The sequence below is a fragment of the Dyadobacter luticola genome (assembly GCF_005860805.1).
Taxonomy (GTDB): domain Bacteria; phylum Bacteroidota; class Bacteroidia; order Cytophagales; family Spirosomataceae; genus Dyadobacter; species Dyadobacter luticola.
This window is the reverse complement of record NZ_VCEJ01000004.1, coordinates 519,045-1,441,790: the sequence shown is the minus strand read 5'-3', so window position 1 is coordinate 1,441,790 and position 922,746 is coordinate 519,045. Positions and strand designations below refer to the sequence as shown.

Here is a 922,746-nt window from a genome sequence, read left to right as displayed (position 1 = left end):
GGACAAAAAGCGGATGGCGGTCTCCGTGATGCGCTCTCCATGTTCGATTTGAACGTAACATTTTCAACAGATAACCAGCTGACTTACGGGGCCGTCCTGGAAAACCTGCACATTCTGGACTACGATTATTACTTCAAAATCACCGACGCCCTTACTTCCGGCAGCATTGCCAAATCGCTGGTTTTATTTGACGAAATTCTGCGAAAAGGTTTTGACGGACATTTGTTTGTAGTCGGCTTGCTGGAACATTTCAGAAATTTGCTGGTGGGGAAAGATCCTGCCACGATTTCACTTTTGCAGGTTTCGGAATCCGCGGAAAGAAAGTACCAGGAGCAGTCCGCGATGGCGGACATGAGCTTTTTGCTCTCGGCGCTTAGCATTACCGGGCAATGTGATATCAATTATAAATCGGCCAAGAATCAGCGGCTGCATGTTGAGCTTTGCCTCATGAAATTGGCCAGTCTCCCGCAGATTTTACAGCTCGATTCACTTGCCGCCGTTGATGAAACGGCAAAAAAAAAAGTTGAGCCTGAACCCCAGCCTAACACAGTAACTCCTACTATCCCTGAAAACGGCGCTGCTCCGAACATTCAAAACGGAAACGAGAGCGCGGCGCCAACTGCTGCTATACAGCCACCTGCCTCTTCAAGGCTGAGGACAACCATTTCCTTAAATGCAGCACCTGCTATTTCAACTCCGGAAAGGAAGGAAACAGCCGTTTCCGAAACTCAGGAAAACGCACAAAATTTCACGAATGGTGTAAGAAAAGAGGAACTGTCTTTTGAAGTATTGCAAAAACATTGGTACGATTTCGCAGAAAAACGGAAGCAGGCAGGCAACTCCACGACTGAGGAGATTTCACTGAGAAGGGAAATCAAACTCGACGGTTTGACAATTGAAATCGCGCTGGACAATACACATCAGCAGGAAGCGATTCAAAATGTGAGGTATGATTTATTGGGTTACCTGAAAAGCCGTATTAATGCGCCAAAGCTTGACATTAACCCAAGGGTGGCGCCTCAGGAAGTAAATCGGTTACCCTACACACCGGCTGAAAAATTCAATTATATGGCTGAGAAAAACCCTTACCTGCTGGAATTAAAGCAGGCTTTAGGGCTGGATGTTGATTTCTAAACAACCTTTCTTTTACCAAGAAAAATCTGATGCAGGTCAAGTACCTGCGGGATCAGCCGGGAAGACTCGTCGTTAGTTATCACAAAATCAGCAATTCCCCGCCTCGATTCATCTGACACCTGCCTGGTGATGATTGCCCTGATTTCCTGCTCGGTGCGCCGGTCTCTTTGTAAAATTCGCTGCACCCGCAGCTCTACCGGTGCATCGACCACCACTACATAATCCAGAGAATTGCCCTGTCCCGCTGCATTCATAATCGCCGCTTCTTTTACCACATAAGGCGACGTAGCATTTCGCTCAACCCATTCATTGGTATCGCGCATCACGGCTGGGTGTATAATTGCGTTGAGCTGTTTTAGTAATGTTTCATTCTGAAAAACCTGCGACGCCACATAAGTCGTATCGTACAAACCTTGGTCATTATATGCCTGAGGCCCAAGCAATTCAACAATTTGCCTTCTAACCTCAACATGATAGTTACTCAGCCACTTGGCCCGGCTGTCGGCTTGGTAAACAGGAATATCCAGACACGCAAATAACTGGCAAACCATAGATTTCCCAGAACCAATTCCACCGGTAACACCAATTTGAAGAGGCTTTGACCTAACCATAAAATGAAGGATTTACATTACAAGGGCGGTGCCTGAAGATATTGTGCCACCTCGAAACTGATGAAAACATCCCGGTGACTTACTTCCACAAGCGGGGATACCGGCAGCGGGATCGGCAGGCTTTCGTCGTAGTTATTCTGAATTTTTGGAGTTGGAACCGACACATGGATGGTATCGGGATAAAGCTTCACCAATGAAACCGGCCCGTCGACGGAAATCAGACTGGGAGAAACATTGATGAAACTGGATATCACATATCCTTCGCGAATGTTAATATTCGCACTATCCACCCGAATCGGAATAATTTTCCGGATTTTGGGCTCAAAATTCAGCTCAAATGTATCCGCGACGACATAGTTGACGCGCAGGTTCGGGAACATTTCATTCACCTGGTCTGCCAGCGCCGTCGAATTAATGACACTTGCTTTATTGGGATTCTGAACTCTGTATACAACCGGGTTAGCATTGAAATTCAGCCACGATTTTTGAAGCAGGCTCCAACCATCGCCCGAAACATTCACCGAAATTTGCCGCGGAAGCGGCTTCATGGAAACAAATGCCGAGTTATCGTATTCGATGGACAGCGGATAATTCAGTTTTAGTGAATAATTATCCTTGTTCAGCACATTCATTAACCAAAAGAAAGATGCGGCCAGCAGGCAGCCCAGGAAAGTTTTGATTCTGTTTTGGTTTGGTGGAACGTAACTCACGACAAAAATTGAAATTTTATTAGGCTGCTGCTATCGTGCGCGAAACGGCAGATTTATCAACAGTTAGTTTAACACCTTTATCCAGTTCCAGTGTAATTGTTGTTTCTTCAACGGTGTAAATCCTGGCGTGAATACCGCCAATCGTCACAACCTGATCACCTTTTTTCAAGTTAGTAAGAAGCTCTTTTTGCTCCTTCTGCTTCTTCTGCTGCGGACGGATCATGAAAAAATAAAATACGCCAATGATACCTACCCACATAATTACCTGGTAGATCATGGCTTGCGAACCGCCTGCTGCTGCTTGTGCTAATAGAGAGAATGTCATTGTAATAGATGGATTAGTAAGTTAGTTTTTTGTTTCGTGCTTGGGAACCGCATTCACAATGCCGCGAAGTCTTAATTCTGAGTAGGCAGGCTCGGTATTGGCATAAACCGTGATGGTTTTCACCTGCGGGCCCGATTTATTTTTGCTGTCAAAACGCACTTTAATGCTTGAAGTCTGTTTCGGACCGATCGGCTCCTTAGGCCACTCGGGCGTGGTACAGCCGCAGGAAGATGTAATATTATTGAGGATCAACGGATATTCGCCGTCGTTGCGGAATTTGAAATCGTGCTCCACAACAGCCCCTTCCTGGATTGTTCCGAAATCGTAGGAAGCACTATCAATTAAAGCAAAAACAGGCATTTTTGCATCCGCCTGTTTTTGTTCGTCCTTTCTCTCTTTCGAACAATTGGAAAATGCCAGTGCAATCCCCAATAGCATCAAAATGGATCTGAGTTTCATCATGTTGGTTGCTTAACTGGCTTGCCCTTTGATCTGAGCCATGAGCCTGTCCACGTCTTCCAACAGCTTTTCAGCTTTTTCGCGTGCATCATTCACAACCCTCTCACCTTCGCTTCTCGAAAAATTATCGGGCTGGTCTTTTTTGTCTACAAGGTCCTGAACCACCTCCTGCAATTTTTCCCGGTATTTAGACAACCTGTAGGTCAGCTGCGTGCGTAACACTTCGCCTTTGTCGGGAGCATATAAAACACCCAATGCTGCACCCGTTACACACCCCGTCAGGAAAGCGATTAAACTATTACTGGTTTTACTCATGATTTCTTTAAGTTTTTGCCGCGGCAAAGGCCTTAGGCATGTCCGTTATCTGGCATTATCCCAAAAACTATTCCATTGTAAAACGGTTGCTTCGGGCTTTATTATTTATTGTCAATTAACCCCCGGCCACTTTTTCTAATGATGCCTTCCTTGGCCAGTTTGACAGAAAGAACGTCCAGGACGCCATTTACAAACTTACCACTTTTTGGGGTACTGTACCTTTTTGCTATTTCAATAAACTCGTTGATCGTCACTTTTACAGGTATGCCCGGAAAATGTATCAGTTCGGCCAATGCTGTTTTTAAAATGATCAAATCCACCAAAGCTACCCTTTCCAGCTCCCAGTTTTTCAGTTGCTCGTCCAGGTATACATCGTATTGATCACCCTCTGCCACCACGATCCGGCAAAGCTCTTCCACAAAGGCACGATCCTCTTCCCAGTCTTTTGTCAAAGGCGCCAGTTGGAATGTATGGCTATGATCTGCGGATTTTAATGTTTTGATAGCCAGGCTCCTGATCAGCTCGCTGTGGTCGGCCCAGTAAAGGTCGCGCTGCTCGAAATAGTCCAGCGGAACCTCATGTTTCAGGATAATCTGTCTTAAAATGTGCTGGACAATCGCCTGGTCTTCTTCCGGAGAGTGGGACGCCTGTTTGCAATAAGCTTCATATTCACTGTCCTTACGAAGCGCCTCGCGGTATACTTTGCGGATCAGGTTCATATCATTCCCCCAGGTTACGCCGCTTCTGATAATTTCTTCTTCCAGGGTTTTATCAGCAATTAAAACACTGATAACCCTGTTTGTATCGAGTCCCGAGTCTTTGGGAAAAGGCGATTCCGGGTCATCATACCTTCTTTCCCTGTCGATTTTCGCCTGGTGCGACATTTCTATCAGCATGGAAATCACTCTTATAAATTCCGAGTAAATGGATTCCGTTTCATTCAAAACGCGCCTTACCATCTTCTCACCGTCCGCCGCGGTCTGTCTTTTAAAAGCTTCAAAAGCACTAGTCGCCACCCGGATTACTTTGTCGGGAAGCTCCTCATCTTCATTTGGTTTGCCGTTTTTTATCAGCTCATCCAGCGTCATGCCCGCCAACCTTTTCATCCCCGCCAGCGCTGGCCTGTTTTGGGGTTCCATGGAATTCAAATCCGGCGCAAAAGCTTCATCAATGTTGTCAAGCGCCAGTAACCGGTTCGCATCGGTTGTCAGTTGTCTTGCATAAAGCGCCTGAACCGCTTTTGTCCTCAATAATCTTCTATTCAGCATAAGCCGGAAACACTAGTTTGATAAAAGGTACAGTAAATCAAAGAACGAGTCTGTATATAGGCAAGGCTGTTCTGTGTACCTCGCAATATTGTTTAAAATTGACCGCAAAATTAGACTATTTTGTTCATAATCGAAAAAATGAAATAGCGGCTTTCGATTTTGCAACGTTTTGAAGAAATAGGATGTTCGCTTTAGATAGTCAATCACTCCCGGCTTAAAACATTCACTGGTGAAGGCATTAAAGTACCTCAACAAGTACTTCTGGAAATACAAGTGGTATCTCATTCTGGGGATCGTTTTTACCGTTATTTCCAATCTTTTCGGCATTATCCCGGCCCAGCTGGTACGTTACGCGCTGGATTTGGTGATCGAAACACTGGACATTTATTACCTCTTTAAAGGCGTTTCCCTGCAAACCGAAATGTATGACATTTTTGCGTTCAGCATTTTGCTTTACGGACTGCTGATACTCGTGATGGCGCTGCTGAAAGGGATCTTTTTGTTCCTGGTCCGGCAGACGATCATTGTGATGTCCCGGCACATTGAGTTTGCCTTGAAAAACGACATTTACCAACATTATCAGACACTTCCCGCTTCCTTTTTCCGCAGACATAGTACAGGGGACTTGGTGGCGCGGATTTCCGAAGATGTCAGTAACGTACGGATTTACGTGGGTCCCGCTTTAATGTACGGAATCAACCTGATCGTGCTTTTTTTCCTGGTGATTTCCTACATGATTTCCGTCAGCGCCAAGCTGACATTCTATGTTTTGTTGCCGTTGCCTGTATTATCAATCAGTGTATATGTGGTCAACAGTATGATCATGAAACGCTCGCAGGAGATCCAGAAGCAACTTTCCGCCCTGTCAACTTATGTGCAGGAAGCATTTTCGGGGATCAGGGTGATCAAGTCATTTGTGCAAGAAAAACATTCATTTACCAATTTCCAGAAAGAGGCGGAAATATTTAAGGTAAGGTCTTTGAAACTCACCAAAGTCGATGCTTTCTTTTATCCGATCATTATGTTGCTGATCGGTCTCAGTAATATTCTCGTGATTTATGTCGGCGGGCAGGAAATTATCAGCGGTAACCTTACGCCCGGAAACATTACCGAGTTCATTTTATATGTCAATATCCTGACCTGGCCCGTGATGGCGCTCGGCTGGACCACAAGCCAGATTCAGCGGGCTGCTACGTCACAAGCCCGTATCAATGAGTTTTTGAATGAAAAAACAACATTGGTTTCTGAGAAAAATGTTACAAAAACGCTTGAAGGCAAGATCACATTCAAAAATGTAGAATTCGTCTACCCCGACTCAGGCATCCATGCACTGGAAAATTTTGATCTGGAAATAAAATCAGGAGAAACGGTCGCGATTCTAGGAACAACCGGCTCAGGCAAAAGTACTTTGGCACATTTGCTCTGTCGGCTCTACGATCCAACCGCCGGTCAAATCCTGATCGATGACATTCCGATGAAAGATTACGACGTCCATGCATACCGCCGCCAGATCGGATATGTGCCGCAGGATGTGTTCCTTTTCTCAGATTCAATTCAAAACAATGTACGTTTCGGCACGCTGGACATGCCATTCGACCGCATTGAGCAGGCTGTAAAGGACGCCGACCTTTACAACAACATTATCGACTTCCCTCAGCAATATGACACTGTGCTGGGAGAAAGAGGCATCACGTTGTCGGGAGGCCAGAAACAAAGACTATCCATCGCCCGCGCCATTGCCAGGGACCCCAAAATTCTTGTATTGGACGATTGCCTCTCCGCCGTCGATACCAACACCGAAAACATCATCCTCAACAATATGAAGCGCATCATGGACCAACGCACCTCCGTGATCATCTCCCACCGCGTCTCCTCCGCCAAACTCGCCGACCGCATCGTCGTCCTCGACGAAGGCAAAATCGTCGAACTAGGTACCCACGCCGAATTGATGGCTGCGAATGGTGCTTATAAGGAGTTATATGAGAAGCAGTTGATTGCGGAAGAGGTTTAGGAATATTACCCCTTCACCAGCTTCTTCATCTCCGCCCGCATCTCCTTCATTTCCTGATACAATCCCTGCAGACTTACTTCCTTACCGCCTGATTCCAGATCAAAGGTCAACTTACTGTTGACGAGCCAGATTTCCCGGATATCATTGCGGTCGACGCGGATGGGCATGTATTCCGGATTGAGTGAAATGAGATTGATGAACTGGGAATCGGCCTCTTTCTGGATCTTTTTGACGAGAATACTATCGACCGTCACCACCACATACATTTGCTTGCTGCTGAGGTTATCCCAGTCATCCAGCGCCTTTCCAACAATCCATTCACCAGAATGTAGCGCTGGCTGCATACTATCGCCATCTACCTGAAAACCGCGGAATGTAGCATTACGGAACTCCGGAAGCGGGATACTGAATGCAGGCAGGCTTTCGAACCACTGCGCATCACCGATATTATTAGGATAACCGGCGGCAGCCTTTGCATTAACCAGCACAATGTTCTCTTTACCAGCATTATCCACTGTGACTACCTTTGGCGTAACCGAAACTTTATCAGAGTATAAATGTTTCTGCGCACTGTCGCCGAAAAGCCAGAGCGGATTGATATGGTATTTTTTTAAAAGCTCCTTCACTGCCTGACCAGGAATGCGGGTCCGGCCGCGCTCAATGTCGGCTGTGGTGGCGCCGATGCCCAGCTCATCAGCAAAACCTGATTGCGTTAAACCTAATTCTTCCCTAACCTGCTTGAAACGTTTGAATTCTTCCTCGATTTGCATCCTGACTCTCCGAATTGTAAAAAAGATCGATACATAAACACTTTTCAAAGATAGAAAATATTTTGGAATAATTCCTTTAAACTCATGGATATGTTCCATATATTTGGAATTAATCCATCAATTAGTAAATATTCCAATGGATCGTACTATTTTACACATGGACCTGGATACTTTCTTTGTATCCGTTGAGCGAAAACACGATGACCGCTTGCGCGGAAAGCCAGTGCTGGTGGGCGGCACCGGCGACCGGGGCGTGGTTGCGGCGTGCAGTTATGAGACGCGGACATTCGGTGTGCATTCCGGCATGCCCATGAAAATGGCACGTAACCTGTGTCCCGAGGCGATCGTGATCAAAGGCGAGGCGGGCATTTATTCCAAAGAATCCAAAATAGTATCCGAGATTATCAGTCAAACAGTCCCTGTTTTTGAAAAAGCGAGCATTGACGAGTTTTACGCAGATTTATCTGGCATGGATAAGTTTTTCAATAGTTTCCAGATCGCATCAGACCTCAGGACCCGCATTAAAAAAGAGAGTGGTCTCCCTATATCGTTCGGGCTTTCCACCAGTAAGGTCGTGTCCAAGGTAGCCACCGGAGAAGCCAAGCCCGACAATCAGCGAAAAGTAGATGCAGGAACAGAAAAGAGTTTCCTGGCACCCATGCGCGTACAAAAGATCCCGATGGTGGGTGAAAAAACGAATAAGATCCTGTACGATATGGGCGTGAAATACATTAAAACGATCCAGGAAATGCCGGTGGAAATGATGACGCAGATACTGGGCAAAAACGGTACGCTGCTATGGAACCGCGCAAACGGGTTGGACAACTCGCCGATCGTACCTTTTCACGAGCGAAAATCCATTTCAAATGAAAGGACGTTCGGCAAAGACACCGGGGATATCAAGCGAATTCGGGAAATGTTGCGCGCGATGGGCGAAAATCTGGCCTATCAGCTCCGTACCGGTGACAAATTAACCTCCTGCGTTTCTGTCAAAATCCGCTATTCTGATTTTAATACCGTTTCAAAACAGGTGAAGATCCCCTACACATCCGCGGATCATTTATTAATTCCGCAAATCGAAAGGTTGTTTGACCAGCTCCACAACCGCCGGATGATGGTCAGGCTGGTAGGTGTACATTTCAGCGACCTGGTCAATGGAAATTACCAGATCAACCTATTTGACGATACAGAAGAACGCCTGAACCTTTATATGGCCATGGATTATATCAGAAACCGGTACGGCACCGATAACCGCGGAAACTCCATTTTAAGTTGGGGCACCACCATCGGCATCCCCAACATTGCCAGCATGGGCAACCCATTTAACGGTGAGCCGCCCATGATCCCGGCCCACCGGAATGCTTAGTAACTAGTCCGTTTTTTAAGAATATGCTACTCAACTGTCACTCTTTTTTTAGCCTTCGTTATGGGATGATTAGCGAGGAGGAACTGCTTCGGATGGGGCACGAAAATGGGTATGGCTATATGGCATTGACTGACATTAATAATACATCCGGCTGCCTGAATTTTATTCGCATGGCGCCGCGGCATAACATCAGACCGATTGTGGGTGTCGATTTCCGGAATGGGATCGAGCAGCAGTTCGTGGGTATTGCACGGAATAATACGGGTTTTCAGGAAATGAATGCGTATCTGTCGGGATACCTGCATTCCGGACAGGATCTTCCAAGTGAGGCGCCGGCAGCTGAACTGGAAAATGTCAGCTTTATATATCCTTTTGAAAAACTGGCGAGAAGTGGCAGGCAACTACTTTTGCCCAATGAATATATCGGCGTATCCACCAAAGACCTGACGCGGATCCCCTTTTCACCGCTTTTCAAATTCCGAGACAAGCTGGTGATTATGCAGCCGCTCAGTTTTCGGTCCAAGAAAGATTTTAATGCGCACCGCTTGCTGCGGGCAATTTCGGAAAATACGCTTCTAGCGAAACTTCCAGTGTCGGCGACAGCGGAGGAAGGTGAACAAATTATGCCGCAAAAAGTCTTGCGATATCATTTCAAAGATGTCGACCATATTATTTACAACACTGAAAAACTCATGGCCGAATGTCATGTGCACTTCACATTTGGCGATGAAAGGGAACATCAGAACTTGCGGCTTTATACCAAAAGCCGGCAGGAAGATTACCAGCTCATTTACCAGCTCGCTTGCGACGGCCTGCGCTACCGGTACGGGGCCAATGTGAATGATGACATTCTCGACAGGTTTAATATGGAATTGGAACTCATTGAAAAACAAAACTATATCCCGTTTTTTCTTGTAAACCACGACATTACCAGCTATGCTCGCCGGAAAGGTTATTACTATGTAGGGCGCGGAAGCGGCGCGAACAGCATTATCGCTTATTTGCTCAATATCACCAATGTCGACCCGATTGAGCTCGATTTGTATTTCGAGCGGTTCATGAATTTGTACCGCAAAAACCCGCCTGATTTTGACATTGATTTTTCATGGCGCGACCGCGAAGATGTGACGCGGCATATATTCGAAAGATTCGGTAAAAATGGTCAGGCATCGCTGCTGGCGACTTATAACACTTTCCAGCACAGCGCGGCAGTGAGAGAATTGGGGAAGGTTTTTGGTTTGCCGGCTTACGAAATTGATGCGCTGAGTGATGGCAAATATGACCCGAACAAGCTGGACCAGTACGCCACCCTGATCCTCAAATACGCGCGCTATTTTCAGGAAAATAACCAGCCCAACCATCTGAGCATTCACGCAGGCGGCATCCTGATATCCGAGCGGCCGATACATTATTTTACAGCCACGGACCTGCCGCCCAAAGGCTTCCCGACGACCCAGTTTGACATGGTGATCGCGGAGGATGTGGGACTGAATAAATATGATATTCTTGGACAAAGAGGCTTGGCGAAAATCAAGGAAACGCTGGAAATTATCCGCTATAACCGCCCGAAAGAAGCTGAAATAGACATTGATGACGTAAAAAAATTCAAGAAAGACCCGAGGATCAATAACCTGATCAAACAGGCGCAATGTATCGGCTGCTTTTATGTCGAGTCGCCAGCGATGCGGATGCTTTTGCGGAAACTGGAAGTGGATAATTACCTGGGACTGGTGGCGGCGAGCTCCATCATTCGCCCCGGCGTGGCTAAAAGCGGAATGATGCGCGAGTATATTTTACGGCACCGGTATGAAGATCGACGCGCAGAAGCGCATCCCGAACTGATGAAGTTAATGCCTGAAACATACGGCATTATGGTGTATCAGGAGGACGTGATCAAGGTGGCGCATCTTTTCGCAAAACTCACATTGGCTGAGGCCGATGTGATCCGGCGCGGGATGAGCGGGAAATTCCGCGGTCGGGAAGAATTCGACCGGGTAAAACGAAAATACTTCCGCAACTGCCATGAATTGGGCTATGATTCCAAGATGGCACAGGACATTTGGGACCAGATCGCCAGCTTCGCGGGATATGCTTTTGCGAAAGGACACTCTGCGTCTTACGCCGTCGAAAGTTATCAAACCTTGTTTTTGAAGGCTTATTATCCGCTGGAATTCATGGTAGCCGTGCTCAATAATGGCGGCGGGTTCTATGCGCAGGAACTATACATTCATGAGGCGAGAATGCTCGGCGCCAATGTGTTACCGCCTTGTGTCAACCACAGTTTTGCACAAGCCATTATTGAAGGCAATAACATTTACCTGGGCATGCAATTTCTGAGCGAAATGGAAGAAAAAACCATCGCGCGGATCATTGAGGCCCGGGAAGCTGACGGGGAATTTACTTCCATGAACAATTTCCTTGATCGCGTTGCCATTTCAATCGAGCAGCTGACGATTTTGATCCGCATTGACGCATTTCGTTTTACGGGGATTGATAAGAAAACATTGCTTTGGAAAGCGCATTTCAGGCTGAGTACTACGCCTGTGAAGGCGCCGCAAAAGCATCTTTTCCAGACCGAAGTGAAGGATTTCGAATTGCCAACCTTTCATTCTTCGCCGGTCGACGACGCCTATGACCAGATTGAATTACTCGGATATCCGCTTTGCAGCCCTTTTGAATTGCTGAAATATCCGCTTCCGCCGAGCGTCATGAGCCAGGATTTGCACAAATATGTCGGGTGCGAGATCATTCAGTATGGGTATCTCGTGGCGGTAAAGAATACACGGACGGCACGAGGTGAAACCATGCATTTCGGCACTTTTCTGGATCAGCGGGGCGACTTTATCGACACGGTACATTTCCCGCCGGTCGCTGCGAAATTTAAGTTTTCGGTGAAAGGTGTTTACAAAATTTACGGCAAAGTGGTCGACGAATTCGGGTTTCTGACGATCGAGGTGATTGAAATTACCAGACTGGATTCTGTGGAAAGACAATAATTCTTCACTTGCTTTTCCGTTCTTTCAGTTTTAAATGTTTTTGAAGATCTTGGCAAGCTTTAATTCTCAAAAAACCCGAATTTCAAGATGATAAAATACCTTCTTTTGACCTGCATTTGTAGTGCTTTTCTTATTTCATGCAATACCAAATCTGACTCCACCTCGGAGAAACAGGAAACCGAAAAACCGGTTCAGGGCTATGAATGCTTTATTTATAAGGCAAAAAAAGATTCCGCATTTCTGCATATCAATCTTTCGGACAGCATTGTGACCGGCGAATTGTCTTATGCGTTTTTCGAGAAAGATAAAAATCAGGGCAAGATCAAAGGCAAAATGCGCGGTGACACATTGCTTGCCAACTATACATTTTCTTCGGAGGGCATGGAATCGAGGCGGGAAGTGGTGTTTTTGAAAAATGGCTCAGGCTGGACCGAAGGCTTTGGTGATGTGACAGAAACGGATAGCATTACCACATTTAAAGACCTGTCGAAGATAAAATTTGATAATGGGCTGGACTTTAAAGGCCTCGCATGCCCTGAAAGCATTCAATAATTTATGTTAACTTTCTCGCCATTCAATCAAATTAAAATTCGAAAAATGAAAAAGGCGTTTGTCGCTCTGTACGTCACAGTACTGGGAGTTTTCCTCATAAATCCCTCATTTTCTCAAACACTGGCCACCCAGAAGGTCCCGCTCGATCCGGACGTTAAAATGGGACGCCTGAAAAATGGTCTGACCTACTACATTAAGAAAAATACCGAACCGAAAAACCGGGCAGAATTACGGCTGGCCGTCAAGGCAGGTTCGGTGCTTGAAACCGATGCACAGCAAGGTCTGGCGCATTTTATGGAGCACATGAATTTCAATGGTACCACGAATTTTCCTAAAAATGAGCTTGTCAATTTCCTGCAAAAAACCGGTGTCAGGTTCGGCGCGGATTTGAATGCCTACACGGGTTTTGACGAAACAGTATATATGCTTCCGATTCCCACGGATTCGGCCGGGCTGCTGGACAAAGGCTTACAGGTTTTGGAAGACTGGGCGCACGGTGCATTGCTTGATCCCGCAGAAATTGAAAAAGAACGTGGCGTCGTGCTGGAAGAATCACGTTTGGGACGAGGTGCGCAGCAGCGGATGCGGGATAAGTACCTGAAAATGATCCTCAATAACTCCCGGTATGCCGAGCGACTGCCGATCGGAAAGGATAGCATTCTGAAAACATTCAAGCCGGAGACGATCAAATCTTTTTACCAGGATTGGTACCGACCTGACCTGATGGCCGTGATTGCAGTAGGTGATTTTGATGTGGCAAAGGTGGAAGCAATGATCACGGAGAAATTTGGCTCGATGAAACCACCCGTGGCTCCTAAAAAGCGGACTAAGTACGACATTCCGCTGGACGGACAAACCCGGGTGGCGATCGTAACCGATCCTGAATATCCGCAGAATGTGATCCAACTCATTTATAAACAGCCTAATAGCAAAGAAAAAACCTTGCAGGATGTCCGCAACAACTTCGCGCAGGAACTATATAACGCGATGATGGGCCAGCGGATGCAGGAGTTGACCCAAAAAGCCAATCCGCCATTTTTGTATGGTGGCAGTCAGTATGGCGATTTCCTGGGCAACCTCGATTCCTATACTTCGATCGCTTTGGCAAAGGATGCCTCAACAATGAAAACAGCATTAACGGCGCTACTGGAAGAGAATGCGCGTGTGCAGAAATTTGGATTTACGCAGCCAGAACTCGACCGCGCCAAGAAGGATTTCTTCAACAACATTGAGCAATACTATAAGGAAAGGGACAAGACAAAATCGTCGAATCACGTGCAGGAATACCTCGAACATTTCTTGCATGACAAGCCTTACATGGGTGCCGCTGCTTATTTTGAGTTTGTAAAAAAACACCTGGACGACGTGAAACTGGTGGAAATAAATGCACTCGCAAAAAAGTACATTACCGACAAAAACAGGGCTGTGGTAGTTATGAGCGCCGAAAAAACCAAAGATCAGCTGCCGACGGAAGCCGAGATCAGGAGGCTCTTGGCAGAAGGCGGTAAAGATGTGACGGCTTATGTGGATGATGTGACGGACTCTCCGCTGCTGAAAACCGAGCCGAAAGCCGGAAAAGTAACTTCTGAAAAAACATTGGAAAAGCTTGGCGTGACCGAGTTGACATTATCCAATGGCGTGAAGGTCCTGCTCAAACCCACCGATTTCAAAAATGACGAAATACTGATCAAAGCCACAGCGAAAGGTGGATATTCCTTATTTCCTGACGAGCGTGAAACCGGGATTTTCACCAGCTATCTCGTACAATCGGGGGGAGTTGGGCCTTATAACCAGACGCAGTTGCAGAAATTTTTGGCCGGAAAAACAGCAAATGCCGGGCCGTATGTGAGCGAACTGACTGAGGGTATTGGCGGCAATACCAATCCGAAGGATCTCGAAACCACATTACAGCTGATTTACGCTTATTTTACCGAGCCGCGGAAAGATGCAGATGTTGTTGCAGGTGTACTTGCCAACCAGAAGTCGTACCTGGAAAACATGCAGAAAACACTGACGCCGGAGAAAGTTTATTCCGATTCGCTGAATGCAGTATTGACCAGCCACAACCCGAAACGGGCACCTTTGAAGCCTGAAAGTGTGGATAAGGTGAGTCTGGACCGTGCAGTTGCGATTTACAAAGACCGTTTTGCGGATGCTTCCGACTTTGTTTTCACGATTGTGGGCGCATTTAAAACAGAGGAAATTAAGCCGCTGATCGAGAAATACCTGGGCGGACTGCCTTCTACGGACCGGGACGACACTTTCAAGCATCCAAACATTTTCCCGCCAAAAGGAAAAATCGAGAAGACGGTTTACAAAGGACTGGAACCGAAAAGCCGCGTAACATTAGTTTCCAGCGGCGAATACGAATACAATCCTGAGAATAACATTCAGATCGAAGCTCTGCAGGAAGTTCTTCAGATCAAGCTGATCGAGTCGCTGCGTGAAGAAGAAAGTGGCGTGTATGGTGTGGGTGTGTCGGAGTCTACGGATAAATTTCCTACCGGACATTATCGTCTGAGCGTGGCATTTGGCTGCGGGCCAGAGAATGTGGACAAGCTGGTAAAACGGACGCTGCAAGAAATCAACAAACTCAAACAAAATGGCGCCGATCCGAAAGACATCGACAAATTCGTCGCAGAAACCCGGCGTAAAACGGAAACAGCTTTGAAAACCAACAGTTTCTGGCTGGACTATCTAGATGATAACACCTATTTAGGCGACGACCTCGACGAAATTTTCATGCAGGACAAGCTTCTGAAATCCATCACAGTCGCCAGCACGAAAGCAGCTGCGCAGAAGTATTTTAATGATGACAATTTCATCAAGGTGGTGCTGATGCCGGAAAAGAAATAGCAGGATTGCCGGGGGCTCAGGCCTCCGGCAAATGCCCATCCCCACGCAGCCTCAAAACCAGCTCCGTTTTCAAATCAAACAACCCTTTCTCCAACCCGACCGGGTAGGTATGCGGGTTCACGAAGCGTTTGATACCCTTGTAAAAATGTGAAAGCTGACTATTCACCCTTTTACGCGTTTCGTGAATGTCGGGCAATGTATAGGTTAACATTCCTTTTTCAAAAATCGGCACAAGCAGGTCCTCGTATTCGGACGACGCTGGAAAGGATTTATTTTTGGTAAAATCATAGGGATCGATCATGGTGGACTTGCCAGCCAGCGGGGTTTCAATGTTGAAGATCATATCTGCCACAAAACCTTTTGCATCCTTGAAACGCCGTACTTGCTGAATACCCGGCGTAGAGATTTTGATCGCCTGCTCTGAAAGTTTTAATGTGTAATCCCACTCGCCGGATTCGTTTTTAATAGCGGCCAGTTTGTAAACCCCACCCAGCGCCGGTTGGTCATAAGCAGTTACCAGCTTGGTACCGATTCCCCAAATATTGATCTTCGCGCCCTGAATTTTGAGGCTGTCCATGATGTATTCGTCCAGGTCGTTGCTGGCGACAATGCCTGTTTTTTCAAAACCTGCTTCGTCCAGCATTTTTCTCGCTTCAATGCTGAGATAAGCCAGATCACCGGAGTCTAGACGAATCGCGCCTAGCTGATACCCTCTCTCTTTCAGTTGGTTACCTACTGTGATAGCGTGACGTACACCCACCAGCGAATCATACGTATCTACCAGCAGCGTCACATTGTTTGGCATGAACCTGGCGTAGGTTTCAAATGCTTCCAGCTCCGATTCGAAAGACATCACCCAGCTGTGGGCGTGCGTTCCCCGCACAGGAATACCATACAATTTTCCCGCAAGCACATTCGAAGTCGCATCGAAACCTCCGATGTACGCCGCTCGACTAGCCGTGACGCCGCCATCGGGACCCTGTGCTCTTCTTAAACCAAACTCTAAAAGTGAATCCTCGCCAGCTACCAGGCGCATCCGGGCAGCTTTTGTGGCGATCAGTGATTGAAAATTGACCAGGTTCAGCAGCGGAGTTTCCAGTAGCTGACATTGTAAAATCGGCCCTTGAATGCGCAAAAGCGGTTCATTTGGGAAGACGACAGTACCTTCAGGAATTGCATCGATGCTACATTGAAATTCCAGATTTCGCAGGTAGTCTGTGAAACCAGGCTCGAATAAATGTTCTCCGTCACTGCCTGTCAAGGAGCCAACATAGGCCAGGTCCTCTTCGCTGAAACGAAATTCCCGCAGGTAATCGATAACGCTGTTTAGTCCGCAGGCTATTGTAAAACCGCCCTGAAACGGATGTTTTCTGAAATAAAGATTAAAAACCGACTCCTGCTCAGCCTTGCCCGCTTTCCAGTAACCATAGGCCATCGTAAGCTGGTATAAATCGGTAAGCAGGCTGAGCGACGTGCCGTATAATTGATTGATCATCCTGGGATAATTGGTGTACTGATCCGACTAATTAATAAAAATTCCCGACTATTGCCAGCCAGCATTCAAGAGCTCCGATTTCTCTGTGGTCATCAGGGCTAGGACACCCCACTATACGACCAAAAAAGCGCATTTACTTCGAAGTGTTTCTCTCTGAATTTGATCTTTTTATAGTCTTCGGTTCGTATGTTTCTCAATTCACGGTTTTTTCTTGGATTAAAAATACATTTCATGAACCAAACGATAGAGGCGAAGATCAGATCGGTGGCGCAGAACATCAGGAAAATCAGGGAATTCAGGGACTACACGCAGGAATATCTTGCCATGAAGCTGGGGATTTCGCAAAATGCGTACAGTAAAATAGAACTGGCTTACACGAGGATTACGCTCGAAAGACTGATCCAGATTGCGCAAATCCTGGAAGTCGATTCTGTGGATCTCATTAAAGGCAACTCAGAAGACCTGATCAGATTGCACAAAACAGAATAACACACATTACACATAAAAAAGGGGCTGCTTTTTACAAAACAGCCCCTTTTTGCTTTTTTATCAAAACCTTAAATCGCTTCCAGGATCCGCTCGATTGCTACCTGGTAACCAATTTTTTCTTTCAATTCACTGATCGGAACACGCTCCTGCTCCATCGTATCGCGGTGACGGATCGTCACAGTATCGTCTTCCATCGTCTGATAATCCACCGCAATGCAGAATGGAGTTCCGATCAGATCTTGGCGGGTATATCTTTTTCCAATCGCCGCACCATCATCATAAGTTGTTCTGAATGCTGATTTTAGAGAGTTAGCGATTGCCTGCGCTTTTTCCGCCAGACCGTCTTTTTTCACCAGCGGAAGTACCGCCGCTTTGAAAGGCGCCAAAGCCGGGTGCAGTTTCAGATAAGTACGCTCCTTCGCATTCTCGCCCTCACCTACCGTTTCCGAAGTGTAAGCATTACAGAATGTTGCGAGGAAAAGCCTGTCGGCCCCTACCGAAGTTTCAACCACGTACGGAATATAGTTTCCATAAGGTTTTCCATCTTCATTGAGATCAGAATCGAAATACTGTTGTTTTTTCTTCGACAACTCCTGGTGATTTCTCAAATCGAAATCGGTGCGGGAGTGGATACCTTCTATTTCACGGAAGCCAAAAGGGAATTCAAATTCAATATCAACCGCAGCATTGGCATAATGTGCCAGCTTTTCGTGGTCATGGAATTTCAGTTTTTCAACTGGCAGTCCGATCGCTTTATGGAATTTCATCCGCGCTTCTTTCCAGGATTCGTACCACGCCATTTCAGTACCGGGGCGAATGAAAAATTGCATTTCCATTTGTTCAAATTCCCGCATCCGGAAAATAAACTGGCGCGCCACAATCTCATTACGGAAAGCCTTGCCGATTTGCGCAATACCAAAAGGGATCTTCATCCGACCGCTTTTCTGCACATTCAAAAAATTCACAAAAATCCCCTGGGCAGTCTCAGGACGCAAATAAATCAAGCTGGAATCCTCGGCAACCGAACCAACTTGCGTGCTGAACATCAGGTTAAACTGACGCACTTCCGTCCAGTTGGTAGTACCCGAAACCTGGCATTTGATATTTTCGGCAATGATCAGTTCGCGCACACCGTCCAGATCCTCCGCACTCAGCAACCGGCCCATTTCTGCCAGCAATGCCTGCCCTTTTTCCGGCTGACCTTCTGCGGCATATTGTTCCGCTTTTGCTTCCAGCAACTGGTCGGCTCGGTAACGTTTTTTAGAATCCTTATTATCGATCATCGGATCGTTAAATCCGTCCACGTGACCGGAAGCTTTCCAGGTCAGCGGGTGCATAAAAATCGCGGCGTCGATACCTACAATGTTGTCGTGCAGCTGCGTCATCGCCTTCCACCAGGCGGCTTTCAGGTTATTTTTGAGCTCCACGCCGTTTTGACCGTAGTCATAAACAGCCTGTAAACCATCATATATTTCAGAAGAAGGGAATACAAAACCGTATTCTTTGGCATGCCCTACAATGTCTTGCAAAGAGGTAGCAGGTGTTGGGTTCATTCTATTTAGTTAAAAATCAATAAGTAAAAGACGATCAATACAGGAAACTGCGAATTTGGCAAAATTAGGTAATTTGACCGGACATACAGAAACGCAATGTTCGAAACCGAACATGTTTGAAGCTTTTTAAATCATAAAAAGCTGATAATAAGCCGATATCAAAAATGGCATGTGATTTGTTAAAACCTATTTAAACAAACCTTAACTGCTATGCTCCTGAATTACATCAAGATAAGCCTCCGGAATTTCGGAAAACAGAGACTGTTCAGTGGTCTCAACATATTCGGTCTCGCGGTGGGCATGGCGGCGGTTTGGCTTATGGTCCTCTATGTTGCCGACGAGCTGAGTTTCGACCGCTTCCACGCCAAGGCCGACCGGATTTACCGCGTAGTCCAGGCTGCAAAGTGGGATACCGGCGAAATGAACCTGGCGATCACCTCGGCACCTTTTGCGCCAGCACTACAAAATGAATATCCTGAAATCGAGAAAACTGTCCGTATCAGCTCGGAAGGCGGCGGCGTGATTGGCGTCGGTGAAAACAAATTTCGAGAAGGCAACATTGCCTTTACCGACCCGTCGATCTTCGATATCTTTTCTTATACATTTCTTTATGGCGATGCCAAAACCGCATTAACCCAGCCGCAGAAAATTGTTTTAACCAAAACATTAGCTGAAAAACTTTTCGGCGACGCATCCAAAGCGGTTGGGCAAACCGTCTTTTTCAGCAACAATTATCCCAATGCCGTGACCGGCGTGATCGAAGATTCGCCCACCAATTCTCATATGGGTTTTGCTGCATTACGTTCTCTGCCAAGCCATTACACCGGAGGCTGGCAGCAGGCTGAGCTTTATACTTATGTTTTGTTAAAAGAAGGTGCAAGTCCTGAAAAGCTGGCAAGTAAGTTCGGCGGCTTTTATTTAAAGTATCTGAAAAAAGAAATGGGCAATGCGCAATACAAAATGACATTGCAGCCGCTGACCTCGATTCACCTTTATTCGCATCTGGACTATGAATTGGGCGCAAATGGCAAGATTCAAACCATTTATATTTTCTCCGCGATTGCGCTGCTGATCTTGATCATTGCCTGCATTAACTACATTAACCTGTACACCGCCCGGTCGATGAAACGCATCCGCGAAGTCGGCGTCCGCAAAGCGATTGGTTCCGAGCGTTTTCAGCTGATTTCGCAGTTTTTTATCGAATCCTTTATGATGACGATTTTCGCTGGTGCCGTCGCATTTGTGCTGGTGCTCGCATTGCTTCCGCTATTTAACCAACTGGCCGACAAAACATTAACCATCGATCATAACAATGTGCTCGTCACTTCCATTACTGCCCTCGCATTTATCGTCCTCGTCGGCACATTGAGCGGACTTTATCCCGCGATCCAGTTTTCAGGTTTCCGGCCGGTGGTCGCATTGAAGGGTCAATTCGGCAGCCAGTCGGGCGGTAATTTTATGCGTAAATCGCTGGTTGTGTTCCAATTTATGGCGACGGTGGTGATGATTGCCTGCTCGGCGATTGTGTACAAACAGCTTCGTTTTGTGAATACCAAAGATCTGGGTTTCAACAAGAGCCAGGTACTGACATTTCACATTGATAAAAATGACATTCGCGGCCAGGTACAATCTGTAAAAGAGCGACTTACCCAAAATCCGCTCATCGAAAGCGTAGCCTCCGCCAGCAACCCGATCGGTGGAAATAACATTGGCCAAAACGCTATGTTCTTCGAAACCGAAAGCGGAGCAATGCCGGCCGAACCGCAGAATGCGCAGAAATTTTCTGTGGATAATGATTTTATCAAAACATTGGAAATCAAATTACTGTCTGGCAGAAACTTCGACGGAAACTCAGAGGCTGACCTTAAAAATTCGGTGATCATTAATGAATCGCTGGCGAAAAAACAGGGCTGGAAAAATCCGGTCGGAAAAAGGGTTAAATACTTCACCGACAATGCTGGTAACACCGCCGAGGCGCGCGTGATCGGGGTGGTCAAAGATTTTCACATTTATTCTTTGCAGCACAAAATCGAGCCGCTGGTCCTCTTTCTCCCCGACCCGATGGACCGCGACAATTTATACGTCCGCATTCAGGCCGGGAAAACCAAAGAAGCATTAACTTACCTGGCCAGCACATACAAAACCTTCGACCCCGAAGCTACCATAGATTTCCACTTTCTGGACGAAAACTTCGCGCAGCAGTACCGCTCTGAACAAAAGCAAGGCAACATTATGCTGACATTCGCAGTGCTTGCCATCATCATCGCCTGCCTCGGCCTGTTCGGCCTCGCCGCATTCGCCGCCGAGTCACGCACCAAGGAAATCGGCGTTCGCAAAGTACTGGGTGCCAGCATCCAAAGTGTGGTCATGCTGCTTTCAAAAGATTTCATAACGCTCGTCCTGATCGCCATCATTATCGGCACGCCCATCGCCATCTACGCGATGAGCGAGTGGCTCAAAAACTTCGAATACCGCGAAAACCTCTCCTGGTGGGTCTTCGCCCTCTCCGGCCTCGTCGCAATGGTTATTGCAATTGCGACCGTGAGTTACCAGGCGCTGAGATCGGCATTGATGGATCCGGTGAAGTCGTTAAGGACGGAGTAGGGTTTTGACAGGCTTTCTGTTAAATTTCCTTAAATCCATTTCGAGCGAAAAAACCCGTGCAGCATTTCCCCTAAATTCACGGCATGCTGCACAATTACTTCAAAATCGCCTGGCGGAATTTGCTGAAACGTAAATTTTACGCTGCTGTTACGATCTTCGGACTTTCGGTCGGGATGACTTTTGCCTTGCTCGTGATGAGTTATGTCTGGGGGGAGCTCCGCGTGAATGCTTCGCTGCGAAATGCCGGGAATCAGATGATCATTCGCAGCACCTGGAAAAATCCGGATATGGGCACCGACATTGCCACGCTCGGGCCGCTTGGAAAGACATTGAAGCAGGATTACCCAAATCTGGTCGCTAATTTTTACCGATTTGATGCCATCACCGTGGCGGTTTCCCGGGGCGATAAGCATTTCAGGGAAGATGTGCAGACCGGCGATTCTACCTTACTTGCTATGTTCGGATTTCTGTTGCTCCATGGCGACGCCCACACGGCCCTGAACGCACCTGATAACGTGGCAATTACTGCCAGCAAGGCAATCAAATACTTTGGAAAAACCGACGTCCTCGGCCAAACATTGACGCTGCATAATTTTCTGGGCGGCAAGCAAGAATTCCAGGTGACGGCGGTTCTCGACGATTTGCCCGACAATTCGGTAACCCATTTATTCACCAACCAGGCCGGGATTTTTATTCCGTTCAGCAGCCTCGAAGGGCGCAAAGGTTCGGAGGATAACTGGGGTTTTCCATACATGGTCACTTACCTGGAATTGCAGGATGGTGTGAAGCCGGCAGATCTTGAAAAGCCACTGAAACAATTGTTGCAGACACACGCTTCGGCTGATTTTCAGCAGAATTTACGCGCCTATCCCGTGCCTTTACAGCAGTTTTACCGGGAGACAAATAATGGTCTGGTCAAAAAAATGGTGCTGACGCTTTCGGGAATTACGGCGTTTATCTTGCTGATGGCGGTCGTTAATTTTGTCAATATTTCGATTGGAAATTCTTCGGTCAGGCTGAAAGAAATCGGTGTCAGGAAGGTGCTCGGAAGTTTGAAAAGGCAGCTGGTAGGACAATTTTTGGCGGAATCGCTCCTGCTTGCGGGTGTGGCAATGCTGTTTTCGATCGGCCTTTTTGAGTTGTTGAGACCATTTTTTGTTGATCTTCTGGGTAAATCCATTGGCTCAGTTACCAGTTTGTTCCCCTATTCACTGATCATCCCGTTGCTCGCGGCCGTGTTCATCGGTTTGCTTGCAGGACTTTATCCGGCTTTCGTACTTTCATCGCTGCCCTCGATCGATTCGATGCGGGGAAAGCTGAAATCGATCAAAGAGCATGTTTACTTCCGCCGGACCTTGATCAGCATTCAGTTCAGCTTTGCGCTGTTTGTTTTCGCAGGTGCCGCCATCATTTCCAGGCAGGTCGATTATTTTTTTAACAAAGATCTTGGCTATCAAAAAGAATCCCTCATAACCGTCGCTGTTCCGCGCGACTGGACGCCTGCCGGACTCTCCAAAATGCAGGGAATCCGGGACGAGCTGGCAACATTAAAGGAAGTAAATCAGGCAAGTCTGTCCTATGAGATCCCGAATGGTAACTTTGGTGGGCATGTTGGCATTTACAAACCGGGCCAGGATTCGACCGAAGCGGTGCATGCCCTGTTTTTGGGAACTGATGAAAATTATGCGGCAACTTACGGCATCAAAATGCTGGCAGGAGATTTTTTACAGCCTAAAAACAGCGCCTACCTGCCCGATCGTATCGTGCTGAACCAGGCTGCTTTGAAAGCCTTGAAATATGCAGATCCGCAGGATGCATTGGGTCGGCAGGTACGGATTCAAGGATTTCCAAATGCTGTGACGATTGCCGGAATCTCCGCGGATTTCCATTTCGAATCTATGCACGAGGCGATCAAGCCGCTGGCATTTATCCACGTCGGCAACGCCAACTCTTACCGGTATCTCTCATTCCGGATCGCTCCGTCAAATCTTTCAAAATCCATCGCCGCCATCCAACAAAAATGGCGCACACTCATGCCTGACGCTCCATTTGAATTTACTTTCATGGACGACTCGCTGCAAAAATTGTATGTTTCTGAAATGCAGTTGAAGAAAGCCTCGCAGGCCGCAACATTGCTTTCAGTAGTGGTAGTGATTTTAGGAATTCTGGGCATGGTATCCCTTCATGTAGCGCGCAGGACCCGGGAAGTCGGCATCCGAAAAGTACTAGGGGCAACCGGCGTCAGCATTGTAGCGCTTTTCCTGAAAGAATTCCTGCTCGTCCTCCTTTTCGCGATCCTCATCGCCTTCCCACCCGCCATTTTCCTCCTAAACAAATGGCTCCAAACGTACGCCTACCGCATTGCGATCAGCTGGTCTACTTTTGCCTGGATCGGATTGGCATTTGGGGTAGTAATTTCGCTTTTGGTTTTCGTGCAGACTTATAAGACTGCGTTGATGAATCCTGTTAGGAGTTTGAAGGGGGACTAAACGTAGAAATGAATTTTAAATAGTCCTCTTTAAAACTTCATAAAGTGTAAAATCCCTACTCTCTAAAAACTCATTAATTGATACAGTTCTTTCAGATAAAATTTCGGCCAGGTATTCCGTAGAGCAATTTCCGGTTCTGAGCCAGATGATTTTTGGTGGAGAAGAAAATAGATTTAGCAATTTTACGAAATCGTCATCATTGGTAATTACTGCTGCAAATTCGTTTTGACGGGCGTATCGGAAAATTTCGTGGTCGTCGGCATTGCGCAGACCCAGGTCTTTTACATGAAAAAGATCCCAGGACTCTTGCGTGATCAATGGGATAATACGATGCGAAATATTTTGATCAATCAGCAGCTTCATGCAGCTACATCATAAAAGATTTTTCTTTGCTGGTCTGCAGAAAATTCCAGCGCTATAAGAATGTCCTCACGGGTAAGTTCAGGAAAATCAAGCAGAATATCTTCAAAAGACATCCCGGACGCCAGCCAGCGAAGAATGTCTTCTACCGTAATCCGCATTTCACGGATACATGGCTTGCCACTCCGCTTTCCTTCTTCTATGCTGATAATGTTTTTGTAGATATACATAATGTCTCAGGCGTTTCAGACAAAAATAATCAAATGTTGAATGTGGTTGCAACTCAACTCAACCTAACCAAAAACAAATCCTTCGACCTCAGATAAATCCAAGCCACTACAAACAAAGTCAGCACCCCGCCTACTGCAACCGAGGGTACCGTGCCAAAAGCTTTGGCCATGACGCCGGATTCGAAGGCGCCGAGTTCGTTGGAGGAGCTGACGAACATGCCGTTGACTGCTGCCACGCGGCCGCGCATTTCGTCGGGTGGGTAAATGAGCAGGATGGTTTGGCGGACGATTACACTTACGCTATCGCATACTCCCGTGGCGAACAGGGCGGCGCAGGACAGCATGAAGTTGGTGGAAAGTGCGAAAATGATGGTGAAAAGGCCAAAACCGGCTACGGCCACCAGCATGTTACGCCAGGCATTGTGCGTCGGTGGGTAATAAGCCATCGCAAACATTGTCAGCAGCGAGCCGATCGACGGTGCGGCGCGCAGTAGGCCCAGACCTTCTGGCCCGACTTTCAAAATATCCTCGGCAAAAATGGGTAAAAGTGCCACCACACCGCCGAAAAGCACGGAAAACAGATCGAGCGAAATCGCGTAAAGTACGATCCGGGTTTTGAAAACAAACCGGAAACCTTCTTTTAAACTTTCCAGAAGCGGCTGCGAAATCTTCGGAAACTCGGGGCGTGTTTTGATCATTCCCAACAAAATCCAGCAAACCACGAAGCTCAAGATCACACACAATAATGTGTTGGTCAATCCCAGATAAGCATACATAAATCCCGCGATGGCCGGGCCGGTGATGGAGCCTGCCTGCCAGAACGAGCTGCTCCATGTGGACGAATTATGGTAAATCGCACGCGGTACCAGGAACGGTTTGAGCGAGCTGGATGCCGGTGAGTAAAAGCCTTTTGCAAAACCAATCAACGCAAAAACGCCATAAATGACCGCCAAATGCTGAGTTTGGGAAAGTGAGTTATAAATACCCGGCTGGAATGCCACATATAAAATCACCGAACCCAATGTGATCACGGCCAGGCTCAAATGCATGATCGTGATCTTGTTTTTCTGGTCAGCTATGTAGCCGCCGAAAAGGGAGGTAATGATAAAAGGTACCACTTCTGCCAGCCCGATCAGTCCGAGCGCCAGCGGATCGTGCGTCATTTTATAAAGCTCGTAGCCGACAATCACTTCCTGGATCAGGATCGTGGCGGAAAAGAGAAAGGTATTGGAAATAAAAAACCTGAAATCGGAATAGCGGAGCGCTGCGTAGGGATCTTCTGAGGATATCTTTTTCAATTCAATGTTGCGGTGTTCGTTCGGGTAACACCTTTGAAGTGGCTGAATGTTCTGCTTTAACTGAAAATTAATGTAAAAAGCGATCTTTTACATTTCGTTTACAATGTTTTACCAGCAAAAAACATCCGATCAAAAAGGGGTCGATACATTTGGAAAATGCTCAAAACTCGTACAATTTCAAATTTGTCAACCATGAAAAATTCATTTTCCAGAATCCTGGCCGGGCTCATCGTGATCTTCACATTGCCAACTTCCATCGCATTGCCTGAAACATTGCGGAACGGTTTGAACTATAATCCTGTGCTGCTCAACGGAGAAGTTGTCAGCTATGAAAGACTTACCACATCTACACGCGGTACACTCACTTTGGTGGAAGGAAATCCGGAATTCTTCCAAAGCAAAAAAATCCCGTTTAACATTTATCTTATACGCGCCGGAAAAGTGGTCACGACTGGATACAATGCGATTGAAAAGCCGGTCATGGAATATGAACTGAGTAAAATACTAAGTTCTGCGCGTGTCGAGGACCGGATTGTGATCGATCCGGTGGATAAGGAAAATGGCATCGGTCCAAGGATTATTCAGGTTGACCGTTTTCAACTCATGCCACAATTCAACTGGCTGATAGGGCTTGTGAAGCCTGGCAAACAAGGCTGCTGAAATTTGTTAAATTTGCCAGTATCAACCCGCAGCGCACAGCCATGATTTCAACGAATGCAATTTTCCGACTGTTGAAAAACCGGATTTTCCGGGTGTGTTTTTACATGCTTTATGCCGGAATTTTGCTGGGTACAGGTCCAACCTTTGCCAACAATGACAATTTCCGTTTCGCCGAAAAAGTAAATATTGCCCTCAGACGCACTGCGCACCACTTATTGATTTCAAATGGTGATTCCACTTCTACGATCGAGCCGGTAAAGCAGGTTGATGCGAATACTTTTTCTGTACAAGTCGAAAATGTGCTGACATACGATAAGCTGCCGGGTGTACTAGCACAATCGCTTCAAATGCAGCACATTGAGCGGGGCTATAATGTTTCGGTGCGGGATTGCGGCAGTAGCAAAATCAAGCTGGGATATAATTTTCAGGAGCTGAGGCAGCCGGGGGGCGTGGCTTGTCAGGGCCGGACACAAAAAGGCAGCTGCTATGTTTTGCAGATCAGTTTTGAACCCGATCAGGCTAATGTTGCCGGCGGTTTGTCAAATTGGTGGGTGCTGCCTTTCGGTACCGCGCTTGCTGGTCTAGGTTTCATTGCCTGGAACCGCTCACGGCATAAAATCCATGTGCTGCAAGTTGGTGAAAACCCTGCCCTAAATGCTGGAAACAAACTTTTGTTCGGAAACTCCTGCCTGGATCTGGTCGGACAAGTTTTGGAATCAAATAAAACAATTCATCAGCTCACCTACCGAGAAGCTAAATTGCTGACGCTTTTTGTAAAACATCCAAACCAGGTTTTGGAGCGCGATTTGATCCTGAAATCAGTTTGGGAGGACGAGGGCGTGACGGTCGGCCGGAGCGTCGATGTTTTTGTGTCGCGGCTCCGCAAAATGCTTTCCAATGATCCGCAGGTAAAAATTGCCGCCGTGCATGGCATAGGCTATAAACTGGAAGTCCTTTCCTGAGCTATCCCTATTTTCCTGTTTGGCGGAGACCACGCTAGCTAATTCAGCACCGGATTTTTAGTCGAAACAGGAGCTTTTCAGCGTGTCCGTTTGCTACGTCCGATACCGTACACATTTGTACGAATTCGGACGTCCACCCTTTTAAAATAAAACTTAATAACCTGATTTTTAAATTGTTGACGTTTTGGCAAGCCTTTTTAAAATAGGACTGGCATAAGAGGTTCAGGAATAGTATTGTTTTTCAAACGGGTTGTCCGTATCTATACCTGAAAACTCAAACCCAATATTTTTATGATCAAGTTAGAAAAGATATCAAAGTATTACCCTGCAGGATTTGGCAAGACTTACGTGTTGCGTCACATTGATTTAGAAATTAAAGAAGGTGAATTTATCTCGATCATGGGACCGTCGGGTTCCGGTAAATCCACCCTGTTACATATCCTTGGATTACTGGAAGAGCCTTCGGAAGGTGAATATCTTTTCCTCGACGAGCCGGTCCAGAAACTATCCGAGAAAAAACGTACCGAGCTGCACCGTCACCACATTGGTTTTGTATTTCAGGCGTACCATTTGATCGACGAGCTGACGGTTTATGAAAACATTGAAACACCGCTATTATATAAAGGAACATCGTCGTCGGAGCGCAAAAGCCGCGTTGCCGAGCTGCTCGACCGCTTTAATATGGTTGCCAAAAAAGACCTTTTCCCGCACCAGCTTTCAGGTGGCCAGCAGCAGCTGGTGGGTGTAGCCCGGGCGATTGTCCACAATCCGAAGGTAATTTTTGCCGATGAGCCTACCGGAAATTTGCATTCGGAGCAGTCGATCGAGATTATGGAATTATTTCAAAAACTTAACCAGGAAGATAAAGTTACCATTGTACAGGTTACCCACTCGGAACTGAATGCCGGTTATGGAAACCGCGTAGTCCGCTTGAAGGACGGTTGGTTAGCCTAAGAACATCTATTAGCCATGAAACACCTAACTTTACTACTCAGCCTTCTGACAACTTTTGTCCAGGCACAGAGCACCTTAAATATCCGCGAATGCGTGGATCTGCTCGCAAAAAACAACCTCATCTACCAGCAAAGTACCTTACAGGCCGAAGCAGCGCAGGCCCAGTTGCGCCAAACCAAGTCGCAATTGTATCCGCAGATCTCGGCCGGTGTGAGCCAAAGTATCAATGTCGGCCGCAGCATTGACCAGTATACCAATGCGTATATAGACCAGGTTTATGGATATAATTCTCTGGGAATCAATTTTCAGACGCCGGTTTTTCAGGGTTTCAAAGCAGTGAACCAGATCAGGCAGGGTACCCTTTTGAGAGAATCGGCGGAGGTAAACCGCACAGCCGTTTTGAATGCGCAGACGGTACTTTTAATGGTAGGCTATGTGAATGTGCTGGCTACTAAAGCACTTTACGAATCCTGGACTGCACAGGTAGAATCGTCTGAAACACAGGTGGACAGGGTTTCGAAACAAGTGAATGCAGGGACAGTGGGCGCCAATTTGCTCTACGAAATCAAGGCTCAGCTTGCGAATGATAAATTTAGCCAGGTAACTGCATTGAACAATTATCGCACTGCCCGGCTGGCGCTTTTTCAAAGAATGAATGTTACGCCGGACGATAAAGTGGAGTTTGAACCGCTGGCGCCGAAAGATTCGACGATCGTGGTGGATAATGCACTGGATATTTATGAAGAGGCGGCAAAAAGTTTTCCGGAAGTACGTAGCGCAGAATTGTATCGCCAGAGCTTTGCATACCAGGTCAAATCTATCAAAGCATCTAATTATCCTTACCTGGGATTGAGTGGCGGTTTCGGAGCTTTTTATGCTACCACTAACAAAAATCTCGACTACCTGAACCAGCTGAATGCAACCCGTAACGGATCTTTGCAGCTGAGCCTGAACATCCCGATCATGGGCCGCTGGCTGACCCGTCCACGAGTGGAACTGGCGAAAGTGCAGGAGCGCCAGGCGCAGAATACGCTGGATGTCACAAACCAGGTTTTGAGACAAAATATCGAACTGGCTGTACTGAATCTGCAAACGATGGCCGACAGGCACATTTCGGCCCAGCAGCAAGTGGAATCGCTTACCGCAGCATTCGCCGTCATCGAAAGCAAAATGAATGCAGGAATTTCCAACTCCTACGAATACTCACTCTCGAAAGCGAACCTCGCCAAAGCGCAGGGCAACGCGATCCAGGCAAAATATGATTACTTAATGCAGCAAAGATTGCTGCAATACTACCGTCAGGGTAACTGGGATGGGGTATTTTAAAATATCAAAGATTGTTAGGTTAAATTTGGTATCGGTAATACTTAGAGGCAGTCGACCATCGGCTGCCTCTTTTTTGTGTTTTGTTAAATTAACCTAAATCATTCGGTGGTTACATAAACATGATTATATTGCTTTTAACTATAAACTTAATTTGATAGTCATGAAAAAACTTTTTCTGATGCTGCTGCTCGGTTCATTCTGGCCGACCGACGACGTGCAGGCACAATTACAAAAGGGCAGCCGCTACTGGGGGGCGACGATCGGTTTCAACGGCGATCATGCCAAATCCGAATATACACCCCGTTTTTCGAGCAACAACAATCAGTTTAGAGTATCTCCTTCACTGCAAGCCGGCTGGTTTTTTAAGGATAACACCATGTTTGGGTTGCGCGCGATGAGTTCGCTTTCCTGGTTCAAAAATGTCAGTGAAAATCCGGGGCAGGATTATAAATCGGGCATTCGTAACGGAAATGTTTCTCTCTCGCCATTTATCCGGAATTACAAATCGCTTAGTCCAAAATGGGCAATTTTTCTTCATTCCGGCGTCAATTTAAGCTATATCTGGTCGGGTGTCACGATGGACGAATTTGACGGGACCGATACCGGATACGGAGCGTCGATTTATGCAAATCCCGGCATTGTCTACTGGTTCACGCCGCGGTTCGCACTGGAATCCGATTTAAATCTACTCTCAGTCTCACTGGGTTACACGCACCTCAACGGAAATGATTTCAATTTCAGCGCGGGTGTCACTTCTTCTATCACCAGCTACTTTGGCCTGCGGGCGTCATGGTACCTGCAATCTAAATAGCCGATCATGAAAAAGATAATTCTATTCACATTACTGATATCTGCATTTTCTGTAAACCTGGTTTCGGCACAATTCACCGGAAAACGGTTTATTTCAGGCGAAGCCGCCGTAACATTTGGCAGCAGCAATCCCGACGAGTCAAAAGCGACGAATGGTTATGGCTACGGGATCAATGTTAATTTCGGAAAATTCAAAACCGAAACCCGCGCGTCCGGATGGAACCTGAGCACTTCTTTGCAGGGCCGAAAAGAATATTATAACATTAATAATGTAGAAACTTCTGTCAACGGTATCCGTTCAGTCGGCGGCGGAATCGGCCATTTCTGGCATTTTTATAAACATTTCAATGACAACTTCGGGATTTTCGGTGGCCCGGGGATCGCCCTCAATTATGTTTTTGATAGAAGGATTGAGTACCCGCAAGGAACGGCTTATGAGCAAAAAAATCACACTGTTTCTGCGTCGCTGGACATTTCGGCCGGAGGGTATTACAAGTTGAATGAAAGGTGGTGGCTCTTGGCTTCACTTGGATTTTCGCAGCCGGTGGGCGTGAGTTTTTCAGCCGGAAGTTCTACCAATATGAATGATGGTGTGAAATCTATTAATCACGGCCTCAGCTATGGCTTCTCTCCGCAAATCACATTTCCCAGTGTCGGTTTGGGTCTTAGATATTTTTTCCGGGATTAGTATCCTATGTTTTGACCCAAAATAATCCGTCCGTTTAGGTTAAAAAGTTCGTAGATATGCCTTTTCTCGGCATATCTACTTTTTTTAGAATGAAAAAATACATTTTGGCCCTGCTTGTTATCGGACTTAATGCCTGCCACAAACAGCCCCAAACTTCTTCGCAGGGAGCTTCCGCAGCAGTCAAAAACCTCGGACAACCCTGGGAACCAGATTATAAAGTCGACCGCTCGGAAGGTGCTATCCTGGCTTTTGAAAAACAGGATGCCGAAAAAATGCCTGCACCAGGTGGTATCGTCCTGACTGGCAGCTCTTCTTTTACAAAATGGACTTCCGCACCGCAGGACCTCGCGCCGCTCCCGATTATTAACCGTGGTTTCGGCGGCTCCACATTACCCGAAGTAATCTACTACGCCGACCGCACCATTACCAAGTACAATCCAAAAACGGTGGTGATCTATTGTGAAAATGATATGTTCGGCTCCAAACCGAAAACGCCCGAACAAGTCCGCGATGCTTATGTGACGCTTTGCCAGAAAATCCGCGCAAAACAGCCGGACGTAAGACTTTACGGTATTTCCCTGAAACCTTCGCCATCGCGCTGGGCGAAAAAAGACGATGTGATCAAAGCAAATCAGCTAATCCAGGATTACATTAAATCAGATAAAAAGCACAGCTACATCGATGTGTGGCCGGTCATGTTGAAAAATGGCCGACCGGATCCCGCGATTTATGTCAAAGACAGTCTACACATGAACGACGAAGGTTACCGCAGGTGGACGAAAGTATTGAAACCGATACTTGAAAAAACTTCGTAGCCGGTGACATCTTTGCCGGACAAATACAAACATTTTACAAAGAGCAGATAAGGGTATAGGTTTTAACGTAAAGTCACTATATTAACGGAAAAATACATTTTCGGGTAAATAGTGATCCTAGATTTCCACTAATGAAAGTAACAGCAGTTTTTGACATTGGCAGGACCAATAAAAAGTATGTACTTTTTAATGAAAAGTATGAAATAGTCGAAGAGTACTCCGAATACCTCCCGGAAACGACAGACGAAGATGGGTTTCCCACCGAAAATTGCGAGTTACTGACCAATTGGGTAAAAGATCACTGGAACAAGCTGCTGGACAACCCGAAATATGATATCAAGGCAGTAAATGTGGCGGGATATGGTGCAAGCCTCGTGCATCTCGACGCTGCCAACAAGCCGCTTACCCCGTTATATTCCTATTTAAAACCTTTTCCGGAAGATTTATCGCGACAGTTTTACAGTACTTACGGAGACCCGACACGCATTTCGCTTCAAACCGGTTCACCGTCGATGGGTATGCTCAATTCCGGGATGCAGCTTTACTGGCTGAAACACACGAAGCCGGACATTTACAAGCAAATCGTCACGACATTACATTTACCCCAATACATTCTCTATCTGCTGACCGGCCGCAAAGTGAGCGATTATACGTCCCTGGGCTGCCACACCGCATTATGGAGCTTCGAAATGTGGGATTATCACGAGTGGGTGAAAGCCGAAGGAATCCACAAAAAACTGGCGCCGGTCCTGGCCTCGTCTTCCTTCATTTACCGTCACGGAGATAAGGGAATTCAGTCCGGATTTGGTTTGCACGATAGTTCTTCGGCATTGATCCCTTACCGGATGGCTGTTAAAAAACCGTTTGTTTTATTATCGACCGGCACCTGGTGTATCAACTTTAACTCATTCGCTTCCAAGCCCCTGACTTCGTACCAGCTGGAAAGGGATTGTATGAATTACCTGACGCCCGAAGGCAGCGGCGTCACTGCCTCCCGCCTTTTCCTGGGCCGCGAGCATGATTTTCAGGTAGCACGGATTGCAGAATATTTCCAGGTAGAGCCTGATTTTTACAAATCTGTTGCTTTTAATGATGAAGTACTGAAAGCAGATACGCCGCCTTTCTATACCGCTTGTATGACTGGAAATGGTCCGTTCCCGGAACCTAATACCCAGGAGTGGCAGATCAGCGCGTTTTCTTCGCCGGAAGCTGCGTACCATCATTTGATCAAAGGCTTGACGGAGCTACTCTTCGTATCGCTTAATCTGGTGGCTGTCAATGATGTACAGGCTATTTATATCGACGGTGGTTTTGCAAGAAATGAAATCTTCACAAGATTGATCTCACGTAACTACCCGAACCATAAGGTATATGCTACTGACCTACCCTATGCTACTTCGCTGGGTGCGGCATTGCATGTTACCCGCCCGCAGACATTTGAATTTTCAGGAGAAATCCGTGAGATAATGCCTTGATCCTTAGCTGATCCTGCCCCAGTTTGTTTCTTCTTTCCGTAGGTTTTGCAAATGCATGCGGATCGGCTGATTGACAGGCTGGGCCAGATCCGGATCACTGGTCAGAATTTCTTCCGCAGAGCTTCGGGCTACCCGCAAAATCTCACCATCCTGCGCGAGATTAGCGACTAGCAAGTCTACCAGTCCGCTTTGCTGCGTGCCCGACATATCACCCGGGCCACGCAACTGCAAATCCACTTCTGCGATTTCAAAACCATCATTCGTACGGCACATTGTCTCGATCCGCAGCTTGGTATCTTTGCTGATTTTGTAATCGGTAATCAAAATACAGTACGACTGCTCGGCACCGCGCCCTACCCTTCCCCGGAGCTGGTGCAGCTGTGATAATCCAAAGCGTTCTGCATTTTCAATCACCATCACGGAAGCATTCGGTACATTTACCCCGACTTCGATCACCGTCGTCGCGACCATCATTTTCGTTTCCCCACGCACAAACCGCCCCATTTCATAATCCTTATCGGCGGATTTCATTTTACCATGCAAAATGCTGAGCGGGACGTCAGGAAATGCGCGGGAGATACTTTCATAGCCATCCATGAGGTCTTTTAAATCCATTTTTTCGGATTCTTCGATCAGCGGATAGACCAGATAAATCTGTCGGCCTTTGGCAATCTCATCTTTTAAAAATCCAAAAACAGAAAGCCTGTGCGCGTCATACCGGTGCACGGTTTTGATGGGTTTTCGGCCTGCTGGAAGCTCGTTGATCGCCGAAATATCCAGGTCGCCGTACAATGTCATCGCCAATGTTCGCGGGATGGGTGTGGCGGTCATCACGAGCATGTGCGGGTAAATGCTTTTATTTTTTGCCCACAATTTCGCCCGCTGCGCCACTCCGAAACGGTGCTGCTCGTCGATAATACAAAGGCCCAGGTTTTTGAACTGCACAATGTCCTCGATCAACGCGTGGGTACCGACGATAATGTGCAGAGAACCGTCCAGCAATTCCTTGTGAATAATTTCTCGCTCCTTTTTCTTGGTTGAACCCGTCAGTTTGGCAATGTTGATTCCGAGCAGGTCCGCAAACTTTTTCAAACCCTGATAATGCTGATCAGCAAGGATTTCGGTAGGCGCCATGAGGCAAGCCTGCGCGTCATTATCCAGTGCAAAAAGCATGGTTATGAAGGCTACAATCGTTTTTCCGGAGCCGACATCGCCCTGCAGGAGCCGGTTCATTTGCTTGCCGGTTTTCAGGTCTTCGTGGATTTCATGCAAAACCCGGATCTGCGCGCCAGTGAGTTGAAACGGCAAATGTTTTTCGTAAAACTCCTTGACCAGTAATGTTTTATTAAAAATAAGCCCAGGATATTCGGTCTTGTGCAGCAGCTTGTTTTTAATCAGCCTGAACTGATTGTAAAACAATTCCTCAAACTTCAACCGCCGCTGCGCCTGGTGCAGCCACTGCTGATTTTGCGGCATGTGGTAACCCCATAACGCATCGGCTTTTGAAACCAGCCGATACTTTTGGACCAAATTTTCAGGCAATGTTTCCTTAATGTGCGACCGCGAAATTTCAAGGAGACCTTTGATCATCCTGCTTAGAGCGCGGCTGTCAATGAAACGTTTGCGGAGTTTTTCTGTGAGCGGATAAATGGGCTGCCAGTAGCCTCCCAGCTCGTTTTCATGCGTAGCCAGCTCGATTTCCGGATGGGTAATGCTCCATCTCCCACCGAAATTCTGCGGTTTTCCGTAAACAATGTATTCAGTATTAACTCGCAAATTCTTTTGGTACCAGGGAATGCTCTGGAACCAGACGAGCTCCATCAAGCCCGTACTATCCTGAAAATAAGCGACCAACCGTTTTTTTGAACCTTCGCCTACTGTCGTCCACTCGCGCACTTTTCCCTTGATCTGCGCCGCGGGCATTTGTTCATCGAGACTTTTGATCTGGTGAAAAACTGTCCTGTCTTCGTGGCGGAAAGGATAATGCTGAATAAGATCGCCGTAGGTAAAAATGCTGAGCTCCTGGTTCAGTAAGGCCGCTTTTTGCGGACCGACACCTTTGAGAAATTCAATTTTGGTATCGAAAAAACGGGTATTTACGGAGGTATTTTGTTCCGGGGTCATCATTCAAATATAGTGTGAAATCGCAGAAAACCGGATTTGAACATTCCGAAATGTTAATCAACGTTAATGTCGGCGGCGAGGTGATGGGGGGCTTGATTCGCAACGTTTGAATGATTTACTTCGCCCGGATTTTAATTTTCCAATTACCAAAATCAAAATAACTAAATTCTTATTTGTTTATGAAAACAACACTTTTGTCGCTTTTCCTCACTTTGTTGGCATTTACCTGGGCCTCTGCTCAAAGCCCGCACGTTACTGCTGATGGCAAAAACATGAAGGTTACCTACGGCCAGCCTTCGAAAAAAGGCCGCGTACTTTTCGGAAAAGCAGGTAGCGGAAGCCTTGAACCTTATGGCAAAGTTTGGCGGATCGGCGCAGACAGCGCGACTGTGATCACATTCAAAAAAGACGGAACATTCGGTGGCAAGCCTGTAAAAGCAGGAACTTATACTTTGTTCGCAACGCCAAATGAAAAAGAATGGACGGTTATTTTGAACAGCCAGCTTGGACAGTGGGGTGCGTACAGCTACGACAAATTCAAAGATAAGGACGTATTGAAAGTGACGGTTCCTAACAAAACTTATCCTTCATCTGAGGAAAAGCTGACTTTCACGGTAAAAGATACTTCTCTTGATTTTCAATGGGATAAAGCCGGATTCTCGGTTCCTGCTAAGTTTTAATCAGGATTTTAAAAATTCATAAAAAAAGCTGTCAGGCAATGTCTGACAGCTTTTTTTGTCTTTTGTCAAATCACAAATTATCCCGGATCATATTTTCCAACACCTGCAAATGTTCTGTAAATGCCTTGTGGCCGACTTCGGTAGATTTGTAAGTGGTCAGTGGCTTTCTTCCGTTGAATTGTTTCTGGACTTCAATGTATTTGGTTTCTTCCAAAGCTTTTAAATGTGACGCCAGGTTGCCGTCTGTGAGTTGCAGTAAATCCTTCAATTCGTTGAAACTGAGGGAGTCGTTGACAACCAGCACAGACATCAGCCCAAGCCTGATCTTGCTTTCAAAAACCTTGTTAAATTTTTCTAACCATTCCATTGGCCAACCTTGTTACCACTTAAAATTATTGATTGGCTTCCATGAAAAGCATTGCGTCGCGGTTGCGGATCCAGACAGCCTGATCGCGCATATTATTGGCCTGCATGGTCAAAACCGATGAAACAATTCCCGTTCCTACTGATACCCAAAAAAATTTCCGCAAATTATCCCGGTTGCCCGAAATCAGCGAAATAATCGAACCCGCCGAGCCCGCCAGCGAAATTACCAGTCCTATATTCCTCGTCCGCCGCGACTTCACATACAGCGCCATACCCTCCGAAGAAATCGCAAATTCCCTGTTCAATGCCTTCTGGCCTGCATAGAGGACATTATTTTTGACAAAACTATTCCCATTTCGCATGTAAATTGTCTCCTTGTCGTACCATTTTCTGGCTTGGCTGGTGGTCGAGTCCACCGGAATCTGTGCGTTACTCCACTGAGATGCAGTTACAAAAAGGAGTATTAGCAATGTGGTCGCGGCACCACCCGGCTTGGGAAGTTTCTCACGATCGTACCGGTTGTGCATGGTCAAACCGTAGATAATGTGCAGCACGCCAAAACCCAAGGCCCAGAAAACCAGGGAATAACCGGTCAGAAAAAGTGAAATGCAGCCGAGTACAACTTCTGAAATGCCGAGATAGAAAATTTCAGGATAAGTAAGCCGGCTCGCATTTACCAGGGCTAGTCCGTAAAAGATCAATGTGGCAGGAAAAACCAGCCACACAAAGCCATAATGCAGCATAGCAAGGCAGAAAATCCCGCCAGCCGAAAGTGGGATCAGCATGCCGACCAGTAGTCTTTTTGAACTTCCATTCCACAAGGTCAGCCCTTTTTTCCGGCCTTTCCGGACCGTGAAAATGATGCCTGCCGCAAGTGACAAAACTAATACGATTAGCCCGTCGACTAGAAGAAAACTGATGAGTTCAGACCGTGAGTAGCCGTTTAAGTTTACAAACGGGACTAAAATTTCAGATAGCCAACCAGCCTTGAAACGAATGTATGCCGCAGCTGCGCCAATAAGCGCAAAAATACCAGCAAATACACCACTTAATCCGCTCAGGGACAAAAACTTGGAGGATCGCTCCATCAAGTTTCGGATTTCATTCAGTGTATGCAGAGAATCCTGATTAGGAGCCATAAGTCAGGTGAAGGGTAAATTTTGTTCAAATAATTTTTGAGATCAGAACCAGATAAGCACTTTGGGAATGAAGATAATCCCGCCCACAATCACGGCAGAAATCGCCAGTATCAGTACACCAGCCGCCGCGGTATCTTTCACAACTTTAATGACCGGGTGATACTCCGCCGACACCAGGTCTGCCAGTTTTTCAATGGAAGTATTAAATGCCTCCGCGGCCCAAACCAGGCCGATTTGAATCGTGATCAGCATCCACTCTGTGAGAGAAATTTGAAAGAAAACACCGGCAATTACCACCGCGAGGCAGGCCATCAAATGTATGCGCGCATTGTTTTCGTAGCGGAACAGATTGTAGATCCCGGCACCTGCATAGCGAAAGCTTCTGACGGCTTTAAGAATATCGACGGGCGACTTCATGTTGTTTTAATTCAGCGAAAATATGGAACGCAAAGTACAACAACATCAGCACGAACGAAAACGAAATGGTGTGTTTGATGGCCAGAGGATCGCGCAGACTGGCTAAAATACCCCTTGCCAGCGAACCTGGCTGCGTCACAATGTCCCAGCTGTTCCATCTGCCATACCGGCCCAGGAATACGCCAAAACCACTGGCTAGCATGGAAACTGAAATGACCATCCAGGCCAGCTGCTCGTTCCAGCGGCGGACAATGATGCGATGCACGATGCGAATGCTGTAAAGTCCGGTGAGGAAGCCGGCTACCGAGAATGTGAAGATCATCAGCGCATCGTACCAGATCATGTGCTCGGGGACGGCGCGTAAATGTTTTAAATCTGTGATAATGTAAGGGGCATTTGGAAAGAACAACAGCCAGATAGTGAGGAAGATGGCGAGTTGCCAGAAAGGCAGGCTTTGTTTTGCTTCTTTTTCCCAAACCCATTTGATAAATAGTAAAGGTACCCAGGCAAGAAACAGGTTCCAGGCAAGAAAAATGAAACCCCAGTCTTCGATGAGTATCCGCACCGATAGTAAGGTCATGGCTACGACGGAGACGAATGCCAGCAAGGCCACCTTTTGGTTACCTTGTAAATAGCGCGCAAGTTTTTCCAATGTCATGATTTTTAAGGTTTAAAAAAGTACTTTGAATTACAAAGTAAATAAACCGATCCTTGAAATCAAAGACGGTTATCATGCATTTTGGAAAAATTACTTCTTGTTGGTTTCGGCGAAGGCTTTCATCATGGCCCACTCGCGGCCAGCTGTCTTGGCGGTGAAGGTTTCGAGGCAACCTCTATCCTGTAAGGTAATGTAGCAGGTTTTGCCGTTTTTGCCGCCGAAACAAATGTTGGAGACTTTTTTGCCGATGGTTTTAATGGTGTGGATCACTTTGCCTTCCGGCGAAAGCACCGCTACCTCGCCTACGCCGTGACGGGCAATGTACAGGTTGCCGTGCACGTCGCAGCGCATGCCGTCCATGCCGCCGTCTGCAAACTCGTGGAGCAGCTTTTTGTTGGATAATGTACCATCTGGCGCCAGATCGAAAACCCAGACCTTGCGCTGGACGCTTTCGTTCACGTATAATTTCTTCTCGTCAGGACTCACGTCGATACCGTTTGTGGTACCCATATTTTCAGCGGCGAGACTTACTTTTCCGTCGGGGGTAATGTGCCAGATCTGGCCGGTATTTTCTTTCCAGTTCGGATCGGAGCAGAAAACGTGGCCTGTGGCGGTGATTGCCAGGTCATTGGGCTGGCTCATTTTCGGTTCGTTAGCAAAAACTGAGATATCTTTCGTGATCATGTTCACTTTGAGCACATTATGCCCCGTGAAGTCTGCCACGTAAAACGTATTTTTATCAATAAACCGGATTCCGTTGCCGGTGCTGCCTTTTGGCAAAGTCACAAAAAAGCTGGCATTCCCGCGTTTGTTAATCAACGCAATAGTACCATCACGCGCAAAATTGACGGCATAAACATTACCTTCCTCGTCCACCGCCGGGCCTTCGCAGTTGCTGGTAAATTCACCTTCATTTGAGAATTTTTTGCTTTTGGTTTGCGCCAGTCCCGATTGAACAAAAAGGAAAAGCGCTGGGATCAGGAACGTAAAAAATTTATTCATATTCACTTAAAATCAATCTGTTATCAATTTTTCCACTTAATAGCACAGCCCACAGGTTTTGTGATGGTAGTCACGACCGGCTTGCCGCCTGCCAGGTTCGATACCGCCTCGTCGACATACAATTTGGTGACGCCGCCCGGATCTTGCGGATTGTCGTCGATCATGCCCATGTACCGCACCGTGAACTTCGCGCCAACTTTTTGCAGCACATATACCTGCGGCGTACGGCCTACCCCAAACATTTTCGCAACCTGCTGGGAATCATCTACAAGATATGGATATCCATAATTTTTAGAAGAAGATCTTTCTTTCATTTTTTCAAAAGTATCGTCCTGGTGCGTGCCCGGATCGCTGGGATTGATCGCGATCACCGGGAAACCCTGGGAGGCAAATTTGCTGTTCAGCGCGATAATACGGTCTTCGTAAGCCCTGGCAAAAGGGCAATGGTTGCTCGTAAAAATCACAATTACGCCTTTAACATTGCTATAATCGCCCAGCGAAACCATATTTCCGTCGGTGTTTTTCAACCGGAAATTCCCCACAGCGTCACCGATCTGATAACCGCCGCTCTGAAAATTCATCCCGAGACAAAGAACCATTGAAATCAACAGGCAAATTTTCATTTTGTTGTTTTTAGTAATCATTCTATTGTCAGACGCTTTTTTTGATCAAAAGTAACAAACCGGCGTGTTAAAGTTTGTTAAGCGCAACAGGCACTTTGGGGAATAAACGTTTCCGCCGACCGCTAATATATAAAGTTAAGGTTCCCGAAATGTTTCCGCACAAAAAGCAGGCAATATTCTTGCTAATGCGTTGTAATTCTGCATTCAGCTGGCTATCTTTGCACCTCGTTTTTGAAATCCCGTATACAATCAATTATTAACATGTACGCAATCGTAGAAATCGCAGGTCAGCAATTTAAAGTTGAAAAGGGTCGCGAAATCTTCACGCATAGGCTTGAAGGTGACGTGAACGCTGCACTTGTATTTGACAAAGTCCTCCTCGTTGACAACGAAGGCACAGTACAGGTAGGTCTTCCAACAGTGGCAGGAGCTTCTGTTAAAGCAACTGTCCTTGAACACCTTAAAGGTGAAAAAGTGATCGTCTTCAAAAAGAAAAGACGTAAAGGTTACAGAGTTAAGAATGGTCACCGTCAGTACCTGACCAAGATCAGCATTGACGAAATCGTTGCGTAACATTTTTTAATCAGAAACTATCATTAATAAGTAAGATATCATGGCACATAAGAAAGGTGTAGGTAGCTCGAAAAACGGACGTGAATCGGAAAGCAAGCGTCTTGGTGTAAAATTATTCGGTGGTCAGCTTGCCAAAGCAGGTAATATCCTGGTTCGTCAGCGTGGCACAAAACATAACCCAGGCAAAAATGTAGGTATCGGTCGCGACCATACGCTTTTTGCATTGGTTGATGGCAATGTAGTTTTCCGCAAGACCCGCGAAAACCGGTCTTACGTACACATTGAGCCAATCGCGGCTCCTGCGGTAGAAGTTGCAGCAGAAGCATAGTCAGCTTGGTTTAATTATTGGAAATTCAGAAAAGCCCGTCGGACAAATCGTTCTACGGGTTTTTTATTGTTTCGCAAAAAGGTTTTCCAAAACCAAAAGCGGCATTTCCTTGTTTGTCCCTTATAAGTTCATCTCCCTAATTATATTAAAGATTTCAAAATGCTATCACGTCCGGTTTTTGTATATACAGAATTAAGTCCCAACCCGAATTCGATGAAGTTTGTCCTGAACTTCGAGCTGGTTCCCGACGGACTTTCGTTTGATTATCCATCACTGCAAGCGGCTTTGGAAGAAGGTAAAGCCTCGCCCCTGGCCTCGGACCTTTTTCAATTTCCGCACGTAAAACGCGTTTTCATCGCCAGCAACTTCATCACCATTACCAAAGACGATTCGATTGCCTGGGAAGAGGTGATGAGGGATACCAAGCAGTTTATCAAAATTTATTTCGAAGAAAACCACCCGGTTTTTGAGCAAAGAACGATTGACAGCAATACTTTGATCGTCGATGCGCGGGATTCGGATACGGTACAAAAAATCAAGGCAGCGCTGGATACTTATGTTCGTCCGGCGGTGGAATCGGATGGCGGCGCGATTAATTTTCATTCATTCAATGAAGAATCCGGAACTGTAAAAGTCTTGCTGCAAGGCTCTTGCAGCGGCTGCCCATCTTCCACATTAACATTGAAAGCAGGAATTGAAAACTTGCTGACAAGAATGGTACCCGACGTAAAAGAGGTAGTTGCGGAAGGCGTTTAAAAATATAATCTATCAGTAGGGAGGCCCCGTCGCTTGCGGCGGGGTTTCTTTTTTTGGGCTGTTTTGTTAGTTTCGGCTTATGAACAGCCCGATGCAGAAGTTTATTGAAGAGATCGAAAACCTGCAATCGAAAGGCGACGCTATTTTTCCGGAAGGAATTTTCCCAGCTCACCGCATTAACCCGATCATCGGGTACAAGAGGCCGGATACGACCATTTTCTTCTCGGCCATTATTTGTTTTACATTAAAATCCATCCAGAAAAAAGTTGATGCTGATTCGGCAGAGCGTATTGAAAAGATATGCTCGAAAATCACGGTTAACTATCCTGATTTCCAGAATAAAGACGGACTAAAAACCTATAATTTCTGGAAAACCAAACCTTCCCAGCATTTCCCAAACGGTTATATCTTTCGTCATTTCGAACATTTCCGGATTCCTGATGACATTGATGATACAGCATTTATCTACCTGACCACCAGCCCATCGCGGAAAGAATTACATTGGTTGAAAAGCAAACTAGCGCTGCACGCAAATGGCAGCAAGCAGTGGATTAAAAACACCTATCCCGAATACAGCCGGCTGCTCGCCTACTCGACCTGGTTTGGCAAAAATATGTATGTGGAATTTGATGTGAGCGTGCTGAGCAACATGCTTTACTGCATTCTGCATTATGATTTGCCGCTCAACCAGCACGATCTGGATAGTCTGCAATACATCCGCTCGGTGATTGAAACCGGCCGCTATATGAGTGAACCATTCCGCTGCGCGCACCAGTATCCGCGCACGCCGCTGATTGTTTACCATGTTGCTCGCCTTGTTTCGGCATTTGATCCCGAAGTTTTAAAACCTGTGCGGGAAAAATTTGTTCAGGACATTCAAACATTGCTTAGCAGTACAAAAAGTAAAATGGACCGCGTACTGCTATCCACATCCCTGATTCGCCTTGGAGTTAAAACCGAAAGAATTTCAGTTGAAAACTTTGCAAAAACCGATTTCAAAGGCTTTTACTTTTTTATCGCAGGCCTGCTTACCGCTTATGAAAATCCTCTGCTATATCGATTGTCGGTGAACCCTCTTTTTCACATGCACTGGGTTTGTGAGGCGCATTGCTGGACTTTACTGGCAGAATATGAAATGCTTTGGAACAATTTTGAAAGCATAAAAAGTACGGAGAACAGCTAAAAATTCATGTCGGAATCGATCTTATCATTACGCGTCAAGGAAATCAGGAACGAAGCGAGCGATTCGAAAACATTCGTTTTTGAAAGCATGGATGGAGCGCGGATTGATTATAAAGCGGGTCAGTTTCTGACATTCCTGATCCAAATGCACGGCCACGAAGTCCGGCGTTCTTATTCCATGAGCTCGGCGCCCGGCACAGACCTTAATCCGGCAATCACCGTCAAGCGCGTCCCAAATGGTGAAATTTCCCGCTTCTGGATAGACCATGTTAAGGTCGGTGATACGTTTGACGCATTGCCGCCTTCGGGGAGGTTTGTACTCGATGAAGCCGGTGAAAATCCCAGGGATTTGATATTGATTGGTGCAGGAAGTGGTATTACGCCGCTTTTTTCACTTTTAAAACAAACCTTGAAAACCAGCGAAACCGATCACGTGACGCTGATTTATGCCAGCCGGAATTCCAGCAATACTTTATTTTGGGATGAGATCGAAACCTGGCAAAAACATTATCCCGAGCGACTTTCCGTCATCCACATTCACAGCCAGCCCGCCGACGACTGGAACGGGATCCGCGGCCGGATCAATAACACCAGACTCGAACAGCTGATCAACAAATCTCTGCGTTTTGACCGCGCCGATGCCCGATTTTTCATCTGCGGTCCTTTTGATCTGATGCGCTCCACGGAAATTACGCTGCATTTTATGGGCTTCTCCAATGCACAGATCCGGAAAGAGAATTTTGTTATTACCTCGCCTCCCCCGCCGCCGCCGGATTCATTTTCGCATAAAATCCTGCTGCATTTCAGAAAACAAATGCATCATTTGCTGGTACCCGCCCACACCACCGTGCTGGACGCCGCCCTGGCGGAGGGAATTCACCTGCCATATAGCTGCAAAGGCGGCCGCTGCGCCTCCTGTGCGGGCATTTGTAAAAACGGCAAGATACACATGAGCGTCAACGAAGTACTGACCGACCGTGACCTGAAAGATGGCTGGATACTGACCTGCTCCGCCTACGTCGATAGCGACGACGTAATCATTGAGATCCCTTAAAAACAAGAAAGCGCCTGATGGTTGTCAAGCGCTTTCGGGAATTTCAGGATCAGGAAATATGAAAAATTATGAAAAGGTTAAAGGTCAGGCGATCAAGTTTAAGAGCAAGGAAAAGTCGATTTATTGACTTAGTTATGCAAACTTCTACGTAATATTTTGCGGGTACGCATCGCAAAATTAGTCGTAAAATCGGTATATCCTAACTTTTAGGTCATGTTAACCATTAGTTATTAGCTTTGCAGACTTTTAAAAAGAGCATTTGAATAAGCTACATGTGAAAAAGAAAATCGTCAGAATAAAGGATATAGCAGAAAAAGCACAGACTTCGAAAGGCACCGTGGACAGGGTGTTGCACAACCGGGGAAGGGTGGCGGACGACGTGCGGGAGCGGATTTTAGCCATCGTCAAGGAATTAAATTACGAGCCGAATTTCATTGCGCAATCGCTGAAATCGCAACGGACTTACAATCTTGCGGTGCTAGTTCCTGATTCCCGCCTGGACCCTTACTGGGAAGCCCCAAAAACTGGTTTTGAAAAAGCCGAAAAAGAGTTGCGCCAGTACGGCGTTTATATCACACAGTTCATTTTCAATTCACACGACGAACATTCTTTTATCGAGAAAGCGCATGAAGTGACGCATGAGCATCCCGACGGGCTGCTGATCGCGCCGGTTTTTTATAAAGAAGCACTTCCGTTTTTCAAGGAATGGGCTGACCTTCAAATTCCTTACGTGCTTTTTAACACGCAGATTGAGCATGTAGACCCGCTTTGCTACATCGGGCAGGATTCTTACCGCAGCGGCTCGCTGGCAGCGAAAATATTAAGTTTTGGATTGCAAAGTTCCGGCAGCATTCTAGTGGCACACGTCAACGAAGACATTTCCAACTCCGCCCACTTGATTACCAAGGAAGACGGTTTCCGGGATTATTTTCATACCAAATCCTCCGAACAGCATTTTGACATTATCAGCCGAGAGATCAATTTCCCTGACGGACAAACGCCCGACGCGCAACTGGATGAAATTTTAAAGGAAAAACCGGATCTACGGGCCGTGTATGTAACCAATTCCAAAGCCTTCGAAGTAGCGGCATACCTGGAAAAGAACAACATTCAGGACATCAAACTGGTAGGATACGACTTGTTGGAACCCAACCTAAACTACCTCAACAAAGAGATCATCAATTTCCTGATCAACCAAAACCCACTTGGTCAGGGCTACTGGGGCATTCACCAACTAGCCAATTACCTGGTTTTCAAGAAAGAAATTCAGCCGATTAAATTTCTGCCACTGGATATTATTACGCGGGAGAATTTGGACTATTATCTGGATCCGGAGGCGTGATCACATCCTAAAAGCTACAACTCCCCAAACTGGCTATACATTTCCTTCAACTTGGGTTCGGTTTCTTTGGCGCGGATATCTTTGCGGAGGGAGGTTACGCCTTGGATGTCTGTCAATAAGCCCAGGGCTTGGAATGCGCCGAAACGGACGAAATAGGATGGATTTTCGCGGGCCAGACCTTCGAGTATCGGGATGCTTTTGCGCTGAATGTCTTGCTTGGATTTGATGAGGTATTTACCGAAAACTTGCAGGAAGTTGTATTTCTCGGTCGGTTTCATGGTTTTCATTTTTATCAGAAACCAATCAAAACGCTCCGGTTGTGCCAGGCCAGCATAATAATTGCCTACCGAAGTGACGATTGCATCATTGGGTGAATCTTCAAACTGCGTGGCAATTTCATTTGCATCATTGGGCTGCCCCATCAAATACTTCTCGATGGCTACCGATACAACCTGGTAAGAGCTGTCGCTCAAAGCTTCCCGGAAAATCGGGTCGCTGTTGTTATCACCGAAAGATGCCAGGGTAATGATCGCTTCGGCACGTACCTGAGGGTGCGGATCGCGGCGGGCGAGGCTTTGGATGGTTTTTTCAATGTCCGCAAACCCAGGCCCGTCATATTCGCTGAAATTGCTTACCGCCATCTGGCGCATTTTCCAGAAAGGATCATTCATCGCTTTCACGATAATTCCGCGCACTGTGCTATCAGCCATGCCGCCTTCCAGCTGGGACAATGCTTCGTATTTATGTAAAAATCGCTCGGTGTTTTGATACTGGAACGCCATTTCCGGGCGGTTTTTCTCGTGCTCGATGACACCCAGCAGCTGTGCATCCGCATCAAACAGCACCAAATCGGGCTTTTTAGCAGCCGGAAATTCCAGGGTTTGATTTACCTTATCGATCAGCACCTCATACTCATTCTTCTTTCCACTTACCCAAACATCCACTTTCACCGGAAGCCTGTAAACTGTCGTCGCCAATGTATCCTGCACCTGCTTGACATTCAATGTTACCTTGCCGGTTGTAGCCACATAATTCTGTGTGATTTTGAGTGATGGATGTCCCGGCCGCCGGAACCACTGGTCGAAAAACCAGTTGAGATCCTGCCCGGTGATTTTTTCAAATGACATTCTCAGATCGTCGATCTCGGCAGTACCAAATGCGTGGCTTTTGAGGTAATGCTGCAGCGAAGCAAAAAAAGCATCATCCCCAACCAGATTTCGCAACATGTGCAGGATCCTACCGCCTTTTGCATAAGAGTGGCTGTCGAACATATCCTCACGGTCTTTGTAAAAATACCGGATCATCGGCACTTGCTTCGTCTCGGCTTCAAGCAAATAGGATTTCATTTCCTGTAAATTTCCCCAGTCCGCCTCATTCTTCCCATCATTATACTCGCTCCACAGATACTCGGAATAATTAGCAAATGACTCATTTAAAGGCAGTTGACCCCATTCTTCACTCGTTACAAAGTCGCCGAACCAGTGGTGCGCCAGCTCGTGGGCGATGACTGCATCTGAATTTCCATCCACCAGCGAGCGGGTATCATTTTGTACGCCTTCTTCATGCACGGTCGCCGTCGTATTTTCCATGGCGCCGGCCACGAAATCCCGCACGGCAATCTGCGCGTATTTTTCCCATGGAAATTCCATGCCGAAAATGTTGGTAAAAAAACCCATCATTTCAGGTGTCCTGCCAAAAATCGCGTGCGCATCCGGGCCGTATTTTGGCTCGACATAGTAGCTCAATTCCATGCCATTTGGCATCATATCTTTGGCTACGGCAAAATCGCCCACCGCCAGCATCGTCAGGTACGGCGCGTGGGGCAATGTTTGTTTCCAGTGATCGGTACGCAGCGCTTTTTCCGTCTGCTGATTAACCAGCAAACCATTTGAAAGGGTTTTGTAAGTGCTATCGACGGTAATGTAAATGTCTTGTGTAAACTTTTGGTTCGGCGCATCAATCGTCGGGAACCAGCAGGAACTTCCCTCAGTTTCGCCCTGCGTCCAGATTTGCCGGGGTTTTCCCTCGTCCATGCCATCGGCATTGATGAAGTATAGACCTTTGTCCGACGGACTGTCGTCGGGCTTGCCCCTCGGCACATCATTCGGCCGCGCCACGTAGTCTATTTTGACAAAAAGGGTATCTTTTCTTGTAAAATTCTTGCCCAGCTTAATGAGCAATTTCCGCTTATCGTACGTGAATTCCAGCTTCTTTGTCACTTTCGCCGCGATCTCGGATTTTGATAAATCACCATAATCACCGACAGTATCCAACATGACCACGCCTTTCACATCAAAACCTTTGGCATCCAGTTCCAAGGTATTCTGGGCATAAAAATGGGGCTTGAATTTCAGGATTGCGGTGGCAGGTACCTGCTGCTTTGCCCAGTCGAACTGCACGTCGAGACGAGTGTAGAGAATGTCGCTTTTCCGGGCGCGCTCCGAGCGGTAAGGGCCTTTCGGTGTGGTAGTCCCGGGATTTCTGCGGTAAATGGTATCGGCTGCCGCGAATGTGGAAGCCTTTATTTCAGGGGAAAGACAAAGTAGAATTCCAAAGAAGAATAAGATCAATCGGCTCAAAAAAAGTCCTTTATAATGACCGGTCATATCTGATTTCTGATTGAATGCTGGGATGTTCGTCAAAAGTAGTTCAATTATTGGCGTGGTGCCGGTTTGCCTGATTTTTTAAACGCGTAAGATCAATCCCGCATCTGCGGCCCTTCGGGCGGGAATGTATGAAACAAGCATGGTTATGATAACGACAATAACGCCGGTATAGAGTATGTCGCCCCAGATTAATTTGACCGGATAGGCATCCACCAGCGCGGTGCTCATGCCCATGGAAACAAAACCGTATCTAGTTTGGGCCCAACATAAAACAATCCCGCCGCACAAGCCGACTATCGCGCCGGAAAATGCGACGATCGCACCCTCGGCCAGAAAAATTTTACGGATCAATGACGGATTTGCACCTAATGCATATAACATGGCCACATCCTTCTTTTTCTCGATCGCGAGCATGCTGAGCGAAAAGAAAATGTTGATCGCAGCGACTAAAATAATCAGCGACAGAGTAACTGCAACAAAAAATTTCTCCATTTTTATCGCCCTCAGCAAATCCGCATTCTGCGAATCCCGGTCTTTCACAGCAAACTGTTTACCAAGCTTTTGCCCAATCGCCTCGCTCACTTTTTTCTCCTCATAACCCGCTGCCACGCGCACTTCCAGCGCCGATCTTTCCCCTTTATACTGCATTAAAGAATCCACCAGCGCCACCGGTGCGATCACATAATCGTCGTACCTGTTTTCAATAAAAAATATACCACCGGGACGTAGTGAAAGATGGTTGAATGCTTCGGGGGAAGTAAGATTCAGCGCTTTGGCGCTGATTTTGGGGTACAAAACTTCAATAGGCGTCAGAATGTCTTCAAGCGAAATCGAAAGTGCATTGCGGATACCTTCCGAAATAATGGCAAACGGGGTACCATTCGGTCCGTATAGTTTAAGGGAACCTCCGAGCATGGCGGTATCCAGCTGACTTTGCCGCTCAAATGTGCTGTCGACGCCTTTAAGCCGGATGATCATTTGCTGACCGCCGTACCGCGCCAGCGCATTGTCTTCGATTACCTGCGTCACACCCCGCACGCCTTCCACCGATTTGACATCTGAAACAAGCGTCCGAGGCACCTGAAAACGTTTCCCTTCAACAGGTATCACCCGGATATCCGCCTCAAACGTCTTGAAAATCTTGCGGTTAAGGTCTTCCATCCCGTTAAAAACGGACAGTACCACCACCATCGCCATCGTCCCGACAGCCACACCGGCCATGGCAATGCGGGCAATCAGGCTGATAAAGCTTCTTTTATTCTTTGAAAAAAAATAGCGTACCGCAATCCGGTAAGAAAGATCCATGGGCTAACATCAATGGGTTTCTTCCTCCTCGTCGGGTTGCAGGGGCGGGATGACAATGTCTGAAAAAAGCAGGTCCATTTTCGCGGCATATTCCGCGGTATCATCAATATAGAATTGCAAATGAGGCACGATCCGGAGCTGGTGACGTACCCGCTCAGCCAGTTTCTGGCGGAAAAACTTGGTATTTTCCTTGATCGTATCCAGCAGGATGGTCTTTTTATTATCGGGCAAAAAACTCAGATAAGCTCTGGCTATGCTCAGGTCAGGCGTCACGCGTACAGCAGTAATTGTAACAAAAGAACCGTTGGTTAAATGCTGAGCGTCCTTTTGAAAAATCTCGCCCAGGTCCTTTTGTATCTGCCTGCCTACTTTTTGTTGTCTCTTTGATTCCATTTCTTATATCGTCCCCCACTCCTTTTATATAAGTACAAATATCCGTACTTATTTTGTTTTTGTAGAATGCGGAGTTGTAATTTCGTGAAAGTTATTCCCGTAAGATACATAATCCGGACACTAATTGCTCAGTTTTTTTCGCGTCAATGCACGGTATCAAACCATCAGCCTGGTAGTTTTTTTTCTACTGCTGCGGCTGCCGTTTTTCCTTGGTGGCGCCCCGCTACTAATCCCCGAACTGAGCTGGATGCTGGTAGGCGAGCAAATGCATCGCGGCTTTATGCTCTACCGCGATATCTGGGATAATGTCAGTCCGTTTTCAGGACTTACCTACTGGCTGATCGACAGTCTATTCGGGCGGACGCAATGGGCTTACCAGCTGGCCGCGATGGCCGTGTCGATCGTCCAGATCCTGTACTTCAATTATGTGATACATTCCAGGGAAGTTTTCCCGGAACGAACATTCCTCCCCGGCGCACTATACGCGCTTTTCCTGAACATTTCCTTCGATATGGGCACTTTGTCGCCCATGCTGATGGCGACCACTTTCCTGCTTTTTGCATTCGGATCGATCGTTAAAATGCTGGTAAGGCGTGAAGTGACGACGCAGGTTTTTGAGATGGGTTTGTATATCGGGATCGCGACATTGTTTTACCTGCCCGCTTCACTTTTTATGATCTGGGCATTCCTGGCGCTGCTTTTTTACACCGGGTCCAGCGTGAGGCATCATTTGCTCGGCTTGTTCGGCTCGCTTTTTCCGCTGCTGATGGTGGTACTTTTTTTCTATTTAAATAATGGTGTGGAAAGCCTCAACCGAAACTTGCTTACCTCGGTTTTTCAGGTAAAACAATATAATCTCAACGATTTTTCTTCCCTGCTCGCTTCCTTATTACTGCCGCTGGGTTTCGGGGTGATGGGTTTCATGCGGATCTTCACAACATTAAGGTTTGTCAATTATCAGACACGCATCCAGCAGGTGATGGCATTGTGGTTTATCGTGGCAGTTTTCACGATTCCTTTGATGCAATTTCTGGCGCCGATGCAGTTTGTGATTTTCGTCCCACCAGCTGCCTTTTTTGCGACACATTATTTCCAGAGTTTCAAGAAAAATTCCTGGGCCGATGAGCTGCAATTTACCCTGATGGGCGCGGTGATTATCCTGATCCAATATCAGGGTTTGCGGGGTTTTATTCCGGGAATTTCAATGGGAAAGCTGGAAAATCTGAGGGCCAAATCAGCCGACCTGCCGGAGCAGGTTCGCGCCAAAAGAATCCTGGTTTTGGGTCAACATTCAGGCGAGTATATCGACAATTTTACGGCCACACCTTACCTGAACTGGGAGCTGGCGAGCTATGATTTGCAAAACCTGGACAACTTCGACAGCGTGATCCACGTTTACAACAACTTCAAGAAAGACCCGCCTGATTTTGTGGTGGATAAGGTAAACATTATGCCGAAACTGCTGAGTCGCGTTCCGGCATTGAAAAAACAATATAGCAAAAGTCCCTGGAAAGGAATTTACCAGCGGATCAACTAGCAGGCGATTTTGTTAACCCTTGTCTGGTGCCTGCCGCCTTCAAATTCCGTACTCAAAAATGCGCCCAGGCTCGCTAATGCCGTTTCCAATTCAATAAAACGTACCGGAAAGCAGATCACATTCGCATCGTTATGCTGGCGCGCCAAAGCTGCAAGCGGCAAGTCCCACACCAACGCTGCACGGATTCCCTGATGTTTGTTGGCCGTGATGCAAACTCCCTGGCCGCTGCCGCAAAGCAGTACGCCTTTTTCAAACTCGCCGCTTTCAACGGCACTCGCCACCGGATGCGCAAAATCAGCGTAATCTGCCGAATCGGGGCTGTATGTTCCAAAATCCTTCACTTCAAACCCGTTTGCTGTAAGCCATTCAATGATTGGCTCTTTGTAAGGATAGCCTGCGTGGTCTCCGCCAATAGCAATTTTTCTCATTACTTTTTTGTTAATTGTAACCCGTTCATTTTTAAAATTGGCGGGATGTAGCGTTTAAGATGATACATTTAGGATAATGGCAAAGTTACTATTATCTGATTCAACAACTAAAATGAGTTTTACAAAATGAGTGAAGAAGTAAAGCCGACACGCGCCGAATTAGTGGACGTGTCACTCCTGAACCCTGCGGTTCCGGAAGATGAAAAAAGAATCAAAGAAGCATTTGAAGACAGAAACTGGAATGAAATAAAGAGTGCCGATTCCTGGGTCGTATTTAAGGTCATGGCCGAATTCGTCGAAGGTTTCGACAAGCTTGCCAAAATCGGCCCCTGCGTTTCTGTATTCGGCTCTGCCCGTACATTACCTGACAATCCCTACTACAAAACCGCGGAAGACATTGCCGCCAAACTGGTGCGCCACGGCTACGGCGTCATCACCGGCGGTGGGCCGGGTATCATGGAAGCCGGTAACAAAGGTGCTTTCGAGCAGGGCGGGAAGTCCGTCGGGCTCAACATTAAGCTGCCTTTCGAGCAGCACAGCAACATTTACATCGACCACGACAAGAGCATCAACTTCGACTTTTTCTTTGTCCGCAAAGTCATGTTCGTCAAATATTCCCAGGGCTTTGTCGTGATGCCCGGCGGGTTCGGAACATTGGATGAGCTTTTCGAAGCGATGACATTGATCCAGACCAAAAAAATCGGCCGGTTCCCGATTGTGCTCGTCGGCAGCAGCTACTGGTCGGGCCTCATCGAGTGGATCAAAACCACGATGCTCACCGAAGGCAACATTAACCCTGAGGATATGAAGCTGATCAGCATTGTAGACACCCCCGACGAAGCCGTGAAAGTGATTGATGCATTCTATTCGAAATATCTGCTGAAACCCAACTTTTAAAGTTGGTCGGCAACATTGGATCCAAAATCTTAGAGCTTATACCCAGGTCAAAACGACAGGTAAGGCTCTATTTTTTTGAGTAAATTTTCATCAATGACTTTGGTTTTTCTCAAATCGTCCATGTTCTGATAAGGCCCGTGCTGGTTTCGGTAGTTTATAATAATCGAAACAATTTTCCGGTCACGCAGGTAGCTATGTTTGGCCAGATCAGCCGCTGTGATGGTATTGATCGCGATTTTGGTGACTGGGCTTGAAATTTTCGCATACCGGTTCAGCTCTGATAATGCCAGCGAATCCAGACCGAAAATCTCCGCGTATTGATTTGTTGAATAAAACCCGCCGAGTGCATCGCGGAATTTCAAAATCCGCAACGAAAGTTTACTTCCAATTCCTTTTAACTGCACCAACTGCGTAGTATCCGCGGTATTAATGTCAAAAGCAGCTATCGCAGGTTTGGTAAAAATTTTCTTCGGCTCGGAAAAGGATTTCGTAACATTTGGGTGAGCTGCTGGGAATGTTTTCTGTAAAACAGTTTCAGGCAAAACAATGTGACTTTCAAGGCGCTGAAACAGTTCCGCAGGAAAATCATAGATCGCTAACAAATCTTCTTTCTTGCGAAATTTCCCGCCTTTGCTTCTGAATTTTTCAATTCTCTTGGCAAGGAATGTGGGTACGCCCAGCTGCATTAATTTTTCTACGGACGCCGTATTCGGGTCAAAATCAAAGAGCTTTGCAGGAAGCTTAGCTTCTTTTTTATAATCACTCTTAAAATCCCGCTTTCCGCTTTTGAAATTGGCTTTATTTTCTTTTTCCAGCACTACCGCAATGCTGTCCAGTTTTCTCAAATCCGGCGGCACGGATGTGGAAGGAAAATGCGGTAAAATCCACCGTCTGAAAACAAAAGGCGACCAAATGATCAGGCAGCAAAGCATCATTAACACCAGCGCTCCCCTCGCCTCTTTGCGGGAAATGCCGAAATAGTCCTGTAAACGCGCAACGATTTTTTTATACATAGGTCAAAAGAAAATGTGTTTCCCTTTTGACGCTTGTTTCTGCATTTGGTCACAAAAAAATCAGGAGATAAATAGCGAATGTCGCGCCACCTATCTCCTGACCTGTATTTTCCCTAAAAATTATTGGTTCACATACACGCTTCCTGCGCTCGCCGACAAGGTCACAGGGATACCGCCGCCATTCATCTTGCCGCGAACCCGGTCTTTTTCAGCTTCACCGTCAAAGTTTTTCAGCGGGATCGAAACCCGGTTGCCTTTCAAATCAAGATCTACACCTTTGTCCAGCGGCATCGTAACCCGCACGCTGCCCGCCGAAGAATGTAGCTCAACAAATTTGCCCAACTTCGCCAGCTCCACTTCAATGCTGCCTGCGCTGGTATTGGCTTTCAGGCTCCCCGAAACATTGGCTAGACGTACCGAGCCACCAGAAGTTCCAGCATCCAGTGCGCCGTCGATGTTATCGCCTTTGATGCTTCCGCCGCTGGTATGCGCGTAAACTTCACCGTTAATGCTTTGCAGATCAATGCTTCCGCCCGAAGTTTTCAGCTCGATCTTACCTTTCAGTTCGCTGGCTTTGATGCTTCCGCCGCTGGTTTGCAGCTCTATTTCGTTGCTGCATTGCGATACTTCAATGCTGCCGCCGGAAGTTTTGCCGTGCACGGCGCCATTCAAATCCAGAATTTTCAGGCTTCCCCCACTGGTGGAAAAATTTTGTTCGCCAGTGAGTGAGGCGATGTGAATGCTGCCGCCGCTGGTTTTTAGGTAAGTAGCTACATTCCGCGGCGTGAAAACCTTAAACCCGATCGAGACGCTTTTCTTATTGTCCCATTGAATGTTGGCTTTGCGTTTGGCGGTTGCCACCACACGGCTGCCTTCTGTACCGATCAAGATATCGTAGTCTTCCAGCCGGTCTTCGATTTCCTCTTTCGTCAGGTCCTGTTTGTTATTCCAGTTGTTATTAGGCCTCACGTACATTTCCACTTTGAAGCCGCTGGCCTGTCCGCCCGTCACTGAAATGGAGCCGCCGGAAGTTTCAACGGAAAGTTCTTTCAGGGATGAGCTGGTAAAATTTTTCGTCACATAAGGTTGGTTATTGCCCGACTGGGCATTTGCTGCCGCAACAAAAAGGTTGAGCAGGATCATTAGTAAAGCGTTCTTTTTCATGATTATAGAATTGTTTTCTCAATGATGTGAAAATAGGCCCGCGAGTTGCGCGACGCAGGAATGATTTTTGACTTTCTGATTTGAAAATATGTAAATCATGAAAACATTTAAGGTACGCGTAACACGGGACTCGGAAGACGAGCTGATTGAAAAAGTGTTGGAAACCATGGAACGCCGCGGAGCGATCACATTTGAGGAGTTGAATCAGGACAAAAACCTCCAAAAAACAACACCTGCCACAGATGAGCAGGTGCAGGAAATTATTGATGAAGCCGAGCTGATACCTTATTATTCCGAAAAAGAGGCCAAAGACATTCTCAATCTCTGACCTTCCAAGTTGCTATTTTTTGCGGATCTCAAAGATCCTGATCTCATCATACGTTGCGGTTTTTCCCCAGCCGCATTGTACAGATCCTTTATTCCCGGTTTTACTATATTTTAATCTTACCGGCGTAAAGCTGTAATAGTCCTGAATTTTCCCCAGCGCGTTATCGATCTTTTGCTGGGAATTCGCATCGGGGACGTAAGATAGCGTTGAATCGCCGGATACTACTTCGAAATGCCAGGAGCAGCCATCGGCAGCCAGCATATTGACCCAAGTGGCATCTGCTTCGACGATATCAGCATTCAAAACCTGATTTTCTTCATGGCAGCCGATCCAGGCCAGCAAGCCGAAAAGGACGATCAAAATTTTCATCTTAGGGGCAAGTTTAAGTTTTCAAAAGGATACGGTTCGCGAAAGAATAGTTGGAATCTTCGGCTATTCTTTTGCATTCAGGAATGCTGAAAACCATTTCCCCGAATCTTTTACCACGCGCTCTTGCGTTTTAAAATCCACATATACCAGACCAAAACGTGCAGAGTAACCCTCCGCCCACTCAAAATTGTCCATCAAAGTCCAGGCCAGATATCCTTTCACTTTCACGCCAGCGTTTTTTGCTTTTAAAATAGCAGATAAATAATCTTTAAAAAACGCCAGTCGCTTTTCATCCTTCACCTTTCCATCAATTAAAACATCATCAAAAGCCGCGCCGTTTTCGGAAACAATGATCTCTTTAATACCTTCATATTCAGCGAATTGTTTGAGAATCCTGAACATTCCGTCGGCATTCACTTCCCAGCCCATTTTTGTCACCGGTACATTCCTCAAATTCGCCGGTACTTCCTTCAACCAAACCACCGGCGCGAGGTACGAATGCCGCACCACCACGCTGAAATAATTTTGAATACCAATAAAATCGAAATCAAATTTTAGCCGCTCCTCGTCGCCGTGGACTTTGTAGCGGTCCAGATTGGTGAGAAATGCAAACGCATCCGTAGGATAGCCGAGGCCCAGCGCTGGTTCGATAAAAAGCCGGTTCATCAATGCGTCGGCCCTTTTTGCAGCGCGGATGTCAGCCGCATTCTGGCTGTGCGGGTGCACATACGAGCACGAGAGCGCGATCCCGATGCGAGCATCGGGTACGTATTTTCGCACTACCCGGCCGCCTTCCGCCTGACATAATGCGAGGTGATGCACCACCGGCAGAAAATTCCAGATACCTTTTTTTCCCGGCGCGTGCAGGCCGGTCGTATAACCGAGTCCTGCGGTAGCCATAGGTTCGTTCATGATCACCCAGTTTTTGACACGGTCACCAAATGCTTTGGCGCACACTTCTGAATAGGCGGCAAACCATTCCACGATCTTCCGGTTTTTCCAGCCGCCCACTACTTCCAGCGCCTGCGGCAAATCCCAGTGATACAATGTAATCCAGGGCTCAATTCCGAGTGATAAACAATGGTCGATCAGTCTGTTATAAAAATCAATGCCCTGCTGGTTCACTTCTCCGTGACCTTTCGGGATCACCCGCGACCAGGAAATGGAAAAGCGGAACTGGCCGAATCCCATCGATTTTGCTAGCGCCAGGTCTTCCTCGTACCGATGATAAAAATCGCAGCTTTCAACCGCGTGGTCACCGTTTTTGATCTTACCAGGCCTCTTTGCAAAAACATCCCAGATACAATCGCCGCGGCCATCTTTATTTACCGCACCTTCGATCTGGTACGCTGCTGTAGCCACGCCCCACAGAAAATCTTCTCCAAAATCTGCACGGGTTATTTCCCCCGAATCCTGCACATTTTCCGCTTCCGGGCCCGATGCCACCGTTTCTTTATTCCTGCTGATCATTCAACTAGCGCTTTCTTACTTTCTCAGAAAGTTAGGAACATATAGCCAAACAAAAGCCCTCCGCCCGCATTATTGCGAACAGAGGGCTGGTGATCGACATCGAGATACCTATCGAATCACGAGGATCTTGCGAACCGAAGTTCCGTTATTGATCTTGACAAAATAAGTACCCTGCGCCAGCTTCGTCAGATTTACTTCATTGGATGAATCGGGCAAGGTATCCATCACCAAAACACCCAGTTGGTTGTAAATTTTGACATTAGCCACCTGCTGCATGGTGCTTAGCTTGATGCGGTCGGAAGTCGGATTTGGATAAATTTTCATCTCCTCATCGCCGCTGAAATTCAGGCTCTTGATTGCGCTGTAAGCGAATGTTTCGTCCAGGTCCACCATTTTGAGCCGGTAAAGGTTCACCGCAAAAGGGCTCGTGTGCGTATAGTTGTAAGTGATCAGGCTCTTACTCTCGCCCTGCGCGTCGATCGTCGCCAGTTTTGTCCAGTTTTTGCCATCCTGGCTGTGCTGGATGTCAAAATATGCTGAGTTGCTCTCATAAGTAGTCGCCCATCTGAGCTGTGCCGTGCTGCCCTCTTTGCTCACTTCAAAAGAGGCCAATGTTACCGGCAGCGGCGAACCTGTTACGGTGAGGCAAAGTCCGTCCGCCCGCATTTCACCGCTCAACTCGGAACCCTGTATACGGATCACCTTGGTGCCTTCCGGAATGTTACCGGCCAGCATATACTTTTCCAGACCTACCGGTGCATTCGCCCAGACCTTCGTAACCAGCTTTTCAAGTTTGCCCAGCTGCTTATTAGAACTGTCGAAAAAGAAGATTTCAAATTTCTGACCGTCGCCGCTCAACTTCGCACTCCAGAAGTTCAACGAGATCTGGCTTCCCCAGCTCGACTGGAAAATAATGTCCTGCCAAAATTTGCCGGCGCCAGTTAGTTTTGCCCCACTGTTTCCGCAGTTTTTTGCATCTCCGCTGACCGTGAAATCACCTTCGGAATTCCAGCCAGAAGCGCCGCTTTCAAAACCAGCATTTGTAAGTCTGTTATTATCACAGGTTTCGCATTGTGCCGGCGGCGTGATGGACATACAAATCGCGTCGAAGTAAAACTTGTCCCCGGTTGAATTCATCCCGAAATAAATTTTCGCAGTACCGGCCGGAACGACAGTCGGAGGAAGCGAATATTGCTGCAAACCGCCTGACACATTCTTATCTACTTCTGCGGAAGCCCCGCCGGAAAGTGCTTGTCCCGAGCTGTTTAAGAAGACCAGCAAAAACTGGTTGGTCCGGCCATCATTGTTGGTAGCTCCATAGGCGCTCACTTGGATGGTAGACCCAATTGCAGCAGTAATTTCCTGAAATACTACACCCGCACCATCTATTTTACCCACATTTTCACCACAAGCATAAGATTTGCCGAGGGTAGTGAAGTATGTATTATTGCCTTTGGACCAATCCGCAGTACCTTTTTCGAAACTCGCGTTTTTAACCACCGTTTCAGATTCCGCGCAAGCTGTGCAAGGTGTGCTGGGCGTGCTAATGCTCATACAAGCCACATCCACTTTAAAATAATTGCCGGAAGAAATCAGCGAAAACCGAACCTTCGCAGCACCGGCCGGCGCAGTGGCCGAAAGATCAAATTGTTTCAAATGATGTGTTTCGTAAACCTGGTAGTCCATGTCCACGGTATTGAACGCATCTTCGGTGATCGGTATCAGCTGGCCTGAGCTGTTGTAGAAAGTCAGTTTGAACGTATGCTTGAAGGATTTGTTGTGGGTACCGCCGTACACGGAGAGGATCACTTTGCTGCCTTCGGTCACGTTCACTTCCTGGTAAACCGTCCCGGCATTGGTCATCAAACCATTATGTGAACCACATTCACTATACTCCGTGTCGGTACCGAAACTGGTGCCGTTTGTTTTCTGCCAGAAGTCGGTACCCGACTCGAAACCGCCATTTTTTAAACTGTTGTCCGAATCCTTGCAGCCGCAGTCGGTGCCCGTGGCCGGACCAGCGCCATAGCTGACGCCGAGATTTAGAAGAAATAGAGAAACAAGTAATGTAAAAATTTTCATAAGGTCTTTGATTGTTAAGTAATTAGCTTGAACCGTGAGTATAGATACTTAGCTGCAAAACTATTCTTTTAGACCGTTTGAAAATATCACTTTTCTTATGTTACAATTCCATCAAAATTATGTTTAAGAGAATTTATAAAATATTTTTACACCAATTAGATTGACTTATTCTACAAAGAAATACTCGTATTTCTTAAAAATTAGCATTTTTTCACAGGTTGCTTTGATAACCTAGTTGAAATTGTTTACCAAAATGATTAGTGTTTAAATATAAATATTTCAATAGGAGGCGTTTCTGCTACGCAGGATAACCTAATTTCGAAAAGATCATCACCTATACAAGTGAATTGACTTACAGCAGGAATTAAACAGCTGATAAGGAATGTCGGAGAAGCAATGTTGTGTAAATCTCCGTTTCATAGGAAGAAATAGCGGTAGTAATGTTTTTACAGACGGCCGCTTTTTGAGGAAGACTTAATCGTTTAAAACCGAAAGGTTTGCGAAAAATAGGATGTGGATATCTGGAAAATCAGCTGTGGACAATGCAAATCTGGCACTGAAGAATTTCGACAAGAATATTTTTTATCGAAATGTGCATTCTACAAACTTTATATTGCATTAAGGCAGGAACGGGCAATAAAAAAATCGGCCGCACGATGCGCCGATTTTTCCTTATAAATGAATGTATAAATGTCAGGCAAATGCCAGCTCGCCGCTTTGAACCGCAAAAATCGATCTCAGCTCCTGCAAAGCTTTTCTAATCCTTGATTTGACAGTGCCGAGCGGCAAATTCAGGTTTTCAGAAACTTCTTCGTGTGTATATCCTTGAAAGTAAACCAGGTCAATCAAGACTTTACGTTCAGGCAGCAGATTTTCCACGATCGACCGCAGATCTAGTGTGGCAGGCATCGGGTTGAAAACACTCGCGCTGATCAGTTGGCCATCCGTAACCGTATCCAGTTTCAGCACGTGCTCCATCTTCACTTCCATCCGTAGTTTGTCAATCGCCGTGTTGCGTGCAATGTTCAGTATCCAGGTGAACAGCGTCCCTTTTTCAGAATTGTAGCTCTGAATGTTCCGCCATATTTTAAGAAATGCGTCCTGCATAACATCAGCGGCGCGGTCTTCATCTTTGGTAATTTTCAGGATAATGCCGTAAAGTGCGGAGGAATAATGGTCGTATAAATATTCAAAAGCTCCCCGGTTGTTACTTTTGAGCAAAGTGACCAACTCATGCTCGGTGTAGGTAGATTTGACGCTCATTTTTTTCCTAGGGTATGGATGTATAAATATGAAGTTCACGCTCAATGGATTGAAGCTCGAAATACTATTTCTGTTCCAATTCTCCGCGACAAAAAACTTGGGTAAATTTCCCGCAATTTGGGGATTGCCAATATTCACAATCATGGCCCGGTTGTCCAGTGGGAATGTGGCAATCCCCAATTTTCGCGTTCCTGGGGAAAAGCTTATTTTTAGGCATCAGAAAATCCGGTTATTTATGTTATTCAAAAACCTCTTGCTAGCAATGATCCCAGCTATTTTGTTTTCGTGTGTATCCGGTACAAGTGAATCCGACGAGCATGTTGAGCTCGACAACATTGCCAGGGATTATGTGAAACTAGGACTGACCATCGGGCAATACGATGGTGATTTTGTGGATGCTTACTACGGTCCGGATTCGCTGAAACCCACTGGCAAACCGGAAGCAGCATTCCCAAAAGATTCCCTGCTCGGTCAGGCGGCGCAGTTGAAAAAGCAGCTCTCCGAACTGGCTGCCAAATCGAAAAACGATACCATTATACATCGCACCGGCTGGCTGACTTCGCAGCTGACGGCATTTGAAAGACGCATTAAAATCTTTTCAGGCGAATATGCGCCTTTTGACATCGAATCGAAGGAGCTTTTCGACGCCGTGGCGCCGGAATATCCCGAACAACATTTCCAGGATCTTATCTCGAAACTGAACCACATTCTTCCCGGAAAGGGCACATTACCCGAGCGTTTTCAAAGTCTCGCCGCGCATTTTCTGATCCCCGAAAATAAGATTGATACCGTGTTCCAGGCCGCCATCGCCGAAGCCCGCAAGCGCACATTGCAGCATTATAAGATGCCCGCGCAGGAAAAATTTACAATGGAATATGTGACCGACAAGCCGTGGTCGGGCTATAATTGGTACAAAGGAAATTACAATAGTGTGATCCAGATCAATGTGAGCCAGCCTATATTTATCGAACGCGCCATTGACCTGGCGTGTCACGAAGGCTATCCCGGCCACCACGTTTTCAATGCAATGCTGGAAGAAAAGCTGTATCACGACAAAGGCTGGATGGAAATTTCGCTCTATCCACTTTTCAGTCCGCAATCTTTGATCGCCGAGGGCAGCGCCAACTATGGTATCTCGGTCGCATTTCCGGGTGATGAGCAGAAGAATTTTTGCAAAGAAGTATTAATACCGCTCGCGGGTCTGGATACGGCCAAAACCGACGCATACTTTGAAGCATTGGAAATCAAATCGGAGCTGAATTATGCCAGAAATGAAGTGGCCCGCGGCCTGCTCAACAACTCGATGAAAGACGAAGAAGCCCAGCGCTGGCTGACCGACTACTGCCTGCTCACGCCCAAAGGTGCCACGGATTATTTGAGGTTTATCAAAAAATACCGCAGCTATGTGATCAACTATAATTATGGTCAGGATTTGGTGAAACAGTATATCGAGTCAAAAGGCGGGACGGCTGACAATCCGGCGCGGCGCTGGGAATTGTTTGGGGAGCTGCTCAGCAACCAGGTAAAAGCAAGCGACCTCACCAAATCTTTGCCCGCCAAATAATGCTTCTAAATGGATTAGAGCCTATATTGGATGATTAACTACGCCCTTTAACCCGGTTTTGAGAAATTTTTATTTACCATTTAAAAAAAGCTGCTGCGCTTTTGCCGCAGCATTATTTCTCGCGAACATTTCAGAAATATTCGCACAGCCTGCGGCCGCACCCAGGGAATATACCTGCTTTCAAACTACCAAACCGCTGCACATTGACGGCAAGCTGAACGAAAGTGCCTGGAAAAAAGCCGCCTGGACAGCCACTTTTGTGGACATTGAAGGTGATAAAAAGCCGCTGCCCCTGCAGGAAACAAAGGTAAAAATGCTGTGGGACAGCGCTTACCTCTATATCGGCGCCGTCATCGAAGAGGAACATATCTGGGCCTATCAGGAAAAAAGGGACCAGATTGTGTACCTGGAAAATGATTTCGAAGTTTTTATCGACCCCGACGGAGATACCGAAAATTATTACGAGCTCGAAATCAATGCATTGAATAATGTATTCGATCTGTTTTTACCCAAAACCTATCGAAAAGGCGGGAAGGCTCAGCTGAAATGGGACATCGCCAACCTGAAATCGGCGGTAACCATCAACGGCAGCATCAACGATCCGAAAAACAAAGACAAACGCTGGACGGTAGAGATTGCCATACCTTTTAAATCCTTGTCCAATGAGCACGTAGCAGCGATTTCCCCGCAAGACGGCTCCACGTGGCGGATCAATTTTTCGAGGGTAAACTGGCAGCATGCAATCGGTGAAGACGGAAAATACAGCCGCAAGCGAAATCCTGAAATCAACAAGATCATCCCCGAATACAACTGGGTGTGGTCGCCCCAGGGTATTATCAACATGCATTATCCCGAATATTGGGGTTACCTGCATTTCAGCACCCAAAAAAGAAAGTAAATCCGATTACCGCGACATTAAAAATGACCCTGATAAAACATCTCTCTCTCCTACTTCTGCTTTTTCTTTTTTGTCTGAATGCTAATTCCCAGCCTTCCGCGACAGGTAAGATTTCCGTCGATAAAAAGCTGACCAACAAGCTGGTACAAGCATTGACAGGCTTTCATGGGGAAGTGGGGGTGTATGTCCGCAACCTGAAAACCGGCAAGGTGGCCTTGGTCAATGCAGATACTTTATTCCCAACCGCTAGCATGGTCAAAGTCCCGATCTTGTGCGGGGTTTTTGATAAGATTAACAAAGGCGAACTGACATTTAACCAGGAACTCATTTACCGCGATTCTCTCAAATACGATGATGGCGTTGTAGGCTCCTTTCGCGACAGCACCAAAATTGCATTGCCCAAAGTGGTGCATTTAATGATTTCCATCAGCGACAATACCGGGAGTCTTTGGCTGCAGGCACTGGCTGGCGGCGGTGAGGCCATCAATTCCTGGCTCGACACCAATGGTTTTTCTCAGACGCGCGTCAACTCGCGGACGCCGGGACGCAAGGCATTTCAGGCAAGATATGGTTGGGGACAAACTACGCCCCGCGAAATGGCCGAGCTGGTGACGATGATTTACAATAAAAAAGCCATTGAACCGGAAGCCAGCGAGAGAATGTACCGGTATCTCGGCATGCAGTTCTGGGATGGAGAAGCTATTTCACAAATACCGCCATACATTAAGACTGCGGTAAAAAATGGTGCGGTAAACCAGGCAAGATCCGAAGTATTGGTGGTCAACGCGCCGCACGGGGATTATGCTTTTTGCATAACCACCAAAAACCAGCAGGACCAGTCGTGGCAGAAAGATAATGAAGGTTACGCGCTGATCAGGAAAGTGTCGGCCATCATCTGGAACCACTTCGAACCAAAAAGTGACTGGAAACCGACAGGAAATGTGGGGAGGTACTGGTTCTGAACCTCCCCTTTTTTCGTTTTAGGCCATCACCGTTTTCAGCAAATTCCGGCTTTCTTTTTTTACAAATGTGATGGGTACAAAATCGTCATTGGGAGCTCCAATATAATAAACCGTCCAGTCCGGATCGTGGTGCGAGAGCATTTCACTGATGCAATCGGCCCTGTGCGCCACGGGGTTAGAGCAATCTTCCCAATAAAACAACTCGACGCGATAGAACAAGTTTTGCTTGATTCCATTGATCGTTACTTCAACTTTGATCTCCTGCTTACCTGGAAGCGGCGGGATAGGGATAGCAATGTGGCTCATAAGGATAGTAGAGTTTTAGAATTCATATTTCATTCAGCGCGAAGTGATTTTACAGGATTTGTCAATGCTGCCTTGATACTCTGAAAACTGATCGTACACATGGCGACCAGGACGGCCAGCAGACCCGCCGCGACAAACATCCACCACTCAATGTCAATACGATAAGCGAAATCGTTGAGCCAGGTATTGATGGCCCACCAGGCAATCGGCGAGGCGATGAGGATAGCAGCGATAACCAGTTTTAGAAAGTCCCGCGATAGCAGAGCGACAATTCCCGCCACCGAAGCACCCATCACTTTTCTGACACCGATCTCTTTCACACGTCTTTCTGCCGAGTAAGAAGCCAGGCCGAACAAGCCCAGGCACGATATGAAAACCGCCAGGCCCGCCAGTATGCCCACAATTTCACTTACCTGACTATCTGCCTGATAAAGAGACGCGAAATGTTCATCTAGAAACGAATAAGTAAACGGCTGCTCAGGCACCTGCGTTTTCCAGACAGACTGGATCGCTGCCACGGCCTGCTTCACATTTTCGCCTTTGATCCGCACCGACATTTCGGAGTAACCCCAATCTTTTTGATTAAAAAGGCACAATGTTTCGATCTTATGGTGCATCGAGTTGAAATTGAAATCCTCGGCAATCCCGACAATCGTAGAAAGCGAATCCATACCCGAAAACCCAAAACGCTTCCCGATCAGGGACTGCATGGTCAATGTCGGCTCTTCTTCGAGCAGCTTTTTCGCCAGGGATTTATTGATAATGTAGGATTTGGCATTGTCGGCCGGGGTATCCTGGAAATTACGTCCCGCAACGAGTTTGATTTTATATAATGACAAATAATCCGGATCGACCACAACCTGCGAGGACGCAATGTCCTTCTTCGCGCCGGTACCCACAAATGACACGCCGGTCTGATGAAAATTATTGCCCAGTCGCTGCTGCGAGCCGCTTACTTTTTCGATGTAAGGACTGGCCAGCAGCTCCTGTTTCAGGGAACTGTATTTCGGGTTTGATTTGGAATCCAGCGGAATGATCACCACCTGCTCCCGGCTGAAACCCGGATCTTTATTCACCATAAACCGCAGCTGCTTAACCGCAAAACCGGTAGCTGTGATCAGAAAAACCGCCGCAGTAAATTGTGCGATGACCAGCGCATTCCTGAAACCACTTTTTCCGATGCGCAAGGTGCCTTTCAAAACCTGGATCGGTTCAAAGGATGATAAAAAAGCGGCTGGGTAAAGTCCTGAGAATATCCCGATCAGGATGGTAGCGGCTAGTATGGTAAGCAGCAGGCCGGGATTTGTGAAAATTGAAAATTCAAGTGCGCGCTGACTAAAATTGGCCACAGCAGGCATTACCAGTTTTACGACCGCAATCGCCAGTACCAGCGCAATCATTGCCAGCAGCACCGATTCACCGATAAACTGCCCGGCCAGCTGAAACCGCTGCGCCCCGATGGACTTCCTGATACCTACTTCCTTCGCCCGGCCGGTAGAGCGCGCCGTCGATAAATTCATGAAATTCACACAGGCGATCACCAGTACAATGATGGCGATCACGGAGAAAATGTAGGTATATCCGCGGTCGAATTTCTGGTGATTGATATAGTCATGGGTAATGTCGGAAGACTTTGCGTGGACGTCGCCGAGCGGCTGCAAAAACAGCTCGTAAAACTTCCAGCCGTCATTTTTCATGTGTGTTTTCAGGAATGTCGGAAACTTCTTTTCCAGGGCAGCCACATTCGTACCCGGTGCAAGTTCGAGGTAAGTGACCAGCCAGTTTCCGCCCCAGTTATCCATAAAATCCGGCTTGATAATGGTCGTAAAAGAAAATAGCGCATCGAACTGCAAATGGGAATTCGCAGGTGCATCTTCCATCAGGCCCGTCACCTTGAATGTCAGCGTATCATTACTATAATTTGTGACGTATTTACCAATCGGATTTTCCTTCCCAAAAATGCTGACGGCGCTTTTTTCAGAGAGTACAATGCTGTTCGGCTCTTTCAGTGCAGAATTTTTGTCCCCTTCAATTAACTTGTAATCAAACATTTGGAAAAAATTCGGGTCAGCCCAGATCACCTGCGGCATTTCTACTTTCTTCTCACCTACCGTCAGCATCACATGCTCGGATTTCCGGATACGAATAAAATCCTTGATCTGCGGATAATCCTTTTTCAATGTCGGCCCCATCGGGAACATCGACAGCGCCACTTTTTGCGGTGCCACCATTCCCTCAAATTTCTGCACTTCGTCGAGGCGATAGATATTTTTGGTATGGACCTTGTCGAAACTTTTTTCAAATGAAACAAACAGCATGATCACAATGCACGCCGCCATACTGATTGCCAGACCGAGGATGTTGATGGCCGAAAAAACCTTGTTTTTCCAGATGTTACGGAAGGCGATCTTGAAGTAATTTTTTAACATACAGCTGACGGGTTTGCAGAATTCCAAGGATGAACAAAGCAAAAGCAACAAAGTTGTGCCAGTCAATACAACTTATTGTATTTCAACGTTTTACATCCGAAAAAAGATATAGAAATGTCCATTTCCGAACAACTTTGTCCGCGGTTGGACAGTCTTAAAATGTAGTTACATGGATGCTTACCACGACTTACGGATACCCAGGTAGCCGCCGGTGTTTTTGGTAAAAATATCGCCCCGGTCAATCGCTACTTTTGCGATAATGCTGGTGTTCAAACGAGCGATCCGGTATTGGGCTGAGAGCAGGGAAGAGAGCTGCGGGAGTACCGGGTCGAAGTTCGCGCCCGGCGTGCCGAAGTTGCGGCTGTAAGACGTCCGGAATGTAAGCAGCCACGATTTGGCAATCGCGCCCTGCACACCGATATACCACATATTCACACGGTTATTGGGGAAAAACCGGTCGTTGACGACCTTTGAATGGTCCATATCCTTGCTCGGAATAATAAAAGGCGTCCCGATCGTCCGGCCCAGGTACGACCAGCCTTCGGTATACTGAGAGTGGCTGAAATAATTGTCCGCACCCTGGTACTTGCTTCCCGGAATGTAGAATGTGGAACCCGACTGATCTTTGGTTGTCAGGAACTCCAAAGTTAAATGCGTGATCCTGAAACCGTTGGAACTGGAATTTGAAATGGTTTTATAGTTAATACCATACAAACCGTCCGGAATGTTTTTGAACAACATACTCGAAACATCTTCAAAAGGATGCTGATGATACACAAAAAGCTTGTGATCGTTAACTGTTACATCAAACGCAAAATCGTAGCTACCCAGGTGATTACCAAGCCGGTAGCTATCAAACGCACCATAACCGTTTTTTTCGAACCAGTTTTTGGAAGTATATGCAAAAATCACATTCGGATAAAACTTCCAGGATGAAGGCAACTTGCCATCCAGCGCCAGCTCGGGATGCTGTTTCAGGTAATCCGAATGTCCCGCCCAGAGCACATTATGGTTGAGCCCAAAATAGAACTTGGCTTTCGATTTCGGTTTACCGAGCCTAAAATAGAGGAACTTCTGGTGCAGCCGCACGCCGTCGAGATAGTCCGTATTAAACCAGCCGTGCGAGAACCCGGCGTGAATAGCCAGGAAGCTTTTGGTAAATTTTAAAGGTGTAAAACCAATAGTCCCGATCTGGATTTTCGGTATCGGCAGCGCATTACCCGAGCCTGAATAAAAGCCCGACGTCAAGGTCGAGTCGCCAAGCCCCATCAGTTCCTTTCTTCTGCCCACATACAACTCCGTATTCTTGAAACGAACGCTCGCAAATGCCTCAGGGAGAAGCACCTTGGTGTTATTTGTTTTATCAAATGTCAAAACCGGACTTACCGCCGCCTTCCAGTCGAGTTTTTTGGGACGATTGGCAAGGCTATCAAAAAAAACGTATTTCTTACTAATCGAAGCCTGCAAAACCCCGGCAGGCGCATAATTGGGAACAATCCCAAACTGCCCGGTGCGCAACCAAAAAGGCGTATTATCAGAAGAAGATGCATATCCACCTGCCTCTATATACGTCCCGAAACCCATTTTCGAAAAATCCTTCTGCGCATGCGCAAAACCAGACACCAAAAAAATAGCAACAACAAGGATATAAGTAAAAACTCTCAAGGCGGCTACGTGTGCAAAAGATGAGCCTGCAAATTAATGGGTTAACGGGAAAAAAGGTGACGGGTTAAGGGAATTTAATGTATGGTTTTACTCACTCTTCAAACTCCTCACCGGATTCACCAGCGCTGCCCGGATGCTCTGATAACTTACCGTAAGCAAGGCGATTCCTACCGCCAGGAATGCCGCCAGCGCGAAAATCCACCATTCAATATTGACTTTATATTCAAAGGATTGCAGCCAGCGGTGCATAGCGTACCATGCGGCGGGGGCCGCCAGAAGAATTGCAATGAAGATGAGTTTCAGGAAATCCTGAGACAACAAAGCCACAATGCTGGCGACGGAAGCTCCGAGTACTTTTCGAACGCCGATTTCTTTGGTGCGCTGGGCCGAGGTGAAGGCGATGAGGCCGAGTAATCCAAGGCAGGCGATGAAGATAGAAATGAGCGCAAAAATGCGGAATGCGTCGAAAACGAGCTGTTCTACCACGTAACCTTTCGCCAGCGAATCATTCAAAAACGTGTATTCGTACACATCCTGCGGGAATGTTCGTTTCCAGGTTTTTTCTACCATCCCCAAGGTGGACTGTAAGCCGGCCCAATGTCCGTCCGCCGCGCTCAGCCTTACCTGGATTTGTTCATAAAATCCCGTGTTCCAAACCATCAGCACGCAAGGCGTGATAGCCTGCTGCAACGAAACATTGTGAAAATCCTTCACGACACCAATCACCGGCGCTTCGCCTTCGCTGATCTTTACAATTTTACCAATTGCAGTTTCCGGCGTAAGCCCCAGCATTTTAGCCATCGTTTCGTTGATTACAAAACCATTGAAAGCTTCGCCATCTTTGACCACATTGGATAAAGAAAACCACCTGCCGGCAACCGTTTTCAGATCAAAAAGTGATTGATAATTTAGATCGACGATCTTCATTTCTGCCTGACGGTCCATGCGGCTGTCTTCCGACGGCAAACGGAAACTGGTGCCGTAATAATTCCGGGTGATGGGCGCACCAGAAGAAAAGCTCACCTCTTTCACGGCAGGATTTTGTTTCAGCTGCTCCCGAAAAACGTCCATTTTGCCCGGTACCTGATTTTTCGGTGCGTTAATCGTCACAACCGCGTCCCTGGCAAAGCCCAGGTTTTTGTTCATAAAAAAATTCATTTGCCTGGAAGCCACCAGCATCCCGACGATCAGGCTGTACGTAATGCAAAATTGCATGACGATCAGACCGTGGCGCAATGAAAATCCGCGGCGCGGCGTGTCGCTGATATTTTTTAATGCTTTGATCGGCTGAAACCTGGACAAAATAATGGCCGGGTAACCACCCGCCAGCAATGCGACAACCAGCACCATTCCCGCAGCAAAAAGCCAGACCGAAAGATCCATTTGCAGTTGCAGGTTGATCAGTGTTAATGAGTGGTTCAGCCAGTTGAGCAGCAGGTCGAGGCCGCTGAGGGATATCAGCCCGGCAAGCGCGGAGATCATGCATGTTTCACCAATAAACTGTGCAAAAAGCTGGTATTGACTGCTCCCGACCGATTTACGGACACCTACTTCTTTACTCCGCTTGCTGGCCTGGGCCGTGGTGAGGTTAATAAAATTGAATGCGGCGATCAAAATCAGGAATACCGCGAGGCTTGAAAGCCCCAGCAACATTTGTTTGCTTACCCGGTAGCTGCCCGTAAAATCACTGTAAGTAGGGTCGGTATGCGCCTCGCGGAGCGGTTGCAATACATATTGAATGTCGCGCTGGTCCTCCGCGTTCATATATTTTTTCTCCAACTGCGCCAACTGCGTCTCCAAAGCTTTCACAGACATTCCGGCACCCAGCGTCACATACACCGTCCCCTGGTAATTCCCCGACCAGTTGTTGGCCTGATAGCGGTTGCTGGCTTTGAAAAACGCATAATTTACCAGCATATCAAACAGCAGGTTGGTATTATGCGGTGGATTGCGGATAATGCCCGAAACAGTCAGATGGTCAGAGTTGTTGAGCATCAGGGTTTTGCCCAGGATCTCGTCGTACCGGCCCGCGTAATCTGCAAAATATCGGTCTGCCAGTTTTTCCGTCAAAACCACCGCATTATCCTGCGAAAAAGCTTTTTCGGCGTTTCCCGCCAGCCACATTCTCTGAGGCATTGCCTTGCTGAAATCGAATGTTTGCAGGTAATATTTATCCGCAAACATGACCCGGTCTTCCTCAAATCGGACCACATTGCCTTTGTTGTCTGTGGCACTGATCACCCGGTCCATTGGCCCAGCAATTTGCGTCACACCGACGCCTGAAATGTCATTCCGGATCGCCTCGGCGAGCGGGTATGCTGTGGTAGGCCAATGCTGAATACCATCAGCCTTGCGGTGATGCTCCACCACCCGGAAGATTTGATCCGAATTGGTATGAAAAGCATCGAAATTGAGCTCGTAACGAACAAAAATAAATATCACCAGGCAGCCGGTCATACCCAGCGCCAGGCCCAGCACATTAATTCCAGTATGAAAACGATCCTGCCGAAGGCGGCGGAGGGCGATTTTTAGATAATTGATCAGCATTAGATTAGTTGGTTTTTGTTTGTTACTCGCCCTTAAGCGACCTCACCGGGTTCATCAGCGCTGCTTTGATGGTCTGGTAACCTATGGTGGCGAGTGATATAATGATCAGCAATGAACCGGCGGCGAGGAAAATCTGCCAGGAAATGCTGGTTTTAAAGGCGAAGTTGTCCAGCCATTTGTCCATCGCCCACCAGGCTAGCGGCGAGGCGATGAGGACCGAGATACAGACGAGTTTCAGGAAATCTCCTGATAATAATTGTGTGATGCTCAGGACAGAAGCGCCCAGCACTTTGCGGATGCCGATTTCTTTGGTACGCTGCTCGGCCGTGAATGTGGCAAGCCGGAAAAGCCCCAGGCAGGCAATGAAAATCGCGATAAAGGCAAAGTAGCTGATCAGTTCCGCGGTCCGCTCTTCTTTTTCATAATTTTTCTGAAATTCCTGATCGAGGAATGTGTATTCGAAAGGTGAGTTAGGATTGATCTTCGTCCAGGTTTTTTCCATGTTGGCTAAAACCTTTTTATAATCGCTGGTTTTCAAATCCACAACCACAAAGCTACCGGCTGAACTGAATATCGGTGCGATACTCAGCGCCAAAGGTTTGATTTCCTGTTGAAGTCCCTCAGAATGATAATCTTTCACCACCCCGATGATATTCATCGTCACTTTTTTGTTGTCAAAATCATAGTAAATCTTGCGCCCTACGGCATTGTCTATTGCATAACCCAGTTCACGGACCGCCGTCTCATTCAGAACAACCGCATTGGTGTCGGCAGTGAATTCCTTGGCAAAACTCCTACCCGCCAGCACATTGATCCCCAGCGTTTTCACGTAATCTTCATCAACATAAACCGTACTCACATCGACATTTTGGTTTACCGTTTTCCCTTCGGCATAGAACATCATATCCTGCACATTCTCAACACCCGGATAAGCCGACGCCCGGGTAGCGGAAAGCACTTCTGCATTATTTGCCAGCTCATCTTTCAAAATTTTGTAGTTCGAGGCGGATTCCCCGCTCAAAAGCGGCAGTACCATTTTTTGATTTTTACTAAAACCTAAACTCCGACTGCTCAGATAATCCATCTGGCGACCGATTAGCAGAGCGCCCAGGATAAGCACCATGGAAATGGTAAACTGAAAAACCACGAGTCCTTTGCGGATCAAAACGGCCGACAGGCTGCGCTGTAAGCGGCCTTTTAAAACGGATATCGGCGTAAAAGACGACAGATAAAATGCAGGGTAGCAACCGGAAATCAGCCCGGTACCCAGGGTTAGGGCCAAAAGCCAGCCGTAAATTTCCCGGTGCTCGCCGAGTGATAAGGTTTTGCCGGTTACATCATTGAGCACCGGCGTCATCAACAGGATCAGCACAAAGGAAATTACCAGCGCAAAGACACTCATCATCATGGATTCACCTAAAAACTGACCCACAAGCCCGCCTCTGACAGCGCCGATTACTTTTCTCAAACCCACTTCCCTGGCGCGCTTTTCACTACGCGCAGTACTGAGGTTCATAAAGTTGATGCAGGCGATTACCAGCAAAAATGCCGCGATGGAGCTGAAAATGTAGAGATACCGGACATTACCATTCGGTGCGATCTCGAACCCGAAATTGGAATGCAGGTAAATGTCGCGCAAAGGCTGGATAAAAAGCGTTTTGTTTACGCCGGTTGTGAAATCTTTCCCGCCGTTCCGTTCGAGGAAACCTTTCAGCTTGTCGGTAAAACCCGCCGCACTTGTCGCTTTGTTGAATTTAATATAGGTATGAAAAATGTTGTTGGTCGACCAGTTGCTTTGCCTTTTCACCCAGCCGCCTATATCATTGTTGTTCATAGACAGGAACATGCGCGCTGGAATGTGCGATTTTCCGGTTTCTTTAAAAACCCCTTTAACCGTATAACTATTCTCCGCGAAAGGCAGCATTACCTTGATCACTTTGTTGACAGGATCGGCATCCCCGAAAAATTTTCCTGCAATTTCTTCTGATAGAATGATCGTATTCGGCTCGTTTAAGGCCGTTTTTTTCTCGCCAAACTTGAAATCGTAGTCAAAAAGCTGGAAGAATGTGGAGTCAACATAGTATCCGTTGATTTCATAAAACTTCTTTTGATTGGGCTCGTATTTCAAAAAAACTTCTCTACGCCGGGCATTCGCAGCAGCCGCGCAACCTGCTCTACCTCAGGATAATCCTTTTTCAAACCGCCGGCCACAGGTGCAGAAAGCGCCACCCATTTCTCATCCTTGTCTTCAATAGCAACCCTGTAAATCCGGTCACAGTCGGCAAAATGCTTATCATAACCTGCTTCATCGATCACATAAAGCGTGATCAAAGTACAGGTAGTAATCCCGATAGCCAGCCCTAGAATGTTAATCAGGCTGTAAACCTTGTTGTGAGCAAGATTGCGAAAGGCGATTTTCAGGTAGTTGGTTAGCATGGGGGACGGAAGTTGTTTTTGTATACGTAATACCTTACTCGCTCCTCAGCGATTTCACCGGATTCAACAATGCGGCGCGGATGGCTTGGTAGCTGACAGTCAGGACGGTGATGAGGATTGCAGAGATGGCAGCGGCGGGGAAAATCCACCATTGAATGGTTGTATGGTATTTATAGGTTAAAAGCCAGCCGCTCAGGAAGTAGTAGGCAATCGGGCTGGCGATGGCGCACGAAATGATGACCAGGACCAGGAAATCCTGGGACATTAATGTCCACAAATTCAAGATAGATGCGCCGAGGACTTTGCGGACCCCGATTTCCTTGATCCGCTGCTCAGCCACGAAAGAAGCCAGGCCGAACAAGCCGAGACAAGAAATAAAGATCGCCAGACCGGAAAAAATCCCGGCCAGTTTGCCGATACGTTCTTCGGATGAGAATTTCTTACCAAAATCGTCACTCACAAACTGGTATTCAAAAGGCGCCGAGGGCACGTGTTTTTTCAAAACTTTCTCGACCGACGACAGCGATTCCTGCACGCTTTTATTGGGGTTGAGCTTGATGGTCATGAAGTTGGACGCATCCTTATTCATCAGATAAAAGCTCTGGCGCACCGGCTCATAGGGCGATTCCATCAGCATATCTTTAATGACCCCGATGATGGTGTAATGTTCGGCGTCTTTCCCGCTGCCCCACTGCACGATCTTACCGACCGGGTTTTTTATTCCCATAAATTTTACAGCCGCTTCGTTGACGACCAGGCCCGTCGAATCTGTTAAAAACGATCTTGAAAAATCGCGGCCTTCCGTGAAATTCCAGCCTACGGTTTTGCCAAAATCAGGTGTAACCCAAATTGTACAAAAATCCGCCTGTAACTCCGGGTTCTTGCCTTCCCAGCTGAAACCACCATTATTTGACCATACGCCAGTGGGCGGGCTGGAAGATAATGCGACGGATGAAATGCTGCCAGAATTTCTCAGATCGTCCTGGATAATTTCGGAGCGCTGCGTGAATTCTGGAACACCCAAACCAATCATAATCAGTCCATTGTAGTCGTATCCCATCGGGCGGCTTTTGGTATGCTGGATTTGCTGGTAAACAATGACGGTGCCGATGATCAATGTGATAGAAACGGTAAACTGCATTACTACCAGCACTTTACGAGGAACCGCCGCAAACTTCCCTACCCGAAATGCGCCTTTCAAAACGCGGATAGGCTGAAAAGAAGAGAGATAAAGCGCCGGATAACTCCCCGCGAGCAAGCCGGTCAGAAATACAAAAACCAGACTCGCCAGCCAGAAACTTGGATTGCCCCACGGAAATTCGATTTGTTTGGCGGCCATTTCATTGAAAGCGGGAAGCAAAGCGATCGTCAGCACCACTGCGCCTGCATAAGCAATGACAACAACCAGGAAAGATTCGCTGAAAAACTGGTTGACCAGCTGCGCCCGCAAAGAGCCGACCGCCTTGCGGATCCCCACCTCCTTTGCCCGTTTTTCGGAGCGCGCGGTGCTCAGGTTCATAAAATTGATGCAGGCCAGGAAGAGTACAAAAGCGCCTACAATTGCAAACAACCAGACATATTTGATAAAACCGCCCAGGTTCTCACCTTCCACCCAGTTGGAGCGCAAGTGCCAGTTGCTCATCGGGTGCAGGAAAATTTCCGGTTTGGAAGTCCGCTCATCTTTGGCAAGTCTGTCGAGTTTCGCATTTTTTATTTTCGCACTCAGCTTATCGATATCGACGTGGTCGGCCACCTGTGCGAAAAGCTGGAAAGAGTTGTTATCCCACTGGCCTTCATCCCGCGCTCGCTTCACCCACGAAACGGTATTCACGTACAACTCCCAGGGCGCGATGAAATTAAGGTCTTGAAATTCAGTGTTATTAGGCAAGTTTTGATATACACCCGTGACTTTCACATCATTTTTATTATTCATTTTAATGATCTTCCCCATCGCTGGCTGCGACCCAAAAAGCGCTTCGGCAGTCCTGGCGGAAAGAATGATCGAATTCTGCTCTTTCAATGCGTGATAATCGCCGTGCAGCATTTCGAGGGAAAGCATTTCGGGGATGGCCGCATCCATAAAATTCCCGGATTTTGAGATCTTCTTATCGCCGTAAGCCAGGATCTGCGGACCCTGCCAGGTAGCCATCGCCAGATGTTTGAAATCGCTGCCATATCTGTTCTTCATTTCTACCACCAGCGGCATCGGTACCGACTTTTCGGTGCCTTTGTGACCATTGATATGCTGGTGCTGCATGACCTGCACTAGCCGGTCGTAATTCCGGTGGTAGCGGTCGTAAGTCAGCTCGTCGTACACCCAGAGGCCGATGAGCATTGCTACTGCCATACCCACGGCCAGGCCGCCAATGTTAATAGCCGAATAACCTTTGTTTTTCAAAAGGCTCCGATACGCGATTTTGAGGTAGTTTTTAAGCATGGTCGATGTTGGTTAGGTTTGTTCACTCACTTCTAAGCGATTTCACGGGATTGGCAAGCGCAGCTTTGATTGCCTGAAAACTGACGGTGAGTAACGTAATAAAGAGAGCCCCACCTGCCGACGCCGCAAAAACCCAGGCGGGAATTTCGGCGTGGTAAGCATAGCCTTTCAGCCAGTTGTCGAGGACATAAAAGGCGATAGGCGCGGCCAGAACGCAGGAAATGACGACGAGCAAAATGAATTCTTTTGATAGCAAAGCCCATAAATTGGCAACAGACGCACCGAGTACTTTTCTGACGCCAATCTCCTTTTTCCGCTGCTGGGCCGTGTAAGAAGCAAGGCCGAACAAACCAAGACAGCTCACCAAAACCGCCAGCGTCGCAAAGAAGGACGACAGCTTGCCGATCCGCTCCTCCGCCTTGAATTTCTTGTCGTGCTCAATGCTGATAAAGTTGTACAGGAAGGGACTGGCCGGGTTATATCTCTTAAAAATGGGCTCGATCCTGGCCAGAGAAGCAGCTGCACTGACATTAGGATTCAGCCGCATCGTGATGTAATTCATCCAGTTGTAATTCAAAAAATATACGGTTTGCTTCACCGGCTCGAAAGGTGAGTCTGTCACAATGTCCTTGATCACGCCGAGAATGTGAAATTTCAAACCGCCCCACCGGATTTCTTTACCGACCGGATCCTTGATACCCATATATTTGATCGCACTTTCGTTGATGACCAAACCCAGCGTATCCGTCGAATAAGCGCGGTCGAAATCCCTGCCCTCTTTCATCTTCCAGTTGACGGTTTTGCCAAAATCGTGGGTGCATGCCACAATGTTAAAATCGACCGGCATGTTGGGGTCTTTACCGTCCCATTCCAGTCGGGTGTCATTTGAGAAAACGCCGGTAGTCGGGCTCGACGATTCGGCCACGCTGGTAACCGCCCCTGAGCGCAGCAGCTCTTCATTGATGATCGCGTAATTTTTCTGAACCTCCGGCGTGTTCATTGTCACGTGCACCAGACCGTTCCGATCGTAGCCGATCGGTCGGTTGCGGACAAACTGGATCTGCCGGAAAACAATCAGCGTACCGATAATCAATGTTACCGAAACCGTGAATTGCAACACCACCAATACCTTCCGCGGCATGGATGAAAACCGGCCCAGGCGCACGGTAGCGCCTTTTAAAATCTTCACCGGCTGGATCGACGAAAGAAAAACCGCCGGGTAACTTCCCGCCACAAGTCCTGTAAACAAGCAAAAACCCAAAGTGAGGAGCCAGAAAACCGGGTTGTTGGTCGGAAGCACAATGCTCTTGTCCGCTACCTCATTGAATGTTGGTAGTGCGAGCACCACCGCGAGCATGCAAAGCACAAAGGCCAGTGCGACTACCAGAAACGATTCGCTGAAAAACTGACCGATCAGTTGGCTGCGCACGGAGCCGACGGCTTTGCGGATACCAACTTCCTTCGCCCGTTTTTCGGATTGTGCTGTGGATAAATTCATGAAATTGATACAAGCCAGCAGCAGCACAAATGCGCCATTGATCCCGAAAAGCCACACAAACTGGATCCTTCCGCGCACCTCCACGCCATTTTCCCACTCCGAATACAGATGCCAGCGGTCCATCGGGTTCAGAAAAACCTCCGGCTTTGACTTCGCCTCCTCAGGCACATGCTTCTGACGTACTTGCCTGATTTTATCCGAAACCGCCGCAAAAGTAGTTTTCGGCGCCAGCTGGACGAAAATCTCAAAAGAGTTGACATTCCAGTTATCCGCTACCCTTTTCACCCATTCCTGATCCGCCTCGAAATGCTTGAAAGGCATCAGAAAAGCCACATCCTTGAAATAGGAATTTCGTGGAAAATCCTGGTAAACGCCGGCGACGGTCACATTTCTCTTATTGTCAATTTTAATGATCTTATTCAGCGGATCAGCGGTACCGAACAATGTTTTCGCCAACGATTCGGAAAGCATGATCGATAGCGGATCATTTAGCCCGCTGGCTTTGCCGCTCAGCATGTTGACCGGCAGCATTTCAGAAAATTCCGGCTCGACATAATACCCCGATTCCGCCAGCTTATCCTCCCCGACTGTCAATATCCGCCGCCCCGAACCGTGCGAAAGGATCACATGATCGAAGTACCCGGCGTACTCGTTTTTCAATGCCGTGGAAAGCGGGATCGGCACGAAATCGCCAGTCGCAACTTTGCCTTCAAAAGTCTGCTGCTGCATAACCTTTCCGATCCTGTCATGATTTTCAAAGCCTTTGTCAAAGCTCAGTTCGTCATAAATCCAGAGCCCGATGAGCATAGCCACCGCCATCCCCATCGCCAGCCCGCCAATGTTGATAGCCGAATAACCTTTATTGGCAACAAGGTTCCGGAAGGCGATTTTTAAATAGTTTTTCAGCATGGCTACTCACTTTTTAGAGATTGTACCGGATTTACCAGTGCGGCTTTAATGGCTTGAAAACTTACGGTCAGTAATGTTACGGTTAGTGCGCCGATACCAGCCACGGCAAAAATCCACCAGGACATTTCGGTTCGATAACTGTACTTTTCGAGCCAGTTTTGCATAAAATACCAGGCGAGAGGGCCGGATATCAGGCAAGAGACGAGCACGAGAAAGACAAATTCTTTGGACAAGAGCTGCCACAAACCGGCTACCGAGGCGCCCAATACTTTGCGGATACCGATTTCTTTGGTGCGTTGCTCGGCGACAAATGATGCCAGTCCAAACAGGCCGAGACACGAGATGAATATGGCGAGTACCGCGGAGAAGGTTGTCAATGTGCCGATGCGCTCCTCGTCGTTGAACTTCCGGGCATAATCCTCGTCGGCAAAGGTATATTGGAACAGATTTTCAGGATCATACTTATTGAAAACCGCCCCGATCTTCGCGACTGCCGCCGAAGCGCTTGCCGAGGGTTTTATTTTAATGTTGGCACGATCGAGCCGAGTGTAGTTCAGGAAGAAAATCGTTTGTTTAGCCGGCTCATAAGGCGACTGCGTCACAAGGTCTTTGACCACCCCTATCACTTTATATTTCCCGTTTTTGCCCCACTGGATCAGCTCACCCACCGGATTTTTCAGCCCCATATATTTTACTGCGGCTTCATTAAGGATAAAACCCATGGAATCGGTCGCAAATTCTTTCGAAAAATCCCTACCTTCTGTCAGCTTCCAGCCTATGGTTTTTCCAAATTCATGCGTGATACGAAGTGTTACAAACTCATCGGTTATGGCAGGATCTTTCCCGTTCCAGGTAAAGCCGCCGTTTGTAACATACGTGTTGGTAATAGGTGAATCGGTGGCGGTAACTTCCTCTACTACACCGGTATTCAGCAAGTCGGTGCGGAATGCAGCATAATGTTTAAAAATTTCCTGCGACTTGATCGGGCTGCTAAGCAATTGCTGACGGCTGTATCCGATCGGCCGGTTTTTGGCAAATTGTACCTGCCTGTAAACAATGATTGTACCAATGATCAGCGTAACTGAAACAGTAAATTGGATCACCACCAGCGCCTTTCGCGGCGAGCCCGAAAACCGGCCGGTGTTCAGCTTGGACTTAACCCCTTTCAATGCCGCGATCGGTTTGAATGATGACAGGTAAAGTGCCGGATAGCTGCCCGCAACCAGTCCGGTAAAAAGAACAAACCCGACACATCCCAGCCAGAAATAAAGTCTGTCGAATGGAATAATGATCTGCTTATCGACCACTTGATTGAATGTCGGCAGCGCCAGTACCGTCAGCGCGAGCGACAGGATAAATGCTATCGTGACCACCAGCAGCGATTCACTCAGAAATTGCAGTGCCAGCTGACTTTTCGCAGATCCGACGGCTTTTCTGACACCGATTTCTTTGGCCCGCTTTTCACTTCGGGCCGTATTCAAATTCATGAAATTGATACAAGCCAGCAGCAGCACAAACAGCCCGATGATCCCGAAAAGCCAGACCCTGTCAATCCTGCCGCCGATATTCACGCCGTTTTTAAACTCCGAATAAAGATTCCATTTCTGCATCGGGTGCAGGAAAATCAGTGCCTCATATTTTGCTTCTTCCTTATCGACATTATTGATTTTGGCTTTACCGATCGCCGCCGAAACCTCCTCCATTTTGGAGTTTTGTCCTATCTCGACATAGATATTGAACCAGTTATTGCCCCAGCTGAGCCAATCGGGCAGGTCTTTTTCCAAAAGTTTCCAGGGCGCGATAAATGCCAGGTCTTTGAATGACGAATTTGGCGGCAGGTCGGCATAAACACCCGAAACCCGAAGTGTGTGCTTATTATCAATGTGAATGATCTGGTTGACCGGATTGGCATCACCAAAAATCGCCTTACCCGCCGACTCCGAAAGCATTACCGAGTTGAGGTCAGAAAGCCCGCTCCGGGTACCTTTCAACATTTTAAGTGAAAGCATTTCAGCCACTTCCATTCCCATATAGTTGCCGGTTTGCGTGACTTTTTTGTCGGCATAACTCAACAAATGTTCCCCCGTCCCTCCTGCTATCACAATGTGTTTAAAATGGCTGCCGTACTTACTCCGCAACTCCTCTTCAAGCTGCTTGGGCAGTCCGCCATTGGTTTCGACATTGCCGTTAAATTTCTGGTTTTGCATGACCTGCGCGATGCGGTCATAATGCGCGTGGTTTTGATTAAACGAAAGTTCATCAAAAACCCAAAGTCCGATAAGCATCGCCACCCCCATTCCCACAGCCAACCCGCCAATGTTAATGGCAGCATGACCACGGTTTTTCAAAAGGTTGCGAAGGGCGATTCTTAAATAGTTTTTCAGCATGGGGGATGTTGGTTTATGCCTGACAATCAATAACTATTAATGACAACCAATGACTTCTTCACTCACTCCTCAGCGACTTCACCGGGTTCATTAATGCAGCTTTGATACTTTGGAAACTGACTGTGGCGATGGCGATCAGGACGGACAGCAGGCCAGCGAGGGCGAACATCCACCATTCAATGTCGATTTTATAGGCGAAACCTTGGAGCCACTGGTTCATCAGCCACCACGCGAGCGGCGAAGCGATGATGATGGCGATGGCTACGAGTTTCAGAAAATCTTTTGACAACAAGGCGACAATGCCTGCTACCGATGCGCCAAGCACTTTGCGGACGCCGATTTCCTTGGTGCGCTGCTCGGCGGTGAATGTAGCCAGCCCGAAGAGTCCGAGACAAGAAATGAATATTGCCAGAAAAGCAAAATAGTTTGATAACTTGCTCACTACCTGCTCACTCTGATATTGCCGGGCATATTCCTGGTCGGTAAAATTGTAGGTAAAAGGATATTTCGGATTCAGTTTTTTACAAATTTTTTCGATTGCTGCCAGCGCCTGGGTGGTTTGCCCTGCCCGGAGCCGGATGATGGCGCTGCCACGTCTTTCTTGAAATTGCAGGTTAGCGATCATTGGCCGGATCGTGCTGTGGAGGGATTGGAAATGAAAATCTTTCAGCAGGCCCACGATCCTTACTGTGCGGTCGCCCCACTTGATTTCCTTGCCGACCGGATCTTTGAAGCCCATCGCCTTCGCGGCAGCTTCGTTGATCATCACCGCGAGGGAATCGGTTTTGAATGCGCGTGAAAAATCACGTCCGTCCACTAGTTTCAGGTCCATGGTTTTGACAAAATCATAGCCGACTGCTACCGGCGTGAACCTTACTCTATCATTAGGGTCACTGCCCGGCCAGGAAATACCCTCCGTACCCGAACCATTTGAAGCAGGATTCGAAGTCATACTTGAAATGTCTTTCACACCGGGTACCTGCGTAAGCTCTTCCTGCAATACTTCGAAATTTTTCGTCAAATCGCCTTCCAGCGGGAAATAAATCAGGTTCTCACGATCATAACCCAGGTTTTTCGTCTGCACATAATCCACCTGTTTATAAATAATAATCATCCCCACGATCAGTATAATCGACAACCCAAACTGAAAAACCACCAGCCCCTGACGCAGGAAGGTTGATTTGGTACCAAATTTCAGCCGTGACGACGCACCGCCTTTCAAAATCCTGATCGGACTAAGCGACGAAAGGAAAAATGCAGGATAACTGCCTGCTACCAGTCCGGTAATCAGTAATAAACCAGCCAGGACGCCCCAGAAAGAGATGTTACTGACTGGAAGTATAATGTTCTTTTCGGTAAGTGTATCGAAAGAAGGCAGCGCCAAACCAACAATCAAAACCGCGAGGATCACCGACAAAACCGACAGTAAAATCGCCTCGCCCATAAATTGACCCACCAACATTGAACGCATTGCACCCACCACCTTTCGCACGCCCACTTCCTTCGCCCGCTTGGCTGAACGTGCGGTGGCGAGGTTCATGAAATTGATGCAGGCAATGAGCAGGATAAACACCGCCACAAAACTGAAAAGCCGCACATACTCAATGCGTCCGCCGTCCATGTGGTCCCCCTTAATGTTACTATTAAGGTAATATTCGTGGAAAGGCTGCATCGCCAGCTGCGTTTTAAAAGGCTTGCTGCCGTCGCGGTTATACTTGTCGAGCAAATGCTTGATCTTGGCTTGCACTTTGACGGGATCCGCGTCTTTTCTGATCTTGAAAAAGGTCAGCGGATCGGTGCTGTCCCAACCCTTTGCCCACTCATTATCCTGCACAAAACCCTCCCAATTACGCAGACAGTCGAATTTCAGCGTGCTGTTTTTACCAATATTTTCAAAAACCGCGGTCACCATCAACTCCTTACGGTTATCAAATTTGATCGACTTCCCGATCGCGGCCTGCGGACTGCCAAAGAAAAGCTCTGCCATGTCGCGCGAAATCGCCAGACTGTTTGGATCTTTCAATGCTGCCTCGGGCGTACCTTCCAGCAATTTGAAACTGAACATTTTGAAAAAATCCGCGCTGGCAGCATTGGTTTGCTGTTTATGGATTTTGCTGCCCAGCGAAAAAGTTTCGTTGCTCGGCCATTCATAAGGTGTCGTCATTTCAATTTCCGGCACCGATTTTTTTAATTCCTCAGCCAGCGGCCCGGGCGTCCAGATCACGCCCTGTACCTTCCCGCTGAAATATTCCTTCATATAAATCCGGAAAAGCTGGTCCTTATTGGCGTGGAATGCATCGACGCTCAGCTCATCCTGAATCCAAAGCATGATCATCAGGCTGCAAGCCATACCCAAAGCAAGCCCCAGCACATTAATCCCGGAAAAAGTTTTGCTTTTAATCAGGTTTCGGACAGCGATTTTGATGTAGTTTTTGAACATAGGGGATCTGGGGTTAAGTTAGTATTTGTCAGGGTTGTCACTCACTCCTCAGAGACCTGACCGGATTTAACAAAGCAGCTCTGACGCTCTGAAAGCTTACCGTCATTAATGCGGTACAAATCATGATCAGACCGGTGATGGCGAACATCCACCATTCTATGTTGATCTTGAATTCGAAATTTTTCAGCCACTGGCTCATGACGTACCAGGCGATGGGCGAGGCAATCATGATGGCGATCAGAACGAGTTTCAGGAAATCCTTTGATAATAAAGTAACAATGCTACCCACCGACGCGCCCAAGACTTTGCGGACGCCGATCTCTTTGGTACGTTGCTCGGCGGTGAATGTGGCCAGACCGAAAAGACCCATGCAGGCGATGAGTACCGCGAGGAATGTTGAGACTTCGATCAGGCTGGCTGTACGGGTTTCCGATTTGTAAGCTTGCGCAAGAGTCTCGTCGAGGAAGGAATATTCGAAAACTTCGTTCGGATAGGTCAATGTCCAGGATTTTTCAATGTACGCCAAAGCGGCTTTCACAGACTCTGCACTTGTCTTTTCACTTTGCAGTTTAATCCCGGCCTGGTAAAAGTTATTTGGTACAACCTGAATGAGCGTCGGGTCGATTTTTTGATGTAAGGAATTAACATTGAAGTTTTTAACAACACCGACGATCGTCGCAAATTCATCACCGTCACCGAAATAGATTCGTTGCCCCACTGCCTCCCGGGGACTTTTAACACCGATCCGATCCAGGAAAATTTCGTTTGCCAGTACTTTTAAATCAGTGGTATCGCTGTCTTTCAGCGGCTCTCCCGCCAACAGTTTTATCCCGTAAGTGTCCAGAAAATGCGAGTCGCCCATTTTCATCTGCGTTTTGACCTCCGTCATTTTTGGGCCCTGCCTGAACTGCATGCCCTGCATCCAGTTACTCTCCGCGGATGCGCTGTTGAAAGAGAAACTGACATCCTTGATTTGGGCGGATTTTGTCAGCTGGTTACGGAGCGTCAGTAACTTTTCGGGCTTATTATCTGGTAACCCGACCGTGATAATGGCCGCCTTGTTGAAACCCAGATCCGCGTTCCGGAAGAAGCTCAGCTGCCGATTGATCATCAATGCACTGGTAATCAACACCAGTGATACAGTAAACTGCACCACCACCAAGCCCTGCCGCAGGGAAAACCATTGATTGTGTTTCGTGACAACATTACTTTTCAACGCCCAGATTGGTGACATACCCGAAAGCCTGAGCGCCGGGTAAAAGCCCGCCAGCAGTGTCGTGATCAATGCCAGATTTCCGGCGAACAAGGCGGTCTGCGTGTTAAAAAGATCGTCATTTGTTAAAGGTATTGCCAACATAGAAGCCACATTGGGCAATAACTGGACGCTTAATATGCCTGCCAAAATCGTCGCCAGGACGGTTGTGAGCGCCGCTTCGGTGATAAATTGGGAAATAAGTAATTTTCGGTTGCTGCCGATCGCTTTGCGGATACCCACTTCCTTGGCGCGCTTAAACGCCTGCGCTGTACTGAGATTGATAAAATTGAAACAGGCGATCAGGAGCACCAGCAGCCCGATGAAAGATAGTATTTGGAGCAAACCAACATTCGCTTGCCTGTCGGCGAGATTTCTGGAATAATGCAGCTCCGACAAAGCCGCCAATTTGAAACGCTTGTCTGCCAGCGCATCCTTGCCCATGTATTTTTCGATAATGTGCGTAAAACGGTTGTCCAGATCATACGGCTGCACACCTTTTTTGAGCAGTACAAACACCTGAAAATTGTCATTCCAGCCATTCCAGCGGTTTTGATCAAAATCCGGGTCCAGATTTTTGAGGGTAGAAAACGATACCATCAGATTGAACGCAAAGCTTGTCGTGGACGGATAATCCTCGATCACACCCGCTACCAAAAGGTCCTGCTTGTTATCAATCCGCATGATTTTACCCAAGGCATCTGCCGTGCCGAAATATTTGAGCGCATAATTCCGTGTGAGCACCACGGTATTTGGCTGCGTCAATGCGGTGGCCGGATTACCGGAAAGCCACTTGTAATCCAGCATCCGGAAAGCACCCTGATCCGCAAAAACAAATGATTCCCTGAACCGTTTGTCCCCGGCCGAAAATGTTTTGTTGATTTTAAGAAATGGCGCAGTCAACTCGGCTTCCGGCAAGTCGGTCCGAAGTGCATTGCCCATGCCGGTGTATAGCCCCGGATAAGTATGGCCTTCTTTAATGTTTTCATTTTCAACCCGATAAATCCGGTCCAACCGCGATTGCGACAGGTCATAGCTGGTCTCGTGCCGGACGACCAAAAAGATGAGAATCGCACAAGCCATCCCAACAGCCAGCCCGGCAACATTGATAAATGAGTAGCCTCTGTTTTTCAAAAGGCTCCGAAAAGCGATGGTGATTTGGTTTTTTAACATTTTTATGGATTTAGGGTTAATGTTTCCGAAAACCGCTATTCACTCTTAAGCGATTTCACCGGATTCACCAGTGCCGCTCTGATACTTTCGTAACTAACTGTAAGCAATGCTATTCCGATCGCGACGACGCCTGCCAAAGCGAATACCCACCATTCGATGTTGATTTTATAAGCGAAATCTTTTAGCCAGGTGTGCATACCGTACCAGGCAAGCGGAGAAGCGATGAGAATTGCGAGTGCTACCAGGCGCACGAAATCTTTGGAAAGCAGCGAAACAATGCTGAAAACCGACGCCCCGAGTACTTTACGTACACCGATTTCCTTCGTGCGCTGGATGGTCGTAAATGCCGCCAGCCCGAACAATCCGAGACAAGCGATGACGACCGCCAGTCCTGCGAAAATGCCAAACAGAGCGCCGATGCGTTGCTCGGAAAGATACATTTGGTTGAAACGCTCATCCATAAACGAATAAGAAAAAGGCGCGTCGGTGGTGGCTTTCCACTTTTTTTCGAGAAGACTTATTACGCCCTGAACATTGTCGGTACGAAGGCGCAGGGCGATCTGGTAACCGTCGCCTCCGAAAGCCATCACGAGCGGGGCGATGGTGGTATGGAATGATTCGAAATGAAAATCTTTCGTGACACCGATCACTTTATACGTCCTGACGCTGCCTGGACTGCCGTTTCCAATGCTCCTGATCGTTTTGCCAATCGGATTTTTCCAGCCAAATTGCTTCACGACGGCCTCATTGACCAAAACCGCAGCACTGTCCGTCCCGAATGATTTCGAAAAATTCCGCCCGGCCGCGAGCTTAATACCCAGCGTCGGAAGATAATGTTCATCGATTTGATAGGTCCTGAAACGATAAGCCGTCGTGTTACTTCCCGCATCCTCAGGCACGTAGCCGTCGGTACCATTGTTGGAAGGCCCCGCCGGAATGTACCCTGCGAGCGTCACATCGGCCACCTGCGACAGCTTTGCCACTTCTTCTTTAAATGCTTTGGATTTATCTCCCAGCAGGTAAGTGTCTTGCAGGATCAGCACCTGTTCTTTGTCGAAACCCAGTTTTTTGTTTTGTATAAACCGCAGTTGCTGATACACGACAATGGTGCCGATAATCATCCCGATAGAAACCACAAACTGAATGGTAACCAGCGAATTACGCAACCAACCGGTTTTGATCCCGAGCTGCATTTTGCCTTTCAGCACGGCAATGGGCTTGAATGAAGACAGGAAAAACGCGGGATAGCTCCCGGCAAGAATACCTACCACGAGACAACCTGCTATGGCACAGGCGATCATTTTTGGATTCAAAATGAAATGGAGATCAAACTGCTTGCCAGCCAGCTCGTTAAACTGCGGCAACACAAGGATGACTACCACAAATGCGGCCAGTAATGCGATGAATGTGAGCATGACCGATTCTGTCAGAAACTGCCGGACAAGCTGCATTCTCACAGATCCCATCGCTTTGCGGATACCAACTTCCCTCGCGCGGCCCGCGGATCCAGCCGTGGAAAGGTTCATAAAATTGATGCAGGCGATCAGCAGGATAAATGCCGCGATGACCGAGAAAATGTATACGTACTTCACATTGCCATTCGCGTCAAGTTCGCTTTCCAAATTGGAATGCAGGTGAATGTCGGTCAGCGGCTGAAATTTAAAGGAGAAACTATCGCCCTTTTTCAGGTATTCGTCATAGCTCATGCCCAGAAATTCCTGTAGTTCCGGGCCAATGTATTTGCGTACGATCTGGCTGCTTTTTGCATTCAGCTTGGCAACCTGGACACCCTTTTTTAGCAACAAATACGTCGTAGCTCCGCTGGCAAGCCATTTCTCTCCGAGATTGGCCCCTTTAATGTTGCAAAAGAAATCGAAGTGAAAATGTGCATTGGACGGCACGTCCTTGGCGACGCCGGTCACCCTGAAAAGCCTGTCCCCTATTTTCAGGCTTTGCCCTACGGGATCTTTTTTACCAAAATATTTCGTCGAGGTAGTTTCGGTCACGACCACCGTATTAGGCTCGGAAAGTGCCGTTTTGGGATTTCCTTTCAGCAAAGGAAATGTGAAGACATCAAAAAAATTGGAATCTGCAAAAGCTACCCTCGTCTCTTTGAACTGTTTCTGATCGTATTTGACAAGAAACGACCCTTCCGTTTTAATGCGCGTAAATGTTTCAATCTCAGCATAATCGCGCAAGACCGCAGGCCCGGCTGGGGCTGGCGCATTGGCAATGTTGATCTCCTTGCCGCCAATGCTGCCGTGGAATGTCAGGCGGAATATCCGGTCGGCATTTGCATTGAATTTATCATAGCTCAGTTCGTGCTGCACAAAAAGCAGGATGAGCATGCAGGTGGCCAGACCGATAGCGAGGCCCAGGATGTTGATAATGGCAAATGCCTTCTTGTTACGAAGACTGCGCCAGGCAATTTTAAAGTAGTTTTCGAGCATGGTCCAGGACTTTCAATTCGGATACCTACTCTTTATTAATTCTATACCAAATTCGCAATCGCCTGATATTTAATTTGTTAACCATTAATAATGAAATTAGCTGTCCGAAATCGAACAGCTAACCGGACTATTTTGAAAATCTGATAAATGCTATAAATCTTAAAAGTTGGTAAAGTGAAGTTCGTTTCCGTATACCACGGTATCATCTTCCAGGATGGCGTATGCACGGTAATATATTTCATTGGTACAAACCTGTGGTCCGGTTGCACCTTTGATACCTGGTTGAAATGGCAGGTCAAGGACCACTTCGTAATCAACATTGACGACCGGATTGGGATGCACCTGATTAACACCCCGAGCAGTTAGCACAACACCGAATTTTTTGACAGGCATTGTTCCTACGCTAATCACATTTGCAGAGAAAAATGTACCGCATTTAATCCCGGACGGCGCACTTGTTACGGCGAGTGTCTCTATTTCGGGAAGGACGGAAGGCATCGCGTGGTCGGTGCAGGAATTGCTGATAACAGCCAAAAGAAGACAAGACAAGGCCCTGACGTAAAAGTTACGAAGCATGGTAGCGTTGTTTTAGTGGTGAGCAAATGATTATCAGACAATTATACAACTTATTATTACCATTATTCAACAAGTTTACCAGAAAGCTCCTGTAATGTTACTATTCGTTCCGCAGTGACCGGACCGGGTTTTTCAATGCTGCATTGATCGCCTGGAAACTGACGGTAAGCACGACGATCAGCATCGCTGCAAGCACTGTCATGATAAATATTCCCGGGTCTAAATCAATCCGGTAGTCGTAGTCTTTGAGCCACTCACGCATGGCATACCAGCCGATAGGTGCCGCGATCACGAAAGAAATTATCACGAGTTTCACAAAATTACCTGTCAGAAGATTTACAATGCTGGCGACAGAGGCGCCGAGCACCTTTCTCACACCGATTTCCTTGGTGCGCTGCTGGGCGGTATAGGCGGCCAGCCCGAACAAACCGAGGCATGAAATAAAGATCGCCAGTCCGGTAAAGATGCCCGTCAATGCCCCTGTCAGCTGCTCTTGTGCAAATCGGGACTTGTAATTTTCATCGGCAAAAGAATATTCGAAAGGATAACCCGGATTGTATTTTTTAAAAATACCTTCGGCTGTTTTCAGGTTTTGCGCCATCGGATTTTTAGGACTCAGCCGAATGCTGATCCACTGATGCGGCAGCAGCCCGCCAGGTCCTTCAATAATAGCAGGCTTGACAGGCAAGTATGGCGATTCGTAAATAAAATCCTTGACCACACCCACTACATGCCAGTCGGTATCCTGGTAGCGTATCACCGTCCCGACAGCATTTTTCAACCGCATTGCTTTTACGGCGGTTTCATTCAAAACGACCGCTGTGGTGTCGGTCGGGAATTTAGTCAGGTCGATTTCGCGACCTTCCAGCAGGGTTACGCCTGTGGTTTTAACAAAATTCTGGTCTGCGCCGAAGAGGTCGAACTCCACATTCTTATCGGTCTCGACGCTACCGGGAAACTGTACGCCCCACTGCCGTGAGTTAAGGCTCATCGCTGGGCCTAGTGATTTGGTAGCCGAAACTGCTACACCGCTGGATACGAGTTCGTCGCGGACGGCTGTATAATGTTTCTCCAACTCGCCAGGCAGCGCTGTGATCAGCAGGTTACTTTTATCATATCCGCTAGCGCGGCTTTCGCCATAATCAATCTGTTTGCGGATGACCAATGTGGAAATGATGAGAATGATGGCAAATGTAAATTGCATGACTACCAGCCCTTTTCGTGGCGAGAAGGCAGCATGGGCATGGGTGTAAATACCTTTGATTACTTTGGAAGGCTGAAACGACGACAGGAAAAACGCCGGATAACTCCCCGCCAGCAAGCCCGTAAAAAGCACGAATCCTATCACCGACGTCCAGAAATAAACAGAACCCAGATCGGGATAAAGCCGCCTTCCGATGAGGTTATTGAATGCTGGCACAGCAGCCACCAGAATAAGCGCCGCAAAAATACTGGCAAGAAAAGCCAGTAGTACGGACTCCGTCATGAACTGCAGTACCAGCGAACCTTTGGGCGCACCAGCCACTTTGCGGACGCCGACTTCCTTAGCCCGTTTTTCACTCCTTGCCGTGCTCAGGTTTACAAAATTCACACAGGCGATCAGCAGAATAAAAGCCGCAATAATGCCAAACAGCCTGACTGTCACAATGCGCCCTTCGACCAACTTGCCATTTTCTATTTTGGAATATAAGTACCATTTGCCGGCAGGATGCAGGAAAATTTCCCGATGTGCAACATCGTCGATCATGCCTTTCAGGTGATTGGCCGTCACTTTTTTAATCTTCTGCTCAACTGCCGTCACATTAACGCCCTCTTTCAATGTGAGGAATGTAAAGTAGTTATTGTTATTCCATTCGTTTTTGGCCCAGCCCGGTTTTTGAAAAAACAACCACGGCAAGAAATAATCGCGATCCTTGAACTGGCTGTTTTCAGGCAAATTTTCCATCACGGCTGAAACCAGAAAATTATCCTTATGGTCCATCTGAATGGTTTTCCCGATGGCGTCGGTGGTACCAAATAAATTTTCGGCGAGGCGTCGTGTGATCACGATGCCATTGATTTCTTTTAGCAAATCCTTCCGGCTGCCCGACAAAAGCTGAAAGTCAAAAACATCGAAAATATCAGGATCGGCGAATGCACCCTGGGTGTTGACATTTTTATCTTCCACCGAAAACAGCAAGGTCAGCGGTGCATAGCGCGTCACATTCTCAATGTCGGCGTAGGACGATTTCAGCTCCGGCGCGAGCGGCGGCGGCGTAGTGCCCCAAAGTGTTGGTTCATTATTAAAAACATCTCGGTTATACACCTGGTAAAGCCTGTCGGTCTTTTTGTAAAACCGGTCAAACTCCAATTCGCTGCTGATCCAGAGAAAAATCAGCACCGAAGCCGACATCCCAACTGCAAGCCCGGCAATGTTGATAAAAGCATACCCCTTGGCACGAAGGAGGTTTCGGAGGGAGATTTTTAGGTAGTTTAGGAACATGGCGGATCTTTGGGATTATTCACTTTTAAGAGACTCAACCGGATTCACTAGTGCTGCCTTGATGCTTTGGAAGCTGATCGTCAGCAATGCCACGGCTACGGCCAAGATGCTGGCCACCAAGTAAATCCAGACGGGGATGGTGATGCGGTAGGAGAAATCCTGCAACCATTTATCCATGAAATACCAGGCCGCGGGCAGGGCGATGACGATGGAAATAAGGATCAGTTTTACAAAATCTTTGGAGATCATCGCAACGATACCTGCCACCGAAGCGCCGAGTACTTTGCGGATGCCGATTTCTTTGGTCCGCGTCTGAGCTGTGAATGTTACCAGCCCGAAAAGTCCCATGCACGCGATGAAAATGGCTACGCCGGTGAAGACGGAGAACGTTTTGGACATGCGGATCTGGGTTTTGAATGTTTCGTTGAACGCATCATTCAGGAAGTAATATTCGAAAGGTTTATCGAGCTCGTACTTTTTGAAAATATCGCCGATAGCTTCTACTTTTTCTTTCACATTGCTTTTGGCATCTAGCCTTGCATAAATGATCGCGCTGGCACCGCCGAACTTCAAAATGTTGGTCGTATCGCTGACAATGAACACACCCACGCCGTGGATACCCTGTGCGGGGGAGTCGTAGTTGAAATCTTTGACAATCCCCGCAATTTCATTATCGATCACTTTTTGCCCGATCGGGTTTCCTTTGATTCCCAGTTCCTTAATGGCAGTTTCATTAAGCAACACGTGACTACGATTTTTGTAGTTGCCTGCCACCGGCGCTGTCTTCCATTTCAGTCCCAAAGTGTTAACAAATTGATTGTCCGTCATCATACTCACGATGCCTACGTCTTTTTGGGTCGTCAAATTCTTGGCAAACCATATATTAAATCCTTTGAATAACTCTGAGTTAGTAGTAGTCACATTCCTCACGCCAGCCTGGTCACGAATTTCATTCCGCAACGCGAAGTAATTCTTTTCCAGCGATTTACTAATCGGAATTGCCAACACCTGATCTTTGTAAAGTCCGAGCTGCTTGTTTTGCATAAAATTCAACTGGTGTCTTACGACCAGACTGCACACGATCAGAGCGATGGAAACGGTGAATTGAAAAACCATAAATAACCTCCGCAAAGCTGCTCCGCCCCGGTTTCCCGAAAATCTTCCTTTCAAAACTTCCAGTGGATTGAAAGCAGAAAGCACCAGCGCCGGATAGCTTCCCGCCAATATTGCTGTGACGACAAGAAGCGCGAACAAAAAAGCTATAAATGAGGGTGATACCAGAAAAGCCGTATCGATATGCAGATCAAGCAGGTTGAAAAAAGGCTGCATAAACAGCTGCACAAAACCAAATGACAAGACAAAAGCGATCACGCACAGCAGCACCGATTCGGCGTAAAACTGTTTCATCAATCCTTTTCTTCCCGAACCGACCACTTTGCGTACCGCCACTTCCTTGGAGCGCAGCGTGGCGCGGGCAGTAGTGAGGCTCATGTAGTTGAATAGTGCGAGGAAAAGAATTAGCCCGGCGATTCCGGCAAAAATCAGGATCAGCCCGGTATTTCCTGAAGCGTTAAAATCGTTGCCCAAATGTATCCCGGCAAAAGGTTCAAGCGTGTAAGCAGCTTTTGCGTCAAATGCGTCCGGATTAGTATTTTGTTTTTTAATGGTTTTTTCCACCGACGCCACCGATTTTTCTGAATCCAAAAACAGGTAAGTCGTGAATACCCCGGCATTGTCAAAGTTCTTCTTATTCTGCTCACTTAGCTGCGGATAAGTCAGTATAGAAGTGACAAAATCAAATTGAAGGGATGAATTGGAAGGCGGATTTTCCGCGATTCCCGCGACCTGCATGGCGTGAATGCCGTCGTATAACAATACTTTTCCAATCGGATTTTCCTTGCCAAAGTATTTTTTCGCCGCACGCTCCGAAATAATAAGGGTGAAAGGTTTGTCGAGAATACGCTTCGGGTCCCCGTATTTTAATTTAAATGAAAAAACATTGAAAAGCGACGGATCGGTAAACATAAAATGTTCCTCGTAAGCGACGTGATTATCTTTCGGATTTTTCATCACCACCTTATCGTAGCTCGGCAGCACCCGCACAAAATCCTGCACGTGCGAGCCCGAAGACTTCAATGTCGGCGCGAATTTGGGAGAAAAACCGGTCATTTGTAAATTTTCCCCATTCATATCGATCTTCGCCAAAACCCGGAAAATCTGCTCGTGGTTTTTGTGAAACTTGTCGTAGCTCAGTTCATGCATCACAAACGACATGATCAGCACCGACACCGCCATGCCCAACGCGAGCCCGATAATGTTGATCGAAGAGTAAGTTTTGTTGATCGCCAGGTTACGAAACGCGATTTTCAGGTTGTGTCGAAGCATAATTCAATGGGTTAAGGTTTCAACTACTTACTCACTTTTCAAAGACTTCACCGGATTCATCAGTGCAGCCTTGATACTCTGAAAACTAACCGTCACAAAAGCTATCACCACCGCCATTACCGCACCCGCGGCGAACATCCACCAGCTAATGTTGATTTTATATTCGAAATCCTGTAACCATTTGTTCATCAGGTACCAAGCTACGGGTGAGCCGAGCAGGATGGCGATGAAAACCAGGAGCAAAAAGTCTTTTGAAAGTAAGCCAACGATACCGGCAACAGATGCGCCGAGTACTTTGCGGACGCCGATTTCTTTCATCCGCTGCTGCGCCATGAAGGTAGCCAAGCCGAACAATCCGAGGCAGGCGATGAATATGGAGAGGCCAGCGAAAATCTGGTATAAAAGGCTGATCTGCCTGTCTTGTTTGTAAAAATCCTCAATGCTTTCATCAAAGAATTTCCCCTGAAAGGCGACTTCGGGGAATACATTGGCGTAGGTTTTCTGGATGCCGTCCACGGCTTTGGCCAGGTTGTTCGTACGAATTTTGATGCCTCCCTGCCAGTAAAATTGCTTCATCGGCATGATCACGATGGGCTTACTGGCGTCACGGGCGGAGTTGGCTTTGAAATCTTTTACCACCCCGACGATCGGCTGCCACTGGCCGCCGCCCATTTTAATGTTCATACCGATCGCTTCGTCCGCGCTTTTGATACCTACCTTTTTCAAAAGTGTCTCGTTCACCACGCAGGAGCCTGTCGAATCGCCTCTTTCATAACCTTTTCCAGCCACAAACTGCAAGCCGAATGTTTTGAAATAATCCTCGTCGGCGAACTTGTTGAACACCTGAAAATCTTCGTCCTTGCCCCGGTTGCCAAATGCAAAGTTGCCCGACCAGTTATCGTCGGAAGAAGGTACGTCGGAGGAAAAACTGATGGATTGAATGTCCGGATTTTGCAATAATTCATTTTTAAATGTCTGCTGACGGCTAATGTAAGCATCGTCCATGGTGACGGAATACACGCCTTCTTTGGTAAAACCAAGGTCCAGCTCGCGGACGTATTTCATTTGGGTAACCGTCACAATGGTACCTACTACCAAAATCTGAGAAACGCCGAACTGAATGATAATCAGTAATTTCTGCAAGGAAACACCTGCCAGCGAGCGGTTGGCCACTTTGCTTTTAATCGCCTCGATGGGCTGAAAACCGGACATGACGATTGCGGGATAAAATCCTGCAACGAAGCTGACAAGCAGCGCCAAAGCCAGGATAAAAAGCCACAATGTCGGATTAGTAACCACCGGAAGATCGGCCGGGACTTGCGAGATTTTTCCCAAAAGCGGCATACTTACCACGGCAAGCGCGACGCCGAGCACGATGGAGCAGGCGACGATCAGGAATGTTTCGCTCAGAAACTGGCGGATCAGCTCTATACGACTGCTGCCCAGTACTTTGCGAACGCCTACTTCCTTCGAGCGACGGGCGGATTGGACGGTTGCGAGGTTGATAAAATTGATACAAGCCATCGAAATGATGAGCGCGCCGATCACGATGAGTGTCCAGAGCACGCTGCGGTCGATGGTGTGTCCGGAGAAATTGTTTAGCCGGCTGTCGTAATGCTGGTCGGCCAGCGGGGCGAGGAATTGGGTGATCTTCGACTTGTCGCTGCGGTCTTTGTAATGTTTGTCAATAAAACCAACAAACTGTTTTTCAATGGCTTGGACAGTCACTTTTTCGGGCAGCATCACAAAAAGCTGGTCATTGCTGCTGGTACCGCCCCAGCTTTCAAACCCGCCCCAGCCAAACGCCAGCGGCTGTTTTCTTTTGGATTCGTAGGAAATCACGATATCCATCGGGAAGTCGGTATTGAGTGGCGGGTTTTCGAGGATACCGCCCACTTTCATCACCGTTTTGTTATTGATCTTCAAAAACTGACCAACAGCCTGCTGCCAGTTTCCGAAATATTTCTCCGCCTGCCGCTGCGACAAAACGACCACATTAGGTTCAATCAAAACATTCTTGGAACCATTTAACCAGGCAAAATCAAACAGGTCAAAAAACTCCGGAGTTGTCAAAATTCCCAGATCTTCTTCCTTGAATTTCTTGTCATTAGCCTGACTATCTGCATTTTTACCCAGCACGGTCACCTGCGGGTCCATGGTGCCATAAACCGGCACAACTTTGCTCAGCTGCGGAATATCCACTTTCAGCGCCGCCTCGTAAGGCAGCGGGCTGCCCGGCGTATAATCAATCTGCCCGGTCGCATACTGCGTCTTCCGCGCGATCCGGTAAATGCGGTCATAGTTTTTGTGAAACTGATCAAACCCCGATTCATAGTTGTAAACCACATACAACAACAAACAAGCCGCCACCCCAATCGACAACCCAAGCACATTCAGGATCGTGTAGTTACGGTAGCGAAGCAACGCGCGGGAGGCGATTTTCAGGTAGGATTTTAGCATTTTGTTAGTTTGGTATGATATGGTCAGGTGTTGTCAGGGATTGTCATTCACTCCTCAAACTCCTCACCGGATTCATCAGCGCTGTTTTCAAGCTTTGGACGCAGATGGTTAGTAATGTTAATGTGAGGAGCAATATCGGTGGGACCAGGAATACGGAGATGCCCAGGCCCATGTGGAATGCGTAGCTGTCGAGCCAGGATTTGGCGGTAAAATAGATGATCGGGATGGCGATGAGGGAGGCGATGCAGACCAGTTTGACAAAATCCCTGGAAATCAACACCAGCAAACCGCTTACCGACGCGCCGAGCACTTTGCGGATGCCGATTTCTTTGGTCCGCAGCCTGATTACGAAACTAGACAAGCCGAGTAAACCCATGCAGGCGACAATTACCGCCAACACTGAAAACAAGCCGAAAACATTTGCCAGACGACTATCTGCCTGATATTGACGGTTGAAATATTCATCCAGGAAAAAGTATTCGAAAGGGTTTCCAGGAAATGCCTTTTTGTAAAGCTTCTCCACATTCGCAATGCTTTTTGCCGCATTTGCACCTTTCACATTGACGGAAATATATTTCCACTCCGTGCGGGTCGGATAATAAAAAAGGATCGGGTCAAATTTTTCTTTTAGCGAGCGCTGGTGGAAGTTTTTCACCACGCCGACAATCTTACAGCTCAGGTCGTACTGCCCCAAAGTGAATTTAATATCCTTATCAATCGCTTCGGCCGCATTTTTATAGCCTAATGCGGTCACCACTTCTTCGTTGACCATCACATTACTCACGCCGGCAGAATCCATTTTCGACTGGTCCATGGCATCGAAGTTTTGTCCCGCCGCCATCTCAATGTGATAGGTAGGAACAAAATGTTCGTCAATTTCCATCAGGTAAGTCGTGAAATTGTGCTGCTTGTCCTGATTGGCGCGGCGGACGCTATTGCGATACCGGATCATATTACCCGGAATGTCCGATGTGGCAGTCGCATTGGTGACGGAAGTTTCCTGATGAATTTCAGATTTGAAATAATCGTATTTGGTAAAAATCGTGGTATCTGCTATCACCGGCGCTTTGACGACCAAAACCTGGTCTTTTTTATAACCCAGATTCCCGTTCCGCATGTAATTAAACTGCTTCACAACCACGAATGTGGCGGCGATGAGTATGATGGAAAGCGCAAATTGGAATGATACCAGCACCCGCCGCAAAGAAATCCCCGAGCGCGACTGAATAATGAGACCTTTGAGCACTTTGGCAGGCAAATAAGAAGAAAGCACAAAAGCGGGGTACGCCCCTACCAGCAATGCGCCGGCGCAGAAAACGCCCAGCACCGAAAGCCAGAATGTTGGCTCGCTTCCGAGGCCGGTTGAGAAGAAACCTGCACTGATATCTTTGCCGATGAAACTATTGAAAACCGGCACGAAGGCCAGGATGATCCCCGTCGCGATGAACAATGCGATAATGTTAATGATCAGAGATTCGAGCAGGAACTGACTGACCAACTGATTTTTAATGGCACCGACCACTTTCCGCAGCCCGACTTCCTTGGCACGCTCGATGGATTTGGCGGTGGATAAATTGACGTAATTGATCCACGCGATGAACAGAATAAATGCGCCGATGATGCCCAGGAAATAGATCTCCTTCTCGCTTCCGTTGGCTTCCGCTTCTTTTAATAGATTGGATTTCAGGTGAATGTCGGTGATGGGCTGCAAATCGAAGCTTGACTTGAAGTTGAGCTCGCGCTGCGTTTTGCCCAGGTATTTTTCGATGAATGCCGGAAACTTTGCTTCCAGTTTTTTGACATCTGTATTCGGGGCGAGGACGACATAATTGTAAAATTCCGGCCAGGTCCACATATCAAGACCCCAGTCATGCCCGACGGTTTCGAAGGAGATCAGCATATCAAATTTGATATGTGAATTTTCAGGAATATCCTTGAAAACGCCCGTCACTTTAAAAGGCATGATCCCATTCAGCTGGATCACTTTCCCGATCGGATCCTGCGTACCAAAATATTTCTTCGCAGTTGCTTCGGAAACGACCATCGTGTTTTTGGCGGTGAGGCAAGTTTTTCTGTCGCCAGCCGCCAGCGGGTAGGAGAATACATTGAAAAAGGAGGCATCGGCTATGTAAATATTGCCCTCATTGAACGTTCGCGGCTCCCCTTTCCCACTCTGGTAGGTCATCGTGGACGCATTCATGAAGAGGGAAACATTCACTAGGCGGGTATAATCCAGCACTTCGGGAAAGTCTTTTTTCATCGCCGGCCCTACCGCGGGATGGTTCGCAGCCGTTTTGGGAACATTGGCAAAACTACCGGAATACGATATAGGTACCCGGTAAATGTTCTGCGCATTCTTGTTAAACCTGTCGTAGCTTTTTTCAAAATAAACATATTGAAAAACAAAAAAACAGGCCGCCATACCCAGCGCAAGACCCAGAATATTAATAGCCGAAAATGCCTTATTCCGCCAAAGATTCCTGCGGGCGATTTTGAAATAGTTTTTGAACATATAGAGATCGGGGTTTGGGAAAAGGCTGGGTTTTGGTCATTTTCACTCACTCTTCAAAGACTTCACCGGATTCATCAATGCTGCTTTAATACTCTGGAAACTGATGGTAAACAATGCGATGGCGACAGAAATGATACCGGCGAGCGCGAAAACCCACCAGTTGATTTCGGTGTGGTAGGCAAATTCCTGTAACCAGTTGCGCATGCCGTACCAGGCGATGGGCGAGGCGATGACGATGGCGATCAAAACGAGTTTCAGGAAGTCCTGGGATAATAAAGTGACAATGCTGCCTACTGAGGCACCCAGTACCTTCCGGACGCCGATTTCTTTGGTCCGGAGCTCGGCCATGAACATGGACAGCCCCAATAAACCGAGGCAGGAAATGAAGATGGCGATACCCGCGAAAATCCCGAAAAGCGTCTGCTGGGTTTGTTCCCGGGCATAAAGCTGGCCGAAACGCTGGTCAAGGAACTGATATTCAAAAGGTGCTTCCGGGAAACGCGCATTCCAGACCGACTCAATGTGACTGATGGCTTGTTTGACATTATTTCCTGCGACGTGCACGGAAACCCGGCCCAGCCTGCCCTGCTGCTGGAACATGGCGATCGGCGCTACTTTCTGGTGCAGGGATTCGAAATGATAATCTTTGGTGACACCTATAATGTTGCCGCGGACATCGCCGTAGCCAAATCTTGCGCCGACTGCCTCAGCGGGATTTTTCCAGCCCAGCAATCTGACAGCAGTCTCATTCAGAATAAAACCCGAAGTTTTGTCTGTCGGAAAATCCCTCGAAAAATTCCTTCCGGCAGCCATTTTGATCTGGTAAGCCGGAATAAAATCCTCGTCCACGGACAATGATTTAATGTTGATATCGGCCGGGGCCAGGCTATCGCCTTTCATAACAAAAGCCTCCCAGGAATCGAGCAGGCGGCCCGACGGAATTCGGGAAGAGCGGCCTACTTCTTTCACGGCCACATTTTCCTTCAACCGCTCGCGGATACTTTCAAAGTTCGTTGCCGAGTCATCCGGCACATTGAAAACGATGACCTGATCTTTGGAATAACCTAATTTATAATTGCGGATATATTGCATTTGCGTGTAAACCACCGTCGTGCTGATGATCAGTACCACGGCAATCGCAAACTGGACAATGACCAGAGACTGGCGCAGCTTTCCATTTTTCAGCGCGGCCGCGATCTTGCCTTTTAATACGCTAATCGGTTGGAAGGAAGTCATGAAAAACGCCGGGTAACTTCCGGCTAACAGCCCGGTAAACAGCGTGATCGCGGCTAGTATTGCGAGGAAGGTCGGGTCTAGCAATGCATTAAACGTCAGGCTCTTCTGGGTAAAATTGTTGAGCGCAGGCAAGCAAAGTATGACGATCAGCAAAGCGAGCACAACCGAAACAAATACCAGCAACACCGATTCGCTCAAAAACTGGTTGATCAGCTGAGAACGCACCGCGCCGATCACCTTCCGCATGCCCACTTCCTTGGCGCGGGTAGCCGACTTGGCCGTCGCGAGGTTCATATAATTGATGCAGGCGATCATTAGAATGAAAAGCGCGATCGCCGAAAACAGGTACACATACTGAATATCCCCGTTCGCCTCGATCTCCGAATCCAGGTGTGAATGCAGGTGAATATCAGTGAGTTTGGTTAGGGTTAAAACAGAATATTTCGAAGCATTGGCCTCGATATGTTTATTCTGAAATGCCGGAAATGCTTTGGTCAGCTTTTGAGCCTCGTATCTTTCAGGCAAAAGCAAAAAGGTCGAAAATGAATTATTGCCCCAGTTGGTCCGAAGTCCCTCGGCGCCGTAAACCCGGGGATCATTCAATGTTGAAAATGATAGCAGAATGCCCGGGTGAAAATGGGATTGTGCAGGAAGCGGCTCAAAAACGCCTGTAACAGTATAATCAAGCTGATTATCCAGCCTGATCACCTTGCCGATCGGATCTTCTTTGCCAAAATACTTCTCCGCAATCGGTTTGGAAAACATGACCGAAAACGGATTTTCCAATGCTTTGTCCGGGTTACCCTGCGTCACATGGAATGAAAAAACCTTGAACAGATTAGGCTCCGCGGCAAACATGTTCTCCTCCCTGAACGCATTATCCTTATACTTTACCAGCGCATCGGTTTCCAGCAAGCGTACTACCTGCTCAACTTCCGGAAAATCCTGGCGAATCAGCGGCCCAAAAGGCGGCGCGGCATGGCCAAGTCGCAAAGATTCGGTCCCGTCTTTCGAAAGGAATGTGCGGTTCAACCGGTAAATCCGATCCGCATTCGCATGGAACCGGTCATAGCTGAGCTCATCCTTGACATACAAAGCCAGCAACAAAAAACAGGCAAGCCCTATCGCCACCCCTGCAATGTTGATAATACTAAAAGCCTTGTGTTTCAAAAGCGTACGGAGGGCGATTTTTAGGTAGTTTCTGAGCATGGCAGTTGTTTTATTCACTCCTAAGCGACCTCACCGGATCGGCCAGTGCGGCTTTGATGCTTTGGAAGCTGATGGTTAGTAATGTAATAACGATGGCAATGATGGCGGCCAGGACAAAAACCCAGGCACTAATCTGAATACGGTAGGCGAAATCTTCCAGCCAGCCGCTCATGAAGTACCAGGCGACGGGCGAAGCGAGAATGATCGCTGCGAAAATCAGTTTCATAAAGTCGCGTGAAAGCAGCATCACAATGCTGGCTACCGAGGCGCCAAGTACTTTTCTGACACCGATTTCCTTGGTGCGCTGTTGGGCGATGAAAGCGATCAAAGCAAACAATCCGAGGCAGGAAATGGCGACCGTGATGACAGAAAACAATTCCAAGATCGTGGAAACCTTGTTTTCAGCTTTGTACATTTCATCAAATTCCGAATCCAGAAAATGATATTCGAAAGGCCGCATCGGGAAATTCTCTTTCCAGCTTTTCTTTAAAACTTCCACGGCTTCGGTCGCGTCGGCTCCGGAAACTTTCACCATGACTTTTCCAAAATAATTGTATTCCGGAATGATGGCGATAGCGCCGATTTTCTCGTGCAGCGACCTGAAATGAAAATCCTGTGCAACCGCCTTGATTTTTCCTCTTCTGCCGTTCATATTCACACTTTTACCGATCGCCTGAGTCGGCTGCCAGCCCATGGCTTTTACCGCAGATTCGTTGAGAATAAATGCATAAACGCGCAGATCAAAACTGTCTACCGTAGCTTGCGCAATGTCGGTGTCATTGAAATTTTCGCCGGCTACCAGCTTCATACCCAATGTCGGCACGAAATCTTTTTCAACCGGGATAGCCGTAATGTTCATTCCGGAACCCTGCGGTTTTTCGTCCGCGGAGATCGTGTAGCCACCCTGCACATTCACAGGCGAATCATAGGATGCGGAGACAGATTTTACTTTTGAATTGTTGAGCAGCTCATTTTTGAGCGCAGCCAGTTTACTTGTTGAAATCCCCGAATTCAGATCCAGGACAATGATCTGATCAGGATTCATGCCCAGGTTTTTATGCTGAATAAAATAGAGTTGCTGGTTGGCGATAATGGTTGCAATGATAAAAAGCATGGAAATCGCAAACTGGAAAACAACCAGAAAAGACCGCAAAGCGCTGCCACCCGAAGATGAAATCAGCGGTCCTTTCAAAACTTTGATCGGCTCGAATTTAGAAAGTACTGCTGCTGGGTAAGCTCCTGATAATAAGGTTACCACAATGATCATGGTTAACAATGCCAGCGGGAAAGAATAACCCGGCCAGACTGCGAGATCGAGCGTATTGCCAGTAAGGTTGCTAAGCCCCGGCAAGCAAACCAATGCGATTAACACACCAAAAAATGTTGCTGAAAGTGTAATAATGGCACTTTCTAATAAATGTTGGCGGAAAAGCTGCATCCGCACGGCGCCCATTACTTTCCGTACCCCTACTTCCCTGGCGCGCATGGCCGAGCGGGCGGTGACGAGGTTGATAAAATTGATACAGGCGATGAGCAAAATCAGTATCGCCACGCCCGAAAGCACATAAATGTATTTGTAATCCCCGGCGGCCTCCAACGCATTTCCCGCCTTGGAATACAGGTGAATGCGCTCGAAAGGTTCGAGTTCCAGCTTTACCTTGACGGATGGATTCTGCGGATCTTCCAGGTTTTGTTTTGTAAACTGATCGACTTTCCCCTGCAATGTTTTCAGGCTGGCATTAGGCCGCAGTAACAGATAGGTATAGTCATTCGCGGAGTCAAAAGCTTCGGTTTTGGAGCGGGGAAGCGTACTGTAACTGCCCAGCCAGTTGAATTTAATGTGGGAATAAGAAGGCACATCTTTGATAACCCCGGTGATCTGCAAAGTATATTTTTCATTCATTTTCACAGACTTACCGATTGCACTGGCACTTCCGAAGAATTTTTGCGCCGTAGTCTGGTCAATGACCACCGAATTAGGCTGTGAAAGTGCCGTAGCCGGGTCGCCTTCTACAAATGGAAATGAAAATATCTGGAAGAATGTAGAGTCGGCAAAGAGGATCTTTTTTTCATTATAAAGCTTATCCTCATACTGTACCGGCACCGCGCCATAGCCGCTCAGCGCATACAGCCTCACCGCCTTTTCGATCTCCTGAAATGAGCGTGAAAACACGGGCGCCACCGCAGTAGGTGTAATTGCAATGTGCACGGGCGCACCTTCGCCGGATTGATATTGCAGATTCACCCGCGCGATGCGGCTACCTTTTTCCTGAAACCGGTCGTACCGGGCTTCATGCAAAATATAAGTCGCCAGTAACAAAAAACACCCGATGCCGATGGCAAGGCCCGCAATGCTGACAAATGAGTTGGTCTTATATTTCCAGAGACTGCGGAATGCTATTTTGAAATAATTGCGGATCATAGGTGCTGGTATTTGGTATTGCGTCTTCACGCGCGTGGCAAGTGGCTGCTGGCTTGGGCAATAAATTTATGCCACTATATTAAGTCATTGTATTTCAATTAGTTAAAATAAAATTGGCGTTCGAAATTGAACAGTTTCTGTTCGCAGCTGTATTCTACCCTATCCGCCGTTCTGCACATCATCATTACGGATGCCTCTTTTATTTTTCTTGATACCCTCTTTAAGCTTACCGAATTTGTAGTTGAGGCTGAAATTGAAGGTGCGGAAGTAATCTCTGCGATAGTCCAGCTGGTTGAAATCCGGGCCGAAAGTTTCTCTCCGGTAGTTTCGGAATTTGGTAAATGGATTGTTGGCCGCGGCAGAAAATGACAGCTTATCCTTGATCACATCCTTGCTGATACTCGCCGAATAACTCGTCATTGAATTGCTATTGCCCTGCAAATTGACGCCCCGGCCATTATAATTCAGGTTCGCATTAACCCGCCAGTCCTTGTCGAACCGGTAGCCTGTCGAAAACGCTATCTGCGACATCACACCCTGATTCGTCACCGGAATGTTGTTCACGACACCCCGCACCTTGCCGTGGGCGACCCGGGCGTTCAGGCTGAAATTCAGCCGCTTGCTGACCGGGTAATTCACATTCAGCATACTCATAAACAGACGCGCGGTGCCGGTATTTGCGTAGGAACTGCGGGTAATATTGGTTTCAGGATCGTACACGGCAACCTGGAAAATCAGGTCGCGGAAGGCCGTCAACCCTAAACCGACATTCACGGATGCTTTTTTGGCAATGCTATATGTGAGCTGCAAATCATTCACAAACGCCGGGCGCAGATTGGGGTTACCAGTTCTTTCAAAATTAGGATTAGAACGATCGATAAACGGGTTCAGCTGCCAGATACCCGGCCGCTGGATGCGTTGGGAGTAGCCGAAATTCAGTGCATTGTTATCTTTCAGCTTGCGATTGACAGAAAGTGAAGGGATCACATTGAAATAATTCTGCTTAACCGTCGATTCCGTCGAAATAAAAACCGCGTCCACGATCGTCTGCTCCACGCGCACACCCGCTTTCACCGACCATTTTTTGAAATTATATTGATAGGTATTATAAGCCCCGAACACATTCTGCGTATTGTTATACTTGTTGCTCATGCTCGGGCTGATCTGATATTTCCCCGTCTCAGGATCATAAGTATCATATTGAAAATCACTGCGGTTATCACGCATAATCCCTTTTAAACCTGCTTCGATACTCAGCTTTTTAAGCGGATAAACATAATCTACCTGAAACGTTTGCTCCGAAAAACTCTGGTCGTTGATCTGGCGATAATCCGGTAAGTCAAAGTTGACTTGTTCCGAAATAGCCAGGTTGCTGTTTTGTTTGTTATTAAAACCAAAATAACGGTAAGAGAACGTCAGCAGGCGGTTTTTGTCTACCTTGGAAGTACGCTGAAAGTTAACTGCCGCGTCCATCCCGCTGCCGTCGCCGCGGTTAGCATTATCAATACGATAATTTTGCAAAACCTGACCCAGCCGGTCCATCCTGGATGTCTGATAACCAGAACCATCCGACTTACTGCCATTCACATTGAGCTGCGCGCTCAGCAGATTCAACGTGTCAATTTCATAACTGATCTCGTAGCCGATGTAGCCGCTGTTATTATTGTTTTTGGAGTAACCATCCTGAGATACATCGGTCGATCCGTCCGTGCCAAATGTGCTGCGGTTCACCCGGTTAAGTGTCGACGGCGTACGATATTGGCTGCCGCCTGCCAGAACTGTCATACCCAACTTTCCGAATTTGGCCGAAAAAGAACCGCCTACACCCGGCCCGCCGAGCGGAAAACGCTCGCTCACATTCAGCGTACCATTATACCCGTTGTCGATTTTTTTGTGGGTGATAATGTTGATGATACCCGCCAACCCTTCCGCATCGTATTTGGCAGGCGGCGTAGTAATGACCTCTATCCGCTCGATAGACGACGCCGGCATGCTCCGTAGCACATCCTTGTAGCTCCGCTCCATCATGCTCGACGGCTTGCCATTGATCAGGATTTTGAAATCGGCATTTCCTTTGAGAAATATATTTTCATCCGCATCAAGTGACAGGTACGGCACTTTCCGCATCATATCCAGCACGCTGTAAACTTTACTTTCCGGATCGGCTTGCAGATCATACGTTATGCGGTCAACTTCCTGCTTTACAACCGGTTTTACAGCTGATACCGTCACTTCTTTCAATCCCAGCGTCGCAGCTACCAGTTCAATCGTGCCCAGATCGAGCGCCATTTTGGTACTGTCACTTAAATCTGCGGTGATGATTTTGTTTTTATAACCGACCCCAACCAAAACGACCTCGTAACTGCCTGGTTTCAGGCCGGTGAATGTGAAAGAGCCGTCGGTTTTAGAAAAATAAGCTTTGATCGCGGTTGTCTTATCGCGCATCAGGTTGACGGTAATGAAGTCCATCGGTTTCTTGCTGGCCGAATCAGCCACGATACCGGTAATGCGCCGACCGGCCGGAGAAGTCTGTCCAAATGTTTGAGCACAGATGAGCCCCGAAATCAAGGTCGCTAGTAATAAGGAGATGAATGTTCTCATAATGAATGTTTTAAATGGCTAATAGATTTAAAAAGGCATAGGAATTCCGGCAAGAGATTTTGGCTCTTGAAAAAGGGACTATAAAAATTTGCTGGGCTGGTAATGTGGTTTCAGACTATTCCACGTAATACCAAAAGAACATTACAAATGTATAGGAAGGTACTTTGCGATGCAAGGTACTAGGCCAGAATTCGCAAGTTTGGATGATGAACGGACAATATTTGTTTTGACCGGCACCGATTGCGAATTATTCAGGTTTTTTGGCATTCAACTTTTGTTCAATCAGGAAGTTAAAGATCAGGCTCAATCCGCCGATCAGGAAAATCATAGCGAGGTATGCGACGCCTTTACTAAAATCGTAAGTCTGGTCCAGGTAATTTCCCGAGAGGATACCAAGTGCAATACCGACGAAAAGCATCCCGAATTTGAGCGTCGGATACGACGTGTAATTTTTATCTGAAAAAATCGAAGCATCTACCCCCTTTTCTATCAGCGCTATACGTTCCCGGTGGCGTGTTACGATGAATACGTACAGTATCCCGAAGACTGCTGAAAAACCTGCTACTGTAATAATGACCCCGTGCATGATGATTTAATTTTGAATGTTACGACCATTGGACAGCGCCGGGGCCGCTCTGGTTACACATTTCCGGAAAAAATTATTTTTTTACTTTTTTGATCAAAAATGTAACCTGCCTCTTCAAATTCCTGTCTCACCGGAAGCTGAGTATATTGATACATGAATCAAAGAGACGATCAGGTTTATATTGAAAAAGTAAAGAAAGGAGACCTGGCTTCTTACACGTTTCTTGTTGATAAATACAAAAATATGGCTTTCACGATCGCCATGCGGGTTTTGTCCGATTCTTTCGAGGCCGAAGACGTCGCGCAGGAGAGCTTTATCAAAGCCTATCTTCAGATCAATAGTTTCGAGGGAAAATCGAAATTTTCGACTTGGCTTTACACGATCGTGTACCGGAACGCAGTTTCGAAATTGCAGCAAAACAAATTCAAATTCGCCCCGATCAGTGATGAAATGGTTGAGGATTACGACTATGAATACACACCTGCCCCCATCGACCAGCTCCAACATGCGGAAAGAGAAAAATTCGTAAAAGAAGCAATCCAAAAACTGCCGAAAATGGAGTCGGTGGTGGTTACATTGTTTTATATGAATGAATGTTCCGTCGAGGAAATTGTGGAAATTACAGGGCTGACGGCTTCGAATGTGAAGGTTAAATTATTCAGGGCGAGGAAGATTCTTGAGAAAACATTACATTCCCTTTTATAAAAGTGAAGATGATGGAGACTGGAAAAAATGGTGAGGACAAATTAAGCAGATTGCTCAGGGAGATGAATGTTCAATCGCCTGAGGAAAAACCGTCTTTACATTTTACTGAAAATGTCCTCAAAGGCATTGAGGCAGAGCTGGAAAGCCAGGCTGTAACGGAATTGGCATTAAAATCTTTGTTACAGCAGCATGCCGTGGAGCAGCCTTCCGCTGATTTTCAGCACAATATCCTCGCAAAACTAGCTCCCGCGCCCGCGATTAAATTCAAACCCGTTATTTCTGCAAGAATGTGGTACTTGATCGCCGCAGGGGTGGCGGCACTGCTGCTGGCCTGCTACCTGCTTCCGTCCGGCAAACCGATGGAAACGCCGCGGTTCATTACTTACGCAAGCCGCGCCAGTGGCTATCTTTTCAAAGTGCAGCCCATTTCGCGGGACACATTCGAAATCCTTTTCATGACCATTGTGGGACTGGCCTCTTTAATGCTGATCGATTTCTTTTTACGCCAGAAGCGCCTGACATACAACAAACTGGCCAGATCCTGAGGACCTGGCCAGTATATTAATCATGGCTATTCTCTACTTCGCGTTACTTTTATCCTCTCCAACCGTTACGTTTTCCGCCGTTTTGAAAAGCAAACCAGCGCTGGCGTTGCACGGGGGTCAGCACGGAAATGATCTCTTTTTGTTTTTGCTGCTCCAATCGCTGCGTAGCCTGGAATGTGCTGTATTTTCTGTTTGAAGCCGCCAGACGATCATAATGGTTTTCAATTTTCTTGATCTTGTTCTCCTGCTTGCGGGTCAGGCCGACAATCTGGTCAAGCTTGTTGATCTGGAATTCTTCATACGCATTATCACCTCTCGAACTGTGGACAGTTGCTGCCGGAATGGTGTGGCTATTATAACGTTGCGCAAAACCGTTTCCAACAGTAAGCGTAATAATTGTTGCGATTGCTAAGATGGTCTTTTTCATGGTTTCCAAATGTTTAAATTGTTCGTTTATGTAGTTTAGAGGCACTTTCCGCCCTCGGGTTTAACCCTACATAAACACAATCTGCGAACTGGAAACATATCCCTACGAGCACCGGTTTTTAATCGACGAATGGTTACTTCCGCTCCAAAACCAGAATCATATCCCCATCCTTCGTCGAACTCGCTTCAATTAAACCTTTACTAAATGTTAACTGCGCCTCCTTACTTTGGCTGGTTGCCGGATCAAACCACGTGCCTTTGTAAGGAACATTTAAGTTGTTAACGATTTTTACATTTGTTTTTAACGGCATATAAGCCATGATCAGATTGTGATCATCCGACCGGGCTATGGAAATGTAGTTTTCGGGCGCAGCTTGCTGGTTTGTCAGCAGCTCGGCGGCGGGTTTTAGTTTTGACCAGGGGTATTTATCGAAAAATGCGTGCATGACACCTATTTGAATGCTGCCGGGAAATTTGATGCTTTCATCCCAGCTGCGGACTGCACCCGTTTTGCCATGGTTCAGGATTTCTTCGCCGGGGCGCAGCCAGGGCCAGATACCGTTTGCGCCATAAGTAATTCCTGCCACCGGCGTTGCGAAAACGCTCCAATAACTTGCATTACGCACTTCTTTGTCCTTGATCGCAGGCGAAATATCTTCGTAGCATGGCTCCATATTGATAAAAGCCTTCGGCGGCAGCTTGGCCCATCCGGAAGCAGCCGGGCCTTTTGTGATCCAGTTTGCGGTTTCCGGCCGCTTGTCGTGGCCGCTCTGGTAACCGACAATGTCCAGCCAGTCTTCACCCGCATACTCTTTCCCAATCCACGATTGCCCGCCTGGATGCTGCGCAACCACACCCGGATGCTCCTGCCCAAAAACCGCCCGACCGATCGTTTTCCACCTTTGCTCATACTCGCCGACATATTTTCCATCGCCGCCCAAAATCCAGATTACATGGTTTCCGCCGTAACGCGCTACCATATAATTAGCCAGTAGTATCGCTTCCGGCTCCGGTAAATAATAGCCTGGACTCAGCTCCCGACCTTCCGCCACAGGCAGTGCCCAGAGTAAAACCGGCGCAGCTACTAATCCGTGACGATTTATTTCTTCAATTTTTTTATCCAGATGCTTAAAATAAGCCGGGTTGATTTTGATTCTGCCGCTGCCTTCAAATGCTACCTGTCCTTCACTATTTTTATCCCCGCCACGCCACTGCGTCGCAGCAAACTGGATTACATTATAATGATTTTTGGCCCGGTCGGTCAGGTAGGTTTCCCACTCATCGGGGGTTGATTTTAATGTACCATTCCAGGCTGTGCAGGCGGTGAAGAAAAAAGGCGTGCCGTCGGCATGGGAAAGAAAATAGGAGCCTTTTTCGTGCTGGATGCTGCCTTTTTTGTAGATATCCAGTAGATTCGTCGAAGCAACGCAGTCAAATGTTCCCTGAATTTTATGTAAACCGGCATTTAATGTATCGGAGCAAAGAGAAGTAAATTTCCACTTGCCAACTTCATCCGGGCAAAACCTGGCCTTCCACACATTTTCACCATCCCAAAAACCGCTGACCGTCTTGACCCTGCCCGTCGGCGACTCAAACTGCACCTTGAATTTCTGCACATTATACAGTGCATTTTCATATTTCTTGCGGCTTTGAAATTCCTTTTCAAACCTACCCCAAACCGGCGTCTGGCTAAAAGATTTTGAAACGACAAATAAGGAAATGGAGCAAAAGAAGGAGAGAAAAAGGCTTAAACGAAACATCCGGCTTTCAGTTGGTTTTCAACTAAAAAGCCGGATGTTTCCTACTTCTATTGATACGGACAGCGATTATTCACTCCGTAAAGATTTCACAGGATTCATCAATGCGGCTTTGATCGCCTGGAAACTCACTGTCAACAAAGTGATAATGATAGCGAGCACTGCCGAGACTGCAAATACGAACCAGCTCAGCTGAATGTGGTATTCGTATTTTTTGAGCCAGTCGTTGAGGAAATACAGGGCGATCGGTGAGGCGATTGCGCAGGAAACTAAAACGAGGTATACAAATTCCTTGGACAACATAGCCCACATCTGCGCCACGCTGGCTCCCAATGCTTTGCGTATTCCGATTTCCTTCGTCCGCTGCTCTGCCGTGTAAGCCGCCAGGCCAAACAATCCGAGACATGAAATAAATACCGCCAGCACGGCGAACACGCGCGCCAGCTTTCCGATCCGCTCCTCGGACCTGAATTTGGCATCATACTCATCATCGGCAAACTTGAATTCAAATGGCGAATCGGAATCGAATTTCTTGAACACGGCCTCCACCTTTTTTAATGATTGTTCCACGGGTTTGCCCGCAACCAGCTTCACATTGATCAGGTTGGCCCAGCCATAATTCACCATGAAAATCGTCGGTACCGCCTGCTCGTAGGGTGATTGCATCACCATATCTTTGATCACCCCGACCACCTGCATTGGCTTGCCATTGTAGCGGATCGTTTTGCCGACAATACCTTTAATACCAGTCAGTTTCACCGCAGATTCGTTCAGGATAAATGCAGAAGTGTCAGTCGAAAATTCGCGGGAGAAATCTCTTCCGTCGGTGATCTTCCAGCCGATGGATTTGCCAAAATCATGCGAAACCGCAATCGTCCCGAACAATGGCACCGAACCTGGCTCCATTCCTTCCCACTCAAAACCGATCTGGTTGGAGTAGATTCCGGTGGTGGGGCTCGACGACTGGCTCATTTCCGCTACCGCGCCGGATTTGAGCAGGTCGTCGCGCAGTGGATAATATTTTCCATAAATATTGGGGGAAATGTTGATCTGCAACAATCCCTGGCGGTCGTAGCCTACCGGCCTGTTTTTCGCGTGCTGTATTTGTTGAAAAACAATGATGGTACCGATGATCAAAGTGATCGAAACTGTAAACTGCATGACTACCATCACTTTACGCGGTACGGCCGACCATTTTCCTACCTTAAATGTCCCCTTTAAAACAGCGAGTGGGTTGAAAGAGGAAAGATAAAATGCCGGATAACTTCCAGAAACAAGCCCTGTAAATACGGAAAATACAACCAGCGCCAGCCAGAACTGGTACGAGAAAAATGGAAATTTCACCTGCTTACCCGACAGATCATTAAAGGAAGGCAGCGCCACAAGCACGATCAGGATCGCGAGCAGCAGTGCAAACGAAACAACCAGGAATGATTCGCTCAGAAACTGCGCCACAAGCTGGCTTTTCAGCGAACCGATTGATTTACGGATACCTACTTCTTTGGCGCGTTTTTCGGATCTCGCCGTACTCAGGTTCATGAAGTTGATACAAGCCAGCAGCAGCACAAATATCCCGATAATGCTGAAAAGCCAGACAAACTGAATTGCGCCGCCGACATTTACACCTTCTTTAAAATCAGAATACAAATGCCATTTGCTCATCGGATGCAGGAAATATTGCGGCTTGTCGGTTTTTGAAAACGCATGCGGCAACTCGACATCCCTGATTTTCCGCGACACTTTTTCAATGTCGGCATGATCGGCTACCTGGGCAAAAAACTGGAAAGAATGGTTGCCCCACTGGTCCTGCGCATCCTTTACCCAGCCCTCGGCGATCAGGTAATCGCTCCACGGCAAGATCATATAAAGTTCATTGAAGGCGGAATTGAAAGGAATATCTTCGTAAACCCCGGTCACTTTCACACTCTTTTTAATGTCCAGTTTCAATGTCTTGTTCAGCGGGTCCTGGTCGCCGAAAAGCGATTTGGCGAGCGACTCACAAATAACAATGGAACCCGGATCTTTCAGCGCGCTCCGATCGCCACGGATCATTTTCAGCGACAACATTTCCGGGAAGGAAGGCTGCGCATACATGCCGGTTTTATTGATCTTTTTATCACCATTGGCCAGCAAATGCCCGAAGTTCCACGAAGCCAGCGAAGTATGCTTGAACTCCGCGCCGTACTTGGTCGCCATTTCGGTGACGGCCGGGATGGAAACTGCGGTGCCGGCACCTGTATGACCATTAAATGTCTGGCGGATCCACGCCTGCACGACGCGGTCGTAATTTTTATGGTATTTGTTAAATGAAAGTTCATCCCAAACCCAAAGGCCGATCAGCATTGCCACCGCAATACCGACCGCAAGGCCGAAAATGTTGATAAAAGAGTAGACCTTATTTTTCATAAGGCTACGGAGGGCGATAGTTAAATAATTCTTGATCATGGCTTATTCGCTTCTAAGTGCTTTTACAGGGTTGATCAATGCTGCTTTGATGCTTTGGAAGCTCACAGTTACCAGCGCGACGATGATCGCGAAGATACCTGCCGCCACGTACAACCACCAGCTGATGTCGGCTTTGTAAGTAAAGTCCTGCTGCCACTCATTCATGAAATACCACGCGATGGGCGACGCAATGACCAGGGCAACCACAACCAGTTTGACAAAGTCAACCGAGAAAAGACTGAAAATATTGAACGCCGTTGCACCGATCGCTTTGCGGATTCCCATTTCTTTTGTGCGCGACTCCGCCATGAATGCCACCACGCCATAAAGTCCCAGGCAGCCAATGAAAATCGCGATACCCGCCAGGATCTTGAAGAGCTGAAAAAGCTTTTCTTCTTTTTCGTAAAAACTATTTAAAGTCTCATCCAGAAAAGAATATTTGAACAAATAATCGGGGAAAGACTGCGTCCACGCCTTTTCAATGCGGCCGATCAGGTCAGGACTGGCGCCTGCTGCGAGCTTTATACCCAATGTGCCGTAATTTCCCTTTGAAGTAGTAAGTGCGCAAGGGATAATCTCACGGTGCAGACTATATGTATTGAAATTTTTAACAACACCCACAATCGGAAGCTTCACCGAGCTGCCGCCAATCGTCAACCTTTTTCCAATCGCGTCTGCCGGATTTTTAAAACCCAACTTCTTTACAAAAGCTTCATTGATCACATATTCGCGCATCGTATCTGCGGGCAGATACATTCGCCCGGCCAGAAGCTGCAGTCCGTACGTCTTCACGTAAGCCGTGTCCGCGGGGCGCATCACCACTTCGTAGTCCAGGAATTCCGTATCGTTTTCGTATTTAAAAGCTGTCTGCCAGTTGCTTCGCGACATTGGCGTGAATGCGCTGAAACTCATTTGTTTGATCGCCGGCTCGTTCGAAAGTTTGGCGTAGAGCGCTTCCATTTTACCGCCCTCGGTATCCGGGATCGGCATGCTTACGATTGCATCTTTTTCAAAACCCAGGTCCATCGTCCGGAAGTGTTTCATCTGGGTGTAGGCGATCAAGGTACCCAGCAGTACCACTTGCGAAATCGTGAATTGCAGTACGATCAATCCTTTCCGCAAGTTCGATTGCCCGTTACCGCTTGATTTCATTTTACCTTTCAAGGCAAGGATCGGCTGGTAACCCGACACCACCAATGCTGGATAAGCACCTGATAACAAAGTTGTAACAACAGCCAGCCCCAACAGGAAAAGCAGGATCGACGGGTCTTTAATAAATAAAACACCTTTGGATTGAATGTTCAGGATCTCCGAAACATAGGGTAATGCGAGTTGCGCCACGATCAAAGCCAGGACGATAGACAGTACAGTAAGAATACCAGTTTCGGAGAAATATTGACGTAGTAACTGACCGCGCGTGCTTCCCAAAACCTTTCTGACACCTACTTCACGGGCTCTTCTCAATGCCTGGGCGGTAGCCAGATTGATAAAATTCACGCAAGCCGTCACCAGGATAAATACGCCGATCAGCACCATCGACCAGATCATTCCCGTGGAAATGGTACGTCCCGCGTAATTTTGCGTGCGGTTGTCAAAATGAATGTCATTCATCGGCTGCAGCACAAATTGCTCCTCGGCAGCATCTTTCGGATCCCGGTATTTCTTGCTTAGCGCAGCCAGATTTTTCTCCATTTGTGCCTTACTGAGCTTTTCAGGCAGGCGGATATACATTTGCCCGCCGCCATAGCTGCTCACCCAATCGTCCCAGTTGGTGAATGCGCCAAAGTCTTTCAGGGAAGAAAACGAGAGCAAGGTCGTAAATGGCAAACTCGTCGTGGCAGGTGGGTCCTGCACAAGCCCGGTCACCACAAAATCCTTTTTATTGGAAACCTTGATCGTCTTGCCCATCGGATCTGCATTGCCAAAAAATTTCTTCGCCTGTGCCTCTGACAGCACTACGGAACCCGGATTTTTGAGCGACGTCATGGGCGAACCCTTGATCCATTTGTAGGAAAAAATATTGAAATACTCCGGTGCGATAAACGAAACCGAATAAAACGGTTCCGAAAATTTCTTGCGCGTCGCCCCATCCCCGATCGTGATCAATGTTTCGCGCATCGCATAGGTGCAGGCCAGCAGGTTTTTAATTTCGGGATAATCATTTTTCAATGCTTCCAGCGCAGGTAGCATCATGCCGGGGTTATAACCTTTATCGCCAGCCGCTTTGGCATGCCTGACAATCCGGTAGGTTTTGTCAACATTTTGATGGTGCTGGTCGAAACTCAGCTCGTAGCGGACGGTGAAGAAAATGAGCAGGCAGCAAGCCAGGCCCAGGGTAAGGCCTGTGACATTGATGACCGTAAAATTCCAGTTGCGCCGGATGTTCCGGAGCGAGGTGATGAGATAATTTTTAATCATGGCTATCGGTAATAAGAAGGTAACTATTCGCTTTTCAGGGATTTGACGGGGTTCATCAATGCGGCTTTGATACTCTGAAAACTCACCGTGGCTACCGCAACAATTACCGCCCCCAAACCGACCAGAATAAAGAGCAGCGGGCTGATTTCGATGCGGTAAGGATAGTTATCCAGCCATTTTTGCATGGCAGTCCATGCGAGCGGCGTAGCTATGAGTATGGCAACGACCACCAGTTTTACAAAATCCCGCGAAAGCACAAACACCAGATTTGGAATGCTGGCACCCAGCACTTTGCGTACCCCGATTTCCTTGGTACGCTGCTCCATGACGATCAATGCTACGGCAAAAAGTCCGAGACAGGACAAAATAATAGCAATCCCCGAAGCCAGGCTGAACACACGCGACAACCTGTCTTCTTCCTTGTACCAGGCATTGGTATTTTCATCCACAAACGACCCGATGAATTCGGCCGTTGGCGCCAGTTCCTTCCAAATGTGGCGAAGCTTTTCCATCGATGCGGTGAGACTTTGTGGGGTTACCCGCACAAAAATATAGCCTACCGACTCAGAATGTGAGAGATACATCGTAATCGGTTTCTTATCGGCTTTGGTAGAATATAAATTAAAATCCGGGACGAGGCCGATGATCTGGTATTTAACACCAGCAGTATCCGTCTGAAAAAACTTGCCGACCGGCTCTTTTTCCCCCAACATTTTGGCCATGCTTTCTGTAATGATCACACGGTCCAGCGAATCGGATGGAAAAGCCGGGCTAAACTCGCGGCCATCGAGCATTTTAATGTTCAGTGTTTTGAAATAATCGTAGTCAATATGCAGCCAGTCCGTCGAGATTTCCTTGTCATTATATGTAAACCCCTGGACGCTCCTTGTGGTACTTCTGTCCATGCCCACGCCGAGGTTTACAGCGCTGCCGGTAACCGAGACAATGTTGGGGTCGCCGGCGAGCTTGTTCCGCATCCGCGCCAAAACCTGGCTACCATTCACCCGGCTGCCCACCGGAATGCTGATCACCTGTTCTTTCTCGTAACCCAGCGGCTGTGTTTTCAAATGTTTGACCTGCTGAATAGCGATAATGGTGCAGCAAATCAAGAGACTGGATAATGTAAACTGCGCCACAATGAGCGAGTTACGAAGCAGGCCAGGCTTTTTCAGGGATACCTTACCTTTTAAAACTTCCACCGCATTAAACTTGGACATTTGCCACGCAGGGTAGCCGCCAGCGATGAATGTTACCAGTATAAAAAGTGTAGTCAGCAGCGCGATTTTATCAGGCTGAAAAATGTAATCGAGTGATATCTTGCCCTGGAAAGTCGCATTGAATGCAGGTATCAGAAGAATCGCCAAACCAATTCCACCCAAAAATCCAAGGAAGCAGATTACGCCTGCTTCACCCCAGATCTGAACAAAAAGTTGGTTTTTTAAAGCGCCAAGCGATTTTCTTACACCTACCTCCCGCGCACGGATAAATGATCGGGCCACATTGAGGTTGATAAAATTGATACAGGCAATCAGCATAATAAAAAAGCCAATGCCCATCAATGCATAAACCAGCGCGACAGGTGCACTGCTGCCGCCCGCGATATCTGAGTCAAAATGTACGTTTTTCAGATTTTGCAGCCGGATCGCAAAGATATCTCCCCGCTCGTCTGGCTTCGCGCCTGCCTTTTTCAGTTTGGTAAAGCTCTCAGCGAAATATTTTTGCGCAAAAGGTTTAAGGCGTTTCTCAAATGTAAGCTGGTCTACCGAAGGTTTCAGTTTCAAAAAAACTTTGTGGGAAAATGCGCTCCAATGGTCAATCAGCCCCTTGTAGTTGCCCACATTTTCACTTCTGACAAAAGCGTCAAACTTAATTGAGGAATTGTCGGGATGGTCTTTTAAAACACCGGTAACAATGTACTGCTTCTTATTTTCGTCCAGACCGACCTGCAATTGCTTACCCATCGGCTCCTCGTTTCCGAAGATTGCCTTCGCGGTAGTTTCGCTGATGATGATGTTGCTCAGGTCCCCCAGGGCAGACTGGGGGTTGCCTTTCAAAAGCGGGAACGAGAATATTTGAAGGAAATCAGGCTCGGTGAACATGATCTGTTTGTCAAAATATTTCCCGTTATACTCGATCACATCACTTCCGTTGACGATCCGCGCTGCGGCTTCCACCTCCGGAAATTCTGCTTTCAACGCCGGCGTGATAGGAAAAGGCATGCCGCCAGTTCTCGACGCTCGCTCAGGATCATTGGAAAAGAAATAAACCTGAAAAATCCGCTCCTTATCCTTGTGAAATTTATCAAAAGACAAGGAAAAATAGGCGGTCAGAAACAGGAAAACGGCAGCGCAAAACGCCACCGAAAGTCCCACAATATTAATAAAAGCATAACCCTTATTTTTCCAAAGGTTACGAAACGCGATTTTGAGATAGTTTTTGAACATAGCTTCTATTCACTTTTCAAAGATTTCACGGGATTAGTTACCGCGGCTTTTACGGCCTGGGTGCTTACTGTAAGCAATGCGATGATCACGGCGAGCAGGCCTGCCAGTACGAACATCCACCATTGGATGGAAATTTTGTAGGCGAAATCCTGTAACCATTGATCCATCACGTACCAGGTTAGCGGCGTGGCGATGACGATGGAAATGATAACCAGCTTTACAAAATCACCCGATAATAAGGTGACAATGCTGCCGACCGACGCCCCGAGTACCTTCCTCACGCCAATTTCCTTGATCCGCTGCTGCGCCGCGAAAGCCGCCAGACCGAACAAACCAAGACAGGAAATCAGAATGGAAATCACTGTAAATGAATTGACAATGCGGGACGTCCGGGCATCTGAGGCGTAGTTTCTTTGAAAATCTTCGTCCAGGAAGCTGTAAGTAAAGGGTTCGTCGGGGATGAGAGATTTCCATTTTGATTCGATAAATGGAAGTACGCTGCTCACTTCTTTGGTATTGACGTGGGCGATAATGTAGTTATGACCCGGGTCTAGGTTCAGGAAAAACGCGTAGGGCTCGATCGCCTGGTGCAAATCCTGAAAGTGGAAATCTTTCACAACACCCACGATTTCTAGCGCTTTGGTGGTATGATCGTAGCGGTCGTCAAAATTGAGTTTTTGCCCGATCGCCTTTTCCATCGGCACACCGAATTTGCGCAATGTTGCTTCATTGACCACGATCCGCATGCTGGTATCGCCAGGAAATTCATTCGAGAACATTCGCCCGGCCTTCAACTCGAAATTCATGGTTTTCATGAATTCAGGAGATACCCAGTTGGTTTTGATCAACCGATCTTCATTCACACTCTGCCCGGGAAGATAGACCGACATATCACTGGGATTCAGGATACCCGGATAGTAAGAGGTGCCTGCCGCCGAGGTGATACGAGAATCCTGCAACAGCTCGTTACGAAGTGACGCATACGCTTGCCGTGCCCGATCGCTCCGGAACGGGATCACGATCTGCTGATCTTTGGTAAAACCCAGCGGTTGCTCCTGCATGAATTTCATTTGTCCCTGGATCACAATCGTAGCTACCACGAGGCCGATGGAAATCACAAACTGGAAAACCACCAATCCGCGCCGCAATGCAGTAGCAGAGACCGAATTCACAAACTTACCCTTGATCACATCCAGAGGATTGTAAACCGACAAATAAAACGCCGGATAACTTCCGGAAAGCAGGCCGGTGATAATAGCTAACGCAATAAAAGCCAGGACAATTTTTGGTTCAAACAGAGTCGAGAAGTCCAGTGTTTTGTCTGCCAGCTGATTAAAAACCGGCAAAAACAGTATCACGAAACCTACCGCGGCGATCAGCGCAATGAATGTCAGCACCATAGATTCACCCAGGAATTGCCCGATCAGGCCGCCTTTTCCGGCACCCATTACTTTCCGCATGCCTACTTCCGCGGCGCGTTTCGCCGAGCGCGCGGTGGCGAGGTTCATGAAGTTGATGCAGGCAATCAATAAGGTAAAAATGGCGATCGAAGCCAGCACATACAGGTAAGTCGTGCTGGTGGTGGAAGTGACGATCCTGTCGATTTTGTTAAAAAGGTGAATGTCCTTGACAGGCAGCAAAGCGAGTTTTTTGTCAAAACCAGCCGCTTTCAAATCTTTACGCGCATATTTTTCAATAAATGCAGGGAGCTTTTTACTGAATTTGTTCGGATCTGTACCGGGTTGCAGGCGCAGATAATGATAGAACATATTGTTGCTGGTGAAGTCCAGGTTGGACTGCTGAAGGTACTCTCCTACCCAGCCTGCTTTCAGCGACACAAAAAAACGCGCATCAATGTGTGACCGCGCGCTTTCGTCTTTGTAGACGCCTGTGACGGTGAAAACTTCATTATTTCCAGTCTTCCCCCCGATCCGGATGTTTTTATTCAGTGCAGATTCATTGCCGAAAAGTTTGTGCGCGACATCCTCGCAAAGGACGATGGCATGCGGGTCATTCAATGCAGTTTTGGGATTGCCTTCAATAAATTTGTAAGTGAACACGTCGAAGAATGTGGAATCAACGTGGGTTCCCTTCATTTCATAGAAAGATTTCACGGTTTTCCCGGCCTCTTCCACTTTGAGCAAGGTCTTGTCTTCCATGAAATTCTGCCAGAGCCTTGTCACCTGCACTACTTCCAGAAATTCAGCTTTCACAGTCAGCGCATAAGGTGCCGGGCCGCGCGGGTTATCCATTTTCTCACCATTCGGCTGGACATTCTCGCTTCTGAGCAAGTACAGATCATTGGCATATTGCTGATGTTTGTCAAACGAAACCTCGCTCAACACATAGAGCAGCAGCAACATACAGCAGGTCATCCCGACGGACAGACCAAAGACATTAATCGTAGAAAACAGCTTGCTTTTAAGCACATTTCTCCACGCAATTTTCAAATAATTTTTAATCATGGCTAACAGATATAGAACGCTTTGCAAAGTTCCTGCTGCCAGTGTTGAATTATTATACCAGGAAGACCTACTTCATTTTAATCACTTGAAAATCAAATCTTTAAATATCTTTTTAATAAAAAAAGTGTCCGCTTTCGGACACTTTTTGTTCGGTATTAGGGGCTTGGAAAACTCCAATCTCACTCACTCCGCAAACTCTTCACCGGATCCGTCAGCGCAGCCTTAATACTCTGAAACCCGACCGTGCCCAATGTCAATACCAGAGCTCCAAATCCAACCAAAGCATACACATACCACTCAATCGAGGTACGGTACTCAAAACTGCGTAAGTAGCTGGATTCGAAGGTGTATGCGACGGGTAGGCCAATGATGACGGCAGCTGTGACAAGGATCATGAAGTCGCGGGCGAGCAGGAAGGTGATTTCTCCGACGGATGCCCCGAGCACTTTTCTGATCCCGACTTCTTTGGTCCGCTGGTTGGCAGCAAGGGTGATCAGGCCGAAAACGCCGGCTAGTGCGATGATAATGGAAAGGATTGTCACGAAATTGACCATTTTCCAGATGCCGTCGAGGTGGTTGTACTGCCGGCTCAGTTCGTCGCTTACATAGAAAAGGCTGAAAGGTTTTCTGGCCGGAATCTGCTTCATTTTGGCTTCCAGCCCGGCCATGACGCTTTTTGCCTGACGGATATCATTCAGTTTGACACTCACATAAGCATTTAGCCCGGCAGGTTCGTACCAATGCAGCAGCGGTTCGATTTTGTCCTTCAAATCCTGGTAATGAAAATCTTTCATCACCCCAATCACCGTATAAACTTTCGGGTTATTTTTCTGACGTAAACGCTTTCCAACTGCCGATTTCCAGTTCAGCGCCTTCATGGCCGATTCGTTGATTACTACCGGATTATTTTCTCCATCCTGATCAATTTCACTCGAAAAATTACGTCCCTCCAACATTTTGATTCCGTAAGTCTCGGTATACCCCGGACCTGCCCCAACATGCTTGAAACGAATTTCTTTATTGTCCTCACCTTCTGGCAGATACACATTGTAATTACTCCAATACTTGGTCGGTACGACGCCGGAAGTCGCCACACTTTTCACCCTTGAATCGCGCTTCAATTCATCTAACATTGGCCTGAACTGGTTGAATGCAGCTTCCTCGTCCTTATACTGCAAATCCGCCGAAACCACCACCACATCCTGATGCTCAAAGCCCAGATCGGCCTGCCGCATGAAACTTACCTGCTTGCGAACAGTAATCGCGCCGATCACCAGCCCGAATGCAATGACAAACTGAATGACGATCAATGTGCCTCGCGTCCAGCCTCTTGACGAAGTTTTGTTCGAAAGTTTGCCTTTGATCGTGTCCCGGATATCCAGTTTGTTGAGATAAACCGCCGGGTAAGTGCCGGCTATGATGGCGATCAGGCTGATCACGCCGGCCAGCGTCAAAAATGTCATATAATCCTGCTCCCAGTTCAGCACCAATTGCATCCTTCCCGACCTAAATTCGTTGAATTGCGGCACGAGGTAGCTGGTACCCACGAGTATGGCAAGCGCCAGAGAAGCGAACAGCACGATGCCGGATTCTGTCCAAAACTGAATTAAGATTTGCCTCAAATTCGAGCCCGTCACTTTTCTTACCGCCACTTCTTTGGCGCGGGTAAAAGCGATGGCGGTATTGAGATTGAGCAGGTTAATGCTGATGATCAGCAAAATAAAAACCGAAATCGCGATCGCGCCGTAGATCATCCATTTGAAACTTGGGTTTTCCTGGTGGATATATTCCTTAAAGGGCTCAATATGCAGCTGTCGGATCTTCGCCTCCGTGCCAAAATGTGCTTTTGCAAACTGTGGGAACTGTTTTTCTAGCTTGGCCACATTTGCATTTTTATCCAGTTTGAGATATACCCTCGCAAATGTGTTGTACCAATCTGCATTCTCCTTGAAATTTTTATCCGCTTCCAGAAATGCGATCGGCGCCAAGACCTCAAACTGTAAAGAAGAATTCTCCGGCACCTTTTCCAGCACGCCCGTGACCGTAAAATTGAGCGTATCATTTACCGTAACCGTTTCTCCCACAGGTTTTTTATCACCAAAAAGCGCCTGCGCAATTTTCTGGTTGAGCACGACAGATTCCTTTTTCCGCAATGCCGTGCGCGCGTCACCGTATTTAAGTTTAAATGAAAAAACATCGAAGAAAGTGGTATCCACAAACTTGGTATCGCCCTGCAAATCCTTGCCCTTATAATGGATCCAAAGATTGCTCCACCCTTGAAAATGCGTACCCGTTTTGATTTCGGGATAAGTTTTGACCAACTGCCCTAAAATCGGATGCACCGTTTGGTTGTACCGCCCGTCTTTTCCTTCCGTCTGGACAAAATAAATCTGGTCAATGTCCTTGTGGAATGTATCAAACGTAATCCCGCGCTGAATAAAAAGGATCAAAACCCCGGCACTCGCCAATCCCAGCGAAAGCCCTAACAAATTAATCCCGGTAAAAAGGCGGTTTTTCCAAAGGGTTCGGAAGGCGATTTTGAAGTAATTTTTGAACATAAGATATTGTTTTATTCACTTCTAAGCGACTTTACCGGATTCATCAGTGCTGCTCGAATGCTCTGATAACTGATGGTAAGCGTTGCGATGGCGATGGAGGATAGGGCGGCGATGGTGAAGATCAGCCAGTTGACTTCGATGCGGTATTCGAATCCTTGCAACCATTTATTCATGGCATAATAGGCTATGGGAGAAGCGATTGCGATCGAGATGAAAACCAACGTGATGAAATCGGCTGAAAGTAGCGATACGATGCCGGCTACCGAGGCACCGAGCACTTTGCGTATGCCGATTTCTTTCACCCGGCGCTCGGCCGTGAATGTGGCGAGGCCGAATAATCCCAGGCAGGAAATCAGTAAAGCCGTGAATGTGAATGTGTTGAACAAGGTTGCGGTTCGCTCTTCGTTTTTGTAAAGCCTGTCATAAGTTTCGTCCAGGAAAGTATATTCCAACGCATAATTTGGTACCGTCTGGTCCCAGACTTTTGACACCGCTTTGATCGCCTCCGCTTCTTTGCCGGGCTGCGCTTTGACATAAAGTCCGAGCGACCAGCTTATGTTATTGAACAAAACCAGCGGCTCTATTTTTTCCCGCAAACTCTTGTAATGAAAATCCTTCACAATCCCGATTACATTTCCTTTCATCCCCTGAAAATCAAATCTTTGTCCGATAATCGGTTTACGCAGGTTCAACTTTTTAGCAGCAGTTTCGTTCAGGATTACATTGGTTTTATCGCCTTCGCGGGTAGCGTCAAACCAGCGGCCATCAACGATTTTTAAACTAAACATTTTCTGAAAATTATCTTCAACTGCAATCTGTGAAACAGTGGGCTCAAAATCTTTCGGCCGACCGTCCCAGTCGTAAGACCCCGTCGTGCTGCTACCGATCTGCACAATGCTCTGGCTTGAAATCGTGACGTCGGCAATGCTCGATTTATTCAATAACCTTGCTTTGATCGTCGCAGGGTCGATTTTGGGATTCATACCCCAGGGCAACCGGAAGGTAAATGTGCGCGCACGCTCGTAGCCGAGTTCTTTTTCGCGGATAAATTTCATCTGGCTTTGCACCACCAGCATGGAAATCAGGAAAATGATTGCCACTGTGAACTGTACCACCACCAGACTTTTTCTAAAAAATGCACTACTCGTTCCCAGCACATTACTGCCGCGCAATGTTTCAAAAGGCTTAAAGGACGAGAGTAACAATGACGGATAAATACCTGTCAGCAGGATCGCCATCAAGGTCGTACCCAGCAAAATCATCCAGATTACCGGGTTGGTAAAAGATATCTCAAATGTCTTATCCGTAACCTGATTAAAAACAGGCAGCAGCACAAAGATCAGTGCCGTGGAAAGCGCCAGCGCAGCAAGACAGGTCAGTACCGATTCTGTCATAAACTGCCCGAAAAGATGCGAATGCTTGGCACCGAGCAACTTTTTTACACCTACTTCCTTGGAGCGCACACTCGCGCGGGCGGTGGTCAGGTTCACATAATTAATGCAGGCCACGAGGATGATCACCACCCCGAGACCAAAGAAAACATAGATCGTTTTTTCATCCCCGCTGCTTTTGTCCGCGCTCGACACTTCCTTATTGAAGTGCATGTCGGCCAGCATTTCCGGTTCCAGTTTAGTATTGGTTGAATTTTTCCCGTCATCATCCTTTTTAAACTCCGAGATAATGCTTGTCAGCTTTTTGCCGAGCTTTTTCAGGTCGGTATTCGGTTTGAGCAGGATGAACGTCTGGTAATTGAAATTGTTCCAGGTATTATCACTTTTATAAACTTCCGGATTGGCCAGATATCCCGAAAGTGGTAGCAGAAACTCAAACTGGAAGCTGGAATTGGCAGGATTATCTTTAAAAACCGCGGAAACAATATGGTCCAGCGTGTCGATGCGAATGGTTTTTCCTGCCACGTCTGTGCGGCCAAAAATCTTTTTCGCCTGCGATTCCGTCATCGCAACATTGCGAACCGAAGAAGCAAATGCTGCCGCAGAGCCGTCTACAAATTGATAATCAAAAATTTGAAACCAGTTGGTATCTACATAAGATGCTTTTGGCCCGCTCACTTTTCTACCATCGAGATTAAAAGAAAGCGTCCCGCCGTTGACCTCGCGACTTACTGCCTCAATTTCCGGCAGCTTCCTCAGCTCGTTCGTCAGCGGCAGCGGCGTCGACGACCAATGCCAGGTTTCCAGCCTGCTTACCGCCAGATGCGTAACAATCCGGCTGATCCGCCCCGATTTTGCATGGTACTGGTTAAAACTGAGCTCATTCTGAACCCATAACAAAATAAACACCGCCGCCACCATCCCGCCAGTGAGCCCAACAATGTTCAGTGTAGTGAAAAGCCGGGAGCTATATAGGTTCCGGAGGGCGATTTTCAGGTGGTTTTGGAGCATAACTATTCACTTTTAAGCGATGCCACAGGATTTAGCATGGCTGATTTAATACTTTGATAACCAATAGTAAGCAGCGCTACTGATATAGCAAGTAATGCTGCGGCGGCGAAGTACCACCAGGAAATGTGGATGCGGTAGGGGAAATCACGGAGCCAATAATCAGAGGCATAGTAAGCGACCGGCATTGCCAGCAGGATAGAAATCAATACCAGCTTGACAAAGTCGATGGATAATAATGCAGTAATGCTGGCGACTGAGGCACCGAGGACTTTCCGTATACCAATTTCCTTAACCCGGGTTTCGGCATTAAATGTAGCCAGACCAAACAACCCGATGCAGGAAACGAAGATTGAAAGCACCGCGGCCAGGGTGATCATTTGCTTCCATTTTGACTCGGATTCGTAGCGTTTCAGGTTCGTGACGTCTTCAAACTTATATTCAAAAGGCATGAGCGGAATGTGCTTACGGAAGATCTTTTCAATGGCTTTGACCGTCGCGGGAATATCTTCGGAGCCGAGCTTTACGTAAATCGTCCCAAGTTTGTAATTCGGGTCCTGTGTCAGAAGCAGCGGTTTGATGGTGTCCTTCAAAGAAGCAAAGTGATAGTCACGGATCACACCGATGACATTCATTTTCTGTTTTTTCCATTCAAAATTAATCTCCTTCCCAATTGGGTCCGACCAGCCCGCTTTTTTTACAAATGCCTCATTGACAACCACCGACTGCACGGCATCAGAACCATAGCTTTTTGAAAAATTCCGTCCCTTCAAAACAGGTATCTGCAATGTTTTAAGAAAATTATCATCCACGCCAATGTACCCGAAACTAATTTCCTTCTCCCCGATTTTGGCCCCGGTACCATTATAGTTTCCGTTAAAAGCCGCAATTGATTTGATCCCGGCCAGCCCCGCCAACTCCTCGCGGATCACACCCATTTTTTCATTTCCTCCCCGGCCTACGCTAAAACTCATCAGGTTTTTATCATTGTAACCCAGGTCTTTATTGGTCAAATATTTGAATTGAGAATAAATGACAATCGTACCGATGACGAGGCAAACTGATAATGCAAACTGGAAAACGACCAGCCCGCGCGTCAGGTAATTTTTCTGGGTGAGGCGCGTGCGGTTATACAATGTTTGTACCGGACTGAAACCGGAAAGTATGAGCGCCGGGTAAAATCCGGCGATAAGACCCGTCGCGAAAAAGAGCGCGATGTAGCCGGCTACCAGATTGGTATCGAGCAGATAGCTTAATGCTAACTGTTTATTGGCGAGATCATTAAATGTTGGCAGTACAATTTGCGTCAATACGATGGCGAGGCTGAATGATATGAAAGCAAGCAAAAACGATTCGCCTAAAAACTGGTAGACCAGCTGTTTCCGGAGACTGCCAACCACCTTGCGCACCCCGATTTCCTTGGCGCGGTTTAGCGAGCGGGCGACGGTTAAATTCACAAAATTGATGCAGGCAATGATCAGGATAAAAATGGCGATACCGGACAGGATATAAGAATAAACCGGCGCGCTGCCGTGGCCCAGACCATTGCGCAAATCCTTCACACCCGGGTCCAGATGCATGGCGAGGAAAGGTTGAAGGCTGAACCGGATTTTGTAATCAAAGTCCTTATACATCCCCGATTCCTTGATTTTTGCATTGAAATACTGCGTCATTTTTTTGCCAACCGCCTGGTAATTAGCCTTGTCGTGAAGCAGGATAAATGTATTCATGTAAAAACCCAACCACTCGGTGTCCGTCCAGCCGCGGGCTTCCTGAAATGCAAATGGCAGTACGGCTTTAAACTGTACCGAAGAATTTTGCGGACAGTTTTTGGCAATACCCGATACGATGAAGCTTTCGAACTTATCGTCGATTTTCAGCTCCATCGTCTTGCCCACCGCGTCGGTTGTATTGAAATACTTTTTTGCCAGTTCTTCTGAAAGGACGATGGAATGAATGTCCGACAAAACCGTTTGGGGATCACCGGAAATCAGCGGCATAGTAAAAACGGAGAAGAAACTTTTGTCAGCGAAAAGGATGTCCTCGTTCAGCAACTCATTCCCTTTCCGCACCACAAATGAATTGGATTGTGCCCGCACAAAATCACTGACCTCCGGAATTCCTTGTTTGAAGCCTGGTCCATGCACCGCATTAGTGCTGCCGATGGTACGTGTCGAACCGTCTTCCTCCGGCATACTTACCATGATCCGGTAAAGCGAATTTTTATGCTCCTGAAACTGGTCAAAGCTGGCCTCATCTTTCGTATAGAGCACAATCAGCATACAACAAGTCAGCCCAAGCGACAGCCCGGCAATGTTGATCAGCGAAAAAACTTTATTCCGCGTCAGGTTGCGGACAGCGATTTTCAGATAGTTTCGTAACATTGATAGATTTTGTTTTAACCCGCTTACTCCGACTTCAAACTTCTGATCGGATTCATCAGCGCGGCTTTGATTGCCTGGAAACTGACGGTGAAAAGTGCGATAGCCAGTGCGGCGATACCAGCTACGGCGAAGTACCACCATTCAAGATCGATGCGATAGGCGTATTTTTCCAGCCAGTTTTTCAGGAAGTACCACGCTACCGGGAAAGAGATTAAGGATGCGATCAGAACCAGTTTGAGAAAATCTGCGGATAACATTCCGACAAGATTGGAGACTGTCGCGCCGAGAACTTTGCGGACGCCGATTTCTTTGGTTCGCTGCTCAGCGGTGAAAGCCGCCAGACCGAACAAACCGAGGCAGGAGATAAAAATTGCCAGGAAAGCAAAATAGTTGGAAAGCTTGCTGACTACATTCTCGGCCTTGTACTGGTTGCCAAATTCCTCGTCGGCAAAATGATACTTGAAAGGCATACCGGGATTAAACTGACGGTACACTTTTTCGAGATTTGCGATGGCACGCGTCGTCTGGCCTGCCTCTGTTCGGATCAGCGCCTGTCCCCAAACCGCCTTCGGATCTTGCAGGTTGACAATCAGCGGCTCTATTGCGACATGCAGAGAACCGGTATGAAAATCTTTCATCAATCCGATGATCTTGCCCTTCTTACCCCACATAGTCAGCTCTTTACCGACGGGATCTTTATAACCCATCTTCTTCGCAGCCACTTCATTGACCAGGTAATTCAAAGAATCTGTACCAAATGAAGGATCAAAATCCCGACCATCGAGCAGCTTGATACCCATCGTTTTGATAAAACCGTAACCCGCCGGATTCACTGTAAAAAGCAACTCCTGGGTGGTGTCTTTGCCAGGCCACCTCACGCCCATCGTAGAACTTCCATATTCCAGCGGGCTAGCCTGGGAACTGGAAACAGATTTGATACCGGGCTCATTGAGCAGCGCCTGGCGGAATGTTTCGAAATTCTTCGCCATCCCTTTTTCCTTGATATCCGAGATATACAGCAGGTTTTCTTTCGAAAAGCCCAGATTTTTATTTTGAATGAATTCGATCTGCCGGTACACGACAATCATCGCCAGTATCAGTAAAATCGACAAACCGAACTGAAAAACCACCAGGCCCTGGCGGAAGTAAGTAGCGCTCGGCTTGAATTTCAATGCCCCTTTTAAAATGGTAACCGGATTGAGCGACGACATAAATAGCGCCGGATAACTCCCCGCCACGATACCAGTGATGGTGGTCAATGCCAGTAAACATATCACCAGAAAAGGATCGGTAAAATCGAGCGTGAGTTGTTTTTCGGTTAAGGTGTTGAATGCGGGCGTCAGTGCCAGTACGATCAGCAGTGCAAAGAGCAGCGCGAGAAAGGTGATAAGTACCGATTCGCCTAAAAATTGGCCGATGAGGCTGGTACGGAATGCGCCGACCACTTTTCTCAGCCCAACTTCCTTCGCTCTTTTTACGGACCGCGCGGTTGCCAGGTTCATGAAGTTGATGCAGGCGATGATCAGGATGAATACCGCGACGATCGTGAACATCTGCACATATTCGATACGTCCGCCATTTAATTTGCCGGCCTCATAGTTGGAGTACAGGTAGGATTGACCGTAGTTGACCAGAAAAAGGTCCACATTACTGCCTTTGTTCTTGGTTTTAATATAATCCTTGATCTTCGCATTCACTTTTTCAACCGTCGTATTTCCGGCTAAAAGCACCATGCAGCGCGGTCCATTGTTACCCCAATCTTTCGACCAGTCATTCACTTTCTGCCACCGGTCGTAGCTCATCAGGAAGTCGAATTTCATGGAAGAGTAGCGCGACGGTTCTTTCAGGATACCGGTTACGATCACATCATCCTTATTATCCAGCCGGATCGTTTTCCCCATAGGATCCTGACCTCTGAAATATTTTTCGGCCAGCTTTTGGGAGATCACAACGCCATCGGGGCGTCTCAGGGCTGTTTTTTTATCGCCTTGCAACAAATCGAAAGAGGTCATTGTCAGGAAATCACCCTGCACATACCTTCCCTTTTCATTATCAAAAACGTTACCTACCCTGAACACCGGCGACTCTTCCCAAAGTACCTGGCTCGCCATTTCAATCTCCGGAATGTCTTTTACAATATTTTCTGCAAGAATGCCTGGCGTAGCGGCGTAGGTATTGATAACCCCCGAATAATGCTGGTTTTCCATGACGGAATAGAGGCGCGCATCATTGGCATGAAACCGGTCCATTTTCATCTCATCCTGCACCCAAAGCATAATCAGTAGGCTACAAGACATCCCCAGCGCCAAACCAAGAATATTAATAAAGCTGAATGTCTTGTTCTTCAACAAGTTCCGCCAGGCGATTTTCAGGTAGTTTTTGAACATGAGGGTTGGCTTTGGGTATTTCTATTCACTCCTAAGCGACGTCACCGGATTCATCAGTGCTGCGCGGATTGCCTTGAAGCTGATTGTCAAAACAGCGATGCTGATGGTGATCAGTGCGGCGAATGCGAAGATCCACCAGTGCATGGGCATGCGGTAGCTGAAATTTTGCAACCAGGTGCTCATCGCGAAATATCCTGCGGGAATAGCAATGCAGGTGGCCAGGAGCACTGGTTTTAGCAATTCCTTGGCGAGCAATACTACAATGTTTTGCGTGGACGAACCGAGTACTTTGCGAACGCCGATTTCCTTGGTACGTTTTGCTGCGGTGAAAGATGCAAGGCCGAACAAACCGAGACAAGCTATGAAAATGGCCAGGCCTGCAAAAATGCTGAGAATGGTCTGCTGGCGGATATCGGTCTTATATAGCTCGTCGAATTTTTGATCCAGAAATGTATATTCAAATGGGTAGGATGGTGAAATTTTGGCGAAAACATTTTTCACGTCTGCCAATGCTTTGGTCACATTACCGGGTTTCAGATGGATCACCACCACGCGGTAATCGTCGCCTGGCGTGATGGTTAGCGGGTCCATTTTTTCTTTGAGAGAGAGAAAATTAAAATCTTCTACCACACCCACGATCCGCCTTCTCAAACTATCCCGCACCACATTTTTCACCCATTTCCCAATCGCCTGTTCCGGCGTGAAGCCCAGCGATTTGGCGGCCGTGCGGTTCACAATCGCCGCTTCCAATGAATCCGTACCGAAATCCTTGGAGAAATCCCGGCCCGCGATGATTTTCAGACCGAGGGTTTTGACATAATCAAAATCAGTAAAGGAAGTCCGTGATTTCCAGACCAGATCATTTCGTCCTTCCGCGCTGATGGCATGCAGGTCGAAAAACCCACCCGGCTCGCCGGACATATAAGATACGGAAGCAACACTCCCCAGGTTTTCGAGCTCGTTTTTAAAAGCTTTGCTGCTGTTATAAATGTCGCCATTCACATTCATCACGATCGAATGGTCTTGGTTGTAGCCGAGCTGCATGTTTTTCACATACCGCATCTGGCTCATAATCACAATGGTACCGACAATCAAAAACACCGAAATGCTGAACTGGACTACAACCAGTGTCTGCCGGAAAAATGCGCCGCCTTTTCCCAGTTTCAACTTCCCTTTCAAAGCCTGGATCGGGCTGAACCCCGACAGGAAAACAGCCGGATAGCTTCCCGCCAGAAACCCGACAATCACGATCACGCCTGCCAGGAATAAATAAAGCGGCGCAGCATTCCAGGAAACCGTCAGATTATAGCCGAGCAAATGGTTATAAACCGGCATCAGGAAGCCCAGCAAAAGCAGTGAAAGTATACACGAAATGGCAGTCAACAACACTGACTCGCCGATAAACTGGTATACCAAATGATTGCGCAGCGCACCCATCACCTTCCGCATGCCCACTTCCTTGGAGCGCTCTACGGCGCGAATGGTGGAGAGGTTGGTAAAATTGATGCAGGCGATCAGCAGGATGAGCGCTGCCACGGAAAGGAAAATGTAAACCACATTTTTGTCCCCATGTTTCACACTATCAAATGCGCCGTGCGGCTCGAAATAAATGTCGGTAAGTGGTGTAAGTGAAAGCGTCATTTTACTTCCGAAGCGCGCCATATCCTTTCCCATGTATTTGTCAACAAAAACAGGAAAATTTCGCTCTACGGAAGCTTTGGTAACATTTTTGTCCAGTACAACGTAGGTAAAATTGTTGTTGTTGATCCAGACCTTAAACCAAGGTTCCTTCTCGTAATTTGAAATCGGAAACACCAGGTCGAAATCCAGGGTGGAGTTGGAAGGCACATCCTTGGCGATGCCCGTAACCTTTAATTTGAGGGACTTATCTACTTCGATAAACTTACCGATCGGATCAGCATTGCCGAAGTATTTTCTGGCAGTGGTTTCGGTAAGTACCACACTATTAGGGTCTTTCAGCACCGACGCCGCGTTGCCAGCGACGAGTGGAAATGTGAATACCGAAAAAAAGTTGGCGTCCGTCACATACAGCTTTTTCTCCTTGAATGAATCGTCTCCGATCGTCACCAGGCCATTCGAAGTCATCACCCGGACAGCCTGCTTGATCGTACCCGGAAAATCATTGAGTAATGCCGGCGCGTAAGGCCCGGAAAGGTAAGGTACCGACAGCGACATGTCTTCCATGTCGACATTCCGCATGACCCGGTAAATGCTCTTTCTTTTCTCATGGAACTGGTCTACACCAAATTCATTCATGATATACAAAAAGATCATCATGCAGCATGTGATCCCGATTGTCAGCCCGAGCACGTTGATAAAGGAAAATACCTTGCTCTTAGCAAGGTTTCTCCATGCTATTTTAAGATAGTTTTTAAACATAAAACGGGCTTGATTTATATCTCCATGCCCTTTCCAGGCAATCCTATCTCTTTTTCAAAATCCTCAATAATACGCTTGCGCTGGCTTTCCGATTTGTCCGCAATGTTGACGGTTTTTTCAAAAATGAATTCCTCGTCATTTTTTACAAACCGGTAGCGGAGAAACATCTCATTGGATTCAGAGCTGATCTTGACCTGCTTACTAAAATCCTTCATGCCCGAAGCATCCGGATCTTCCTCAAAGGATTCTGTCAAAGAAGCCCAATGTTGCCCTTTGTCCTTTGAATAAACGATCCCGGATTCTGTGCATTTCAGGTTGATTTCCTTACCATCGATTGCCCCGGTAATGTTGATTGACAGGGTCTTGCCATCGTCGGCAATGCTTTTGCTCACATTGCTCCTCTTTTGCGCGATGGCCAGCGTCGATACGCCAGCCAGGATGATAGTAAGGAATTTTTTCATGGGTCAATTTGGCTTTTAATAATTACTGGATGCTAAACATGCACCTTCTCTGTCACGATTTTACCATCGAACAGATTGACAATCCGGTGTGCAAAACCTGCATCATAAGGCGAGTGCGTTACCATGAGGATCGTTGTTCCGGCGGCATTCAGCTGGCTCAACAGGTTCATTACTTCTTCCCCGTTTTTGGAGTCAAGGTTACCCGTAGGCTCATCCGCAAGGATGGTTTTTGGTGTTGCAACCACGGCGCGGGCGATGGCCGTACGCTGCTGCTGACCACCCGAAAGCTGCTGTGGAAAGTGGTTGCGGCGGTGCATCATATTCATGCGGGTTAATGCTGCTTCTACTTTTTCTTTGCGTTCTGCGGGAGGTGTTTTAAGGTACAGCAACGGAAGCTCAACGTTTTCATAAACAGTCAGTTCGTCGATGAGGTTAAAGCTCTGGAATACGAAACCGATGTTTCCTTTACGGATTTGGGCCCTCTGGCGTTCGGACATTTTGGCCACCTCGGTACCGTAAAATTCGTACGAACCTTCGCTCGGGTTGTCGAGCAGACCAAGGATGTTCAGAAGTGTGGATTTCCCGCATCCGGAAGGTCCCATGATGGCGACGAACTCGCCGTCTTTCACTTCCATGTCAATTCCGTTCAAGGCTGTGGTTTCTACTTCCTCGGTAGAAAAAACCTTGTGCATGTTGCTGATCTTAATCATGTTTTTTAGGGCTTTTTGGCTATCGGCTGTGGCCTGGTTGATAATAATTTATTTTATTTTTCTATGGACTAAAATTCAAGTACTTCATTGTCACCGAAGTTCTCATACGAGCTGGTGATGACCTTTTCACCTGGTTTCAGGCCTTCGAGGACTTCGAAGAATTCAGGGTTTTTGCGGCCCAGGGTGATGTTACGTTTTGCAGCGCGTTTCCCGTCGTCGGAAAGTACATATACCCAGTTTCCGCCAGTTTCGGAGAAGAAGCCGCCCACTGGCAGCAATGTGGCTTGTGAAGGCTGGCCAAGTTGTACGCGGATCGGTGCGGACTGGCCTCTTTTTACCAGTTCAGGAGCGCCTTTGTCAAATTTCATATCGACTTCAAAACGTCCGCTGAGGATCTCAGGATAGATTTTGATGATCTTCAAGCCGTAATCTTTTCCGTTGAATTCCATAGAACCGATCAGTCCTACAAAAATCCGTGACAGATAATGTTCGTCAATGCTGACACGCATTTTGAAACCGTTCAAGTCATCGATCTGACCAATATTTTGTCCCTGGCTGATGTTCGAACCTACCTCAATGTTCATGGACGACAGCAGACCGGAAACAGGCGCTTTCACCACCAGGTTATCCAATGTTTGTCTCCACAAAGCCACGTTTTTCTGGGTGCTCTGTAAGGTTTTTTCCAGTTGTGAAATTTGCATAGTCGCATTCTCCTCCTGGTATTTCTGCGATTGGATCTCGATATCACGCTGTTTTACCAGCTTTTCGTAGTCCCGTTTTGTTTTGAGATAATCCGCATCCGGGATCACTTTATCCTTATACAGCTTGGTATTACGGTCATGTGCATCCTTGGCCTGATCAATCTGGAAATCCAGGTCGCTCAGGTTTTTTTGCAGGGTAAACCGTGCGATTTTCAAGCTCTGACGCGTATTTTGAAGATCATTCACCAGTCGGCTCGCTTCCGTTTCAGATTGCAGGAAGCTAAGTTTCAAATTCTGGTTTTCCAGACGAAGCAGAATGTCGCCCTGCTTTACCATGTTACCGCCTTCTATGAGTTTCTCCGTAACATATCCGCCTACGATTGCATCCAGCTGAATGGTTTTTAAAGGTTGAACAACCCCGGTAACCACGATAAACTCATCAAATTTGCCTTGTGAAACAGTTGAAACAGTGAGCTTGTCCTGCTCAACGTTCAGCTTGCTGCGTTTGTCGGCGAAAAAGAATTGATATACCAGAAAGGCAATCAGCAATGTGCTGCCTGCAATAATGCCAATACGTTGTGTGGTCCAGAATTTCTTTGGTTTGATCTTGTCCATTGACGAGCCTCCGGTAAAACCGTTGGAGTTGCTAGTTGAGTTAGGTGTCCTGACTTCCATTATATGTTGAAATTGAAATTCGAGTTTATGATTTGCTTTCATTATCCAATCCCTGTGCCAAAGAGACGAAAGCATTGTAAACAACTGAATTCCAATCCATTTACATTATCTGAAACCGCCTACTATGTTCGTTATCGGACAATTTTGTTCGGGCGCGGACAGGATTTTTTTGTATCCGAAAGGGGTAAAATAGCGAGTTTTTGACTCCTTATAAAATATATTGTAAATCATAACTGCTATCTTCCCAATTATTCTTTCACCGTCACTTTAAAGTGACGGCAATTAGCCAAAACAGCCATGCAACTTTCAGAAGCAAAAATCCTGATCATCGATGATGATGTGGACGTACTCAGCGCAGCAAAACTCCTGCTGAAACGCCACGCCAAAGCCGTCGATATCGAGAAAAACCCTCAAAAACTCCCGTTTCTCGTCACAAACGGCGATTACAACCTGATTTTACTCGACATGAACTTTACCCGCGATGTAAACAGCGGACGTGAAGGTTTTCATTGGCTCGACCGTATACTCGATATCAATCCCGCCGCCAAGGTAATCATGATAACCGCTTATGGCGACATTGAAATGGCGATCCGCGCGATCAAAGCCGGTGCCATCGATTTTGTTTTAAAACCCTGGGAAAATGATAAACTGCTGACTACCATTAGCGTAGCATTGGAAGGCGGAAAAGATAAGGTGGCAGTTGTGCCGGAAGAAAAGAAGGACGACGGCAAAAAAGGCAAAGCGACGGCCGACACCATCGTAGCAACCAGCGACAGCATGCGTCACGTGCTGGCAACTGCTGAGCGTGTGGCTTCCACCGACGCTAATGTGCTGATCCTGGGCGAGAACGGTACCGGGAAAACGCAGCTCGCCAAACACGTTCACCAACATTCAAAACGGGCCGATAAGCCTTTCGTCGTTGTCGATCTAGGCGCTTTGAGTGAATCACTTTTTGAAAGTGAACTCTTCGGGCACGTCAAAGGTGCATTTACCGACGCTAAAGAAGACCGCGCCGGGAGGTTTGAAGAAGCAAAAGGCGGTACCATTTTCCTCGACGAGATCGGAAACCTGACGTTATCCCTGCAAGCCAAGCTGTTGACGGTGATCCAGGAAAGAAAAGTGACGCGCGTGGGTTCCAATAAGCCGATAGCTTTGGACGTGCGCCTGCTTTGCGCCACCAATATGAACATTGAGAAAATGGTGACGGAAAAAACCTTCCGACAGGATTTGCTTTACAGGATCAACACCATCGAGCTCGACCTTCCCCCCCTCCGCGACCGTCCCGAGGATATCGGCGCGCTGGCGGATTATTATCTGAAACAATACGCAAAAAAATACAACCGTCCGGTCAACGATATCAGCAGCGCGCTGATCAAGAAAATGCAGCAGTATAACTGGCCGGGCAACATTCGGGAATTGCAGCACGCTATTGAAAGAGCCGTAATTCTCTCCCAGGAAAAAACTTTGCAGCCCGACGATCTCTTCCTGAAAAGCTCGGCAGGCACCCCTACCACAGCCACCGGATTTGACCTGGAAGACATGGAAAAAAACATGATCGTTAAGGCCATGAAACGTTTCAACGGCAACATTACCGACGCCGCCCGCGAGCTGGGACTGAGCCGCGCCGCATTATACAGAAGGATGGAAAAGTACGGCTTGTAAACCGGCTTTTCTTTGATTCAGGAGCACAGTTGGCATATTTTTTGGAATAAAAACCAAAATAACCACCGCTACTCAAACCAATTTGTGCTCCTGATGACCAAATATATTATCCCGCTTTTCGTATTTTTCACTGCCCAATTTTCTTTCGCGCAAAACGCAAAAATTACCCCGGTACCGCTTAAAAATGTAAAAACCTCGCAAGGTTTCTGGCACGACCGGATCGACATTGCGGCCAATGTGACGGTGCCGCATGCGCTGCATCAATGCGAAGAATCGGGCCGGATCGACAACTTTGCGGTAGCAGGTGGTTTGAAAAAAGGCAAATTTGAAGGCGTCCGGTTTAATGATTCCGATGTTTTTAAAGTAGTGGAAGGTGCGGCTTACGTGCTTCAAAATAAGTACGATCCCAAACTGGATCATTATCTCGACAGCCTCATTACCCTTTTTGCCGTAGCCCAGGAGCCCGACGGTTATCTCTATACTTTACGCACCATTAATAAAGATACTACCGGCGCCTACGACTGGATTGCCGGGCCTTACCGCTATTCTTTTGAAAACGGCAGTCACGAACTCTACAATGTGGGGCACCTTTATGAAGCGGCGGTTGCCCATTACGAAGCCACCGGCAAGAAAAACCTGCTGGATGTGGCCATCAAAAATGCAGATCATTTAGTCAAAACATTTGGTACAAAACCGGGGCAGCTGGTGGTGGTACCGGGTCACGAAGAAATTGAACTGGCATTGATCCGGCTTTATCGTGTGACCGGAAAACAGGAATACCTCGATCTTTCGAAGTTCTTCATCGACATGCGCGGCCGCTCCGACAAGCGCACTTTATACCTCGACGAGCACAAGCTCGGCCCGTCTTACTTCCAGGACCAGGTGCCTTTCGTCAGACAAAAAGAGGCGATGGGCCACGCGGTACGGGCGCAGTACCTGTATACTTCTGTGGCGGATATTTTGACTTTGGAGGATAATCCAAAATACAAATCGGCCATCGATTCGATCTGGACGGACGCTACTTATAAAAAACAATACGTCACCGGCGGCATGGGCGCCCGGGAGGATGGTGAAGCATTTGACAAAGCCTACGTTTTACCGAATGACAATGCGTATGCCGAAACCTGCGCAGCGATTGCCAATCTTTTCTGGAACCACAAAATGTACCTCGCGACCGGCGAATCCAAATACATGGACGTTTTTGAGCGGGTTTTGTACAACAGTTTTCTGGGCGGAATGTCGGTGAAAGGCAATGAATTTTTCTATGTCAATCCAATGTCCTCGAATGGTAAAAATGATTTCGGACGAGGTACCGGCGCGATCCGCCACGAGTGGTTTGGTACTGCCTGCTGCCCGACTAATGTTTCGAGATTCCTGCCTTCAATGCCCGCCTATATTTACGCAACCAAAGGCAATGAGCTGATCATCAATCTTTTTGCAGACAATGAAGCTAACATTTCCGTCAATAACATTCCTGTTAAAATTGACCAGGATACCAACTATCCCTGGGAAGGAAATGTAAAAATCACTGTTTCGCCTGAAAGATCGGCCAGCTTTCCGATTTCAATCCGCATCCCGGGATGGGCCACAGGCGAGGCGATTCCGGGTGGGTTGTATTTTTATTCAGACAAAAACGCGAAGCCAATTTCTGTTTTGGTGAACGGTAAAAAGACGGATGCCGTGACGCAAAATGGCTACCTGAAAATCAACCGCGCCTGGAAAAAAGGGGATGTGATCGCTCTAACATTGGATATGCCCGTGAGACAAGTGCTCCCTAATCCAAAAATCAAAGCCGACCAGGGTAAAGTGGCGATTGAGCGCGGGCCGATTCTTTACTGCGCAGAAGGTCATGATAATCAAGGCAAAGCATTGGCGGTCAACATTAAACCAGGACAAACATTTACGCCTCAACACCAGAAGGAAATGCTGGGCGGAGTAAGTATCTTAAAATCTGATGCGCTGACACTGATTCCCTACTACGCCTGGGCGAACCGGGGGGCGAATGAAATGTCGGTATGGTTTGAAGCGGGGAAATAATTATTTCCCCAGGTTTTTCTGAACCGTTTCCAGGTCTTTCAGCTCGCCGTCAACCACAATGTTCACGTCGCTGTCCTTGAAAATATCATTATCAGATACCAGCTTACTTTTAAAGTAGAGCGTAAAGGGAATCGATTTTCCTTTGACGATCACCGCGCCCAGCGCTTTTAGTACCTTACCCATATCAATTTCAAGCGGAATTTTGTAAGTCTCCGTACTCTTACCTTTGATTTTTGTAAATCCTGGCACTTTACCTTCTGCCATTCTTTTTTGTTTTCCAAAATCAACTACGTAAGAAGGATTTTTGAACTGCACCGGAAAAGGATTCTGATTTTTAAACTCTAAAAACAAAGTAATTTCCGACTTGCTGAGCCGGAACTTGGTCATATCATAATCCACGATTTTTACTTTGGGCAAGCGATAGAGCGGCAATCTTTTCTCCTTGGAAAGTACGATGGTATCTTTTCCAAGGATCGGTTTTTTCAGCGCAAACCTGCCTTCGAAATGATAATTTGCACTATCCTCCCCTTTCGAAGCCTCTGATTCACCTTCTTTTTTTAATTTTTTAATTTTCAGTTTCGACGGCAGCATCACAATCGTACTATCCCGCGATTTGATCAGCAAAGGCTTCGAGTATTTATTTTGAATCACCGTCACCCCGTTCATTTGCACAAAATAATTAAAGCCCTTTACATCGAGCTCGACCGGTAACGGATTGTCTACCAGTAGTTTCAAGGAGAGGTCAATGGTACTATCGGTAATGTTCGTAATGTGCCCGATGCCCATTTCTACTTTGGGTTTCAGGCCGGATACCGGGTTCTCGTTTTCTTTTTTGTATTGGTTAAAAAAATACCAGCCGCCGCCCGCAAGAATAAGCAATACCAGAATAATCCAGATAATTTTTGAAGGTTTTGAGGCTGACATGTGAGATGAGCTAAATGTTATGAAATTGTTAATACCACTCTCAAAAAATCATTCCGCAAGCATTTTACCAGCATTTAAAACAAAAGCGGGCAAGCTGCACATTACGTACAGCTTGCCCGCTCCTACTTTCAATTTATATATTTCGAGAGATTTTAAGCCAGATTCAGCTTTCCATGATCTCCGCCATCAGGTGTTGTGCCGGTAAGCACCGCTTTCAACATTGAAAAGAAGACAACCATTTTAGATGAAGTGCTATCCCAGTAAGCTGCCTCTTCGGTGGTTACTTTCAGTACCACGAGGTTCGGATCGTCTTTTCCCTCCGGAAACCACGCTTTGGACATCGGGTTCCACAACTCCTCTTTTTTACGTTCGCTTTCCACCACAGCCGCATTTCCCGAAACGCTCACGTAAGAGTTGTTTTTAGGATCGGAATAAATCAATGTTACCATCTCTGATTGCCCGGTTTCACTGCCAATTTCCGTGTGCCTGCTTGTAAAAAACCAGACATTTCCGTCATCATCAATGTCGAGCGTCGTCATCGGTCGCGATTCAATCCGGCTATTTTCGTACGTGGTGTACATACAAAACCGGATATCTTCCGCCAGTGATTTCAGTTTTTTAATTGCATCGGTATTTGCTAAGTCCTTTTCCATGATCGTGTTTGTTGAATCTTTTGAATTACACTTTCAAGAAATTCTAAAACAACCGTTCCATAAAAGGCGCTTCTACGATTGCCGCATCAGCTTTTCGTACTCTCTCTGGGCAATCGTGTTTTCGTCGATACCCCCGTAAGCCGCGAAATAGTGGGAAGCCAAACCTATCCCCCAGCCCAGCATCGGGAAAATCGGCCAGGGCACGCCCGCTTCTGACAAGTTGGGATAGCCCGTGGCCAGGTAAAGCAGCCAAAGTCCCGTATTTACAATCAGATAAGTCCGCAAATGCATCTTAAAACCGGCTCTTTTTTTAGCTTTTCTCCAAATCTGTTGATCGCGTGGCGTTTCCATGATATTCGTGTTTTTTAGTTAAGGTTTCCTTTTATCCTGATCAACTAAGTACCTCCCAGCGAATCAGTTAATCAAATATATCAGGTCGATATACACTTTCACTTGCGGTTACGACGGAGTTCATGAATATCAGGATGAAGCGAGGAAAAGGTCAGATGAAATTTTTTGGGTTAGGAAATCTGACAATCAGTATGAGATTTAGCCTAAAAGTTTTTTCGAGAATTTAAAGATAGATTTGCGGCTTAGGCACCACGCTATCAGTATGGACATCACATTATACACCACCTATCGGGTCACTAACCGGGAATTCAAATTTTTCAGCATTGGAAATGAGGGAACCTTTGAAATGCGGATACGCATCACATTGATGGACCAGGCAACCAGGCTCTACAACATTGCATTCGGCGTCTGGAATTTGTCGCAGAATGATATTGACGATAAGATGATAATTCGGAATGGTGATACGGACCGTATTCTAGCCACAGTAGGACAGAAGGCATTAGATTTCCTTATTGAGAACCCAAATGCCAATATTGCAGCCACGGGATCTATTTTACCAGGTGAGCTGGCTCTAAGAACCAGAAAGTATCAGATGGGCATTCACGCGCACTATGATTACTTATCGACGTTCTGTAATATTTATGGATTTAAAGCCGAAAAGATAAATGGGGAAGTAAATGGCGATTGGCCTGATTGGGATGGTAAATGGGTTCGCTTTGAAAAAGGTACTAATTACGATGCATTCTTATTAAACTTGAAAAATGATTTGTAAATTAGTTTTAGATAAAAAGAGAAAACATGCCTGAACAAATTTCAAAAACTGGGAAACTTGGTAAACGGAAGGAATTACCTGCCATAGTTACCGCTGGTGCGCATGATTTAATCGGAATTACTAATTCAGGTCAATCAAACTTTGACCGTAAAGCAGAAGAAATGAAGGCTTTTTTAAAAAGAAATCCAGCTCCAAAGGAGTTTTTGAAATAGCGTAATTCAAGCCACTACACCGCCCACTGCTCCAACTGATACGCACTATCCCAAAAGACATACTCCAAGCGCGAAGCCGTGAGATAAGCCTCAATCATTTTCTGACGAACATTATCAGTGGCTGATTCAGCCAGCCGGTCACAAATATCCAGCGCCTTCTGCACTGAATGTCCGAATTCTTCTCCCGAGTATGCGTTGATCCAGTTCTGATAGGGATTTGGTGAAATTTGATTAGCGTAGATGTAATCTCCAACTTTTTTGTATATCCAAAAACAGGGAAGCAATGCAGCCACGGCAACTTCGTACGATTCGAAGGCGCTGACCGACATCAGATAGTTGGTATAGGCGAAGCAGCCGGGCGCCTTTTCGCCGGCATGTTCAATGTTGTATTCTTTGAAATAACTCAAATGCAAAGCCCGCTCGACAAGAATGGCATTTTGGGCGAAACCCAGAAAATCGAGCAGCTCGTGGCTGTTGCCTGATTTTGCGCCGGTTACCGCCAGGGCTTTGGCAAAATCGGCGAGGTATAAGGAATCCTGGTAAATGTAGAATTTGAATTTTTCCAGCGGCAATGTGCCTTCCTTTAATTCCTGGTTAAAAGGATGAAGCTGAATTTGCTCGTAAATCGGCAGGGCATTGGCCCAAAGTAAGTCGGTAAATTTCATGAGATTACTTGCATCGGAATGGGAGAAAAAGAATGATTGAGCGGGCCGGGCCCGAAGCCGGTTTTAACATCTTTGCCCGCTGCAATTGCACCGGATACATAGCCTTTCGCAAAAATAATCGCCTCGGCCAGCGGACTTCCTTTGCCAACAAATGTGGCGATCGCCGAAGACAGCGTGCAGCCGGTTCCGTGCACATTGTCGCTGTCGATATAATCGCTTTCCAGGGTCAATGTATCTTCTTCTTTTTGAGCCAGAAAATCATACAAAACCGGCGCGACCAGATGTCCGCCTTTCAGCAAAACAGCCTTGCAACCCCGGCAGACCATTTCTTCCGCCGCAGCCTTCATACTTTCAGGCGAATCTATTTTTTCAGAAATCAGAATCCGGCCTTCATCCAAATTCGGCGTGATCAGATGTACCCTCGGAAATAATTCTTTCCAAAGCACCGCCACCGTCTCGTCCTGAATCAGTTTCGAGCCGCTTGTAGAAACCATCACCGGATCAAGAACCACGAAACCTGGCTGAAATCGATCCAAAATCCCCGCAATGACCATCGCCACTTCCACCGTATTAATCATGCCGATCTTCACGGCGTCCACGGTCAGGTCTTCAAAAATCGCTTCCAGTTGTTCCTGCAAAAATGCGGGCGGCACCGGGTGGATTGCTCTTACGCCCGTCGTATTCTGGGCCGTCAACGCGGTGATGGCTGAGGCGCCGTATGCTCCCAGCGCGGCGATAGTTTTCAGGTCGGCCTGGATGCCGGCGCCGCCGCTGCTATCAGAGCCGGCGATGGTCAGGATGATGGGATATCTAGTCATGCATAGCGGATTTTAAGCGGAAGGCGGCTTCGTAGGGGGACGGGGCGCTGCAAATGGCAGAAACTATGGCGATAATTTCGGCTCCGTTTGTAGCGGCTTGCCTGATGTTATTGGCATTAATTCCTCCGATTGCGGCTAGCGTGTGGGTGCTATTTTTTCTTACCCATTGAAGTCCGGCAATTTCCCAGGGCTTTTTAATGTCGGTTTTGGTCGGGGTATCGAAGAGTGGGCTCACGGCCAGATAGGAGATATCGAAATTCTCTGCTTCAACCACATCTTCCTCGCTTTCAGCAGATAAGCCAATAATTTTCCCTTCCGGCAACATTTCGTTTAGCATATCAAAATGCATGTCGCTTTGCCCTACGTGCACGCCGTCAGCATTTGCGGCCAGGGCTACATCTACGCGATCGTTGATGATCAGCGGCACATTGTAAGGCAGCAAAATGTCTTTCAACCGCTTTGCCCGGTCGATGAATGCGCGGGTGGATAAATGCTTTTCCCGCAGCTGCACCATCGTGACGCCGCCTTGTACCGCCTCTTCCACAACCCAGTAAAAGTCGCGGCCGAGACAGGCGGGTTCGTCGGTGACGAGGTACAGTTGGTGGACGGGGGTGTCATTGGTTGTCATTTGTGGTCAGGTATTGTCAGGTGTGGTCAGGTATTGTTTGTGATGTTTTTGAGTGTTTTGTTTAAGCGTATTTGATTTTTGCGAGCTCGGTGAGGTGGGCGGGAGTGATTTCGGCGAGGGTGTCCAGGAAAGCGATTTGGAATGATCCCGGAGACTTAGCTTCGCGGAAGGCTAGTTCTCCGCAAACGCCCATCGTAGCTGCTGCTGAAATGGCTGCTTCAAACGGATCTTTCACAACCGCCCCATAAGCCCCCGCAATAGCCGAAGCCGAGCAGCCCATGCCGGTTACCCTGGTCATCAGCGGTACACCGTTTGAAATGTAGGCGGCTTGATTTCCTTTCACGATCACATCTACCGCGCCGCTCACACTTACTACGGAGCCGAATTTTTTAGATAATGCATAAGCCGCTTCAATGCTGTCGGTCGAACTCACAGTACTGTCCACACCCTTTGTCTTAATGCTGGCACCTGCCAGGGCGAGGATTTCCGAACCGTTTCCACGGATAATGGTCGGCGGCGCAGTTTCCAGTAATTCAGCTAAAACATTATTTCGATAACTGGTGGCGCCAGCTCCTACTGGGTCCAGAATGATCGGTTTACCCAGTTTTGCGGCGGTTTTCATCGCCAGCTTCATCGCCTCCACCCAGTGCGACGACAATGTACCGATGTTCACCACCAGCGCTCCGGCAATAGTCACCATTTCTTCCACCTCTTCCAATGCATGTGCCATCACCGGCGATGCGCCCAGCGCCAGCAAGGCATTGGCGGTATAGTTCATCACCACATAATTCGTAATGTTATGCACCAGCGGACTCGCGGAGCGTAATGTTTGCAGGTTGTTTTCCAGTTGTATTTCCATTTTCCAAAGATAAAGTTCAGCTTTTTGGAACGGATCAGGGGAGCGGGCCGGCAGCGATTTCAAAAACCGCAAGCCACTCAAAAGAGAGAAAAGATATTGACTATCTTGTGTTCGCTTTTTCCTACGACAGTGTAAACTGTTTCAGGTTCGAAGGGTATAAATCTCAGTCCTTTTGGACACCCCTAAAGCCATTCTTAGTTGCGAATGTAGTAGTTTTGAAATGGTATACAAAAATTCTTTCTACTGATACAAATGATTAAAGCTGCGATATTTGACATGGACGGATTGCTGATCGACTCCGAGCCAATCTGGCATGAAGCCGCACGGGAAGTGATGCAAAAAGTGAATTTTGAAATTACGGATGCATTGAAATTGCAAACTACCGGCTTGTCTATCAAGCTGTTCCTCGATTTCTGCCACAAGATCCAGCCCTGGAACACCCCCAGCTTTGCCGAGCTCGAAAAGGAGATCCTGGAAATAGCCCACGCAAACATTCTGGCCCACGCAGTAGCCATGCCCGGCGCGATTGAGATCGTGAAGGATTTGAAAGCCAGGGGTTTGAAACTCGCCGTCGCGTCTGCATCACACATGGAGCTGATCGAGGGGGTTTTGAAAAGACTGGATATTATTCAATATTTTGACACCTGGCATTCGGGTGAGCTGGAAAAATTTACCAAACCGCACCCGGCTGTATATCTTACCACTGCCCAGAAACTGGGCGTGCTGCCGGAAGAATGTATCGCATTTGAGGATTCCCACGCTGGTTTGAGATCCGCGCATGCGGCGGGAATGATCACCATATCGGTACCTGCGATGGAAGTTTTTAATGATCCAAAATTCGATCTGGCACATTATAAGATCAACTCGCTCGAAAAATATGTTCTGGGCGAAATGTCCGGCGTACCGCAAAACGTCCTGGAAAACTAACCCTTCATTCTCTATCTGCTAAGCTTTCATGGTAGGATTGCGACATTTCAGCATTATGATTATGATCAGGATAATTATCATTATCCTGAGTGTGATTGCGCTGGCCTGGTTGGCCAACAAGCACACCAACGAAATGCTCATCTACGTCCTCGGGACGATATTCATCTGCGTGCAGGGGTCGCTGCTGTACCAGTACGTGACCAATGTCAACCGCAAGCTGACCTACTTTCTGGAATCGGTCCGCTACTCCGATTTTACGATCAATTTCCGGTCTGATAATAAAATGGGGCGGACGTTTAAAGAGCTTAACCAACAATTTAATGAAGTGCTTCACGCCTTCCGCCAGGCGCGGGCCGAGAAGGAAGCGAATTTGCAATACCTCAACACGATTGTGCAGCACATTGGTACCGGACTGATCACTTTTGACAGTACCGGGCAGGTAAACCTGATCAATAATGCTGCATTAAGAATGTTGGGCATATACCGACTACACCAGCTTAACGAACTGAAAGACAGGCACCCCCGGCTTTTTGAATTACTTTCCAATTTAAATACAGGTGTGCGGGAATTGTACCGGACGCCTTCGGACCAGCCGCTTGCCTTACAGGGCGCGGCGATCCAGCTGCGGGGAATGTGGGTGCGGATTGTGGTTTTGCAAAACATTCAAACTGAATTACAGCAGCAGGAAGTAGAATCGTGGCAAAACCTCACGCGCGTGCTCCGCCACGAGATCATGAATTCCATGACGCCGATCGTTTCACTGGTAGGTACCATGCGCTTGATTGTGAATGAGGACATTGAAAAATCCACCAGTGACCAGGAGGCGGTGAAAGATTTAAAAGAAGCACTGGCTACCCTGGAAAAAAGGAGCAAAGGCATGATGCAGTTTGTGAATGCTTACCGCGATTTTACCACATTACCCAAACCCGTTTTCGCTAATCTGAGCGTCGCGGAGCTTTTGCAGGAAGTTTTGCAATTATTACAAACCGATCTCACCGCCTCGGGTGTACTCTGGAAACTGTCGATAAAACCGGAAACATTGACCGTAAAAGCCGACGCCAGCCAGATCCAGCAGGTATTGATTAATTTGGTCAAAAACGCGTCGGAAGCATTTTCCACCCAGACCAACCGGCTGATTACCTTATCCGCATACCAGACGGACAATACAGTCATGATAGAAGTGGAAGACAATGGGGACGGTATTGAGCCTGAGGCGATAGAGAATATCTTTATTCCTTTTTACACCACCAAAAAAACCGGCTCCGGTATCGGGCTAAGCCTTTCACGCCAGATTTTACAGCAACATAATGGTCAGCTGAATGTTACTTCCGAAGTAGGAAAAGGGACGGTTTTTACGCTGATTATCTAAGAATCATTGGCATTACCTGTCAGTTTTAAATGGCCGATTGACCGGATCGCGCAAGTTTGGATCTCCTGTAACCGTAGGAGAAATAAATCACCAGCCCGATCACCAGCCAGATCACAAAAATCAGCCAGTTGGACGAACCTAATTCGGTCATCAGATATAGATTGGTTAGAATTCCAGCCACCGGCAGCAATGAAAAATTGTGCTGAAAGCCCAGGATCGCCAGTGAACACCACACAATCCAGAAAATGATCGTCAGCAGCTTATGTTCCATCAACTCCATGAAAGTGAGCGTCCGCCACTCCACAATCACGCCTTTTCCGTAAGTCAGTATCCCGGCCACGGCCACTACAAAAAGTATCCCGATGAGGTATTTACCATTAATGTAGGGCACCCGGAATTTCGATTGTTTTGAAATGCCTTTTTGATCCAGGTAAAGCACCCCGCCGCAGACAAGAATGAACGCAAAAAACGTCCCCACGCTCGTCAGGTCCACAAAAAAGTCCATCTTGAAAAACAGGGCAGGGATGCCGACTACGAAACCGGTTACGATGGTCGCGAAAGAAGGGGTCTGGTATTTCGGGTGGATTTTAGAAAAACGTTTCCACAAAAGTCCGTCGCGGCTCATCGTCATCCAGATCCGTGGCTGGCCCAATTGATACACCAGTAATGCACTGGTAATCGCGATCACAGAACTTACCGAAATGACACCAGCCATGAAGTCCAGCCCATTTTTTTCAAAAACAAAAGCCAGCGGGTCACTCACTTTCAGCTCGGTGTAATTAACCATTCCGGTCAAAACCAAGGTGATCAAAACATATAAAATGGTACAGATCACGAGGCAGTAGATCATCGCTTTGGGCATGTCGCGCTGCGGATTGATACATTCCTCAGCGGTCGTCGAAATCGAATCAAAACCGATGAATGCGAAGAAAACTGAGGCAACCCCGCCCATCACGCCTTTGATACCATTGGGTGCAAAAGGTGACCAGTTTTCGGGTTTTACATAAAATGCACCCGCCAAAATGACGAGCAACACAACACCGATTTTCAGCACCACCATAATGTTGCTGGCCGTACGCGACTCGCGGATCCCGATATAAACCAATGCCGTGATCAACAAAGTAACAAGCCCCGCGGGCAGGTTGAGCATAATGTGGAAACCGCCGATCGTCGGGGCGGATTCGTAGGCTGCGGCGGCAAATTTCTCGTAGGTACTCATTTCAGCGCCAACGGTTTGCAGCTTGGCAAAAGCCTCTGCCGCGGTTTCCTGATTGACGGTCAGCCAGCCAGGCAGCACAATGCCAAAACCTTTGAGCATACTGGTAAAATACTCCGACCAGGAGATGGCCACCACCATGTTTGACACCGCATATTCGAGGATCAGCGACCAGCCGATAATCCATGCAAATAATTCACCGAAAGCTACATACGCATACGTGTAGGCACTACCGGATACGGGAACCGTGCTGGCAAACTGCGCGTAAGAAAGCGCCGTGAAGACGCAGGCGACGGCCGTGAAAACAAAAAGCAATGATACCGCCGGGCCGCCGTTGTAACTCGCCACGCCGATGGTACTGAATATCCCCGCTCCCACGATTGCCGCAATTCCTAATGAAACAAGGTCCCTGACGCCCAGTATTTTCGCTAATCCGCTGCCTTCTACCGAGTGCGCGTCTTTCAGGATCTGGTCGACCGATTTTTTTCGGAATAAAGAGGAATTTTGTTCCATGCAGGAGCGAATTTCGGGGTATGGGTGACTGATAAGTGGGGCTAAAATAAGGATATTGTTCTGCCAATCCGAAAATCACCATACAAAATTCCAGTTTTCGAAATCAAACAGGTTGAGAATGTGTTATCGACCTGCCAATGCCTAACATTACTCACCGCAGCCCATGAAACTTTGTTTTACGTTCCTCTTAACTTTTTTATTTGTCCATCACATTCAGGCGCAAACGATCCGCGCTTACACCACCGCCCAGGCACATTCGCATAATGATTACACCCGGCCGGGCGCGTTTTCGGAAGCTTACGATCAGCAGTTCGGGTCCATCGAAGCGGACCTTTATCTGGTAAATGATTCATTATATGTTGCGCATGAAACCACCGACATTAAGCCGGGACGAACATTCGCCAACCTGTACCTGCAACCGATTCTGGAAAAAATCGAGAAAAACCACGGTAACATTTACGCGCAGGAAGACCTCAAACTCCAACTGCTGATTGACCTAAAAACGCCGGGAGAAAAAACCTTGGAGGCGCTGGTCCGCGAGCTCGAACCACACGCCAAAATATTCGCCCCACAAGGACCTATCAGTCTGGTGATCAGCGGCAATGTGCCCGATCAGGCTACATTTGACAAGTATCCGTCCTACATTTTTTTCGATGGCCGCCCGGATGTTACTTACACCCCCGAGCAGCTGAAACACATCGGCATGATCAGCCAGGCTTTCCAGCGTTATTCGAGGTGGAACGGCGAGGGACCTCTGCCGGAGAAGGACAAAAAGAATGTCCAGAAAATGGTCGAGCAGACACACCAGCTTGGCAAAAAGGTGCGGCTCTGGGCAACTCCCGACAACATTAACTCCTGGAAAACCATGATGGCGCTCAACGTAGATTGGCTTAACACCGACAAAGTCAAGGAGATGGGCGACTATCTGCGCACTGCTCCACGCTAATTACCAAATTTAATATTGCATTTTTTTGATTTTTCGATGGTATCAAATGGCATTGGAGCAGTTATAAACTATATTGTACTGTTTTAAATGTCAAACCATCCTGCATGTCTGCCGAAAACGCTGCTGCCCTAAAAAAAGTCTTAAAACCGATACATCTCTGGGCAATCGCCGTCGGACTGGTTATTTCCGGTGAATATTTTGGGTGGAACTATGGCTGGGGTGTGTCGGGTACAGTCGGTTTTCTGATCGCCACGCTGATCATCACGGTCATGTACGTGACATTTATTTTCAGTTTTACCGAGCTTACCACTTCCATCCCGCAGGCAGGTGGCCCGTTTTCTTATGCACATAAAGCATTCGGCTGGTGGGGCGGGCTCATTGCCGGGTACGCCACCTTGGTCGAATTCCTCGTCACGCCGCCGGCCATCGCATTTGCGCTCGGCAGCTACACGCATTTCCTTTACCCCACGCTCAACGTACTCGACGTGGCATTTGCCTGCTACGGGATTTTTATTTTAATCAATTTACTGGGTATCAAGGAATCAGCCATGTTTTCACTGGTGGTAACATTGCTGGCCGTAGTGGAGCTGCTGATTTACATTGGCATTGTCCTCCCCCACTTTTCCTACGAAACTTTCGTCACCGACCCGATGCCATTCGGCTGGCCGGGCGTGTTTGCCGCATTACCTTTCGCAATCTGGTTTTACCTGGCGATTGAAGGCGTGGCGATGGTGGCAGAGGAAGTAGAAGATCCGAAACGCACCATTTCGCTGGGCTATATTTACGGGATACTAACATTGGTGGTGCTGGCACTGGCCGTCATGATTTTCACCGGCGGTATTGCGAGCTGGAAAGATCTGAGCAAGATCGATTACCCGCTGCCGGCTGCATTAAGTATTGTTTTAGGAAGGGATAGCGGTCTTACACACCTTTTCGCGAGCCTCGGACTTTTTGGATTAATCGCCTCGTTTCATGGGACCGTGATCGGTTATTCGCGGCAGATTTTTGCTTTGGCAAGAAGCGGTTTCCTGCCTTCTTTTTTGGGAGATGTCAATGCGAGGTTTCAAACCCCGCACTGGGCATTGCTTGCGGGAGGTGCAGCGGGTTGCGTAGCGTTAATGCTAGGCACAACCGACCAGGTGATCATTCTCGCGGCGCTGGGCGCGGTGGTAATGTATATGATCAGCATGGTCGCACTTTTTGTTTTGAGAAAAAAACAACCTTTGCTCGAACGTCCTTTTACCGTACCGCTATACCCCTATTTTCCGGCCATCGCGCTGATCATATCTTCCATCTGCCTCGTCGCCATCGTTTATTATAATGTGATGATGAGCGTCTGGTTTTTCTCCGGACTGATCGTCGTCACAATCCTTTTCATCCTGACAGGCCGCCACAAAAGCATTTAATCAAAAAGAAACCGTCAAACTCAGCCTGGCAAAAAAGGGCGTTCCGGGCGTAAAATGTATCTCTTCGACAGGCGTAGCTTCATTTTTCAACCGGCTCAACGTGGCGAACTGGGTTTCCTTCCATTTGGTATTAAGTAAATTCTGGACCGAAAGGCCCAGATTGTAATTTTTCCGGGCGTAATTCAGCTGGGCGTCATTGACTACATATCCTTTTGCGACAATCGAATTATCTTCATTTGCAGGACGATTCGCCATGTATCTGTACCGCAGCGAGCCACTGAAACCATTGGGCATTTGTAGAGAAAGTCCGCCCGTGGACGTCAGCACCGGCGCCAGCGGCAGGTAATTCATCCCCTCCTGCTCACCTAGCGCACGAGGTTTTGCGGAGCTGATATCGACATCCGCATAAAGCACTTTTGAAAGCTGGTACCTTACCGATAAATCCAGTCCCTGCCGCTTGGACTTCCCGCTCGGCTCAATCACCCCTGCGTCACCGACGTACACAAATTCCTGCTGCATCCACAAATACCAGGCGGCGGCATTGATCAGCATTTTGGGAAAAGGTTTGAAGATCATCCCAAAATCGGAGCCGTAAGCGCCGGGCAAAATCTGCTTGCCGCCCTGCGGGACCACCACCCGCGTGTCATTCGAGTGAAACCCTTTTCCCGAGTTCAGGTACAGTTGCAGCCTCGGATTGAATGTATAGTAAAAATTGAGTTTGGGAGAAACAATCGCGTCGCTGGCGTGTTTGGTCGTGGCCGGTTGTTCTAGCAGATCTTTGTACTGATCGCGGAAATAATCCACCCGCACCCCTGCATTGACTGTAAACCGGTCGGTCACCTGGATCAGCTCGTCGGCATAAACCGCCGCATTCAGCTCATTCACATTGCCTAACATATACGGATCGAGCGTCACGGTGCGGTTCATCGTGTGTGATAGTTCGGTCCGGTTGGTGAAATCGTGGCGGTACTGGATACCCAATGTGGTGGTCCAGCTGGATTTTCCGAGATAATGTTGTTTTGAAATACTTCCGTTATAACCGTACAGGTTCCGCTTTTCTTTCTGGCGTATCTGGTCGCCATTTAAAGAATCTTCCAGAAAGAATGTAAAATTGGAATACAGCTCAAAATTGTAATTGGAGTAAAAAAGCTGGTTTTTGATCACATAATTTGATGGCGTCACCGTCACCAGCTGTGCATTAAAATTCGTCCGGCTGGTTTCGCCGCCCTCAGTCGGATCGACGGAACCGTAAAATCCGATCAAACCTGAATCGACCGCGCGGTCTGGAATTTGTCCTGAGTGATTCCATTTACTCCAAAAAGTAGAGGCGGTCAATGTCAGATTGGTATTCGGTGCGACGTGGCCGTGGTATTTTCCGGTGAGGTTCAACCGGTTGAAATGCTGCGGGTTATCGAAATACGAATTGGTAAAAGAATACTCGGAAGCAATGTAGGCCGACTGGTTATGCGCTTTCCCTTTTTGACCTAACAAATCGATGCCCGCCACTGCTCGGTAAGAATCGTACTGCCCGGCTTCGAGCTTTACAAAAGACTTTTCCAATGCATCCTTGGTACGAAAATCTGCCCAGCCAGCCGTTGCAAAATTACCTTTATCTGTCGTATAAGGCCCTTTTTTAAAATCAACACCTTTGACCAGCTCCGGTATCACAAAATGCAGATCGGCATAACCCTGCCCGTGCGCGTGCGAAACCATATTTACAGGCATACCGTCGACAGTCAGCCGAATGTCGGTCCCATGGTCCAGGTCAAAACCTCTCAGAAAAATCTGCTCCGCCTTGCCGCCACCCGCATGCTGCCCGATAAACAACCCAGGTACCATCCTCAAAATCTCCTGCGAATTGGTGATCGGCCGCAGCTTGATGTCCACGCCGTTGATCAGCTGCTGGTCGTGCGCTCTTTGGGACGATACCACCACCTCGCTCAGCTCCACTTCCGTATTGGAAAGCAGGGTTTTCACAAATTCCGTCTTATCGTCACGCACTGTAACTTCCAGTATCTGCGCTTTAAAACCGACGTGTGATAACTCGACTTTATATGTTGCCGCCACCAGCCCTTCAAACCGGTACTGGCCCAGTTCATTGGTCATGGTAGCCTTACCCTGCGCAGAAAGCTGCACGGTTACTCCTTTGAGCGGCAGGTTTGTCGCGCCATCATGCACCATCCCCGAAATGCTTCCAAGGTGCGCAAAAGCGCTCAGGCCAGTCAGCAGGAAGAGAATGAGTAGCAGAGATTTCTTCATCGTTTGGTTTTATAATGCAAATGTAGGGTTTGTCCGCTTTGCCTGCGCCAGCAATCTGTCGCCCTCCTGCTTGTGGCCCAAAGCCAGCTCGATCCCACCGGCAATCTGCAATATTTCCGGGTCTTTGGTGCCGGTGCTCATCGCCAGCTTGGTATGCTGCATAGCCTTTTCGTAATCCTTTTTCTTAAAATAAGCTTCCGCCAGCGCATGATTTACATCAATGTTCTTTGAGCGTCTCTCATATTCTTTCCGGCCAAATGCAATCGCTTTATCCAGCTCGCCCGTTTTAATGTAGAGTTTCGCCAACTCCAAATCCACCGCGTGCCCCGACCTGGCATCTTCGTCCAGCATTTTCACCACTTCCGCATATTTGGCTTTTGCCTTTGCCGAATCACCTTGTAGGGCGTAGATATCGGCCATTTCTTCATGAAACGAAAATTCGGGCATGATGGCGGCGGCTTTGTCCAGTGCGGTTAGGGCTTTGGCGTATTGTTTTTTGGCTTTAAAAATCTGCGCCTGTCCGCGGAGTGCAAATGCATAGCTCGGGCGCATGGCGAGTATCTGGTCATATTCGTTGGCCGCCGCATTCAGCTGGCCGGTGGTTTCGTATAAATGTCCCAATGTGTTTTTACTCCAGCATTGCGGCTCCGAGCCGGGAAGTCCCGCCTGCACAGCCAGTTTCATCGCCGCGATGGCGCCGGGATAGTTGCCATAAATCTCGCGGAGGTATGAAGCGCGGGAGTACGATTCCAGCGAAGGTTTCAGCTCCTGCATTTTGTCCGACATTGCTACCGCCTCGTCGTAATTGCCCAGTTCCACATTGGCATCTACCAGCACACCGTACACATAAGCATTGTTCGGATTAATTTTCCGCGCTTTTTCCGCCAGCTGACGCGCCTCGCCAAACTGGTGCTGCGACATTTTCACAGACGCTTTAAATGTGGTCGCCTCGAAATTCTGCGGATCGATGGCAAGTACGCCGTCCAGAATCTGCAATGTTGCGGGATAATAATAGGGGTGCTCACCCGTGATCCTGGCTTCGGACAAATAAATGACGACCAGTTGCAGGCGCGGCTTCACATCCTTTGGATTTTCCTTGATCTTTGCTTTCAGCTCTTCCACTTTTTCCTTGGTTTTTGCCCACTCGGCGGCATTGGCCAGCTCGCCTTTTCTGTCAAAAAGCCCGGGTACATCCGTGCTGACGGTGTTGGTTACCGCTGTGTCTGTTTTTTTGTTCTCGTTGCAGGCCAGCAATGTCAGCAAGCAGAGTAGTGTCGAAAGTGTCAGTATTTTTTTCATAAAGAATTGTGTCATTATTGAAGGGATGCTTTTTAGAAAATGGCCGGGACCCGATACTTGCGGTCCCGGCATTTTCGTCGTCAGATCAGTCAGGTTGTTACTTTACTTCTTCAAAATTTTCACGGTATACTTTTCATCCGGCGTGGTGACACGCAGGTAGTACAGCCCGGTTTGTTTTCCGAGTTTCACCGAGCGGCGCTCATTGTCAGTAGCCTTTTCAATCACCTGCTGACCGTAAATCTGGCCGCTGCTATTGGCAAGATCCAGCTGCACCGGCTTGCCATAAGCACCCCGGATTTCCACCATCACTTCTTCGTTGTTGCTCGGGTTACCCATCACAATCGCGGTCAGCGGTACAATTTTACCTTCGGCTTCGGCTATACCCTGCCGCATATTGTTTTTAGTAAAACCACACGCTGCGCGGAAATCATATTGGATAGAAACCTCGGAAGCCGGCTCGTTGACATAGCGGGCGTAGATGAAGATGTCACCGGTATTGGTGTTGTCCTTGAAAAACATCGGATCCAATGTACGGCTGGTGCTCCGCGTCCAGTTTCCATCCAGTACACCGGTTGCCAGGTACTCCACTTCTTTGGAAGGATCGCCACCGGTTTTACCAATCTGGAATGTTCCGTTGAGACAGTCAAAACCTTTTACAGAAATGACCAGCGGAGACATATCTGATGCTTTCATGCCTTCAAAACTGTTTCCGCGGAAGCCAGGCCAGGGATTTTGCAGGTATGGGAAAGTGGTTTTGAATGTGGTATCATTCTTGGTAACACCTGCATTGAAGCCCAGCACTTTGCCAAGCTGCGGCGTCACCGGGCTCATTCCAGCCTGAAAATCGTCGTACCACAAACCTACCGCCGCCAAAACCACGCCACCGACTGCCTGTAATTCAATCGTCGTCACATCATCTTCGAGCCGGCGGCCATTTGGAAAGCCGTCCATGTTGGGTATCCACTGTAAATCCTTGTTCTGGTTGTACTCGCTGTCGGTCAAGCCTAAAACCGCCGCGCCTACCAGACCCAATGTGCTAAACTTTGGATCGTTTCTCGGCGTAGCCGGTACCGCCATATTCAGCCGCAGCCAGTCACCCAATGTTGGTAAGAAGTTGTGAATAAATGGCTTACCTGCTGCCAGCGGGTTTCCGTTTTTGCCGGTCGCAAGCTGATAGGGAGCCAGGTTGGGAACACCGGTATAAAATATCGGCAGGATATCCACTGCTCTCGGGCTGGTTGCATCAGGCAGCAAAACACTTCCGAATGCGGCTTCCGACAGGGCAGTCCCGTCGAGTGCAGGGTTACCTTTCAGACCATACAAGCCAGCTTTACCATTCCGAAAATCAAATGATCCCAATGATTTCGACTGGATCCGCAGATCGGCCAGGCCGGGAACTGCTTTGCCAAACTGCTCGTCGTCCATATACAATGCCAGCTCGGGGTTGGTAAAGTATTTGGCAAATTGCAGATCGTTGGCGGGGGAAGTCGCATTCCATTTGTCTTTCATGCCAATCGGGATGATCGCCTCGTTGGTTAGCGGCATGCCCAGGCGGGATACCTGCACCCACTCGCCGTCATAGCCGATCTCGCTGCCGGTGTTCAATGTAGTAATCTTGCGGCGGCTCGACGAAGCGTACACACCGATCACATAGTCAGGATCGAGTATGTTCTTCGCCATCGCTACCGATTTATTCTCTTTTTGCAAAGTCGAAACCGGCACCTCGATCACGATGGAGTGACAGTTGAACTTGGCAACCCCATCACGCGCACCTTCTTTCCGGAAATTTCCAAGATCGAAAATACCGCCCAGGTCTACGAAGAAGGGATCGTCCACCGGTCCGCAGAAAATCCGCTCACCGGTACTCGCCAATGTTACGGCATCCTGTACCAGTTGGTTGTAATCTTTGCCCAAACCAACCGTACCATTTTGGATAGACCTCGGCCCAATGTTCGGCGGAGGTACTATGCCATTTGACACAACAGTTGAAAACGTTTTGCCACCGTCCACACTTCTTTCGCAGACATACGTGGTTTTCAGGTTTTCTTTTCCAAGACGGATCAGGAAGAATGTTGACGGATCTTCGTTCTTTTTAGTGAACGTAAACCTGTAAACGATGTCCGCACCTGGCGTTCCAGCATTGTTGTCCACATGGATTTCGTAGCGGATATTTTCGCCGAAAGTGTACCAGTTGGGCCCACCCGCCGGATGCTCAAAAGGAATGTAGTTCGCAATCAGGACAATGTTCTCTTTGTCCGTGGTGCTTTTGAAGGCATACACATCCGTGTTATCCGCCAGCGGATCTGTGGAAATCAGCGGCGCTTCACGGTGCGACGATGCGATGGTTTGACCGGGCAGACTGCAAATCAATGCCAGTAAGCCGAGCAGATATAGAAAGTTTTTCATATAAATCTGTTTATAGCGTGACTTAGATCAGAATCTGGGTTTTTCAGGATAGTCAAATCCTCTCCACGGATTGGCCAGGTAGGGAAATGTCCCTTTCAGCGCTGCATCGTTTTTGGTCGGACCAGAAGTGAAAGACAGCACATTGATCAGCTGCGGCGAAACCGGTGCAGTAGCGGTGGCATCATCGTAAAACAAGCCTACTGCTGCCAGTACAACACCCGAAACGGCCTGTAACTCAATCGTCGTCACGTCATCTTCCAGCCGGCGTCCGTTCGGGAACCCGTCCATGTTAGGGATCCATTCCAGGTCCGTATTGGAGTTGTATTCACTGTCCGTGATGCCCAATACCGCAGCGGAAACCAGTCCAAGCGAGCTAAATTTAGGATCGTCGCGGGGTGTGGCTGGTACGGCCATATTCAGTCTCAACATATCACCCAATGTGGGTAAAAAATTATGAATGAAAGGCTTGCCTTTTGCCAGCGGATTATTGCCTTTGCCGGTTGCCAGCTGATACGGAATCAGGTTGGGCACGCCAGTATAAAATATTGGCAGCAGATCCACAGCGCGCGGGCTGGCATTATCCGGCAGCAGCACACCTCCGAAAGCAGCTTCCGCCAGAGCAGTACCATCCAGAGCAGCGTTTCCTTTCAGGCCAAAAAGTCCCGGCTTACCATTTCTGAAATCAAATGCGCCCAGCGATTTCGACTGGATACGCAATGCATTCAGGGAAGGTACCGCTGCACCAAACTGACTGTCGTCCATGTATAGGGCCAGCTCGGGGTTGGTGAAATACTTGGCAAATTGCAGGTCGTGGCCGTCATAAGGCGTCACAGCATTCCAGTGATCTTTCATGCCGATTGGGATCACCGCCTCGTTTGTCAAAGGCATTCCAAGCCGCGAAACCTGCACAAAATCACCGTCGTAGCCCACTTCTCCATTAGTATTCAGCGTTTTAATTTTCTGCCGGCTGGCCGATGCCCACACGCCGATCACAAAATCAGGATCCAGGATGTTCGATGCCTGATCGACGCCACTGCCATCTTTTTGCAGCATTTTCACCGGAATTTTCAATGCGATAGAATGCACATTAAACCGGCTCAAACCATCTTTCGGCGCATTGACCGCATTACCTTCCGGCCGGAAATTACCGACATCAAAAGCACCTGCCAGGTCTACGAAAAAAGGATCATCCACCGGACCAGCGAAAATCTTTTCACCGCTGCTCGCAGTCGCAATGGCTTTCTCTACCAGCGAGTTATAATCCGGCGCTTCCAGCCCGACGGTTTTTCCTTCGATCGATCTCGGGCCAATGTTGTTGGGCGGCACGATGCCCTCCGCGATGATGGTCGTGAACGTTTTGCCGCCATCGGTACTCTTTTCACACTTGTAAGTCGTTTTCAGGTTTTGCTTTCCCAGCCGAATGTTAAAAAAAGTGGTAGGGTCCTCGTTTGTGCTTGAAAACGTAAAACGGTACGTAATGTCGTCCCAGGCTGTCGTAGCCTTGTTTTTGATGTGGATTTCATAACGTACATTCGGGCCGAAATTGAAGTAGTTCGGGCCTCCTTCGGGCGATTCAAATGGAATGTAGTTGGCGATAATGGTAATCGAATTCGGGTCGTCGGGACTTTTAAAAGCGTACAGGTCCGTGTTATCCGCCAACGGGTCATTTGAAATCAACGGCGCTTCCCGGTGACTGGAAGCATAACTACCAAAAGCGCATAGCAGTGTCATTAAGCTCAGCAAAAAAAGCCTGAGCCTGCACAGGTTCGTAAAAGAAACTTGCATGGGTAGAATGTTAGATAATAATGAAATAGGTTTTGTTAGTACAAAAACATCGTAAAAGGCTCGCCGTAAAAAATTTGTCGAGAAGTACCCTGATCAGAAATCCAACTGTGATCAATGTACGTAGATACTAACTGTTCGGATTGTCGGGGTGAAATTAAAATTATCGCAGCCGCTCTGTGAAATTATATAATAAAATAAAAAAATAATTATATAAATTTAAAAGTCTGCGAAGGACTGAAAAAAAATAGCTAGCTTAACCACCAAAAAGCCAAGTAACTCGCGGTGATTGGATGTTTTAGGAGATAAGTTGTTGCGGGATTTTTATAGAAAAATTTCTATAACTTATTAAATGGCTTGTCTGGCACAGCTTTTTGCCTTTAATTTAAAATCTTTCTTGTTACAAACGGTTACTAAAACTCGGCTGTTGAAGCTCATGTAACATGAACTAGTTTGTATCAGGAAGGCACCCACGGATCCCGGGCGCATATAAAGTCTGAAATTCGTAAATCCTAACTCTCTCAATGCCGGAGCCTTACGGCGGGCATTTATTTACAATATGAACATTCTAATTGTTGAGGACGATTTTATCATTGCAAAGCATTTACAATTTCTGTTAAACGGGTTCGGGTATGAAGCGCACGACATTGCCACGGATTATCCGACGGCCGTGGACTTACTAGCCACCAAAGTGTTTCATCTCGCAGTACTCGACATTAATTTAAACGGATATCAGACGGGCATCGACCTGGCCGATCACATCCGCGAAAACCTTGGGATACCCTTTCTATTTCTCTCTGCGCACGACGACATTGCGGTAGTTAATGCAGCCCTGCAATCGGCCCCACACGCATTTTTACAAAAACCATTTCAGAAAATCACGGTTTACACGGCGGTAAAACTTGCGCTTAAAAATTATCGCCTGGCAGCGCTTGCCGGAGAAACCGATACGCCGGAAAAAGAAGATACGACGGTGATCAAAGATGCGCTTTTTATCAAGGAAAAGCACATGTTTACCAAGATCATGCTAGCCGAAATCCTGTATATCCGTAGCGATGACAACTACCTGGAACTACATACGATCAAGAAAAAATATACGATCCGGGAAACTTTGAAGAACATGATACAGCAACTGCCGGTCAACTTTTTCTTCCGTGTTCATAAGTCATTCATAATCAACCTGAATGCGATCACAGCGATCGATTATGTGCATGTGATGATCAATGATATTGAGATTCCGATCACGAATGACAACCGCAACGAATTGCTGAGCCGGATCAAAACGTTTTCCTGAGTTTTTGCTCCCAAATTTCGCTTACCCCGCAACCGCCCGATCTTCACCCCCTGAAACCTGGATTTCACCCCATTATTTTGCGGGAAAACCGGTATAGAACTAATTTCACATCACGTAGACTCCGCCTCTATTAATTTGACTTTCAATTCAGTAGCCTGGGTGTATGAGAAAAAATTTTAACACCCGGGCATCCATTAGATCGAAAAATTCGTAACTGTGATGAAATAGGATTTGCAAGAAATTTGGCATTATGCACACATTATATTGCATCCAACCTAAACTAAATCCAGTATATAGTTCTTAAATTAAATATCGTTGAGAATAATTGAACATCCCTGGAAACTCTTCCCGGGATGTTTTGTTTCCGGACAATTCCTTTGCAGATCCAACTAGTTGAGCGTTCCTGATCAGGGATAAAGCAGGTATTTCTTCCGCATAGCTTTATAATCACCTAGTCCCGGCTCCCAGCTCTTCCTGATTTCTTCCTCGGATGCTCCCGCAATGATCTGCTTTTTCAGGTTTTCCGTGCCGACCAGTTTATCAAAATTACCCATCTGCTTGCTCTGGCTCATGTCAAAGAAACGATCCTTTTCAGGGTAAGCTTTATACAGCTCCATCAGCCAGCCCAAATTCAGCTTGCCCGATTTCCGGATGTGCTTCATATCATATTTTCGCAGGTCCAGCCCGTAGCATTCGGTATCCATGTGCAGCGGCGTCTCGCTCATTCCCTTGATGCTTTTGGGGGTGAAAGTGAAGTCGTATAAGCCTTTCAGTTTCGGTGCGCCGAGTACCGTAAAGGGCATATAGGTTCCTCTTCCCTGGCTCAGGATTGTGCCCTCGAACATACAAATATGCGGATATAAGATCACCGATTGCTGCGTATTCAGGTTCGGCGAAGGCATTACAGGCAAGTCGTAAGGCATATCATGATTGTAATTCGCGACCTTGATAATTTTCAGCTTGCACTGCATTTTGTTGGGCAGCCAGCCTTCACCATTGATCATCTGGGCAAATTCAGCGACCGTCATGCCGTGCGAGATCGGGATTTTATACATACCGATCCCGGAATGCAGGTGGTCTTCCAAAATAGGGCCGTCTACCAAAAAACCGTTTGGATTGGGCCGGTCGAGGATCAGCATTTCCTTGGCGCTTTCGGCGCAGGATTCCATGACGTGACCTAATGTATTGATATAAGTATAAAACCGCGCGCCAACATCCTGAATGTCAAACAAAATCAAGTCCAGCTGCGCCATTTGCTCTTTGGTTGGCCGCTTCAATTTTCCGTAAAGTGAAATCGCCGGGATACCGGTTTTCGGATCGATGCTGTCATTGACTTTGTCACCATTACTGGCCGTGCCACGAAAACCATGTTCCGGCCCGAAAATCGTGACAATGTTCACACCTAGCGCCACTAAGCTATCCACGATCGGCGTGTTGCCGATGATCGACGTCTGGTTTACCACAATTCCGACTTTCTTGCCTTTCAGATAGTTAATGTATTCCGAAACCTGATCGACGCCGGTCATCAGTTTCACGGCAGCACCATTTCTCGTCATAGTGCCGACCGAGTCGTTTCCTATCACCACGGGGCTCTTTTGAGAAGACGAATTGACGCAGTTGGACGTCAGGCAAAGGATAATAATGAGTGAAAAAATGGGTGGAAGCAGTTTCATGAGTTCAGGATTTTTCTAAAAATAGGTTTTTAAAATTAAAACAACTTCATCTGCCCCGCACGCATAAACTGCGAAGTATCGAGCTCGGGCCACTCGCGGTCTTTCAGATATTTCCGGCAGGCCATATCATGCAGCTGACGAATGTGTTCTGCGAAATTCCCCTCGCCTACCATCCGCAGCCCAAAGCGTGAATCATTCACCTGTCCGCCATGACATTCTTTAATCTGGTTCAAAACCTTGGCAACGCGGTCCGGGAAATGATGTTCTACCCACTCTTCAAATAATGTTGAAATTGCACCATTCAGCCTCACCACCGTATAATGTGCCCACCGCGCGCCGCTTTCCGCCGCCGCCTGAACCAATGCCGGGATCTCATGATCATTCAATCCGGGAATAATCGGCGCGGTCATGACGCCCATCGGGATGCCTGCTTCGTGCAATGTTTTTACTACTTGCAGCCGTCGTTTTCCTGTGACAGTCCTGGGTTCCAAAGCACCTCGCAGGTCCTCATTTAAAGAAGTAATTGAAACCGCACCGTGCACAAGATTCAATTTCGCCAGCTTTTCGAGTACATCTATATCACGTAAAACCAATGCGTTTTTCGTCAAAACACTCACCGGATTGCGGTATTTAAGACATATTTCCAGAAGCCGCCTCGTAAGCTCGTATTTTTTTTCGCCCGGCTGATAACAGTCCGTATTGCCCGAAAAGTGAATGACTTTGGGCTCCCATTTTTTGGAATTAAAAAGCTTTTCCAAAAGTTGCGGCGCATTTTTCTTGACCATGATCTTGGTCTCAAAATCAAGTCCGGCAGAAAAGCCCCAATACTCGTGCGAGTTGCGGGCATAACAATAAATGCATCCATGCTCACAGCCCCGGTAGGGATTGATAGAATGGAAGTTACCCAAATCGGGACTGTCCGAAACACTCAGCAGCGTCTTGGATTCCTCTTCAATAAATTGTGTTTTGGGATTGGTTTCCGGCTCTTCCCACTGCTGCCAGTCTTCCGAGGTATAGGTTATCTCATTCTTTGTAAATTTGTTGTGGGGATTAATGGCCGCGCCACGCCCCCTCGCCCTGTTGTCCATTTGTTGATGAAAGTCATGTTGATGAAGTTGTTGAAGTTGTCATGCTGAGCGTAGTCGAAGCACTATACCGGTGAGCACACTGCCCAGCCAGTAAAGTGCTTCGACCGCCCGGCGGCCCGGTCCGCTCAGCATGACACGTATTATTTTATATACCGAAAATCCTCCCCGCCTTTCAGCGATAGCAGGACGTCGTACATGAGTTGGATTACATTTTTAACATCTTCCTTATGCACCATTTCCACGGTCGTGTGCATATATTTCAGAGGAAGTGAGATCAATGCGGAGGCAATACCTTCTGTTGAATAAGCAAAAGAATCGGTATCCGTGCCTGTCGAGCGACTTACTGCCTGGCGCTGGAAAGGGATTTTCTTTTCGTCGGCGACGCGGATCAGCATATCGCGGACATTGTTTTGTACCGCCGGGCCGTAGCAAATTACCGGGCCGCTACCACTTTTAAGGTCGCCCTGCTCTTTTTTATTGTACATCGGCGACTGGGTATCGTGCGTCACGTCGGTACAGATTGCCAGGTCGGGTTTCAATCTCCGGGCAATCATTTCCGCTCCGCGCAGACCGATTTCTTCCTGCACCGCATTTACCACATATAATGTAAAAGGCAGACGTACATTATTTTCATGCAGCATCCGCGCCACTTCCGCGATCATGTACCCGCCCATGCGGTTGTCGAGCGCGCGGCCGACATAATATTTTTCATTCAGCTCATCCAGCCCGTCCGCAAATGTTACCACCGTACCGACGTGAATGCCCATTTCAAAAACTTCGTCTTTTTTAGCAGCGCCCACGTCGATGAAAAGCTCGTGCACTTTGGGCACCTGGTCTTTGGCGACGTCACGAACGTGGATCGCTGGCCAGCCGAAAACGCCTTTTACCACACCTTTTGCGGTATGCAGATTTACCCGCATCGAAGGAGCAATCGCGGCGTCGGAACCACCGTTTCTGCGGACGTGAATGTAGCCGTCGTCGGAAATGTAATTCACAAACCAGGAAATTTCATCTGAATGTGCCTCGATCACGACTTTGTAATCCTGCCCCGGTCCAATCACACCGACTGCCGTGCCGTAAGTATCAATAATCGTTTCTTCAATGTAGGGCTTAATGTAGTCAAGCCAGATTTGCTGACCGGTTGATTCAAAGCCGGTTGGCGATGCATTGTTTAAATACTTATAAAGAAATTCTTTGCTCTGATCTGCCATACTGATTGTTTAAAAGACTAAAAATTAGGGGACTGAACATCAAAATGAAAGGCAAATTACTGCTTTAAATACTTCAAAAAAGCCCAGAAAGGTCTTTTTCCAAGATAGCTGAGGTTGGTTTCATTCCGGTAGGCTTCGCGTTCAAACGAAATATGAAGATAGGCTAAATAACGGTTTTTGTGCTGGACGTAGCGGATAAAATATTCCATCAGATACCATATATAAAAAGGTAAGATCCCCATTTCGAGCTGCTGGCGGATGTGGATCCGCTCGTGGTTGATCAGGAACCGTCCCGGCGTTTTTGTCCTGATAAAAATGAATGGAAATAAGGCGATACCCTCCACCCGGAGTGATGAAATGCTGAAAACGAAGCCTTTAAATTTCATAGTTTATAGTGCTGAATGTTACCTCGTAAATCAATTCTGGTTTTACTCTAAAACAAAAATGTTGGATTGCGAAATGAAGCTCATTTAACAATCCAACATTTATATAAAGCGCAAACTCCTATTCGAGGAAGCGGCTGATATCGAGTACTTCAAATTCCATCATACCGGCAGGTACTTTAATTTCCGTGGTCTCTCCCACTTTTTTACCCAGCAAACCTTTACCGATCGGCGAGCCTACCGAGATTTTGCCGGTTTTCAGATCAGCCTCCTCTTCGGAAACCAATGTGTAAGTGACTTCCATTCCATTTTTACGGTTTTTGATCTTCACTTTGGATAAAACTGAAACCTGGGAATTGTCGATGGAGGACTCGTCGATCACGCGGGCATTGGACATAATTTCTTCCAGCTTGGCGATTTTCATTTCATGCATTCCCTGCGCATCTTTTGCTGCGTCATACTCCGCATTCTCACTCAAATCCCCTTTATCCCGCGCCTCGGCAATCTGACGTGCAATCTCCGTGCGGCCTTTGGTTTTCATATCATTCAGCTCATTCCTCAGCTTATTTAATCCTTCTTCCGTATAGTATGAAATCTTAGCCATAACCTCATTTAGTTTATATATGCTTTAAATTTTGAAAATCCAGATAAAAAAAAAGAACGGTTCTAAGACCGCTCTACAGGAGTAACACCACTCGTAGTAGAAGGCTAGAAGACCTTGTCTTTTCGGTTGCTATGTGACTTTATATGCACCATAATTTTCTTTCAAGAACGACAAAAATAACAATATTTGTGAATGGTAACACCATTTTTATCCAAAAGCGGCCACACGTATGTCAAAACCATTGAGAATCATTTTTATGGGAACACCCGAATTTGCGGTGCCCAGTTTACAAAGTCTGGTCGAAAACAATTCTAATGTTGTAGCCGTTATCACCGTGCCCGACAAGCCTTCGGGAAGAGGTCAAAATCTTACAAAATCGCCTGTAAAAATCTACGCAGAGTCGCAGGGAATACCTGTTTTGCAGCCTGAAAAATTGAAGAACCCGGAGTTTCTGGAAGAGCTGAAATCTTATGAGGCGGATCTGCAAGTCGTGGTTGCTTTCAGAATGCTGCCGGAAGTAGTCTGGAGTATGCCGACGAAAGGTACATTCAATTTACACAGCTCACTTTTACCTCAATACCGCGGGGCCGCACCGATCAACTGGGCCGTGATTAATGGCGATACGGAAACTGGCGTGACCACTTTTTTTATTGAGAAAGACATTGATACCGGCAAGATCATTTTCCAGGAAAAAGAGCCGATTCACCGCGACGATAATGTGGGTACCTTGTATGAAAGGCTCATGCAAAAAGGCGCTGCGCTGGTGGTAAAAACCGTGGAGGCGATCGAGGAGGGAAATTATCCGCAGATACCACAGGAAGAGCCGGAAGAAATACGGTCGGCGCCCAAGATTTTCAGGGAAACCTGTGAGATTGATTGGAATAAATCTGCTGTGCAGATTCATAATTTTGTGAGAGGCTTGTCCCCCTACCCCGCAGCCTGGACAACATTGAATGGTTTGTCCTGCAAAATTTTCAAGACTGCACTTGTCGATTCTGATGAGCCTGGAAATGTTGGTGACATGAAGACGGACAACAAAAGCTACCTGTATTTCAAAACCGCCGACGGCTGGATTGCGATTGAAGAGCTGCAACTGGAAGGCAAGAAGCGTCTGGCGATTGGGGATTTTTTAAGAGGATACAAGTTTTAAAGACATTAAAATGCTGATTTCAATAATAGTGGCGGTTTCGGAAAATGGCGCAATCGGCAAGGATAACCAACTTTTGTGGCGGCTACCTGACGATTTGAAACGTTTCAAACAACTGACTTTGGGCCATCCGATGATCATGGGCAGGAAAACATTCGAGTCGATCGGCAAACCTTTGCCCGGCAGGACGTCGATTGTGATTACCAAAAATCCGGATTTTAGTTTTGAAGGTGTGGTGGCGGCACATTCACTGGAAGACGCGATTGCAAAAGCAAAAGCGACTGGAACTAATGAAGCTTTCGTGATCGGTGGGGGGGAAATTTACAGGCAAACATTGCCACTTGCCGAACGGCTTTTTGTCACAGAAGTAAAAACCAATATAGACGGAGATACCTATTTTAAAATCCCGGACTCGGCCGCCTGGACGGAGACGGAACGGGTTGTCCACGGGCAGGATGAAAAGCATGTTTTCAAATTCGAATTTGTAAATTACGAGAGAAGAGCAGATTTATGAGTACTTTTGCGGCCTCGTAACTCTCAGTGAATCATTTTAATAATGCCAGTTTTAGTTGAAACCCTCACCATTGAATTAAGTACCCCTGCATTTGACAAACGCCCGGTTTACATCACCGGCAACTTCTGCAAATGGCTACCCGATCTCGAAGAGTATCGCATGACCATGATAGAGCCTGGCAAATACCAGTTTCAGTTTCCCGAAAACATGGAATTGCCCGAACCGCTGGAATACAAATACACCCGCGGCGGCTGGGACCAGGTGGAACTGGACCGTTTTGGCAAACCTTATGGGAACCGCGTCGTGATGAAAAGTGAAGGCCTTGTGCAGGATACCGTGGCGCGGTGGCAGATTGATAATTCAGCAAAAACCGATTTTGCGCCCATTCTTGAAACGGTTTCCGAGAAATTTGAAATTCCTCAACTCCAAAAAACCCGGCGCATCCAGGTTCTGCTCCCCCACGATTATTACGAAAGACCCGACCTGAGCTTCCCGGTTCTTTATATGACTGACGCCCAAAATCTCTTCGGCGAAGGCTCGGAATATGGCAACTGGAAAATCGACAAAAGCCTTGAAAAACTCGCGAACGAAAATGCCTCAGGCATCATTATCGTCGCCATCGATCACGGTGATGTGGACCGCATCCTGGAATTTTCGCCTTACAGCAACCCGAAACTGGGCAAAGGAAATGGTGAATTGTTCCTGAGGTTTATCACGGATACATTGAAACCGCAAATTGATAAAACTTACCGTACCAAGCCGGAAAGGTTGAATACAGGCATCGGAGGAAGTTCGGTGGGCGGTTTACTAAGTTTGTACGCGGGGCTAATGTTCCCGCAAGTTTTCGGCCGGCTCATGGTTTTCTCCCCATCACTCTGGATTTCCCAGCGCGTCTATTTCGACGTCGTACATTTCTTCGAACCCTTCGAAAGCCGCATATACCTATACGCCGGCGGCAAAGAAGGCGCCCACATGCTTCCCAACTTCAAAAAGCTGCAGGAAACCCTTGAAACCCAAGCCTTCGGCTACAAACGGGTAAACATCAAATCCTCCGTAGATCCCAAAGGCCAGCACGACGAAGAGCAGTGGGAGAAGGAGTTCCCGGTGGCGTTGAAGTGGTTGTTTTTTGAGAAGTGATTTAGGTCATTTGTGGTCATTGACAATCAATGACCAAAAATGACTTTCCTTCCTAGAGTATATACTGACTCAAATCCCGATTCTTAACCAAATGCCCCAGTTTTTCCTGTACCATGTCCGCGGTGACTGTGAGGTTTGAGTCGGGGCCGATGAGGTCGGGGATGTCGAACATATAGTCGTTCAGGAGCAGGCTCATGACGGTTTGCAGGCGGCGGGCGCCGATGTTTTCTACTTCGCTGTTGACTTCGAATGCGATTTTGGCGATTTCGCGGATTGCGCCATCTTCAAATTCCAGGCTAACCCCTTCCGCTGCCATCATTGCCTCGTATTGCTTGGTCAAAGCATTTTTCGGGGTTTTCAGGATTTGGTAAAAATCGGCTTCTGTAAGACTATTCAGTTCCACGCGGATCGGGAAACGTCCCTGTAATTCAGGGATTAAATCCGAAGGTTTTGAAACGTGGAATGCGCCTGCGGCTACGAAAAGAATGTGATCCGTGTTGATCACGCCGTGCTTGGTATTCACTGCGCTGCCTTCCACGATCGGGAGTAAATCGCGCTGCACGCCTTCGCGGCTTACATCCGGGCCGCTTCCACCCGACCTGCTTGACGCGACCTTATCGATTTCATCAATAAAAATAATCCCGAGGTTTTCTGCTTTTTTGATGGCCTCCATCTTCACCTCGTCCATATCGATCAGCTTGGATGCCTCTTCGTCGAGCAGGATTTTCCGGGCTTCTTCTACCGTCACTTTCCGCTTTTTACCACGCCGGGGCATCATATTGCCGATCATTTCCTGAATGTTCATCATGGAAACATCATCCACCGAGCCGCCGATCATTCCTACATTGGCTACCTGGTTTTGCTGGACTTCGATTTCAATTTTCCGGTTGTCCAGCTCTCCATTCCTGATTTTCTCACGAAAACGCTCCCGGGTACGCTGGTTCAGCTCGGCGTCATCTTCCGGCATCGCGTCAGATCCGTCGTCCGCTTTGACTTTCGCAGTGCCTGCTCCATGAACCGGCGGTATCAAAGCATCCAGGATAATATCTTCCACAGCCTGCTCAGCCTTGATTTTTACTTCCTCTTTCTTTTGCGTCCGCACCATTCCCACCGCTTGCTCCACCAGGTCGCGGACCATGCTTTCCACGTCGCGGCCCACGTAGCCCACTTCCGTAAATTTGGAAGCCTCCACTTTCACAAAAGGCGCATCCGCCACTTTGGCAAGCCGGCGCGCGATCTCCGTTTTACCTACCCCGGTAGCCCCGATCATTAATATGTTATTTGGAATTATTTCTTTTTGAATGTCCGCCGGACTGTTCATGCGCCTCCACCGGTTTCGGAGTGCTATGGCAACATTGCGTTTAGCGTCATTTTGTCCGATAATATATTGATCCAGCTCGGAAACAATTTGACGAGGCGTCAGGCGATCTAAGTGTTCAGTCATTGTGATTTGTGTCAATACGTAACTTGTTTGAATAGTTTAGCGCGGAAAAGAACTATGCCGGTACAAAATGTCAGGCTGCCTTGCATTACATTTGTTACACTATCCCAATTTTCCAAACATCAAGATTTTTTTTGACAATGAAAAAAAGCCTTTACTGCCTTTTTGCAATACTTATACAATCCTCACTGCTCCTGGCGCAGACTCCCGCCAAAACAAATCTGGTCGATTATGTCAATACCCTGATGGGTACTCAATCCAAATTCAGCCTTTCGGCCGGTAATACTTATCCTGCCATCGCTACGCCCTGGGGGATGAATTTCTGGATGCCGCAAACCGGAAAAATGGGCGACGGTTGGGCATATATGTACGACGCCGAAAAAATCCGCGGCTTCAAACAAACCCACCAGCCTAGTCCCTGGATCAATGATTACGGACAATTTTCGATCTTGCCAATCACTGGTAAATTAAAGATCGACGAAGAAAGCCGCGCCAGCTGGTTCTCTCACAAAGCCGAAGTTGCAAAGCCACATTATTATAAAGTTTACCTGGCTGATTACGATGTTACAACCGAGATCACGGCCACAGAACGCGCTGCACAATTTCGCTTTACATTCCCGCAGCAAGACAGCTCTTTTGTGCTCCTGGACGCTTTTGACCGGGGTTCTTATGTAAAAATTATTCCTTCCGAGAAAAAAATCATCGGTTATACGACCAAAAACAGCGGCGGTGTTCCTGCCAATTTTAAAAATTACTTTGTCCTCGTTTTTGACAAAGCATTTACATTCTCGTCGGCGTTCCGCGGTAAGCAGCTCGCAAAAGACACATTGGAATTGAAAGCGGCCCATGTGGGTGCGGTGATTGGTTTTAAAACAAAAAGAGGCGAGCAGGTTGGCTTAAAAGTAGCTTCTTCGTTTATCAGCCCCGAGCAGGCCGAGCTGAATTTGCAGCGCGAAGTGGGCAGCGATAATTTTGACGCAACCCGCCAGAAAAGCGAAAAAGCCTGGAATGATGAGCTTTCCCGCATTCAGGTGGAGGGCAACGACATTGACCAGATCCGTACTTTTTATTCTTGCCTCTACCGCGTTTTGCTTTTCCCAAGAAAATTTTACGAGTTTGACAAGACGAACAAAGTCGTGCATTACAGCCCTTATAATGGCGAAGTGCGGCCGGGTTATATGTTTACCGACAACGGTTTCTGGGATACTTTCCGCGCGGTTTTCCCATTCTTTACCTTAATGTACCCGACATTGAATGCGCACATTATGGAAGGCCTCGCCAATGCGTATGACGAAAGCGGCTTCCTCCCCGAGTGGGCCAGCCCCGGCCACCGCGATTGTATGATCGGCTCCAATTCAGCATCACTGATCGCCGACTCTTACGTAAAGGGAATCCGTGGTTATGACATTAATAAACTGTATGAAGCGATCCTTAAAAACACGGAAAATGCAGGCCCTGTAAGCTCAGTTGGCCGTTTTGGTCATGAATATTATAATGAGCTAGGCTATGTTCCTTATGATGTGAAGGTCAATGAAAACGTGGCGCGGACTTTGGAATATGCTTATGCCGATTTCTGTATCGCGCAGCTCGGCAAAGAGTTGAAAAAGCCACAGAAAGAGATCGATCTTTTTCTTAAAAGAAGCCAGAATTACAAGAATGTGTTTGATCCTGAGACCAAATGGATGCGTGGAAAAATGAAGGATGGCAAGTTTCAGTCTCCTTTTAATCCTTTCAAATGGGGCGATGCATTTACCGAAGGAAACAGCATTCACTATACCTGGTCGGTTTTTCAGGATGTAAAAGGTTTGATCGGCCTGGTCGGTGGACGTGAAGCATTTGTCCAAAAACTGGATACGGTATTTACATTACCTCCGATTTTCGACGACAGTTACTACGGTTTTCCAATCCACGAAATCCGCGAAATGCAGATTATGAACATGGGTAACTATGCCCACGGCAACCAGCCGATCCAGCACATGATTTACCTGTACAACTATGCCGGCGCGCCGTACAAATCGCAATACTGGATGCGTCAGGTGATGAAAAAACTGTATCAGGCAACGCCGGACGGTTATTGCGGCGACGAGGATAATGGTCAGACTTCTGCGTGGTATGTCTTCTCTTCACTCGGTTTTTATCCGGTAACTCCTGGCACGACCCAGTATGTGATCGGCTCCCCGCTGTTTAAAAAAGCGACATTGACGCTTGAAAATGGTAAAAAATTCATCGTGGATGCGCCTGCTACCAGCGATGCAAATATGTACATCCAGGCAGCAACATTGAACGGAAAGCCTTATGGACAAACTTACCTGGAACATGCCGACATTCAGAAAGGTGGCAATGTACAGTTCAACATGGGCGCGCAACCTTCCAAGACCTGGGGCACAAAACCGGAAAACGCACCATTTTCTTTGAGCAAATAATCACAACCAAATCCACTCATATTCACCTCTTAACATGAACAAAAACATTCCTTTACTGAAAAAATGCCTACCGGTTGCGCTGGGAGGTCTGCTGCTCGTTTCATCTGTGGCCATGATGAGCAACAGCGGCCCGGGTTCCAGCGTAAATGCGCCCAAATTTGCTGAATCTGATTTTAAGGTGGATACCGTAGCCACCGGCCTGACAATGCCCTGGGCTTCTGCTTTGTTGCCAAATGGTGATTTGCTCGTGACTGAAAGAGGCGGAAAATTAAGGCTCGTGAAAGACGGCAAACTCGATCCGCAGGAAATTTCCGGTATCCCGACGGTTTACTACAAAGGCCAGGGCGGCTTGCTGGACATTGCCTTGCATCCTGATTATACGAAAAATGGCTGGATCTACATCAGCTATTCTTCTCCGAAAAAAGAAGGCGAAGAAGGTGACGACGATGGCGCAAATACAGGCCTGATGCGTGCCAAACTGAAAGACCATGCTTTGGTGGAAATCCAGCAGCTTTTCAAGGCCCTGCCTAATGTGAAGGCCAACGTTCACTTTGGCGGTCGGATTGTTTTTGATAAAAAAGGATATGTATTCCTGTCGCTGGGTGAGAGAGGCCAGAAAGAAAATTCCCAAAATCTCAGCCGCGATCAGGGAAAAGTGGTGAGGCTGCACGAGGATGGCAAAATTCCTAATGATAACCCTTTTGTAAAAACCGAAGGCGCACGTCCTGAAATCTGGACTTACGGCCACCGCAATCCGCAGGGAATGATCATTAACCCTGCCACCGGCGTAATCTGGGAACACGAGCACGGCCCACAAGGCGGCGACGAGCTGAACATTATCGAAAAAGGCAAAAATTACGGCTGGCCAAAAATCACTTTCGGGATTGACTACGACAACAGCATTATCTCAAAAGATACGGCGATGACGGGTATGGAGCAGCCCGTGGTTTACTGGAAACCTTCTATCGCGCCATGCGGAGTTACTTTCCTGACTGGCGACAAGTTCAAGGACTGGAAAGGCGATTTGCTGGTAGGCTCGCTAAAATTCATGTATATCCAGCATTTGACCGTCAAAGGCAATAAGGTGACGAACCGTGAAATTATTTTCGATAAGATCGGTCGCGTACGTGACGTGCGTCAGGGCTGGGATGGTAATGTTTATGTTGTTTTGGAAAATTCTGGGAAGGTGGTTCGTCTTAGTCCGAAAAGCTAAATGAAAATACTTGCGATACTTATTTCCGGCTTACTTTTCTGCTCTGCGATCTTTCCAAAACAGGACGACGAGCTGGCGAAGAGCATTCAGCGCGGCAAAATGGTTTATTCCGAAAACTGCATTTCCTGCCACATGGGCACCGGCGAAGGTGTAACTGCCACATTTCCGCCCCTGGCAAAATCTGACTATCTGATGAAGACGCCAGAGAATGCGATCAGGGCGATCAAATTCGGGCTGATCGGAAAGGTGAAAGTGAATGATGTGGACTACGACAACATGATGCCCAATCCGGGTCTCGGAAATGATGAAGTGGCTGACGTGATGAATTACATCATGAATTCCTGGGGCAACTCTTCCGAGAAAAAGATGATTTCGCCGAAAGAAGTGGAAGAAGTCAAGGAGAAAAAATAAGCTGCATATTCCATTCAAAAAGCCGTATAATCCATTGATTATGCGGCTTTTTCATGTCCTTCCGGCAAGCAATTTCACACCTTCAAAAACACTTATTTTAAATAAATCTAAATAAAATCTTGTATAGAAAAGATCCCGTTTTCATCTTTGCGGCCAGATTAACAATTAAGTCCAATTTCAACGCAAATGAAAAAGATCTATATTTTACTCCTCCTCTTCCTCTCCGCTGCAACTGTTTCTGCGCAAACTGGCAGAGTTACAGGACAAATACTCAGCTCCGACGGTCAGCCTGCCGAACAGGTTTCGGTCGGCATAAAGGGCAGTTCAAAAGGTGATGTTACCAACGCTCAAGGAAAATTTACAATTGACCGCCTGAAACCGGGCGCACATATTCTTTTGATCAGTTTTGTAGGTGCGGAAACGCAGGAAAAACCGGTGGACATCATCGCAGGTGAAACCGCCGAGGTGACGGTGACCTTGTCGGAAAACGCAAACCAGTTGCAGGAGGTGATTGTAAAAGGTGGAAATGAATATAAAAGTGATGCGCTTTCGTCCAGCCTCAAACTGATGACGCCGATCCTGGAAACGCCTCAGAATGTGCAGGTAGTCACTTCAAAAGTTTTGACCGACCAGCAGGTGATCAGCATGAGCGACGGCTTGGTCCGCAATGTCAGCGGCGCTACCCGCATCGAACATTGGGGTGATATGTATGCCAACATCAGCATGCGTGGCTCGCAAATCCAAGCTTTCCGGAATGGTTTCAATATAGTAAACTCTTATTGGGGCCCGCTCACCGAGGATATGAGCTTTGTGGATCACATTGAATTTGTAAAAGGCCCGGCCGGATTTATGCTTGCAAACGGCGACCCGAGCGGACTTTATAATGTGGTTACTAAAAAACCAACCGGCGAAACAAAAGGCGAGGCGTCTTTCACGATGGGCAGCTTCGATATGTACCGCACCACATTGGATTTGGACGGTAAGCTTTCAAAAGATGGCAAATTCCTCTACCGCCTTAATCTGGCCGGACAGAACAAAGGTTCGTTCCGTCCAAACGAATTCAATAACCGTTATAGCGTTGCGCCTGTTATTACTTACCAAATCGATGAAAAGACAAAATTGACGGCTGAGTACACTTTACAGTACGCCAAAATGTCCGATGTAGGATCGTTTTATATTTTCTCGCCAGAAGGATATGCAACTTTGCCAAGAGAATTAACATTGATGCCCCCGGGACTTCCCGCCACAAAAATCAAGGATAACAGCCTCTTTCTCAACTTACAGCATCAGTTGAATTCCGACTGGAAACTGACAGCGCAGCTGGCTTATCTGAACTATAAAATGGCCGGAAGCAGCATGTGGCCATCAATCATCAATGCCGACGGCACTATGCAGCGCGGCGTGGGAATCTGGGACGCGAAGAGTGAAATGACACTCGGACAGGTTTTTGTAAATGGTAAAGTCACTACCGGCGGCGTGGTTCACCGTCTGCTGGGTGGTATTGATGTCGGTTCGAAGGAGTATTTCGCCGACTTCGCGCAATCCCGTTCACTTGATACATTGGGCGGCCTTTTCAATCCAAAATCCCCGGTGTACGGAGCACCTAATAATGGATACCCGATTTTTGACCGCTCGCTGGACCTGGAAGCCAGGGCTGTCTCTACGGGAGGACTGATGGACCAGAAGTATACGGGTTTGTATGTGCAGGATGAGCTTGGATTTTTGGATAACAAGATCAGGCTGACCATCGCCGGACGGTTCACCCATTTGAGCCAGGCACAATGGGGCGCCGCGCCTGACAAGGCCGATCACTTTACGCCACGTCTGGGATTGAGTGTTTCGATCGATAAAAACACATCAGTATATGCGCTGTACGACCAGGCATTCCTGCCACAATCGGGGCGACTTACGAGCGGCAATAAGGTGCAGCCGATCACTGGAAATAACACGGAATTTGGTTTGAAAAGAGACTGGGCCGAAGGTCGGTGGAATACCACAGTAGCTTTTTACCGGATCCTGAAAAACAACGAGCTTACCGGCGACCCAAGCCGTCCAAACTCTGGATTCAGCGTGGAACTAGGTCAAAAGAGAGCGCAGGGTGTCGAATTTGACGTGCGGGGTACCATTTTGCCTGGATTGAATCTGACTGCTAACTATGCTTACACCAACTCCGAAGTGACAAAAGTGACCCAGGGCGTGGAAGTTGCGAAGGCAGGCGATCCGGTGCCGGGATTTGCGAAACATACTGCCAACGGTTGGCTGAGTTATAAAGTGCAGAATGGTGCGCTGAAAGGTGCAGGTATCTCCGGCGGCTTCACTTACCTGGGCGACCGCGCTACTTCCACTTGGAGCAACTCGGATACCCGGTACAATCTGCCTAATTATTTCAAACTGGATGGCGGGGTGTTTTGGGAGAAGGACAAAATACGCCTGACGCTCAACGTGTTCAACATTCTGGACAAATATCTTTACAGCGGCGGCACCTATGATTTCCAGACTGCCAAAGGTGAGCCGATCACTTCGTATTACTGGCAGGCGGAAGCACCGAGAAATTACAGGCTGAGCATTGCATATAAGTTTTAACCAGCATTTAGTGACAAAAAAGCGTCCCGGATGTTCGAACATCCGGGACGCTTTTTGTTTTATCATCTTTAAACGGCGTGCGCCATCATGAGTTTCGCGCCCTTCATAAATTTCTCGGCGAGTGTGTGATATTCTTCGTGAATGTCTTTTTTAGGATCAAATTCCTGCCCGACCGTCGTAAACGATTTGAGCTCGGAAAATTTCTTGTACACCCCAAGCGCTATCAGTCCCATCATAGCTGCGCCTACCGCCCCGGTTTCGACCGTTTCGTTGAGTTTGACTTTTATCCCAAAAACATCAGACAACATTTGCACCCAGATCGGGCTTCTTGCGAAACCACCGTTGGCATAAATGGTATCGATATCCTGCATGTCCATGAGAATTTTACCGATGCTATATAAATTCAAATGAATGCCCTCCATCACTGATCTTGCGAAATGCGGCCGGGTATGCCGGATATCCAGTCCCGAAAATCCGCCGCGGACTGTGGAGCTCCAAAGCGGCGCGCGCTCGCCCAGCAGGTAAGGATAAAATAGCAAGCCTTCCGAGCCGGCGGGAATTTTCGCCGCTTCCTCGAAAACTTTATCGAATTCCTCATTTGGAAAAAACGTGTTCATCAGCCACTCAAAAATGACCGCGCCATTGTTGGAAGGCCCGCCGATGATGTAGGATTTTTCGTCCAGCACATAACAAAAAGTCTGCATCAGCGGATCGGAATAGGCTTTATTCGAGCATATTCGGACTGCCGCGCTGGTTCCGATGGTGACGGCCATGGAGCCGGAGCTGATAGCGCCACTACCCAGGTTGGCCAGGCAGCCGTCGCTGGCGCCCATGATCAATGCCGTACCTTCGGGTAAATGTGCCGGATTATTGGCAGGTACTTTTTCAATGTGGTAGGGCGAAACTGCGTCGGAAAGCTTTTCCGGTTTGAGGCCCAGCTTCTTCAAGGTATACTCATCCCACTTGAACTCGCGGATGTTGAACATACCCGTCGCCGATGCGATGGAATAATCGACCAGGAATTTACCTGTCAGCCGGTATATCACATATTCTTTGATCCCTACAAACCGATTGGTTTTCTGGTATATCTCCGGTTCATTCTTTTTCAGCCAAAGCAACTTGCACACCGGCGTCATGGCGTGAATCGGCGTACCATTATTGTTGTAAATCTTCTTCCCTACCCGCGAAGCGCGCAGCTTGATGGCAATGTCGGAGCTCCGGTTATCGGCCCAGATAATGAGTCCGGTAAGCTGTTTGCCCGATTTATCCAGCGCCAGTACGCCATGCATGGCAGCACTGAAACTGATCCCGAGCAGCTGACTTTTTCCTGCAACTGCGTTGGTTACGTTAATGAGCGTCTTGCAGGTAGCCTGAAAAATTTCCTCCGGGTCCTGCTCGCTCCAATCCGGGTGCGGATGCTGCATTTCGTAACTCTCGCTATGGGAAGCCAGGATTTGGCCGGAAACAGAATCGAAAGCTACTGATTTGACGTTTGTTGTGCCAATATCACAACCGATTAGGTAGGGCATTTGAAATCGTATTTGAGGCGGCGCGACACGTATCAGGCATCATTTTGCCGCAGAAATTTGGTAAAAACAAATGTAGCAGATTATCCGGATCTTTCTTTTGCGTAGCAGGCCTGCGGATTCGCTGCGCAAAATTTAGGTTAAAAATCTGGCTTGTATGTCAAAAACATAACTGTTAATGCTTATTTTCGCAGCATTAAGCATTCGATTTAATCTTTTTAAAAATGTCTGAGACAACGCATACTGAATCTGCCGGGGTACCTACGTTTGCCTACATTGCGGCTTTTCTGGTCCTGTTTATCATTTTAGCTGTTTTCGGCGACCTTTTCACGTTTATCGTAGGAACGATCGGGCTGATCATCACATTCGCAGCTTTTTACAAGGATAACAGCCACGACGACCATCATTGATTTCCTTGCCTGCTGATTGCAGGACTTCCATATTTACCGAACGGCCAGCTCCGGAATCGCTTTTACGATATTCCAGACGAGTTGGCCGTTCTCTTTATTTATCACCCAGCTTTCTTCAAAAACAAGGGTATCGTCCAGGTCGCGGTACTCGGCTGTCAGCTTTTCATCTTTGATGACCAGGTGCACAAAACCGTTATAGCCAAGTGAATGTCGTTTTAAAACCTTCCTTACCCGGCGGTCATAATAAATGATTTTGTCCAGCTCATCCCCGTCCGGCAGCTGGATTTCAACCGGTAGTCCGCCGTGGCCAATACACCTGCCCCACGCCTCCGGCCCTTTTCCGTTTTGGACTTTATCATAAACAACCATCCGGTGATCATGCCCCCAGAACCAGATCAAAGGTCTGCTCGCGTCACCCATGATTTTCCGGATTTGCTCCCCCGGTTTGACAAATTCTTCCCGGAATGCGGACAAGTAAGGATGGTGGCTCAGGATCATAATGCCACGTTTGTCCTCAGGATCGCCCAATTTCACTACGTCCCGCAGCCAGGCAATCTGCTCGTCTTTCAAGTGGCAGTCGGGTGGGGACAATATTTCAAAAAAAGGTTTTCCCACCGAAGTATAGCCGGTATCGATTCCTATAATGCGCCAGAAACTGTTTTCCAGACAGAAAAAACCGGCTTGCTGTGTTTTCTTCACCTCGCCGTCGAGCGCATACATGGCCGGGAGCAAATGCTGGAAATAGGCATCACCATTTGAATACATCTCATGATTTCCTGATAATGCCAGGCTCCCCGACGCGCCGTAATACCAGGAGGCGTAAGGTGCTGTAAAATTCGCCTCGACCTCCTGTGGCGTGCCTACAAAATAAATATCGCCCAAATGAATCGTGTAATCGGGTGAATATTTCGAAACCAGGTTCGCGACGGCGTCGGATTCGGCGGTATCGCTCGCCCAGTCGGAGAGCAAAGCCAATGTCAGTGTTTCGCGGGAAGGAATGGAGGATTGCAAGGGATAAATTCCGTTGTCGCCATTTCGGGGGTATGCCTGGTAGGGATGTTTCGCGCCGAAGCGGCTCCTCAGGTAATGTTTGGCAAACCCCAGCAGGTTGGTTTTGAAAAACTCCGAGATCACATTGGAGACAGAGGAAGTTTGCTTTACCCGCTTTTCGTAAAGTTCCAGCTGTGTTTTTGCATGGTTTTCGGCCTCGGTATGGCCCAGATCAAGATATTTTTTCGCCCGCTCGTCAGGTGACTCCGCCATAAAATCCGCTTCTGTTGATGATTTAGTAGTTTTTGCAAATAAGCCAATATCCTTTCCGTGCGCAACCAAACATCACAATTAATATTTATTTAACGCAGTTGAAAATCGAATTCATTAGAATTACCTTTCCTCAAAAATTTCCAACCACCAAAACAAAAATCGAATGAAGAAAATTACGATCATCTGTCTGATGCTCCTCGCGGTGCAGTCGGCATTTGCCCAAACCCAGATTGCCAAGATGACGGCTGACTGGGAAAGAGCGAAAGTTTTTACAAAAGAATACCTGGATGCCATGCCCGACGATGGCTATGCATTCAAACCGACGCCTGAAATCCGCACATTCGCCCAACAAATGGGTCACCTGGCCGATGCGAACTACGCATTTATTTCTGCCGCTACCGGGAAAGCAAAACCGATGGAAGGCTCGGTGGAGAAAATGGCTGACCAGTCCAAAGCTGCGATCACCAAAGCAACGATGGACAGTTACGACTACGTTATCGCTGCGTTGAAAGGCATGACTGACGCTGACCTGGGCAAGGATGTGAAAGTGTTTAATATGAATTTGAAAATGGGTGTTGCATTTGAAAAAGCCTTCGAGCACCAGACCCACCACCGCGGGCAGGCAACCGTTTACATTCGTCTGAAAGGTGCCAAGCCGCCGCAAGAAAAACTTTTCTAATACGAAGGACCGGAAACGGTCCTTTTTTTATTTCCTATTTTTGCGATTGTCCCAAGCAAACTACCGATATGCCATTTTCAGAAATGCCCGCCACAAAACCCATGTACCGAAAACCCGCTATTTTCGCGGATTTCGCGGAATTGATCGCGGCGGAAAGCACACGTCATGGCGGCGTAAGCCCGGCACCATTTCAATCATTGAACCTTGGCGGGTCCCAGGATACCCCTGAGAATGTGCTGGAAAACAACCTGAAATTCTTCGCCGCATTGATTGTGCCTTTTGAAAAAGTGGCCAAATCGCACCAGGTGCACGGATCTGAAATAATGATTGTAAACGAGCCTGGGCGGTTTGAAGGATATGATGCATTGATCACGAATGTGCCCGGCGTACAGCTGGCGGTAACGGTGGCCGATTGCACGCCGATCCTGATTTACGATCCGGTTACCGGCGCAGTTGCCGCCATACATGCCGGGTGGCGAGGTACGGTTAGTGAAATTGTTTTTAAAACCGTGCAGTTGATGATCGAAACTTACGGTACGCAACCGGCAGATTGCGTCGCGTATGTCGGGACTTGTATTGACGAATGTTCGTTTGAAGTCGGAGAGGACGTTTCTCAGCATTTCAATGCAGAGTATAAAAGATGGGACGAAACGCGCGGCAAGTTTTTTGTTGATCTCAAAAAAGCGAATCAGGATTTGCTGCTGCGTGCAGGCTTACTTCCCGCCAGCATTGAAATTTCCGAATTTTCTACGGTTCTGAATAATGAAGATTACTTTTCCTACAGGCATGAAAAAGGCGTGACGGGCCGGCTGCTCGCCACGATCGGCAGGATTGCCTGAAAACAAAAAATTCAACCCCGTGAGAAGTTGAATTAATATTTTTTAAAAAACCGATCCGGTTATTGTGCTGATGCTTCCGCGTCTGCTTTCGGAGCTTCTGGTTTTGCTGGTGCTGGCTTTTCTGACGTTGCTTTTGCCAAAGGTTTGGCAGGAACTGGTTTGGAAGGGGGTATGGCTGGCGCTTTCGAAGATGCCGCAGCTACCAACGCAGCGATTTTCTCCGTTTTTGCCGCTTTTTCTTTTTTACCCTCTTTTTTAGGCTTCGACTTCGCTTTCAATTTTTTGTCAGCTGCCTTCTGCTCTTTTTCTTTTTTCTTCAAGGTTTCCTTTTCAAACTTGGCTACCTTTTTGGCCAGCTTTTCAGCCGCTTTTTCAATTGATTTCTTTATTTGCTTTGAACCTGCCGAAACTGCATCGATTTTACCGGAAATGGTCTCAGCAATCTCAGTTGATAACTTTTTTGTTGTGGATTTCATAATGAGTTATAAAATGTAAATGGTCAAACATGCTGAGGTACAGATGTTTACTATTTGGTGTCAGATTGGGATTCAAACCTCAGGAACGACCTGCAATTACTGGTTATTTAATCATATTGACCAAATTTTTGGTGTTATTTTTATGTTAAATTTTTTCTTACAAAGTCCCACAAAACAATCCCGGCGGCGACCGATACATTAAAAGAATGCTTGGTGCCAAACTGGGGGATTTCGAGACAGCCGTCGGATACGGCAATTACTTCATCCTGCACGCCTGAAACCTCATTTCCAAAAACAAATGCATGCGGCACGCCTGGCTCCGGCGCAAAATGTTGCAATAAAATACTGTCCTCCGCCTGCTCGACGCACCAGATCTGGTAACCCAGCTGCTTCAATTCCTGAACCGCCGAAAGTGTATCCGGGCTTGCCTCCCATTCCACGGATAATTCTGCGCCGAGGGCACTTTTGGTAATGTCGCGGTGCGGCGGCTTGGGCGTGTAGCCGCATAAAATGATTTTTTGCGCCCGCAATGCATCGGCAGTCCGAAAAAACGACCCAACATTGTTGAGGCTGCGGATGTTATCCAGCACAATCACAAACGGAAATTTTTCCGATTCCTTAAATTCCTCGACCGTCAGCCGGTCCATTTCATCGATCCCTAATTTTCGCATGGCGCAATGTTAGCCCTGATACTATATAAAGCAAAAAAAGGCTCCTGCATCAGATACAGGAGCCTTTTGCCAAGCAAATATATAGTTACTTGATCTTCGTGATCAACTCTACAATATTTTTTACACCCAGTTTTTCAAAGATCCGCGCTTTATAAGTACTGACCGTTGATAATTGCAGGTTGAGTTTTTCCGCAATTTTCGCTGTTCCCAAACCTTCTTTCAGCAAATTCATCACATCGGTTTCACGGGGAGACAGGCTGATGATCGGGTCTGGCAGATATTCTTTTGGATTGATGAGCCGGTTGATATTCATTTGCTGCATATCCTCACTCATGTATTTTTTATTGTTCAAAACGCTCATTACGGCTGTTTTGAACTCTTCTTCCGGCGCGTCTTTCGACAAATATCCGTCGGCGCCTGCTTGCAGGTACATCAAGCCGTACAATTGCTCGTCGTAGCTCGAAAACATCAGAATACGAATGCCCGGTGACTTCATACGAATGGTTTCCACCATCTTGGTGGTATTTCCTCCCGGTATATTGATATCCAGGATCAGAAGATCATACGCCTTTACTTCCAGCTCCTGAAGGATTTTATCGAAATCATCCACATCCGCAATGGTGGAATCTGGGATCAGCGATTTGAGGAGGTGCTTGGTGCCAATCCTGACGACGGCGTGGTCTTCGGCAATAAGTATGTGTTTCATGTATGGGATGGGCCAATTAAAATTTAAAAATTCCGGTTTAGTTAAAAAAGCAATTTGTACTTGAATCCTATTGCCTGCACTTTCGAGAAATTCTGACTACTACCAGCGAAGAAATCTGTGAAGCCACTTCTAGTTTTCTGGTTAATTAACAAAAATAGTAATCAGCATTGTATTAAACATAAAAAATATCAAATTAGTATATCAATAATTTAACAAACCAGTTACACAAGCCGCCGATTATTCAAGACACACAAAGTTAATCAGATATCCGTATTAATTCTACACACATTCATATTTATAAGTGGCAAAAATTGGATCTTTTAGTGAATTTATTCACTATTGACACCAAAGATTGCCTTTCTACGGGTTTTTCACCCTGTCTTTACTACCAACCCGACCATTTGAAAACCCAAACCGACCGGGCAATATATGGGTTTATCCTTTCACGACAGGAAATATCGGCAGTAATTGCAAAATTTCATTGCGCCCAGGATGAGCACGGTATCTGGAATTCACCTCCAAAAGCGCCGTTTGGTGGTATAGTGATAGAAAAACGTTGTAGCGGAAGCGAGCTGGAATTCTTCCTTAATTGTATTAAAAAGTGGTTGAGCATGTGTAGTCATGGAAAACTGATCGTTAAGGCCGCCCCCGCATTTTATAACCAGTCGCTTCATGACTTGCTCCACCATTGTTATATCAATACTGGTTTCGTCCCAATTCGTACGCTCGCAAATCATTTTATATTTCCAAAAAAACCGAATTTCTACGACATTATCCGTCAAAATGAGAGACGAAGATTAAAAAAAGCGCAAAAAGCTGGATTTCAAGCAAAATTTTTGACCGGAGTATCGCCAGAGGTGATTGTGGCGTTTCTTCTGAAATGCCATCGCGGGAACAACTACTGCCTTTCGATGCAGCCTGCGCAGCTCCAAAATTTGTTGGCCCAATTCCCGAACCATTTCCTGGTTTTTGGAGCATATAATCAGGAAAAACTGATTGCTCTGGCTGTGATGGTGCGCGTTAACATGGATACCTTATCGTATTATACTTCCGCCTTTTTGCCGGAATACCGCAGTTTCAGCCCGATGGTGCTGGTGATGGATCACATTTACGGCTTTTGTCGGCAGAACCACATTTCCATGCTGGATCTTGGGACTTCACTGGATCATGAAGGCAACTACAAACCGTCGCTGGCGCGATTCAAGGAAAATATAGGTGGGGAAGTTTGCCCGAAAATCACCTATGAGCTAACATTTTAAAATCAGATCCCCAGACAGTTACCATCTCGGTAAAAAACGCTCGTGCAGGTTTCAATGCCCACAATCGGCGCCATTCCGATAAAATCCAGGCGGCGAAAACCTTTCTCTTTAAGCAGGTCTTTTGCCCGCTGGTACCATTCCCTTTCCGAGTTATCCAGGATCAGCACGCCATCGTGCGCAAGATAATCCACCGCGAAGCTGGCACACTTCACCCGGTTCCGACCATCTACTACAATAATGCTGTATAACTGCCCCGTAGTCGCTACCGCTCTAATATATTCGTCGCCCAAAGGCCTCTCAATAATGCTGGCATTGGCCGGAAGTTTCGGGCTGATCAGTTTGATCCAATCCCTATCATTTTCCACAGCTGTGATTTGTTTCACCCGGGCCGCATACCAGCGCGTGGAGTTACCGGAACCGTACTCAAAAACCATAAATTCAGGCTTCAAACGCGGTTTTAAGAATAAAATAAAAGGATATGTATACCAGGGCAGCGGGTCGCCATTCAAATCCACAGATTGTTTGGAATGAAAACTTTTGAACCAGCCATATTGCTTCAATGCCCCGCCCACATGCAGCTGCACCGTTCCGCCCAGCCCCACTGAGTTAAGCAAACCCCAGACACCGTTTTTTATTTTTTTCAACATTTTATCCAACATTGTAAGCCCCTACTTCGCACAAACGTACGAATTAATGTACTTTTCTCTTAGGACCGCCACAATCCGCTCCGCCGCTTTTCCATCCCAAAATTCTGGTATCGCCCCTTTTTTGAATGTCCCGCTCAAAATGTTGACCGCCAGGTTTTTTACAGAATCGATATTGAAATCAGGCATTAAATAATTGGTACCCACCTCCACCGTCACTGGCCGCTCCGTGTTTTCGCGCAAAGTAATGCACGGAATGCCTAGGTAAGTCGCCTCTTCCTGGATACCGCCCGAATCCGTGATGACCATCGAAGCATTTTTTAGCAAACCAATAAATTCCAGGTAACCCTGTGGATCAAGCACTTTCAGGTTTTTGACTGTTTTAAAATCTTTTTCCAAATCAAATGCTGCTATCTTTTTCCTGGTCCTCGGATGCATGGGAAACACGACTTGTTTTAATTTTGATAAGTCCCGGATAATCGACACAATCTTAAAAAGTCCATCAACTTGGTCCACATTGGCTGGCCTGTGCATGGTCATTAAAATGTAGGATTGAGGCAGCAGCCCTAACTTTTCAATGTTACCCACCTGATCAATTTTTGCAGAACATTGCACCAGCGAGTCAATCATCAGGTTTCCCACAAAATGAATCCTGGACGCCGGAACATTTTCGCGCAGCAAATTCTCCACCGCCGATTTTTCTGTCACAAAAAATTCATCCGCAATCGCATCTGTCAGGATCCGGTTGATTTCCTCGGGCATTGAGCGGTCGCCGCTGCGCAGTCCCGCTTCAATGTGCGCTACCTTTATACGTTCCTTTGCGCAAACCAGCGCGCAGGCCAAAGTCGAAGTCACATCCCCCACCACAATCACCAAATCGGGGCGATCCGTTTTCACTACTTTTTCAAAAGCCAGCATGATTTCCGCCGTCTGCTCAGTGGGTGAACCTTCGCTCACACCGAGAAAATAATCCGGCTTGGGCAAACCAAGCTGCTCGAAGAAGATACCAGACATTAAATAATCGAAATGCTGCCCGGTATGGACGATTTTGGAAGTTATATCAGCCTGTTTGGCGAGTTCGCGGTGGAGCGGCGCTACTTTAATGAAATTGGGGCGGGCGCCCACGATGGTGAAGATTTTCAATAGTGTGTTTTTTTAATGTATCAGGCAAATCTAGAAATTCCGCGGATATAAGATCAAACGATCTTGTAGGGTATCTAACCGATTTTGTCTTATTTCGTCCTTTTAATCAAGAAAACCTCAATGGGGATCATTGTTCGTCAGGGATTTAAAAGTTCTATCGTTTCGTACGTCGGCGTCGTCATCGGAATTTTTAACATCCTGATCCTGTACAACCAGTTCATGACCCAGGAGCAGCTCGGCTTGTATGCCTCCACGCTCCTCACTTTCCCCGTCATTTATATGTCTTTTGCGTTGCTGGGCGTGCCTTCGGTGGCCGTGCGGTTTCACAGCCGCTTCCAGGACCACGATTCGCGACGGCAGCTCTTTACCTTTATCATTGTCACGCCGCTCGTCGGACTTGCCGCATTTGTCGTTTTATACCTCTTATTCAAACCTTTATACCTGAAATTTTACCTCGACCACTCCCCCATGCTGGTCAGGTACTACTACGTTTTTATTCCGCTCACGGTCGGGATGGTTTATTTGCTGGCGCTGGAATCGTATTCCAGGATCAATCTCCGGATCGCGGTGCCGTCTTTAATCCGCGAAGTCGGGTTACGCCTGGCTAACAGTCTTTTAGTAATACTTTTCGGTTTCAAGATCATCACGTTTGATACGATGGTCAACCTCACGGTGGTCAGCTACGGCGTGGCGATTGTGGCGATGCTCATTTATTTATATTTTCAAAAAAGGCTTTATACTTCCCTCGATTTCGGTTTTATCCGTCACCCGGCATTCAAGGAAATGTACCGGTACGGACTCTGGGTACTGCTAGGCGGCGCGAGTGCAGCTTTGTTACCGCACATTGAAAAAGTGCTTCTTCCCGCCTTCGAAGGAGGCCTGGGCAGTACCGCGATTTTTGACATTGCGTCCCGCATCGCCTTGGTGATTTCTATTCCCAGAAACAGCATTGTGATGATCAGCGCGCCGATTATCTCCGAAGCTTACGCCAGAAACGACATCGCACACATTGACACGATCTACAAAAAATCGTCATTGAACCTCTTCATTATAGGCTCATTCCTTTTCCTCGGCATCTGGGCCAACATTGATTCCATTTTCAGCATTATTCCCAAATCCGACATTTATTCTCAGGGAAAATGGGTGGTACTGATGGTCGGCGTGTCAAGAATTGCCGATATGATGACGGGCCTGAATTCCGAAATCCTGACCAACTCGCGGTTTTACAGGTTCGACATTGTTTTCATGCTTTTTTTCACGGTCCTGATCTTATTCAGCAGCCAGTTCCTGATCCCGCTTTACGGTTACAATGGTGCCGCCGCCGCAGCTTTATTTTCTACGGTTACTTATAATCTGGTCAAGTTGTTTTTTATCAAAAGTAAAATGGGCATCCAGCCTTTTACGGTGGCTACGGCCAAAGTGCTCGCCCTGGCGCTGCTGGCTTACGCGGTGGTGTTTTTCATTCCAAAACCTGCACCCGGAAATCTGACTCTAACATTAATAGATATGCTACTGCGGTCGGTGATTGTGGCGGTGATTTTTGGCGGCGGTATTTTGGCCTGGAAAATCTCGGAAGACATTTCGGCCGGTTTTAACGCAGGATGGCATTTTTTCAAAACCGGTATTTTAAGGATGAAAGAGTAGCACGGCCAACTTTTGTATCTTTGGCTGACCGACTTTCAGCAGCCGTAAATTCTTTGGATTACATGTCTTTAAAACAAAAAATAGTAGCAGGTCTTTTAAAAGAACCTTTCAGCCGGTACCAGCTCACGACGTACGACCGGTCGAAGCCGATTAATATGGTGGTAGGCTCGATGTATTCCGTTTACAAAGGCTGGATACATTCGGATATTGAGACATTGAACCTGCTGAAAAAGAGCGACTGGGAGAAGTATTTTGAAGAAAATTCCATCGATAAAATCCTCGCCGAGCACGTTTGGGAACATTTGACGCCGGAAGAAGGAAAACTGGCTTTTAAAAATTGCTATACCTTTTTAAAATCTGGCGGGCGGCTGCGTGTGGCAGTGCCGGACGGTTATAATCCTTTCGAAGAATACATTGATTACGTGAAACCGGGCGGTACCGGAAATGGCGCCGACGATCATAAGATCCTGTATAACTACCAGTTAATGTCCGGCTTTTTGCAGGACATCGGTTTCAAAGTGGTGCCCATCGAATACTACGACGAGCAGGGAAAATTCCACAAAAACCCCTGGAACCCGGAAGATGGTATGATCCGCCGCTCAGCCGACCATGATGCGCGGAACAAGGACGGGAAGCTGGTTTACACATCGCTGATCATCGACGCATTTAAGGCTTAAAATGGGTCATATCAATTCATTAGCGCCGATTGTATTGTTTTGTTATAACCGCCCCTGGCATTTAAAACAGACCATAGAATCCCTGCAAGCCAATGTACTTGCCCCGCGAAGTGAATTATTTGTTTTTTCCGACGGCCCCAAAAAAGAGTCGGACATTCCGCTGATCAAGGAAATCCGCGCATATCTGCCCAAAATCAAAGGTTTCAAAAAAATTTACATTATTGAAGCCGAGCAAAATAAAGGTTTGGCCAATTCTGTCATCAGCGGCGTCAGCGACATTGTCGGGCGTTTCGGCAAAGTGATCGTGCTGGAAGATGATATGCTGAGTACCGTCGATTTTCTTGATTTCATGAATGAAGCGCTGACAATGTACGAATCGCGGCAGGATATTTTCTCCATTTCCGGCTACACTCCCCCGCTGCAACTTCCTGAAAACCTGAAACATGGCGCTTACCTCGCCCCGCGGGCCAGCTCCTGGGGCTGGGGCACCTGGGCAGCAAAATGGCAGAAAGCAGACTGGGATGTCAGTGATTTTTCAACATTAAAAAAAGATTCGGGAAGTAAAAAAAGGCTGGCCACGGGCGGAAGCGACCTTTGGCCCATGTTGCAGAAACAGCAGCAAGGCATCATCGACTCGTGGGCCATCCGCTGGACTTATGCGCAGCACAAAAACAATGCATACGGCCTTTACCCGGTCCGCTCGAAAATCAAAAACATTGGCACGGATGGCAGCGGGACCAATTTTACATTTAAGTCGGGCATTTACGGACGCGAAATGGCAGAGGGGCACATTACGTTGGACCCCGACCTGCAACCCGACAAACAGATCATTGAAATATTCCGTAATTATTACAATTTGCCTTTTCAGGTAAAAATCAAAAATTGGATCAAATACCGGATCTGATCGAAACTGCAACTATGTACTGGCTTCGCTATTTGTTGAAAGAACCCTATCACGCACTCGGCGATGCCGCCAACAGGGAATTTATGGGCCTGCTTTTCAAGTATGGAAACAGTCCGCGGCACACGATGAAGAAAGTGCAGTTCGGGAATTTTAAGTTGCAGGTGCCGGATGTGATGTCGTTTCTGTGGCAGCACAAGGAAATTTTCGCCGACGAATTTTACTATTTCGAAGCCCCCTCCGCCGCGCCCGTCATTTTCGACTGCGGTGCCAATGTCGGGATGAGTATTTTATATTTCAAAAAACTGTTTCCTGACGCGCAGATAACCGCTTTTGAAGCCGAGCCACGCATTGCAGCCTTGCTGAAATCGAATCTTCAGGAAAACAACATTGCCGATGTGGAGATCGTGGATAAGGCAGTCTGGACGGATGAAAATGGGATCTGGTTCGGCAGTGAAGATGCGGATTCGTCTTCCATCTATTCGGTCGCAGAGAAAAAGAAAATTCCTTCGGTGCGTTTAAAGGATTATCTGCTGCGCGAAACCCACATTGATTTTTTAAAGATCGACATTGAAGGCGCTGAAAATGACGTGTTAACCGATTGCAAATATGCGCTCGGCCATGTCCAGAACCTTTTCGTGGAATTCCACTCTTATATTGGTCATATTCAGGACCTGGCCAATGTTGTTAAAATCTTTGAAGAAAGCGGTTTCAGATATTATATCGATACTAACCAGCATCGCCTGAAACCCTTCACCAACCATCGCTACCGCGGCAATGATGTGATGGATTTGCAGCTCAACATTTTCGGCTGGCGCGAATAATTTCTCAGAGCCGGGAATCTACCATTTCTTTCGGCAAGATCGATTTCAGGTCAAAAATCACTGAATTATCATTGGTAAATTTCTTGAAGTCAAGTGTTTGAAAAGCATCGTGGGCTACTGTGACGAGTACTGCCTCATACTTATCCAGCAGGTTATCCGTTAACTCAATGTTGTACTCCCGGGCTACTTGCGCGGGGTCGGCCCAGGGATCGTGGACATCCACCTGCATTCCAAAATCCTTCAACTCGCGATAAACATCCGTAACCCGCGTATTTCGGATATCCGGACAGTTTTCCTTGAATGTGATGCCCAGAATCAACACGCGGCTACCCTCAATTTTATGCCCTTTCCTGATCATGAGCTTGACCAGCTTGTTCGCCACAAAAATCCCCATCGTATCATTCACCCGCCGTCCCGAAAGGATCACCTGCGGATGATAACCCAGCGATTCGGCCTTGTAAGCGAGGTAGTAAGGATCGACGCCGATGCAATGTCCACCAACCAGTCCCGGTTTATATTTTAAAAAATTCCACTTTGTCGCTGCGGCTTCTAGTACCTCGGTGGTATCAATATCCATCCTATCAAAAATCAGCGCGAGCTCGTTGACAAAGGAAATATTGACATCCCGCTGCGCATTTTCAATCGCTTTCGAAGCCTCGGCTACTTTAATGCTGGACGCCAGGTAAGTCCCCGCGTCAATCACAGACCCATAAAGTTCATCAATGATCCGCGCCGCTTCCGGCGTAGAGCCCGACGTCACTTTTTTGATTTTGGTCAATGTATTTACTTTATCCCCTGGATTGATCCGCTCAGGGGAGTAACCGCAGAAAAAGTCGACATTGAATGTCAGTCCGCTTTCCCTGACCAGCACCGGCACGCAATCATCCTCGGTACAGCCCGGATAAACCGTCGATTCATAGATCACGAAATCACCTTTTTTCAATGCTTTCCCAATCATTGCGCTGGCATTCAGCAGCGGAACCAGGTTAGGCTTTTTATAATGATCCACGGGCGTGGGCACCGTGACTATGAAGATGTTACATTCCTGTAAATCCTGTTCACTGTCCGAAAAACGCAGGTTCGCCACATTTTCCAATATTTCCTCAGAGACCTCCCGGGTACCATCATAATTTTCCTTCAACTCACGCACCCGCACCGGATTGATGTCGAACCCAAGCACCTCATATTTTTTACTAAAAGCGACAGCGAGCGGCAGCCCCACATAGCCAAGTCCAATCACTGCAATTCTCTTTCCGGGTTCTGTTAGCATCAGGATTTACATCTATTACAAGCCCTAAAACTAGGAATATTTACCCCGACAAAAAATCTGAGAAACTTCCGTTACCAATGTGGAATGCAAGCGTACTGCATTAAAGTGGTCTCTCTTTAACAACATCGTTATGCAACTAGCAGTCATTCAGGAGAAGGTTTTAACAATTCGGGGGTTTAAGGTAATGTTAGATTTTGATCTCGCGGAATTATATGGAGTTGAGACAAAAGTCTTAAAACAATCTGTCAGACGGAATCTCGATCGCTTTCCGGATGATTTTATGTTTGAACTGACTAAGGAAGAATACCAATCTCTAAGGTCACAAATTGTGACCTTAGAGATTGGTCGTGGAAATTATAGCAAATACTTACCCTTCGCATTTACGGAGCAAGGCGTCGCCATGCTTTCCAGTGTGCTCAAAAGCAAGAAAGCGATGGAAGTAAACATTGCGATCATGCGCGCCTTTGTCATGATTCGGCAGCATTATCTTGATTCGGAAGAGCTTAAAATTCGGATCGAAAAGTTGGAAAACGAAATGCATGTCAAGTTTGAAGACATTCATCAGGCGCTAAAATATCTCCTGGATTCACCTCAATCTGACAGAAATCAGATCGGTTTTTGAGAAAGTAAAATGTCTAAGGTCACAAATTGTGACCTCAAGATTGAAGTAGAGTCGCAATGTCCGATAATGTAAATAGTAAATAGTGAATCTTGAGATCACAGTTTGTGATCTCAAGATTCAGCTCGCATACGGATTCAAAGGAAAAATATGAACCTGAAAACCCTGCGCTTTCATGGCTTCCATCACTTGCGGAGAAGGTAATTTCTTGAAAATGACAGCACACAAAACCTGCGATGGCATGAGCGAAAATTTTACCAGGAAATCATGAAAAGCCAGTTTGCGACTGATTTTGCGGAAGGCCGCAGAAGAGTTATCTGCTTTTTCCTGGCTATATGAAGGATGATAATAGTTGTTGTTGATGCCTTTGAATGCCACGGCCGGCAGTCCCATACCGTTGGCCAGCTTATCCATTTCACGCTCCGAAAGTTTGAAAACGTAGTTTCCAACTGTTTCAAAGGAGTATCTGTTTTTCCAGTATTTCTGTAAAAGTGAAGTGTCCCAGCGGTCAAAAATATTCCTTAATGCTAGCAAAAAGGGCATTTTGGAAATCGGGTCGTGGGGTTCTACGAGGATGACAGCTTCCCGCGCGACACGCAGCATTTCATAAACGCCCAGATACGGTCTTGGAAAATGATGATAGGCCTCTTTGCAAAAAATGTAATCAAAGCTTTCATCAGCGAAACTCAGCTTTTCAACATTCTCGATGGAATATTTATTCAGAAAACCCCTCGACTTTGAAAGCGGCAGAAATGTTCCTGAAATGTCGGTAGCTGTCACATCCAGGCCTTTTTTGAAGAAATGATTGGCATCGAATCCATAACCGTCACCTACTGTCAGCCAAGATTTTGGCTCGTTGACAAAAGGATCGGTCAGCGCTAGCTGGCGCTGGTGGATCCAGTGGTTGATCGTCTTGTTTGCATTGTCGTACTCCCACAATTCAATCGCCCTATCCTTCGCCTCACTGGTTGCATATTGCACTTCGTACCACTCAGAATGCGCCTCGTGGCTCCGCTTTTCGTTAGACATCGTCCCGGGATTACTTAATTTCGGATAAAGATAGTTTTAAGGAATAAAAATTATTTAACCGCATAACTATTAATTTTACCCGGTTCGCTCTTGGACTACCTCCGGCAAAAATACGTCAACAGGCAATTTACATGGTACTTCATTTAAGTACATTTCATTTGGAAGGAGGGGCCGGCGTGGCGGCAACCAGGTTACACCGGGCACTGTTAAAAGCTGGTATTGAGTCGAATATGATGGTGCACACGTCCCAGTTTCCCGAGAAAAATGTGACGCCGCTGGCTAATACTTCCTGGAAAAACCGAAAAGCCTGGGGCCGATTTGTGGCGGAAAGACTCTATTTTTTACCGCAGGAAAAAGATAAGCGCGTCCGGTTTGCATTTTCACCCGCCGCGGTCGGCGCGGATATTAGCCAGCATCCGCTGGTTTTGCAGGCCGATATCATTCACTTACACTGGGTTAACTTCGGTTTTTTGTCTCTTGCGTCGCTGGAAAAGTTGTTTTCCTTGGATAAGCCAATCGTCTGGACTTTGCATGATATGTGGACATTCACCGGCGGCTGCCACTATAATCGCGGCTGCGACCATTACGTGTCACATTGTTCTTACTGCCCGTTTCTCGCCAAACCGGACCGCTACGACATTTCATTTTCCCAATTTGAAGCAAAAAAGCGGATTTATGATTTGGCGAAAATGGCATTGATCTCGCCAAGTAACTGGCTGGACAACATTGTAAAAACCGCCGCGCTCACTAAGCAAATTCAGTCACAGAGTATCCCCAACTGCATTGATACTACCCTATTCCAGCCTTTGAAAAAAACCGAAATCCGGCAGAAAATGGACTTACCTACTGATAAAAAGCTGGTCCTTTTTGCTGGTGCCAATACGCAGGACCCCAGGAAAGGTTTTTTGTATTTCAAAGAAGCGCTGACCAGGATCGATACGCGGTTTAATGATCTGGAAGTATTGATTTTTGGAAAAGCCAATCCGCAGGTTTTTCAGGATTTCCCAGTTCCGGTACATTATCTTGGCAAAATCACGAAAACCGAAGAGATGGTCGACGCGTATAATGCTGCTGATATGATCGTCGTGCCGTCGTTGGAAGATAATTTGCCGAATACCGTCATGGAAGCAATGTCCTGCGGGACACCCGCGGTAGGTTTTGCGACGGGCGGGATTCCGGAAATGATTGATCATCAGGTAAATGGATTCGTCGCAGAAACAAAATCAATACCCGACCTGGCAGTGGGCATTCAGTGGGTCTTGGATCACAATGTAAATGGCAAACTTTCTGAAAATGCGCGAGAAAAAGTGCTTGCCTCATACGCTGAGCCGGTTGTGACGGCCCAATATCTCCAACTTTACGAATCCCTGCTGCATGGATAGGCCGCTGCTCACGATTGTAACCGTCACGTTTAATGCGGAGCGATATCTCGGGCGCACATTGCAAAGCGTGCGAAATGCGCTGAAAGTTTTGACGAAACCTTATCTCATTGAATACCTGATCATTGATGGCAAATCACGGGACGAAACCTTGAAGATTGCAGGCGGATATGAGGATGTTGTTTCAAAAATTGTTTCTGAAAAAGACAGTGGCTTGTATGATGCAATGAATAAAGGTCTCCGGCTCTCAACTGGGAAATACATCTGGTTTTTGAATGCCGGCGATGAAATGCGCGACCCAAATGTTCTTTCGAATCTCCTGCCTGCATTGGAAAAAGGCGATGACGTATATTACAGTGACGCCATGATGGTCCGGGAAGATGGCAGCGAGATCGGTTTAAGAAGTGTTGCTACCCCGCATAAACTGCCTGCAAACCTCAAATGGCAGGATTTTGCGCTGGGGATGAAAGTTTGTCACCAGGCATTTATTGTCAGAAAAGACATTGCGCCGCTGTATGATGATACCAATCTGAGCGCCGACATTGGCTGGGAAATCGATTGCCTAAAAGTTGCCACCAGAACAACATTTCTGCCTTTTGTTTTATGCAATTATCTGACCGGCGGACTGTCGGTCCAGAATCACCGCCGCTCCCTCATCGACCGGTTTGCTGTTCTGCGCAAACATTTCGGTCTTCCGGCTACCGTTATTAATCACATTCTCATCACATTGCGCGGATTTTTATTTCGATTTCAGAAAGGGAAGTATTGGTAAAAAAATCCAATTTCTTAACTTAGCGCAATCCCCCTCCAACTTCTCTAAAAAGTAGCAACCGCGGTTCCAGCGCGGGAAAGTGAATTTATTTCAAAAAATAGTAACAAAATCTTAGCATAGGTATATTGAAATAAGTCGCAACATAATTTGGTTGACTTTGCATTAAGCCTATCTTTGTTTTAGAAAACTTCGTATTAACAAAACTAACGTTCATGAACAAATCTTTGCTTTTTGCATTCTTGATGTGCGTGGTTACATGGCTTCCTGCCGCCGCACAGGACATGAGAATCACTGGAAAAGTAACGACTGACGATGATTCCGGCCTGCCGGGCGCATCGATCCAGTTGAAAGGGTCCACGACCGGGACCCAAACTGACGCAGAGGGTAATTACGCCATCAACGTCCCTTCATCAACATCCGTACTTGTTTTCAGTTTCGTGGGAATGGTGGCGCAGGAGATTACCGTGGGAAGTCAGAGCGAGGTGAATGTCAAGCTAATAAGCGATTCGCGCAGCCTCAATGAAATCGTTGTGACGGGTTACGGCTCGCAGATCAAGCGTGATTTGACGGGTAACATTGCCCAGGTAAAGGGTTCCGAAATTCAGAACATGCCCGTCGCGAGTGTCGATGCGGCTTTGCAGGGACGTGCTGCGGGCGTATATGTCAATAGCGGTTCAGGAAAATTGGGACAGGCGATCAATGTCCGTATCCGCGGAAACTCGTCGATCAGCGCAAGCAGCCAGCCACTGTATGTGGTTGACGGTATGCCGATTACCACTACCGACCTGAGTAACAATGGTGGCGCAACCAACCCGCTGGCAGATATCAACTCCAATGACATTGAGTCTATCGAAATCCTGAAAGATGCGTCGGCTGGTGCAATTTATGGTTCGCGTGCAGCAAATGGTGTGGTGCTGATCACGACCAAACGTGGTAAGGCCGGAAAAACCAATGTGAGCGTGAACTACCAGATTGGCTCCTCGGAAGCTACACGCAGAGTGGACTTTTTGAATGCGGATCAATACGTGAAATTCTACACCATGGCCGCTGGTAACCGCGACAAAATCGATGGTGTCGATCCTTCTGATCCCGATTCTTACACCCAATATATGTTGGGCGCTGGCGGATTTCTGGACTATTACAGCTTAGGTACCTATAACACGCCCAATCAGAAGGAATATCTGTGGCAGGATCAGGCTTTCAAAAAAGGCCCGATGCAGCAGCTGGATTTTCAGTTGAATGGTGGAAATGAAAAGACCAAATTCTTTTTGTCAGGTCAATATATGGATCAGACCGGAACCGTGATCGGCAACAAACTGAACCGCGTTTCGGCACGTATGAACCTGGACCACCAGGCTTCAAAATGGTTGCAGATCGGCTTGTCGATGGGCCTGGCGCGGACGATCAACCATCGTTTGCCGGGTGATAATGCATTTTCCAATCCTGTGCAAATGGCTGCTTTGACGCCACTTACGCCATTTACAGATCCTGCAACTGGCTTGCCGACCGGAACACCCCCGGGTGACGTGAATGTTCCGCTGTATTTCAACCCGATGATTTCGATCAACTACGCGAGCTTCACAGCAACTTCATTCCGCAACCTGACCAATGCATTCGCGCAGATCAGCTTTACGCCGGAATTGAAATTCAGAAGTGAGCTGGGTATCGACCTTTTAAATCAAAACGAGGAAGGTTACTACCAAAGCCAGAACGTACGGAACGTGAGCACAGCGAGCAGTGGTTTGGGTAACAACTACGGCACATTCGTAACGAATTATAACACCAACAACTTTTTCTCATACGACAAGGCATTCGGTGCACATACATTCAATGGTACATTGGGGATGTCTTACCAGCAATCGCAAAGCAAATTCAGCTTTGTGGAAGGAACTCAGTTCCCGTCTGACTCTTACAAGAAAATCGCGAGTGCGGCTACGAAATCGGGTGGTAGTTCCAGTGAAACCAACTATCGGTTCCTCTCCTACTTCCTGCGTTTGAACTACAAGTTTGCAGACAAATACCTGATCTCTGCCAGTGCACGTATCGACGGATCGTCGCGTTTCGGAGCTAATTCGCGCTACGGTACCTTCTCGTCTGTTTCGGCAGGATGGGTTTTGACAGAGGAAAATTTCCTTAAAAACAACCCGACATTGAGCTTCCTGAAACTGCGCGGCAGCATTGGTTCTACTGGTAACTCGGAGATCGGTGACTTCCCGCAGCTGGGATTGTTCTCGGGTGATGCAGGTTATGCAGGTCAGGCGGGTCAGCGTCCTTCGCAGCTGGGTAACCCTAATTTGAAATGGGAAACAACAAGACAAACTGACTTTGGGGTTGATTTTGGTTTGTTCAACAACCGTATAAATGGTGAGATCGACTATTACGTAAAGAAAACGAAAGGTCTGCTGCTGGAAGTAAACGTTCCGAACACGACCGGATTTTCGTCCCAGTTCGCGAATGTTGGTAAGCTCCAAAACAAAGGCTGGGAGTTTGTGGTAAATACGCAAAACCTGGTTGGAACATTTAAATGGAACACCTCTTTCAACATTGCGACCAACAAAAACAAGGTGATCGACATTCAGGGACAGATCATCGAGGGTGGTATCCGCAGCATGAGCCGCGTGATGGAAGGCCAGCCCGTAGGTGTTTTTTACACAGTTGAATACGCAGGTGTTGATCCCGCAAATGGTGATGCATTGTTTTACAAAAACACAAAGGGTACCGATGGCGCACTGGACCGCAGCACGGTTACAAACAGTGGTTATAACAGCGCACAAAGAGTGGTGGCAGGTAATCCAAACCCAAAATTCGTGGGTGGTATCACCAATACATTCTCTTTCAAAGGCATCGACCTGAGCGTGTTTTTCAATGGCGTGAGCGGCAACAAGATCAACTTTTACGGTGTGGGCCAGTACTCTTCCGCCAACGGAATTTACGAGGATAACCAAACCGCCGACCAGCTGAATGCCTGGACGCCGGAGAATCCCAACACCGATGTTCCTGAGGCACGTTTTTACCGAGGAAACGGTAACCAGGCATCTACCCGCTACATCCTGGACGGTTCCTACCTCCGTTTGCGCACCATGACGCTGGGTTACACATTGCCTTCAAGCCTGCTAAAAAAGATCCGCATGGACCGCGTCAGGATCTACGCTTCTGCTTTGAACCTGGCAACATTTACCAATTACAAAGGCTGGGACCCCGAGGTGAGTACGGATGATATGAGTGCGAAAGATTTGAAATTTGCTTTGGGAAATGACTTTTACACTGCCCCTCAGCCACGCACTTTGCTTGTTGGTATCAATATCGGTTTCTAAGCCAATTTATTACAAACTATGAAAAAGAACCTGTCTATATATGCTCTGGCGCTCGCTGCCGGACTATTTCTAATGAGTGGTTGTGACAGCAAACTTGACGTTGCCCCAACCCAGAGTATCGACGAAAACGCGGCTTTAAGTACTTCCCGCGACGTAGAAGTAACATTGATCGGATGTTACGACGGCTTGCAGGATGCCGATGTGTACGGCGGTGGCTTCCAGTACACTTCCGAGTTGCTGGGCAACAGCGACGAGCTCGGCTTTGGCGGTACTTTCCAGAATTTGCTGGAAATGTATAACAAGCAAATGACGACCGCCAATGTGGGTGCGGCAAACAGTTGGGCCGGCGCCTATGTGGCGATCAACCGCTGCAACAATGTGCTCTCGGCGCTGGATATCGTGGACGAGGATAAAAAGGAACGCATTGAAGGAGAGGCAAGATTTATCCGCGGCTCCTTGTATTTCGACCTCGTACGCCTGTATGCAAGAACCTGGGGCGATGGCGACAATGCGGCCAATCCGGGTGTACCTATTGTACTGAAACCTACCCGCAGCGTAACCGACGAAGACGATGTACCGCGTAATTCCGTAGCAGAAGTATATGCTCAGGCGATCGAGGACCTTACTGCTGCCAAAACTTTGCTACCCGAAGAAAACAGCATTTACGCAACAAAATATGCGGCCATGGCGCAGCTATCGCGGGTTTATCTGATGCAATCCAACTTTGCCGCCGCGCGTGACGAAGCTAACAGCGTTATTCAATCAGGCGCATTCAGCCTGAACCCGACGTTTGAATCCTTGTTCTTCACATTCCTGGACAATGCCGGCGCGAATCCTGAGGAGTACATTTTCTCGATGATCGTAACCCAGCAGGACGGTGTGAACGATATGAACACGTACTTCGGCACCACCATCAGCTCGATTGTGGGAACTGCGGGCCGTGGTGATATCAGGGTTTTGCCAAAACACCGTGCATTATATGAAGCCGGGGACGCGAGAGGGGCATTTTTTGTAACGCCTACCAACAATACCTTCACGCAGAAATACTTGGATCAGTTTAGTAACGTGCTTCAATTCAGGTTAGCTGAAATGTACCTGACCCGTGCCGAAACAAATTTCCGACTAGGTACCAATGTGGGTGCGACACCACTGGCGGACATTAATGCGATCAGAACCAGGGCTAAATTGAAAGCGGCAACTTCGGTAACGCTCGCTTCTATCCTCAAAGAGCGCCACCTCGAACTTGCTTTCGAAGGCCACATGCTCCACGATCTGAGACGTAACAAGATGAACATCGGCGCGCTGCCTTATAACTCACCAAGGCTGATCCTGCCAATTCCGCAGAGAGAGACGGACGTGAACAAAGCTTTGGTACAAAATGAAGGTTATAACTAAGGGAACCGGCATTTAAGTATTGTTTCAAAATAGAAGAAGCACTTCCGTTATGGAAGTGCTTCTTTCTTTTAAGGCTATATTTTAATTATTTAAAAGCTAATTCTTACTGCCAGCTGATCCACGCCTTGGCATCTTTGGCGCTTACCATATCATACGTTTCGTCTGAGGTTTGGATTAAATAAAAGCCGCTGGTATCATAAAGCAGCTTGGCAGAATTTGCGGCAGCGCCGGTTGTAGGCGCGGGCCCGAGTGTTCCATATTCGGAAAACACGACGCGGCCATCGGACAAAAATGAAGGAACAGCGGGTGCATAACCATATTTCAATAAAAGCTGATTAGCAGATGCCGAATAGAAAACGGGCGCAAACACATCATATTTGGCATTATAACCTGGTTGATACACAAAGAAAACATATTCATCGGCGTCGGATTTGAGGTCCTTTACACCGTAGGCGTCATCGACACCATTGATATGAAATGCATCCAATGTGCGCCACTCACCGCCTGAATCGATCGGCTTTTGCCACCATCTTTTGGAAGCGGTCACATCCACTATCAGTGGCTTGGTAGCCGTGGTAACCGTACCGGTAGCACCACCGCCTGAAAAACTCAGCTGCACCGAATTCGCATTCCAGTTAACATTACTGAAACCTGTGATCGTCTGCGAACCATTCACCAGGGGCGTAACAAATGTGAGCCCGTCTGCGCCGAAATAATATCCCGTAGTAAATGTTTTGGCAGTGGTCCCGGAGAGATAGCTCAGCTTGATTGTCCTGGCATTTTGGCTTAACGTAATTTCGTAGGTAGTGGCTCCAAGTGTGACGCGCTTGAAATAAGTCTGGTATTTGGTAATGTTGTTGAACAACAGACTTTTAGCAACATTTCCGCTGGTGTAGGCCGTAGCTTGCGCCGAAGTTGCCCTGGTAAGTACCAGCCTGCTTTGATTTTTCCTGCCAACCAACGCAATGCGGTCAGCTTTTACAGAATCAGGATAAATGCTGAATTCAAAATCTGATCTCAAACCTTCGCCCAGATTACCACCATTGACGTCGCTGTCGGGATCGGACAAGACGTGGAGATAGGAATAGGTATCAAAAATCAATGCGGGCGTCTGTACGGCTTTCAGGCGGTAGCTGCTTTCCTTGGAGGTGCCAGCCGATGCGTCCGCGAAATCGGAGTACATGACGACCCGGTTCTGGTCATTGAATTTGAAATAAAACCCATAACTGCCGCCGCCTGCGGGATAAATTACTGCATTCCAGCCGTCGGTCGCTTCCACGAGTTGCTTTTCGTAAGAAGCCAGGGCTGCATTGAGTCGGGCGTCAGCGCTCTCTTCAAAAACAGTGTCATCGCTATTTTCGCAGGAGAAAAAAGCACCGGTCAAAAGCAGCAGGTATAATATCGAATTCTTCATGTAAGTCTTAAAAAAGTTTGTTCATAGACCCTCTAACCCTTTTTTGCAGGCTGTAAAAGTCTATTTTCCAGGTGTTTTTATAATAAGCCACAACAATCGCCTCTTTCTGCCGCAGCGAAGCCTGCGCCTGCGCTTTCGTTACGCCGCGTGGACTGGTGCCTTCCGGGATCGAGTTGACGATTTTATCAAAACCAACTTTACCTTCCGTCAGCATCATTGCGATCATTTCCACAAAATCTTCATCGAAATTGAAAGAGCTATATGCTGTCACAAAACCATCCCGCCGCGCATCCGCATCCGACCAGTTGATCCAGTTTCCTCCCTGATATAAAGATTTCGTAATGTTCTTGAATTCAACAGGATATAATACAGTTTGATGCAGAATGTGGCCAAACTCGTGGTGGATGGTATGCAGAAACCAGTCTTTCACAAAAGAAGAATCCCTCGCCGGATTGTACCCGGCCATACCTTTGATTTTGAACAAATTAACCCCATACAAAATCACTTTACGGCCGCCTTCTGCCGTACCCAATGTTACCGAGCCTTCTGCATTGTATTCATTACTTCCCGAAAGAATGAAAAATTTGGGCGAATACTTATTATAGAAAACCTGCCCGGCTTCCTGCACATACGGCAATGTCCACGCTTTCTTGATCGTACTCAGCAGCGGGATCACCTGCGCTTCATCTGGTGGGACAAGCGTTTTGGTAATGTTGGCAAACTCAAACTGGTCCCATTTATACTTCGCCGAAATGTTGTAAGGCGTCGTCAGGCTGTCCAGTATCCATTTATCGACCGGTCCCTGCGCCCAGGAATCACCGCCGAGTCCGGGAATGTCCTCCACGTCCCCGATCTTTTCCTCTTTGCAGGAACTCAATGTCGTGCCCAGGCAAAGCAGCGCGAGTATTAGTTTATACATTGGTTTAAAAATCATGTTCATCTCTTTGCTGGTTACCTGCTATTTTGTTCAATACCCGAAATAGTCGCCGATTGTGGAATTTGCAGCACCCGGCGCGGATCGTCGGCCGGGACAGTGATGGTCTGCCCGCCGAATGTCACATGCTGAACCTGCAACCCGTACCGCTGAATGTCAAACCAGCGCATGCCTTCCTGTACAAACTCAACTCTTTTGAAAGCCAGAATCGTATTGATAAGCCCTGTTCTCACTACCGACGTTCCAAAATATCTCGCAATGCTGGTTGTAGTCACTACATCCGTGGCGGCATTATAGTTGCCAACTCTTTTGCTGACATATGTATTCAGGTCGGCTAGTGCTGCTGCGGTGTTATTCTGGTAAGCGTAAGCCTCAGCGCGGTTGAACAAAACTTCCTCTACCGTGAAAACCGGCAACATGACATACGGAAAACCGATCTCTGCATTCACGGATTCTCTCACAAAATATTCGTTCAGTTTCGGGATCAGGTAATTGTTATCGCCCTGCGAATACAGCGGAAACGTCCAGCTCGCCGATCCGCCGATGATCCCTTCCCCCGCCGAAATTTCCTGCCACTTTGCGAAATTCATGCCATATCGGTACGTGGCCACATAGCGCCCATAGTTGGACGATGTTTCCACCAGCATCAGGTTCGCGTTTTCGGTCGCGCGGGAATAGGTGTTGAACAACTCCTGCGGCGACAAGCTTTCATAAGTTGTGTTCCAGGGGCGGAGGTTTGCGGCGAGACTGCCGCCAGGAAATACCTGGTTGGCATATTCAATCACTTTTGCATAATCTTTTTTAACAAGATAAAACCTTGCGGCGAAGGCATTCGCAGCCGCCCGGTTGAAGTGGTATTTTGGTACGGTGTAGCTGCCGTCACTGATCAGCGGCAAGCCTTCCAGCAAATCCTTTTCAACTTGTGCATAAACCGATGCGACTGTCCCGCGATCGTATTTTTTAATAACAACTTTTTCAGGCTCAGTAACATACGGGATACCCGGCGAAGAATTGTCTTTTTGCGGATCGTAAAATTTACTGAAATAATTGACCAGCATAAAGTGTGCATAAGCCCTCGCCAGCAGCGCCTCCCCTTTTTGCGGATTATACTGATCTGGGTTCGAAACCTTGCTGATAATGTCGAGCGCCTCATTTGCTACCGACACTGCGCGGTAACATTCGGCCCAGTAAGAATCCGGCGAATCCTGCTGATCCACAGTTGCTTCCACGGCTTCAAACAAAAATGAACCGCGGTTTGTCCTGTCGTCCGTACCCGTACCTTTATCGGCAACATTGTCGCTCATCGCTTCCGAAAACGTGACGTAACTCGCCTGCGGATATGCAGTAGTGAGCAGCTGCGATACCTGTTTGGGTGTCGTGATGGTGGCTCTCGTGCTGTCCGGCTCGGTCGAAAGGAAATCTTCGCAACCCGCCAAAGTCAGCACGGGAATGATCAGAAGTATCCTTTTGAAAATATTTGCCTTCATATTAAAACCCATAGTAAAATCTTTTCCTGAAATCATCCGGCCCCTCATTATAATGTCAGTTTAAGTGCTACTGTAAACTGTTTTTGTATCGGCTGCGCTACCCCGCCCGAGTTGAAAAATTCAGGATCCTGCCCCTTCAACTTGGCATCCGCATAAATCAGCCAGGGATTGATGGACGAAAGCTGGATACTCGCGCCTTTGAAACCATATTTGGAAGCCAAAACAAGTGGCACTTTATAAGCCAGCGAAACTGACTTCAATCTGATAAAATCACCTTTGGCGACGCGCTCAGTAGAATAATTGTAAATGTTGTAAGGATAAGTACCGGCCAGATATTGCTGTTCCAGCTTGTCCGCAATGGAAGGCACCGCTGTCGAATTTTCATCGCCAGACATGACCCAGCGATCCAGAAATTCCCTCGGCATCGCGTCCAGATCACTGAATGTTCCTTTGTATAAAGGATTGAGGCGGATCTTATTTCCTGCCTGGTAAGTAAAGAAGATGTTCAGGGACAGGTCTTTATAGGTCAATGTATTGTTGAAACCGCCGGTGAGTGGTGGGTCAACCGGCCCTTCGTATTTCAGGTAGCTTACATTCTGGTCCTGCAAATACACATCGGAACTTACTTCACCATTTTCATTCAAGAATATCGGCACCCCCGTTTTTGGGTTCAAAGAGCGGTAATCAATGGAAAATAAGCTTCTCACGGGCTTGCCTTTCACATTAGCGCCTTCTGCTTTTACCAGATCAAAAATCCCGGGGTTGTTGTCCACATTCGTGATCCTCGTCCGGCCGTAACCGACTGTAATCCTCGATCTGAAATCCCAGTCACGGTATTTATAAAGTACCCCATCCACTGAGAAATCGACCCCATAAGATTGCATATCCGCGTAATTGGCCACTTTGTAAATCTGCCCACCGATACCCGAAGTTTTAATCTGATCGATCAGATCAAAACTGTTACGAATGTAGCCGTCCACCGTCAGGTTGATACGGTTGGCGAAAAGCCCCAGATCCAGACCGACATTTCCGCTGTACAATTTCTCCCAGGTAAGCTCCGTGTTTTCAAGCGACGCAAGCTGGATTGCCGATTCTTTTTCGTCGGTATAAGGCCGGCGGGTGATAATGCTTTGGAACAAAACAGCCGTATTTGTGGCCGGGCCTGTATCTGCCGAAAGTCCATAACTGGCGCGGAGACGACCCATACTCAGCCATTTGAAACCCTTCATAAAATTCTCCTGGTCGAAATTCCAGGACCCTGCTATGGTATACGTCGGCAGCCAGCGGGCCAGCGCCGATTTACCAAACCCATTGGAACCATCGTAGCGGAAGTAGCCTGTGAAGTTGTATTTATCATCCAAAGTATACCCGGCGCTTCCATAAAATGCCGCGAAACGTTCGTAATCCATCCGCATGCCGTAGTATTGGAAGTTGCTCTCGATGGTTTGTTTCAAAATCCGGTAGTCCACAAACGGGGTACCGCCCTGGCCATACTGAAAGCCGTAGCCGGTATTGTTGGAATTCTGGCGATTGGTGTATTTGATTTCCTGACCTACCAAAAGATCCACCTGGTGGCGTTCTGCAATTTTTTTGTTGAAGCGCAGGTTGTTCCGGATGTTGTAAAAAAGCATCTGGTCCTCGTTCCGGTTGTAAAAACCGCCGCTCGGCAGTACCACCACCGGGTAGGCATTGGGTACATCGGGATCGGTATATAAGTATTTGTTAGCCAATGCAATCGTCGAATTATCAGCCGCACGGTAAGCATTGGCCATGTTACTGTTTTCGTTAATCTGATGCTCGCGGCCGGTTTGAATGTAGCGCAGCGCACCGATGAAGTCGTAGCTGATGTGGTCGGTGATTTTATAGGAAAGGTTTCCCTGCAACTTAATGTCGGCCAGCGTCAGGTTTATCTTGTTGTTAGCGAGCTCGTTGACAATGTTAAACGGCGCAAAATTCCGTCTGAAATATTCCAGGTTGCCGTTTTCATCATAAGCCGTCAAAGTCCGGCTGGTGTTAAGGGCGTAGCTGAAAGGGTTAATGTCAAAATCGCGGTCGTACTTACCTTCTACGGGGTTGCTTCTGCGGCTCAGTGAACCCGGCGCCTGCTGCCTGCGTACCGAAGCCAATGTTGAAATTCCAATGTTGACCCTATCAGAAACCTGGTAAGTATTTTTAAAATTGAATGTATACCGCTTTACTTTATCAGCAATCGTCCAGCCATTATCATTTAGATAACTTACTGACGCATAAGAATTTGACTTATCAGTTCCGAAAGAAACACTGAGTGAATGTTCCTGAATGAAGTTTTGCTTGAAAAGAACGTCAAACCAGTCGGTATTGGCCCTGGCGTAGCGCATCAGGTAATCTTTCTTGGCTTGTTGCGTGTTTTCCAGCAGGAAATTTCCTTCGGCATCACCGTTCAGCGAGTTGTAATATTTCCCGTAAACACCGTAATCGGGCTGTGAAAGAATGCTGGAAGTGAGGTATCCCTTGCGCTCCAATTCGCCCAGCACGGACATTTGCTGCGCGGAATTCATGATGTTAAAATTCCGGTAAGAAGGGGTAAGCTGCGTGCTGAAATTTCCGGAGTAAGCGATGGTCGGTTTGCCGCTTTTACCTTTCTTGGTCGTGATCACAATCACACCATTCATTGCACGGGCTCCGTATAATGCTGCCGCAGCGGCATCTTTCAGAATGTCAAATGTCTCAATATCATTGGGGTTAAGCCCCGCTACCGCCGAACCTAGCAATGTTGTCGGGTCGCCGCTGGAAAGCTGGTCATTGGAAATGTTCACGATATCTTCCTGAACAACCCCGTCAATTACCCAGAGCGGCTTGTTATCCCCATTTAAAGAAGTCGCGCCGCGTATCCTGATTTTCGGCGCCGCCCCGAATGTTCCCGAAACATTTTGGATAGAAACCCCGGCAGCCCGGCCTTCCAACATGCGGCTTACGTCCGGCAAGCCGTCGATTTTGACGTCATCAACCTTTAATGTTACTGCGGAGCCGGTAAATTTATCTTTGTCAATCTGCTGAAAACCAGTCACAACCACGTCTTGCAAACCGACTGCATCCTCAGATAACTCGATCGTCATGACCCGAGCAGCTTTCACTTCTTTGGGTAAAAAACCGATCATCGTTACGACCAAAGTAGCTGCGTCGCTCACACCCTGAAGAACAAATTCGCCTCTTTCGTTGGTGACAGTACCTTTTTGTGAACCTTTTATGCGAACGGTCGAGCCGATGAGTGTTTCGCCAGAACTGCTTTTGACAGTACCCTTAATGTCAATATCTGCAGCAAATGTTGCGGGGAGAAATGGTATTGATAAGAGAAGGATAGCAAGAAGCAATGCAAAGTGCCGACTCTGGCCACTGATCCGGTAGAAAAGATTCATATATCTGGGTATAGGTCTAAATCAAAGTGAACGGGTTTCCGCGGACGCGGCATTTAGATTTTAACTGATTCAATAATACGCATTATCGAGGTAAAAAACGAAAACATTTTAACCGCAAGTATGCTTAACTGTCTATTTTTCAAGTCCAGGTTTTTTCTCAGTCAGCACGGAAGTAATGCGGTTAAGCTCGTCGACTTTATAGGCAAAATCGCCCTGCAGCATATCCCTGACGGCTTTGAGTTGTTCCATCGCAGTTTCCAGGTTGTCGGGCAGCGCCTCGCCCAGCACTTCCTTCAATCGCTTGGCGAATGTCGGCGACATTCCGTTGGTTGAAATCGCCACTTTGAGATTACCTTTCCGGACGACCGACGAAAGATAGAAATCGCAGATATCAGGGGTATCCGCAACATTGGCAAGTAGGTGTTTTTCACGGGCCACTTGCGCAATCCGCTTATTTTCTTCCTTATCATTTGTCGCTACCAGCACCAGATCTTTTCCTGCCAGATCCACATCCTGAAATTTCCGCTCAATTAGATTAATTCGGGAATTCGATGCTGCGAGTTCCCGGATTTCCGGCCTGATTTCGGGCGAAACCAGTGTCACATTTGCCAGCGGAGAATTTTGCAGTACCGCCGTAATTTTTTCCAAACCCACATAACCTCCGCCAACGATTAAAGTTTGAAGGTTTTGCAGTTTAATAAAGATGGGAAAGAGGTCGTTCATATCTCAAATTTACATCAAATCCGGCAACATCGCGGCGGTATAAGGATTGGTTTATCACTATTCCAACAATTGCACTTTTACTATCTGCATCTTTACCCGTACCTTTGCAGCTATGATCGCGATTACGAACCTCAGCTATTATTTAGGCGACCGCGCGCTTTACGACGGCGCCTCGCTACATATAAAACCCAAACAGAAAATTGGCCTGATCGGTCTGAACGGAACTGGAAAATCGACATTGCTCCGGATGATCAATGGGGAATTCCAGCCGGACGGCGGTAACATTTCCAAGGCCGGGGATTGCACGATAGGATTTCTGAACCAGGACCTCCTCTCCTACCAAAGTGACGATTCGATCCTTTCGGTAGCAATGCAGGCTTTTGAAAGACAGAACATTCTCCAGACGCAGATCGACAAGATCCTGCATGACATGGAGCATAATTATACCGATGCGCTAGTGGATAAGCTGGCGAAGGTGCAGGATGAATTCGAGGCGCTGGACGGATATTCGGTGCAATCCAAAGCAGAGGCGATCCTAGAAGGTCTGGGTTTCTCGACAACCGATTTGCACCAGCCGCTCAGGTTGTTTTCCGGGGGCTGGAGAATGCGGGTAATGTTGGCGAAGCTGCTTCTGCAAAAACCTTCGCTCCTGATGCTCGATGAGCCTACTAACCACCTTGACTTACCTTCTATTCAGTGGGTTGAAAAGTATGTGCAGACTTACGAGGGTGCGGTGATTGTGGTTTCTCACGACAGGCAATTCCTTGATAATACAATAGATACGACGGTAGAAGTGTCGGGTGGAAAGCTGAATTACTATGCTGGAAACTATTCTTACTATCTGGAAGAAAAAGAGGAGCGCAACGAAATTCAGCGTGGCGCCTATGAAAACCAGCAGGCAAAAATTCGCCAGACAGAGCGTTTTATCGAACGTTTTAAAGCAAAAGCAACCAAATCACGCCAGGTTCAAAGCCGTGTAAAAGCGCTGGATAGGATGGACGTGGTGGATCAGGTGGTGGACGAAAATGCAAAAGTTCACTTTCGTTTTCAGTTTACGACGCAGCCTGGCAGGCATGTTTTTCAGCTGGAAGATGCTTCCAAGTCTTACGGCGAAAAGGTCATTTTGGATGGCACGAATATCAGTATGGAGCGCGGCGACAAGATTGCGCTCATCGGGGCGAATGGTCGCGGAAAGTCAACCGTTTTGCGTGTTGTTGCTGGTACTGAGGAGATTGAAGGAAAAAGAAGACTAGGCCACAATGTTTCATTTACATTCTACGCCCAGCACCAGCTTGAATCGCTGAACATTCAGCACAACCTGATCGAGGAGCTGAAATATGCCAACCCGACCAAAACCGAGACGGAATTACGGACTGTTTTGGGATGCTTCCTTTTTACAGGTGACGATGTTTTTAAGAAGATCAAGGTACTTTCAGGAGGGGAAAAATCACGGGTCGCGCTGGCGAAGGTATTGCTTTCGCAAGCCAACTTCCTGCTGCTCGATGAGCCTACCAACCACCTTGACATGCAGTCGGTTAACATTCTGATCCAGGCATTGCAGCAGTACGAGGGCAGCTACATTGTAGTATCTCACGATCGTTATTTTGTGGAGAACATTGCGAACAAGATCTGGTACATCGAGGATCATGAGATCAAGGAATATCCGGGTACTTATGAAGAATATGAGACTTGGGTCGAGGAGCGTGGGTTGCAGTCTGCTGTAAGTGAAAAAGTTACGGTAAGCAGCGCACCACCTCAAAAAAATAGCCAGCATCCTGCTAATGCGCCAAAAAGTAATGGCAAAGCGCCTTCCAACGAGGATGCCCAGAAAATAAAAAAGGTGCAGAAGCAGATTGAGGAACTGGAATCGACGATCAATAACCTGGAAATCCGGAAGACGGAGACGGAAACAAAGTTATCCGATCCGAAGATTTACAATGATCCGACGATGCTCACGGAAGTCAAGCGTTTCTATAATGATATCAAACAAAAGCTGGAACAGAGTACAGAAGATTGGGAAAATCTGATGCTCGAAGTGGAAGAGCTGGCGGGGAAATAAGCTGTAAACGAAGAAGAGGAAATCGGGTGATTTCCTCTTCTTCGTTTTATGGGTGTAATGTGAATTTCAAATTGTTGGTGTTGTAATAAATGTCGGCCATTTCGAGGGACAAGCCAATTCCCGGAATTTCAATTGAACCTTCGAGGTTATAGGCCTCAGAAAAAAGGTACCACAAATCTTCTCCATTTTTCTTCCAAACCTCCGCACCAACTGACATTGAATTGATTAAAACATATTCTTTCAATGACGGAACGCTCCGGTACATGTGAAATTTCTCACCTCTGTCGTAACCCGAAGTGCTAGGTGACAATACTTCGAAAATGCTTACCGGATTAAGAATCGTATCCTCCTTGTCGTCCAGGAATTCAATTGGCCCGCAAACAGCAACAAGGTCCGGGTAAGTATACAATCCACTTAAAGGAATATGCAGCCGCATATCGCTTGAAAATGTCTGGCAGGATTTGCCTTTGAAAGCAATGTAACATTCACCCGACAAATTCTCTACGATCCGGTTATGGTTAAAACCGGCGCCCGCCATGGCAACTATTTCCCCTTTAAAAAACTCACTTTTGTACTCGGCTTCCCTTTCCAGTTTCAGATACTCTTGGTCTGAATACACCATGATCGCTTGTGCTGACATTGATATTGTAATTTAGAAATAAGTAATGATGATCAAAACCTTTCCCCAACAATACGTACCTTTCCGCGACAAGAAACGATCCAGTTTTCCAATGGTCAAGCAGCTTTATTTATCGGTCTTCTTATTATTTTCTTCACTTACATTATTTGCGCAGCCTGCGAATTTGCGCCTGGAAGATTTTATTTATAATGAAAAAATCAGGACGGTTTTGCTGTATCCTGCGCTTGATAATCCTGAAAATCCTACCCGCCTTCTAACCCCGGCTATTAAACCGCTTCAAAGTGAATCTCCCCTGGTGCTTGAATTTGACGATATGTCTGCGCAGTTTGAAGGTTATCGCGCCAAAATCGTGCATTGTAATGCGGATTGGACGAAATCGAATTTGAATGACATTGAATTTACCTACGAGTACAATGAATATCCAGTCAGGAGTTACGAGCAATCTTTCAGCACTAAAGTGCCCTATTTCCACTATCGGCTCGAACTGCCCAGGCTGAAACTTTCCGGGAATTATGTGATTTATGTGTTTTCGGAGCAGGACCGGAAATTGGTTTTGAGCAGGCGGTTTATGCTCTATGAAACGCGGGTGAGTATTGAGGCGAAGGCCCGGTTTTCGCAGGGAATCCAGCAGCAATTTTCTGATCAGCAGATTGATTTTGCCATCACTTATAAAGGTTATCAGCTCAATGCGCCGCAGACGGATTTGATGGTCGTAATGCGGAAAAACTTTCGCTGGGACCAAACCAAATCAGGTTTTAAGCCTACCAATGTCAGGCCGTTTGACCAGATTTTGGAATACACTTTTTTTGATCTTGAAAACACTTTTCCAGGCGGAAATGAATATCGCTACTTCGACAGCCGGACATTATCGGGACGCGGCTATGGCATTAATGCTATGGAGCGATCGGACGAATTTACGCGGCTGATCCTTTTCACGGATAAGTCGCGGGCAAATGGTTCTTACATTCAGATCGATGATTTCAACGGTCAATATGTTGTAGATCAGCGGGAATCGGGCCGCGGGAGTGTGGAAGCGGATTACACGCCTGTTTTGTTTTCATTAAAAACCGAGGAAGATCCCGATGCGGTTTATTATGTCAATGGTGCATTTAATTTGTGGCAACTGAACGACCGCAACCGTATGACCTTCAATTCCGAAACAAAAAATTATGAAGTTGAAATCCTCATCAAGCAGGGGGTAATCAACTATGATTATACGGTTGTCAGAGGACAGGGAAAGCCGGAGGAAGCTCCTATCGAGGGAAATTACGCGGCTACTGAAAACGATTATGACATTCTGGTGTACAACCGCCCGCCGGCCGGACGGGCCGATCTGTTAATCGGATACCGGACGGTAGAGTGGAACCGGAGAAGATAATGACATGATAGTAAAACGAAAAAGCAGCTCCAAGAAGCTGCTTTTTCGTTTTACCAATAAAAAATTCCTTAAACATTAAACCGGAAGTGCATAATGTCACCGTCCGCTACGGTATATTCTTTTCCTTCCACAGCCATTTTCCCTACTTCTTTCACAGCCGCTTCCGTTTTATATTGCTCGTAATCAGCGATTTTAATCACCTCTGCACGAATAAAGCCTTTTTCAAAATCACTGTGAATGACACCCGCAGCCTGCGGCGCCTTCCAACCTTTCACGATCGTCCAGGCACGAACTTCTTTCACGCCTGCTGTGAAATAAGTGATCAGGTTTAGTAAAGAATAAGAGGCTTTGATCAGCTTACTCAGACCCGATTCCTTTAACCCATATTCACCCAGGAACATTTCGTGCTCTTCCGGATCCTCGATTTCAGAGATCTGAGATTCGATAGCCGCGCAAAGAACAATCACTTCTGCTCCTTCCTGCGCTACTGTCTCCCGCAGCTTTTCTGAAAATTCATTTCCAGTCAACATGGAACCTTCATCCACATTGGCAACATATAAAACAGGCTTCGCGGTAAGTAATTGCAGGTCGCCAATCACAGACTCTTTGGTCTCCTCGTCGATTTCAACACTTCTTGCGTTCTTACCCGCCTCTAATGTTGCCTTATATTTTTTCAGCCATTCCAGCTCGGCTTTCGCTTTTGCGTCACCGGCCCGGGCGCCTTTTTCCGTTTTCTGGATTTTCTTTTCGATCGATTCCAGGTCTTTCAGCTGTAATTCCGCATCAATAATTTCTTTATCAAAAACCGGATCCACTTTTCCTTCGACGTGCACAATGTTGTCGTCCTGAAAACAGCGCACCACATGCACAATCGCATCCACCTCGCGAATGTTGGCCAGGAATTTATTGCCCAAACCCGCTCCCTGGCTCGCGCCTTTCACAAGTCCGGCAATATCAACAAACTCAATGATGGTAGGGATCACTTTTTGCGGCTTAACCAGCGTGGTCAAAATTTCGAGGCGCTCGTCGGGCACAGTTACTACACCGACATTGGGCTCTATGGTACAAAAAGGATAGTTGGCAGCTTCGGCTTTTCCGGTAGAGATGGCATTAAAGAGAGTGGACTTACCTACGTTTGGCAATCCGACGATCCCACATTGAAGACTCATATATTAGAGATAATGATAATTTCTGCGAAATTACCATTTAGCGACTACAAAAACCAAAAGCCTTCGAATTAGATTGCGAAGGCTTTGTTATTTAACATCCGATTTTTTAGTCCCACTTAAGGTCCGACTCCCCTACTACTGCATCCACTTCGTCAACCTTGGATTCGAACTGAGAGAAGTCAACCTCCGGCATCAATTCTGTTTTCACGTGATCCACAGCTTCCTTCAATGCATCCACGAACTTATCGAAGTCCTCCTTGTACAAAAACATCTTGTGTTTTTCGTACGTGAACCCGTCACCTTGCGGGTGGCGACGACTTTCTGTGATGGTAAGATAATAATCGTTGGATCGCGTAGAGCGAACATCGAAGAAGTAAGTCCGTTTTCCTGCCCTGACCCTTTTGGAGTAGATTTGCTCTCTGTCTTCCACTATGTTTAATTTTAAATAGGTTTTCAAACGCTAAAATATAAAGTTTATTGCTGCGAACAAAAAAACCATAACATATTAGCGATTTGTTAGCATTGCTGCCCTGATTTTTATTTTTCACTTTGGTCTAAAAACCAATTTTTGTTCGTTTTTAAGTTTTTTCTATTACTTTTGAAATTCATGGGTATTCAAAATCCTACGAATCCATGAACAAGTAGCGTGTAAGCAGGTTACAAAAACCTGTGATGTTTCACCCAAATCCTGAGATATGACTTATCGTCGGATTCTGATTCTCATCTTGTTAGCATTCGCCTCAGCACCTTCTGCATTTGCGCAGATTAAGTTGGGCAAAACTGAAACCGGCAGTGCATCTTATTATGCGGCCCGGTTTAATGGCAAAAAAACTTCCTTCGGCGAAGTTCATAAAAGCACTGAGTTGCTTGCTGCCCACAAAAGCTATCCGCTGAATACCATGCTGGAAGTGACGAATCTGGATAATGACGAAAAAGTGATCGTACGGGTGAATGACCGAGGCCCGTTTTCCAAGGACCGGATTGTTGATTTGAGTAAAGAAGCCGCCCGTTTGCTGGGTATTGTTGCAAAAGGCGTTGCCCATGTGACGATCAGGGTGGTAGGTATGGAGGGAATGATACTTCTTGAACCCAATGAAGAAATTGACCCGAAATCCGGCAAGGTAATTTCGATGCGGACCAAGTAACTTCTTGACATACAATGAGTAACCGACAACTTGATTTAGCAAAGGTTAGGGAGTTCGGGAATCTTGAATTTCTTGCCAAACAGCTTGTTGAAGGCTTTATCACCGGTTTACACAAGTCCCCTTTCCACGGCTTTTCAGTCGAATTTGCGGAGCACCAGCTTTACAATACCGGAGAATCCACCAGAAATATCGATTGGAAGGTTTTTGCAAAAACCGACCGCCTCTTCGTAAAACGCTACGAGGAAGAAACCAATTTGCGCTGCCATATTTTGCTGGACACTTCTTCGTCCATGTACTATCCCGAGTCCAATTTCGGGAAAATGACATTCAGCGTCATGGCGGCCGCCAGCCTCACCTATTTGTTGCAGCGGCAAAAAGATGCAGTAAGTCTCTGCACATTCGCAGAAGAAATTGAAGTCCAGACTGCGGTGAAATCCACGCCTTCGCATGTGCACAAGATCATGCTGGAATTGGAAAATCAGCTTCAAAAGAAAAGACCGCTTTCAAAAACTTCTGTCGCCGAAGTCCTGCACCAGATCGCTGAAAAAATCCATAAGCGCTCGCTGGTAGTAATTTTCAGTGATATGTTTGATAATCTGGAAGATGCCGACAAGCTCTTTTCCGCACTACAACATCTTCGCCACAACCTGCATGAAGTACTCCTTTTTCACGTCACCGACCGTAGGACGGAAGAAGAATTTGCTTTCGAAAACCGGCCTTATGAGTTCATAGACCTTGAAACGGACGAAAGAATCAAGGTACAGCCCGATCAGGTAAGAGAGACTTACAAGGAATTTGTGAGTGATTTTTACCAAAAATTAAAGCTGAAATGCGGTCAGTACAAAATCGACTTCATTGAAGCCGACATTGCAAAAGGCTTCGATCCGATTCTGATGGCCTATTTGGTCAAACACTCTAAAATGAGGTAGTTTTAAAGAAATCAGATCCCATATTCTGATCTTATTCACTCAAAAACAGCGACATAAAGAGCTGATCCAGGTGCGCGACCGGAATCACTTCAATTTTCGATCTTTTTAAATCAAGACCTTTACTGTTGTATTTGGAAATATAAATTTTCTTGAAGCCCAACTTTTCCGACTCAGAAATGCGGCTTTCAATGCGGTTTACAGCCCGTACTTCCCCACCCAACCCTACTTCCGCCGCGAAACATACCGATGGCAGGATAAACTTATCTTCATAAGACGACACAATCGAAGCTACCACAGCCAGATCGATGGCCGGATCTTCCACTTTCAACCCGCCGGCAACATTCAGAAAAACGTCCTGCACGCCTAACCGGAAACCACCTCTCTTTTCTAAAACTGCCAGCAACATTTGCAGCCTTTTTGCATCAAAACCAGTGCTGCTGCGCTGCGGCGTGCCATAATTAGCAACACTGACCAATGATTGTATTTCAACCAAAAGCGGCCTGTTTCCTTCCATCATCGAGCCGATGGCGATACCACTCACAGGTTCGTCGCGCTGCGAAATCAATATTTCCGACGGATTGCTGACCTGGCGCAGTCCAGAGCCTAGCATTTCATAAATCCCTAATTCAGAGGTACTGCCGAAACGATTTTTGATCGTTCTCAAAATCCGGTAGGTATTATGCCTGTCGCCTTCAAATTGCAGCACAGTATCCACCATGTGCTCCAAAACTTTTGGTCCGGCGAGCGAGCCATCCTTGGTAATGTGCCCGATCAGGAAAACCGGCACGCCCATTTCTTTGGCATATTTCATAAACTCAGCCGTACATTCCCGCACCTGCGACACGCTTCCTGCACCGGACTCGATGTAAGTCGATTGCATGGTCTGGATCGAATCGACGATCAGAATTTCCGGTTGAAACTCTTCTATCTGCCTGAAAATGTTTTGCGTATGTGTTTCTGTCAAGATAAAGCAGCTGTCGCTTTTTGCTGACATTCTCTCGGCCCGCATTTTAATCTGCTGCTCGGATTCTTCTCCGGAAACGTACAGCACTTTTTTATTAGATAATGTCAGCGCGATTTGCAGCATTAATGTTGACTTGCCGATCCCCGGCTCACCGCCAATCAGCACCAGCGAACCCGGCACGATACCACCGCCCAGAACCCGGTTCAGTTCTTCATCAAAAGTTTTAACACGCGCTTCATTCTGGTATTCAATCTCCGCAATCGCCCGCGGCCGGCTCGCCAGATTGACGCCTTTCCAGGCCACGGTCGTTTTCTTATCCTCCTTTTCAATCACCTCCTGAACGAAGGTATTCCACTCGCCGCAAGACGGACATCTACCCACCCATTTTGGTGAATTGTACCCACATTCCTGGCAGAAATACGCAGTCTTGGCTTTGGCCATAAGTAGAAAAATCTAATTTGTATGTATCTGTTGGTAACAGTTTTAATCCGCTATTTATTCCGAAATTTGTACGTTTCACCCACAAAATCAAAAAAAATAAGGGCAAGGTACAGTTTTTTGCATTTAGGCGTTATTATCCGGTTTTACTTAAAAATTCATATTTATCTATGAACATCCTGACAAAAGTGGCCTGTATCTGCATGTTGTGCTTTCTGGCACTTACATCGGCGCAGGCTCAGAAAAAAGGTTTTGCGTTTGGTATCAAAGGCGGGGTGAATTTGTCGCGCCTCACGATGGGAGACGTTTTTACGACGCGGTATGATGATGCAGGGAATCCCTTCCTGGGCTACGACGGAAAGCAGGTGCGCGACAACCTTAAACAAAGCTTTAACACCAGGACCGGCGCAGTGGGCGGGATTTATATGCGATTTGGACGGACACTTTTCATTCAGCCTGAGGTATTGGTTTCAACAAAAGGCGGCTCATTTGATATTATCCAGAATGATACGGAGCAACCGGTGAAAAAGACGATCAACGTAAAATATAGTAATATTGACGTCCCGCTGTTAATTGGTTTAAAAGGCGGCCCGATCAGGATTCTTGCCGGACCAGTTACTTCTTTCCGTATCGGAGATAATCAGGGATTAAGGGATGCATTTAAATATTACACTTCGGACCTGAACAACGCCATGTCGCAGGCAACATTCGGCTACCAGCTGGGCGCTGGACTTGATTTAGGAAGTTTTAGTCTTGATGTTCGTAAAGAAGGATCATTCACAAACCTCGCGTCTTTCCAAACTACCGGATCAAATGGTGGTAATGTAAAGCAAAAAATTACTTCCTGGCAGGTTACGCTGGGTTTGAAGTTGTTTTAATGAGTGAGTGAGCGAGTTAGTGAATGAGTGAATGAGTGAATAATTCTCATTTCCGGAAAAATTCAGTCATTCAATCATTCAATCATTAATCCCCAAAAACAAAACAAGCAGCCTTCGATCGAGCGATGGCTGCTGTTTTTATGAATAACCCACTAATTTAATTCACCAAAAAATCTTTTACGCGCTGATGCGGACGTTGGAGTGATCGAGGAAACAAGTGATTTCCTTGATTTTCCGGCGCGATACCATCACTTCTTTGCCGCAGGATAATTTCAGCATCCGGTCGTCTTCCAGGCGCGCTACCACGTAGTCGGCATTGACCAGGTAGGATTTGTGCACGCGGATGAAATTAGGATTCAGCTGCTCAGCAAGTGATTTTAATGTTTTCGATACCAGGTATTTCTTGCCGGTATTTGTATAAATAAATGTATAGTTTCCTTCACCTTCGAGGAAAGTGATGACGTCGGGAGTCAAAAAAATTGTCCGGCCCATGGACTGTACAGAAATCGAAGAACGGTTGTCGTTGTAAGACCTTTCGGGAACATTTGGGCGGGTAAAGCTTGTAAAATTTTTCATATTATTTCGTGACTAATAAATGTTTCGTTTTCTTGAATCAAAAATAGCATATAGCGTAATTGTAACGAAATACGTAAAAGTACGTTAGTGCGCTCAATTCCCTCATTTTCAGATATTTAGAAAACATCATTTTGATCAAATGGCGTAACGCCACTTAGTAAAATGCGTAATTTTACGTAGTGCCGAAAATGTAGATTATTTAAAGAAAATCGCGATACCGCTACACTACCAACGTTGTCCTCAAAAAATGACCCTATTCTTGGTTATCTTTGCCACCTGGTCGCCGCAGTAAACGCTTCTTTCTACAGGCAGAATGCGGGACCCTTACCAACATTAAATGCATGTTATGATTACCGAGCGGGTAAAAGAATTGGTTTCCGAAATCGATAATGCTGTTGTCACCAGTAAGGAGCAGCTGGAATCATTCAGATTAAAATATATCAGTAAAAAAGGCGTCGTCACGGAGCTTTTCGACAACCTTAAAAACATTGCACCCGAAGACCGCCGGGCTGTGGGACAAGAGCTGAACACGCTGAAAAACCTGGCGCAGAGCAAATTTCAGGAATTCTCTGCCGCGCTGGAAAATTCAGCTGATGCAAATCCGGAAATGCTGATCGACCTCACGCTGCCGGTAACGCCCAATCTACAGGGAAGCCTTCACCCGCTAACAATTGTTAGAAGAAGGATTATCGAAATTTTCGAAAGAATGGGCTTTAATGTTTCTTACGGCCCGGAAATCGAGAAGGACTGGTATAATTTCAGTGCGCTGAATTTTGCTGACAACCACCCTGCCCGCGAAATGCAAGACACTTTCTTTATTTCAAAAAGTGAGGGCGACGTGAAAGATGATGTGCTGCTCCGCACGCATACTTCCAATGTGCAGGTACGCCTCATGGAAAGACAAAAACCGCCGATCCGCTCGATCATGCCGGGACGCGTTTTCAGAAATGAAGCGATTTCAGCCCGCGCTCACTGCGTTTTTCACCAGGTGGAAGGTTTGTATGTGGACAAAAATGTAAGCTTTAAAGATCTCAAAGACACATTATATCACTTCGCGAAGGAAATGTTCGGGAAGGACTCCACGATTCGTCTCCGCCCTTCCTACTTCCCATTTACAGAACCCAGCGCCGAAATTGACGTGTCGTGTTTTATATGTAAAGGAAAAGGCTGCAATGTTTGCAAATACACCGGCTGGGTAGAAATTGCAGGTTCAGGCATGGTGGACCCAAATGTACTGACCAACTGTGGGATCGACAGCGAGGAATATACCGGATTTGCATTTGGGATGGGTATCGAGCGGATTACAATGCTGAGGTACGGAATTAACGATCTTCGACTTTTTACAGAAAACGACGTCAGGTTCCTGCGCCAATTTGAAGGTGCCTGATTTTGAAATAACATTAAAAAAGCGCTGTCCCAAAAGATAGCGCTTTTTTTGTACCCAAATTTTACCAAACCTAAAACCGTGTTTCCAGATAATAAGGCAACATTCTTTTCCAGACCCACCACTCGTGCGGCATATCCGGCCCCCAGATGTCCAGCTCATGAGGAACATTTTTGGAATTGAGGATTGCTGAAATATGCTTTGAATATTCCGGCACTTCGTAAGCCCCCGAGCCTGTAATAAAATGAATGTGTCGGCTGTCGCGGTACATCGAAAGGTGCCACTCTGCTTTCAACTGCGGCAAATAATGCACCGGTGAATTGAAATAAACATTATCGTCGTAGTAGCCATCGGTGTAAACACTCAGATCGTAGCAGCCACTCATCGCGATCACCCCGTTTATGTAATCGGGATGTTTGAAAAACAGATTGGCAGCATGCATGGCGCCGAAAGACGCCCCGCCGGTAATAATTTCATTCGTCGGGCTCGTGGTATCCTTAATAAAAGGGATCACCTCCTTGATCACATAATCATTAAAAAGCTGGTGGCGGATCGCCTTGTCGTAACCGTGCATATACGGATTGAGCCAGCTTTCGGAATTGATACTGTTGATGCAATAAACCTTTACTTTTCCAGCATTGATATAAGGACTGATACTCTCAATTAAACCATTTTTTTCATATTCAAGATAATCCGAAGCTGCTGTGGGAATCAATAAAAGTGCAAACCCATAATGACCATAAACTGCAATATCCATGTGTTCATTCAGCGCCGGACTATACCAACCGGTTACCTCACGTAGCATTTGTTTCTCATTTTAAGTTACTGTACTGTTTAAATATATACGACCTGGCAATGCACATTTACCTTTTTGTAAACATTCATCATCCACAGCCGACAGTAACTGCCAATGATAAATCAATACAAAACCCAGGTATCCTTGCCGCCGCCGCCTTGCGATGAATTAACAACCAAAGAACCTTTCCGTAAGGCAACCCGCGTCAGGCCACCCGGAATCACGCTGATATCGTCGCCATACAAAATATAAGGCCGCAAATCCACGTGCCGTCCCTCTGCGTGTCCCTCCACCATACAAGGCACCCTCGATAATGAAATGGTAGGCTGAGCAATGTAGTTCCGCGGATTGTTCCTTATTTTTTCCCTGAAAATTTCGTGCTCCTCTTCCGTGGCTTTCGGGCCGATCAACATTCCGTATCCTCCCGCTTCATTCGCTTCTTTTACAACCAGTTGCGAAATGTTTTCTATCACATAATTAAAATCCTCCTCCTCGCCGCAGATGTAAGTTTTTACATTCGGAATGATCGCCTCCTCGTTCAGATAATATTTAATGATCCTCGGCACGTAGGCATACACCACTTTATCGTCCGCCACTCCGGTACCTGGCGCATTTGCCAGCGCTACGCGTCCTTTTTTATATACTTCAAAAATGCCGGGAATACCGATCAGTGAATCGGGATTGAATGCGTCCGGATCCATGAAAGTATCGTCGATGCGGCGATAGATGACGTCCACGATCTGCAAACCGTTGGTAGTCCGCATTTTAACATAACCATCGGAAACAACCAGGTCACGGGTATCCACCAGCTCCACGCCCATTTGCTGCGCGAGATACGAATGTTCGAAATAAGCTGAGTTATAAATTCCGGGCGTAAGGACTGCTACGGTTGGGTTGGGACGATCCGCAAGATGCTGCAACATTTGCAGGAGGCGCGTCGGATAATCGGAAACCGGCCTTACACCTGTCCTGGCAAGTACATCAGGAAAAATCTGCTTAGATAACTCCCTGTTTTCCAACATATAAGAAACCCCGGAAGGACAGCGCAGGTTGTCTTCCAGCACCATAAAAGTTCCATCGTCACCTTTGATTAAATCGGTCCCGGTAATGTGGCACCAGATTCCTTTTGGTGGTTTTAATCCCAGACAAGGTTTCAAAAAACATTTACTGGATTCGATCAGCTCGCGCGGCACGACACCGTCATTCAGGATATTCTGTTCATTGTACACGTCGTCAATGAACATATTTAATGCTTTGATCCGCTGTTTCAGCCCTTTTTCAAGCCACTCCCACTCCGCGCTGGACAATACTCTTGGAATGATATCGATCGGCATAATCCTTTCCGTCCCCTCGCCCTCCGAGTACACATTGAATGTGATTCCCATGGAAAGCAATGCACGTTCCGTGGCAAGCTGGCGGTTGGTAAGATCATCATGTGTGAGGTTTTCAAATTTACTTTTCAAATGCTCATAGCCCGGGCGTATCTGTCCGTCCTGACTGAACATCTCGTCAAAGAAATTTTCGCTCTGATAATCTGAAAATGAAAAATTCATACTATACAAAATTTGAATAAGTCTATATCAATCGTTTACAAAACAATATATGGTCAATGTTTTAATTTACAAAACAAATGCACATTGTGACCTTTTCAGAAACTGAATTATATTGTTTGGTTTAGCACTAAATACTTTGGTGAAACAGTATAATGCTAACCGTAAACACTTGACTGAGAAACCTTACCTCAATTCCAGTAAAATATTTGACCGGTCAGATACTAAAATCATGCCGTAAAGAATTGATTAATTAATGTTCAATGATCCGTCATAGGTTGCAACTACACCCGCTTCGCCGTTTCTTTGCAACATGATATAACAGTTACCTATATCATTCGTTTCACATCCACTATGCCAAAAAGCGTTTTACTGGTTCTGATTTTCCTGATTTTCGGACTGCCTTTGAGGGGTTTATCTCAGCATATGCCGGGTGTTGCGATGGGCAATTATGCCGGGACCAATGCTTTGTACCACAACCCCGCGTTCGTGGCAGATAGCCGGTATAGTGTATATGTAAATCTGGTTGGTACGCAGTTTTATACTGCCAATAACCACGTCAAGTACGAAGCCCCTTTTTCCTTTTTAAGCCTGATTACCAATACTGTTTCGGATAAGTACCGGAATGAAAGAGGAATGCTGCTTTTTCCGCGGACTTACCTGGGCGAGAAACTGAATGGTAACCATAAATACCTAAATGCCGGCGGCGATACGCGTCTTCCGTCCATCATGTTTAATTTGTTTAAAGGCAAGATTGGGGTAGGAATTTCTTCACGGGCAAGGTACATTCTCAATGCTACCGAAATCACCGAACCGCTCGCCAGGTTGCTCAGCAAAACCACGCAATTAAAAGAATTACAAGGCCCGATTTTCAACAATCAGTCGGGGCAGCTGCATTTAAATGGTTTGGGAGAAATTGCCTTGACCGTGGGAGAGACTGTATTTGATAATGAAACGGATTTCTTAAAAGTAGGCGTGACAGTGAAAAGGCTGATCGGCTTGTATAATGCGCACGCCATCATTGACAATTCGTCTTATGACATTCAGCCGGACGAATTTTACGAAAACAAGCGACAGTACATCAATGTCAACGATATTAATGTGCGCTATGGGATAACCCGCGACGAGGGTTTTCAAAACATTAAACTTTCTCCGGCCTGGCTCCTCGGCAATGCTGCGCCGGGTCAGGGATGGGGTTTTGACCTTGGAGCGGTGTATGAGTACCGCCCGGACATTCAAAAGTATACTTATACCGAAAAAGGGGTAAGGAAGCGCGACGCTTCAAAAAATAAGTATCTCTATCGCGTAGCAGTTTCCCTGACGGACATAGGCCGCGTGCATTTCAGAAACCCCGCCTACGTTTTGCAGCAGGAAACCCATACTACCAACAAGGAATTCAGGTACGACAATTTTCAAAAACTGGAAGGCTCGGAAGGTATTTTCAATGCCATCAACACGTCGCTGGACGGTGGCGCACCGCTGGCACCCAATTACAAATCCGTACTCCCCACGGCATTTCAGGCGAGCGTGGATTATCATGTTAAACCCAATGTGTACGTCAGCGGTATGTGGGTGCAAAACCTGATCCCTCAGGGCGCATTTGGAATGAAAGCAGAATCATTTTTATCGGTGACCCCGCGGTACGAGCATAAATGGTATGAATTTTCGGTGCCGGTGTCTCTGATGAACCGTTACCGGTCCCCGGCTATTGGACTCGTGGGACGCGCCGGGCCGCTCTGGATTGGCACAGATCATTTGACGGGGCTGCTCAACATTGGCAACCCAAAAGCCTTTAATCTGTACTTTGGCATATCAGGCGGCATCTTCCGTCGCCCGCCCGAATCGGCCAATAAATGCTGGCCTCCCGAAGACTCCTGGCTTAGAAGGATTTTCAGCAAACGATAAATTTTTCTCTGACGTTATCCATGTGTGTGGTATAATTTTTCTAAACACACCATACTCCATTTCAAACCCAGAAATAATGAGAGAGATACAAAAAACCAAAGAAGAGTGGCAGAAGGAACTGACAGGACAACAATGTTTTGTATTGTTTGAAAAAGGCACTGAGCGGCCGTTTTCCCACCCTTACAATGACAACAAGGAAGAAGGAACATACGTCTGCGCTGCCTGCGGTACCCCGCTTTTCAGCTCCGATACAAAGTACGAGTCGGGCTCCGGCTGGCCCAGCTTTTTCTCTCCGATCGCGTCGGGCAATGTAGAGGAAATCACGGACAGAAGTCACGGGATGACACGTACCGAGGTAGTTTGCCGGACTTGCGGCGGACATTTGGGGCACGTTTTCAATGACGGGCCGAAACCTACCGGCCTGCGGTACTGTATGAACGGGGCCGCCTTAAAATTTGAAAAAGCTGAGTAATACATAGTAAAAGCCGGATTTCACGAGAAATGTCCGGCTTTTCTTATCTTTGAAACCTTACGAACCATAACGTTTGATGGAAGTTATCCGATCATTCTTTACTAAAATCAAAGCCATATTCCAACTGATTGGAACTCAGCTTTCAACATTCACCAACCGCACACTTTACAAACTGACATCGCTTTTTACAGGCCGGAAAAAAGCCGATGCGATGTTCCACTCTTACAGAACAAAAAAGAGGTCGATCCGCGAATGGTGGGCAGATACCGTGGATGTCAATTCCAGGTTCTATCGTCCGGTTATGATTTTATGGAAGACTGCATTGTACGGTTTTCTTACGATCGCTATCTATATTTTTTGTGTCGAAACCAACTTCCTGTGGCTCATGGGAAGTATGCCGAGCGTAGAAGACCTGCAAAATCCGAAAGTCGCCCAGTCTTCCGAAATCTACACGGCTGATGGCGTCATGATCGGTAAGTTTTACACCGAAAACCGTACGCCGGTTACTGCCAAAATGATTTCCCCTAACCTTGTAAAAGCATTGATTGCGACGGAGGATGTTCGTTTTTATAAACATTCGGGAATTGACTACAAGGCGATGGCCAGCGTGGCGATCGGAATTGTTACCGGCGCCACAGACCGTGGGGGTGGTAGTACCATCACCCAGCAGCTGGCAAAGAAGCTTTTCAAAACCCGCCGCTCGGGAGCCCGTGGTGTTTTGGGCTATGTTCCGGGTTTTGGGACATTGATTTATAAAACAAAAGAGTGGCTGACGGCGATTAAACTGGAAAGGAATTTTACCAAAGAAGAAATCCTGACCATGTATTTCAATACCGTCGATTATGGAAATAATACGTACGGGATCAATACTGCCGCGCAATCATATTTCAGCAAATCGCCTGACAGTCTGAATGTTCAGGAATCTGCGGTGCTGGTGGGTCTGCAAAAAGCGACGACGACTTACAATCCGGTGCGGAATATGAAACGCTCGCTGGAAAGACGTAATGTGGTGATTGGCCAGATGCAAAAATATGGTTACCTGACAGCCAAGCAGGCCGACTCGATCAGCGCGCTGCCGATTGAGCTCAAAACCAAATTTGAAACACCCTACGATGGCAATGCCAACTACTTCAAAAATGCGGTGGTTGATTTTGTCAAAAAATGGGGTGATGAAAATGGGTATGACCTGTATACCGATGGTTTGAAAATATACACCACCATCGATTCTCAGATGCAGGAAGATGCCGAAGAAGCGATGACCCAGAAAATGAAACAGTTGCAGCGGGTTTTTGAAGATCACTGGCGCAACCAGAATCCCTGGGTTGACGAGCAAGGCAAGGAAATCACCGACTTCCTGCCCACCGTGGTGAAGCGGACCAGCAAGTACCGCTCCCTTGCCGCGAAATTCCCGAACAATCCCGACAGCGTCAATTACTATCTGAATAAAAAAGATACGATGACAGTCTACGACTGGAAAAACAGCGGGGAGATGAAAAAGTATTGGAGCTCTATGGATTCGCTGGATTATTATAAAAGGATTTTGCGCGCTGGAATGATGGCAATGAACCCGCAAACGGGGCAAATTAAGGCCTGGGTTGGTGGTTTGGACTATAATTATTTCAAATACGATGCCGTAAAACAGGGTAAGAGGCAGCCAGGATCGACATTCAAATCCTTCGTATATACCACGGCGATCGATGATTCGACTTATAACATGAATCCATGCGATCAGATTGTGGACAAGCCTTTCGAAAAAATATACGAGGAAGATGGCGAGGAAAAAATCTGGAGACCGCGGAATGCGACCGGCGTTTTTTCTTATGCCAATATGACATTACGCAGGGCCCTGGCGCAATCCATCAACTCTGTTACCGCGCAACTGACCGACCAGGTTGGTGCTGATAATGTGGCCAGATATGCCAAGAAAATGGGAATCACCACGCCGCTGAAAGGTGTACCTTCTATTGGTCTCGGGCCATTTGACGTGTCGCTTTATGATATGGTAGCGGCTTATAGTGTGTTTGTGAATAATGGTACTTACACCCAGCCGATTTTGGTGACCAAAATCGAGGATTTTAACGGAAAGGTCATCGAGGAATTTCAGCCGGAACACCATGAAGCTATTCGTCCGGAATCCGCCTTCTTGATGGTACAAATGTTGAAAGCAGGGGTGGAAGAGCCGGGAGGAACTTCGGGCAGTATCCGGTGGCGGTTTAATGTTGCTACCGATCGCGGAAACCAGCTGGGTGGAAAAACGGGTACTACCTCTAATAACTCCGACGGCTGGTTCATGTGTATCACCCGCGACCTGGTGGTAGGCGCCTGGGTAGGCGGCGACGACCGGAGTATCCACTTTCGAACGACAAACCTCGGCGAGGGTGCCAAAACCGCACTGCCGATTGTAGGAAGCTTTCTGGAAAAAGTATATAAAGACAAGCTGCTGGAACCTGGGCCGTTTCCCAAACCCAGCTTTAAAATTTCAAAAGACTATAATTGTCCGACTTTGTACGCGCCGAGCGAAAGCGATTCGCTTGGAATTGGCTCCGACAGCACGCCAGCCAAAAGAAATGAGGAAGATGACTTCCTAATCGGACCACCGCCGATCCCGCTGGACACCGGAAAACGGAATTAATCAAAAAGGCTTTGCAGAGAAATCTTGCAAAGCCTTTTTAATGTGACAGGCAAATTTTTAGGCCCCGATCTTCAAAACTTCCTTGTACTGCATCCGGTACAAATTGGCGTAGAAACCTTCTTTTTCAAGCAGTTGCTCGTGGTTACCTTCTTCTACAATCTGTCCTTTGTCTACAACAATAATTTTATCTGCTTCCTGAATTGTCGACAGCCGGTGCGCGATCACAATTGCAGTCCTGCCTTGCATTAATGTTTCGATGGCGTGCTGGATCAGCTCTTCGGTTTCGCTGTCGACGGATGAAGTAGCTTCGTCCAGGACGATGATTTTCGGCTCGTGCACCATCGCTCGGACAAAGGAAATCAGCTGTCGCTGGCCGACCGATAATGTCGCTCCGCGCTCCATCACATTATAGCTATATCCGCCCGGCAACCTTTCGATGAAATCATGGACGCCCACCAACTTCGCAGCTTCAATGATTTTTTCATGGGTGATCGACGTATCGCCCAGTCTAATGTTGTTTTCAATGGTGTCGGAAAATAAGAAAACGTCCTGCAAAACCACGCCGATGTGTTTCCGCAGCGCATTTAGCTCAAAATCGTGCACTTCCACGCCATCGACGTAGATGTTGCCTTTATTAATATCGTAAAACCGCGTCAGCAAGTTAATAATGGACGATTTCCCCGCGCCAGTTGCGCCAACAAAAGCTATCGTTTCTCCCTCTTTTACGGTGAAATTGATGTCTCTCAGAACATATTCTTCATCATTATAAGCAAACCACACCTGCTTGAATTCCACATTACCTTTAATCGTCGCCGGCGCAAATGTGCCTTCGTTGGAAGTAAACTCGTCGCTATCGAGCAATTTCAAGATCCTGTCGGTGCTGACGATACCCATTTGTAATGTATTAAAACGGTCGGCGAGCTGGCGTATCGGTCTGAAAAACAAGTTGATAAACATCACAAATGCGGTTACTGTACCAAATGTAATGTCCGCATTCAAAATTTGTTTTGACCCATACCAAACCACAAGCCCGGTTCCTGCCGCCGCAATCACATCCGCCACCGGATAATAAATGGAGTAATAAAGGATCGACCGAATGTTGGCGTTTCGGTGCACCTTGTTGATTTCCCTAAACTTTTTATACTCAATGTCTTCGCTGCTAAAAATCTGCACAATGCCCATCCCCGTCAAATGTTCCTGCACAAACGAGTTCAGGTTAGAAACCGCCGCTCGTACTTCATTAAAAGAATCCTTAATTTTTTCTTTAAAAATATAAGTACAAATCAGCATCAGGGGGATCATCGACAGGCTGATAATTGACAGTTTCCAGTCAGTATAAAACATGACTGCGATGATCAGTACCAGCTGCAAAATGTCGCCGGCAATCGCCGCCATACCGTCGCTGAATACATTGGAAAGGGTTTCTACATCCGAAATCGTGCGGGTTACCAGACGTCCGATGGGCGTATTATCAAAAAATTTCAGCCTTAAACCGATGATCTTCTGATACAGCTGCACCCGGATATCGCGGATAATAAACTGCCCCAGCCAGCCCGACATATACGTATTCCAGAACTGCGCCAAACCTTGCAAAACCGTCACGACGATCATCACAATCAACATCATGGTCAGCTGTTTATAATCACCATTTGCGATGGGCGTATCGATGGTATATTTGATCAAAAGCGGCGTGAGCGGAGCCAGCAGGGCATTCAAAAGTATGATCCCGATCAGCAGATAAAACTGGCTCTGGTAGGGTCGAACGAACGCATATAAACGTCTGAGTGTGGGTAGATCGAAAATCTGACCGCTTTTGGTTTCCTGATTCACGGTGGTTGTCTAACTGGAAATGGAAGTAATGTAAATTGAGCAACAATTTAAACAGTTTATGAATTCAGTACCCGATTCAATTCCGATACATTCCCTCCCGAAATCGCCCAGCAAGGTTCCGGCGCTGAAAATTTTCCGCTTTAAAAACAGCATCGGGGTTGAAAACGAATTGCCTGTTTCTCTGCCGATTACGCCACTTCCTACTGATACGCCGCACCGGCACACTTACTACGAAATCCTTTTTGTGGAAGAGGGACAGGGTTTTCACGAAATCGATTTTCATTCCTATAACATTCAGGGTGCGGGGCTTCATTTCCTGACGCCCGGCCAGGTACATTTGCTCACTTTTTCAACTTCCTTCCAAGGTTATATCGTCGCTTTTTCAGAGGATTTTTACACATTTTACAATCCGGTAAACCAGCCGCTCTCGCAGCTTTCTTTTTTTCAACCCGCTCGGCGGCAGCCCATTATCACGCTTTCCGAGCACGAGAAACATTATTTTCACAACATTCTGGAAAATATGGTGGAAGACCATTTGAATCCGGAAATCGATCAGTCGCTGGCCGGGAAATATCTGGGGTTACTCTTGCAGAAATGCGCTTTTTTGAGTCAGAAAAATCATCAGATTGAAGATTCTGCGCCGCTTTCTGTGCCGGAGCTGGTGGGCAGGTTTCAGGAAATGGTGGAGAAAAATTTCAGGACAAAGCACGAAGTGCAGCAGTATGCGCAGGAGCTGTCGGTTTCGCCGGATTATCTGAGTAAAATTATCAGGAAATACCTGGGCAAATCTTCGCAGGAATACATTCTCGACAAATTATTACTTGAAGCAAAAAGGCTTTTGGTCTTCACAAATTTGAGCAGCAAGGAAATCGCTTACCACATTCAGCTGGACGACCCCTCCTACTTTGGCCGCATTTTCAAGAAAAAAACAGGACTAACTCCTAACGAATACCGCGACCAGGTTCGGAAAAGTGCCATTTAATAACCAAAATGTACCTTGACGAGGCATAGCACGCCGAATATCTTTGTATTATCCAAAATTAAAATGGCTAAATAATACTATCGATATCCACTATGCAGATCCGCAACGACTTGACCGCCGCTTCGCTTCAACCCAAAATTGACAAGCTGTGGGCGCTTTCCGCCGAAAAAATTGCACTGATCAACAAAGAGTACGACAATTCGAAAGGCACGCCGGTATTCACCATCAACGGAAAATATACGTTGCGCGGCTGGACAGAGTGGACGCAGGGATTTCAATACGGCGCCGAAGTTTTGCAATTCGATGCGACCGGTGATTCGGCATTTTTGGAAAGTGCGAAAAAGAATACGGTCAAAAATATGGCTTCTCACGTGGGACATTTCGGTGTGCATGACCACGGTTTCAACAATGTGAGTACCTATGGAAATCTGCTCAGATTGATGAATGAAGGCCGTATTCCGGAAAATGAATGGGAGCGGAATTTTTATGAAATCGCGCTAAAAATTTCCGGGGCAGTGCAGGCGAAACGCTGGACAAATGCTAAAAACGGCGAAGGATTTATACATTCATTTAATGGTCCGCACTCACTTTTTGTCGATACTATCCGCTCGGTGCGTGCGCTGATGGTTTCACATTTGATGGGGCATGGTTTGATGGGCGAGAATGATGTGAAAACCAGTCTACTGGAAAGAGGCACATTACATTCGCTGGCTACGGCCAAATATTCGGTTTACTACGGCGAAGGGCGCGACAGCTACGATATCTGGGGACGCACAGCGCACGAAAGTGTTTTTAATACCAATGATGGAAATTACCGCTGCCCGAATTCGCAGCAGGGTTTTTCAGGATTTACTACCTGGACGCGCGGTCTGGCCTGGGCGATGGTTGGTTTCGCAGAGCAACTGGAAACATTGCCGAGCTTTTCGGATGAAGAACTGGCAGCACTGGGCGGACGCAGCGCTGTTGAAGAAATTTATTTGAAAGCTGCCAAAGCTACCTGCGATTTTTACATTAAACATACTGCTTCCGACGGCATACCTTACTGGGATACCGGCGCGCCGGAGCTCCATAAATTGGGCGATTATCAGTCCCGCACGTCCGATCCTTACAATGAATTTGAGCCGATAGACAGTTCCGCCGCCGCGATCGGTGCGCAGGGATTGTTGCGTTTGGGTAAATATTTAAATGATAAAGGTCAAACCGAGCAAGGAAACCAATACTGGCAGGCAGGCTTGACGGCCGTCGATTCACTTTTTGCTGAGCCATATTTATCCACCGACCCTACGCACCAGGGATTGATTTTACACTCGATTTACCACCGTCCAAACGGTTGGGACAATGTGCCGGCTGGTCAGAAAATCCCTTGCGGCGAGTCGAGTATGTGGGGCGACTATCATGCGCGTGAAGTAGCATTGTACCTGCACAGGATCAATAAAGGGTTGCCTTATTATTCTTATTTGGGTTGTATTAAATAATATGAACGACATCACATTAGACCGCTGCTGCATTCATACCATTACGACGAAGCCCTGGGAGCTCCCGGAGGCAGTGGAAAACTATGCGGCGGCTGGGGTCAAAGGTATAAGTGTCTGGCAGAATGCCACAGAACGGATCGGTCCTCATCGTGCCGGAGAGCTGATCCGCGCTGCCGGACTTGAAATTGTTTCTTACGTACGCGGCGGCTTTTTCCCCCATACGAGCAGCGCAGGGCGTGCGCAGGCGATTGATCACAACAAAAAATTACTGGAAGAAGCCGCGGCTCTCGGTGCACCGATGATCGTGCTGGTTTGCGGCGCTTCGCCGGATCAATCAATGGAAAAGTCACGGGAGCAAATCAAAGAAGGTATTAATGCAATCCTTCCGCTGGCCGAAAAACTAAATGTAAAACTGGCCATCGAGCCGCTGCACCCGATGTACGCCGCCGACCGCTCTGCGATCAACACATTGGCCCAGGCGAATGATATGGCGGAGTATTTCAATTCCAAATTTGTAGGCGTGGCGGTGGATGTGTACCATTTGTGGTGGGATGCGGACCTGGAAAAAGAAATCGCCAGATGCGGCGCGCAGGGAAATCTGCTGGCTTACCACGTTTGCGACTGGAAGGTGAATACGATTGATCTTTTGAATGACAGAGGGTTGATGGGGGAAGGGTGTATTGATTTGAAAAAGATCAGAAGCTGGGTTGAGGAAACTGGTTTTGATGGTTTTTGTGAGGTGGAGATTTTTTCTAACATTCATTGGGCTAAAGACCAGCATTTGTTTTTGAGTGAGATTACTGAGGCGTTTTTACGAACTGTTTAGAAATGTCGGCCGGAGGCCTTGGAATAATCGGCACGAAGCTGAGCTTCGCGCCAACTGCTTTAAATAAAAACTAATTGCTAACCGCTAAAAGCTAAAATGACAACACATAACATTGGCATTATCATGAACGGCGTAACCGGCCGCATGGGTACCAACCAACATTTATTGCGCTCGATCAAGGCGATTATTGAGCAGGGCGGCGTGAAAATCTCTGCCGACGAAGTGATTATGCCCGATCCGATCCTGGTTGGTCGCAACGAAGCCAAGCTACAGGCACTTTGCAAGCAGTCGGGTGTGCAGAAATATACGACGGACCTGGATTCGGTGCTATCTGATCCGAATTACCAGATTTACTTTGATGCGCAGGTTACTGGTCGCCGAGCGGCTGCGGTGAAGAAGGCTATTCTGGCTGGAAAACACATTTATTGTGAAAAACCGACTGGTACTACTACGGAAGAAGCATTGGAACTATATGAACTGGCAACGGCTGCCGGACTTAAAAATGGCGTCGTACAGGATAAGCTCTGGCTTCCGGGGATGCTGAAATTGAAGCGTTTGATGGAAAACGGGTTTTTTGGTAAAATCCTTTCTGTGCGTGGCGAGTTTGGCTACTGGGTTTTTGAAGGGCACAGCATTCCGGCGCAGCGTCCTTCGTGGAACTACCGCAAGGAAGACGACGGCGGCATTATCGTGGATATGCTTTGCCACTGGCGCTATGTGCTGGATAATCTTTTTGGTAAGGTAAAATCCGTTTCCTGCCTCGGTGCAACGCACATTCCGGAGCGTATTGATGAAAATGGACAAGCATATAAAGCCACTGCTGACGACGCTTGTTACGCAACATTTGAACTGGAAGGCGATGTGATCGCGCAATTCAATTCTTCATGGACAGTGCGCGTGCGCCGCGACGACCTTCTGACCTTGCAAGTCGACGGTACGCATGGATCTGCTGTGGCCGGTCTTCGCGACTGCCACATTCAACACTATGGAAATACACCTAAGCCAGTCTGGAACCCGGATATTCCGCAGCCGATCCCGTTTTTTGACGGCTGGGCAAAAGTGCCTGAGCAGGAGCTTTTTGATAATGCTTTCAAAGCGCAGTGGGAGCTGTTTTTAAAACATATTGTAAAAGACACGCCATTCCCCTGGGACCTGAAAGCAGGTGCAAGAGGTGTGCAGCTGGCAGAAAAAGGCTTGGAAAGCTGGGCAAAACGGGCCTGGGTTGATATCGACGAACTATGAAAAAAACAGCCCTGATCACCGGAGGAAGCCGCGGTATCGGTTTTGGTATCGCAAAAGCATTGGCCAAAGAAGGTTTTAACCTCGCTATCAATGGTGTGCGCGATGAAGAGCATGTGACCGAAGCATTGGAAGAACTTCGTGGCCTCGGCGCAGAAGTGGTTTATTGTCAGGGAAGTATTGCTTCGGCGGCCGACCGGGACGCGATCATTGAAAAAGCGTATGCGGTTTTGGGCGAAATCAATGTGCTGGTGAATAATGCCGGCATAGCGCCCCGCGTAAGGCTCGACATTCTGGAAACAACCATTGAGAATTACGACGAAGTGATGACCACCAATTTGCAGGGACCGTTTTTCTTCACCCAGGCGATTGCAAAAAGAATGGCCCATACGAAGCAGAATAACCATGCTTTTGAGTCTACCATCATCTTTGTAACATCTATTTCGGCAACCGTCGCTTCTATCAATCGGGGTGAATATTGCATTTCAAAAGCCGGACTGGCGATGACGAATTTGCTTTTTGCCGTGAGAATGGCAGAGTATAACATTCCTGTTTTTGAAATCAGGCCGGGTATTGTCGCAACGGATATGACTTCTAAGGTTACGGAGAAATACGATAACCTTTTTCAAAGCGGCATTGCATTGCAGCCTCGCTGGGGTACGCCGGAAGACGTCGGAAAAGCGGTTGCATCCCTTACCCGGGGCGACTTTCCTTATTCGACAGGCCAGGTAATCGGTGTGGATGGCGGGATGCTGATTGACAGGTTATGAGCGGCTTTTAAGCATTTAGCTCCGGCCGGCAGCTTCTTTGGTTTTATGTAAAATAAAAATATTGTCAAACGAGCTAAGCGCTAACTGCTACTGGCTAAAAGCTTCCAACAATGTCCCTAAATCCTGAATCACGCCCATCTCTTTTATCTCAACTATTACAAATCCCGGTGATCGTGGCCGCGCTGGGCTACCTGGTCGATATGTACGACCTCTTTTTATTCAGCGTCGTACGGGTCCCGAGCCTGAAAGCGCTGAATGTGCCAGCCGAGCAATTGTTGACGGAGGGTATCCGCCTGCTGAACTACCAGATGGCGGGAATGTTGATTGGCGGTGTGCTTTGGGGGATTATTGCCGATAAAAGAGGCCGGCTTTCGGTACTTTTCGGCTCCATCATTATGTACTCGCTCGCCAATATTGGGAATGGTTTCGTACAGTCGCTGGACCAATATGCGCTGCTTCGTTTTGTCGCAGGAGTAGGACTTGCGGGTGAGCTGGGCGCGGGAATCACATTGGTTACAGAAGTTTTGCCAAAGGAAATCAGAGGGTACGGAACAACATTGGTAGCAACCCTCGGCGTCCTGGGCGCGATCCTCGCCTATTTTGTTGCGGATCTTTTTGCCTGGCGGATATCCTATTTCGTGGGCGGTGGAATGGGCTTGCTACTGCTGGTACTTCGGTTCAATGTTTTTGAATCGGGCATGTTTAAGCAGGTCAAAGAAAATACGGTGGACCGCGGCAACATTCTCATGATTTTAACCAACAAAAAACGCCTTGGGAAATACCTCATGGCGATTCTGGTAGGCCTGCCAATCTGGTTCGTGGTGGGTATCCTGATCACATTCTCGCCGGAATTTGGTGCAGCAAAAGGCGTAGAAGGTATCAATGCCGGAAAAGCCGTGATGCTCGCATTTTCCGGTCAGGTGGCGGGTGACATTATCAGTGGTTTGCTGAGCCAATATTTAAAGAGCCGCAAGAAAGTGATAAGGCTATTTATCATCCTGTCGCTGGCCATGGTGGTCGGCTACCTGCTGATCCCGATGCAGGATTTATTCTCTTTTTACCTGCTTTGCACGTTGCTGGGTTTTTGTAACGGCTACTGGACCTTGTTCATCACAATCGCCGCAGAGCTTTTTGGAACAAACCTCCGCGCGACGGTTGCTACTACCGTCCCCAATTTCGTCCGCGGCGCCACGATACCGCTCGCAGCATTGTTTGTGCAATTCAAACCCGACCTCGGCGTAATTCAGAGTGGGCTATTGATTGGTGTGGCAACCAGCGCGTTAGCCATGTTGGCACTGTACTTTTTGGAAGAAACGTTTACGAAAGACATGAATTTTGTGGAAAAGGAATAGTTCCTTCATACATATCACTCATCCGAAAAACGGCTCCTGCAAAACAGTGAGCCGTTTTTTTTAACGTTTGTTAACATTTCTCAAGCAACATTCCTTTCCTGCATCTCCTCATTAGATCAAAATTCAGAAACCGATAAATTACTCATGAAAGATATCAACCACTCATTTACCTAAAACTCCCACTCGTGTACTATGTAATACATAGTACCTGGTTTTATGCCACCTTTGTTATGTCCTCAGGGACAAAAAGAAAATCAAACAAAAACAACAGCCATAAAAATAAAATAGCCATGAAAACTTCAATCAAAACAATCGCATTTGCTTTCGCATTTATCGCTTCTACTTTCGCTGCCAACGCAGAAGACAAAGAAACCAAAGCTTCCAAATTCGGAACCGGTATCTACCCTACCAAAACAGGTAACATCAATGTGATGGTCAACAAAACAGACGCTTCAAACAACACAACGATCTTATTGAAAAATGAAACAGGAGACGTTGTTTACCGCGAAACGGTGAGCAAAGAAAACCAGAAATTCGGTCGCTCTTTGAACATGGATCAAATGGAAGCTGGTCAGTATAAATTGGATGTGATCAGCGGCGGCGAAGTCCAAACCAAATCATTCCAGGTGTCTGAACAAAAAACAGAAAGAGTCCTCACAGTAAAATAAGTCGGTTTTTAAGGTTCACAGAAAGCTCCCGGGGTTAACCTCCGGGAGCTTTTTTTGTTAAAAAATATCCCAGAAATGTGTTACCTCCGGATTAATCACGCGTCTAAATAGAAACGGCAAATTTTAAAGTTCTACTTTTTGTAGAACTTTTCATGTAAATTCAATCGGCGTATGCAACTGTATGGGAAGGGAATTTTATTCAGGCTCAGAAACAAAAATCAGGGGAACGTAAAATTGGCCAAAGCAATTGACCGCTTAATTCAGGACCTGGAAAATGCAGAGGTTGATTCAATAAGCGAGATTGGGTTGATTCGAAGAGATGCTGAGAAAGTGCATAATGCAGGTTACTATTTTATGGATATTCATATCCATAGGACACTGATACTGATAGTTATTGAAGAACGGCAAGCGACAATAGTCTGGGCGGGTAATCATCAGGACTATGAACGAACATTAAAAACAACAAAAAGAGCATCGAAAAATGGCTAAAAAACAACAAACTGCTGTGATGTCAGCATTTGATGTCAGAGAGATGATCAAAAAAGGCGAGCTAACTTCGGAAATAGATATGGAACGAGCAGTCTGGGCAGAAAGGTCTTTGAGGCTGCTAAGTAAAGAACAATCGGATCTGGAACCTCTGAGAAAACAGGTTAAAGATCTAATCCAAAGATATGAATCACTTCACTGGTCCGACTTTGATTCAATTCCTAAAAAGCAATTCAAAGAGAGTGATAAAGCAGAAAAGCAGGTAAAAAAAGAATTACAATTTTTCAAAAAAAGAAAGGAGTTAATTCTCAGCAAGTTGCAAGAGAACGGGTTAAATCAAAACGACCTCGCGGCATTACTCAGCCACAGCAAGTCTTACACATCCGAGTTATTGAGCGGAACTCGTTCTTTTTCATTGAACGATCTGGTTATCATTCACAGGTTCTTCGATATCACACTTGAAAATTTGATCTGCACAGCACTACCAGAGGAAATCGAGAGAAAATTCAATGAAGCGAAGAAATCAGTGGGAATTAATCGGGAAAAGGATTCTTCCCAAATTACACCTCTTGCTAAATCGTCATCAGGTGCTGCGAAACTGAGCAAGTCATATTAAGAACAAGATGAGTAAAGGAAGCATATAGTAAAAAAGTATTCATAGCCAATATTTTAGAGATAAGGAGATAATTCCCGCCAAACTCTTTTCCCCTTGTTTTCCAACACTCTAAAAACTGGCCATTATGAATTCCCGCCGTGACTTTATACAAACGCTTTCCCTCGGATTGGGGGCTGCTACGCTCACTGATCTTACGCCCGCAGTTTCCGCCCCATTTTTGCAAAAAGCCCCTGCCGACAAGCAACTCCGCGTGGCATTGATGGGCCTGGGCGGGTATGCCAACATTGTAGCGAGGGGGATGAAAGAATGTAAAACGGCCAAGCTGGTGGGGATTGTGACAGGTACGCCTTCCAAAATTCCGGAATGGAAGCAGAAATACGGGATTGAGGATAAGAATGTTTACAACTACGAAAACCTCAATGAAATCAAAAATAACCCTGACATTGACATTGTGTATGTGATCACGCCTAACTCACTGCACCACAAGCATGTACTGCAAGTGGCTGCGGCGGGGAAACACGTGATTTGTGAAAAACCGGTGGCGGACAATGCCAAACAAGCCCGGGAGATGATTGCTGCCTGCGAGAAGGCTGGCGTGAAATTTTACATTGGTTACCGCCTTCATTTTGAGCCGCACACGAAGGAGTTGATCAGAATGCGCGAGGCCGGTGAATTTGGCAAAATCATGCACGTCAATAATTATGCAGGTTTTCAGATAGGCGACCCGACGCAGTGGAGACTAAAAAAAGCTTTGGCTGGCGGAGGCGCGGTGATGGATGTGGGCGTGTATTCGACAAATGGTGCGCGGTATTGCACGGGCGAGGAGCCGGTTTGGGTTACTGCGCAGGAATCGAAAACTGATCCGGTGAAATTCAAGGATGTGGATGAGACGGTGACATTTCAGCTCGGTTTTCCGAGCGGAATTATTGCCAACTGCGGCTGTACTTACGGGTTTAATCACGTGGAGATGCTCCGGCTTATGGGCGACAAAGGCTGGGCGGAAATGAACCCCGCATTTGGCTACGGCCCGATTCGCGGCACTACGCACAAAGGCGAAATCAAGCAACCGGATGTAAATCACCAGGCTTACCAGCTGGACGGAATTGCTGATGCGATCCTGAACGGAAAACCCGACCCGAATGTGACCGGTGCAGAGGGATTGAAGGATATGCTGGTCATCGATGCCATTTATGAATCGCTTCGAAAGAATGGGGCGAAGGTTTTTATCAACAAATAATCACTCGTTACTATGGATTCACGCCGTAATTTTCTCCAAAAAATGACCTTAGGAATTGGTGCCACTGCCCTGGCCGATTTACCCGCCGCGGCCCGCGAGCTCTACTCCCGCCCCAAAGCCGACAAACAGTTGCGCGTAGCCATCATGGGACTCGGAAGCTATGGAACGCGGGTGGCCGAAGCCATGAAAGATTGTAAAATGGCCACTTTGGTGGGAGCCGTTTCAGGCACGCCGGCTAAGCTGGAAGATTGGAAAAAGAAGTATAACATTCCTGAAAAGAACACCTACAACTACGAAACCGTCAGCCAGATTAAAAACAATCCGGACATTGACATTGTCTACATTACCACGCCTAACTCGCTGCATCACAAGCATGTGCTACAAATTGCAGCAGCAGGAAAACACGTACTTTGCGAAAAACCAGTGGCCGACAATGCGAAGCAAACCCGCGAAATGATTGCGGCTTGCGAAAAAGCGGGAGTCAAATTTTACATTGGTTACCGCATGCATTTTGAACCGCATACCCGCGAGCTGATCCGGATGCGCGAGGCGGGTGAGCTGGGAAAGATCATGCACGTCAATAATTATATGGGTTTCAAATCCGGCGACCCGAACCAGTGGCGGCTAAAAAAAGCATTGGCCGGCGGCGGCGCGATGATGGACGTAGGCATTTATGCATTAAATGGCGCGAGGTATGCGACGGGCGAAGAGCCGATTTGGGTTACTGCTCAGGAATCTAAAACCGATCCGGTGAAGTTCAAGGAAGTGGACGAAACGATTATGTTCCAGCTGGGCTTTCCGAGCGGCGTAATCGCGAGCTGCGGCACAACCTACAATTTCAATAATTACGAAAGACTGTATGTAGTCGGCGAAAAGGGTTTCGTGGAACTCAGCCCGGCATTCAGCTACGGCCCGATCAAAGGTAGAACGCATAATGGTCCGATGAATCAGCCTGTGATTACACATCAAACTCTGCAGATGGATGGTATCGCCGATATCATCCTGAACAACAAGCCTGATCCGAATGTAACCGGCGCAGAAGGTTTGAAAGATATGATCGTAGTGGATGCGGTGTATGAATCGATCCGGAAAGGTGGGGCGAAAATTATGTTGGCTGGGAAATAATATTTTAAAATGCAGCGTATCACCATGAAGACCTCGATGTTGTTCAAGCAGTGCATTGCCGTTTTCATGGTGATGCTTGCATTAAGTACCAGTTGCAGCAAAAAAAGTGTGACCGTATCCAAAAATGGCGATATGGAGAGTCGCTTTAAGGTAATCGGCTACCTGCCAAATAGCACCGACTTGCCCGCCGCTGCCAGTAAGGTGGATTTCGCAAAGATTACACATTTGTACATTGCATTCATCAATCCGGATTCTTCGGGTCGTCTCACCAAGACTGAGAATTTGAAGGAAGTAGCCACATTAGCGCATTCCAGAAATGTAAAAATCATGGCTTCCATCGGTGGTGGAGGCGCGCCCAAGTATTATCCGTCATTTTTGATCGGGGATAAAAAAAGCAAGCTGATCAGGGATTTGGTTAATTTGGCCGTCGACAATAACCTCGACGGCATTGACGTAGACCTGGAAGGTGCATTGATCGACGCGAACTATGAGAACTTCGTGATCGACCTCGCTGCTGCATTAAGACAGAAAAACAAACAAATCACCGCCGCCATTGCGACTGTTTACAAAGAGCAGTTCACAGACAAAGCCCTGGCGCAGTTCGATTTTGTGAACATTATGTCTTATGACCGCACCGGCCCATGGCGCCCGGATAAACCCGGTCCCCATGCCCCCTACTCCATGGCCGAAGAAGACCTCGATTACTGGCTCATCACCCGCAAAATCCCAAAAGAAAAGCTAACCCTCGGCGTGCCATTCTACGGCTACGGCTTCGGCGGCACCGCGCCTGAAAGTATGTCCTATAAAAACATTTTGCGCCAGTATTCTGATTCTGTCAACCAGGACCAGATGCATTTAAATGGCGGGATGGTTTATTATAATGGTTTGCCGACAATCCAAAAGAAAACCCAGCTAGCCAAAGAGCGCGTAAGCGGGGTCATGATCTGGCAATTGATGCAGGACAGTACGGGAGTGAAGTCGCTGCTGGGAGGGATTGACGGGGTTGTTAAGGGCAAGTGAATTTTTATACGAATGTCGGAAAATGACAAAGGATTATGACCAGACCTAACATCCTCGTCATTTGCGGACGGAACAAAAGACGTAGCCGCACGGCTGAGCACATTTTTAAAAATGACTCACGTTTCAACATTAGATCAGCAGGACTGAGCCCACATAGCAATCGGAAAATTTCTGAGAATGATTTGGCTTGGGCCGATCTCGTTTTAGTTATGGAAAGTGATCAGAAAACCAAAATCCGCACCGTATATCAGCATCTGGAGTTGCCTTCAATCGAAGTTCTCGACATCGCGGATGATTATGAATTTATGGATGAGGAATTGGTTGATGCTTTGCGGGTCAAGATGAACGCGTCATTAAATGAAAATTTTGGATTATAGACTGATCAATTCCTCTAAGCGAACTCCTAGCGCCAAAGAAATTTCATAAAGCGAATAAAGAGAGGGCGAAACCTTTCCATTCTCGATTCTTTCAATCGACTGACGATCTTTTTCGCAAGCGCGTGCCAAGTCTGACTGACTCCAACCCTTGTCGGTTCGGAGTTGGATAATTCTTTTTCCAACCAGTTTTTGCAGTTCAATTTTATCCACGGCACAAACTGCCGCATTGTTACCAAAAATATGTCATCACATGTGTTGACGTATTAATAAATGCTTTACCTTTATTGTAAATCTAAGTGATGACAAACTCCACTATACCAAATGAACAAATTCAAAATGCGTCAACTAAAAATCTATCCAAAGTATCAGAGAACTTCGCAATGGCGTGCCAAGTTCGTCCCGGAGATCAAACTCTGCGGTGAGTGGCTGAAAGATCTGGGTTTCGATTACGGAGAGCACATTATGGTGAAGTTTGAAAATGATAAACTAATTATCGAGCCTGTGGGAGAATTGAGAAAGAGTTCTCAACTGAGAATCTGGAAAGATTGACTACCCCCAAAGTTATGGACAAAGACTAGTGGACTTACATCGAATGTCCGGGCTTGAAATCCAATAAAATGAGTTAAATTGAATCGACAATTTCCGAATCATATAATATGGAAGGCAAGGTTATAAATATTGATCCTGAGATACTCGGCGGCACGCCGGTCTTTTTTGGCACCCGTGTCCCGATCAAAAACTTGTTTGATTACCTGGAAACAGGCGATTCTATTGAAACCTTTTTAGAGGATTTCGATGGAGTAAGTAAAGGTCAGGTAGTCAAAGTCCTTGAAATGTCGCAAAAACTGATTGAAACATCTACACACATTTTGAATGAAAATTTTGCTTGACGAATGCGTCACAAAACGTTTGAAAAGACATCTAGCTGAATTTGAAGTATATACCGTAAGAGAATTGGGGCTTGGCGGAACGAAAAACGGAAAGTTGATGACCTACTGCACTGAAAACCGCTTTGATGTACTCCTAACTATTGACAAAAATTTGATGTACCAGCAAAACCTGGAAAAATACCCGGTCACGATCGTAGTATTAAATAGCTTCACCAGTAAAATTGAAGAGTTGGTAACATTCCTCCCATCATTTAAATCACAGATCGAAAATTTTGAGAGACATAAGGCTTATATCATAAACATATAACATATGCCTCATTACCTGGATTTCCAACATGACTTCGCAGAAGAGCTAAGCCGGTAGGCAACCATTCGGACTTCGTGAAGCTTTTCGAAGCCAGACCACGTCCCCGTAACTGCCACTTTTAGAGATTGAAACGCTTCTTATATTGCGGGAAAATTTCTTAACAGCCATGAAAATCAAGCTGATCATTCTTCTTCTTTGTTGTTCACTTTCTGCATTTGCCCAGGACCTCGTCACACCATTTAAAGACTGCAACCTCACAGGCAGCATTACCATTTACGATTATAAAAACAAAAAATGGATCGTCAGTGACAATGCTGATTCCCGCCGTGAAACGCAGCCTGCGTCGACATTTAAAATAATCAACCTTCTCATTGCCTTGGAAACCGGCACGATCGCGGACGAAAATGCGATCGTGAAATGGCCTGGAAGCACGGATACGACGCTTTATGGTTACCGTCCGGAAATCTATAAAGACATTTCAGTCAAAGAGGCATTCGAGGTTTCGGCTGGCTGGGCATTTGTTGAATTGGCCAAAAAGATTGGTCGGGATAAGTATGCCCATTACCTCAAATTGGCTGGCTATGGAAATGGCAACCTCTCCGAAAAAGGCGCAGATTTCTGGAATTTCGGCCCTTTCGGTGTTTCGCCACGCAATCAGGTAGAATTTTTGATCAAAGTTTTTGAAGGCAAAACGCCGTTCTCTAAGCGCAATGTTGACATTTTGAAACGGGTGATGATCAACGAACAAACTGCTGATTATACCCTCCGTGCTAAAACCGGCTGGACGCGGGTTGACGGAAACGACATTGGCTGGTGGGTCGGCTATGTGGAGCGGAAGGAAAACACTTACTTCTTTGCGACACGGGTAACCAAGAAGCGAAGTATCGTAAATGCTGATTTCGGAAACTGCCGGAAAACCATTACGATCAATATATTGCGACAACTCGGAGCGATGTAGCTTGTATTTGCAAGCCGTTGGATAATCGCGGCCGGCCAGCAGATAATTAGATTGGGCTTGACGCAAGTCACTTTCTTAACTTTTGCCATTTAGAATTAAACCCTCTTTAATGGCAAGTATTTCCGACTCATATCAGGTTCAGGCTTATAAGTTACCAGCAGGCTATGAATTTACATTTATCAGCTCTGGCCACGAACCGATTATTAAAGCGGTTCAATACGCTTACATTCAAAAATTTGAAGACAGGGATGTCTATAATCTTGGGTTTGGAGATTTGGATTTGCAATCTCAGCAGATCGTTGACCAGGTTAAATCCAATAATGGAGATGCTTACAAGGTTTTTCGGACGGTACTTTCAACTATACCCAAACTTTTCGAGCTTTTCCCTGCCGCGATTATCATGGTGCAAGGCAGTGACAGCGGCTCAGATTTTGCGGAAAAATGCCGAAAAACTTGTCTCAAAAATTGCAACCTAACATGTAGGCGTTCCAACCAAAGGATATCAGTATATCGAAGCTATGTAGAAAAAAATTTCGAAAATCTCAGTTCAACATACTGGTTTTTAGGAGGTTTTGCTGAAAATCCACAAAGCATAATAACAGAATTGTATATTCCCGGACGCATTTATGACGCGATTCTTTTATTCAAAAAATAACTTTAACTTTAAATATGGAAACAACACAACCCCATACAATTCCAACTGATCCGCAGGAGCAGGTGGAATTCTTACAGCAATTGATGAAGAGAATGGGTGACCGGGACCTTTTTCCTGAAAAAACTGCCCGGGCCAGAAAGTTTCTTGAAGGTTTAAAAAACAGCCAGCAACGCCTGATTCAGTGATAATCGCATACTCTCCAAAACGTACAAGGCCTACCGTTAAACCCTCCAAAAACCCCTGAGCTTTTCAACAAAGCAACGTTGAGCTTTTTAACAAAATTGAGGGTTTGATTTCAGGCGACCTTTGTTCTCGTTAATTCTAAAATAAGAAACACGATGACGAAGGTTTGGTTTATTACAGGCAGCTCCCGCGGATTGGGAAGAAGCCTTACAGAGGCAGTTTTGAAAAATGGCGATAAAGTGGCTGCTACTGCCAGGAACACACAGCAGCTAGATGATCTCGTTCAGCAATTTCCGGATCAGATTTTGCCAATCCGGCTGGATGTGACCGATAAAAAAGAAATTTACGAGGCTGTCGAAACTGCGATTGCTCATTTTGGTAACATTGATGTGCTGGTAAATAACGCTGGTTTTGGAATTACCGGGGCGGCGGAGGCATTTACGGATGAGCAGGTTAGAAGCCAGCTGGAAACGAATTTGTATGCTCCCATCGAGGTGACGCGTGCCGTTTTGCCGCACATGCGGAAGCAGCGGTCGGGGCACATTTTGCAAATCAGCTCCATCGGCGGGCGGGTTGGCAATGCGGGTTTGACCATGTATCAGGCGGCAAAATTTGGTCTGAGCGGGTTTAGCGAAGCATTATTGAAAGAAATATGGCCGCTGGGCATTAAGGTAACTTGCGTGGAACCGGGCGGTTTTCGTACCGATTGGGCCGGGGCTTCCATGACGTTTGCGCCGGTCATCGAAGGTTATGAACAGACTGTCGGCGGGGTTACCACATTTCTTACCAGCGGAAATTTCACGCCGGTTGGCGATCCCGACAAAGCGGCAAAAGCCATGATACAGATCGTTAACAGCCCTGAGCCTCCGTTGCACCTGGTGCTTGGAAGTGAGGCGGTGGATATTTTACAGCGCGCCGATGCGGCCAGAAAAGAAGAGCTTGAAAAGTGGATGCACGTCAGCTTATCCACTGATCACGACGAATCCGAAAACTTTTTTGAATCGGAGGCTGGAAAGGCCTATCAAAAAATGAAGGGTTTATAATGCTACGATCTTGAAATTAATGTTTTCTTGCAGCACTACAGAGCAAAATTGTTCTGTAATGCTGCTTTTATAAATGCCAAGCAAATCATTATGAATCAGACTGTTCCGAAACCGGATTTTCCTCAAATCGTGTTTTCCTGCTATCATTCCAGGAGCAGGGAGGGTGAGCAGTTTGTCGGTGAGCACGTGCTTACCTACCAGATTTCGGGAACATTGGTCCTGATTGATGGCCATAAAACTTACATTTCCAATCCAGGCGATTTCAGGTTTACCAAAAGAAATAACCTGGTCAAATTCAGCAAGTATCCGCCGGAAGGTGGCGAGTTTAAATCTCTCTCAGTCCACATCGATCAGGAAACATTGCGGAAATTTAGTCTGGACTATGAATATCACATTGAGCCCCATCAGGAGAAAAATGCTGTCATTGAACTCCCGCCGCACAAATTGCTGAAAAGCTACATGGACTCGCTGCTTCCTTATTATGAGTCGGACAAAACGCCCAACCAGCAGCTTGTCGCGCTAAAATTGCGGGAGGCGATCCTGGTTTTGCTGCAAAGTTACCCGGAGATCAAAGAAACGCTTTTCGATTTTAGTGAGCCGGGAAAAATTGATCTGGAAGGTTTTATGAACAAGCATTTTCATTTCAATGTGCAGCTCAAAAGATTTGCGTACCTCACGGGAAGAAGTCTCGCCACATTCAAGCGCGATTTTGAAAAAATATTCCACATTTCCCCAAGCCGCTGGCTCGTGCAGCGCAGGCTGGAAGAAGCTTATTATCTGATCAAGGAAAAAGGAAAAGCACCTTCCGACGTCTACCTGGAAATTGGTTTTGAAGACCTTTCCCATTTTTCTTTTGCCTTCAAAAAAGCCTACGGCGTCGCGCCGTCGCGGATTTGATAAGTAAGGAAATGTAGCTGGCCGACTTTTTGAAACATTGCCGGAACAACTCATCACGGCATCATTTTTACCTATGAAAAGATCGGCAGGCTTTTACTCATTTTTGGCGGGATTACTTTCAATGTTATTCCCGACCTTACTTTCAGCACAAATCATGGATTCCAAATCAATTGTAGCGCCCGGCGCGCAGGTAGAAAAGCTCGGCGACGGTTACAAGTTCACCGAAGGACCGGTAGCCGATAAAGATGGCAATGTGTTTTTTACAGATCAACCTAATAACAAAATCATCCGCTGGGACGCAGAAACAGGCAAATTCAGTGTTTTCTCAGACCAATCCGGCCGCGCGAACGGTATGTATTTTGACAAAAAAGGAAACCTTGTAGCCTGCTCCGATGAGGAAAATCAGGTGTGGTCTTTTGATAAAAATGGCAAGCCCACGGTTTTGGTAAAAGACTACGAAGGCAAACTTTTAAATGGTCCGAATGACCTCTGGATTGACCCGAAAGGCGGAATTTATCTCACCGATCCGCTATACCCGCGTGACTACTGGAAGCGCGATCCCAAAATGAAGCAGGACGGCGAGTATGTTTATTATCTTGATCCAAAAGGTAAAAACCTGATCCGCGTCGATGCCAACATTAAGAAACCCAATGGTATCATCGGCACGCCCGATGGCAAAACTTTGTACGTGGCCGACATTGGCGACAGCAAAACGTATAAGTATGATATTCAGAAGGACGGAACATTGACCAACCGCACTCTTTTTGTTTCAAAAGGCTCCGACGGAATGATACTCGACGAAGAAGGTAACCTTTACATTACCGGAAAGGGCGTGACGGTTTTTGATAAAACCGGTGAGCAGATCGCCCAGTTTCCGATCCACAATGGCTGGACGGCCAACATTTGCTTTGGCGGAAAAAACCGGGATATGCTTTTTATTACAGCCGAAACAGCGGTTTATGGCTTGAAAATGCGTGTGAAAGGAAATAAATAACTATTGCAAAATTCACATTAGGATTCGCCGCGGAAAGTTGCTCTGCGGCGATTTTGCTTCATATCCAGCCCCGATTTGATCCAAGCAAACCGATTTTGAGTATATATGCGGAAGCACATTTACCCTTTACAATGACCCATACTATATACCTGCCCGAGTCGTTACAGAAGCGAACCAGCTTTCTGACTATGCGATCGATTTTTACCGCTGCATTTTGCTTCATTTTTTTCATCGGTTTCGCGCAGGAACGTGTCACTATTAGTGGTTTTGTCAAAGAGCAGGGCAGTCAGGAGCAGCTGCCGGGCGTCAATGTTTACCTCGAAGGCACACCCTTCGGCGCGGTGACCAATACGTATGGTTTTTATTCGCTGACAGTCCCGGTGGGCGATACGGCGACGGTTTCGTTTTCTTTTGTGGGTTATGAAAAAACCAGCCAGACGGTCAAATTGACTAAAAATGCGGAGCTGAATATATTTCTGAAAACCGTTAACCAGCTGGAAGAAGTGGTGGTTTCGGCGCGGCGGCAGGAGGATTATGTGAGCCGGAATGTGCAGATGAGCCAAATCGAGATCCCGATTGCGCAGCTAAAAAAAGTACCTGCGTTTTTTGGTGAAAAAGATGTTTTGAGAATTCTGCAACTCATGCCCGGCGTCCAAAAAGGTACCGAGGGCCAAACTGGCCTTTATGTACGCGGCGGCGGGCCAGATCAAAACCTGATCATTCTCGATGATGCGGTGGTTTACAATGCCAATCACCTCTTCGGTTTTTTCTCGATTTTTAATAGTGATGCCTTAAAAAGTGTGGAGCTGACCAAAGGCGGATTTCCGGCGCGCTATGGCGGCAGGTTGTCCTCGGTTTTGGAAATGAATATGAAAGAAGGCAGCAAGGATAAGCTGCATGGTGAGGGCGGGATCGGGCTTATTTCTTCCAGGCTAACATTAGAAGGACCGATTTCAAAAGGAAAATCTTCGTTTCTGATCTCCGGACGCAGAACTTACATTGATTTGCTGGCTTCCCCATTTATTGCCAGGTCTCAAAAAGGTGACGATAGCCAGGTAAAGCCGGGCTATTATTTTTATGATTTGAATGCTAAGATGAATTACGATCTTGGCCCGAAAGACAAGCTTTACATCAGCGGCTATTTTGGGCGGGACAAGTTTCACGCCAGCGAAAAAAGCTCGGATTCTGAAACCAAGGCTGGTTTGGATTGGGGCAATGCTACCGCCACCATGCGCTGGAACCACGTGCTGAACCAGAAGCTTTTTGTCAACACTTCCTTAATTTTCAGCAACTTCAACTTCGGGGTTTCCAGTTATTCCAAAGATTTGAAAAGCGACGGAAGTACCGAAGACGAGTTCAGTCTGGATTATCTTTCCAAGATCCGCGACCTTGGCATAAAAACTGATTTTGATTTTTATCCTTCCACCAAACATGCGATCCGGTTTGGCGCGCAGGCCACTTTTCACAAATTCGTCCCCTCGGCGCTGGCGATAGAAGGTTCATTTATTGACAATCCTATCGAGCGCTCCGTGAAGCCGGTGAATACGCTGGAAGCCGGGATATATGTGGAAGATACCTGGCAGGCGCTGGAAGCGTTGAAAATCAACGGAGGTATCAGGTTGAGCAGCTTTCAAACTACCACCAAAACGTATGTGAGACCAGAGCCGAGGCTTTCCGCCGCATTGAGGCTGGCCGAAGATTTCTCTTTCAAGGCTTCTTATGCCAAAATGAACCAGTATGTGCACTTACTTTCCAACACGGGCCTCGGTCTACCCACCGATCTCTGGGTGCCGACAACTGATAAAGTAGCACCGCAGGAATCGCAGCAGGTGGCCGCAGGTTTTGCCAAAGATCTTGAAAGACCCGCCCTAACTCTTACATTGGAAGGTTATTACAAGCGAATGAACCATATTCTAAACTACAAGGAAGGTTCTTCTTTTTTGAGTATCAATGGTGAGAATGCAAATGAGCTTAGCTGGGAAGACAATGTTACCGCTGGAAAAGGCTGGTCTTACGGAGCTGAATTTTTGATACAGAAAAAAACAGGTCGCCTGTCCGGCTGGATTGGTTATACCTTATCCTGGACGCGCTGGAAATTCCCGGAGCTGAACTTTGGACAGACATTCTACCCGCGATACGATCGCCGGCATGACTTATCCATCGTCGGGATTTACGAAATCAGCAAGCGCATCACATTGTCCTCGACGTGGGTTTACGGGACGGGTAATGCATTAACATTGCCGGTATCCACCTACCAAGGCGTGAGCGACAATCTGATGACGCGCTTCAACCCGGGCGGCAAGCCAATTATCGGCTGGAATGGCCCGACGGTCAGCGAGTACGGACAGAAAAACAGTTTCCGCGCCGAGCCTTTTCACCGGATGGACATTTCTATCCAGTTTCATAAAAACAAAAAACGGCACGAGCGCACCTGGGAATTCGGTGTTTATAATGTGTACAACCGCAGAAACCCTTTCTTCTACGACTTGTCAGATCAGAACGAAAGTACCGGGCAGCGGACATTGAAGCGCTATTCCTTATTCCCTGTACTGCCCTATTTCAGCTATAATTTCAAGTTTTAGAATCGCCGCCACATGAGATTTGCCCATATTATTCTCCTGTTTGTTGCCATCACATTCTCGGCGTGCGAGTCGCTGATTACGGATATTCCTGCCTCCAAATTGCCGCAGGTTGATTCCAAGCTGGTGGTGCAATGTTTCATTTCGCCGCAATCGTCGCGGATTAATGTAGTGGTGACCGAGTCGGTGCCCGTTTTTGGCGATGTTACCGGGAGAGGCGGGGTGGTCAGAAACGCCATTGTGACGATTTCTGATGGAATAAAAGAAGCGATCGTGCCTTATGATACTGTCAGTCAGCTTTATAGCCTGGATCGTACTGTTTTTTCAATTTTAGCTTCAAAAACCTATTATCTGAATGTGACGGACGGAAAACGGACGGTGACTGCCAATTGTACCGTGCCTGGCAAAGTGGTCATTCCTAAATCTTTTGTGATCGATACTACTTTTTCCAACGAAGTTTCTACAGATACAACATTAACACTCAAAATGACCTGGGACGACATTCGGGTGGATACCAATTTTTACCGGGTGCGGGCGTCCGTCGACCTGGACTATAACATTCCGGATGGTTTGAGCGCCGAAACCTTCAAAGAAAAGAGGGTGAGAAACCGTTTCAATTTCAACTGGGACGAGACCATCGGCCGCAATGATTTTCAGAGCGATGGAAATCTGGACGGTATCTCATTTACCTCTCCCGTCGGCCGGATATTGTTACCACAGGCGTCGGTTTATGATTATGGAAATGGGAACCGATTTACGGTATACCCCCGCAGCAGCATCGCCCTGGTGACGATGGAGGTTTACAATACGGATGAAAATTATTTCCGCTATCACCGCTCGCTGGAAATGCGCGGAAATAACGACAACCCATTTATCGAGCCGTCGCTGATCTTTACCAACATTAAAGACGGCCTGGGATGCTTCGCCGCATACAATTCCGGGCAGCTGCTTTACAGGCCTTGATCAACCAGATTTTCGTTCTACATTTTAAGACAAACTGAGGTCAAAGCACCTCAAAATGTTCGTCTCGTTTCTGCTATTTTGAAAGGATTTCCCTGCATTTATTTAAGAAACCAAAAAGATAATTTCTGCTTTAACTTTTACCTAAAACATTCGCAAACAAGGTTTTAGGTATTTTTCCTATAAAGCCGACTTTAACTCTTGATTACCCGGCTCACGCAATGTCAGGGAATCAGTAAGCGGAGCGTTTAAGGCATAATTTTTTCTTTAAGCAAACGTCGCCGCATATTTCGGCGCACGTTTATCTTGAACCATAACACCTTTTCAGGTGGATTTTGATATCACATACCGGCAGGTATGCAACTAATTAATAACCTTAAATTACTATATCATGGACTTGCAAGGAACAGATCAGGATAAGGCCAAAAAACCGAATCCAAGTAATAAAAATATGAGTGAGCCGGATACATTGATTGAGACGCTCGAAGATTTGCAGGAACAAGGCTACACCTACGACTTTAACCTGACGGCCCACGCGCTGGAAGTGCACAAAGACGACGGTATTTGCCTGACATTATCGCCGGAAGATTTCGATATTGTGCAGGTATACCGCTTTGAAGGTATGACCAATCCATCGGACGCTTCCATCCTTTACGCCATCGAATCCAAAGATGGTTTGAAAGGAACCATGGTGAGCAGCTATGGGGTGTATGCCGATGCAATGTCTTCGGAAATGATCAAAAAACTAGATACCCGAAGCTCTCTGATCGTGCATCATCCCGAAGATGATGACATGGCGCACTAGAAATTCAGGATAACATCAACAGCTAAACGAAAGATGTTACTTGGCCTCAGACACGGCTTTGTAACATCTTTTTTGTTTAAATAGATTTTATAAATAACTGTATACCTTACTCTTACAATGCAAGACATTATGGAATGGGAGCGGCTGCTCTTCAATGAACTTCCCCCGATTTTTCTGGTCGAAGTGATTCTCCGCTCCACGGTCATGTTTACTTTTCTGCTGATTGCCCTGCGGATCACAGGCAAGCGGGGCGTGCGGCAGCTGTCGGTTTTTGAGGTGGTGATCATCATTGCCCTGGGCTCGGCCGCGGGTGACCCGATGTTTTATGAAGACGTAGGTATCGTCCCGGCGCTGGTAGTTTTTGCTACGATCATTTTACTCTACCGCTTCGTCACCTGGCTGACCGGAAAAAATGAATGGTTTGAAAAACTGGTCGAGGGAAAAACCGTTTGCCTGATTCACGAAGGGCAATTTTCGGTATCGGAATTTAAAAAGGAAACGCTGGCGCAGGACGAATTTTTCTCCGAACTGCGGTGCATGAGCGTTGAACATTTGGGTCAGATCAGGAAGGCTTATCTCGAACCGTCGGGGCAGGTAAGTGTGTTTTTTTACGAGGATAATGAGGTAAAATACGGCTTGCCGGTGCTGCCGGAATTGTATTATAAAAAAAATAAAACCATTGTGAAAGATGGCCTGCACGCCTGTTCCTTTTGCGGACACACGCAGGACCAGAAAACCGGTACTGCGATTTGCCCGGTGTGTAATCGCGAGGAGTGGGTGACAGCGATCAACAATGTGCGCATTTCCTGAGAAAAGTGCCCAAAATGCGCTGGCATGGCATTTTAAAGGTCGAAATTAAAAATAGAAAGAGCTATGGAACTGATCGAACTAACTGACGAACTGATAAGATCTGCGGAGCAGCGAGCGAGCGGGCAACCATTTTCATATTTTGTTAAAAACCTGAAAGCCATCGGGGTTGACAATTATGAAATTAAGGTCAGGAACCACAAACGTACTTATACGTCCGTTACCGGCGACAAGCTGGTGATTCCGGGCGATCTGCCTGAATTTGAATGTGCTGAGACATTTGAGCTGGACTCGGTGAAGGCGGCTATCAAACGCAACCAGGAAGGAATTACCGATTATCCGACATTCTTGCAAGAAATCGGCGCGGCCGGCATCCATACGTATGTTGCCGACCTTACCGGAATGATGATGATTTACCAGGGCCCGAACTCCGAGTACGAATACGAGGAAAAAATTCCGGACGTGTAGCGGTCGGGGTTTCCCCCGCGACCGCTATTTTAATATTTTTTGCATTTCTTCCAGGTGATCGTCGGTAAAATCCAGATGCGTGATAAACCGCACAAGACCTTTGCCGAATGTTATTCCAAGAATGCCCGATTCGGCGAGTTTTGCGACGTATTCCGCTTCGGAAATTCCCTGGTTCAGCCGCAAAATGACAATGTTGGTATCGACCGGAAATATTTCCGCTACCTCCGGTTTTTCGGCAAACATTTCACCGATAATCCTCGCTCGGCGATGGTCATATTTGAGCCTTTCCACGTGGTTATCCAAAGCATAAATCCCGGCGGCTGCCAGAAAACCAGCTTGCCGCCAGCCCCCGCCCATTGCCTTGCGGAAACGTCTCGCTTTTTTTATAATGTCATGGGTACCAATCAATAAAGAACCAACCGGGCAGCCTAAACCTTTGGATAAACATATACTGATACTGTCAAAAATCTCGCCGTGTTGGAGCGGCGTTTCACCAGTTTCTACCAGTGCATTAAATAGCCTGGCCCCATCCAGGTGCAGCGGAACATTCCGCTCTTCACACACTTTCTTAATCGCCCTGATTTCTTCCAGATCATAATAACAGCCGCCACCTTTGTTCATGGTGTTTTCCAAGGAAACCAGCCGGGTTACCGTCGAGTGAATGTCATGCTCAGGGCTGATCGTCTCTGCTACCTGCGCGGCTGAAATTCTCCCGCGGTCGCCTTCCAGCAATTTCACTGATGAAAGCGAGTTCATCATAATCCCGCCGCCTTCGTATAAATAAATATGTGATTGTTTATCACAGATGACGTCGCTCCCCGGCTGCGTATACGCCTTGATCGCCAGCTGGTTAGTCATCGTACCCGATGCACAAAAGAGTGCGTCTTCCATCCCGAACATGCTGGCTGCCTTTTCCTGCAAAGCAATCACAGTAGGGTCATCACCCAAAACATCATCTCCCACTTCCGCCGTCCACATCGCCTGCTGCATTTCCGCTGTCGGACGGGTCACTGTATCACTTCTCAGATCAATTTTCATTCTCACGCGGTAATTTTAATTTTCAACCAATAACGGAACAACAAAGGGTAAGTACCAAACCCATTAACTGATATATTGCACCCAAAATCGCGGAAATGGAATTTGACGAATATTTAAAATTGAAAAAAATCGATGCGGCAGCTTTCAAAGCAGCCGATCCGGGCCGGTTCCGGGAGTGGGAAGAAATGTTCGCCACCATGCATCCCGAAAGTTTTACAGCGCACAAGAAGTTTCTGGTCAATGAAATCCGCCGCAGGTATCATTTGGACGAGGGTCAGGCCTGAGATAGCATTTGTCGTAAAACATTATCCCCGCATATTCTCGATCAGTTTCATGAGAATACCCACTGTTTTTTCGGTTTGCTCGCGGCTGGGTGTCGTGTCCCAATTCCCTACAATTCCGTTGCTGCCAATGTAAATGCCGTCTTTACGGGAAATAAAATTGGCGCCCTGCGTGTACAATTTGTAGTTAATGTCACTTTGCGGGATCAGACAGGAAAGTTGCCCTGATACCGGCGTCAGCTCCTGATCATTGAAAACCGGTTTTGCACCCAGGCCCATGCAGTTGACCACCACTTTTTCGGGCAGCGCGTCGATATCTTCCAGTTTTTTGATCTCCTGAATTTTGACTTTCCCGCCAAACATGGTGAAATCCTGCAAATGATGCCGGAGGTAAGTGGGAATGTTGAACATCATGTTGGTACGCCTCGTCACATTCGCGTCTCTGAAAGGATGCTCTTTGGGACTTAGCGCTACCCGCTCGGGCAGCAGGCCTTCAATCTCAAAATCCTCGCCACCTGCACCCGGAATATACACTGGCGCATCTTTGAAAACACCATATTCTTCGGCCCAGCAGGCAATGTCGTTCATGCCTAGCAAAAACTGAAACCGCCTGAAAGAGAACCGCGTAGCTTCTTCCCAAATTTTCTGAAATTCCGGCTTGGCGACCGTTTTATCACAAACCCGCGATGCCGGCGACCAGGTACCGGTTGCGAGGTTACTCGTCACATTTGGCGGCACATCTTTCGTATAAATCGTTACCTCACAGCCACTTTCCTGCAACAACCGAGCAGTAGCGATTCCAACCGTACCGCAGCCCAGCAAAGCAATTTTCTTCTCACCGGTTTTCAACACATTGTTTCTCGCCATGTTACCCGTCCCCCACGAAAGTGACCAGCCGCTACCACCATGCCCGTAATTATGCACAATGGTTTTGTTGCCCAGTTGCTCCACATCCAGCCTCGGCCCGGAGGCCCGGAAAGGACGCAGCCCGACCGTTTCTTTCACGATACGGTCCATCGAGAGCCGCGGCTTGGGTATCTGGTGATAGCCCTGGCCGATGTAAAAATGTTTATCAGGATACTTTAATTGTGTTTTTGGCGCGCAGGAAGATGCGATGGCGCCGAGCGCAAAAGAGGCCGGGACGGCTTTTTCAAAGAAATTTCTACGATTCATTGCTGGTGAGTAAGGTAAGGAGTGAAATTTTCATTTTCCAACAAGTTAATCCACGAAAGTCGGTTTTGCTTAAATTCCGGGAAAATAATGCTATGTTGTTTCGGATTAAAAACGGCTTTTTGAAAGCTTAAAAGTATTTACAGTATGACGATTCACGTAATTGATACCGGCTTTTTCAAACTGGACGGTGGCGCCATGTTTGGGGTTGTGCCCAAATCGATCTGGAACAAACAAAATCCGGCGGACGAAAATAACCTCTGCACCTGGGCCATGCGCTGCCTGCTGATCGAAGATGGTGACCGGCTAATACTCATCGATACCGGCATGGGCGACAAGCAAGACGCCAAGTTTTTCAGCTATTACGATCCGCACGGTGACGCTACATTGCAATCCTCCATCGCCAATGCCGGATTTCAACCTGCTGACATTACGGATGTGATACTCACACATTTACATTTCGATCACGTCGGCGGCGCGGTACATTTTAGCAGCGATGGTTCGCAGCTTTTGCCTACATTTCCGAATGCTACTTACTGGTCCAACGAAGCGCATTGGGACTGGGCGGTGAATCCCAATCCGAGGGAGAAAGCGTCTTTTTTGAAAGAAAACATTTATCCGATCAAAGAATCGAGGCAATTGAAATTCATTTCTGGCGACTCACCTTTTGCAAACATTGATTTTATCATGGTGGACGGGCATACCGAGCAAATGATGCTGCCGGTGATTCATTATCAGGATAAAAAAATCATCTACGCGGCTGATCTGCTTCCATCGTCTTTTCACATTCCGATTCCCTGGGTGATGAGCTACGATATGCGGCCGCTGCAAAGCATGACAGAAAAAACCAATGTGCTGCAAAATGCAGTAAATGAGGGTCATATCCTCTTTTTCGAGCACGATCCGATTTATCAGGCGGCGTTGGTGGAGCAAACTGAAAAGGGTATACGCATTAAAGAGCGGGCTGCGTTAATTGAATTTCTTTGAGCTTTTTAAAATGAAAATCGGTCTGGTTTTGTCGGGAGGCGGCGCGCGCGGAATTGCACATATCGGTGTCATTCAGGCTTTGCAGGAAAAAGGTATTAAGTTCGATGCCATCAGCGCGACCAGCTCCGGCGCATTCGTTGGCGCAATGATCGCCTACGGCTATGAGCCACTGGAAATCCTCAATAAGCTCATCGAAACACGCTTTTATCCCTACCTCCGGCCCGGATTCGGCGTAAATGGCCTGCTGCATTTACGAAAAATGGAGCGCGTACTTTGTCAGTACATCCCCGAAAATTCATTCGAATCCTTAAAAATCCCACTGGTCATCAATGCCACCGACGTCGTTTCAGGGCAGGAAATCTTATTCAAAACTGGTGAACTGGCCGCGCCACTCCTCGCCTCCTGCTGCATTCCTGGCCTTTTCAGTCCAATAAAACTGGGAGAGCACGAGCTGGTCGACGGCGGCGTCCTCAACAACTTACCCGTAGAACACATTCAAGATCAGGTAGATTATGTCATCGGCAGCCACTGCAACCCTTTTGGTTTGGACAAACCTTTAAAAAAAACAACCGAAATTGTCTACCGCAGCCTGATCCTCGCCATGCATGGTAAAACGCGGGAACGTTTCAAACAATGCAACTTACCGATCGAGCCACCGCAACTAAGCCGGTTCAGCATTTTCGACTTCCGGAAGGCGCGGGAGTTGTATGAGGTTGGGTATCAGTTTACGAGGGATTTGTTAGAAACCTCGGCCAAAGATTTGCCTTTTGATCCTCCCAACTTCCCAATCACCCAATTCCCCACTTCCTTACCCTGAATTACCCCGTTATCAATCGCGTCCATGAAGTGGATTCCGCCGTAAAAGCGGGAAATGGCGGCTTCGTTGGCGGCGGCCCAAAAGGAGTTATACTTGCGGGCTTTGAGGTTGAAACGTTCTTCGACGGTGTCGGTGTAGGCGAAGTTTTCGCCGAAATAATGGGTCAAAATGGCGGCTGACGAGGCGGAAATGACGGAATGTCCGCTGAGATATTCCGGGAACGGCGGGGTTTGGAGAAACGGCCGCCAGGTCGGGTCGATGTATTTGCGGATGGCAGTTTCGGGACGGATGCGGTTGCTGCGGTATTTTTCGTCCCAGCAGGTCATGAAACTATCCATGAGCCCGATAGCCACCGAGGTGGTTACCAGCAAAGTTTTTCCAAAATCAGCCTTGGCTTGTTTGCAGGCAATATCCGTAATACCCATCCAATGTGCCCCCGGCGAAATCTTCTTCATCCCTACCAGCAAATGCCCCTTGTTTTCCAAAGCAAAAGGATTGCAATCCCAGAAAGCCGCAATTACCTGGTGCTCAGCATTGTCATTTTTGTCATCATAATTCATTTTCATCAAATGAAAAAAATCAGCGCTTTTACTTTCTGAAAAAGCAACCGGCGGCTCGGGTTTGAACTGCGAGGCGGCATTCAGCGTAAACGGACGTATTGTACCGAAAAACGGTTCCACAGGCGGGAAATAGCCAGGAGGAGTCGGAAACCAGGTACCTGGCGCGCCTTTGGGCTCATACCTGGGGAAATTACTGATCCGGTTATACTTGTCGGCTTTGGCGTATTTCAGGATCTGCTTGCTGATTTCCACCGCATATTGCTGCGATCCGGCGATGGTTTCCTCGTCAAATCCGAGTGTCTTGCAGGAGTCCAACAGCCTGTCCTGGTATTTTTGCAAAAGTGCGCCCGAGGGCTGCATTTTCTTGGCTGTTTCCAACATAGCCAGTGCCGCGGCAAGCTGGTAAGCGTAATTTTCCACCGCAGGTTTACTTACCACAGGAAAATCATTTAGCTTACCGTGCATGCTTTCATAAGCCGAATCATTTTGCGCAACTACCTCGTAACCAGCCAGCAAAGCATAAGAAAAAAAGCGGGAACTCAGCGGCGGGTTGGTGACATCGTGCACCATCACGTCGGTCATCTGCAAGGTGATCTGTCCGATCGTAGCAGGATTGATTGCTGTATTTTGTTGCTTCTTTTTACACCCGTCAAAAAATAAAATGACGGAGATAACAATGAGGAAATTAACGAACCTGACCAATTTGATATGCTTTAACTTCTTGCTGATTAATCCCAAATAACAACTTATTCCCGATCGGCAGGACGCTCCTGACATCGCCTTTCAGCCTGAAACCCGACACATTCTGGTTCACATACTGAAAATGTCCCTGGCCGTCACCTTTAAGTAAAACGCCATAATTTGCATCATACTTGCCAAAACGAAGCCGGGCCTTGCTGACATTGCCGCAAAGCAGGATATCTTTTTTTCCATCCGAATCAAAATCAAGTGACGTAATGGTGTAGACCGGCGAAATTTGCGCCTGCAAAGGCAATGTTTGCTTGATAAACTTGCCATTTGACCCTCTTTCAAAATAGGCGGTTTCCAGGAAATTCGATTTCAATTCTTTCGCACCTTTCAGCTCATCAGCGGTAAAAATCTCATTTACAGTCGCCTCGGCGTAACTTTTATAGTCCTGGAAGCGGGTGCGCATGATACTCATCTGGTCCAGCAGCTCGTCGCGGGTGACATACGGATAACTTTTTCCCTGGATATAAAAACTCATGATCGGGTCGACATTACCGTTGTCGTCAAAATCTTTGTAGATCATCTCTACCGGCTCTTTATCACTGGCCTTACATTGCGTGTTGAGCCCCATATTACCGATCACGAGATCCATCTTTCCATCCCCATTCAGATCATCAACAAGAATTTTATTCCACCAGCCGCTGTATGATTTGTCAAAATAATCGGTTGTCTTATTTTCCAGTTTACCATTCACATTGACAAATACCGTTACCGGCATCCACTCCCCTACTACGATGAGATCGGCCTTGTTATCACCATTCAAATCCGTCCAGGCAGCATCCGTAACCAGCCCTATTTGCTCGATTCCGGGGCTGATCTGTGCAGCTTGATCTTTGAAATTCCCTTTTCCATCATTGATCAAAACGTAGCTGCGCGGCGTTTCAGGATAGCGTCCCGGTATCACCCTCCCGCCGACGAACAAATCAGGTTTGCCGTCACCGTTAATGTCAGAAGTGCGGACGCAGCTGGTGCTGGTCAGCATTTTAGGAAGTGCATTTGTGCTTTTTGTAAAGTTACCTTTACCATCATTGAGATACAGCCGGCTTTGCAACAAGGGATCGTACGGCATAAAATTGGCGTAGCCGCCGCTGCAGACAAAAAGGTCCTGAGCGCCGTCACCATTTGCATCAAAAAACAGAGCGTCGGTATCCTCACATTGCTTATCGGCTTCGAACGCGGCCACCGGTTTATTGGAAAATACGCCGCCTTTTTGCTGAATGTACAGCTTCGCCGCTTCTCCCGAACCGCCGCCTGCAAAGACATCTTCCAGGCCATCCCCATTTACATCGGCTTTTCTCAAACAAGGTCCTGAAAATGAAACCGGGTTGATCAGCAAAGGCTGACGCTTGAAATCATTCGTCGTGGTTGCCGGGCTCTTGAATGCGATTGGCGAACTGACGGATGTATAAATAGTTGCAGGACCAGCCGGTTTGAGCACCCCTTTTTTTCCATTTTTTTCAGCAAGAACAAGCTGCTGATTGACTTTCGGATTGACCAGCTTCTCCCTTTTTCCGCTTGGCCAGGTGATCGTCAGTGAATCTATCGCAGTTTCTTTTCCAAGTCCGAAATGCAGCACCGGCGACACGCTCGACTGGTATCCGCGCGTCGGCATCTGTTCGAGATATTGCCGGTTGCCGCCTTTATATATAGTGACTTTCGCGCCAATACCGAGCGCATTTTTGCCTTCTCCTTCCAGCTTTACTTTCAGGAAATTGTTTTTGAGTTGCTTGTCGGCATCATTCCTGTAAATAAATGCAGGTTTGTTAATGTTGTTGACGATCAGGTCCAGGTCGCCATCATTATCCAGGTCGGTGTAAGCCGCGCCGCCACTATTCGAAATTTCACCCAAACCCCACGCGTCGGCCACATTGGTAAAGGTCAGGTTCTTTTTATTTTGAAAAAGGTAGTTCTTCATGTTCGAAGAAGGCATTTGGTACACCAGTTTCAGCACGTCTTCGCGCTTCACCTGACCTTCGATCCGCTTCAAATTATCCCCCATGAATTTGACAAAATCCAGGTTCGTGTAATCCCGCAGGTTTCCGTTGGTGATAAACAAATCCTTCCAGCCGTCATTATCATAATCGGCAAAAAGCGCCGACCAACTCCAATCCGTATTGGAAATCCCAGCCAGCTGCCCGATTTCGGAGAAGTATGGCGTTTTCGTATTTTTACCCAGCCCCTCATTAAGCTGCAACATATTACGCGTATACTGGTGATGGAAACCTACCTTTACATTGAACTCGAACAGTTCGTAATTATCAAGGCCGGCCAGTAATTTTTGCCGGCGGTTATCTTCCGGCAGCATGTCCAGTGTGAAAATGTCCGGTAGACCATCGTTATTAAAATCTGCAATATCATTGCCCATCGAAAAATGGGAAGTGTGCCCCATCCCGGCGTCCAGCGCGTCGGTAAATGTGCCGTTCTGATTGTTGATATATAAAAAATCGGGGATCGAGTAATCATTGCAAATGTACATATCCTGCCAGCCGTCCATGTTCACATCGGCAATGCCAATACCCAGTCCATAAGTGAGGGGTGAACTGTGGATCCCGGCTTTTTTTGTAATATCCGTAAACTTAGGGTCGCCCGTGCCTTTCTGATCATTCCGATATAGTCTTACCCCGATAATTGGATCATCCTTTTTGAGCAGATCAGCGGTGCTGGCCTCATCCAGAATCGGCAGGGCTTTGGGATTGTGGTTTAGTAAAAACATATCCAGGTCACCGTCTTTGTCAAAATCGAAAAACGCCGCCTGCGTACTGTTGCTTGGGTCGGCCAGTCCGTATTTTTCGGCTACCTCTTCAAACTCAGGAATTCCGCCTGGGTTATTGCCTTTATTTATGAACAATTGATTTCTGAGACTTTCAGGAGATACATTGCCTGAGTAGCAAACATAGATATCCAGTTTTCCGTCGCCATTTACATCCGCCATCGTCACGCCTGTCTTCCAGGGCCTGTCACGGCCGGCGACGCCTGCTGCTGCGGTAATGTCTTCGAATGCCATGTTTCCTTTGTTCAGGTACAGCCTGTTAGGAACCATGTTTCCGGTAAAATAAATATCGTCCAGACCGTCACCATTCAGGTCACCTGCGGCAGCGCCACCCCCGTTGTAAAAATATTCGTACATCAGGACGTTGGTATTCAACCCTTCGGTAAGCGTATTAGCAAAATCAACTTTGGTTTGTTCGGGGGTTAACAGGGTAAAAAGCTGCGGGCCGGTATTGGGTTTATCTTCAACTTCTTTCTGGTCGCCTTTTTTGCAGCCACTGAACAACAAACAACTTACTAAAACTACAATTCCTGTTGTCCAGGATTTCATTCGCTTCATAGCAAAGCAGAAAAATGGATTCATGTATAAAAGAAGAAACTATGCTTTCAAAATGACAGCATAGTTTCTGTAAAATTAACCAATAAATACTAACTATTTGTCGTAACCCGGGTTTTGCATCAACTTGGCATTCCGGTTAATTTCATCGCGGCTGAACGGACGGAAGTACATCTTATCCACCCACGTACGGTTCTCGTGCGACTTCTCTTCCACCGGGGTGTAAGTGTAGTCATAAACCGTTGTATCATAATGATATGGCTCTTTCATAGACTTCCCAGCCTTGAATTTTCCAATCACTGAAATGTATTGCAGCGGGCGGCCCAATGTTGTCGGCGCGATCATCCAGCGACGTGCATCGTGGTAGCGCTGCTCTTCGTAAGCCATCTCAATTCTTCTTTCGTGACGGTAAGCGTCTCTCAAAGCAGTACCGGTCGCTTTGATGGCCGGCATACCTGCACGGAAGCGGATCTTGTTCAGCCAGCTAAGTGCCTCTGCATCCTGGCCCAGCTCAATGCTCGCCTCAATGTAGTTGAACACTGCCTCAGTGAAGCGGAAGAAAGGCCATGGAATGTTCTGGCGGTCGGTGTTATCAACCAGATCCGGGTTTGGATCGATGAACTTGCGCATGTAGTAACCTGTGCGGCTACCATTCCAGTCTTCGATCGTAGAGCTGCGTGTATCCAGGCCTTTGCGGTTGAATAACGCGCCTTTGTCATCCAAAAGGTCATAAGCACCTGTCTGGATCTGGTTTGCAGGGTCAACATTGCCCGAGATTTTGTTACGTGGCTTCCAGTTGGCACCATCATACATTACTGTTGCGTAGAAACGTGGGTCGCGGTTTACGTATGGATTTGCTTTTTCAGTTGGGTTGGTCCAGGAGAAAGGCGTTCCGTCCATCATTTCGTAATCATCCACCAGCAAACCGATCGGCGTGTTTCCAGCCCAGTTGTGGTATCCGTTCGGACCGTTGTTCAAACCTGTCTGACGCGCGCCTTCGCTCAAACTTGAAGTAAAGTAGCGTCCGAAAATGATCTCACTGCTTGCACTTGGATCAAGGCTCTTGTCGCCGCTGGCACCGGCCATCGCAATCGACATGTAATTGATTTTACCGTCGGCAGCACTTGCAGGAGCGGTCAAATTCAGTTTGTAACCACCGTTTCCAGCATCGATTGTTGCTTTTGCAGCAGCTTGTGCGGCAGTCCAGCGGGCCTTGCGGTCGCCAGAAACATATCCCAGGAATTCAGGATTTGAGAAACCGGAAATGACGGTAGACTTCGCCTTTGCAGTTGGAATGTCATGCAAATCACTCGCAGCGTAAAGCAGCACACGTGATTTCAGCGCCAGGGCAGCCACTTTTGTAGCGCGGCCTTTAACAGCCGCTTTTCCGTCCAGCAGCAGGGCAGCACTGTCCGCATCGCTCACGATCGACTTCACACATTCGTCAAAAGTATTGCGCGGCACAGCGTAATCTTCGTTCAGGTCATACACCTTCTTGATCAGAGGCACGGAACCGTAGTAGCGCACCAGCTGCTGATAGTAATACGCTCTCAGGAAGTAAGCCTCTCCCATCAGCCTGTCTTTCAAGGTGGTGTTTGTGAAAGTTGCTTTTGCCAGATTGGTGATCGCAATGTTGGTAGCACGGATACGAATGTACATCGGGCTCCAACCGTAAGTGTCATCCACCCAGCCCAGGTTGGATGGGCTCAAACTACCTTCGTTCACCGTGTTAATGTTACGGCCTGTGTGGGTAAATACCGCTTCGTCGGTCAAAGAAGCCAGCATCTGCTCGCTGAAACCACCTTGCTGCAATCCCTGGTAGATACCTGTCACAAATGCTTCCGATAACGCACCGTCAGTCCATACCTGGTCGCCCGCGATCTCGCTTGGCGGCGTCACATCCAGGAAGTCGGAGTTACAGGACCACAGCCCTCCCGCAGTCAGCAGGGCGATGGCAATTATACTTTTATATCTGAATTTCATATTTCTGATCATTAAAATGCTACACGTAGACCTGCGTTAAGAATTCTTGACTGAGGATAGTACTGGCCACTGGTTGTAGTAGCTTCCGGGTCCCAGATCTTGATTTTCGCAAATGTTAACAGGTTCAATCCATTTACATAAATCCGGAATTTGCTCAAACCGATCTTCGAACCGAACTCCGAAGGCAGGTTGTAACCCAGCTCCACGTTTTTCATACGCAGGTAGTTGTTGCTTTTCAGGAAGTAATTGTTAAATCCGGCAGTACCTGTATTGGTATAATAGCGGTTGCTGCGGTTGGTCAGACGTGGATATCTGGTGTCAGGATTGTCGATCGTCCAGCGGTGGTCGAAGTCATATTTCAGGTAGTTACCAATGTCACCCGATTCTGTAAGTCCTACCAGCTGCAAGCCGCCCATCGCTCCCTGGAAGAGAACCGACAAGTCGAACTGCTTGTAACCCAGGTTGACAGTAGCACCATATGTGAACCATGGACGCTGTACTTTTTCTGAACGGATACGGTCATCGGCGTTGATTTTGCCATCATTGTTGATATCCTTGAACTTCATGTCGCCAGGAAGCAGGTTACCCGTGATCGGCTTGTAGTCGATTTTGTTGGCGTCGATCTCAGCCTGGTCTTTGAAAGAACCGTCGTACTGATACACCAGGAAAGATTGATAAGGCATTCCTGTGGTGCGCTGGTAAGAAGGCGCTCCCGGCGTTTCGTCCCAGTACTTGATCTGATTCTTGGCATATCCTCCGTTTGCACTTACAGAATAAGTGAAGTCGTTTGCCGATCCGTCGTAACTTACTTTAAATTCAAATCCTTTGTTTTGAAGTTTACCAAGGTTTTGAGGTGGAAGTTTTCCGTCGATACCCGCAGTGGAAGGCGTAGATCCTACTTTCGGAATCAGGATTTTAGAACGATTGTTCACGAAATAGTCAAACTCAAATGAAAGTTTATCATTGAGCAATGTTCCCTCGATACCGAAGTTCACGTTGTTGGCAACTTCCCAGGTAAAGCTGTTGTTAGCCACACGCGCTTCCAGCAAGGTTTTAGCAACCTGATCATTGATTACATAGTTACTGAATCCGGCAGTTGTGAGGTATTGGTACTCAGCCAATGTTTCTGTTCCAAGGAAATAAGGTTCAGCACCCATTTGTCCCCATGAAGCACGCAGTTTCACATTGTTCATGAAACGCACATTGTTTTTCCAGAAATCTTCTTCCGACAAACGCCATCCCGCAGAAACCCCGGGGAAGAAACCAAAGCGGCCTTGTTTTGGGAACACATAAGAACCGTCTACACGCCACAGGAATTCAGCCAGGTACTTTTCTTTGAAGTTATAACCGGCACGACCAAAGTAGCTCAAACGTGCTCTTTTATAAAGATCAAAGTTTCCGATATTCTGCTCAGGCGTACCACCCGCAAAAAGCTGGTCAACCACAGGTGAGATGAAATATCTTCTGTAAGCATTGAAACCATCGGCATCCACTTTTTCACGCTGGATACCACCCATGATATTGAAATTGTGGGCACCGATTGATTTTTCGTAAGAAACCTGACCGGTAAGCTGAACGGAAAGTTCTTGCGAAGAAGATTCTGTCAAACGCGGATCTGTGAAAGTCGAGCGTACCGATCCCGTCAAAACAGGTGTGGTTCCGTCGGCTTCGAAAGATTTTTTATCCCAATAGTACAAAGTCCATGGCTGCTGGAAGGATTTCTGGCGGCGCTGCATTTTATCGACAGCGGCCATACCCATCACTTTCAAGCCAGGAACGCCAGGAACGTCCAGTTCCAAAGCACCGTTTGTCTGAATGTAATCACGTTTGTCATTGTTGTAACCTGTTGTATTTGTAGTAATTACAGCAGGGTTCTGACCGTTTTCGATATCGGGGCCGGGACGTCCGTCTGGCCAGATCGCGATTTCAGTTGGTTTTCCACGCATCAACATCCGGAAGATATCACCTGCACCACCACCGTTCGGGAAGTGACGGAACTCTTCACGAAGCGCAATACCCAGCTTCGCTTTCAGGTATTTGTTGATTTTGGTATCCAGGTTGACACGCATATCATACTGCTTGTAACCAGTAGCAGAATTGACATAATATCCATCCTGGTTAATGTGTCCCAGAGAAGCAAGGTAGTTGATGTTCTCGCTACCGCCCATCAGCTGCACATTGTGGCGCTGCTGCGGAGCCCATTTACGGATTACTTTGCTATACCAGTCCGTATTCGGGTGCAGCAAAGGATCAGAACCATCTTTGTATTTCTGAATGTCACCTGGCTGGAATACAGCAGTTAACACGTTACCATTGTCAGTTCTTGTGTAAGTTCCGTTGGTATTAAAACCTTGCAGCGCACCATTCCACTGACCAGCAGGAAGGTTGTCATAGATCTGCAATTCGTTACGGATTGTGGCATATTCCGCTGCATCCGACATTTTTGGGGTTACAGTCGGCTGGCTCATACCCACATTCATGTCATAAGACAATTGTGGCTTACCTGATTTTCCGCGTTTGGTGGTGATCAAAATAACACCATTACCAGCGCGTGAACCGTAGATTGCCGCAGCCGCATCTTTCAAAACGGAGATACTTTCAATGTCAGCAGGGTTCAGACGGTCCAAACCACCACTACGGTTGGGAACACCATCCACAACGATCAGCGCATTACTGTTACCCAGGGAGTTGGTACCGCGGATACGGATAGCCGAACCATCATAACCCGGCTCACCACTCGACTGTACCGTAGAGATACCCGGCAGACGTCCGCCTAACGTATTGGAAAGGTTGGCAGAAGGCGCTTTTTCAAGCTCGGTACCTTTTACAGCCACAACCGAACCGGTCAATGTTGCTTTTTTGGCGGTACCATAACCTACAACCACCACTTCCGTCAGCGCCTTGGTATCAGATACCAGCGCCACATCGAGGTTATTTCTGTTACCCACCTCGATTTCCTGCGTCAGGTAACCGATGAAAGAAAATACAAGCGTGGAATTTTTGTCGGCATTTACCGAATAGTTACCCGTATTGTCGGTCACCGTACCGGCTGTTGTGCCTTTCACGACGACGCTGACGCCCGGTAATGCTTGACCGGTTTCATCCTTGATCCTACCCTTGATGACATTCTGTGCATGGGATATCATGACAGTTGCCAGGAGCAGTCCAAGTGAAAAAATACCTCGTGAAATGGCACGAGATATCTGTTCAGTAGAAATTCTCATAGATTAAAATTTAGAGTTAGAAAATTGGGGAAAAGTTGCTTAACCGTGTAAGCACGGAACGTAAAGCCTCACATTGACATTTTTAAAAATGCCGACGTTACAGTTTAAAGAAGGTGATTTTTGGGAAAGTTTTTTACATAGGTTAAATGTTAGGGGTTGAGTTCTGCGTTCTATTTAGCTAGGTTTTCGAAGCGTGTATATTTAACACAATTGGTTGCAAAATCTTGACGAAAACTTGTAGGATAAGTGCCAATCGAAAAGATATACTCGCTTGATTGTACAAAAAGATATTAATTTTCTTACAAATAAAAGCATTCCCGTTTTATGAATATGCATTCTAGAAAAATAACAATAAATAACATTTTTCAGTTACGAAATCTTTGATTTAGTAATATATAAGTTACAAAAATCCTAGTTTTGTCCGGTTTTCGGCGCTTCGGCAAATGTTGCTTATATTCGCTATCCATTTTTACTCTCACAATATCCGCTTGTTTACACGAATGAAATTGCGCTTCTTCTACCTTCTTCTGATACCATTTTTTTACGGCTGTAAAAAAGATTCCTCCCCTGAAGAGTACAATAAAAAAGCCGCCGACCCGACGCTTTTCCACGAAACCACGACGCACCTGACGGATGTGATTATCCACGATATTTTCAAGCCGCCGGTAGCCAGCCGCATTTATGGATATTCGTTTCTGGCTGCATATGAGGCACTTGTACCCGGCTACCCGGAATATCAATCACTTGGTGATCAGCTCGTTAAATTCAATAAACCACCACAGCCCGACACATCCCTGGCTTACTGTTTTCCGCTGGCCAGTATCAAGGCATTTACGTCTGTGGGCCGCACATTGACATTCTCCGGCGATATGTGGGACGATTACGAGAAGGACCTTTTTAAAAAATACCAGGATATGGGCATCCCGGAGGATGTATACCAACGGTCACTCGCATACGGTGATACGGTAGCGAAACATATCATTGCATATTCAGCCAAAGACCATTACAAGGAGATACGCGGTTATCGCTATACGGTGACAAATTTGCCGGGTACATGGGTGCCCACGCCGCCCGCATACGCCGACGCCTGCGAGCCGATGTGGAACACCGTCCGGACATTTGCACTGGACTCGGTAACCCAGTTCAGATGCCCGCCGCCCGCTAAATATGACCTCGCGAAAGACAGTCCGTTTATGAAACTCACGATGGAAGTGTACAACATGGGGAACAACCTGACGGAGGAGCAAAAAGCGATCGCTTACTTCTGGGATGACAATGCTTTTGTAACCAATGTGGTAGGACACGCAATGTTTGCCAACAAAAAAATGACCCCCGCCGGCCATTGGATGGCAATTACAAAAACGGTTAGCATTGACAAAAAACTGGATATCATGCGCGCCACTGAGGCGTACACTTTGGGCGCACTTTCTATTTTCGATGCCTTTATCGCTTGCTGGGACGAAAAATACCGGACGGTGCGGATCAGGCCGGAGACGGTGATCAACAACAACTGGGCACCCGACTGGCGGCCATTTTTAGAAACACCCGCATTTCCCGAGTACGTCAGCGGCCACAGTTCTATTTCAGCAGCCTGCGGTACGGTACTCACACATTTGATCGGAAAAAATGTAGCCTTCACCGACACCACCGAAAAGAAATATGGTCACGGCGTGAAGTCATTCAAATCATTTGAAGATGCTTACTGGAGTGCGTCCATCAGCCGCGTGTACGGTGGCATACATTACCGCGACGGCGTAACCGAGGGAACACATTTGGGAGAAAAAATAGGTGAAAATGTCTGGCGCAGGGCCATCACCCGGAAAAACAGGGACGTACTAGCGAAACAATAAGTCCCTAACATTCCAAACAAAAAAGGCCGGTAAATGTTGACCGGCCTTTTTTGTTTTCAGGACACGACGTGGTCCAGATTATAATGCAGTCCGATGTTCTCCCGCCGCGCCATCGCCATTTTAATGATCAGGTAAGAAACCGAGATCATATTCCGCAGCTCGCAGATCGCGACTGACACTTTGGATTCGCGGTAAAGTTGCTCATGTTCTTTATGAAGCAGTTCCAGACGATCATAGGCGCGTTTCATACGGCGGTCGGTGCGGACAATACCTACGTAGTTGGACATAATACTGTTCAGCTCACGGGTCATTTCAGTTACTAACACCTGCTCCTCAGGGTGCGTCGTGCCCGAGTCGTCCCACTCGGGAATATTGTCTGGCGTAAATGCTTCTTCAAAACTCGATAAGGTACTTTCATAAGCCCTATGTCCAAAGACTACGGCTTCAAGCAATGAATTGGAAGCCAGACGATTGGATCCATGCAAGCCTGTGCAGGCACATTCGCCTACCGCGTACAAAAAGTTAATGTTGGTCCTACCCCACTCATTTACTTTGATCCCCCCACACATATAATGCTGCGCCGGCACCACCGGGATCATATCCCTGCGGACATCGATTCCCTGTTTCAGACAGTACTCGGTAATGTTGGGGAAATGTTCCAGAAATTTGTCATAATCACAATGCCGCACGTCGAGGTATACGTGATCGACACCATTTTTCTTCATTTCGGAGTCAATCGCGCGGGCAACAATGTCACGCGGGGCGAGTGACAGGCGCGGATCGTAGTTTTCCATGAAAGTACTTCCGTCGGCCCGCTTCAAAATTCCGCCGAAGCCGCGTACGGCTTCCGAAATTAAAAACGAAGGTTTTTGTCCCGGCTGGTAAAAGCTGGTCGGGTGGAACTGGATGAATTCCATATTATCACAAATTCCTTTGGCACGGTAAGCCATCGCAATGCCGTCGCCGGTCGCGATCGTCGGGTTGGTGGTACTTTGGTAAATGTTACCGATACCTCCGGTAGCCAGCAATGTTGTTTTTGCCAAAAACTTCTCCACATTTCCGGTCTGGCGGTTCAGCACATAAGCGCCGAAACATTTGATATCCTCGCGGTAACGATAAACCGTCTCGCCCAAATGGTGTTGGGTAATGAGCTCCACCGCATAATAATGTGTAAAAATCTGAATGCTTTTATGCCGGTTGACTTCTTCCAGCAGCGCCCTTTCAATTTCAGCGCCGGTAATGTCTTTGAAATGTAGAATCCGGTGATCCGAGTGTCCGCCTTCTTTTGCGAGGTCATATTCTCCCCCACTTTCGCGGTCGAAACGGGTGCCATAATCGATCAGCTCCTGGATACGCTGCGGCGCTTCCCGCACCACAATTTCCACCACATTACGCTTGTTGACCTCATCACCGGCGTCCATGGTATCCTGGATATGCTTTTCAAAAGAATCCGATTCCGCCCAAACTACGGCAATCCCGCCCTGGGCATACTTGGTATTGGTTTCATCGGCCTGGACCTTTGTAATCACAGCGATAGACACTTCTTGCTGCAACCTGTCAAAATGCCGCGCTAACTTGGCAGCATAACTCAGTCCGGCGATCCCGGAGCCAATTATCAGAAAATCGAATTGGGGCATAAATCAGGAATTAATGAAATGGTGTCAGATGCCTTTGCTCAGTTCAAGCATACGGGCAACAGATTCGTAGGCTTTCAGACGGATATCTTCGGGGACGAAAATCTCGGGCTGTTCAAAATAAAGTGCGTTATAGACTTTTTCTAACGTATTCATCTTCATGTAGGGGCATTCTGAGCACGCGCAGGTATTGTTGTCCGAGCCCGGCGCAGGGATCAGTTTCTTATCCGGCACCGATTGTTTCATTTTATGTAAAATGCCCGCCTCGGTCGCTACGATGAATTTGCTGTGACTGGATTCTTTCACAAATTTCAAAAGGCCGGTGGTAGAGCTTACGAAATCAGCCTGTTTCAAAATGTCTTCCTTACATTCCGGGTGGGCGATCAGCAGTGCATCCGGGTTTTCTTCGCGGAGCTGTGCCAATTTTTCTCGGGAAATATCAATGTGGACAATGCAGGCGCCATCCCACAAAACCATGTCCCGGCCTGTTTTATGGGCGACATATCTGCCCAGATTCGCATCTGGCGCGAAGATGATTTTCTGGTCTTTCGGCAAACTTTCTACGATCTGCAAAGCATTGGAAGAAGTACAGACGATGTCTGTTAATGCTTTAATTTCCGCAGAACAGTTGATGTAGCTGATCACAATGTGATCGGGATATTGGGCTTTGAATGCGGCAAATTTATCAGCGGGGGCCGAATCTGCGAGGGAGCAGCCTGCATTCAAATCTGGAATAACTACTTTTTTGTTTGGACTTAAAATTTTGGCGGTTTCACCCATGAAATGCACGCCGCAGAAAACGATCATATCCGCCTCGGTAGCAGCGGCTTGTTGGGAAAGTCCGAGACTGTCACCTATATAATCGGCCAAATCCTGTATTTCTGCATCTACATAATAGTGCGCCAGGATGACCGCGTTTTTCTCTTTTTTCAAACGGTTGATCTCGGCTACCAGATCAATATCTTCTGCTATCGCCTCAGTCACATAGCCGTAGCGGTTTACCTGCGCTTCAATGTTAGTCATTATGGTGAATATTGGCTTTAAAATAGTTCTAAAAATCCATGCCCAAATTACGACATTAAAACCAATGAAGGTCAAAGAAAGTGCGGCGCTCCAAACTAAAAGAAAGGCCGCCAGGAATGTTCCTGACGGCCTTTGTAATATTTATAAAGGTTAATATTAAAGCACCCAGCGGAAGAAAACGTACAGCGTACCTGACAAAACCATCGTCACAGGCAGCGTAAGTACCCAGGCAATCACAATGTTACGGATCGTGCCGCCCTGCAGGTTTTTCACACCTTTACTCGCCACCATCGCACCTGCGATACCCGATGACAAAACGTGCGTAGTACTCACTGGAAGACCCAGATAAGAAGAAACGCCAATGGTACTGGCCGCAACCAACTCAGCAGAAGCACCCTGCGCGTAAGTCAAATGTTGTTTTCCGATTTTTTCACCGATCGTCACCACAATCCGCTTCCAGCCGACCATGGTACCCAATCCCAGCGAAAGTGAGATCATTAAAATTACCCAGTCCGGCGCGTAGTCGGTGTATCTGCGGATACCCTTTTCGCTGCCCGATTGCATTTTAAGATATGCATGATCTGCTACATTCAGATTAGCCTGACCATTATCCAGGATCGTTTTGGTATTGCGGCTGATCAACAAAAGAGAGCGGCGTGCATTCATACGTTGATCCTTAGGTAAGTGATGCTCTGGCAATGGTTTTTCAATCTGCGCCAGCAAAGTACCAATTTCAGTTTTGATCGTCGCCAGGTGCCCGCGGTCGGATATTGACAACCTGGAAGAATCGATCCGGCTCATCGCCTGCTCGATACCGATCAGATCTTTTTTCATCAAAGCAGGATCCTGGGCGCCATCCAGCGCGAAATGTGCCGGTACAATACCGATCAAAATCAGCATAACCAGACCTACACCTTTTTGTCCATCATTGGAACCGTGAAAAAAGCTAACCAATGTACACGTCGTGATCAGGATTGCCCGAATCCACATTGGCGGCGCCTGGTTTTTCTTCGGTTCACTGAAAATGACATCGCGGATCGGTTTGGAAAGCGACCTTCTTAAAATAAACATAATGATGATCGCCAGCGCAAAACCGAAGATCGGCGAAGTCAGCAGCGACATGAACAATTCCTGGGCCTTCGACCAGTTGACGCCGGTACCGCCATTATTTTCAGGCATGAATGTAAATGCAAGACCGACACCCAGGATGGAGCCGATCAATGTATGCGAGCTTGAACTCGGCAGACCAAAATACCAGGTACCAAGGTTCCAGATGATCGCGCTGAAAAGCAGCGAAAAGACCATCGCCGCACTGTGGTACACATTCTGGTCGATCAGCAGTTCGACGGGAAGTAAGTTGACGATCCCCATCGCCACGGCGATACCTCCGAAGAAGACACCGCAAAAGTTCATAAAACCCGACCAGATGACGGCAATGTTGGGTTTTAGTGAGTTGGTGTAAATAACAGTGGCAACAGCGTTGGCGGTATCGTGAAAACCATTAACAAACTCAAATGCGCAGGCCGCTAAAATACTAAAAGCGAGGAGGAGGAAAATGTCGGTTTCAAGACCAAACATAAATGAAGTATAGGTTAATTTATTGCGGGGCAAAACTACTTATTCTTGCCCGAAGGTATATTAACAAATTGTTAAGCCAGATTATCAGGCCGTTTCCTTATTGGCAAGCTGCCCGCAAGCCGCATCAATGTCTTTGCCGCGGCTCCGTCTCACATGCACCGACACGCCCCGGTCTTCCAGATAAGCCGCAAATTTATCGAGCCGGTCCGCTTCCGTATTCTTGAAATCGGCCTCGGCAATCGGGTTGTATTCAATAATGTTCACCCTTGCCGGCACACGTTTGCAGAACTCCCACAGCTCCTTTGCGTCCTGCAAAGTATCATTGAAATTGTTAAAAACAATGTATTCGAAGGTAATGCGGTTACCGGTTTTTCTATAAAAATAATTGAGCGCCTCGGCCAGGTTATCCAGAGAGTTAGACTCATTGATCGGCATGATCTGGTTCCTTTTCGTATCATTGGCCGCATGCAGCGACAGCGCCAGCCGGAACTTCACTCCATCATCGCCCAGTTTTTTGATCATTTTGGCAATTCCCGCAGTAGAAACTGTGATCCGTTTTGGAGACATATTCAATCCCTCCGGCGAAGTAATGTGCTCGATGGATTTCAGGACATTCGCATAATTCAGCAGCGGCTCGCCCATGCCCATATAAACAATGTTGGTAAGCGGCGCTTTGAAGCTACCCTCAGCCTGCCGCGCGATGGCAACCACCTGGTCGTAGATCTCTCCGGCTTCCAGGTTTCTTTTCCGGTCCATATAACCCGTCGCGCAAAATTTGCAGGTCAGCGAACATCCCACCTGGCTGCTCACGCAGGCCGTCATTCTATCTGCAGCGGGTATCAGAACACCTTCTACAAGATTACCGTCGAATAACCGGAATGCCGATTTAATGGTACCATCATTGCTTTGCTGCTGCTTGGCCACATCCATGGCATGTATCACGAAATGCTCGTCCATCAGCTGGCGGGTAGCGAGCGAAAGGTTGGTCATTTCGGCAAATGAGTTCGCCGATTTTTTCCAGATCCACTCGTAAATCTGCTTCGCCCTGAAAGATTTTTCGCCATGCTCCGCCATCCAGTTCTTGATCTGGCCCACGTCCATTTTCCGGATGTCCTGCTTGTTTTGTACTTCGGTCATTTTATTTTTTTGTCAAATACGCTGGTATTCAACCTGTTTTTTCGGCAAAGGTACTGAAAGTCAATGTTGAAAACTTAACCTCGCCGGTATTTCGAAAGTTCATTTATCCAGATACTCGTGCTTCCACTCGCGGACCAGGTCGGTTCCCGAAGGCATTAAGGTTAAAGCTTTGGTGATCAGGTTCGGCGCGACGGGTACCACGATCGGATATAAATAAGTATCGTCCGTGCGGTGTGCAGGGATTTTTACGCCGATCATATTGACCAGCCAGAAAAAAACACTGATCCCGAAAACCCAGGTAAAAACGCCCACCAGCGCCCCGGCGAAACTGTCGAACGTCCCCAAAATGGAGTACCGCAGCGACCGCCGGATCGCGTAGCCAAATTGATTTAAAAGAAAAATGGTAGGAAAGAAAATGACTGAGAAACCAATGTAGGGCAAAATTCTTTTGGCTACATGGTCGCTGAAATACGGGGTCAGGATTTCCATGCCCAGCCCCAGAAATTTGAAACCTAAAATCATGGCTACCACCAGACCCGCTATCCCGATAATTTCGATCAGCAAACCCTTGCGATAGCCATGTAATGCGCCCCATAGAAGAGGTAGGAGGATGAGTACATCCAATAATTTCATGCTAACAAGCTCTTTACCAATGCTGAAACCACTCGCCCCTCTGCCTGCCCTGCCAGTTCCTTGGTAGCCACGCCCATCACCTTGCCCATATCACCGGGACCGGTAGCGCCCACGCGGGAAATGATCTCCTGCAATTTAACCTTTACCTCTTCTTCGGTCAATTGTTTTGGCAGGAACTGCTCGATCACGGCCAGCTCGGCTTCTTCTTTTTCCAAAAGATCGGCGCGGTTCTGGGTTTTGTAAATGTCTGCGGATTCACGACGTTGTTTTGCAGCTTTTGTGAGCAGTTTCAGCTCGTCGTCTGCGCTCAGCTCTCCACTGGCGCCGCCTTTTGTTTCTTCCAATAAAATCAATGACTTAATCGCCCGCAAAGCGCGTAATGTATCCTGATCTTTGGCGCGCATAGCATCCTTAATGCCTGATTCTACTTGTGTTTTTAGGGACATATTTTTAATGTTGAATTTGTAAAACTGAATAATTATACCCGCCGTCAACATGAACGAATCGTGAATGTTGACGATTAATGAGCGAATTCTGACTGGGAATGCTAAATTTGTTTTTGGCCTGCAAAGGTAAGCGAATCGACCGAATTCACACATTCGCCGGCTCACGCACCACCTCGGCAGCCAGCAATCATCACCATTTACTCCTTCAAAATGACTCGTCTCAGCGTTAACATTAACAAAATCGCGACACTCCGGAATTCCAGGGGCGGCGATAATCCTAATGTCCTCAAAGTAGCGCTGGACTGCGAGCGTTTTGGCGCACAGGGAATTACCGTCCACCCGCGGCCCGATGAAAGACATATCCGCTACCAGGATGTGTATGATCTGAAAGAGGTAGTCACGACAGAATTTAACATTGAGGGAAATCCGTCCGAACAAAAATTCGTGGAACTCGTCCTTGCCAACAAACCAGACCAGGTAACATTGGTCCCTGACGCGCTGGGCGCGATTACCTCCAATGCAGGCTGGGATACCGTTACTTACAGAAGCCAACTGACTGATCTTGTGGCAACATTCAAGTCGGCCGGCATCCGGGTTTCCGTTTTTGTCGATCCCGACGAGCGGATGGTGGAAGGCGCAAAACTGTGCGGCGCCGACCGCGTAGAATTGTACACCGAACCTTATGCCGCAGGTTATTTTGAAAACCGTCAGAAATCCGTGCGGCCATTTGTTTTGGCTGCCGAAAAAGCGCGGGAAGTAGGTTTGGGATTAAACGCCGGCCACGACCTGAGCCTCGATAACCTTCGCTTCTTAAAACAAAGCATTCCCTGGCTGGACGAAGTTTCCATCGGCCACGCCCTCATTTCAGACGCGCTCTATCTGGGCTTGGAAAATACAGTTCAGATGTATTTGCGGGAATTGGAATTATAAGTTTCGACCGCCCGGGGCCGCCGGGCGGTCGAAATGTGCTACCAGCCAGTCCGATACGCTCTTTTCACAAACTGGTTAGCCGGTTCAAAGTTCGTGATCTTCATATTAGCCCCGTCCCAGATGAGTTTTTGCCTGCCCGGAAATATATTTTTCTTGCCATCGCCGCTGGCCTCGCGGTACATAAAGGATCTCACCGCAAGATTTCCCATCAAAACGATTTCTGTCAGCGGCCCCGACTGGTCGAAAGACGAGCTGGTATAAGCGCCGTACCCTTTTTTACAAGCCTGTACAAATTGCTGCTGGTGTCCCTCCCAGCTGCCTTTTACCAGTTCCCGCGGCTTGGTGGCGATCCTGACATTCTCGAATTTCTTTTCCGGCCAGAGTCTTGGTTTTTCTCCAAACATTTCTGCGCTGATAATACCTTTGGTACCGATGAACAACATGCCGCCGTCCACGCTTCCAAAAACGGTTTTATAGTCACAACCCTCCGGCAGCTCAGGCCGCATGCCGCCGTCATACCACGAAAAGCTGATTTCCTTACCCGGTGTTTTGGAGGCAAATTTTAAATGTATGATCGCCGAGGTTGGCCCGACATCGTCGAAAAATGCCTGCTGGAAGAAGTCGGAATAAACCGAGCCCACGCTACATTCAACGGAAGTCGGATAACCCAATTTAAGTGCGCGGAAAGGCACATCTATGAAGTGGCAGCCCATGTCACCCAGCGCTCCCGTACCGAAATCCCAGTAGCCGCGCCATCTGAAAGGCATGTAAGCTTCGTGGTAATCACGTTTCGGCGCGGTGCCGAGCCATAAATCCCAGTCTACTCCTGGCGGGATCGGCTGCGATTCACCTTTGTCTTTGGGAGATTTCACCCCCTGCGGCCAGACCGGGCGATCGGTCCAAACGTGGATCGTATGCACATCGCCGATTGCGCCGGATTGTACCAATGCTTCGGTCTGGCGGGTTCCGTCGCTGCTGCTGCCCTGGTTGCCCATTTGGGTCACCACCTTATATTTCTTGGCCGCCGCGGTGAGCGCGCGGGCTTCCCAAATGTCTTTGGTCAGCGGTTTTTCACAATAAACATGCTTGCCAAGCTCCATCGCCGCGATCGCAATCGGGTAATGCATGTGATCGGGCGTGGTCACCAGCACAGCGTCGAAGTTCTTGGCTTCCTTTTCGTACATTTTCCGGAAGTCCTTATAATAAGGTGCATTCGGGAATTGTTTGCGGTATTTTTCAGATTGGCGATCGTCCACATCGCAGAGTGCCACAATGTTGTCGGTGCCGCCATTATAGGCTTGTCGCACATTCACGTCGCCTTTCCCGCCGCAGCCTACCACCGCAATGTTCAGCTTGTCGCTCGGCGGGATAAAACCTTTGCCGAGTACATGCCTGGGTACGATCATAAAGCTACCCGCGGCCAGCGCTCCCGCCTTCACAAAATCCCTTCGCCTGATATTTTTCTCAATGACATTTGTTTCATTTTCCATACCCGATCGTGATTTTGTTTTGGTGAAAGATAACCCCGCAAAGCAAAAAAGGCGTCCCGATTTAAAGCCTACTATCGACGCCCGAAAGTTTCGGCGATTTTCATGGCGACACCCATATCGCCGTCAATTTTCAACTTTCCGGTCATGAGCGCCATCATGGCATTCAGGTCGCCGTCGAGCAGTTTCAGGGCATTTTTAGTGGAGATTTCAAAAGTGCAGTCCGCATCCAGGTTATCATTCGACACAGAGTTCGGCACCGATTTTCCGTCTACAAACACATAGCCTTCGTCTGTATTGAACTTGGCAGTGGCATCGAGGCCGCTGTCGGTTCCCAGGATATTTTTAACACGGTCAGTCAGGATTTGCAGGCTCATAATGGGCAGTTTTGTATTGTTGAATTATTTGTCGGACTAAAAAAACAAATGTATGTCCGCTCTTAAGAATATTCAAATGCCTTTGGTGTTTTCAGCTAAAACATCAAATTTTACATTCTTCATCAGAAAAAACTGCTGATTTATTTTCTAAATAATGAGTGCTACTCCCCAACGACCAGCGTTCCTGACCGTTTTGTGTTTTATTACTTTTATGAGCGCTGTTTCGGGACTTTGGTCGCAATCCGAGCGGCTTTGGAGCCCGGACGTCACCGCCGATAATACCAGGCAAACCTTTGAAGAACTCCGCGAGACTTTGGAAAAACAGTCCTACAATGCCGATACCAAGACGATGGAGACGATGTTCGACGCGGTTATTTCACAAACCACGGCACGATCGATGACCGCCAGCTCAATCATCATGCTGATCTTCGAATCCATTTCCTTATATGCAGCTTACCTGATGTGGAACCTTCAAAAAAAGGGCTTTTACCTTTATATGGCAGGTATTGGTGTCGCGTTCTTTGCGCCGATGATCTTCATCGGCAGCTGGCTGGGCGTGATCACCGCCATGGCCGCCATCTTCATGAGCATCCTGATGCTCATACTGTATGCCTTCAATCTTAAATATATGGAGTAATCTTCCTGCCATTCATTTGGTTACAGACTTCCTTCCTACCCCGCGCCCCGCATGCCGGCAAATATGGAAATTGGAATAGCGGCTCTTGCATTCCATGAAGAAAAGATTTTATTTTGCGGACTAATTTGAATCGAGAAATGGCTTTAATTAACAAAATCAGAGAAAAATCCGGGATTGCCGTGACGGTAATCGCTGTCAGTTTAATTCTGTTCATGGTGGGAGGCGACCTTTTAGGACCCAATTCTATGTTTGGAGGCGGCAATAATCAGGTAGTTGGTGAAATAGGTGGTAAAAAAATTGATATCAAGGATTTTCAAAGCCGGGTCGATGGTTTTCGCCAGAATTACGAAGCACAAACAGGCCGCAGCCTGAACGAAAACGAACTTTCTTCTTTGAGAGACCAGGCCTGGAACCAGTTTGTGGTGGACATCGCCTACAAAAAACAGTTTGAAGACCTGGGCCTGACCGTTACCGACGAAGAGCTTTACGATATGGTTCAGGGGAACCACGTCAGTCCATCGATTTTACAAGCATTCTCCGATCCTACCAGCGGCCGTTTTGACAAAAACGCGGTGGTTAATTATCTGAAAAATCTCAAAACCCTTCCTATCGAGCAGCAAAAATCGTGGGAGAACTTTGAGAAAAGCCTGAGAGAAGAGCGTACGCGCAGCAAATATGAAAACATGCTGAAACTCTCTACCTACATTCCGAAGGCACAAGCAGAGAAAGAATATGTAGCGCAAAATACCAAAGCCAATCTTCGCTACTTATATGTTCCCTATTTCTCGGTAGTGGATACCACCATTAAAGTTACTGATTCTCAATTGGAAGAATATCTGAGCGCACACCGCAAAGAATATAAAGGAACTGACACACGCTCCATCGAATACGTTACTTTCCCGATCCAGCCTGCCAAAGACGACAGCGCTGCATTGTATTCTGAAATCAAAGAACTGGCGCGCGGACTTGCTACGGCGCAAAATGACTCGGCTTTCGCAAGTATGAACTCCGACATTCCGCTTCCGATCAACCAGTCCCTGGGCACGATGACAGATCAGTTGAAAGAAGCGGTGAAAACCTTTGTACCGGGCGGCGTTTATGGACCTTACCGCGAAGGCAACACTTATTATATCTACAAATATGGCGGCACCAAAACCGATTCAGTTTCTACTGCCAAAGCCAGCCACATTCTGATCCGTTTTGAAAATCAGTCGGATTCGGCAAAAGCAGCCGCACGGACCAAGGCAGAAGGTATCCTGGCGCAGATCCGTGCCGGTGCTAATTTCGAAGCTTTGGCTGCTACGTCCAGCGCTGACCAGGGTTCGGCACAGCGTGGTGGTGATGTTGGATATTTCCAAAACAATGGTGCGATGGTGAAGCCTTTCGAAGAAGCGGTTTTCTCTGCCACTGCTCCGGGCCTGATCCCAAGATTGGTTGAAAGTCAGTTTGGTTACCACATTATCAAAGTAACCGAGCCAAAATCCAATACACTTTACCGCATCGCAGCCATCGGAAAAACGATCGCCCCAAGCCAGGCGACACGTGACGAGGCGTACAGAAAAGCAGACGAATTCGTGAATTCTGTTAAAACAAAAGAGCAGTTTGACGCAGCAGTGAAGAAAGACAAGAATCTGGTTCTTGCCAATGCAAACCGTATCCCTGAGTCTGCTACCAACATTAATGCAATTCAAAATGGCCGTGAGATCGTAAGATGGGCGTTCAAGGACGACTCTAAAATCAATTCGGTTTCTCAGGTTTTTGAAACAGAAGAACAATATATTGTAGCGGTACTGACCGGAAAATCGGATGCGAAAGATGTGAAAGTGGATGATTTCCGCGACGAGCTGACTACCAAAGTACGTAACCAGATCAAAGCAGAGCAGATCACAGCAAAATTGAAGGGTGCTACCGGCGACCTGGATGCCATCGCGAAAAAATATGGTGCAGGTGCATTGGTTGAATCTGCTTCTGACATTTCGCTGGCTACCGGCTTCCTCACTAGCGCAGGATTTGATCCTATCGCGCTTGGAAAAGCATTTGGTTTGAAAGCAGGTCAAAAAACAGGTGTGTTCACTGGCGAAAATGGTGTGTTCATCATGGAATTGGTCAGCAAATCCGAAGCGCCTAAAATTGCAGATTATACCCAGTACAAAACACAGCTGACCCAATCCTTGGAAGGCCGTATGTCTTACCTGGTGAATGAAGCGATCCGCGAGGATGCCAAGATTGAAGACCACCGCGCGAAGTTCTTCTGAGATATTCGTTATTAAAATTTAGATAGAGAGGAGCAGAAATTAATTCTGCTCCTCTTTTTTGTGCAGACTGCAAAATTTTCAAAAAAAAGTGATAGTATTGCAGTATAAATTGTCAATACTACACTTAATAAAAATATGTAGTTTTGGCTTTTGAAAATATTATCAAACGACTAATAAGAAAACGATGAGCATTTTACTCGGAGAACAAGAGTATTTCAAAGGAGTAGGGAAAATCGCATTCGAAGGACCTGAAACCGACAATCCGCTGGCTTACCGCTGGTATGATGAAAACCGGGTGGTTGCCGGCAAAACCATGAAGGAGCACCTGCGCTTTGCCGTGGCTTACTGGCATACATTCTGCGGAGCGGGTCTTGATCCTTTCGGCGGCCCTACGCTCTTTTATCCCTGGGACAAAAAACCGGATGCTGTTGACCGCGCAAAAGACAAAGCTGACGCGGCTTTTGAATTGATCACGAAACTGGGTTTACCATACTATTGCTTCCACGATGTGGACGTGGTGGATTACGCCGACGATGTTCGCACGAACGAAAAACGCCTGCAAACATTGACCGAATACTTAGGTCAGAAACAAAAGGAATCGGGTGTAAAATTGCTTTGGGGAACTGCCAACTTGTTTGGTCACCACAGATATATGAATGGTGCTTCTACCAACCCGGATTTTGACGTGGTTTCTCACGCAGGTGCGCAGGTGAAGATGGCACTCGATGCTACGATCGCTTTGGGTGGTGAAAATTACGTTTTCTGGGGCGGTCGCGAAGGATACATGACTTTGCTGAACACGGATATGAAACGTGAGCAGGAACATTTCGCGCAAATGCTGAAAATTTCAGTGGCTTATGCACGGGCCAATGGTTTCACAGGTAAATTCTTCATCGAGCCAAAACCTTGCGAGCCTACGAAACACCAATATGACTACGATGCGGCTACCGTGATCGGTTTCCTTCGCCAGCATGACCTGCTGAACGATTTCGCATTGAACCTGGAAGTGAACCACGCAACATTGGCGGGACATACCTTCGAGCACGAATTGCAGGTTGCAGCCGACGCCGGAATCCTCGGTTCCATCGACGCAAACCGCGGAGATTACCAAAATGGCTGGGATACCGACCAGTTCCCGAACGACATTGCGGAGTGGACAAAAGCATTGCTGGTAATCCTGAAAGCAGGCGGCCTGCAAGGTGGTGGTATCAACTTCGATGCAAAACGTCGTCGCAACTCGACCGATATGGAGGATGTGTTTTACGCACATATCGGCGGCATCGATACCGTAGCGAGAGCATTGGTAGTTGCTGACAAGATCATTCAAAATGGTGAATACGATAAAATCCGCACAAACCGGTATGCTAGCTTCGACAGCGGCAAAGGCGCTGAGTTTGAAGCGGGATCATTGAAACTGGAAGATCTTTTCGAGCTGGCGGCGACCAAAGGAGAGCCTGCTACTACTTCGGGAAGACAGGAACATCTGGAAAACCTGATCAACAAATTCATCTGATCGGTTGCAAGATTAACTGAATATTAAATGTCAAAAGCCATCGGATCATTTCGGTGGCTTTTGGCTTTTCAGGACATTTAAATCGTCGGAGCGGCAGTAACTTGCGCAGGAATTGTAAGTAGTGAATGTTGACATGGATCTGAGTATTTTAAATAAAAACAGGAAAAATAGAACCTACCCGACAGGTATCCTCCTGCTGGTGAGTTTCTTAATTTGTTTTTGTACTTATGGTCAAACATTAAATCCAGCGCAGGATCTGAGTGAAACTGAATTCAGCGGCATTCATAATTTGACTAATCCCGACTCGCTGCTGGTGGCGATGAAGGAACATTATAACCATGCGATCCAGAACAATCAGGAACTGGATGCGGCGAAATATTTGCAGCAGATCGGGCAGCTGCTTTTTGTTTCGGGCCAATATCCACAGGCTTTGGATTATCTGCTCCGCGCCGAAAAGTTGTTCAGAAGTCATAATGAAAAGAAAATGCTCGCTGCCAACCTGGGTATCCTGGGCGAATTCTACTACCGCAGCCGCCAGCCTAATATGGCGCGGAAGCAATATGACGAAGCCTTAAAACTGTACGACGACATTAAATATGAATCCGGAAAAGCGGGAATCTACGGCGGTATCGGACATTTATACGAAAAGACCCAGCTTTACGACAGCGCGTTTTATTTTCAGCGAAAAGCCTTGGCTTCCTACGAGCGCGACCGTCACATGGATGGCGCAGCCAAGATTTACGAGAACATTGGCAGCATTTACGAAGACCTGGAAAATTATGATTCGGCATATTTTTATTTCAACAAAGCCTATATCCTCAATGACCGACAGCGTAATGATGCTGCGCAGATTGAGGTCGTGAACAATCTTGGGGATGTTCTGAGGAAAACCGGACGATTTCGGGAGGGACTGGTTTACAGCCGGAAATCGCTGGAAATGGCGCGGAATAAGGGCGACTTGTACCAGCAGTCGGGGGCGTTTAATGATATTGCCAAATCCTACAACCTGCTCAACAAGAACGACAGCGCATTTTACTACCTCGCGCTAAGCCGCAGCTATCTCAATGATATTTATTCCGAAGAAAGTAACAAGCAGCTCGCTCTGCTGCAAACCCTTTATGAAATTGAGAATAAGGACAATGAAATAGAGAAGCTGACTCAGGCGAGAAAAGCGGATACATTGATCGCCATCGCCACGGGAGTTACGGTGATCCTGATCGTTCTGGTGGCAATTCTGATCATCAGCCGGCAGAGATTGAAGATCAAAAACGAGCAGAATCTGCGCGCCCAGAGCCAGCGGGTTTATGAAACCCAAAGCCAGCTGATGGAGGCGGATTTGAAAAATAAACAACTCGAAGAAGAAAATTTGCGGCAGCAGCTCGAAACAAAAACCAAGGAATTGAGCAGCTATACCTTGCACGTGATCCGGAAAAACCAGCAGCTCGAAGACCTTCGCGCCAAACTCGTGGAAATGCTGCGCGACGACAAGCGCGACCAGCGGAAACAGATCCGGCAGTTATCGGAGCAGATCAATGAAGGCTTGCAGGACGACCGGCACTGGGAGGAATTCCGGGGCATTTTCGAGCAGGTGCACCAGGCTTTTTTTGAAAGATTACAGCAGCGCGCCGACTCACTTACGGCCAACGATCTCCGGCTGATCGCGCTCATGAAAATGAACCTTACTTCCACCGACATTGCCACGCTCCTCGGCATCTCCCAGGACAGCCTCCGGGTGATCCGTCATCGGCTTCGAAAAAAACTCAACCTGCCCGCGGGCGACAATTTATCCACCTTCATCCAGTCGATCTGACCGGATAACAATTTGATAACATTAAGGTAATGCTAAAATAATGGCATTTGTAACGCATTCAACTTTCTGTATTTCAAGGATTTAAATCAACAAAATGCGTATTGTTGCCTTCCTGTAACGCTGTAAAAACCGGTGTTGCCCTTTTGTTAACGGTGCGGTTTGCGTTGCCAAAAATTCTTTCTTCAACTTCGTCCTGCCAATTGAGAACGGCCCTGAAAAGCCAACACCCTCATCAAAAATTCGACGTTGAAAATACATTTCAAAATCTACCTAAGCTGCTGTCTCTTCCTGATCACGCTCATCGGAGCCAACGCAGGGACTGTGAAAGGAAAGCTCTCGGAGGCCAAAACCGGCGAGCCTGCATTGGGCGTAGTCGTCAACATTGAAGGTACCAGCATTCACGATGTATCCGGCCTTGACGGATCTTTTTCGCTGAGTAATCTTGAAAAAGGAACTTACCAGATTATCATCAGCCATATATCTTATGCGCCTGTGAGAAGAGAGCTTTCGATCACCGGCGACGAAGTGGTGCAGCTCGATTTGGCGCTCGAACCTTCCGCAACATTCAACCTGGACGAAGTGGCGGTCACCGGCAAACGCGACGGCGAAAGTGACAATACGGCGCGGTTTATGGAGCGCAATGCCAATCAGGTGATGAACATTGTGTCCGGAAAAGCGATCCAGATCTCCCCTGACCTGACGGTTGCGAATGTGATCCAGCGCGTCTCGGGTGTTTCCATTGAGCGGAATAGTAATGGTGATGGGCAGTACGCGATCCTGCGTGGAATGGACAAACGATACAATTATACATTGGTCAATGGTGTCAAAATTCCCAGCCCGGATAATAAATACCGCTACGTTCCGCTCGACATTTTTCCTTCCGACCTGCTCGAACGTCTGGAAGTGTACAAGGCATTAACCCCCTCGATGGAAGGCGACGCGATTGGCGGCGCCGTGAACCTGGTGATGAAGGATGCGCCCGACCGGTTTTTGTTATCGGCCAATGTTTCGGGCGGGTATAATGAGCTTTTTATGCAGCGGAAATTCATGAGCTATGATTTCAAAAACCTGCAATCACAATCGCCTTATGAGAAAAACGGGAGCCAGTATAATGCTAAGCCAGCGGATTTTTCGAATGCGGCGGTTGATTATAATTCCAAATCTCCCCTACCCAATTTACTCGGCAGCCTGGCCGTCGGAAACCGGTTTTTGAACAACAAACTCGGCATTTTGCTGGCGGGAAGTTTCCAGAATACCTATCGCGGAAGTAACAGTCTGTTTTTTGATTCTGAAACCGTGGATACGCTGCGCGGCGAGACATTGACCAAAATGAACGAACGCAAATATTCGGAGCAGCAGATCCGGTATGGCGTGCATTCAAAAATCGATTACAGGATCAATGACAATCATAAAATCCAGTTTTACGGCGCGTTGATGAACCTGACCAATGTGCAGGTGCGGGATGTAAAATCGACGCAGCTGACGATTGGCGGCTACGATCCGGTGGAAGGCAATGCCACATTGGGTTTTTCAACCAGATCGCGGCTCACGAAGCAGCAGATTTTGAATACCACATTACAGGGCAAGCACCAGCTGACGGACAAATTTGCGGTGCAATGGTCGGCGGTTTATTCCAAAGCGACCAACGAAGTGCCTGATAATGTGACAGTGCCGTTGATCGGGGTCAGCAAAAACTTTGTGGATACACGCACGACGGTCGGTGATGCATCGCGGCGGTGGGAGCATAACTCGGACCGTGATTTATCGGGTTACCTGAACCTCACTTACCAGACACATTTCGGCGACATGCAGGTGGACTGGATGGCGGGCGGATTGTACCGGGATAAGTCGAGAAGCAATTTTTACAACAATTACCAGCTCCGCCCCACCGATCCTTTTGCAGAATACGGCAAAGATTTCACCGACTACTCGCAGATCCGGTGGACGATCCAAAACCCGCGCGGATCGGTGGCGAGTGCATTGAATTATGATGCGACGGAAAAGATTTCGGCCGGATTTTTACAATTCCGGGGCGAAACGCAAAACCTGGAAATCCTAGGCGGCGTACGTGCCGAAGCTACAAACCAGGGCTATGCCATGCTTTTCCCGATCGGCGAAGACAGGCCGAACGGCAAGCAGACTTATACCGACATTCTCCCGAGTTTACATTTAAAATACAAACCAGAAGGCAATGTGAACCTGCGGGCATCCTACTTCCGCTCGATTAACCGCCCCGGCTTTTTCGAAATTGTACCTTACCGCATTGTGAATGAGGAATATCAGGAGCGCGGGAATGCGGATTTGAAACGGGCTATTGCCGACAATTTCGATTTGCGCTACGAGCTTTTCCCGAAAGCCTCCGAGCAGTTTATGGTGGGCCTTTTTTACAAAGCCATCAAAGATCCGATCGAGTACACCTTGCAGCGCGACGCCATACGCGGCCAGGACATTTATTACTCGCCGGGCAATTTCGGGAATGCTAAAAACTACGGGATCGAGATCGATTACATCAAGTACATCAAGGTTTTTGGGATCAAGGCCAATTATACCTACACACATTCCCGGATCACCACGCCGAAATCGAGGCGTATCCGGAATGAAAGCGGCGACTTGGAAACGATCAGCGTAGACCAGTCGCGGCCACTTTACGGGCAGGCGGCGCATGTAGCGAACCTTTCGATCCTTTATAAAAATGCCAAAAACGGCTTCGATGCGCAGGTAGCAGGCAGTTTCACCGGCGACCGGATCAACACCGTTTCCCAGTTTATCGATAATGATCTCTGGCAAAAAGGATTTATCCAGGTGGACGCTTCGGTGGAGAAGACATTTAATAATCACTTCGGGATTTTTGCCAAAGCCAACAACCTGCTGGATACGCCGATGGAGGTTTATATGAAAAATGTCAGCAGCGCGAATGCTAAAATCCCTTTCCAGACCGACAGTAAAAGAACATTGATCAGGCGCGACCGCTACCAGCGCTCCTACCTGTTCGGCGTGAGATACAAATTTTAATCATTTCAAATCAATCTAATAAACTCAAAATGAAACAGTTATTCATTTACGCATTACTGGCGACTGCCTTTCTTACAGGTTGTAGCGACGACGACAAGACAGATCCAACGCCGGTTGCCCCGGTGGAAGAAAGCGTAACCGGCGAAGTTTCGGGTACTTGGACAAAAGGCGGTACTTATAAAGTGACCGGCCACATTCAAATCCCGGAAGGAAAATCTCTGACGATCGAAGAAGGTGTGACGGTACTTTTCAGCGACTCGGTGATCAAGCCGGAAGTGGTGGTGAAAGGTAATTTGTACAGTCTCGGCACGCCTGCTGCGCCTGTGAAATTCACGGTACCTGATGCTTGGAAGGCTGGAAATCAGTTTGGTAACCTTTGGGGCGGGCTGATTGCCGGTCCTAAATCGGCTGAATTTGTGATCAGCAACACGATACTTGAATTCGGTGGCGCGGTAACTACCGAAGAATCACCATCGGTGAAAGCTGGGCTTTACAAAGCAGAGGCCGGCGAGCACGTTCCAGTGATTTATTATCCAAATGTAGATGGCAAGCTGATCGTTCAAAACAGCATTATCCGCAATTTCAACGAGGATGGTTTCTACATCGAAGGGGGTAAAGTGATTATTTCCAATAATATGTTCTACACCACGGGCGTTTCCGGCGGCGATGCGATCAACATTAAGTCTGGTGTGCAGGCTGACGTAGCATTCAACCTGGTTTACAGTCCAAATACCAATGCTCTGAAACTTTCAAATAGCGGCGACCGTACACCTCAGGCTTACATTGTAGCTTACAACAACACGATTGTAAATGCAGGTTGGAGAAGACCAACTACAAAAGGTGGCTCAATTTGGCTGGAAAAAGTTGTGCGTGCCGATTTGTACAACAACTTGTTGGCAAATAATCGCTTTGGTATCAAAAAAGAAAATGTTGAAAATGCAGTGGACAGCCGGTCAGGCATTTCCAACACTTTGTACTATGGCGCTACGCAGGAAGGCGTAACGCAATTCCAGCCTTCTGCCGAGATTTTGAAAGGTGTGAATGATCTGATTTCTGCCAAAGTAGGCGACAACGATCCAAAATTTGTCAACTATCCCTTGACGACCGATAACAAAAACGCCGCATTCGATACGGCCTGGGATTTCCACCTGCAAGCCGGCTCACCAGCATTGAGCAAAGGCAAAACCGACTTTACCCGTCTGTACGGCAGCGGATTGGTCGTAAATGGTGTGACTTACACCTCCCCTGCCCCGGCCAACTACATTGGCGCATTCGGAACAAAATAATCCATTTTCTCCCCGCGTCGCGTGGCGCGGGGAGCTTTAATAAGCATCTGTGAAAGCATTTACTTTTTTCATCGCCGGCGCGGGCGTGGCCTTGTACGCATGCCAGGGACACAAGCAGGAGCCGGAAACCGCCGGGCTGACCAAAGCCGATTCCATCATTAAGCCGGTGTACATTACGGATACGGTCGCCAACGATTCCGACGATCCGGCGATCTGGGTGAACCCGGCCGATCCGGCACAAAGCCTCATCATCGGCACCGACAAAGATCAGCATGGTGGCCTTTATGTTTTTGATATAAAAGGCAAACTCCTGAAAGACAAGACCATCACCGGGTTGCAGCGACCGGATAATGTGGACATTGAATACGGTTTAATATTAAAAGGCAAGCCGACGGACATTGCGGTGGCGACCGAGCGGTTTACACACAAAATCAGGATCTATTCCCTGCCGGATATGCGCCCGCTGGACAAAGGCGGTATTGAGGTTTTTGCAGGACAATCTGGTGAAAACCAGCGTGATCTGATGGGGATCAGTTTATATAAAAACAAAACTGGTAAAATTTACGCGATCGTCGGCCGCAAATCCGGGCCTACGGACGGGACTTATCTCTGGCAATATTTGCTGGAAGACGACGGTACCGGCTCAGTGAAAGCAACATTGGTGCGCAAATTCGGGGCTTACAGCGGCTTCAAGGAAATTGAATCCATCGCCGTGGACGACGAGCTGGGTTATGTGTATTATTCCGATGAAGGCAAAGGTGTGCGAAAGTACTATGCTGATCCTGAAAAAGGAAACAAGGAACTCGCCTTCTTCGCAACGACCGGTTTTACAGAAGACCACGAAGGTATTTCACTTTACAAGCTGACGGATTCGACGGGTTATATCCTGGTTTCTGACCAGGGTGCGAACAGTTTTCAGATTTTCCCGAGAGAAGGCGAAGCCGGAAACGTACATGCACATCCGTTGTTGAAAAAGGTGGTAGTACAAGCTTCTCACAGCGATGGTTCGGAAACCATATCCCTGCCTCTGAATGCAGATTTTCCTGCCGGACTTTTCATCGCGATGAGTGACGACAAGACATTTCATTTGTACCGCTGGGAGGATATTGCGGGGAAGGATTTGCAGCTGCGGAAAGCACATTGATTTTTATTAAACCAAAAAATAAGTCGCCGAAATGATCGGCGACTTATCTGTTTTCTAATCGAACTTCAAATGGTTTAATATTACCTAAGTAATGTTTTTGGCTTAGTAGCCGGCATTTTGTTTCAAATTCGTGTTGTTCCGCATTTCCGGCGTCGGGATCGGGAAAAGTAATTCGCGCTCGGTCAATGTTGGGCCGTAGGAGAATTTGTGACCGACGTAGTTATCGAATTTCTTGGTCGTCAAATTGAATGCCTTCCGCAGCCTCACCATATCAAACCAGGTAATGTTCTCGAAAGACAGCTCATACCAACGCTCACGCCAGATTGCTTCGCGGAGTGCATCTTTGGTAAGCCCGGCGAGTGCCGGAAGTTGCGCTCTCAACCGGGTAGCACTAGCCGCAGCGTAAACGTCGGCGGAAGGCCCGCTAACTTCATTCGCAGCTTCTGCGTAAGTCAATAAAACATCGGCGTAGCGGATCACAGCCCAGTTCAGGTCACTGTTGGCCGTGCTGGTTTGGGCTACGGTATCAAAATGTTTGTAGATAAAATACCCGCCCAAATCCACTTCCAGGTTACGGTTTGCTTCGTTGGTAAATTTGGTGAAGTAAAATTGCTTCTCCTTGATACGCAAATCGGCTGGATCATAGGACTTTACAAAATCGCTGGTAGCGTAAATCCCGCCTGTTTCATCCGAATACTGGGAGATATTTTTGTTATAAGGAATGATAGAAACCTGCCAGTTTGAAGGCAATATCTGCGTCTTGAACTGGATCATGAAGATGTTTTCTTCGATGTTCTTTTTAGCGGGATCATGAAAATCATTGTAGGAAGAAAACAATTTAAACTGCTTGGAATCAATTACTTCCTTCGCCTTTTTTGCTGCAAGATCATAATGTGTGGCACCTTTTTGCAAAGGAAACCCGGCCATGGTAAGGTATACCTGCGATAGCAAAGATTTCACAGCGCCCAAGCTCACCTTTCCCGTATTATCCGTCCACGGCAGGCCCGAAGCCTCAGCCGTAGTGAGGTCGGCTACGATGAGATCGTACACCTGTGCGGGCGTGGCCTGTGTCGGTTTCAGCTGCTCCGATTGCAGGTTTACCGGCTCGGTCACCAGCGGGATTGCCCCGAACATACGCACCAGATTGAAGTAATAAAATGCGCGTAGGAAGTACGCCTCGCCTAATAATTTTTTCGCTTCGTTGGGATCAATACCCGGAATGCCCGGCACTTTGGCAATAGAAAGATTAGCGCCCGCAATTCCTTTATAGTATGAAGTCCAGTAAGTTTGGCCGTAACCATTATCGGAAGTATTGCGCAAATCTTTGATAAAATAGCTATTCACCGCCTGGCCTAAGTCGGTCGCTGCCAAGCCAGTAGCAAATTCGGTCATCATCCAGGCGCCGCCGCCGAAACCGCTGCTGAGCGGATCACGCAGGGGAGCGTAGATCGCATTCACCGAGCTGCGGCCGTGCGCGGGCTGGGTAAAGTAGTTCTCTACCGTGAAGTTACTGGGGTCCGACTCTTCGAGGAAGTCGCTGCAACCCGTCGCCCAGAATATGCTCAAAACGGTGGTGAGCAGTCCGATTCTTTTTGATATCTTATTCATTTTACTTCAAGTCAGAATGTTATAAACCAATGTTCAAACCCATCATAAATACCCGTGGCTTCGGATAATCGTACAAGCCAAATCCCTGGTCGAATGGGGAGCCCGAGTTGGATACTTCGGGATCGTAGCCCCAATATTTCGTTTTCACAAAGAAGTTCTGCACCGATCCGTAAATCCGCAGCCTGTCCAGTTTCAGCCTGGAAGTCACCGAAGCCGGGAAAACGTAGGCCAGCAGCAGGTTACGACCGCGGATAAATGAGGCATCCGATACTTTGTGGCTGTCATTGTTGGTCGTGTAGTAAGCATTGATCGGGCGGATCTGCGCAATCGGCGTGTTCTGGTTGGTTTCTGTCCACGCATTCAGCACCGTTTTATAGCTGTTTGCGATACCCTGTCTGTCTTCCGCAGAGTGGATACTCCGATCCAGCACGTCATTGCCATACATATATTGCAGGTCGATGGTCAGCGAGAAAGCTTTGTACTGGAAGGTGTTCAGGAATGTTCCGAAACCATCAGGGATACCTTTTCCAATGATCGCGCGGTCGTTGTCATTGATCGTACCGTCGTTGTTCAGATCCTTGTATTTCACGTCGCCTGGCAGCATATTGTATTTCTTAGCCGTCTCCGCCTCCGCAGTTGACCAGGTACCTTCATGAACGCGGCCGAAGAATGATCCTACCGGCTCGCCCACACGCACAATGGTATTCCCGGAGAAAATGTCGCTACCGCCGGAGAGCGCCAGCACTTTATTTTTATTGACCGAAATATTGAATGTGGTATTCCAGGTAAAATCGCCGGCTTTAATGTTGGTAGAGTTCACTGCAAATTCAACCCCTTTGTTTTCCATGCTGCCCACATTGGTGAAGATACTTGCGTAACCACTGCTCAGCGGAAGCGGCGCATCCAGCAACATTTTGTTCACTTTTCTTCTGTACAAATCCAGCTCAAAGCTCAGCCTGTTGGAGAACAAACCCAGTTCGATACCCAGGTCCACCTGCTGCGTTTTCTCCCACTGCAAGTTGGAATTCGACATACGGCCTACCCCGATACCAATGTTACGCGCACCGCCGAAAATAACGTCATAGCTGGACATACCCGCCAAAGCACGGTAGGCAGGGATTTCGGAGTTACCGGTAGCACCATAGCTCGCCCTGATTTTCAGGTTGGAGACCGCCGCCACATTTTTCAAAAACTCCTCTTCATTCACCCGCCAGGCCAAAGCCGCCGATGGAAAAAATGCGTAGCGATTGGCTTCCCCGAACTTGGACGAGCCGTCAATACGTCCGGTGAATGTAACCAGATATTTATCCAACAGACTGTAATTCAACCTTGCGAAATAAGAGTTAAGCCCGTAAGCCGTCGCATTGGAAGTCGGAGGCAGGGCAGTCGCGCCTGCGCCGAGATTGTTGAATTGAAAATAGGTATCTGTGAAATTCTGGCTTTTCGCGGCATCTTCAAACTTGTCCACATGCTGCCACGACAAACCCAACATGGCATTGATAGAGTGGATTTTACCAAAATCTTTGACGTAAGTCAGGTAATTTTCAAACTGCCAGGAATTGAACCGTCGGTTCGTCACAGAAGCATCACCATTATTTGAAATGTACTGCAAACCTGCTGCCGCAAAATAATCCTCACGCTGATTGATCACATTGGTACCAACCGTCGAGCGAAGTTCCAGGCCGTCGGCCAGGCGGATGCTCGCGAACATATTACCCAGCATGGTCTGAGTTCTCAGATAAAACAACCTTTCAGCCGAAACTCTGAGCGGACTGTCGCCGCCTTCCATACCCGGATAGTCACGATTGCTAGCCCATTTTCCATCGGGATATTTTACCGGAATAATAGGCAAAGCTTCCAAAACCTGGCGCATCGCCGTGATACCACCACCGCCCAGCTGGTCGATCTGCTTCTCGTTCTGGTCGGTATAACCCAATGTTCCGCCCACTTTCAGCCAGCTTTTGATCTGACTATCAAATACAAAGCGGCCTGCAAATCTTTTTTGCCACGAACCGATCGCGATCCCGTTTTCATTGCGGTAATTTAAAAATGCGCCGTAGCTTCCTTTATCGCCGCCGCCGGTCAGTCCCAGCTGGTGATTTTGTGTAAAAGCCTTGCGGAAAGTTTCTTTCTGCCAGTTGGTATCATAAAGTGGGTTACCATTTGAGTCAAACAAAAGCGGGTTGGTACGCTTCAATTTTGGATCCGTATACTTAGTACCGGTAGCCCAGCCGACAGGGTCATATTTTTGGGCATTGGCATAAATGGTTTCCTCCACTGCCAGAAATTCTTTGGAATTCAAGACCGGCAACAACTTTGGTGCTACGCCAATGCTGTAATCCGTATCATAAGTAACTTTTCCACCGCCGGACGTACCTCTTTTGGTGGTTACCAAAATCACCCCATTTGCGCCCCGCGCTCCGTAAATCGCTGTGGAAGACGCATCTTTCAAAACTTCAATCGATGCAATGTCATTCGGGTTAATGTAGTCAATCGGCGTACTACCGTTTCCAAGGTCCACCGCATTTAAAATCACCCCGTCGATCACATACAAAGGGTTGTTAGACACACTGATAGAACTCGCGCCGCGGATACGGATGTTGGCCCTACCACCCGGACGCCCCGAGTTGGAAGATACATTCACCCCTGCGATCCGGCCCGACAAGCCCTGGTTCAGTGAAGAAGCGGGACGTTCCTGCAAAACATCACCCTTGATCGTTCCCACTGCACCCGTCAAATCCGTTTTTTTCACGGTACCATAGCCCACCACCACAATCTCTTCCAGCGCATTCTCGTCGGGCATCATACTCAGTGACAATGTTGATTGATTGCCGATAGTAGCTTCCTGCGATTTATACCCTACAAAACTCAGAACCAGCACATTCTGCATGCCGCCTTCCGGAATTTCCAAGGTAAATTCTCCGCTCGCACCCGTGGAAGTTCCGCGCTGGGTACCTTTCAGGACGACGCTCACACCCGGCAGACCAGTTCCTTTTTCATCCGTGACAGTACCTTTAATAGTCCTGTCGACCGCAGTTTGCGTAGTTGCCGGCGCCACCACATTCTCGGCAGTAAGCTGCGTTTCAGGCAGTGCCGCCGACTCCTTTTTTTCATCCTTCACGGGAGAAGTTTCCTTCGCTTTCTCCTCAGTGATTACAAAAGTATTTTTTCTTGTCCTCTTGTATTTTAACCCGCTTTGTCCCAGGATCGTATCCAGGTTCTTCTCAATAGGCTGGTTCAGGTCGAGCGTTCCCGCGGCCACATTGATCGAGCCCACGAGTCGGTCTTCAAACACAATTTCAACACCGTAATGTCTCTGCAGGTCAAGCAGTACATTTTTCAGTTTCATCTCCTGCCTGAAAGAATTGTGCTGGCTGGCAGGCTTTGCGGCAAAAGCGATTACCTGTGAGCGGGCATCGTCAGCGGTCTGTGTCGCCAGCACAAGCCCGATTGCCACCCATTGCTTAGCTGATAGCTTTAGATTCATGAGTTAAGTGGTTAAGAATAATCAGTGGTTCGTTACTTAGTTATTGGTCAAAAAGATGTTATTCCCGTTCTGCTCGATCTTCATGTCGAGTACTTCCGAAATTGTCCGCAAGAGTTCGTCCGCGTTTTTAGTCTTGAAATTTCCTGTTATCGTCCGCTGCGCAATGTTCGAATCAGACAAAGTCACGTGCTGCCCGAAGTTCTCCTCGATCATCGCAATGATATCGCCCACCGAAGTCGCATTGAAAATATACCGCTGCTCTTTCCAGGTCGCGAATGTTTTGACGTCCTTTTTCCTTTCCAGCTGCACCTCCCCCGCCGGGTCGAGGATCGCCAGATCACCCGGCTGCATCATCACTTTTTTGAGCTGATCATTTTGAGAATAATCAATGCGCACGCTTCCGCTCGTGAGGGTTACCTTCGTCCCTCTCGGCCTCGCGAAGACGGAGAATGTAGTTCCCAGAACCTCTACCCGGAACTTGTCGGAAGTCTTCACCACGAAACGTTTATTGTCTATCGTGTGGCTCACGGAAAATTCTGCCTCCCCTTCCAGGCACACCCGGCGTACGTCGCCATAGAAGCCAAAGCGGGGTATTTTCAGTTTGGAATTGGAGTTCAGGGCCACTTTACTGCCGTCTTCGAGGTACACATCCGTCGTTTGTCCGTAGGCGGTCTGGTAAGTTTTGTACATGATTGGGTCGCGGAACCACCAGCCGCAGCCCACCAGCAGCACTATGGAGGCCGCCATCAGCCAGAGCCAGCGGTTAGGTCCCAAACCCAATGATCGCGTTTCCTGCTCGGCGCTGACTTTTTGCGGGCCGTCCATAGGACTAAGGTCGGAGTCCAGGCGGCGCAGCAGGTTGGCGATGGCTGCTTCCTGGTCCGGAATGTATTGCGGGCTTTTGGTTTCGAATTCCATCAGCCACTGGTAAAAGATCTCGGTATTTTCCTCACGGCTGATCCAGTCTTCGATCAGTTGTCTTTCAAGAGGAGTAGCCCGGCCGGACAGATACTCGAACAGCGTGTATTTGGATATAGGTGTTTTCATTTCTTCTTCGAAATCAGGATCACAGGTCTTACAGGAGTTTGTTGTTGTTTCAGATGAAGCTCAAAATGGTCAGGCTGAACGAAATCATCCATTCGCCGTGCAATGCCGACCTTAGGTGTTTCAGCGCCTTGGAGATATGCACTTCCACGGTTTTGGGTGAAATATGCAGCTCATCTGCTATTTCGTGGTATTTTTTATTCTCAAACCTGCTGAGTACAAACACTTTCTGGCATTGCATGGGAAGTCGCGCAATCACCTCGCTGATTTTGAGATAAAGATGGTTGTAGTGAATTTCAGCATCCGGCTGCTGATGGTAAGTAGAAATCGTATTTTCTTCTGTCACTTCCAGCGTGTCCATTTTCCCGAACTCTCTGCGCATATACGTATAACATTCATTCCGCACCGACCTGAATAAATAGCTCGTGTAGGAAGAGGTAATGTTTTCGTAGGCCCGGGTCCGGTAAAACTGAAAAAAGACTTCGCTGACCAAGTCTTCGGCAATTTGTTTGGAATAAACAAAGCGCACCGCGTGGCTGCAAAGCGGATTGTAAAAGCGGCGGAAAAGCAGTTCCAGACCTTTGGAAGGATTTTGTTCGAAGGTACTTTTCAGAAATGATGCCGAATCAATCTCACTGGGCGTCACCTTTCCTTCTTGTGCGGGTGCCACAAACGGGTTCAAACGCTTTGGTTCCTGGTTTTGTAAAGGATCGTGCATCGAGTCTGTTTTTAATATAATAATTATAAGACTTTCTTGCACTTGAAATCCCTTAGTCTTAATTAAAAAAAACTAAAACTTTTTTTAGTGATATACCGGAGGCTAACTCATTCCTGCCGATGGTTAAACCGAGGCCCCTGGGAAAAGAGAGTTTATGTCACCCCGCCTATATTTGTTCCGGTAGTTCACCCGAATTACCGCACATGACAAACGCAAGTGACATAACTATACAAATTTTGCCCACATAACTGTATTTCCCTGCGAAATCATTTGACTGAATTTTGGTGAGTGCGATTCATCTATAATCTTTCACTTGGTAAAATGGGAATCGTTATGGGGAGTTATTAAAGACAAAATCTGAAATTTCAATAATATTATAATAGTATAATAAGCTATAATGCAATTCAAAAAATTTAAGCACGAGAGTAACTGTTAAATGTCTTATGGCATTAAAATTAACGACAGGAAGAGAATGGGTTAACATCAAAAAAATCAACTATGAAAAGAGCGAATCAACTACTGATCATTTTGGGTATTGCTTGTCTGGCTGCGTGTGTAGATAAGGTGGACCCTGAGGTAAAAACCTTCTACATTCAGCCAAATGGCAAGGACACATTGAATAATCATGCGCTTTCTATATTCTATGATCTTTATTCGAACACTGAGAAAAACAGGGATTATTATGAAGTGATTTCGAAAGCCGACTTTATCATCAACTATTACCCTGCTGGCAAGCTGCTCACAATATGCTACGATAACGGCAGTGGCTGGGGCGAACAATATAAGAATGTAGATGAGGCTGCATTGCGTAGAATTGCTGACCTTAAAATTAAGCTTAACGACTTAACGCAATATGTATCAGAGGACAACGTCATCGACCATACTGAGTCATTTATTAACATAAAATCGAACGGTAAGCCGAACGGCATTCTCTACTAAATAAAAAAGCGGCTGCCACATTCCGTGACAGCCGCTTAACTTCTTGAAACAAGTCTTTTATAAATTCTTTGCCTTCATCTCTTTTACCGCGTGATCCACTGCTCTGGCAGAAAGTGCCATGTAAGTCAGGGATGGGTTTTGGGTAGAGGTAGAAGTCATGCTGGCGCCGTCGGTGACGAACACGTTTTTGCAGGCGTGCAGCTGGTTCCACTTGTTGAGCAATGACGTTTTCGGATCTTTTCCCATACGTACGCCACCCATTTCGTGGATGTCGTTTCCAGGGTTGCGGTGCCCGTCATTGGCTTTTACATTTTTGAAACCGGCATTGACAAACATTTCGCTGACTTGCTCAATGTAATCCTTGATCATCTTCTCATCATTATCGTCGTAAGCGACGGAAATTTTGAGCAGCGGGATACCCCAGGCGTCTTTTTGATCTTTGTCGAGTGCGACATAGTTGGTTTCTTTCGGGATCGTTTCGCCCATCATATGCGAGCCGACACTCCAGTTACCATATTTTGTTTCGAGCAAGCCTGCTTTCAGCGATTCGCCAATACCAGTCCGGTCGGAATAAGTAATTCGGTTAGCACCAAAACCGGCCGCATACCCTCTCAAAAAGTCGGTTTCCTGCTTGTACACATTTCGGAACCTTGGAATGTAGCCACTGTTTGGTCGACGACCATCCGTAGTCGAATCCAGGAAACCTTCATACTCGCCGGAAATGCTTGCGCGGTAGTTGTGGAACGCCACATACTTTCCAAGCAGCCCGCTATCATTACCCAAACCGTTTGGAAAACGGCTGGAAGTGGAGTTCAGTAAGACAAGATTGGAATTCAGGGCAGCGGCATTCAAGAAAATAATGTCTGCATAAAATTCCATCATTTCCTTGGTCGTAGCATCGATCACCCGCACGCCGCTCGCCTTCTGTTTTTTATCATCATAAATGATAGAATGTACCACCGAATGCGGCCGGAGCGTCAGATTCCCGGTTTTCATCGCCCAGGGAATCGTAGAAGCATTGCTGCTGAAATAGCCGCCAAAAGGACAACCCCGCTCGCACATCGTCCGGTGCTGACATTTCGCACGACCCTGATCCAGGTGAATTTGCTGTGGATCTGTAATATGTGCCGCACGACCGATGATCATGTGACGATCTTTGTATTGCTTGGCAACCTGCTCTTTGAAATATTTCTCGACGCAGTTCAACTCGTGCGGCGTCAGAAATTCACCGTCGGGCAGCGCGTCAAGACCGTCTTTGTTTCCGGTAATACCCGCAAATTTCTCCACATGGCTGTACCAGGGTGCAATATCATCGTAGCCGATCGGCCATTCCACGGCAAATTTATCGCGGGCCGGGCCTTCGAAATCATACTTGCTCCACCGCTGCGTCTGCCGCGCCCAAAGCAGCGATTTTCCGCCTACCTGGTATCCCCGCAGCCAGTCAAAAGGCCTGTCCTGATCCTGGACATAGGGATGCTCGTTGTCTTTTACGAAAAAATGTGCAGACGATTCTTTGAAATTATAACACCGGCTGGCGATCGGGTTCGCGTCAGTCACTTCTTTGGGAAGCCTCTCGCGGTGCTCAAACTCCCAGGGCATCATGTTGGTGGTCGGGTAGTCCTTGATATGCTGCACATCTCGCCCACGTTCCAGCACCAATGTTTTCAAACCCTTCTCGGTCAGCTCTTTGGCCGACCAGCCGCCGCTAATCCCCGAGCCGATCACAATGGCATCGTAGGTGCGCGCTTTTTTACTGTCAATATTAAAATTCGCCATAGTATAATTTGAGGAGCATGAACAAGGATCTCGTCTTAGCCCTTGGTAACCGGTACGCAGCCGTGGTATCTGGCAGGTACCATTTCATAATGCGTAATGTTGGTCATCACATATTCCGAAGACATATATCCCTGGATCGTCAGGTTTTTTACCAAACCAAAAAAGGCTTTCTGATCCGCATCGCTGCTTTTTTCAAGATCTTGCAAAAGCTGTAATTTTTGGTCTTTGCCCGCGTCAGCAAATGATTTCCCAAAACGCTTCATACTCTGCGCTTCCAGTTGCGAAATGCCGCTGGAAAGGTTTGCCTGCGTTTTACTGTCATAGCAATCCGTCACCATCTTCTGAACAAAATTGCCAACTCCCAGCTCTCCCGCACCCGGCGTGTCGGTCTTCGGAATAATGGTTTCCACCATCGCAGTCAAGCTATTTGCCTGATCCACCGAAAGCAGCTTCCCAGCTGGAATCGTCTCCTTACTCCATCCCGACGCCCACGAAGGCAAACCCGCCATCGCCCCCACCGCCACCGCCATGCTTCTCAGCGCAACACGTCTTTTCATTTAGATGTATGCTTTAATTGTGAATTTAGATAGTAGTTATTTATGGTCATTCTTCCAAAAAATCCAAATCCCTCCCGTGCGTTTCCGGGATGGTGAGAGTACAGTAGAGGCCGATGGCGAAACAAATGAGGCCTACAAGCGCTCCTGACTGGATTACAGTGAAGGACATTTTAAAATTAGCAAATAATGTTGTCATTAACACCACCGTTCCGCGGACCATATTTGGCACGGTCGTGGCAGCCGTAGCGCGCAAATTGGTACCAAATTGCTCAGCGCCGATGGTTACAAACATAGCCCAGTAACCGATCCCAAAGCCCAAGAACGCTGCGACCGTATACAATGTTGCGGCCGATTTGATACCTGCAAAAAGATAAATGATACTTCCGACCAGCGTAAAAACCATCAGCAGAAATACCGCCTTTTTCCGGGATTCGAGCCAGTGACTGATAAACCCGCTCGCCAAATCGCCCATCGACAATCCGACATAGCACCACATGATCGACAACCCTGGGCGGGTGGGCTCTGCAATGCCCATGGCTTTACCGAATTCGTTGCTGAAAGTGGCAAGGATACCGATCACAAACCAGGTTGGCAAGCCGATGCCGATACATTTCAGGTAGCGTAAAAAGCGGTCTTTATTATTGAATAAGGAGAAAAAATTACCCTTCACGACATGTTTCTGATTTTGCAGATCTTTAAAAATACCAGACTCAAAAACGCCGATCCGCAGTAAAAGCAAGGAAATGCCAAGCCCGCCGCCGATAAAATAGGCGTATCGCCAATCAAAAAATTCCACGGTGAAATAAGCAACCACCGCCCCAAGTAAACCAATTCCCGCCACCAGCGAAGTACCGATCGCGCGCAGATGCCTGGGCAGGATTTCGGAAACCAGTGTAATTCCGGCACCCAGCTCGCCGGCCAAACCTACTCCTGCAACAAAGCGGAGAAATTTGTAAACCATCACATCCTGCACAAAACCGCAGGCAATGTTGGCAAGTGAGTAAGTAATGATCGAGCCAAAAAGTACGGACAGGCGGCCTTTTTTATCACCCAGTATCCCCCACAAAATTCCACCTAAAAGCAGCCCGGTCATTTGCCAGTTCAGGATGCTCGCACCGGTTTCCGAAATCTGCGCCTCCGACAATCCGAGTGAAGCCAGGCTCGGCAGCCGGACGATTCCGAAAAGCAAAAGATCGTAGATATCAACAAAATAGCCGAGTGCAGCAACGATGACGGGAGCGCTAAAAAGGTGTGACGCATCGCTACGGGGTGCCGGGGAAGAACCCACCTGGGAGGTATTCATTTGAAAATAACGGGTTTCAGGAAATGTTGTAATAATATGCAAATAGCCGGACAAAAGACCGGCTATTTAATTCGAAAGGTAGGAAAATTTCAGGAGAATGTTCTGATGCGTTATGGTTTTTTGAAGACGAGCGTCAGTTTATAACTCACACCATTGTCTGTTTGCATTTGTGACCATCTCATCTCCGTTTTAGTCACTGTCAAGTCATATTCGCTAACATCTGTGCCGTCGGTGAGCTGGATTTTATTACCGATCACTTTCCAGGTTGATTTATCGTCCACGATATCATCGCCTTCGTCGGTACAGCCGGCAGGCACGGTTCCGTCGATGGTACCGTTTGATTTAAAGTCAAATACAATGCTGGAAAGGCACTTATTCCCGGTTGCTGCTTCCAAAAAAGCCAGAAAATCGGTGATACCATTTTGAGCGGGGTCAACTGTGATGGCAGAAATTTTCCACTTTCCTTCCACGCTGTCCGGCTGTGGTGTCGGATCGTCGGAGTCCTTGCTACAAGCAAAAATTCCGGCAACGAGCGCAAACATTAAAAGGTAATTGGTGAGGCTTTTTAGGGGTGACTTTTTCATGATAATTGAATCTGTTTTTTGTGAATAATGCCGAAAGTAGCTCCGCCGTCCCGCTAGTCCAGCAAACTATCGACTAACCGGTACGAACATTGACTTACCGGCACCTAATCAGCATCTTAATGTGCTATTCCACGACCAACCGGACCGACTGTTTTCTTTTATTTTTATCCAAAAAACTGAGGATATAGAAGCCTGCGGCTAATGTGGATTGCGGCTGGATTTGAACCTTATCCTCTGTCAATGTTGAAGCTTTGACACTTATATTCTGACCATTTTGATTCGTCAATCGAATTGAGGTCAGCTCGATATTTTTTGCATGAACGAAGAATAATTTGCCCGAAACCGGATTGGGCATCACAACATGCTCCTCCTCCCGGATTCCAGATTTTCCTTCCCTGATGGATATTTCATGAATGTGTATCCTACCCTGTCCATTCCGGTAGCGGATCTCGAAATTGGAGAGTTTGGTTGGAGAATACGCAGCATTGCCGGGATAGGCTGGTGAGCCTTTGTGCACAATTTCATTATCCAGCCAAAGGTCGTACGTGGCTGGCTCGGCAATTTGCTCAACATTGTCTTGATACAAATGATAAGGCAGCGGCTCGGCCGAGTTATTCAGCACCCAGGTCAATGTTACCGGCTTTTTTAATGTTACTGGCAGACTTAATGTTTGGGTTTCCGGGTCTTTGACAACCCATGCATTTTCTGTAAAATTGATCGCAAACTTGCTGAACATTAAGCCGTTACCCGGAAAAGAATTATTGACGGGATTAAAATTCTCGCCAACATAGAAGTAAAGTGCATTCACTGCACTACCCTGAATTGACTCTGCGCTGAGGGTGATCTGGATAATAAGCGTTTCCGGATTTGGCTCAAAAGGCGTGGCGCGCAGCACCCGGATAATGCCGCCGGTTGCAGAATCCTGCTTCGTCCTCGTTAGCTCCAAGTAGCCTTTGTGAAACTTATAATACGATAGCGCCGGAGCAGTAAGGATCACGTGGCTGAACTGGCCGCTATCCGGCTGCGGGTTGATCAGGGAGGTCGTTTTCTCAAAATTCTGGTGCAGATAGGTCGTCTGCGCACTGGCGAAATTTGCGACGAATACGGAGCAAATGAAAAATGCTGCTGTGAGGATGGAATGATAAAAAGTCTGCATAAACGGATTGGTGTTTATGCTTTAGACGTTGGGTTGTTTGATTAGTAACGGAAAAATTGTATATATTTTTTTTAATTATTTGCTACGCCCAGCCCCCCGGATCTTCTCCAACTCAGCCGCCATCGCCTTCACTTTTGCCGGATATTTATCGGCCACATTCGTCTTTTCACCAATATCCTTACTCAAATCATACAATTGCGGCTTCGGATTATTGCCGGTTTCTGTATTGGTCAGCTCCTGGATTGCCTTTCCTTCGCGCGGCTCAATATACTTCCAGCCTCCCCGTGTAAGTGACAAAGCACCACCTTGCTTAATCAGATATTCACGTCCGGTTTTTGTTTTACCAAGCAATGCATCGATGGTATTAAAACTGTCAACCGCATCCTCGAAATCCACTTTTTGAAGGAAAAAACCGGCAAATGATGCGATGAGATCAATCTGACAAACCAGTGCGTCCGATACAGTTCCAGGCTTGATGGTCTGCGGCCAGCGGGCCAGCCAAGGCACCCGGGTACCACCTTCAAAAGCGCTGTATTTCCCGCCACGAAGCGGCCCGGCAGCACTATGCCCTTTGGAAAGTTCAACGGCTCGATCCGCATATCCATCATCCAGTACAGGTCCATTGTCGCTGGAAAAAATAACTAATGTATTTTCTGAAATTTTCAGTTCATCCAGCTTTTTCAAAATCTCGCCAACTGTCCAATCCATTTGCAGGATCACATCGCCGCGCAAGCCCATCTGACTTTTGCCTTTAAACTGCGTGCTCGGCATTCGTGGCACGTGAATGTCATTCAAAGAAAAATACAGGAAGAAAGGATCAGCCCTATTCTCTTCAATAAACTGTTCCGCTTTGGAAAGAAAAACATGCGCGATTTCCTCATCAGTCCAGCGCGCCTGCTTCCCGCCCGTCATCCAGCCAATTCGCCCGATTCCATTGACAATCGTATTGTTATGCCCATGATCCGGCGACGCAGGCAATTTCAAAAGCTCCGGGTTTTCTTTTCCAGTCGGCTCATTTCCAATCCTTTTCGCATAATCAACTTCAATCGGATCGTTTTTATCCAGGTCCTGCACATCATGATTTTCCACAAAAACCGTCGGTACACGATCAGAAGTGGCAGGGAAGAAATAGGCGTAATCAAAGCCCACTTCATTGGGGCCTTTGGTGATCGGGCTGTTCCAATTAATCGTCTTATTAGTTTCTCCCAGCCCGAGGTGCCACTTTCCGACCGATGCCGTTTTGTAGCCTGCTTGTTTAAAAACTTTGGGCAAAGTCAGCCGCTCCGTCGGAATGATCAGCGAAGCATCTCCCGGAAGCACGCCAGTACCTTTTTGCCGCCAGGGATATTTGCCTGTCATCAAAGCAAAGCGCGAAGGCGTACAAGTCGCCGACGTGGCATGCGCATTAGTGAAACGAATACCCTCCTTCGCCAGCCGATCAATGTTGGGCGTTTTGATCTTGGTTGCGCCGTAAGAACTCAGGTCGCCATAACCCACGTCATCCGCATAAATAAAAATAACATTAGGCTTTTGTCCTTTCTTCTGACCAAAAACAATGGCCGGTAGCAGCATCGCCAGCAGTAAAATTCGCAGGAACATTCAGTATGAGCAGGTTAATGAATAGGTCGATTTCTGTCGGTCAAGTTATTAATTAACGGTGATTTCGGTTTGATTTCTTTTTGCTAACATTGCGCAAATCTCACACACTACCCTCCAAAAAATGAACGAACCATTCTACGAGTTTACTATTCTTGACGAAGCCCACCGCTTTGATTTTGTGAGTGTTGGTAAGGAAAACATCCCCAAACGCATTGTCTACTTCACTACAAGAGATCCTTTTGTTGTTACATTAACCTTGGGAAATCCCTTGGAAAACGGCGATTTGGATGTTCATTCCATAGATGATAACGGAGACCGAAATAAGATCCTGGCCACGGTCATGCAATCAATAAGAATATTTTTGAATTTTAATCCGCAAACTGTTGTAGCATTCTACGGTAGTAGTCCTTCGAGAACAAGACTATACAAAATGGTCATTTCCAGAGAATTGAACCAACTTTCAGACCGCTATGTGATTCACGGCGGAAATCAGGATGGGGTTGAAATTTTCTCTCCAAAAGGTGAGTACGACTTCTTTATGATTTCTCGAAAAAATATTTAATTTTGATTAAACGACTAACAATATGGCAACACTAACAGAGGTCCCACTAAAAAAGACAGCAAAAAAAGAGAATAGAAGTAAGGAATACCTTGCTGCTGAAAAAGCTGTCCTAGCCAAGAATGCCGATCTTCTGGCGTTCCTTGATCGCTTCGGGCATCAGCTCCATAAGATTGAGAAAAAGAATTGACATTCAACATATAAAAATGAAATCGCCCGGCACCATTTTGGCACCGGGCGATTTCATTTTACAGGCTACCTACTTCGCAGCCGTCAAATTCTTTATCAACTCCACTTCATCCTTCTTATACGGCGTGCCGTCTTTGCGGAAAATGTCATGGAACCACAAATCCGGCTCCTTGGTATAAGTCTTTTTCCAGCTGTCCCAGGGATAAATTGTTTGGGATTTTCCGTCAACCAAACCCCAGTTGATCGCGCCGACATTGTATTTCTTGGCGATGGGCAGTGAGCCTTTGAAGAAACTGCCGTTTCCGCGGGACATATATTCGGTGCAAATGATCGGGCGGTCGTATCGCTGCAATTGTTTGATCGCTTTTTCGAAACTTTCCGGGCCTTCATAGTTGTGGAAAGTGATGATATCGGATTGGTCGATCATTACTTTTTCCACTGGCTTCAACGTCTCATGCGTTTCCCAGTTGCCTGCCCAAACACCCGAAGTAAGTGGCTGTGAAGGATTTACCGATCTTGCCCAGGCAAAAGATTTGGTCAGCAAAGGAATCACGTAATCCACTTTGTTCGGCAATTCCACCTTTCCGTAAGAGCTTGTATTCGGATTGTCCGGCTCGTTCCAGATATCCCACGCCAAAATACGGTCGTCATTCGCCAGTGCAGCGACGGTACCTTTCACATATCTTTCCAGACGAGGATATTGCGTACTGTCTTTCAACCCCTCAAAACCAGGACTTTGTACCCAGCCCGAGTTATGCACGCCCGGTTTCGGATCGCGTTGCTTGCCAAGTTTCGGGAACGGGTCCCAGCAGGAATCGAACAATACAAGCACCGGCTTAATGTTATGTTTTTTGGTTATGTCCAGAAACACATTCAACCTTTTAATAAAACCCGCCGAATCTTGCTGAAACAACAAATCGTGCAGGTAAACACGCATGGTATTCATGCCAATATTTTGCGCCCAGCCAAGTTCTTTATCAATGGTAGCGGTGTCGAAAGATGCCTCCTGGAACATTTCAAGCTGATTAATCGCCGTGCTCGGCAGGAAATCTGCTCCTACCAGCCAGCCTTGTTTGGCATACCATTCCTTGGCTTGTTCTTTGGTCCAGATCTCGCGACCGGTGGTGGCGGCTTCTTCCTTCGCGGGAGTCTCTTCCTTTTTTTCCTCTGCTTTCTTGTTGCATTGCTGGAAAGAAAGGCAGATCAGAATTGCCCAAATCGATGTCTTTAAGAATTTCATTCAATAAAGGATTTTTAATTAAAACTATTTGAAAAGAGGTGCAACCGTCGGTTCTATACTTGGTTCGGCGTTCAAAATTTCCGGCCAGCCGTCATTCCAGGTCAGTTTATCCAACATTAAAACCCGCCGATTCGCCCCGGTCGAAACCGTGGGTTGGGTCCTATCAATCGCATGATAAAGCAGCCAATCTGTACCATTAGCATCGGTAAAAAACCTGGAATTATGCCCTGGGCCTGCATATTTGGCACTGGGATGGACCAGTACGGTACCTGTGCCGCGTTCGCGCAAATCCTTGCCATTTTTATCAAGATAAGGCCCCAAAATGTCTTTCGAGCGGCCTACCCGCACATTGTACTTACTGTTCGCACCCTCGCAGCAGCTTTCCTTTGACCCGAAAAAATAATAGTAATCGCCTTTTTTCTGGATCATCACTGCTTCAAAATCCCCAGCCGCTACTTTCACTTTTTTAGTCAAATCTTTCACCGATTTTCCATCCTCCGCCAGTTCCAGCGCAAATGTTCCCTGTGTCGGGGCATTGCTGAAACTGCCCCAGAAAATGTATTTTTTACCATCTACCTCGGCATAAAACGGATCAATGGAATTAGGCACATCCACTTCTGCACTCAAAAATAACTTTCCCTGGTCCTTAAAAGGCCCTTCCGGATTGTCTGCAATCGCCAGTCCGACACCCGGATTCGGGTCGCCCCAGGTGGAGTAGGCGTAATACATATAGTATTGACCGTTTACCTGAACTACTTCCGGCGCCCAGATGCCGCCTTTTTCTTTCCAGGCCGGTTTTTCCAGAAATGCATCTTTCTCGTAAGTCCAGTGTACCAGATCTTTGGAGCGAACAATCGGGATCAAATGTGCACCCTTGCCGTCGCCCCAGTTATCCATCGTGCCATAGGCATAAAAGTAACCGTCGTCCGCCTTCACGACTGTCGGATCGGCCAGAATTGGTTCAAAAACGGGGTTTTGGTATTTCCCGTCCTGACTAACTCTTGGCGTCTCCGCTGTTTGACAAGACGCCGGGACGGTGAAAGCCAGCGCAGCCAGCAGGGAAAAGTATATCTTCATGTTCATCTTAAATGCATTTTTATAAAACCGACATCATTCCAGCCAGACAATCTGGGTAAAAGCACCATTTGCGGCCACATCCCAAACCTCTACGCGCACCCATTTTCTACCTTTCATATTTTTGGTAAAAGTAAATGTCTTCTCGCCAAAAGCTTCGGTATCATTCAAATTCACAACGTCATGAAAAACCTCCATACCATCGCCGGAAATGATCTCCGCACGGTTTAGCGGGAAAGTCCACCTGGCATCCAGTTTGATTTCCACATTTCCTTTTGCATCGGTTCTCGCAATTTCCCCTGATCCAACATTCCCCACTTTGAAAGAAGGCAGCAGCACCTCACCCGTCGAAACGAAAAATTTTCCGTTCCGCATAGCATCCAGTACGGGCTGCCAGCCCTCTTCGAAACGCGGCATCTGGTCCAGTTGCAGGTAGTTGACATTCAAATGTCCGTACAGCTCGTAATTTGGCTCAATCCTAAAAAGATCGGCTTCGGCGATGACGTACTTTTTCTGGCCCCAATTGGCCATGTCATCCATCAGATCCAGCACGCGTTTACCCAATTTTGGTTGTGACAAATCCGCGGGCATCGCTTTCCAGGCCGCGCCAAGAAACCGGTCCGATTTATAGAAAGTTTCGTCCTTGTATTTATCAGGAAAACCCGTCGAACCTTTTGTTCTCGCATGCGCCGTCCACGCCAGACCATTTTCCAATTCCAGGAGTTTCAGCATTTCCTCCTTATTTCCAATGCGGTACAGCTTGCCATATTCTTTATTTTCTTCCACAAAAGGCTGGTCCTTTTCCCGCGACATCAGCCAATAAACGGGTTTTGGAAAAACGTTCATCCAATGTCCGCCAAAGAAATTATTGGGCTCCTCGCCTGGCAGCAGCAAAAAATTCCCGCCCGAAAGTCGCGCACATTCGCTGAACAATGTTTTCAGCTCCGGCCAGCGTTTTGCCTCCGGTCCACGCGGATTACCCGGTCCGTGAAACTCACCCAGATGCACAATGTTGACGCCGGTGTTCCTAAATGCTTTCACAAAGCCCGGCATATCCGGTAACGGTCTCTTGGTGAGCACATCATCCACATGCTCCTGGTGAAAATGGCTGGACATGGTATAGTAACCCGGCAGCGGCACATAGGTATCCTGATGCGTAAAAGCCTTCACTTTTTCTAGCACTTTCCCATCTTTTTCACCACTTAAAAGGCAGAAAAAATTGAAACGCTGCTGTGTATTCGGCGGCGCATTGAACCATGGTACCCATCGCCGGTCGCCGAGCAAATCATGACGGATACCGATCGCATAGCCAGGTATCAGCTTCCGGTAATTAGTCCCGGCCCAAACGTGTTCGAGATTATAGCAGTTATCAAGCGGATAAAAAAACTGGTGCGGCGCGGGAAAAACAGCCAGGCTGCCTTCCTTGCTTTCACCAATAATCGTGCGGTATTTGACGGCTTTTGATGCCGCGTTATCGGTTTGAGAAACCAGACTACTGTGTACATAATTATCCGTGTCTGACCAGAAAAGCTTCTCCCAGGGATTTTGCTTACTCACCAAACCCGCATCATAAATTACCGCCAGCGAGTCCACATTGGTCGACATCACCGCCGCCACATTCATGAGCGGACTGCCATTAAAAAGCGTAATGTTAACGTAACCGGCAAAAGGGCCGGCAGTAGCTCCTGCAATGCTGATTTCAGTCTGAGAACCAGAGGTAACCACTTTCACGCCGCTTTTTTCCAGCGCGACGGTGTATGTTTTGTACGGTAAATAAGCGGTTTTGTCAAAGAAAATGTTCCAGCCGTTTTGAGAAACTAAATCACGTTTACCGACTGTGAGAATGATCGCCGGATCCAGATCCGCTGCGATGGTTTTGAGTTTTCCAGTTGTTCCAATTTGCAAACTGCCAACCACAGGCTGGCCTTTACTCAAATCGATAGCTACTTTTCCTATCTCCGCATTCCCGACCGGCCATTCGAGCTGCAATTCTTTATTGTTCACAACCGCTTTCACTCCTTTGTTTTTGTCAAATCCTTTCAGATCGACTGGTATTTGGGCGAATGATTGGATGGCAATAAGAATCAGAAACAGCAGCAGCCGGTTTTTCATGCAGAATAATTTAGGAAAACATTTCTTTGTAAAAAGCCAACCCTTCGGTGGCCAGCTCGTCGGCACTGTTGGCTAGCGGTCGCCAGATGCAGGCGGCGCGTGCCAGTTCTTTCGAAGGCTGACCGAATGTTTCGATCACCACCGCCCCATCGTAACCGATTTCATTGAGCGCATCCCGGATTCCTTCCCACTCCAAATGTCCCGTCCCAGGAGTTCCGCGGTCACTTTCGTTGCCTTGGACGTGGCAAAGCAAATCCTTCCCGATTTTCCGGATCGAAGCCGGAATGTCCTTTTCCTCAATGTTGGAATGAAACGTATCCAGCACGATTTTCAAATTTGGACTTGACACTTCCTGAACAATCGAAATTGCCTGGTCCACGGTATTAACCATATCAGTTTCAAAGCGATTCAACGGTTCCAGACCTACGATCACGCCATGATCCGCTGCAATTTGACCAATGTCAATTAATGTATCAATGCACCATCTTCTTTCTTGCTTTTTCTGCTCCTCCGATACAATGCGCGTTTTGCCCACCGCCGAATACACCGGTCCGCCGAAAATGGGACTTCCCACGTTTTCGGCGATTCTAATGCAGTCGATAATGTATTGCTTACCGGTTTCGCGGTAATGTGGCTCGGTGCTGGAAATGTCGCGCTCCTCACCAAATGCCCCGCTAACCGTGATCTTCAAATCCAGATCACGGGCAACGGTTTTGACTAAATCCCAGTTAATCAGGGCAGTATCTTCCACGGCTATTTCAATAATGTCATAGCCCATATTTTTGACCTTCGTCAGTAAATCAATGTTTTGGGTCGAAAACGGGGATACCCAGATGAAGGTGCTTGCTCCGAACAACATACTATTCGAAACTTGGAACATTCACCCGAACCCCACCTTTCATCGCCGACTCATGCGCGCAAATTCCGGCGCAAGTATAATTAGCCGCCAGGGCCGCATCTACCGCAGAGTCGCGCCCCTCGACAATCGCCGCCACGAATTCCTGCACCAAATGTGGATGCGAGCCGCCGTGACCAGCGCCCTGCAAAAACGAAACGTGGTTCGGATCGTCGATTTTTTCACGTTTGGTAAAATGTTTGATCGGCTCGATCAGCAGCTCGTCCGTATCAGGTACATCGACGCGTTTTGCGTTTTCACCGCCATCAAAAATAATGTGGCTTTCATCCTGCAATTGTTCCCACTCGAACGACATTTTGGTACCATACACATCATAACTCTCCCGATACTGGCGCACGACATCAAAAAGCGACCGCGTCGCTTCGGCCACTACATCGCTGTTTTTTAATGTAAATGTAGCCGTCTCCACCGCAAAAGGTGAACCATATCTGCTCGCCAGATCTTCGCTCAAACGTCCTGAACCGTGGCAAACTACCGTTTCAGCAATCGTATTATTGATTTTCAAAAGCGGCGAAATCGCGTGGGTACCATTGAGCATCGGCGGGTAACCTTTCCAGTATTCGCCCCAGCCTTCCATGCTCATATCCTGAATGTGCGACCCGCGGACGAATTGAATACGGCCCAGCTCGCCGGTTTCGGCCAGTTTCAATCCATATAAAAACTCCCGGGTATATAGCGCGGTTTCCATCATCATATACACCTTGCCCGAGCGGCGTTTCGCCTCCACAATCGCCGTGCAATCTTCCACCGTCATCGCCATCGGGATGGTGCAGGCGGTATGTTTGCCCGCATTCAATGACGCCAATGTCATTCTGGCGTGATCGGGCACCGGGGTTACCACGTGGATCGCGTCCACATCTTCTCTTTTTGGAATGTCTTCGAAATGTTCAAAAACCAGGTTTGGGTCCAGATTGAACTTGGCAGTCAGCTCGTCACGGGTTTCCTTACTGCGGGTACAAATTCCGACAGCCTTAATGTTCGGGTGACTTTGATAAATGGGGATAAATTCTTTTCCAAAACCCATTCCTACAATGACTACTGTGATTTGCGTCTGACTCATGCTTTTTTTGATTGATTGGTTGATCCCAAGGCTGAAGCCCTGGGTTAGGTAATATGTCGCCCCTCCGGGGCTTTTTATCTTTTGCCCCGGGCTTCAGCCCGGGGATACTTTTAATGCTAGTTGCCTGCTGCCCACTGGACAGCATTTCTTAAAATCGTCTGGTAAGCAGCCAATGAATGCGCTTCGCCGTCGTGACCCAGTGCGATGCCGACAATTCTCGCTTTCGGATATTTTACGATAAAAAGGCTTGGGAAAACTTTGTCGGAATCCGCAGCTTTTGCAGTCGCCAAAACATCAATCGGCGTCCCGGCAGGGTCGGCGATGAAATAATATAGCTCATCTTTCAAGCCAAATGTTTCAGGGACGTTTTTGGTGACAGGGTGCTTTTTGTTGGTGATCGTCACATCGAAAGGACCGTATTTATTATGACCATTTGAGCCGCCTCCTACTAGTTTTTGATTGTATTCCGGCCAGTCTTTCCAGTTGTACCAAAGTGCTGGATGCGCCAAAACTAAGCCTTTACCTGCATCGGCAAATGCGAAAATGGCTTTGCGGGTAGCGTCATCTGGGATAGGCTGATTGTTGCTCAGGTATAGTAAGTCAATGTCCTTTATCTTGGATAAAATCGTCGTCGGATCGCTGGTATATTCCACGGTAGCCAGGCCGTCTTTTTGTAATGTTTGCACATCTTCACCTTTGTACCATTTATCGAAATCGTGTGAAGAACCACCGCCGACCAGCAACACCCTGATCGCCTTTTTACCGGGCTTATCATGGGTTTCACCGGCAAATGTGGCACAGGTAGCCAGTAACAAAAGGCAGGTGAGAACATACCTTGAAAATGAATGGATCATTTTGAAAAAATTATGAGGTTTAAAAACTAAAAGGATTCGGTCGGTCATTTTACTACACGCAGGATACCATTCATGCCGCGCCAGTGGCCGGGAAATGTGCAGACGTAGGGATAATCACCTGGTTCCGAAGGCACTGTAAATTCCAGTGTAATCGTCTCGCCGGAATTCACCAACCTCGTCGAGTACAGCACTTCCGGGATTTTCGGCACATATTGTTTTTCCGCCGCTTTGGGATCTCGCAGCATTTCATCCGCTGCCTTCCCGACAGTCTGCAATGTTCCTGGCTTGATGATCAGCAAATTATGCTGCATTCCATCCGGGTTTTCCAGGTTAATGACAGCTTTTTGCCCGGCTTTCACAGTGATCAGCTTTTTGTCATACTGCATGATTTCCTTTTCCACTTTCAATTCAATGACGAAAGCATTGGCGGATTTTGACGAGGTTGCTTCTGTTTTTTTAACATCCGTACCTGCCGCATCCGGCTTGTTCAATTCCAGAGAAGCCTTTTGAAAATTACCCACAAAACCAAACCTGCCATCATAAGTCCCGATTTTGTCCTCTCCTTCCACATCCTCGCCGGTGCGTACGGTGTTGGACAAAGGCGCCGCAAACAACATGTGCGCCTTTCCGGTCGCCACTTGTTTTCCATCAATGTCAATGCTGATATCCCCAGATTTTTGCAGGCGCGCCACCACATCAAATTTCTCCGGAAGCGGCTCGCTCGTTGCGGCCTGGCTTAATGTGCCGTGCTGTTTCACGGCCATAATCAGCTTTCCGTCCTGAATGTACAGCGCATACCCGCCATCTTTTCCACCCTGCCCGGCAATGAAACCTTGCAGCGGTTTGTCCTTCGATTTGGTAATGCTGGCCCGAATTGTGATTTCCTTGCCCGTCACATCCGGCGGAAATTGCAGACTGTTTCTTCGGCCCAAAGGATAGGTTTCCTTTTGCAGCGCAGCGGTCACTTTTTCTGAAAATTCAGATTTCAATGTTTGCTTCTGCGCAGCTGCCAGAAAACCTTTTTCATGCTGGATCGCCGCCGCCAGTAAGGCTTTGGAAAGCCACGGATCTTTGGCATTCTGCTCGTCCAATGCAGCCTGGTACACCGCCTCGCCTGCTTTTTCGGAAGAAGGTAATTCTACCAATGTTACAAAAACACTTAACCGGGTATTCAGGTTTGGGTCTTTCAGCGCTTTTTGCAGCATGTCAAAACTTTGCTCATTTTTCGGTAGCACACTGGCCGCTGCTTTTCGTACGCCAGCCGCGGGGTGCGTCAATGCTTTGTTTACAACTTGCAAAGCCTCTGCATTCGAACCGTCCAAAACGCCTAGCCCGTGCAATGTCCACAAAGCATGCACAGCCGGACTATTCAGCCCGATTTCATCGACTTTCTGATCATTCACAATTTTGTACAGATCAGGCAAAACAGACAGTTTTTTCGATTCTACCAAAAGCCGCTGCGCCGTCATCCGCCAGAACATATTGTCATTCTGCAAGGCAGCGATCAGGCCTGGCAAATCATTTTTTAAGAGTTTTATTGCCGGCGTCTTTTTGCCATTTTTATACACAACCCGGTAAATCCGCCCATAACTTAAATCCCGCATCGGGCTGCTGAATGCATTACCTAGTCCGTGGGGCTGCTCTTTAAATGGTAAAATAAATTCGGAAGGCGACTGGGCAGGCACGAATACATTGTGCTGGATAATGAAATTATACCAGTCGGAAACCCATACTGCGCCGTCGGGGCCGGTTTCTGCCTGTACCGGACCGAACCATTCGTCGGAGCTGGCCATGAAATTCCAGCCGTCTTTTTCCTTGAAACCTGCACCGTCTGGTTCCAAAACTGCGTGGTGCACCAGCCTGATTGTCGGTTCGGAAACAAATGCGATGCGGTTCCAGTATTCTTTCGGGTAATTTCTTGCTGTGTAAAAATGATGCCCCGCAGCTGATGTGAAACCGCCGACCACATCTACCTGCCGCAAGTTGGGCGTCATCGAATGTGCATCATAATGTCCATCGATTTTTTGCACCGCCAAAACCGGCTGCTCCTCGCCCAATGTCCGCTGCATGTACTTTCCGGGCATGGAATAAAATGCGCTGTGGGTGTTATTTGCCGTCGAAAGAAACACATTGTTATCCTCCGTAAACCCAAGCCCCCAGGTATTGTTGCTGCTGTTTCCGAGATAGGCAAAATCTTTTCCGTCAGGTTTGAAATGATACACACCCTGCGAGAAATTCATCCTTTTACCATCGATCGTACCATTAAAACCGGAGTAACCCAGCACGCCCCAGATTTTGTTATCAAATCCATATTGCAAATTAGACGGCCCGGCGTGGGTATCGTTTTTACCCCAGCCAGTCAGGAGCACTTCGCGCACGTCGGCCACGTCGTCACCATTGGTATCTTTCATAAAAACAAAATCCGGCGCCATCGACACAATGATCCCGTCATTTGAAAAAACCATACTGGTCGGAATGTTCAGCTTGTCGGCGAAAACCGTAAACTTATCCGCCTTGCCGTCACCATTGGTATCCTCGCAGATCTTGATACGGTCATTCGCCGCGCCGTCGGTTTCTTTAAATGTGTTCGGATAATCCACTGATTCTACCACCCAAAGTCTTCCCCGCTCATCCCAAGCCATCGCGATCGGATTGGTAATGTCCGGCTCGGAAGCAAATAATTCGATCTCAAAACCGGACGGAACCTGCGTCAGCTTGTTGGATTCGGCTGGCGGTAATGCGGGCTGCATTTTCTGCACCACATGCCTTTTGGTATAATGTGAAATTGTGTCCGAATTGTAAATGTCCACCTCCGGCAATTTCAATGCTGCGATCTGGTCCTTTATTTTGTCACCAACCGCCCAGAGCACCCCGTTTCTCACCAGATCCAGAAAACCTTTATTCGTCCAGGTGCTGTCCTCGTGACCATAAGCCGTGTAAAAAACGCGGCCTTTTCCTTCGTTCCGCACCCAGGTGTAAGGCTCATGCACAGTGCCTTCAACCCGCTCGCCCAGGACGATTTTGTCGGGATTCAGGTTTTTGTGCACATAAGTTTCGTCCCAGGTTTCAAAATTCGAGATCCCCTGCATCACCGGATGATCGGGTTTCAAAATCGTGTTTTTGAAAGAAGCCACCCCGTGAGAAGCAAACTGTCCGCCGATGGTTTTAATGTACCAGGCCGAATTCCGGAAGCAGCCGGAAGCCGAATGCAGCGGAATAAGTCCTTTTCCCCCCTCCACGAATGCTTTCATCGCACTTTCCTGCGCTGGCGGCAGCGAATCATGGTTGGCGTAAATGATCAGCCCGTCGTACTTTTTGAGATTTTCGGCATTGATATCTTTGAGATCGACCGTATACGTCATGTTGATCCCGCTTTTGAACAACTTAACCGCAAGCCAGGGCGCGTATTTACCAGAATCGTGGTGCTTGCTGGTGTGGCCGAGGAACAGAATTTCTGCTCTCCGGCCACTTGCAGCGCTGGTTTTTGAGTTAGGTGAGTTGGTTGTACTTTTTGCGCACGACAGCGCCAATATTCCTGCGAGCAAAAAAATGCCGTAATTCTTCATTCAAAGGCTTTTTAACTATTCAAAGTTTGGGTTTAGCAATGCTGACGCTTACAAATCGACTTTTTTCACTGGCGAAAAAATCATATCCTCCACATCCTTGATCTTCACACCGACCGTCGCGAACACATATTTCTGCGCAGGAACGAGCGCTGGCACCGTAGTACTCACGCTGATCGTGTTCAGGTCCTTGATATCTGCACGTGCCAGGTCCGTGACGCCCACATTGGTAGCACGGGACACAAACTGGGTCTTGTTAATGTAAAGCGAAACCCGCTCGATATCTTTCGCCGACGCATCGGTGATAATTTTTTCGAGCTTTAATGTAACCGAAACCTTATTTTCAGCACCGCTAAACTGCGGCGTGCGGATCATGTAATACGGCATCACTTCCACGTCAAGTTGCTGACTGCCTTCGAGTTTTACGAACAAGGTATCCTTCGCTGCGGCGTCTTTTTCCAGTGTTTTAAATGGCCCCCTGCCTTTGGGAAAAACCATTTTGTAATTACCATTTGAAAGCACCGCCGAGTAGCTTCCGTCCTGGTCTACCGGCGCATCAATCGGCGCCAGCTTTCCGAAACCGGGCTGCCAGAGCTGCAACCTCACCTGATTATATTCCACGCCGATCGGCTCTCCTTTGTACACGATCTGCCCGGAAAGTTCGGACTTAGGCGCGGTGTAATTATCCTTTTCGCAGGAAGAAAAAACAGTCGCCAGGCCCAGAAAAAGTATGATATATCTTTTCATTTTTTACAATGTTTGAATGGTTGAACCTACTGGTTTGGGTTTCTGATAATCTTCGGATTGTTGTTGATAATCTCATCCGCAATCTGCGAGTAGTAGTTACCCAGCTGAAAACGATCAGCGCCGGTGACGCGGCTCAGTTTCAAAGGTTTGAAAATCCACTTACCATTATTGGGAGACGCCGGGTCATAGATTTTGTAAGACCACAATGCCCATGGCTGCGTGTTTCTTTTGGTCGCTTTTCCCAGATTTGCCGACAAATCCGCCGCGGAAATTGCATTGCCATCCATGACAATGTGCGCGATCCGCCATCTTTGAATGTCATAATGATAATGTCCTTCAAAAGCCAGCTCCACGCGGCGCTCGTGCGCTATCCTGTCAAAAGTAATGTCAGCGGCCGTGAGTGGTTTGACCAATCCTGCACGCGCGCGGACTTGGTTCATATAACCTGCCGCCACGGCTGGCTGCCCAAGTTCAAAAGCGGCTTCTGCTGCATTCAGGAGCACTTCGGCATACCGATACCGGATAAACCAGACTTCACTGTTCACGCCGCGCTGGCCTGAACCGACGACGGGATCGAGGTATTTTCTGAGGTAAAAACCAGTTTGTGCTGTAAACTCAAAACCATCGATAGGACCGTCAAAACCTACTACTTGCTCGGGTACTGATTTGCCGGGCAATGTTTTCTGCGCGCCACGGTCGTCGCCGCTGATAACGCTGCCATTTGCCAGCTGAAAACCAGCCCATATATCCACGCGCCGACCTTTGAATGTGGTGCCCGGGAGGATTACCGTACCTGCCAGACGTGCATCGCGGCCTGCGAAAATGTCGGTTTGCTCAGCATAATACAGTGGTGCACCGGAAGCATTCACGGTCGGGATCGGGGCGAATGTGTTGTCCAGTTTTTCAAAAGATTCCACCAGGTTCAGCGACGGGTTAATGCGTCCGCCTTCCTCTTCCTCAGCCCCGTAGCGCGGCTGGTTCCAGCCTGTAAAGTAATGTACCTTACCACTTTGCAGTTTATAGTCTTCCGCAAAAATGACCTCCGAATTGTTGGCTTTATCGTAAAAAATGCTTGAAAAGTTTTCCGACAAATCCGGCTTTTTGGTATAAAGTGCATACGCTCCGGCTGTTCCTGCAATAATCTCTTTGGCCGATTTCAAAGCTTGGGTATAGTAGCCGGTCGCGAGATTTGCAGGAATACCTACCTCGCCACCCGGCAACGAAACTGCCGGTGTATTCACGCCATACTTCGCGATGGAAGCTGCATATAATGCTGCACGTGCCTGCATCGCCAGTGCTGCACCCTGGGTAGCCCGCGATTTTTCACCCGCATTCGCAGGTAATTGTGCTTTGATCTCCTCGGCTTCTTTGATTACAAAATCGTAAATCTCTGATTCTTTGGCGCGTGGATGTTGCAGGTAACTTGGATCGCCGCTGAAATCGTAGGTTTCCGGTTCGAGGATCAGGGGCACGCCGCCCATTCTTTTTACCAGCTCAAAATAGTAGGATGCGCGTAAAAACCGGGCTTCGGCGAGGTACCGTTCTTTGACAGCCGGAGACAATTTTTCCGCCGCCGTACATTTCTGGATAAACAAATTCATCTCGCGGATATAACCATAATCCCAGATCGACCAGTAATTATAATCCCAGCCACTGTTCTGAAACTGACCATATTGCCCCGCTTCCGACCAGAACGCTTCATTGAAATCCGCCATCCGCGTCCAACCCGACAATGTTGAAAGTCCCGGTCTTGGAAAATCCTTGAAGTTGGCAAGGTCAACGTATCGGTTATAAAGGTTACCCAAAACCGAGAGTACCTGCCCCTCATCGTTCCAAACCTGCTGCTCGGTAAGAATGTTGGTCGGCGGGCGGTCGAGAAATTTATCATCATTACAGCCCCAGCTCAGCAAAAGCAATACAAGCAATGGTATATAAAATAGCCTTTTCATCTTGAATGTCTTTGAATGTTAGATTGAAAGATTGATCCCCACGTTCACGAACTTGTTCTGCGGATACTGCAAACCATTGTCATCCGCAATTTCCGGATCCACGCCAAACTGTTTCAGATTGTCGATGGAGAACAGGTTGTAGCCATTGATGTAAATCCGGGCACGTTGCAGCTTCACTTTTTCCAATAACGATTTTGGCAGAGAATAGCCCAGCTCAATCGTCCTGGCGCGGATATACTTCACATTATGCAGCCAGAAAGTAGAGTTTTTGTTGTAGTTACTGTGGCCGCCGTCATTGTAGCGAAGTGCCGGATATTTGCCCGGGATCCACTCACTGTTTAGGTCGAAAGGATCGGCACGGTGCCAGCGGTCGAGGAAAATCTTGTTCAGCGCGCCGTCATTCTGGTAGGCCCAGCGCTGCTCCCAGTTCTGGTTCCAGGAGTACATGGCGCCGCCGGAGAAGTCGGCATTGAATGAAATCCCTTTCCACTGCACTGCAAAATTCAACCCAAAATTGATATTCGGCTGACCCGAAGTAGTATAACCAATCGGCCGCTCGTCGAGGTTGTTGATCACATTATCCCCGTTTACATCCTTGTAAATCAGGTCGCCAGGCAGCAATGTGCGGTTACCTTGTCCGTCAATATTGACTGCATATTCATTGATCTGCTGCTGCGACTGGAACTGTCCGATGGTTTCGTATCCCCAGAAAACATTGTTATACCTGCCTTCGATGGAGTTTCGGTATTGGTCCCAGGAGTTATTGAAAATGGGTTTGTAGGAAGAAATAAACTTACTTCTTGAAAATGAGACATTTCCACCAATCTGATAGCTGATATCACCTGATTTTCCATTGTAAGTCAATGCTCCCTCCCAGCCTTGTTGAGAGTCGCTGTTTACGTTTTCATCAGGCAAACTATAACCTAACTCGCTGGGAACGAGTAAGTCATACTTACGTCCACGCAAGCCAGTCCGTAACCTGTAAAAATAATCCACAGAACCCGTCAGCTTGGTACCGAGCAGCGAAAAGTCGGCGCCAATGTCGGTAATCTTACTTTTAAACCAGGATATGTTGTTGATGATCTGGCCCTTATCGCGGGAAGTCACTACTGCATTTCCGCTCAGGATCACATTTCCCTGGTTGTAATTGTAGCCGGGCAAATAGTCGTAAGGTCCGATACCAATGTCGTCATCTCCCAAAATACCCCACGAGCCACGGAATTTCAGGTCATCAAGAATGCTGCGGCCACCAAGCAGATCTTTGAAAAACTGCTCCTCGGTAATACGCCAGCCAGCCGAAGCCGAGGGGAAATAACCTACGCGACGGTCGGGTGCAAACTTCCAGGAAGCATCACGACGGCCTGAAAACTCTACATAATATTTTCCTGCAAAATCATAATTAATCCTACCGATATACCCTATACGTGCAAGCTGATCGTCGCGGTCGTCGTAGGTATCCATGGTAGCAAAGTACATCAGCGGCAACACATTGGTTTTGGGTACCGAGTGCGCCCACTGCTCCTGGTTGCGCTCTTCCTGCCGCTCTGCCACGAATGTTGCGCCCACGGTATGTTTGCCAAAAGTGTTGTTGTAATTCAACTGACCCTGATACACATTCCGCATGATTTTCTGCGTACGGCGCTCGCGCCACGGGTTTGTACTGCCGCCGGTTACTTTATAAGAATCGTCAGTCGGGTTGTAGGTGTACGCTTCGTAAGTATATTCGTGACCATTCAAAACCCGGTCGGCAATGTAGTAAGAGTACATTCCCTTCGCTACCAAACCTTTAATGCCCGGAATCTTGTATTCGGCCGTCATGTTGGTTTGCAAAACCCGCCAGATATCTGTCTGATAACCGCCTAGCTTTTTGTTGTTGTATGCCCAGTTGGTTTCGTTGTGCTTGATATCATTGAGATACAGCGGATTATCATTCGCATACGGACGTTCAAATGGACGGTTTCTTAAAATCGCAAATCGAGGCAGCCAGTAATCATCGCCACCTGGAATACCAGGATTGTCGCGGGTTTCGATACGACCATTGATTTGTACCCCAACTTTCAAACCCTCCGTGATTTTCGCGTCAACGTTGCTTTGAATGTTGTTTCTTTTAAAAGTAAACTCGCGGCCCAAAACGGAATTTTGGCTCAGCTGCGTAGCGGAGATATAGTAGGTGATTTTATCGGAACCACCTGTCATATTGAGGTTTACAGAGGTCAGCGGCGAATTTTTCTTCACAATAAAATCCTTCCAGTTAAAGCTCTTATACCCCATTTCGGTACCCGCTTTGTACTTATCCAGTTCCGATTGTGTGATAGAAGTTTTACCAAACTGGTTCATTTCCGCCTCTGCTTTTCCAAGCATCCACTGATAGGAATCATTCACCACATTCGGGAACCTTGCCCAGTTTTGCCAGCCGGTGTAGGCATCGAGGTTAATGGTATTTTTTGTTCCGTTTTTACCTCTTTTCGTTGTCACCACCACCACACCATTTGCCGCGCGAACGCCGTAAATCGCAGCAGAAGCGTCTTTTAGTACCGTAATACTCTCGATATCATTGGGGGAAATGTTGTTAAACTGCCCCGCGTCCTGCTGGATTCCGTCAATGACAAAAAGCGGGTTACCCATGTTCCTGATTTGCACATTCGCGCTTGCACCCGGGCGGCCGTCGGGCATCCGGAATGTTACACCTGGGATTTTTCCAGCCAGTCCCGAGCTTACTGTAGAGCCACCGTGCACTCTGTCCAAATCTTTGCTCGTCACCGTAGCAATCGCACCGGTTAAAGATTCTTTTTTCTGCGTACCATAACCTACCACCACCACTTCTTCCAGCGCTTTGTCATCGACTTTCATGGTAATGTCAATTGCACTCTGGCCTTCCGTCACAATGATTTCCTGAGACAAAAACCCTACAAATGAGAAGATTAGGAATGTTTCACCGTTTGGTACCGTAATCGTGTACTTACCTTTTTCGTCTGTCGATGTTCCGGTTTGGGTACCTTTTAAAACCACACTTACGCCCGGTAACCCGATGCCCTTATCATCTTTTACAGTTCCTGAAATGGTTTTATCCACCGTTTCGGGTGCCGCCAGAATCACTGGCTCACCGACATTCATACTCGAAGAATTTTCCTGCGCTTTATCAGGCCGGATCACGATCAGGTCGTTCTTTATTTTGTAGTTCAATTCCAGCGGCTTCAATAAAGCATTCAGCACATCGGCAAGCGGCGCATTCTGCACCTTAATGTTCGCTCGACGGTCCGACTGGATGATCTTCGAGCTGAAAACAAACTTTACATTCGTCTGCTTTTCGAGCTGCGCCAGGATATTTTTGATGCCTTCATTTTGTATATCGATAGTAACCTTCTGACTCAATGCGGATTGAGCCCTTCCGTCATGTGCCCATGTAATGCCCACGAAGAGGGCTGCAAGGATGCATTGAATAATTGTTATTCGCATGAGTGTAATGAGAAAGCCTTCAAGTCGTCGAACTTTTTTCATATTTTTGAATGAATTTGTTGGTTAAGGAGATTATTCAACGAAATCTTCCCCGGTCATTCATTTCCAATGAATGTGAAGTAATGTCCGTTACTTTGGGGAACCTGAGATCAGTCATGCTGGAACATGGCTGGTCTTTTTTTATTATGGAGGAGAATAGTTTTAGGTCATAGGCTCTGTTTTTGGTGAAAACTATTTACAACCCTTTCCTTTGATGGTCACCAGGTTATCGGTAATCTCAAACTGGGCGTCCAGCGCATTGCAGATCACTTCCAGCTTCTCTCTAAAAGGTTGTCCGATCAAAGTCGCATTCAGCGGACAGTTGCCCAATTTTTCCTTATCATATTCAATACGAACATTATAGGCTGATTCGAGCACCTGGAAAACCTTCGAAACCGGCGTTTCATCAAACACAAACTGCTCCCTGGAAACATCTTTGTCCGAAGATGCCGGTACCAGGTCGCCAGCAAGTTTTGTGATCTTTCCGTTTTCGCGTGAAAAAGCGATTTTCTGGTCGTGGCTGAGTGTAATACCTTTTAATTCAGGCTTATCCAGTTCTTCGTCGGTTTTGGTCTTGTCTAAATTATTCATTGAAAAAACAGCCACCGTACCCGTCCTGACCTCCACCTTCACATCCTTACTGCCTTCCGGCGCATCGATCGTGAAACTCGTTCCCAGCACTTTGGTCGCCAAACCGTAGCTGTATACCAAAAATGGTTTCTCTTTGTTCTTAACGATTTCAAAAAATGCTTTCCCTGTCAATGTTACCTCTCTTCTTTTTGCATTTGAAGTTTCGGAGTAACTGAGCCGCCCGCCGGGTTGCAGTACTACGGAGCTGCCGTCACTCAGAAGAATGGTCATCGGCTTTTCCGTATCATTAAATTTCTGGATCAAGGCTGCGGGAATTTTATTTGCAACGGTCAGCAGTTCAGGGCTTTTACCATTTCCGGCACCTTTGTAATAAAACCAGTAACTCACGGAGCCAATGCTCAAAATCAATGCTGCTGAAGCTGCCACGCGTACCCAACGCCATCCCGAAATCACTTTTCTATCAACAACCGGCAGTTGTTCAATCGGTTGCTGCTCCTCCTGCATGTGGCTTTCCACAATGCTCCACATTTTTTCGCTCTGGTTCCGGGAAGGCTCCTGCCGACCGGTATCCTTTGCCAGCAAAATCACATACTCCCGCGCCGCTTCCACCGTCTGCCTTTTTTCAGGATATTTTTCAAGAAAAAGCTGCCACCTGGATTCGCTCAGCGAGTCGGGGTGCATAACCCATGAAATAAAGTCATCGTTACGGATCAGCTCCGTGAGCGAGTAAGGATCATGCTTCATGATAAATGGGGGCGTTGTCGTCTTTCAAAAAGAAAGAGCGGGGATTTGGAGATTTGACCCCTTTAAAATGAAAATTTTTTCAAGAAAAATTCTAAAAGGCGAGTAACATGCAGATAATCAGACTTGAAATAATCAGGATTTGCCGATTTTGTCTGAGAGATGTTAATGCTTTGTAAATGAAGTTGCGCACTGATTTATCGCTGACACCCATAATCCCTGCAATTTCTTCAATGCTGAAATCGTCGAAATACCGCAACGTCAATGCTTCAATCTGGCGCTCGGGCAGGTTGGCGAGCATTTCGCGGACACGTTTGGCACGGATGGAGGATGATTCCAGATCGATAAGTATGCTTTCTGAGTCGGCAAGATTTGCGGGTGTGTCTTCGTCATCCAGAAGTGTCAATTCCTGCGTAATTGGAAATCTATCCTGAGCTAAATGTATCCTTCTTCTCAGTGCCCGGTAAAGATAAAATTTGACGGAAGTTACATTTTCGGTTAATGTGCCCCGGAGCCGCCAGACGTCGATAAACACATCCTGGACGGCATCTTCAATGATTGCGGAATTTGTAGAAAGCTTGCTTCCGTAGTTGTACAAAGTCCGGTGATATTTCTCAAAAATGACCGTAAAAGCCTGCTCATCCCCCGCACGGATTTCCTGCCATAGTTGCTGGTCGGTCTTGTCCCCAGTGAAGGTATCCAACTTGATCACCGCTCTTTGTTGTTTGCTAAGAAAGTATAAAGCTAAATATTTATATTTAAAATACTATTTAGTGAGTTGCCTTTCGCGGGATTGGATTTGATATGAGAATAAAAAAGCGCGGCGCCGAAGGCGTCGCGCTGCATAAATATGGGACGATTATTGCAGATTATCTTTCACTTCCTGCACAAAGTCAACAGGAACACCTGCAAGACGGGCGATTTCATCAACTGAGAATGAAGTTTCTTTAAGAAGATTTTTTACAAAAACTTGATTTCGCTCCATCCGGCCTTTTTCCAGACCTTCTTCTTTTGCTACGTAAATCACTGCTTCCTCAATGCTCATAGTTGTGCTTTTTTCTAATGTAGTGATTTCAGACTCAAACAGTTCATTGTATTCATCACTGTCGAACCTGACATAAAATTTCAAAAAATTCATCAGCTTTCCAATTTTGTATTTTGAAAACTTGCTGTTCAACAGTCGTCTGGCAAGCTGAGTTTTAAAGTCGTACAAATCCTGCTGACACACTTTTTTGGCCATCAAAGCAGCCTTTACCGTCAAGATTACCTGCGCAAACGGATTGTCGCTCGCCTCCAAACATTCATCCGAATAATCCAAAATCTTAACCGAATTAAACTCAAAACAAAGCCTCATCCCCAGAAATGCTTGCTCAAATTTACACGGCCGGAAGTTTTGGTTTTCATCCGTCAGGATTGCAAATGCCGTGGTTCGCTTCCGGTATTTGTCCCAGATGCGGTAGTAGTAAGTGAACATTCGAGCAGCAAACTGCTTGTCAGGAAAACCCTGCACTTCAATGTGTACCAAAATCCATTCTTCATCGCCCTCAATGGTATAAACTTTCACAAGCTTATCCGCATACCGTGATGCAAACTGATCGTCCTCCGGCGGGAAAAGTTGTTCCAGCTCCTTATCGAGGTACACAAATGGTTTTGTAAAATCGAAGACCTCGTCTGCCTCCGGACAGAAAAAGCGCAGAAAGTCGTCGAAAATATCTTCGAGGATGGATTTCCAGAGAATGTCGTTTCTGTTCACAAAAAAAAAGGATGTTTGAACGTTTAGACGCTCCGACATCCTTTTGGTAACGGAATTTTCCGATGTATTTTTTACAGCTTCCCTAATTCATAGATCAGGCTTTCTGTTTGCTCGACCGAAGTAGCCGGAAAATTCGCAATCCGGAGCTGTGAAGCTTTGAACTGACCATAACCGCTGCCGACTACCATTCCCTTTGCCTTCACGGCCTTGATAATATCCGCCGAAAGTGAAATTGTATCGGTAACAATCACCGTTTGCGAGCGGCTCGCTTTATCTTTTACAAATGCTGAAAAACCCGTCGCTTTATCAATAAACTTATAAAGCATGGAAGCTTTTTGCTCCGTCTCTTTCCGAATGTTCTTTACACCAATCCGATTAAAATCCTCCGCAATTTTTCCTAACAAATAAATCCCCATCACATTTGGTGTTGCCGGAGTTTCATTGTTCAGCGCATTTTTCCAGAGCGTCGGCAAATCATTGTGCGCACCGATCGAATATTGCGTTTTGATGTACTCTGCCTTCTCCAAACATCTTTCACTTACAATCCAAACCCCCAAACCGGCTGGCATACCAAATGCTTTTTGCACCGAAAAAAACGCAGTATCGATCAGGCTATAATCCAGTTCAGGATAGGGCGCGGACGACACCATATCCACGGCAATGAATTTAGTCGGATGCTTTTGCTTCAACTTATGGATTTCAGAAACCGGCATTTGTACGCCTGAACTGGTTTCATTGTGCGTCACACAGATTAGCTCCGCATACTGGGGTACTTCAATTTCACTCGCTATAAATCCTTCACCCATAGGTTTTTCCAACTTATGGGCATATTTATTCAGCGCATTGGAGTAGTCGTAAAACTTTTTCGAAAACGAACCATTTACCAAATGAAAACTTTCCAACTCTACGCAGCTGAACAAAATCCGCTCCCAAGCCTCGGAAGCAGACCCGAGGAAGAGAATCGCATGGGTATCAGGCACATTCAATAAAATCCGCAGCTGGTCTACGGTGAATTTATGTAAATCCCGGTACTGCTGACTGCGGTGAGAAATCGAGCCAAGCTGCTCACTTACAAATGTTTGTAAATGTTTCTCAAAGGTTGGATAAAGCTGCGCAGGGCCGGGGGTAAAATAGGTTAGTGACATTTTTGAAAATTAATAAAGCATTCTAAACCTGATCGTTCCTTCAATTTCCTTCACTTCCTGAATAAATTCCTCATTATATCCCTTCGCAATATCCACGATCACATAACCAATATGCTCGTTCGTTTTAAGATATTGACCGGTGATGTTAATGTTATTTTTGGCGAAAATATGGTTCAGTTTCGCCAACATACCCGGAATGTTAGCGTGGATATGCAGCAAACGGTGCGAATCTTTCAGCTTTGGCAACTGTACCTCAGGGAAATTTACGCTGCCGTAAGAACTACCGTTATTCATGAATTCCAGCAATTTGGAAGGCACAAAATGACCGATATTTTCCTGCGCTTCCTCAGTACTTCCACCGATATGCGGCGTCAGGATCACATTTGGCAAGCCGGCAAGTTCGCTGATAAATGGCTCATCATTGGTTTTGGGCTCAGTCGGGAAAACGTCCACGCCGGCTCCCGCCACTTTTCCGCTCTTTACCGCCTCGGCTAGCGCGTGAATGTCCACGACATGCCCCCGGGACAAATTCAGAAAAATCACGCCATCTTTCATCAGGTCAAATTCACGTTTCCCGATCAGGTTGGTATTTTCCTTCCTGCCGTCCACGTGCATACTGATTACATCCGAAATCGCGAGCAGCTCTTCCAGTGAATTCACTTTCTTGGCATTGCCTATCGATAATTTTTCAACTTCATCATAAAAATGCACCTCCATCCCCAGCGCCTCGGCCACAACCGAAAGTTGGGTACCAATGCTGCCGTAGCCCACCATACCCAGTTTTTTGCCCCGGATTTCAAAGCTGCCGCTCGCCGATTTATCCCAAATTCCCTGGTGCAATGAGTTACTTTTTCCAACAATGTTACGGATCAGTAAAATCATCTCTCCCACCGCCAGCTCCACCACCGAGCGGGTGTTGCTATAAGGTGCATTGAAAACCGCAATACCACGCTGCGCCGCTTCTTCCAGGTCAATTTGATTGGTGCCGATGCAAAATGCGCCGATTGCCATCAGACGGTTTGCATTTTCCAGAACACGCTTGGAAATCGTTGTTTTGGAGCGGATACCGATGATCGAAACATCCTTAATCTTCTCGCAAAGCTCATCCTCGTCCAATGCACCTTTGATAAACTCTACATTAAAACCTTCACTTTCGAAGGCCTTCAATGCCGCAGGGTGTACGTTTTCGAGCAGTAAAACTTTGATGCGGCTCTTTGGATAAGATTGACTTCTCGCCAACTTATTATCATATAAAAAGTCGTCAAACGAAGTGGCAATATGGTCCGCAACTGCCAGCACGCGAGGCCTTTCCACATTTTCTGTAAATGCATAAAAGCGGTTTGCAAGCCCGGAAGCCTTTAATTCATAATCCGTATACCCGTCGCCGATCGCGTAAACGTCGCCCGACAGGTTCAATGCTGATAAAATTTTGATTTTTCCGCCGTCCATCGACAGCACATTGTCTTCGTCGATGCCGATAATGTTGCCTTCTTCGTCGAAGATAAATTCGTTGGCATAAACATGATCCGGAAGAATGCCCAGACTGGTCGCCACCGGCACGATAAACTCTTTAAATCCGCTCGATACGATAAAAATCTGCTCCGCATTTTCGGTCAGAAACTGGGCGTTTCTTTGAAAAGAATCCGAAACCTTTGTCCTCAAAAAATCAACCAGGCTGTCGATATGCGACCGGTTGGCTTTCAAAAGTGCGATTCGCTGGCGCAAACCCTCGGCAAACGACATTTCACCATTCATCCCCTTGTTCGTAAGATCCGAAATCTTCTGAACGATCTGGTCCCGCTCGGGATGACCTTTCAAGGCGATTGCAGCGAGCTCGTCCAACCCTTCCACTTTCGTAAAAGTGCTGTCGAAATCAATGATAATGTATGGTGCCGGATTAAGTGTTAATGTGGACATGAAGCAGGAAATAACTGAATAATCGAGTTAACTTAAATAAATGTCTATCGGTCAGTTTGTCTTGTGAAGTGCTGCGGGCAGCAGGAGCTGCTTCGTGCCGCAAAATTACAAATCTGTTTCCGATATGACGCTAACAAAATAATCTTTGGATTGATTTAATGTCGGATTGAATTGCAGTGATAGGTTCGAAAAGTCATGGATTGTATGGAAATAGTCATTTTTCTGCCTGATCCTCACTAAAAAATTCAAGCGCAGCCTTTTCAGACCAGTAGAAATCATCAACCAGTTTGGCAGGACGAAATCCGCAATGACCACCGCCGCGCGTGATCATCAGGGTAATGTTGGGGTTCTTTTCAATGTCTTTGATAGGCAAACTTTCAACCGGGACGATGGGATCATTTGCTGCATGGACAATCATGGTAGGGATTGCTATATCTTCTACGAAATGCATAGAACTGCATTGCTCATAATAATCGTCGGCGCTTTTGAAACCGTGGATCGGCGCAGTATAATGATGGTCAAAATCATACAATGTGCGGATCGTGTTTTTGTCTTTCAATGTGATCAAATCCGGAAAAACCGCTGCTTTGGACTTCACTTTCGGATTCAATGATTTCAGAAAACGGTGCATATAAATGCTGTTCTGCGGCTGGATAATAGCGAGGCTGCAAGCTTTCAAGTCCATCGGCACGCTGAAAACCATCGCTTTCACAATTCTTCTATCGATACCTCCACCCTGCTCGCCCAGAAATTTGAGTGTCAGGTTACCTCCCAGACTAAATCCGGCCAGGAAAATTTCCTGGTATTTTTTAGAAAAAGCATGCTCAATCACATGATTTAAGTCCTCGGTCGCGCCGCTGTGATAAAATCGCGGAGCGTTATTCATCTCGCCGCCGCAGCCCCGGAAGTTCCAGGCGAGGCAATCGAAGCCAGCCTGGTTCAGAATCTTCACCATCCCCAGAATATACTGGCGGGTACTGTTTCCTTCCAGGCCGTGAGAAAGGATCACCAGCCGCTCAGAAGGCGCTTTACCGGCGTACGACCAGTCGAGATCCAAGAAATCTTCATCCTCTGTTACAATTTTTTCACGGGAATATTTTATTCCGCTCACCTTCCTGAAAAGTGCGGGATAAATGCTCTGAAAATGCCCATTAGGCAACCATTTGGGGGAAATTGGCTCTTCTGAATATATGATGGGCATGCCTGGGTGACTGTTAAATTATTAAGAATTAATCTAAGTGACGAAGCTTTTGTCTTGTTTATATTTTTTTTCTACATACATTTGATTTTTAAAAATATAAGATCAATTCTAATGGCAGAAGGTACAGTTAAGTTTTTCAATGATTCCAAAGGATTTGGATTCATCCAACCAGCATCTGGTGAAAAAGACATTTTCGTTCACGTTTCAGGTCTTCAGGACGACATTCGTGAAAACGACAGAGTGACTTACGACGTAGAAAATGGAAGAAAAGGACTAAACGCAGTTAACGTTCGCGTTATCTAATTTTAGTCATAACAAGACATTTCGAAAGCATGCAGCCGAGCTGCATGCTTTTTTTGCGTCCTTACTTTTTCCGTTGCATTTCCTCGTACGCTTTCTGAATGTCTTGGTTTTCAGGCTCTATCCGCATCGCTGCCCGCCTTTTTTCCAAATCGCCCATCCATCGGTAAATCCAGGAAAATCCTGCATTTCCGTGATAGTAATCTTGTGACTGATAAACCGGATCGCTCATCGCGTCAGCCAGACTGATGAAGTTATATTTCTTTTCCTTTAACTTTTTCACCAGCAAAGGCAGGTAATCTGTATTTAGCCGGTTGTCGTGGCAGAGATAAATTTGTTTGATCGGCTTCCCGTAATGTGCCACAGAAAGACTGTCAAAAAAATCAAAACGCTTCAATGTCATTTGAATAAACTGGTTGCCGATTGAAGCAGCGAGCTTTTTATTCCCCTCACTCAGCGCCTTTTCGTAAAGCTGGGTGTACAGCCAGTCCTCATTTTCAACTGTAAAAGGCGTGCTGATATAATGTTTCTCCATCAGAAAACTTCTCATTTTCGACTGTTCCAGACTATCCCTCCCGGTTGCATTGAAAGGAAACCGAAAATATTCCAGCTTCTTTCCGGAGCCAGCCAGGATTTCTTGGGTCACTTTTTCTCCTTTTACCACGTCTTCCGAAAATGCTTCAAAGCCGATCTCGCCATAATTCGGGTGTGAAAAACTATGATTTCCAGCCGTCACAAAGTCTTTTGCAAGCCAGGTTTTCAGCAGATTTTTATTTTTTTCAAAATCCCCGGACGCAGACAAATGTTGTTCATTAATAAAGATCGCCACCGGCAATTTCATCGAATCCAGCCGGCTGAGCAGCTTTGAAGAGTTACCGTCAGCCGTAAATAAACGCACATTCGGGACGTCGTCGATCGTGATCGAGACGCTTCGTTGTTGTGCAAAACATAACCGGGCAGCAAAGGTTTGGGCCGCGAACATCGCGACCCATAAAAGCTGGATTTTCATATGTTAGCTTGGGATGCGGTCGCGGCCCTGACGCTCGAACATCCACTGCGGATATTCCGGTTTAAGCTTGCTGATCTCGTCCAGCTTAGCAAGATCCCCCGCAGTCAGTACCACCGAAGTGGCGGCAATGTTATCTGCCAGCTGCTCAGGCTTTTTCGCACCGATGATCACGCTGGTTACCGCTTTCTGATGCAGCAGCCACGACAAGGCAATTTGTGCCACTGACACACCATGCGCCTCTGCAATTGGCTGTATTACGTCAATAATGTCGTACGCTTTTTCTTTATCGATCGGAGGGAAATCGAAGTTATCGCGGCGGTTATCCCCGCTGGTTTGGTTGCCACGCGTATATTTCCCGGAAAGAAAACCGCCTGCCAGCGGGCTCCAAGGCATTAATGCCAGATTCTGGTCCTGCATCATCGGCACTAATTCCCTTTCCAGCTCACGACCGGCGATAGTATAGTAATGTTGGCAAGCCACAAATTTGGTCCACCCATTTTTCTCTGCAATTCCATTGGCTTTCATAATCTGCCAGGCAGCGTGGTTGCTGACCCCAAGGTACCGCACTTTTCCTGACCTTACCACGTCTTCCAAACCACGCATGGTCTCTTCCAGCGAAGTTTCAATATCTACCCCGTGAATGTAGAAAAGATCAATATGATCGGTACCAAGCCGCGACAAGCTTTCCTCAACCGAATCCATGATATGCAGCCTCGACAAGCCGATCTGATTTGCGCCCGGTGCCATTCTTCCGCGCACTTTGGTCGCGATCACAACTTCACTTCTTTTGATACCTAGATTCTTAATCGACTGGCCCAGAATCGTTTCCGATTTACCATACGCATACACATTGGCGGTATCAAAGAAATTGATTCCGCTGTCAAGAGCGGTTTTTACAAGTGCCTGACCTTCGTCCTGCTGCAATTTTCCGATCGCCTCCCAGTAGCCTTCGCCGCCGAAGGTCATGGTACCAAAACACAGTTCGGAGACGAGCACTCCGGTATTTCCAAGAAATTTGTACTTCATTTTTTTAAGAGTTTAGTTAATTAATGAGTGAATTTTTATTCAAACAAATCTTCGGAGCGCTCCAACATTAAGATGGAAGACTGCTGAACAATCACATATTTCTGGCCGTCGTATTCGAGATCGATGGCATTGCGCTGTAAATAAATTGCCAGATCGCCTTCTTTGGATTGCAAAGGCATATACTTCACCTTTTCTTCCGTTTCCTTCCACGGCTCCTCTTCCACTGCCACTGGAATCGGGTACCCGGGGCCAACTTTGATCACATATCCGCTTTGGACCTGCTCTCTTTCCGTCACGGTCGGAGGCAAATATAGGCCGCTGTTTGTGCGGTCGCTGGGGCTTTTGGGACGTATTAAAACACGGTCACCTACTACTATGAGACTTTTTAACCGGTTGTCAGAAGTTACTTCGTACATTTTTATTGAAAACGTTAATCTTGAAAATAGGACAAATCATCCCGGAACTTCGGTAACAAATAATTGTCTGCAAATGTGCTCGTATCTGCCCCTAAAATTGAAAGTATATAAACTGATTTTCTGTAATGACGCCAAAAAAATACGTCAGAATTGCAGTCAGGGGAAATAATATGAAGAATAATGTGGTACTGCGCGTCGGGATCTTTTCGTAATAATGTTCTTTCACTAAAAGAAATACGATCAGGAATACGCAGAACCACATTTCGACAACATTGAATGGGGAAAGGATTTTGTCGGAAAGCGATAGTTTACCAATGCCTCTTAAAATGTCAAAAGAGCGGCTGATGCTGTTCCGGAAGAAAACCCAGGTGAGGGTGACCAGCAGGAAAGTCAGTATCCGGTTAATGATCTTAATAAATTCACTTTCAGGCATTTTCACGCCCGCGTTCCCCAGAACTTTGTCCCGGATCGACGCAGAGATCTGGTACAATCCATGCAAGCCACCCCAGATTACAAAACTCCAACTCGTGCCGTGCCACAAGCCACTTACCATAAAGACAATCAGCTGGTTACGGTATTTCATCAGGTCGCCTTTCCGGTTTCCACCCAGCGGAATGTACAAATAATCACGAAACCAGCTCGACAGTGAAATGTGCCACCGTCCCCAGAATTCTGCAATCGATTTGGCTTCATAAGGCGACCGGAAGTTGTCCATCAAAGTAAAACCCATCACCCGAGCTGCACCAATTGCAATGTCGGAGTAGCCTGAAAAATCGCAGTAGATCTGGAAAGAATAGAAAATGGCGGCGGTCAGCAACGTCAAACCATTGTGCTCCGTACCCGGCGCGTAAGCATAGTCGACCATCATAGAGAGCCGGTCGGCGATGACCATTTTTTTGAAAAAACCGAAAGCCATCTGCATTAACCCGCTCTTTACCAGTTCAAAATCATATTTGAAATAAGTATGAAACTGGAAAAGCATGTTTTGCGGACGCTCGATTGGGCCGGCCACGAGCTGCGGGTAAAACATCACATATAAAGCGTAAATCCCGAAATTCCGCTCGGCAGGCTGATTTCCGCGATACACTTCAATGGTATAGCTCATCGCCTGGAATGTGTGGAATGATAATCCGATCGGCAGTAAAACGCGTCCGTCGCCGGTGGTGATCCAGTCGGCTATCTGGCTGGGGATCATGCGCGTCAGCGGCGGTACCAGCGGGCGCAGGTGCATGCTGCCAAGAATGTGGTTGACAGAATCCTGTAAAAAATCGTAGTATTTGAAAAACGCGAGGATACCAATGTTCGAGATTAAACTGATCACCAGCAGCAATTTCCGCTGCTTCTGATTTTCCGATTTTTCAATCCAAATCCCTGCATAATAGTCGATTACGATCGTCCCAAACAGGATCAGAATAAATATTGGCTTGAAAACCAGGTAGAAGTAGCAGCTGGTAACGAGGAGGAGAATCCAGCGACCTTTCCACGACAGGCTGAAATAAGCCAGCGTAACGACGATGAAGAAAATTAAAAATTGGATCGAGTTGAAAAGCATCAGATCAAACGTACTCGCGGTTAACTATTTCCTCCTTAATGATAAATAAAGGCCGGTTTTTAGATTGAAAAAAGATGCGCAATACATATTCGCCGATGATGCCGAGCGCCAGCAGCTGTACGCCGCTGAACAAAATGATCACAAAAAGCAGGGAAGTAAAACCTTCAATGACGTGCGCAAAAAACATTTTCTTGACCACGACAATGATAAAATAGACCAGGGAAATAAGGATCGCCAGGATTCCCATACGGCTCATAAACTTGATCGGAAACTCGCTAAAATTAAAAATACCATTGTAAGCGAGGTTAAAAAGCTGTTTGAAAGAATATTTGGACTCTCCGGCTGCCCGCGCATCACGTTCATACTCAAAGCCCACCTGCTTGAAACCGATCCAGGAACGCATTCCTCGGAGGTACCGGCTTTCTTCCGGCATTTTATTGAGGACATCCACTACCCTGCGGCTTATTAAGGCAAAATCGCCGCTGTCGAGCGGGATTTCTACATAGGAGATTGAGCGTAAAATCCTGTAAAAGAAGTGATAACCCATGCGTTTCACGACACCTTCCTTGCGTTTTTTGCGCACGGCATACACCACATCATTACCTTCCTGCAATAATTTATAAAATTCAGGAAGCAACTCGGGCGGGTCCTGCAAATCACCATCGATCACAAAAAGTGCTTCTGTGCCGCGGGCTGTGGAAATCCCGGCTGTCAGAGCCAGCTGGTGGCCGTGGTTCCTTGATAAGAAAACACCGTGATAGCGTTCGTCGGTTAATGCAAGCTGCCTGATTCTGAGCGCAGTATCGTCCCTGCTGCCATCATCCACGAGCACAACTTCTATGGTAAGCGGACTTGAATCCATCAAAGCATTGATTCGCTGAACCAACAATGGGAAAGATTCGGATTCATTGTAGAGGGGTGCAACAATGGATATTTGAGGGGTTTTCAATGTGCGTCGGTTTTCGATGGGACCTATGGCGGCAAAAATACACCTTTCAAAGTATTATCGAAACATTCATTTATTTATGGGATTGTGATCTTTCGCAGGACACCGCCACCGGTTTTGTCCCCGTTTACATGCACAATTCCGATCTCATAGGTGTCCGGCAGCAGGGATGTATTGGGAATGAGGACGTCTGCACCTTTGTCATATTGCATGAAAATGTTCCTGCCCGAATACTTGTGCTGCTCCATTTTAAACAGGTAAAGTCTTGCCCGGTTTCGTACAAACACATATTCGCCGCTGTTCCGGGCATAAGAAATCCGGTTCTCGGTATCATTCACGTAAATGGCCAATCCGCGGTCTTCGATCTGGATTCCGCTCATTTTGGAAATGTCCCCGCTAACCATTTCAGCCTGGCGGGCGATCAGCCTGCCGCTGGCCGGGTACTCGTAAACGCCGCGCTTCACCATATCTTTCATCATCGAATCCACATACATGGCACTTTTAGAATAAGGCACATGGCCCAGGCCGTAACCATTAAATTCCTGATTATAACCGTTTACGGTGTAATATTTATTCCTTTCGGAAATCACAGGCAAGTAACTGTACATTGAAATCGCCCAGATCATTACGCCAGCTGCCACGGCTATTTTAAAGCCGGTTTCTCTAACATTCACTTTCACGGCAGTGCTGATAAATGCGAGGTAGGCGACCGTCAGAAAAAGCGCGGGATAGATTTTATAATTACTGACAATCATCACAAAAAAGCCAAACCGGGGACGCAGAAGGCCGATCACCAGGCCGTCGACCAGCAAAAAAGTCACGATACCCACCAGGAATGTCTGCAATATTTTAGCATTATCCGGATTTTGATTTGCCCAAACCGGAAGGTTTTTTGGCCAGCTGAAAGTGGTTTTCAGCCAGGGAAAAATCCGGCGCAGCAGCCAGATTGTCACCCAGATCATGACTAAAAAACCCATTAAAACCGGAAGAACTGAACGCGTAAAAATGGCTTTTTCAGGAAAGAAATCGAATAAACCGCCGAGGAAGGCGAAGAACCCGAGGACACTTAAATGTGGGTTTTTGAGAAAAAAGTCGACGCTAGATTCATTTCCCTGGGCCGACATGCCATAAAAATAAAGTCCCACGGCCACCACCGCGACCACGCACCAGACTGCTACCTGCTTATACCTCGAAGCCAAAACCAGCACGACCACACCCGCAGGCCAAACAAAAATCCCGCTGCTCATCGCGAATGTGGCAAAAATTGCTGCTAACATTCCCGGTAAAAAACGGTTTTTAGCCAAAAGGAACATAGATAAGCTGGCAAAGAAAACCACCGGTGGATGCTGCAAAGCGCATATTGCCCACAAAAATGCGAGGTGGAATTGCAACTGGAACATTAAAAAGGGAACTGGCAAAAAGTACCACCAGCTGAGCCCGCTGCTTTTGAATGCGCGCCAGAACAGATACAATGTCCCCAGCATAAAACTGGAACCGGCAATGTGCAGTAATGTGAAATTGAGGTGCCCGGTAACCCAGTAGTAAAGCAATGTAACCAGCTTGCCGATCACCATCCGGTGCTCATTGTTGGGCTGGAAAAGCAATTTAAGCCTCGTAGCGAAATCCGGCTCAGTGATCCATTTGTGCAAAAAATCAGAAAAAGGATCGAAATCGTCGTACCAGGGCAGGTTGACAGAATAATAAAGAATGACGAAAATCCAGACCGCGATGGGTACGGCCATGAAAATGCCGTAAAAAAGCCTACTGTTTTTGCTCACTGTCTGCATTTTTCACGGAAATAACTTTCTTGCCAAAATACCCCGCCATGCATTTATTCCACCAGGAATTGGTATCTGTTTTAATGTCGTCGTCCACAAAAATCGAAAGCGGCTTGACCTGGATCAGCGGCAGGGCAACATTTTCTTCTTTGGCGTTTTCCAAAATGGCGTAGCGCTCAAACATTTCCCTATCGAAAGCAGCAGCTTTTCCCTGTAATAAATCTGTGTAGAGCATGTGAATGTTGATACTCCGGTAAGTGGCAAGCACCACCGATACCACCATAATCGCATACAAAACGCCGTAGCGGACTACTGTGAAATGGAAGTAATCGATCTTGCGCTTTTTGAAATAATGAAAAACCACGCCGATCAGGTAAAACCAGCCGATCAGGAAAAAGAAATACACGCAGTTGATCACCCGCGCAGCCGGATCGATGCCGACTCCATAATAGTTAGGAAAAAGTTGCGCCGCCAAAATGCCTACAACCAGCAGCAAAGCATACCAGACCGGGATTGAAAAATAGTTGCGCGCACCTTCCGAAACTCGCGAAAGGACAACCAGCCAGGCGACCGAGAAGAACAAAAGCGGTGTCCTGAAAAGCCAGTCAAATATCAGTTTTGCAAGGAATTTGAAGGAGGAAATGGTTGAAAAAGGAATGTTGCCGCCGAGCGGGTTAGTTCCGATCCGCGCATCGTTTCCCGGCGCGGCAAAAAATACGTAGCAGGAAAATAATGCGACCGCCAGCATTGCAATCATAAAACCATCCACTTTCCGGTGATAAATCAGGCGATACACCCACCACGCGCCGATCAGCAGCACCATCGTGAGCAGATTAGGCTCGCTGCAACCCATAGATGCGAAAACCAGAAAGCCGGCGAGGACGCCTACCAATATTTTAGCAGGCTGCGTATCCTGGCGGTACCAGCGCAGCACGAGCACAATCCAAAGCAATGTGGTAATGCTTGGCACTGTGAATGTTACAAATCCGGCCATCCAGTAAAATGCTTCCGCCGTACTCGCCATTCTTAATACAAAAAGGAAGAAAATGACACTGGCAAAACCAATGTGCGCGACGCGGGATAACGTAGGCGTAAGGTGGCGGAAAAGGCTGTAAAATGAGAAAATGGTGCCTCCGATGATAAAAACAGGCAGTATCTTAAATCCGGTGATGGAGTGGAAAAGCAGCGGATTGGTATGGTTGAGGAAAATCCCGAAGTAGCGACCCGTCCAGCCGGTATAGTAGGCTTTCATGGCACCAAACCAGCCCACTTTAAATACGGTATCTATATAGCAATAATCATCGGCTGGGTTGGGATGATTATAGTAGGAAAGTACCAGCATGGGTATCAGCACGACGAACATCAGCAGAATGTTGATGTAGTTGCCGATACTCCTGTATTTTTTATAAAATCTATTCATTGACGGTTTTTTCAATAATGTATCGCGGACGGCCTTTTACTTCCTCGTAAATTTTCCCGATGTACTCCCCGATCAATCCCAGCGCCATCATATTGGAACCGCTGAAAAAAGTAAGCGGCAGCATGGTGGAAGTCCAGCCGGGGACGGTGAAGCCCACGAGGTAAGAAAAAAGGATATAGACCACGATCACCATGGCTACAAAAAAATTGAACACTCCGAAATACAGCACCAGCCGCATCGGGAATGTGGAAAATGAGGTGATCCCGTTCCAGGCGAAGAGCAGCATTTTGCTCAGGGGATATTTCGTTTCCCCGGCCTGGCGTTCGAGGCGGTTGTAAAAAACTTTGTCACTCCTGAAACCGATCAGCGGCACGATGCCCCGCAGGAACAGGTTGATCTCCCGGAAGTTACCCAGTTCTTTCAGCACCCGACGGTCCATCAGTCGGAAATCCGCGTGGTTGAAAACTACTGGCACCCCCATTTTCTGCATTAAAACATAAAATTTTTCTGCCGTAAAACGCTTAAACCAGGAATCCGAGCTCCGGTCGCCGCGCACGCCGTACACGACCATCGCGCCTTCGCGGTGCCTTTCGAGCATGCCGGTGATGGCGTTGATATCGTCCTGCAAATCGGCGTCGATGGTAATAAAGCAGTCAAATTGATCAACATGGGCTTCCAGACCGGCCATGATCGCGCTCTGATGACCGAAGTTCCGGGACAGCCCTACCCCGATCACATTCGGGTCCTGGGCGCAAAGTTCTTCAATGATATTCCAGGTACGGTCCCGGCTTCCGTCATTTACAAAGCATATACGGCTGTCGGCAGCGATCAGGCCCCGATTTTTAATTTCTGAGAAGTAAATGTTTAATTTAGAATACGTCAGGGACAATATCGCTTCCTCATTATAGCAGGGTATTACTAGAAGTAAACGTGCTGGATTCATGGATGCTCCTGTTGTTGAATCGACAAAAATAGTAGTAATAAGTTAATAAGCTCGTTTCGGGCTGATCAGTTGGTTTCCGGCTTCTTTCCTCCCAAAGCGGTATTGACCAAAACCGGATACAGCAGCACCGCCAGCAGGATCAGCAAGGTACCGAGGTAAAACTCCTGGGTCATGCGCTCTTTTTCACCAAAAAAGAAAAAAGCGAGCGCAATGCCATAAACAGGTTCGAGATTGATAGTCAGGTTGATAAGGTAAGCTGAAAAATATTTCATCAGCTGCACAGCCATCGTGCTGGCGTAGACTGTACAAATTAATGCGAGGAATAAAATCCAGATCCAGTCCTTGCCTGCCGGGATAAAAGGCACTTCATTCGTCCAATGTTGCCACTCGGAAATGATGAGGAAAAATAGCGAGAAGAATGTCGCGCCGATCATTTCGTAAAATGTAATCGTGTAAGCATCGATTCTTTGGACGAATTTGCTATTGGCGACAGTAAATACGGCTGCCAAAACTGCCGAGCATAGTGCCAGCCCTAGACCCAGTGCGTGGTCAAATTCAAATTTAAAAACCACATATAACCCTGCAAATGCCAGGATGCCAAGCCCGACTTCCAGCGGACGCACGCTTCTTTTGTTCACCAAAGGTTCTATCAAACTCGTCCAAAGCGAAGTGGTGGCCATACCTGCCAGGCAAACCGATGCTGTGGAAACGCGGGCGGAGGCGAAAAACAGCATCCAGTGCGCAGAGAGCACGAAACCGACGCCGAACAATCTTAGTAAATCGACCGAAGGCGCTTTGAAAGATTTTTGCTTGATGACGATGATCACGCCCAAACCGATCGCTGCAAACAATGTGCGGTACAAAACCAGCGCGACGGGTGAGATAGAAACCAGTAAGCCGACAATTGCTGTAAAACCCCAAATCAAAACCAGAAAATGGAGGTGCAGGTATGCGCGGACGGCTGAGGATGAAAACATTTTAGCGGGGCAATGTTTTATACAAAACCAGTCCTATGCAGGAAAAAACAATGTTGGGAAGCCATACTGCAAACAAGGTATTGATCGTACCCGCCTCGGCAACGCCTTTTGACAAAAGAAAAAAGAGGATGTAAATAAATGCCAGCATAAAGCCCAGCGCAATCTGCCAGCCTACCCCGCGTCGGCTTTTTCTTGCAGATACAATCACTCCGATCGCCGTCAAAATCAAAATTGCGAAAGGCTGGGTGAAGCGAATGTATTTTTCAATCAGGTACACTTCCAGCCCGTCGGCGCCGCGGCTTTTAAGCAGGTCGATGTAATTGTTAAGCTCAGGTAAAGTGAATGTTTCAAAAAGGTTATAGTCACTTTCAAAGTCCTTGGGCGAAAGATTGATCGTCGTGTCGATTTCTATACCCCGGCTTAGCTTTTCACCGAGACTGTCCAATGTCCGGATCTGGTAATTCTGCAAGGTCCATTTGCCTTTTTTGGGCTGCCAGACGATTTTATCAGCATAAAATTTCTGCAAAAGCTTCGTCCCTTTGATGGTTTCCATCGTGAACTTATTGCCCGTTTTGGAAGTGGTATTATAGCTTTCGAGATAGGCGTAAACGTCCGGCGCGATGGTAATGTGCACATTATGACCACTGAAATAGAATTCCTGCTTGACATACGTCTTCTCAAAACTGTTCCGGATCTTATTGGCTTTCGGCAAGACCCAGCCTACCTGAATGAATGTCAGGATACCCAAAACCGACGCGCCGACCATATACGGAAGCAACATCCGCCCGAAACTGATCCCGCTGCTGAGCATGGCAATGATCTCCGTACGCGCCGCGATGCGGGAAGTGAAAAATACCGTCGCGATAAAAACCATCAGCGGACTGATGTAATTGATCCAGTAAGGAATCAGGTTGAGGTAATAATCGATCAGGATTTCGTTGAGCGGCGCTTTTTTATCCAGAAAGTCGTCCACTTTTTCGGTGTAATCGATCATGCAAATGATGAGGACGATCACGAAAGCCACGAAAACGTAGGTAATCAGGAAGTTTTTGATCAGGTAGCGATCCAGTATTTTAAATCTCATGGCGTGTAAATCATCTGCGCTGTACCAGTAAATTTTTAGATACCTCGAGACTGATAAACAACGTCTGGCCGCCATTTATTTGTACGGAAGCAGATTTATCGTAATCATTAACTTCTTTTAACTCAATCACCGACCCCAATGTAATGCCCGACCGGTCCAAATGCTGTAAAAATGACGGTGCATGGTCCAGCACGCCCATCATTCTCACCTTTTCGCCGATCTGCACGTCCGTCAAAACCAGGTAGTCAGGCTCCGTCAGATTCCCTTTTGCATCCGGGATGGGGTCACCGTGCGGGTCGAAGCGGGGGTGCCCGAGGAAAGTATCGAGCTTTTCCACCAGGATTTCAGACGGAATATGTTCCAGCTCTTCGGCGATATCATGTACCTCGTCCCAGCCAAAACCCAGTTTTTCCACTAGAAAAACCTCCCAGAGCCGGTGTTTGCGGATTACCTTGATCGCGACTTTTTCACCCTGCTCGGTCAATGTTACACCCTGGTATTTTTTGTAATTGATCAAACCTTTTTCCGCCAGCTTCCGCAGCATGTCCGTCACCGATGCCGCGCGGGTAGCAGTGCTCTCCGCCAGCGCATTGGTACTCACTTCCGCCCCGTCACGGCCGGACAGGGAGTGGATGATTTTCAGATAATTTTCTTCTGTGAAGGAATTCTGCATTTCTGGTCAGCAGCGATGGCACGATATCTTAACATCGGCAAAAGTACGGGTTACAAATCAGAATAATAAAATTTAGGCTAGTCTAAAATTTTATTTAAGAATTTCTTTATATTTGTTTCCAGTAAACTGAATTGTTTATTTCGAATACTATTAAAATGATAGTTGGCTTAAAAGTAAAGGAACCAGTGGAAAAGAATACTCCGGACCGTCAGGCTTCATTGTCTGAAGTACATTCTACGATCCATGTTCCGGAAGGTGCGGGTTTCTGGAAAAAAATGGCCGCATTTGCCGGCCCGGGGCTGATGGTCTCTGTCGGCTACATCGATCCGGGCAACTGGGCGACGGACATTGAAGGCGGCTCGCGGTTTGGATATACCCTGCTTTCGGTGATCCTCATTTCCAATTTGTTCGCCATGCTTTTGCAGCACCTTTCCCTAAAATTAGGGATCGCCACCGGCCGCGACCTGGCACAAGCCTGCCGCGATTATTATTCCCGGCCGGTTTCTTTCGTACTCTGGATACTTTCCGAAATCGCCATCGCCGCCACCGACCTGGCCGAAGTAATTGGCTCCGCCATCGCATTAAACCTCCTTTTTCACATTCCGCTGCCCGTCGGCGTTTTGTTCACTGCATTTGATGTGCTGATCGTCCTGTATTTTCAGCAGAAAGGTTTTCGGATCATTGAAAGCATTGTGGCCGGTCTGATGAGCATTATTCTGCTGAGTTTTCTTTATGAAATGGTTGTTTCCCAGCCATCTATCGCCGGGATCATGGGTGGAATTTTACCAAGAACAGAAATCGTCACGAACTCGGGCATGCTCTACATTGCCATCGGTATCCTCGGCGCGACCGTCATGCCGCATAACCTTTACCTGCATTCCAGCATTGTTCAGACCCGCGCCTACAAGCGCGACGAGGAGGGCAAAAAGTCCGCGATCAAGTTTGCTACCATCGATTCGACGTTTTCACTGGCGCTGGCATTTTTTATCAATGCATCCATCTTAATCCTCGCCGCTACCGCATTTCACGCCAACGGACATTTTGAAATCGCCGACATTACCGACGCTTATCACCTGCTCGATCCGGTGCTGGGAGTTGGCCTGGCAGGGATTTTCTTTGCGCTGGCGCTGCTTGCGTCAGGCCAAAGCTCCACATTGACAGGTACCTTGGCCGGGCAGATTGTCATGGAAGGTTTCCTCAACATTCGCCTGAAACCCTGGCTGCGCCGCCTCATCACCCGCGGTATCGCCATCATTCCTGCGCTGATCGTTTCTTATTTATATGGAGAGAAAGGTACTGCCGAACTGCTGGTACTTAGCCAGGTAATTCTTTCGCTGCAACTCAGTTTTGCCGTGGTGCCGCTGGTTTTATTTACTTCAAGCAGCAAAATCATGGGCCGTTTTGCAAACACCAGGCTTGTGACCGCACTAAGCTGGATTATCAGCATCACCATTATCGGTCTAAACGGCTACCTGCTTTATAATACATTTGCCGGTTAAGGCCCGGCAGACCAAATTAAATTTGTAACCCACCGTCATTTCTTTGCAAGCGGTTTCCTAACTTTCGCCGTTTTTTCAAAAAGGTGAATGGAATCAAAGCATAAAATTGATAAGCTGTCGGCCGCCGGGGTCCTGGTAGCTTTTGGTATCATCTACGGCGATATTGGCACGTCCCCGCTGTACGTAATGCAGGCCATCATCCTGGGCGAAACGATTACCGAGGAAATCATTTACGGAGCGATATCCTGCATTTTCTGGACACTGACGCTCCAAACCACCATCAAATATGTGATCCTGATCCTCCGGGCAGATAACCGGGGTGAGGGCGGAATTTTCGCATTGTATGCGCTGGTCAGGAAACACGCCAAGTGGCTGACCGTCCCGGCAATTATCGGTGGAAGTACTCTGCTCGCCGATGGGATCATTACTCCGCCCATCTCCGTTTCTTCCGCTGTGGAAGGTTTGAAGCTTCTTTATCCCAACATTCAGACCGTCCCGATCGTTATCGGCATTCTTACATTCATTTTTGTTATACAAGCCTTTGGTACCAAAGTAGTTGGCCGTGCATTTGGGCCGCTCATGATCACCTGGTTTGTAATGCTGGGGGTTCTGGGTTTGTTTCAAATTATGGAACATTCTGAGATCCTGAAAGCCATCAACCCCATGTATGGCTATGATTTGATCACCAAACATCCCGGCGGTTTCTGGATCCTGGGAGCGGTATTTCTCTGTACCACAGGTGCCGAGGCGCTTTACTCCGATCTGGGACACTGCGGTCGCGAGAACATTCGGATCAGTTGGATTTTTGTAAAAATCTGCCTCTTACTCAACTATTTCGGACAGGGCGCCTGGCTGATTACACAAATGGGCGGCCTGCTTGACGCACGCAAACCATTTTATGAAATCATGCCTGAGTGGTGGCTGCTGCCGGGAATCGTCATCGCAACATTGGCGGCGATCATCGCAAGCCAGGCGGTGATAACCGGTTCATTTACATTGATTTCAGAAGCGATCCGCCTCAATTTCTGGCCGAAAGTGCGCCTCATTTATCCGAGTGATCAAAAAGGTCAGCTGTATGTACCTAGCATTAACTGGCTACTTTGGCTGGGTTGCAGCGGGGTGGTTTTGTATTTCAAACAGTCATCCAATATGGAAGCGGCTTACGGCCTTGCGATCACATTGACGATGATCATGACCACCATTTTATTCTCCTACTATCTTTATATGAAGCGGGTGAATTTGTGGATCGTCATTGTTTTTATGCTGCTGTACCTGTTTATCGAGGGAATGTTCTTGGGTGCTAACCTGCTGAAATTCACGCACGGCGGCTGGTTTACGATCTTGGTCGGCGTGCTGGTGGCGGGACTGATGACGGTCTGGCTGAGAGCATTTTACATAAAACTGAGGCTGACGGAATACACCAAGCTCGAAAAATACCTTCCCGCCTTGCACGAGCTGAGCCGCGACATCAGTATCCCGAAATATACGACGCACCTGGTTTTCATGACCAATGCTTCCCGCGCCACGGAAATTGAGACGAAAGTCATTTATTCGATCTTCCAAAAACGTCCCAAACGCGCTGATGTTTACTGGTTTATCCACGTCGACATTACCGACGATCCGTATACGATGGAATACAAGGTTTTGTCCGACGACGACAACAATGATAATGTGATCAAGATCAATTTCCGGCTCGGTTTCCGGGTCGATCAGCGGATCAATATGTTCTTCCGCAAAGTGGTGGAAGATATGGTTTTGAACAAAGAAGTGGACATCAGGAGCCGCTACGAATCGCTGAGCAAGCAGAACATTACCGGCGATTTCCGGTTTGTCGTACTGGAAAGGTTTCTTTCTTTTGAAAATGATCTGCCGCTGATCGAGCAGCTGGTGATGAAAACGTACTTTTTTGTCAAAGACTTTACGACACCCGAGGACAAATGGTTTGGGCTCGACAGCAGCTCAGTGAAAATCGAAAAAGTGCCGCTGATTATCAGGCCGGTCGAGAATGTGAAGCTGCGCCGGGTTTTCACCTGATACATTAGAATTGATTTTACTTTTAAAAAGGATCCGAAATGCTGAGTAACATGAGCAGTTTTCGATCCTTTTTCATTTTCTGGACATTCAAATATTACGCTTCACCTATGTATTCAGCTTTGCGCCTCTCCTTCCTGCTTCCCTTTTTGTTTTTAATCACTAAAAATTCACTGGCCCAAAATGCCGTAACAATCCCGATTGAAACATTGCACAATGCGCTGGTTTTGCAAACGGACAAAGAGAATCATTTAGGTATCACTTATTTTGGTAAAAAATTGGGCTCAGCTGTTGAATATCAGCTGGTAACCTCCCAAAGCCGCCAGCATGATGGGAATGCGGGAACATACAACTCTGCCTACACACCCGCCGGTTCGTGGAATGTGTCAGAGCCTGCCTTGCAAGTCACGCATTCGGATGGAAATAAGTCGATGGATCTGGTGTATGTGAGCCACAAAACCAGCAAGGAAAATGATAATGTGACGCTGACCAGCATTGTTTTGAAAGATCCGGTTTACGCGGTCGAGGTGACGTTGCATTACAAAACTTACATTCATGAGGACGTCACCGAGCAGTGGAGCGTCATTAAAAGCGCTGAAAAAGGTGAGATAACCCTCAACAAATACGCCAGTGCCAACCTGTATTTTATTGCCAAAGATTATTTCCTGACACATTATAATGGTACCTGGGCCAAGGAAATGAACCCGGAGCAAGAGCAGCTGACGGCCGGGATGCGGGTTTTGGATTCCAAATTGGGAACCCGTGCCAACCTCTTCCAGCCGCCGAGTTTTCAATTATCATTTGACAAACCTGCCACCGAAACAGAAGGAAAAGTGCTGCTCGGAACATTGGGCTGGTCGGGTAATTTCCGGATGGATTTTGAGGTGGATTCGTACCATAACCTGCGGCTGATTGCGGGAATCAACAATTACGCTTCCGAATATCCGCTGGCTTCAAACAAAGAATTCACGACGCCATCATTCATTTATACATTCTCCGAAAATGGCAAAGGGGAAGCCAGCCGCAACCTGCACAACTGGGCCAGAAAATACCGGATCCTGGATGGCGAGGGATCAAGAATGACGCTGCTGAACAACTGGGAAGCTACTTATTTTGGTTTTAATGAAGAAAAACTGTCCGGACTTTTCAAGGACGGAAAGAAACTGGGCGTAGATCTTTTCCTGCTCGACGATGGCTGGTTTGCCAATAAATATCCCAGGAATAATGACCAGGCCGGGCTCGGCGACTGGCAGGAAAATGTTAAAAAACTGCCACATGGCATCGGGTACCTCGTCAAAGAGGCCAAGAATGCGGGCGTGAAATTCGGTATCTGGGTCGAGCCGGAAATGGTGAACCCGAAAAGTGAGCTTTATGAAAAACATCCCGATTGGGTGATCAAAGAACCGCAGCGGCCCGAACATCATATGCGCAACCAGCTGCCGCTCGATTTGTCCAATCCCGAAGTGCAAAAATTTGTTTTCGGCGTCCTGGACAAGCTTTTTATCGAAAATCCGGATCTGGCCTACATTAAATGGGACTGTAATGCAATCACATTCAACGCGCACTCGGCTTACCTCGAAAAAAGCAAGCAGAAACAATCTCAGCTGTATGTTGATTATGTAAAAGGTCTATACAAAGTGCTGGAAAAACTGCGCGCCAAGTATCCAAAGGTACCGATGATGCTCTGCTCCGGCGGCGGCGGACGTGTTGATTATGAGGCGTTAAAGTACTTCACCGAATTTTGGCCCAGCGATAATACCGACCCGCTCGAACGCATTTTCATGCAGTGGGAATATTCGTACTTCTACCCCGCCATCGCCCAAAGCGCCCACGTCACCGACTGGGGCAAACAACCTTTGAAATACCGGACAGACGTAGCGATGATGGGCCGGCTCGGCTATGATATTGTGGTAAGTCATTTGAATGAAAAAGACCTTCAATTCAGCCAGCAGGCAGTTGCTACCTATAATTCAATCAAAGATGTAGTGTGGCACGGCGACCTGTACCGGCTTGTCGACCCGAAGGAAAACAGCTACGCTTCACTCCTCTTTTCATCAAAAAATAAAGACCGCGCGATCCTCTTTTCCTACCTGACCGGCAACCGGAATGGTGACGGCTCAGACACGCCTTTCCGTTTGCAGGGACTCGATCCTGCGAAAAAATACAAGGTAAAAGAGCTGAATTTGTACCCGGAAACGAAAACCGCTTTAAAGGAAGACCAGGTTTATTCGGGTGAATTTTTGATGACCGTGGGTTTCAACCCGGCAGTGAGTGCGCGGAGAACCAGTGTAATTGTAGAGATTTCGGCCCAATAAATGAGCCGAAATCTTTCTTAATATTATTTCAAATAAACACCTTCTTCCTCGGCATTACTCAGCACAACTTCCACGTGCTCCGTCAATGTAGTGCTGAGCGAATATCCGACGTAATCGGCATGGACGGGAAATAAATGGTGCCCGCGGTCGACTACGACGGCAACCTGCACCTTTTTCATGCGGACTTTCAGGAAGGGTTCCAGGGCAAATGCCAATGTCCGGCCGGTGTTCAAAACATCGTCGGCCACGATCACGACCTGATTTTCCACATTGATCTCATGGTCAAAAAGAATAGGGCTCTGGAAGTGAACGTGCTTGTCGAATCGGAGCTCCACCAGCTGTACATTCAGTGGCGAAATGTCCGTCAGCTCGTCGCGGAGGCGTTTGGCGAATGCAAAACCTTCGCCGGAAATGCCCGCTACGATAATGCTTTTTTCCTCAAAATTTTGCTCGTATATCTCAAAAGCGATCCGCCGGATTTTTTGTCCCGTCTGGTGGGAGCTGAGAATTTGTCGGCCGGAAGCTATGTTGCTGTCACTCATCGGAATCGGGATTCGTTAAAAAAGGAAAGTAAAATTAAGCATACATCTTACTTTTTGATAGCCTCTGCAAAGTTCTTTATCCACTGTGCGGCCTCGGTACGGTGCACTTCCAGCGCCAGGCTTTCAATTCCCAGGCGCACCTTTTCCTCCCCGATCCGCTCCACACGAAGTTCCATCAAAGCCTTGTCATATAGCCTGGTAAATTCGGGATGCGCCTGCATACCCAGCATATTTTCACCTACCCGGAACATTGCCACCGGGCAATGTTCGCTGGTGGCGAGCAGAGTACTGTCTTCGGGCATGGTCATCACCTGATCCTGGCACATCATGAGCATATTCAGCGAAGGCAAATGCGGCTGCATCCACATTTCAGGATGGGTTATGTCAAAACGATGCACGCCGACACACCAGCCGCCCGGCGACTTCAAAACCTGCCCGCCCAGCGCCTCAGCCAACATTTGGTGACCGAAACACAGCCCGACAAACATCTTTTCGGATTGATAAATATCCCTGACAAATTGTTTCAACCGCAAAATCCAATCTTCCTCATCGTACACCGAAAACCGGGAGCCGGTGCACATGTATAAGTCACATTCATCGACTGATTCCGGGAATTGTCCGTTGCAGACATCGTAAAAATGAAAATCCCACTCGGAAGTTACCTCCGAAAACAAGGCCGGGAACATCTCGCGATAGTCCCCGGCAATGTATTGCAATTCTTCCCGCACGTGGTCGCATTCCAGCAATCCGACTTTCATAGCGCTACGCGTTAATTTTCAAATGAAAAGATTTTGGCCGCGTCAATGCTTCATACCCGACGGTCGAAAGTGTGACACCCCGGCCGGAATTTTTGACGCCGGTCCAGGCCAGCGCCGGATCGAGGTAGTCGCAGCGGTTCATAAACCAGGTACCGGTTTCCACCTGCTCCCCGATTTTGATGGCGGCATCAATATCTTTTGTCCAAATTGAAGCCGTGAGGCCATATTGGCTATCATTCATGAGCTTAATCGCCTCCTCGTCGCTGCTTACCGGCATAATGCCGACGACCGGAGCAAATGTTTCTTCCGACATGACTTCCATCTCGTGGTTGACATTGATCAAAACCTGCGGCGCGAGATAGGGTGTACCCGATTTATGCGCCGAGAATAATGTCGTATCAATCAGCGCAGTAGCACCTTGCGCAATCGCTTCATCAATTTGTTTTTGGGCAAAATCGGCTGCCGAAGTTCGCACCATCGGGCCCAATGTGGTATCCTGATCGAGCGGATTTCCTAATGTGTAAGTTTTGGTCAATTCGGCAAAATCGCTGACAAACTGGTCGTAAATGTCTTGGTGTACATAAATCCGCTCAATCCCGCAGCAAGATTGGCCGGAATTAAAGAAAGATCCATCTACCAGATTTTCAACTGCATCGGCCAGGTTGGCATCAGCCCGGACGTAGGCAGGGTCCTTCCCCCCCAGTTCCAGCCCGCCTATGATAAAGCGTGCATTGATCGCTTTTTGCACTGCGTGACCGCCTTCCACAGATCCTGTAAATGCTACATAATCAATGCGTTCATCGCCAATTACCTGCGCAACCTGCTCGTGACTTAAATGTAAATATTGAAAAACGCCGGTGGGCAAACCTGCATACTCAAATGCGGCGGCATACCTTTCCGCGCAAAGCGGCGTCTGCTTCGCATGCTTCAAAATCACCGCATTGCCGGACATTATCGCAGGAATGACCGAGTTCACTGAAGTTAGATAAGGATAATTCCACGGCGCAACCACAAAAATAACCCCGAGCGGATCGCGGCGGATAAATCTTTTGAAACCCGAAATCTCCTCCACTTCCACATCAGCCAGCGCTTTTCCAGCCACCGAAATCATATAATTTGCCCGCTCCTGAAATCCCTTCCGGATCTCATTCGCCGTATACCGGATCGGTCGCCCCATCTGCCAGGTCAGTTCCAGCCCGATTTCGTCCGCGTTATTCAGGAAATACTCGACAGCTTTGCGGCAAATAGCTTCCCGCTCCGCCAGCGAAGTTTTGCGCCACTCCTTTTGAGCAGATACTGCATTATTTAATGCAGCCTCTACTGCATCTGCCTCAGCCAGCTCCCGCTCAACATATACTGACCCATCGATAGGGCTTATCGTTTTTTGAATTGCCATTCTTACTTAGAGTGTAAAAAGTGAAAGTGGGGAAAGTCATTTATTGTCATTTGTTGTCAAGTATGGTCAAGTGTTGTTCTTATGTTCGATTAAACAATACCTGACAACACCTGACTATAAATGACTACTAATGACTAATAACCCACATTTTACAGAGGTGTCACATAAGCCGAAGTAATCCCGCCATCAACCAAAAAGTCAGTACCGGTAACGAATGACGATTCATCCGAAGCCAGGAACAATGCGGCATAAGCCATTTCTTTCGCTTCACCGAAACGTCCCATCGGGATGTGGACGAGGCGTCTTTGTTTTTTTTCTTCGGTGTTTAAGAACTTCATGAGCAACTCCGTACGCAGTGGGCCCGGGCATAATGCATTCACGCGGATGTTTTCGCGGGCATGGATGACGGCGAGCTCGCGGGTCAATGCTAGTACCGCACCTTTGCTGGCGGTATAGGCAATCTGCGGTGTCGCTGCACCGAGAATTGCGACGAAGGATGCAGTATTGATGATGGAGCCGCCACCTGCGCGCTGCAATGCCGGGATACCGTATTTGCAGCCCAGGAAAACGCCTTTTGCATTGATATTCATGGTCAAATCCCAGATCGATTCTTCGGTCGTCATGGCATTATCGTCGTCGCTGTGCATGATGCCCGCGTTATTGAAGATAATATTGAGCTTCCCAAATTTCTCTTCCGCAAAATTCACAGCCTCCTCGCAGTCAGCGGCTTTGGAAACATCGGAACGCAGGAAAAAAGCTTCGCCGCCATTTTTGACAATTTCATCCGCGGTTTCCTGGCCTCCTGTTTCGTTCACGTCAGTTACAACAATTTTGGCTCCTTCTTTGGCAAACAAAATGGCAGTTTCCCGGCCAATTCCGCCACTGCCTCCGGTAATGAGGGCTACCTTATTTTCTAAACGCATGGGGTTGGGTGTTAATGGATTATGATAGTAATTGAGTTTTTATAAATGTCAGATCTATCCGATCAAATCTGCTCGAAATACCTTTTCCGCTCCCAGTCTGTCACCGAGGTGTCATACGCCCTTTGTTCACTTTTGAAAAAATGGGTGTAATGTTCGACGACTTCTTTTCCGAAGGTATTTTTCGCAAAATCACTTCCTTCAAAAAGCGTAACCGCCTCAGCCAAGGTATACGGGACGCGGGGTAAATGCGCTGCGGCGTAAATGTCGCCGACGAAACATTCCGGCGGTTCGATCTGGTTTTTGATTCCATCCAAACCTGACGCTAGCGAGGCTGCAAATGCGAGATACGGATTGCAATCCGCGCCGGGAATCCGGCACTCGATGCGCAGGCTAGCGCCACTTCCTACCACGCGGAAGCCTGCTGTGCGGTTGTCGTAGCTCCACGCCAGCCGCGTGGGTGCCCAGGAACCGTCCACAAAACGTTTGTAGGAATTAATGGTCGGGGCGTAAAAGGGCATGACGTCGGGCACGTGCTTGATCCAGCCGCCGAGGAACCAGCGGAAAATGTCGGAACCTTTCACGGGGCCGAATTGCTGGTCTCCTGCGAAAGCATTCTCGCCATCTTTCCACAAGCTCATATGAATGTGGCTGCTCGATCCAGCCTGGTCTGTCACGAACTTGGCCATAAATGTGACCGAAAGTCCCATCGCATCCGCCACTTCTTTCAAACATTGCTTGTAAACCACATGGTTATCCGCCATCGAAAGCACGTCCGAATATTTTACATTCAACTCGTGCTGGCCCAAACCCCACTCTCCTTTTGAAGTTTCGATCGGGATACCGGAGTTTTTCAGATGCCGACGTACCACGGAAGTGAATTTCTCATTCCGCGTGCCTTGCATAATGTGGTAATCTTCGAGGTAGTAGCCGGCAGGCGTCAGGTTTTGGTAATTTTGCTGAAATGCCTGACGGTATGTATTTTCCAGTAAATAATATTCCAATTCCGAAGCTGCGAAACATTGCATTCCGTCATTTTGGAGTGCGTCCAGCTGCTTTTTTAAGACCGATCTCGGCGCGATGGATTCCAGCTCGTGCGATTTTTCATTGTGCACATCGCAAAGTATTAATGCTGTTTTTTCCAGCCAGTCGGCGATCCTTAATGTTGCCAGATCGGGCACCAGATGAAAGTCGCCGTAGCCTAACTCCCAGTTCGCATATTGGTATCCCGGCACCGGCTCCATCGCCATATCTGTCGTCATCAGGTAATTACAGCCGTGGGTACCTGATTTGATCACCGAATCGAGGAAATAATCGGCGTCCACACGCTTGCCCATCAGGCGACCGTAATGATCGGTAAAAGCCACGACGATCGTTTCAATTTCTCCCTCCGCAATCCTGGCCCGAAGCTCTTCCTGTGTCAGAAATCCTTTTTTAGTCATCGAAAAGGGAAGTTAATGTAGCGTTATCTGTCAGCGTAACTGGTCAATTTTAGCATTCAAAGGAAATTTCAGGACAACCTTTTTTCCGGAGGCTTTTTCCAAAACCGGCGTCAGGATTTTCCGTGCATTCTCCTTGGTTTGATCCAGTATTCCCATATCCAGGGCCGATTTCTGGATCTGCTTCTCCGCTTGTTTATAAGCTTCCTGCACCAGCTTTCCCTCATCATTGAAGGCGTACTCGGTATTGTAAAGCTTTGATTTACTGTGATCTATTTTAAAAACACACAACTCCGGCTCCGGCATATTCACCACCAACGTTTCACTATCAGAAGTAATGTCCGCAATTTCCATCTGGGTCAGGTCCACGCAGCCGATCGCCTCACCTTGTACGATTAATATTGCTTTGGCATTAGGCAGCCACATTTTCACAATCTGCTGCTCCACCACATCCTTGAAATTGTATTTCACCAGTTCCAGTTTGCCCATCGCGCTCACTTCCTGCAACACCAGGTTGTGCATGGTTTCAACATTGTCTTTCCCGGAGAGCCAGCCAGGCAGCCAGTTGCCCGAACGAAAACTGCCCCAGAGCGACTGCAACCCCGATAATAAGAGTATGAGTACCAGCAAACGCACCAACCACGAAAACAACCGCATACCTGATTTTTTGAGTTAAACCGCTTTTCCGTCCGTCACTTCCCGCGCCAGACGCTGCGCAATGATACTGGCCGCGATCAGTTGCAGGGCGTGGTAAATCATGATCGGCAAGAGCATAATACCTGCCTGCGGGCCGGCAAAAAGCACTTTCGACATCACTGCGCCTTGCACCAGCGATTTTTTTGAACCACAGAAAACCGCCGTAATCCTGTCTTCCCGGTTGAATTTCAGCAGGCCCCCGATGAAGGTCAGCAAAAAGTAAATCCCAAAGAAAAGCGCCAGCATTCCTGCGGCTAAAAATACGATTTCTTTTATTCCAAGCGAACTAAAAAGGTGTTCTCCAAAGGATTCGCAGAAAGATGTGTAGACGATCAGAAGGATCGAAGACTGATCGAAATAGCGAATGAATTTTTTGTGCCGCTCGGCGAAATGCCCCCACTTTTTATTGAGAAAAATCCCGGCAAATACTGGTAATAGTACTTGTAAAGACAGTTTTCCGACTACCGAAAGCAGATCGAAATGTTCCGGTCCGGCATCCATCACCATACCCATCCAGAGCGGCGTGACAAAAACACCGATGAGGCTGGAAATGCTGGCATTGAAAATGGCGGCTGGAATATTGCCGTGCGCAATTGAAACCATCACCACGGATGACGAAACGGTGGAAGGCAGCACGGTGAGGAAAAAGATAGCAAGCCAGAGTGTCTGACCTTCTTCTGTTGTAAAAAAAGGCCTGAATGCGAGGGCAATAAGTGGAAATAAAATGAATGTGGACAAATGTACCATCACATGCAGCTGCCAATTCATAAGCCCGGCACGGAGCTTTTCGGGACTGAGCCGGAGACCGTAGAAAAAGAAAATGATGGAAACCGCGTAACTGGAAATTTCGGAAAGGTGCAGCGGACTGGTTTTCATGCCGGGATACGGCCAGAGCCATGCCAGCAAGATCATACTCATCAGGGCCAGCATAAATCCGTCGAGCCCTGCTTTCCTGGCTGTTTCAAAAGTTTTACTCATACGCTTAAAATCGTGTGCAATACTATTTTAGAAAACGAACACGGCTTTGGGTGAAAGCAAAGCTACAATTCTAAAACTGGTTTCAACAGCATATCCTTCCCGAACCTTTGCCGATTTGGGTAATAATGATGCCCAGCCTTCTTTAAAAGGGGTATCTGCTAAACATTCACATGAAAAATCTGCTTTGCCTCATCCTGATTTTCTTCGCCACATTGACCACCACATTTGCGCAGTGGAAACTCGTCTGGTCGGATGAATTCGACAAAGACGGCGCGCCCGATCCGGCCAACTGGTCTGCTGAAAAAGGTTTCACCAGAAATCACGAGGCTCAATGGTTTCAGGAGGAAAATGCCTTCTGCAAAGATGGATACCTGATTATTGAAGCCAGAAAAGAGCAGGTCAAGAACCCAAAATTTGTATCAGATAGTAAAAACTGGAAGGAACACCGGAAATTTGCAGCGTATACGTCGGCCAGTTTGATTACCCGCGGAAAACATAGCTGGCAATATGGAAGATGGGAAATGAAAGCACGCATCGATACCCGGCTGGGCTTGTGGCCGGCTTTCTGGACATTGGGGACGCAGGGAGAATGGCCGGATAACGGCGAGATCGACATCATGGAATTTTACCGCGGAACATTGCTGGCAAACCTGGCCTGGGGCTCAAACGAGCAGTATAAACCGGTTTGGAATTCAGTCAAAACACCGATCACAACATTCAATGATCCCGAATGGTCGAAGAAATTTCACGTCTGGCGGATGGACTGGGACGAGCAATCGGTGAAGCTGTATGTGGATGATCAGCTGCTTGCTACGCAGGATAATCCCAAGGGTTTGAATTTGAAGAACAAAAATATTGAGCCTTTTCACCAGCCACATTACATGCTGCTGACTTTGGCGGTGGCGGGAGATAATGGTGGCGATCCGGCCAATACCACATTCCCGGCGAGATTTGAAATCGATTATGTAAGGGTTTTTCAAAAGAAATAAACCTTAGCGCACAACAACTTCCGGTTTCAGGCTTTTAAAGCTTTTCCTCGCTTTTTTCGGCCCCTTGTTTTTCCGTCCCCACCAGATTACAAAGCCGGTGACGGGCAGGGTGGCGCAAATGAGGCTGGCGAAAAATGCTAATATTTTACCCGGAAGTCCGAGGATGGCACCCGTGTGAATGTCATAATTCATGCGGCGCAATGTCTGTGCAAGATTGACTTCGCTGTATTTCCCGCTATAAGGCCCGGTAGCATTGATCTTCTTTGAGGTATACTGGTCAAAATAGTTATAGTCGACATTATAATAGGTGCCCTCCCGGAAATTAACATAAGAAAAAATGGACTCAGAGCGCAGATGAGGAATGGAAATATTCAGGCTTGAATACTTCGGATATTCCTTTTGCAAAGTAAACCAGGCACGATCGACAGCCTGCATGGGTTTCGAAACAGTAGAAACCACGGTGGTATCAGAAGTCGGATTATAATACAAGTCCGATCCTTCGCCGCCGGTCAGGGTATAAACGCCCTGCGAAAACCATTGAAAGCCCCAAACCAGACCCGTGAACGCCAAAACGACGCCAATCGACATAATGTAAAAACCCAGCACATTGTGCAGGTCATAGTTTTTTCTGCGCCAGGCTGCATTCCATTTGATAGAAAAACGCTGCTTCGCTGCCGACTTGTTTTTGGGCCACCAAAGTACCAATCCGCTGATCATCATAAAAAAGAAAATCAGCGTAGCCGAAGCCACTACCGGCTGGCCGATCTTCTCGGGAAGCCACAAATAATAATGTCCGTGAAGAATCAGGTGGAAAAAATCGTCGTCCTCATTCCATACTTTGGCCACTTTGCCGGTGTAGGGATTGAGGTAAACAACGTAGTAAAATTCAGGATCTAAATTATAAAACCCGACCTGTGCATTTCTGCCGGGGACATCGTACAGTACACCATTTGCTTTTTTGCCGGGAAGCTCTTTTTCCGCAATTGCCGCGAGCGCCGAGGGAGGCAGGATTTTTCCGCCTTCCTGTTTTTCATGAAATAAATAAGGCTGCGTAATTGCTTTTATTTCCTGCTCAAATGCAAGGATACAGCCCGTGATCGCGATCACAAAAACAAGGATACCCGAGACCAGCCCCAGGTAAAGGTGAATCTTACCGATCAGCTTCTTCATCAAATCGCTCTTTTCTTATTTAGACTCAATACAAATGCGAAGATATAGCTTAGGAGCTATACCGTCGCCATGATTTTTGTAAAAACACAGAAATTTTGCTTCGTTTGATGCGCAGAAAGGTTGGCCCTATTCGAAATCGTACCGGTAAATCCCTTTTACTTCGGTTCCCGGCGGCATGTGGACGATGGTTTTGATAATCCCGTCGTGCATACCATATACCCAGCCGTGCAAGGCTAATTCTTGGCCCCTGTGCCAGGCTTTCTGTACGATCGTAGTTTCAGAAAGGTGATTGACCTGCTCGACAACATTCAATTCCACAAGTCGGTCAAACCGCTCAGGTTCTTCTGCGATGGCTTCCAGTTCTTCGGAATGTTTGTCATAAACGTCCTTAATGTTGCGCAGCCATTTGTTGATCAAACCCAGGTCCTGATGCGTCATTGAAGCCCGTACGCCACCACATTGATAATGTCCTACAACCAGGATATGCTTCACTTTCAGCACTTCCACGGCATATTGCAGCACACTCAGCATGTTCATATCGGTATGTACCACCAGGTTGGCCACATTACGGTGCACAAACATTTCGCCTGGCTGGGAGCCGGTCAGGTCTTCGGCAGGCACACGGCTGTCGGAGCAACCTATCCAGAGGAAATCGGGTTTCTGGTCTTTGGAAAGATTGGTAAAATAATCTGCATCAAGGTTTAGCTGCTCGGCAGCCCATTCTTTATTGGCAGCCAGAAGTCGTTTGTATTGTTCCATTTGATTTTTGTGTTCAGGTGTTTTCTATGCGGGATGTCGCGCGGACTGAATCCGGGCACAATATCCTACATATTCATTTAAAACCCGCCGGTCCCGTTTAGGAAAAAAAATCTGTAATTTTGCACCTTTAAAAATCCGGACGGGTTTAGAATTTAGTGCCACTTATACCACAGCTGACAGCCACCCGCTAATAGCTAAATGTTATCATGAAATACAACGAGTATAAAAACCTGAGTTACCCGCAAATCGGGGACGAAGTCCTGCAATTCTGGAAAGATAAAAAAATCTTCGAAGCATCTGTCGACACCCGCGAAGGCGCACCGACATTCACTTTTTTTGAAGGCCCGCCGTCCGCAAATGGCACCCCCGGCATTCACCACGTGATGGCGCGGTCGATCAAGGATATTTTTTGCCGCTATAAAACATTACAGGGTTTTCAGGTCAAACGCAAAGGCGGCTGGGATACGCATGGCTTGCCGGTGGAGTTGCAGGTAGAAAAGGAGCTGGGCATCACCAAAGATGATATCGGCAAAACCATTTCGGTAGAAGATTATAACGAGAAATGCCGCCAGACGGTCATGAAATTCACGGATCAGTGGAATGACCTGACCGAAAAAATGGGCTACTGGGTCGACCTTGAAGATCCTTACATTACCTATAAAAGTGAATACATTGAAAGTCTTTGGAACCTGCTTAAAAGGCTGTATGACAAAGGCTTGCTCTACAAAGGATATACGATCCAGCCCTACTCGCCGGCTGCCGGAACCGGCCTTTCGTCCCATGAGCTCAACATGCCGGGGACATATAAGGATGTGAAGGATACGACGATCGTGGCGATGTTCAAGGTGACTACGCCAAAAACATATCAGGTTTTTGGAAACATTGCTGGTGTGGAAGACCTGGATATCCGTATCCTGGCCTGGACGACGACTCCATGGACCCTTCCGGCAAACTCCGCACTGACCGTCGGCGCCAACATTAATTATGTTTTGGTAAAAACATTCAATCCTTACACCTACGAGCCGGTTGCGGTAGTTTTGGCAAAGGATCTGGTGGGAAAATATTTTTCTGAAAAAGGGCAGGATGGTGATTTTGATGGTTTTGCAGCCAGTGATAAAAAGCTGCTGCCGTGGACTATTTTGGCTGAGTTTAAAGGAAAAGATCTGGAAGGCATTGCGTATGAGCAGTTAATGCCCTATATCCAGCCAACCATCGGACCGTCTGACAAACCCGCATTCCGCGTCATCCTCGGTGATTTTGTGACCACCGAAGACGGTACCGGCGTGGTACATACCTCTCCAACATTCGGTGCGGACGACTTCCGGGTAGCGCAGGCAAACGGAATCCCTGCCATCATGGTGAAGGATGAAAATGGCAAAGAAGTACCGATTGTAGATCGTAGAGGCCGTTTTGTAAAAGAAATTACAGACTATGCAGGCCGATTTGTGAAGCCTGAATATTACTCTGACGAAGAGCAGAATGATCCGGAGTTCAGACCGACGGACGTTTTAATTGCCATTAAATTAAAGGAAGAGGGCAAGGCTTTTAAAGTAGAAAAATACGAGCACCCCTACCCACATTGCTGGCGTACGGACAAGCCGGTTTTGTATTATCCGCTTGACAGCTGGTTTATCAAAACTACGGCTTTGAAAGATCGTCTTGTTGAGCTTAATAAAACAATTAACTGGAAACCGGAAAGTACGGGAACCGGACGTTTTGGCAACTGGCTGGAAAATCTGGTTGACTGGAATTTGTCGCGCTCGCGCTACTGGGGCACGCCGCTGCCGATCTGGCGGGATGATTATGGCAACGAAGTGTGTGTCGGGTCGATTGAAGAATTAAAGGATTTTCTGGAAGAAGCGCTGCTTTCAGGACATTTGACTAAAGAGCAGGCTTTCCACAATTCTGAATATTTGTTGAAACTGCAGCACGGCGATTTCGATCTGCACAGACCTTATGTGGACAACATTGTGCTTGTTTCCAAAGACGGGCATGTGATGCACCGCGAGCCGGATTTGATCGACGTTTGGTTCGATTCAGGCGCGATGCCGTATGCACAGTGGCATTATCCGTTTGAAAATCAGGAGATATTTAACCAAAGTTATCCGGCAGATTTTATCTCGGAAGGCGTGGATCAGACACGTGGCTGGTTCTTCACATTGCACGCGATCGCGGGCATGTTGTTCGATTCGGTGGCATTCAAAAATGTCGTTTCTACCGGTTTGGTTTTGGATAAAAATGGCAACAAGATGTCCAAACGTCTTGGCAATGCCGTCGATCCTTTCCAGACTATTTCCCAATATGGTCCCGACGCGACGAGGTGGTACATGATCACCAATGCGGAGCCCTGGGACAACCTGAAATTCAACATTGACGGGATCGGCGAGGTGCAGCGGAAATTCTTCGGTACGCTGACGAATACCTATAATTTCTTTGCGCTGTACGCCAATCTGGACGGTTATGAATTCCACGAAGCCACATCAGTGCCAGTGGAAAGCCGCACTGAACTCGACCGCTGGATTTTGTCGAAGCTGAACACCCTGATCAAGGAAGTCGGCGAGCAGTTTGATGATTATAACCCGACAAAAGCAGGGCGACTTGTTCAGGATTTCGTGACCGATCAGCTTTCAAACTGGTATATCCGCTTGAACCGCCGCCGCTTCTGGAACCCTTCGCAGGAATCAGGACAGGGCTTGACGGAGGATAAAAAAGCGGCCTACGAAACATTGCAGCATTGTTTGGTGACGGTTTCGCAGCTTATGTCGCCGATCGCGCCGTTTTTTGCGGAATGGTTATATAAAAGCCTGACTGACGGTGACCGTGCAGCTTCGATTGCTAATAATACAGGTTATCAGTTTGATTCTGTGCACCTTACTTACTGGCCGAAGATCGAAAGCAGTGAGATAGATCTTGATCTGGAAGAATCGATGGAGCTGGCGCAAAAGATCAGTTCGCTGGTACATTCGATCCGGAAAGGTCATAAACTCAAAGTGCGTCAGCCGCTTTCGAAAATTTTGATCCCGGTTTTGAGCGATAAAACAAAGCGTCAGATCGAGCAGGTAACTTCCATCATTTTGACTGAGGTGAATGTCAAAACGGTCGAATTTGTGCATGACGACAGCGGCATTTTGAAAAAGAAAATCAAGCCGAATTTCAAAACATTAGGACCTAAGTTCGGCCCTAAAATGAAAGAAGTGGCCGGTGCGATTTCTGCGATGACCGAAACTGAAATCAAGGATATTGAAAGAAGTGGTGCTATCACATTGCACACCGCATCCTCCCCGATCGAAATCGCAATCAGCGACGTGGAAATTATCGCGGAAGATGTGCCAGGATGGCTGGTAGCCAGCGAAGGCGGTCTGACCGTCGCACTCGATATCACCGTAACTGACGAACTGCGCCTGGAAGGAATCGCCCGCGATTTCGTAAACCGCGTGCAAAACCTGAGAAAAGACAGCGGTTTCGAAGTAACCGACAAAATCAGGATTACATTGCAGAACAATGACAGCCTGCTGGCCACTGCGGTCACTTCCAACAAAGAGTACATTTGCCAGGAAGTGCAGGCTTTGAATTTAAGTTTGGTTGGTGATTTGAATGGCGAGGCGAAGGAAATTGAAATGGATGAGTTCCTTTTGAAGGTGAAGATTGAGGTGGTGTAGATTATAGAAAACCAGCTTATGCAACTCAAAAACGCAACAGCAATCATAACAGGCGGGGCTTCCGGATTAGGGGAGGCTACCGCCCGTTTGTTTTTGGAGCAAGGCGCAAATGTGGTTGTGCTGGATTTGAATGAAAACGCTGGTACCGAGCTGGAAAATGAATTTACCGGCAAGCTAAAATTTGTCAAAGCTGACGTTGCCAGTGAAAATGACGTGCAGCGTGCGATTGATCTTGCTTTGCAAATTTTTGGTTCGGTTCAAATTATTGTGAATTGCGCCGGTGTGGCTCCTGCCCGTAAAATTGTCGGAAAGGTTGATGGTATTTATGGTCCGCATTCGCTGGAAGTTTTTGAAAAAACGATCCGCACGAATCTGATCGGGACATTCAATGTGATGCGGCTCGGCGCTTTTATTTTGGAAAAAAATGAGCCAAATGAAGAAGGTGAGCGTGGCGTGATCATAAATACGGCATCGGTAGCGGCATTCGACGGGCAAATGGGCCAGGTAGCTTATGCGGCCAGCAAAGGTGGGATTGTGAGTATGACATTGCCGGTAGCGAGAGATCTGGCGAAGTCCGGGATCCGCGTGATGGCGATAGCGCCCGGGATTTTTGAAACACCTTTAATGCTGGGGTTGCCGGAAGATGCGCGTATTTCGCTTGGGCAGCAGATACCATTTCCCTCGCGCTTGGGGCGGCCTTCGGAATATGCATTGCTGGTAAAATCCATCGTCGAAAACCCGATGCTGAATGGTGAGGTTATTCGGCTGGATGGCGCTATCAGGATGGCACCGAGATAGATTTTAACATTATATTATTTTCAAAATGAAGTTATTCCGGAACATATCAGATCGAAAATCAGCATTGAATTGGCTGATGTTGACGGTATTGTCTTTCGGAATTTTTCTTCTCCATGAAACCGGCCCGGCAAATTCTTCCTTCTCCCGCGAATCGACCCAGATTGCGATGGGTTTTCGGGAAAATCCAGCCAACGTTCCCGGCATTTATCAGTTTTCAAAAACTGGTGCATATTTAAAAAGAAGCAATGACAAGGAATTTTTAATTCTAAATGCATTAAGTAAAAAGCTGGGAATGCTTGTCTCAACCGGCGCTGACTATACATTCAAACTTCCTGCTTTGCCCGTCAATTCCACCCAGCATTTCCGCAGCAGGAGCCTTACTTCCGAGGATTCTTTCTTTTCATTTTCCTGATTAAACCTGGCGCAGCGCTTTAATGCTGCGGTTTCCCAAGCTTGTTCCTGATGGAATAAGCTCAATTCCTGTTTATCTAAACCTGAAAATGGAAAATGAAAACTTATATAATCGCTTTTCTGAAAGGCGTCCGGAAGTGGCTTTGGCGGCTGGCGCTTTCGTATATGCTTGGCTTTGCCAGCGCCATCAATCACGATACCAAATCTGCGGACGATACTGCATTTAAAATCGAGCAGACCACGCCGGATGACAAAGGTTAAGTGCCTTCCACTAATCGGATACCCAATTTTCAATAAATTTCAAATGTCTCATTGTCTCCCGGCTGATCGGTGATCATCAACATTAACCGCTCGGCCGGGCAGACAATATTGGAGATTATGGATACTTTTGGAGCAAGTTATTTGAAACTACATTGATTGAAAAATGAGCAGAAAATCTATTGCCGTCGACATGGACAATGTCATCGCGGATATTGAAACCAACTGGATCGGATTATATAATGCCGAATTTGGTGTAAGAATTAGAAAGGAAGATTTAAGAGGCAAGCCGGAAGACGACGCTTTCCCCGACCCGCTCGCTGCCAGAAGCCTGATTTTCAAGCCGGGATTTTTCCGGAATGCACCCGTAATCCCTGGCGCTCAGGAAGCACTAATTAAGTTGCAGCAAAATTTCGACGTCTTCATCGTTTCCGCCGCGATGGAATTCCCGAATTCACTTCCTGAAAAATACGAGTGGCTCGCCGAACATTTCCCTTCCATCCATTGGAAAAACATCGTTTTCTGCGGCGACAAACGTGTAATCAACACAGATTACCTGATCGACGACCATTTAAAAAATCTGGATTTCTGCCAAGGCACGCCAATTCTTTTCACAGCCGGCCACAATGTGAATGTGGACAGGCATACCCGGGTTAATAACTGGCAAGAGGCACTGGCATTGCTGGAAGGGGAATTGGCTAAGCATATTTGATTAATTCAAAAGATCAATAATCTTTTGAGTAACAACATTTACAACTTTGCTATTTACAAGCCCGGCTTTTCGAACAATGATGTTTTTATCTGCTGTAAATATCCGCGTCGGACGTATAAAACTGTTGACCGGTAAAGAACCGCCGATGAAATCGTTGGAAACAAGTGGGACGGAATAAGGATCTCTTGCAGATTGGGAGGTGATTTGACATAATAAAATGTCGTCACCGCTTAAATCAGCCAAGACTAGCGCCGGCCTTCTTTTTGACCCTGATAGATCCGAAAACGGGAAAGGAATGACTACAACTTCTCCTTTTACAAATTTTCCCACGCGCTGTCTTCTTCTGAGTTGGACCAATCCCTGGAAAGTACTGCCTGACTTGCGTGATGGGTCAGCGGCTTATCCTTCATTTTAGGATCATTGAAAACCTCATTTGCAGTAAATGCGATAATTTCAACCTGCTTTCCAATGTAGGATTCAGGTAATTTGAGGGAAACATTTTGATTATCAGGCACCATAACGGTCTTTATCATAGCATGTATATTTAAAGCTTGGATAAATATAGGTGATATTTTAATAACTAACCTAAACCTTCTCCTTCGCCCGCTCCTTCAACTGCATCAGTTCATCCCGCAGCCTCGCAGCTTCCAGAAAGTCCAGATCTTTGGCGGCGGATTCCATTTTTCTTTGGGTTTCGGCGATGAGTTTTTGTAGGTCGTTTTTGCCCATGTATTGAACGACCGGATCGGCGGCGATGCGGACTTCGGAGGGCTCGACGTACACTTTGCGCACTTTGGAGTCGGCAACGGAAGTTTGTTCCATGATCGCTTCGCGGGATTTCCGGATTGTTTTGGGGACAATGCCGTTTTCCATGTTATACTCGATCTGAATGCTTCTCCGGCGATTGGTTTCGTCGATCGCCAGCTGCATGGAGCCGGTAATGACATCGGCGTACATAATCACTTTCCCACGGTCATTTCGGGCGGCGCGGCCGATGGTCTGGATCATGGAGCGGGTATCTCTGAGGAAACCTTCTTTATCAGCATCCATAATCGCTACCAGGGAAACTTCCGGCAAGTCGAGTCCCTCACGCAGCAGGTTGACCCCCACCAAAACATCAAAAACACCCAGCCGCAACTCACGCAGGATTTCTACGCGGTCCAATGTTTTCACTTCGGAGTGAATGTAGCGGCATTTGATTCCAACCCGGTCCAGGTATTTGCTCAGTTCCTCGGCCATCCTTTTGGTCAACGTCGTGATCAGCACCCTATCCCCCATTTTGATCCGCTTGGTAATTTCTTCCAGTAAATCGTCGATCTGGTTCAGGCTCGGCCGCACCTCAATTTCGGGATCCAGCAAGCCAGTTGGGCGGATAATCTGCTCTACAACAACACCTTCTGATTTGCGCAACTCATATTCTGCCGGTGTCGCGCTCACAAAAATCGTTTGCGGCGTCATGTCTTCAAACTCCTGGAATGTCAGCGGCCGGTTGTCCAATGCAGAAGGCAAACGGAAACCATATTCCACCAACTGCTCTTTCCGGGACCGGTCACCACCCCACATGGCGCGGATCTGCGGCATGGTCACGTGACTTTCATCTACGACCATCAAGAAATCATCCGGAAAATAATCGAGCAAGCAGAAAGGTCGCTGGCCCGGCAAACGTCTGTCAAAATAGCGCGAGTAATTCTCGATTCCCGAGCAGTAACCCAGCTCGCGCATCATTTCCATATCAAATTCTGTACGCTCCTTCACCCGCTCAGCCTCCGCTAACCTGCCTTCCTGCGTAAAAAACTGGATTTGCTGCGAAAGGTCATCCTGGATTTCCTTGATCGATTGCGTAAGTACATCGCGACCGGTCACAAAAAGGTTGGCCGGGAAAATGGCGATAGCGCGGTCGGAAGAAATTTTCTTGCCGGTTTCAGGTTCAATGCGTTGGATTTCTTCGATTTCATCCCCAAAAAATATGAAGCGATAAGCAAAATCGGCGTATCCAGGAAAAACGTCCACCGTATCACCTTTCACCCTGAATGTTCCGCGGTTGAATTCCACTTCCGTGCGGCTATAAAGGATTTCGACCAGCCTGAAAAGAAATTGATTTCGGCTAACAATGTCGCCTACCCTCGCGCTGACAATGCTCCTTTTATATTCATTTGGATTTCCGGCACCATAAATACAAGAGACTGAGGCCACTACCACTACATCCCGTCGTCCGCTCATCAAAGAAGAAACCGTATGCAGCCGTAACTTCTCGATCTCTTCATTTATTTGAAGATCCTTTTCGATATAAGTATTGGTGGTAGAAATAAATGCTTCCGGCTGGTAATAATCGTAGTAACTGATAAAATACTCCACCGCATTCGTAGGAAAAAACTGCTTGAATTCCCCGTACAGCTGCGCCGCGAGCGTCTTGTTGTGGCTCAGTACCAGCGTGGGTTTGTTAACTCGGGAAATCACATTCGCAACTGTAAAAGTCTTACCGGAACCGGTTACCCCGAGCAAAGTCTGCGCCGGTTCGCCAGCTTCAATTCCTCTTGTAAGTTGATCGATCGCGTCGGGCTGATCGCCCGTCGGCATGTATTGGGAAGTGAGTTGAAAATCCATAAATAAGTAAAAGGCCGTACCTGAGTAAACGCTTTTCAAAGATAGATTAGTTCTTGAAAAACTGTAACTCAGGTACGGCCTTCGCTTTTTTATGCCAGAATCTACAAGACAGACTCTGCGTTTTCAACCGCCTTTTTCTCTTTCCAATGCTGCCACTCGAGACCGAGCAGCTTGGTCATGCTTTTGTCGACAAATGTGTGGCGAACCAGGTTCATACCGCCGCGCACAGCTGTAAAAATCGAATTATTCGCCCGCAAAGCCAGACTGAAACCGCCATCGACGTAACGGATATAGTGCCACCAAAGTGACGGAATGAATATCGTTTCGCCGTGGGTCAGGATTGTTTCGTGGCCTACTGCGCCTTTTAATGCCGGAAAACGCTCGTAATCAGGGTTCAGTGGATCTACTTTGCTCATCACCGTAAATGGGTGGTGATAGAGCCGGCGGGTTTCTTCGGGTGAAAATAAAATGATCTGCTTGCGGGTCTGGAACTGCGTCAGGAACACATTGGAGCAGTCCATATCATAATGCAGGCTGGTAATAGAGCCTTCGCCGCCAAAGAAAACAAACTTATAGGATTTCAAAAAGCCGTCCATGATCGTCGGAAAACGGATATCATTGGCCAGCTCAGGGATTTTTTTGAAAATATCAAAAAGGAAGATGCGAAGGTCTGTCGGGCCGTTTTCGATGAGCGTAAGATAATCGCCAAACTTCATCGTTTTTGCGATCTGAAAATACTTGTCGGCATCGTGAATGTGGTTGTCGACCAGGGGAACATCCAGCGAACCGTGGTTCTCTCTCAACCAGTCAAATGTCCATTTCTGTACCGCAGGCCAATCTTTTGCAAGATCGGTAAAGACGACAGGTTTACTTGGTTTTAAATAATTCTCGATAAATTCTTCACGGGTAAGACCGCTTCGCTTCTCTATGGGCACTAATTTCATAATAGAAACAGAGTAAATAGGTAATCGACTAGATTGTAGTACTGTCAAACTCAAACACTAACAGAGACATTAACGATCCATTTTTTATAGCGCGTATGCCCGGTCAAATGTATTAAAGAGATTTCAAAAATATAAATTTCGCTTCATATAATCACACATACCCTTTAAACTAGATAGACTAAATAGATACACAGAAAGTCGACAAATTTTCAGGCAACCTTTGTTAGATTGCTTACGTATATCAAAAGACCACATTCTATGATCAACTATAATAACCGAATTTTTAAAGCAGTTTCGAACTCCGAAAACGGGGAAGTGGAAACCGGGATGGAGTTTTTATATCATCAGTCCGGCAACATTGTAACCTCGACTTACCACGGCGACTCGATTCTTTACGGACATTTGATTGCGCTGGTCGATGAAAATGGCGGCCTGGATATGCGGTATCACCAGGTCAACCTGCGCGGCGAACTGATGACAGGAATCTGTAAATCGACGCCGGAAATCATGTCCGACGGCAAAATCAGGCTGCATGAAAAGTGGAAATGGACCTCGGGCGATATGTCCGAAGGTGACTCGATGCTGGAAGAGAAATAACTGATTATCAATAAAAAATGAAAGCCATGAATGTTTTACAAAAACTCACGCTGGTAATTGTAGTTGTTTTTGCGTCATTGAATGCTTCTGCGCAGACTTCCAAGGTTGTTTCCGGGACTACGGATTTCAGTGTCAAATTCATCATGGGTACCTGCCACGGCACATTTGATGGGCCGCGAGGTTCGGCGGTTTTTGATGAAAAGCAGGTCGGCGCTTCTTCTTTTGACCTGAAAATCAATGCGTCAAGCTTCAAAACAAACAGTAGCACGCGGGACAAGGATATGAAAAGCGACAAGTATTTTTATGTTGAAAAGTATCCGGACATTCATTTCAAATCGTCCAAAGTCGAGAAAAAAGATTCAAAATATCTGGCGACCGGCACATTGACCATGCGCGACGTTTCGAAAACCGTCAGCCTGCCTTTTGAAGCTAAAAAAAATGCAGACGGCGGCTATACCCTCACCAGCACATTTGATATAAATCGCCTAGACTACAAGATTGGCAGGAAAGACTGGAAGCTCAAAGACATTGTAACCGTCGATCTTAAAGCGAACATTAAGTAAATTCAACATTTCTTAAATCCTCACTGCCAATACATTAGCAGTGAGGATTTTTTATTTTGTGCCAATTCATATCGGGTACCAAAAATTTCTCGCAACCATTAATTGTAATTAGTCTAAATAATATTCACATTTGCGAATATGTTAGTCTAAACAACTCCTCGATGAAATTTTCTTTTACTTTCTGCTGTCTGATCCTATCAGCAATAATTTCCCTGGCGCAAACAGGCGAAGGTTTTTTGGAAGGAAAGTTGATTTCTAAGGACGGCCAGCCGGTGATCGGGGCAAGCATTTATCTTAAAGGAACATCACACGGTACGGAGACCGGCGAAAAAGGCGAATTCAAAATCAAAGCTGCGGAGGGAAGCTATACATTAATCGCCAAGACGCTGGGAAATGATGATAAGGTGCTCAATGTGGAAGTGAAATCAGGTGAAACTCTGGTAATAAATGACCTGATTATCCTTGAATCGCCGCTTTCCCTCAATGAAATGGTAGTCACCGGACAGTCTGGGCCGCAGTCTCTTAAAAACTCAGTTTACCAGGTCCGGACCATCGATAGCGAGAAAATCCGGCTGCGGGGAGCGACTAATCTCCAAACGATTTTAAACACGGAGCTGGGTATACGTTTTTCGAATGACCTTACATTGGGTACCACGGATGTGCAGCTGATGGGCATGTCGGGCCAGAGCGTCAAGATTTTGCTGAACGGTGTGCCGATGGTGGACCGGGGCAGTACACGGGAAAGTCTGGGGCAGATTGACATTAATACCATTGAACGTATAGAGATCGTCGAAGGGCCGATGTCAGTCATTTATGGTACCGACGCACTTGCCGGGGTGATCAACATTATTACTAAAAAAAGTGATGGCTCAAACCTCACGGTTGCGGCGCGGATACAGGAAGAAACTTCGGGTGACGAATATGATCCTTTTACAAAAAGAGGCACTCATAATGAAGGTGTTGGCGTAACCTGGCAAAACCAGCGGCTGCAACTTTCGGGCAATGTTACCCGTAACAATTTTGGTGGCTGGCAGGGAAATTCCACCGGCCGGGCAAAGGACTGGATGCCAAAAGAACAGCTGCTTTATACCGCAGGAGCGCGTTTTCAGGGAAACAAATGGAATGTCTGGTACCGGTTCAATGGCACCGACGAGACAATCCAATATCTTGGAAACCGCAATCCGATCAGTGGTATCGCTGCAGACAAAGATTACAACACTTACCGCTGGTTTCACCAGGTGCAATCGGAGATCAAGGTTAGTGACAAACTGAATGCCAATGCTGTACTTTCCTATACAGATTATTCCCGCAAAACCCTCAGTACCAATGTCGATTCTCTCGGGCGCCGCACATTATCGCTCGATCCCGGCTCCCAGGATAAGTCGGTTTTCACAACTACATTCTTTCGGGGAACTGCTTTTTACAAGTTTGCAAACAATTTTTCGCTCCTCGCCGGGATTGATTTAACAGACAATCACAGCTCCGGCGCGCGCATTCTCGGCTCGCCCAGCATTGCAGAATATGCCCTTTTTCTGGCACCCGAGGTGAAAATTGGTCAGGTACTGAAACTGGCGCCGGGTTTAAGATTTCTGAAAAATTCGGTTTACGATGCTCCACCGGTGGTCCCGTCTATCAATGGTAAGCTGGCTTTGACCAAAACCCTCGACCTACGCTTCGGGTACGCAAGAGGATTTAGGTCACCCGCACTTCGTGAACTTTACTTCGATTTCCACGACGCCTCCCACTCGATCAGCGGCAATGTGAATTTGAAAGCGGAGTATTCCAATAGCTTCAATTCATTCCTCGTTTGGCAGTCCGTCAGCCGGACGCATGCTCGGGTAAGCTCCACATTAGGCGGCTTTTACAATATTTTCCACAACCTGATCGATATCGGAATCGATCCGAAAAATCCCAGCGAAACGACTTACCTGAATGTCAGTCTTTTCAAAACCACAGGCTTCACGCTCGACAATAAGATCTTTCTCAAAAACCTGCAAGCCAGCATTGGCGGCTCTTATATAGGCCGGTACAACCAGTTTTCGGACAATCCGGAAGCATTTGGCGAGTTGCCGCAGTTTGTCTGGTCGCCGGAAATCAATACCAATATCCTTTACACGTTCCGGAAAATCGGTGCGGGCGTTAACTTGTTTTACAAATATTCGGGCAAGCGGCCGATCTACGAAACGACGGATCAGGTCAATGTTCACCTGGCCGAAACCGCCGGATTTCACATGGCCGATTTGACGCTCAATAAAACTTTGAGCAAATATGTCAACCTGCTGGCTGGTGTAAAAAACCTCTTCGACGTCACGTCGCTCAACAATTCTTCTACGGATACCGGCGGCGCGCACAGTACGGGCGGCGCGGTGCCACTGTCTTACGGCCGGTCTTACTTCGTCGGCCTGAACATTCAATGGTCAAAAAATTAATTAATACCCTTTCAAATAAATCAAAAACAAAAATGAAGAAAATAGCTAAGTCGCTGCTGCTGATCGCATTTGTCGGAATTTTCAACGCATGTAATGATGATGAGCCGCCACTACCGGATAATCTGGCTGCTTTTGAAAGCAATGCAAAAGGCTTTGAAGGCGACGAAACGGAAATCAAAGTCGTGCTGTCCCGCGCCGTAGATGCGGCGACACCCATAACCATTTCGGTAAACCCCACCCAGCTTACTTATGACAAAGAATTTACCACAACACCTGCGGTAACCAACAACGCGATCACATTGTCCGTACCTGCCGGACAATCTTCGGCATCATTTAAAGTAAACAAAAAAACGGGCGTGTTCCTGGACGGCGACGAGAGCATTGCGTTCAAAATCACCTCAGTAGGTACGCCAGCATTGATCGGCACGGCGCCCGAACTGAAATTGAGTTTTACAGCCATCATTTCCGACGGTACCAGCATTCAATTAAATGGTATCGCAGGTTCTGAGGCGGGCAGCAGTGCGGCTAATTCTGTTTTTCTTGACCTGAGCAGCAATACTCAAACGCCTGTTCTCCGCGATAGCTGGGACCTGGGCTTCCTGGGCAGCACTGATTTCCGCGTCGTGATCAATCGCTCAAATGGCGCGTCTGCTTTGATGATCAACAAATCGGACATTAATGCAGTATCCGAAAAAGACCTGGTACTTGATTCTCTGGCAGTTGGACAAGGTTTAGGTAAATTAAGCCTGGTAGACGACGCGACGGGCGATTTGACCAAAACCGTTATCAAAGAAATTTCTGCTACCGACGCCGACAACAAAGTATACGTTTTGAACCGCAAAGGCGGCAGCGCCACGGTACTTCCCGCCACGGATCTGTACAAAATCCGGGTTTTGCGCAAAGGCACAGGCTACACATTGCAGTATGCTAAACTGAACGAAACAACCTTCAAATCGCTGGATATCAGCAAAGATGCGGCTTACAATTTCGAATATGTTTCTTTGGAAAAAGGCGCGACGGTTGATGTGGAGCCTGCGAAAGATCGCTGGGACCTGGAATGGGGTTATAGCATGTACTATACCAATTTCGGCACCGGATTGATCCCTTATGGCTTCTCCGATCTTGTTTTTACCAACAAACTGGCGAATGTGCAGGCTGCGGAAGTGCTGACTACCACTGCCACTTACGACGCATTTGCAGAAGCTAACCTTACTGGCATCACATTCTCTTCTGCCGCTGACGCCATCGGATCAAAATGGCGGGTTACTTCCGGCGGGACTGTGGGTGTAAAAACAGATCGTTATTACCTGATCAAAGATCCTGCGGGCAACATTTACAAGCTGCGGTTTGTGAGCTTCCACCCGAACGATGGCGGCGAGCGCGGCAAGCCTAAATTGGAATACAAGCTGGTAAAAAAAGGCGCTTAATTTTAAATCCAGCCAGCGGGACGGGATTAACTTCCTGTCCCGCTGGTCTTTAACTTAAATATTTTATTAGAACATTCAGAGATGTCCTCGGATGCAGACGGCCAGTTTAACTGGTCCCTATCTCTGGTACTTCCAGTGTCTTGATTTTCCTTCCTCCATCCACTCGATGGCGGTATCAATTCGCTTGTTGCGCGTCGCCTCCGTTTTTGCCTCTTCAAACCATTCCACGTAATCCTTTTTGTGGGAATAGCTGAAATTGTTGAAAGTTTCGAGCGCCTTCGGACTTCTCGCTAATGCTGCCGGCACATAATCGGGAACGATCAATTCTTTGGGCTCCTTCGGTTTTTCCGGTTTCTTCTGCTTTACGCCATTGTCTATCAGTAACATGGCTTCTTTGATAAAGGCGACTAAATGTTCCTCAGCCGGAAGGTCGGCCAGGCTTTTGATTTTTCCTAACGAACCCATAGACGTTTTCTCCTCGCCGGTAACCAGCAAATGATGCGGGTCGCTCATGCGGGAAGCGAGCCAGAAATTCAGTGCGCAATGTTCCTTGAAAGACGCTGTGCTGCACATAATGCTGCCCCGGTAGTCAAAATTCGGGAAGCTCCACTTGATGGTTTCCTTCACTTCGGGGCAAGTACGGTGCACGAGTGCCCGCAGATATTCCAAAATCGGTTTTGCAAAATCCGCCGACTTTGCAATGTACGCGTCGACGCGGGGATCGGTGTTGTTCATTATTTTGTCAAAAAGTCTTTCAAAATAGTTAATCCGTCCAGAAATTCTCTCCAAAAAGCGAGCAGTATCAGCATAGTCAAACCTGAAATGATGTAAAGCAGCGTTTCCTTCGACGGCGCTTCTCTCGGCAGGCAGCTGAATTTGTACTTCACTTCATCAAGATCTTCGATCATCTCCACATTCACCATCCCCGATTTTTCGAGCACCCTGATCGACGCCGCATTATTCACATTTACATAAGCGATCACATTCTTGGATTGCAGGGTATTTTTTGCAAAATCGATCAGCCCTCTGGCAATTTCCGTCGCAACTCCCCTGCCCCAATGTTCTTCCAGGATCCGGTAACCAATCTCAATTTCCGAACCCACCATGTCCAGCTTGGCGGCCCCGATGAGCTCGCCGGTTTTGTCTTCGATCAGGTATCTTCCCAAATATGTATCGTCACCATATTCTTCGAGGAAAGTTTGCAGCATCTGATCCGATTCCTCCCGCGTCAGCGAGTATCCGGTGACATACTTCATGACATTGTCATTGTTGCTCAATCTGAAATATTTGTCACCATCCGCGGCCGTCATTTTCGTCAGGATATAGCGCGCGGTCGTAATCGGTTTGATCTTCATGAAGTAAATTTTTCAGTGCTGATCCAGACTTTGAAAAGTCGCTGATTTTTTTGGAAAATACCAGTTTAGGACTACTTTTTCTTTTGCGAAACCCTTCATTAACACACATTAACGTTCGCGTAAATTTGGATTCTACACATGAATCGTTACATTTGAAAAATCGGATGATTCTATTAAAATTCCGTTTTGATAGTTCCAATCATTCTTGAATTCATTATAAAAGTATAAATTTTTAATGAACTGATCTTAGTCAGCATCATGACAAAAAGCACTTTTGTATTGTTTTTCAGCCTTGTTCAATTCCTGGCTTTTAACCTGTTTCCGCAACAGGCCGCTGCTTCTTGTCACTTCAAATCAGGAAAAATTGTCAAATCGGGGAAGGTCAAATTTTCTCCCCGCTTCATTGAAACCGCCCAGTTTGAGCTCGTTTGCACAGACGATACGCTTTATGAGGACGAAACCATTGTCCGGGCCGATGACGAATTTGAATGGAAGGAAAATCTGTCCAGCCTGCTTCGTCACAGACAATCCACTTACCGCTTCCTGACCTCCATTTCTCCGGCGGTCACGCATTACAGCATTACACAAATCCCTAAAATCGATAGGGAATCGGTTTCATTACCGGTCATCAGCAAAGGCAGCATTATCCGTCCGGGATACTACGGTTTCCTGCACCGTCTTTGCCCATTCTAATCTCGCCGCAAGCGTTCTTTTGAATTCTTTCCTGCCGCCAGCAACGATGCCGCGCTCCTGAAAAAGCGTGTGTCGCCGCATTGTTTTCTATCTGTTCGCCCCGCGTGGACAGACAGCATATCATTATTTACCCACAATTATCAAATCCATCATTCAACTACTCATCATGAAACATTTCCGATTGCCTATCCTATTGCTAATCAGCACATTCTTTTATGGATGCAGCTCCAAAAGCGAAGGTACGAGCGATGCCAGCGACAGCATTTTAACCATTCCGGTGACGGAACTCAAGACACAAAAAACAGACTTGCACCGCGAATACGTCGGTAATATTCAGGCAATCCGGAATGTGGAGATTTATGCGAGAGTGAAGGGTTACCTGGAAGAAGTGTATGTGGATGAAGGCAAGGAAGTGAAAAAAGGCCAGCTGCTTTTCAGGATTAATAGTGAAGAATACGAGGCTGCTCTGGCAAAAGCGAAAGCAAACCTGCAAAGCGCAATCGCCGAGGCCAAAGGTGCTGAACTGGAATTGAAGCGGGTTAAACTTTTGGTAGATAAAAATGTGATTACCAAGTCCGAAGTGGAAGTAGCAGAAGCCAAACTCGCCGCCGCCAATGCAAAAATCGAGGAATCGCGCTCCGAAAAATCGAATGCTGCGATCCACCTCGCCCGCACGGAAATCAAAGCACCTTTTGACGGCGTGATCGACCGGATTCCGCAAAGAATGGGCAGCCTCATCGACGACGGCACGATGCTCACCACATTATCTGATACTAAAGCTGTTTATGCGTATTTCAATGTTTCGGAAAATGAATATCTGGAATACATCAAAGCCCGTGGGAAGTCCGATAACAAAGAAGCGATCGTAGAATTGGAACTGGCCGACGGGTCTTTTTTCAAACACAAAGGTTCGATCGAAACCATGGAAGGGGCTTTCGACGAAGGTACCGGCTCCATCGCATTCCGCGCGCGGTTTTCCAATCCTGAAAAACTCCTGAAACATGGCTCAACCGGGACGATACGTCTAACCAATACGGTAGATAATGCGATCCTGATACCGCAGAAAGCCGCATTTGAAATCCAGGATAAAAACTTCGTATATGTGCTGGGTAAAGACAACAAGATCAAAACCCGGAGCTTCGTGCCCAAGTCGCGGCTATCCGGTTATTATGTTGTAAAATCAGGTTTAAAATCAGGAGAAACAATTGTATGTGAGGGACTTCAGGGATTAAAAGACGGGGCGACGATCAAGCCGAAAAACATTCCGCTGGGAGACCTGAAAATGCCGGGAAGTAAAATTGAGCTTTCTGCACGCTAGCATCCTTTTATTTCACCTGACTTTCAAACCATGTTTCAAAAATTTATCGAGCGGCCGGTGCTTTCACTGGTTATCTCAATCTTCATAACCCTGATGGGCCTTTTGGCCTTTCTTGACCTGCCTGTCTCTCAGTTTCCTGACATTGTCCCGCCATCGGTGGTCGTAACTGCCACGTATACCGGCGCCAACTCCGAAGTCTGCGTCGACGCCGTAGCCGTGCCGCTGGAAAGGGCGATCAATGGTGTGCCGGGCATGACTTACATGACGTCTGTCTCCGGAAATGACGGTGTGACGACGATTACGATTTCTTTTAATGTAGGTGTAGATCCCGATCTGGCCGCGGTGAATGTGCAGAACCGCGTACAGACAGTGATTGACGAACTTCCAGAAGAGGTAATCAAAGCCGGTGTTACTACCGAAAAAGAGGTAAACAGTATGCTCATGTACCTCGACATTATGAGTTCGGATTCGTCGGTGGCAGAGGATTTTGTGTACAATTTTGCGGATATCAACATTCTGAAAGAGCTCAAAAGGATCGACGGTGTCGGCCGGGCGCAGATCATGGGAAGCCGTGACTACTCGATGCGCGTCTGGCTGAAACCCGACCGGATGAACAGTTACAGCGTGTCGGCCGACGAAGTGGTCAAAGCAATCCGCGACCAGAATGTGGTAGCCGCTCCCGGAAAAACGGGTGTCGCCTCCGGCCGGGAAACGCAGGTTTTACAATATGTTTTAAAATACACTGGCAAGCTTTTCGAGCCGGCGCAGTATGAGAACATTGTACTCCGCTCCAACCCGGACGGCTCGATGCTGAAACTGAAAGACGTAGCCGACATTGAATTTGGTACGCTGGAATATGATATGGCTTCCAAGTCAAATGGAAAACCGTCGGCTTCGATCATGATCAAGCAGCGGCCGGGTTCCAATGCGCAGGAAGTAATTAAAAACATCAAGGCGAAAGTGGCCGAAATGAAGGCTACCAGCTTCCCGCCAGGCATGGATTACTTCGTTTCCTACGACGTTTCGCGTTTTCTTGATGCGTCGATTCATGAGGTAGTCCGCACATTGATCGAAGCATTTATCCTCGTAATCATCATCGTTTACCTGTTTTTGCAGGATTTCCGGTCTACATTGATTCCGGCGCTGGCGGTGCCTGTGGCGCTGGTCGGCACATTTGCTTTCATGCAGCTTTTCGGCTTTTCCATCAACCTGCTGACATTGTTTGCATTAGTATTGGCGATTGGAATTGTCGTGGATAATGCGATTGTCGTCGTCGAGGCCGTGCATGCCAAAATGGCCGAAAAGCACCTCGACGCCCGCGAAGCTACATTGGAATCGATGAAAGAAATGAGCGGCGCGATCATCGCGATTACATTGGTCATGTCGGCCGTATTCGTTCCCGTCGCATTTATGTCTGGTCCGGTCGGGATTTTTTACCGGCAGTTTTCGATTACCCTGGCGATTTCCATCGTCATATCAGGAATTAATGCATTGACACTGACGCCTGCACTTTGTGCTTTAATGTTAAAAAATACCCACGGAGAAAAGTCGAAAAATACGCTGCTAGACCGGTTTTTCAGAGGTTTTAATAATGGTTATGATGGTATTTCCAACAAATACAGAAAGCTGCTTTCCAGCATTGTCAACCGGAGGGTCATCACGATCGGACTGCTGCTGGCATTTTGTATCGGCACTTATGGTATCAACACCGTTTTACCAACCGGCTTTATTCCCACGGAAGACCAGGGTGTAATCAATGTGAACGTGACCACGCCGGTTGCAGCTACCGTCGAACGTACCGAAGCGGTTTTAGACGAAATCCAAAAAGTAGCGCAATCGCTGGAACCTGTCGAATCCGTTTCCTCGCTTTCTGGTTATAGTTTGATTACCGAATCGGCGGGTTCTTCGTATGGTATGGCGATGATCAACCTAAAATCCTGGGACCAGCGGAAAGCTTCCGTGCAGAACATTATCGCCGAAATGGAGCAGAAGACCAAGCACATTACCGACGCGGATATTCAGTTTTTCCCGCCACCAACTGTGCCTGGTTTTGGTAATTCCAGCGGTTTCGAGCTACGGGTGCAAGACCGGACTGGTAGTGACGATCTACAGAAGACCGCCGAGGTCACCAACAAATTCGTAAAAGACCTGATGGATTCGCCCGAAATCGCCAGCGCATTCAGCAGCTTTGACGCGAGTTTTCCACAATATATGATCCATGTCGACGCCGATATTGCTGCAAAAAAAGGTGTCTCGGTAGATCTGGCGATGAGTACGCTCCAAACATTGATCGGCAGTTTGTACGCGTCCAATTTCATCCGGTTTGGGCAAATGTATAAAGTGATGGTGCAGGCCGATCCGAGTTTCAGGAGGACGCCGGAAGACATTTTGAAGTTATATGTCAAAAACAACCGCGGCGAAATGGTGCCGTTTTCGACATTCATCAAACTGGAACGCGTCTACGGCCCCGAGCTGCTGACCCGCTACAACATGTACACTTCGGCGATGATCAATGGTGACCCGGCACCGGGATACAGTAGTGGTGACGCGATCAAAGCCGTCGAGCGCATTGCCAAAACCAGCTTGCCGCGCGGGTTTACTTACGATTGGTCGGGCATGACGCGGGAGGAAATCCTGTCGGGGAACCAGGCAATTTTCATTTTTGGGATCTGTCTGATTTTTGTGTACCTGCTCCTGGCGGCACAGTATGAAAGTTTCCTGCTTCCACTGCCGGTTATTCTCTCACTTCCCACGGGCGTTTTCGGGGCTTTTTTAGCATTGAAATTATTAGGTTTGGAAAATAACATTTATGCCCAGGTGTCGCTAGTGATGCTTATTGGTTTATTAGGTAAAAATGCAATCCTGATTGTTGAATACGCGATTATCCGTCAAAAAGAAGGCCGCTCGGTGATTGATGCGGCTTTGGAAGGCGCTACGGAAAGGCTTCGTCCTATCCTGATGACTTCGCTGGCGTTTGTGGCGGGTTTGATACCGCTCGTCGTTGCGTCAGGTGCCGGCGCTATCGGAAACCGCTCGATTGGCACCGCCGCAGCAGGTGGAATGTTGATCGGGACACTTTTCGGGGTCATTATTATTCCCGGACTGTATGTGCTTTTCGCCAGCATGGTTCCCGCCAAGAAAACTAAAAAAGTGGTCACCCAACAAGAAGAAGCGGTACTGGAATAAGCTTGTCAAAAGCCTCGTACTGCATTATCAAGAAGACTTATTTGTGAATGAAAACATATAAAAAAGCGGCCAAGCTCCCCGTTATCGGGCTTACATTACTTCTCGCCGGCTGCAAGCTTACGCAGCCGGTAGAGCAGTCCAAAAGAATCGACGCTCCGAAAACCTTTGCCGGACAAACCGATTCCACTGGCATCGGTAACATGCAGTGGAGGACTTTTTTCCAGGATCAAAAACTGGTAGCCCTGATCGACACCGCATTGAAGAATAACCTCGATCTGAAAATGGCTGTTCAGCGGATCGAAATGTCACGGTCCAACATTCTCGCCGCGCAAGGAGCATTACTTCCGTCGATTTCGGGAGATGTTTCAGGCGGTGGCAGAAAGTTTGGCGATTACACGATGGACGGCGTCGGGAATTACGATACCAATTTTTCGGAAAACCTGAATACAGACCGCAGGCTTCCCGGACCGTTCATGCCCGATTATTTTGTCGGGCTGCGTAGTGCGTGGGAAATCGATATCTGGGGCAAATTGAAAAACCAGAAAAAAGCAGCGTACACTCGGTTTCTGGCATCCGAGAAAGCGCGGCAGGCGATCGTCACGGGATTGATCGCTCAGGTCGCCACTTCTTACTACGAACTTTTGGCGCTGGATACCGAGCTGCGCATCATTCAGCGGAACATTGCCCTGCAACAGTCGGCCGTAGAAACGGTCAAAATCCAGAAAGAAGGCGGCAGGGCAAATGAACTAGGCGTGCAACAATTGACTGCGCAGTTATTGAATACGCAAAGTCTCGAATTTGATGTGAGACAAAAAATCATCGCTTCTGAAAATAGTTTAAATACGCTCATAGGGCATTTTCCGGAGGAAATTGTCCGGGACACAACATTGGTTCAGGTGCTCCCGGATGTAGTCCAGGCCGGTATCCCAAGTCAAATGTTGAAGCGACGCCCCGACATTCAGCAGGCACAACTGGATCTTCAAGCCAATTACGCCGACCAGCAAGCCGCTCAATTAGCATTTCTGCCTTCTCTGAACATTACTGCATTTTTAGGATTCAATGCATTCAAAAGCAGCCTGCTTTTTTCTCCCGGCTCGATGGCTTACAGCGCGCTCGGTGGCCTTACTGCCCCGCTTGTGAATCGGAAAGCGTTAAAAGGAAATCAAAAACGAGCCGAAGCCGCAAGTCTGGAAGCATTATATGCCTATAACAAATCCGTTTTGACCGCATTTCAGGAAGTAAGCACCAGTTTGAAAAAACTGGAAAATACCAAGCGGATCAATGAATTCAAGCAGCAGGAAGTAGCAACATTGCGGCTAGCGGTAACTACGTCAAAGGACTTGTTTTCAACCGGTTATGCAACTTATCTGGAAATTATCGCAGCACAAAGAAGCGTTCTCGACGCTGAATTGAATTTGACGAATGTTCGTAAAGAACAGTTGCTGGCATTAATTGAATTGTACAGGTCGCTCGGAGGAGGTTGGGAATGATCTTGAAAAGACGTAAAAAAACCACGGATACAGCATCCGTGGTTTTTCATTTATAAGCCTAATTCTTATTTCTTCTTGGTACCTGCCAGGCTCGGCTCTTTCGATATTACGATCAGATCGGCCAACATTCTGCCGGTTTCGGTCAGGTAAATATCTTTTTTCTTCTTCACATCTTTCGGAGCCTCAGCTACTTTCGAATCGGCTTCATCTTCCTCATCGTCCGCGCTGTCCTCACCCAGTTGCTTCATAGCAGCTCTTTTCTTTTCAGCCTCGTCACGCTCAACTTTGCGTTTTGCTTCCTGCAACGAAACCACTTTGTTCTCACGCGCTTGTTTGAAATCGTCCAGCGTTTTTACCAAAGTTTTCAATTCTTCGTCACTTTTCAGACGCTGATTATATTTCGATTTAAGCTGATCAACAATTTTCGGATTGATATTATTCGCCAGTTCATATTTTGAAGAAGCGATCTGATCCCAAGGCAGCGCGCTCGGCTGAGAGCCTTCACCATATTCATTTACTTTGAATGCAGTTGGCAATTCCAGATCAGGCATGACACCTTTCAACTGCGTGCTGCTACCATTAATGCGGTAGAATTTAGCCACTGTCAATTTCACCTGACCTAGCTGGTCGGTTTCTTTCGGTACCCACTGGTTCAGGTCAATCAATGTTTGCACGGTACCTTTTCCGTAAGTCTGCTCACCGACAATGATACCACGTTTGTAATCCTGGATCGCCGCCGCAAAAATCTCGGAAGCCGAAGCGCTGAACCTGTTGACCATCACCGCCATCGGACCATCATAAGCAATACTAGGATCATTATCCGACTGGACTTCGATTTCTCCCTGGCTTTCTTTCACCTGAACTACCGGTCCGCGGTTGATGAATAAACCTGTCAGCGAAACAGCCTCAGTCAGTGAACCCCCACCATTATTACGAAGGTCGATCACGATACCGTCCACATTCGAAGCCTGCAATTCTGTAATCAGCTTCTGAACGTCGCGGGTTGTGCTTGAAAATTCTTTCTCTTTGTGCTGCGCGCCTTCAAAGTCGCGGTAGAACAATGGAATGTCGATCACACCAATTTTGAAATCTTTATTTCCCTGGTTGATGGTCACCATTTCACTTTTTGCACGCTGCTCTTCCAGTTTGATTTTTTCACGAACCAGACGATACTCTTTCGGAGGAGTTCCGGGAAGCGCATCCGCAGAAATTACCTGCAAACGTACCACAGTCGATTTTGGACCTTTGATCAGCTTCACCGCGTCATCTACAAACCAGCCGATAATATCGACCATTTTGCCTTCGTCACCCTGCGCAACTGCGATGATCTTATCCTCTTTTTTAAGCTGCTTACCTTTAAATGCCGGCCCTCCAGGAATAACATCCTTGATCTTTATGTAGTTATCTTCTTCACCCAGCAATGCACCGATACCTTCCAAAGACTGGCTCATTTCCTGCTTGAAACGGTCAGCAGAGGTAGGCGCCATGTAACTGGTGTGCGGGTCGAGCGACTCGGCATAGGCATTCATATACATTTGAAAGACCTGCTCGGTACGGATACGTCCCAGTGCACGGTCACGGTTTTTATAGCGGTCGCGGAGCATGGATACCACCGCAGTATCCGCTTTTCCTGACAATTTCAGGTCAAGTGCTTCACTTTTCAGATACTTTCTCCAGGTATCATTCAACTCGTCTGTGCTCTTCGCCCAGGCCGCTTTTTCACGGTCTGTGTTCATAGATTCATCCACCGAAAAATCGAAAGGTTTCTCTTCTTTCAATAATGTCTGAATGTAGTCACTGCGCTCCTTGTAGCGTTTTCTAAAAACATTGTACATTTCAAAAGGCACGTCGAGCTCTCTTTTTTGAAGATAGTCGTCGAAAGAATCCTTGTTTTTATCAAATCCTGCAATGTCGGTGGCGAGGTAATAAAGTTTGCCATGATCGATTGCATCGATGTATTTGTCATAAATCGCTTCTGAAAGCGAGTCATTCAATTTTGTTTTCCTGTAATGGTAGCTTGATAAAATACGTGTAGTCAGCTCTTCCGCCTTGTACTGTGCCGGAATCGGTTTAATATCTTCCTCCATGGAAGTTTCCACAGCTGGCGTCACATCCACTGGCTGTTTTTCAGGGCCGCGCTGCCATCCAAGCAAAACAACCGGAATAAGAGTGATCAGGTACTTTTTCATTGTTGAATCTTTCTATTTAACAATTTCTAATAATTCAACCTCAAATACCAGCGCAGAATATGCGGGGATCTGAGGGCCTGCTGCTCGCTCTCCGTAAGCCAGTTGGTATGGGATAAATAGTTTCCATTTCGAACCAACAGGCATCAGCTGAAGAGCTTCTGTCCAACCTTTAATTACGCCGTTTACCGGAAATTCTACCGGCTCTCCTCTGTCCACCGAGCTGTCAAAAACCGTTCCATTTATCAATGTGCCGTGATAATGTGTCTTCACTTTATCGGTAGCCGCCGGTTTAGGACCATCGCCCGTTTTTATCACCTGGTACTGTAACCCACTTTCGGTGGTCACAACACCCGGTTTCTTTTTATTTTCCTCTAAAAACTTTTCGCCTTCCACGCGTACAACTGCTCCTTTTTCCTCCATCATTTTCTGAAAATAGTTGCCGATAAAAGCATTTGCATCCTCTGGGGTGAATGTCGTTTTTTCTCCCTTTAATGCTGCATTGATTGTTTTGGTAAGTACTTCTGTATTAATGTTGGCTACTCCCTGCGAGGATAATGAATTGGAAAAGCTCACCCCGATCGCGGCGGATAAAGAATCCATTTGCGTTTTGAGTACAGTTGTGCTACTTGCTGCTTTTACTGGGGTAGTCGTTGCTTTCTTGACGGCGGGTGCAGGTTTTGCTGTCTTTTTGATAGTCTGTGCTTTGCCTTCTGATGTAACCAATGCTGTGAAAACTAAGGCTGCTAAAATGGTTTTTTCTAATTTGTACATTATACTGACGGATGGACTGGAAAAAGGATTTTAATTGTGTAAGTGATATTAACGAATTCAATTACAACAAAAACACAATTAGTACCTAAAAAAGTTTTAAAAATGTTCTTTATGCAGGATAAGCGGATAAGTGTTGCGCGCGTGATGGGCAGAGGTTACAACCTTGGAAAAATCTAATTTTTATCTCTCAGTATTTAATCAGAAAATACTGTTTTTACCAAAATAAACATCTACCTTTGCGGCAGTTTTCAAAAACTTACTACTATACTCTAAATAAGTTAATTATACTATGGTATCTGTTAGACCGGATGAAGTTTCGGCTATCCTGCGCGAACAACTTGCAGGCGCCAGATCAGAAGCAGAGCTCGAAGAAGTAGGGACAGTCCTTCAGGTTGGTGACGGTGTTGCCCGCATTTATGGTCTCTCCCAGGTACAGGCAGGTGAGCTGCTTGTGTTCGAGACTGGACTTAAGGCCTTGGCGCTTAACCTGGAAGAGGACAATGTAGGGGCCGTTTTGCTGGGTGATTTCAGCGACATTAAAGAAGGAGCAACTGTTAAACGTACGAAAGAGATCGCTTCTGTAAAAGTTGGCGACGGTATTATCGGGCGTGTAGTTAACACACTTGCAGAACCAATCGACGGAAATGGTCCTATCTCGGGTACCGTTTACGAAATGCCAATCGAGCGTAAAGCGCCGGGGGTTATCTACCGTCAGCCTGTAACTGAGCCTCTTCAGACTGGTATCAAAGCGATCGACGCAATGATCCCCATCGGTCGCGGCCAGCGTGAGTTGATTATCGGTGACCGTCAGACTGGTAAAACAGCGGTGGCGATTGACACGATCATCAACCAGAGAGAATATTTTGAAAAAGGCGAGCCCGTTTTCTGTATCTACGTGGCTTGCGGTCAAAAAGCTTCTACGATTAAATCTATCGAAGCAACATTGCGCAAATACGGCGCTATGGACTACACGGTAATCGTTGCTGCCGGTGCTTCTGATCCTTCGCCAATGCAATTTTACGCACCATTTACAGGTGCAGCGATCGGTGAATATTTCCGCGATACCGGCCGTCCAGCACTGGTTATTTATGATGACCTTTCGAAACAAGCGGTTTCTTACCGTGAAGTTTCTCTTCTTCTTCGTCGCCCACCAGGCCGCGAGGCTTATCCTGGGGACGTTTTCTATCTGCACAGCCGTCTTTTGGAGCGTGCTGCCAAAATTATCGCAGATGATTCTATCGCCAAAAACATGAACGACCTTCCGCCATCATTGGCAGGAATCGTGAAAGGCGGCGGTTCATTAACTGCACTTCCGATCATTGAAACCCAGGCAGGCGACGTTTCGGCTTATATCCCTACCAACGTAATTTCGATTACCGACGGACAGATATTCCTTGAATCCAACCTCTTCAACTCCGGTATCCGTCCTGCAATCAACGTAGGTATCTCGGTATCACGTGTGGGTGGTAATGCGCAGATCAAATCCATGAAGAAAGTTTCGGGTACCCTGAAACTGGATCAGGCGCAATTCCGTGAATTGGAAGCTTTTGCAAAATTCGGTTCTGACCTGGATGCCGCTACCAAGCTGGCTATCGACCGGGGACGCCGCAACCAGGAAGTTTTGAAACAACCACAGTACGCACCGGTTCCTGTTGAAATGCAGGTTGCAACGGTTTACGCTTCAACAAAAGGCTTGCTGGATAAGGTTGATGTGAATAAAGTGAAAGCATTTGAAAAGGACTTTTTGACAGTATTGGGTGGACAACATAAAGAAACCCTGGCTGCTTTACGTGCTGGTAAACTGGACAACAGCGTGACAGACGTCGTTGAGAAAGTTGCCCGCGAGGTTGCTGTCAAGTATTATTAAAAATGAACGGGTCGCGCGAACATTCGTGCGACCCTGCTTTAAAATATCAACCCAAGAGCGTCGGAACGCTTAAAACTTCCAGCAAATGGCAAGCTTAAAAGAAGTACGTAGCCGGATTGTTTCGGTTAACAGCACCCAGCAAATTACCAAAGCCATGAAAATGGTGGCGGCAGCTAAGCTGCGCAGGGCACAGGATGGTATCCTGCAAATGCGTCCTTATGCGCAAAAACTGGGCGAAATGCTTTCCACTGTTTCCTCGGGAGCAGAAAGTTCAGCAGACAGCCCTTTAAAAACTGCCCGCGTTGTCAATAAAGTTTTGATCGTCGTGGTTACTTCTGACCGCGGATTGTGCGGTGCTTTTAATACCAATATCATAAAAGCCACCATGCAGCTGATCGAAGAGAAATATGCTTTTCAGGCGCGCAATGGTAATGTTGAAATATTTGCATTAGGTAAAAAAGGCGCTGAGGCATTTGTCCGCCGCGGTTTTAAAGTAAATACCTCATATACCGATATTTTCTCCCGCCTGAACTTCGTCACAGTGAAACTCGCTGCCGAAGAAATCATGAAGGATTTTTCTGAGGGACGTTATGACGCTGTGGATTTGGTTTATAACGAATTTAAAAACGTTGCTACCCAGATCATCCACGCAGATCGCTACCTGCCGATCCCAAGTGAGGACAAATCGATCAAAACAAAAAAACCGGAGGTTAATTACATTTTCGAGCCAAGTGAAGAAGAAATTCTCGCCGAGTTAATCCCGAAATCTTTGAAAATCAAGCTTTACCGCTCCGTTCTGGAATCCAATGCTTCCGAGCAAGGTGCACGTATGACGGCCATGGATAAAGCAACTGAAAATGCGCAGGAACTTCTGAAAGATCTCCGCCTGGTTTACAACCGTACCCGCCAAGCCGCAATCACCAAGGAAATCCTTGAAATTGTCGGTGGTGCAGAAGCTTTGAAAAACTAAGCATTTTAAGATAAAGCAGCATTGAAACGAGCGGGTGTAAAACATCCGCTCGTTTTTTATTGGGCATAAGTCAACATTAATTACAATATTGGCAGCAGGTAGCAGTTCAAAAAGAAAATTACTTTATAAATCATGCGCAAACTAACCATACCGAAAATCCTTTTTCTGGTCCTTATAACAAGCTGTTTTAATGTGATAACTGCCCAAAACCTCGACGACATCATCGCCAAGCACATAAAAGCGATGGGTGGAGCCGAGAAGCTTTCGAAGCTGAAAAGCATGAAAATTACGGCGGATATGGATGTGATGAATATGAAAGTGCCGATCACGACGACGATTATTCAGGATCAGGGGTTCAGAAGTGAGACTACTGTGCAGGGCATGACCGTGGTTCAAGCCATCAATGGGAATACCGGCTGGGCGATTAACCCGATGACCGGGCAGACCAAAGCGACTGCGTTGCCGGAAGAAGCGATCAAGTCGATGGCGGCTGAAACGGATTTGACCGGACTTTATAATTATAAGGAAAAAGGTTACATACTTACGCTCGATGGCGAGGAAGACCTGGCAGGAGCGAAAGTTTACAAAGTGTCGATGACATTGAAAAACGGCATCAAACGATTGAATTACATTTCAAAAGACACTTTTTACATCCTGAAAATCATCGTACACGCCAACATGAACGGGCAGGATGTGACGTCGGAAAATACGCAATCCGATTTCAGGCAGGTTGACGGCGTTACCTATCCTTTCAAATCCGAAGTGACGACCAGCGCCATGCCTGGTACGACGATGGCGCTTGCGATTAAAACCTTGGAAGTCAATCCAAAAATCGATCCCAGCATTTTTACAATGCCTGTAAACTAGGCAAACTGACACCTTTGAAATCCTGAGAATTATTTTCAGGATTTTTTTCGTCTCGCGAACTATTAGTGCACAATAGATGTAGTTACATTAAATGTCAATACATATAAATAATTAAAAAGTCATGGCAACTACAAAATGGGTAATTGACCCAACGCATTCAGAAATCCAGTTTAAAGTAAAACACCTTGTGATCTCGACCGTAACCGGTGCATTCAAGAGCTTTGAAGGCGGCGTGGAATCGGAAGGAGATGATTTTGACGGAGCTACCGTACATTTTTCAGCCGACGTGGACAGCATTGATACCAATCAGGCTCAACGTGACGCACATTTGAAATCGGCCGATTTCTTTGATGCTGAAAACCACCCAAAACTTTCCTATACCGGAAAATTGGCAAAAAAGGGGGATGATACATTTACATTGAAAGGCGACCTGACCATTCGTGGTGTCAGCAAACCTTTTGAATTTGCAGTGGAGTACGGCGGAAATATGACCGACTTCTATGGCAACAACAAAGCAGGTTTCGAGATCTCCGGAAAATTGAACCGCAAAGAATATGGTCTTGAATGGAGCGCAGTAACCGAGGCTGGCGGTGTAGTGGTTGGCGACGATGTGAAGCTGATCGCCAATGTTCAGGTTGCAAAGCAATAATAGATATACATTTTGAAAAAGCGCGATAAGTAACTTTATCGCGCTTTTTTGCTTTATAGGCAGCGTCAAATTTTGCAGCGGATCAGGGCAAAGCGCAGTTCTGTCGTCCTTTAATTATTACTTTTGGTTAAAAAAGACTTTCACATTGATCATTGAAACGCGCGCTTATGCCCGTGCCGGGTTATTAGGCAATCCTTCCGACGGGTTTTACGGAAAAACGATCTCCATTTCAGTACGAAATTTTGGTGCCTCCATCTCGCTTTACGAATCGCCCGAGCTGCACATTGAAGCGCAGCCGCAGGATCTGAGCACATTCAGGAGCATTTTTCACCTGCGCGATACCGTGAGTATGCTTGGGTATAATGGTGGTATTCCGCTGATCAAAGCAGGTATTAAAAAATTTGGCGACTACTGCGAAGAGCAGGGTATCCGGCTGCCGAACCGTAATTTTACAGTCCGGTACCGGTCTTCGATACCGCGCCAGGTGGGCATGTCGGGATCCAGCGCGATTGTGGTGGCGCTTTTTCGCGCCTTGATGCAATTTTATAAAGTCGAAATTCCGCTGGAAATCCTGCCGCAGCTGGTGATGGTGACTGAGACAGAGGAATTGGGTATTACGGCTGGTTTGCAGGACCGTGTAATTCAATGCTACGAGGGTTGTGTTTACATGGATTTTGATAAACAGATGATCCTAGAAAAAGGCCACGGGAAGTATGAAAGGATTAATCCTGAGCTGCTTCCAAAGCTGTATGTGGCTTACAATACCAACCTGAGCAAGGTTTCCGGCAAGGTTCACAGCGATGTGAGGACCCGCTACGATCGTGGCGAGGAACTGGTAATGGATGTGCTGGGACAGATCGCGCAAAAAGCTGAGGATGGAAAAAAGGCGCTCATGGAAGGCCGGTCCGATGATTTGCACCAGTTAATGAATGAAAATTTTGACCTGCGCTGTAAGATCTATAATGTTCCCGAGTCCAACAAAAAGTTGATCAATGCGGCCAGGGCTTGCGGTGCTTCCGCTAAATTCGCCGGTTCGGGCGGCACGATCATTGGGATTTATCGTGATGACGATATGCTGAACCAGCTTTTTGTGGAGTTGAAAAAATATAATGCGCGGGTAATTAAGCCTTTTGTGGTTTAGCCGAGAGGTTGAAAGTTAAGAGAAATAAATAAACAGAGATATTCTAACATTAAATGCCGGATGCACTAGCTGACGGCCAGAAGCCAAATTATGATTCGTAAAGCCGTTATTCCTGCTGCGGGACTTGGTACCCGATTTTTGCCAGCCACCAAATCGATGCCCAAAGAAATGTTGCCGATCATCGACATTCCGACCATTCAATACGTGGTTCAGGAAGCGGTAGATTCTGGTATTGAGGACATTCTGATCATTTCCGGAAAGGGCAAGCGCGCCATCGAAGACCATTTCGACCGCAATGTAGAGCTGGAAAGTCGGCTGGAAGAAAAGGAAGATTTGCTGTGGTTCAATGAAATGCGCAGACTGGCGGATATGGCTAATGTACATTTTGTAAGACAAAAAGAGGCAAATGGTTTGGGCGACGCGATTTACTATGCCCGCCATCACGTTGGCAATGAACCTTTTGCGGTTCTTTTGGGAGATACCATCATGGATTCTGTGATCCCGGTAACCCAGCAGTTGATGGATACTTACGAGCAATATGGCGGCTCGGTGATCGCGGTGGAGGAAGTGCCTGCTAACAAAGTAAACCGCTATGGTATTGTGGGTGGGAAAACATTGAGTGATTCTATCCTGGAACTGAGCACATTGGTGGAGAAACCTGCGATCGATCTGGCTCCTTCCAATCTTGCAATTGCTGGAAGGTATGTTCTAACACCTGAAATTTTCAGTACCATCGAGCAAACGCCGAAAGGAAAAAACAACGAAATCCAGCTGACGGATTCGCTGCTGCTTCTTTTAAAACGGGAGAACATTTACGCGCACCACATTGAAGGAAAGCGCCATGATATCGGTGATAAACTGGATTATCTGAAAACGACCGTCGAGTTTGCATTAAAAAGAAAAGAATTTGCAGAGCCTTTCCGGAAATTCCTGATTGACATTCTTGCCAAATAATAAACATTGAAATTCTAAGTCAAGCCATTTTTCATGAAAAATCAGGTACTAATTAGCGGTGCTACCGGAAATCTGGGGCAGGATGTGGTGAAGAAACTGACCGGGTTGGATTACGGCTTGCATATCAATGTCAGGGAGGGAAAAGCGCAGGCTTATGCCGATCTGAATAACGTCAAGAGCTACACCGCAGACTTATCCGATGCGCAGCAATCCGAAGATTTTGTAAAAAATGCGATTGAAAATGCAGGTATAATCAGCGCCGGAATATTTCTGGCTGGTGGTTTTGCCATGGGCAAACTTTCGGATACCAGCGACGCCGACATTGAAAAAATGGTCACCATGAACTTCCTGACTGCATTTCACCTGGTAAAACCTTTGAAAGCGCATTTTGAGAAAAATGGCGGCGGACAATTTATCTTTATCGGAGCACGACCAGCCTTGGTCGCTGAGCAGGGTGCCGGAAGCTTTGCCTATACGCTTTCCAAGTCTTTGTTATTTCAAATGGCGGAGATGATCAATGCGGAGGGCAAGCCGAAAAACATTACTGCTTCCGTGGTCGTGCCAAGCATTATCGATACGCCGGATAACCGTAAAGCGATGCCCGACGCAGATTTTGACAAATGGATTCCTGGCGCAGATATGGCCGAAGCGGTAGCATTTTTACTAAATGATACGGGCAGGAAAATGCGGCAGACAGTTTTGAAACTTTACAATAACGCCTGATCAGAACATCGTATTGGAGGTGTCCAGCATGGTGATTTTCACTTGCGAAATTGTACTGCGGTGCTTTTTAAGTACTGTAAATTCGTAATGCTTGGTTTTTAGCTTCTCGCCCACCGCCGGTATCCTACCGAATTTCCAGATCAGATAACCCGCCAAAGTTTCATAATCGTCCCTTTTTGTAATGTCGTGCGGTAGTTTTTCATTCAAATCCGTGATCGAAGCCGCGCCCTGGACGGTATAAGTTTTATCAGCCTCATTTTTGACGATAGGTATCTCATTATCATATTCATCCTGGATTTCTCCCACCAATTCTTCCAGGATATCTTCCATCGTCACGATCCCGTCGACGCCGCCATATTCATCAATAATCACAGCCATCTGCTGGCGGTTCACCTGAAAATCACGGAGCAAAGCACCGATTGGTTTCGATTCATGCACCGTAGAAATAGGCCTTACCAGCTCGGAAAGCACAATTTCTTTTCCCTGCCGCATTTTTAACAACAGATCTTTCAAATGCAGCACCCCGACGATTTGATCTAACGTATCCTCATATACCGGAATGCGCGAGTAGCCTTCCTCGATGATCTTTTCCAGTTTTGCCTCATTAAAATCATTGATATCAATCCCCACCACCTGCGGTCTTGGGATCATAATCTGCTTCGCAATTCTTTCAGAAAAATTGAATGCATTTTTAATCAGGTCATAATCCGCCGCCTCGATCATTCCGCTATCTTTTTGCTGCTGAACCAGATAGCGTAATTCGTCGCTGCTATGCACCTCGCTGCCATGCGACGGCGAGATACCGATACCTTTCAAAATAAAATTGGCTATACCATTGAGCATCCATACTACCGGCCTAAAAACCAGGAAAAAGCCGTGTAAAGGATACGATAAAACCAATGTCGTGGCTTCGGGACGTTGGATTGCGATGGATTTTGGGGCCAGCTCACCGAATACAATATGCAAAACGGTAATGATGGCAAAAGCAGTCGGCAGGGCGATTTGGTGTGCCAGTTCCGGGTCTACCGAAAGTCCCACCAGCTCCATCGCGCCGATGATCATTTTGGAAACGACCGGCTCCCCTATCCAACCCAGACCAAGGCTCGCCAGTGTAATTCCGAACTGAGTTGCAGCAAGATAACCATCCAGGTTGGCGACAATTTTCTTTGCCAGGATCGCCATATTGTTTCCTTCCTGCGCCTTTTGCTCCAACTGCGAAGCCCTGATTTTGACGATTGCAAACTCAGCTGCCACAAAAAAACCGTTGAGCAAAACGAGCACTAATGTGATTAAAACCTGGATAGCCATTTATTGTGGTGAATGTTCAGAAGCTGTTGAAGGTGCATTTTAACAAAAAATTATACCATTGAGAAATCGGCTGTCCGGCTTGTAACCGGCGTTTGCGCTGTATTTCCTTATTTTTCGTAATTTAGATAGTTATGAAAAGTGGTCACGCCGATTTACCCCTGCATTACGGCAAAGTGCCGATTTGGCTTGCGCAGCGCATGAGCAGCCTGGGCGGCGCTATCGTCGAATCCATCGTGATGGAATACGGGCGGGATGCTTTTTTGCAAAAAATCAGTGATCCTTTCTGGTTTCAGTCGCTGGGCTGTGTGCTGGGTATGGACTGGCATTCGTCGGGGATTACGACTTCGGTAATGGGCGCTTTGAAAAAGTCTGTCAACCAGAAATCCAAAGAGCTTGGCATTTATATATGCGGTGGACGTGGCAAACATTCAAGAGCTACACCCGCTGAGCTGCTGGCGATTGCGGAAAAAACTGGCTTAAATGGCGACCTGCTTGTTCACAGCAGCAAGCTTTCCGCAAAAGTTGATAATACCGCGATTCAGGACGGTTTTCAGTTGTACCTGCATTCGTTTGTGCTTTCGCTGGAAGGCAGCTGGTCCGTAATTCAGCAAGGTATGAATACCGATGAGCGGCTGGCACGGCGGTATCACTGGCACTCTCCCGACATAAAGTCCTTCGTCGAGGAGCCGCATACTTTTATTTATGGTCAAAATCAGGGCAATATTCTCAACCTGACAGATAAAGCGGCGGCTCCGACGCGGTCGGGAATTCTGGACCTTACCAAAGAAAATCCGGGCAGGATTATGCGGGAAGTGACAAAACTCGTGATGCCCGGTCACCACGATGTGCGTGCTGAGGATGTTAACCTTAAAAGACTCGGCGCAGTTCTGGCGCTGGCACACGACAATCCGGTTCAGGATATGGAATCGCTTTTGCTGCTCGAAGGTGTCGGCCCGCGGACGATCCAATCATTAACGTTGGTTAGCGAAATCATCCATGGTACACCGTCCCGATTTTCCGACCCTGCCAGATTTTCGTTTGCCCACGGCGGAAAAGACGGGCACCCTTTTCCGGTACCGCTCAAAGTTTACGACGAGTCGATCATGACCCTGGATAAAGCGATTCAGAAAGCCAAAATGGGTGAGCGCGACAAAGCGGAAGCTTTAAAAAATCTTTCTAAAGTGTCGGTACAGCTGGAAAAAGATTTTCAGCCAAATAACCGTTTCAACGACATTGTGCAACAGGAGCGCGACAATTCCTGGAAATATGACGGCCGCACCGTCATGGGAAAGGCCAAAAAGCCGAAAGGCGACAGCGGGCAATTGGAATTGTTTTGAGGGATAATTGTACAAGAGACAGTTACAAATGCTGAGATGTTTTTGAGATTTGATTAAGTTTACCTGATAATGGCAGCCCGATTATGATACTTCGTTCCCTTTCATCCGTCTTACCAAGAACCTTTGAGGAATTCACTCAATGGGAGCCGGTCGACGGATTCAAATATGAATGGAACGACGGAAAAATCATCAGGTTCGAGAAAATGAAGAAAAAGCATTTGTTCATTATAAGACGATTGCAGCAGTTATTTTTTAAAACTAGTTCATTTTCAGAAGGTGGCGCTTTCATCATGGAGCAGGATGTCATGCTGAGCGGCATCCAAATGCGGCGCCCCGATCTTGCCTATTTCAGCGGACCTCAAATAGACGAATCGGTTGTTTCCGAAAAAGAACCAATTCCGGAATTCTTGATCGAAGTCATTTCTCACAATGACGATGCCGAAAAAGTAGAAGAAAAACTTGCGGAATATTTTCAAGCCGATGTGAAAGTTGTCTGGCACATTTACCCGGAAAATGAAGTTGTGTATGTCTATACTTCCAGAAAAAATGTCAAAATCTGCACCGAAGAAGATATCTGCTCTGCCTCGCCGGTTTTAGCGGATTTCGAGATCAGTGCTCGGGAGTTGTTTTCAACCAGCCTTCATTAATACGTTAATCATGATGAGCTCCCAGCTTCCAACAATAGCTACCTGTATCTTTATTTAAACCCCTGATCTTTTAAAGATCGATCAAACCCTGTGTAAACATAGTCTCAATGATTCCCAAAAAACCTTTACAAAAATCCCTGATCCTGGCTGCAGCTGTCACGACGCTTGTAGTGTCCTGCATGAAAATGTCCTCGACGGGGCCGACTTCCAAGACGAATAGCACTGCGGTGGTGGTGAAAGAAGATGCTGCAACCGGAAAGGCACGTGCCAAAGAAATTCGTGAGAAAACTGCTGTGAAACTGGCTGATGGCCTAAAACTAGAACTTTGGGCGTCGGATTCACTTGCGCCTGACCCCGTAGCTATTGCTATGGACGATATGGGCAATGTATATCTCAACCGTACCAACCGCCAGAAAAATTCGGAATTTGATATCCGCGGACATCAGAATTGGATGACTGCTTCTATCGGTTTGCAAACCGTGGAAGACCGCCGCGCTTTCCTGCACTCGACTTTTGCGCCTGAAAAAAGCAAGGAAAACAGCTGGCTGAAAGATTTGAATGGCGACGGTTCTCATGACTGGAAAGATTTGGCAGTCGAAAAAGACGAAGTCTGGAAAATCGAGGATACGGACAATGATGGTATCGCCGATAAATCGACCAGAATTCTGAATGACTTTTTTAATGAAGTAAGTGACGTTGCTGGCGGTCTGCTGATCCGCGCCAAAGATGCATTCGTAGCTATTGCGCCGGATGTGTGGCGACTGAGAGATACCAATGGTGATGGTGTGCTGGATGAAAAAACATCGATCAGCCACGGTTACGGCGTGCACATTGGTTTCAGTGGCCACGGAATGTCCAACCCGATCGAGGGGCCGGATGGAAAAATTTACTGGAACATTGGTGATATTGGCGCCAACATTACCACGGCCGAAGGTGTAAAACATGAGCATCCCAACTCGGGTATCATTGCCCGCTCCGATGCCGACGGAAGCAATTTTGAAATTTTTGCCCACGGGCTGCGGAATACGCACGAATTTGTTTTTGACGAATATGGTAACCTTATCAGCTCCGATAATGATGGTGATCACCCGGGCGAAAGTGAGCGTTTGGTGCACGTTGTAGAAGGTTCGGATGCGGGTTGGAGATCTAACTGGCAGTATGGTAAGTATACTGATCCTAAGAACAATAGCTATAAAGTGTGGATGGACGAGCAGCTTTTCAAACCGCGCTGGAATGGTCAGGCGGCTTACATTATCCCGCCAATCCAGAATTTCCACAATGGTCCGACCGGGATGCAGTACAATCCGGGAACTGCGCTGGGTAAGGAGTGGAAAAACAAGTTTTTCCTTGTTGAATTCGTAGGTAACCCTGCTCGGTCTCCGATCTGGTCATTTGGTTTGAAACCAAAAGGCGCTTCATTTGTCCTGAATGGAGAAAAAAACATTTTAACTGGTATCCTGCCAACCGGCATCCGTTTCGGTCCGGATGGTGCATTGTATGTGGCTGACTGGCTGAATGGTTGGGATACGAAAAATGCGGGACGTGTGTGGAAACTGGATGTTTCGGATGATAAAAACGATTTGAAAGCGATCCGCTTGGAAACAAAAAGGCTGATCCAGCTGGACTACACAAAGCAAAATGACGATATGTTGTTGTCGCTGCTTTCAAATGAAGATATGCGGATTCGCCAGAAAGCGCAGTTCGAACTGGCGTCGAGAGGTGCAAAAGGTGCACCGGTTTTGACAAAGGCCATTGCGCAGACTGGAAACCAGTTTGGCCGTATTCACGGTATCTGGGGTATGGGTCAGTTAACGAGAAAAGATAAATCCTATGGAAGTAGCCTGCTGGCTTTGTTGAAAGATTCGGATGAAGAAATTACCGTTCAGGCAGCCAAAGTATTAGGTGACGAACGCATTGCCGAAGCCGGACCTATGCTTGTACCGATGTTATCGAGTAAAAATCCTCGGGTGCAATTCTACGCAGCGCAGGCACTCGGCCGGATCGCATACAAAGATGCGGTGACTCCTTTGCTGGCGATGATTAAGGCCAATAATGATGAGGATGTTTACCTGAGACACGTGGCAGTTCTGGCATTGTCGCGCATTGGCGTGGTCGAGCCGATCGCTGCTTTGTCGACCAGCCCCGAGAAATCGCTTCGCATTGCTGGTGTGCTGGTTTTGCGCAGGATGAAGAATGAAAAAATCAGTCTGTTTTTGCAGGATAAAGACGAATACATTGTTGCAGAAGCCGCACGTGGAATCAATGACGATCTGTCGATCCCGGCTGCACTTCCGGCTTTGGCTGCTACATTGAATGAAAAAAGATTTTCCTCTGAGCCGCTTCTTCGCCGGTCTATCAATGCCGCATTGCGGGTGGGTGGTGAAACGCAACTGAATGATCTGATCGCTTTTGCGAAAAGAAAAGATGTAGACAAGGAATTGCGCGCCGAGGCTTTGGCAACATTGGGAACCTGGGCAAGCCCGTCGGTGATGGACCGTGTGGATGGCCGCTACCGTGGCCCGATGGAAAGAAATCCTGCACAGGTGAAAGCGAAGTTGCAGCCGATCATTGCTGATCTTTTGGCCGACAATGAGCCAGTAATTCAAATCGCTACGGCGCAAATGCTTACTAACCTTGGCGTGACCGAAAACAATGCTGCGCTGGCTAAGATCCTGGAAAACAGCAAGGATGCGAAAGTAAGAACTGCTATGCTGGTTGCTCTGAATGCGCTGAGATACTCGGATATGGAGACGGTGATGAAAAAAGGCATGACCGATCCGGACGCGGATGTTCGCACTGCGGCACTGGGTATGGTGGGCAGCGTTTCGATGTCGAAAGAAACATTGACCGATATTTCGAAAACGATCTTTGAAAAAGGAAGTATTCGCGAGCAGCAGCAAATGATGCGCGTGCTCGGCCGTTTGCCGGTGGACAAAACCGAGGCGATCTTCACGGATCTGATCGGTAAAATGACGGACAAGAAGCTGCCGCCAAGCCTGGCACTGGATCTGGGTGAAGCTGTGGATTCCACTAAATCCGCGGCGCTGATTTCCAAACTGGCGCCAATGCGCTCTGCCGGCGCGACGGTAGCCGATTTCCAGGACGCATTATTTGGTGGCAATGCTCAGCTGGGTCGTCGCTATTTTTTCACGAGTTCCGCAGCAGAATGCGTACGCTGCCACTCGATCGGCGGGCAAGGCGGTGAAGTAGGACCGAATCTTTCCAACATTGGCAATGTGCTGACCCGCGAGCAGATTTTGCAGGCATTGGTCGAGCCGAGCGCGAGGTTATCCCCGGGTTTTGGAATGGTGATGCTGACATTGAAAGATGGTACCAGCGCAGCCGGGATTCTTTCGGCTGAAAATGAGCACGAGCTGATCCTCAAAACATCGGAAGCGGAACCTCTGAAAATCGCCACTTCCCGAATTGCAAAAAGGGAGAATGTACCTTCCAGTATGCCGCCGATGGGATCGATTATGTCGAAAAGAGAGATCAGAGATGTTGTCGAGTTTTTATCAGGATTAAAAAAATAACTTGAAAAGCCCGGCTTGTCCGGGCTTTTTTGTAACCTTCGGAATAGCTTTTGCTGGAATTCCGGAACAAAAAAATTAGCGCACTAAAAAGTTAATGGAGCTAGACAAAAAAGAGGCGGAGGTCGTAAAAAAGGCGATCCGGTATTGGGAAGAAAAAGAAACCGTATCCAAAGAAGTTGCCGACAAGCTCAGGGCCAGCATTGAACTGCGGAATTCAAATGTAGACGCCATCGCGATTTACGCATTGATTTCGGCGATTTCGTGCGGTCTGCTGGCGTTCGGCGCTTTGGTTATTGATGAAAAATGGATCGAGCTGCTGCGTAAAAGATGGGGATTTTCGGAAAGTATCGTAGGCGTTGGATTTGCGCTGCTTTCGGCATTATTCATTTATCTCGCCAGAAGAAGAAAGCTGAAATCAAAAAGTATACGTGCCAGCACTGAGGCATACAACATTACCATCATTCTCACGGTCGCGATCGCAATTACTTACTGGACGAGGAGCTTTGCGAATCCAAACAGTAACTACGCCATTCCTTTGCTGATCGCCACGATCGCTTACGGCAGCATCGCGGTCTTTCTTGAATCTACCCTTTTATGGACTGTTGCCATACTGTCCCTGGCTGGTTGGTGGGGAGCGCAAACACATTTTTGGGCGCACGGCAGTTATCGGTTTTTGGGAATGAATTATCCTTTGAGAATGACCGTGTTCGGGCTTTTCGTCTGGGCATTATCGTGGCCCCTTTCACGGATAAAAAATGCTCAGTTTTTGAGTGACATCACCTACTCGATCGGCCTGTTTTTATTCTTACTGGCGGCCTGGACATTATCGATATTTGGAAATTATGATGATCTAAGCGGCTGGAAAGTATTGAAGCAGAGCCATTTTTGGTATTGGGCAGCAGCATTTACCCTAGTCATCGCGGGGCTACTTTATTATTCTATCCAAAACAAGCTGGATGTTCTCCGCGATCTCTGCCTCTTTTTCTTCCTCGTCAACATTTACACCCGCTATTTCGAATATTTCTGGGACCGCACCAACAAGGGGATCTTCTTCGCCTTGCTGGCACTTTCGTTTTGGTTTGTGGGAAGAAAAGCGGAGCAGTGGCGGGGGAAAGCAGTATCTTAAATCTTGAAATATGAGCAAAATCCGCCCGATACGCCAGGACGAAAAAGACCTGATCTACTTCCTGCTGCAAAAGCTGAATTTCGACCCGGCTAAATATCCTTTCAATAATGAAGTGGACGAATACGAGGATGGGAAAATGGGTAGCATCAGCCTCGGGGGTGATCCGAACAATTATGCGGGCGATCTGATCCAGGTGGAATATGTCGACATTGACGATACACCAGTAGTGATCACCTTAACTCAGGACATTCAGGGACGTCTGCTTGATCTGGATTTCTGGAAAACGGATTTTTCGAAACTGCTGGAATATCCTACGCCTGATAAATTGATTTTTGGCACGAAACCTACCGAAGATTAGCCACTAAACTTCCTCGTAATCCAGGTCTTTGCCGAAGGTTTCTTCCATTCTGGATAGTGAAAGCAAGGCAAGCGAAAAGCAGAGAATGCCTACTACTGCACCCGACTGCAAAACGCCCAGCGAAGTTTTCAGCATTTGAAAAAGTGGTAACGTTAATAATACCGTCGCGCGGACATTGTTGGCAACCGAAGTGGTAACCGTCGCGCGGAGGTTGGTGCCGAATTGCTCGGCCGTGGTAGTCAGGAACATGGCAATGTAGCCGATTGAGAAACCAAGCCAGGCGTAGCAAATGTAAAGTGTTGTTGCAGAGTGGATTCCTCCGTACAAAAGCCAGATTACCCCGGCAAATGTCATGGTCATCATTAACAAAATCGCTTTCCTCCGGGACCTCAGCCACTGACTTAATATCCCGCTGAAAAAGTCACCGGTAACAATGCCAATGTAAGTGTACAGCACGCAGGTACCTGCCTGGATTTCAGCAGAAATACCCAGTGCTTTCGCAAATTCATTGCCAAATGTGGAGTAAATCCCGATTACCATATACGTCGGCAAGCCAATACCCATGCAGCGCATGTATCTCACAAATCTTGACCAGCTTGTAAAAATAGTCCACCAGGGTACCGGCTTTGTTCCGCGCCTTTCCAGACTTTTATTGAACATGATGGATTCCAGCACATTGATCCGCAAAACCAAAAGCACCAGCCCCATACTGCCGCCGATAAAATATGCCGTGCGCCAGTCGGTCAACTTTACGGCAAAAAAGGCTGCGATGGCCCCTGCAAGACCGACGCTGGCTACGACCGAAGCGCCGTATCCCCGTAACTCTTTGGGGAGAATTTCGGCAATTAATGTAATGCCTGCACCCAGTTCGCCAGCCAGACCGAGCCCAGCGATGAATCTTAGAAAAGAATAAACTTCAATGTTATTGGTAAATCCGCAGGCAATGTTGGCTAATGAATAAGTCAAAATTGAACCAAACAAAACGGATCTTCGGCCTAACTTATCGCCCAAAATCCCCCACATAAATCCACCGATCAGAAGGCCCGCCTGCTGCCAGTTGTAAATGCTCGCGCCGATTTTCGAAATACCTTCCTCAGTCAGACCTAAGTCTTTTAAACTTGGTACACGGACAATGTTGAATAGCAGCAGGTCATACACATCGACAAAATAACCCAGTGAGGCTACGATAACCGGAAGTGTAAGCACTGCGCTGAATTTGGGCTGGCTCGAAATAGCGGAAGGCATGGAGTAAATTTGAATGTCAGGGAAATACGGAATTATTCTTCAAAAGACCTTTTACGCAAAGATTTAACAATCGCATTGCGCTGTTTTGTCTTCATTCTTTCTTCTTTTGAGGCCAATGTCGGCCGGGTCGCTTTTCGCTTTTTCTGCACGACAAATGCCTGGCGGACGAGCTGATTAAACTTGGCTATAACCTTCTCTTTATTAGCCAGCTGCGAGCGCTCAGTCTGGTGGTAGATGACAAGGACTTTTTCGTTTGTCAGCTTATTGGCAAGCTTTTCGCTAAGTATGTTCTTTTGATCGTCCGACAAAATATTGGACGAATTGATATCAAACCTCAGCTCAACTTTCGTTTCAACTTTATTTACATTCTGACCTCCTTTTCCTCCGCTCCGGGCGGTTTGAAAAACGAGCTCATCATGGAGGATTTCAGGGTTTATCATGATGCAATTTCTGTATAGTGTTAACGCTTGTTAATGTATTTCAGAGTCTTTAAACCGTTCGTAAAATGTAGTGTCCAAGAAACGATTTTTACGAACAGAAAACAATTTAAAACATACGGCCATGAACACCATGCGTACACTTCGGTTCCTCTGCTTGCTCAGCTTCTTGCTTTGCGGTGTTGCGGTTTCTAATCAAACCAAAGCGCAGCCGGGATATTCCGTTTCTTTTCAAACTTTTTACGACGAATTATCGCCTTACGGAAGGTGGGTGCGCAACCCGCAATACGGCTCTGTCTGGATTCCTGACGTGGACCGTGGCTTCCAACCCTACTCTACCAACGGTTATTGGGAAGTAACGGAATATGGTAATACCTGGGTTTCGGATTATGACTGGGGCTGGGCTCCTTTCCACTACGGTCGGTGGTCTTTTGACGATTATAACGGCTGGTTCTGGGTACCCGACTATGAGTGGGGACCTGCGTGGGTGAACTGGCGTTCGGGTGGCGATTACTATGGCTGGGCTCCCCTAGGCCCTGGTATCAGCATCAACATTAATTTCAACCCGCCGTCCTTCTGGTGGAATTTCGTTCCGCAACGCTACATTACCTACCGTGGCTGGCGCAGCTACTGTGTACCCCAAAGACGGATTACACGGGTATACAACCAGACTGTGATCGTCAACAATTATTACCGAAGCAACAACCGGACTTATGTGTACGGCCCGAGACGCGATGAAATTGAACGAGTTACCCGCAGAAGTGTGCCTGTCAGAACCATCGATGCCAGTCCGAGCGGAAGAGGACGTGTGATTGTGGCTGAAAACAGTCGTGGAGATGACCGGTATAATTCTCGCGGAAATGATCGGGATTACAGAAATGCGCCTGAACGTCGCGGTGGCGTGATCGATGCGAGCCCGAACCGTGGTGGACGTGATAATGCTGACTATAATAATCGTGGCAACAGCCGGAATGATGGCACAGCGCCAACCAACCGGAGCAGCCGAGGCGATGATCCGGTTTATTCTTCTCCAAGAAATGATCGGTACGAAGCGCCAAACCGTACCGAGCCGTCACGCCAACCGAGTGTGCCGGACTATGGAAACAGAAATGGCAGAGGCTCTTACGAAACCCCTGATCGTTCAAGTCGCAGCGACAGAAGTGCTGAACCCAGAGTGGAAAGACGCGCTGAGCCTCAGATTGAAAGACGTGCCGAACCACAGTTCGAGCGACGTGCTGAGCCGCAGATTGAGAGACGTGCAGAACCACAGATCGAAAGACGCTCGGAGCCTCAGGTGGAAAGAAGATCTGAGCCGCGAGTAGAAAGAAGTGCAGAGCCGCGGAATAATGATCGCGGTGGTAACGGAGGCGGCGCGCCAAGAGGCGCCAGCGAAAGAAGCAGCCGCTCGCCCAGATAATTTTTTGAAATAATATAAAAACAACCCGCCGGGAAAGTAGTTATCCCGGCGGGTTGTTTTTATTTGTCAGACAAACTATTGTTACCCTGACCTAAACCCGCAACATTTAATGGAAATTCAGTTTGATATTGAATTCAAGGAAAGCGCTCCAAAGTACATGCAAATCATAAAATCGCTGCTTCAAGCGATTAGCAAGGGAAAATTAAAGCGTGGCGACAAGATTCCTTCGATTAACCAGCTCAGTGAAGAATACCTGCTTTCCCGGGATACTGTTGAGAAAGCCTACAAGCATCTGATCCGCGACGGCGTGCTGATTTCGGTACGTGGGAAAGGGTATTTTATCAACCGCGTCGACATTGAAACTTCGCTTCGGATCCTGCTGGTTTTTAATAAAATCAGTAATTACAAGAAGCAGATTTACAATGCTTTTGTGGAGAACATTGGCCGCAATGTGAATGTCGACTTGCACATTCATCACTCGAATGTGAACATTTTTAAAAACCTGATCAAGAACAGTTTGGGCGAGTATGACTACTATGTGATCATGCCGCATTTTTATGAAAAGGCAGAAGAGGCAATTGAAACATTGAAAATGATCCCGCCGGAGAAACTGATTTTGTTGGACAAAGACCTGGAATTAACCGGGAAAAAGCATTCGTCTGTTTTCCAGAATTTTGAAAAGGACATTGTATCCGCGCTCAACGATGCGCTGGATCTTTTGAAAGTTTACAAAAAGCTGATCCTCATTTTCCCGACCATTATCCGGTATCCGAAGGAGATCATCAAAGGTTTCCGGATTTTCTGTATCCAGCACGAATTTCAGCATGAGATCATGTACGATTTTCATGAAAACAGTACCGCGATGAAGGATACGGCTTATGTGGTGATTGAGGAAAATGACCTGGTAAACCTGATCAAAAAGTGCCGGGAGCAGCAGCTGACGATTGGAAAAGATATCGGGATTATCTCCTATAACGAGACGCCTTTGAAGGAAATCCTGCTCGACGGCATCACCACCATTTCCACCGACCACGAACAAATGGGCAAGACCGCTGCGCAGCTGATTACGGAAAATAAAAGGGCGGTGGTGAAGAATCCTTTTATTTTAATTCGGAGGAAGTCGTTATAATGTCAACCTGAGCGATGTCGAAGGCGCGACTGGTTCGCAGTAACGCCTTCGACTTCGCTCAGGTTGACATTAAAATTACAATCCCGTAGCAACCGTCACTCTCCCCCGCTCATTCATCAACTCCGAGCGAACATTCAAATTCCTGAACAATCCAATCGGGTCGATCGCGCCGCCTGCCAGTCTCATGGATTCGCGAACCAATGGCCGAACGTCCGTCCTGAATGCATTTTGCAGGATTTGCTGGGCGAGTACTACGTCATTCTGGCTTCTTGCCAGCTCCAATTTTTTGCGATCTACCATTAACGCCTGTGCGTAAGCCAGCAAAATCGCTTCTACGGATTGGAGCAAATCTTCCAGCGGATCTTTCACATTGTGGCTTGCGTCGATCATCCAGGCGTAAGTATCACTTGCCCGGCCGGCGCGCTTCATGCCCTCGACCAGTTCCACAAAGATCAAAAACAACATATAAGGACGAATGCTGCCGACTGTTAAGTCGTCGTCGCCGTATTTGGAATCATTGAAGTGAAAACCTGCCAGGCGGCCTTCCATCATCAATGTTGCTACAATTTGTTCAATGTTGGCATTTGGTAAATGGTGTCCCAAATCCACCAGTACATCGGCTTTTGGTCCCAGTTTTTGGCAAAACAATAAGGAGCTGCCCCAATCCTGGATCACGGTCGAATAGAAATTTGGCTCGTAGGCCTTGTATTCTACATATACCTTCCAGTCGTCGGGCAGGGCGGCGTAGATTTCCTGTAAAGATTCCAATGTGTACTGGAAAGACTTTACAAAATTAGACTGACCCGGAAAGCAGGAACCGTCTGACAACCAGATTGATAATGCTTTCGAACCTAGATCTTTTCCGTATTTGATTACTTCAATGTTGTGGTCAACCGCCTGTTTACGGACTTTGGGATCCACGTGTGAGAGTGAGCCGAATTTGTAGGATTCTTCCTGATTTTTCTGATCCTGGAAAGTGTTAGAATTCACCGCATCAAATGTCAGATTTAATGAAGAAGCCAGCGAAATGATCGACTCAGCCTGACCAGGAATGTCCCAGGGAATGTGCAGCGAAATCGACCCGCTCGACCGGTTTAATGCATGTAAAAGACCAACATCCTCCACTTTTTCTTCCAGCGAACGTGGCTCACCACCGCCCGAAAAACGCCCAAAACGCGTTCCACCGGTACCCAGCGCCCAGCTCGGGATCGCTACCTGGAATGCTTCCAACGCTTTCACAATTTCCTGCGCATTAATGCCCTGCTCACCGAGCTGCTCTTCGGTATATGCTAACTGATTGTTGTGCCGCGACAGCAGGCTGTCATTGTGCTGGTCAATCTGATATTGCTCGATTTTCATAGTAAAATGGTTTTAAAACAGAAATGCCAGGCTTTTGAGGCCTGGCATCGCTAGAAAATTTGATTATCTCAGGAACGCCGCTGGCACCCCGCCATCTACATTGATCACATTTCCGGTGCTTTTGCTCAGCAAGCCGCTCACGAAAATGTACACACCATTTGCGATGTCTTCGGTGTGGATTTCAGCATTCAAAACAGTGCGTTTTGCATAGTATGCCGGCAATTCTTCTACTTTAATACCATAAGCTTTCGCGCGACCAGCCGCCCAGCCACTCTCCCAGATCTTGCTTCCCGCGATCACCGCGTCAGGGTTTACCACATTTACGCGGATCCTGTCAGGGCCAAGTTCGGCGGCCAGCAAGCGGGTCATGTGCTGCTGCGCTGCTTTTGCAGTACCGTAAGCCACATTGTTAGGTCCCGAAACGATGCCGTTTTTACTGGCAATGTTGATAATATCGCCTCCCAGGCCTTGCTGACGCATCACAGCCACGGTTTCCTGAGAAACCAGGAACTGGCCTTTTACCAAAACATCCTGTAAGATATCCCAGTCTTTAATGGTCGTTTCTGCCAAAGGTTTTGAGATGGATAAACCAGCGCAGTTTACAACAATATCCACACCGCCATATTTTAATTTAGTTTGGTGGATTGCCGCTTTAATTGCCTCCGGATCAAGAACATTAGCGATAGTGGTAGCAGAAAAGTCTTTACCGAATTTTCCATCAAATTCCGCTTTTGTTTCAGCCAAAGCTTTTTCATCAATATCGGAAATCACCACGCAGGCGCCTTCCTGCAACAATTTTTGTGCGATGGCTTTACCGATACCACCTGAGCCGCCGGTCACGAATGCTACCTTGCGGGAAACCGATTTTTCTTTCGGCATCCGCTGCAATTTCGCTTCTTCCAGCAACCAGTATTCAATGTCAAATGCCTCTTGCTCAGGCAGTGACACGTATGAAGAAATCGCCTCGGCGCCCTTCATTACGTTGATCGCATTGATATAAAATTCCGCAGCTACACGTGCAGTTTGTTTGTCTTTGGCAAAAGAGAACATTCCCACACCTGGCAGCAAAATGATCACCGGATTGGCATCACGCACCGCCGGACTGTTATCATGTTTGCAGCGATCGTAGTATGCCTGGTAGTCAGCGCGGTAAGCTTCAAACTGAGGACGAATGTGTTCGAGAATTTCCTGGTCGGTACTTTCCAGTTTTTCAAATGGCATGTCCAAAACCAACGGACGGATTTTGGTACGCAGGAAGTGATCAGGGCAGCTGGTACCGAGTGGCGCCAGTTTATCCAGATCATTGCTCGCAATGAATTCAAGTACGCGGGCATCATCGGTAAAATGACCAATCATAGCCTGCTGCTCCGAAGCCAGACCACGCAGGTAGGGTGCCAGTTTACCGGCAATTTCAGCACGTCGTTCTGCCGGCTCGCTTTCCAGTTTTACGCCTCCGAAAACCGGTCTGCTCTTACCATAGTTTTCGTTCAGATATTCAGACGCTTTCTCAATGGTATCCAGCGTGTTAATGTAAGATTCGTAAGCAGTATCGCCCCAGGTAAACAATCCGTGACCACCCAAAACGATGCCACGAATGCCAGGATTATCGGCCAAAGCCTGTTCTAGTTGCAAGCCCAGATCGAAGCCCGGACGCTGCCAGGGTACCCACGCAATTTCCCCATTGAACAACTCTTTGGTAATCGCTTCCCCTTCTTTCGACGCCGCAATCGCGATCAGTGCGTCCGGGTGAAGGTGGTCAATGTGTTTGAAAGGCAACAAACCGTGAAGGGGTGTATCGATTGAAGGCGCTTTCGATTTCAGATCATATATACAATGGTTGAAAAGCTCCACCATTTCATCTTCAAATTCGAGGCCGCGGTAAATGTTCTTAAGACTATGAAGCCTGTCTACGTAAAGCCCTGCCAGTCCGCTTCTTGTAAGGGTACCAATATCTCCGCCGGAACCTTTGATCCACATCACTTCCACAGGGTTTCCTGTGAGAGGATCTTTCTCCATGGTTTTGCAGCTGGTGTTTCCGCCAGCATAATTGGTCAGACGAAGATCTGCTCCTAACAAATTGGAACGATACAAGAGAAGTGCAACCTGATCATCACCAAGAGAAGCGGCCTTTTCATCATCCCACAAATAGCTTACGTATTGATACTGGCTTACTTTAGAACTGCTCATATTTTTTTAGTTGATTATTTTATCATTTTTTAGGTAACAGGTCATATTCCCAGAAAGGATTTGAAAAGAGGAATACTACTCTGGAACAGGCCACAAGATTAGAAAACTTACCCATAGGCACCGTCCTGTTGTATCCTGCATGTAGAAATAAATTGAGATTTAATGTGAGAATTAACAGTTTCATTAAATAACAAAATGGCCTGAACCGACACCATCAGTTCAGACCATTTTGAAGGAAAGTTACCTTAGTTGTTATTTGATAATTAATAATTTTTTGGTTGCTCCGCCTACCTCAATGTTGTAGATCCCGCTTGAAATGTTTGCTGTATTTACTGATCCGTCAACCCCTATTTTCTCGTGGAGAATTACATTACCTGATTGATCAATCACCAAAATTTTCTCTTCTTTCGCCAAACCCATCACATTGAAATAGTCTTTGGCAGGATTTGGATAAATACTCAGTTGCTGGTCACTTTTGGCCATGATGATTTTTGAATATTCAAATGTGTCATCGTAGTCAAGCTGCTTCAAGCGATAGTAAGTGATGTTGGAAGGGTTCTGATCTGTGAAATGGTAGTTGTTCAATTCGTTGCTATCTCCGTTTCCTTCCACATATCCGATTTTGGTAAATGTCCTCGCATCGGCACTTCTCTCAATTTCAAAACCTTTGTTATTGGTTTCGGAGCTGGTTTTCCAGGTAAGGTTGTTCTGGTTATTTGAGTTTGTGACTTCGAATGCAATAAGTTTAACTGGCAGGGGGTTCTCAAACACCTCACTCAGGATTGATCCGTTTGTAGCCAGGCTGTTGGTGACAATCACATAGTAACTTCCCTGCTCGGGCATTTTATAAGTGCTGTCTCCAATGATCGTAGCGACAATCGCCCCGGCATGAACCCACCTATACTTATTACGAGACAATGTGCCGCCTGCGTACACAGAAAGAACATCTTTCGTTTTGTGCACCTTAGCCGATCTCTGTCCTGCGTAATATGCGAACCTGCTTGCGTTAGGCTCTAACTGATCAAAATTGAGGAAATTATTAGCAATCCCGATTTTTTGAGGCGGTAAGGCAGAAAGATCTGGGATAGGGCCAACCAATTGATTGTCATCAAGAATTATCGTAGAAATTTTTGTCAAATTATTGAAACTTGCCGGAATAGTGCCCGTGTGCACATTATTGGAAAGATGCAGATCGGTAAGGTTAATCAAATTACCAATTTCCACGGGAATGGCGCTTGGCTTCGTCATGCCATTAATCCGAAGCTTAGTCAGGTTTACAAGATTGCCTACTTCTGCTGGAATCGACCCCTCAAACCCTGCATCCATAATTATAAGCGACGTAAGCTTAGTCAAATGCCAATCGTTTTTGGAATAGGCCCGTTATTTTCACTTTTGGCCAATACGCCACCGTAGTATCCGTAAAGGGATAAAGTTTCTAAATTCACAAGGTTTCCAATAGCGTCGGGTAAAGGCGATAAGGGTGTGTCGGTTAGGTTTTTAAGCTGAGTCATTGTAAATAACAGGCCGACACTCTCCTGATCAAAAATGTTATTGACAAGGGTCAAATTTTCAAGATTTGGCAGCGTGGCCAACTCAACCGGTATTTTCCCGCCCAAAGGAGGATGAAACACAAAAGGGCCTTCATCTCCAACAAAACCCAAATCTTTCAATGCAGTCAGATTTCCTATTTCAGGAGGAATTGTGCCGGATATTCCCTCGCCGGTCGCCAATCCAACTATTCTAGTTTGACCGTCGACCTGGGCACAGGTAACCCCATCTCATCCACAAGGATTATCCCCGGGGGCGCCCGGGACTACCCACTTTACATCGTGATGTATTGGCTGTTTATACCATTCGCTCCCGCCCATACTATTGTAAATAGCTACAAGCGCCAACCGATCATTTTCCAGCGTTTGCGCGAATGTTTGAAGAGAAGATAAAAGAAGAATGGTGAGTAAAATTTGCTTCATGCAGCTGATCCGTTTTAGTAATTAATTCAAAAATAAATATTAATTAATTGCTATTTACACACGGTTACTTGCCTGGCTGTAAATTGTCTGCAATATTATTTATCGGTGACATTGAAATAAAACAAAAAGCCCTGAAACGTGATGTTTCTGGGCTTTTTAATATGGTGTGGGAATATTATTTCCAAACCAATCCCATATTCTTAAACAAAAATGCATAAATATCAGCCTGCGTTTCCAGTGCCTTCTTGGTGTTGCTGGCGCCGTGGCCGGAGTTGGTATCGATGCGGATGAGTAGCGGATTGGTGGAGCTTGCGCCGGCTTTGGCTTGCAGCTCGGCGGCGTATTTGAATGAATGTGCCGGGACTACACGGTCGTCGTGGTCGGCGGTGGTGATCATGGTTGCAGGGTATTTAGCACCCTCCTTAATGTTGTGCAAAGGTGAGTATCCGTACAAAACCTTGAATTCTTCTGCATTATCGGCGCTGCCGTAGTCGGCGATCCAGTTCCAGCCGATGGTGAATTTATGGAACCGCAGCATATCCATCACACCCACAGCCGGGAAAGCAACTTTGAAAAGCTCTGGCCGCTGGTTCATCACTGCACCAACCAGCAAACCTCCATTTGATCCGCCCTGGATCGCGAGGCGCTCAGGCGAGGTATATTTTTCTTTGATCAGATACTCGGCCGCTGCAATGAAATCGTCGAATACATTCTGCTTTTTCAGCTTCATACCCTGCTCGTGCCACTTCTCACCATACTCGCTGCCGCCGCGCAAATTGGCCTGCACAAAAACACCTCCCTGATCGAAAAACGGAATTCTTGTCGGGCTGAATGAAGGTGGCAGACTAATGTTGAATCCGCCGTACCCGTAAAGAATAGTCGGATTGGTACCATCCAGCTTCAAACCTTTTTTGAATGTGATAAATGCAGGGATTTTGGTACCGTCTTTACTAGGGTAAAAAACTTGCCGGGTTTCATAATTTTCAGGCTTGAAGGAGACCTCTGGCGCACGGAAAATTTCGCTTTTGCCGGATGCGATTTCATATCTGAAAATCGTGGGTGGATAACTGAATGAGGTGTAGGTATAAAATACAAAGGTATCCTCCCGCTCACCGCCAAAACCACTCGCAGAGCCCAGGCCTGGCAGTTTCACTTCTTTTTGCGCCTTGCCGGCCAGATCGTAAACATATACCCGGGTGGTTACGTCTTTCAGATAAGACGCGAATAATTTGCCGCCCGCTGTCCCCGCACCTTCCAGCGGCTCAGGCTTTTCCGCAAGCACCGCAGACCATTTTTTTGCAGCCGTCTCGTACAGCATGACCTTCCCGTTGGGCGCATTTTCATTGGTTTCGACTAAGAAATTATCTCCCACATTATCCACGATCCCGAAACTGAAATCCGTAATTTCTTCTTTTACAGGCACAAATTGAGAAGTGCCTTTTTTCATGACCCAAAGCCCGTTCCCGATTTTTCCCTTCCCCCGGTCGCTCACGGTCAAAATAGCATATTGCTCATCCTCTGTCGTGCCTACGGTGTGAAAACGCTGTGGATTCGCCGGATCATCGAAAACCAGACGGTCGTCCTTCTGCTCCGAACCGATCTGGTGAAAAAACACCTGGTGATTTTCATTTTTTGCCGCCAGCGCACTTCCTTCCGGCTTGGGATACCGGCTGTAATAAAAACCATTTCCCTGCCATGCCGCACCGGAAACCTTCACCCATTCCACCTTATCCGACAGCATTTTAAGGGTTTTCATGTCCATCACATTATATTCCTGCCAGTCCGAGCCGCCTTTTGAAAAACCTAAAACTGCATGCTGGCCATCTTTTGACAAACTAAAAACCGTGAGGCGGGTGGTACCATCTGCGGAAAGCTTGTTCGGGTCCAAAACAACTTCCGGTGCGCCATTTAAGCCTTTTTGCCGGTAAAGCACCGCCTGGTTTTGCAGCCCGTCGTTTTTGTAGAAATAAAAATATTCTCCCTTTTTCCGCGGCGCCGAATATTTAGGATAGTTGTAGGCTTTTTCAAGATCGTTGAAAATCTTTTCCCGGAAAGGTATCTTTTCCAGATAACCAAAAGTGACCTCATTCTCAGCCTTCACCCAAGCAGCCGTCTCCTCCGAGCGGTCGTCTTCGAGCCAGCGGTATGGATCGGAAACCTTGGTGCCATGGTAATCGTCTACCTGGTCTGTCTTGGTTGTTTTTGGATAGGAAAGATTTTGGGAAGAACCGTCCGGAGCGGCGACGGTAGCAGCAATAACACTCATTATTAATAGTTTAACTTTCACGAAAAATATTAGTTGGGGTTATTTGATCACGTCCACTTCCAATAAACTAGCGGCGCTGGCTTGGTGGAAAATCGTTTGTTTGGCCGAAATAAAATCCGAATCCTGCGCTTTGTAAATGTTCTCGACATACTTCTGCGGGTTCCGATCGAAAAGCGGGAAAGCGGTGCTTTGTACCTGCACCATGATCTTATGGCCTTTTTTAAAAGTGTGAAGCACGTCCTGTAAACGGAAATTAATGTCCGTCACCTTACCTGCCACCAGCGGCTCGGGCTTTTCGAAACTGTTCCGGAAACGCGCCCGCATGATCTCACTTCTCACCATTTGTTGGTACCCCGCCAAAACCGTTTTCTCGTCGGGCATATAAGCATGATTTTTCTCATCGCCGGGATATACATCGATCAGTTTTACAAAAAAATCGGCGTCGGTACCGGTTGTGCTGATTTTCAGGCGGGCCATGATTTCACCTCCTAATGTCATGTCTTCGGTCAATGTTTCAGTTTCAAAAACCAGCACATCGTTGCGACTTGAAGCAAACCGCTGGTCTTCCGACATGTATTCAAAAGGCGTAAAACCTGACATTTGCTTATAATTGGCCGTGTAAGGCACCGGTTTGGCCGGATCGCTCGTATACTCGGTCGCGGATTTGGCTTCTGTCGGGCTAGTGAAATCAAGCTTTCCGTTTTTGTGGAAATACAGCTTTTTCTTTTCCACAGAAGCTACCGGCCACTTATCGAACGTTTTCCATTCCTTTTTGCCGGTATCAAACAAATAAGCCTCTGGCAAACCTGTTTTTCCGTCACCCGCTTCTTTCAGAAAGTGTTTGAAAAACTTTGCTTCAATATTATTCTGGTAAAAGGTAGCAATGCTATCCCCAAAATAAATGTCATTATGCAAGGTATGTCCGGTTTCACGACTCCATCGTCCATGACCGAAAGGCCCGACAACCAATGTGTTATAAGCTTTTGGGTTATTCTTTTCAATGGTCTTGTAAGTATTGAGCGGACCATATAAATCCTCCGCATCAAACCATCCGCCGACGATCATAAAAGCAGGCTTAATGTTTTTCAAATGCGGCAGAATATCCCTTTTTTGCCAGAATGCATCTTTGTTCGGATGATCGACGGTTTCCTGCCAGAAAAAGTTTTTGGAATAATACTGATCAAAATTTTTCAGCGAGCCCATCTTCATATTAAATGTAAAACCATCCGGCTCCGGCTTGATCATCTCACCCGCAAACCACGAAGAAGTGGTCGGCTTGGGCGGCTTAATACCAAAAACCGGGAATGTCAGATAATATCCCTGCGTAAATGCACCATTGTGATGGAAATCGTCGAAGAAAAAATCGGAGATCGGGGCCTGTGGAGACGAAGCTTTCAATGCCGGATGCTCGCTTAATGCGCTGGCTGTGGTGTAAAAACCAGGATAGGAAATGCCCCACTGCCCTACCCTGCCATTATTGTTGGGAATATTTTTCAAAAGCCACTCGATGGTATCATACGTATCCGAAGCCTCATCCACATCCGTTTTCGACTTTTTCTGATCAATGTGCGGCGTCATATTAGTCCAAACACCCTCACTCATATAGCGGCCGCGCACATCCTGATACACGAAAATAAACTTGTCCTGCATCAAAGCCGGGCTAGGTCCCAGGCGCGGCGGGTACGCATCAGCCCCGTAAGGCGCGACGCTGTAACAGGTCCGCTGCATTAAAAACGGATACTTTTTTTCAGGTGACGCATCTTTCGGCGCATACACGATCGTGTGCAGCTTTACGCCATCTCGGACCTGAATGTCATATTCCGATTTGGAATAATTGTCCCGGATAAATTTCTCGGAAGACCCATTCTGCGCCTGGGCAGCGCATGCAAAAAGCATTAAAATGAAGGATAGTAGATTTTTTTTCGTCATGTTCTCTTATTTTCTTTTGTAAAAATTCAATGATACACCACCCGAATTTGATTTCTCGCTGATAGTGTAAAATCCTGTCCCGTCCTTATCGAAGCAAATGCCTTCGCCCTGCGGTTCCAGGGCAACATTCAATTGTTTGGCAGCAGGTTGAGATAATGTTTGACCCACCATCTCGCCGGCTTTTCTTTTCCAATAATATACGGATAAATAAGTCCTGATCAGGATCTCGCTGCCATTTCCCGAAATATCCGCCGAAGTAGCAACCGAAACCGAAGGCACCTCTCCCACTTTTTCAGCGATTGTTGATGAACTTACATTCTGCGGGAACGCCAGCCGGTATATGCCGGTATTTTGGGCTGATTTTGAAATAATAAAAATATCCTTGGTGACCGGATCAACCAGCACTGACTCCGCATCTCTCGGGCCGTCGGGATAAGTAAAAACTATTTTTTCAACCGATTCCTGGCTAAAAGAAGCATCCTGACTTTTGATTTCAGGAACCCTATAAATGGTATTGCTGGCTGTCATGGGCGAAATGTTGTTCCCAATATCCGCCACATATAAATAATTGACGCCGCTACTCGGGCCGGGGCCAGCAGCGATATCTTCCCAGTCATGGTTCGACGAGCCGGGCAGCTGATATTCCTTGATGTTTTTGGCATCCCCGCTGATCAGGTAAATCGAGTTGGGATTGCCAGAATCCTGGTTTGTCCAGAGATAGCCGGGGAAACTAATACTTGGTGCAAGTCCGGAGGCTTCATCAATGATGCCGGGCGTAACATTGTTCTTCACCGGAACCGTTTCGAAATTATCGGAAACACCGGAATCGGGATCCGGGTCAGGGTCGCAGGAGCAGGTCACACAAAAGAGCAGCGAAGCAAAAATAATCCCAAATTGTCCACCCAGTCTTTTGTATACGTCCATAAAACAAGCATGTTAGATTTGCTAAAAATACGTACTTTTGCGGCATTTATTATCAGGGACTTTCTTTATATCAGCATTAAAATAGTTATATGTTACGTTCAAACACCTGTGGTGAGTTAGGCTTAAAAGATGTTAATCAGGAAGTTGTGTTGTGTGGTTGGGTTCAGCGTGTGCGCGACAAAGGAGGGATGATCTGGCTTGACCTGCGTGACCGCTACGGCATCACCCAGCTTCTTTTTGAAGAGGGCAAAACTCCTGCTGATGTTCTGGAAACCGCCCGCTCACTTGGCCGCGAATTTGTGATTTCAGCCAAAGGTCTGGTCATCGAACGTCTCTCTAAAAATGATAAAATCGCGACGGGTGACATTGAAATCCGTGTCCGTGAACTCAATATCCTTAACCCTGCCAAATTACCGCCATTTCTGATCGAAGATGAAACCGATGGCGGCGACGATATCCGGATGAAATACCGCTATCTGGACCTTAGGAGGAACATTGTACGCAGAAACCTGCAACTACGCCACCAGGTAGCCCGCCACACCAGGGCTTATATGGATGAACTGAATTTTATAGAAGTTGAAACGCCGGTTCTGATCAAATCAACGCCGGAAGGTGCACGCGACTTTGTGGTGCCCAGCCGCATGAACCCGGGTGAATTTTATGCACTTCCGCAGTCTCCGCAGACATTCAAGCAATTATTGATGGTGGCCGGATTTGACCGCTATTATCAGATTGTGAAATGTTTCCGTGACGAAGACCTGCGTGCAGACCGCCAGCCTGAATTTACCCAGATCGACTGTGAAATGTCGTTCGTGACCCAGGAAGACATTTTGAACACCTTCGAGGGAATGATCAGGCATCTTTTTAATAAAGTAAAAGGTATAGACCTGCCGGAAGTACCGCGGATGACCTATGCTGATGCTATGCGTCAGTACGGTTCCGACAAGCCTGATATTCGTTTTGATATGAAATTCACCGAGTTAAAAGGTGAAGACCAGGATCTAACTTCCGGAAAAGGCTTCGGAGTTTTCGACGACGCAGGTCTCGTGGTGGGAATTTGCGCACCAGGTTGTGCAGTTTATACCCGCAAGCAACTTGACGAATTGACCGACTGGCTGAAACGTCCGCAGATTGGCGCAAAAGGTTTGATTTACGTGAGGTATAATACCGATGGTTCAATCAAATCGTCCGTTGACAAATTTTATACGGAGGAAGAATTGAAAAAGTGGGTAGTTGCATTCGATGCGAAACCTGGGGACTTGCTTTTGATCCTCTCTGGACAGGCAGACAAAGCAAGAAAGCAGTTGAATGAGCTCCGTCTTGAAATGGGCACAAGGCTTGGACTGCGCAACCCTGATGAGTATAGGGTACTGTGGGTGCTGGATTTTCCTTTATTGGAATTCGGAGAAGCTGAAAATCGCTGGTTCGCCATGCACCACCCGTTCACAAGTCCTAAGTTGGAAGATATCGGACTTTTGGACCAGAACTTAGGGCTTGTTCGAGCCAATGCATACGATATGGTCATCAATGGCGTTGAAGTTGGCGGAGGTTCAGTACGGATTTTTGAGCGGGAATTGCAGCAGAAAATGTTTGAAATCCTCGGATTTTCGCAGGAAGAAGCGCAGGAGCAATTCGGATTTTTGATGAATGCTTTCGAATTCGGCGCTCCTCCTCACGCAGGGATTGCATTTGGTTTTGACAGGCTTTGCTCCATTTTCGGAGGTGCCGACTCGATCCGGGATTTCATCGCATTCCCAAAAAATAACTCTGGCCGCGACGTGATGATCGACTCACCCTCAGTCATTTCCGATGCGCAACTAAAAGAATTAGCCATAAAAACGGCCTAGTTTGAAACTGGCATCTACAATATTTTATTAAAAAATTTAATTAAAGTAAGATTTTGTAGTTTTACCCAAATCTGAAATTGATCATTTAAACTAACACCGCTCATCCCGGCGGTCTGACAATAATAAATACACTGCATGCATTATCATTATCCAGCAAAAAAATACCTCACCTGTATTCTCTCAGCACTTCTGGTACTGGTAAACTTTGAAATTTTTGCTCAGAATACGGCACCCCAGACGCCGGCAACCACAAGTCCTTCCCCGATAGGCAACCAGCAAGCCGTAGAATTTTACAACCAGGCCAAAGATGCCGGAATGTCGGATATGGACATCGAGCGGGCTGCTTTGCAAAGGGGGTATAGTTTGGATGATATTACCTCACTCAGAAAACGTCTTCAGCAGGCTCCGAAAGACAACACGCAAAATGAGCCAAACCGTGACGAGATTGATGAAACCCGTGAACAGGGGGATCAGGATGAGTTAGATGACGAAACAAATAATGAGAGGGACTCGACAGCAGCCGGGAGAGCAAGATCAAGGCGCTTAAACAGAACTTTCGGATCTTCCTTTTTTGGCAGGGGTTCTGCTACTTTCGAACCTAACCTCAGAATTCCGACACCTAGTAATTACATACTTGGCCCTGATGATGAGCTTGTTGTAGATATTTATGGAAATTCAGTAGATAACTTCCGGATGAAAGTCACCCCGGAAGGAACGGTAAAGATGCTGAACCTTGCGCCGGTGTATGTCAATGGTCTAACGATTGAGCAGGCAAATACACGAATTGTTAATCGTCTCAGACAAGCCTACTCAACATTAAACAAGCCAGGTTCGGGCACTTATTCAAACATTACCCTCGGAACTGTCAGAAGTATCAGGGTTATGATTATAGGTGAAGCAGTCCGCCCGGGAACTTACACCGTTTCTTCACTAGCAACAGCTTTTAATGCACTTTATGTTTCTGGCGGCCCAAACCGAAACGGATCGTATCGTAACATTGAAATCATCCGTAACAGCAAGGTTCTAAGGAAGATAGACCTTTATCACTTCCTGATTGATGGTAGCCTTGAAGATAATGTTTCATTGCGTGACCAGGATATTATTTTGATTCGCCCATATGAAGTGAAGGTTGAGCTGAACGGACAAGTAAAAAAATCTGGTGTATTTGAGGTAAAAGTAGGTGAAACATTAAAGGATGTTCTGAAATATTCGGGTGGTTTTGCGCCGGAAGCTTTCACAGACCTAATTCAGTATCAACGCAACACCGGTAATAACTTTGTTATCGGGAGTATTGACTCTTCTCAAGTTGCGACATTCGTGCCGAAAAATGGAGATATATATAATGTAAAAAAGATATTGGATTTGATTGCTAACCAGGTTGAAATTCGGGGAGCAGTTACCAGGCCAGGCCTATACCCTTTGGACGAGCGGACTAAAACAGTCAAGGATCTGATTAACATTGCACAAGGTGTCGGTCAAAGGGCGTTCTTAAACAGGGTTTTGCTTGAAAGGGCAAGTGGTGATACTCAGACTGGATTGGTTGCCATTGACCTGCGAAAAATGCTGAACAACGAGATCCCGGATATTCCCCTCTTACCAGGTGATATTTTGACGATTAAGTCCGTCGAGGATTTAAAGGAGTTTACCTATCTGTCCATTGACGGGTCTATTATTAATCCAGGTGCTTATTACTATTACAAAGATATCACGATTGCTGATTTGATTTTCCAGGCTGGCGGCTACACTGAAGGTGGTGTTCCTTACAGAATCGAAGTTTCACGAAGGGTGAAAAATGACACTACCGGACTTCCTGAATCTCAGAATGTACGAATTTTCACCTTAAATGTTGCGGACAACCTGGTATTAAATGAGGAAGATCAAAAATTCAAACTATCTCCTTATGATATCGTTCTGGTCCGTAAATCGCCTAGATATGAGTCTCAAAAAACTGTAACAATTACAGGTGAAGTTACTTATCCAGGCACTTATACGATCCTTAACAATTTCGAGCGAATATCAGATCTGTTCCCAAAAGCAGGTGGAATAAAAAAAGAAGGTTATATAGAAGGGGCCCGATTTTATCGAAATAGAGAACTTGTTGCACTTGATTTAAAAGCAATCGTCGCCAAACCAAACATACCTGCGAATTTACTTTTGGCAGATGGCGATACCCTTTTCGTTCCTAAAAAATCGGAGATGATAAGGATTCAGGGAGGGGTTTACAACCCGTCTGTGGTTAACTTCGACGCAAACTTTAATTTCAAAGAGTACATTTCGCAAGCGGGTGGTTTCACTGAGAGGGCGCGTAAAAGCAGGATGTATATTTCATATCCTAACGGCAGGACCCACCGGACGAGCAGATTTCTTTTCTTCCGTTCTTATCCAAAAGTTGAGCCGGGATCTGTGATTACTGTACCGATGAAAGAACCAAGAAATGAGCAGCCAATGTCGCGTGGGGAGAGATTAGCCATCATCTCGTTATTCACGACGCTGGCAATTGCTTTGATACGTATTTTATAAGCGCATTTCCGTGAGTCAAAACATAAACAAACACGAGACTTTGGAGATCACGGTAAAAGATTTACTGATTTTTCTAAAGAAATATATTTTCCTGTTAATTGCTGTTCCAGCCTGTTTCGCAGTTTTAGGCATTCTTTATAGCTTTTCACTTCCGAAATTATTTACTGCGCAAACTGTACTGCTCCCGGAGTATAGTATGGCTGGAAACAATTCATTTTTCAGTATGGCTGTTACCGCCGACCGGGGTGGTGCTGAAAAATTAGTGCCGGAATTGTATCCTAACATTCTTACCAGCACGCCTTTTGGTCTGTATCTGCTTAAACAACCTATTACTGATCAAAACGGAAAAAAATATGCGGATCTGAAAGCGTATTTGTCCCGGGATACCTCGCCAAGTTTGTACGCCCGATTCATGTCTTTATTTAGGCCTAAGTCCGCTCCGGCAAAGTCTCAGGTCAGTTTTCCAAAATCTAATATTATTTTCTTATCCCCCGAAGAGCAGGGTAAAGTTTCGAATGCTATCGGCCTCGTCCGTATTTCCGTAGATAACAAAAATGGCATTATTACCATTGGATGTGAAATGGAGGACCCCGTGATTGCAGCGATTATCGTTGAGGCGAGCAAAAATTATTTGATCGACTATGTGGAAGATTACAGGACGTCGAAAACAAGTGACCAAGCAGCGTTTCTCCAGAAAAGAGTGGTAGAAGCGAAAAGCCGGCAGCAGAATGCTGAATATGCGCTTCAAAGTTACCGCGACCGCAACCGGAATTCCTTTTTGAATGTTGCGCGGATTGAGGAACAACGACTTCAAAGCGACTACACGCTGGCGCAATCCATTTATTCTGATTTGGTTGTTAAACTTGAACAATCCAAAATTAAGGTAAAAGAGGAGCGTCCTGTATTTAAGATTTTAGAACCGGCTAAGGTTCCTCTAGCCAGGAGCAGTCCTAAAAGAATCGTTATTGCGCTTATTTTTGCAGTAGTTGGAGGATTTTTAACATTGATTTATATCGTCTTCTTTAAAGAAAAATACCATTTAAAATTAATGTAAAAGCAGATAAAGTATGTTAACTGAAGCATTTGATTTACATAACGAAAAATGAAGTTCTGTTGATACTCAGTGCTATTAATTCTTCCGAAAATAAGCTATTTACGATTAAAGGATTGGCTATTAAAAACGCATGGGAACATGCTCTAAAAACATTTAGTATTCAAAGCGATACTTAGGGTTTTCTCAAAATAGTAAGTAGATACAGCTATAATAGCTTTTTCACCGCGCGTAAATTCAATCGCCGGTTTTTTCCTTATTAATCGGTATGGAAACTTTGCCTAAAATCTCAATTATCACTGTCGTAAGGAACGGGGAAAATGATATAGAGAATACCATCAAAAGCATTATCTCACAAACCTACACTAACGTTGAATACATTATAATTGACGGGAAATCCACGGACGGAACGGTTGACATTATTAAAAAATACCAGCACCATTTGTCCTACTGGATTAGCGAAAAAGATAAAGGTATCTACGATGCAATGAACAAGGGAGTTATAGCTTCAACCGGTGATTGGCTGCTTTTCATTAATTCAGATGATTCTCTTGCCAGCGATGATGTACTCCAAAAAGCAGTAAAATATTTACAAGAATGTACGGACAAGATTGCTTACGGAAATATCATTTACGTGTATCCGGGTGAAAAAGAAGTCGAATACGGTCCGGCATGGGAATCGACAAAATACCGATTTCGCAATGTTGCCATGAGTTTAGCACATCAGGCAACCTTCCATTCGAAAGCGCTTTTTACAGAAAGACATTTTGACACATCGTTCAAAATTGCTGGGGACTATGACTTTCTTCTGTCTCACTTAAAAGACCATGAGGCTACGTACTTTCCGGTCACTATTGCGAAAATGAAAACCGGAGGACTCAGTTACTCAGTGAGTAAAATCGAATTATTGAGAGACACTCGAAAGGCGCAGATTCAAAATAAGATGTACAACTCTATACCTTCAATTGCATGGATTGTTTCAGCCACAAAACTACTTTTAGTTGATTTTATTATCCGTAATGTGGGCGTAGATGGCAAAAATACTCTCAAAAAATGGCTGGGTATTAGGAAACGCTAAGCGTAAACTTTGATGACGCCTTAAAAAACATGGTTATATACTTTATCATTTATCTGATATTTTTCGCATTTACACTGGGTGATCTTTTCCTGTCTCGCGAGAGTAAAAGGCCTTTGCTGGTTCCGCTGATATTGCTGGGCATAATGATGATCATTTTTGCAGGTTTAAGATGGGAAACAGGTACCGATTGGCCAAATTATCTCCGCTATTTCAGGATAATTGATAAGCTTGAATTAGGAAAAACCCAAATGGAAAAGGGATATGAGTTGATAGTCCGTATTTATAAATTTACTTTTGGATCCAATTACACCGGATTTTTATTCTTTAATGCAACGATATTAATCCTGATTACTTACTTATCTGTCTATCGAAGCAGCCCCTACCCCATTTTCTCACTATTTCTGCTTTTATCTTACAGCGTTGTCGGAAGTAGTTTCGGGGTAAGGCAGGATTTATCAATCTGCTTAATCCTTTTTTCATTTACATTTATTCGGGACCGGGCACTGGTAAAGTTTATTATTTGTGTTTTTCTCGCCACGCTCATTCATAATTCAGCAGTTATCTTCTTTCCTGCCTACTATCTTTATAATCTTAAATGGAATGTCCTAACTGCAATATTTTTTCTTTTAGTAGTTGCTTCCGGGTTTTATTGGTCAAGCTCTATTATGCAGATTTTTGGGGGAATGATTTCGGAGAGGAAGGCGGAATTCTACCTTGAACTCGGCATGGATAATGCCGAGGAATCTGGGACGTCACTTGTAAAGGGACTTGCCGGCAGAATATTATTTCTAGTTACTCTCATCCCATTTGTAAATTATTCAGAAAATGGCGACAAAGTCTTCAATGGTCTTTTTAATTTATACGTATTCAGTATCATTCTTTACGCAATATTTACACCAGTTGGTGCTGTATTTAGCCGATTAGCAAGACCCTATGAGATTTTCCAAATTCTTGCAATTCCATTTGCTTACTATGGGACTAACAGGTTCTATAAAGTTGCTCTTCTGGTCATCATATTTACCTTCTCTATCTACAAATTTTCAAGTGCCATTCGAAACGACCCTGGCATATTGGTTCCGTATAAAACCATCTTCACAGCATAAAAACAGCGTATTATGATTTATGTTACGGATGTGGCGTCGGTGGATGTCCAGCATGAACAATTTAACAGGTCATTTCTGCAATTGCTGCCTATCGCTTATCCGCAAGAACAAATTCAATTCTACGGTGAAGCGACACACATCCAGAATCTGGATTCAGATACGAGGAATATTGCATTCAACCAAATTCCGGTTTACAACAAACGAGGAGGGCTAAAAGAATTTATCCGCGCTTACCACCAATTCAAGGCTTTATCCAAGGTTATTCAATTGGCAAGGAAAAATCGAGCAAAGCTAGTCGTTGTATTGCTGATACATCCATTAGCACATTTTTTATTCAAACTATTTGGAAGTAAGAAAGTAGCCGTGTCGATAGTCATGCATGGCGAACTTGAATCTGTTAAATTCAACAAGCACTTCCTAAATAAAATCTGGGGGTTTTTTCAAAAGATAGCACTAACAAAGGTGAGTCCGAATGTTTCGTACATTATTCTAGGACAGAGCATTTACAAGAACCTAATCAATGTTCTTCCTGAATTTTCCAAACAATCGGCCGTTGTGCTCGATCATCCGTATCCTTTTACTTCCCAAACAAAATCTGAAAAAGATTTTAATTTCCTTACTTTCGCTACCTTGGGTGTAGCTACAAAAGCTAAAAATACACACTACTTTTTCAATCTGGCAGAGGAGTCCAACAAAAAAGGCTTGCCATACAAATTTAACATTTGTGGCAGGGTTTATAAAAATATGCTGCCATATCTCAATGCGTTTGTAAACTATAAAAAGGATTTCGGCTCATTTACCCGTAAGGAATTAGATTCGCTGATACGAGAGTCGCATTTCACTGTATTTTATTACGAAAATTCTGACTATTCCCTCTGTGCAAGTGGGTCATTTTGGGACACGGTCAATGCAGAAATTCCGCTTCTTTTTGTTCGAAACGATTATTTCAATTTTTACACAAGTATTGCAGGTCAGGTAGGTTATTCTTTTGAAACCCCGGAAGAGCTTAATGCATTCATTCTAAATGCGGACAAAGATGAGCTCATTAAAGGTGACGATTATCCGATGTTTGTCGCTAACATTAGAAAACTTAAATATGAGTATATGGGGGCTGAAAATTTAGCATATCAACTAAAATCCTTGATAAAAGGCTGAAAAAGAATCATTGTTTATATACCAGATCTCTATTAACTATTATCGTATTCTCCCCTTTTTGGCCAAAGCTATAAGTATCAAATGTTTGATTGATCGCTTCAAAAAACGGCTTTGAACATCCGGCCTGCATCCAGTCATGCAATTCTATAATAATCACTTTGACACGCGGAAGCCAGGTTGCAAAATTCTCGGTAAAAAGCTGTTTTTCCGCAGTCTCAATATCTAGTTTTAGCAGATCGATATATTCGATATTAAATTCTTCAAGTAAATTATCTATTGTCAGGGTATTGAACTCCTCCTTGTTCCCGCCGGTATCCGGAACTTCTTCTATTACCATTCCCCACTTCCCCAGATTATATTTATCAACCATTCTCGTTTGAGAATTTCTAGACCATAATCCAGCCTTTTTTAAATGTATGTCAGAGTATCCTGCAACATTCTTCTGCAACATTTCAAAATTCTCCTCATCAGGTTCAATGGCGATGATCGTTGCCGCTGGGTATTTATTTTTAAAATACACGCTGAACAAACCAATGTTCGCGCCACCATCAATAATTACTTTCGGTTCAAAACTGAGGTTGATTTGATATTCATGTTGGATAAATATCTGCCCAAAAACGCCTCCATCAGACGTTCCTGGCCTTAGATAAATAGGATTTTTAATTCCGGCTAAATTAATTACGCGGTTTGACCTCAACTTTCGGCGTATCAGGTAAAGTATACCATTCATTACACCAAGATTAATCAGATAGGGCAGCAGTTTTTGAAGAGCTTTAAGCATGTTGTATAGTTAGTTTGAATTAGAAATACATTTATAAGTCAGCCATTAACCGTGTTATCGTTTTACCTGCGACATTCCAGTTTAGCCTGCTTTCGTACTCATTGAATGAAGATAGCGCCAAATCAGCATACAGGTTCCAGTCACTAAAAATGGATTCAATGTATTCAGCATAAGACTCGGGCGCTGCATTCAGAGAAAAGGCCCGACCGTTAATGCCATCCCTGATGATGGTCGGAATGCCGCCCACTTCTGTGGTAATGCATGGCAAACCAAAAGAATTCGCTTCTGAAAATACAACCGGCGTACAGTCCGCGCGGGTTGGGAGGATTAGAAAGTGGCTTTTTTCAATGAGTTCATTCATCAAATCCTTTCCTTCCTTGCTGGCTTTGCTTACGAAGCCATGAGTACGGACAAATGGATGGATTTTATCAAAAGGCAATTCCTTGATTCCAACGATATGTAAAATCGTTTTTACACCCTGCTCATTTAGTGATCGCGTAATCTGCAAAGCCAAATCACCACCCTTCCGCTCCCAGTCCACTGCCAGGAACAATAGATGACATTCTTGCCTGCTCTTCTGCGAAATAAGTAACTTGATATCATCGATGCTCTTTTCCGAATCGAGGTTAGATCCGAAAGGCACTACTTTCACTTTTTCGGGATTTGTCCCATAATGCTTTATAGCGGTGTTAGCTGCCCAGTCTGAGGAATAAATGGCCAACTGACAGGAGTCCAAAGCGCTTTGCTCCAAAAAATTTCCATGTTTGATGCTGACTGACGAGAGGTTGGAAAGGTACTTGTAAAAACCAATCATCCCAGCCAACGTAGCATCCGTGTAGAATACTTTGGGTTTGTTTGTTTCGAGCAGCGATACGGGAATGGTACCAGGGGAGAAGATAACATCCGTATTGGCCTTTATTCGCGGCGAAATTTGTCGGGCGTATTGCTGCGCAGTGTGAATCTCCCGGCCAAAATCAAAATCTTTTCCTAAAACCTTAAAGTAGAGCTTCCTAAGGTACATTTCTATATTGGGAGAAGATGTCAGGTTCCCGATATAGTCGATATGGTTATTTTGGCCTTCGAGCGCCTTTGCGATCATATATCCTAACCCTGACCAGTTATGGATATCATTTGCATTGTAAGTGGTTACGTAAGAAATATTCATCCTGGAACTTAGCAAGTGTGTTTTTACAAATCTACCACCTTTTTTTACGCAACCTAATCAAAATCTATCCACTAGGCGAACTGGCAAGATTTTAAGGTTTTCTTTGCATATACTATATGAACACTAGATTCTAACACCGTAGACGGTCAGTTACTATGAAAAACATTATTTTCTGCTTTCTAATCACCGCACTTGCCGCCGTGAGGTCGGATTTACAGGCACAGTCACGCGAAAAAATGCTCCGCGACAGCACGATCAAGTATGGAGTTGCTATTGAACCATATCTGAAAAGTGTAAGCGGCGGTGAGATCGTGAAGGATTTTAACTATTCTCCTTACATCAACAAATTCTTGAAAGAGAACAAATACGTGAAGTTCCCGCCCTACGCCATTTCGATCGGGATCGATGATTCATTTAAGAATTATAAGAGTCACATTATCGTAAGCTCTGGAAACAGGCTTTATTTTCCGGCAGGCAGTTCCCTCGTATGTCCTGAAAGCCTCAAGACAAATGGGTATATGGTGTTCATTCGGTGGGATGTCAAAGACGTATTCATTGATGGCATTCATCTGATCGGTAGTAAGGCGAATGAAGGGTACATTACTTCCATGTACGGAGCCGGGATCGCCATGTATGCACCCGAAAATGTAATTGTCTCAAATGCCAGGGTTGATAAAAATTCAGGAGACGGTGTGACTGTCCGGGTACAATGGTCCAAGCAAAGCCGCGACATTACTATTAACAAGTTAACGGTGACGGATGCAACGCGGGTAGGAATGCTGGTGACGGGAATTATTAATGGGAAGTTTAGCGATATTACCATTGAAGGGACTGGTGAAGAAGACAAAACAAAAGTTGTGAAGCCGCAAACTGCTCTATCTTTTGAGCCAAATGATTGCACCAGCAGGTATGTAAACTGTAAGTTTTACAATCTGGAAACTAAAAACAATCTGGGTCCTGTGCTTGCTACTACAAACTTTTACAATATTTTCACAAAAAATACCTGCGGGCCTAATAAGATTGACATTCTGATCAAAAACTGGACGGACTTCACTGACAGTCCAATCGCTTATGGAGCTTCATTTGCAGTTGGAAGCGGCGATATGTCTAAATATGACACAAAGGATATTACGGGCACGTTTACAATCATTAACCCGACGATCATCAAAAACACTGCAAAACCCAATTATTACTTTTTTCAGGGTACAGAAGAATCTAGAAACGGCGGTGTGAAGTACACGCTGACTAATCTGAAATTGATACATCAGGGTAAACCATTTACTATGAAAACCCGGGTGAAAGATGATAAAATCAAAAGAATGATTGACCAGGCAAACAAGAGTAACAAGGTTTTAATTAATTAGCGGCCGACACACATTGAATTCAAGAAAAAAATTAACCTATGTTTTACACGACATTGCAGTAGGTGGCGTGGAAGTTGCCCTGATTTCGGCCATCCCGGCTCTTTCCCAGAAATATGATCTGCGGGTAATAGTACTAGGCAAGGTTGATCCTAAAATGGTTGCTCATTTGTCTCCGCAGGAAAGAAATGTCTTCGTTCCCCTTTCCTATCCGCTTTATTTCTATCCTCTGGCTCTGCCAAAAATTATCAGACAAATTTTATTAAACGATCCTGACCTACTCGTTTGCTCCCTGTGGCGCGGCGTAATGTTCGGAATACTCGCTAAACTTCTTCGAAAAAAGATCCGGTTCTATGCTTTCATCCATAATACCGGATATCCACATTATGCCGCCAGGTTCTTCAATAAAAAAGCTGCGTCCATAGCCGACGTAGTTTTAGCGGATAGTATCGCCACCAAGATTTTTGTCGAGAAAGAATTTCGACCAAAGGCTGAGGTGAAGGTGGTATCGTTCTTAACCCGCCCTACCCCGTCCTGGCCCAGCCCTGTGCCGCCGAATGTTCAGGACGAAATTCGTTTTATGTACCTGGGAAGAATAAATAAGGTTAAAAATCTTCCTGCGGCAATTGAACTGGTCAGCTGGCTCCGAAAGCAACATATAAACGCCATATTGGACATTTACGGAAAGAATGATGACGGCTACGAAGATGAACTAAAAACGTTTGTTAAAGAGATTTCCGCCAACAGTTTTGTGCATTTCAAGGGCGAGGTGGACGGAAATCAGAAATGGCCCTTGTTTTCAGCGTATCATTTTTACGTTCAGTTAAGCTTTGCGGAAGGGATGGCGATGAGTGTTACGGAAGCGATGCAAAACGGGCTGGTTTGCGTGGTATCGCCGGTTGGAGAGATTGCGAATTATACTCAAGACATGAAATCGGCTGTACTGGTAAATATTCTGGACAAAGATTATTCTCAAGCAGATTTTGACAAAGTTCTAAACGTTATTAAAGAACCGTCACTTTACCTCGACATATCAAAGACTGCGAATCGACACTTTTTAGGTAAAAAAGTGTACGCACATTCACTCATAGAACAACTCGAAACACCTTGATCTTCTGATCCGGATTGCATCCGCTCCCCGATCAAATTTCATACTTTCTCTCCTTCTCTCGCTTCTCTAGCGAATGTCAAGCTTCCGACAAGTGCAGAGATCTGCTATTTCAAATTCTTGTAGTAATATTTAACTCAGCGAAAATTTCCGAAAAAATTTTTTTTGATTCTTAAATCCCGATTTTCCAGCGAACTATCCACAAAATAATCCGTATAAACAAGTAATTCTTATGAATTGACTTGTAGAATTAATTACTAATACTACATAGTTGTAGAAAATGTTTTTTACATTTGTCGTCATTCATAACAACTATAATAGAAAAACTGTGGTTACATCTTTAAAGCATTTGCTGGTTTCTGCCCTCTTTTTGATTCTGGTTGCAAACGTAGGCTTCTCAAAACCGCTAATTGATCCCATCAAGTTTAGTGTAAGCACGACGGCCACACAGGTTGGTTTAAACGAAGAATTCGAGATTATTATTCGTGCGAGCTACATGTACATTCCCGCTAACACGGTCTTTGTTTTTGAAGGCGCCAATGCCTTTCGCCTCAAACTGATTCTCCCTCAGGGGTTTGAACAAACAGGTGGAACATTTACCGACTTTGTCGGAGATGAACTTTCTTCTACAAAACCTTACGCTTCCTACACATTAAAAGGAAAGTTTACCCAAAACTCAGGTGATGGGGTATTTCAACTGCTCAGAAGTCATAGAAAAGCAGATAATCAAAGTACCTATATAGAAGTTTCCAGGCTATCATTTAAGCCGGATGACAATATTGCAGCGGCTGAGGAAGATTCAAACGCGAGGGTGTCTGCCACCACTGCAACAGTTGGATATATTCCTTACCTGACTATTGCGCAAGTTCGTGCAGGGGTAGCTGACACGGCAAAAGCCGTTTTCATCACCGATACAGGCAGAAGTGGCTTGTTTCGATTAAACCCGACAGCAACCGGTGCCGACGATGGGGCGATGACTATCCTGGCACCACCCGCACGTCGATACGAGCGGGTTTACGAAGGTGCGGTGAACGTGAACTGGTTTGGCGTTGTCGCGGACGGAACCACGGATCAGTCTGCGAAAATCCAGGTGATCCTCGATAATGCGCGATATAGAAATGTCTTCTTTCCAAAAGGCGTAGCCTCCTACCGCATCAAAACAATCAGGATATGGAGCAATTCTACCTTAACATTTGAGTCAGGAACAGTGGTTGAAGGAATGGGCACTTTGTCGGCAGCCCAGAAAATGCTGTTTATGTATGATGTTAATAACATTACAATTAAAGGCACAGGGGTTGTTTTTAAAGACCAAAAAGCAAAATATACTTCTGGGCAAGCGCGACACATCATTTCGATGGAGGGCGTGATGAATGCAGTCATAGAAGGTATGGAGGCGAATGATAGCGGCGGCGATGGTTTTTACATTGGTTCGGGAAGTGTCCGCAAGGTGAGCGAAAATATCAAACTGATAAATGTATCTGCCAATAATAACAGACGACAGGGAATCTCGGTGGTAAGTGGAAGAAATATTGAAATTCTGAATCCGATCGCGACTAATTCAAATGGTGAAGGACCGCAAGCGGGTATCGACCTGGAAATGAGCAATGCTGATCAACGGCTGGAAGGCATCCGCATTCAAAACCCGAAAACCGGGGGAAACAGAGGCCCAGGAGTCATGGTATGCCCAGGCGCTCTTGCCAATACCGGCAATTCTGTCGACGTCGTAGTGTCCGGTCATGTAGATGATGGAAGTCAGTACGGTTTTCTGGCAATCTCTGTAAAAGGTGCACTTACTGGTTCTTTGGTGGTTGAAAATGCAACCTGGAAAAACAATAAGCTTTGCGGCTTTGTATCCCGGAACTGGGGTTATCGTGCATTTCCGGTCATGGTCGTAAACCCAACTGTTATCAACTGTAATACGTCTGCCAGCACATCGCCCACTGCCGGAGCAGCATTTTATATTCACAGAGAAGCTGCCGATAACGGTGATACTAATATTGGAAATATCAACATCATCAATCCGTCAGTCCTGGATAACCGAACCACAAAACTAACGCGAAGGGCGTTCAGCTTTAAAGACTGGAACACCAACAACCCGATCCTGAACTGCAGCATCGTGGACCCGGTTAAGACCGTCGATACTTATATGGCTGCAAACATGATTGCGAATGCTGAGGTCAACATTTCTGACAAAAATCAGACGATGGTGCATGAGATAGGAGGATGGAGTACGATAGCGGATTATACGTATTTCAAGCAATTATATATTAATCAGACATCAACAGCCCCGAAAAATGTGGTTTTAGGAAAAGTGAATGCAAATTGGCCGGAAATAACCATTGAAGTAAGAGCGCCACAGGGAATTTATATTGTTCCGAACGTGACAGACAACATTCTGCCGCTCTCTGCGACCAATGGAAAGTGGATCATGAGCAAGGTTGTAGGCAGCCGGATGACGCTCAGAAAGACATCCGCAAATACCTGGACAATTAAATCAATGACCGGCACCTGGACAGTGCAGCCTTAGTAACCAAGCAAATTGTGTAAAGACTGGCCGATTCATACTCAGCCAGTCTTTTCTTTTATGTAACTAGCCGGAAAAAAAATTTCAGCTTTAAAAATCACTTAAACTTGACATAATCCAGTACTTTTGAAGCTTTGTTATTATACACACTTTTTTATTCCATGCTTCTTTTACCAGTCAAGACCAGATTACAATTTTTACGCTTCCTCCGGTCAAACCTGCCATTTTCGGTTATTTCATTTTCTGGCAACCAATCTCTTGCGTCACATGAGCAATAAGAACATTCTGCTCCTGGCTCACGACGGGGAAGATTTTTATAAAGCCCGGATGCCGCTTGCAAGGTATCTTCGAAAGGAAGGCTTTCAGGTTTTTGTCCTCCTTCCAAGCGACAATTATATTGATCTGATCAAGCAAGAGGGCATTCATGTCGAACATTCAAACCTTGCAAGGGCGGTCAAAAATCCGCTTTCTTTGATCAAAGCGCTTTTCGAAGTGCGAGGTTTTGCAAGTAAGCACCAGATCGGAATTGTTCATTCTTTCAAGTTTGTCCCAAACCTGATCAATGCGTTCTCCAATATTTTTACCAAAAGAAAAGTAATCCTGCACATTGCCGGACTTGGGATTGCATTTGCCAATACCGATTTCAAGTACCGTATTTTAAAGTTGCTTTCGCAGATATTGTTCTTTTTGCAGTTTCTCCGCGCCAATCTGGTGATCATCCAAAATCCGGACGATTACGGGGACTTTCTCTTCAAATCAAGTTTTAGAGAAAAGATCAAGCTGGTGAAAGGTAGCGGGGTGGATATCACGAAGTTTTCACCGAGGGAAGCGCCCATCAATTATGCTACTTTATCCAGAAAACTGATTTTCCTCTGCACAACCCGGCTGATCTGGGAAAAAGGGATCCGGGAAATGGTCGAAGCTTTCTCAACATTACCTGAATTTCTAAAGCAAAACATTCAGTTACAAATCATTGGTGAGCCCGATTATCATAACCCACGGACAGTCACGCCGGATTACATTGAGCAATTCAAAAACAGCGAATTGATCCGCTTTCTGGGACGCCAGAACAACATTCCGACGTTTCTGCGCGAATCTGATGTCTTCATTTTACCGAGTTATTATCGCGAAGGCATTCCCAGAAGCATTTTGGAAGCCCTGGCATGCGGCTTGCCAGTGATTACTACCAATGTGCCAGGCTGTAATCTGACTGTCAAAAACGGCGAGAACGGGCTGATGATTGAACCCAGGTCAGTGTCAGCCATTAAAACGGCAGTGGAGACCCTTATTTCGCAAAAAGTGAACTGGAATGCGATTGGAGATGCGAGCCGGAAGCTGGCCCTCAGCGAATTTTCAGAAGAAACAGTTTTTAGTCAAATCGTTAAGTTGTACAACTTATGAGTGTTTTAGTAACCGGAGCAGCTGGGTTTATAGGCTTTCATTTGGTCAAAAAATTAATCAGTCAAGGACATGCTGTGGTAGGAATCGATAATATCAACGATTACTACTCCGTATCCCTCAAACACGATCGTCTTCGCGAATGTGGAATTGATATAAATGCACCGGTTTCTGAAAATTATTACCGGAATGCCGACGGCACGTATGAGTTCTACAAAATGGATCTGATCGAAATGGACAAGCTGGTGGACCTTTTCGAAACGAGGAAATTCGAATTTGTGATCAACCTAGCCGCGCAGGCGGGCATCCGGTACAGTCTTGAAAATCCGAGAAGTTATCTTTCTTCCAATGTAGAAGGTTTTTTCAACATCCTGGAATGCTGCCGGCTACATACTCCAGACAAGCTCATTTTTGCCAGTAGTTCAAGTGTTTATGGCTTGAATACGGAACAGCCTTTTGCGATCAGCCAAAAATCCGAGACACCAATCAACATTTACGCAGCTTCAAAAAAGGCCAATGAATTGATGGCGCATGCGTACAGCCATCTTTACCAATTCACTACGGTGGGGCTTCGTTTCTTCACGGTTTACGGTCCATGGGGTCGTCCGGATATGGCGCCATACCTTTTCGCAAAAGCAATTCAGGATGATCGAGCCATAAACGTATATAATCATGGTAAGATGAAAAGGGATTTTACGTATATTGACGACATCGTAGCGGGAATTTATGCAGTGATCCAATCAGCGATGCCGGAAAAGTACCAGGTTTATAACATTGGAAATGGTCGGCCGGTTGACTTGATGCACTTTATTCAGTGCCTCGAAAGTTCGTTCGGGAAAAATGCCCAGATTAATCTGAAAGACATGATCCCGGGAGATATCGTATCGACCTGGGCGGATACTGAAGAGCTCGAAAGAGTTACGGGCTACCGGGCAGGGACGAATATCGAGGCTGGTGTTGAGAATTTTGTGAATTGGTATAAGCAATATCACGGCTAGATAGCACTACTACCACTCCTCACTTTGGGGAATAATGTCACTTTTTGCGTTCCAAACGCAATATCATGATAAGCCTCGGATTAAAATTCCTTTAAATTATTTCTATCAAGTTTCATGAACGGATACATGAAACGTCGCCGATGCCGATGAGAATGCTCTAAGCAACGGGCCTATCTGCGCTTAAAGCCTAACTAAACGCCACTTCCTGGCATGATTTATGAGAATTGCTCGTGGGATATTGTGAGCAAATAAAATTTTGTCAGGAGGCGTACAACTAGTTTCTCGGATAGCAATTACAGTATTTCACCAAATGTTCAGAAGTAGCAGTAAATAGTGATTTCTATGAAAATTTATATTCATATTAAAAGAACCATAATTTCATTTTGTAAAAGTTATTGCCTAAACTTGTGCTTCGAAGATTTGCATTTGTCATTTACTACACTATCCCTTATTAAAAATACACACATATGAGCAACACTTACGTATCGGAGCGGAGGTATGTGCACCGCCTTCTTGGTAAAGCCGCCGTTTCAGAAGAAGTTTTGATTGTCACAAGCTACGATTACTTTCTTCAAAAATATGATCTCGCACTACTACTAAAAAAGTATAAGGAGATCATCTTAATCCCGCACAGTTCCGACGATGACTATCTTCTGAATCACACCGTCAGACCGCTACTGGATAAATTCGAAAAGATCCACCTGGTTACCAATCCGCAGTACGATAAGAGAAACCGGGTTATTTATGAACTGGTTGTCAGAAAGAACAAATCTATCAGGATCAATACTGTTTACGATTTCTGCGAGAAGATCCTTAAAAAAGTGTACATCCCGGACGACGTTTCCGAAATCAATCCTAATCTTTTTACGATACCAGTATTTGGTCGAAGAGTAAGGTATCCGAAAAAAATCATCGATGTAACCGTTTCGATCATTCTGTTCCTCTTTACGCTTCCGCTCTGGATTTTAAGCTATTTCAGAATAAAGTTGGAATCTCCCGGACCTGTCTTTTTTTATCAGGAACGTGTCGGTATTAATAACACCGCTTTCCATTGCATCAAGTTTCGATCCATGGGACTTGACGCTGAACAACACGGAGCATCCTTTTCCAAGAAAAACGATACAAGGGCATTTGCTTATGGTTCTTTCATGAGGCAAAGCCGGATTGATGAGCTTCCGCAAATCATCAATATTTTCCGAAGAGACCTTTCTCTCATCGGGCCTAGACCTGAGAGACAGGTTTTTACAGAGACATTCGATGAGACCATTCCATATTACAATATGCGCCACAACATTAAGCCTGGGATCACAGGTTATGCGCAGGTGATGTACACATATGGAGCCGGCGTATATGATGCCCGTCACAAACTGATGTATGATTTGTATTACATCAAAAATTGGACGCTGGCGCTTGAATTGAAAATTATTCTGCTTACCGCAGTTGTAATCTTTAAGAAAAGAGGCCGCTAATCTGATTTTTTGAAAGAATTTACAGTTATCTTAGTTGAAACTCTCGGGTCAGAACGCTGGTCGGAGAGTTTTTTATTTGCATATTCCGTACAAAATCAAAAGGCACACTTTTCGATAACTTTGGCAAAATAACAAATCAACACGGGGGAGAAAATTTTATACAGTTACATGCCGCGCCCATTCATTCAGATGCGAGTCTGGTTATTTATTTGCATTACCTGTCTCGCGTTTACCGCTTACGCTCAAGACTCTACACTTTACTTTAATGCCTCAGTTGTAGCCGCAGGTGCTACCGACCAGACACCTTTCTGGGAGCATGCCAACCAAAACGGGAATGTTCCGCTAGATGGAAACTTCGCTCTTGCTAATATTGGGCTGTATAAAGTTTACAATCCGAATAATCCGCGGCTTTTTCAGTGGAGTGCTGGTATCCAGGGAATTGGCAGTTATGGAAAAACAGGAAATGCCTTTCTTTCAGACGCATACGTTGCGGCTAAAATCGGCATTTTTGAAGTACTGGCCGGACAGAAAAATATGGTGATGGGACTGGTTGACACAACATTAACATCCGGCTCACTCGCGATGGCAGGAAATGCAAGACCTTATCCCAAGGTGCAGATTTCAATCCCGAAATACTTCCCGCTGTATTTTACCAACAATTTTGTTTCGTTCAAATTCTTATACTCCGATGGCTACCTCGGTCCGAGCAGCATCAATTACGGCAGCGCGATCCGGATTCCTAATACGTATTTCCACCAAAAGTCACTTTACATCCGTTTAGGCAACAGTTCTCAAAAATTCAAAATATACGCTGGCGTCAATCACCAGGCGATGTGGGGAGGGGAAAGCAAGCTCAATCCGATTTACGAAATGAAAATGACGAAAGCGTATTACTACACCATCATTGGCAAGACGCTGGATTACAGAAAAGTGGGCAACCATTTCGGGACAATTGACATTGGCGGCGAGTGGAAAGGCACAAATTGGACTTATATGCTTTACCGTCAGAGCATTTACGAAACCGGGTCGCTTTTCAAGGTGATCAATTATGAGGACGGTTTAAACGGGGTCAGTATGAAGCGGAACAACAAACCTCCCAAAGGCTCTACCTATTTCACTTTCCAATCTTTTCTTGTGGAAGTGCTTGGCACTCATAATCAAATCAACAAAAACCCACTATCGGATCTGGTTATTTTTGAGCGCGGTAACTACTACAACAGCTACATTTATCGGCGGGGATGGTCGTATTTCGGCAGCGGTATCGGCACACCGCTGATCCCGGCAACCGGTACTACCAAGGATGATTTACCCAGAAGCTCCTCCGAATTTACCAATAACAACAGGCTTTGGGCTTTTCATGGCGCATTTACTGCAAGCTGGCTAAATCTCCGACTGGGCTTTAAAGGTACTTATTCACGAAACTCTGGCACATTTTTTAGTGCTTATGATGAAGTCAAGCAGCAGGCGTCCGTCATGCTCAGTGCTGAGAAGGATCTGAAAGTCTTCAAAGGATGCAGCGTTTTCTCCGGCCTTTCTGCCGATGTAGGCGCATTATATCCTAATTCCTATGGACTTCTCGTTGGCATCCGCAAAAGCGGCTTTCTTGACAAATGAGTAAGTGACCTTTGGCGCACAATATGAATACAGATAAGTTATACCTATTTTTGCCCGTAACCACGATACATTATACACATTACGAACGAGCTGCCGGTTGCTAATATGAGATCATTCAACTCCATTCTTTTTCTTTTTTTAATCCCCCTCATCGGTTTTTCACAAACTGAAACCAAGCAACCCGAAACCTACAAAGACTCTACTACAAACTATTTCGAAGTAAGCGGAATGGGCAGTAATAATGGCCATACGCCCTTCTGGATTCAGGCAAATCAGTTTGGTACAGTACCCGTCACAGGCCCTGGGGGCACGGCGCGGGTAGGATTGGAACATTACTGGCCGCTTTCTACCAACAGGAATATCTGGCGGGCTGGATTAAGTGTGGAAGCCGTCGGGAATTATACGGCAAATCCGAAAATACTGCTGCCGCAGCTCAATGCATCATTAAGATTTAAGAACTGGGAATTCTTTGTTGGCCGTAAAAAACAGTGGGTAGGATTAGCTGATTCAACACTAGGGTCAGGCTCCTATGCCTGGTCGGGCAATGCGCTGCCTATTCCAAAAATCCAGATTGGAACTATGAAGTTTGTAAATGTTCCTTTCACAAAAGGCTGGTTGGCCTTTCAGGCATTTTACTCCGATGGATTGTTTGAAAAGAGCAGGCCGATCACCAGCGGCTTGAAATTCCACCAGAAATCGTTTTACATGCGGATTGGTAAGGCAACTTCGAAAGTAAAATTATACGGAGGGTTTAATCATCAGGTACAGTGGGGTGGTAAATCTCCTTATCTAGCCTCCAAAGATGGCAAACTCCCCGACGGCATCTCTAACTACTTTCACGCAGTTTTTGGAACCATTGGCGGGTCTGGGGATAATCAAACGAACTTTGATAGTACAAGTCGAATTGGAAATCACCTCGGCTCAATAGACGCCGCCCTTGAAATAGAGACCTACGGCGCCAGCATATTGCTTTACCGCCAGTTTGTTTATGAAGACGGCTCCTTGTTTTATCTGACCAACCTTTCCGACGGATTGACGGGATTGCGCATTAAAAAGAAATACTCTTACGGCGCTGATTTTGAAATTACCGAAGGTGTCTTTGAAGTACTTTTCACAAAAAATCAGGGTGGCGACGTATTTGTACTTGGAAATGGTAAGTACCGGGGTCATGACAATTATTTCAATAACCAGCAGGTACGGGACGGCTGGTCGTATTTTGACCGCACAATCGGGACACCATTTATTACGCCGACCTCACAAACAAGCTGGAAATGGCCTTTATATGCGGATAACTTTACTAATAATAACCGGGTGCTGCTCTACCATTTGGGTTTGAGAGGTACATTGATGCGTAAAATTCAATGGTATACCAAGCTTTCCTATTCCAGTAATTCAGGTACCTATCTTGAACGTTTTCACGGTTCGCCCAAACAATTCTCCGGGCTGATATCCCTGCAAACAAAACTGGATGTACTTGGCGGATTAACATTAAAAGGCGCCTACGCCACCGATTTGGGCGATCTATACCGCAAAACGCATGGATTTACCTTAGGCCTAAGGAAAGATCTTTCTTTTTATTAAGAGGCTAAACTCAAAAACAGCTCCGGATCTTCGCCGCAGTTTCTGCCAGTTCTTCCTGCGAAAATTTCAGCTTTTTGCCAAAATCCGCATCCGCCATCGAATTGAGCGGCAGTAAATGTATGTGAACATGAGGCACTTCCAGGCCAATCACACTCACACCGATCCGCAGGCAGGGAATCGCTTTTTGCAAGGCAGGCGCAATGCTTTTGGCAAATAGAAAAAGTCCGGTATACAGCTCATCGTCCAGATCAAAAACGTAATCGATCTCCTTTTTCGGGATCACCAGCGTATGCCCCGGGGCGATCGGAAACACATCCAGAAATGCCAGAAAATTATCGTTTTCAGCGATTTTGTGACAAGGTATCTCTAAGTTTACGATCTTGGAAAATATAGAAGCCATTGAAATTTTAAGTTATTGCCCAAAAGCTTGTTAGAAAACGCAGCTTCAAATGGCCGCTCAACTTTCGGATTGCATAAGTAATTAGATGCTTAAAAGTACTTAATATTGTGATCCAAACCATTTAACAAACAAGACATGAATCGCAAAAATTGGCAAGCTTTCGGTAAAGCATCTGTTATCGCTATCGCTGCCCTGGTATTCAGCGGCACCGACGCCGATGCGCAAAAAGGCAAATGGGTAACGCTTTTTGACGGCAAAAGCCTGAATGGCTGGCACAGCTGGCAGTCCGACAAAGTCTTACCACAATGGAAAATAGAAAACAATGCCATTGTACTCGCTGAAAAAGGAGGCAAAGACCTGGTTACCGACAAGGAATACGGTGATTTTGAGCTCGAACTTGAATGGAGCATTTCGGAAGGCGGAAACAGCGGGATCATTTACCACGTGATCGAGGACAAAAAATATTGCTGCCCCTACTCTACCGGTCCCGAAATCCAGGTTCTGGATGACGAAAAACATCCGGATGCAAAAGCTGGAAAAGATGGGAACCACAAAGCAGGTTCTTTATATGATATGCTGCCTCCAAATGATTTCAAAGCGGTAAAACCGGCTGGACAGTGGAATAAAGCAAAAATCGTGATCAAAGGTGGCCACGGCGAAAGCTGGCTGAATGGCAAGAAAGTAGTCGATTTCCCAACGCAGGGCGCTGAGTGGGATAAATTGGTCGCTAATAGCAAATTCAAAACCTGGGAAGGTTTCGGCGCTTCTTCAAAAGGCAAAATTGCTTTGCAGGATCACGGCAACAAGGTTTCTTTCCGCAACATTCGCATCAAAGAATTATAAAATCTGATCGTCCAGCACATTGGACCAGTATTCGCGACTGTAAACCCGCCTGAACGGCCAGTTTTTCAGTCGCAACAAAAGGGGTAGATAAGCGTGAGGTTCTTTCGACGATTTACTGTGGTGATACAGGTCGTCGTCGGTCAGGATCAAGCCCTTATATACCCCTTCTTCTTTTACCGTAATGTCACCGAAGGGCAATTCTTTCTCAAAAGCAGGCTGCATTTTCAGCAGCCGCTCTTTCAGCAGCCAGTCGCTTCTGAATTGTTTAACAGACAGCGGCACGGGCTGAAATCTGCCTTCTGAGACATCCAGTGCATATTCCAGATACGCTTTCAGCAGCTTCGGACCTGCATTGGCGAGTTGTTCGGTTTGCAGTTGGGAAGGCCAGAGACTTGTCACAAAATAAATACGCTCCCGTGCCCGTGTCACGGCCACATTCAGCCGGTTTTCGCCGCCCTGCATATTCAGTGTACCAAATTGCATCGCAATCCTCCCCTTTTCATCCGGCGCATACGCCATGGAAAAAATGATAATGTCGCGCTCATCGCCCTGCACATTCTCGATGTTCTTCACAAAAAGGTCTTTGGCCGAAATCCCCTCTTTTTCAAGATTATCTTGAATTGCCTGCTGCTGAAAAAAATTGAATGTGACTACGCCGATGGATTTGTCTTCAGTACTTAATTCCCGCAAAAGCTCCGTCACTTTTTGCACCTCGACGAGGTTGACATTATTTTTCCAGACTCCATCCGTTTTGATAAACTGGATGCCCGGCTGCTCATCATTAATACGGTTAAAATCGGGCAGCAGTTTTAACGTGTTTTTGTAAAAATTTCTGTTAGAAAAGTCGATCAGATCAAGTGAAAGGCTGCGATAATGTCCTGTGAGCTGATATTGATCCAAAGATTGCGCCGCCAGATCAAGTAGTGACTCGATTTCAATCGCGGCTGAATACTCCTCTTCCTCAGTACGGTCCTCGTAGCGGACTTTGTATAAATCGCTGGGCGAAAGCTGCTTGCTATCGCCGGTCACCACTGCTTGCTTTCCGCGAAATGCTGCGGGCAAACCATATTCTGCATAACATTGTGAAGCTTCGTCGAAAATCACGAGATCAAACAATGCAGCCTGCATGGGAAAAATGGCAGAAACCGCTTCCGGTGACGCCATCCAGCAGGGAATCAGTGAAAAAACTTCATCGGAATAACTTTCCAACAGCTTTCGGATCGGCCAGATTTTTCTTTTCTTGGTCACCTGATGTCCCAGCTCGCGGTAAGTCACCCGGTTTCCTAGCCGGTTTTTTTCCACATCTTCGTAAGTGCCTTCTCTCAGCTTAATGTTGGTAATGTCGCTGCTGAGCTTCTGTTTTTGTGTAATGCTTTCCTGCAACTGTTCCTCCCACTGCTTCATTTTCAGCGAGGTAACCGCCCTGAGTTGCGGATTTTCTGTTTCAATGTGCTCGATCCAGGCCAGCTTAATGCTGTTTTCAAAAAGGCCGATGATATCAGCTACCTGAATCAAATCTCGTTTTCTGGCCTCATCTATCACCAGCCGCGTCACGGCATGTTCGGGCAGCGACATTTCGGCCCAAAGCCGGTCCATATCTACCAGGGAATCGAAATCTTTCCGCAGCGATCCCAATAACTGGGTGCCATACATTTCAGGATCCAAAACCAATTTCTTGATCTGCTCAGGCAGCAAAAATGGCTGCATAGCGCTTTCCAGACGGTTCCAGACTTCCAGCCATTTTCTAAGTGCAGCAATGGTTTTTAAAAAATCACTCAAATCAGATTTTTCGGATTGTATTTTTTGAATGATCCCAAACCAGGGTTCAATGTTTGCCCGGACTACCGCGTCGGCTGCGGTTTCAGCCTGCCTGAAAAATTCTAAATGTTGTTGTCCCGAATCTAAACTATTATCATTCAGATATTTACTATCAAAACCCAGCGAAGGATTTTTCAGCCAATTTTCCAGTTCCAGCCGGTTTTTCAATCTGATTTCCAGCTTCGCAAGATCATCCGCTGACAACGTCAGCCCATTCTCCCCAGCCACCTTTTCAACCTCCCGTTTTTCTTTCCCAAACATATCCCACCAAAGCCCCGTCACTGCCGACTTTTTCGCATCGATGGCCTTTTTCAAGGATTGAGAAAATGAAGATAACTGACCGCTGGCGAGTGAAAATTCCACTCCGCCCTCTTCAATAAAGCCTTCCAACGCATCGGTAGTTTGTCTGATGAAGGCCAGTCTTTCGTGCATGTTAGCGGAAGAGCCGATGTAATTTTTGAACAACGCCCAGCTTACTGGTTCGGACAGCAGCCCGGAAATGTCCGTGAGCCGCTCAATAATCTCCTTTCGTTTTTCTATAAAAATGGGAGAAAAAGGCTCCCCGGTCAGCGATTCGAATGTTTGTTTTTGCTGAGAAAATACCTTGGGCCACTCGGAGAGCATGTTTTCCATCGCACGCAGCTCACTAATTCCGAATCCGGCAAAACTCTTTCGCTTCGCCCAGGGATGCGCCGCAGTGATGAGCAGGGAATAATCAATGTATGTCCGGAATCTTCTCCGGAAATGGTCCCAGGTATCGGGACGAAAATGCTTGTAATGTTCTTTGAGACTGACATTCGGCTTTTCAGGGTCGCTCGTCAGATAAAGTTCTTTAATGCTGACGCCGCATTCATTTTCATCGAACAATGCTGTCCTGAATGCATTCAGTTCTGTCACCGTACGATCGATTGCGCGGCTTTCCTGGGTAAATTGTCTTTCCAGAAAAACCGCGTCGAGGCTGTAATTCTGCTGGCGATACGCCTCAACCTTATCGATCTGCGAAGCAATTTGCCGAAAAAGTCCCGAGCGATCATTCTTAAAATCGTGAATAAGCCCGACAAAATCATTCATCCCGATCGTTTGCAGCCGCTGATACACCACATCCAGCGCAGCCCTTTTCTGACAAACCAGTAAAACCCGCTTTCCCCTCGCGGCAAAATCCGACATCAGGTTACAGATCAGCTGCGACTTCCCGCTTCCCGGAGGCCCCTGCACCACCGCCGACCGCCCCGATTTCACCGCCAGAATAATCTCTTCCTGCGACTCGTCGATTGAAAAAGGCGTAAGCACCTCTTCTTCTTTGGTGTTGCGGTTTTTAAAAGTAATGCTGGTATCCTCTTCAACCAACTCGCCGCCTTCCGGCTCAAAATCTTCGTCCCCAATTAATGGTATCTGAAAAGGCTGCGTTTCAAACTGGTCGATCAGCGCATTATAATCCGGCACGAGGTAAGACCCTGCTTGCGGGAAAATGCCAAGCACGGCTTCCGGAAACAATTTCAGCTCACCATTATGCTCATTAGCAACCAGTTCGGAGCTCTTTACAGTTTGAAAAGCATTTAACTTATCTTCAAAAAGCTCCTGATTAAAGTTGATCCTGAAAGGCGTCGTCTTCAACCACTCGTAAAGCTGCGTCCTGAATTCAAGGAAATCCGTCGAAAAATCTTCAAACGACTTTTCGAGCACCTCATCCAAAATCTGGGCCTCATTGAAATGTGCGTAAGCCAAAGCAAAGCTCTGGTTGAGCGTAATGTTCATTTCATCGCGCTCAAAAAGGCACCACTGCTCTTTATCGATCTTTAATGTGACGGGGAAAAACAGCAGAGGCGCGTGTATCGGCGTGCCGTCGGAGAGTTTGCCTTTTACAAAAGGGTAACCCACATACAAATCTTGCGAACCCCGCTCCTCTTCAATGAATTTTTCGGTCCGGGCAATTTTTCGCAGCCGCTTGCTGGCTTCGTTCACTTTTTCATAGCGCGGATCAGTAATGTCGCAAAGCGCAATGCGCGATTTTCGCTGGATCAGCTGCCTAGTAATTTCAAAGGATGATTTGCCTAAAAGAAAATCCGTTTCATGAAGATCAATAAATTGTTCTGCTGCCAAGTTGGTGAGCAGCAAGGATTTATTGCGTGTACTAAGGTTTGTAAGTCGTTTTAAGTAGGCTTTCAGAATGCGGTTCATAGATACTCAAACGCTTCATCTGACTAACTATTGGAAACAACCGGCCCGTCAACTTCCTTTTTCTCAGGAAAAATAACCGACGCCAGGATACTCACCGCGAGAATGCCGAGAATTACATACAATGAGTAAATCGTCTGAAAACCAATCGATTCGAGATAATGATGTGCAAGCATTTTTGCACCAATAAACACGAGCAGCACGCCCAAACCATATTTCAGGAAGCGGAAAAGTCCCATAATGTTGCTCAAAAAGAAGAACATCGAGCGCAATCCCATGATCGCGAAAATGTTGGAGAAAAAGACGACGTAAGGATCTTTGGTAACCGAAAAAACGGCTGGCACGGAGTCCACTGCGAAAATCAGGTCAGTGAATTCAATGATCAGTACCACCACAAAAAGCGGGGTAAGCAGCCATTTTCCTTTTTTTAATACAAAGAAATGTTCGCGCACATATCTTGGGAAAACCGGCAAATATTTAGATGCGAACTTGACGACGGGATGTTTCGCAGGGTCAATCTTTTCTTCGTCACCCCCTTCGAAAAATATCTTCCCACCCTGATAAACCAGCAGGAGCCCGAAAATGTAAATGATCCATTCAAAGCGCTGCATCAAAGCAGAGCCCACAAAAATGAATACAAATCGCATGACGATCGCGCCGAGAACACCCCATAAAAGTACCTTCTTGTAATACTTTGGCTTGACGCCGAAGGAAGAGAAAATGAGGATAATCACAAAAATATTATCGACCGAAAGCGCGTATTCCAGCAAGTAGCCTGTGATAAATTCCAGGCCCATGTTTTTGCGATAAAGATGGAGGCCGCCTTCAAAATCACCCGGTACGAGCTTTAAATGGGGAGCATATTTATTTTTAATGTTTTCCAGGTCGGCAAAATTATCCACCCCATGTACAATGTCGCCGTGGGTACGGATGACCGCGTAAAAAGCCAGCGCCAGCGCAACCCAGGCCAGTGTCCAGAGTGCTGCTTCCTTGAACTTGACGACGTGGTCTTTTTTCTTGGAAAAAATGCCCAGGTCTAGAAGAAGCATGATGGTGATCACCAATATAAACCCGCCAAAAAACAGCACTTCGTTGGAAAACATGAAAAATTCTTTTTGATTGTTAAGCGAACGTTGAAAAAGCCGCGGAATTACCCGATTAAGCCTATTAAACTAGTCATCCTTTTTCAGCTGGCAAAGGTAAGCAAAATATAAAGTGGAGAAATTAAATTGGACGGAAGGCAAATGTTGAGAAAAATGCAGGCGTAGCAGTGTTGATTTACAATTTGTTAATGAAAACCGGCCGGATTTTTATCAAATATTTCCTATAAAAACTTGCGTCAAATAGTGTGTCTGTATACATTTGCACCACGATAACCGAATCGGTTACGCGAAAGTAGCTCAGCTGGTAGAGCGCGACCTTGCCAAGGTCGAGGTCGCGGGTTCGAACCCCGTCTTTCGCTCAGAGTACAAAGCACCGGAAACGGTGCTTTTTTTCTCTATAAGCCAATCGTCACAAATAGGCTGATGCCGGGGTGGTGGAACTGGTAGACACGCAGGACTTAAAATCCTGTGAGCCGAAACGCTCGTACGGGTTCGATTCCCGTCCCCGGTACAAAAGATTTTCAAAAGAGGCTGTCCGAAAGATGGCCTCTTTTTTTGTGGCTACCGCACCTTATCTCAACTTCCCCGAATTCACATAAAAATCCGACAGCAACGCCAGAAATTCGTCCTTCCGCCTACGCGAAACCTCAATTTCCGTATTATCACTCATCCACACCTGCCCGCCGTCGCCTTTTACGTAGCGTTTGATGTGTTCCAGGTTGATAATGTTGGACTGGTGCACGCGGAAGAAATAAAAGTTGTCGAGAATTTCTTCGTATTCCTTTAAAAGGCGGGAGACGACGATCGCAGGGCCTTTTACGAGGTGGAATTTGGTGTAGGAGCCCAGCGACTCACATTGAATAATCTCCGTCATCTGCACGAAATGTATACCCTCGGCAGTTGGCAGCGCGATGCGCTGGTTATCATTTCGCTTCCGTTCGATCAGGCGGGGCGCTTTGGCTGGGTCTAAATGTTCTTGCAGGATTTGGATTTGCTGCGGGTTGATGCTCCCGGCCTGGGATTTGAACTTATCCACCGCCGCACGCAGTTCGTCAGGATCGATCGGTTTGAGCAGATAGTCAATCGCACTGAAACGAAATGCGCGGATGGCGTACTCTTGATAGGCGGTTGTGAAAATGACACCGAAATCGACTTTTTCAAAGCTGGCCAGTAAGTCGAAACCCGTTTTCCCAGGCATCTGAATGTCCAGAAAAACCAGGTCAGGCTTTTCTTTTCCGATCAGTTCGATGCCTTGGTCCGCATTTTTCGCCTCGCCGCACACTTCGACTTCGGGGCAAATAATGCGAAGCAAATTGGTCAATGCCTCGCGTGCATTGGTTTCATCATCAATAATTACGGCACGTAAAGTTTGCTGCATTTCCTACACGTTTTCGATTGGAATAATCATTCTCACCCGCGTTCCAGCAGGCTTATTTTGGTCGTCAAAAAGATCTATCAGTTCAAGTTTCGCCTCGCTGTCCTTGCGCCTTAGCGAATCGAAAATTCCCCTTGTCATCTCCTGGCCGCGCGAAATGTGCCCCTCCGTCCGCGGCGCAAACTCACGCCCTACCCCATTATCTTCGATCGTGCAAATGATGTGGTCGTTCGCCACCCGGGCAGTGATCGTCAATCTCTTTTCCCCCTCCTTCGGCATCAGTCCGTGCCAGATCGCGTTTTCAATGTAAGGCTGCAGCAGCATCGGCGGCAACTGGGCGTCCATCAGGGTTTCATTATCCTCAATGTCAAACACATAGGTAAATTCATGATTGAACCGGAAAGACTCGATCTCCACATACATTTTCAGGGTATCAATGATTTTTTCAAAGGACAGATACTGGTGGTTCGAGTTTTCCATGATCCGCCTCACCAGCTTTGAAAATTTGGAGAGATATTTCGCCCCCTCCACGCCTCGATTGGTGAGCAAATAATTTTGAACCGAATTAAGCGAATTGAACAAAAAATGCGGGTTCATCTGCGATTGCAGCGCCTTCAACCGCCACTGGGCGATCTGCAAATCCAGCTGCGTCCGCTCGGCCAATGTGTTAAACCGCCACCGCATCATCCCCACAATCAGCGCAGCAATCGACAACCCGATCAAAATCCTGAAAAACCAGGTATTGATAAAATATGGCTTGACAGTCAGTTTCATCAACAGCGGCTTCACGCTTTTAATACCTGCGTTATTGCTGCTTACTATTTTTAATGTATAAGTTTTTGCAGGCAAATTGGTGAACGAAATGGTATTTTGGTTGCCCATTTCCACCCAGTTCGGATCAAAACCTTCGAGCTGGTAGCTGTAATGATTTTGCGAAGTCGGTTCATAATTCAATGTTGAGAAATTCAATGTGATCGCATTCTCGTCGGGTTTCAAAACAATTTCCTGCGCCAGGTCCCGCATCAGCATTTTGCCTTTCACTTCCACTTTGCTTACCGCAATTTGCGGACTGTTTACCCGCATCCCAAGCTGGCTAACATCCAGAATGTTGATCGCATTGGTATGCCCCAGAATCAGCTCCTTGCCCGTGTTATAATAGAAACCGACCGGCGCATTGCTTTTCAAACCTTCAATCGTGGTCAGATACCGGATTTTTCGTGTCGCCAGACTTGCAATGTGAATGCCTTCATTGGTGCTGAACCACAAATGTCCGTCCGGGCTCTCGGCAATGTTGGCGCAGTAAGTATCTTTTAATGCGCTGTTTTTGAAAGAAAATGTATGCTGCACTTGCCCGTTTTTATCCAGCTCGGCCACACCGCCCCAGCTTGCTACCAGTATCGCACCCTTATCTGTGAGTTGCATTCCGTTGATACAATCACCACCGAGCCGCCTGCCTTTATTCGAAGGCAGCTTTTCAATGTTGGTAAACTGGTGCAGTTCTTCATCGAAAAAGAAAAGTCCTCTCGAACAAGTCCCGATCCAGATTTTCCCGTCCACGCCTTCCAGAATTCCTTTGATATAGCTCAGATTGACCAGCTTACGCATTTCCTTTTCATCCCAAAGCTTTATTTCCTGATTTGAAACAGGATCAATCACTTTTAAACCTTCATTCAAATTCGCAATCCACAGACGGCCCTTTTTATCCATCAAACCGTCCCGGAAATCCTGGTTCTTGAAATGATCAATACCCGGTTTCCAGACAGAAAAACTGCCTTTTGCCATATCTCCGACAAAAACCCCTTTGTCAGTAAAAGAAAATGGCCGGCCCTGGATCCAGCGCAACTGCTGCGCCTGCGCATTGAAAGGATATTTTAAAAGTTTGAACTGGTTTCCGTCCGGGTTGCATTCTATCACGCCAGAATGTGAAAGCCCGAGCAGATAAGTTTGCCGCGGCGTCGGTACAATGCTGGTAATCTGCACCGGGAGGCGCACAATGTTCGGTGGGATTGTAATGGTACGGATACCCATATTCCGGTAACGGTATTTGTAAACGCCGTCGCTGGTACCAATCCAGAGAATCCCGTTTGTCCGGTCGTCGTACATATCATTTACCTTGATCCCATTATTGTAAAACTCCGGCAAATGATGCAGTTGGTTGGTTTCCGGGTACAAAACGCTAATGCCATCATTGGTACCAATAAAAAGCAGTTTTCGCCCATTTTCATCCGTCGACTCCTGCACGCACAGCACATTGTTATGCTCAAAACCATCCTTGCGAATGCTGTAAGACTGATCTTTGGGCGAATATCTGACCAGCCCGTATTCATATCCGCCGATCCAGAGATTACCCTCCGCGTCCTCAGAAGCCTTGCAGAGGCGCACCGGGATTTTATTTTTTGCCAAAACAGCATCATTCCCCAGCTGGCAGATCAGCTTATCTTTTTTTCTATCATATAAATACAACCCCAGCTCCGAAACAATCCAAAGCCGGTTTTGCGAATCCTCAAAAAAACTGGCATACTGGTAAACGTCCCCACCCGAGGCCGTGGCCGAGAATGTGTAGCGGTGCAGCTTCTTGGTCCTGGTATCGTAGCGTTTCACGGATGAATAATCACACACCCAAACCTGGTCGTAAGAATCCACCATGCCCTGCTCGTGGAGGTCATTTCCGGGATCGGTGTCATCGTAATTATTAAACAGTACCGTGGAGAATTCCAGCGTTTTAATGTCGATTTTGCACAAGCCGCGCGTGTCTACCGAAGTATAAATATCTCCTTTTGAATCAGTCGAAACGCCGGAACAGTAACCCAGCAGCAAACTGTCGAGCCGCAAAAAATCATAGCCATCGTACCGGCAAATGTTGCGCCCCGTCCCGATCCACAAAAACCCGCTTCGGTCTTTGGTCAGGCACCAGACATCATTCGAAGGCAGACCATCCTTCGTGGTCAGATGTTCGAGAATAAGCGATGGCGACTGCGCATTGGTTTTCCGGAGAGCGGTGAGAGCAAGCAGGAAAACCAAAAAGTACTTCATAAAATGAGAGTGAAAGAATGTATTTGCAGAACTATCTCATAAAAGCTTCATCCTCGCCGCCTTACTGTTCGCCAGCTCAACATTGGCGGGACGAAACAGGCCATTGATAAAACGGTTGTTGATAGTATGCTGTTTTTGAAAAGGCATCACCATCAACGAGTCTTCCTGATGGGCCGGTGTCTGCGCGAAATTTTCCGGCGAGGCGTAGGCATGTGGCCGCAACGGTTGATAGGAACTCTTTCTTTCAATGTAACAAATCAAAAGTAAAAGACTGAAAATCAGGTAAGCTGGAAACGGTTTCATGGTAAAAGATTAAGAATAGCCAGGTTTAAAAAAAGATCAATGTCAGGAGAATGATGAGTGTAATGAGCACGAGTGCAATCCAGTCGAAGCTTTTCTCCACGAACCGCCGCAGCCGACCGCCGGCCTTTTTAAGCCCTTCTTTTTTCGCAATGTGCTCGCCACGTACCATGCTCTTCTTTTTTGTGGTGGATAATTTTCGTATTAAAGATGCTTCGAATAAATAACTGGTACGGATGGGATTGAAATCCGGCGGCCATGCCAGAAAATGCGGCTGAAACCGCTTGATATATGGTGAAGATTTTGGGGTGAAGTCACCTTTCTTTTTGGATCCTTTTAACCTATATTTGAAGTTTTCCGAATGCTAAGGATGGCTTCTTTCGACGGGCTCTATTCCTTTTACATCAACAATCCTTCAATCAGCAAAGTCCATGAAAGTATCTCCCTCAGAGCCTTTTAAGATTGTTTATTCAATTCTAAATCACGAGTATTTGGGGTACATTTTCGAGTCATTCGTGGTGCAGCTCAACAGCCACGGGGAGTTTACTTTTCAGGTCCAGAACATTTCATCCAAGAACATCAAGGAATTCCGTAACCGGCTGGATACCCGCGACTTCGAATTGGTAAAGCTTATCGATGACATTCAGCAGGACGCAATCCTCCGGAAGTTCAATACCAAAAAGTGGAATGCAGTTGATTTTTTTCTGAGGGTTTATGATCCGCAAAAAGGCGATAAGGCCATCCAGGAAGCGATTGCGGGCTATCTCGAAAATTGCAAAGCCCGCATTCTCGACCGGCTTTCAGGAAAAGATATGTTCATCATGGGCAGCGATGGAAATCCGCTTTGGAAACCGCTGGTGATGGAAGAAGAAAAAGCGACGATCCGCTTTCATTTTATTAGAAATGAGGATAACACGCATTATTTTCCCTCAATCCGGCACAAGTTTCAGAAGCTTGAATTTCAATATAAAAATGCTTTTCTCGTCTGCGAAGATCCTGCCTGGCTGGTTGTGGAAGGGCATCTTTATCATTTCGAAGGCAATGTGGACGGGAAAAAGATCAAGCCTTTTTTGTCCAAAAAATTCATCGCGATCCCTGGCCCGATGGAGGAGCAATATTACGGACGTTTCGTAGCGCCGCTGATCGCTTCTTATGATGTGGTGGCGCGCGGTTTTGAGATACGTAATGTATCGTCTTCGCCCAAAACGGTTCTCACGATTTCCGAATATTTGAACACACCCAAAAAAGCGCCGGTGCTGTTTCAGGATACGGAGGATGTGGCGATTATGGAAGATGAAGACAATGATGTCGCATTTGATCTGTCATTTCTTTACGCCGGTTTTTCCTTTCATTACGACAGTTTCGCGCACCCTTCCAGCGTGCACATGGAGAAAAAGGGTAACGATTATTTTTTCAATAAAGTCAAAAGAAACATTGATACCGAGAGCCAGAATGTGCGCCTCCTGAAAGATTGGGGGTTGAACATGCGAAATGGGAAGGTACAAATGCCCAAGTCGCAGGCTTTTGGCTGGTTGCAGGGCAATGCGCAGATATTGGCCGAAAACGGGATCAGTGTCAGGCAAAACACGAGTGATACCAAACGTTACTTTCTGGGTTACTCTTCGCTGGACATCTCTATCAAGGAAGAGCGTGACTGGTTTGACATTCATGCCAAAGTTCGTTTCGGGGAATTTGAAATCCCTTTTATTCAACTTCGGAATTACATTCTTAACCGCAAGCGGGAATTTGTCCTGCCAAATGGTGAAGTAGCGGTGATACCCGAATGGTGGTTCACCAAATATTCGGAGTTCTTTTCTTTTACCGAACAAGGTCACGACGAAGACGAGTTGCGTCTGAGAATGCATCACTTGGCGCTCGTCCAGGAGTTGGATGAAGAAAATCTGGCAACATCGGTGATCAGCCGGAAACTTGAAAACCTGCGGAATTTCCAGCAGATCGAGCCGGTGGCGCCTCCGCAACATTTCGGAGGAACATTAAGACCTTACCAGAAAACAGGTTACGACTGGCTGCAATTCCTGAAACAATATCGTCTCGGCGGCTGCCTGGCGGATGATATGGGTTTGGGAAAAACGATCCAGACGCTCGCGCTGCTGCAATCGGAAAAAGAAGCAGCTACCAACCAGCCTTCCATGCTGATCATGCCCACTTCGCTGCTGTACAACTGGCAGCTCGAAGCTAAAAAATTCACCCCGGAAATTAAAGTGCTGCTTTACACCGGCACAAATCGCGAAAAAGATACCTCGCAATTTGACCAGTACGATCTGGTACTGACCTCGTACGGCATTGTGCGCCTGGACATTGACATTATCGAAAGTTACCGCTTCAATTATGTGATTCTGGACGAATCTCAGGCGATCAAAAATCCGTCTTCTATCATTACAAAAGCTGTCAGGAGGCTTAATTCGGCACATCGGCTGGTGCTGACGGGTACGCCGATTGAGAATAATACATTGGATTTATGGTCGCAAATGTCATTTGTAAATCCTGGGTTGTTGGGAAGCCAGTCATTTTTCCGGGACGAATTTCAGATACCGATTGAAAAACGCGGCGACGAGGATAAAACCAAGCGGCTTTATAACCTGATCAGGCCTTTTATCCTGCGTAGATTGAAATCCCAGGTGGCGACGGATCTGCCCGAAAAAGTGGAAAGCATTCAGTATTGTGACATGACCGAGGAGCAGGAAAAGGCTTACGAGGAAGCCAAGGCATATTACCGCAACATGATCCTGCAAAGCATCGACGCGGATGGAATTTCCAAATCGCAACTGGTGGTATTGCAAGGTTTGACCAAACTGCGGCAACTGGCAAACCATCCTTCTATGGTGGATCCGGAATATCTGCACGGCTCAGGAAAATTCGAAGATGTGCTGCACAAAATGCAGACCGTCATCGCCGAAGATCATAAAATCCTGATTTTCAGTCAGTACATTAAACATTTAGATCTTTTCCGACATTACCTGGAAGAAAAAGGCATCAAATTCGCCTACCTCGACGGCGCGACCCGTGATCGTCAGGAGCAGGTGGAATTTTTTCAGCAAAATGAAGAAATCAAGATTTTTCTGATTTCATTAAAAGCCGGAGGTTTAGGCTTAAACCTCACCGCCGCCGACTACGTTTTCATCCTCGACCCCTGGTGGAACCCAGCCATCGAAGCGCAAGCCGTAGACCGCGCCCACCGCATCGGGCAGGACCGGACCGTTTTTACCTATAAGTTTATTACCAAAAATTCGGTAGAAGAGAAGATACTGGCGTTGCAGAGATCCAAAAAGCAGCTTGCGGATGATTTAATTTCGAATGAGGAAGGGTTTATTAAGTCCCTGAGCCGGGAAGATGTTTTGAATTTGCTGGCTTGAAACATTGTCTCGCCGAGTCTGTTGTTATAAAATATTGTGTCCCTGAATTTGTTGACATAAAACATTGTCAGCCTGAGCGGAGTCGAAGGCAGGTTCGAGCGACCCGGCTTGAACCTGCCTTCGACTCCGCTCAGGCTGACAAAATAAGTAACTCTACTTCTTTAAACAGACAACTCCGGCGCCTCTCTGCTAATCAATGCCTCTCTATCCGGACCAGTTGAAATAAACGTAATCGGCAACTTCAATTCTTCTTCCAGGAATTTCACGTAAGCCAGAAGCTCCTCAGGAATCGCGTCGAAATCATGGATACCGTCCAGCGACTGCTGCCAGCCTTTGAATTCTTTGTAAACCGGCTCAACAGATTCGTCACACAAATCGTATGGAAGCTGATCAGTCAATGTTCCGTCTGGCAGGCGGTAATTCGTGCAGACTTTGATCGAATCGAAAATTGTGAGTACGTCCACTTTCATCATGATCAGCTGCGTAACACCGTTGATCATGATCGCATATTTCAATGCAGGTAGATCTAGCCAGCCGCAGCGGCGTGGGCGACCGGTAGTAGCACCAAATTCACGTCCTTCCTGACGCATTTTTTCACCGGTTTCTTCCAGTAATTCAGTCGGGAAAGGCCCGCTGCCGACACGCGTGCAGTATGCTTTGAAAATCCCGAAAACCTCACCTACCTGATGCGGAGCGATACCCAGACCCGTACAAGCGCCGGCCGTCATCGTAGTCGAGCTCGTCACGAAGGGATAAGATCCAAAATCAATGTCCAGCAAAGACCCCTGCGCACCTTCGGCCAGCACGGTTTTGCTTTGAGCCAATGCATCATTAATAATGTATTCGCTGTTCACCAGCGTAAACTGCTTCATGAAGTCGATCGCTGCAAAGAAATTCTCTTCTTTTTCAGGAAGGACGTCTGAATAATCGTAGTTATAGAAATCCAAGATAACTTTATGAGCATCAACGAGTTTCTTGTATTTGGCAGCAAAATTCGGAGAAAGTACGTCTCCTACGCGCAAGCCCAGTCTCGCCACTTTATCCTGGTAAGCAGGGCCGATTCCTCTTAATGTAGAACCAATTTTGGAATCGCCTTTTGAACGCTCGTAAGCCGCGTCGAGCAAAGCATGCGTCGGTACGATGATAGACGCCTTTTTGGACACAAATAAGTTGCTGATCAGGTCCAGGTTATATTTTCCGAGATTTTCGATTTCTCTTTTGAAAACGATCGGATCGAGCACAACGCCATTTCCAATGATATTCTGAATGTCGCTCCGGAAAATTCCCGACGGGATCTGGTGCAGAACATGCTTGATGCCGTCGAATTCCAACGTGTGTCCTGCATTAGGTCCTCCCTGAAAACGGGCTACAACCTGATACCGTGGTGCCAGAACATCCACAATTTTACCTTTTCCCTCGTCTCCCCATTGAAGACCAAGTAGTACGTCAACTTTCATTCAATTTTTGATTACTGAAACTAATATGGTGTAAGATCGGCCCTGCCAAAAGCGAGGGCCTGGTGCTGATATGCTATCGGTCTTCAAAAACCGCAGTGGTTTCCCGCGCCTCGGTGCGGTTTTGGCAATTTTCCTTAGTGCAGTTTCCGTAAAATATAAGAGAATGGTGTAAAACGCTGAAATTCAACATTTCACCTACCATATTCTGAATGCTCTGAATCCTCGGATCGCAAAATTCCATCACTTTATGGCAATCGGTGCAGATCAGGTGATCGTGCTGCTTGTTGCCGTACGATTTTTCGAACTGCGCCAGGTTTTTGCCAAACTGGTGCTTCGTAACCAGGTCACAATCTACGAGCACATCCAAAGTATTATAAACGGTGGCCCTGCTGACCCGGTAACGCTTATTTTTCATGCTGATGTACAATTCATCTACATCAAAATGATCTTCCCGATTATAAATTTCTTCTAAAATCGCAAAACGCTCAGGTGTTTTGCGAAGTCCCTTGTTTTCCAGATAAGCCGTCAGGATCTTTTTTGCGGCTTCGAAATTTGGTTTGCTGGCTTGTGGCATGTCTCTGATATTCTTGCGCGAAAATACGCTTTTTTCTTAAATCACAGTTTCTCTGGCAGTTTTACGACGTAGATCCGGTCGCCTCAAATTCACTAACAACCCCTTGTGATAATCGTTCACCGGGTTATTTCTCGCTCAGGTTCGTGTCAAAACGCTGCACATTGTACACGCCCTCCACCTGTTCCAGCTTATTGATCAGAATGTCCAAGTGCTTGGTATCCTGCACATAAAGTTTGATATCACCATTGAAAACGCCGTCTTTGGTATCGATGGTCAGTCCCCGCATATTGATATGCAGCTCATTGGAAATGATCCGCGTCACATCATTCACCAACCCCACGCGGTCGGTACCGGAAAGATATAAGCCCGCCAGAAACGCCTCATCTTTGTTCGACTCCCATTTTGCCTTGATGATGCGGTTACCATGCTTGGACATCAGTTCCGCAGCATTCGGGCAGGTAGTGCGGTGGATTTTGATCCCTTCATTAATGGTCACAAAACCAAAAACGTCATCACCAGCGATCGGGTTACAGCAGGGCGCCAGCTTATAATCGATTTTATCCATATCGTCACCGATGAGCAGCGTATCGCTGTCTGCACGGTCGCCGTGGATATGTTTCAAAAACTTCGTTAATGTCTTCCCGTCACTCGTCGGGCCGGCCGGTGGCGTATTTACGTGCGCGGCATCCGAAGCTTTTCTTTCTTTTGCCTCTTTATCCCTTTTAAACCGTTTTAATTCATCCAGCTGAATGTATCCCTTGCCGATCCGGTAGAAAAAATCCGCTGCGGTTTTACATTCAAAAAATGCGCGAAGCTGATTCACAACCTCCGCCGTGAGGTCAATACCCAGGATTTTCAGCTTTTTCTCAACCATTTGTTTTCCGTCGGTTTCATAGCGACGGTTATCCTCTTTGAGAAAATCCTTGATTCTGGCGCGAGCCTTGGAAGTCACCACGATCCGCAGCCAATCCTCATTTGGTTTCTGCTTTCCCGAAGTGATAATCTCCACCTGGTCACCATTGCTCAGCACATAACTGATCGGCACCAGCACCCCGCCGACTTTCGCCGCCATACAATGTGCGCCTACTTCGGAGTGAATGTCAAAAGCAAAATCCAAAGCAGTAGCGCCGCTTTGCAATACTTTCAGTTCACCTTTTGGTGTAAAAACAAAAACCTCCTCATTGAAAAGGTTGCTCCTGAACTCATCCAGAAACTCGATCGCTGCCGTTTTATCGCCATAACCATTTTCCAACGTTTCGCGCACCTGCGTGATCCACTGCTCAATGTTGCCGCGGACTTTGGTATCGTTGCCTTTATACTTCCAGTGCGCCGCGTAACCTTTTTCGGCAATTTCATCCATCCGTGTGGTACGGATCTGCACTTCCACCCACTGCCCGCTTTTACTCATCACCGTCGAGTGTAAAGACTGGTAACCGTTGGCGCGGGGGGTACTCAAAAAGTCTTTCAGCCGGTCCGGGTTGGGCTTATAATGATCGGTTACAATAGAATAAGCCTGCCAGCAAATCGCTTTTTCCCGGTCATTTTCAGCCGTAGATTCCAGTACTATCCGGATTGCGAACAAGTCGTAAATTTCTTCGAAAGGCTTATTCTGCTTGCGCATTTTATTCCAGATCGAATAAATCGACTTGGGGCGACCTTTCAAGAGGAAGTTAAGACCCGCCGCTTCGAGGTCCTGCGCAATCGGCTCCATGAACTTCGCGATGAAGCGGTCACGGATACCTTTGGTTTCTCTCAGTTTCCGGGCGATGGCTCGGTAATCCTGCGGCTCGGTGTATTTGAGATACAACTCTTCCAGCTCCGACTTAATGCTGTAAAGTCCTAGCCTATGGGCCAGCGGAGCATAGATAAAAATGGTTTCCGAAGCGATTTTCAGCTGCTTGTCGCGCGGCATGCTGTCGAGTGTCCGCATATTATGCAGCCTGTCGGCGAGTTTCACGAGGATCACGCGCACATCGTCCGACAATGTGAGCAGCATTTTCCTGAAATTCTCGGCTTGCTGCGACGTACCATGCTCGAAGTGGCCGGAGATTTTGGTCAGCCCGTCAATGATCTTGGCGACCTTTTTTCCAAAAAGCCGCTCAATGTCCTCGATACGCATATCGGTATCCTCCACGACATCATGCAGCAAAGCCGCCACGATGCCGGTAGTTCCGAGACCGATCTCTTCCACGACAATCTGCGCGACGGCCAGCGGGTGATAAATATAGGGTTCTCCCGAGCGCCGCCGCATGTCTTTATGCGCGTCCACGGAAGTGTAAAAGGCTTTCTTGATTAATTTGGCATCATTATCCTTCAAAAAAGGTTTTGCTGTACGTAATAACCTGCGGTATTTTTTGAGGATATCCTTACGCTCCTGCTCGAGATCAATGGTGAGGGGTTCAACGAGTTGCTCCACTGCTATATGTATTGGTATGCTTCACTAATATAACAAATTTTTGACAGCTTTCTCTATAAGCTCAAACCTAAAGATAAATTTTGGCGAAAAATTTGCATCTCTATAAAAATAAAGAATACCTTTGCACTCCAATTCGACGGAAGGCCGATAATTGGTGAAATAAGCGGGCGTGGCGGAACTGGTAGACGTGCTAGACTTAGGATCTAGTGCCGCAAGGCGTGGGGGTTCGATTCCCTCCGCCCGTACGAATTACAAAGGGAATGACGGGGCGTCAGATTCTCGAAAAAGTTTAAGTGCTCCGTATTAAATCCCGTCTAGTGCCCTCAGGACTTCGTTTTGAGGGCATTTTTTATTTTTTTCTTGTTTTATCCACAGATATTTACAATTAGCATAAGCGACTCATGGAAGTTTTATTAGAAAAAAGTTCGCCTACATTAGCCTCTCTCAAAGTAACGTTGTCCAAAGAAGATTATCAGCCAAAAGTTGATAAAACCATCAAGGACTATGCGAAGAAAGTGAATTTGAAAGGCTTTCGTCCAGGCAAAGTGCCTTCGCATGTGATTCAGCGCATGTATGGCAAGAGCATTCTCGTCGACGAGGTGAACAACCTTTTGAGCAACGCCGTAAGCAACTATATCAGAGAAAATAAATTGCAGGTGGTGGGCGATCCAGTCCCTGACCGTGAAAAAGCGGCCGAAGTAAACTGGGACAGCCCCAGCGCATTTGAGTTCAGCTATGATTTGGGTGTTGCTTCTGATTTTGAAGTAAACCTGAGCGAGCTTCCTGCCGTAAAACGCTACACCATTAATGTGGACGATGCGGAATTGACCAAAACGCTGGACAGCCTGCGTGAAAGATTCGCAGACAGCGTGCACCCGGAAGTAAGCGAAGCCGGGGATATGATCTACGGAGAGCTGAAACAGGAATCAACCGAATTCACGACCCGCACGGCCATCCCTACCAACCAGGTTAAAGAAGAAGCACTTTCGAAATTCATTGGTGTTAAAAAAGACGACGTAATCGTTTTTGACATTCAGGATACATTCAATGATGAGTCGGCGATTGCGCACGTGACCGGCAAGAAAAAAGAAGATATCGAAACTGTTTCCGGTGAATTCACTTTGGTTGTTGAAGACGTAACACGCACTGCGCCAGCAGCTTTGACACAAGAATTTTTTGATAAAGTTTTGGGTGCAGGACAAGTTGAAAGCGAAGAGCAGTTCAACGAGAAAGTACTCGAAATCATCAAAGGAAACTACGAGCGCGAAACAGAAGCATTGCTACGCCGCGATATTGAAACTGCATTGCTGGACAACATTGCGATCGAACTTCCGGGCGACTTTTTGAAAGACTGGCTGGAACGTACCAACGAAGGCAAATTTACCCGCGAGCAAATCGAGGAGCAGTTTGAAGATTTCCAGAAATCATTGAAGCTGAGCCTGATCAAAAATAAAATCGCCGACCGCGAAGGTGTAAAAGTAGAATATCCTGAAATACTGGCATTTACCCGTGAAATGGTAAAAGGTCAGTTCGGTATCTACGGCGACGACGAGAGCATGAAGGAAACCATCGACCGCGTAGCACAAGGTTACCTGGCCGACAAAGAGCGTGATAACTACACCAGCATTTTCAACCAGGTGTTTGACAATAAGGTACTTGACATTATCCGCAGCCAGGTTACTACCGACGAGCAGACGATTGAAGTAAATGAATTTGAGAAACTTGCGAAAGGCGAAGAAGTGGCAGCTGAATAAGCGGTTTTTAAAAAATAAATTTGACACCGTCCTGGATTTCCAGGGCGGTGTTTTTTATTTAAATCCAATACGCGGGCGCTCCTCTTCAATGCGCAACACACCTTCCCCGAAGAGCTGCCTGAATTTAATTTTCAATTGATCCACTTCATTTTGAAGCCGGCGATTCTCAGCGAGTATGCGGGTATTTTCCTGGCGTAGCCACTCCGTTTCGGACATTGACACATCAATGCCTAGCAATTCGGGTAGCGGTACGTCCAGCAGCTTCGCCACATTTTCCAGCCGCGAAACCGAAAGCTCCGTGCGGCCGCGTTCAATATCCCCGTAAGCTGTCGTGGACAGTCCGAGCATGTCTGCCATATTTTCCTGAGAAAGGCCTTTTTGCAGCCTGATCTGTCTTATTTTTTCTGATAAATTGGATGTTACGTTCATAATGTCCGATTATAGCGGGTGGTATAACTTTTTTATGCTGCAATGTAATCTTTTATCATGGCGGCTGACTGTCGCATTTTTCGATAAATTGTCGCCGATATTGACAAGGATTATTCGGTGAAATAGTCAAATTTGCTTTTGGACTCAGTTGCCCTTTAACTATTGTAAATTAAAAATTATTTTTTCGATGAATCACGGAAATGAATTTAGAAAATACGCCGTCCACCACTTAGGTATGAACGGTCTTACGGTTGACGGTTATGTAAACCATACTGTTGAAAACATGACCCGCTCGGTGATCGAAGAGCGCCCGATGAACTTCCGTGAAGTGGACGTTTTTTCACGTTTGATGGCCGACCGCATTATTTTTATGGGAACCGGTGTGGATGACAACATTGCCAACATCATTGTTGCCCAGCTCCTCTTCCTCGAATCGGCTGATCCTAAGAAAGATATCCTGATGTACATCAACAGCCCCGGCGGTTCTGTATATGCAGGTTTGGGAATTTATGATACCATGCAATATGTACGTCCCGACGTAGCGACGGTATGTACGAGTCTTGCGGCTTCGATGGGAGCTGTGTTGCTGGCAGGCGGCGCTGCCGGAAAACGTTCGGCCCTTCCGCACGCAAGAGTAATGATCCACCAGCCTTCCGGCGGTGCGCAGGGTACTTCGGTCGATATCGAGATCACGACCCGCGAAATCGTGAAACTGCGTCATGAACTGTACGAAATTCTGGCGCATCACACTGGCCAGACTGCCGAGCAAATTGGCCTGGATTCGGACCGTGACAAATGGTTGAAAGCCACCGAAGCAAAAGAATATGGTCTTATCGACGAAGTGTTGACGAGAGACAAATAATCTTAATGCATTCATTGTGAAAGCGCCTGCACAGCAAATTTGTGCGGGCGCTTTTCGTTTCATAGCCAGCCGGTCATTTGGTAACCCCATTAAAAAACCGGAAATTTGCGGGACTTGACCTAGAATTAATACGCCGGATTTTGAAACAATAAAATCTGTCCGCGTGTTATCGGGTCTTGCAGGTTGTTTTTTACCAGAGTCCGGATTTGTAACCGGAACGATCATTAAGTCAACAGATATCAATGGCACAAGTAAGTTGTTCGTTTTGCGGACGTAAGAAAAACGAGGTTGATTTATTACTCTCCGGGATTGACGCTCACATTTGTAATCACTGCATTGCACAGGGGCACCAGGTTATCACTGAAGAACTTGGCCCAAAAGAAGATAAAAAAGAAAAAAAGAATAAGCTCCCCAAGCTGAAACCCATCCCTCCTACCGAAATCAAGCATTTTCTTGAACAATATGTGATCGGGCAGGATGAAGCCAAGCGTTCTCTCGCCGTGGCGGTTTATAATCATTACAAAAGATTGAATCAGGCGCCGACCGAAGACGATGTGACGATTGAAAAATCGAACATTATCATGGTGGGTGAAACCGGTACCGGTAAAACGTATCTGGCAAAATCCATCGCGCGCATTTTGCAGGTACCTTTTTGCGTGGCGGATGCGACGGTGGTGACCGAGGCCGGATATGTGGGTGAGGACGTGGAAACGATTTTGACAAGATTGCTCCAAGCTGCGGATTATAATGTGGAAGCCGCGGAAAGAGGGATTGTTTATATTGATGAGATTGATAAAATCGCCCGTAAGTCGGATAACCCTTCGATTACCCGCGATGTGAGCGGTGAGGGTGTGCAGCAGGCGCTTTTGAAATTGCTGGAAGGTTCTATCGTGAATGTTCCGCCACAGGGAGGCCGCAAGCACCCCGATCAGAAAATGATCACCTTGAATACCGAAAACATTCTTTTCATTTGCGGAGGCGCATTTGACGGTATCGAAAGACATATCGGAAAGAGGATTAACACCCGTCCGATTGGTTTCTCAGGCGATAACCGCATCATTGAAATTTTTGATAAGGGAAATTTAATGCGCTATGTGACGGCGATGGATCTTAAATCTTTTGGTCTGATACCGGAATTAATCGGTCGCTTGCCGGTACTGACGCATTTGAATCCGCTGGACCGCGAAACATTGAAGCGGATCCTGACCGAGCCGAAAAATGCTTTGGTAAAACAGTACGCCAAACTTTTCGCGATGGAAGGCATCACCCTGCATTTCGAAGACGACGTGCTGGACTACATTGTAGACCAGGCGATGACTTATAAACTTGGTGCCCGTGGTTTGCGCGCCATTTGCGAATCCATTATGACCGACGCTATGTTTGATCTTCCGTCTCAAAATGACGTGAAAGATTTTACGCTGTCGCTGGATTATGCCAAAGATAAATTCGAGAAATCGTCGATGTCGCTGCTGCGTTCTGTCGCATAACCCGTTTTAAATTTTTAGTCAAGCCCCGTGTTTCGTTGAAATGCGGGGCTTTTTTTGTTTTATTCGCATAAAATAACTCACCAACTCCTATGGCCACCGGACCAATTGTAACACTTACAATCAATCCTGCGCTTGACAAAAGCTCGAATGTCTCCCGCATTGTTCCTGATAACAAGCTGCGATGCGACACGCCAAACTTCGAAGCAGGAGGCGGGGGTATCAATGTAGCCAAGGCAGTTCATCGCCTTGGAGGCAACCCGATCGCGATTTTCACCATCGGAGGGCCGACTGGTCAGCGTTTGCACAAGCTCGTAAAAAGCGAGGGCGTGGAAACGATGGTGATCGAAACCAAACAGTGGACGCGAGAAAATTTTCACGTGCTCGAAACCAGCACCGGTTTTCAATACCGTTTCGGAATGCCCGGCACCGAAATGATGCCGACGGAAGTAAGGTCGATACTGGAAACGATGGAAGAACTCGATCCGAAACCTTCCTACATCATTGCCAGCGGAAGCTTGCCGCCTGGCGTACCCGATGATTTTTACGGACAGATTGCACGCATAGCCCATAAACAAGGCGCAAAGTTTATAGCAGATACCTCTGGCGACGCGCTTCGCCACGCTACCGAGGCCGGTGTTTATTTGCTAAAACCAAACATTACCGAGCTCAGCGAGCTGGTGGGTGTGGATAAACTGGAACTGGACGAAGTGGACGATGCGGCGAGGGCATTGATCATCCGCGGGCAATGTGAAATCGTGATCGTATCCATGGGGGCGATGGGCGCGATGCTCGTCACCGAAGACCAGGTAGAGCACATTCCTGCGCCACCCGTGCAGCCAAAAAGTACGGTAGGCGCCGGTGATAGTATGTTGGCCGGCATTATCTGGACATTATCTCAGGGAAAATCCTACCGCGAAGCTGTAAGAATGGGCGTGGCCTGCGGTACTGCCGCCACGATGAATGCTGGCAGCGAACTTTTCAAAATGCAGGATGTAAACCGCCTGATGGACTGGCTCAACCGGTATGGAAAACGTTATTCGGCGAGCTAGGGCAAATCAGAATTTTCGGTATAGTAAGAAAACAGGCGTGCGGTCTTTCTTCAGAAAAAGACTAAACCATGCCCGAAACCCAATCACGCCGCGAATTCGGTAAAATCACCGCAGTAGCCGCCGCGGCTTTGACATTCAAGCCTTTTTATATCTTACACGCCAAACCCAAAGTGGACGGCGAAATAATCGGCCACGGCTCGCATAAATACAAGGTGCACCAAGGCTGGGGTAACCTGGATTCTTCCCAATTTCCGATCAATAACTGCCACGAAATGGTGCAGGACAGCAAGGGAAGGCTGATCATGGTCGGTGATGAAATCAAAAACAACATTCTGATCTACGACCGCTCCGGCAAGCTGCTCGAAAGCTGGGGACACGAATTTCCCGGCGGCCATGGATTAACATTATGGAATGCAAACGGCGAAGAATTTCTTTTTATCTGCGATCCTAACATTGGGAAGGTTTTTAAAACAGACCTGAAAGGAAAAATATTGATGACGATCGAGCATCCTTCCAAAGTGGGCGCTTACAAAGAAGGCGACGCATTCAAACCTACTGAAACCGCGATCGGTCCGGATGGTACCATTTACATTGCCGACGGCTACGGCTCGCAGTGGATTTTGCGATACAATCAAAAAGGGGAATTTATTGACAAATTCGGCGGTCCCGGCGACGGCGACGCGCAGTTTTCTACCGCGCACGGTATCACCATCGACTACCGCGACAAGGCCAATCCAGCATTGCTGATCACTTCGCGGGTGCACAATGCTTTTAAGAAATTTACTTTGGACGGTAAGTACCTGAGCACTTTGTTTTTGCCCGGCGCATTTGTCTGCCGCCCGGTTTTCAAAGAAGATACTTTGTACGCTGGCGTGTGCTGGTCGCGGCTGCGCTACCTGAACCAGACGCCGGATTCAGGTTTTGTGACCATCATTGATAAAAACAATAAAGTAATTTCAAATCCGGGAGGTACCGCTCCGGAATACCGCGATGGAAAATTGCAGCTGATGGTGCAGGATAAGCCCATTTTCATGCACTGCCACGACGTTTGCATCGACAATGAGCATAACATTTACGTGTGCCAGTGGAATGCGAAAAAGACTTATCCGGTAAAATTGGAAAGAGTTTAAAATGCGATTTCAGGCTGGTTTGCCTAGCGGATCAGCCTGATTGTCACCCCATTGACCAGCATGGTACTCACCACCAAAATGCTGTAAGCCAGCCCAATCGACATTTCGGGCACAATCCAGGCGACGCCAATCAAGAAAGCTACAAAGCCATATCCGGCCAACATTAACCCGTACAAAATCCGCGTTGCAGCGGCTGAGCCTTGCTGGGCGTGAGTAAAAACCGCCAGCGTGGAAGTCATGATCGGGAAAGGCGTGAGGATACCGCTCCAAGTCGGGCCGAGGTAATCTGCGGCCTGGGTGAGCAGCACCACAAAAAATGTGGATACTAACATTCTCAGCGGAATGTCATAAATCGGCTGTTTTCTGGCGTCCGCGGTGCCTTTTGGTTTTGGAAAAAAATATAAGACTGCAGTCAATACTGCAACATTCAGGCAGGCTGCTACCGGCAAGGATACGTCCCTCCCCAAAGAAAGCAGCGCAATTGCAAAATACACGGCATAACTGATGATGACGGTCGGCAGCCAGGTAAGTCGGGTGGAAACGACGGAGTAAACGATCGCGAATAAAATTGTCCCGATAGAGCCCAGCAATGCCGAAGTTACCGTCGACGCAGCGAATGCTGCGCCATGTTCCAGCGCGATAAAAAACGAGATAGGCCCTGCTACCCAGGGAAATCCGCCAATCCAGCCGCCGAGGCCTTCTCCCCATTTTCTGACAGCGAGTGTTACGCCGGCGATGAGCGGCGGCATTAAGAGGATTTTGGCAAAAAGCAGTTCAGACAACGTTCGGGGAGGCAAGTAATCGGGTGCAAATTTACAATCCTGCGTATATCGGGCCGAAAAAATGCGGAAATAGTTGAAAATTTTAGTTGCAACATAGTTGCATTGACCGTACTTTTGCAACGTTGTATCAAAAACGATTTTCAGTTACAACCCAGGCCAATACCATTTTTTCAATGAACCGTGTTTTTCTAAGTCTCCTCCTCGTGCTGATCATCAACAAATCATTCGCCCAGAAAACGGAATGCGGATGTTTTGTGAAGGGATTGGTGAAGGATACGCACACCGGGCAGCCGGTGGTAGGCGCGACGGTTTTAATCTTGGGACAAAATACCGGCGTTTTTACCGATCCAAATGGTCGGTATGAACTGCGAAATCTCTGCCCGGGATCTTACACATTGGAATGCAGGATTGTCGGCTACCAGCCTTACCGGCAAAAAATCGATCTGACGGCAGGCCACGAGGAAAACTTCAATTTGGAGGAGCAGGAGGTACATTTAAAAGATGTCGAAATCACCGCCCACCGCAGCGAAGCACCTTCATCCCAGCCCTTGACCACATTATCCGGCAATGATCTGGAACAAACCCGCGGGCAAAACCTGGGGGAAAGCTTGAAAGGATTGACCGGCGTAACCACTTTACAAACCGGCTCCTCGATCTCAAAACCCGTCATTCACGGCCTGCATAGTAACCGGATCCTGATCATGAACAATGGCGTGCGGCAGGAAGGCCAGCAGTGGGGCTCGGAACATGCGCCTGAAATTGACCCGTTTATCGCGACGCGGCTTTCGGTGGTGAAAGGTGCGGCGGGCGTCAGATATGGCTCGGATGCGATTGGCGGGGTGATTTTGGTCGAGCCGGAGGAATTACCATTTAATAAAGGGATTAGCGGTGAGGCGAATGCGGTCGGGTTTTCAAATGGCCGGCAGGGAGTTTTGTCCGGGACGGTGCAGGGCGGGATTACTGGCTTTAAAGGTTTTGGCTGGCGCGCGCAGGGGACGATCAAGCGCGGCGGCAACATTCGTACACCGAATTATTTTCTGGACAACACCGGAATCAGCGAGAAAAACTTTTCGCTGGCGGCAGGTTACCGTCGCGGCGGACTTGGTATCGATCTCTTTTACAGTCGATTTGATACAAAAATCGGCATCTTCTCCGGCTCGCACATCGGCAGCGTGACCGACCTTTTGAATGTGATCAAAAATGGCGAACCTTTTGTAAAATCGGGTTTCAGCTATAATATCGGGCGGCCTAACCAGAATGTGACCCACGATCTTTTTAAAGCGGAAACACATTATCATTTCCAGAATGGCAACCGTTTTCAGTGGACGATTGCGCGGCAAATCAACGACCGGAATGAGTTTGATTTACACCGCCCGAGAAACGATTCTTTGGCGGCGCTCAACCACCCCGAGCTGACATTTAAACTCACCACATTGACCAATGATGTGGTCTGGGACCACAAGCCGATTGCAGGAAAAATTGCGGGACAGCTGGGCGTGAGCACATTATACCAATATAATTTAATGAGCGGCCGTCCGCTGATACCGAATTTCAACCAGTTCAACATCGGATTATTCTGGATCGAGCGGTATGTGAAAAATGGCTGGGAACTGGAAGCAGGCATCCGGTACGATTATCGGACATTGAAAACCTACCGGATCGTAAGCCGCCAAAAAGTGGCCAATACTTTCCAATTCGCAAATTTCTCCGGAACAGTCGGCGCTACCCGGAATTTCTCCGACCATTTTTCCGTAAGATTAAATGCAGGAACTGCCTGGCGTGCGCCGAATGTGAGCGAGCTTTTCAGCGACGGCGTGCACCACGGCGCGGCGGCTTACGAAAAAGGCGATGCAAGCCTGAAATCGGAAAAGGCGATCAACACCATCGGAAGCATTAAGTATGCGGATGCCCGCTGGTCGGTGGAATTGGGCGGCTACTACAATTACATTTCTGATTTTATTTATCTCAAACCCCAGCCAGAGCCGATACTGACCGTCCGCGGCGCATTTCCTTATTTTAAATACACCCAAACCGACGCCTCTTTCAAAGGAATCGATCTCTCGGGAAGCTGGGAATTTGTGAAGAACATTACGGCCACCAGCAAGCTGAGCTATTTGCGGGTTTACGACCAGCGGAATGATGCTTACCTGGTAATGATACCGCCAAACAGACTTGATAATCAACTTAAATACGCATTATCGGATCGTGGAAAATTGCACGATACATTTTTGTCGATAGGCAATTTATATGTCGCCCAGCAAAAACGTGTACCACCAAACAGTGATTTTTTGGCCCCGCCGAAGGCTTATTCACTTTGGAACATTCAGGCCGGAACCTCCCTGAAAGTTTCTGAAAAACAGCAGCTTGAAATCGGGATCAGCGTGCAGAACCTTTTTAATACGGTTTACCGTGATTACCTCAACCGTTTCCGGTACTACGCCGATGATATGGGCCGCAATGCTTCGCTACGGCTGAAATGGAAGTTTGGCGCCTGAAAAGTTTTTAATACCAATCAATAACCAGTTACTTATGAAAATGAAACGCAACCTCGTCTGGCTGCTGCTGATCGGCACTGCCCTGTCTTTTACAAATTGCAAGGATTCTGGCGACGCCGTCGAGCCGGACGATGAGAATGAGCTGATCACTTCGGTAACCCTCAAATTCACGGAACAAGGGACTTCGACGACGACTTCGTTTTCGTACAAAGATGCCGACGGAGATGGCGGAAATGCTGCGACGCAATTTGATACCATCGCATTAAAACCCAACAAAACGTACACGATGACGGTGGAGCTGCTGGACGAAAGCAAAACGCCGACGGATGACATCACGAAGGAAATTAAGGAAAAAGCGGACGAGCATTTATTCATTTTCACGCCGTCGCCTGCGACCTTGCTGACTTATACTTACGGCGATAAAGATAAAAACAACTACCCGATCGGGTTAACAGGAAAAGCGGTGACGGGAGCGACCGGAATTGGAAAGCTGACTGTGCAGCTACGCCACCAGCCGGGAGCGAAAAATGGCACGCCGGAGCCGGGAAGTGACGACGTAAACCTGAACTTCAACCTGAAAGTCCAGTAATGTTATGGGTTTGTGAAATGGTGTAAAAGCCGTTTCACAAACATTAATTACACTTCGGACAAACGCCCTGGATCAGGAGATTGAAATTTTCGGCGTGGTATCCTTGTGGAAGCTGTACAGCCGGAATGTGCAGATTTTCAAGACAGTTGGTCTCGCCGCACTCGCTGCATTTGAAATGAATGTGGTCGTGCTGATGCTTTTCTTCCGAACAACTGTGGGAGCACAATGCGTAGCGCAGCCCCTCGTCGTCCAGCACTTTATGAATGATCCCTTTTTCGAGAAAAGTTTTTAATGTGCGGTAAATGGTAACCCGGTCGTAATTCTCGCCCAGCGCACCTTCAAGATCACCATGTGAAAGGGCGTTTTTCTTCGTCATAAACGTTGAAAGTACATCTTCCCGACAAGTCGTGGTACGAAGTTGGTGGCCTTTCAGCGTTTCTCTTAACTGGTCCATTCTTTCCAATAGTTTGATAATTGGTCGTCGTTTGTAAAACCTTTCCGGTCAAAGTTAAGTTCTAACATTTACATTTTCCAATCCTTTTGCATTTCGGGGAAGAGACGGGAGTAAACCTTTAAAATATTTTGCAACTCGGTTGCAAGTAAGTCTTTATCGTCGTATTTTTGCAATACCAATATGAAAGTAGCTCACTCACATAACAAGGCAGATTACATCGGGATCCTCGGCTCCGTGCTGTGCATTATACATTGTTTGTTGATGCCCGCACTTGCTTTTGGCTCCACATTTGCCTCGGGTCATGACCATACTGGCTTTCGCTCACTGGATTATTTCTTTATTCTGATCAATGGCCTGGCGGTTTTTTACGCGACCAGAAACCATAAATCGCTGCCGCTGGGAATTCTACTCTGGGGCGCGCTCACCTTGTTTTCCGCTTCTCTCATCTTCGAAGGAAAACACAACATTTTTTCCTGGCTGGGTTATGTAGGATCTGCACTACTGATTATCGGGCATTTGATCAACCTTTACATTTGCCAGATTGCCCCGAGAATGAAGGAAAAGTCTCCTGATCACTTATCGTACTGAACTTCAAATCTGCCCAAATCAGGCCGCACGGCATGTTTCCGGCTTAGTTCATATTCAAAAAAAGTCTTTCCAAGATTGGCCATAAAAGGCAGGCCGACGGTTTCATAATCGTAATGATCGTCGTTGAAGATCTCATCTTCATTGCAATAGATCATGGCTGTCACCATAAATTCTATCCCTTTTTCAAAATCGGCGATGTAAGCATTGTCGAGCAAAAATCCGTAGGCATCGCCACTTTTATTGAACAAACGAATGTGCCGCGGCAACCGGGTTTTGGTGGCACCGAAGATCAGGAATTTCACGTATCCATCGTAGTAATCGTCGGTGTAGCTGGCGGGGAAATCCGTCTCTACCGGGAACTGCGACATATATTGGTACATGAATTTATAATCCTCTTCCGTGAGATTAAACCGCTGACTGGCAGGCACCTGATCCGGGAAAAATAAAGTTTTCAACAACCGGTGCTGCTCTTCGAGCGGGAAGAAATTTTTCCGGGTAAAGTCAAAAGGCTCATTGATCAAAAGCCCATCTTTCATATATCCTTTCCCTAACAAAACCGGCTCCGGCGCTTTGATCTCCTGCGCATTGAATTTGCCCGCCTGCTCGTAAACTACCTTTCCGTCTTTTACAAATTTCACAGGGTTGGTATACCTGTTATTCTCCGCCGTCAGCGGTGATTCCAGTCGATGCGCGATCCTGGCATTGGTGAAGCCTTTCTTGTGCAAACTATCATTAAATTCCTGCTGGCCGATGAATTCATAAAGCCGGTTAAAAGCATCATTATCACTCGCTAACAAAATTTTCTTGGCATAATGTGCTACCGAGGGTAAGCCATTTTCTGCACTGGTATCTTCCTCAACTTTGGTTTGTTCCGGCCGGTCTGCACCGGTCAATATGGGCGTGTATTTGTCAATCCCGAGCTTGTTCAGTTTTTCAAATGCGAGCGCGACGGCCGGAAGTTTGACGGTGCTGGCAGGATAAAAATAGGCCGAGCTGTTGACGCGGTAGCCGTGCGTCGTGAAATGCGGCTCGTTTTTCTTGTTCCGGTCGATCTTAGTATACAGAATCTGAATCTGGTATTTATCCGGTTTGGCGAGTATTTCCGAGAACCTGTCGGGATGTTTTTTTAGTAATCTTTCAATGAAATTGTCGGCCTGGAACTGTGCAAAAGAGGGGAATGCAAGGAGAGGTAAAACTAAGTATAGCAACAGTTTATATACTCTGAACAAAATCATAAACAAGACCTGGCACGTGTAAAACGAAGATACAATTTTTATTTTAAAGGGGTACCGGAATTATATTTTACTGAAAAAGGCCTTTACTATTTAGCATTAACTATGGTTAGAAATTATGGAAGAAAATAAGTTGCGGAGCACAAACTGGTTCGGGAAAACAGGCAAGGACGGTTTCATTTACAGGGCCTGGATGAAAAACCAGGGTTACCCGGCCGACGAGTTTGATGGAAGGCCGGTAATCGGCATTTGCAATACATTTTCCGAACTGACCCCCTGCAATGGTCACTTTCGTGAACTGGCCGAATCGGTGAAAAGAGGCGTGTGGGAAGCAGGCGGCTTTCCGCTGGAATTTCCGGTGATGTCTCTGGGTGAAACATTGATCAAACCTACCGCCATGCTGTACCGCAACCTGGCGAGTATGGACGTGGAAGAATCCATCCGTGCCAACCCGATCGACGGCGTGGTACTGCTCTGCGGCTGTGATAAAACGACACCTTCGCTCGTAATGGGCGCAGCCAGCGTGGACATTCCCACCATCGTATTATCCGGCGGACCAATGCTCACCGGCAGGTACCGGGGCAAATCCATGGGCACCAGCGACGTGTGGCGGTTCAGCGAGTTATATAGAAAAGGCGAAATGACGCAGGAAGAATTTACCACTTCCGAGGCGTGTATGGCGAGGAGCGACGGGCACTGCGCGGTGATGGGCACCGCGTCGACGATGGCTTGTATGGTGGAATCACTGGGTATCACATTGCCTGGAAATGCGGCTATCCCGGCAGCGGATTCGCGGCGGAAAGTGCAGGCACATTTGACGGGCCGCCGGATTGTCCAAATGGTAAAAGACGATTTGCGCCTCTCGCACATTCTGACGCGTGAAGCTTTCGAAAACGCGATTATGATCAATGCCGCCATCGGCGGATCGACCAATTTTGTGATCCATTTGCTGGCGATTGCCGGACGGATCGGGGTAGATCTTTCGCTCGATGATTTCAATGCCCTCTGTAAAAATGTGCCCCTGTTGCTCAATTTGCAGCCTTCTGGCGGATATTTCATGGAGGACTTTTATTACGCCGGCGGATTACCGGTAGTGATCAAAGAACTCAGCTCGATCCTCCACCAGAATGTGATCACGGCAAATGGTAAAACCGTAGCGGAAAATTGCAGCGCGGCAGAATGTTTCGATCCGGAGGTGATAGGTACATTGGCCGAGCCTATCAAGGATTTGACAGGACTGGCGGTGGTAAAAGGTAACCTTTGCGAAAATGGTGCGGTGATCAAACCTTCGGCATCCTTAAAACCTGAATTAATGCAGCACCGCGGCAAAGCGGTGGTTTTTGAAGATATCGACGATTATAAAGCGCGGCTCGACGATCCTGATCTGGACGTGGATGAAAACAGTATCCTGGTTTTGAAGAATGTCGGCCCGAAAGGTTATCCCGGCATGCCGGAAGTTGGAAACATGTCGCTGCCTAAAAAGCTGCTGGCGCAGGGTGTGATGGATATGATCCGGATTTCTGACGGCCGGATGAGCGGGACCGGGTTCGGTACCGTAGTTCTCCACGTTTCGCCTGAGGCGGCGGTGGGCGGAACATTGGCGCTGGTACAGGATGGGGATATCATTGAGCTGGATGTTGAAAACCGCAGGTTGAACCTGGAAGTATCGCCGGAAGAACTTGCCCGGCGCAAAGCGTTATGGAAACCGCTGGATCTGGGTTATAATCGCGGATACGTTAACCTGCATATCAACCACGTTTTGCAGGCACACGAAGGCGCAGACCTCGACTTCCTCAAAGGCGGCTCGGGAGATAAGGTAACCAGGGATTCACATTGATTTTTGAAAAAATGAATAGCCAACTATTTGATGGCCAGGTTGCAATTGTAACTGGCGCCGGACAAGGTATTGGATTTGAGATCGCCCGGCAGCTTGCATCCCAGGGTGCCGGCGTGATTTTAAATGATGCGGATGAAACACTCGCCAGCGACGCTGCCAGATCGATCCGCGAAAGCGTCGGCAATTGTGTTGCTTTTGCCGGCGATGCCTCCAAACCGGAGATTATCGACGGAATGGTGGAGGAAGCTGTCAAATGTTTTGGTAAACTCACGATAGCCGTGGCGAATGCAGGAATCACTTTGTACGGTGACTTTTTCGAATATCCTGCCGAAAATCTGCAAAAAGTACTGGAAGTCAACTTAATGGGCTCTTTTCTTCTCACCCAGGCTGCCGCGAAACAAATGCGCGCGCAAAAATCGGGTGGACGGATTCTGTTAATGTCCTCAGTAGTAGGTCACCAGGCGCACAAATTCCTTGGGGCTTATGCAATGACGAAGGCGGGGCTGGAAATGCTGGCTAAAAATCTCGTATTGGAACTCTCGCCTTTTGGAATCACCATCAATACCGTGGCACCGGGCGCAACATTAACCGAGCGAACATTGGCGGAGGACCCAACTTACCCGAAAATCTGGTCGGCGATTACACCGATGGGCCGCCCGGCAATTTGCGAAGACATTGCCAATGCTGCATTATTTATGCTCTCGCCGCATTCGGGCCACATTACCGGGCAAAGCCTGGTGGTGGATGGCGGCTGGACTTCGGTAAGTCCCCTACCCGATCTCGGCAATATGACGATCAATAAGTAATGAGCTGCTTAGTCGTGATTTCCTGAAAAAAGCTGCGCTTCCAGATCGTCAATGCTGCCGTCTTTTGACAAAAACAATTCCCGTGGCTTTGAAGCGGCTGCGGGGGTGATGGTCATAAAATTCCGGTACTGCTCGTCGGAAATGATTTTCAATGCTAATGCTCTTTTTAGCACCATTGGGAAAGGTACTTTGAAGAAATTGGCGATGTCGGAAGCCAGGAAATCGGGGATCTTGGAAATGTCATCCCTGAAGAATGTTTCGACCTCTTTATAAGGAAGTAATGCTTCAAAAATCAGCTGCTCGGAACGGGATGCGAGCGAAGTTGTACTGGCGTAAATCGTGTGCAAACCCAGTGAAACCGTCAGCAAATGAATATGGTAATTCCGCTCATTAATTTCAGACGCAGCATTCACAAACACCCAGCCTTTTTGACGGTATATCGCTGAAAATCCTTTGAAAACCGGATCAACATTGTGCAGCTGCGCAATTTTAACTCCCTCAGGATAAGGCAGTTTGTGCCCGATTTGATGTACAATATCCTGGGCGTAAGATATGTCGGCAACTTCTCCCGCCGGCTCAATCATCCAATCACCATTTACCAATCCATCAAAAAGTTGGTCTGCCACTTTCCGGCTTTCTACTTGTCCAAGTTGCAGGACAATCCTGTTTCCACGTACAGAAAAATCGAGAAGTAACTGGTTCTTAGGCTGTTTTTTGCCCATTTGAAGAAGTGTTGAGGTGAGAGGTCAAAGATACAATTTTATCTCCATTCAAGGGTACTCAAAAGGCGGATCATATCTTTCTGCAGGTAGTCGATGACCGGGGCAAGTGAGTCATTTTTGGTGGACGTCGGGAAATAAATGGCGCCTCTTAAAAAGTGCTTTGTACTGTCGGTCGTGTAAAACTGGTACGGACTTGGCACGTCGCCTTCAATCTTAAAAACCATCGCAGTAAGCCCCGATTCGAGTTTTATTTTTTGTTCCTGAATCGACGACGCGCGGATCTGGTGTTTGACGGTTAACTTATAACTATCATTGATGAAGGCCTTTAACTTCGCCGGATCATTCTCGACGGGCTTGTAGGTGATCTGAATGTTGGCGTTGAACTGCGGATAATTAATAAAAATCCAGTCCTTGCCGGCGGTGCGGAAAGTATCGGGGCGCACTTTGGCATACTTCGAAACCTCGAAAGTATACGGATGTACCTCCGCCATTTTCACATAGCTGTGCGCAGGCAGATTGATCCGGTTGAAGCCTTTGGGTTTAGGAATATAGTCGGGTTCCTTTTTTCCGCAGGAATAAAATGTTGTGAGAAAAATCGCGAAAGAAACGAGAGAGAGCGGTTTCAACATAAATCTGAGTTCCACACTTGGTGATACATTGCGCAAAGCTAACGAAAACCGGGCAGCATTATTCTTATGTTGAAACCGCAAAATATTACTCCACCGTGACGGATTTGGCCAGGTTTCGCGGCTGGTCCACATTACGCCCGCGCATCACGGCAATGTAGTAGGATAGCAGCTGCAAGGGAATTACAGATACTAGCGGCGTCAGGATTTCGTGTGTTTTGGGCACTTCAATCACAAAATCGACCATCGGCGGAATTAGGCTGTCGCCCTCCGTCACAATCGCGATCACCCTGCCCTTTCTGGCTTTCACTTCCTGAATGTTGGAAACGATTTTTTCGTAAGAACTGTCTTTTGTTGCCAGGAAAACCACCGGCATATCTTCGTCAATCAGCGCGATTGGGCCGTGCTTCATTTCGGCGGCCGGGTAACCCTCCGCGTGGATGTAGGAAATTTCTTTCAGCTTCAATGCACCTTCCAGCGCAACCGGAAAATTCAAGCCTCTGCCGAGATAGATGAAATTCCGGGCATAGGTAAAGATGAATGCGATCTCCTTAATCTTCTGCGCATTTTCAAAAACTTGCTCAACTTTCTCAGGAATGTTTTCAAGCTCATTTAAAAGTTGAATATAAGTCTCTTCCGAAATTGTGCCTTTTCTTTTTGCCGTAGCGATGGCTATCAATGTCAGTACCGTCACCTGGGCGGTAAATGCCTTAGTACTCGCAACACCGATTTCCGGGCCTGCATGCGTGTAGGCGCCGGCATCCGTAGCGCGCGCGATGGACGAGCCGACCACATTACAAACACCAAAAATCGTTGCGCCTTTGGATTTGGCAAGTTCAATCGCTGCCAGGGTGTCGGCGGTTTCACCGGATTGTGAGATCGCGATCACAATGTCATTTTTTCCAATTACGGGATTTCGGTAGCGGAATTCGGAGGCGTATTCTACCTCCACATTAATCCGCGCCAATTCTTCAAAAAGATACTCGGCTACTAGTCCAGCATGCCAGGAAGTGCCGCAGCCGACGATCACAATTCGCTCAGCTGCCACCAATCTATCAAGATATTGGTTCAAACCACCAAGCTGCAAATGTCCGGCCTCAGCATTCAGCCTGCCGCGCATGCTGTCGCCGATGGATTTACTCTGCTCGAAAATTTCCTTGATCATAAAATGGTCGTAGCCGCCTTTTTCGATGGCTTCGAGTTCCATTTCCAATGTTTGAATGTACGGTATCGTCTCGGTGTTGTCCAGATTTTGAATGCTGAGCTTGCCGTCTTTCACCACAGCCACTTCATAATCGTCCAGGTACACTACGTCTTTGGTATATTCAATGATCGGCGTCGCGTCCGAAGCGAAGAAGAATTCACTTTCCCCTACACCTATCACCAGCGGACTGCCTTTTCTGGCCGCAATCAGCTGATTGGGCAGCTCTTCCGACATCACCACAATCGCATAAGCCCCGACAACTTCCTTCAATGCCAGTTTCACAGCCGATTCCAGCGGGCCGCCGGTTGCCTGCTGAATGTCCTCGATAAAATGGATCAGTACCTCGGTATCAGTATCGCTGAGGAAAACATGGCCTTTACCGACAAGGTTTTGCTTGATCGCCGCATAGTTTTCAATAATACCATTGTGAATGATGGACAATTTGCGATTGTTGGAATAATGCGGGTGCGCATTCACATCATTTGGCTCGCCGTGCGTGGCCCAGCGGGTGTGACCAATCCCGATCGTCCCTTTCGGCGCTTTCCCAGCCAGCTCGGCTTCGAGGTCCGAAACCTTGCCTTTCTTTTTGTAAACCTTCAATTTCTCATCCTCGATCAAGGCTACTCCCGAACTGTCATATCCGCGATATTCCAGCCTTTTCAGACCTTTCAAAATCAAGGGAAATGCTTCTCTCCCGCCTACATAAGCTACTATTCCACACATATTTTTCTGTTATTTAAATGTGAGGGTATGTTCACAATCATGACAAATAAATACCAATCAAACTGCGATAGCAAGTTAATTTCGACATTATAACTAGAAAATATCCAATTCGTGTGAAGTGCACGAGCACATGGATTTCTTCATTTATTTTAAAAATTCAGGCATAAAAAAACCGGCGACTGGATAGTCGCCGGCTCGGTACTTTCTTGTGAGATATATTAGCTCATCAGGTCCGTATACAAATTGTAGTACGACTCAGAGAATTTTTCCGCATGCTCGTCAAGTTCAACCCGTTTCGGAGCATTGTTGAAAATTTCGTTGAGACTTGCACTCACATGCTCGTCGGCTTTCAAAACCGCATCGGCATAAGCGCAACCGATTTTTACAAAACCTTCAAAATCCGCTGAATGCAAGTGAGAAAGTGCTTCATCGCTCACATCCATCGCCTTGGCCTTGCTTTGTAAGTCGGCGTCGAATTTGTAATCAAAAGCATTGTTATGAACCGTAAACACACTTTTTGTATCCTTAAACATCGGATCGTTACGATACGTGGTTTTCAGATAAAGCGGAATCAATGCAGTCATCCAGTCATTGCAATGCACGACATCCGGAGCCCATCCCAATTTTTTTACGGTTTCAAGCACACCTTTACAGAAGAAGATCGCGCGCTCATCATTGTCATCATAAAAGTTGTTCTCTTTGTCGAAGAACACGGACTTACGATGAAAATAATCGTCATTGTCTATAAAATAAACCTGCAATTTCGCATTCGGAATAGAAGCAACTTTAATGATCAATGGCTTTTCTTCATCTCCTACGGTAATGTTGATTCCTGACAGTCGAACTACTTCATGAAGCCTGTTTTTGCGTTCGTTGATAAGACCAAAACGCGGAACGAGAATCCTGATTTCTGCACCTCTTTCCTGCATTGCCTGCGGGAGTTTCCTTACGTAATCGGCAACATCGGTGGTCTGGAGGAAAGGATTGATTTCACTGGCTACATATAAAATTCGTAGTTTCTCCATAGATTCTTTTAGCAGTTTGTGAAAAAAAGTTTTGCAAAATTATACAAAAAAAATCGCAATTTCAAAAGTTATTCCAAACTAATTGTCATATTGCGCCCAGTTTGGGAATACTCATTCCAAAAAGTACCCAGGCTCGCCTCCAAACGCTGCTCCTGAAGCCAAAAGCAGCTAACCCAGTTTGATTACTCCCTCTGATTTTGCTTTTAAATGGAAGTATTTACTTCGGTCCAAAGCCTCCGGACTTACCTTGACCTTCAAGTCACATTACAAAAATCCATAGGACTCGTACCCACGATGGGTGCCCTGCACGAAGGCCACATTACACTGATCACGGCTTCAACCAAAAGCAATGACATCACGGTCTGCACTGTTTTTGTGAATCCTACGCAATTCAACAATCCGGAAGATCTCCTGAAATATCCCCGAACGTTGGACGAGGACCTGGAAATGCTCGAAAAGGCAGGCTGCACGGTAGTATTCGCGCCATCGGTAGAAGAAATGTATCCCGAGCAGCCGGTAATGAAGTTCAATTTCGGCCCGCTGGAAACGGTGATGGAAGGTGCGTCGCGGCCGGGACACTTTAATGGCGTCGGGATTGTGGTTTCAAAGCTTTTTAATATGGTAAAACCAAATCGCGCCTATTTCGGGCAAAAGGATTTGCAGCAGGTGGCGGTGATTACGAGAATGGTAAAAGATCTTTCTTTTCAGCTGGAACTGGTCGTGATGCCGACAGTTCGCGAAGAAGATGGTCTTGCGATGTCTTCCAGAAACCGGCGGTTGAATGATAAGGAACGCAGCATTGCCCCGCACATTTACCGCATTCTTGAATCAGCTAAAAATGAGCTGTTGGCCGGGCAAAGTGTGGACGATGTCATTGAGTCAGCAAAAAAAGAGTTTTCAAACATTCACGCATTTACGCTCGATTACTTCGAAATTATAGACCGCTTTACATTGATGCCCATCAAAACCATCGGCCCCAAAAGCACCAATGCGATCTGCATTGCCGTGTTCCTGGGGCCGGTAAGATTAATTGATAATGTTATTTTCTAAGACAATTTCCAGTCGCCGCGGTATTTCCTTTTCACAAACTGGTTGGCTTCGTCAAAGTTCGTAATCTTCATATTATTACCATCCCACAACAGTTTCTTGCGTCCAGGATAGTCAAATCCTTTTCCATCGGCTTTTGCTGTGCGCAGGTTGTAGCTGCGGATACCGAGGTTACCCATGATCACCGTTTCTGTCAAAGGTCCTGAGTAATCAAATGATGAAGTCAGCGCTTTATGCTCATTGCTGTTAAAACCTGCTTTACAAGCATCCGACCACGAAACATGATGTCCGAATTCTGGCATCGTCGTATATTTGTTGCCAAAATCGCCTTGTTTGTATTCCAGCTTTGTGCCGTCTTTCAGATAGACTTTTGGTGCAATACCGTAAGTTCCGCAGGTCATAACCCCTTTTTCACCGATCAAAAGCACACCATTGCTGCTGTCAGGCTCTCCCAGCGGATCATTTGCAGGGATCAAATCCGGGTGGAACGGACGCAGGCCGCCGTCGTGCCAGGTCAATGTTACTTCTGATTTGTTGACTTTGTTTGCCGGGAATTTCAACTGTACGCGCGAAGATGGCGGGCAGCCTTCGGGAATGTATTCAGCCGTCCAGTCTTTAATGAAAACCTGACCTACGCTGCATTCCAGCTCGGTTGGGTAACCCAAACCTAATGTACGGAAAGCCGGGTCGATCAGGTGGCAGCCCATATCGCCCAATGCGCCGGTACCGAAATTCCACCAGCCGCGCCATTTGAACGGATGCCACGCCGGGTTGTAATCCACCCACTCAGCTGATCCTACCCACAGTTCCCAGTCAAGGTCCGCAGGTACTTCAAATTTTCCGGTAGGAACCGGGATACCTTGCGGCCACACAGGACGGTTGGTCCAAACGTGCGCTTCATGCACATTGCCAATCAAACCTTTGTTGAACCATTCTTTCATCTGCACCTGCGCCGGATTGGAAGCGCCCTGGTTACCCATCTGGGTTACCACTTTGTATTTGCGGGCAGCTTCGGTAAGCATACGCGCTTCATAAATGTCGTGCGTCAGCGGTTTCTGCACATATACGTGCTTGCCCCGCATCATAGCATTCATCGCAATGATGGCGTGCATATGGTCAGTGGTCGATACCGTTACGGCATCGATACTCTTTTCCATTTCATCAAACATCTTGCGGAAATCCTTGTATTTTTTGGCATCCGGATGCAGCTCAAAATTCTTTTTCACCTGCGGCTGTCCCCAGTCCACATCGCACAATGCTACCAGGTTTTCTGCTCCTTTATTCCAGGCATTATTGGTATCTGAAAATCCTTTACCCCCAACGCCTACACCGGCAATATTCAGCTTGTCACTTGGCGCACGGAAACCTTTACCCAACACATGGCGCGGAACGATAAAAAAACTGCCAATTGCTGCTGCCGAGCTCTTTTGCAAAAAGTCGCGGCGGGTCACATCATTCGGTTTATTTTCTTGATTCATCGGGTTTAAAAAAATAAAGTGGATAATATATCAATGAAAGCACACCGATTTTAAATCATACTGAACTGCCAGCAGAATTGCTATGTTTTGAAGGCTGGTTATTATTCCTGTAACTTTGCGGAATAATGCATTCAATCATCTCGACCTATTTTCACGGGTAATGCAAATCACAGTAATGAAATCGAAAATTCACCGGGTGAAGGTTACCCAGGCTGAATTGAACTACGTTGGCAGCATCACGATCGATGAAGACCTGATGGACGCTGCCGGATTGATCGAAAACGAGCAGGTACATATTGTCAACAATAATAACGGCGAGCGCTTTGTCACCTACGTGATCAAGGGTGAAAGAAATTCCGGCATGATATGCCTCAATGGCGCGGCGGCAAGAAGGGTGCAGATCGGCGATATCATTATCATCATTGCCTACGGCAGCATGAGCCAGGAAGAAGCCAAAACATTCAAACCGATGATCGTTTTTCCTGATCATAACAACCATTTGGTATAAAATCCTCTTTTATTATCCCTGCACATTATCCACAACAGCTATGAAAAACATTCTACGGTACACCATATCGCTTGTGTTGGCAGGCGGACTGATCTGGTTTGTATTTAAAGATATCGACCTGACTGAAATGCTCGACCGGTTCGCAAAATCGGATTGGCGGTGGATCGCAGTCTCGTGTTTTTTCCTGATGTGCGCGCACGTTACCCGGGCCTGGCGCTGGGGAATGCTGATGGAGCCGCTGGGTCATAAACCCGGACTTTTAAACAGCTCGGTCTCCGTTCTTACAGGTTATTTTGCCAACTACATTGTACCAAGAATGGGCGAGGTAACCCGCTGCGGCACATTGTACCGCCTTGAAAGAATTCCAGTAAACCTGAGTTTCGGTACGGTAGTAGCAGAGCGGATTTTTGATGTGCTCGTACTGCTTGTTATGATCGGCTTAAACTTCGTTTTTGAATTCGATCGCCTTAGTACCTTTTTCACCGATTTCTTTCAGAGTAAAGTCGGAAACAGCAGCGGCGGAGGTAGTAACGGGCTTTTATGGGTTGCATTAGGCTTTCTTACAGTAGCTATTCCTATCGCGATTTATACAATAGGAAATAAAGAAAAAAGGGCAAAACTGATGCAGAATAGCCTGGTCAACAAAATAGTAACGTTTGCAAAAGGAATGCTGGAAGGCCTTTTGAGTATTCGTAAACTCAAAAATCCGGGCCTCTTTATCCTGAGCACGATTGCAATCTGGGTATTTTATTATCTGGTTTCTTACGTTCTTTTCTTCTGTATTCCTGAAACTTCTACCCTCGGCCCACTGGCTGGATTAACGCTTTTGGTAGTCGGCGCAATTGGCATGACCGCACCCACGCAGGGCGGGATCGGCGCCTATCACCTTTTGGTAGGTAATGTGATGGTCCTCTACGGATTGTCGCACAATGATGGCATTACACTGGCCACTTTCATTCATGGCACGCAGATGATTTTTATGCTTGTGATTGGCGCGCTGGCCTTTTTATATGTTTTAATCCAAAACAAAAAAGTGGTGGCCGAGCCGGAGCAGGTTTCGGCGGGAAATTAATTTATCGGGCATTTCGATAGTCTGGGAGCTACGAAACTTCGTATGATACCATATTAATTTTCCAAAACCCTATACCAGATCATGAATTTCACGGAAAGCAAAATCCTCAGATTAGACGAAGCAATATCCACCGTAGCAGACTGGCAGCGCGCCGGACAAAAAGTTGTTTTCACAAACGGCTGTTTCGACATTGTCCACCTCGGACACATTGACTACCTCGAAAAAGCACGCGCACTGGGTGACAGGATGGTGCTCGGCCTCAACACAGACGCTTCGGTAAGCCGTCTCAAAGGCCCGCTCCGGCCGGTGGTCAATGAGTACGCGAGAGCACGTCTCATGGCAGCATTATCCTTTATAGATGCTGTCATTTTGTTCGACGAACCGACGCCTAGTCAGTTAATTGAAGCAGTAAAACCTGACATTTTGGTCAAGGGAGACGATTATACCGTCGAAAATATAGCTGGCGCGGATTTTGTCCTGGGTAGAGGAGGCGAGGTAAAAACGATAGCACTTGTAAAAGGTTATTCGACTACCGCGCTGATTGAAAAGATAAAACAAGGATATAAATAAGTTAGCTATGATAGGAGCGTATGTAATTGGTGGTATTGTGATGCTGGTAAGCCTCTATGTGCAGTGGCGTCTCAAAAGTAAGTTTGAAGAATATTCACAGGTTGGCCTGAGTAACGGCATGAGTGGCAAGGAAATAGCCGAAACCATGCTACGCGAAAGTGGCATTTACGATGTACGGGTTGTTTCAGTAGAAGGCAGACTTTCGGACCACTATAACCCGAAGGATAAAACCGTAAACCTGAGCCCGGATGTATTTTATGGCCGGAGTGTTGCGGCGGCGGCAGTTGCGTCCCACGAATGTGGTCACGCGGTGCAGCATGCGAAGTCCTATGCCTGGTTGCAGTTCCGTTCACAAATGGTACCATTCCTGAGCATTGCGTCGCAATATATGCAGTGGGTGATCCTGGCAGGTATTTTCCTGATTAACACCACCATTATTCCGCTGGCAATCGGCGTAGCATTGTTTGCTGCAACGACCTTGTTCAGCTTCATCACGTTACCCGTCGAATATGATGCAAGTAACCGTGCACTTGCCTGGATAAAAAATAACCGAATTGTAAATGAGCGTGAATATGTAATGTCAGCCGATGCATTGAAATGGGCTGCACGTACTTACCTGGTCGCTGCGATTGGTTCCCTGGCAACATTGCTTTACTACGTGAGTATTTTGATGGGTCGGAGGGATTAAAAAAGTTTAAGTTATAAAGCATTTGTCACCCTGATCGGAGTCGAAGGGAGGTTCGAGCGACTCGGCTTGAACTCCCTTCGACTCCGCTCAGGGTGACAATGTTTAATAGCATTTTACTTTTTCCGTTGATTCCAATACACTACCACATTGTGCGTCGCGCGGCCAGAGGCGATAATGTCCAGGTCCCCATCACCATCCAGATCCGCAGGAATTAAATCCTCGCAGGCGATTTTGCTTTTTTCGTCCAAAACATATTCCTGCCATTTCTTTCCTTCCGGGTCGGAACCTACAAAAATCCGTACCCCAGTTTCGCCGATCGCATTCGGGTTACGCCAGCCCATGACGATCTGGTCGCGGCCCTGCCCGAAGAAATCCGCGCAGGCGAGTGCGTGGCCTTCTTTGAGTTTATCAGTTAAAACAGTACGGTTATCTTTGGAATAAACCACCAGCGAAGTCCCGTGCATGGGTTCAATGGTCGCAGTGAAAAGCTGATTTTTGCCGAGGCTGCCTGAGCGGATCTCCCCTACCCCTTTATCTGCCACCATCCACTGATTCGAAGTTGCCCAGCCGTCCGCACCATTCATAAATACCTGCACACCTTCTTTACCCGCAACCGAAACGCCCAGCAGCTTTCCTGAAACTTCCATCGGCTGGAAATTGTGGGTCATGTGCATATTGGTTTCCAGCAAATCGTAGCCCCAGATTCCTTTTTTGTCTTCCGGCACATCGAAAACAATCATTTTCACCCCTGCCCCTTCTCCGCCAACATTACCTTCGCCATGCAGCGGAAGTACCGCCAGCTGGAATGTTCCGTCGGCTCTTTTCACCCACTGCATCCGGTGGATCGTCACTTCGTGGTGCAATTTTACCGGTTCCCACAGCTGCATCCGATCCTGCGGCGGGACCAAATAGAATACAGCGCCTGACTGTTTGAGATTCTTGGTTTCGGAAGGATTCCAGCCCGCGCCTACTGCTACTTCCACTTTTCCGTCACCATCAATATCGCGGGCGGCGATGCATACATTATCCTGCTCGGTCAGGTCTTTTGCGATGACATATCTTGTCCAGGAAGCCTCCTTTTTTCCGGGATTTTTATACCAGACAATTTCTTTTTTATCGGCCAGAAGAATATCCGTTTTCCCATCCCCGTCCACATCTCCTGTCGCCAAACCATAGCCAATGCTGATTTTATCATCAATCGATTCACCAATGAATGTGGCCGTCTGCGCCGAGGTTTTTCCGGCGATTAAAAGCGCCGTCAGGATTAATAAATGTCTTTTCATACGTACCGGTTGTGCCCCCCAGAGCCATAAACGTTTTTGTCTATTTTTTCACAATATACTTCAAAAAGCTGCCCGGTTTCTGCAAAGAAGAGTTTTTTGTGCGGCTTTCCCGGCCTTTACCTACTTTTGTAAATTAATCCCAATCAATTCATCCTTCATGAAAACTGTCCCGCTTCATCACGTCCACGTCAGGTTAGGTGCTAAAATGGTACCCTTCGCGGGCTTCGAAATGCCTGTCCGCTACACTTCCGATCTGGACGAACACCATACTGTCAGAAATAATGTAGGGGTGTTTGACGTGTCGCACATGGGCGAGTTCAGCGTGAAGGGCCCGAAGGCTTTGGACCTGATCCAGAAGGTAACTTCCAATGATGCGGCAGGCTTGTACGACGGTAAAGTGCAGTATGCCTACCTGCCCAACGCGACCGGCGGAATTGTTGATGATTTGCTGGTGTACCGCATCAGCGAGGAGGAATACATGCTTGTCGTGAACGCTTCCAACATTGATAAGGATTGGGATTGGATCCAAAGCCAGAATACAGAAGGTGCCGAAATGGAAAATCTTTCCGATTCACTCTGCCTCTTTGCGGTACAGGGCCCGAATGCTGCGGCAACATTGCAAAAACTGACCGACGTGAACCTGCCTGCGATGGAATATTACACATTCAAAATCGGCAAAATGGCTGGCATTGAAAACATTATCATATCTGCGACGGGCTACACTGGTGCCGGCGGTTTTGAGATATATGTTCAAAACGCGGATGCGGAGAAAATGTGGGACGCGATTTTCGAGGCAGGGGAAGAATTCGGTATCAAACCTGTTGGTCTTGGTGCCCGGGACACCTTGCGCCTGGAAAAAGGATTTTGCCTGTACGGTAATGACATTGATGACAGTACCTCGCCCCTGGAAGCCGGCTTAGGCTGGGTTACTAAGTTTTCCAAAGATTTTATCAATTCTGATAATTTAAAAAAACACAAAGAATCGGGCGTAGAAAAGAAGCTGATCGGCTTTGAAATGATCGACCGAGGAATTCCGCGGGGACATTATGAGCTTTGCGATGCCGAGGGGACCAAAATCGGGGAGGTGACTTCCGGGACGCAGTCGCCCACTTTACAAAAAGGCATCGGGATGGGATATGTGCCGGTTTCTTACAGCCGGCCGGAGACGGAGATTTTTGTAAAAGTCAGGGATAAACTATTGAAAGCCAAGACTGTAAAACTGCCTTTTGTAAAAAATTGATCATTTAAAATACCCCCATCGTTTCGATTGCATCCATGAAACAACTTGATGTCTGCCTTACCCCGGATTTACTTCATCTTCATAAACTTGATAATTCAATTGTTGTAGTCGCCGATATTTTCAGGGCGACTTCCTGTATGGTGACCGGCCTCGCTTATGGTGTCAAAAGCATTACTCCAGTAGCGTCAGTCGAGGAATGTAAGTTTTTGCAGGACAAAGGATTTATCGCCGCCGCCGAGCGCGACGCCCGGAAAGTAGAGGGTTTTGATCTCGATAATTCGCCTTTCAGCTATATGAATGAGCGGCTGATTGGTTCGCAAATCGCAATGACGACGACAAATGGTACGTTATCCATTTCAAAAGCCAAGACTTCGGCAGTGAAAGTGATGATCGGCTCGTTCCTGAACCTGGGTGCGCTGGCCAATCATTTAAAAACAGAACCTTACGATGTACTGGTACTTTGTGCCGGCTGGAAAGGCAGGCCAAACCTGGAAGACACCCTTTTTGCCGGTGCGCTGGCCGACGCGCTGAAAGAACATTTTATGCTGCTTGAAGACGGCACATTGATGGCGCAAAGGTTATTTGACCAAAGTCGTGATAATCTGCTGGCAAGTGTTTCCAACTCGTCGCACGTGCGCAGGCTGCAGCGGCTGGGGATCCAAAAAGACATTTCTTACTGCCTGCAAACCGATTTGTATGACGTTGTGCCTGTACTGAGGGGAACTACCCTGGTACCCATGAATTAACACACCCATATCCACCTTCACATGCTCCGTTTCTTCTTTCTTTTCTTTTTTGGACTAATCGTTTTTATAGCTCCGGCCGACGCGCAACGGAAAGCTGCTGCGCCCCGGAAAACAATTCTTGCGCCAAAAACAAAGGCCGCACAACCCGCCAAACAGCCCGCTGCTACCAAACAACCAGCTGCCGTTAAAACGGATACCTTGCCAAAACAACCAGCTCCGGTAACTACACCACAGGCCGATACAACCGGGAAAGCCGATTCCTTAAATGTGCTCGACGGTGCAGAACTATCCAAAGACACATTGACCGAAAAAGAAGCGGAGGAAAGACTGGAAAAGCAGGAAAAACCAACGAAAGCGGATAGTATCCGGTCATACAAAATCCAGATTGAAGACATTTCTTACCTATCGGTTTGTCCCGGAACCACGATCACGATTCCATTCAAAACCGAAGGACCTTTTGATGAAGATAATACATTCATTGCCCAAATGATCGACGTGAATGGGAAAACGGTCCCGATTTCGCTGCCGGTCAAAAAGAGCCCTGTGAAGGCGGTGATTCCTTCTTATAAAATCGGCGGCGAAGTTTACCGCATTCAAATTGTCAGCTCCGTACCTGTAATCCGGAGCCAGGAAGTACCGATCAGGCTTCTGCAAACGCCAAGCGCACGGATCGAATTTATGGATGGTACCCAAACGACCCGGATCATGCCTGGTCAGGAGGCGCATTTGAAAGTGAACCTCAGCGGCACTGCGCCCTGGTCATTTTTGCTTTCAGATAGTACGGTGGTTTATCAAACATTATCCAACCCACATTATCTGACGGTTAAACCCAAAGATGTGAAAGCATATAAAGTGACCGGCGTCTCAAATGCGTGCGGGAGCGGCGTGACTTCGGGCGAGGCGATCGTAAATGTGAATAACAATCCCGAGCCGAAACTGGAATTGAAAGAAACGGAGAAAGTGGCGAAACTTTGCAGCGGCGTGCCTTTTCAGGTACCATTTAATGCTACTGGAAAATATAAAGAGGGTAACAAATTTGTCGTACAGCTGGCCGAACGCAGCGGCAGCAACTTTAAGACGATTTCTCTACCGGACACTTCCGGCTATGCCGCCGCAGAAATTCCTTTGAGCTATAAGCCAGGCGAATACCGTCTACGTGTCGTTTCGTCGGCACCTTATCTGGTGAGTCAGACTACCAATGTTACCATCGTTTCGCCGACGACCACAGTTTTGCAAAAAGATTCGCTGCGGTTGGGAGAAAATGAATCGGGCGAGCTGACATTGAAATTTACGGGTGGTGGGCCGTGGTTTGTGCTGCTTTCGGATGGGACTTACGAAAACAACATTCAGGAATCTCCTTATAAAATCAAGGTAAAACCGCAGTATGATACTTATTATCAGATCACTTCTTCGGGCGGGTTGTGCGGTGTGGGTAAATTTTCCGGCGCAGCAAAAGTTTCAGTGAAAAGTGCGCCTGCCAGCATTACACTGGAAAAACTGCCTCAGAGCCTGGTTTGCGCAGGATCCAGCATTGACATTCCCTACAAAATCGAGGGACGCTATAATCAGGGTAACAAATTTGTAGTCCAGATCACCGATAAAAACGGACGGTTTGTAAACCTGCCAACCACCGTTTCGCCGACCAGCATGAAGGTAAAAATTGCTGCATTAGCTCCCGGCGACACATTAAAAACCCAGAAAATCAGGATCATATCTTCATCCCCGGCAGTTTCCAGCGCGATTGAGGAAGTGCAGGTCATCGCGCCGGATCGGGCTATTGCAGAAGTTTCTGGAAAAGCGACGATTACAGCTGGGCGGACAACCCGGATTCAGTTGAAATTCAAAAATGGACTGCCGCCCTGGTCATTCACATTGTCCGACGGCACTGCGATTAATGGTACATTCCTCAACCCGTACCTCATTTCGGTCTCTCCCACTTCCACCACCGAATACACGATCAGCTCCCTGAAAAGCGGATGCGGTACCGGTACCGGAAAAGGCTCGGCGGTTGTCACGGTTGATAATTGATCTTTCAGGTTTCGCAGGTCAGGCACGAGGTTATGAAACAGGATTTTTTCAAAGAAAATAGCAGTCGGCCGCGTCAACAAGCCCGGTTACTGCTATTTTTTTTGACATTATCCTTTCATTTTGTCTCTGGTCAAAATTCACCCATCGGGAGTTGGGAAACGCATTTCAATTATCGGTTAGCCCGGCAGGTTATAAAGGTTAAAAACCACATTTTTTGCGGTTCTTATAACGGGCTTTCCAGCGTAGATGCTAATAATCAAATCAAAACCTGGTCAAAAATAGACGGTCTCCACGAAACTGGGATCAGCAGTTTGGCATACGATGAAGCACAGAATACATTGATCCTGGCCTATCGGAATGGTAACCTGGATTTTGTAACATTAGACGACGAGGCCAAACCGACGCAAATCGATCCCTGGCGCTTGCTCAATGAAACCCAGGGAATTCCGGAAGACAAATCCGTCAGGCACATTATACTTAAAGATCAGTCAGCTTACTTATGCACCAGTTTTGGCATCGTCATCTTAGATCTTGGTCAAAAACAGGTGAAAGAAACATATCGCTACATTGGCCAGGACGGAACGCAAGTATCTGTCAAGCAAGCCGCCTTTTCTGCTGATTCACTTTTTGCTTTAACTTCACAAGGACTTCTCGCGGTTTCTACAAGTCCGACCGTGAACCGGCAATATTTTGCAAACTGGAAAGCGATTTCAGCACCCGGACAAATTGTTTCGGTAGGCACTTTTGGAAAAGATATCTACGCAGGTATCGCTGGCTCGGGACTTTTTAAGCGGGAAAAAGCTGCCTGGAAATTAGTTTATACGTCAAAAAGTCAACATTATAACATTCGTGAATCACAGGATCATTTGGTTGTCGCGCTGGATAATGAGTTTGTTACGATTGACAAAACAGGTACGATCCAACATTTAGCTGATCCTAAATTCCGCATGCTGAATGATGCGATATTGACGGATGAACGAACTTACTGGGCGGCGGACGGCCACAATGGTTTGTTAACCGATTCAGGTACAGGTTTTCAGAGCGTCAATCCGGCACAAAGTGATACCACTATTTCCCCGCGGCTGGATTCTGTCATTATAGATCTGGACGGATTGAGCTGGTCGCGGCTACCGGGTTATCTTGGCGGGGGAATTTTGGTAAAAAATACGCAGACGCAGCAGCAAAGAGTTTTGTCGACCAATGTTGGCAGCGGCAGTCTTCCCTCGCAGAATATCAACAGTCTGGCGCTGGATAATGACGGTTTCGTCTGGTTTGCAAGCGACAAGGGTGTGGGATACATTGCCCCGCAAGACATCCTGGGCGGCGGCCGGGTGGACGCGATCTTGCCGGTTTATGGTGAGCGCAAGCTTTTTGCCACGGAAAAATGTACCGCCATCGCCGTAGAGCCCGGAAACAGAAAATGGATCGGCACCCGGAACGGTATCTTTCTTTTTAATGCCGACGGTACCGAGCTGGTCGAGAAATTCACCGCCGCCGACACCCCGCTGCCTTCTGATCAGATCAATGCACTTCGTTTTGACGCGACAACCGGCCGATTATTCGTAGACACTCCAAATGGAATGGTTTCCTATCAAAGCAATGCTTCGGAGCCGGCTGAAAACTTGGAGAGCGTGACGATTTTCCCAAATCCAGTGCGCCCGAATTTCAGTGGACAAATTGGTTTTAAAGGACTTGTGCAAAGTTCGACCGTTAAAATCACCACCTTGTCGGGCCGACTGGTTTACCAAACCACTTCTCAGGGCGGCACCGCGTCCTGGAACCTGGATGATTACACGGGTCGACGCGCCAGGGGCGGAATCTATATGGTTTTTATTGTTTCTGAAAGCGGTTCAGAAAAACTGGCCGGCAAATTGGCGGTTATTGAGTAATGTTTTTATCTTAAATTTCAATTCAAAATTTGATATGACGACTTCGGACACGGCGCCTTACATTGTCGGGATTACAGGCGGAAGTGCCTCGGGAAAGACTTTTTTCATGAAAAGTCTGATCGACGCATTTTCAAAAGACGAGGTGACCAGGATTTCGCAGGACAATTATTACCGCCCGATCCATGAGATCCCGCGGGATGAAAACGGGGTAGAAAATTTCGACTTACCCGAAACAATTGATCACCATTTATTCGCCGAGCACATTGCAGTTTTGCGCGCTGGTCGGCAGGTACAGCAAAAAGAATATACTTTTAATAATCCGCTTATCAAGCCAGAAATGCTGGTTTTCGAGCCGCGACCCATCATTATCGTGGAGGGGATCTTTGTCTTTTACTTCCCTGAAATATCCCGGCTGATTGATCTGAAAATTTTTGTGGATGCCAAGGAGCATGTCAAAATAAAACGCCGGATTATTCGTGATAACAATGAGCGCGGCTATGACCTGGACGATGTGCTGTACCGCTGGGAACACCACGTAGCCCCGACTTACGACAAATTCATCCTGCCGCTTCGGTCTGAGGCGGATATGATCATCAACAATAACAACCGTTTTGACACCGGTTTGCAGGTTTTGATCGGATTTTTGAAGGGAAAACTGGCAGAACGAAAAACAAGCTAGCTTTCTGTAACTTTGAATATTTACACGCTTATATTTTATAAAAACAAGGATCATATGATAACTTTTACACACATTCCATTGATGAAATTGCGGAGCCTTATCTACCTGGCTTTCATTTGCGCATTCGCGCTTTCATGCAAAAACGACTCGACCGAACCTGTCGATTACAATGAATATTATCCATTGAAAGTGGGCTGGTATGGCATCTACGATGTGCGCGAAGAGATTTATTCGACTTCTCAAAAGGATCCGGAGATTAAGGTAAGGCAGGAAAAAGACGAGATCAATGATGTGAAAATGAATGCTGACGGAAGTTCGACATACACTTTTTCCAGATCGACCCGCGCCACTTCGAGCGACTACTGGCAAAAAGTGAAAGAATTCACAGTTCAGAAATTCCCTGACAAGCTGCTGACAAACATTGATAACCAGACATTCTTTACGCTGGTTTTCCCGATAGATAACCGGATCAACTGGAACGGAAACAGTTACAATAACCTGGACGCGCAAGAATATCACTATGAAGATGTGGGGCAATCTGTGACTATTGCTGAACAAACATTCCACAATTCGCTGACAGTTGTGGAGCGCCAGGATTCGTCAATAATTAATAAATATACCGGCATTAAGAAATACGGTTTAGGTGTCGGTTTGCTCTCAGATGAGCAGATTGACTTCGAATTATGCCAAAGTGACGAGTGTATCGGCTCGGGGAAGGTTGAATCCGGCACAAAAAAAACAAGAAAAATTGTGGAATTTGGTGGGATTTAAAGGCCATATATATGGCTTTGCTGACCTGGAATGATATTTTTACAAGTTTTACTGAACTTTGATTTTTTATATTCAACGTCAACAAAAGTTTGCTTTTTAAAATTATCTGTCTAAATTTACGCTGCATACTGAAATTCAATCATCTAATCATTTAACAATGAAAACAGTGAATTCGCACTCTACACAGACAAAAAGGTCTTATCGCAAGCCAGTCTTAAACAGATTCGGTAGCGTATCGAAGTTAACAAAGGGGAAAATCGGAGGTAGCTTCGATGAATTGACAGAGGAAAATACATTCAATCCTTGATCTGTATTTAGGTTTTTTAAGCGTGTATGCTGTTTGAAGGGTGTTTCAATAGAAAGAATAATCCTTCGAATCAAACGTTTACAAACGAATTCGATCAATCGATTCAATGTTCTGATGGCTACATATTTGCGAAAAGAGATGGAACAAAGTTCTTCTCCCGCGATTATTTAGGATCCATTCAAGGAAAAGAAAAAGAGACAAGATATTTGAGTGATAACCTCACTCAAAGTTTTGTCTCTTTTTCTTTAGAACAATTTTTAGAAAGAAATGAAAGTGGCGTTTGTGCCTGGTACGACGAGGATTGTAAAGAGCTTTCACTTTCGAGAGATTTATTTGGCATCCTCCCGCTATACTACTCTCTCATACCAGATCAGTCCATTATTTTCTCTACAAATCTTGCATCCCTTTTAAGTCACAGCGGAATAAAGCGGAATGTATCTATCGACACGCAGCGGCTTAGCTTATACGGCACTTTCCTTGGTGAGCCATCCACACCTTTTAGCTCCCAAACTTTTTACAAGGGAATTCACGCTGTTCCACCCGGGCACATTGTTACTATCGACTTTGAAAGTGTTTCGGTAAAACCCTACGTCACTTTCCGGCCGTCTAAATGGTCGCATTTAAAAAGTGTTGAAGAATTTGGAGAAGCCTTTCGGCCATTGTTCTTGAATGCTATTGATAAACTCTTACATAATGGGCCAGGAAAAGTGACCTCGCATCTGAGTGGCGGTTTGGATTCTTCTTCGGTGAGTGCAGGAATAAAAATTCTTGCTCCGCAGGAGCCGCTGATCACCTTATATAACAAGACTAACACGATAAACACCGACGAGAATCTGTATGCAATCAGTGTAGCGGACAAGATCGGTTCTCAACATTATGAGATGCTGCAGTCCGACAAGGATTTCGATTTGCTCTCTACATTTATCACTTCGGGAGGCCAGCCGTCTTCTTCACTTATCACTCCTTCCGCCACCAGCAGCCTCATGGAATATGCAAAAAACCTGGATTGCACGCGGATTTTTAACGGCTCGGGAGGTGACTCGATTGTCGGCAGCGGCCTGGAAATGATAGGAATAGCTTTTGATAATCGTCAATGGGACTTGGTCAAAACATTGTCCAGGAAGCGAGCTGCACATTATCAACAATCCTATAAATATCCCCACTGGTCCAAGTATTCCATTGAAAAAAAGGAAGAAATTCTTTTAAATAATTTGATCATTTCGAAGCTTTCCACATTCATATTCAGAAAGGACTGGAAAGGCTTCACACATACTTTTCAAGACATATCTTCCTCGGTTGGGATATCTTACAGCTACGTCATTCCTCAAATCACAAAGAGTTTGCTTCGTAGAATCAGGAAGGGGCGCATTAACCCTATCGATTCTGTTCTACGGGATGAATTGCTTCATGCTGATGACCAATTCGAGACGATTGCTATTTCAAATTTTCTGGAAACCGGGTATTCAAAAGAACAATACCGTGCTTTGTCCGACGTGTTCAGTATGCAGACCATTCTAGCAAATGAACAGGCATTTGTAATGTCCAGACATTATGGTGTAACAAATTGTTCTCCGTTTTACAATAAAGAGCTCTTCGAATTATGCCTTGCGGTACCCGACATTGTTAAGTTCGGGGATGGTATAGGGCGGGCGCACTTCCGCGAAGCAATGAAAGGGCTGCTTCCGGAAAACGTAAGGAGCAGAAGTACGAAAACACATGTGCGGTCGCTAGGGCAGGAAGTTGTTGCTAGAATAGCCAACCAGGCTAAAAATTTGCTTTCAGATACTTCACGTGTTTGGGAATATGTTGATAAAAACAAATTTCACTCTCAGATTGCCATTCTTAAAAATGACAGAATTCCCTACGAACAAAAAAGCAGCACGCTATTTCTAATATCCCGCGCTGTTTCCATGGCCCTCTGGTTAGAGTGGTTTTCTGGTCAGAGATGACTTTATCCAGCTTATTTAATCAATACCAACTTGCCCGACAACGTTTTTGATGCTTGGGTCTGATCATTTGAAAGAACAACCTTGTAGGCGTAAAGCCCCGCAGGTGTCGATGAGCCGGGCATCCAGTACCATTCAAAATTTGACGTAGAAATTGTTGTTAGCTTATCCTCAACAAGCAGACCAGCCTGGTTGTAGATCAGGAACCTTCCGGTCGCAAATGTATCTTTGGGATCAGCTATGACACTAAATTTCACGTAAGTGGATGCAGGATTAGGGCTTACGACCATTTGCCTGGTTGCTACAAACTCAGTTGAAATCTTAAAGCTCATTCGGTAAGCCTGCACGCTGATATTTCCTGACAAATCACGCGCATTTGCCAAGATTTCGTAGTCTCCATCCGGAAAATCAGTTGTATTCAAATTCAATTGAAATTCGTGTGTATTGATAGAATCGGAGGTAAAGTTTTGTGAAGCGTAGGCTACTTTCTCAAACTCACAGGATTCGTCGGCACAACGCTTGATGTAAACGTCAACCAATGCTGTATCAGCAAATATCTGCCGGTCATCCTGTACATAAAGGCTTATAGTTGGATTTGGAGCGATTGTTTCCTGCTTGTTCAACATGCGCCCATTGAAATTAACAGTTAACACAGGAGGCGTCACGTCCTTGTTATTGGCAGACGAAAAGTTGAACTTATCAGCCAGAAAATCCCAATCCAGTTCCAGCTCCGCAACATTGTTCCGAAGGTTTAATTCGGAAATTGTATGATCGGGATCAATGCTTACTTCAATTCGCTGAACGTCTTTCGAATTGATAAAAGCCGCGTATAATGTGTCCTGATAGGGAAATGAGCTAACTGTCTGGCTGGAAACTTTATTTCCTTTTGAACCAAAATAAGTGAACCTGACCGGCACTTTTTGTCCTTTCACAAATCGTCCCTCATTTGAAATCACCACATTTAGTCGAAGTGAATCTGACTTATCAAAGTTAATGGTCTTCGACTGCGAATTTAAGGTAATGCTCTCCGACGCGCTTACGGCATAATCAGGTTTATCAACGGTCACTAGTTTTAAGACCGGATCACCCTGTAAAAGTGATTGATGCACATTCGAAACATTATAGCTATCACGACTTTGAGAAATAACTTTCTTCGCTACCGCTAGCTGAATCTGCCCGATTGTGAGATTAACAGTCGCAGGCTCTACAAACATGCTGGAATAAAGGTGATCGAGATAATTAGCAGCCGGGCTGACAAAGCTCTCAAAAGAATTTGCGACGATCGCAATTGCACCCCGATTTGGCGCCATCAGCCAGTCGAGCGACAATGTTGTTCGATCCGATGCACCAGGGTTGGGGTTAAACTTGTTTTGAAAAATATTACCTACCCCACAACCATTGAAATACATCATCGGGTATTTCTTAGGGTTATTATAGCCTCGCGACGCGTCTGTAACATATCCCATGTCAAGATCAGTTATAACCGTTGACCCGTGTCCAAAATAAGTGATCAAACCTACGCCGCTATTAACATCCGGCGTGATATTAACCACTTCCGTTTCGGCCATCGCCTGCTTTTTAACATAGGGAGTAACTTTTCCACCGACCACACCATTTGTCACATCAGGAACCAGGGCGCCCAGCAAGTCTCTCAGCTGGGTAATTTCCTCCAACGTCTTCCCACCGTTCAGGTGCAATACATTTTTCCGCCAGCCAAGGTCGCCCGCACTATTTTGTTCGTAATCTTTCACCTTAGTCAGATAATCCACTATTTGCTGGTTGGAAATCGCGGAAAGTCGGCCAACCGGAACCAAAGGAATATCTTTATCCTCACCCAGTAAACCGCTAACCAATAGGGCATCAGAGCCGGGATAACCATAAGTCGGGACTTCCAGGGGTAGCTCACGGATCATTTTTTCATTGGCAGATATTGACTTTCCTACCAAAAACAAATGCTTGTCTTTTCCTCCCTGACCAAGCATATACGCCATGAATTGTTTGATGGCAAGCGGACTTGGTTCTCCGTAGTTGAACTGATTGTACAGGTCCGCAATGTCAACTATCAACGGTTTGAAGGCTCCCCCTTCTTTGGAAGCCCGGTAAGCCGCATATTGATTTACGCCGTCAAGCAGGTTTTTGTGAGTGATTATTATGTAATTCGGGCTCTTCGCATCGTATGTTTTGAATGACATTTCCGTCATTTTTTCTGCTGCAATCGTGAATATTTCATTGGTAACAAGAAGTCGAGCAGCCTTTCCGGACGTTCTGGGTAACATTAAATTATCATATGAACCCCTGACGACGATCGGATCATCGGTATTGGAAATGTCAAGGGAAGTGGCATTCGCCGGCGCACCTTTTATTTGTAAACGATTTGTAACAACATTGGCCGGACCAAACCTGAATTCTTTTGTCAGAAGTCCGGTCATATCCAGCTGCTGATTATATCCAATCGAATAATAAGCCAGGGAAAACCAGTTCAATCTTTCTGTTCCTACTATTTTGAGTGTGAGTACGCCTTTCTTATTGGCATCGACGTCGGCTGGGAGAAGTTTAAATGTGAATTCGGTTCCTTCAAAACCATAATTATTAATTGTATTTACAAGCCTGAGCGAATTTGCATCTTTGCCCACATACACCTCAATGCTGTGCGCAAGATTGCTGCGCCCGTGAACCATCATTTTAATACTGGCATTAGATAGCCCATCTGAAATGTTGGTAAGCGCAAAATTTTCTGTGGCAACATTCCCCGGCTTAATTGTTTGTCCGGTGCGGCTTGCGCCAATTTCAAAATAACTATTAAAAAATTCTTTCTGAACAGCAGAAGTCGTGCTCAGCGAATATTCCTTACTCAGTACTGTTGTTGCGAGTTCCTCATGAGAAACTGAGGCAGCCACTTTTTGATCCACAGCTTGGTTTACAACTTTCGCCCGATTACCTGCCGCATCCCCATTAACCAGGAAATACGCTTCCTCATCAGAATATAAACTGTAATATGGGTTCATCCGTGCGCTTGTCGGGCGGTACAGAAGTGAATCACGGGCTCCGTCATTTGGTACCGCGTAAAAAAGAATTTCGTTGTTTGTTGTGCTGATAATGGAAACCTGCTTACCCCTCCGCCATAGTTGAAGTTTTTCGGGCGCACCCACGCTGAATGTCTTGGGAAGTGATGCGAAAGATATGCGGTGAAGTCCCTTTTTGGTTATACCAATTTTAACATAAGATTTGCCGTAAGCAATCCAGCTGTCTGTATAAGGAGCATTAAACTGAGCAAACGCAAACTGTCCGCCGGTGAGGGCGAACAGTAGGCATGCTGTAAACATTAATCTTCTGAGATTAAGGTACATTAGTGTGTCAATTATCTTGAATCAAATGGTTAACTCCTGATTATTTCTTTACAACCTTGTGGTAGTAAACATCCTTGTTCTCTGTGGTAATTTTCAAAATGTAATTTCCGGTTGTAAGATTCGAAAGCTCTGCTTTTTTGCCTTTTCCTGCCTTTCTCACTACACCGTTTACATCCAGGATTTCCCACTCCTTCACATTCACAGGCGCATTAATTGCAATATCCACAAATTCCACAGAAGGATTTGGATAAACACTGATCAATTCGGTCCCTTTTCTGTCTACGGATACAATCCTTGATAAAGTTTTCGTACCCTCTACCAGCACACCGTCCGTATTCTTATAAGATTCATCAACCTGCGTCAACCTGTAGTAGCTTTTTCCGGAGAGCGGTTTGGCATCCAGGAAAGTATACAGATTGGCATCACTTGTACTGCCATTTCCTTCCAAACGACCAATTTCCTCGAAATTTTTAGCATTATAGCTGCGCTCAACGATGAAATGGCTGTTGTTAATTTCCGAGCTCGTTTTCCAGGTAACTTCAACTTTGTCAGGGCCTAAAGGAACAGCCGAAAATGAAACCAGATCAACCGGGAGACCACCTTCTGTTGTATACAGAATCCTTAGTGCAGGGTCTCCAATAAGTAATGTCTGGTGTATCTGTGCCTGGACACGAATGTAGTTAGCAGCAAGCCTTCCATTTTCAACACCCATCCTGAAACCACCCTCCTGTTTTATCTGCTCGGAAGCAATCTGAAGAATTTTACCTAAAGGCTGACGGGTCTGATCTGTTTTGTTAAAAACCAGGTCATACACCTTCTGCATAAAGTTGTTGCAACTCGTAGCATAACCTGCCCAGGAATTTCCAAAAACGGCAATAGCGCCTTTTCCATCTGACAAGAGCCAGTCAAGCGACTGAGGCCGGGATTCTGAGGTACTAACAGTTTCCGCAAACTTATCCTGAAATGTATCCAGCATATCACAACCATTATAAAACATGATCGGATACTTACCTGGATTGTTGAATTTCTTTTTGATGTCAGATACGTAACCAAAATCATAGTCCGTCTGGTATGGTGCGCTGTGACCAAAGTACGTGATAAAGCCTAGTCCACCTGCACCTTTTGAATCTTTTCCTTCTGCATTTTTTATACCGACAGGAGGTGTCGAATTCACATGGTAATACAGTGTGTCATTTGGTATAACATTATCCGAAACCACCGGTTTGACAGCTGTGTAAACTTTACCTCCGAACGTACCACCCTTTACCTTACCGGCTGCGGTGACCAGATAACCGGCATGGTCATCTATTTCATTCTGGTTTTTACCACCACTGATATGGGCCACGTTTTTTCTCCATTCCAAACCACTGGTCGCCGCCTCATAGCTTTTTACTTTATTCAGATAAGCAATTGCCTTCGTGTTACCAGATGCACTGCTTTCTGCTGGAATGCGTCCCACGGGAATAACCGGAACGTCGGTGAGAGCACCTTGCAAACCTTCGATCAACAAAACGTCTGAACCCGGAAAACCCCACGTTGGAACTTCATCAGGCATCTCTTTCTTGATTTTGTAATTCGCAGAAGCTGATTTACCCATCAGAAGTAGGAATTTATCCTTATTTCCATCCGATACCATGTAATCGACAAATCTTCTGATAGCCAGCGGGCTAGGCTCACCGTAATTGAACTGGTTGTACAAATCAGCGATCCTGAAAATACCAGTTTTATATTTTCTGCCCGGACTTGAGTTTTTACGATAAGAAGCAAACTCGCCCGCCGCGTTTTCAAGCGAGTTATTTGTGATAATCATATAGTCGAAGTCCGACTTTGTGATTTGGCTGAATTGTACCTCCGTTATTTTACTCGCGTCTACATCTACGGTAGCAGTAGTTGCTAACAGAGTCAGCGGAGCCGAATTGACCCTTGAAAAAAGAAGGCCGGATGCCGAACCAGAGATAATCCGCGGATTTCTCACATCAGAAATGTCATAAAATTTCAGATCACCAGACGGCGGCGTGGTAATCACAGCCTTATCTTTTTCACCATTTGGCGCGCCTGGGAAGTTGAATGTATAGGTATTAAGCCCCTGCATATCAATCTCCTGCTTGTAGCTCATCTCATAATAAGCCACAGAGAACCTATCAAAATACAGTTCCGTTTTTGGAGAATCCAGATTAAACCCAACCACTGACTTGTTATTTTGAAAGTAATTAAAATTGGCATTCAGCGTAATAAGTCCCGGTTTGAAGCCATCAATGGCTACCTGGCCCACATCATGCATATCCGATTTTGAGGTACCCATGTGGAAATGGACACTTCTCGGGTTCCCGCCAAGATATGAATAAGCAGAGCGTCCGTAAACCAATACCTTAATAACCGGTGTCTCACCGCTAATCAGCTTTTTAATTTCCAGAGCAGGAAAATCGTCAGCACGCAAAACCACATTGGTTGCAGCATCCTTCACATACCCAAATTGAATGGGATGTCCTGCCGCATCATTGTATCGATAGCTGGTCCGTGTCTGCCCGTCTTCCATAAAACTATTCATATCCGTCGGCCTGATCGAATACTGGTTCGCGTGCGAGTAATCGTCAACAAATTTGGTGACATCTGTCTGGTTATGATAAGTCAGCAGCTGAGATCCCGCATCACTGGCAATATTTTCAACAGCAGCACGCTTTCCATCCGGAGAGCCGATGGTCAGGAAGTAAGAACTTTCGTCGGAATAGTGGCTGTAATACGGGTTTATCCTCGCAGAATTCGGCCGGTACAAAAGCGCATCGGAATCGCCGCTATTTGGAACACCATAAAATTGTATCTCGCTGGTACTTGCGCTGATTAAAGCTACCTCCTCGCCTCGATAATATAAGTGGAGCGTGTTTGCTGCCGCGCCATTCATGAAGTTGGCTGGCAATGTTACTTTTTGTATCCCTTTCGCCGAAACCCGTATTTTAAGCCATTTTTGGTTGTACTTATTTTGCAGCCATTCATTCCCAAATGAACCATTCCACGGAGCTTGTGCAGTAACTGTTCCACTAATAAGTGTGCTTACAATAAAGGCGGTAATAAAGAATTTTGTAAAAATTTCTTTTCTCATATATATAAAGATTATAGTGCAAAAACTTAATAAAATTAAGAACGATTTGCGACATTATCAGCAAACTTGTCAAATTTCTAACGGTTACTTACGATAATTACGTAGTATAACTTTTATAGCGAAATTTTGGAGCGATTTCTGGTATAATTTTTTCAATATAAAATACGTCGGCATGTCGTCTAATTTTCCAATAAAATTCACGCTGTAAATATCCTGGGTTACCCGAATTCATAGGTATTTGTGAAATTTAGTACGTAATTTGTCCATATACGTTATTGACCAACCAAACTCTTTTTAATTATGCTAAGGAATTTAATCATTATCGCATTTCTGGGTCTTGCTGTATTTTTTGTAGGTTGTAAAGGTGACCAGGGTGATGTTGGTCCGGCAGGAACAGCTGGTGCTGCAGGAGCAGCCGGACCTCAGGGACCGAAAGGGGACACAGGTGTGAAAGGCGAAGACGGAATTGGGGCAATGGTGATCCAAACCGGGAAGGTATCGACTACCGACGGCGCATATATTTTTGGTAAATCCGGTCTTTCAACGGCTGATTCTGCATTTCTTGCCAATTGCGTAATCCAGGTTTATGTTACTGCCAATAACAGAAATTGGGGAATGCCAGGAAAAGCTTACTGGGTTGGTTTATCAACTTTCACTGAATTCAGCTACTACAACCGCTACCTGAATAGCAGGCTGTATATCACATTGATTTCGGAGAAATGGTCAGAAGATCAGCCTGTTGCACCGGAACGTGAATTCCAAAATATTCGGGCTATTATTATCCCATTTACTACTTATCAGCAAATGGGCGCAAGAATGAAGAGCGCCACTTATGAAGAGACGATGAGTGCATTGGGACTTACTGAGAAGGATGTTGTCCAAGCTGATTAATATAGAAATTTAAAAAAATTCCGAAAGGCTGCCCTATCTGGCAGCCTTTTTTTATACCACCACATCTCAATTATTAAACCCTGCCAAGTTTTATTTGCCCGTAGCCAAGAAGTTGTAACCCTTCATAAACTTTATTTTTCAGATTATACTATTTTCGAAACAATTCGTGTTGCATACCTTGTTATCCACTTATCTTTTGTATTATTCCGGGTTTGCGCCTGGCTATCACATATTTAATTTTTCGTTATGAATACCAAAAAGTCTTCAAAAACGAGTACTCCGGATGTGGTTTTGATTGGAGCCGGTATCATGAGTGCAACATTGGGCCTGCTGCTGAAAAAGCTGAATCCGGCCATCACCATTTCTATTTTTGAGCGGCTCGACAGAGTTACTGCCGAAAGTTCCGACCCCTGGAACAATGCCGGTACTGGTCACTCTGCCTTCTGCGAGTTGAACTACACGCCTCAACTACCGGACGGTTCAGTCGAGGTGAAAAAGGCTGTCAAGATTGCCGAGTCGTTCGAAGTATCCAAGGAATTTTGGGCTTATCTCGTCGAAAATGAGATCATTGAGTCTCCTGAATCTTTTATCAACAACATTCCGCACATGAGCTTTGTGTGGGGCGATGAGAATGTTGACTATCTCCACAAAAGGTACGAGGCCCTCACCAGCCACCACTTGTTTCAGGGTATGGAATACACCGAGGACAAAGAGGAAATTGAAAGCTGGGTACCGCTGGTAATGACAGGACGTAATCCTGAGGAAAAGGTAGCGGCCACGCGCATGCAGCTGGGTACCGACGTCAATTTTGGGGCGTTGACGAAATATATGTTCAACTTCCTCGAAAAAGAACCGGGCGTCAACCTCTGCCTCAACCACGAAGTAGGTGATATTGACCGTGCTGACGATCAGTCGTGGCTCATTGAAGTCAAAAACCGTGACACCAAAAGAACGCGGAAGGTGAAAACCAAATTTGTCTTCATCGGCGCCGGCGGCGGATCATTGCCTTTGCTTGAAAAATCGAGAATTCCGGAAGGAAAAGGTTTTGGAGGCTTCCCGGTAAGTGGTCAATGGTTGGTTTGCAACAAGCCCGAAATTATTGAAAAACATCAGGCAAAAGTGTACGGAAAAGCATCCGTCGGCTCACCACCGATGTCGGTCCCACATTTGGACACGAGGATGATTGATGGAAAGAAAGCTTTGTTATTTGGCCCCTATGCCGGTTTTTCAACGAAATTCTTGAAAAACGGTTCCTACCTCGACTTGCCGCTTTCCATCAAGCTGAACAACATTAAGCCTATGCTTGCAGCCGGAATTCATAACATTCCGCTGACAAAATATCTGATCGACCAGGTAAGACAGTCACCGCAAGACCGCCTGGAAGCATTGAAAGAATATCTTCCGGAAGCAAAGCTGGAAGATTGGGATTTGGAAAAAGCGGGTCAGCGTGTACAGGTGATCAAAAAAGATGAAAAAGAAGGCGGCGTGCTGGAATTCGGCACAGAAATGGTGACTGCCGCAGACGGTTCGCTGGCAGCATTGCTCGGCGCATCCCCGGGAGCGTCCACCTCTGTTTCCATCATGATCGAATTGATTCACAAGTGTTTCAAAGAGGCGAAGTCGCCTGAGTGGCAGGAAGGTTTCAAGAAAATCATCCCTTCATTCGGAGGCTCACTTGCTGCTGACGAAGACCTGGCCACAAAAACCAGGGCCCGCACAACCGAGGTTTTGCAATTGAACGCTGCTTCACATATGGAAGAAGAATTAACTGCGTAAGTTGGCAAAACCAGCTAGCGCGCGGTTAGCGCGAACCTCCCGGTTCGTGAAAACTATTCGCAGGCCTCCGGCCGATCATGGGAGATACAAAGCTTCCCCCGATCGGCCGGAGGCCTCATCATATCCAGCATGAAGCGGGAGCTTCGCGCTAGCTTGTTGGGTGCTTCGCACTAGCATTTTAAGTAGGTTCTAAAAGGCCAGCGATCTCAAAAACCTCAGCCCATCCACGGCAATCGCCTCTTTGGAAGGCTCTATCTGCCGCCAGATCGAGGCTGCTTTGGCAATCACTTTTACATCCGGGGTGAAAGATTCGATCACAATGTTACCCTGGTAGTTAATGTTATCCAGCGCGGCGAAGATCCGGTCCCAGTCGATCTGGTCGCCGCCTGGGGTGCCGCGGTCGCTGCCTGAGGCATGAAGTAAGCCGAGTTTGGAGCCAGCTTTTTTGATGGCCAGCGCCGGGTCTTTTTCTTCCAGGTTCATGTGGAAGGAATCTAAATGTATCTGTAGAAAATCGCTGCCTACGTCGCGGATCAAATCCAGGGCTTGGTCGCAGGTATTGATAAAATCGGTTTCATAGCGGTTTAGCGGCTCGATAGCCAGTTTTACATTTCGCTCCTCCGCATAAGCAGCCAGTTTTTTCAGGTTATTTACAACCGTAAGCCACTGTTTCGGCTTTTTATCATCCGGCACCAGATCAGCCCGGCCCACTTCCGAATAAAGCGGCCCGGCAACCAGATTGGCACCCAGCACCGGCGCAATGTCGATTAGCGCCTGAATGTATTCTATCGAGGTAACCTGCTCTTTCCTGTTGCCACGTAAATCACGGCCCGGACCTGTCGCAGCGCAGACTGAGCAACATTCCAAACCACTGCCATCCAGCGCCTTTTTTACAAAAACAGGATCAATGTTTTCCGGTTCCTCTACCGCGATTTCCACAAAATCAAAACCCCATTCCTTGAATTTCTGAAAATAGGAGACGCTTTCATTCGTAAAAGGCGAGGCAAACAAATACGTATTGATCCCGAATTTCATCTGTTACTTGCTTTTTTGCTGCGTGAAAATCCGCACGCCCTTTTTATTGCCTGTCGCAATGTCCAGCAAGCCGTCATTGTTCAGATCTTCCACGGTCACATGCAAACCAATCCCAGAATCCATGTCGATATCGTGCCGGATCCAGGTTGGCGTTTTGCCTGGTTTATATTCAAACCACGTCACCAATGCCGGCTCAAATTCACCCGGATCATTGCCGCTGTGCGCGAAATAACGTTTTCCAGTCACAAAATCCATGTTACCATCCTTGTTCAGATCCACCAGCTCCACGCCGTGTGTCTGCGAAAAAGAATTGTCGATAACATGATGCTTCCACTCCACATTGCCCTGCGCATCCTTCATTTGCTCATGCCACCAGATGCCGTAATTATGCGCCGATGCACTCAGCACATCATTCAGCCCATCCCCATTCAAATCCATCACATACATTTGAGATGCATCCTGCCCCAAGTCAGCTGCATGGAATTTCCAGTCCTCTTCCTTCGGATGTTTTGCGGGCCCTTCGGCAGGACCTTCCCACCAGCCGCTCCGCACGATCACATCTTTTCGCCCATCCATGTTAATGTCCCCATACCCAATCCCATGCGTGTACATATGCGTGGAATTGTTGGGATCATTGCTGATCACATATTTTTCCCAATTGATATCTCCCTTTTTCGAAGGCGCTTTCAGCCAGATCACTTTTTTACCCGTAGGATCGTTGCAAAGCAAATCCTTCCGGCCGTCTCCATCAATGTCCACCATCATCGGAGACTCATTTCCAACAGCCGAATAAATCTGGTGCTTTGGCCAGTAACCCGGCTTGTTTTGTGGATTTTCGTGCCAGTAAGCTGCTTTTCCCGGCCAGTCGATGCGGATCAGGTCAATCCAGCCGTCCTGGTTTACATCCATGGAAAAGTCCAGAAATGAATCGGAATAACTGCCCTGCACGACGAATGTATCCGGTTTCATCAGCTCGTGGGCTTTCCAGCTTGGCGCTTCAAACCAGTAGGCACCGGCCAGAATGTCTTTTTTCCCATCCTTATTCACATCGCCCATCGCCGCACCTTCGGAAATAAATCTGGTTCCCAGCACTGTTTTCTTGAAAACCAGCTCTTTTGAAGTTTTGCTTTTTGTTTGCGCATTGACCATCGTCACTGTCAGCAAACCGGTGAGGCCCAAGCAAAGTAACCGGACCTGTTTTTTAAATAAATGCATTGCAATGATTGGATTTAGGATTCATCATTTAACTCCAAGTAAATAATCCAGCAGCGCGTAAAAATCCTTTTCGGGAATGATGTTGCGAAACTGGTCGGGCATCAACGTGTATTTCGAGGCCCGGTATTCTTTCATATCATTTTTAACAACTGAAAACTCCTGCCCGGTGAGGTCCGCGAATACCATCGTTTCGCCCTCGGTACGCCGGTAAAGGCCGGTCAGCGTTTTGTCATTCTTCAATGTAATGTTATAAGTCCGGAATGCCTCGGTTATATTCCTGTTCGGGTCAAGAATCTTTTGGGTCAATGCTTTGGTACCCCAGTTTCCGATGCCGTCGAGCTGCGGCCCTACCATTCCGCCCGCTCCCTGGATCGAGTGGCAGCCGCTGCAATTCTGTACAAAAACGGACTTTCCGTACACTGCCACTTCCGCCGTCGGTTTGAATGTCGCAATCCGCGCATCGATCAGCTTTTGTCTTTCTGCGCGCTCGTCGGCGCCGGTCGCCAGGTATTTTTCCATCTGCGTTTTCTGGGCAGCATTGGAATGTATCGCCAATCGCTCCTGCACGGCAATTTCATTGGCAATATCCGGACTCGCCTCCTCGTCTTTAAATGCATTCAAAAGATAGCTGATCCCCTCCTGACTGTTCGCCAGCACCGTCGCGATCACCACCTGCAAATTCCGCGCGCCGCCCGCCAGTTGTTTTTTTAATATTTCAAAAACCGAGGGAGAAGATGCCTGCTGCATGGCTATCGCCAGTTTTTCGCGCAAAGCCGGTACCTCGGCTGGATCATTGAAAACCTCCGCCAGGACCTGTACATTCGCTTTCGGATCAATGTTCATCAAGGCACCTGCCGCCGCGCTGCGCACCCGGTAATCCAGCCAGTCCGATTTCAGCATTTCCCTTAATTTCGGTTCCAAAGCTTTTACCCGGTATTCACCTGCAATGTCCGCCGCCATAATCCGCTGGTCTGCAATCACGGTAGGCGCCTTCGCGGGAATTTCCACCACCGCCGGTTCCAGTTTTCCAAAACCCAGCGATCCTGCCGCCGAGCTATCCACTGCCTCAATGTACCCCATCTGCCCCTCGTAAGTGCTTAGGTTAAATGTGGTATTTTTAATCAAATCCTTAAACTGACTGGTTTCCACCTGGTTCAGCCTATACTCCCCGATCACTTTCCCACCATTCGCCAACCTGATTTTCACCGAGTTGTTCGACAAACCTTTTTTCTCAGGCTTGTTGTGAATGTCATTATCAAACACATTCATCGACAATTTCGCAGGCAACTTAAAAGGCACCGAGTATAAAGCACCTTTGGGCAGATACCCATTTTTTTCACTCAAAATAATCCTGAAAGCGGGCATCACATTCGTCAGAAAACTCTCCGAAACCGTCCACGGATTCAGCTGATCGCCGGTTTTGACCAACAATCTGCTTTTCCATATCTCTCCACTTTCAGAAATTCCTGAAAGAAACTGGGTCGACAATTTGGTCCCCCAGGCAACAAGTTTCTGGCTAGGCTCCACGCCGCTCTGCTTCACACCTGCCTGGATGGTTTTGTATAATGATAACTGTATCTCCGGCTCACTCGCGAACTTATTATTGATCAGATCAATCGCTTTATCCAGCTGGTAAGGCGAAACATGCCGGCCAATGTATTCCAGGTTGTTAACCAAATCATTAGAAGCCAGATCATGGTTTAAAGTATAATCCAAAACAAAAGACGCCGCCGAAGTTGAGGGTACATCCAGCATGGTTTTTGTCAAAAGCGCGAGCTGATTTTCAGTCCATTTCGTCGCCGGAACCTGCCACATGACTCGCTGATCTTTGAGATTGTTCCTAACCCCAAGCATCGCCGTGTATTTCAAATGACTATCCTCCGCGTCAGCTTTTTCAAACACATCCATCAAAAGTGCCAGGTTTTCCCCTTTCGGAAAATGCCCCAAAACCTCCGCCCCGGTGCGCCGCACAAACGGATCACTAGCCGATAATGCCTTGATTGCCATTTGCCTGTGCCGGTCCGTCAGTGATTTCCTTTCGATTAAAATTCGTAATGCATGCGTCTGCACCACCGGATTTTCGTGGTTCAAAGCTTTGTCCAATGTTGCGTCATCCAAAGCATTCAGTCTGTGCAAAACCCACAAACCATGCACATAGGGCGCCTGATTCGCAGCATTTAAGACCAAAGAGGCCTTTACCGGATGGATCGCCTTGTCTTTCCAGGTATCCACCAGCCGGTCGGCCACCTTCATTCTTGTATTCAGCTGCGGATGTTTCAATCCTTCCAAAAGCTGCTCGATCGTCGCTTTCGACCAGTCGGTCACCTTCATATCCTGGTGCGGCTGGTCGCCTTTATAAGTGATTTTCCAGATGCGGCCACTCACCCGGTCGCGGCCGGGGTGGTTCAAAGCCACTTCATAATGTCCGATGATTTTGTTATAAAAATCAGCAATGTATATCGAGCCGTCCGGCCCCAGCTTCACATCCACCGGCCTGAACCACGGGTCTTTACTTACCAAAAGCGGCTCCTCTTTTTTAGAAACGGGCGTCGAACCTTTGTAAGAAATCGTATTCCGGTCGATGCGGCAGGTGACTACGTCGCCGGTGAAAAAGCTGTTTCGGTAAGTTTCCGGAAATTGGGTACCGGTGTAGTAAACAAGCCCCGCCAATGCCGTAGAGCCCAGATCGTAGCTCATCATGGTCGGAGCAAAGCCCAAACCTACCGGCGCTTTTTTACCAAAATGCGGATAGTCCCCGCCTAAAATCAACTGCGTAATCGGCTTCGTATGACAATCCACCGAATACAAATAACCCTTTTCATCATAAGCATAACCAAACGGATTCACCCGCCCGAAAGTGGTCTGCTCTACGCGACTACCATCGAGCTTTACCCGAAATGTGTTTCCCGAGTTCATTTTAATCGTATCCCCGTCACTGCCCGCCACATTGGAAATGTTGGAAAAACCATGACAAACATGCAGCCAGCCGTCATATCCGCGGATCAGGTTGTTCACCATGCCGTGCGTATCCTTGTGCCCGAAACCGGCCACCAGCGTTTTTTTGCTGTCGGCTTTTCCATCGCCATTTTCATCTGTGAAATAAGTCAGATCGGGAATGCTGTATGCAATTGCTCCGTCCGACATGGGCATAATCCCAATCGGAATGTTGAGGTTATCATTAAAATGCGTGAATGTTTCGGCCTTCCCGTCACCATTTTTATCTTCCAGGATCGTGATCCGGTCATGCCCGTCACCCATCCCGGCCGCAATCGGATACTCCGAAGATTGCGTCACCCAAAGCCTCCCGCGATCGTCGAATTCCATGTTGATCGGCTTGGTAATGTCCGGCTCGGAGGCGAATAATGTTACCTCAAAACCCGGCGGCAACTGAAAATCCAGCTTTTCCTGCTCGGGCGTCTGGAATTTGCTGGTACGGATATGCTCGGCATAAATGTCGGCATTTTCCGAAGCGTCATTTTTGGTGACCGATTGTTTGGAAGATTTGTTCTTGGGCGCGCTGCAACTTTGGGCATAGAGAATGAAAATCGTCGTGACGCAAAGCACGACGGAAGTCCTCAGGTTCTTCGATCTGATCATACAATCCAGGAAATTCTTTTTGGTGGTTTAGGAATTGGGCAATGTAATGTTGCCAGTTATAAAACTGGGGGAGAGTGTTTTTATACTGTTTTGGTCAACATTCAGCTATTTCTGAGGCACTTGCAGCGGCAGGCCCACCCAGGCCAGCCCAATGCTCCGGTGCATGTGGCTGGTACTTTCGCCCTCGGCCGCATCGTAAAGCAGCGCCAGCCTGTTCCCCACCGCAATCACCGTCGGCATCCCGATCGCGCCGTGCGCCCAGGTAGAATTTTGCTTATCGAGCGCAATCGCCTTGTTCGAAGCATCCCAGTGGTTAATGTCCTTCGTCCAGTACACCCAGATCGCGTCGGTATATTCTTCTTTTTTAGCATTGATGCCAATGTGGTTTGTGAAGAGAAACCAGGTTTTGGTTTTAGGCTCAAAATAAACCGAGGAGTTCTCAATCTGCTCTTCCAGCGGGAAAAGCGGCTTTTCCTCGATTTTCCAGGAAGCATTTAAATCTTTCGTCCGCGCGATGCCGAGCGTCCTTCGGGTGATTTTGTTTTCCAAAGTTGCTCCGCTGAAAAACATCATATATTCATTTTGCTGCTTCACAATGTAACCCGGACTGGAAGTGACGGTGTAATAACTATTTTCCTTCGGCGGCAGCGGCGTCACATCATATTGTTTTGTCCACGGGCCGGCCAGCGATTTCGCCTGCGCTTTCATGGTCAAATACGGGAACGCTGGAATGCGGTAAGGTGCTGGCGTGGTATTGGGCGTGCCTATGTAGAACATGTGCCAGGTATCCTTCTCCTTTACCACCCAGGGCGAGGAGGCGCTTTTGTAATCGTTTTTGGTAGCGTCGCCTAATGTTAAAATCGTGCCCTTTTTGTTCCAGGATTTCAAATCCTTGCTTTCGGCCAGACAGGAAATCCAGCCTTTACTGCCCGCGCCATCATAAAAAAGATAGTAAGTATCCCCCTCTTTATTCACGACCGCTTCCCGGGCGCCATAAGTATCACTGCTGTCCGGCCCGTCGCCATAGCGCATCACAATGCCGGTATCCTTGAAATTCATCCGCAACTTCGCCGACGGCCGACCATCCACATACTGCTCATTTTGCGCAAAAAGCAATGCAGGAACTTGCATTGCCATCGCCGTCAACATCCATTTGAAAACCGTTTTCATGGCTTATAGAAAAAGTTAAATCGTCCCGCAGGCGCCGCGTCACCACTGATCCAGAAATCCATGATGTCGCCGTCGTGCTGCATGTTATCGCTCCATTTAAATTCAAAATTGGGCTCGCCGCTGATGCCTAGCAGGGTTTTCGGGACTTTGATTTCAAGTTTATTTCCTTTGACTGAATAAGTTACCTCTCCCGCTTTCTGCCAGTTCCAGGCCGCCTCTGTCTTCTCCACAGTCGCTTTTTCACCCGGATTTAAGCGGTTTATTACAAAATCATAACCTTCCCAGCCGGTATTTTTATTTCTGTCAACATTGATAAAAAGCCGCATCCAGCCCGGATCTCCCTTCGGCGTTAGCGGCGCGGCGGTTTCCGCATAGAAGTAAATGTTCTCCGCATCCCGTGCGACTTTTGTCAGCACAATGTCATTCCGGCCACTGGTATTTTTGTAAACAAAACTCCCCCAGCCCGGACTATCCCGGTGGATCGTACTGCCTTTATATGATGTAAATGAAGGAGTTACTTTTACCCAATCCTCAAATCTCCCATCCATCGCCAATGTTACCGGCGCGGAAACTGCCTGCGGTTTTTCCACGCCTTTGAACCGCCGAATGTTGGCTGCCATCTGGTAATAATAATTATCGCCATGCCCGCCTTTCATCGGCTCAATGTCGCGGCTGCCCTCCTGGTCGAACTCATCCGGAAAAGCATTGGTCTGCTGTTGCCACACATCGTACCGCCCTGCAATCCACTCGTTCCAGCCCGTCAGAAATACCAGCTCCGGATTGATTTCCAGCGCCCTATCCCACTGTTCCTGAAAATTGAAGCCATAATTCACCGCGCCCGGCGTTGTAATGTGGCCTTTCGCATTCGTGTAACTTCTGCCGAAAGAACCCGTCGCATTCAAAGCCGTCAGGCCGCGCTCCTTCGTCCAGTTTTGCGCTACGCCCACCGGTACCTGCTCGAAAACTCCGTTTTCGTTTTTCTTGAATCCATGCTGCGGCGCAATTTCCAGCCATCCCCAGTGATCCGGCTTTTCAGGACCTTTATTATAAACCGGCTGCCCGGGACGAAATGTGAAAAATTGACGCATCTCCTTTTCCAAAGCAGGCTCAGCACTTTTTCCTTTGATCGGCTCCGTAAATTCCGGCGACGCCATGATGAACGGTTTACCCTTCCACATAAACCACAAGTCCTTGTATTTGCCCGGTTTATAAAGATCATTGTAAATCTCCCGGATAATTTCCTTCCCACCATCGGTGGTCCAAAAAGGCAGCATAAATGATATCTGCGGCGTTTTCACACCATCTTTCCTGGCCTTGGTAAAAACCTCACAAAGCTTCATGTACGATTCTTTCCAGGTCAGATTTCCATTCGTACAATCAAAAATGATCATATCCACACCCGCGTCTGCCAGCATTTCGGCATGTTTCCGCAGCAGCCACTCGTCGGTATCAATGTAATACCCAAAAAGCGGCTCCGCCCAAAACCACGGACTATTATGCTTCGGCCAGATCGGATTGTTAAAATCATGCACCGCCTTCGGATCGCGGCTCAGGTACTCCGTCACATTATAAGGCGGATTATTTTTCGCCTGCTGCGTATGCCAGGTCCAATAAAACAGCGCTACGTATTTGTCCTTTTTCAAATCGCCTACCTCGGCATAAGAAGGTAATGTGCGGCCGACGGCATCGGTGGCGGTGATATTTTGGGCGAGGAGACGGAACGGTAAAAAGAAAATTAGTACAATGTATTTAGACATAGTTTTATTTAAAATTCGTAATCTATAAAGTTGTCGCTACGTTCTTTTTCGTGTCATGCTGAGCGGAGTCGAAGCACGCTACTGATTAAGAACAACGCTTTTTGCAATGTGCCGAGCCAGTGACGTGCTTCGACTCCGCTCAGCATGACATGGAAGAATTACATCGGAGCAAAAACAAAAACTATTGACTTACAACAAAGTTAAACCGCCCCCCAGGTGCCACATCCCCATTCACATACCAATCCAGCGGATTTCCTTCCTCCTGCATGGCGTCTGACCATTTGAATTCCAGATTCAACGGGTTTTTCAGATTGGTTAAAAATGCTTTTGGAATTGTCAACATCATTTGGTTTCCGCTGACGGTATATGTTACCTTCTTCACATCAAACCAGTTTCCAGCCCTATACTGCTGTAAAGTGTTGCCGCCCACCACGCGATAATCATAACCCTTCCAGCCGGTGGCCGATTTTCGGTCTGTGTCAATATAAAGGCGCATCCAGTTGTCGCCAGAATTAGGGGAGATTTCGGCCACTGTTTTGGCATGGAAATACAGGTTTTTCGCATCGCGGGCCACTTTCATTTGGTCAAAATCATTGCGGCCGGTTTTATTGACATAAGTTACCGGCGGATCCACCGGCGCACCGGGGTGGTTGCGCTCCTGGGTATCGCCGGTGTAATCTTTGTAAACGGGTAGCACATCGTCCCAATCCTTCAAATCCCTTACAGTTTTCACCGCGCTCAATGCTGGGTTCGCCTCCACGCCTTTGTACCTCCGAATGTTGGCGACCAGCTGCATATAGTAGTTATCTTTCAAACCCGCTGTCAGCGAAGGCTCAATGTCGCGGCTGTACTCCGGGCTGGCCTGGTCGCAAAACCACGAATGTTCCGGGTTTTTATCGTGACTTTTAAACTTTCCGGCAATCCACTCGTTCCAGCCGGTAACATATACAAAAGGCACATTCTGTTTCAGCGCGAAATCCCACTGTTCCTGCATGTTGTAGCCATAGGCAATGTCTTTTTTCGGCTCGCCCATTGACCCATTGTGATAGCTTCTGCCCCAATTATCCTTGTTTCCGTAAAACGCCGAACCACCCATGCCGGCGGTCGGGTTAGGGTGCTGCGCCACGGATACATTAATGATCTCGCCCTCACCTTTGCTATTATAATGTACCTTCTGCGGCCGGGTAAATGATATCCACGGCCAGCCATTCACCTTCTGCCCCTCCGTCGGCCACTGCGACTCGCGAAATGTGAAGAAAGACTTGAAGTTCTTGCCCTCCGCTTCTTTAGAGATACCGATAATCAAAGGTTTGCCATCGAGCTCGTACCAACATTCCGGGTGGCGGTAAGGCGCGCCCTCTTTGTAAAACATATCATACGCCTCCTGCATCGTCTCACCGGATTCGGTATTGGTATAGAAAACAATTTTCGGCGCTTTCCGGCCTTGGGCGCGCACAGCGTCCATCGCTTTCATGAGGACGTCGGCTTGTTTTGGATAGGTCAAACGGTTTGTTGCGTCGATTACCAGGAAATCCACACCGGCATCTGTCAGCAGCTGAATGCTGCGCAGGTGTACCCAGTAATCATCGGCTTTGTAATAACCGTAAATCGGCTGCCCCCAGTAATACATCCCCACATTATTCGGATCTCCGCCCCACTCCGGATTGTCAAAATCTTCGAGCACCTCGGGATGTTTGGTAACGATTTCGTTCAGGTCCCAATGCTTCGCCGGGGCCACATCATGCCATAGAAAGTAGAACATGCCGACTTGTCGGTTCGCTTTTGGATCGCCGACGGTTTCGTTTTGAGGTAATGTGCGGCCGAGGTCGTCGGTCCCAGCGAGGGGTTGGGCCAGCGCCGCTTGCGCCGCCAGGAGAATGAGGGCTATGGTTTGTTTTATCATGTTGTCCTTTTATTTCATTAATCCAGCCACCCCGGATTCTGCCAGTCCGCCCCCGACAATCCAACAATCTTATCCACTTCCGTTTGATCGATCGGGTACATCAGGTATTTGTCCGAAAATGCATTGCGGTTGGCGAATTTGAAACGTTTGTACACAAAGTTGGTCCCACTTTTGGCGATGCGCATGCCCGTCACGAAGCGGTCAGTTTGGTCAAGGATTTTCCAGCGGCGGACGTCGAAAAAGCGGTGCTCTTCAAATGCCAGCTCCACGCGGCGCTCATTGCGGTATTTTGTTTCAAAAGCCGTCTTGGACATTCCGGCAGGGAATCCTGGCATGCCTGCCCGCGTCCGCACCGCATTCACAGCTTCCCGCGCCGTCATCGATAAGGTACCCGCTTTCACCGCCACATCCGGCCCTACCGACTGGTTCGCCGACTCCGCGAAATTCAGATAAAGCTCCGCCAGCCTGAATAACCGTACTGCACCGTCCGCATCATTATTCTGGCCCGATCTGAAATTGTTGAACTTCCTCAGATAGTAACCCGTGCGGGTAAACTTCCGGTTGATCGAAGAGATCTCCTCCGCCCCACCCACAAATGTTTCCACCTTTTTGCCGGCCGGCGCATCCAAGTTACGCACCGCGCCATTGTAATAAATCGATGCATAAAACCGCGGGTCGCGGCCTACATACGGATCCGTTTCTTTATAACCCGAAGCCGCATTCACGACAGGCACCGTCCGGTTTTCGTCGGAGTAGCCGGTGATCGGGGTTTGCCCGTTGGCCATTTCGTAGGAATCTACCAGCTCCTGCGTCGGGCAGGGACCGGTTCTTTCCATGCCAGGATTGGTCGGCATGCCTGCAAACCGCCAAACCTGCATGTTATCTCCGGCATGGTAGATCGTCTCTTTGTCCGTCGCGCGCTGGTCGTTGGAACTTGTGAAAAAGTACAGCGCATAAGCATTCTGCGCGATATCAGCCGCCGGTTTCTGGCTGAAAAGCTGGTAACCGTTTGCCAGACATTGCCCCAGCGCCTCCGCGTTGATCGCCGTCGCTTTTTCCCAGTTGTAAGTCCCGTCGGTCCAGAGCGGGCTCGCAGCATAAGTCACAGCCTGCGACTTGATCGCATAAGCCACCGCCCGCGTCATCACGCCGTATTGGTTGTCATAAATATCCCACGAAAGTCCATCGCGGGTGGCGGGGTACGACAATGCTTTGTCACAATCAGCCAGAATAAATGTCACCACCTCCGAAAAACTCGCTCTTTTATCCTGCGAAAAATCATGATCAATGCCCAGCGGCTTGTCGAAAATCGGGACGCCGCCGTAGCGTTTGATCAGCTGCAAATAGTATAGTGCGCGTAAAGTGTGCGCCTGCGCGGTCCAAGAAGCTTTTTCACCTTCCGGAGCGTACAAGGTGGCGGTTGCGATATTTTCTATAAAAACATTGCATTTGCGGATACCCTCATACAATGTTCCCCACGGGCTACCGTCTGCCGAATTCGATTTGTAGGTCAGCGAGGTAACATTGCCGCCGTACCAAACGACGTATTTCGAGCCCGGCGTAATGTCGTCGGCGTCCTGCGCCTCGTCGGTGAAAGATGCTCGGTCCATATATGGCTTGGGGACGTGGCCGTAGCACGAGTTCAGATATCCCCGCGTCCGGTTGTAGTCGCTGAACACCTGGTCCATCGTAATTCGGCCGTCGGAAGGCAGGTCGAGCTTTTCGTTGCAGGAGAACAGCATGCCCGAAACCATTGCTGTCAGAAGAATTATTTTATATTTTTTCATCTCAAAAAAATGCCTTGGTTAGAAAATCACGCTGATACCTGCATTGAAAACCCTGTAAACCGGAAATGCCGCATAGCCGCCGCCCTCAGGCCCGAAATCCTTCGATTTCATCTTGTCCCAGGTGATCAGATTTTGCCCGCTCACCAGCACCCTGATTTTGTCTGCGAGGATCGCGCGTGAAATGGATTCAGGCAATGTGTAGCCGATCTCAACGTTTTTCAATCTTAAATAAGAGCGGTTGTATAGATAATAATCGCTCGGCTGGTGGTTGGTACTCGTTCCCAGCGACAATGCCGGCGAGGTAATTTCCGCCCCGCTGGCGTAGCGTTCAGCCGTCCAGGCATTGCGATGGAGCGCTCCATAAACGCCGTCAAAAGAAGTTTCCCATATCCCGATCCCGCTCGTATCGATCGTCGAATAGTTGCCAATACCCTGGAACAGAATGTTCAGGTCAAAGTTTTTGTATTTCAAACCACCGGAAACCGCGTAGATCAGGCTGGGCAACATTCCGGTACCGACCGGCGCTTTGTCGCGCTCGTCAATTTTTCCGTCACCATTCAGATCGCGGTATTTCAAATCGCCGGGGCGCGGGGTACCGAAGCCGTACGCCAGCTTGCTGTTGTCTATTTCAGATTGCGAGTTGAAAAATCCGTTACCATTGCTATAATCCACCAGGTACCCGAATTTTTGACCAAAAGAATAACCCTCCTCCCATTTACGGTACACGTAATCCTCAGTTTTTAGCCCCTCATTTCTGCTAATGATCTTGTTTTTGGCATAAGTCAGATAACCGCCGCCGTACACCATCAGATCTTTGGTCAATGACCTGGAATAGTTTAAATTAATGTCAACTCCCTTATTTTCATAGCTTCCGGTGTTGAGTTTAGGATAGTTATCAAGGGGGATACCCTGGTAAAGCGGGATCGTAGACAGTGCCCCTACGATCATATTGTTCATCTTCTCTTTAAACACATCTACCGACAAAGTCCAGGAATTCAACAAGCCTAGGTCAATGCCCAAATTTATCTTTTTAGAAACTTCTGCCTGAATGTTGGGATTCCCTACCTGCCCTTCCGTCACATTGTATTGCAGGTAACCCACAGGCCCGCCGCCGCCGACCGTCACATTATCGAGGTACGCATATCTCGCTAATCCGCTCTGGTCGTTGGCAGTTTTCCCGTAGGAGGCCCTCAATTTTAGGTTGGTGAGTAGGTTGTTATTTTTCAAAAAAGCTTCATTTGACAAAACCCAGGCCGCTGAGATCGCTGGCGTCGTCGTGTACCTGGTGCTCCTGGCATACTGTTCCGAGCCTGAGTAACCCATATCCAACTTCACCAGGTAGCGGTCGTCAAAACCATACGAAACTTCCACCCCGGAGCTCACGCGGTTGTACGGCAGCATTCTCGCCGAATCATTTTCCGCTTTTGTCAGGTTTTGGTAAAACATATAAGCCATACCCCCTACCCGGTGCCGCCCGAAATCGCGCTTGTAATTCATTGCGACATTATAGGTCAAATGATAGTAATAGGAGTGACTTTTGGAATAAGCCAGCGGCGTATCATTCTGCGCGCCCTTTTTTACAAAACCCGTGGTGCTGCTCGAATCGCTCGTGGCTACATATCTTTCATAGTCCTGCCTCGTGGCCAGGCTTCCCACCGAGTTGGTCTGGTAAGCCAGCACCCCCGTCAGGTTCAAACCTTTGGTCAGAAAACCCATATCCAGGTCTAGGCCAAACTGGGAGGTAATATTGGTAACCGTGTGCCGGACGTAGCCCGTGCGGTTCAGCATACCGTAAGTCGGCGAATCCACGCGCTCGGTCGTGATCACTTTGCCTCCCGGATCCACCACTTCGTCCGAGCCATCCATCACCGGCAATGTTACCGGGCCGAACATGGTCGGCGGGATCTGAAAAATACTTTTGTAAACATCGGCATTGCTCGCACCCGGCGTCCGCTCCCTTTTCACATTACCGCTTAGCCGCACAAAGGCTTTCAGGTATTTGTTCAGGTTCATATCCACATTCGAGCGGTAATTGATCCAGATATTATTGGCATTCGGATCGTACCGCGTCTGGTCGGTTTTGAATTGGCCGCCCTGGTGCATAAAGTTGATGTTGGAGAAAAACTGCACCTTATCATTCCCGCCCGTCACATTCACGCTCGCCCGCTGCATGGTCGCAAAATCCTTCATGAAGCGCTTGTACCAGTTGTTATCCGGGTAGGCAATCCGGTCGGCGCCAGAGCGGTAGCCATCAATTTGTTGTTGGTTAAATAAATAATTCGCACCCAGGCCATCATTCATCGCAGCCTGATTTCGCATTTGCGCATAATCCGCCGAGCTAAAAAATGCCGGCGTAGTTGTCACCTGCTGCACCGATTCATCGAAGCGGGTTTTGATTTGCAGCGGCCCTTTTTTGCCTCTTTTGGTCGTGATCACCAGCAAACCATTTGCACCCTGGATGCCGTAGAGCGCCTGGGTCGAAGCATCTTTGAGCACCGTGATCGACTCGATTTCATTGGCCGTAATGTAATCCAGCGTCTGGTTGGAGTTGTAGGAATTAATGATCCCGTCGATCATCACCAGCGGGCCGGCATCCCGGGCGGCGGAGAGGCCGCGGACGTACAGGTTCGTGGTGGTTCGGGATAGTTCGGAATAGGTTTCCTGTGTGGTTACGCCGGGTAATCTGCCTGCCAATGTTTGGGTCAGGTTCGCTACCGGCGATCTTTCCAGGTCTTCACCCCGCACGGTCGAAACCGCACCGGAGATTTCGCTCCGCATTTGCGTGGTGTACCCCATCTGCACCACTTCGTCTCGGCGGTGCGCATCGGGTTTCAGCCTTACTTCCAGCTCGGCTTTGTCTGCCACCTTCATTTTCTCGTTACGGTAACCGCCCATCGAAAAAATAATCGACTCGCTGCCATCGTCCACACTCATCGAAAACTCCCCCTTGCTATTGGTGGAAGTACCATTTTTGCCATTTTCCGACTGTACCACCACGCCCGCCAGCGGCTTGCCAAACTGGTCAAGCACCAGTCCGTTAATCGTCTCTGCCAAGTCCTGCGCAATACTTGGCGCGGCCAAGAATAATCCCATCAGGAGCGCCAGGGCAGTCTTTTTGTAAATTTTTATAAATGCTATCATACAAATGATCGTCTAAATCTTTGAAACCGTGATGGATTACCAGCCTTTGTTTTGCCAATCTGCTCCCGTGATCGAGCGCAGCCTGTTCGCCTCATCGAGCGGGATCGGCACCCACAGGAATTTGTTGGTATAATTCTTCCTTTCCGTGGCCCGCACATTGCGGCGCTTGTAGGTGAATGTGCCATTTGCGTTGCGGGTAATGTCCATCGCCGTCACCCAGCGGTCGGTTTTCGACAAATCATCCGTCGGCAGCGACCAGCGGCGCAGGTCGAAGTAGCGGTTTTCTTCCATAGCCAGTTCCACGCGGCGCTCGGCCCTGATTCGTTTTATTAAATCGGCTTTGGACAAAGAAGCGGGCAAATTCGGCATCCCGGCACGGGTACGGATTTCGTTCACGGCCTTGGCCGCTTCCACCAGCTGCCCAGCTTCGGCCGCAGCCTCAGCGAAGTTTAGAATGATCTCGCCCAGCCTGAAAAGTTTCCAGTTTGCACCCGCTATCGGGTTATCACCGCCGGAATTCGGGTGCAGGAATTTCCTTTCAAAATAGCCGGTACGGGTTGCGCGGCGGGTGGTCGGGTGGATTCCGGTTTGAGGCTCACCATTATAAGTAGCAATGATCCGCGTCCGGTTTCCGATCGGCGCCGGATAGTTTTCTACCGATTCAGGAGATTCCGCGAAATTCCACATTGCCTTTCTTTTTGAACCATTGTAATAAATGGACGCATAGAAACGCGGATCGCGGTTGGCGTACGGATTGTTCGGATCGTATAATTTATTGGCCGCGTTGTAGTTGGGCTGCAAATGTTGCTCGTCCAAGTACGGTTTGTCCAGATTCAAAATCGGCTGACCGTCGGAGGTTTCGTAGGCGTCCACCAGTTCCTGCGTTGGGCAGGTGCCTGATTTGTAACCATCCTGCGCGCCGATACCATCAATGTTCCAGATATTTCCCTGATTTTCCCTGCTTTGAAAAATCGTTTCGCGGTCCACCGGACTGGCCGAGTAGTTCATGCCCTGGGTAAAATATTCATTGTAAATCGCCGTCTTCTCGTTTTTATTCGGGCCCAGATAGGCAGTTTCAGCGAGATAGGTTTGCGGCAAATTCACTCGGTTATAAAGCTCGTAACCATTCGTCCGCAGATTTTCCAAAGACTTTTTATTGACCTGATAAGCCTCCTGCCAAAGGTCCTGACCAGCATTATTGAGCGGACTGGCGGCAAAAAGGATCATTTTCGACTTGATCGCCTCGGCCAAACCTTTATGCACCCGGCCACCCTCCGCAGGTGTGGTGATGCGCCACGGCAGCTCGGCCGTGCCCAGCGCCACGTCGCAGTCTTCCATAATGAACTTTACAATGTCATAGTAACCCGCTTTCTCTACCGAAGAAAAGTCGTCGGAGAACTCGTAAAGGTCTTTTTCGATGGGAATCGCGGCACCGAACCATTTCAGCAATTCGGAATAATAATAGGCCCGCAGCAAATGCGCCTCGGCTTTCCAGCGGTTGCGGTCAGCGGGATTTTTCACAGTAGCCGCGTCGATGCGGTTGATAAACAAGGTACAGTTGCGGATCGCGCTCCAATATCTGGCCCAGTAATCGCCATTTCCGCCGTCGGCGCTAATGTTGGTGATCGGGTGGCTGCCGGCGGAGGCGTCACCATTGTACATCCGGCCGGACATGATCCACGATTCGGCCTCAGCGTCGGTGTCCCAGGCTTCGTCGCTCCAATCCACCGGCCCGCGGCTCCAAAAAAAGTAGCGGGTACCTTTTACGGGAATGTTGGTATAGCAGCTGTTGAGAAATGCGCCGACCTTATCATTATCCGCAAAAATCTCTTCCATCGTCAGCTTCCCGTCGGGCGCCATATCGAGCACATTCTTGCAGGATGAGGCGGCGAAAACCGACAGCAGCAATGCAAAAAGTATAGGTTTAATCTTCATGGTTCAGGATGTTAGAATGTAATGTTCAGACCGAAGTTTGCCATTTTGGTAACCGGGTATCCCAGTGAATCATCGTTTTCCGGATCGAGGTGGCCCATTTTCAGGTGGTCCCAGGTGAAATAGTTCTGCGCGCTCACATATACCCGCAGCTTGCTGATACCCAATGCTTTCAGTGATCCTTTTGGCAAAGTATAACCGAACACAATGTTTTTCAGACGGGTAAACGACCGGTCCATGATAAAGAAATCATTGGCAGTATGGTTCGTCGTGCTGTGGGTACTGAGGGCGGGATAAGTGATTTTTTCACCGGCTGCATACCGCTCGGGCGTCCATGCAGTTTTGTGATAATCAAAATAAGTACCGCGGATAATGTATTCATAAACACCCTGTTGCGCGTAGTTCGTCGTGTATTTTCCGACGCCCTGGAAGAATGTCGTGAAGTCAAAAGCCTTGTACTGGAATGTCAGCGACAAACCGTAATTCACGCGTGGAATATTAGAATATCCGATCGGTGCCTGGTCCTTATCATTGATCACGCCATCCTTATTCAGGTCGATGTACTTGAAATCCCCCACCCGCGGCTCGCCAAATCCGTAAGTTGTTTTGGTCAAATAGGTATCCAGCTCTTCCTTCGAATTGAAATACCCGTTTCCGTTGCTGTAATCGATCTTGTAACCCCACGATTGGTTCAAAGAAAAACCAGCCGACCGGTAGCGGTAAGGATAAGTATCATCCCGCTGCGCCTCGTCCATAAACTTCACCGTGTTGTGGTTATAGCCATAATTTCCGGAAACCTGGAATGTAAAATCTTTGGAAAAAGCCTTATTGTATGTCAGCTCGATCTCATAACCTTTGTTGTCCACCAGCCCCATATTCACTTTCGGAATGTTGCCCAGCGGTACGCCCTGAAATTCCGGCACGGTTCCCCTGGAAATCAGAATGTTGCTGCGGTGCTCGACGTAATAATCAACTGAAAGGCTCAGGTCGCGGAGCAGCTGAAAGTCCATCCCGTAGTTTTGCTTTTTAGCTACTTCCCAGGTCAGGTTCGGGTTTCCGAGCAAGCCCTGGTTGATGGTTTGCCCCAATCCCAGGCTCGTCAGCGGCCCCGATCCGGCCATGGTAATGTTACTTTGGTATAAAAAGCGTGGACTGGTTTCCCTTGAAGCACCCAGAATGTCATTTCCGACTTTTCCATAAGAAGCCCTGAATTTCAGGTTGGTAACGATCCGGTTATCTTTCAAAAAAGCCTCGTTGCTAACTACCCAGCCCGCTGAAAACGCCGGAAAAAACCCGAAGCGTTTGTTCGGCGCAAATTGCTCCGAACCATTATAACCCATATTCACCTCGGCCAGGTAGCGGCTGTCATACCCGTAAGTGGCGCGGCCTGCTACGCCCAAAACATTGTATGGAATCTCACCCGCAGCCGTCTCCCAGGTGTCGCGCTGCGCGAGGATCATGCCCGTCAGATCGTGTTTTCCGCCGAATGTTCTCGCGTAATTGATCGAGCCCTGCATGTTAATGTTATAGCGGGAATCTGCGCCTTTTTGAAGTGACAGCAAACTTTCGTCCGAGCGTTTCACCGCATAAGTCAGTACGTCGGTGGTCGGGTTTACCTCTGCCAGATATAGTCTTTCCGACTTGTTTCCCTGCATTGCCGTGGTCGCTTTTGAATCATAAGAAACCATCCCTTTAATGCTCAAACCCTTCGTGACCGTATTGCTCAAATCCCACTCCAAACCAAATGAGGCATTCAAATTCGACCGGATTTCATTCCGGTAACCAAAGCGGTTCATGATCTCAAATGCAGAGCGGTCCATGTATCCTGGATCGACAATTTGTCCCGGCTTGACGCCGAAGCCGTCGATCGTAGTCGGGCCGGGGGTGATGGGTAAAATGGTTTGTGCCTGGTAGAGCAGGTCGCGCATCATCCAGTTGGTATCATTGCCGTAGAGCCAGGCGGCGGGCATATTCACCTGCTCGATGTAGCTACCAATGTTTAAAAACGCTTTGAGTGAGTTGGTTACCTTGTAATCCAGGTTGGCGCGGAAGCTGTACCGGTCCATTTTGGATGAAGGATCGTAGCCGAGCACTGACTTGGGTTCCACATTCAAATTGCCTCCCTGATGTAAATAAGCGCCATTTACGAAATACGAAACCTTGTCGGTACCGCCGCTCACATTCATATTCACCCGCGTCTGCGGCGCATAGCGCGAAATGTATTCGCGGTAGTAATCGTGGTCGGGATACATATAATTCCGGATCATCGCTTTTTTGGCATATTCCGGATCATTCGGGTCCAAACCAGCGAGCGGATTGGCATATTTATCCATCGTTTCCTGCGAAAAAGGCAGTGGTGTGATGCCGTCGTTTTTCGAAGCCTCATTCCGTAAAGCCATGTATTCCAGCGAATGCAGGCGTGCCGGCTCGCGGGTAAACGACGTAAAACTTTGCTCGGAATTGATCGTCAGCTGCGTTTTGCCTGCAACACCTCTTTTGGTGGTGATCAAAATCACCCCGTTTGCGCCCCGTACCCCGAAGACCGCCGTCGCCGACGCATCTTTCAAAACCGAAACCGAGGCTACTTCATTGGCGTCCAGTGTCCTGATGTTGTCCCTCGGCACGCCGTCAATCAAAATCAGCGGGCTTTTTCCGTTTGTCGTCGCCGCGCCGCGCAGGTACATCGTAGCGTCATCCCGACCCGGCTGCCCCCCACCCGACTGTATTGAAGTCAGGCCGGGAAGGCGTCCGGATAAGGAATTGGCCAAGCTTGCTGATGAACTCTGCTGCAAAACCTCCGAGGTAACCGACGATACTGCGCCGGTTACCGATACTTTCTTTTGTTCGCCGAAACCCACAACCACCACCTCGTCCAGTGCCTTCTCGTCCACTTTCAGATTTACATTTAATGTGGTTGCGCTGCCGATCTGGATTTCCTGGCTGATGTAGCCTACAAAGCTGAAAATCAATGTTGCCGCATCATCGGGGACGATCAGCTGATAGTTGCCGTCAATGTTCGTGGATGTACCTAATGTGGTACCTTTTACCACCACGCTCACGCCGGGGATACCCACGCCTTTGTCGTCGGCCACTTTGCCTGTAATATCTTTATCAGTGATTTTACGGACAGGTACCGGCGTGTCCGTCTGCTCCGAAGTTTTCTTCTCGGCTGCCTTTTTCAATAAAATGGTCCGTTTCGAAACCTTATACTCAATACCCAGCGGATTAAGCAATGTTTCCAATACTGCGTCCAGGCGCTGGTTCTGGCTTTCCAGGCTAACCTTGCGCTCGGCATGGATCACTTCTGCACTGTACACAAACCGCACTTTGGTTTGCTCCTCGATTTTTTCCAGCACTTTATCCACGCCCACTTCATTAACGTTGATGGATATACGCTGGCTCAGGATCTCCTGTGCCTGCAAGTCCGCTGCAAACGAAATTTGCATGAAGAGCAGCAAAAGCAGGCACGGGGCGAGGGTCATTTTCATGATCTGAAACAGAAGTTCATTCGAATGTCGATGTCTTTTCATAGGTTTTAGGTTTAGGTTTTTTTATTCGCAACCGGGCGAGCTCACCAGGATCACGCCATTCCGGGTTTCGTATTTCGCATTCACGACGGTGCAGATCATATCCAGCTTCTCCGATACCGGCTCGTCACCCAGCCTGGCGGTAATGGTGCATTTGGCAATCGCCAGCTTATCGTAGCGGATATCCAGTCCGTAGGTTTTTTCCAGCGAGGCAAATACGTCTGCCAGCGGCGTCCGCTTGAACTCAAAATCCTGGTTCTCTACCGGCAAATCCAGCAAAACTGGCGTGGTAACCGTTTTCGCGATCATTGTCTGATTTTTTCGGTTAAATGTGACTTGCTCGTTGGGTTTCAAAACCAACTTTTTAACCTCCGCGCCATTTTCCTTTTTACCTGTATCATTGGCCGAAACTTCCACAATCCCTGTTTTTACCACCAGCTTCACCTCATCGTCCTCATCATTGGCCCGGATGCTGAAACTTGTTCCTTTTACTTTGGTGACCATGTTGCCGGCGTAGACCAAGAAAGGCTGCTCCGGATTTTTGACCACTTCAAAAAAGGCCTCTCCCGCCAGCTCCACTTCTCTTTTTTCTTTGGTAAAATGCTTTGGATACCTCAGGCGCGCGTTTTTCTTTAAAATCACCGAGCTGCCGTCGGGCAAATTCACCAGTTTAATTTGCGTAGTCTTATTCTCAATTTCTGTCCAGGTCAATGTTTCAGAATCATTGAATGCCGATTTTGCAGCATTTCCGAAGCGGGCCGTGATGTTTTTTTGTTTATAAAAAATCGTTGCAAAACCCGTCATCAGCAGGAATACTGCCGCAACCCTCAGCCAGTTACCATTCCACCAGTATAAAATGCGGCGCTCGTTTTCATCCGGGATCGCCTGCATAATCTCCCCTACCTGCAACTTCACTTCGGCTTCTGAAATAAAATCCTGATTTCCCTTCACCGCCAGCAGGATTTCCCTGGCCTGCTCCATGTTAGCAGCTTGCAAAGGATTATCCCTCAGCACATTCAGCCAATATGCATCGTCTTTGCCATGATAAACCCAGTCGCGGAACCTCAAATCTTCGAGCCAATCTTTGACCTCAAAGCTTTTATAATTATTCATGGATTTTATAAAATTATTTGCTTTGATACGATGAGGGTTTCGTCAGCAAATAGTACCCATGAACTTTGGAATATTTTTTTTGTCGGAGTAAGTGGCGTGCCTTCGACTGCGCTCAGGCTGACAAGCCAAGCATCATCCCATGGAGAAAAACAGTGCGAGGAATATGGTGACGTGTTGTAAGTAGTCGCGGAGTTTCTGGATGCCGTATTGGAGGTAGTTGGCTACGGCCTGGCGCTGTAAACCCATTACGGACGCGATTTCGTCGTAGGATAAATTTTCGTAGTATTTGAGGTAGAGGGCCTCTTTTTGTCTTCTTGGAAGCGAATCGATGGCTTTTTTTAATCTCGTGGCCGTGAGCTGGTCGGTCTCGTTCACGATCCAGTCCGACTCCGGCGAAATGTCGTCGAAAGGGTCGTCGCCTTTGATTTCCGAGAAAACCGATTGTCGCCTGATCCTGTGAATGAGGTTATTACGCAGGGATTGGAATAGGTACGGTTTGATGGCGGATATGTAGGAGAGGGATTCTTTTTTCTCCCAAAGTTCCAGAAAAAGGTCTTGCAGGCAATCCTTAATCATATCACGGTCGGGCGTGAAGCGGGTGCCGTAATGATACAAAGCGGCGTAATTGTGTTCCGTGATTTCCCCGAAGGCAGTTTTATCCCCTCTGCAGAACTGCTGCCAGCGCGTCGTCAGGTATGCTTCGGGTAGACGTTCGGAATGCTTCACGGATCAGGGGGCAAACGTTGAAAATGACTCCACTTCAATACATCCAATTAAATCTTGCAATCGGAATGTAAATATCCGTGATGCCCGCGCCTCAACTATCCTGCGCTATCATGCTTTTATTTAAATATTTCCCCGATTTGATCAATGTTTACGCCAAGTACCTTTTGCGCGATCTGATTTAATGCTTGTTTGTCGCCTTCAAAATGATAGGTTCTCTGGTTGTGGTTCAGTTTTTCGTTTTTCTTCAAAAGCTTCGCGGGGGAGTTGGATTCCAGTTCGTAAAATGGCCCCATCTGCGAACCGTCGGCGAGCGGGCCATCATTGTAAGCATTCAGCGCGTCACCTTTAAAAGGCTCTTTGTGCTCTTCCCAGGTCGATTTCAGGTACTCCCCTTTTGGGTCGAGATCGTATTGAATGATCGTCAGAATGTTCTTTTCGGCATCATAGCTTCCTGCAAAAGGTTTAGCCGACAAAGGTGCCAGTCCGATTTTACTCCGGAATTTCCCATCGGCTTTGAGATACACCGCGCCGTCTTTTACAACCAGCCGCTCTTTGGGAATTTCGCCAAAATAATTATCCGTAAGCTGCGGTTTTTCTGAATGTTCTTTTGAAAAAGGCGCGATAATGGTGGTTTCTGCGCCGGGCGTGAACATGCCCAAAAGCCAGATCCCGATCGCGCCGGATTCTCTTTTCCAGTCCGCACCATTATTGGTAATCGTGTTTTCGGAAACATAGGCAGTGACTTTTACCTTTTGATCCAAAGAAATTGCCAGCGCTTTTTCAATGTCCCGGCGGCCCAGCATCGAAATTTTCCGGTCAATGGTGAAATCAAGTGGCGTACCTGAGTGATTTTCCAATGTTGTTTTCTTTTGAAAAACGACCGAAGAAGAATCAGAAGACACCACCTCAAAAGCCTCCGAGTCGATCACCGCCGGCGTTTGCCAATGTTCAAAATCAAACTTATCGCCTTTTTTGAAATAGACTGAAAACTGCCCGCCCTCGGGGGAAAGCCAGAAACGTTCCTCGCCGCCGAATGCATTGATATGTGGCTGCAACTTTCCACTTTCGATGAGCTTGTAATTGATCCAGCCGTAACTGTTGCCGCCATCGCCGCTGGCAGTGCTGGTCATTACACGGCCCTGGTAATCAGGGATAATGATCGCCTGCGAAGCCGGATCGTCCGGAGCGGTAAGGAGGATGATTTTTTTGTGTTTTTTCAAAAAGGCTATATCGTAGCCGAATGTGCCTGCGGAGGCGGCTGTGGTATCTTTCACTTGATTTTGTTCGCTTTTATTACTGCCCTGGCAACCGAAAATCGCCAGACAAATGCCGAAAATAATGAGCCCTTTCATCGCCTACTCTTTCAGATAGTTACCATATCCCACGATCAGCACGGAAAGAATGATTACCATGATACCCGTCACAATGGTCGTAAAAGTCTTTTTTGAAACACCTTTCCATTCATTCAAAATCAAACCCCACGAATTGGCGATAATGATGATGAAGGCCATGTGCAGGATCCACGAGCTGGCGCCGTTTCCAAGCTTGCTTTCGCCCATGCCGTAGAAAAAGAATTGCAGAAACCAGGTAGTGCCGGCGAGGGCGGAGAAAATGTAGTTTTTGAGCAGCGGCGTTTCGGAATTGGTATAGTCGCCGAAGGTTTTGTTTCTCGAATTCAGGATCATACACCAGATAAAATTGGTGGTCAAACCGCCCAGCAGGATCACGACATACGTCACATTGTTTTGGAATAAAAACTCTCCCTGCCCCGGATTGGCGGCTTTCCAGATTTCATTCGCTTCCTCCGCCATCACTTTGCCGGCATCGATACCAAATGCAAAACAAGCGCTCAGCACCCCGGAAATAACCGATACCAACAAACCCAAACCGATTTTAAATTCTGTCTTGTCGTCAATGATCGCCCCGACTTTTTTCCGGTCGGCATCTTTCATTGTACCTGCTTTTCCGCAAAAAATAATCCCGATCACACACACCAGCAGCCCGAAAAGTACTGTTTGTCCCCAGGTATTAGAGAAAAGATCCGAAATCGTATCTTTTCCGGGTTTGGGATTGAATTGATAAAAAACCGACGGAATCAGCGCGCCGAGTACGGAGCTGAGTCCGAGAATGATGGAGCTACCCAGTGAAACGCCCAGATACCGCACGCCCAAACCATAAGTAAGCCCGCCGATACCCCAGAGCACGCCGAAAAAGTAGGTAAGAAAGAGGATGCCGCCGTTGGTATGCGCAATGATTTCGGTGTAGCCCGGAATGGTGAGATATGCTGCGAGCGGCGGCACGATGAACCAGGAAAACAAGCCGCCGACAATCCAGTAGGATTCCCATGACCAACCCTTGACCTGCTTATATGGAATGTAAAAACTGCCGGACGCAAAGCCGCCGATAAAATGGAAAATAACGCCAAGAAGAGCCTGCATGGATTTAGGATTTTATCATGTAAGAGAAAACCCCGGGGTATCTACTTGGCAACGATTTTTTTTACAATCTGCGAATCACCGGTTTTCAACACCACCAAATAAAGCCCTGCAGGCCAGTTTAATGTTGAAATTTCCTGCTCGCGGAAGGCGGTAACCAGCTGGTCAGAAAGTAATTTCTGACCGTTTGTATTGAAGATTTGCAGCGCACCGGTTTCCGAAGATAGTACTTTAAAATAGCCGGATGCCGGATTGGGATATACTTTGAAATCATGACTGGCTGGCGGCTCCACGCCGGTCACCGTCACCGGCAAAACATTGGTTAACAACCGGATACCACCCGCATTGTTACCGATCACCAGATCAGGCTTTTTGTCCCCATTCAAATCCCCTGCACCGATCGCCAGGTAGTTTCCGAAGTTAATGTCCAATCCTTTTCCGTTGGTTTCGACCAATGCGCCCTGGCGCTCCGTCCATTTCCCCCACTCGGCACCGCTGAAAACGCGGAGGTTACCAGTATGGTCCACGGTCGCAAGGTCGGGCCGGCCGTCGAGATCGAAATCGGTGACGGCGAGTTGTGGTGAGCGACCTGAAAAATTGATCCCAACGCCCGCAAATGCATCGGTTTCGAGCTTGAAGGCAAATTGCTTGCTGGTACCGGTGTTGGAATAATAGTAAATGTTACCCTGCCCTTTTCCTACCAGCAGATCCAGATCCCCATCATTGTCGGCATCGTAAAAATAAGGCGAGTCGCCGGTGAGTGATTCGGCGGGCATGGTGATTGTAACAGCGTCGGTAAGTTTCAGCTGCGGTGCTGCACCGGCGGCAGCTTTGTTAGGAATGTAGCGGTATTCCATGTTCAATGTGCTGGTGGAAGTTCCGGCAAAACCCAGGTCGGGCACGCCGTCGCCATTGAAATCGGCCCACTGCGGTTTAATGTTGTATAAAGACAAACCGGTCAGCAAGCCCAGATAATCTTCGGATTCGAGTGTGAATTTGGGTTCGGCAGCAGTTCCTTCATTTCTCAACAAATACAAACTGCCTTTAAAACCACCCGTCACCGGATTTCCACCGGTACCGATCAGTATATCCAGGTCACCGTCGGCGTCGATATCCACGAAAATCGGTGCCGAATTTTCGCCTACGTCGATCATTTGATCTTGCAGGAAATTCTTGCGGACAAGTTTGAAATCCGCTTTTGTTGTCGTGCCGGCATTGTGGTAAAACCAGCCGCTGGATTTAAAATCTGTAAGATTGAGATCATTGGCCGATACACTGGGCGCAATCAGCAAATCTTTTACGCCGTCAAAATCCACATCTTCCAAAAATGCCGCCGGGAAAATGTGCAGCGAAACCGGATCTGTGGCGGGATAGGTATTGGTAAAACTTACATAATTCGCCGCAATGCCCGTCACCGAGTTGGCCAGAAATGAAATATGCTCATTGCTGACGTGACCCACTAGCATATCCTTTTTTCCATCTCCATTCAAGTCCTGCAAAACAATGGAATTTCCCGCGTGCATCACGCGCTTGCTCGGATCCGCCACCACACCGCAGTCGGCACCGAAAATAAAATCTTCCAGATCGCCTTTGTGAAAATTGCCCCAGCAATCGCCATTTCGCATGAAAATCGGATTTTTGGAATTCCCCAGACTATCCGGCACGCCGAATTTTTCCATGCTCAGGTTCTGGTGCAGCTCAATGTATGTTCCCGAAAAATCGTACGTGATCAGGTCCAGGTCGCCGTCGTCGTCAATGTCCGTAATGCCTGGAATGTCGGTTCCGGATACCTGTAAATTTATATTTCCTGAAAAACCTTTGGTATATAACGCACTTTCCATGAGCTTCCAGGTCCACGCATTTTGCGACCGTACCTGCTGGTAAACCGTGATCCCCAGCGAAGTGCTGGTGAACAAATCCTTGTAACCGTCACCATTATAATCCGCGAGAATGATCCAGTTGTCCGCAGGCGGAAAAAGTGTTTCGTAATAGGGCGCGTGGACAAATATTTTTTTGCCCGCGTTGGCCGGATCGGCGGCTGCGACGAATGCGGTGACTTTACTGTTGGTGCGGTCGTAAACTACCAGGTCCTCGTCGGCATCATCGTTTAGTTTCATCTTCAAAAATTGCGAAGCATTCAGCCCCCCAGCCCACGGATTGGCCATTTTCTGGCCTTTTGAAGTAACGGTTGTCAGCGTATCCGGCCGGAACCAGGCTTGCTGGCCACTGACATTTATCACAGTTACAAAAAAGAATATCGGGAAGAACAAGGAGGTATATTTGGTTCGCATCGTTGAGGAATAATCTATTAGTTTTGCAGACTCCGCGGACGCTGTGCGCGCCGGCCTTTTTCGCTCTTAAACCTAACGAAATATGCGCCTTTTACTTTATAACGAAGAAATAATTCATGCATACTCCCACTGAAACAATTTACCAGCACTTTTTAAAGGGCGCTAAAATATCCACCGATACCCGCCAGATCAGCCCGGGCTGCCTGTTTTTTGCTTTAAAAGGGGATAAATTCGACGGTAACCAATATGCGTCCGAAGCATTGCAAAAAGGTGCGGCGTATGTGGTGGTGGACGATGAAAAAGTGGCGGCCGACGAGCGTTTTTTACTCGTAGCGGACGTGCTCACAGCATTGCAGGACCTGGCGCGGCATCACCGGAAAACATTCACATTTCCCGTAGTAGCATTGACTGGCTCAAATGGCAAAACCACTACCAAAGAGCTGATAGCAAAAGTGTTATCCATGAAATACAACACTTACGCGACCAAAGGAAATCTTAACAACCACATCGGCGTGCCGCTCACCATCCTCTCCATCGACCCGAAAAAACAGGAGATGGCCGTAATTGAAATGGGCGCCAACCACCAGGAAGAAATCGCGTTGCTCAGCTCCATCGCCCAGCCGACGCACGGCCTGATTACCAACATTGGCAAGGCGCATTTGGAAGGTTTTGGCGGAGAAAAGGGCATTATTAAAGGAAAGGGCGAGCTTTTTGATTATTTGTCAAAAAAGAAGGGGACGGTTTTTGTGAATTCTAATCACGATGTGATCATGGAAATGGTCAGCAAGCGGCGGGCTTTTGGGGAGATCGTTTTTTATTGTTCCGAAAATAGTCCGGTGAACCCGATTTTGGTGCAGGATAATCCTTTTGTAACATTCCAGCGTGGCGGTAAAACGGTGACTACGCACCTGCCGGGCAGCTATAATTATGACAACATTTGCGCGGCGCTTGCCGTCGGCAAATATTTTGGGGTTTCGGATGAAGATGCCAATGAAGCCGTAGCCACTTACCAGCCGGACAATAACCGCTCGCAGATCGTCAAAAAAGGGACTAACACGGTTTTCATGGATGCCTATAATGCTAATCCGTCTTCGATGGCGGCGGCTATTTCGAACTTTGCCAAACTGGATGCACCTCGCAAAATCGTGATCCTTGGCGATATGTTCGAGTTGGGTGACGCTGCGCCGGAGGAACATTTGGCGCTGGGCAAGCTAATAGCGGCGCAAAACTTTGATATCGTAATCCTGGCCGGGAACCTGATGCAGCACGCACTGCCTGCACTACCACGGGCTTACTATTTCCCGGATAAATTTTCCCTGCATAACTGGATCATGGACAACCCGCAAGAAGATACATATTTTCTTATCAAAGGTTCTCGGGGAATGTCGCTGGAAACGGTGCTGGGCGTAATGCCTGAGTAGGGCGGATATTTAAAGTTAATATCGGAATAATTCTATTGCGAATGTCTATGTAATTATTGAGAAAATCTATACAGTATAAATTTTCATAAATAATATCAAAGTCATTTATTTAAAACAACTCTTTCCTGCGATAGTACCAAGTATAAGGTTGCCTTGAACTGGGTCGGTTTGTAGCTTTGTAACACTAAAAAATACAATTCTATAAACCGACGAACAATCATGGCTAACAGACTTTTGTCAGTGGGATCGACATTCCCAGAATTCAAAAAGACTTCCGTAGTATCCCTGGAAAAAGGAAACGAATTCTACGATATTACCTCAGAAGACCACAAGAATGCAGAGAAATGGATGGTGATGTTCTGGTGGCCAAAGGATTTCACTTTCGTTTGCCCAACTGAAATTGCCGAGTTTGGAAAGCACGTGGACGACTTCGCAGACCGCGATACGATCCTGATCGGTGCATCTACCGACAGTGAATTTGTACACCTTGCATGGCGCAAAAACCACGACGACCTGCGTGACCTGCGTTTCCCGATGCTGGCCGATACTTCTAAATCTTTGGCAGAAGAATTGGGTATCCTGGAAGCCAATGAAAAAATCGCTTACCGCGTGACTTACATTGTTGATCCACAGGGAATTATTCGCTGGGTATCTGTAAACGACCTTTCAGTTGGCCGTAATGTAAATGAAGTGATCCGCGTTTTGGATGCCCTTCAAACCGACGAGCTTTGCCCTTGCAACTGGGTAAAAGGAGAAGCTACATTGGCTTAATCCCACATCAAAATCAACAAACGGAATGTATCCATTTGCAACCACAGGAGGAACGAAAGATTCTCTTTATAAGGAAGTTAACCTGCCAGCTGAGTTTGAAAGCGTGCTGATCAACAAGCTGGCAGCGATCGACCATCGCTATCTGAAAGACCTCAAAATCAATGTCGGCAATGTGCTGAAAGCGCAGACATTGAACCGCAAAGAGGCGCTTTTGATTGCTTTTGCAGTGGCGGTAAACGAAAAAAATGCTGCGCTGATCGCTGCGATCGAGGAGCTGGCGGCGGGCGAAGGTGCCGACGAAAAGGAAATTGCGGAGGTTACGGCTTGCGTTTCTTTGATGAATGCCAACAATGTGTTCTATCGTTTCAGGCACTTCATGCACAAGGAATTTTACGACAATGCGCCGGCGGGTATTAAAATGAGCATTATGATGAACCCGGTGCTTGGCAAAGAATTCTTTGAGCTTTTGAGCCTCGTAGTTTCCGCATTGAACGGCTGCGAAATGTGCGTCACCTCGCACGAGCAGTCGGTGCTAACCCACGGCGGGACCCAGGCGCGTATATTCGATGCAGTTAGGGTTGGGGCTATTTTCAAAAGCTTCTCCGTACTAATTTAGTTTTTGAGTTAAAAAAGACGAAAGACCTGCCTGGCGAAAAACCGGGCAGGTCTGTTTATTTTAAACCCCCTATTGAATTTTCTGTAATTCCGTCGTAGTCACATCCTCACCCGAAGCTTCCACGGATTTGACGACACCCACGCCCGGCGCTGTCCACTCGGTGACCGTGTACACAACCCTGACTTCTTCCGGCGCCGACTGACCTGCCGTCAGCTTGCCGTAAAGTTCATAGCTATAGAGCCACTTGGTGCAGTTGAATGTCCCGGCCGGCGTGGTAATGTTCTCCTGCGCAATTGCTTTTCCGTCGGCGTACTGAATGGTACAATCCATCTGGGCAGGAATACTTTCCTCTTCGCTGACCGGAATAGTCAGTTCCAGATGCATTTTCACAGGTTTTGTGCTGAATGTTACTTTGCTATCGACGGTGCCTTTGTTGTCAAAAACCTGGACTTGCGGGAAGCCCGATAACTCATAATCATCAATGTAGGCGAATTCCTGGACGTACTGCTGCATTGAATTGAACCCCGCCGGGATCGATAATTCGTTGGTCGTGTGACCGCCGTGGCTGAATGCGCGGTAATTCAATATAATCTTGTCATCTTCTTCTTCAATGACATTCTCAATGTGGGAAACCGGGATTCCCGACGAATCTTTCACGCTCGTGACGCGGAGCACCGAGTTACTTACGCCGCCATCACTGTCGGAGATTTTGTAAGAATACGTTTTGTTTTTCTCTGGAATAAAGGCTTTTTCGGCAACGGGCGGATTGTTTTCGTCAGGATCGACGGCCGGATCATCTTTGCAGGAAACGAGACTAAGCAAGGCGATTGCCAAAGGCAGCATCACTGCCTTTGACCGCCTCATTGAACGGGTGGACATTTTATTTAACATGGCTATTTTGATAATTGTATTTGATAAAAACACTTTTGCAACTGTCACTAGCGGGGTTGGAAGATCATTTGAAGCAGCAGCAGGAAAAAACCTGTCATCGAAATGCAGCCGCGGATCAGGATGAATTTCAGCCACTCGGCGCGTGCGTTGACGTAGCCGGTCTGGGTATTCAAAAGGTCGCTGTTAATCAACTCGTTGATGGGCTCGCTAAACTTCACGATCAGCACCATATCTGTCACCAGCAGCAAAAAAGCGAACAACACAGGCCCATAAGACCAGAACCCGGCCGATTTATCCAATAAAACAACCCAGAGAAAAAGAACACCCAGCGCTGAAAAATAAACGCCTTTGAAACGTGGCCTCACAATCGGATCGACGGCTTTTCTGAGCTCAATAAAACTCTCAGGAGATATCTGAAAAAGGGCTTTGCCAAAACCGAAATGGTAAAATGCGCCCTGCGCGGCAATAAAAAAGTAAAGTGTCATACCCACGATCCGGATCAGCGGCAGGGCGTCAATGGTTTTCATAGGTCAAAGAAATTTCAGGTTGAAGAATGCAATCAGCCCGAAAATCAGGCTGATGCAAAAACATAAAACTCTCCATGCTTACTCTTTCAAAATCTTGCCTTCCGCATTGTCTGTGAAGGTGTTAGCAGTTTCCACGTCGCCGTTGATGGTTGCCTGGTAGTTTACATAAATGCCATAGCCTCCGCTGCCGGATATTTTGGAATTTTTGATCTGCATATTCGCAAGGCTGCCGTACACCGCAATGTTGACTTTCTTGCCGGAAACCAGCGCACTGCTGCCTCCGCCGGATATTTCTGCGAAATTGAAAACATTCAGGTTGCTCGTAGAGAAGCAAATCATCCCGCGCCAGTAGGCTGCTGAATTCTCCGCGCCTTTGATCACGATCTTCGAAGCCTCGGTGCCGACCGCATTGATATATCCGTCGTCAATAGACATCCGCGCATTTCTCGACATTTCGATCACCACGCCGGGCATCAATTTCCAGTTGGCGTCGCTGCTCAGCGATTCGAGGATACGGTACGGTGTTTTGTCTTTGAAACCGTTCCAGACCACCTCTTCGGTCGCATTTTTCCGTAACGCCGAAGCATATACCTCCACCACATTGCGACCATTTCCGCCGGTAAAGACCGAGTTATAGTCCAGGTTTTTCACATTCGTGGCGTCCAGAGAAATTCCTGCTTCAGCATTATTTTTAAAAACATTTCTTGAAAATCCTGACAAAATAGCGCCTGCCTGCACGTATAATCCGTAACCCGCATTGTCCTGAAACGAGGTATTTTTCAATGCTAACTCCGCTTTGGAGCCGCTCATCAAACTAACTGCCGCTTTGGTGGTGCTGTAAATGGCCTTACTTCCCGTGTGCAGCACTTCCACCCATTCCAGTAGGTTCGCGCTACTGGCGGAGCGAACGATCATGCCCGCCCAGTATCCTTTGGAAGCTTCTTTTCCGATCAGCCGGATCGGGTTCAGCGAGTCGCCTTTTGCGATCAGGACTCCACCTTTGTCATTGACTTCCAGCCTGGTATCTCTTGCAAAAGCGATCACGACGCCGGGCTTAATTTCCAGTTCCGCATTGACGGCCACATTATCATTGACAATGTAATCCGGGAAAGCCGGGTTGTTGATCCGATCTGTTAAAACGGTTTTGGCCTTTATGTTTGTTTCCAGCACGATGGGCTGAATGATCGCCGCCGTCACTAAAACTTTGTCTTTGCTCTCACCATTTTCATTGGAAACCGTCAGTTCCAATTCGTAGTCGCCGGGCTGGTCCGGTGTGAAGGTTGCATTTTGCTCGGTCGGCTTGTTCAGCGTAACATTACTGCCGGCCGGTTTCTGTGAAAATGCCCAGCGGAATTGAAAGGGCTTGTTGCCGCTGTCGCTGGATCCGCCTCCGTCGAGGGTCACCAAATCGCCAACTTTAACATTCTGGTCGGCGCCGGCTGCGGCGGTGACTTTGGTGGGGGTAACTTTTTCTTTGTCTTCGCAGGCGCCCAACAATAGTGCGAAGGACACTGCTGCGAGCAGGGTTCTTTTACTTTTAAACATAGCTTAATTTTCAAAAATGGCTAATAACTCAATTTTGCCCTCCTGAGATGGCGGTGCAAATTTATTACGAAATGTGTCTGAGAAAAATAGCGGGAACTGATTATCGATCAACGACTGGTTTTATCGACAGACGGCGTTTGCGGCAGCTTCTCCCGCCAGTCCGTCAGTTAAAACTGACGGTAAAGAATCAATTGCAGTCGGTTTCAACCAACTGATCTCTTTTGAAAAAATTAAAATGTTAGTTTGAATCTTCTCTGGCAGTCATTGCGGAAGTTGCGGCCGATGGGGAGTTCTTTGCCGTCAATTTCCAGTTTGTGGGAATGATAACTTTCCACTTTATCGACTGCCACAATGAAGGAGCGGTGGATGCGGATGAAGGCATCTTCGGGCAAGAGCTCTTCCAGCAGACTTATTTTTTGTTTGGAAATCAATACCTTATCTTTCAAAACGACCTTAATGTAGTCACGCAAACTCTCGACCCAGTAAATGTCGCTTACATTCACCTTCACCATTTTCCGGTCGACTTTGAGATATAAGAAAACATCCTTGTTACTTACGGCAGGTTTTTGTGTGACGGCAACCGGCTGATTTGCAATGTTCAGTCCGGTAAAAACTTTATCGATGGCCCGCAGAAAACGCTCGAAAGGGATGGGTTTCAGAAGATAATCCACCGCATTCAAGTCAAAACCTTCTACGGCATAATCCTGATAAGCTGTGGTAAAAATGACTTTTGGTGGATTTTTGAGACTTCGGAGCAGGTCGGTACCCTTTAAGCCGGGCATTTTAACATCAAGAAACATTAGATCGATCTGGTTTTGCTGCAAAACCTGGAAAGCCTGGATCGCATCGTAGCAGCGCGCCACCACTTCTATCTCGGTAAAATTACCCAGATAATTGTCCAGCACTTCAATCGCATGCGGCTCATCGTCGACCAGAATCGTCCTTAGCTTCATCTCAGACTATATTTCTATTCTTTTATCCAACTCAATTTCCAAAATCACCACAAACATTTCCTCCTCTTCCAAAATCCGCAGCTGATAAGCCGAGGGATACAAAATATCCATTCTTTTACGTGTATTGGCCAGTCCGATGCTCACGTGATGGTTCCTATCTTCCTTCACCACAGCCTTTTCTGGCCGACTGTTCGATATTTTGAATTTAAGCAAATTGTTTTTCACCCGCAGGTCCATATTGATCCACGCCTGCCCTACCTGCTCACTCGCGCCGTGCTTAAAAGCATTTTCGACCAGTGGTAAAATCAGCAGCGGCGTGATGCGCTGGCCCGGTGCCAAACCATTGATACTGAAATTAATGTCCAGACGGTCGCCGTAGCGAATTTTTTCCAGCTCAATATAACTCTCTACAATGCTGATATCCCGCTGCAAATCAACCACATCAGCATTCGCTTCGTATAACATATACCGTAAAATTTCGGAAAGGCCCATCACCACCGAGGGCGATTGCGGCGATTGGGTGAGGGTTAATGCATAAAGATTATTGAGGGTATTGAACAAAAAATGCGGGTGAAGCTGCCCTTTCAGGAAATTCAGCTCGGCTTCTATGGCGGCCTGCCTTCTTTCGAACCACATTTTGAAAAATTTGATTGACAAAGCGATCCAGACAAAAATATTGGTCTGCTCAAACGCGCTGATCAGGTACACTGGCTTCGCAAGCTGCTCCCGGAAGGTACCATCGAGCTTGTGCCAGGCGAAGGTCGGATCGGTTTTTTTTACGGCCCGGTAAATGATCGGATCGGCCACCAGGATTTCCATCAGCCTGAAAGCCAGCGTACAAATCAGGACACAAAACAGGATCCCAGCAAAGACTTCGAAGTATTTTTTTTTGTTAAAAAACCTCGGGATAATGATGTAGCCGATACTGTAAAAATAGAACATGTGTATCGGCAAAAACAGGGCAACAATTCCCAGCGATAACCAGTAATCGGGCATCCCTGCCCCATAAATGAATGTCAGTATCAAATGCACCACCACCCAGAATGCGATATGCGGCAAAATCCTTTTTCGGGCCGGAGAGAAATATTTCGGGGTTTGGGGGCGCATGAACAAATATAATTAATCGCCGACCCAAAAATCGGAAACCAAAAAATTGTCGACGGAAGTAGCGGAATCGTCGACAAACTGCATGATTATCAGGCAATAATTTCGCCTTCGGACAAAATATCTGCCAGAGCGCGCATTACCACGGGAACCCGGGGCGAAAGTGCGTGATAATGTTCCCGCGATAGACATTTTATCCAAATATCAATCCTAAATCACAATTTGTATCTACTTTTCTTCCCCTCGGTGGTTTTTCTACTTAGTTTTGTAACATCAATAAGACAAACATTAAACTGTAAAATAATGGCAACGTCAACCGAAACGTACATTCCTTACAAGGTAAAAGACATCTCGCTGGCCGAATGGGGTCGCAAAGAAATCACATTGGCAGAAGCCGAAATGCCTGGTTTGATGGCGATTCGTGCGGAATACGGACCATCTCAGCCACTTGCCGGCGCGCGCGTTGCGGGCTGCCTGCACATGACGATCCAGACTGCGGTTTTGATCGAAACATTGACTGCCCTGGGTGCAGATGTTACCTGGTCTTCCTGCAACATTTTCTCTACTCAAGACCATGCAGCAGCGGCGATCGCAGCAGCAGGTATCCCGGTTTACGCCTGGAAAGGAATGAATGAAGAGGAATTCAACTGGTGTATCGAGCAGACATTGTTCTTCGGCGAAGATCGCAAGCCTTTGAATATGATCCTTGACGACGGCGGCGACCTTACCAATATGGTTTTCGACGAATATCCTGAGCTGATCGACGGTATCCGTGGCCTTTCAGAAGAAACTACTACTGGTGTTCACCGCCTGTACGAGCGTTACAAAAACGGAACATTGCACTTGCCTGCAATCAATGTGAACGACTCGGTGACCAAATCCAAATTCGATAACAAATACGGCTGCCGCGAATCGCTGGTGGACTCTATCCGTCGCGCTACCGACTTAATGCTGGCTGGTAAAGTGGCGGTTGTAGCTGGCTATGGTGATGTAGGTAAAGGTTCTGCAGAGTCACTTCGTGGTGCTGGCTGCCGTGTATTGGTAACCGAAATCGACCCGATTTGTGCACTGCAAGCTGCTATGGACGGTTTTGAAGTAGTAACCATGGACGATGCTGCAAGCCGTGCGAACATTTTCGTAACTGCGACTGGTAACTACAAAATCATTACCGAAAACCACTTCCGTGCTATGCGTGACAAAGCAGTGGTTTGTAACATCGGTCACTTCGATAACGAAATCGATATGGCCTGGTTGAACAACGCTTACGGTCACACGAAATCGCAGATCAAACCACAGGTTGACATTTACAATGTGGAAGGAAAAGACATTATCGTGTTGGCAGAAGGCCGTCTGGTAAACCTGGGCTGCGCGATGGGTCACCCGTCATTTGTAATGTCCTGCTCATTCTCTAACCAGACTTTGGCGCAGATCGAGCTTTGGACCAACACCGCAGCTTACGAGAAGAAATTATATGTTCTTCCAAAAGCACTGGACGAAAAAGTAGCTGCGTTGCACCTGTCGCACGTGGGCGCGAAACTGGATATACTCACTGACGAGCAAGCTGCTTACATCGGTGTGACCCCAGAAGGACCATTCAAATCTGAGACTTACAGATATTAATATCAATTGAGGTTCAAAAGTGAAAAGCCCCTGCTTCGGATGAAGCAGGGGCTTTTGTTTGTTTTTGGTTTATTCGGGGCTGATAATCGGGCCAGTACCGTCGGGATTTTTGAAATGCGGGAGCAGATCCATCGGTCGAGCCGGCGTGGGAAACGAAATGTTGTTATCATCAAAAACCCGCTTTACCGCTTTCATAGCAGCACTTTTTGCAGGGCCGGGGCCAATTTTCGACTGGTCGATCCAGAATAAAATTTCAAAGTCAACGCTTTTTTCACTGAACCGGGTGAAGTTGAATTCGATCGGTTTTAGTTTGTTTAAAAAGGTTAATTTTTTGATCACGCCGACGGCCAGCTCTTCTACATTCGCCAGGTCATCTTTATACCCGATGCTACCTTCCATTTGCACGCGCCGCTCGCCGGAATAAGTAAAGTTTACAATGGGTTTTTGAAAAATATCCTTGCTTGGCAGCTCTACCTGCTGGCCCGCGAAATTATCCAGCTTCACCGAGCGCAACCCGATTGACAAAACTTTGCCGGTATAACCATTGGTTTCAATGATATCCCCGACTTTGATCGGCCGCTGGATGGCGATGAATGCGCCGGAAATAAAGTTGGTCGTCAGATCCTGAAATGCAAAACCCAGAGCCAGTGCCAGCACACCTGCCCCTGCGAGCAACGAAGTAACTGTTTTGTCCAACCCCAAAACACCCAGCGCAAAAAACAAGCCCATCATTACAATCGCAATCCGGGTAATGGCCGAAATAAGACTTACCAGCGCAATGTTCTGTGAAGCCCGCCCCAGGATCCGCTCCATAATCCGGCTTCCCCAGCTTGCCAGGAACCTGAAAACCACCAGGATCAGGATCGCAATAATGAGATTAGGGATAAATTTCAGAACTTCAACCGACCATTGATCCAGCTTCAAGGCGAGCGGATCTATGGTTTTTGAGATTTGCGTAAATATCATCAGGAATTGCGGAGCTCGTTCAAACTACAAAGAAAGGCAAATATCAATTCGCGTAGTGAAACGAAAAAAGGGCCCGGCTGATTTCCGGACCCTTTCACAATATGATTTGAATGTTGTTATAACCTCGCCAGCAATTCCTCCTTTTTGGATTTGAATTCCTGCTCGGTGATCTGGCCTCTTTCAAAAAGCACATTGATCTTTTCTATCGTTGAAAAAATAATATCCTGCGGACTGCTGGATGTAGCTGAACTTCTCAGATCCGCATTGGAAGTAACGTCATAAGCAATTTCCGGTGTTTCCTGAACCTGCGCGGCCGGCTCCGAAATCACGGATAAGCTGCTGATATCGACCGGCCCGTCCTTGCTGGTGAATTGGTAGGAATTACCTGATCCCTGCTGCTGCGAAATGCCGGTAATGTTGTGATGTTTGGTGTCGTAAATCGTCCTTTTGCCATTTTCCTCAATCACCAGCCTGCGCACCGGCCCGAAATAAGCATACCGGAAATTATTCTGCGAGCCGCTGGAAGTTGGACTTCCAAAAACCGACGGCCAGGAATGATTGCCCACTCCGCCGCCACCGCTACTAGCATAGCTGGAAGTCTCGTGGTTGAAATCATCTTTAATATCTTCAAAAAGTACCCTGGTGGTTACCAGCGCCGAAAGTTCGTTTGCCAAATTTTCTACGGTGGTTTTCAAAGAGTTGTTGAACATATCTCCCACCATGGTCATCCCGCCCCGCATCCACTGTCCCGATCCGCCCAATTCGGGAATGTTGAATTGCGCCATCGAACCATTTCCGTTAATTACTGCCTTTAATAAGGCTTCAACTGACTCAGTTTTAAGATTATATTTCGCGGCAATGTCTGCTACCTGCTGCCGGCCTTCTTTATTTAATGCTTTCATAGTCCCATTCTTTTTTAACCAGTAATCAAAAAAACAGTGCCATTCCCCGCACTAACTAATTTATTCCCAGCCGGAGCCACTTGTTTTGCAGGTCCGACTGGTCTTTGATACTGGTCTGCTCCCTCGCAGCAGCTTTCGCCGCCTGTATCCGCTCGGCAGTAAGCGGGTGCGTGCTCAAAATCTCTGGTATCCCCGAACTTCCGGCCTGACTTTCAAGCTCGCTGGAGTATGTCAGATTGATAAGCGTATTGGAATTGTCGGCCAGCACGGCGGCAATGCCGGCTATATGCCGCTGCCGGTTACTCTGTCGAGTTCGATTTTGGCGGATAGGTAATCGAAGACGGATTCGAGGTAATTGGCTTTGGCTGTGGTGAGTGCGAGTTCGGCGTCGGTGAGTTCCAGGCGGGTGGAGACGCCTTTTTCGTAGCGGTATTTCGTGATAGAGTAGCTCAGTTCCGCGGTTTGCGACACGCCGCGCTGGGTTTTGATCCTTTCGGAAGTTTCAATGAGGCTTGCGAGGATTTGTTTGACTTCGGTTTTCAGGTTTTCCTGCGCATTGTTGTAGATCAAATCGGCTTGTTGTCTTTCAATTTTACCCAGTGCAATGCGGTTCACATGCTGGTTTCCGCTAAAAATCGGGATCGCAAACTGGACACCGGCGAAGAAAACCGGCGGGTAGGCCGCATTTCCAAACCGAAACTGGTTGGTCTGGGTCTGCAATTGATATTGACTTACAAAATTCACGACCGGACGCCGCGCCGATTTATACAGCTCAATTTCCTTATCCGAAATCTCTTTATTCAATGTTAAAATCTGCAAATCGGGCCGCTGCTGCACGGATAATCTATACGTACCCGACTCCGAAGGAATCGAATCAGCCGGGCTCAGTTCCAGCGAATCGGCGAGGACATATTCGGTTTCAGAAACGTCGCCCAGCAGGTTTCTGAGCTGCTGCTGGCTGATTTGCAGGGCATAAGTCAGCCGCAAAACATCCGGTTCCAGGTTTTTGACCAAAGTGTAAGCCCGCAAGGTATCCACCCGAAGACCACGGCCCTGTGCCAAAAGGTATCTCGAATCTGCCAGGGCTTTCCGGTTTCGGAGAATGCTTTCATTTTGCAGTTTAAGACGCTCGCTCAGTACGAGTTGCCGCACATAATTTTGCTTCACCTGCGCCACTACGTCGATTTCTTTTTGTCTGAATGTTAGTACACTCTGTTTTTCCAAAAGCCTTCTCCGCTGGATTTCCTGTTTTGCGCCGGAGTTGTAGATAGGCTGAACCAATGATACCTGCGCGCCAGCGAGATCTTCGCCGCCAAAACGTGCGTAATCAATTCTTTCTGAGGAAGATGAATTTCCATTTAATCCAAAAAATACCGGTTTTTGAAAATAATGCTGGTACTGACCGGTGAGATTAATGTTGGGCAGTAGCAAACCGCGGGTGATAGCGGTTTGCTGTACGGATTTTCCAATTCCCATCGAGTCGATCCGCAGCTCACGGTTGTGACTTTTAGCAGTTTCGATAGCCTGGTCAAGCGACAAGGTTTGTTTCTGGCTCCATGCAAAAACGGGGCTCAGTACCAGGAGCAAGCCGAGCAGCTTGATCCTGTTGTTTTTATTTAAAATGATCTTTTTCATGATTGAAAAGTGGTATTAATGTTCTTCCTGAGGCATTAATGCGTTTGCAGCAGCGCCTCGTCGGGTTGTGTGATTTCTCCGTCTTTGTTGTGTTTTTTCAAAGGCCGGGAGAGGTAAGAGTAAATCGAGGGGATCACGTAAAGTGTAAGTACACCGGCGAAAATCAGCCCGCCCACTACTACTATTCCAAGCGATTGACGGCTGCCAGACGAAGTACCGAGCGATAAAGCGATCGGCAATGTTCCGAATATCATCGCCAGCGTGGTCATCAGAATCGGCCGGAACCGGGATACCGCCGCCGCCTTCGCAGCCTGGAATGTTGTGTGGCCTTCCTCCTTGCTCTGGTTCGCGAATTCTACGATCAGGATACCATTCTTGGTGATCAGACCAATCAGCATAATGATACCTATCTGGCTGAAAATATTGATCGTTTGTGCAGTGAACCAGAGACTTAGCAATGCGCCGGTCAGCGCCATCGGAACCGTCAAAAGAATGATAAACGGATCGACCAGACTTTCAAACTGCGCGGCCAGGACCAGGTAAATCAGCACGATCGCGAAAACGAAGGCGAAGATCAGGCTGGAACTGCTTTCGGAATAATCGCGGCTTTGTCCGGCTAATGCTGTGGTAAAACCTTTCGGAAGTTCTTTGGCAGCGATTTTATCCAGTTCCTGGATCGCCTCTCCCAGACTTACCCCGGCTGCGGGTGTCGCCGAGATGGTGGCGCTGTAATTTTGATTATATCGGTAAATCGCTGGCGGACTGATACCTTCATTTTGTTTCGTCACATTGTCCAGTGAAACCATTTCCCCGCTGCCAGATTTCAAATAGAGTGATTTCAGATCGTAAGGAGCCGAGCGGTCTTCGCGGTCGAGCTGGCCGATGACTTCGTACTGGCGGTCATTATAAATAAAGTATCCGTACCTGCGGCTGCTCAGTGCCAGCTGCAATGTTTGACCAATATCCTGTGTAGAAATGCCCAGCTGCGCCGCTCTTTGACGGTCAATGCTAATGCTGATTTCCGGACGGTTGATTTTAAAATCCGCATCGGCGAAATTCAGCTTTTTATTACCCCCTACCTGCGACATCAATTTCGGCATCACATCGATCAAACCTTTCAAACTCGGCGCCTGGATCACATACTGCACGGGTTGCGTATTTCCGTAACCTCCGATCGTCGGCGTCTGCACGGGAATGATCAGCACATTCCGGAACTGACCGGCGGCCATCACCAGCTTCTGGAAGATCTGCGCCTGGGTAAGTCCGCTTTTCCGGTCTTTGGGTTCATTTAAAAATATCCATTGAAAACCACCATTGACCGGCTGCGCCAATGTTCCGCCCGCCGCCGCAACGGCTGTGTAAGTTCTTTCGGAGTTCAAATCAGGGATAGAATCGGCGATATAGTTGCCGATTTCCTTCATACTGGCTTCCATACTTTCGTAGGAAGTACCTTCCGGCGCGATCACCGCGAGACCGATCATCGACCGGTCTTCCAGCGGGGCCAGTTCCGACGGCAGCTTAGGCGCGAGCCAGTAAGCCACACCAAATGATACGAGCAATAATACCACACCCAGCCAGCGTACTTTCATAAATGCCGACAATGAGCGTGCATACGCATTGTTCAGCGCTTCGAACCACGGTTCTGTTTTTTTATAAAGCCAATTATGGGACGTACCTGTTTTGAGCAGATAAGCGCTCATCATCGGTGTGAGTGTTAATGCTACGAATGCCGATACCGTCACCGAGCCCGCGACGACGATCGCAAATTCTTTGAACAAACGGCCTGTCAATCCACCTAAAAATAAAATCGGAAGAAAAACTGCCACCAGGGTGATGGTCGTCGAAATCACCGCAAAATAAATTTCATTGGAACCCTGCCGCGCCGCCTGGATCGGCGACATACCTTCCTCGACTTTACTGTAAATGTTTTCCAAAACAATGATCGCATCATCCACCACCAGTCCGATTGCGAGTACCAGTCCGAGCAATGTCAAGACGTTGATCGAAAACCCGGCAATGTACATGATGAAGAATGCCGAGACGATGGAAACCGGGATCGCGAGGAGCGGGATCAATGTGCTGCGCCAGTCTCTGAGGAAGACAAAAATAATGAGGGATACCAGCGCAAAAGCGAGCAATAATGTTTCTTCAACTTCTGACAATGAGTTTCTTACAGGAACAGTAAAGTCTTTTCCCAGAGCAATTTCATATTCTTTCGGGGCGGTCTTTTTGATTTCTTCAAAACGGTTTTTGAACTCATCTACAATCGCCAATGAGTTGGCACCACGCTGCGGACTTACGCCGGTACCCACGCCATAGTCGGCCCTTTTTCCATTGTAAATAATCATGGCTGTCCGCTCATTTTGCGACGACATGATCGCCTCGCCCACATCTTTGAAGCGGACAATCGCTCCTTCGCTTTCGCGGATAATCATGTTGTTAAAATCCTCTTCGGTCACCAGCCTGCCTTGGGTACGCAGGGTAACTTCCGTATTCTGGCCTTCGATCCGGCCGCTGGGCAAATCCACATTTTCACGCTGCAAAGCCTTCTGAATGTCGATCGGCGTCAATCCGTAGGCTGCCAGTTTCACCGGGTCCATGCGGAGGCGCATCGCGCGTTTCCGTCCTGCGTAAGAATCCACCAGCCGGACGCCGGGGATGGATTGCAAGCGTTCTTTAATGTTGATATTGACAAAATCTGTGACGTCTTCCAATGTTTTGGTCTTGCTCTGAACTGTCAGGAAAACCAGGAAATCCGCCGGGCCGGCTTTTTCAACGATCGTGGGTTCAATGTCCGTCGGCAGCTGCTGGCGCGATTTGGAAACTTTGTCACGCACATCATTGGCTGCGGCTTCGAGATCGGCATTGAGCTCAAACTCGACGGTGATAATGCTCACCTGCTCGCGTGACGTGGACGAAACCGCGCGGATACCGTTCGCTTCCGCGATGGCTTCTTCCAAAGGTTTGGTTACCTGGGAGGCGATGATATCGGCACTTGCACCGGGATAAACCGTCGTCACCATCACAATCGGGGAGTCTGTCACCGGATATTCGCGGGTTCCTAAGAACGTATAACCGACGATACCGAAAAGTATAAGCAGTACGGACATCACCCCGGCCAGAACCGGCCGGGAAATACTTACCTGAGATATAGCACTCATGAGAATGGAATTTTAATGAACAGAAACCAGTTGGACGTCGGCGCCGGGAGCCAGGCGGAGCATGTTGCTGGTGACAATCGTGTCGCCAGGCGCAAGTCCTTTGGTCACATGCACGGTAAATGCATTACGCTGACCGACTTCGATGGGTTTGAAAGTTGCTTTACGATTATTGACGACAAATACGCTGTAACCTTTGGAAGAAGGGATCAAAGCCTGATTAGGCACCATCAGCGCATTACCGGTATTGCCTAAACGCAGGGTAAGTCGGGCACTCTGGCCAGGTAACAGCTCGCGGCTGGCATTGTTGGTGACGGCCCGCATCAATAATGTGCGGGTCGATTGATCGAGGCCGGCTTCGTGGGCTACGATGGTGGCTTTATACAATTTTTCGTCCGATTCTACGCGGTATTGCACTTCGTCGCCGGTCTTCAAGGTATTCGCATGTTTTTCAGGAACCGCGAAATCGATTTTAAGACGGCTGTTGTCTGTAAGTAGCGCGAGGGGAGCGCCGGGCGTGACGTATGCGCCGGTATGCACATTTACAATTCCAAGGTTTCCGCTGAAAGGCGCACGGATGCTGGTTTTGGCAATCGTCACTTTCAGTTGCTCGATCTTGGCCTGGATTACTTTCAGGTTGGTGAATGCTTCGTCATAATCCTGCTGCTTTGCCGCCTCATTGTCAATGAGTTCCTTGAATCTTTTTTCGTTAAGGATCACGAGTTTTTCCTGTTGTTTCAATTGTTCCAACTCGGCGATCAGGTCGGCATCGTCTAGTTTGAAGAGCAATGTTCCTGCTGCTACTGATTTTCCTTCTTTTGCGTAAACTGCTACAACTTTGCGGTTCAGCTCGCTGGTAATGTTCACGTCCTGATAAGCCAGGAGCGTTCCGGAAACCGTCATTTCATCATTTAAAGATTCCGAGTGAAGTACCTGAACATCAACTGGTACGCCAGTCACGACGGGCGCGGGGGCAGGTTTTGCTTTTTGCGGCACGCCTTCTTTTGAAGTGTATCCTTTAAAGAATACGGTGAGCAGGATCACACCGGTAATGATGAGCCCGGATACGATTTTTGCAGATTGGATGGTCTTTTCCATGCTTGTATATATTGAAGTATTTAAATAATTCGATTGATTGTAAACTTGTCCGCCTCAACTTTTTCTTAAATCTCAAAGATTTTCAAAAACTGTTAGGCTTACTACTCGGGAGAATTGACATATCGAAATGTATCGATATATCCAGGTAAAAAATTTTAAACTTTTAATGTATTGAGAAATGCTACGTACTCGTCGAGAACTGTTTGGTTGAGTTTGTACTTCACGTTTCTTCCTTCTTTTAATGTGTAAATCAAATCGGCGTCGGCCAGCTGCTTGACGTGGTGGGAAATCGAGGGCTGGGCCAGGTCAATGAAATCCTGGATTTCGTGACAATACAGACAATTCTCCTTTTCACGCAACTGCTGTAAAATTGCAATCCGGCTGGGATCTCCCAGGGCCTTCGATATCCGCTCTACTTTCCGTACTTCCATTTCCTGATATATCGATAGATTTGAATATATTAATACTGCACAGTGCAGACACTACAAGTGCAAAGGTGAAATGATTCCCAAAGGGTGAAAAAATTTTAGAGGGCTTTAAAAATGATCATGTCCTAAGCAAAATTTCCCGCAAAACCCCGGCACAGTTATTTTATATTCTGCGTATAGACTTTTGGGAATCATCAACATTAAAAATCATGGATATCTATCAATTTGCGACTAGCTGGGATCAGCCTTTTGGTAACTCGGACTTCTCAGAACCAAACGAAACGCCGCCTTTTGATCCGCGGCCGGAAGTGCCTTCGCCGAACATTCCTGAGGAGACGCCGCCTTTTGAAGATGATCCAGAAACGCCGCCAATCCAACCCGAGCCAGAAACACCGTCAATCGAGCCTGTGGTACCAGAGGTAGAACCCCTGCGGGAACCAGGCGGAGAGCCCGACATTCCTGCATTCAACTGAATATCGAGCACTAACATTTACTAGGCTAAACAATATTTTGCCAGATAGAGTGTGTTTTCTGCTCATAAGGGACGAAAATCACTTTCTCTGGCATTCGCTTATTTACACGAATGAGCCCCTACGCTTTTTACATAATTCAGTACGACGAGCATCTCCTACGTCGCTGTTTCCACACTTAGCTAAACCCGCCTAAATCCCATCCAGACTGCATAGAAAATGCCCCATTAACAACGCATTTTCATGTAGAAATACAGCTACGTAACTTATTTCAATTCTCTACATCGCAGGCACGACATTTGCTTGAAACCCTATAACGTATATGTGGATAACTCACCGAGTCCACTGCGGGTGTGGAAAACACTTTTCAAGCAAAATTTTTTAAAATTTTCTAATATAAATTTTCCAATAAGTGCTCTGAATCATCTTAAACACAGTTTTTATTGAAATTCTGCGCTTTTGATTGGATTCAGCGCGATTTGGCTTTTTCCAAAACATAGGAAAGCTGTAAAGAACTATACAACTTATTAATGATTACACCAAAAACTTGAAATTTGTAAACTTATTTTACCTACACTTATACGTTATTAATTTCTATACTTGAAATAAATTAGTTCGAACAACTACTATATTAGAGTTAAAATTATTGCCTCCTCTATGAAAAATATTTTACTCTCGCTGCTGATTCTTGTCAGCTTTAACTGCCTTGCGCAAACTTACCGCTCAGCTATCGGTAAATTCGAAGCAGAAAGCTTCGATTCGAAGTTAAACGTGAGCACCGAAACCTGCCTAGACACCGACGGTGGACTGGATGTTGGCGGGATGGTGGATAATAGTTTCCTTAGTTATCGTTTTGAAACTTTTGAAGCTGGGTATTTCACTTTTAAAATTCGCGTTGCAAACGGTTTTAGCGACAACGCATCTTTGCAACTCGTCCGGGCGGCGGATCTGACAGTACTTACTCAGGTAGCGGTGCCGCGAACAGGTGGTATGCAAAGCTGGACTACTATTACGATGCTGGCGAAACTTCCAAAAGGCAAACAAACACTTCGCCTCACCGCAGAGCACGGAATTTTTTCAATCAACTGGTTTGAAATTAGCAGATCAACTACGGCCCTTCCCGGGAAAGTAGAGGCTGAGTTATTTGATATGTCTCGTACTGTCCGCATCGAAAATAGCGCAACTGCGAGTGCCGGTAATGTCGTGGCCGACATTGATGATGCAGACTGGCTCGATTACAGTGTGAATGTAGCAACTGCTGGCACTTACACATTTTATTTTCACGTCTCAAATGCCTGGGGAAATGGCATCATTGAAATACAGAATGATTACGGCCCGGTACTGAACCAGGTAAATGTGCCCAGGACCGGCGGATGGCAAAATTATGTAACAGTAAGTACCACTGCAGTCCTGACCGCGGGAAGCCACGTCATCCGTTTTAACGCGCGACAAGGCGCTTTTAATCTGGATTGGTTTGAGGCCACCAGAAGCGCCCCCCTTATAACCAAGAAAATCCCGGGCAAAATTGAAGCTGAGGACTTCGACGGGGTTAGTGAAATACAGACTGAAAATACCGGTGATATTGACGGCGTCCTGAATGTGGGCAGCATTGAAGATGGCGACTGGATGGATTACCACGTGAAAGTGACCACAGCGGGTGTCCATACATTCCAATTCCGGGTGGCATCTCCTAATGGAAATTGCAAATTGGAAATCAAAAATGCGGCTGGAACTGTGCTAGGACAGATTTCTATTCCCTGGACTGGCGGCTGGCAGAGTTATCAGACGCTGACTACGACGGCGACATTGACCGCCGGAAATCAGGTTTTGAGATTATACGCCAACAAAGGATATTTCAACATCAACTGGTTTGACGTCCAGTTTGGCAATAACATTCCGAAGCCAAAACCTACCATTACTTTTGCGGCGCTCTCCCCAAAATCTGCCCCAGCACCTGATTTTGTTTTGACTGCAACCAGCACCAGCACCGAGGCGCCTATCACATTTACCTCATCCAACACCGCTGTAATCACCGTTTCCAACGCGACAGGAACCTGGAAAGCGAAAGTAATTGGCGAAGGAACTGCCAACATTACAGCCTCACAAGCTGCCAGCGCGTCTTTTGCAGCGGCAGATAACGTGACGCAAACGCAGCTTGTCCACACCTCCGCCCCGTCGGCGATCTCTGCAAAAATTACGCTGGATCCAAAACGCTGGTACCAGCTCACGAATGCTACCCAGTCTCTGGAAGGGCTTTTTGATGGAAATACACAGGTCAATGTGAATACTGGCTGGGGAAAAGTGCTTAACGAATACGAGGCATATTACCCGCTGCTACCAGGCGAACAGATCATGATCGATGGTATCAAATTCTTTGATTATGAGGGCTCTGCGACGGATAACCCGATGAGTTTGTCTATTATCAATGCCAACTGGGAGCGGGTACAGATTGCGACATTTAAAGGTTATCAATACAACACCTGGGTTGGCCCTAACCCGGACAGTCAGGCGTCTGACGACAGCCAGTTTGCGCTGAGCTCGCCGGTGAGCAACTTCCGCTACCTGGTTTTGAAAGTACAGGGTGTGCTGCCAACTGAAATGGAATTTTACGGAAGCTACACCCCTCCTACCCAAGCTTTTAGCCCAGTACCACAAAAATCGGCGCGTTTGGGAGATATGTTTGGCGTGAATGGTTATGAGTGGAATTTCGAGCTGGGCAACAATCCGGGTCAGGTTAATGAACCGATGATGAACATGGCGAAGAGCTTTGGCGGCTTCCGTCATTATATGGACTGGCAAAAACTGGAACCGGAAGAAGGAGTTTATACCTATAACCCAACCATTTATGGTGGCTGGAATTACGATGCAATTTACGAGCGCTGCAAAGCGGAGAATATTGAAGTATTGGCTTGCCTGAAAACATTACCTACCTGGATGCTCGACAGCTATCCTGCTGGCGAGCAGGACAATGAGAATGTTCCGGTGCGTTTTGGCAAGGATTTCACCGATCCGCTTTCTTACATTGAGCAGGCGAAAATGGGTTTTCAATATGCTGCCCGCTACGGAAGCAATACCAATGTTGACCCTGCTTTGCTGAGCACGCACAGCACACCGAGATGGAATGGTGACGTGCCAAATTCAGTGAAAATTGGTTTGAACCTGGTCAAATACATTGAATGCGACAACGAGCGTGATAAATGGTGGAAAGGCCGCAAAGCTTACCAGACTGCCCGTGAATATGCGGCGAACTTATCCGCTTTCTACGATGGTCATAAAAATACCATGGGTGCGGGCATTGGTATCAAAAACGCCGATCCGAATATGAAAGTGGTGATTGCAGGGCTGGTTACCGGGCCGGATTATATCAAAGGAATGGTGGATTGGTGCAAGCAATACCGTGGTTATAAGGCCGATGGCTCTGTGAATCTTTGCTGGGATATCGTCAATTTTCACCTGTATGTGGATAATGCCACCTTGAATCAGAGCGGCACTTCCACCCGCGGCGCGGCTCCTGAGGTAACCAATGCCAAACAAATTGTGGATGATTTTATGAAAACTTCGCACGAAGTTTCTCAGGATATGCCGGTGTGGATCACGGAAACTGGCTATGATGTGAATCAGGGAAGCCCGCTCAAAGCGATCCCGATCGGTAACAAATCGGAGCTGATCACGCAGGCTGACTGGGTTTTACGAACCTCGCTTTTCTCCGCCAGGGCCGGCATCGAAAAAGTTTTCTTTTATCAAATGTATGACGACAATACCGGTTCGGGCATGTTCGGAACTTCGGGTTTGCTAAATGCTGACCAGACCCGCCGGCCAGCTGCGGACTACATTAATCAGGTCAACAAACAATTTGGCGATTATCGTTACAAGGAAACCATTTATGCTGATCCGATTGTGGACCGCTATGAATTGAATGGTAAATCCCTATTTGTCCTGACAGTGCCCGACGAGATTGGCCGCACCGGAGAATACACACTGGATTTGGGCGAAAATGGTGTTGCTAAAATTTACACCCCAACCGCCGGAAGTACTACTATGGCTGTTCAGGATATGCCGATTACCGATGGAAAAGTGACGGTTACAGCAAGCGAAACGCCGATTTTTGTGGTAGCAGCACCCGCAACAAATGCCCGGACCGCAGCAGTAGCTTCCGCCGCGCCAGCGCTACCGATCGTTGAATCATTGCACGCCGATGTGAAGGTTTACCCAAATCCAACCTCAGATTTTATCAGCATTGATCTGGCAAATGAGCGGTTCGGAAACATTGAGATCAAGGTTTTCGATGCGGGATCAGGACGCCTTCATTCCAAAACCAATCTGGACAAAAAAGACAACAAGTTTTCGCACAAGCTCAACATTTCCAATCTTCCAGCCAGCATGTACATTGTAGAAATAACTCAGGATGAGCAACATGCTTTCAGAAAAGTGGCAAAATTGAATTAATGCACTTATAACATGGCGGCGCGTCTTTCAAGCCTGCCTGCTGATTCCAGGCGGGTAATGTTGAATTTGTCCCGATATTCTTTGGGCGTAACCCCAGTGCTTTTTTTGAAAAGCTGCCTGAACGATTTGAGATCATTATAGCCAGAATTCAGCATTACTTCCAGTACGCTCTGGTCGGTTTGGGCGAGCATTTTTTTGGCCGCTTCGATCCGGGTGCGCTGCAAATATTCGATCGGGGTGACACCGATAGCTTGTTTGAACCGACGAACAACATTGCGCCGGCTGGCCGGGATATCCTGGATCAATGTTTCGATCGTGCTGCCTTCCTGGTACTCTTTTTCAATTTTTTGCTGCGCCATGTTTACCAGGCCATCGCCATGGTTTTGCGACGGCGCGAATGTGCCGAAGTAAGTCTGCTGCTCGCGGTCCATATCGATGGCAAACATTTTGGCGGTTTTCAATGTAAGCTCTTTGCCGCAATGCCGCTGGATCAGATACAGCATTAAATGGAAGCTACTGGTGGCGCCTCCGCTGGTGAAAATACCTTTGTCTTCGGTTACCACCGCGTTACTTTTCAGGATCACGTCGGGAAAATTGGACGCCAGCGCCTGTGCGGAATCAATATGCGTGGTCGCTTCGCGGCCGTTTAAAAGTCCGGCGGCAGCGAGGAGGAAGGCTCCGGTACAAAAGCTTGCGATTTCCGCCCCGTTTTTATGCTGCTCCCAAAGCCAGGGAATGAACATTTTGTTTCCGGAAACCGACGCCGCCAAATCGCCCGCGCCAAATGCCGGGATCAGGATTAAATCGAAATTTCCGGCACTTTGGAGTGGTTGTAAGGTATATTTTCCGTAATAAGCATCCGGTTTTTCGTCTTGAGTTAAAAGACTGATATGGTAAAATTTCGGCTCATTCTGCTTTTCTAAAAAATGATTGACCGATTCAAAAACATCTAAAATCGCTGCTACACTTAGTAATCGATGACTATTTGTGATTAAAAGACCTAATTGTACCATTGTTGCTGGTTTTTTGATTTTTGAAGTGCCAATATAAGTTTTTTTGTCTCAAATACCCCTTTTTCTGGGGCCACGAATACACCGCGCGGCCATAAAAAACACAAAAATGAGCAAATCTAAATTTGAAATCTCGCTGGAATCCGGCGTCCACAGACAGTTACAATCATTCACCGGAACGTGGGAAGGAACCACCAAAACGTGGTTTGAGCCAGATGTCGTCGCCGACGAATCGCCTATGACAGGTACCATTAAGTCAATTTTAGGCGGCCGATTTATTCAATACGAATACCAGGGAAGCCTGAATGGTGAGGCATTTGAAGGCATTGCGACTTTTGGTTTCGACATTGCCAACAACAAATTCCAGTGCGCCTGGGTCGACAGTTTCCACATGGGTACCGGCATCCTGTTTTCCGAAAGCGCATTTTCAGAAAACGGCTTTTCCGTCCTCGGCAGCTACGGCAGCCCCGATTTTCCCGAGCCCTGGGGCTGGCGCACCACCCTTGAACTCCGCAACCCCGACGAACTCGTCATCACCGCCTACAACATCGAACCCGGCGGCGAAGACCAGATCGCGACGGAGACGGTTTATAAAAGAGTTGGATAGCTTTCAGAAATTGGAAAGTTCTTTTTTAATAAAATGTTCGAGTTGCTCTTTACTGGGCAGCTCGACCAAATATTTGCTAACAAACAGTGGCATATCACTGTCTGCCATGGCATATTCTACCATAGCCCGATTTTGATCAGTGACCAGCAGCAGCCCCACGGGCGGGTTATCGCCTTCGAGCATCATTTCCTTTTTATAATAATTGATATAAGTTTTGAGCTGCCCGATATGCTCATGCTTCACCTCATTGGTTTTCAACTCGACCAGCACATGACATTTCAGTATCCGGTGATAAAAAACTAAATCTACATAAAAATATTCACCACCCATGACAATCCGCTTTTGCTTCGCTTCAAAACAAAAACCGTGACCTAATTCAATCAGAAACTGTTCAAGATTATCAACCAGCGCCTGTTCCAGCTCATTTTCGTAAACCACTTCCTTCGCCTTCAAGCCCAAAAACTCAAAAGTAAAAGGGGATTTGACAATGTCGGTTACATTGATCTTCCCCGAGTTACGCTGCACTTCTGCCTGTAACTTTTCCGGTTTCACACTCATCCCCGAACGCTCAAAATACAGGGTATTAATCTGCCGCTTCAACTCGCTAACGCTCCAATTCCCTTTGATGCATTCGGTTTCGTAGAAGGTTCTTTTGACTGGATTGTTTATTGGAAAAAGCTGAACTAAGTGAGTAAACGAGAGTTGTGAAATGAGCAGATCAGGATCGGTTAAACCACTTTCGCATAAATCTCGCAATTGGGCAATCACCGACTGCCCAATTACAAGGCGCTCATTACCAAGTGATAGTAATTTATCCTCAAAGGAAGCAGCTGAAATTGCACCCAGTTGCCGCAAATGTTCCGAAACAACTTTTCCAATGGATTGATACTTGAAATAAAACTGCCTGAAAAGCTTAAGGTTACGATACGATAAGGAATTTTGTTTAAGTGAATCGGACAGTTTTTGTAATAACTCTTCCCCATAACGCGCCCTGTTCTCACCATTCTGCTCAAACTCTACAATGTAGAAACCAATCAGCCAATTTCTGATCGTTAAATGCTTGTTGATTGCCTTGATGGCACTTTGTTGAAGTGTCGTGTGCGTGTCCTGGATAATGCTAACCAGCCTGTCGAAATTGTTGTCCATCTTGTTTGGGTTTTAAGTTTTGACTGGCAATATCGATGCTAAAAAACTAGTGTTAACCCCTCAATTTTCCTGCGGCAGTTGCGCATTTATTCTGCGGCGTGAAATCGGTTTGTGACTAGTTAACGAGCACTTGATGGAGATGGCATAGATTTGTTAGAGCCTGCTGAAAATTCAGGATCTGGAAATGAGGTGGTGGTTTCGCTTTTTGGCTTTCTTTTTGGTTGCGGCTTATATTTTTTCGTGTAAGCCTGTGCCGGTATCTCACTGGTTTCCAGTTACGCCGCGGGAACATTATGAAAAAGAATTGTATCAGGCTAAACTGGAACAAACCGCGGCTGGGCAAACCTGGCTTCGGGTAAGTGAGCAGGCTTTGTCCGACTCTGTTTTTTCGGTAGCACCTTATCAGGAGCGGATTTTTTTGGGTGATTCAGTGCCCGCGCAAGCGCTGCGGTTAAAAATACCGCAGGGTAGAAAATTAGTCATTATGCCGGTTCGCAGCTCGGGGGATTCCTCTGCTCACTTTTTCATGGAATTGTTTAAAATAAAAACCAACGGAAAAACGCAGCGGCTTGACTACCTAAAAGAAGATACCGGCACTTTGGTTTTTGAAAATGATGATCAGGACACTTTATTATTAAGATTACAAACCGGCCTGAATGAAAAACTGACGGTTACACTTTCTCTCGCGACATTACCTACCTTATCTTTTCCCGTAGCCGGACATTCGATGGCGGATGTAATCAGTGCGTGGGGTGCGGAGCGCGACGGTGGCGTGCGTTCTCATGAAGGAATTGACATTCGTGCCAGGCGCGGGACGCCGGTAGTGGCTTCGCAAAATGGATTTGTTACCCAAACCGGTACGAATAATCTGGGTGGAAAAATCGTCTTTTTGAGCTCACTCAGCAATCCCTATTCACTTTATTATGCGCATTTAGATAGTCAGCTAGTCTCTGTTGGTCAGCGGGTTACATTAGGAGACACATTAGGTTTGGCTGGTAATACGGGGAATGCGATCACAACTGCACCGCATTTGCATTTCGGAGTTTATGCGCGCAGTGCAGGTGCGGTCAATCCACTTCCTTTTATTAATGATAAAGAAGAAAAATTGCCCGATCTGCCAAAAGAGTCCCAGTGGCTCGGTGACACAGTTTTGATCAGAAAAAAAACCAACATTTACAGTTCTTCTCAACTCGGAATGTCAGAGAAAATCGGTAGCCTGCCGGCGAATACAATCGTTAGAATATTAGGACAAATGTCGAAAGGATACCGCGTGCAACTGGAAAATGGCACGAAAGGCTACATCCCGACTGTTCCGCTGCAAGCCCGTCGCCGGGACGTTTCACAAGCCAGCATTAAATGAAAATTTGGCGTTAAATAAAAACAGGCAAGCGTTTTTACACCTGCCTGTCTGCATTTCCAAACCTATTTTTAATCTGCTAACTACTGCTTTTCTGCGGCCATCTCGTAATCCTGGCCTTCGAACACGACGAAAATGGTCAACTTGTTGGATTTATCCAGATTGCCTACTTTTTCGGTGCCTTCATAAATATCGATACCGGTACTTCCTGCATTTTTCAGGTTCAATGTACCCAGGTCTTCGTCCGGCTCTGATTCACCGTTGACTTTCACCTTCATTTTCCCGGTCACGACTTCGGCGGAAAATTTTTCAAGCACAATACCGATGCTCGCGTTCGTAAGCGGCACATTCTGACCGTCCACTTCGAGTTTGGTTACCTTATAACTTCCGGCAACCTGGGCGCTCAGTTCGGGAGCGGGATCTTTGTCTTTGTCCTTGTCACAAGAGAATAACAATGTTGTACTGAGCAGGAGGAAAAGAATTCGTTTCATGGCTAATATTGAATTGATTGTTAAGTAATTAATGAGAACCGTTTGTCTTTTTGACACAACAAAGGTAGCCGGACCGACGGGCGCTGATCAATCCTATAAATGCATGATTTTTGAAAAATCGTACTTTCATAGGATATTATTAAAAGGTTTTATTTAGGAATTTTGCTCCCGTAATTTTCCAGTCATACTCCTCAGTTCCCTCATGAAATTCGTCTTAAAGACAGCACTTTGCATCCTGCTATCCCTGCCTGTTTCTGCCCAAAACAGCGACGTGAAAGCGGTCTTGCAAAAGATCAAGACCAGTAAGCAGGATACCAACCGCGTGCTCGCCTACATTGAGTACGGCAACATCCTGGAAAATCAAAATCTCGACAGTGCGGCCAGCTATTATCTCAAAGCCGAATCGTTAAGCGAGAAGCTCAACTACCCGAACGGACGCTTCAAATTCCGGAGCAACTATACTTACATCCTCAATTTGCAGGGGAAATTTGAGCAGGCATTGAAGCTCAATAAGGAAAGTCTGGTGATTGCGCGGGAGATGAAACATCCGGTAAATGTGGCCAAAAGCCTGAACAACATTGCCGCCAGCTACACTTATATGGGCCATTTTACGGAGGCGATCAAATATTACCAGCAGAGCGCAGACCAGTTTGACAAGCTGGGGATGAAGCAATATCTGCCCAGATTATATGTCAACATTGGTACTGCATTCGAGCATGCCAATCTCTTTGAAAAATCTTTGACCTATAAACAAAAAGCGCTGCAACTGGCTCGTCCGATGCAAGATAGCTTGCAGCTGGCCGACATTTTGACCACGATCGGAAGCTGTTATTTTAATTTAAAAAGATATCAGGAAAGTAAAGCGCATTTCACTGAGGGACTCAATGTTGCGGAAAAAATCGGCTCGGATATTTTTGTGATTCAGGCTTATGCCGGTTTGTGCCGTACCAACCGGGTACTGAAAAATCTGCCGGCAGCAAAAGTATATGGAGAAAAAGGGCTTGTGCTGGCGCGGAAAACGGGTAATGTGTTTCTGGAAATGGAATGTTTGCGGGCTTTAATGTTTGTGGCGGAAGATTCGAAACAACCTGATTTGTCTGCCAAATACACGGAGGAAGCGCTGAAAATCGCGGAAGCGAATGATATGACGGACCATTTGATAGAGCTTTACGAAGACTATGCGACGGATTTAGGCCGCCAAAACAAGCACAAAGCTGCGTACGATTATCTGATGAAATATGTCGTCCTGAATGATTCCCTGCAAGGAATTGATGTGCAAAAACAATTGCAGGAGCTGGATGCCAGGTATCTCACAGCGCAGAAAGAAAAGCAGATTGTGACGCTGGAAAAGGAGAAACAAGCGCGTAACACGTTAATTTATGGGTTGATAGCGGGTTTTGTTGTTTTAATGTTAATCGGGATTCTGATTTACCGCAACATCGTGATCCGCAAAAGGATCGCTGAAAAAGAAGTGCTGCAATTACAGCAGGAAAAGCAGCTGGTGGCCACGAACTCTATTTTAAAAGGCCAGGAAGAAGAACGTACCCGCGTGGCCCGCGACCTGCACGACGGTCTCGGCGGATTGTTATCAGGTATCAAATTAACCCTTAATTCCGTGAAAGGAAACGTAATTATGCCCGAAGAGAGCGCCATGACATTTGGCCGGGCGATCAACCAGCTCGACAGCGCCATCGGTGAAATGCGACGAGTGGCACACAGTATGATGCCCGAAACCTTGGTCCGCTTCGGCCTTATCGATGCGCTAAGTGATTTTTGTGAAGGCATCAATACCTCAGGATATCTGAAAGTAAACATGCAGAGTTTTGGTTTTGAAAAACGGCTCGATTCATCCGTGGAAATCGTGCTTTACCGGATCGTACAGGAGCTTTTAAACAATGTGCTAAAATACGCCGAAGCGTCCGAGGCGCACGTGCAGCTGACGCGGGTGGACAATGAGGTGAGCCTGACGGTGGAAGATAATGGTAAAGGATTTGATGTTTCAAAGCTGGAACAGAACAAAGGCGCGGGCATCCGGAACGTCCAGGCACGCGTGGATTATCTGAACGGCCGACTCGATATTCAATCCAAACCGACGGAAGGAACTTCGATTTTAATCGAGATAACTGTCTGATTTTCTATTAATTGACAAAATTTAGCAACTGCAATATGAGTGTCAGAATACTGATCGTAGATGATCACCCGATGGTTTTGGAAGGGTTGAAATCGCTGCTAGCCGACAACGAGGAAGTAACCGTCGTCGGCACCGCTTCCAATGCGATCGACGCGATTGCTTTTTTAAAAAGTAACGAAGTGGACATTGCATTTCTCGACATTAACCTGCCGGATATTAACGGAATTGATCTTTGCAAAAAAGTAAAAGAACAATTCCCGACGGTGAAAACGCTAGCATTGAGCACATTCAGCGAGCGGGCTTATGTTTCGAGAATGATCCAGAATGGGGCTTCGGGTTACCTCATCAAAAGTTCAGGCAAGGAAGAAATCCTGGAAGCAATCCGCCAGGTACAGCTCGGCGGCTATTTCATGAATGTTAATTTTGATCAAAATACGGCCACTGCGCCCAAAACAGTGCCTTTTCTGACCCGCCGCGAAAAGGAAGTACTGGTGTTAATCGCTGAGGGGATGACTAACCCGCAAATTGCAGAGCAGCTTTTTATCAGTGTCACGACGGTGAATAGTCACCGGCAAAATTTGCTGATGAAATTTGAGGTGTCAAATACAGCTTCGCTGATTAAGTTGGCTGCGGGGTTGGGGTTGATCTAATATCATTTTTCGTAGTGAAAGCGACATTGAACAACAATGATCTTGTCGCTTTTCACAGCATAAACCAGTCGATGTTCGTCGGTTATTCTTCTTGACCAATACCCGGAAAGATGATGTTTCAGAGGTTCCGGTTTGCCAATCCCTGTATACGGAGTTGAAAGAACGAATTCAAGCAGATTTCGGATTTTTTTCAAAATCGCTTGATTACCAGTTTGTTTCCAGTAAAGTAGTTGTGATTCAGCTTTATCTGTAAATTCTATTTCCATATATCGTCGAGGCCAATTTTTTTGGTCTTACCCAAGTCGGCTTCGGCGATGGAATCTAAAAGTTCAGTTTTATTAGAGGGGTTGCTGAGTAAATATTCGGTAGTATCCTGCTCTGATCGGAAACTGATCCCGATGGTTTTAAGGTATTCTTTCAATGTTGCGATCTGCTGGCTGTCGCCTTCCACAATCAATGTTTCCATAATTCCCAGACAAATTATCTTTTAAAGATAACCATTATTTCCCCAAACCTCAATTCGTAGCCAGGCTCCCAAATGGAAATATTGCCGACGAAACATGCGCCTTATTCATGATTTGACCTAGTTCTTTGGCTTTATCCGGGAACTGAGGGGTGAGATTAGTTTTTTCGGCAGGGTCTTTTGAGAGGTCGTATAATTCAACCAAACCATCGGGATTGCCGGCGGCTTTTTGGCGCACTGCTTTCCAGTTTCCTTGCCGTACGGCTTGTCTGCCGCCTTGTTCGTGGAATTCCCAGTAGAGGTAATCGTGTTTTTTCTGAGTGGGTTTTCCTTTTAATGCGTCGGTGAAAGAAATTCCGTCAATGTTGGTGGGGGATGGTGTATTTGCTAATTCTGCAAAAGTTGGGAGTATGTCCCAGAACGCACCGATGAAATCGCTTTTCGAGCCGGGTTTGATCATGCCCGGCCAGCGCGCTGCAAAAGGTTCGCGCACACCGCCTTCGTATAAATCACGTTTCACGCCTCGCAGCCCGCCGCTGCTGTTGAAAAATGCAGGATCAGCACCGCCTTCAATGTGCGGACCATTATCGCTAGTGAAAATAACCAGCGTATTTTTATCCAAACCCTTCTCTTTCAGCTTATCCAGCACTTGTCCAACATATAAATCCAGCCGCGTCACCATTGCTGCGAATGTTGCATGCGGAAATTCCTGCGACGTGTAGCCGCCGCTGGTTGCCCGGGCGCCATAATCCGCACCTTTGTAGGGTTTTTCTTCAAACTTGCCTTTGTAATACTGAAAAATGCTGTCGTCAGGTACGATCAATTCTGCGTGCGGCAGAATGTAGGGCAAAAACAGGAAGAAAGGTTGCGTCGGTTTCTGACTTTCCACAAATGCTAATGCCTGTTTCTGGATCAAATCCGGCGCGTATTCTTTGCTGTACAACAAATTCTTATTCGCCTCTAAAACAATCTTTTTATCATTGTCCCACAAGTGGTTAGGATAATACCGATGCGCCAGGCTCTGGCAGTTATATCCATAAAATTTATCAAAACCCTGCTTGTTGGGATCACCTTCCGAACCTACCGGCCCCAAGCCCCATTTTCCAAAAGCAGCCGTCGAGTAACCCGCCTTTTTCATCACTTCGGCGACCGTCAAAACCGAATCCGCGATCGGCTGCTGGCCTTCGGGCTCAACCGATTTATTACCTCTGATGTAGGTATGCCCGGTATGTTTTCCACTCAAAAGCGATGATCGCGAAGGTGCACACACAGAAGTACCGGCGTAGAACTGGTTGAAGATCATCCCTTCCCGGGCGAGCCGGTCAATGTTGGGCGTTCTCACCAGCTTTTGTCCGTTGAAACCGACATCGCCATAACCTAAGTCGTCCGCGAGAATAAAAACGATGTTGGGCCGGGCTGGTTTTGGGGCTTGTGCAAAGATGTTCGTGCTAAAAATGCTTCCCGCCAGAATCGCGGCAAACAGAGGAAATTTGTTCATGGTAGTAGGTCAGGATATCAATTAAAAGGGTTTGCAACCACAAGAATACTTGAAATTGCTCAGGATTTCCAGTGCAGCGGCGTAAATGCACCAGGAAAAATGACGAATTAAATGATGAGGGAATTTCCCTGGTAGTGGCGGGGCAGAGAACCGATTTGCGTGTATCTTTGCACCTGATACCCTTTATGACAGCCGGCTCTGACAAGCATGAATTGACAACCACCGAAAATTCCGGCAAATCAGCTCCGTGCTGTCTCTCAGGGTATCAGGTGCAGTAGTTTTGTCTCAAATGAATTTGTATCGAAGATTATTAATCTACTTAATTGGTAGACAAAGTAAGGAAACGGATTTCAATTAAGCAATAGCATCTGCAAGCTGAACATGAAATAATTTTTAATCCCGGCATTTGCTTTGTCACCCTCGTGTGATAATATCCCAACCCAACATTGCAATTTTCAAAAACGCTCTTTACTTTCAGCATTCCAGCCCTTTCCTAAATCCAGCAGAATGACAAAGGAGAATACTTTTTTTGGCGTAAAAGAAATTGCCCGGCGAGCGAATGTATCGATTGCGACGGTGGACAGGGTGATCCATAACCGGTCGGGGGTTTCGGAGAAGACCAAGAAAAAGATCAACGACATTATCAAGGAGCTGGATTATCAGCCCAACATTCTGGCGAGCCGACTTGCTTCCAAAAAGATCATTTCCCTGGCCGTACTGATTCCGAAAGTTTCTGCGGAAACAGATTTCTGGGAGGCGCCTTTGAATGGTATTACGCGGGCCGAGGCTGAGATCAAGAAGTACGGCGTGCAGATCGAGCTCTTCTTTTTTGACCTCAATGATCCCAATTCCTTCAACGAACAAGCCGGTCTGATCCTCGAAGGACATTTTCAGGGCGTTTTGCTCTCGCCTTCTTTTATTGAAGAAGCCCGGAAATTTTCGGAAGCCTGCCACAAATTAAAAATCCCTTTTACTTTTTTCGATTCCGATGTTCCCGAGCAGCACAACCTCTGCTATATCGGGCCGCACCTATTTCAGAGCGGATATGTTGGCGCCAAGTTGCTGACTTACAGGTTGAAAGAAAAACAGCAAGTCGCCGTCGTCAACATTTCAAAAGAGACGGATAATTACAATTACATTCAGATTGAGGAAGGTTTCAGGAGTTATTTTAAGGATCACAGCTTGCCGGGAGAGATTTTGCGGGTCAACATTAAGGATACAGACAGCCTTTCGGTGACACGGCAACTGACCAAAATATTAAATGATAACGAGAACATCAAGGCCATGTTCGTGACCAACTCACGGGTTTCAGCGGTAGCGACTTTTCTCGAAAAAAGCGGGCGGTCGGATATCTCGCTGATCGGCTACGACTTTTTAAAGGAAAATATCAAGCACCTGGAAAAAGGCTTCATCGATTTTCTGATCTGCCACAAGCCCGAAGAGCAAGGTTATCGTGGTGTGATGTCGCTCTACGAAACATTGGTGCTCGGCGCGCGGGTCGAGAAGGTGCATTTTATGCCGATTGACATTATTACCAAAGAAAATCAGGCATTTTATAAGAACTGATTCAAGGATCATCTGAGGTATACAACTTTCACCACAAAAATTTTTGTAAACAATTATCATTAATATTTGTAAATAAAAATATGTTATTATCTTTACGGGTACGTACCCGACAATTTTAGTCAATCCTATTCCTAAGCTCTTTCCCTGATATCCTATGCATGCTTTCAGCAGAAGAAATTTCATTGTAAAATCAGTTGCTACCTACGCGGCTGCGACCGGCGTCGGGCTCGGTTTGCTGGATTATTCGCCTGCCGCCGCAGAGGCTGCAACCGCGCAGACGAGTAATGCGAAGGCGATTGATCCTCAAAGTGCGGCTGACGGCAAACGAATCGGCATTATTGGTCTCGATACTTCCCACAGTGTCGAGTTTGTGAAGGCCCTCAATGCAGAGCAGCCTAACCCCATTTTCGATGGTTTTAAAGTTACGGCAGCGTATCCACAAGGCAGCAAGGACATTGAATCCAGTACAAAACGCGTCCCCGGCTATACCGAGGAAGTGAAAAAACGCGGCGTGGAAATCGTCGGCTCGATCAAGGATCTGCTGGCGCAGGTGGACTATGTTTTGCTGGAAACCAATGATGGCCGGCTGCACATGGAACAGGCGCTGGAAGTTTTCAAAGCGGGTAAAAGAATGTTTATCGACAAACCGGTAGCAGCCTCGCTTTCGGACGTTTTGGCGATTTACGATGCTTCCAAAAAATACAACATCCCCATTTTCTCGGCCTCTTCGCTGCGCTATATCAAAGGCATTGAGGGCATTGACAAGAAAAAAGTTCTCGGTGCAGACACTTATAGTCCGGCAACGCTCGAAAAAACCCACCCGGATTTTTTCTGGTATGGCATCCACGGCGTCGAAACATTATATACCGTGATGGGCACCGGCTGCAAAAGCGTCACCCGCGTCAACACGCCGAATACGGACATTGTGGTGGGAATCTGGGGCGATGGCCGCACCGGCACATTCCGGGGTACGCGCACCGGGAAACACGACTACGGCGCAACGGTTTTTACCGAGGATGGCAACAAGGTTTTAGGCCCATACGGCGGCTACGAGCCACTTTTGATTGACATTATCAAGTATTTTAAGACTGGCGAAATGCCCGTGACACCCGAAGAAACGATCGAGATTTTTGCATTTATGGAAGCCGCCGACGAAAGCAAGCGTCAGGGCGGAAAAAGTGTGACGCTCGAAAGCGTGCTGGCCAAAGCCAAAAAGAAATAGCAGAAACTGACTTTTCCTGAACCCCTGAAATATGAACCCGCTCATTCAAAAACTTTCACGCCGGGATTTCATCCGGAAAAATTCCCTGGCCGGCGTCGGCGTGGCGCTGGCTTCGACGGGCATCGCGAAGCCTTTTAACATTGCCACCGGCGCGGCTTCAAAACCTGCTATTCTCGGCGGGGCATCGGCCTGGGCGGAGGACCGCTGGCCCATCTGGCCGATGTGGGACAAGGACAATGACGAAAAGCTCCTGCTGGAAGTGATGCGGAGCGGCGTATGGTCACGAGCGGACATGGTGACCCGATTTGAAAAGGCGTGGGCGGATATGCTCGGCGCGAAGCGGAGTCTAGCTGTCGTAAATGGTACGCAGTCGCTGGTGATTGCAATTAACCAGTTGGATATCAAGGCTGGCGATGAAGTTTTGGTACCGCCTTATACATTCATCGCGTCGGTTTCGGCAATACTTTCAAATGGTGCGATGCCGGTTTTCGTGGACATTGACCCTGAAACATTTCAGATCGACCCTGCGAAGATCGAGGCGAAAATTACGCCGCGAACGAAGGCAATTTTACCAGTGCACATTCTGGGTTTGCCCTGCGATATGGACCGCATTATGGCCATCGCGAAGAAACATAATTTGTTTGTGATAGAGGATTCCTGCCAGGCGCATCTGGCTGAGTATGACCACAAAAAGGTCGGTACGATTGGCAATGTCGGCTGTTTTAGTTTTCAGAATTCCAAGAACCTGCCGATCGGGGAAGGTGGTGCGCTGGTCAGCAATGATGACAAGCTCATGGACAAATGTTTTTCCTACCAAAACTTTGGAAATCCGTATGGAACGGCTGTCGGCTCGGTGAGTACGGGGGCGATTATGCAGGGGACCAAACTGCGTTTTACGGAGTACCAGGCGGCGATCGGTATCGCGCAAATGAAGCGTCTCGACGCGCAGACGACCACCAGAAATGAAAATGCAACTTACCTGAAATCGCTGATTAAAGACATTCCGGGCATTAGTCCCTACAAATTATACGATAAGGTAACCCGCGGCGCGTACCACCTTTTTCCTTTCCGATATAACAAGGAAGGTTTCAAAGGTTTATCAAGACAAGATTTTCTGAAAGCATTGACAGCCGAGGGGGTGCCTTGTTCGAGCGGTTACGCGGTTTTGAACACGCAGCCATTTTTAAAGGATACATTTGATTCCAAGAATTACCGGAAAATGTATTCGAAGGATATGTTGGACATCAATGCTTTTAATGAGCGCAACAAATGTCCGCTGAACGAAAAATTGTGCAACGAAGAGGCGGTGTGGTTTACACAAAACATGCTTTTGGGGACCAAAGAAGATATGAAAATGATTGCCTCGGCGATTGAAAAAATCCATGCAGGCGCTGAGAAAATCAAAACTTTGGGCAAAAAATGAGGCGGCTCACTCTTCTTCTCTTCTTACTTTTTGGAACATTATCCGCCTACTCGCAGGCTGGCTGGAAAGCGGGCGTTGCGCGCGTAGCGATTACGCCAAAACAGCCGATGTGGATGGCGGGATTTGCTTCGCGTACCCATGCTTCGGACGGGCAGTTGCACGACATTTGGGCAAAAGCTTTGGCGCTGGAAGATGCGGCTGGCAATCGCTCTCTGCTCATTACCAGCGATTTATTGGGTTTTCCTAAAAAAATGTCGGACGAGATCCGGGCGCAACTGGCCAGTAAATACAAACTGACCAAGGCGCAGGTGATCCTCAACAGTTCGCATACACATTCCGGGCCGGTGCTGGGCATGGCATTGTCGGACATTTACCCTTTGAATGAGGAGGAGCAGAAAAAAATCGATCAGTATTCTCCCTGGCTGATCGAGCAGATTGTGAATCTGGCGGGAAATGCATTGAAATCTTTGCAGCCTGCGAAACTGGAATCACAAAATGGCGTGGCGCGGTTTCAGGTGAACCGGCGCAATAATGATGCGGTAACATTAGAGAGATTAACGGAAATTACCGGACCCGGCGACGCTGCGGTGCCGGTTTTGAAAGTATCGGATGCAAAAGGAAAATTACTTGCAATAGCATTTGGCTATGCCTGTCACCCGACGGTTTTGGACATTTATAAATTCTCCGGCGACTATCCGGGATATGCGCAGATTGAGCTTGAAAAACTGTATCCTGGCACGACAGCCTTATTTTTTCAGGGCGCCGGCGCAGATCAAAATCCTTTGCCGAGACATACGGTTCCCCTCGCAATTCAATATGGAAAAACCCTCGCAGCAGCTGTGGAGCGTGTTTTAAGTGAAGATATGAAACCGCTGGAACCGAAACTTTCGACGGCTTATAAAGAAGTTAACCTTTCGCTCACAACTGCCCCGACCAAAGAGCAGCTCGCTGCTTTGGCCGCAAAACCGGAAAATTATCAGCAACGTTGGGCGAAAAGAATGCTGGGGCTGATTGAAAAAGGCGAAAAATTCCCGACCTCCTACCCTTTGCCGCTGCAAGTATGGAAGCTCGGCGACCAGGCGATTATGACCTTGGGCGGCGAAACGGTGGTGGATTATGCGATCAACATTAAGAAGATTTTCGGGCAGGAAACCTTTGTGATGGGGTATTCCAATGATGTGATGACCTACATTCCGAGCACGACGATCCTGCGCGAGGGTGGCTACGAGGGTGAAATTGCAGCGATTGTGTACGGCCTGCCTGCTACCTGGGCTTCCGATGTGGAGATAGAAATTCTGAACGGCATTGTGCAGCTTGCGAAAGAAGCCGGCGTCGAAAAACCTGAATCCAGACTTTTGAGAAATTAATGAACCCGCACATGTTAATCGATAACTCGGATTATTTCATCGCTTTCGAGGCGCTGACCGATTCGCGATCTCTTCCCGCCAAACACTATTTTTCGGGCTTCGACCGCGCGCACGATACCTATAATGCGATTTCGGCGGCGAGCGACGGGAAAATTTACTATGCACTTTCGTCGGATAATTACGAGATCGGCGGGCAAATGTATGTGTATGATCCAGCGACGGATTCGATAAAATTTCTAGGTGATCTGACGACGATTTGCGGCGAGCAGGATTTAAAGGCGATCCCGCAGGGAAAAAGTCACGTGCGGTTTTATGAAAGAAATGGAAAGCTGTATTTCTCCACGCATGTGGGTTATTATCAGCTGATTGACGGCATGGACCGGCTGCCGGAAACTGCGCCGGAAGGTTACCAGCTTTATCCAGGCGGGCATTTTTTGTCTTATGATTTAAAAACGGAACAGTTTGAAGATCTAGCGACAGTGCCGGGCGGAGAGGGAATGGTGTCGATGACGATGGACCGTGACCGCGGACATATGTATGGAATTTCCTGGCCGAATGGAAATTTTATCCATTATGACCTGGATAACAATGTGTTTAAAAATCTCGGCCCGATTTCTCACCGTGGAGAAGCTGGCACGCCAGGCGAAGATTTTCGCTCGCTTTGCCGGTCTTTGTTTGTGGATGCGCGGGATGGAAGTGTTTATTTTTCGGTGGCTGAGGGTGATATTTTCACCTATAATCCTGAAACTGAAATCCTCCGTAAGCTCGAAAACGTGGACTTGCGGCTGGATTATTTTGGCAAATATGACCCGACGCGGCCGGGCAGTATGTCGTACAACTGGCGGAAAATATTCTGGTATCCGGCTGAGAATGTGGCTTATGGTGTGCATGGAAACTCGGGATATCTTTTTCGATTTGACCCAAAAGCAGAAACCATTGAAATTGTGGAGCGCATCACTTCCGGGCCTTCACGGAAGAGCGGGATGTTTGACCAGTTCAGCTATGGATACCTCGGTTTTCAGCTGGGGCCCGACCAGCAGACGATTTATTACCTCACCGGCGGGCCGATTTATGAAAATGGAAAACGGATAAAAGGGGAAGATCAGATTGCGAAAGGTGCGGCGAAAGGGCTGGAAAACCTGCATTTGATCACTTACCAGCTTTCAACGCAAACTTATATTGACCACGGCCCGATCTTCTACGGCGACGGCGAGCGGCCGACTTATGTGAACTCAATCGCGGTGGGAAATGATGGTTCTATTTACACATTGGCCCGGTTTACGCACGAAGGAAAAACGATACAGGATCTTGTCAAGATACCTAACCCTTTTAATTGACCCACTTATGAACAAAATCGCGGTTTTTGCGCTGGCCACGCTTCTCGTAGCGACCGTATCGTGTTCCAAAAAGCGTTACAAAGATGCGTTGACGCCAGAAGAAGCTTTGAAAAGCTTCCAGTTAGATGATCAATTCAAGATCGAAGTTTTTGCCGCCGAGCCTTTTGTGCTGGACCCGGTGGATATGGTTTTTGACGAACAGGGACGCGTTTTTGTGGTTGAAATGCCAGATTATCCTTACAAACCTGAGCCTGGAAAACAGAAGGGGGCCATCAAAATGTTGGTGGACTCGAATTCAGACGGGCGGATCGATAAGTCGGTGATTTTTGCGGAAAGTTTGTCGGAAGCGACGAGCATTCTACCCTGGAAAGGCGGGTTGCTGGTCTGCGCCGCGCCGAATATTTTCTGGATGAAGGATACCACCGGCGATGCGAAGGCGGACATTAAGGAAACATTGTTTACCGGATTTTTCGAAACGAATTCGGAGGCGCAGATTACCAATCTTCGGTTTGGTGTGGACAACTGGATCTACGCTTCCAACCACGGCCAGGAAGGTAATGTTACATTCAGCAAAGAACCTGGAAAACCGGCTTTACCGATGCGCAGCGCGGATTTTCGGTTTCGTTTGGATAAAAATTTATTTGAGCAGGAAACGGGTCCAGGACAATTTGGACACACATTTGACGACTACGGACATCGTTTTGTGACCCAAAATACCCTGCATCTGCGGCAGTCGGTAATTCCGTGGAGGTATACGCACCGCCACGCATTTTTGCCTTCAACCAATGGTGTTTACGACATTTCGGACGGCGAAATGATCATGTACCAGGAAACGCCGGCACCTTACTGGCGCGCCGAGCGGACCGCCCAGCGGGAAGCACAATACAAAGAGCAGGGCCTTGACCGCCACGAATATGCCGACGACCATTTTACGGGTGCATCGGGTGGCACTTTTTACAATGGTGACCTTTTTCCAAAACAATATTATGGCAGCATTTTCACCGGCGAAGTGGCGGGTAACCTCATCCACCGAGACGTGCTGACGCCTTCAAAAGACAGTCCGGTTTTTCACGCGCACCGGGATAGCATTGCAGAAAATAAAAGGGAGTTTCTGGCTTCGACTGATCCCTGGTTCCGTCCTGCGAACTTTGTAGTGGGCCCGGATGGCGCGCTGTATGTGATCGATATGTACCGTCAGCACATTGAAACGCCGGTCTCTATCCCGGAAGAATTGAAGGCGGATATGGATTTTAATGCGGGAATGGATAAGGGAAGGATTTATAAAATCACGCCTAAGAATGCGAATGCTAAGAATGCGGTCGGTGATTTGACGAAACTTTCGACGGCTGATCTTGTCAAAACTTTGGGTGGAAAAAACCAGTGGGCGAGGCTGTATGCGCAGAAGTTGCTACTGGAAAAGCAGGATAAAACCGTCATTCCGCAAGCTAAGACACTTTTTGAAACAAATACGGATCCCAGGACGAGACTGAGTGCATTGTATGTGCTGGAAGGTTTGGGCGCTTTGAATGCGGATGTTTTAAAGAAAGCGATCGACGATACGGAGCCGGGCGTGCGTGAACATGCAATCATTTTGTCCGAAAAGTTTCCTTCGCTTTTACCTGAAATCATTAAAAAAACAGCTGATCCTGCACCGCGGGTAGCGTTTCAGGCCACATTGAGCATCGGTAACCTGCCTGCGGCCCAATCCGCCCCAATTCTTGCGGAGGTTTTACAAAAACATTATAAAGACCAGTGGTTCCGACTTGCGGTGCTAAGTTCGGATGCCGGCTCGAATGAAGCGTTTTTGAAATTGCTCGAAGACAAATACGCCTTTTTCAAAAATATAGACGAAGAGAAAACAGCTTTCCAGACGGATCTGAACAAAACGATCGAAGCCCGGAAAGTGGGTAAGACTGACAAGGCAGTCGCGAAGAAATAAGCCGCAGCACCATTTGAATATGTATGAAAGAGAATTTTAAACGAAGGGAATTTTTAACAAAATCCTTCCATTTGACCACCGGTGTGGCTACGACATTCTGGCTGGCAAGTTGCGGTGGTGCCAAAACCGAAGAAAAGGAAGCTTCAAAAGACGAGGCGCCGAAAGATCCGTGCAATGATTTTTCCAAAGTGAGTGAAAATGATTTGAATGCCCGGAAAAAGCTGGGATATGTGAACCAATCGCCGATACCGGAGTCGAAATGCGGGAATTGCCAGCTTTGGCTGCCGCCGAAAAAGGGGGTGGAATGTGGTAACTGCCAGCTTTTCAAAGGGCCGGTAATGACGACGGGCTACTGCACCTACTGGGCGCCGCAAGTCGCTGGCTAAAATTCAGTGGCTAATGTTAGTGACTGATCTCACAGGCTGACCTACAAGTATGATTTTGTGCTCAGCACTTTTTAAAATAAAGACCTAAATCACTTTTCCTATATAAAACTCAAATTCAATGGAAACGGACAATAGAAGAGATTTTATCAAGAAGTCGCTGGCGGGCAGTGCGCTGCTGACGGTGGGTGGCATTTTGCCAGGATTCAGCCCGAAAAGTTATGCTAAAATTTTGGGCGCCAACGAGAAAGTGCGGGTGGGCATGATGGGTGTGAACAGTCGCGGGCTGGCTTTGACGGGCAACTATGCTTTGCAGAAAAATTGTGAAATCGTTTCGATTTCCGATGTCGATACCCGCGCCACAGAAAAGGCGATAGCCACGGTTAATGATGTTGCCAAATACAAACCTGCGGATGTTCCGGACTTTCGTAAAGCATTGGAAAATAAGGATATAGACGCGCTCGTGATAGCCGCGCCGGATCACTGGCACGCGCCCGCAGCAATCCTGGCTTCGAAAGCCGGCAAACATGTGTACCTCGAAAAACCTTGCAGCCACAACCCGAATGAGGGCGAAATGTTGGTGCAGGTGGCGAAAAAATACAAGAATGTAATTCAAATGGGCAACCAGCGTCGCTCTTGGCCGAATGTGGCTGCGGCGATTAAAGAAGTGCATGACGGCGCGATCGGTCGGGCCTATTATGTGAAGGGCTGGTATACCAACAACCGGGCGTCGATTGGTGTAGGTAAGGAAACGGCGGTGCCTTCCTGGCTGAACTACGATCTGTGGCAGGGGCCTGCGCCGCGGCGGGCTTTCAAAGACAACATTCTGCATTATAACTGGCACTGGTTCTGGCACTGGGGCACCGGCGAAGCGCTGAACAATGGTACGCACATGCTGGATCTGATGCGCTGGGGTTTGCAGGTGGATTATCCTACCCGCGTGACTTCTTCGGGTGGCAGGTTCCGGTATAAAGATGATTGGGAAACGCCTGATACACAGGAGATCAACCTTGAATTTGCGAACAATACCATGATTTCGTGGGAAGGCCGCAGCTGTAATGGTCGCACCAATGAAGGCAGCAGCGTGGGTGTGGTTTTCTATGGTGAAAAGGGGTCCCTGCAAATCTGGGAAGGTAATGCTTATACCATTTACGGGCTTGATAACAAGGTGGTTAAGGATGTCAAAAATGACTTTGTGATTGACCCGCTAAATAAAATGAACCCGTCGCAGGGACTGGATGCGCTGCACATTCAAAACTTTTTTGACGCGATCAAAAAAGGTACGCCGCTGGCTTCCGAGATCGTTGGCGGGCACCAGAGTACATTGCTGGCGCAGCTGGGGAACATTGCGGTGCGGTCTGGCGGGGTGCTGAATGTTGATCCGACGAATGGGCATATCAAGGGGAATAAGGAGGCGGAGAAGTTGTGGAAGCGGGAGTATCAGAAAGGGTGGGAACCTACGGTGTAATATGAAAGCAGCAACAGTCGCAGTAAAAGTCGAGAGCCTGACCAGGACGGAAACCAACATTTCGGTCTTTCTGATCGGGGTGATGTTTTTCATTTTTGGATTTATTTCCTGGGTCAATTCGATATTGATCCCCTATTTCAAAATCGCCTGCGAGCTGACGAGCTTTCAAGCCTATCTGGTGGCATTTGCGTTTTACATTGCCTATTTCGTGATGTCTGTGCCGGCTTCGTTTTTGCTAAAAACAGTAGGTTTTAAAAAGGGTATGATGTTTGGTTTCTGGGCTATGGCGGCCGGGGCTTTCATTTTTGTACCGGCTGCGATGACGCGGACTTACGAGATTTTCCTGCTAGGACTTTTCACAATCGGCATTGGACTGGCGATTTTGCAAACTGCCGCCAATCCCTACATTACCATCCTCGGCGCCAAAGAAAGAGCAGCGCAGCGGATCAGTATGATGGGGATTTGCAACAAAGCGGCGGGCATTTTGTCGCCGATCATTTTCGCGGCCGTGATCTTGAAACCCACGGATACAGATCTTTTCAAGCAGCTCGGCTCGATGACCGACATTGAAAAAAGCGCGGCACTGGACGAACTGATCCGCCGGGTGATTAATCCTTACATTGCTCTTGGAAGCTTTTTGTTTGTGCTGGGTTTTCTGGTCTTCAAATCGCCGCTTCCTGAAATTGATACCGAACATGAAAGTGCGGAGGTAGCCACTGCGAATGCGGGTAAAAACAGCATTTTCCAGTTTCCGCATTTGATCCTCGGCGCGCTGGCAATTTTCCTGCACGTCGGTACCCAGGTGATCGCGATTGATACCATTATCGGTTATGCTAATTCGATGGGCATTGATTTACTGGAGGCGAAGGTTTTTCCTTCCTATACATTGTTTTGCACCATTTGCGGGTATCTGATCGGGATTACCGTCATACCTAAATTCATCAGTCAGGTAAATGCATTGCGGGTCTGTACTTTGCTGGGGACGGCTTTTACATTGCTGATCATTTTTACCCACGGACAAGTGAACTTCCTGGGGCATACGACGGACATTTCGATCTGGTTTGTGGTGCTGCTGGGTCTGGCTAACTCGCTGGTTTGGGCTGGTATCTGGCCGCTGGCGCTGGATGATCTGGGGCGCTTTACCAAGTTAGGCGCTTCTATTATGATCATGGGGCTTTGCGGAAATGCGATTATGCCGCTTTTCTACGGATATTTCGCGGATAAGGTGGATGTGAGACAGGCTTATTGGGTTTTGCTGCCTTGTTATTTGTATTTGGTTTTTTATGCGGTGAAGGGGCATAAAATGAGGAAATGGATTTTTGAATGAGGGGTTGCGCTCAACGTACTAATGCGGCATGCATGTTATGTGTCATGCTGAGCGGAGTCGAAGCACGTTTCTGGCTCGGCACCTCGCCTGTTCATTGTGCCGAGCCAGTGGCGTGCTTCGACTCCGCTCAGCATGACAAAAGAGTGGCGACAAAACATACCAAAAATTGAATTTGAATGAAAATTAAGATCATAAACAGCACACTGATAACCCCTTACCGCTATCTTAAAAATGGTACTGTGGTGATCGAGGATGGAAAAATTATAGGTATTCACCAGGGTGACATTGACGTACCAAATGCAGAGGTAATTGACGCAGAAGGACATTATGTAGCCCCCGGCTTCATTGACATTCACATCCACGGTGGCGGCGGATATGATTTTATGGATGGGAGCTTAGAGGCGTTTTTAGGGATTGCGGAGACGCATGCGCAATATGGTACGACGGCGATGGTGCCGACTACATTGACTAGTGAAAAAGAGGATTTGCTGCTTTCACTTGACAATTATGAGAAAGCTAATGCACTAAATGTTAAAGGCGCGCAGTTTTTGGGGATGCATTTGGAGGGGCCTTATTTTGCTTTGAGTCAGCGGGGGGCGCAGGATCCGCGGTATATCCGGAATCCGGATCCGGCTGAGTATGAGGAGGTGCTGGCTTATTCTTCGTCGATTGCGCGGTGGAGTGCGGCGCCGGAGTTGCCGGGGGCGATAGATTTTGGGAAGAGATTGAGACAAAAAGGCATTTTGGCGGCCGTGGCCCATACGGATGCGATTTATGAAGATGTGCTCGAAGCTTTTGAAAATGGGTATACCTTGGCGACGCACCTTTATTCGGCTATGTCCGGCGTGACGCGGCGGAATGCATTTCGGTATGCCGGGACGATTGAAAGCGCCTTTTTGCTGGATATGGATGTGGAGATTATTGCAGACGGCGTCCACTTGCCGGCGCCGCTTTTGAAATTGATCTATAAAATAAAAGGTGCTGACCGTACCGCATTGATTACCGATGCCATGCGCGCAGCCGGGATGCCGGAGGGTGAAAGTACGTTAGGCTCTTTGAAAAACGGTTTGAAAGTGATCGTCGAAGACGGCGTCGCGAAGTTGCCCGATCGCACTTCGTTTGCGGGGAGTGTTTCTACATTTGATCGTCTTGTAAGAACGATGGTGCAGATCGCCGATGTTTCGCTGCTGGATGCGGTGCGAATGGGCTCAACGACGCCCGCGCGGATTATGGGCGTAGACGATCGAAAAGGCTCGCTCGCGGCTGGCAAGGATGCCGACATTGTGATTTTTGACCAAAACATAAATATTCAGCGCACCATTGTGGCTGGAAAAACCATTTACCAAAAACATTAGATCTAACTACACAAAGAATGAAAGTTGACAATCTGGAAGTAAAAATCTTTGAAACCCGGCAGGAAATGGGTGCCGCTGCCGCCCAGGCCGTGGCTGATAAAATCCGCGAGATACAGGATACCAAGGATTTTGTAAATATCATTTTCGCCTCTGCGCCTTCGCAAAACGAATTTTTGGCTGCGTTAAAAGAAGAAAAATGGATTCGGTGGGACAAGATCAATGCATTTCACATGGACGAGTATGTGGGTATTGCTGCCGATGCGTCGCAGAATTTTGGTTACTTCCTGAAAGTTCGTTTGTTCGATATCGTCCATCCACATTCCGTTTGGTATCTCGACGGTAACGCTACCGATCTGGATGCCGAATGTGCACGCTATGCGGATCTGCTTGAAAAAAATCCGATTGACATTGTTTGTCTGGGTATCGGCGAGAACGGACATTTGGCATTTAATGATCCGCATGTAGCATTTTTTGATGATCCGCTGGTTGTGAAACAGGTTGAGCTGGATGACGCTTGCCGCCAGCAGCAGGTGAATGATGCTTGTTTTGATACTTTTGATGAAGTGCCGCAAAATGCGCTGACGCTCACCATACCAACCTTGCTGAAAGCGAAATATGCCTTTTGCATTGTGCCGGGCGAGAAAAAAGCGGATGCGATTTACCATACCATCGCGGAGGATATTCAGGAATTATATCCTTCGACGATCCTGCGCAAACATCCGAATGCCATTTTATTTATTGATAAAGCGAGTTCAGGGAAACTGAAAGAAATTTCGTCGTACAGTCAGGCATAGTTTCACCTCGAGAAACTATCTTGCAAACATTACCTCAACCCATTTCAAATGAGAAAAGAACTCTTGACAGTCGCTTTGTTAGCCGCCATGGTATTCAATCAAGGATGTAATTCGAAGAAAGAGGAAGCAAAAGAGGAGACGAAAAAACCGCTGAGCCTGATCGTAGTTGAGCCGGGACATTTCCACGCCGCACTGGTTCAGAAATCGATGTATGACGATGTGGATTCGGTGGTGCATGTGTATGCGACCGAAGGACCGGACGTGAAGGCTTATCTTGATAAGGTAGAGAAATACAACTCAGCGCCTGAAAATCCGACGCATTGGAAGGAGGAAGTTTATACCGGCGCGGATTTCATGGACAAAATGCTGGCTGAGAAAAAAGGTAATGTGGTGGTTTTGGCTGGAAATAATCAGAAGAAAACGGATTATATCAAACGTTCGGTCGATGCGAAATTGAATGTGCTGGCCGATAAACCGATGGCAATCGATGCAGCGGGTTTTGATAAATTGAAAGAGGCATTTGAGAGTGCGAAAAAGAACAATGTGTTGCTGTACGATATCATGACCGAGCGTTATGAGATCACCAACACGCTGCAACGTGAGCTGGCTGCACTTCCCGAGATTTTTGGCGAGCTGCAAAAAGGTACGCCCGAAAGTCCGGCAGTGATGAAGGAAAGTGTGCACCATTATTTCAAATACATTTCCGGCGAGCCGCTGGTCCGTCCGACCTGGTTTTTTGATGTAAAACAGCAGGGTGAAGGCATGGTGGACGTGACGACGCATTTGGTTGACCTGGTCCAGTGGAGCGCATTTCCGGATGTAGCTTTGGATTATCAGAAAGACATTGAATTAATCTCTGCCAAACGTACCGCTACCCAGCTGACGCCATCGCAATTTAAACTTGTGACTAAAAGCGAAACTTTCCCCGACTTCCTGAAAAAAGACGTGAAGGATACGATTTTGAATGTGTATTCGAATGGTGAAATGAACTACAAGCTGAAAGGTGTGAATGCAAAAGTGTCCGTGCTCTGGAAATTCCAGGCCCCGGAAGGCACCGGCGATACGCATTATTCGATCATGAAAGGCTCAAAATCCAACCTGGTCGTCCGCCAGGGCGCCGAGCAGAAGTATAAGCCTGTTCTTTACATTGAAACCAAGGACAAATCGAAGGCTTACGAAGACGCGGTGGCGGCAGCATTCAAAACTGTGCAGGATAAGCATCCGGGTGTGGAATTGAAAAAGATTGCTGCCGGCTGGGAAATTTCTATTCCGGCGAAATATGATACCGGGCACGAGTCGCATTTTGCTCAGGTGGCGAATAAGTATATGGAATACTTGAAGGCTGGAAAGCTGCCGGAGTGGGAAGTGCCGAATATGATTGCGAAGTATTGGTTGACGACGGAGGCGCTGAAGCGGGCGAAGTGACCCTTCGACCGCCGGGCGGCCCCGTGCGCTCAGGGTGACAAGATGAGGGCGAGCAGCGATACACGCTGCTCACTTTTTTTATGAATAATGCTTAATGACTGTGAAAAACGCTTAAAAATCGGTCGAGTTTATGAAAAGTGCATATAAAGACTCGACAAGCAGTTGTTAGGGAGCCTTAAACAAAGTCAATGCTGCTTTCCCAACTAACGTTTGACTTTTAATCCCCGTCGCACTTCGCTCTCTTTTTACCGCTGCCAAATCTCTTCTATACTCCGCTGAAATTGCCAGACGCCGCCATTTGACTCCTGCCGACGCTGAACCTACCGGATTTACACGTCTATAACCAAAAGCATCCCGGGTTACCACCTTTCCAAAACCCTCAACATGTTGCACAGCGGCAACCAGCATATTCGCGCCCAACTTTCCATCAACAAAAAATCTGATTTGTGATTTTGGATTGACATACCAGCGTAGCCCAAAGTCCACAGCCCCACGATGATGAATTTCTTTGGTGACCCATCGCGAACCAGTCGAACTACGCTCGCCAAACATATCCGCGGGCATTTTCTTTTGTAAATAATTCAGTTGACCGAGAAGAGAAAACTTTTGATTCAACACGCGCTCGGCAAATATGCCCGCCCCGGTAGAATGATAGGAAGGAAAATTCTGAATGTATCCGTTTGGTATCGACTCTAACCCATAATAATTCCGGTGATACCAGTCTTTCCCAAGATCAACCTGCGCTCCAAACTCCCAGCGCGCGGTTTTTTGTGCATGAATGTTCGAGACATTTAATGTGGCGATTGCTGATAGAATGATCAATGCTTTCATAGCCCTATAATAGTTTAATTTAAAACAATCCGCACTTTTTCAACCCGCTCACTTTTTCCCTTTTCAAAAAGCAAATGCAAATAATAAACGCCGCGAGGAAGATCACCGACAGAAATTAACATTTTATTTCCGTCGCCTTGTTTTGTAAGTGCTTGTTTTGCAAAAACTATCATCGCAGGATTGGCCGAACTTTCACTAAATATTTGAATTTGATCTGGAATAGTTTCTTCAATTTCAGCAGTTGCAAATTCTAATGTTATGTAATCCTTCACCGGATTAGGATAGACTTTTAACATTCCGGATGAAAGATAAAATACGAAATCTTCGGAATAATTGCCGCAGCTATTTGTTGCAGTAAGTTTGACTTTGCGTAGTCCGGTTGTTGAATTTGCCAGGACATACATTTGCGTGCTCGGACTAATCGGACTGTAAATGTCTATCGCCATATCGCCCGAGCCAGCGTAATTGTTATAATTAAAATTTGATGAAGGACTCGACGAAGTTGCCGCCAGATTATAGAGCCCGCCGGCATTCACAGAGGTAGTTCCGCTCACTACACCGTTTACTGTTTTGGTAATATTTGGATTGCCGACCCAAACAGTCCGCTTAATTTTTACCGTCGCGCAAGCATTTGGAATGGTTAAAGTTGCAAAAATATTACCCGCACCGCTATAACCTCCCTGGCGGGTTGCCAGGTTACCAGCCATTGTCAGTCCGGCAGATGCAGACCAGACAGCGGACGAGCCAGCAGGAAATTGCGTCAGCGTATACCCACCATTGCCGCAAATCAAATCTGGTCCGATAATCGGCGCGCCTGCGGCTTTTTCGACTGCTCGCAAAGCATTTACTCTACCGTAACCGAGATCATTGTTATGCGACAAATCCGCGAATGTTGAGCCATTTCCAACCACATAATTGTAGCCTCCAACTTTGTCGCAAGTTTCAGCAATGATTCTCCGAACTTGCGTTTGGGTCAAGTTTGGATTAACTGAAAGAATCAAAGCAGCAATTCCGGCAACCGAAGGCGCCGCCCAGGAAGTGGCACTTTCAGAAGGCTGATTGTTATACTGACCGGCATCTTTTGTAGTTACGTAAGCGCCAGGCGCAGCTACATCGATTCGGTGAGACGGTCCATTGGAACCCTCCCAACGCATATCATTTGATTTGGAAGCGCCTACAACAAAAACATCCTTTACATTTCCAGGCAGCGGCGCCAGATAGTTAAGACCCTTGTTTCCGGAACTCGTTACCAGAAATGCGCCTTTCCCTCCGCGACCATTCAAAGCAGCATTATTCAAAGCAGCTTCAATAAGTGGATTTTGATTGACTGGTGCAGCACTTGGCGTAATTCCCCAGGACATACTTAGGATATCCGCATTCTTAACATTGATGGCATGATTGATCGCCGCAGCAATGTATGAATCCAACGTTTCCGTCCGCAAACTGCCGTCCGGTTTGGTTCCAAATGCCCTGATTGGAATAATCTTACTATTATACGCGGCTCCCGCAGTTCCAATTCCGTTATTTCCTTTCGCCGCCGCAAAACCCGCGCAGCTTGTTCCATGCTGCTCCTCTCCCGCTACCGTTCCGCCATTTGTGTTATACGGAGTTGCGTCAAATCCTGGCAACAAATTGGACTGCAAGTCCGGGTGGTTGAGCTGCACACCATCGTCAATAATCGCGATTTTAATATTGGAGCAGCCCGTAGTAATGTCCCAAGCTTCCGGCAATTTCATTTTGGCCAGGCCCCAGTTGCTGGCAAAGAGCGGGTCATTTGGGTTACCTGCCAGCTCCACAAATCGAAGATAATCTGGCCGTACGAATTCAAATAGGCCAGTAGTTTCCAGTTTTTCACAAGCTTCAACGGGATTATCGCTTGCCAACTGGCCGCCCAAAAAATAATTTTTTTTCGAATCCGTATCCTCAGCTTCGATACTTAAAGAGAATTTCTGAAAAGCATTCAAAACATTTTCAGTCAAAACATTTCTTTTCGGTCGGGCAACGATTCGATCAGACAATCCGGCAATTTCATCACCCGATTCGCTAACCAGCATAGGATGAGCTGATTTAACTTGGGTGCTTCGACGAAGATTTACCAATGCAAGTTTGAATTCTGTATCTGACGTTAGCGAATCGAAAACGACATACGCCATATCCGGAATGCTTTGTACAGGATCTATACTCCTAGCCTTGCCTGAAATTTGCTCAGGTCGCCAATCATTGACATTTGAAAATCTGACGAGGATTTTCGTCTTGGAATACCAAATCGGATACTTGCCGTCCTTCGTGGAGTAGTAGGCATCTTGCGCGGCGGCCAGTTGGATGGTAACAATTAGGAGTAACAGTAATTTTTTCAACATAGCAGCAATAGTTTTAAATGACTAAAAAAACATCGCTCGCTATGTACCCGTATTTTTTGACTAGATCCTAAACCATTTAACTATCGGCAGATATGATTTAACCAACGGTTTGTAATGTTTACTAACCTTCCTCACGCCCGAAATTCCCCACCCGAAACCGCTCAGCAGTCTCAAAATACTCCGCAAACTCTTTAAAAGACTAAAAGATATTACACAGCTCTGTGTCATTCTCGCAACTGCTATTTCAATCCGGAATTGTTTTAAATTCGTCATCAATTCTTTCGCATATGAGACGCTAATTAATCAAAGGATGTACGACTTTCGCTTCAACTACCCTCTTTCCGACAACCATCACAAGCTGCTTCTGAAAAATCTGAAAGACATTGGCCCGGAGATCAACCTGGGAATGGTTCCGGTAGGCGGTTTGGATGCTGATCGCCAGGTAGCGTCCCGGTGGCTGTCGGTACCTGGGTCCGAAATCGCTGCCGAAAACATATTTATCGCGGGTGGCGGACACCAGGCCATGACTTCGATATTGTTGTGTGCCGGGCTGGCAGGTAAGGTGGTGGTCGCCGATGCCATTACTTACAATGGACTCAAATCCGTGGCGGGAATGCTTAATGTAAAACTGGCCGCCTGCCCGACAGACGAGGAAGGAATGCTGCCGGATGCATTGTATGAAATTTGCAGGAAAACCGGCGCGAAGGCGGTGTACTTGATGCCAACAATCCATAATCCATTGTGCATTGTAATGCCCCTGAAACGTCGACTCGAAATCGTGGAAGTAGCCCGAAAACTGGACCTGATACTGATCGACGATGACGCTTACGGATTTTTGGAAGCTCAGCCGCCGCTTAACTTTGCCAGGTTGGCGCCTGAACGTAGCTTTTATATTTACAGTTTCGCAAAACCACTTTCGGCGGGACTAAAAACATCTTACATCGTGGTGCCGCCCCAATGGCAGTCCCGCATCATTGAGGCGATCAGAATAACCGGCAGCGGTGCCCCCATGCTGCTCAACAGACTGACGAGCCAGGTCATTAACTCGGGAGACGCCGAAGCTATTATTGTTGAAAAACGTGCAGAAGGCGCTTTACGTCAACAAATTGTAGCGGATGTACTAGCGGGCGTCCCCTACCATACACATCCGAACAGTTTTCACATCTGGATTCCGCTTCCTGCCGACCTTAATGTAGCTCACGCGGAAGCCCGGCTGCAATCCCGCGGCGTCGAAGTTGTCACCAGCCTTTCGTACCAGATCGAAAATGACGTTGCCAACAACGGCATTCGCCTTGCACTCGGCAACGTCCATCGCCACGCCGACATTCGTGACGGTCTGGAAATTGTGGCGGAGGTTTTGAAGAGCTAGCCGATGGAAGGCCGATCAATGAGAACTGGTGGAGAGACTCTCCGCCTTCTCAAAAAACTCCAGCAACTCTTTAAAAGACCAAAATACATTGCTGAGTTCCGGCGTGTAACCTAACTCCTTCTGGACGAGGATGTAGCCGCCAAACATATCCCAAACATACGCTTTCCAGCGTTCGGGCGTACTGCTGCTCAGCAGCATGTGTACTTCCCTGCCATAAGCCAGCAAAACCGCATCCGAAGGAGCATTAAAGTGTGTTTCTGTGTTCATTTTTGTAAAGTTAAATAGTGACATCCTGCATGTTTGCTTCGACTCCGCTCAGCATGACAAATGTGAGCTCACCCACCTTGTCGCACGAAGCGACCACCCCTTGTCACCCTGAGCGGAGTCGAAGGGCAAACCAAGCCAGCCACAAAACTCACCAACCTCTACCCTATAACCAACTCAACAAAACTGTAACGCACGCCCCCACCCCATGTAAATTACCCAAAAACTTACCGCCGGATTTATATAAATTGCCTCTTTAACCAAACCCCTTTCCACATGGCACATACTACCTCCAACCCGAAGATCCACGAGGGACGTAATCTCAAACGATTTCGTGAGCTCTTCGGCCTCAAACAGGAAGGCCTCGCGTTTGAGCTCGGCGAAGACTGGAACCAGCAAAAAGTTTCGCTCCTCGAACAAAAAGAAAAAATCGATGCCGACATCCTCGAACAAGTTTCCGCGATTCTTAAAATCCCCGCTGAGGCAATTCGGAATTTTGATGAAGAACAAGCTATTAACATCATTACCAATACATTTCACGACAGCTCATTTGTAAATCACGATAGTTCATTCGTGAATCTTGGCAATGCAAATACATTCAACATCAATCCACTCGCCGAAGTGAGAAAGCTTCACGACGAGAAAATGGAGCTTTATGAAAGAATGCTGAAAGAGAAAGATGAGATGATAGCGAAATTCGAGCGTTTGATTGAAGTAAAATAAAACGGAGTATGGAGCGGCTGGAAAAGTATCGAGCCGAAATTGAAGCACTTTGTAAAACTTACAAAGTAAAGACCTTATAGGCCTTCGGGTCAGTTCTGACCGAAAAGTTCACCGACGAAAGTGACATTGATTTGGGTCGTCGACTTCCTTTCAATAAAGTTGACCGTTAACTAACTTATTACCCCATCCGTTTTAATAGTCCCTAGGTTTACTTAGATTTTTATGCGAATACTAAGGTTATATTTCCATAAAATACTATTAATACTCAGCGACTGCATAAATGAGCAAATCAACTGCGATAGAACTACCTGCAATACCGAAAGACAAAGACTATGAAGATTATGTCTGTGCATTTATGCAAGCCGGTGGGTTGTATGTTGAAAGAAGCATTATTCATAGAGAGGTAGAGGAGCTATTGGAGCTGGACATACTAACTACGGACTTTCAGCCCGACTCCGCTACAAATAACCTAGTTGAAATTAAGGGTGGAGACTGGGGATTTAGTGACCTGTTCAAAATTTGTGGATGGATGACTTACCTAAACTATGATCACGCCTGCTTCATAGTGCAAAAGACTAGGCCAAGCATAAAATTCTTTCGAGACAAAGCGAAAGAATTAAAAATAGACCTAATTGACAATTCAGACTTATCCAGCACTCATGAAACACTGAAATCCTTTCTTCATATAAACCCTAGCAAGGAAGATATCGAGACTATCCGATTTTCATACCTGTTGGAACGGAAACAACTTGCACTTATAAAAAAATTGAAGAAAAGCAATCCAACAATTGTCGGCTACTCTCTGTTAGATGATTACTTTTATAAAATCAATTCCGGCTCATTCTTTGTCAGAAATCCAATAAAACGTATTAATCAACTCTTCAAGTATTTCATAGAATATAAGAATATATCGGCAAAGATATGCCGCGAACTAAATGGTGGAAACTTCCATGACCAAGACGTTGTAGAATTATCGAAAAAATGTTTCGAAGAAACTTTTTATAATCCATCAAATACAATAATACAAGTATCTCTTTACATAGAACATTTAGCAAGAGTTACTATCCTGAAATGTGCAATTGAGCACATTATAGAAAAATCAAAAGGCAACTATAACGGTGAGGATATTACAAATATATTAAGCTTTCTATCCTTGCCACGAACAATTAAGTCTGCTCTATTGGAAATTAGCAACGATCCATACTTCTTTCTTTATCCGAGATTCTGGCAATTTTTCACATATGTATTTGGTGGTTTTATATTAACAGATATCGAATCCAAAGAGTACGCTATTCTCGCCGAAAAAACAGGCATTCCAGAGGCGGAAATTCCAAACGCATTCAATGCATTTAATAAGTTGTTTCCAAAACAAAATGGTTGGTTTTTTAAAATTCCAAATAGCTCAATTAATTGGCACAATTTCTTTCCAATTGCTTTCTCTGGAATAGGAGCTAACTATCGTCGCATGATATATGCTAGTGATCAAGATTATGACGAGCTTTTCAAAGATTTATCTGGCAGCAAAACTTCTAGCGATTTGACCAAATGGAATAACCTTGCCCACAGTATATTAAAGTAACGTTAAAAAAATCACGAATAACATGAAAATTCAAAAAATATCAACGCAAGCCCTTATAGCTCTTAAAGATGCACTTTCACATATTTATTGGCGGAAAAAAGATTTGAGACAGTTCTTAGAACTGACTATTGAAAATTCGCTAATTGTTTCCACTATCAACTGGGAGGAGAATGTTAAGTATGAAAGCATTTCACAACTAATTGATAGAATGAACGCAAGGCCAGACATTTATCAAAATGATCTATTGAAGCTACTTCAAGAAACTTCAAATTTCCAAGATTTTAGTCATTTGAAATACTGGGATAAAAAAGGAGATATTACTGAAAAAGCGAAGGAAAGTGTTAAAAAATTACGACTACAAACCAAAGGGTATTTTGACTCATTAAACGAGTTAAATATCGCAGCTGAGAAAAGAGCAGAAAATATTGAGAAAGTCAAACAAACAATATCTTTTTCCGAAAAATTAAATGAACAAAAGGAAAAATTTTTCAACATCGCAATGGAAACGAGTCCTCAGAAAAGAGGTTATGAGCTAGAAAAACTTTTAAACGAATTATTCCACCTCTTCGATTTATTGCCAAAAGCGTCATTTAAAATAGTCGGAGAACAAATAGATGGGTCATTTACATTCCAAAATATCGATTACTTACTTGAAGCAAAATGGCAAAAATCTCTTGTAAATGCTGCCGACCTATATGCTTTTGGTGGAAAAATATCTGGAAAATTAAAAAATACTCTTGGGCTGTTTATTTCCCTAGATGGGTTTTCATCTGAATGCACTGAAACGAAAAGTCAAACGACAAATTCCATGATTCTTATGGATGGACAAGATCTAATGACTGTTTTAGATGGAAGAATAAGACTTGATGACCTAATTTTTATCAAGCGGCGTCATGCATCAGATACAGGCGAAATATATTATAAAACCTTAGGAGTTATATAATTATGAATTTGGACGATATCATTTTTAAATATAGACAATTAGCCTATAAGTTATTTAAGTATAACGATAGCGAGGGAAATTCTATTAAAGTTGCGTTTATCTTCGATTCTCAATCAGATTATTTGGACAAGTACTTATCTTTTTATAAAAGCCTACCTAACTTTACTGAACTAATTGTCTTGGCTTCTGATGGCACATTCAGGGTTACAAATAATGGTATCGATTATTTCATTAGGCACAATCATCAAGATATTTTTGAAGATCGAAATGGAAACATTCGTGGGATATCCAAAAGTATTACTCGTCAGGTTAGAAATAATCTAATCATGAGAATTAATGATCTGATAAATTCTCGCAGCTTCGATGACATATTGCAAATAGTTAATGAAAGCAAAATTCCAGGATTTGGTGAATTGTCTGTTTACGATACATCTCTACGATTAGCATCATATAAAAACTTAGAGCCCGATAAGGTGTATTTACACGCTGGCGCAAGAACTGGCTTTGAAATATTAGAAAGTAAAGGATACATAGAAATTGGTATGTCCAGAAAAAGATTTTTACATAAACACGAATTACCTATGCAGTTTCAAGCAGGGCTAAAAATGTATGAAGTGGAAAATTTAGCCTGTTTATATAAGGATGATTTCAAGTTACTAGAACAATTACAACTTAATCCTTAACATTATTTCCACGCCAACTCCACCCCCTCCCCAACCAAAAACCCCTGAAACCCCTCCAATAACCCCTTCTCCTCCCGCACCTTCTTCGGATTCACCTTCTTCTCCAAAGCAAACTTCACCAGCAGCCCCACAGCCTCCCCAATGCTCCATTCCACCGGGTGCAACCGGTAACAGCCGTTTGTAATGTGCGTGGTGCCGATGTTCTTGTTGGCGGGAAGCAGGTTTTCCATGCGTATGGGAAGCAGGGCGCCGAGGGGGATTTGGAATGGCAGGGAGGCGAAGTCGATGTAATTGTCGCCGGCGCTGCTGGGGTGGAGGTCGATGTGGTAGTAGCCGATGCCTACGCTGTCGGGGAATGTGGCGGCTTTGGTTTTATCGCCGGGCGCGCCATTTGCGACGGCCATTTCGCGGTTTGCAGCGCCTACGTGTTCTTCCTTGATGGTGAATAGTGCCTTGATGCGCCGCGATTCGCGGACGTAGGGGTATTTGGCGAGGCCGTCGTCGGTGCCCATGATGTCTTTCCGGAGGCGGATGCCGGGCCAACCTTTGCCGCCGTCGGGGCGCGGGGCCTCGGTTTGCAGCCAGTAGAGGAGCGAGAGACTGAGCTGTTTGGCGCGGTCGACGTGCTTGCGGAAATATTTTTCGCTGGCGCCGATGAGGTTGCCGAGCATATAATCGTTTTGCGGCCAGTTGACAATCGTGATGTCGCCCGCGTAGGTGCCGGGCGTGAAGTTCTGGCGGCTGATGATGCGGCGGTACAGCCAGAGGTTGAGCGCGTCGCCAGTTTTGATGCCCTCGGGGTGGAAACCGAGCGTTTTCGGTTCGAGGGTTTTGGGATTGGAGTACGCCAGGTCCAGCAGCCTGCCCGACCAGGGTTTGCTCATTTTGGGGACATGGTTTCGCCAAAAATCATATTCCGCGGGCTTTTCGATGACGTGGTTTTCGCCCGGTCGGTAGTCGATCGCGAAGCACATTGTGAATGCCTGCACATTGTCGGGGTTACCTTTCTCTGGCGCGTGGAGCTCGCCGGTTTCGGCTTTGGACTCGGTGCCGGTGACGAACTCGGTGCCGGTCATGGGCAGCAGGTCGCCCAGCTCCGTAGCATCGGCAAAATACGGCGCCGACAAAGTAACCCGCCTCCCCGTGCGCGTGCTCACCACATCGAGCGATTTCACGCGGTTGCCCTGCACTTCGGCGGACACGGCTTTGTGCTCGGTGAGGAGTGTAAGCCTGCCGGAACTGAGGTAAGGCGCCAACATCTCGTTCAGCACCGCCACCGCCACACGCGGCTCACAGCAAATCCGCGACACCGCCCCATCGCCAGGATTGAGGTATTTGCGGCTTTTGGCTTCGTCGGTGAGGGGATAATGTTTGATATAATATTCGCGGATTGCATTGCGGAAATCGCGGTACGCTTTTGGCGCGCCGTGCGTCTCGATCCACTGATGCTCGTCCGGCGGGACGCCTTGCTGGGAAATCTGGCCGCCGAGCCAGTCGGTTTCTTCGGTAAGGATTACGGTTAGTCCGTTTCTTAATGCGGCGAGCGAGGCGGCACAGCCGCCGAGGCCTCCGCCAACAACTACCAGATCTGCACCGAGTATTTCTTGCGGTTTGTTTTCACGCAAAAAAGGTTCGGACTGTTGAGCCGAACCTTTAATGTTATTTATTACTGCAATGGTGAGTGCTATGTTTCCTAGAAAGCTTCTGCGCTTCATCTTTTAAACTAAATTGTTATTTCCATTTGTCATGCTGAGCGGAGTCGAAGCACGTCACTGGCTAGGCAGGAAGCAAAAAAGGCATAGTGCCGAGCCAGTAGCGTGCTTCGACTCCGCTCAGCATGACAATGTTAACACTTACTTTACCCATCACAGTTAACTTACCTTTCCCATCACATACATTTCCTCCATCGTCGGACTTGGCACGCCGCCTTCTTTTTCAAGTGTGATCGCAAATGCTACGGAGCCGGGTTTGGTGTTTTTCATTCTCAAAACCTTCCCGGAAAACTGGTTTTCCAGCATCCCGATATCCACCGGTTTTCCATCCACAATGCTCCAAAGCTGGTATTGCTTGCCTGCGGGCGCGGCGGGAAGGTTTTGCACATCCAGCATCACCTCATTTGTTTTCTGGTTCCAGAATGCGGACGCCGAGCTCTGAGGAGATTTAGGAAGTCCTGCCAGATGGACCGTTTTTACTTCCGGACTACGATAAAGGCTGGTCAAAAACTGGTTATAATCAAAATCCCGCTTTAAGGTTGACATTTCAGATTTCATGCCGCTCAATTCCGTGGCAAGCTCCTCATTTGTTCCTTTCAGCTTCGACATCTGAGACGCTGAATATCCTGCAAAAACAGCCAGCAAAATTGCGGCTGCTACCGTTATTTTCGCCCAGAGCGGGGTTATTTCCTTGGTTTCAACCCTGTCAAAAACATTGTCGATCACTTTCGGATCTTCGCTTCTGGTATCTTCGGTTTCAGTTGTTCCGCTAATCGTTTCTACGTAATCACTGGTCAAATCCTTGATCGGCGTTTCCTCTGCATCCAGGGCGGCGTCGAAGTTCATTTTAGCAAAAAGCGATTCTTTCAATGAAGCTGGCGGTGCAGTCTGATGCTTCAATGCATATTCTTCAAGCGCGCTCTCGGTACGTAACAGTTCTTCCTTGATTTCAGGATAAATATGCGACATACACTCCACCTCCTGCTTTTCCTGGGGAGAAACAGTGCCCAATACATATTCCTCTAATATGCCGGACTCTATGTAGGCTTGGATATTCATACTGCAAAGTATTGTTTTAACTCTTGTAATGCTGTCCGGATCCGCGATTTCACCGTACCTAACGGAATGCTAAGCTCTTCCGATATTTCTTCATGGGTATAGCCCTGAAAATAGGCCATATCAATGAGTACTTTTCGTTCAGGCCGCAACAGATTCACAATGGCCTTCATTTCCGAACTGGATGCTTGCGAATCTTCATATACGTCACGCTCATTCAGCACAACCCTGTCTTCGATATCATCCATTACCGGCTTTCTCCCCTCCACTCTCACCGCATCTATCGCACCGTTTCGCGCAATATTCATGATCCAAGTGAACAGTCGGCCTTTCTCCGGATTATAAGAAGCAATGTTCTTCCAGATTTTCAAAAAGGATTCCTGTAACACGTCGGCGGCTTTCTCCTCGTCCCTCAAAGTCTTTGAAATGATATTAAACAGAGCCCCTGAGTAATGGTCGTACAAGAATTCGAAAGCGGTGCGCTCGTTTCGCTTTAGAGCCGCCACCAATTCCTCCTCCGAGTATTTTACCTTGCTGGTCGCCAAGAGTTGCTTAACTTTTAATTGTAACTTAGTTGCTGGCAATCTAGTAAAATTTCCGTAGAACAGCGCAGGCGAATTCCAAATTATTGACCCCGCCTGCCGCGTTCCGAAAACTACAAAAGCCCGCCTTTCCTGCGGCGCACCCATTCGCACATTTAATGCTCTCATCTTAGTGTGTTTTTTAGTGATATACGTGCAACACACCGGATTAGATCAACAAACCGGAAAAGCTTCTTACTTTCTTAGCGTTTCTACGCGCCAGAGGGTCAGGAAGATAAAAAGTGCCATCATACTGAATAAGTAGACGACATTGCGGGAATCGACGACGCCTTTTCCCAAAGCCTGGTACTGCGCATCCAGGGAAGCCCAGGAAAACAGCTGGGCAAAAATCCCCGTCCCTAGCAGCGAAGAGAGCGCCCCGAAACCGATGTACCAGATAAACGCCAGAAACACGCCCAGAATGAAGGCAACGATCTGATTATCATTCAAAGAACTCGACCAGATCCCCATCGAAACCACGACGCCGCTAAACAGCAGCAGGCCAATGTAAGAGCCGAAAACGGAGGCGGAATCAATGTTGCCTTCCGGGTTTCCGAGTTGATAAATACTGAAATAATAAATGACCGTGGGAAGTAAGGTGAGCAGCACCAGCGCCCAGTTTGCCAGGAATTTCCCGATCACCAGGTCGGCATTTCGCAGCGGTTTGGTGAGTAATAATTCCAATGTTCCGGTGCGGGATTCTTCCGCCAGCGAGCGCATAGTAATGGCCGGGATCAGGAAAATCAATACATAAGGTGCGAGGCTGAAAAAGGATCCGAGATCTGCATAACCATAATCGAGGACATTGGATTCCGGAAAAACCCAGACGATGAGCCCGATGGCAATCAGGAAAACCGCCATCACAATGTATGCGATGAGCGAATTGAAAAAACTGCCTATCTCCTTGTTAAAAACTGCCAGCACTTTATTAAGTATGATGAAGCTTGAATCAATCAAAAACCGGTTTTTCGCGACGCATGATAGCTGCGATCACGAGCGAAAGGATGAAACCGAATATCAGGTAGCTAAAAACGCCGAAAACGAATAAGATGCCCGGGGACATAAATTTCTGCGAAAGCTCCATCGCGGTATCGATCTCGGAATCACTTTTTCCCTGCCTTTCCAGCTCCTCGCGCATTTTATCCAGCGTCTGCGCCATAATGGTATTATCAATAAACTGGGTGTAAAACATTGTAAATGCCGAGGTCAGCAACCCCATCACCGCCGATAACAACGACCCAAGTCCCAATCCTTCGCCGTAGGACAAAAATCCCTTATTTTCTTCCTTAAACTCCTTCAACGCTAGCACGATGGCCACAATCATGAATACGAAGGATAAAAAACCCAGCATTCTGTTTTGCGCGAGACCTGCCACATTCAGGATTGTTGTGTAAATCATGATCACAACAGCGCCCAGTGCCCCGTATTTTAAAGCGAAGCGTGCAGTAGATACTTTTTCTTCCATAGCAATGATTTCTATCGTTTGTTTTGATAAACGCCGTAATCTTGTTTCCTGAAAATCAGAGAAATAACCAAAATCGGAATGATCGCCATCACGGTTTTCTTACTTACCTCATCCATCACAATCTCCGACCGCTGCATCGTCCCCACATCATTGTACATTCTTAGAAATTCCGCTTGCCCAATGTTCTTTACCAGTTCCGTCCGGCCAGCCATCATCAGCGATTTCATCTGCGTGAGATAGTCTGTAAAAACCTGTGGATCAATGTAAGTGACAAAAAAGTAAATCAGCCAGCCAGCAATCAAGGCACCAATCGTATTGACTACATATCCGATCGTCAATCCTTCCCAGAGGTGCAAAAGCCCGTTTCCGACTTTTTTACGGTAATACCAGCACGCGCCCGCGATCATGATCACGTGGATCCCGAAGTCCAGCACCTTATTATTTCCCAGCGGCACAATGCCGATCGCGTACAATCCTAAAAAGAAGATGAATACCAAAATACCTGTCACCAGGCCAAAAAGCAGCGAAAGTTTTAATATGGGTTTATTAAAATATGCAATGATCGATTTCATAAATACCACTCCTGTTTTCCATTATTAACTACACCTTTTACTTTTCCCTTCAACTTTTGTCCCAAAAAAGGTGTATTCCTGGATTTCGAGTAGGTTTTTTCAAATGTCCATTCCTCGTCCGGTGTGAAGAATGTGAGGTTAGCATTAGCACCCTCCGCTAGTTCAACTTCGGAAAGTCGGAGGATATGTCTTGGTGCGGAAGTGAGTTTTTCAACCACATTTTCCAAACTCAACCCACTATGCATTGTTGCTAGCGCAAATGCAGTTTCCAGGCCGGTTATACCAAAATCCGCATGGTCAAATTCCAGATTTTTACTTTCCTCGTCGTGCGGATTGTGGTCTGAAACAATCGCGTCGATGGTACCGTCTGCAAGTCCTACTTTCAATGCCGACAAATCTTCTGCCGAGCGGAAAGGCGGGTTTACTTTCAGGTTTGTATCAAAATCAATCAGGTCTTTATCTTCAAAAGCCAGCTGGTGCGCCGCAATGTCGCAGGATACCGGCAGGCCTTTTTGCTTGGCTTGCCTTACCAGTTCTACTGCTACTGCCGATGATAAAAGTGAAATGTGCAGCGTTGGAACATCCGACTGATACATGCTTTTTTCAAGCGCATATTCCAGCAGTTTCAAATCTCGCGTCAGCATCATTTCCTCGGCGAGTGCAGGCATTCCCTTCATGCCGATCAATGTGCTGGTGACGCCTTCATGCATTTGTCCGTACAGGGTGAGCTGCCGGTCTTCCGGGCGGTTCATCAGCAAAGCATTCAGCGGGGCGAGATACTGGATCGTTTTCAGAAAAAGATCGGCATTCTGCACTGGATGCTCGCCGTCTGTAAAAGCGATCGCCCCGGCGTGGTGAAGGTCGATCATTTCGGTAAAATCGGCGCCCTCGGCATTGCGGGTAACTGCTGCCGCCACGTGCAATTTCACCAGCCCGCCCTGTCCCGACTGGCGGATGTAGTTCAATGTGTCCTTGCTATGCACAACCGGCTGGCTGTTTGGCAACAATACGATTTCCGTAAAACCGCCGTGCGCCGCTGCTGCGCGTACCGAAGTAAGGTCTTCCTTATGTTCAAATCCCGGATCACGCGACGCGACGCGCATATCCACCCATCCTGGCGACACGCAAAGCCCGTCCACTTCTACCACCTCTGCCCCATCACCCGAAAGCTGTGAACCGATTTCCTTTATTTTTCCATCCTCCACCAGCAGGTCTTTCACCTGACCGTTGAAGGCGGATTTTTTATCAACTATTCGAACTGAGCGAATTAATAATTTCATGTTCATTTAAACGAATGACCGGTGTCAGATAAAAAGCCGGTTTCAAAAAAAAAGCTCCTTAATGGAGCTTCAAACCTAAAAATCAGGCACCTATAAACTTTTGGTAATCTTCGGCCGATAACAAACCACCCCGATCGTCAATGTCAGTCAAACTGATCTTCACCATCCAGCCTTCGCCATAAGGATCTGTATTCACCAGTTCCGGTTCACCGTCCAGTTTCTCATTTACTTCGAGCACTGTGCCCGCAACCGGTATAAAAAGGTCCGAAACGGTTTTTACCGCTTCAACCGAACCAAAAATTTCCCCTTTTTGAAGTGCGTCCCCGATCGTATTAATGTCAACGTACACAATGTCACCCAGTTCATTCTGCGCATGGTCCGTAATTCCGATGATGGCTGTATCCCCTTCAATACGAATCCATTCGTGATCTTCTGTGTACTTTATATCTGACGGGAAATTCATGATTTGATCAGGTAAGTTTAAACATCTTTGAACCGCAAATTACAGGATGCTGGGTGTATTTTCCAAATCAAAATTCTATTCGGCCAAATTGAACTTTAACTGCACCCCGCCCGACGTACTGGCCCGGTAAAACGAGTTGGAAACGAGTGGATCATTGAATGTCCGGTCGAAATAGAATTGAAGGCTGAGACGGTTATTGACCATATAATTGACCGTCGGGCGGAGCTGGAAGTTAATGTTACCCGCAATCGGAATGTTCTCGCCGTCGAATTTCCGCTGGATCGAGCGGGTATCCCTGAATGTCAGGCCGAGCTGCATCGTCATGTCATTTTTCAGCTTTTTCTTGACACCATTGATCTTGAAAGGCAGCGGTACATTGTTTTTCGTAAAGCCAATGTTGATCGTAACATCCTGGTTGAAAAGCTCTGCCACCTGCGAGTTGGAAAGGTTCAGCGCCACCGTCCTGTCGCGGTTATACTCCATCCGGGCAGTAATCCGGCTCTGCGTCCTGAACTCCACGCCCACCAGCGGCTGGAATTTTTCGGATAAAGTAATGGTGCTCATCGCGAAAACCGGAATGTACTGTCCAAGATCATTCAATCGCGAAGACAGCGGATATCCGGTCACCGCCAGGTTCACGTAAAGCGCCTCATAGTCCAGCGAAGAAGTGAAATTTCCCACGCTGTAATTGGACATGTACTTGTGTTTCAATGTAAAAGAGCTGAAAAACTTCTTGAATGCAGGAAGTTGGGACAGACCATTATAGCTGAAATCCCAGTTAGGCATCGGGAATTTCAGGAATGGGTTAGTGCGCACCGTGTTCGGATCTTTGCCAGTGTAGGCTGCAAAAAACGACGATATCAACACATCCTGCGAAGTCTCATTATACTCACCGCCACTCTGGTTTTCATTGTTAAGCCGATCACGGAGAATGGCCCGGTACGCCCTGAATTTGTCAAAAACGGGTGAGGAATTATCACGCCGCATTTTGGCAAAGGCAGTCCGGAAAGACATAAACGACATACTGAACTGACCATTCCGCAGCGGGCTTTGGGAAACAAAACTTTCGCCTTCGTCGGGCCGGTAAAATTCCTGGTAGGCGTCCTGCCGCGTCAATCGCGCTTCAATGATCAGCCTGAAATCCTTGAATGGTTCCAAAGTAGTATTAGCCGAAAAATTCTTGGAAATGGTTTGCTGGAAAGGCATATTCTGCTCCTTGCTTTTCGTGATCCAGCCTTTTTCCGCAGCCTTTATCTGGAAATTCCGGTCTTGCTGTCCCAGTACAAATGGTAATCCCGGCGCATTAGTATTATCAATTCCAAAATACTTTGGCGCACGCAGGTAACCCGGCAATGCGGTGGTTTCCAAAACAGTATAACTCACATTGATCCCGCGGACGGTCATCAATGCCCTGGTCAGGTTTTTCAGAATGTCCGTCGTGCGCATATCGATTTCCTCAATGTCACCCGGGCTTCTTGCAAAGTTTTTACGCGCCTGAGAAGGTGTATTTGCAAATTTCAGATATCGCAGTTTGTTGTAAAGCAGCACAAAATCCACTTTACCGGTTACGCCACGCTCACGGCTATTCCGGATAATGTCACCAAACGGAAGACCGGTCGTATCTTTCAATCCCAAAGCATTTGCCTGGTATTGGTAGGTGATGGTATGCTTGTAATCGGCTGTCATCCAGTCTACCAGCGGAATTTTATCCAGCGGCAGGCGGTAAGTCCAGTCAATTCGCTGGTCAAAGTTTTTGATCCTGCCTAGCTTTTTGAAATTGTTCCACAAAGAATCCTTTTTGGCAGCCGTATTAATGTCACCCATCGGCTCATCGATGATCGAGTTGGCCGAACCTTTGTAAGTCAATGTCATATTCCGAGTAAGGTTCCAGCCGAAATCGTAGTAGCGGTTAAACCAGAAATATTTCTCGTAAAGCGGCTGAATACCGTCGATGGTAAGGTCGGCATTTCTCAATTGCGTTTTCAGAAAACGACGGTCCACATCCGTCCGCACCGAAACCATATTCGGCAGCAATGTCACATTGATATCCCGGATCAGCTCCGTCCACCGGCTGGTCGATTTCCAGTTTTTAAAAGGCTCAAAAGGCTTCGGCTGGCTGCTGTAAGTATAATTGATCCCGGCCTTGTACGACCGCTGGGTATATTCCTGCGTCAGCACATTTCGCCGCTTGTCGTCGCTGAAAGCGTAGGTAAACGCAAAATTTTCAAAATCAAAGAAATGCATTTTCGCTCCCGGCTTCGTCTTGATCTTCCGGACATTCGAGAAGTTGAACCCTCGCTTGACGGCATTTTCTTCCACCATCCGCCGGTAACCGTCGCGTTCTTCGTCGCTCAGCAAATTATCCAGCGAGGTTTCGAGCGGCGTATCCGGGTCGAGCGGGTTAAAATGCGGCTTGACATTTCGCCTGTCGTAACTCACAAATAATGGTATGCTGAAACCCCACTGCGCGGGTAACAATTTGTCCAGTGCAATGTTGGACGACACGCCGTACTCCTGCGTAAAATTCCGGGAACGCTCCCCAATGCGCTGCTGCACACTGCCGAAGCCGAATGTCTCGATCCTACCCGAAGCCGTTAAAGTTGCAAAATCCGCCAGCTTCGCATTCAGCTGCGCGATGGCTGCGATACCACCTGTGTCATCAAAACCTTCGACGTGCATTTCGTCCACCCAAAGACAGAATGTTTTGGGGCGCTCATCATTCGATTTCGGGTTCCGCATCCCGATCATCATCACCCGCACCGTACTCAAATCCGGGTTACCTACAACGGTCAGCTTGTACCGGCCGTCCGACGACAAAATTGTGTAAGGTACACTCAGGTTTTTGTCGATCTGTCTGTTCCGCAATGCCTTAGCATTAATCAGATCATTCAACGCGATGTTAATTTCATTTCCTTCCGGCCAGATTTCCTCGCGCTCTGTCGCGGATGGACGGGTAGCACGTAAAGCTGAGAGGTCTATTTCATAGTAGTTTTGCGTAAGGTCCGTTCCGATTCGCATGAATGCGCCCACCATGCCGTCTTCACTTTGCTCGTTCTGCATGTGAACATACATTCTCAATCTCTTGCGGAACAACAGATCCAGGTTGACATTCTTATAAACCGCCCGGGAATCCCCGTCGCGCAAGTCCGTAACACAAAGGCTCATAGACTGCTCATTCAGCAGCAAAGGAGGACGCTGCGTGTTGTCCTGGTCACGTATCCAGCCCGGAGGTATGTTGTAAATGTATTTATTTAAGCCACCTCTTGCGTCGCTGTTTTCCTCAATACTCACAGTACCAACCGTAAACTTGGCATCATAAGGCTCAGGAACTTCTTGCAAACCAGGCGCGTCGAGGTTGGAAGTGTATTTCCGATACTGCTGCCCCACCATTTGCAACTGCGCAAAACGAAGTACCACAGGCTGCTGGAAATCAGTCAAATACATCCGCATAAAACGGATCGACTTGAAACCATTCATGTTCCCTACCACACCCGAAAATTCCTTGATCGGTACGCGGAAAAGATACCAGTTCTGGCCGTTTGTTTCGGTTTTGTCAACAATGTATCCGTTTCCGATTGCGAGCTGATTCGGTTTCAGGTCAATTTCGTATTCGTAGTAAGCTTCATTATCATTGATGGTATTGTCAACATTCATATCCTCCCCATCGGGCACATTTGTCGAAGCTGGCGTCACATCGGTGGCCCTGCCCTGGCTTTCAGGGGAGTTGTTCTCCATGCCAATGTAATTTTTATAGCGTTCCAAAACTTTCACATTCGCGCTATCAAGATCGGCACCGAGGAAAAATTTGAAATCATCACCGGAAGGGTCAGCCAGGATTTTTTCCCTGGCCGCAGGTGTCAAATTCGCAGGTAATCGGCTGATATAATTCCGGAAAAAGTTGCGCTCCTCTTCACTGGACAAACCATCCAAACCAATGTCCTGCTTCTCCCTCGCACCGGATTCGTTGCTGAATGCATTGATCAGATATTGCGATTTGGTAGCATATCCCCAGGCAGTCGAATCCACATTCACGCCCACTTGCTTCGGCACCAGCGGCAGACCATTTTCAAAATTGTAGCGTTCGTCCGGGATTACATCTTCCGAAATGTCACCGAGGTTGAAAACCAGCTTTCCGCCTGTAGTATTATTTTTACCTTCAAATCCATCCCTGATCACACCATTTTCACCAGGGATAAACGGGTCCAGCATCCAGAATTCAATGCTTTCAATGTTGGCATTATCAAAATCATTGTCCGAAGTAATCGCCCGGCTGATCGCCCCAAAGTTAGCACGCGGGGTTTTCAGACGTCCGTCCACAGTTAAGTCCGTATTATAGTTGTACATCCCCCGCTCGCTCGGATAATAGGCAATGTCCAATACTTGCTGCGGATAAGTGACAAGTCCGGCGATGGCGCGGTTTGGAAAAATCTCATTGGGCAGGAAAAGTCTTTCATAGAAGAATTTCCGATCATCTTCTTCAATGTTGGCGGGTGGTGTATATCCGCCCCCTAATCCTTGTGTTCCACCAAAAATGTTATCTACGGTGTAGGCCGAAATTTTCGCCCGCTTGTATCCATAATTCAGCGTTTTTCCATCCAAACCTTGTCTGAATGAAGTAGGTACTGAGGCAAGACGCCATTTTTGAGGCTGGCGGGAAAGGTCATAAATGGTACGGGCAGCTTCAAAATCATCGACCAGTGAACGGTTATTCACATCTTTTGAAACACCTGGTAAAAGCTTCGCAAATTCCCCTTTAAACTGAATGCTCGACATTTCCTTGGTTTGCAAAAGCGGGAGCGCATCCAGCCAGCGGGTCAGGAAAGGCACATCTTTGCGGAAATTCACATCGAAACCGAGCATCGTATTATTCACCGGCTCATTTCCAATTGATACCCTGGATAAAAAGCCGGCGGTTCTTTCACGGTACTTCATGATTGTCGCCCCAATCGCCAGGTCACGGTTCACCACATAATCGAGACGTGTTCCCAGCAAGGAGCGGATCTGGTTTTGGAACATATCCGGCCGCTCATATTCGATCACGATTTCCCGCCCCGAATTGAAGACGCTGCTATTCAAAATTCTCACCCGCCCGATCTGCGCTTCGACAATGTAATCGGAGCCAGGCGAAAGCGGAACGCCGCCGGAAGTTACGGTCACCGAAGTTTCGAGCACGCCAAAAGGCAGTTGCACCTCGGCTCCACCACTAGACTGGTAGGTACCTTTGATAAAAAACTTATTACGCTCCGTGATTTGCTGCGCATCGATCATCGTCGTGCGGTACAGCTCATTGAACACATATTTATTCCTGAACTGGTCCTCGCCCGCACCGAATTTTCGCGAAAGGTTGGAGCCAAATGGTTCGAGTACCGGGAAAATGATGCGGCCCGATTTACTATCCATCGTGATACCGTCCACAAAGTCGAAGTTACCGTCGGGTTGAAGATCATTCACCGGGTTCAATCTGTCCAAACCTGCGAGGCGGATCAGCGGAATGTTGGCAATGCTACTTTCCTGCAAATTCGGGTTATCAATCCCGGTCTGGTCATCTTTGTAAATGATCCGCAACTGAAATCCCTGCTTGTCGATCTGGCTGGTCCCGAGTGAATAGATGTTTTTCATCATCAAATCCCACATCGGCAGCTTGGTATTGTTTCTAATCGTGGACGATTTCAGCAATTTCAGCGCGATCACCTCATTATCCCGCCGCGCCTGGTAATCCTCGGTGAGCTCCCCCACTTTGTACGCGCGACCATTTAATGTATACTCGTAAGAAACCGCCAGCACCTCGTCATTCCTGAGCGCATTGGTCAAGGTTACATATCCAAGTTGGGGGTGAAATGTGTAGTCCCGGTCCAACACAAGCCTTTTTGCACCCCTTAATAATTCATAGTCAAGCGTTTTTTCGAGACCGAGACTCGTGATTGCACTGTTGGTGTTATCAACCTGCCTGAAAGCATCATTGGATGTCAATGTTGCATAAAGACCGTTTGCCGCATTATCAGCGGGCGACGTGGCGCGTATAGGTTGCAGGCTGGGGTTGGCTGATTTGTAGGGAGCAGGCTCACCCAAATCTGCAAAACCGACCACGTTTCTCAGGGACTCTGTGGTGGTTGTACGGTTGGTAACATATACTTCAATCCGGGTTATAGCCAGGCCGGAAGTAATCGTGGGCGTGTTTTGTAAAGAGGATTCGTATCTGTTCCTGAAATACTGGGAAAGGAAAAAGTTACGGTTTTCATCGTAAGTATCTGCCCTAAGCTCAAAATCCCTGTTCTGCGCTCCGCCCCTTAGTACAATTCTTTCTTTACTGGATTTTTGCTGCGAGGCGACAAACGTGGCGCTCAGTCTTCCGAATTGAAAATCTGTTTTTAAACCAAACAAATTCTGGACACCCGGTATCAGCTGACTGTTGATCGCCCAGTTGATGTTACCCGCTTCAATTTTCCGGATAAAACTTTCCTCCGGGTTCTTATAATTCAGCTTGATTGCATTCTCGAAGTTGAAGTTTGCCTTCGTATCAAAGTTGGTCTGAAAACCCAGCTGATCGCCCAGTTTCGCATCGAAGTTGATGCTGATCTGCTCGTTGAAGATGAATTGTGTATTGCGTCTCTGCCGGATCGGGATAGAGGGGTTATCCAGGAACTGGTGCATCAAACCCAGGTCCAGCGAAACAAAACCGGTCGGTTTGAAATTGATAAAATCGTCCCCCAAAAGTTTGGAGAGCCCGGGTGGAATGTCCAGCTTCGGCAGCAAACCCCTGGCACCCAACGCACTGTTACCGTCTTGCCGACCGGCATATTCGCGCAGCAAACTTTTGAATGCCCGGTCTTCTAATATCTTATCATACGTTTCCAGGTCCATGCGCTCGGGCGTACGGAAATTCAGGTTACCGGAAGGTGTCTTGACTTTCTCAGAAACCGCAATTTTCCCGGCGCTGTCGAGTACAATGTTGGTAGAAATGTTGGCAGGATCGCGCAGGTAAAGCGGCGATCTGGGGCGGGGTTCGGCGATCCGGTTGGAATAATAATCTTTCCAGCGCATGATCAGCTGATTTCCGGAACGGTCCAGGTTTTTCTTGGTCGTGTCGTCCCTGATCGTGTCTGCCAGCACCGCCCACTCCTGGGCATTCTTGGAATACGGATCGTCCACATCAACCGAAACGTTGGCGAGCAACACTGCTACGGTTGAAATGCTTATGACTTTAAATAAAAATGAGTATATCGTTGATGACAAGGTAATATACTTATTTAGAGAAGGTTATACCTGTAATTAAAGCCATCGAAACGATCTTACTATCGTAAAGAGTTTCTTCAAATATCATTGCTGTACTGGTTAACGCAGCGCCAGTTTTATTAAATTTTCCACGGTAATGTTTTGTCCTTCACGCTTGATAATAGCGTCCACACTCTTTTCTGCGGTGGCTTTGGGTATACCCAATGTTACCAAAGCAGCCAAAGCTTCATTTCTTAATGTTCCGGAAGATGTTTCTGAGGATTTTGGACCTGTTGACACCAGCTCTTCCTTGCGCATTTTATCTCTCAATTCCAGGATAACGCGTTGAGCAGTTTTTGACCCGATCCCTTTGATCGATTGTATCAGGCGAAGGTCTTCATCAATGATACCCTGCCTGATTTCGGACGAGGAAAGTGAAGAAAGCATGACCAGCGCTGTGGAGGGACCTATCCCTGAAATGCCGACAAGGTCTAGAAAAAGCTTTTTTTCATCATTTCCCCAAAAGCCGTAAAGTACGTGCGCATCCTCCCGTATATTCAGAAACGTTACCAGTTTGCAACGTTCGCCCAGGTCCGGGAGGGATGTGTAGGTTTGCAATGAAATGCGTACTTCATAGCCTATTCCGTTTACATCGATAATGGCGTATGCCGGATCTTTATAGGTTACAGTTCCGTTAACGTAGGCAATCATATATATAGTATGTGCATTTTGTGACTCTTGTTCACTAGCTTGAAATGATCAGTTTTTGACCCGGCTTGATAGAGTTTCCCCTGATCCTGTTACGCTTCTTCAACTGCCCAATTTCCAGTCCGTAACGCTGGGAAATGATCCAAAGCGTATCGCCTTTCTGAACAGTATGGTAACGTTTGCGGATGTGACGGTCTTTTCTGGCAGGCTGCTCCTCGGCACGATAGCTCGCAAGTGCTACGCGGGTGGTAGTCTTAGCTGGCGCCGCTACTTTCACTTCTTTGTAAATAGCAAGTCTCTGCCCTCTGCGAATATCGTTTCTGCGAATGTGGTTCCAGCGTCTTAGTTCAGCTACTGAAACATGGTACTTCCGGGCAATCGCACCCAGGTTTTCCCCCCGGCGTACGGTATGCGACGACTTTTTGGTTTTGTTGCTGCTAACCGGCGCTTCTTCCATTTCATCCTCTTCTTCGTCGTCGGATGAAGTACTGTTACTTGCCAGGGCATAAGGAAAGGATGGATTTGCACCCAGCGAATCAACTTTCGTGCTGTCAACCTTTGCAATAAGTAATCCTGCGGCGGTAAATCTTCTTGTGCAGGAATCCATGATGGTGTTCCTGTTACTTACAAAATACGTGTATTGTACACTCGGCACTTTCAACACAAAATCCCTCGTCTGGTCAGGCAGGATCGTCTTGGTGATCTGCGGGTTCAGCTTTTTAAGGTCTTCGAAATTGATGCTGCTTTGCTGGCAAAATGCCGCCAGGTCAATGTAACCGTTAATGTGGATGGTATCATTCGGAATCTGGAATTCGGTATTTCTTGGATAAATGCCGTGATCATAACCGAAGTTCATCATATAATTCATCGCCACATATTGCGGAACATACGAGCGGGTTTCTTTTGGAAGCACATTATAAATGGTCCAGAATGTGGTACCACGTGAGCGACGCATCGCGCGCTTTACATTACCCGGGCCTGTGTTGTAAGAAGCCAGCGCCAATTCCCAGTCGCCAAAAATGCGGTAAAGCTGCGCAAGATACTGGCAGGCGGCCTCAGTCGCTTTTGCCGGCTCGAAACGCTCGTCAATGTATTTATCCTGATAAAGACCGAATTCCCGCCCGGTTGCAGGCATAAATTGCCACAAGCCACCGGCACGTGCATGGGAAATAATCGTCGGGTTAAGTCCCGACTCGATCATGGAAAGGTATTTCAGCTCGGTAGGAAGACCGTGCTTTTGCAGTGCTTTTTCAAAAAGAGGGAAATAGAGCGGCATTCGCTCCATCATGGTTTGGGTAAACTCCGCCTTTTTGTAAATAAAATATTCTACAAACTCGTGGGAAGACTTGTGGTAACGCAGGGGAATCTCTTTTTCAAGCTTTGCAAACCGTTCTTTTAACAAAGCTTCGGGTACCGAGGGGTTTGGCCCGATTTCCTCCACTTCCGGCAAATAAGGCAGCAATGCCTCTGCCTGAGTATTTTTTTCCAGGGTATCTGACTCGGCGGCTAACTTCTCTTGTGGAACCATGGCCATGGATGGCGTGATCCAGCTTCCCAAACACATGGCTCCGAGCCACAACACTTTTGTCGAAATCCTCATCAATAATGTTTTTTGAAGGTTAATCAATTCACGGTTTTTTCAATGGCTAATATCTGTTTATGAATCACTTACAGATAAATAATCCTTCTTGATTTCCTGATGAATCAGAATAATCTCTTTTGCACATTTTGCTTTATGGTCACAAAAAATCTTTGACCGAATAACTTTCCGCTAGTGGCCCGTCATTCTGGCACGATAATTTTCTTAAAACCTTTGGTTAGATACAAACAACGCTCAGAGAGCAAGATCGCAAAAAACTGCTAAAAAGCAGTTAAGTAACCTATTGTTTTGTATTGTACTCGATGGCAACCTTATTATTCAACCTGGTAAGATAGCTCGTAAAAGCAAGCATTTTTTCTTCACCAAAATAAGGAGCCATTATTTGAATTCCAATCGGCATTCCGTTGTCGTCCAGACCGTTGGGAATTGATACGGCCGGGTTTCCAACCACATTTGCCTGCACTGTGAAGATATCGGCGAGATACATTTGTAAAGGATCTTCCGTTTTTTCTCCGATCGTAAAAGCAGTTGTTGGGGTTACCGGCGAAATCAGAAAATCGAACTGCTTAAAGAACTTGTCCGTTTCCTCCCGCACCAATCTTCTAACGCGTTGCGCTTTGGTATAGTATGCGTCATAATAATTTGCGCTCAGTACAAAAGTACCCAAGAGTATCCGTCTCCTCACTTCATCGCCAAAAGCTTCGGTACGCGTCTTTTTATACATCGATTCCAGGTCTTTCGACTCCGGACTCCGGTATCCGTAACGTACGCCGTCAAACCGGGACAAGTTGGAACTTGCCTCGGCAGTTGTTAAAATGTAATAAGTGGGCAGCAAGGAATCCAGCAGCGAAATTTTCACCGGCTCCACTTCATGCCCCTCAGCGCGCAGACGGTTCAAAACTTCAATCGTCTGTTGCCTGATTTCATAAGATATTGCCTCACTTTCAATCGCTTCCTGAATGTACCCGATCCGGGCTTTTCCAGTCCAGTTCAATGCTGAGGTGTATGCAGGTACCGGCTTTTCAGAAACCGTGCTGTCAAAATCATCCGCTCCGGCCATGATTTCCAGAATCAGCGCAGCATCTTCCACACTTTTTGTGATCGGACCGATGCAGTCGAAGGAGGAGGCATAGGCGATTAATCCGTAGCGGGAAACGCGGCCGTAGGACGGTTTTACACCCACCACGCCACAAAATGCTGCCGGCTGCCGCACAGATCCGCCGGTATCGCTACCCAAAGACGCGTGGCACATGCCCGCCTGCACAGCCACCGCCGAGCCGCCGGATGATCCGCCTGGTACTTTGGTAACGTCCGCAGCATTCAGTACAGGGCCGAAGGATGAATTTTCATTGGAAGAACCCATCGCAAATTCATCGCAATTTTGCCGGCCGATCACGATCGCATCTTCATCGAGCAATCGCTGCACTGCGGTAGCGGTATAAGGTGCCTGGTAGCCTTCAAGGATTTTGCTCCCTGCCTGCACACCGTGACCTTGATAAGAAAGTACGTCTTTAAGTCCCAGAACAAGCCCGGCCAGTTTGCCGGCTTTGCCGCTTGTTATCTTCTCGTCCACAGCCATGGCGGCCATTTTTGCCTCTTCGCCATACACTTCGACGAAAGCGTTGAGATGTTTATTGGACTCGATTTTTTGCAGATAATGATCAACTAACTGGACGCAGGTCAAACCTCCTTCACGCAAATCTTCCTGGATATCGGCTAGCGTCAGATACTCTTTCAATGTAAATCTCTTGTGGGGTTGTAAATAAAAATTCAGAGCCGATAAGTTGAGGCTTACAGGCTCTGATTATAACTTCGATAAGATGGAAGCGTTATTTGGGGTCTTCCATGCTTTTTTCAATATTTTCCTTAACGTCTTTAGTAGCGTTCTTGAATTCATTGATACCTTGCCCCAAACCGCGCATCAACTCAGGAATTTTCTTCGCACCGAAGAAAAGTAAAACGAACAAGGCAACCAAAAAGATCTCTTGTCCACCTAATCCCATAAATGCCAAAACGGTTACTGATTCCATATCTGTTTCTTTTTTAATGTTTACAAAAATAAAAATTCTTTTCTACAGAAACTACTAAACGGTTCTGTTTTATCCTATGTTAATCGTTTTTGCCTGCTTCTCCCAATCCCCGAATTTCTGCACATCGTTGCTCAGCGATTTGACCAGCCACACCACCAGTGCGACGTCATCTGTCACCCCGATAAACGGCAGAAAATCGGGTATCAGATCGATCGGCGAAACAAAATAGATCAATACCGCTACGATCGAGATCAGGCTTCTCCATGGCAGGCCGCGGTATTCTCCCGAAGCGTAAGCCCGCACCATTCTGATCAACAGCTGCACGTTCGTCTGAAACTCCGACAGGTTTCCTTTAAAACCAACCTTCTGAAGCTTGCTAACCGAGTCTTTGATCAGCTCAAATAACCGGGTGGAATTCTTGGCATATCTCCCCGCTTTTCCTTTGGCGCTTTTAAAAAAAACTGATTTTAAAATCTGTGAAATCATCGACTCATCATTCATTATACCCAGCAATAAAAAGTGGTTAAAAATGCCAATATAACTATCAAGATACGTAAAAAATTGCATTTTGGATTTCGCCTGAGACTTTTCTGGCAAAAAATCTGATTCCCCTTGGTATTAACAAATTATGTATCCTACTTTTAGGAGAAAATTTAAAAAGCATTAAATTCTATTCAATTAACCATATTTCTTTATGAAGATTACTGTTGTAGGAGCGGGTGCTGTCGGTGCAACCACTGCCGATAATATTATTCGTCGCGAGCTGGCAGAGGAGGTCGTTTTGCTTGACATTAAAGAAGGCGTGAGTGAAGGCAAATCACTGGATATGTACCAAACAGCTGCATTGCTCGGCTTCAACACCAGACCCGTCGGCTCTACAAATGATTACGAAAAAACCAAAGGATCGGACGTAGTCGTGATCACGTCGGGACTTCCGCGGAAGCCGGGCATGACGCGCGAAGAACTGATCGGTATCAATGCAGGAATCGTTAAAGGAGTTACTGAAAACATCCTCAAATATTCGCCAAAAGCAATCATTATCGTGGTTTCCAATCCAATGGATACCATGACTTACCTGGCCCTCAAAGAGTCGGGTATCAATAAAAAACGCCTGATCGGGATGGGCGGCGCGCTGGACAGCGCCCGTTTCAAAACATACCTCGCACTTGCGATGGACGTTTCCCCGCTCGACATCCACGGAATGGTAATCGGTGGACACGGCGATACCACCATGATCCCGCTCACCAGACTGGCTACCTATAATGGTATACCGGTAAGTCGTTTTCTGTCTCCAGAGCAGCTTGAAAAAGTAGCAGCAGACACCATGGTTGGCGGCGCAACATTGACCAAACTGATCGGAACTTCGGCCTGGTACGCACCGGGCGCGGCTACATTATTATTGGTCGAAAGCATCGTGCGCAACCAGAAACGGATTGTTCCTTGCAGCGTATATCTCAATGGTGAATATGGCCAGAAAGACATTTGCATGGGCGTACCGGTTGTGTTGGGTCGCGGCGGCTGGGAGAAGGTGATCAACCTCCGCCTGAGCGATGCCGAAAAAGCAGCATTCGAAAAATCAGCGGAAGCAGTCCGCTCGATGAACGGTGCATTGACATTGTAATTTCAAACAACATTTGCCAGTCCTGAAAACCTCAGGGCTGGTATTTTTAATCGGGGCGGCTGGCAACAGGTGCCCCGTTTTTTGGCTGTGGGAACGGAATCACATACACTATTTCAAAATGCGGCTCAGTTACCTACCCGCGAACTGAGGCTTATTTTCTTGTTGCTGCTCCTCAGCTTCACCAAAGTTTCCGGTCAGGAAACGCCCCCGCTGACCAACTACACTTCTTCCGTTTACAAAGCACACAACCAGAACTGGTCGGTAAGCCAGAGTGCCGAAAATCTCATTTACACAGCCAATTCCGATGGTCTGCTGGAATACGACGGCGCCACCTGGAAGCTATATCCACTGCCCGACGGGCAAATTGTCAGAACAGTTTTATGTGACGAAGTAACTGTTCCGGCCTCGGCGGGCCGTGGTCTAAATCGTCCTGCACACAAAGAGCAGCGCATTTATGTAGGCGGCTTTTCGGAATTCGGTTATTGGAAAAAGGAAGCTGACGGCCGGCTGAAATATTATTCCCTGAGCAAAAAAGCGAATTTCCCCAGCCTGAAAACCGAGGAGATCTGGCATATCCTGAAAACGCCGCAATACATTTACTTTCAGTCATTTGCCAAGATTTACCGGTACGATGGGAAGAATATCGAGGAGATCAATGCCCTGGGAAATTTCATGTTTTTGCGGTTTGTGCACAATCGGCTCCTCCTGCCGCTCATCGGCAAAGGTGTTTACGAATTAAAAGACAAAACCTTCCAGCCGCTGCCCGGCACCGAAGCATTATCAACTACCATCGTATCCTCCATTTTACCGCTTCCCGACGGTAACATGCTGTTTACCACCACCAAACACGGACTTTTCACCTGGAACAAAGGCATCCTGCGGCCCTGGCAAATCGGGATTTCTGAGGAACTGAAAACGAACATTATCAACCGGGCGATCATTCTTAGCCGCGACAGCAGCATGGTTTTCGGTACCATTCAAAAAGGGGTATATGTTGTTTCAAAAACAGGAAACCTGATTTACCGTTTTGACAAAGAGACTGGTTTACAGAACAATACCGTCCTTGCGCTGGAAGAAGATGCCCGCAAGCAACTCTGGATCGGGCTGGACCAGGGTATCGATATGGTGAGAATGTCGTCGGCGGTAGTATCCTATCAAACCAATGACAACCCGCTCGGCTCCACCTATGCGGCGGCGGTCTGGCGGGGGAAGTTATATGTGGGTTCTAATAAAGGTGTTTTTGTAAAAAAATGGGGTTCTTCCGAAGCTTTCCGGCCAGTGCCCGGATTGGAAGGCCAGACCTGGAACTTGCAGGTTTTGGACGACCAGCTTTTATGCGGACATAATGACGCCACCTATCGCATTGAAGAGCAAGGTATTAAGAGAATTTCTGATATAAATGGCGGCTGGATCATCAAGCCTGTATTTGCCGGGAAAGACACATTACTGCTCCAAGGTTCGTACACCGGTTTACACGTTTACAAAAAAAGTGCGCAAAAGTTGTGGAGTTACGCCTACCGCGTAAAATCCGTCCCGACTATTCCGGTGCGGCAAATTGAAACCGATTCAAAAGGAACATTCTGGCTCGGGCATGCCTATAAGGGGCTTTTTTCCGCGAAACTCACCCCGCAGCTTGATTCCGCGACTGCCTGGCGGGAATTTAAAGCGCCGAAAGATTTCCCAAGTGAATTCAGCATTGAGATCATTAAATGGAAAAACAAGATCCATATCCGCTCTGCCAACACATTTCTGGAACCCGACGCGCAGCATCATTTGCGGGTCAGTAAAGATTTCAGCAAAGACGATGAGCCATATAAAGTGAGAGTGGGCACAAATGGCGATTGGTTCAAAGTTTTCATCAACAGAATTGAATATTATAGTCAGGAAAACCGACCGGTAAATCTGGGATTAAGCCTGGTACGAAACAGCGAGACCATTATTCCGATCTCGTCGCAGCACTACTTTTTCTGTCTGGACAATGGTTATGCACTGTATAACCGCAGTTATATCCGGCAAAGTGACGAGGTCATTTCCATGCCTTTGATCCGACGTGTAGCCAACCTCCGTAACCTTCCCGAAAACTTCCCGCTGACAGGTAAACCGGCGCTGGCATCGGACATACGCGCTCTGCGAATTATGTATGCTTTGCCCGAATACGGCCAGAATATTCAATACAAATACCGTCTGAAAGGATTGACGGATCAATGGTCGGAGTGGACAAGCCAGAATTTCGTAGAATTCACGAACCTCGAATCCAATGATTATGTGTTCGAAATCCGCAGTAATGTGAACGATTCGGTTACTTCCTATGCATTCAGCATTCAGCCTTACTGGCGTGAAACGCTTTTTGCCAATATACTTTTTGCATTATTGGCGGGGCTGGCGTTGCTTGGGCTGGTCTATTATCAGGAAAAACGCCTGGCCAGGCATCGTACCAGACTTATCCAGGAGCAGGAGGAAAAATTGCGCCAGCAGCGGCTTTCCAGCGAGCGGCAGATCATGCGCATTCAAAATGAGAAGTTGCAGAGTGACATTCAAAGTAAAAGCCAGCAGCTCAGCAATGTAGCGATCAACGTGGTGCGTAAAAATGAAATTCTGGAAGAGATCAGGGACGAGCTGAAACAAGTGAAGGAAGAGCTCGGCCAGCAGCTACCCAACATTCATTATCAGAAACTGCTCAATAGTATCGAGCGCAATGTCGCCGGCAAGGACGACTGGGTGCTTTTCGAGCAGAATTTCGACGAAGTCCACGAGCAGTTTTTCAAAAGGTTAAGACAATTATACCCTACCATTTCTCCCTCCGAATTGCGCCTTGCAGCCTGTCTCAGAATGAATCTTTCCACCAAAGAAATGGCACCCGTACTCGGAATCTCGATCCGGGGCGTGGAGATAAAGCGCTACCGCCTGAGGAAAAAAGTGGGATTGAGCATGGATGCCAATCTTGTTCAGTTCATGATGGACATTTAGGGCCATTGTACAAATCGTCGACATTTATGCCTTCAATTCAATTAAACCTTGCATTATTCTCATTGATGTAGTGGTGATGTAGTGCTTTTTTTGATTCCTGGGATCGGCTGGTTTTATATTTGAAGTCAATTAATTCTTCTAATAATTCAATCAACCAATTAACTACTAATGAAAACTACTGTACGATTACTGTACATACTTGTTTTCCTATGCATTGGGACGATTACCTTCGCTCAGGAAATCAATGTCACAGGAAAGGTTACTTCCAGCTCGGACGGTTCGCCGCTTCCAGGGGCCAGCGTGCTCATAAAGGGAACCACCACGGGTGTTCCTACGGACGTGGACGGTAACTACACCATCAAGGTTCCTTCCACACAATCCGTCCTCGTTTTTTCCATGATCGGGATGATTGCCCAGGAAGTGCCGGTCGGAACACAGACCAGCCTGAATGTGGCTTTGCAGGAAGATGCCCGCGCTTTGAATGAGGTGGTGGTCGTGGGTTACGGTACTCAGCGGAAACTGGATGTTACCGGCTCCGTGGTGCAGATCAAGGGCGAGGACATTTCAAAACAGTCCTCCATGAATGCTGTCAGCGGTTTGCAGGGAAAAGTGGCCGGTGTGCAGATCAATAACTCAGGAAAACCAGGCGAGGCTCCTCAAATCCGTATCCGCGGCGTCGGTACTGCTTATGGTAGCGCCAACCCGCTTTACGTGGTGGACGGTGTTTGGTTCGACGATATCAGCTTCCTGAACTCGGGCGACATTGAAAGCATGAACATTCTCAAAGATGCTTCCAGCCAGTCTATTTATGGTGTCCGCGCCGCAAATGGCGTGGTCTTGATCACGACCAAAAAAGGAAAGTCGGGTAAGGCAGTGGTAGATTACAATGGTTTTGTAGGCTTCCAGAAGGTGACGAACCAGATCAAAATGGCGAATGCTAACGAATACGCCACTATGGTGAATGAATTAAGCAATGTCAACGGTAAAGGCAATGTGCTGGACCCAAGCCAGTATGGCGAAGGCACCGACTGGTACCACCAAATTCTTCGTAATGCACTGGTTACCAACCACCAGCTTTCGGTGAGTGGCGGAAGCGACAAAACTACCTACAACTTTTCACTGGGTTATCTGAACCAGGATGGTATTGTTGAAAAGAACAATTTTAAACGTTACACGGCACGTCTGCAGAATGATTTTCAAATCGCTAAGTTTTTAAAAGTAGGTTATACCGCTACGGGATCATTCAGCAGATCGAGGGACGAAGCAGCGAATATCTTCAGACAACTATACACGGCGGGACCTGTCGTGCCTGTTTACTACGCCGATGGTGCTTATGGAGACCCTACCGACTACAATCTAGGAGATGGAAATAACTACAACCCGCAGGTTACTATTGATTACTATAATCAGCTGAGTAAGAAAACATTATTGACCGCGAATGCTTACGCAGAAGTAAATCTTTTCAAAGGTCTGACATTCAAAACCAGCCTTGGCGGACGCTACGGTCAGGATGAAACCCGATCTTACACGCCCGAATATGTGGCCACGTTCAAGCAGCGCAATACAACCAGCTCCCTACAATTTATCAGGCCGCAGACGCGCTACTGGATTTTCGAAAATACTTTGACTTACACCAAAGAGTTTGGCAACCACAACCTGACCGCATTGATCGGCCAATCCGCACAGCATGACCAGTCTTACACGATGACTGCCAGCGCTTTGAATGTTCCTTATACAAGAGAAGGAGATTTATACATTGCTTTGGGAAATGCCGACGGACGTAATGTGACGGACGTAGGTGACCTGGCTACTTATGCTTCTTATTTTGGTCGGGTAAACTATTCATTCAGTGATAAATACCTGCTGAATGCTTCAATCCGTGCCGACGGTTCTTCGAAATTCTTCCAGGGCGGCAATGCCTGGGGTTACTTTCCTTCGGTGGGTGCTGGCTGGGTGATCAGCAATGAAGGTTTCATGAAAGGTCAGACCATTTTTGATAACCTGAAACTGAGAGGTAGCTGGGGTAAAATCGGTAACGCATCTGTCCCATCCAATCTATCCACATTAACCGTAGCAACCGGCGGCGGCCTGGCTGCGATTTTTGGTGGAACATTGAATACCGGCGCCAGCATTAACACCATCATTCCTCCGGTAACTGTCTGGGAAAGAGGCGTAGGAACAGACGTAGGTTTGGAAGCAGCCTTCCTAAAATCCCGTTTGAGCGTTGAATTGGATTACTATATCAAGAAAACAGAAAGAGCGATTTTCGACATTCCTGTATTGAGATCAATCGGTACGGAATCGGGCCGGATTGTGGGTAACCAGGCTGATTTCCAAAATAAAGGCTTTGAATTTGCATTGAACTGGCGCGACGATATCGGCAAGGATCTTTCATACAGCATTGGTTTCAATGGCGGTATGAACAACAATACGGTTCTATCAGTATCCTCCGGTGCCAACCCGATCTACGACGGTGGTGTAGGTTTGACCAGCGGCGCACTTGCTACCCGTACCCGGGTGGGCGACCCGATCGGTTCTTTCTACGGATATGTCGTGGACGGTATCTTCCAGAATGCGGACGAAATCGCGAAATCAGCACAGCCAAATGCGAAACCTGGTGACTTCAAGTACCGGGATATCAGCGGAACAAACGGTACACCGGACGGAACAATTACAGGTCTCGACAGACAGGTGATCGGTAACCCAAATCCGAAATTCACTTACGGGATTAATACCAGCTGGAACTACCGCAACATTGACTTAATGCTTGATTTCCAAGGCGTAGCAAAAGTTGATATTTACAATGCCAACCTGGGATGGAGATATGGTAATGAAAACTTCACCAAAGATTTCTACGACAACCGCTGGCATGGCGAGGGTACTTCCAATACCTATCCTTCGGCAAACATCGGCGGTGGTGCCAACTATCAGCCCAACACTTTCTATGTTCAAAGCGGAAGTTATTTCAGGGTGAGAAATGCACAGATCGGTTTCACATTCCCGCAGGCGGTGAACGAAAAGTTGAAAGTGCGGAAGCTTAGACTTTACGCCAATGCCCAAAATCCTTTGAACTTCTTCAAATACAAAGGATTGTCGCCTGAGGTGAGGGCCAATGAAAACAAACCGACACAAGCCGGAATTGATGCCAATGTTTACCCGCTGTCGGCTACTTACAACTTTGGTATCAATGTTACTTTCTAATATCAGCATCAACATGAAAAACATCATATTCAATAAAAATTTGAAGCGGACGGGCCTGTATCTTGGTTTAGCTTCACTACTCATGGTCCCCTCAGCCTGCGACCAGGGCTTTTTGGACGTAGATCCGCAGGGTAAAGAAGCGGGCGTCGTATTCTGGCAATCGGCCGACGACGCTACAAAAGCTGTCAATGCGATGTACGCCAACCTGCGTGGCTGGACCAACACTGCTTTCGCACCGATCGCAGTGGAAAGCATGGGTTCTGATGATGCAGAAAAAGGCAGTACAGCCTCTGACGCAACATTTTTTAATGATTACGACAACTTCTCGGTAGGTTCGAGCGATGGTCAGCTGGCCGATTTCTGGGCGGGTCAATATCAGAATGTTAATTATGCCAACCAGGTTCTGGATAATGTGCCGGCGATCAGCATGGACGAAACGTTGAAGGCGCGGCTTCTGGCAGAGGCGAAATTTGTACGTGCCTATTCCTATTTCCGGCTGGTAAGGGCATTCGGGGACGTGCCGCTGCGGCTGAATGTTCCGAAAGACGCCACCGAGTACAACCTTCCTCGGACTCCAAAAGCGGATGTTTACGCAGCTATCGAAAAAGACCTGACCGACGCGGCAGCAGTTTTGCCTCTTAGCTATGGTAAAAGCGATGTGGGAAGAGCCACCAAAGGTGCTGCGCAAGCTTTGCACGCCAAGGTTTCTATGTATCAGCAAAAATGGCAGCAGGTTTTTGACTTGACCAATCAGGTAATGACTTCTGGCCAATATTCGCTTTTTTCCAACTACGAGGCGCTTTTCAGGATACCTAATGAAAATTCTACGGAATCGATTTTCGAGATCCAAAATGAGCTGATCCCATCCAACAAGGATGCTTCAAACTCGCAATATTCACAGGTTCAGGGAGTTCGTGGCATAACAGGCGGTGGCTGGGGTTTCAATGTTCCTACCAAGGAATTGGCGGCCTCTTATGAAACCGGCGATCCGAGAAGAGATGCGACCATCATTTTCCGCGGAGAAACCACACCTTCCGGCGATGCAATTCCGGCAACTGGTGATAACCCGATGTACAACCAGAAATCCTATGTGCCTTTCGGCTTGTATGTTTCCGGTTTTAATGAGGGTTCTCAACAAAATGTAAGGGTGTTACGCTACGCCGAAGTTTTATTGATGAATGCGGAGGCGGCCAACGAATTGGGCAATACGGCCCAGGCGCTGGCTTCGCTTGAACTGGTGAGAGCACGGGCGCGGGGAGCCAGCAAAACCATTCTTCCAAAAGTAACTACGACTGATAAAGCTGCCTTGCGCACCGCCATCTGGAATGAACGTCATTCGGAGCTGGCGATGGAATTTGACCGCTATTTCGATGTGATACGCCAGGGACGGGCTGCTACCATTTTTGGTCCGAAAGGCTGGAAAGCGAACAAAAATGAAGTTTGGCCGATCCCGCAAAATGAGATCGACCTGAGTGCAGGGGTGTTGGTTCAAAATCCAGGATATTAATTGTAAACCACGACTTATCGATGAAAGCTATAAAGAATACATGCATTTGGGCGGTCACTGCGCTGCTGGTGGTGGGAATGTCGTCCTGCTATGAAAAGTTTGACCCTGAAAGTTATGCGCCCAGCGTGTCCATCGGCGGTTTTACGGCTTCCAATGAAATCGCTTCTTCCAATCTTGTCGCCCATTTTCCATTTGATGGTGACTATGTGGACGCTGTGTCTAAAACAGCGGGTGTGAACACGGGTACCACCTTCGCAAACGGGTTGAAAGGCCAGGCGATGAAAGGTGCGAAAGAAGGTTATGTACTTTTCAACCCGACTGCCGCTATTTTGGGATTGAAAAGCTTTACGCTGGCTTACTGGGTCAACAGTCCTTCGACTACCTCGGCTGGCGGTATCATTGGCCTCGTCGGACTTTCTAGAAAAGATGGCTTTTGGGGGAACATTGAAACGTTCTTCGAAAATGGCGGCACCAATACCGACGGTATTTTCAAAGCCCATATTCAGAATGATTCGATCGATTCATGGGTGTCCAAAGAAGGTATTGTAAACATTTACAACTCCTGGAACCACATTGCGCTGACTTACGACGCAACTTCGTCCACTTTTTCATTGTATATCAATGGTTCAAAAACCGCTACCAGTACTGTGGCGAAGTTCGGAAACCTGAAATGGAAAAATCCGGGGCAGATCGTGTTTGGTACGGTGCAGTTTCAAACAAAACCCAGCCTGACCACGGGCGCTACTGCCCAGGATTGGGCAAGTTACCTGACCGGCTTGCTGGACGAAGTGCGTATTTATGACGTAGCATTGAAAGACAATGAAGTAGACGCGCTCGTCAAACTGGAATCAAGGGGAAAATAATGCCTTTTAGAAACCTGCTATTTATTGGCTTACTCGTATGGCTCGGGGTTTCCTGCAAATCAAAACAGGACCCGGAGCCTACCAATCCTGTTATTCCCTCCTCTTTCGGTTTTAACAGCCTGAAAGTCAATGACAGCTACTCGGGATATGATTACGTAAATGTGAATGTGAGACCTAAAATTCGCTTCGCATTTTCGAGCACCCTGAATAGCAATTCGCTGCAAAATGGTATCAGCTTTAATTCAAAAGATGGAAAAGCGGTACCATTTACGGCAGTTTTGGAAGGTGGTGACAGTGCGGTATTGGTAACACCAACATCCAACCTCGATTATCTCCAAGCTTACACGGTCTCCGCAACAAAAGCCTTGAAATCCAAGAACAACGGCACATTGCTAAGTGAAGTCAAAGTAAATCTGACGACGGCACTCGATTCTGCAAACAAGTTTCCGGTAATATCCAATGATGAGTTGCTGACCCTTTTGCAAAAGCAGACATTCAAGTACTTCTGGGATTTTGGGCATCCGGTGAGCGGATTGGCGCGGGAGCGGAATTCTTCCGGCGACATTGTGACCACCGGCGGCAGCGGCTTTGGCATCATGACCATCCCGATCGCCATCGACCGGAAGTTCATTACCAGGGCGCAGGGTTTGCAGCGCATTCAGTTGATCACCGGCTTTTTAAAAGACAAAGCGCAAAAGTTTCATGGCGCTTTTCCGCATTGGCTCAATGGCGCGACCGGTGCTGTGCAGCCTTTCAGTGAAAAGGACAATGGTGCCGATCTCGTTGAAACTGCGTATCTGATCCAGGGTTTACTGACTGCCCGGCAGTATTTTAATGCAGGTGATGCAGCGGAAACTGCTCTACGGTCTGACATTACCAAAATCTGGGAGGCCGTAGAATGGGACTGGTTTCGAAAAAATAATGAGGATGTGCTTTACTGGCATTGGAGCCCGAATTTTAACTGGGATATGAACCACCAGATCCGCGGCTGGAATGAATGTCTGATCACATATGTGCTCGCAGCTTCCTCGCCAACACATTCAATTCCAAAATCGGTTTATGATAATGGCTGGGCTGGAAATGCCAGTTTCAAGAACGGAAAGGCGTATTATGGATTGACACTTCCGCTGGGAGAACCTTACGGCGGGCCGCTATTCTTTTCGCAGTATTCGTTCTTAGGTTTAAATCCGACGGGTTTATCAGACAGTTATGCCAATTATTTTACCCAAAATAAAAACCATTCTTTAATTAACTATAACTATTGTATCGCCAATCCGCAGTCATTTAATGGGTACAGCGATCAATGCTGGGGGCTGACGGCCAGCGACATTCCCAGTGGTTATAATGCCAATTCGCCTACGAATGATAAGGGTGTGATCACGCCGACTGCCGCATTATCCGCATTTCCGTACACGCCGACGGAATCGATGAGGGCGCTTAAATTTTTCTATTACAAACTGGGCGACAAGCTCTGGGGCGAGTACGGTTTTCACGACGCATTCTCTTTAAATGAACTCTGGTTTGCAGATTCTTACCTCGCCATCGACCAGGGACCGATTGTGATTATGGTTGAAAATTACCGCACCGGCTCTCCCTGGAAACTATTCATGAGCAACCTCGAAGTAAAGGCCGGCCTGAAAAAATTAGGCTTCACCAGCACAGCTACGACTGGCCGGGCGCTCAATTAATCTAATCAACTCACGATCATGAAGATATCCATCTATTACCTTCTTGGACTGCTATTTCTTTGCACACAGAATTTTGCTTTTGCACAGAAAAAAAAGACTGTTGCTGCCAAGCCGGCCACATTCAATGCAACCGAAAGACCTAAAAATTTATCCGACACCGCACTACTGGAACTGGTACAAAAACAAACGTTCCGGTACTTCTGGGAATTCGGGCATCCGGTCAGCGGCATGTCGCGCGAGCGGAGTAATGTGGCTTACGAATATGGGGATGAAGTTGTTACTACCGGCGGTACCGGCTTCGGGATTATGGCGATGATCGTAGCTGCGGAGCGGAAATGGCAGCCGCGGGATTCAGTTGCTGCGCGTCTTTTAAAAATGGTTAAATTTTTATCCAAAGCAGATCATTACCACGGAATTTTCCCGCATTGGCTCAATGGCGAAACGGGCAAGATCATTCCATTCGGCCGGAAAGATGACGGCGGCGACCTGGTAGAATCTTCTTTTCTTTTTCAGGGACTGCTGGCTGCCAGACAATATTTTGATGCAGATTCGAATCTAGAAAGGGAATTACGAAACCGGATTCAGTGGATTTGGGAGGAAGCGGAGTGGGACTGGTACACGCGCGGAAACCCCAACCAGCTTTACTGGCATTGGAGTCCAAATAATGGCTGGGCGATGAATTTTGAGCTTCGGGGTTACAATGAAACTTTGATCACTTATATCATGGCAGCCTCTGCGCCGCGCTACCCGATCACCGCGCAGGTTTACAACAAATGCTGGGCGCAAAGTGACCATTTCAAAAATGGCAAAGAGTATTATGGCATCAAACTTCCGCTCGGATTTGAATATGGCGGACCATTGTTTTTCGCACATTATTCCTTCCTGGGCCTCGATCCGCGCAAGCTGAAAGACCAGTACGCCGACTATTGGGAGCAGAATGTGAACCATACTTTGATCAACTATCAATATTGCGTCGAAAATCCGGGGAAGTTTAAAGGATATGGTGAAAATAACTGGGGACTGACGGCCAGCGATACCTACAATGGTTACAATGCACATTCGCCCACGAATGATTTTGGTACCATTACCCCTACCGCCGCATTATCCTCATTTCCTTACACGCCTGCGCAATCCATGAAAGCGCTCCGGCATTTTTATGATGATCTGGGTGACAAAATCTGGTCGGAATATGGGTTTAAGGATGCATTTAATGAATCGCAGAACTGGTATGCAAAGTCGCATCTGGCTATCGATCAGGGACCGATTATTGTCATGATTGAAAACTACCGCACCGGCTTGATTTGGAGACTTTTTATGAAAGATCCCGACGTGCAGAAAGGTTTGAAAAAACTGGGATTTGAAAGTCCGGCGTTGGAAGTGAGTGCCAAAAATTGATCATTGTTTGTCCGAAATTAACCGAAAGACCAGCGCGGAGCTGGTCTTTCGGTTTTATAAACAAATATAATAGTACCTTGATATGATGATTTTGGGAGAAATAGTAAAGTACAAACAAAACAGATCAACTTTCATGTTGCGTATTATTCTTTGTAGTGTCCTGCTGGTGGGCTCATTTTCAGCTTTTTCACAAACAAAAAAATTCACCCACGCCGATACATTACGCGGCTCGATCACGCCCCAGCGCGCCTGGTGGGATTTGACTTACTATCATTTGAATGTAAAACCGAATGCGCAGGACAGCACATTGACTGGCAGCACGCAAGTGGTTTACAAGGTTTTACAACCCTATCAAAGCATTCAGATCGACTTGCAAGAGCCGCTGAAAATTGAAAAAGTGACACAGGACGGCGAGTCGCTGGAATTCAAGCGGGACGGTAATGCCTTTTTTATTGATTTAAAGAAAAAACAGGAAGTTGGAAAAACCGAAAGCATCGAAGTTCTCTATTCCGGCAAACCGAAACTGGCGAAACGTCCGCCCTGGGACGGTGGTATTCAATGGATTCCGGATGGTGAGGGGAACACCATTATTGCTACTTCCTGCCAGGGATTGGGTGCCAGCGTCTGGTGGCCTTGCAAAGACCACATGTACGATGAGCCGGACAGCATGCAGATCAGCATTACCGTTCCAAAAAATATGACGGATGTTTCTAACGGAAACCTGCGGTCGGTGGTAGAAAATAATGATAACACGCACACATTCAACTGGGTAGTTCAAAATCCGATCAACAATTATGGCGTCAATATGAATGTGGCCAACTATACGAGTTGGAAAGAAACATGCAAAGGTGAAAAAGGCGATTTGCAGGTGAGCTACTATGTGCTGCCGAAAAACCTGGAAAAGGCGAAGGAACAGTTCAAGCAGGCGCCGATGATGCTGAAAGCTTTTGAACACTGGTTTGGCCCCTATCCTTTTTACGAGGATGGCTACAAGCTGGTGGAGGTACCTTACCTCGGCATGGAACACCAGAGTTCGGTGACTTATGGCAATGGTTACAAGCAGGGTTACCTTGGCCGGGATTTATCCAAAACGGGCTGGGGTTTGAAGTGGGACTTTATTATTGTCCACGAAAGCGGGCATGAATGGTTTGCCAACAACATTACCTATAAGGATGTAGCCGATATGTGGGTGCACGAAAGTTTTACCAATTACTCCGAAAATCTTTTTACGGAATACTACTTCGGGAAGCAGGCCGGCGCTGATTATGTGATCGGTACGCGTGCAAACATTGTGAATGACGTGCCGATTATCGGGGTGTATGGCGTGAATGAATCCGGCTCACGGGATATGTATTACAAAGGCGGTAATATGCTCCACACGATCCGGCAGATTGTGAATGATGATGAAAAATGGCGGCAGATCTTGCGCGGACTGAACAAGACTTTTTATCACAAAACGGTCGAAGGCTCGCAAATTGAGGCTTATATCAGTGAACACGCGGGGCGGAACCTTTCCAAGGTTTTTGATCAGTATTTAAGAGATATTAAGGTACCGGTGCTGGAATATGCCTTTGAGAAAAAGGGCCTGCAATACCGCTGGACAAATGTTGTGGACGGTTTTGATATGCCGGTAAAAGTAAAAATCGGCGAAGGCAAAGAAGAATTTCTCTACCCTACAACCGAGTGGAAAACTGTGAAAACCAAAGCTGAAAAGAAGCTGACCGTCGACCGGAATTTTTATGTAGAGGCGAAGGAGGCGAAACCCGCCTCATAGATCCCAGCATTCCATAATCAGCATATCGCCTTTTTTGGCCGAAATCCTGACGATACCATCCTTCTCGGCTTCATTACTGTTGCCGGTGCGGTGACCCATCGTCAGGATTTCATCATTTAAATTGTACTTCAACCCGCTGGTTTCGATACCTTCCACGACGCCGACGGGTATCAGTGAAATTGGTGTACCGGCTACATACCATTTTTCGAATGTGCCCGCCAGCGGAAATATCTTCGAATAATCATCAAACATGACCAGTTTGATCTGATCCTTGTAGCGCACCAGATTGGTAACATTGGTGATCGCATGATCCTGGCGACGGCCGGTTGCCCAAACAATGTTTGCGGCAGGAAAACCTTTTTCGATCAAAAAATCAATCCCTTTTTCAAGATCTGTCTTTTCCTGATCGGGTGTATTGACGATTTCAAGCGGATGCTGGCGGTCGCGAATTGCCTCAAAATCATGCTGCTGATCGAAATCTCCCAGCCAGGCGTCAATCTTGATGCCTAATTCCAGCACCCTGTAAATGGCGTGATCCAGTACCACAATGTACGGACTCCATTCCAGCAGTTGCCCCAGAAGTTCTTCACTACAAGCCTCGCCATTGGCGATAATCAGCGCAGGCTCCTGCTTTTCCTTTACGATATGGTGCGAGGACATGAATTACAATTTACTTTTAAACCCCCAATTTCTTCGCTGCATTCCAATATTCATCCATCTCCGCCAGTGTCATTTCCGACAAAGACTTTCCGTCGGCTTTGGATGCTTCTTCCAAATATTGGAATCTTTTGATGAATTTTTTATTTGTCCGTTCCAGGGCTGTCTCAGGATTGATATCCGCAAACCGGGAATAGTTGACCAGCGAAAACAGTAAGTCACCAAACTCTCCCTCAGCTTCATTTTTATCAATAACTTCCTCAGATTCGATGTCAAAATTTTGTCTGAACTCCTTCAATTCCTCTTCAACTTTTTCCCAAACCTGATGTTTTTCGTCCCAGTCGAACCCTACCCCACGCGCTTTTTCCTGGATCCGCATCGCTTTTACCAATGCTGGCAGCGAACCTGGGACGCCAGAAAGCACCGATTTGTTCCCCTCTTTCAATTTCAGTTTTTCCCAATTTTGCTTCACCGCTTCCTCGGAATCAGCCACAAAATCGCCGTAAATATGCGGATGCCGGGAAATCAGTTTTTCACAGATTCCATTTAAAACATCCTTGATATCGAACTGATTACTATCCTTCTGCTCGGATCCGATTTTGGCATAAAAAACAATGTGCAGCATCAGATCACCCAACTCCTTCCGGATCTCGGGCAGGTCATTTTCCATGATCGCGTCCGATAATTCATAAGTCTCCTCAATCGTCAGATGTCGCAGAGTTTGAATGGTCTGCTTGCGGTCCCAGGGACATTGCTCGCGCAGTTCGTCCATGATGGTAAGCAGGCGGTCAAACGCCATCAGCTGGCTTTTTCTATCGTCGGGCAGCGAATCAAAACTTTTTTCCATAGAACAAAGATAAGTAATCAGGCGCCAAAAGCCGGGCAAAAAACGGGCATTCCGCCGCGATTTGCCACAGCCGAACTTTTTCAAACCTTCCAGCGGTTTTCAGGTGTTCACCATTTACATTTCATCGTTGAGAAAAAGACCACCCAATCCGCCGGCAAAACCAGATCCGGCAACCTTGCCCTCCCTCAGAAAACGATTTTCAGCATTACAAAACCTGCCCCGGTTTTTCAAACTGGTATGGGAAACCAACCGTCTGCTGACCCTCAGCAACGTGTTTTTCCGGCTGCTCAAATCGGGCCTGCCGCTCCTTGTTTTATATATTGGCAAAGAAATCATCGACGAGGTGATCCGGCTGATGAACCATCAGACCAGCTCGCAACAATATCTCTGGATGCTGGTCGGGTCGGAGCTGGGGCTGACAATTGTCTCGGACTTGCTGAACCGCTGCATTAACTTATTTGATAGCCTGCTCGGTGACCTGGTCGCCAATAAAACGTCCGTGGACCTTGTTCACCAAGCAGCCCGGCTCGATTTATACCAGTTCGAAAATCCCATTTTTTACGATAAACTCGAAAGAGCGAGGCGGCAGACATCGGGCCGGACTGTTTTGCTTTCGCAGACTTTGGCGCAAATGCAGGACATTCTGACCCTGCTATCTCTCGGTGCAGGTTTGGTGCTTTTCAATCCCTGGCTGATATTGATTTTGATCATCGCCGTAATCCCGTCATTTATCGGTGAAACGCATTTTAACGAGAGAAGCTACTCACTTACGAGAAGCTGGACGCCCGAGCGGCGCGAGCTGGATTATCTGAGATACCTCGGTTCCAGTGCCGAAACTGCCAAAGAAGTGAAGGTATTTGGCTTGGAAAATTATCTCGCCGATCGCTTCAAATCTCTTTCCGACGAATATTTCGACGCCAACAAAAAGATAGCGATCAGCCGCGCTGGCTGGGGATATTTGCTGTCGGCAATCGGTACGCTGGCATATTATGGGGCTTATGTTTTTGTGCTTTTTCAAACATTATCCGGTGTCATCACCATTGGTACCATGACATTTTTATCGGGGTCTTTTCAACGAATGCACGGGATGTTGCAGGGTATCATGAGCCGGTTTTCAGGGATTGCGGAGGCGGCTTTGTATTTACAGGATCTGTTTGATTTTTTTGAAATACAACCTACTATATCTGCCAACGAAACCGGAAAAGTTGTTAATAAACCGATTACAAAAGGCATCACCTTCGAAAATGTCGGTTTTAAATATCCTGAGAATGATTTTTGGGCGCTTCGCAATCTTTCGTTTTCCATCAAACCCGGAGAAAAACTCGCGCTTGTCGGAGAAAATGGTGCGGGGAAAACAACATTGGTCAAGCTCCTGGCTTCACTTTACAAACCAACCGAAGGCCGCATTCTTATCGACGGGACCGACATTCAGGATTACCAGCTGGCCGATCTGCGTGCCAACATTGGTATCATTTTCCAGGACTATATCCGGTACGAAATGAGCGTTTCGGACAACATTGCGGTAGGTGACATTGCGAACATTGCGGACAAAACCGCGATCGCAAATGCGGCCGATATGAGCATGGCGCACGAGGTCATTTCAACATTGCCTAATCAATTCGATCAGGTTTTGGGTAAAAGATTCAAGGACGGAACCGAGCTGTCGGGCGGGCAGTGGCAGAAAATTGCGCTGGCGCGGGCTTACATGCGGAATGCGCAGATCGTAGTGCTCGATGAACCTACCTCGGCCCTCGATGCCCGCGCGGAGCATGAAGTTTTCAAACGTTTTTCAAGCCTGATTGAAGGAAAAATGGCGGTACTGATCTCCCACCGCTTCTCGACCGTAAGAATGGCCGACCGGATTTTATTTCTGGAAAAAGGGCGCATGTTAGAGTACGGCTCGCACGAAGAGCTTTTGATCCACGACGGGAAATACGCCGAGCTTTTTCATTTGCAGGCCGAAGGTTACCTTTAATTAAAAAGGAATTTTCAGGCTGGTCTGGATCAGGTTGCTGGCGCATTTGGCGATGATTTTGCCATGCACATCATGAATCGTGCCCTCCACGTGGATAATGTTCTTGCCCGCGCGGACCACTTTTGAGCTGGCGATAATGCTATCTCCTACCCTCGCTGCGTGCAGAAAATCGCAGTTCAGGTTGACGGACGTGTAGGCAAACTCGCGCCCCATCGCATACACCATCGTACCCATCACATCGTCTAGGATCGTCGCCGCGATGCCGCCGTGCAGGGTGCCCATCGGGTTGGTCATATCTTCTCGGACGGTATACGCTACCTCCATGTGGCTTTCGGTTACATTAAGCAGCTGGCCACGAAGCCACCGGCCTACCGGGGAAGGACTTTGATCCATCGTTTTCCCGACATATTGTTTCAAAAGGGCCAATCTTTTGTTTTCCTGATCGGGTACCGGGTTATTGTCGCTGGTCATGGTTTAATTGGGATGCAGATCTAGATTGATATTCCGAAAAATAGTAATTATCATAGAAATACCTAAGTAAGAGCGGCGATTGTATGGATTTAATTGCTAAGTTTTAAAGGTTATTACTACCTTTGCCGGAGTTTTTGCAAGAGATAAAAGCATACCCATATATGAATTTTACGTTATCGCAGGTTCCTGAGCGCTCCCAAAAACCACGTCAGAAGGGATTGACCATGGTGATGGATAAAGGCCTCAGTGTCAGGGAAACAGAAGATATGCTATCCACTGCCGCTCCCTATATTGATATCGTAAAACTGGGCTGGGCCACCTCCTTCGTCTCACCCAATCTGGACGAAAAACTGGCGGTCTATAAAAGTGCCAACATTCCCGTTTATTTTGGTGGAACCTTGTTTGAAGCCTTCGTAGTCCGGAACCAGTTTGACGATTACCGTAAGCTGCTCGACAAGTACGATCTGCAATATGCGGAGGTGTCCGACGGCTCTATCGAAATGGCCCAGGACGTTAAATGTGAATACATTCGCAAGCTGGCCAAGCAAGTTACGGTACTTTCAGAAGTCGGTTCCAAAGATGAAAATAAGATCATCCCGCCTTATAAATGGATCCAGCTCATCAAATCGGAATTGCAGGCAGGTGCCTGGAAAGTGATTGGTGAGGCGCGTGAATCCGGTAATGTCGGTTTGTTCCGCGCCAGCGGCGAAGTTCGTCAGGGATTGGTAGAAGAAATCCTGACAGAAATACCTTTTGAAAGCATGCTTTGGGAAGCGCCGCAAAAATCGCAGCAGGTATGGTTTGTAAAATTGCTGGGTGCCAATGTCAACCTTGGAAACATTGCGCCTTCCGAGCTGATCCCACTCGAAACAATACGTTTAGGCCTGAGAGGTGATACTTTCAATCACTTTTTAAATGCCAAAACGAAACAAAAATGGAAAATCGATTCTAAATAAATCAGCACATTATCACTTACCCAAAACGTAGCTATGGAATTTATTAAGCAGTTTATTGACATTTTCCTCCACCTCGACAAGCATTTGTTCGACATTGTTCAGGAGTACGGGACATTGACTTACCTTATTCTTTTCCTGATTGTTTTCACAGAAACTGGCCTGGTCATCATGCCGCTTCTGCCCGGCGATTCACTTTTGTTTGCCGCAGGCGCCATCGCTGCCAACCAGGATACCGGCCTGAATGTCTGGCTCATCATCCTTATTCTGATCGTCGCAGCTTTGCTGGGCGATAATGTCAATTATTTTATTGGTAAAAGATTCGGCGGGGAGATCAAGAAACGTGAGCGGATACTCTTCCTGAAAAGAGAATATTTGGAGAAAACCGAAGCATTTTACGAAAAACATGGCGGTAGTACGGTTATCATGGCACGTTTCATCCCGATCGTTCGCACGGTGGCACCATTTGTAGCAGGCGCAGGAAGTATGAATTACTCCAAATACATTGTGTTCTGTATCATCGGCGCACTCCTCTGGGTACCCGCATTAACATTGCTCGGCTTTTTCTTCGGAAACATGGAGATCGTGAAAAAGAATTTCGAGCTGGTTATTTTCGGTATCATCGGAATTTCTATTCTCCCAATGATTTTTGGCTATTTTAGAAGCAGATTCGCCAAGCCGACAGCCGCGTAATCCTGTTTTTGAATAAAATACAAAGCCCCGCAACATTGAATGCTGCGGGGCTTTCTTATTTACCAATGTTCGATCTTACGATTTCGAAGAATAGTTTGGTGCTTCTTTCTGGATCATAATATCGTGCGGGTGGCTTTCCTTCACACCGGCAGAAGTGATTTTCACGAACTGTGCTTTTTGCAAAGTAGCAATATCGCCCGCTCCGCAGTAGCCCATACCGGCTTTCAAGCCGCCAACCATTTGATATACAATTTCAGAAACCTTTCCTTTAAACGGTACCCGGCCCACAATCCCTTCCGGAACCAGCTTTTTGATATCATCCTCGGCATCCTGGAAATAACGGTCTTTTGAGCCGTCCTCCATCGCTTCCACCGAGCCCATACCACGATATGCCTTGAACTTCCGGCCTTCGTAAATCACGATTTCGCCTGGCGCTTCATCGCTACCAGCCAGCATAGAGCCGATCATGATCGTGCTTGCGCCGCCAGCCAATGCTTTGGTCATATCTCCTGAAAAGCGGATACCACCGTCGGCGATCACCGGAACATCCGGGTAAGTGTCTTTCAATGCATCAGCCGCCCACATGACCGCAGTCAGCTGAGGAACACCAATACCGGCGATGATACGTGTGGTACAGATACTTCCGGGTCCAACTCCTACTTTTACTGCGTCCGCTCCGGCTTCTGCCAGTGCCAGCGCCGCTGCGCCGGTCGCAACGTTACCTGCAATCACGTCCAATTTAGGATATGCTGCTTTTACTGATTTCAATGCATCGATGACGCCTTTTGAATGTCCGTGCGCTGTATCAAGACTGACCACGTCAACACCGGCTTTTACCAGCGCCTCTACCCTTTTCAGTAAATCAGGGGTAACACCTACCGCGGCACCTACGCGCAACCTGCCATATTCGTCTTTGCAGGCATTCGGGTGGGATTTGCGTTTCAGTATATCCTTATACGTGATCAAACCGGTGAGACGGTACTCTGAATCGACGATCGGAAGTTTTTCAATTTTGTATTCCTGCAAGATATGCTCTGCGTCGTCGAGCGACAAACCGTCGGATGCGGTGATGAGATTGTCCTTGGTCATGATCTCCGTCACGGGCTTGGACATTTCCTTTTGGAAGCGCAAATCGCGGTTGGTAAGGATACCGATCAGCTTGTGATGGTTGTCGATCACCGGGATACCGCCGATCTTGAATTCGCGCATGATCTGGTGCGCATCGCCTAGGGTTGCCGTGTCGGATAATGTAATCGGATCGAGGATCATGCCGCTTTCCGAACGTTTCACTTTCCGGACCTGCTCGGCCTGGGCTTCGAGGCTCATATTCTTGTGAATAATGCCAATTCCGCCTTCCTGGGCCATCGCGATGGCCAGCTCGAATTCGGTTACGGTGTCCATAGCAGCGGAAACAACAGGAATGTTGAGTTCGATGTTACGGCTCAGTTTTGTTTTGGTAGTCGTATTGCGAGGAAGAATTTCTGAATAACCTGGTACTAGAAGAACGTCGTCGTAAGTGAGGGCCTCGAAGAGGACTTTGGATGGGTCTGTGCTCATAGCAAATAAACGATTGTTATTTGCAGGGCAAAATTAACAAAAACTTTGCAGCAGAACAAAATTTTTAAGCTTTGCCAAATATTAAATTTTTAAGAATGCTACCTGAAATCATTATTTTTAAAAATTATTAAAAATATCATAAAACAGTTTAGGGATTATTGCCGCTTCTTTGACTATACCTTTGTATTCTACTTGACGGAATCAGAATGAAGCCAATATTTACCGACGAACAACTGGTAACTCAGCTCTCAGAAGGCAGCAAAAGTGCGTTTGGGGAGATTTATGAGCGTTATTGGTACAAGCTGTTCTGCATTTCGTATCACCAGATCGGATCGAAGGAAGAGGCGGAGGAATTGGTGCACGATTTATTTGAAAGTGTTTGGAAAAGAAAAAATGAGAGCAGCATTGGCCACCTGAGTTCTTACCTGGTAATTGCGCTTAAACATTTGATTACCAATCACATTAAATCAAAAATCACCTGGCGAAAATATCAGGAATACATTCTCCTGAACAAAATGCAGGAAATTTCTTCGACCGAGGAAAATATTCAGTTTAATGATCTGTCGGAAGCGATTGACCGGGCGATGAAAAAGCTGCCGGAGAAGACGAGTCGCATTTTCCAGCTAAGCCGATTTGAAAACCAGTCGGTGAAGAACATTGCCAAGGAGCTGCACATTTCCGAAAAAGCGGTGGAGTACCACATTACCCGCTCGCTGAAAGTTTTAAAAGACAATCTGTCGATCTATCATACAGATAATTAAGGATTTAGCCTGACAAAATGAACCAGTACGATTTCCAAAAAACCTTAAACAAGTATCTCACAGGGCAGCATACGCCCGAGGAGGAGGAATTTATTCTGGAATATTTGAAAACAAATCCTTTGAGCGAAGAGGCGGTTTTTGAAACGGAAAAAGACGTAATCGGGAAGCGTATCAAGCGAAAACTTTTTGCCAGCGTTTTTGGTAAGTCTCTGGTGATGAGGCTGGCACCTTGGATGGCGGCCGCGGCTTCGGTGCTGATCGTGGCAGGCAGCTGGTATTTTTTTACAAGAAAAAACAATACAGAAACGATTGCCGAGCTGGATAGCAACGTCAGCACGGGCGTTTTTGAAATTAAAAATACTTCGGAAAAACCGCAGCAGGTACCGCTGGAAGATGGCAGCGTGGTGATCCTGAAAAAAAACAGCAGCATTAGCGTCCCCGAACATTTCGGCCGGCAGCACCGCCTGGTTTACCTCCACGGCGAAGCATTTTTTCAGATCAAAAAAGATCCGTCGAAACCATTTATCGTTTCGACCGGCAGCCTGATGACAAAGGTTTTGGGGACGAGTTTTTCGGTAAAATCCTATGACGAATCGGCTTCCGTGGAAGTGCAGGTGAAGACCGGAAGGGTTTCAGTTTACGAAGGCGCGGTGACGAAATCGGCCAATAGAAATGGGGTGATCCTGACGCCAAATCAAAAGATTGTTTTTGATAAAAAGTCAAAGAAAATGTCGTTGTCCATCATTGAAAATCCCCTGCTGATCATTCCTGCGAATGAAACGGCGCATGGTTTTTCTTTTTCGGACGTGCCTGTCAAAGATGTTTTTTCAGCCCTGGAAAAATCGTATGGGATCGATATCGTGCTCGAAAACGATACCGCCGATTCCTGCCTTTTTACGGGAGACCTGAACGGACTGAGTATGTTTCAGCAGCTCGACCTGATCTGCAAGTCGGCCAACATTTCGTATGAAAGACGGGGTACGGCTTTGTTTGTTGAGGGTGCTGGTTGTGTTAATTAGTTTAAAAAAATGGCGATGATGCTCGAACATCACCGCCAGACGAATGCTGTTGATTACCAACAGTTTCGGTTGTTGCTTTTGCGTTGCGTTTCACAAAAACCTTTAAAAATATGCATAAAAAAATACCCCTCAAAAGGGTTGTTTACAAGGTCATGAGTACTACGGTTAAACAACTGATCATTGCCATATTATGCTGCGGCATGTCGCTGGCCAATAACCTCCATGGGCAGGAACTGCTCACCAAGGAGATTTCATTAAAGGTTGAGTCTGTTGAGATCAAAAAAGTCCTGCAAATGATTGAGAAGCAGGCAGATGTAAAATTTGTTTACAGCACGTCGAGCATTCAGGGTGCGCAGAATACCAGTTTGAAAGAAATCAAAGGCCCGCTCAACAAGGTCCTCGACCAACTGCTGACGCCGCTCAATGTGTCTTATGAAGTGGTTGGGACTTCCAGGATCTTGCTGCGAAAAAAGCCTTCAGGCCCAACCAGTAGCGCCGGATCGGCTGCGCCGCAACTCGAAATAGCAGACCGGAACATTACCGGCAAGGTCCTCGACGAAAAGGGTGTAGGGCTGCCAGGCGTAAATATTCTGCTGGTTGGGACGCAACAAGGTACTTCTACCAACGAAAACGGCGAGTACCGGATCACGGTACCGGACGCGGGCGGCACATTGAAATTTTCTTTCATCGGCTATGTAAGTCAGGAAGTGGCGGTGGACAAAGACGTGATCAATGTTTCACTGGCACCCGATGTGAGCGCTTTGAAAGAAGTGGTGGTAGTAGGTTATGGTACGCAGGAGAAGAAAGATGTGACTGGCGCGGTATCTTCCGTAAAGGGCGCTGATTTTCAGAATCTGCCTTCCGGTGGTGCGCAACAGGCTTTGCAGGGACGCGCGGCGGGTGTAAACATTGTGCGTAATGGTGGTGCGCCGGGCGACGCAGGTTCCATCCAGATCCGCGGTTTTGGTACGGTCAACAATTCTTCGCCGCTGGTGGTGATCGACGGGATACCTGCCGGTACTATGAATGATGTGAACCCGAATGACATTGAATCGATTGAAATCCTGAAAGACGCCTCAGCCTCAGCGATCTACGGAACGCGTGCAGCAAATGGTGTGATTTTGATTACCACTAAAAGAGGCAAGTTCGACGCGCCGATTTCGGTCACATTGAATGGTTATGTGGGTGTTACAAACCGCATTAAAACACTGGATGTACTGACTGCGCCCCAGTTGGCCCAAATCAAGCGGGAAGCGTATACCAATGATGGTTTGCAGGTTCCCGACATCTGGAATGATACAAAATACCAGACGCAGCTGACCAACTGGCAGGATGAACTTTTGAAACAAGGCGTGACCCGGAATTACGATGCGTCACTTCGCGGCGGCGGCAAATATTCGTCTTTTGCCATTTCGGGCGGCTACTATAATGAGGATGGTATTATCGGTAAATCGAATTACACGCGGTATACATTCCGTATCAATTCGGATCATAAAATCGGTTCACGGATCAAAATCGGGCAGAATTTACAGTTTACCAATACTCATAATGTTGGCCCCGATACGCAATCTTCACAAACCGGTCTGCTTTGGAGCGCGATCCGTTTTCATCCTGGTTTGCCTGTTAAAAATGCGGACGGATCTTACGGTTCTACCCAGGGTCTGGGTGCATTTGGTGACATTAACAACCCGATTTTTACAGTTGACACACAGGATAAGGACAATGTCCGCAACCGTTTTCTGGGAAACGTGACGGGAGAGCTGGAAATCGTGAAAGGTTTGAAACTCCGCGCCAACCTGGCGATGGACGCGACTTTTTCTGAAAGCCATACTTTCGACATTAAGATCAATGATCAGTTCAGGACGAACTCTTACAACCAGCTGAGCCTGGGGCACGATAAGGCCTGGTCGTTTTTGCAGGAATATTTCCTTTCTTACGACAAACAGTTTGGCAAACATTCGCTGAGCGTAGTGGCGGGTTATACTTCCCAGACATTCAATGATATCTATTCCAACCAGTGGGGACGTGATTTTTCAAGCGAGGATCCATCGCTCCGCTACATGCAGTATGCCGGTACGATTGTGTCGGTTCCCCTCAATAACGGTGGAAACGGCAGCAGGAGCTATGACGCGCTGGCTTCGTTTTTTGGCAGGGTAAATTACTCTCTCAATGATCGTTACCTCTTCACAGCGACGATGCGTAGCGACGGTTCTTCCAAATTCGCGCCCGGAAATCAGTGGGGTGTTTTCCCGGCATTCTCGCTGGGATGGAGACTTTCGGAGGAAGATTTCTTCAAAAATGCACTGCCGATGTTCAGCAACTTCAAGCTGACGGGCGGCTGGGGACAGCTGGGTAACCAGAATGTCGCTTCCCTGCAATATCTCGCTTTGATCAACTCTACTTACCGCTACGCTTTCGGAAATGGCGGCGTGCAAAACCAGGTTTCTGGCTCGGCACAAAGCAGGCTGGCAAACCTCAACATTGGCTGGGAAACTGCTGAAATGAGCAACTTCGGGCTGGAAGCCGGTTTGTTCAAAAACAGCCTTTATTTTTCTGCTAACTATTTTATCAAGGATACCAAGAAAATGCTGCTGGCGCCGCCGTCGATCGGTACCATCGGAACAGCTACGATTCCTGACCAGAACATTGGCCAGCTGAGAAACCAGGGGCTTGAACTGGAAGCTTCTTACCGCCACACGGTGGGTGACGTGACATTCAATGTGAGTGGTAATGCGACTTTTATCAAAAACAAAATCACCAAGTTGGCTACGCCGGGTGGATTTTTGGCGACGCAGCTATATGGTCGTGGTCAGCAGGAAATTGTACGGACTTATGAAGGCCATCCTTACGGTACTTTTTACGGATACAAAACCGCAGGTATCTATCAAAATCAGGGAGAGATCGATTCAGATCTTAACATTGCAAACGATTCCCGCAAAACCGACGGACAGATCATGCCGGGCGATGTGCGCTTTGTGGATTTGAATGGTGACGGTGTTGTGGATGATCAGGACCGGACCATTATCGGAAGCCCGCAGCCTAAAATCAACTACGGATTTTCGGCCGGAGCCAATTATAAAGGATTTGACCTGACATTGTTTTTCGTAGGTGTAGGCGGTTCCAAAATTTATAATGCCGACCGTATGCAGGGCCTCGACGCCAGCTATTCTTTCAATTTGTATGCCGATGAGCTGAACCGCTGGACGCCGCAAACTCCGGGCAACACGATTCCGCGCGTGAGCATCAACAACTCCAACCGGAATTTCAGGCCTTCGGATTTGTTTGTGGAAAAAGGCGATTACCTGCGTTTGAAAAACCTGACACTGGGCTATACCATTCCTAAAAATGCGATCAGCAAGCTGAAAATGTCGCAGGCGCGGGTGTATGTGACAGGTCAGAACATTATCACTTTTACCAAATACTCAGGATTGAATCCGGAGTTGGGATATGTGGGTAGTACCAATACGTACAGCCAGCTGAATGTGGATTACGCGCAGTATCCTTTGGCGCGGACCTGGACTATCGGAGCTACCATTTCATTCTAACCCACCGTTCAGATTTATACCGAAGAATCATGAAAAAGATAACCATACTAGCTTCCTATATCATCCTCGCAGCATTGACGGGTTGCGACGATCTGCTTGAAACAACCCCGTACGGGACCGTCACTTCCCAGCAATACTGGCGAAATGGTGATGACGTGGTGGCTGCCGTAAATGCAGTTTATTCCCCGCTGCTGGACGAAGACGGTTTTGCGCATACCGAGTATACATTCGATAACTGCTCGGACGATATGAACCGCGCCGGTGACCACTCGGATGAAACTTCGCTGGAAATGTTCACCTTCGACGCTTCCAACTCGCACATCCTGGCAACCTGGAAAACCAAATATGAGGTGATTTCACGCGCCAATGCAGTTTTGATCAATGCGCCGAAAGTGGATATGGACGAAACATTGCGCAACCGCAGCATGGGCGAGGCCTATTTCCTGAGGGGATTTGTATACTGGCGACTTTCGCTGATTTATGGCGAGGTACCTATTTTGCTGGAAGACGATGCACTGGCTTTGAATTTCAATAAACCAAAATCAACCTTAGCGGAAGTTCGGGCGCAGGCAGAAGCGGATTTCCTGAAAGCGGCAGCATTACTGCCTGTTTCTTACAGCGATGGCGAGGCGGGCCGCGTGACGCAAGGTTCGGCTTACGGCTTTTTGACCAAATTGTATGTGTACCAGGAAAACTGGGCGAAGGCGATCGAGGCGAGTACAAAAGTCACTTCGAATGCTGCGTATAAACTGGCAACCGGATTTAACCAGAACTTCGAGCTGGCTACGGAAAACAACCCCGAAATCCTGTTTTCGCTGCAATACGAAACCGGCTGGACGACGGATAACTCTCCCACTTTTTACCACACGCCGCAGGCATTTGGTGGCTGGGGCTTCCACGAACCGATCCAGGATCTGGTCAATGAATATGAAAAAGGCGATCCAAGGAAAGCTTCCTCCATTTTCAGCCCGGGTGATGTGGTAGATCGCAAAGCAGCTGGTAAAGAGACTTTTACGAAAGATATGACAAGGGTTACCGGTTATGCTTTCAAAAAATACACGCAGTTTGCTGATAATGGCGATATGAGCCAAAGTTTGAATGCGCCGTTTTTGAGAACAGCGGATGTTTATTTGCTGGCTGCGGAAGCTAAGATCCGCTCCGGCGCAAATGGTGATGCCGAACTGAATGTGGTGAGAAAACGTGCCGGACTTACCGCGATCACCAATGCAACAATGAAGAACATTATGCACGAAAGGCGCGTGGAGCTGGCAGGCGAAAACGAACGCCACCAGGATTTAATGCGCTGGGATAAAGCGGGTTTGATCGACATTGTGGCACATTATAAAATCGATCGCGGCCCGAACAAGCCGCCGCGTAATTTTGTAAAACCCAAACATTACTATTTCCCGCTGCCGCAGCGTGAGGTGGATTTGAGTAACGGTACTTTGATTCAAAACAGTAACTATTGATCTTTTGAAAAAAAGCATCACCTTATTAATGTTCCTGAATGTCTTTTTTGCGGGTTGCTCCTCCCGTGAAAAAGACATTCAGGGTTTATGGAGAACCGATTCCATTTCCAATTTTGCAAATGGTTTCAGTTTTACCAACGATACCAAAGATGCGCATTGGTCCTACTTCGACTACCGCGCCGATGGAACCCTATTTGAAAGAAGAAAAGGCGAGTACCGGAAATCGAAGTACAAATTCGTATCCGCGGATTCGCTGGTGTACCTGGATTCTACCGGAAAAGTGGCGAATGGTTATAAGATCTTGAAGCTGGATAGCAGGAATCTGATTTTGAAGAAGGAGCAAAAACCTTATTTTTCGGGTAAAAACCAACATTTATACGAGATCCGGTATTTTTCAAAAGCCGATCCGAACATTAAAAATTAGCTGCCTACCAGCACGCGGACTTTCTTGATCCGCTTCTTATCCGCCGACTGCACCTTGAATGTCACATTGCGGTGCGTGGCAATCTCGCCGGTCCGCGGAAGTCTTGAAAACAGTTCGAGCAGTAATCCCGCAAGCGATTCACTATTTCCCCTTACCTCCTCGAAATAATCGCTTTCAATGTTCAGAATCCGGCAGAGGTCGCTGATAAGTACCTTACCTTCAAAAACATAGGTATTCTCATCGACCTGCGTGAAGTTCACCTCGTCGTCCTCGTCGTATTCATCATTGATATCGCCGAAGATTTCCTCGATAATGTCTTCCAAAGTGATCAGCCCACTCGTGCCGCCATACTCATCCACGACGATCGCCATGTGCACGCGCCGGTTTTGGAAATCCTTCATCAGATCGTCCAGACGCTTACTTTCGGGAATAAAATAAACCGGCCGGATCAGTTTCTGCCAGTTGAAAAACTCATCCTGATGAATGTGTTGCAAAAGATCTTTCACGTTCAAAATCCCCTCAACATGGTCCAGATCATCCCTGAAAATCGGCACCCGCGAGTAGCCCGATTTATTGATCTTATCCATCAGTTCATGAAAATCCAGCTCAATGTCAAAGGCAGTAATGTGCAGCCGGGCCTGCATGGCTTTCTTGGCATTTGTCTGCCGGAAGTTGGCCAGGCCGCGTAAAAGATCGGTTTCTTCCTCGCTTTCGGCTTTGGCTTCCAGCATTTCGGTGGTCACCTCAGCACCTTCCGGCGTCAATACACCGGCTGCGTAGCCAAGCTTCATGACCGGCTGGGTGAGCGGGCGGCAAACTTTGATGAGAAACTGGGTGAGGCCGGTAATTCGGGGAATAAATTCGTTGGCGCGCCTCGCACTGTTATATCTGACAATCGCGTCGAGCCAGATCCAGAGCGCCAGCGAGCTGAGAATAATGATTCTTGTGATCTGATTATCATTCAATTGCAATTGGTTCCAGGCGAGATGCGCGGCGAGAATAAGCGCCACGAGCGTAATCGCCCGCTGGACCAGGGATAGAGAAAGCTGCTGAATCCGGGTCGGCAAGTGGCTTTCGCCCTCGTTTTTACGTTCCCAGGGATTTTCCAGAGCGCCGGAAGCTGCATAAGCGGCACGGATGCCGGAAAGAAAAAGCGAAATAAGAAGGAAAATTACGACGATGATCAGGTCGTAGGGAGCAAGGAAATCAACGGGTATCATAACCCCTGCGAATATGGGTTGCGTACTTTTTGGGGAAATCAAAATCCCCGTACGCGTTCGGGCAAGCGGATCGTCACTGTCTGCTGTTTCTTTCACGAAGTTGGAAAAAACGTTATTAATAGAGATTTTATAATCTAAATGTAATTATTCTGGTTCAAAAACAGTAGCGATTTCTTGCCAAAACCATTTTTGTTTTAAAATCTCTATTAATGTTCCTGTCAATCATTTAGAAAGGCAGATCGTCGTCGTCATCGCTTCCGGCTGCCAGTGACGGGGGTATCGGATCGGATGGTCTCGCAGATTGATTGCCGCGCGGTGCGCTGGATTGCTGCTGGTATCCCTGGTTGCCGTCTCCCTGTCCGCCTGAGCCGGATGGTCCGCCGAGCAGTGTCATGCTGTTGGCGCGGATGGTGACGCCGGTTCGCTGCTGACCTTCCTTATCGGTCCAACTGTCGGTACGGATGCGGCCTTCGATGTACACCTGGTTGCCTTTTTTCAGATATTTTTCGGCCACTTTGGCGAGTCCTTCCCAAAGTTCAATGCGGTGCCACTCGGTGTTATCTACGCGCTCGCCGCTTTTGTTGGTATAAGATTCGGTCGTCGCAATGTTGAATTTCGCTACTGCCGAGCCGCTTTCAAGATATCGTACTTCCGGGTCGCTGCCCAGGTTACCGATTAAAATCACTTTGTTAACGCTTCCTGCCATGGTCTTTTGATTGTGGATGTTTATTGATGCCTCCTTTAAAATAGAATGATAAATGTAAAGGATTTTCTAAATGTCCTGCTCGAAAATTTTGCCTGTCGCCTTGTCTTTTAAAATCAGTTTATTGCGGCCATCGTGCGTAACTTCCTGTTTGATAAGGTAATATTTCTCATCATAAGAAACATAGTTTGAAGGTTTTTCAACCCCTTCCCTACCCCGCCACACCGGCAGCTCCACTTTTTCCCAGAGTTTGGTTTTGGCCGACTTATATGCTGCGTCTATCACCGCATTCACAATGTAACCGTCATAGAATGTCTCCGCCGGCTCTTTTCCATTTTCAACGGAATTAAACATGTCGGTAAACATGTGGTTATAGCCTAGGTCATTCACCTCGTCCCCCACCGGAAACAGCCAACCGGTATTGCTTTCGGCTTTTTCGGCCACATATTCCTCTCCGGTTCCATCGGGATTTTGGCCCGTGGTGAACATTTCAAAACCAGTCCGGAGAAAGTTATTGATCCAGATCGTACCCTCCGTACCCATCACCTCGTCCCGCAAATCCATCCCGCCACGGAATGTCCAGCTCACCTCAAACTGCCCGATCGCGCCGTTTTCATATTTGACCAAAGCAATCGCGTGGTCCTCAGCATCAATCGGTTTCACCTGCGTATCCGCCCAGCACATTACTTCTACGGGCTTGATATCTTTTCCAATAAAATTCCGTGAAATCTCAATGCAGTGGCAACCCAAATCCAAGATACAGCCGCCGCCGGCCTGCTCGATATCCCAAAACCACTCACTATGCGGCCCGGGATGCGCCTCGCGGGATTTTGCCCAGATAATGCGGCCCAGCGAGCCATTTTTCACACTTTCAAGCGACTTCAAAAACTTGGGCGTGTAACAAAGATCTTCGAGGTAACCTGCGAAAATCCCGGCTTCCTCGGCCGCCTTCATCATTCTTAATGCTTCCTCGCCATTCCGTCCGAGTGGTTTGGTCGAAACCACCGCCTTCTTATGTTTGGCACAAAGCATTACCGCCTCTTCATGAATGTTATTGGGCAGCGCAATGCAAACCATATTCACCTCCGGATTGGCGATCACTTCCTCCATATTGGAAGACCAAAAATCACAGCCATAATCTGCCGCAAATTTCTTCGCACTCTCCTCCCGCCGCGCATAAATCGCCACCACCCTATCGCGCCCGCGCTGACCATGAATAGATTCCGCATAAAAACGTCCGATAAAACCGGAACCCAACATTGCTATTTTTTGCATAAACATTCGGTTTACATTATATATAAGCCTGCTCTTTGAGTAGCATGTCGATCAGGATAGGTTTGGGAAGTTCCTCAACCTGATCTTTGGTATAAAAAGCCAGTCCGGGAGGTAAATCTATTGCTTCCGGTTCCGAAATTTCGATCCACCAAAAATGGACGTTGAGACGCTGGTGTGTGAGAATGTGGGTGTAAAGCTTTGGGACGTCTGTGATTACGCCTTTTGAGAGTAGATCGGCGAGAAAAGGATCATTCAAAAATTCATCGGGAGAATCGGAAAGGGTTGCTGATTCGTGAAGATAAAAATCATAAAGTCCCTGCCAGATATCCTTGCTACCCCGCTCTTTCATGGCCAGCATGCCATTTTGCTCGATCACAAAATAATTGAGAAACCGCTGCCTAACTTTCAATTTTTTGGCTTTTACCGGCAGCTCCTTTTGCATATTAAATTCAAAAGCAAAGCAGATATCATTAAAAGGACAAACCGGGCAATCGGGGTTGGCAGGCACACATTGCATCGCCCCGAACTCGATCATGGCCTGGTTATAAGTCGCCGGGTCTTCATGAGAAATCAGTTTAGCGGCGATCGCAAGAAATTCCTTTTTTCCTTCGTTACTCAATATATCCGATTTGATTCCGAAGATCCGCGCCATCACCCGGTACACATTGCCATCGATGGCCGGAACCGCCTCGCCGTAAGCAAATGATGCGATAGCCGCTGCCGTGTAAGTCCCCAGCCCCTTCAATTTGGAAAGTACTGCTGCCGTGGACGGAAATTTCCCTTCAAAATCATTCACTACCTGCCGTGCCGTGAAATGCATGTTCCGGGCGCGGGAGTAATAACCGAGCCCCTGCCAGAGCCGAAGCACATCTTTTTCATCAGCCGCGGCCAGATCAAAAACGGTGGGATATTGAAGCAGGAATTTTTCGTAATAAGGCGTCCCCTGGGCGACTCTGGTCTGCTGGAGAATGATTTCCGAGAGCCAGATTTTGTAAGGATCAGTGATCTGGCGCCATAGCAGCGGGCGGTGGTTCCGGAGGTACCATGATTTTAGTTTTTTGTTAAAATCAACTACCTCAAAATGATCCGGTATCATAATAAATGCACTTATGTATGCTGTTTTTTAACCAATTAGAAAAAAAATGAAAACGCCATCCTTTTAAGTTCTGGTAAAATTACCGTACCTTTGTGTTCCCAAATTTCAGAGGAGTAAGTAAATAAATGAAATAATATCCACTTAAAGTAAACAATCAAAGTGACTAAGGCAGACGTAATCGCACAGATTTCTGAAAAAACAGGTGTTGACAAGGGCGACGTTCAGCAAACGCTGGAATCATTCTTCACCGTGGTAAAGGACTCACTTTCTGAGGGAGAGAACCTTTATGTTAGAGGTTTTGGTAGTTTTATCAATAAAAAACGTGCAAAGAAAGTTGCCCGCAATATCTCGAAAGGTACTTCCATGATTATTGACGAGCACTTTGTACCGAGCTTCAAGCCTGCCAAAGTTTTCGTAGAGCAGGTAAAAGAAAGTGACAAACTGAAAGCAGTCGCTGAAAAGTAATTTACCTGAGAAGGTTGAGTTATAATTTATGAAAAAATCCATTTTCCTTTCCTGCGTGCTTGCAGTTGCACTTGTTGGGACACTTTTCAGTCTTCCAAAAGTCGTTGTAAACACGAAAGGCAAAGAGGTGGACAAGGAAAGGAGTCAGACGGCAGCTACGTCTACAACGTCTGACTCCTCTCCTGAAATCAAGCATGAAGCGGCCTTGTCAGCGGATCAGCAGGCAACGATCGATCAACTGAAAACCAGCTTCGCTAACGCGGGCGAAAAAGAGAAGGCTGCCGCCGGGTTAAAATTGTCGGACAAATTTGTAGAGCTTCAAAAATTTGACAGTGCTGCATTTTACGCTGAGAAAGTTGCCCTTTTAAGCCCCTCCATCGAAAACCTTGTCCGTACCGGCGACCGTTATTATGAAGCCTACGGATTTGCCGTAGATGAAAAGAAAGCGAAAGTGCTGGGAAACAAGACCCGTGAGTATTACCAAAAAGCACTTGACCAGAATCCTGGATTATTGGCCGCAAAAGCCAATATGGCAATGACTTACGTCAATACAGAAAACCCGATGCAGGGTATTCTGATGCTACGGGAAGTGATTGACACAGACCCGACGAACGAACTGGCTTTGTTCAACCTGGGGATCTTATCCATGAGATCTAATCAATATTCAAAAGCTGCTGACAGGTTCAGACAGATTTTAACCAATAACCCTGCAAACAGTAAGGCGAAGTTTTACTTAGGACTTTCGCTGGTTGAGCTGGGAGATAAAGAGCAAGCCGGCAAAGTACTGGCAGAGGTTAAGAAGGAAGAAAAAGACCCGGTTATCCAACAAGCTATTACTGAGCTGGAAGGCCGTCTGAACAACTGATCATCATTACAATAAGAAAATTATTTTTTTATTATAAACGACATAATTTATGCCTTGCGGAAAAAAGAGAAAGAGACATAAGATTTCCACTCACAAGAGAAAGAAAAGACTTAGAAAGAACAGACATAAGAAGAAATAAATAAAATGACCGGACTTTTTGCGAAGATCCGGTCATCCTTTCTTCACCTAAGATCTAATGCCCGCTTATTCTGAAAAGCAGGAGGTTAATTATCAACATTATATAGCCATTCAGTTGGTTGAACATTGAGTAACGAATTACTAATCAATTCTACTCAAAAGGGAGAGCGTATAGCCCTTTTGCAGGATAAACGTCTTTTAGAATATCACGTCGAAACTCCGGACCAAAGCTTTACAGTGGGAGATATCTATCTCGGAACTGTACGCAAGCTGGTAGCCGGGCTGAATGCAGCATTCGTAGATGTCGGTTTTGAAAAAGATGCATTTCTGCATTACCTGGATTTAGGTCCGAACATTAACTCTCTCAACAAGCTTACCAAGGACGTTATTTCAAAAAGGGCCACTTCGGGCAAATTGAATAACTTCAAGATGGAACCTGAGATCGAAAAGCTCGGGAAAATCGATAAAGTCCTTTCTAAAAACCAACCTATTCTTGTCCAGATCGTTAAGGAGCCAATTTCTACAAAAGGCCCACGTTTATCCTGCGACATTTCCATTGCCGGCCGCTACATTGTGCTGGTACCTTTTTCCAATTCGGTAAACCTTTCCAAAAAAATTACCGATAAGCAGGAAAGAAACCGTCTGCAACGTTTAATGTCGTCGATCAAGCCTGCCAACTTCGGTGTGATTATCCGTACTGTCGCTACCGGCAAAGACGTAGACGAGCTGAACCGCGATCTGCAGGATTGTCTTGACAAGTGGGAAAACGGTATCAAAGCCCTGCGTGACGCCAAGCCGCGCGACCGCGTGATCGGTGAAATGAACCGCGCTTCCTCGATTATCCGTGATATGCTGAACGAGTCTTTTGACAGTATTACGGTGGATTCGCGGGAAGTTTATGATGATATCAAAGCCTATATACACAACATTGCCCCTGATAAAGAGAACATTCTAAGACTTCACTCGGGCAAGAACAAGATTTTTGAACAATTTGGTCTCGAAAAACAGATCAAATCCTTGTTCGGGCGCTCCGTCAGCCTTCCAAACGGCGGGTACCTGATTATTGAACATACTGAGGCACTGCACGTTATTGACGTCAACAGTGGTAATAAATCCAATTCCGAGGAAGACCAGGAGGCTACGGCACTGAGCGTCAACCTGGAAGCGGCCAAGGAAATTGCGCGCCAGCTGCGGCTGCGTGATATGGGCGGTATCATCGTTGTCGATTTTATTGATATGAAGAAGGCGGAAAACAAACGCGTTCTCTTCGATACGATGCGTGATGAAATGAAGGGCGACCGCTCAAAATATACGGTTCTTCCGCTTTCGAAATTTGGCTTGTTGCAAATCACACGTCAGCGTGTGCGGCCGGAGATGAACATTGTCACCCGCGAAACCTGTCCAACCTGCGGCGGTACTGGGACAATTCAGGCGAGTATCCTGGTTTCTGATGTCATCGCAAATAACCTCGATTACATTCTCAGCAAGCAAAATGAGCGTGGAATCACGATTTCACTGCATCCTTTCCTGCATTCTTATTTTACGAAAGGCATTATTTCCGAGCAGGTCAAATGGTTTTTCCATTACAAAACCTGGGTTAAACTGACGAAAGACAGTTCCTTGGGCGTAGTAGATTTCAAATTCCACAACCGCTACGGGGAGGAAATCGAGATTGTGCCTGTGAACTAAGTTTGGAAATTTCCCGAGGCTATTTCCCTTTCCAGATTGGGGCCCTTTTTTCTTTAAAAGCCAAAGCCCCTTCTTTTGCATCTTCTGTTTTAAGGAGTAAATCCAGCTGATATTTCAAAAAAATGTGGCGTTTACTCGCGTCGATTTCCCTCGTGTGGCGCAGTGCAGATATGCCAGCCTGAATTGCCAGCGGCGCATTTTGGTTGATTAGCTCAGCAAGCGTGCTCACTTCCGAATCAACATTCTCTTTTGAAACGAGTTGAGTCACCAGCCCCATTTCAAATGCTTCCTGCGAAGTATAGCTACGGCCGGTTATAGCCATTTCCAAAATTTTGCGGTCCGAAATAATCGGTATCAGCGAAGCCATCACTTGCATGGGCCAGATACCTCTTTTCACTTCCGGCAAACTGAAAGCAGCGGTATCAGTGGCAAAAACGAATGTGCAACCGCAAATGACAAGAAAGCCGCCAGCCAGCACCGGGCCGGTTACTTTCGCGATGGTAGGTTTGTGAAGGTTTTCAAATGCTTCCCCCAGCCTGGCTTCTTCCCGAATTTTTGGTAAAGTAGGATTTTTGATGTCAGCCGAGCTATCGTGAAAGGCATTTAAATCGGCTCCTGCGCAGAAAACCGGACCTTCGGCATTAATGATCACACACCGAATTTCCGGATAATAATGTGCAAATGCCAATGCATAAATGATTTCCTCCGCCATGGTCGGCGTAAAAGCATTGCGCTTTTCAGGACGGTTTAGCGTAATTGTAAAGATGTGACCGGACAATGCAGTTTTGATATACAAAAACTCCACCGATTCAAAAGACCTGATATCTTCTTGCGTATAAAATTGCATATCGATCTTGCAGGTTGGTTAAAGTCCTGATTACCGGGTCACTACGCCTTCCAGCATGGTAATGTATTGCTTGATACCTTCCTCAATCTCACGCATATAAATAAACTCATCCGCGCTATGTGACCTGGCAGAATGTCCCGGACCCATTTTCAAAGAGGGACAATCAAGGAGTGCCTGGTCAGACGTAGTTGGCGATCCGTAAGCTGTCCTACCGAGTTTCAAACCTTCCAGCACGATCGGGTGATCCATCGGAATGCTGGATGGCCGCAGGCGGATCGATCTTGCAATAACTTCCGACTGAATGTTGGCCTGAATCTCAGCAATCACCTCTTCGAGCGTGTATTGATCGGTGACCCGCACGTCGATTGTGAAGGTACAGGCATCGGGAACAACATTGTGCTGTGTACCCGCATTGATGATCGTCACCGACATTTTCACCGGACCTAATGTGGGCGAAACTTTCGGAAATTGGTGATTGATGATCCAGCTGATATCTTTCAATGCTTTGTAAATCGCATTATCGCCTTCCTCCCTCGCTGCATGCCCGGATTTTCCTTTGGCGACGCAATCCAGTACCAACAACCCTTTTTCCGCGACAGCCAGCTGCATTTCGGTAGGCTCACCGACAATCGCGAATGATATCTCGGGTAACTCAGGTACTACGGTTTCCAAGCCTTCTTTTCCTGAAATTTCCTCCTCGGCCGTAGTCGCGATTGCAACATTATAGGTTAGATCTTCTCTCTCAAAAAAATAGCAAAAAGTAGCGACCAGCGACACCAGGCAGCCACCGGCGTCATTACTTCCTAAACCGTACAACTTATCCTCTTCCACAATCGCCTTGAAAGGATCGAGCGTCCAGGACTTATTGGGTTTTACGGTATCGTGATGGGAATTCAGCAAAACGGTTGGTTTCGCAGGATCAAAATGCCGGTTGAAAGCCCAAAGGTTGTTTTTTTTCTGCTGAAAAGGGATTTGCTTATTGGTAAAAAACGCAGCGATCAAAGCGGCTGTATTTGCCTCTTCCTTGCTGAATGAAGGTGTTTCAATCAGGGTTTTCAAAAGCGCGATCGCCTCTTGTGTCAATATCTGTATGTCCTCAGAAACTTTTACCATCTTACCTGTCCGTCACCTTTAACAATCCATTTTTCTGTAACCAGCTTTTCCAGCGCAAAGGGTCCGCGCGCATGCAATTTTTGGGTAGAAATCCCGATTTCTGCACCTAGCGCAAACACACCGCCATCTGTAAAACGTGTTGACGCATTGGCATATACTGAGGCAGCATCCACTTCTTTCAAAAACGTTTCAATCGCCTGCTCATCCGTAGAAACGATCGCTTCCGAATGTCGCGAGGAATACGTTTCAATGTGTTTCAAAGCTTCATCCAATCCTTCTACCACTTTGATTGAACATTTAAAGTCCAGGAACTCCTTCCCAAAATCGTCGGGAGCTGCTTTTTGCAAAAAAGGATAACCGGCAGCCTGCAAGATAGCAAACGAGGGTTCGTCTGCAAAAACTTCCACATTCCACTTCGTAAATCCGTCTTTCAGCTTCGGCAAAAAACGCTCCGCCACAGCCCGGTCAACCAAAACGGTGTCCAGCGCATTGCAGGCCGAAGGTTTCGAAACTTTCGCATTGACCACAATGTCAGCACCTTTATCCAGATCGCCGGTTTGTTCGATATAAGTATGACAAACTCCTGCACCGGTTTCAATGGTAGGCACCAAAGAATTTTGTCTTACAAACTTAATCAGGCCTTCCGAGCCCCTGGGAATGATAATGTCCACATACTGTGTCGCAGTAAGCAGCTCGCCTACAAACTCGCGACCGGTTGGCAGCAAAGTAACCGCCGCCGAGGGCACCCCGAATTCTGCCAGCGTTTCATGAATCAGCGATACCAGGTAGGTATTTGAGAAATGTGCCTCCTTCCCACCTTTCAAAACGCAGGCATTGGCCGAGCGAAGACAAAGTGAAGCTACATCGATGGTAACATTCGGCCGGGACTCGTAAATCACCCCTACTACACCGAGCGGTACCGCTATTTTTTTTAGGGAAAGCCCCTGTTCGATGGTTTTATTCAGAAAAACTTCGCCGGTAGGATCGGGCAAGGCTGCGACGTCCAGCAGACTTTGGGCTAAATCTTTAATCCTTTTTTCATTGAGCAACAACCGGTCCTTTTTTGGATCTGCGTCGTCCATGGATGCCAAATCTTTTTGATTTTCCGCGATAATGTTGGCAGTATTCGCCAAAACGCGGGTTGAAAGAGATTTCAGCAAATCTGCCCGCTGCTGGTCCGAAAGCCTCCGGACTGCCGCCGAAGCCTCGCGCGTCTCTTTAAGTATTGGGATGATCGATTCCATTATAAAAGCACGATATCATTGGCATGCGCCACTTCAAAATTCAATGTTTTCAGGTTTTTACGGATTGCCGCCGAGTTTTCCCTGGCCCGTGCCACGGCGATCATTTCGCCGGTAGGGGAATATATTTCAATGACTTCACCGGATTCAAAATCACCGGTAACATCGGTGACGCCCACAACCAGCAGGCTTTTCCTTTTCAAAATCGCTTTTGCCGCGCCTTCATCCACCTGCAATGTTCCTGAAACAAGCCCACCACTACCAAGCCACCTGTTTCTGGCAGATAATGTACTTTTACCCGCCTCGATCACTGTTCCCGCATCTCCTTCCAAAGCTTTCAGCAGTTCATCTTTTTGGTTCATCCCAAAAATCACAACCCTGATCGCCATCCTCGAAGCGAGCTTTGCAAAGGTTAGCTTGGAGGCCATTCCCCCTAGCCCAAGAAACGATTTATCTGTTTTTACAAACTTAAAAACTTCGTTCACATTGGATACGTTCCGCAGTATCTGCCCCTCTTCATCGAGCAGGCCGCCCACCGAAGTACAGAACATCAAAGATTCGGCACCAAAACCCACGGCGAGCAATGTTGCCAATTCATCATTATCGGAAAACTTCAATTCCCGGTCACTGACAACATCATTTTCGTTAACGATCGGGATGATATCATTATCCCAAAGTTCTTCAAACGTGTCTTTCAGCTGCAAAAATTTATCCCTGTTTGCAAAATGTTGCCTTTCACAAAGACTTTGGGCAATGTATATTTTGTTGGGCGCAAAATGTGCTGCGTACAAACCTACCAAAAGCGGATTCCCGACGGATGCAGCCGCTTTCCGCTGCGTCATTGTGCCTTTGTAGTCCTGAATGTAAGACTTACCAGCACCCACGGCACCCGATGAAACAATGATAATGCGGTATCTAGAATGGATTTCTGAAACCTGCCGCGCGATTTCCGAAATGATCCGCACGTCGGGCTCACCGGAGGGAAGCGTGATGGAGGCCGTCCCGAATTTGATGACAAGTATGGATTTCGACACTTTTTACTAAAATAATCAGCACCCGGCCAGAAGCGTAAATGCTGGAATTGGAGGCCAAAAGTAATAATATTTCAAAGGAAACGAGCTTCGATCGCCGGTATGCGGTTAAAGCGTGGCGAGCACGCGGCCGTCAAAGTTTCTTTTTACTTTCAATGCATTTTGCAGAAGTTCGAGATATTCTTCCCGCGGAATCTCGATTGCACCGTACCGGAGCACATTATCATTAATAAACTGCGTATCCAGCAGCGAAAAACGGTTGAGTTTCAGTATTTGAATCAGATAGTGAAATGCTACTTTGGACGCGTTACTTTCTATCGTAAACATCGATTCGCCAAAGAAAACACCATTAATAGACACACCATAAAGTCCGCCTACGAGCCGGCCGTCGCGCCAGGATTCCACGCTATGCGCATATCCCAGCCTGTGCAAAGCCACATAACTTGCAATAATGCCTTCCGAGATCCAGGTCCCAGGCTCACCGACGCGCGGACCAGAGCAGCCACGCATCACACCTTCAAAATTGGTATTAACCCTGATATCAAAGTATTTTCTGTTTAAAATCGGCCGGAGCGATTTGGAAGGTTTATAGGTGTCAATCGGAATAATCGCCCGCGGATTGGGCGAATACCAGTAGATAGAACCGTCAGACTCTGCCATTGGAAATATCCCATTTATATACCCGTTAAGAATGTCGTCCGTACTGATCTCTAACATGCCAGATTAAATAAAAAAGAGCGTTTGCCGCGCAATAATAGTGTTTTTAAAAAAGTTAAATAGACCGGAATCTCCAAAGATTACAAAACTTTTACGATTGGGCGAACCATAAAAATATATCTTCTGTTTCTTTGGAGTGACAAATTTTTTTTCAAAATTTGCACCCTATTAGACTCAAAGCAAGTCAATGAATAGCAACGGCATACATACTGTTCTTCATACTACGCCTTTTCGATTCAGGTCCCTGTGGACCGCATAACTCTCTTTTACCTACGTGGTAAAATTCTCTACCCCACTTTCTTACTAAAATCCTAAACGTCCCATCGTTTTATTCTGGGTAGTTATTTTTGTTTCGAATTTTTTGTCAGCACAGCCATAATGAAAAATACCGAAGTAGTGGGCAGTAAGTTTATAGTTCAGACTGCCAATGAAAATCATCTCCATTTTGCCGATACAATTTGCGCAGAAATGGAGGAGAGCGCCAAAAAGCGTGGTACAGGTATAGCAAAACGCTCGCCCGTTTATATCATGGAAAAAATGGTAGAAGGGAAGGCAATCATTGCTACAACAGATACCGGAGAATGGGTTGGTTTTTGTTACATTGAAACCTGGGAACACGGAAAGTTTGTCGCCAACTCGGGCCTGATTGTACATCCTGATTTCCGGAATAGCGGAATGGCCAAAGCGATCAAGCAGAAAGCCTTTGAACTTTCGCGCAAAAAATACCCGGATGCCAAGATTATCGGCATTACAACCAGTTTGCCGGTGATGAAAATCAACTCGGATCTGGGCTACGAGCCGGTTACTTTCAGCGAGTTACCTGCGGATGATGCATTCTGGAAAGGTTGTGCAAGCTGCGTAAATTATGACGTACTCACCCGGACAGGCAGAAAACATTGCCTCTGCACCGGCATGATGTATGATCCGGATGATAAAAAGAATTCCGTTGCCGAGACGACCGCCGGAGTAGAACCTGAAAAACATTCCTGGGACTTTTTGAAGGAGTCAAGCCTGTATGAGCGCTGGATGCGTATCAAGCAACGCATTTTGTTGCGAAGGGAGGAACGATCCAGAAAGAAAAACGCCGGGGCCATGCTGGTACACTAAGTACTGCGCACGTATATAGATCCAACCATCTTGAAATACCTCGCCCGGCCGCTTTTAAAGCCCGATGCGAGGTATTTTTTTGTTTCTTTGTAATCCATTAAGCTTAACACAGTCCGAATTCATCATAATGTCACAGCCCAAAGTAGTATTAGCATTTAGCGGAGGATTAGATACCTCTTTTTGTGTAAAATATTTAGCCGAAGATAAAGGTTACGAAGTCCACTCAGTTTTGGTGGATACCGGTGGTTTTTCAGAAGAAGAATTGAAGACGATCGAATCCAATGCTTACGCTTTGGGTGTCAAAAAACATGCGACGATTTCGAAAACCAGTGATTACTATAATGATTGTATCAAATATCTGATTTTCGGAAATATCCTTAAAAACAATACTTACCCGCTTTCTGTAAGCGCTGAGCGTGTTTTTCAGGCAGTTGCTGTGGCAGAATATGCGAAGGAAATCGGTGCGAGTGCGATTGCGCATGGAAGTACCGGTGCGGGAAATGACCAGGTGAGGTTTGATATGGCATTCCGGATTATTATTCCGGATGCCGAGATCATTACCCCGATCCGCGACCTGAAACTGTCCCGCGAAGCTGAGATCGAATATCTGACGAAAAAAGGTGTGGGACGCGAGTGGGCGAAAGCGGCTTACAGCATTAACAAAGGTCTGTGGGGTACGTCGGTTGGTGGAAAAGAAACATTGACTTCCGAAAAATACCTGCCGGAATCGGCCTGGCCAACCCAGATTTCCAAAACTGAGCCGGAGAGCATCACGCTCGAATTTGTAAAAGGTGAGCTGAAAGGTGTTGCGGGAGAAACATTCGAAAATTCAGTGGCAGCCATCCAGAAGTTGGCGGCGATCGCCCAGCCTTTCGGAATTGGCCGGGATATCCACGTTGGAGATACGATTATTGGAATCAAAGGACGTGTTGGTTTTGAGGCTGCGGCTCCGCTGATCATTATTAAAGCGCATCATACGCTTGAAAAACATGTTTTGAGTGAGCAGCAACTTTACTGGAAAGAGCAGCTTTCAAACTGGTACGGCAGCTTGTTGCACAAAGGTCAGTTTGTAGAGCCGGTCATGCGGAATATTGAAACATTCCTGACAGATACGCAAAGCCATGTAACTGGCAAGGTGCATGTTTATCTTGCCTCGTACCGTTTTCACGTCGAAGGAATCGAGTCGCCTTACGACTTAATGTCTTCTGCATTTGGCAGTTACGGAGAAATGAACAACGCCTGGACCGGCGATGACGTAAGAGGATTTTCAAAAGTCGCTTCGAATCAGGTGATGATTTATCAGAAAGTGAGCGAGTCGAATAACTGAGAAATGACAAAAATTAACATAGGCATCATTGGCGCTGCGGGATATACAGGTGGTGAATTGATCCGGATTTTGATTAATCACCCGCAGGCTGAAATTGTTTTTGCGCATAGCAAGAGCCAGGCAGGAAAACCGGTTTATGCGACGCATACGGATTTGCTGGGCGATACGGATCTGACATTTTCCGGTGATGACATTCAGGTTTTATTAAATGACGAAAGCCTGAATGCGATTTTTCTTTGCTCAGGCCACGGAGAATCCAGCAAGTTTTTGAGTGAATATATTGTTCCCGAAACTGTCAAGATCATTGACTTAAGTACCGACTTTCGGGATGAATCAAATGGTTTTGTTTACGGCTTGCCGGAATTGCAAAAAGAAAAGATCAGGGAGGCATCCAAAATTGCGAATCCAGGTTGTTTCGCCACAAGTATCGAACTTGCACTTCTACCGCTCGCATCGGCCGGATTGATCAAAAACGATGTGCATGTAAGTGCAGTTACGGGAAGTACCGGTGCAGGTCAGTCGCTAAATGCTACTTCGCATTTCGCTTGGCGGAACAATAATGTTTCGATTTACAAAGCATTTACGCACCAGCATTTGACCGAAATCAAAATGAGTGTGAGGAAGTTACAATCAGAATTTGACAAAGCGATCAACTTCATTCCTTACCGCGGTGATTTTACGAGGGGTATTATGGCCAATGTTTACACGCCATTCAGCGGCAGTCTGGAAGAAGCCAAAACGCTTTACAAAAACTTCTACGAATCGCACCCTTTCACGCACGTCAGTGACGCGCCGATTGATTTGAAGCAAGTTGTCAACACCAACAAATGCCTGATCCAGCTCGAACTGCACGACGGACAGTTACTGATCTCAAGCATTATCGACAACCTCACAAAAGGAGCATCCGGCCAGGCGGTACAAAATATGAATTTATTGTTTGGTTTGCCTGAGGATTCGGGATTGAGATTGAAGGCGGCGGCATTTTAAATTGATTTTGAAAAAAATAGCATTGCAATACCATTATGTCACATTTATTTGATGTTTACCCCCTCTACGATATCGAACCTGTCAAGGCGCAGGGGAGTTATTTGTGGGACCAGAATGGAACGGAGTATCTTGATTTGTATGGCGGGCATGCCGTGATTTCAGTTGGGCACTGCCATCCTTACTACGTTGAGAAACTGACGAACCAGCTTCATGCGATCAGTTTTTATTCCAATTCTGTTAAAATATCCTTGCAGGAAGAACTGGCGGTAAAGCTAGGTGAGCTTTCAGGCTTTCCGGATTATAAATTGTTTCTGTGCAACTCAGGGGCCGAAGCCAATGAAAATGCATTGAAACTAGCATCTTTTCATAATAAGAGGACAAAAGTGATTTCTTTCACCAAGTCTTTCCACGGTCGTACGGCCGGGGCGGTTGCGGCGACAGATAATCCTGCAATTGTAGCACCGATTAACTATTCAGAGCACGTTACTTTTCTTCCTTTCAACGATGTTGAAGCGGCAAGCGAGGGCATTACGGATGAAGTTTGCGCGGTAATCGTAGAAGGTATCCAGGGCGTGGGCGGTATTAATGTTTGCTCAGACGAATTTTTGCAAACATTAAGAAGAAAATGCGACGAAACCGGCGCGGTGCTCATCCTGGATAGCGTGCAATGCGGCTACGGACGTACCGGAAAGTTCTTTTCATTCCAATTCAGCGGCATCGAACCCGATATCATTTCCATGGCGAAAGGTATGGGCAACGGTTTCCCGATCGGCGGAATTTTGATTTCTCCCAAATTTAAAGCGAGCTACGGTTTGCTGGGAACAACATTTGGTGGAAATCACCTGGCTTGCGCAGCAGGCGTGGCGGTGCTGGACATTATGAAAGATGAGAATCTGATTGAGAATGCTTCCGATATCGGAGATTATCTTTTTGAGGGGATTAAAGAAATCGGTGGTTATAAAGAATTGAGAGGCAGAGGTCTAATGATCGGGATTGAATTTGATTTTCCCGTAAAAGACCTGCGTAACAAATTACTTTTTGAACATAAAATCTTTACCGGAGTAGCGGGTAGCAACACGATCAGATTACTGCCGTCGCTTGCTTTGAGTAAAAAAGAAGCGGACATTTTTCTGGAAGCTCTCAGAAAAGAAGTTGCCGTACCCAATATTTAATTAAGCCTAACCTGAGGAAGCCGGAACAAGGTCATAATCAGATCAAAACCTTGTCTGAACTACTAACTGAATGAAACATTTCCTTTCGATAAAAGACGTCACAGATCTTAATCAACTGATCAGTAATGGTATCGCTGCCAAACGCAACCCGTTTGCAGAGAGTGAATTAGGAAAAAACAAAACCATAGGGTTGCTGTTTTTCAATTCAAGCCTTCGTACCAGGATCAGTACCCAAAAAGCGGCGCAAAACCTGGGCCTGAATGTGATTACCATGAATGTGGGGCAGGACGGCTGGGGCCTTGAAATGGAAGAGGGCGTGATCATGAATGGCGATAAAGCCGAGCATGTGAAGGAAGCCGCGGCGGTGATCGGCAGCTATTGCGACATTATCGGGATCCGCTCTTTTGCCGGCTTGCAGGACAGGGAAAAAGATTATTCAGAAATCGTTTTTCAGCAATTCAAAAAATACGCGGAGGTGCCAATCGTAAACCTGGAATCGGCTACCAGGCACCCGCTGCAGTCTCTGGCCGACTGTATTACCATTGAAGAATTTAAGATAAAAAAGCGCCCGAAAGTGGTGTTAACCTGGCTTCCGCATTTCAAAGCATTGCCGCAGGCGGTTGCTAACTCGTTCTGCGAGTGGATGAACCCGATGGATGTCGAGCTGGTGATCACGCACCCAGAGGGGTATGATCTGGCGCCTGAATTCGTAGGAAAAGGTCAGGTAATTTATGACCAGGACAAAGCATTGGAAGGCGCGGATTTTGTTTATGGCAAAAACTGGTCGTCGTATGAACATTATGGTCAAGTATTGACCAGCGATCCGTCCTGGATGATTACGGAGGCAAAAATGGCGAGAACGGATAATGGTAAATTCATGCACTGCCTGCCGCTCAGACGAAATATGAAAGTGGCCGACGAGGTGCTCGACGGCCCCAGATCGCTGGTGATCGAGCAGGCTGCTAACCGCGAATGGTCGGCGCAGGCGGCACTTCGTGAGGTGATTCTTGAATTGTAAAGGATTAAAAAACTTAGGATGAATACTTACATTTCAGCGCAACAGACGTTTTCAGAAGAAAAAAAAGCGATCAGGAAAACCGGCGTCCTTATTGTTAATTTAGGTACGCCCGACAGCCCTTCCGTACCGGATGTGCGCAAATATTTACGTCAGTTTTTGATGGACGAGCGGGTGATCGACATCCCTTACGTGAACCGCTGGCTGCTGATCAACCTGATCATTGCCCCTTTCCGCGCGCCAAAATCGGCGAAAATTTACAAGCAGCTCTGGCGTCCCGATGGCTCTCCTTTGAAAATTTATGGATTCTCGGTAAAAGAAAAATTGCAAAGGGTTTTAGGTGATGATTACATTGTTGAACTCGCGATGCGGTACCAAAGTCCCAGCATTGAAAGTGGCTTGAAGGCGCTGAGAAAGCACACTTTGTCTGAAATCGTCGTCGTACCTTTCTTCCCGCAATATGCCTCTGCCTCTACCGGCTCGGTTTATAAGGAGGTGATGGAAGTTGTTAAAGATTGGGAGGTATTGCCGGAAATCCGTTTCGTCAACCGTTTTCTCGATCACCCAAAATTCATTGAAGGTTTTGCCAATCTTGGTAAAAAATACATGGCGCAGCGCGAGTACGATCATTTTGTATTCAGCTATCACGGCCTGCCCGAAAGACAGATCACAAAAGGTGATGTAACTGGTAATTTCTGTCAATTCGGCACCTGCTGCGATAAATTGGATGAGCGCAACCAACATTGCTACCGCGCGCAATGCTTCGAAACAACTCGATTATTGGTGAAAGAAATGCAGATTCCGGAAGGAAAATATACCACCTGCTTTCAATCAAGATTAGGCAAAAATCCGTGGATTAAACCTTATACCGACGAAGTTATCCCGGAACTGACTAAAAAAGGCGTCAAAAATGCGCTGGCGTTTTCCCCGGCATTTGTGGCCGACTGTCTGGAAACAACCATCGAAGTAGGCGAAGAATATAAAGAGATTTTTGAAAAGGCAGGTGGCCAGCACTGGCAGCTTGTAGAGAGCCTCAACGATAGCGATATCTGGATCGAGGCTTTGGAAGACCTTATTACAAAACCAGCCGTTTAGTTAAACGGCTGGTTTTCTTTTAGATAATAACACTTTCTTTCTTATACAGATCCGCCAGCGTTTTCACCGCGTAATCGATTTCTTCTTCGGTATTATATTTCCCAAAAGAAAAACGAACATTAGCGCGATCGGGATCAATGTTCAGTTCATTCAAAACATGGGAGCCGATATCCGTCCCGCTCGAACAAGCGCTCCCGCCTGAGACTGCGATTCCTGCAATATCCAGGTTGAAAAGCAACATATCGCTGATATCGGACGGTGGCAGGCTTACATTTAAAACGGTATAAAGGCTTTTATCCAAATCCTCGGAGTTACCATTGAATGTTACCCCGTCAATTTCCGCACGAAGCTTTTCGATCATGCGTTTTTTCAACCCTTCAATGTGGCGCTGATGCTCGGCCATATCGCGATACGCTATTTCCAAAGCTTTCGCCAGACCAACAATCCCGTAAATGTTCTCGGTACCGCCGCGCATGTTCCGCTCTTGCGCGCCACCGTGCACAAATGGCGCAATTTTGATTCCTGGACGGACATATAAAAAGCCGACACCTTTGGGACCATTGAATTTATGGGCAGCGCCGACAATAAAATTGGCTTTCAATTTTTGCAGGTCATGCTTGTAGTGACCCATCGTTTGCACCGTATCACTGTGAAAAACAGCATTGTATCTTTCACAAATATCCCCGGCAGCATCCAAATCCAGCAGATTTCCCACCTCATTGTTTCCATGCATCAGCGAAACCAATGATCTCGGGTTCGACGCCAGCAATGTTTCCAGATGTTCCAGATCAACTTCTCCTTTTTCGTTGAGGTTGACAAAACTTAGCTGAATCCGGCCGGTTTTTTGTAAATGTTGTAGAGTATGTAAAACTGCGTGGTGCTCGATCCTGGACGTGATGGCGTGTTTGAGTCCAAGCGTCTCAATGCTGGAACAAATCGCTGTGTTATCTGCCTCAGTACCTCCGGAAGTGAAGAAAATTTCAGCCGGAGCCGCATTCAGGATTCCTGCAATACTTTTTCGGGCGCGCTCTACGGACGAGCGCACGGCGCGTCCGTAAGAATGTATGGAAGAAGGGTTACCAAACTGCTCGGTCATGAGCGGCAGCATTACTTCCAGCACCTCCGGGTCAAGCCGGGTGGTAGCAGCATTATCCAGATAAACTTTCATAATTTCCTTATTTCTTCGGCTCGGAAATGATCTCCTTAATGTCCGAAATGATCTTGTTCGCCAAATTGATCGCCGTGGTCTGCGTTTCGGATTCAGAATAAATCCGGATGATCGGCTCGGTATTTGACTTGCGCAAATGCACCCACTCACGGTCAAATTCAATCCGTACACCATCAATCGTATTGTGTGGCTGTCGGGCGTAGCGTGTTTGTATCCGGTTCAGAATGTTGTCAACATTGATATCCGGCGTAAGCTCTATTTTATTTTTTGAGATATAATAATTTGGATAAGATCTTCTTAAAACAGAAGCTGTCTTCCCAAATTTGGCTAAATGCGTCAGAAACAAGGCAATACCTACCAAGGCATCACGTCCGTAGTGGCTTTCGGGATAGATCACCCCGCCATTTCCTTCGCCACCGATGATCGCATTGTTTTCCTTCATCATATTCACCACATTCACCTCTCCTACCGCCGACGCGAAATATTTAGCGCCTGCTTTCACAGTCACATCTTTTAGTGCTGCTGTGGATGAAAGATTGGAAACGGTATTTCCGGGTGTGTTTTTCAAAACAAAGTCCGCAACCGCTACGAGGGTGTATTCTTCGCCAAAAGGCGTTCCGTCTTCGCACATTAAAGCCAGGCGGTCCACATCCGGATCAACTACAATACCTAAGTTAAATGAACCATTATTCAGCTCTTTGCTGATATCGCGAAGGTGTTCAGGAAGCGGCTCGGGATTATGGGCAAAATTTCCGGTAGGATCACAGTGTAGTTTTTTTATATTCTTGGTTGAAACACCCAGTGCTTCTAGTAACATAGGGACAACAATACCGCCGGTAGAATTCACCGCATCAACCACGATTCTGAAATTGGCGTTTCTGATTGCTTCTACGTCAACAAGCGGCAATGCAAGGACGTGATCAATGTGTTTTTGAAGATATGTATCGTCAGCCTGGTAGCTGCCCAGTTTTTTGACGTCAACAAATGCGAAATCTTCCTGGTCGGCAATCCGCAGAACTTCTTCTCCGTCGGCTTCTGAAATAAATTCTCCGTCGTGATTTAGCAGTTTGAGGGCATTCCACTGGATAGGATTGTGGCTGGCAGTAAGGATGACGCCGCCTGCGGCCTGCTCAGCAGTAACAGCTATCTCAACAGTTGGCGTGGTGGAAAGGCCCAGGTCAATTACATGAAGCCCAACACCTTGCAATGTTCCGGCGACGAGGCGGCTCACCATTTCTCCCGAAAGACGCGCATCCCGACCGATAATTACCTTTGAATTTTGTGGATTTGTACGCCTCAACCAGGTTCCGTATGCAGCAGCAAACTTAACAACATCAATCGGAGTCAGACCCTCTCCCGATTTTCCTCCCACGATACCTCTGATTCCTGAGATAGATTTAATTAACGTCACGATCTAGAATTCCTCTTTTTGTTTAGTTTGTAAAAATACTAAATTTCCCTCTCTGCAATCAGAATTTTGAACAAACAACCAGACCAGTGAGTTTCCGGCGTACCGCTAAAGGTAACCGGTCAAAATCTGCTTCGCTATCATCAAAATTGCCCTGGCACGCCAGAAAGCGCAATTTTAGCATCAAACTATCTTGATATACGGAATCTAATGTAGTTCGGATTTTATATTTTCTTCTCCTGCTAAATTTAATTCATCCACTGACCGCGCAAATGCCCCGAACCGTAACCCTGCGACTGGCTTTGCGACTGTCCGGTTTCCAGTCCGAAATACATGTCGAAAATGGCGGAGTCTACCTCATTGTTTTTAGTCTGAAATTTATCCAGGTATTCATGCAGGCCCGCCTTAAAAACATCCTCCACGTCGGTGAATTCCAGCTCACTGCGGATTTTGCTCAAAGCGCGCTCGGCGGGGTTGCTATGTCCGCGCTCGGGAATCGAACCTGCGACGGCATATAATGATAGTTCGGCCTGGCGGACGCAATAGGCGATGGACCTCGGGAAAAGTTTATCCAGGATCAGAAACGCCACAATGTTCATCGGCGTGAGTGCGCGGTGTGTTTGCCGATACATATTATAGGCGCTGACGGATTTCAAAACCGCTGTCCAGAGCATCAGGTCCAACGTGGAACCCGAGGTGCCCGAATCCTGCAATAAGGTAAAATATTTTACATCCAGGAACCGCGAACATTTGTCGGCGCGCTCGATATGCCGTCCCAGCCGGCCAAAATGCCAGGCCTCATTCCGGGTGATCGAAGCATCTACCACACCGTGAAAAAGCTGGCAATTTTTACGGATATCGGTAAAATAGGATTGCATGTGGTCCATATTCCGGAAATTGTCCGGCGAAGCGCCGCGGATCGAGAGATAGAATGTATTAATGCTCTCCCACATCTCTTTCGAGATCGTTTCGCGAATCGTCCTGGCGTTTTCACGCGCCTCGTACAAGCAGCTGATAATCGAATTCGGGTTCCGCTTATCGAATGTCATAAAATGTATAACATCCTCTTTTGTAGGCTTTTCGTAATATTTATAAAAAAGATAATGGTCAGCAGTTGCAATCAGGAGCGGTTCCCACTGTTCGTCCACGTCGGGCGGCAGATCCAAAGCCAGATTGAAGTTAACTCCTACAAAACGGGCATAATTTTCAACCCGCTCCATATAACGGTTCATCCAGTAAATTGAGTTGGCAACTCTGCTAAGCATAAACGGTAAGTATTGGATCTAAAAAGATTATTCAGAATAAATATTAAGCGAACATTCCAAAATACCTAATAAAATTTTGCAAATACAAGAACATACGAAAAGTAATAGTATATCTCAAAAGATTATTATTTTACCAAAAATAAGGAGGTAACCTTGGAATATTCCCGAAACATTTAAATTTTGTGAATAATCATTCTACAACCTATAACCCCAAATCACTGTGTCGAAAAAAGAACAGTTTGTCGCAGCCATTCAAAAATCCTATCAGACAGACAAGCCTGTGATCCACCTGGGCTCGGCGATTCTGGACGGTGAAATTATCGGCGAGGCAAAGGTAAGCCTGCCGCTGCGAATGATGAACCGGCACGGACTTGTTGCAGGAGCGACGGGTTCGGGAAAGACGCGGACATTACAGGTTTTTGCCGAACAATTATCTGCCGCCGGCGTACCGGTTTTCATGTCCGATATTAAAGGGGATTTGTCGGGAATTGCGCAACCTGGCAAGTCGAATGCCGCCTTGGAAGAACGCTCGCAGGTGCTGGGGACGGTTTTTGAGCCCAAAGGATACCCAGTCGAACTCTACTCGCTGAGTGGCCGGAAGGGCGCCCAGATGAGGGCGACAATACTGGAATTCGGGCCAATATTGTTATCTAAAATATTTGAGCTAAACGAGACCCAGGCCGGTGTTTTGGCTATTTTGTTTAAATACGCCGATGACAAAGACCTGCCAATGGTGGATCTCAATGACTTGAAAAAAGTCCTGAGTTACTTGTCGGAAGGTCCAGGCGCGGCGGAGATTAAGGCAGATTATGGCAGCATTTCCACCTCGACTGCGGGCACAATCTTACGCAAAATCGTCGCGCTGGAACAGCAGGGTGTCGGTACTATTTTTGGTGAAAAATCTTTTGACATTGACGATCTTATCAACCGCATCGACGGGCAGGGAGTAATTAGTCTGCTCAATATTTCGGATGTGCAGGACAAGCCGGCGCTTTTCTCCACATTCATGCTCAGTTTGCTGGCCGAGCTTTATTCCAAATTACCGGAAGCAGGCGATCTTGATAAACCAAAATTGGTTTTCTTTCTGGACGAAGCGCATTTACTATTTAAAGATGCGCCGCGGGCATTTCTTGACCAGATCGAGCAGGTAGTCAGGTTAATACGCTCAAAAGGTGTCGGGATTTTCTTTTGTACCCAAATGTCGCAGGATGTTCCGGTATCCGTCCTTTCGCAGCTTGGCAACCGCGTGCAGCACGTTCTGCGGGCATTTACACCGCAAGACGCCGACGCGCTGAAACAGACTGTCAAAACTTATCCGAAGTCAGATTTTTACGCCATCGACCAGGTTTTGACCACATTAGGTATCGGCCAGGCGCTGATTACGGTTTTAAATGAAAAAGGTATCCCGACCGAAGTAGCCGCCACACATTTGCTGCCGCCCACTTCCATCATGGGGCCGATGGTGCAGGCTGATTACGATAATCACGTACAGCAATCGGAAGTTTACCAGAAATACAAAGATCCGATTGACCCGGAAAGTGCGTACGAAATGCTGACCAAGCGGGTTGAAGCCAATGCGAAGGTCGCTGAAGAAGCAAAAGCGCAGGCCGAAGTCGCCAAAGTCGAAGCAAAAAAGGAAAAGGAGCAAACCAGCATGGTCTCCGACGCCCTCAACTCGCCCCTCGCCAAACAAATCGGCCGGGAAGTAGTACGCGGCGTTTTTGGGATGTTATTCGGGAAAAGCACTTCAAGTCGGACGCGAAAAAAGGGAGGGGGATTGTTTGGGTTTTGATTTTAAAAAGTTAATGTTGGCTGAAAAGTTTTCAAATCAACCACATTGACTTTTGGAAATGGGATTCTACTGATAGCATTAAAGTGGCTGTCGTGTGTAACCAGAAAGTCGGCGTTACATGCGACAGCACGATCTACAAACTTATCGTCATCAGGATCAGCAGTGACCAACCTCCATTGGTAATAGCGGGTGATCAACTCTACATTTGGTAGACAGTCCAGTGTTTCCATCACCGCATTTGCTACCTCCGCGCCCATTCTCTGACTTATCATTTCTTCATATTCACTCAAAATTTCAGTCGTTACGGGCAAAATAAATTCACCTTTGATCAACTTTTCAAATAGCCAATGCGAAGAAGAGCGTCTTGATATGGAAACCCAAAAAATATTTGTGTCAATGACTGCTTTAATCATTGCCTGATTTTCTGGAATGCTCATTCATCAATCTTTCCGAATCCGCTTCCGTCCAGCCGTTATTGTCCCAGGCAGCATCAGCAAGATTCATTGCCTTTTCCGAGAAATAATTTGCCAAAAAGCGTCTGATTGCAAGCAAATCGTCCTCTGAAACCGGACGAGAATACACTTTCAATAATTCGAGTTGAAGATTACTTAAAGCTTCCATAGTACTGCAACATTTCTGAATTCCGTTTCGTCTGGCTTTATTTACTAAAATACAAAGTCAGTATTCAGTCCTTTCATCATACAAGATCATTTCTTCAAAAAAACCGTCTTCCCAGCCTTTGCCGATTCCCTTGCCGCGTCCAGTATCTCAACCGCAATGACATTTACCGGCAAACCGTACATATCATTTTTGTCCAGCTTGATCCGGCCTTGTACTACGTCGGCGAGGACAGAAAAGGGGTCGGTGTAGGGGGCTGGTCTTGGGTCGAGCTTGATGGTTTCTTCGGGGGATTTTTCCTGGAACCGCTGGCGCACTGTGGTCGCATTTACAGCTACGGCGTAGCCTTTATTACCGAACACTTCCATGTCTTTTCTGGCGAAAGACCAGTTCCAGGAGCCCTGAATGATACATTGTGTCTTGGGATACTGAACAATGATCGTCGCCTCATCATCCACATTCTTATAAATTTCCGGCTTATCCTGGTGCGTCACGGCGGTCACCGAAAGTGGACGCTCGCCTTTCAAAAGCCAGGTCATGAGGTTGGCGCCGTAGCAGCCGAAATCAATCAGAGCGCCTGCTCCGTTTTTAGCCGGATCGGTCAAAATATCAAAGAATTCTTTACCCACACCGATTTCCTGAGGTCCCTGGTGCCCATCGTTGACCATGACTTTACGGATATCTCCTAACTTACCTTCCTCCACCAGCTTGTTGACATACTGGTTACTGGCGTACCAGGACGTTTCGAAATTGGTCAAAACCTGAATGTTGTTTTTCTGCGCCAGCGCCGCGATTTCCTTTGCATCCGCAAACGTCGTGGCCAACGGTTTTTCTACCATCACGTGGATTTTTCTTGGCGCACAGGCTTTTACAATGGTAATGTGCTCACTGATAGCTCCGAATGCCGATACCGCCTCGGGCTTGGCTTCGTCGAGCATCTTGTTCAGGTCAGAATAGAATATCTTTTTATCCAGCTTATATTTTTCTGCAAAACGGTTTACCAGCTCCGGGTTGGTTTCGTAAATCGCCACCAGTTCCACATCTTTTTTGTCCGAGCGGTTAAACGCCCAGCCCACATGCCCGTGACTCAGTCCTGCAAGCGCCAGTCGCACCGGTTTTTGTGCCATACCCTGAAATGTTAATACACTCAAAATCAGCAGTAATAAAATCCTCATAGTTCAGGTAGTTTAAGAAAGTTTATCAATAATATCTTTGATCACCTCCGACAAATACGCTCCATTATACGGCCCGTACCAGCTCATGGTTTTCGTTTCGTACAGGTCGCGGTCAAAGTATTTGTCGCTGGTAATGTAGCCGATATAGGCTCCGTTGAAACTCGTCACCATCAGGTTCAGCCCTTTGCTTTTGGCATAAATATCCAGCTCCCCCACCAGCTCACCCGAAAAATCGCAGGGCATACCCACCATCAGAATGTTGCCGATGCGTAATGCTTTTACAAAAACAGGATACTCTCCAAAACCTTTTTTAAACGCCCAGGGACGCAATACTAATTTCATGGTCAGCCTCGGCGTAGGGTCGCGGAGCGGGAGTGGCAATGTTAATGTTTCCAGGGTCGCGTTTTTGGCTTCCTCGGCTGGCCGCTCGGGTGTAAGTAATGCCTTTTGGACACCATAGGCCTGGTTTTTCACCTCATCAAAATCGTCGGTACCTTTTTCAATCGGGCCCATGCTGCCTACTGCGCCAGCCATGTACATCGCAAAATTATAACGGCCATTTTCGAGCGAATCGACCAGCATTCCCGGATAATCTCTGGACAGGACAATGTTTTTGGAATTCAAAACAGTTGAATGTGCGGCGAAAGAACTTAATATGGCCTTCTTGCCGGATTGCGTGACAAATGCAGCCGAGCGGATCTCGGGATCAATGTCTCCCTCCTCACCTACCAGCCTGTTCCGGATATCCACGCGGTCTGTCGACTCCATATAAGTGAGCTTGGCGGGTTCCAGTTTTGCCTTCGCTTCTACAATCGCTTTATAAAATGCATCTGCCAGTCGGTCAACAGTTGCCTGCTCAAATTTTCCGGAAAAAAACAAGGAGGAAACCCCGGTTCCCCAGCCGCCGATACTATTATGACTGTGCGTCGCGCCTAAAAAAACCTGCTCAAAAGGCACTTCCTTTTCGGTCAGACGCTTTTTCAAAACTTCCACCACGGTCGGTGGAATGATCAGCAGGTCGGCAGCGACGATGGCCGCCTGGGTCACACCATTATCGACAACCATGGCGCGCACGTAAATCGAGTCGTGGACGGAAGTGTACAGTTTTCCCCGTCTGTTCCCGTAACCCGCAGTCGGCGTGGGGGACGCAGGCGTAATGTTGACTTTCGCCCAGCCCGCCCTCAGCTGCCCGGCAGATCCCGCCGTATCTGGTTTGGCTTCGCCGATGATTTTCTTCCAATCACTATAATAACCCATCTGCCGGTAAGGCGTCAGATCTATCGTTGTGACCATGGTTGCGACGATCAGAAGCAACAGCAGAATGATCGAACCGATTATTGTCAGCAGGATTTTGATAAATCTCATGGACGCTACTTGGAAGTTTTGGTCGGGTAAAAGATAAAAGTAAAAGGGCTTTGGAATATCCTCATAAAAGCAAAACCCGGCAGCGCCTGAGCGTTACCGGGCAAAGTTCCCGAAAAATATCCAGATTATTATGCCTGTTTTACCAACTGAATATTGGCGATGAGCTTCACATCTTCCCCGATTACAAGGCCTCCCGAATCGGTTAACTGCATGTAATTCAGGCCAAATTCCTGTCTGCTCAGCCGGCCTTCTACTTCAAATGCAATGCGGAGGTTTCCATCGGTATCTCTTTCAACACCACCATATTCAGCATCCAGCTCAATCGGCTTGGTAATGCCTTTTAATGTCAGCAAGCCCGAAAGCTTGTAATTATCCCCTTTGACTTTATGGAAATAATTGGACTGAAAAGTAATATGCGGATACTGCTCTGCGTCGAAAAAATCGGCTGATTTCAAATGTGTATCACGCATTTCAACATTGGTATCGATACTGTTTACGTCCAGCGAAAAATGAATTTCCGCATTCTCAAAATTATTGAGGTCAGATGTCGCGCCGCCTTCAAAATTATTAAATGAACCTGTGATGGTTGAGATCACCAGGTGCTTGATCTTAAATTGTACTTCCGAGTGTAACGGGTCTACGATCCATTTTGTAACTGCCATACGCTTTCAATTTTAATGTCAAATGCTATTAATCCTAAAATTAATATTCCTGTTAAGAAACGACGATTAAAATGTTTTAATTCAGAACGCAGGCACTGTTTATGATAAAATAAGTAGCACATCATTTTTAAGTAATGCTTAGTAGTTACATTTACCAAACATCCAGAAATCGACGTATCCAATGAAAATGAAGGGAAGAGCCGTCTTCACGTACGACGTGTACGCGCCCACCTCTGTGACCACGATGCTGCGCCCGCGGCGCCAGGAAGGACAGGCGATTATCGGTGAAGCATTCAGCATTGAGCCCCCGGTCCCGTTTTCAGAATACAGCGATATTTACGGTAACCCTTGCCAGAGAAGCGTACTGCCGGTCGGCCGCGTCACGATTTCTTCCGAAGTGGAGGCGCAGGTACATCCGCCCAAACCCGTCCCCAGCCCGCCTCCTGCGTATATGCTTGTAAGCGAAATGCCCTATGACGTGATGCATTACATTTTGCCCAGCCGGTATTGTGAGTCGGATTTATATGAAATCAACATGCTGGCCTTGCAGATTGCGGGACACATTCCGCCGGGTTATGAGCAGGTGGAACTGATACGCTCGTGGATCCACCAGAACATCAAATATCAATATGGCGTCACCGACGCGAGCACCACTGCGTTGGACACCTCCCGCAATCGTATAGGGGTATGCCGTGACTTCACGCACCTTGCAATTGCCTTATGCCGAAACCTTTGCATCCCGACCAGGATGACGGTGGGATATGTCGACAAATTGAAAGTGATGGACCTGCACGCCTGGTTTGAAGTGTTTATGGGCGGCAAGTGGTACGCATTCGATGCGGTGCAGGAACACACGGAAGGCTACCGGATCGAGATCGCACACGGACGCGATGCAGCTGACGTGGCGATGGTGACGCAGTATGGCAATGCTATCTTACAGTCGCTGCACGTGGAAGCGACTGTAAAAGATTGACTTGCCGGGCTTGTGAACCCGACAAATTTCACCGATTAAATAACCCCAAGTTCTTTGCCGACTTTCGTAAAAGCAGCTACTGCTTTTTCCAGATGCTCCTGCTCGTGCCCGGCAGAAATCTGCACCCTGATCCGCGCTTTGCCCTGCGGTACCACCGGATAAAAGAATCCGATCACATAAATGCCTTCGTCCAGTAACTTGGCAGCAAACTCCTGCGCCAGTTTTGCATCGTACAGCATAATCGGCACGATTGGATGCTCGCCAGGCAGAATGTCAAAGCCGGCCTCGGTCATGGCTTTGCGGAAGTAAGTGGCATTTTTTTCAAGTTTGTCTCTCAATGAAGTCGAGGACGAAAGCAGGTCGAGGACTTTGATGGACGCACCAACAATCGACGGCGCCAAAGTATTTGAAAACAGATAAGGTCTGGAACGCTGGCGCAGGATTTCCACGATTTCTTTTTTGGCTGCGGTAAACCCGCCTGACGCGCCGCCGAGGGCTTTTCCGTAAGTACCTGTGATGATATCGATGCGTCCCATCACATTGCGGAATTCATGCGAGCCGCGGCCGGTTTTGCCCATAAAACCTGTGGCGTGACATTCATCAATCATCACCATTGCATTGTATTGGTCGGCCAGGTCGCAGATTTTGTCAAGCTGCGCGATGGTCCCGTCCATGGAAAAAACGCCGTCGGTGACGACCAAAATTCTCCGGCTTCCCTGCGCATCATTCAGTTGCTTTTCCAGGTCAGTCATATCATTGTGCTTGTATCTGAAACGCTTGGCTTTGCAAAGACGGATACCGTCGATCAGCGAGGCGTGGTTCAGCTCGTCAGAAATGATTGCGTCCTGCTCATTCAATAAAGGCTCAAAAACACCCCCATTTGCGTCGAATGCGGCTGCGTACAAAATACAATCCTCCATGCCAAGGAATGCCGCGGTTTTTTGTTCCAATTCCTTGTGAATGTCCTGGGTACCGCAGATAAATCTCACGGAAGACATACCAAATCCATGCGTGTTGATGGCATCAATCCCGGCAGCAATTACCTCAGGATGTGAGGACAAGCCGAGATAATTGTTAGCGCAGAAATTTAAAACCTGCTTTCCATCAGTAGCGATGCTGGCAGCCTGCGGCGTGGTGATAACCCTTTCTTTTTTATATAAACCGGCAGATTTGATGCTTTCAAGCTCCTGCTGCAGGTCGTTTTGGATGGTAGCGTTCATAAGGGGTCAATTTTGAATGACTGAATTTTAACCGGGTCGCCGGGCGATAAGTGAATGTTGCTGGATGCAAGCTAATGTTTTACCGGCTGGTATTTCTTGCGCAGTTCTTTGATCATTTCCTCGGTCATTTTGTCGAGGGTATAGGTCGGGCGCCAACCCCAGTCTTTGCGGGCGTGGCTGTCGTCGATTTCGGCTGGCCAGGATTCGGCGATCTGCTGACGAAAATCCGGTTTATAAGTAATGTTAAAATGAGGGATCACTTTCTGGATGCTGGCTGCAATTTCTTGCGGAGAAAAGCTCATGCCGGCGAGGTTATAACCCGTTCGCACCGCGATTTTTTCGGCGGGAGCCTCCATCAAACGCACCGTGGCGTCCATGGCATCGCTGATGTAGATCATCGGGAGTGTGGTTTCCGGTTTGAGAAAACATTCAAAATCCTCTCCTTTAACGGCTTTGTGATAAATATCTACCGCATAATCCGTCGTGCCGCCGCCAGGCATAGACTGGTAACTGATAATGCCGGGATACCGTAGGGAGCGAATGTCGGTACCATATCTTTTAAAATAATAATTCGACCAGTTTTCGCCTGCCGCCTTGCTTATGCCGTAAACCGTCGCAGGATCGAGGTACGACCATTGTTCCGCTTTCGTATCCACATTATCCCCGAAAACCGCGATGGAACTTGGGTAAAAAACCTTGCTGACCTGATTTTCCCGCGCCGCTTCCAGCACATTGAAATACGTCTGCATGTTGATATGCCAGGTTTTCAAAGGCTCCTGCTCGCCTTTCGCAGAGAGTATCGCCGCGAGATGGTAAATCTGCGTCACCTTATATTTCCTGACGAGCGCAGACAGTGCATTTCCGTCCGTCGCGTCCAGTTTTTCAAAAATTCCGTGATGTTCTTCCGGCATCCTGATATCCGAGGCAACCACTTTGCCTGTGCCGTAAATCTCACGCAGATACTCCACCAGCACGGACCCGATTTGTCCGTTTGCCCCGATCACCAAAATGCATTCCGATTTCATATAGGACGTGTTTGATTAAGGATAAAAATCACTTGCAATTTCCCATTATCGAAAAATATTTTCAAGATTTTGCGCTTCTTGCCGTAAAGGTTCCTGCACTATCCCACTTTCACAGAAATTCTTACTTTTACATACATTCAAATTTTACCTGCTTCAGTAAATATTCTTGCCACATGGAACAGTTAGACAAAATCGATACCAAGATTCTCCGGATCCTTCAAAAAGATGCTAAAAAAACAACCAAGGAAATTGCGACCATGCTGAACCTTACTGTTTCGCCGGTTTACGAGCGGATCAGGCGGCTGGAAAGTCTGGGGTACATTAAACAGTATGTAGCGATACTGGATAAAAAGCTCATCAACAGGCAGGTAACTACCATTTGCCAGGTATCAATGCGCTACCACAATGAAGCGTTTATTGAAAAATTCGAGCAGGAAATCCAGAATTTGCAGGAAGTGCAGGAATGTTACCACATGGCCGGGCAGGTGGATTTTTTGTTAAAAATAAATGTCGCCAGCCTCGACGACTATCACGATTTTGTCAAATACAAACTATCCAAAATCGACAACATTGGCGTGTTGAACAGTACGTTTGTCTTAAAGGAAATCAAACATACGTCGGAATTCTATATTTGATTTTCAGAGAAAATGTCTTTCGCCGAAATCAAAAATTCCGTTTTCCAACCTGGAAATTCAGCGTTTTGCTGCCTGGAATACCCGAAGCCGTGATACCCTGGATCACCACCTGGTACTCGCCTATCTGGTCAGAAGCGTAAAATTCGACTGTTGCTTTGCCGTTTTTATCCGTCACAACATTCGGCGCCCAATGCAGCAGGTTGCGGAAATCGGGTACGCGGCTGTTGGCCCGGCCGCCGTCATATCTTGGCGCGTAAAATTCCCGCTGCGCCTGAACTCCCTCATAAGGCATCACCATTACCTTCGGGTCCAGCTCGAAGCCGCCCAGATCGCTGCGGTAGGTTGAGAAGCTCACGATACCCGTAAAAGCCACCGGCCCCAGGAAGTAGCGCGAGTTCAAAACTTCGATTTTCTTGATTTTCAAAGGATCAAATTCGATCAGCTTGTCGGCGTCAAAAACAGGGATACCGTCGAGCAGCATCAGCGGATCCGTCGTATAAAATGTGTTCGGGATGAGCTTATCCACAATCCTGAAATGAAATTCTTTTTGCCGCTTCCGCACAAGTACCCCTTTTACATACTCCCTCAAAACCTCCTCCATCGTCGGGAAACGCGTAAAATCGTCGAGGAAATATTTTTCATCGGGTTTCCCAAAAAACGCCAGCGAATCGGCCAGGGTAGCTTTTTTCTCGGTGTAAACCCGCGGTGCGAAAACATTGGCCGTCTGCATGTTGATCGCTCGCGTCAGCAGGGTGTTTTCGAGGGTTTTATCAAAGAAAAATGCAGGTATCGGCTTGATAGAAAACTGTTTGGAAAAAGGATTGTTAATTTCAATGCGTCGCGTGGAATCCTCCGCCAGGTTGGTTTGAATGGTAATTTCTTTGGGGCCTTCAAATTTCCTTACTTCAAAAACGATGCGGCCAGTCGGGTCACTTTGCGCCACATATAACCTTGCAGGAACATCCAGCGCCGCCAGGAATGCGTCGACACCCTTGGCCGGGCTGCCGTCGGATTTGTTCAGCATTCTGCCGGTGATGAAATGTCCGTCATACTCAGGCACATACTCAAATTTAACCGGCTGGGCAGCAAAAACTTTATCCCAGCTCAACCGCCGCCAGCCGTGAGTCAGCATTAGATTATCGAGCTGTTGATCAGTATTTTGATTGACATTGCTGAAATAATACTCCGGGTTTTCAATGCTGCCCCTCAGATCAGCATTAAGCCACAAATAACTTGCCATGTCCTGCTGAACAGGCGATTTGATAGAGTCATCAAGATAAATCGCGACAGACAAATTTGCCATATCCTGCGCTGCCGAAGCTACCGCAGCGGAGAGATCCAATGTGATTTTTTCCCGGTTGATAAATTTCTTGCCCAGCTTGGCATCAATGTCCAGGCGCGTAGCCGGGCGTTTGAAATACAGCCGCTCGCTGACAGGTTTCACTTTATCATTCAATATTGTGATCTGCGAAATACCCTCGCCCAGCTTGGCTTTGTCGAGCACGAAAACCGCCCGGTTTTTATTCAGAAATTTTTTATCGGCGATAATGTTTTGCTGCCTGGTGTGGCTGAGCAGATACACCGCATTCGCCTCATCGCCGCTTAGTCGCGAGGTAACCGTTATTTTGAGCAAACTGGCGGTAGAATCTTTTACCTGCATTACATAACCCTGCTCCTCGACATTTGGCAAGGTGTACTCATATTTTGTGCCCTTCGAGTCCGTCACAAAAGCCTTATACGTGTCCCCTTCTTTCGGCGTAAACATAAAATGACCGATACCCGCGACGGCAGGCGTGAACTTCTGGATGGTATCTCCCTGCTGGTTGACGATCGCGCCATTGAATCGGATACCTTTTCCATCCGCCGCGATCGCCCTAAATGCTACTTTACTTTCAACACCCTTTACCAGCCGCCCGCCTTCCGGGAAAAACTGTACATCGTGGCGCGTATCGCCTTTTACCGTCCGGTCAGGCTCGAACCGCACAAACGGGTTCACCACCGTAATTGCCGTCTCGAAAAAATAATCCGCACTGAAATTCTTCATCCAGTTGGTGTAGCACCGCACTTTGTATTTCCCGCTTACCACCGTCGAAGGAATTAATAATGATCCATTTCCTTTGCCGTCGAGCATCGAGAATTTGGTTTGGACCAATGCATTGTTTTCACTATCAAGTACTTCCAAATAGCCGACCTTACTCAGATCCAGGAAATGGTGCGTGGCGCCATTCAAATTATAAGCCTTGAACCAGATCGTCTCGCCCACGAGATAAAATGGCCGGTCGAGGTGGACAAACATTTTCTCCTGAACAGCCCGCTCGGTATAGAGGCCAAACCGCTGTTTGATGGACGCTACCATGCCGTCTTCCTGCGCCAGGGCGGCAAAGGATAATGTCAGCAAGGTCAACAGGCAGGTAAAAATCTTAGTTTTCATTTATATCAAATTAAAAAACAGTCATTTCCAAAACGATGGCTTTTTGATGGTGCCACCCTGTACCCGGCAATCGCCGCAGTATTCCGACGAAGCCAAAATCCCGCTCTTGGTGGGCGTAGTATAAAAGCCCAGCAGAAACGCCTCCGATTCAAGCGCATCTTTCCTGGTAATCGAATCTGGCGCCTGGCAGGTGGGATATCTTCCATACCTGTCCCGAATAAAAATCCGCTGCCGCTGCTCCACTGCCGCGCTGAAATACCCGAAAATCAGCTCCTTATTATTGGCTTCGTTTTTAATGTTACCCGTCACCTGATTGGGCAAAGGATCAAAAAGACTGCCGGTACCCTGGGTTGTTTTGGCCAGCTGCGTCCAGTATTCAAAAGCTTCTCTGCTCAATCCATATTGCTTGACCAGAATGCTGTATCCGAAATACAGCTTGTTGGAACTTGCATCGATCACATTCACCGGTAACTCCTTCACAATGTCCTGGCTGAGCTTGATGGTTGAGCCGAGTTTAATATCTCCGGATTCCTGCGTTTTCCAGCAAAGGTTAATGTCCTCGTTTCTGGCAAGAAAATCCGACCTGTCCGCATTCCGTACGATGGATGAATAATGTGCCGCCCGGTACTGGTAGGTTTCTTCATATTTCCATCTGTAAAACCGCGTCGCGCCGGTAGCATCGTGTGTGTTGGCGTAAACAATCATGGCGTCTCTTCCCCGATCAAAACGGTAGCTGATACTGTCGATCGGCGGTGTATTACTTACCGTCACATAATCCGAAACATATTGGCTGCCGCTGCTTTTCCGGATATGTATCCGGTATTTGCTCGACAAATCAAATGCTTCCGGCGGCAGCGCGTATACCCCGGTTTCCGTTTCTGAAAACAAATATTGCTGACCATTTTCCGCTTCAACCGTCACAATCGCGCCGCTTTCTTTGTAAGGCACGCTGTCATTATTAATGTTCTGCGTGCGGCCGAGCTTTACAATGCTGGTATCTCCGCTCACATTCAGAAAACCGTCCACTACCAGATAATCCCCCGAGTCGCTGACTTCCGGGGGCGAAAATGGCTCAATGCAACTGTCGATGCCCAGCCCAATCAAACCCAGTAAGATGACCAGCTTTCCGAAATGCCGAAAAACGGGTGATGTCAAAAAACGTTTCATGGCCTGTTACTTCGTGTCTAAAAACCGGCTACCAGTACGATGGCCTCGTGGTGGTTCCTCCCTGCACACGGCAATCGGTGCAGGTCGATGGCGCACCCAGAATGTATTCAGCTCTTTCCCCACCGTAGTTCATCAGCAAAGCAGATGTTTCCAGCGCACATTGCCGATCGCTCATCGGGCTGCAGACAATGTCAAATGTATCTGGCGGGGCACAGGTCGGGTATCTTCCCAGCCTGGGTTCGATGGTCAGTCTTTTTGTTTCCTCGGTAGCCGCGCTGAAATATCCGAAAACCAGATCGCCCGAATCTTTCGTGTTCTGAATGTTACCGGTCACCTGCGACGGCTGCGGGTCAAAAAGACTTCCTGTTCCCTGCGTCGTTTTTGATAAGGTTGTCCAGTATTCAAATGCCTGGCGGGTCAATCCGTATTGTTTTACCAAAACACTATACTTGATATACAACTTGTTGGTCCCAACCGGCACGCGGAAAAGCGGCAGATCTTTGATCACATCGGAGCTGAGCTTCACGGTACTCCCCAATAAAATACTCCCCGACCGCATATTGCCCCAGCAGCGGCTAATGTCCTTTTCCCGGGTAACAATTTTCTTGTTTACCACTTCGATCGTCGAAAAATAAGCGGTACGGTATTCCCACGTTTCTTCAAATTTCCAGCGGTAAAACTGGGTTTTATTCTGTGCATCGTGTGCATTGACGTAAAAAACCATCGCATCGGTACCTGGGTCGAACCTGCTGGTGAGGCTATCAATCGGTGGCGTGGCCGAAACCGTCACGTAGTCTGATAAATATTCTTTACCCGCTTTTGTCTTGATCCGGAGGCGGTATTTCCCCGCAACATTGTACTGGCGCGGCGGCAGGTAATAAAGGCCGGAACCGCCGTCTGTAAATACATTGCTTTCGCCTCCCTCCGACTCCACCGTAACAGTGGCACCCGCTTCCACAACCGATGTGGCCTTCTCATTAATGTTCTGCGTTCTCCTCAACTCGATCCGGCTGGTATCTTTCCCCACATTCAGGAAACCGTCCACCACCAGATAATTCTGATCGGAATTGACTTCCGGCGGCGAAAACGGCTCGATACAGCAGTATAATGTTGTGACCAAAACCAGGAAAACAATGCTCAAAAAATACTTCATATCACGCTCAAAACCTGAAATTGTATGTTATCGTCGGGATCGGCTGGCCGAAGATCGACAGCTGGTAACCATTCACTTTACCCGCAACCGTCTGGAAATAAACCGATGACGGATTTTTTCTGCCCAAAACATTATACACCGCCAAAGTCCAAGAACTGTGCGCCAGCTTTTTGATCCGGTGGTTTCCTTCAATGTTCATCGCAAGGTCCGTCCGGTAGTAGTCAGGAATACGGAACTGGTTGCGGTCGGCGTAGTAAACCCGCTGAGCGCCATCGATCATATACTTCCCGATCGGCGGGGTGTAGGGCCGCCCGGTACTATATGTAAAATTGAATGATACGCTGAACCTGTGCGAAAAGCGGTAGTTCGAGATTAAGGTAAAATCGTGCGGCTTATCGTAGTTACTTGGGTAGAAATTACCATTATTCGGCGCATCCGGCGACTCCCGGTCGACGGCACGGAGCAATGTTCTCGCATAAGTGTAACCCAGCCAACCATTCAGTTTTCCGGTCATTTTTTTGATCATAAATTCTACCCCGTACGCTTTGGCCTTGGTCCTGATCACCGCGGCTTCAATGTTGTGGTTCATGATCAGCGAGTCACCGCCTTTGTAATCCAGGAAGTTTTGAATGTTTTTGTAATAGCCTTCCAGCGAAACTTCAATTTTATTACCCCTGAAATTGCGGTACAAACCCAGCGACAATTGCTGTCCGAGCTGCGGCTTGATGTATGGGTCGCTCAGTTTCCAGATATCTGTCGGCGATACCGTCATGGTATTGGTCAACAAGTGAATGTACTGGCGTAATGTGTTGTAGCTCAATTTCAGCGAAAGGTTATCCAGCACGCTGTACCGGACCGAGGCGCGGTACTCGGGGCCGCCGTACGATTTGATCTTCTTGCCTGATTTGTATTCCTGCACACCTTCCTGGTAAATGTATTCGATCGGCAGACCGGGCAGGTACGTGTTTACATGTTTTGGTCCCAGATACTGGAAAAATGAATAGCGGATACCAGCAGAAATGGCGAGGCGAGAGTTAACCTCGAACTTATCTTCCAGATATACAGCACTTTCCATAGCCTGCTCAGCTTCCAGCTCGTCGGGGATGATCAGCGATTCGGCTCCTTTCGGCTGGAATGATCCGGGGTGCAGCTTATAATAAATGGTACTTCCTCCAAATTCCAGCGTATGCCGTGGGTCGAGCTGGTAGCTCAGGTCGGCTTTGAAGTTGGATTGGTTAATGTTGAATTTCAGGTCAAATGAGTTCAGTGGCAAGCCGGCTGCGCCCATCGCGTACTGGTACTTGCTGTGCGATGCCGTGAGTACGCCATACAATCTGTTATTGAATGTATGTTTCCATTTGAGCGCGCCGAGCTGATTTTGATAAGAATAAAGCGTATCGCCATATAATCTGAACCGGTCGCTGCTCGTGTAGCCCGTCAGGAACAAGCTATTTTTTTCATTGATCTCGTGGCTGATATGCAGGTTGACATCATAAAATGACGCCGAGCTTTTATTGTAGTTCTCGTTATCCAGCGCCCTGATCACCCAATTTGAGTAAGTGGACCTTCCGCCCAGCAGAAACGAAGTTTTATCCTTCACGATCGGCCCTTCCAATGTTAACCTGCCTGTAACCAGACCGATACCACCCGAAGCCACAAATTTCTTCTTATTACCATCGCGACTATTAATGTCCAGCACCGATGAAAGACGGCCGCCAAACTTGGACGGAATTGTGCTTTTATAGAGCTCCACATCTTTCAGCACATCCGGGTTGAATGCCGAGAAAAAGCCGAACAAGTGGGACGGATTGTAAATCACCGCATCATTATACTGGATCAAATTCTGGTCAGTAGAACCTCCGCGAACATTCAAGCCCGTACTGTTTTCACCCACCGACTTAATACCCGGCAATGTCAAAACGGTACGCAGCAAATCGGTTTCTCCAAAAACCGTCGGTACCTGTTTTAGATTCTTGATCGTCAGCTTCACGGTACCCATCTGCGTGCCGACCACGTTTTTATCCATACCTGCTTTCACCGATACTTCTTTCAGCGCGATCACACTTTCACGCATTTCAATGTCGAGCTTGCCGTCGGAATAAAGGATTACCTGCCGCTGTGTTTCGCGCATCCCGGTGCTTTTAATACGAACCACCTGCTTGCCGCGGGGAATGGTCAGGGAATAAAAACCCAGTGCATCCGTAGTAACACCAATCGACGGAGAATTTATAAAAACCGCCGCGCCGATCACCGGCTCACCCGTGATCGCATTCCGGACATATCCAGTGATGGTGGAATTACCCGGCGTGATCTTGTACTTCCGGATTCCAATTTCGTGCACTTTGCTCTCGGCCGTGGAAAGCAGCTTTTCTTTCAAATCATTTTCAGGACCGACGTAAGCGATGGTATCATTGTCGCCAGCGCGGTCGGGCTCGAAAAGGCCGGGTGTGAGTTGGGTAATGATTCTTTGTCCCTCAGTAATGTAAATTCTCTTTTGCCCGTCGATTGCATATTCAAAATCCGAACCCCTGAAAACCTGGTCCAGTGCTTCCCGGATTGTCAAGTCTTTGATATTCAAATCCAGCGTAAGGCTGTCGAAACGAGTGGCGTCGTAGTAAAAAAAGTAGCCGGTTTGTTCTTCGACCTGTTTTACAAATTCACCAAATCGGGCCGAATCGAGGCGCATCGTGATTTTCTTCTCGGCTGCGTTTTGAGCCTGGGAGACATTGAAAACAAAAAGTGCGCAGAAAAGAAGGATTACAGGTAAAAGTTTTTTCATGGTTTGGCGAGTTCGTCGTGTCTGGCGACAATTTTGGCTATGGCAACTTCCCGGTTCTTACGAAATTTGATCTTTTCGTCCCGCAATACTTTCCGCAACTCTTTCTTCTGGTCCGGGAAAAGATTGAAAACACTCTTTTTGCTATGGACAGCATGGTACTCGCCATCGTTGAAAATGTAAAAGAAATTTTTTTCTGGATATAGCGCAATCACCCGCTTGTCCACGATTTTCTCCTGCCGCGATTTGGTCCTGCGGATAATGGTGCGCGTTTTTCCATCATATAAAATGTCGTAAAAACCGGTGCGCATTTGTTCGTTAATGTCTTTACCCGCTTCCAGCCGCGCGAAATGATGGTTGTCCAGCATGAAATAATCGACTTTTTCGGACTGCATCAGGATGTGATCACCATTGAAATGTTTGATCACGAGCTCGTCTTTGAAAATATCGTAAAGCATCGGAATGCTGTCGAACTTCTGGCCGTCGTAATACACGACACCATTATGCCATTTTCTTTGGTTGTAAAACTGAAATTCTTCCTGCCGCGAATCATATACGTAGTACTGGCGACCGTTATAAAGATTTTGGGAGATGGAAGTGGCTTCCTTGTAAAGTGAAACAGGGTATGCGGGCGTTTCGGCACCCTGGCTATTTGCTACCGCTACCTGGCCGTAAGATTGGCTTAATGCGGATAATGTCAGAAATAAAATAGCTGTAAAAATTCGCATGCAGTAGGATTTTAACCAATTACGACAAAACGCTTTGAATTCGTTGCAATATAAAGCTATGTACTTAAAGATGTGAACATAAGTTACATACTTCATTGGGTTTGAATTAAATTTCCTACACCCTCGACATCTCGCGAAAATGCATATTTACTGATAATTTTAAGGTTAACGCTACCTGGGAGAGGGTAATGTGATAACTTTGCCGGTGTTTTAATTCACACATTTCAAATTATTTAACATCCCTTTATGAAAATTTTAATTACCGGGGGAGCCGGTTTTGTTGGGTCTTCCCTCGCCATAGCATTAAAAACCAATTACCCTGATTATCAGGTGTATGCACTGGATAATTTAAAGCGCCGTGGCTCTGAGCTGAACCTCAGCCGCCTCAAAAAAGCGGGCGTCGAGTTTGTCCACGGCGACATTCGGAACAAGGAAGATTTTGATTCTATTCCTGCGGTGGATACCGTGATCGAAGCTTCTGCGGAGCCTTCGGTGCTTGCCGGACTGGACGGTACGCCGGATTATCTGATCAATACCAATCTTGTAGGGACGGTTAACTGCCTCAACTACGCGTTCAAACATAAAGCCGGATTTATCTTCCTGTCAACCAGCCGGGTATATCCGATCAAGACGATTGAAACATTGAATTTCGTGGAAGAAGAAACCCGGTTCGCGCTTTCGGACGAGCAGCCGGTGGCCGGGGTTTCATCGAAAGGTATCGCCGAAGATTTCCCGCTCAACGGTGCCCGCTCGCTGTATGGCACTACCAAGCTGGCTTCCGAGCTGATCATTCAGGAATATAATGAGTTTTATAATCTCAAAACCGTCATCAATCGCTGCGGCGTGATCACCGGTCCGTGGCAAATGGGCAAAGTGGATCAGGGCGTGATGGTTCTCTGGATTGCCAAACATTACTTTGAGCAGCAGCTGGGCTACTTCGGCTACGGCGGCACCGGTAAGCAAATCCGCGATATGCTGCACGTGGCTGATTTGTACAACCTCATCGACTGGCAGCTCCACAACCTCGACAAAGTAAACGGTGAAATCCTGAATGCGGGCGGCGGGTTACAAAGCAGCGCGTCTTTGCAGGAACTGACCAAAATTTGTCAGGAAGTAACCGGCAAAACCATTCCGATAAAAGTAGTCCCTGAAAACCGCACAGCCGACATTCGGTTGTACGTCACGGATAACACTCGGGTTACAGAGTTGACTGGCTGGGAACCAAAAATCGGTATCCGCCAGATCGTCGAAGAGATCACGGCGTGGCTTGCGGAGCATGAGGAAGATTTGGCCCCCATCCTAAAATAACCAACATTCACTCATTAAAAATGTGAAAATCATCGAATGTCCGCGGGACGCCTGGCAGGGGTTTCATCCTTTTATTCCAACAGAAAAAAAGGTAGCCTATCTCAACCAGCTGTTGAAAGTCGGTTTTGATACGATCGATTTTGGCAGCTTTGTTTCGCCCAAAGCGATGCCGCAGGTGAGTGATACAGCCAGAGTTCTGGAACATATAGATAGCCAGCATTCGTCGACACGTTTGCTGGCTATTGTTGCAAATGAACGCGGCGCAGCCGAGGCCTGTCGGTTTGAGCGGATCAATGATCTGGGTTACCCCTTTTCCATTTCAGAAACATTCCAGCAGCGCAATGCCAACTCTTCGATTGCAGAATCTTTGGACAGGGTCAACAAAATTGCGGACCTGAGCCACGCAAGCGGCAAAGAACTGGTGATTTATATTTCGATGGGTTTTGGGAATCCATACAATGATCCCTGGAATGCAGACATTGTTTTGGAGTGGGTTGAAAAATTGATGGTTGTCGGAATAAAAACATTTTCCCTGGCAGATACCGTCGGCCTGGCGAGTGTACGTGATATTACATTGATTTTTTCCAAACTCATTACGGCTTATCCGGAGCTGGAATTCGGTGCGCATTTCCATACTACCCCAACACATTGGCGGGATAAAGTAGAAGCGGCTTACTTGGCAGGTTGTCGGCGGTTCGATGGGGCCTTGCTGGGTTATGGCGGCTGCCCGATGGCGCAGGACGAGTTGGTAGGAAATATGCCTACTGAGCAGCTGGTTCATTTTCTGGACGAAAAAGAATCTCCATCCAACATTAATAAAGAGGAATTGGAGCTGGCCAGGCAAATGTTTCTGGAACTGGTCACAAACTAAAAAAACCGGAATCGCTTCCGGTTTTTTTAGTTTAAATATGATCTCAATGTCCGATGAATTTCCTTTTCACAATCGATAGCAGCGCAGTCACTGCCTCGCCGTTTACATCCCAGGCATACTTTGACGCGTATCTGTGCCAGATCAGGTTTTCTGCTTCTTCATAGCTTTTAACCGCGTCCAGCTCGTAGATCGCCTTGTCGAAATGTTCGCTGTTTTTATTAAAAAGCTGGTTGACAAACATAAACCGCTGCCCCAGCGGAATCGCACCTGCTATGGTTTCCACCTTCACATTCATGCTGCCGTACGCTTTATCGTCGGTCGGTTTTGGCACGTCCACTTTAAAGCGGTTGTTCAATGTATCCCGATCGGTAGCACTGGTTTTGGCTACGATTTCACCCAAAATAGCCGAAGCCGGCTCAGCTCTTGGCGGGCTGGATTTTGGTTTGTTAGCAGGTTCAAGATCCGTAAATGCTGAGTCAAAGAAAGAGCGGGACTCATTTTTTGCAGCCTGGGGCGCTTTGTTCGTATTATCCTGAATTTTCAGCTCCTGTAAATTAATCGGGAATATATCGGAAAACTGCACCAGGTGCATATCAATATCGTCGATCAGGTCCGTATTATCCTTTAATTCATAAAGCCAGCTTACAGCCTGCGTCTGGTACACCGAATCGGAGCCGTTGTCGGTCAGCCTGTCCAGCATGGCTTCGGCAATGCCGCGATGGATGTGAGTATATTTGACGAGCTGCTCCGCCTTTTCGTGCGTAAATTCCGCATCCGAGTCAGCCCTGATCTTGTCTTCAAAATAATTGGCAGGCGTAATAAGCAGCTTGATCGACTCCCTGACAGATTCCGTAAGCAAAGGTTCCAGATCGGCACGCTTCACGGCGATATGCTGGGAAGCAATGTTCATGAAATCTTCAAGCGCCTTTTTTACATCTTCATTGGCAAAATCAAAATACGGGCTGCGAAAAGATTCGGCATTGCTTTTCCATACTTCAAAAAGACGGTTGAGAATGCCCAGATTTACTTGTCTTACCGGTGTCAGTTTCAGCAGGCCAGCGCCATTTACAGTATTTTGAGATTGGTAAACCTCATTTAAAACAGTGGTGGAAAACCGGGCTGCGTATTGGTTGAGTGCATTTATATTCAAATTATCCGGCATAACGAATAAGAGCTTTTGGGAACGATCGTGTTTAAAAAAAATATGTTTGATTTGTAAATATAAAAAAATTGACCGTTAAGCGGGTCGATCCGGCACCAAACATGTTTGTAGAACCATCACATAAAAGAGAAAGTCAGTACCCCGGAACAGGTTGGATCGAAGTGATTTGCGGTTCGATGTTTTCCGGAAAAACCGAGGAGCTGATCCGGCGGTTGAACCGCGCCAAAATTGCCCGCCAAAAGATCCAGATCTTCAAACCAGCTCTGGATAAACGCTATCATGAAGAGAACATTGTTTCGCATAATGACAATTCAATCCGCTCCGTTCCCGTACATTCCGCATTTCAAATCATCGATCTAGCCGAAAATTGCGAGGTAATCGGCCTGGATGAAGTACAGTTTTTTGACGAAGGCATTGTGGATGCATGCAACAAACTGGCAGATGCAGGTAAACGGGTGATCGTGGCGGGACTGGACATGGATTTTCAGGGAAAGCCTTTTGGCTGCATGCCGCAACTGATGGCTACCGCCGAATATGTTACCAAAGTCCATGCGATCTGCATGGTTTGCGGCGAGGTGGCGTCGCACTCTTACCGGCTGTCACCTTCCAACGAAAGGGTGCTCCTTGGTGAAACGGATTTGTACGAAGCGCGCTGCCGCCGCTGTTTCAATCTGGGTGAAAATGCCTATAATTTGATCCACTCGCAGCCATGATCTCCCAGGCATTTAATTTAGAATACCAATAAAAAACGGCTGCCTCTGAGAAGCAGCCGTTTTTTATTGGTATCCTAAAAATTTAAGCACTTACCTGGTTCATCACCTCAGTCTGCTTGCGGATCGATTCCATGTGGACCAGCTTGAACAATTCATCCACCAAATTTGGGTAAAGGTTCATGCTTTTGCCCCAGCCAGCGCGGGTTTCCAGTACTTCGCGGAAACGGTCAACCTGGTAAGCAGCTACATTATTATCACGTTTGTACTCAGCCAGTTTCTCAACCAAAGCCATACGCTGTGCCAATGTTTCCAGCATTTCACGATCGAGGTGATCGATTTTGCCGCGGATAATTTCCAGTTGGGTAGCGTAGTCACTGCCGTAAGATTCTTTACGAACGTGCAGGTCGTGCAACATTTGGCCCAGTGCGGCAGGAGTCAATTGCTGTGCAGCATCAGACCAGGCTTTATCCGGATCGCGGTGTGACTCGATGATCAGACCATCATAGTGCAAATCAAGCGCACGTTGCGCCAGTTCATATAAGTAAGCACGTTTTCCGGCCATGTGGCTTGGGTCACCGATTACCGGCAGCTCAGGGAAAAGTGTTTTAAGTTCGATAGCAATGTTCCACATCGGAGAATTGCGGAACTTGGTTTCCTGCGCATTTGAAAATCCTCTGTGGATCGCACCGAGTTTTTTCACACCCGCCTGGTTCAATCTTTCCAGCGCACCGATCCACAATTGCAGGTCAGGGTTTACTGGATTTTTTACCAAAACAGGAACATCAACACCTTTCAATGCATCGGCCAATTCCTGCACATTAAACGGGTTAACAGTGGTACGGGCCCCCACCCAAAGTATATCGACGCCATATTTCAGCGCCAGCTCGATGTGCTGCGGATTTGCGATTTCAACGGCAACAGGCATACCTGTTTGCTCTTTTACAGTTTGCAACCAGGGCAAAGCTGCTTCTCCCATGCCTTCAAAGCTGCCCGGGCGGGTTCTTGGTTTCCAAATTCCTGCACGGATTACGTGCGCAAATCCTTCTTCCTTGATCTGGGTTGCGGTTTCCAACATTTGTTCCTCGGTCTCTGCACTGCAAGGCCCGGCGATTACCAAAGGCTTGCCCTCGGTATTGATCCAACTGCTTAACGGAAGGATATCTAAAGAAGCATTCATATTCAAAAACTTGTCCTTAGTAAAATAGATAATTGTAATATTTTAACCCGGTGTTAGGGGTATATCTTGGATTGACGTACATTTGATGCCAAAAACTCGAATAACTCATTAGCGACTACGACCTTCTTCCTGTGATTTTATTTCAACACTCACTTAGGAAAAACGTGTAACAAAAATGGCATATCCCTCACCAAAAGACCAAATACCTGTATTTTTTGAAGATACTTCCGTCGCCTTCGCCTCCAAATCTGACGCCAAACTGAGGAAAACGTACTGGTTATTCAGCCTTATGAATCAGGCTCGAGTGGTAAATTTAGGCACTTTTTTTATAAAGCTCGCACTAAAACTGAACTTACCTATAAAAAATCTCATCCGCGCAACCATTTTTGAACAATTCTGTGGTGGTGAGACAATTAACGATTGCGATGCGACCATTTCCCTCCTGGGTAATTCAGGGATCGGCACCATCCTTGACTACTCGGTGGAGGGCGAAGACAGGGAGGCCAGCTTTGACGCTACCGCCGCCGAAATCCTGAGAACAATCGATAAGGCGGCATCTTCCAGGACCATTCCATTTTCTGTTTTTAAGGTTACCGGAGTCGCTTCGGCGGATTTGCTTGAAAAAATTCAGCGGAAGGATGCGTTGTCCGCAGCAGAGGAAGAGGCCTATATGCGGGTGCAAGAGCGGGTCGAAAAGCTTTGCAGCTTCGCGCACGAAAAAGACGTCCGGATTTTTGTTGATGCCGAGGAAAGCTGGATTCAGGGTGTGATCGACGACCTCACTTATGCGATGATGCAGAAGTTTAATCGTGAAAAACCGATTGTTTACAATACTTATCAACTATATCGTCACGAGACGCTCGAAGCGCTTAAAACCGCGTATCTAACTGCTCGCCAAAGAGGCTATTTCATTGGAGGAAAGCTGGTTAGGGGTGCTTATATGGAAAAGGAAAGGCTGCGCGCCCGAGAAAATGAATACGTCAGTCCGATCCACGCAACCAAGCAAGCGACCGACGACGATTACAATATGGCAGTCGATTTTTGTCTTGACCACATTGAACATGTATCGATTTGCCTGGGCAGTCACAATGAATACAGCTCCCAATATTGCGCTGCAAAAATGAAAAAGCTGGGCATCAGCAACAATGATCAGCGGATCTGGTTTGCGCAGCTGCTCGGCATGAGCGACAACATTTCCTACAACCTTGCCCATGCCGGATACAATGTTGCCAAATATGTCCCCTACGGTCCCATCGACGCCGTACTCCCCTATCTGATCCGCCGCGCCGAGGAAAATACGTCCATCGCCGGGCAGAGCAGCCGGGAGTATTTGTTGGTCAAAAGTGAAATGAAGCGAAGAGGAATCGGTTCTTTATAAGTATCTTACTACTTTCGCGTTCTGAAATTGTCAATTGTATTTAAAAGGGAATGAACCAATCCAAGAATCCGGCGCCTTACCTGCTTTTTAGTTTCCTGCTTATCATTGTTGACCAGGCTTCGAAGCTTTTGGTGCATAAATACATGGAACCTGGCTTTTCCGGGCAGATATCCTTGATTGGCAATTGGCTGAAACTACATTACGTACTTAATCCCGGAATGGCCTTTGGCATGCAGCTGGGCCACGAATACGGCAAGTTATTCCTGACACTTTTCCGGCTTGTGGCCATGGTCGCCATCGGTGGGTATATGATTCACCTCGCCAGATCAGGCGCTTCAAAAGGATTACTTTGGGCTTTGGCCTTGATCCTCGCCGGTGCAGTGGGCAATGTGGTCGATAGTACTTTTTATGGAGTGCTGCTGGGTAATGCACCCTACGGCTCACCTACTCCATGGTTTCACGGCCAGGTAATCGACATGATTTTTGTTGATTTTTGGGAGGGTTTTATACCTGACTGGGTGCCGATTTGGGGCGGACAATATTATTCTACTCCGATCTTCAACATTGCTGATTCCTGCATCTTTATCGGCGTCTGCAGCATCCTTATTTTCCAGGGAAGCTTTCACTCGACCGGTGCGCACGATGAGCCGGAACTGAAAGATGAAGAGGAAGTTAGGGAAGAAAATGCCGGGCTGGAAAGTGAATCATACATTACGCCAGCAGCTGAGAATATTGATTTTCACGAAACCCACGAAAATCACTTAGATACTCCCACAACTGATCCGGCCTCCCCGGCGGACGAATTGGAACAGGATAAAAACGAAAAAGAGAGCTGAGAGCCCTCTTTTCCAACATTCCAGAATTTGATCTTCTTTTAATTTTCATCCTTCGTCAAAGGGACAAAGTCTTTAAATGCCTTTTTGATAGCCACGTCAGTCGCCTCTTTCTTACTTTCCCAGTTCGCATCCAGCTCTAAGGCAACAAGTCCGCTTAGGTTCATCAATGATTTAAATTCATCCAGCTTACGGATGAAATCCGGTGACCGGCGTGATGATTTCTGACCATATTCCCGCGCAAAAACGTCTCCCTTGTTTTGCAGCTCATTCTTTTTCTGCATTACGTAATTAAAGCGATCGAGCAAACCGCCGACGGATTTTCCTATCACCTCGGTAGCTTCCAGCGTACCAACAGTCGCTACTGTGGTACCACCGATTGTGGTAATGTAGCCGCGCGTCTGCTGATCTTTTGTAGCAATTACCGGAGCAAGACCTGTCGTCGCTCCAAGTGAAGCATTTAAAAGTGAGCGGCTGCGTTTACCTTTTTTTGCCCGTGAATATGCCCTTTTCAACTCACCTTCTTTCTCTGTCATTTGTTCGAGCAAGCCCCATGCATTTACCAGTGCACCGCGGTATAGGTTGTACACGTAGTTGTCCCGCAAGCTTTCGTCAATCGTGTTTTTAATTACAAATTTCACACTCCGCTCCTTCTTATTTTGGGCTTTATCCAAAACATAAAATGTAATATTAAAAGCCACTGTATCCAGCGGATCTTTAACGAACTCATAGCCAGGCTCCCAAATGAATTCATAGCTGGTAGCCGAGTTCTTCACTAATGCTGCGGAAGGAACATTCTTATTCTCAGAAACAAAATTGAATGTTGAAATATCATCCTCACCATTCGGATCGGACAATGTGAATCTTAGGTTGATCCGGTTATTCTCTGGGCTCCTGATAATAGGATTTTGAGGAATGATGGTAAAATCAGGCGACAGGTCCATTTGCGTGGCGTCCAGTTTCAGACGACCCTTTGTCCGGGCTTTTGAAGGCTGGTCTTCAACATAAAACTCCATGTACCGAGGACCTTTTTTCAGCAGGGCGAACTGGCTCATGGAAGGTTCCCAGGTAATTTCACCCGCTGCTGACAACTTCATCCCTTCGGGCATTTCTTCCAAAATAGGCACGAAAATAATCGGGTCGCCGTCGAGATCGCGGACCGATCCCATATCTATTTTATAAACATTCTGGGTCTTGTATTGTACATAAAAAGGCTGCAATTCATCTACCTGCGGCGGCCGGTTTACGTGGTTCACCTTGAAAACAATTTCACGGGAAACTGTCTCGCCCGCAGCACTCTGGGCTTCAAAAAGTACAGGGAAGTTTTTTGTCGTATTGATACGGTCGGCCACGTCGTAGCTGGGCGTCCAGACGAAATGTCCCAGCGAGTCAAACTTCATATCCTTGACCTGTCCGCTGGTAATGTTATATCTGATGGAATCGCTTTTTCCGCCTTTGGTCTGAAGGTGAAAATTGATCTCTTTACCTTCAAACAGAATGTTCCACTCAGGCGAATCAGGAAATATAATTTGTAGCGGGCCGCCCGAAGCATTCTTCATATTGTCCTGTCCCTGCGCATCCAAAACCAAAAAGACAGCCGCCAGAAGTATCAGTATTTTATGAATATGTTTTATTGGCATGATGTCAAAAATATAATTAATTCAATGGGTTAAAGAACACTCTGATCTAAACGCAAAACTAGCAAATCCTGTATAGAAAGCCCTGGGATTACTTATAAAATTGGGCGCAACTTAATTCGCAGTTTTGACGCAGAAAGAATTTGTATTTTTTAAATATTGAACTTTCGTAAGGGTTATAAAGAAAACAAGTGCAAGGCCACTTCCAGCAGATTTTATTAACAACGAAAAAACCGAAGAGCAGCCATTTTAAAGACTGCTCTTCGGTTTTTTAAGTTCAAATCCTGACTTATTATTTTTTCTTTGGCGTGGCTGCTGGTGTTGACGCAGGCGTCGTAGTAGCCGGTTTTGTTGGTGTTGCAGAAGCTGGTGCAGCTGCTTCCACCTTTGTTGGATCAACACCCAACTTTCTCAAAATCAAATCCGTTGCATTGTTCTCTTCCGATGCAGCAAACAAAATGATCGGTGTGGTTCCTGCTCCTGCGTCCATGTTCAATATATAAAGAAACCCACTTTCTTTACCTACTTCCTGGATTGCATTGTTCACTTTGGTCAGGATCGGCTCCAACAATTGTTGTTGTTTGGTTTGCAGCGATGTTTGCGCGTTGTTCTGCATTTCCTGGATACGGGTTTGCAGATTTTGCAATTCTTTCTCTTTATCAGCACGAATGACATCCGTCATGTTAGCCCCGTTTTTCTGATAAGCTTCGTACTTCTCCTGCGCTTCTTTATAAGTTTCTCCCAAAGCTTTGTCCAGCTGTGCTTTTGTCACTTCAAGCTGGTTTTGCATTACTTTGCTCTCAGGAAGTTTGCTGATTACATAATCTACATTGGTATAACCTATTTTAGTAAGTCCGCTTGCAGGGGTTGTTTGAGCTAACAGAGGGGTGGTGATAATGGTCATTACGACCAAAAAAGCCATCAATTTTTGTTTCATTGCTTGTTACTTATTTAAGTTTACTGGTTGTACTTTTTTGTTTTGGTGAGTTCTCTGCGGGTATCTGAGCCGGCTGGTCCGCCTTTCCGCCTTTACTATCATTAGCCCCGGCTTTGTTCGCTTTCGGATCGATTCCGAGTTCCTCCATCACATAATCCGAATAATCATGCTTTGGATTGGTGTAAAGCATCCCGATATCGCTGGATTTGTCAAACATGAAATCGAGCCGGCGCTGGCTGCAAACTTTGGTAACCGCCCGCTGCACCTTTTCGAGGACCGGTTTCATGAGCTCCTTCTTCTTTTGAAAAAGCATCCCTTCCATGCCGAAGATCTTGCTGTTGTACTCGCCCGCTTCCAGCTCTTTTTCCCTGATCTCGTTTTGCCTTTTGCGTTTCAGATCGTCGGTCAGCAGAATCTCTTCTGCCATGTAAGCCCGCTGCATTTTGTCAATTTCAGCAAACTTATCCGAGATTTCTTTGGCCCACTTGTCCGAGAATTTTTTCATCTCGCCTTGCGCCGCCTGATACTCGGGCATTTTACTTGTAATGAATTCCATATCAGTATACCCGATCTTTTGGGCAGATGCCACTGATTCACATAGAATTGACAAAACTAGTAAAATAAAAAACTTCTTCATGCCAGGCAGCTAATAATTTGCAAACTTCTTAACGATTTGCCGGTTGAAATATTATCTGATTTGCTGACCGATTGTAAAGTGAAATTGAGGTCCGCTTCGTTTTGGATCACCCTGGATTTTGTCAAATCCGTATCCCCAGTCAATACCCAGAAGACCGAATGCAGGCATAAAAATACGGGCACCTACCCCGGCAGAACGTTTGAGATCAAAAGGATTAAACTCTTTGTAAGAGCCCCAGTTGTTACCTCCCTCAGCAAAACCCAGGATAAAAATGGTTGCCTGCGGATTCAACGAAACCGGGTAGCGGAGTTCCATCACATATTTGTTGTAAACAATACCACCACCAGACGCCGGGTAACCATTTTGCGCCAGCGGGCCTACTTTTTGATCCTGGTAACCTCTCAATCCAATAATGTCCTGATCTGCCAGCGAGAATGATCCCTGACCTGCCAAACCCGATCCACCTACGATAAAGCGACCAAACGGACTGTATCCCACTTTGTTACCGTAAGCTCCCAGGAAACCCATGTGCGCCCTGGTACTCAATACCAGTTTGCCGGTAATGGTTGCATAATAGCTGGCATCGAACATCCATTTGTGGTATTCCACCCAGCGATAAGTGTCGGTTTTATCGGTGAATGCTTTCTTGCGCAAAACCGAATAAGGCGGCGTGAATGTTCCGCTCAAAGAAATGTTGCTACCGCTCCTCGGGAATTGGAAATCACTTAATGTATTCCGCGAAATGGTGGTATTGAATGAAATGTTATTGGAAGCCCCCGTGCTGTACCCAATCCGGAAAATGTCCAGACTGTCCAGACGATAGCGCTGGTAAGACAGCGAGTGCGTCATCACCAGTTGCCTGTCCGGCTCCTTCAGGCGGCGGCCCAGCGAGAATGTAATACCATTGTTGAAATATCCTCCGCGATAATTAATGCCGCGACTTCCGTTGGTGGTGTTACCTAATCCGTAAATCGAGCTATAATCGGTCATGCGGTACACGGTACGTTGCAAAGAAACACCGAAGTTGATTGGCTTTTTACCGCCGAGCCAGGGCTCACTGAATGAAAGCGAGTACGTCTGATACTGCTTGCCATTAGCCTGGAAACGAAGCGACAGTTTTTGTCCGTCACCGGAAGGCAGCGGGCGCCAGGTTTCGCGGTTTGGAATATTCTTCAAAGAGAAGTTATTAAAAACCAGACCCAAAGTTCCTACGAAACCAATGTAACCACCCCAACCGCCGGATAGCTCGATCTGGTCAGATGGTTTCTCTTCTACATTATATTCGATGTCCACCGTACCATCCGCCTGATTTGGGATTGGATTGATCTGAATTTTTTCAGGATCAAAATAACCCATTTGCGACAGCTGGCGCTGGGTGTTGATAATTTCTGTTTTACTAAATTTCTGTCCGGGCAATGTGAACAATTCCCGCAAAACCACGCGGTCACTGGTCTTAGTATTACCATTTAAAAGAATGCGGTTGATGGTTGCTTGCTTACCTTCAAACATTCTCAATTCAACATCAATCGAATCGCCTTCAACGGCTTTTTCAGTCGGCTCGATGCGGAAGTAGAGATATCCGTCATCCATATAAATCGAGCTTACGTCGGCGCCAGGGATACCATTGATTTTTTTATCAAGCTCCTCCGGATTATAAACATCCCCTTTTTTCACACCCAAACGATCGCTCAGGTATTGTGCTGGATACAAATAGTTACCCGACCAGCTAATGTTGCGATAATAGTACTTGGTACCTTCATCGATTTTCATATCAATACTGATCGTTTCGTCACCATTTTTAATGGTATCGAACTCGATCGTAGCATCACGGTACCCGTTTTTTCGGTAGTACGCGATCAGCTTTTCCTTGTCTTCCTCGTATTTTTTAGGAATGTATTTTGAGGGGTTGAAAAGCCTGCCGATCCTTTTTTGCTTGGTGCCTTTCATTTTACGTTTCAGCAAACGATCGCTGATCGCCGTATTTCCTTCAATGTCAATTTTTTGGATTTTGACTTTTTTACCTTTTGCAATGGTAAAGTTCAACGTAGCTTGTCCGCGGGTGGAATCAGGGATCTGTAACACCTTAACCTTGGTGTAATAGAAGCCTTTATCCATATAATATTTTTTGATAATCAGCTGAGTGTTCTTAATGATCGTCGGTGTGATTACCCTTCCTTTGATCAGCTTCACCTTATCATTCAATGTCTCTCTTTCTCCCTTGCGAATTCCTGAGAAAGACACTTTATAAAGCCTCGGCCGCTCCTTAATGTGAATGTTCAGCCAGATTTTATCGCCTTCGGTTTTGGTAGCGAGGATTTCAACGTCGTCGAGTGTACCAAAATCCATCATGCGTTTTACCGAAGAGCTTACGGCCGGCCCGGGAATCCGGATCTTGTCCCCGGGCTTTAATCCGGAAATAGAAACCATCGAATTTGGGTCCAGGAACTGGGTACCCGAAACGGTCACTTCTGCAATGGTATATTCTTTGGGGTTCGCAGGATCAATGCCAAGGTTGGCAGTCGAAGCGGCTGGTTTGGCGGTTGCCGCCCCTAAACCTACGCGCTGGGCGTTTGCCGATAAACAGCAGCAAACAACGATCAATGCGGAAAGATGTGCTAATGATTTATTCAAATTTTTCAAAAGGTTCATATTATTCTACCTAGCACTATTTCGCTTTAACTTGTTCACCAGTCTTCCCAAAACGCCTTTCCCGATTCTGATAGGAAAGTATTGCCTCATACAAATGCTCCCGGCGGAAATCCGGCCAAAAGAGGTCTTCATAGAAATATAACTCTGAATAGGCCAGCTGCCACAAAAGAAAATTACTCACCCGATGGTCGCCGCCGGTACGCAGCATTAAATCAACTTCCGGACGGGCTTCCGTCGCTAAATGAGCTGACAACACTTTTTCATTGATCTCGTCAACCGATAATGTGCCATTCTGAACATCCCTGGCTATTTTTTTTGCAGCCTGTGTGATATCCCATTTTCCGCTGTAACCCAAAGCCAGTACCAGATTAAGACCGGTATTGTGTTTGGTTGCGTCAATCGCCTCTGCGAGCTGTCTCTGACAACTTTTAGGAAGGCTTTCGATATCCCCTATCGTATCGAGCCGAACATTGTTGTTCAGCATGGTCGGCAATTCGTTGCGGATAGATTGAACGAGCAGCTCCATCAACGCCCGCACTTCAAATTCCGGCCTCGCCCAGTTTTCTGTGGAGAATGCGTAAAGTGTCAGTACCGAAACACCCAGATCCGCACAACCCTCCGTCACTTCCCTGACCGCCTTGATGGCGTTTCTATGGCCGAATATCCGGGCTGCTCCCTGGTTTTGGGCCCACCTTCCGTTACCGTCCATGATAACGGCGATGTGCTTTGGCAGATTGCCCGTATCAATGAGCTCCTTCATTACTGCTGACTCCCTTTAACCTTTTTTAACAAAATAGAATATACTACATCTGAGGACCTTCTTCCCGAAAGAAGAATTTATTAAATCCACGGTATCATACGGAATCACTTTGCTCATCAACAGTACGCCAGTCGGGGTAAATGTGTGTCGAAAGTTTAAAAAAAACACTTGCAACAAACTCCTGAAAGACTAAGAATACGCTGACAAACAGTCGCTTAAACTATGAAAATATCGATGGGATTTAAAACAGGGGCGCAATTTAGGAATAAGTAGCTCCCCTTCAAAATCATATTGAAGAGCCGCTGTAATTAGGTAACCTGTTTAATTATCAAGAAGATGCCTGATCGCGTCGGCATAAGTACTGCCGCTGGTAACCTGCGAAGCCTTCCGGTCGCGAAGGATGATCACATATTTACCGTTGAAGTGCTTCTGGATTTCCTTGATGTGGTGGGAGTTGACAATCCCGGCGCGGCTGACGCGGAGATAATGCTTGGGAAGCTTTTCTTCCAGTGAGGTCAAGGTATAATTGAGCAGATATTTCTGGCCATCGAGGGTATTCAGGAAAACATATTTTTCCTCTGCTTCAAAATGCGTGATCTCCGTCATCGGGATCAGCAGGATGCGGTCGCCTGATTTTACGGACAAAGAAAAGATCTCCTTCTTCGGCTTCATTTCTTCCAGAAGCCTCAGCAGGTTGTCGGAATATGGATTTGCGCTTCCCGGTACGTGCGCTTTGGTAATGTTCTTGATCTTCTCAATGGTCTTGATCAGGCGCTCATTTTCAACTGGTTTTAATAAATAATCGACAGAATTCTCTTCAAATGCCCGGATCGCATATTGGTCATAAGCTGTTGAAAATACTACCAGCGGCATTTTTGTCAGTTTCGAAAGCATTTCAAAACCATTGAGCAGCGGCATTTCAATGTCGAGAAAGATAACGTCCGGGCTGAATTTGTCGATTTCCACCAAACCTTCTGCACCATTCCGGGCTTCGGAAACGATTGTGAAAACTTCGGAATGTTTCTCCAACAACCTCCTCAGCCTGCTCAGTGCCAGAGGCTCGTCGTCGATAATGATGGTTTTAAGAGGAAACTGCATGATTGGATTGTTGCTGGTTCTTGATAGCCGATTTTTGAATGGCAATGTTGACTGACTTATCCGGCGAATTATGAAGTTCAAGTTTGGCAAATTCTCCATAAAGCAATTTCAGCTTATCCTGAATACTCCGGATCCCATAACCCGCGCCCATGGTTTCAGGGAATGCAGGACCGTTGTCGTGGACGCACAAATGCAGCCAGTCATTTTCCTCATAAATCTTCACCACAATGCTCCCCTGCTCCGCCATTTTGGAGATACCGTGCTTGATCGCATTCTCGACAATCGGTTGCAGGATAAACTTGGGCACCTGCAAATCCCGTAATCCATCATTCGTCACCTCGACGGTGAACCTGAGCCGGTTTCCAAATCTAACTTTCTCCACCTGCAGGTAAGTTTCCACCATTTCCAGCTCATTTTCAATCGTATCAAAATAATCATTGGTATTGCGGCCCGTCGTGTAGCGGAACAATTTGGAGAGCAGCAAAGTCATTTCCTCGGCTTTATCGGGATCTTCGTGTACCAGGCTGGCAATGCTGTTTAATGCATTATATAAAAAGTGCGGATTAATCCTGGCTTGCAGTGCGTCAAGTTCTGCGCGTGTTTTTAGTTTTTCAAGATTTAAAAGCTGGTATTCCTGGTCGGAAATTTTGCGGGAAATCTGTTTTCCTTCGCGGCTCAGAAAATAAAAAACGTTGGCAATGATAATAGGGCCGATCATATACCAGTACCAGGGCGCATTCTGACCGGCTTCCGTGGGATATTTGATTTTGTAATCCTCTACAATGTGCGTCCCGAAATAGAAGTAAATAAAAATCCCGAGCACATTATTCATTAAGAAAACAGCGGCCGTCAGGATAATGTGTTTGACGTACAGCTTTTTAAGGAACATATCGAGCCACGAAGTGAGGACCTGAGTAAGCAGTATTGTAAAAATGCCGGCTACCACATTGTTCAGTACCAAATACTGATACAGCTTAATCCTGACCGGCTCGTCGGTATAGACAATCTCTGCCGTGAAATAGGCAATTGCATTGATACCATATAAAATGATGGCTCCCAGCAATGTTGCCACCAATGTGCCGACCCAGCCCTGATTTTGAATAATCCCGATCAGACTGAAATCCTGCCAGCGAAAAGACCTTTCCTGAGAAGTAAAACTGAAATTCGCCCCCTCTACCTGCGCCCCGGTCAGGTCTACGTCCGACATGCTGCTGAAACTCAGGTCTGCATTCCTTAAATCCGAGTTTTTGAATGTGGTACCATCCAGTGAGCAAAAACGCAGCTTGGCATTGCGCAGGTTGGCACCATTGAAATTGATCTCCCGCAGGCTGGAAAAACTGAAATCCGAGTTTTCCAGGTTCATATTGCTAAAATCTCTGCCGTCGAGCGATGAAGCCGTCATGCGCATCGGCTTCACTTTACTGTCATCCATGGGTTATCATTACAAAAGGTTTTTACTGAGTGCATCGGCCGTCGTTAAAAAAATCATGGCTAATAAATCTGTGTGTTGCTTGACACAAATCTATCAGCCATGAAATCTTTAATTAAATGAATTCCGACGAACCACCCTTTTCCCGTGGATGAGTTTGCCGGGCAGCAGCATGAAAAATTGATTATTTCAATTCTTCCAGCATAATGTTTTTCCAGCGAACCTTGATACCGCCGCCGTCGTGGATCTGCAATGCAATGCCACCTTCACCGGCGCCGATTTTAGCGTCCGTAAAATCAACCATTTCATGACCATTCAGCCAGGTTTGGGTGCGGTCGCCTTCGGCGCGGATGCGCAGGGTGTTCCACTCGCCCATTTTTAAAAATCCTTCTTTTTCGTCCGGGATTTGTACCAGCCAGTTGCGACCATAAGATTCGTAGATACCGCCAGTATCATGGTTTGGCGGCGCCACTTCTACCTGCCAGCCCGAAACTTTTGTACCGTCAACAGTCGAGCGGAAGAAAACACCGCTGTTACCATTTGCCTCCTGCTTGAATTGCAGCGACAGGTCGAAGTTTTTGTAAAATTTGTCTGTAGTGAGGTAACCATACTTTTTATCAGGTCCGCTTTCACAGATCAGCTCGCCGTTTTCTACGTACCATTTTTCGGTACCATTGACTTTCCAGCCGCTCAGATCTTTTCCATTAAATAACTTAACCGGCTTTTTTTCAGGACCGGCAGGATTTTCTTTTACTACCAGAAAAGCGGAATTCAGGAACAAAACAGCCGCGCAGACAAGAAATAAATGTCTTGGTTTTAACATAAGGATAAGCAGGTTAGGATTAAAAAAATTACTTTGGGAATGTGGTCAAAATACATTTTCCATTAGTTTTACGGAAAATAACCAATGGGAAAGCTATGAAAAAAAACCGTTTTGTAGGGCGTTTTGCGACATTTTTTTTGATTGCAGGTCTGTTTTCAGTGATTGCGTTTTCTTGTAAAGAAAACGATGATGACCTCGTAAAGCCCATCACGATTACGGATATCATTCTTACAAATGAGCAATTCAGTATCCTCCGTGACATCATGCTGACCGCTGAGATGACCGATGCCCTGCGCAGCCAGAACTTCACACTTTTCGCGCCTAATAATGCTGCGTTTGGAAAGGCAAATATTTTTGCTGCTAGCGTTATTACTGGTCCGGGCAAAGATTCAGCGCGTATCTTTCTTCAAAATCACATCATTAAAAAAACGATGTCCTATGCTGACCTGATGAAATCAACCAGCGAACTGACGATCACGCAGAAGACACTGAACATCACAAAAGTTGACAGCACAGTTGCGATCAACAAATCGGACATTGTTATCAGAGATGTGAATGCTGCAAACGGACTGATCCAGGTAATCGACAGTGTAGCCTTCCGCAAGTAGGTTTTCACAATAAAATATAAAAGCAAAGGCCCGGCAGAAATTTTCTGCAGGGCCTTCTTATTGGAATGCTGTATTAATATTGATCGACGTGGGCGAAGAAAAAGCTTCCTTCGATTTGCGCATTCTCATCAGAATCTGATCCGTGAATTGCATTTGCTTCCATCGAGATTGCGAACAATTTGCGGATTGTACCTTCGGCAGCATTAGCCGGGTTGGTCGCTCCGATCAATGTACGGAAGTCGGCTACTGCGTTTTCTTTTTCCAAAATCATAGGGACAATCGGGCCCGACGACATGTATTTGCAAAGATCATTATAAAAAGGGCGCTCGCTGTGCACCGCGTAAAACTCACCCGCACGCTCCGGAGTCAGCAATGTTTTTTTCAAAGCAACCACGCGAAACCCAGCGGCTTCGATCATTTTAATAATGGAACCAGAGTGACCGTCCTTTACAGCGTCCGGCTTGATCATGGTGAATGTTCTATTCGTTGGCATACAATCGGCTTTATTTGTTTTTTGCTGCAAAACTACAATTTTTCACCTGATATTCGCCGCACATTCTGCATTGACACACTGCGCGCGGAAAGAGACTGTGTTACCGACCTTTAGTGTTCAGTATTAAGCAAATCCCAACAGTTTTGTTAATTTTGGGGCTTCATTACTACAAGTGAATTCCCCTTTTGAATTAAATAACTGTGAATCAAACGATTGAAGAGCTCAGCTCTTTTTTGTCAACTCCCCAAAAAATCATCATTACGATGCACCGCGACCCGGACGCCGACGCGCTGGGATCTTCGCTTGGGTGGGCAAGTTATTTGCTGAAAAAGGGCCATGAAGTTGCTGTTATCAGTCCCACGGACTATGCTGCGAACCTTCGGTGGATGTCCGGGATGGACCAGGTGCTGGTGTTTGAAAGACAAGCCGATCAGGTAAAATGCAGGAAAAAAATCGAGCAGGCAACATTGATTTGCTGCCTCGATTTTTCAGCATTATCCCGCTTAAAAGATCTCGGACGCGTGGTACAGGATGCCGCCGCCGTGAAGCTAATGATCGATCACCACCTCGAACCCGAACATTTTGCGAAGTGGATGATCTGGGATACCAATGCTGCTGCCACGGCCCAGCTTGTTTATGCGCTGATCAAAGAACTGGAAGCAGGACTTACCACCCAGGAGATTTTTGACAAATCGATGGCGGAATGTTTGTATGCAGGCATTATGACCGATACCGGCTCATTCCGTCACGCAAATGTTACTCCGGAAGTGCATTTGGCGGTAGCTGATCTGATGCTGACAGGTTTTGATTGCAGCCGTGTTCACAGGCTGATCTATGATAATGCGCCCCTATCGCGGTTACAGTTTTTAGGCTACGTTTTGTCTCAAAAACTCGTGGTTCTTCCGCAATACCGGACTGCCTATATGGTCCTGACCGAAGCTGAACTCGCTAGATTCAATTCCAGCTCGGGTGAGACGGAGGGTATTGTGAATTATGGTTTGCAGGTGGAGAATGTTGTGATGTCGGCGATGTTTATTGAGCGGAAAGGAGAAGTGAAAATTTCTTTCAGATCAGTCGGTTCTTTTTCAGTGAGAGACCTCGCAAGTGCACATTTCAGCGGCGGCGGGCATAAGAATGCATCCGGTGGCCGATCAGAACAATCAGTGAATGAAACGGTTGCCTATTTTTTGAGCGTGCTTCCCGAATACCAGGAGGCACTTTTAAGCGTTGACTAACATTAAAAATTGTATAGCTAAAAAAATCACTCTAATATTTTCTAATTAACACAATCCAATGAATCTTAAAACAATCGGTTATGCAATGGGCATAACTATTCTCGCAACTGCTTGCAACAAATACAAGACGCAAGTCACGGACAGCGGCCTTAAGTACCAGATATTTGATCACAATGATGATGCGAGAAAAGCGAAGCTCGGAGACATTATGACGTTCCACCTGGTTCTGAAAAATGGTACCGATTCTACTTTAAGAGATACATATAAAGAAGGCACTCCCGCTAAAATGGTGTTGCAGCCGCCACAATACAAAGGCAGCTTCGAAGAAGGACTTACCCTGCTCGCAGCCGGCGACAGCGCCAAATTCATGATCAATGCAGATACACTTTTTGCAAAAATCGGTCAGCCTATGCCTCCGATGATCAAAAAAGGTTCTGAGCTGAGCTTTACCGTGAAAGTGATGAGCGTACTTACTTCTGAGGAGTTCCAGAAACAACAATCGGAAGCTGGCGCGAAACAAAAAACGATCGATGACAAAACCATCCAGGCTTTTCTTGCAAAAAACAACATGAAGGACAAGGCGCGTAAAACTGCTTCGGGACTTTATTACGTACCATTGGCGGAAGGCGCAGGCGCTAGCCCAAAAGCTGGCGACAATGTGAAAGTACATTACACAGGCAAGTTCCTGGACGGAAAAGAATTTGACAGCTCTAAAAACCAGGGCAAACCGCTTGAATTGCAGGTTGGTGCCGGAATGGTGATTCCAGGCTGGGATGAAGGTTTAATGTTGATGAAAAAAGGCGATAAAGGAATTCTGCTAATCCCGTCAGGATTGGCCTATGGCCCTGAAACTTATGGCCCGATCCCTGGCAACTCGGTGCTTCAATTTGAAATGGAGCTGATCGATTTCGGTAAAGGTCCCCAGCAGCCAGCTGGCCAGGCCATCGCACCACCGACAAAATAAACCGGTTATAGATTTTTTGGACGGCCACTTCACAAGAGTGGCCGTTTTTTTATGTAAAATGCAAACCCTATAAATCGGATTACAAAATGAAATTGTGTTTCGCGACCAACAATCTCCACAAACTCAGAGAAATTCAGGCATTATTGGGCGACCAGTTTGAACTCGTCACTTTGCAGGACATCGGCTGCCACGAGGAAATTCCCGAACCTTATGATACCATCGCGGAGAATTCCATGGGGAAAGCCAGGTACGTTTTTGAACATTACGGTATCGATTGTTTTGCCGACGATACCGGTCTGATCGTAGATTCACTGGGTGGCGAGCCTGGTGTGATTTCGGCCATGTATGCCGGGCCGCAGCGGAGCCATGGCGATAATATGAATTTATTACTCAATAAGTTAGCTTCAAAAACCGACCGGAGCGCAAAGTTCACTACCATCATTACATTGGTATTGAATGGAGAATACCAGCAGTTTGAAGGTAATGTTGAAGGCCAAATCATCTTTGAAAAACGCGGAAATGAAGGCTTTGGCTATGATCCAATCTTTGTTCCTGATGGTTTTGACAAAACATTTGCCGAAATGACATTAACCGAAAAATCTCTTCTGAGCCACAGGTCGCGCGCTTTTGCGAAGCTGGTGGCTTTTCTAAAAAACAAATGATTTGTTCATCAACTAACCATTAAAAATATGGCTGACTTCAATGCTGAGGATTACCGGTTCGACGGAAGCAAGAAATTCGATATCAGTAAGGCGAAAACCAAGTTTAAAGACATTTATGGTGATAAGGAGGAATACGAATCCATGCAGGAGGAATCTGCCAAAGAACTGGACGAGCTGCAAAGCTTAATGTATGCCCATAACCGGTATGGCTTGCTGGTAATTTTCCAGGCGATGGACGCGGCCGGGAAGGATGGTACGATCAAGCACGTTCTGTCCGGCGTGAACCCGGTGGGCGTGAAAATACATTCGTTCAAGAGACCTACTGAAACAGAATTGGGTCATGATTTTTTATGGAGGACCAACCAGGTACTGCCGCAAAGAGGTACCATCACTATTTTCAATCGTAGTTATTACGAAGAAGTGCTGGTGGTAAAGGTAGAGCCGGATATCCTGACAACTTCTCAGAGATTACCAGTTGAACTGACGGCCGATATGGACAAACTTTGGAAAAACCGGTATTCTGACATTCGTAATCTTGAAAAGTATTTGTACCGGAATGGGATAAGAGTGATCAAGTTTTTCCTGAATGTATCCAAGGAAGAACAGGCAGAACGGCTGATCGAGCGGATTGAGGATAAGTCCAAAAACTGGAAGTTTGAAGAGCAGGATGTGAAAGTACGCGACAAATGGGATGACTATATGCAGGCCTACGAAGATTGCATCAATGCTACGGCTGCCAAGAAAGCGCCCTGGTATGTAATCCCCGCCGATGACAAGAAGAACCTTCGCCTGACTGTCGCGAAGATCGTGGCCGAAGAATTGGGCAAGATGGATATGAGCTATCCTGATTTAGGTCCGGAGCGTGCTGAAGAGTTGCATAAATTCATCAATGTGATCAATGCGCAAACCCAGGATTCCTGATCAATATAATTACTACTTACAACGAGAAAAGGCGGCCGAGATTCGGCCGCCTTTATAGCTATGCATGGTGTGAAGATAGATCTTATTTGATGACAAAGTTGCCTCCACCGATTTTATAACCCTCAGCATACAACTCTACATTGTATTTTCCTGGACGGAACTGTGAGGTGTTATCGTACAACAATTCAACTTGCTGGTTGTTGTTCTGGTAAGCCACAGACTCACGAGCTGTAAATTTCGATGGCGCACCATCTACTTCAAATTCACCTGAACCAGTTGCATTGTCTGACAAAACTGCTCCTTCCGGATCAAGTACTCTTACATAAATGTCTTTTGATTCTTGGGCAGTCAGCTCATTTTCAGGCAGTGTGAAGACAAATTTCAATTTATCCACTTTTTTGGATTTGTATTCTTCTCTGTCTTTTACTTTACCTCTTGAATTAACAGTCAGGATTTTCAGGTTTTGAGCTTTCAATGCTGCTGCTTTACTTACTTTCGAGCTCAATTCTTTGTTAGCCGCAGTAAATGTTGTTACTGAATCGGTTAACTCAGCCTGGCGTTGAACCAGTCTCTCACGCTCGCTGGTCAATGTACCTACGTGGGTGCTCAAAGAATCGTTAGAAGCTACCAGATGCTCATTTTCAGCCTTAAGCTGTGCGATCATCTCGTCTTTCTCGGTCAGGAATTTTTCGTATTCCTTAATTTTTCCAAGATACTTGTTGGTTTCCACTCTTTTGCTGCGGCTGAAAGCGAGTTTATCTGCTTCCAATTTCTCTTTTACTTTGGTCAATTCCGTAATGTCACCGCCTAATCTTTCAACTTCCGCAATTTTCGAGTCCAGAACTGTTGAAATAGAGTCCAGTTTAGTTTTGGTTACAGCCAATTCTCTGGCTTTTTCAACCACCATTGATTCTTGCTGCGTCAACTCTTGTTTTTGAGTCGTAAACAGGTAGCCAAACATGGCCGTCGCTAGCCCCAGGACAACAACCATTGCCCAGGCTATGCTTTGCTTATTTTTCTGTTCTTGTTGCATTGAAATAGGTATTTATTTTGTGATTTAGTTTACATGTTGACAATGTGTTGAGGTCTACATGGTTAATGTTATTTCAACCAATTGTGTGCCGACTTCAATTTTAAGTACCTGTTTGCACGCAGCTTACAGAGAGGACTATGACCGCTCATAACATTAAAAAGGCTCAAAACACAATGTTTTGAGCCTTTTTAGCTAACAACTTAAAATTGGTGGTCTGACGCGCTGGGCTTCACTTACATAAATCGGCGGTAAAAAAATTGGGTAATGTTTACCCAAAATATGGTGTAAGGATACAAAATTCTGGCTTCGCTCAACCCGCTAAAATCCTATTTTTGATGTAATATGGAAGGACTTCTTATCAGTGAAAATCAGCTTTTGGTATCCATCCACCGAAAATGAGGAAACTTGCCAGAGATTGTTGATTTGGGCACATCTGAGCTCTATTGTTTTTTCAGATTTGTAAATCCTGTTTTCCGATTTCAGTATAGCTTTTATATAAACTGGCTGATTAACAACTGAATCTGTTACAATTTTCAAATACTGCACGGTGGCCTGCATCTCAGGCTTCAACTTATATTCATATTCAGCAGAGTCGCGGCGAGAAACATTATAGCTGATACGATAAGACGGCTTGTTAATGTCAGCCTGAACAAAAAGCTCCAACTCCTTTTTCCAGTCAATATCCTTCGTTTTGATCTGCTCCGACTTACCATTAAGGACGGCTGTTTTTGAAACTTCCGGCTTTTTTTCTTCCAGATAAACAATCTGATTCTCAACAAAACCTTTCAGATCATAATAATGCTTTTCATTTTTCTCCTCCACTTTTTTGGTCTGACAGGCAGTAACCAGAAACAGCATTGATAGAATCTGAAATGTTTTTGAGAAGCTCGGGGAGCTTCCACATCTTATAGTCCGGGGCATTTTCAAAGTACTTATTGTCATTTAAAAGAACAGAGAGCCTCGGGTAAGACTCTCTGTCAACTAACACCTTTTGGGCTGAATAAATTACAAAATGCTGGTTCCGGTCATTTCAGCCGGTTTCGGAACACCAATCAGTTCCAGGATGGTCGGCGCAATATCAGCTAACTTACCATCTTTAATCGGCTGGTGCGGATCATTGTCCACCAAAATACAAGGTACCAGGTTGAGTGAATGCGCGGTATTCGGCGAACCATCATCATTCATCATATAATCCGAATTCCCGTGATCCGCAATGATAATCGATGCATAACCATGCGCAAGACCCGTTGTTACCACCGCCTGCACACATTGATCAACCGTCTCGCAGGCTTTCACAGCCGCTTCAAAAACGCCGGTGTGTCCTACCATATCCGCATTTGCGAAATTGAGGCATACAAAATCTACCTCGCCTTTTTCCAATTCAGGCACAATTTTATCCCGCAGATCAAAAGCCGACATTTCGGGTTGAAGATCGTACGTCGCCACTTTTGGTGACGGGCACAAAAGTCTGCTTTCTCCTTCAAAAGGTTTCTCGCGACCGCCTGAAAAGAAGAATGTTACGTGCGGATATTTCTCAGTCTCAGCAATCCGGATCTGCTTTTTACCTGCACCTTCCAACACTTCGCCCAACGTATTGTTCAGATTATCTTTATCAAAAATCACCCCGACACCCGTGAAAGTATCGTCGTAATTTGTCATGGTAATGTATTTCAAATCGAGCTTGTGCATGTTTTGCTCGTGGAAATCCTGTTGCGTCAATACCTCCGTGATTTCACGTCCGCGGTCAGTCCGAAAATTAAAGCAAAGCACGACATCGCCATTTTCAATGACTGCAATCGGGGCGCCCTGTTCATTGGTTGCAATGATCGGTAGGATAAACTCGTCGGTCACGCCCTCTTCATAAGATGCCTGGACGGCTTTCAGGATATCTGCGGCCGGCACGTGCTTTCCTTCTCCATGCACCATGGCGTCGTAAGCAAGCTTCACACGCTCCCAGCGCTTATCCCGGTCCATCGCATAATATCTGCCGGTAATGCTGGCCAGCTGACCTGTGGATTGCGACATAGAGGCCTGCAAGTCAGTCAGGAATCCCAGCCCACTCTTCGGATCTGTATCTCGACCATCTGTAAATGCATGCACAAAAACATTCGATACACCCTGTTCCGCCGCGATTTTGCAGAGACCTTTCAAATGCTCAATGTGCGAGTGCACGCCACCATCAGAAGCCAGTCCGATGAAATGTACCTTTTTGCCATTTTGCTTGGCATAATTGAGTGCATTTACCAATACAGGTTCTTTACCCAATGTTCCCTCAGAAACAGCGAGATTAATTTTAACCAAATCCTGATAAACCACACGACCTGCACCCAGATTGGTATGCCCTACTTCCGAGTTACCCATCTGCCCATCCGGTAATCCGACGGCCAGGCCGCTCGCTTCCAGTTTGCTGTGTGGGTATTTTTGTAAAATGCTATCGTAAAACGGGGTCTTCGCAGCAATGATAGCGGAACGGTTCTCTTCGCCGTTTTTGGCGATGCCCCAGCCGTCCATGATGATGAGAATGACTTTATTGCTCAATGTGAGTGAATGTTAAGAATTATTCTTTTTTGCTTTCTGCGGGCTGATTGTTTTCATCGACGATGACGTACACCTGCTCATTGGGCTTACGCATCAAAAACTTCTCGCGCGCCAGTTTTTCTAGCATTTTCGGATTACCAAAAACTTCTCTACGCTCTTCTTTTACCTGAACGATCTTCTCAAGAAGAACTGTTTTCTCCTTTTCAAGCTCTCTCATTTTGGACCGGTTTTCAAAAACCACCCTGAGATTATTATTGTCAAGCAAAGAAATCCAGACTACCCAAGCCAGCAATGTGGCGATGTAGAAGTTTCTAAGCGTATGCAGAGACCAGAATGATTTGTTTTTCATATCGAAATGTCCCTAAAAAAGAACCGGAGTGATGTGCTCCGGTTCTTGATATGTTGTTAGAATTTCAAACCTGGGAAGTATGCGCTTTCGCCGAGTTCTTCTTCGATGCGCAGCAGCTGGTTATATTTCGCCATACGGTCAGAACGTGAAGCCGAACCGGTTTTAATCTGGCCGGTGTTCAAAGCCACCGCAAGATCAGCGATGGTAGCATCTTCTGTTTCACCGGAGCGGTGCGACATAATGCTCTTATAGCTGTTACGTTTTGCAAGGTTAACCGTATCGATAGTCTCAGTCAAAGAACCAATTTGGTTTACTTTTACCAAAACTGCATTCGCGATCTGTGATTCGATTCCTTGTTGCAGACGGGTTACATTGGTCACGAACAAATCGTCTCCAACCAGCTGGCATTTACTGCCGACAGAATCTGTCAAAGTTTTCCATCCAGCCCAGTCATCCTCATCCATACCATCTTCGATAGAAATGATCGGATATTTAGCAACCCACTGAGTCCAGTAGTCAGCCATTTCAGGAGAAGTCAATTTACGGCCATCCGATTTTTTGAAATGGTACAAACCATCTTCGTAAAATTCAGAAACCGCTGCATCCATCGCGATGAAAATTTCTTCACCTGGCTTATATCCCGCTTTTTCGATCGCCTGAATAACTATCTCAATTGCTTCTTCATTAGACTTGATATTTGGTGCAAATCCACCTTCGTCCCCTACGTTGGTAGAGTAACCTTTGCTTTTCAATACGGTTTTCAATGTATGGAAAACCTCCACGCCCATTCTCAAAGCCTGAGAGAATGTATCAGCTTTTGCCGGCATGATCATGAATTCCTGGAAATCGATGGAGTTATCTGCGTGGCTACCACCATTCAGAATGTTCATCATCGGAACCGGAAGCGTGTTGGCATTTGTACCACCTACGTAGCGGTAAAGTGGCAGGTTCGCTTCCTGAGCAGCAGCCTTAGCAGCAGCAAGAGATACACCCAGAATCGCATTGGCTCCCAATTTTGCTTTGTTAGGCGTGCCATCCAGTTCAAGCATAATTTTGTCGATCAGGTTTTGCTCAAATACGGAGCAGCCGATCAATTCAGGAAAGATGATATCGTTTACATTTTCAACTGCTTTCAAAACACCTTTGCCCACGTAAACGCTTTTGTCGTCGTCACGAAGTTCAACAGCTTCGTGTTTTCCGGTAGAAGCTCCTGACGGAACTGCTGCGCGGCCCAGATAACCATTTTCGGTACGTATATCTACTTCTATCGTTGGGTTTCCTCTTGAATCCAGAATTTGTCTTGCATGTACTGACTGAATCGTACTCATTTGCAGCTTGTGGTTTGATTAGAAATTGAAATATGTTAACGGTACAAAATAACACAAAAAATCTTCATCCGTCTATTACAATTTAGTTATCAATGCCTCGAAAGGTGCTTTAAAAGAAAAAACCTCCGGGTTTCGGAGGTTTTCGAAGGTTTAGTTGGCACTGAGCAACTTAATAAATTCGTCAAAAAGATATCTTGAATCATGCGGTCCGGGCGATGCTTCGGGGTGATATTGTACCGAAAACGCCGGGTAATCCTTTCTTCTGATTCCCTCAATGGTTTTATCATTAAGATTGACGTGGGTAATCTCGATATCCGGATGATCTTCAATTTCGTCAGGCTTCACCGCGAATCCGTGATTTTGCGAAGTAATCTCGCAGAGTCCGGTAATCAGGTTTTTCACCGGGTGATTTAATCCTCTGTGCCCGTGATGCATTTTGTAGGTACTTATTCCGCTTGACAAAGCTAGCAACTGATGTCCCAAGCAAATCCCAAATAGTGGTTTGTTGCTTTTGATCATCTCATTTACGCTTTCCACTGCATATAGCATGGCTGATGGATCACCAGGGCCATTTGAGATAAAGAATCCATCCGGATTCCACTGCATGACCTCTTCAAATGGTGTTTTTGCAGGAAAAACCTTGCAATAGCAACCTCTTGACGTCAGGTTATTTAGAATGCTCTTTTTAATTCCGTAATCCATAACAGCGATTCTCCACTTGCTGCTCTGCTCATCCCCCATGTAGTAAGGCACCTCCGTCGTCACCTGCGAGGATAGTTCCAGACCATCCATCGAAGGAATTCTTTTCAACTCCTCCATCAATTGCGCCTCATCCAGAATTTCCGAAGAGATGATCGCATTCATCACACCTTTTTCTCTTACGTGACGTACCAGGTGCCGGGTATCGACATTGCTGATACCCACGATGTTGGCGCGCTCAAAATATTCCTGCAAAGAAAAGTCAGCAGTATCCCGGGAATAAATGGTCGAGAAAGTATTGCAGACCATCCCCCTGATTTTCACAGACGAAGATTCCTCTTCATCCTCTAACTGGACCCCGTAGTTGCCAATGTGCGAATTGGTGTTTACAATGATTTGCCCGTAGTACGAAGGATCAGTATAAATTTCCTGGTATCCCGTCATTCCGGTATTGAAACAGATCTCACCGCCGGTGGTACCATGCTTCCCCAAAGCCAATCCTTTGTATGCTGTTCCATCTTCCAGCAATAATAGCGCTTCCTTTTTTTGATTCATATGCGAGGTATTCTATTACTGTTCTTTGAGCAGGAATGGTTCCCTACTGGTGATTTAAAAAAACCGGTGCAAAAATAGAGATTTTTGCTAAAAAAAAGGGTTAAACGAAACCGTTCAACCCTTCTACTATTTTTTATTGATTTCCAAGACTATTCTTTTTCAGTTTCGCCTGGTGTTTCATCAACTTGTTTTGCTTCGTCCGCAGCTGGTTCAGACTCCTCAACAATCGGATGATCTTCCTTTTTAACAGGTGCAGAAGCTTGTACATCTGATTCCGCTTTCTTCACACCACCTCTTCTGCTGCGGCGTGTTTTAGCTGGTTTGTCAGCATTTGCAAGTAACAATGCATCATTGAAGTCAACCAATTCAATCAATGCAGTTTCAGCCGCATCACCTAATCTGTTTCCAAGTTTGATGATACGGGTGTATCCACCTGGACGTGAAGCGATTTTATCAGAAACAGCGCCGAAAAGCTCTTTCGTAGACTCTTTGTCATTCAGATAGGAAAATACAATCCTTCTGTTGTGAGTCGAATCTTCTTTTGCGCGAGTCAAAAGAGGCTCCACATACTTACGAAGTTCTTTTGCTTTTGCTAATGTTGTTTCAATTCTCTTGTGGATAATCAGGGATGACGCCATGTTTGAAAGCATCGCCTTGCGGTGAGATGCTGTTCTTCCCAAATGATTATCTTTCTTACCGTGTCTCATTGTTTTTTTGTTTAGTTGCTTCGAGCTGCGTTTTGCGCGCTACAGAATACATACTTATGATGGAATAATTAATCCTCGTCAAGGCGGTATTTCGCCACGTCCATTCCAAATGTGAGTTGTTTGTCAGCGACAAGCTGCTCCAACTCGGTCAAAGACTTTTTACCAAAATTGCGGAACTTCATCATGTCCGAAATTTCAAGTCTTACCAAATCACCCAATGATTTAACATCTGCTGATTTCAAACAGTTATAGGCACGTACAGAAAGATCCAGTTCAGACAATGAAGTCTTCAACAGTTTTCTCATCCGCAACATTTCCTCATCAACCTGGTTATCTTCTTCTGCTTTCTGCTTCTCAAACGTCATTGTTTGATCAGAGAACAACATAAAGTGTTGAATCAAAATATTTGCTGCACCTTTCAACGCATCTTCCGGATGGATAGAACCATCAGTTTGAATATCGATTAAAAGACGCTCATAATCCGTACGTTGCTCAACACGTGTATTTTCTACACTGTATTTGACATTTTTGATAGGTGTGTAGATCGAGTCTACTGCGATATAACCAAAAGGCAATTCATTTGCTCTTGGCTCATCAGCAGGAACATATCCTCTTCCCTTGTCCAGCAAAAGCTCCATTTCGAACTCTTTCTGGTCATCTATATGACAAATTACCTGATCCGGGTTCAACACTTCAAAAGCGTTGGTAAACTTACCAATGTCTCCAGCTGTGATAGAGGAAACATTTTTTAGGTTAACGACGATCCTGCTTTCACTCAGATCTGAAACTTTTTTAAAGCGAACCATTTTCAGGTTCAGGATGATTTCAGTTACATCCTCAACAATACCTTCGATAGAAGAAAATTCATGAAGAACACCAGGGAACTTCACGCTTGTTATGGCGTAACCCTCCAAAGATGAAAGAAGTATTCTACGTAACGCATTACCAATTGTTACGCCGTACCCTTTCTCTAAAGGCTTAAACTCAAACAACCCGTGAAAGTCATCTGCTTTTTCCATGACGACCTTATCAGGCATTTGGAAAGCTAATATTGACATAGTCCTTGCTCCTTTTATAGTAGTAAATGATAGTTGATCACGCTACCGTTACCTTTGCGATCGCAAAAATTTGCTGTTTCCAGCGTAAAAAGCACTCCCTCTAAAAAAGAGGAAGCGCCAATATTTTGAAGATTATTTAGAATACAACTCAACGATAAGCTGCTCGTTGATGTTTTCCGGGATTTGCTCACGTTCTGGGAAAGTAACAAACTTTCCTGACAATTGCTGACCATCCCACTCCAGCCAGTTGAAACCTTTGGAGCTATGTCCTGCCAGACTGTCTGTAACTGCTTCAAGAGATTTGGATTTCTCTCTAACGGTTACCACCTGACCCGGACGTAATGAGTAAGAAGGAATGTTAACGATTTCACCGTCAACAAGAATGTGTTTATGGCCAACAAGTTGGCGGGCAGCGCGTCTTGTAGGAGCGATACCTAAACGATAAACTGTGTTATCCAAACGAGCTTCGCAGTATTTCAGAAGGTTTTCACCAGTGATTCCCTCTTTAATAGAAGCTTTTTCAAACAGGTTACGGAATTGTCTCTCAAGAATACCGTAAATAAATTTCACCTTTTGCTTTTCCATCAACTGTAAAGCGTACTCTGATTTCTTTGAGCGGCGACCCTTTCCGTGCATGCCGGGAGGGTAATTTTTCTTAGCAAGCGCTTTGCTCGGACCCATGATGGGTTCTCCGTAACGTCTTGCGATCTTTGATTTGGGACCTGTATAACGTGCCATTAAAAACTTTTTGTTTACTTATTAATTAAAACCATTCAGTAACCCCAGTGTCCAAATTACGAATGGGTATCTTATCAGATACGATTTACTATACTCTACGACGTTTTGGAGGACGGCAGCCGTTGTGAGGAAGCGGAGTGATATCGCGAATGGTAGTCACTTCGATACCCGCATTCTGGATAGTACGAATGGCTGATTCACGACCAGATCCTGGTCCTTTCACAAATACCTCTGCTTTACGCATTCCAAGATCAAATGCTACCTGAGCTGCACTCTGCGCTGCTGTCTGAGCTGCGTACGGCGTATTTTTCTTGGAACCACGGAATCCCATTTTACCAGCAGAACCCCAAGAAATCACTTGTCCGTTGCTGTTTGTAATTGAGATAATAATATTGTTGAAAGAAGCTTTAATGTGAACCTGTCCAACAGATTCCACTACAACAACTCTCTTTTTTGCTTTATCCTTTCTTTTGTTCTGTGCCATTGCTGATTTAATAAGTTGTGGATCGAATCCACTGCTCATTGGTTATTTAGTAGCCTTTTTCTTGTTCGCGATTGTTTTGCGTTTACCCTTACGAGTACGTGAATTATTTTTAGTTCTCTGTCCACGCAATGGCAATCCCTTACGATGACGAAGACCACGATAACAAGCAATGTCCATCAAGCGTTTAATGCTCAGCTGCACCTCAGATTTAAGTGCTCCTTCAACTTTATATTCACCGGCAATAACCGCACGAATTGCACCAGACTCATCGTCAGACCAGTCAATTACTTTCTTGTTTAAATCAACACCCGCTTTATCAAGAATCTTTTTAGCAGAGCTACGTCCAATTCCAAAAATATAAGTCAGTGAGATTTCGCCTCTTTTGCGGTCGGGAATATCAACTCCAGAAATACGTGCCATAATGATTATCCTTGTCTTTGTTTATACCGTGGGTTCTTCTTGTTAATAACATAAACTTTACCCTTCCGGCGGATCACTTTGCAGTCCTCGCTGCGCTTTTTTACTGATGCTTTAACCTTCATCTGATTATACTTATGTGTTAATTTAAGGTGATCGACTCCTTATTTATACCGGTAGGTTATTCTGGCCTTCGATAGGTCATAAGGTGACATTTCCAATTTTACGCGGTCTCCCGGTAATATCTTAATATAGTGCATTCTCATTTTACCAGATATATGAGCAATCACTTCATGCTTATTCTCCAATACAACCCGAAACATTGCGTTTGACAAAGCTTCGAGAATTACTCCATCTTGTTCGATTGATGCTTGTTTTGCCATTCGTAGCGTTTATTACTTCACTTCCACCATAAGGCTGGTGTTGGCCGTTACTTTTTCTATGTAATCGAATGTTGTCAGAATTTCAGCTTGACCTTTGCGTACTACCACCGTGTGTTCAAAGTGAGCGGAATATTTTCTATCACTTGTTCGGATAGTCCATCCATCTCGTTCCTGCATCACCGATTTCGTACCCAGATTGATCATCGGTTCAATGGCAAGTACCATTCCCTCACGCAATCTTATTCCTTTACCCCTCTTTCCATAATTAGGAACTTCCGGGCTTTCATGAAGATCTTTTCCCACTCCATGCCCTACCAATTCCCTAACTACCGAATACCCTCTTTCCTCCACATAACTTTGAACCGCATGTCCAATGTCACCAACTCTCAATCCATCAACCGCTTGATCTATTCCTTTATAAAGTGATCTTTTGGTAGCAGTCAAAAGATTCATCACCTCTTTGGAAACTTCTCCAACAGGATAGGTGTAAGCACTATCACTGTGGTATCCGTTCAACTTTACCCCGCAATCGATAGAGATGATATCTCCTTCTTTTAATACGTAGCTGCTTGGAAAACCGTGAACAACTACTTCATTTACGGATATGCAAAGCGAGGCTGGAAATTTATTGAAACCCTTAAACGAAGGAATTCCGCCGAAATCTCTGATATACTCCTCAGCTACTGCGTCGAGCTTGCTGGTAGCTATACCCGGTTTTACCCAAGTTGCCACCTCCGCATGTGCCTTTCCGAGAACCTGAGCACTATCTTTGATGAGGTTTATTTCTTCCTCTGTTTTAAGATAAATCATCCTATCAGATCGCTACGCTCTCCGTTCTGCCTTTAACTCTTCCTGATTTCATCAACCCTTCATATCTTCTCATCAGAAGGTAACTTTCAACTTGCTGTAAAGTATCAAGGACAACACCCACCATAATAAGAAGGGATGTTCCACCGAAGAAGTGAGCGAAATCTGTCGAAACTCCCAAAAGACTCGCGAATGCTGGCAATGTTGCCACAATAGCAAGCATCAAAGATCCAGGGAAAGTAATACGATCCAAAACCGAGCTAATGTACTCTGAAGTCTGCTGACCTGGTTTAACACCTGGAATGAAACCGTTCCCTCTTTTCATATCATCAGCTATTTGGTGCGGGTTAACCGAGATCGCCGTGTAGAAAAAGGTGAAAACAATAATCAATACGGCGAATAACAAATTGTACTGCCAGGTTGTATAATTAGCAAAGATGGTAGCGACGTTACTCGCAAAGTCACTCTTCTCGGCAAAATAAGATGCTCCCAAAGACGGAATAAACATCAATGCCTGAGCAAAAATGATAGGCATAACACCCGCCGCATTCAGTTTCAAAGGAAGGTATTGACGTTGCCCGCCCATAACCCGGTTACCTACAACTTGCTTAGCATACTGAATTGGAATCCTGCGAACTGCCTGTGTCAACATAACAGCTCCCATAATCACGAAATACAACGCTACAATCTCTAACACAAATAAGAGGATCTGACCGCTACCACGTGAAACAAACTCCTTGTAAATAGCACCAGGAAAACGAGATACAATGCCGATCATGATCAACATTGAAATACCATTGCCTATACCCTTATCGGTAATTCTCTCGCCTAGCCACATACAGAACATTGTTCCGGCAGTCAAAACGAAAACTGATGAAATAGAGAAGAAGCTTCTGGAAACCAACAGCGCCTCATCCGGCACAGTCGTATTCAAATAAGCAGTGCCTTGAACCAGCGTAACAACAATTGTTAATACCCTTGTAATTTGATTCAACTTTTTGCGACCTGATTCACCCTCTTTCTGCATTTTCTGAAAGTATGGCAAAGCCATTGTTAACAGCTGAATTGCAATCGAGGCAGAAATGTAGGGCATGATACCCAATGCAAAAATAGAGGCCTTGCTAAAAGCGCCTCCTAAAAATGTATCCAGAAGTCCCAGCAACCCCTGAGTAGAAACGTTCATTTGATCCGGTTCAACACCAGGCAATGCCACGTAAGACCCCAAACGAAAAATAGTTATAAACAAAAGAGTGTTGAGAATACGTGTTCTCAACTCCTCAATCGCAAATATATGTTTTATAGTTTCTACGAATCGTTTCATTTTGTGGGCTTACATTAGCCTAACAGATAGTAAAGTTTACCTGAAAGCACAATTACAATTTAACCGCCTTACCTCCTGCTTTCTCAATCGACTCCGCAGCCGCTGCTGAAAATCCATGTGCATGGATTTCAACTGCTACCGAAATCTCTCCACGGTTAAGGATCTTGATCAAATCCTTTTTTGCAGACAAACCATGCTCGACAATCACCTCAGGGGTAATAACCTTCACATCAATTTTTTCTGCAAGAGCTTGGATTGCATCCAAATTAAGAGCTTTGTATTCTACTCTATTAATGTTGTTAAATCCAAACTTAGGCAAACGTCTTTGAAGAGGCATCTGACCACCTTCAAATCCTAATTTGCGGCTGTAACCAGAACGGGATTGTGCACCCTTATGACCACGTGCAGATGTTCCTCCTCTGCCTGAGCCCTGACCACGTCCAACCCGCTTCCCAACTTTAACAGAGCCTGCTGCCGGTTTTAATGAACTAAGATTCATACTATCGTATCTATTAAATTTCTTCAACTTTTACCAAATGGCTTACTTTACGGATCATTCCCGCAATCGCATCGCTATTTTCCTTTTCTACTGACCGGTTTAATTTACCAAGGCCCAGCGCTTTGATCGTTAGCTTCTGACGCTCCGGACGATCAATCGTGCTCTTAATTTGTGTAATGCGTACTTTTGACATGATTACTTTCAGATAAAGAAAAGCCTGTAAAGCTTATCCGTTGAATACCTTATCCAGTTTAACACTGCGTTGGAACGCTATCTGGTGAGGAGCTCTCATTTTCAAAAGAGCATCTATTGTAGCTTTGATAACGTTGTGAGGATTGGAAGATCCTTTTGATTTAGCAAGTACGTCTTTAATTCCTGCACTTTCCAAAACAGCACGCATCGGACCACCTGCCAGAACACCAGTACCAGGAGCAGCTGGTTTAATCAATACGAAACCGCCGCTAAATTTTCCCTCCATTTCGTGAGGAACAGTATGTTTTAGCATTGGAACCTGAATCAGGTTTTTCTTCGCATCATCGATACCTTTTGCAATTGCATCAGTTACCTCGTTAGCTTTACCTAAACCATAACCCACAACTCCGTTTCCGTCACCTACGACGACGATCGCTGAAAAGCTAAAACGACGACCACCTTTTACTACTTTTGCAACCCGATTGATCGCTACAACGCGTTCTTTCAAGTCTGATTCGTTAACCTTTGAAGGTCTTGTAACTGTAGACATAGTCTTGATATACTTAGAATTTCAGGCCACCCTCACGAGCTCCTTCGGCCAATGCTTTTACCTTTCCATGATACAAATATCCATTACGATCAAAAACAACCGCCTGGATGCCTGCCTCTTGTGCTTTTTCAGCAATTTTCTTTCCAACCTGGGAAGCTACCTCAACATTTGAGTTCTCTTTTCTTCCTCCAAGGTCCACCGATGATGCGCTAGCAAGCGTTACACCATTGATGTCATCTATTATTTGTGCGTAAATAGAGGTATTAGAGCGAAATACCGATAATCTCGGACGTTCAACACTACCTTTTACCCTTTTACGAATATGTAGCTTTAGACGTGTTCTTCTGTCTGCTTTTGCGTTAGCCATTTTAATCTTATCTAACTTTATTTATAACATTAATCTTTGGTAACGTACTATTTCTTAGAAGCAGACTTTCCAGCCTTACGACGAACGACTTCACCAACAAATCGAATACCCTTGCCTTTGTATGGCTCTACTTTTCTCAATGACTTGATTTTCGCAGCAACTGATCCAATCAACTCTTTATCAATTCCTTCCAGGATAACCTTCGGGTTTTGTCCTTTTTCAGAAGTAGTAGTTAACTTGATCTCTTCCGGAATTGCCATAAAAATATTGTGAGAATAACCCAACTGCAATTCAAGAACATTGTTTGCAGCGCTAGCTTTGTAACCAACACCAATAATCTCCAATTCCTTTTTGTAGCCTGAACCGACACCAATGACCATATTATTGATCAAAGAACGGTACAAACCATGCAAAGCTTTGTGACGTTTTTGTTCCGTTGGACGCTTCACTTTCAGTTCATTACCTTCCACTTCTACTGAAATATCGGAGTCAACAGCCTGAGTAAGTGTACCCTTTGGACCTTTTACTGATACGAGGTTATCCTCTGCAACTGACACGGAAACTCCTGCCGGCAAAACGATAACTTTATTTCCTATTCGTGACATTTCCTGAATAACTTTAAAATATTAATACACGAAACACAACACTTCGCCACCAACATTCAGCGTTTTGGCCTCCTTATCAGTCATCACACCTTTTGATGTAGAAATAATCACTGTTCCCAAACCACCTAAAACTCGTGGCAATGTGGTTGAACCTGAATATTTACGTAGTCCTGGCTTACTAATTCTCTCCAATTTCACAATTGCAGATTGCTTTGTGACAGGGTTATATTTCAAAGCAATTTTAATTGTTCCCTGAGGACCAACCTCGTCAAACTTGTAACTTTGAATATATCCTTTGTCAAAAAGTACTTTTGTAATTTCTCTCTTTATGTTGGATGCAGGTATCTCAACAACCCGGTGCTTCGCTTTGATAGCGTTTCTGAGTCTCGTCAGATAGTCTGCTATGGGATCCGTTAACATTTTTTATGCCTGGTTTAAACACCCCCTTAAAACGGGAGTGCAAAGTTAAGTAATTGAAATCAGAATTGAAAGTATTCTTACCAACTTGATTTTGTGACCCCAGGGATTTTTCCATCAGAGGCCATGTCGCGGAAAAGAACTCTGGAAATTCCAAATTTCCTCATATACCCACGAGGCCTTCCCGTGATCTTGCACCGGTTGTGAAGGCGGACAGGAGAAGAGTTGCGAGGTAATTTGTCAAGACCCACCCAATCCTCAGCTGCTTTCAGCTTCTTACGCTTGTCGGCGTACTTGGCTACTAGCTCTTGTCTTTTTCTCTCTCTTGCTTTAACTGATTCTTTTGCCATTGTCGGTAAATAATCTTAGTATTAGGTATTATCCTTATTTATTCGCGTTGGTGAAAGGCATTCCAAGTGCTTTCAGCAGCTCATAACTTTCTTCATCAGAATTGCTCGAAGTCACAAACGTGATATCCATCCCAGTGATCTTATTCACTTTTTCAATACTGATCTCAGGGAAGATAATCTGCTCTTTTACACCAAATGTGTAATTTCCACGTCCATCAAAACCTTTGTCGCTGATACCTTTGAAGTCTCTAACCCGAGGCATCGCAATAGTTGTCAATCTGTCGAGGAATTCATACATGCGATCGCCTCTCAAAGTAACCTTTGCGCCGATTGGCATGTTCTCTCTCAACTTGAAGTTCGAAACCGCCTTTTTAGAAATGGTAGCAACCGCTTTCTGGCCGGTGATCAAACTGAGTTCTTCAACTCCAACATCTACCAGTTTTTTGTCAGCTACTGCTGCACCGATTCCCTTATTGATCACAATCTTGGTCAAACGGGGAACCTGCATGCTAGACTTATACTGAAATTTACCTTTCAGCTGCTCTACAACTTCCTTTACGTATTTTTCTTTTAATCTTGGCTGTGCCATTTTTCTAAACAGTTAGGTGGATTGCCGACCCACACGCATTATTTGATAACTAACTTTAACGAAATCAGGATTACAATAAGTTACCTGACTTTTTCGCGAAACGCTGCAACTTACCTTTGTCATTTGCTTTGCGACCTGTTCTGGTTGCTTCGCCAGTCTTAGGATCAACCACCATCAGATTGCTGATGTGAATGGCTCCTTCGCGCTTCTCAATGCTACCTTGTGGGTTTTGTGCATTTGGCTTAACATGTTTTGTGATCATGTTAACACCTTCCACAGTAGCTCTTAATTTTTCTACAAGTACCTTCTTGATTACACCGGATTCACCTTTCGCGTTTCCAGAAATCACCTTTACGGTATCTCCTTTGCGAATATGTAATTTTGCAGGTGCCTTTTTATTTGAACTTTCCATTGAGGTATTTTCTTAACAGTTTAAAGAAATACAGTGATCGATTTCTTACAACACTTCCGGTGCCAGAGAAACGATCTTCATAAATTGCTTCTCACGCAATTCCCTTGCAACAGGGCCGAAGATCCGCGTGCCCCTTGGCTCATCATTATTGTTCAATAACACCGCAGCATTATCTTCAAATCTGATGTATGTACCATCTTTACGTCTCACTTCTTTTTTCGTGCGCACCACTACGGCTTTTGAAACCGTACCTTTCTTCATATTGCTCGAAGATAAAGCAGCCTTTACTGTTACGACGATCTTATCGCCAACTGAGGCATAACGCTTTCCTGTTCCACCAAGCACCCGGATCACGAGTACTTCTTTCGCTCCGCTGTTATCTGCTACTGACAGTCTTGATTCTTGTTGTACCATGATTACTTAGCTCTTTCAAGGATTTCTACTAATCTCCAACGCTTATTTTTGCTAAGCGGACGAGTCTCCATCACCTTGATCGTATCACCGATACCGACCTGGTTTGTCTCATCATGCACCATCAGTTTGGTAGTTTTAGTCATAAACTTACCATACTTGGCATGCTTTACTTTACGCTCAACAGTGATCACACAGGATTTCTCCATTTTGTTGCTCACTACTTTGCCTATCCTTTCTTTACGTAAATTTCTTTCTGTTGCCTCCATAATTTCTAAACTGATTTACTGCTGGTTAGATTTAGCCGACAGTTCGGTTAAGAGTCTTGCAATTTCCTTACGTGAGGCGCGAATACGCAGGGGGTTCTCAATCGGAGAAATCGCATGCGCAAATTTCAACCGGAGTAGGCGCTCTCTCTCTTGGGAGATCTGCTCTTTAAGCTGATCTTGCGAAAGATCCTTTATTTCTTTACTAGTCATTGCTTTAAATAATTAGTGTTCTTAATACGGTGGGGTTAACCCTATTCCTGATAATCCCGACGTACCACGAACTTCGTTTTAATTGGCAGTTTTTGTGCAGCCAAACGCAACGCCTCATTTGCAGTATCGAGCTCAACACCAGTTGCCTCAAAAATGATGGTACCTGGTTTAACCGGTGCGACCCAATATTCAGGGGCACCTTTTCCTTTACCCATACGAACCTCAGCAGGCTTTTTAGTGATAGGTTTGTCTGGAAAAATGCGGATCCAAACTTGCCCTTCACGTTTCATAGCACGGGTAACGGAGATACGGGCAGCTTCAATTTGTCGTGCAGTCAACCAACCTGGTTCGAGCGCTTTAATAGCAAACGATCCAAAAGCGATCTCATGTCCGCGAGTAGCCAAACCGTTGTACGATCCCTTTCCCTTTTGTTGCTTGCGAAATTTTGTCCTTTTCGGCTGTAACATGATCTAATCTATTTGAACCGGTAAAACCGGAAAATGTCTGATTACTTCTTCTTATTCTTGTTATTACTGTTATTATTCCTCTTGCGACGATCTGCATCACCACCACCGCCTTCTCCGCGAGGTGCTCCGCCACCTTCATTTCCTCTGCCGCCTCTTCTGTCTCTGCCGCGATCATTTCCGCCACGATCATTGCCGCCTCCGGTACTGCGATCCGCTCTGTCTGCTGCTGCTGTTGCTGCTGCAGGAGTCAAATCACGCTTTCCGTAAAGCTCTCCTTTGAAGATCCAAACCTTGATACCTATTTTACCATAGATAGTCTGGGCTTCCGAAATTGCATAGTCAATGTCAGCACGCAATGTGTGAAGAGGAATACGACCCTCTTTGTACTCTTCTGTACGGGCCATTTCAGCTCCACCCAAACGTCCCGCAAGACGAATTTTGATACCTTGTGTTCCTACACGCATAGCCGAAGCGATTGATTGCTTCATAGCACGACGGTAAGAGATACGAGCTTGCAATTGTTGAGCGATAGCTTCGCCAACCAATTTCGCGTCGATCTCAGGGCGTTTGATTTCGTAGATATTAATCTGAACATCCTTGCCTGTGATCTTTTTAAGCTCTTCCTTAATTTTATCAACTTCGCTACCACCTTTTCCAATTACAATCCCTGGACGGGCAGTGTGGATGGTCAAAGTGATACGTTTCAATGTACGCTCAATAACTACTTTAGAAATAGATCCTTTTGGGATACGTGCTTTAATGTAGTTACGGATTTTTTCGTCTTCAACTAATTTATCAGAGAAGTCTTTTCCTCCATACCAGCTTGACTCCCAGCCTCTAACAATTCCTAGTCTCAGACCTATAGGATTTACCTTTTGTCCCATTCGATATAGATCGTTTTACTTATGATTCGGTGATTACTGCTTCCTTATCTACCTCCGAAGCCGAAGCTGCTGCATCATCAATCACGATTGTGATGTGATTAGAACGCTTGCGAATTCTGTGTGCTCTTCCCTGGGGTGCAGGGCGTAGGCGCTTCAACATACGGCCACCGTCAATGAATACGGTCTTTACGATAAGATCAGCGTCTTCCAATTTTGCGTCCTCATTCAACTGTTGCCAGTTGGCTACCGCAGAAAGTAAAACTTTGTGCAATACAGGTGAAGATGCTCTTGGTTGAAATTTTAAAAGTGCCAACGCTTTGCTGACCTTTTGTCCGCGAATCATGTCGGCTACTAATCTCATCTTGCGAGGAGAGGTAGGCACATCTTTTAATATAGCTCTTGCTTCCATGTTCTTTCAGAAATAGGCTCGTTCCTTTCAGAACCAGCTATCGTCGAATAATTATTTTCTACCTTTATCCTTTTTTGCGGTGTGGCCACGGAAGTTGCGCGTTGGAGAAAACTCTCCCAGCTTGTGTCCTACCATGTTTTCAGTTACATAAACCGGGATGAACTTATTCCCGTTGTGAACTGCAAACGTGTGCCCGATAAAATCAGGCGATATCATTGAACGTCGTGACCAGGTCTTGATAACTGACTTACGCGCCGCACTGTTCATCACAGTGACTTTGTTTTCAAGACGGAAGTCGATATATGGTCCTTTTTTTAATGAGCGTGCCATGTTATACTATTATTTTTTACGACGGCTTATAATCAATTTCTCAGAATGCTTGTTGCGGTCACGGGTTTTCAAACCTTTCGCAAACTGGCCGTTTCTAGAACGAGGCTGACCTCCGGACGAGCGGCCCTCACCACCACCCATTGGGTGATCGACTGGGTTCATGGCAACACCACGAACGCGTGGACGACGTCCCAACCATCTTCTGCGACCCGCTTTTCCTAATGCTACATTCATGTGGCTTGCATTAGAAACCGTTCCAACCGTAGCGATACAAGTTGAAAGGATCATTCGCATTTCACCAGATGGCATTTTCAGAACTGCATATTTGCCTTCACGTGCTACAAGCTGAGCATAAGCTCCCGCGCTGCGGGCAAACTGACCACCTTTGCCTGGTGTAAGCTCAATGTTGTGTACAATTGTACCGACCGGCATTGCACTTAGAGGAAGCGCATTTCCAACTTCCGGTGCTACCGAATTTCCGGAAACGATTACTTGTCCAACTTTCAGCCCGTTTGGAGCAATGATGTATCTTTTTTCATCGTCCGCAAACTGGATCAACGCAATGCGCGCCGAACGGTTTGGGTCATATTCAATGGTAAGAACAGTAGCCGGCGAATCGAAACGATTTCTTTTGAAATCGATAACACGATATTTTCTTTTATGCCCGCCACCAATATATCGCATGGTCATGTGTCCCTGGCTATTACGACCACCTGTTCTCTTGATGGTTTCCAGAAGACTTTTCTCAGGTTTCGCAGCGGTGATCTCCTCAAACGTAGGAGCCGAGCGGAAACGCTGACCAGCACTTGTCGGTTTTAATTTTTTAACTGCCATTTGCTATTAACTCGTCAAAGATTTTGAATCGCTCAACTATTATGCTTCACCGTAGATATCGATGATCTCGCCTTCGGCTACCGTAATGATAGCTTTCTTAATGGTTGACGTTTTTCCACTTACAAATTTTCCTCCCGATGTGCGAGATTTGCTTTTTCCAATGCTGCGCATTGTGTGAACGCTTTCTACGGTAACCCCGAACAGTTTCTCAATAGCTTTTTTGATCTCTACCTTATTAGCAGTAAGAGCAACTTCAAAAGCGTATTTTCCTTGACCACCCTGAGCCGTTACCTTTTCAGTTATAATCGGACGTTTCAGTACACTCATGTTATTTGTTCAATTGGGTTTCCAAAATAGACAGCGCAGATTCACTTATTAAAAGACGGTCTGCATACATCAAATCGTAGGTATTAACCGAATCCACAGTGGCAACCTTCGCTTTTGGAATGTTGCGGCTTGACAGGTACACATTGCTGTCAATCGCAGGAAGGATCAACAATGTTTTTGTGTTAGTCAATGAAAGGGAATTCAATACATTCAGATATGATTTAGTTTTAGGCGCATCAAATGTGAATGCTTCCAAAACTGAAATGGCATCGGATTGTGCCTTGGCAGAAAAAGCAGACTTACGAGCCAATGCTTTTACTTTTTTGTTAACCTTGAAACCGTAGTCCCGAGGTCTTGGACCGAAAATACGTCCACCACCTACAAATACAGGTGATTTCATACTTCCTGCACGAGCACCACCTGTTCCCTTTTGACGCTTGATCTTGCGGGTAGAGCGGTTAACTTCTGCACGTTCTTTAGACTTGTGTGTACCCTGACGTTGGTTAGCCAGATACAGCTTTACATCGAGATAGATCGCATGCGTGTTAGGTTCGATGCCGAAGATTTCCTCAGACACACTTACCTTCTTGCCGGTATCTTCTCCTTTTATATTTAATACGGACAGTTCCATTAGTACTATTTCTCAATGATTAGAAATGAATTCTTTGCACCCGGTACTGAGCCACTTACAACCAAAAGATTTTGCTCAGGTATCACTTTCAGAATACGCAAATTCTGAATCTTTACACGATTGTTGCCCATACGTCCACCCATGCGGATTCCTTTGAAAACACGTGATGGAAATGAACAAGCACCAATCGAACCTGGGTGACGGGCTCTGTTATGCTGACCGTGCGTCTGGCCACCAACACCACCGAATCCATGACGTTTTACAACACCTTGAAAACCGCGGCCTTTTGCAGAACCTACTACGTCAACAAACTCACCTTCTTCAAAGATGTCCTGAACGGACAATGAAGTACCAAGTTCATGTTCCACTACAAATTCCTTGAACTCAACCAATTTTTGTTTGGGAGTCGTGTTGGCTTTTTTGAAGTGACCAATCATAGGCTGGGTAGAATTTTTTTCTTTCTTCTCACCAAAACCTAACTGAATAGCCTTATAGCCATCCTTCTCTTCGGACCTAACTTGTGTAACAACACAAGGACCAGCTTGGATCACAGTACATGCCAGAGCCTGCCCGTCAGCATTGTACAAACTAGTCATTCCGATTTTCTTACCAATTAAACCAGACATGTTTTGAAATTAAAATTAGCAGGTAAAACCCTTATTCTTTAAAACGGACTGCAAAGGTAAAAAACTGAATTTTAGTATCCAAGCAGTATTAAAATATTTCTCGCTGATAATCAGCAAAAAAGGTCAGATGAATGAACATCTGACCTCAGTTTTTGAGAACCATCATTAAGGCATGTAAACCACACCAACAAACGGCTTTCTTTGAGTTCAGATGTGGTTTCCGGAAATGGACCTTCACCCGTATATTTTTTTGGTTTAACTAAATAAACCCTTATGACTATACTTTGATTTCTACGTCAACTCCGCTAGGAAGTTCCAGTTTCATCAGCGCGTCAACTGTCTTAGCGCTTGTAGAGAAAATGTCAACCAGACGTTTGTAAGTACAAAGCTGGAATTGCTCCCGGGACTTCTTATTTACGTGTGGAGAACGAAGTACTGTAAATTTCTCAGTCTTGGTTGGCAAAGGAATTGGACCACTAACTACTGCTCCCGTAGCCTTCACCGCCTTCACGATTTTCTCGGCTGACTTGTCAACCAGATTGTGGTCGAAAGACCGAAGTTTAATACGAATTTTTTGATTCATGAGTATTGTTTGTTTCCGGTTCAGAAAAATAGCTCGAAGACTTTCGAACATCCATCAGCGAAAGAACCATTTACTTCACTGACTTATATCTATAAAAAATCCGTTGTCAGATCTCTCTGACAACGGATTGACATTTACGCTTTAACCAAACCCTTTGCTTTTTCAATCACAGTTTCCGCAATGTTGTTCGGAACGATTTCATAGTAAGCAAAAGTAAGAGATGCAGTTGCACGACCGGAAGACATTGTCCGAAGGTCAGTCACATATCCAAACAACTCAGAAAGAGGTACATCAGCTTTGATAACCTGGGCTCCGTTACGGGAATCCATACCTCTCATGATTCCGCGGCGACGGTTTAAGTCACCCGTGATCGGACCTGTATATTCGTCAGGTGTGAGAACTTCAACGTGCATAATCGGCTCCATCAATTTAGAACCAGCGTGACGCGCAGATTCTTTGAAACCAATTTTAGCAGCAAGTTCAAATGACAGCGAATCTGAATCGACATCGTGGAATGAACCGTGGAACAAACGCACTTTCATCGAATCCAAAGGATAACCTGCCAATGCACCATTGATCATCGCAGCTTCAAATCCTTTCTGAACCGGAGCGATAAATTCACGAGGAATAGCACCACCCACAACTTCATTTACAAACTGCAAACCTTGTTTTGGTTCTTTGCCTTCTTCGTTGTCGTCACGTGGCCCGATTTCGAAAACGATATCGGCAAATTTACCACGACCACCCGTTTGTTTCTTATATACCTCGCGGTGTTCGTAGTTCTTGGTAAGAATCTCTTTGTATGCAACCTGAGGAGCACCCTGGTTTACTTCCACCTTGAACTCACGACGCATACGGTCGATGATGATTTCAAGGTGAAGCTCGCCCATACCTTTAATGATCGTCTGGCCCGTTTCTTCGTTAGATTCAACCTGTAAAGTTGGATCTTCCTCGATCAGTTTAGTGATAGCTTTCGAGAAGTTATCACTGTCAGCCGCTTTCTTAGGCTCAATCGCATAACCGATTACAGGCTCAGGGAACACCATTGATTCCAGAACAATTGGGTTCTTTTCATCAGAAAGCGTATCACCTGTTTTAATGTCTTTGAAACCAACTACCGCTCCAATATCACCAGCTTCCAGTCTGTCGATCTGGTTTTGCTTATTCGCATGCATTTGGAAAATACGGGAGATACGTTCTTTGTTTTCTGAACGGTTATTCAAAACATAAGAACCGGATTCAAGAACACCCGAGTAAGATCTGATAAAGCAAAGACGACCTACGTAAGGGTCAGTTGCAATTTTAAATGCCAATGCACAGAAAGGATCTTTTTCAGACGGCTGACGGCTGATTTCATTACCAGTACGTGGATCTGTTCCGATAATGCTTTCACGGTCAAGGGGTGAAGGCAGGATAGCCATCACGTAATCAAGCATTGTCTGAACTCCTTTGTTTTTGAAAGAAGATCCGCAAACCATCGGTACAATTTTCATGCTGATAGTCGCTGCACGCAATGCTGCAAGGATTTCATCTTCCGTGATAGAATTTGGATCCTCAAAATATTTCTCCATCAACGTATCGTCGAACTCAGCAACTGCTTCAAGCAATTTCTCTCTCCACTCAGTTGCTTCTTCCAACATATCGTCAGGAATAGGTACCTCAGTGAAAGTCATGCCTTTATCAGCTTCATTCCACTCAATACCGCGGAAGTTAACCAGGTCAACTACACCTTTAAATGAATCTTCAGCACCGATCGGCAATTGAAGAGGCACTGCGTAGCTTCCCAACATTTCTTTCACCTGCGTACAAACTTTCAAAAAGTCTGCACCTGAACGGTCCATTTTATTTACGAAACCGATACGGGCAACATTGTAGTTGTTAGCCAAACGCCAGTTTGTTTCAGACTGAGGCTCAACACCATCCACCGCGCTGAAAAGGAAAACCAATCCATCCAATACGCGAAGAGAACGATTTACCTCAACCGTAAAGTCAACGTGACCTGGGGTATCAATAATGTTGATATGATATTTTTCATTACGATAATTCCAGTTAACAGTAGTCGCTGCGGAAGTAATAGTGATCCCACGCTCCTGCTCCTGCTCCATCCAGTCCATTGTAGCAGCACCGTCATGCACTTCTCCAATTTTGTGGCTTACACCTGAATAATAAAGTATACGCTCCGTTGTAGTCGTCTTACCGGCATCAATGTGCGCAGCAATACCAATGTTTCTTGTTAATCTTAGATCACGTGCCATGACAAATGGTGATGTGTTTATTTTATTCGATGTGCAATTTCAATTCGAAGGCAAGAATTTCGATAGCCTGAGAAGCCTATTTCGGAAATTCAGAGCGCAAAAGTACAGATTGTCAGCTATAAAAACAACATTGAGAAATAATTTTTGACTTATTTTTCAACATATCAACTCAGCTCCCATTAAAGCAAAACAGGTACCGCACGTCCATGCGATACCTGTTTCTTAATATATGAACTAGTCCTAAAACTAGAACCGGAAGTGCGAGAATGCCTTGTTGGCATCTGCCATACGGTGCGTATCGTCTTTCTTTTTAACAGCAGAACCTTCACCTTTTGCAGCAGCGATAATTTCGCCAGCCAGACGGTCAACCATTGTTTTTTCGCCGCGCTTGCGGGAATAGTTGATCAACCATTTCATGCCCAGTGACTGCTTACGCTCCGGACGAACCTCAGTAGGAACCTGGAATGTAGCACCACCCACACGACGGCTTTTTACTTCAACAGATGGAGTAACATTGTTCAATGCTTTTCTCCATGTTTCCAGACCATTTTCGTTGGTTTTTTTCTCAACCAATTCCAGCGCGTCATAAAAAATAGTGAATGCAATACTCTTTTTTCCTTCGTACATCAGGTTGTTCACAAACTTGGTAACCTGAACATCCCTGAACTTAGGATCAGGAAGGATGTATCTTTTCTTTGGTTTCGACTTTCTCATTTTGTCTTAAAATTTTTTACGTAGGTTTCGTTTTGCAACTTATTCACCCATGCATCGGCACAGATTACTTCCCTTTTATCAGATGAATTACTTAATAAAAGCAGAGAGAGTTACTTTTTATTTCTTTTTACCTTTTGTTGGCGCTGCCTGAACTTGTCCTGGTTTTGGACGTTTAGCACCATATTTCGAGCGACGTTGTCTACGTCCGTTCACACCAGCAGTATCCAATGCACCGCGGATGATGTGATAACGTACACCTGGCAAATCCTTCACACGACCACCACGGATCAAAACGATCGAGTGCTCCTGCAGGTTGTGGCCTTCTCCTGGAATGTAGGCATTCACCTCCTTATTGTTAGAAAGACGAACACGGGCAACTTTACGAAGTGCTGAGTTCGGTTTCTTTGGCGTTGTTGTGTACACCCTGGTGCACACGCCCCTACGCTGAGGGCATGAGTCCAAAGCCGGCGACTTGGACTTCCATGTAATGGTCTCTCTACCTTTACGTACTAATTGTGAAATAGTTGGCATTTAACAAATTGATTTTGATCCGGTTAACTAACCAGTCTTTTGTTATATAAACAGTTTTCCCGAAAAATCGGACTGCAAAAGTATGATAGTAACATTGATTTACAAAATGTTAAGAATTGTTTTTTCTCCTCCGCTGCCAATTTTGACCAAAAAACAGGCATTACAACCCAAATAAAAATCTTAGCGTCTTGTATCCATAATTTTATTTCCAATCGTTGTTTATTAGTATTGTTTTTCAAAACCCGTGTGCGCGTCGATCGTTTGATTTTATACTTGACATTATGAAACTTTTGCGGAGTAGTTTTACCCTCGTAATTAGCCTTATTACCCTAAGCATATACCTCTCCGGCTGCAATTCGGCGATGCAGGCCTATAAAGACGGACAAAAGAAATTTTCAAACGGAGAATATGACCTTGCCATCAAAGGATTCGAAAAGGCGGCCGCTGAAAATTATGAACCTGTCCAGACCAACTATTTGATTGCCGAATCCTACCGTCTTTCCAACCGTTTCAGACAAGCTATACCTTATTATAAGAAAGCCCTGGACGGTGGCCTCACCAGCCCCGATGCCAAATTCCAGTACGCCTACGCCCTGAAAGCCGACGGCCAGTATAGCGAAGCAGCCAGCCAGTTTTCAGCTTTTGCAAAAGATACTGCCAGCGCTGCCAACTTGCAGGAACGTGCGTTGAGAGAAGTTGAAATCCTCCGGATTGCGGACCGCCTCAAAACGCAGAAAATGGAAGTGGAAATCAAAGACATCCCACTGAATACCGCGGGTGCCGAATTCTCCCCTACCATTTTGGGCAATGAACTGATTTTTTCTTCTTCCAAAAAACAGAAGGTTTATAAGAACAATGGTCAGGCAATGCTGGGCCTGTATAAAGTCGCGATCTCTGAGGACGCAGGTACCACGCAGGGAAATCCCGTTTTGCTAAGCCAGGACATTTTTGATGAAGACGCCAATGAAGGCTCGCCCGCATTTTCACCTGACGGAAAAACATTGGTTTTTGCGCGTGGAAATACCGGCAAGAAGAAAGGTACTGCCGATGTAGACTTATATATGAGCCGCAACATTGATGGTAAATGGACGCTACCAGCAATTTTGCCCATCAACGATTCACTTGCCTGGGATGGCTCTCCTGCATTTTCAAGAGACGGGAAAACGCTTTACTTCGCTTCCAACAGAGCCGGTGGCGCTGGCGGCATTGATATTTACCGCACAAACATGGATGCCTCCGGAAGGTTCAGCCGGCCGGTAAATATGGGCAGGGACATTAACACTGCCGGTGACGATATGTTTCCTTACGTAGCCGAAGGCGGCAGACTCTATTTCGCTTCCGACGGGCATCCGGGATTAGGTAAGCTCGATTTGTTTTCAGCAACCAGAAGCCAGGGCGTGATTACAATTGAAAACCTGGGGACGCCGTTCAATAGTCCGCAGGATGATTTTGGTCTTGTATTTTATAAAAACCTGAAAAAAGGATTTTTCTCTTCTAACCGTGACGGTGGAAAAGGCGATGACGACATTTACTACTTCTCTTCGCCCGAAGAACCGGATAGCGCAGAAGTGGCCCGGAACAATGATCCGAACAACCCGCTGAATCCCAACAATCCTAATTATGTGAACGGAAAGCGGAAAGTGGTCAGATATTTCCTGGCGGGAAATGTGGTAACTGCGGGCCAAAACCCTATGCCGATCGATTCTGCAATCATTCACATCCTGCCTGACACTTCCGAGGTGCAAATTGCGCAGCTTTCCACTAATCCTTCGGGTAAATTCGGTACGCAGCCAGTTGAGGAAGGAGCGTCTTACAGTTTGCTGGTGCAGCGAAAAGGTTATATCAGCAAACGTGAACCATTTTCAATGAATGGCCGCTCCATCCCTCCTATTTTTCTAACCAAAGAATTGACGGATACTACATTTAATGTAACGATCAAACTGGATAAGCTGGAATTGAACAAGACTTTTGTCCTGGAAAACATTTATTACGATTTGAACAAATACAACATTCGCCCCGACGCGGCTATTGAGCTGGACAAACTTGTTCAAATCCTGAAAGATAACCCGACGATGACCATCGAGCTCAGCTCTCACACTGATGCCCGTGCGACGGATGCGTACAACATGACATTATCCCAAAACCGTGCAGAATCCGCAGTAGCCTATCTCAATACAAAAGGAATCGATGCCGACAGGATGGTAGCCAAAGGTTACGGCGAGCGCGAGCTGATCATTCCGAATGCTAAAACCGAGGAAGAGCATCAGCGAAACCGGCGTACCGAATTCACGATTTTGAGCTACTAACATACTCATCTCAAAAGCCCGCTGCGAACAACCCGCAGCGGGCTTTTTATTTTACACCGGTTCAATTTTTGTAATATTGTAGCTTTTTAAAATTCGAATTTGACATCAATCCAGTATTCTTTTAATGGCTCAGCGCATCATTTATTGGTTCAGAAATGACCTCCGATTGAACGACAACGAAGCATTATTCAACGCGGCGCATACAGGTTACGAAATTGTTCCGGTGTACGTTTTCGATCCCCGGCAATTTGAGCGTACCCGTCTCGGATTTCGCAGAACAGGCGCATTGCGCGCCCAATGTGTGCTCGATGCTGTGGCCGATCTCCGGAATAACCTGCGTAAAAAGGGCGCCGATCTTTTAATCAGAATTGGTGAGCCGGAGAAAATCATCGCACAGATGGCGCAGGATTACAATGCTGAATTTGTGTATACCAGCAAAGAAATAGGCCCGGAAGAAACCAGGATCGAGTCTTCCCTGAGTAAAAACCTGAAAATCGCCAACATTGACATCAAGCTTTTCTGGATGGACACTTTGATTTCCGCGGCGGACCTCCCCTTCCCGATTTCAAAGCTACCGTCCAATTTCAAGGCATTTCTTGCCGAATTGACTGATAAGCTAGTTGTGAAAGCATCACTTCCGGAACCCGAAGAGATCATATTGCCGACCGAATTTGAAGCCGGCTCGCTGCCTTCCTTACCAACATTGGGTATCGATCCGGAGGAAATTATTGCGCCCGCAGCCAAATCTGAAAACCGTCTGGCTGGCGAGACGCAGGCACAGGCCACACTCGAAAGTTTTCTTGCTGACATACATGTACATCAGGAAAACCCGGTTAGTCTGACCGACTCACGGCTTTCCCAATGGTTGTCGCTCGGCGGATTATCTCCCAGGAAAATTTACAACCGCATTTCCACACTTGAACATTCTCCCCAAACCGAATTACTCATCAAAGACTTGCTGAGAAGGGACTATGCACATTGGATTTTGCTTCGCTACGGCCCGCGGATCTTCAAGCCGAGCGGGTTTAAACATGACTTCTCTACACGCTGGACCAATGATCAGGCAATTCTAAATAGTTGGATAGACGGAAAAACCGATAACCAAGAAGTGAATGCGATCATGGATAAACTTCAAAAATCCGGCTTCCTGGCATTTAAAGAGCGGATCACGGCAGCAGATTATCTGGTCAATCACTTGGGTGTCAACTGGACCATGGGCGCGATGTACTTTGAAAGCTGCCTGCTCGACTATGAAGTCTCGGTCAGCTGGGGCAGGTGGAACAACATTGCCGGTGTAGGAGAATATTAAAAATCCCGTTTTTCGGGCCAGTTGCCCATTATCACAATACGTCCGGCACACAAATTTGTCAAAAACCGGTTATGTATTTTTTGCAAACCTTTTTGCTAGCTTTGGACAACTTTGAATTACATCCATTCATTCTAAACTAAAATACAAAAATGTCAAAAGGACTCATTGCAGTGATTGTCGTAGTTCTCATTTTGGGATTCGTAGGCTGCGGTAAATATAACGGCCTGGTAGGCAAAGACGAGGTCGTAAAAGAATCCTGGGCCAAAGTAGAAAGCCAGTACCAGCGTCGCGCCGACCTGATCCCGAACCTGGTAAGTACCGTCAAAGGTGCTGCTGATTTTGAAAAAAGCACTTTGACCGCAGTAATCGAAGCAAGGGCAAAAGCTACACAGACGACCATTAATGCTGACCAGCTTACGCCGGAAAATATCTCCAAATTCCAGGCCGCACAGGACCAGTTGAGCGGCTCACTTTCCCGACTGCTTGTTTCGGTTGAACAATATCCGCAACTAAAAGCCAACCAAAACTTCCTGGAATTGCAGGCGCAGCTGGAAGGCACCGAAAACCGCATTGGCGTAGCCAGAAACGACTTTAATGCCGTTGTCAAAGATTACAACCAGGAAGTTCGGACATTCCCGACCAACCTGTTTGCAGGCGTTTTCGGCTTCTCTCAAAAAGGCTATTTCACCGCATCGGCAGGCTCCGACAAAGCACCGACTGTCAAATTCTAGCATAACATCGCATTCCGGATCATTTGGCCCGGAATGCTTTTTTCTTTCCTGACCAAAACCATCAGCTTATGCCCAGCGATTCGCTTTTTTTCTCTGATGAACAGCAGCAGCGCATCATTGGAGCCATTCAACAAGCTGAAACACAGACTTCCGGAGAAGTTAAGGTGCATATCGAAAAGAAATGCCCGACCCCGGATGTGATGGACCGGGCCAAAGAAGTCTTCCTCTTTCTTCATCTGCATGAAACCGCCCAGCGAAACGGGGTACTTTTTTATCTGGCTTACGAAGACCGGAAATTTGCAGTCCTCGGCGACCAGGGAATCGATGAAAAGGTACCCGGTAACTTCTGGAATTCTACCAAAGACCTGCTCCGGGAATATTTTATAAAAGGTCAATTCTCGGAAGGCCTTGCCAAAGGCATAGAAGAAGCTGGTTTACAGCTTAAAACGCACTTCCCCTATCAATCTGACGACATCAACGAACTTCCGGACGATATTTCGTTTGGACAATGATTATGAATAAATCCCTGATCCTGTTTTTCTTGTTTGCGCTTACATTCTTCGGGGTAAGTGCGCAGGATATTCCTCCTAAACCGAACCCGCCACGCCTCGTCAACGATTTTGCCAGCCAGCTTTCGGAAGGTGAAAAAGCGAGTCTTGAACAAAAGTTGGTCGCATATAACGATTCCACTTCTTCGCAGATCACGATTGTGATCGTTAAAACGACAGGCGATTACCCGATTGCCGATTATGCATTTAAATTAGGCCGGGAGTGGGGTGTAGGTCAAAAAGACAAGGATAACGGCATCGCTTTGCTATGGGCCGCTACCGACCGGAAAGTTTTTATTGCGACCGGAGAAGGTTTGGAAGGCGCCATCCCTGACGCCATCGCCAAACGCATCATTTCCACTGTCATCATACCGCAGTTCAAGAACAACCAGTTTTACGCCGGGCTGGATCAGGGCGTGGATATGATCTTTAAATACGCTACCGGAGAATATAAAGCCGATCCCAAAACCGATAATGGTGGCGATTCTGGTTCTCCATTTTTAACATTCGGTATCATCCTGGTTATTATACTCATTATCATATTCAGAAATCGCCGTGGCGGACGTGGCGGAGGTGGCTTGGGCAACTTTGGCGGACCGATCATTTGGCCATATACTACCCATTCCGGGAGTGGTAGCTTCTCTGGAAACTGGGGTGGCGGAGGCGGCGGAGGCGGCGGGTTTGGAGGCTTTGGCGGCGGTAGCTTTGGCGGCGGCGGCGCAGGAGGTGATTACTAGTTTTTATTTTAAATAATTGATTTAGAATAAGTTATATATTTTTTTCAAAAGCCGTTTGCAGGTAATTCCTTGCAAACGGCTTTTTGTTTTTCAATCCAAATCAAAATTCTGCGTATAGTAGTGGCACAGTTTTTTGAACATATCCTATAAATTTTATCATTTAACCTAAGCACATATATGGAAAGGAAAAATAACACCGGCCTCCTCGTGGGTCTAATTTTGATGACAGTTCTTGCCGCCGTTTTTGGGTATCTCTACTATAACGAACACACATTAACTCAGAAACAAGACACAGACATCCAGGCACGCGTAAATGAACTGGCCAGCGCCGAAATCAAGCTCGATTCTATTGGCAAACAGCTCGACGCCAGGATTCTGGAAGTGCAGAACCTCGGAGGTGATGTAGAAGAACTACAAAAAGCAAAAGCATCCCTCGAACAAGATAGGATTGCGCTCCGCAAGGGTAATGCCAATATGAGCAAAAAAGTGAAGGAATACGAAGCATTCCTCACCCAGAAAGATGTTGAAATCGCTCAGCTGCGGGAAGAAAACCAGCAGCTGATCAGCCAAAACGAAACATTGAACCAGGAAAAAACCGAACTGCAAACTTCCAAGCAGGCGGTGAGCGATTCGTTGAGCGGGGTAGTTGCCAAGAATACTGAGCTCGAATCGAAAGTAACGATGGCTGCTGCGCTGAGAGCACGTAACGTGAAAGTATATGCAGTCTCGTCCAAAGGCAAAGTGCGTGAAGGTGATAATGTTAAATCCAAAAGAGTGGATAAAGTACGGGTTGATTTCATGCTGGAAAAAAATCCGTTGACGCAGGCAGATAATAAAACCATCTATCTGCGCATCATAGATCCAAGCGGCGCGACAATTTCGGATACTAAAACCGGCTCGGGTACATTTGAATACAATGGTCAGGAGCAGGGTTATACCATCAGCAAGGATGTGCTCTACGCTAATAACAACCAGGACGTGAGCATTATGTATGACCGTGATGCGCCTTTTACAAAAGGCACCTATACCATCGAACTTTATTCAGAAGGATTTTCAGTAGGAGAAGGGACATTTTCGGTGAAGTAACCGAAAGGTTTATATTCAATTTAAGCGGCAGCCGGAGTAACATCACGGCTGCCGCTTTTGTTTTGGCTGGTTTAGATATTTATCCATAATTCCTATCTTGTGCGGTAAATCATATTACTGAATAGCCCTAAAACCAAATAAAACATTACTCTTCTATGTCTGCACAGTTATCTCAAAAACACCCCACCGGGCTCTATATCTTGTTTTTTGCCGAAATGTGGGAGCGTTTCAGCTACTATGGGATGCGGGCAATACTCCTTCTTTTTCTTATCGATAAAGTAAGCGGCGGGATGGCCATGAGCGCGGGGGAAGGTGCGGCGATTTATGGGATATACACCGCGTCGGTATACCTGCTGACATTGCCGGGAGGCTGGCTGGCGGACAACATTTTAGGACAGAAAAAGGCGATCTGGTACGGCGGTATCGTCATCATGATCGGCCACATTATCCTGGCCATACCCGGTGGGGCTGTCTTGTTTTTTCTGGGATTGACTACCGTCGCAGTTGGCACAGGTTTGCTCAAACCCAACATTAGCTCCATCGTCGGCGAGCTGTATCCCGAAGGCGGTGCCCGGCGCGACGCCGCATTCTCTATCTTTTATATGGGTATCAACCTCGGCTCATTTTTCGGGATCGCCATCGTCGGATACCTGGGTGAAAGAGTGAGCTGGCACATGGGCTTCGGGGCTGCGGCAATTGGAATGTTACTGGGATTGATCGTTTTCAGGATCGGTGCTGCCAGACATTTAAAAGGTTTGGGAGAAGTACCTCCCGCCAAAATCGCCACACCCGAAAGTACGGCTCAGTCCGGTAAAAACAGCGTTTTAGGGTACGGATTAATCGCAGCGCTGGTCATATTCCTGATCGTTTTACAATACACTGGCACCATCGATATGACCACCGCGCAGGGATTGGCGCAGGGTGCAGGCGTGATCATTGTCGCCATTTCGGCCTCCTACTTCTTATTTATCCTCATCGCCGGCGGCCTCACCCGTGTCGAGCAGTACCGCGTACTCGTCCTCATCATTCTCTTTCTGGCGATTTCTTTATTCTGGGCAGGATATGAGCAGGCAGGTACTTCACTCCAAATATTTGCAGAAAGACATACCGACAGAATGGTCGGGGGCTGGGATGTACCTTCCAGTTGGTTCCAGAATTTTCAGCCTGCATTTGTACTCATTTTCGCACCGATACTGGCGAGTCTCTGGATCTATTTGTCGTCCCGGAACATGAACCCCTCGATTCCGGTCAAGTTTGCGGCCGGTTTGATCCTGCTGGGTTTGAGCTTTTTCGTGATGGTAGCGGCGTCCAAAATTGCCGTAACCGGACAGCTCACTTCCCCGCTTTTCCTGACATTCACCTATTTATTAAATACCATCGGCGAGTTATGCGTAAGTCCCGTAGGTTTAAGTTCTTACACCAAACTGGCGCCGAAACGTTACGTAAGTCAGTTGATGGGTATATGGTTTGTTGGCGCATCACTGGGAAATTTGATTGCAGGCTTGTTCGCCGGAGGTTTCGACGAGGGCAATGTCATGCAAATGCCTGCCTTGTTTAATCAAGTAGCCATCATTTCCACCGCTTTCGGGCTGCTCATATTGGTATTCTGGAAACCGATAAAAGGATGGATGGGCGGAATTAGTTAGGAACATTGTTTTAAAAATCTTCACAAACAAACACTTAAAATGAGATTAGCTAAAATCTGCTATTCAGCATTGGCGGCGTCATTAATGCTGACCGCCTGTAAAAAAGAAAAAGAGGAGGCCACTACCGAAAAAGTACCGGGCTTCGACGTCAGCTCGCTGGATTCTACAGGCAAAGCCTGCGACGATTTTGATACCTACGCAAATGGTGGCTGGAAAAAGAAAAACCCGATTCCCGGCACAGAAAGCCGCTGGGGTGCATTTGGTATTCTTGATAAAGAAAATAAAGAGGTCAGGCTGCGCAGCATTATCGAAGAAATCAGCAACAAGAAAGACCGTAAAAACAGGAGCGAAGAGCAGCAGATCGCCGATTACTATCAGTCGTTCCTGGACACTGCTACCATTGAAAAGCGTGGGCTAACCCCTTTAAAACCTTACCTGGACAAGATCAATGAGGTAAAATCCCTGAAAGACCTTTCGTCGGTAACAGGTGAGCTTCAAAAAGTAGGGGTATCAAATGTGATTGGTTTTGGTGTGGAAGGCGATTTGCGCAACAGCAAAATCAATGCATTGTATCAGGGCCAGAGCGGTTTAAGTCTGGGTGAGAAAAGCTACTACGAGCGCACCGATTCAAGTACCGTCAAAGTGCGCACCGAATTTGTAAAGCACGTAGACAAAATGTTCTCGATGGCAACCTGGGCTGATCCCAATCCAGGCAAGACGATCCTCGATTTTGAAACAAAACTTGCCAAGCTGCAACTGACCAATGTGGAGCTGCGCGACCCGGTGAAAACCTATAACAAAATGGCTTTCAAGGATTTCGAAAAACTGACACCGGATTTCGACCTGAAAACTTTTTCCGACAAGCAGGATGTGAAAGCAGATACGGTAATTGTCCAAAACAAAGCTTATCTGCAAAATCTGAACACATTATTGAAAGCAACCCCGCTGGCAACTTTGAAATTGTATACGAAATGGCAGCTTCTTTCCCGGTTTGCAGGTTATCTGCCGAAGAACTTCGACCAGGAAGATTTTCGCTTTTTCTCTACCGTTATGCGTGGCACAAAACAGCAGAGAAACCGCACAGAACGCGCCATCCGCTCCACCGATGGACTTTTGGGTATGCCTTTAGGTAAATTGTTTGCCAAGAAATATTTCCCGGAAGACGATAAAAAGAAAGTTTCTGAAATGATTGAAAACGTGCGTACCGTGTACGGCGAACGCATCGACAAGCTGACCTGGATGAGTGATTCCACCAAGGCCAAGGCGCATAAGAAACTGAAAGCATTCACCTATAAAATCGGCTATCCGGATAAGTGGAAGGATTATTCATCGATTGACATCGCTCCGGACAAGCTTTTTGAAAATGTCATTTCTGCCTCTCTTTATCAGAATAAGGAGGCCGTCGAGAAAATCGGTAAGGAAGTGGATAAGAAGGAATGGGGTATGACGCCGCAGACAGTCAATGCTTATTACAACCCGCTGAATAACGAAGTGGTGTTTCCGGCAGGTATCCTCCAACCGCCATTTTACAACCGCGATGCAGACGACGCGATCAATTATGGCGGTATCATTGCGGTAATCGGGCACGAATTTACGCATGGTTTCGACGACCAGGGCTCACAATTTGATGATGAAGGAAATTTGAAAAACTGGTGGACGGCCGCCGACCGCACCAATTTCGATAAGCTGACCAAAAAGTACATTGATTATTTCAGCGGCATCGAGGCTTTGCCTGGTTTCAAAATCAATGGTGCGCTCACAATCGGCGAGAATGTGGCTGATTTAGGTGGGTTAACATTAGCCTATCACGCTTTGGAAAAATCTTTGAAAGGAAAAGCAGAGCCTGCTCCAATCGATGGTTTTAACTGGAAGCAGCGGTTCTTTCTTGGCTGGGCGCAGGTTTGGCACATGAACACAACCAACGAAGCCTTGCAAAACCAGGTGCAAACCGACCCGCACTCACCAGCGAAAGACCGGATCAACGGTCCGCTGCCACATTTGAAAGAATTTCAGACAGCCTGGGATTGTACGCCGGGCAGCAAAATGTCGCTGCCGGATTCGTCCCGCATTGTGATCTGGTAGGCTACTTGCCGGCCAGATATTTATTACGGTAAACACTTGGACTACACCCCTTAGCCTGCCTGAATTGGCGGGCTATATTTTTGCTGTCTGTAAGCCCCATATCAAGCGCGATTTCAAAAACAGACATATCCGAATCGAGCAGCTTCTGGGAGAATTTCTCAATCCGCAGGTTGAAAATATATTTGTAAATCGGATAACCCGTAATCTCCAAAAACCGCTTTTCCAGCGCCCGGCGTGATAATGGCACCTGCTTTACCACTTCATCTACGTGCAGGTTTTTGTCAATGTTCTGATGAATGTATTTTAAGGTTGAGGCAATGTAATCGTCATTCGTAGCGTAAATGTCCGTCGAGTGGCGGGTGATCACCTGCATCGGTTTTACGATAATGTCGTAGAAATCCTTTGCGCCGTTTTTAATCATGTGGTCGAGCAGGCGGGCAGCATCGTATCCGCCTTTTTCAACGTCCAGTGCAATGCTGGAAAGCGGCGGATCGGAAAGGTCGCAGATCATTTCATCATTATCCACGCCCAGCACGGCCACTTCCTCGGGAATTCGTATACCTACCTGTCGGCAAGCCTCGGTAATGTGCTGGCCCTGGTTATCGTCGCAGGTCATGAGCGCAATCGGCTTCGGCAGCGATTTCAGCCAGCGGCTCAGCGAGCTTGGTTTGTAGTACCAAAGCTCCGTCGACCGCGCCTTTTTATGTTCGAAGTAATGTACCTGATGCCCTTTTGCATTCAGTCTGGCCTCAAAACCCTCCGCCCGCTCCCGCGACCAGACAATGTCATTGAAACCATAAAAAGCAAAATTGGTAAAACCCTTTTTGAGAAAATAATCCGCGCCGAGCTGCCCTGCCTCGTGGTAGGCACCGGTAATGTTGGGTATTTCGGTAAAACGCTCCTTAAAATCCTGCGCGATCACCGGTATCCCGGCTTTCAGGATCTTCTCAATTTCCTTGTTATATAGCTGACCAACAATACCATCTGCACCCCATTCCAAAGCCCACTGTAAAATCCCGTCGATACCAATCGTCTCGCGGTGGAAAAGAGGCATCCGGCAAAAAACCCATGGCCCAAATTCCTTGGAGTACGCATTAATCCCCTTCATCAGGCTCTTGCTGTATCCTTCGGCAAAATCGAGAAGGAGAATGATTTTGTACATGGATTAGATTTTAACTTCTGGATCAGCATTTTAACTGAAAAAGTCTTTGACACTTGTGATGGTTTCGTTTTTGATCAAAGGCTTGGCCCAGATACCGATGCTCAGAATGTAGCCCAGCGGGATCAGGAGAAATAACATCGCCAGTTGCAGACCAAATAATTCGCCCAAACCGCCTACGATCAAAGGTACCACTGCCCCGCCCGCAATACCCGCGCAGAGAATGCCCGAGAATGTGCCGTGGTGACGGGGAACAGAATTTAATGCCAGAGAAAAAATCACGGAATACATCACGGAAGCAAAAAATCCCGCGGCAGGGAATGCCTGCAAAGCCAGGTCTTTTGATCCAAACAATGCTGCTAGTAAGGACATAACGGCTCCGGCAGTGAAGAAAACCAGGACTTTGCGGCTATCGATAAGTTTCAAAAGGATCAGCCCCAGAAAGCAGCCTATTGTTAAAAGTCCCCAGAAATAAGAGATGACGGAAGCGCCGGTCGTAGCCGGATCGACATGATGGTAGGTTTGTAAAAATTGCGAAATCCAGTTCGCAATCCCCTGCTCGGTACCCACGTAGGCGAATATTCCGAGAAAAAACAGCCAGACAAATTTATTGGCAGCCAGCTCTTTAAATGATTTTCCCACATCAATACGCTCATCTTCCAGCAGCTCCACCTTCGGAAACCTGACCAGTGAGATCACTACCACCATCGCCAGCGCTATTACCGCAAAAACCCAGTATAGCGAGACCCATTTCAGGTTTTCAGGCACCAGGTTATTCAATGTATTAATCAAAAAACCCGATGAGCCGGAATGCACATTCAGAACCAGATAGCTATAAAGCAAAGGACTTAAAAAGGAAGCAGCGCCGAAAAAAAGCTGCGCCAGCACCGAAAAAAAGGCAAATTTTTCTTCCCCGCCAGCCACCCGCAGCAAAGGATTGATCACCACCTGCAACATCGCCATCCCGATCCCGATCATAAAAAGCGACGTCAGCGCAATCGTAAAACTGGGTATTATGGCAAAAAGTAACGCACCGGCAAAAGCCAGCAAAAACGCCGCGATCAGAATGATCTTCTCGCCATACTTCTCCACCATCAAACCCGCCGGGATTGACATTACTCCGTAAGCCACAAAAAACGCAAAAGGCAGGAAACCCGCGAGGCCGATGCTCAGGTCAAAACTTTTTACAATGTCGGGGATAATCGGGCCAAGAATGTTGGTAAGAAAGGAAATGACGAAGAAAATCAGCAGGATCAGTACGACGATAAAAATGTTTCTTTGCATGTGGGAGGTGTCAAAAATTATTTAATCGTCCAAAAGTGCTGCTGCGCCCAGCAAAGCGATATTTTCATTTTCAGAAAGCAGTAAGGTCAGGTGCCGCAGTGACTCGGGATAGGCAAAATCTTTCAAACTTGCGAGCATACTTTCCTGGAAAAAAGCATTGGCTTTTGCGATAGAGCCACCCAGCACAATCGCTTCGGGATCATACGTATACATAATTGCTTTGACCACCGCGCCCAGGTGCACGCCGAATTCTTCCCAAACCTCGATTGCCTTCTTATTCCCCGCAAGGGCAGCTTCGTGGGCACCGAATGCATCGATGCCCAGCGAATCTTCAAAAAAACGGTTGCAAACATAATTTTCCAAAATCGAATCCTTATAAGGCAGCATCCCTATCTCCCCCGCCCCGCAATTTCTGCCCGTATACAAATGATTGTCAATGATAATCCCGGAACCCAAACCCGTCCCGATCGCCATCCCGATCACCGAGCTATACTTTTTCGCCAGACCAAACCGGTGCTCGCCCAGGATAAAACAGTTCACATCATTATTGATCGAAACCGGCAGATTGAACTCATTTTCAACGATTTCCTTCAATGCTACCTCCTCCCACGAAGGAATGTTCATCACATTATACACAATCCCTTTATTCACATCCACTACCGACGGTACGCCGATGCCAATCCCTTTCACAGGGTATTTGGTAAAAGGCCTGATCAGGTCCATCAGCTGGTTTAATGTCGACGGCAGGGAATGTTTGTTTTCCAGCGCCATCTGGTTTTGCCAGGTAATGTACCCGCCTGACTCTATCCCGGCACGAATGTTCGTGCCGCCGATATCTACACCTATGTTCATCGAGCCTTCTAAAATGTTGAGTAGTTTTTGGTATCGGAGGTATTCAAAAATGTTATTTGGCTGCCAGCACCGCTGTCCGGCTGGCAGTTCCGGCGGCATCGAAGCTTTTCAGCTTGATCTGCCCTACCAGTCTTATCGGTGCTTTATAAACTGTCGAACTCACAGTCGGTTCCGATCCGTCGGTGGTGTAGCGAATGGTCAGACCAGGAAGCTCCACATTGGCTTTCAACTCGCCGTTTTCAATCACCGCGCCCGGCATTGGGATGCGGTAGTTGTAGCCACCGTTTAGGTACCGCAGTCTTGGTAAATGTCTTTGTGCGATGGAGTTAGCAAAAAGATTCCACCCATCATTGATCATTTTCTTGCGCGCTGCATCGTCCGCCACATTCTCCCACTTCCGTTCCGACCATGCGCTTTCCGAGAAGCCCAGCAGTTTCGGCAGCACCGAATATTCCATCATATCCCGGCCTTTGATAGTCTCACTCCAAAGCTGCGATTCCACCCCATAAACATTCTTTCTGGCTTCGGGTTTCATGAGTTGTTTACCAACAAATTCCTCCTTCATCGGTTTGCCCATCGCCGTTTCCTCGGTGGTTTTGAACATATTAAAAGGAGAAAAAGTCCACATGTCACGTACATCCACAAACCCGCCCCAGTACAATCCCGGCTCTTTCGGATCATTGTTGTACGACATATCATAATAGAAATTTGTCACATTGCAGAGGATCACCTGATAACCGTCGTTCGCCATGCGGTTGCCGAGATCGACGTCAAACACGTTGTTCCAGATATAAGGATACACCGGCTTGCCTGCAAACTCAGGATTCGACAGGTATTTTCCGTCAGCCGTTTTGGTCAAGGCGATTTCTTCCCAGCCATGCACTTTCAGGTTTCTTTTTTCCAATCGTGGTAAAAGCGTACGCACAAAATACGTCTGCAAGCTTTTCGGACCTTTCAGTTCAGGATGCTCCTTCAAAAGCTTGTCGATCATCGGCGATTTTGTCCAGACACCCTCAGCCACTTCGTCGCCGCCGGTATGGAAGGTATCCATCGTCAAACCCGCTTCCTTGTACATCTTCGCAATTTCGTCCACCACTTTTTCATAAAAATGATAAACCGACTCCCGCGCCACGCAAACCACATTGTTCTTATAAGCCTGCGCCGACAAATAAACTGACTTATCATCCGGGTCGATGAGGCGGTATTCGTTCGCTTCTTTTTCCTTGCCTTCTTTCATCAACCTTTCATACCGCGCCTCCATGGATTTGATCGCCGCCAGCGCGTGGCCAGGGAAATTCACTTCCGGGATGACCTTAATGTGCCGGTCGTTTGCGTATTTCAGGATTTCGATAAACTCGGCTTTTTTGTAAAAGCCGCTGCCAAATTTGCCATCATCATAAGCTTTTGGGCCGGAGCCGTACGAAGGATGTAATGCTGTCGCGCCGATGCCGGAAGTATGCTGGCGCTGTGCACCTACTTTCGTTAGTTCAGGCAAACCGTCAATTTCCAGCCGCCAGCCTTCATCTTCGGTGGTGTAAAAAAGAAAATGGTTGATTTTATAAGACGCCAGCAAATCGAGCATTCGCTTCACCGACTCCACCGTCTGGAAATTACGTCCCACATCCAAATGCATACTTCTAAACTGGAACCGCGGTGCATCTTCAATCTGCACATAACCGATCACCGCCGATTCTGCTTTTTTAATGTAAGATTCTGTCGGTATCAGTTGCAAAAGACTTTGAATACCATAAAAAACACCCGCCGCGTCGCTACCGGTAATCGTGACGCCGCTTTGATCAACATTCAGTTTATACGCTTCTTTCGAAATGCCATTCACATTCACCGCACCGGTTTTCAGCACGATTGAAGGAGCAGACGCAGCAGAAGCTTGTGGTGTTCCTTTTTGAATCGGAAAGTCTGTTCCGGTCACCGCTTTCAGTTTCTCGATCAGCAGCTTAGCTTCTGTTTCAAGGCCTTCCTGATAAAAAATATTCGCCTGACTGCTCAATGCGAAAGTGCCTGCCGAAGAAGTCATTTTTACAGGCGTCGGGATGACTTTTAAAAGCTGATCCGCGCCTAACGTGGTAAAAGCCAGGTTATCCTGGTAGCGGTTTTCAGGTGTCGGCATTTTTTTCAAATCCCGGGTGCCGCGTAGTATCTGCTCTTTGGTTATGAAAGGCTCCACCGCAAAGTCCTTCACCTGCACAATGTCCTTTTCTTTTCCTTCTTTATCATAAAAAACAAAATACAAGCCCATCGGCGCATCCGTTTCCTTAATTATACCTTCTGTACCAGTATAGTTAACTACCACCGAATCGCCCGGTGCCAGCTTGAAATCCTTCGCTGCCACCATCTGGTACCAGTCACCGTTAATGTGCTCAATCACCGCAGGTTGCGGTGTTTTATTAGAATGGATCGGCCGCGGCGACATGTTGAAAAACAGCTTCCAGTTGCTTCCATCCAGTGTAATGTCACTGCCATTTTTAATTGTAAACTTCGCCTCAAAACTGCCCTCCGGCTCAGTAAAATTTGTAATCAGCTTCCAGGAAATGCCGATTTTCTCTGCCTGCTCCTTGGAAATTTCCCCGGATTTGCCGCAACCCGACAAAAAGGCCAGACAGAGAATAATGAGTTGAAAATGAAATGTTCTTTTCATAAAATGAAGAAGCATAAAATGTTTTGAGACCTGAAAAACCGGCGCCTGAGGAGCTCGGTGAGGCAGATATGATAAATACTGATTAGTTGGCAAAATATACTAGTCTTTCGGATTTACCTCGAAAGAAATCCAATTAATTCTTGCCCCGATAGCCTTTCTAAATCGCAAACGCGTATTGAACTCTTAAACGGTTCATGCATGGAAAAACAGTTGGCCACTTCTTCGAGATTGCTGTCGCTCGACGCCATGCGCGGATTCACGATCGCGGCGATGATTATGGTCAACTTTCCGGGAAGTGAAGCGCACGTTTTTCAAACATTACACCACACGATCTGGAACGGGCTCACATTCACGGACCTCATCGCCCCGGTTTTTCTCTACATTGTCGGCGTCTCCATCGCACTTGCTTACTCCAAAAAACTACTTACCGACGCTCCAAAAGGTGATTTGTATAAAAAGATCGTGATCCGCTCACTGAAAATCTTTGCCGTCGGCATGTTCCTCAACATGCTCCCAAACTTCGATTTTGCCAACCTGCGCTACACCGGTACCTTACACCGCATCGCCATCGTTTTCCTCGTCTGCGCGATGTTGTTTTTAAATACAAACTGGAAACAGCAAGCCAATTTAGGAATCATAATTCTGATAGTTTACTGGCTCGGGATGGTTTTGATCCCCACGCCCGGCCAGGGTAAAGTCATGCTCGAACCCGGCAACAACCTCGCCGCCTGGATCGATCAGCAATTTCTGCCCGGCAAAATGTGGCAGGGTAACTGGGACCCAGAAGGTATCCTGAGCACATTTCCGTCCATCGTCACCGGCATTACCGGCATGCTGGCTGGCAGACTGATGCTCACCAGCCTAACGCCCAATGAAAAAAGTAATTACTTAATGTCGACCGGCTTATTTGTCGCCGCGGCAGGCTACTTCTGGGGACTTACCTTTCCGGTCAATGAAAACCTTTGGACCAGCTCTTTCGTACTCGTCACTTCTGGTTTCGCGTCCATGCTGCTGGGTACCTTATATTTTATCATTGATATAAAAGGAAGAACAAAAGGCATCTCACCCGGTGTGATTTTCGGTGCCAATGCCATTGCTGCCTATGTGCTCGCCGACATTCTTGCGCTATTTTTTTATCTGCTACATTTTGATGGAAAAACCCTGAATGAAATGGCCGTCACCAGCCTCTCGGAAGCGGGTATGGACCCGCGGCTGGCGAGTATGTTGTATGCGGTATCTTTTGTGTTTATCAATTTCATACCGTCCTACATACTCTATAAAAGGAAGATTTTCATTAAGCTATAATCCTAAACCCACTGATCAATGATGTACCAAAGGCACATTCGCCTGCTGCTCCTTTTTCTCTTCGCGTCGCTGCTGAGCCGGGCTACTGCCCAGCAAATCGATCTTTCCAAAGCACAAATCTTTGTAAACACAACCGACAAAAACCTGACATTGCGGAGCGTCGAGGTATTGCAGCAGGAAGTCGAAAAACGCAGTGGCATTAAACTTCTCATTTCAAAAAAACTACCGAAGGCAGGTAATGTGATCATTATTTCTGCTGAAAAAGACATTGACAAACTACCACAGAACTACCGCACCGCACTGGCAGCGCTGGCACCGACCAATGCCGAGGGTTTGAAAATCTGGTCAGATAAAAAATCTAATTCCGTAATCGTAGCGGGGAAAGATACGCGGGGGATTTTATATGGTGTCGGCAGGCTGCTGCGGAGTATGGAGATCAGTACCGGCAACCTTACATTACCGGATAACCTGGTGCTTTCCACCAGTCCGCGCTATCCGATGCGCGGCCACCAGCTGGGTTACCGGCCCAAAACCAATGCGTACGACGCATTCCCGATCGAACGTTTCGATCAGTATATCCGCGACCTGGCTTTATTTGGAGCAAATACCATCGAAATTGTCCCGCCAAGAACCGACGATGACGCGACGAGTAAACATATGAAAGTGCCGCCTGCGCAAATGATCGTCGAGCAATCGCGGATCTGCAAATCTTACGGGCTCGACGTTTCGATCTGGTATCCGAACATGGGCAAGGATTACGTCAATGCGGATTCGATCAAAAAAGAATTGCAGGAAAGAGAGCTGGTTTTCGCCAGTTTGCCCAAACTCAATTCCGTTTTCGTACCAGCCGGCGATCCCGGCGAGCTGGAACCCGACGTACTTTTTGCCTGGCTTGAAAAAGAGGCCGGCGTTTTACAGAAATACCATCCCAATGCTAAAATCTGGGTTTCCCCGCAGGTTTTCCGCCCCACGCAAAAGTGGTTTGACAGTTTTTTTGAACACGCCAACAAAGAATACCCCTGGTTTGGCGGCGTCGTTTTCGGGCCTTGGGTCAAAATTCCGGTGTACAAGATCCGTGAGCTGCTGAAACCCAACATTCCGATCCGGCACTATCCCGACATTACCCACAATTACAGCTCACAATATCCGGTGCCGCACTGGGATCTGGCGTACGCGATGACATTGGGACGCGAGAGCATTAACCCCCGTCCTTTCGATGAGAAGGCCATCCACAATGCGCTCGACCAGTTTGGCATCGGGAGTGTGAGTTACTCTGAGGGTACCAATGATGATGTGAACAAATTCGTATGGAGCGACCAGGACTGGAACCCAGAAACGCCGGTGATGGAAACGTTAAGGGATTATTCCCGCCTATTTTTTGGGCCAAAATATACAGAAACCGGCGCGCAGGGATTGGTAGCACTGGAAAGAAACTGGAAAGGCGAGCTGATCACCAACGATGGCGTGGAAACCACATTCATGCAGTGGCAAACGCTGGAAAAAGATGCCCCGAAAAAGCTCTTGCAAAACCCGCGTTTTCAGATGGCATTGATCAGGGCTTATTTCGATAACTACACCAGACGAAGGTTAATTTACGAAACCGAGCTGGAAAGAAGTGCTCGCGAAATCCTCGAATCTGCGCCGAAAACCGGTTCTGCCACGGCGATCGCCAAAGCAAGAGAAACATTGGAACGCGCCTGGAAACAGCAAATTTTGCCAGATTATCAACAAAAATGCCAGGACCTGGCCGATTCACTTTTCAAGAGCATCGGGGCGCAGCTGACCATGAAAAAACATGGCGCCATGTCGGGCAGAGGTAATTTTATCGATTTGATCAACATGCCGCTCAATGATTCGCCCTGGTTCCTCGACCAGCTTGCACGCATTGAAAAATTAACCAGCGAGACGGAAAAAATCAGCGAGATTAACCAGATGCTGCGCCGAACTGATCCTGGCCCGGGCGGATTTTACGATCATTTCGGAGATGCCGAAAGCTGGTACCGCGTGGTGCCGGGTGTGGGTCTGGAAAAAGATCCGGGAAGCCTGGAATCACCTCGGATTGGTTTTGGCGTGGGGTTGGTGGGCGAAGAATGGGTGGATGAAATCCAGGCGACGGGTTTCAAAGGCCAGATCACGCCACGAAGCTGGATGAAGCAGGCCAAAACATTATACGATCAGCCTTTAAAAATCAAATACGACAACCTCGACCCGAAAGCGACTTACCGCATTAAGATCTCTTACACCGGCCGGTTCCGCTCGCGCATGAAAATGACCACCGACGACGACCTAACGATCCACGATTTTATCCAGACCGGACATCAGCCCACATTTGAATTCAATGTACCCAAACAGGCCAATGCCGACGGCAGCATTACATTCATCTGGAATTGCGGCGAAGGCGAACGCGGCTCACAAGTGACCGAGATTTGGTTGATCAAGCAATAATCTGACATTCTTTTTTCATGGAAACACCCCTTCATTTAGCCGAAAAACTAAAAGCCGGCCACAACATTTATGGCACCTGCATGACCTCCACCGGCCCCATGTGGCCAAGCGCCGTCAGAAAAGCCGGACTCGATTTTGTCTTCATCGACACCGAGCACATTCCCCTCAGCCGCCCCGAACTGGCGGTTTTGTGTCAGCAGTTCAAGTCCATGCACATTGCGCCGATCGTCCGCATTACCAAACCCGACGCGCACCTGGCCTGCCAGGCCATCGACGTGGGCGCCACCGGCATTGTGGCACCTTACATTGAAACCCGGGAACAAATTCTGGAACTGGTAGGCGCAACCAAATACCGGCCGCTCAAAGGCGAGCTGCTTCATGATTATTTGCATGGAAACAAGGAAATCCCGGGAAACCTGAAAGAATATGTCGCGAATTTCAATGCGGGAAATCTCTGCATTGCCAACATTGAAAGTGCGCCAGCCGTAGACAGGCTGGACGAATTATTGTCGGTTCCAGGGGTGGACGGTGTTTTCATCGGCCCGCATGATTTGTCGGTAAGTATCGGTTTACCGGAACAATACGATCATCCCGAATTTGAAAAAGTGGTGACGCACATCATTAAAACCACCCGCGCCAAAGGACTGGCGATCGGAATCCATTTTTCTTTCGAGCCGGAGCGGCAGATTCAGTGGATGAAAGCTGGCGCGAACATTGTCGTGCACAGCTTTGACATTGCGCTTTTTGCTCAAAGATTACAGCACGACTTAAACATTATAAGAGAAGCAGCGGGAGATCAGCTGCAAAGCGGCGGCGTGCAGCTGATTGTCTGATTATTTTTTGCCCTCCCACATCATCAGGCCCTCGATCAACGCAGTCAGTTGTTCGTAGGGCATGTTGGGAGTCAGGTAGGCGTGCGGCCCCATCGGATCGTCCTGCCATTTATTATTACCGCCTTCAATAATGATCCTGCCTCTTTTTAGACCGAAATAGGGCAATGCGCCGCGCACGCCAACAAGTACCGCCGTCTGGTCCCAGCTCATACGGCCATTTTCATCCTGCTTGCTCAGCGGCATCGCCATCGCAAAAACATCTTTCACAGGACTTTTAAGTCTGTCATTTGCCACCACGCGCAACCCGGTTTTGACTTCTTTTCCAATTTCAAAACCACTGAAAATGATCTCGGTAGGCCACTCGGCAAATACTTTTTCAGAAGCAACCGAATCAACCAGCACATTGTATTCCCGGCCCGACGGAAATGCACCCGCCATCGACACCAGCTGTTTTACCTTTTTCTTAACCAGCATATTCCCCGAAAGCTGCGAATAACTGTCTGGTTTGGAATCGAGCAAATCGGCCAGATTAGTCAAAAAACCGATGGTAACAATCGTAACACTTTGGTCGGGTTGCTTAGCAAGGATTTCGCGATAGGTTTTGACGGCGTCGGGCGCGTCGGAAGTTTTGTTGATTTTGTGCGGATATTTTTCGGCCAGCATCGCAGGCCATTTTTGACTCGCGCTTTGGCTGGCACCGTTTCCTTTTGGCGCGCCGGTCGGTAACTCGGGGCGGCCGAAGTAGGTATTCAAAATGTCGATCGCGGGTACTACCAGCTCATCTTTATTGGAAGCGATCACCGCCAGCGGCTTTACCTCGCCTTTATCGGCCAGCGCGTGCATCACGGCCATCGCGCCTACGTCGTCGTAGTCGGGGCCAATGTCGGTATCGAGGATCAAAGTGTTGGGTAATCTGCCGGAAGTCTGGGCGAATGTGGCGGTAGTTAAAAAGCAGAGGGCAAATAAATATTTGTACATGTTAATATCGCGGGCTTGTGGGGGTATACTGATTCTTATTCGTGTAACCCGGCCAATCTGCTGCAAGTTCCAACGGCTTTTTAGTCCTTCACTACCTGAAAAACCTGTTTTTCTTTCCCATCCACAATTTCAACTACATATAATCCCAAAGCGAATTCCGGAGAAGAAAGATCGACTTTACTGTTCTGCGGGAAACCGGTCGCAGTAAAATGACTTTTCTGAAAAACCTGCCCGTTCAGCCCGTAAATGTTTACGCCAATTTCTTTGCCCGCATCCGCCTGATAGTTGACAAAGAACATTCCTTTCGATGGATTAGGATAAACCGTCCACGCCAATGTTTCATCGAAAACCACCGGCCGCACTCGCGAATAAACAAAGCTGCTGTCCGCATCCACGACTTTCAAACGATAATATCTCGTCCCGAACTTGCCTGGCTGCTGGTCAGTGAAGTTGTACCGGCCATTTTTGTTCAAACCACCTTTGCCGTCGATTTGAGTCAATGTTGTAAAAAGTCCCTGTCGGTAAGCATCATTTCCCGCGGCGATCTCAATTTCAAAGTGATCAAAATTCTCCTCCGAAGAAGTAACCCAGTCCAGCAAAACATCCTGGCCGCTTCCCTCACCCACTTTTTTTCTGGCATCAAAACTCACCAGATTCACCGGCAAAGCGGAACTCGTACCCAAAATCCCTTTCGCCAGCCAGAATTCCGAGAAATCCTTCACCTTCAATTCGGCATAATAACCTTTGTCATAAGGTACTATGCGGATTTGCGATGGTGCGTAAAACAGCCAGGTTCCATCGGTATCATTCGTTGTCAACCCGTCTTCTTTTGACTGGTCCTTACCCTGAAATTTCGCCACGCCCAGTTCATAAGCGTTCGCAGGTTTGCCGCATGCCGCGCAGCCCGTAGCTTTTAGAAGCGCCTCATTTTCCGCATCCAGAAAATAAAGCCGCACGAGTGCCGAATCCAAAAGGTTGTAAGTGACCGGCTTGATCGTCACATTGCGGTCCAGATAATACTGGCTATTCGCATTTCTGATGCCCGAAGTATTGATAAAAGCCTGGACATCGGTATTGCCCGGATTCTGCGTTTTCGGGTTTACGGAGGCAATCAGCTGGTTATTTTGTAAAAAATTCACCCATCCCTGCCCCGGCGAAACCGTTTGCGTCACCGGCGCGGCCATCGTCGGGCCGTCGTAAATATTGCTGACCTTATTGTAAATGTGGATATCGTCCAGCCCGATGCCTTCGCCGTGGGTAAAACCGTCGGATATCAGCCCAAAACGGATTTTCAGATTGGTAAAACCCGTCGGCAGACCGATCGTCGCCACGTGCCAGCGGGTGTTGTCATTCACACTCCACGCACCTTTCCCCGAGTAAGTCCGGTTATACCAGTTGAAACCCTCGCCTTCCGAGCCAAGCCGCGTCCACGCGCCGCCATCGCCAGAATATTCTACAAAAACATAGTCGCAGGGCGTCGGATCGCAAACTTCCAGATCCAGCGAAACACTGAAACTCAATGTTGGATTTTGCAGCTCGTTGACCGTGAAGCAGGGCGAGTATAAGTAAGATTCTTCCCGGTCATTATGTCCGCCGGACAAATTCGTTTTCCAGATTTTCTTGCCGCTCGCCGCCGTATTTACCGTAGCAGATACCGGCGTGCCATACGCCCAGGAACTGTTTACGCCTTTTGGAAACCAGTAACCATTGTTCGCTTCAAAATCTTCGAGATAAGGAAATGTCGTGACCACCGGCGCATTGTTGACCAGCACTGAAACCGTATCATTATCGTGGTAACCATCGCTCGGCAATGCTACCCACGCATTCACATGCTGCTCCCCGAATGTTGTAAAAGTTGCTTTTCCGTTAAATGTGTAATCGATCGTCGTCCTGCGCTCGATCGACGGGATCACTTCCTGCACCTCCACGCCGTTGACACTAAAAACGACCGGAATATTGGTCACGGTTTGGGAAGAACTGTTTCGGATCCTGATTGTCACCGGCTCCTGAAATCCCAGCCCGCAGCTTTCCGGCACCGGCGATACCAGCGCCAGCATTTGAATGTCATTCACGACGGTGTAGATTTCAATATCATCAAAAGAATAACCTGCGCCCGTGGCGTAATCAGCCGTGATCATTTTGCCCCACTGGCCAAATCTTACCTGAAAGCTGGACGAGAAATTTTTGTTACTGGCAGAAAGCAAATTGCTCAGCTCAATACCCCGGGGCGTCTTGTAGCCATCCTGCGGCAGATTTTGATTGGCGAAAAGATCATAAGCCTCGATCCACGGATCTGTATCTTTTCCCCTGATCCAGACCTTGTTATTGGCGTTCGCTTTCTGTCCGTGATTTTTATACCTGAAATTCAGCCTCACATCCGCGTTCTCAATGTCGTAAGCTGAGAGATTAAAAGTCGCATCGAGGTACGATGTGTTCCCGCCCGAATTATACCGGTTTGCATCCAACGTAAGCGCTTTTTGTCCAGAGTAAGCTAGCCCGGAATTGACAAAGCTCCGCACGCGACCCGCATCCGAAGAGGCTGAAAAATCATAACGTCCGTCACCTTGAAGGCCGATTTGTGTGGTAGTCACAGACTGTGACGTCAGATATTCCAGATCGTCCAGAAAAGGCAGTGCGATCTGATCATTGGGCAGTTGCCTGAATGTTTTAGTCAAAGTATCATTCGCCGAAACCACATCATTTTGGTGATGAATGTATACTTTGAATGTGTATGTGCCTGGTGACGAAAGGTTTGCGCCTACTGAAAAAGTGTGGTCGTAGGTTTTTCCTTTTTCAATAAAAGGCGTAATCGTTTCGACGGGAATCGCGGTACCATTTAGCTCGTAACCCACATCGAGTGGTTCGTTCAGGTCCACATCGTCCAGGTTTTTAATCCTGATTTTGACAAAAACCGGATTACCCAGCGCCGTAGAAGTACCTACCCTACCCGAGCTAGCCGGCGTGAGGATGGACTCTATTTTATAATCTTTATTTGAAATGTTGCCCTGGCAAGTACCAGAGTCAGGTTTGCGGGAGATAGAAACCGCCCGTCGGCCAGGATGACCATTCAGCCGAGCACGCACCGAGCAGATGTAAGTGGAATCTTTGGAAAGACCGCTCAGGACGAAATTCGTGGAATTGGTCGTACCTGCCGAAACCATTTCGGTACCTTTCAAAATCATCACTTCATAATCCGTCGCGCCACTCACCGCCGTCCAGTCCAGCGAAATATATCCTTCACATTGCAGCGACGACAAGGTTAATGTTGGAATGCCGACAATCGTAAAATCGCCGCTGACCCGCTGCTCGCCGGTACTATTCTGGATCACACGCACCCGGGCGTTGTCCGTGATGGTACCTGCCGCAACCGTCCACAACATTTGCCGCGTACCCGCCGCCAGGTTATTGCCCAATGTCGACCAACTGCCGCCTGCATTCAGGCTGAGCTGAACCGTGAAAGTGCTTGTCGTATTTCCGAAAGCATCCCAGTGAATATACTGCGCATCACCCTCCCGCAACCGCTCATTTCCGACGGGATAGGTCAGTTCCAGTGAGTTAGGGATAATATCATACACAATAAAATATTCCTGCAAAGGATTTTGCGCCACCGAGCTGCCCTTCACTGAAATTTTGTAATTCCCCTCGCCAGGATTGTTGATCACCACCTGCTCAATGTTATTAATGTTGTCCACACCTGTTGTGGCCACATTGTTCACATTCGAGGGTGTAGGGTCAAGCAGCCGAGGGAGTACCGTTGTAGAATTGGGCGTAACTACTTTTAAGTCAAGATCATGCACCAGATTTTGCGCCGACAGAATAGCCCCGGCGGGATCGTTCCAGTACAGCATTACTTTCAGCTGCGCCGTGTTGGGAGGGATCGGGATCGAAATTTCTTTGGTTTGCTGATGTGCCAGCGAATCGTTGACATAACTATTGGATTCCAGCATTTTCAACGGACGGAGCAGGTTCAGCCAGCCAAAACCGTATCGGTAGTCAGGCCCTTCATTGCCTTTGTCGACGGCACCATTCAGTACCAATGCTTTCATCAGGCCGTTTTTCGGATTGGCATTGCCGTGAAGCTGCCGGTAACGCTGGTAAAGTAAGGTCAGCCCGCCCGCCACTGCCGGCGACGACATACTCGTACCCGATCCGCTCCCGTACAAATTGACGGGAATCGTGGACATCACCGACGTACCCTGCGCCGTAATTTCCGGCTTGATCCGCCCGTCCCGCAGCGGCCCCCGGCTCGACGTAGAAGCGATTGCCGCAACTTCGCTGGTGTTCCCGACGCACATCACATTCTTGGCCGTCTGGTACCCGCTCAGAATATTGGCAAAACCCGCAGGATACGGGCTGCAATTTACCGCCCCGCTGTTTCCCGCTGCAAAAACATGCTGTAAATAAGGCAGTTGAAAAGCTTGCCGGTCGAGAATGTAAGCGTACAGGTCGTAAACCCCGAATGTTTCGCAGGTATTGATATCCCCGCCGTAAGAATTATTGGTGACCACCATCCCGAAATCGCGGCTGTACTCGGGCGCGTAGGCCAGAATGTTGGAAAAACTCTGCGCCACGTAAGTCGCTTTGGGCGCAAAACCGGTGTACCGCTCGTTCATAATCCCCGCCCCGGCCAGCGTACCCATCACATGCACCCCATGCACCCCCGCCTCGATAGCCGCGCGGTTGATCATCCGGCCATTAAAATCGACGTGTTGCAGAGGGTTCGAATCATCCCCGACGCCTACTACTACGCCTTCGCCGCTCAGGTTGCGCCCGGCAGGCATGGACGAACTCAGCAAATTAGCCCGCGCATTGGAAGTTGTTTTATTGTTAAAAGCCTTATTGTCAGGTGGTATGGCCTGCACATATTGGATAAAACGTTTGCCGGCCAGCTCTTTTAACCGCGTCTGCGGAATACGCAGGGCCAGGATCTGGTGCATTTTATATTGCTCCGAAAGTAGTTCAAAACCCTGCGCTTTCAGGCTGTCGCGGATTTCTTCAAAACCAATGCTGGCAGGATAGCTGATCCAGACATCCAATGTTCCCGGTGCTTTGATGGCATGGGCTGGCATGCGGCCGTTCGCGAGGCCGGGTTGCATTTTTTGTTCCGGTGAAAGTTCAATGATCGCCCTGCCTTTTGTTCTGGCCAGACTATTCTGAAAATCCTGCCCGGTGACCGTAGCCGTGTAAGCATTGTTGGGAATGTATTCGAGCAGCTCAATGCCCTCGCTTTTCAGCTGCCGCTTTTCCTCCGCGGTGGGAATGCTTTCAAACTGAATAATGACAAAAGATTTTTGACCTTGGGCTGCGAGACGAAGACTAGGTAAAGTAGTTTTGTCAGGCGCTATGTTTTTTGCTGGTGTGAAAGTGCCGCTTTTCAACATCAGGCGGTAATCCTTGTTATCCTGCGCCTCGGTTGATAGGTTGGTTAAAAACAGAAACAGAGTCAGATAGAAAAACTTCCATTTCATAAATTCGGCACGGACACAATTATATAGTTCTACTTTACTTCGTAAAAATATAAAATTATTTCACACTTATGGACTTATACGGTTTAATAGGTTACCCCCTTACCCACTCATTTTCAAAGAGATATTTCACAGATAAGTTTGTGCGGGAGAAGATCAAAGAGAGCAGCTATGAGCTCTTTGAAATGAAATCGCTGGAAGAATTGCCGCCTTTATTGAAGAAAAAAACAGATCTCCGCGGCCTGAATGTGACCATCCCCTATAAAAAAGACGTGATCGCCTACCTCGACGATATGGACGATGCTTCGGCAGAACGTATCGGCGCGGTGAATACGATCAAGATATATGCCGACGGCAGCACAAAAGGTTTTAATACAGATTATTACGGTTTCCGTCAGTCACTGGTAGAGTGGCTTGACCGCCGCGGCGAGGTTTGTACCAATTTCAAAGCATTGGTTTTGGGAAATGGCGGCGCGGCCAAAGCGGTACTTGTGGCGCTGAACGATCTGCACGTGGATTTCAAGCTGGTATCCCGCCAAAAAAGTGAGGAATCGATTACATACGAAGAAGTTACCGAGGATATCATGAATGAATATCTGCTCGTTATCAACACCACCCCGCTGGGCATGTTCCCGAATGTGGAAGAAGCCCCTGCAATACCTTATCAGTTTGTTGGCAAAAGACATTATTTCTACGACCTGGTATACAATCCGGCCGAAACATTGTTCTTGAAAAACGGCCACGACAAAGGTGCCGCGACGCAGAACGGACTCAAAATGTTACAGTTACAGGCAGAAAAAGCCTGGGAAATCTGGACGACCGAAGAAAATCTGTGGAGTATTTAAGTGCGGGAATAAAAAGTCCAGAGATCATTTTCGACTTGCTCCGAGCCTCTGAAAATACCTCGCGGAACCGGCGCAACAACTCCTTCGCGGATTTGAATGCTGCCCTGGCAGCGGCGGATTTCGTCCCATAGACCGGCGTCCAGAAATGACTGAATTACTGCCGCGCCGCCTTCGACGAAAACCGACTGGATTTTCCGCTCGTGCAGTCCGGTTAAAAGCTGTTTAATTTCATCATAACCCGCTTCCACTTTCATATAAGCTACCGGGAATGTTTCAGCACATCGCTCTGGAGTTGCCGGCAGCGGCGTTTGCTCCTGATAGTTGACGACGATTGTCGGCTGCGTGCCGTCCAGTAAATGATGTGTTTGGGGAAGCTGCAAATACCTATCCAGCACGATCCTGACAGGGTTTCTGCCCACCCACAGCCGCACATTCAGACGCGGATTATCATTCAAAGCCGTTTTGAAACCCACCAAAATCGCATCTTCCTCCGTCCGCCATTTATGCACACGAACATTGGACAGCGTTCCGCTGATTTTCACCGGATTTCCGGAAGAGTTTCCCAGAAAACCATCGGCAGTTTCAGCCCATTTCAGGATCACGTAAGGCCGCTGGAAGTTCATGGCAGTAAAAAATCGCTTGTTCAATGCCAGCCCGTCCGCTTCCAGCACACCGGTTACCACTTCAATTCCGGCGTCCAGCATCCGTGCAATGCCGCGCCCGGAAACCAGCGGGTTTGGATCCACGTTACAGATCACCACTTTTTTGATTTTTCGACTAATAAGCAGGTCGGCGCAGGGAGGGGTTTTGCCGTGGTGCGAGCAGGGTTCGAGCGTCACGTAGGCGGTGGATTCGGGGAGCAAATGCGCGTTACCTTTCTGGTCCGTGTCTTCGATGGCCCTCACTTCGGCATGCGGGCCGCCGTACTGCCGGTGCCAGCCCTCGCCGATAATCATGCCATCATGCACGATGACACAGCCGACCATCGGATTCGGGCTTACATTACCGCGGCCGTAGCCCGCCAGCTGCAAAGCCCTGTGCATCCATTGAATGTCCGTCTCCATCGCGCAAAAATACAAACGTCCTTTTAAAGTCAGCTTTCGCGAGTTGGCATAATTTGCTAACTTTCCGACATTGGATTAAAAACGATTGAAAATGACTTCGGCACGCCAGCTATATCAATATATCTTAAAAAGCATAAAAGTTTATCCCGACAAAGAAGCGCAGGCCATCGCATTCATGCTCCTGGAACATTATGTGAGGCTTCGCAACATTGATGTGCTGGTGGACCGTCCGATCCCGGAAAATACGGCACAGCCGGATTGGGAGAACATTATTGAAAGGCTGAACAACAACGAGCCCGTTCAGCATATCATCGGCTCCACCGAGTTTTGCGGGCTCGAATTCCGGGTTTCTTCCTCCGTGCTGATCCCCCGCCCCGAAACCGAAGAGCTCGTACAAATGGTTACCCGCGACTATGCGGAGCCTGAAAAAAACATTTCAATTCTTGATATCGGCACCGGGAGCGGCTGTATCGCCATCGTGCTCGCCCGGTTTCTGCCGCACGTGTCAGTGCACGCCTGGGACGTATCCGACGAAGCCCTGGAAGTAGCCAAAGAAAACGCCCGCCAGCTCATTGCTGATGTTACTTTTGCCAAGCAGGATATGCTCAATGTTACCTTCCCGCTGCCTGGAAATGTGATGCAATTCGACTGCCTCGTGAGCAATCCCCCCTATGTTACTTACTCCGAGCAGGAGCACATGCGGCCCAATGTTCTGCGTTTTGAGCCAAAGGAAGCATTATTTGTTGAAGACAGCGACCCGCTTTTGTTTTACAAAGCCATCGCCGACTTTGGTGTACATTGCCTCAAATCCGGCGGAAAAACGTATGTCGAGATCAACGAACATTTCGGCTCGGGCACCAAGCAGGTTTTTGAAGAAAGAAATTATAAAAAAGTGGAAATCTTGCGAGATATCCACGGAAAAGACCGGTTTGTGCGGGCTGTTTGGGAGTAAAAATCACATTTCATGTACATAGAAAAAATCAAGGAAGTACTGGATGAGATGGGCCGGGTTGTGGTGGGGCAGGATAAACTGCTCAACCGCTTGCTGATCGGTCTCTTCACCGGTGGACATATTTTATTGGAAGGCGTGCCAGGTCTTGCCAAAACATTGACCATCAATGTGATGGCAAAAGTATTGCACCTGGACTTTAAGCGCATCCAGTTTACCCCTGATCTGCTGCCTGCCGATTTGATCGGTACGATGATTTACAAACCAAAAATCGGGGATTACGAGGTAAAAAAGGGCCCAATCTTTTCAAATTTGATTTTAGCGGATGAAGTAAACCGCTCCCCGGCGAAAGTACAGTCGGCGCTGCTGGAAGCAATGCAGGAAAAGCAGGTGACGATCGGCGACGAAACCTATCTCCTCGACCGCCCGTTTGTGGTGCTGGCTACGCAAAACCCTGTGGAACAGGAAGGTACCTATCCCCTACCCGAGGCGCAGATCGACCGGTTCATGATGAAGGTGTACGTCGATTACCTCGATAAAGCCAAAGAATTGGAAGTCATGCGGAGAATGTCGGACATTAACTATGATTACCAGATCCGCCCGATCCTGAACAAAGAAGAAATCTTCGCAATCCGTGACAATGTAAATAAGGTCAACATTTCGGATACGCTGGAAAGGTATATTATTGAGCTCGTCTTCGCGACCCGCCGCCCGCTGGATTACGGGCTCCGCGATGAGGCGCGCTACATTCAATTTGGGGTGTCGCCGCGTGCCACCATTTACCTCAACCGCGCTGCCAAAGCATTGGCTTACCTGGAAGGCCGCGACTACGTTTTGCCCGAAGATATCAAGGAACTCGCGCCGGACATTATGAACCACCGGATCCTGCTCAACTACGAGGCGGAGGCCGACGGCGTGCGTACTATGACGATCATCGATTCCATTTTGCGGAAGGTCGCAATCGGCTGATCAAGGCACTGGGTCATGGCCATGCCCGCCCCACGGATGGCACCGGGAAAAGCGTTTCAGGCCCATCCAGCCGCCTTTTATCGCCCCGTGCTTCGTCACCGCCTCGATCATATACTGCGAACAAGTAGGGGTATACCGACACGAATTTGGCAGGTACGGCGACAGCACTCCCTGGTAAATCCGGACCAATCCTATGAGTAAAAATTTCATTTCTTGTCTTGTCTCAATGTCGTATATTTGACAATTAACATCACTTACGCATGATTTCCTATATCATCTGGGACGCCAGTCCTGAAATTTTTACAATCCCCGAATTTCTAGGTTTTGGCCCTTTCCCCGTCCGCTGGTACGGGCTTCTTTTTGCCCTCGGTTTTCTGATCGGCCAGCAGATCATGATCCATATCTTTAAAAAAGAAGGGAAATCACTCGAAGATATAGACGCGTTAACTTTATATATGGTTCTCTCGATCGTCATCGGTGCGCGCCTGGGACATTTTCTTTTTTATGAACCCGAAACCTTGTTCAAAAATCCCCTGGAAGTGATATTGCCGCCATACGCCGGACTGGCAAGTCATGGTGCGGTGATCGGGACGGTGATCGGGCTCTGGCTTTACTCCCGCTCGCGGAAAGCTACCGGGCAAACATTTTTCTGGGTTACCGACCGCCTCACGCTCACCTTTGCGCTGGGCGGCTGTTTTATCCGTTTTGGTAACCTGATGAACTCCGAAATCGTCGGTAAGCCTACTGATCTGCCCTGGGGCTTCGTTTTCATGCATAATACCGAGTTCAGACAAATTCCCCGCCACCCGGCGCAGCTCTATGAATCCATTTCCTGCCTGATCCTTTTCTTCGTTTTATTCTGGATCTGGAACCGCTACAAAGCCGCCACCCCACGCGGATTGATGGTGGGCGTTTTCCTTGTATGGGTATTTACATTGCGTTTCTTGTATGAATTCCTAAAAGAAAACCAGGAAGCTTTTGAAGCGAATTATGCCCTGAATATGGGCCAGTTTCTTAGCATTCCGGCGGTATTGTTAGGCATTTATTTCATAATCCGGTCGAGGAATAATCCTCTGGAACGCACAGCCTGAACCAAATAGAGAAAACCGCCAAGTAAGAAAGCCGGATTGGTTTGTTTTGATTAAATTGAATGGATATTCGAATCAAACCCCCAATCCTGTCCAAGATGAAAACATCGTTTATTTTCGCATGTTTGCTTTCCTCGGTTCTGCTTTTCAGCAGCTGCGGCAATAAAGAAAAAGAGCAAGAAGAGGCAGAACAAGAAGAAGAAAAAGCCAAGGAAGACGACAGTCCTGCCGATGCATTACAGGCCTTCGCTGACAAAGCAAAAGCCATCGGTGACCGCGAGACGGTTGATCCTGTGGATTTCCGCAAACTCAAAGAGCTGCTTCCCGAAAAGCTCAGCGGCCTCGACCGCACCGAAGCCACCGGCGAAAAATCCGGCGCGATGGGCTTTACGGTTTCCACGGCGCAGGCTAAATACAAAAGCGGCGAAGAAAGCATTGATGTGGAAATTGTAGATACCGGCGGCATCGCAGGTGTTTCTACCATGGCGCTGGCAGCCTGGTCGATGGCGGAGATTGATAAAGAAACGACCTCCGGCTACGAAAAAACGACGAAAATCGAAGGCTATAAGGCTTTTGAAAAATACAATAACGACAGCAAGTCCGGAGAAGTGAATGTGCTTGTGGGCGACCGATACCTGGTAAACGTTGAAGGCAACAACATTACCGTCGACCAGATGAAGGACATTCTCAAAGAAATCGACCTCGCGAAACTCAAAGATCTCAAATAGGCCAAAATGAACAAAGAGAAGCAATGTGCTTCTCTTTGTCAGGTTTTAGGAATATCGCGGGGGGTAACTTCTGATGCTATTTCAGATTGTAGCAAAATCTACTTTTTCTCTCAGTATCTGCTTGGCTTTTACCAGCTGGTTCTTCACCGTATTTTTCGAAATTCGCAGGAACTCTGCAATTTCCTGGTAAGATTTACCTTCTTCAATGTTCAGTTTCAATATTTGTTTTCTTTTCAAAGACAGCGAATCGACTGCGGCCTGCACGAGACTGATCCTTCTTTCGCTTTCTTCCCGCTCCTCTTCGCCAGCCGACCTGATGGCCTCCATATAGTATTTCCGCAGCTGCTCGCTTTTCTCGATCTTTTTGAAATGATCGAAAGCCATATTCCGCAGGCAGGTAAACAGGTAAGAATTGAAATTATAATCCGGCTTAATCTGCGCTCTCTTGACCCAGATTTTGATAAAAACATCCTGGACCATATTCTCCGCTTCCTCTTCGTCTTTCAGCAACGAAATGGTGAAACGCAGCGCAGGCGTCTTGTAGTAATTATAGAGTTCTGCAAATGCGGCTTCATCGCCTTGCGTCACTTTTCTGATGGTATTTTCGTCAGGATAGGCCACGGTTGTAAAGTTTATCGTATAGAAAGGGTTCGGGTTAGCTACTGGACTTTATTTTAAAAAGAACTTTTATTCTTTATTTAATACAAAACTAAAAACTATTCGAATGTGACAAAGCGCACGATTACTAAGCTGATATTCAAGTATGCTGAGAAAAATAAAGTTGTTTGAAACGCGACGATAGCAACTGAAAATTTTGCTATTCAAAACCTGAGTAACGTTTTCTTTCGAGTGGTGTCCTGAATTGTTTGATAAATCTACACGAAACATTTTCATTCCCAAATCGCAACTTGCGCAAAATTATCTTCAATTTGCGCAAAGTCGCTTCATTTAGCAATTCGGTAACAATAAGTTATCGTTCGGTTCTTATAAATGGTGCCGGACGCCGATAGCCTGCCCAACCGCTTCAAGAGTATTAAGCAATACGAAGCCAACATTTTCCTAAATCCCGTCAGAACAATTACCCATGGATCAAAGCCGCATCATTCAAATCCTTGAAAAAATCTCTTCCGTAAAAATGGCCGTCTACGGCGATTTCTGTCTCGATTCGTACTGGGTTATGGACAACCAGGGCTCCGAAGTTTCGATTGAAACCGGCCTCTGGACAGAAACCGTCGCCAGACATTACCATACCCCTGGCGGCGCAGGCAATGTAGTGGCCAATCTGGCCGCATTGAAGCCTGCTTCCATCAAGGTGATCGGCACAATCGGCGACGATATGCAGGGTCGGGAATTGACTGCGCAGCTTAGTAAGCTTGGTGCTGATACGTCCTCCCTGTTTATCCAGCAGGAAAAATTCTTGACATATAACTATCTCAAAAGGCTTATCGACGGCCAGGAAGCGCCGCGTATAGACTTTGGGGTTTATAATAAAAGAAGTGAAGATACCGACCAGAAAATCCTGGCGGCGCTGGAAGATGCCCTGCAACATTGCGACGCCCTGATCTTCAACCAGCAGGTGACCGGCAGCATTAATCATGAATCTTTTATTGAAGGTGCGAATGCGCTTTTTACAAAATATCCCGACAAGATCGTGATGCTGGATTCCCGGCATTTTAATGATCGTTTTGAAAACACTTACCTGAAAGCAAACGATCGTGAAATTGCCTCGCTGACAGGCCTGACGGTTGCGCCAGACGAAAGTTTCCCGGTTTCAGACGTCAAAATTTTTGGCAAACAGGTTTTTGAAAAAAGTGGGAAACCGGTGTTTGTAACCTGTGGGGAGAGAGGCATTATTGCTTTTGATGAAAGCGGTTACCACGAAATTCTGGGCTTGCAGCTCAAAAACAAGCTCGATACCGTCGGCGCGGGCGATACAGCCATCAGCGCAATCAGTCTTTGCCTGGCAGCCGGTTTTTCACCTGCCGAAGCAGCCGTATTTGCCAACTTCGCGGCCGCAGTAACTGTACAAAAATTGTATACAACCGGCACCGCCAATGCCGAAGAAATCCTGGCAATCAGCAACGAGCCGGACTACATATATAACGCTGACCTCGCCGAAAACGAGCGCAGCGCCACATTTTATCCTGATACAGAATTTGAACTTTGTGCGCCGGAAGTGCTGGAAAAGCTGGGCCACATTCGCTACGCGGTGTTTGACCACGATGGTACGATTAGCTCGCTGCGGCAGGGCTGGGAGGAAATTATGGAGCCTGTGATGATGAAATCGATTTTGGGAGAACAATATGAGACGGTCGATGCGGGCACATTCCATAAGATTAAGGAAGATGTGAAGCTGTTTATCCATAAAACCACGGGTATCCAGACGATTTATCAGATGGAAGGTCTGGTGAATCTCGTGCGTGAATTCGGTTATGTGCCCGAAGATCAAATCCTGGACAAATTCCAGTACAAGCAGCTTTACAATGATGGGCTGATGGAAATGGTGAACAAGCGCATGGACAAACTGGCGAAAGGCGAGCTGGGCCAGGAAGATTATACCATGAAAGGTGCCGTCGCATTTTTATATCAATTAAAAGAAAGAGGCGTGACGATGTACCTCGCCAGCGGTACCGATGCCGAAGATGTGCGTAACGAAGCTGAAATGCTGGGTTATGCCGATTTGTTCGACGGCGGCATTTACGGCGCGCTGAAAGATTACACCAAGTTTTCCAAGAAAATGATCATTGAAAAGATCATTAAGGATAATAACCTGAATGGAAATGAGCTGGCTGTTTTTGGCGACGGTCCGGACGAAATTCGTGAGGGACGTCGCGCTGGCGGCATTTCGGTGGGTATTACTAGCAACGAAGTGCAGCGTTTCGGACATAATCCTGCGAAACGTCCACGGCTGGTAAAAGCCGGCGCACAGCTGATGATCCCCGATTTTTCTCAATATAAAAAACTGATTTGCCTGCTGTTTCAGGAAGATGTTAACTACGCCGAGGCATGAGCAGGTTGTCCCGTCATAGCGTCGTTTGGTGCACATTACTAAGCTGCCTTCTGATTTTTTCCTGTACCAAAAAGGAGAATGCGGATGCCGAGGATGCATTCTACCAGGACAAGCCGTTTTGGCAGGAATACCACGACGCTTATCCCGTCGGGAATAATGCGGGCGAAAACGAGGTACGTCAGATTATGGCAGATCAGGACGGTAATGTTTGGATCGCGACGGCAGCGGGGATTTTTGAAAAAACTAAGGAATCAAGAGCCTGGACAAAGATTATCACTGGTGAAGACGATGGGCCGGCTTATGCCGTAGCCGAGGATACGAGCGGGGTAGTTTGGCTGGGCACCTGGAATGGTCTATATAAAACTGAAAACAATTCTGTAAGTAAAATAGCTGGTCCCGCAGGACCAATTTCAGCGATCTGCGCTACTGTCGACGGCATTTTTGCCATCGGGCCGAATGGTTTTTGGATGAATAAAGGTCAGGGTTTTGTCAAAAAAGAAACCAAAATTGCCCGCTCGGTGCGGGATGTGATTTCAGATCAAAATCATGGTTTGTGGATCGCTACCGATGTGGGGCTTTATCATTGGAGAGAACAAAAAACCGATCATTTCTATAAAACCGACGCGCTGATCAGCGGCTACACGAAAGGTTTGGCGCTGGATGATCGTAAGAAGCTCTGGATTGGTGGATTGGGCGGAGTTACCATCCAAAATGCAGAGAAAAAAGAAAAAGAGTTGCGGCCAGCTGACGGCATTCCTTCGACTTATGTGACGGCAGTAAGGTATGCGCCGGATAGTTCGATGTGGGTGGGCAGCCAGGCGGGCGTAGTGCGTTACCGGCCCGATGGTACACATTCGCTACTGATTTCGCGGCGCTGGCTGATGCATGACCAGGTAAACAGCATTGCATTTGATAAAGAAGGTACCGCCTGGATTGCGACGCCTGGCGGTGTGAGCGCGATCCGGAAACGGAAAATGACATTGGCCCAGAAGAATGACTTTTTCTATGATGTATTGATGAAAAGGCACATTCGTGCGCCGTGGATCGCCGGGCAGGCACATTTGAAAGTGGCCGGAGATACGACATCCTGGGAGCCGGAAGATGACGATAATGATGGCGAGTACACTGGAAATTATCTGGCAATGGAAAGTTTCCGCTACGCTGCTACCAAACATCCGGTCGCGAAACAGAATGCTAAAAAGGGTTTTGGCTTCCTGAAACTTTTGCAGGAAGTGACGGATACCGACGGATTTTTCGCCCGCACCATCATCCCCGCCGACTGGACGCACATGCACGACGAAAACCGGACGTTTACCGAGCGCGAAAAAGCGGATGAGTTGGTGAAAGAGCCGCGCTTTAAACCGGTGGAAGTGCGCTGGCACAAGTCAAAAGATGGAAAATGGCTTTGGAAAGGTGATACCAGCAGCGACGAAATGTGCGGCCACATGTTTGGTTACTATTATTATTATACGCTGGTCGCGGATGAGGCCGAGAAAAAAGTGGTGGCGGCGCATGTTGCGAAAATCGTGGATTATCTGATGGCGCACAACCTCAACCTGGTGGATGTGGACGGTACGCCTACACGCTGGTCGGTATGGTCGCCGGACCAGATTAACCGTGAGCCGGAGTGGCTGCCCGACCGCAACCAGAACTCCATGGAAATGCTGACATTCCTGAAACTGGCCTATTTCATGACCCAAAATCAGAAATATGAAAAAGAATATCTCCGCCTGATTAAGAAGGAACATTACCTCGAAAACATGAAGGAGGTAACCAAGCAAAATCCGGCCTGGCTGATCTATTTTGACCTGGTTTTGCAGGCTTATCTCTACCCGATTTTGATTAATTGTGAAAAAGATCCGGAGAAGGTAAAGTTTTACAAAGAACACCTGGAAGAATGGTTTACCAAAAGAAAAGCCGACCATAACCCGCTCATTAATTTCATTTACTGCAATGCGCTGAACAAAAAAGCGGAGCTGCAAAACTCCGTCGATTTCCTGGTAGATACCCCGCTGGACCTGATCGACTGGCCGATTGACCACCGGAGAAGGGAAGATATCAGCGTGGTGCGCACACCGATTTTGGAGGATGAACAGGTGAATCAGTTGCAGCCTGCCAGCATTCGGATGACAGTTCGCTGGGACAAAAATCCGTGGACATTAGCAGGCGGAAACCCGCAGGTGGAGCGTGAGCCGGTTTTCTGGTTGCTGCCTTACTGGATGGGCCGCTACCAGGGTATGATTTCCAAATAGTTGGCAACATTAAACAACAGCCATGAAACGATTAATGCTACTTTTAGCTATCAACATTCTGTTTTTAGCCATGAACCAAACCCAGGCACAAACTGCCGAAACCTACGCCGAAAAGCTCGGCTGGCCGAAAGGCGCAAAAGTTGTGATTTTCCACGTGGACGATGCGGGTATGTCGTACTCGTCGAATGAAGGCGTGAAGAAATCGATCCAGAATGGCATTGCCACTTCGTGCAGCATTATGATGCCCTGCCCCTGGGCCGCAAGCTTTGCCAAGTTCGCGATCGCCAACCCGAATATGGACGCGGGGTTACATTTAACATTGACATCCGAGTGGCAGGATTACCGCTGGCCGCCGCTGACCGGCATTCCGCACGCACCGGGACTCACTGATAATGAAGGTGCTATGTGGCACGAGGTGGAGCAGGTGATAAAAAACGCAAGCCCCGATGAAGTGGAAGCAGAAATCCGTGCACAGCTCGACCGTGCATTGAAACTGGGTTTGAAACCGACGCACATGGATTCGCACATGGGCACTTTGTTTGCGCACATTCCCTACCTCGAACGCTACATTAAAGTCGGCGCGGAGCATCAGATCCCGGTCATGTTCCCGGGCGGGAATAATAAGCTTCTGATTGAAAGTCTCAACAATCCCGTGATTAAAAAGCTTAAATCGGAAGGAAAATGGAAGGAAGGCATGAAGCTGCCAAATCCTGAGATTACCAAACAAACCGGCCCGGTAGGACAGAAAATCTGGGCGGCGGGACTACCCGTGCTCGACGATCTGCACACGATCAGCGGTGACTGGAAACCCGAAGGTAACAACATTACGCCCGAGCAGTGGGGCAAATACAAAGCGCAAAAAATCAAGGAAACTCTCACGAATATGCAGCCTGGCGTGGCGATGATCATTGTCCACAGCAGCGACATCACAGAGGAATTCAAGTACATCAGCGCCTCGGGCGGCTCGCGCCATGCTGATATGCTGTCGATGATGGACAAGGATTTAAAGGAATTTATCAAGTCGCAGGGCATCATCCAGACTACCTGGAAGGAAATGATGGAGCGGCGGAAGAAAGTAAAATAGTTGGCGTACATGAAGAAATTGATTTTAACACTAGCCCTCAGTTTAAGTTTTAAAGTATTATCGTTAGCACAACAATCGTCTGGCACCGGAAGCCAGAATGTTGTACAGCAAATGCTGATTTTCCCGCACCAGCCGCAGCATGTGCATGGAAGCAGCTTGGTAAGTCTGCCCAATGGTGATTTTTTGGCAGCATGGTTTCAGGGAAGTGGCGAGAGGACGGAAGACGATGTAAAAATCATGGGAGCGAGGTTGAAAAAAGGCGATACGAAGTGGAGTGAGCCGTTTTTGATGGCAGACACCCCGCACATTCCCGACTGTAACCCGGTGCTTTTCCTGAATGCGCAAGGTAAACTTTTCCTGGTCTGGATCGCGGTGCAGGCCAATTTGTGGGAGCAGTCGATTCTGAGATTAAGGACTTCAACAGATTACAACAAACCCGGAGCGCCGGTCTGGAATTGGCAGGATAACATTCTTCTGAAACCGGATGAACATTTTGCCGAAGAGGTCGCAAAAAAGTTTAAGGATTTGCCTGAACATCAAGTTGGCTGGGCAGGTTACGCACCGAAATATGATGAAATGATCATCGAAGCCAGCAAGGATAAGTCTAAACGCAGCATTGGCTGGATGACGCGGATTAAGCCGCTTTTGCTGGAAAACGGGCGGATTATCCTGCCGCTTTATTCCGATGGCTACAATTTTTCGATGACGGCGATTTCAAATGATAACGGTGAAACCTGGAAACCCGGACTGCCGATTGTAGGCCGCGGACCGATCCAACCGGCGATCATTAAAAAGAAAAACGGTAACCTAATCGCCTACATGCGCGACAGCGGCGATGAGCCGACGCGGGTACACATGAGCGAGTCAGCCGACAATGGTGAAACCTGGAAAGCAACCGTGAAAGCGGACATCCCGAACACCGCGAGCGTAGAGCTGATCACATTAAAAGACGGCCGCTGGGCTTTTTTAGGAAATGACATTGATGACGGACGCTATCAGCTAAGCCTGATGCTTTCGGACGATGAAGGAAAAACCTGGAAACGAAAAGCTTTCATCGAAAACGACACGACGAAAAAAGGGGGCTACTCCTACCCTTGCCTAATCCAGACACCAGACGGATTGCTGCACATGACTTACTCGCACCACCCAGAAAAAGGGAAAAAGTCGATCAAATATGTAGTTGTCGATCCTACGAAGTAAAATTTAACTCTGCTAATTATGAAAACCCACGTATCACTCCTCATCTTCATCATTTCCGCATTCTATAAACCGGATACCCGTGCCCAGGCGGTTTACAAAGACAAACCTTATTTGCAGGATTACAGCATCAAATATTATTCAGATAACAAAACAGACCTTCTACAAGCCGCCTCCGACCGGAATGGCAACATTCAGATTTTAGCAAAAGAAGGTTTGCAGCATGTTTACGATGGCGAGTTTTTATACCCCGGAAAAGTCGTCCCTGACAATACTTACCGATTTTTAAAATACAAAAAAATCTCAGCGATCACGGCTTACGAAAACCAGTTTACTTACCTGACCGACTCCGTGATTTTTAGCAATGCATGGGCTGGGACATTGTTTTCCAAACATTCACTGCCCGGCGCGGACATTTTTGCAGGTGGTAAAGACCAGACCTTTCTGATATCGGATGGAAAATCTTTGCAGCTGATCAGGAATTCCCAAAATCTGTGGAGCGGCAAGCTGGATAGCGACGACATTCAGGACATTGTCTACCAGAATACGGCAGATCAGTTCTGGATTTTAGGTAAAAAATCCTTGTATTCTTTTTCATTAAAAGATAAAAAACTCTCAAAACAACTCGTGGGAGCAGATTTTACTTCTTTTGATATTACGAACAAAAACACCACCATTACCATCGGCACAACCGACGGCTACCTGACATTTAACATTGCGACCGCCAAACAAACCGGCGCAAGCCAGAAAAAAGTGCCGGTACCCAACATTACGGCGGTGAGAGAAGTAAATGGAAAAATCTGGTTTGGGTCGGATGAGGGCGCATTTGCACTCCGGCAAGACGGGAAATTCGACTACTATAACGGTGAGCGCTGGCTGCCGGGAAACAAGGTTACCGACATTGCCGAGGGACCTAGAAAATCCGTTCTGGTACTGACTACCAAAGGTTTGGGACAAATCATTTTCAAATCAATGACCCTGGAAGACAAAGCGATGCTCTTCGAAGAGCAGGTACGGCAGCGGCATATCCGGAATGGTTTCAATGCGACATTGGTCGGGATGGATCATGGGAATCTTTCGACCGGCTACATGGAGGATTCGGATAATGATGGCTTATGGACTTCGATGTACCTCGGCGGCGAGATTTTCAGGTATGCGGTGACCAAATCGCCTGAGGCTTTGGCAAATTGCAAGGATGCGCTGGACGGTATGGAGAGGTTATATACCGTCAATCCGATCCCTGGTTTTCCGGCGAGATCATTCGAGCGGTCGGGCCACATGAAGGAGTTGCATGACATTGAGCGCTGGCAGCATTCACCCGATAGAGAGTGGGATTGGAAATCGACAACGAGCAGCGACGAGATCATCGGGCACATTTTTGCTTTTGGTGCGATGGCGGAATTAGTGGATGATCCTTCAATGAAAAAACGGGCTATTACGCTGATTGACACGGTGATGTCGCACATTATCAAGAACGATATGTACCTCATCGACTATGACGGCAAGCCGACCATGTGGGGCAAGTGGAACCCAGAGTATGTAAATTCATTTCCAACGAATGTGGGCGACCGGAAGCTGAATTCGTCGAACATTATCGGGATGCTGCAAACGGCTTATCATTTTACCAAAAAGGAAAAATACAAGAAAAAGGCCATCGAGCTGATGACAAAATATGGTTACCTGGAAAACATGATGCGCTCGATGAAAGAAATCGGAAAAGCGCCTGCGGATGCGGATGAGCACGCCAAGCACATGTCCGACGGCTGGAACCACTCCGACGATGAGATGTATTTTGTGGGTTACTGGGGCCTGTACCGATATGCTTTAAATGATACTTTGAAAGCAAAATACAAAACGCAGATCCTCGACCACTGGCAAGTGGAAAGGCCAGAAAAGGAAGGTGCCTGGAATATCTTCACTGCATTAACCGGTGCGAAGGAATTTGACCTCGATGAAGCAGTCTGGTACCTGCAGGAACACCCGCTTGACCTGATCGACTGGGTGATTAAAAACAGCCACCGGAAAGACATTGAACTGCTGGAACCCAACTTCCGCAAACAGACCACGAAGGAAGTTCTGCCTCCCGACGAGCGCCCCGTTCAACGGCACAATGGCAATATGTTCAACCTCGACCGGAATGGTGGAAATGGTGCTTCTGAGCACAGCGCGGGGGATATTTGGCTTTTGCCTTACTGGATGGGCAGGTATCTGGGCGTGATCACCGCGCCGCAAAAATAATTCACAATGCACGTTTTTGTCGCCTTTCTTTTCCTGTGTTTTCTTATGTTTAAAACTGATATTCAGCACATTCCTGCTTTGGACGAAAAGCAAATCACCCACGATTTAACTTACCACCATGACCTGGACAACAATGATAACTTTTCGCCCGATGGAAAATGGCTGGTTTATGACACCCGCACCGACGAAGGCGGCATCGCGGCTTCTTCCCGGATCGAGCGCGTGAACATTGCGACGGGTGAAAAGCAGGTTTTGTTTGATATCAAAAATAATCAGGATTGGGGACCTGGCGCGGGAGCTGTGAGTTACAGCCCGAAAGAAAATGCGGTTGCTTTTATCCACGGTCTTGAAAATAGTACCAAAGAAAATCCCTTCCAGCAGTGGCGGCGGTCGGGCGTGATCATTTACGACGACAAACCTAATGTGCCGATTTTCATGGATGCCAGAGACATTTTGCCACCTTTTACGCCGGGCGCACTACGCGGCGGCACCCACCGGCACGAGTGGAGCGGCGATGGAAAATGGATCGGATATACTTACAATGATGCCATTTTAAAGGCATTGGAGGATAAAACAGGCAAAAAACATAACCTGCGGACGATCGGTGTTTCCAGGAAAATCCGGCCGGTTGTTGTAGATAAATCTGATGAGAATGTCAGCGGCGAGTGGTTTAGCGCGCTGGTGGTGAGGGTAGTACCTGAGCCAAAACCGGGGAGCGATGAAATCAGTCTTGCTGCGAGTGATAGCTGGGTAGGTACCAATGGTTATTTGAAAAAAGACGGAACCCGGCAAATCGCCCGTGCTTTTTTAGGAACCGTAAAGGATAAAAATGGAAAGGATGTACCCGAAGTTTTTATCGTAGACATTCCGGAAGACATCACGAAACCAGGCCCCCTCGGTCCGCTTGAAGGAACAGAAACCGACTTCCCCATGCCGCCAGCAGGCACGGTCCAGCGAAGATTAACATTCACCGCCGACAGCAAGAATCCCGGGTGTCTTGGCGTAGTCCGCTCCTCACCCGACGGCAGCACGCTGGCATTTCTAGCCAAAGATGAAAAGGGCATAATGCAAATTTTCACGATGTCCCCGCTCGGCGGAAAGCCAGAACAACTCACTGAACACGAATCCAATGTGGCTATTAATGTCAGATGGCATCCCGACGGGAAACATCTGACCTATATTTGCGATGGGAAGATTTTCATGTGTAAAGTTGGAAATGAGCCATTTTCGGAGCGTGTGAAGGCGCTGAGTGAGGCATCGGGATTTGCACCTAGCAATTTGGTCTGGTCTGCGGATGGGAGGGTTTTGGCTTTTAACCGGCTGGTGAAGAGTGCCGGTAGCGGGAAAGGGACGCAGCAGGTTTTTGTTTTGAGACCAAAATTATAGCCAACTGAGTGCCTGCAACTGCTGGTTTAGAGATTGTAAGTAATGGAACAAATCGTTATTTTTGATCACATTCAAGCATCTAATCTATGGAAACCTTCATTGTACAACCGAAAAACCAATATGAGAAAAGAGCTTTAAAAGCTTTTTTTAAAGCATTGGATCTTCCTTTCAAAACTGAGCAGCGAGAAGAAAGTTTATACAATCCAGAATTTGTAGCGAAAATTACAAGGGGGGATGAAGATGTAAAAGCCGGGCGTACCACGACGGTAACTCTCGACGAAATATGGAAATAGAGTTTACCTCGGACGCGAAAGAAGATTTTAATTATTGGAAGAAGACTGGAAACTCCCGAATTCTTAAGAGAATCAGACAACTACTAGAAAATATTCAAGAAACCCCTTATCAGGGAATCGGAAAACCGGAAGCCCTTAAAGAAAATCTCAGCGGGAAATGGTCGAGACGAATCGACAAAGAGCACCGGCTGATTTACATGTATTCCTCTCAAAAAATTGTGATTTATTCGCTCAAAGGACACTATAAATAGTGTCCTTTTTTGCTTTGTAAATGGGGTTTTGCCAATCTCTTATCAGCGCAATTGTAAGGGAAACCTCCAACACTTTGCGTCTGGTAAAGACATCTAAGCTTCTTCGGGAAGACTTACTGGATGTATATCGAGTAAAATTCAAACACCAAGTACAAATGATTCATACCATGCGCTGGTTTGGGCCGAATGATCCGGTATCGTTGATGGATATCCGTCAGGCGGGATGCAGCGGAATTGTCAGCGCATTGCACCAGGTTGCGGTTGGGGATGTGTGGACGGTGGAGGCGATCGAAGAGCGGAAGCGGCTTATTGAAGCTGATAATCAGAAATACACAACATTGAGCTGGCTGGTGGTGGAGAGTTTGCCGGTTCATGAGCACATTAAAAAGGGACTTCCTTCGCGAGATTTATACATTGAAAATTACAAGCATTCCCTGCGAAACCTGGCGGAATGTGGCATCAAGACCGTTTGCTACAACTTCATGCCGGTGCTCGACTGGTCGCGTACCGCACTGGATTATACGCTGGATGGAGGTGAAAAAACGCTGCGGTTTGTGTGGGAGGACTTTGCGATTTTTGATTTATACATTTTAAAAAGGCCCGGCGCTGAAAGTGATTATGAGCCGGAAATCAGGGCTTCGGCGCAGGAAAAGTTAAGCCGGATGTCGCCGGAAGAAATTGCGGTTTTGACCAATACGGTGCTGCTGGGTTTGCCGGGTTCGGAAGAAGCATTTGAGCTGACCAATTTTCAGGATTTGCTTAATGCTTACTCTGAAATCGGCGATCAAGAGCTGCGTAAAAATCTCTATTATTTTATTCAGCAAGTTGCTCCGCTGGCTGGGGAACTGGGCATTAATCTTTGCATTCACCCGGATGATCCGCCTCGCTCGCTGCTGGGTTTGCCGCGGGTGGTGAGTACGGAATCGGATCTGCGTCAGTTGATGGAGGCCTGCGATGTGCGGGCAAATGGTATCACGTTTTGCACCGGCTCGCTGGGTGTGCGCGCTGATAATGACCTACCGGGCATGATCGAAAAGTTTGGCGACCGCATTCATTTTGTGCATTTAAGAACAACAAAAAGGGAAATTGATCCGGCTTCCCAACATTCTTTCAATTTTCATGAAGCACCGCATTTGAGTGGGGATGTGGATATGTACGAGGTGGTAAAAGCTTTGTTGAAGGAAGAAAAACGCCGCGCAGCACTCGGCTACGCTGATTCAATGCTACCGATGCGCCCCGATCATGGTTTCCAAATGCTGGACGATTTGCATAAAAGAACATATCCGGGCTATTCTGCGATTGGCCGCCTGAAAGCACTGGCGGAACTAAGAGGATTGGAAATGAGCATTTGGCGCTCGTTTCTAGAATAAAGTGATATTTAAATTTTGAGATAAATGTCTTTTGAAAATACTTTTTCATTGAATGGTAAACTGGCCCTGGTGACTGGTGGCGGGAGCGGAATTGGCTTCAACATTGCGCAATGTTTGGTGTGGGCGGGGGCCGAAGTTGTCATTACCGGCCGGCGTGAGTCGGTGTTGCAAGAGGCGGTTTCGTTATTGGGAGACAAAGCGCATTACCTAGTCAATGATGTGACTGATTTAAAATCGATACCTGCGCTGATCGAAGATATTGAATCACAAATCGGGGAGATTGATATCTTGGTCAACAATGCGGGTATCAACATGAAAAAACATGCAATCGAAGTCACTGACGAGGATTTTGATAAAGTTGTTCAGACGAACTTGCACGCCGTTTTTTCAATTACCCGGGAAGTTGGCAAGAAAATGATCGCCCGGAAACGTGGCTCCATCATTATGATTACTTCGATGGCAGCGCTTTACGGAATTGATCGCGTGGTGGCTTATACAGCTTCCAAATCGGCCGTCGGCGGTATGGTGAACGCGCTGGCGACGGAATTTTCCCCTTATAATGTTCGCATTAACGCCATCGCGCCCGGATTTATTGAGACCCCTATGATGCTCACCGCCATGAATGGTGACCCTGCTCGCCGCGACAAAGCGATGGACCGCACGCCGATGGGAATCTGGGGAAAACCGGATGATGTTGGCTGGGCGGCGGTTTTTCTGGCTTCCGAGGCTGCGAAGTTTATTACCGGGGTTTCGCTGCCGGTGGATGGGGGGAATTCTATTGGGTTTTAAGGTATTAGTCAGAACTCCGGTGCTTTCATATTTACAGTTTTTCAAAAACGCATATCAACACAACCATGAACTACCTGAAACCTGTCTTTTTACTTCTACTTCTTTTTTTCACAATCAGCAGCTCCCAAGCCCAGAAAATCAAGTGGAACAAGGTAAAAATTCTTGTTTATACGCGAAATGGGAAGGGTTATGTTCATGATAACATCGCCAATTCGCTGGTGGCGATTCAGGCGCTGGGGCGGCAGAATGGGTTTGGCGTAGATACTACTTCGGATGCTTCGAAGTTTACGGATGAGAATTTGAAACAATATGATGCGTTGGTTTTTTCAAATACCAATAATGACGTATTTGACACTGATGCTCAAAGGGTTGCATTGATGCGGTACATTCAGGCTGGGGGAAATTTTGTGGGAATACATTCAGCTTCGGGTACGGAGCGGAAGTGGAAATGGTTTAAGGAAATGCTCGGCGGGACGTTTTTCTGGCATGAGCCGGGACAGGCTTTTTCAGTTAAAATCCTTGATCCTAAAAATCCTTCGCTGGCACATTTAGCACCGGTTTGGAAGCGGCCGACAGATGAATTTTATTTTGTAAAAGAAATGGCGGTTAATCTTAACGTGCTGGCTGTCAATGATCATACCACCATTGAGAAACCTGCTGGAAAAGCGCTGGACACCTTCGGGGATGTGTTCCCGTCGGTTTGGTGGCATGAATACGACGGTGGCCGCGCATTTTATACTTCGCTCGGGCACCAGAAAGAAGATTACGAAAAAGAGGATTTGAGAAACCACATTCTGGGCGCGATTGAATTTGCGATCGGGCCGCAGAAACCACGGAATTACAGCAAGTCTTACGCAACCAATCCACAGGATGCGGTGCGCACAAAATAGATCAGTCAACTATACTATTTCCTAATCCAATGAAAGACAACGAGCAAGAAATTAGTCAGGACAGAAGGTCATTTATTAAAAAAGCGGCCACCGGAACAGCCGGGATCATTGCGGCTTCGATGTTCCCGACGATCGTTCCGGCCAGCGTTTTTGGCAAAAATGCGCCGAGTAACAAGATCAACATTGGTCAAATCGGTTTCGGGCGGATCGGCTCTTCGCACGATTTGCCGGAAGTGATCAAAAATGAAGCTGCGCATGTGATTGCGGTGGCGGATCTGGATAAAAACCGTTTGGCAAATGGTAAGGTTTGGATTGAGAAAAAATATGCTGAACGGACTGGAAAAGAGAAGTATCTGGAAGTAAAAACGTATGATGATTACCACGAAATTCTGGCCAGAAAAGACATTGATGCGGTGATTATCAGCACGCCTGACCACTGGCATGCACAACCGGCGATGGAAGCTGCCGTGGCCGGAAAGCACATTTATATGCAAAAACCGACTTCGCTGACGATCAAAGAAGGCCGCACGATGGCAAATATGATCATCAAGAAAAAGGTGATTTTTCAGCTCGGAAGCCAGCAGCGTTCGGTTTCGCCGTGGCCGCAGTTTAAGCGGACTTGCGAGCTGGTGAGAAATGGCAGGATTGGAAAATTGAAGAAAGTATATGTGGGTTTACCCGGCGATCCGGCGGGTGGGACTACGACCGAAATGCCGGTGCCGCCCAATTTGAATTACAATATGTGGCTGGGCTCGACGCCGGAAGTTTATTATACCAAAGACCGCGTACATTCTCAGACCGACATGCTCAATGAACGTCCGGGCTGGCTGCGTTTAGAGCAGTTCGGTGCCGGAATGATCACGGGCTGGGGTTCGCACCACATTGACATTGCGCATTGGGGCATGGATACCGAACTGACCGGACCGATTGAAATTGAAGGGAAAGCAACATTTCCACCGAAAGGGTCAGGACTGTGGGATGTGCACGGAGATTTTTTGGTGAATGCCAAATATGCAAATGGGGTGGAAATGGAAATTGGCGGTACCAATCCAAACGGGATCAAATTTGAAGGTACCGATGGATGGATTTTTGTTTCCCGCGGCAATGTGGGCGTGACTGCGTCCGATCCTGTGGCCGCTACGACGGCTGCGAAAAATGAAGCGTTTTATGCAAGCGATCCTAAAATCCTCGGGTCAGTCATTGGGGAAAATGAAATACATCTTTACGAAAGTCCGGAGCAGCACCGGAACTGGATCGAGAGCATTCAGAGTGGCAAACAAACGATCAGTCATGCCGAAATTGCGCAGCGCTCTTGCACGGCTTGCCTGCTGGCGCATACGGCTATGAAGTTGGGCCGAAAATTAAAATGGGATCCTAAAAAGGAAGATTTTATTGGAGATAAGGAAGCGAGTGCCATGTTATCCCGCCCGCAGCGCGCACCTTACGGCACAAATTATGTAAAGGGTTAAGTCATTGATTTTAAAACAACAAACCAGGCAAATCTTCGAAAATTGCCGGGTTTGTTGTTTTAAAATAAAACCTTAATAATTCCCTTTATACTCCCGCGGTGTCTGGCCAATGTATTTTTTGAAATTACGGTTGAAGTTGGAAAGTGAATCAAATCCGCTGTCGTAGGCGATCTGGGCGATGGTCCATTTATCTTCCAGCAATAATTTGCACGAATGTCCAATCCGGATTTCGTTTACAAAATCGATAAAAGTCTTGTTCGCGCGCGCTTTAAAATATCTGCAGAAAGCGGCCTCCGTCATCCCTGCCAGCGAGGCTACATCGCCCAGTCTGATCTCCTGATAAAAATGCTGCAGCACATAATTGTGTACTTTTTGCATGCGCTCGGTTTCCGAAACTTTGTAGGTATTTACATATCCATAACTCGAAATCGGGCTGCCGCCGGTTTCGTGGGCCAGCTTGTCGAGCAATGTGAGGAGTTGCAAAATGCTTTTGAAACCTTCGGTATGCGTGAGCGACATTAATTCGCTGCGTATATGCTCCCTCAGTTCGCCCTTGTATTCGATGCCTCTTTTGGAGTCGATCAGTAGCTGCCGGAGCGCTAACATTTCCGGTTTTTCAAGAAAATCTTTGCCCAAAAAATCCTCCTGGAAGTACAGCACGATGCCGTGGGTCATGAGGTTGGACGACTGGTCGAAATAGGCGGGATCGCTGCGCCACAGGTGGGGAACGTCAGGGCCAAGGAAAACGGTATCGCCAGGCTCGAAAGTCTGGACAGAATCACCGATGAGGCGTTTTCCGGTGCCTTCCAAAACGGTAAATAACTGGTAATGCGGGTGGAAATGCCAATTTGGATCAAAATGAGGCGCTTTAAGTTCCTGGACAGTTACTGTGCGCACCTGGCTTTCCACATTTTTATGAATTGGTGCCTTCATACAAACTCCTGAATTTTACCACTGAAATTTAAGGGTCAGTAAATCTAACATCAAAATACGATTACTTAACCATTTTACCGGCCGAAATTCATTTAGCAAGCGGTAAACGAATCAAGTAATGTCAGCGTTGTAATCGATGCTATCAGGCGGTTTGGCGAATGGCATAATTTTTGGAATATTCTGCTGTCGCAACTAACCATTGCAACCCTTTATTTGACACCATGTCTTCATTTCGTTACTCTGTTATCTTTTTAAGCATTATGAAAAGCTTTGTACATCCGGCAGTATCGTTGCTGCTTGTTTTTGTGTTGGCGGGCTGTGGAAAAACAACCACAATCAACAGTAATATGGAGCTCACAGGTAAGTGGGAATTGGAAAGCATTGTGCAGGATAACGTGACCATTAAAAAACCTGCTCCGGCGAAAGGCCAGTTTGAAGTAAGTTTGAATTTTAAAGAAAAAGGCGAATTGGAAGGAACGTCTTCCAGCAATCTGCTCACAGGATTTTATGAAACCGCCCAGCAAAATACCATCCAGATCGGCGGCGGCGGTACTGAAAGAGCGGAAACAACCTGGGGAAACCTGTTTGTGAATGCATTGCCGAATGTGAATGTCTATGACTTGAAGGCAAACCGGCTTGTTTTGTTTTACGAGAATAACAACCAACTGATTTTCACCAGGGTACAATAACATTTACATTGAAAATATTAGAGCAGTTTCGGTCCGAAGGCCGGAGCTGCTTTTTTGTGTATATCAAGATCAAATCAGTACTTGTCAAAACGAATCAAATAAAGGGTATTTTTTTGCTGTAAAATTGTACGGATATTACTTGCCCGACGATTTTACAGTTAAATTTTGCATTTGATGAAATACAGCATGAACCTCCTTTTGTGGGGGACTGAAATTGACGACCGACTTTTTCCAACATTGGAATTGATTAAAGAAATCGGTTTTGACGGCGTGGAAGTGCCTATATTTAATACAAATCCGGAACATTGGTTCAACTTCCGGAAAAAGCTTGACAGCCTGGGACTTGCCTGCGAAACGGACACGATTTGCGGCCCGGACCAAAATCTGATCAGCCCCGATCCTGCAATGCGCAGACACACGATCGACCATCTGAAAAGTGCACTTGACTGCTCGCTGGTACTAGGCGCAACCCGACTGATGGGGCCTTATCATTCTGCGTTGGGTGTTTTCACCGGTCAGCCGGCTACCGAGGAAGAGTGGCAGTGGGGCCTCGAAGGCATCCGCGAAGTGGCGGATTATGCCGAATCGCTGGACATTACACTCGGCCTCGAATACCTCAACCGTTTTGAATTATACCTGACCAGCTGCACCGACGAGCTGATGCGTTTTGTGAAAGAGGTGAACCACCCGAGCTGCAAAATCATGTTCGACACCTTTCACGCCAACATCGAAGAAAAAAACATCGGCGACGCCATCCGCAAAGCCGCCAACGATATCACCTTCATACAACTCTCCGAAAACGACCGCTCCACGCCTGGCAAAGGAAATGTGGATTGGGACGGTATTTTTCAGGCGATTAAGGACATTAATTATGACGGCTGGCTCAGCATTGAAGCATTTAGTCCGAAGCTGCCGGTGGCTAATATCTGGCGGAAGATGTTTGATTCGGAAGAGCAGTTGATGCGGGATGGGTTGGGGTTTATCAAGAGAAGGATCGAGCAGTTGTAGCACCAAGAGCCAGAGGCTCGACCGATGTCCTAACTCCGGGTTTCAACCCGGAGAGACAAGGAGCGAGATGCCGACTGAGTATCAGTCAACACCAGTCATATCAAGCGTCTGGGTCATGCCTGCCTCGGGTTAAAACCCGAGGTTAAAATATCGGTCGAGCCTCTGGCTCTCATAAAACGCAATAACGAAAACCGGTTAAACAGGAAATTAGATTTCTTGTTTAACCGGTTTTCGCAGTAAAGTGGCGGTCATAAAGTTGAAGCGATACCTTTTAAAAACTCTTGTTACCAGCAAATAAACGGATTAGGAAACAATACTTTTTGTGTTACATTTTAGCCGATCAAACATTTCTTACTGTCATGTCTACACTGGTCAATAAATATCTCGTGACAAATCAGAAAAAGTACAGAAAGCTGCTCAATAAGGTTGATGCTTTGATGAAAAAGGGTGAGTGTAACGTGACCGCCGAAGAGTCAGATGAAATTCTTGCGATCGCACTCGCTTTGCTAGAATATGAACAAAAACATTTTCCAATCACCGGCCCTACCACTTTGGAAGGTATTGCAGAGCTTGAAATGTACGAAAAGCGACTGAATGAAAACTTTTAACTCGATTGACGAAGCTTTTGGATGGTGGCTTGCCACAATTTATCCCACATTGCCCGCTCAGGCTAAGAAAGGAAGACTTACCTACGCTTGGAGAGATTTCACTCACAAACGAGGAATATCCCATGCAAGGATGAAGGAAATTTTATCGGAATACGGTGAATTTGAGATTCAGACTATTATTAAGTATTTACCAAAATGACTATTAAATTTTCATCGATCGACGAGGCTTTCAAATGGTTTCTTGAAAACACCTACAAAAAACTTCCCGCAGACCAGAAGAAAGGACGTTTAACATATGCTTGGAGGGATTATACGCATAACGGAAGTATTACCGAGAAAAGAATGAAAACTATACTTAATGAGTTTGGCGAAATAGAAGTAAGAACAGAGGTTTTATACAAAACGGAGTAAATTATATTTCAAGTTAAGACACCTTCAATTTGGAATATTTCCACAGACGCTTATATTTGTAATATGAAAAAATTCTCTTCCATTGAAGAAGCATTTGAGTGGTGGCTAAAAAATATTTACCCAGCTTTACCAGCAGATGTTAAGGTTGGAAAATATCTAAATGGCTGGCGGGACTTCACATATAACAAAGGGATATCGCACAAACGTATGAAGGATATATTATCAGATTTTGGGGATGTGGACGAAAAAACACTCATCACTTTTAAATTAAAGTAAAAAAATTTCGCGCCAAAATTTGGAAAAATTCCACAGATGGGCGCAAAGAAAAACCCGGAGTACAGTCGCAAAACATTACATCCGGGTTCAGTTCAATCAATTACAATTAAACTTTCACAAAACTATGAACAATCACCAAGATTCAAAATCACAACAAACTAAGGCTGCTGATCAGGCAACATTGAGCCAATTGAACATTGTCGACGAATTTTTCAGAAGAGACTCCGCTGCTGAAATGATTGAATCGCTTCATGTGATGGTGGAGAATTTTCTTTTTACCGAAAATCTGGCGCGGGTGACGCCGGAGATGCGGGTGCATATTGTAAATAATCTTCGGACAGCGACTTTTATTGCGAGGCTGGAAAGAGGTCAACGATAAAAATATAAAACAACAACTAACAAGAGCCAGAGGCTCGACCGATATCTTAACCACAGACTTCAGTCCGTGGATCAGCCACAGCACCGGAGGCTCCCGGATTGAAATCCGGGGCCATGAGATCGGTCGAGCCGCTGGCTCTTAGGCGTGCATCTTATGGAAATTAGACTTTAAAAACCAATCTCCTTCGCCACAGCACCACCAAAATCACCGACCAGATCAGCAGATAAAGCAAAGCGTACACCAGCGAAGCATTGTACGGACTTTCGAACCTCGGAACTATCTGATATTGGTAAAAATAAGGCACAAGATTCATTTGCTCAGATGGCTTGGCGGGGTTTGTGATTTTTACCACATTGAGCAGCCTGATGATGATGCCGGAGAAGAAAAAGACGACCATCGGATTCACGCCGAACATGACGAAGTAGGCTGTCCAGCTTTTAAAACCTTTTATATCAATCACATAAAATAAAATTGACAGACAAATCAGTGCCCAGCCGGCGGCGTAGAGGACGAAGCTGCTGGTCCAGAGTGCCTTGTTGAGAGGAAAAACGAAACTCCAAATAAAGCCGATTAGTACGCCTGCTAATCCGGCAACAAAAAGATAGAACGCTTTGCGCGGCTTTTCCAGATTGGATTTGAGTAATGCTCCGGCGAGTAAGCCCGCGATGCCGGTGCCGATGGCGGGTAATGTGCTCAGGATTCCTTCCGGGTCCCAGGTTTTGGAAGTTGCCCATAAGTGGCCGGGAAGCAGGAAGTTATCCAGCCAGGCGGCCAGGTTTGTGCCTTTTTCAAAGTTTGGTTCTCCGATTCCCGGCACGGGGATCAATGTCATGATTGCCCAATAAATTAGTAAAACACTTACGCCGACGATTGCCTGCGTGACCCAGCCAGTCCGCCAATAAAGCAGCGAGACGATGAGATAAACGATGGCGATGCGCTGCAAAACGCCGGGAATGCGGACGGTTTTGAAATCCTCAAATCCGCCGAAAGCCAAGATTAACATGATAGTAAATAAGGCGATTGCGACCCAGAATTGCAGTTTTCTGTCGTAATTACCAAATAACGCCACTACCACGACTGCCGTAATCGCCAGTCTGAAAGCCAGTAAGGCTGCATCTTCCAACCCAGCAAATTGTATCCGGCTAAAAAAGCTCAGGAAAAGTCCCAGACAGAAGATCCGCAATGTGCGGGTGACAATTCGTTGCAGGATAATTTGGTCGCTGACATTAGGCGCAGACGCCAGTACGACCGATACGCCGACGATGAAAAGAAATGTTGGGAAAACCAGGTCCGTAGGTGTACAACCGTGCCACTCCGCGTGTAACAGGGGTGCATATACGTGCTCCCAATCGCCGGGATTGTTCACTATGGTCATCAGGATCATGGTCAGTCCGCGAAGGACATCGAGCGATACAAGCCGCTGTTTCATGGGTTCAGGGGTCATTTTGATACTACTTCGCTTTTTATAATACTTCTCGCACCATGTGGTCATACCTGTGGCCGACGAAATCCTTTTCGCCGAAAACCTGAAAACCTACATCTTCATATAATTTCCTGGCTTTCGGATTGACTTGATCTACAATCAGCCCAACTTTTTTGTACCCGAGCGAAGCAGCGTGGTCACAAAGCGCCCGGATTAATTTTTTCGCAATTCCTTTGCCGTGATGTTCTTGACTAACTGCCAGACAATCAATGTAAAATTCGCCAGCCTCGGTTTCGTTAGAAAGTGTATAGTCCGGCTGTGACTTCCGGATTTCCTTTAAAACGGGCTGCCTCAATTCATGCAATTTTCCACCATCGTAACCGAGGATCAAGCCTACGATTTCCGCATCTTCTTCAAAAACAAGGGTATTTTGATAGCCGTACTGATTCCCTTCAGTTTCAAAAAATGACTTAAAAAATGGCACTGCTTCCTCTGGTTTGTCAACATTCGCGAAGGAAAGCGCAATCTGGTCCATCGCCAGTATGATTAACGGAACTGCTGCCGGGCTGTCTGCTGGAACTGCGTGTCTGATCATAAGTGGGTTTTTATGTCTATTTTTTGCAACAAACTTCTCATTTAATTGATATGGTAGTCAAAATAAAGTCAGTACTAATCAAAAGACGTAAAGTTTTTAGCATTATTTTACTTTAAAATTGTATTGCCAAAATCTGCATAATAACGTGGCATTTGTATTCGCTGAACCTTTAAAATCAGCGCCGAACAAGCGAATACCTAACCTTTTGACTAACTTAATCAATTAACCTGTTTAGTAGCATGTCCCAAAAAATTAATGTTGCCATTGTCGGATTGGGCTTCGGAGCCGAATTTATCCCCATTTACCAGCAACATCCCTATGCAAACATGTACGCCATCTGCCAGCGCACCGAGTCTAAACTCAATGCGGTGGGCGACCAGTACGGAATTGAGGTACGTTACACGAGCTACGACGACCTTTTGGCTGACCCGAATGTAGACGCGGTGCACATTAACTCCCCGATCCCCAACCACGCCGAGCAAACATTAAAAGCATTGCGCGCCGGAAAACACGTAGCATGCACCGTACCGATGGCGACGAGCGTGGAAGATTGCATCGAAATCGTGAAGGCGACCAAAGAATCGGGCAAAAAATATATGATGATGGAAACCGTGGTTTATGCGCGGGAATTCCTGTTTGTCAAGGAGTTATATGAAAAAGGTGAGCTGGGAAAAGTGCAGTTCCTGAAAGCAAGCCATCAGCAGGATATGGAAGGCTGGCCTGATTACTGGCCTGGCTTGCCGCCGATGCACTATGCCACGCACTGCGTAGGACCAGTGGCCGGTTTGCTGAAACTGGAAGCGGAGTATGTGTCGTGCTTCGGCTCGGGCACGATCAGCGAAGATCTGGCGAAGATTCACAACTCACCTTTTGCAGTTGAATCGGCTCATATCAAGTTCAAAGACAGTGACTTGTCAGCTTATGTTTATCGCTCTTTATTCGATGTGGCACGCCAGTATCGCGAGAGTTTTGAAGTTTACGGAAGCAAAAAATCGTTTGAATGGCCGCTGATCGAAGGCGAAGATCCTGTGATCCATACAGCGAAAAAACCGGAGCACGAAATTCCTGAAAAAGTGACTACGCCGGATTACGCACATTATTTGCCGGAAGAAATCCGCGCATTTACCGGTCACGGCGTGTATAACCTGGAAGACAACGCGCATTTATCGTTTGTACAAGGCGGCGGCCACGGAGGCTCGCACCCGCATCTTTGCCACGAGTTCATCAGCGCATTAATTGAAGATCGCGATCCGTTCCCGAACGCATGGCAATCAGCGAACTGGACAAGTGTCGGAATTTTGGCGCATGAGTCGGCATTGCAGGGCGGGGCGTTGATTCAGTTGCCTGATTTTAAAAGTTTATAAAAGAAGCATCGTGCTAGCCCTTCGACTCCGCTCAGGGTGACAAAAACGCGTTGTCACCCTGAGCGGAGTCGAAGGGCTAGCACGATGCCACTAATTACAACAGAAACAATCAAACTCAATGAAAACCAAAGCGTTATCCTTTATCCTTGGTATTGTTCTCCTCGGGTGTGCGTCGCAGCAATCGTCACAGAATGCGGCTATGAAAAGCACTTCCGCGAAGGAAACATCGAAAGGGCGGCGTCTCGAAATTCTCTTTTTGGGGGATAACGGACATCATAAACCCGCCGAACGTGTGCCGCAAATTATGGCTGCACTGGGCCCAAAGGGCTTTAACTTTACGTATACCGACAATCTCAACGACCTCAATGCCGAGACTTTGAACAAGTACGATGCATTGATGTTGTACGCCAACTGGGATTCCATCGCCCCGCCGCAAGCCAAGGCCTTGCTTGACTATGTAGCTAGCGGAAAAGGTTTTATTCCGATCCACTGCGCTTCTTATTGTTTCAGGAACAATCCGGAAGTCGTGAAGCTGATCGGCGGGCAGTTTTGGAGACATACTTTTGATACCATTCAACCGGTTTGGACAAAACCTGATCACCCTGCGATTGCAGGTGTGAAGCCTTTCAAAACCATCGACGAGACTTACCTGCATACCTTATTGCAGCCCGACAACATTGTTTTGACGGAACGTACGATTGGAAAAGATCAGGAAAAAGATAAGCCTGGCGTACAGAAAGAGCCGTATACCTGGGTAAGAACGCATGGAAAAGGCCGCATTTTTTACACCGCTTATGGTCACGACGAGCGTACCTGGGCAGTGCCTGGTTTTCAGGATTTGATTGAAAAAGGGATTCTTTGGGCGGTAAACGATGAAGCAAGAGCTGCTTTGACTGCACTTGCACCGAAACCATTTGAATACCGCGAAGCCAAACTGCCCAACTACGAGCAGCGCCCTGGCCCTCAGATGCAACAATTGCCGCTTTCTCCCGAAGAATCGGTCAAACACATTCAAATTCCGGTTGATTTTACACTGGATGTTTTCGCTCACGAACCTGACGTGATGCACCCGATCGCGATGACCTGGGATGAGCGCGGAAGGTTATTTGTTTTGATCACCAAAGATTATCCAAACGAAAGAAAAGATACCGGTGGCAGCGATTACATCCTGATTTGCGAGGATACCAATAAAGATGGTAAGGCCGATAAATTCACGAAATTCTCGGACGACCTGAGCATTCCGACCGGTTTGGTTTTCGCAAATGGCGGTTTGATCGTCTCACAGGCACCGCACATGCTGTTCTTGCAGGATACCAATGGCGATGACAAAGCGGATGTGAAGAAAATCTTGTTCTCCGGTTTTGGTACAGGAGATACTCACGCGGGTCCTTCAAACCTGCATTATGGGTTTGATAACTGGGTTTATGGTGCAGTGGGTTATTCCGGTTTCAAAGGGAAATTCGGACAAAAAGATTCATTGGATTTTGGTCAGGCGCTTTTCCGGTTCAAGCCGGATGGTACCGACATGGAAATTGTTGCAAAGACTTCCAATAACACCTGGGGATTGGGTTTCAATGAAGCGGGTGACCTTTTCGGATCTACTGCTAACAACTCACACGGCTGGTACTCTGCGATCCCAAACCGCTATTTTGGCAAAAGCAAAGTAGATAACGGAAGCCGCAGCACGGATACGCATAAAGATATGCAGCCGATTACACCAAAAGTGCGTCAGGTAGACGTTTTCGGCGGATTTACCGCAGCAGCCGGACATAATTTTTACACGGCAAGAGCTTATCCTAAAAAGTATTGGAACAGAGTAGCTTTCGTTTCCGAGCCTACCGGGCACATTTTGCACCAGAACATTGAAACAAAAAAAGGTACGGACTTCGAAGATGCATTGGGCTTCAACTTATTGGCGGGTGCCGACGAGTGGGTTGCCCCAGTGTTTGCAGAAGTAGGTCCTGACGGTGCAGTTTGGGTAGCCGACTGGTATAGTTACATTATCCAGCATAACCCGACTCCAAAAGGATCAGAAAACGGAAAAGGAAATGCTTACCAGACTGATTTGCGTGATTTTACGCATGGCCGTCTGTATCGCATTGGCTGGAAAAACGCACCGAAATATACGCCGATCACTTTGAGCAAAGACCGCCCGGATGAATTGGTAGCGACCTTGAAAAACAACAATATGCTGTGGCGCAGTCACGCTCAGCGATTGCTGGTAGAGCGTGGGAATAAAGATGTTGTACCAAAATTAGTGGAGCTGGTTAAAGACAAATCGGTAGACGAAATCGGGCTGAATACGGCTGCGATCCACGCTCTTTGGACATTAAACGGACTGAATGCCATTTCTGATCCACAGGTTTTAGCGTCTGTTACCGAAGCTTTGAAACATCCTTCAAATGACGTTCGTAAAACGGCCGTACAAGTTTTGCCTCACAACGCTGCTACAGGTCAGGCGCTGCTGGCTGCCGATGCACTGCATGATAAAGAGCCGCTGGTGGTGCTGAATACATTGCTGGCATTCTCGGAAATTCCTTACACGCCGGAAATCGAAAGCGCGGTGCTGGCTTTAATGGATTCGTATCCGCAGGCCGACGATCGCTGGATGCCGGATGCATTTGCAGCAGTTCTGAACTCGCATAACGGTTCTCTGCGTGAGAAATATCTAGCGCAACGTGTTGGCAAAGTAGGCGCAACGCAGCCTGGCATGAGCAACCACGAGACGGCGGCAGTAGATCATTCAACCATGCACCGCGACCATCAAACTGCGGCGCAACCGACCGTGCAAGGATCGGCGGAATTGGCGATCACCAACATTACCATCGAACCAAAAACGCCGTATGTACGTGAGTATGCGCGGGTTGTAATTGACATTACCAACCAGGGCAGCGTCGCGGTTCCAAAAGGAACAGTGCCCGTCGTGAATGTAGGTATTCGAAGCCGCTCTCTAAATACAAACTATATCAGCCGTCAACTTACAAATGGAATCGCTCCAGGTGAAACCGTAAAACTGGTGGAAGGTAACAATGGTCCATGGAAATCGGGTTTTGGTTTTACTTCTGATGAAGCTGGAAAAGTAAATGTTACCGCTACGGTGGATGTGGACAATATTGTCCCAGAAAAGGATGAGATCAAAAACAACACCATGAGTAAAACCTTCGAAGTGCGCCGCCTCGACAAGCTTTCGGATTTTGCATTGGAACGTGCCGTGCGAGGATATACCTCTTATGCGAGCGGTGATGATGTGATTAAATTAATCCAGACTGCGCAAACCATTGACTTACAGGGACGCAACGCGGTGATGAAAGGTATCATCGGCGCGTGGAACCCGAAACGCCAGGAAAAAGCCAATGATGAAAGCAAAAAATATCTTGCCTCAATCAAAAACACCATTTCCGACGACCAGACTGCGAAGTACACAACATTCCTCGAATCTTATGGCATCAAAGAAGAAGTAACTACCGATCCGAATGTGCAGATCGTCAACATCAAGGCCATCCGCGAAGAAATGAAGTTCAGCGTAACAGAATTCAAAGTAATCGCTGGAAAAACGGTTGAGCTCGTTTTTGAAAACCCGGATGCGATGCAGCACAATGTGGTCGTTGGAAAACCAAAATCTTACGAGATTATCGGTGCAGCGGCTGACAAAATGATCACTGCGAAAGACGGAGCCGAGAAAAACTACGTTCCGAACATTCCGCAGGTTTTGGCAGCAACCCCGCTGGTAAACCCAGGCCAGACATTCCGTCTGAAATTCGTGGTGCCAGATGTAGTCGGCGAATATCCGTTCGTCTGCACATTCCCGGGCCACTGGCGGTTGATGAAAGGCGTGATGACGGTTGTGAAAGAACAAGCCGTGCTAAGCAAATAAATTAATGAAAATGAAGCTTTTAATCCTGGGCGCAGAATGCTGGCGCTCAGGATTATTTGTTTAAAAAAGTGCCCATGAAAGTTGTACAATTCACAATTCCGGTCCCTAAGGAAAGTACGGTGGTGGTGCAGGAAAGCATTCTTCCGCATTACTACAACCACCTGCACCGGCATCGGGAAGTACAGATCGAGTGGGTGATGGAAGGCTCGGGCATTCTCATTGCCGGCAATTACATGCAGCGTTTCGAGAGCGGCGAAGTATACATTATAGGGCCGAACCAATCCCACATTTTCAAGAGCGATGAATCCTATTTTAGCGGCACCGAGCAAAAGCAAATCCACTCAGTATCGATATTTTTTGATCCCGCACATTTATCCCAAAACATCCTAAGCCTCCCGGAGATGACGGGTATCCGAAGATTTGTTAATGGTTTGCATAATGGTTTTCAGATTGCCGGACAAGAATCGGATATCATCAAGAAATCGATCATGGAAGTGATGCAAACCAAAGAAAGTCAACGCATTGCATCCTTCATTTCTCTGCTGCATCATTTCACTACCACTCGTGACCTGAAACCGTTGGCCACCAGCAGCAGCGAGCACCGGATTTCGGAGGTGGAAGGTATCCGCATGGATCGGATTTTCCAATACCTCGTTTCACACTACAAAAAACACATTACCCTCGCCGAAATATCCGAAATCGCCAGCCTGACCCCCCAGGCATTTTGCCGCTATTTTAAAAAGCACACGGACAAAACTTTCATCGGCTTCCTAAACGAAGTCCGCATCAACGAAGCCTGCAAAATTATCCTCTCAGGAAAATTTGAAGGCTTTTCGGACGTCAGTTACCAAACCGGATTTGACAATGTGACTAATTTTAACAGGGTTTTTAAGAAGACGACAGGGTTGTCGCCGAGGGAGTATCAGAAGGGGTTTATTGAAGGGTTGGGGTAATTAGCATCTATCGATCCGTAGGTGGGATTTTATTGGGTGACCAAACTATCGTCCTTTGAGCCATTCTTTAAGTGTTTTCATTACATCTTCATGTGCATTACCTTCCTCGATTTCTATTTCGGATTTCTCAAGAGATGCAATCATAGTATCTCACCAATCTGACTAATAAGTCGTTCCTTAACCTCCATAATCGCGTTTTTACGAGTTAACTAATTTAAGATACAATGATTTCGCATTTAAGCAAAATGCCTGCTAACTTGTAAAAAACATCTATAAATCCTCATTTTGAGTAATTCTAAAAACCCCTGGCAAATCTGGATCGATACCGGTGGTACTTTTACAGACTGCCTCGCCATTGATCCCAAGGGAAACAAGACCAGAATAAAAGTGTTAAGTTCCAGCTGCCTGCGTGGGAGGATTACCCAAGAACTGGCGCCCGGCGTTTTTGAATTTGAATCAAAATGGGCTTTTGGTGATGCGCTTTTGGAAGGCTATACTTTTCGGTTGCTGGGGCAAAATAAAACTTGTAAGATTCGCAATATCAGCACTTTTGCGAATCAGCTAACGTTAAGCACACAATTCAAAATTGAGGCTCCCGCTGATTTTGAAATCACAACCGGCGAAGAGGCTCCGATTTTGGCAGCACGCCTTTTGACCAACACACCGTTAAACCAGCCGCTGCCTCCGATTGAAATGCGGCTCGGCACCACCAAAGGCACCAATGCCTTATTGGAAAGAAAAGGTGCGAGAACGCTTCTACTGGTCACAAAAGGCTTTAAAGACCTGCTTTACATTGGTACCCAGCAGCGGCCGTCACTTTTTCAGCTGAATATTCCGGAACCAAAATTGCTTTATGCAGACGTGCAGGAAATCGAAGAGCGCCTGGATGCGGAAGGGAATATTTTGCAGGAATTAACATTACCGGGCGCAATCCAACCAACTGATTACAAGTCAGTAGCTATCTCCTTTTTACATTCCTACAAAAACAACACGCACGAAAATGACATTGCAAATGCGCTGAGAGAAAATGGAGCTAAATACATTTCGGCCTCTGCTGACCTTTTTCCGTTTTCGCACTACCTCCGCCGCACGCAAACTGCCGTCGTAAATGCCTACCTCGATCCGATTCTCGATCAATATTTGTCTAATATAAAAAGCAAGCTGCCGGAAGGAACTTTGAAAGTCATGACCAGCACCGGGAGCCTGGCAGAGTTGAGCGTATTTCGGGCGAAAGATAGTCTGCTAAGTGGTCCGGCAGGCGGCATGATTGCTGCCGCAAATACCGCGAAACGCCTGGGATTCAGCAAAGCGATTACTTTCGATATGGGTGGTACCAGCACAGATACCGCATTGATCGACGGCGAGCCGGAGTTGAAATACATTACAGAAATTGACGGCATTGAATTTCACAATCCGACACTTGCCATAGAAACCGTTGCAGCAGGAGGTGGCTCTGTCTGCTGGTTTGACGGATTTTCATTGCAAGTCGGGCCGGAAAGTGCGGGGGCATCGCCTGGGCCGGCCTGCTATGGAGCAGGCGGCCCGCTGACGATTACGGATGTGAATTTGCTACTCGGAAAGTTGGATGCTTCGAAATTTGGTATTCCTGTAAACGCAAATGCGGCTATCGCAAAACTCCATGAATTAATCAACTTAATCTTTGAAAAGACCGGTAAAACATTAGCATCAACAGAAATCTTAAAAGGCCTCGAAAGGATTGCTAATGAAAAAATGGCCGACGCAATCCGTAAAATCTCCGTCGAAAAAGGCATTAACCCTGCTGAATTTGCATTGATCGCATTTGGTGGCGCGGGCGGCTTGCATGCTTGTCAATTAGCGGAATTACTAAATATGAATTCCGTAATTATTCCTTATGACGCTGGACTTTTCAGTGCGGTCGGAATTGGAGAAGCATTGGTAAGTACTATTGTTTCAAAACAAATCTTGCTGCCGTGGAATAATTCACAAAATCAAATTGAATTTTGGAAAAATGAATTGACAACAGCTGCCGGAAATATCCTGAAAGCACAAAATGTCGAAAGTTTCGAAGTTGCTTTTTGCACCTGCTTTTTGCGATTTGCGGGTCAAGAAAACACAATTGAAACTGATTACGATGGAGAAAATACGATCGCTGATTTTGAGAAAAGCTATCGGGCACAATTTGGCTACTACCCAGCCAATCTGATAGTCGAACTGGAAAGCCTGAAACTCAAATTACAGGAGAAAGGTGTTAAATCAGAATTTGAAAATGTCAGAAAAGAAGGACAGGAAGTTGTTCCAATTAAAACAATAACTATTCTTCATGCTGAAACCGACTCAACATTAGCAAATATCTACGAATGGGATTTACTCAAACCCGGAGAACAGATCACCGGTCCCGCCATTTTGCTTAGCAATACGTCCACTTCCTACATTCCCGAAAGTTGGAAATTAGTTATCCAAGACAATCAGGACGCCATTATTCTCAAAACCAAAGAAACTGAAATCGCCAGCGAGCAGCACAGCGAAGCCGTCGCATTGCAGCTTTTCACAAACCGTTTCAAAGCCATCGCTGAGGAAATGGGTGTTCAATTGCAGCGCACTGCCTTTTCTGTCAATGTAAAGGAACGGCTGGATTTCTCATGTGCATTGCTCGACGCGGAAGGTGAGCTGTTGGTCAATGCACAACACATTCCGGTGCATTTGGGAAGTATGGGCATTTGCGGCCGGCTGGTCAAAGAAGCAATTGAAATCGGTCCGGGCGACGTGGTAATCACGAATCATCCGAAATATGGCGGCTCACATTTGCCCGATATTACATTGATTTCAGGCGTCTTTAAAGATGAAAATGAATGTATCGGCTACGTCATCAACCGCGCGCATCATGCTGAAATCGGAGGAAAAACGCCTGGTTCTATGCCGCCGGATGCGACCTGTCTTGCTGAGGAAGGAGTTGTGATCGTGCCTCAATATCTGGTCAAATCCGATGATTTTCAATGGGATAATATGCGGAAATTGTTTTGCGAAGGCTCCTATCCTACCCGCTCATTTCTTTCCAACGAAGCCGACATCATCGCCGCACTTTCCGCATTGCGAAAAGGTAGCGAGCAGCTTTTGACATTGGTAAAAACACATGGACTGGCCGAGGTGCGGAAATATATGATTTTGCTAAAAGAAAGCGCAATCATTCAATTACAAACTGCACTGAAACCCTATCACAACCAGACGTTTGAAGCAACGGAATTGCTAGACAATGGGCATCGGATTCAGGTAAAAATATTAGTGAATGATGAAAAACAGATCTTCGATTTTACAGGAACTTCGCCGGTACATCCCAACAATTTGAATGCCAACATTTCGATTTTGTACAGCGCGATTTTGTACGTATTGCGACTTTTGGTCAACAAAGAAATTCCACTGAATGATGGTCTAATGAAAAACGTCGAAATTATTTTGCCTGAAAACAGCTTTCTGCATCCTGATTTTTCAGATGATCCGCTGGAATGTCCGGCTGTCGTCGGCGGGAATACAGAGGTAAGTCAGCGATTGGTGGATACTTTGTTGAAAGCATTTGGCCTGGCGGCGTGCAGTCAGGGGACTATGAACAATTTTCTGTTTGGGAATGATCACTTTGGCTACTACGAAACAATTGGCGGAGGTACTGGCGCGGGAGACGGCTTCAACGGGCGCTCGGCAGTCCACCAGCACATGACCAACACGCGCATTACCGATCCCGAGCAATTGGAGCGCAAATATCCGGTGCGTCTGCTGGAATTTGGAATCCGAAAAAATTCCGGCGGGCGGGGAAAATTTAATGGTGGCGACGGGATCATCCGAAAAATTCAGTTTCTTGAACCTCTGCAAGTTACGCTGCTAGGCCAGCATCGGAATGAGGCGCCTTACGGATTAAATGGTGGAGAAGACGGCGAGCGCGGGAGGCATACGCTGATTACAAATGGTGAAGTTTCTGAACTGCCAGGAATATGCAGCCTGGAAGTTCAAAAAGATGATATTTTGATTATAGAAACTCCCGGTGGCGGGGGTTATGGTTAAATTTTCAATGTCAAACAAAACCTCCAAAACCCTTCTCGGAGCCGCCTTCCTCATGTCAACTTCCGCCGTCGGGCCCGGCTTCCTGACGCAGACGACCGTTTTCACCCAGCAGCTCACCACCAGCTTTGGGTTCGTGATTTTGTTGTCTGTGATCATTGATCTCTGCGTCCAGTTCAACATCTGGCAAATCATTACCGTCTCCGGAAAACACGCTCAGGATCTTGCAAACGCATTATTCCCTGGCTTGGGTTACCTGCTGGCATTTCTGATCGTAATCGGCGGATTGGCTTTCAACATTGGCAATGTAGCCGGGGCCGGATTAGGTATTGAGGCCATGACAGGAATCCCCGTCGAAATCGGGGCAGTCGCCAGCGCAGCCATCGCCGTCGCGATTTTCTCTTTCAAAGAAGCCGGCAAGGCAATGGACAGCTTCGCCAAAATCCTGGGCTTCATCATGATCGCATTAATTTTATACATCACCTTCACAACAAGCCCGCCTTTAGGCGCGGCTCTCCAACAAACATTCATTCCGCAGGAATTCAACTCAATTGCCGCCCTGACTTTAGTCGGCGGAACAGTAGGAGGCTATATTTCATTTGCCGGGGCTCATAGGCTGCTGGATTCTGGAATAAAAGGGGAGAGTGATCTGGGAATAGTCAATCGGAGCGCATCGACGGGGATTTTGGTTACAGCTGTGATCCGGTATCTTTTGTTTTTGGTAACATTGGGAATCGTGATGGCGGGCGCGAACATTAATCCGGACAATCCCACGGCCTCCATTTTCGAAAATGCCGCTGGCACATTCGGAAGACAATTATTTGGGCTGATGATTTGGAGTGCCGCGATCACCTCGGTTGTCGGAGCGGCATATACGTCGGTTTCGTTTTTGAGATCATTTCATCCGTTTCTTGAAAAATACCGCACCTACATTACCATTGCCTTCATCACTGTTTCCACGCTCATTTTTCTGCTCGTCGGGCGCCCCGTCAAAGTACTCGTTTTTGTCGGTACATTAAATGGTTTTGTCCTTCCGATTGCGCTCGCGATTTTATTGGTAGCGAGCCGAAAATCAAGGATAATCGGTACTTACAAACATCCGCTGGCATTGCAAATTGCCGGCTGGGCGGCAGTCGTGATTTTGGCAATAATGGGTGCGGGATTGTTTTTAACTCAATTTCAATATGTGCAGGCTTCTACTTTTCTGTTTCATTTTAGTCATTTCAAATCCGGCAATCGCTCAGAAATCCAAAGAGCTGGTTATCAAAATCAATGCAAATGACCGGGCGCAGCGTATCGACAATTTCGGCGCGGCGGGTGCGTGGTTTTCAGAAGGGATTGGTAAAAACTGGCCTACTTCAAACCGGGAGCAATTGGCTGAGTGGCTTTTCAGCAAGGAATTGGACAAAAGTGGAAACCCGAAAGGCATCGGCCTCTCTGCATGGCGCTTCAACATTGGCGGCGGCACAGCCGAGCAGGGCGACAGCAGCGGCATTGTCGATTTTCGCCGACGTGTAGAATGTTTCCTGAAACCCGATGGCACTTACGACTGGACGAAACAATCCGGTTACCTCTGGTTTACCAAAAAAGCCAAAGAATATGGCGTCGAAAACCTGATCGCATTCTCCAACACGCCGCCGATCCAGTTCACGAAAAATGGTCTGGGTTACAAAACGGAAAAGGATTATCAGGCAAATTTGAAGCCCGAGAAATACGGAGATTATGCGCAATTTCTTGCGACGGTTTTACAGCATTTTGACAAAGAAGGCCTGCATTTCAACTACATAAGTCCGGTCAACGAGCCGCAGTGGGATTGGTCGCACCCTTATGGCAAAGGCTCGCAGGAAGGTAGCCCGTGGCGGAATGAGGATATTGCCAAAATCGTGCGTGCACTGGATAGTAAATTGACCAAAACTGGCTCCACCTCCAAAATCCTGATCACAGAAGCTGGACAACTAGATTATCTATATGGAAAAACTGGCGGTGCGGCCAATCAAACACAGCATTTCTTCCAAAAAGGCAGTCCACTGCAGCTCAGCAACTTAAAACACGTCCCCAGCTTGATCGGCGGCCACAGCTACTTCACCGACAAAGGCGACAGCGCCCGCATTGCGATCCGCGAACACGTCGCCGACACCACCCGAAAATACGGCGCAGACTTCTGGCAAACAGAATATTCAATGCTCGGCGACGGCTACAAGGAAGGCAAAACCGGCAAGATCCCCGCCATTGACTGCGCCCTGTTCCTCTCCAAAGTCATCCACGACGACCTCGTCTATGGCCACGCCGCCGCCTGGCAACTCTGGAACAGCTGGGAACCCGGCAGCCCCGATTTCGACACCCGCTACTACCTCATCGCCCTCAACCCGGCTAATAAAGAATACACCGACGGAACAGTAACCGCAACCAAAAATCTCTGGGCATTAGGGCATTACAGTCGCTTTGTCAGGCCTGGAATGCACCGGCTTAACATTGGTCGAAATGATACATTGACACCTGTTCAAATTGCGCAAGATGTGATGGTGAGTGTTTTTTCAGGTGAGAAGCAGATTGTGCTTGTGGTTAATAATTATACTTCGGAAGAGCGGGTTTTGAAACTGGATTTGAGTGGATTTAAGGTAGAGAATGAATTTCGGAGCTATATTACTACTGCGAAGAAGGGTGTGGATATGCAGTTTGGGAAGGGCAAGAATTGGAGGAATGGGGTGAAGGTGCCCGGGAGAGGGTTGGTCACGGTTGTTTTGGAGAGGAAGTGATGCTTCAAGACTTGAGGCTGATTGTTAACCCTCAACTAATATCTTATATTGCATCCCATTAAAATCTATACATACATATCCTCCTTACATTGAACATACAAACAATTTTAGACGGGCTTCCTGGTTTGTCGAAAACAAGTGCCAGTCATCTTTATGAAGGATGCGTTGTTTGCCTGGCCAGACATAACCATAGCTACAAAGGCACCCAACTGGCTCTTCAAGGCGACGCTACCGAAGAAATAAGCCTGGCCTGGAATAATATATTTGATGATCAGCTTGATCGAACCTGGGCAGATCAATTTTATGCAACAGAGCACGGCGCTGTCTGCTTGGCAATATTAATTGCTCTTCGTCTAACCGACTATACCATTGTCGAGAAATCTGCAAGAAAGAATGGATTCGACTATTGGTTAGGCAAAAAAGATGACATTTTATTTCAAAGGAAAGCTAGACTAGAAATTTCGGGAATCTTCAAAGGTAAAGAAAGCGATATGCTCGCCAGACATAAGGTAAAAATTAAACAGACAAATCCATCCGATAATCTTCTTTTACCAGCTTATGTCGGAATTGTAGAATTTAGCAAACCTATGGCAATTTTCGGCGTAAAAAAATGAAAGTTCAGGAGTTACATAGCAAAGCAATCGCGGCAGCAGATATCGCTTTTGTAAAGAAGTTTCATGGACGTCTCAATGAAGCTAAGGAGCTGTTCAAAGAAGCATTTGCATTAGAAAAAGCAGCAGCTCACTCGGCATTAAAAGAAAATATGGGTGAACCTACTCTTTCGGTTCTTTTAAAAAGTGCTGCATCGCTAGCAATCAATTGCGATGAAACAAAAGAAGCTGAAAAACTAATTTGTCTGGCTCTCTCCGGTGAGCCGCCCATAGAAATTGCTGAGGAGCTAAGAAATTTGCTCGAAGAATTATATTTTCAACGACACCTACAATTGCAAGGAATATCCTTAAAATCAACTGAATTACAATTAGTTATTGCAGGGCGTGGAGTGGGTTACGGTATGGCTAAAACAGAACTTGTGTTTGATAGAATTAATACAATTGAACAACTAACGTTCAGAACAGCCGAGAGAATGTTAGGAAAGGCTTTCAGAAGATCAGGAGCCGTACCCAAAACAATCAAACTAAATTTTCAACCGTATCTTTCAGTCCCCAGAGCGGCAAGCCTTGCATTTACCATTCGTCTTGGCGAACTATCCGAACAAATGACATTAGAAGGTTTTGACCCAGCTGTAAAAGTTGTTGAAAACTTAGTTGAGAACATTGAGTTGGTAAATTCCGCAGACTTTGAAAAACTAAAAATCAACATACCTGATAAGACATACTATAAAAATTTTGTCGGGCTTTCAAAGGAGCTAGCGCCAGACGGGAACGAAGTTAATTTGGTGGGATTGACGATCGCTAGACAAGGAAGTCTTACCGACGTCCAATTCACAAGAACACGAGAAGATATTCGCATACAATCTTTTGACGATCAACCTGAAAGCGATGCGACAGTTGAAGATAATGTTGAGTTGACAGGTCGGCTCTTTGCGGCTGATGATGAAAAAGGTAGTATTCGACTAAAAGTGGATGGGGCTTTAAATTACTCAGTTATTATTCCCGATGGCTTAAGCGACATTGTGAAAAAATATTGGGGCGAACAGGTTAAAATCAAAGGTGTTCAAGTCAAACCGCGTGCTATCAAGCTAAGTGACATTGATCCTGCCTAATACTTAACCAAAACTAAGCAAATCCTATGATTGGCTGCCGATAGAATCGGCAACCAATTCCTGCTTAACCTTTTTTCCCAAAGGCCGAAAGTTCCCTCAGCAGCCTCGTCACAATCTCAGCATTATAAAACGCTTCCAATTTGTGCTCATAGCTCGGGTTCCATCCGTCGGCTGGGCGGAAATAGTGTAGAACCATGTCATTGTGCATTCGTTCAACTTCGATTAGGTCTACATCGCGATTAATGTAGTTGACCAGAAGTGCTTCCGCAGCGGATTGGCGGTCGTTTTGATTTTGTTCTGCTTGCATTTTTTTGGATGATTTGGACATTTCGCGCAGCAAAAAACGGTGCCGCACTTGCCGTGTCCAAACCTTCCCAGGCCAATGGCTCGAAGCCATTACGGTAGTTACGGCACCGTATCCTGGATATAAGCAATACGATGCTAGGGCAGTAGAAATGCCGCAATACGAATCGGCGGCATCTATGCCTGGGAAAATTTGGACGCTGTAAACTTACTGGCTTTGGCTAAGAAAGCAAAAGAGAAAAATTGAAACACTCAGAATTGAGGGGTTAACGCTACTTACAGTGTGACGTGAAAATTACAGTGTGACGTGAAAAGTTTTTAGCTTTATGTGATTATCCTGAACACATGCTCTTACCATGAAATCAAGAGAACCAAATACACACAAAGCACTTCCAAAGGGTTCCAAAATAGACCCTTCTTTGAGTGAAAAATATGCTAATAGTAATCTGTTCAAAGAGAAGTTTGCTAAAAACGACGAGCTGATACGGAGAATTGGCCTTCCTGGGCTTCGAGGAAAATTCGAACGTCAGAATGCTATACTTCGCAATGGCAACCTTCCCAAGTTTGACTAGCCTCCCATAAATTCTTTTATCCCCCAAAACCGCCAAAGAAAATCCTTCAAATTACCTTACATGCCAAACGGAAGGGTGATTTAAGTTAATATTGGTAAAAAAGCCGCTAATTTCAACGAAGTTTATCACTCGGGTTCGGGTTAATTTTACAAATAGTTAATTGGAATATAATATCGGGAGAATGTCAGCAAACTCCTGATCATCCGGTTCTTGCCTCAAAAAGGCAGGCTGATATTTTATTGCTTTTAGCGCTCAATAACTCCTAAACCAGCCATGCATTTCTTTACCCGACATAGAAAATCCCTCTCGATTTTACTCCTGAGCGCGTTTTGCTCGGCAAATACTCTCGCGCAACGAACTGCTTATCGGCCTTCCAAAGAAGAACTAGCTGCTTCCTATAAAAGGATGGAGCTCATGGATTCGCTTACCAAAGGATCGGTTTTGAAGGCGAGCATTCAGCCGGGCTGGCAGGCGGATGGACATTCGTTTTGGTATAAAAATATCCTGAAAGATAGTCTCACGGAATATATATACGTGAATGCTGCGGACGGGAGAAAGTCGAAGATCCTGGATAATGAAAAAGTGGCCAAAGCTTTGTCGGCGGTTGCGGATACTACTTTTTCTGCGCCGAAGCTAATGCTGGAAGAATTGCGGGTTGATCAGGTGAACCATACTGTTTTTATAAAAGCCAAAAACAAGTGGTTTTCTTATGATACGGAGAATTTTACCGCTACGAAAATTGAAAAACCAGGCATTGAAAAACCAAAGGAGATTGGCTGGACGCGACAGTTGAGTCGCTGGCGGCCTTTTCGAGCGGATAGCATTTCGTTTGATAAAAACCAGAAGGCATTTGTCAAAAACGGCAACATTTTCCTAAGTGCGCCGAATGGCAAAAATGTGCAGCAATTCTCTTATGACGGCAATCCGCTCCGGCCTTTTGGCGAGTTGAGCTGGTCGCCGGATGGGGCTTATATTGTTTGCTACCGCGTTGATGAACGTGAAGAGCGAAAGGTGAGCTTTATCCTTTCTTCTTTGCCCAATACCACGCGCGGCGAGGTGAAAACCCGTGAATATGCACAGCCGGGGGATGAATTTACGAGCTATGAAATGTTTGTGATCAATGCCAAAACCCGGGAAATGGTGAAGGTAAAGTCGGAGGTGATCGACTTTTTCAATGCGCCGGTGATCCGCTGGCGGGATGGTGATGCGACGCATTTTACGTATGAAAAAGTAGACCGCGGCCACCAGCGTTTCAGGGTGATCGAGGTGGATGCGGCAACGGGCGATACCAAAAATATCATCGACGAAAAGACTAATACCTTCATTTACCAAAACCTGATTTATACACATTACCTGCCCAAGGAGCACGAAATTATCTGGTCTTCCGAGAAAGATGGCTGGCGGCATTTGTATTTGGTAGATGAGGCGACAGGCAAGGAAAAGAACCAGATTACAAAGGGTGAATGGGTGGTGCGCGACATTGATAGCATTGATACCCAAAAAAGGGAAATCTGGTTTCGGGCAAATGGTATGGACCCGAGCGAAGACCCTTATCACATTCATTACTACCGCATTAAGTTCGACGGAACAGGTTTGGTGAAACTCACCAGCGACAAAAAAGCGACACATTCGCTGGCATTTTCGCGCGACCGGACTTACTATATTGACACTTACTCAACGATGGTGACTCCCCCGGTGATGGAGCTGCACAGGACTGCCGACGCGTCGCTGGTGGTGAAGCTGGAAGAGGCGGACATTTCGCAATACCTGTCGCTGGGGTTCAAGTTGCCAGAGATTTTCAAGGCCAAAGGCCGCGATGGCAAGACGGACATTTGGGGCATCGTGTACCGGCCCAGCAAGTTTGATCCGAAGAAGAAATACCCGATCATTGAGAACATCTATGCCGGTCCGCAGGATTCATTTGTGCCGAAGGCTTTCCGGCATTATGGCGAAATGCAGAGCATGGCGGAGCTGGGTTTTATTGTGGTGCAGATGGATGGAATGGGCACTGCAAACCGCTCGAAGGCATTTCACGACGTTTGCTGGAAGAACATTGCGGACGCCGGTTTTCCTGACCGTATTGCGTGGATGAAGTCGCTGGCGAGCAAATATCCATACATTGATTCTACGAAAGTGGGTGTTTATGGCACTTCCGCAGGTGGGCAAAATTCGTTGGGGGCGCTGCTTTTTCATCCTGGGTTTTATGATGCGGCGGTTTCGGCCTGCGGCTGTCACGACAATCGCGTTGATAAACAATGGTGGAATGAGCAGTGGATGGGATACCCCGTCGGCAAGCATTATGAAGAGCAATCGAATGTGACGAATGCGGCGAAATTGCAGGGTGATTTGCTGCTGATTGTTGGCGAGGCGGATACCAACGTGCCGCCGGAATCGACTTACCGCGTGGCCGATGCATTAATCAAAGCAAATAAGGATTTTGAATTGCTTGTGATTCCCGGCATGGGGCACAGCGACGGCGGCGTGTACGGCAGGCGTAAAAAGCGGGACTTTTTTGTAAGTAAGTTGCTGGGGGTGACGCCTCCGAACCGGAATAAGAAGATTGCATTTGTGCAGTAAAATTCCTCCTCTCTCAAACATTCTGAACAGGTACCGGGCATCTGCGGCCGCAAATGCTCACAGGAAAAGTATGTATTTCAAAAACGTATATCTATGATCGTTTGCTGATTCAAGCAGTTTTAAAGTTTTACTACCACCATCTAACTCAATTAAAATGAATAAACTATCCAGATTTATTCGGGAGGTTTCTTGTGCCCTGCTTTTTAGCTTCGCCCTGATCTTGCTCCCCGCCACGAAGGCAAAAGCCGCCGAGCGACAGATCAGCGGACAGGTGCTATCCGCCGAAGATAAAGCCCCGCTGCCGGGCGTGACCATCATTGTGAAAGGTAACAATAGCGTCGGGACGGCGACGGATACCGAGGGAAAATTCAAGCTGACGGTACCTGACGAAGCGACTTTGATTCTCAGCTACATTGGTTACACGAGTCAGGAAATTGTGGTCGGAAATCAGAGTGAGCTGACCATTGAACTGGCTCCCGACCAGAAGCAACTTTCGGAAGTGGTTGTGATCGGGTACGGCACGCAGAAAAAGGGCGACGTGACGAGTTCTGTGGCGAGTATCAAGCGGGAGGATTTTATCAAAGGTACCGTCCGGGATGCGGCGCAGTTGGTCCAGGGAAAAGTGGCCGGTTTGCGCATTACCACGCCGAGCGGCTCCCCTACTTCCAATACGCAGATCAATTTACGCGGGATTAACTCTATCAATGGTACTTCCGATCCGCTGATTTTGATCGACGGAATCCCAGGCGGATTAAACACCGTGGCACCGGAAGACATTGAGTCTGTGGATGTTCTGAAAGACGGCTCGGCCGCGGCGATCTATGGTACCCGCGCTACCGGAGGAGTTATTTTGATCACCACGCGAAAAAATCGTGGCACCAGCAAATCGACGATCGAGTATTCCAATTATGTGAATGTGCAGACCATCGCCAGTCGTCCGCAGCTGCTGACCGGCGACGATTATCGTCAGAAAATCAAGGAAGGAATTGATTATACGGATTACGGCGGCAATACCGACTGGCTTTCGGAAATCATGCAAAAGCCTGTGAGCCACAATCATAACCTGACGTTTTTTGGAGGGAACAGCACCACGAATTTTACAGGTTCGGTCAATTACAGAAATTGGGAGGGTATCTTTTTGCGGTCGGGACAAAGTCGGTTCACGGGTCGAGCGGACTTAAATCATTCCATGTTTAACCATAAACTAAAAACCAACCTGCAACTGATCAACCGCATTACGAGCACAAACGGGGCGGTTTCTCCGGCGGACAATGATGCGGCTTACGGCTACATTTACCGCCAGGCAATGATCCGCAACCCGACGGACCGCGTGAAGACTGAAACCGGCGCTTGGCAGGAAAGGGACGGGTATTTTTATGAAAACCCGGTTTCCAGGATCTACGAATCGAATTACGCGGCGAAGTTTAAGGAAATGCGGATGAGTGGAAGCATCGACTACGCGCCGATCAACGATTTGAATTTCAAACTTTTGGTATCGAATGTACAAAACAGCACGCTCGACGGCGGCTCGACGACATTCAACCATACGAATACGAGGCTGAGCAACCAAAACGCCACTGCGTTTCGCAGTACCAATGCGGACAACCAAAATCTGCTGGAATTTACGGGTAACTATGCGAAATCGTTTGGGAAACACCGGTTTACCTTACTCGGCGGATATAGTTGGCAGGATGCGACTTATGAAGAATTTTCGGCCAGCAACTGGGATTTCCCGACCGACTCTTACGATTGGAACAATCTCGGCGCGGGCGGTGCCTTGCAAAAAGGACAGGCCGCGATGGCCAGTTCTAAAAACAAATGGCAGCTCGCAGGTTTTTTTGGCCGTTTAACTTACAGTTTTAATGAAAAATACCTGTTCATGGCGAGTGTCCGCCGCGAAGGTTCGTCGCGCTTTGGGGTGAACAACCAGTGGGGAACATTTCCGGCGGCTTCTGTGGGCTGGCGGCTGAGTAAAGAAAAATTCATGGAAGGTTTGACTGGTGTTTCCGAGATCAAGCTGCGCGCCGGTTTCGGGGTGACGGGTACGATTGCCAACTCGCCTTATTTGTCGCAGATCAGCTACAATTTTGACCGGAACGAAGGTGCATTCATTGGCGGAAAATGGGTACCGGGTTTTGTACCGGCGCGTAACTTCAACCCAAATCTGCGCTGGGAGAAAAAAGAGGAAGTGAACGCGGGGATTGATTTTGGTTTTATGAAAAACCGCATCAGTGGCTCGGTGGATTTTTATAGCCGCAAAGTGAAGGATTTGCTTTACGATTTCCCGGTTCCGGTGCCGCCTTATCTGACCAACATTATGCAGATCAATGCGGGTACGATGAAAAACCAGGGACTTGAAGTGCTGCTGAATTTGGTACCTGTACAAACTGCCAACCTGCAATGGAATTCCGGATTTACGTATTCTACCAACCGCAACAAGCTGGTGAGTCTCTCGAATGATCAGTTTGAAGCAGCCAATGATTTTTTTGATGCGGGATATACCGGCGAGCCGATCCAGGTAAGCACGCACCGGGTGAAAGTGGGCGAACCGATCGGGCGGTTTTTTGTCTGGAAATCGGTGGGTGTGGATGAAAAAGGCGCCTGGCTGATTGAAAACAAAGATGGAGAGGTAATACCGATCGCAAATGCGACGCCGGAAGACCGCCAGTATTATGGAAACGGTATCCCGAAACACATTCTCGGCTGGAACAACTCGGTGCGTTTCAAGAGCTTCGATCTGGCGGTGAACATGCGCGGCGCCTTTGGTTATGACATTCTCAATTTCCAGAGTATGTTTTATAATAACCCCAGAAACAAGGCTTACAACATGCTCAAAACTGCCTACGATCCGATCGATGGCAAGGTGCTGAACACCGATCTGGTGTATGTTTCCAACTACATTGAAAACGGGAATTACTGGAAAATCGACAATGTGACATTGGGCTATACCCTGCCGGTGAACCTGGTGAAAGGCATGAAAAACGCCCGGATTTTTGTCTCAGGACTAAATCTGATCACACTTACCAAATACTCGGGCGTGGACCCGGAAGGTGTAGTCATGACCGGCTTCGCGCCAGGCAGCGACCAGCGTGATAAGTATCCAACTACCCGCACATTTACCGCCGGCCTCAGCGTAACATTCTGATCTTAAACATTTTTGAAATAATGAAAAATAAAAATATCAAACATACGGTACTCGCCACACTGCTGCTGGCAGGTGCTACATTTTATTCCTGCACGGATTTAAAGGAGGAAGTGTATTCCGAAGTTTTGGCGAGCAATTACCAGCCGACTGAAAAGGATCTGCCTGCGATTGTTGCGCCCGTTTACTCGTCTTTGCGCAGCTTAATGCTGGGCTGGCAGGGCTATTTCGATTTGCAGGAAGAAGCGGCCGACGCGATCATTACGCCGGTGCGCCCAAACGGCTGGGACGATGGCGGCACTTACCGCCGGATGCACCAGCACACGTGGACTTCGTTGCAGTGGCAGCCGGAAAATGCCTGGCAAAGCTCATTTCGCAGCATTACGACGGCAAACCGGGTTTTGTCTCAAATTTCGGATGGGGATATTCCTTTGACGACGGGCAAAGAACAGATTGAGGCCGAGCTGCGAGCGGTGCGGGCGTTTGCTTATTATTTGCTGCTGGACAACCACGGTAATGTGCCGATTGTGACGGATTTTAAAGACGTGAACCTGCCCAAACAGAGCACGCGGAAGGAAGTTTATGATTTTGTGGTGAAGGAATTATTGGAGGTAATGCCCAACCTGAGCGAAAATGCGAGCACGACTTACGGGCAAATGAACCGCTGGGGCGCGAAAGCTTTGCTGGCGAAAATTTATTTAAATGCGGAGGTTTACACCGGCACACCTCAGTGGGAAAACGCGATTGCGCAGGCTGATGAAGTGATCAAAAGTGGGAAATATATGCTGGATGCCAATTATTCGGACGTTTTTACCTGGACGAATTTCAATTCCAAAGAGATCATTTTCGCGATTCCTTATGATGAAATTTACGGTACCGGAAACCAGATCCACATGAAAACGCTCGATCCGCTGAGCCGCACGGTGTACCCGATGAATGCAGGTCCGTGGGGCGGAAACTGCGCGGTACCACAGTTTATTGATACTTATGATGCCGAAGACAGCCGCCTCGCCGACACCTGGATCATGGGCCCGCAGAAGAATGCGACAACCGGCGCGGTGGTGATTACCTACAACAAGTCGGTGCCGAGTATGGAAAAAACTTCTTCTACGGACGGTTTCAGGATTGGAAAATATAAAATCAAACCTAATGCGACCGGCAGTCTCGATAATGACTTCCCATTTTTGCGCTATGCCGATGTGCTGATGATCAAAGCGGAGGCACTCTTAAGAACTGGAAAAGCGGCTGAGGCTGCGACGATTGTTTCGGATGTTCGCAAAAGAGCATTCAAAACCAATGCTGCAAAAGCGACGGTTACTGCTGCTGATCTGGCAAAAGGCAGCAGATATAACTATGGTTATCAGGCCGTTGACGGTAGCGTTACGGAGCGCCAGGGTGGTGATGACATTAAATTCGGGCGAATGCTGGATGAGCTGGGCTGGGAATTTGCGGCTGAGGCGCACCGTCGTCAGGATTTGATCCGGTTTGGGGTTTATGAAAAGAAAAAATGGTTTAACCACCGTCCCCAGGCTGCACAGCGCGCCTTGTTCCCGATCCCGCAGGCCGAGCTGGATAAAAACACGAATTTGAAACAAAATCCGGGCTACTAGTTGTTAATCGGTTAGGTTAAGTAATGTAACCCTGCCCGCGAACGCAATGTTTGCGGGCAAGTTTTTTTGCCCTAATTTGGGCGATCATTCAAAGATTCGGAAAGCATGTTCTCCAAAGAAACCTACATACAGCGTAGACAAGTTTTGAAGCAAAAAGTCGGCAGCGGCGTTATTTTGCTGATCGGCAATGAAGAAAGCGGCATGAACTACCGCGACAATGTTTACCCGTTTCGTCAGGACAGCACATTTCTGTACTATTTCGGTCTGGACGTCGCTTCGATCCACGCGGTGATTGATATTGATAATGATCAGGAAGTGATTTTCGGCAATGAGCTGACGATCGATGACATTGTCTGGACGGGACCGAAAGAGTCGCTGGTAGATAAAGCTGCGAAAGTGGGCGTGACGCAGGTGAAGCCTTTGTCGGCGATTGATGGTTATCTCAAAGATATTTCAGGCAAAAAACAAAACATACATTTTCTGCCTCCTTACCGCGGGGAACACGCTTTATTGTTGCAGGAGTGGCTGCACATTTCGCCTGCCGAAGCTGCGCAAAGAGCGTCCATAACATTGATTAAGGCGATTGTTTCGATGCGGTCTTATAAAACTGCGGAGGAAATTGCAGAGATCGAAAAAGCGGTGGATACCTCGGTGGATATGCACCTCGAATTCATGCGCACGACGCGTCCAGGTATTACGGAAAGGGATCTTGCGGGAAGATTGCAAAGCATCGCCATCGGCCAGGGCGGCGACATTTCGTACCCAGTGATTATGACCGTAAACGGAGAAATCCTGCACACCCACGCCCGTGACCTACCGATGCGAGACGGCCAGATGAGCCTTTGCGACGCCGGGGCCGAAACAGCGATGCGCTACTGCGGCGACCTGACCCGCACCATCCCGACCGGTCAAAGATTCACTACTCTGCAAAGGGAAATGTACGAAATAGTGCTCACCGCGCAGAAATCGGCCATTGAAGCCTGCAAACCAGGCGTGTTATTCAAAGACGTACATACATTGGCTTCCACCAAACTATTGGAAGGCCTGAAATCCCTGGGCGTCATCACCGGCGACCCTGTCGAAGCCGTCGCAAACGATGTGCATACCTTATTCTTCCAGTGCGGCCTCGGCCACATGATGGGTCTGGACGTCCACGACATGGAAAACCTCGGCGAGCAATACGTGGGTTACTCCGAAGATTTGAAAAAAGGAACCACATTCGGCTGGAAATCCCTCCGACTGGGCCGTGCGCTGGAACCTGGTTTTGTCGTAACCGTGGAGCCAGGCCTATATTTGATCCCCACATTAATCGACCGCTGGAAAGCGGAAAACAAGCTTTCGGAATTTGTAAACTACAATAAGCTGGAAATGCTGCGCGATTTCACGGGCATCCGGATTGAAGATGACATTGTGATTACCGAGGATGGAAACCGGGTGTTAGGGAAGTATTTGCCGAAGGAAGTGTCGGAAGTGGAGGCGCTGCGGTGATTCTGAGCGTGCGGTAAGAGTCATCCAGGACCAATATTTTGGTGCGATAACACAAGTTTACGAATACCTGAAAAAGCAAATGTAATCCAGATCTTCTCGAACACATTGAAAGAGTTGGTATTCAGCTGCTAAGTGAAAAGCGTTAAGCTCAAAATCTATTTTTCTCCCCTGCTCCACCCCTCAAAAACCGCCTTCTGCAAAGCATCCGCATTCTCAAAAGGCTTAATCGAAAACGCCTTTTCCATCCTCGTAATCGTCACGCCGTCCTTCGCTTCCGAAACTTCCTTCGGCTCGGTATCAATATCCAATCCCGCGTAACCAAAGTACTTTTTATAATCCGGCTCGGCAGTTGTGTAGATGTAGCTGAATAGTTCTTCCAGCGGATTCCCAGCGACTTCCGTGATCACTTCGCGGAGTTCGTTCTCGGAGAAGCCGCGTTTTTTCTTGATATAAAAATCATTGTAAAGTTTCCGCATGACGTCGTCCAGAGACTTTTTGTTTTGAGTTTCATGGCGGATCGCGAAGTCGAAGAGGAGGCCTACGATCGGGCCTTTCTGGTAGACGGAGATGGTCTTATTGACGGGTCGCCCGTTCTGCCGAAGGGGCCGTCGGACCAGGTTTCGGCGCTGGCCTGGGCTAACGATTGGTACAAACGTCCGGGTTTATTTTCGACCGTCGAGATCTGATCTTTAAAAAAATCGAGCATTTTTTCAATTGTATAAAGACCGGCTTCTTTCAGGATGATTGGTTCGTAGTACACAGTCAGACCTTCTGCTACCCAGAGCATATTGGTTTTACTTCCATTATCGTAATCAAAAGGCCCCAGCTCGATCGGGCGGATTCTTTTGACATTGTAGTGATGGAAATATTCGTGCGTGATAAATCCCATCATACCGTCCCAGCCGCGGGAATCGAGCAGATCGCCACTGAAACTGATGGTTGTAGAATTCAAATGTTCGATGCCTCCCTGGCCTGGCCCGATGCCGATAAACGTGTAATGTTTGTAAGGAATGTCACCAATCTGTGCAGACGCTTTTTCGACAATTTTTTGAATGTCGGCCATAAATTTGACCTTATCAAAATTGCCTAGTTTGTAGCCAATAAAGCGGTGCGGAATACCTTTGACTTTAAATGGCGGCAATTCTTCCAGGTTTCCGACAAGGATCGGGCTATCATAAAGAACGTCGAAATCCGGGGCTACATAGGTAAATTTTTGCTTTTTCAAAGAATCCAGACCCGTCGCCACCCTGCTCCAATCTTTATAAGGTTTAACCGCCACTTCCGCCGACAGATTGATTTTACCATTAACATATAAAAATGTAGCCGCCGGAATAATGTAGGCGTGCTCCTCATCCAGATAGCTGGTCGCTACAAACTTCCGGGTGGTTTTTACATCATAGTCCAGGGACAAAAGTTTAATTCCCTTGACCGCGATCGTCCAGCCGGTTTTACCCGTTTTTACCCACTGCAATGTATTTCCTTTGTCATCTTTCGGCGTGAAATTCTGCACATTCGCCGCGTAGTCCATCAATTGATAGTAGCCCGGTGTCCAGTCAGGCATTTTCAAAAGCAGGCTATCCGACTTCTCAGGCCTGTATTGAAGGGTGACGTGAAATGTATGACTGGCCGGATTTTCCATCGACACCGTATATTTCAGCGGCTCTTTGGCAAAGGAAAATCCGGCAACCAGCGTAAGGCAAAAAGTAAGGAATCTCATTGGAGTAAATGCAAAAAATTACCTGCCTGCGTTAGTTAGCACGCGGTTTTGGCAATTCCTTTCTCGGGATTTTTTGGTCTAACTGAGCAGTATTGTAAACAAATGCTGCCACGACAGTCGCCATTTGTTTCAGATCATCCATCACCAATCTTTCGTAAGTATCCATGTTGGTGTGGTGCGTGCGGGTACCGTACTCGATGCCGTCCTGGATAAACTGGAAGCCTGGGAGACCTACCGCGTCAAAACTCTGGTGATCGGTGCCGCCGGTATTTCTGATCGTGATGGTCGGATGATCGATGATATCGGAGAAGGACGCCAGCCATTTTTCAAAAATCGCACGCGGGCCTTCGTTGCCTTGCAGGTAAATGCCGCGGATGCGGCCGGTACCATTGTCAATGTTATAATAAGCTGAAAGCTTTTCGTGCGCGGGCAGCAATTTCATTGTCTGCGGATCGCCAAAGGTGTTTTTGACATAATTCCGAGAACCGTGCAAGCCTTGCTCCTCGCCCGACCATAACGCAATCCGGATTGTTCTTTTTGGTTTCAAACCGGCAGTTTGCAAAATCCGGATCGCTTCCAGCATAACTGCACATCCCGCCGCATTATCTGTTGCGCCAGTCGCGCTGTGCCAGGAATCCAAATGTCCGCCCAGCATCACCACTTCGTCTTTCAGCTTGGGATCGGTGCCCGCGATTTCGGCTATCACATTGCCGGTAGTAAGTTTTTTATCAAAAAAAGTTGTAGCAGATTCGGCTTCCAATGTTACCGGAATGCCACTTTCGATCAGGCGGGCAATCAAACCGGCATGCTCCGGCGCGATCTCAAAAGCAGGATTTGCAATCGGTGAATCGCCGCGGTAAGATGCTCCGTTACTGGTAAAAAATGTTCCTTCACGACCAGGGCGTCCCACGATTTCCAGCTTCACATTCTGCGCTTTCATGGTACTGTCGACCCTCGCTCTGAACGCTCTCTGCACCCGCAAACGCTCCATCTGTTCCGGCACGTTGATCGTCGGCGAAGCAACTGCCGGGACCATTTTATCCAGTTCTTCTGCCGTGTAGCGGGTTGCATCTGCCTTGAAAGTAGGGCCGGAATCCACATTTGGTCTGGTCAGAAGGATCTTCCCAGCCAGTTTTCCATCTGCATATTTCTTTAAATCTTCCTCGGTCTGAATGTTGACCAAAGCCACTTCACCGGTAACCGGCCCCTGCGTCCCCGCAGTCCAGGCCCTCGGAATCCCGATCAGCGGCATATAATATGGCTTGGTCATCGCCAGATAACTTTTTTCCACCTGCCAGCCTTTGCCAAATTCGCCCCACTCCTGGATTTCGGCTTTTTGTAAACCCCACTTTTTCAGCTCACTTACCGACCATTCTGCCGCTCTCTGAAAACCCGGTGAGTTGGTTAGTCGCGGGCCGGAAACGTCCGTCAAATGATGGGCAATGTCCTGCACTTTTGAATTTTCCAGACCTTCCTTCCGGATTTTAGCCAGCACAGCCTGATCGATTTCCTGAGCAAAAACGAAGCCCGGACAAAGCAGTAGTAGTGAGTAAAGTGTTGATTTCATGAGATTTATACGATATCGATTGTAGAAATGTCTTTTTTACCAATCATATAATATACCGGAATGCCGAGCAAAACTATGATCAACCCCGGCCAGGTGTACTCTGGTTTGTAAATGATCAACAGCACGCAAAATGCGACGCCCATAATAATGTAAATGATCGGCAGAATTGGGTAACCAAATGCTTTGTAGGGCCGCGGTGCGTTTGGCATTTTCTTTCTTAATATAAATATTCCGACAATGGTCAACATATAAAACACGACAACCACGAAGGAAATCATATCCAGCAAATTGCCATACTTCCCACTTAAACTCCACAAACAAGCCACCACACATTGAATCCAAAGCCCGAATTCCGGTACCGAATTTTTATTCAAGGTCGCCGTTTTTTTGAAGAACATTCCGTCTTTGGCCATCGAATAATACACCCGCGCACCCGACATAATCAATCCATTATTACAGCCAAATGTTGAAATCATGATCATAATAGCGATAATGATCGTTCCCGCGCTGCCAAAAATGACATGCGAGGCAGTTACCGCTACACGGTCTTTATCTGACGCGGCAATTTCTTGCAAAGACAAAACACCCGTGTACATGACATTGGTCAAAACATAAATCACGGTTACGATAATGGTCCCCAAGGCTAAGCTCAATCCAATGTTGCGCTGCGGATTCTTAATTTCTCCCGCAATAAAAGTTACATTATTCCAGGAATCGCTGCTAAAAATGGAGCCGACCATTGAGGCCGCGATCGCACCGAATGCGGCGATTGTCGTGTAGGATTCTACCGAGCCGTCGATGCTTAATTTATGCAGGTCCCACATCGTGGCCGAGTCCCAGTTTGCCGCCCAGATTTCGGGTTTCATGAAAATCAAACCAAAAACGATCAAGCCCAGCAAACTCAGTAACTTGGTGAGCGTGAAGGTCGTCTGGATAATTTTGCCGCCATTTACGCCACGTGTATTAATAAATGTGAGCAGCACAATGAGCACGAGCGAGAGCAGCTGCGCCGGGGATATTTTGAGAAATCCGAGATCCATCGCAACCAGGTCTTCGCTGAACATCGGTAAAAGGTAGGCGGTGAATTTAGCAAAAGCCACAGCCACCGCGGCGATCGTAGCAGTCTGGATCACAGTGAAAAAGCTCCATCCATAAAGAAAGCCTATAAGTGGGTTATAGGCTTCTTTTAAATAAATATACTGGCCGCCCGCCTTCGGGAACATGGCGCTCAGCTCGCCGTAACTTAATGCTGCGGTCAATGTCATAAAACCCGTGATGAGCCAGACGAACATCAGCCACCCGACGCTGCCGGTGTTCCGGGTAATGTCGGCGGAAACGATGAAAATCCCGGAACCGATCATACTGCCGGCAACCAGCATGGTGGCATCCACCAGTCCTAATGAAGGTTTAAATGCTGTTTTTTCAGCTGGCTCAGCGGTACTTTCCGGCGACATAAAGGTGAAGGTTAGGTAAGTTCGGTTTTTTGATAATGTAAGCTACGACATTATTTGAAAGTATAAAATTTCCATTTGGTTTTAAAATCAGGCTTCAAAGGCTGGTTTATGAGCGTCGCCCTGACCATTTCAATTGGCATATTGTTCTCTTTCATGATCGCGTCGTGGAACTGCTGGTAGGTCATTTTACCGCTTTCGACGAGTTCTTTTTTCAAACTGTAAATCTGCAAACCGCCGATCAGATAGGCGATCTGGTAAAGTGGACCATAATTTCCTTCGAAAGACCGCCGCACTTCGCCCTCTGCATTAGCGCGCTCATGCCCAACCCGGTCGACCAGAAAATCGATACATTCCTGCGGCGTCCATTTTCCCAAATGATAGTTCAAAGAAAAAATGATCCGTGCGCACCGGTGCATCCGCCAGAATAGCATGCCAATCCGTTCCTCGGGGGTTTTGGCGAAGCCTTTTTCATAGAGCAATAATTCCCAGTAAAGCGCCCAGCCTTCGGTCCAGAATGGTGTGCCGAACTCGTCGCGGTAAGATTTGTAGCGGCTGCGCATATAATATTGCAGGTGATGGCCAGGCACCAGCTCGTGGTGGACCGTCGAGCGGGAGAAATAAGGATTGTTTCCGCGCATGCTCATGAGCTTGTCCTCATGCGCCATCGTGTTGGTCGGGTAGGAAATGATAATGTCGCGGCCGCCTAGGAAAAAGGGATTAACCAACTGTCTTTCAGGAGACATCATTTGCATTCCCCAGGTCTCGTCGGCGATTTCCGGGTAGGTATAGAGGTTGTTTTTAGTAATAAAATCCTTTGCATCATTGTAAAGCTTCATGATCAGCTGCGGCTGCTGGCCGGCTGGGACGTAACTGTTTTTCACCTGCTCCTGCGCCTTTTTCCAGTCGGTACCGAAGCCCATTTCCTGCGTAGCTTTCAGCAATTCCTTGTCGCACCAGGCAAATTCTTTGTTGGCCAGCTCAATCAATTCCTCCGGCGTGTAGCTGATCATTTCCACGTTCAGCTGCCGGATCAGCTCATCGCGCCCGATGGGCTTGCCCTTGATACCGCTTTTATCGTCTTTTTGGGTGGTGTTGAGTTTTCCTTTTGATTTAATGACTTTGGCGTAGCTGATTAATGCACTGTCCAGGCCCTGATACGGTTTTGGTACCCACCATGAGAATAGCGGATCATAACCATTATAAAATTCATAAGTTGCTTTCAGTCGAATTTCGATGCCATTTACTGCTTCCTCGCCGCGGTTTGCCAGCGGCATATCGATGGATTCTACCTTTTTGATGTCTTCCGAAGATTGTTTGACGATTTTCAAAAGGTCGTTCAGCTCGCCAGCCACTTTCTGTCCGTCTACATTATTTCCGCGGCGGCGGCTTTTTTCCAGTTCGTAAATTTTATCGGCGAAAGGAATGTATTTCAAAATCTGGCCATACTCTTTTTCTTCCTGCGAAAGGCTCAGCTGGTGGTCGTCAATGTTTCTTTTGAGGAGAATGTAATCGACTTTGCCGTAAATGCTCATGGCGCTGAAATCGACTTTGGAGAGTTTTTCGAGGTAGCTTTTATCGACTTCGGTCAATCTTTTGCGCTGCTCAGGGGAATTAAGGGCGGGTTGCGGCGAGGCAAATCCGCGTCCTTTGACCAGTTGCGGTGCATAGAACGAACTTACTGCATTGATATCCTGCTGGTAATGGATAACCAGGCCCGCTACCTCGGAGGTCTGTTCGTAGAGGTTGAATTTGGATTTTTGGGCCTGGGCGAATGTGCTGCTGGCGAGCAGAATCAATAGGGTTAGGTGTCGCATTTTATTTTTTTTAGCCACGAATACACTAATGCACACGAATCTTGACAACCGGAAATCAATTATACCGTTCCGGATCGTATAGCCTAATATCCAGGGCCGTCGATGACTGGTCTGCCAATTCTGCCACTACCTTCCCGGTCGCAGGGCCCAGACTGATTCCCATCATGCCATGCCCTCCTGCTACGATCAGGTTTTTTAATTTTTTGGAATAACCTAAATATGGTAACCCGTCCGGAGAGCAGGGGCGAAAGCCGTACCAAATCTTTTCTTTGGCCGGAACCTGTACATTCAGCTCCGGATAATATTGCGGGATGGCGTTCACGATACCTTCCACGCGGTTCATGTTGATTTTGTTATTCAAGGGCGCGAGCTCCATCGTTCCGCCGAAACGAACTTGCCCGTTCATCGGCGTCACCGCTACCCGGGCCTCGATCAGCAATGCAGGGTGGGCGATCGGATGACCGGCATTGGGCTCCATGAAAGAGTAACCTTTGCCAGGCATGACAGGAATTGAAAGTCCGGCCAGTTTGGCAAGCTGCGGCAGCCAGGAGCCTCCTGTCATGATCACGAGGTCACCTTCAATATTCCCTTTGGAAGTGCGGACGGATTTGATTTCTGAATTTTGAATGTCGTAGCCGGTTACCTCCGCGTTTGTGATCACTTCTGCACCTTTGCTTTTAATGTTTTTCAAAAGCTGGTTAAACAAAGCCGTGGGGTACAAATGTGCATCGCAATGATAATGTACCGCGCCGGCTACGTCCAGCTGTATCCCCGGCTCTATGGCCTGCACCTGCTCTTTTGTCAGCATTTCGACATCCAGACCTAGTTTCTGCGCATCTTTTCCGACGTGTATTTCCTCTTCGCCCGCTTTTTCAGTTTTGTAAAGCATAAAAATACCCTTCTTTTCCAAACCAAAATCCAGGTTTTCTTCTTTGGCAAGATCTTCATAAAGCTGCTTGCTCAGCAAATGATAGTCGCGCAAATGTGGCGCAGCACGCTCTACTGCGGCGGGGGTAGCACTTTTAATAAATTTCAAGCCCCACGAAATCAGGGAAAAATCGAGGGAAGGTTTTACGTAAAAAGGACTGCGGCTGTTGAACATCCATTTGATCCCTTTCGAAACCATACCGGGGGCGGCAAGCGGGATAAAATGGCTCGGCACGATCATCCCGGCATTGCCCTGCGAGCAGTTATCCGCCAGATCGCCCTTGTCCAGCAGCGTCACTTTCCACCCGCTTTTCAGCAGATAGTAAGCCGAAGCCAGACCCATAATTCCTCCTCCGATAATCGTCGCTTTGCCCTTCATTTTTAACTTTAAATCACCTGAAACCCGTAAGCATACGGATCTTCTTCGTCGTCTATGAAAATATTATTGTACCCCGTCACTACGGCCCAGCCTTCGATGCCGGGAATGATGGCGGGTTTATCGCCGATGGTCACCTCATCTTCTACGGTTCCGATGAATTTGGAGCCGATAATGCTTTCGTGGATAAACTGATCGCCTTTTTTGAGTTTGCCTTTGGCGTGCCACTGGGCCATTCTTGCCGAAGTACCGGTGCCGCAGGGTGAGCGGTCGATGGCCTTATCTCCGTAAAAAACAGCATTTCTGGCGGTGGATGTTTCGTCTAACACTGCGCCTGCCCAGAGAATGTGGCTGAGTCCGTTAATGTGCTCGTTTTCAGGATGAACAAATTTATATTGCTCATTCATGCGCTTACGCAGCACGCGCGACCAGCTAATCAGCTGATCGGCGGTATGGTTTTCCAAACCTTTGAAATTTTCCTGCGGATCGATGATCCCGTAGAAGTTACCGCCGTAGGAAACGTCGATTTTCAATGTGCCTAAGTCCGGACATTCCACCGTCAGATTTTCGGCGGCGAGGAACGATTTAATGTTGACCAGCTTTACGGACGTAACCCGCTTGCCTTCTTGTTTGTATTCAACCAAAACCAAACCGGCCGGCGTTTCCAGGCGCAGTTTTCCCGGAACTTTGGGTGTTACCAACCCTTCCTGGATTGCGATGGTGACGGTTCCGATCGTGCCATGACCGCACATCGGGAGGCAGCCGCTGGTTTCAATGTAAAGCACGCCGATATCATTCGCTGGATCGACGGGTGGATACAGAATGCTTCCGCTCATCATATCATGCCCCCGCGGCTCAAACATCAGGCCTTTGCGGATCCAGTCGAATTCTTTCAAAAAGTGCAGCCGACGTTCCATCATGCTGTTTCCATCCAGCAAAGGTCCGCCGCCTGCTACTACACGCACCGGGTTGCCGCAAGTATGGGCGTCGATGCAAAAAAAGGTTTTACGCATTATGAAACAATGTCTTTTGTCACCTCATTATTGACCGTCCGCCAGATACCCAGCGAATTGGCGTTTTGTAATGCTTCCGGCAAAAATTCGTCGGGCCAGTTCTGGAAGCTCAATGGTCTTACGAAACGTTTGATCGCGTCGGCGCCTACCGAGGTGTACTGGGCGTTGCTCGATGACGGGAACGGTCCGCCGTGGTGCATGGATTTGCACACTTCCACGCCGGTCGGGAAGTTATTGAAAATGATCCGTCCGCATTTGTTCTGGATTGATGCGATTAGTTCGGAATTAGCCGCGATGTCGCCGGTGGTTGCCAGCAATGTTGCGGTGAGCTGTCCGTGCACTTTGGAAGTTACTGCCAGCATTTCGGCTTCATCCTTACATTTCACGATCAATGCGAAAGGTCCGAAAACTTCGGTTTGCAGATCGTCATTGATCAGAAAATCAATTCCTGAAACAGTCGCTACCGTAGCGGTACCCTGCCCTTCTTCGGCCTCGGCAGTTGCATTTGCAAGAATGCTTACGCCGGATTGTGAAATCACTTTTTCGCGGTTGCTCCAATACCCTTTTGCGATGCCGGAATTTAGCATGTAAGCGGGTAATGCTTTTAGGATTTCTTCTTCCAGCACTTCCGTGAACTGATTTAATCCTTCGCTATCAATGCTAATCAGCAAACCGGGATTGGTACAAAATTGTCCCACACCCAATGTCAGCGAGCCGGTATATTGTTTTGCGAGCTCCGCAGCGGACGTATTTAATTTTTCAGGCAAAAGAAAAACCGGATTAATGCTGCCCATTTCGGCAAAAACCGGGATCGGCTCGGGACGTTTGCTGGCAATTTCTACCAATGCCAACCCACCGCGGTTTGAACCTGTAAAACCCACCGCCTTGATCACCGGATGACTTACCAGTGCTTGCGCCTCTTCGTTGGTTTCACAAAAAATGTGGGCAAATGTTCCTTCCGGAAAACCGCTCTTGGCAACCCCGCGACCGATCGCGTCGGCCATCATTTGAGAAGTTTCGGGATGGCCAGGGTGCGCTTTCACTACCACCGGACAGCCTGCCGCGATGGCGCTGGCAGTATCTCCACCAGCTGTCGAGAATGCAAAAGGAAAATTGCTCGCGCCAAAAACCGCTACAGGGCCTAATGCAACATTGGTTTTGCGGATATCCGGTTTTGGCGGGGTACGTTCCAAATTGGCCGTATCAATGCTGGCATCCAGGGAATGTCCTTTTTCTACGGCTTCAGCATAGCTTCTCCACTGAAAAATCGTCCGGGCTTTTTCTCCGGTCAATCTGGCTTCGGGCAAATGGGATTCCCTCATCGCCGTCTGGATCAGCTCGGGACCAAGTGCTTCGATTTCGCTGGCAATGTTGCGCATCAGAGCAACACGTTTTGAAACCGGGTATTTGTTGATTTCTACGAAAGCAGCTTGTGAATTTGCGAGGATGCTTTCGAGATCATTTTTTATTGCATTCATGTAAATGGGAATTAGGAGACTCCTCCGGAGTCAAAAAATAAAATTGGTTTCGTTTGCTAGAAACAGGGGACCGCTCTGCGGTCGCTCGTCGGGCATATCTTTTTCAAGCATTAAATGCTGTTACTAAGTTCCCTCGCTCCGGAGGAGCGCCCTGTTTCTAGCATCACCACCACTATAAAGTCCTCGCTCCGGAGGAGCACCCTGTTTCTAGCATCAAAACCACCACAAAATCCCCGCTCCGGCGGAGCGTCCTGTCCTAACACAGGCGCTCGAAAAACAAAAATTATGCTAAATACGAATCAGCCGTCAGATTCAAATAATCGGGCAATGTGGGCTGCGTTTCGATGGCTTTGTCGATGATCGCGATCACTCTTTCTCTTTCGGCACCATCCAATACCAATCTTGGCGCGCGAACGTATTCCGAACCGATATTCATTTTAGCAGCGGCCAACTTAATGTTCTGAACCAGCTTAGGATGAATGTCCAGTTCCAGAAGCGGCAGGTACCAGCGGTAAATCGCAAGTGCTTCTTTATACATACCGGCTTTCACCAGATTAAAAATTGCGACGGTTTCTTTTGGAAATGCATCCACCAAACCACCCACAACACCGTCGGCGCCCAGCATGACTTCTTCCATGATCAAGGTATCCACGCCGCAGAAGATCCGGAAACGGTCGCCGAAACGGTTGAACAAGCGTGTAACATTGCTCACGTCGCGTGTTGATTCCTTGATCGCGTGAATGTTGGCTTCCTCGGCCAGTTCTTCGAACATTTCCAGGGTTACCTCAATTTTGTAGTCTACCGGATTGTTGTAGATCATCAAAGGAAGCGCAGTACTTTGTGCGATCGTCCTGAAATAGGCAACAGTCTCGCGGTCGTCCGCTTTGTAGCGCATCGGAGGCAGCACCATCAAACCGTCCGCACCAATGCTTTCAGCTTCTTTTGCAATGCTGACAGCCTCGGCAGTAGCTTGCTCGGCGATACACAAAACCACTGGCATACCCTCTGGAACGACGGTTTTGGCATATTTTACCAGCTCCACTTTTTCAGCGCGGGTAAGCGTACTCGCTTCTCCCAGAGAACCTGCTACGATGGCACCTGTGACCCCAGCTTCGATCTGAGCTTGAAGATTTTTGCCAAACAGTTCAAAATCAATTGTGTCATCTGCTTTAAACGGGGTTACCAGCGCAGGAAAAATGCCATACCAGGATTCTTTGTTCATATCACTTGCTTATTTCTTATGAATTTTATCAAAGGTAAAACAATGATCGCTGTCGGTATTCGCGTCTTTTAATCAATATTTTACCGATTTTAACCTAACCTGGTTTTAAGACTATGGCTTGTTTTCAACAAATACAACCTGGGTGCGGTCGGCTTTTCTGATCTTTTTCAAAAAATCAACCCACGCCGGAAAATCGGAGGAAGGATACCTGCCGCCGGTCATAACCACGCTCCTGTAACATACGAGGCGGTTGTTGTCCAAAACTGCCTTCATTTCATAAGTACCAAATGCGGAGCTGACTTTCACGGCGGGCAATGTAGTTTCCAATTTGTAGTTGGCCGGAACATGGTAGGCCATCGTGTCCAAATCGGTAAAATTGTAATCCGAAAGCGGCAGGTAAAAATCTGTCGGGCGCTCCGAAGATGTCGGCATCTCGATGGTCCGGCTCAGCAGCGCGGGTTTTACAAATAGCCGGGTGCCGGTTTTGGTAGCGCAGTTGCGGACATTCATGGTCAATGTTTCGCGCACGCGGGGCTCGGCTTCGTTTTCTTCTATCAATTCAAAACGCTGTAAATCAAGGCTGGGAAGGTTAATGTGGTTAATAAGCCATTTTTTCTGCTCCTCTTTAGTGGTATTATAAAGTACGGCCTGGCGCATCTCCTGCTGCAAACCGGCGTAGCGCACCTGCACTTCAATCTGCCCGGTACCGTTTTCTTCCAGATTGACACTGGCCTTGCTGCTCCTGACATTTTGCTGCGACTTGTAACCCGGCGTCGCCACCAGCTTGCCGCCCTCCGGCATCACCAGCAAAGCATACCTTCCACCCGTGAATGTTCCGAGAAAATTGGGCTTGGCCGTCTGGCTCGTACATTCCAGCCACATGGTATCTTTTGCCAAAACCGCGCAGGCAATGACGTGGTTAAATTGGTTGCTGGGGAAATCCGCCATGATCTTCTCTTCCTCGCCTGCTTTTATCAGCGCCGGGTGACATTTGATGCCGGCCGTACGCAAGGCAGCCAGGGTAAAATTGGTCAATGCCTTACAATCTCCGTAACCCTTGCCGGCCACCGTCATCGCATCTATCGTCTGCCAGCCGCCGATCCCCAGCTGAATGCTCACATATCGCGACTTCGCCTGCATCCATTTATAGATCGCCTCCACTTTTGCCCGGTCAGTTTTCAGGTTTTTGACCAATGTTTTGATCTCCTCCACCGTCGCCGCCGGCAGCGCATCACGGCCTGCATTTAATGTATAGTAAAACTTACCCATATCTTCCCAGGAGTTAAAGTTACCCTGGTAACCCTGGATCTCGAAGTCGGAAGGTGCGGTGAGGACGAGGGGCTCACCATCGATTTGCGGAAGCGGATATTCGTCAGTCTGATCATCGGCAGGCAGATTTGCGATGCTCCATTCATAAACTTGTGATCCGGAAGCAGGTGATTTCTTCACCGGCGGCGCACCATTTTTTTCTTTATACCGGAATGCGAAACCTTCGGGCGCTTTGATCTTGAATATGGCCGATTCAATGGCTGTACCCTCTTTTTTCCCGGCACTCCACTTGGGATAAAACATCATATTCCGGTCGACCGTCTCGTAGCTGAATTCAATTGTATACGGATAGGTAAATGCCTTCTCTCCAAACTGGGCCTGCTTCATCCTGGCGTCAGTGATGGCATCGCTATACAAACCCAGGCCGAAATCCTGGATGTCCGTCGTTTTCAATTTTTTGAGCAGCTTGCCATTTGCGTCGTACAGTTTTCCTTCAATGTCCTTGATTTTGGTAAACTGATCGTACCCCACATACAGGCTGCGGTAGCGTTCCTCTCCACTTTCGTCGAAAATAGTCACAATCAAATGTGTACTCAGCCGACCTTCCGCTTTTGATTTGATCTCCCATTCCAACTCACTGAGACGGATCACCGCATGAGCGCCTTTCAAGAGCTCCGGCTTGATTTTGCCGACACTTAAATCCTGGTCCGCTTTTGCCAGAAAGGGATATAAAAACAGGAGTATTATTAATCTGACAGGCATTGTTCCAGAATGTTAAATGCTATTTTTTCTTGATAACCAGCGGCTGCGCATGCTTTGTCACGACGCGGTCAAAAAACTCTTTCAGGTCGTGGTACTCTTCCGGCAGGAATTTGATTTTATTGATACTTACCTTGCTCGTCACCTGGATCACATTCCCATCCTGTTTGGCCTGGTACAGAAACCGCGCAGAATTTCCCGGAAGCGTGATCACTTCTGCCTTCGGCATTTCCTCGATAAAATAACCCTCAGGCAGCCTGAATGTTCCGATGAAAGAAGTGGCAACCAAAGTGGTGAAGTCCAGCGGATAGATGCGCTCCGACGATTTGAGTGGATTTTCCTTCATTTTTCCGGCGGTGATCGGGTCAAAATAATAGGTTCCGGGTGACATACTCTCGCTTTCCGTCTCAAACTCACATTTCACACTGACAGGCGCGTCCAGCTTTTCGGTCTTATTAGAAACTGTCAAATTTTTAATGCTCCATTCCGAAAATTCCTTTTGAAAAGCTTCCAAATACTTTTTGTCAGGCTCGGACGCAAAATCTTCCCGCCAATCCAGCGCCTCGTAACCACCCAGTGACGCACTGTATTTGCCTTTCAATTTACCATCTTCCGGCAAAAACTCAGCATCGACCATCACAAGCGTGCTATTGGCATCTTTTGGAATAATGTCAATAAAATGCCCTTGATAAACCTTGGGAATGACCCTCCCGAAACCATTCAGCGCATATTCAGGCAACACACCGGGCCGGGCAAATTTCTGGGTGGCGTCGAGCAGATAGGCCACGCTGTCTACCATGACCCGGGCGATCACGTAATTAAAGTTTTCCAATGTCGGGAAATCCTTGAACACTTTTCCGTGGCTGCGCGTACTCAAAACCACAGGATCACAATCCAGGCCGGCTTTTCTCAACAAATTGATCAGCAATAAATTAACCGCTGCTGAATTTCCTTTCCGGTTCTGGTAAGCCTTTTTAATGTCGGAAGCCGGCATGAGGGCTACTCCCTCGTCCCACTTCATGGTTTTTTGAATGTAAGAATACCCCACATTCATTTTGTCTTTGGGGCTGGCTGCATTGTCCAGCAATTGTTCAGGGATTTCTTTTCCAAAAACCGGCGCATTGATTTCTTCTCCAAAAAGTGCCGCCTTCCTGAACTTCCAATCGATCTGGTCCCAGGTACCGGCAAATTCTTCACCGATAAATCCAGCAATCTTGTAAGCCGAAGGTTCAAAACTTACTTTCGAAATGTAGTCGTCAGAGGTTGTAATAAAAGGTTCATTAACAAATGCCGGTGCATCCTTCACTACCAGTCGGTAGGAAGTACTTTTTCCTTCCAACATTTTCAATCCAAATTTCATGTCCACTACCTCCGATTCGTTGATATAAAAAGGAAGGTATCCGCCGAACGTAATGTGGTATTCTATAAATGAGGGAATTGTTACTTTGTACTCACTCCACTGAATTGGTATGGATCCCTGAAAAGGCCAGGCTTTGGGAGTAGCACTTACTAGGAAGGGCGTGAAGCGGGTGTATGAATATTCGATCACGGAGCCCTTTTTAACATTGGGTAAGTTAAACTTCCGGGTCAGGTAACCTTCTGCAGATTTTTCCGTTTGAATAGTACTTTGATCCAGCTTCGTGGTAACAATTTCATTTCCATCCAGGTTATAAACAACACCTGAAATGTCATCCAGCTTTTCTTTGGCTCCTGTTTTTGCACCTTCATAATAGGTCAATAAAATATTGCCCTGATCCAGCCCCGACTCTTTAAAGATCTTGATCCTGGCCCAGATCTTCGTTTTGATAAATATCCCCCGGTTTGCTTCATAACCAAATGTGGTTTCTCCATAATCATATAAAAACATGGCATCTGCTGAACTGTCGCCCGGGCAAACTTTCATTTGAAGAGAAGCCTTGTCAATAACCCCAAAAGTCGGCTTGATATCTTCCTGCGCCAAGACACGGAATGTGCAGGACACAAGAAGAAGTAAGGTGAGCGTGCGTAAAAGCACCATGCGCAGTTGCCCGCGCTGAGGGTAAAGTGTAAGCATGAATTGGTTTGATGAGGAGTAAAAAAGCGACCGTCGCCGCGACTACATATTTGCAGAATTAATTGGAATTTCAAAGTGTGATTTGTAACCATCTGTGATTTTTTTTCACGGAAAAATGCCTTTCCCTGAAAACAGATTAAAATCCCTAATTTTGAAACACAAACACCGTATCTGGCTGTTGTTTGAATGTCTGTTCCTGCTAACCCGGAATCTTTAACATTATCTAATTACTATGTCATCTTTTGAAAATGAAAGCCCGATTCGGGTATTGGTGGTGGGCTGTGGCAACATGGGCGCTTCCCATGCATTTGCTTACCAGCTGATCGACGGTTTCGAAATCTGCGGGATCGTATCGACCGGTAAAAGCAAAGAAGTACTAAACGAAAAGCTGGGCGGCGGTTACAGCCTTTTCAGCGATTACGACACAGCACTGGCTGAAACCAAACCGGATGCAGTATGTATCTCGACTTACCCGGATACCCACGAGGAATTTGCCGTGAAAGCTTTGCAAAGCGGCGCGCACGTGTTCATCGAAAAACCGCTGGCGGATACCGTCGAAGGTGCGAAGCGTGTCGTGGAAGCTGCGATAGCGGCCAATAAAAAAGTGGTTGTCGGCTACATTTTGCGGGTGCATCCTTCCTGGGAGCGTTTCGTGACCGAGGCGCAGGGACTTGGCAAGCCGCTCGTGATGCGGATGAACCTCAACCAGCAGAGCCACGGCTATATGTGGGGCGTGCACCGGAATTTGATGAAAAGCCTTAGCCCGATCGTAGACTGCGGCGTGCATTATATTGATGTGATGTGCCAGATGACCCGCTCGAAACCGCTTCGTGTGAATGCGATCGGTGCGCGGATGACGGAGGACATTCCGGCAGGAAATTATAACTACGGCCAGCTGCAGATCTGGTTTGAAGACGGCTCGGTGGGCTGGTACGAAGCAGGCTGGGGACCGATGATCAGCGAGACTGCCTTTTTCGTGAAAGATGTGATCGGGCCGAAAGGTTCTGCGTCGATTGTGGCGAAGGATGCAGGCGGCAGCGGCAAGTCTTCTTCGGTGGAAGCACATACTAAAACGGAGTCGATCCGCGTGCACCATGCTGAGCTGAACGACCAGGATGAGTTTGTGCATGAAGACACCTGGATCAACCTCGAAGATGAACCGGACCACCAGGAATTGTGCAATCGCGAGCAGCGGTACTTCCTGAAAGCTGTACGTGAAAATCTCGACCTGACCGATCATTTGCAGGATGCGGTGATGAGCTTGTCGATCGCATTTGCCTGCGACGAATCTGTCCGCACCGGCCGCACAGTTGACTTGGTTTAAACCGCATTTTGTCACCTTTGGGTACAATTCGACATATTATTTTATCAAAAAGTAATACAGAATTAACCTGAATTATTTTGCTAAAACGATAAAGCCACTTTGCCCTTCGGGGACAAAGTGGCTTTTTTTGGTTTAAATAGAATCGTAATCAGCTGATTTATAGACGTTAAGCACCTATGTTAAGCATATATTATGCAAACGTTTGCACAAATAATTATGTTTTTTACAGTTACATATTTAAAATTTATTGTTAAATATTATAATATTGCAACGCATTTTTAAGGCTTTATAAAAACTCCCGACTGACACCATAATTTTTTGACCCTCTGATAACCGGCTTACTACATACCCAACTAAGCCATCGAAACGACCCGCGTCATAAAAATGTGCTATTACTAATGCTTTGATCAAAAACAAGAACTGAACATCCGCCTGCTTTTAAAGTATGTTCGAACATCATTGTGACTCAATCTCAATAGGAATAAATAAATATATCTTATCATTATTTTTTAACTACTCGCTTAACAATCTGATCACCCTTAAACATTTGCCTATGACCAAAGAATGACCTGACCTGTGCGCACAGTCCATGCTGTGAAAGAAGAAATTTTACTACTCTAACCGACTTTAAATGAAAATTACCGATACCAACCAATGGTTGTTCCGCTTGCGGGGCATCCGAAATTCTCTATTACTCCTGCCCGCGCTCTCGTGCTCTTTTGTGGCAGTCGCTAGTAATAAACCAGACTTCGAAGCTACCTTCATCCGGGTAGATAAAACAATTAAAGGCAAGATCACTGACAAGGAAAACAACGAAGGTCTTCCAGGCGTAAACGTTGTGGTGAAAGGTACCAGCGTAGGTACAACTACCGACGGATCAGGAAATTACACCCTTTCCGTACCCGATGCAGGCGGCGTGCTGGTATTCAGCTTTGTGGGTTATATAGGCCAGGAAGTTGAAATTGGAAACCGTACTACATTGGATGTAGCGCTGGTATCTGATTCAAAAGCGCTGAGCGAAGTAGTCGTAATCGGTTACGGTACAGCGAAGAAATCGGATTTGACAGGATCTGTGGGTTCTGTGAAAGAAGATCAGCTGAAAGAGCGTCCGGCGCCTTCTCTGAACCAGGCATTGCAGGGTAAAATTTCCGGTGTGCAGGTAAACGTGAACTCGGGTCGTCCGGGTGGCCGTGCCAACGTGCGTATCCGTGGTTTCAGCTCCATCAACTCTTCCAACAACCCGCTTTACGTGGTGGATGGTGTAATGCTTCCGCAAGGAAACCAGAACCAGCAAAGCCAGGCGATCGACTACATCAACCCGAACGATATCGTTTCCGTTGAGGTATTGAAAGATGCTTCTTCCACAGCGATTTACGGTGCGAGAGGTGCGAATGGTGTTATTTTGGTTACGACTAAAAAAGGAAAAGCGGGCGAAAGCACCATTACTTACGGTCTTGACCTGAGCGTTCCTTTCACTGGTCCGCAGAGAGCTGAAACTTTGAATGCAAGAGAATATCTGGCAGTAGAAGATCTGGCTTATGCCAACATTAAAAAATATGACCCGGCTGGCTGGGCATCAGGCAAATATGCGCCACAAGATCCGAAAGTGCGCCGCGCTGCTTTGAATGCTGCTCACCCGGATGTATTCTCGGTGGATGCTGCGGGTAACTTTATCCCGAACTACGATACCAACTGGTGGGACGAATCGATCCAGCACAAAGTGGGCCAAAACCATCAGCTGGGTTTCAGCGGCGGTAACAGCAAAACCACTTACTCGCTGTCGCTGAACTACCGTGACGACCAGGGTTTGATCAAAACTTCATACATGAAGCGTTACGCAACCCGCTTGACGGTAGACGATCAGGTGAAAAAATGGATGCGCATCGGAGGTACATTGAGCTACAACAACCAGGCTGAAAACCTTGTCGATATCAATGATGCTGTACCTCGCCAGATGGTGGAGGATTTTCCTTTCCTTCCTGTAAAATATCCTGACGGAACTTACGCCAACAACCGCGATTATCCACAGGCTGAGGGTTCTTTCAGCTCGGTACACCGTTTGATGGGCCGTAAATACAACCAGAATACGCAAACTACATTGGGTAGCCTTTATGCGAACCTTACTCTGGCGCCGGGATTGGAATTCCGCTCGGTACTGGGTGTGAACGTGCTGACGCAGGAGTACAACGAGTCGCAGACCCGCACATTGGCGATCAGCGAATTCGGTACTGCTGGAAAAGCAAGCCGCAAAGAGACTTTCTGGTCGTTTGAAAACTATTTGACTTATAACAAAACATTCGGCGGCATTCACTCGCTGACTGCTTTGGCGGGTATTTCGTGGCAGGAAACGAACATTGCTACTACTGGTGCAAGCGTTCGCAACTTCTCTACCGATTATTTTAATTTCAATAACCTGGGTGCAGGTGCTACCCTGCCAAGTGTTGCTTCCGGTGCTTCAAGGTTTGCGTTCAACTCGTACTTCGGTCGTTTGAACTATACATTGAAAGAAAAATACCTTCTGACATTCACAGGACGTGCGGATGGTTCTTCCAAATTTGGTGAAAACCACAAGTTTGCGTTCTTCCCATCTGCTGCCTTGGCGTGGAAAGTGTCTGACGAGGAATTCCTGAAATCGAATACATTGATCTCCAATTTGAAAATCCGTACCAGCTACGGTTTGACAGGTAACTCGGAAATTCCTCCGTACTCATCTTTGTCACTGCTTAGCGCCAACTACGCAACGATTTACAGCGATACCCGCGCAAACGGAACTGGTATCAACAGATTGGCAAACCCTGATTTGAAATGGGAAAAAACAGCTCAGACAGATGCCGGTCTTGAAATCAGTATCCTGAAAGGACGTGTTTCTCTGGAGGCAGATTACTATTACAGAAAGACTACTGACATGCTTCTGGATGCGCCGGTACCACGTACCAGCGGTTATGCTGTAATCCGTAAGAACATTGGTTCGATGGAAAACAAAGGTTTTGAATTTGCTTTGAACACGACCAACATCGAGCGTCAGAACTTCTCATGGACTACCAGCTTCAACATTTCTTTCAACAGAAGCAAAGTATTGTCGCTGGCTACACCATCTGACATCTTCGGCGTGGGTGGTCCTGGTATCACCAACCAAACCAGCGTTATCCGTATCGGCCAGCCAGCTGGTGCATTCTGGGGCTTGACCCGCCTGGGAACATGGAGCGAAGCTGAAAGAGATCAGGCTGCGAAATTCACCAGCTACCGTAACAACCTTACTATGCTGCCAGGTGATATCAAGTACAAAGATTTCAACGGCGACGGCGCGATCACAGATGCTGACCGTACCATTATCGGTAATGGTAGCCCAAAAGGCTGGGGAACATTGGCGAACACAGTTCGTTATGGCAACTTCGACCTGACGCTTGACCTGCAATTCTCATACGGAAACGACGTGATGGATATGAACCTGCACGCTTCTGAAGACCGCGTTTCTATCGCGAACAGCTACAAAACAGTATTGGGCGCATGGACTCCTGAAAACCAGAATTCACAAATTGCTGAGATCCGCGAAACTCGCGCTGGTTATGTAACCAACGTGGATACGCACTGGATTTTCGACGGTTCATTCCTGCGCGGAAGAAACTTGCTGCTAGGCTACAACTTCCCTGCCGACATGATCAGCAAGATCAAACTGAGCAAACTGAGACTGTATGTTTCTGCACAGAACTTCTTCCTGCTTTCGCCTTACAAACTGGGTGATCCTGAGGCTACGCCAATTCGCGGTGGTGATTCCGACAACGTCTTTTCACAAGGTATGATCTGGCACGGATATCCAAAACCAACGGTATTTATGGGTGGTTTGCAGATCGCATTCTAAGGTTTGGACATTTAAAATAATTTGAAAAAAATATTGATTATGAGGCTATTAAATATAAAGAAATTCGGTACGGCGATCCTTTTCGGCGCGATCCTGCTGGGACCTACCAGCTGCTCCGACTTCCTGGACGAGCAAGATCCGTCCAACCTTACCCCGGAGAGCTACTATACCATTCCTGACCACGCGGAAGCGGCAGTAGCTGCAACTTATGCAGGTATGCGTTTCTACGGTGATGGTGCGGGTATCTTCTCCGCCAACTGGCAAATGCTGGAAGCGGTAACAGGTACGGCTACGACTGAAACCGGTCAGAACTCCGATTTGAACAACTTGTACTCACTGACTTACGATGGTAATACAGGACACATTGTAAACTGGTGGAACGGTTTGTACCGGATGATCGCGAATGCTAACCTGGCGATTGAAAAAATCCCGACGATCGATTTCCGTGCCCCGGCAACTGAGGCGCAGAAAACAAAATTGATTGGCGAAGCACGTTTCCTGCGTGCATGGGCCTATTTCTATGCCGTACGTCTTTGGGGCGATGTGCCTTTGGTGACTAAACCACAAACTGCGACATCCGAAGATTTCTTTGCAAAAAGAACGCCTCAGGAAGAAGTGTATAACTTTATCGTGGAAGACCTGAAAGCTGCCGAAACTGCTGGCCTACCAGTATTTGAAACAACTGGCCGCGCGCACCAGATGGCTGTAAAAGCACTTTTATCGAAGGTATACCTGACGATGGCAGGATTCCCGCTGAGCAAAGGCGCTTCACATTACAAGCTGGCTGCTGACAAAGCGCTTGAAGTAATCACTTACTCAAAAGCGAACCCTACTACCGTGAACCTGTTCCCTACTTACCTGGACATTCACACGGAATCACAGAAAAACAAATTGGAACATTTGCTCCAAATTCAGTACAATGTGGCAGTAGCAGGTTTCCCGCTGAACGATTACTTCCCGAACTTTAAGGCGGTGACCTACTCAGGTCCTGGTGGAACAGGAAGCACAATCCCTACGCTTTCTTTCTACAACTCATTTGATGACAAGGATTTGCGTAAAAAAGATCAGGAAGGCTGGTTCTACACGACGTATTATACCAACGGAAATGGTGCGAAGTTTGACCTGGGTGCGCCTTACGTGTTCAAACACTTCAACCAGCAGGCGTTGGGCGGACCGGGCATTACCCCTACCCGCAACAACAACCTGAATGTGAATCTGATCCGTTTCGCGGAAGTACTTTTGATCTATGCAGAAGCACAAAATGAAGTAGGCGGCCCAAGCGCAGAAGTTTACGACGCTTACAAAAGAATCCGCGACCGTGCGAAGCTGACTACACCTGCACAGGCAACGTTCACTCAGGCAACATTGCGTGAGGCGATCTGGCGTGAGCGCTGGTACGAGTTCTGCTACGAAGGAATTACCTGGTTTGACATGGTCCGCCTGCGTAAGGTGTTCAATGAAAAAACAAAAGGTTTTGACAATTTCGTAGGTCACCTGAACTTGAACGTAGGTGCTGGTGTGGCTTTGCAGGAAAAACATTTGCTGTTCCCGCTGGGTATCCAGGAAATGAAAAACAATCCGGGCCTGACTCCTCAGAACCCAGGTTATAATTAAGAATCATTGTTAAGTCTGACAAGCCGGCCGGAAAGCATTTGCAATCCGGCCGGCTTTTTTTAATGTGTCTCAGGCAGGTTTTAACATTGATTTGGGCTAAATTGGAATGTTCCTGAAAGCAGTGGGTTTATGGCAGCGCGAACATTGAAAAACTTCATCCAACATTACTTTCACAAACAGGGCAGCTGGCTGGCGCTGATCTTGTGCTCGTTTTATAGCACCGCCTATTCGCAGCTCAGCATTCAATCGCCGGTCAATAACCAGGTGATGCAGCGGGATACCGCCGGGTTCGCGACGCTTCCGGTGACGGCTTATGCCCGTTTTCCCTACATTAAAATAAAAGCCAGCCTCACGCCGATTGAAGGCAATGTATATCAACCCAAAGAATGGCTTTTTGAAGAAGACCAGCTGCTGCAAGGATTTCTGACTAATTCATTTAAATTAAAAACCGGTTGGTACAAGCTCACATTAACTGGCTACACCGATCTGGGAATTACGGATTCGGTGACGGTGCCGCGGGTTGGTGTCGGGGAGGTTTTCCTGATAGCGGGCAATTCCAATGCGATGGGCCTGCCCGGGCTGGGTTCCAAAGATGCGTCGGACAATGTTGTTTCTTTTAATGCTGTTAATAAAACCCTTAATGCTGAAAACATTACGGTCGCGCCAGATGGGCCGATGCCGCTGCCGACATTTAGTCCGCTGAAAAAGGATCATGCGATATTTCCGAGCGGTGAAGTGTCGTGGTACTGGGCGGAACTGGGCGATATGCTTTCTAAAAAATGGCATGTGCCGGTACTTTTTTTCAATGCAGCCTGGGCGGCGGCGAATGCTGAAAACTATGCAGACACTTCTTCCGGCAAGGACGCACTAAACATTTACGTCGGGAAAACCTGGCCCAATCGCCAGCCTTACAGCAACATTGTGAATGCAATCCGCTACCTGACTTCGCAGACCGGGATTCGCGCGATATTCTGGTCGCATGGTGAAAACGACGGGCAGCTGAAAGTGACGGAGGATGATTATTTCAATGATATCAAAACATTAATTGAAAACAGCCGGAAGGATACCGGCTATAACATTCCCTGGTTTATCGCGCAAAATTCTGCGAGTAATCAGCTTAAAGGAATTTACCAGCCGGTGCTGAATGCGCAGGCCAGGTTGGCAGCGATCAAGAATTTCAACACATTCAAAGGTCCTTATCTCGATACGATTCAGATGCCGCGGCCCAGTTCCGAGCATTTCGAGAACATTACCGGCGGTATCCAGGGACTAACATTAGCCGCCACGGCCTGGAACCGCGTACTGCCGGATTCTTTATTGAAAAAAGTAATCCCGACGCTTCCCGGATTTGACATTCATACCGGCATCACCCCTGCCCGACTCTTCCCCGGCGCTACTTTTCAGCTACCGTATTTTTTTAGTGGAGATCTTGCAGAAAAAACTGAAATCCAGGCGGAACTGCATAGAAATGATGGTAACTACGTGGCAACTGTCGGGAAAGGCATCACCAGCCCGATTCAAATAAACATTCCTGAAACCTTGGAAAATGGAAGTTATAAGGTCCGCTTATCTGCGACGAAGCCGGTGCTCCCGGGCAATGCTACTGATTCTTTTTATGTTAATCGTATTTATGATCGCATAGAATTTGTCAACAAAATTGCTGCACGGTTAATCGGGGACAACATTCACATTTCCTGGCTGCTGGCGAATGATCCAACATTGACTAACATTATCCTGCAAAAAACAACCGACGGAGTCAATTACGCAGATTTACAAACATTCGCCGAGCCGCAAAACCAGTCGCAGGTTTATAGGTATACCGATCAGAATCTGGGTGAAAAAGCGATTTTTTACCGGTTAAGATTGGAACATCAAAACGCGAAAGTAACCTACTCGACCGTAGTCACCATTTTCCAAAATGGCGGCCCGGAAGCTTTGACAGCATTCCCGAATCCAACATTCAGCGAACCGAACCAGCAATTTTATTTAAAATCAAAAACCGGGAATCCGCTTCAATGTGCGCTTTTTGATATGACAGGAAAAGAGCATCCAATCTATATTTCCGATCGCGAGGTGATTGGTTTGACAGTGGTGAAGCCGCAGTATCGGTTGCCGACTGGTACTTACATTCTCAGAATCCAGGACGGATCTGAGATTGAGACCCGGCGCATTTTATTCAGGTAAAACAAAAAATGGCAGACACTTTCGCGCCTGCCATTTCTCCATATTGATCTTAAAAATTAATCCTCAAATAAGCTGCCGAGCCCGCCAATCACCGAGCCACTTTCTTTTCTGGCATTTGGCCCCATGACAGACAATCTCTGGATCAGTTTCGAAATCGGCATTGACTGGATCCAGCAGCGGCCGGTACCTCTCAATGTTGCCAGGAACATGCCTTCACCGCCAAAAACCATCGATTTCAATCCACCCGAGCGCTGAATGTCAAAGCTCAGCGACTGCTCGAATGCGACAACGCAGCCCGTATCTACGCGCAATGTTTCATTATTCAATGACCGTTCGATCACCACGCCACCTGCATGCACGAATGCTAGACCGTCACCTTTCAGTTTTTGAAGAATAAAACCTTCGCCACCAAAAAGTCCCGAACCAAAACGCTGATTGAAGTGGATTTTCATGCTGGTACCCATCGCAGCGCACAGGAAACCGTCTTTTTGCACGATGAGCTCATTTCCATAAATCTTGGCAAGGTCGATCGGCATCACGGTTCCGGGATAAGGTGCTGCAAAAGCCACCTTTTTCTTGCCGACGCCACGGTTGGTAAAATGCGTCATAAAGAGTGATTCTCCGGTAATCAGACGTGTTCCCGCCTGGAAAATCTTGCCCATAATGCTCTGGTTCGCTTCCGAGCCATCGCCCATTTTAGTTTCAAACTGGATCCCGTCTTCCATAAAAAGCATGGCGCCCGCTTCCGCGATCACGGTTTCGTTTGGGTCAAGCTCAATTTCCACGACCTGGATATCGTCGCCGATAATTTTGTAATCAATTTCGTGTGAGATCATTTTTTGTCAAGGTTATTTAGTGAATATCAATCAGCGCAAAAATCACTCTCTTTTCGACCCTACTCCTCTTCTTCCTCCTCTTCCCCGGAAGTTTTCTTTTTCTTCCTGGTCTTACGCCCCGGAATATCCTCCCGGTCGCGGAGCTTCTTATCGTCCACATTCTTGTTCAGGAACTCGTTGATCTTGTCCATGTCGAAGCTGGTGGTAATTTCTCCGAAAGAATTGATCTGAATGTCAAATCCGTCGAGGTCTTTGTGGACCCTGGGCTTCTCTGCCGCAGGTTTTGAGGTGTCGCCTTGTTTCTTCTTTGCCATTTGTTCAATGTTTACGAAAATATGCAAATGATCAATCCTGCATGAAAAGATATTGATCCGACGGTTCTAACATTCCTATGCCAGCCGTATTTGGGCTGATAAGCGGCTAAGCGCATTTTCCAGCCTCCTGACCACTTCTTCTTTGCCTAATATTTCCATGATGATCATCAGGTCTGGGCCAGCACCGGCACCGGTCACTGCCAGCCGGAGCGCCTGCATGATTTTTCCCATTTTTATACCCAATGTTTCCATCGTCTTAGAGATCAATTCTTTGATGTCATGCGCCACAAAATCGCCTTCAAAACCGACAAATGCATCTTTCAAACCTGAAATAGCATTCACAGCTTCTTCATTCCATTTTTTGAGTGTCACCTCCGGATCATACGTTTCCGGCGCTTCAAACAAAAACAGCGATTCGGTCACGATTTCTTTGACAAAATGTACGCGGTCTTTGAGCAAATGTACGATCTGGCTCAGCTGCTCATCGGTTAATGCAATGTTCTTTTCCTGATAAAGCGGTTTCAATGAAGATGTTACCTCCGCTTCGCTCAACTGTTTTAAATATTGCTGATTGAACCAGTTGGCCTTCTGAATGTCGAACCTCGCCCCGGCTTTATGCACCCTGTCAAAACTGAATGCGCTGATCAGCTCATCCATACTGAAAATTTCCTGCTCGGTACCCGCATTCCAGCCTAATAATGCAAGAAAGTTGGCCGTAGCGCCGGGCAGGTAACCTTCTTCGCGGAAGCCGCGCGCCTTATCACCCGTATTCGGGTCGGTCCATTCCAGCGGGAAAATTGGGAAGCCGCCGAGGTCAGCATCACGTTTGGAGAGTTTTCCGTTACCGTCGGGTTTCAATAACAATGGTAAATGTGCAAACTGCGGCATGGTGCTTTCCCAGCCGAGATAGCGGTATAATAAAACGTGCATTGGCGCCGAGGGAAGCCATTCTTCGCCCCGGATCACGTGGGTAATGCCCATCAGATGATCGTCGACAATGTTGGCTAAATGGTAAGTTGGCATCCCATCAGATTTCAGCAAAACCTTATCATCGATCTGCGAAGAATGTACTACTACCCAGCCGCGGATCAGGTCATTGAAACGAATATCCTCTTTGGGAGAAATCTTCATCCGGATCACGTACGGATCGCCGCTTGCCAATCGCCCCGCAGTTTCTTCCGCCGACAATGTCAGCGAATTGGTCATTTCCATGCGGGTGATTGCATTGTACTGGGCGGCAGCTACTTTCGCAGCTTCGAGCCTTTTACGCATTTCGTCCAGTTGCTCCGGCGTGTCAAATGCATAGTACGCCTTGCCTTCACGGATCAGTTTTTCAGCATATTCGCGGTACATCGGTTTTCTTTCCGATTGCCGGTAAGGCGCATGCGGCCCACCCTGGTGCGGTCCTTCATCTATCTCGATGCCGAGCCACTGCAATGCTTCCAGAATGTAAGCTTCCGCCCCCGGCACATACCGGTTCTGGTCTGTATCTTCAATACGAAGCAACATTTGGCCACCCTGCTGGCGCGCAAACAAATAATTATATAAAGCGGTACGCACCCCACCCGCATGCAGCGGACCGGTTGGGCTAGGGGCAAAACGTACTCGAACTTGGGGAGTTGACATTGGGCTTCTTGGGAAAAAATTGAAATGAGGGATTTTTTTGTCAGGTACGGTCAGGGATTGTCAAGTGTTGTTTTTTGTCATTAGTAGTCATTGATAGTCATTTATTGTTTCTTTCTTAGTAAGCATAATTTAACAATACCTGACCATACCTGACAACACTTGACTACTAATGACTATAAATGACGACCAATGACCACCAACGACCAAAGTTACTCCACCGCCACCACGCTAATCTCCACATTCACATCCTTCGGCAGGCGTGCTACCTGTACGGTTTCGCGGGCGGGAGGGTTGGTGGTGAAAAAGCTGCCGTAGATTTCATTGACGGCGGCGAAGTCGTTCATGTCGCGGAGGAAAATCGTGGATTTTACCACATGGCCGAAGCCCAGTTTTGCGGCGCCGAGAATGTGACCTATGTTCTGCATTACCATGCCGGTTTCGGCTTTAATGTCTCCCGACGTGGCTAGTTCGGCAGCGATCTGACCGGAGACGTATACGGTTCCGTTTATTTTCACGGCCTGGCTGTACGGACCGATCGGCGCTGGTGCTTTATCTGAAAATATGATTTCTTTCGGCATAGTCATAAAAGAGTTGATCGCGCAAAATTACGAAATGATGGCGTGCCGATTGACTTATCAGCCTTGAAAAAGCGCTTTAAGCTCCGTGGCGTCGGTGGCGCTCATGCGGCCTGCGAGAACCAGCCTGAGCTGGCGGCGACGAAGTGCGCTCAGGTAAAGTTCCTTTTCTTCGTCGGTTTCCGGTTCCAGCGGCGGCACTTCTATGGGGCGACCGTTTTGGTCCACCGCCACAAAAGTATAGAATGCCCGGTTGGTACTTACACGCTGCCCGGCAGGAATATCCTCAGCCCACACTTCCAGAAAAACTTCCATGGAAGAGTTGAATGCACGGGTTACTTTGGCGCGCATCGTCACAATGTTACCTAGCCGGATCGGTTCCGTAAATGAAACATTATCCACCGAAGCCGTCACCACAATGCGGTTGGAATGTTTCTGGGCCGAAATCGCGGCGCAAATGTCCATCCAGTGCAGCAGCCTTCCTCCCATCAGGTTGTTCAATGTGTTGGTATCATTGGGAAGCACCATTTCGGTCATGGTCACTTCGGATTGATGGGGCACTTTTGATTTTAACATAAAATAATTTTGAGATCCTAAAATTTGGGACAGCGGGTTTTCTTTCTTTCCTGCGCCTGCATGCGGTTTCCGATCAGGTAAGTGGCTTTTACTTGCAGAAACAAGTAGCTATCCTTGCTTTTCGCGCTCCCGCGGCTCCATCCAGGCTGTCGCGGCTGCTCGCCGATTTCAGGTGCGCGGTCGGAAAGCTGACGTGCCAGGTCACTGGAAAGCTGATCGGGGCTTGGGTAAACGGTGCTGACGTCGTCGAGGTAATCGGAGTTGACAAAGTTATTACAGAGTTCGAGGCCAACACTTAACCTTTCTGTCGTTTTAAAAGAAACACCAATACCGGCCGTGAAAACCAGCGGAAGCCTTTTATACTTGACACCCTCCGTAGTGAGTGGCGCGAGACTGTACCACTGGCCATCGAGCTTTGCTTTGGGACTTAATAATGTAAATCCTGCACCGCCGAAAAGATAGGGATTGATGGGCGCCTGTTTGTTAAAAGAAAACAGATCAGCCTGTATGCCCAGGTGAATGTCGGGATTGAATGTTTTGAAAGAGAGGTTGTTCTGGAAGTTTTTGGAATATTTCTGATCGGCCGAAACCTGATAAAATCGGAGTTCTCCCCGGGCGCTGACATGCTCAGTTAGTCTGTAAAGTCCACCCAAAGAAATCGACGGGCCGAGACCCAGATGTTTCATATTCACCCCGTCGCTGAGATCGCCCATATAATAAGCCACGCCAAGCCCGGCCGTGACGCTCACAACCCCGAAAGGATCGACAAAGCGGTTGCCAAATTTGGATCTGCCCTGCGAAAAACCGGCTTGTGAAAAACCGATAATCAGCGCAATCAGCATAGTAAATTTCCTTATCATAACTCCCTTCCTCCCAATTACATTGAATGTCGCAAGTTGTAAAAGAAACTGATTTATCCCAAATTGTACTTGTCAACTCGAGTTGACTTTAACAACCTCACCTACTATGACCAAATTCAGACTTTTACCTGCACTTTTATTTTTATCATTAATAGTATGCTCATGCTCAAAAGAAGATCATGTATTGCCGGAGCCGACCTGCAAGTATCTTGGAAATAGTTACAAGATTATTTATCCTGGTGGCCGCGGAGAGGAATATACCTCTGATTTCGCATTGGATGAGAATGGCAGACTAAAAGATGCCAACACGTCGTATACTTCCACTTTTATAATTACTGAAAATTCAATCAGTTCTGAATATTCGAGGTCAACCAATCAGCAGGATTATCACTTCATTTATGATAGTAACGGTTTCTTGATGCAGCAAATCACAACCACCGGATTTATTGCCAAATCGAAAGGAAACATTGGTTATGGAAATGGTTTTTATAATGATGTGAGCGCGATCACGACTCTGACTACTGACTTTGTTTATGCTTCCGAAAAAGTCGTATCAACGTCATCGAAAAGTGTGACCGTATTTATTGGGGACAATCAGAGCCCGGTTGAAACAACTACTTCAAGTGCCCGGACCTATCAATATGATTCTGACGGCAAGGCCCAATCTTCCACGGAAAAATTCAGTAACGGCGATCTCAGCGTTACTATATACAAAAATGATATAAGGTCCTCGAATACCTACACTTCGTCAATCAATGGAGCCAAGCACATTGTTAATTATGATGAAACAGGCCTGCCAAGTGAGGACATTATAGGTAATGCTACTTACAAATTAGGTTATGATGCAAAAGGTAACCTGGCCTACGTGGAGCAGATTCGCGATAATGTGACAAAGTATCGCCAGGAATTTAAATATGACGACCATCCAAATCCTGAAACACTAATCCCTACTCAATTTAAAGGTATTCCCGAGCCGATAAGGACTGCTCAGTTATCAGACGGAAAAGGAGCTAATAATCTAACCGAAGAAAAGTTTACAAGTTTTGAAAATTATCCCAATTCGTCCCAGAATTATACGCATACTTACAATGCATCAGGATTCCCCGAAACAACAACACTCGGCAGAACTATTGATCAGGAAACCATTTCGAGGGTTACAACATACAAATACCAGGGCTGCCAATAACAAAGAAAGGCTGCCTACCCGGCAGCCTTTTGAACTTTATATCTTGTAGAAAATCAATCAGCCCGCTTCACCGAGCTGGCCCCCGAAGTACTCGAATGTATATCTTTCGCGCCGCCGGAATATCTTACGCTGCTGGCGCCGCTCGCTTCTGCGTTGACCGTGGCACTTGCCATTACGTGTGCGCTGCTGGCGCCTGAGGCGTCAATGTTGGCCACTTTGGCTGAGAAATCCTGTCCTTTGAAAGAAGATGCGCCGCTCACTTCGCCTGTCAGGACATCTCCTGATCCATCGAGTTTCAGCGAAGATGCGCCGGAAAGATCAAAGCTGATTTTCGGTGCATTGCTGGCGATCGTAACCTGAGAAGCGCCCGAAACGTCGATGCTCAGATTTTTTGTATTTGGGAAATTCGCAACATTGGCTTTGCTCGCACCTGAAAAGTCTATACCGTCCAGCGAAGGCATGGTAATGTTCACATTCACAGTTATGCGGTTTCTATTCCAGCCGTTGTTTTTGTAACCTAAATGAAATGTCGAGCCTTTCACCGACGATTCCAGATCTTCCAGGTCTTCCTTGCGGCCGGAAGTGGTAATGCTGTACCCGCTTCCTTGCTTTACTTCGATTTTGAATGCGCTTCCCATAGACAGTTTCGTAAAACCATTGGCTGAGAAGTTGCGGGTATCCTGAGCGCTAGCGCCCAGGGCGACCAGGACAAATGCGATAACAGGAAGGATAAGTAATTTTTTCATGATGCTGTTATAGTTATTTTTTCAAAGATGGTGGACCGGTTTGAAAAGTTGCATGTTCGGCGATCTTACTGCTGAACATTGATCTTGCTGGCCCCGCTTGCATGACGGTCCAGGTTCGGGATGTGGCCAAGATCTACCTTGGAAATCCCCGACGCGTCCACGTCCGCAGACTGGATATTCATTTCGGTTGCATCCAACTTGCAAGCGCCATGCACATCCAGGTTGGCCGATTTGGCCGAACCTTTCAATATTGTTTTGGACGCACCTGAGATACCCACGGTCAGCTGGTCTGTGTCTACATTGATTTCGGTTTTTGAAGCACCGGAAACGTCGACATTCAATTTCGGAAGCCCTGTGAAACCCGATACCACTGTTTTGTTGGCACCCGAAAGTGAGAGACTTTGAACTGTTGGCATGGTGATCACCAGTCCGATCCTTTTCCAGTCATTATTAAGAAGATTAAACTCTTCCGTCCGTTTCACACGTAGCACACCGCCTTCAACCATTACTTTAATGTCATCAATGGTTTCCTGCTCCTCCGCATCTACCGCCACATTAAACTCGCTTCCCTGGCGGACAATGATAGAATAAGCGCCGCCGATGTCGATTTTATTAAAATCAGAAACTGTGAACTGTTTGATATATTTTCCTCGGTCGCCCAGTTCCATGCCGCTGTCATCGTCATTCTCGAAGTCGTAGCCCGCATTATCGCTGTTTTCCTCATCAGGGTTTTTCAGGAATTTGGCCGGAATATTGGTACAAACCAGACCCGAATCCCTGCGGATTTCCCATTTAAGTGAATTCCACTGCACCTCGTCGTTATCAAGATGGTAGCGGTTCATGTTCGGGTAAGAACCGTCCCAGTGACTCAGCGTGTAGTAAAAGTCACGTGACATTACGAAAGGCTTATTATAAGGAATGCTCAGGGTCAGATCGATGCGCTGGTCACGGAAAGGGCCTTTTCCTTCAAAAACGGGCGCTTCGGTAAACAGGAATGTCGAGTCTTTTACCTTGATATCATATTTCAGCATCTCCGCATTTTTCTCTGCATCCTCACGGGTACGTCCTCTTGCGAACAATACTTTTTCGAGTTTCACACTGTCGGATTTATTGTAGCCCATGATCCGGAAGGATAAGTCTACATTTTGATCATCATGCGAGTAGTTGTAATCCAAAGTCAGGGTGCCGGCTGGCACTGCGTAATATGCATTTTGCACAACCTCACCACGTTTTGCAAAATTTCTTTGATAAGAAACCCCACCGATCGTTGTACCGATAATACCCACGATCCACAGTCCTAACATGGTGAGCCACACCGAGCTGCCAACAATTCTTTTATTGGAAACCAATGTTAACCCCAGCAAAAGGAATGTTACCATCGGAATTGCGGAAACCAGAATCCCGGAAAGAATAAGAATATCGGGTATTTCTCGGATGATCAGAAGCGGGATCGGTAGATCGTCGAATTGTGCAGAATTGGTCAAACCCAGTGCCACGCCTCCGCCTACAACCAGTGCCAATAATCCCATCACTGACATTGCGACCAGTATGACGCCAATCGTGACGCGGATAATCGGGCCAAGACCTTTTAATAAATTACCTATTGCGCCAATCACCAGCGCAATTGCGCGGAATGGAAACAGCAGGAGTTTGGTGATGCCATGTTCTTCTCCGCCTTTTTCGTCCAGGTTAAGGCTTTGTTTAATGTTGGATTCAATGTTGGAAAGCGTAATTGGCTCGCCCTGCATTTCCATTTTCTCGGTCAAAGTATGTGCCACCGGCGCAATCACCCACAGCACGATATAAATCACGACACCAGTTCCGAAAAGCAGGATGGAAAGTACCCACAGAAAGCGCACGACGCCCAGATCAACTCCAAAATAAGAAGCAACCCCTGCTGCTACACCTCCAACCACCTTGCGGTCCGGGTCACGGTAAAATTTCTTGATCTTAGTATCTTCTTCCAAAACCGAAGAACCGGGAAATGCCACCCACATTGCGATGTAAACCAGGACCATAAATCCGGAAACCGGCCCGAATTCATCTTCCATATTCAATCCCAGTATACCGGAGCTGGCAGGCAAACCCACTACTGCGAGCAAAAATGCAAGCCTCACCCAAATCGGGTCCACGGTAAAATAATGCGCCAAACCAGCGGCTACACCACCAAGCAGCTTTCTGCGCAGGTCGCGATACAGTTTTTTAGGAGCGCCGAATGTGGCCGATTCTGTTTTAGGAGCGGTATAAGAAGAAGCAGTTGACGCAGAACCCACTCTTTCTTTGGAACCATAACTTTCTGATGCAGCCGAAACTAGCGGATCAGCCAGGATATCCTCGGCCTGCTCGATCGCCTCGAAATCGGCCACGGTACCCATCGCTGCGATCAGCTCATCTACGTCGGCGAGAGAAATGACCTGCTTCGCCTCTGCTTTTTGTTTGTTGACAAACCTTTCGGCGATCCTGCCTTCGATGTCCGAAACGATTTCCTTACTGTCGGCAAACGAAGAAAAATACTTCTGGATCGAGGAAAGATAACCTTTTAGCTTCTCGTACCCATCTTCCTCAATGTGAAAGATGATACCACCTATATTAATGCTGATTGTCTTTTTCATGATTGGATTAATCGAATGTCTCTAAATGATCAGTTAGGGTCCGGAAGGTTCGCTGACGATGTTTTGCTCAGTTCTTCTGTGCGGTGAATGACCGTTTGCACAGACTCGGCAAGCTCAAACCAAGTAGCCTGCATTGCGTCCAGAAATATTTTCCCCTCATCCGTCAAAACATAATATTTCCTCGGAGGCCCCGACGAAGACTCCACCCATTTATAGTCCAACCAACCTGAATTTTTTAACCTGGTAAGAAGTGGGTACAACGTGCCTTCCACCACCATGATGTGCGCGGACGTCAATTCATCCAACATATCAGAGGCATACACTTCGCCCCTTGATATGATGTGCAGGATACAGAATTCCAGAATTCCCTTCCGCATCTGCACTTGGGCATTTTCAATATTCATGTGCTTTCATGTGTTAATTAAATGAATAAGTTCATGGCTAATAGATAGAATGCAATTTTCTAACAATACAAAGGTATACACAGGTACTTTGCGATGCAAGGTACCATGTTAAAAAGATTTGTCGCTTGGGAGGAGCGGCGAAATTTTAAGGATAGCCGGTAAAATAAGTCGATGACTAGTGGGACATTTTCTGGCGCGCATTTTTATCTTAAATTCAGAACTTTAACCAATGATATTTTGGCACCGAAAACACAACTATACATCATCGCTGCGATGAGCGAAAATCGGGTAATCGGCTCGGGAGACCACCTGCCCTGGCATTTGCCGGACGAGTGGAAGCATTTCAAAAAAGTGACTGCCGGGAAACCGTTTCTGATGGGACGAAAAAGTTTCGAAGCGCCCGACGCGCTGCATTCGACCTATAAGAATGTGGTGATTACTTCTTCGCCGCCGGCAAAGCAGGAACCTGATACTTTATACGCAAAAGATATTTCTGCTGCACTCGCGTTACTTTCTGATGAACCGGAAGTATTTGTATTAGGGGGCGCTTCTGTTTTCGGGCAGATGCTTTCTGTTGTTCAAAAACTTTTTTTAACCATCGTCCACGCACAGGTGGAAGGTGACGCTTTTTTCCCGGTGGTAGACCAAAACGATTGGGAGCTGGAAAGTTCGGAATATCACGGTATCGACGACGAACACGAATTTGCGTTTTCGATGAATGTTTATAACCGGAAAGTCCAGCGCTAGAAGCAATCCTGCACTTGTGTTTTTACTAAAAAACCATGTACAGGATCTTTGCACACACTTTTTTATTACTGATTACTTTTCCGGTTTCTGCGCAAAAATTATTCGGGAACGAATGGATCAATCCCGCGCAGACCTATCTTAAAATTCCGGTTGCGAAAACTGGTTTTTATAAAATCTCAGGATATGAACTGGCATCGGCAGCTTTACCTGTCGATGAAATCTTACCAGGAACATTACAAATGTTCCGCCGGGGAAAAGAAATTTCGATAACCGTAAATGCCGGATCTTCCAAAAAGCTGGGTGCCGGGGATCAGATTATTTTTTACGGAGAAAGGCATGACGGCAACGCGGATTCAACATTGTATGTCTCGCCCAAGGCAATGCCGCACAAGTATTACAGCCTCTTCTCCGATACGGCGGCTTACTTCCTGACTTGGCGCACCGATGGTGGTTTTGGAAAAAGAATAACCCAATCCGCTCCAAGTTTTCCGTCGAAGAATGTCAATTATCATTTCACAGAATCCTTCCAGCTTTTTAACTCACATTATCTCCCGGGTGCATTTTACCCCGCGGGCAGCAATTTCGAAATTGGTTCAGTTCTGAGTGATTATGATACAGGTGAATGCTGGTCGGGGCCAGAGCTTGGGGAAAATGAACATTTTACCATCACATTTAAAATGGAGAGTGCGCTGGCTGAACATTTTGGGGAAGCTGAAATTGAGCTAATGCTGACTGGCCATACAGTTGGTGAACATGCATTTGAGCTTTGGACTGGAAGTTCGCAAGATTTAAAAAGGAAACTTACCAACATTACAGTCAGTGATTATCAGTCTGTAAAAGTGCAGGCCAGGTTGAATGTTAAGGATTTTCCTGCCGATGGCAATCTGGCTTTTACATTGGTGCCAATAGAAAAAGGTGGCCATGTTTCTGTTTCTTACGGATTGCTAAAATATCCTCAGAAAACTACGTTTAAGGACTTTTCAGATCAAAAAACATTTTTATTTCCTGCTTCTGAAAATCAGTTTTGGCAATGTGAAAATCCTGATGGAATTGACTTTTATAACATTACCGATCCTCAAAATTCTGAGATATTAGGTAAAACAGATTCGGGAATTTCGCTGGGGGAAGCTGTCAAAGTTATAGGAGTAAAGGAATTTCTAAATGTTGCCAGAATGTATTTAGTCAAATTCAAAAATCTAAATCCTGCTGATTTTGACTACCTCATCATTTCACACGAATTCATGCATTTGCCAGTCTTTGGTATAGATCCTGTGACGGAATATGCAACTTACCGCGCTTCGCCAGCCGGTGGAAATTACAAGCCGCTGGTTATCAACAGTTCCGAGGTTTTTGATCAGTTCAACTACGGAGATCCAGGCCCTATGGGACTACGGAACATTATTTCATGGCTGCATCAGGCTGGCTCACTGCGGGTTGTGTTTCTGATAGGCAAATCTATTGATCCGCAAAAGGCGCGGAAAATGGCAAATGCGAGAAATGTGGATATGGTACCGAATGCTGGCTGGCCAGGCTCGGACGTGGCACTGGCGATGACACCAGGCGGAAAATCAGATTCAACTGACTCATATCCAATTATACCGGTCGGGCGGATTAATGCATCGACTTCGCTGAATGTTTACGATTATTTACAAAAAGTAAAGGCACTGGAAGCGCAGCCTGTGAATGCGTCCTGGCGGCGAAACATTCTGCATTTAAGTGGCGGCAGGTCGCGGGATGAGCTGACTGAATTTAAAGGATATGTGAAAGATTTTGAGCGGAAACTCGCAGGTTCACATCTCGCGGTAAATATTGAAACGATTTCGAAACAAACTGACGATCCCGTCGAAGAACTGCCGATTCAGGAACATTTAAATAAAGGCGCAGCATTGATGACGCTTTTCGGACATTCCGGGATTGACGTGACGGACATTGACATCGGCTACGCCAGCGATCCGAAACGGAAATACAACATGCATCCGCGATACCCGGCGGTGATCGTCAATGGCTGTGCTTCCGGCAGCATTTTTTATTCAGACAAAACCCTCAGCAGCAACTGGATTTTCACGCCCGAAAATGGCGCTGTACTGTTTCTGGCGCATACATTTAATGGTGTTTCCACGGCATTGAAAAAGTATACCGAAACTTTCTACGAAGTCCTCGCCGACAGCATATTCACGCACCAACCTTTCGGAAATATCCAGCAAGAAGCTATCAAAAGGATTTTCAGCCGAAACCCCGACATTAACGACCGCATCACCGCCCAGCAAATGAACCTCCACGGCGATCCGGCAATCCGCATTTTTCCCGGAAAGTTTTCCGATGCAAATGTTGATTCAACATTTGCAGGTGATCCCAGTTTTGAAGATCACATTCCACCGGTAATGATTGCTTCCCTTGATGGTCGGGAAATTGAAAATAATGAAACAGTTTCTGCCCAGCCGCACATTGACATTGATTTACTGGATCAAAACATTGCAAAATCTGATACAACCAGCATTATTATCTGGCTAAAAAAACAATGTTCCGGTTGTCTGGAAAAACGATTATCGCTCGCAAATGCAACCTGGAAATATCTATCAAAAGAGCACATTCAAGTAGCACTTAATTTTCCCGAAAAGCTGGATGCAGGCACTTATTTGCTGACTTTACAGGCCCGGGATTCTTTGAGAAACTTCGCCCCTGATTATCAGATCCATTTTCAGGTGACCGACGAGAAAGGTTTTATTTCTTTGAAAGTGTCCCCCAATCCCTCGGATTCGCATTTTCAGTTTAGCTTCGAAGCGGGAAGCCAGTCACAGGAATCGGCTGCGCAGTTTTACATATATAATAGTACAGGTGCAGAAATTCTGCGTAAAACGATGCGCATCCAACCTGGTACAAATGCCTGGTACTGGCATCCCGGAGAGCTTCCGGCAGGGCTTTATATTTATCAAATCGTACCCGATGAAAGTCACTTTTCCACATTTTCAGAAACTCCGGCGGCTTTGCAGGGAAGATTATTATGGGTTCGCTAGCAATTTTCTTTCGGTAAAAACTTCTTATTTTTGTCAACTACATAAAAAACAATTCCCTTGAAAGAATACGGAAGTAACGTACAAAAACTTGCCGAGCACATCGTAAGGATGGAGGACAAGACCAAACGCAACCTTTACGCACACATTCTGGTCGAGCTCATGCGGCAAATTCACCCGAACATGAGGGACAACCAGGATTATACCAACAAGTTGTGGGACGACCTGTACATTATCTCCGGATTTCAGCTCGATGTGGATAGTCCGTTTCCTCCACCATCGCCGGAAGCGCTTGGGAAAAAACCGCTTAAAGTAGGCTACAACCAGCAAAACCTAATGTACCGCCACTACGGCCGGAACATCGACCTGCTGCTGGAAAAGGCAGTACAAACAGAAAATTCGGAAGACAGGCTGGCTTTTGTATCGTACATTTTCCGCCTGATGCGCTCGTTTTTCAATACCTGGAATAAAGATAATCCGGAAGATAATGTGCTTCTCGGCCAGCTTGAACAGTTAAGTAAAGGCGCGCTGAAAGAAGAAATCGACTACATCCGCGAAAATGGCCCAGTGGACGCAGCTCCAAAAGACCGTAATAACAGTGGCGGCCAGGAACGCAACCGCGGCAACCACGCAGGCGGTGGATTCAAGGCACAATCCAACCATAATCCTGAGCGTCAAGGCGGTAATAACAATCAGGGAAATCCTAACCGCAACCGGCCAAACAACAAATTCTCCGGCCGGAATAACAACAACGGAAACAACCGTAACAACCGCAAGAAACAAGGGGGAATGTAGGCCCCAAGTTTTGATAGTCTTTTTATTTGCCCAAAACCATCTATGGCTTCATTTAAAATTACCGGAGACAGACGTCTTAAGGGCGAAATCGTACCGCAAGGCGCCAAGAATGAGGCGCTGCAGATCATTTGCGCCGTATTGCTTACCAAGGAACCTGTCACCATACATAATATTCCCAATATCCGCGACGTCAACCAGCTGATCAACCTTTTGGGTGATCTGGGTGTGCGTCGCACCCGTTTAAGCGAAACTTCCATCCGTTTTGAAGCGGACGATATCAATCTGGATTACCTGGAATCGGATTCTTTCAGACAAAAAGCGGCGGCTTTGCGCGGCTCGGTGATGTTGCTGGGACCGATGCTGGCGCGTTTTCGCAAGGGAAGAATTCCAAGACCGGGCGGCGATAAAATCGGCCGCAGGAGGCTGGATACGCACTTTTTAGGTTTTGAAAAACTGGGTGCTACATTCAGTTATGACGAGGAAGACGGCGGTTTTTACCGGGTCGATGCGGCGAATTTGAAAGGCACCTATATGTTGCTGGATGAAGCTTCGGTAACCGGGACTGCCAATGTGCTGATGGCGGCGGTAATGGCCGAAGGTACAACAACCATTTATAATGCTGCCTGCGAGCCTTATTTGCAGCAACTTTGTAAAATGCTGAACCGCATGGGTGCGAAAATTTCCGGTATCGCTTCTAATTTACTTGTGGTAGAAGGCGTAACCGAGCTGCGGGGGACAGAACATACCATGTTGCCGGATATGATCGAGATCGGCAGCTTTATTGGTCTGGCTGCAATGACGCAATCTGAAATTACCATTAAAGATTGCCAAATACCACAGCTGGGGATTATCCCTGATGTTTTCCAAAGATTGGGTATTAAAATGGAATTCCGCGGCGACGATATCTTTATCCCTGCCCAGGAACATTACCGCATCGAAAATTACCTAGACGGCTCGACACTCTCCGTAGCCGACGCTCCCTGGCCGGGATTTACGCCAGATTTGCTGAGCATTATCCTGGTAACTGCCACGCAGGCACAAGGTACCGTGCTGGTCCACCAGAAAATGTTCGAAAGCCGCTTATTCTTCGTAGATAAACTCATAGAAATGGGCGCGCAGATCATCCTCTGCGACCCGCACCGCGCCACAGTGATCGGTCACAACCGCGAAACACAGCTCCGCGGCATCAGAATGACATCCCCGGACATTCGCGCCGGAGTAGCATTGCTCATCGCAGCATTATCAGCAAGAGGCGTCAGCATTATCGATAACATTGAACAAATCGACCGGGGGTACCAGAATATTGATACGAGGCTGAATGCGATTGGGGCTGAGATTGTGAGATTGTAGGATAAAGCTATACATGAAAAAGGCCCGAAATGTTTAGATTTCGGGCCTTTTCAACTTTATAGCTATTTATTTCTTCTTCCCATAACTGCACTGCGCATTATCCGCCTTCACGAAATACGACTTATAGTTCGTTGCTTTCGGATCCATGCATCCTTTTAAATCGAGCAGTTCCACTTTGCGAAATTCTACGGGGTGGCTTTCACTTTGGAGGGAAATGGAGCCGTGATCGAGCAATTTTCCAGCGATCATCAGTGATGGATCATTGCCGCTTACATTCCCGCCGCCCAGTTGCGGTTTGTTGTATTCCAGCACCATCTCACCATTCGCAAAATGCTGAATAAGCGAGTCGCCGAGTACCAAAACCTCCGCTTTTACCCACTGGTCGCCATTATAGGTTTTTGACGTGGAGTTCACACAATGTTGGGTAATCAGTTTTCCATTCATCACCACATTCGTTCCAGGCGTGCACAGGTTACAGGTTGTACGTACTTTATCATTTCCACCCAGAAGCTGCACTTCAATCGAAGCCGGAAAATCCTGGTCTTTACCCATCGTCGAAGCCGGTTGCCCGTGCACCATGATACCGCTGTTACGCCAGGCCCAGCCTTCTCCTTTCGGCGCCTGCTCGCCTACAAACCGGTATTCCACCGAAATTCTGTAATACGAAAAATCGCCTTTGTAGAAAATGTGGCCGTATTTCTGTTTGAAATCGTCGTACTTGTCGTACCGCACCACCATTTTTCCATCTTCTACCCTGAATGTGTTATTATAGTTGTCATTCAGGTCATATCCTCTGATCTTAATGTCCCAGCCGTCCAGATTCTTCCCGTTAAAAAGCTGCTTCCATTCTTGCTTATCTGTGTTTTTTTGGCCCATCACTGTCATGCACACGAGGCTGAACAGGATAATTAATTGTAATTTCATGAACTTCGGCTGAGTTAAAATGTAAACTGTGGTCGGATTTTTGTGCACTGCATTAGCAAGGCAATGCGCCGGTAAATATACTAACACGCCCCGTTCATGAATTCAAAAATCAAAGAGAAAATCGTCCTATTCTGGTTCCGCAGAGACCTGAGGCTGGATGATAATGCCGGACTTTACTATGCGCTCAAATCGGGATATCCGGTGCTTCCGCTTTTTATTTTTGATAAAAACATTCTGGACGATCTCACGAATAAGAAGGACGATCGTATCACCTTCATTTACAAGCACATTGAAGACATTCGCAAAGAACTCCGGTCGCATGATGCAGATATTCTGGTAGAATACGGTTTTCCCGAAGACGTCTGGAAAAAGCTGAGTGACCAATATGACATTGCGGAGATATATACCAATACCGACTACGAACCGTACGCGACGGACCGGGACAAGAAGATTTTCAGGATCGTTAAAGAAAAAGGTACTGCATTTAAAGGCTGCAAGGATCAGGTGATTTTTGAAAAAAATGAAATTCTGAGTGGTCAGGGGACGCCGTATACTGTTTTTACACCTTACAGCCGCGCCTGGCGGGAGAAGAGCAATGAATTTTATCTTTCGTCTTACCCAACCAAAAAGTATATTAAAAACCTTTTGAAATGGACCGCCCCTGCAAGTCCAACGATCAAAGAAATGGGTTTTGAAGAGTCGGACTATGATTTTCCGTCCGATCACATTCAACCCGAAAAATTGAAACATTATGCCCAAGAGCGCGATTTTCCGGCAGAAAATGCGACGAGCCGACTAGGCGTGCATTTACGTTTCGGCACGATCAGTATCCGGGAGCTTGCGCGGGAAGCCAAAGATCATAGTGGTGTCTTTCTTAATGAACTGATCTGGCGGGACTTCTATCAGCAAATTTTATGGAATTTCCCGGAAGTGGGCAGGGGAAAAGCTTTCAGGAGCGCTTACGACAACATTAAGTGGCGCTACGATAAAGAAGATTTTAAAAAATGGTGCGACGGGCAGACTGGCTATCCGCTGGTGGACGCCGGTATGCGTCAGCTTAATGAGATCGGATTTATGCACAACCGCGTCAGAATGGTCACTGCCAGCTTTTTATCCAAACATTTGTTGATCGACTGGCGGCTGGGCGAAGCATATTTTGCGGAGAAATTGCTGGATTATGATCTGGCCGCCAATAATGGTGGCTGGCAGTGGGCGGCAGGCTCGGGTACCGACGCCGCTCCCTACTTCCGTATTTTCAACCCTACGGCCCAGGCTGAGCGGTTCGACCCAAAGCAGGAATACATTAAAAAATGGGTCCCGGAATTTGGCACTGACCAGTATCCGGAACCCATGGTAGATCACAAGATGGCGCGCGAGCGATGCCTGAAAGCATACAAGCTGGCGCTGAATGCGGATAAATAATTACTTGCCGCCCGCAATCACAGTGACCATACTTTCTGGCTGAAGATAGAGATTCGCCATCGCCATCACGTCCTGGCTGGTCACCGCGTGAATGTTGTTGATATAGTTTTTATAAAAATCGTCAGGAAGTCCGTCAAGTAACAAAACTTTTTGACGGTCTGCTACTTCAAAAGCGGTATTCAATGATCCCGCAAACTCGCCTGCCATGAAATTTTTCACGGTGGTAAGTTCTTCTTCGCCCACCATTTCGGTCTGCAACTTGAAAATTTCTTTCTTGATTTCGTCGATCGTCTGCTGCGTAAATTCCTTCTTCACGTCGGTCCCGATCATAAAATAGCCTTCGTGACGCAATGCGACCAGATGCGACGAAATGCCATAAGTAAGCCCTTTCTCCTCGCGGATGTTTTTCATCAGCCTCGAACCAAAGTATCCGCCCAGAATTTCATTGGTCACCAGTAACCGGAAATAATCCGGGTGATGACGGTTAAACAAAATCCGGCCCATACGAATCGAAGACTGCACACTTTCGGGACGTGCCACAACGGTTTCCTGATTCTGATAAATCGCGCCGGGCGTGAAATTCACTTGCGAACCTGCATCATTAAATGTGCTTTTTCCAAAAGTATCATTGACTACCTGCACATCGGCTTCAGAAACCATACCGGCGAGGACGACGGTAAATTTTCCGTTTTTAATAAACTTGTTATAATGATCGAGGATCGCATCGGGCGATAAATTGGCGATATTGGTTTCGTCCTGGCTCTGGCCGTAGGGGTGATCCAGGCCAAAAAGCTGCGCTCTGAACTCGGTCGTCGCCAGGTAAGCATTCTTTTCTTTGTTGACTTTGAGGTTTTGAACAGTAATGTTGCGGAGTTCCTGTAATTCCTTTTCAGGGAATGTTGCTTCCTGGATAAGCTGGCCCACAAGTGACAAAACTTCGGGCAAAAACCTGGAAAGACAATAAACGACAACACCTATACGATCCGAAGTGTGCGTCATTTCGGTAAATGCGCCCAGCTTGTCAAACGCCTCGCTGATTTCCTGCGACGCCATGCCACGAACACCTTCGGGCAGCATTTTGATAGCAAAGTACGATGCACCGATTTTCTCTTCGTACCAGTTGCCGGCTTCGAAAATACATTCCAGCCGGATCACCGGCTGCTCGCCAATGTTGATCACATGCAGGGCAAGGCCATTATCGAGTGTATAGGTTTTGGGATCTGGAAAATGAACGGAATGTATAACCTTAAAATCTGGTGCTAACGAGCGGTCTAACGACATGAGAAACGTAGGTATAAAAAAACGAATGACGTTGCAATAACGCCATTCGTTTCGTAAAAATTAAATTTCTTGTTTCAGTATTAAGTTTCTTGCGACAGTTAGTTTTCTGTGTCTGAGACGTCCAGTTTTTCCGCTTTGTTCAAACCGACTGAAAGCGTGATACGCAATGTCTGCGCCAGCGGGCTTCCTTGTTTTACTGGAAAGAGGTAAGCAAAATCAACTGAATATTTGTCCATAAACCGCGCGCCTGCACCAGCTGTGAAGAATTGGCGGTCGCCTTTGTTTTTGTTTTCTCCATAATATCCGGCTCTCAGAGCGAAGATATTGTTGTACCAGTATTCCGCACCTCCTGAGAGCGCAATTTCCTGCATTTCCTCTTTGAAACCATCCGGTGCATCCGAGAATGATCCGAAAACACCTTTCAAAAGTGGTTTTTGGTTAATTGTTGTCGTTCCGTCTGGTGTTGGTACCATCAGCTTGGCAGCGTCCAGGATAAAGTTAAACTTGTTTCTGCCATCTGCCGAGAAGGATATTCCACCACCTAGTTTCAAGGTTGTAGGGATAAAGTTCTCAGTATTGGTCCCTGAACCGTAATTGACTTTACCGCCCAGGTTAGAGAGTACTGCCCCCAGAGACCAGGTAAATTCACCTCCGGTATCTTCATTTCTGATCTGCTTGCGGTAGTAAGCGCTGATATCACCGGCAGCAGTCCGTGCCGGGGCTATTGAAGCGTTATTAATGACAGACGTACCCGCAAGGTTGGATGAAATGTATTTTAATGTCAAAGCCATCGAGAAATTCTTGGCCAGCTGACGGGAGTAAGTTCCGGCAAAAGAAACTTCCCGTGAGTTGAAATATCCCATTTGGGTACCAACCGCGTCACGCAAATCCAGCTCACCATTGTTGAAGTAATTGACAGAAAGCGCTACTGCCTGCTTATCGCCTAATTTTTTGTAGCCGGTCAGGTAACCCAGCCACATATCGTCCACCAAATTTCTAAGCCATGGCGTATAAGATGCCGAAATACCAATATCCCGGGTGTTATATGGAAGTTTGGCAGCATTCCAGTAAGTCGAATTGGCGTCAGGACTTAATGCCACACCGGCTTCTCCCATCGCTGCGCTGCGTGCGTCAGGGGCAAATGTCAAGAAAGAAAGTGGTGAAGCAGGAATTCGTCTCGTGAGTGTGGTTTGGGCCAAAAGCGTACCCGAAGTTAAAATGAATAGTGAGGATAATGCACCAAAAAATAGTCTCATAGAAATTGGATTTGCGATAGGAAGTGCTTTAAATCAGCTTCTTTAAAGGGTCAAAAATACGATGAAAGATAGTTAATACTAAAAATAATGATAAGTTTTATTCTCTCAGGGAGAGCGCACGATCTGTCCCGCTCTCTGGTCAGTTGAATTATCTTTTAACGACCTGATTATCATCCTGTATAAAAGCATTGTGTGTGACGGAATCCTGCGATCCAGGTTTACCGTTTCTCTGATCACGGGGTCACTGTTGTAATATTCCCAGCGAAAATTACCGAGCTCCTGCCCTTTTGATGTAAAAATGCTGAATCTGAGTTCAACATCCTCATTTTCCCGGCTGTGACCCAGCGCAAAGGAAAGTTCTTTATCAAACGGATTGGGATAAATGTTCCACTGATTGATGGAGACACGCCTTGCGGCTTCCACTTGAAAAGCGAACGCAATTTCCGAAAAGTTAGTATACGTATCCCACACTTTTACACTGGTTACATATTTACCGGCGGGCAAATTAGCAAGCGGGTAACGAACCACCCCGGAACGGTAATCATCGGTATTTGCTGTGAAATAATCATTCAGGCTGATAGTCAGCGTGTCATTCAATGTTAATGTAATCCCGTGGCCGATGCCCGCATTGGAAATATTGATCCCGTTTTCGTCGCTCACATGCACCCAAAGTACCGGCGAAGGCTCCACCACGTCACCGTTCCTGAAAGAATCATTATTCAGATAAGCCGAAATTTTAGGGGGAACGTTATCGGTCACCAGCTCCCCGCTCCCGCCGATCATCAGGTCGAGTTGCCCGGCTGCGGTGGATGTACTATCGGCGCTCACCGCAAAAACGCTGGCCCTTCCTAACCCCACCCTGTAATCAATATCCTTGGGCATCACAAATTCACAGGTAAACTTCCCTCCTTTCACTGTTACGCTGCCGTCAAATAACTTGCTGCGAAACTCCGAATAGTTTTCCGGGCTGCCTTCGTTGCCCAATGTTTGAAAAGTGATTTGTTTGTCAAAAATCGCCACCCGCGCAGTGCCATCGAAAATACTATCACGCTTACCATTAACGCGGTCGCAAATCTCTCCCCGAACCGTTACTTTTTGCAAAGCACGCAGGTTATCAGGCATTTGCTCCCAGCGAACACTTTTTTCACTCAGCCCGAATTTCATGGACGGATCGGCCAGTAATGTGAAATTCCGGTTCAAACTGCCTACGAGCGCTCCGTTTTTGGTATCCCTGAAAAAATCGCCCATGCGCTTCCCGGCGGCAGGTTTGACCAGCGACTCGTAAAATGCTTTGCTCAATGTAAAATTGGTACTGGAATAAACCGGCCGTGTGGTGCTAATCGCGCCGATCGCCGCGCCTTTCGGACTCAAAACCATGATTTCCGCTCCCGAAACATTTCCCGGATCGTCATATCTTCCAAAATCGCAGGTCGCGGTGAAGAGCAGCGTCAGGTTGTCAATCCCACGGGCAGACTGCATATCGGCCAATGTAAGTACCTGTTCCTCAGCCCAGCCGCTCACGCCGCCATGACCGGTGTAGTTCAGGATCAATGTTCCGTTATCAATGCTGTTCCTGATTTTATTGTTTACCGCAGGCGCTTTCTGGCCTTCGCTCGTCGTGGTTTGTACGGATTCGTCAATGAATATTCTGGATGACAAAAATTGAGGCTGGATCAGCTTCGCCAGCTGGTCGGCGTGGCTCTGGTGAATGTTGCCGTCGCCATCATCGGCCACGAACTTGACATTGTTACGCCAATGACCGATCGACCGCCCGGACTCATAGCGTATCAACTTATCTACCACAACCTCAGCCTCAAAAAGCGATTTTACCGGCAGCCTGCCCACACCAATATCCAAAGTATGGTCCCCGGCCGTCGATTCCTCCCAGCTACCTTCGCTGGCTTCCATAAAACCATAATAATCGTCGGAGGAATAAGTGTAAACCGGATTCAGCGACTCGCGGCTCTCATAAACCGGGATGAAATTACTTCGCTGCGCCGGTGTCTGATTTTTCAACTTATCCCGGTAATCATACGTAGCATCGCCGAAAAGCAGCAGGTATTTGAGATTGCCGGGCGTTTTTTGATAAAGCATTCTGACAAAATCGCGGATCGCCGTCGCGTCGGGTTTACCGGATGAAAATTCATTATAAACTTCGTCACTACCCACCACCAGCACATTCAGACCATCATTTGTTTCCCGGAATGCAGCTAGTCGCCGCGCCTCGGAGAGCCACGCTTTTGGAGAAACGATTAACAGGTCCGGTGCTTCTGAGGCTGCAATGTCCTGGTTATCGATCCTCGTCCACGAGACCGGCTCAAAAGCTTGTTCGGGTTTGAAACTGATGTATTTTCCCAATTTACTGGCGCCGCTGGCCGTGAAAGAAGCATTACTTCCTGCATTCTGAATAATGACGGCGGCAGGCTGCAAAGGGTTGCTCACATTCCAGATGTTCCAGCCATCTGCGGCACGCTTCATCTGGTATGTAGCAGTGTCTGATTTTTGAGGTAAAAAATAAAACAGCTGCTGCTTATCATAAAAGTTGAGCTCTCTTTTTACCTGTAAGGCAACATAATTCAGATAAGCCTGCGCCGAGGCTTGACCATTTTTATCATAAGTCACATTGATTTTGAAAGCAGAAGCAGCAGGGGCGGCAAATGCATAAACGGACTCGGCACGCAGAGCCCGCACATCGTAAATTCCGCCACTCACCGTCCCGATCTGGCTGGTACCGACCATATTATCGTTCACATTCCAGACAAACTTTGTCGTAACTTGCGCCGCTCCGATGGCTGACGTCCTGAGTTTTGCAGAAGAATTTAAGATCACACCCGGCAAATCCACGTTAATGTTCGCTGGCGAAGCTCCGAGGTATTCGCCATACCACTCTCGACCTGATTTTAAAAGGTTATAGGTTTCGAGCTCGTGATACCAGTAATCGTCAAACTGCGTCACTACCGGCGCATTCTTTGCAATTATGTTGGGTGCGCCCGCAATCCGCAAGCCTTGTCCCTGCCCGAATGTGAGAAAGTAAAAATTGGTATCCGCGTAGCAGTTGATCTGGTGTTGCAGCTCGGCTTTGGCAGAATCGTAGGTGATAATGTGCGGACTTTCGGCATAGAAGTAAATAGCATCACCATTATTCAGCTTACCATCTTCGCCGCCTTTAATCCAGATCGCATTTTCTTTGGGCTGACTTTGACGGGGAGCGGCATTTGCCTGCGGCAGCATGGCGCCACCATTCCCGAACAACCTTATCTGTCCCGGGTCAACTTTTCCAGGATCAATACCCATTTTTCGGAGGGCAGAAAAATCGATTTTGTGGATACCGGTCTGTGTTACTCCCAGCTTGTACCACTGACCGGAAGAAAAAACAGCATTCTGCGCGTGGAGCGAAAAAGCAACCAGCATTGCCAGAAAGGCCAAAACCGTCTGGCGCATCATTCTTTTTCCATCAACACGCTTCAACCAATGCATGGGCCGGTATGGTATAGAGGCGCTGTGAAATTTTGTCCGTGCACAGCACACGGGTCCTTCTTAAAATGCCACGGGTAAATGTCCGGTTTTGAAAAACAAAGCTGGAACCTTCATTCAGCTGTTTTAGCGCGATTCTTCCTTCCTGCAAAACAGCATCGTCGTATCTCCGGATTGCGTTGAAAAGCAGCAGGTCGCCGCCTGTGGAGGCACCGGGATTTTGAGCATAACGCATCAGTGGCATCAGAATGTCTTCGGGGAAGATACTTTCGGTCAGTACCGGCTGTAAAAGCGTACGAAATTCCTGTTTCCACTCCGCACCATGCGGCGCTACGCGCTTTCTCCTGCCTTTGTATTTGTAATGCACCACACAATGTGCTACTTCGTGCAGGTAGGTGATCAGGAAATTGTATGGGTTTAAATTAACATTGACCGTGATCCGGGGAATAAAGCCTGGTTTTACTGTAAAATCGCCCAGCCGGGTGCGGCGGGGGCGGGAAAGCAGGAAGTCAAATTTGTAGCTGCGGTAGAGTTCTTCACAATACTGGCTTGCCAGCTGGGGCACATGCAGCGCTATGGAAACACTTTTCATTCATTAAATAAAAAAAGAAAAGCCCTATTTTCATAGGGCTTTTCAAGATTTTCGACTCGTACGTCTGATTACTTTTTAGTAGTATCAGCAGCAGTTGTGTCAGCCATCATTGTAGTGTCAGTAGACATAGTATCAGCAGTCATTGGAGCTGCTTCAACTGTTGAGTCTGCCGATCCTGATTCGTCAGCTGGTTTGCTAGTACAAGAAGCGAAAGCTACCATCCCGGCAACAAACGCGAATGCAAAGAATTTTTTCATTTCTTGGGTGTAATTAAGGTTCGGTGCAAAGGTAATAGCTTTAACTTGAATATTCCTACACTTGCAGTTTGTATTTTTCCAAGAACTTAAAATTTCCTTAGAAAATATTCAAATCACTTCCTTTTGTCCTATAATTTCTGTGCCTGATGACTAAACCTGCGCGACATTGCGATTAAAAGCGCTTACACAGGCCGCTACTTCGGGGAGAAGCTCAGGATTTTTCTCGATACCATTACCTACCACAATCACGTCTGCACCGGCGCTGAGGGCGTTTTCCGCCTTTTCGTAAGAATCAATTCCTCCGCCGACAATGATGGGCGTATCGACGGCTGCCCGCACTGCTGCTATGGTTTCACCAGTAACCGGGTAAAGTGCGCCGCTGCCGGCGTCGAGGAAAATGTTGCTTAAACCCAGGTATTCACCCGCCAAAGCGGTGCATGCAACGATACCTGGCTTGTCTCTGGGAAGCGGTGTTGTATTACTAATGTAGGAAACCGTGGTAAGCCTGCCGCTTTCGATCAGCAGGTAGCCGGTCGGCAAAACTTCAATTCCGCTCCTTTTCAGCAACGGTGCCGCAATGACATGCTGACCGATCAGAAGGTCTGCATTACGACCGGAAATTAAGGATAATAAAAGGATTGCGTCGGCTGACGGATCGATATGTAAGCTGCTTCCCGGGAACAGGATAGCGGGAATGTTGGTATGCTCGTGAATGGCAGCGATCAATTTGTCGATCGCGTAATTGGTAATTAGGCTTCCGCCCACAAAAAAGAAATCCACACCATGCCCTTCCGCATATCTGAGGAATTCGGGAAAGGTGGAAAAATTGACTTTATCGGGATCTAAGAGAACAGCAAACGATTTCCTTTTTTCTTGTTTTCTTGTGGAAAGGAGGTCTGCGATTTGATGATTCGCTGCTTTCATTCAGTTTTTTGTTCGTCTTGCATTAAATGTTTTAGCTTCTGGCGAGCCCAACCCACTGCCAATGTCCAGGCTAAACTTTGCACCGCTTGTCCCGCTGTGGAACGCGCTTTATCTTTCTTAAGCTTGCTTTTTTCGATGAGTACAAACTCCTCTTTCGGTGCCTGCTTTTTCTTTTCTGCTTCCTTATCCTTTTTGGTTTTAGGCAAAAAAGCATTCATTACCAGATAGCTCGTCGCAACCACCCCGCCTATGACCAGCGCCTGCTTTCCATAGCTGGTTGCTTCGGTTTTGAGATCGCTCCATTGATGTTCAAGCTTCTCACGATAAACGTCCGCATCCAGCTGCAGATCCAGTTTATCCTTATCCGTATCGGACGAAAACGGTTTAATTTTTACGGAAGAATCTATCGGCGAATTCATCTCATCCCTGTTTAATAGTGGTATATGAAATTCCCAAAGGAACCCAAAAATAGCGATTTGACGCCTGGCATCCCAGACCGGCGGTGAAAAGTGCTACTCCTTTTCTTTGGTAAAACGAACAATTACATTCCTGATCATCCTTACAAAGGCTTCTTTCCAGACGATCCAGATGACGAGTTTTAATACAAAAACCCCCAGCAGGATCAGGAAACCGAGATAATCGCTGTGCAGCCATCTGTTTAGGAAAGTCCCTATCAGAATTACCACCAGGATCAGAATTGTCAGCGCCACGCAAAGCAGCAATGCGCCATAAACGGCCATCACCACCGCACGTTCAATCTTATCCCTCGTTTCGATCTTGAACAGATCGATCCGTGTTTCGAAATACTTAAAAAGCGTTTCTTTAATTTCCTCTAACTGACTTATCATAACCAGTAGTTGTCAAATCATGTGTATTCTATTACGCGGGGCTTCAACAACTGATTTGCAGACCCTTTACACACTAATCCAAAAACATACCAAGAATGGACGATACTACGGAAACGACCAGACCAAATATTAATGCAGAGATGAAATTGCTGATCGCGAACCCGTCGACGAGATAAGTCGCCAGGTAAATGATGAACACATTGACAACAAAATAGAAAAGCCCCAGTGTCAGGATCGTGATGGGCAGGGCCAGAATCTGAAGAACCGGTTTCAGAAAAGTGTTCAGCAGGCCTAATACGATGGCGACGATGATGGCCGTGGTAAGGCTGTCGACGACGACACCAGGAACCAGATTTGCCGCGACGATGATCGCCAAAGTACTGATTACAAGACGTAGGAGTAATTTCATACCACTTCTGTTTTATTGGTGACGGCTACGAAGTACGTCAATTACCTCGTCTAAGTCAATGTTTTTTTGTTCCAGCAAGACCAAAAGGTGGAACAGCAAATCCGAAACTTCGTTCTTGAAAAGCTCGCTGTCGTCGTCCTTGGATTCGATCACAACTTCCACGGCTTCCTCGCCTACCTTCTGCGCAATTTTGTTGATACCCTTGCGGAACAGGCTGCTGGTATACGACTCTTCGGTCGGGTTTAATTTTCTTTCCCGGATTACCTTTTTCTGAAGATAATTGAGAAAAAACGCTTCCCCGATGCGCACATCCTGACTATTTTTTTCCCCAAAACAGGTGTCGGCGCCCGTATGGCACACCGGACCGGCCGGAGTAGCCTTGATCAGCAATGTATCACCGTCACAATCGGCGGTTATCTCGTTCACAAAAAGAAAGTTACCCGATGTTTCACCCTTAGTCCAGAGCCGCTGCTTGCTCCGGCTGTAAAAAGTAACGGTGCCTTCTTTTTTGGTTTTTTCCAAAGCTTCGACATTCATATAGCCCAGCATCAGGACTTTGTCCGTGTGTAAATCCTGGATGATGGCCGGTACAAGGCCGTCGCCGGATTTATCAAAATCAATCGTTGAAAAAGTTTCGCTCATTTGTGTTTTATCAATGTTGAATTAACGGGTCATCCTGATCGGTAGACCTTTTTCATTTAAATATCCTTTCAGATCCGGGATATCGATTTCCCGAAAGTGGAAAATGCTGGCTGCGAGCCCGGCATCGGCTTTTCCTGCGGTGAATACATCATAAAAATGTTCCATATTCCCCGCGCCGCCCGAAGCTATAACGGGAATGTTGGCATTTCCGGATATGGCCGAAGTTAGTTCCAGTGCAAAACCTGCTTTTGTGCCGTCGGTATCCATGGAAGTCAGTAAAATTTCACCCGCGCCGCGTTCCTCCACTTCCTTCGCCCAGGGTATCGTCCTGATTTCCGTCGCTTTACGTCCGCCATGCGTATGTACGACATGCTCGTGCCCCTGCTCCGTTGCAATGTAACGCGTATCTATCGCGACCACAATGCATTGACTGCCAAATTCCAGCGACAATTCATTAATCAAATCCGGATTCCGTACTGCCGCCGAGTTGATCGAAACTTTGTCGGCGCCTGCATGCAGCAATGCTGAAACATCCGCAATCGATGAAATGCCGCCGCCTACCGTAAAAGGAATGTTGACGGTCTGCGCTACCCGGCGCACCAGGTCGATAAATGTCGAGCGGCCGTCGATGGTAGCGGTAATATCCAGGTAAACCAGCTCGTCGGCACCCTGCGCGGCGTACAATGCGCCCAGTTCCACCGCGTCGCCGGCATCACGCAGGTTCACAAAATTAACCCCTTTTACTGTCCTGCCGTCTTTGACATCGAGGCAGGGAATGATCCGTTTGGTAAGCATATATCAGACAATAAATCGCTCTAAATCGGGCAGGCTGATCCTGTTTTCATAAATCGCTTTGCCGATGATCACGCCGTAAATGTTCATTTCCGCCAGCTTTTCAACATCCTCGATCCCGCTGATCCCGCCGCTGGCAATGATTTTTAGGTCAGGACATTTATCCTGCAAGTTTTTATATAAATCAAAAGAAGGGCCTTGCAACAAACCGTCCTTCGCAACATCGGTGCTGATGGTGTACTTTACGCCTTTCTCCACATATTCTTCCACAAAATCGTACACCCATATCTGCGTCCCCTCTTCCCACCCGCTCACGGCGATCTTCTCATTTTTTGCGTCGGCGCCGAGAATAATCTTTTCACCGCCATAAACCGAAAGCCAGTTTTGAAAAACCTCCGGCTGCTTCACCGCTACGCTTCCGCCAGTTACTTGTTTTGCACCGCTTTCAAATACAATTTTCAGATCGTCGTCGGATTGTACCCCACCGCCGAAATCAATGTGCAGGGAAGTCCGGCTGGCGATTTTCTCTAGAACCTTCCAGTTAATGACTTTCTTTGCTTTCGCACCGTCGAGGTCTACCAGGTGCAATCTTTTCAAACCCGCGTCTTCAAATTCCAGCGCTACTTCCAGCGGGTTTTCGTTGTAGACGGTTTTCTTGCCGTAGTCACCCTGGGTTAGCCTGACGCATTTCCCGTCGATCATATCGATAGCGGGTATAATTTCAATCATTATCGAAGGGTTTTTATTTAAATTTTCAAAAAGTTCTCCATGATCTGCTGCCCCACATCCCCGCTGATTTCGCAGTGAAACTGAGCCGCATAAAAATTGTCGCGGTGCAGCATGGCGCTGAAAGATGTCGCATACTGGCAGCTGGCCACGGTATAGTCGCAGACGGGCGGGGCAAAGCTATGGACAAAATATACATAAGCATTATCGGGCACGCCGTAAGTAAGCGGCGAAGCGTAGTTGGAAATGTTATTCCAGCCCATGTGCGGCACCTTCATGCCTGCCTCGGCGGGGAAACGTTTCACATCCACATCAAAAATGCCCATACACTCCGTATTGTTTTCCTCCGAAAACCGGCACATCAGCTGCATACCGATGCAGGTACCAAATACGGGTTGTTTCAAAGAAGGTATCACCTTGTCCAGCCCCACTTTCCGCAGGTAATTCATGGTGGTACTGGCTTCACCCACACCAGGGAAAATCACTTTGTCGGCCGAGCGGATTTCCTCCACGTCGTCGGTATAAATGTACCCCGCGCCGATACGGTCGAGCGCATACATCACAGACTGCACATTACCGGCGTTGTATTTGATAATTACGGTTTTCATTGAATTGTGCTATTGTGGCCTAAACAAAAAAAGCCCGATTGATTAATCGGGCTTCTGGGATACTATGTATTCAACCTTATTACAACACTACTTGCAAAAACATATCACCCAAGACGTCCGATAGCCAGTTGGCTATGATGAAATTGATGATGTGTTTCAGCTTTGAACATGATGCAAATGTAAGCAAAAATTACAAACCGAGGCAGTTTAACTGTAAAGATTTCATTAAAATTTGCTTAGAAAAATCTTGTACATTGCGTTTTAAACAGGCATTCTACTGCATGAAACCTTTTATTTCACAACTATTCTTTTTGATCATTACCTTGACTACCATCGCATCACAGGCGCAGACAGAAGAGATGGCCCGCCGGCTTTTTGACAAACACGCTACCTACCGTGAAGCTTCCCTGACCCAGCGCCGTTTCAAACAAAAAGACATTCTCCCACTTATTTCCAAACGTCAGGGCAACCCGATTTACAACATTGAGTCGGTAGGCGAATCGTTTGAGGGCCGGAATATTCAGATGATCAAGGTGGGAAATGGTAAAAGGAAGGTTTTGCTGTGGACCCAAATGCATGGCGACGAGCCGACCGCGACGATGGCAACCTTTGATATCTTCAATTTTCTGGAAGGTAAAAATGACGGTTTCGACGCGCTCAGAAAAGACCTTTTAGAAAACACTACATTATATTTTGTACCAATGCTCAATCCCGACGGCGCAGAACGCTACCAGCGCCGCACCGTGCAGGGCATCGATATGAACCGGGATGCCGCTGCCAGGCAGACACCCGAGGCAGTGATTTTGAAAGGTTTGGTGGACAGGCTGAAACCGGATTATGGATTTAACCTGCACGATCAAAGTCCGAGATATTCCGCCGGCCGCAGCCCAAAAGTGGCGACGATTTCTTTCCTCGCTACTTCTTATGATTACGAGCTTTCGATCAACAAAGTACGCGAGCGCTCCATGCAGCTGATTGTGGGGATGAATAAAATCCTGCAAAAGTACATTCCCGGCCAGGTAGCCCGCTACGCCGACGACCATGAGCCGCGCGGTTTCGGGGATAATGTGCAGAAATGGGGTACCACGCTGGTTTTGATCGAATCGGGCGGATATGTGGGCGATCCGGAGAAACAGTATATCCGGCAGCTCAATTTTATGGCAATATTATCTGCACTCGCCAAGATTTCTGATAACTCCTTGACCAAAGAAGACCGCGACGACTACTACAAGATTCCGGAAAACGGACGATGGCTTTACGACCTCGTGGTACGGAATGCTACCGTGCGGCAGTCGGGCAAATCGTTTACTGCGGATTTTGGTATCAACCGGAATGAGGTAAGTTATTCGAATGCTACCAAGTTCTTTTATTATAGTAAAATTGAAGACTTCGGCGACCTGCACCCGCAGTACGGCAGCCAGGAATTGGACGCTACCGGCCTGACCGTAGAAAAAGGGAAAATTTACCCGACCGCCTACAAAAACGTCAGCGAAATCAGCAAACTCAACGCTTTAAATCTGTTAAAAGAAGGTTATACCTACGTAAGATTGGCGCCCGATGCCAACACCCGTGCGCTCGGATTGTACTTCACAACCTCCCCGCTGCACATTCTCCGGGCTGGCCAACCTGCACCTTCCGGCACGCCCGGATTGGGGAACACCGCGACATTTATACTGAAAAAAGGTAGCCAGGTAAAGTACGCGGTTGTCAACGGATTTGTATACGACCTGGAAAACTTCGACATCGGTAAAGGACAAGGAATTGTAGAATAACTGGCTGATTTTTAGGAAAAAGTACAAATCTTAAATAACTGAGGCATAATATAGCCTTAACATTGGGGTAACATTGGCGATCTACTTTTGTGTCGAAAAATTGACACCGAAAGATGAAAACCAAACTGTTTACAATTCTCTTCTCCCTCACAGCTGTTCTCACAGCATTTGCCGATCCGGGTTCAATCCGCGGGTCGATTAAAGACGCAAAAACAAAAGAAGCCCTCATCGGGGCATCGGTTTTAATAGAAGGCACCCAGATCGGTGCCGCAGCCGACGTCGACGGTAACTTTATCCTTACCAATGTTCCTGCCGGTACGCACAAGGTTATTATCACATTTGTTTCTTACCAAACCAAAGAAATCCCAAACGTCCGCGTAGAATCCGGTAACACAACTGTAATCGATACCGAGCTGGACGAAGAAGGAAAAGCTTTACAGGAAGTAGTGGTAAGAGGTGCACGCGCAACCAATACCGAAGTAGCGGTCATCAGTGAAATCAAACAATTGAAGCCGATCGCAGTAGGTATCTCGGCCCAGCAAATCCAGAAATCACAAGACCGCGACGCAGCTGCGGCGATTCGTCGTGTACCGGGTGTCAGCATTGTTGACAACCGTTTTGTCATGATCCGCGGCTTGGGCTCGCGCTATAATGCAGTTTTGATCAATGATGTGATCACGCCTTCCAGTGAAGTAGATACCCGCTCGTTTTCTTTCGACCTGGTACCAAGTAATATCATCGACCGGATGATTGTATACAAATCCGGTTCAGCCGAATCTCCGGGCGATTTTGCAGGTGGGGTTATCAAAATTTACACAAAACGCCGCCCAGACCAAAACTTCACCGATGGTGCTGTGACAGTAGGATACCGTGCCAACACGACATTCCAGAATGTTCAGACACATACCCGCAGCGGTGCCAATTTCCTGGGCTTGTGGAACCCTGACCAGACATTATCGAGCGCTTTCCCAAAACGTTCTGCGGATTTCAATACATTAAGTTCTTCTGAAAGAGCTGCTTACGGGAAGTTACTTCCAAATACCTGGGCATTGAAAAACATCAATGTTTCTCCTGATCTCCGCCTGGCATTTAACCTGGGCCGCCGCTTTGATATCGGCAATGTGGATGTGAGCAACATTACCAACATTAATTATTCTTTGACCAACCAATACGCAAACGTCGCGCTGAAACTGTACCAAAATGGTTTGAATGCGAATGATGTTTTCGAAAAATATAACGACGCAAACTACTCCCGCCAGTCACGTATCGGCGTGCTCCACAACTGGACTTTCCGCTTCTCGCCGGTTTTCAACCTGGAATGGAAAACTTTGTTTAACCAGCTTGGAAATACCGAAACAGTGGCCCGCGATGGCCAGCGCGTAGTGGACGGATATGATGTGCGTAACTACTCGCAGCGCTTTGAAAACCGGACGATTGTTACTACCCAGGTTTCGGGAGACCACAAAATCGGTGATCTGACAAAACTAAACTGGATCACAGGTTTCGGCTACACAGGCCGCTGGGAGCCAGACTGGAAACGTATCCGCTTCCAGCGTGTGACCGGCGCAACCGGAGCTGACGGAGAGCTGGTTCCTTTCCAGGCCGTAGCGCCGATCGATCCTAACCCGATCGACCTGGGCCGCTTCTACTCGAAACTGAGCGAGCGCGTGCTGACATTGGCTGTAAATGGTGAGCATGCATTTGGAAATCCTACCGACCGCGAGCCAAACAAAATCCGCTTCGGGGTGTACGGCGAGCGCAAAGACCGCGATTATTCTGCAAGATTTTATGGGTATACCAACGTAGGAAATGCATCAGAAATCCTGCGTGGCAACATAGGCACTATTTTCACTCCTCAAAATATAACCGGACGCGATGGCGGATTGACTATCAAAGACGGTACCAAAGACCTGGATTCGTACCAGGGTATCAACAACTACTACGCAGCTTATGTAAGCGGCGACCTGAACTTCGGTTCAAAAGCGATCCTGACGCTGGGTTTCCGTGGCGAGTACAACAACCAGCAGCTGCACTCTACGGTGGTAAATGTGCGTAAAGAGCTGGTAAACAACATTGTATTTATCCCGCTGCCTTCGCTGAACTTCACTTACAAGCTGACCGAGAAACAAAACCTGCGTCTGGCTTACTCGTCCACATTGAACCGCGCCGAGTTCCGCGAGCTGGCGCCATTTACTTACTTCGACTTCAACCTGCTGGCTGATATCCGCGGTAACACGGCGCTGAAAACCGCTAAAATCCAGAACATGGATGCCAAGTGGGAGTTTTATCCTTCGCAGAATGAGCTGATCTCGGTAACTGGTTTTTACAAACATTTCAAAAACCCGATCGAAACATTCCTGATCCCGACCGGAAACGGACTGGCCTACACATTCGTGAATGCAGGATCGGCACAGAGCTACGGTGCTGAGGTAGAGATCCGCAAAGGTTTCCAGGAAGCATCCAGCCAGTTTTTGAAAAACATTACCCTGATCGCCAATGCTTCTATCATTAAAAGCAAAGTGAACCTGGGACAAGTGGTGGAAGGCCCGGATTTGAGCGGCGCGATCCAGAAATACGACCTGACAGGCATCACCGACTCGAAACGCCCGATGGCCAACCAGTCGCCTTACCTGATCAATGGCGGGGTTTACTACGCCGAGCCGAGCGGCTGGCAGTGGAATGTCCTTTACAATGTATTTGGTCAAAGGATCTTCGCAGTGGGTAACATGGACAACCCAACAGTTTACGAAATGCCGCGCCACGTAGTAGACCTGAATATCAGCAAGAAATTCAAAAGCAACCTGGAATTGAGATTAGGTATCCAGGACATTTTCAACCAGCCGGTACGCTACTCGCAAGATTTCAACCACGACGGAAAAATTGGCATGGATGTGACTTCGGTGAGTGCCGGTGCCGATCAGGACGTGCGTAAGTTCAGAAGAGGCAGCTACTTCTCTCTGACCGCCGCCTACAATTTTGGAAGAAGAACGATCATCCCATAACCTCTTAACATCTATCTGTTCATCCTTTTTTAATCTGTAAATCAACTTCAATTCACTATGAGTATCCACAAAAACCGGTCGTATTTTCTGCTCCTGATTGCCGCGCTGTTTATGGCGATGTCGGCCTGCGATAACGACGACAAACCGGCTCCGGTCGAAGATGTATTGGCTGTTTCTTCTTTCCTTCCTACCAGCGGATTAGCTGGAACCAAAGTTGTCATCACAGGAACAAAGTTTGACGCAACTCCTGCAAACAACGCTGTTTTATTTAATACAACTCCTGCAACCGTTACGGCTGCAACCCCAACTTCGCTTGAAGTAACTGTTCCAACCGGCGCTACTACGGGCCCGATTTCTGTAACTGTTGGTGGCAAGACTGTAAAAAGCACTTCTCCTTTCACCGTAACAATCCCTACTGAACGTTCGGTGGTTGAAGTCACTGGCGAAATCAAAGCAGACACAAAATGGACTGCTGACAAAATCTATCTTCTGAAAGGTTTTGTATATGTTACTACCGGTGCAACATTGACAATCGAGCCAGGTACATTGATCAAAGGTGCCAGCAAAGATGCGGATCCTACTGCATCTGGTAAAGGTGGTGCGCTGATCGTGGAAGCTGGTGGAAAGCTGATGGCTGCCGGTACTGTTGACAAACCAATCGTTTTTACATCCAATGCTGATCCTGGAAAACGTACTTACGGTGACTGGGGTGGCGTTGTTTTGATTGGTAAAGCACCTAATAACCGTCCTGCAAGTACTGCATTCGAAGGTGGTATCCGTGGCACGATTGGCGCAGACAACATTGCTGCTGATAATTCAGGAACATTGCAATATGTACGGATCGAGTTCGGTGGTATCGCATTGAGCGCTACTCCAAACAGCGAGATCAACGGTTTGACATTGTATTCCGTAGGTTCAGGTACTACAATCGATCACGTACAGGTTTCATACAGCGGTGACGATTCATACGAGTGGTTTGGTGGAACTGTAAATATGAAATACCTGGTAGCTTACCGTGGTTATGACGATGATTTCGATACTGACTGGGGTTTCACAGGAAAATTGCAGTACGGTGTTTCTTTGCGTGACCCACAATTTGCGGATCAGTCTGCTTCAAACGGTTTCGAATCGGATAACTATAACCCAGGTGAGCCGGCAACCGGCGCAAACGCAGGTCTGCCTTTGACAGCGCCTATCTTCGCTAACTTCTCGAACTTCGTTACTGGCGGGACTCCTCCTGCCACACAACAGTCAGGAACTGGCGTTTACCAGTCGGCGATGCACTTGCGCAGAAATACATCTATCAGCATTTTGAACTCACTTTTCGTAGGTTACCCAGAAGGTCTTCGTCTGGACGGAACTGCAACAGGTACTTACAAAAATGCAACTGCCGGAACATTGGATCTGAGAGGTATCGTATTGGCTAACAACACACTTCCTGTGGTAGGAAAAGGTGAGATCACCAACGATCAGGCTACTGCTTACTTCTCTGCTGCTGCCCGCAAAAACACTATCGTGACAGATCTTGCTTCATTGGTTTTGAATGCTGCAAACTTCACATTGACTACGCCTTCATTCCTGCCAGGAGCTACTTCACCTTTGTTGAAAGATGCAGTTTGGGATGGCAAAGGAGCTGATGCGTTCTTTACAAAAGAAACTTTCAGAGGAGCTTTCGGAACAACTGACTGGACTACCGGCTGGACAAACTGGGATCCACAGAATACGATCTACAAATAAGCCTCCAAGAACTTATATAATTGGTGTCAGAATTTCGAAAGGCCGGAAGCACATGCTTCCGGTCTTTTTCTTTGTTTTCCTGCCCCGAATAGAATATCTTCGAATTCATTTACTTTGTCTTGACAATTATTATTTGGTTGTCGGACTGCTTACCCAAATTTTGAATGTCCGAGTTTCAGGCTTATCTACAACTAGGTTTCGATCACATTACCGATTCCAATGGTTACGACCATATTTTGTTCATCATGGCGCTTTGTACCATTTATACATTGATCGACTGGAAAAAGGTGGTTATCCTCGTGACAGCCTTTACGATAGGACATTCGATCACGCTTGCGCTTGCTACTTTGGGCCTGGTCAGTATCAAGCCCGAGTGGGTCGAATTTCTGATCCCGATCACGATTGTGATTACAGCTTGTCTTAATTTTTTTTATAAAATCCCAAAAAGCTCTTTTTCCCAAATAGAACCATCCTCCAAAAGCCGCTACCCGCTCGCGCTGTTTTTCGGGTTGATTCACGGACTCGGTTTCTCCAACTACCTCCGCGCGTTGCTGGGCAACGAAGCCGACATTGTGAACCCGCTGCTGGGATTTAACATTGGTCTCGAACTCGGGCAGCTGATCATTGTATTTATCGTTCTCTCGATCGCATTTGTGCTGATCGAAATCGTGAAAATTCAACGCATGAGCTGGATTAACATTCTCTCCGGAATTATTGTGGGAATGGCGCTGTCGCTTATTTTAAATAATGCGCTTTTCAGATCGATGACGGGCATGGCGGAAAACTAACAAAGCATACAATCTCAATGACAAACCTAAATATGAAAAAAGCAATTCTTCCACTTCTGCTTTTGCTGGTCGCCGCGGCTTCCATGGCCCAGCAATTGCCCGCATCAGCAAATTATCAGTATAACGATCGCTTTGAGCAGATGGGCACCATCCTGCCCACCCCCAACTCTACCCGCGCAGCCTCAGGCGCGCCGGGCCGCGAGTACTGGCAGCAGCGCGCTGACTACGACATCAAAGCCGAACTCGACGACGATAACCGCCGCATTATGGGCTCGGAAACCATTACCTTTTACAACAATTCTCCGGATGATCTGAAATACATCTGGATGCAGTTGGATCAGAATTTATTTAAAAAAGACGGCATCGGCGCATTGTCCCGCACCGGAAGCATCAGCGACAAAGGCATGAGCACCACGCAGCTCGCCGCATTGAATACTGGTCGCGGATCTAAATTGGAAGCGGGTAAAGAATATGGCTATGAGATCAAATCCGTGAAAGATAAAACCGGCAAAGCATTGCCTTTCACGATCAATGGTACCATGATGCGCATCGATCTCCCGGTGACATTGAAACCTGCTACCAATGTTGTGTTTTCGGTAGACTGGGCCTACAACATTACCGAATACTACGGCCGCAGCGGCTACGAATATTTCCCGAAAGATGGTAATGCCAACTACTTCATCGCACATTGGTTTCCACGCCTGGCACCTTATGATGACGTAAATGGCTGGAACCACAAGCAGTTTTTAGGTCAGGGAGAATTCGCATTGATCTTCGGAAACTATAAAGTTGCCATCACCGTACCAGCCGACCACGTGGTAGCAGCCAGCGGCGAATGTCAGAACTTTGCACAGGTTTTGACCTCAACCCAAAAACAGCGTTTAAAGCAAGCTGAAACTTCCAAAACACCGGTTTTGATCGTCACCCAGGCCGAAGCTGAAAAAGCAGAAAAGCGCGAAAACAAAACGCCAGGCAAGAAAACATGGATTTATAAAGCAGATAATGTACGCGACTTCGCATTTGCCAGCAGCCGGAAATTCATCTGGGATGCCATGCAAACCGATGTTTACAAAAGCGGCCGCAAGATCTGGTGTATGTCAATTTATCCCAAAGAAGGCAACCCGCTGTGGGAACAGTACTCGACCCGCGCAGTGGCCCACACATTGAAATCATACGGTGCCCGCACATTTGAATATCCTTATCCGGTAGCCATTTCCTGCCACGGTGTGTCCGGCGGCGGTATGGAATATCCGATGATCAGCTTTAATGGTGGTCGACCCGAGGAAGACGGTACTTATAGTGAAGCTACCAAATATGGCATGATCGGAGTAATCATTCACGAAGTGGGCCACAACTTTTTCCCGATGATCGTCAATTCCGACGAGCGTCAGTGGGCGTGGATGGATGAAGGTTTGAACACATTCTGCCAGTACCTGGCTGAAAAAGAGTGGGATTACAACTTCCCGACCCGCCGCGGCGAGCCTAACCAGATTACGGAATATATGTCTTCCGACAAATCCGTTTTGACGCCGATCATGGCATCGGCCGAGAATGTCATCGGACTCGGGCCCAATGCGTACGCCAAACCAGCGACCGCGCTAAATATTCTGCGCGAAACCGTCATGGGCCGCGAGCTTTTTGATCATGCATTTAAAGAATATGCAACAAGATGGCGTTTCAAAAGCCCTACCCCGGCCGACTTTTTCCGCACCATGGAAGATGCTTCGGGCGTAGACCTAGACTGGTTCTGGAAGGGCTGGTTTTACGGTACTGAGCCTGTGGACCAGGATCTGGTAAGTGTTGACTGGTTTAGCATTAACACCCAAAATCCAGCAATTGAAAAGGAAATTGCCAGAAAAGCAGCCGCCGAAAAGCTCAATACCATGAGCAAAATCCAGGACGCCAAAACAAAAGGCCAAACTGTTGTGGCGCAGGATTCTACGATGGCGGATTTTTACAACCGCTATGATCCTTTCAAAGTAACCGAAGCCGATAAGCAAAAATACGAGCAGTACCTGGCTACATTATCCGAAAACGAGCGTCAGCTGATGCAGGATAACCAGAACTTCTACACCATTTCCATCAAAAACAAAGGCGGCCTTCCGATGCCGGTGATCGTGAAAATGGGTTTTGAAGACGGTACGGATTCTGTGGCAGTGTACCCTGCTGAAATCTGGCGTTTCAATGATCAGACCATCAATAAGGTGATCACCACCAAGAAAAAAGTCGTGCAGTGGACGCTCGACCCATACCAGCAAATCGCCGACATTGATACGGAAAACAACTCTTTCCCGCGCGTCTCAAAACCAACCCGTTTCCAGATCTTCAAGCAGGATCAAAGCAGAAAAACATTGAACCCAATGCAGCAGGAAGGCCAGGGCGCCGGAAAAGTCAGCACGACGCCGAAGAACTAGAAAAGACACCGTTTCCAAACATTTCAAAAAATCCTGCCCGGAGCCAATTTGGGAAGGATTTTTTATGCAATTTCAAAATGGATTCTATGCAATTTCAAAGTGAAAGCTATGTAATTTCAAAGTAGGCTCTATGCAATTTCAAAATAGAAGTTATGCAATTTCAAAGTAACTACTAACTTTGTGTTCATAATCAGCCAACTATGAATTTTTTAGAGCGGGATATTAAAGACGCAATCCGGGCGCAGAAAGATAAGTATCCGGTCATCGCTGTCACTGGTCCAAGACAGTCCGGAAAAACTACGCTTTTGAAAACCTTATTTGCCGATTATGAATACGTCTCGCTCGAAGATCCCGACAACCGCGCCTTTGCAAATGATGATCCGCAAGGTTTCCTGAACCGGTATCAGGAATATGTGATTTTCGACGAAGCCCAGCAGGCACCTGTGCTGTTTTCCTACATTCAAACAATCGTTGATAAATCCCGGAAAATGGGTCAGTTTATCTTGTCCGGCTCACAGAATTTCCAGTTGATGACCAACATTACGCAAAGCTTAGCTGGCCGCGTTGCGATTTTCAGGTTGCTGCCCTTTGACTTTGACGAAATGAAATCAGGAAATTTGCTGGCCGACAATTTCCCGGAAGCCTGTTTGAAAGGATTTTACCCCGCGATTTACGACCGCAACATTGATCCTACTGTTTTCTATGCCAATTACCTGCAGACCTATGTCCAGAGAGATGTTACCGAACTTGCCAACATCCGTGACACCCGACAGTTTCGTAATTTTTTAGGGTTGTGTGCTGGAAGAATCGGACAACTTTTGAACTTAAATTCTCTTGCGAACGATTGCGGCATTTCCCAGCCCACTGCGAAGGCGTGGCTTTCGATTTTGGAAAGCAGCTACATTACTTTCCAACTTCAACCTTTCTATCAGAACTTCAACAAGCGGATTGTTAAAACACCCAAAATATTTTTCTACGATACAGGCCTCTTATGCCACATTCTTGGTATTCGAAATAAGAAAGTGCTGGCCGAAAACCCTTTAAAAGGGAATATTTTTGAAAACCTGATCATTGCCGAAATCTTGAAAAAGAATGAGCATCAGTATCTTCACAACGAATACTGGTTCTGGCGCGATTCTAATGGGCATGAGGTCGATTTGCTAACCCAAAATGGAAATGTATTTGACATTTTCGAGATTAAATCAACGCAGACAATTATGTCGGAACAATTCAGGGGAATGAATTATTTCAGTGAAGTTGCGGCAGGTAAGGTAGGCAAAAAGACGCTTATTTACGGCGGGAAGGAAAATCAGCAGCGGACGCAATACACCGTCATAGGATGGGAAAACATTTAAATTAAATCAAAATGAACATTACAATCCTCGACGGCTATACCCTCAATCCCGGCGACCTCGACTGGGCGCCGATCATTAACTTGGGCGAAGTAAACATTTATGACAGGTCCAAAACGGATGAAATTGTTGAGCGGGCGGTGGATTCGGAAATCGTTTTGGTGAATAAAGTTGTCCTTTCGGAAGCCACTTTGAGCCAATTGCCGAAATTGAAATACATTGGCGTGATGGCGACGGGGTATAATAACATTGACATTGCAGCGGCCAGGAAGCACAACATTATTGTCACGAATGTGAAGGCTTATGGGCCGGCGTCGGTGGCGCAGCAGACATTTGCCCTGCTGCTTTCGCTGGTAAACCACGCCGAGCTGCACAGCCAGAGCGTTTTTGCTGGCGAGTGGGCGGCTTCGAAGGATTTTTGTTATTGGAAAACACCGCTGATCGAATTAGCGGGAAAAACAATGGGGTTGATCGGATTGGGTGATATCGGCTCGCAGGTGGCGGCCATCGCGCGGGCATTCGGGATGAAAGTGATTGCCTACCGCAAAAATCCGGTCGAAACCGAGGGCGTGGAAATGGTAAGCCTGGATGAAATTTTCACCCAAAGCGACGTCCTCAGCCTGCATTGCCCGCTCACAGACGATACCCGCGAGATCGTCAACAGAATGACCTTATCCATGATGAAACTCAGCGCTTTCCTGCTCAATACCGGCCGCGGCCCGCTGATCCAGGAAAATGATTTGGCGGAAGCATTAAAAAACGGCACCATCGCTGGTGCCGGGCTGGATGTACTGTCGGTGGAGCCGCCGAAAGCAGATAACCCGCTGCTATCTGCTCCTAATTGCATCATTACCCCGCATGTGGCCTGGGCGACATTCGAGGCAAGAAAACGGTTGCTGCGGATGGTCGCAGATAACATGGAGGGTTTCATTTACGGAAACCCGGTCAATGTGGTTTCGTAAGCTGGCTTATTCTTTCTTTTTGCCGCCGCGCTGTTTTTTCTTCTTGTGTCCCCAGTTCTTTTTCATTTTGGAGTACGACTTTTTATCAACTGTTTTTTTAGATTTCGAGCGGGAGATATTTTTCTTTTTCCGCGCATTAATGTTGTTGACCAGCGAATTTTTGACGCCCAGTTTGTTCTTTTTCTTGCCTTGTTTTTTCTTTTCTGCCATGTTAATGAAGTTTGGCATTGAGATGTCAATTTTCATGCCGGGCACGGAATGCCAAGCTTGAAATGTCCACTATGGAATTAATCATTAGTTTAGTTTTTCAAAAATCAAATCCATGAAATACGCCAATCGACTTTCTTCGGGAGCAAATAATGCGGTCATCGCACTTTCCGAAAAGGAAGTCGCCAAGCTTTTCCTGGAAGACACCCGCTCGGACATTGGCTCGGAAGCGGAGAAAATGAAATTCGCAAACAATGTAAACGGGCTCGTCGTGAAATTTATAAGGCTGGATTTTCACGAAGAGATTCAGGCTGAAATGCTGGTGATGGAACGTCTGAAACCGATGGATTTCCGGGCTTACGAAGTCGGCGTGCGCGAATTGTGGCTGGATGTCTTTGAAGATGAACTCAAACAACTTCACGCAGCAGGTTTCGTACACCGCGATCTCCGCAGGCCCTCAGGTATCGGCGGCTTATACTACGACAACATTCTCCTTACAGATCAGGGTTTACGGCTTATTGATGTCGGCATTTCAGCATTAAAATCCCAGGTTGGTGACAAGATATTTGAGAAGTACCTCGAAACTGAAAAGGCTGAAATTGATGCTTTTAAGGACTATTTTTTGAATCGCTGATGCCGATTTGATAATCTCCAAGTGAATATTCCTTAAAAATCCAGCTTGTCGCATTTCTTCAATACCCGGTTTTTTAGCCGCCCTACATTTGCAGGTAGTTTAAAAAAACCGTAGCCATGAAAAATAACTTCCGTAAATCAATTTTCAGCATTGCATGGGCAATAGCTTGCCTGGCAGCCTGTTCACAAAAAGACGAGGATTCGTCCCCCGAGCCCCAGCCCTCAACCAGTGCCACAGTCACCGAAATCGGGCAGCCGCAGGGAGTTGCCAGTAGCAAGTCCATCGGTCCGGAAGGCGGCGAGATCAGTTCCAGCGACGGATTGGTAACATTAACCATTCCGGCAGGAGCCCTGACCAGCACCACCAACATTACCATCCAGCCCATTTCAAACCAGTCGCCAAACGGCCTGGGCCTCGCTTATCGCTTTTCACCCGACGGTACGCAGTTTGCCAAAGATGCAAAGCTGGTTTTTCAGTACAATGCCGATAGTGTGGCCGTTAACGATGCACAAATGCTGGGCGTCGGCTTTCAACAGGCTGATAGGCGCTGGCAGCGGGCCGCCAACATCGAAGTCGATACACTTAACCGGCTCATTTCCGTCGCTATGCCACATTTCAGCGATTGGAGCGCCTACGAACTCGAACAAATTGAAGGTGCGGGTATCGAAGGGTCGCAGGCATTGGAACTTAATCAATCTGCCGACCTTCTGCTGAATGAAGCACTACTGATCGTACCATTGGATCAGGATCCCAGCAAATCATTAACCTTTAAGGACGCGAAATGGTCGGTTGTTGGTGGTAGTGCGAATGGTACGGTTACCTTCAAGAAGGGTGCACTGGCCACTTACACCGCCCCAGGCAAAACCCCTCCGCAGAATCCAATCACTGTTGAATTGGAAATCACATTCAAAAATTCGCCTAAAAAAGTTTTCCTAAGAAAAAGGATCCTGATCGGCGGCGACTATTTCTATGGCACATTTGACGGCCAGCCGTTCAACTGGACACAAACGAATTGCATTTTGAAAAACGGGCAGGTCATTATGACCGGCACAGATGAATCTTTTACACAATCCTTAAACATTATTTTACAATCAGCAGATCCGGAGGCATTGCTAGGCTTCTACCCTTACAAACAGGGCATCATGGCAGGTGGTGCCTGGGGCGAGTTTGCAGTTTCCTATTTGACGCACAATGGTTACATCTCTGTAAATACGCCGTGCATGGCACGGAAGCCCATGATTTCAGGCGGAGGTGTAACCATCACTGGTTTTGATGAAGTGGGCGGTACATATTACATCAAGGGTTCGCTGACGGGGACCTATTTCAGATTAGCAGGAGACAGATGCCCTGGCGCCGAGTTTCTTAGTGCACCCATCCAGGGTCAATTCCGGCTGGCAGTAATTAAACAATGAGTCTTTGGAAACAATAAGCTGTGATATAAAAACAAAAAACCGCTGAGAGATGCTCCCAGCGGTTTTTGATGTTTAGCAATTTCCAATATTGCTTGTGCGCAAAATTATAGCGGTCTGACCGGGTGATAGATGTTCACTTTCAACGGGTTATCCCCCAAAACTTCGATCAGGTAATACTTTCCGGCGGCAGTTTTACATGCGATAACCGTTTTCACCGGCATGTAATTGGTCCAGAATGCCGAGCCTGCGGGTGCATTTGCGATCGGCGACTGGTTGAATGGCAGCGTGCTCAAAAGAGTGGGTGTAACCGAAGCGATATCCACGATTTTAAGATTGCTGAAAGATACCTTCACCGGTTTCAATGCTGCGTAGCATCCGTAAGCGCCCCAGCCAATGTCGCCGCCACTTTCGGAAGTGATAGCAAATGGGCTTGTCAGGTTGAAACCTTTTCCCTGCGGCATCGTCAGCGTTTGCACGAGGCGAAACACTTCTTGCTTAATAGGCACCATGTTAACGCCCATCTTGGCATTAGATAGTTCGTCGGAATTTACAACCGCGGCAGTTTGAGAATTAGCCGATGGTACCGGTTCGTTTGTGTTACTACAGTTAAAAAGAAAAACGGAAATAGTAAGTAATGCGACACTCTGAAAAATACTTTTCATGACTTTTAGAATAAATTGGTTTTGTTATAATTTTAAAAAATCTGAATGTTAGCGATAAGACGATTAATCCCTTTAAAATAAAAGCTTTGGGTATTAATTATCTGTCTCTCTACATTCAGCTTTCAAAACAACAACAGGAAAAGTTCAAAAAGGAGCCGCGATTATCTGACGGTATTTTGTAATTATCGAAAGGTAAAAACAGGGATTTTCGAGCCAGAAATAATGCCTTAAAAAGAAAAAGCTGACCTGGTGGTACAGGTCAGCTTTGATATAAAACCGAAAAATGATCGAATCAGGCGCGGGCAAGTCCTCTGACCGGCACGCGGAAATGTTGGTTGCTATCCTGATACACCAGCGTCGGAACATCGTCGGAAAACTCTTTGAAATCGCGGATAAAATGCGCCTGGTCCGCGTAGCCGAAGTTGTAGGAAACATCCAGCCAGTTGGGCACGGCCGAAGTTTGCTGAAAAGATTCATAAGCATTCCGGAAGCGGATTATGCGCTGGTAGAGCTTCGGAGAAGTACCATAGGAATCTTTGAAGCCACGCTCCAACTGCCGCTTACTGATCGATAGACTTTCGCTCAATGCTTCGATGGAAACATTTCCTTTCGCCTGCCGGATAATCCGCGTCGCCTCGATCAGATAGTTCCGCTCGCTGGTCAGGTTCCGGAAACGCGCAGTCAAAAATTTCTCCACTTCCGCAATCACCTCTGACATTTCCGTGATCCCATAGACGCTGTCCATCAGACGGTTAAGCACACCTCCAAATATGGAATCCACATCCGTAAACTGATTGAACATTGCACCTGCCGGAATTTTGAACAACTGGATCAGCGCCTCCGGTTTCAGCCGCACCCCGAATTTCCGACCCGTACCTACCGCTTTCCAATGCACGGTATCCCGGTATAATCCGACGAAAAACGCCTGCGGCAATTTCTGCCAGATACCATCCCTGAGCACATGCGCGCAGTTATCGTCCAGGTGCATGATCAGCTCCAAAGCACCGAAAGGCAGGCAACGCTGCACCGGCGATTCCTGCATACCATTTGCCTCGAAATGATGCAGCCAGTAACATTCCACGAAAGGTTGGAGCGCCGGAGAAGGTTGAAATTCCTGATAACTCGTTTTCATTGCGGGTCTACACCTGGTTGTTCAAAAATCGATTTATAAAGATAGTACGACCAGCAGGAGCGTACTATCAAATTCTTTACCGTTCACTCAATTATTTATCGCACTGCCGTCGCCTCGATCTCAACTGCCAGCTGCGGAAAAGCGAGCGCCTTTACTTCGGTTAATGTGCTGGAAGCCAGGCAGCCTGTGGCTTGCATCCGCTCGATCACTTCTCCGTACGAGGCAAAAAATTGTTCGATAGAAGTGGTGTAAAAATTCAGCCGCACAATGTTGCGCATCGCATAGCCCGCCTCGGTGAGCACTTCTTCCAGGTTGTCAAAACAAAGTTTGATTTGTCCGCCCATATCAGCGTCGATGGGCATACCTTCGGCGGTCATCGCGGCTTGTCCGGCGCAGTACAGGGTGTGCGTGCCGTGCCGAATTTCTACGGCCTGGGCGTACCCGAGCTGGTCCTGCCAGGTCCAGGGGTTGATAATAGTTCTATTTTTCATGGCTATTTAAGTTTAAAAAGATTTAAAAAATATGTTACAAATTGGTCAATGTTAAAGTTTGGCAGTCTCTCCCTTTGCCGTTTTTGCTGCTTTTACGTGCAGGGAAATCTTCACGTTTGGGTAGATATACAGTTTCTGTTTCGGGTCGCTGTACATTTTCATACCCCACTTCGTACGGTCGAGATTGAATTTTGCATCGGTTACCAGGCTATCATTGACCGTGCGGATATGCGCCGGGAATGTGATGGAATGTGTCTGGCCGAGCATGGTAAAATCGCCGGTTAAAAGATAGTTGGCGTCGGCTACGTAGCTGGTATCGACGCCACCGTACGCACCTACTTTGGTGATCTTGAATTTCGTCTCAGGATACTTGACCATGTTGAAGAAGTTCGCACTTTTCAAATCCTCCAACAATGTTTGCCGCACCGGATCGGGCAGATCGTAATCCACAATCGACGCGACGGGAATTGTAAATTCGCCGCCTTTTACCCTACCCTCCGACGACAGATCGATGCCGCCTGTGACGTCGAAAGAACCAATATGGGAATGGTCCGGCGTGGCACCGTACCACTCGATTTTGGAAGCGGCCTTATCTACCTGAAATGCCGACGATTCACTGTTAAATTGTTTGTAACCAGCCAAAACCGCCGCTACCGCACCTACGAGAATAATACTTTTCATGACTAATGATGTTTGAATTGTTTTGAAAATTTGATTGTGTTTGCCTCATTTCTAAGAACAATACAAAGGTAGCCCAGCCGCCACGCCGGGTATTGAAGAAAAGCGACATCAGGATTTTTTTTATAGCTGCTCGCCGACGCATGTTTCGTACAGCACCTGTCCGGAATTTTCGATGCGCCAGAAAAATTATCGCGCTTAATTTTTACCTTGGAACACTATCCAATTATACTAACTAACATGACAAGCAATATCATTGCAGACCTCCAAAGCAAAAGGAACATTATTTTGGAAAACTGGATTGCCCAGCGCGAATTGGCGGAAGATTTCGGTGGTAATTTCAATAGTACCGACGATTTGAAAACGCAATCTGCGGAGCTTCTGGATATTCTTTTACAAACCATTACCTCCCAAAACATTAACGACCTTTATTCCTCGGACCTTGAACCTTTATTTGACTACATCGGCGGCCTGACCGTATCCCGCGCCAAACAGGGATTCAGCCCCAGAGAAACTGCCGTTTACATTTTTTCGCTCAAAGATGCCCTCCTGAAAGTATTGGGCGAAACCATCAGCGACAACCGCGAGCTTTACACCACCACGCTCGAAGTGAGCAAATTCATTGACAACATAGGTATCACCAGCTTCGAAACGTTCATCAGGGGACGCGAGGAAGTGATCCTGAGCCAGTCCGACGAAATGGCCGAGCTTTCTACGCCGGTGATCAAGGTGTGGGACGGGATCATTGCGATGCCGATCATCGGTACGCTGGACAGCGCCCGCACGCAGGTAGTGATGGAAAATCTGTTGCAGGGCATTGTGGATAATGAAAGCAGCATTGCGATCCTCGATATCTCCGGCGTTCCGGCGGTGGATTCCCTGGTGGCGCAGCATTTGATCAAAACTGTGAGCGCTATACGCCTCCTCGGCGCCGACTGTATCATCAGCGGTATCCGCCCGGAAATCGCGCAGACGGTCGTCCACCTTGGCATAGATCTTTCCAAGATGGTCACCAAAGCTACCTTGGCCAGTGCGCTGAAATACGCTTTTGCAGCACTTCAACTGGAAGTGAGGCGCGTAGCCAAAGAAAAGTCTAACCTTTAATATAAGTCGGAAAGCATATGGAAAGAATACCTATCCTTAAAATGGGTAAATTCTTGCTGGTTACCATTCAGGTCGACTTGTACGACAGGCTTGCGCTCGCATTGGAAGAGGACCTGGTAATGATGGTGCACAAAACAGGCGCCAAAGGTGTATTAATAGACATTTCTGCCCTATCCATCGTCGATTCATTTATGGGCAAAATCATCGGGAACATTGCGGCCATGTCCAGCATTCTCGATGCCGAAACGGTCGTGGTGGGCATGCAGCCCGCCGTGGCGATCACCCTCATAGAACTTGGTCTTCCGCTGTCCGGCGTTTATACCGCACTGAATGTGGAACGTGGTATGGCATTGCTGGAAGCAAGAATGCCGGAAGAAACGGGCAATGACCGGGACAATGACGACGAATAACAGGGAAACAATTATCATTCAGCAGGAAAGGGACTTGATTATCTGCCGCAACAGGGTCAAAGACTTTGCGGTCAGAATTGGTATGGGCATCGTAAACCAGACCAAGCTGATCACCGCGGTCAGCGAACTTGCACGTAACATGCTTATTTACGGTGGTGGCGGAAGTGTGCTGCTCGAAGTCGTATCACGTGGCAGAGAACCCGGGATTTCAGTTGTTTTTCAGGATAAAGGCCCTGGTATAGCAGATATTACAAAGGCCATGCAGGATGGTTTTACCACAGGTAAGAGCATGGGAATGGGCCTTCCCGGGGCAAAGCGGCTCGCCAGCGAATTTTTCATCGATAGCGTGGTCGGAAAGGGCACCATTGTCAAAATCATCAAGTGGAAAAATGGATAGTGCCAAGCAGTTGGCCTTCGATCTCAAGGATAGGAGTTTTTTACCCATTATAAAAAAAGATGCGTCCCGACTGGCCCTGATGGCCGGGTTTTCAGCTAAAAGGATAGCCGAGATGGAAATCGTGGTGAGCGAGATCGGGACCAACCTTTTGAGACACGCCGGGGGCGGCGAGATCATTGTCCGCTATATGAGCGACTCGCCGGGCGGAGGTATCGAAATCCTCAGCATTGATAACGGTCCCGGCATGGCCGATCCGTTGAAAATGATGGAAGACGGGGTCTCGACCAAAGGTACGCTGGGACAAGGCCTCGGCGCGGTCCGCCGGTTGTCGGACCAGTTGCAGATTTACTCAGTACCCGGCTGGGGTACCATTTTGCTGACCCGCCTTTTTGACAACAACCATGTGCAGGAAAAAACCGCGCGCCTGGGAATTTTCCCGATCGTGATCCCGAAGCCAGGCGAAACCTATTGCGGCGACGGCTATGGCTGGAAAGCCAATCCCAACTTCATCAAGGTCATGCTGGCCGACGGGCTGGGCCACGGCTCGCTGGCGCACGACGCTTCTCAAAAAGCCATTCACGCATTTCAGAAAAGCGTGTATAACACACCCCACCAGATCCTCATGGACGTGCATCAGCAGGTAAAAAGCACACGTGGCCTGGTAGCGACGGTGGCGGTATATGATTTGTTGAAAAAGACCTGGCAAATTTGCGGCGTAGGCAACATTTCGACCCGGTTACAGGATGCGATTTCTTCCAAATCGTACCTGCCGTACAATGGGATAGTTGGCGTGAATGTGCCCCGGCAGCTCGAATCCCAGACGGTACTTTCGGAACCGGGCCGACATTTGACGCTTTGTTCGGACGGGGTTTCATCGCGGTGGGACCTTTCCAAACATGCCGGCGCTTTTCGATGCGACCAGTCGATACTTGCTGCCGTGATTTACAAGGATTTTGCGCGACATACGGATGATACCGCGGTGGTGATCGTAAAAGTTTAGAAAGCATGTACATACTCACAAAGCTGACCCTCTCTAATGATCTTGACCTGATGCTGGCCCACAAACGCTCCATGCAGGTAGCGGATTACGGCGGTATCGGGATTATACAACAAACGAGTTTTGCCACGGCCGTATCAGAAGTGTGCAGGCTGATGCTCGACAAAGAATCCCGTCCCTGCATGTATCTAGGAGTTTTGAAATCAAAAACAGGCCGCAGCTGCGTCTACGCCCGCATTACCGACCCGCGCGTCACCAGCATCAACATTCAAAACCCAAACCTGGTATATGCGCGCAAGCTCGTGCACGGTTTTACGGTGGAAGACGATGCAATCACGCTGATCTGCGAAATGCCCACGACCGTCCGGCTCAGTAAGGAACTGATTGCCAACGGACAAAAGCTCTTTGAAGAACTTCCTGCCGTGACGCCCTACGAGGAAGCCAAGCGCCTCAACGACCAGTTGCAGGAAATGGCCAACCGCCTGGGCGAGAGCGAGAAAAAATACCAGGTACTCACCGACTCCCTGCCGCTGATGATGTTTACGGTCAGAAGCGACGGTCAAATGTTGTTTGCCAACGAAGGTTTCATGCATTTTGCCGGAACCCGCGCGTTTGAGCAGCTCAATTGGCTCACCTGGCTGGCCGACCGGCAGTCGGGGATTTCGATCAGCCGGATTTTGGAAAAAATGAAAACCGGGGAAGCATTCTCCCTGGAAATATCCCTGAAACAATCCCTGGACGAAAACCGCTGGCATTTACTTTCCATGAACCCGATCGAAAACCCTTTGACAGGGCAAGTGGACTGGTCAGGATTTCTGGTAAACATTCACGCCCAGAAGCTGGTAGAAGAAACATTGCGGGACAATGAGGAACTGAGACATATCCGCCTCGCGCTTGAAACACGGCAAAAAGAACTCGATCTTACCGTAGCCAATCTGAACCGGAGCAATCAGGAACTCGCCAAATTTGCCTACGTGGCATCCCACGATTTGCAGGAACCTGCCCGGAAAATGGTGGTTTTTTCGGATATGCTGCTCAGTAAATACCACGATTCATTGCCTGCGGACGGCGCAGGAATTTTGAAAAGGATCAAAACCGGCTCGGAAAGAATGGTGGCCGTCATCCGCGACTTGCTCGATTACTCCAAAATTTCCATCGACCGGCACATTGAAATAGAACCGGTGCAGCTGACCCAGATCGTGCAGCAGGCCAGGGAGCAACTGGAAGCGCAGATTGCCGACTCAGGTGCGGAAGTGCGGCTCGACAACGACCTGACCTTTATGGGAAACAAACAACTGCTGGCCCTGCTTTTTCAGAACCTGATAGGCAACGCAATAAAATTTGTTGAAAAAGATATTCGGCCCGAAATCGTCATTTCTGCGCAGCAGGTGCGGTTATCGGAGCTAAAAGGTGTTAACCTGGACCCAAATTGGGCCTGGACCAGCATCAGCGTCACAGACAATGGCATAGGATTTGACGAAAGATTCCTTGAGCGGATTTTCGAAATGTTCCAGCGCCTGCACTCACAGGATCAATATAAAGGCACAGGCATCGGACTGGCTATTTGCAAACGGATCGCAGAGATGCACCGAGGGCAACTTATCGCCAGAAGTAAGGTTTCAAAAGGCTCAGTTTTCACGATTTATCTTCCTAATATAAAACTATCAGAACATTGAGCCATGAAAGAAAATAAGCATATAGTATTGGTAGAGGACGACGACGACGATATTTTCTTGCTCAAAACAGCTTTTGAAGAATTAAACATGCTCGATAAGGTGCAGCTTTTCCGGAACGGACAAGATGCGCTGGTATACCTGCAAAATCAATCCGAGCCACCCTCGTTCGTGATCAGCGACCTGAACATGCCGGTCATGAACGGTTTTGAACTGCTCGACGAACTTTTGAAAAAGAACTTCTTCGTGAACGGAAATCCCCAGTTCGTTTTCCTGACCACCTCCGAAAAGTCCATGATCCCCAGCCACTCGTTCGGCGAAAGTCAGTTTTCGTTTTTTACAAAGGGGTATTCATATAATCAGATGAAAGACACGCTCTCGATTATAACGACCGGCAAAGCGTAGGGCTCAAATTATCCGCAAAAACTTAGCAGATTCGCAACCTGCTGCCGACCGCAATACGAATTATACGGAAAGAATTAAAGTCAACCAACACCCCACTAACAGATTCCCGGGCTGAATTCTGGTATCTTCTGGAATGCCAGGGCTTTAAAGAGCTGGCGCATTCGCTCAAAATGGTGCACGATCTGGCGCTTTATCATTCGGATGTTCCGTTTGATGCGGCCGAAAAGTCGGCGCTATTTGATGTGAATTTACTTGTAGAGGGATTCCAGAAGATGGCGGGCAAAGCTTGAATTTAAGGGATTGTCAGTGACAGTCCCTTTTTTATTCTACAAAGTCGAGCAGCCTTAAAAACAGCAACATGAATTATACACGTTTCTCAAACATGTATAGAAAACAGCACTTTACTATATATGTTTTTCGGATATGTATAGAAAATGCCACTTTTCTATACATATCCGGTTACCTCACATTCACATTACCCAGATGATCATATAAGGCCACATTAATGTAATAGTTGTCTCTACCGAATTTCTGCTTGTGAAGTATACCAATTTTCGAAAGTTCGTCCAGATAGCGGGTGGCCGTGATTCGGGATACGGCCAGATCTGACATAACGAAGTCAATTTTGGTATATGGATGCTGAAAGATATTGTTTAGCAAATCCTGGCTGTAAATGGCCGGAAGCTCGCTTCATGTCCTTCGCTTCCTGCAGAGATAATGTACTGATCAAAATCGCTTCATTGGGAATGCTCGCAACCGCACCTTTCAGCTCAGCCAAAGCCGCACGTGCAGCCGCGACTTTTTTTAGCACCGGCTTGGTTTCAAGGTCAATGTCAAATGGAAGTAGTGCGATTTTGTAATTCATAGCGCTCTGTGAAATCTCATATTTTCAACCGCTTTTTCTTGCAGCGTCTAATATCAACCTCTTCCTTCCGGTTAACAAATTTACATCGTCTATTTTTTGTAATTCACCTCTCACAAACTCCACCGCACCAGCGAAGCTCCCTTCACATCTCCCCTTTTGTTTTTGCGAGAAACTGCATGCCGGTTTTAACAAAAACCAGATGGATAATACACCTGCAAAAAGTAACCTTTCATAGGAGTTATTTGGAAATCGTTTTCAAATAATCTTGATAAGCATTTTCAATGTTGACCTTGCCTGCATCAGGTTTGCAATAAATGAGGACGCCGTAGCCCAGGTGAAATTCCTGGCCTTTTTTGATTACCTCGGCGCTTTTCTCGCCTTTTTTCATGGCTTCCCGGCCGAATGCATTCGCCGCCATCAAACCATAATCGCGGGTGTGGAACCAGCTTGGGCGGAAGTTTTTGGGATCGGGCATGATCGCCACGCCGACGTACTGGTTATCCACCGGCCCGCTGTAATCGACCCATTTTGAAGCTTTGCCCCAGGTACCTTCGCCGTCTTTCAAACCCTCGGCATTGGTAATGTGGCCTTTTCCGTACTGCACGCTGAATTTGGTATTGACCCGCACGCCGAGTCCCATTTCTTCCTGATCGCCAAATGTAATATCACCGGAATCGGACGAGAAAGTACTGTTCACCAAAAGCAATGTTCCCGCCGGACGCACCAGGATCGTGTATTTTACCAGTTCAGCCAAAACCCGGTCTTTTCCATCGGTACTCATGTAATAATTGCGCACCACAAATGTCCCTTTTCCCGGCCCGCCTTTGGGTTGTTCCACAAACATTTCGTGCTCCACTTTCGCTTTCAGCCGCCAGTAATCATGACCATTGATATCGCCAAAACTCACCCAGATACCCGGATGGAATGTCGCATGATCTTTGGGATCACCCTCCTGCGGCGGGTAGTTGCGGGTAACCTGAATACCGCAGGGCGACTTCACATGCGCAAAGTATGGTCGCGTAATTTTCTCATCTTCATACACATAGCTCGCAAAAGGCTGGCCGCCGATCAGTATGTTCAACGTGCCCGGCTTCTGCTCGAATGTTACAGCCGCTCCGGCAGCATCTTCTTTTTTTACGTTTTGCGAAAATGCAGGCGCAGCCAGTGAAAGCGCGATAACGCAGCAGATAATGTAGGTTTTAATGTATTTCAAAAAGATTGAATTTCTTGTCATAACCTAGGTTTAAGTCTCTTGATAAAATAATGCGAACTAGCCTTTCCAGGGAAGTTCATAGCCTTTCCGGTACGTCCGGCTGAGCATTGCATTGGCCTGCTTGTCCATGCCGGGACATTTAATTTCCTCTTTTACAGGATCATATTGCAGCGACGGCGCGCCGAGCCGGGTGGTAATGTTCGCCAGCAAAGCCATATTGGTAGCAATCGCGCCTTTTTCGATCGGCGAGTTGAGTTTCGCAGGATTGTTTTCGCGCACCGCCGTGATGAAATTGGGCATAATCGCCTCCACCGCTTCCGGGGCTTCGATTTTGATCTGCTCCTTGCCTTTTGTGACAATCACCCCGGCGCGGTCAAATTCCATCTTTCCTTCCGTCCCGTACGCCACATTGCCATTGTCGTGGCCTTCCAGCGTGTAATCCGTCCAGAGGCGCATTTCCCAGATGATCTGCGTGTCGTCGTACTCGAAAATCGTCGTCTGCGTGTCCGGCGTTTCGTGGTCGTCTTTGTAAAAATATTGTGCTCCTGACGATATGACCCGCTTGGGATACCTATCGCCCAGCGCCCACACCGCCACGTCGATCTGGTGCACGCCATCATTGGCCGCATCGCCATTTCCATAATCCCAAAACCACCGCCAGTTATAATGCCAGCGGTTTTTGGTAAAAGGCACTTTCGGCGCGGCACCGAGCCACATATCGTAATCCACACCCGCCGGCGGCGCCTCGGCTACGGCTTTTCCTATCGATTCACGGTACTGATGGTCAATCGCTTTGATGGTATGTACCTTTCCGATAATGCCATTCCGCAGCTGCTTCATGCCCTCGATATGTGCCCCGTTGCTCCGCCGCTGGGTGCCGTGCTGCACACATTTGTTGAATGATTTGGAAGCTTTCACGAGCAAATTGACTTCTTTAATGTTGTGCGCGCAAGGTTTTTCCACATATACATGCTTTCCCGCCATCATCGCCCACAGGGCCATGGGCGTATGCCAGTGATCGGGCGCGGCGATAGAAACCGAGTCGATGGATTTGTCTTTGAGCAACTCCCGGAAGTCCGAGAATTTCTGGATCTTATCTGCATTCGGAACATCCTTAAATGCTTTTCCAAGCTGGGCGGGATCTACATCGCAGATTGCTACGAGGCTGCAACCCTTCATGTTACCGAAGTTCTTGGTGTGGTTCCGGCCCATGCCGCCGGTACCGATCACGGCGTGCCGCACCATATCGCTCGGCGGCGTTTGGGCCCAGCCCGAAGCAATGTAAGGCGCGGCAAACAAGCCCGCACCCGCGGTTTTTATAAAATCGCGCCGGGTTACTTCCGGCGCGATTTCCTTTGATTCGATATCTTTCATGCTTTTTCATTACTGTTTATCCCACCAAACCCTCGTCTTGAAATTGTCCGTCCCCTGCCGTGCCACCGCTTCATTGTAATTTGCAGTGTTCAATACCGGCTCATCTTCCGGGTAGCGCAGTCTGCGCGGGTAAGTCCCATCGGTTTCATTGCTCGGATAGTTGATCGGGATCAGCTTGGGATAGCCCGAGCGGCGCACATTGGCATACGCTTCAAGTCCATTCATAAAAGTGGCCGCCCAATATTGGGTGTTGATCTGTTCAATGGCTTTTTCTTTGTCACCGACACCTAAAAACGGATTTGCAGTCAGATAAGCCGCAATTTCCGCGTCCGTGATCACCGCCGACGCATCGTATTTTGCCAGGTTTTTCATTGCCCCGGCCACGCCACTTTCGTAAAGGGCTTTGGCATCCCCGCTGATCCAGCCGCGGATTACCGCCTCGGCGAGCATATACTGCACTTCGCCGTACGTCAGGCACATTCTCGGACCGTCCAGTTTGGCATACACATCGCGGTTGATCCCCGAGTATTGGTGCTGGTCTTTGGTATTATCCCAGCTCGGATCGTTTTTGATCGTCACCAGGTTAAAACCATTCGGCATTCCTTTCTGCACTGCCGGATCGGTATTTTTGGTCGAAGCTTTTGCAGGATCGGAATACACGGCCACCATATATTTCAGGCGCGGGTCGTTTCTGGTTTTCATATAATTAAAAATCGTCGCGCTGATCTTGCCCGGCGATACGCCCGAAACCGACAATGTCCAGCTCTCGCCATTCACCAGCGACTGGTTCGCACCCGTCTTATCCGGAAACCGCACATACATGTTGTCGTCCACCGAAGTGAAAACGCCCCCCGCAAATGCCTTTTTCACCCACGTTTCAGCCGTTTGCGGTTCTACTTTCTGCAGCCGCATCCCCAGCCGGAGCATCATCGAGTAACCGAATTTTTTCCATTTTGCCACATCTCCGCCGTAAATAATATCGGCTGCGACAGGTCCTTTGGTCGCGTCCAGCTTGGCGGTAGCATCTTCCAGCTCGCTCAGCATGCTGTAATAAATGTCCTTCTGCGTGTCGTATTTGGGTTTGTAAATCGTGCCGGTGTATCCCTGGTTCGCCTCCGAATAAGGCACGTCGCCGTACAGATCCGTCATCCGGTGGTAGATCACCGTTTTCCAGATACGCGCCATGTTGTAGAGGTTGCTCATTTCCGGCTTATCCTTCGAGAGCAGGATCGCATCTTCCAGCAGCTTGCTTCCGCCGTTGATCGCATTGAATGTATTTTTCCACAAACTCTCGCTGCCGCCTTTGTTGTACACATATTTATCCCCAAAAAAATCGAAGGTACCCGCGTCGCTCAGCGTCGCGAAATGCTGGACGAATGTTTCGGTATAATGCAGCGAAGCGCCGTCGTCACCCCGCGAGGAAAAAAGTTGCGCAGAAGTAAACAGGTACGCCGGGTTAAATCCCTCGGCAGTCGCCGCATTCGGGTCTTTGTTTAGTTCTTCAAAATCGCCATCGCAGCCGGACAGTATTACCATGCTGCTTGCGAATATCAGGCTTAGTATTTTTTTCATTTTCAAAAAGATTTATCCGTTCCTGATTAGAATTTCAAATTCACATTAAAACCGTAGCTTCTGGTCGGAGGCAGCTGCGTAGACTCGATGCCCTGATCATTACCCGCCGACAAATTCGTTTCCGGATCGATACCGGGCGTATGTTTCATGAGGGTTTGCAGGTTTCTGCCAACGATAGACAAGCTCGCGCCTTTGACAAAGCCGATTTTCTCATACAATGCACGGGGTAAATTATACGTCAGCGATACGTAGCGAAGTTTGATGAAGCTGGCATTGTAGAGATAATCGTCCAGCGCGTCGCGGCGGCGTACGATAATGTCCCGGTTGTTGATCTGCGCGGCGGTGACCAGCACTTTGTTTTCCTCGCCGGTTTCGGTCACGCCGGGCAGTACTACCCCATTTTCACGTCCGAGCAATGATCGTGGCGACATACCGCGGTGTTCGAGGTTATAATTCGTATTGGAATAAATCAGCCCGCCGAATTTCCCATCCACCTGCGCCGAAAGCGTAAATGCCTTGTAGCTGAATGTGTTGGTGATCCCCGTGGTGTACCGCTGAATCCCCGAGCCGAATGCTTTTACAGTTGTTGGCACAATCGGCAAACCTTTGGCATCCATCACATCCCGGCCATTTTCATCGCGCTTGATCGTCCGTCCCACGATCTGCGAATACTCTTCACCCACCACCTGTTTCAGGAAAACTTTGGTAGAAGTTCCGAGCAAAAACTCATTCGTCGAATTCGAGATTTTCAGGATTTTACTTTTATTATAAGCCACATTGAGCGACACATCCCAGTTGAAATTTTTGGTTGTGACAGGTTTCACGGTAAACAATGCCTCCACACCACGATTCCGCAATTCTCCGACGGTCACCACGGCACCATTATAGCCGGTAGTCGACGAAACGGTTTCCGTCGTAATGTCATTTTTGGTCGAGCGATTGTAGACTGCCAAGTCAAGACCTAGTTTATTATTGAACAAACGGAGATCCAAACCGGCTTCCAACTCATTCACACTCAGCGGACGCAGGTTTTTATTTGGAACAATCGCCTGGTTAATGGTTCCCAGCGGCTTGCCGTCGTAGCTGTAAGGCAGCACGCCGTAAGTCAGGTTGAGCTGGTAAGGATCGGTAGCACCACCGACGGAGGCGTAAGAAACGCGGAATTTACCAAAACTGATCGCTTTCGGCAGATTGAAAGCATCTGAGAAAACATAGCTCAAACTTGCCGACGGATAAAAATAGTTGTTCGATTCAGGACTAAGCGTCGAAAACCAGTCATTCCGGCCGGTAACATTCAGGAAGAGGTAATTTTTAAAGCCCAGTTCCGCAGTACCAAACAAGGAGTTGATCTTATTATCGGTGATACTCGTCGTCGTATTCCGCACGGAAGTATTGTTGATCACTTCCAGCCGCGGCGTGATAATGCCCGAGCCGCTGATGCTGGTACCATAACTGTGCTGCGACATTAAGTTACCACCCGCATTCACCACCAGGTTGAAATCCTTGCCCAGCGCTTTGTTCAGCCCGATCATACCTTCAAAATTGCGCTCGTAAAAGTTGGTCTGGATCTGATCGATCTGACCGTTCGGACGGTATCCTGTACCATCGGGGACAATTTTATTGATCTGATAAGAAAACATATCCTGCCCTACTTTTCCCTGCACAAAAAGCCAGTTGGTAATGTTCCAGCGCGCATTGATCGCGGCAATGAAACGGTCTTTCTGGGTGTTGTTTTTGATTTGATTCAGCGCATAATAAGGATTGGTCGCGCCCAGATCGGTACCTAATACTTTTTCTTTAAATGTCAAAGGATCGTAGCCGGGAGACAGTGCGCTCGTCGGCATGTTGCTGTTGACGAACAAAATGGTCCCTGCACTGTTGGCATTATTGGTTTCCAGCACGTAGCGGTTATCCACTTTTTCGTTGATGTAATCCACATTGGCGCTGATGATAATGTTCTTGGTCGCATTTTGATTGATGCTCAAACTGAAATTATCCCGCCGCATTTTCGCATTTGGAATAATCCCCTGGTTGCGCATATCCGTCACGGCCACCCTGAAATTTCCTTTGTCGCCGCCGCCGGTAAAAGCTACATTGTTGGACGACGTATGTCCATTACCGTAAAAATCTTTCAGCACCTGATCCTTCACATAAGAATAAGGCCGCTCCACGCCATCCAGCTGCACCGTCGGCAGCCCGTCATACTTGGCGCCCCAGTGATTTTGCCCATGCGCCGCAGCCACGCCGACACTTGCCGGTTTCACACCATTGTAACCCTGACCATACTCCTTTTGCAGCTGCCAGATAAAATAAGGCACCTCGATCGTATTGTTGGAATTGAATTCAATACCAATCCCTTTATTTCCTTTGCCCGATTTGGTCGTGATAATGATCGCCCCGTTTTTGGCACGCGAACCGTACAATGCAGCCGCGGCCGCGCCTTTGAGGACTGTCATTTCTTCCACATCGTCGGGGTTAATGCTTGAAATGTTATCGCCCCAGTCAGGATTATCGCCCTGGGTTTTGCCAAATTTGGTATTGTTCATCGGCAAACCATTGATGATAAAAAGCGGCGCATTATCGCCCGAAAGCGAAGTATTGCCACGGATCGTAATGCGGCTAGAACCAGCAGGGCCGGTCGCCGCTGCCGAAACATTCACCCCCGCCACTTTTCCCGCCAGGGAGTTGCCAATGTTGGTTTCACGGGTTTTGGTAAATGCGCTCCCGTCGACCCGCGTAACCGAATACCCCACCGCTTTCACTTCTTTCTTGATACCCAAAGCCGTCACTACCACTTCGTCCAGCGATTTGGTATCGGTCAAAAGCTTTACTTCCAGCATGGAATTACTGCCCACGGTCACTTCCTGCGGCTGGTAACCCACAAAAGAAAATACCAGCACCGCATTCGGCCCCGGCGCCTCGATGGTAAAATTGCCACTCGCATCGCTGCTGGTACCTTGCTGACTGCCTTTTACCAACACATTCACACCGGGAAGCGCCTCCCCTTTTTCGTCGGTGACCTTGCCTTTGACCGTTTCCAGCGCCATCGGTTTTCCGGCATTTTTGGCTGTCAGATTTTTATCTTTTTCGGCCGTAAACATTCCGGCTGCCTGGCCAGGTACTGCCAGGGCCGCCAGGGCAATCAGCAGGCCGAAGCGCCAACAATAGTTTGTAAAGCGCGTACCATTTTCTGGTAAAATTTTCTGTTTCATGCAAATCATTGGGTTTAGGTGTAAAGAGTTCCAAAGGCTTTTTCGAGATATGGGGCCGATGGTTACAATTACATGTACGCCGGCTTATGATATTCAGGCCTCCATTTTGTACAGTTTTTTAAAAATAAATTCCTAAAAAGGCTACCGATCAAGACTTTTTGAAGTATTGCTTAAAAAACCACCTGTTTACCTAAACCTTTAAACTGAAAATGAACCTCTTAAACCCTGTAACCAGACGGAATTTCCTGGAAAAAGCCGCACTCGGAACGTTCGCGGGTAGTGCGATGTTAGAATCTGCATTTACCGGCAGCGCGCCCGATCTGACGCATTCAAATGCTTTCGCGAAGGATGAGAAAAAATTCGTCCCGGTGATGATCACGCCTTTTGATACCAGCCTGAAAATCGATTACGACAAACTTTCGCGGGTCATCGATTTTTACCTCGCCGCGGGTGCCAAAGGTTTTTTCGCCAACTGTCTGAGCAGTGAAATGTATTTTCTGAATGACCAGGAGCGGATCGACCTGACAAAGTATGTCGTGAAATATGTCAATGGAAAAGTGCCCGTGGTTTCGACCGGCTCATTTGGGGATACGCTTGAAAATAAGGCTTTGTTCGCGAAAAAAATCCGCGATACCGGCGTAGATGGCGTCATTTTGATATCCGGTCACTTTGCTGAAAAAACGGAAAGTGATAATGTACTGAAAGAGAATTTTGAGAAATTTTTTACGCTGGCGGGCGATATGAAAATGGGCACATATGAATGTCCGGTACCCTATAAACGTATCCTTACGCCGGAGGTTTTCCAATTTCTGGTTTCCAATAAAAATATGGTGTATCACAAAGACACGACGGAGGACATTCAAAAAATCGACGAAAAGCTGGCGGTGGCAAAGGGTACGCAGATGGAACTCTACAATGCACATTCTGCCTCTGCACTGAAATCGCTGCAAGACGGCGCGAGAGGTATGTCGCCGATTTCCGGCAATTTTTATCCCGAGATCCATACCTGGCTTTGCAAAAATGCCAGTAACCCCGCCAAAGCCGAAGATGCCAGCTGGATCCAGGCGGAAATCGCCCGCATGGAACCACTCATTTCCCAGCCTTACCCGCTCAGTTCCAAATATTTCCTGAAAAAACGCGGCCTCCCGCTCGACCTCGTCTGCCGGGCCAAAAGCAAAGTGGTAACGCCCGAACAGCAGCAAACCCTGGATGCGGCGCACGCCACATTCCTGGGCTGGTGCGAGCGGCTTGGGATTAAGCCCGTGAAAGTATAGGAGATTTTAACATTCTCAATATAGGAGTAACATGGGTGCCCCGCCGCCTTTTTAATCCAAACTAACTGGCGGCTAGCATGTTCGGTAATTATTTCAAAATCGCCTGGCGCAACCTGACCGGCAACAAGACTTATTCAGCGATCAACATTGTCGGATTGGCGGTCGCAATGCTGATCGGGTTGTGGATTTTTGATGAATTGTCATTTAATAAATATCATCAAAATTACGGCCGGATGGCGCAGGTGATGCAGCAGCAGACGCTGGATGGCGAGGTAAATACGGGCGGCAATGTTCCCGCGCCGCTTTTTAAAGAATTGAAAACCAGCTTCGAAGGAGATTTCAACCGAGTTGTGATTACGTCCTGGCTCCAAAGACATACGCTGGCTTACGGTGGATCGAGCTTCACGACGCCGGGTAACTTTATGTCTGCTGGCGCGGCGGAAATGCTATCGCTGAAAATCACCAGCGGAAGTGCTTCCGGGCTGAAAGATCCGGCCACGATCCTGCTTTCCGAGTCGGTAGCGAAAGCGATGTTCAAAGGCGCCGATCCGGTCGATAAGACGATCAAACTCGATAAAGAACAGAATGTAAAAGTAGTTGGCGTTTATGAAGACATTCCATACAATTCTGAATTTCACGACCTGCGTTTCATCGCGCCTTTTGATTTGTTCGCGGCCTCGACGGATTGGGTAAAGGCAGCCGTAGACAATAATGAGTGGGAAAGCAGCTCGTTTCAAATCCTGGCACAGTTGGCTGAAAACACCGATTTGAATGTAGTTTCCAATAAAATCAAAGACATTAAGCTGCGAAAAGCAGGGGCCGATGAGCTGAAATTCAAGCCGCAGATTTTGCTGCATCCGATGAGCAAGTGGCATTTATATTCCGAGTGGAAAAATGGTGTGAATGCAGGCGGGCGCATTCAGTTTGTCTGGCTTTTTGGCATTATCGGTGTATTTGTGCTGCTGCTGGCTTGCATCAATTTTATGAACCTGAGCACCGCGCGCTCCGAGAAACGCGCCAAGGAAGTAGGCATCCGCAAAGCGATCGGCTCGCTGCGGCTGCAACTGATCGGGCAGTTTTTCAGCGAATCGTTTCTGGTGGTTTTCATCGCGTTTTTTATTGCGCTGCTGCTCGCACGGCTGGTTTTGCCCACATTCAATGTCATCGCCGACAAGCAAATGCTGATACCCTGGGACAATCCGGTTTTTCTGCCCGGCGGCATATTATTCGCATTGCTGACCGGATTTATCGCGGGCAGCTATCCGGCATTTTATTTGTCCTCATTTCAGCCGGTAAAAGCATTGAAAGGCAAATGGACGCCGCTGGGATGGAGCGTTACATTGCCACGAAAAGTGCTTGTAGTGCTTCAATTCACGGTTTCGATCACATTGATCATCGGTACTGTGGTGGTTTACAAACAAATCCTTCACGCCAAAAACCGCCCGATCGGCTACAACCGTCAGGGCCTTGTGACGATGCTGATGACCAACCGGGAAATGCACACGCACTTCGACGCGGCGCTCGACGACTTGGTCAAGACCGGGAGTGTACTCTCGCTCGCAGAATCCGCCGCGCCGCCTACCGAAGTTTTTTCGGCCAATGTGGGTTTCAACTGGAAAGGCAAGGATCCGGTCCTGCAATCCGAGTTCGCGACGATTGGAATTTCTCATGATTTTGGGAAAACGGTTGGATGGGATTTCGTCGCTGGCCGCGATTTCACAAGAACATTAGCGAGCGATTCGGCTGGATTTGTCGTCAACGAAGCAGCGGTGAAGTTTATGGGTTTGGGCAAAGAAAACCTGAATGACGCGATCGGCGAAACCGTCACCTGGGACGGCCGGCCATTTAAAATTATTGGCGTAATCAAAGATATGCTGATGGAATCGCCTTATGATCCGGTCAAAAAATCGATCTTTTTTATCCACCCAAAAGGCGGCCGCTTCGTCACCGCGAGACTTAATCCGGCCGCAAGCGCCAGTTCAGCATTAAAAAACATTGAAACCGTTTTCAAAAAATACATCCCCGACACACCTTTCAACTACCAATTCGCCGACCAGGAATATGCCCTGAAATTCGCCGCCGAAGAAAGGGTAAGTCAGCTCGCCGCGACTTTCACGGTCCTCGCGATTTTCATTAGCTGCCTCGGCCTCTTCGGCATGGCCTCGTTCATGGCCGAACAGCGCACGAAAGAAATCGGCATCCGCAAAGTCCTGGGCGCATCGGTCGCCAACTTATGGCAGCTCCTTTCCAGCGATTTTGTGATCCTCGTCGCCATTTCCTGCCTCCTGGCCACACCCATCGCCTGGTACATTATGGCCAGCTGGCTGGAAAAATATACGTATCACACCCAAATTTCCTGGTGGATTTTCGCGGTAGCGGGCGTCGGTTCGCTTGTGATTACGCTGGCTACGGTGAGTTATCAGGCAATCCGGGCGGCGCTGGTGGATCCGGTACGGAGCTTGCGCGGGGAGTAGTTAAACAAATCATTATGAACTCATCAAACCTTCAAAAATTCCTGGACGCGCAGAAAAATGACTACGATTCCGCGCTGGCTGAAATCAAAAACGGCCGCAAGGTGGGGCATTGGATCTGGTATATTTTCCCGCAAATCAAAGGTCTGGGCATGAGCAGCACATCTGCGCATTATGCAATAGAAACTCTGGATGAGGCTGCTCAGTACCTCGCCCATCCTGTTTTGGGCAAAAGATTAATTGAAATTTCCGGCGCAATGCTGGCAATAAAAGGAAAATCAGCAAATCAAGTTCTCGGAAGTCCGGACGATTTGAAACTGAGGTCGAGCATGACATTATTTTGTCTGGTGCCGGAAACAAATCCGGTTTTTCAGGCGGTACTAGATAAATATTACGAAGGAAAGCCAGACCCGCGGACGTTGGCATTGGTATAATGAAAAACGTAAACAATGACAAGAATGGGATTTTTGCTATAAACAGGGCGCTACTCCGTAGCGTTTTTTCAAATCAACCATCAATAGGTAATTCTGGATATCAATTCTTAGTGTATGATTTTTAATATTGTCATCTCTTATATGTCTTATATGCGTCCCAAATCAGCTGTCCGTCAAAGTCTATTTCATAGTCGGATGCTTTGCTATCCCCTCACCTAAATAATGTTTTGAGTAAGTAAAGCGGTTATCAGACGAACCTAGGTCATGATTAGTCTCATCAATCACATGTATTTGAAAATCTCTAAATCTGTACTCGTTCACTTATATGATAACGGTTTATTTTATCACACTGATTATCAAATTCCCGCCCAAACCTTCCCGAACAATCCGCATTAAAGTCGATAACCGGATATCACTCGCATTATTCTCAATCCGCGAAATGTAAGTTTTCGTTGTACCGCATTTGTCGGCAAGTTGTTCTTGCGTCATACCTTGTTTTTTTCGCAATTCCTGAATCATTGCGCCTAGTTTAAATGCTTCAAATTCCTCTTCGTATTGCTCGCGTTCGACTGTTCCTCGTTTTCCATATTGCTCGTCCAGATGAGCTGAAAACGATGTTAATTTTTTATTTTGACTTTCGTTGCTCATTGAAGTATTGCTTTTTAAGTTTTTCAGCGAGGTCTAGTTCACTTTGGGGAGTCTTTTGTGTTTTCTTCTGAAATCCATTTGTCAGTACAATCAGGTTTCCTTTGTCGAAAAAACCGAAAACGCGATAAATGTCAGATCCAACTTCAACTCTGACTTCATAAATTCCTGTTGAGTTTGTGATATGCTTGAAATACTTTTCAGGCACGCGATCTACGGTTGCAATAAGCTGTAAAGTCCAGTTAAATTTCTTTTTTACTTCTGGTTTCAAACTCTCAAAGAAATCGAGGTAGTAGTTCTCGTAGTAATAGATATCCCTGATAAACTTCTCCGTCATCGCTAGTATAGTGGTGTAACTTTTCCTTAAAGTTAGCTAATCAGATAACAACTAAAAAGTTTTCTTCAACACCTTTTCAACGAACCGAACCATATTTTTAAAATAATACTCTTATTCCTTTATCTTTTTCTAACATCACGTTAAGTAAAACAGGAGTTATTTAACCTTGTTTACTCATGAAACCAACATCCTACACCATCATCCTATTGACCGCATTCACCCTGCTTGGCGCAAAAGCTTTTTCCCAGGACAAATTTGCATTGTCCGCGTCGGTTACGCCATTTTTTACGCATGCCAAAGCCACCGTTGACGCTACTGTACCAAATCCGGATGGCAGCGGAACGTTTGTTAATCAGAGACTTAAATCGGAAGCGTCGCTGAAAGGGTTTTGGGTTGGTTTGAATGGGAGATACTTTTTTTCAGAAAAATGGTCTGCCTCGACAGGCTTATGGTTTGGGTATTCAACAGATAAGGGAAAAGCTTCCAGCGGCCGGTCGCATAACTTTTCTATACCTGTGCTTGCGAACTTCCAGCCGTCTATGCGGAAGGTTTCACCTTATTTTTCCGCGGGCGCACTTTGGAATTTCAATACAACAAGCCACGTCAACATTCCCGACATCGGGACAGTCACTTTTAAATCCGGCAAGAACAACACTTCAAGGGTATCGCCCACAATCGGCGTCGGGGCGATCTACCACGCCGCTCCGCATTTGGCGCTGATCGCCCAGCCGACTTTCAGCTACGCAATACCGCCTTCCGGCATTGACAGCCATGTGTATCAGGTAGGTCTAAACGTGCAGGTGATGTATAGCTTTTGAGCAGATATCGGTCGGTTTGTAAAAACCGCGACCAGATTCCGTCGCGGTCCAGTTTTGTTATTGGGTCAATCAATTATCCTTTTTCGCTCCCGACTGCGGGGCACCGGTGCGGCTGCTGGCAGGTTGTTCGGATTGTTTCGTCGCGCCTTTTGAGGACTGACCAGCCGTGCCGCCTGTACTTACCTGCGATTTGTTATTGCCGGTGGTGCGGCTGCCTGCATTGGTAGCTCTGCCAGCCTGGCTTGCGCTTTCAGTCTTACCATTTACCTTTTGCTGGCCGCCGTCGGTGGTGCTACGGGGCGCGGTAGTGCTTTTGTTGGCGGATGGATTTTGTTTGGTGGTATCCTCCGAGCTCAATTTCGGATTGGTCGAAATGGTGGTGGATTGCGCGAAGCTGGCCGATGCCGAAATGGCTAAGGCAACAGCGGCTATGATTAGCTTTTTCATAAACATTCAAAATTTAGAGTTTGTTGAAGTGCCATACTATGTCAAAAGCATGCCAGAAGCGCACGACCCCTTCTCAAAAATTTTCTTACGATAACAACAGAAGATTGAAAATGGCCCGGTTCGACAGTATGTACCTGAGCCGTAAATATGTAACTTATGGGAAATTCGAATCCATGATGAAAACTTTATACGTTACAGTATTCCTGGCTTTCCTGTTTTGGCAATGCAAGACGGATGACAAGCCTTCAATCGATCCAGGGCAAACCACGCCCATCGGTGTATTTAAATTCACCATTCCGGGAATTGAGCCGAAAAATATCACGGTTGCAGATGATCTGATCATTGTGCATTTACCCGAAAACTATTCGAAGGAAGATTACATCAAACCGGAAGTCATTTTCGGCACGGGTTATTCATCACAGTCTACGCTTTTGAATGGTTTTCACTATAAGGGCCAGGATCTCCGCCTGGATATTCAAAGTCTGAAAGCTGAACTGCTGTCGTATTACGTGATTGTAATACCGCACCAGGCAGTCGTTTTTCAGGGAAGTGTGGAAGAAAAAACATTCACGCTCGGCCCGGAGCTGACGATTTCGGCGATATATGATATCCTGGGAACACGCACAACGGTGGACGACAGCGGCAAGGCGCTGGATAAAGTTTTTATAAGGTTTACTGATCAGGCAACCGGGAAAGTTGCCGCAGAAGTTTATGAATCAGGAAGTTATGGACATGGAGGAAACGAGCTGATTGTTGAATTGCCGCCATCCTTGTTGCCGGGTGAATACGCTGCGGAGCTGGTTTGGGGCTCGCAGGCTGTAACTGTGTTGCGCAAAGTGACCGTAAAACCCGGGACGGTTCAATTGAAGCGGGCTTCCTGGAAAATGCTGGAAAATGAGCCTGATATTGAAATAACCGGATTTAACCTTCCACCCACAGCGCGTTATGAAGCAATCGTACAAAATGACTTTATAAAACCGCAGCGCATTGCGTTGAAATACGAAAAGCCAGGCAAGCTGTCGGGAATGCTGCCCCAGGCGATCACCTCCGGGAATTATAAGATCACTTATCTGCTCGACGGAAAGGAGCAGAAGCCTTACGAGGCAAGGGGGTGGGTAGAAAGGTATTCGGGCGACGACAACATTTACATACGTAAAAGCAATACGCAGCCCATTTTACGGATTGTAACACAGCCTTCAAAGCGGAGCTTTTTTAGTACACCCACCTTAACTGATGTCGATTATTACCCGCCCACCAAGGAAATCGACAGGCGTGAACCGATCCTGGCTTACACCCAGGCCGATGGTCCGACTCCCGATCACAATGCCATGATCCTTGTTAATCAGGAAACCGGCAAAACATATCAGTTGACTTTTTCCGGCGATGCGTACGGAATTTTCGACGCCTTCATTATGCTTCCTGCTTATCCAGTCCCTGCCAATGTACCTAACGGCCGATATGCTATTTACGTCGAGCGCGGGACCGAGAAAACGGAGCGGTATGGCGACATTATTACGCTGAAGTAGCTGCGATTACTTCCGGCAGCAGGCAATTGGTGATAAAAGTTGCGGCGTCTTCTTCATAGCCATTTGGATTTGTCCATAAGCTATCGTTACATTAAGCTGATCATCAAACTTATTTTACCATGAAAGTACAAATCTGGGCCAATCTGGGTGTCAAGGATGTAGCGAAGACTAAAGCATTTTACACGCAACTGGGAATCACAAAAAACAGCGGCCACGAAAGCAATGATCTGACCAGCTTCATTTTTGGCGACGAGGGTTTTGTAATTCACTTCTTCAAGGACGAGCAATTGAAGCAAGCCATGAAAAGCGACCTCGCCGACCTCACCAAAGGCAACGAGGTGATCTTCACCATCTCAGCCGAAACAGAGGCCGAGGTAAACGAATGGGCCACGAAAGTAGAGGCAGCCGGCGGCACCGTATTCGACCCGCCGAAGGCGTTTCAGGGCATGTATGGATGTGCATTCGCCGATCCCGACGGGCATAAGTTTAATATTTTGAAGTGGAAGTGAGAGGCGGGGGAAATTCACCTCACTTATCCTTCCTGAATAGCAGCTTCATCGTCACCTCATCAACCGCATTCATATCCACCAGTTTCAGCGACTTCACCATTTTGACGGTCGACGTTTTGTAATGCTGAAAATGAGGCGTTTTCAAATGGCTCTGGTAAGCCTCCCGACTGGCATAAATTTCCACGATCCGGCACTGCGTACTATCCGCCTTCTGAAACATCGGAAATATCGCCACCACGCCCTGCTCCAATTTGACCGACGCCGCGGCCTCTGTTTTCAGAATGGCTGTATATTCCTTCAAATACTTTGGAAAGATCTCGATTTCGGAGATGCGGACGAGCATGGGTGAGGTTTGGGCCGAGGCGTAGATGCATTGGAAGGTTAGCAGGATGGTTAGGATGAGTTTCATGGGGTTGGATGAGTTTGTTGGATGTTTACTAAGTTAGCGAGGTGGAGGCAGCTTGCCAAATCCCTCATTTGCCACTATCTTGTTTTCCTGAAAAACACAAAATGGCCTACTACATCACCCTATTCTCTCCCGATACATACAATGCATTCACGCAAACTGAGCGGTCTATCTCTGGTTTTCGTGAAAATCAGAAGACGCAGGCAAATGCGATCAAAAAAGGGGATAAACTGATTGCTTACGTGACCAAACTGTCGCGCTGGGCTGGCATTCTGGAAGTCACGGGGGAATATTTTATTGACAATTCGCCGGTTTACTCGGAAGATGATGTGTATACCCTGCGGTTTCCGGTGAAGGAAATTGCCTGGCTCCCGCTCGACCAGGCGCTTCCTGTCGATGATGAAGAATGCTGGACTAGTCTTTCTTTTACTAAGAATTTACCGAGGAAAAGCACAGCGTGGACTAATATGGTGCGAGGCAATGTCATCGCAAATTGGAGAGAGAATAAAGCTTAAAATATCGACGTACTCTGGATCAAAGGCAGGTCGATCGTCGGCGGAAAAGAGGCTTGAATATATGAATGATAGGGTGTTGGATAAGTATCAGGAGCGGGCGGGGGATTTGGGGTGAAAGGCTCAGTTATTCGAAAATTTCGAATAACTCACATTTTTTGCCAATTATAAATAACGTTGATTATTCTCAACAATATCTAAGTTTTGGTTTGTAATAATCAACAAACCCACCGCTATTCAGAAAATCGTCACCGTCGTCGATAGGAAGAACCGGAAGATGATCTGCGATAAGAGCCGGACGATGATCGCCTGGATGAAGGGGAGCTTCTATAAGACTTCGATGACGATTTTCGGGAAGACCCGCCATAAGACGACGCGCCCTTTTTCAAATACGTTTTATTCCCATTTGAGTTAATGTAATATCTGCCACCTCTTGGACCAGTGTGTATGTTGGGTTGCTGTATTGGAGTTGGATAAGTCAAGAGCGACAAAATGAAAAATTCCTGAAAAGTTGCAACAATGGTATTCCAACACACTTAAAACATAAACTAATGCTACCTAGCTTCAACGAAGCCAATTATAAAGAAATACTGCATTAAGCGATTAGCCAGATCTAGGCGGCACGTATACGGATCGCCCGTCAGGTCAATAGTAGTACCCAATCTGTTTATTGGAATTCAAGAAAATTGCTTTCTGAAAGGCAATTAGAAAAAGGTTCCGGCAGCGGTGTGGTCAAACAATTATCCATTGATCTGAAAAATGAGTTTCCGGATATAGATTTATCTCCGCGAAACCTTTGGGATATGAAACCTTTTTTTACGAGCGATACTATCAGGCGGATACAAAACTGCGACAGGCCGTCGCAGTTTTGCCATAGGGACATATTTGCTTTTGATTAATAAGGTACAAGATGATTCTCAGACTGAATTCTAAGCAAGCGAGACCCTGAGCAAAGGTTGGTCGCGGGATTTATTGCCCAATGCCATTAAAATGGATAGTTACAGCCAGGCCCAAAGCAAATCAGGACACACAATTTTGACCAAACGCTCCCGGAGGCACATGCCGATTATGCGAACGAAGTATTCAAAAGCACCTACAATCTTGGATTTTTAGGCGTTACGGAAGCTGTTGAAGAATTGGAACAGGAAAACAGGCTTATCGCGAAAATTGAGTCATTTATACTGAATTGGGCAGAGGATTTAGCGTCATCGGTAACCAGTACCGGCTGGAATACAATGGCAGGGAATATTTTGTAGATATGATCTTCTTCCACTGTGGTCTGCGTTCCCCGGTGGCGATCGAATTGAAAATTGGCAGTTTCAAGGACGAATATGTTGGTAAAATGAATCTCTATCTCTCCTTACTCGACCGCCTGGAAAAAAGCGATAATGAAAACGCTTCCATCGGCATTATTTTCTGCGCTGATAAAGACCATTTGGATGTTGAAAGCTTTGCAAGACATTAACAAACCGATAGGTGTAGCCGAGTATCAGCTTTTGCTGCCGCAGGCTGAATTGCAGATGTTGGTGTTGAATGAATTAAATGCTACTTGACAAGAGAATGACAAACGACTCCAATAAATTTAACCTAACTTGGGTTTTCCTGAGTTTGGAAATGCGCCGCACATTTGGTGTGTTCCAACTTCCTCAAGAAAGAATTATTGAGCCGCCTCGTAAATTTAAGTTTTCAATATAAAATTCAACGGCATTTGTAGTTTTCTTCTGGCGACATTATTAAGTGCCGTTAAATAACTTCTTTTTGCATGGGACAATGGAGTTTGTAGTATTACTTAACTATCTCTCCTTTGTCTAATGAAAAACAGGTTTCTCATCATTACTATTTGCACTTTTGTCCACCTTCAAAGTTGCACTACCTCCGTCGTCCCACTCCGTGGCAAGTACCAGGAAGGATCTGTAAAATCGAAAATAGAGAAACCGTTCGAATCGGTATGGGAGAGCGTTATTGATCTCATCGCAGAGACAGGCGTGTCAGTAAAAATGATTGACAAGGCCAGTGGACTTATTATTGCAGATATCGCTTCATTCTCTGGGTTGTTATCATTTGAAGAATCACGTGGCGACTTGGCCAATCCCAAAGCACATATTGTGATCGAGCGACTGAATAGTGACTTCCCAAATTCTGCAAATAAATATGATGCTACTGCAATTTGGAACATGAGGGTCAAACCCTTATCCGGCAACGTAACAGTTGTAAGTGTCAATCTCCATTCCATTCGCGTCGACAAAGCACTATTACCATTAAGAGGGAAATCAACTGGGAACTTTGAGAAGTGGCTGATAGATGGGATTTTTGAAGGCGTAGAGTAAGTAAGTTGCCTTAGGTTACAGAACAGTTTGAGTAGGTTTAGGAAGGCTATTAAATCAGTATGGATTTATAAACTAAAATGGGATTTGGACATATTTTCACAGGAAAGACTATTTACGATTTCCTCAAACGACAAAGTCTTGAACTTCAAGACGCGGTAGACTTATTAGAAATTTCTTCCGACGAAGATCTGACGGAAATTAAACAGCATTTGTTTGATAATCACCACGTAACCCTCTTAGAAATAGGTACCCCAAAAGCAGACCAGCCATATCATCCGGTTATTGGACCTGGTGATCGTCGCGACAAAAATCGTATAGAAGTAAAAGTTGACATTCCTTTCATCGGAAGAAAAGTACTTTTCGACTATCAACCCGATCCGTACATCTCCGTTTATTTGGATCTTGGTTACATAATAAAAGCAGGAGATAGTCTAGGTGGAACTATCACAGCTGTGGTAGCAATGACCGAATTCGATGCAGAGATTTTTAAATCCCGACTGAACAATTTTCTGACTTCAATTTCAAAAAATATTCCGGCAATTAATGCCCATCTGGCAAAATGGAACGATTCGCTTAAGAATGAAATTGATGGATTGCTCGAAGTTAAAAGAGCGAATTCAGACAAAATGAAAGCTTTTATGAAAGAGATAGGCCTGGATATTAATGCAGACTCTACGAATTATCTTGTGCCACCGATAATAAAAAAGACTCTCATACCTTCACCAATGCAAAAAGAAAAATCATCTGAAAGTACTGCCATACCGACGTTGGCATCTGAAATTTACGACGATATTCTACAAGTAATTGTGAGTGCTGGCACCTCGATAGAGCGGAAACCGTCTCTTTACTTTCAGAAGGAAGAAGAAGACTTGCGAGACATTTTCTTACTGTTTTTGGAGACTCGATACGAAAATACTAGTGGGCATGGAGAGGCCTTCAACAAGAATGGAAAAACAGATATTTTACTTAGGTACGCTCCCGATAACTCCAATATTTTTGTGGCAGAATGCAAGGTTTGGAAGGGGAAATCGTCACTTCATAATGCAATTGACCAGCTGTTAACTTATCTAACGCACCGAGATTCAAAAACTGCTTTGTTGTTCTTTGTCAATCAAAAAAAGTTTATCCCAGTTTTGTCGATATGTCAGGCTGAAATCAAAAAGCATCCGTGTTTTGTCGATGAGTATGGTGAAGCGACGAAAGGGTCATACGGGTATCAATTTTCTTTGAAGGGTGATCCAGAGGCTCGATTTCGACTCCAACTGCTGCTTTTTCACTTTGATTGATAAAGTATTATTTAATTGCATTCTACTGAAGAAGATTTTGCGATTGTATGGAGTGGTATTGTGTAGAAATTGTGATATTTATTTTGTTAGCACTCTTGAATCGAAATTGACTCTCACAAAAAGCGGCTTTTTTTGATTGCATGAAAGGAGTTTATTTTAGTAAGAGACCTATAAGTATCAAATCCCTCCTTAGCGCATACTTGGTATAATCAAGGCTTTTAGAGGCTAGCGATAGACTTTCTATGCCTGCCCTTAAATGTACTCTCTTACTACGATATAGTTGTCGTCAAACTAATAAAATGCACCTATGACCCCAAGTGGTAGAAAAGAAATAAAAGATAAAATGCTTGATAGCGAAAGTGCAAGCCCTGGATACAAAAACCACCATCTTATAAGAGTTGGTGCGAAAGAGATAAATTTTAGCAAGGTTAGTTTTGAGCATACCTACTTTGAGCATTGCTATTTTAGAAATTGTCAATTTAATTCATGCGATTTTACGGGCTGTAAGTTTATTAACTGCAATTTTCAAGGAAGTTCTTTTGGGGGAAGTAAATTCGACTATGCGTTTTTTGAAAAAACATTTATTGATTCTGATATATTAAGTAGTAATTGTCCGTCTTTTAATAATTTAAAACTGAAATTTGCCAGAGCATTAAGAATGAACTATCAGAGCATAGGTGATGCGGAAGCTGTAAATATGGCAATAAGTATTGAGTTGCAGGCAAGCAAGGAGCACTTGTATGCAGCTTGGAACTCAAACGAAACTTACTATCGTACTAAATATGAAGGATGGACGAGGGTTAGATTCTTCTTAAAATGGCTATACTTTAAGATACAACACTTCGTCTGGGGAAATGGAGAAAGTTGGCCAAAATTGCTTAAAACCGGAATTATACTCTGGTTAATCTGCGCAGTGATTGATACTTTCTTGTTAGAGGACTGGGAGAATACATTAAGCTATTTAAAATCTTTTTTGACAGTCCCATCATACTTTATGGGTATCAAAAGACCAGAACATTATCCCGATCTGTATCTGACGTTGCTTACAACCATTCGATTCGTTGGTTTTGCATTGTTTACATCGATTATTATAAAGAGATTTAATAGAAGGTAATGGAAATATACGCGTTTGGATCTCTAACAAGAGGAGAAGTCGACAAATATTCAGACTATGATTTCTTGATTCTTCGTGAAAGTCATGAAAAAATAGGTGATTTAAATAAAGATGATTTTTCCATTTATACTTACAAAAGAATTGATAATTTATGGAAAGAAGGTAATCCATTTGCCTGGCACTTGTTCAAAGAATCAAAATGTATATTTACCTCACTGGACAGTCCTTATATACCAAGCCTGAAAATGCCGAAAAATTATATGAAGTGTGAGAGTGATTTAGAGAGGTTTTACCAGTTATACTTGGATGCCAAGAACTCCCTTTTGGCGAGCAATATTTCAACGGATTTCGACTTATCCATGATTTTTTTAGCTATTCGAAATTTCGCATCTTGCTTTGCACTTGGAATTTTAGGGGAATGTGTCTTTTCAAGAAATTCTGCAAGGATGATCGGAAAATATTCGCTGGATATTGTGAATGATGCTTATGGTATTTTGATCAAAGCCAGGGTGCTAGCTACAAGAGGTATCGGAGCAACAGCCACGGAGGAAGAAGTCAGCGTCATACTAAAGAGCCTTTCACAAATTGATATTTGGTTTAATTCACTTATTAAAGAGTCCAATGGATGAGTTTCTAAACAGAATTGCAGCCCAACGCGCAGTAATTAATATAGTCAATGGAGGCAGAAAATTTGTCTTTCCGCTTGTTGGATTGTCGTTAAAGTCAATCGAAAGGTGGCGGCATGAAAATTCTATCGGCGAGAATTCTGAAATCTTAATAATTCTGAACCTGATTTCTGCGAAGCTCTTCTTTCTTGCGAATAAAAGTCAGGAGCAAATTACTAAAGAGTATAGGCTGTTAAGTAAAAATGTTAGTGAACTAATTGAGCATTTGAACCAAAATATATAGAGAGCTAGTATTAAAAGAATACGAATCTTGAGAGGAGAAGGACTCACCATTCTAAATCACTTATCTTAGAAAAAGAAAGAGGAGTTTTGGACTATTAATGCATTTCGTCCCCTAACGATTGTTAAGTTAAAGAAAATCTCGGCCCCGCATCATTGTTGATATCCTTCCTCCAAGGCTGCACATTGGCAATTTGCCTCACCCAATGTACCTGTTGCGGTTCCAAATATTCCCCTATATTTGCCCCGCAAACGTTTACAAAATTTATATGAACAAACAACCAAAACGCAGGCCAGAAATGGCACTGGAGAAGCAAGAGGGTGAGAGTCCCTTGACCTGCCAAAGTTCGCTTTGTAGACGTTTGCGGTGACTTCTCCTTTCTTTTCATCCAATCCATTTTTACAATGCAAACGTCTAATGGAAAAGGTGTTGACTCGAATGAAGATTCAGTCAACCCAACGCATGATGCACGTCACGCATCAAACCCCAGCATTCCGCTGACGGATTCACAAGCCGAGTTTTGGTATCTTGTAGAATGTCAGGGCTGCAAGGAGCTGGCGCATTCGCTCAAAATGGTGCATGATCTGGCGCTTTATCATTCGGATGTACCGTTTGATAAGGCTGAGAAGACGGCGCTTTTTGATGTGAATTTACTCGTGGAGGGTTTTCAGAAGATGGGAGAAAAGGTTTAGAATTGGAGGACTGTCGGTGACAGTCCTTTTTTTATTTTAAAAAAGCATGTTTGGCCTCTATGAATGCACCACTTTCAGAGTTACCGCTGATTACCAATGATATAAAGCAACTCATTGAGCAAAGCAGACAAAACGTTGCGGTCTCAGTGAACGCAGAGATTACCCTTTTGTACTGGAATATTGGTCGGCGGATCAATCAGGAGATTCTGAATTTTAGCAGAGCCGGGTACGGAAAGCAGGTAATTGACAGCCTGTCTAGGCAACTGACGTTAGAATATGGCAATGGATGGAGCAAACGACAGCTGCATCACTGCCTTCGTGTTGCTGACGTTTTCCCCGAAGTTGAAATTGTGCACGCATTGCGTACACAATTGAGCTGGACACATATCAGACAGATTATTGCGATTGATGATGAGTTGAAGCGAAGCTTTTACATCGAGATCTGCAAGCTTGAAAAATGGTCATCGCGGCAATTGCAAGAAAGGATAAATTCCATGCTTTACGAACGCACTGCTATCAGCAAGAAGCCCGAGATAACGATTGCCAATGATTTGGAAGTATTGAAAACAGAACAGAAGGTAAGTCCGGATCTAGTTTTCAGGGATCCTTATTTTCTGGACTTTCTGGGTCTTGCCGATACTTATTCCGAAAGGGATTTAGAAACAAGCATCATCGTGGAATTACAGCGTTTCATCACCGAAATGGGCAGCGATTTCGCTTTTTTGGCAAGACAAAAAAGGATTACCATTGATAATCGCGACTAATATATCGACCTGCTCTTTTACCATCGGCGACTGAAATGCCTGATTGCCATTGACTTGAAAATCGGTGAGTTTGAGGCTGGATTTAAGGGGCAGATGGAATTGTATCTTCGTTACCTCGAAAAATATGAGCAAGTTGAAGGTGAAAATACGCCGATTGGACTGATCCTCTGCACAGGCAAAAACGAGGAGCATGTGGAATTGTTACAACTCGACAAAAGTAATATCAGGGTAGCGGACTACCTTACTGCCCTGCCGCCACAAAGGCTCCTGCAAGAAAAACTTCACCGAGCCGTTGAAATCGCTCATCAACGACTTACTCAACGAAATTGACAGTGTGAATGATCTAGCGCTTTAACCGAACACATCGACTTACTACTTTGCGCAAAAACTATCAATTATAAAATGCCGCCAACTGCTCCAACCGCCGCTTCGCCAGCTCATTTTCCATCGGCTCAAATCGCGCCACCTCCGCATTATCCTTCGTCACCACTACATAAAACGGCTGCTTCAACTTGCTGGTCATGTGATAGATAGAAACCAGCTCCGCAACATCCTCCGACCATGCCGCCATGCCATACAAGGAAGGAAAAGGTGTCTTCGCTAACTTCTGATAAACCTCCGGCGCCAGGCTCAGCGGCAGCGGCTGCCCGCTTCGAAAGCGCGTTTTTTCCAGCAAAGAATCCAGATACGCGTCCGCAGGCACATTCGGTTTGCGCCAGATTCCTTTTGTAAATGGCGTAGGCGCGACGACCGAATCCTTCTCACCAAAATGAGGCGTCACCTCCGTCACTGCATCTACCACGTGCGTCGCTTCATGCAACAGCACATACACGAGCGCATCCATATTTCCCGCTTCCACGCGCAGCCGATAACCCTCCGCAGGCTTGAAACACGTATTTTCCTTCCAGGTCGCCCATTCAGAAATCGTTTCATTCAGCAGTCCTGCCCGGAAAGTAATGTTGAACATTTTCTTCTCGCCGACTGTGTCAAGCAGCGAAGTCAGTGCCGTGTTGGGCATATTGTCCATGAAACTGATGCTTTGCAAATGTTGCTTCAAAACGCGCTGGTGCAGTGGTGGCAACAGGGAGAATGCATTGCGTACTTTTTCCTTTTGTGCCGATGCCAGCTCGTGGTTAGCTGGCTGCATTCCAGCTTTGCGGAACATTTTGAAGACACTTTCGGGAGCGGGTTTGATGCGTTGAATTAGTTCGTCTTTATTTATGGACTTTGTTTTTTGTGCCAAAGTAAATGTTGAGAAAAACAGCATTAACATAGTTGTCATTATCCAATTCAGCCGCATTTTTCCAATCATGATTTCAATCCAATGTTTTTATAAAATAACTTTGGACAAAGTTCACCACTATGTCTCCATCCGACAAGCTATTGCGGGATTAGATTGACAACAATTAGGATTGAAAGTTCTTACTGATTCCTATTCAATACACTAATAATCAACTTCTTTACAGTTTCCATTTCCTCCGGTTTGCTGGCTGCGGCGAAAAGTGTAAGACTTGCCAATGCTTCGTTGCTGATAATTGCGTTTTCTCCCGATTTCAACAAACCATTAACTTCCAGAAAAAGCAGAAAGCAAGCGGCCGCAATCCGTTTATTACCATCGACAAACGAGTGATTTTTGATAATTAAATAAAGCAGAGTAGCCGCTTTTTCCTCGATTGACGGATAGAAATCAATTTCCCCAAATCCTTTACTGATCTGCGCCACCGAACTTCGGAAACTATCGTCCTTCTCTTTTCCAAATATGAAGGAATCGAAATCCTGCCGCATGGTTTCAATAATGTTTTGGTAAGACGATAAATCCGGATAAACCGCTGCTCTCTGACTGATACCGTTCTGATCCAACGCTTCATGATCGTAATCGTCGAGCAACTCAAGTCCTTTTGCAAAATGTGCAAGCCAGCTCATGTCGGCCTCGTCAACTTTAGATTCAATCGCACGGCTCAGAATCCGGATCCCATCTTTCAGCGTTTGCACCTGCTGGTTTTTCTGAGCAAGTCGCTGTTCGTTAATGGAATAACCCTGGACAAGATATTCTTTGAGGCGCTGGGTAGCCCAAATTCGGAATTGGGTTGCCTTGCCGGAGTTGACGCGGTAGCCGATTGACAGGATCATATCCAAATTATAGGTTTCCAATTCCCTGGAAACATGTCTTTTACCTTCCACGGCAACTATTTCCATTTTGGAAACAGTTGCCTCTCGCACCAATTCATTACTATTAAATATGTTCCGGATATGCTTGCTAATCGCAGGTACTTCGGTTCCAAACAACGTCGCAATCTGTTTTTGGCTTAACCAGGTCGTTCCATCTTTCACTGACACTTCCATCTGGACTCCGCCATCTGCACTTTCATAAATCTCAATCTGCTTCTCCATGTTTCATAGTTTGTTTGAACCAATATAGAAGTAAGCCTCACAAATAATATGGTGGATTATCCTTCGGTAAATGAGATGGACGACTTTCTGCGCGTATGCAACGTGCTGGCACTTTGAAGTTTTAAGCAATTATTTAAAGGTGCTCATCAACCCGTAATTTTCAACGAACTAATCAATGCATTTTCGAAATCCAAATGATAATGCATTACGCCCGGACTGCCTGGGAATGTACCGCGTGCTTCCACGGTAAGAATCCCTTTCGCGCCGGTTTGCATGAAATCAAGGGCTTTCGCCTGCATATTATACTTCTCGGTCGCCTCCTCGATCCATTGCTTGATTTCACCTCTGCCCGTGTAAGAAGCGCCCTCGTCAAACACAGTTGCGTGTTCTGTAAAGTAATTGGCAAATGCGGTACTGTCTGCTTCGTTTTGTGCTTGAATTAAGCCTGCTATATTTTCAGGAAGTTGCATGATTATTTGAAATTTAAATGATTGAAATTTTGATTTTGTATTGATTTAAATTTGCTCAATGCTTATCTAAATCGTACGGACTGTGCCGCCGTCGATAATATATTCGGTGCCTGTGAGATAAGCCGCTCTCGGCGAAACCAGGAAGCCAACAAATTCGGCAACCTCTTCCGGCCTGGCCGCTCTGCCAAATGGAATGCCGCCCAGTGCGTCCATAACGCTCTTTTCTGCCTCCTCGATCGTGCCGCCCGAGCTGGCAGAAATGCGCTCCAACATTCGCTCGGACGAAGTCGTCATAATCCAACCGGGAGAAACAGTCAGCACCCGCACGCCTTTCGGAGTCACTTCATTTGATAGACTTTTGCTATAATTCACTAGTCCAGCTTTGGCGGCCGCATACGGTAAGGTAGATTCATAAAGAGGCAGTTTGGCCTGAATAGAGGCAATGTGAATGATCACACCTTTGCCGTTTTCAATCATACCGGGCAGAAAGCCGCGATCCAGCCGCACGGGCGCCAGCAGGTTGGTTTGCAGTGTTTCTTCCCATTGTTCGTCGGTCAGCACGGCAAAGCCGCCGCCCGGCGTTTCCGAGGCTCCCAAATTATTGACCAGAATATCCAGTCTGCCGAATTGCTTGTGAATTTCTTCCACCACTTTTTGCGTTCCTTCCGGCTTGCTCAGATCCGCGGCGATGAAATGGATCTTGTCATCTGGTTCTTCCGGCTGATTTCTGGCGGTAACTATGACCGTTGCACCTGCTTTTAAAAGTCGGTCCGCGATGGCTTTTCCCGCGCCTTTGGTGCCTCCTGTTACCAAGGCAATTTTGTCTTTTAGTTCGTTTTCAAAGTTGAAATCCATGTCCTTTTTGTTTTTTTGTAGGACAAATTTCAGCACTATGCTTCCCACCGACAAGTACGGATTTACGATTCTGATAGGGATAAATTTATCCCTATTGAACCGCTGGGGCCATATAATTACCTTTGTATCATGTACGAAAGAAAGACAATGCCCAACCTGAATTGCGGCCTCGACCTGATCGGCGAGGTGCTTTACGGCAAATGGAAAATACGGCTTTTGTGGTTTATCCACCAGGGCTTCCAGCGTCCCAGCGAGCTGCAAAGAAAAATACCCGACGCCTCCCGCCGGGTACTGAATGTGCAATTGAAAGAGTTGGAAAATCACGAGCTCGTCGGCAAGATCATTTACCCTGTGGTCCCGCCGAAAGTGGAGTACTATCTCACGGATTTCGGCAAATCACTCATTCCCGTCATCGGCGTGATCGGGCAGTGGGGGGATGAAAATGAAGTGCGTTTGCGGGAGCTGATTGAAAAAAATATTTTGCCCAGCCATTAACCCATTACGCCGAGTTGCTGTAAAAGCCCCATGGTGTCCATAATAATCCGGCTTTCGGCAAATAACCCGTCACGGACAACATCGATCACGACGCCCCAGGTTTCCACTTTCTTGTTCGTTGGCGGAATTCCCATAAAGTCGCCGTCGTGGGTGCCGGTCCAGGAGAAGCGGGTTACGACTGTGTCACCTTCCGCAACTTGTTCGTCCACCGTCCAATGCATGTCGGGAAAGCCGGTGAGCATGGAGTTGATCGCGAATTTCAAACCTTCTCGACCTGGGCCTTGTCCCGGGAATGGCAGATGTTCCAGAAAATCTTCCGCTGCCAGTTCATCAACCGCATTTATGTTCTTCTTATTAATTACTTCTTCGACGAAGTTGCTCATGAACTTCTTGTTTTCTTCCGGCGTCATTTTTTTGAGGGTTTATAAGGAATTGAGAGTTTGAATGTACTTATAAGGCTATTCTGCGTTGATATACTGATCTTTGAAGTAATTGAGATTGGAACAGGAACACATGAAAAGGAAAGACATTTTTGTATTCGCTACGAGCTTCATTTTGATAACGACGCTCTTTATTGGAGCCGGAAGCTCAAAACCAGTTTTTGTAAAAAATACCAATGAAAACGGCTTTGTATTTCTGGAATTATTCACTTCCGAAGGCTGTTCGAGCTGCCCGCGCGCGGACGAACTGCTCGGGAATGTACAGAAACAAAGCGGCGACAAACCAATTTACATTCTGGCGTATCACGTCGACTATTGGGACCACAACGGATGGAAGGACATGTTCAGTAGCGCCGAAAATACCAAACGCCAATATTGGTACGCCAACAAATTGAAATCGCAAGTCTATACACCACAAGTAGTTGCGAACGGAAAGACTGTATTTGTAGGATCGAATAAGACAGCTTTAACGAATGCTCTTGAAAATAATGTTCAAGCTTCCTCAACAAACACTTTGAAGTTGACCGGAAAACGAGAAGCGGGAAAAATGGCAATCACCTATCGCGTATCGGGCAGCAAGGATGCCGAGCTGATGATCGCGACGGCTCAAAAGAATGCGGAGCGTCAGATCAAAAACGGGGAAAATAGTGGCCGCACGCTGCATCATGTTCAGATCGTAAGGAAATTGGATGCTTTTAAATTGAGTAATATGGGGGTTGGACAAGTCAATATTTTATTGCCAAATGAATTTACCGCGGGCCAGTGGGAGGTAGTTGGTTTTTTGCAGGATAAGAGGACGGGGGAAATATCTGCTGCGGATAGGCTTTGAGGTAGCAGTTAAAACTAATTGCGGCATTCGCGGTAATGAACCTCCCTGCTTGTAGGTGTTTATGTTTTTGTCGTTTGAAAAAGTTAGATAAATGTCAGCAGATCGTTTTTTAACGTGGCCGATCCACTAATCGAAATCCGGATTAGCGTCCTTCCCGAATTCAGCAGTTGATCCGGCAATAAGTTTGCGTGTTTTTATGATGAAATGAATGTTTGAACTTGTTTAGAAGGTTATCCTGCGTTGATTTACTAATCTCTGAAACAGGTAACCGTTAACATTATACGGGCGCACAAGAATGATACTTCCGGAGCGGAATAAGACTTTTTCGCCGACTTCTCCCAGGAACAGGTTGGGGTACGGGCTACTAACTGCCGGTGTAATGCTCGCCGGTTTTTTGTCGCGGCGTCTGCTCGGGCATTATCCATTTGTGAAGCTGTATGTCGGTGATGCGTTGTGGGCCATGATGGTGTTTTTCGGCTTTGCATTTATTTTCCGCAAATGGCCGACATGGAAGGTAGCCGCGGCGGCGCTCGGATTTTCGGTGTGCATTGAGCTTAGTCAGCTGTACCATGGGCCTTGGATTGATAGTATCCGGCAGATGCCACTGGGCGGGTTGGTGCTGGGGTTTACGTTTGTTTGGAGTGATCTGGTTTGTTATGCGGCGGGCGTGGGGTTTGGGGTAATTGTTGAGGTTTATCTTATTGTTAAAAAAAGAGATCCTAAAATAATGATCTCACTAAACGTAATGTGTATAATTTACTTTAATATTATACATGAGAAAATTGTTGATAATAGATGCTGTGATACTGGTTCTGCTGTTTGCCGCAGCTACCCTACCTGATTATTACATCAATTCTCCCTCATATTTCAATTTCGCAGATTCAATTCGCAACTTCGATTGGTTGATCTTTGCAGGAATTTTGGTGGCAGGCATCATACTTTCTGGCCTTTTAGCATTGATTCCTCTAAAAAATATGCGCTATTTTCTTCGCTTACTAAGCGTAGATATTTTTGTCAATACGGCAGTTCTGCTTTTTATAATGTACCACGGGATCTCCTCAATTGTTAAATATCAGAGAGAATACGAAGCATTATCATTGAAATACAAATCCAGAGCAGAATCTGATATCAAAAACGGAGTTATCATTTACGAAACAGCAGGTTTCCAAATAGGACTGGATCCGGCACAACAAGCAAAAGAAGATAAAATTGATAGCCTCAGAAGAACTTACGGAATTACCTACAATAATACCGGATGCATGATTACCTCCGTGGAATTGAGAGCGCAATCTGATTATGAACAGCTTACCGAACCGTATCTCGATCGAAGAAATGGTGCAGGCTGGCGAGATCGGATGAATCTGGAAATCGAGAAAATAAGAAAACATTGATATTTCAACATCCGGAAAACTTCCGCTTGAAAATCCCCTCTTAGGCAATAATCGTCTTTTCCAAAGTCATTCCGCTGTCTGGCCACATTTGGCAAGCTTTTTACAATCATGTGACCATCACCGCGGATTCACACAATATGACACAGCCCGCGCTATTACCATTAACAAACTGCATGAAGATTGCCGCATTGAGTGCTTTTGAAAGCCGGAATTACCGGTTATTTTTTGCCGGACAAACCATATCGCTTTTAGGCACCTGGATGCAGAAAACGGCCGTCAGCTGGGTGGTTTATTCGCTCACTCACTCCAAATTCATGCTCGGCGTGAGCATTTTTGCGACGCTTTTTCCCTCAGCCATGCTGACTCCGTTCGGTGGCGTGGTTTCGGACCGTTATAATCGCTACCGTGTGCTGCTGACTACCCAAGTGCTTTCCATGGTACAGGCGCTCGCGCTGACGCTGGTGGTATATTTCAAACATTACGCGGTTTGGGAAATTATTGCGCTGAGCGTGGTGCTGGGAATGATCAATGCATTCGATGTGCCGGCCCGGCAGTCGCTGGTGTATGAGCTGGTGGACGATAAGAAAAATCTACCTAATGCGCTGGCGCTGAATTCGTCGATGGTCAACCTGTCGAAATTGCTCGGGCCTGCGATTGCTGGCGTGGCCATCGAGCGGTTTGGCGAAGTGGTTTGTTTTGCAGCCAATTCATTCAGCTTTATTGCGGTGATCAGCTCCCTGCTGCTGATTAGGCTGCCAAAATTTGTGCCTGTAAAACACACCAAAAACATCCTCAACGAACTTGGCGAAGGGCTGACGTACATCCGGCAAACGCCCGAAATCCGGTACATTATCATCATGCTGGCACTGGTGAGCCTGCTGCTGCTTCCTTTTACGAGTCTGATGCCGATTTATGCAAAAGACATTTTCCGGGGCACGGCTTCTACATTCGGCCTGCTCGACAGCGCGATCGGTTTTGGCGCACTGGGGGGCGCAATTTTCCTGGCAACATTGCCGCCCGGCACCAACCTCAGTCGGATACTCGCCATCAATACATTCGTTTTTGGTACGGGGCTAATCCTGTTTTCCTACACAAGTTTGTACCCGCTGGCACTGCTCTTCATCGCCATCGGTGCATTCGGGATGATGTCGCAAACCACCATCAGCAACACGCTCATCCAAACGCTGGTCACGCCCACGATGCGCGGGCGGGTGATCAGCATTTTTGTCATGGCTTACTCCGGCGGCGTCCCCATCGGCAGTCTCATCGTGAGTTACCTTTCGCAGCATATCGGCGTACAGGCCACGGTGCTGGGTCAGGGGTTTCTGGCATTGCTCATCGGCATCCTGCATGTAAGGTATTTAAAAAGGAATAAGCCTAACCGGCGGGTGGCGACTACGAATAGTTTGAATGCGGAGATTCCGCAGGTTTGAGGCAGGATATAAATGTCGGCATTCTCAACCTTCTAAGGAACTTTGTGGCTATTCGGACGCTCTAATATCTTCTCTTTCACGATGTATTCTGCCAGCTTGTTGGCGAAGGTTTGGGCTCCAAGCTCACTGACGTGACAAACGTCGCAGAAGAATTGAGGCTGCTGAGGTAAATTCCCAGCCATGTCAAAATAGTAAGTTCGATTCTTCAAAGCCAGGTTGGTTAAAATCTGGTTATGCACAAAAATCCCCTTTTTCACATTGTCCGCATCACCCCATATTGAAACAGAACAAGCGTAATTACAACCGGCATAACGAGCCTTATCCGAATCTTCTCCTGTTAACTTAGCGCCCTTGGGAAAGTAAGAAGCATACTTTAATAAAAGCAACCGATCGCCTCTCTCCTTTGCCAAAGAAATAATTCCATTCAGATTTCTTTGGTAGGCCCCAGCCGTTTTGATACTTCTTCCATACTTGACCATTCCGGGAGCAACTTCTTCGCGACTAGCATATTTACGCCGCAACACGAGATCCGCCAGCGTACTTATTAAAATGTCGCAGGCATAAGGAATAATCGCGTAATTAATTTCAGGATGATTTTGAAGCCGGTGAATATCCTTATACCACTTTATATGGCTGTAATCTAACCGAAAATCCTCAGGCGGAATACAATTAGCGCGATTTTCATTAATTGCCTCATAGTAGATCACAAGATCAAAGCGATTATCATTAAACAATTTATACTTAATTAAATTATCCAGCGATGTATGCCCGGCAACCGCTGCATTATAAAAGGCAAACTTTTTCTTGTAATGATATTTCCTCCTCAGAATAGTATCCAGACGCATTTCTAGCCGAGACCAGGGTGTACTGACAACTGAGCCACCTAAAATAAGAATATCTTCTACGTCATCATCAGCCCTTACATTCTCCGCTCCTAACTCCCCAATTATTGGATAGAATCCTTTGTACACGTAGTCCGCCGGCTTGAAAAATGGATAGCCATAAAACACAAATATAGCACGACAAGAAAGCTCCAAAACCAATAGTAACAGAAAACAGAAAACAGCTAAAAATATGATATTACGGGTAGTCATTCAGGTAAAGCGTGTTGAACAAACATTAAACTTTGCTAATAAATATGTTATTCTACTTAAAAGCAAATGCACATCTGTCTACTATAATCCGAAGTGGATATTAGCATTAAAAATCTAAGGCATTTAGTCTGAAATCTACTCAAAAAAAGGATATACTCTTCACAAAGTACATCAAAAGCTACCCTTAAAACACTGGTTGAGCCTTTAAATAAATGATATCAACCGCAAGATAAATAGGAAACAGCCTAGGCCTTTTCAGAAACAACTATTTCAGCCCACCACCCCACTATTCCGGCAAGTACAATCACTATCTTAGCCTATTTACAATATCCGAGCACTTACATCGCTTTCCGGGTAGTAACCGCAGAATAAATGATTTGCGCCGCAGAATAAATGGTTTAGGTATTACTCACTCGCCAATATACATTTATTGACATCGGATCGTGCTGCCTGTTAAGATTATAATACATACATAATAAAACGACCTACAAAAGTGACCAATCATTCATTACTAGCGAGCCCAATAACTGATTAAATACATACTAGCAACTATGAAATATCTATACAAGATAAAACAACAAGTAGTATCCTTTGACATTCTTGCATTTTCATTTGTTCTGATCGCAGCCGTTTTACTAAATTATAATTACAGTAATCGACTGGATATCATTTCAGATGATGATGATCTGTATTTTTCATTTGGCATGATGCTGTTGGAAGGGAAATACAGAGGCGCTGATGACGGGCCACTTTACTATACCTTTCAATTGCTTCTCCAACTTCTCACAAATGATGCGATAAAGACATTTTACATTAACTACATCATCACTTCCTCCGTTCCGTTCATACTTTTTTATCTACTATTAAGAAGTCGAGGCGTAAATATCTGGTTATCAGCCATTATCGCGATCATGTTCATGTTCTCTCTTCTCAACTATCCGATAACGCCCAAACTAACGCATTACGCAATTATCTACTTGCTGCTGGGGCTTTTGGCATTCAGCTATTCTAAAAAGAATATACATAAAGTATTCTTCTGCTGCCTTTTTGTCCTTTTGGCCGCCTACGCCAGGCCCGAGCTATATATCGGATTTTTTCTTTTAACCTTGGTCACCGCATACTTGAGTTATCATGAAGGACAATATAAATATCTATTGATTATCATATCCGTGGCAATTCTATCCGGATACTTTTTAGGCACACCGATTGGCGAACGGGACAGGAGTTTTTGGACATTTAAACATCATTTTTCTATTAATTATATCCAGGCCAACCCACAGCTAAATTTATCTCCCTGGAATCATTTCAACCAGATTACCACAGAAGCTTTTGGTCACAAGCTGGTATCCATAAAAGACGCCATCATAACCAGCCCAAGTTTGGTAATTTGGCACATTAAGCTTAATATAGTTAATTATCTGAAAATGCTTCCAACCTATTTCACAAGCATTATTTTTGAAAATATTCAATTTCCTTTTCGCAAATATGTACTTATTCTTCTTGGGCTACTGACTATTTTTCGAATAAACTATACCAAAACCTACACTAATTTGAAACTCATTTTCAAAGAAAATCTATTCTTCCTAATTATTTTCTTGATAATCCTTGTTCCAACTTACATTTCTAACTTCTTTATTTATCCCCGACCGCACTACATTCTCTATCATTTCTTTCTTTATCTATTCTTATTCTCATTATTATGTACTAGCCTCAGCTTCAAGAGAATTATTGAAACTGAGCGCCGTTGGTTCAGGTTAACAATTGTCGGGTTCAGCATTCTTTTAATTTCTTTGCTGTATGTTCCGCAATACAAAAAGAGCATTGAAAATAAGCCACTTCCTTCCAAAGATTTTTCTCTAATGCTCAGGGCTTGTAATTTGAAAGGACGCGTGTCGGTTCTTGGTGGAGATGCACCGTTTTCATATAACCGTTTTGTCGGACAGAATTGGCTATTTAACTATTATGATATTATCAGACCATCGCATTTTGATATTTGCATTAATAATTACAAAATAAATTGCGTAATTATTAATGATAAGATGAATGACTACTTTAAAGATGATCCATCTTATAAACAGTTCATTGGAAACCCTCAGTCGATGGGATTCAAAATGGTTAATAAGACGGAAAGCCATCAGGTCTACGCTAAGTCGGAAATAATCTGATATAATTCGCAAATCTTTTCCTTCACGATACATAGTTACAAACTTAAAGTGCGAGTATGCAACCAGCGCGTCTGTTGTTAGTAGTGCCCTGTTATAACGAGGAAGCGATAATTCGTCAAACATATGAAACATTAATAGACTACTATTACCATATCAAAAGGCAGGGAGTTGTTGCAGAAAACAGTCAGATCTGTTTTGTTGATGATGGCAGCTCAGATAAGACCTGGGCTATGATTCAGGAGATATGCACCCAAAATGTTAATGTTGTTGGAATCACTTTATCCAGGAATTTTGGCCACCAGCAGGCGATTCTGGCTGGCTTGGAAAAGCATGTAGATGACTTTGATTGTTTTATTACCATTGATGCAGATTTACAGGATGATATTCATGCCATCACAGCCATGATCGAAAAGCATCATAAAGGTGCAATGATCGTTTATGGTGTGCGGAATGACCGCAGCGCTGACGCCTGGTTCAAGCGCATCACCGCTGAAGGTTTTTATGTGTTAATGCAAAAGATGGGCGTGCCTGTCATATTCAATCATGCCGACTTCCGACTGATCGATCAACGCGTTTTAAAAGAATTAAATAATTTCCGGGAGGCCAATATATTCCTTCGCGGTATAGTGCCGCTGATTGGTTTCGAAAGTGAAAAGGTCTATTATAGCCGCCTGGCCAGAGAGGCTGGTGAAACGAAATACCCGCTCAACAAAATGCTTTTATTCGCGTGGAATGGGATCACGTCATTTTCAACATTCCCCATGAGGGTGGTCTCCTATTTCGGCATAATCAATTTCCTGATAGCCATGTTGATTGTTGCATACATTCTCTTTTCCTTCATTCTCGGCGATGCCATACCCGGCTGGACCTCGACTTTACTTCCCCTGATGTTTTTCAACGGCTTCAACATGATGGCTATCGGACTCATCGGCGAATACATCGGCAAGATTTATCAGGAAGTGAAAAGCCGCCCACGTTATATTATCGAAAAGACACTTAACAATTAACATTTGGCACATTGACTTTTTTCGTTCTTTCAATCGTATCCTCGTACCTTTGCGGCTTCAAAAAATGAGACGATGATTACAGTTGAAAATTTGGCCGTTGAATTTAGCGGTTCTACGCTTTTTAGTGAGGTTTCTTTCGCTATCAATCCTACCGATAAAATTGCCCTGATGGGTAAAAACGGAGCAGGGAAATCCACGATGATGAAGATCATTGCGGGAGAACAAAAAGCCAATCGCGGCCATGTTCGCGCACCCAAAGATGCCGTAATCGCCTATTTGCCGCAACATTTGCTGACCGAAGATAACTGTACCGTTTTTGAAGAGGCCGCCAAAGCATTCAAGCAGGTTTTTGAAATGCGTGCCGAAATGGAACAACTCAATCACGCGCTCGAAACCCGTACGGATTACGACAGTGACGAGTACATGGCGATCATCGAAAAAGTGACTGAGCTCGGTGAAAAATATTATCAGCTGGAAGAAGTCAATTACGACGCGGAGGTGGAGAAAGCCCTAAAAGGACTGGGATTCAGGCCGGAAGATTTTCACCGCCAAACCAAGGAATTCAGCGGAGGCTGGCGTATGCGCATTGAGCTGGCCAAAATCCTTTTGCAAAAGCCCGACCTCATTTTACTCGATGAGCCAACAAACCACATTGACATTGAATCGGTGATGTGGCTGGAAGATTTTCTGGTGAACAAATCCAATGCGGTGATGGTCATTTCCCACGACCGCGCCTTTATCGACAACATTACCAACCGCACCATTGAAGTAACGATGGGACGGATTTTTGACTATAAAGCCAATTATTCGCATTATCTGGTGCTGCGCGAAGAACGCCGCTCACACCAGATCAAGGCATACCAGGAGCAGCAGAAAATGATTGCCGATAACATGCAATTCATCGAACGCTTCCGCGGGACTTACTCCAAAACCAACCAGGTTTCTTCCCGCGAACGCATGCTGGAAAAGCTGGAAATCATTGAAATCGACGAAATCGACAATTCAGCCCTGAAATTGCGTTTTCCACCTTCTCCACGGTCGGGCGACTATCCGGTGACCGTGAAGGATGTTTCCAAATCTTACGGTGATCATGTGGTGTTTAAAAATGCCAGTATGACCATTTCCAGAGGCGAAAAGGTATCGTTTGTCGGACGAAATGGGGAGGGTAAATCGACGATGATCAAAGCCATCATGGGCCAGATCGATGTCGAAGGAACCTGCCAGCTGGGGCATAATGTCAAAGTCGGCTACTTTGCGCAAAACCAGGCTGCCTTGCTGGATCCTAACCTGACGATTTTCCAAACCGTGGACGAAGTTGCAGAAGGCGATGTAAGAACGCAGATCAAGAATATCCTGGGTGCCTTTATGTTTCAGGGTGATGATATCGACAAGAAAGTGAGCGTATTATCGGGCGGAGAAAAAACGCGGCTCGCGATGGTGAAGCTGCTATTGGAGCCCGTAAACCTGCTGATTCTCGATGAGCCTACGAACCATTTAGATTTAAAATCCAAGGATGTTCTGAAAGAAGCACTCCGGAATTTTGACGGAACATTGGTACTCGTTTCCCACGACCGGGACTTTTTACAAGGCTTATCTCAAAAGGTTTTTGAATTTAAAGAAAAGCGCGTAATCGAACATTTTGAAACGATTGACGCATTTTTGGAAAGGAACCGGATCAAGAGCATTGCGGATTTGCAGCTCGCGAAGTAGCAATGGTTTTACTCTAAATCACTCTTCTGGTTTGCTATCTATGCCTTTGCGTTTCAAAAAACCCTAAGACGGCAAGTCTATCCCGTAAAGCCCGCCCGGAAACCCGATGGCGACTCACCCGTTTTGGATTGGAACAACCTGCTGAAATAAGCCGGATCATTGTAACCCAGGTCATAAGCGATTTCTTTGGCAGTCAGCGAAGTATGCACCAATAAACGCTTTGCTTCGAGGATAATGCGGTTTTTGATCACTTCATTGGGCTGTGGCAACCGTAACCGGTTGAATTTGTGCGTGATCGTTTTTGGCGCCATGCATAGAAAATCGGCGTAGTCGGCTACGGTGTGTTTGGATTTATAATGTTCGTCGACAAGCCTGGTAAATCTGCGGAAAAATTCAAGATCGCTTTGCTGCCCGGTGACGTCGTGCGTTAGATGCTGCCTTTTCCAGGCGCGCGTGGCGCGGATGAGGAGTTGTTTGAGATAGGTGCGGACCATTTCTTCCATCGAGCTGTCGTTGAGGTTAAATTCCTGGATCATCTCTTGAAATAACCCTCCCAGAAACGCAATTTCTGCATCCGAAAGCTCCACTTTGGGCATATTCCGAATGTTATTGAACAGCAACCCATCGCACGCAACTTCCTGATCGTGAATCTGAATACAATAAAAATCACGGTTGTAAAAAATGAAATATCCACTTCCCTCGCCTGCTTTTTCCAATTCGAGATACTGATTGGGACTCATAAAAAACAAAGTCGGCTGCTGCGTTTCATAACACGCAAAATCCACCCTCAGCTTATAGCCAGCAGGCAGATACAGAATTTTAATGTATTCCTTATAAGCAGGCCCGTTGATCAGATCCGTTTGCTCCTGATTCACTTGCAGCAATCCCAGCGTCTTTAAATTGTTGTTGAAAACAGTTGTACTCATAGCTATATACGCTTGGGAATATCGGGATTTTTTTGTTTCAAATAAAGAAAAAACCTGTGAAGCAATCATCGCTTCACAGGTGGAATCGTTTATCTAGCTTCTTGCGAATTTTTCAAGTTCAGCATTGAATTTATCCATTTCTTCAATGAAAAATCCGTGGCCGCCTTTTTCAAATTTGATGATGTGCGAACCTTTGATGGCTTTTTCAAGCTGCTCAGCACCTTTGAAATCACACAGTTTGTCGTTCACACCATGGAATATCGCCACCGGGATTTTGATTTTCGACAATACCGGGCGCAGGTCCAGCTCTCCCAAGGCGCTGATTGCCTGTGTTGTAGCGTAAGGTGAGGCATTCAGGTTGATGTTTTCCAACCATCTCATCGTCTCTTCGGAAAGTCCTCCTTCTTGTCCCTGAAATGCTTTTCCGAAACCAGAAATCAGTTACTCGCGGTTGGTTTTGGTCTGCTTGATCAGGTCTTTTGCACCCTGTTCGGTGATGCCGAACGGATAACCTTCGCGCTGTTTCCAAGACGGACCGGTGGCGCCGAATACGGCCAGCTTGCTGATGTGCGCGCTGTTATATTTGGTCACATAGTGCAGCACCACAGCGCTTCCCATCGAAAATCCTCCCAGTGTTGCGTTTTCAATTTTCAGTTTTTCCAAAACTACCTTAATGTCGTCGGAGAAAGTATCGAAGTCATATTTCCCATAAGGTCTGTCCGACTTTCCGAACCCGCGGAGCGAAATGCCGATCACTCTGAACCCTTTTTCAACCAGATATTGGTATTGATATTCGTACATCTCATTATTGAGCGGCCAGCCGTGAATGAGGACTACAGGCTGACCTTCGCCCAGGTCGATCACATGGAGTTTTACATTTTTTTCTACTTCAATGTATTCTTCTCTTCCAAATGCGGCCGGCTTGCGGGATTGTGCAAATAGCATTTGGCTTTGGATCAATGTGAATACGAGGGCGATGGTGAAGGCAACAGTTTTCATGTGAGCAGTACGTTGGATGTTTGAGTTAATTTGCTAACCATTAGCAGATTGTCGTTTCGTTTCGACATGACAAAGGTTGCCTCTTTAACTCCGCAGAAGAATGGATAAAATACCAAGCGACTTGTACATTTTTCCCGCAGCGTAAAATTATCATTAGTTAAAGGTTCGAAGCAGCAACAGACTAACTACTTATATATAATTTTCTTATATATTTGACTGGAAATTGTTAGGCAGGAATGAAACTACACATTACATCGCTTATTTTGATTGCCGTCGCGCTTGGGCATCATGCGTTTGCGCAGCCAGCAAAGCTTAAAGGAACCTGGGTAACTTCGCAGCAAGAGCTGATCGAAATCCGGAATCTGGGCCGCGACTCTACTAATGTCCTGGCAAACAACTTGTTGCAGGAGAGTTATTTCCATTTGTTTATTTATGGCGATACATTGAGTTTCCAGCATATTTATACAAGCTCTGCTACCGACTTCAAAGTGGAGTATACAGACCGGTATGATTTGAAAATCATCAGCAGTAATAATTCAAGCCTCGTCGTGAGGCCGGTTTCCAAATTGTCCAAAAAATATTTCCAAAACCGACCGCTTTTAAAACTTAGCAGAAAACAGGATTTGATTGATACGACCATTGTTTTCGAGAAAATGATTTACCATGCTACGCCTGCCTGGGAAAGTCCCACGGTTACCATTAAACTCGACAACCAGAAAAATCTCTCGCTAAACATTACAAATAACTATTATAAGTACAATGGTGACCTGGCGACCGGACATTACGTCGCCGTGCTCGATGACAGCACTTATCAGGAGTTTATTAAAACGCTGCAAAACAGCAGCATCAGAAGCCTGCAATTCGGGACCGTCGAGGTGAAGGATTCTCCCGAAATTACGCTCGATATTTATTTCAGCGGGCAACGCAAATATTTAAAATCAACAAATGTCCCGACACTGGCCAATGGTCTTCTGTATTTTATTATGCGGCGTTTACAAAAGTATCCCGGGTTAAAATCGTCAGAGATTCTTGATTTATTAAAGCGTTAGCATTGCTTTTTAATTTCAACGAACTAATTGATTTATTAACCGACGCTTTCAGCGTCTAAAGAGCTCCAAACCTACCTCTAACAGACGCTTAATGAGCAGCTTTATCCAGGTTTATTGTTTTTAAACATCTACTAAAAGTGGCTGCGGTGGTGCCCAGGTAGGTTGCTATATAATGGTCAGGAATTCGCCGGAAAAGGGACGATGGCTGACTGATGTAATGTGCGATCCTTTGTTCTACAGAAAGATATTTAAAGACCTTTACGCGATCGGTGAAATTGATCAGGTGTTGTTCCAGCAACTGTACGGCCAAACCGGCCATATGAACATCTTCTTCCACAAGCTTGCGATACGCCTCATAGGAAATCGAAATGCCTGTGGTGTCTTCCAATGTTTCCAATACATCATTTGACGCTTTTTGCATCAGAAAACTCTCCGCAATACACACGATGTCGCCGTCAGAAACAAGAAGCGAAGTGATGTCCTCTGAGCCTCTCAGGTAATAAGTTCGCATGGCGCCTTTTTCAATCAGATACAGACATTTACTGACCTGCCCCACATCCACCAGCACCCGCCCTTTCGGAATCATAAAGCGCCTCATACTATCCTGAAAGCGCGTTTTCACATCTTCTGACAGAATAAATCTGGAAGCATCCAGGATCTTTTGTAGCGGTTTTGTGTCTTCGGTGACTTTCATAAAAGTGCAAGCAAGCTGACGTTTCCAATCGTTTTCCCCAGAAGTGGTGCAAATCTTGTCGCCGGACAAGACAAATCTGTGTCGTAGCGCAAGCCAAATCCGTGTCATAGAACAAGGTATACAATTATAGCCTTTAAGTTACTTTGTATTGTACAAAAACAATGCTCACCTATAAAAATTTAAATGAATGGAAAATTTCAAATTAAAATGTGCAAGGACCTTCTCACCTATTTTATGGAGTATAAGGTTTGTTTCAGCAATGGCTTTAATCTTGTCAACAGCTTCTTGCGACAAGAATCTTATTCAGGAGATATCCACCTCCGGAGGCACCTCATCAGCAAGGATATCTTCGGAAGCCCTATTTACTGCATCTTACGAAATTGAAGAATATTCTGCGACAGAAATTCTTTCCAGAATCCCGGAGGATTCAAAGGAAAAACCGTTCATTGAAATTGACGCGCAGCCTCGCTTGGACAGGCAAGGAGTCGAATTTAAATTGTTTTTGGATGGACGATACGAAATAACGACTACACAAATGGAACCCACCAAGTTGGAACTATTACCCCAGTCGTTGCAGAAAAAAAAGGTTGAGTCTGTAATCTCAAACAAAACATTTATAGAAAATGATATAGCTCATTTCTATGATTCAAATGGAAATGAAACTGGGAAATCACAACTAAAAGTGACAAGATTCACAACTCTGGCCGAAAAAATATTAAAAATGACCGAAATCAACAAAGGGCAGGTTGCTAATGAAATAATAGGACATCCGCTTATCAACGAAGCCTATATTCTAGGTTTGGCGAAAGAGAAAAATGCCGAGATAGATGAAGATAAAGGAATTACAAAAATAAAATTTGATTTGTCCCGATTCACTGCGGAAAGCAACGAAAGCATTGAAAACCTATCTAAATATGCTGTACAGTATTATGATTTTAAGAATAAAAGGTTGGTTGGGGAAACACTCCACGATAAAAATGGAGGCAAATTGCTCTACCGCTCCACAATTTTTTATACTCCTGTAGACAAAGGAAATCAGGTTGAAAAGGTTCTATCGGAATCGTTCGACGAGAATCCTAAAAACGGGATAAAAACGAGGCACATCAAGCAAACGTTTTATAGCCGTATGAAAACTCAAGTAAACATTTAACCTTACTTTCTATCATGAAAACGCAATCTCTACTATTTGTAAAATACATTTTATCCTCCTGTCTTATTGCAAGCACTTCACTCGTCTGCTTTTCACAAAGCCGCGGTGTAGATTGGATTCACGGACTTGGCGGAAACAGTTCTTCACTTCAGGAAGTAGCAACATTTTATCAAAGTAACAGACCTATTTTACTCCCTTCCCGAAACAGCTATCCTACTGGCGACGGAATAAGCTCCATGGCCACAATGGTACAAACATATACTGGAGGCGCGAATCGCATTGGTATAGGCCATAGTATGGGAGGTGCTGCTATAAGACATGTAACCCTAGGAAACAATATCCACTGGAGTGGAGTTGTAACCATGGCCTCCCCTTTGAGAGGTGCTCAGATAGCAGCTTCTGGTTACAACGGAACAAATGCAGCTTTCATTAATAACGGCATTAACCGCATGATGGCCGGCCCCGGTGTTGGAGCAGGCTCTGCACCTCCATTATATGCCGGCCTTGGCCTCAAATTAGACCCTGTCTCAGGTCTGCTTGGAGAAATCTTTTCACAATCTATTGCAGGCAAAGTCAACGATATTTTAATGAGCAGTTTTGGCCTTACTGGACAAACGGCAACAGACCTTAGTCCAGGAAGTGCATATCAGAATAGCAAAGTTGGCCTTTCAGCCTCAGTGCCCAAAATATTAATTTGGGGTAACGAGTCCTATCCTATCCTTTGGCGGACTGTGGGAACATACGCCAAAGACAATTCAGCTGATGATGACGGTGTAAACAAGGCCTCGCAAATCGCGAATCAGTACAATCTTATTGCGAATGGGGAAGAAGCGGCGAGTTGGGTAAATCTACCACTACACGGCTTTCATCAAATGCGAAAAAATAAGTGGCAAGAAGGAAAAAATTGGATTAACACTGACTCTAATACTGGCTGGCGGCAAGTGATCGGCGCTACTTGGGTTGAAACTGTTAATGGCACATACTGGGAAAACACCTGTTCGGAAGAATATTATTACACCTACTGCGATACTCAACCCGACCCTGCCCAATGTCGCTCTTATTGCATACTCACTTACCCTACGGCTTACAACATTTATCACGATATACCGAGTGATGGAGTTGTGACTCAGGAATCCGCCACGAATCAAGGAGGAGCATGGCAGGGGTTTTCGCAACAAGCCTTCGGCAATATTAATCACGGTGAGTTTAAACGTATTAATAGGATACAGGACACAATGAATTGGGTATTTGATGGTGGAAACAACTCATCGGTATTTAGAATTCATAATTGAAATGAAACTCTCTATAACGTTCGTATTAATGTTATCAGGGTTGCTCGCATGCAACCCTGATAACATTACCACTCAAACTGACAAGGACGGCGTAGTAACACAACAGCCTTTTTTATGGAAATCCAGTATTTCAGATGGAACGCTGGCCTATGGCTTATATCATGGCTACGTTATCGATGGCAAAGGAGTACTTAGTATCGCTATCCAAAAATCAGCTGATCCAAAAGTTTATGGAGACTTTTATCTTCAGTTGAAGGATGTAAATACAGGCGAAAATATCTGGATCTGGGATGATTTTTACAAAAAGCAAATAGAAAGGACATTTCATGGAAGCATCGTTGTAAACGAGGGGAAATTGCTCTTACATGATCGATATTCAGACTATTGTATAAACTATCAAACTGGAAAAACTGTCTGGAAAAGTCAGAGAGGGTTTTTTTCCTCTGACGGACCGACGAATATCGGTAATAACTATTTTATTTCCGGAATTCCACCAACCTCTAAAGACCATAAAAAAATTGATGATAGTATGTTTATGGGGGATTTGAATTCCGAGAAAATAACAGAAGTTATAAAACCTTCATATAGTGACGAATTCACTGCCTACAATGGCGAAGAAACATATATTGGCAGTATTTACCGTCACAAAGCGTTCCTTGTCGGCACCGAGACAATGCTGCTAATTCCATATGACGAAATTGGCCCCCAAGTGAAATACAACAATACGCGAAGTTTCTTCGGACTTTATAATTACTCTAAAAATACATGGGTTTATAAACGGGCTCCCTTGAGCATCGAAGAAGATGGAAGCAGCCCTAGTCTCATGCCTATTATTGATCATGATAAAGTGTTTTTGACTTCATTTAATTCGGTGGGCTGTTTTGACCTTCTTAGTGGAAAGCGCATTTGGCAATATAGAATGACCTCGGCTCAAATGATGGGATTGGATATTATTAAAGCTGGAAATAAGCTCATCATTAATGGAACGGATGGAACTATTTACTGTATGGATGCCGGCAATGGTGCTATGCTATGGTCCAAAGCATCCACTGCAACTAATAGTGATCTCTATCATCAAGACGGAATTTTATACTGTATCAGGGGCGATAATTTGAGAGCATATGATCTACAGAACGGAAAGCTTCTTTGGGATATGCCTTCTCTAGATGCAAGGGTAGAAAACAATCGGGGCTCCATATTTAATGGTTTTGTAACAGGGATACCTGCTCAAAATGGTAGAAAGGGACGCATTTTTGTTAGCACAGAATTGAACGTATATTGTTTTGAGGCAGTTAATTGATACTATGATAAGTCCGTTATGGCAGATACCCTACCCCACCGGCAATCTCCCCTTCAACGCAATGCAAAAACAAGTCGATCCATACATTTGCTGGCCGGAAGTTGGCTGAATGTTTTTTTCCAGACCGAGCGGGCGCGATGCTGAATTAACCAAGGCGAGATTTAACGAATGCAACTCAATTGGCACGGGCTTGCAGCCCACCAGGTTGGGGAGTGCGAAGGTAGCTTGTCCGTCGCCGCCGAAGGTATTGCCCAGGAGTTTGAATAATGCCGGATGCTCTGCGATGCGCATTTTTCGGCCGTCGCAACGGGCCCAGCCTTCTGGTGCGATGCGGGCGGGAATGACTCTGATTTCGGCTAGAAAAGGCTCTTCCATTTTGGGGATCGGGTTAGCTTGAAAGACGATTAATGCTGGCTTTTCGGGGAGTAAATTCCGTATAGTGATATAATGTAATTGACGTATAAATAGGGTTCATCATCGCTGAAAGGCCTTTCTCCGTTTCCGGGGCCTTCGTCCTGATGGATGGGAAGGCGACCTCTAAGATCCGGAAGCGCGAATGTTGCCTGACCGTCGCCGCCGTAAGTTGTTCCCAGCAGGTTGAAGAGAAAATGGTTTTCGGCGATCGGAAGCAGCGACCCGTCGCAGAACGTCCAGCCGTCGGGAGCGATCTTCCCGGCAAACATTTTGATCTCGCCCACATAAGGATAGTCTATCACAAGTCCCCTATTCTTTGACCACTTTCAACACCGCATTACCCTCCGTTTTCAAGAAAAACAAGCCGCCCGTCAAACCGGAGATATCCACTTTTTGAACTCCGGATGATTTTTTAATTACCCTTAAAACCTTCCCTCCGGAATCGATCAACTCAACTGATCCTGCATTGCTTTTCTTCCAGTCGAGCCAGAGCTCATTTCTGGCTGGGACCGGATAA

The 922,746-nt window shown here is 46.9% G+C and carries 759 protein-coding genes, 3 tRNA genes, 1 pseudogene and 1 riboswitch (2 of these 764 running past the window's edge); of the genes and pseudogenes, 353 read left to right on the top strand and 410 right to left on the bottom strand.

The window, feature by feature from the left end; all coding sequences use genetic code 11:
- A protein-coding gene (locus FEN17_RS16640) for a DNA polymerase III subunit gamma/tau (RefSeq protein WP_138366453.1) crosses the window boundary here: on the top strand, positions 1-1,134 show its 3' portion. Its footprint begins 624 nt before the window's first position; 1,134 of the gene's 1,758 nt are visible here — the last part of the coding sequence; its start codon lies beyond the left edge, outside the window; it ends in the stop codon at positions 1,132-1,134.
- Here FEN17_RS16640 and coaE read toward each other — a convergent pair.
- The 6 genes from coaE to nusB all read right to left on the bottom strand — a co-directional run bounded on the left by coaE (position 1,131) and on the right by nusB (position 4,822).
- Complete coding sequence (gene coaE / locus FEN17_RS16635; RefSeq protein ID WP_138366452.1) at positions 1,131-1,745, bottom strand: dephospho-CoA kinase; 615 nt, start codon at positions 1,743-1,745, stop codon at positions 1,131-1,133. The genes FEN17_RS16640 and coaE overlap by 4 nt on opposite strands.
- Positions 1,746-1,762: 17 nt before the next feature.
- Positions 1,763-2,455 (bottom strand): YbbR-like domain-containing protein, encoded by a 693-nt coding sequence (locus FEN17_RS16630; RefSeq protein WP_229208852.1) that lies wholly within the window; start codon positions 2,453-2,455, stop codon positions 1,763-1,765.
- A 19-nt stretch (positions 2,456-2,474) separates the two neighbouring features.
- Complete coding sequence (gene yajC, locus FEN17_RS16625) at positions 2,475-2,780, bottom strand: preprotein translocase subunit YajC (RefSeq protein ID WP_138366451.1); 306 nt, start codon at positions 2,778-2,780, stop codon at positions 2,475-2,477.
- Between the two features lie 21 nt (positions 2,781-2,801).
- Complete coding sequence (locus FEN17_RS16620) at positions 2,802-3,242, bottom strand: DUF1573 domain-containing protein (protein ID WP_310589765.1); 441 nt, start codon at positions 3,240-3,242, stop codon at positions 2,802-2,804.
- A 9-nt stretch (positions 3,243-3,251) separates the two neighbouring features.
- Positions 3,252-3,554, bottom strand: a complete 303-nt coding sequence (locus FEN17_RS16615; protein ID WP_138366450.1) for a YtxH domain-containing protein — start codon at positions 3,552-3,554, stop codon at positions 3,252-3,254.
- Between the two features lie 101 nt (positions 3,555-3,655).
- A complete protein-coding gene (gene nusB / locus FEN17_RS16610; RefSeq protein WP_138366449.1) occupies positions 3,656-4,822 on the bottom strand; it encodes a transcription antitermination factor NusB in 1,167 nt (388 codons plus the stop codon).
- 229 nt (positions 4,823-5,051) lie between these two features.
- Between nusB and FEN17_RS16605 the strand changes: the two genes are divergently transcribed.
- Positions 5,052-6,833: an ABC transporter ATP-binding protein gene (locus FEN17_RS16605; RefSeq protein ID WP_138366448.1), complete on the top strand. Its 1,782-nt coding sequence runs from the start codon at positions 5,052-5,054 to the stop codon at positions 6,831-6,833.
- Between the two features lie 5 nt (positions 6,834-6,838).
- Here FEN17_RS16605 and FEN17_RS16600 read toward each other — a convergent pair whose 3' ends face one another.
- Positions 6,839-7,702 carry a LexA family transcriptional regulator gene (locus FEN17_RS16600; RefSeq protein WP_229208851.1) on the bottom strand — a complete coding sequence of 288 codons (864 nt, stop codon included), beginning with the start codon at positions 7,700-7,702 and terminating at the stop codon, positions 6,839-6,841.
- A 37-nt stretch (positions 7,703-7,739) separates the two neighbouring features.
- Here FEN17_RS16600 and dinB point away from each other — a divergent pair, with 37 nt between their 5' ends.
- From dinB to FEN17_RS16580, 4 genes are all read left to right on the top strand, one after another.
- Positions 7,740-8,969 carry a DNA polymerase IV gene (dinB, locus tag FEN17_RS16595; protein ID WP_138366447.1) on the top strand — a complete coding sequence of 410 codons (1,230 nt, stop codon included), beginning with the start codon at positions 7,740-7,742 and terminating at the stop codon, positions 8,967-8,969.
- A gap of 23 nt (positions 8,970-8,992) precedes the next feature.
- Complete coding sequence (locus FEN17_RS16590) at positions 8,993-11,965, top strand: DNA polymerase III subunit alpha (protein ID WP_138366446.1); 2,973 nt, start codon at positions 8,993-8,995, stop codon at positions 11,963-11,965.
- Between the two features lie 87 nt (positions 11,966-12,052).
- A complete protein-coding gene (locus FEN17_RS16585; protein WP_138366445.1) occupies positions 12,053-12,517 on the top strand; it encodes a hypothetical protein in 465 nt (154 codons plus the stop codon).
- 45 nt (positions 12,518-12,562) lie between these two features.
- Entirely contained in the window at positions 12,563-15,373 is a 2,811-nt protein-coding gene (locus FEN17_RS16580) for a M16 family metallopeptidase (protein ID WP_138366444.1), read from the top strand.
- 16 nt (positions 15,374-15,389) lie between these two features.
- Here the strand turns inward: FEN17_RS16580 and FEN17_RS16575 are convergent, their stop codons facing one another.
- Entirely contained in the window at positions 15,390-16,868 is a 1,479-nt protein-coding gene (locus FEN17_RS16575) for a nicotinate phosphoribosyltransferase (RefSeq protein WP_138366443.1), read from the bottom strand.
- Between the two features lie 231 nt (positions 16,869-17,099).
- Between FEN17_RS16575 and FEN17_RS16570 the strand changes: the two genes are divergently transcribed.
- Complete coding sequence (locus FEN17_RS16570; protein ID WP_138366442.1) at positions 17,100-17,357, top strand: helix-turn-helix domain-containing protein; 258 nt, start codon at positions 17,100-17,102, stop codon at positions 17,355-17,357.
- Between the two features lie 68 nt (positions 17,358-17,425).
- Here FEN17_RS16570 and FEN17_RS16565 read toward each other — a convergent pair whose 3' ends face one another.
- On the bottom strand, positions 17,426-18,910 hold the full coding sequence (locus tag FEN17_RS16565) for a glycine--tRNA ligase (RefSeq protein WP_138366441.1): 1,485 nt from the start codon (positions 18,908-18,910) through the stop codon (positions 17,426-17,428).
- Positions 18,911-19,120: 210 nt separating this feature from the next.
- Between FEN17_RS16565 and FEN17_RS16560 the strand changes: the two genes are divergently transcribed.
- Together FEN17_RS16560 and FEN17_RS16555 are read left to right on the top strand one after the other, a co-directional pair.
- On the top strand, positions 19,121-21,514 hold the full coding sequence (locus tag FEN17_RS16560; RefSeq protein WP_138366440.1) for an ABC transporter permease: 2,394 nt from the start codon (positions 19,121-19,123) through the stop codon (positions 21,512-21,514).
- 83 nt (positions 21,515-21,597) lie between these two features.
- On the top strand, positions 21,598-24,003 hold the full coding sequence (locus FEN17_RS16555; RefSeq protein ID WP_138366439.1) for an ABC transporter permease: 2,406 nt from the start codon (positions 21,598-21,600) through the stop codon (positions 24,001-24,003).
- 15 nt (positions 24,004-24,018) lie between these two features.
- On the opposite strand, the gene FEN17_RS16550 is transcribed toward FEN17_RS16555, so the two are convergent.
- From FEN17_RS16550 to FEN17_RS16540, 3 genes are read right to left on the bottom strand one after another with little or no spacing between them, the layout of a single operon-like run.
- Positions 24,019-24,366, bottom strand: a complete 348-nt coding sequence (locus tag FEN17_RS16550) for a DUF5615 family PIN-like protein (protein WP_138366438.1) — start codon at positions 24,364-24,366, stop codon at positions 24,019-24,021.
- Positions 24,363-24,593, bottom strand: coding sequence for a DUF433 domain-containing protein (locus FEN17_RS16545; protein ID WP_138366437.1), 231 nt, complete (start codon positions 24,591-24,593; stop codon positions 24,363-24,365). Before FEN17_RS16545 ends, FEN17_RS16550 begins: the two co-directional genes overlap by 4 nt.
- Before the next feature lie 53 nt (positions 24,594-24,646).
- The gene (locus FEN17_RS16540; protein WP_138366436.1) at positions 24,647-25,891 is read right to left on the bottom strand and encodes an MFS transporter; all 1,245 of its coding nucleotides are present in this window, start codon (positions 25,889-25,891) and stop codon (positions 24,647-24,649) included.
- A 192-nt stretch (positions 25,892-26,083) separates the two neighbouring features.
- Here FEN17_RS16540 and FEN17_RS16535 point away from each other — a divergent pair, with 192 nt between their 5' ends.
- From FEN17_RS16535 to FEN17_RS16500, 8 genes are all read left to right on the top strand, one after another.
- Positions 26,084-26,551 (top strand): hypothetical protein, encoded by a 468-nt coding sequence (locus tag FEN17_RS16535; protein ID WP_138366435.1) that lies wholly within the window; start codon positions 26,084-26,086, stop codon positions 26,549-26,551.
- Between the two features lie 41 nt (positions 26,552-26,592).
- Positions 26,593-27,513, top strand: a complete 921-nt coding sequence (locus tag FEN17_RS16530) for a winged helix-turn-helix domain-containing protein (protein ID WP_229208849.1) — start codon at positions 26,593-26,595, stop codon at positions 27,511-27,513.
- A 291-nt stretch (positions 27,514-27,804) separates the two neighbouring features.
- A complete protein-coding gene (locus FEN17_RS16525; RefSeq protein WP_138366434.1) occupies positions 27,805-28,467 on the top strand; it encodes an ABC transporter ATP-binding protein in 663 nt (220 codons plus the stop codon).
- Between the two features lie 15 nt (positions 28,468-28,482).
- Positions 28,483-29,793 carry a TolC family protein gene (locus tag FEN17_RS16520; protein ID WP_138366433.1) on the top strand — a complete coding sequence of 437 codons (1,311 nt, stop codon included), beginning with the start codon at positions 28,483-28,485 and terminating at the stop codon, positions 29,791-29,793.
- A 160-nt stretch (positions 29,794-29,953) separates the two neighbouring features.
- On the top strand, positions 29,954-30,604 hold the full coding sequence (locus tag FEN17_RS16515) for a hypothetical protein (RefSeq protein WP_138366432.1): 651 nt from the start codon (positions 29,954-29,956) through the stop codon (positions 30,602-30,604).
- A gap of 6 nt (positions 30,605-30,610) precedes the next feature.
- Positions 30,611-31,291 carry a hypothetical protein gene (locus tag FEN17_RS16510; protein ID WP_138366431.1) on the top strand — a complete coding sequence of 227 codons (681 nt, stop codon included), beginning with the start codon at positions 30,611-30,613 and terminating at the stop codon, positions 31,289-31,291.
- Between the two features lie 89 nt (positions 31,292-31,380).
- A complete protein-coding gene (locus FEN17_RS16505; protein ID WP_138366430.1) occupies positions 31,381-32,106 on the top strand; it encodes a GDSL-type esterase/lipase family protein in 726 nt (241 codons plus the stop codon).
- 131 nt (positions 32,107-32,237) lie between these two features.
- Positions 32,238-33,581 (top strand): FGGY-family carbohydrate kinase, encoded by a 1,344-nt coding sequence (locus FEN17_RS16500; protein ID WP_138366429.1) that lies wholly within the window; start codon positions 32,238-32,240, stop codon positions 33,579-33,581.
- Between the two features lie 3 nt (positions 33,582-33,584).
- Here FEN17_RS16500 and recG read toward each other — a convergent pair whose 3' ends face one another.
- Complete coding sequence (gene recG / locus FEN17_RS16495) at positions 33,585-35,705, bottom strand: ATP-dependent DNA helicase RecG (RefSeq protein ID WP_138366962.1); 2,121 nt, start codon at positions 35,703-35,705, stop codon at positions 33,585-33,587.
- Positions 35,706-35,884: 179 nt separating this feature from the next.
- Here recG and FEN17_RS16490 point away from each other — a divergent pair, with 179 nt between their 5' ends.
- Entirely contained in the window at positions 35,885-36,385 is a 501-nt protein-coding gene (locus tag FEN17_RS16490) for a DUF2911 domain-containing protein (protein WP_138366428.1), read from the top strand.
- A gap of 70 nt (positions 36,386-36,455) precedes the next feature.
- Here the strand turns inward: FEN17_RS16490 and FEN17_RS16485 are convergent, their stop codons facing one another.
- The 6 genes from FEN17_RS16485 to FEN17_RS16460 all read right to left on the bottom strand — a co-directional run bounded on the left by FEN17_RS16485 (position 36,456) and on the right by FEN17_RS16460 (position 40,590).
- Positions 36,456-36,752 (bottom strand): winged helix-turn-helix domain-containing protein, encoded by a 297-nt coding sequence (locus FEN17_RS16485; protein ID WP_138366427.1) that lies wholly within the window; start codon positions 36,750-36,752, stop codon positions 36,456-36,458.
- 25 nt (positions 36,753-36,777) lie between these two features.
- Entirely contained in the window at positions 36,778-37,890 is a 1,113-nt protein-coding gene (locus FEN17_RS27850) for a hypothetical protein (RefSeq protein WP_138366426.1), read from the bottom strand.
- Positions 37,891-37,932: 42 nt separating this feature from the next.
- Positions 37,933-38,307 (bottom strand): diacylglycerol kinase family protein, encoded by a 375-nt coding sequence (locus tag FEN17_RS16475; protein WP_138366425.1) that lies wholly within the window; start codon positions 38,305-38,307, stop codon positions 37,933-37,935.
- Positions 38,282-38,965, bottom strand: a complete 684-nt coding sequence (locus tag FEN17_RS16470; protein WP_138366424.1) for a DUF1361 domain-containing protein — start codon at positions 38,963-38,965, stop codon at positions 38,282-38,284. Before FEN17_RS16470 ends, FEN17_RS16475 begins: the two co-directional genes overlap by 26 nt.
- A 90-nt stretch (positions 38,966-39,055) precedes the next feature.
- A complete protein-coding gene (locus FEN17_RS16465) occupies positions 39,056-39,967 on the bottom strand; it encodes an SMP-30/gluconolactonase/LRE family protein (RefSeq protein WP_138366423.1) in 912 nt (303 codons plus the stop codon).
- A 23-nt stretch (positions 39,968-39,990) separates the two neighbouring features.
- On the bottom strand, positions 39,991-40,590 hold the full coding sequence (locus FEN17_RS16460) for a thioredoxin family protein (RefSeq protein WP_229208848.1): 600 nt from the start codon (positions 40,588-40,590) through the stop codon (positions 39,991-39,993).
- 261 nt (positions 40,591-40,851) lie between these two features.
- On the opposite strand from FEN17_RS16460, the gene rplU reads away from it, so the two are divergent.
- The 6 genes from rplU to FEN17_RS16430 all read left to right on the top strand — a co-directional run bounded on the left by rplU (position 40,852) and on the right by FEN17_RS16430 (position 45,825).
- The gene (gene rplU, locus FEN17_RS16455; protein WP_138366421.1) at positions 40,852-41,163 is read left to right on the top strand and encodes a 50S ribosomal protein L21; all 312 of its coding nucleotides are present in this window, start codon (positions 40,852-40,854) and stop codon (positions 41,161-41,163) included.
- 40 nt (positions 41,164-41,203) lie between these two features.
- Positions 41,204-41,491, top strand: a complete 288-nt coding sequence (rpmA, locus tag FEN17_RS16450; protein ID WP_138366420.1) for a 50S ribosomal protein L27 — start codon at positions 41,204-41,206, stop codon at positions 41,489-41,491.
- A 159-nt stretch (positions 41,492-41,650) separates the two neighbouring features.
- The gene (locus FEN17_RS16445; RefSeq protein ID WP_138366419.1) at positions 41,651-42,247 is read left to right on the top strand and encodes a NifU family protein; all 597 of its coding nucleotides are present in this window, start codon (positions 41,651-41,653) and stop codon (positions 42,245-42,247) included.
- Positions 42,248-42,338: 91 nt separating this feature from the next.
- The gene (locus FEN17_RS16440; protein WP_229208847.1) at positions 42,339-43,430 is read left to right on the top strand and encodes a hypothetical protein; all 1,092 of its coding nucleotides are present in this window, start codon (positions 42,339-42,341) and stop codon (positions 43,428-43,430) included.
- A gap of 6 nt (positions 43,431-43,436) precedes the next feature.
- Positions 43,437-44,483 carry a ferredoxin--NADP reductase gene (locus tag FEN17_RS16435; protein WP_138366417.1) on the top strand — a complete coding sequence of 349 codons (1,047 nt, stop codon included), beginning with the start codon at positions 43,437-43,439 and terminating at the stop codon, positions 44,481-44,483.
- A gap of 274 nt (positions 44,484-44,757) precedes the next feature.
- Positions 44,758-45,825 carry a LacI family DNA-binding transcriptional regulator gene (locus FEN17_RS16430; RefSeq protein WP_138366961.1) on the top strand — a complete coding sequence of 356 codons (1,068 nt, stop codon included), beginning with the start codon at positions 44,758-44,760 and terminating at the stop codon, positions 45,823-45,825.
- A 14-nt stretch (positions 45,826-45,839) separates the two neighbouring features.
- Here the strand turns inward: FEN17_RS16430 and FEN17_RS16425 are convergent, their stop codons facing one another.
- The 3 genes from FEN17_RS16425 to rbfA are packed head-to-tail and all read right to left on the bottom strand — an operon-like array spanning position 45,840 to position 50,129.
- A complete protein-coding gene (locus FEN17_RS16425) occupies positions 45,840-48,467 on the bottom strand; it encodes a M1 family metallopeptidase (RefSeq protein WP_229208846.1) in 2,628 nt (875 codons plus the stop codon).
- Between the two features lie 42 nt (positions 48,468-48,509).
- Positions 48,510-49,736 carry an ABC transporter permease gene (locus tag FEN17_RS16420; RefSeq protein ID WP_138366416.1) on the bottom strand — a complete coding sequence of 409 codons (1,227 nt, stop codon included), beginning with the start codon at positions 49,734-49,736 and terminating at the stop codon, positions 48,510-48,512.
- Between the two features lie 9 nt (positions 49,737-49,745).
- On the bottom strand, positions 49,746-50,129 hold the full coding sequence (gene rbfA, locus FEN17_RS16415) for a 30S ribosome-binding factor RbfA (RefSeq protein WP_138366415.1): 384 nt from the start codon (positions 50,127-50,129) through the stop codon (positions 49,746-49,748).
- Between the two features lie 124 nt (positions 50,130-50,253).
- Here rbfA and FEN17_RS16410 point away from each other — a divergent pair, with 124 nt between their 5' ends.
- The gene (locus FEN17_RS16410) at positions 50,254-51,666 is read left to right on the top strand and encodes a hypothetical protein (RefSeq protein WP_138366414.1); all 1,413 of its coding nucleotides are present in this window, start codon (positions 50,254-50,256) and stop codon (positions 51,664-51,666) included.
- On the opposite strand, the gene rpiB is transcribed toward FEN17_RS16410, so the two are convergent.
- Positions 51,663-52,094, bottom strand: a complete 432-nt coding sequence (rpiB, locus tag FEN17_RS16405) for a ribose 5-phosphate isomerase B (RefSeq protein WP_138366413.1) — start codon at positions 52,092-52,094, stop codon at positions 51,663-51,665. The two genes, FEN17_RS16410 and rpiB, sit on opposite strands and share 4 nt — an antisense overlap.
- A gap of 126 nt (positions 52,095-52,220) precedes the next feature.
- Between rpiB and FEN17_RS16400 the strand changes: the two genes are divergently transcribed.
- Complete coding sequence (locus FEN17_RS16400) at positions 52,221-52,991, top strand: LOG family protein (RefSeq protein ID WP_138366412.1); 771 nt, start codon at positions 52,221-52,223, stop codon at positions 52,989-52,991.
- A gap of 47 nt (positions 52,992-53,038) precedes the next feature.
- Here the strand turns inward: FEN17_RS16400 and FEN17_RS16395 are convergent, their stop codons facing one another.
- Both FEN17_RS16395 and FEN17_RS16390 read right to left on the bottom strand, forming a co-directional pair.
- A complete protein-coding gene (locus FEN17_RS16395; protein WP_138366411.1) occupies positions 53,039-54,004 on the bottom strand; it encodes a ComEA family DNA-binding protein in 966 nt (321 codons plus the stop codon).
- A 120-nt stretch (positions 54,005-54,124) separates the two neighbouring features.
- Entirely contained in the window at positions 54,125-55,168 is a 1,044-nt protein-coding gene (locus FEN17_RS16390) for a DUF4097 family beta strand repeat-containing protein (RefSeq protein ID WP_138366410.1), read from the bottom strand.
- A 97-nt stretch (positions 55,169-55,265) separates the two neighbouring features.
- Between FEN17_RS16390 and FEN17_RS16385 the strand changes: the two genes are divergently transcribed.
- Positions 55,266-55,496, top strand: coding sequence for a hypothetical protein (locus FEN17_RS16385; RefSeq protein WP_138366409.1), 231 nt, complete (start codon positions 55,266-55,268; stop codon positions 55,494-55,496).
- Between the two features lie 12 nt (positions 55,497-55,508).
- On the opposite strand, the gene FEN17_RS16380 is transcribed toward FEN17_RS16385, so the two are convergent.
- From FEN17_RS16380 to FEN17_RS16365, 4 genes are all read right to left on the bottom strand, one after another.
- Entirely contained in the window at positions 55,509-55,865 is a 357-nt protein-coding gene (locus tag FEN17_RS16380) for a hypothetical protein (RefSeq protein ID WP_138366408.1), read from the bottom strand.
- Between the two features lie 63 nt (positions 55,866-55,928).
- Positions 55,929-57,335, bottom strand: a complete 1,407-nt coding sequence (locus FEN17_RS16375; RefSeq protein WP_138366407.1) for a GH1 family beta-glucosidase — start codon at positions 57,333-57,335, stop codon at positions 55,929-55,931.
- Between the two features lie 108 nt (positions 57,336-57,443).
- Positions 57,444-59,417 carry a T9SS type A sorting domain-containing protein gene (locus FEN17_RS16370; RefSeq protein WP_138366406.1) on the bottom strand — a complete coding sequence of 658 codons (1,974 nt, stop codon included), beginning with the start codon at positions 59,415-59,417 and terminating at the stop codon, positions 57,444-57,446.
- A 693-nt stretch (positions 59,418-60,110) separates the two neighbouring features.
- Positions 60,111-60,680 (bottom strand): RNA polymerase sigma factor, encoded by a 570-nt coding sequence (locus tag FEN17_RS16365; RefSeq protein ID WP_138366405.1) that lies wholly within the window; start codon positions 60,678-60,680, stop codon positions 60,111-60,113.
- 262 nt (positions 60,681-60,942) lie between these two features.
- Between FEN17_RS16365 and FEN17_RS16360 the strand changes: the two genes are divergently transcribed.
- Genes FEN17_RS16360 through FEN17_RS16350 form a run of 3 tightly spaced genes read left to right on the top strand, consistent with a single transcriptional unit; the run spans position 60,943 to position 64,104 of the window.
- Positions 60,943-62,244, top strand: a complete 1,302-nt coding sequence (locus FEN17_RS16360) for a hypothetical protein (RefSeq protein WP_138366404.1) — start codon at positions 60,943-60,945, stop codon at positions 62,242-62,244.
- Between the two features lie 58 nt (positions 62,245-62,302).
- A complete protein-coding gene (locus FEN17_RS16355; protein WP_229208845.1) occupies positions 62,303-63,142 on the top strand; it encodes a carbohydrate-binding family 9-like protein in 840 nt (279 codons plus the stop codon).
- A 23-nt stretch (positions 63,143-63,165) separates the two neighbouring features.
- Positions 63,166-64,104 (top strand): serine hydrolase, encoded by a 939-nt coding sequence (locus tag FEN17_RS16350; protein WP_138366403.1) that lies wholly within the window; start codon positions 63,166-63,168, stop codon positions 64,102-64,104.
- Between the two features lie 18 nt (positions 64,105-64,122).
- On the opposite strand, the gene FEN17_RS16345 is transcribed toward FEN17_RS16350, so the two are convergent.
- The 21 genes from FEN17_RS16345 to FEN17_RS16250 form a co-directional block, all read right to left on the bottom strand.
- A complete protein-coding gene (locus FEN17_RS16345) occupies positions 64,123-64,410 on the bottom strand; it encodes a hypothetical protein (protein ID WP_138366402.1) in 288 nt (95 codons plus the stop codon).
- A 29-nt stretch (positions 64,411-64,439) separates the two neighbouring features.
- Positions 64,440-66,839 carry an ABC transporter permease gene (locus tag FEN17_RS16340; protein WP_138366401.1) on the bottom strand — a complete coding sequence of 800 codons (2,400 nt, stop codon included), beginning with the start codon at positions 66,837-66,839 and terminating at the stop codon, positions 64,440-64,442.
- A 177-nt stretch (positions 66,840-67,016) separates the two neighbouring features.
- Positions 67,017-68,504, bottom strand: coding sequence for a capsule assembly Wzi family protein (locus tag FEN17_RS16335; RefSeq protein WP_229208844.1), 1,488 nt, complete (start codon positions 68,502-68,504; stop codon positions 67,017-67,019).
- An 87-nt stretch (positions 68,505-68,591) separates the two neighbouring features.
- On the bottom strand, positions 68,592-71,051 hold the full coding sequence (locus FEN17_RS16330) for an ABC transporter permease (protein ID WP_138366400.1): 2,460 nt from the start codon (positions 71,049-71,051) through the stop codon (positions 68,592-68,594).
- A 22-nt stretch (positions 71,052-71,073) separates the two neighbouring features.
- Positions 71,074-73,179 (bottom strand): ABC transporter permease, encoded by a 2,106-nt coding sequence (locus FEN17_RS16325; RefSeq protein WP_229208843.1) that lies wholly within the window; start codon positions 73,177-73,179, stop codon positions 71,074-71,076.
- Positions 73,176-73,487, bottom strand: a complete 312-nt coding sequence (locus FEN17_RS27700; protein WP_229208842.1) for an ABC transporter permease — start codon at positions 73,485-73,487, stop codon at positions 73,176-73,178. Before FEN17_RS27700 ends, FEN17_RS16325 begins: the two co-directional genes overlap by 4 nt.
- Positions 73,488-73,521: 34 nt before the next feature.
- Positions 73,522-75,924 (bottom strand): ABC transporter permease, encoded by a 2,403-nt coding sequence (locus tag FEN17_RS16320; RefSeq protein WP_138366399.1) that lies wholly within the window; start codon positions 75,922-75,924, stop codon positions 73,522-73,524.
- 22 nt (positions 75,925-75,946) lie between these two features.
- Positions 75,947-78,331 carry an ABC transporter permease gene (locus FEN17_RS16315; protein WP_138366398.1) on the bottom strand — a complete coding sequence of 795 codons (2,385 nt, stop codon included), beginning with the start codon at positions 78,329-78,331 and terminating at the stop codon, positions 75,947-75,949.
- 2 nt (positions 78,332-78,333) lie between these two features.
- Positions 78,334-80,718, bottom strand: coding sequence for an ABC transporter permease (locus FEN17_RS16310; protein WP_138366397.1), 2,385 nt, complete (start codon positions 80,716-80,718; stop codon positions 78,334-78,336).
- A gap of 58 nt (positions 80,719-80,776) precedes the next feature.
- Positions 80,777-83,158, bottom strand: a complete 2,382-nt coding sequence (locus FEN17_RS16305; protein ID WP_138366396.1) for an ABC transporter permease — start codon at positions 83,156-83,158, stop codon at positions 80,777-80,779.
- A gap of 37 nt (positions 83,159-83,195) precedes the next feature.
- Complete coding sequence (locus FEN17_RS16300) at positions 83,196-85,583, bottom strand: ABC transporter permease (RefSeq protein ID WP_138366395.1); 2,388 nt, start codon at positions 85,581-85,583, stop codon at positions 83,196-83,198.
- 35 nt (positions 85,584-85,618) lie between these two features.
- Positions 85,619-88,033, bottom strand: coding sequence for an ABC transporter permease (locus FEN17_RS16295; protein WP_138366394.1), 2,415 nt, complete (start codon positions 88,031-88,033; stop codon positions 85,619-85,621).
- Between the two features lie 159 nt (positions 88,034-88,192).
- On the bottom strand, positions 88,193-88,609 hold the full coding sequence (locus tag FEN17_RS16290; RefSeq protein ID WP_138366393.1) for a hypothetical protein: 417 nt from the start codon (positions 88,607-88,609) through the stop codon (positions 88,193-88,195).
- 100 nt (positions 88,610-88,709) lie between these two features.
- Positions 88,710-91,091 carry an ABC transporter permease gene (locus FEN17_RS16285; protein ID WP_138366392.1) on the bottom strand — a complete coding sequence of 794 codons (2,382 nt, stop codon included), beginning with the start codon at positions 91,089-91,091 and terminating at the stop codon, positions 88,710-88,712.
- A 15-nt stretch (positions 91,092-91,106) separates the two neighbouring features.
- Positions 91,107-93,476 (bottom strand): ABC transporter permease, encoded by a 2,370-nt coding sequence (locus FEN17_RS16280; protein WP_138366391.1) that lies wholly within the window; start codon positions 93,474-93,476, stop codon positions 91,107-91,109.
- Positions 93,477-93,503: 27 nt separating this feature from the next.
- Positions 93,504-95,936 (bottom strand): ABC transporter permease, encoded by a 2,433-nt coding sequence (locus FEN17_RS16275; protein ID WP_138366390.1) that lies wholly within the window; start codon positions 95,934-95,936, stop codon positions 93,504-93,506.
- 43 nt (positions 95,937-95,979) lie between these two features.
- Positions 95,980-98,448 carry an ABC transporter permease gene (locus FEN17_RS16270; RefSeq protein ID WP_138366389.1) on the bottom strand — a complete coding sequence of 823 codons (2,469 nt, stop codon included), beginning with the start codon at positions 98,446-98,448 and terminating at the stop codon, positions 95,980-95,982.
- A 42-nt stretch (positions 98,449-98,490) separates the two neighbouring features.
- Complete coding sequence (locus tag FEN17_RS16265; RefSeq protein WP_138366388.1) at positions 98,491-100,893, bottom strand: ABC transporter permease; 2,403 nt, start codon at positions 100,891-100,893, stop codon at positions 98,491-98,493.
- Positions 100,894-100,903: 10 nt separating this feature from the next.
- Positions 100,904-103,315: an ABC transporter permease gene (locus tag FEN17_RS16260; protein ID WP_138366387.1), complete on the bottom strand. Its 2,412-nt coding sequence runs from the start codon at positions 103,313-103,315 to the stop codon at positions 100,904-100,906.
- A 159-nt stretch (positions 103,316-103,474) separates the two neighbouring features.
- Positions 103,475-105,916, bottom strand: a complete 2,442-nt coding sequence (locus tag FEN17_RS16255; protein ID WP_138366386.1) for a TonB-dependent receptor — start codon at positions 105,914-105,916, stop codon at positions 103,475-103,477.
- A 247-nt stretch (positions 105,917-106,163) separates the two neighbouring features.
- Positions 106,164-106,502, bottom strand: a complete 339-nt coding sequence (locus FEN17_RS16250; RefSeq protein ID WP_138366385.1) for a DUF6249 domain-containing protein — start codon at positions 106,500-106,502, stop codon at positions 106,164-106,166.
- 153 nt (positions 106,503-106,655) lie between these two features.
- Between FEN17_RS16250 and FEN17_RS16245 the strand changes: the two genes are divergently transcribed.
- Entirely contained in the window at positions 106,656-107,207 is a 552-nt protein-coding gene (locus FEN17_RS16245; RefSeq protein ID WP_138366384.1) for an RNA polymerase sigma factor, read from the top strand.
- An 8-nt stretch (positions 107,208-107,215) separates the two neighbouring features.
- Positions 107,216-107,752 carry a hypothetical protein gene (locus FEN17_RS16240; protein ID WP_138366383.1) on the top strand — a complete coding sequence of 179 codons (537 nt, stop codon included), beginning with the start codon at positions 107,216-107,218 and terminating at the stop codon, positions 107,750-107,752.
- Positions 107,753-107,801: 49 nt separating this feature from the next.
- On the opposite strand, the gene FEN17_RS16235 is transcribed toward FEN17_RS16240, so the two are convergent.
- The 14 genes from FEN17_RS16235 to FEN17_RS16170 form a co-directional block, all read right to left on the bottom strand.
- A complete protein-coding gene (locus tag FEN17_RS16235) occupies positions 107,802-108,179 on the bottom strand; it encodes a hypothetical protein (RefSeq protein WP_138366382.1) in 378 nt (125 codons plus the stop codon).
- Between the two features lie 133 nt (positions 108,180-108,312).
- On the bottom strand, positions 108,313-109,938 hold the full coding sequence (locus tag FEN17_RS16230) for a glycoside hydrolase family 140 protein (RefSeq protein WP_138366381.1): 1,626 nt from the start codon (positions 109,936-109,938) through the stop codon (positions 108,313-108,315).
- A gap of 66 nt (positions 109,939-110,004) precedes the next feature.
- A complete protein-coding gene (locus FEN17_RS16225) occupies positions 110,005-112,380 on the bottom strand; it encodes an ABC transporter permease (RefSeq protein ID WP_138366380.1) in 2,376 nt (791 codons plus the stop codon).
- Between the two features lie 3 nt (positions 112,381-112,383).
- Positions 112,384-114,798: an ABC transporter permease gene (locus FEN17_RS16220; RefSeq protein WP_138366379.1), complete on the bottom strand. Its 2,415-nt coding sequence runs from the start codon at positions 114,796-114,798 to the stop codon at positions 112,384-112,386.
- A gap of 23 nt (positions 114,799-114,821) precedes the next feature.
- Positions 114,822-117,242 (bottom strand): ABC transporter permease, encoded by a 2,421-nt coding sequence (locus tag FEN17_RS16215; RefSeq protein WP_138366378.1) that lies wholly within the window; start codon positions 117,240-117,242, stop codon positions 114,822-114,824.
- A gap of 5 nt (positions 117,243-117,247) precedes the next feature.
- Positions 117,248-119,707, bottom strand: a complete 2,460-nt coding sequence (locus FEN17_RS16210) for an ABC transporter permease (protein WP_138366377.1) — start codon at positions 119,705-119,707, stop codon at positions 117,248-117,250.
- Between the two features lie 179 nt (positions 119,708-119,886).
- Entirely contained in the window at positions 119,887-122,265 is a 2,379-nt protein-coding gene (locus tag FEN17_RS16205) for an ABC transporter permease (RefSeq protein ID WP_138366376.1), read from the bottom strand.
- 11 nt (positions 122,266-122,276) lie between these two features.
- On the bottom strand, positions 122,277-124,667 hold the full coding sequence (locus FEN17_RS16200) for an ABC transporter permease (protein ID WP_138366375.1): 2,391 nt from the start codon (positions 124,665-124,667) through the stop codon (positions 122,277-122,279).
- A 2-nt stretch (positions 124,668-124,669) separates the two neighbouring features.
- Complete coding sequence (locus FEN17_RS16195) at positions 124,670-127,048, bottom strand: ABC transporter permease (protein ID WP_138366374.1); 2,379 nt, start codon at positions 127,046-127,048, stop codon at positions 124,670-124,672.
- 23 nt (positions 127,049-127,071) lie between these two features.
- Entirely contained in the window at positions 127,072-129,435 is a 2,364-nt protein-coding gene (locus tag FEN17_RS16190) for an ABC transporter permease (RefSeq protein ID WP_138366373.1), read from the bottom strand.
- A 21-nt stretch (positions 129,436-129,456) separates the two neighbouring features.
- Positions 129,457-131,835 (bottom strand): ABC transporter permease, encoded by a 2,379-nt coding sequence (locus FEN17_RS16185; protein ID WP_138366372.1) that lies wholly within the window; start codon positions 131,833-131,835, stop codon positions 129,457-129,459.
- A 14-nt stretch (positions 131,836-131,849) separates the two neighbouring features.
- On the bottom strand, positions 131,850-132,296 hold the full coding sequence (locus tag FEN17_RS16180) for a hypothetical protein (protein ID WP_138366371.1): 447 nt from the start codon (positions 132,294-132,296) through the stop codon (positions 131,850-131,852).
- Between the two features lie 32 nt (positions 132,297-132,328).
- A complete protein-coding gene (locus FEN17_RS16175) occupies positions 132,329-133,006 on the bottom strand; it encodes an ABC transporter ATP-binding protein (RefSeq protein WP_138366370.1) in 678 nt (225 codons plus the stop codon).
- Positions 133,007-133,074: 68 nt separating this feature from the next.
- A complete protein-coding gene (locus FEN17_RS16170; RefSeq protein WP_138366957.1) occupies positions 133,075-134,322 on the bottom strand; it encodes an efflux RND transporter periplasmic adaptor subunit in 1,248 nt (415 codons plus the stop codon).
- A 357-nt stretch (positions 134,323-134,679) separates the two neighbouring features.
- On the opposite strand from FEN17_RS16170, the gene FEN17_RS16165 reads away from it, so the two are divergent.
- Both FEN17_RS16165 and FEN17_RS16160 read left to right on the top strand, forming a co-directional pair.
- The gene (locus FEN17_RS16165) at positions 134,680-136,044 is read left to right on the top strand and encodes a sigma-54-dependent transcriptional regulator (protein ID WP_138366369.1); all 1,365 of its coding nucleotides are present in this window, start codon (positions 134,680-134,682) and stop codon (positions 136,042-136,044) included.
- Positions 136,045-136,137: 93 nt separating this feature from the next.
- On the top strand, positions 136,138-138,081 hold the full coding sequence (locus FEN17_RS16160) for a glycoside hydrolase family 127 protein (protein ID WP_138366368.1): 1,944 nt from the start codon (positions 136,138-136,140) through the stop codon (positions 138,079-138,081).
- On the opposite strand, the gene FEN17_RS16155 is transcribed toward FEN17_RS16160, so the two are convergent.
- The 3 genes from FEN17_RS16155 to FEN17_RS16145 form a co-directional block, all read right to left on the bottom strand.
- On the bottom strand, positions 138,082-139,005 hold the full coding sequence (locus tag FEN17_RS16155; protein ID WP_138366367.1) for an LEA type 2 family protein: 924 nt from the start codon (positions 139,003-139,005) through the stop codon (positions 138,082-138,084).
- A 152-nt stretch (positions 139,006-139,157) separates the two neighbouring features.
- A complete protein-coding gene (locus tag FEN17_RS16150) occupies positions 139,158-139,658 on the bottom strand; it encodes a pyridoxamine 5'-phosphate oxidase family protein (protein WP_138366366.1) in 501 nt (166 codons plus the stop codon).
- 72 nt (positions 139,659-139,730) lie between these two features.
- On the bottom strand, positions 139,731-140,009 hold the full coding sequence (locus FEN17_RS16145; RefSeq protein WP_138366365.1) for a 2TM domain-containing protein: 279 nt from the start codon (positions 140,007-140,009) through the stop codon (positions 139,731-139,733).
- Positions 140,010-140,271: 262 nt separating this feature from the next.
- Between FEN17_RS16145 and FEN17_RS16140 the strand changes: the two genes are divergently transcribed.
- Both FEN17_RS16140 and FEN17_RS16135 read left to right on the top strand, forming a co-directional pair.
- The gene (locus FEN17_RS16140; protein ID WP_138366364.1) at positions 140,272-140,781 is read left to right on the top strand and encodes a DUF6934 family protein; all 510 of its coding nucleotides are present in this window, start codon (positions 140,272-140,274) and stop codon (positions 140,779-140,781) included.
- A 26-nt stretch (positions 140,782-140,807) separates the two neighbouring features.
- Complete coding sequence (locus tag FEN17_RS16135; protein ID WP_138366363.1) at positions 140,808-140,993, top strand: 3'-5' exonuclease family protein; 186 nt, start codon at positions 140,808-140,810, stop codon at positions 140,991-140,993.
- Positions 140,994-141,007: 14 nt separating this feature from the next.
- Here FEN17_RS16135 and tenA read toward each other — a convergent pair whose 3' ends face one another.
- From tenA to thiM, 4 genes are all read right to left on the bottom strand, one after another.
- Positions 141,008-141,658: a thiaminase II gene (gene tenA, locus FEN17_RS16130; RefSeq protein WP_138366362.1), complete on the bottom strand. Its 651-nt coding sequence runs from the start codon at positions 141,656-141,658 to the stop codon at positions 141,008-141,010.
- On the bottom strand, positions 141,655-142,476 hold the full coding sequence (gene thiD / locus FEN17_RS16125) for a bifunctional hydroxymethylpyrimidine kinase/phosphomethylpyrimidine kinase (protein ID WP_138366361.1): 822 nt from the start codon (positions 142,474-142,476) through the stop codon (positions 141,655-141,657). Before thiD ends, tenA begins: the two co-directional genes overlap by 4 nt.
- A complete protein-coding gene (gene thiE / locus FEN17_RS16120; protein WP_138366360.1) occupies positions 142,469-143,104 on the bottom strand; it encodes a thiamine phosphate synthase in 636 nt (211 codons plus the stop codon). The genes thiD and thiE overlap by 8 nt, the downstream gene beginning before the upstream one ends.
- Positions 143,105-143,165: 61 nt before the next feature.
- The gene (thiM, locus tag FEN17_RS16115; protein ID WP_138366359.1) at positions 143,166-143,963 is read right to left on the bottom strand and encodes a hydroxyethylthiazole kinase; all 798 of its coding nucleotides are present in this window, start codon (positions 143,961-143,963) and stop codon (positions 143,166-143,168) included.
- A gap of 101 nt (positions 143,964-144,064) precedes the next feature.
- Positions 144,065-144,157, bottom strand: a riboswitch (TPP riboswitch).
- Positions 144,158-144,215: 58 nt separating this feature from the next.
- Between thiM and hxpB the strand changes: the two genes are divergently transcribed.
- Both hxpB and FEN17_RS16105 read left to right on the top strand, forming a co-directional pair.
- A complete protein-coding gene (hxpB, locus tag FEN17_RS16110) occupies positions 144,216-144,890 on the top strand; it encodes a hexitol phosphatase HxpB (protein ID WP_138366358.1) in 675 nt (224 codons plus the stop codon).
- Positions 144,891-144,945: 55 nt separating this feature from the next.
- Positions 144,946-146,259, top strand: a complete 1,314-nt coding sequence (locus tag FEN17_RS16105; protein WP_229208890.1) for a sensor histidine kinase — start codon at positions 144,946-144,948, stop codon at positions 146,257-146,259.
- A 25-nt stretch (positions 146,260-146,284) separates the two neighbouring features.
- Here FEN17_RS16105 and FEN17_RS16100 read toward each other — a convergent pair whose 3' ends face one another.
- Positions 146,285-147,988 carry an amino acid permease gene (locus tag FEN17_RS16100; protein ID WP_138366356.1) on the bottom strand — a complete coding sequence of 568 codons (1,704 nt, stop codon included), beginning with the start codon at positions 147,986-147,988 and terminating at the stop codon, positions 146,285-146,287.
- A gap of 163 nt (positions 147,989-148,151) precedes the next feature.
- Between FEN17_RS16100 and FEN17_RS16095 the strand changes: the two genes are divergently transcribed.
- Together FEN17_RS16095 and eat are read left to right on the top strand one after the other, a co-directional pair.
- The gene (locus FEN17_RS16095; protein WP_138366355.1) at positions 148,152-148,934 is read left to right on the top strand and encodes a phosphatidylinositol-specific phospholipase C/glycerophosphodiester phosphodiesterase family protein; all 783 of its coding nucleotides are present in this window, start codon (positions 148,152-148,154) and stop codon (positions 148,932-148,934) included.
- Positions 148,935-149,038: 104 nt separating this feature from the next.
- The gene (gene eat, locus FEN17_RS16090; protein WP_138366354.1) at positions 149,039-150,340 is read left to right on the top strand and encodes an ethanolamine permease; all 1,302 of its coding nucleotides are present in this window, start codon (positions 149,039-149,041) and stop codon (positions 150,338-150,340) included.
- Here the strand turns inward: eat and FEN17_RS16085 are convergent, their stop codons facing one another.
- The 4 genes from FEN17_RS16085 to FEN17_RS16070 form a co-directional block, all read right to left on the bottom strand.
- Complete coding sequence (locus FEN17_RS16085) at positions 150,341-152,599, bottom strand: TonB-dependent receptor (protein ID WP_138366353.1); 2,259 nt, start codon at positions 152,597-152,599, stop codon at positions 150,341-150,343.
- Positions 152,600-152,608: 9 nt separating this feature from the next.
- Positions 152,609-153,898 (bottom strand): tetratricopeptide repeat protein, encoded by a 1,290-nt coding sequence (locus FEN17_RS16080; RefSeq protein ID WP_138366352.1) that lies wholly within the window; start codon positions 153,896-153,898, stop codon positions 152,609-152,611.
- Between the two features lie 102 nt (positions 153,899-154,000).
- A complete protein-coding gene (locus tag FEN17_RS16075) occupies positions 154,001-156,304 on the bottom strand; it encodes a DUF4331 family protein (protein WP_138366351.1) in 2,304 nt (767 codons plus the stop codon).
- Between the two features lie 27 nt (positions 156,305-156,331).
- On the bottom strand, positions 156,332-158,035 hold the full coding sequence (locus FEN17_RS16070) for a DUF4331 domain-containing protein (protein ID WP_138366956.1): 1,704 nt from the start codon (positions 158,033-158,035) through the stop codon (positions 156,332-156,334).
- Between the two features lie 610 nt (positions 158,036-158,645).
- On the opposite strand from FEN17_RS16070, the gene FEN17_RS16065 reads away from it, so the two are divergent.
- Positions 158,646-159,380: a LytR/AlgR family response regulator transcription factor gene (locus tag FEN17_RS16065; RefSeq protein WP_138366350.1), complete on the top strand. Its 735-nt coding sequence runs from the start codon at positions 158,646-158,648 to the stop codon at positions 159,378-159,380.
- Positions 159,381-159,787: 407 nt separating this feature from the next.
- Here the strand turns inward: FEN17_RS16065 and FEN17_RS16060 are convergent, their stop codons facing one another.
- From FEN17_RS16060 to greA, 5 genes are all read right to left on the bottom strand, one after another.
- A complete protein-coding gene (locus tag FEN17_RS16060) occupies positions 159,788-161,053 on the bottom strand; it encodes an exo-beta-N-acetylmuramidase NamZ family protein (RefSeq protein WP_138366349.1) in 1,266 nt (421 codons plus the stop codon).
- Between the two features lie 35 nt (positions 161,054-161,088).
- Positions 161,089-162,141 carry a PA0069 family radical SAM protein gene (locus FEN17_RS16055; protein WP_138366348.1) on the bottom strand — a complete coding sequence of 351 codons (1,053 nt, stop codon included), beginning with the start codon at positions 162,139-162,141 and terminating at the stop codon, positions 161,089-161,091.
- Positions 162,142-162,281: 140 nt separating this feature from the next.
- Positions 162,282-163,352 carry a M42 family metallopeptidase gene (locus FEN17_RS16050; protein ID WP_138366347.1) on the bottom strand — a complete coding sequence of 357 codons (1,071 nt, stop codon included), beginning with the start codon at positions 163,350-163,352 and terminating at the stop codon, positions 162,282-162,284.
- A gap of 56 nt (positions 163,353-163,408) precedes the next feature.
- The gene (locus FEN17_RS16045) at positions 163,409-163,738 is read right to left on the bottom strand and encodes a hypothetical protein (protein ID WP_138366346.1); all 330 of its coding nucleotides are present in this window, start codon (positions 163,736-163,738) and stop codon (positions 163,409-163,411) included.
- 118 nt (positions 163,739-163,856) lie between these two features.
- Positions 163,857-164,339, bottom strand: a complete 483-nt coding sequence (gene greA, locus FEN17_RS16040; protein WP_138366345.1) for a transcription elongation factor GreA — start codon at positions 164,337-164,339, stop codon at positions 163,857-163,859.
- Positions 164,340-164,568: 229 nt separating this feature from the next.
- Here greA and fmt point away from each other — a divergent pair, with 229 nt between their 5' ends.
- From fmt to FEN17_RS16025, 3 genes are read left to right on the top strand one after another with little or no spacing between them, the layout of a single operon-like run.
- The gene (gene fmt / locus FEN17_RS16035; protein WP_262711558.1) at positions 164,569-165,489 is read left to right on the top strand and encodes a methionyl-tRNA formyltransferase; all 921 of its coding nucleotides are present in this window, start codon (positions 164,569-164,571) and stop codon (positions 165,487-165,489) included.
- 10 nt (positions 165,490-165,499) lie between these two features.
- Positions 165,500-166,000, top strand: a complete 501-nt coding sequence (locus FEN17_RS16030; protein WP_138366344.1) for a dihydrofolate reductase — start codon at positions 165,500-165,502, stop codon at positions 165,998-166,000.
- A 42-nt stretch (positions 166,001-166,042) separates the two neighbouring features.
- Positions 166,043-167,137 carry an alpha/beta hydrolase gene (locus FEN17_RS16025; protein WP_138366343.1) on the top strand — a complete coding sequence of 365 codons (1,095 nt, stop codon included), beginning with the start codon at positions 166,043-166,045 and terminating at the stop codon, positions 167,135-167,137.
- Positions 167,138-167,189: 52 nt separating this feature from the next.
- Here the strand turns inward: FEN17_RS16025 and hslU are convergent, their stop codons facing one another.
- Positions 167,190-168,581 carry an ATP-dependent protease ATPase subunit HslU gene (gene hslU / locus FEN17_RS16020; protein WP_138366342.1) on the bottom strand — a complete coding sequence of 464 codons (1,392 nt, stop codon included), beginning with the start codon at positions 168,579-168,581 and terminating at the stop codon, positions 167,190-167,192.
- A gap of 137 nt (positions 168,582-168,718) precedes the next feature.
- Between hslU and FEN17_RS16015 the strand changes: the two genes are divergently transcribed.
- The 4 genes from FEN17_RS16015 (at position 168,719) to FEN17_RS16000 (ending at position 175,208) form a co-directional block, all read left to right on the top strand.
- On the top strand, positions 168,719-171,001 hold the full coding sequence (locus tag FEN17_RS16015) for a GH92 family glycosyl hydrolase (protein ID WP_138366341.1): 2,283 nt from the start codon (positions 168,719-168,721) through the stop codon (positions 170,999-171,001).
- A gap of 34 nt (positions 171,002-171,035) precedes the next feature.
- Complete coding sequence (locus tag FEN17_RS16010) at positions 171,036-172,214, top strand: PQQ-dependent sugar dehydrogenase (protein WP_138366340.1); 1,179 nt, start codon at positions 171,036-171,038, stop codon at positions 172,212-172,214.
- Positions 172,215-172,625 carry a c-type cytochrome gene (locus FEN17_RS16005; protein ID WP_138366339.1) on the top strand — a complete coding sequence of 137 codons (411 nt, stop codon included), beginning with the start codon at positions 172,215-172,217 and terminating at the stop codon, positions 172,623-172,625. It begins immediately after the preceding gene.
- A 186-nt stretch (positions 172,626-172,811) separates the two neighbouring features.
- Positions 172,812-175,208 carry a TonB-dependent receptor gene (locus FEN17_RS16000; RefSeq protein WP_138366338.1) on the top strand — a complete coding sequence of 799 codons (2,397 nt, stop codon included), beginning with the start codon at positions 172,812-172,814 and terminating at the stop codon, positions 175,206-175,208.
- Positions 175,209-175,276: 68 nt separating this feature from the next.
- On the opposite strand, the gene FEN17_RS15995 is transcribed toward FEN17_RS16000, so the two are convergent.
- Positions 175,277-176,737 carry a gluconokinase gene (locus tag FEN17_RS15995; protein WP_138366337.1) on the bottom strand — a complete coding sequence of 487 codons (1,461 nt, stop codon included), beginning with the start codon at positions 176,735-176,737 and terminating at the stop codon, positions 175,277-175,279.
- Between the two features lie 221 nt (positions 176,738-176,958).
- Between FEN17_RS15995 and FEN17_RS15990 the strand changes: the two genes are divergently transcribed.
- Complete coding sequence (locus FEN17_RS15990; protein WP_138366336.1) at positions 176,959-177,144, top strand: hypothetical protein; 186 nt, start codon at positions 176,959-176,961, stop codon at positions 177,142-177,144.
- 33 nt (positions 177,145-177,177) lie between these two features.
- On the opposite strand, the gene FEN17_RS15985 is transcribed toward FEN17_RS15990, so the two are convergent.
- On the bottom strand, positions 177,178-178,407 hold the full coding sequence (locus tag FEN17_RS15985; RefSeq protein ID WP_138366335.1) for a metallophosphoesterase family protein: 1,230 nt from the start codon (positions 178,405-178,407) through the stop codon (positions 177,178-177,180).
- Positions 178,408-178,570: 163 nt separating this feature from the next.
- Between FEN17_RS15985 and FEN17_RS15980 the strand changes: the two genes are divergently transcribed.
- Together FEN17_RS15980 and pgeF are read left to right on the top strand one after the other, a co-directional pair.
- On the top strand, positions 178,571-179,086 hold the full coding sequence (locus tag FEN17_RS15980; protein WP_138366334.1) for a DinB family protein: 516 nt from the start codon (positions 178,571-178,573) through the stop codon (positions 179,084-179,086).
- 68 nt (positions 179,087-179,154) lie between these two features.
- The gene (pgeF, locus tag FEN17_RS15975) at positions 179,155-179,925 is read left to right on the top strand and encodes a peptidoglycan editing factor PgeF (protein ID WP_229208841.1); all 771 of its coding nucleotides are present in this window, start codon (positions 179,155-179,157) and stop codon (positions 179,923-179,925) included.
- A gap of 59 nt (positions 179,926-179,984) precedes the next feature.
- Here the strand turns inward: pgeF and FEN17_RS15970 are convergent, their stop codons facing one another.
- The 3 genes from FEN17_RS15970 to FEN17_RS15960 form a co-directional block, all read right to left on the bottom strand.
- Positions 179,985-180,401, bottom strand: a complete 417-nt coding sequence (locus FEN17_RS15970) for a histone H1/H5 family protein, HCT subfamily (RefSeq protein ID WP_138366333.1) — start codon at positions 180,399-180,401, stop codon at positions 179,985-179,987.
- 140 nt (positions 180,402-180,541) lie between these two features.
- A complete protein-coding gene (locus FEN17_RS15965; RefSeq protein ID WP_138366332.1) occupies positions 180,542-181,072 on the bottom strand; it encodes an RNA methyltransferase in 531 nt (176 codons plus the stop codon).
- A gap of 85 nt (positions 181,073-181,157) precedes the next feature.
- Entirely contained in the window at positions 181,158-181,778 is a 621-nt protein-coding gene (locus FEN17_RS15960; RefSeq protein WP_138366331.1) for a response regulator transcription factor, read from the bottom strand.
- 323 nt (positions 181,779-182,101) lie between these two features.
- Between FEN17_RS15960 and FEN17_RS15955 the strand changes: the two genes are divergently transcribed.
- The gene (locus FEN17_RS15955) at positions 182,102-183,037 is read left to right on the top strand and encodes a GNAT family N-acetyltransferase (protein ID WP_138366330.1); all 936 of its coding nucleotides are present in this window, start codon (positions 182,102-182,104) and stop codon (positions 183,035-183,037) included.
- 2 nt (positions 183,038-183,039) lie between these two features.
- Here FEN17_RS15955 and FEN17_RS15950 read toward each other — a convergent pair whose 3' ends face one another.
- Together FEN17_RS15950 and wecB are read right to left on the bottom strand one after the other, a co-directional pair.
- The gene (locus FEN17_RS15950; protein WP_138366329.1) at positions 183,040-183,684 is read right to left on the bottom strand and encodes an FkbM family methyltransferase; all 645 of its coding nucleotides are present in this window, start codon (positions 183,682-183,684) and stop codon (positions 183,040-183,042) included.
- Positions 183,685-183,705: 21 nt separating this feature from the next.
- Positions 183,706-184,824, bottom strand: a complete 1,119-nt coding sequence (wecB, locus tag FEN17_RS15945) for a non-hydrolyzing UDP-N-acetylglucosamine 2-epimerase (protein WP_138366328.1) — start codon at positions 184,822-184,824, stop codon at positions 183,706-183,708.
- A 120-nt stretch (positions 184,825-184,944) separates the two neighbouring features.
- Between wecB and FEN17_RS15940 the strand changes: the two genes are divergently transcribed.
- The 4 genes from FEN17_RS15940 (at position 184,945) to FEN17_RS15925 (ending at position 188,870) form a co-directional block, all read left to right on the top strand.
- On the top strand, positions 184,945-186,468 hold the full coding sequence (locus FEN17_RS15940) for a lipopolysaccharide biosynthesis protein (protein ID WP_138366327.1): 1,524 nt from the start codon (positions 184,945-184,947) through the stop codon (positions 186,466-186,468).
- Between the two features lie 62 nt (positions 186,469-186,530).
- Complete coding sequence (locus FEN17_RS15935) at positions 186,531-187,145, top strand: class I SAM-dependent methyltransferase (RefSeq protein ID WP_138366326.1); 615 nt, start codon at positions 186,531-186,533, stop codon at positions 187,143-187,145.
- A 1-nt stretch (position 187,146) separates the two neighbouring features.
- Positions 187,147-188,049, top strand: a complete 903-nt coding sequence (locus tag FEN17_RS15930) for a glycosyltransferase (RefSeq protein WP_138366325.1) — start codon at positions 187,147-187,149, stop codon at positions 188,047-188,049.
- Between the two features lie 14 nt (positions 188,050-188,063).
- Entirely contained in the window at positions 188,064-188,870 is an 807-nt protein-coding gene (locus FEN17_RS15925) for an FkbM family methyltransferase (RefSeq protein ID WP_138366953.1), read from the top strand.
- Positions 188,871-188,874: 4 nt separating this feature from the next.
- Here FEN17_RS15925 and FEN17_RS15920 read toward each other — a convergent pair whose 3' ends face one another.
- A complete protein-coding gene (locus FEN17_RS15920) occupies positions 188,875-190,140 on the bottom strand; it encodes a nucleotide sugar dehydrogenase (RefSeq protein ID WP_138366324.1) in 1,266 nt (421 codons plus the stop codon).
- A gap of 130 nt (positions 190,141-190,270) precedes the next feature.
- On the opposite strand from FEN17_RS15920, the gene FEN17_RS15915 reads away from it, so the two are divergent.
- Positions 190,271-190,762: an ORF6N domain-containing protein gene (locus tag FEN17_RS15915; protein ID WP_138366323.1), complete on the top strand. Its 492-nt coding sequence runs from the start codon at positions 190,271-190,273 to the stop codon at positions 190,760-190,762.
- Between the two features lie 117 nt (positions 190,763-190,879).
- Here the strand turns inward: FEN17_RS15915 and FEN17_RS15910 are convergent, their stop codons facing one another.
- Positions 190,880-191,788, bottom strand: coding sequence for a class I SAM-dependent methyltransferase (locus tag FEN17_RS15910; RefSeq protein ID WP_138366322.1), 909 nt, complete (start codon positions 191,786-191,788; stop codon positions 190,880-190,882).
- A 131-nt stretch (positions 191,789-191,919) separates the two neighbouring features.
- Between FEN17_RS15910 and FEN17_RS15905 the strand changes: the two genes are divergently transcribed.
- From FEN17_RS15905 to FEN17_RS15890, 4 genes are all read left to right on the top strand, one after another.
- The gene (locus tag FEN17_RS15905) at positions 191,920-193,170 is read left to right on the top strand and encodes a glycosyltransferase family 4 protein (RefSeq protein ID WP_138366321.1); all 1,251 of its coding nucleotides are present in this window, start codon (positions 191,920-191,922) and stop codon (positions 193,168-193,170) included.
- A complete protein-coding gene (locus FEN17_RS15900) occupies positions 193,163-193,939 on the top strand; it encodes a glycosyltransferase family 2 protein (protein WP_138366320.1) in 777 nt (258 codons plus the stop codon). The genes FEN17_RS15905 and FEN17_RS15900 overlap by 8 nt, the downstream gene beginning before the upstream one ends.
- A gap of 212 nt (positions 193,940-194,151) precedes the next feature.
- Positions 194,152-197,253, top strand: a complete 3,102-nt coding sequence (locus FEN17_RS15895) for a SusC/RagA family TonB-linked outer membrane protein (protein ID WP_138366319.1) — start codon at positions 194,152-194,154, stop codon at positions 197,251-197,253.
- An 18-nt stretch (positions 197,254-197,271) separates the two neighbouring features.
- The gene (locus FEN17_RS15890; protein ID WP_138366318.1) at positions 197,272-198,648 is read left to right on the top strand and encodes a RagB/SusD family nutrient uptake outer membrane protein; all 1,377 of its coding nucleotides are present in this window, start codon (positions 197,272-197,274) and stop codon (positions 198,646-198,648) included.
- A gap of 103 nt (positions 198,649-198,751) precedes the next feature.
- On the opposite strand, the gene FEN17_RS15885 is transcribed toward FEN17_RS15890, so the two are convergent.
- From FEN17_RS15885 to FEN17_RS15865, 5 genes are all read right to left on the bottom strand, one after another.
- Positions 198,752-200,062 (bottom strand): DUF4302 domain-containing protein, encoded by a 1,311-nt coding sequence (locus FEN17_RS15885; RefSeq protein WP_138366317.1) that lies wholly within the window; start codon positions 200,060-200,062, stop codon positions 198,752-198,754.
- A 7-nt stretch (positions 200,063-200,069) separates the two neighbouring features.
- The gene (locus FEN17_RS15880) at positions 200,070-200,981 is read right to left on the bottom strand and encodes a zinc-binding metallopeptidase (protein WP_229208839.1); all 912 of its coding nucleotides are present in this window, start codon (positions 200,979-200,981) and stop codon (positions 200,070-200,072) included.
- 32 nt (positions 200,982-201,013) lie between these two features.
- The gene (locus FEN17_RS15875) at positions 201,014-202,531 is read right to left on the bottom strand and encodes a RagB/SusD family nutrient uptake outer membrane protein (protein ID WP_229208838.1); all 1,518 of its coding nucleotides are present in this window, start codon (positions 202,529-202,531) and stop codon (positions 201,014-201,016) included.
- Positions 202,531-205,878 (bottom strand): SusC/RagA family TonB-linked outer membrane protein, encoded by a 3,348-nt coding sequence (locus FEN17_RS15870; RefSeq protein ID WP_138366315.1) that lies wholly within the window; start codon positions 205,876-205,878, stop codon positions 202,531-202,533. Before FEN17_RS15870 ends, FEN17_RS15875 begins: the two co-directional genes overlap by 1 nt.
- A gap of 132 nt (positions 205,879-206,010) precedes the next feature.
- Positions 206,011-206,601 (bottom strand): precorrin-2 dehydrogenase/sirohydrochlorin ferrochelatase family protein, encoded by a 591-nt coding sequence (locus FEN17_RS15865; RefSeq protein ID WP_138366314.1) that lies wholly within the window; start codon positions 206,599-206,601, stop codon positions 206,011-206,013.
- A 112-nt stretch (positions 206,602-206,713) separates the two neighbouring features.
- Between FEN17_RS15865 and FEN17_RS15860 the strand changes: the two genes are divergently transcribed.
- Positions 206,714-208,660, top strand: coding sequence for an ABC-F family ATP-binding cassette domain-containing protein (locus FEN17_RS15860; RefSeq protein WP_138366313.1), 1,947 nt, complete (start codon positions 206,714-206,716; stop codon positions 208,658-208,660).
- A gap of 46 nt (positions 208,661-208,706) precedes the next feature.
- On the opposite strand, the gene FEN17_RS15855 is transcribed toward FEN17_RS15860, so the two are convergent.
- The gene (locus tag FEN17_RS15855) at positions 208,707-209,300 is read right to left on the bottom strand and encodes a Uma2 family endonuclease (RefSeq protein WP_138366312.1); all 594 of its coding nucleotides are present in this window, start codon (positions 209,298-209,300) and stop codon (positions 208,707-208,709) included.
- Between the two features lie 91 nt (positions 209,301-209,391).
- On the opposite strand from FEN17_RS15855, the gene FEN17_RS15850 reads away from it, so the two are divergent.
- Positions 209,392-210,678 (top strand): type IX secretion system plug protein, encoded by a 1,287-nt coding sequence (locus FEN17_RS15850; RefSeq protein WP_138366951.1) that lies wholly within the window; start codon positions 209,392-209,394, stop codon positions 210,676-210,678.
- A 68-nt stretch (positions 210,679-210,746) separates the two neighbouring features.
- On the opposite strand, the gene ychF is transcribed toward FEN17_RS15850, so the two are convergent.
- Both ychF and FEN17_RS15840 read right to left on the bottom strand, forming a co-directional pair.
- Positions 210,747-211,847: a redox-regulated ATPase YchF gene (gene ychF, locus FEN17_RS15845; protein ID WP_138366311.1), complete on the bottom strand. Its 1,101-nt coding sequence runs from the start codon at positions 211,845-211,847 to the stop codon at positions 210,747-210,749.
- Positions 211,848-211,953: 106 nt separating this feature from the next.
- Positions 211,954-212,304 carry a DUF3276 family protein gene (locus FEN17_RS15840; protein ID WP_138366310.1) on the bottom strand — a complete coding sequence of 117 codons (351 nt, stop codon included), beginning with the start codon at positions 212,302-212,304 and terminating at the stop codon, positions 211,954-211,956.
- A gap of 238 nt (positions 212,305-212,542) precedes the next feature.
- Here FEN17_RS15840 and FEN17_RS15835 point away from each other — a divergent pair, with 238 nt between their 5' ends.
- Positions 212,543-212,992, top strand: a complete 450-nt coding sequence (locus FEN17_RS15835) for a septal ring lytic transglycosylase RlpA family protein (protein WP_138366309.1) — start codon at positions 212,543-212,545, stop codon at positions 212,990-212,992.
- Between the two features lie 14 nt (positions 212,993-213,006).
- On the top strand, positions 213,007-213,921 hold the full coding sequence (locus FEN17_RS15830) for a DUF58 domain-containing protein (protein WP_138366308.1): 915 nt from the start codon (positions 213,007-213,009) through the stop codon (positions 213,919-213,921).
- Between the two features lie 31 nt (positions 213,922-213,952).
- Here FEN17_RS15830 and radA read toward each other — a convergent pair whose 3' ends face one another.
- Positions 213,953-215,326: a DNA repair protein RadA gene (gene radA / locus FEN17_RS15825; RefSeq protein WP_138366307.1), complete on the bottom strand. Its 1,374-nt coding sequence runs from the start codon at positions 215,324-215,326 to the stop codon at positions 213,953-213,955.
- Positions 215,327-215,493: 167 nt separating this feature from the next.
- On the opposite strand from radA, the gene FEN17_RS15820 reads away from it, so the two are divergent.
- Positions 215,494-216,201 (top strand): porin family protein, encoded by a 708-nt coding sequence (locus FEN17_RS15820; RefSeq protein WP_138366306.1) that lies wholly within the window; start codon positions 215,494-215,496, stop codon positions 216,199-216,201.
- 177 nt (positions 216,202-216,378) lie between these two features.
- On the opposite strand, the gene FEN17_RS15815 is transcribed toward FEN17_RS15820, so the two are convergent.
- On the bottom strand, positions 216,379-216,777 hold the full coding sequence (locus FEN17_RS15815) for a LytR/AlgR family response regulator transcription factor (protein WP_229208835.1): 399 nt from the start codon (positions 216,775-216,777) through the stop codon (positions 216,379-216,381).
- 346 nt (positions 216,778-217,123) lie between these two features.
- Between FEN17_RS15815 and pheS the strand changes: the two genes are divergently transcribed.
- Positions 217,124-218,164: a phenylalanine--tRNA ligase subunit alpha gene (gene pheS, locus FEN17_RS15810; protein ID WP_138366949.1), complete on the top strand. Its 1,041-nt coding sequence runs from the start codon at positions 217,124-217,126 to the stop codon at positions 218,162-218,164.
- A 70-nt stretch (positions 218,165-218,234) separates the two neighbouring features.
- Here the strand turns inward: pheS and FEN17_RS15805 are convergent, their stop codons facing one another.
- On the bottom strand, positions 218,235-218,966 hold the full coding sequence (locus FEN17_RS15805; protein ID WP_138366305.1) for an esterase family protein: 732 nt from the start codon (positions 218,964-218,966) through the stop codon (positions 218,235-218,237).
- Between the two features lie 113 nt (positions 218,967-219,079).
- Positions 219,080-220,510 carry a circularly permuted type 2 ATP-grasp protein gene (locus tag FEN17_RS15800; protein ID WP_138366304.1) on the bottom strand — a complete coding sequence of 477 codons (1,431 nt, stop codon included), beginning with the start codon at positions 220,508-220,510 and terminating at the stop codon, positions 219,080-219,082.
- A 351-nt stretch (positions 220,511-220,861) separates the two neighbouring features.
- Here FEN17_RS15800 and FEN17_RS15795 point away from each other — a divergent pair, with 351 nt between their 5' ends.
- The 3 genes from FEN17_RS15795 to FEN17_RS15785 all read left to right on the top strand — a co-directional run bounded on the left by FEN17_RS15795 (position 220,862) and on the right by FEN17_RS15785 (position 225,516).
- Entirely contained in the window at positions 220,862-222,412 is a 1,551-nt protein-coding gene (locus FEN17_RS15795) for a DUF5723 family protein (RefSeq protein ID WP_138366303.1), read from the top strand.
- A 76-nt stretch (positions 222,413-222,488) separates the two neighbouring features.
- Positions 222,489-222,884, top strand: coding sequence for a peptide-methionine (R)-S-oxide reductase MsrB (gene msrB / locus FEN17_RS15790; protein WP_138366302.1), 396 nt, complete (start codon positions 222,489-222,491; stop codon positions 222,882-222,884).
- A 76-nt stretch (positions 222,885-222,960) separates the two neighbouring features.
- Positions 222,961-225,516, top strand: a complete 2,556-nt coding sequence (locus tag FEN17_RS15785; RefSeq protein WP_138366301.1) for a penicillin-binding protein 1A — start codon at positions 222,961-222,963, stop codon at positions 225,514-225,516.
- 57 nt (positions 225,517-225,573) lie between these two features.
- Here FEN17_RS15785 and FEN17_RS15780 read toward each other — a convergent pair whose 3' ends face one another.
- A complete protein-coding gene (locus tag FEN17_RS15780) occupies positions 225,574-227,346 on the bottom strand; it encodes an ABC transporter ATP-binding protein (protein ID WP_138366300.1) in 1,773 nt (590 codons plus the stop codon).
- Between the two features lie 58 nt (positions 227,347-227,404).
- Between FEN17_RS15780 and FEN17_RS15775 the strand changes: the two genes are divergently transcribed.
- From FEN17_RS15775 to FEN17_RS15715, 13 genes are all read left to right on the top strand, one after another.
- Entirely contained in the window at positions 227,405-228,328 is a 924-nt protein-coding gene (locus FEN17_RS15775; protein ID WP_138366299.1) for a helix-turn-helix domain-containing protein, read from the top strand.
- 92 nt (positions 228,329-228,420) lie between these two features.
- On the top strand, positions 228,421-229,803 hold the full coding sequence (locus FEN17_RS15770; protein ID WP_138366298.1) for a glycoside hydrolase family 88 protein: 1,383 nt from the start codon (positions 228,421-228,423) through the stop codon (positions 229,801-229,803).
- Between the two features lies 1 nt (position 229,804).
- The gene (locus FEN17_RS15765) at positions 229,805-230,629 is read left to right on the top strand and encodes a sugar phosphate isomerase/epimerase family protein (RefSeq protein ID WP_138366297.1); all 825 of its coding nucleotides are present in this window, start codon (positions 229,805-229,807) and stop codon (positions 230,627-230,629) included.
- A gap of 96 nt (positions 230,630-230,725) precedes the next feature.
- The gene (locus tag FEN17_RS15760) at positions 230,726-231,871 is read left to right on the top strand and encodes a Gfo/Idh/MocA family protein (RefSeq protein WP_138366296.1); all 1,146 of its coding nucleotides are present in this window, start codon (positions 230,726-230,728) and stop codon (positions 231,869-231,871) included.
- Complete coding sequence (locus FEN17_RS15755) at positions 231,868-232,638, top strand: 3-ketoacyl-ACP reductase (protein ID WP_138366295.1); 771 nt, start codon at positions 231,868-231,870, stop codon at positions 232,636-232,638. Before FEN17_RS15760 ends, FEN17_RS15755 begins: the two co-directional genes overlap by 4 nt.
- Before the next feature lie 110 nt (positions 232,639-232,748).
- Positions 232,749-233,990 carry an MFS transporter gene (locus tag FEN17_RS15750; protein WP_138366294.1) on the top strand — a complete coding sequence of 414 codons (1,242 nt, stop codon included), beginning with the start codon at positions 232,749-232,751 and terminating at the stop codon, positions 233,988-233,990.
- A 290-nt stretch (positions 233,991-234,280) separates the two neighbouring features.
- Entirely contained in the window at positions 234,281-234,658 is a 378-nt protein-coding gene (locus tag FEN17_RS15745; RefSeq protein ID WP_138366293.1) for a DUF3244 domain-containing protein, read from the top strand.
- Positions 234,659-234,892: 234 nt separating this feature from the next.
- On the top strand, positions 234,893-235,147 hold the full coding sequence (locus FEN17_RS15740) for a type II toxin-antitoxin system HigB family toxin (protein WP_229208834.1): 255 nt from the start codon (positions 234,893-234,895) through the stop codon (positions 235,145-235,147).
- Positions 235,140-235,760: a helix-turn-helix domain-containing protein gene (locus tag FEN17_RS15735; protein WP_138366292.1), complete on the top strand. Its 621-nt coding sequence runs from the start codon at positions 235,140-235,142 to the stop codon at positions 235,758-235,760. Before FEN17_RS15740 ends, FEN17_RS15735 begins: the two co-directional genes overlap by 8 nt.
- 124 nt (positions 235,761-235,884) lie before the next feature.
- Positions 235,885-236,997, top strand: coding sequence for a Gfo/Idh/MocA family protein (locus FEN17_RS15730; protein WP_138366291.1), 1,113 nt, complete (start codon positions 235,885-235,887; stop codon positions 236,995-236,997).
- A gap of 12 nt (positions 236,998-237,009) precedes the next feature.
- The gene (locus tag FEN17_RS15725; RefSeq protein ID WP_138366290.1) at positions 237,010-238,122 is read left to right on the top strand and encodes a Gfo/Idh/MocA family protein; all 1,113 of its coding nucleotides are present in this window, start codon (positions 237,010-237,012) and stop codon (positions 238,120-238,122) included.
- Positions 238,123-238,131: 9 nt separating this feature from the next.
- Entirely contained in the window at positions 238,132-239,142 is a 1,011-nt protein-coding gene (locus FEN17_RS15720; protein WP_138366289.1) for a glycosyl hydrolase family 18 protein, read from the top strand.
- Positions 239,143-239,177: 35 nt separating this feature from the next.
- The gene (locus FEN17_RS15715; RefSeq protein WP_229208833.1) at positions 239,178-239,519 is read left to right on the top strand and encodes a protein-tyrosine-phosphatase; all 342 of its coding nucleotides are present in this window, start codon (positions 239,178-239,180) and stop codon (positions 239,517-239,519) included.
- Here FEN17_RS15715 and FEN17_RS15710 read toward each other — a convergent pair.
- Positions 239,514-239,729 carry a helix-turn-helix transcriptional regulator gene (locus FEN17_RS15710; protein WP_138366287.1) on the bottom strand — a complete coding sequence of 72 codons (216 nt, stop codon included), beginning with the start codon at positions 239,727-239,729 and terminating at the stop codon, positions 239,514-239,516. The genes FEN17_RS15715 and FEN17_RS15710 overlap by 6 nt on opposite strands.
- Before the next feature lie 111 nt (positions 239,730-239,840).
- Between FEN17_RS15710 and FEN17_RS15705 the strand changes: the two genes are divergently transcribed.
- From FEN17_RS15705 to FEN17_RS15645, 14 genes are all read left to right on the top strand, one after another.
- On the top strand, positions 239,841-240,068 hold the full coding sequence (locus FEN17_RS15705) for a SymE family type I addiction module toxin (protein WP_138366286.1): 228 nt from the start codon (positions 239,841-239,843) through the stop codon (positions 240,066-240,068).
- A 107-nt stretch (positions 240,069-240,175) separates the two neighbouring features.
- Entirely contained in the window at positions 240,176-240,409 is a 234-nt protein-coding gene (locus tag FEN17_RS15700; protein WP_138366285.1) for a DUF433 domain-containing protein, read from the top strand.
- A complete protein-coding gene (locus FEN17_RS15695) occupies positions 240,393-240,716 on the top strand; it encodes a DUF5615 family PIN-like protein (RefSeq protein WP_138366284.1) in 324 nt (107 codons plus the stop codon). Before FEN17_RS15700 ends, FEN17_RS15695 begins: the two co-directional genes overlap by 17 nt.
- A gap of 166 nt (positions 240,717-240,882) precedes the next feature.
- The gene (locus FEN17_RS15690; protein ID WP_138366283.1) at positions 240,883-241,674 is read left to right on the top strand and encodes a penicillin-binding transpeptidase domain-containing protein; all 792 of its coding nucleotides are present in this window, start codon (positions 240,883-240,885) and stop codon (positions 241,672-241,674) included.
- Between the two features lie 109 nt (positions 241,675-241,783).
- Complete coding sequence (locus FEN17_RS15685; RefSeq protein WP_138366282.1) at positions 241,784-242,329, top strand: DUF6934 family protein; 546 nt, start codon at positions 241,784-241,786, stop codon at positions 242,327-242,329.
- A 14-nt stretch (positions 242,330-242,343) separates the two neighbouring features.
- A complete protein-coding gene (locus FEN17_RS27300; RefSeq protein WP_171037934.1) occupies positions 242,344-242,514 on the top strand; it encodes a hypothetical protein in 171 nt (56 codons plus the stop codon).
- A gap of 153 nt (positions 242,515-242,667) precedes the next feature.
- A complete protein-coding gene (locus FEN17_RS15680; protein ID WP_138366281.1) occupies positions 242,668-243,555 on the top strand; it encodes an oxidoreductase in 888 nt (295 codons plus the stop codon).
- A gap of 90 nt (positions 243,556-243,645) precedes the next feature.
- Positions 243,646-244,452, top strand: coding sequence for a helix-turn-helix domain-containing protein (locus FEN17_RS15675; protein WP_138366280.1), 807 nt, complete (start codon positions 243,646-243,648; stop codon positions 244,450-244,452).
- A gap of 154 nt (positions 244,453-244,606) precedes the next feature.
- Positions 244,607-245,446 (top strand): SMP-30/gluconolactonase/LRE family protein, encoded by an 840-nt coding sequence (locus FEN17_RS15670; protein WP_138366279.1) that lies wholly within the window; start codon positions 244,607-244,609, stop codon positions 245,444-245,446.
- Positions 245,447-245,634: 188 nt separating this feature from the next.
- Entirely contained in the window at positions 245,635-248,028 is a 2,394-nt protein-coding gene (locus FEN17_RS15665; RefSeq protein WP_138366948.1) for a TonB-dependent receptor, read from the top strand.
- A gap of 12 nt (positions 248,029-248,040) precedes the next feature.
- Entirely contained in the window at positions 248,041-248,988 is a 948-nt protein-coding gene (locus FEN17_RS15660; protein ID WP_138366278.1) for a DUF4249 domain-containing protein, read from the top strand.
- A gap of 388 nt (positions 248,989-249,376) precedes the next feature.
- Positions 249,377-249,790, top strand: coding sequence for a hypothetical protein (locus tag FEN17_RS15655; RefSeq protein ID WP_138366277.1), 414 nt, complete (start codon positions 249,377-249,379; stop codon positions 249,788-249,790).
- A 117-nt stretch (positions 249,791-249,907) separates the two neighbouring features.
- On the top strand, positions 249,908-250,600 hold the full coding sequence (locus FEN17_RS15650) for a DUF421 domain-containing protein (protein ID WP_138366276.1): 693 nt from the start codon (positions 249,908-249,910) through the stop codon (positions 250,598-250,600).
- A 63-nt stretch (positions 250,601-250,663) separates the two neighbouring features.
- The gene (locus FEN17_RS15645; RefSeq protein ID WP_138366275.1) at positions 250,664-251,065 is read left to right on the top strand and encodes a DUF1398 domain-containing protein; all 402 of its coding nucleotides are present in this window, start codon (positions 250,664-250,666) and stop codon (positions 251,063-251,065) included.
- A gap of 24 nt (positions 251,066-251,089) precedes the next feature.
- Here the strand turns inward: FEN17_RS15645 and FEN17_RS15640 are convergent, their stop codons facing one another.
- Entirely contained in the window at positions 251,090-252,103 is a 1,014-nt protein-coding gene (locus FEN17_RS15640) for a threonine aldolase family protein (RefSeq protein WP_138366274.1), read from the bottom strand.
- A gap of 95 nt (positions 252,104-252,198) precedes the next feature.
- Between FEN17_RS15640 and FEN17_RS15635 the strand changes: the two genes are divergently transcribed.
- Positions 252,199-252,387: a hypothetical protein gene (locus FEN17_RS15635; protein WP_138366273.1), complete on the top strand. Its 189-nt coding sequence runs from the start codon at positions 252,199-252,201 to the stop codon at positions 252,385-252,387.
- Positions 252,388-252,408: 21 nt separating this feature from the next.
- Here the strand turns inward: FEN17_RS15635 and FEN17_RS15630 are convergent, their stop codons facing one another.
- Complete coding sequence (locus FEN17_RS15630) at positions 252,409-253,557, bottom strand: FAD-dependent oxidoreductase (RefSeq protein WP_138366272.1); 1,149 nt, start codon at positions 253,555-253,557, stop codon at positions 252,409-252,411.
- Positions 253,558-253,701: 144 nt separating this feature from the next.
- On the opposite strand from FEN17_RS15630, the gene FEN17_RS15625 reads away from it, so the two are divergent.
- Together FEN17_RS15625 and FEN17_RS15620 are read left to right on the top strand one after the other, a co-directional pair.
- Positions 253,702-254,541, top strand: coding sequence for an MBL fold metallo-hydrolase (locus tag FEN17_RS15625; protein WP_138366271.1), 840 nt, complete (start codon positions 253,702-253,704; stop codon positions 254,539-254,541).
- A gap of 10 nt (positions 254,542-254,551) precedes the next feature.
- Complete coding sequence (locus FEN17_RS15620) at positions 254,552-255,358, top strand: patatin-like phospholipase family protein (protein ID WP_138366270.1); 807 nt, start codon at positions 254,552-254,554, stop codon at positions 255,356-255,358.
- Here the strand turns inward: FEN17_RS15620 and FEN17_RS15615 are convergent.
- From FEN17_RS15615 to FEN17_RS15600, 4 genes are all read right to left on the bottom strand, one after another.
- Positions 255,262-256,626, bottom strand: a complete 1,365-nt coding sequence (locus tag FEN17_RS15615; RefSeq protein WP_445438707.1) for a vanadium-dependent haloperoxidase — start codon at positions 256,624-256,626, stop codon at positions 255,262-255,264. The two genes, FEN17_RS15620 and FEN17_RS15615, sit on opposite strands and share 97 nt — an antisense overlap.
- Entirely contained in the window at positions 256,604-259,993 is a 3,390-nt protein-coding gene (locus tag FEN17_RS15610) for a VCBS repeat-containing protein (RefSeq protein WP_138366269.1), read from the bottom strand. The genes FEN17_RS15615 and FEN17_RS15610 overlap by 23 nt, the downstream gene beginning before the upstream one ends.
- A 93-nt stretch (positions 259,994-260,086) precedes the next feature.
- Positions 260,087-261,973 (bottom strand): RagB/SusD family nutrient uptake outer membrane protein, encoded by a 1,887-nt coding sequence (locus tag FEN17_RS15605; RefSeq protein ID WP_138366268.1) that lies wholly within the window; start codon positions 261,971-261,973, stop codon positions 260,087-260,089.
- 11 nt (positions 261,974-261,984) lie between these two features.
- Positions 261,985-265,119, bottom strand: coding sequence for a SusC/RagA family TonB-linked outer membrane protein (locus FEN17_RS15600; RefSeq protein ID WP_229208889.1), 3,135 nt, complete (start codon positions 265,117-265,119; stop codon positions 261,985-261,987).
- 578 nt (positions 265,120-265,697) lie between these two features.
- Between FEN17_RS15600 and FEN17_RS15595 the strand changes: the two genes are divergently transcribed.
- On the top strand, positions 265,698-267,047 hold the full coding sequence (locus tag FEN17_RS15595) for a vanadium-dependent haloperoxidase (protein WP_138366266.1): 1,350 nt from the start codon (positions 265,698-265,700) through the stop codon (positions 267,045-267,047).
- A 56-nt stretch (positions 267,048-267,103) separates the two neighbouring features.
- Here FEN17_RS15595 and nadB read toward each other — a convergent pair whose 3' ends face one another.
- The 6 genes from nadB to FEN17_RS15565 all read right to left on the bottom strand — a co-directional run bounded on the left by nadB (position 267,104) and on the right by FEN17_RS15565 (position 273,498).
- Positions 267,104-268,684, bottom strand: a complete 1,581-nt coding sequence (gene nadB / locus FEN17_RS15590) for an L-aspartate oxidase (protein ID WP_138366265.1) — start codon at positions 268,682-268,684, stop codon at positions 267,104-267,106.
- Between the two features lie 24 nt (positions 268,685-268,708).
- A complete protein-coding gene (gene nadA / locus FEN17_RS15585; RefSeq protein WP_138366264.1) occupies positions 268,709-269,704 on the bottom strand; it encodes a quinolinate synthase NadA in 996 nt (331 codons plus the stop codon).
- 156 nt (positions 269,705-269,860) lie between these two features.
- On the bottom strand, positions 269,861-271,282 hold the full coding sequence (locus tag FEN17_RS15580) for an inorganic phosphate transporter (protein ID WP_138366263.1): 1,422 nt from the start codon (positions 271,280-271,282) through the stop codon (positions 269,861-269,863).
- A gap of 84 nt (positions 271,283-271,366) precedes the next feature.
- A complete protein-coding gene (rlmN, locus tag FEN17_RS15575; protein WP_138366262.1) occupies positions 271,367-272,419 on the bottom strand; it encodes a dual-specificity RNA methyltransferase RlmN in 1,053 nt (350 codons plus the stop codon).
- 99 nt (positions 272,420-272,518) lie between these two features.
- Complete coding sequence (locus FEN17_RS15570; RefSeq protein ID WP_138366261.1) at positions 272,519-273,052, bottom strand: CvpA family protein; 534 nt, start codon at positions 273,050-273,052, stop codon at positions 272,519-272,521.
- On the bottom strand, positions 273,049-273,498 hold the full coding sequence (locus FEN17_RS15565) for a GatB/YqeY domain-containing protein (RefSeq protein ID WP_138366260.1): 450 nt from the start codon (positions 273,496-273,498) through the stop codon (positions 273,049-273,051). The genes FEN17_RS15570 and FEN17_RS15565 overlap by 4 nt, the downstream gene beginning before the upstream one ends.
- Before the next feature lie 210 nt (positions 273,499-273,708).
- Between FEN17_RS15565 and FEN17_RS15560 the strand changes: the two genes are divergently transcribed.
- Positions 273,709-274,428: a pyridoxine 5'-phosphate synthase gene (locus FEN17_RS15560; protein WP_138366259.1), complete on the top strand. Its 720-nt coding sequence runs from the start codon at positions 273,709-273,711 to the stop codon at positions 274,426-274,428.
- Positions 274,429-274,466: 38 nt separating this feature from the next.
- Here FEN17_RS15560 and FEN17_RS15555 read toward each other — a convergent pair whose 3' ends face one another.
- Positions 274,467-275,918, bottom strand: coding sequence for a Gfo/Idh/MocA family protein (locus FEN17_RS15555; protein ID WP_138366258.1), 1,452 nt, complete (start codon positions 275,916-275,918; stop codon positions 274,467-274,469).
- 71 nt (positions 275,919-275,989) lie between these two features.
- Positions 275,990-276,292, bottom strand: a complete 303-nt coding sequence (locus tag FEN17_RS15550; RefSeq protein ID WP_138366257.1) for an SCP2 sterol-binding domain-containing protein — start codon at positions 276,290-276,292, stop codon at positions 275,990-275,992.
- Positions 276,293-276,503: 211 nt separating this feature from the next.
- On the opposite strand from FEN17_RS15550, the gene FEN17_RS15545 reads away from it, so the two are divergent.
- The 7 genes from FEN17_RS15545 to FEN17_RS15515 all read left to right on the top strand — a co-directional run bounded on the left by FEN17_RS15545 (position 276,504) and on the right by FEN17_RS15515 (position 287,949).
- On the top strand, positions 276,504-276,929 hold the full coding sequence (locus tag FEN17_RS15545) for a hypothetical protein (protein WP_138366946.1): 426 nt from the start codon (positions 276,504-276,506) through the stop codon (positions 276,927-276,929).
- Between the two features lie 137 nt (positions 276,930-277,066).
- Entirely contained in the window at positions 277,067-279,184 is a 2,118-nt protein-coding gene (locus tag FEN17_RS15540; RefSeq protein WP_138366256.1) for a peptidylprolyl isomerase, read from the top strand.
- A 184-nt stretch (positions 279,185-279,368) separates the two neighbouring features.
- On the top strand, positions 279,369-280,697 hold the full coding sequence (xylA, locus tag FEN17_RS15535; RefSeq protein ID WP_138366255.1) for a xylose isomerase: 1,329 nt from the start codon (positions 279,369-279,371) through the stop codon (positions 280,695-280,697).
- Between the two features lie 121 nt (positions 280,698-280,818).
- Positions 280,819-282,507, top strand: a complete 1,689-nt coding sequence (locus FEN17_RS15530; RefSeq protein WP_229208831.1) for a tetratricopeptide repeat protein — start codon at positions 280,819-280,821, stop codon at positions 282,505-282,507.
- 246 nt (positions 282,508-282,753) lie between these two features.
- On the top strand, positions 282,754-285,519 hold the full coding sequence (locus FEN17_RS15525) for a TonB-dependent receptor (RefSeq protein WP_310589763.1): 2,766 nt from the start codon (positions 282,754-282,756) through the stop codon (positions 285,517-285,519).
- A 29-nt stretch (positions 285,520-285,548) separates the two neighbouring features.
- Entirely contained in the window at positions 285,549-286,805 is a 1,257-nt protein-coding gene (locus FEN17_RS15520) for a right-handed parallel beta-helix repeat-containing protein (protein ID WP_138366253.1), read from the top strand.
- 136 nt (positions 286,806-286,941) lie between these two features.
- Positions 286,942-287,949, top strand: a complete 1,008-nt coding sequence (locus FEN17_RS15515) for a phytase (protein ID WP_229208887.1) — start codon at positions 286,942-286,944, stop codon at positions 287,947-287,949.
- Between the two features lie 102 nt (positions 287,950-288,051).
- Here FEN17_RS15515 and FEN17_RS15510 read toward each other — a convergent pair whose 3' ends face one another.
- Genes FEN17_RS15510 through FEN17_RS15495 form a run of 4 tightly spaced genes read right to left on the bottom strand, consistent with a single transcriptional unit; the run spans position 288,052 to position 294,806 of the window.
- Entirely contained in the window at positions 288,052-289,557 is a 1,506-nt protein-coding gene (locus FEN17_RS15510; protein WP_138366252.1) for a RagB/SusD family nutrient uptake outer membrane protein, read from the bottom strand.
- A gap of 19 nt (positions 289,558-289,576) precedes the next feature.
- Positions 289,577-293,044 (bottom strand): SusC/RagA family TonB-linked outer membrane protein, encoded by a 3,468-nt coding sequence (locus FEN17_RS15505; RefSeq protein WP_138366251.1) that lies wholly within the window; start codon positions 293,042-293,044, stop codon positions 289,577-289,579.
- A 36-nt stretch (positions 293,045-293,080) separates the two neighbouring features.
- Positions 293,081-294,091 carry a FecR family protein gene (locus tag FEN17_RS15500; protein WP_138366250.1) on the bottom strand — a complete coding sequence of 337 codons (1,011 nt, stop codon included), beginning with the start codon at positions 294,089-294,091 and terminating at the stop codon, positions 293,081-293,083.
- A 49-nt stretch (positions 294,092-294,140) separates the two neighbouring features.
- A complete protein-coding gene (locus tag FEN17_RS15495) occupies positions 294,141-294,806 on the bottom strand; it encodes an RNA polymerase sigma-70 factor (RefSeq protein WP_138366249.1) in 666 nt (221 codons plus the stop codon).
- A 498-nt stretch (positions 294,807-295,304) separates the two neighbouring features.
- On the opposite strand from FEN17_RS15495, the gene FEN17_RS15490 reads away from it, so the two are divergent.
- Positions 295,305-295,745 (top strand): hypothetical protein, encoded by a 441-nt coding sequence (locus tag FEN17_RS15490; RefSeq protein WP_138366248.1) that lies wholly within the window; start codon positions 295,305-295,307, stop codon positions 295,743-295,745.
- A gap of 57 nt (positions 295,746-295,802) precedes the next feature.
- On the opposite strand, the gene FEN17_RS15485 is transcribed toward FEN17_RS15490, so the two are convergent.
- From FEN17_RS15485 to FEN17_RS15460, 6 genes are all read right to left on the bottom strand, one after another.
- The gene (locus tag FEN17_RS15485; protein ID WP_138366247.1) at positions 295,803-297,521 is read right to left on the bottom strand and encodes a GMC oxidoreductase; all 1,719 of its coding nucleotides are present in this window, start codon (positions 297,519-297,521) and stop codon (positions 295,803-295,805) included.
- A gap of 35 nt (positions 297,522-297,556) precedes the next feature.
- Positions 297,557-298,078: a gluconate 2-dehydrogenase subunit 3 family protein gene (locus FEN17_RS15480; RefSeq protein ID WP_229208830.1), complete on the bottom strand. Its 522-nt coding sequence runs from the start codon at positions 298,076-298,078 to the stop codon at positions 297,557-297,559.
- Positions 298,079-298,124: 46 nt separating this feature from the next.
- Positions 298,125-299,381, bottom strand: coding sequence for an MFS transporter (locus FEN17_RS15475; RefSeq protein ID WP_138366246.1), 1,257 nt, complete (start codon positions 299,379-299,381; stop codon positions 298,125-298,127).
- 110 nt (positions 299,382-299,491) lie between these two features.
- Positions 299,492-299,965, bottom strand: a complete 474-nt coding sequence (locus FEN17_RS15470; protein WP_138366245.1) for a lipocalin-like domain-containing protein — start codon at positions 299,963-299,965, stop codon at positions 299,492-299,494.
- Between the two features lie 124 nt (positions 299,966-300,089).
- Positions 300,090-301,121 carry a T9SS type A sorting domain-containing protein gene (locus FEN17_RS15465; protein ID WP_138366244.1) on the bottom strand — a complete coding sequence of 344 codons (1,032 nt, stop codon included), beginning with the start codon at positions 301,119-301,121 and terminating at the stop codon, positions 300,090-300,092.
- Positions 301,122-301,196: 75 nt separating this feature from the next.
- Positions 301,197-302,720, bottom strand: a complete 1,524-nt coding sequence (locus tag FEN17_RS15460; protein ID WP_138366243.1) for a sulfatase family protein — start codon at positions 302,718-302,720, stop codon at positions 301,197-301,199.
- A 121-nt stretch (positions 302,721-302,841) separates the two neighbouring features.
- Between FEN17_RS15460 and FEN17_RS15455 the strand changes: the two genes are divergently transcribed.
- Together FEN17_RS15455 and FEN17_RS27295 are read left to right on the top strand one after the other, a co-directional pair.
- Positions 302,842-303,282, top strand: a complete 441-nt coding sequence (locus tag FEN17_RS15455; RefSeq protein WP_138366242.1) for a DUF6934 family protein — start codon at positions 302,842-302,844, stop codon at positions 303,280-303,282.
- 22 nt (positions 303,283-303,304) lie between these two features.
- Positions 303,305-303,469 (top strand): hypothetical protein, encoded by a 165-nt coding sequence (locus tag FEN17_RS27295; protein ID WP_171037932.1) that lies wholly within the window; start codon positions 303,305-303,307, stop codon positions 303,467-303,469.
- Between the two features lie 69 nt (positions 303,470-303,538).
- Here FEN17_RS27295 and FEN17_RS15450 read toward each other — a convergent pair whose 3' ends face one another.
- From FEN17_RS15450 to FEN17_RS15375, 16 genes are all read right to left on the bottom strand, one after another.
- Positions 303,539-304,708, bottom strand: coding sequence for a cellulase family glycosylhydrolase (locus tag FEN17_RS15450; RefSeq protein WP_138366241.1), 1,170 nt, complete (start codon positions 304,706-304,708; stop codon positions 303,539-303,541).
- A 24-nt stretch (positions 304,709-304,732) separates the two neighbouring features.
- Positions 304,733-305,785 carry a family 43 glycosylhydrolase gene (locus tag FEN17_RS15445; protein WP_138366240.1) on the bottom strand — a complete coding sequence of 351 codons (1,053 nt, stop codon included), beginning with the start codon at positions 305,783-305,785 and terminating at the stop codon, positions 304,733-304,735.
- A gap of 33 nt (positions 305,786-305,818) precedes the next feature.
- Complete coding sequence (locus FEN17_RS15440) at positions 305,819-307,894, bottom strand: CehA/McbA family metallohydrolase domain-containing protein (protein WP_138366239.1); 2,076 nt, start codon at positions 307,892-307,894, stop codon at positions 305,819-305,821.
- Positions 307,895-307,904: 10 nt separating this feature from the next.
- Complete coding sequence (locus tag FEN17_RS15435) at positions 307,905-308,753, bottom strand: sugar phosphate isomerase/epimerase family protein (RefSeq protein ID WP_138366238.1); 849 nt, start codon at positions 308,751-308,753, stop codon at positions 307,905-307,907.
- A 1-nt stretch (position 308,754) separates the two neighbouring features.
- Complete coding sequence (locus FEN17_RS15430) at positions 308,755-309,870, bottom strand: Gfo/Idh/MocA family protein (RefSeq protein ID WP_138366237.1); 1,116 nt, start codon at positions 309,868-309,870, stop codon at positions 308,755-308,757.
- Between the two features lie 116 nt (positions 309,871-309,986).
- Complete coding sequence (locus tag FEN17_RS15425) at positions 309,987-310,724, bottom strand: ThuA domain-containing protein (RefSeq protein WP_138366236.1); 738 nt, start codon at positions 310,722-310,724, stop codon at positions 309,987-309,989.
- 44 nt (positions 310,725-310,768) lie between these two features.
- The gene (locus FEN17_RS15420; RefSeq protein WP_138366235.1) at positions 310,769-314,290 is read right to left on the bottom strand and encodes a PVC-type heme-binding CxxCH protein; all 3,522 of its coding nucleotides are present in this window, start codon (positions 314,288-314,290) and stop codon (positions 310,769-310,771) included.
- 48 nt (positions 314,291-314,338) lie between these two features.
- A complete protein-coding gene (locus FEN17_RS15415; protein WP_138366234.1) occupies positions 314,339-315,034 on the bottom strand; it encodes a DUF3823 domain-containing protein in 696 nt (231 codons plus the stop codon).
- A 26-nt stretch (positions 315,035-315,060) separates the two neighbouring features.
- Positions 315,061-316,983, bottom strand: coding sequence for a RagB/SusD family nutrient uptake outer membrane protein (locus FEN17_RS15410; RefSeq protein ID WP_138366233.1), 1,923 nt, complete (start codon positions 316,981-316,983; stop codon positions 315,061-315,063).
- A gap of 18 nt (positions 316,984-317,001) precedes the next feature.
- Positions 317,002-320,439 (bottom strand): TonB-dependent receptor, encoded by a 3,438-nt coding sequence (locus FEN17_RS15405; RefSeq protein ID WP_229208829.1) that lies wholly within the window; start codon positions 320,437-320,439, stop codon positions 317,002-317,004.
- Positions 320,440-320,670: 231 nt separating this feature from the next.
- Positions 320,671-321,813 carry a FecR family protein gene (locus FEN17_RS15400; protein WP_138366232.1) on the bottom strand — a complete coding sequence of 381 codons (1,143 nt, stop codon included), beginning with the start codon at positions 321,811-321,813 and terminating at the stop codon, positions 320,671-320,673.
- 91 nt (positions 321,814-321,904) lie between these two features.
- Entirely contained in the window at positions 321,905-322,522 is a 618-nt protein-coding gene (locus FEN17_RS15395; RefSeq protein WP_229208828.1) for an RNA polymerase sigma factor, read from the bottom strand.
- A gap of 147 nt (positions 322,523-322,669) precedes the next feature.
- Positions 322,670-323,563, bottom strand: a complete 894-nt coding sequence (locus FEN17_RS15390; RefSeq protein WP_138366231.1) for an Rpn family recombination-promoting nuclease/putative transposase — start codon at positions 323,561-323,563, stop codon at positions 322,670-322,672.
- Positions 323,564-323,634: 71 nt separating this feature from the next.
- The gene (locus FEN17_RS15385) at positions 323,635-324,708 is read right to left on the bottom strand and encodes an aminotransferase class V-fold PLP-dependent enzyme (RefSeq protein WP_138366230.1); all 1,074 of its coding nucleotides are present in this window, start codon (positions 324,706-324,708) and stop codon (positions 323,635-323,637) included.
- A gap of 9 nt (positions 324,709-324,717) precedes the next feature.
- Positions 324,718-326,625, bottom strand: coding sequence for a phosphoglycerate dehydrogenase (gene serA / locus FEN17_RS15380; protein ID WP_138366229.1), 1,908 nt, complete (start codon positions 326,623-326,625; stop codon positions 324,718-324,720).
- Positions 326,626-326,839: 214 nt separating this feature from the next.
- On the bottom strand, positions 326,840-327,826 hold the full coding sequence (locus FEN17_RS15375) for a YheT family hydrolase (RefSeq protein ID WP_138366228.1): 987 nt from the start codon (positions 327,824-327,826) through the stop codon (positions 326,840-326,842).
- Between the two features lie 111 nt (positions 327,827-327,937).
- Here FEN17_RS15375 and FEN17_RS15370 point away from each other — a divergent pair, with 111 nt between their 5' ends.
- Complete coding sequence (locus FEN17_RS15370) at positions 327,938-328,129, top strand: cold-shock protein (protein ID WP_138366227.1); 192 nt, start codon at positions 327,938-327,940, stop codon at positions 328,127-328,129.
- Positions 328,130-328,190: 61 nt separating this feature from the next.
- Here the strand turns inward: FEN17_RS15370 and FEN17_RS15365 are convergent, their stop codons facing one another.
- The 11 genes from FEN17_RS15365 to FEN17_RS15315 all read right to left on the bottom strand — a co-directional run bounded on the left by FEN17_RS15365 (position 328,191) and on the right by FEN17_RS15315 (position 339,950).
- The gene (locus FEN17_RS15365; RefSeq protein WP_229208827.1) at positions 328,191-329,135 is read right to left on the bottom strand and encodes a polysaccharide deacetylase family protein; all 945 of its coding nucleotides are present in this window, start codon (positions 329,133-329,135) and stop codon (positions 328,191-328,193) included.
- Between the two features lie 3 nt (positions 329,136-329,138).
- Entirely contained in the window at positions 329,139-330,161 is a 1,023-nt protein-coding gene (locus tag FEN17_RS15360) for an aldo/keto reductase (RefSeq protein ID WP_138366226.1), read from the bottom strand.
- A 35-nt stretch (positions 330,162-330,196) separates the two neighbouring features.
- Positions 330,197-330,577, bottom strand: a complete 381-nt coding sequence (locus FEN17_RS15355; protein WP_138366225.1) for a co-chaperone GroES — start codon at positions 330,575-330,577, stop codon at positions 330,197-330,199.
- 91 nt (positions 330,578-330,668) lie between these two features.
- Positions 330,669-332,129 carry an MBOAT family O-acyltransferase gene (locus FEN17_RS15350; RefSeq protein ID WP_138366224.1) on the bottom strand — a complete coding sequence of 487 codons (1,461 nt, stop codon included), beginning with the start codon at positions 332,127-332,129 and terminating at the stop codon, positions 330,669-330,671.
- 4 nt (positions 332,130-332,133) lie between these two features.
- Positions 332,134-333,078: a glycosyltransferase family 2 protein gene (locus FEN17_RS15345; protein WP_138366223.1), complete on the bottom strand. Its 945-nt coding sequence runs from the start codon at positions 333,076-333,078 to the stop codon at positions 332,134-332,136.
- A 74-nt stretch (positions 333,079-333,152) separates the two neighbouring features.
- A complete protein-coding gene (locus tag FEN17_RS15340; RefSeq protein ID WP_374756671.1) occupies positions 333,153-334,862 on the bottom strand; it encodes a hypothetical protein in 1,710 nt (569 codons plus the stop codon).
- Positions 334,837-336,273, bottom strand: a complete 1,437-nt coding sequence (locus FEN17_RS15335) for a DUF6056 family protein (RefSeq protein WP_138366222.1) — start codon at positions 336,271-336,273, stop codon at positions 334,837-334,839. Before FEN17_RS15335 ends, FEN17_RS15340 begins: the two co-directional genes overlap by 26 nt.
- On the bottom strand, positions 336,266-337,216 hold the full coding sequence (locus FEN17_RS15330; RefSeq protein ID WP_138366221.1) for a glycosyltransferase family 2 protein: 951 nt from the start codon (positions 337,214-337,216) through the stop codon (positions 336,266-336,268). The genes FEN17_RS15335 and FEN17_RS15330 overlap by 8 nt, the downstream gene beginning before the upstream one ends.
- 65 nt (positions 337,217-337,281) lie before the next feature.
- Positions 337,282-338,193, bottom strand: a complete 912-nt coding sequence (locus FEN17_RS15325) for a DMT family transporter (RefSeq protein ID WP_138366220.1) — start codon at positions 338,191-338,193, stop codon at positions 337,282-337,284.
- Between the two features lies 1 nt (position 338,194).
- On the bottom strand, positions 338,195-339,277 hold the full coding sequence (locus FEN17_RS15320; RefSeq protein ID WP_138366219.1) for an LptF/LptG family permease: 1,083 nt from the start codon (positions 339,275-339,277) through the stop codon (positions 338,195-338,197).
- Positions 339,278-339,287: 10 nt separating this feature from the next.
- On the bottom strand, positions 339,288-339,950 hold the full coding sequence (locus tag FEN17_RS15315; RefSeq protein ID WP_138366218.1) for a metal-dependent transcriptional regulator: 663 nt from the start codon (positions 339,948-339,950) through the stop codon (positions 339,288-339,290).
- Between the two features lie 155 nt (positions 339,951-340,105).
- Between FEN17_RS15315 and FEN17_RS15310 the strand changes: the two genes are divergently transcribed.
- The 3 genes from FEN17_RS15310 to FEN17_RS15300 all read left to right on the top strand — a co-directional run bounded on the left by FEN17_RS15310 (position 340,106) and on the right by FEN17_RS15300 (position 345,795).
- Positions 340,106-341,449, top strand: coding sequence for an Nramp family divalent metal transporter (locus FEN17_RS15310; RefSeq protein WP_138366217.1), 1,344 nt, complete (start codon positions 340,106-340,108; stop codon positions 341,447-341,449).
- Positions 341,450-341,536: 87 nt separating this feature from the next.
- Positions 341,537-343,483, top strand: coding sequence for a KUP/HAK/KT family potassium transporter (locus tag FEN17_RS15305; protein WP_138366216.1), 1,947 nt, complete (start codon positions 341,537-341,539; stop codon positions 343,481-343,483).
- A gap of 50 nt (positions 343,484-343,533) precedes the next feature.
- Complete coding sequence (locus FEN17_RS15300; protein ID WP_310589762.1) at positions 343,534-345,795, top strand: alpha-galactosidase; 2,262 nt, start codon at positions 343,534-343,536, stop codon at positions 345,793-345,795.
- Between the two features lie 23 nt (positions 345,796-345,818).
- Here the strand turns inward: FEN17_RS15300 and FEN17_RS15295 are convergent, their stop codons facing one another.
- The 7 genes from FEN17_RS15295 to FEN17_RS15265 form a co-directional block, all read right to left on the bottom strand.
- Positions 345,819-346,337: a phosphoribosyltransferase family protein gene (locus FEN17_RS15295; protein WP_138366215.1), complete on the bottom strand. Its 519-nt coding sequence runs from the start codon at positions 346,335-346,337 to the stop codon at positions 345,819-345,821.
- 47 nt (positions 346,338-346,384) lie between these two features.
- Positions 346,385-347,095, bottom strand: a complete 711-nt coding sequence (locus FEN17_RS15290) for a glutamine amidotransferase-related protein (RefSeq protein ID WP_138366214.1) — start codon at positions 347,093-347,095, stop codon at positions 346,385-346,387.
- 4 nt (positions 347,096-347,099) lie between these two features.
- Positions 347,100-348,491: an aldehyde dehydrogenase family protein gene (locus tag FEN17_RS15285; protein ID WP_138366213.1), complete on the bottom strand. Its 1,392-nt coding sequence runs from the start codon at positions 348,489-348,491 to the stop codon at positions 347,100-347,102.
- A gap of 149 nt (positions 348,492-348,640) precedes the next feature.
- Positions 348,641-349,414 (bottom strand): glucose 1-dehydrogenase, encoded by a 774-nt coding sequence (locus tag FEN17_RS15280; protein ID WP_138366212.1) that lies wholly within the window; start codon positions 349,412-349,414, stop codon positions 348,641-348,643.
- 62 nt (positions 349,415-349,476) lie between these two features.
- Positions 349,477-350,853, bottom strand: a complete 1,377-nt coding sequence (locus FEN17_RS15275) for a glutamine synthetase family protein (RefSeq protein ID WP_138366211.1) — start codon at positions 350,851-350,853, stop codon at positions 349,477-349,479.
- A gap of 30 nt (positions 350,854-350,883) precedes the next feature.
- A complete protein-coding gene (locus tag FEN17_RS15270; protein ID WP_138366210.1) occupies positions 350,884-351,507 on the bottom strand; it encodes a DUF4230 domain-containing protein in 624 nt (207 codons plus the stop codon).
- A 15-nt stretch (positions 351,508-351,522) separates the two neighbouring features.
- Complete coding sequence (locus tag FEN17_RS15265) at positions 351,523-352,524, bottom strand: bile acid:sodium symporter family protein (RefSeq protein WP_138366209.1); 1,002 nt, start codon at positions 352,522-352,524, stop codon at positions 351,523-351,525.
- Positions 352,525-352,694: 170 nt separating this feature from the next.
- Here FEN17_RS15265 and FEN17_RS15260 point away from each other — a divergent pair, with 170 nt between their 5' ends.
- Positions 352,695-353,513: a glycoside hydrolase family 16 protein gene (locus FEN17_RS15260; RefSeq protein WP_138366208.1), complete on the top strand. Its 819-nt coding sequence runs from the start codon at positions 352,695-352,697 to the stop codon at positions 353,511-353,513.
- Between the two features lie 3 nt (positions 353,514-353,516).
- On the opposite strand, the gene FEN17_RS15255 is transcribed toward FEN17_RS15260, so the two are convergent.
- Positions 353,517-354,683: a PepSY-associated TM helix domain-containing protein gene (locus tag FEN17_RS15255; protein ID WP_138366207.1), complete on the bottom strand. Its 1,167-nt coding sequence runs from the start codon at positions 354,681-354,683 to the stop codon at positions 353,517-353,519.
- A gap of 126 nt (positions 354,684-354,809) precedes the next feature.
- Positions 354,810-355,442: a carbonate dehydratase gene (can, locus tag FEN17_RS15250; RefSeq protein WP_138366206.1), complete on the bottom strand. Its 633-nt coding sequence runs from the start codon at positions 355,440-355,442 to the stop codon at positions 354,810-354,812.
- 206 nt (positions 355,443-355,648) lie between these two features.
- Here can and ileS point away from each other — a divergent pair, with 206 nt between their 5' ends.
- The 5 genes from ileS to FEN17_RS15230 all read left to right on the top strand — a co-directional run bounded on the left by ileS (position 355,649) and on the right by FEN17_RS15230 (position 361,280).
- A complete protein-coding gene (gene ileS, locus FEN17_RS15245) occupies positions 355,649-359,101 on the top strand; it encodes an isoleucine--tRNA ligase (RefSeq protein WP_138366205.1) in 3,453 nt (1,150 codons plus the stop codon).
- Between the two features lie 18 nt (positions 359,102-359,119).
- Positions 359,120-359,899: a 3-hydroxyacyl-CoA dehydrogenase gene (locus FEN17_RS15240; RefSeq protein WP_138366204.1), complete on the top strand. Its 780-nt coding sequence runs from the start codon at positions 359,120-359,122 to the stop codon at positions 359,897-359,899.
- A gap of 25 nt (positions 359,900-359,924) precedes the next feature.
- Positions 359,925-360,311 carry a hypothetical protein gene (locus tag FEN17_RS15235; protein WP_138366203.1) on the top strand — a complete coding sequence of 129 codons (387 nt, stop codon included), beginning with the start codon at positions 359,925-359,927 and terminating at the stop codon, positions 360,309-360,311.
- A 95-nt stretch (positions 360,312-360,406) separates the two neighbouring features.
- Positions 360,407-360,571: a hypothetical protein gene (locus FEN17_RS27290; RefSeq protein WP_171037931.1), complete on the top strand. Its 165-nt coding sequence runs from the start codon at positions 360,407-360,409 to the stop codon at positions 360,569-360,571.
- A 163-nt stretch (positions 360,572-360,734) separates the two neighbouring features.
- Positions 360,735-361,280, top strand: a complete 546-nt coding sequence (locus tag FEN17_RS15230) for a 5' nucleotidase, NT5C type (protein WP_138366202.1) — start codon at positions 360,735-360,737, stop codon at positions 361,278-361,280.
- Here FEN17_RS15230 and FEN17_RS15225 read toward each other — a convergent pair whose 3' ends face one another.
- The 4 genes from FEN17_RS15225 to FEN17_RS15210 form a co-directional block, all read right to left on the bottom strand.
- Complete coding sequence (locus FEN17_RS15225) at positions 361,281-361,610, bottom strand: type II toxin-antitoxin system PemK/MazF family toxin (protein WP_138366201.1); 330 nt, start codon at positions 361,608-361,610, stop codon at positions 361,281-361,283. It lies immediately after the preceding gene.
- A complete protein-coding gene (locus tag FEN17_RS15220; RefSeq protein WP_138366200.1) occupies positions 361,595-361,813 on the bottom strand; it encodes a hypothetical protein in 219 nt (72 codons plus the stop codon). The genes FEN17_RS15225 and FEN17_RS15220 overlap by 16 nt, the downstream gene beginning before the upstream one ends.
- Before the next feature lie 52 nt (positions 361,814-361,865).
- Positions 361,866-363,884 carry an excinuclease ABC subunit UvrB gene (gene uvrB / locus FEN17_RS15215; RefSeq protein WP_138366199.1) on the bottom strand — a complete coding sequence of 673 codons (2,019 nt, stop codon included), beginning with the start codon at positions 363,882-363,884 and terminating at the stop codon, positions 361,866-361,868.
- A 101-nt stretch (positions 363,885-363,985) separates the two neighbouring features.
- Positions 363,986-364,828 carry a cupin-like domain-containing protein gene (locus tag FEN17_RS15210; RefSeq protein ID WP_138366198.1) on the bottom strand — a complete coding sequence of 281 codons (843 nt, stop codon included), beginning with the start codon at positions 364,826-364,828 and terminating at the stop codon, positions 363,986-363,988.
- Between the two features lie 258 nt (positions 364,829-365,086).
- Here FEN17_RS15210 and FEN17_RS15205 point away from each other — a divergent pair, with 258 nt between their 5' ends.
- From FEN17_RS15205 to FEN17_RS15190, 4 genes are all read left to right on the top strand, one after another.
- Entirely contained in the window at positions 365,087-365,425 is a 339-nt protein-coding gene (locus FEN17_RS15205) for an avidin-fold protein (protein WP_138366197.1), read from the top strand.
- Between the two features lie 26 nt (positions 365,426-365,451).
- On the top strand, positions 365,452-365,988 hold the full coding sequence (locus tag FEN17_RS15200; protein WP_138366196.1) for a YceI family protein: 537 nt from the start codon (positions 365,452-365,454) through the stop codon (positions 365,986-365,988).
- Between the two features lie 161 nt (positions 365,989-366,149).
- On the top strand, positions 366,150-368,417 hold the full coding sequence (locus FEN17_RS15195) for a TonB-dependent receptor (protein WP_138366195.1): 2,268 nt from the start codon (positions 366,150-366,152) through the stop codon (positions 368,415-368,417).
- Positions 368,418-368,449: 32 nt separating this feature from the next.
- Entirely contained in the window at positions 368,450-369,844 is a 1,395-nt protein-coding gene (locus FEN17_RS15190; RefSeq protein WP_138366194.1) for an HmuY family protein, read from the top strand.
- Positions 369,845-369,961: 117 nt separating this feature from the next.
- Here FEN17_RS15190 and FEN17_RS15185 read toward each other — a convergent pair whose 3' ends face one another.
- Positions 369,962-370,579, bottom strand: a complete 618-nt coding sequence (locus tag FEN17_RS15185; protein ID WP_138366193.1) for a YdeI/OmpD-associated family protein — start codon at positions 370,577-370,579, stop codon at positions 369,962-369,964.
- Positions 370,579-371,199, bottom strand: coding sequence for a GNAT family N-acetyltransferase (locus tag FEN17_RS15180; protein ID WP_138366192.1), 621 nt, complete (start codon positions 371,197-371,199; stop codon positions 370,579-370,581). Before FEN17_RS15180 ends, FEN17_RS15185 begins: the two co-directional genes overlap by 1 nt.
- A gap of 258 nt (positions 371,200-371,457) precedes the next feature.
- Here FEN17_RS15180 and FEN17_RS15175 point away from each other — a divergent pair, with 258 nt between their 5' ends.
- The 4 genes from FEN17_RS15175 to FEN17_RS15160 all read left to right on the top strand — a co-directional run bounded on the left by FEN17_RS15175 (position 371,458) and on the right by FEN17_RS15160 (position 377,886).
- A complete protein-coding gene (locus FEN17_RS15175) occupies positions 371,458-371,892 on the top strand; it encodes a hypothetical protein (protein WP_138366191.1) in 435 nt (144 codons plus the stop codon).
- 166 nt (positions 371,893-372,058) lie between these two features.
- Positions 372,059-373,210: an efflux RND transporter periplasmic adaptor subunit gene (locus FEN17_RS15170; protein ID WP_138366190.1), complete on the top strand. Its 1,152-nt coding sequence runs from the start codon at positions 372,059-372,061 to the stop codon at positions 373,208-373,210.
- Positions 373,211-373,240: 30 nt separating this feature from the next.
- Complete coding sequence (locus FEN17_RS15165) at positions 373,241-376,396, top strand: efflux RND transporter permease subunit (RefSeq protein WP_138366189.1); 3,156 nt, start codon at positions 373,241-373,243, stop codon at positions 376,394-376,396.
- 47 nt (positions 376,397-376,443) lie between these two features.
- Positions 376,444-377,886 carry an efflux transporter outer membrane subunit gene (locus FEN17_RS15160; protein ID WP_138366188.1) on the top strand — a complete coding sequence of 481 codons (1,443 nt, stop codon included), beginning with the start codon at positions 376,444-376,446 and terminating at the stop codon, positions 377,884-377,886.
- 65 nt (positions 377,887-377,951) lie between these two features.
- Here the strand turns inward: FEN17_RS15160 and FEN17_RS15155 are convergent, their stop codons facing one another.
- On the bottom strand, positions 377,952-380,075 hold the full coding sequence (locus FEN17_RS15155) for a carboxy terminal-processing peptidase (protein WP_138366187.1): 2,124 nt from the start codon (positions 380,073-380,075) through the stop codon (positions 377,952-377,954).
- A gap of 12 nt (positions 380,076-380,087) precedes the next feature.
- The gene (bamJ, locus tag FEN17_RS15150) at positions 380,088-380,675 is read right to left on the bottom strand and encodes a BamJ family beta-barrel-assembly machinery protein (RefSeq protein ID WP_205748164.1); all 588 of its coding nucleotides are present in this window, start codon (positions 380,673-380,675) and stop codon (positions 380,088-380,090) included.
- Positions 380,676-380,682: 7 nt separating this feature from the next.
- Here bamJ and FEN17_RS27845 point away from each other — a divergent pair, with 7 nt between their 5' ends.
- The 8 genes from FEN17_RS27845 to FEN17_RS15115 all read left to right on the top strand — a co-directional run bounded on the left by FEN17_RS27845 (position 380,683) and on the right by FEN17_RS15115 (position 388,017).
- Positions 380,683-380,880: a hypothetical protein gene (locus FEN17_RS27845; RefSeq protein WP_205748163.1), complete on the top strand. Its 198-nt coding sequence runs from the start codon at positions 380,683-380,685 to the stop codon at positions 380,878-380,880.
- 255 nt (positions 380,881-381,135) lie between these two features.
- The gene (gene atpA / locus FEN17_RS15145) at positions 381,136-382,713 is read left to right on the top strand and encodes a F0F1 ATP synthase subunit alpha (protein ID WP_138366185.1); all 1,578 of its coding nucleotides are present in this window, start codon (positions 381,136-381,138) and stop codon (positions 382,711-382,713) included.
- An 85-nt stretch (positions 382,714-382,798) separates the two neighbouring features.
- Positions 382,799-383,683, top strand: coding sequence for an ATP synthase F1 subunit gamma (gene atpG / locus FEN17_RS15140; RefSeq protein ID WP_138366184.1), 885 nt, complete (start codon positions 382,799-382,801; stop codon positions 383,681-383,683).
- A 132-nt stretch (positions 383,684-383,815) separates the two neighbouring features.
- The gene (locus FEN17_RS15135; protein ID WP_138366183.1) at positions 383,816-384,550 is read left to right on the top strand and encodes an outer membrane lipoprotein-sorting protein; all 735 of its coding nucleotides are present in this window, start codon (positions 383,816-383,818) and stop codon (positions 384,548-384,550) included.
- Between the two features lie 121 nt (positions 384,551-384,671).
- Complete coding sequence (locus tag FEN17_RS15130) at positions 384,672-385,199, top strand: YceI family protein (RefSeq protein ID WP_138366182.1); 528 nt, start codon at positions 384,672-384,674, stop codon at positions 385,197-385,199.
- Positions 385,200-385,344: 145 nt separating this feature from the next.
- On the top strand, positions 385,345-386,340 hold the full coding sequence (locus FEN17_RS15125; protein WP_138366181.1) for a mevalonate kinase family protein: 996 nt from the start codon (positions 385,345-385,347) through the stop codon (positions 386,338-386,340).
- A 90-nt stretch (positions 386,341-386,430) separates the two neighbouring features.
- The gene (gene galU / locus FEN17_RS15120) at positions 386,431-387,294 is read left to right on the top strand and encodes a UTP--glucose-1-phosphate uridylyltransferase GalU (protein WP_138366180.1); all 864 of its coding nucleotides are present in this window, start codon (positions 386,431-386,433) and stop codon (positions 387,292-387,294) included.
- Between the two features lie 33 nt (positions 387,295-387,327).
- The gene (locus FEN17_RS15115; RefSeq protein WP_138366179.1) at positions 387,328-388,017 is read left to right on the top strand and encodes an SDR family NAD(P)-dependent oxidoreductase; all 690 of its coding nucleotides are present in this window, start codon (positions 387,328-387,330) and stop codon (positions 388,015-388,017) included.
- Here the strand turns inward: FEN17_RS15115 and FEN17_RS15110 are convergent, their stop codons facing one another.
- A complete protein-coding gene (locus FEN17_RS15110) occupies positions 388,018-389,325 on the bottom strand; it encodes a hemolysin family protein (protein WP_138366178.1) in 1,308 nt (435 codons plus the stop codon). It abuts the gene before it with no gap.
- Between the two features lie 131 nt (positions 389,326-389,456).
- On the opposite strand from FEN17_RS15110, the gene FEN17_RS15105 reads away from it, so the two are divergent.
- The 5 genes from FEN17_RS15105 (at position 389,457) to FEN17_RS15085 (ending at position 396,326) form a co-directional block, all read left to right on the top strand.
- Positions 389,457-390,662: a DUF763 domain-containing protein gene (locus FEN17_RS15105; protein WP_138366177.1), complete on the top strand. Its 1,206-nt coding sequence runs from the start codon at positions 389,457-389,459 to the stop codon at positions 390,660-390,662.
- An 83-nt stretch (positions 390,663-390,745) separates the two neighbouring features.
- Positions 390,746-391,309, top strand: coding sequence for a Uma2 family endonuclease (locus tag FEN17_RS15100; protein ID WP_138366176.1), 564 nt, complete (start codon positions 390,746-390,748; stop codon positions 391,307-391,309).
- 107 nt (positions 391,310-391,416) lie between these two features.
- The gene (locus FEN17_RS15095; protein ID WP_138366175.1) at positions 391,417-394,842 is read left to right on the top strand and encodes a DUF7133 domain-containing protein; all 3,426 of its coding nucleotides are present in this window, start codon (positions 391,417-391,419) and stop codon (positions 394,840-394,842) included.
- 94 nt (positions 394,843-394,936) lie between these two features.
- On the top strand, positions 394,937-395,968 hold the full coding sequence (locus FEN17_RS15090) for a hypothetical protein (RefSeq protein ID WP_138366174.1): 1,032 nt from the start codon (positions 394,937-394,939) through the stop codon (positions 395,966-395,968).
- 10 nt (positions 395,969-395,978) lie between these two features.
- Positions 395,979-396,326: a DUF6984 family protein gene (locus FEN17_RS15085; RefSeq protein WP_138366173.1), complete on the top strand. Its 348-nt coding sequence runs from the start codon at positions 395,979-395,981 to the stop codon at positions 396,324-396,326.
- A gap of 3 nt (positions 396,327-396,329) precedes the next feature.
- On the opposite strand, the gene FEN17_RS15080 is transcribed toward FEN17_RS15085, so the two are convergent.
- Together FEN17_RS15080 and arfB are read right to left on the bottom strand one after the other, a co-directional pair.
- The gene (locus FEN17_RS15080; protein ID WP_138366172.1) at positions 396,330-397,571 is read right to left on the bottom strand and encodes an MFS transporter; all 1,242 of its coding nucleotides are present in this window, start codon (positions 397,569-397,571) and stop codon (positions 396,330-396,332) included.
- Between the two features lie 32 nt (positions 397,572-397,603).
- On the bottom strand, positions 397,604-398,011 hold the full coding sequence (gene arfB / locus FEN17_RS15075) for an alternative ribosome rescue aminoacyl-tRNA hydrolase ArfB (RefSeq protein WP_138366171.1): 408 nt from the start codon (positions 398,009-398,011) through the stop codon (positions 397,604-397,606).
- A 121-nt stretch (positions 398,012-398,132) separates the two neighbouring features.
- Between arfB and FEN17_RS15070 the strand changes: the two genes are divergently transcribed.
- Positions 398,133-399,425, top strand: a complete 1,293-nt coding sequence (locus FEN17_RS15070; protein ID WP_138366170.1) for a DUF6600 domain-containing protein — start codon at positions 398,133-398,135, stop codon at positions 399,423-399,425.
- A gap of 109 nt (positions 399,426-399,534) precedes the next feature.
- The gene (locus FEN17_RS15065) at positions 399,535-400,554 is read left to right on the top strand and encodes a GntR family transcriptional regulator (RefSeq protein WP_138366169.1); all 1,020 of its coding nucleotides are present in this window, start codon (positions 399,535-399,537) and stop codon (positions 400,552-400,554) included.
- A 75-nt stretch (positions 400,555-400,629) separates the two neighbouring features.
- On the opposite strand, the gene FEN17_RS15060 is transcribed toward FEN17_RS15065, so the two are convergent.
- The 7 genes from FEN17_RS15060 to FEN17_RS15030 form a co-directional block, all read right to left on the bottom strand.
- Positions 400,630-401,913 carry a sugar isomerase gene (locus FEN17_RS15060; protein WP_138366168.1) on the bottom strand — a complete coding sequence of 428 codons (1,284 nt, stop codon included), beginning with the start codon at positions 401,911-401,913 and terminating at the stop codon, positions 400,630-400,632.
- 63 nt (positions 401,914-401,976) lie between these two features.
- Positions 401,977-404,100, bottom strand: a complete 2,124-nt coding sequence (locus tag FEN17_RS15055; protein ID WP_138366167.1) for a bifunctional aldolase/short-chain dehydrogenase — start codon at positions 404,098-404,100, stop codon at positions 401,977-401,979.
- A gap of 252 nt (positions 404,101-404,352) precedes the next feature.
- A complete protein-coding gene (locus FEN17_RS15050; RefSeq protein ID WP_138366166.1) occupies positions 404,353-405,426 on the bottom strand; it encodes a T9SS type A sorting domain-containing protein in 1,074 nt (357 codons plus the stop codon).
- Positions 405,427-405,449: 23 nt separating this feature from the next.
- A complete protein-coding gene (locus tag FEN17_RS15045; RefSeq protein WP_138366165.1) occupies positions 405,450-405,830 on the bottom strand; it encodes a hypothetical protein in 381 nt (126 codons plus the stop codon).
- Positions 405,831-406,245: 415 nt separating this feature from the next.
- Positions 406,246-408,336 (bottom strand): prolyl oligopeptidase family serine peptidase, encoded by a 2,091-nt coding sequence (locus FEN17_RS15040; RefSeq protein WP_138366164.1) that lies wholly within the window; start codon positions 408,334-408,336, stop codon positions 406,246-406,248.
- 39 nt (positions 408,337-408,375) lie between these two features.
- Positions 408,376-410,232 carry a CocE/NonD family hydrolase gene (locus FEN17_RS15035; protein WP_229208825.1) on the bottom strand — a complete coding sequence of 619 codons (1,857 nt, stop codon included), beginning with the start codon at positions 410,230-410,232 and terminating at the stop codon, positions 408,376-408,378.
- A gap of 39 nt (positions 410,233-410,271) precedes the next feature.
- Complete coding sequence (locus tag FEN17_RS15030; RefSeq protein ID WP_138366162.1) at positions 410,272-411,189, bottom strand: YjiK family protein; 918 nt, start codon at positions 411,187-411,189, stop codon at positions 410,272-410,274.
- A gap of 89 nt (positions 411,190-411,278) precedes the next feature.
- Between FEN17_RS15030 and aspS the strand changes: the two genes are divergently transcribed.
- The 6 genes from aspS (at position 411,279) to FEN17_RS15000 (ending at position 419,943) form a co-directional block, all read left to right on the top strand.
- Positions 411,279-413,036, top strand: a complete 1,758-nt coding sequence (gene aspS, locus FEN17_RS15025; protein ID WP_138366161.1) for an aspartate--tRNA ligase — start codon at positions 411,279-411,281, stop codon at positions 413,034-413,036.
- 135 nt (positions 413,037-413,171) lie between these two features.
- Positions 413,172-415,556 (top strand): SLBB domain-containing protein, encoded by a 2,385-nt coding sequence (locus tag FEN17_RS15020; RefSeq protein ID WP_138366160.1) that lies wholly within the window; start codon positions 413,172-413,174, stop codon positions 415,554-415,556.
- Positions 415,557-415,596: 40 nt separating this feature from the next.
- Positions 415,597-416,610, top strand: a complete 1,014-nt coding sequence (locus tag FEN17_RS15015; RefSeq protein ID WP_138366159.1) for a Wzz/FepE/Etk N-terminal domain-containing protein — start codon at positions 415,597-415,599, stop codon at positions 416,608-416,610.
- 265 nt (positions 416,611-416,875) lie between these two features.
- A complete protein-coding gene (locus FEN17_RS15010) occupies positions 416,876-417,685 on the top strand; it encodes a glycosyltransferase family 2 protein (protein WP_138366158.1) in 810 nt (269 codons plus the stop codon).
- Positions 417,686-417,714: 29 nt separating this feature from the next.
- A complete protein-coding gene (locus FEN17_RS15005) occupies positions 417,715-418,788 on the top strand; it encodes an EpsG family protein (protein ID WP_138366157.1) in 1,074 nt (357 codons plus the stop codon).
- A 12-nt stretch (positions 418,789-418,800) separates the two neighbouring features.
- Positions 418,801-419,943 (top strand): hypothetical protein, encoded by a 1,143-nt coding sequence (locus tag FEN17_RS15000; RefSeq protein ID WP_138366156.1) that lies wholly within the window; start codon positions 418,801-418,803, stop codon positions 419,941-419,943.
- Between the two features lie 7 nt (positions 419,944-419,950).
- Here the strand turns inward: FEN17_RS15000 and FEN17_RS14995 are convergent, their stop codons facing one another.
- The gene (locus FEN17_RS14995) at positions 419,951-420,724 is read right to left on the bottom strand and encodes an FkbM family methyltransferase (RefSeq protein ID WP_138366155.1); all 774 of its coding nucleotides are present in this window, start codon (positions 420,722-420,724) and stop codon (positions 419,951-419,953) included.
- A gap of 31 nt (positions 420,725-420,755) precedes the next feature.
- Complete coding sequence (locus tag FEN17_RS14990) at positions 420,756-421,889, bottom strand: glycosyltransferase family 4 protein (RefSeq protein WP_138366154.1); 1,134 nt, start codon at positions 421,887-421,889, stop codon at positions 420,756-420,758.
- Between the two features lie 155 nt (positions 421,890-422,044).
- On the opposite strand from FEN17_RS14990, the gene FEN17_RS14985 reads away from it, so the two are divergent.
- The 8 genes from FEN17_RS14985 (at position 422,045) to FEN17_RS14950 (ending at position 433,942) form a co-directional block, all read left to right on the top strand.
- Positions 422,045-423,253, top strand: a complete 1,209-nt coding sequence (locus FEN17_RS14985; protein ID WP_138366153.1) for a hypothetical protein — start codon at positions 422,045-422,047, stop codon at positions 423,251-423,253.
- Positions 423,254-423,266: 13 nt separating this feature from the next.
- Positions 423,267-424,361 carry a glycosyltransferase family 4 protein gene (locus FEN17_RS14980; RefSeq protein ID WP_138366152.1) on the top strand — a complete coding sequence of 365 codons (1,095 nt, stop codon included), beginning with the start codon at positions 423,267-423,269 and terminating at the stop codon, positions 424,359-424,361.
- Positions 424,362-424,686: 325 nt separating this feature from the next.
- The gene (locus tag FEN17_RS14975; protein ID WP_138366151.1) at positions 424,687-426,885 is read left to right on the top strand and encodes a right-handed parallel beta-helix repeat-containing protein; all 2,199 of its coding nucleotides are present in this window, start codon (positions 424,687-424,689) and stop codon (positions 426,883-426,885) included.
- Between the two features lie 264 nt (positions 426,886-427,149).
- Positions 427,150-428,283: a glycosyltransferase family 4 protein gene (locus FEN17_RS14970; RefSeq protein ID WP_138366150.1), complete on the top strand. Its 1,134-nt coding sequence runs from the start codon at positions 427,150-427,152 to the stop codon at positions 428,281-428,283.
- Positions 428,280-429,278, top strand: a complete 999-nt coding sequence (locus tag FEN17_RS14965; protein ID WP_138366149.1) for an NAD-dependent epimerase/dehydratase family protein — start codon at positions 428,280-428,282, stop codon at positions 429,276-429,278. The genes FEN17_RS14970 and FEN17_RS14965 overlap by 4 nt, the downstream gene beginning before the upstream one ends.
- 467 nt (positions 429,279-429,745) lie before the next feature.
- The gene (locus FEN17_RS14960; RefSeq protein ID WP_138366148.1) at positions 429,746-430,747 is read left to right on the top strand and encodes a sugar transferase; all 1,002 of its coding nucleotides are present in this window, start codon (positions 429,746-429,748) and stop codon (positions 430,745-430,747) included.
- A gap of 189 nt (positions 430,748-430,936) precedes the next feature.
- Entirely contained in the window at positions 430,937-432,361 is a 1,425-nt protein-coding gene (locus tag FEN17_RS14955) for a capsule assembly Wzi family protein (RefSeq protein ID WP_229208824.1), read from the top strand.
- Positions 432,362-432,466: 105 nt separating this feature from the next.
- Positions 432,467-433,942 carry a capsule assembly Wzi family protein gene (locus FEN17_RS14950; protein WP_138366146.1) on the top strand — a complete coding sequence of 492 codons (1,476 nt, stop codon included), beginning with the start codon at positions 432,467-432,469 and terminating at the stop codon, positions 433,940-433,942.
- Positions 433,943-433,952: 10 nt separating this feature from the next.
- Here FEN17_RS14950 and FEN17_RS14945 read toward each other — a convergent pair whose 3' ends face one another.
- A complete protein-coding gene (locus tag FEN17_RS14945; protein WP_138366145.1) occupies positions 433,953-434,342 on the bottom strand; it encodes an HIT family protein in 390 nt (129 codons plus the stop codon).
- A 135-nt stretch (positions 434,343-434,477) separates the two neighbouring features.
- Here FEN17_RS14945 and FEN17_RS14940 point away from each other — a divergent pair, with 135 nt between their 5' ends.
- The gene (locus FEN17_RS14940; RefSeq protein WP_138366144.1) at positions 434,478-435,185 is read left to right on the top strand and encodes a 3-keto-disaccharide hydrolase; all 708 of its coding nucleotides are present in this window, start codon (positions 434,478-434,480) and stop codon (positions 435,183-435,185) included.
- On the opposite strand, the gene FEN17_RS14935 is transcribed toward FEN17_RS14940, so the two are convergent.
- Together FEN17_RS14935 and FEN17_RS14930 are read right to left on the bottom strand one after the other, a co-directional pair.
- Positions 435,180-439,181, bottom strand: a complete 4,002-nt coding sequence (locus FEN17_RS14935) for an AAA domain-containing protein (protein WP_138366143.1) — start codon at positions 439,179-439,181, stop codon at positions 435,180-435,182. The genes FEN17_RS14940 and FEN17_RS14935 overlap by 6 nt on opposite strands.
- 23 nt (positions 439,182-439,204) lie before the next feature.
- On the bottom strand, positions 439,205-440,281 hold the full coding sequence (locus FEN17_RS14930) for a TerC/Alx family metal homeostasis membrane protein (RefSeq protein WP_138366142.1): 1,077 nt from the start codon (positions 440,279-440,281) through the stop codon (positions 439,205-439,207).
- 286 nt (positions 440,282-440,567) lie between these two features.
- Here FEN17_RS14930 and FEN17_RS14925 point away from each other — a divergent pair.
- Positions 440,568-440,640: transfer RNA gene (locus FEN17_RS14925), tRNA-Gly, on the top strand.
- A 66-nt stretch (positions 440,641-440,706) separates the two neighbouring features.
- Positions 440,707-440,792: transfer RNA gene (locus FEN17_RS14920), tRNA-Leu, on the top strand.
- A 60-nt stretch (positions 440,793-440,852) separates the two neighbouring features.
- On the opposite strand, the gene FEN17_RS14915 is transcribed toward FEN17_RS14920, so the two are convergent.
- Genes FEN17_RS14915 through FEN17_RS27285 form a run of 4 tightly spaced genes read right to left on the bottom strand, consistent with a single transcriptional unit; the run spans position 440,853 to position 445,161 of the window.
- Positions 440,853-441,659 carry a LytR/AlgR family response regulator transcription factor gene (locus FEN17_RS14915; protein ID WP_138366141.1) on the bottom strand — a complete coding sequence of 269 codons (807 nt, stop codon included), beginning with the start codon at positions 441,657-441,659 and terminating at the stop codon, positions 440,853-440,855.
- Positions 441,660-441,662: 3 nt separating this feature from the next.
- Complete coding sequence (locus FEN17_RS14910) at positions 441,663-444,689, bottom strand: sensor histidine kinase (protein WP_138366140.1); 3,027 nt, start codon at positions 444,687-444,689, stop codon at positions 441,663-441,665.
- A gap of 36 nt (positions 444,690-444,725) precedes the next feature.
- Positions 444,726-444,992 carry a hypothetical protein gene (locus FEN17_RS14905; RefSeq protein WP_138366139.1) on the bottom strand — a complete coding sequence of 89 codons (267 nt, stop codon included), beginning with the start codon at positions 444,990-444,992 and terminating at the stop codon, positions 444,726-444,728.
- A gap of 25 nt (positions 444,993-445,017) precedes the next feature.
- The gene (locus FEN17_RS27285) at positions 445,018-445,161 is read right to left on the bottom strand and encodes a hypothetical protein (protein WP_171037930.1); all 144 of its coding nucleotides are present in this window, start codon (positions 445,159-445,161) and stop codon (positions 445,018-445,020) included.
- A 259-nt stretch (positions 445,162-445,420) separates the two neighbouring features.
- Here FEN17_RS27285 and FEN17_RS14900 point away from each other — a divergent pair, with 259 nt between their 5' ends.
- Positions 445,421-448,363 (top strand): DEAD/DEAH box helicase, encoded by a 2,943-nt coding sequence (locus tag FEN17_RS14900; protein ID WP_138366138.1) that lies wholly within the window; start codon positions 445,421-445,423, stop codon positions 448,361-448,363.
- 161 nt (positions 448,364-448,524) lie between these two features.
- Here the strand turns inward: FEN17_RS14900 and FEN17_RS14895 are convergent, their stop codons facing one another.
- From FEN17_RS14895 to FEN17_RS14885, 3 genes are all read right to left on the bottom strand, one after another.
- On the bottom strand, positions 448,525-449,820 hold the full coding sequence (locus FEN17_RS14895) for an adenylosuccinate synthase (RefSeq protein ID WP_138366137.1): 1,296 nt from the start codon (positions 449,818-449,820) through the stop codon (positions 448,525-448,527).
- A gap of 73 nt (positions 449,821-449,893) precedes the next feature.
- A complete protein-coding gene (locus FEN17_RS14890; RefSeq protein ID WP_138366136.1) occupies positions 449,894-450,394 on the bottom strand; it encodes a Fur family transcriptional regulator in 501 nt (166 codons plus the stop codon).
- Between the two features lie 124 nt (positions 450,395-450,518).
- Positions 450,519-452,810 carry a RelA/SpoT family protein gene (locus FEN17_RS14885; protein WP_138366135.1) on the bottom strand — a complete coding sequence of 764 codons (2,292 nt, stop codon included), beginning with the start codon at positions 452,808-452,810 and terminating at the stop codon, positions 450,519-450,521.
- Positions 452,811-452,973: 163 nt separating this feature from the next.
- Here FEN17_RS14885 and FEN17_RS14880 point away from each other — a divergent pair.
- Both FEN17_RS14880 and tig read left to right on the top strand, forming a co-directional pair.
- A tRNA-Leu gene (locus FEN17_RS14880) sits at positions 452,974-453,055 on the top strand.
- Between the two features lie 156 nt (positions 453,056-453,211).
- Positions 453,212-454,564 (top strand): trigger factor, encoded by a 1,353-nt coding sequence (gene tig, locus FEN17_RS14875; protein ID WP_138366134.1) that lies wholly within the window; start codon positions 453,212-453,214, stop codon positions 454,562-454,564.
- A 54-nt stretch (positions 454,565-454,618) separates the two neighbouring features.
- Here tig and FEN17_RS14870 read toward each other — a convergent pair whose 3' ends face one another.
- Positions 454,619-454,993, bottom strand: a complete 375-nt coding sequence (locus tag FEN17_RS14870; RefSeq protein WP_138366133.1) for a helix-turn-helix domain-containing protein — start codon at positions 454,991-454,993, stop codon at positions 454,619-454,621.
- 187 nt (positions 454,994-455,180) lie between these two features.
- Between FEN17_RS14870 and FEN17_RS14865 the strand changes: the two genes are divergently transcribed.
- The 4 genes from FEN17_RS14865 (at position 455,181) to FEN17_RS14850 (ending at position 459,521) form a co-directional block, all read left to right on the top strand.
- A complete protein-coding gene (locus FEN17_RS14865) occupies positions 455,181-455,855 on the top strand; it encodes a ClpP family protease (protein WP_138366132.1) in 675 nt (224 codons plus the stop codon).
- 242 nt (positions 455,856-456,097) lie between these two features.
- On the top strand, positions 456,098-457,342 hold the full coding sequence (clpX, locus tag FEN17_RS14860) for an ATP-dependent Clp protease ATP-binding subunit ClpX (RefSeq protein WP_138366131.1): 1,245 nt from the start codon (positions 456,098-456,100) through the stop codon (positions 457,340-457,342).
- Between the two features lie 89 nt (positions 457,343-457,431).
- On the top strand, positions 457,432-458,391 hold the full coding sequence (locus FEN17_RS14855) for a 1-phosphofructokinase family hexose kinase (protein WP_138366130.1): 960 nt from the start codon (positions 457,432-457,434) through the stop codon (positions 458,389-458,391).
- A 68-nt stretch (positions 458,392-458,459) separates the two neighbouring features.
- Positions 458,460-459,521 carry a 6-bladed beta-propeller gene (locus FEN17_RS14850; protein ID WP_138366129.1) on the top strand — a complete coding sequence of 354 codons (1,062 nt, stop codon included), beginning with the start codon at positions 458,460-458,462 and terminating at the stop codon, positions 459,519-459,521.
- A gap of 23 nt (positions 459,522-459,544) precedes the next feature.
- Here FEN17_RS14850 and FEN17_RS14845 read toward each other — a convergent pair whose 3' ends face one another.
- Positions 459,545-460,303 carry a hypothetical protein gene (locus tag FEN17_RS14845; RefSeq protein WP_229208823.1) on the bottom strand — a complete coding sequence of 253 codons (759 nt, stop codon included), beginning with the start codon at positions 460,301-460,303 and terminating at the stop codon, positions 459,545-459,547.
- 173 nt (positions 460,304-460,476) lie between these two features.
- Here FEN17_RS14845 and FEN17_RS14840 point away from each other — a divergent pair, with 173 nt between their 5' ends.
- Positions 460,477-462,798, top strand: coding sequence for a TonB-dependent receptor (locus FEN17_RS14840; RefSeq protein ID WP_138366128.1), 2,322 nt, complete (start codon positions 460,477-460,479; stop codon positions 462,796-462,798).
- A gap of 40 nt (positions 462,799-462,838) precedes the next feature.
- Positions 462,839-463,387, top strand: coding sequence for a hypothetical protein (locus FEN17_RS14835; RefSeq protein ID WP_229208822.1), 549 nt, complete (start codon positions 462,839-462,841; stop codon positions 463,385-463,387).
- A gap of 43 nt (positions 463,388-463,430) precedes the next feature.
- On the opposite strand, the gene FEN17_RS14830 is transcribed toward FEN17_RS14835, so the two are convergent.
- Positions 463,431-463,841, bottom strand: a complete 411-nt coding sequence (locus tag FEN17_RS14830) for a Fur family transcriptional regulator (protein WP_138366126.1) — start codon at positions 463,839-463,841, stop codon at positions 463,431-463,433.
- A gap of 180 nt (positions 463,842-464,021) precedes the next feature.
- On the opposite strand from FEN17_RS14830, the gene FEN17_RS14825 reads away from it, so the two are divergent.
- Entirely contained in the window at positions 464,022-464,429 is a 408-nt protein-coding gene (locus tag FEN17_RS14825; RefSeq protein ID WP_138366125.1) for a MerC domain-containing protein, read from the top strand.
- On the opposite strand, the gene FEN17_RS14820 is transcribed toward FEN17_RS14825, so the two are convergent.
- Entirely contained in the window at positions 464,414-465,637 is a 1,224-nt protein-coding gene (locus FEN17_RS14820; protein ID WP_229208821.1) for a serine hydrolase, read from the bottom strand. The two genes, FEN17_RS14825 and FEN17_RS14820, sit on opposite strands and share 16 nt — an antisense overlap.
- A gap of 142 nt (positions 465,638-465,779) precedes the next feature.
- On the opposite strand from FEN17_RS14820, the gene FEN17_RS14815 reads away from it, so the two are divergent.
- On the top strand, positions 465,780-467,498 hold the full coding sequence (locus FEN17_RS14815; protein ID WP_138366123.1) for an IlvD/Edd family dehydratase: 1,719 nt from the start codon (positions 465,780-465,782) through the stop codon (positions 467,496-467,498).
- A gap of 11 nt (positions 467,499-467,509) precedes the next feature.
- Entirely contained in the window at positions 467,510-468,304 is a 795-nt protein-coding gene (locus tag FEN17_RS14810) for an SDR family NAD(P)-dependent oxidoreductase (RefSeq protein WP_138366122.1), read from the top strand.
- Positions 468,305-468,312: 8 nt separating this feature from the next.
- On the opposite strand, the gene FEN17_RS14805 is transcribed toward FEN17_RS14810, so the two are convergent.
- From FEN17_RS14805 to FEN17_RS14790, 4 genes are all read right to left on the bottom strand, one after another.
- Positions 468,313-469,026: a hypothetical protein gene (locus tag FEN17_RS14805; protein WP_138366121.1), complete on the bottom strand. Its 714-nt coding sequence runs from the start codon at positions 469,024-469,026 to the stop codon at positions 468,313-468,315.
- Between the two features lie 38 nt (positions 469,027-469,064).
- Complete coding sequence (gldD, locus tag FEN17_RS14800) at positions 469,065-469,655, bottom strand: gliding motility lipoprotein GldD (RefSeq protein ID WP_138366120.1); 591 nt, start codon at positions 469,653-469,655, stop codon at positions 469,065-469,067.
- 85 nt (positions 469,656-469,740) lie between these two features.
- Entirely contained in the window at positions 469,741-471,579 is a 1,839-nt protein-coding gene (gene glmS / locus FEN17_RS14795; RefSeq protein ID WP_138366119.1) for a glutamine--fructose-6-phosphate transaminase (isomerizing), read from the bottom strand.
- Between the two features lie 218 nt (positions 471,580-471,797).
- Positions 471,798-472,604 carry a glycogen/starch synthase gene (locus FEN17_RS14790; protein ID WP_138366118.1) on the bottom strand — a complete coding sequence of 269 codons (807 nt, stop codon included), beginning with the start codon at positions 472,602-472,604 and terminating at the stop codon, positions 471,798-471,800.
- Between the two features lie 207 nt (positions 472,605-472,811).
- Between FEN17_RS14790 and panC the strand changes: the two genes are divergently transcribed.
- Positions 472,812-473,654: a pantoate--beta-alanine ligase gene (gene panC, locus FEN17_RS14785; RefSeq protein WP_138366117.1), complete on the top strand. Its 843-nt coding sequence runs from the start codon at positions 472,812-472,814 to the stop codon at positions 473,652-473,654.
- Here panC and FEN17_RS14780 read toward each other — a convergent pair.
- Positions 473,651-475,129 (bottom strand): Gfo/Idh/MocA family protein, encoded by a 1,479-nt coding sequence (locus FEN17_RS14780; protein WP_138366116.1) that lies wholly within the window; start codon positions 475,127-475,129, stop codon positions 473,651-473,653. The genes panC and FEN17_RS14780 overlap by 4 nt on opposite strands.
- 160 nt (positions 475,130-475,289) lie before the next feature.
- Between FEN17_RS14780 and panD the strand changes: the two genes are divergently transcribed.
- From panD to FEN17_RS14760, 4 genes are all read left to right on the top strand, one after another.
- On the top strand, positions 475,290-475,637 hold the full coding sequence (gene panD, locus FEN17_RS14775; RefSeq protein ID WP_138366115.1) for an aspartate 1-decarboxylase: 348 nt from the start codon (positions 475,290-475,292) through the stop codon (positions 475,635-475,637).
- A gap of 40 nt (positions 475,638-475,677) precedes the next feature.
- A complete protein-coding gene (locus FEN17_RS14770; RefSeq protein WP_138366114.1) occupies positions 475,678-476,709 on the top strand; it encodes a lysylphosphatidylglycerol synthase transmembrane domain-containing protein in 1,032 nt (343 codons plus the stop codon).
- An 81-nt stretch (positions 476,710-476,790) separates the two neighbouring features.
- A complete protein-coding gene (gene rfaE2 / locus FEN17_RS14765) occupies positions 476,791-477,279 on the top strand; it encodes a D-glycero-beta-D-manno-heptose 1-phosphate adenylyltransferase (protein ID WP_138366113.1) in 489 nt (162 codons plus the stop codon).
- 7 nt (positions 477,280-477,286) lie between these two features.
- Complete coding sequence (locus FEN17_RS14760; protein ID WP_171037929.1) at positions 477,287-477,967, top strand: zinc metallopeptidase; 681 nt, start codon at positions 477,287-477,289, stop codon at positions 477,965-477,967.
- A 113-nt stretch (positions 477,968-478,080) separates the two neighbouring features.
- Here the strand turns inward: FEN17_RS14760 and FEN17_RS14755 are convergent, their stop codons facing one another.
- Positions 478,081-479,250 (bottom strand): FG-GAP repeat domain-containing protein, encoded by a 1,170-nt coding sequence (locus FEN17_RS14755; RefSeq protein ID WP_138366112.1) that lies wholly within the window; start codon positions 479,248-479,250, stop codon positions 478,081-478,083.
- A 157-nt stretch (positions 479,251-479,407) separates the two neighbouring features.
- Here FEN17_RS14755 and gcvT point away from each other — a divergent pair, with 157 nt between their 5' ends.
- From gcvT to FEN17_RS14720, 7 genes are all read left to right on the top strand, one after another.
- Entirely contained in the window at positions 479,408-480,490 is a 1,083-nt protein-coding gene (gene gcvT, locus FEN17_RS14750; protein ID WP_138366111.1) for a glycine cleavage system aminomethyltransferase GcvT, read from the top strand.
- Between the two features lie 35 nt (positions 480,491-480,525).
- Positions 480,526-481,236 carry a 2-phosphosulfolactate phosphatase gene (locus FEN17_RS14745; RefSeq protein WP_138366110.1) on the top strand — a complete coding sequence of 237 codons (711 nt, stop codon included), beginning with the start codon at positions 480,526-480,528 and terminating at the stop codon, positions 481,234-481,236.
- Between the two features lie 21 nt (positions 481,237-481,257).
- Positions 481,258-483,264, top strand: a complete 2,007-nt coding sequence (locus FEN17_RS14740) for a hypothetical protein (protein ID WP_138366109.1) — start codon at positions 481,258-481,260, stop codon at positions 483,262-483,264.
- A 32-nt stretch (positions 483,265-483,296) separates the two neighbouring features.
- Positions 483,297-485,153, top strand: coding sequence for a PorZ beta-propeller-like domain-containing protein (locus tag FEN17_RS14735; protein ID WP_138366108.1), 1,857 nt, complete (start codon positions 483,297-483,299; stop codon positions 485,151-485,153).
- 34 nt (positions 485,154-485,187) lie between these two features.
- Positions 485,188-485,832, top strand: coding sequence for a uridine kinase family protein (locus FEN17_RS14730; protein WP_138366107.1), 645 nt, complete (start codon positions 485,188-485,190; stop codon positions 485,830-485,832).
- A 54-nt stretch (positions 485,833-485,886) separates the two neighbouring features.
- The gene (locus tag FEN17_RS14725) at positions 485,887-486,603 is read left to right on the top strand and encodes a hypothetical protein (protein WP_138366106.1); all 717 of its coding nucleotides are present in this window, start codon (positions 485,887-485,889) and stop codon (positions 486,601-486,603) included.
- 333 nt (positions 486,604-486,936) lie between these two features.
- Positions 486,937-488,859 carry an asparagine synthase-related protein gene (locus tag FEN17_RS14720; RefSeq protein WP_138366105.1) on the top strand — a complete coding sequence of 641 codons (1,923 nt, stop codon included), beginning with the start codon at positions 486,937-486,939 and terminating at the stop codon, positions 488,857-488,859.
- An 11-nt stretch (positions 488,860-488,870) separates the two neighbouring features.
- Here the strand turns inward: FEN17_RS14720 and porU2 (FEN17_RS14715) are convergent, their stop codons facing one another.
- Positions 488,871-492,179, bottom strand: a complete 3,309-nt coding sequence (porU2, locus tag FEN17_RS14715) for a putative type IX secretion system sortase PorU2 (RefSeq protein WP_171037928.1) — start codon at positions 492,177-492,179, stop codon at positions 488,871-488,873.
- A 64-nt stretch (positions 492,180-492,243) separates the two neighbouring features.
- Positions 492,244-495,300 carry a putative type IX secretion system sortase PorU2 gene (gene porU2 / locus FEN17_RS14710; protein WP_138366103.1) on the bottom strand — a complete coding sequence of 1,019 codons (3,057 nt, stop codon included), beginning with the start codon at positions 495,298-495,300 and terminating at the stop codon, positions 492,244-492,246.
- 300 nt (positions 495,301-495,600) lie between these two features.
- Between porU2 (FEN17_RS14710) and FEN17_RS14705 the strand changes: the two genes are divergently transcribed.
- Positions 495,601-496,191, top strand: a complete 591-nt coding sequence (locus tag FEN17_RS14705) for a hypothetical protein (protein WP_138366102.1) — start codon at positions 495,601-495,603, stop codon at positions 496,189-496,191.
- 246 nt (positions 496,192-496,437) lie between these two features.
- On the top strand, positions 496,438-497,967 hold the full coding sequence (locus FEN17_RS14700; RefSeq protein WP_138366101.1) for a malate:quinone oxidoreductase: 1,530 nt from the start codon (positions 496,438-496,440) through the stop codon (positions 497,965-497,967).
- Positions 497,968-498,156: 189 nt separating this feature from the next.
- Here the strand turns inward: FEN17_RS14700 and FEN17_RS14695 are convergent, their stop codons facing one another.
- The 15 genes from FEN17_RS14695 to FEN17_RS14625 form a co-directional block, all read right to left on the bottom strand.
- On the bottom strand, positions 498,157-499,002 hold the full coding sequence (locus tag FEN17_RS14695; RefSeq protein WP_138366100.1) for a sugar phosphate isomerase/epimerase family protein: 846 nt from the start codon (positions 499,000-499,002) through the stop codon (positions 498,157-498,159).
- Positions 499,003-499,005: 3 nt separating this feature from the next.
- Positions 499,006-500,217, bottom strand: coding sequence for an FG-GAP repeat domain-containing protein (locus FEN17_RS14690; RefSeq protein ID WP_138366099.1), 1,212 nt, complete (start codon positions 500,215-500,217; stop codon positions 499,006-499,008).
- 24 nt (positions 500,218-500,241) lie between these two features.
- Positions 500,242-503,814 carry a PVC-type heme-binding CxxCH protein gene (locus FEN17_RS14685; protein WP_138366098.1) on the bottom strand — a complete coding sequence of 1,191 codons (3,573 nt, stop codon included), beginning with the start codon at positions 503,812-503,814 and terminating at the stop codon, positions 500,242-500,244.
- Between the two features lie 105 nt (positions 503,815-503,919).
- Positions 503,920-504,984 (bottom strand): glycoside hydrolase family protein, encoded by a 1,065-nt coding sequence (locus FEN17_RS14680; RefSeq protein ID WP_138366097.1) that lies wholly within the window; start codon positions 504,982-504,984, stop codon positions 503,920-503,922.
- Positions 504,981-506,741, bottom strand: coding sequence for a hypothetical protein (locus FEN17_RS14675; RefSeq protein WP_138366096.1), 1,761 nt, complete (start codon positions 506,739-506,741; stop codon positions 504,981-504,983). The genes FEN17_RS14680 and FEN17_RS14675 overlap by 4 nt, the downstream gene beginning before the upstream one ends.
- A 181-nt stretch (positions 506,742-506,922) precedes the next feature.
- Positions 506,923-508,644, bottom strand: coding sequence for a hypothetical protein (locus tag FEN17_RS14670; RefSeq protein ID WP_138366095.1), 1,722 nt, complete (start codon positions 508,642-508,644; stop codon positions 506,923-506,925).
- A gap of 17 nt (positions 508,645-508,661) precedes the next feature.
- A complete protein-coding gene (locus tag FEN17_RS14665) occupies positions 508,662-510,431 on the bottom strand; it encodes a RagB/SusD family nutrient uptake outer membrane protein (protein ID WP_205748162.1) in 1,770 nt (589 codons plus the stop codon).
- 18 nt (positions 510,432-510,449) lie between these two features.
- Positions 510,450-513,572: a SusC/RagA family TonB-linked outer membrane protein gene (locus FEN17_RS14660; protein WP_138366094.1), complete on the bottom strand. Its 3,123-nt coding sequence runs from the start codon at positions 513,570-513,572 to the stop codon at positions 510,450-510,452.
- A gap of 36 nt (positions 513,573-513,608) precedes the next feature.
- Complete coding sequence (locus FEN17_RS14655; RefSeq protein ID WP_138366093.1) at positions 513,609-515,507, bottom strand: RagB/SusD family nutrient uptake outer membrane protein; 1,899 nt, start codon at positions 515,505-515,507, stop codon at positions 513,609-513,611.
- An 11-nt stretch (positions 515,508-515,518) separates the two neighbouring features.
- Positions 515,519-519,034, bottom strand: a complete 3,516-nt coding sequence (locus FEN17_RS14650) for a TonB-dependent receptor (RefSeq protein ID WP_205748161.1) — start codon at positions 519,032-519,034, stop codon at positions 515,519-515,521.
- Between the two features lie 21 nt (positions 519,035-519,055).
- Entirely contained in the window at positions 519,056-520,144 is a 1,089-nt protein-coding gene (locus FEN17_RS14645; RefSeq protein ID WP_138366092.1) for a FecR family protein, read from the bottom strand.
- 132 nt (positions 520,145-520,276) lie between these two features.
- Positions 520,277-520,870, bottom strand: coding sequence for an RNA polymerase sigma factor (locus tag FEN17_RS14640; protein ID WP_138366091.1), 594 nt, complete (start codon positions 520,868-520,870; stop codon positions 520,277-520,279).
- Positions 520,871-520,986: 116 nt separating this feature from the next.
- Positions 520,987-522,222, bottom strand: coding sequence for a DUF6786 family protein (locus tag FEN17_RS14635; RefSeq protein WP_138366090.1), 1,236 nt, complete (start codon positions 522,220-522,222; stop codon positions 520,987-520,989).
- 3 nt (positions 522,223-522,225) lie between these two features.
- Positions 522,226-523,308: an L-rhamnose/proton symporter RhaT gene (rhaT, locus tag FEN17_RS14630; RefSeq protein ID WP_138366089.1), complete on the bottom strand. Its 1,083-nt coding sequence runs from the start codon at positions 523,306-523,308 to the stop codon at positions 522,226-522,228.
- A 41-nt stretch (positions 523,309-523,349) separates the two neighbouring features.
- Positions 523,350-525,596 (bottom strand): T9SS type A sorting domain-containing protein, encoded by a 2,247-nt coding sequence (locus tag FEN17_RS14625; protein ID WP_138366088.1) that lies wholly within the window; start codon positions 525,594-525,596, stop codon positions 523,350-523,352.
- A gap of 116 nt (positions 525,597-525,712) precedes the next feature.
- Here FEN17_RS14625 and FEN17_RS14620 point away from each other — a divergent pair, with 116 nt between their 5' ends.
- From FEN17_RS14620 to FEN17_RS14610, 3 genes are all read left to right on the top strand, one after another.
- Positions 525,713-527,017 (top strand): UDP-N-acetylmuramoyl-tripeptide--D-alanyl-D-alanine ligase, encoded by a 1,305-nt coding sequence (locus FEN17_RS14620; RefSeq protein WP_138366087.1) that lies wholly within the window; start codon positions 525,713-525,715, stop codon positions 527,015-527,017.
- 219 nt (positions 527,018-527,236) lie between these two features.
- A complete protein-coding gene (locus tag FEN17_RS14615; RefSeq protein ID WP_138366086.1) occupies positions 527,237-527,788 on the top strand; it encodes a peroxiredoxin in 552 nt (183 codons plus the stop codon).
- A 25-nt stretch (positions 527,789-527,813) separates the two neighbouring features.
- Positions 527,814-528,404: a carboxymuconolactone decarboxylase family protein gene (locus FEN17_RS14610; protein WP_138366085.1), complete on the top strand. Its 591-nt coding sequence runs from the start codon at positions 527,814-527,816 to the stop codon at positions 528,402-528,404.
- A 69-nt stretch (positions 528,405-528,473) separates the two neighbouring features.
- On the opposite strand, the gene FEN17_RS14605 is transcribed toward FEN17_RS14610, so the two are convergent.
- The 5 genes from FEN17_RS14605 to FEN17_RS14585 form a co-directional block, all read right to left on the bottom strand.
- Entirely contained in the window at positions 528,474-529,268 is a 795-nt protein-coding gene (locus FEN17_RS14605) for a TapB family protein (RefSeq protein WP_138366084.1), read from the bottom strand.
- A 74-nt stretch (positions 529,269-529,342) separates the two neighbouring features.
- Complete coding sequence (locus FEN17_RS14600) at positions 529,343-529,822, bottom strand: hypothetical protein (protein WP_138366083.1); 480 nt, start codon at positions 529,820-529,822, stop codon at positions 529,343-529,345.
- Positions 529,823-529,900: 78 nt separating this feature from the next.
- Entirely contained in the window at positions 529,901-531,367 is a 1,467-nt protein-coding gene (locus tag FEN17_RS14595) for a PKD domain-containing protein (RefSeq protein ID WP_138366082.1), read from the bottom strand.
- 230 nt (positions 531,368-531,597) lie between these two features.
- On the bottom strand, positions 531,598-532,320 hold the full coding sequence (locus FEN17_RS14590; protein ID WP_138366081.1) for a LytR/AlgR family response regulator transcription factor: 723 nt from the start codon (positions 532,318-532,320) through the stop codon (positions 531,598-531,600).
- 6 nt (positions 532,321-532,326) lie between these two features.
- A complete protein-coding gene (locus tag FEN17_RS14585; RefSeq protein ID WP_138366080.1) occupies positions 532,327-533,427 on the bottom strand; it encodes a sensor histidine kinase in 1,101 nt (366 codons plus the stop codon).
- A 300-nt stretch (positions 533,428-533,727) separates the two neighbouring features.
- On the opposite strand from FEN17_RS14585, the gene ahcY reads away from it, so the two are divergent.
- Entirely contained in the window at positions 533,728-535,044 is a 1,317-nt protein-coding gene (ahcY, locus tag FEN17_RS14580; RefSeq protein WP_138366079.1) for an adenosylhomocysteinase, read from the top strand.
- A 69-nt stretch (positions 535,045-535,113) separates the two neighbouring features.
- Here the strand turns inward: ahcY and FEN17_RS14575 are convergent, their stop codons facing one another.
- From FEN17_RS14575 to FEN17_RS14545, 7 genes are all read right to left on the bottom strand, one after another.
- Positions 535,114-536,010: a mechanosensitive ion channel family protein gene (locus FEN17_RS14575; protein ID WP_138366078.1), complete on the bottom strand. Its 897-nt coding sequence runs from the start codon at positions 536,008-536,010 to the stop codon at positions 535,114-535,116.
- A 116-nt stretch (positions 536,011-536,126) separates the two neighbouring features.
- The gene (locus FEN17_RS14570) at positions 536,127-536,912 is read right to left on the bottom strand and encodes an SHOCT domain-containing protein (protein WP_138366077.1); all 786 of its coding nucleotides are present in this window, start codon (positions 536,910-536,912) and stop codon (positions 536,127-536,129) included.
- A gap of 55 nt (positions 536,913-536,967) precedes the next feature.
- Positions 536,968-537,180, bottom strand: a complete 213-nt coding sequence (locus FEN17_RS14565) for a M48 family metalloprotease (RefSeq protein ID WP_138366076.1) — start codon at positions 537,178-537,180, stop codon at positions 536,968-536,970.
- Between the two features lie 14 nt (positions 537,181-537,194).
- On the bottom strand, positions 537,195-538,547 hold the full coding sequence (locus FEN17_RS14560) for a TolC family protein (RefSeq protein ID WP_138366075.1): 1,353 nt from the start codon (positions 538,545-538,547) through the stop codon (positions 537,195-537,197).
- A 35-nt stretch (positions 538,548-538,582) separates the two neighbouring features.
- Complete coding sequence (locus FEN17_RS14555; protein ID WP_138366074.1) at positions 538,583-541,708, bottom strand: efflux RND transporter permease subunit; 3,126 nt, start codon at positions 541,706-541,708, stop codon at positions 538,583-538,585.
- Between the two features lie 12 nt (positions 541,709-541,720).
- Complete coding sequence (locus FEN17_RS14550) at positions 541,721-542,803, bottom strand: efflux RND transporter periplasmic adaptor subunit (protein WP_138366073.1); 1,083 nt, start codon at positions 542,801-542,803, stop codon at positions 541,721-541,723.
- A 155-nt stretch (positions 542,804-542,958) separates the two neighbouring features.
- On the bottom strand, positions 542,959-543,234 hold the full coding sequence (locus tag FEN17_RS14545; RefSeq protein WP_138366072.1) for an ArsR/SmtB family transcription factor: 276 nt from the start codon (positions 543,232-543,234) through the stop codon (positions 542,959-542,961).
- A gap of 206 nt (positions 543,235-543,440) precedes the next feature.
- On the opposite strand from FEN17_RS14545, the gene FEN17_RS14540 reads away from it, so the two are divergent.
- A complete protein-coding gene (locus FEN17_RS14540; RefSeq protein ID WP_138366071.1) occupies positions 543,441-543,704 on the top strand; it encodes a filamentous hemagglutinin in 264 nt (87 codons plus the stop codon).
- Positions 543,705-544,358: 654 nt separating this feature from the next.
- On the top strand, positions 544,359-548,147 hold the full coding sequence (locus FEN17_RS14535; protein WP_138366070.1) for a carbohydrate-binding protein: 3,789 nt from the start codon (positions 544,359-544,361) through the stop codon (positions 548,145-548,147).
- Between the two features lie 5 nt (positions 548,148-548,152).
- Here the strand turns inward: FEN17_RS14535 and FEN17_RS14530 are convergent, their stop codons facing one another.
- The gene (locus FEN17_RS14530; RefSeq protein ID WP_138366069.1) at positions 548,153-549,160 is read right to left on the bottom strand and encodes a GlxA family transcriptional regulator; all 1,008 of its coding nucleotides are present in this window, start codon (positions 549,158-549,160) and stop codon (positions 548,153-548,155) included.
- Between the two features lie 106 nt (positions 549,161-549,266).
- Between FEN17_RS14530 and FEN17_RS14525 the strand changes: the two genes are divergently transcribed.
- Positions 549,267-549,764 (top strand): DUF1579 domain-containing protein, encoded by a 498-nt coding sequence (locus tag FEN17_RS14525; protein WP_138366068.1) that lies wholly within the window; start codon positions 549,267-549,269, stop codon positions 549,762-549,764.
- A 3-nt stretch (positions 549,765-549,767) separates the two neighbouring features.
- Here FEN17_RS14525 and FEN17_RS14520 read toward each other — a convergent pair whose 3' ends face one another.
- A complete protein-coding gene (locus tag FEN17_RS14520; RefSeq protein WP_138366067.1) occupies positions 549,768-550,910 on the bottom strand; it encodes a PDDEXK nuclease domain-containing protein in 1,143 nt (380 codons plus the stop codon).
- Between the two features lie 184 nt (positions 550,911-551,094).
- Between FEN17_RS14520 and FEN17_RS14515 the strand changes: the two genes are divergently transcribed.
- On the top strand, positions 551,095-552,270 hold the full coding sequence (locus FEN17_RS14515; RefSeq protein ID WP_138366066.1) for a peptidoglycan DD-metalloendopeptidase family protein: 1,176 nt from the start codon (positions 551,095-551,097) through the stop codon (positions 552,268-552,270).
- A gap of 80 nt (positions 552,271-552,350) precedes the next feature.
- On the opposite strand, the gene FEN17_RS14510 is transcribed toward FEN17_RS14515, so the two are convergent.
- Positions 552,351-552,758, bottom strand: coding sequence for a hypothetical protein (locus tag FEN17_RS14510; RefSeq protein ID WP_138366065.1), 408 nt, complete (start codon positions 552,756-552,758; stop codon positions 552,351-552,353).
- 202 nt (positions 552,759-552,960) lie between these two features.
- Here FEN17_RS14510 and FEN17_RS14505 point away from each other — a divergent pair, with 202 nt between their 5' ends.
- Positions 552,961-554,889 carry a tetratricopeptide repeat-containing sensor histidine kinase gene (locus FEN17_RS14505; RefSeq protein ID WP_138366064.1) on the top strand — a complete coding sequence of 643 codons (1,929 nt, stop codon included), beginning with the start codon at positions 552,961-552,963 and terminating at the stop codon, positions 554,887-554,889.
- A gap of 35 nt (positions 554,890-554,924) precedes the next feature.
- Positions 554,925-555,539, top strand: a complete 615-nt coding sequence (locus FEN17_RS14500; RefSeq protein WP_138366063.1) for a response regulator — start codon at positions 554,925-554,927, stop codon at positions 555,537-555,539.
- Between the two features lie 2 nt (positions 555,540-555,541).
- Here FEN17_RS14500 and FEN17_RS14495 read toward each other — a convergent pair whose 3' ends face one another.
- From FEN17_RS14495 to FEN17_RS14485, 3 genes are read right to left on the bottom strand one after another with little or no spacing between them, the layout of a single operon-like run.
- Positions 555,542-555,805, bottom strand: a complete 264-nt coding sequence (locus tag FEN17_RS14495; protein ID WP_138366062.1) for a Txe/YoeB family addiction module toxin — start codon at positions 555,803-555,805, stop codon at positions 555,542-555,544.
- Positions 555,796-556,005 carry a hypothetical protein gene (locus tag FEN17_RS14490; RefSeq protein ID WP_138366061.1) on the bottom strand — a complete coding sequence of 70 codons (210 nt, stop codon included), beginning with the start codon at positions 556,003-556,005 and terminating at the stop codon, positions 555,796-555,798. The genes FEN17_RS14495 and FEN17_RS14490 overlap by 10 nt, the downstream gene beginning before the upstream one ends.
- 49 nt (positions 556,006-556,054) lie before the next feature.
- A complete protein-coding gene (locus FEN17_RS14485; protein WP_138366060.1) occupies positions 556,055-557,500 on the bottom strand; it encodes an arylsulfatase in 1,446 nt (481 codons plus the stop codon).
- 507 nt (positions 557,501-558,007) lie between these two features.
- Between FEN17_RS14485 and FEN17_RS14480 the strand changes: the two genes are divergently transcribed.
- The 12 genes from FEN17_RS14480 to FEN17_RS14425 all read left to right on the top strand — a co-directional run bounded on the left by FEN17_RS14480 (position 558,008) and on the right by FEN17_RS14425 (position 573,106).
- Complete coding sequence (locus tag FEN17_RS14480; RefSeq protein WP_138366059.1) at positions 558,008-559,066, top strand: LacI family DNA-binding transcriptional regulator; 1,059 nt, start codon at positions 558,008-558,010, stop codon at positions 559,064-559,066.
- 154 nt (positions 559,067-559,220) lie between these two features.
- Positions 559,221-560,288, top strand: a complete 1,068-nt coding sequence (locus FEN17_RS14475; protein ID WP_138366058.1) for a Gfo/Idh/MocA family protein — start codon at positions 559,221-559,223, stop codon at positions 560,286-560,288.
- A gap of 31 nt (positions 560,289-560,319) precedes the next feature.
- A complete protein-coding gene (locus FEN17_RS14470) occupies positions 560,320-561,711 on the top strand; it encodes a DegT/DnrJ/EryC1/StrS family aminotransferase (protein WP_138366057.1) in 1,392 nt (463 codons plus the stop codon).
- Entirely contained in the window at positions 561,708-563,078 is a 1,371-nt protein-coding gene (locus tag FEN17_RS14465) for a neutral/alkaline non-lysosomal ceramidase N-terminal domain-containing protein (RefSeq protein ID WP_138366056.1), read from the top strand. Before FEN17_RS14470 ends, FEN17_RS14465 begins: the two co-directional genes overlap by 4 nt.
- Before the next feature lie 11 nt (positions 563,079-563,089).
- On the top strand, positions 563,090-564,415 hold the full coding sequence (locus FEN17_RS14460) for a hypothetical protein (protein ID WP_138366055.1): 1,326 nt from the start codon (positions 563,090-563,092) through the stop codon (positions 564,413-564,415).
- A gap of 7 nt (positions 564,416-564,422) precedes the next feature.
- Positions 564,423-566,354, top strand: a complete 1,932-nt coding sequence (locus FEN17_RS14455) for a PVC-type heme-binding CxxCH protein (RefSeq protein WP_138366054.1) — start codon at positions 564,423-564,425, stop codon at positions 566,352-566,354.
- 23 nt (positions 566,355-566,377) lie between these two features.
- Positions 566,378-566,740, top strand: coding sequence for a high-potential iron-sulfur protein (locus FEN17_RS14450; protein ID WP_138366053.1), 363 nt, complete (start codon positions 566,378-566,380; stop codon positions 566,738-566,740).
- 118 nt (positions 566,741-566,858) lie between these two features.
- Positions 566,859-568,205, top strand: coding sequence for a Gfo/Idh/MocA family protein (locus FEN17_RS14445; RefSeq protein ID WP_138366052.1), 1,347 nt, complete (start codon positions 566,859-566,861; stop codon positions 568,203-568,205).
- Position 568,206: 1 nt separating this feature from the next.
- Complete coding sequence (locus FEN17_RS14440) at positions 568,207-569,532, top strand: sugar MFS transporter (RefSeq protein WP_138366051.1); 1,326 nt, start codon at positions 568,207-568,209, stop codon at positions 569,530-569,532.
- A gap of 176 nt (positions 569,533-569,708) precedes the next feature.
- On the top strand, positions 569,709-570,887 hold the full coding sequence (gene nagA / locus FEN17_RS14435) for an N-acetylglucosamine-6-phosphate deacetylase (protein ID WP_138366050.1): 1,179 nt from the start codon (positions 569,709-569,711) through the stop codon (positions 570,885-570,887).
- Between the two features lie 17 nt (positions 570,888-570,904).
- On the top strand, positions 570,905-571,681 hold the full coding sequence (locus FEN17_RS14430; RefSeq protein WP_138366049.1) for a glucosamine-6-phosphate deaminase: 777 nt from the start codon (positions 570,905-570,907) through the stop codon (positions 571,679-571,681).
- A 48-nt stretch (positions 571,682-571,729) separates the two neighbouring features.
- Positions 571,730-573,106 carry a putative oxidoreductase C-terminal domain-containing protein gene (locus FEN17_RS14425; RefSeq protein WP_138366048.1) on the top strand — a complete coding sequence of 459 codons (1,377 nt, stop codon included), beginning with the start codon at positions 571,730-571,732 and terminating at the stop codon, positions 573,104-573,106.
- 165 nt (positions 573,107-573,271) lie between these two features.
- Here the strand turns inward: FEN17_RS14425 and FEN17_RS14420 are convergent, their stop codons facing one another.
- Both FEN17_RS14420 and FEN17_RS14415 read right to left on the bottom strand, forming a co-directional pair.
- On the bottom strand, positions 573,272-573,937 hold the full coding sequence (locus FEN17_RS14420) for a hypothetical protein (RefSeq protein WP_138366047.1): 666 nt from the start codon (positions 573,935-573,937) through the stop codon (positions 573,272-573,274).
- A gap of 14 nt (positions 573,938-573,951) precedes the next feature.
- Entirely contained in the window at positions 573,952-576,297 is a 2,346-nt protein-coding gene (locus FEN17_RS14415; protein ID WP_138366046.1) for a S8 family serine peptidase, read from the bottom strand.
- Between the two features lie 310 nt (positions 576,298-576,607).
- On the opposite strand from FEN17_RS14415, the gene FEN17_RS14410 reads away from it, so the two are divergent.
- On the top strand, positions 576,608-577,666 hold the full coding sequence (locus FEN17_RS14410) for an aminotransferase-like domain-containing protein (RefSeq protein ID WP_138366045.1): 1,059 nt from the start codon (positions 576,608-576,610) through the stop codon (positions 577,664-577,666).
- A gap of 15 nt (positions 577,667-577,681) precedes the next feature.
- On the opposite strand, the gene FEN17_RS14405 is transcribed toward FEN17_RS14410, so the two are convergent.
- Positions 577,682-577,933, bottom strand: a complete 252-nt coding sequence (locus FEN17_RS14405; RefSeq protein ID WP_138366044.1) for a hypothetical protein — start codon at positions 577,931-577,933, stop codon at positions 577,682-577,684.
- A gap of 273 nt (positions 577,934-578,206) precedes the next feature.
- Here FEN17_RS14405 and FEN17_RS14400 point away from each other — a divergent pair, with 273 nt between their 5' ends.
- The 4 genes from FEN17_RS14400 to FEN17_RS14385 all read left to right on the top strand — a co-directional run bounded on the left by FEN17_RS14400 (position 578,207) and on the right by FEN17_RS14385 (position 581,858).
- Complete coding sequence (locus FEN17_RS14400) at positions 578,207-578,653, top strand: helix-turn-helix domain-containing protein (protein WP_138366043.1); 447 nt, start codon at positions 578,207-578,209, stop codon at positions 578,651-578,653.
- A 280-nt stretch (positions 578,654-578,933) separates the two neighbouring features.
- On the top strand, positions 578,934-580,232 hold the full coding sequence (locus FEN17_RS14395; RefSeq protein ID WP_138366042.1) for a hypothetical protein: 1,299 nt from the start codon (positions 578,934-578,936) through the stop codon (positions 580,230-580,232).
- 22 nt (positions 580,233-580,254) lie between these two features.
- The gene (locus tag FEN17_RS14390) at positions 580,255-581,175 is read left to right on the top strand and encodes a restriction endonuclease (RefSeq protein WP_138366041.1); all 921 of its coding nucleotides are present in this window, start codon (positions 580,255-580,257) and stop codon (positions 581,173-581,175) included.
- 2 nt (positions 581,176-581,177) lie between these two features.
- Positions 581,178-581,858: a hypothetical protein gene (locus FEN17_RS14385; protein ID WP_138366040.1), complete on the top strand. Its 681-nt coding sequence runs from the start codon at positions 581,178-581,180 to the stop codon at positions 581,856-581,858.
- A 2-nt stretch (positions 581,859-581,860) separates the two neighbouring features.
- Here FEN17_RS14385 and FEN17_RS14380 read toward each other — a convergent pair whose 3' ends face one another.
- The 14 genes from FEN17_RS14380 to FEN17_RS14315 form a co-directional block, all read right to left on the bottom strand.
- On the bottom strand, positions 581,861-583,573 hold the full coding sequence (locus FEN17_RS14380; RefSeq protein WP_138366039.1) for an FAD-dependent oxidoreductase: 1,713 nt from the start codon (positions 583,571-583,573) through the stop codon (positions 581,861-581,863).
- A 156-nt stretch (positions 583,574-583,729) separates the two neighbouring features.
- Positions 583,730-584,629, bottom strand: coding sequence for an anti-sigma factor (locus FEN17_RS14375; RefSeq protein WP_138366038.1), 900 nt, complete (start codon positions 584,627-584,629; stop codon positions 583,730-583,732).
- Complete coding sequence (locus tag FEN17_RS14370; RefSeq protein WP_171037927.1) at positions 584,626-585,336, bottom strand: RNA polymerase sigma factor; 711 nt, start codon at positions 585,334-585,336, stop codon at positions 584,626-584,628. Before FEN17_RS14370 ends, FEN17_RS14375 begins: the two co-directional genes overlap by 4 nt.
- A gap of 66 nt (positions 585,337-585,402) precedes the next feature.
- Positions 585,403-586,131 (bottom strand): gliding motility-associated ABC transporter permease subunit GldF, encoded by a 729-nt coding sequence (gldF, locus tag FEN17_RS14365; RefSeq protein WP_138366932.1) that lies wholly within the window; start codon positions 586,129-586,131, stop codon positions 585,403-585,405.
- Between the two features lie 25 nt (positions 586,132-586,156).
- The gene (locus FEN17_RS14360; protein WP_138366037.1) at positions 586,157-586,672 is read right to left on the bottom strand and encodes a DUF4199 domain-containing protein; all 516 of its coding nucleotides are present in this window, start codon (positions 586,670-586,672) and stop codon (positions 586,157-586,159) included.
- Between the two features lie 11 nt (positions 586,673-586,683).
- Positions 586,684-587,244 (bottom strand): DUF4199 domain-containing protein, encoded by a 561-nt coding sequence (locus tag FEN17_RS14355; protein WP_138366036.1) that lies wholly within the window; start codon positions 587,242-587,244, stop codon positions 586,684-586,686.
- On the bottom strand, positions 587,241-588,524 hold the full coding sequence (locus FEN17_RS14350) for a dihydroorotase (RefSeq protein ID WP_138366035.1): 1,284 nt from the start codon (positions 588,522-588,524) through the stop codon (positions 587,241-587,243). The genes FEN17_RS14355 and FEN17_RS14350 overlap by 4 nt, the downstream gene beginning before the upstream one ends.
- Before the next feature lie 82 nt (positions 588,525-588,606).
- A complete protein-coding gene (gene gcvH / locus FEN17_RS14345) occupies positions 588,607-588,987 on the bottom strand; it encodes a glycine cleavage system protein GcvH (protein ID WP_138366034.1) in 381 nt (126 codons plus the stop codon).
- A gap of 75 nt (positions 588,988-589,062) precedes the next feature.
- The gene (sov, locus tag FEN17_RS14340; protein ID WP_138366033.1) at positions 589,063-596,220 is read right to left on the bottom strand and encodes a T9SS outer membrane translocon Sov/SprA; all 7,158 of its coding nucleotides are present in this window, start codon (positions 596,218-596,220) and stop codon (positions 589,063-589,065) included.
- Positions 596,221-596,319: 99 nt separating this feature from the next.
- Positions 596,320-596,910, bottom strand: a complete 591-nt coding sequence (gene ruvA, locus FEN17_RS14335; protein WP_138366032.1) for a Holliday junction branch migration protein RuvA — start codon at positions 596,908-596,910, stop codon at positions 596,320-596,322.
- 34 nt (positions 596,911-596,944) lie between these two features.
- Positions 596,945-598,507: a lytic transglycosylase domain-containing protein gene (locus tag FEN17_RS14330; protein WP_229208820.1), complete on the bottom strand. Its 1,563-nt coding sequence runs from the start codon at positions 598,505-598,507 to the stop codon at positions 596,945-596,947.
- A 280-nt stretch (positions 598,508-598,787) separates the two neighbouring features.
- Positions 598,788-600,245: an Asp-tRNA(Asn)/Glu-tRNA(Gln) amidotransferase subunit GatA gene (gatA, locus tag FEN17_RS14325; RefSeq protein ID WP_138366031.1), complete on the bottom strand. Its 1,458-nt coding sequence runs from the start codon at positions 600,243-600,245 to the stop codon at positions 598,788-598,790.
- Positions 600,246-600,336: 91 nt separating this feature from the next.
- Positions 600,337-600,537, bottom strand: coding sequence for a Sec-independent protein translocase subunit TatA/TatB (locus tag FEN17_RS14320; RefSeq protein ID WP_026631334.1), 201 nt, complete (start codon positions 600,535-600,537; stop codon positions 600,337-600,339).
- A gap of 69 nt (positions 600,538-600,606) precedes the next feature.
- Complete coding sequence (locus tag FEN17_RS14315; RefSeq protein WP_229208819.1) at positions 600,607-601,104, bottom strand: YkvA family protein; 498 nt, start codon at positions 601,102-601,104, stop codon at positions 600,607-600,609.
- A 127-nt stretch (positions 601,105-601,231) separates the two neighbouring features.
- Between FEN17_RS14315 and mdh the strand changes: the two genes are divergently transcribed.
- From mdh to FEN17_RS14275, 8 genes are all read left to right on the top strand, one after another.
- Positions 601,232-602,158 (top strand): malate dehydrogenase, encoded by a 927-nt coding sequence (mdh, locus tag FEN17_RS14310; RefSeq protein WP_138366030.1) that lies wholly within the window; start codon positions 601,232-601,234, stop codon positions 602,156-602,158.
- An 87-nt stretch (positions 602,159-602,245) separates the two neighbouring features.
- Positions 602,246-605,125 carry a triple tyrosine motif-containing protein gene (locus FEN17_RS14305; protein ID WP_229208818.1) on the top strand — a complete coding sequence of 960 codons (2,880 nt, stop codon included), beginning with the start codon at positions 602,246-602,248 and terminating at the stop codon, positions 605,123-605,125.
- Between the two features lie 168 nt (positions 605,126-605,293).
- Complete coding sequence (locus FEN17_RS14300; RefSeq protein ID WP_138366029.1) at positions 605,294-608,326, top strand: SusC/RagA family TonB-linked outer membrane protein; 3,033 nt, start codon at positions 605,294-605,296, stop codon at positions 608,324-608,326.
- 13 nt (positions 608,327-608,339) lie between these two features.
- Positions 608,340-609,833: a RagB/SusD family nutrient uptake outer membrane protein gene (locus tag FEN17_RS14295; protein ID WP_138366028.1), complete on the top strand. Its 1,494-nt coding sequence runs from the start codon at positions 608,340-608,342 to the stop codon at positions 609,831-609,833.
- Positions 609,834-609,853: 20 nt separating this feature from the next.
- Positions 609,854-610,696, top strand: coding sequence for a LamG domain-containing protein (locus FEN17_RS14290; protein ID WP_138366027.1), 843 nt, complete (start codon positions 609,854-609,856; stop codon positions 610,694-610,696).
- Positions 610,696-612,384 (top strand): glucoamylase family protein, encoded by a 1,689-nt coding sequence (locus tag FEN17_RS14285; protein ID WP_138366026.1) that lies wholly within the window; start codon positions 610,696-610,698, stop codon positions 612,382-612,384. The genes FEN17_RS14290 and FEN17_RS14285 overlap by 1 nt, the downstream gene beginning before the upstream one ends.
- Positions 612,385-612,402: 18 nt before the next feature.
- The gene (locus FEN17_RS14280; RefSeq protein WP_138366025.1) at positions 612,403-613,779 is read left to right on the top strand and encodes a glucoamylase family protein; all 1,377 of its coding nucleotides are present in this window, start codon (positions 612,403-612,405) and stop codon (positions 613,777-613,779) included.
- A gap of 133 nt (positions 613,780-613,912) precedes the next feature.
- On the top strand, positions 613,913-615,553 hold the full coding sequence (locus FEN17_RS14275; protein ID WP_138366024.1) for a M1 family metallopeptidase: 1,641 nt from the start codon (positions 613,913-613,915) through the stop codon (positions 615,551-615,553).
- Here FEN17_RS14275 and FEN17_RS14270 read toward each other — a convergent pair.
- Together FEN17_RS14270 and mazG are read right to left on the bottom strand one after the other, a co-directional pair.
- Positions 615,548-616,213, bottom strand: coding sequence for a thiamine diphosphokinase (locus tag FEN17_RS14270; RefSeq protein ID WP_138366023.1), 666 nt, complete (start codon positions 616,211-616,213; stop codon positions 615,548-615,550). The two genes, FEN17_RS14275 and FEN17_RS14270, sit on opposite strands and share 6 nt — an antisense overlap.
- A 16-nt stretch (positions 616,214-616,229) precedes the next feature.
- On the bottom strand, positions 616,230-617,057 hold the full coding sequence (gene mazG / locus FEN17_RS14265; protein WP_138366022.1) for a nucleoside triphosphate pyrophosphohydrolase: 828 nt from the start codon (positions 617,055-617,057) through the stop codon (positions 616,230-616,232).
- A 127-nt stretch (positions 617,058-617,184) separates the two neighbouring features.
- Between mazG and FEN17_RS14260 the strand changes: the two genes are divergently transcribed.
- Positions 617,185-619,032, top strand: coding sequence for an ABC transporter ATP-binding protein (locus tag FEN17_RS14260; RefSeq protein WP_138366021.1), 1,848 nt, complete (start codon positions 617,185-617,187; stop codon positions 619,030-619,032).
- Here FEN17_RS14260 and FEN17_RS14255 read toward each other — a convergent pair whose 3' ends face one another.
- Complete coding sequence (locus FEN17_RS14255) at positions 619,033-619,503, bottom strand: PaaI family thioesterase (protein WP_138366020.1); 471 nt, start codon at positions 619,501-619,503, stop codon at positions 619,033-619,035.
- Between the two features lie 161 nt (positions 619,504-619,664).
- Here FEN17_RS14255 and FEN17_RS14250 point away from each other — a divergent pair, with 161 nt between their 5' ends.
- The gene (locus tag FEN17_RS14250; protein WP_138366019.1) at positions 619,665-620,459 is read left to right on the top strand and encodes a phosphosulfolactate synthase; all 795 of its coding nucleotides are present in this window, start codon (positions 619,665-619,667) and stop codon (positions 620,457-620,459) included.
- Positions 620,460-620,492: 33 nt separating this feature from the next.
- On the top strand, positions 620,493-621,149 hold the full coding sequence (locus FEN17_RS14245) for a DedA family protein (RefSeq protein ID WP_138366018.1): 657 nt from the start codon (positions 620,493-620,495) through the stop codon (positions 621,147-621,149).
- Between the two features lie 75 nt (positions 621,150-621,224).
- On the opposite strand, the gene guaB is transcribed toward FEN17_RS14245, so the two are convergent.
- Entirely contained in the window at positions 621,225-622,706 is a 1,482-nt protein-coding gene (gene guaB / locus FEN17_RS14240; protein ID WP_138366017.1) for an IMP dehydrogenase, read from the bottom strand.
- 206 nt (positions 622,707-622,912) lie between these two features.
- Between guaB and FEN17_RS14235 the strand changes: the two genes are divergently transcribed.
- The 5 genes from FEN17_RS14235 (at position 622,913) to FEN17_RS14215 (ending at position 629,924) form a co-directional block, all read left to right on the top strand.
- Positions 622,913-623,467 (top strand): RNA polymerase sigma factor, encoded by a 555-nt coding sequence (locus tag FEN17_RS14235; RefSeq protein WP_138366016.1) that lies wholly within the window; start codon positions 622,913-622,915, stop codon positions 623,465-623,467.
- A gap of 17 nt (positions 623,468-623,484) precedes the next feature.
- Positions 623,485-624,486, top strand: coding sequence for a FecR family protein (locus tag FEN17_RS14230; RefSeq protein WP_138366015.1), 1,002 nt, complete (start codon positions 623,485-623,487; stop codon positions 624,484-624,486).
- Between the two features lie 110 nt (positions 624,487-624,596).
- Complete coding sequence (locus FEN17_RS14225) at positions 624,597-628,031, top strand: TonB-dependent receptor (RefSeq protein WP_138366014.1); 3,435 nt, start codon at positions 624,597-624,599, stop codon at positions 628,029-628,031.
- 29 nt (positions 628,032-628,060) lie between these two features.
- A complete protein-coding gene (locus FEN17_RS14220; RefSeq protein ID WP_138366013.1) occupies positions 628,061-629,500 on the top strand; it encodes a RagB/SusD family nutrient uptake outer membrane protein in 1,440 nt (479 codons plus the stop codon).
- Between the two features lie 4 nt (positions 629,501-629,504).
- Positions 629,505-629,924: a hypothetical protein gene (locus tag FEN17_RS14215; protein WP_138366012.1), complete on the top strand. Its 420-nt coding sequence runs from the start codon at positions 629,505-629,507 to the stop codon at positions 629,922-629,924.
- On the opposite strand, the gene FEN17_RS14210 is transcribed toward FEN17_RS14215, so the two are convergent.
- From FEN17_RS14210 to mutY, 4 genes are all read right to left on the bottom strand, one after another.
- Positions 629,921-631,240, bottom strand: a complete 1,320-nt coding sequence (locus FEN17_RS14210; RefSeq protein WP_138366011.1) for a transporter associated domain-containing protein — start codon at positions 631,238-631,240, stop codon at positions 629,921-629,923. The genes FEN17_RS14215 and FEN17_RS14210 overlap by 4 nt on opposite strands.
- 130 nt (positions 631,241-631,370) lie before the next feature.
- Positions 631,371-631,850, bottom strand: coding sequence for a single-stranded DNA-binding protein (locus tag FEN17_RS14205; protein WP_138366010.1), 480 nt, complete (start codon positions 631,848-631,850; stop codon positions 631,371-631,373).
- A 66-nt stretch (positions 631,851-631,916) separates the two neighbouring features.
- Entirely contained in the window at positions 631,917-633,122 is a 1,206-nt protein-coding gene (locus FEN17_RS14200) for a Gfo/Idh/MocA family protein (RefSeq protein WP_138366009.1), read from the bottom strand.
- Between the two features lie 16 nt (positions 633,123-633,138).
- Positions 633,139-634,218, bottom strand: a complete 1,080-nt coding sequence (mutY, locus tag FEN17_RS14195) for an A/G-specific adenine glycosylase (protein ID WP_138366008.1) — start codon at positions 634,216-634,218, stop codon at positions 633,139-633,141.
- A gap of 159 nt (positions 634,219-634,377) precedes the next feature.
- Between mutY and FEN17_RS14190 the strand changes: the two genes are divergently transcribed.
- The 3 genes from FEN17_RS14190 (at position 634,378) to FEN17_RS14180 (ending at position 637,375) form a co-directional block, all read left to right on the top strand.
- Positions 634,378-634,683 carry an HU family DNA-binding protein gene (locus tag FEN17_RS14190; RefSeq protein ID WP_138366007.1) on the top strand — a complete coding sequence of 102 codons (306 nt, stop codon included), beginning with the start codon at positions 634,378-634,380 and terminating at the stop codon, positions 634,681-634,683.
- Between the two features lie 28 nt (positions 634,684-634,711).
- Positions 634,712-635,548, top strand: coding sequence for a tetratricopeptide repeat protein (locus FEN17_RS14185; RefSeq protein WP_138366006.1), 837 nt, complete (start codon positions 634,712-634,714; stop codon positions 635,546-635,548).
- A gap of 264 nt (positions 635,549-635,812) precedes the next feature.
- Positions 635,813-637,375, top strand: coding sequence for an Rne/Rng family ribonuclease (locus tag FEN17_RS14180; protein WP_171037926.1), 1,563 nt, complete (start codon positions 635,813-635,815; stop codon positions 637,373-637,375).
- Positions 637,376-637,394: 19 nt separating this feature from the next.
- Here FEN17_RS14180 and FEN17_RS14175 read toward each other — a convergent pair whose 3' ends face one another.
- The 5 genes from FEN17_RS14175 to aat form a co-directional block, all read right to left on the bottom strand.
- On the bottom strand, positions 637,395-638,222 hold the full coding sequence (locus tag FEN17_RS14175) for an enoyl-CoA hydratase/isomerase family protein (protein ID WP_138366005.1): 828 nt from the start codon (positions 638,220-638,222) through the stop codon (positions 637,395-637,397).
- Positions 638,223-638,252: 30 nt separating this feature from the next.
- The gene (locus tag FEN17_RS14170) at positions 638,253-639,335 is read right to left on the bottom strand and encodes a M20 family metallo-hydrolase (protein ID WP_138366004.1); all 1,083 of its coding nucleotides are present in this window, start codon (positions 639,333-639,335) and stop codon (positions 638,253-638,255) included.
- Complete coding sequence (locus tag FEN17_RS14165) at positions 639,329-640,579, bottom strand: glutamate-5-semialdehyde dehydrogenase (RefSeq protein ID WP_138366003.1); 1,251 nt, start codon at positions 640,577-640,579, stop codon at positions 639,329-639,331. Before FEN17_RS14165 ends, FEN17_RS14170 begins: the two co-directional genes overlap by 7 nt.
- On the bottom strand, positions 640,579-641,610 hold the full coding sequence (gene proB, locus FEN17_RS14160) for a glutamate 5-kinase (protein WP_138366002.1): 1,032 nt from the start codon (positions 641,608-641,610) through the stop codon (positions 640,579-640,581). The genes FEN17_RS14165 and proB overlap by 1 nt, the downstream gene beginning before the upstream one ends.
- A gap of 105 nt (positions 641,611-641,715) precedes the next feature.
- Complete coding sequence (aat, locus tag FEN17_RS14155) at positions 641,716-642,324, bottom strand: leucyl/phenylalanyl-tRNA--protein transferase (protein ID WP_138366001.1); 609 nt, start codon at positions 642,322-642,324, stop codon at positions 641,716-641,718.
- 378 nt (positions 642,325-642,702) lie between these two features.
- Between aat and FEN17_RS14150 the strand changes: the two genes are divergently transcribed.
- From FEN17_RS14150 to hemH, 6 genes are all read left to right on the top strand, one after another.
- The gene (locus tag FEN17_RS14150) at positions 642,703-643,431 is read left to right on the top strand and encodes a GNAT family N-acetyltransferase (protein WP_138366000.1); all 729 of its coding nucleotides are present in this window, start codon (positions 642,703-642,705) and stop codon (positions 643,429-643,431) included.
- Between the two features lie 127 nt (positions 643,432-643,558).
- Positions 643,559-644,758: an argininosuccinate synthase gene (locus FEN17_RS14145; protein WP_138365999.1), complete on the top strand. Its 1,200-nt coding sequence runs from the start codon at positions 643,559-643,561 to the stop codon at positions 644,756-644,758.
- Between the two features lie 3 nt (positions 644,759-644,761).
- Positions 644,762-645,745, top strand: a complete 984-nt coding sequence (argC, locus tag FEN17_RS14140; RefSeq protein WP_138365998.1) for an N-acetyl-gamma-glutamyl-phosphate reductase — start codon at positions 644,762-644,764, stop codon at positions 645,743-645,745.
- Between the two features lie 35 nt (positions 645,746-645,780).
- Positions 645,781-646,917, top strand: a complete 1,137-nt coding sequence (locus FEN17_RS14135; RefSeq protein WP_138365997.1) for an aspartate aminotransferase family protein — start codon at positions 645,781-645,783, stop codon at positions 646,915-646,917.
- Between the two features lie 70 nt (positions 646,918-646,987).
- Entirely contained in the window at positions 646,988-647,935 is a 948-nt protein-coding gene (locus tag FEN17_RS14130; RefSeq protein WP_138365996.1) for an N-acetylornithine carbamoyltransferase, read from the top strand.
- An 18-nt stretch (positions 647,936-647,953) separates the two neighbouring features.
- Positions 647,954-649,027, top strand: a complete 1,074-nt coding sequence (gene hemH, locus FEN17_RS14125; protein ID WP_138365995.1) for a ferrochelatase — start codon at positions 647,954-647,956, stop codon at positions 649,025-649,027.
- A gap of 19 nt (positions 649,028-649,046) precedes the next feature.
- Here hemH and FEN17_RS14120 read toward each other — a convergent pair whose 3' ends face one another.
- From FEN17_RS14120 to FEN17_RS14110, 3 genes are all read right to left on the bottom strand, one after another.
- Complete coding sequence (locus FEN17_RS14120) at positions 649,047-650,195, bottom strand: cysteine desulfurase family protein (RefSeq protein WP_138365994.1); 1,149 nt, start codon at positions 650,193-650,195, stop codon at positions 649,047-649,049.
- Between the two features lie 7 nt (positions 650,196-650,202).
- Positions 650,203-651,606 carry a phosphoglucosamine mutase gene (gene glmM, locus FEN17_RS14115; protein WP_138365993.1) on the bottom strand — a complete coding sequence of 468 codons (1,404 nt, stop codon included), beginning with the start codon at positions 651,604-651,606 and terminating at the stop codon, positions 650,203-650,205.
- 245 nt (positions 651,607-651,851) lie between these two features.
- Entirely contained in the window at positions 651,852-652,868 is a 1,017-nt protein-coding gene (locus FEN17_RS14110; protein ID WP_138365992.1) for an alpha-E domain-containing protein, read from the bottom strand.
- Between the two features lie 220 nt (positions 652,869-653,088).
- Here FEN17_RS14110 and FEN17_RS14105 point away from each other — a divergent pair, with 220 nt between their 5' ends.
- Entirely contained in the window at positions 653,089-654,660 is a 1,572-nt protein-coding gene (locus FEN17_RS14105) for a helicase HerA-like domain-containing protein (protein WP_138365991.1), read from the top strand.
- A gap of 2 nt (positions 654,661-654,662) precedes the next feature.
- Here the strand turns inward: FEN17_RS14105 and FEN17_RS14100 are convergent, their stop codons facing one another.
- The 5 genes from FEN17_RS14100 to FEN17_RS14080 all read right to left on the bottom strand — a co-directional run bounded on the left by FEN17_RS14100 (position 654,663) and on the right by FEN17_RS14080 (position 658,480).
- Entirely contained in the window at positions 654,663-655,097 is a 435-nt protein-coding gene (locus FEN17_RS14100) for a putative toxin-antitoxin system toxin component, PIN family (RefSeq protein WP_138365990.1), read from the bottom strand.
- Positions 655,066-655,281, bottom strand: a complete 216-nt coding sequence (locus FEN17_RS14095) for a DUF8507 family protein (protein WP_138365989.1) — start codon at positions 655,279-655,281, stop codon at positions 655,066-655,068. The genes FEN17_RS14100 and FEN17_RS14095 overlap by 32 nt, the downstream gene beginning before the upstream one ends.
- Before the next feature lie 86 nt (positions 655,282-655,367).
- A complete protein-coding gene (locus FEN17_RS14090; protein WP_138365988.1) occupies positions 655,368-656,453 on the bottom strand; it encodes a Gfo/Idh/MocA family protein in 1,086 nt (361 codons plus the stop codon).
- 12 nt (positions 656,454-656,465) lie between these two features.
- Positions 656,466-657,818, bottom strand: coding sequence for a neutral/alkaline non-lysosomal ceramidase N-terminal domain-containing protein (locus FEN17_RS14085; RefSeq protein ID WP_138365987.1), 1,353 nt, complete (start codon positions 657,816-657,818; stop codon positions 656,466-656,468).
- Positions 657,819-657,946: 128 nt separating this feature from the next.
- Positions 657,947-658,480: a YceI family protein gene (locus FEN17_RS14080; protein ID WP_138365986.1), complete on the bottom strand. Its 534-nt coding sequence runs from the start codon at positions 658,478-658,480 to the stop codon at positions 657,947-657,949.
- Between the two features lie 187 nt (positions 658,481-658,667).
- On the opposite strand from FEN17_RS14080, the gene FEN17_RS14075 reads away from it, so the two are divergent.
- Positions 658,668-659,453 (top strand): transglutaminase-like domain-containing protein, encoded by a 786-nt coding sequence (locus tag FEN17_RS14075; protein WP_229208817.1) that lies wholly within the window; start codon positions 658,668-658,670, stop codon positions 659,451-659,453.
- A 35-nt stretch (positions 659,454-659,488) separates the two neighbouring features.
- On the opposite strand, the gene kbl is transcribed toward FEN17_RS14075, so the two are convergent.
- On the bottom strand, positions 659,489-660,673 hold the full coding sequence (gene kbl, locus FEN17_RS14070; protein WP_138365984.1) for a glycine C-acetyltransferase: 1,185 nt from the start codon (positions 660,671-660,673) through the stop codon (positions 659,489-659,491).
- A 71-nt stretch (positions 660,674-660,744) separates the two neighbouring features.
- On the bottom strand, positions 660,745-661,698 hold the full coding sequence (locus FEN17_RS14065; protein WP_138365983.1) for an NAD-dependent epimerase/dehydratase family protein: 954 nt from the start codon (positions 661,696-661,698) through the stop codon (positions 660,745-660,747).
- A 173-nt stretch (positions 661,699-661,871) separates the two neighbouring features.
- Between FEN17_RS14065 and FEN17_RS14060 the strand changes: the two genes are divergently transcribed.
- A complete protein-coding gene (locus FEN17_RS14060) occupies positions 661,872-662,333 on the top strand; it encodes an Lrp/AsnC family transcriptional regulator (protein WP_138365982.1) in 462 nt (153 codons plus the stop codon).
- A 28-nt stretch (positions 662,334-662,361) separates the two neighbouring features.
- Here the strand turns inward: FEN17_RS14060 and FEN17_RS14055 are convergent, their stop codons facing one another.
- Genes FEN17_RS14055 through FEN17_RS14035 form a run of 5 tightly spaced genes read right to left on the bottom strand, consistent with a single transcriptional unit; the run spans position 662,362 to position 670,588 of the window.
- Positions 662,362-664,764, bottom strand: a complete 2,403-nt coding sequence (locus FEN17_RS14055) for a hypothetical protein (protein WP_138365981.1) — start codon at positions 664,762-664,764, stop codon at positions 662,362-662,364.
- 21 nt (positions 664,765-664,785) lie between these two features.
- Positions 664,786-665,931 carry a DUF4249 domain-containing protein gene (locus tag FEN17_RS14050; protein WP_138365980.1) on the bottom strand — a complete coding sequence of 382 codons (1,146 nt, stop codon included), beginning with the start codon at positions 665,929-665,931 and terminating at the stop codon, positions 664,786-664,788.
- Between the two features lie 28 nt (positions 665,932-665,959).
- Positions 665,960-667,084: a DUF4249 domain-containing protein gene (locus FEN17_RS14045; protein WP_138365979.1), complete on the bottom strand. Its 1,125-nt coding sequence runs from the start codon at positions 667,082-667,084 to the stop codon at positions 665,960-665,962.
- Positions 667,085-667,091: 7 nt separating this feature from the next.
- Entirely contained in the window at positions 667,092-669,863 is a 2,772-nt protein-coding gene (locus FEN17_RS14040; protein WP_138365978.1) for a TonB-dependent receptor, read from the bottom strand.
- Complete coding sequence (locus tag FEN17_RS14035) at positions 669,860-670,588, bottom strand: hypothetical protein (protein ID WP_138365977.1); 729 nt, start codon at positions 670,586-670,588, stop codon at positions 669,860-669,862. Before FEN17_RS14035 ends, FEN17_RS14040 begins: the two co-directional genes overlap by 4 nt.
- A gap of 246 nt (positions 670,589-670,834) precedes the next feature.
- Between FEN17_RS14035 and FEN17_RS14030 the strand changes: the two genes are divergently transcribed.
- Both FEN17_RS14030 and FEN17_RS14025 read left to right on the top strand, forming a co-directional pair.
- Complete coding sequence (locus FEN17_RS14030; protein ID WP_138365976.1) at positions 670,835-671,896, top strand: NAD-dependent epimerase/dehydratase family protein; 1,062 nt, start codon at positions 670,835-670,837, stop codon at positions 671,894-671,896.
- A gap of 22 nt (positions 671,897-671,918) precedes the next feature.
- Positions 671,919-672,767, top strand: a complete 849-nt coding sequence (locus tag FEN17_RS14025; RefSeq protein ID WP_138365975.1) for a hydroxymethylglutaryl-CoA lyase — start codon at positions 671,919-671,921, stop codon at positions 672,765-672,767.
- Positions 672,768-672,810: 43 nt separating this feature from the next.
- On the opposite strand, the gene FEN17_RS14020 is transcribed toward FEN17_RS14025, so the two are convergent.
- Positions 672,811-673,929, bottom strand: a complete 1,119-nt coding sequence (locus tag FEN17_RS14020; protein WP_138365974.1) for a DUF8457 domain-containing protein — start codon at positions 673,927-673,929, stop codon at positions 672,811-672,813.
- 101 nt (positions 673,930-674,030) lie between these two features.
- Between FEN17_RS14020 and FEN17_RS14015 the strand changes: the two genes are divergently transcribed.
- Positions 674,031-674,642 carry a thymidine kinase gene (locus FEN17_RS14015; RefSeq protein WP_138365973.1) on the top strand — a complete coding sequence of 204 codons (612 nt, stop codon included), beginning with the start codon at positions 674,031-674,033 and terminating at the stop codon, positions 674,640-674,642.
- A gap of 82 nt (positions 674,643-674,724) precedes the next feature.
- On the opposite strand, the gene FEN17_RS14010 is transcribed toward FEN17_RS14015, so the two are convergent.
- Positions 674,725-675,819: a chorismate mutase gene (locus FEN17_RS14010; protein WP_138365972.1), complete on the bottom strand. Its 1,095-nt coding sequence runs from the start codon at positions 675,817-675,819 to the stop codon at positions 674,725-674,727.
- Positions 675,820-675,994: 175 nt separating this feature from the next.
- On the opposite strand from FEN17_RS14010, the gene FEN17_RS14005 reads away from it, so the two are divergent.
- Both FEN17_RS14005 and FEN17_RS14000 read left to right on the top strand, forming a co-directional pair.
- On the top strand, positions 675,995-677,197 hold the full coding sequence (locus FEN17_RS14005; RefSeq protein ID WP_138365971.1) for a proline dehydrogenase family protein: 1,203 nt from the start codon (positions 675,995-675,997) through the stop codon (positions 677,195-677,197).
- A gap of 50 nt (positions 677,198-677,247) precedes the next feature.
- On the top strand, positions 677,248-678,033 hold the full coding sequence (locus tag FEN17_RS14000) for a lipoprotein signal peptidase (RefSeq protein ID WP_138365970.1): 786 nt from the start codon (positions 677,248-677,250) through the stop codon (positions 678,031-678,033).
- Positions 678,034-678,071: 38 nt separating this feature from the next.
- On the opposite strand, the gene FEN17_RS13995 is transcribed toward FEN17_RS14000, so the two are convergent.
- The 8 genes from FEN17_RS13995 to FEN17_RS13960 all read right to left on the bottom strand — a co-directional run bounded on the left by FEN17_RS13995 (position 678,072) and on the right by FEN17_RS13960 (position 688,000).
- On the bottom strand, positions 678,072-679,670 hold the full coding sequence (locus tag FEN17_RS13995) for a hypothetical protein (protein WP_138365969.1): 1,599 nt from the start codon (positions 679,668-679,670) through the stop codon (positions 678,072-678,074).
- A gap of 289 nt (positions 679,671-679,959) precedes the next feature.
- Positions 679,960-680,604 carry an OmpH/Skp family outer membrane protein gene (locus FEN17_RS13990; protein WP_138365968.1) on the bottom strand — a complete coding sequence of 215 codons (645 nt, stop codon included), beginning with the start codon at positions 680,602-680,604 and terminating at the stop codon, positions 679,960-679,962.
- Positions 680,605-680,614: 10 nt separating this feature from the next.
- A complete protein-coding gene (locus tag FEN17_RS13985; RefSeq protein ID WP_138365967.1) occupies positions 680,615-681,241 on the bottom strand; it encodes an OmpH/Skp family outer membrane protein in 627 nt (208 codons plus the stop codon).
- 51 nt (positions 681,242-681,292) lie between these two features.
- Positions 681,293-683,890 (bottom strand): outer membrane protein assembly factor BamA, encoded by a 2,598-nt coding sequence (bamA, locus tag FEN17_RS13980; protein WP_138365966.1) that lies wholly within the window; start codon positions 683,888-683,890, stop codon positions 681,293-681,295.
- A gap of 16 nt (positions 683,891-683,906) precedes the next feature.
- The gene (gene uppS / locus FEN17_RS13975) at positions 683,907-684,650 is read right to left on the bottom strand and encodes an undecaprenyl pyrophosphate synthase (RefSeq protein ID WP_138365965.1); all 744 of its coding nucleotides are present in this window, start codon (positions 684,648-684,650) and stop codon (positions 683,907-683,909) included.
- A gap of 321 nt (positions 684,651-684,971) precedes the next feature.
- Positions 684,972-685,748: a LytR/AlgR family response regulator transcription factor gene (locus FEN17_RS13970; protein WP_138365964.1), complete on the bottom strand. Its 777-nt coding sequence runs from the start codon at positions 685,746-685,748 to the stop codon at positions 684,972-684,974.
- Positions 685,732-687,180, bottom strand: a complete 1,449-nt coding sequence (locus FEN17_RS13965; RefSeq protein ID WP_138365963.1) for a histidine kinase — start codon at positions 687,178-687,180, stop codon at positions 685,732-685,734. The genes FEN17_RS13970 and FEN17_RS13965 overlap by 17 nt, the downstream gene beginning before the upstream one ends.
- Before the next feature lie 181 nt (positions 687,181-687,361).
- Positions 687,362-688,000, bottom strand: coding sequence for a 3-keto-disaccharide hydrolase (locus FEN17_RS13960; RefSeq protein ID WP_138365962.1), 639 nt, complete (start codon positions 687,998-688,000; stop codon positions 687,362-687,364).
- A 95-nt stretch (positions 688,001-688,095) separates the two neighbouring features.
- Here FEN17_RS13960 and FEN17_RS13955 point away from each other — a divergent pair, with 95 nt between their 5' ends.
- Entirely contained in the window at positions 688,096-688,608 is a 513-nt protein-coding gene (locus FEN17_RS13955) for a fasciclin domain-containing protein (protein ID WP_138365961.1), read from the top strand.
- Positions 688,609-688,681: 73 nt separating this feature from the next.
- Here FEN17_RS13955 and FEN17_RS13950 read toward each other — a convergent pair whose 3' ends face one another.
- Positions 688,682-689,101, bottom strand: a complete 420-nt coding sequence (locus FEN17_RS13950) for a nucleoside-diphosphate kinase (RefSeq protein WP_138365960.1) — start codon at positions 689,099-689,101, stop codon at positions 688,682-688,684.
- 200 nt (positions 689,102-689,301) lie between these two features.
- On the opposite strand from FEN17_RS13950, the gene FEN17_RS13945 reads away from it, so the two are divergent.
- The 4 genes from FEN17_RS13945 to FEN17_RS13930 all read left to right on the top strand — a co-directional run bounded on the left by FEN17_RS13945 (position 689,302) and on the right by FEN17_RS13930 (position 692,883).
- A complete protein-coding gene (locus FEN17_RS13945; RefSeq protein WP_138365959.1) occupies positions 689,302-690,336 on the top strand; it encodes a DHH family phosphoesterase in 1,035 nt (344 codons plus the stop codon).
- 58 nt (positions 690,337-690,394) lie between these two features.
- A complete protein-coding gene (locus tag FEN17_RS13940; protein ID WP_138365958.1) occupies positions 690,395-691,300 on the top strand; it encodes an FKBP-type peptidyl-prolyl cis-trans isomerase in 906 nt (301 codons plus the stop codon).
- An 86-nt stretch (positions 691,301-691,386) separates the two neighbouring features.
- On the top strand, positions 691,387-691,962 hold the full coding sequence (rdgB, locus tag FEN17_RS13935) for an RdgB/HAM1 family non-canonical purine NTP pyrophosphatase (RefSeq protein ID WP_138365957.1): 576 nt from the start codon (positions 691,387-691,389) through the stop codon (positions 691,960-691,962).
- A 27-nt stretch (positions 691,963-691,989) separates the two neighbouring features.
- A complete protein-coding gene (locus FEN17_RS13930; protein ID WP_138365956.1) occupies positions 691,990-692,883 on the top strand; it encodes a polyphosphate kinase 2 family protein in 894 nt (297 codons plus the stop codon).
- Between the two features lie 82 nt (positions 692,884-692,965).
- On the opposite strand, the gene FEN17_RS13925 is transcribed toward FEN17_RS13930, so the two are convergent.
- The 39 genes from FEN17_RS13925 to rpsL all read right to left on the bottom strand — a co-directional run bounded on the left by FEN17_RS13925 (position 692,966) and on the right by rpsL (position 718,762).
- Positions 692,966-693,916, bottom strand: a complete 951-nt coding sequence (locus tag FEN17_RS13925; protein ID WP_138365955.1) for a DUF8428 domain-containing protein — start codon at positions 693,914-693,916, stop codon at positions 692,966-692,968.
- Positions 693,917-694,234: 318 nt separating this feature from the next.
- Positions 694,235-694,774: a hypothetical protein gene (locus FEN17_RS13920; protein ID WP_229208816.1), complete on the bottom strand. Its 540-nt coding sequence runs from the start codon at positions 694,772-694,774 to the stop codon at positions 694,235-694,237.
- Positions 694,775-694,921: 147 nt separating this feature from the next.
- Positions 694,922-696,454, bottom strand: coding sequence for a 2,3-bisphosphoglycerate-independent phosphoglycerate mutase (gene gpmI / locus FEN17_RS13915; protein WP_138365953.1), 1,533 nt, complete (start codon positions 696,452-696,454; stop codon positions 694,922-694,924).
- 19 nt (positions 696,455-696,473) lie between these two features.
- On the bottom strand, positions 696,474-696,803 hold the full coding sequence (locus FEN17_RS13910) for an FtsB family cell division protein (protein ID WP_138365952.1): 330 nt from the start codon (positions 696,801-696,803) through the stop codon (positions 696,474-696,476).
- A 56-nt stretch (positions 696,804-696,859) separates the two neighbouring features.
- Positions 696,860-698,131 (bottom strand): phosphopyruvate hydratase, encoded by a 1,272-nt coding sequence (gene eno / locus FEN17_RS13905; RefSeq protein WP_138365951.1) that lies wholly within the window; start codon positions 698,129-698,131, stop codon positions 696,860-696,862.
- Positions 698,132-698,281: 150 nt separating this feature from the next.
- The gene (gene carA / locus FEN17_RS13900) at positions 698,282-699,385 is read right to left on the bottom strand and encodes a glutamine-hydrolyzing carbamoyl-phosphate synthase small subunit (protein WP_138365950.1); all 1,104 of its coding nucleotides are present in this window, start codon (positions 699,383-699,385) and stop codon (positions 698,282-698,284) included.
- Positions 699,386-699,534: 149 nt separating this feature from the next.
- On the bottom strand, positions 699,535-700,092 hold the full coding sequence (gene rplQ, locus FEN17_RS13895; protein WP_138365949.1) for a 50S ribosomal protein L17: 558 nt from the start codon (positions 700,090-700,092) through the stop codon (positions 699,535-699,537).
- Positions 700,093-700,160: 68 nt separating this feature from the next.
- Positions 700,161-701,150 (bottom strand): DNA-directed RNA polymerase subunit alpha, encoded by a 990-nt coding sequence (locus FEN17_RS13890; protein WP_138365948.1) that lies wholly within the window; start codon positions 701,148-701,150, stop codon positions 700,161-700,163.
- Between the two features lie 132 nt (positions 701,151-701,282).
- Complete coding sequence (rpsD, locus tag FEN17_RS13885) at positions 701,283-701,888, bottom strand: 30S ribosomal protein S4 (protein ID WP_138365947.1); 606 nt, start codon at positions 701,886-701,888, stop codon at positions 701,283-701,285.
- A gap of 88 nt (positions 701,889-701,976) precedes the next feature.
- Complete coding sequence (gene rpsK, locus FEN17_RS13880) at positions 701,977-702,372, bottom strand: 30S ribosomal protein S11 (protein WP_031528731.1); 396 nt, start codon at positions 702,370-702,372, stop codon at positions 701,977-701,979.
- A 42-nt stretch (positions 702,373-702,414) separates the two neighbouring features.
- On the bottom strand, positions 702,415-702,792 hold the full coding sequence (gene rpsM, locus FEN17_RS13875; RefSeq protein ID WP_138365946.1) for a 30S ribosomal protein S13: 378 nt from the start codon (positions 702,790-702,792) through the stop codon (positions 702,415-702,417).
- A gap of 5 nt (positions 702,793-702,797) precedes the next feature.
- Positions 702,798-702,914, bottom strand: a complete 117-nt coding sequence (gene ykgO / locus FEN17_RS13870) for a type B 50S ribosomal protein L36 (protein WP_015813811.1) — start codon at positions 702,912-702,914, stop codon at positions 702,798-702,800.
- A 39-nt stretch (positions 702,915-702,953) separates the two neighbouring features.
- Positions 702,954-703,172, bottom strand: coding sequence for a translation initiation factor IF-1 (infA, locus tag FEN17_RS13865; RefSeq protein ID WP_015813810.1), 219 nt, complete (start codon positions 703,170-703,172; stop codon positions 702,954-702,956).
- 12 nt (positions 703,173-703,184) lie between these two features.
- Positions 703,185-703,982: a type I methionyl aminopeptidase gene (map, locus tag FEN17_RS13860; RefSeq protein WP_138365945.1), complete on the bottom strand. Its 798-nt coding sequence runs from the start codon at positions 703,980-703,982 to the stop codon at positions 703,185-703,187.
- Between the two features lie 4 nt (positions 703,983-703,986).
- A complete protein-coding gene (gene secY, locus FEN17_RS13855; RefSeq protein ID WP_138365944.1) occupies positions 703,987-705,300 on the bottom strand; it encodes a preprotein translocase subunit SecY in 1,314 nt (437 codons plus the stop codon).
- A 52-nt stretch (positions 705,301-705,352) separates the two neighbouring features.
- Entirely contained in the window at positions 705,353-705,799 is a 447-nt protein-coding gene (gene rplO, locus FEN17_RS13850; protein WP_138365943.1) for a 50S ribosomal protein L15, read from the bottom strand.
- A 13-nt stretch (positions 705,800-705,812) separates the two neighbouring features.
- On the bottom strand, positions 705,813-705,992 hold the full coding sequence (gene rpmD / locus FEN17_RS13845; protein ID WP_138365942.1) for a 50S ribosomal protein L30: 180 nt from the start codon (positions 705,990-705,992) through the stop codon (positions 705,813-705,815).
- A gap of 33 nt (positions 705,993-706,025) precedes the next feature.
- Positions 706,026-706,541 carry a 30S ribosomal protein S5 gene (gene rpsE, locus FEN17_RS13840; RefSeq protein ID WP_138365941.1) on the bottom strand — a complete coding sequence of 172 codons (516 nt, stop codon included), beginning with the start codon at positions 706,539-706,541 and terminating at the stop codon, positions 706,026-706,028.
- Between the two features lie 13 nt (positions 706,542-706,554).
- On the bottom strand, positions 706,555-706,908 hold the full coding sequence (rplR, locus tag FEN17_RS13835; protein ID WP_138365940.1) for a 50S ribosomal protein L18: 354 nt from the start codon (positions 706,906-706,908) through the stop codon (positions 706,555-706,557).
- A gap of 47 nt (positions 706,909-706,955) precedes the next feature.
- Positions 706,956-707,513 (bottom strand): 50S ribosomal protein L6, encoded by a 558-nt coding sequence (gene rplF, locus FEN17_RS13830; protein WP_138365939.1) that lies wholly within the window; start codon positions 707,511-707,513, stop codon positions 706,956-706,958.
- 21 nt (positions 707,514-707,534) lie between these two features.
- Positions 707,535-707,933: a 30S ribosomal protein S8 gene (rpsH, locus tag FEN17_RS13825; protein WP_138365938.1), complete on the bottom strand. Its 399-nt coding sequence runs from the start codon at positions 707,931-707,933 to the stop codon at positions 707,535-707,537.
- A 77-nt stretch (positions 707,934-708,010) separates the two neighbouring features.
- The gene (gene rpsN, locus FEN17_RS13820) at positions 708,011-708,280 is read right to left on the bottom strand and encodes a 30S ribosomal protein S14 (RefSeq protein ID WP_138365937.1); all 270 of its coding nucleotides are present in this window, start codon (positions 708,278-708,280) and stop codon (positions 708,011-708,013) included.
- A gap of 34 nt (positions 708,281-708,314) precedes the next feature.
- On the bottom strand, positions 708,315-708,869 hold the full coding sequence (gene rplE / locus FEN17_RS13815) for a 50S ribosomal protein L5 (RefSeq protein WP_138365936.1): 555 nt from the start codon (positions 708,867-708,869) through the stop codon (positions 708,315-708,317).
- Between the two features lie 70 nt (positions 708,870-708,939).
- Complete coding sequence (gene rplX / locus FEN17_RS13810) at positions 708,940-709,281, bottom strand: 50S ribosomal protein L24 (protein WP_138365935.1); 342 nt, start codon at positions 709,279-709,281, stop codon at positions 708,940-708,942.
- A gap of 45 nt (positions 709,282-709,326) precedes the next feature.
- Positions 709,327-709,695 carry a 50S ribosomal protein L14 gene (rplN, locus tag FEN17_RS13805; protein WP_138365934.1) on the bottom strand — a complete coding sequence of 123 codons (369 nt, stop codon included), beginning with the start codon at positions 709,693-709,695 and terminating at the stop codon, positions 709,327-709,329.
- 2 nt (positions 709,696-709,697) lie between these two features.
- On the bottom strand, positions 709,698-709,961 hold the full coding sequence (gene rpsQ, locus FEN17_RS13800) for a 30S ribosomal protein S17 (RefSeq protein ID WP_138365933.1): 264 nt from the start codon (positions 709,959-709,961) through the stop codon (positions 709,698-709,700).
- 15 nt (positions 709,962-709,976) lie between these two features.
- Positions 709,977-710,171: a 50S ribosomal protein L29 gene (gene rpmC, locus FEN17_RS13795; protein ID WP_138365932.1), complete on the bottom strand. Its 195-nt coding sequence runs from the start codon at positions 710,169-710,171 to the stop codon at positions 709,977-709,979.
- Between the two features lie 41 nt (positions 710,172-710,212).
- Entirely contained in the window at positions 710,213-710,638 is a 426-nt protein-coding gene (gene rplP, locus FEN17_RS13790) for a 50S ribosomal protein L16 (RefSeq protein WP_138365931.1), read from the bottom strand.
- A gap of 41 nt (positions 710,639-710,679) precedes the next feature.
- Positions 710,680-711,522: a 30S ribosomal protein S3 gene (rpsC, locus tag FEN17_RS13785; protein ID WP_138365930.1), complete on the bottom strand. Its 843-nt coding sequence runs from the start codon at positions 711,520-711,522 to the stop codon at positions 710,680-710,682.
- 19 nt (positions 711,523-711,541) lie between these two features.
- Positions 711,542-711,931, bottom strand: coding sequence for a 50S ribosomal protein L22 (gene rplV, locus FEN17_RS13780; protein ID WP_138365929.1), 390 nt, complete (start codon positions 711,929-711,931; stop codon positions 711,542-711,544).
- Between the two features lie 51 nt (positions 711,932-711,982).
- A complete protein-coding gene (gene rpsS / locus FEN17_RS13775; RefSeq protein WP_115830811.1) occupies positions 711,983-712,261 on the bottom strand; it encodes a 30S ribosomal protein S19 in 279 nt (92 codons plus the stop codon).
- Between the two features lie 9 nt (positions 712,262-712,270).
- Complete coding sequence (gene rplB / locus FEN17_RS13770; RefSeq protein WP_138365928.1) at positions 712,271-713,095, bottom strand: 50S ribosomal protein L2; 825 nt, start codon at positions 713,093-713,095, stop codon at positions 712,271-712,273.
- 39 nt (positions 713,096-713,134) lie between these two features.
- A complete protein-coding gene (gene rplW, locus FEN17_RS13765; RefSeq protein ID WP_138365927.1) occupies positions 713,135-713,422 on the bottom strand; it encodes a 50S ribosomal protein L23 in 288 nt (95 codons plus the stop codon).
- A 1-nt stretch (position 713,423) separates the two neighbouring features.
- Positions 713,424-714,053, bottom strand: a complete 630-nt coding sequence (gene rplD, locus FEN17_RS13760; protein WP_138365926.1) for a 50S ribosomal protein L4 — start codon at positions 714,051-714,053, stop codon at positions 713,424-713,426.
- 5 nt (positions 714,054-714,058) lie between these two features.
- The gene (gene rplC / locus FEN17_RS13755) at positions 714,059-714,679 is read right to left on the bottom strand and encodes a 50S ribosomal protein L3 (RefSeq protein WP_138365925.1); all 621 of its coding nucleotides are present in this window, start codon (positions 714,677-714,679) and stop codon (positions 714,059-714,061) included.
- A 277-nt stretch (positions 714,680-714,956) separates the two neighbouring features.
- The gene (rpsJ, locus tag FEN17_RS13750; RefSeq protein WP_015813787.1) at positions 714,957-715,262 is read right to left on the bottom strand and encodes a 30S ribosomal protein S10; all 306 of its coding nucleotides are present in this window, start codon (positions 715,260-715,262) and stop codon (positions 714,957-714,959) included.
- 134 nt (positions 715,263-715,396) lie between these two features.
- Positions 715,397-717,517 carry an elongation factor G gene (gene fusA, locus FEN17_RS13745; protein ID WP_138365924.1) on the bottom strand — a complete coding sequence of 707 codons (2,121 nt, stop codon included), beginning with the start codon at positions 717,515-717,517 and terminating at the stop codon, positions 715,397-715,399.
- Between the two features lie 246 nt (positions 717,518-717,763).
- Positions 717,764-718,231 carry a 30S ribosomal protein S7 gene (gene rpsG, locus FEN17_RS13740; protein WP_138365923.1) on the bottom strand — a complete coding sequence of 156 codons (468 nt, stop codon included), beginning with the start codon at positions 718,229-718,231 and terminating at the stop codon, positions 717,764-717,766.
- A gap of 117 nt (positions 718,232-718,348) precedes the next feature.
- On the bottom strand, positions 718,349-718,762 hold the full coding sequence (gene rpsL / locus FEN17_RS13735) for a 30S ribosomal protein S12 (RefSeq protein ID WP_138365922.1): 414 nt from the start codon (positions 718,760-718,762) through the stop codon (positions 718,349-718,351).
- A gap of 281 nt (positions 718,763-719,043) precedes the next feature.
- Here rpsL and FEN17_RS13730 point away from each other — a divergent pair, with 281 nt between their 5' ends.
- From FEN17_RS13730 to FEN17_RS13695, 8 genes are all read left to right on the top strand, one after another.
- Positions 719,044-721,068 (top strand): CHU_0125 family OmpA-like outer membrane integrity protein, encoded by a 2,025-nt coding sequence (locus tag FEN17_RS13730; RefSeq protein WP_445438705.1) that lies wholly within the window; start codon positions 719,044-719,046, stop codon positions 721,066-721,068.
- A 124-nt stretch (positions 721,069-721,192) separates the two neighbouring features.
- Complete coding sequence (locus tag FEN17_RS13725; protein WP_138365921.1) at positions 721,193-722,377, top strand: deoxyribodipyrimidine photo-lyase; 1,185 nt, start codon at positions 721,193-721,195, stop codon at positions 722,375-722,377.
- 149 nt (positions 722,378-722,526) lie between these two features.
- Positions 722,527-723,108, top strand: a complete 582-nt coding sequence (locus tag FEN17_RS13720) for a LemA family protein (RefSeq protein WP_138365920.1) — start codon at positions 722,527-722,529, stop codon at positions 723,106-723,108.
- Between the two features lie 68 nt (positions 723,109-723,176).
- A complete protein-coding gene (locus FEN17_RS13715) occupies positions 723,177-723,620 on the top strand; it encodes a TPM domain-containing protein (RefSeq protein WP_138365919.1) in 444 nt (147 codons plus the stop codon).
- A gap of 2 nt (positions 723,621-723,622) precedes the next feature.
- On the top strand, positions 723,623-724,393 hold the full coding sequence (locus FEN17_RS13710) for a TPM domain-containing protein (RefSeq protein ID WP_138365918.1): 771 nt from the start codon (positions 723,623-723,625) through the stop codon (positions 724,391-724,393).
- 177 nt (positions 724,394-724,570) lie between these two features.
- Positions 724,571-725,479, top strand: coding sequence for a DUF8428 domain-containing protein (locus tag FEN17_RS13705; protein ID WP_138365917.1), 909 nt, complete (start codon positions 724,571-724,573; stop codon positions 725,477-725,479).
- 155 nt (positions 725,480-725,634) lie between these two features.
- Positions 725,635-727,125: a peptide MFS transporter gene (locus tag FEN17_RS13700; RefSeq protein WP_138365916.1), complete on the top strand. Its 1,491-nt coding sequence runs from the start codon at positions 725,635-725,637 to the stop codon at positions 727,123-727,125.
- Between the two features lie 39 nt (positions 727,126-727,164).
- Positions 727,165-729,207: a M13 family metallopeptidase gene (locus tag FEN17_RS13695; RefSeq protein WP_138365915.1), complete on the top strand. Its 2,043-nt coding sequence runs from the start codon at positions 727,165-727,167 to the stop codon at positions 729,205-729,207.
- Position 729,208: 1 nt separating this feature from the next.
- Here FEN17_RS13695 and FEN17_RS13690 read toward each other — a convergent pair whose 3' ends face one another.
- From FEN17_RS13690 to FEN17_RS13675, 4 genes are read right to left on the bottom strand one after another with little or no spacing between them, the layout of a single operon-like run.
- Positions 729,209-730,369 carry an AraC family transcriptional regulator gene (locus tag FEN17_RS13690; RefSeq protein WP_138365914.1) on the bottom strand — a complete coding sequence of 387 codons (1,161 nt, stop codon included), beginning with the start codon at positions 730,367-730,369 and terminating at the stop codon, positions 729,209-729,211.
- A gap of 30 nt (positions 730,370-730,399) precedes the next feature.
- On the bottom strand, positions 730,400-731,650 hold the full coding sequence (locus FEN17_RS13685; protein WP_138365913.1) for an MFS transporter: 1,251 nt from the start codon (positions 731,648-731,650) through the stop codon (positions 730,400-730,402).
- Between the two features lie 21 nt (positions 731,651-731,671).
- Positions 731,672-732,502 (bottom strand): ROK family protein, encoded by an 831-nt coding sequence (locus FEN17_RS13680; protein WP_138365912.1) that lies wholly within the window; start codon positions 732,500-732,502, stop codon positions 731,672-731,674.
- A gap of 52 nt (positions 732,503-732,554) precedes the next feature.
- Positions 732,555-735,158 (bottom strand): family 20 glycosylhydrolase, encoded by a 2,604-nt coding sequence (locus tag FEN17_RS13675; protein ID WP_138365911.1) that lies wholly within the window; start codon positions 735,156-735,158, stop codon positions 732,555-732,557.
- 198 nt (positions 735,159-735,356) lie between these two features.
- On the opposite strand from FEN17_RS13675, the gene FEN17_RS13670 reads away from it, so the two are divergent.
- Genes FEN17_RS13670 through FEN17_RS13660 form a run of 3 tightly spaced genes read left to right on the top strand, consistent with a single transcriptional unit; the run spans position 735,357 to position 739,741 of the window.
- Positions 735,357-736,463, top strand: a complete 1,107-nt coding sequence (locus tag FEN17_RS13670; RefSeq protein ID WP_138365910.1) for an acyltransferase family protein — start codon at positions 735,357-735,359, stop codon at positions 736,461-736,463.
- Positions 736,464-736,481: 18 nt separating this feature from the next.
- Entirely contained in the window at positions 736,482-738,908 is a 2,427-nt protein-coding gene (locus FEN17_RS13665; protein WP_229208815.1) for a hypothetical protein, read from the top strand.
- A 17-nt stretch (positions 738,909-738,925) separates the two neighbouring features.
- Positions 738,926-739,741, top strand: a complete 816-nt coding sequence (locus FEN17_RS13660; RefSeq protein WP_138365909.1) for an HpcH/HpaI aldolase family protein — start codon at positions 738,926-738,928, stop codon at positions 739,739-739,741.
- Here FEN17_RS13660 and FEN17_RS13655 read toward each other — a convergent pair whose 3' ends face one another.
- The gene (locus FEN17_RS13655) at positions 739,742-740,719 is read right to left on the bottom strand and encodes a nucleoside hydrolase (RefSeq protein WP_138365908.1); all 978 of its coding nucleotides are present in this window, start codon (positions 740,717-740,719) and stop codon (positions 739,742-739,744) included.
- 80 nt (positions 740,720-740,799) lie between these two features.
- Positions 740,800-746,187, bottom strand: coding sequence for a S8 family serine peptidase (locus FEN17_RS13650; RefSeq protein ID WP_138365907.1), 5,388 nt, complete (start codon positions 746,185-746,187; stop codon positions 740,800-740,802).
- 68 nt (positions 746,188-746,255) lie between these two features.
- On the opposite strand from FEN17_RS13650, the gene FEN17_RS13645 reads away from it, so the two are divergent.
- On the top strand, positions 746,256-747,029 hold the full coding sequence (locus FEN17_RS13645) for a shikimate dehydrogenase family protein (RefSeq protein WP_138365906.1): 774 nt from the start codon (positions 746,256-746,258) through the stop codon (positions 747,027-747,029).
- Here FEN17_RS13645 and ribD read toward each other — a convergent pair.
- Positions 747,026-748,093, bottom strand: coding sequence for a bifunctional diaminohydroxyphosphoribosylaminopyrimidine deaminase/5-amino-6-(5-phosphoribosylamino)uracil reductase RibD (gene ribD / locus FEN17_RS13640; protein ID WP_138365905.1), 1,068 nt, complete (start codon positions 748,091-748,093; stop codon positions 747,026-747,028). The genes FEN17_RS13645 and ribD overlap by 4 nt on opposite strands.
- Before the next feature lie 91 nt (positions 748,094-748,184).
- On the opposite strand from ribD, the gene prmC reads away from it, so the two are divergent.
- Positions 748,185-749,045 carry a peptide chain release factor N(5)-glutamine methyltransferase gene (prmC, locus tag FEN17_RS13635; RefSeq protein WP_138365904.1) on the top strand — a complete coding sequence of 287 codons (861 nt, stop codon included), beginning with the start codon at positions 748,185-748,187 and terminating at the stop codon, positions 749,043-749,045.
- Between the two features lie 12 nt (positions 749,046-749,057).
- On the top strand, positions 749,058-750,011 hold the full coding sequence (locus tag FEN17_RS13630; protein ID WP_138365903.1) for an AAA family ATPase: 954 nt from the start codon (positions 749,058-749,060) through the stop codon (positions 750,009-750,011).
- Here the strand turns inward: FEN17_RS13630 and yidD are convergent, their stop codons facing one another.
- A complete protein-coding gene (yidD, locus tag FEN17_RS13625) occupies positions 750,012-750,221 on the bottom strand; it encodes a membrane protein insertion efficiency factor YidD (protein WP_138365902.1) in 210 nt (69 codons plus the stop codon).
- A 50-nt stretch (positions 750,222-750,271) separates the two neighbouring features.
- Between yidD and lgt the strand changes: the two genes are divergently transcribed.
- Together lgt and FEN17_RS13615 are read left to right on the top strand one after the other, a co-directional pair.
- Positions 750,272-751,102, top strand: coding sequence for a prolipoprotein diacylglyceryl transferase (lgt, locus tag FEN17_RS13620; protein ID WP_138365901.1), 831 nt, complete (start codon positions 750,272-750,274; stop codon positions 751,100-751,102).
- Between the two features lie 95 nt (positions 751,103-751,197).
- Complete coding sequence (locus FEN17_RS13615; RefSeq protein ID WP_138365900.1) at positions 751,198-751,827, top strand: hypothetical protein; 630 nt, start codon at positions 751,198-751,200, stop codon at positions 751,825-751,827.
- A gap of 81 nt (positions 751,828-751,908) precedes the next feature.
- Here the strand turns inward: FEN17_RS13615 and FEN17_RS13610 are convergent, their stop codons facing one another.
- The gene (locus FEN17_RS13610) at positions 751,909-752,448 is read right to left on the bottom strand and encodes an RNA polymerase sigma factor (protein WP_138365899.1); all 540 of its coding nucleotides are present in this window, start codon (positions 752,446-752,448) and stop codon (positions 751,909-751,911) included.
- Positions 752,449-752,911: 463 nt separating this feature from the next.
- Between FEN17_RS13610 and FEN17_RS13605 the strand changes: the two genes are divergently transcribed.
- From FEN17_RS13605 to FEN17_RS13550, 12 genes are all read left to right on the top strand, one after another.
- A complete protein-coding gene (locus tag FEN17_RS13605; RefSeq protein WP_138365898.1) occupies positions 752,912-754,837 on the top strand; it encodes a PfkB family carbohydrate kinase in 1,926 nt (641 codons plus the stop codon).
- Positions 754,834-757,089: a ligand-binding sensor domain-containing protein gene (locus tag FEN17_RS13600; protein WP_138365897.1), complete on the top strand. Its 2,256-nt coding sequence runs from the start codon at positions 754,834-754,836 to the stop codon at positions 757,087-757,089. Before FEN17_RS13605 ends, FEN17_RS13600 begins: the two co-directional genes overlap by 4 nt.
- 22 nt (positions 757,090-757,111) lie before the next feature.
- Positions 757,112-758,173 (top strand): polysaccharide deacetylase family protein, encoded by a 1,062-nt coding sequence (locus FEN17_RS13595; RefSeq protein ID WP_138365896.1) that lies wholly within the window; start codon positions 757,112-757,114, stop codon positions 758,171-758,173.
- Between the two features lie 9 nt (positions 758,174-758,182).
- Positions 758,183-759,373, top strand: a complete 1,191-nt coding sequence (locus FEN17_RS13590) for a sialidase family protein (protein ID WP_138365895.1) — start codon at positions 758,183-758,185, stop codon at positions 759,371-759,373.
- A gap of 18 nt (positions 759,374-759,391) precedes the next feature.
- A complete protein-coding gene (locus FEN17_RS13585) occupies positions 759,392-761,608 on the top strand; it encodes a hypothetical protein (RefSeq protein ID WP_138365894.1) in 2,217 nt (738 codons plus the stop codon).
- Between the two features lie 45 nt (positions 761,609-761,653).
- Positions 761,654-762,994 (top strand): DUF3748 domain-containing protein, encoded by a 1,341-nt coding sequence (locus FEN17_RS13580; RefSeq protein WP_138365893.1) that lies wholly within the window; start codon positions 761,654-761,656, stop codon positions 762,992-762,994.
- Between the two features lie 86 nt (positions 762,995-763,080).
- Positions 763,081-763,287 (top strand): DUF2683 family protein, encoded by a 207-nt coding sequence (locus tag FEN17_RS13575; RefSeq protein WP_138365892.1) that lies wholly within the window; start codon positions 763,081-763,083, stop codon positions 763,285-763,287.
- Positions 763,278-763,538, top strand: a complete 261-nt coding sequence (locus tag FEN17_RS13570; RefSeq protein ID WP_138365891.1) for a Txe/YoeB family addiction module toxin — start codon at positions 763,278-763,280, stop codon at positions 763,536-763,538. Before FEN17_RS13575 ends, FEN17_RS13570 begins: the two co-directional genes overlap by 10 nt.
- A gap of 155 nt (positions 763,539-763,693) precedes the next feature.
- Positions 763,694-764,908, top strand: a complete 1,215-nt coding sequence (uxuA, locus tag FEN17_RS13565) for a mannonate dehydratase (RefSeq protein ID WP_138365890.1) — start codon at positions 763,694-763,696, stop codon at positions 764,906-764,908.
- 24 nt (positions 764,909-764,932) lie between these two features.
- Positions 764,933-765,697, top strand: coding sequence for an SDR family NAD(P)-dependent oxidoreductase (locus FEN17_RS13560; protein ID WP_138365889.1), 765 nt, complete (start codon positions 764,933-764,935; stop codon positions 765,695-765,697).
- Positions 765,698-765,762: 65 nt separating this feature from the next.
- Complete coding sequence (locus FEN17_RS13555; RefSeq protein ID WP_138365888.1) at positions 765,763-766,587, top strand: ThuA domain-containing protein; 825 nt, start codon at positions 765,763-765,765, stop codon at positions 766,585-766,587.
- Between the two features lie 29 nt (positions 766,588-766,616).
- On the top strand, positions 766,617-768,056 hold the full coding sequence (locus FEN17_RS13550; RefSeq protein WP_138365887.1) for a Gfo/Idh/MocA family protein: 1,440 nt from the start codon (positions 766,617-766,619) through the stop codon (positions 768,054-768,056).
- Positions 768,057-768,128: 72 nt separating this feature from the next.
- Here the strand turns inward: FEN17_RS13550 and FEN17_RS13545 are convergent, their stop codons facing one another.
- The gene (locus FEN17_RS13545) at positions 768,129-768,989 is read right to left on the bottom strand and encodes an AraC family transcriptional regulator (RefSeq protein WP_138365886.1); all 861 of its coding nucleotides are present in this window, start codon (positions 768,987-768,989) and stop codon (positions 768,129-768,131) included.
- A gap of 260 nt (positions 768,990-769,249) precedes the next feature.
- On the opposite strand from FEN17_RS13545, the gene FEN17_RS13540 reads away from it, so the two are divergent.
- The 6 genes from FEN17_RS13540 (at position 769,250) to FEN17_RS13510 (ending at position 772,360) form a co-directional block, all read left to right on the top strand.
- On the top strand, positions 769,250-769,678 hold the full coding sequence (locus FEN17_RS13540) for an META domain-containing protein (RefSeq protein ID WP_138365885.1): 429 nt from the start codon (positions 769,250-769,252) through the stop codon (positions 769,676-769,678).
- Positions 769,679-769,852: 174 nt separating this feature from the next.
- On the top strand, positions 769,853-770,686 hold the full coding sequence (locus FEN17_RS13535) for a sugar phosphate isomerase/epimerase family protein (RefSeq protein ID WP_138365884.1): 834 nt from the start codon (positions 769,853-769,855) through the stop codon (positions 770,684-770,686).
- Positions 770,687-771,045: 359 nt separating this feature from the next.
- A complete protein-coding gene (locus FEN17_RS13530; protein WP_138365883.1) occupies positions 771,046-771,294 on the top strand; it encodes a hypothetical protein in 249 nt (82 codons plus the stop codon).
- Positions 771,281-771,493, top strand: coding sequence for a hypothetical protein (locus FEN17_RS13525; RefSeq protein ID WP_138365882.1), 213 nt, complete (start codon positions 771,281-771,283; stop codon positions 771,491-771,493). The genes FEN17_RS13530 and FEN17_RS13525 overlap by 14 nt, the downstream gene beginning before the upstream one ends.
- A gap of 275 nt (positions 771,494-771,768) precedes the next feature.
- Positions 771,769-771,981 (top strand): hypothetical protein, encoded by a 213-nt coding sequence (locus tag FEN17_RS13515; RefSeq protein ID WP_138365880.1) that lies wholly within the window; start codon positions 771,769-771,771, stop codon positions 771,979-771,981.
- 124 nt (positions 771,982-772,105) lie between these two features.
- Complete coding sequence (locus tag FEN17_RS13510) at positions 772,106-772,360, top strand: hypothetical protein (protein ID WP_138365879.1); 255 nt, start codon at positions 772,106-772,108, stop codon at positions 772,358-772,360.
- Between the two features lie 160 nt (positions 772,361-772,520).
- On the opposite strand, the gene FEN17_RS13505 is transcribed toward FEN17_RS13510, so the two are convergent.
- Both FEN17_RS13505 and FEN17_RS13500 read right to left on the bottom strand, forming a co-directional pair.
- On the bottom strand, positions 772,521-773,789 hold the full coding sequence (locus tag FEN17_RS13505; protein WP_138365878.1) for an acyltransferase family protein: 1,269 nt from the start codon (positions 773,787-773,789) through the stop codon (positions 772,521-772,523).
- A 34-nt stretch (positions 773,790-773,823) separates the two neighbouring features.
- Positions 773,824-774,378, bottom strand: coding sequence for a GNAT family N-acetyltransferase (locus tag FEN17_RS13500; RefSeq protein ID WP_138365877.1), 555 nt, complete (start codon positions 774,376-774,378; stop codon positions 773,824-773,826).
- Positions 774,379-774,617: 239 nt separating this feature from the next.
- Here FEN17_RS13500 and FEN17_RS13495 point away from each other — a divergent pair, with 239 nt between their 5' ends.
- The 8 genes from FEN17_RS13495 (at position 774,618) to FEN17_RS13460 (ending at position 789,077) form a co-directional block, all read left to right on the top strand.
- Positions 774,618-775,742 carry a Gfo/Idh/MocA family protein gene (locus FEN17_RS13495; RefSeq protein WP_138365876.1) on the top strand — a complete coding sequence of 375 codons (1,125 nt, stop codon included), beginning with the start codon at positions 774,618-774,620 and terminating at the stop codon, positions 775,740-775,742.
- A gap of 118 nt (positions 775,743-775,860) precedes the next feature.
- The gene (locus tag FEN17_RS13490; RefSeq protein WP_138365875.1) at positions 775,861-779,616 is read left to right on the top strand and encodes a PVC-type heme-binding CxxCH protein; all 3,756 of its coding nucleotides are present in this window, start codon (positions 775,861-775,863) and stop codon (positions 779,614-779,616) included.
- A gap of 74 nt (positions 779,617-779,690) precedes the next feature.
- Entirely contained in the window at positions 779,691-780,569 is an 879-nt protein-coding gene (locus FEN17_RS13485; RefSeq protein WP_138365874.1) for a helix-turn-helix domain-containing protein, read from the top strand.
- Positions 780,570-780,854: 285 nt separating this feature from the next.
- Entirely contained in the window at positions 780,855-784,601 is a 3,747-nt protein-coding gene (locus FEN17_RS13480) for a hydantoinase B/oxoprolinase family protein (protein WP_171037925.1), read from the top strand.
- A gap of 7 nt (positions 784,602-784,608) precedes the next feature.
- Positions 784,609-785,880 (top strand): NRAMP family divalent metal transporter, encoded by a 1,272-nt coding sequence (locus FEN17_RS13475; protein WP_138365872.1) that lies wholly within the window; start codon positions 784,609-784,611, stop codon positions 785,878-785,880.
- Positions 785,783-787,354 carry a glycoside hydrolase gene (locus FEN17_RS13470; RefSeq protein WP_138365871.1) on the top strand — a complete coding sequence of 524 codons (1,572 nt, stop codon included), beginning with the start codon at positions 785,783-785,785 and terminating at the stop codon, positions 787,352-787,354. The genes FEN17_RS13475 and FEN17_RS13470 overlap by 98 nt, the downstream gene beginning before the upstream one ends.
- Positions 787,355-787,443: 89 nt before the next feature.
- On the top strand, positions 787,444-787,968 hold the full coding sequence (locus FEN17_RS13465) for a hypothetical protein (protein ID WP_138365870.1): 525 nt from the start codon (positions 787,444-787,446) through the stop codon (positions 787,966-787,968).
- Entirely contained in the window at positions 787,965-789,077 is a 1,113-nt protein-coding gene (locus tag FEN17_RS13460) for a hypothetical protein (RefSeq protein ID WP_138365869.1), read from the top strand. Before FEN17_RS13465 ends, FEN17_RS13460 begins: the two co-directional genes overlap by 4 nt.
- Before the next feature lie 64 nt (positions 789,078-789,141).
- Here the strand turns inward: FEN17_RS13460 and FEN17_RS13455 are convergent, their stop codons facing one another.
- Positions 789,142-789,384: a hypothetical protein gene (locus FEN17_RS13455; protein WP_138365868.1), complete on the bottom strand. Its 243-nt coding sequence runs from the start codon at positions 789,382-789,384 to the stop codon at positions 789,142-789,144.
- Positions 789,385-789,736: 352 nt separating this feature from the next.
- Between FEN17_RS13455 and FEN17_RS27505 the strand changes: the two genes are divergently transcribed.
- From FEN17_RS27505 to FEN17_RS13435, 5 genes are all read left to right on the top strand, one after another.
- On the top strand, positions 789,737-789,952 hold the full coding sequence (locus FEN17_RS27505) for a hypothetical protein (protein ID WP_205748159.1): 216 nt from the start codon (positions 789,737-789,739) through the stop codon (positions 789,950-789,952).
- Positions 789,953-790,225: 273 nt separating this feature from the next.
- Positions 790,226-792,529 carry a S9 family peptidase gene (locus tag FEN17_RS13450; RefSeq protein ID WP_138365867.1) on the top strand — a complete coding sequence of 768 codons (2,304 nt, stop codon included), beginning with the start codon at positions 790,226-790,228 and terminating at the stop codon, positions 792,527-792,529.
- 154 nt (positions 792,530-792,683) lie between these two features.
- On the top strand, positions 792,684-795,674 hold the full coding sequence (locus FEN17_RS13445) for a SusC/RagA family TonB-linked outer membrane protein (RefSeq protein WP_138365866.1): 2,991 nt from the start codon (positions 792,684-792,686) through the stop codon (positions 795,672-795,674).
- 20 nt (positions 795,675-795,694) lie between these two features.
- Positions 795,695-797,281, top strand: coding sequence for a RagB/SusD family nutrient uptake outer membrane protein (locus FEN17_RS13440; RefSeq protein WP_138365865.1), 1,587 nt, complete (start codon positions 795,695-795,697; stop codon positions 797,279-797,281).
- A 105-nt stretch (positions 797,282-797,386) separates the two neighbouring features.
- On the top strand, positions 797,387-798,769 hold the full coding sequence (locus FEN17_RS13435; protein ID WP_138365864.1) for an aminopeptidase P family protein: 1,383 nt from the start codon (positions 797,387-797,389) through the stop codon (positions 798,767-798,769).
- Between the two features lie 155 nt (positions 798,770-798,924).
- Here the strand turns inward: FEN17_RS13435 and FEN17_RS13430 are convergent, their stop codons facing one another.
- The 11 genes from FEN17_RS13430 to FEN17_RS13380 all read right to left on the bottom strand — a co-directional run bounded on the left by FEN17_RS13430 (position 798,925) and on the right by FEN17_RS13380 (position 814,418).
- Positions 798,925-799,245, bottom strand: a complete 321-nt coding sequence (locus FEN17_RS13430; protein ID WP_138365863.1) for a hypothetical protein — start codon at positions 799,243-799,245, stop codon at positions 798,925-798,927.
- A 62-nt stretch (positions 799,246-799,307) separates the two neighbouring features.
- A complete protein-coding gene (locus FEN17_RS13425) occupies positions 799,308-800,486 on the bottom strand; it encodes a M61 family metallopeptidase (protein WP_138365862.1) in 1,179 nt (392 codons plus the stop codon).
- Between the two features lie 31 nt (positions 800,487-800,517).
- Positions 800,518-802,053 (bottom strand): M20/M25/M40 family metallo-hydrolase, encoded by a 1,536-nt coding sequence (locus tag FEN17_RS13420; protein WP_138365861.1) that lies wholly within the window; start codon positions 802,051-802,053, stop codon positions 800,518-800,520.
- Positions 802,054-802,058: 5 nt separating this feature from the next.
- The gene (locus FEN17_RS13415) at positions 802,059-803,507 is read right to left on the bottom strand and encodes an APC family permease (RefSeq protein ID WP_138365860.1); all 1,449 of its coding nucleotides are present in this window, start codon (positions 803,505-803,507) and stop codon (positions 802,059-802,061) included.
- 50 nt (positions 803,508-803,557) lie between these two features.
- A complete protein-coding gene (locus FEN17_RS13410; protein WP_138365859.1) occupies positions 803,558-805,321 on the bottom strand; it encodes a DUF885 family protein in 1,764 nt (587 codons plus the stop codon).
- A 55-nt stretch (positions 805,322-805,376) separates the two neighbouring features.
- Positions 805,377-806,627 (bottom strand): NAD(P)/FAD-dependent oxidoreductase, encoded by a 1,251-nt coding sequence (locus FEN17_RS13405; protein WP_138365858.1) that lies wholly within the window; start codon positions 806,625-806,627, stop codon positions 805,377-805,379.
- Positions 806,628-806,635: 8 nt separating this feature from the next.
- On the bottom strand, positions 806,636-807,637 hold the full coding sequence (locus FEN17_RS13400) for a 4-hydroxyproline epimerase (RefSeq protein WP_138365857.1): 1,002 nt from the start codon (positions 807,635-807,637) through the stop codon (positions 806,636-806,638).
- A complete protein-coding gene (locus FEN17_RS13395; protein WP_138365856.1) occupies positions 807,637-809,115 on the bottom strand; it encodes an aldehyde dehydrogenase (NADP(+)) in 1,479 nt (492 codons plus the stop codon). Before FEN17_RS13395 ends, FEN17_RS13400 begins: the two co-directional genes overlap by 1 nt.
- A gap of 283 nt (positions 809,116-809,398) precedes the next feature.
- Positions 809,399-810,337, bottom strand: coding sequence for a dihydrodipicolinate synthase family protein (locus FEN17_RS13390; RefSeq protein ID WP_138365855.1), 939 nt, complete (start codon positions 810,335-810,337; stop codon positions 809,399-809,401).
- Positions 810,338-810,448: 111 nt separating this feature from the next.
- Positions 810,449-812,368, bottom strand: a complete 1,920-nt coding sequence (locus tag FEN17_RS13385; protein WP_138365854.1) for a DUF3857 domain-containing protein — start codon at positions 812,366-812,368, stop codon at positions 810,449-810,451.
- A gap of 19 nt (positions 812,369-812,387) precedes the next feature.
- Positions 812,388-814,418, bottom strand: a complete 2,031-nt coding sequence (locus tag FEN17_RS13380) for a DUF3858 domain-containing protein (protein WP_138365853.1) — start codon at positions 814,416-814,418, stop codon at positions 812,388-812,390.
- A gap of 232 nt (positions 814,419-814,650) precedes the next feature.
- Here FEN17_RS13380 and FEN17_RS13375 point away from each other — a divergent pair, with 232 nt between their 5' ends.
- The 4 genes from FEN17_RS13375 to FEN17_RS13360 all read left to right on the top strand — a co-directional run bounded on the left by FEN17_RS13375 (position 814,651) and on the right by FEN17_RS13360 (position 823,399).
- Positions 814,651-815,742 (top strand): Gfo/Idh/MocA family protein, encoded by a 1,092-nt coding sequence (locus FEN17_RS13375; RefSeq protein ID WP_138365852.1) that lies wholly within the window; start codon positions 814,651-814,653, stop codon positions 815,740-815,742.
- A 631-nt stretch (positions 815,743-816,373) separates the two neighbouring features.
- Positions 816,374-819,601 (top strand): SusC/RagA family TonB-linked outer membrane protein, encoded by a 3,228-nt coding sequence (locus FEN17_RS13370; protein ID WP_138365851.1) that lies wholly within the window; start codon positions 816,374-816,376, stop codon positions 819,599-819,601.
- A 39-nt stretch (positions 819,602-819,640) separates the two neighbouring features.
- Complete coding sequence (locus FEN17_RS13365; RefSeq protein ID WP_138365850.1) at positions 819,641-821,215, top strand: RagB/SusD family nutrient uptake outer membrane protein; 1,575 nt, start codon at positions 819,641-819,643, stop codon at positions 821,213-821,215.
- A gap of 129 nt (positions 821,216-821,344) precedes the next feature.
- Positions 821,345-823,399, top strand: a complete 2,055-nt coding sequence (locus FEN17_RS13360; RefSeq protein WP_138365849.1) for a sialate O-acetylesterase — start codon at positions 821,345-821,347, stop codon at positions 823,397-823,399.
- Positions 823,400-823,455: 56 nt separating this feature from the next.
- Here the strand turns inward: FEN17_RS13360 and FEN17_RS13355 are convergent, their stop codons facing one another.
- The 6 genes from FEN17_RS13355 to FEN17_RS13330 all read right to left on the bottom strand — a co-directional run bounded on the left by FEN17_RS13355 (position 823,456) and on the right by FEN17_RS13330 (position 828,168).
- Positions 823,456-824,235, bottom strand: coding sequence for a TIGR00266 family protein (locus FEN17_RS13355; protein ID WP_138365848.1), 780 nt, complete (start codon positions 824,233-824,235; stop codon positions 823,456-823,458).
- A 59-nt stretch (positions 824,236-824,294) separates the two neighbouring features.
- Entirely contained in the window at positions 824,295-824,549 is a 255-nt protein-coding gene (locus FEN17_RS13350) for a hypothetical protein (RefSeq protein WP_138365847.1), read from the bottom strand.
- A 75-nt stretch (positions 824,550-824,624) separates the two neighbouring features.
- Positions 824,625-826,175, bottom strand: coding sequence for a glutamate--tRNA ligase (gene gltX, locus FEN17_RS13345; RefSeq protein WP_138365846.1), 1,551 nt, complete (start codon positions 826,173-826,175; stop codon positions 824,625-824,627).
- 209 nt (positions 826,176-826,384) lie between these two features.
- On the bottom strand, positions 826,385-826,753 hold the full coding sequence (locus tag FEN17_RS13340; protein ID WP_138365845.1) for a Rid family detoxifying hydrolase: 369 nt from the start codon (positions 826,751-826,753) through the stop codon (positions 826,385-826,387).
- Between the two features lie 57 nt (positions 826,754-826,810).
- Positions 826,811-827,326, bottom strand: coding sequence for an acyl-CoA thioesterase (locus FEN17_RS13335; RefSeq protein ID WP_138365844.1), 516 nt, complete (start codon positions 827,324-827,326; stop codon positions 826,811-826,813).
- A 17-nt stretch (positions 827,327-827,343) separates the two neighbouring features.
- Positions 827,344-828,168, bottom strand: a complete 825-nt coding sequence (locus FEN17_RS13330) for an outer membrane beta-barrel protein (protein ID WP_229208814.1) — start codon at positions 828,166-828,168, stop codon at positions 827,344-827,346.
- A gap of 124 nt (positions 828,169-828,292) precedes the next feature.
- Between FEN17_RS13330 and FEN17_RS13325 the strand changes: the two genes are divergently transcribed.
- Positions 828,293-829,372: a hypothetical protein gene (locus tag FEN17_RS13325; protein ID WP_138365842.1), complete on the top strand. Its 1,080-nt coding sequence runs from the start codon at positions 828,293-828,295 to the stop codon at positions 829,370-829,372.
- A gap of 53 nt (positions 829,373-829,425) precedes the next feature.
- Here the strand turns inward: FEN17_RS13325 and FEN17_RS13320 are convergent, their stop codons facing one another.
- The 3 genes from FEN17_RS13320 to FEN17_RS13310 form a co-directional block, all read right to left on the bottom strand.
- Positions 829,426-830,118: a head GIN domain-containing protein gene (locus FEN17_RS13320; RefSeq protein ID WP_138365841.1), complete on the bottom strand. Its 693-nt coding sequence runs from the start codon at positions 830,116-830,118 to the stop codon at positions 829,426-829,428.
- 65 nt (positions 830,119-830,183) lie between these two features.
- Positions 830,184-832,730: a PspC domain-containing protein gene (locus FEN17_RS13315; RefSeq protein ID WP_138365840.1), complete on the bottom strand. Its 2,547-nt coding sequence runs from the start codon at positions 832,728-832,730 to the stop codon at positions 830,184-830,186.
- 29 nt (positions 832,731-832,759) lie between these two features.
- Positions 832,760-833,134 carry a PadR family transcriptional regulator gene (locus FEN17_RS13310; RefSeq protein ID WP_138365839.1) on the bottom strand — a complete coding sequence of 125 codons (375 nt, stop codon included), beginning with the start codon at positions 833,132-833,134 and terminating at the stop codon, positions 832,760-832,762.
- 237 nt (positions 833,135-833,371) lie between these two features.
- Between FEN17_RS13310 and FEN17_RS13305 the strand changes: the two genes are divergently transcribed.
- Genes FEN17_RS13305 through murA form a run of 4 tightly spaced genes read left to right on the top strand, consistent with a single transcriptional unit; the run spans position 833,372 to position 839,037 of the window.
- Positions 833,372-833,881 carry a dihydrofolate reductase gene (locus FEN17_RS13305; RefSeq protein WP_229208813.1) on the top strand — a complete coding sequence of 170 codons (510 nt, stop codon included), beginning with the start codon at positions 833,372-833,374 and terminating at the stop codon, positions 833,879-833,881.
- A gap of 35 nt (positions 833,882-833,916) precedes the next feature.
- Positions 833,917-836,895 carry a putative type IX secretion system sortase PorU2 gene (gene porU2 / locus FEN17_RS13300; protein WP_138365837.1) on the top strand — a complete coding sequence of 993 codons (2,979 nt, stop codon included), beginning with the start codon at positions 833,917-833,919 and terminating at the stop codon, positions 836,893-836,895.
- A gap of 57 nt (positions 836,896-836,952) precedes the next feature.
- Positions 836,953-837,687, top strand: a complete 735-nt coding sequence (locus FEN17_RS13295; RefSeq protein WP_138365836.1) for a DUF4290 domain-containing protein — start codon at positions 836,953-836,955, stop codon at positions 837,685-837,687.
- Between the two features lie 42 nt (positions 837,688-837,729).
- A complete protein-coding gene (murA, locus tag FEN17_RS13290; RefSeq protein WP_138365835.1) occupies positions 837,730-839,037 on the top strand; it encodes a UDP-N-acetylglucosamine 1-carboxyvinyltransferase in 1,308 nt (435 codons plus the stop codon).
- A gap of 66 nt (positions 839,038-839,103) precedes the next feature.
- On the opposite strand, the gene FEN17_RS13285 is transcribed toward murA, so the two are convergent.
- A complete protein-coding gene (locus tag FEN17_RS13285) occupies positions 839,104-839,961 on the bottom strand; it encodes a 3-keto-disaccharide hydrolase (protein WP_138365834.1) in 858 nt (285 codons plus the stop codon).
- 96 nt (positions 839,962-840,057) lie between these two features.
- Here FEN17_RS13285 and FEN17_RS13280 point away from each other — a divergent pair, with 96 nt between their 5' ends.
- A complete protein-coding gene (locus FEN17_RS13280) occupies positions 840,058-841,383 on the top strand; it encodes a cryptochrome/photolyase family protein (RefSeq protein WP_138365833.1) in 1,326 nt (441 codons plus the stop codon).
- On the opposite strand, the gene FEN17_RS13275 is transcribed toward FEN17_RS13280, so the two are convergent.
- From FEN17_RS13275 to hisH, 13 genes are all read right to left on the bottom strand, one after another.
- Positions 841,384-842,664: a M16 family metallopeptidase gene (locus FEN17_RS13275; protein ID WP_138365832.1), complete on the bottom strand. Its 1,281-nt coding sequence runs from the start codon at positions 842,662-842,664 to the stop codon at positions 841,384-841,386.
- Positions 842,665-842,762: 98 nt separating this feature from the next.
- Entirely contained in the window at positions 842,763-843,920 is a 1,158-nt protein-coding gene (gene porV, locus FEN17_RS13270; RefSeq protein WP_138365831.1) for a type IX secretion system outer membrane channel protein PorV, read from the bottom strand.
- Positions 843,921-844,025: 105 nt separating this feature from the next.
- A complete protein-coding gene (gene porU / locus FEN17_RS13265; RefSeq protein ID WP_229208812.1) occupies positions 844,026-847,397 on the bottom strand; it encodes a type IX secretion system sortase PorU in 3,372 nt (1,123 codons plus the stop codon).
- The gene (locus FEN17_RS13260; RefSeq protein ID WP_229208811.1) at positions 847,375-847,986 is read right to left on the bottom strand and encodes a SprT family zinc-dependent metalloprotease; all 612 of its coding nucleotides are present in this window, start codon (positions 847,984-847,986) and stop codon (positions 847,375-847,377) included. The genes porU and FEN17_RS13260 overlap by 23 nt, the downstream gene beginning before the upstream one ends.
- A 68-nt stretch (positions 847,987-848,054) precedes the next feature.
- Entirely contained in the window at positions 848,055-848,243 is a 189-nt protein-coding gene (locus FEN17_RS13255; protein WP_138365830.1) for a hypothetical protein, read from the bottom strand.
- Between the two features lie 150 nt (positions 848,244-848,393).
- The gene (locus tag FEN17_RS13250) at positions 848,394-849,167 is read right to left on the bottom strand and encodes a phosphoglycerol geranylgeranyltransferase (RefSeq protein ID WP_138365829.1); all 774 of its coding nucleotides are present in this window, start codon (positions 849,165-849,167) and stop codon (positions 848,394-848,396) included.
- A complete protein-coding gene (locus FEN17_RS13245) occupies positions 849,164-849,586 on the bottom strand; it encodes a hypothetical protein (RefSeq protein ID WP_138365828.1) in 423 nt (140 codons plus the stop codon). The genes FEN17_RS13250 and FEN17_RS13245 overlap by 4 nt, the downstream gene beginning before the upstream one ends.
- 93 nt (positions 849,587-849,679) lie before the next feature.
- Positions 849,680-850,015, bottom strand: a complete 336-nt coding sequence (locus FEN17_RS13240) for a phage holin family protein (RefSeq protein ID WP_138365827.1) — start codon at positions 850,013-850,015, stop codon at positions 849,680-849,682.
- A 73-nt stretch (positions 850,016-850,088) separates the two neighbouring features.
- Entirely contained in the window at positions 850,089-850,424 is a 336-nt protein-coding gene (locus tag FEN17_RS13235; RefSeq protein WP_138365826.1) for a phage holin family protein, read from the bottom strand.
- A gap of 12 nt (positions 850,425-850,436) precedes the next feature.
- Positions 850,437-851,066, bottom strand: coding sequence for a bifunctional phosphoribosyl-AMP cyclohydrolase/phosphoribosyl-ATP diphosphatase HisIE (hisIE, locus tag FEN17_RS13230; protein ID WP_138365825.1), 630 nt, complete (start codon positions 851,064-851,066; stop codon positions 850,437-850,439).
- Between the two features lie 21 nt (positions 851,067-851,087).
- Positions 851,088-851,861 (bottom strand): imidazole glycerol phosphate synthase subunit HisF, encoded by a 774-nt coding sequence (gene hisF, locus FEN17_RS13225; protein WP_138365824.1) that lies wholly within the window; start codon positions 851,859-851,861, stop codon positions 851,088-851,090.
- A gap of 3 nt (positions 851,862-851,864) precedes the next feature.
- Complete coding sequence (hisA, locus tag FEN17_RS13220; RefSeq protein ID WP_138365823.1) at positions 851,865-852,587, bottom strand: 1-(5-phosphoribosyl)-5-[(5-phosphoribosylamino)methylideneamino]imidazole-4-carboxamide isomerase; 723 nt, start codon at positions 852,585-852,587, stop codon at positions 851,865-851,867.
- Positions 852,588-852,604: 17 nt separating this feature from the next.
- Complete coding sequence (gene hisH, locus FEN17_RS13215) at positions 852,605-853,192, bottom strand: imidazole glycerol phosphate synthase subunit HisH (RefSeq protein WP_138365822.1); 588 nt, start codon at positions 853,190-853,192, stop codon at positions 852,605-852,607.
- Between the two features lie 281 nt (positions 853,193-853,473).
- Between hisH and FEN17_RS13210 the strand changes: the two genes are divergently transcribed.
- From FEN17_RS13210 to FEN17_RS13180, 7 genes are all read left to right on the top strand, one after another.
- Positions 853,474-854,964, top strand: coding sequence for a M14 family zinc carboxypeptidase (locus tag FEN17_RS13210; protein ID WP_138365821.1), 1,491 nt, complete (start codon positions 853,474-853,476; stop codon positions 854,962-854,964).
- A gap of 113 nt (positions 854,965-855,077) precedes the next feature.
- Positions 855,078-857,966 carry a TonB-dependent receptor gene (locus tag FEN17_RS13205; protein ID WP_138365820.1) on the top strand — a complete coding sequence of 963 codons (2,889 nt, stop codon included), beginning with the start codon at positions 855,078-855,080 and terminating at the stop codon, positions 857,964-857,966.
- Positions 857,967-858,023: 57 nt separating this feature from the next.
- Positions 858,024-859,703, top strand: a complete 1,680-nt coding sequence (locus tag FEN17_RS13200; RefSeq protein WP_138365819.1) for an IPT/TIG domain-containing protein — start codon at positions 858,024-858,026, stop codon at positions 859,701-859,703.
- 164 nt (positions 859,704-859,867) lie between these two features.
- Entirely contained in the window at positions 859,868-860,491 is a 624-nt protein-coding gene (locus FEN17_RS13195) for a HupE/UreJ family protein (protein WP_138365818.1), read from the top strand.
- Between the two features lie 32 nt (positions 860,492-860,523).
- On the top strand, positions 860,524-862,905 hold the full coding sequence (locus FEN17_RS13190; RefSeq protein WP_138365817.1) for a M1 family metallopeptidase: 2,382 nt from the start codon (positions 860,524-860,526) through the stop codon (positions 862,903-862,905).
- Between the two features lie 200 nt (positions 862,906-863,105).
- A complete protein-coding gene (locus FEN17_RS13185) occupies positions 863,106-864,260 on the top strand; it encodes an ATP-binding protein (RefSeq protein WP_138365816.1) in 1,155 nt (384 codons plus the stop codon).
- Between the two features lie 11 nt (positions 864,261-864,271).
- Positions 864,272-865,219: a D-2-hydroxyacid dehydrogenase gene (locus FEN17_RS13180; protein WP_138365815.1), complete on the top strand. Its 948-nt coding sequence runs from the start codon at positions 864,272-864,274 to the stop codon at positions 865,217-865,219.
- Positions 865,220-865,225: 6 nt separating this feature from the next.
- Here FEN17_RS13180 and FEN17_RS13175 read toward each other — a convergent pair whose 3' ends face one another.
- Positions 865,226-865,429 carry a hypothetical protein gene (locus tag FEN17_RS13175; RefSeq protein ID WP_138365814.1) on the bottom strand — a complete coding sequence of 68 codons (204 nt, stop codon included), beginning with the start codon at positions 865,427-865,429 and terminating at the stop codon, positions 865,226-865,228.
- A gap of 112 nt (positions 865,430-865,541) precedes the next feature.
- On the opposite strand from FEN17_RS13175, the gene FEN17_RS13170 reads away from it, so the two are divergent.
- Positions 865,542-866,060 (top strand): protein kinase family protein, encoded by a 519-nt coding sequence (locus tag FEN17_RS13170; RefSeq protein WP_138365813.1) that lies wholly within the window; start codon positions 865,542-865,544, stop codon positions 866,058-866,060.
- Between the two features lie 116 nt (positions 866,061-866,176).
- Entirely contained in the window at positions 866,177-867,472 is a 1,296-nt protein-coding gene (locus FEN17_RS13165) for a hypothetical protein (protein ID WP_138365812.1), read from the top strand.
- A gap of 104 nt (positions 867,473-867,576) precedes the next feature.
- On the opposite strand, the gene FEN17_RS13160 is transcribed toward FEN17_RS13165, so the two are convergent.
- The 4 genes from FEN17_RS13160 to FEN17_RS13145 all read right to left on the bottom strand — a co-directional run bounded on the left by FEN17_RS13160 (position 867,577) and on the right by FEN17_RS13145 (position 870,438).
- Positions 867,577-868,134, bottom strand: coding sequence for a hypothetical protein (locus FEN17_RS13160; RefSeq protein WP_138365811.1), 558 nt, complete (start codon positions 868,132-868,134; stop codon positions 867,577-867,579).
- 292 nt (positions 868,135-868,426) lie between these two features.
- The gene (locus tag FEN17_RS13155) at positions 868,427-869,266 is read right to left on the bottom strand and encodes a helix-turn-helix domain-containing protein (RefSeq protein ID WP_138365810.1); all 840 of its coding nucleotides are present in this window, start codon (positions 869,264-869,266) and stop codon (positions 868,427-868,429) included.
- Positions 869,267-869,361: 95 nt separating this feature from the next.
- Positions 869,362-869,757, bottom strand: coding sequence for a RidA family protein (locus FEN17_RS13150; protein ID WP_138365809.1), 396 nt, complete (start codon positions 869,755-869,757; stop codon positions 869,362-869,364).
- Between the two features lie 51 nt (positions 869,758-869,808).
- Positions 869,809-870,438, bottom strand: coding sequence for a YceI family protein (locus tag FEN17_RS13145; protein WP_138365808.1), 630 nt, complete (start codon positions 870,436-870,438; stop codon positions 869,809-869,811).
- A 237-nt stretch (positions 870,439-870,675) separates the two neighbouring features.
- Between FEN17_RS13145 and FEN17_RS13140 the strand changes: the two genes are divergently transcribed.
- From FEN17_RS13140 to FEN17_RS13115, 6 genes are all read left to right on the top strand, one after another.
- A complete protein-coding gene (locus FEN17_RS13140) occupies positions 870,676-871,539 on the top strand; it encodes an STAS domain-containing protein (protein WP_138365807.1) in 864 nt (287 codons plus the stop codon).
- Between the two features lie 17 nt (positions 871,540-871,556).
- Positions 871,557-871,949: an STAS domain-containing protein gene (locus FEN17_RS13135; RefSeq protein WP_138365806.1), complete on the top strand. Its 393-nt coding sequence runs from the start codon at positions 871,557-871,559 to the stop codon at positions 871,947-871,949.
- On the top strand, positions 871,936-872,346 hold the full coding sequence (locus tag FEN17_RS13130) for an anti-sigma regulatory factor (RefSeq protein ID WP_138365805.1): 411 nt from the start codon (positions 871,936-871,938) through the stop codon (positions 872,344-872,346). Before FEN17_RS13135 ends, FEN17_RS13130 begins: the two co-directional genes overlap by 14 nt.
- Before the next feature lie 79 nt (positions 872,347-872,425).
- Positions 872,426-873,346 carry an ATP-binding SpoIIE family protein phosphatase gene (locus tag FEN17_RS13125; protein ID WP_205748158.1) on the top strand — a complete coding sequence of 307 codons (921 nt, stop codon included), beginning with the start codon at positions 872,426-872,428 and terminating at the stop codon, positions 873,344-873,346.
- A 5-nt stretch (positions 873,347-873,351) separates the two neighbouring features.
- Entirely contained in the window at positions 873,352-875,019 is a 1,668-nt protein-coding gene (locus FEN17_RS13120) for a PAS domain-containing sensor histidine kinase (RefSeq protein WP_138365803.1), read from the top strand.
- Between the two features lie 3 nt (positions 875,020-875,022).
- On the top strand, positions 875,023-875,421 hold the full coding sequence (locus tag FEN17_RS13115; RefSeq protein ID WP_138365802.1) for a response regulator: 399 nt from the start codon (positions 875,023-875,025) through the stop codon (positions 875,419-875,421).
- Between the two features lie 459 nt (positions 875,422-875,880).
- On the opposite strand, the gene FEN17_RS13110 is transcribed toward FEN17_RS13115, so the two are convergent.
- The 6 genes from FEN17_RS13110 to FEN17_RS13085 all read right to left on the bottom strand — a co-directional run bounded on the left by FEN17_RS13110 (position 875,881) and on the right by FEN17_RS13085 (position 883,657).
- Positions 875,881-876,081, bottom strand: coding sequence for a hypothetical protein (locus FEN17_RS13110; RefSeq protein ID WP_374756670.1), 201 nt, complete (start codon positions 876,079-876,081; stop codon positions 875,881-875,883).
- Positions 876,041-876,286 carry a Fic/DOC family N-terminal domain-containing protein gene (locus tag FEN17_RS13105; RefSeq protein ID WP_138365801.1) on the bottom strand — a complete coding sequence of 82 codons (246 nt, stop codon included), beginning with the start codon at positions 876,284-876,286 and terminating at the stop codon, positions 876,041-876,043. Before FEN17_RS13105 ends, FEN17_RS13110 begins: the two co-directional genes overlap by 41 nt.
- 238 nt (positions 876,287-876,524) lie before the next feature.
- Positions 876,525-877,520, bottom strand: coding sequence for a DUF6807 domain-containing protein (locus FEN17_RS13100; protein WP_138365800.1), 996 nt, complete (start codon positions 877,518-877,520; stop codon positions 876,525-876,527).
- Positions 877,521-877,556: 36 nt separating this feature from the next.
- A complete protein-coding gene (locus FEN17_RS13095) occupies positions 877,557-878,873 on the bottom strand; it encodes a Gfo/Idh/MocA family protein (protein WP_138365799.1) in 1,317 nt (438 codons plus the stop codon).
- A 9-nt stretch (positions 878,874-878,882) separates the two neighbouring features.
- Positions 878,883-880,445, bottom strand: coding sequence for a SusD/RagB family nutrient-binding outer membrane lipoprotein (locus FEN17_RS13090; protein ID WP_138365798.1), 1,563 nt, complete (start codon positions 880,443-880,445; stop codon positions 878,883-878,885).
- Between the two features lie 26 nt (positions 880,446-880,471).
- The gene (locus FEN17_RS13085; protein ID WP_171037924.1) at positions 880,472-883,657 is read right to left on the bottom strand and encodes a SusC/RagA family TonB-linked outer membrane protein; all 3,186 of its coding nucleotides are present in this window, start codon (positions 883,655-883,657) and stop codon (positions 880,472-880,474) included.
- Positions 883,658-883,866: 209 nt separating this feature from the next.
- Between FEN17_RS13085 and FEN17_RS13080 the strand changes: the two genes are divergently transcribed.
- The 3 genes from FEN17_RS13080 to FEN17_RS13070 all read left to right on the top strand — a co-directional run bounded on the left by FEN17_RS13080 (position 883,867) and on the right by FEN17_RS13070 (position 887,836).
- Entirely contained in the window at positions 883,867-884,931 is a 1,065-nt protein-coding gene (locus FEN17_RS13080; RefSeq protein WP_205748156.1) for a dihydrodipicolinate synthase family protein, read from the top strand.
- 77 nt (positions 884,932-885,008) lie between these two features.
- Positions 885,009-887,405: an ABC transporter permease gene (locus tag FEN17_RS13075; RefSeq protein ID WP_138365796.1), complete on the top strand. Its 2,397-nt coding sequence runs from the start codon at positions 885,009-885,011 to the stop codon at positions 887,403-887,405.
- Between the two features lie 14 nt (positions 887,406-887,419).
- Complete coding sequence (locus tag FEN17_RS13070; protein WP_138365795.1) at positions 887,420-887,836, top strand: DUF1810 domain-containing protein; 417 nt, start codon at positions 887,420-887,422, stop codon at positions 887,834-887,836.
- 336 nt (positions 887,837-888,172) lie between these two features.
- On the opposite strand, the gene FEN17_RS13065 is transcribed toward FEN17_RS13070, so the two are convergent.
- Positions 888,173-888,484, bottom strand: a complete 312-nt coding sequence (locus FEN17_RS13065) for a helix-turn-helix domain-containing protein (protein WP_138365794.1) — start codon at positions 888,482-888,484, stop codon at positions 888,173-888,175.
- Positions 888,462-888,818 (bottom strand): type II toxin-antitoxin system RelE/ParE family toxin, encoded by a 357-nt coding sequence (locus FEN17_RS13060; protein ID WP_138365793.1) that lies wholly within the window; start codon positions 888,816-888,818, stop codon positions 888,462-888,464. Before FEN17_RS13060 ends, FEN17_RS13065 begins: the two co-directional genes overlap by 23 nt.
- A 176-nt stretch (positions 888,819-888,994) precedes the next feature.
- Between FEN17_RS13060 and FEN17_RS13055 the strand changes: the two genes are divergently transcribed.
- Positions 888,995-889,636 carry an outer membrane beta-barrel protein gene (locus FEN17_RS13055; protein ID WP_138365792.1) on the top strand — a complete coding sequence of 214 codons (642 nt, stop codon included), beginning with the start codon at positions 888,995-888,997 and terminating at the stop codon, positions 889,634-889,636.
- Positions 889,637-889,705: 69 nt separating this feature from the next.
- Here the strand turns inward: FEN17_RS13055 and FEN17_RS13050 are convergent, their stop codons facing one another.
- The gene (locus FEN17_RS13050; protein ID WP_138365791.1) at positions 889,706-890,083 is read right to left on the bottom strand and encodes a hypothetical protein; all 378 of its coding nucleotides are present in this window, start codon (positions 890,081-890,083) and stop codon (positions 889,706-889,708) included.
- Between the two features lie 38 nt (positions 890,084-890,121).
- Between FEN17_RS13050 and FEN17_RS13045 the strand changes: the two genes are divergently transcribed.
- Together FEN17_RS13045 and FEN17_RS13040 are read left to right on the top strand one after the other, a co-directional pair.
- Positions 890,122-891,609 carry a hypothetical protein gene (locus tag FEN17_RS13045; RefSeq protein WP_138365790.1) on the top strand — a complete coding sequence of 496 codons (1,488 nt, stop codon included), beginning with the start codon at positions 890,122-890,124 and terminating at the stop codon, positions 891,607-891,609.
- A gap of 119 nt (positions 891,610-891,728) precedes the next feature.
- Positions 891,729-892,118 carry a VOC family protein gene (locus tag FEN17_RS13040; RefSeq protein WP_138365789.1) on the top strand — a complete coding sequence of 130 codons (390 nt, stop codon included), beginning with the start codon at positions 891,729-891,731 and terminating at the stop codon, positions 892,116-892,118.
- 19 nt (positions 892,119-892,137) lie between these two features.
- Here the strand turns inward: FEN17_RS13040 and FEN17_RS13035 are convergent, their stop codons facing one another.
- The gene (locus FEN17_RS13035; RefSeq protein WP_138365788.1) at positions 892,138-892,527 is read right to left on the bottom strand and encodes a putative quinol monooxygenase; all 390 of its coding nucleotides are present in this window, start codon (positions 892,525-892,527) and stop codon (positions 892,138-892,140) included.
- A 101-nt stretch (positions 892,528-892,628) separates the two neighbouring features.
- Here FEN17_RS13035 and FEN17_RS13030 point away from each other — a divergent pair, with 101 nt between their 5' ends.
- The 10 genes and pseudogenes from FEN17_RS13030 (at position 892,629) to FEN17_RS12990 (ending at position 900,455) form a co-directional block, all read left to right on the top strand.
- The gene (locus FEN17_RS13030; RefSeq protein WP_138365787.1) at positions 892,629-893,039 is read left to right on the top strand and encodes an EVE domain-containing protein; all 411 of its coding nucleotides are present in this window, start codon (positions 892,629-892,631) and stop codon (positions 893,037-893,039) included.
- A gap of 623 nt (positions 893,040-893,662) precedes the next feature.
- Positions 893,663-893,935, top strand: a complete 273-nt coding sequence (locus tag FEN17_RS27695; RefSeq protein ID WP_310589770.1) for a DUF1016 N-terminal domain-containing protein — start codon at positions 893,663-893,665, stop codon at positions 893,933-893,935.
- A 287-nt stretch (positions 893,936-894,222) separates the two neighbouring features.
- Complete coding sequence (locus FEN17_RS27690) at positions 894,223-894,501, top strand: PDDEXK nuclease domain-containing protein (RefSeq protein ID WP_229208810.1); 279 nt, start codon at positions 894,223-894,225, stop codon at positions 894,499-894,501.
- A 346-nt stretch (positions 894,502-894,847) separates the two neighbouring features.
- Positions 894,848-895,363: a hypothetical protein gene (locus FEN17_RS27280; protein WP_171037923.1), complete on the top strand. Its 516-nt coding sequence runs from the start codon at positions 894,848-894,850 to the stop codon at positions 895,361-895,363.
- A gap of 77 nt (positions 895,364-895,440) precedes the next feature.
- Complete coding sequence (locus tag FEN17_RS13015) at positions 895,441-896,649, top strand: hypothetical protein (RefSeq protein WP_138365785.1); 1,209 nt, start codon at positions 895,441-895,443, stop codon at positions 896,647-896,649.
- Between the two features lie 307 nt (positions 896,650-896,956).
- A complete protein-coding gene (locus FEN17_RS13010) occupies positions 896,957-897,763 on the top strand; it encodes a pentapeptide repeat-containing protein (protein ID WP_138365784.1) in 807 nt (268 codons plus the stop codon).
- Positions 897,763-898,392 (top strand): nucleotidyltransferase domain-containing protein, encoded by a 630-nt coding sequence (locus FEN17_RS13005; RefSeq protein WP_138365783.1) that lies wholly within the window; start codon positions 897,763-897,765, stop codon positions 898,390-898,392. Before FEN17_RS13010 ends, FEN17_RS13005 begins: the two co-directional genes overlap by 1 nt.
- On the top strand, positions 898,385-898,672 hold the full coding sequence (locus FEN17_RS27500) for a hypothetical protein (protein ID WP_138365782.1): 288 nt from the start codon (positions 898,385-898,387) through the stop codon (positions 898,670-898,672). Before FEN17_RS13005 ends, FEN17_RS27500 begins: the two co-directional genes overlap by 8 nt.
- Positions 898,673-899,073: 401 nt before the next feature.
- A complete protein-coding gene (locus FEN17_RS12995; RefSeq protein WP_138365781.1) occupies positions 899,074-899,361 on the top strand; it encodes a hypothetical protein in 288 nt (95 codons plus the stop codon).
- 59 nt (positions 899,362-899,420) lie between these two features.
- A pseudogene (locus FEN17_RS12990) lies at positions 899,421-900,455 on the top strand (PDDEXK nuclease domain-containing protein).
- Between the two features lie 61 nt (positions 900,456-900,516).
- Here the strand turns inward: FEN17_RS12990 and FEN17_RS12985 are convergent.
- From FEN17_RS12985 to FEN17_RS12970, 4 genes are all read right to left on the bottom strand, one after another.
- Positions 900,517-901,290: a hypothetical protein gene (locus FEN17_RS12985; protein ID WP_138365780.1), complete on the bottom strand. Its 774-nt coding sequence runs from the start codon at positions 901,288-901,290 to the stop codon at positions 900,517-900,519.
- 257 nt (positions 901,291-901,547) lie between these two features.
- A complete protein-coding gene (locus FEN17_RS12980) occupies positions 901,548-902,516 on the bottom strand; it encodes a virulence RhuM family protein/type II toxin-antitoxin system death-on-curing family toxin (protein ID WP_138365779.1) in 969 nt (322 codons plus the stop codon).
- 146 nt (positions 902,517-902,662) lie between these two features.
- The gene (locus FEN17_RS12975) at positions 902,663-902,986 is read right to left on the bottom strand and encodes a nuclear transport factor 2 family protein (RefSeq protein WP_138365778.1); all 324 of its coding nucleotides are present in this window, start codon (positions 902,984-902,986) and stop codon (positions 902,663-902,665) included.
- A gap of 66 nt (positions 902,987-903,052) precedes the next feature.
- Complete coding sequence (locus FEN17_RS12970; protein WP_138365777.1) at positions 903,053-903,841, bottom strand: SDR family oxidoreductase; 789 nt, start codon at positions 903,839-903,841, stop codon at positions 903,053-903,055.
- 129 nt (positions 903,842-903,970) lie between these two features.
- On the opposite strand from FEN17_RS12970, the gene FEN17_RS12965 reads away from it, so the two are divergent.
- Positions 903,971-904,336 (top strand): winged helix-turn-helix transcriptional regulator, encoded by a 366-nt coding sequence (locus FEN17_RS12965; RefSeq protein WP_138365776.1) that lies wholly within the window; start codon positions 903,971-903,973, stop codon positions 904,334-904,336.
- Here FEN17_RS12965 and FEN17_RS12960 read toward each other — a convergent pair.
- The gene (locus tag FEN17_RS12960; protein WP_171037921.1) at positions 904,333-904,719 is read right to left on the bottom strand and encodes an ester cyclase; all 387 of its coding nucleotides are present in this window, start codon (positions 904,717-904,719) and stop codon (positions 904,333-904,335) included. The genes FEN17_RS12965 and FEN17_RS12960 overlap by 4 nt on opposite strands.
- Positions 904,720-904,849: 130 nt before the next feature.
- On the opposite strand from FEN17_RS12960, the gene FEN17_RS12955 reads away from it, so the two are divergent.
- The 4 genes from FEN17_RS12955 (at position 904,850) to FEN17_RS12940 (ending at position 908,429) form a co-directional block, all read left to right on the top strand.
- Positions 904,850-905,605 carry a DUF1223 domain-containing protein gene (locus FEN17_RS12955; protein WP_138365774.1) on the top strand — a complete coding sequence of 252 codons (756 nt, stop codon included), beginning with the start codon at positions 904,850-904,852 and terminating at the stop codon, positions 905,603-905,605.
- Positions 905,606-905,984: 379 nt separating this feature from the next.
- Entirely contained in the window at positions 905,985-906,446 is a 462-nt protein-coding gene (locus FEN17_RS12950; RefSeq protein WP_205748155.1) for a ribosomal maturation YjgA family protein, read from the top strand.
- Positions 906,379-906,996: an FEKKY domain-containing protein gene (locus tag FEN17_RS12945; protein WP_171037920.1), complete on the top strand. Its 618-nt coding sequence runs from the start codon at positions 906,379-906,381 to the stop codon at positions 906,994-906,996. Before FEN17_RS12950 ends, FEN17_RS12945 begins: the two co-directional genes overlap by 68 nt.
- A 173-nt stretch (positions 906,997-907,169) precedes the next feature.
- Positions 907,170-908,429, top strand: coding sequence for an MFS transporter (locus FEN17_RS12940; protein ID WP_138365771.1), 1,260 nt, complete (start codon positions 907,170-907,172; stop codon positions 908,427-908,429).
- Positions 908,430-908,461: 32 nt separating this feature from the next.
- On the opposite strand, the gene FEN17_RS12935 is transcribed toward FEN17_RS12940, so the two are convergent.
- Positions 908,462-909,523 (bottom strand): hypothetical protein, encoded by a 1,062-nt coding sequence (locus FEN17_RS12935; protein WP_138365770.1) that lies wholly within the window; start codon positions 909,521-909,523, stop codon positions 908,462-908,464.
- Positions 909,524-910,074: 551 nt separating this feature from the next.
- Between FEN17_RS12935 and FEN17_RS12930 the strand changes: the two genes are divergently transcribed.
- The 3 genes from FEN17_RS12930 to FEN17_RS12920 all read left to right on the top strand — a co-directional run bounded on the left by FEN17_RS12930 (position 910,075) and on the right by FEN17_RS12920 (position 914,405).
- A complete protein-coding gene (locus tag FEN17_RS12930; RefSeq protein ID WP_138365769.1) occupies positions 910,075-911,688 on the top strand; it encodes a hypothetical protein in 1,614 nt (537 codons plus the stop codon).
- A 56-nt stretch (positions 911,689-911,744) separates the two neighbouring features.
- Positions 911,745-912,695, top strand: a complete 951-nt coding sequence (locus tag FEN17_RS12925; protein ID WP_138365768.1) for a glycosyltransferase family 2 protein — start codon at positions 911,745-911,747, stop codon at positions 912,693-912,695.
- Between the two features lie 72 nt (positions 912,696-912,767).
- Entirely contained in the window at positions 912,768-914,405 is a 1,638-nt protein-coding gene (locus tag FEN17_RS12920; protein WP_138365767.1) for an ABC-F family ATP-binding cassette domain-containing protein, read from the top strand.
- 77 nt (positions 914,406-914,482) lie between these two features.
- Here the strand turns inward: FEN17_RS12920 and FEN17_RS12915 are convergent, their stop codons facing one another.
- The 3 genes from FEN17_RS12915 to FEN17_RS27680 form a co-directional block, all read right to left on the bottom strand.
- Positions 914,483-915,331 (bottom strand): helix-turn-helix domain-containing protein, encoded by an 849-nt coding sequence (locus tag FEN17_RS12915; protein WP_138365766.1) that lies wholly within the window; start codon positions 915,329-915,331, stop codon positions 914,483-914,485.
- A 93-nt stretch (positions 915,332-915,424) separates the two neighbouring features.
- Positions 915,425-915,712 carry an alpha/beta fold hydrolase gene (locus FEN17_RS27685; RefSeq protein WP_229208809.1) on the bottom strand — a complete coding sequence of 96 codons (288 nt, stop codon included), beginning with the start codon at positions 915,710-915,712 and terminating at the stop codon, positions 915,425-915,427.
- 60 nt (positions 915,713-915,772) lie between these two features.
- The gene (locus FEN17_RS27680) at positions 915,773-916,330 is read right to left on the bottom strand and encodes an alpha/beta fold hydrolase (protein WP_229208808.1); all 558 of its coding nucleotides are present in this window, start codon (positions 916,328-916,330) and stop codon (positions 915,773-915,775) included.
- A 236-nt stretch (positions 916,331-916,566) separates the two neighbouring features.
- Between FEN17_RS27680 and FEN17_RS12905 the strand changes: the two genes are divergently transcribed.
- Positions 916,567-917,379 carry a hypothetical protein gene (locus FEN17_RS12905; protein ID WP_138365765.1) on the top strand — a complete coding sequence of 271 codons (813 nt, stop codon included), beginning with the start codon at positions 916,567-916,569 and terminating at the stop codon, positions 917,377-917,379.
- 88 nt (positions 917,380-917,467) lie between these two features.
- Here FEN17_RS12905 and FEN17_RS12900 read toward each other — a convergent pair whose 3' ends face one another.
- Complete coding sequence (locus tag FEN17_RS12900; protein ID WP_138365764.1) at positions 917,468-918,073, bottom strand: Crp/Fnr family transcriptional regulator; 606 nt, start codon at positions 918,071-918,073, stop codon at positions 917,468-917,470.
- A gap of 187 nt (positions 918,074-918,260) precedes the next feature.
- On the opposite strand from FEN17_RS12900, the gene FEN17_RS12895 reads away from it, so the two are divergent.
- The 3 genes from FEN17_RS12895 to FEN17_RS12885 are packed head-to-tail and all read left to right on the top strand — an operon-like array spanning position 918,261 to position 921,815.
- Positions 918,261-919,223 (top strand): hypothetical protein, encoded by a 963-nt coding sequence (locus FEN17_RS12895; RefSeq protein WP_138365763.1) that lies wholly within the window; start codon positions 918,261-918,263, stop codon positions 919,221-919,223.
- A 14-nt stretch (positions 919,224-919,237) separates the two neighbouring features.
- Complete coding sequence (locus FEN17_RS12890; protein ID WP_138365762.1) at positions 919,238-920,515, top strand: lipase family protein; 1,278 nt, start codon at positions 919,238-919,240, stop codon at positions 920,513-920,515.
- A 1-nt stretch (position 920,516) separates the two neighbouring features.
- The gene (locus FEN17_RS12885) at positions 920,517-921,815 is read left to right on the top strand and encodes an outer membrane protein assembly factor BamB family protein (protein ID WP_171037919.1); all 1,299 of its coding nucleotides are present in this window, start codon (positions 920,517-920,519) and stop codon (positions 921,813-921,815) included.
- Positions 921,816-921,845: 30 nt separating this feature from the next.
- Here the strand turns inward: FEN17_RS12885 and FEN17_RS12880 are convergent, their stop codons facing one another.
- The 3 genes in view from FEN17_RS12880 to FEN17_RS12870 are tightly spaced (at most 29 nt apart) and all read right to left on the bottom strand, a layout consistent with a single transcriptional unit that may run on beyond the window.
- Positions 921,846-922,190: a phage tail protein gene (locus FEN17_RS12880; RefSeq protein ID WP_138365760.1), complete on the bottom strand. Its 345-nt coding sequence runs from the start codon at positions 922,188-922,190 to the stop codon at positions 921,846-921,848.
- Between the two features lie 29 nt (positions 922,191-922,219).
- Positions 922,220-922,531, bottom strand: a complete 312-nt coding sequence (locus FEN17_RS27840) for a phage tail protein (RefSeq protein WP_310589760.1) — start codon at positions 922,529-922,531, stop codon at positions 922,220-922,222.
- Between the two features lie 7 nt (positions 922,532-922,538).
- On the bottom strand, positions 922,539-922,746 hold the 3' portion of the coding sequence (locus tag FEN17_RS12870; protein ID WP_138365759.1) for a choice-of-anchor Q domain-containing protein. Its footprint extends 3,353 nt past the window's final position; 208 of the gene's 3,561 nt are visible here — the last part of the coding sequence; its start codon lies beyond the right edge, outside the window; the stop codon is at positions 922,539-922,541.

What these genes read in the sequence shown, in the direction of transcription:
- FEN17_RS15920 (WP_138366324.1), bottom strand. Translation starts at nt 190,140, where the DNA reads ATGCTAACAGAACCCGGAAAGAGAATTGCAGTGATTGGACTTGGCTAT.
- FEN17_RS14855 (WP_138366130.1), top strand. Translation starts at nt 457,432, where the DNA reads ATGGCCACCGGACCAATTGTAACACTTACAATCAATCCTGCGCTTGAC.
- FEN17_RS14380 (WP_138366039.1), bottom strand. Translation starts at nt 583,573, where the DNA reads ATGAAGCGCAGAAGCTTTCTAGGAAACATAGCACTCACCATTGCAGTA.
- rplW (WP_138365927.1), bottom strand. Translation starts at nt 713,422, where the DNA reads ATGAGTGTACTGAAACGTCCGATTATAACTGAAAAGGTAACGGCTCAG.
- FEN17_RS27700 (WP_229208842.1), bottom strand. Translation starts at nt 73,487, where the DNA reads ATGCTAACCAACTACCTGAAAATCGCCTTTCGCAATCTTGCTCACAAC.
- FEN17_RS15675 (WP_138366280.1), top strand. Translation starts at nt 243,646, where the DNA reads ATGAATCAGACTGTTCCGAAACCGGATTTTCCTCAAATCGTGTTTTCC.
- FEN17_RS13185 (WP_138365816.1), top strand. Translation starts at nt 863,106, where the DNA reads ATGAATTTTTTAGAGCGGGATATTAAAGACGCAATCCGGGCGCAGAAA.
- clpX (WP_138366131.1), top strand. Translation starts at nt 456,098, where the DNA reads ATGGCACAAGTAAGTTGTTCGTTTTGCGGACGTAAGAAAAACGAGGTT.
- FEN17_RS14300 (WP_138366029.1), top strand. Translation starts at nt 605,294, where the DNA reads ATGAAAACTACTGTACGATTACTGTACATACTTGTTTTCCTATGCATT.
- FEN17_RS15755 (WP_138366295.1), top strand. Translation starts at nt 231,868, where the DNA reads ATGAAAAAAACAGCCCTGATCACCGGAGGAAGCCGCGGTATCGGTTTT.
- FEN17_RS16560 (WP_138366440.1), top strand. Translation starts at nt 19,121, where the DNA reads ATGCTCCTGAATTACATCAAGATAAGCCTCCGGAATTTCGGAAAACAG.
- FEN17_RS16230 (WP_138366381.1), bottom strand. Translation starts at nt 109,938, where the DNA reads ATGTTTCGTTTAAGCCTTTTTCTCTCCTTCTTTTGCTCCATTTCCTTA.
- FEN17_RS16400 (WP_138366412.1), top strand. Translation starts at nt 52,221, where the DNA reads ATGAGTGAAGAAGTAAAGCCGACACGCGCCGAATTAGTGGACGTGTCA.
- map (WP_138365945.1), bottom strand. Translation starts at nt 703,982, where the DNA reads ATGATTTATCTTAAAACAGAGGAAGAAATAAACCTCATCAAAGATAGT.
- FEN17_RS15210 (WP_138366198.1), bottom strand. Translation starts at nt 364,828, where the DNA reads ATGAAATTAGTGCCCATAGAGAAGCGAAGCGGTCTTACCCGTGAAGAA.
- rplV (WP_138365929.1), bottom strand. Translation starts at nt 711,931, where the DNA reads ATGGAAGCAAGAGCTATATTAAAAGATGTGCCTACCTCTCCTCGCAAG.
- FEN17_RS14680 (WP_138366097.1), bottom strand. Translation starts at nt 504,984, where the DNA reads ATGAAAACGGTTTTCAAATGGATGTTGACGGCGATGGCAATGCAAGTT.
- FEN17_RS14865 (WP_138366132.1), top strand. Translation starts at nt 455,181, where the DNA reads ATGAATCACGGAAATGAATTTAGAAAATACGCCGTCCACCACTTAGGT.
- FEN17_RS14950 (WP_138366146.1), top strand. Translation starts at nt 432,467, where the DNA reads ATGAGATCATTCAACTCCATTCTTTTTCTTTTTTTAATCCCCCTCATC.
- FEN17_RS13670 (WP_138365910.1), top strand. Translation starts at nt 735,357, where the DNA reads ATGGAAAAACAGTTGGCCACTTCTTCGAGATTGCTGTCGCTCGACGCC.
- FEN17_RS13030 (WP_138365787.1), top strand. Translation starts at nt 892,629, where the DNA reads ATGGCCTACTACATCACCCTATTCTCTCCCGATACATACAATGCATTC.
- FEN17_RS13065 (WP_138365794.1), bottom strand. Translation starts at nt 888,484, where the DNA reads ATGAGCAACGAAAGTCAAAATAAAAAATTAACATCGTTTTCAGCTCAT.
- FEN17_RS14760 (WP_171037929.1), top strand. Translation starts at nt 477,287, where the DNA reads ATGATAGGAGCGTATGTAATTGGTGGTATTGTGATGCTGGTAAGCCTC.
- nadB (WP_138366265.1), bottom strand. Translation starts at nt 268,684, where the DNA reads ATGCCCCAATTCGATTTTCTGATAATTGGCTCCGGGATCGCCGGACTG.
- FEN17_RS16045 (WP_138366346.1), bottom strand. Translation starts at nt 163,738, where the DNA reads ATGAAATTTAAAGGCTTCGTTTTCAGCATTTCATCACTCCGGGTGGAG.
- FEN17_RS15420 (WP_138366235.1), bottom strand. Translation starts at nt 314,290, where the DNA reads ATGAAGAATTACGGCATTTTTTTGCTCGCAGGAATATTGGCGCTGTCG.
- greA (WP_138366345.1), bottom strand. Translation starts at nt 164,339, where the DNA reads ATGGCTAAGATTTCATACTATACGGAAGAAGGATTAAATAAGCTGAGG.
- FEN17_RS15165 (WP_138366189.1), top strand. Translation starts at nt 373,241, where the DNA reads ATGTTTCAAAAATTTATCGAGCGGCCGGTGCTTTCACTGGTTATCTCA.
- FEN17_RS14355 (WP_138366036.1), bottom strand. Translation starts at nt 587,244, where the DNA reads ATGAAATCGATCATTGCATATTTTAATAAACCCATATTAAAACTTTCG.
- FEN17_RS15080 (WP_138366172.1), bottom strand. Translation starts at nt 397,571, where the DNA reads ATGCCTTCCGCTATTTCGAGCCAGCCCAAATTCAGCGCAGTGCTTACA.
- FEN17_RS16535 (WP_138366435.1), top strand. Translation starts at nt 26,084, where the DNA reads ATGAAAAATTCATTTTCCAGAATCCTGGCCGGGCTCATCGTGATCTTC.
- FEN17_RS14570 (WP_138366077.1), bottom strand. Translation starts at nt 536,912, where the DNA reads ATGAAAGCATTAAATAAAGAAGGCCGGCAGCAGGTAGCAGACATTGCC.
- FEN17_RS13685 (WP_138365913.1), bottom strand. Translation starts at nt 731,650, where the DNA reads ATGCAAAGAAACATTTTTATCGTCGTACTGATCCTGCTGATTTTCTTC.
- fusA (WP_138365924.1), bottom strand. Translation starts at nt 717,517, where the DNA reads ATGGCACGTGATCTAAGATTAACAAGAAACATTGGTATTGCTGCGCAC.
- FEN17_RS14510 (WP_138366065.1), bottom strand. Translation starts at nt 552,758, where the DNA reads ATGAAACGAATTCTTTTCCTCCTGCTCAGTACAACATTGTTATTCTCT.
- FEN17_RS14270 (WP_138366023.1), bottom strand. Translation starts at nt 616,213, where the DNA reads ATGTCCTCGCACCATATCGTAAAGGAAAAGCAGGAGCCTGCGCTGATT.
- FEN17_RS15255 (WP_138366207.1), bottom strand. Translation starts at nt 354,683, where the DNA reads ATGAAGAAGCTGATCGGTAAGATTCACCTTTACCTGGGGCTGGTCTCG.
- FEN17_RS12950 (WP_205748155.1), top strand. Translation starts at nt 905,985, where the DNA reads ATGCTCGCCGGTTTTTTGTCGCGGCGTCTGCTCGGGCATTATCCATTT.
- FEN17_RS14175 (WP_138366005.1), bottom strand. Translation starts at nt 638,222, where the DNA reads ATGCAATTTTATACGCAAGAAGATATCAGGTCTTTTGAATCGGTGGAG.
- FEN17_RS14995 (WP_138366155.1), bottom strand. Translation starts at nt 420,724, where the DNA reads ATGCTTAAAGCTCTTCAAAAACTGCTGCCCTATCTGATTAATCTTGGT.
- FEN17_RS15645 (WP_138366275.1), top strand. Translation starts at nt 250,664, where the DNA reads ATGGAACTGATCGAACTAACTGACGAACTGATAAGATCTGCGGAGCAG.
- FEN17_RS16225 (WP_138366380.1), bottom strand. Translation starts at nt 112,380, where the DNA reads ATGATCAAGAATTATTTAACTATCGCCCTCCGTAGCCTTATGAAAAAT.
- FEN17_RS13725 (WP_138365921.1), top strand. Translation starts at nt 721,193, where the DNA reads ATGGCTCAGCGCATCATTTATTGGTTCAGAAATGACCTCCGATTGAAC.
- rpsC (WP_138365930.1), bottom strand. Translation starts at nt 711,522, where the DNA reads ATGGGACAAAAGGTAAATCCTATAGGTCTGAGACTAGGAATTGTTAGA.
- carA (WP_138365950.1), bottom strand. Translation starts at nt 699,385, where the DNA reads ATGAATCAAAAAAAGGAAGCGCTATTATTGCTGGAAGATGGAACAGCA.
- lgt (WP_138365901.1), top strand. Translation starts at nt 750,272, where the DNA reads ATGATTTCCTATATCATCTGGGACGCCAGTCCTGAAATTTTTACAATC.
- FEN17_RS14660 (WP_138366094.1), bottom strand. Translation starts at nt 513,572, where the DNA reads ATGATAGCATTTATAAAAATTTACAAAAAGACTGCCCTGGCGCTCCTG.
- FEN17_RS16470 (WP_138366424.1), bottom strand. Translation starts at nt 38,965, where the DNA reads ATGACATTGGAAAAACTTGCGCGCTATTTACAAGGTAACCAAAAGGTG.
- FEN17_RS13165 (WP_138365812.1), top strand. Translation starts at nt 866,177, where the DNA reads ATGAAAAATAACTTCCGTAAATCAATTTTCAGCATTGCATGGGCAATA.
- FEN17_RS13180 (WP_138365815.1), top strand. Translation starts at nt 864,272, where the DNA reads ATGAACATTACAATCCTCGACGGCTATACCCTCAATCCCGGCGACCTC.
- FEN17_RS14985 (WP_138366153.1), top strand. Translation starts at nt 422,045, where the DNA reads ATGAAAAACATTATTTTCTGCTTTCTAATCACCGCACTTGCCGCCGTG.
- FEN17_RS16445 (WP_138366419.1), top strand. Translation starts at nt 41,651, where the DNA reads ATGCTATCACGTCCGGTTTTTGTATATACAGAATTAAGTCCCAACCCG.
- FEN17_RS14420 (WP_138366047.1), bottom strand. Translation starts at nt 573,937, where the DNA reads ATGAAAGCATTGATCATTCTATCAGCAATCGCCACATTAAATGTCTCG.
- FEN17_RS13060 (WP_138365793.1), bottom strand. Translation starts at nt 888,818, where the DNA reads ATGACGGAGAAGTTTATCAGGGATATCTATTACTACGAGAACTACTAC.
- FEN17_RS15035 (WP_229208825.1), bottom strand. Translation starts at nt 410,232, where the DNA reads ATGCTTTTTGCATGCGCTGCCCAGGCGCAGAATGGGTCTTCCGAGAAA.
- rplR (WP_138365940.1), bottom strand. Translation starts at nt 706,908, where the DNA reads ATGGCTAACGCAAAAGCAGACAGAAGAACACGTCTAAAGCTACATATT.
- FEN17_RS15290 (WP_138366214.1), bottom strand. Translation starts at nt 347,095, where the DNA reads ATGAAAGTCGGATTGCTGGAATGCGACCACGTGCGGGAAGAATTGCAA.
- FEN17_RS15455 (WP_138366242.1), top strand. Translation starts at nt 302,842, where the DNA reads ATGAACGAACCATTCTACGAGTTTACTATTCTTGACGAAGCCCACCGC.
- FEN17_RS15430 (WP_138366237.1), bottom strand. Translation starts at nt 309,870, where the DNA reads ATGAGTCAGACGCAAATCACAGTAGTCATTGTAGGAATGGGTTTTGGA.
- FEN17_RS16010 (WP_138366340.1), top strand. Translation starts at nt 171,036, where the DNA reads ATGAACAAAAACATTCCTTTACTGAAAAAATGCCTACCGGTTGCGCTG.
- rplX (WP_138365935.1), bottom strand. Translation starts at nt 709,281, where the DNA reads ATGGAAAGTTCAAATAAAAAGGCACCTGCAAAATTACATATTCGCAAA.
- FEN17_RS16070 (WP_138366956.1), bottom strand. Translation starts at nt 158,035, where the DNA reads ATGACACTGCTATGCGCTTTTGGTAGTTATGCTTCCAGTCACCGGGAA.
- FEN17_RS16390 (WP_138366410.1), bottom strand. Translation starts at nt 55,168, where the DNA reads ATGAAAAAGAACGCTTTACTAATGATCCTGCTCAACCTTTTTGTTGCG.
- FEN17_RS14415 (WP_138366046.1), bottom strand. Translation starts at nt 576,297, where the DNA reads ATGTTGAAAAAATTACTGTTACTCCTAATTGTTACCATCCAACTGGCC.
- FEN17_RS15555 (WP_138366258.1), bottom strand. Translation starts at nt 275,918, where the DNA reads ATGGAAAATGAAACAAATGTCATTGAGAAAAATATCAGGCGAAGGGAT.
- FEN17_RS14605 (WP_138366084.1), bottom strand. Translation starts at nt 529,268, where the DNA reads ATGAGGCGGTCAAAGGCAGTGATGCTGCCTTTGGCAATCGCCTTGCTT.
- FEN17_RS14130 (WP_138365996.1), top strand. Translation starts at nt 646,988, where the DNA reads ATGAAACATTTCCTTTCGATAAAAGACGTCACAGATCTTAATCAACTG.
- FEN17_RS15520 (WP_138366253.1), top strand. Translation starts at nt 285,549, where the DNA reads ATGAAACAGTTATTCATTTACGCATTACTGGCGACTGCCTTTCTTACA.
- uvrB (WP_138366199.1), bottom strand. Translation starts at nt 363,884, where the DNA reads ATGGATTTTCAACTCACTTCCCAATACATGCCGACGGGCGATCAGCCC.
- FEN17_RS14590 (WP_138366081.1), bottom strand. Translation starts at nt 532,320, where the DNA reads ATGAAGCTAAGGACGATTCTGGTCGACGATGAGCCGCATGCGATTGAA.
- FEN17_RS15155 (WP_138366187.1), bottom strand. Translation starts at nt 380,075, where the DNA reads ATGAAAAAGTACCTGATCACTCTTATTCCGGTTGTTTTGCTTGGATGG.
- FEN17_RS14550 (WP_138366073.1), bottom strand. Translation starts at nt 542,803, where the DNA reads ATGGAAAAGACCATCCAATCTGCAAAAATCGTATCCGGGCTCATCATT.
- FEN17_RS14730 (WP_138366107.1), top strand. Translation starts at nt 485,188, where the DNA reads ATGACGACTTCGGACACGGCGCCTTACATTGTCGGGATTACAGGCGGA.
- FEN17_RS13500 (WP_138365877.1), bottom strand. Translation starts at nt 774,378, where the DNA reads ATGATCAGACACGCAGTTCCAGCAGACAGCCCGGCAGCAGTTCCGTTA.
- FEN17_RS14290 (WP_138366027.1), top strand. Translation starts at nt 609,854, where the DNA reads ATGAAAGCTATAAAGAATACATGCATTTGGGCGGTCACTGCGCTGCTG.
- FEN17_RS14840 (WP_138366128.1), top strand. Translation starts at nt 460,477, where the DNA reads ATGAACCGTGTTTTTCTAAGTCTCCTCCTCGTGCTGATCATCAACAAA.
- bamJ (WP_205748164.1), bottom strand. Translation starts at nt 380,675, where the DNA reads ATGGATTCTTTATCCGCCGCGATCGGGGTGAGCTTTTCCAATTCATTA.
- FEN17_RS15705 (WP_138366286.1), top strand. Translation starts at nt 239,841, where the DNA reads ATGAACAAATTCAAAATGCGTCAACTAAAAATCTATCCAAAGTATCAG.
- FEN17_RS15850 (WP_138366951.1), top strand. Translation starts at nt 209,392, where the DNA reads ATGGTCAAGCAGCTTTATTTATCGGTCTTCTTATTATTTTCTTCACTT.
- FEN17_RS15235 (WP_138366203.1), top strand. Translation starts at nt 359,925, where the DNA reads ATGAAGTTATTCCGGAACATATCAGATCGAAAATCAGCATTGAATTGG.
- FEN17_RS13535 (WP_138365884.1), top strand. Translation starts at nt 769,853, where the DNA reads ATGAAATACAGCATGAACCTCCTTTTGTGGGGGACTGAAATTGACGAC.
- nusB (WP_138366449.1), bottom strand. Translation starts at nt 4,822, where the DNA reads ATGCTGAATAGAAGATTATTGAGGACAAAAGCGGTTCAGGCGCTTTAT.
- rhaT (WP_138366089.1), bottom strand. Translation starts at nt 523,308, where the DNA reads ATGCAGGCTCTTCTTGGCGTTATTTTCCATTTTATCGGCGGCTTTGCG.
- FEN17_RS14810 (WP_138366122.1), top strand. Translation starts at nt 467,510, where the DNA reads ATGAATAGCCAACTATTTGATGGCCAGGTTGCAATTGTAACTGGCGCC.
- FEN17_RS13700 (WP_138365916.1), top strand. Translation starts at nt 725,635, where the DNA reads ATGTCTGCACAGTTATCTCAAAAACACCCCACCGGGCTCTATATCTTG.
- FEN17_RS13705 (WP_138365917.1), top strand. Translation starts at nt 724,571, where the DNA reads ATGGAAAGGAAAAATAACACCGGCCTCCTCGTGGGTCTAATTTTGATG.
- rpsE (WP_138365941.1), bottom strand. Translation starts at nt 706,541, where the DNA reads ATGTCTACAGTTACAAGACCTTCAAAGGTTAACGAATCAGACTTGAAA.
- FEN17_RS13730 (WP_445438705.1), top strand. Translation starts at nt 719,044, where the DNA reads ATGAAACTTTTGCGGAGTAGTTTTACCCTCGTAATTAGCCTTATTACC.
- aat (WP_138366001.1), bottom strand. Translation starts at nt 642,324, where the DNA reads ATGTTAGAGATCAGTACGGACGACATTCTTAACGGGTATATAAATGGG.
- rdgB (WP_138365957.1), top strand. Translation starts at nt 691,387, where the DNA reads ATGAAATTGTGTTTCGCGACCAACAATCTCCACAAACTCAGAGAAATT.
- FEN17_RS13015 (WP_138365785.1), top strand. Translation starts at nt 895,441, where the DNA reads ATGGGATTTGGACATATTTTCACAGGAAAGACTATTTACGATTTCCTC.
- FEN17_RS15545 (WP_138366946.1), top strand. Translation starts at nt 276,504, where the DNA reads ATGAGCGCTGTTTCGGGACTTTGGTCGCAATCCGAGCGGCTTTGGAGC.
- FEN17_RS16290 (WP_138366393.1), bottom strand. Translation starts at nt 88,609, where the DNA reads ATGCTTCGTAACTTTTACGTCAGGGCCTTGTCTTGTCTTCTTTTGGCT.
- FEN17_RS16370 (WP_138366406.1), bottom strand. Translation starts at nt 59,417, where the DNA reads ATGAAAATTTTTACATTACTTGTTTCTCTATTTCTTCTAAATCTCGGC.
- FEN17_RS13310 (WP_138365839.1), bottom strand. Translation starts at nt 833,134, where the DNA reads ATGAATATTGAAAATGCCCAAGTGCAGATGCGGAAGGGAATTCTGGAA.
- hemH (WP_138365995.1), top strand. Translation starts at nt 647,954, where the DNA reads ATGAATACTTACATTTCAGCGCAACAGACGTTTTCAGAAGAAAAAAAA.
- FEN17_RS15600 (WP_229208889.1), bottom strand. Translation starts at nt 265,119, where the DNA reads ATGATATCCCATGCACAGAATGTCATCAAGGGTAGGATCAAGGATGAA.
- argC (WP_138365998.1), top strand. Translation starts at nt 644,762, where the DNA reads ATGACAAAAATTAACATAGGCATCATTGGCGCTGCGGGATATACAGGT.
- FEN17_RS15620 (WP_138366270.1), top strand. Translation starts at nt 254,552, where the DNA reads ATGAAAATCGGTCTGGTTTTGTCGGGAGGCGGCGCGCGCGGAATTGCA.
- FEN17_RS13420 (WP_138365861.1), bottom strand. Translation starts at nt 802,053, where the DNA reads ATGAAATCAACACTTTACTCACTACTACTGCTTTGTCCGGGCTTCGTT.
- FEN17_RS15270 (WP_138366210.1), bottom strand. Translation starts at nt 351,507, where the DNA reads ATGCGGTTGTTTTCGTGGTTGGTGCGTTTGCTGGTACTCATACTCTTA.
- FEN17_RS14560 (WP_138366075.1), bottom strand. Translation starts at nt 538,547, where the DNA reads ATGAAAAAGATCATTTTAAATAAAAACAACAGGATCAAGCTGCTCGGC.
- FEN17_RS13115 (WP_138365802.1), top strand. Translation starts at nt 875,023, where the DNA reads ATGAAAGAAAATAAGCATATAGTATTGGTAGAGGACGACGACGACGAT.
- FEN17_RS13570 (WP_138365891.1), top strand. Translation starts at nt 763,278, where the DNA reads ATGGAAATAGAGTTTACCTCGGACGCGAAAGAAGATTTTAATTATTGG.
- FEN17_RS13665 (WP_229208815.1), top strand. Translation starts at nt 736,482, where the DNA reads ATGATGTACCAAAGGCACATTCGCCTGCTGCTCCTTTTTCTCTTCGCG.
- FEN17_RS12945 (WP_171037920.1), top strand. Translation starts at nt 906,379, where the DNA reads ATGAGAAAATTGTTGATAATAGATGCTGTGATACTGGTTCTGCTGTTT.
- FEN17_RS15625 (WP_138366271.1), top strand. Translation starts at nt 253,702, where the DNA reads ATGACGATTCACGTAATTGATACCGGCTTTTTCAAACTGGACGGTGGC.
- FEN17_RS14235 (WP_138366016.1), top strand. Translation starts at nt 622,913, where the DNA reads ATGAAGCCAATATTTACCGACGAACAACTGGTAACTCAGCTCTCAGAA.
- hslU (WP_138366342.1), bottom strand. Translation starts at nt 168,581, where the DNA reads ATGACTGAACACTTAGATCGCCTGACGCCTCGTCAAATTGTTTCCGAG.
- FEN17_RS14600 (WP_138366083.1), bottom strand. Translation starts at nt 529,822, where the DNA reads ATGAAAACCATTGACGCCCTGCCGCTGATCCGGATCGTGGGTATGACA.
- FEN17_RS14095 (WP_138365989.1), bottom strand. Translation starts at nt 655,281, where the DNA reads ATGGAAGCTTTAAGTAATCTTCAACTCGAATTATTGAAAGTGTATTCT.
- FEN17_RS13630 (WP_138365903.1), top strand. Translation starts at nt 749,058, where the DNA reads ATGTACATAGAAAAAATCAAGGAAGTACTGGATGAGATGGGCCGGGTT.
- FEN17_RS16365 (WP_138366405.1), bottom strand. Translation starts at nt 60,680, where the DNA reads ATGAGCGTCAAATCTACCTACACCGAGCATGAGTTGGTCACTTTGCTC.
- FEN17_RS13380 (WP_138365853.1), bottom strand. Translation starts at nt 814,418, where the DNA reads ATGCTTACACTTTACCCTCAGCGCGGGCAACTGCGCATGGTGCTTTTA.
- FEN17_RS16505 (WP_138366430.1), top strand. Translation starts at nt 31,381, where the DNA reads ATGAAAAAATACATTTTGGCCCTGCTTGTTATCGGACTTAATGCCTGC.
- FEN17_RS15695 (WP_138366284.1), top strand. Translation starts at nt 240,393, where the DNA reads ATGAAAATTTTGCTTGACGAATGCGTCACAAAACGTTTGAAAAGACAT.
- FEN17_RS14965 (WP_138366149.1), top strand. Translation starts at nt 428,280, where the DNA reads ATGAGTGTTTTAGTAACCGGAGCAGCTGGGTTTATAGGCTTTCATTTG.
- FEN17_RS15940 (WP_138366327.1), top strand. Translation starts at nt 184,945, where the DNA reads ATGGGGATCATTGTTCGTCAGGGATTTAAAAGTTCTATCGTTTCGTAC.
- coaE (WP_138366452.1), bottom strand. Translation starts at nt 1,745, where the DNA reads ATGGTTAGGTCAAAGCCTCTTCAAATTGGTGTTACCGGTGGAATTGGT.
- FEN17_RS12905 (WP_138365765.1), top strand. Translation starts at nt 916,567, where the DNA reads ATGAAACTACACATTACATCGCTTATTTTGATTGCCGTCGCGCTTGGG.
- FEN17_RS13555 (WP_138365888.1), top strand. Translation starts at nt 765,763, where the DNA reads ATGAACTACCTGAAACCTGTCTTTTTACTTCTACTTCTTTTTTTCACA.
- FEN17_RS14440 (WP_138366051.1), top strand. Translation starts at nt 568,207, where the DNA reads ATGAAAGCAGCAACAGTCGCAGTAAAAGTCGAGAGCCTGACCAGGACG.
- FEN17_RS14695 (WP_138366100.1), bottom strand. Translation starts at nt 499,002, where the DNA reads ATGAAATTCGGGATCAATACGTATTTGTTTGCCTCGCCTTTTACGAAT.
- FEN17_RS13455 (WP_138365868.1), bottom strand. Translation starts at nt 789,384, where the DNA reads ATGCAAGCAGAACAAAATCAAAACGACCGCCAATCCGCTGCGGAAGCA.
- FEN17_RS15935 (WP_138366326.1), top strand. Translation starts at nt 186,531, where the DNA reads ATGTCTTTAAAACAAAAAATAGTAGCAGGTCTTTTAAAAGAACCTTTC.
- FEN17_RS14000 (WP_138365970.1), top strand. Translation starts at nt 677,248, where the DNA reads ATGAACCAATCCAAGAATCCGGCGCCTTACCTGCTTTTTAGTTTCCTG.
- rpsH (WP_138365938.1), bottom strand. Translation starts at nt 707,933, where the DNA reads ATGTTAACGGATCCCATAGCAGACTATCTGACGAGACTCAGAAACGCT.
- FEN17_RS16340 (WP_138366401.1), bottom strand. Translation starts at nt 66,839, where the DNA reads ATGTTAAAAAATTACTTCAAGATCGCCTTCCGTAACATCTGGAAAAAC.
- FEN17_RS14930 (WP_138366142.1), bottom strand. Translation starts at nt 440,281, where the DNA reads ATGTTTTCCAACGAAGTGCTGTTTTTTGGCGGGTTTATATTGGTGATC.
- FEN17_RS16360 (WP_138366404.1), top strand. Translation starts at nt 60,943, where the DNA reads ATGATCCCAGCTATTTTGTTTTCGTGTGTATCCGGTACAAGTGAATCC.
- FEN17_RS16100 (WP_138366356.1), bottom strand. Translation starts at nt 147,988, where the DNA reads ATGGAACAAAATTCCTCTTTATTCCGAAAAAAATCGGTCGACCAGATC.
- FEN17_RS12880 (WP_138365760.1), bottom strand. Translation starts at nt 922,190, where the DNA reads ATGGAAGAGCCTTTTCTAGCCGAAATCAGAGTCATTCCCGCCCGCATC.
- FEN17_RS13250 (WP_138365829.1), bottom strand. Translation starts at nt 849,167, where the DNA reads ATGAAAGCAGCGAATCATCAAATCGCAGACCTCCTTTCCACAAGAAAA.
- FEN17_RS13680 (WP_138365912.1), bottom strand. Translation starts at nt 732,502, where the DNA reads ATGAACATAGGTGTAGATATCGGCGGCACGAACATTCGTGCCGGGATA.
- FEN17_RS13390 (WP_138365855.1), bottom strand. Translation starts at nt 810,337, where the DNA reads ATGAACAAAGAATCCTGGTATGGCATTTTTCCTGCGCTGGTAACCCCG.
- FEN17_RS13200 (WP_138365819.1), top strand. Translation starts at nt 858,024, where the DNA reads ATGAGTATCCACAAAAACCGGTCGTATTTTCTGCTCCTGATTGCCGCG.
- FEN17_RS14135 (WP_138365997.1), top strand. Translation starts at nt 645,781, where the DNA reads ATGTCACATTTATTTGATGTTTACCCCCTCTACGATATCGAACCTGTC.
- FEN17_RS14615 (WP_138366086.1), top strand. Translation starts at nt 527,237, where the DNA reads ATGGCTAACAGACTTTTGTCAGTGGGATCGACATTCCCAGAATTCAAA.
- FEN17_RS16000 (WP_138366338.1), top strand. Translation starts at nt 172,812, where the DNA reads ATGAAAAAGATCTATATTTTACTCCTCCTCTTCCTCTCCGCTGCAACT.
- FEN17_RS14520 (WP_138366067.1), bottom strand. Translation starts at nt 550,910, where the DNA reads ATGGACAACAATTTCGACAGGCTGGTTAGCATTATCCAGGACACGCAC.
- FEN17_RS13430 (WP_138365863.1), bottom strand. Translation starts at nt 799,245, where the DNA reads ATGCGGAAACTTTACAATGATTTTTATATCAAGAAAAAACGCGGCTTC.
- guaB (WP_138366017.1), bottom strand. Translation starts at nt 622,706, where the DNA reads ATGAGCACAGACCCATCCAAAGTCCTCTTCGAGGCCCTCACTTACGAC.
- gcvT (WP_138366111.1), top strand. Translation starts at nt 479,408, where the DNA reads ATGAAAACTGTCCCGCTTCATCACGTCCACGTCAGGTTAGGTGCTAAA.
- FEN17_RS14475 (WP_138366058.1), top strand. Translation starts at nt 559,221, where the DNA reads ATGCATGCTTTCAGCAGAAGAAATTTCATTGTAAAATCAGTTGCTACC.
- FEN17_RS13075 (WP_138365796.1), top strand. Translation starts at nt 885,009, where the DNA reads ATGTTCGGTAATTATTTCAAAATCGCCTGGCGCAACCTGACCGGCAAC.
- FEN17_RS13950 (WP_138365960.1), bottom strand. Translation starts at nt 689,101, where the DNA reads ATGCCAACGAATAGAACATTCACCATGATCAAGCCGGACGCTGTAAAG.
- FEN17_RS15725 (WP_138366290.1), top strand. Translation starts at nt 237,010, where the DNA reads ATGGATTCACGCCGTAATTTTCTCCAAAAAATGACCTTAGGAATTGGT.
- FEN17_RS13540 (WP_138365885.1), top strand. Translation starts at nt 769,250, where the DNA reads ATGAAAAGCTTTGTACATCCGGCAGTATCGTTGCTGCTTGTTTTTGTG.
- FEN17_RS15715 (WP_229208833.1), top strand. Translation starts at nt 239,178, where the DNA reads ATGACCAGACCTAACATCCTCGTCATTTGCGGACGGAACAAAAGACGT.
- FEN17_RS13675 (WP_138365911.1), bottom strand. Translation starts at nt 735,158, where the DNA reads ATGAAAAGAACATTTCATTTTCAACTCATTATTCTCTGTCTGGCCTTT.
- FEN17_RS16330 (WP_138366400.1), bottom strand. Translation starts at nt 71,051, where the DNA reads ATGCTGATCAATTATCTAAAAATCGCCCTCCGCCGCCTTCGGCAGGAT.
- FEN17_RS13400 (WP_138365857.1), bottom strand. Translation starts at nt 807,637, where the DNA reads ATGCGTAAAACCTTTTTTTGCATCGACGCCCATACTTGCGGCAACCCG.
- FEN17_RS14485 (WP_138366060.1), bottom strand. Translation starts at nt 557,500, where the DNA reads ATGAACAAATTTCCTCTGTTTGCCGCGATTCTGGCGGGAAGCATTTTT.
- FEN17_RS13325 (WP_138365842.1), top strand. Translation starts at nt 828,293, where the DNA reads ATGACCAAATTCAGACTTTTACCTGCACTTTTATTTTTATCATTAATA.
- FEN17_RS15220 (WP_138366200.1), bottom strand. Translation starts at nt 361,813, where the DNA reads ATGATAAAGACCGTTATGGTGCCTGATAATCAAAATGTTTCCCTCAAA.
- FEN17_RS12925 (WP_138365768.1), top strand. Translation starts at nt 911,745, where the DNA reads ATGCAACCAGCGCGTCTGTTGTTAGTAGTGCCCTGTTATAACGAGGAA.
- FEN17_RS13490 (WP_138365875.1), top strand. Translation starts at nt 775,861, where the DNA reads ATGAAAACCAAAGCGTTATCCTTTATCCTTGGTATTGTTCTCCTCGGG.
- FEN17_RS14905 (WP_138366139.1), bottom strand. Translation starts at nt 444,992, where the DNA reads ATGAAACCGTTTCCAGCTTACCTGATTTTCAGTCTTTTACTTTTGATT.
- FEN17_RS15020 (WP_138366160.1), top strand. Translation starts at nt 413,172, where the DNA reads ATGCATTATCATTATCCAGCAAAAAAATACCTCACCTGTATTCTCTCA.
- FEN17_RS14055 (WP_138365981.1), bottom strand. Translation starts at nt 664,764, where the DNA reads ATGAAAACTAAGATTTTTACCTGCCTGTTGACCTTGCTGACATTATCC.
- FEN17_RS14545 (WP_138366072.1), bottom strand. Translation starts at nt 543,234, where the DNA reads ATGGAAGTACGGAAAGTAGAGCGGATATCGAAGGCCCTGGGAGATCCC.
- FEN17_RS13005 (WP_138365783.1), top strand. Translation starts at nt 897,763, where the DNA reads ATGGAAATATACGCGTTTGGATCTCTAACAAGAGGAGAAGTCGACAAA.
- FEN17_RS16190 (WP_138366373.1), bottom strand. Translation starts at nt 129,435, where the DNA reads ATGTTCAAAAACTACCTGAAAATCGCCTGGCGGAACTTGTTGAAGAAC.
- FEN17_RS13470 (WP_138365871.1), top strand. Translation starts at nt 785,783, where the DNA reads ATGTGCAGGCTTCTACTTTTCTGTTTCATTTTAGTCATTTCAAATCCG.
- FEN17_RS12895 (WP_138365763.1), top strand. Translation starts at nt 918,261, where the DNA reads ATGGAAAATTTCAAATTAAAATGTGCAAGGACCTTCTCACCTATTTTA.
- FEN17_RS14065 (WP_138365983.1), bottom strand. Translation starts at nt 661,698, where the DNA reads ATGAAATCGGAATGCATTTTGGTGATCGGGGCAAACGGACAAATCGGG.
- FEN17_RS14315 (WP_229208819.1), bottom strand. Translation starts at nt 601,104, where the DNA reads ATGCAATTTTTTACGTATCTTGATAGTTATATTGGCATTTTTAACCAC.
- FEN17_RS27680 (WP_229208808.1), bottom strand. Translation starts at nt 916,330, where the DNA reads ATGAAAACTGTTGCCTTCACCATCGCCCTCGTATTCACATTGATCCAA.
- FEN17_RS15110 (WP_138366178.1), bottom strand. Translation starts at nt 389,325, where the DNA reads ATGGCTATCCAGGTTTTAATCACATTAGTGCTCGTTTTGCTCAACGGT.
- rplE (WP_138365936.1), bottom strand. Translation starts at nt 708,869, where the DNA reads ATGGCACAGCCAAGATTAAAAGAAAAATACGTAAAGGAAGTTGTAGAG.
- FEN17_RS14360 (WP_138366037.1), bottom strand. Translation starts at nt 586,672, where the DNA reads ATGGAAGAAAAAGTATCTACTGCACGCTTCGCTTTAAAATACGGGGCA.
- FEN17_RS14405 (WP_138366044.1), bottom strand. Translation starts at nt 577,933, where the DNA reads ATGAACACAGAAACACACTTTAATGCTCCTTCGGATGCGGTTTTGCTG.
- FEN17_RS16385 (WP_138366409.1), top strand. Translation starts at nt 55,266, where the DNA reads ATGAAAACATTTAAGGTACGCGTAACACGGGACTCGGAAGACGAGCTG.
- FEN17_RS13660 (WP_138365909.1), top strand. Translation starts at nt 738,926, where the DNA reads ATGGAAACACCCCTTCATTTAGCCGAAAAACTAAAAGCCGGCCACAAC.
- FEN17_RS14480 (WP_138366059.1), top strand. Translation starts at nt 558,008, where the DNA reads ATGACAAAGGAGAATACTTTTTTTGGCGTAAAAGAAATTGCCCGGCGA.
- FEN17_RS16265 (WP_138366388.1), bottom strand. Translation starts at nt 100,893, where the DNA reads ATGCTCAGAAACTACCTAAAAATCGCCCTCCGTACGCTTTTGAAACAC.
- FEN17_RS14285 (WP_138366026.1), top strand. Translation starts at nt 610,696, where the DNA reads ATGCCTTTTAGAAACCTGCTATTTATTGGCTTACTCGTATGGCTCGGG.
- FEN17_RS15835 (WP_138366309.1), top strand. Translation starts at nt 212,543, where the DNA reads ATGACTTATCGTCGGATTCTGATTCTCATCTTGTTAGCATTCGCCTCA.
- FEN17_RS15890 (WP_138366318.1), top strand. Translation starts at nt 197,272, where the DNA reads ATGAAAAAGAACCTGTCTATATATGCTCTGGCGCTCGCTGCCGGACTA.
- FEN17_RS15330 (WP_138366221.1), bottom strand. Translation starts at nt 337,216, where the DNA reads ATGAATCCAGCACGTTTACTTCTAGTAATACCCTGCTATAATGAGGAA.
- FEN17_RS14150 (WP_138366000.1), top strand. Translation starts at nt 642,703, where the DNA reads ATGAAAAATACCGAAGTAGTGGGCAGTAAGTTTATAGTTCAGACTGCC.
- FEN17_RS16160 (WP_138366368.1), top strand. Translation starts at nt 136,138, where the DNA reads ATGACCAAATATATTATCCCGCTTTTCGTATTTTTCACTGCCCAATTT.
- FEN17_RS15095 (WP_138366175.1), top strand. Translation starts at nt 391,417, where the DNA reads ATGATTCCCAAAAAACCTTTACAAAAATCCCTGATCCTGGCTGCAGCT.
- FEN17_RS15765 (WP_138366297.1), top strand. Translation starts at nt 229,805, where the DNA reads ATGAACGACATCACATTAGACCGCTGCTGCATTCATACCATTACGACG.
- FEN17_RS16585 (WP_138366445.1), top strand. Translation starts at nt 12,053, where the DNA reads ATGATAAAATACCTTCTTTTGACCTGCATTTGTAGTGCTTTTCTTATT.
- FEN17_RS16525 (WP_138366434.1), top strand. Translation starts at nt 27,805, where the DNA reads ATGATCAAGTTAGAAAAGATATCAAAGTATTACCCTGCAGGATTTGGC.
- FEN17_RS16145 (WP_138366365.1), bottom strand. Translation starts at nt 140,009, where the DNA reads ATGGAAACGCCACGCGATCAACAGATTTGGAGAAAAGCTAAAAAAAGA.
- FEN17_RS15365 (WP_229208827.1), bottom strand. Translation starts at nt 329,135, where the DNA reads ATGAAAATCCAGCTTTTATGGGTCGCGATGTTCGCGGCCCAAACCTTT.
- FEN17_RS13985 (WP_138365967.1), bottom strand. Translation starts at nt 681,241, where the DNA reads ATGAAGAAGTTTTTTATTTTACTAGTTTTGTCAATTCTATGTGAATCA.
- panD (WP_138366115.1), top strand. Translation starts at nt 475,290, where the DNA reads ATGCAAATCACAGTAATGAAATCGAAAATTCACCGGGTGAAGGTTACC.
- FEN17_RS13970 (WP_138365964.1), bottom strand. Translation starts at nt 685,748, where the DNA reads ATGCAGTTTCCTCTTAAAACCATCATTATCGACGACGAGCCTCTGGCA.
- rfaE2 (WP_138366113.1), top strand. Translation starts at nt 476,791, where the DNA reads ATGAATTTCACGGAAAGCAAAATCCTCAGATTAGACGAAGCAATATCC.
- FEN17_RS15475 (WP_138366246.1), bottom strand. Translation starts at nt 299,381, where the DNA reads ATGAATACCTCCCAGGTGGGTTCTTCCCCGGCACCCCGTAGCGATGCG.
- FEN17_RS15085 (WP_138366173.1), top strand. Translation starts at nt 395,979, where the DNA reads ATGAGCAAAATCCGCCCGATACGCCAGGACGAAAAAGACCTGATCTAC.
- FEN17_RS13475 (WP_138365872.1), top strand. Translation starts at nt 784,609, where the DNA reads ATGTCAAACAAAACCTCCAAAACCCTTCTCGGAGCCGCCTTCCTCATG.
- ruvA (WP_138366032.1), bottom strand. Translation starts at nt 596,910, where the DNA reads ATGATTGCCTACGTTAACGGAACTGTAACCTATAAAGATCCGGCATAC.
- FEN17_RS12970 (WP_138365777.1), bottom strand. Translation starts at nt 903,841, where the DNA reads ATGGATTTCAACTTTGAAAACGAACTAAAAGACAAAATTGCCTTGGTA.
- FEN17_RS12960 (WP_171037921.1), bottom strand. Translation starts at nt 904,719, where the DNA reads ATGAGCAACTTCGTCGAAGAAGTAATTAATAAGAAGAACATAAATGCG.
- FEN17_RS13375 (WP_138365852.1), top strand. Translation starts at nt 814,651, where the DNA reads ATGTCATCTTTTGAAAATGAAAGCCCGATTCGGGTATTGGTGGTGGGC.
- FEN17_RS13425 (WP_138365862.1), bottom strand. Translation starts at nt 800,486, where the DNA reads ATGAGATTCCTTACTTTTTGCCTTACGCTGGTTGCCGGATTTTCCTTT.
- FEN17_RS15880 (WP_229208839.1), bottom strand. Translation starts at nt 200,981, where the DNA reads ATGTATAAACTAATACTCGCGCTGCTTTGCCTGGGCACGACATTGAGT.
- FEN17_RS13370 (WP_138365851.1), top strand. Translation starts at nt 816,374, where the DNA reads ATGAAAATTACCGATACCAACCAATGGTTGTTCCGCTTGCGGGGCATC.
- FEN17_RS12915 (WP_138365766.1), bottom strand. Translation starts at nt 915,331, where the DNA reads ATGAGTACAACTGTTTTCAACAACAATTTAAAGACGCTGGGATTGCTG.
- FEN17_RS13405 (WP_138365858.1), bottom strand. Translation starts at nt 806,627, where the DNA reads ATGAAGGGCAAAGCGACGATTATCGGAGGAGGAATTATGGGTCTGGCT.
- FEN17_RS14220 (WP_138366013.1), top strand. Translation starts at nt 628,061, where the DNA reads ATGAAAAAGATAACCATACTAGCTTCCTATATCATCCTCGCAGCATTG.
- FEN17_RS16570 (WP_138366442.1), top strand. Translation starts at nt 17,100, where the DNA reads ATGAACCAAACGATAGAGGCGAAGATCAGATCGGTGGCGCAGAACATC.
- FEN17_RS13395 (WP_138365856.1), bottom strand. Translation starts at nt 809,115, where the DNA reads ATGAATGCAATAAAAAATGATCTCGAAAGCATCCTCGCAAATTCACAA.
- FEN17_RS15480 (WP_229208830.1), bottom strand. Translation starts at nt 298,078, where the DNA reads ATGAAAAGACGTGTTGCGCTGAGAAGCATGGCGGTGGCGGTGGGGGCG.
- FEN17_RS16395 (WP_138366411.1), bottom strand. Translation starts at nt 54,004, where the DNA reads ATGTATAAAAAAATCGTTGCGCGTTTACAGGACTATTTCGGCATTTCC.
- FEN17_RS15510 (WP_138366252.1), bottom strand. Translation starts at nt 289,557, where the DNA reads ATGAATAAGATATCAAAAAGAATCGGACTGCTCACCACCGTTTTGAGC.
- FEN17_RS16500 (WP_138366429.1), top strand. Translation starts at nt 32,238, where the DNA reads ATGAAAGTAACAGCAGTTTTTGACATTGGCAGGACCAATAAAAAGTAT.
- ahcY (WP_138366079.1), top strand. Translation starts at nt 533,728, where the DNA reads ATGGCAACGTCAACCGAAACGTACATTCCTTACAAGGTAAAAGACATC.
- FEN17_RS13710 (WP_138365918.1), top strand. Translation starts at nt 723,623, where the DNA reads ATGAATAAATCCCTGATCCTGTTTTTCTTGTTTGCGCTTACATTCTTC.
- FEN17_RS15275 (WP_138366211.1), bottom strand. Translation starts at nt 350,853, where the DNA reads ATGACTAAAAAAGGATTTCTGACACAGGAAGAGCTTCGGGCCAGGATT.
- gcvH (WP_138366034.1), bottom strand. Translation starts at nt 588,987, where the DNA reads ATGAATTTCCCGTCAGATATAAAGTACACAGAAGATCACGAATGGATT.
- FEN17_RS15195 (WP_138366195.1), top strand. Translation starts at nt 366,150, where the DNA reads ATGAAATTTTCTTTTACTTTCTGCTGTCTGATCCTATCAGCAATAATT.
- FEN17_RS16300 (WP_138366395.1), bottom strand. Translation starts at nt 85,583, where the DNA reads ATGTTAAAAAACCAAATCACCATCGCTTTTCGGAGCCTTTTGAAAAAC.
- FEN17_RS15280 (WP_138366212.1), bottom strand. Translation starts at nt 349,414, where the DNA reads ATGCGTTTAGAAAATAAGGTAGCCCTCATTACCGGAGGCAGTGGCGGA.
- FEN17_RS15450 (WP_138366241.1), bottom strand. Translation starts at nt 304,708, where the DNA reads ATGAAATTCTTAAAGACATCGATTTGGGCAATTCTGATCTGCCTTTCT.
- FEN17_RS14900 (WP_138366138.1), top strand. Translation starts at nt 445,421, where the DNA reads ATGAAAGTATCTCCCTCAGAGCCTTTTAAGATTGTTTATTCAATTCTA.
- FEN17_RS15910 (WP_138366322.1), bottom strand. Translation starts at nt 191,788, where the DNA reads ATGTCTAACGAAAAGCGGAGCCACGAGGCGCATTCTGAGTGGTACGAA.
- FEN17_RS15060 (WP_138366168.1), bottom strand. Translation starts at nt 401,913, where the DNA reads ATGAAAATCGAGCAATATCAGATTGACCAGCACAATGACAGCCTGCTG.
- FEN17_RS13440 (WP_138365865.1), top strand. Translation starts at nt 795,695, where the DNA reads ATGAAAAATAAAAATATCAAACATACGGTACTCGCCACACTGCTGCTG.
- FEN17_RS16295 (WP_138366394.1), bottom strand. Translation starts at nt 88,033, where the DNA reads ATGCTCGAAAACTACTTTAAAATTGCCTGGCGCAGTCTTCGTAACAAG.
- FEN17_RS15750 (WP_138366294.1), top strand. Translation starts at nt 232,749, where the DNA reads ATGTCCCTAAATCCTGAATCACGCCCATCTCTTTTATCTCAACTATTA.
- FEN17_RS15260 (WP_138366208.1), top strand. Translation starts at nt 352,695, where the DNA reads ATGAAAAATCTGCTTTGCCTCATCCTGATTTTCTTCGCCACATTGACC.
- FEN17_RS14895 (WP_138366137.1), bottom strand. Translation starts at nt 449,820, where the DNA reads ATGAAAGTTGACGTACTACTTGGTCTTCAATGGGGAGACGAGGGAAAA.
- FEN17_RS15875 (WP_229208838.1), bottom strand. Translation starts at nt 202,531, where the DNA reads ATGAGGGGCCGGATGATTTCAGGAAAAGATTTTACTATGGGTTTTAAT.
- FEN17_RS15460 (WP_138366243.1), bottom strand. Translation starts at nt 302,720, where the DNA reads ATGTTCCTGCGAATTTTACTGCTGGCGATGCTGCTACCGGCCATTGTT.
- FEN17_RS16250 (WP_138366385.1), bottom strand. Translation starts at nt 106,502, where the DNA reads ATGCACGGGGTCATTATTACAGTAGCAGGTTTTTCAGCAGTCTTCGGG.
- uxuA (WP_138365890.1), top strand. Translation starts at nt 763,694, where the DNA reads ATGATTCATACCATGCGCTGGTTTGGGCCGAATGATCCGGTATCGTTG.
- rplU (WP_138366421.1), top strand. Translation starts at nt 40,852, where the DNA reads ATGTACGCAATCGTAGAAATCGCAGGTCAGCAATTTAAAGTTGAAAAG.
- FEN17_RS13070 (WP_138365795.1), top strand. Translation starts at nt 887,420, where the DNA reads ATGAACTCATCAAACCTTCAAAAATTCCTGGACGCGCAGAAAAATGAC.
- porU2 (WP_171037928.1), bottom strand. Translation starts at nt 492,179, where the DNA reads ATGTTTACAGCATGCCTACTGTTCGCCCTCACCGGCGGACAGTTTGCG.
- FEN17_RS15300 (WP_310589762.1), top strand. Translation starts at nt 343,534, where the DNA reads ATGAGCAGTTTTCGATCCTTTTTCATTTTCTGGACATTCAAATATTAC.
- FEN17_RS13150 (WP_138365809.1), bottom strand. Translation starts at nt 869,757, where the DNA reads ATGAAAAATAGAACTATTATCAACCCCTGGACCTGGCAGGACCAGCTC.
- FEN17_RS13655 (WP_138365908.1), bottom strand. Translation starts at nt 740,719, where the DNA reads ATGTACAAATATTTATTTGCCCTCTGCTTTTTAACTACCGCCACATTC.
- FEN17_RS15130 (WP_138366182.1), top strand. Translation starts at nt 384,672, where the DNA reads ATGGCAACTACAAAATGGGTAATTGACCCAACGCATTCAGAAATCCAG.
- FEN17_RS15425 (WP_138366236.1), bottom strand. Translation starts at nt 310,724, where the DNA reads ATGATCCATTCATTTTCAAGGTATGTTCTCACCTGCCTTTTGTTACTG.
- FEN17_RS13355 (WP_138365848.1), bottom strand. Translation starts at nt 824,235, where the DNA reads ATGATCTCACACGAAATTGATTACAAAATTATCGGCGACGATATCCAG.
- yajC (WP_138366451.1), bottom strand. Translation starts at nt 2,780, where the DNA reads ATGACATTCTCTCTATTAGCACAAGCAGCAGCAGGCGGTTCGCAAGCC.
- FEN17_RS16235 (WP_138366382.1), bottom strand. Translation starts at nt 108,179, where the DNA reads ATGAAAAAGACCATCTTAGCAATCGCAACAATTATTACGCTTACTGTT.
- FEN17_RS14375 (WP_138366038.1), bottom strand. Translation starts at nt 584,629, where the DNA reads ATGAATATCCAAGCCTACATAGAGTCCGGCATATTAGAGGAATATGTA.
- fmt (WP_262711558.1), top strand. Translation starts at nt 164,569, where the DNA reads ATGTCAAAACCATTGAGAATCATTTTTATGGGAACACCCGAATTTGCG.
- FEN17_RS14575 (WP_138366078.1), bottom strand. Translation starts at nt 536,010, where the DNA reads ATGATATTTACGCAAATCTCAAAAACCATAGATCCGCTCGCCTTGAAG.
- FEN17_RS15950 (WP_138366329.1), bottom strand. Translation starts at nt 183,684, where the DNA reads ATGTTGAAAAAAATAAAAAACGGTGTCTGGGGTTTGCTTAACTCAGTG.
- FEN17_RS16315 (WP_138366398.1), bottom strand. Translation starts at nt 78,331, where the DNA reads ATGCTGAAAAACTATTTAAAAATCGCCTTCCGGAACCTTGTTGCCAAT.
- FEN17_RS15000 (WP_138366156.1), top strand. Translation starts at nt 418,801, where the DNA reads ATGATTTATGTTACGGATGTGGCGTCGGTGGATGTCCAGCATGAACAA.
- atpA (WP_138366185.1), top strand. Translation starts at nt 381,136, where the DNA reads ATGGTATCTGTTAGACCGGATGAAGTTTCGGCTATCCTGCGCGAACAA.
- FEN17_RS13245 (WP_138365828.1), bottom strand. Translation starts at nt 849,586, where the DNA reads ATGAATTCGCCGATAGATTCTTCCGTAAAAATTAAACCGTTTTCGTCC.
- pgeF (WP_229208841.1), top strand. Translation starts at nt 179,155, where the DNA reads ATGCCATTTTCAGAAATGCCCGCCACAAAACCCATGTACCGAAAACCC.
- FEN17_RS15410 (WP_138366233.1), bottom strand. Translation starts at nt 316,983, where the DNA reads ATGAAAAGGCTATTTTATATACCATTGCTTGTATTGCTTTTGCTGAGC.
- FEN17_RS13890 (WP_138365948.1), bottom strand. Translation starts at nt 701,150, where the DNA reads ATGTCAATATTAGCTTTCCAAATGCCTGATAAGGTCGTCATGGAAAAA.
- FEN17_RS15795 (WP_138366303.1), top strand. Translation starts at nt 220,862, where the DNA reads ATGCCAAAAAGCGTTTTACTGGTTCTGATTTTCCTGATTTTCGGACTG.
- FEN17_RS14790 (WP_138366118.1), bottom strand. Translation starts at nt 472,604, where the DNA reads ATGGAGAAACTACGAATTTTATATGTAGCCAGTGAAATCAATCCTTTC.
- FEN17_RS16520 (WP_138366433.1), top strand. Translation starts at nt 28,483, where the DNA reads ATGAAACACCTAACTTTACTACTCAGCCTTCTGACAACTTTTGTCCAG.
- FEN17_RS14050 (WP_138365980.1), bottom strand. Translation starts at nt 665,931, where the DNA reads ATGAAACGTTTTTTGACATCACCCGTTTTTCGGCATTTCGGAAAGCTG.
- FEN17_RS15655 (WP_138366277.1), top strand. Translation starts at nt 249,377, where the DNA reads ATGGACTTGCAAGGAACAGATCAGGATAAGGCCAAAAAACCGAATCCA.
- FEN17_RS14010 (WP_138365972.1), bottom strand. Translation starts at nt 675,819, where the DNA reads ATGAATGCTTCTTTAGATATCCTTCCGTTAAGCAGTTGGATCAATACC.
- FEN17_RS13695 (WP_138365915.1), top strand. Translation starts at nt 727,165, where the DNA reads ATGAGATTAGCTAAAATCTGCTATTCAGCATTGGCGGCGTCATTAATG.
- FEN17_RS12955 (WP_138365774.1), top strand. Translation starts at nt 904,850, where the DNA reads ATGAAAAGGAAAGACATTTTTGTATTCGCTACGAGCTTCATTTTGATA.
- FEN17_RS14945 (WP_138366145.1), bottom strand. Translation starts at nt 434,342, where the DNA reads ATGGCTTCTATATTTTCCAAGATCGTAAACTTAGAGATACCTTGTCAC.
- FEN17_RS14805 (WP_138366121.1), bottom strand. Translation starts at nt 469,026, where the DNA reads ATGGGCAAAAAACAGCCTAAGAACCAGTTACTTCTCGATTTTTCTGTA.
- FEN17_RS16620 (WP_310589765.1), bottom strand. Translation starts at nt 3,242, where the DNA reads ATGATGAAACTCAGATCCATTTTGATGCTATTGGGGATTGCACTGGCA.
- FEN17_RS14100 (WP_138365990.1), bottom strand. Translation starts at nt 655,097, where the DNA reads ATGAGCATTCCAGAAAATCAGGCAATGATTAAAGCAGTCATTGACACA.
- FEN17_RS14330 (WP_229208820.1), bottom strand. Translation starts at nt 598,507, where the DNA reads ATGAGGATTTCGACAAAAGTGTTGTGGCTCGGAGCCATGTGTTTGGGA.
- FEN17_RS14370 (WP_171037927.1), bottom strand. Translation starts at nt 585,336, where the DNA reads ATGAGAGCATTAAATGTGCGAATGGGTGCGCCGCAGGAAAGGCGGGCT.
- FEN17_RS15230 (WP_138366202.1), top strand. Translation starts at nt 360,735, where the DNA reads ATGAGCAGAAAATCTATTGCCGTCGACATGGACAATGTCATCGCGGAT.
- hisIE (WP_138365825.1), bottom strand. Translation starts at nt 851,066, where the DNA reads ATGAGCGAAACTTTTTCAACGATTGATTTTGATAAATCCGGCGACGGC.
- FEN17_RS14460 (WP_138366055.1), top strand. Translation starts at nt 563,090, where the DNA reads ATGTTAATCGATAACTCGGATTATTTCATCGCTTTCGAGGCGCTGACC.
- FEN17_RS15375 (WP_138366228.1), bottom strand. Translation starts at nt 327,826, where the DNA reads ATGCCCATCATATATTCAGAAGAGCCAATTTCCCCCAAATGGTTGCCT.
- FEN17_RS16530 (WP_229208849.1), top strand. Translation starts at nt 26,593, where the DNA reads ATGATTTCAACGAATGCAATTTTCCGACTGTTGAAAAACCGGATTTTC.
- FEN17_RS15405 (WP_229208829.1), bottom strand. Translation starts at nt 320,439, where the DNA reads ATGCGAATAACAATTATTCAATGCATCCTTGCAGCCCTCTTCGTGGGC.
- FEN17_RS13580 (WP_138365893.1), top strand. Translation starts at nt 761,654, where the DNA reads ATGTTTAAAACTGATATTCAGCACATTCCTGCTTTGGACGAAAAGCAA.
- FEN17_RS14090 (WP_138365988.1), bottom strand. Translation starts at nt 656,453, where the DNA reads ATGAGGATTTTATTACTGCTGATTTTGAGTGTATTAACATTTCAGGGT.
- FEN17_RS14165 (WP_138366003.1), bottom strand. Translation starts at nt 640,579, where the DNA reads ATGGAATCGATCATCCCAATACTTAAAGAGACGCGCGAGGCTTCGGCG.
- FEN17_RS13615 (WP_138365900.1), top strand. Translation starts at nt 751,198, where the DNA reads ATGAAAACATCGTTTATTTTCGCATGTTTGCTTTCCTCGGTTCTGCTT.
- FEN17_RS14145 (WP_138365999.1), top strand. Translation starts at nt 643,559, where the DNA reads ATGTCACAGCCCAAAGTAGTATTAGCATTTAGCGGAGGATTAGATACC.
- nagA (WP_138366050.1), top strand. Translation starts at nt 569,709, where the DNA reads ATGAAAATTAAGATCATAAACAGCACACTGATAACCCCTTACCGCTAT.
- FEN17_RS15930 (WP_138366325.1), top strand. Translation starts at nt 187,147, where the DNA reads ATGGGTCATATCAATTCATTAGCGCCGATTGTATTGTTTTGTTATAAC.
- rplF (WP_138365939.1), bottom strand. Translation starts at nt 707,513, where the DNA reads ATGTCACGAATAGGAAATAAAGTTATCGTTTTGCCGGCAGGAGTTTCC.
- FEN17_RS15465 (WP_138366244.1), bottom strand. Translation starts at nt 301,121, where the DNA reads ATGCAGACTTTTTATCATTCCATCCTCACAGCAGCATTTTTCATTTGC.
- FEN17_RS13090 (WP_138365798.1), bottom strand. Translation starts at nt 880,445, where the DNA reads ATGAAAAAAATACTAAGCCTGATATTCGCAAGCAGCATGGTAATACTG.
- FEN17_RS15915 (WP_138366323.1), top strand. Translation starts at nt 190,271, where the DNA reads ATGCAACTAGCAGTCATTCAGGAGAAGGTTTTAACAATTCGGGGGTTT.
- FEN17_RS13100 (WP_138365800.1), bottom strand. Translation starts at nt 877,520, where the DNA reads ATGACAAGAAATTCAATCTTTTTGAAATACATTAAAACCTACATTATC.
- FEN17_RS15040 (WP_138366164.1), bottom strand. Translation starts at nt 408,336, where the DNA reads ATGAGTGTTATTGCTGCTACCGTCGCCGCTCCGGACGGTTCTTCCCAA.
- rplQ (WP_138365949.1), bottom strand. Translation starts at nt 700,092, where the DNA reads ATGAGACACGGTAAGAAAGATAATCATTTGGGAAGAACAGCATCTCAC.
- FEN17_RS14060 (WP_138365982.1), top strand. Translation starts at nt 661,872, where the DNA reads ATGGAACAGTTAGACAAAATCGATACCAAGATTCTCCGGATCCTTCAA.
- FEN17_RS13210 (WP_138365821.1), top strand. Translation starts at nt 853,474, where the DNA reads ATGAAACCTTTTATTTCACAACTATTCTTTTTGATCATTACCTTGACT.
- FEN17_RS16205 (WP_138366376.1), bottom strand. Translation starts at nt 122,265, where the DNA reads ATGTTCAAAAATTACTTCAAAATCGCCTTCCGAACCCTTTGGAAAAAC.
- FEN17_RS14035 (WP_138365977.1), bottom strand. Translation starts at nt 670,588, where the DNA reads ATGCGAATTTTTACAGCTATTTTATTTCTGACATTATCCGCATTAAGC.
- ykgO (WP_015813811.1), bottom strand. Translation starts at nt 702,914, where the DNA reads ATGAAGGTTAAAGCATCAGTAAAAAAGCGCAGCGAGGACTGCAAAGTG.
- glmS (WP_138366119.1), bottom strand. Translation starts at nt 471,579, where the DNA reads ATGTGTGGAATAGTAGCTTATGTAGGCGGGAGAGAAGCATTTCCCTTG.
- FEN17_RS14595 (WP_138366082.1), bottom strand. Translation starts at nt 531,367, where the DNA reads ATGTTTAAAAGTAAAAGAACCCTGCTCGCAGCAGTGTCCTTCGCACTA.
- mutY (WP_138366008.1), bottom strand. Translation starts at nt 634,218, where the DNA reads ATGATACCGGATCATTTTGAGGTAGTTGATTTTAACAAAAAACTAAAA.
- rpmA (WP_138366420.1), top strand. Translation starts at nt 41,204, where the DNA reads ATGGCACATAAGAAAGGTGTAGGTAGCTCGAAAAACGGACGTGAATCG.
- rpsM (WP_138365946.1), bottom strand. Translation starts at nt 702,792, where the DNA reads ATGGCACGTATTTCTGGAGTTGATATTCCCGACCGCAAAAGAGGCGAA.
- FEN17_RS13130 (WP_138365805.1), top strand. Translation starts at nt 871,936, where the DNA reads ATGACGACGAATAACAGGGAAACAATTATCATTCAGCAGGAAAGGGAC.
- FEN17_RS15630 (WP_138366272.1), bottom strand. Translation starts at nt 253,557, where the DNA reads ATGAATCGTAGAAATTTCTTTGAAAAAGCCGTCCCGGCCTCTTTTGCG.
- FEN17_RS27850 (WP_138366426.1), bottom strand. Translation starts at nt 37,890, where the DNA reads ATGGCTCCTAATCAGGATTCTCTGCATACACTGAATGAAATCCGAAAC.
- FEN17_RS13045 (WP_138365790.1), top strand. Translation starts at nt 890,122, where the DNA reads ATGTCAAAAGCATGCCAGAAGCGCACGACCCCTTCTCAAAAATTTTCT.
- FEN17_RS15190 (WP_138366194.1), top strand. Translation starts at nt 368,450, where the DNA reads ATGAAGAAAATAGCTAAGTCGCTGCTGCTGATCGCATTTGTCGGAATT.
- FEN17_RS14085 (WP_138365987.1), bottom strand. Translation starts at nt 657,818, where the DNA reads ATGAGATTTATCAAAATCCTGCTGACAATAATCGGTTCGATCATTCTG.
- FEN17_RS15720 (WP_138366289.1), top strand. Translation starts at nt 238,132, where the DNA reads ATGCAGCGTATCACCATGAAGACCTCGATGTTGTTCAAGCAGTGCATT.
- FEN17_RS16180 (WP_138366371.1), bottom strand. Translation starts at nt 132,296, where the DNA reads ATGAAAAAATTCCTTACTATCATCCTGGCTGGCGTATCGACGCTGGCC.
- FEN17_RS14015 (WP_138365973.1), top strand. Translation starts at nt 674,031, where the DNA reads ATGTTTGTAGAACCATCACATAAAAGAGAAAGTCAGTACCCCGGAACA.
- FEN17_RS27295 (WP_171037932.1), top strand. Translation starts at nt 303,305, where the DNA reads ATGGCAACACTAACAGAGGTCCCACTAAAAAAGACAGCAAAAAAAGAG.
- mdh (WP_138366030.1), top strand. Translation starts at nt 601,232, where the DNA reads ATGAAGATTACTGTTGTAGGAGCGGGTGCTGTCGGTGCAACCACTGCC.
- FEN17_RS15335 (WP_138366222.1), bottom strand. Translation starts at nt 336,273, where the DNA reads ATGAATAGATTTTATAAAAAATACAGGAGTATCGGCAACTACATCAAC.
- FEN17_RS13960 (WP_138365962.1), bottom strand. Translation starts at nt 688,000, where the DNA reads ATGTTAAAACCAAGACATTTATTTCTTGTCTGCGCGGCTGTTTTGTTC.
- FEN17_RS14540 (WP_138366071.1), top strand. Translation starts at nt 543,441, where the DNA reads ATGGATATCTATCAATTTGCGACTAGCTGGGATCAGCCTTTTGGTAAC.
- FEN17_RS15485 (WP_138366247.1), bottom strand. Translation starts at nt 297,521, where the DNA reads ATGGCGAATTTTAATATTGACAGTAAAAAAGCGCGCACCTACGATGCC.
- FEN17_RS15090 (WP_138366174.1), top strand. Translation starts at nt 394,937, where the DNA reads ATGGAGCTAGACAAAAAAGAGGCGGAGGTCGTAAAAAAGGCGATCCGG.
- secY (WP_138365944.1), bottom strand. Translation starts at nt 705,300, where the DNA reads ATGAAACGATTCGTAGAAACTATAAAACATATATTTGCGATTGAGGAG.
- FEN17_RS15105 (WP_138366177.1), top strand. Translation starts at nt 389,457, where the DNA reads ATGAAAAGTGGTCACGCCGATTTACCCCTGCATTACGGCAAAGTGCCG.
- FEN17_RS16580 (WP_138366444.1), top strand. Translation starts at nt 12,563, where the DNA reads ATGAAAAAGGCGTTTGTCGCTCTGTACGTCACAGTACTGGGAGTTTTC.
- FEN17_RS15005 (WP_138366157.1), top strand. Translation starts at nt 417,715, where the DNA reads ATGGTTATATACTTTATCATTTATCTGATATTTTTCGCATTTACACTG.
- FEN17_RS15100 (WP_138366176.1), top strand. Translation starts at nt 390,746, where the DNA reads ATGATACTTCGTTCCCTTTCATCCGTCTTACCAAGAACCTTTGAGGAA.
- FEN17_RS16490 (WP_138366428.1), top strand. Translation starts at nt 35,885, where the DNA reads ATGAAAACAACACTTTTGTCGCTTTTCCTCACTTTGTTGGCATTTACC.
- FEN17_RS15985 (WP_138366335.1), bottom strand. Translation starts at nt 178,407, where the DNA reads ATGGCGGAGTCACCTGACGAGCGGGCGAAAAAATATCTTGATCTGGGC.
- aspS (WP_138366161.1), top strand. Translation starts at nt 411,279, where the DNA reads ATGTTACGTTCAAACACCTGTGGTGAGTTAGGCTTAAAAGATGTTAAT.
- FEN17_RS14410 (WP_138366045.1), top strand. Translation starts at nt 576,608, where the DNA reads ATGTACGACTTTCGCTTCAACTACCCTCTTTCCGACAACCATCACAAG.
- FEN17_RS13435 (WP_138365864.1), top strand. Translation starts at nt 797,387, where the DNA reads ATGTTCTCCAAAGAAACCTACATACAGCGTAGACAAGTTTTGAAGCAA.
- ileS (WP_138366205.1), top strand. Translation starts at nt 355,649, where the DNA reads ATGAAATACAACGAGTATAAAAACCTGAGTTACCCGCAAATCGGGGAC.
- FEN17_RS13125 (WP_205748158.1), top strand. Translation starts at nt 872,426, where the DNA reads ATGGCCGGGTTTTCAGCTAAAAGGATAGCCGAGATGGAAATCGTGGTG.
- eno (WP_138365951.1), bottom strand. Translation starts at nt 698,131, where the DNA reads ATGAGTACGATTCAGTCAGTACATGCAAGACAAATTCTGGATTCAAGA.
- rpsK (WP_031528731.1), bottom strand. Translation starts at nt 702,372, where the DNA reads ATGGCACAGAACAAAAGAAAGGATAAAGCAAAAAAGAGAGTTGTTGTA.
- FEN17_RS14400 (WP_138366043.1), top strand. Translation starts at nt 578,207, where the DNA reads ATGGCACATACTACCTCCAACCCGAAGATCCACGAGGGACGTAATCTC.
- FEN17_RS14350 (WP_138366035.1), bottom strand. Translation starts at nt 588,524, where the DNA reads ATGAAATTATTAATTCGCTCAGTTCGAATAGTTGATAAAAAATCCGCC.
- FEN17_RS14960 (WP_138366148.1), top strand. Translation starts at nt 429,746, where the DNA reads ATGAGCAACACTTACGTATCGGAGCGGAGGTATGTGCACCGCCTTCTT.
- FEN17_RS13410 (WP_138365859.1), bottom strand. Translation starts at nt 805,321, where the DNA reads ATGCGACACCTAACCCTATTGATTCTGCTCGCCAGCAGCACATTCGCC.
- FEN17_RS15495 (WP_138366249.1), bottom strand. Translation starts at nt 294,806, where the DNA reads ATGCACGATCCTTTACAAAACCAGGAACCAAAGCGTTTGAACCCGTTT.
- FEN17_RS13315 (WP_138365840.1), bottom strand. Translation starts at nt 832,730, where the DNA reads ATGAAAAAGACAATCAGCATTAATATAGGTGGTATCATCTTTCACATT.
- FEN17_RS16025 (WP_138366343.1), top strand. Translation starts at nt 166,043, where the DNA reads ATGCCAGTTTTAGTTGAAACCCTCACCATTGAATTAAGTACCCCTGCA.
- FEN17_RS13925 (WP_138365955.1), bottom strand. Translation starts at nt 693,916, where the DNA reads ATGCAACAAGAACAGAAAAATAAGCAAAGCATAGCCTGGGCAATGGTT.
- FEN17_RS15565 (WP_138366260.1), bottom strand. Translation starts at nt 273,498, where the DNA reads ATGTCCCTAAAAACACAAGTAGAATCAGGCATTAAGGATGCTATGCGC.
- rpsL (WP_138365922.1), bottom strand. Translation starts at nt 718,762, where the DNA reads ATGCCAACTATTTCACAATTAGTACGTAAAGGTAGAGAGACCATTACA.
- FEN17_RS15340 (WP_374756671.1), bottom strand. Translation starts at nt 334,862, where the DNA reads ATGCAGACAGTGAGCAAAAACAGTAGGCTTTTTTACGGCATTTTCATG.
- FEN17_RS15435 (WP_138366238.1), bottom strand. Translation starts at nt 308,753, where the DNA reads ATGTTGTTCGGAGCAAGCACCTTCATCTGGGTATCCCCGTTTTCGACC.
- FEN17_RS15640 (WP_138366274.1), bottom strand. Translation starts at nt 252,103, where the DNA reads ATGAAAATTGATCTGAGAAGTGATACAGTGACCCGTCCGACAGCGGAA.
- FEN17_RS13445 (WP_138365866.1), top strand. Translation starts at nt 792,684, where the DNA reads ATGAATAAACTATCCAGATTTATTCGGGAGGTTTCTTGTGCCCTGCTT.
- FEN17_RS13645 (WP_138365906.1), top strand. Translation starts at nt 746,256, where the DNA reads ATGGACTTATACGGTTTAATAGGTTACCCCCTTACCCACTCATTTTCA.
- FEN17_RS13145 (WP_138365808.1), bottom strand. Translation starts at nt 870,438, where the DNA reads ATGAAAAGTATTATTCTCGTAGGTGCGGTAGCGGCGGTTTTGGCTGGT.
- radA (WP_138366307.1), bottom strand. Translation starts at nt 215,326, where the DNA reads ATGGCCAAAGCCAAGACTGCGTATTTCTGCCAGGAATGTGGGTACAAT.
- FEN17_RS16465 (WP_138366423.1), bottom strand. Translation starts at nt 39,967, where the DNA reads ATGAATAAATTTTTTACGTTCCTGATCCCAGCGCTTTTCCTTTTTGTT.
- FEN17_RS16305 (WP_138366396.1), bottom strand. Translation starts at nt 83,158, where the DNA reads ATGTTCAAAAACTACATCAAAATCGCTGTCCGAAACCTGATTAAAAGC.
- FEN17_RS16475 (WP_138366425.1), bottom strand. Translation starts at nt 38,307, where the DNA reads ATGAAGTCGCCCGTCGATATTCTTAAAGCCGTCAGAAGCTTTCGCTAT.
- FEN17_RS15960 (WP_138366331.1), bottom strand. Translation starts at nt 181,778, where the DNA reads ATGAAACACATACTTATTGCCGAAGACCACGCCGTCGTCAGGATTGGC.
- FEN17_RS14170 (WP_138366004.1), bottom strand. Translation starts at nt 639,335, where the DNA reads ATGGTAAAAGTTTCTGAGGACATACAGATATTGACACAAGAGGCGATC.
- porU2 (WP_138366103.1), bottom strand. Translation starts at nt 495,300, where the DNA reads ATGAGAAAAGAAATTTTTACAAAATTCTTTATTACCGCCTTTATTGTA.
- FEN17_RS16575 (WP_138366443.1), bottom strand. Translation starts at nt 16,868, where the DNA reads ATGATCAATCAATTATACGGCACGTCGCTCAGCCTGCTTACCGATTTA.
- FEN17_RS14740 (WP_138366109.1), top strand. Translation starts at nt 481,258, where the DNA reads ATGCTCCGTTTCTTCTTTCTTTTCTTTTTTGGACTAATCGTTTTTATA.
- FEN17_RS14395 (WP_138366042.1), top strand. Translation starts at nt 578,934, where the DNA reads ATGAGCAAATCAACTGCGATAGAACTACCTGCAATACCGAAAGACAAA.
- FEN17_RS14465 (WP_138366056.1), top strand. Translation starts at nt 561,708, where the DNA reads ATGAGGCGGCTCACTCTTCTTCTCTTCTTACTTTTTGGAACATTATCC.
- can (WP_138366206.1), bottom strand. Translation starts at nt 355,442, where the DNA reads ATGGAACAATACAAACGACTTCTGGCTGCCAATAAAGAATGGGCTGCC.
- FEN17_RS13530 (WP_138365883.1), top strand. Translation starts at nt 771,046, where the DNA reads ATGTCTACACTGGTCAATAAATATCTCGTGACAAATCAGAAAAAGTAC.
- FEN17_RS14075 (WP_229208817.1), top strand. Translation starts at nt 658,668, where the DNA reads ATGAAGGGAAGAGCCGTCTTCACGTACGACGTGTACGCGCCCACCTCT.
- FEN17_RS16320 (WP_138366399.1), bottom strand. Translation starts at nt 75,924, where the DNA reads ATGCTTAAAAACTACCTCAAAATCGCGTATCGGAGCCTTTTGAAAAAC.
- FEN17_RS14250 (WP_138366019.1), top strand. Translation starts at nt 619,665, where the DNA reads ATGAATTTTACGTTATCGCAGGTTCCTGAGCGCTCCCAAAAACCACGT.
- FEN17_RS16150 (WP_138366366.1), bottom strand. Translation starts at nt 139,658, where the DNA reads ATGGAAAAGGACTTAGCAAATACCGATGCAATTAAAAAACTGAAATCA.
- rpsJ (WP_015813787.1), bottom strand. Translation starts at nt 715,262, where the DNA reads ATGAATCAAAAAATTCGTATTAAACTTCGGTCTTTCGACCACAATCTG.
- rlmN (WP_138366262.1), bottom strand. Translation starts at nt 272,419, where the DNA reads ATGACCGAAGTACAAAACAAGCAGGACATCCGGAAAATGGACGTGGGC.
- FEN17_RS15980 (WP_138366334.1), top strand. Translation starts at nt 178,571, where the DNA reads ATGAAGAAAATTACGATCATCTGTCTGATGCTCCTCGCGGTGCAGTCG.
- FEN17_RS14815 (WP_138366123.1), top strand. Translation starts at nt 465,780, where the DNA reads ATGGAAGAAAATAAGTTGCGGAGCACAAACTGGTTCGGGAAAACAGGC.
- FEN17_RS16515 (WP_138366432.1), top strand. Translation starts at nt 29,954, where the DNA reads ATGAAAAAACTTTTTCTGATGCTGCTGCTCGGTTCATTCTGGCCGACC.
- hisA (WP_138365823.1), bottom strand. Translation starts at nt 852,587, where the DNA reads ATGATTGAAATTATACCCGCTATCGATATGATCGACGGGAAATGCGTC.
- porV (WP_138365831.1), bottom strand. Translation starts at nt 843,920, where the DNA reads ATGAGACTATTTTTTGGTGCATTATCCTCACTATTCATTTTAACTTCG.
- FEN17_RS15685 (WP_138366282.1), top strand. Translation starts at nt 241,784, where the DNA reads ATGGCAAGTATTTCCGACTCATATCAGGTTCAGGCTTATAAGTTACCA.
- FEN17_RS13320 (WP_138365841.1), bottom strand. Translation starts at nt 830,118, where the DNA reads ATGAAAAAATTACTTATCCTTCCTGTTATCGCATTTGTCCTGGTCGCC.
- FEN17_RS15350 (WP_138366224.1), bottom strand. Translation starts at nt 332,129, where the DNA reads ATGCTTTTCAACTCGATCCAATTTTTAATTTTCTTCATCGTCGTTACG.
- nadA (WP_138366264.1), bottom strand. Translation starts at nt 269,704, where the DNA reads ATGACTAACATTGAAGCGCAGGTAAACCGCTACGGCTATGTGACTGAG.
- FEN17_RS14670 (WP_138366095.1), bottom strand. Translation starts at nt 508,644, where the DNA reads ATGATAAAACAAACCATAGCCCTCATTCTCCTGGCGGCGCAAGCGGCG.
- FEN17_RS14610 (WP_138366085.1), top strand. Translation starts at nt 527,814, where the DNA reads ATGTATCCATTTGCAACCACAGGAGGAACGAAAGATTCTCTTTATAAG.
- FEN17_RS16200 (WP_138366375.1), bottom strand. Translation starts at nt 124,667, where the DNA reads ATGCTCCAAAACCACCTGAAAATCGCCCTCCGGAACCTATATAGCTCC.
- FEN17_RS15700 (WP_138366285.1), top strand. Translation starts at nt 240,176, where the DNA reads ATGGAAGGCAAGGTTATAAATATTGATCCTGAGATACTCGGCGGCACG.
- FEN17_RS16485 (WP_138366427.1), bottom strand. Translation starts at nt 36,752, where the DNA reads ATGGAATGGTTAGAAAAATTTAACAAGGTTTTTGAAAGCAAGATCAGG.
- recG (WP_138366962.1), bottom strand. Translation starts at nt 35,705, where the DNA reads ATGACCCCGGAACAAAATACCTCCGTAAATACCCGTTTTTTCGATACC.
- FEN17_RS13600 (WP_138365897.1), top strand. Translation starts at nt 754,834, where the DNA reads ATGAGCAGGTTGTCCCGTCATAGCGTCGTTTGGTGCACATTACTAAGC.
- rplN (WP_138365934.1), bottom strand. Translation starts at nt 709,695, where the DNA reads ATGGTACAACAAGAATCAAGACTGTCAGTAGCAGATAACAGCGGAGCG.
- FEN17_RS16435 (WP_138366417.1), top strand. Translation starts at nt 43,437, where the DNA reads ATGTCGGAATCGATCTTATCATTACGCGTCAAGGAAATCAGGAACGAA.
- FEN17_RS15200 (WP_138366196.1), top strand. Translation starts at nt 365,452, where the DNA reads ATGAATGTTTTACAAAAACTCACGCTGGTAATTGTAGTTGTTTTTGCG.
- FEN17_RS15635 (WP_138366273.1), top strand. Translation starts at nt 252,199, where the DNA reads ATGGAATTTGACGAATATTTAAAATTGAAAAAAATCGATGCGGCAGCT.
- msrB (WP_138366302.1), top strand. Translation starts at nt 222,489, where the DNA reads ATGAGAGAGATACAAAAAACCAAAGAAGAGTGGCAGAAGGAACTGACA.
- mazG (WP_138366022.1), bottom strand. Translation starts at nt 617,057, where the DNA reads ATGGAAAAAAGTTTTGATTCGCTGCCCGACGATAGAAAAAGCCAGCTG.
- FEN17_RS14725 (WP_138366106.1), top strand. Translation starts at nt 485,887, where the DNA reads ATGATAACTTTTACACACATTCCATTGATGAAATTGCGGAGCCTTATC.
- FEN17_RS14080 (WP_138365986.1), bottom strand. Translation starts at nt 658,480, where the DNA reads ATGGCAGTTACAAAATGGATCGTAGACCCGTTACACTCGGAAGTACAA.
- FEN17_RS13205 (WP_138365820.1), top strand. Translation starts at nt 855,078, where the DNA reads ATGAAAACCAAACTGTTTACAATTCTCTTCTCCCTCACAGCTGTTCTC.
- FEN17_RS12995 (WP_138365781.1), top strand. Translation starts at nt 899,074, where the DNA reads ATGCAAACGTCTAATGGAAAAGGTGTTGACTCGAATGAAGATTCAGTC.
- FEN17_RS14870 (WP_138366133.1), bottom strand. Translation starts at nt 454,993, where the DNA reads ATGAACGTAACATCCAATTTATCAGAAAAAATAAGACAGATCAGGCTG.
- FEN17_RS15445 (WP_138366240.1), bottom strand. Translation starts at nt 305,785, where the DNA reads ATGAAGATATACTTTTCCCTGCTGGCTGCGCTGGCTTTCACCGTCCCG.
- FEN17_RS14745 (WP_138366110.1), top strand. Translation starts at nt 480,526, where the DNA reads ATGAAACAACTTGATGTCTGCCTTACCCCGGATTTACTTCATCTTCAT.
- FEN17_RS13080 (WP_205748156.1), top strand. Translation starts at nt 883,867, where the DNA reads ATGAACCTCTTAAACCCTGTAACCAGACGGAATTTCCTGGAAAAAGCC.
- rplC (WP_138365925.1), bottom strand. Translation starts at nt 714,679, where the DNA reads ATGTCTGGTTTAATTGGTAAGAAAATCGGAATGACTAGTTTGTACAAT.
- FEN17_RS13255 (WP_138365830.1), bottom strand. Translation starts at nt 848,243, where the DNA reads ATGAAAAAATTCTTTGCATTCGCGTTTGTTGCCGGGATGGTAGCTTTC.
- FEN17_RS16510 (WP_138366431.1), top strand. Translation starts at nt 30,611, where the DNA reads ATGAAAAAGATAATTCTATTCACATTACTGATATCTGCATTTTCTGTA.
- FEN17_RS13650 (WP_138365907.1), bottom strand. Translation starts at nt 746,187, where the DNA reads ATGAAATGGAAGTTTTTCTATCTGACTCTGTTTCTGTTTTTAACCAAC.
- FEN17_RS15385 (WP_138366230.1), bottom strand. Translation starts at nt 324,708, where the DNA reads ATGTCACTAACCTATTTTACCCCCGGCCCTGCGCAGCTTTATCCAACC.
- FEN17_RS13505 (WP_138365878.1), bottom strand. Translation starts at nt 773,789, where the DNA reads ATGAAACAGCGGCTTGTATCGCTCGATGTCCTTCGCGGACTGACCATG.
- FEN17_RS14825 (WP_138366125.1), top strand. Translation starts at nt 464,022, where the DNA reads ATGAAAGTAGCTCACTCACATAACAAGGCAGATTACATCGGGATCCTC.
- FEN17_RS15415 (WP_138366234.1), bottom strand. Translation starts at nt 315,034, where the DNA reads ATGAAAAGATATATCATACTTTTTCTGGGCCTGGCGACTGTTTTTTCT.
- FEN17_RS16255 (WP_138366386.1), bottom strand. Translation starts at nt 105,916, where the DNA reads ATGAGAACATTCATCTCCTTATTACTAGCGACCTTGATTTCGGGGCTC.
- FEN17_RS15610 (WP_138366269.1), bottom strand. Translation starts at nt 259,993, where the DNA reads ATGAAGCGAATGAAATCCTGGACAACAGGAATTGTAGTTTTAGTAAGT.
- FEN17_RS15505 (WP_138366251.1), bottom strand. Translation starts at nt 293,044, where the DNA reads ATGAATCTAAAGCTATCAGCTAAGCAATGGGTGGCAATCGGGCTTGTG.
- FEN17_RS13360 (WP_138365849.1), top strand. Translation starts at nt 821,345, where the DNA reads ATGGCAGCGCGAACATTGAAAAACTTCATCCAACATTACTTTCACAAA.
- FEN17_RS13930 (WP_138365956.1), top strand. Translation starts at nt 691,990, where the DNA reads ATGGCTGACTTCAATGCTGAGGATTACCGGTTCGACGGAAGCAAGAAA.
- FEN17_RS14650 (WP_205748161.1), bottom strand. Translation starts at nt 519,034, where the DNA reads ATGAAAAGACATCGACATTCGAATGAACTTCTGTTTCAGATCATGAAA.
- FEN17_RS14040 (WP_138365978.1), bottom strand. Translation starts at nt 669,863, where the DNA reads ATGAAAAAACTTTTACCTGTAATCCTTCTTTTCTGCGCACTTTTTGTT.
- FEN17_RS14755 (WP_138366112.1), bottom strand. Translation starts at nt 479,250, where the DNA reads ATGAAAAGACATTTATTAATCCTGACGGCGCTTTTAATCGCCGGAAAA.
- FEN17_RS14835 (WP_229208822.1), top strand. Translation starts at nt 462,839, where the DNA reads ATGAAACGCAACCTCGTCTGGCTGCTGCTGATCGGCACTGCCCTGTCT.
- FEN17_RS15885 (WP_138366317.1), bottom strand. Translation starts at nt 200,062, where the DNA reads ATGAAGAATTCGATATTATACCTGCTGCTTTTGACCGGTGCTTTTTTC.
- FEN17_RS13415 (WP_138365860.1), bottom strand. Translation starts at nt 803,507, where the DNA reads ATGTCGCCGGAAAGTACCGCTGAGCCAGCTGAAAAAACAGCATTTAAA.
- FEN17_RS12920 (WP_138365767.1), top strand. Translation starts at nt 912,768, where the DNA reads ATGATTACAGTTGAAAATTTGGCCGTTGAATTTAGCGGTTCTACGCTT.
- FEN17_RS13120 (WP_138365803.1), top strand. Translation starts at nt 873,352, where the DNA reads ATGTACATACTCACAAAGCTGACCCTCTCTAATGATCTTGACCTGATG.
- FEN17_RS16170 (WP_138366957.1), bottom strand. Translation starts at nt 134,322, where the DNA reads ATGGACAAGATCAAACCAAAGAAATTCTGGACCACACAACGTATTGGC.
- FEN17_RS13340 (WP_138365845.1), bottom strand. Translation starts at nt 826,753, where the DNA reads ATGCCGAAAGAAATCATATTTTCAGATAAAGCACCAGCGCCGATCGGT.
- FEN17_RS15570 (WP_138366261.1), bottom strand. Translation starts at nt 273,052, where the DNA reads ATGAAATTATTGGATGTACTCATCCTCCTACCTCTTCTATGGGGCGCA.
- FEN17_RS14625 (WP_138366088.1), bottom strand. Translation starts at nt 525,596, where the DNA reads ATGCGAACCAAATATACCTCCTTGTTCTTCCCGATATTCTTTTTTGTA.
- FEN17_RS16095 (WP_138366355.1), top strand. Translation starts at nt 148,152, where the DNA reads ATGAAACTTTGTTTTACGTTCCTCTTAACTTTTTTATTTGTCCATCAC.
- FEN17_RS15355 (WP_138366225.1), bottom strand. Translation starts at nt 330,577, where the DNA reads ATGTACGAAGTAACTTCTGACAACCGGTTAAAAAGTCTCATAGTAGTA.
- FEN17_RS15185 (WP_138366193.1), bottom strand. Translation starts at nt 370,579, where the DNA reads ATGAACAACACCGATCCCCGCGTCGACGCGTACATTGCAAAGTCGGCG.
- FEN17_RS16165 (WP_138366369.1), top strand. Translation starts at nt 134,680, where the DNA reads ATGCAACTTTCAGAAGCAAAAATCCTGATCATCGATGATGATGTGGAC.
- FEN17_RS15800 (WP_138366304.1), bottom strand. Translation starts at nt 220,510, where the DNA reads ATGAATTTTTCATTTTCAGATTATCAGAGCGAAAATTTCTTTGACGAG.
- FEN17_RS15295 (WP_138366215.1), bottom strand. Translation starts at nt 346,337, where the DNA reads ATGAGTGACAGCAACATAGCTTCCGGCCGACAAATTCTCAGCTCCCAC.
- panC (WP_138366117.1), top strand. Translation starts at nt 472,812, where the DNA reads ATGGAAGTATTTACTTCGGTCCAAAGCCTCCGGACTTACCTTGACCTT.
- FEN17_RS13135 (WP_138365806.1), top strand. Translation starts at nt 871,557, where the DNA reads ATGGAAAGAATACCTATCCTTAAAATGGGTAAATTCTTGCTGGTTACC.
- FEN17_RS15895 (WP_138366319.1), top strand. Translation starts at nt 194,152, where the DNA reads ATGAACAAATCTTTGCTTTTTGCATTCTTGATGTGCGTGGTTACATGG.
- thiD (WP_138366361.1), bottom strand. Translation starts at nt 142,476, where the DNA reads ATGACTAGATATCCCATCATCCTGACCATCGCCGGCTCTGATAGCAGC.
- FEN17_RS13155 (WP_138365810.1), bottom strand. Translation starts at nt 869,266, where the DNA reads ATGAAAACGAGTTATCAGGAATTTCAACCTTCTCCGGCGCTCCAACCT.
- FEN17_RS27685 (WP_229208809.1), bottom strand. Translation starts at nt 915,712, where the DNA reads ATGAGATGGTTGGAAAACATCAACCTGAATGCCTCACCTTACGCTACA.
- FEN17_RS16080 (WP_138366352.1), bottom strand. Translation starts at nt 153,898, where the DNA reads ATGAAAAAAATACTGACACTTTCGACACTACTCTGCTTGCTGACATTG.
- FEN17_RS15970 (WP_138366333.1), bottom strand. Translation starts at nt 180,401, where the DNA reads ATGAAATCCACAACAAAAAAGTTATCAACTGAGATTGCTGAGACCATT.
- FEN17_RS13595 (WP_138365896.1), top strand. Translation starts at nt 757,112, where the DNA reads ATGAAACGATTAATGCTACTTTTAGCTATCAACATTCTGTTTTTAGCC.
- FEN17_RS15050 (WP_138366166.1), bottom strand. Translation starts at nt 405,426, where the DNA reads ATGGATGCAGGGTTTGAGGGGTCGATTCCAGCAGAAGTAGGCAATCTT.
- FEN17_RS15855 (WP_138366312.1), bottom strand. Translation starts at nt 209,300, where the DNA reads ATGTCAGCACAAGCGATCATGGTGTATTCAGACCAAGAGTATCTGAAA.
- FEN17_RS15870 (WP_138366315.1), bottom strand. Translation starts at nt 205,878, where the DNA reads ATGAATCTTTTCTACCGGATCAGTGGCCAGAGTCGGCACTTTGCATTG.
- rpsD (WP_138365947.1), bottom strand. Translation starts at nt 701,888, where the DNA reads ATGGCACGTTATACAGGTCCCAAATCAAAGATCGCAAGACGTTACGGA.
- FEN17_RS14200 (WP_138366009.1), bottom strand. Translation starts at nt 633,122, where the DNA reads ATGCAAAAAATAGCAATGTTGGGTTCCGGTTTTATCGGACGTTTTTAT.
- FEN17_RS14915 (WP_138366141.1), bottom strand. Translation starts at nt 441,659, where the DNA reads ATGCAGCAAACTTTACGTGCCGTAATTATTGATGATGAAACCAATGCA.
- FEN17_RS14635 (WP_138366090.1), bottom strand. Translation starts at nt 522,222, where the DNA reads ATGAAAGGGCTCATTATTTTCGGCATTTGTCTGGCGATTTTCGGTTGC.
- FEN17_RS16240 (WP_138366383.1), top strand. Translation starts at nt 107,216, where the DNA reads ATGATGGAGACTGGAAAAAATGGTGAGGACAAATTAAGCAGATTGCTC.
- FEN17_RS16375 (WP_138366407.1), bottom strand. Translation starts at nt 57,335, where the DNA reads ATGATCAGCAGGAATAAAGAAACGGTGGCATCGGGCCCGGAAGCGGAA.
- FEN17_RS16280 (WP_138366391.1), bottom strand. Translation starts at nt 93,476, where the DNA reads ATGCTTCGACACAACCTGAAAATCGCGTTTCGTAACCTGGCGATCAAC.
- yidD (WP_138365902.1), bottom strand. Translation starts at nt 750,221, where the DNA reads ATGAAATTTTTACTCATAGGATTGGTCCGGATTTACCAGGGAGTGCTG.
- ychF (WP_138366311.1), bottom strand. Translation starts at nt 211,847, where the DNA reads ATGAGTCTTCAATGTGGGATCGTCGGATTGCCAAACGTAGGTAAGTCC.
- porU (WP_229208812.1), bottom strand. Translation starts at nt 847,397, where the DNA reads ATGCATTGGTTGAAGCGTGTTGATGGAAAAAGAATGATGCGCCAGACG.
- FEN17_RS15595 (WP_138366266.1), top strand. Translation starts at nt 265,698, where the DNA reads ATGAAATTGCGCTTCTTCTACCTTCTTCTGATACCATTTTTTTACGGC.
- FEN17_RS13720 (WP_138365920.1), top strand. Translation starts at nt 722,527, where the DNA reads ATGTCAAAAGGACTCATTGCAGTGATTGTCGTAGTTCTCATTTTGGGA.
- FEN17_RS13235 (WP_138365826.1), bottom strand. Translation starts at nt 850,424, where the DNA reads ATGAAATTACTCCTACGTCTTGTAATCAGTACTTTGGCGATCATCGTC.
- FEN17_RS15065 (WP_138366169.1), top strand. Translation starts at nt 399,535, where the DNA reads ATGGAAATTCAGTTTGATATTGAATTCAAGGAAAGCGCTCCAAAGTAC.
- FEN17_RS14225 (WP_138366014.1), top strand. Translation starts at nt 624,597, where the DNA reads ATGCATAAAAAAATACCCCTCAAAAGGGTTGTTTACAAGGTCATGAGT.
- FEN17_RS15170 (WP_138366190.1), top strand. Translation starts at nt 372,059, where the DNA reads ATGAAACATTTCCGATTGCCTATCCTATTGCTAATCAGCACATTCTTT.
- FEN17_RS15735 (WP_138366292.1), top strand. Translation starts at nt 235,140, where the DNA reads ATGGCTAAAAAACAACAAACTGCTGTGATGTCAGCATTTGATGTCAGA.
- rbfA (WP_138366415.1), bottom strand. Translation starts at nt 50,129, where the DNA reads ATGGAATCAAAGAGACAACAAAAAGTAGGCAGGCAGATACAAAAGGAC.
- FEN17_RS15055 (WP_138366167.1), bottom strand. Translation starts at nt 404,100, where the DNA reads ATGAGCAGTTCTAAAGTAAGCCAGTATCAATACGTAAGCTATTTGTGG.
- FEN17_RS16350 (WP_138366403.1), top strand. Translation starts at nt 63,166, where the DNA reads ATGACCCTGATAAAACATCTCTCTCTCCTACTTCTGCTTTTTCTTTTT.
- FEN17_RS13055 (WP_138365792.1), top strand. Translation starts at nt 888,995, where the DNA reads ATGAAACCAACATCCTACACCATCATCCTATTGACCGCATTCACCCTG.
- FEN17_RS14430 (WP_138366049.1), top strand. Translation starts at nt 570,905, where the DNA reads ATGAAAGTTGACAATCTGGAAGTAAAAATCTTTGAAACCCGGCAGGAA.
- FEN17_RS13460 (WP_138365869.1), top strand. Translation starts at nt 787,965, where the DNA reads ATGAAAGTTCAGGAGTTACATAGCAAAGCAATCGCGGCAGCAGATATC.
- FEN17_RS15550 (WP_138366257.1), bottom strand. Translation starts at nt 276,292, where the DNA reads ATGAGCCTGCAAATCCTGACTGACCGTGTTAAAAATATCCTGGGAACC.
- hisH (WP_138365822.1), bottom strand. Translation starts at nt 853,192, where the DNA reads ATGAAAACCGTAATTATCAAATACAACGCCGGTAATGTGCAGTCTGTG.
- FEN17_RS16460 (WP_229208848.1), bottom strand. Translation starts at nt 40,590, where the DNA reads ATGAAAATTTGCCTGTTGATTTCAATGGTTCTTTGTCTCGGGATGAAT.
- FEN17_RS13585 (WP_138365894.1), top strand. Translation starts at nt 759,392, where the DNA reads ATGAAAACCCACGTATCACTCCTCATCTTCATCATTTCCGCATTCTAT.
- FEN17_RS14515 (WP_138366066.1), top strand. Translation starts at nt 551,095, where the DNA reads ATGAGGTGGTGGTTTCGCTTTTTGGCTTTCTTTTTGGTTGCGGCTTAT.
- FEN17_RS13195 (WP_138365818.1), top strand. Translation starts at nt 859,868, where the DNA reads ATGTCCGAGTTTCAGGCTTATCTACAACTAGGTTTCGATCACATTACC.
- FEN17_RS14700 (WP_138366101.1), top strand. Translation starts at nt 496,438, where the DNA reads ATGAATACCAAAAAGTCTTCAAAAACGAGTACTCCGGATGTGGTTTTG.
- FEN17_RS15680 (WP_138366281.1), top strand. Translation starts at nt 242,668, where the DNA reads ATGACGAAGGTTTGGTTTATTACAGGCAGCTCCCGCGGATTGGGAAGA.
- FEN17_RS14970 (WP_138366150.1), top strand. Translation starts at nt 427,150, where the DNA reads ATGAGCAATAAGAACATTCTGCTCCTGGCTCACGACGGGGAAGATTTT.
- FEN17_RS15305 (WP_138366216.1), top strand. Translation starts at nt 341,537, where the DNA reads ATGGAATCAAAGCATAAAATTGATAAGCTGTCGGCCGCCGGGGTCCTG.
- FEN17_RS15760 (WP_138366296.1), top strand. Translation starts at nt 230,726, where the DNA reads ATGACAACACATAACATTGGCATTATCATGAACGGCGTAACCGGCCGC.
- FEN17_RS13690 (WP_138365914.1), bottom strand. Translation starts at nt 730,369, where the DNA reads ATGTACAAAATCATTCTCCTTCTCGATTTTGCCGAAGGATACAGCAAG.
- FEN17_RS14955 (WP_229208824.1), top strand. Translation starts at nt 430,937, where the DNA reads ATGCGAGTCTGGTTATTTATTTGCATTACCTGTCTCGCGTTTACCGCT.
- FEN17_RS15320 (WP_138366219.1), bottom strand. Translation starts at nt 339,277, where the DNA reads ATGAGATTTAAAATACTGGATCGCTACCTGATCAAAAACTTCCTGATT.
- FEN17_RS13105 (WP_138365801.1), bottom strand. Translation starts at nt 876,286, where the DNA reads ATGAATTACAAAATCGCACTACTTCCATTTGACATTGACCTTGAAACC.
- FEN17_RS15830 (WP_138366308.1), top strand. Translation starts at nt 213,007, where the DNA reads ATGAGTAACCGACAACTTGATTTAGCAAAGGTTAGGGAGTTCGGGAAT.
- FEN17_RS13095 (WP_138365799.1), bottom strand. Translation starts at nt 878,873, where the DNA reads ATGAAAGATATCGAATCAAAGGAAATCGCGCCGGAAGTAACCCGGCGC.
- FEN17_RS14645 (WP_138366092.1), bottom strand. Translation starts at nt 520,144, where the DNA reads ATGAATAATTATAAAAGCTTTGAGGTCAAAGATTGGCTCGAAGATTTG.
- rpmD (WP_138365942.1), bottom strand. Translation starts at nt 705,992, where the DNA reads ATGTCAAAAGTACGCATTACACAAATTAAGAGCACGATTGATCGTCCG.
- rpsS (WP_115830811.1), bottom strand. Translation starts at nt 712,261, where the DNA reads ATGGCACGCTCATTAAAAAAAGGACCATATATCGACTTCCGTCTTGAA.
- FEN17_RS14720 (WP_138366105.1), top strand. Translation starts at nt 486,937, where the DNA reads ATGCTGTTTGAAGGGTGTTTCAATAGAAAGAATAATCCTTCGAATCAA.
- FEN17_RS15240 (WP_138366204.1), top strand. Translation starts at nt 359,120, where the DNA reads ATGCAACTCAAAAACGCAACAGCAATCATAACAGGCGGGGCTTCCGGA.
- FEN17_RS13575 (WP_138365892.1), top strand. Translation starts at nt 763,081, where the DNA reads ATGGAAACCTTCATTGTACAACCGAAAAACCAATATGAGAAAAGAGCT.
- FEN17_RS16140 (WP_138366364.1), top strand. Translation starts at nt 140,272, where the DNA reads ATGGACATCACATTATACACCACCTATCGGGTCACTAACCGGGAATTC.
- FEN17_RS16440 (WP_229208847.1), top strand. Translation starts at nt 42,339, where the DNA reads ATGCAGAAGTTTATTGAAGAGATCGAAAACCTGCAATCGAAAGGCGAC.
- FEN17_RS15540 (WP_138366256.1), top strand. Translation starts at nt 277,067, where the DNA reads ATGGCTTTAATTAACAAAATCAGAGAAAAATCCGGGATTGCCGTGACG.
- FEN17_RS14500 (WP_138366063.1), top strand. Translation starts at nt 554,925, where the DNA reads ATGAGTGTCAGAATACTGATCGTAGATGATCACCCGATGGTTTTGGAA.
- FEN17_RS15925 (WP_138366953.1), top strand. Translation starts at nt 188,064, where the DNA reads ATGTACTGGCTTCGCTATTTGTTGAAAGAACCCTATCACGCACTCGGC.
- FEN17_RS27500 (WP_138365782.1), top strand. Translation starts at nt 898,385, where the DNA reads ATGGATGAGTTTCTAAACAGAATTGCAGCCCAACGCGCAGTAATTAAT.
- FEN17_RS16380 (WP_138366408.1), bottom strand. Translation starts at nt 55,865, where the DNA reads ATGAAAATTTTGATCGTCCTTTTCGGCTTGCTGGCCTGGATCGGCTGC.
- FEN17_RS15470 (WP_138366245.1), bottom strand. Translation starts at nt 299,965, where the DNA reads ATGAAAAAGTCACCCCTAAAAAGCCTCACCAATTACCTTTTAATGTTT.
- FEN17_RS14045 (WP_138365979.1), bottom strand. Translation starts at nt 667,084, where the DNA reads ATGAAGTATTTTTTGAGCATTGTTTTCCTGGTTTTGGTCACAACATTA.
- hisF (WP_138365824.1), bottom strand. Translation starts at nt 851,861, where the DNA reads ATGCTTACCAAACGGATCATTCCCTGCCTCGATGTCAAAGACGGCAGG.
- FEN17_RS13160 (WP_138365811.1), bottom strand. Translation starts at nt 868,134, where the DNA reads ATGAAAAGTATTTTTCAGAGTGTCGCATTACTTACTATTTCCGTTTTT.
- FEN17_RS13140 (WP_138365807.1), top strand. Translation starts at nt 870,676, where the DNA reads ATGACAAGCAATATCATTGCAGACCTCCAAAGCAAAAGGAACATTATT.
- FEN17_RS15160 (WP_138366188.1), top strand. Translation starts at nt 376,444, where the DNA reads ATGAAAACATATAAAAAAGCGGCCAAGCTCCCCGTTATCGGGCTTACA.
- FEN17_RS13275 (WP_138365832.1), bottom strand. Translation starts at nt 842,664, where the DNA reads ATGTCGTTAGACCGCTCGTTAGCACCAGATTTTAAGGTTATACATTCC.
- FEN17_RS13170 (WP_138365813.1), top strand. Translation starts at nt 865,542, where the DNA reads ATGAAATACGCCAATCGACTTTCTTCGGGAGCAAATAATGCGGTCATC.
- FEN17_RS13335 (WP_138365844.1), bottom strand. Translation starts at nt 827,326, where the DNA reads ATGTTAAAATCAAAAGTGCCCCATCAATCCGAAGTGACCATGACCGAA.
- FEN17_RS13330 (WP_229208814.1), bottom strand. Translation starts at nt 828,168, where the DNA reads ATGCTGATTGCGCTGATTATCGGTTTTTCACAAGCCGGTTTTTCGCAG.
- FEN17_RS15500 (WP_138366250.1), bottom strand. Translation starts at nt 294,091, where the DNA reads ATGAAAACACCTATATCCAAATACACGCTGTTCGAGTATCTGTCCGGC.
- FEN17_RS14685 (WP_138366098.1), bottom strand. Translation starts at nt 503,814, where the DNA reads ATGATCAGATCGAAGAACCTGAGGACTTCCGTCGTGCTTTGCGTCACG.
- FEN17_RS16030 (WP_138366344.1), top strand. Translation starts at nt 165,500, where the DNA reads ATGCTGATTTCAATAATAGTGGCGGTTTCGGAAAATGGCGCAATCGGC.
- FEN17_RS14675 (WP_138366096.1), bottom strand. Translation starts at nt 506,741, where the DNA reads ATGTCTAAATACATTGTACTAATTTTCTTTTTACCGTTCCGTCTCCTC.
- FEN17_RS16215 (WP_138366378.1), bottom strand. Translation starts at nt 117,242, where the DNA reads ATGTTCAAAAACTATCTCAAAATCGCGTTTCGTAACCTTTGGAAAAAT.
- rpsQ (WP_138365933.1), bottom strand. Translation starts at nt 709,961, where the DNA reads ATGGAGGCAACAGAAAGAAATTTACGTAAAGAAAGGATAGGCAAAGTA.
- rplD (WP_138365926.1), bottom strand. Translation starts at nt 714,053, where the DNA reads ATGGAACTGTCCGTATTAAATATAAAAGGAGAAGATACCGGCAAGAAG.
- FEN17_RS14445 (WP_138366052.1), top strand. Translation starts at nt 566,859, where the DNA reads ATGGAAACGGACAATAGAAGAGATTTTATCAAGAAGTCGCTGGCGGGC.
- FEN17_RS15135 (WP_138366183.1), top strand. Translation starts at nt 383,816, where the DNA reads ATGCGCAAACTAACCATACCGAAAATCCTTTTTCTGGTCCTTATAACA.
- FEN17_RS14850 (WP_138366129.1), top strand. Translation starts at nt 458,460, where the DNA reads ATGCCCGAAACCCAATCACGCCGCGAATTCGGTAAAATCACCGCAGTA.
- FEN17_RS15325 (WP_138366220.1), bottom strand. Translation starts at nt 338,193, where the DNA reads ATGTTTTCATCCTCAGCCGTCCGCGCATACCTGCACCTCCATTTTCTG.
- FEN17_RS12965 (WP_138365776.1), top strand. Translation starts at nt 903,971, where the DNA reads ATGTACGAAAGAAAGACAATGCCCAACCTGAATTGCGGCCTCGACCTG.
- FEN17_RS13040 (WP_138365789.1), top strand. Translation starts at nt 891,729, where the DNA reads ATGAAAGTACAAATCTGGGCCAATCTGGGTGTCAAGGATGTAGCGAAG.
- FEN17_RS14535 (WP_138366070.1), top strand. Translation starts at nt 544,359, where the DNA reads ATGAAAAATATTTTACTCTCGCTGCTGATTCTTGTCAGCTTTAACTGC.
- FEN17_RS15175 (WP_138366191.1), top strand. Translation starts at nt 371,458, where the DNA reads ATGACAAAAAGCACTTTTGTATTGTTTTTCAGCCTTGTTCAATTCCTG.
- FEN17_RS13350 (WP_138365847.1), bottom strand. Translation starts at nt 824,549, where the DNA reads ATGGCAAAGAAGAAACAAGGCGACACCTCAAAACCTGCGGCAGAGAAG.
- FEN17_RS13495 (WP_138365876.1), top strand. Translation starts at nt 774,618, where the DNA reads ATGTCCCAAAAAATTAATGTTGCCATTGTCGGATTGGGCTTCGGAGCC.
- FEN17_RS16085 (WP_138366353.1), bottom strand. Translation starts at nt 152,599, where the DNA reads ATGAAGAAATCTCTGCTACTCATTCTCTTCCTGCTGACTGGCCTGAGC.
- FEN17_RS16220 (WP_138366379.1), bottom strand. Translation starts at nt 114,798, where the DNA reads ATGATTAAAAATTATCTCATCACCTCGCTCCGGAACATCCGGCGCAAC.
- FEN17_RS15775 (WP_138366299.1), top strand. Translation starts at nt 227,405, where the DNA reads ATGAATTCAGTACCCGATTCAATTCCGATACATTCCCTCCCGAAATCG.
- FEN17_RS14030 (WP_138365976.1), top strand. Translation starts at nt 670,835, where the DNA reads ATGAAAATTTTAATTACCGGGGGAGCCGGTTTTGTTGGGTCTTCCCTC.
- FEN17_RS14110 (WP_138365992.1), bottom strand. Translation starts at nt 652,868, where the DNA reads ATGCTTAGCAGAGTTGCCAACTCAATTTACTGGATGAACCGTTATATG.
- FEN17_RS27505 (WP_205748159.1), top strand. Translation starts at nt 789,737, where the DNA reads ATGAAATCAAGAGAACCAAATACACACAAAGCACTTCCAAAGGGTTCC.
- FEN17_RS16420 (WP_138366416.1), bottom strand. Translation starts at nt 49,736, where the DNA reads ATGGATCTTTCTTACCGGATTGCGGTACGCTATTTTTTTTCAAAGAAT.
- FEN17_RS15815 (WP_229208835.1), bottom strand. Translation starts at nt 216,777, where the DNA reads ATGAAAAATTTTACAAGCTTTACCCGCCCAAATGTTCCCGAAAGGTCT.
- FEN17_RS16600 (WP_229208851.1), bottom strand. Translation starts at nt 7,702, where the DNA reads ATGGAACATATCCATGAGTTTAAAGGAATTATTCCAAAATATTTTCTA.
- ribD (WP_138365905.1), bottom strand. Translation starts at nt 748,093, where the DNA reads ATGGAGACGGACATTCAATGGATGCACAGGGCTTTGCAGCTGGCGGGC.
- FEN17_RS15010 (WP_138366158.1), top strand. Translation starts at nt 416,876, where the DNA reads ATGGAAACTTTGCCTAAAATCTCAATTATCACTGTCGTAAGGAACGGG.
- thiE (WP_138366360.1), bottom strand. Translation starts at nt 143,104, where the DNA reads ATGACAACCAATGACACCCCCGTCCACCAACTGTACCTCGTCACCGAC.
- FEN17_RS14280 (WP_138366025.1), top strand. Translation starts at nt 612,403, where the DNA reads ATGAAGATATCCATCTATTACCTTCTTGGACTGCTATTTCTTTGCACA.
- FEN17_RS16195 (WP_138366374.1), bottom strand. Translation starts at nt 127,048, where the DNA reads ATGTTACGAAACTATCTGAAAATCGCTGTCCGCAACCTGACGCGGAAT.
- FEN17_RS16065 (WP_138366350.1), top strand. Translation starts at nt 158,646, where the DNA reads ATGAACATTCTAATTGTTGAGGACGATTTTATCATTGCAAAGCATTTA.
- FEN17_RS14205 (WP_138366010.1), bottom strand. Translation starts at nt 631,850, where the DNA reads ATGGCAGGAAGCGTTAACAAAGTGATTTTAATCGGTAACCTGGGCAGC.
- thiM (WP_138366359.1), bottom strand. Translation starts at nt 143,963, where the DNA reads ATGGAAATACAACTGGAAAACAACCTGCAAACATTACGCTCCGCGAGT.
- serA (WP_138366229.1), bottom strand. Translation starts at nt 326,625, where the DNA reads ATGTCCACATTAACACTTAATCCGGCACCATACATTATCATTGATTTC.
- FEN17_RS13550 (WP_138365887.1), top strand. Translation starts at nt 766,617, where the DNA reads ATGAAAGACAACGAGCAAGAAATTAGTCAGGACAGAAGGTCATTTATT.
- FEN17_RS16285 (WP_138366392.1), bottom strand. Translation starts at nt 91,091, where the DNA reads ATGTTCCTAAACTACCTAAAAATCTCCCTCCGAAACCTCCTTCGTGCC.
- FEN17_RS15605 (WP_138366268.1), bottom strand. Translation starts at nt 261,973, where the DNA reads ATGAAATTCAGATATAAAAGTATAATTGCCATCGCCCTGCTGACTGCG.
- FEN17_RS15690 (WP_138366283.1), top strand. Translation starts at nt 240,883, where the DNA reads ATGAAAATCAAGCTGATCATTCTTCTTCTTTGTTGTTCACTTTCTGCA.
- FEN17_RS14425 (WP_138366048.1), top strand. Translation starts at nt 571,730, where the DNA reads ATGAGAAAAGAACTCTTGACAGTCGCTTTGTTAGCCGCCATGGTATTC.
- pheS (WP_138366949.1), top strand. Translation starts at nt 217,124, where the DNA reads ATGATTACCGAGCGGGTAAAAGAATTGGTTTCCGAAATCGATAATGCT.
- FEN17_RS13450 (WP_138365867.1), top strand. Translation starts at nt 790,226, where the DNA reads ATGCATTTCTTTACCCGACATAGAAAATCCCTCTCGATTTTACTCCTG.
- FEN17_RS14990 (WP_138366154.1), bottom strand. Translation starts at nt 421,889, where the DNA reads ATGAATATTTCTTACGTAACCACTTACAATGCAAATGATATCCATAAC.
- FEN17_RS12975 (WP_138365778.1), bottom strand. Translation starts at nt 902,986, where the DNA reads ATGCAACTTCCTGAAAATATAGCAGGCTTAATTCAAGCACAAAACGAA.
- FEN17_RS14555 (WP_138366074.1), bottom strand. Translation starts at nt 541,708, where the DNA reads ATGAGTGCTATATCTCAGGTAAGTATTTCCCGGCCGGTTCTGGCCGGG.
- FEN17_RS14230 (WP_138366015.1), top strand. Translation starts at nt 623,485, where the DNA reads ATGAACCAGTACGATTTCCAAAAAACCTTAAACAAGTATCTCACAGGG.
- FEN17_RS12940 (WP_138365771.1), top strand. Translation starts at nt 907,170, where the DNA reads ATGAAGATTGCCGCATTGAGTGCTTTTGAAAGCCGGAATTACCGGTTA.
- FEN17_RS13280 (WP_138365833.1), top strand. Translation starts at nt 840,058, where the DNA reads ATGAATTCAAAAATCAAAGAGAAAATCGTCCTATTCTGGTTCCGCAGA.
- FEN17_RS13285 (WP_138365834.1), bottom strand. Translation starts at nt 839,961, where the DNA reads ATGAAATTACAATTAATTATCCTGTTCAGCCTCGTGTGCATGACAGTG.
- FEN17_RS16275 (WP_138366390.1), bottom strand. Translation starts at nt 95,936, where the DNA reads ATGCTAAAATCCTACCTGAAAATCGCCTCCCGCGCGTTGCTTCGCTAC.
- FEN17_RS16270 (WP_138366389.1), bottom strand. Translation starts at nt 98,448, where the DNA reads ATGTTCAAAAACTATTTCAAAATCGCCCGCAGGAATCTTTGGCGGAAT.
- FEN17_RS12985 (WP_138365780.1), bottom strand. Translation starts at nt 901,290, where the DNA reads ATGTTCCGCAAAGCTGGAATGCAGCCAGCTAACCACGAGCTGGCATCG.
- FEN17_RS27290 (WP_171037931.1), top strand. Translation starts at nt 360,407, where the DNA reads ATGAAAACTTATATAATCGCTTTTCTGAAAGGCGTCCGGAAGTGGCTT.
- FEN17_RS13955 (WP_138365961.1), top strand. Translation starts at nt 688,096, where the DNA reads ATGAAAAAAAACCGTTTTGTAGGGCGTTTTGCGACATTTTTTTTGATT.
- FEN17_RS27285 (WP_171037930.1), bottom strand. Translation starts at nt 445,161, where the DNA reads ATGGTACGTGGCGAGCACATTGCGAAAAAAGAAGGGCTTAAAAAGGCC.
- FEN17_RS14735 (WP_138366108.1), top strand. Translation starts at nt 483,297, where the DNA reads ATGAAACAGGATTTTTTCAAAGAAAATAGCAGTCGGCCGCGTCAACAA.
- FEN17_RS15205 (WP_138366197.1), top strand. Translation starts at nt 365,087, where the DNA reads ATGATCAACTATAATAACCGAATTTTTAAAGCAGTTTCGAACTCCGAA.
- FEN17_RS14935 (WP_138366143.1), bottom strand. Translation starts at nt 439,181, where the DNA reads ATGAACCGCATTCTGAAAGCCTACTTAAAACGACTTACAAACCTTAGT.
- FEN17_RS15730 (WP_138366291.1), top strand. Translation starts at nt 235,885, where the DNA reads ATGAATTCCCGCCGTGACTTTATACAAACGCTTTCCCTCGGATTGGGG.
- FEN17_RS13035 (WP_138365788.1), bottom strand. Translation starts at nt 892,527, where the DNA reads ATGAAACTCATCCTAACCATCCTGCTAACCTTCCAATGCATCTACGCC.
- porU2 (WP_138365837.1), top strand. Translation starts at nt 833,917, where the DNA reads ATGTACAGGATCTTTGCACACACTTTTTTATTACTGATTACTTTTCCG.
- FEN17_RS15785 (WP_138366301.1), top strand. Translation starts at nt 222,961, where the DNA reads ATGGAAGTTATCCGATCATTCTTTACTAAAATCAAAGCCATATTCCAA.
- murA (WP_138365835.1), top strand. Translation starts at nt 837,730, where the DNA reads ATGGCTTCATTTAAAATTACCGGAGACAGACGTCTTAAGGGCGAAATC.
- FEN17_RS15285 (WP_138366213.1), bottom strand. Translation starts at nt 348,491, where the DNA reads ATGGCAATTCAAAAAACGATAAGCCCTATCGATGGGTCAGTATATGTT.
- FEN17_RS14705 (WP_138366102.1), top strand. Translation starts at nt 495,601, where the DNA reads ATGCTAAGGAATTTAATCATTATCGCATTTCTGGGTCTTGCTGTATTT.
- FEN17_RS16175 (WP_138366370.1), bottom strand. Translation starts at nt 133,006, where the DNA reads ATGATTAAGATCAGCAACATGCACAAGGTTTTTTCTACCGAGGAAGTA.
- tenA (WP_138366362.1), bottom strand. Translation starts at nt 141,658, where the DNA reads ATGAAATTTACCGACTTACTTTGGGCCAATGCCCTGCCGATTTACGAG.
- FEN17_RS15905 (WP_138366321.1), top strand. Translation starts at nt 191,920, where the DNA reads ATGGTACTTCATTTAAGTACATTTCATTTGGAAGGAGGGGCCGGCGTG.
- hxpB (WP_138366358.1), top strand. Translation starts at nt 144,216, where the DNA reads ATGATTAAAGCTGCGATATTTGACATGGACGGATTGCTGATCGACTCC.
- eat (WP_138366354.1), top strand. Translation starts at nt 149,039, where the DNA reads ATGTCTGCCGAAAACGCTGCTGCCCTAAAAAAAGTCTTAAAACCGATA.
- FEN17_RS14245 (WP_138366018.1), top strand. Translation starts at nt 620,493, where the DNA reads ATGGAATTTATTAAGCAGTTTATTGACATTTTCCTCCACCTCGACAAG.
- FEN17_RS12890 (WP_138365762.1), top strand. Translation starts at nt 919,238, where the DNA reads ATGAAAACGCAATCTCTACTATTTGTAAAATACATTTTATCCTCCTGT.
- FEN17_RS14665 (WP_205748162.1), bottom strand. Translation starts at nt 510,431, where the DNA reads ATGAAAAAATATAAAATAATTCTTCTGACAGCAATGGTTTCGGGCATG.
- FEN17_RS16210 (WP_138366377.1), bottom strand. Translation starts at nt 119,707, where the DNA reads ATGATTAAAAATTATTTGAAAATTGCGTGGAGAAATGTGCTTAAAAGC.
- FEN17_RS15660 (WP_138366278.1), top strand. Translation starts at nt 248,041, where the DNA reads ATGAGATTTGCCCATATTATTCTCCTGTTTGTTGCCATCACATTCTCG.
- FEN17_RS15360 (WP_138366226.1), bottom strand. Translation starts at nt 330,161, where the DNA reads ATGAAGTACAAATTTCTTGGAAATACCGGAGTGCTCGTCTCCGAACTG.
- FEN17_RS14585 (WP_138366080.1), bottom strand. Translation starts at nt 533,427, where the DNA reads ATGCGCCCCCAAACCCCGAAATATTTCTCTCCGGCCCGAAAAAGGATT.
- FEN17_RS13965 (WP_138365963.1), bottom strand. Translation starts at nt 687,180, where the DNA reads ATGGATGACAGTAAAGTGAAGCCGATGCGCATGACGGCTTCATCGCTC.
- FEN17_RS16075 (WP_138366351.1), bottom strand. Translation starts at nt 156,304, where the DNA reads ATGAAAAACTTTCTATATCTGCTCGGCTTACTGGCATTGATTTGCAGT.
- FEN17_RS13940 (WP_138365958.1), top strand. Translation starts at nt 690,395, where the DNA reads ATGAATCTTAAAACAATCGGTTATGCAATGGGCATAACTATTCTCGCA.
- FEN17_RS15650 (WP_138366276.1), top strand. Translation starts at nt 249,908, where the DNA reads ATGCAAGACATTATGGAATGGGAGCGGCTGCTCTTCAATGAACTTCCC.
- FEN17_RS14385 (WP_138366040.1), top strand. Translation starts at nt 581,178, where the DNA reads ATGAATTTGGACGATATCATTTTTAAATATAGACAATTAGCCTATAAG.
- FEN17_RS14320 (WP_026631334.1), bottom strand. Translation starts at nt 600,537, where the DNA reads ATGGAATCAGTAACCGTTTTGGCATTTATGGGATTAGGTGGACAAGAG.
- FEN17_RS13910 (WP_138365952.1), bottom strand. Translation starts at nt 696,803, where the DNA reads ATGAAAAACAAATCATTCTGGTCTCTGCATACGCTTAGAAACTTCTAC.
- FEN17_RS16260 (WP_138366387.1), bottom strand. Translation starts at nt 103,315, where the DNA reads ATGATCCGCAATTATTTCAAAATAGCATTCCGCAGTCTCTGGAAATAT.
- FEN17_RS16060 (WP_138366349.1), bottom strand. Translation starts at nt 161,053, where the DNA reads ATGAAACTGCTTCCACCCATTTTTTCACTCATTATTATCCTTTGCCTG.
- FEN17_RS14020 (WP_138365974.1), bottom strand. Translation starts at nt 673,929, where the DNA reads ATGCCGGATAATTTGAATATAAATGCACTCAACCAATACGCAGCCCGG.
- FEN17_RS15310 (WP_138366217.1), top strand. Translation starts at nt 340,106, where the DNA reads ATGATAGTTGGCTTAAAAGTAAAGGAACCAGTGGAAAAGAATACTCCG.
- FEN17_RS12900 (WP_138365764.1), bottom strand. Translation starts at nt 918,073, where the DNA reads ATGAAAGTCACCGAAGACACAAAACCGCTACAAAAGATCCTGGATGCT.
- FEN17_RS14470 (WP_138366057.1), top strand. Translation starts at nt 560,320, where the DNA reads ATGAACCCGCTCATTCAAAAACTTTCACGCCGGGATTTCATCCGGAAA.
- FEN17_RS13715 (WP_138365919.1), top strand. Translation starts at nt 723,177, where the DNA reads ATGCCCAGCGATTCGCTTTTTTTCTCTGATGAACAGCAGCAGCGCATC.
- atpG (WP_138366184.1), top strand. Translation starts at nt 382,799, where the DNA reads ATGGCAAGCTTAAAAGAAGTACGTAGCCGGATTGTTTCGGTTAACAGC.
- FEN17_RS16015 (WP_138366341.1), top strand. Translation starts at nt 168,719, where the DNA reads ATGAAAAAAAGCCTTTACTGCCTTTTTGCAATACTTATACAATCCTCA.
- rplO (WP_138365943.1), bottom strand. Translation starts at nt 705,799, where the DNA reads ATGAATCTTAGTTCATTAAAACCGGCAGCAGGCTCTGTTAAAGTTGGG.
- FEN17_RS13920 (WP_229208816.1), bottom strand. Translation starts at nt 694,774, where the DNA reads ATGCTGTTTCTGGTTACTGCCTGTCAGACCAAAAAAGTGGAGGAGAAA.
- FEN17_RS14505 (WP_138366064.1), top strand. Translation starts at nt 552,961, where the DNA reads ATGAAATTCGTCTTAAAGACAGCACTTTGCATCCTGCTATCCCTGCCT.
- FEN17_RS16590 (WP_138366446.1), top strand. Translation starts at nt 8,993, where the DNA reads ATGCTACTCAACTGTCACTCTTTTTTTAGCCTTCGTTATGGGATGATT.
- FEN17_RS13175 (WP_138365814.1), bottom strand. Translation starts at nt 865,429, where the DNA reads ATGGCAGAAAAGAAAAAACAAGGCAAGAAAAAGAACAAACTGGGCGTC.
- FEN17_RS14620 (WP_138366087.1), top strand. Translation starts at nt 525,713, where the DNA reads ATGCATACTCCCACTGAAACAATTTACCAGCACTTTTTAAAGGGCGCT.
- FEN17_RS15115 (WP_138366179.1), top strand. Translation starts at nt 387,328, where the DNA reads ATGAAAAATCAGGTACTAATTAGCGGTGCTACCGGAAATCTGGGGCAG.
- FEN17_RS16245 (WP_138366384.1), top strand. Translation starts at nt 106,656, where the DNA reads ATGAATCAAAGAGACGATCAGGTTTATATTGAAAAAGTAAAGAAAGGA.
- gltX (WP_138365846.1), bottom strand. Translation starts at nt 826,175, where the DNA reads ATGTCAACTCCCCAAGTTCGAGTACGTTTTGCCCCTAGCCCAACCGGT.
- FEN17_RS13385 (WP_138365854.1), bottom strand. Translation starts at nt 812,368, where the DNA reads ATGCCTGTCAGATTAATAATACTCCTGTTTTTATATCCCTTTCTGGCA.
- rplP (WP_138365931.1), bottom strand. Translation starts at nt 710,638, where the DNA reads ATGTTACAGCCGAAAAGGACAAAATTTCGCAAGCAACAAAAGGGAAAG.
- FEN17_RS14940 (WP_138366144.1), top strand. Translation starts at nt 434,478, where the DNA reads ATGAATCGCAAAAATTGGCAAGCTTTCGGTAAAGCATCTGTTATCGCT.
- FEN17_RS13240 (WP_138365827.1), bottom strand. Translation starts at nt 850,015, where the DNA reads ATGATAAGTCAGTTAGAGGAAATTAAAGAAACGCTTTTTAAGTATTTC.
- FEN17_RS16185 (WP_138366372.1), bottom strand. Translation starts at nt 131,835, where the DNA reads ATGTTTAAAAACTATCTTAAAATAGCATGGAGAAACCTTGCTAAGAGC.
- tig (WP_138366134.1), top strand. Translation starts at nt 453,212, where the DNA reads ATGGAAGTTTTATTAGAAAAAAGTTCGCCTACATTAGCCTCTCTCAAA.
- FEN17_RS13990 (WP_138365968.1), bottom strand. Translation starts at nt 680,604, where the DNA reads ATGAAACAAAAATTGATGGCTTTTTTGGTCGTAATGACCATTATCACC.
- FEN17_RS14005 (WP_138365971.1), top strand. Translation starts at nt 675,995, where the DNA reads ATGGCATATCCCTCACCAAAAGACCAAATACCTGTATTTTTTGAAGAT.
- FEN17_RS16550 (WP_138366438.1), bottom strand. Translation starts at nt 24,366, where the DNA reads ATGAAGCTGCTGATTGATCAAAATATTTCGCATCGTATTATCCCATTG.
- FEN17_RS13560 (WP_138365889.1), top strand. Translation starts at nt 764,933, where the DNA reads ATGTCTTTTGAAAATACTTTTTCATTGAATGGTAAACTGGCCCTGGTG.
- FEN17_RS15315 (WP_138366218.1), bottom strand. Translation starts at nt 339,950, where the DNA reads ATGCAGAATTCCTTCACAGAAGAAAATTATCTGAAAATCATCCACTCC.
- FEN17_RS12935 (WP_138365770.1), bottom strand. Translation starts at nt 909,523, where the DNA reads ATGACTACCCGTAATATCATATTTTTAGCTGTTTTCTGTTTTCTGTTA.
- rpsN (WP_138365937.1), bottom strand. Translation starts at nt 708,280, where the DNA reads ATGGCAAAAGAATCAGTTAAAGCAAGAGAGAGAAAAAGACAAGAGCTA.
- FEN17_RS13510 (WP_138365879.1), top strand. Translation starts at nt 772,106, where the DNA reads ATGAACAATCACCAAGATTCAAAATCACAACAAACTAAGGCTGCTGAT.
- FEN17_RS15440 (WP_138366239.1), bottom strand. Translation starts at nt 307,894, where the DNA reads ATGAAAAACCGGCTGCTGCTGTTTCTGATTCTTATTGCCATCCAATCA.
- FEN17_RS13190 (WP_138365817.1), top strand. Translation starts at nt 860,524, where the DNA reads ATGAAAAAAGCAATTCTTCCACTTCTGCTTTTGCTGGTCGCCGCGGCT.
- FEN17_RS13515 (WP_138365880.1), top strand. Translation starts at nt 771,769, where the DNA reads ATGAAAAAATTCTCTTCCATTGAAGAAGCATTTGAGTGGTGGCTAAAA.
- FEN17_RS15965 (WP_138366332.1), bottom strand. Translation starts at nt 181,072, where the DNA reads ATGCGAAAATTAGGGATCGATGAAATGGACCGGCTGACGGTCGAGGAA.
- FEN17_RS16055 (WP_138366348.1), bottom strand. Translation starts at nt 162,141, where the DNA reads ATGGACAACAGGGCGAGGGGGCGTGGCGCGGCCATTAATCCCCACAAC.
- FEN17_RS14390 (WP_138366041.1), top strand. Translation starts at nt 580,255, where the DNA reads ATGAAAATTCAAAAAATATCAACGCAAGCCCTTATAGCTCTTAAAGAT.
- FEN17_RS15805 (WP_138366305.1), bottom strand. Translation starts at nt 218,966, where the DNA reads ATGCTACGTGAGGTAACCGGTTGGTATAGTCCGGCGCTGAATGAACAC.
- FEN17_RS15995 (WP_138366337.1), bottom strand. Translation starts at nt 176,737, where the DNA reads ATGCCCTACCTAATCGGTTGTGATATTGGCACAACAAACGTCAAATCA.
- FEN17_RS16545 (WP_138366437.1), bottom strand. Translation starts at nt 24,593, where the DNA reads ATGTATATCTACAAAAACATTATCAGCATAGAAGAAGGAAAGCGGAGT.
- FEN17_RS15370 (WP_138366227.1), top strand. Translation starts at nt 327,938, where the DNA reads ATGGCAGAAGGTACAGTTAAGTTTTTCAATGATTCCAAAGGATTTGGA.
- FEN17_RS13365 (WP_138365850.1), top strand. Translation starts at nt 819,641, where the DNA reads ATGAGGCTATTAAATATAAAGAAATTCGGTACGGCGATCCTTTTCGGC.
- FEN17_RS14185 (WP_138366006.1), top strand. Translation starts at nt 634,712, where the DNA reads ATGAAAAAATCCATTTTCCTTTCCTGCGTGCTTGCAGTTGCACTTGTT.
- kbl (WP_138365984.1), bottom strand. Translation starts at nt 660,673, where the DNA reads ATGAACGCTACCATCCAAAACGACCTGCAGCAGGAGCTTGAAAGCATC.
- FEN17_RS14530 (WP_138366069.1), bottom strand. Translation starts at nt 549,160, where the DNA reads ATGGTACAATTAGGTCTTTTAATCACAAATAGTCATCGATTACTAAGT.
- FEN17_RS14830 (WP_138366126.1), bottom strand. Translation starts at nt 463,841, where the DNA reads ATGGACCAGTTAAGAGAAACGCTGAAAGGCCACCAACTTCGTACCACG.
- FEN17_RS13010 (WP_138365784.1), top strand. Translation starts at nt 896,957, where the DNA reads ATGACCCCAAGTGGTAGAAAAGAAATAAAAGATAAAATGCTTGATAGC.
- FEN17_RS14890 (WP_138366136.1), bottom strand. Translation starts at nt 450,394, where the DNA reads ATGCCACAAGCCAGCAAACCAAATTTCGAAGCCGCAAAAAAGATCCTG.
- rpsG (WP_138365923.1), bottom strand. Translation starts at nt 718,231, where the DNA reads ATGAGAAAGTCGAAACCAAAGAAAAGATACATCCTTCCTGATCCTAAG.
- FEN17_RS15070 (WP_138366170.1), top strand. Translation starts at nt 398,133, where the DNA reads ATGAACACCATGCGTACACTTCGGTTCCTCTGCTTGCTCAGCTTCTTG.
- FEN17_RS14655 (WP_138366093.1), bottom strand. Translation starts at nt 515,507, where the DNA reads ATGAAGATTAAACCTATACTTTTTGCATTGCTGCTGTCGGTTTTCGCC.
- FEN17_RS13050 (WP_138365791.1), bottom strand. Translation starts at nt 890,083, where the DNA reads ATGAAAAAGCTAATCATAGCCGCTGTTGCCTTAGCCATTTCGGCATCG.
- infA (WP_015813810.1), bottom strand. Translation starts at nt 703,172, where the DNA reads ATGGCAAAACAAGCATCAATCGAACAAGATGGAGTAATTCTCGAAGCT.
- FEN17_RS16555 (WP_138366439.1), top strand. Translation starts at nt 21,598, where the DNA reads ATGCTGCACAATTACTTCAAAATCGCCTGGCGGAATTTGCTGAAACGT.
- FEN17_RS13085 (WP_171037924.1), bottom strand. Translation starts at nt 883,657, where the DNA reads ATGAAACAGAAAATTTTACCAGAAAATGGTACGCGCTTTACAAACTAT.
- FEN17_RS14495 (WP_138366062.1), bottom strand. Translation starts at nt 555,805, where the DNA reads ATGGAAATAGAATTTACAGATAAAGCTGAATCACAACTACTTTACTGG.
- FEN17_RS13545 (WP_138365886.1), bottom strand. Translation starts at nt 768,989, where the DNA reads ATGAAGGCACCAATTCATAAAAATGTGGAAAGCCAGGTGCGCACAGTA.
- FEN17_RS15665 (WP_138366948.1), top strand. Translation starts at nt 245,635, where the DNA reads ATGCGATCGATTTTTACCGCTGCATTTTGCTTCATTTTTTTCATCGGT.
- FEN17_RS16105 (WP_229208890.1), top strand. Translation starts at nt 144,946, where the DNA reads ATGATTATGATCAGGATAATTATCATTATCCTGAGTGTGATTGCGCTG.
- FEN17_RS15490 (WP_138366248.1), top strand. Translation starts at nt 295,305, where the DNA reads ATGAAAAGAGCGAATCAACTACTGATCATTTTGGGTATTGCTTGTCTG.
- FEN17_RS14295 (WP_138366028.1), top strand. Translation starts at nt 608,340, where the DNA reads ATGAAAAACATCATATTCAATAAAAATTTGAAGCGGACGGGCCTGTAT.
- FEN17_RS14450 (WP_138366053.1), top strand. Translation starts at nt 566,378, where the DNA reads ATGAAAGAGAATTTTAAACGAAGGGAATTTTTAACAAAATCCTTCCAT.
- FEN17_RS15990 (WP_138366336.1), top strand. Translation starts at nt 176,959, where the DNA reads ATGTCTGAGACAACGCATACTGAATCTGCCGGGGTACCTACGTTTGCC.
- FEN17_RS13525 (WP_138365882.1), top strand. Translation starts at nt 771,281, where the DNA reads ATGAAAACTTTTAACTCGATTGACGAAGCTTTTGGATGGTGGCTTGCC.
- FEN17_RS27300 (WP_171037934.1), top strand. Translation starts at nt 242,344, where the DNA reads ATGGAAACAACACAACCCCATACAATTCCAACTGATCCGCAGGAGCAG.
- FEN17_RS14490 (WP_138366061.1), bottom strand. Translation starts at nt 556,005, where the DNA reads ATGGAAACATTGATTGTGGAAGGCGACAGCCAGCAGATCGCAACATTG.
- dinB (WP_138366447.1), top strand. Translation starts at nt 7,740, where the DNA reads ATGGATCGTACTATTTTACACATGGACCTGGATACTTTCTTTGTATCC.
- FEN17_RS15860 (WP_138366313.1), top strand. Translation starts at nt 206,714, where the DNA reads ATGATCGCGATTACGAACCTCAGCTATTATTTAGGCGACCGCGCGCTT.
- FEN17_RS14255 (WP_138366020.1), bottom strand. Translation starts at nt 619,503, where the DNA reads ATGACCAGCGACAATAACCCGGTACCCGATCAGGAAAACAAAAGATTG.
- FEN17_RS16050 (WP_138366347.1), bottom strand. Translation starts at nt 163,352, where the DNA reads ATGGCAGATCAGAGCAAAGAATTTCTTTATAAGTATTTAAACAATGCA.
- uppS (WP_138365965.1), bottom strand. Translation starts at nt 684,650, where the DNA reads ATGAAGGAGCTCATTGATACGGGCAATCTGCCAAAGCACATCGCCGTT.
- FEN17_RS14770 (WP_138366114.1), top strand. Translation starts at nt 475,678, where the DNA reads ATGAAAAACATTCTACGGTACACCATATCGCTTGTGTTGGCAGGCGGA.
- FEN17_RS14455 (WP_138366054.1), top strand. Translation starts at nt 564,423, where the DNA reads ATGAACAAAATCGCGGTTTTTGCGCTGGCCACGCTTCTCGTAGCGACC.
- FEN17_RS12980 (WP_138365779.1), bottom strand. Translation starts at nt 902,516, where the DNA reads ATGGAGAAGCAGATTGAGATTTATGAAAGTGCAGATGGCGGAGTCCAG.
- FEN17_RS15820 (WP_138366306.1), top strand. Translation starts at nt 215,494, where the DNA reads ATGAACATCCTGACAAAAGTGGCCTGTATCTGCATGTTGTGCTTTCTG.
- FEN17_RS12930 (WP_138365769.1), top strand. Translation starts at nt 910,075, where the DNA reads ATGAAATATCTATACAAGATAAAACAACAAGTAGTATCCTTTGACATT.
- FEN17_RS15580 (WP_138366263.1), bottom strand. Translation starts at nt 271,282, where the DNA reads ATGTTTGGTCTTGAAACCGACATTTTCCTCCTCCTCGCTTTTAGTATT.
- FEN17_RS15400 (WP_138366232.1), bottom strand. Translation starts at nt 321,813, where the DNA reads ATGAAGCATGATCCTTACTCGCTCACGGAGCTGATCCGTAACGATGAC.
- FEN17_RS16155 (WP_138366367.1), bottom strand. Translation starts at nt 139,005, where the DNA reads ATGTCAGCCTCAAAACCTTCAAAAATTATCTGGATTATTCTGGTATTG.
- FEN17_RS14275 (WP_138366024.1), top strand. Translation starts at nt 613,913, where the DNA reads ATGTTGCGTATTATTCTTTGTAGTGTCCTGCTGGTGGGCTCATTTTCA.
- FEN17_RS14525 (WP_138366068.1), top strand. Translation starts at nt 549,267, where the DNA reads ATGAGCAAATCTAAATTTGAAATCTCGCTGGAATCCGGCGTCCACAGA.
- FEN17_RS13485 (WP_138365874.1), top strand. Translation starts at nt 779,691, where the DNA reads ATGAAAGTTGTACAATTCACAATTCCGGTCCCTAAGGAAAGTACGGTG.
- FEN17_RS16565 (WP_138366441.1), bottom strand. Translation starts at nt 18,910, where the DNA reads ATGAACCCAACACCTGCTACCTCTTTGCAAGACATTGTAGGGCATGCC.
- FEN17_RS12885 (WP_171037919.1), top strand. Translation starts at nt 920,517, where the DNA reads ATGAAACTCTCTATAACGTTCGTATTAATGTTATCAGGGTTGCTCGCA.
- FEN17_RS13590 (WP_138365895.1), top strand. Translation starts at nt 758,183, where the DNA reads ATGAAGAAATTGATTTTAACACTAGCCCTCAGTTTAAGTTTTAAAGTA.
- FEN17_RS13605 (WP_138365898.1), top strand. Translation starts at nt 752,912, where the DNA reads ATGGATCAAAGCCGCATCATTCAAATCCTTGAAAAAATCTCTTCCGTA.
- gldD (WP_138366120.1), bottom strand. Translation starts at nt 469,655, where the DNA reads ATGTTGAAACCGCTCTCTCTCGTTTCTTTCGCGATTTTTCTCACAACA.
- rpiB (WP_138366413.1), bottom strand. Translation starts at nt 52,094, where the DNA reads ATGAGAAAAATTGCTATTGGCGGAGACCACGCAGGCTATCCTTACAAA.
- FEN17_RS16310 (WP_138366397.1), bottom strand. Translation starts at nt 80,718, where the DNA reads ATGCTGAAAAACTATTTAAGAATCGCCCTTCGCAACCTTTTGAAAAAC.
- FEN17_RS14690 (WP_138366099.1), bottom strand. Translation starts at nt 500,217, where the DNA reads ATGCATTTATTTAAAAAACAGGTCCGGTTACTTTGCTTGGGCCTCACC.
- FEN17_RS16135 (WP_138366363.1), top strand. Translation starts at nt 140,808, where the DNA reads ATGCCTGAACAAATTTCAAAAACTGGGAAACTTGGTAAACGGAAGGAA.
- arfB (WP_138366171.1), bottom strand. Translation starts at nt 398,011, where the DNA reads ATGATAAACCCTGAAATCCTCCATGATGAGCTCGTTTTTCAAACCGCC.
- xylA (WP_138366255.1), top strand. Translation starts at nt 279,369, where the DNA reads ATGAGCATTTTACTCGGAGAACAAGAGTATTTCAAAGGAGTAGGGAAA.
- FEN17_RS27280 (WP_171037923.1), top strand. Translation starts at nt 894,848, where the DNA reads ATGAAAAACAGGTTTCTCATCATTACTATTTGCACTTTTGTCCACCTT.
- FEN17_RS13260 (WP_229208811.1), bottom strand. Translation starts at nt 847,986, where the DNA reads ATGAAAAGTGTTTCCATAGCGCTGCATGTGCCCCAGCTGGCAAGCCAG.
- FEN17_RS15770 (WP_138366298.1), top strand. Translation starts at nt 228,421, where the DNA reads ATGCAGATCCGCAACGACTTGACCGCCGCTTCGCTTCAACCCAAAATT.
- prmC (WP_138365904.1), top strand. Translation starts at nt 748,185, where the DNA reads ATGACTTCGGCACGCCAGCTATATCAATATATCTTAAAAAGCATAAAA.
- FEN17_RS16345 (WP_138366402.1), bottom strand. Translation starts at nt 64,410, where the DNA reads ATGAGCCACATTGCTATCCCTATCCCGCCGCTTCCAGGTAAGCAGGAG.
- rpmC (WP_138365932.1), bottom strand. Translation starts at nt 710,171, where the DNA reads ATGACTAGTAAAGAAATAAAGGATCTTTCGCAAGATCAGCTTAAAGAG.
- FEN17_RS15030 (WP_138366162.1), bottom strand. Translation starts at nt 411,189, where the DNA reads ATGGACGTATACAAAAGACTGGGTGGACAATTTGGGATTATTTTTGCT.
- FEN17_RS13995 (WP_138365969.1), bottom strand. Translation starts at nt 679,670, where the DNA reads ATGCCAATAAAACATATTCATAAAATACTGATACTTCTGGCGGCTGTC.
- FEN17_RS15745 (WP_138366293.1), top strand. Translation starts at nt 234,281, where the DNA reads ATGAAAACTTCAATCAAAACAATCGCATTTGCTTTCGCATTTATCGCT.
- FEN17_RS15670 (WP_138366279.1), top strand. Translation starts at nt 244,607, where the DNA reads ATGGATTCCAAATCAATTGTAGCGCCCGGCGCGCAGGTAGAAAAGCTC.
- galU (WP_138366180.1), top strand. Translation starts at nt 386,431, where the DNA reads ATGATTCGTAAAGCCGTTATTCCTGCTGCGGGACTTGGTACCCGATTT.
- FEN17_RS15265 (WP_138366209.1), bottom strand. Translation starts at nt 352,524, where the DNA reads ATGAGTAAAACTTTTGAAACAGCCAGGAAAGCAGGGCTCGACGGATTT.
- FEN17_RS16005 (WP_138366339.1), top strand. Translation starts at nt 172,215, where the DNA reads ATGAAAATACTTGCGATACTTATTTCCGGCTTACTTTTCTGCTCTGCG.
- FEN17_RS15865 (WP_138366314.1), bottom strand. Translation starts at nt 206,601, where the DNA reads ATGAACGACCTCTTTCCCATCTTTATTAAACTGCAAAACCTTCAAACT.
- FEN17_RS15180 (WP_138366192.1), bottom strand. Translation starts at nt 371,199, where the DNA reads ATGAAGATCAAACCGATTACGACCGCGCGCTATATCCTGACGAAAATG.
- FEN17_RS14910 (WP_138366140.1), bottom strand. Translation starts at nt 444,689, where the DNA reads ATGAAGTACTTTTTGGTTTTCCTGCTTGCTCTCACCGCTCTCCGGAAA.
- rplB (WP_138365928.1), bottom strand. Translation starts at nt 713,095, where the DNA reads ATGGCAGTTAAAAAATTAAAACCGACAAGTGCTGGTCAGCGTTTCCGC.
- FEN17_RS14120 (WP_138365994.1), bottom strand. Translation starts at nt 650,195, where the DNA reads ATGAAAGTTTATCTGGATAATGCTGCTACCACCCGGCTTGACCCGGAG.
- FEN17_RS14780 (WP_138366116.1), bottom strand. Translation starts at nt 475,129, where the DNA reads ATGAATCAAGAAAATAAACCGAATGATGTGACCCGCCGCGACTTTTTG.
- FEN17_RS15900 (WP_138366320.1), top strand. Translation starts at nt 193,163, where the DNA reads ATGGATAGGCCGCTGCTCACGATTGTAACCGTCACGTTTAATGCGGAG.
- FEN17_RS15560 (WP_138366259.1), top strand. Translation starts at nt 273,709, where the DNA reads ATGACTCGTCTCAGCGTTAACATTAACAAAATCGCGACACTCCGGAAT.
- bamA (WP_138365966.1), bottom strand. Translation starts at nt 683,890, where the DNA reads ATGAACCTTTTGAAAAATTTGAATAAATCATTAGCACATCTTTCCGCA.
- FEN17_RS16615 (WP_138366450.1), bottom strand. Translation starts at nt 3,554, where the DNA reads ATGAGTAAAACCAGTAATAGTTTAATCGCTTTCCTGACGGGGTGTGTA.